The 909380-nt window shown below is 67.4% G+C and carries 797 protein-coding genes, 15 tRNA genes, 13 pseudogenes and 1 riboswitch (1 of these 826 running past the window's edge); of the genes and pseudogenes, 463 read left to right on the top strand and 362 right to left on the bottom strand.

All coding sequences use genetic code 11. The features are described 5' to 3' along the window. Positions 1–152 precede the first annotated feature (152 nt). The gene (locus tag ASC91_RS07900; protein ID WP_162247750.1) at positions 153–1244 is read left to right on the top strand and encodes a PEP-CTERM sorting domain-containing protein; all 1092 of its coding nucleotides are present in this window, start codon (positions 153–155) and stop codon (positions 1242–1244) included. Between the two features lie 286 nt (positions 1245–1530). Further along, a complete protein-coding gene (locus ASC91_RS07905; protein WP_200955250.1) occupies positions 1531–2151 on the top strand; it encodes a PEP-CTERM sorting domain-containing protein in 621 nt (206 codons plus the stop codon). 132 nt (positions 2152–2283) lie between these two features. Here the strand turns inward: ASC91_RS07905 and ASC91_RS07910 are convergent, their stop codons facing one another. Together ASC91_RS07910 and ASC91_RS07915 are read right to left on the bottom strand one after the other, a co-directional pair. Then, the gene (locus ASC91_RS07910; RefSeq protein ID WP_056194817.1) at positions 2284–2910 is read right to left on the bottom strand and encodes a hypothetical protein; all 627 of its coding nucleotides are present in this window, start codon (positions 2908–2910) and stop codon (positions 2284–2286) included. A gap of 444 nt (positions 2911–3354) precedes the next feature. After that, positions 3355–3696, bottom strand: a complete 342-nt coding sequence (locus ASC91_RS07915; protein ID WP_056194822.1) for a zinc ribbon domain-containing protein YjdM — start codon at positions 3694–3696, stop codon at positions 3355–3357. Between the two features lie 211 nt (positions 3697–3907). On the opposite strand from ASC91_RS07915, the gene ASC91_RS07920 reads away from it, so the two are divergent. After that, positions 3908–4156 (top strand): helix-turn-helix transcriptional regulator, encoded by a 249-nt coding sequence (locus ASC91_RS07920; protein WP_082532522.1) that lies wholly within the window; start codon positions 3908–3910, stop codon positions 4154–4156. Positions 4157–4241: 85 nt separating this feature from the next. Here the strand turns inward: ASC91_RS07920 and ASC91_RS29325 are convergent, their stop codons facing one another. The 4 genes from ASC91_RS29325 to ASC91_RS07935 form a co-directional block, all read right to left on the bottom strand. Beyond that, positions 4242–7961, bottom strand: a complete 3720-nt coding sequence (locus tag ASC91_RS29325) for an NACHT domain-containing NTPase (protein WP_157281312.1) — start codon at positions 7959–7961, stop codon at positions 4242–4244. A 562-nt stretch (positions 7962–8523) separates the two neighbouring features. Beyond that, positions 8524–8599 (bottom strand) — tRNA-Asn (locus tag ASC91_RS07925). Positions 8600–8685: 86 nt separating this feature from the next. Beyond that, positions 8686–8761 (bottom strand) — tRNA-Asn (locus tag ASC91_RS07930). Positions 8762–8797: 36 nt separating this feature from the next. Next, entirely contained in the window at positions 8798–10936 is a 2139-nt protein-coding gene (locus ASC91_RS07935; protein WP_056194826.1) for a TonB-dependent siderophore receptor, read from the bottom strand. A gap of 66 nt (positions 10937–11002) precedes the next feature. After that, positions 11003–11104: riboswitch (TPP riboswitch) on the bottom strand. A 155-nt stretch (positions 11105–11259) separates the two neighbouring features. Between ASC91_RS07935 and ASC91_RS07940 the strand changes: the two genes are divergently transcribed. Beyond that, the gene (locus tag ASC91_RS07940; RefSeq protein WP_056194829.1) at positions 11260–11529 is read left to right on the top strand and encodes a helix-turn-helix domain-containing protein; all 270 of its coding nucleotides are present in this window, start codon (positions 11260–11262) and stop codon (positions 11527–11529) included. Continuing rightward, positions 11519–12784, top strand: a complete 1266-nt coding sequence (locus tag ASC91_RS07945) for a type II toxin-antitoxin system HipA family toxin (protein ID WP_056194831.1) — start codon at positions 11519–11521, stop codon at positions 12782–12784. The genes ASC91_RS07940 and ASC91_RS07945 overlap by 11 nt, the downstream gene beginning before the upstream one ends. 117 nt (positions 12785–12901) lie before the next feature. Here the strand turns inward: ASC91_RS07945 and ASC91_RS07950 are convergent, their stop codons facing one another. From ASC91_RS07950 to ASC91_RS08005, 12 genes are all read right to left on the bottom strand, one after another. Then, entirely contained in the window at positions 12902–13990 is a 1089-nt protein-coding gene (locus ASC91_RS07950) for an NAD(P)/FAD-dependent oxidoreductase (RefSeq protein WP_056194835.1), read from the bottom strand. A gap of 16 nt (positions 13991–14006) precedes the next feature. Next, positions 14007–14330 carry a ferredoxin FdxA gene (gene fdxA, locus ASC91_RS07955; RefSeq protein WP_056194839.1) on the bottom strand — a complete coding sequence of 108 codons (324 nt, stop codon included), beginning with the start codon at positions 14328–14330 and terminating at the stop codon, positions 14007–14009. After that, positions 14327–15115, bottom strand: a complete 789-nt coding sequence (gene cobA / locus ASC91_RS07960; RefSeq protein WP_082532523.1) for a uroporphyrinogen-III C-methyltransferase — start codon at positions 15113–15115, stop codon at positions 14327–14329. The genes fdxA and cobA overlap by 4 nt, the downstream gene beginning before the upstream one ends. Continuing rightward, complete coding sequence (locus ASC91_RS07965; RefSeq protein ID WP_056194842.1) at positions 15115–16401, bottom strand: sulfate adenylyltransferase subunit 1; 1287 nt, start codon at positions 16399–16401, stop codon at positions 15115–15117. Before ASC91_RS07965 ends, cobA begins: the two co-directional genes overlap by 1 nt. Continuing rightward, positions 16401–17366: a sulfate adenylyltransferase subunit CysD gene (gene cysD / locus ASC91_RS07970; RefSeq protein WP_056194845.1), complete on the bottom strand. Its 966-nt coding sequence runs from the start codon at positions 17364–17366 to the stop codon at positions 16401–16403. The genes ASC91_RS07965 and cysD overlap by 1 nt, the downstream gene beginning before the upstream one ends. After that, the gene (locus ASC91_RS29985; protein ID WP_394326317.1) at positions 17363–18121 is read right to left on the bottom strand and encodes a phosphoadenylyl-sulfate reductase; all 759 of its coding nucleotides are present in this window, start codon (positions 18119–18121) and stop codon (positions 17363–17365) included. Before ASC91_RS29985 ends, cysD begins: the two co-directional genes overlap by 4 nt. An 8-nt stretch (positions 18122–18129) precedes the next feature. Continuing rightward, positions 18130–18624, bottom strand: a complete 495-nt coding sequence (locus ASC91_RS29990; protein WP_056194847.1) for a DUF934 domain-containing protein — start codon at positions 18622–18624, stop codon at positions 18130–18132. A 77-nt stretch (positions 18625–18701) separates the two neighbouring features. Next, on the bottom strand, positions 18702–20417 hold the full coding sequence (locus ASC91_RS07985; protein ID WP_056194850.1) for a nitrite/sulfite reductase: 1716 nt from the start codon (positions 20415–20417) through the stop codon (positions 18702–18704). Positions 20418–20419: 2 nt separating this feature from the next. Next, positions 20420–21187: a sulfite exporter TauE/SafE family protein gene (locus ASC91_RS07990; protein ID WP_082532632.1), complete on the bottom strand. Its 768-nt coding sequence runs from the start codon at positions 21185–21187 to the stop codon at positions 20420–20422. A 114-nt stretch (positions 21188–21301) separates the two neighbouring features. Further along, a complete protein-coding gene (gene ybiB, locus ASC91_RS07995) occupies positions 21302–22225 on the bottom strand; it encodes a DNA-binding protein YbiB (RefSeq protein ID WP_056194853.1) in 924 nt (307 codons plus the stop codon). A gap of 70 nt (positions 22226–22295) precedes the next feature. After that, positions 22296–22853 (bottom strand): outer membrane beta-barrel protein, encoded by a 558-nt coding sequence (locus tag ASC91_RS08000; protein ID WP_056194856.1) that lies wholly within the window; start codon positions 22851–22853, stop codon positions 22296–22298. Between the two features lie 229 nt (positions 22854–23082). After that, positions 23083–23658, bottom strand: coding sequence for an outer membrane beta-barrel protein (locus ASC91_RS08005; protein WP_056194859.1), 576 nt, complete (start codon positions 23656–23658; stop codon positions 23083–23085). A 209-nt stretch (positions 23659–23867) separates the two neighbouring features. Here ASC91_RS08005 and ASC91_RS08010 point away from each other — a divergent pair, with 209 nt between their 5' ends. After that, complete coding sequence (locus tag ASC91_RS08010) at positions 23868–26801, top strand: HD domain-containing phosphohydrolase (RefSeq protein WP_056194862.1); 2934 nt, start codon at positions 23868–23870, stop codon at positions 26799–26801. Here the strand turns inward: ASC91_RS08010 and ASC91_RS08015 are convergent. Both ASC91_RS08015 and ASC91_RS08020 read right to left on the bottom strand, forming a co-directional pair. Then, positions 26789–27694: a DUF4399 domain-containing protein gene (locus ASC91_RS08015; protein ID WP_056194864.1), complete on the bottom strand. Its 906-nt coding sequence runs from the start codon at positions 27692–27694 to the stop codon at positions 26789–26791. The two genes, ASC91_RS08010 and ASC91_RS08015, sit on opposite strands and share 13 nt — an antisense overlap. 341 nt (positions 27695–28035) lie before the next feature. Then, positions 28036–29073 carry an ornithine cyclodeaminase gene (locus ASC91_RS08020; RefSeq protein ID WP_056194867.1) on the bottom strand — a complete coding sequence of 346 codons (1038 nt, stop codon included), beginning with the start codon at positions 29071–29073 and terminating at the stop codon, positions 28036–28038. A gap of 125 nt (positions 29074–29198) precedes the next feature. On the opposite strand from ASC91_RS08020, the gene ASC91_RS08025 reads away from it, so the two are divergent. The 3 genes from ASC91_RS08025 to ASC91_RS08035 all read left to right on the top strand — a co-directional run bounded on the left by ASC91_RS08025 (position 29199) and on the right by ASC91_RS08035 (position 31390). After that, complete coding sequence (locus ASC91_RS08025; protein ID WP_056194870.1) at positions 29199–29624, top strand: Lrp/AsnC family transcriptional regulator; 426 nt, start codon at positions 29199–29201, stop codon at positions 29622–29624. Positions 29625–29665: 41 nt separating this feature from the next. Further along, positions 29666–30595, top strand: a complete 930-nt coding sequence (locus tag ASC91_RS08030; protein WP_056194871.1) for a patatin-like phospholipase family protein — start codon at positions 29666–29668, stop codon at positions 30593–30595. 159 nt (positions 30596–30754) lie between these two features. Continuing rightward, on the top strand, positions 30755–31390 hold the full coding sequence (locus ASC91_RS08035; RefSeq protein WP_056194874.1) for an LON peptidase substrate-binding domain-containing protein: 636 nt from the start codon (positions 30755–30757) through the stop codon (positions 31388–31390). Here ASC91_RS08035 and ASC91_RS08040 read toward each other — a convergent pair. From ASC91_RS08040 to ASC91_RS08050, 3 genes are read right to left on the bottom strand one after another with little or no spacing between them, the layout of a single operon-like run. After that, the gene (locus ASC91_RS08040; protein ID WP_056194876.1) at positions 31368–32198 is read right to left on the bottom strand and encodes an alpha/beta hydrolase; all 831 of its coding nucleotides are present in this window, start codon (positions 32196–32198) and stop codon (positions 31368–31370) included. The genes ASC91_RS08035 and ASC91_RS08040 overlap by 23 nt on opposite strands. Next, positions 32195–33106 (bottom strand): YihY/virulence factor BrkB family protein, encoded by a 912-nt coding sequence (locus ASC91_RS08045; RefSeq protein WP_056194882.1) that lies wholly within the window; start codon positions 33104–33106, stop codon positions 32195–32197. Before ASC91_RS08045 ends, ASC91_RS08040 begins: the two co-directional genes overlap by 4 nt. Before the next feature lie 51 nt (positions 33107–33157). After that, positions 33158–36112 carry a TonB-dependent siderophore receptor gene (locus tag ASC91_RS08050; protein WP_056194885.1) on the bottom strand — a complete coding sequence of 985 codons (2955 nt, stop codon included), beginning with the start codon at positions 36110–36112 and terminating at the stop codon, positions 33158–33160. Positions 36113–36359: 247 nt separating this feature from the next. On the opposite strand from ASC91_RS08050, the gene ASC91_RS08055 reads away from it, so the two are divergent. Next, positions 36360–37400 carry a LacI family DNA-binding transcriptional regulator gene (locus tag ASC91_RS08055; protein WP_056194887.1) on the top strand — a complete coding sequence of 347 codons (1041 nt, stop codon included), beginning with the start codon at positions 36360–36362 and terminating at the stop codon, positions 37398–37400. Here ASC91_RS08055 and ASC91_RS08060 read toward each other — a convergent pair. The 6 genes from ASC91_RS08060 to ASC91_RS08085 all read right to left on the bottom strand — a co-directional run bounded on the left by ASC91_RS08060 (position 37392) and on the right by ASC91_RS08085 (position 44214). Beyond that, positions 37392–39722 (bottom strand): GH36-type glycosyl hydrolase domain-containing protein, encoded by a 2331-nt coding sequence (locus tag ASC91_RS08060; RefSeq protein WP_056194891.1) that lies wholly within the window; start codon positions 39720–39722, stop codon positions 37392–37394. The genes ASC91_RS08055 and ASC91_RS08060 overlap by 9 nt on opposite strands. A 5-nt stretch (positions 39723–39727) precedes the next feature. Continuing rightward, the gene (locus ASC91_RS08065) at positions 39728–41083 is read right to left on the bottom strand and encodes an MFS transporter (RefSeq protein ID WP_056194894.1); all 1356 of its coding nucleotides are present in this window, start codon (positions 41081–41083) and stop codon (positions 39728–39730) included. Continuing rightward, positions 41080–41589 (bottom strand): gluconokinase, encoded by a 510-nt coding sequence (locus ASC91_RS08070; RefSeq protein ID WP_235531901.1) that lies wholly within the window; start codon positions 41587–41589, stop codon positions 41080–41082. Before ASC91_RS08070 ends, ASC91_RS08065 begins: the two co-directional genes overlap by 4 nt. A 105-nt stretch (positions 41590–41694) precedes the next feature. Next, positions 41695–42423: a LytTR family DNA-binding domain-containing protein gene (locus ASC91_RS08075; protein ID WP_327082875.1), complete on the bottom strand. Its 729-nt coding sequence runs from the start codon at positions 42421–42423 to the stop codon at positions 41695–41697. Beyond that, entirely contained in the window at positions 42420–43484 is a 1065-nt protein-coding gene (locus ASC91_RS08080; RefSeq protein WP_056194897.1) for a sensor histidine kinase, read from the bottom strand. The genes ASC91_RS08075 and ASC91_RS08080 overlap by 4 nt, the downstream gene beginning before the upstream one ends. A gap of 1 nt (position 43485) precedes the next feature. Then, the gene (locus tag ASC91_RS08085) at positions 43486–44214 is read right to left on the bottom strand and encodes a LiaI-LiaF-like domain-containing protein (RefSeq protein WP_056194899.1); all 729 of its coding nucleotides are present in this window, start codon (positions 44212–44214) and stop codon (positions 43486–43488) included. 194 nt (positions 44215–44408) lie between these two features. Here ASC91_RS08085 and ASC91_RS08090 point away from each other — a divergent pair, with 194 nt between their 5' ends. Further along, the gene (locus ASC91_RS08090) at positions 44409–44870 is read left to right on the top strand and encodes an Rrf2 family transcriptional regulator (RefSeq protein WP_056194901.1); all 462 of its coding nucleotides are present in this window, start codon (positions 44409–44411) and stop codon (positions 44868–44870) included. Next, positions 44860–45741 carry an NAD(P)/FAD-dependent oxidoreductase gene (locus tag ASC91_RS08095; protein WP_056194903.1) on the top strand — a complete coding sequence of 294 codons (882 nt, stop codon included), beginning with the start codon at positions 44860–44862 and terminating at the stop codon, positions 45739–45741. The genes ASC91_RS08090 and ASC91_RS08095 overlap by 11 nt, the downstream gene beginning before the upstream one ends. 16 nt (positions 45742–45757) lie before the next feature. Here the strand turns inward: ASC91_RS08095 and ASC91_RS08100 are convergent, their stop codons facing one another. From ASC91_RS08100 to ASC91_RS08135, 8 genes are read right to left on the bottom strand one after another with little or no spacing between them, the layout of a single operon-like run. Further along, a complete protein-coding gene (locus ASC91_RS08100; RefSeq protein WP_056197137.1) occupies positions 45758–46204 on the bottom strand; it encodes a nuclear transport factor 2 family protein in 447 nt (148 codons plus the stop codon). 5 nt (positions 46205–46209) lie between these two features. Then, positions 46210–46986, bottom strand: a complete 777-nt coding sequence (locus tag ASC91_RS08105) for an SDR family oxidoreductase (protein WP_056194906.1) — start codon at positions 46984–46986, stop codon at positions 46210–46212. 3 nt (positions 46987–46989) lie between these two features. Beyond that, positions 46990–47526: a DUF3833 domain-containing protein gene (locus ASC91_RS08110; RefSeq protein WP_056194910.1), complete on the bottom strand. Its 537-nt coding sequence runs from the start codon at positions 47524–47526 to the stop codon at positions 46990–46992. Then, on the bottom strand, positions 47523–48800 hold the full coding sequence (locus ASC91_RS08115) for an MFS transporter (protein ID WP_056194913.1): 1278 nt from the start codon (positions 48798–48800) through the stop codon (positions 47523–47525). Before ASC91_RS08115 ends, ASC91_RS08110 begins: the two co-directional genes overlap by 4 nt. A gap of 11 nt (positions 48801–48811) precedes the next feature. Next, positions 48812–49312: a chalcone isomerase family protein gene (locus ASC91_RS08120; RefSeq protein ID WP_235531903.1), complete on the bottom strand. Its 501-nt coding sequence runs from the start codon at positions 49310–49312 to the stop codon at positions 48812–48814. Between the two features lie 50 nt (positions 49313–49362). Next, the gene (locus ASC91_RS08125; RefSeq protein WP_056194920.1) at positions 49363–50619 is read right to left on the bottom strand and encodes a cyclopropane-fatty-acyl-phospholipid synthase family protein; all 1257 of its coding nucleotides are present in this window, start codon (positions 50617–50619) and stop codon (positions 49363–49365) included. A 2-nt stretch (positions 50620–50621) separates the two neighbouring features. Continuing rightward, on the bottom strand, positions 50622–51398 hold the full coding sequence (locus ASC91_RS08130; RefSeq protein WP_082532527.1) for a DUF1365 domain-containing protein: 777 nt from the start codon (positions 51396–51398) through the stop codon (positions 50622–50624). Then, positions 51395–52714, bottom strand: a complete 1320-nt coding sequence (locus tag ASC91_RS08135; protein WP_056194923.1) for an NAD(P)/FAD-dependent oxidoreductase — start codon at positions 52712–52714, stop codon at positions 51395–51397. Before ASC91_RS08135 ends, ASC91_RS08130 begins: the two co-directional genes overlap by 4 nt. 122 nt (positions 52715–52836) lie before the next feature. On the opposite strand from ASC91_RS08135, the gene ASC91_RS08140 reads away from it, so the two are divergent. Further along, on the top strand, positions 52837–53472 hold the full coding sequence (locus ASC91_RS08140; protein WP_056194926.1) for a TetR/AcrR family transcriptional regulator: 636 nt from the start codon (positions 52837–52839) through the stop codon (positions 53470–53472). A 60-nt stretch (positions 53473–53532) separates the two neighbouring features. On the opposite strand, the gene ASC91_RS08145 is transcribed toward ASC91_RS08140, so the two are convergent. After that, complete coding sequence (locus ASC91_RS08145) at positions 53533–54087, bottom strand: phasin family protein (protein ID WP_056194928.1); 555 nt, start codon at positions 54085–54087, stop codon at positions 53533–53535. 170 nt (positions 54088–54257) lie between these two features. Between ASC91_RS08145 and ASC91_RS08150 the strand changes: the two genes are divergently transcribed. Then, entirely contained in the window at positions 54258–55196 is a 939-nt protein-coding gene (locus ASC91_RS08150; protein ID WP_056194930.1) for a histone deacetylase, read from the top strand. Here the strand turns inward: ASC91_RS08150 and ASC91_RS30765 are convergent. Together ASC91_RS30765 and ASC91_RS08160 are read right to left on the bottom strand one after the other, a co-directional pair. Further along, the gene (locus ASC91_RS30765) at positions 55174–56709 is read right to left on the bottom strand and encodes a methyl-accepting chemotaxis protein (protein ID WP_056194933.1); all 1536 of its coding nucleotides are present in this window, start codon (positions 56707–56709) and stop codon (positions 55174–55176) included. The genes ASC91_RS08150 and ASC91_RS30765 overlap by 23 nt on opposite strands. 69 nt (positions 56710–56778) lie before the next feature. Then, on the bottom strand, positions 56779–57240 hold the full coding sequence (locus tag ASC91_RS08160; RefSeq protein WP_056194935.1) for a cache domain-containing protein: 462 nt from the start codon (positions 57238–57240) through the stop codon (positions 56779–56781). A 136-nt stretch (positions 57241–57376) separates the two neighbouring features. Between ASC91_RS08160 and ASC91_RS08165 the strand changes: the two genes are divergently transcribed. From ASC91_RS08165 to ASC91_RS08220, 13 genes are all read left to right on the top strand, one after another. Continuing rightward, on the top strand, positions 57377–57817 hold the full coding sequence (locus ASC91_RS08165; RefSeq protein ID WP_056194937.1) for a thioesterase family protein: 441 nt from the start codon (positions 57377–57379) through the stop codon (positions 57815–57817). After that, positions 57814–58524, top strand: coding sequence for a nitroreductase (locus ASC91_RS08170; RefSeq protein WP_056194940.1), 711 nt, complete (start codon positions 57814–57816; stop codon positions 58522–58524). Before ASC91_RS08165 ends, ASC91_RS08170 begins: the two co-directional genes overlap by 4 nt. Then, positions 58521–59846, top strand: a complete 1326-nt coding sequence (locus tag ASC91_RS08175) for a sodium:proton antiporter (RefSeq protein ID WP_056194944.1) — start codon at positions 58521–58523, stop codon at positions 59844–59846. The genes ASC91_RS08170 and ASC91_RS08175 overlap by 4 nt, the downstream gene beginning before the upstream one ends. Further along, the gene (locus tag ASC91_RS08180; RefSeq protein ID WP_235531904.1) at positions 59834–60820 is read left to right on the top strand and encodes a D-glycerate dehydrogenase; all 987 of its coding nucleotides are present in this window, start codon (positions 59834–59836) and stop codon (positions 60818–60820) included. The genes ASC91_RS08175 and ASC91_RS08180 overlap by 13 nt, the downstream gene beginning before the upstream one ends. After that, a complete protein-coding gene (locus tag ASC91_RS08185; RefSeq protein WP_056194952.1) occupies positions 60817–61611 on the top strand; it encodes a hypothetical protein in 795 nt (264 codons plus the stop codon). The genes ASC91_RS08180 and ASC91_RS08185 overlap by 4 nt, the downstream gene beginning before the upstream one ends. Before the next feature lie 36 nt (positions 61612–61647). Further along, complete coding sequence (locus ASC91_RS08190; protein WP_056197141.1) at positions 61648–63027, top strand: DNA recombination protein RmuC; 1380 nt, start codon at positions 61648–61650, stop codon at positions 63025–63027. Next, positions 63024–64199 carry an MFS transporter gene (locus ASC91_RS08195; RefSeq protein ID WP_056194955.1) on the top strand — a complete coding sequence of 392 codons (1176 nt, stop codon included), beginning with the start codon at positions 63024–63026 and terminating at the stop codon, positions 64197–64199. The genes ASC91_RS08190 and ASC91_RS08195 overlap by 4 nt, the downstream gene beginning before the upstream one ends. 55 nt (positions 64200–64254) lie before the next feature. Next, a complete protein-coding gene (locus tag ASC91_RS08200; RefSeq protein WP_056194959.1) occupies positions 64255–67272 on the top strand; it encodes a CHAT domain-containing protein in 3018 nt (1005 codons plus the stop codon). A gap of 136 nt (positions 67273–67408) precedes the next feature. Beyond that, the gene (locus ASC91_RS08205; RefSeq protein WP_056194962.1) at positions 67409–67975 is read left to right on the top strand and encodes a FecR domain-containing protein; all 567 of its coding nucleotides are present in this window, start codon (positions 67409–67411) and stop codon (positions 67973–67975) included. Beyond that, positions 67972–70935: an EAL domain-containing protein gene (locus tag ASC91_RS08210; RefSeq protein WP_157281315.1), complete on the top strand. Its 2964-nt coding sequence runs from the start codon at positions 67972–67974 to the stop codon at positions 70933–70935. The genes ASC91_RS08205 and ASC91_RS08210 overlap by 4 nt, the downstream gene beginning before the upstream one ends. Before the next feature lie 828 nt (positions 70936–71763). Further along, a complete protein-coding gene (locus ASC91_RS08215; RefSeq protein WP_056194967.1) occupies positions 71764–72975 on the top strand; it encodes an SGNH/GDSL hydrolase family protein in 1212 nt (403 codons plus the stop codon). A 330-nt stretch (positions 72976–73305) separates the two neighbouring features. Beyond that, positions 73306–73437 (top strand): hypothetical protein, encoded by a 132-nt coding sequence (locus ASC91_RS30630; RefSeq protein ID WP_268795242.1) that lies wholly within the window; start codon positions 73306–73308, stop codon positions 73435–73437. Positions 73438–73686: 249 nt separating this feature from the next. Next, entirely contained in the window at positions 73687–74709 is a 1023-nt protein-coding gene (locus ASC91_RS08220) for a HAMP domain-containing sensor histidine kinase (RefSeq protein ID WP_056194970.1), read from the top strand. A gap of 67 nt (positions 74710–74776) precedes the next feature. On the opposite strand, the gene ASC91_RS08225 is transcribed toward ASC91_RS08220, so the two are convergent. The 4 genes from ASC91_RS08225 to ASC91_RS08240 form a co-directional block, all read right to left on the bottom strand. Next, positions 74777–76195, bottom strand: coding sequence for a triacylglycerol lipase (locus ASC91_RS08225; protein ID WP_162247751.1), 1419 nt, complete (start codon positions 76193–76195; stop codon positions 74777–74779). Between the two features lie 159 nt (positions 76196–76354). Further along, positions 76355–77068 (bottom strand): GGDEF domain-containing protein, encoded by a 714-nt coding sequence (locus tag ASC91_RS08230; protein WP_056194974.1) that lies wholly within the window; start codon positions 77066–77068, stop codon positions 76355–76357. Further along, the gene (locus ASC91_RS08235) at positions 77065–77844 is read right to left on the bottom strand and encodes a serine protease (protein WP_056194977.1); all 780 of its coding nucleotides are present in this window, start codon (positions 77842–77844) and stop codon (positions 77065–77067) included. Before ASC91_RS08235 ends, ASC91_RS08230 begins: the two co-directional genes overlap by 4 nt. A 25-nt stretch (positions 77845–77869) precedes the next feature. Continuing rightward, positions 77870–78115: a hypothetical protein gene (locus tag ASC91_RS08240; RefSeq protein WP_056197143.1), complete on the bottom strand. Its 246-nt coding sequence runs from the start codon at positions 78113–78115 to the stop codon at positions 77870–77872. Positions 78116–78566: 451 nt separating this feature from the next. Here ASC91_RS08240 and ASC91_RS08245 point away from each other — a divergent pair, with 451 nt between their 5' ends. The 10 genes from ASC91_RS08245 to ASC91_RS08285 all read left to right on the top strand — a co-directional run bounded on the left by ASC91_RS08245 (position 78567) and on the right by ASC91_RS08285 (position 88674). Next, positions 78567–80066, top strand: a complete 1500-nt coding sequence (locus ASC91_RS08245) for an ATPase domain-containing protein (RefSeq protein WP_056194980.1) — start codon at positions 78567–78569, stop codon at positions 80064–80066. Next, positions 80044–81480, top strand: coding sequence for a hybrid sensor histidine kinase/response regulator (locus tag ASC91_RS08250; RefSeq protein WP_056194983.1), 1437 nt, complete (start codon positions 80044–80046; stop codon positions 81478–81480). Before ASC91_RS08245 ends, ASC91_RS08250 begins: the two co-directional genes overlap by 23 nt. Next, the gene (locus ASC91_RS28770) at positions 81435–81602 is read left to right on the top strand and encodes a hypothetical protein (protein ID WP_162247752.1); all 168 of its coding nucleotides are present in this window, start codon (positions 81435–81437) and stop codon (positions 81600–81602) included. The genes ASC91_RS08250 and ASC91_RS28770 overlap by 46 nt, the downstream gene beginning before the upstream one ends. Positions 81603–81749: 147 nt before the next feature. Further along, positions 81750–84545 (top strand): pitrilysin family protein, encoded by a 2796-nt coding sequence (locus ASC91_RS08255; protein WP_162247753.1) that lies wholly within the window; start codon positions 81750–81752, stop codon positions 84543–84545. 32 nt (positions 84546–84577) lie between these two features. Continuing rightward, positions 84578–85000: a VOC family protein gene (locus ASC91_RS08260; RefSeq protein ID WP_056194989.1), complete on the top strand. Its 423-nt coding sequence runs from the start codon at positions 84578–84580 to the stop codon at positions 84998–85000. Continuing rightward, positions 85000–85527: a hypothetical protein gene (locus tag ASC91_RS08265; RefSeq protein WP_157281324.1), complete on the top strand. Its 528-nt coding sequence runs from the start codon at positions 85000–85002 to the stop codon at positions 85525–85527. Before ASC91_RS08260 ends, ASC91_RS08265 begins: the two co-directional genes overlap by 1 nt. Before the next feature lie 140 nt (positions 85528–85667). Then, positions 85668–86108, top strand: a complete 441-nt coding sequence (locus tag ASC91_RS08270; RefSeq protein WP_056194994.1) for a hypothetical protein — start codon at positions 85668–85670, stop codon at positions 86106–86108. Beyond that, positions 86105–86740: a glutathione S-transferase gene (locus ASC91_RS08275; protein ID WP_056194997.1), complete on the top strand. Its 636-nt coding sequence runs from the start codon at positions 86105–86107 to the stop codon at positions 86738–86740. Before ASC91_RS08270 ends, ASC91_RS08275 begins: the two co-directional genes overlap by 4 nt. Next, positions 86740–87855, top strand: coding sequence for a patatin-like phospholipase family protein (locus ASC91_RS08280; RefSeq protein ID WP_056195000.1), 1116 nt, complete (start codon positions 86740–86742; stop codon positions 87853–87855). The genes ASC91_RS08275 and ASC91_RS08280 overlap by 1 nt, the downstream gene beginning before the upstream one ends. Before the next feature lie 201 nt (positions 87856–88056). After that, positions 88057–88674, top strand: a complete 618-nt coding sequence (locus ASC91_RS08285) for a hypothetical protein (RefSeq protein ID WP_157281327.1) — start codon at positions 88057–88059, stop codon at positions 88672–88674. Positions 88675–88705: 31 nt separating this feature from the next. Here the strand turns inward: ASC91_RS08285 and ASC91_RS08290 are convergent, their stop codons facing one another. The 5 genes from ASC91_RS08290 to ASC91_RS08310 form a co-directional block, all read right to left on the bottom strand. Next, positions 88706–89221 carry a DUF1697 domain-containing protein gene (locus ASC91_RS08290; protein WP_056195005.1) on the bottom strand — a complete coding sequence of 172 codons (516 nt, stop codon included), beginning with the start codon at positions 89219–89221 and terminating at the stop codon, positions 88706–88708. Between the two features lie 10 nt (positions 89222–89231). Then, positions 89232–91220 (bottom strand): M3 family metallopeptidase, encoded by a 1989-nt coding sequence (locus ASC91_RS08295; protein WP_056195008.1) that lies wholly within the window; start codon positions 91218–91220, stop codon positions 89232–89234. Position 91221: 1 nt separating this feature from the next. Continuing rightward, the gene (folD, locus tag ASC91_RS08300; RefSeq protein WP_056195011.1) at positions 91222–92079 is read right to left on the bottom strand and encodes a bifunctional methylenetetrahydrofolate dehydrogenase/methenyltetrahydrofolate cyclohydrolase FolD; all 858 of its coding nucleotides are present in this window, start codon (positions 92077–92079) and stop codon (positions 91222–91224) included. A gap of 165 nt (positions 92080–92244) precedes the next feature. Then, on the bottom strand, positions 92245–92868 hold the full coding sequence (locus ASC91_RS08305) for a response regulator transcription factor (protein ID WP_056195018.1): 624 nt from the start codon (positions 92866–92868) through the stop codon (positions 92245–92247). Further along, positions 92865–95456 carry a PAS domain S-box protein gene (locus ASC91_RS08310; RefSeq protein WP_056195022.1) on the bottom strand — a complete coding sequence of 864 codons (2592 nt, stop codon included), beginning with the start codon at positions 95454–95456 and terminating at the stop codon, positions 92865–92867. The genes ASC91_RS08305 and ASC91_RS08310 overlap by 4 nt, the downstream gene beginning before the upstream one ends. A 183-nt stretch (positions 95457–95639) precedes the next feature. Between ASC91_RS08310 and aceE the strand changes: the two genes are divergently transcribed. From aceE to ASC91_RS08330, 4 genes are all read left to right on the top strand, one after another. Beyond that, on the top strand, positions 95640–98348 hold the full coding sequence (aceE, locus tag ASC91_RS08315) for a pyruvate dehydrogenase (acetyl-transferring), homodimeric type (protein WP_056195024.1): 2709 nt from the start codon (positions 95640–95642) through the stop codon (positions 98346–98348). A 123-nt stretch (positions 98349–98471) separates the two neighbouring features. Continuing rightward, positions 98472–100139 carry a dihydrolipoyllysine-residue acetyltransferase gene (gene aceF / locus ASC91_RS08320; RefSeq protein ID WP_056195027.1) on the top strand — a complete coding sequence of 556 codons (1668 nt, stop codon included), beginning with the start codon at positions 98472–98474 and terminating at the stop codon, positions 100137–100139. 16 nt (positions 100140–100155) lie between these two features. After that, positions 100156–101949, top strand: a complete 1794-nt coding sequence (gene lpdA / locus ASC91_RS08325; protein ID WP_056195030.1) for a dihydrolipoyl dehydrogenase — start codon at positions 100156–100158, stop codon at positions 101947–101949. Positions 101950–101955: 6 nt separating this feature from the next. Next, positions 101956–102822 (top strand): BPSS1187 family protein, encoded by an 867-nt coding sequence (locus ASC91_RS08330; RefSeq protein ID WP_157281330.1) that lies wholly within the window; start codon positions 101956–101958, stop codon positions 102820–102822. Here the strand turns inward: ASC91_RS08330 and ASC91_RS08335 are convergent. Then, positions 102819–103460 (bottom strand): FMN-binding negative transcriptional regulator, encoded by a 642-nt coding sequence (locus ASC91_RS08335; protein ID WP_082532532.1) that lies wholly within the window; start codon positions 103458–103460, stop codon positions 102819–102821. The two genes, ASC91_RS08330 and ASC91_RS08335, sit on opposite strands and share 4 nt — an antisense overlap. A 100-nt stretch (positions 103461–103560) precedes the next feature. On the opposite strand from ASC91_RS08335, the gene ASC91_RS08340 reads away from it, so the two are divergent. After that, the gene (locus tag ASC91_RS08340) at positions 103561–104526 is read left to right on the top strand and encodes a LysR family transcriptional regulator (RefSeq protein ID WP_157281333.1); all 966 of its coding nucleotides are present in this window, start codon (positions 103561–103563) and stop codon (positions 104524–104526) included. On the opposite strand, the gene ASC91_RS08345 is transcribed toward ASC91_RS08340, so the two are convergent. Continuing rightward, positions 104523–105095: a hypothetical protein gene (locus ASC91_RS08345; protein ID WP_056195041.1), complete on the bottom strand. Its 573-nt coding sequence runs from the start codon at positions 105093–105095 to the stop codon at positions 104523–104525. The genes ASC91_RS08340 and ASC91_RS08345 overlap by 4 nt on opposite strands. Next, positions 105085–105984, bottom strand: coding sequence for an HDOD domain-containing protein (locus tag ASC91_RS08350; RefSeq protein WP_157281336.1), 900 nt, complete (start codon positions 105982–105984; stop codon positions 105085–105087). The genes ASC91_RS08345 and ASC91_RS08350 overlap by 11 nt, the downstream gene beginning before the upstream one ends. A gap of 126 nt (positions 105985–106110) precedes the next feature. On the opposite strand from ASC91_RS08350, the gene ASC91_RS08355 reads away from it, so the two are divergent. From ASC91_RS08355 to ASC91_RS30770, 3 genes are all read left to right on the top strand, one after another. Then, positions 106111–106731, top strand: coding sequence for a transglutaminase-like cysteine peptidase (locus ASC91_RS08355; RefSeq protein ID WP_056195047.1), 621 nt, complete (start codon positions 106111–106113; stop codon positions 106729–106731). 13 nt (positions 106732–106744) lie between these two features. After that, positions 106745–108670, top strand: coding sequence for a LapD/MoxY N-terminal periplasmic domain-containing protein (locus ASC91_RS08360; RefSeq protein ID WP_056195049.1), 1926 nt, complete (start codon positions 106745–106747; stop codon positions 108668–108670). 404 nt (positions 108671–109074) lie between these two features. Continuing rightward, a complete protein-coding gene (locus ASC91_RS30770) occupies positions 109075–110643 on the top strand; it encodes a methyl-accepting chemotaxis protein (RefSeq protein ID WP_082532533.1) in 1569 nt (522 codons plus the stop codon). 10 nt (positions 110644–110653) lie between these two features. Here the strand turns inward: ASC91_RS30770 and ASC91_RS08375 are convergent, their stop codons facing one another. The 3 genes from ASC91_RS08375 to ASC91_RS08385 form a co-directional block, all read right to left on the bottom strand. After that, positions 110654–112906, bottom strand: coding sequence for a TonB-dependent siderophore receptor (locus tag ASC91_RS08375; RefSeq protein ID WP_056195054.1), 2253 nt, complete (start codon positions 112904–112906; stop codon positions 110654–110656). Between the two features lie 62 nt (positions 112907–112968). Beyond that, positions 112969–113418, bottom strand: a complete 450-nt coding sequence (locus tag ASC91_RS08380) for a group 1 truncated hemoglobin (RefSeq protein WP_056195057.1) — start codon at positions 113416–113418, stop codon at positions 112969–112971. A gap of 13 nt (positions 113419–113431) precedes the next feature. Continuing rightward, a complete protein-coding gene (locus ASC91_RS08385) occupies positions 113432–114322 on the bottom strand; it encodes a DUF3034 family protein (RefSeq protein WP_056195060.1) in 891 nt (296 codons plus the stop codon). Between the two features lie 116 nt (positions 114323–114438). On the opposite strand from ASC91_RS08385, the gene apbC reads away from it, so the two are divergent. The 15 genes from apbC (at position 114439) to ASC91_RS08465 (ending at position 129499) form a co-directional block, all read left to right on the top strand. Further along, on the top strand, positions 114439–115533 hold the full coding sequence (gene apbC, locus ASC91_RS08390) for an iron-sulfur cluster carrier protein ApbC (RefSeq protein ID WP_056195063.1): 1095 nt from the start codon (positions 114439–114441) through the stop codon (positions 115531–115533). A 145-nt stretch (positions 115534–115678) separates the two neighbouring features. Continuing rightward, positions 115679–118750: a formate dehydrogenase-N subunit alpha gene (gene fdnG, locus ASC91_RS08400; RefSeq protein WP_157281339.1), complete on the top strand. Its 3072-nt coding sequence runs from the start codon at positions 115679–115681 to the stop codon at positions 118748–118750. A gap of 11 nt (positions 118751–118761) precedes the next feature. Beyond that, positions 118762–119676, top strand: a complete 915-nt coding sequence (gene fdxH, locus ASC91_RS08405) for a formate dehydrogenase subunit beta (RefSeq protein WP_056195071.1) — start codon at positions 118762–118764, stop codon at positions 119674–119676. A gap of 12 nt (positions 119677–119688) precedes the next feature. Beyond that, a complete protein-coding gene (locus ASC91_RS08410; RefSeq protein ID WP_056195074.1) occupies positions 119689–120315 on the top strand; it encodes a formate dehydrogenase subunit gamma in 627 nt (208 codons plus the stop codon). After that, positions 120302–121300, top strand: a complete 999-nt coding sequence (fdhE, locus tag ASC91_RS08415) for a formate dehydrogenase accessory protein FdhE (RefSeq protein WP_056195077.1) — start codon at positions 120302–120304, stop codon at positions 121298–121300. The genes ASC91_RS08410 and fdhE overlap by 14 nt, the downstream gene beginning before the upstream one ends. After that, positions 121300–122724, top strand: coding sequence for an L-seryl-tRNA(Sec) selenium transferase (gene selA, locus ASC91_RS08420; RefSeq protein ID WP_056195079.1), 1425 nt, complete (start codon positions 121300–121302; stop codon positions 122722–122724). Before fdhE ends, selA begins: the two co-directional genes overlap by 1 nt. Beyond that, complete coding sequence (selB, locus tag ASC91_RS08425) at positions 122721–124589, top strand: selenocysteine-specific translation elongation factor (RefSeq protein ID WP_056195083.1); 1869 nt, start codon at positions 122721–122723, stop codon at positions 124587–124589. The genes selA and selB overlap by 4 nt, the downstream gene beginning before the upstream one ends. Before the next feature lies 1 nt (position 124590). Next, a tRNA-Sec gene (locus ASC91_RS08430) sits at positions 124591–124683 on the top strand. Positions 124684–124833: 150 nt separating this feature from the next. Beyond that, positions 124834–125277: a glycine cleavage system protein H gene (locus ASC91_RS08435; protein ID WP_056195086.1), complete on the top strand. Its 444-nt coding sequence runs from the start codon at positions 124834–124836 to the stop codon at positions 125275–125277. Further along, positions 125274–125654, top strand: coding sequence for a DsrE family protein (locus ASC91_RS08440; RefSeq protein WP_056195089.1), 381 nt, complete (start codon positions 125274–125276; stop codon positions 125652–125654). The genes ASC91_RS08435 and ASC91_RS08440 overlap by 4 nt, the downstream gene beginning before the upstream one ends. A gap of 18 nt (positions 125655–125672) precedes the next feature. Beyond that, a complete protein-coding gene (locus tag ASC91_RS08445) occupies positions 125673–126542 on the top strand; it encodes a putative selenate ABC transporter substrate-binding protein (RefSeq protein ID WP_056195091.1) in 870 nt (289 codons plus the stop codon). Beyond that, the gene (locus ASC91_RS08450) at positions 126539–127345 is read left to right on the top strand and encodes a phosphonate ABC transporter ATP-binding protein (protein WP_056195094.1); all 807 of its coding nucleotides are present in this window, start codon (positions 126539–126541) and stop codon (positions 127343–127345) included. The genes ASC91_RS08445 and ASC91_RS08450 overlap by 4 nt, the downstream gene beginning before the upstream one ends. Next, positions 127345–128160, top strand: coding sequence for a phosphonate ABC transporter, permease protein PhnE (phnE, locus tag ASC91_RS08455; RefSeq protein ID WP_056195096.1), 816 nt, complete (start codon positions 127345–127347; stop codon positions 128158–128160). Before ASC91_RS08450 ends, phnE begins: the two co-directional genes overlap by 1 nt. After that, the gene (locus tag ASC91_RS08460) at positions 128157–128927 is read left to right on the top strand and encodes an ABC transporter permease (RefSeq protein WP_056195098.1); all 771 of its coding nucleotides are present in this window, start codon (positions 128157–128159) and stop codon (positions 128925–128927) included. Before phnE ends, ASC91_RS08460 begins: the two co-directional genes overlap by 4 nt. Beyond that, positions 128924–129499, top strand: a complete 576-nt coding sequence (locus ASC91_RS08465; RefSeq protein WP_056195101.1) for a nitroreductase — start codon at positions 128924–128926, stop codon at positions 129497–129499. Before ASC91_RS08460 ends, ASC91_RS08465 begins: the two co-directional genes overlap by 4 nt. Before the next feature lie 253 nt (positions 129500–129752). Here ASC91_RS08465 and ASC91_RS08470 read toward each other — a convergent pair whose 3' ends face one another. Further along, positions 129753–131252 (bottom strand): peroxidase family protein, encoded by a 1500-nt coding sequence (locus tag ASC91_RS08470; RefSeq protein ID WP_162247754.1) that lies wholly within the window; start codon positions 131250–131252, stop codon positions 129753–129755. A gap of 204 nt (positions 131253–131456) precedes the next feature. On the opposite strand from ASC91_RS08470, the gene ASC91_RS08475 reads away from it, so the two are divergent. From ASC91_RS08475 to ureC, 4 genes are read left to right on the top strand one after another with little or no spacing between them, the layout of a single operon-like run. Continuing rightward, positions 131457–131759 carry an urease subunit gamma gene (locus ASC91_RS08475; RefSeq protein WP_056195107.1) on the top strand — a complete coding sequence of 101 codons (303 nt, stop codon included), beginning with the start codon at positions 131457–131459 and terminating at the stop codon, positions 131757–131759. 9 nt (positions 131760–131768) lie between these two features. Further along, entirely contained in the window at positions 131769–131936 is a 168-nt protein-coding gene (locus tag ASC91_RS29995; protein WP_200955252.1) for a hypothetical protein, read from the top strand. Beyond that, positions 131936–132241: an urease subunit beta gene (locus ASC91_RS08480; RefSeq protein WP_056195110.1), complete on the top strand. Its 306-nt coding sequence runs from the start codon at positions 131936–131938 to the stop codon at positions 132239–132241. The genes ASC91_RS29995 and ASC91_RS08480 overlap by 1 nt, the downstream gene beginning before the upstream one ends. Beyond that, a complete protein-coding gene (gene ureC, locus ASC91_RS08485) occupies positions 132238–133956 on the top strand; it encodes an urease subunit alpha (RefSeq protein ID WP_056195113.1) in 1719 nt (572 codons plus the stop codon). Before ASC91_RS08480 ends, ureC begins: the two co-directional genes overlap by 4 nt. A 64-nt stretch (positions 133957–134020) precedes the next feature. Here ureC and ASC91_RS08490 read toward each other — a convergent pair whose 3' ends face one another. Both ASC91_RS08490 and ASC91_RS08495 read right to left on the bottom strand, forming a co-directional pair. Next, positions 134021–134851, bottom strand: coding sequence for a hypothetical protein (locus tag ASC91_RS08490; protein WP_157281342.1), 831 nt, complete (start codon positions 134849–134851; stop codon positions 134021–134023). After that, a complete protein-coding gene (locus ASC91_RS08495) occupies positions 134848–135519 on the bottom strand; it encodes a hypothetical protein (RefSeq protein WP_056195118.1) in 672 nt (223 codons plus the stop codon). Before ASC91_RS08495 ends, ASC91_RS08490 begins: the two co-directional genes overlap by 4 nt. A gap of 479 nt (positions 135520–135998) precedes the next feature. On the opposite strand from ASC91_RS08495, the gene ASC91_RS29330 reads away from it, so the two are divergent. After that, positions 135999–136406: a hypothetical protein gene (locus ASC91_RS29330; RefSeq protein WP_157281345.1), complete on the top strand. Its 408-nt coding sequence runs from the start codon at positions 135999–136001 to the stop codon at positions 136404–136406. Positions 136407–137074: 668 nt separating this feature from the next. Here ASC91_RS29330 and ASC91_RS30875 read toward each other — a convergent pair. Next, positions 137075–137455 carry a biopolymer transporter ExbD gene (locus ASC91_RS30875; protein ID WP_082532537.1) on the bottom strand — a complete coding sequence of 127 codons (381 nt, stop codon included), beginning with the start codon at positions 137453–137455 and terminating at the stop codon, positions 137075–137077. Between the two features lie 202 nt (positions 137456–137657). Here ASC91_RS30875 and ASC91_RS08500 point away from each other — a divergent pair, with 202 nt between their 5' ends. Next, the gene (locus ASC91_RS08500) at positions 137658–138182 is read left to right on the top strand and encodes a transposase (RefSeq protein ID WP_056195121.1); all 525 of its coding nucleotides are present in this window, start codon (positions 137658–137660) and stop codon (positions 138180–138182) included. Positions 138183–138441: 259 nt separating this feature from the next. Here the strand turns inward: ASC91_RS08500 and ASC91_RS08505 are convergent, their stop codons facing one another. From ASC91_RS08505 to ASC91_RS08520, 4 genes are all read right to left on the bottom strand, one after another. After that, on the bottom strand, positions 138442–139878 hold the full coding sequence (locus ASC91_RS08505) for a PA domain-containing protein (protein WP_056195125.1): 1437 nt from the start codon (positions 139876–139878) through the stop codon (positions 138442–138444). Beyond that, a complete protein-coding gene (locus ASC91_RS08510; RefSeq protein ID WP_157281351.1) occupies positions 139865–140308 on the bottom strand; it encodes a post-PEP-CTERM-1 domain-containing protein in 444 nt (147 codons plus the stop codon). Before ASC91_RS08510 ends, ASC91_RS08505 begins: the two co-directional genes overlap by 14 nt. 18 nt (positions 140309–140326) lie before the next feature. After that, the gene (locus ASC91_RS08515) at positions 140327–140995 is read right to left on the bottom strand and encodes a choice-of-anchor J domain-containing protein (protein ID WP_157281354.1); all 669 of its coding nucleotides are present in this window, start codon (positions 140993–140995) and stop codon (positions 140327–140329) included. A 359-nt stretch (positions 140996–141354) separates the two neighbouring features. Then, entirely contained in the window at positions 141355–142185 is an 831-nt protein-coding gene (locus tag ASC91_RS08520; RefSeq protein ID WP_056195134.1) for a spondin domain-containing protein, read from the bottom strand. Between the two features lie 345 nt (positions 142186–142530). Between ASC91_RS08520 and ASC91_RS08525 the strand changes: the two genes are divergently transcribed. The 6 genes from ASC91_RS08525 to ASC91_RS08550 all read left to right on the top strand — a co-directional run bounded on the left by ASC91_RS08525 (position 142531) and on the right by ASC91_RS08550 (position 147046). Further along, entirely contained in the window at positions 142531–143430 is a 900-nt protein-coding gene (locus ASC91_RS08525) for a PEP-CTERM sorting domain-containing protein (RefSeq protein ID WP_056195141.1), read from the top strand. Positions 143431–143593: 163 nt separating this feature from the next. Further along, complete coding sequence (locus tag ASC91_RS08530) at positions 143594–144271, top strand: ion channel (protein ID WP_056195144.1); 678 nt, start codon at positions 143594–143596, stop codon at positions 144269–144271. 44 nt (positions 144272–144315) lie between these two features. Continuing rightward, positions 144316–145128, top strand: a complete 813-nt coding sequence (locus ASC91_RS08535; protein ID WP_082532538.1) for an alpha/beta hydrolase — start codon at positions 144316–144318, stop codon at positions 145126–145128. A 9-nt stretch (positions 145129–145137) separates the two neighbouring features. Continuing rightward, positions 145138–145395: a TfoX/Sxy family protein gene (locus ASC91_RS08540; protein ID WP_056195149.1), complete on the top strand. Its 258-nt coding sequence runs from the start codon at positions 145138–145140 to the stop codon at positions 145393–145395. A 50-nt stretch (positions 145396–145445) separates the two neighbouring features. Beyond that, positions 145446–146138 (top strand): AraC family transcriptional regulator, encoded by a 693-nt coding sequence (locus ASC91_RS08545; protein ID WP_056195152.1) that lies wholly within the window; start codon positions 145446–145448, stop codon positions 146136–146138. A 53-nt stretch (positions 146139–146191) separates the two neighbouring features. Continuing rightward, complete coding sequence (locus ASC91_RS08550) at positions 146192–147046, top strand: DMT family transporter (RefSeq protein ID WP_056197146.1); 855 nt, start codon at positions 146192–146194, stop codon at positions 147044–147046. Here ASC91_RS08550 and ASC91_RS08555 read toward each other — a convergent pair. Next, positions 147043–147960, bottom strand: coding sequence for a hypothetical protein (locus ASC91_RS08555; protein WP_056195155.1), 918 nt, complete (start codon positions 147958–147960; stop codon positions 147043–147045). The two genes, ASC91_RS08550 and ASC91_RS08555, sit on opposite strands and share 4 nt — an antisense overlap. 150 nt (positions 147961–148110) lie before the next feature. Here ASC91_RS08555 and ASC91_RS08560 point away from each other — a divergent pair, with 150 nt between their 5' ends. Beyond that, a complete protein-coding gene (locus ASC91_RS08560; protein WP_157281357.1) occupies positions 148111–150036 on the top strand; it encodes a hypothetical protein in 1926 nt (641 codons plus the stop codon). A gap of 83 nt (positions 150037–150119) precedes the next feature. Here ASC91_RS08560 and ASC91_RS08565 read toward each other — a convergent pair whose 3' ends face one another. The 4 genes from ASC91_RS08565 to ASC91_RS29340 form a co-directional block, all read right to left on the bottom strand. Continuing rightward, the gene (locus tag ASC91_RS08565; protein ID WP_056195162.1) at positions 150120–150776 is read right to left on the bottom strand and encodes an energy transducer TonB; all 657 of its coding nucleotides are present in this window, start codon (positions 150774–150776) and stop codon (positions 150120–150122) included. A 144-nt stretch (positions 150777–150920) separates the two neighbouring features. Beyond that, positions 150921–151583, bottom strand: a complete 663-nt coding sequence (locus ASC91_RS08570; RefSeq protein WP_056195165.1) for a bifunctional 2-polyprenyl-6-hydroxyphenol methylase/3-demethylubiquinol 3-O-methyltransferase UbiG — start codon at positions 151581–151583, stop codon at positions 150921–150923. Further along, positions 151580–152401: a crotonase/enoyl-CoA hydratase family protein gene (locus ASC91_RS08575; protein ID WP_056195167.1), complete on the bottom strand. Its 822-nt coding sequence runs from the start codon at positions 152399–152401 to the stop codon at positions 151580–151582. Before ASC91_RS08575 ends, ASC91_RS08570 begins: the two co-directional genes overlap by 4 nt. A gap of 7 nt (positions 152402–152408) precedes the next feature. Next, entirely contained in the window at positions 152409–152597 is a 189-nt protein-coding gene (locus tag ASC91_RS29340) for an AbrB/MazE/SpoVT family DNA-binding domain-containing protein (protein WP_157281360.1), read from the bottom strand. 60 nt (positions 152598–152657) lie between these two features. Here ASC91_RS29340 and ureE point away from each other — a divergent pair, with 60 nt between their 5' ends. Further along, positions 152658–153287 carry an urease accessory protein UreE gene (gene ureE / locus ASC91_RS08580; protein WP_056197148.1) on the top strand — a complete coding sequence of 210 codons (630 nt, stop codon included), beginning with the start codon at positions 152658–152660 and terminating at the stop codon, positions 153285–153287. A gap of 12 nt (positions 153288–153299) precedes the next feature. Here ureE and ASC91_RS08585 read toward each other — a convergent pair whose 3' ends face one another. Then, positions 153300–154127, bottom strand: a complete 828-nt coding sequence (locus ASC91_RS08585; protein ID WP_056195169.1) for a hypothetical protein — start codon at positions 154125–154127, stop codon at positions 153300–153302. 311 nt (positions 154128–154438) lie between these two features. Here ASC91_RS08585 and ASC91_RS08590 point away from each other — a divergent pair, with 311 nt between their 5' ends. From ASC91_RS08590 to ASC91_RS08600, 3 genes are all read left to right on the top strand, one after another. Next, complete coding sequence (locus ASC91_RS08590; RefSeq protein WP_056195172.1) at positions 154439–155125, top strand: urease accessory protein UreF; 687 nt, start codon at positions 154439–154441, stop codon at positions 155123–155125. A gap of 79 nt (positions 155126–155204) precedes the next feature. Then, positions 155205–155849 carry an urease accessory protein UreG gene (gene ureG, locus ASC91_RS08595; protein WP_056195175.1) on the top strand — a complete coding sequence of 215 codons (645 nt, stop codon included), beginning with the start codon at positions 155205–155207 and terminating at the stop codon, positions 155847–155849. Further along, entirely contained in the window at positions 155839–156681 is an 843-nt protein-coding gene (locus tag ASC91_RS08600; RefSeq protein ID WP_235531906.1) for an urease accessory protein UreD, read from the top strand. The genes ureG and ASC91_RS08600 overlap by 11 nt, the downstream gene beginning before the upstream one ends. Here the strand turns inward: ASC91_RS08600 and ASC91_RS08605 are convergent, their stop codons facing one another. The 4 genes from ASC91_RS08605 to ASC91_RS08620 form a co-directional block, all read right to left on the bottom strand. Continuing rightward, positions 156682–157080 (bottom strand): hypothetical protein, encoded by a 399-nt coding sequence (locus ASC91_RS08605; protein WP_235531907.1) that lies wholly within the window; start codon positions 157078–157080, stop codon positions 156682–156684. Then, positions 157080–157457 (bottom strand): DUF1801 domain-containing protein, encoded by a 378-nt coding sequence (locus ASC91_RS08610; RefSeq protein WP_200955253.1) that lies wholly within the window; start codon positions 157455–157457, stop codon positions 157080–157082. Before ASC91_RS08610 ends, ASC91_RS08605 begins: the two co-directional genes overlap by 1 nt. Positions 157458–157486: 29 nt before the next feature. Next, complete coding sequence (locus ASC91_RS08615) at positions 157487–158254, bottom strand: TerC family protein (protein WP_056195180.1); 768 nt, start codon at positions 158252–158254, stop codon at positions 157487–157489. 107 nt (positions 158255–158361) lie between these two features. After that, complete coding sequence (locus ASC91_RS08620; protein WP_056195183.1) at positions 158362–158805, bottom strand: hypothetical protein; 444 nt, start codon at positions 158803–158805, stop codon at positions 158362–158364. Between the two features lie 262 nt (positions 158806–159067). Between ASC91_RS08620 and ASC91_RS08625 the strand changes: the two genes are divergently transcribed. From ASC91_RS08625 to ASC91_RS08635, 3 genes are all read left to right on the top strand, one after another. After that, positions 159068–160075, top strand: coding sequence for an AraC family transcriptional regulator (locus ASC91_RS08625; RefSeq protein ID WP_162247756.1), 1008 nt, complete (start codon positions 159068–159070; stop codon positions 160073–160075). Positions 160076–160184: 109 nt separating this feature from the next. Next, the gene (locus ASC91_RS08630) at positions 160185–162341 is read left to right on the top strand and encodes a TonB-dependent receptor (RefSeq protein ID WP_082532539.1); all 2157 of its coding nucleotides are present in this window, start codon (positions 160185–160187) and stop codon (positions 162339–162341) included. A 10-nt stretch (positions 162342–162351) separates the two neighbouring features. Continuing rightward, positions 162352–163491 (top strand): serine hydrolase domain-containing protein, encoded by a 1140-nt coding sequence (locus tag ASC91_RS08635; RefSeq protein ID WP_056195191.1) that lies wholly within the window; start codon positions 162352–162354, stop codon positions 163489–163491. Positions 163492–163544: 53 nt separating this feature from the next. Here ASC91_RS08635 and ASC91_RS08640 read toward each other — a convergent pair whose 3' ends face one another. The 5 genes from ASC91_RS08640 to ASC91_RS08660 form a co-directional block, all read right to left on the bottom strand. Further along, on the bottom strand, positions 163545–163790 hold the full coding sequence (locus ASC91_RS08640; RefSeq protein ID WP_056195195.1) for a hypothetical protein: 246 nt from the start codon (positions 163788–163790) through the stop codon (positions 163545–163547). Between the two features lie 146 nt (positions 163791–163936). Next, positions 163937–164914 carry a GlxA family transcriptional regulator gene (locus tag ASC91_RS08645; protein WP_235531908.1) on the bottom strand — a complete coding sequence of 326 codons (978 nt, stop codon included), beginning with the start codon at positions 164912–164914 and terminating at the stop codon, positions 163937–163939. Beyond that, positions 164907–165485, bottom strand: coding sequence for a cysteine hydrolase family protein (locus tag ASC91_RS08650; protein WP_056195203.1), 579 nt, complete (start codon positions 165483–165485; stop codon positions 164907–164909). The genes ASC91_RS08645 and ASC91_RS08650 overlap by 8 nt, the downstream gene beginning before the upstream one ends. 85 nt (positions 165486–165570) lie before the next feature. Further along, positions 165571–166584 carry a 2-dehydropantoate 2-reductase gene (locus tag ASC91_RS08655; RefSeq protein WP_056195206.1) on the bottom strand — a complete coding sequence of 338 codons (1014 nt, stop codon included), beginning with the start codon at positions 166582–166584 and terminating at the stop codon, positions 165571–165573. Between the two features lie 12 nt (positions 166585–166596). Next, positions 166597–167136, bottom strand: coding sequence for a DUF962 domain-containing protein (locus tag ASC91_RS08660; protein ID WP_056195208.1), 540 nt, complete (start codon positions 167134–167136; stop codon positions 166597–166599). A gap of 103 nt (positions 167137–167239) precedes the next feature. On the opposite strand from ASC91_RS08660, the gene ASC91_RS08665 reads away from it, so the two are divergent. Beyond that, positions 167240–167845 carry a YceI family protein gene (locus ASC91_RS08665; protein ID WP_235531909.1) on the top strand — a complete coding sequence of 202 codons (606 nt, stop codon included), beginning with the start codon at positions 167240–167242 and terminating at the stop codon, positions 167843–167845. Here ASC91_RS08665 and ASC91_RS08670 read toward each other — a convergent pair. The 3 genes from ASC91_RS08670 to moaA are packed head-to-tail and all read right to left on the bottom strand — an operon-like array spanning position 167831 to position 170013. Further along, positions 167831–168355, bottom strand: a complete 525-nt coding sequence (locus ASC91_RS08670) for a GNAT family N-acetyltransferase (protein WP_082532541.1) — start codon at positions 168353–168355, stop codon at positions 167831–167833. The two genes, ASC91_RS08665 and ASC91_RS08670, sit on opposite strands and share 15 nt — an antisense overlap. Next, positions 168348–168908, bottom strand: a complete 561-nt coding sequence (mobA, locus tag ASC91_RS08675; RefSeq protein WP_235531910.1) for a molybdenum cofactor guanylyltransferase MobA — start codon at positions 168906–168908, stop codon at positions 168348–168350. The genes ASC91_RS08670 and mobA overlap by 8 nt, the downstream gene beginning before the upstream one ends. Then, positions 168901–170013, bottom strand: a complete 1113-nt coding sequence (gene moaA, locus ASC91_RS08680; RefSeq protein ID WP_056195220.1) for a GTP 3',8-cyclase MoaA — start codon at positions 170011–170013, stop codon at positions 168901–168903. Before moaA ends, mobA begins: the two co-directional genes overlap by 8 nt. 72 nt (positions 170014–170085) lie before the next feature. Here moaA and ASC91_RS08685 point away from each other — a divergent pair, with 72 nt between their 5' ends. The 13 genes from ASC91_RS08685 (at position 170086) to ASC91_RS08745 (ending at position 181830) form a co-directional block, all read left to right on the top strand. Continuing rightward, the gene (locus ASC91_RS08685; RefSeq protein WP_056195223.1) at positions 170086–171027 is read left to right on the top strand and encodes a carbohydrate kinase; all 942 of its coding nucleotides are present in this window, start codon (positions 170086–170088) and stop codon (positions 171025–171027) included. A gap of 74 nt (positions 171028–171101) precedes the next feature. Next, the gene (locus ASC91_RS08690) at positions 171102–171905 is read left to right on the top strand and encodes an enoyl-CoA hydratase-related protein (protein ID WP_056195227.1); all 804 of its coding nucleotides are present in this window, start codon (positions 171102–171104) and stop codon (positions 171903–171905) included. Then, positions 171905–172333 carry a hydroxyphenylacetyl-CoA thioesterase PaaI gene (gene paaI / locus ASC91_RS08695; protein WP_056195228.1) on the top strand — a complete coding sequence of 143 codons (429 nt, stop codon included), beginning with the start codon at positions 171905–171907 and terminating at the stop codon, positions 172331–172333. The genes ASC91_RS08690 and paaI overlap by 1 nt, the downstream gene beginning before the upstream one ends. Continuing rightward, positions 172330–173628, top strand: a complete 1299-nt coding sequence (gene paaK / locus ASC91_RS08700) for a phenylacetate--CoA ligase PaaK (protein WP_056195233.1) — start codon at positions 172330–172332, stop codon at positions 173626–173628. Before paaI ends, paaK begins: the two co-directional genes overlap by 4 nt. Before the next feature lie 114 nt (positions 173629–173742). Next, complete coding sequence (paaA, locus tag ASC91_RS08705; RefSeq protein WP_056195235.1) at positions 173743–174747, top strand: 1,2-phenylacetyl-CoA epoxidase subunit PaaA; 1005 nt, start codon at positions 173743–173745, stop codon at positions 174745–174747. Positions 174748–174773: 26 nt separating this feature from the next. Then, positions 174774–175121, top strand: coding sequence for a 1,2-phenylacetyl-CoA epoxidase subunit PaaB (gene paaB / locus ASC91_RS08710; RefSeq protein ID WP_394326318.1), 348 nt, complete (start codon positions 174774–174776; stop codon positions 175119–175121). Then, positions 175121–175885, top strand: a complete 765-nt coding sequence (paaC, locus tag ASC91_RS08715; RefSeq protein WP_056195238.1) for a 1,2-phenylacetyl-CoA epoxidase subunit PaaC — start codon at positions 175121–175123, stop codon at positions 175883–175885. Before paaB ends, paaC begins: the two co-directional genes overlap by 1 nt. Then, positions 175882–176532, top strand: coding sequence for a 1,2-phenylacetyl-CoA epoxidase subunit PaaD (gene paaD, locus ASC91_RS08720; RefSeq protein WP_327082876.1), 651 nt, complete (start codon positions 175882–175884; stop codon positions 176530–176532). The genes paaC and paaD overlap by 4 nt, the downstream gene beginning before the upstream one ends. An 82-nt stretch (positions 176533–176614) precedes the next feature. Next, positions 176615–177676, top strand: coding sequence for a 1,2-phenylacetyl-CoA epoxidase subunit PaaE (gene paaE / locus ASC91_RS08725; RefSeq protein WP_056195241.1), 1062 nt, complete (start codon positions 176615–176617; stop codon positions 177674–177676). Beyond that, entirely contained in the window at positions 177676–178293 is a 618-nt protein-coding gene (locus tag ASC91_RS08730) for a TetR/AcrR family transcriptional regulator (RefSeq protein ID WP_056195246.1), read from the top strand. Before paaE ends, ASC91_RS08730 begins: the two co-directional genes overlap by 1 nt. Positions 178294–178322: 29 nt before the next feature. After that, complete coding sequence (locus ASC91_RS08735; protein ID WP_056195248.1) at positions 178323–179468, top strand: ABC transporter substrate-binding protein; 1146 nt, start codon at positions 178323–178325, stop codon at positions 179466–179468. Next, positions 179465–181507: a phenylacetic acid degradation bifunctional protein PaaZ gene (gene paaZ / locus ASC91_RS08740; protein ID WP_056195250.1), complete on the top strand. Its 2043-nt coding sequence runs from the start codon at positions 179465–179467 to the stop codon at positions 181505–181507. The genes ASC91_RS08735 and paaZ overlap by 4 nt, the downstream gene beginning before the upstream one ends. Next, entirely contained in the window at positions 181504–181830 is a 327-nt protein-coding gene (locus ASC91_RS08745; RefSeq protein ID WP_056195253.1) for an MmcQ/YjbR family DNA-binding protein, read from the top strand. Before paaZ ends, ASC91_RS08745 begins: the two co-directional genes overlap by 4 nt. Here ASC91_RS08745 and ASC91_RS08750 read toward each other — a convergent pair. Further along, entirely contained in the window at positions 181820–182539 is a 720-nt protein-coding gene (locus ASC91_RS08750; RefSeq protein WP_327082877.1) for a C40 family peptidase, read from the bottom strand. The genes ASC91_RS08745 and ASC91_RS08750 overlap by 11 nt on opposite strands. Before the next feature lie 238 nt (positions 182540–182777). Here ASC91_RS08750 and ASC91_RS08755 point away from each other — a divergent pair, with 238 nt between their 5' ends. Both ASC91_RS08755 and ASC91_RS08760 read left to right on the top strand, forming a co-directional pair. Further along, positions 182778–184676: a propionate--CoA ligase gene (locus ASC91_RS08755; RefSeq protein ID WP_056195256.1), complete on the top strand. Its 1899-nt coding sequence runs from the start codon at positions 182778–182780 to the stop codon at positions 184674–184676. 147 nt (positions 184677–184823) lie between these two features. Next, entirely contained in the window at positions 184824–186794 is a 1971-nt protein-coding gene (locus ASC91_RS08760) for a M3 family metallopeptidase (RefSeq protein ID WP_056195259.1), read from the top strand. Here the strand turns inward: ASC91_RS08760 and ASC91_RS08765 are convergent, their stop codons facing one another. Both ASC91_RS08765 and argH read right to left on the bottom strand, forming a co-directional pair. Beyond that, on the bottom strand, positions 186795–187274 hold the full coding sequence (locus tag ASC91_RS08765; RefSeq protein WP_056195262.1) for a hemerythrin domain-containing protein: 480 nt from the start codon (positions 187272–187274) through the stop codon (positions 186795–186797). It abuts the gene before it with no gap. Between the two features lie 43 nt (positions 187275–187317). After that, entirely contained in the window at positions 187318–188715 is a 1398-nt protein-coding gene (argH, locus tag ASC91_RS08770; protein ID WP_056195265.1) for an argininosuccinate lyase, read from the bottom strand. A gap of 87 nt (positions 188716–188802) precedes the next feature. Between argH and ASC91_RS08775 the strand changes: the two genes are divergently transcribed. From ASC91_RS08775 to ASC91_RS08785, 3 genes are read left to right on the top strand one after another with little or no spacing between them, the layout of a single operon-like run. Beyond that, a complete protein-coding gene (locus ASC91_RS08775) occupies positions 188803–189912 on the top strand; it encodes a sensor histidine kinase (protein WP_157281364.1) in 1110 nt (369 codons plus the stop codon). Then, positions 189909–190751, top strand: a complete 843-nt coding sequence (locus ASC91_RS08780; RefSeq protein WP_056195268.1) for a LytTR family DNA-binding domain-containing protein — start codon at positions 189909–189911, stop codon at positions 190749–190751. Before ASC91_RS08775 ends, ASC91_RS08780 begins: the two co-directional genes overlap by 4 nt. Positions 190752–190786: 35 nt before the next feature. Further along, positions 190787–191983, top strand: coding sequence for a hypothetical protein (locus ASC91_RS08785; RefSeq protein ID WP_157281366.1), 1197 nt, complete (start codon positions 190787–190789; stop codon positions 191981–191983). Positions 191984–192152: 169 nt separating this feature from the next. Here ASC91_RS08785 and ASC91_RS08790 read toward each other — a convergent pair whose 3' ends face one another. Beyond that, entirely contained in the window at positions 192153–192947 is a 795-nt protein-coding gene (locus ASC91_RS08790; RefSeq protein ID WP_056195275.1) for an alpha/beta fold hydrolase, read from the bottom strand. 230 nt (positions 192948–193177) lie between these two features. Here ASC91_RS08790 and ASC91_RS08795 point away from each other — a divergent pair, with 230 nt between their 5' ends. Then, positions 193178–194251 carry a glycine zipper 2TM domain-containing protein gene (locus tag ASC91_RS08795; RefSeq protein ID WP_056195278.1) on the top strand — a complete coding sequence of 358 codons (1074 nt, stop codon included), beginning with the start codon at positions 193178–193180 and terminating at the stop codon, positions 194249–194251. 31 nt (positions 194252–194282) lie between these two features. On the opposite strand, the gene ppc is transcribed toward ASC91_RS08795, so the two are convergent. Together ppc and ASC91_RS08805 are read right to left on the bottom strand one after the other, a co-directional pair. Further along, positions 194283–197081: a phosphoenolpyruvate carboxylase gene (gene ppc / locus ASC91_RS08800; RefSeq protein ID WP_056195280.1), complete on the bottom strand. Its 2799-nt coding sequence runs from the start codon at positions 197079–197081 to the stop codon at positions 194283–194285. Between the two features lie 90 nt (positions 197082–197171). Next, positions 197172–198407: a cytochrome-c peroxidase gene (locus ASC91_RS08805; protein ID WP_162247757.1), complete on the bottom strand. Its 1236-nt coding sequence runs from the start codon at positions 198405–198407 to the stop codon at positions 197172–197174. A 104-nt stretch (positions 198408–198511) separates the two neighbouring features. Between ASC91_RS08805 and ASC91_RS08810 the strand changes: the two genes are divergently transcribed. From ASC91_RS08810 to ASC91_RS08865, 12 genes are all read left to right on the top strand, one after another. Then, complete coding sequence (locus ASC91_RS08810; RefSeq protein ID WP_056195285.1) at positions 198512–200014, top strand: ATP-binding protein; 1503 nt, start codon at positions 198512–198514, stop codon at positions 200012–200014. Continuing rightward, positions 200011–200700, top strand: coding sequence for a response regulator (locus tag ASC91_RS08815; RefSeq protein ID WP_056195288.1), 690 nt, complete (start codon positions 200011–200013; stop codon positions 200698–200700). Before ASC91_RS08810 ends, ASC91_RS08815 begins: the two co-directional genes overlap by 4 nt. Before the next feature lie 522 nt (positions 200701–201222). Further along, positions 201223–204312, top strand: coding sequence for a TonB-dependent receptor (locus ASC91_RS08820; RefSeq protein ID WP_082532545.1), 3090 nt, complete (start codon positions 201223–201225; stop codon positions 204310–204312). A 160-nt stretch (positions 204313–204472) separates the two neighbouring features. Continuing rightward, entirely contained in the window at positions 204473–206035 is a 1563-nt protein-coding gene (locus ASC91_RS08825) for a tryptophan halogenase family protein (protein WP_056195294.1), read from the top strand. Between the two features lie 16 nt (positions 206036–206051). After that, the gene (locus ASC91_RS08830) at positions 206052–206747 is read left to right on the top strand and encodes a SapC family protein (RefSeq protein WP_056195297.1); all 696 of its coding nucleotides are present in this window, start codon (positions 206052–206054) and stop codon (positions 206745–206747) included. A gap of 23 nt (positions 206748–206770) precedes the next feature. Next, positions 206771–207736 carry a cupin-like domain-containing protein gene (locus ASC91_RS08835; protein ID WP_235531914.1) on the top strand — a complete coding sequence of 322 codons (966 nt, stop codon included), beginning with the start codon at positions 206771–206773 and terminating at the stop codon, positions 207734–207736. A 14-nt stretch (positions 207737–207750) separates the two neighbouring features. Then, entirely contained in the window at positions 207751–209991 is a 2241-nt protein-coding gene (locus ASC91_RS08840) for a DUF6445 family protein (protein WP_200955268.1), read from the top strand. Positions 209992–210123: 132 nt separating this feature from the next. Further along, the gene (gene hemC, locus ASC91_RS08845) at positions 210124–211050 is read left to right on the top strand and encodes a hydroxymethylbilane synthase (RefSeq protein WP_056195301.1); all 927 of its coding nucleotides are present in this window, start codon (positions 210124–210126) and stop codon (positions 211048–211050) included. Beyond that, positions 211047–211787, top strand: coding sequence for a uroporphyrinogen-III synthase (locus ASC91_RS08850; protein WP_056195305.1), 741 nt, complete (start codon positions 211047–211049; stop codon positions 211785–211787). The genes hemC and ASC91_RS08850 overlap by 4 nt, the downstream gene beginning before the upstream one ends. A gap of 16 nt (positions 211788–211803) precedes the next feature. Further along, a complete protein-coding gene (locus ASC91_RS08855; RefSeq protein ID WP_235531915.1) occupies positions 211804–212949 on the top strand; it encodes a uroporphyrinogen-III C-methyltransferase in 1146 nt (381 codons plus the stop codon). 13 nt (positions 212950–212962) lie between these two features. After that, entirely contained in the window at positions 212963–214210 is a 1248-nt protein-coding gene (locus ASC91_RS08860; RefSeq protein WP_056195308.1) for a heme biosynthesis HemY N-terminal domain-containing protein, read from the top strand. A gap of 81 nt (positions 214211–214291) precedes the next feature. After that, positions 214292–214368: transfer RNA gene (locus ASC91_RS08865), tRNA-Arg, on the top strand. Positions 214369–214435: 67 nt separating this feature from the next. Here ASC91_RS08865 and ASC91_RS08870 read toward each other — a convergent pair. Next, a complete protein-coding gene (locus tag ASC91_RS08870; protein ID WP_056195312.1) occupies positions 214436–215470 on the bottom strand; it encodes a CaiB/BaiF CoA-transferase family protein in 1035 nt (344 codons plus the stop codon). Between the two features lie 14 nt (positions 215471–215484). On the opposite strand from ASC91_RS08870, the gene greB reads away from it, so the two are divergent. Continuing rightward, positions 215485–216054: a transcription elongation factor GreB gene (gene greB / locus ASC91_RS08875; protein ID WP_056195315.1), complete on the top strand. Its 570-nt coding sequence runs from the start codon at positions 215485–215487 to the stop codon at positions 216052–216054. On the opposite strand, the gene ASC91_RS08880 is transcribed toward greB, so the two are convergent. The 5 genes from ASC91_RS08880 to gmk form a co-directional block, all read right to left on the bottom strand. Next, entirely contained in the window at positions 216055–217533 is a 1479-nt protein-coding gene (locus ASC91_RS08880; protein WP_056195318.1) for a tetratricopeptide repeat protein, read from the bottom strand. It lies immediately after the preceding gene. Between the two features lie 163 nt (positions 217534–217696). Beyond that, positions 217697–221446, bottom strand: a complete 3750-nt coding sequence (locus ASC91_RS08885; protein ID WP_157281369.1) for a TonB-dependent receptor — start codon at positions 221444–221446, stop codon at positions 217697–217699. Positions 221447–221698: 252 nt separating this feature from the next. Beyond that, entirely contained in the window at positions 221699–223957 is a 2259-nt protein-coding gene (locus ASC91_RS08890) for a bifunctional (p)ppGpp synthetase/guanosine-3',5'-bis(diphosphate) 3'-pyrophosphohydrolase (RefSeq protein WP_056195322.1), read from the bottom strand. Positions 223958–224164: 207 nt separating this feature from the next. Continuing rightward, entirely contained in the window at positions 224165–224368 is a 204-nt protein-coding gene (gene rpoZ, locus ASC91_RS08895; RefSeq protein ID WP_056195325.1) for a DNA-directed RNA polymerase subunit omega, read from the bottom strand. 23 nt (positions 224369–224391) lie between these two features. Then, the gene (gene gmk / locus ASC91_RS08900) at positions 224392–225012 is read right to left on the bottom strand and encodes a guanylate kinase (protein ID WP_056195329.1); all 621 of its coding nucleotides are present in this window, start codon (positions 225010–225012) and stop codon (positions 224392–224394) included. Positions 225013–225321: 309 nt separating this feature from the next. Here gmk and ASC91_RS08905 point away from each other — a divergent pair, with 309 nt between their 5' ends. Further along, the gene (locus tag ASC91_RS08905; protein WP_056195332.1) at positions 225322–225948 is read left to right on the top strand and encodes a Sua5/YciO/YrdC/YwlC family protein; all 627 of its coding nucleotides are present in this window, start codon (positions 225322–225324) and stop codon (positions 225946–225948) included. A gap of 16 nt (positions 225949–225964) precedes the next feature. Here the strand turns inward: ASC91_RS08905 and ASC91_RS08910 are convergent, their stop codons facing one another. Next, positions 225965–226879, bottom strand: a complete 915-nt coding sequence (locus ASC91_RS08910) for a YicC/YloC family endoribonuclease (RefSeq protein ID WP_056195335.1) — start codon at positions 226877–226879, stop codon at positions 225965–225967. A 32-nt stretch (positions 226880–226911) separates the two neighbouring features. Between ASC91_RS08910 and ASC91_RS08915 the strand changes: the two genes are divergently transcribed. The 5 genes from ASC91_RS08915 to hemW are packed head-to-tail and all read left to right on the top strand — an operon-like array spanning position 226912 to position 231309. Next, positions 226912–227880 carry a serine/threonine-protein kinase gene (locus tag ASC91_RS08915; RefSeq protein ID WP_056195338.1) on the top strand — a complete coding sequence of 323 codons (969 nt, stop codon included), beginning with the start codon at positions 226912–226914 and terminating at the stop codon, positions 227878–227880. Next, the gene (locus tag ASC91_RS08920; RefSeq protein ID WP_056195341.1) at positions 227880–228788 is read left to right on the top strand and encodes a PP2C family serine/threonine-protein phosphatase; all 909 of its coding nucleotides are present in this window, start codon (positions 227880–227882) and stop codon (positions 228786–228788) included. The genes ASC91_RS08915 and ASC91_RS08920 overlap by 1 nt, the downstream gene beginning before the upstream one ends. A 13-nt stretch (positions 228789–228801) precedes the next feature. Further along, entirely contained in the window at positions 228802–229530 is a 729-nt protein-coding gene (gene rph, locus ASC91_RS08925; RefSeq protein ID WP_056195344.1) for a ribonuclease PH, read from the top strand. Then, positions 229527–230132 carry an RdgB/HAM1 family non-canonical purine NTP pyrophosphatase gene (gene rdgB / locus ASC91_RS08930; RefSeq protein WP_056195346.1) on the top strand — a complete coding sequence of 202 codons (606 nt, stop codon included), beginning with the start codon at positions 229527–229529 and terminating at the stop codon, positions 230130–230132. The genes rph and rdgB overlap by 4 nt, the downstream gene beginning before the upstream one ends. A 13-nt stretch (positions 230133–230145) precedes the next feature. Further along, complete coding sequence (hemW, locus tag ASC91_RS08935) at positions 230146–231309, top strand: radical SAM family heme chaperone HemW (protein WP_082532636.1); 1164 nt, start codon at positions 230146–230148, stop codon at positions 231307–231309. On the opposite strand, the gene ASC91_RS08940 is transcribed toward hemW, so the two are convergent. After that, on the bottom strand, positions 231281–232210 hold the full coding sequence (locus tag ASC91_RS08940) for a LysR substrate-binding domain-containing protein (RefSeq protein ID WP_056195351.1): 930 nt from the start codon (positions 232208–232210) through the stop codon (positions 231281–231283). The two genes, hemW and ASC91_RS08940, sit on opposite strands and share 29 nt — an antisense overlap. A 94-nt stretch (positions 232211–232304) precedes the next feature. Between ASC91_RS08940 and ASC91_RS08945 the strand changes: the two genes are divergently transcribed. After that, positions 232305–232610 (top strand): hypothetical protein, encoded by a 306-nt coding sequence (locus ASC91_RS08945; RefSeq protein WP_056195354.1) that lies wholly within the window; start codon positions 232305–232307, stop codon positions 232608–232610. A gap of 216 nt (positions 232611–232826) precedes the next feature. Here the strand turns inward: ASC91_RS08945 and ASC91_RS08950 are convergent, their stop codons facing one another. The 3 genes from ASC91_RS08950 to ASC91_RS08960 are packed head-to-tail and all read right to left on the bottom strand — an operon-like array spanning position 232827 to position 235457. Further along, positions 232827–233915, bottom strand: coding sequence for a chemotaxis response regulator protein-glutamate methylesterase (locus ASC91_RS08950; protein WP_056195356.1), 1089 nt, complete (start codon positions 233913–233915; stop codon positions 232827–232829). 10 nt (positions 233916–233925) lie between these two features. After that, on the bottom strand, positions 233926–234591 hold the full coding sequence (gene cheD / locus ASC91_RS08955) for a chemoreceptor glutamine deamidase CheD (protein ID WP_056195359.1): 666 nt from the start codon (positions 234589–234591) through the stop codon (positions 233926–233928). Between the two features lie 2 nt (positions 234592–234593). Continuing rightward, on the bottom strand, positions 234594–235457 hold the full coding sequence (locus ASC91_RS08960) for a CheR family methyltransferase (RefSeq protein WP_056195362.1): 864 nt from the start codon (positions 235455–235457) through the stop codon (positions 234594–234596). A gap of 210 nt (positions 235458–235667) precedes the next feature. On the opposite strand from ASC91_RS08960, the gene ASC91_RS08965 reads away from it, so the two are divergent. Genes ASC91_RS08965 through ASC91_RS08975 form a run of 3 tightly spaced genes read left to right on the top strand, consistent with a single transcriptional unit; the run spans position 235668 to position 237605 of the window. Continuing rightward, complete coding sequence (locus tag ASC91_RS08965; protein WP_056195365.1) at positions 235668–236405, top strand: GGDEF domain-containing protein; 738 nt, start codon at positions 235668–235670, stop codon at positions 236403–236405. Then, on the top strand, positions 236402–237223 hold the full coding sequence (locus ASC91_RS08970; protein ID WP_056195368.1) for a MinD/ParA family protein: 822 nt from the start codon (positions 236402–236404) through the stop codon (positions 237221–237223). The genes ASC91_RS08965 and ASC91_RS08970 overlap by 4 nt, the downstream gene beginning before the upstream one ends. Further along, on the top strand, positions 237216–237605 hold the full coding sequence (locus tag ASC91_RS08975) for a group II truncated hemoglobin (RefSeq protein ID WP_157281372.1): 390 nt from the start codon (positions 237216–237218) through the stop codon (positions 237603–237605). Before ASC91_RS08970 ends, ASC91_RS08975 begins: the two co-directional genes overlap by 8 nt. Here ASC91_RS08975 and ASC91_RS08980 read toward each other — a convergent pair. From ASC91_RS08980 to radC, 3 genes are all read right to left on the bottom strand, one after another. Beyond that, entirely contained in the window at positions 237602–238252 is a 651-nt protein-coding gene (locus tag ASC91_RS08980) for a hypothetical protein (RefSeq protein WP_056195376.1), read from the bottom strand. The two genes, ASC91_RS08975 and ASC91_RS08980, sit on opposite strands and share 4 nt — an antisense overlap. A 152-nt stretch (positions 238253–238404) precedes the next feature. Continuing rightward, a complete protein-coding gene (locus ASC91_RS08985) occupies positions 238405–239052 on the bottom strand; it encodes a Smr/MutS family protein (RefSeq protein WP_056195378.1) in 648 nt (215 codons plus the stop codon). After that, a complete protein-coding gene (gene radC, locus ASC91_RS08990) occupies positions 239049–239723 on the bottom strand; it encodes a DNA repair protein RadC (protein WP_056195380.1) in 675 nt (224 codons plus the stop codon). The genes ASC91_RS08985 and radC overlap by 4 nt, the downstream gene beginning before the upstream one ends. 50 nt (positions 239724–239773) lie before the next feature. Between radC and ASC91_RS08995 the strand changes: the two genes are divergently transcribed. From ASC91_RS08995 to ASC91_RS09010, 4 genes are all read left to right on the top strand, one after another. After that, a complete protein-coding gene (locus ASC91_RS08995) occupies positions 239774–240217 on the top strand; it encodes a peptidylprolyl isomerase (protein ID WP_056195383.1) in 444 nt (147 codons plus the stop codon). After that, positions 240217–241194, top strand: a complete 978-nt coding sequence (ispH, locus tag ASC91_RS09000; protein ID WP_056195385.1) for a 4-hydroxy-3-methylbut-2-enyl diphosphate reductase — start codon at positions 240217–240219, stop codon at positions 241192–241194. The genes ASC91_RS08995 and ispH overlap by 1 nt, the downstream gene beginning before the upstream one ends. 73 nt (positions 241195–241267) lie before the next feature. Further along, positions 241268–242563, top strand: coding sequence for a serine--tRNA ligase (serS, locus tag ASC91_RS09005; RefSeq protein WP_056195388.1), 1296 nt, complete (start codon positions 241268–241270; stop codon positions 242561–242563). Between the two features lie 47 nt (positions 242564–242610). Next, positions 242611–242698 (top strand) — tRNA-Ser (locus ASC91_RS09010). 52 nt (positions 242699–242750) lie between these two features. On the opposite strand, the gene ASC91_RS09015 is transcribed toward ASC91_RS09010, so the two are convergent. The 6 genes from ASC91_RS09015 to ASC91_RS09040 form a co-directional block, all read right to left on the bottom strand. After that, positions 242751–243488, bottom strand: a complete 738-nt coding sequence (locus tag ASC91_RS09015) for a helix-turn-helix domain-containing protein (protein WP_056195391.1) — start codon at positions 243486–243488, stop codon at positions 242751–242753. Positions 243489–243504: 16 nt separating this feature from the next. Continuing rightward, positions 243505–244641, bottom strand: a complete 1137-nt coding sequence (locus ASC91_RS09020; RefSeq protein ID WP_056195393.1) for an epoxide hydrolase family protein — start codon at positions 244639–244641, stop codon at positions 243505–243507. A 90-nt stretch (positions 244642–244731) separates the two neighbouring features. Further along, positions 244732–246090 (bottom strand): multicopper oxidase family protein, encoded by a 1359-nt coding sequence (locus ASC91_RS09025; protein ID WP_056195396.1) that lies wholly within the window; start codon positions 246088–246090, stop codon positions 244732–244734. Positions 246091–246104: 14 nt separating this feature from the next. Continuing rightward, a complete protein-coding gene (locus ASC91_RS09030; RefSeq protein ID WP_056195399.1) occupies positions 246105–247475 on the bottom strand; it encodes a TolC family protein in 1371 nt (456 codons plus the stop codon). Between the two features lie 84 nt (positions 247476–247559). Beyond that, on the bottom strand, positions 247560–247898 hold the full coding sequence (locus ASC91_RS09035) for a hypothetical protein (RefSeq protein ID WP_056195402.1): 339 nt from the start codon (positions 247896–247898) through the stop codon (positions 247560–247562). Between the two features lie 13 nt (positions 247899–247911). Beyond that, on the bottom strand, positions 247912–248766 hold the full coding sequence (locus ASC91_RS09040; RefSeq protein ID WP_056195405.1) for an AraC family transcriptional regulator: 855 nt from the start codon (positions 248764–248766) through the stop codon (positions 247912–247914). Between the two features lie 99 nt (positions 248767–248865). On the opposite strand from ASC91_RS09040, the gene ASC91_RS09045 reads away from it, so the two are divergent. Together ASC91_RS09045 and ASC91_RS09050 are read left to right on the top strand one after the other, a co-directional pair. Next, positions 248866–249414, top strand: a complete 549-nt coding sequence (locus tag ASC91_RS09045; RefSeq protein WP_056195406.1) for a carboxymuconolactone decarboxylase family protein — start codon at positions 248866–248868, stop codon at positions 249412–249414. 22 nt (positions 249415–249436) lie between these two features. Further along, positions 249437–250135 carry a glutamine amidotransferase gene (locus ASC91_RS09050; RefSeq protein WP_056197162.1) on the top strand — a complete coding sequence of 233 codons (699 nt, stop codon included), beginning with the start codon at positions 249437–249439 and terminating at the stop codon, positions 250133–250135. Here the strand turns inward: ASC91_RS09050 and ASC91_RS09055 are convergent. Both ASC91_RS09055 and ASC91_RS09060 read right to left on the bottom strand, forming a co-directional pair. Beyond that, positions 250115–250858, bottom strand: coding sequence for a response regulator transcription factor (locus ASC91_RS09055; protein ID WP_056195409.1), 744 nt, complete (start codon positions 250856–250858; stop codon positions 250115–250117). The genes ASC91_RS09050 and ASC91_RS09055 overlap by 21 nt on opposite strands. Positions 250859–250962: 104 nt before the next feature. After that, entirely contained in the window at positions 250963–251940 is a 978-nt protein-coding gene (locus tag ASC91_RS09060) for an NADPH:quinone oxidoreductase family protein (protein ID WP_056195415.1), read from the bottom strand. A gap of 90 nt (positions 251941–252030) precedes the next feature. On the opposite strand from ASC91_RS09060, the gene surE reads away from it, so the two are divergent. The 6 genes from surE (at position 252031) to ASC91_RS28780 (ending at position 258738) form a co-directional block, all read left to right on the top strand. Continuing rightward, complete coding sequence (gene surE / locus ASC91_RS09065) at positions 252031–252774, top strand: 5'/3'-nucleotidase SurE (RefSeq protein ID WP_056195417.1); 744 nt, start codon at positions 252031–252033, stop codon at positions 252772–252774. Next, positions 252775–253578 carry a protein-L-isoaspartate(D-aspartate) O-methyltransferase gene (locus ASC91_RS09070; RefSeq protein ID WP_056195420.1) on the top strand — a complete coding sequence of 268 codons (804 nt, stop codon included), beginning with the start codon at positions 252775–252777 and terminating at the stop codon, positions 253576–253578. 63 nt (positions 253579–253641) lie between these two features. Continuing rightward, entirely contained in the window at positions 253642–254514 is an 873-nt protein-coding gene (locus ASC91_RS09075; protein WP_056195425.1) for a peptidoglycan DD-metalloendopeptidase family protein, read from the top strand. 45 nt (positions 254515–254559) lie between these two features. Beyond that, positions 254560–255570, top strand: coding sequence for an RNA polymerase sigma factor RpoS (gene rpoS / locus ASC91_RS09080; RefSeq protein WP_082532550.1), 1011 nt, complete (start codon positions 254560–254562; stop codon positions 255568–255570). A gap of 31 nt (positions 255571–255601) precedes the next feature. After that, positions 255602–256966, top strand: a complete 1365-nt coding sequence (gene rlmD, locus ASC91_RS09085; protein ID WP_056195427.1) for a 23S rRNA (uracil(1939)-C(5))-methyltransferase RlmD — start codon at positions 255602–255604, stop codon at positions 256964–256966. A gap of 254 nt (positions 256967–257220) precedes the next feature. Continuing rightward, positions 257221–258738, top strand: coding sequence for a glycoside hydrolase family 5 protein (locus ASC91_RS28780; RefSeq protein ID WP_082532551.1), 1518 nt, complete (start codon positions 257221–257223; stop codon positions 258736–258738). A gap of 187 nt (positions 258739–258925) precedes the next feature. On the opposite strand, the gene ASC91_RS09095 is transcribed toward ASC91_RS28780, so the two are convergent. After that, positions 258926–259618, bottom strand: coding sequence for a Bax inhibitor-1/YccA family protein (locus tag ASC91_RS09095; RefSeq protein ID WP_056195430.1), 693 nt, complete (start codon positions 259616–259618; stop codon positions 258926–258928). Between the two features lie 88 nt (positions 259619–259706). Here ASC91_RS09095 and ASC91_RS09100 point away from each other — a divergent pair, with 88 nt between their 5' ends. The 6 genes from ASC91_RS09100 (at position 259707) to ASC91_RS09125 (ending at position 266400) form a co-directional block, all read left to right on the top strand. After that, positions 259707–260108: a heme-binding protein gene (locus ASC91_RS09100; protein ID WP_056195433.1), complete on the top strand. Its 402-nt coding sequence runs from the start codon at positions 259707–259709 to the stop codon at positions 260106–260108. A gap of 191 nt (positions 260109–260299) precedes the next feature. Then, complete coding sequence (gene carA / locus ASC91_RS09105; RefSeq protein WP_056195435.1) at positions 260300–261460, top strand: glutamine-hydrolyzing carbamoyl-phosphate synthase small subunit; 1161 nt, start codon at positions 260300–260302, stop codon at positions 261458–261460. 10 nt (positions 261461–261470) lie between these two features. After that, positions 261471–262112 (top strand): leucine efflux protein LeuE, encoded by a 642-nt coding sequence (gene leuE, locus ASC91_RS09110; protein WP_056195437.1) that lies wholly within the window; start codon positions 261471–261473, stop codon positions 262110–262112. Positions 262113–262122: 10 nt separating this feature from the next. Then, complete coding sequence (carB, locus tag ASC91_RS09115) at positions 262123–265401, top strand: carbamoyl-phosphate synthase large subunit (protein WP_056195440.1); 3279 nt, start codon at positions 262123–262125, stop codon at positions 265399–265401. A 79-nt stretch (positions 265402–265480) separates the two neighbouring features. Continuing rightward, positions 265481–265957 carry a transcription elongation factor GreA gene (gene greA / locus ASC91_RS09120; protein ID WP_056195443.1) on the top strand — a complete coding sequence of 159 codons (477 nt, stop codon included), beginning with the start codon at positions 265481–265483 and terminating at the stop codon, positions 265955–265957. Next, complete coding sequence (locus ASC91_RS09125; RefSeq protein ID WP_056195445.1) at positions 265957–266400, top strand: DUF4149 domain-containing protein; 444 nt, start codon at positions 265957–265959, stop codon at positions 266398–266400. The genes greA and ASC91_RS09125 overlap by 1 nt, the downstream gene beginning before the upstream one ends. On the opposite strand, the gene ASC91_RS09130 is transcribed toward ASC91_RS09125, so the two are convergent. Continuing rightward, a complete protein-coding gene (locus ASC91_RS09130; RefSeq protein ID WP_056195448.1) occupies positions 266378–266851 on the bottom strand; it encodes a YhbY family RNA-binding protein in 474 nt (157 codons plus the stop codon). The genes ASC91_RS09125 and ASC91_RS09130 overlap by 23 nt on opposite strands. A 20-nt stretch (positions 266852–266871) precedes the next feature. Between ASC91_RS09130 and ASC91_RS09135 the strand changes: the two genes are divergently transcribed. The 4 genes from ASC91_RS09135 to glmM all read left to right on the top strand — a co-directional run bounded on the left by ASC91_RS09135 (position 266872) and on the right by glmM (position 271778). Further along, positions 266872–267546 (top strand): RlmE family RNA methyltransferase, encoded by a 675-nt coding sequence (locus ASC91_RS09135; RefSeq protein WP_056195451.1) that lies wholly within the window; start codon positions 266872–266874, stop codon positions 267544–267546. A gap of 85 nt (positions 267547–267631) precedes the next feature. Beyond that, complete coding sequence (gene ftsH, locus ASC91_RS09140; RefSeq protein ID WP_056195454.1) at positions 267632–269530, top strand: ATP-dependent zinc metalloprotease FtsH; 1899 nt, start codon at positions 267632–267634, stop codon at positions 269528–269530. A gap of 59 nt (positions 269531–269589) precedes the next feature. Beyond that, complete coding sequence (gene folP / locus ASC91_RS09145; RefSeq protein ID WP_056195457.1) at positions 269590–270432, top strand: dihydropteroate synthase; 843 nt, start codon at positions 269590–269592, stop codon at positions 270430–270432. A gap of 14 nt (positions 270433–270446) precedes the next feature. Beyond that, a complete protein-coding gene (gene glmM, locus ASC91_RS09150) occupies positions 270447–271778 on the top strand; it encodes a phosphoglucosamine mutase (RefSeq protein ID WP_056195460.1) in 1332 nt (443 codons plus the stop codon). 189 nt (positions 271779–271967) lie between these two features. Here glmM and ASC91_RS09155 read toward each other — a convergent pair whose 3' ends face one another. Further along, a complete protein-coding gene (locus tag ASC91_RS09155) occupies positions 271968–272447 on the bottom strand; it encodes a fasciclin domain-containing protein (protein WP_056195463.1) in 480 nt (159 codons plus the stop codon). Positions 272448–272676: 229 nt separating this feature from the next. Between ASC91_RS09155 and pstS the strand changes: the two genes are divergently transcribed. The 7 genes from pstS (at position 272677) to phoR (ending at position 279422) form a co-directional block, all read left to right on the top strand. After that, positions 272677–273714 carry a phosphate ABC transporter substrate-binding protein PstS gene (pstS, locus tag ASC91_RS09160; RefSeq protein ID WP_056197163.1) on the top strand — a complete coding sequence of 346 codons (1038 nt, stop codon included), beginning with the start codon at positions 272677–272679 and terminating at the stop codon, positions 273712–273714. 151 nt (positions 273715–273865) lie between these two features. Then, positions 273866–274825 (top strand): phosphate ABC transporter permease subunit PstC, encoded by a 960-nt coding sequence (gene pstC, locus ASC91_RS09165; protein ID WP_157281379.1) that lies wholly within the window; start codon positions 273866–273868, stop codon positions 274823–274825. Continuing rightward, the gene (gene pstA, locus ASC91_RS09170) at positions 274822–275685 is read left to right on the top strand and encodes a phosphate ABC transporter permease PstA (RefSeq protein ID WP_056195469.1); all 864 of its coding nucleotides are present in this window, start codon (positions 274822–274824) and stop codon (positions 275683–275685) included. The genes pstC and pstA overlap by 4 nt, the downstream gene beginning before the upstream one ends. A gap of 12 nt (positions 275686–275697) precedes the next feature. Then, on the top strand, positions 275698–276483 hold the full coding sequence (pstB, locus tag ASC91_RS09175) for a phosphate ABC transporter ATP-binding protein PstB (protein WP_056195472.1): 786 nt from the start codon (positions 275698–275700) through the stop codon (positions 276481–276483). 14 nt (positions 276484–276497) lie between these two features. Next, positions 276498–277205: a phosphate signaling complex protein PhoU gene (gene phoU, locus ASC91_RS09180; protein ID WP_056195475.1), complete on the top strand. Its 708-nt coding sequence runs from the start codon at positions 276498–276500 to the stop codon at positions 277203–277205. A 2-nt stretch (positions 277206–277207) separates the two neighbouring features. Further along, entirely contained in the window at positions 277208–277909 is a 702-nt protein-coding gene (phoB, locus tag ASC91_RS09185) for a phosphate regulon transcriptional regulator PhoB (protein ID WP_056195477.1), read from the top strand. Between the two features lie 145 nt (positions 277910–278054). Further along, positions 278055–279422, top strand: a complete 1368-nt coding sequence (gene phoR / locus ASC91_RS09190) for a phosphate regulon sensor histidine kinase PhoR (protein WP_082532552.1) — start codon at positions 278055–278057, stop codon at positions 279420–279422. Here phoR and ASC91_RS09195 read toward each other — a convergent pair. The 4 genes from ASC91_RS09195 to trxA form a co-directional block, all read right to left on the bottom strand. Further along, positions 279416–281056: a hypothetical protein gene (locus ASC91_RS09195; protein ID WP_056197166.1), complete on the bottom strand. Its 1641-nt coding sequence runs from the start codon at positions 281054–281056 to the stop codon at positions 279416–279418. The two genes, phoR and ASC91_RS09195, sit on opposite strands and share 7 nt — an antisense overlap. 174 nt (positions 281057–281230) lie before the next feature. Continuing rightward, the gene (locus tag ASC91_RS09200; RefSeq protein ID WP_056195481.1) at positions 281231–281482 is read right to left on the bottom strand and encodes a type B 50S ribosomal protein L31; all 252 of its coding nucleotides are present in this window, start codon (positions 281480–281482) and stop codon (positions 281231–281233) included. A 212-nt stretch (positions 281483–281694) separates the two neighbouring features. Next, positions 281695–282960 (bottom strand): transcription termination factor Rho, encoded by a 1266-nt coding sequence (gene rho / locus ASC91_RS09205; protein WP_056195484.1) that lies wholly within the window; start codon positions 282958–282960, stop codon positions 281695–281697. A gap of 257 nt (positions 282961–283217) precedes the next feature. Further along, positions 283218–283547, bottom strand: coding sequence for a thioredoxin TrxA (gene trxA, locus ASC91_RS09210; RefSeq protein ID WP_056195487.1), 330 nt, complete (start codon positions 283545–283547; stop codon positions 283218–283220). Between the two features lie 164 nt (positions 283548–283711). Between trxA and ASC91_RS09215 the strand changes: the two genes are divergently transcribed. From ASC91_RS09215 to ASC91_RS09225, 3 genes are all read left to right on the top strand, one after another. Beyond that, positions 283712–286276, top strand: a complete 2565-nt coding sequence (locus ASC91_RS09215) for a PD-(D/E)XK nuclease family protein (RefSeq protein WP_056195490.1) — start codon at positions 283712–283714, stop codon at positions 286274–286276. Continuing rightward, positions 286273–289494 carry an exodeoxyribonuclease V subunit beta gene (locus tag ASC91_RS09220; RefSeq protein ID WP_056195493.1) on the top strand — a complete coding sequence of 1074 codons (3222 nt, stop codon included), beginning with the start codon at positions 286273–286275 and terminating at the stop codon, positions 289492–289494. The genes ASC91_RS09215 and ASC91_RS09220 overlap by 4 nt, the downstream gene beginning before the upstream one ends. A 15-nt stretch (positions 289495–289509) precedes the next feature. After that, positions 289510–289586, top strand: a tRNA-Pro gene (locus ASC91_RS09225). Between the two features lie 86 nt (positions 289587–289672). Here the strand turns inward: ASC91_RS09225 and ASC91_RS09230 are convergent. Genes ASC91_RS09230 through ASC91_RS09245 form a run of 4 tightly spaced genes read right to left on the bottom strand, consistent with a single transcriptional unit; the run spans position 289673 to position 292977 of the window. Beyond that, a complete protein-coding gene (locus ASC91_RS09230; RefSeq protein ID WP_056195496.1) occupies positions 289673–289963 on the bottom strand; it encodes a late competence development ComFB family protein in 291 nt (96 codons plus the stop codon). 43 nt (positions 289964–290006) lie between these two features. Continuing rightward, positions 290007–291107: a quinolinate synthase NadA gene (nadA, locus tag ASC91_RS09235; protein WP_056195499.1), complete on the bottom strand. Its 1101-nt coding sequence runs from the start codon at positions 291105–291107 to the stop codon at positions 290007–290009. Between the two features lie 23 nt (positions 291108–291130). Then, positions 291131–291904 carry a LytTR family DNA-binding domain-containing protein gene (locus ASC91_RS09240; protein WP_056195502.1) on the bottom strand — a complete coding sequence of 258 codons (774 nt, stop codon included), beginning with the start codon at positions 291902–291904 and terminating at the stop codon, positions 291131–291133. Beyond that, positions 291901–292977 carry a sensor histidine kinase gene (locus ASC91_RS09245; protein WP_056195504.1) on the bottom strand — a complete coding sequence of 359 codons (1077 nt, stop codon included), beginning with the start codon at positions 292975–292977 and terminating at the stop codon, positions 291901–291903. Before ASC91_RS09245 ends, ASC91_RS09240 begins: the two co-directional genes overlap by 4 nt. A gap of 84 nt (positions 292978–293061) precedes the next feature. On the opposite strand from ASC91_RS09245, the gene ASC91_RS09250 reads away from it, so the two are divergent. Beyond that, entirely contained in the window at positions 293062–293466 is a 405-nt protein-coding gene (locus tag ASC91_RS09250) for a DUF1761 domain-containing protein (protein WP_056195506.1), read from the top strand. Between the two features lie 21 nt (positions 293467–293487). Here ASC91_RS09250 and ASC91_RS09255 read toward each other — a convergent pair whose 3' ends face one another. From ASC91_RS09255 to ASC91_RS09275, 5 genes are all read right to left on the bottom strand, one after another. Then, complete coding sequence (locus ASC91_RS09255; protein ID WP_157281382.1) at positions 293488–294456, bottom strand: hypothetical protein; 969 nt, start codon at positions 294454–294456, stop codon at positions 293488–293490. Positions 294457–294577: 121 nt separating this feature from the next. After that, positions 294578–295255, bottom strand: coding sequence for a hypothetical protein (locus ASC91_RS09260; protein WP_056195512.1), 678 nt, complete (start codon positions 295253–295255; stop codon positions 294578–294580). Between the two features lie 96 nt (positions 295256–295351). Continuing rightward, a complete protein-coding gene (locus ASC91_RS09265) occupies positions 295352–295888 on the bottom strand; it encodes an RNA polymerase sigma factor (protein WP_056195515.1) in 537 nt (178 codons plus the stop codon). Between the two features lie 18 nt (positions 295889–295906). Beyond that, positions 295907–296104, bottom strand: coding sequence for a YgaP-like transmembrane domain (locus tag ASC91_RS09270; protein ID WP_056195517.1), 198 nt, complete (start codon positions 296102–296104; stop codon positions 295907–295909). A 130-nt stretch (positions 296105–296234) separates the two neighbouring features. Further along, on the bottom strand, positions 296235–297392 hold the full coding sequence (locus ASC91_RS09275) for a serine hydrolase (protein ID WP_056195521.1): 1158 nt from the start codon (positions 297390–297392) through the stop codon (positions 296235–296237). Between the two features lie 96 nt (positions 297393–297488). On the opposite strand from ASC91_RS09275, the gene ASC91_RS09280 reads away from it, so the two are divergent. Then, positions 297489–298010, top strand: a complete 522-nt coding sequence (locus ASC91_RS09280; RefSeq protein WP_056195524.1) for a GNAT family N-acetyltransferase — start codon at positions 297489–297491, stop codon at positions 298008–298010. On the opposite strand, the gene ASC91_RS09285 is transcribed toward ASC91_RS09280, so the two are convergent. Then, positions 298007–298936 carry a DUF2785 domain-containing protein gene (locus ASC91_RS09285; protein ID WP_082532554.1) on the bottom strand — a complete coding sequence of 310 codons (930 nt, stop codon included), beginning with the start codon at positions 298934–298936 and terminating at the stop codon, positions 298007–298009. The two genes, ASC91_RS09280 and ASC91_RS09285, sit on opposite strands and share 4 nt — an antisense overlap. On the opposite strand from ASC91_RS09285, the gene ASC91_RS09290 reads away from it, so the two are divergent. Next, complete coding sequence (locus tag ASC91_RS09290) at positions 298935–299324, top strand: DUF4440 domain-containing protein (RefSeq protein WP_235531916.1); 390 nt, start codon at positions 298935–298937, stop codon at positions 299322–299324. The two genes, ASC91_RS09285 and ASC91_RS09290, sit on opposite strands and share 2 nt — an antisense overlap. A 3-nt stretch (positions 299325–299327) precedes the next feature. Here ASC91_RS09290 and ASC91_RS09295 read toward each other — a convergent pair whose 3' ends face one another. From ASC91_RS09295 to ASC91_RS09305, 3 genes are all read right to left on the bottom strand, one after another. Further along, positions 299328–300482 (bottom strand): alpha-hydroxy acid oxidase, encoded by a 1155-nt coding sequence (locus tag ASC91_RS09295; protein ID WP_056195533.1) that lies wholly within the window; start codon positions 300480–300482, stop codon positions 299328–299330. A 66-nt stretch (positions 300483–300548) separates the two neighbouring features. Next, positions 300549–301466 (bottom strand): LysR substrate-binding domain-containing protein, encoded by a 918-nt coding sequence (locus ASC91_RS09300; protein ID WP_056195537.1) that lies wholly within the window; start codon positions 301464–301466, stop codon positions 300549–300551. Between the two features lie 50 nt (positions 301467–301516). Then, complete coding sequence (locus ASC91_RS09305; RefSeq protein ID WP_157281385.1) at positions 301517–302293, bottom strand: tetratricopeptide repeat protein; 777 nt, start codon at positions 302291–302293, stop codon at positions 301517–301519. 244 nt (positions 302294–302537) lie between these two features. On the opposite strand from ASC91_RS09305, the gene ASC91_RS09310 reads away from it, so the two are divergent. Beyond that, positions 302538–302894 carry an MmcQ/YjbR family DNA-binding protein gene (locus ASC91_RS09310; RefSeq protein ID WP_056195542.1) on the top strand — a complete coding sequence of 119 codons (357 nt, stop codon included), beginning with the start codon at positions 302538–302540 and terminating at the stop codon, positions 302892–302894. A gap of 55 nt (positions 302895–302949) precedes the next feature. Here the strand turns inward: ASC91_RS09310 and ASC91_RS09315 are convergent, their stop codons facing one another. From ASC91_RS09315 to ASC91_RS29345, 6 genes are all read right to left on the bottom strand, one after another. Then, the gene (locus ASC91_RS09315; protein ID WP_056195544.1) at positions 302950–303399 is read right to left on the bottom strand and encodes a universal stress protein; all 450 of its coding nucleotides are present in this window, start codon (positions 303397–303399) and stop codon (positions 302950–302952) included. A 195-nt stretch (positions 303400–303594) separates the two neighbouring features. Continuing rightward, on the bottom strand, positions 303595–304314 hold the full coding sequence (locus ASC91_RS09320; protein ID WP_056195548.1) for a GntR family transcriptional regulator: 720 nt from the start codon (positions 304312–304314) through the stop codon (positions 303595–303597). Positions 304315–304371: 57 nt separating this feature from the next. After that, on the bottom strand, positions 304372–305193 hold the full coding sequence (locus ASC91_RS09325; RefSeq protein WP_056195551.1) for an ABC transporter ATP-binding protein: 822 nt from the start codon (positions 305191–305193) through the stop codon (positions 304372–304374). A 5-nt stretch (positions 305194–305198) separates the two neighbouring features. Then, positions 305199–306026 (bottom strand): ABC transporter permease, encoded by an 828-nt coding sequence (locus ASC91_RS09330; RefSeq protein WP_082532555.1) that lies wholly within the window; start codon positions 306024–306026, stop codon positions 305199–305201. A gap of 4 nt (positions 306027–306030) precedes the next feature. Further along, positions 306031–307017: an ABC transporter substrate-binding protein gene (locus tag ASC91_RS09335; protein WP_056195554.1), complete on the bottom strand. Its 987-nt coding sequence runs from the start codon at positions 307015–307017 to the stop codon at positions 306031–306033. Between the two features lie 49 nt (positions 307018–307066). After that, the gene (locus ASC91_RS29345) at positions 307067–307234 is read right to left on the bottom strand and encodes a hypothetical protein (RefSeq protein ID WP_157281388.1); all 168 of its coding nucleotides are present in this window, start codon (positions 307232–307234) and stop codon (positions 307067–307069) included. A gap of 240 nt (positions 307235–307474) precedes the next feature. Between ASC91_RS29345 and ASC91_RS09340 the strand changes: the two genes are divergently transcribed. Beyond that, entirely contained in the window at positions 307475–307771 is a 297-nt protein-coding gene (locus tag ASC91_RS09340) for an autorepressor SdpR family transcription factor (protein WP_056195558.1), read from the top strand. After that, positions 307768–308145: a hypothetical protein gene (locus tag ASC91_RS09345; protein WP_056195559.1), complete on the top strand. Its 378-nt coding sequence runs from the start codon at positions 307768–307770 to the stop codon at positions 308143–308145. The genes ASC91_RS09340 and ASC91_RS09345 overlap by 4 nt, the downstream gene beginning before the upstream one ends. Positions 308146–308184: 39 nt before the next feature. On the opposite strand, the gene ASC91_RS09350 is transcribed toward ASC91_RS09345, so the two are convergent. The 4 genes from ASC91_RS09350 to ASC91_RS29355 all read right to left on the bottom strand — a co-directional run bounded on the left by ASC91_RS09350 (position 308185) and on the right by ASC91_RS29355 (position 310126). After that, the gene (locus ASC91_RS09350) at positions 308185–308553 is read right to left on the bottom strand and encodes a VOC family protein (protein ID WP_056195562.1); all 369 of its coding nucleotides are present in this window, start codon (positions 308551–308553) and stop codon (positions 308185–308187) included. Positions 308554–308820: 267 nt separating this feature from the next. Further along, positions 308821–309165, bottom strand: coding sequence for a hypothetical protein (locus ASC91_RS09355; protein WP_157281391.1), 345 nt, complete (start codon positions 309163–309165; stop codon positions 308821–308823). Then, positions 309147–309710, bottom strand: coding sequence for an RNA polymerase sigma factor (locus ASC91_RS29350; RefSeq protein WP_056195569.1), 564 nt, complete (start codon positions 309708–309710; stop codon positions 309147–309149). Before ASC91_RS29350 ends, ASC91_RS09355 begins: the two co-directional genes overlap by 19 nt. Then, entirely contained in the window at positions 309707–310126 is a 420-nt protein-coding gene (locus ASC91_RS29355) for a DUF6249 domain-containing protein (protein WP_056195572.1), read from the bottom strand. Before ASC91_RS29355 ends, ASC91_RS29350 begins: the two co-directional genes overlap by 4 nt. A gap of 253 nt (positions 310127–310379) precedes the next feature. Between ASC91_RS29355 and ASC91_RS09370 the strand changes: the two genes are divergently transcribed. Beyond that, the gene (locus ASC91_RS09370) at positions 310380–311024 is read left to right on the top strand and encodes a hypothetical protein (protein WP_056195574.1); all 645 of its coding nucleotides are present in this window, start codon (positions 310380–310382) and stop codon (positions 311022–311024) included. Between the two features lie 110 nt (positions 311025–311134). Here the strand turns inward: ASC91_RS09370 and ASC91_RS09375 are convergent, their stop codons facing one another. The 4 genes from ASC91_RS09375 to ASC91_RS09390 form a co-directional block, all read right to left on the bottom strand. Further along, positions 311135–311701, bottom strand: a complete 567-nt coding sequence (locus tag ASC91_RS09375) for a CAP domain-containing protein (protein WP_200955255.1) — start codon at positions 311699–311701, stop codon at positions 311135–311137. 160 nt (positions 311702–311861) lie between these two features. After that, positions 311862–312239, bottom strand: coding sequence for a VOC family protein (locus ASC91_RS09380; protein ID WP_056195580.1), 378 nt, complete (start codon positions 312237–312239; stop codon positions 311862–311864). 38 nt (positions 312240–312277) lie between these two features. Next, positions 312278–314608, bottom strand: a complete 2331-nt coding sequence (locus ASC91_RS09385; RefSeq protein WP_056195583.1) for an ATP-dependent DNA helicase — start codon at positions 314606–314608, stop codon at positions 312278–312280. Continuing rightward, positions 314605–315810 (bottom strand): DNA polymerase IV, encoded by a 1206-nt coding sequence (locus ASC91_RS09390; protein ID WP_056195584.1) that lies wholly within the window; start codon positions 315808–315810, stop codon positions 314605–314607. The genes ASC91_RS09385 and ASC91_RS09390 overlap by 4 nt, the downstream gene beginning before the upstream one ends. A 64-nt stretch (positions 315811–315874) precedes the next feature. Between ASC91_RS09390 and ASC91_RS09395 the strand changes: the two genes are divergently transcribed. Both ASC91_RS09395 and ASC91_RS09400 read left to right on the top strand, forming a co-directional pair. Beyond that, entirely contained in the window at positions 315875–317272 is a 1398-nt protein-coding gene (locus ASC91_RS09395) for a patatin-like phospholipase family protein (protein ID WP_235531917.1), read from the top strand. A gap of 275 nt (positions 317273–317547) precedes the next feature. Beyond that, on the top strand, positions 317548–318180 hold the full coding sequence (locus ASC91_RS09400; protein ID WP_056195586.1) for a PEP-CTERM sorting domain-containing protein: 633 nt from the start codon (positions 317548–317550) through the stop codon (positions 318178–318180). Between the two features lie 65 nt (positions 318181–318245). Here ASC91_RS09400 and ASC91_RS09405 read toward each other — a convergent pair whose 3' ends face one another. The 4 genes from ASC91_RS09405 to ASC91_RS09420 all read right to left on the bottom strand — a co-directional run bounded on the left by ASC91_RS09405 (position 318246) and on the right by ASC91_RS09420 (position 322284). Next, a complete protein-coding gene (locus ASC91_RS09405; RefSeq protein ID WP_056195588.1) occupies positions 318246–319226 on the bottom strand; it encodes an aldo/keto reductase in 981 nt (326 codons plus the stop codon). Between the two features lie 82 nt (positions 319227–319308). Further along, positions 319309–320976 carry a PhoH family protein gene (locus ASC91_RS09410; protein WP_056195591.1) on the bottom strand — a complete coding sequence of 556 codons (1668 nt, stop codon included), beginning with the start codon at positions 320974–320976 and terminating at the stop codon, positions 319309–319311. A gap of 196 nt (positions 320977–321172) precedes the next feature. Beyond that, a complete protein-coding gene (locus tag ASC91_RS09415; protein WP_056195593.1) occupies positions 321173–321652 on the bottom strand; it encodes a peroxiredoxin in 480 nt (159 codons plus the stop codon). Positions 321653–321795: 143 nt separating this feature from the next. Continuing rightward, complete coding sequence (locus ASC91_RS09420; protein ID WP_235531919.1) at positions 321796–322284, bottom strand: Mth938-like domain-containing protein; 489 nt, start codon at positions 322282–322284, stop codon at positions 321796–321798. A gap of 19 nt (positions 322285–322303) precedes the next feature. On the opposite strand from ASC91_RS09420, the gene ASC91_RS09425 reads away from it, so the two are divergent. Genes ASC91_RS09425 through speD form a run of 6 tightly spaced genes read left to right on the top strand, consistent with a single transcriptional unit; the run spans position 322304 to position 328147 of the window. After that, positions 322304–323530 carry a pyridoxal phosphate-dependent aminotransferase gene (locus ASC91_RS09425; RefSeq protein WP_056195599.1) on the top strand — a complete coding sequence of 409 codons (1227 nt, stop codon included), beginning with the start codon at positions 322304–322306 and terminating at the stop codon, positions 323528–323530. Positions 323531–323553: 23 nt separating this feature from the next. Further along, a complete protein-coding gene (locus ASC91_RS09430; RefSeq protein WP_056195603.1) occupies positions 323554–324900 on the top strand; it encodes a homoserine dehydrogenase in 1347 nt (448 codons plus the stop codon). A gap of 12 nt (positions 324901–324912) precedes the next feature. After that, positions 324913–326304, top strand: coding sequence for a threonine synthase (gene thrC / locus ASC91_RS09435; RefSeq protein WP_056195605.1), 1392 nt, complete (start codon positions 324913–324915; stop codon positions 326302–326304). Beyond that, positions 326297–327505, top strand: a complete 1209-nt coding sequence (gene glp / locus ASC91_RS09440) for a gephyrin-like molybdotransferase Glp (RefSeq protein ID WP_056195608.1) — start codon at positions 326297–326299, stop codon at positions 327503–327505. Before thrC ends, glp begins: the two co-directional genes overlap by 8 nt. Further along, positions 327502–327759, top strand: a complete 258-nt coding sequence (moaD, locus tag ASC91_RS09445) for a molybdopterin converting factor subunit 1 (RefSeq protein WP_394326315.1) — start codon at positions 327502–327504, stop codon at positions 327757–327759. The genes glp and moaD overlap by 4 nt, the downstream gene beginning before the upstream one ends. A gap of 1 nt (position 327760) precedes the next feature. Further along, positions 327761–328147 (top strand): adenosylmethionine decarboxylase, encoded by a 387-nt coding sequence (speD, locus tag ASC91_RS09450; protein ID WP_056195611.1) that lies wholly within the window; start codon positions 327761–327763, stop codon positions 328145–328147. Here speD and ASC91_RS09455 read toward each other — a convergent pair. From ASC91_RS09455 to ASC91_RS09495, 9 genes are all read right to left on the bottom strand, one after another. Continuing rightward, the gene (locus tag ASC91_RS09455) at positions 328105–329691 is read right to left on the bottom strand and encodes an FAD-dependent oxidoreductase (RefSeq protein WP_235531924.1); all 1587 of its coding nucleotides are present in this window, start codon (positions 329689–329691) and stop codon (positions 328105–328107) included. The genes speD and ASC91_RS09455 overlap by 43 nt on opposite strands. Before the next feature lie 38 nt (positions 329692–329729). Then, positions 329730–329987 (bottom strand): hypothetical protein, encoded by a 258-nt coding sequence (locus ASC91_RS09460; RefSeq protein ID WP_056195613.1) that lies wholly within the window; start codon positions 329985–329987, stop codon positions 329730–329732. Positions 329988–330046: 59 nt separating this feature from the next. Beyond that, the gene (locus tag ASC91_RS09465; protein WP_056195616.1) at positions 330047–331603 is read right to left on the bottom strand and encodes a polyamine aminopropyltransferase; all 1557 of its coding nucleotides are present in this window, start codon (positions 331601–331603) and stop codon (positions 330047–330049) included. Then, positions 331600–332544, bottom strand: a complete 945-nt coding sequence (locus ASC91_RS09470) for a PD40 domain-containing protein (RefSeq protein ID WP_162247759.1) — start codon at positions 332542–332544, stop codon at positions 331600–331602. The genes ASC91_RS09465 and ASC91_RS09470 overlap by 4 nt, the downstream gene beginning before the upstream one ends. Before the next feature lie 52 nt (positions 332545–332596). Further along, positions 332597–332944 (bottom strand): YciI family protein, encoded by a 348-nt coding sequence (locus ASC91_RS09475; RefSeq protein ID WP_056195621.1) that lies wholly within the window; start codon positions 332942–332944, stop codon positions 332597–332599. Positions 332945–333086: 142 nt separating this feature from the next. Further along, a complete protein-coding gene (locus ASC91_RS09480; RefSeq protein ID WP_082532559.1) occupies positions 333087–334424 on the bottom strand; it encodes a M48 family metallopeptidase in 1338 nt (445 codons plus the stop codon). A 98-nt stretch (positions 334425–334522) separates the two neighbouring features. After that, complete coding sequence (locus ASC91_RS09485; RefSeq protein WP_056197177.1) at positions 334523–334744, bottom strand: DUF350 domain-containing protein; 222 nt, start codon at positions 334742–334744, stop codon at positions 334523–334525. A gap of 22 nt (positions 334745–334766) precedes the next feature. Continuing rightward, positions 334767–336365, bottom strand: a complete 1599-nt coding sequence (locus ASC91_RS09490) for a DUF4178 domain-containing protein (RefSeq protein ID WP_056195624.1) — start codon at positions 336363–336365, stop codon at positions 334767–334769. Positions 336366–336615: 250 nt separating this feature from the next. After that, positions 336616–337644, bottom strand: a complete 1029-nt coding sequence (locus ASC91_RS09495; RefSeq protein ID WP_056195627.1) for an SPFH domain-containing protein — start codon at positions 337642–337644, stop codon at positions 336616–336618. Between the two features lie 112 nt (positions 337645–337756). Between ASC91_RS09495 and ASC91_RS09500 the strand changes: the two genes are divergently transcribed. Genes ASC91_RS09500 through clpB form a run of 3 tightly spaced genes read left to right on the top strand, consistent with a single transcriptional unit; the run spans position 337757 to position 341243 of the window. Next, positions 337757–338230, top strand: a complete 474-nt coding sequence (locus ASC91_RS09500; protein ID WP_056195629.1) for a molybdenum cofactor biosynthesis protein MoaE — start codon at positions 337757–337759, stop codon at positions 338228–338230. Next, positions 338227–338592 (top strand): fluoride efflux transporter CrcB, encoded by a 366-nt coding sequence (gene crcB / locus ASC91_RS09505; protein ID WP_056195632.1) that lies wholly within the window; start codon positions 338227–338229, stop codon positions 338590–338592. Before ASC91_RS09500 ends, crcB begins: the two co-directional genes overlap by 4 nt. A gap of 59 nt (positions 338593–338651) precedes the next feature. Then, positions 338652–341243, top strand: a complete 2592-nt coding sequence (gene clpB / locus ASC91_RS09510) for an ATP-dependent chaperone ClpB (protein WP_056195633.1) — start codon at positions 338652–338654, stop codon at positions 341241–341243. 25 nt (positions 341244–341268) lie between these two features. On the opposite strand, the gene ASC91_RS09515 is transcribed toward clpB, so the two are convergent. From ASC91_RS09515 to ASC91_RS09525, 3 genes are read right to left on the bottom strand one after another with little or no spacing between them, the layout of a single operon-like run. Continuing rightward, entirely contained in the window at positions 341269–342612 is a 1344-nt protein-coding gene (locus ASC91_RS09515) for a GGDEF domain-containing protein (protein WP_056195636.1), read from the bottom strand. Positions 342613–342669: 57 nt separating this feature from the next. Beyond that, positions 342670–343653: a DUF2804 domain-containing protein gene (locus ASC91_RS09520; protein WP_056195639.1), complete on the bottom strand. Its 984-nt coding sequence runs from the start codon at positions 343651–343653 to the stop codon at positions 342670–342672. Then, entirely contained in the window at positions 343650–344636 is a 987-nt protein-coding gene (locus ASC91_RS09525) for an AraC family transcriptional regulator (protein WP_056195641.1), read from the bottom strand. Before ASC91_RS09525 ends, ASC91_RS09520 begins: the two co-directional genes overlap by 4 nt. Before the next feature lie 127 nt (positions 344637–344763). On the opposite strand from ASC91_RS09525, the gene ASC91_RS09530 reads away from it, so the two are divergent. Continuing rightward, a complete protein-coding gene (locus ASC91_RS09530) occupies positions 344764–345639 on the top strand; it encodes a sterol desaturase family protein (RefSeq protein ID WP_157281394.1) in 876 nt (291 codons plus the stop codon). On the opposite strand, the gene ASC91_RS09535 is transcribed toward ASC91_RS09530, so the two are convergent. Together ASC91_RS09535 and ASC91_RS09540 are read right to left on the bottom strand one after the other, a co-directional pair. Continuing rightward, positions 345629–347635 carry an alpha/beta fold hydrolase gene (locus ASC91_RS09535; RefSeq protein WP_056195644.1) on the bottom strand — a complete coding sequence of 669 codons (2007 nt, stop codon included), beginning with the start codon at positions 347633–347635 and terminating at the stop codon, positions 345629–345631. The genes ASC91_RS09530 and ASC91_RS09535 overlap by 11 nt on opposite strands. Then, a complete protein-coding gene (locus ASC91_RS09540) occupies positions 347632–349614 on the bottom strand; it encodes a S9 family peptidase (protein ID WP_082532561.1) in 1983 nt (660 codons plus the stop codon). Before ASC91_RS09540 ends, ASC91_RS09535 begins: the two co-directional genes overlap by 4 nt. Before the next feature lie 129 nt (positions 349615–349743). Between ASC91_RS09540 and nadB the strand changes: the two genes are divergently transcribed. After that, positions 349744–351348: an L-aspartate oxidase gene (nadB, locus tag ASC91_RS09545; RefSeq protein ID WP_056195649.1), complete on the top strand. Its 1605-nt coding sequence runs from the start codon at positions 349744–349746 to the stop codon at positions 351346–351348. 109 nt (positions 351349–351457) lie between these two features. Further along, the gene (locus ASC91_RS09550) at positions 351458–351658 is read left to right on the top strand and encodes a putative motility protein (RefSeq protein WP_056195652.1); all 201 of its coding nucleotides are present in this window, start codon (positions 351458–351460) and stop codon (positions 351656–351658) included. Here ASC91_RS09550 and ASC91_RS29360 read toward each other — a convergent pair. From ASC91_RS29360 to ASC91_RS09585, 8 genes are all read right to left on the bottom strand, one after another. Beyond that, positions 351649–351939, bottom strand: coding sequence for a hypothetical protein (locus ASC91_RS29360; RefSeq protein ID WP_157281397.1), 291 nt, complete (start codon positions 351937–351939; stop codon positions 351649–351651). The two genes, ASC91_RS09550 and ASC91_RS29360, sit on opposite strands and share 10 nt — an antisense overlap. Continuing rightward, entirely contained in the window at positions 351926–352162 is a 237-nt protein-coding gene (locus tag ASC91_RS09555) for a hypothetical protein (RefSeq protein ID WP_056195655.1), read from the bottom strand. Before ASC91_RS09555 ends, ASC91_RS29360 begins: the two co-directional genes overlap by 14 nt. Further along, positions 352159–352347, bottom strand: a complete 189-nt coding sequence (locus ASC91_RS09560; protein ID WP_056195658.1) for a hypothetical protein — start codon at positions 352345–352347, stop codon at positions 352159–352161. Before ASC91_RS09560 ends, ASC91_RS09555 begins: the two co-directional genes overlap by 4 nt. A 241-nt stretch (positions 352348–352588) precedes the next feature. Next, positions 352589–354484 (bottom strand): glycoside hydrolase, encoded by a 1896-nt coding sequence (locus ASC91_RS09565; protein WP_056195661.1) that lies wholly within the window; start codon positions 354482–354484, stop codon positions 352589–352591. Positions 354485–354887: 403 nt separating this feature from the next. Beyond that, on the bottom strand, positions 354888–355124 hold the full coding sequence (locus ASC91_RS09570) for a hypothetical protein (RefSeq protein WP_157281400.1): 237 nt from the start codon (positions 355122–355124) through the stop codon (positions 354888–354890). Continuing rightward, positions 355090–355728, bottom strand: a complete 639-nt coding sequence (locus tag ASC91_RS09575) for a hypothetical protein (RefSeq protein ID WP_056195667.1) — start codon at positions 355726–355728, stop codon at positions 355090–355092. Before ASC91_RS09575 ends, ASC91_RS09570 begins: the two co-directional genes overlap by 35 nt. Before the next feature lie 448 nt (positions 355729–356176). Continuing rightward, positions 356177–356253 (bottom strand) — tRNA-Arg (locus tag ASC91_RS09580). Positions 356254–356269: 16 nt separating this feature from the next. Then, positions 356270–358267 (bottom strand): OPT family oligopeptide transporter, encoded by a 1998-nt coding sequence (locus ASC91_RS09585; RefSeq protein ID WP_162247760.1) that lies wholly within the window; start codon positions 358265–358267, stop codon positions 356270–356272. 233 nt (positions 358268–358500) lie between these two features. Here ASC91_RS09585 and ASC91_RS09590 point away from each other — a divergent pair, with 233 nt between their 5' ends. Beyond that, a complete protein-coding gene (locus tag ASC91_RS09590; protein ID WP_056195669.1) occupies positions 358501–358893 on the top strand; it encodes a hypothetical protein in 393 nt (130 codons plus the stop codon). Between the two features lie 30 nt (positions 358894–358923). Here ASC91_RS09590 and arr read toward each other — a convergent pair. Both arr and ASC91_RS09600 read right to left on the bottom strand, forming a co-directional pair. Further along, positions 358924–359341: pseudogene (arr, locus tag ASC91_RS28790) on the bottom strand (NAD(+)--rifampin ADP-ribosyltransferase). A gap of 61 nt (positions 359342–359402) precedes the next feature. Further along, the gene (locus ASC91_RS09600) at positions 359403–360662 is read right to left on the bottom strand and encodes an MFS transporter (protein ID WP_056195675.1); all 1260 of its coding nucleotides are present in this window, start codon (positions 360660–360662) and stop codon (positions 359403–359405) included. Between the two features lie 69 nt (positions 360663–360731). On the opposite strand from ASC91_RS09600, the gene ASC91_RS09605 reads away from it, so the two are divergent. The 6 genes from ASC91_RS09605 to ASC91_RS09630 all read left to right on the top strand — a co-directional run bounded on the left by ASC91_RS09605 (position 360732) and on the right by ASC91_RS09630 (position 365153). Then, a complete protein-coding gene (locus ASC91_RS09605; protein ID WP_056195678.1) occupies positions 360732–361541 on the top strand; it encodes a helix-turn-helix domain-containing protein in 810 nt (269 codons plus the stop codon). A 105-nt stretch (positions 361542–361646) separates the two neighbouring features. Next, positions 361647–362489, top strand: coding sequence for a cysteine hydrolase family protein (locus ASC91_RS09610; RefSeq protein WP_056195681.1), 843 nt, complete (start codon positions 361647–361649; stop codon positions 362487–362489). Continuing rightward, positions 362486–363682, top strand: coding sequence for a nicotinate phosphoribosyltransferase (pncB, locus tag ASC91_RS09615; protein ID WP_056195686.1), 1197 nt, complete (start codon positions 362486–362488; stop codon positions 363680–363682). Before ASC91_RS09610 ends, pncB begins: the two co-directional genes overlap by 4 nt. Next, positions 363679–363870, top strand: coding sequence for a hypothetical protein (locus ASC91_RS09620; RefSeq protein WP_056195688.1), 192 nt, complete (start codon positions 363679–363681; stop codon positions 363868–363870). Before pncB ends, ASC91_RS09620 begins: the two co-directional genes overlap by 4 nt. After that, entirely contained in the window at positions 363867–364898 is a 1032-nt protein-coding gene (locus tag ASC91_RS09625) for a bifunctional nicotinamide-nucleotide adenylyltransferase/Nudix hydroxylase (RefSeq protein WP_056195691.1), read from the top strand. Before ASC91_RS09620 ends, ASC91_RS09625 begins: the two co-directional genes overlap by 4 nt. Positions 364899–364934: 36 nt before the next feature. Then, positions 364935–365153, top strand: a complete 219-nt coding sequence (locus tag ASC91_RS09630) for a hypothetical protein (protein ID WP_056195694.1) — start codon at positions 364935–364937, stop codon at positions 365151–365153. A 4-nt stretch (positions 365154–365157) separates the two neighbouring features. Here ASC91_RS09630 and ASC91_RS09635 read toward each other — a convergent pair whose 3' ends face one another. Beyond that, the gene (locus ASC91_RS09635; RefSeq protein ID WP_157281403.1) at positions 365158–365847 is read right to left on the bottom strand and encodes a hypothetical protein; all 690 of its coding nucleotides are present in this window, start codon (positions 365845–365847) and stop codon (positions 365158–365160) included. 459 nt (positions 365848–366306) lie between these two features. Between ASC91_RS09635 and ASC91_RS09640 the strand changes: the two genes are divergently transcribed. Genes ASC91_RS09640 through ASC91_RS09655 form a run of 4 tightly spaced genes read left to right on the top strand, consistent with a single transcriptional unit; the run spans position 366307 to position 371183 of the window. Beyond that, entirely contained in the window at positions 366307–368367 is a 2061-nt protein-coding gene (locus tag ASC91_RS09640) for an SPFH domain-containing protein (protein WP_056195699.1), read from the top strand. A gap of 13 nt (positions 368368–368380) precedes the next feature. Continuing rightward, positions 368381–369664: a sensor histidine kinase KdpD gene (locus tag ASC91_RS09645; protein WP_056195703.1), complete on the top strand. Its 1284-nt coding sequence runs from the start codon at positions 368381–368383 to the stop codon at positions 369662–369664. Further along, positions 369661–370347 (top strand): response regulator, encoded by a 687-nt coding sequence (locus ASC91_RS09650; protein ID WP_056195706.1) that lies wholly within the window; start codon positions 369661–369663, stop codon positions 370345–370347. The genes ASC91_RS09645 and ASC91_RS09650 overlap by 4 nt, the downstream gene beginning before the upstream one ends. A gap of 8 nt (positions 370348–370355) precedes the next feature. Then, positions 370356–371183: an alpha/beta fold hydrolase gene (locus ASC91_RS09655; RefSeq protein WP_056195708.1), complete on the top strand. Its 828-nt coding sequence runs from the start codon at positions 370356–370358 to the stop codon at positions 371181–371183. 4 nt (positions 371184–371187) lie between these two features. Here the strand turns inward: ASC91_RS09655 and ASC91_RS09660 are convergent, their stop codons facing one another. The 4 genes from ASC91_RS09660 to ASC91_RS09675 form a co-directional block, all read right to left on the bottom strand. Then, on the bottom strand, positions 371188–371967 hold the full coding sequence (locus tag ASC91_RS09660) for an SDR family NAD(P)-dependent oxidoreductase (protein ID WP_056195711.1): 780 nt from the start codon (positions 371965–371967) through the stop codon (positions 371188–371190). A gap of 51 nt (positions 371968–372018) precedes the next feature. Beyond that, complete coding sequence (locus ASC91_RS09665) at positions 372019–374334, bottom strand: xanthine dehydrogenase family protein molybdopterin-binding subunit (protein WP_056195714.1); 2316 nt, start codon at positions 374332–374334, stop codon at positions 372019–372021. Then, positions 374331–374798: a (2Fe-2S)-binding protein gene (locus ASC91_RS09670; RefSeq protein ID WP_056195716.1), complete on the bottom strand. Its 468-nt coding sequence runs from the start codon at positions 374796–374798 to the stop codon at positions 374331–374333. Before ASC91_RS09670 ends, ASC91_RS09665 begins: the two co-directional genes overlap by 4 nt. Positions 374799–374893: 95 nt before the next feature. Continuing rightward, complete coding sequence (locus ASC91_RS09675; protein WP_200955256.1) at positions 374894–375652, bottom strand: type 1 glutamine amidotransferase domain-containing protein; 759 nt, start codon at positions 375650–375652, stop codon at positions 374894–374896. A gap of 82 nt (positions 375653–375734) precedes the next feature. On the opposite strand from ASC91_RS09675, the gene ASC91_RS09680 reads away from it, so the two are divergent. From ASC91_RS09680 to ASC91_RS09710, 7 genes are all read left to right on the top strand, one after another. Beyond that, entirely contained in the window at positions 375735–376229 is a 495-nt protein-coding gene (locus ASC91_RS09680; protein ID WP_056195721.1) for a (2Fe-2S)-binding protein, read from the top strand. A gap of 101 nt (positions 376230–376330) precedes the next feature. Further along, on the top strand, positions 376331–378451 hold the full coding sequence (locus ASC91_RS09685; RefSeq protein WP_235531932.1) for a xanthine dehydrogenase family protein molybdopterin-binding subunit: 2121 nt from the start codon (positions 376331–376333) through the stop codon (positions 378449–378451). After that, entirely contained in the window at positions 378451–378816 is a 366-nt protein-coding gene (soxX, locus tag ASC91_RS09690; protein ID WP_056195726.1) for a sulfur oxidation c-type cytochrome SoxX, read from the top strand. The genes ASC91_RS09685 and soxX overlap by 1 nt, the downstream gene beginning before the upstream one ends. Next, positions 378813–379223, top strand: coding sequence for a thiosulfate oxidation carrier protein SoxY (locus tag ASC91_RS09695; RefSeq protein WP_056195729.1), 411 nt, complete (start codon positions 378813–378815; stop codon positions 379221–379223). The genes soxX and ASC91_RS09695 overlap by 4 nt, the downstream gene beginning before the upstream one ends. Then, positions 379223–379546 (top strand): thiosulfate oxidation carrier complex protein SoxZ, encoded by a 324-nt coding sequence (locus tag ASC91_RS09700; protein ID WP_056195732.1) that lies wholly within the window; start codon positions 379223–379225, stop codon positions 379544–379546. Before ASC91_RS09695 ends, ASC91_RS09700 begins: the two co-directional genes overlap by 1 nt. Then, positions 379543–380268, top strand: a complete 726-nt coding sequence (soxA, locus tag ASC91_RS09705; protein ID WP_056195735.1) for a sulfur oxidation c-type cytochrome SoxA — start codon at positions 379543–379545, stop codon at positions 380266–380268. Before ASC91_RS09700 ends, soxA begins: the two co-directional genes overlap by 4 nt. A 44-nt stretch (positions 380269–380312) precedes the next feature. Continuing rightward, positions 380313–381110 (top strand): hypothetical protein, encoded by a 798-nt coding sequence (locus ASC91_RS09710; protein ID WP_056195738.1) that lies wholly within the window; start codon positions 380313–380315, stop codon positions 381108–381110. A 9-nt stretch (positions 381111–381119) separates the two neighbouring features. On the opposite strand, the gene ASC91_RS09715 is transcribed toward ASC91_RS09710, so the two are convergent. Next, positions 381120–381812 carry a glutathione binding-like protein gene (locus ASC91_RS09715; RefSeq protein WP_056195740.1) on the bottom strand — a complete coding sequence of 231 codons (693 nt, stop codon included), beginning with the start codon at positions 381810–381812 and terminating at the stop codon, positions 381120–381122. A 61-nt stretch (positions 381813–381873) separates the two neighbouring features. Between ASC91_RS09715 and ASC91_RS09720 the strand changes: the two genes are divergently transcribed. After that, positions 381874–382611 carry a hypothetical protein gene (locus ASC91_RS09720; RefSeq protein WP_056195743.1) on the top strand — a complete coding sequence of 246 codons (738 nt, stop codon included), beginning with the start codon at positions 381874–381876 and terminating at the stop codon, positions 382609–382611. A 230-nt stretch (positions 382612–382841) separates the two neighbouring features. Here ASC91_RS09720 and ASC91_RS09725 read toward each other — a convergent pair whose 3' ends face one another. Continuing rightward, positions 382842–383915, bottom strand: a complete 1074-nt coding sequence (locus ASC91_RS09725) for a phosphotransferase (RefSeq protein ID WP_056195746.1) — start codon at positions 383913–383915, stop codon at positions 382842–382844. Positions 383916–383991: 76 nt separating this feature from the next. Continuing rightward, the gene (locus tag ASC91_RS09730) at positions 383992–384696 is read right to left on the bottom strand and encodes a Crp/Fnr family transcriptional regulator (protein WP_056195749.1); all 705 of its coding nucleotides are present in this window, start codon (positions 384694–384696) and stop codon (positions 383992–383994) included. 177 nt (positions 384697–384873) lie between these two features. Here ASC91_RS09730 and ASC91_RS09735 point away from each other — a divergent pair, with 177 nt between their 5' ends. Next, complete coding sequence (locus ASC91_RS09735; protein ID WP_157281406.1) at positions 384874–386529, top strand: FimV family protein; 1656 nt, start codon at positions 384874–384876, stop codon at positions 386527–386529. A gap of 81 nt (positions 386530–386610) precedes the next feature. On the opposite strand, the gene ASC91_RS09740 is transcribed toward ASC91_RS09735, so the two are convergent. The 4 genes from ASC91_RS09740 to lptF form a co-directional block, all read right to left on the bottom strand. Further along, positions 386611–387555, bottom strand: coding sequence for a CysB family HTH-type transcriptional regulator (locus ASC91_RS09740; RefSeq protein WP_056195754.1), 945 nt, complete (start codon positions 387553–387555; stop codon positions 386611–386613). Continuing rightward, entirely contained in the window at positions 387552–387932 is a 381-nt protein-coding gene (locus ASC91_RS09745) for a CbiX/SirB N-terminal domain-containing protein (protein WP_327082878.1), read from the bottom strand. Before ASC91_RS09745 ends, ASC91_RS09740 begins: the two co-directional genes overlap by 4 nt. Positions 387933–387996: 64 nt before the next feature. Then, on the bottom strand, positions 387997–389124 hold the full coding sequence (gene lptG / locus ASC91_RS09750; protein ID WP_056195760.1) for an LPS export ABC transporter permease LptG: 1128 nt from the start codon (positions 389122–389124) through the stop codon (positions 387997–387999). Further along, entirely contained in the window at positions 389121–390221 is a 1101-nt protein-coding gene (gene lptF / locus ASC91_RS09755; protein WP_056195762.1) for an LPS export ABC transporter permease LptF, read from the bottom strand. Before lptF ends, lptG begins: the two co-directional genes overlap by 4 nt. A gap of 30 nt (positions 390222–390251) precedes the next feature. Here lptF and ASC91_RS09760 point away from each other — a divergent pair, with 30 nt between their 5' ends. The 9 genes from ASC91_RS09760 (at position 390252) to ASC91_RS09800 (ending at position 404075) form a co-directional block, all read left to right on the top strand. After that, positions 390252–391715, top strand: a complete 1464-nt coding sequence (locus ASC91_RS09760; RefSeq protein ID WP_056195765.1) for a leucyl aminopeptidase — start codon at positions 390252–390254, stop codon at positions 391713–391715. Beyond that, positions 391716–392138, top strand: a complete 423-nt coding sequence (locus ASC91_RS09765; RefSeq protein ID WP_056195768.1) for a DNA polymerase III subunit chi — start codon at positions 391716–391718, stop codon at positions 392136–392138. It begins immediately after the preceding gene. Positions 392139–392255: 117 nt separating this feature from the next. Beyond that, the gene (locus ASC91_RS09770; protein ID WP_056195771.1) at positions 392256–393398 is read left to right on the top strand and encodes a branched-chain amino acid ABC transporter substrate-binding protein; all 1143 of its coding nucleotides are present in this window, start codon (positions 392256–392258) and stop codon (positions 393396–393398) included. Between the two features lie 682 nt (positions 393399–394080). Further along, positions 394081–395469, top strand: a complete 1389-nt coding sequence (locus ASC91_RS09775) for a TIGR03013 family XrtA/PEP-CTERM system glycosyltransferase (protein WP_235531933.1) — start codon at positions 394081–394083, stop codon at positions 395467–395469. 131 nt (positions 395470–395600) lie between these two features. Then, entirely contained in the window at positions 395601–397685 is a 2085-nt protein-coding gene (gene prsK, locus ASC91_RS09780; RefSeq protein ID WP_162247761.1) for an XrtA/PEP-CTERM system histidine kinase PrsK, read from the top strand. 145 nt (positions 397686–397830) lie between these two features. Further along, positions 397831–399192 (top strand): PEP-CTERM-box response regulator transcription factor, encoded by a 1362-nt coding sequence (gene prsR / locus ASC91_RS09785; RefSeq protein WP_056197184.1) that lies wholly within the window; start codon positions 397831–397833, stop codon positions 399190–399192. Then, entirely contained in the window at positions 399189–401975 is a 2787-nt protein-coding gene (prsT, locus tag ASC91_RS09790) for an XrtA/PEP-CTERM system TPR-repeat protein PrsT (protein WP_056195776.1), read from the top strand. Before prsR ends, prsT begins: the two co-directional genes overlap by 4 nt. A gap of 40 nt (positions 401976–402015) precedes the next feature. Continuing rightward, positions 402016–403299, top strand: a complete 1284-nt coding sequence (locus ASC91_RS09795) for a PilZ domain-containing protein (RefSeq protein WP_056195779.1) — start codon at positions 402016–402018, stop codon at positions 403297–403299. Next, the gene (locus ASC91_RS09800) at positions 403296–404075 is read left to right on the top strand and encodes a S1C family serine protease (RefSeq protein WP_056195782.1); all 780 of its coding nucleotides are present in this window, start codon (positions 403296–403298) and stop codon (positions 404073–404075) included. The genes ASC91_RS09795 and ASC91_RS09800 overlap by 4 nt, the downstream gene beginning before the upstream one ends. A 116-nt stretch (positions 404076–404191) precedes the next feature. Here ASC91_RS09800 and ASC91_RS09805 read toward each other — a convergent pair whose 3' ends face one another. Further along, positions 404192–404926: a PEP-CTERM sorting domain-containing protein gene (locus ASC91_RS09805; protein ID WP_056195784.1), complete on the bottom strand. Its 735-nt coding sequence runs from the start codon at positions 404924–404926 to the stop codon at positions 404192–404194. Between the two features lie 271 nt (positions 404927–405197). On the opposite strand from ASC91_RS09805, the gene ASC91_RS09810 reads away from it, so the two are divergent. From ASC91_RS09810 to ASC91_RS09865, 12 genes are all read left to right on the top strand, one after another. Beyond that, entirely contained in the window at positions 405198–406733 is a 1536-nt protein-coding gene (locus ASC91_RS09810; protein WP_268795244.1) for an FAD-binding oxidoreductase, read from the top strand. Between the two features lie 297 nt (positions 406734–407030). Next, positions 407031–407609, top strand: a complete 579-nt coding sequence (locus ASC91_RS09815) for an XrtA/PEP-CTERM system exopolysaccharide export protein (protein ID WP_235531973.1) — start codon at positions 407031–407033, stop codon at positions 407607–407609. Between the two features lie 69 nt (positions 407610–407678). After that, the gene (locus ASC91_RS09820; protein ID WP_056195789.1) at positions 407679–409268 is read left to right on the top strand and encodes an XrtA system polysaccharide chain length determinant; all 1590 of its coding nucleotides are present in this window, start codon (positions 407679–407681) and stop codon (positions 409266–409268) included. A 1-nt stretch (position 409269) separates the two neighbouring features. After that, positions 409270–410259 carry an XrtA-associated tyrosine autokinase gene (locus ASC91_RS09825; protein WP_056195792.1) on the top strand — a complete coding sequence of 330 codons (990 nt, stop codon included), beginning with the start codon at positions 409270–409272 and terminating at the stop codon, positions 410257–410259. Continuing rightward, on the top strand, positions 410240–411787 hold the full coding sequence (locus tag ASC91_RS09830; protein WP_162247763.1) for a TIGR03016 family PEP-CTERM system-associated outer membrane protein: 1548 nt from the start codon (positions 410240–410242) through the stop codon (positions 411785–411787). Before ASC91_RS09825 ends, ASC91_RS09830 begins: the two co-directional genes overlap by 20 nt. Position 411788: 1 nt before the next feature. Then, on the top strand, positions 411789–412886 hold the full coding sequence (locus ASC91_RS09835; RefSeq protein WP_056195797.1) for an XrtA/PEP-CTERM system-associated ATPase: 1098 nt from the start codon (positions 411789–411791) through the stop codon (positions 412884–412886). Positions 412887–412899: 13 nt separating this feature from the next. Further along, the gene (locus ASC91_RS09840; RefSeq protein ID WP_200955257.1) at positions 412900–413793 is read left to right on the top strand and encodes an XrtA system polysaccharide deacetylase; all 894 of its coding nucleotides are present in this window, start codon (positions 412900–412902) and stop codon (positions 413791–413793) included. Beyond that, positions 413794–414843 (top strand): FemAB family XrtA/PEP-CTERM system-associated protein, encoded by a 1050-nt coding sequence (locus ASC91_RS09845; RefSeq protein WP_056195799.1) that lies wholly within the window; start codon positions 413794–413796, stop codon positions 414841–414843. 10 nt (positions 414844–414853) lie between these two features. Continuing rightward, complete coding sequence (locus tag ASC91_RS09850; RefSeq protein ID WP_056195801.1) at positions 414854–416047, top strand: TIGR03087 family PEP-CTERM/XrtA system glycosyltransferase; 1194 nt, start codon at positions 414854–414856, stop codon at positions 416045–416047. Next, positions 416044–417603, top strand: coding sequence for an exosortase A (xrtA, locus tag ASC91_RS29365; RefSeq protein WP_056195804.1), 1560 nt, complete (start codon positions 416044–416046; stop codon positions 417601–417603). Before ASC91_RS09850 ends, xrtA begins: the two co-directional genes overlap by 4 nt. Before the next feature lie 42 nt (positions 417604–417645). Further along, complete coding sequence (locus ASC91_RS09860; RefSeq protein WP_056195807.1) at positions 417646–418926, top strand: nucleotide sugar dehydrogenase; 1281 nt, start codon at positions 417646–417648, stop codon at positions 418924–418926. 110 nt (positions 418927–419036) lie between these two features. Continuing rightward, complete coding sequence (locus ASC91_RS09865; RefSeq protein WP_235531935.1) at positions 419037–420149, top strand: TIGR03088 family PEP-CTERM/XrtA system glycosyltransferase; 1113 nt, start codon at positions 419037–419039, stop codon at positions 420147–420149. Here the strand turns inward: ASC91_RS09865 and ASC91_RS09870 are convergent. The 3 genes from ASC91_RS09870 to ASC91_RS09880 are packed head-to-tail and all read right to left on the bottom strand — an operon-like array spanning position 420104 to position 423145. Next, entirely contained in the window at positions 420104–421747 is a 1644-nt protein-coding gene (locus tag ASC91_RS09870) for a hypothetical protein (protein ID WP_056195811.1), read from the bottom strand. The genes ASC91_RS09865 and ASC91_RS09870 overlap by 46 nt on opposite strands. After that, positions 421744–422751, bottom strand: coding sequence for a glycosyltransferase family 2 protein (locus tag ASC91_RS09875; protein ID WP_082532568.1), 1008 nt, complete (start codon positions 422749–422751; stop codon positions 421744–421746). The genes ASC91_RS09870 and ASC91_RS09875 overlap by 4 nt, the downstream gene beginning before the upstream one ends. Positions 422752–422764: 13 nt before the next feature. Next, the gene (locus ASC91_RS09880; RefSeq protein ID WP_056195815.1) at positions 422765–423145 is read right to left on the bottom strand and encodes a GtrA family protein; all 381 of its coding nucleotides are present in this window, start codon (positions 423143–423145) and stop codon (positions 422765–422767) included. Positions 423146–423394: 249 nt separating this feature from the next. On the opposite strand from ASC91_RS09880, the gene ASC91_RS09885 reads away from it, so the two are divergent. The 13 genes from ASC91_RS09885 to ASC91_RS28810 all read left to right on the top strand — a co-directional run bounded on the left by ASC91_RS09885 (position 423395) and on the right by ASC91_RS28810 (position 442417). After that, on the top strand, positions 423395–425314 hold the full coding sequence (locus tag ASC91_RS09885; RefSeq protein WP_056195816.1) for an XrtA/PEP-CTERM system amidotransferase: 1920 nt from the start codon (positions 423395–423397) through the stop codon (positions 425312–425314). Between the two features lie 26 nt (positions 425315–425340). After that, positions 425341–426657, top strand: a complete 1317-nt coding sequence (locus ASC91_RS09890) for a nucleotide sugar dehydrogenase (protein ID WP_056195820.1) — start codon at positions 425341–425343, stop codon at positions 426655–426657. Then, positions 426654–427859 (top strand): glycosyltransferase family 4 protein, encoded by a 1206-nt coding sequence (locus ASC91_RS09895; protein WP_056195822.1) that lies wholly within the window; start codon positions 426654–426656, stop codon positions 427857–427859. Before ASC91_RS09890 ends, ASC91_RS09895 begins: the two co-directional genes overlap by 4 nt. Next, a complete protein-coding gene (locus tag ASC91_RS09900; protein ID WP_394326316.1) occupies positions 427856–429061 on the top strand; it encodes a glycosyltransferase family 4 protein in 1206 nt (401 codons plus the stop codon). Before ASC91_RS09895 ends, ASC91_RS09900 begins: the two co-directional genes overlap by 4 nt. Next, positions 429054–430370, top strand: coding sequence for a putative O-glycosylation ligase, exosortase A system-associated (locus tag ASC91_RS09905; protein ID WP_056195828.1), 1317 nt, complete (start codon positions 429054–429056; stop codon positions 430368–430370). Before ASC91_RS09900 ends, ASC91_RS09905 begins: the two co-directional genes overlap by 8 nt. Continuing rightward, the gene (locus ASC91_RS09910) at positions 430367–431326 is read left to right on the top strand and encodes a polysaccharide deacetylase family protein (RefSeq protein WP_056195830.1); all 960 of its coding nucleotides are present in this window, start codon (positions 430367–430369) and stop codon (positions 431324–431326) included. The genes ASC91_RS09905 and ASC91_RS09910 overlap by 4 nt, the downstream gene beginning before the upstream one ends. Next, complete coding sequence (locus ASC91_RS09915) at positions 431326–432600, top strand: glycosyltransferase (protein ID WP_056195834.1); 1275 nt, start codon at positions 431326–431328, stop codon at positions 432598–432600. Before ASC91_RS09910 ends, ASC91_RS09915 begins: the two co-directional genes overlap by 1 nt. Next, positions 432597–434069 (top strand): lipopolysaccharide biosynthesis protein, encoded by a 1473-nt coding sequence (locus tag ASC91_RS09920; RefSeq protein WP_056195836.1) that lies wholly within the window; start codon positions 432597–432599, stop codon positions 434067–434069. The genes ASC91_RS09915 and ASC91_RS09920 overlap by 4 nt, the downstream gene beginning before the upstream one ends. Before the next feature lie 37 nt (positions 434070–434106). Then, a complete protein-coding gene (locus ASC91_RS09925; protein WP_056195838.1) occupies positions 434107–435177 on the top strand; it encodes a Gfo/Idh/MocA family protein in 1071 nt (356 codons plus the stop codon). A gap of 1 nt (position 435178) precedes the next feature. Beyond that, positions 435179–435760 carry an acyltransferase gene (locus ASC91_RS09930; protein WP_056195841.1) on the top strand — a complete coding sequence of 194 codons (582 nt, stop codon included), beginning with the start codon at positions 435179–435181 and terminating at the stop codon, positions 435758–435760. Further along, a complete protein-coding gene (locus ASC91_RS09935) occupies positions 435760–436857 on the top strand; it encodes a DegT/DnrJ/EryC1/StrS aminotransferase family protein (protein ID WP_056195844.1) in 1098 nt (365 codons plus the stop codon). Before ASC91_RS09930 ends, ASC91_RS09935 begins: the two co-directional genes overlap by 1 nt. A 10-nt stretch (positions 436858–436867) precedes the next feature. Beyond that, positions 436868–438799 (top strand): acyltransferase family protein, encoded by a 1932-nt coding sequence (locus ASC91_RS09940; protein WP_056195847.1) that lies wholly within the window; start codon positions 436868–436870, stop codon positions 438797–438799. 213 nt (positions 438800–439012) lie between these two features. Continuing rightward, complete coding sequence (locus ASC91_RS28810) at positions 439013–442417, top strand: PKD domain-containing protein (protein WP_162247764.1); 3405 nt, start codon at positions 439013–439015, stop codon at positions 442415–442417. A 121-nt stretch (positions 442418–442538) separates the two neighbouring features. Here the strand turns inward: ASC91_RS28810 and ASC91_RS09950 are convergent, their stop codons facing one another. From ASC91_RS09950 to ASC91_RS10010, 13 genes are read right to left on the bottom strand one after another with little or no spacing between them, the layout of a single operon-like run. Beyond that, the gene (locus tag ASC91_RS09950; protein ID WP_056195853.1) at positions 442539–444212 is read right to left on the bottom strand and encodes an asparagine synthetase B; all 1674 of its coding nucleotides are present in this window, start codon (positions 444210–444212) and stop codon (positions 442539–442541) included. A gap of 13 nt (positions 444213–444225) precedes the next feature. After that, positions 444226–446415, bottom strand: coding sequence for a GNAT family N-acetyltransferase (locus ASC91_RS09955; protein WP_056195856.1), 2190 nt, complete (start codon positions 446413–446415; stop codon positions 444226–444228). Continuing rightward, positions 446412–447359 carry a glycosyltransferase family 2 protein gene (locus ASC91_RS09960; RefSeq protein WP_056195859.1) on the bottom strand — a complete coding sequence of 316 codons (948 nt, stop codon included), beginning with the start codon at positions 447357–447359 and terminating at the stop codon, positions 446412–446414. Before ASC91_RS09960 ends, ASC91_RS09955 begins: the two co-directional genes overlap by 4 nt. Continuing rightward, positions 447356–448816: a lipopolysaccharide biosynthesis protein gene (locus ASC91_RS09965; protein WP_056195861.1), complete on the bottom strand. Its 1461-nt coding sequence runs from the start codon at positions 448814–448816 to the stop codon at positions 447356–447358. Before ASC91_RS09965 ends, ASC91_RS09960 begins: the two co-directional genes overlap by 4 nt. Further along, positions 448816–449784 carry a glycosyltransferase family 2 protein gene (locus ASC91_RS09970; RefSeq protein WP_056195864.1) on the bottom strand — a complete coding sequence of 323 codons (969 nt, stop codon included), beginning with the start codon at positions 449782–449784 and terminating at the stop codon, positions 448816–448818. Before ASC91_RS09970 ends, ASC91_RS09965 begins: the two co-directional genes overlap by 1 nt. Continuing rightward, complete coding sequence (locus tag ASC91_RS09975; RefSeq protein WP_056195876.1) at positions 449781–450902, bottom strand: glycosyltransferase; 1122 nt, start codon at positions 450900–450902, stop codon at positions 449781–449783. The genes ASC91_RS09970 and ASC91_RS09975 overlap by 4 nt, the downstream gene beginning before the upstream one ends. Then, a complete protein-coding gene (locus ASC91_RS09980) occupies positions 450895–451809 on the bottom strand; it encodes a glycosyltransferase family 2 protein (RefSeq protein ID WP_056195878.1) in 915 nt (304 codons plus the stop codon). Before ASC91_RS09980 ends, ASC91_RS09975 begins: the two co-directional genes overlap by 8 nt. A 5-nt stretch (positions 451810–451814) precedes the next feature. Further along, the gene (locus tag ASC91_RS09985) at positions 451815–452543 is read right to left on the bottom strand and encodes a M48 family metallopeptidase (protein ID WP_056195881.1); all 729 of its coding nucleotides are present in this window, start codon (positions 452541–452543) and stop codon (positions 451815–451817) included. A gap of 5 nt (positions 452544–452548) precedes the next feature. After that, positions 452549–453403 (bottom strand): hydrolase 1, exosortase A system-associated, encoded by an 855-nt coding sequence (locus tag ASC91_RS09990; protein ID WP_056195884.1) that lies wholly within the window; start codon positions 453401–453403, stop codon positions 452549–452551. After that, positions 453400–454209 (bottom strand): hydrolase 2, exosortase A system-associated, encoded by an 810-nt coding sequence (locus ASC91_RS09995; RefSeq protein ID WP_056195886.1) that lies wholly within the window; start codon positions 454207–454209, stop codon positions 453400–453402. The genes ASC91_RS09990 and ASC91_RS09995 overlap by 4 nt, the downstream gene beginning before the upstream one ends. Continuing rightward, complete coding sequence (locus ASC91_RS10000) at positions 454206–455249, bottom strand: GNAT family N-acetyltransferase (protein ID WP_157281412.1); 1044 nt, start codon at positions 455247–455249, stop codon at positions 454206–454208. Before ASC91_RS10000 ends, ASC91_RS09995 begins: the two co-directional genes overlap by 4 nt. A gap of 5 nt (positions 455250–455254) precedes the next feature. Next, the gene (locus ASC91_RS10005) at positions 455255–456436 is read right to left on the bottom strand and encodes a DegT/DnrJ/EryC1/StrS family aminotransferase (RefSeq protein WP_056195892.1); all 1182 of its coding nucleotides are present in this window, start codon (positions 456434–456436) and stop codon (positions 455255–455257) included. A gap of 17 nt (positions 456437–456453) precedes the next feature. Then, entirely contained in the window at positions 456454–456708 is a 255-nt protein-coding gene (locus ASC91_RS10010; protein ID WP_056195895.1) for an acyl carrier protein, read from the bottom strand. 101 nt (positions 456709–456809) lie between these two features. Between ASC91_RS10010 and ASC91_RS10015 the strand changes: the two genes are divergently transcribed. Together ASC91_RS10015 and ASC91_RS10020 are read left to right on the top strand one after the other, a co-directional pair. Next, entirely contained in the window at positions 456810–458399 is a 1590-nt protein-coding gene (locus ASC91_RS10015) for an acyl-CoA ligase (AMP-forming), exosortase A system-associated (protein ID WP_056195898.1), read from the top strand. Next, positions 458396–459658: a pyridoxal-dependent decarboxylase, exosortase A system-associated gene (locus tag ASC91_RS10020; protein ID WP_056195901.1), complete on the top strand. Its 1263-nt coding sequence runs from the start codon at positions 458396–458398 to the stop codon at positions 459656–459658. Before ASC91_RS10015 ends, ASC91_RS10020 begins: the two co-directional genes overlap by 4 nt. A gap of 46 nt (positions 459659–459704) precedes the next feature. On the opposite strand, the gene maiA is transcribed toward ASC91_RS10020, so the two are convergent. From maiA to ASC91_RS10080, 12 genes are read right to left on the bottom strand one after another with little or no spacing between them, the layout of a single operon-like run. Continuing rightward, on the bottom strand, positions 459705–460358 hold the full coding sequence (gene maiA, locus ASC91_RS10025) for a maleylacetoacetate isomerase (RefSeq protein ID WP_056195904.1): 654 nt from the start codon (positions 460356–460358) through the stop codon (positions 459705–459707). Positions 460359–460360: 2 nt separating this feature from the next. Then, positions 460361–461086 carry an ABC transporter ATP-binding protein gene (locus ASC91_RS10030; RefSeq protein ID WP_056195907.1) on the bottom strand — a complete coding sequence of 242 codons (726 nt, stop codon included), beginning with the start codon at positions 461084–461086 and terminating at the stop codon, positions 460361–460363. Next, positions 461083–461835, bottom strand: coding sequence for an ABC transporter ATP-binding protein (locus ASC91_RS10035; RefSeq protein WP_056195909.1), 753 nt, complete (start codon positions 461833–461835; stop codon positions 461083–461085). The genes ASC91_RS10030 and ASC91_RS10035 overlap by 4 nt, the downstream gene beginning before the upstream one ends. Continuing rightward, on the bottom strand, positions 461835–462830 hold the full coding sequence (locus ASC91_RS10040) for a branched-chain amino acid ABC transporter permease (protein WP_056195912.1): 996 nt from the start codon (positions 462828–462830) through the stop codon (positions 461835–461837). Before ASC91_RS10040 ends, ASC91_RS10035 begins: the two co-directional genes overlap by 1 nt. Before the next feature lie 13 nt (positions 462831–462843). Beyond that, positions 462844–463764 carry a branched-chain amino acid ABC transporter permease gene (locus tag ASC91_RS10045; RefSeq protein WP_056195913.1) on the bottom strand — a complete coding sequence of 307 codons (921 nt, stop codon included), beginning with the start codon at positions 463762–463764 and terminating at the stop codon, positions 462844–462846. 10 nt (positions 463765–463774) lie between these two features. After that, positions 463775–464932 (bottom strand): ABC transporter substrate-binding protein, encoded by a 1158-nt coding sequence (locus ASC91_RS10050; protein WP_056195916.1) that lies wholly within the window; start codon positions 464930–464932, stop codon positions 463775–463777. Between the two features lie 23 nt (positions 464933–464955). Then, positions 464956–465273, bottom strand: a complete 318-nt coding sequence (locus tag ASC91_RS10055) for a non-heme iron oxygenase ferredoxin subunit (RefSeq protein WP_056195918.1) — start codon at positions 465271–465273, stop codon at positions 464956–464958. 11 nt (positions 465274–465284) lie between these two features. Further along, positions 465285–465767 (bottom strand): aromatic-ring-hydroxylating dioxygenase subunit beta, encoded by a 483-nt coding sequence (locus ASC91_RS10060; protein ID WP_200955258.1) that lies wholly within the window; start codon positions 465765–465767, stop codon positions 465285–465287. Between the two features lie 3 nt (positions 465768–465770). Beyond that, complete coding sequence (locus ASC91_RS10065) at positions 465771–467030, bottom strand: aromatic ring-hydroxylating dioxygenase subunit alpha (RefSeq protein ID WP_056195921.1); 1260 nt, start codon at positions 467028–467030, stop codon at positions 465771–465773. A 33-nt stretch (positions 467031–467063) separates the two neighbouring features. Continuing rightward, positions 467064–467759, bottom strand: coding sequence for a fumarylacetoacetate hydrolase family protein (locus tag ASC91_RS10070; RefSeq protein WP_056195923.1), 696 nt, complete (start codon positions 467757–467759; stop codon positions 467064–467066). Positions 467760–467782: 23 nt separating this feature from the next. After that, positions 467783–468829, bottom strand: a complete 1047-nt coding sequence (gtdA, locus tag ASC91_RS10075; protein ID WP_056195926.1) for a gentisate 1,2-dioxygenase — start codon at positions 468827–468829, stop codon at positions 467783–467785. Positions 468830–468840: 11 nt separating this feature from the next. Continuing rightward, positions 468841–469830: a 2Fe-2S iron-sulfur cluster-binding protein gene (locus ASC91_RS10080; protein ID WP_056195931.1), complete on the bottom strand. Its 990-nt coding sequence runs from the start codon at positions 469828–469830 to the stop codon at positions 468841–468843. Positions 469831–469950: 120 nt separating this feature from the next. Between ASC91_RS10080 and ASC91_RS10085 the strand changes: the two genes are divergently transcribed. Continuing rightward, positions 469951–470856: a LysR family transcriptional regulator gene (locus tag ASC91_RS10085; RefSeq protein WP_056195933.1), complete on the top strand. Its 906-nt coding sequence runs from the start codon at positions 469951–469953 to the stop codon at positions 470854–470856. 174 nt (positions 470857–471030) lie between these two features. Here ASC91_RS10085 and ASC91_RS10090 read toward each other — a convergent pair whose 3' ends face one another. Then, the gene (locus tag ASC91_RS10090; RefSeq protein WP_056195936.1) at positions 471031–471780 is read right to left on the bottom strand and encodes an arginyltransferase; all 750 of its coding nucleotides are present in this window, start codon (positions 471778–471780) and stop codon (positions 471031–471033) included. Beyond that, positions 471777–472508 carry a leucyl/phenylalanyl-tRNA--protein transferase gene (locus ASC91_RS10095; RefSeq protein WP_056195939.1) on the bottom strand — a complete coding sequence of 244 codons (732 nt, stop codon included), beginning with the start codon at positions 472506–472508 and terminating at the stop codon, positions 471777–471779. Before ASC91_RS10095 ends, ASC91_RS10090 begins: the two co-directional genes overlap by 4 nt. Before the next feature lie 23 nt (positions 472509–472531). Between ASC91_RS10095 and ASC91_RS10100 the strand changes: the two genes are divergently transcribed. From ASC91_RS10100 to ASC91_RS10170, 16 genes are all read left to right on the top strand, one after another. Then, a complete protein-coding gene (locus ASC91_RS10100; RefSeq protein ID WP_056195941.1) occupies positions 472532–472900 on the top strand; it encodes an ArsC family reductase in 369 nt (122 codons plus the stop codon). A gap of 131 nt (positions 472901–473031) precedes the next feature. Further along, the gene (locus tag ASC91_RS10105) at positions 473032–474237 is read left to right on the top strand and encodes an ammonium transporter (RefSeq protein ID WP_268795246.1); all 1206 of its coding nucleotides are present in this window, start codon (positions 473032–473034) and stop codon (positions 474235–474237) included. Positions 474238–474285: 48 nt separating this feature from the next. After that, positions 474286–474990 (top strand): riboflavin synthase, encoded by a 705-nt coding sequence (locus tag ASC91_RS10110; RefSeq protein ID WP_056195944.1) that lies wholly within the window; start codon positions 474286–474288, stop codon positions 474988–474990. A gap of 177 nt (positions 474991–475167) precedes the next feature. Next, entirely contained in the window at positions 475168–475260 is a 93-nt protein-coding gene (gene kdpF, locus ASC91_RS28815) for a K(+)-transporting ATPase subunit F (protein WP_082532572.1), read from the top strand. Continuing rightward, on the top strand, positions 475257–477053 hold the full coding sequence (gene kdpA / locus ASC91_RS10115) for a potassium-transporting ATPase subunit KdpA (protein ID WP_056195948.1): 1797 nt from the start codon (positions 475257–475259) through the stop codon (positions 477051–477053). The genes kdpF and kdpA overlap by 4 nt, the downstream gene beginning before the upstream one ends. Further along, on the top strand, positions 477050–479182 hold the full coding sequence (gene kdpB / locus ASC91_RS10120; RefSeq protein WP_082532573.1) for a potassium-transporting ATPase subunit KdpB: 2133 nt from the start codon (positions 477050–477052) through the stop codon (positions 479180–479182). The genes kdpA and kdpB overlap by 4 nt, the downstream gene beginning before the upstream one ends. 3 nt (positions 479183–479185) lie before the next feature. Further along, positions 479186–479770 (top strand): potassium-transporting ATPase subunit KdpC, encoded by a 585-nt coding sequence (kdpC, locus tag ASC91_RS10125; RefSeq protein WP_056195952.1) that lies wholly within the window; start codon positions 479186–479188, stop codon positions 479768–479770. A 16-nt stretch (positions 479771–479786) separates the two neighbouring features. After that, the gene (gene corA, locus ASC91_RS10130) at positions 479787–480755 is read left to right on the top strand and encodes a magnesium/cobalt transporter CorA (RefSeq protein WP_056195955.1); all 969 of its coding nucleotides are present in this window, start codon (positions 479787–479789) and stop codon (positions 480753–480755) included. Further along, positions 480752–483424: a DUF4118 domain-containing protein gene (locus ASC91_RS10135; RefSeq protein ID WP_056197194.1), complete on the top strand. Its 2673-nt coding sequence runs from the start codon at positions 480752–480754 to the stop codon at positions 483422–483424. The genes corA and ASC91_RS10135 overlap by 4 nt, the downstream gene beginning before the upstream one ends. A 17-nt stretch (positions 483425–483441) precedes the next feature. Then, positions 483442–484107 (top strand): response regulator, encoded by a 666-nt coding sequence (locus tag ASC91_RS10140; protein ID WP_056197196.1) that lies wholly within the window; start codon positions 483442–483444, stop codon positions 484105–484107. Then, positions 484104–485399, top strand: a complete 1296-nt coding sequence (locus ASC91_RS10145) for an MFS transporter (RefSeq protein WP_082532574.1) — start codon at positions 484104–484106, stop codon at positions 485397–485399. The genes ASC91_RS10140 and ASC91_RS10145 overlap by 4 nt, the downstream gene beginning before the upstream one ends. A 57-nt stretch (positions 485400–485456) precedes the next feature. Continuing rightward, positions 485457–485675, top strand: coding sequence for a DUF3820 family protein (locus ASC91_RS10150; protein ID WP_056195958.1), 219 nt, complete (start codon positions 485457–485459; stop codon positions 485673–485675). Then, on the top strand, positions 485672–486385 hold the full coding sequence (locus ASC91_RS10155) for a phosphodiester glycosidase family protein (protein WP_056195960.1): 714 nt from the start codon (positions 485672–485674) through the stop codon (positions 486383–486385). The genes ASC91_RS10150 and ASC91_RS10155 overlap by 4 nt, the downstream gene beginning before the upstream one ends. 120 nt (positions 486386–486505) lie before the next feature. Beyond that, positions 486506–487372, top strand: coding sequence for an ABC transporter ATP-binding protein (locus ASC91_RS10160; protein ID WP_056195963.1), 867 nt, complete (start codon positions 486506–486508; stop codon positions 487370–487372). Then, complete coding sequence (locus ASC91_RS10165; RefSeq protein ID WP_056195965.1) at positions 487369–488937, top strand: hypothetical protein; 1569 nt, start codon at positions 487369–487371, stop codon at positions 488935–488937. Before ASC91_RS10160 ends, ASC91_RS10165 begins: the two co-directional genes overlap by 4 nt. Positions 488938–488993: 56 nt before the next feature. Beyond that, positions 488994–489509: a hypothetical protein gene (locus ASC91_RS10170; protein WP_056195968.1), complete on the top strand. Its 516-nt coding sequence runs from the start codon at positions 488994–488996 to the stop codon at positions 489507–489509. On the opposite strand, the gene ASC91_RS10175 is transcribed toward ASC91_RS10170, so the two are convergent. From ASC91_RS10175 to ASC91_RS10190, 4 genes are all read right to left on the bottom strand, one after another. After that, positions 489510–490376 carry a DMT family transporter gene (locus ASC91_RS10175; RefSeq protein WP_056195971.1) on the bottom strand — a complete coding sequence of 289 codons (867 nt, stop codon included), beginning with the start codon at positions 490374–490376 and terminating at the stop codon, positions 489510–489512. Further along, positions 490369–491196: a DUF2182 domain-containing protein gene (locus ASC91_RS10180; protein ID WP_056197200.1), complete on the bottom strand. Its 828-nt coding sequence runs from the start codon at positions 491194–491196 to the stop codon at positions 490369–490371. The genes ASC91_RS10175 and ASC91_RS10180 overlap by 8 nt, the downstream gene beginning before the upstream one ends. A gap of 128 nt (positions 491197–491324) precedes the next feature. Further along, a complete protein-coding gene (locus tag ASC91_RS10185) occupies positions 491325–491927 on the bottom strand; it encodes a DUF1326 domain-containing protein (RefSeq protein ID WP_056195975.1) in 603 nt (200 codons plus the stop codon). Positions 491928–492072: 145 nt separating this feature from the next. Then, positions 492073–493644 (bottom strand): sodium:proton antiporter, encoded by a 1572-nt coding sequence (locus ASC91_RS10190; protein ID WP_056195978.1) that lies wholly within the window; start codon positions 493642–493644, stop codon positions 492073–492075. 134 nt (positions 493645–493778) lie between these two features. Here ASC91_RS10190 and ASC91_RS10195 point away from each other — a divergent pair, with 134 nt between their 5' ends. Continuing rightward, on the top strand, positions 493779–494522 hold the full coding sequence (locus ASC91_RS10195) for an ankyrin repeat domain-containing protein (protein ID WP_056195982.1): 744 nt from the start codon (positions 493779–493781) through the stop codon (positions 494520–494522). Here ASC91_RS10195 and tsaA read toward each other — a convergent pair. Both tsaA and ASC91_RS10205 read right to left on the bottom strand, forming a co-directional pair. Then, a complete protein-coding gene (tsaA, locus tag ASC91_RS10200) occupies positions 494519–494926 on the bottom strand; it encodes a tRNA (N6-threonylcarbamoyladenosine(37)-N6)-methyltransferase TrmO (RefSeq protein WP_056195984.1) in 408 nt (135 codons plus the stop codon). The genes ASC91_RS10195 and tsaA overlap by 4 nt on opposite strands. Before the next feature lie 30 nt (positions 494927–494956). Then, entirely contained in the window at positions 494957–495352 is a 396-nt protein-coding gene (locus tag ASC91_RS10205) for a YciI family protein (protein ID WP_056195986.1), read from the bottom strand. Positions 495353–495740: 388 nt separating this feature from the next. Here ASC91_RS10205 and ASC91_RS10210 point away from each other — a divergent pair, with 388 nt between their 5' ends. The 7 genes from ASC91_RS10210 to ASC91_RS10240 all read left to right on the top strand — a co-directional run bounded on the left by ASC91_RS10210 (position 495741) and on the right by ASC91_RS10240 (position 502263). Next, on the top strand, positions 495741–496733 hold the full coding sequence (locus tag ASC91_RS10210; RefSeq protein ID WP_056195989.1) for a LysR family transcriptional regulator: 993 nt from the start codon (positions 495741–495743) through the stop codon (positions 496731–496733). A 108-nt stretch (positions 496734–496841) separates the two neighbouring features. After that, positions 496842–497831, top strand: a complete 990-nt coding sequence (locus ASC91_RS10215; RefSeq protein ID WP_056195992.1) for an ABC transporter substrate-binding protein — start codon at positions 496842–496844, stop codon at positions 497829–497831. Beyond that, the gene (locus ASC91_RS10220; RefSeq protein WP_268795248.1) at positions 497828–498637 is read left to right on the top strand and encodes an urea amidolyase associated protein UAAP1; all 810 of its coding nucleotides are present in this window, start codon (positions 497828–497830) and stop codon (positions 498635–498637) included. Before ASC91_RS10215 ends, ASC91_RS10220 begins: the two co-directional genes overlap by 4 nt. 14 nt (positions 498638–498651) lie before the next feature. Then, positions 498652–499326, top strand: coding sequence for an urea amidolyase associated protein UAAP2 (locus tag ASC91_RS10225; RefSeq protein WP_056195998.1), 675 nt, complete (start codon positions 498652–498654; stop codon positions 499324–499326). Then, complete coding sequence (locus ASC91_RS10230; protein WP_056196001.1) at positions 499323–500114, top strand: ABC transporter permease; 792 nt, start codon at positions 499323–499325, stop codon at positions 500112–500114. Before ASC91_RS10225 ends, ASC91_RS10230 begins: the two co-directional genes overlap by 4 nt. Beyond that, positions 500111–500872, top strand: a complete 762-nt coding sequence (locus tag ASC91_RS10235; protein ID WP_056196003.1) for an ABC transporter ATP-binding protein — start codon at positions 500111–500113, stop codon at positions 500870–500872. The genes ASC91_RS10230 and ASC91_RS10235 overlap by 4 nt, the downstream gene beginning before the upstream one ends. Before the next feature lie 41 nt (positions 500873–500913). Then, positions 500914–502263, top strand: a complete 1350-nt coding sequence (locus ASC91_RS10240) for an allophanate hydrolase (protein WP_056196006.1) — start codon at positions 500914–500916, stop codon at positions 502261–502263. Between the two features lie 266 nt (positions 502264–502529). On the opposite strand, the gene ASC91_RS10245 is transcribed toward ASC91_RS10240, so the two are convergent. The 4 genes from ASC91_RS10245 to ASC91_RS10260 form a co-directional block, all read right to left on the bottom strand. Continuing rightward, positions 502530–505175 (bottom strand): TonB-dependent receptor, encoded by a 2646-nt coding sequence (locus ASC91_RS10245; protein ID WP_056196009.1) that lies wholly within the window; start codon positions 505173–505175, stop codon positions 502530–502532. 77 nt (positions 505176–505252) lie between these two features. Next, positions 505253–506491 (bottom strand): MFS transporter, encoded by a 1239-nt coding sequence (locus ASC91_RS10250; protein WP_056196012.1) that lies wholly within the window; start codon positions 506489–506491, stop codon positions 505253–505255. A 5-nt stretch (positions 506492–506496) separates the two neighbouring features. Further along, the gene (locus tag ASC91_RS10255) at positions 506497–507438 is read right to left on the bottom strand and encodes a carbohydrate kinase family protein (protein WP_056196015.1); all 942 of its coding nucleotides are present in this window, start codon (positions 507436–507438) and stop codon (positions 506497–506499) included. A 64-nt stretch (positions 507439–507502) separates the two neighbouring features. Beyond that, positions 507503–508753, bottom strand: coding sequence for an ROK family transcriptional regulator (locus tag ASC91_RS10260; RefSeq protein ID WP_056196018.1), 1251 nt, complete (start codon positions 508751–508753; stop codon positions 507503–507505). A gap of 317 nt (positions 508754–509070) precedes the next feature. On the opposite strand from ASC91_RS10260, the gene ASC91_RS10265 reads away from it, so the two are divergent. The 7 genes from ASC91_RS10265 to ASC91_RS10295 all read left to right on the top strand — a co-directional run bounded on the left by ASC91_RS10265 (position 509071) and on the right by ASC91_RS10295 (position 517888). After that, a complete protein-coding gene (locus ASC91_RS10265) occupies positions 509071–510192 on the top strand; it encodes a hypothetical protein (RefSeq protein ID WP_157281415.1) in 1122 nt (373 codons plus the stop codon). Further along, positions 510189–511994 carry a glycoside hydrolase family 9 protein gene (locus ASC91_RS10270; protein WP_056196022.1) on the top strand — a complete coding sequence of 602 codons (1806 nt, stop codon included), beginning with the start codon at positions 510189–510191 and terminating at the stop codon, positions 511992–511994. The genes ASC91_RS10265 and ASC91_RS10270 overlap by 4 nt, the downstream gene beginning before the upstream one ends. A 57-nt stretch (positions 511995–512051) precedes the next feature. Then, positions 512052–513002 carry an RNA polymerase sigma factor SigJ gene (sigJ, locus tag ASC91_RS10275; protein ID WP_056196024.1) on the top strand — a complete coding sequence of 317 codons (951 nt, stop codon included), beginning with the start codon at positions 512052–512054 and terminating at the stop codon, positions 513000–513002. A gap of 48 nt (positions 513003–513050) precedes the next feature. Then, complete coding sequence (locus ASC91_RS10280; protein ID WP_056196027.1) at positions 513051–513530, top strand: carboxymuconolactone decarboxylase family protein; 480 nt, start codon at positions 513051–513053, stop codon at positions 513528–513530. Positions 513531–513668: 138 nt separating this feature from the next. Next, positions 513669–514742, top strand: a complete 1074-nt coding sequence (locus ASC91_RS10285; RefSeq protein ID WP_056196029.1) for an NAD(P)-dependent alcohol dehydrogenase — start codon at positions 513669–513671, stop codon at positions 514740–514742. A gap of 7 nt (positions 514743–514749) precedes the next feature. Continuing rightward, positions 514750–517437 (top strand): bifunctional acetate--CoA ligase family protein/GNAT family N-acetyltransferase, encoded by a 2688-nt coding sequence (locus tag ASC91_RS10290; RefSeq protein WP_056196033.1) that lies wholly within the window; start codon positions 514750–514752, stop codon positions 517435–517437. A gap of 19 nt (positions 517438–517456) precedes the next feature. Beyond that, on the top strand, positions 517457–517888 hold the full coding sequence (locus ASC91_RS10295) for a cation transporting ATPase C-terminal domain-containing protein (RefSeq protein WP_056196036.1): 432 nt from the start codon (positions 517457–517459) through the stop codon (positions 517886–517888). 454 nt (positions 517889–518342) lie between these two features. Here the strand turns inward: ASC91_RS10295 and ASC91_RS28820 are convergent, their stop codons facing one another. Further along, positions 518343–521117, bottom strand: coding sequence for a metallophosphoesterase (locus tag ASC91_RS28820; RefSeq protein WP_082532580.1), 2775 nt, complete (start codon positions 521115–521117; stop codon positions 518343–518345). A gap of 1508 nt (positions 521118–522625) precedes the next feature. On the opposite strand from ASC91_RS28820, the pseudogene ASC91_RS10300 reads away from it, so the two are divergent. Continuing rightward, positions 522626–522895, top strand: a pseudogene (locus tag ASC91_RS10300) (cation transporting ATPase C-terminal domain-containing protein); the annotation flags it as partial. Here ASC91_RS10300 and ASC91_RS30225 read toward each other — a convergent pair. Genes ASC91_RS30225 through ASC91_RS10315 form a run of 3 tightly spaced genes read right to left on the bottom strand, consistent with a single transcriptional unit; the run spans position 522855 to position 529478 of the window. Next, complete coding sequence (locus ASC91_RS30225) at positions 522855–526433, bottom strand: PAS domain S-box protein (RefSeq protein WP_082532581.1); 3579 nt, start codon at positions 526431–526433, stop codon at positions 522855–522857. The pseudogene ASC91_RS10300 and the gene ASC91_RS30225 sit on opposite strands and share 41 nt — an antisense overlap. 31 nt (positions 526434–526464) lie before the next feature. After that, positions 526465–527478: a diguanylate cyclase domain-containing protein gene (locus tag ASC91_RS10310; protein WP_082532582.1), complete on the bottom strand. Its 1014-nt coding sequence runs from the start codon at positions 527476–527478 to the stop codon at positions 526465–526467. Continuing rightward, positions 527475–529478: a response regulator gene (locus tag ASC91_RS10315; RefSeq protein WP_082532583.1), complete on the bottom strand. Its 2004-nt coding sequence runs from the start codon at positions 529476–529478 to the stop codon at positions 527475–527477. Before ASC91_RS10315 ends, ASC91_RS10310 begins: the two co-directional genes overlap by 4 nt. Before the next feature lie 305 nt (positions 529479–529783). Between ASC91_RS10315 and ASC91_RS10320 the strand changes: the two genes are divergently transcribed. The 5 genes from ASC91_RS10320 to ASC91_RS10340 all read left to right on the top strand — a co-directional run bounded on the left by ASC91_RS10320 (position 529784) and on the right by ASC91_RS10340 (position 535713). Then, positions 529784–530695: a DUF6929 family protein gene (locus tag ASC91_RS10320; RefSeq protein WP_056196044.1), complete on the top strand. Its 912-nt coding sequence runs from the start codon at positions 529784–529786 to the stop codon at positions 530693–530695. A 33-nt stretch (positions 530696–530728) separates the two neighbouring features. Beyond that, on the top strand, positions 530729–531973 hold the full coding sequence (locus ASC91_RS10325) for a M28 family metallopeptidase (protein WP_056196047.1): 1245 nt from the start codon (positions 530729–530731) through the stop codon (positions 531971–531973). A 310-nt stretch (positions 531974–532283) separates the two neighbouring features. Continuing rightward, positions 532284–534137: a thiamine pyrophosphate-binding protein gene (locus ASC91_RS10330; RefSeq protein ID WP_235531937.1), complete on the top strand. Its 1854-nt coding sequence runs from the start codon at positions 532284–532286 to the stop codon at positions 534135–534137. After that, positions 534134–534934, top strand: coding sequence for a citrate/2-methylcitrate synthase (locus tag ASC91_RS10335; protein WP_056196051.1), 801 nt, complete (start codon positions 534134–534136; stop codon positions 534932–534934). Before ASC91_RS10330 ends, ASC91_RS10335 begins: the two co-directional genes overlap by 4 nt. Beyond that, a complete protein-coding gene (locus tag ASC91_RS10340; RefSeq protein ID WP_056196054.1) occupies positions 534931–535713 on the top strand; it encodes a citrate/2-methylcitrate synthase in 783 nt (260 codons plus the stop codon). The genes ASC91_RS10335 and ASC91_RS10340 overlap by 4 nt, the downstream gene beginning before the upstream one ends. Here the strand turns inward: ASC91_RS10340 and ASC91_RS10345 are convergent. Then, positions 535701–537812 (bottom strand): TonB-dependent siderophore receptor, encoded by a 2112-nt coding sequence (locus tag ASC91_RS10345; protein ID WP_056196057.1) that lies wholly within the window; start codon positions 537810–537812, stop codon positions 535701–535703. The two genes, ASC91_RS10340 and ASC91_RS10345, sit on opposite strands and share 13 nt — an antisense overlap. Before the next feature lie 493 nt (positions 537813–538305). On the opposite strand from ASC91_RS10345, the gene ASC91_RS10350 reads away from it, so the two are divergent. Both ASC91_RS10350 and ASC91_RS10355 read left to right on the top strand, forming a co-directional pair. Further along, on the top strand, positions 538306–539238 hold the full coding sequence (locus ASC91_RS10350; RefSeq protein ID WP_056196059.1) for a hypothetical protein: 933 nt from the start codon (positions 538306–538308) through the stop codon (positions 539236–539238). A gap of 9 nt (positions 539239–539247) precedes the next feature. Beyond that, positions 539248–540915 carry an ATP-binding protein gene (locus tag ASC91_RS10355; protein ID WP_157281418.1) on the top strand — a complete coding sequence of 556 codons (1668 nt, stop codon included), beginning with the start codon at positions 539248–539250 and terminating at the stop codon, positions 540913–540915. On the opposite strand, the gene ASC91_RS10360 is transcribed toward ASC91_RS10355, so the two are convergent. The 7 genes from ASC91_RS10360 to acnA all read right to left on the bottom strand — a co-directional run bounded on the left by ASC91_RS10360 (position 540912) and on the right by acnA (position 550137). Continuing rightward, entirely contained in the window at positions 540912–543293 is a 2382-nt protein-coding gene (locus ASC91_RS10360) for an excinuclease ABC subunit UvrA (protein WP_082532585.1), read from the bottom strand. The two genes, ASC91_RS10355 and ASC91_RS10360, sit on opposite strands and share 4 nt — an antisense overlap. 132 nt (positions 543294–543425) lie before the next feature. Next, a complete protein-coding gene (locus ASC91_RS10365; protein ID WP_056196064.1) occupies positions 543426–543836 on the bottom strand; it encodes a VOC family protein in 411 nt (136 codons plus the stop codon). A 40-nt stretch (positions 543837–543876) separates the two neighbouring features. After that, a complete protein-coding gene (locus ASC91_RS10370; protein WP_056196067.1) occupies positions 543877–544320 on the bottom strand; it encodes a helix-turn-helix transcriptional regulator in 444 nt (147 codons plus the stop codon). Then, positions 544317–545420, bottom strand: coding sequence for an acyltransferase (locus tag ASC91_RS10375; protein ID WP_056196070.1), 1104 nt, complete (start codon positions 545418–545420; stop codon positions 544317–544319). Before ASC91_RS10375 ends, ASC91_RS10370 begins: the two co-directional genes overlap by 4 nt. Positions 545421–545493: 73 nt before the next feature. Next, positions 545494–545946: a hypothetical protein gene (locus ASC91_RS10380; RefSeq protein ID WP_056196073.1), complete on the bottom strand. Its 453-nt coding sequence runs from the start codon at positions 545944–545946 to the stop codon at positions 545494–545496. 146 nt (positions 545947–546092) lie between these two features. Further along, complete coding sequence (locus ASC91_RS10385) at positions 546093–547166, bottom strand: M35 family metallo-endopeptidase (RefSeq protein ID WP_056196074.1); 1074 nt, start codon at positions 547164–547166, stop codon at positions 546093–546095. A 259-nt stretch (positions 547167–547425) separates the two neighbouring features. After that, positions 547426–550137 carry an aconitate hydratase AcnA gene (gene acnA, locus ASC91_RS10390; protein WP_056196077.1) on the bottom strand — a complete coding sequence of 904 codons (2712 nt, stop codon included), beginning with the start codon at positions 550135–550137 and terminating at the stop codon, positions 547426–547428. Between the two features lie 345 nt (positions 550138–550482). Between acnA and ASC91_RS10395 the strand changes: the two genes are divergently transcribed. The 12 genes from ASC91_RS10395 (at position 550483) to dut (ending at position 562178) form a co-directional block, all read left to right on the top strand. After that, on the top strand, positions 550483–551832 hold the full coding sequence (locus ASC91_RS10395) for an MATE family efflux transporter (protein ID WP_056196080.1): 1350 nt from the start codon (positions 550483–550485) through the stop codon (positions 551830–551832). A gap of 81 nt (positions 551833–551913) precedes the next feature. Beyond that, the gene (locus ASC91_RS10400) at positions 551914–552897 is read left to right on the top strand and encodes a BMP family protein (RefSeq protein WP_056196083.1); all 984 of its coding nucleotides are present in this window, start codon (positions 551914–551916) and stop codon (positions 552895–552897) included. Between the two features lie 8 nt (positions 552898–552905). Further along, the gene (locus tag ASC91_RS10405; RefSeq protein WP_056196086.1) at positions 552906–554438 is read left to right on the top strand and encodes an ABC transporter ATP-binding protein; all 1533 of its coding nucleotides are present in this window, start codon (positions 552906–552908) and stop codon (positions 554436–554438) included. Beyond that, complete coding sequence (locus ASC91_RS10410; RefSeq protein WP_056196088.1) at positions 554435–555538, top strand: ABC transporter permease; 1104 nt, start codon at positions 554435–554437, stop codon at positions 555536–555538. The genes ASC91_RS10405 and ASC91_RS10410 overlap by 4 nt, the downstream gene beginning before the upstream one ends. Beyond that, positions 555538–556503, top strand: a complete 966-nt coding sequence (locus ASC91_RS10415; protein ID WP_056196090.1) for an ABC transporter permease — start codon at positions 555538–555540, stop codon at positions 556501–556503. Before ASC91_RS10410 ends, ASC91_RS10415 begins: the two co-directional genes overlap by 1 nt. Position 556504: 1 nt before the next feature. Further along, positions 556505–556921: a cytidine deaminase gene (cdd, locus tag ASC91_RS10420; protein WP_157281421.1), complete on the top strand. Its 417-nt coding sequence runs from the start codon at positions 556505–556507 to the stop codon at positions 556919–556921. Between the two features lie 9 nt (positions 556922–556930). Beyond that, positions 556931–557767 (top strand): purine-nucleoside phosphorylase, encoded by an 837-nt coding sequence (locus ASC91_RS10425; RefSeq protein ID WP_056196092.1) that lies wholly within the window; start codon positions 556931–556933, stop codon positions 557765–557767. Beyond that, the gene (gene deoC, locus ASC91_RS10430) at positions 557764–558528 is read left to right on the top strand and encodes a deoxyribose-phosphate aldolase (RefSeq protein WP_056196095.1); all 765 of its coding nucleotides are present in this window, start codon (positions 557764–557766) and stop codon (positions 558526–558528) included. Before ASC91_RS10425 ends, deoC begins: the two co-directional genes overlap by 4 nt. A gap of 2 nt (positions 558529–558530) precedes the next feature. After that, positions 558531–559841, top strand: a complete 1311-nt coding sequence (deoA, locus tag ASC91_RS10435; RefSeq protein WP_056196098.1) for a thymidine phosphorylase — start codon at positions 558531–558533, stop codon at positions 559839–559841. Then, entirely contained in the window at positions 559841–560527 is a 687-nt protein-coding gene (trmB, locus tag ASC91_RS10440) for a tRNA (guanosine(46)-N7)-methyltransferase TrmB (RefSeq protein WP_056196101.1), read from the top strand. Before deoA ends, trmB begins: the two co-directional genes overlap by 1 nt. After that, positions 560527–561729 carry a bifunctional phosphopantothenoylcysteine decarboxylase/phosphopantothenate--cysteine ligase CoaBC gene (coaBC, locus tag ASC91_RS10445; RefSeq protein WP_056196104.1) on the top strand — a complete coding sequence of 401 codons (1203 nt, stop codon included), beginning with the start codon at positions 560527–560529 and terminating at the stop codon, positions 561727–561729. Before trmB ends, coaBC begins: the two co-directional genes overlap by 1 nt. Continuing rightward, entirely contained in the window at positions 561729–562178 is a 450-nt protein-coding gene (gene dut, locus ASC91_RS10450) for a dUTP diphosphatase (protein ID WP_056196106.1), read from the top strand. The genes coaBC and dut overlap by 1 nt, the downstream gene beginning before the upstream one ends. A 172-nt stretch (positions 562179–562350) precedes the next feature. Here dut and ASC91_RS10455 read toward each other — a convergent pair whose 3' ends face one another. Then, positions 562351–562872 (bottom strand): peptidylprolyl isomerase, encoded by a 522-nt coding sequence (locus tag ASC91_RS10455; RefSeq protein ID WP_056196109.1) that lies wholly within the window; start codon positions 562870–562872, stop codon positions 562351–562353. A gap of 39 nt (positions 562873–562911) precedes the next feature. Here ASC91_RS10455 and ASC91_RS10460 point away from each other — a divergent pair, with 39 nt between their 5' ends. From ASC91_RS10460 to ASC91_RS28825, 3 genes are all read left to right on the top strand, one after another. Continuing rightward, on the top strand, positions 562912–564027 hold the full coding sequence (locus ASC91_RS10460) for a JmjC domain-containing protein (protein ID WP_056196112.1): 1116 nt from the start codon (positions 562912–562914) through the stop codon (positions 564025–564027). Next, complete coding sequence (locus ASC91_RS10465) at positions 564024–564518, top strand: hypothetical protein (protein WP_056196114.1); 495 nt, start codon at positions 564024–564026, stop codon at positions 564516–564518. The genes ASC91_RS10460 and ASC91_RS10465 overlap by 4 nt, the downstream gene beginning before the upstream one ends. A 164-nt stretch (positions 564519–564682) precedes the next feature. Beyond that, on the top strand, positions 564683–564886 hold the full coding sequence (locus ASC91_RS28825) for a hypothetical protein (protein ID WP_082532587.1): 204 nt from the start codon (positions 564683–564685) through the stop codon (positions 564884–564886). 128 nt (positions 564887–565014) lie between these two features. Here ASC91_RS28825 and ASC91_RS10470 read toward each other — a convergent pair whose 3' ends face one another. The 7 genes from ASC91_RS10470 to ASC91_RS10495 form a co-directional block, all read right to left on the bottom strand. After that, a complete protein-coding gene (locus ASC91_RS10470) occupies positions 565015–565794 on the bottom strand; it encodes an MBL fold metallo-hydrolase (protein WP_056196117.1) in 780 nt (259 codons plus the stop codon). A 148-nt stretch (positions 565795–565942) separates the two neighbouring features. Next, positions 565943–567130 (bottom strand): outer membrane protein assembly factor BamC, encoded by a 1188-nt coding sequence (gene bamC / locus ASC91_RS10475; protein ID WP_235531938.1) that lies wholly within the window; start codon positions 567128–567130, stop codon positions 565943–565945. A 65-nt stretch (positions 567131–567195) separates the two neighbouring features. Further along, positions 567196–568077, bottom strand: coding sequence for a 4-hydroxy-tetrahydrodipicolinate synthase (gene dapA, locus ASC91_RS10480; RefSeq protein ID WP_056196119.1), 882 nt, complete (start codon positions 568075–568077; stop codon positions 567196–567198). Positions 568078–568107: 30 nt separating this feature from the next. After that, the gene (locus tag ASC91_RS10485; RefSeq protein WP_056196122.1) at positions 568108–568626 is read right to left on the bottom strand and encodes a bifunctional 2-polyprenyl-6-hydroxyphenol methylase/3-demethylubiquinol 3-O-methyltransferase UbiG; all 519 of its coding nucleotides are present in this window, start codon (positions 568624–568626) and stop codon (positions 568108–568110) included. After that, positions 568623–568748 (bottom strand): hypothetical protein, encoded by a 126-nt coding sequence (locus ASC91_RS30635; RefSeq protein WP_268795250.1) that lies wholly within the window; start codon positions 568746–568748, stop codon positions 568623–568625. Before ASC91_RS30635 ends, ASC91_RS10485 begins: the two co-directional genes overlap by 4 nt. Beyond that, positions 568745–569959, bottom strand: a complete 1215-nt coding sequence (locus ASC91_RS10490) for an MFS transporter (RefSeq protein ID WP_056196125.1) — start codon at positions 569957–569959, stop codon at positions 568745–568747. Before ASC91_RS10490 ends, ASC91_RS30635 begins: the two co-directional genes overlap by 4 nt. A gap of 13 nt (positions 569960–569972) precedes the next feature. After that, positions 569973–571340 (bottom strand): amidohydrolase family protein, encoded by a 1368-nt coding sequence (locus ASC91_RS10495; protein WP_157281425.1) that lies wholly within the window; start codon positions 571338–571340, stop codon positions 569973–569975. 66 nt (positions 571341–571406) lie between these two features. Between ASC91_RS10495 and ASC91_RS10500 the strand changes: the two genes are divergently transcribed. The 7 genes from ASC91_RS10500 to ASC91_RS10530 all read left to right on the top strand — a co-directional run bounded on the left by ASC91_RS10500 (position 571407) and on the right by ASC91_RS10530 (position 580481). After that, positions 571407–573401: a DNA topoisomerase IV subunit B gene (locus ASC91_RS10500; protein ID WP_056196131.1), complete on the top strand. Its 1995-nt coding sequence runs from the start codon at positions 571407–571409 to the stop codon at positions 573399–573401. A gap of 89 nt (positions 573402–573490) precedes the next feature. Further along, positions 573491–575041: a S8 family serine peptidase gene (locus ASC91_RS10505; RefSeq protein WP_056196133.1), complete on the top strand. Its 1551-nt coding sequence runs from the start codon at positions 573491–573493 to the stop codon at positions 575039–575041. Between the two features lie 144 nt (positions 575042–575185). Then, entirely contained in the window at positions 575186–576217 is a 1032-nt protein-coding gene (locus ASC91_RS10510) for a histone deacetylase family protein (protein WP_056197205.1), read from the top strand. Positions 576218–576293: 76 nt separating this feature from the next. Beyond that, entirely contained in the window at positions 576294–576818 is a 525-nt protein-coding gene (locus ASC91_RS10515; RefSeq protein ID WP_056196136.1) for a GNAT family N-acetyltransferase, read from the top strand. Beyond that, the gene (locus ASC91_RS10520; protein ID WP_157281428.1) at positions 576815–577471 is read left to right on the top strand and encodes a lytic transglycosylase domain-containing protein; all 657 of its coding nucleotides are present in this window, start codon (positions 576815–576817) and stop codon (positions 577469–577471) included. The genes ASC91_RS10515 and ASC91_RS10520 overlap by 4 nt, the downstream gene beginning before the upstream one ends. Further along, positions 577468–579795: a DNA topoisomerase IV subunit A gene (gene parC, locus ASC91_RS10525; RefSeq protein ID WP_056196139.1), complete on the top strand. Its 2328-nt coding sequence runs from the start codon at positions 577468–577470 to the stop codon at positions 579793–579795. Before ASC91_RS10520 ends, parC begins: the two co-directional genes overlap by 4 nt. Before the next feature lie 203 nt (positions 579796–579998). Beyond that, complete coding sequence (locus ASC91_RS10530; RefSeq protein ID WP_056196142.1) at positions 579999–580481, top strand: FxDxF family PEP-CTERM protein; 483 nt, start codon at positions 579999–580001, stop codon at positions 580479–580481. Between the two features lie 111 nt (positions 580482–580592). Here ASC91_RS10530 and ASC91_RS10535 read toward each other — a convergent pair whose 3' ends face one another. The 4 genes from ASC91_RS10535 to ASC91_RS10550 all read right to left on the bottom strand — a co-directional run bounded on the left by ASC91_RS10535 (position 580593) and on the right by ASC91_RS10550 (position 585182). Next, a complete protein-coding gene (locus tag ASC91_RS10535; protein WP_056196144.1) occupies positions 580593–582614 on the bottom strand; it encodes a S9 family peptidase in 2022 nt (673 codons plus the stop codon). Between the two features lie 65 nt (positions 582615–582679). Continuing rightward, a complete protein-coding gene (locus ASC91_RS10540) occupies positions 582680–583177 on the bottom strand; it encodes a hypothetical protein (RefSeq protein WP_056196146.1) in 498 nt (165 codons plus the stop codon). A gap of 8 nt (positions 583178–583185) precedes the next feature. Beyond that, positions 583186–584226: a quinone-dependent dihydroorotate dehydrogenase gene (locus ASC91_RS10545; RefSeq protein ID WP_056196149.1), complete on the bottom strand. Its 1041-nt coding sequence runs from the start codon at positions 584224–584226 to the stop codon at positions 583186–583188. Between the two features lie 14 nt (positions 584227–584240). Next, entirely contained in the window at positions 584241–585182 is a 942-nt protein-coding gene (locus ASC91_RS10550) for a LysR family transcriptional regulator (RefSeq protein WP_056196153.1), read from the bottom strand. 100 nt (positions 585183–585282) lie between these two features. Here ASC91_RS10550 and ASC91_RS10555 point away from each other — a divergent pair, with 100 nt between their 5' ends. The 9 genes from ASC91_RS10555 to ASC91_RS10595 all read left to right on the top strand — a co-directional run bounded on the left by ASC91_RS10555 (position 585283) and on the right by ASC91_RS10595 (position 593934). Next, positions 585283–586209 (top strand): DMT family transporter, encoded by a 927-nt coding sequence (locus ASC91_RS10555; protein ID WP_082532589.1) that lies wholly within the window; start codon positions 585283–585285, stop codon positions 586207–586209. 28 nt (positions 586210–586237) lie between these two features. Beyond that, complete coding sequence (locus tag ASC91_RS10560; protein ID WP_056196157.1) at positions 586238–587359, top strand: 3-deoxy-7-phosphoheptulonate synthase; 1122 nt, start codon at positions 586238–586240, stop codon at positions 587357–587359. 103 nt (positions 587360–587462) lie between these two features. Next, on the top strand, positions 587463–587894 hold the full coding sequence (locus tag ASC91_RS10565; RefSeq protein WP_056196160.1) for a DUF2141 domain-containing protein: 432 nt from the start codon (positions 587463–587465) through the stop codon (positions 587892–587894). 12 nt (positions 587895–587906) lie between these two features. Then, entirely contained in the window at positions 587907–589385 is a 1479-nt protein-coding gene (locus ASC91_RS10570; RefSeq protein WP_056196162.1) for a carotenoid oxygenase family protein, read from the top strand. A 189-nt stretch (positions 589386–589574) separates the two neighbouring features. Beyond that, positions 589575–590246: a PEP-CTERM sorting domain-containing protein gene (locus tag ASC91_RS10575; protein ID WP_056196164.1), complete on the top strand. Its 672-nt coding sequence runs from the start codon at positions 589575–589577 to the stop codon at positions 590244–590246. 17 nt (positions 590247–590263) lie between these two features. Then, positions 590264–590878 (top strand): PEP-CTERM sorting domain-containing protein, encoded by a 615-nt coding sequence (locus ASC91_RS30640; RefSeq protein ID WP_056196167.1) that lies wholly within the window; start codon positions 590264–590266, stop codon positions 590876–590878. 5 nt (positions 590879–590883) lie between these two features. Next, on the top strand, positions 590884–592644 hold the full coding sequence (locus ASC91_RS10585; protein ID WP_056196172.1) for a family 16 glycosylhydrolase: 1761 nt from the start codon (positions 590884–590886) through the stop codon (positions 592642–592644). 53 nt (positions 592645–592697) lie between these two features. Further along, complete coding sequence (rpiA, locus tag ASC91_RS10590) at positions 592698–593357, top strand: ribose-5-phosphate isomerase RpiA (RefSeq protein WP_056196174.1); 660 nt, start codon at positions 592698–592700, stop codon at positions 593355–593357. 4 nt (positions 593358–593361) lie between these two features. Then, positions 593362–593934, top strand: a complete 573-nt coding sequence (locus ASC91_RS10595; protein ID WP_056196176.1) for a hypothetical protein — start codon at positions 593362–593364, stop codon at positions 593932–593934. Between the two features lie 11 nt (positions 593935–593945). Here ASC91_RS10595 and ASC91_RS10600 read toward each other — a convergent pair whose 3' ends face one another. The 5 genes from ASC91_RS10600 to ASC91_RS10620 form a co-directional block, all read right to left on the bottom strand. Continuing rightward, positions 593946–595502, bottom strand: coding sequence for a M4 family metallopeptidase (locus ASC91_RS10600; RefSeq protein WP_056196184.1), 1557 nt, complete (start codon positions 595500–595502; stop codon positions 593946–593948). A 292-nt stretch (positions 595503–595794) separates the two neighbouring features. Continuing rightward, positions 595795–597084 (bottom strand): methyl-accepting chemotaxis protein, encoded by a 1290-nt coding sequence (locus ASC91_RS30015; protein ID WP_056196187.1) that lies wholly within the window; start codon positions 597082–597084, stop codon positions 595795–595797. 143 nt (positions 597085–597227) lie between these two features. Beyond that, positions 597228–599090, bottom strand: a complete 1863-nt coding sequence (gene mnmC, locus ASC91_RS10610) for an FAD-dependent 5-carboxymethylaminomethyl-2-thiouridine(34) oxidoreductase MnmC (protein ID WP_056196190.1) — start codon at positions 599088–599090, stop codon at positions 597228–597230. Continuing rightward, positions 599087–599710, bottom strand: coding sequence for a hypothetical protein (locus ASC91_RS10615; RefSeq protein WP_082532590.1), 624 nt, complete (start codon positions 599708–599710; stop codon positions 599087–599089). Before ASC91_RS10615 ends, mnmC begins: the two co-directional genes overlap by 4 nt. Continuing rightward, positions 599711–603946: a DEAD/DEAH box helicase gene (locus tag ASC91_RS10620; RefSeq protein WP_056196193.1), complete on the bottom strand. Its 4236-nt coding sequence runs from the start codon at positions 603944–603946 to the stop codon at positions 599711–599713. A 201-nt stretch (positions 603947–604147) separates the two neighbouring features. Between ASC91_RS10620 and ASC91_RS10625 the strand changes: the two genes are divergently transcribed. Beyond that, the gene (locus tag ASC91_RS10625; protein ID WP_056196196.1) at positions 604148–604759 is read left to right on the top strand and encodes a hypothetical protein; all 612 of its coding nucleotides are present in this window, start codon (positions 604148–604150) and stop codon (positions 604757–604759) included. A 110-nt stretch (positions 604760–604869) separates the two neighbouring features. Here the strand turns inward: ASC91_RS10625 and ASC91_RS10630 are convergent, their stop codons facing one another. After that, positions 604870–606402, bottom strand: coding sequence for a DEAD/DEAH box helicase (locus ASC91_RS10630; RefSeq protein WP_056196198.1), 1533 nt, complete (start codon positions 606400–606402; stop codon positions 604870–604872). Between the two features lie 154 nt (positions 606403–606556). Continuing rightward, positions 606557–608125 (bottom strand): ABC transporter substrate-binding protein, encoded by a 1569-nt coding sequence (locus ASC91_RS10635; protein WP_056196202.1) that lies wholly within the window; start codon positions 608123–608125, stop codon positions 606557–606559. A 94-nt stretch (positions 608126–608219) separates the two neighbouring features. Here ASC91_RS10635 and ettA point away from each other — a divergent pair, with 94 nt between their 5' ends. The 4 genes from ettA to ASC91_RS10655 all read left to right on the top strand — a co-directional run bounded on the left by ettA (position 608220) and on the right by ASC91_RS10655 (position 612869). Next, complete coding sequence (gene ettA / locus ASC91_RS10640; protein ID WP_056196205.1) at positions 608220–609884, top strand: energy-dependent translational throttle protein EttA; 1665 nt, start codon at positions 608220–608222, stop codon at positions 609882–609884. Positions 609885–610024: 140 nt separating this feature from the next. Continuing rightward, positions 610025–610513, top strand: coding sequence for a Spy/CpxP family protein refolding chaperone (locus tag ASC91_RS10645; RefSeq protein ID WP_056196209.1), 489 nt, complete (start codon positions 610025–610027; stop codon positions 610511–610513). Between the two features lie 91 nt (positions 610514–610604). Next, the gene (locus tag ASC91_RS10650; protein WP_082532591.1) at positions 610605–611324 is read left to right on the top strand and encodes a response regulator; all 720 of its coding nucleotides are present in this window, start codon (positions 610605–610607) and stop codon (positions 611322–611324) included. Between the two features lie 165 nt (positions 611325–611489). Continuing rightward, the gene (locus ASC91_RS10655; RefSeq protein ID WP_056196212.1) at positions 611490–612869 is read left to right on the top strand and encodes a HAMP domain-containing sensor histidine kinase; all 1380 of its coding nucleotides are present in this window, start codon (positions 611490–611492) and stop codon (positions 612867–612869) included. Here the strand turns inward: ASC91_RS10655 and ASC91_RS10660 are convergent, their stop codons facing one another. The 3 genes from ASC91_RS10660 to trpS form a co-directional block, all read right to left on the bottom strand. Then, on the bottom strand, positions 612870–614213 hold the full coding sequence (locus ASC91_RS10660) for an MATE family efflux transporter (protein WP_056196215.1): 1344 nt from the start codon (positions 614211–614213) through the stop codon (positions 612870–612872). Next, positions 614210–614605, bottom strand: coding sequence for a DUF3717 domain-containing protein (locus ASC91_RS10665; protein WP_394326319.1), 396 nt, complete (start codon positions 614603–614605; stop codon positions 614210–614212). Before ASC91_RS10665 ends, ASC91_RS10660 begins: the two co-directional genes overlap by 4 nt. A 92-nt stretch (positions 614606–614697) precedes the next feature. Next, entirely contained in the window at positions 614698–615711 is a 1014-nt protein-coding gene (trpS, locus tag ASC91_RS10670; protein WP_056196218.1) for a tryptophan--tRNA ligase, read from the bottom strand. Between the two features lie 58 nt (positions 615712–615769). On the opposite strand from trpS, the gene purN reads away from it, so the two are divergent. Next, positions 615770–616402 carry a phosphoribosylglycinamide formyltransferase gene (purN, locus tag ASC91_RS10675; protein WP_056196221.1) on the top strand — a complete coding sequence of 211 codons (633 nt, stop codon included), beginning with the start codon at positions 615770–615772 and terminating at the stop codon, positions 616400–616402. On the opposite strand, the gene ASC91_RS10680 is transcribed toward purN, so the two are convergent. Next, positions 616395–617048, bottom strand: a complete 654-nt coding sequence (locus ASC91_RS10680) for a DUF1345 domain-containing protein (RefSeq protein ID WP_056196224.1) — start codon at positions 617046–617048, stop codon at positions 616395–616397. The genes purN and ASC91_RS10680 overlap by 8 nt on opposite strands. Positions 617049–617083: 35 nt before the next feature. Between ASC91_RS10680 and ASC91_RS10685 the strand changes: the two genes are divergently transcribed. The 3 genes from ASC91_RS10685 to ASC91_RS10695 all read left to right on the top strand — a co-directional run bounded on the left by ASC91_RS10685 (position 617084) and on the right by ASC91_RS10695 (position 620276). Beyond that, positions 617084–618346 carry an RsmB/NOP family class I SAM-dependent RNA methyltransferase gene (locus ASC91_RS10685; protein WP_056196227.1) on the top strand — a complete coding sequence of 421 codons (1263 nt, stop codon included), beginning with the start codon at positions 617084–617086 and terminating at the stop codon, positions 618344–618346. A 130-nt stretch (positions 618347–618476) separates the two neighbouring features. Next, positions 618477–619688: an acyl-CoA desaturase gene (locus ASC91_RS10690; RefSeq protein WP_056196229.1), complete on the top strand. Its 1212-nt coding sequence runs from the start codon at positions 618477–618479 to the stop codon at positions 619686–619688. 102 nt (positions 619689–619790) lie between these two features. Next, a complete protein-coding gene (locus ASC91_RS10695) occupies positions 619791–620276 on the top strand; it encodes a DUF3016 domain-containing protein (RefSeq protein WP_056196232.1) in 486 nt (161 codons plus the stop codon). A 99-nt stretch (positions 620277–620375) separates the two neighbouring features. Here ASC91_RS10695 and rpmG read toward each other — a convergent pair whose 3' ends face one another. The 3 genes from rpmG to trxB form a co-directional block, all read right to left on the bottom strand. Further along, complete coding sequence (rpmG, locus tag ASC91_RS10700) at positions 620376–620546, bottom strand: 50S ribosomal protein L33 (RefSeq protein ID WP_025564431.1); 171 nt, start codon at positions 620544–620546, stop codon at positions 620376–620378. Positions 620547–620580: 34 nt separating this feature from the next. Next, complete coding sequence (gene rpmB, locus ASC91_RS10705; protein WP_056196235.1) at positions 620581–620814, bottom strand: 50S ribosomal protein L28; 234 nt, start codon at positions 620812–620814, stop codon at positions 620581–620583. 322 nt (positions 620815–621136) lie between these two features. Beyond that, positions 621137–622096: a thioredoxin-disulfide reductase gene (gene trxB / locus ASC91_RS10710; RefSeq protein WP_056196236.1), complete on the bottom strand. Its 960-nt coding sequence runs from the start codon at positions 622094–622096 to the stop codon at positions 621137–621139. Between the two features lie 164 nt (positions 622097–622260). Between trxB and ASC91_RS10715 the strand changes: the two genes are divergently transcribed. From ASC91_RS10715 to ASC91_RS10735, 5 genes are read left to right on the top strand one after another with little or no spacing between them, the layout of a single operon-like run. Continuing rightward, positions 622261–622929, top strand: a complete 669-nt coding sequence (locus ASC91_RS10715; RefSeq protein WP_056196243.1) for a Crp/Fnr family transcriptional regulator — start codon at positions 622261–622263, stop codon at positions 622927–622929. Positions 622930–622945: 16 nt separating this feature from the next. Continuing rightward, entirely contained in the window at positions 622946–625324 is a 2379-nt protein-coding gene (locus ASC91_RS10720; protein WP_082532592.1) for a DNA translocase FtsK, read from the top strand. Continuing rightward, on the top strand, positions 625321–625926 hold the full coding sequence (gene lolA / locus ASC91_RS10725; RefSeq protein WP_056196247.1) for an outer membrane lipoprotein chaperone LolA: 606 nt from the start codon (positions 625321–625323) through the stop codon (positions 625924–625926). The genes ASC91_RS10720 and lolA overlap by 4 nt, the downstream gene beginning before the upstream one ends. A gap of 2 nt (positions 625927–625928) precedes the next feature. Beyond that, complete coding sequence (locus ASC91_RS10730) at positions 625929–627218, top strand: replication-associated recombination protein A (RefSeq protein ID WP_056197216.1); 1290 nt, start codon at positions 625929–625931, stop codon at positions 627216–627218. Continuing rightward, a complete protein-coding gene (locus ASC91_RS10735) occupies positions 627202–628101 on the top strand; it encodes an amino acid ABC transporter substrate-binding protein (RefSeq protein WP_200955260.1) in 900 nt (299 codons plus the stop codon). Before ASC91_RS10730 ends, ASC91_RS10735 begins: the two co-directional genes overlap by 17 nt. Here the strand turns inward: ASC91_RS10735 and ASC91_RS10740 are convergent. Both ASC91_RS10740 and ASC91_RS10745 read right to left on the bottom strand, forming a co-directional pair. Then, complete coding sequence (locus ASC91_RS10740; protein WP_056196252.1) at positions 628098–629438, bottom strand: sigma-54 dependent transcriptional regulator; 1341 nt, start codon at positions 629436–629438, stop codon at positions 628098–628100. The genes ASC91_RS10735 and ASC91_RS10740 overlap by 4 nt on opposite strands. After that, on the bottom strand, positions 629431–631317 hold the full coding sequence (locus tag ASC91_RS10745; protein ID WP_056196255.1) for an ATP-binding protein: 1887 nt from the start codon (positions 631315–631317) through the stop codon (positions 629431–629433). The genes ASC91_RS10740 and ASC91_RS10745 overlap by 8 nt, the downstream gene beginning before the upstream one ends. A 297-nt stretch (positions 631318–631614) precedes the next feature. Here ASC91_RS10745 and ASC91_RS10750 point away from each other — a divergent pair, with 297 nt between their 5' ends. The 4 genes from ASC91_RS10750 (at position 631615) to ASC91_RS10765 (ending at position 635263) form a co-directional block, all read left to right on the top strand. Beyond that, positions 631615–632538: a branched-chain amino acid ABC transporter permease gene (locus ASC91_RS10750; RefSeq protein WP_056196256.1), complete on the top strand. Its 924-nt coding sequence runs from the start codon at positions 631615–631617 to the stop codon at positions 632536–632538. Between the two features lie 13 nt (positions 632539–632551). Further along, the gene (locus ASC91_RS10755; RefSeq protein WP_056196259.1) at positions 632552–633634 is read left to right on the top strand and encodes a branched-chain amino acid ABC transporter permease; all 1083 of its coding nucleotides are present in this window, start codon (positions 632552–632554) and stop codon (positions 633632–633634) included. Positions 633635–633648: 14 nt separating this feature from the next. After that, positions 633649–634434, top strand: a complete 786-nt coding sequence (locus ASC91_RS10760) for an ABC transporter ATP-binding protein (RefSeq protein ID WP_056196261.1) — start codon at positions 633649–633651, stop codon at positions 634432–634434. A 115-nt stretch (positions 634435–634549) separates the two neighbouring features. Continuing rightward, positions 634550–635263, top strand: coding sequence for an ABC transporter ATP-binding protein (locus ASC91_RS10765; RefSeq protein ID WP_056196264.1), 714 nt, complete (start codon positions 634550–634552; stop codon positions 635261–635263). Positions 635264–635313: 50 nt separating this feature from the next. On the opposite strand, the gene ASC91_RS10770 is transcribed toward ASC91_RS10765, so the two are convergent. From ASC91_RS10770 to ASC91_RS10800, 8 genes and pseudogenes are all read right to left on the bottom strand, one after another. Continuing rightward, positions 635314–635703: a thiol-disulfide oxidoreductase DCC family protein gene (locus tag ASC91_RS10770; RefSeq protein ID WP_056196267.1), complete on the bottom strand. Its 390-nt coding sequence runs from the start codon at positions 635701–635703 to the stop codon at positions 635314–635316. Next, positions 635700–636266: a DUF4166 domain-containing protein gene (locus ASC91_RS30240; protein WP_235531975.1), complete on the bottom strand. Its 567-nt coding sequence runs from the start codon at positions 636264–636266 to the stop codon at positions 635700–635702. Before ASC91_RS30240 ends, ASC91_RS10770 begins: the two co-directional genes overlap by 4 nt. Continuing rightward, positions 636249–637361 (bottom strand): annotated as a pseudogene (locus ASC91_RS10775) (saccharopine dehydrogenase NADP-binding domain-containing protein); the annotation flags it as partial. The pseudogene ASC91_RS10775 and the gene ASC91_RS30240, both read right to left, overlap by 18 nt. A 99-nt stretch (positions 637362–637460) precedes the next feature. Beyond that, a complete protein-coding gene (locus ASC91_RS10780; RefSeq protein WP_056196269.1) occupies positions 637461–639797 on the bottom strand; it encodes an alkaline phosphatase in 2337 nt (778 codons plus the stop codon). A gap of 13 nt (positions 639798–639810) precedes the next feature. Next, positions 639811–641247, bottom strand: a complete 1437-nt coding sequence (locus ASC91_RS10785; protein ID WP_056196271.1) for an OmpP1/FadL family transporter — start codon at positions 641245–641247, stop codon at positions 639811–639813. A gap of 192 nt (positions 641248–641439) precedes the next feature. After that, complete coding sequence (locus ASC91_RS10790) at positions 641440–642495, bottom strand: Glu/Leu/Phe/Val dehydrogenase dimerization domain-containing protein (protein ID WP_056196274.1); 1056 nt, start codon at positions 642493–642495, stop codon at positions 641440–641442. Between the two features lie 70 nt (positions 642496–642565). Beyond that, a complete protein-coding gene (locus ASC91_RS10795) occupies positions 642566–643294 on the bottom strand; it encodes a 2OG-Fe dioxygenase family protein (protein ID WP_056196277.1) in 729 nt (242 codons plus the stop codon). A gap of 1 nt (position 643295) precedes the next feature. Next, complete coding sequence (locus tag ASC91_RS10800) at positions 643296–644315, bottom strand: CDP-6-deoxy-delta-3,4-glucoseen reductase (protein ID WP_056196279.1); 1020 nt, start codon at positions 644313–644315, stop codon at positions 643296–643298. Here ASC91_RS10800 and ASC91_RS10805 point away from each other — a divergent pair. Continuing rightward, positions 644314–645249: an NAD-dependent epimerase/dehydratase family protein gene (locus ASC91_RS10805; RefSeq protein ID WP_082532596.1), complete on the top strand. Its 936-nt coding sequence runs from the start codon at positions 644314–644316 to the stop codon at positions 645247–645249. The genes ASC91_RS10800 and ASC91_RS10805 overlap by 2 nt on opposite strands. Here the strand turns inward: ASC91_RS10805 and ASC91_RS10810 are convergent. Both ASC91_RS10810 and ASC91_RS10815 read right to left on the bottom strand, forming a co-directional pair. Continuing rightward, positions 645246–645827: a rhomboid family intramembrane serine protease gene (locus tag ASC91_RS10810; RefSeq protein WP_056196285.1), complete on the bottom strand. Its 582-nt coding sequence runs from the start codon at positions 645825–645827 to the stop codon at positions 645246–645248. The two genes, ASC91_RS10805 and ASC91_RS10810, sit on opposite strands and share 4 nt — an antisense overlap. Positions 645828–645923: 96 nt before the next feature. Continuing rightward, positions 645924–646008, bottom strand: a tRNA-Leu gene (locus ASC91_RS10815). Positions 646009–646099: 91 nt separating this feature from the next. Here ASC91_RS10815 and cysM point away from each other — a divergent pair. The 3 genes from cysM to ASC91_RS10830 are packed head-to-tail and all read left to right on the top strand — an operon-like array spanning position 646100 to position 647758. Next, complete coding sequence (gene cysM / locus ASC91_RS10820) at positions 646100–646996, top strand: cysteine synthase CysM (RefSeq protein WP_056196288.1); 897 nt, start codon at positions 646100–646102, stop codon at positions 646994–646996. Beyond that, entirely contained in the window at positions 646993–647526 is a 534-nt protein-coding gene (locus ASC91_RS10825; protein ID WP_056196289.1) for an NUDIX domain-containing protein, read from the top strand. Before cysM ends, ASC91_RS10825 begins: the two co-directional genes overlap by 4 nt. A 4-nt stretch (positions 647527–647530) precedes the next feature. Beyond that, entirely contained in the window at positions 647531–647758 is a 228-nt protein-coding gene (locus tag ASC91_RS10830) for a sulfurtransferase TusA family protein (RefSeq protein ID WP_056196293.1), read from the top strand. Positions 647759–647883: 125 nt separating this feature from the next. Here the strand turns inward: ASC91_RS10830 and galU are convergent, their stop codons facing one another. Continuing rightward, entirely contained in the window at positions 647884–648774 is an 891-nt protein-coding gene (galU, locus tag ASC91_RS10835; protein ID WP_056196296.1) for a UTP--glucose-1-phosphate uridylyltransferase GalU, read from the bottom strand. Between the two features lie 79 nt (positions 648775–648853). Between galU and ASC91_RS10840 the strand changes: the two genes are divergently transcribed. After that, a complete protein-coding gene (locus ASC91_RS10840) occupies positions 648854–649804 on the top strand; it encodes a D-isomer specific 2-hydroxyacid dehydrogenase family protein (protein WP_082532597.1) in 951 nt (316 codons plus the stop codon). On the opposite strand, the gene ASC91_RS10845 is transcribed toward ASC91_RS10840, so the two are convergent. Continuing rightward, the gene (locus ASC91_RS10845; protein ID WP_056196304.1) at positions 649798–652614 is read right to left on the bottom strand and encodes a valine--tRNA ligase; all 2817 of its coding nucleotides are present in this window, start codon (positions 652612–652614) and stop codon (positions 649798–649800) included. The genes ASC91_RS10840 and ASC91_RS10845 overlap by 7 nt on opposite strands. Before the next feature lie 260 nt (positions 652615–652874). Between ASC91_RS10845 and ASC91_RS10850 the strand changes: the two genes are divergently transcribed. From ASC91_RS10850 to ASC91_RS10865, 4 genes are read left to right on the top strand one after another with little or no spacing between them, the layout of a single operon-like run. Beyond that, on the top strand, positions 652875–653312 hold the full coding sequence (locus tag ASC91_RS10850) for a hypothetical protein (protein WP_056196306.1): 438 nt from the start codon (positions 652875–652877) through the stop codon (positions 653310–653312). Continuing rightward, positions 653312–653599 (top strand): 4Fe-4S binding protein, encoded by a 288-nt coding sequence (locus tag ASC91_RS10855; protein WP_056196309.1) that lies wholly within the window; start codon positions 653312–653314, stop codon positions 653597–653599. The genes ASC91_RS10850 and ASC91_RS10855 overlap by 1 nt, the downstream gene beginning before the upstream one ends. 7 nt (positions 653600–653606) lie before the next feature. Further along, a complete protein-coding gene (locus tag ASC91_RS10860) occupies positions 653607–654317 on the top strand; it encodes a response regulator transcription factor (protein ID WP_056196311.1) in 711 nt (236 codons plus the stop codon). Further along, complete coding sequence (locus ASC91_RS10865; protein ID WP_056196314.1) at positions 654314–655390, top strand: ATP-binding protein; 1077 nt, start codon at positions 654314–654316, stop codon at positions 655388–655390. The genes ASC91_RS10860 and ASC91_RS10865 overlap by 4 nt, the downstream gene beginning before the upstream one ends. Here the strand turns inward: ASC91_RS10865 and ASC91_RS10870 are convergent. From ASC91_RS10870 to ASC91_RS30025, 3 genes and pseudogenes are all read right to left on the bottom strand, one after another. Further along, positions 655383–656873 (bottom strand): amidase, encoded by a 1491-nt coding sequence (locus ASC91_RS10870; RefSeq protein ID WP_056196317.1) that lies wholly within the window; start codon positions 656871–656873, stop codon positions 655383–655385. The genes ASC91_RS10865 and ASC91_RS10870 overlap by 8 nt on opposite strands. Before the next feature lie 96 nt (positions 656874–656969). After that, the gene (locus ASC91_RS10875) at positions 656970–657947 is read right to left on the bottom strand and encodes a GMP reductase (protein ID WP_056196320.1); all 978 of its coding nucleotides are present in this window, start codon (positions 657945–657947) and stop codon (positions 656970–656972) included. A 530-nt stretch (positions 657948–658477) separates the two neighbouring features. Then, a pseudogene (locus ASC91_RS30025) lies at positions 658478–659080 on the bottom strand (NUDIX domain-containing protein); the annotation flags it as partial. A 60-nt stretch (positions 659081–659140) separates the two neighbouring features. Here ASC91_RS30025 and ASC91_RS10885 point away from each other — a divergent pair. Continuing rightward, positions 659141–659902, top strand: coding sequence for a DeoR/GlpR family DNA-binding transcription regulator (locus ASC91_RS10885; RefSeq protein WP_056196322.1), 762 nt, complete (start codon positions 659141–659143; stop codon positions 659900–659902). Here ASC91_RS10885 and ASC91_RS10890 read toward each other — a convergent pair. After that, positions 659889–661202 carry a DUF3422 family protein gene (locus tag ASC91_RS10890; RefSeq protein ID WP_056196325.1) on the bottom strand — a complete coding sequence of 438 codons (1314 nt, stop codon included), beginning with the start codon at positions 661200–661202 and terminating at the stop codon, positions 659889–659891. The two genes, ASC91_RS10885 and ASC91_RS10890, sit on opposite strands and share 14 nt — an antisense overlap. A 101-nt stretch (positions 661203–661303) precedes the next feature. Here ASC91_RS10890 and ASC91_RS10895 point away from each other — a divergent pair, with 101 nt between their 5' ends. Next, positions 661304–662437 (top strand): beta-ketoacyl-ACP synthase III, encoded by a 1134-nt coding sequence (locus ASC91_RS10895; protein ID WP_056196327.1) that lies wholly within the window; start codon positions 661304–661306, stop codon positions 662435–662437. On the opposite strand, the gene ASC91_RS10900 is transcribed toward ASC91_RS10895, so the two are convergent. Beyond that, positions 662434–663171, bottom strand: coding sequence for a transporter (locus ASC91_RS10900; protein ID WP_056196330.1), 738 nt, complete (start codon positions 663169–663171; stop codon positions 662434–662436). The genes ASC91_RS10895 and ASC91_RS10900 overlap by 4 nt on opposite strands. Positions 663172–663207: 36 nt before the next feature. Here ASC91_RS10900 and sbcB point away from each other — a divergent pair, with 36 nt between their 5' ends. Beyond that, complete coding sequence (sbcB, locus tag ASC91_RS10905) at positions 663208–664641, top strand: exodeoxyribonuclease I (protein ID WP_056196333.1); 1434 nt, start codon at positions 663208–663210, stop codon at positions 664639–664641. Positions 664642–664724: 83 nt separating this feature from the next. After that, positions 664725–666704 (top strand): MFS transporter, encoded by a 1980-nt coding sequence (locus ASC91_RS10910; RefSeq protein ID WP_200955261.1) that lies wholly within the window; start codon positions 664725–664727, stop codon positions 666702–666704. On the opposite strand, the gene ASC91_RS10915 is transcribed toward ASC91_RS10910, so the two are convergent. Further along, positions 666701–668023: an amidohydrolase family protein gene (locus tag ASC91_RS10915; RefSeq protein WP_056196335.1), complete on the bottom strand. Its 1323-nt coding sequence runs from the start codon at positions 668021–668023 to the stop codon at positions 666701–666703. The two genes, ASC91_RS10910 and ASC91_RS10915, sit on opposite strands and share 4 nt — an antisense overlap. Position 668024: 1 nt before the next feature. After that, positions 668025–671087, bottom strand: a complete 3063-nt coding sequence (locus ASC91_RS10920) for an amidohydrolase family protein (RefSeq protein ID WP_056196338.1) — start codon at positions 671085–671087, stop codon at positions 668025–668027. Positions 671088–671212: 125 nt separating this feature from the next. Here ASC91_RS10920 and ASC91_RS10925 point away from each other — a divergent pair, with 125 nt between their 5' ends. From ASC91_RS10925 to ASC91_RS10945, 5 genes are all read left to right on the top strand, one after another. After that, positions 671213–672154 carry a GGDEF domain-containing protein gene (locus ASC91_RS10925; protein ID WP_056196341.1) on the top strand — a complete coding sequence of 314 codons (942 nt, stop codon included), beginning with the start codon at positions 671213–671215 and terminating at the stop codon, positions 672152–672154. A 116-nt stretch (positions 672155–672270) separates the two neighbouring features. Further along, a complete protein-coding gene (locus ASC91_RS10930; RefSeq protein ID WP_157281445.1) occupies positions 672271–672543 on the top strand; it encodes a flagellar hook protein FlgE in 273 nt (90 codons plus the stop codon). Positions 672544–672666: 123 nt separating this feature from the next. Then, positions 672667–673527, top strand: a complete 861-nt coding sequence (locus tag ASC91_RS10935) for a hypothetical protein (RefSeq protein WP_056196345.1) — start codon at positions 672667–672669, stop codon at positions 673525–673527. 53 nt (positions 673528–673580) lie between these two features. Next, the gene (locus tag ASC91_RS10940; RefSeq protein ID WP_056196348.1) at positions 673581–674141 is read left to right on the top strand and encodes a sigma-70 family RNA polymerase sigma factor; all 561 of its coding nucleotides are present in this window, start codon (positions 673581–673583) and stop codon (positions 674139–674141) included. Next, complete coding sequence (locus tag ASC91_RS10945; protein ID WP_056196351.1) at positions 674134–675147, top strand: ankyrin repeat domain-containing protein; 1014 nt, start codon at positions 674134–674136, stop codon at positions 675145–675147. The genes ASC91_RS10940 and ASC91_RS10945 overlap by 8 nt, the downstream gene beginning before the upstream one ends. Before the next feature lie 69 nt (positions 675148–675216). On the opposite strand, the gene ASC91_RS10950 is transcribed toward ASC91_RS10945, so the two are convergent. The 5 genes from ASC91_RS10950 to ASC91_RS10970 form a co-directional block, all read right to left on the bottom strand. Further along, positions 675217–677826 (bottom strand): bifunctional aconitate hydratase 2/2-methylisocitrate dehydratase, encoded by a 2610-nt coding sequence (locus ASC91_RS10950; RefSeq protein WP_056196355.1) that lies wholly within the window; start codon positions 677824–677826, stop codon positions 675217–675219. A 36-nt stretch (positions 677827–677862) separates the two neighbouring features. Next, entirely contained in the window at positions 677863–678285 is a 423-nt protein-coding gene (locus tag ASC91_RS10955; protein WP_056196358.1) for a type II toxin-antitoxin system VapC family toxin, read from the bottom strand. After that, on the bottom strand, positions 678282–678527 hold the full coding sequence (locus tag ASC91_RS10960) for an AbrB/MazE/SpoVT family DNA-binding domain-containing protein (protein ID WP_056196361.1): 246 nt from the start codon (positions 678525–678527) through the stop codon (positions 678282–678284). Before ASC91_RS10960 ends, ASC91_RS10955 begins: the two co-directional genes overlap by 4 nt. Positions 678528–678631: 104 nt before the next feature. Then, positions 678632–679246: a hypothetical protein gene (locus tag ASC91_RS10965; RefSeq protein WP_157281448.1), complete on the bottom strand. Its 615-nt coding sequence runs from the start codon at positions 679244–679246 to the stop codon at positions 678632–678634. Positions 679247–679373: 127 nt separating this feature from the next. Beyond that, positions 679374–680387, bottom strand: coding sequence for a CoA ester lyase (locus ASC91_RS10970; protein WP_056196366.1), 1014 nt, complete (start codon positions 680385–680387; stop codon positions 679374–679376). 150 nt (positions 680388–680537) lie between these two features. Between ASC91_RS10970 and ASC91_RS10975 the strand changes: the two genes are divergently transcribed. Next, positions 680538–682103 carry a methyl-accepting chemotaxis protein gene (locus ASC91_RS10975; RefSeq protein ID WP_056196367.1) on the top strand — a complete coding sequence of 522 codons (1566 nt, stop codon included), beginning with the start codon at positions 680538–680540 and terminating at the stop codon, positions 682101–682103. A 29-nt stretch (positions 682104–682132) separates the two neighbouring features. Here ASC91_RS10975 and ASC91_RS10980 read toward each other — a convergent pair whose 3' ends face one another. Continuing rightward, positions 682133–683407: an MgtC/SapB family protein gene (locus ASC91_RS10980; protein ID WP_056196369.1), complete on the bottom strand. Its 1275-nt coding sequence runs from the start codon at positions 683405–683407 to the stop codon at positions 682133–682135. Positions 683408–683675: 268 nt separating this feature from the next. On the opposite strand from ASC91_RS10980, the gene ASC91_RS10985 reads away from it, so the two are divergent. The 3 genes from ASC91_RS10985 to ASC91_RS10995 all read left to right on the top strand — a co-directional run bounded on the left by ASC91_RS10985 (position 683676) and on the right by ASC91_RS10995 (position 687275). Further along, positions 683676–684041, top strand: a complete 366-nt coding sequence (locus ASC91_RS10985; RefSeq protein WP_082532599.1) for a TraR/DksA family transcriptional regulator — start codon at positions 683676–683678, stop codon at positions 684039–684041. Next, on the top strand, positions 684038–684547 hold the full coding sequence (locus ASC91_RS10990; protein ID WP_056196374.1) for a cytochrome c: 510 nt from the start codon (positions 684038–684040) through the stop codon (positions 684545–684547). Before ASC91_RS10985 ends, ASC91_RS10990 begins: the two co-directional genes overlap by 4 nt. A gap of 100 nt (positions 684548–684647) precedes the next feature. Beyond that, positions 684648–687275, top strand: a complete 2628-nt coding sequence (locus ASC91_RS10995) for an HAD-IC family P-type ATPase (protein ID WP_082532600.1) — start codon at positions 684648–684650, stop codon at positions 687273–687275. Positions 687276–687321: 46 nt separating this feature from the next. Here ASC91_RS10995 and ASC91_RS11000 read toward each other — a convergent pair whose 3' ends face one another. Next, positions 687322–687918, bottom strand: coding sequence for an NAD(P)H-dependent oxidoreductase (locus ASC91_RS11000; RefSeq protein ID WP_056196377.1), 597 nt, complete (start codon positions 687916–687918; stop codon positions 687322–687324). A gap of 208 nt (positions 687919–688126) precedes the next feature. Between ASC91_RS11000 and ASC91_RS11005 the strand changes: the two genes are divergently transcribed. After that, complete coding sequence (locus ASC91_RS11005) at positions 688127–688972, top strand: universal stress protein (RefSeq protein ID WP_082532601.1); 846 nt, start codon at positions 688127–688129, stop codon at positions 688970–688972. An 81-nt stretch (positions 688973–689053) separates the two neighbouring features. On the opposite strand, the gene ASC91_RS11010 is transcribed toward ASC91_RS11005, so the two are convergent. Both ASC91_RS11010 and ASC91_RS11015 read right to left on the bottom strand, forming a co-directional pair. After that, positions 689054–689476, bottom strand: coding sequence for a universal stress protein (locus ASC91_RS11010; RefSeq protein ID WP_056196381.1), 423 nt, complete (start codon positions 689474–689476; stop codon positions 689054–689056). A gap of 204 nt (positions 689477–689680) precedes the next feature. Next, positions 689681–690667, bottom strand: coding sequence for a malate dehydrogenase (locus ASC91_RS11015; RefSeq protein ID WP_056196384.1), 987 nt, complete (start codon positions 690665–690667; stop codon positions 689681–689683). 113 nt (positions 690668–690780) lie between these two features. Here ASC91_RS11015 and ASC91_RS11020 point away from each other — a divergent pair, with 113 nt between their 5' ends. From ASC91_RS11020 to purL, 11 genes are all read left to right on the top strand, one after another. Further along, entirely contained in the window at positions 690781–691500 is a 720-nt protein-coding gene (locus ASC91_RS11020) for a GntR family transcriptional regulator (protein ID WP_235531945.1), read from the top strand. 93 nt (positions 691501–691593) lie between these two features. After that, positions 691594–692022: a succinate dehydrogenase, cytochrome b556 subunit gene (sdhC, locus tag ASC91_RS11025; protein ID WP_056196387.1), complete on the top strand. Its 429-nt coding sequence runs from the start codon at positions 691594–691596 to the stop codon at positions 692020–692022. A gap of 19 nt (positions 692023–692041) precedes the next feature. Further along, a complete protein-coding gene (gene sdhD / locus ASC91_RS11030) occupies positions 692042–692401 on the top strand; it encodes a succinate dehydrogenase, hydrophobic membrane anchor protein (RefSeq protein ID WP_056196389.1) in 360 nt (119 codons plus the stop codon). Next, positions 692401–694167 (top strand): succinate dehydrogenase flavoprotein subunit, encoded by a 1767-nt coding sequence (gene sdhA, locus ASC91_RS11035; RefSeq protein WP_056196391.1) that lies wholly within the window; start codon positions 692401–692403, stop codon positions 694165–694167. The genes sdhD and sdhA overlap by 1 nt, the downstream gene beginning before the upstream one ends. 11 nt (positions 694168–694178) lie before the next feature. Then, positions 694179–694880 carry a succinate dehydrogenase iron-sulfur subunit gene (locus tag ASC91_RS11040; protein ID WP_056196394.1) on the top strand — a complete coding sequence of 234 codons (702 nt, stop codon included), beginning with the start codon at positions 694179–694181 and terminating at the stop codon, positions 694878–694880. Between the two features lie 2 nt (positions 694881–694882). Beyond that, positions 694883–695143, top strand: coding sequence for a succinate dehydrogenase assembly factor 2 (locus tag ASC91_RS11045; RefSeq protein ID WP_056196396.1), 261 nt, complete (start codon positions 694883–694885; stop codon positions 695141–695143). A gap of 33 nt (positions 695144–695176) precedes the next feature. Beyond that, positions 695177–696487 carry a citrate synthase gene (gltA, locus tag ASC91_RS11050; RefSeq protein WP_056196400.1) on the top strand — a complete coding sequence of 437 codons (1311 nt, stop codon included), beginning with the start codon at positions 695177–695179 and terminating at the stop codon, positions 696485–696487. A 74-nt stretch (positions 696488–696561) separates the two neighbouring features. Then, the gene (locus ASC91_RS11055) at positions 696562–697485 is read left to right on the top strand and encodes a ribokinase (protein ID WP_056196403.1); all 924 of its coding nucleotides are present in this window, start codon (positions 696562–696564) and stop codon (positions 697483–697485) included. A 19-nt stretch (positions 697486–697504) separates the two neighbouring features. Then, positions 697505–698815 (top strand): TRZ/ATZ family hydrolase, encoded by a 1311-nt coding sequence (locus ASC91_RS11060; protein ID WP_056196408.1) that lies wholly within the window; start codon positions 697505–697507, stop codon positions 698813–698815. After that, complete coding sequence (locus tag ASC91_RS11065; protein ID WP_056196411.1) at positions 698812–699219, top strand: hypothetical protein; 408 nt, start codon at positions 698812–698814, stop codon at positions 699217–699219. Before ASC91_RS11060 ends, ASC91_RS11065 begins: the two co-directional genes overlap by 4 nt. Before the next feature lie 75 nt (positions 699220–699294). Beyond that, a complete protein-coding gene (purL, locus tag ASC91_RS11070; protein ID WP_056197222.1) occupies positions 699295–703260 on the top strand; it encodes a phosphoribosylformylglycinamidine synthase in 3966 nt (1321 codons plus the stop codon). Here the strand turns inward: purL and ASC91_RS11075 are convergent. From ASC91_RS11075 to ASC91_RS11090, 4 genes are all read right to left on the bottom strand, one after another. After that, positions 703257–703718 carry an SRPBCC family protein gene (locus ASC91_RS11075; RefSeq protein ID WP_056196413.1) on the bottom strand — a complete coding sequence of 154 codons (462 nt, stop codon included), beginning with the start codon at positions 703716–703718 and terminating at the stop codon, positions 703257–703259. The genes purL and ASC91_RS11075 overlap by 4 nt on opposite strands. Then, positions 703715–704068 (bottom strand): helix-turn-helix transcriptional regulator, encoded by a 354-nt coding sequence (locus ASC91_RS11080; RefSeq protein WP_056196417.1) that lies wholly within the window; start codon positions 704066–704068, stop codon positions 703715–703717. Before ASC91_RS11080 ends, ASC91_RS11075 begins: the two co-directional genes overlap by 4 nt. Beyond that, complete coding sequence (locus ASC91_RS11085) at positions 704037–704711, bottom strand: glutathione S-transferase family protein (RefSeq protein ID WP_056196420.1); 675 nt, start codon at positions 704709–704711, stop codon at positions 704037–704039. Before ASC91_RS11085 ends, ASC91_RS11080 begins: the two co-directional genes overlap by 32 nt. A 112-nt stretch (positions 704712–704823) precedes the next feature. Beyond that, a complete protein-coding gene (locus tag ASC91_RS11090) occupies positions 704824–706155 on the bottom strand; it encodes an MFS transporter (RefSeq protein ID WP_082532602.1) in 1332 nt (443 codons plus the stop codon). A 114-nt stretch (positions 706156–706269) separates the two neighbouring features. Between ASC91_RS11090 and cyoA the strand changes: the two genes are divergently transcribed. The 7 genes from cyoA to ASC91_RS11125 are packed head-to-tail and all read left to right on the top strand — an operon-like array spanning position 706270 to position 712997. Further along, positions 706270–707346 carry a ubiquinol oxidase subunit II gene (gene cyoA / locus ASC91_RS11095; RefSeq protein WP_082532603.1) on the top strand — a complete coding sequence of 359 codons (1077 nt, stop codon included), beginning with the start codon at positions 706270–706272 and terminating at the stop codon, positions 707344–707346. 9 nt (positions 707347–707355) lie between these two features. Further along, entirely contained in the window at positions 707356–709380 is a 2025-nt protein-coding gene (cyoB, locus tag ASC91_RS11100; RefSeq protein WP_056196425.1) for a cytochrome o ubiquinol oxidase subunit I, read from the top strand. A 16-nt stretch (positions 709381–709396) separates the two neighbouring features. After that, positions 709397–710020 carry a cytochrome o ubiquinol oxidase subunit III gene (gene cyoC / locus ASC91_RS11105; protein ID WP_056196428.1) on the top strand — a complete coding sequence of 208 codons (624 nt, stop codon included), beginning with the start codon at positions 709397–709399 and terminating at the stop codon, positions 710018–710020. Next, entirely contained in the window at positions 710020–710406 is a 387-nt protein-coding gene (gene cyoD / locus ASC91_RS11110) for a cytochrome o ubiquinol oxidase subunit IV (protein ID WP_056196430.1), read from the top strand. The genes cyoC and cyoD overlap by 1 nt, the downstream gene beginning before the upstream one ends. Continuing rightward, positions 710403–711110 carry an SURF1 family protein gene (locus ASC91_RS11115; protein ID WP_056196433.1) on the top strand — a complete coding sequence of 236 codons (708 nt, stop codon included), beginning with the start codon at positions 710403–710405 and terminating at the stop codon, positions 711108–711110. Before cyoD ends, ASC91_RS11115 begins: the two co-directional genes overlap by 4 nt. Beyond that, positions 711107–712450: an ATP-binding protein gene (locus ASC91_RS11120; RefSeq protein ID WP_082532604.1), complete on the top strand. Its 1344-nt coding sequence runs from the start codon at positions 711107–711109 to the stop codon at positions 712448–712450. The genes ASC91_RS11115 and ASC91_RS11120 overlap by 4 nt, the downstream gene beginning before the upstream one ends. Further along, positions 712440–712997 carry a response regulator transcription factor gene (locus ASC91_RS11125; protein ID WP_056196436.1) on the top strand — a complete coding sequence of 186 codons (558 nt, stop codon included), beginning with the start codon at positions 712440–712442 and terminating at the stop codon, positions 712995–712997. Before ASC91_RS11120 ends, ASC91_RS11125 begins: the two co-directional genes overlap by 11 nt. On the opposite strand, the gene ASC91_RS11130 is transcribed toward ASC91_RS11125, so the two are convergent. The 7 genes from ASC91_RS11130 to ASC91_RS29800 all read right to left on the bottom strand — a co-directional run bounded on the left by ASC91_RS11130 (position 712998) and on the right by ASC91_RS29800 (position 719318). Beyond that, the gene (locus tag ASC91_RS11130) at positions 712998–714293 is read right to left on the bottom strand and encodes an FAD-binding oxidoreductase (protein ID WP_056196438.1); all 1296 of its coding nucleotides are present in this window, start codon (positions 714291–714293) and stop codon (positions 712998–713000) included. It abuts the gene before it with no gap. A 105-nt stretch (positions 714294–714398) separates the two neighbouring features. Further along, a complete protein-coding gene (locus tag ASC91_RS11135; protein ID WP_056196440.1) occupies positions 714399–715025 on the bottom strand; it encodes a YdeI family protein in 627 nt (208 codons plus the stop codon). Between the two features lie 131 nt (positions 715026–715156). Further along, positions 715157–716137 (bottom strand): LLM class flavin-dependent oxidoreductase, encoded by a 981-nt coding sequence (locus ASC91_RS11140; RefSeq protein ID WP_056197227.1) that lies wholly within the window; start codon positions 716135–716137, stop codon positions 715157–715159. 41 nt (positions 716138–716178) lie between these two features. Next, a complete protein-coding gene (locus ASC91_RS11145) occupies positions 716179–717045 on the bottom strand; it encodes an alpha/beta hydrolase (protein ID WP_056196443.1) in 867 nt (288 codons plus the stop codon). Then, entirely contained in the window at positions 717042–718400 is a 1359-nt protein-coding gene (gene yjjJ, locus ASC91_RS11150; protein ID WP_082532605.1) for a type II toxin-antitoxin system HipA family toxin YjjJ, read from the bottom strand. The genes ASC91_RS11145 and yjjJ overlap by 4 nt, the downstream gene beginning before the upstream one ends. Before the next feature lie 100 nt (positions 718401–718500). Continuing rightward, on the bottom strand, positions 718501–719067 hold the full coding sequence (locus ASC91_RS11155) for a GNAT family N-acetyltransferase (protein WP_056196447.1): 567 nt from the start codon (positions 719065–719067) through the stop codon (positions 718501–718503). Further along, positions 719064–719318: a DUF2917 domain-containing protein gene (locus ASC91_RS29800; RefSeq protein WP_056196450.1), complete on the bottom strand. Its 255-nt coding sequence runs from the start codon at positions 719316–719318 to the stop codon at positions 719064–719066. The genes ASC91_RS11155 and ASC91_RS29800 overlap by 4 nt, the downstream gene beginning before the upstream one ends. 132 nt (positions 719319–719450) lie before the next feature. Between ASC91_RS29800 and gcvA the strand changes: the two genes are divergently transcribed. Then, complete coding sequence (gcvA, locus tag ASC91_RS11165; RefSeq protein WP_082532642.1) at positions 719451–720392, top strand: transcriptional regulator GcvA; 942 nt, start codon at positions 719451–719453, stop codon at positions 720390–720392. A gap of 132 nt (positions 720393–720524) precedes the next feature. Beyond that, the gene (locus tag ASC91_RS11170; protein ID WP_235531946.1) at positions 720525–721574 is read left to right on the top strand and encodes a serine hydrolase; all 1050 of its coding nucleotides are present in this window, start codon (positions 720525–720527) and stop codon (positions 721572–721574) included. Here ASC91_RS11170 and ASC91_RS11175 read toward each other — a convergent pair. Beyond that, positions 721565–723436: a hypothetical protein gene (locus ASC91_RS11175; protein WP_056196460.1), complete on the bottom strand. Its 1872-nt coding sequence runs from the start codon at positions 723434–723436 to the stop codon at positions 721565–721567. The two genes, ASC91_RS11170 and ASC91_RS11175, sit on opposite strands and share 10 nt — an antisense overlap. 54 nt (positions 723437–723490) lie before the next feature. Here ASC91_RS11175 and ASC91_RS11180 point away from each other — a divergent pair, with 54 nt between their 5' ends. Beyond that, positions 723491–724405 carry a hypothetical protein gene (locus ASC91_RS11180; RefSeq protein ID WP_157281451.1) on the top strand — a complete coding sequence of 305 codons (915 nt, stop codon included), beginning with the start codon at positions 723491–723493 and terminating at the stop codon, positions 724403–724405. A 1-nt stretch (position 724406) separates the two neighbouring features. Here ASC91_RS11180 and ASC91_RS11185 read toward each other — a convergent pair whose 3' ends face one another. From ASC91_RS11185 to ASC91_RS29805, 4 genes are all read right to left on the bottom strand, one after another. Further along, positions 724407–725120 (bottom strand): YebC/PmpR family DNA-binding transcriptional regulator, encoded by a 714-nt coding sequence (locus ASC91_RS11185; RefSeq protein WP_056196464.1) that lies wholly within the window; start codon positions 725118–725120, stop codon positions 724407–724409. Between the two features lie 102 nt (positions 725121–725222). Then, positions 725223–725657: a DUF6678 family protein gene (locus ASC91_RS28835; RefSeq protein WP_082532606.1), complete on the bottom strand. Its 435-nt coding sequence runs from the start codon at positions 725655–725657 to the stop codon at positions 725223–725225. 15 nt (positions 725658–725672) lie between these two features. Beyond that, positions 725673–726758, bottom strand: a complete 1086-nt coding sequence (locus tag ASC91_RS11190; protein ID WP_056196466.1) for a S1C family serine protease — start codon at positions 726756–726758, stop codon at positions 725673–725675. A gap of 102 nt (positions 726759–726860) precedes the next feature. Beyond that, complete coding sequence (locus ASC91_RS29805) at positions 726861–727736, bottom strand: PEP-CTERM sorting domain-containing protein (protein ID WP_162247767.1); 876 nt, start codon at positions 727734–727736, stop codon at positions 726861–726863. Between the two features lie 177 nt (positions 727737–727913). On the opposite strand from ASC91_RS29805, the gene ASC91_RS29810 reads away from it, so the two are divergent. From ASC91_RS29810 to upp, 7 genes are all read left to right on the top strand, one after another. Beyond that, complete coding sequence (locus tag ASC91_RS29810; protein ID WP_162247768.1) at positions 727914–728360, top strand: helix-turn-helix domain-containing protein; 447 nt, start codon at positions 727914–727916, stop codon at positions 728358–728360. Positions 728361–728543: 183 nt separating this feature from the next. After that, a complete protein-coding gene (locus ASC91_RS11205; protein WP_162247769.1) occupies positions 728544–729155 on the top strand; it encodes a DUF4124 domain-containing protein in 612 nt (203 codons plus the stop codon). Positions 729156–729234: 79 nt separating this feature from the next. Then, entirely contained in the window at positions 729235–729639 is a 405-nt protein-coding gene (locus ASC91_RS11210) for a hypothetical protein (protein ID WP_157281457.1), read from the top strand. A 6-nt stretch (positions 729640–729645) separates the two neighbouring features. Beyond that, complete coding sequence (locus ASC91_RS11215) at positions 729646–730368, top strand: DUF1624 domain-containing protein (protein WP_056196480.1); 723 nt, start codon at positions 729646–729648, stop codon at positions 730366–730368. Next, positions 730368–731159, top strand: coding sequence for a polysaccharide deacetylase family protein (locus ASC91_RS11220; RefSeq protein WP_056196483.1), 792 nt, complete (start codon positions 730368–730370; stop codon positions 731157–731159). Before ASC91_RS11215 ends, ASC91_RS11220 begins: the two co-directional genes overlap by 1 nt. 15 nt (positions 731160–731174) lie before the next feature. Further along, complete coding sequence (rlmB, locus tag ASC91_RS11225) at positions 731175–731912, top strand: 23S rRNA (guanosine(2251)-2'-O)-methyltransferase RlmB (protein ID WP_056196486.1); 738 nt, start codon at positions 731175–731177, stop codon at positions 731910–731912. Positions 731913–731945: 33 nt separating this feature from the next. Then, complete coding sequence (gene upp / locus ASC91_RS11230; RefSeq protein WP_056196489.1) at positions 731946–732578, top strand: uracil phosphoribosyltransferase; 633 nt, start codon at positions 731946–731948, stop codon at positions 732576–732578. Between the two features lie 3 nt (positions 732579–732581). On the opposite strand, the gene ASC91_RS11235 is transcribed toward upp, so the two are convergent. Beyond that, a complete protein-coding gene (locus tag ASC91_RS11235) occupies positions 732582–733784 on the bottom strand; it encodes an aminotransferase class III-fold pyridoxal phosphate-dependent enzyme (protein WP_056197231.1) in 1203 nt (400 codons plus the stop codon). Between the two features lie 71 nt (positions 733785–733855). Here ASC91_RS11235 and ASC91_RS11240 point away from each other — a divergent pair, with 71 nt between their 5' ends. Beyond that, positions 733856–734833, top strand: coding sequence for a GlxA family transcriptional regulator (locus tag ASC91_RS11240; RefSeq protein ID WP_056196492.1), 978 nt, complete (start codon positions 733856–733858; stop codon positions 734831–734833). Positions 734834–734944: 111 nt separating this feature from the next. After that, entirely contained in the window at positions 734945–735409 is a 465-nt protein-coding gene (locus tag ASC91_RS11245; protein ID WP_056196495.1) for a hypothetical protein, read from the top strand. Positions 735410–735413: 4 nt separating this feature from the next. On the opposite strand, the gene ASC91_RS11250 is transcribed toward ASC91_RS11245, so the two are convergent. Genes ASC91_RS11250 through ASC91_RS11260 form a run of 3 tightly spaced genes read right to left on the bottom strand, consistent with a single transcriptional unit; the run spans position 735414 to position 737535 of the window. Beyond that, on the bottom strand, positions 735414–735956 hold the full coding sequence (locus tag ASC91_RS11250; protein ID WP_056196499.1) for a chromate transporter: 543 nt from the start codon (positions 735954–735956) through the stop codon (positions 735414–735416). Further along, entirely contained in the window at positions 735953–736504 is a 552-nt protein-coding gene (locus ASC91_RS11255) for a chromate transporter (protein WP_235531948.1), read from the bottom strand. The genes ASC91_RS11250 and ASC91_RS11255 overlap by 4 nt, the downstream gene beginning before the upstream one ends. A 23-nt stretch (positions 736505–736527) precedes the next feature. Then, positions 736528–737535, bottom strand: coding sequence for a D-2-hydroxyacid dehydrogenase family protein (locus ASC91_RS11260; RefSeq protein WP_056196506.1), 1008 nt, complete (start codon positions 737533–737535; stop codon positions 736528–736530). A gap of 80 nt (positions 737536–737615) precedes the next feature. Between ASC91_RS11260 and ASC91_RS11265 the strand changes: the two genes are divergently transcribed. The 10 genes from ASC91_RS11265 (at position 737616) to ASC91_RS11310 (ending at position 750175) form a co-directional block, all read left to right on the top strand. Beyond that, positions 737616–738125 carry a DUF1993 family protein gene (locus ASC91_RS11265; RefSeq protein ID WP_056196508.1) on the top strand — a complete coding sequence of 170 codons (510 nt, stop codon included), beginning with the start codon at positions 737616–737618 and terminating at the stop codon, positions 738123–738125. 203 nt (positions 738126–738328) lie between these two features. After that, a complete protein-coding gene (locus ASC91_RS11270) occupies positions 738329–740179 on the top strand; it encodes an acetylglucosamine transferase (RefSeq protein WP_235531949.1) in 1851 nt (616 codons plus the stop codon). Further along, positions 740180–742552 carry a type I secretion system permease/ATPase gene (locus ASC91_RS11275; RefSeq protein ID WP_056196513.1) on the top strand — a complete coding sequence of 791 codons (2373 nt, stop codon included), beginning with the start codon at positions 740180–740182 and terminating at the stop codon, positions 742550–742552. It begins immediately after the preceding gene. Positions 742553–742628: 76 nt separating this feature from the next. Further along, entirely contained in the window at positions 742629–743834 is a 1206-nt protein-coding gene (locus ASC91_RS11280; protein ID WP_056196515.1) for an HlyD family type I secretion periplasmic adaptor subunit, read from the top strand. Positions 743835–744064: 230 nt separating this feature from the next. Beyond that, complete coding sequence (locus ASC91_RS11285; protein ID WP_056196517.1) at positions 744065–745471, top strand: TolC family protein; 1407 nt, start codon at positions 744065–744067, stop codon at positions 745469–745471. A 30-nt stretch (positions 745472–745501) separates the two neighbouring features. Further along, positions 745502–746473: a WxcM-like domain-containing protein gene (locus tag ASC91_RS11290; RefSeq protein WP_235531951.1), complete on the top strand. Its 972-nt coding sequence runs from the start codon at positions 745502–745504 to the stop codon at positions 746471–746473. Continuing rightward, positions 746470–747567, top strand: coding sequence for a DegT/DnrJ/EryC1/StrS aminotransferase family protein (locus ASC91_RS11295; protein ID WP_056196522.1), 1098 nt, complete (start codon positions 746470–746472; stop codon positions 747565–747567). Before ASC91_RS11290 ends, ASC91_RS11295 begins: the two co-directional genes overlap by 4 nt. 14 nt (positions 747568–747581) lie before the next feature. Beyond that, positions 747582–748139, top strand: a complete 558-nt coding sequence (locus ASC91_RS11300; protein ID WP_056196525.1) for a GNAT family N-acetyltransferase — start codon at positions 747582–747584, stop codon at positions 748137–748139. 15 nt (positions 748140–748154) lie between these two features. Continuing rightward, complete coding sequence (locus tag ASC91_RS11305; RefSeq protein ID WP_056196528.1) at positions 748155–749495, top strand: hypothetical protein; 1341 nt, start codon at positions 748155–748157, stop codon at positions 749493–749495. Positions 749496–749500: 5 nt separating this feature from the next. Then, positions 749501–750175, top strand: a complete 675-nt coding sequence (locus ASC91_RS11310) for a glycosyltransferase (RefSeq protein ID WP_056196531.1) — start codon at positions 749501–749503, stop codon at positions 750173–750175. Between the two features lie 6 nt (positions 750176–750181). Here ASC91_RS11310 and ASC91_RS11315 read toward each other — a convergent pair whose 3' ends face one another. Beyond that, on the bottom strand, positions 750182–751051 hold the full coding sequence (locus tag ASC91_RS11315) for an AraC family transcriptional regulator (protein WP_056196533.1): 870 nt from the start codon (positions 751049–751051) through the stop codon (positions 750182–750184). A 95-nt stretch (positions 751052–751146) separates the two neighbouring features. Here ASC91_RS11315 and ASC91_RS11320 point away from each other — a divergent pair, with 95 nt between their 5' ends. From ASC91_RS11320 to truD, 5 genes are all read left to right on the top strand, one after another. Further along, positions 751147–752364: a hypothetical protein gene (locus tag ASC91_RS11320; RefSeq protein WP_056196536.1), complete on the top strand. Its 1218-nt coding sequence runs from the start codon at positions 751147–751149 to the stop codon at positions 752362–752364. Further along, positions 752361–753422: a hypothetical protein gene (locus ASC91_RS11325; RefSeq protein WP_056196539.1), complete on the top strand. Its 1062-nt coding sequence runs from the start codon at positions 752361–752363 to the stop codon at positions 753420–753422. Before ASC91_RS11320 ends, ASC91_RS11325 begins: the two co-directional genes overlap by 4 nt. Before the next feature lie 26 nt (positions 753423–753448). Further along, the gene (locus ASC91_RS11330; RefSeq protein WP_056196541.1) at positions 753449–754093 is read left to right on the top strand and encodes a glutathione S-transferase family protein; all 645 of its coding nucleotides are present in this window, start codon (positions 753449–753451) and stop codon (positions 754091–754093) included. 185 nt (positions 754094–754278) lie between these two features. Further along, entirely contained in the window at positions 754279–754788 is a 510-nt protein-coding gene (locus tag ASC91_RS11335; protein WP_056196544.1) for a hypothetical protein, read from the top strand. Between the two features lie 160 nt (positions 754789–754948). Beyond that, entirely contained in the window at positions 754949–755962 is a 1014-nt protein-coding gene (truD, locus tag ASC91_RS11340; protein WP_056196547.1) for a tRNA pseudouridine(13) synthase TruD, read from the top strand. A gap of 269 nt (positions 755963–756231) precedes the next feature. Here the strand turns inward: truD and ASC91_RS11345 are convergent, their stop codons facing one another. From ASC91_RS11345 to ASC91_RS30250, 5 genes are all read right to left on the bottom strand, one after another. Further along, complete coding sequence (locus ASC91_RS11345; RefSeq protein ID WP_157281461.1) at positions 756232–761097, bottom strand: hypothetical protein; 4866 nt, start codon at positions 761095–761097, stop codon at positions 756232–756234. A gap of 12 nt (positions 761098–761109) precedes the next feature. Continuing rightward, on the bottom strand, positions 761110–765564 hold the full coding sequence (locus ASC91_RS11350; RefSeq protein WP_235531953.1) for a hypothetical protein: 4455 nt from the start codon (positions 765562–765564) through the stop codon (positions 761110–761112). A 72-nt stretch (positions 765565–765636) separates the two neighbouring features. Next, on the bottom strand, positions 765637–766428 hold the full coding sequence (locus tag ASC91_RS11355; RefSeq protein ID WP_056196552.1) for a glycosyltransferase family 2 protein: 792 nt from the start codon (positions 766426–766428) through the stop codon (positions 765637–765639). Between the two features lie 9 nt (positions 766429–766437). Beyond that, entirely contained in the window at positions 766438–767121 is a 684-nt protein-coding gene (locus tag ASC91_RS30245; RefSeq protein WP_056196555.1) for a hypothetical protein, read from the bottom strand. After that, complete coding sequence (locus tag ASC91_RS30250) at positions 767118–767759, bottom strand: glycosyltransferase family 32 protein (protein ID WP_056196558.1); 642 nt, start codon at positions 767757–767759, stop codon at positions 767118–767120. The genes ASC91_RS30245 and ASC91_RS30250 overlap by 4 nt, the downstream gene beginning before the upstream one ends. A gap of 134 nt (positions 767760–767893) precedes the next feature. Between ASC91_RS30250 and ASC91_RS11370 the strand changes: the two genes are divergently transcribed. Beyond that, positions 767894–768706: a hypothetical protein gene (locus ASC91_RS11370; RefSeq protein ID WP_056196562.1), complete on the top strand. Its 813-nt coding sequence runs from the start codon at positions 767894–767896 to the stop codon at positions 768704–768706. Next, complete coding sequence (locus ASC91_RS11375; protein WP_162247771.1) at positions 768690–769736, top strand: GSCFA domain-containing protein; 1047 nt, start codon at positions 768690–768692, stop codon at positions 769734–769736. The genes ASC91_RS11370 and ASC91_RS11375 overlap by 17 nt, the downstream gene beginning before the upstream one ends. Positions 769737–769866: 130 nt before the next feature. Here ASC91_RS11375 and ASC91_RS11380 read toward each other — a convergent pair whose 3' ends face one another. The 15 genes and pseudogenes from ASC91_RS11380 to ASC91_RS11435 all read right to left on the bottom strand — a co-directional run bounded on the left by ASC91_RS11380 (position 769867) and on the right by ASC91_RS11435 (position 797472). Next, a complete protein-coding gene (locus tag ASC91_RS11380) occupies positions 769867–775767 on the bottom strand; it encodes a heme utilization protein (protein WP_235531955.1) in 5901 nt (1966 codons plus the stop codon). Between the two features lie 76 nt (positions 775768–775843). Further along, positions 775844–776107 (bottom strand): annotated as a pseudogene (locus tag ASC91_RS30880) (hypothetical protein); the annotation flags it as partial. A 23-nt stretch (positions 776108–776130) separates the two neighbouring features. After that, a pseudogene (locus ASC91_RS30885) lies at positions 776131–778300 on the bottom strand (heme utilization protein); the annotation flags it as partial. After that, positions 778264–779829 carry a hypothetical protein gene (locus ASC91_RS30890; protein ID WP_394326320.1) on the bottom strand — a complete coding sequence of 522 codons (1566 nt, stop codon included), beginning with the start codon at positions 779827–779829 and terminating at the stop codon, positions 778264–778266. The pseudogene ASC91_RS30885 and the gene ASC91_RS30890, both read right to left, overlap by 37 nt. A gap of 15 nt (positions 779830–779844) precedes the next feature. Continuing rightward, positions 779845–780256, bottom strand: a pseudogene (locus ASC91_RS30895) (heme utilization protein); the annotation flags it as partial. A gap of 106 nt (positions 780257–780362) precedes the next feature. Then, positions 780363–780943 (bottom strand): annotated as a pseudogene (locus ASC91_RS30900) (heme utilization protein); the annotation flags it as partial. Between the two features lies 1 nt (position 780944). Further along, a pseudogene (locus ASC91_RS30905) lies at positions 780945–782177 on the bottom strand (hypothetical protein); the annotation flags it as partial. 27 nt (positions 782178–782204) lie between these two features. Then, positions 782205–783378, bottom strand: a pseudogene (locus ASC91_RS30910) (heme utilization protein); the annotation flags it as partial. A gap of 40 nt (positions 783379–783418) precedes the next feature. Beyond that, positions 783419–784162 (bottom strand): annotated as a pseudogene (locus tag ASC91_RS30915) (heme utilization protein); the annotation flags it as partial. Positions 784163–784173: 11 nt separating this feature from the next. Continuing rightward, the gene (locus ASC91_RS11405; protein ID WP_056196580.1) at positions 784174–785802 is read right to left on the bottom strand and encodes a hypothetical protein; all 1629 of its coding nucleotides are present in this window, start codon (positions 785800–785802) and stop codon (positions 784174–784176) included. A gap of 343 nt (positions 785803–786145) precedes the next feature. Beyond that, entirely contained in the window at positions 786146–788710 is a 2565-nt protein-coding gene (locus tag ASC91_RS11410) for a hypothetical protein (protein ID WP_056196584.1), read from the bottom strand. A gap of 35 nt (positions 788711–788745) precedes the next feature. After that, the gene (locus tag ASC91_RS11415) at positions 788746–791043 is read right to left on the bottom strand and encodes a heme utilization protein (RefSeq protein ID WP_162247773.1); all 2298 of its coding nucleotides are present in this window, start codon (positions 791041–791043) and stop codon (positions 788746–788748) included. Positions 791044–791158: 115 nt separating this feature from the next. Next, positions 791159–791569 (bottom strand): annotated as a pseudogene (locus ASC91_RS30920) (heme utilization protein); the annotation flags it as partial. 89 nt (positions 791570–791658) lie between these two features. Beyond that, entirely contained in the window at positions 791659–796497 is a 4839-nt protein-coding gene (locus ASC91_RS11430) for an S-layer family protein (RefSeq protein WP_056196594.1), read from the bottom strand. Positions 796498–796815: 318 nt separating this feature from the next. Then, positions 796816–797472, bottom strand: a complete 657-nt coding sequence (locus tag ASC91_RS11435) for a GntR family transcriptional regulator (protein WP_056196597.1) — start codon at positions 797470–797472, stop codon at positions 796816–796818. Between the two features lie 83 nt (positions 797473–797555). Here ASC91_RS11435 and scpA point away from each other — a divergent pair, with 83 nt between their 5' ends. From scpA to ASC91_RS11490, 11 genes are read left to right on the top strand one after another with little or no spacing between them, the layout of a single operon-like run. Then, a complete protein-coding gene (gene scpA, locus ASC91_RS11440) occupies positions 797556–799730 on the top strand; it encodes a methylmalonyl-CoA mutase (RefSeq protein WP_056196600.1) in 2175 nt (724 codons plus the stop codon). After that, on the top strand, positions 799730–800155 hold the full coding sequence (locus ASC91_RS11445) for a GNAT family N-acetyltransferase (RefSeq protein ID WP_235531959.1): 426 nt from the start codon (positions 799730–799732) through the stop codon (positions 800153–800155). The genes scpA and ASC91_RS11445 overlap by 1 nt, the downstream gene beginning before the upstream one ends. Next, positions 800152–801114: a methylmalonyl Co-A mutase-associated GTPase MeaB gene (gene meaB, locus ASC91_RS11450; RefSeq protein WP_235531960.1), complete on the top strand. Its 963-nt coding sequence runs from the start codon at positions 800152–800154 to the stop codon at positions 801112–801114. The genes ASC91_RS11445 and meaB overlap by 4 nt, the downstream gene beginning before the upstream one ends. After that, a complete protein-coding gene (locus ASC91_RS11455) occupies positions 801111–801506 on the top strand; it encodes a VOC family protein (protein ID WP_056196607.1) in 396 nt (131 codons plus the stop codon). Before meaB ends, ASC91_RS11455 begins: the two co-directional genes overlap by 4 nt. A gap of 6 nt (positions 801507–801512) precedes the next feature. Further along, the gene (locus ASC91_RS11460; protein WP_056196610.1) at positions 801513–803045 is read left to right on the top strand and encodes an acyl-CoA carboxylase subunit beta; all 1533 of its coding nucleotides are present in this window, start codon (positions 801513–801515) and stop codon (positions 803043–803045) included. Then, positions 803042–804187, top strand: a complete 1146-nt coding sequence (locus ASC91_RS11465; protein WP_157281470.1) for a hypothetical protein — start codon at positions 803042–803044, stop codon at positions 804185–804187. Before ASC91_RS11460 ends, ASC91_RS11465 begins: the two co-directional genes overlap by 4 nt. Next, on the top strand, positions 804187–804477 hold the full coding sequence (locus ASC91_RS11470) for a helix-hairpin-helix domain-containing protein (protein WP_056196616.1): 291 nt from the start codon (positions 804187–804189) through the stop codon (positions 804475–804477). The genes ASC91_RS11465 and ASC91_RS11470 overlap by 1 nt, the downstream gene beginning before the upstream one ends. Before the next feature lie 11 nt (positions 804478–804488). Then, the gene (locus ASC91_RS11475) at positions 804489–806534 is read left to right on the top strand and encodes an acetyl/propionyl/methylcrotonyl-CoA carboxylase subunit alpha (RefSeq protein ID WP_056196619.1); all 2046 of its coding nucleotides are present in this window, start codon (positions 804489–804491) and stop codon (positions 806532–806534) included. Continuing rightward, positions 806527–807732, top strand: a complete 1206-nt coding sequence (locus ASC91_RS11480; RefSeq protein WP_056196622.1) for an NAD(P)/FAD-dependent oxidoreductase — start codon at positions 806527–806529, stop codon at positions 807730–807732. The genes ASC91_RS11475 and ASC91_RS11480 overlap by 8 nt, the downstream gene beginning before the upstream one ends. Further along, positions 807732–808829: a hypothetical protein gene (locus tag ASC91_RS11485; RefSeq protein WP_056196624.1), complete on the top strand. Its 1098-nt coding sequence runs from the start codon at positions 807732–807734 to the stop codon at positions 808827–808829. Before ASC91_RS11480 ends, ASC91_RS11485 begins: the two co-directional genes overlap by 1 nt. Positions 808830–808842: 13 nt before the next feature. Beyond that, positions 808843–809316, top strand: coding sequence for a VOC family protein (locus tag ASC91_RS11490; protein ID WP_056196628.1), 474 nt, complete (start codon positions 808843–808845; stop codon positions 809314–809316). 13 nt (positions 809317–809329) lie between these two features. Here ASC91_RS11490 and ASC91_RS11495 read toward each other — a convergent pair whose 3' ends face one another. Next, on the bottom strand, positions 809330–810562 hold the full coding sequence (locus tag ASC91_RS11495; protein WP_056196631.1) for a Yip1 family protein: 1233 nt from the start codon (positions 810560–810562) through the stop codon (positions 809330–809332). 304 nt (positions 810563–810866) lie between these two features. Between ASC91_RS11495 and ASC91_RS11500 the strand changes: the two genes are divergently transcribed. From ASC91_RS11500 to ASC91_RS11615, 24 genes are all read left to right on the top strand, one after another. Next, a complete protein-coding gene (locus ASC91_RS11500) occupies positions 810867–812204 on the top strand; it encodes a phospholipase (RefSeq protein WP_157281473.1) in 1338 nt (445 codons plus the stop codon). Between the two features lie 84 nt (positions 812205–812288). Beyond that, entirely contained in the window at positions 812289–813182 is an 894-nt protein-coding gene (locus ASC91_RS11505) for a LysR family transcriptional regulator (RefSeq protein WP_056196636.1), read from the top strand. Next, positions 813179–814591, top strand: coding sequence for a 3-isopropylmalate dehydratase large subunit (gene leuC / locus ASC91_RS11510; protein WP_056196639.1), 1413 nt, complete (start codon positions 813179–813181; stop codon positions 814589–814591). Before ASC91_RS11505 ends, leuC begins: the two co-directional genes overlap by 4 nt. Positions 814592–814593: 2 nt before the next feature. Next, a complete protein-coding gene (leuD, locus tag ASC91_RS11515) occupies positions 814594–815241 on the top strand; it encodes a 3-isopropylmalate dehydratase small subunit (RefSeq protein ID WP_056196641.1) in 648 nt (215 codons plus the stop codon). Between the two features lies 1 nt (position 815242). Then, the gene (gene leuB / locus ASC91_RS11520; RefSeq protein WP_056196644.1) at positions 815243–816337 is read left to right on the top strand and encodes a 3-isopropylmalate dehydrogenase; all 1095 of its coding nucleotides are present in this window, start codon (positions 815243–815245) and stop codon (positions 816335–816337) included. Positions 816338–816422: 85 nt separating this feature from the next. After that, a complete protein-coding gene (gene asd, locus ASC91_RS11525; protein WP_056197236.1) occupies positions 816423–817535 on the top strand; it encodes an aspartate-semialdehyde dehydrogenase in 1113 nt (370 codons plus the stop codon). A gap of 339 nt (positions 817536–817874) precedes the next feature. Next, positions 817875–820391, top strand: coding sequence for a FimV/HubP family polar landmark protein (locus ASC91_RS11530; RefSeq protein WP_082532612.1), 2517 nt, complete (start codon positions 817875–817877; stop codon positions 820389–820391). 55 nt (positions 820392–820446) lie between these two features. After that, positions 820447–821229 (top strand): tRNA pseudouridine(38-40) synthase TruA, encoded by a 783-nt coding sequence (gene truA, locus ASC91_RS11535; protein ID WP_056196647.1) that lies wholly within the window; start codon positions 820447–820449, stop codon positions 821227–821229. Then, positions 821226–821876 carry a phosphoribosylanthranilate isomerase gene (locus ASC91_RS11540; RefSeq protein WP_056196650.1) on the top strand — a complete coding sequence of 217 codons (651 nt, stop codon included), beginning with the start codon at positions 821226–821228 and terminating at the stop codon, positions 821874–821876. Before truA ends, ASC91_RS11540 begins: the two co-directional genes overlap by 4 nt. Positions 821877–821885: 9 nt before the next feature. After that, a complete protein-coding gene (trpB, locus tag ASC91_RS11545; RefSeq protein WP_056196653.1) occupies positions 821886–823148 on the top strand; it encodes a tryptophan synthase subunit beta in 1263 nt (420 codons plus the stop codon). Continuing rightward, positions 823145–823948, top strand: coding sequence for a tryptophan synthase subunit alpha (trpA, locus tag ASC91_RS11550; protein WP_056196656.1), 804 nt, complete (start codon positions 823145–823147; stop codon positions 823946–823948). Before trpB ends, trpA begins: the two co-directional genes overlap by 4 nt. Before the next feature lies 1 nt (position 823949). Next, positions 823950–824822 carry an acetyl-CoA carboxylase, carboxyltransferase subunit beta gene (accD, locus tag ASC91_RS11555; RefSeq protein WP_056196658.1) on the top strand — a complete coding sequence of 291 codons (873 nt, stop codon included), beginning with the start codon at positions 823950–823952 and terminating at the stop codon, positions 824820–824822. Positions 824823–824894: 72 nt separating this feature from the next. Next, entirely contained in the window at positions 824895–826205 is a 1311-nt protein-coding gene (gene folC / locus ASC91_RS11560) for a bifunctional tetrahydrofolate synthase/dihydrofolate synthase (RefSeq protein ID WP_056196661.1), read from the top strand. Between the two features lie 15 nt (positions 826206–826220). Continuing rightward, positions 826221–826991 (top strand): SPOR domain-containing protein, encoded by a 771-nt coding sequence (locus tag ASC91_RS11565; RefSeq protein ID WP_056196665.1) that lies wholly within the window; start codon positions 826221–826223, stop codon positions 826989–826991. A gap of 6 nt (positions 826992–826997) precedes the next feature. Beyond that, complete coding sequence (locus ASC91_RS11570) at positions 826998–827540, top strand: CvpA family protein (RefSeq protein ID WP_056196668.1); 543 nt, start codon at positions 826998–827000, stop codon at positions 827538–827540. An 11-nt stretch (positions 827541–827551) separates the two neighbouring features. Then, a complete protein-coding gene (purF, locus tag ASC91_RS11575; RefSeq protein ID WP_056196671.1) occupies positions 827552–829063 on the top strand; it encodes an amidophosphoribosyltransferase in 1512 nt (503 codons plus the stop codon). An 11-nt stretch (positions 829064–829074) separates the two neighbouring features. Then, complete coding sequence (locus tag ASC91_RS11580) at positions 829075–830301, top strand: O-succinylhomoserine sulfhydrylase (protein ID WP_056196674.1); 1227 nt, start codon at positions 829075–829077, stop codon at positions 830299–830301. Beyond that, positions 830298–831701 (top strand): glutamate--tRNA ligase, encoded by a 1404-nt coding sequence (gene gltX / locus ASC91_RS11585; RefSeq protein WP_056196678.1) that lies wholly within the window; start codon positions 830298–830300, stop codon positions 831699–831701. Before ASC91_RS11580 ends, gltX begins: the two co-directional genes overlap by 4 nt. A gap of 76 nt (positions 831702–831777) precedes the next feature. Beyond that, positions 831778–831853, top strand: a tRNA-Ala gene (locus ASC91_RS11590). A 50-nt stretch (positions 831854–831903) separates the two neighbouring features. Next, positions 831904–831979 (top strand) — tRNA-Glu (locus ASC91_RS11595). 58 nt (positions 831980–832037) lie between these two features. After that, positions 832038–832114, top strand: a tRNA-Asp gene (locus ASC91_RS11600). A gap of 75 nt (positions 832115–832189) precedes the next feature. Continuing rightward, positions 832190–832265: transfer RNA gene (locus ASC91_RS11605), tRNA-Ala, on the top strand. Between the two features lie 48 nt (positions 832266–832313). Then, positions 832314–832389 (top strand) — tRNA-Glu (locus ASC91_RS11610). 102 nt (positions 832390–832491) lie between these two features. Then, a tRNA-Asp gene (locus ASC91_RS11615) sits at positions 832492–832568 on the top strand. 483 nt (positions 832569–833051) lie between these two features. Here ASC91_RS11615 and ASC91_RS11620 read toward each other — a convergent pair. Together ASC91_RS11620 and ASC91_RS11625 are read right to left on the bottom strand one after the other, a co-directional pair. After that, positions 833052–833141 (bottom strand) — tRNA-Ser (locus ASC91_RS11620). 50 nt (positions 833142–833191) lie between these two features. Continuing rightward, positions 833192–833566, bottom strand: coding sequence for a hypothetical protein (locus ASC91_RS11625; RefSeq protein ID WP_056196681.1), 375 nt, complete (start codon positions 833564–833566; stop codon positions 833192–833194). A 77-nt stretch (positions 833567–833643) separates the two neighbouring features. Between ASC91_RS11625 and ASC91_RS11630 the strand changes: the two genes are divergently transcribed. Further along, positions 833644–834360, top strand: coding sequence for an autoinducer binding domain-containing protein (locus tag ASC91_RS11630; protein WP_056196685.1), 717 nt, complete (start codon positions 833644–833646; stop codon positions 834358–834360). Positions 834361–834646: 286 nt separating this feature from the next. Here the strand turns inward: ASC91_RS11630 and ASC91_RS11635 are convergent, their stop codons facing one another. Then, positions 834647–835564: an SPFH domain-containing protein gene (locus ASC91_RS11635; protein WP_056196690.1), complete on the bottom strand. Its 918-nt coding sequence runs from the start codon at positions 835562–835564 to the stop codon at positions 834647–834649. 30 nt (positions 835565–835594) lie between these two features. Next, positions 835595–836023 carry an NfeD family protein gene (locus tag ASC91_RS11640; RefSeq protein WP_056196692.1) on the bottom strand — a complete coding sequence of 143 codons (429 nt, stop codon included), beginning with the start codon at positions 836021–836023 and terminating at the stop codon, positions 835595–835597. A 121-nt stretch (positions 836024–836144) separates the two neighbouring features. Between ASC91_RS11640 and ASC91_RS11645 the strand changes: the two genes are divergently transcribed. Beyond that, the gene (locus ASC91_RS11645) at positions 836145–838418 is read left to right on the top strand and encodes an arginine/lysine/ornithine decarboxylase (protein WP_056196695.1); all 2274 of its coding nucleotides are present in this window, start codon (positions 836145–836147) and stop codon (positions 838416–838418) included. An 82-nt stretch (positions 838419–838500) separates the two neighbouring features. On the opposite strand, the gene fabI is transcribed toward ASC91_RS11645, so the two are convergent. After that, positions 838501–839283 (bottom strand): enoyl-ACP reductase FabI, encoded by a 783-nt coding sequence (fabI, locus tag ASC91_RS11650; protein ID WP_056196698.1) that lies wholly within the window; start codon positions 839281–839283, stop codon positions 838501–838503. Positions 839284–839533: 250 nt separating this feature from the next. Here fabI and rimP point away from each other — a divergent pair. The 21 genes and pseudogenes from rimP to ASC91_RS11755 all read left to right on the top strand — a co-directional run. Further along, positions 839534–840040: pseudogene (gene rimP / locus ASC91_RS11655) on the top strand (ribosome maturation factor RimP); the annotation flags it as partial. A gap of 116 nt (positions 840041–840156) precedes the next feature. Further along, the gene (gene nusA, locus ASC91_RS11660) at positions 840157–841635 is read left to right on the top strand and encodes a transcription termination factor NusA (protein WP_056196701.1); all 1479 of its coding nucleotides are present in this window, start codon (positions 840157–840159) and stop codon (positions 841633–841635) included. A 46-nt stretch (positions 841636–841681) separates the two neighbouring features. After that, positions 841682–844684 (top strand): translation initiation factor IF-2, encoded by a 3003-nt coding sequence (gene infB, locus ASC91_RS11665; RefSeq protein WP_056196705.1) that lies wholly within the window; start codon positions 841682–841684, stop codon positions 844682–844684. 101 nt (positions 844685–844785) lie between these two features. Then, entirely contained in the window at positions 844786–845166 is a 381-nt protein-coding gene (rbfA, locus tag ASC91_RS11670) for a 30S ribosome-binding factor RbfA (RefSeq protein ID WP_056196708.1), read from the top strand. Continuing rightward, on the top strand, positions 845159–846115 hold the full coding sequence (gene truB, locus ASC91_RS11675; protein WP_056196710.1) for a tRNA pseudouridine(55) synthase TruB: 957 nt from the start codon (positions 845159–845161) through the stop codon (positions 846113–846115). Before rbfA ends, truB begins: the two co-directional genes overlap by 8 nt. Positions 846116–846139: 24 nt before the next feature. After that, positions 846140–847963: a translational GTPase TypA gene (gene typA / locus ASC91_RS11680; RefSeq protein WP_056196714.1), complete on the top strand. Its 1824-nt coding sequence runs from the start codon at positions 846140–846142 to the stop codon at positions 847961–847963. A 103-nt stretch (positions 847964–848066) separates the two neighbouring features. Continuing rightward, on the top strand, positions 848067–848939 hold the full coding sequence (locus ASC91_RS11685; RefSeq protein WP_056196717.1) for a DMT family transporter: 873 nt from the start codon (positions 848067–848069) through the stop codon (positions 848937–848939). Next, positions 848936–850051 (top strand): enoyl-CoA hydratase/isomerase family protein, encoded by a 1116-nt coding sequence (locus tag ASC91_RS11690; protein WP_056196720.1) that lies wholly within the window; start codon positions 848936–848938, stop codon positions 850049–850051. The genes ASC91_RS11685 and ASC91_RS11690 overlap by 4 nt, the downstream gene beginning before the upstream one ends. Before the next feature lie 87 nt (positions 850052–850138). Continuing rightward, entirely contained in the window at positions 850139–850720 is a 582-nt protein-coding gene (locus ASC91_RS11695) for a lectin-like protein (protein ID WP_056196723.1), read from the top strand. A 120-nt stretch (positions 850721–850840) separates the two neighbouring features. Beyond that, complete coding sequence (gene dusA, locus ASC91_RS11700) at positions 850841–851794, top strand: tRNA dihydrouridine(20/20a) synthase DusA (protein ID WP_056196727.1); 954 nt, start codon at positions 850841–850843, stop codon at positions 851792–851794. A gap of 50 nt (positions 851795–851844) precedes the next feature. Beyond that, entirely contained in the window at positions 851845–853299 is a 1455-nt protein-coding gene (locus ASC91_RS11705) for a serine hydrolase (RefSeq protein WP_162247774.1), read from the top strand. Then, positions 853296–854249 (top strand): MBL fold metallo-hydrolase, encoded by a 954-nt coding sequence (locus ASC91_RS11710; RefSeq protein WP_056196733.1) that lies wholly within the window; start codon positions 853296–853298, stop codon positions 854247–854249. The genes ASC91_RS11705 and ASC91_RS11710 overlap by 4 nt, the downstream gene beginning before the upstream one ends. Further along, positions 854224–854814: a methylated-DNA--[protein]-cysteine S-methyltransferase gene (locus ASC91_RS11715; RefSeq protein ID WP_235531961.1), complete on the top strand. Its 591-nt coding sequence runs from the start codon at positions 854224–854226 to the stop codon at positions 854812–854814. The genes ASC91_RS11710 and ASC91_RS11715 overlap by 26 nt, the downstream gene beginning before the upstream one ends. A gap of 15 nt (positions 854815–854829) precedes the next feature. After that, positions 854830–856062 (top strand): DEAD/DEAH box helicase, encoded by a 1233-nt coding sequence (locus ASC91_RS11720; protein WP_082532614.1) that lies wholly within the window; start codon positions 854830–854832, stop codon positions 856060–856062. 3 nt (positions 856063–856065) lie between these two features. Continuing rightward, complete coding sequence (locus ASC91_RS11725; RefSeq protein WP_056196735.1) at positions 856066–856545, top strand: CYTH domain-containing protein; 480 nt, start codon at positions 856066–856068, stop codon at positions 856543–856545. A gap of 226 nt (positions 856546–856771) precedes the next feature. Beyond that, on the top strand, positions 856772–859216 hold the full coding sequence (locus ASC91_RS11730) for a TonB-dependent receptor (protein WP_162247775.1): 2445 nt from the start codon (positions 856772–856774) through the stop codon (positions 859214–859216). Between the two features lie 157 nt (positions 859217–859373). Continuing rightward, the gene (locus tag ASC91_RS11735) at positions 859374–860969 is read left to right on the top strand and encodes an ABC transporter substrate-binding protein (RefSeq protein ID WP_200955262.1); all 1596 of its coding nucleotides are present in this window, start codon (positions 859374–859376) and stop codon (positions 860967–860969) included. Positions 860970–860977: 8 nt separating this feature from the next. Further along, positions 860978–864187 carry a response regulator gene (locus ASC91_RS11740; protein ID WP_157281476.1) on the top strand — a complete coding sequence of 1070 codons (3210 nt, stop codon included), beginning with the start codon at positions 860978–860980 and terminating at the stop codon, positions 864185–864187. Positions 864188–864292: 105 nt separating this feature from the next. Continuing rightward, complete coding sequence (locus ASC91_RS11745) at positions 864293–864847, top strand: hypothetical protein (protein WP_056196745.1); 555 nt, start codon at positions 864293–864295, stop codon at positions 864845–864847. 117 nt (positions 864848–864964) lie between these two features. Further along, a complete protein-coding gene (locus tag ASC91_RS11750) occupies positions 864965–867040 on the top strand; it encodes a TonB-dependent receptor (protein WP_056196748.1) in 2076 nt (691 codons plus the stop codon). Positions 867041–867241: 201 nt separating this feature from the next. Next, positions 867242–868312 carry a type II asparaginase gene (locus ASC91_RS11755; RefSeq protein ID WP_235531977.1) on the top strand — a complete coding sequence of 357 codons (1071 nt, stop codon included), beginning with the start codon at positions 867242–867244 and terminating at the stop codon, positions 868310–868312. 85 nt (positions 868313–868397) lie between these two features. Here the strand turns inward: ASC91_RS11755 and ASC91_RS11760 are convergent, their stop codons facing one another. Beyond that, positions 868398–869390, bottom strand: a complete 993-nt coding sequence (locus ASC91_RS11760; RefSeq protein WP_056196754.1) for a recombination-associated protein RdgC — start codon at positions 869388–869390, stop codon at positions 868398–868400. A gap of 104 nt (positions 869391–869494) precedes the next feature. After that, entirely contained in the window at positions 869495–870154 is a 660-nt protein-coding gene (locus tag ASC91_RS11765; RefSeq protein WP_157281479.1) for a DsbA family oxidoreductase, read from the bottom strand. A gap of 99 nt (positions 870155–870253) precedes the next feature. Between ASC91_RS11765 and yghU the strand changes: the two genes are divergently transcribed. The 6 genes from yghU to ASC91_RS11795 are packed head-to-tail and all read left to right on the top strand — an operon-like array spanning position 870254 to position 875730. Beyond that, positions 870254–871135 (top strand): glutathione-dependent disulfide-bond oxidoreductase, encoded by an 882-nt coding sequence (gene yghU, locus ASC91_RS11770; RefSeq protein WP_056196759.1) that lies wholly within the window; start codon positions 870254–870256, stop codon positions 871133–871135. Further along, on the top strand, positions 871132–871761 hold the full coding sequence (locus ASC91_RS11775) for a glutathione S-transferase family protein (protein WP_056196762.1): 630 nt from the start codon (positions 871132–871134) through the stop codon (positions 871759–871761). Before yghU ends, ASC91_RS11775 begins: the two co-directional genes overlap by 4 nt. Before the next feature lie 36 nt (positions 871762–871797). Beyond that, the gene (locus ASC91_RS11780) at positions 871798–872136 is read left to right on the top strand and encodes a hypothetical protein (protein WP_056196765.1); all 339 of its coding nucleotides are present in this window, start codon (positions 871798–871800) and stop codon (positions 872134–872136) included. 35 nt (positions 872137–872171) lie between these two features. After that, positions 872172–872621 (top strand): hypothetical protein, encoded by a 450-nt coding sequence (locus ASC91_RS11785; RefSeq protein ID WP_157281482.1) that lies wholly within the window; start codon positions 872172–872174, stop codon positions 872619–872621. Next, complete coding sequence (locus ASC91_RS11790; RefSeq protein ID WP_056196771.1) at positions 872618–874111, top strand: ATPase domain-containing protein; 1494 nt, start codon at positions 872618–872620, stop codon at positions 874109–874111. Before ASC91_RS11785 ends, ASC91_RS11790 begins: the two co-directional genes overlap by 4 nt. Continuing rightward, positions 874108–875730: a diguanylate cyclase domain-containing protein gene (locus tag ASC91_RS11795; RefSeq protein WP_056196774.1), complete on the top strand. Its 1623-nt coding sequence runs from the start codon at positions 874108–874110 to the stop codon at positions 875728–875730. Before ASC91_RS11790 ends, ASC91_RS11795 begins: the two co-directional genes overlap by 4 nt. Positions 875731–875787: 57 nt before the next feature. Here the strand turns inward: ASC91_RS11795 and ASC91_RS11800 are convergent, their stop codons facing one another. The 7 genes from ASC91_RS11800 to ASC91_RS11830 form a co-directional block, all read right to left on the bottom strand. Next, positions 875788–876768 (bottom strand): succinylglutamate desuccinylase/aspartoacylase family protein, encoded by a 981-nt coding sequence (locus tag ASC91_RS11800; RefSeq protein WP_056196778.1) that lies wholly within the window; start codon positions 876766–876768, stop codon positions 875788–875790. Then, positions 876765–877616, bottom strand: a complete 852-nt coding sequence (locus ASC91_RS11805) for a PIG-L deacetylase family protein (protein WP_056196781.1) — start codon at positions 877614–877616, stop codon at positions 876765–876767. The genes ASC91_RS11800 and ASC91_RS11805 overlap by 4 nt, the downstream gene beginning before the upstream one ends. A gap of 267 nt (positions 877617–877883) precedes the next feature. Then, positions 877884–878777 carry a DMT family transporter gene (locus ASC91_RS11810; protein WP_056196784.1) on the bottom strand — a complete coding sequence of 298 codons (894 nt, stop codon included), beginning with the start codon at positions 878775–878777 and terminating at the stop codon, positions 877884–877886. Positions 878778–878929: 152 nt separating this feature from the next. Then, entirely contained in the window at positions 878930–880078 is a 1149-nt protein-coding gene (locus ASC91_RS11815; RefSeq protein WP_056196787.1) for an esterase-like activity of phytase family protein, read from the bottom strand. 55 nt (positions 880079–880133) lie between these two features. Beyond that, positions 880134–881450: an aspartate aminotransferase family protein gene (locus ASC91_RS11820; protein WP_056197244.1), complete on the bottom strand. Its 1317-nt coding sequence runs from the start codon at positions 881448–881450 to the stop codon at positions 880134–880136. A 36-nt stretch (positions 881451–881486) separates the two neighbouring features. Next, positions 881487–882404 carry a DMT family transporter gene (locus tag ASC91_RS11825; protein WP_056196789.1) on the bottom strand — a complete coding sequence of 306 codons (918 nt, stop codon included), beginning with the start codon at positions 882402–882404 and terminating at the stop codon, positions 881487–881489. Continuing rightward, positions 882401–883183: a ferritin-like domain-containing protein gene (locus tag ASC91_RS11830; RefSeq protein ID WP_056196792.1), complete on the bottom strand. Its 783-nt coding sequence runs from the start codon at positions 883181–883183 to the stop codon at positions 882401–882403. The genes ASC91_RS11825 and ASC91_RS11830 overlap by 4 nt, the downstream gene beginning before the upstream one ends. Positions 883184–883233: 50 nt before the next feature. Between ASC91_RS11830 and ASC91_RS11835 the strand changes: the two genes are divergently transcribed. The 4 genes from ASC91_RS11835 (at position 883234) to ASC91_RS11850 (ending at position 889096) form a co-directional block, all read left to right on the top strand. Then, on the top strand, positions 883234–883758 hold the full coding sequence (locus tag ASC91_RS11835) for a gamma carbonic anhydrase family protein (protein WP_056197246.1): 525 nt from the start codon (positions 883234–883236) through the stop codon (positions 883756–883758). Then, positions 883755–884714: an Hsp33 family molecular chaperone HslO gene (locus ASC91_RS11840; RefSeq protein ID WP_056196795.1), complete on the top strand. Its 960-nt coding sequence runs from the start codon at positions 883755–883757 to the stop codon at positions 884712–884714. The genes ASC91_RS11835 and ASC91_RS11840 overlap by 4 nt, the downstream gene beginning before the upstream one ends. 140 nt (positions 884715–884854) lie before the next feature. After that, positions 884855–888445, top strand: coding sequence for a hypothetical protein (locus ASC91_RS11845; RefSeq protein ID WP_056196798.1), 3591 nt, complete (start codon positions 884855–884857; stop codon positions 888443–888445). A 189-nt stretch (positions 888446–888634) separates the two neighbouring features. Then, positions 888635–889096: a hypothetical protein gene (locus tag ASC91_RS11850; RefSeq protein ID WP_056196801.1), complete on the top strand. Its 462-nt coding sequence runs from the start codon at positions 888635–888637 to the stop codon at positions 889094–889096. A gap of 3 nt (positions 889097–889099) precedes the next feature. Here ASC91_RS11850 and ASC91_RS11855 read toward each other — a convergent pair whose 3' ends face one another. The 12 genes from ASC91_RS11855 to mutS form a co-directional block, all read right to left on the bottom strand. Continuing rightward, on the bottom strand, positions 889100–889615 hold the full coding sequence (locus tag ASC91_RS11855) for an AAA family ATPase (RefSeq protein ID WP_157281485.1): 516 nt from the start codon (positions 889613–889615) through the stop codon (positions 889100–889102). A 133-nt stretch (positions 889616–889748) separates the two neighbouring features. Further along, positions 889749–890357, bottom strand: a complete 609-nt coding sequence (gene pnuC / locus ASC91_RS11860) for a nicotinamide riboside transporter PnuC (protein ID WP_056196807.1) — start codon at positions 890355–890357, stop codon at positions 889749–889751. Next, positions 890357–890650, bottom strand: coding sequence for a septum formation initiator family protein (locus ASC91_RS11865; protein WP_056196809.1), 294 nt, complete (start codon positions 890648–890650; stop codon positions 890357–890359). The genes pnuC and ASC91_RS11865 overlap by 1 nt, the downstream gene beginning before the upstream one ends. Positions 890651–890653: 3 nt before the next feature. Continuing rightward, on the bottom strand, positions 890654–891940 hold the full coding sequence (gene eno, locus ASC91_RS11870; protein WP_056196812.1) for a phosphopyruvate hydratase: 1287 nt from the start codon (positions 891938–891940) through the stop codon (positions 890654–890656). 98 nt (positions 891941–892038) lie between these two features. After that, positions 892039–893301 carry a DUF3999 family protein gene (locus ASC91_RS11875; RefSeq protein ID WP_082532615.1) on the bottom strand — a complete coding sequence of 421 codons (1263 nt, stop codon included), beginning with the start codon at positions 893299–893301 and terminating at the stop codon, positions 892039–892041. Continuing rightward, entirely contained in the window at positions 893282–895939 is a 2658-nt protein-coding gene (locus ASC91_RS11880; RefSeq protein ID WP_162247776.1) for a DUF2339 domain-containing protein, read from the bottom strand. Before ASC91_RS11880 ends, ASC91_RS11875 begins: the two co-directional genes overlap by 20 nt. Before the next feature lie 5 nt (positions 895940–895944). Next, positions 895945–896232 carry a DUF1330 domain-containing protein gene (locus ASC91_RS11885; protein WP_056196820.1) on the bottom strand — a complete coding sequence of 96 codons (288 nt, stop codon included), beginning with the start codon at positions 896230–896232 and terminating at the stop codon, positions 895945–895947. A gap of 74 nt (positions 896233–896306) precedes the next feature. Continuing rightward, positions 896307–897164, bottom strand: a complete 858-nt coding sequence (gene kdsA, locus ASC91_RS11890) for a 3-deoxy-8-phosphooctulonate synthase (protein ID WP_056196823.1) — start codon at positions 897162–897164, stop codon at positions 896307–896309. A gap of 3 nt (positions 897165–897167) precedes the next feature. Beyond that, on the bottom strand, positions 897168–898799 hold the full coding sequence (locus ASC91_RS11895) for a CTP synthase (RefSeq protein WP_056197248.1): 1632 nt from the start codon (positions 898797–898799) through the stop codon (positions 897168–897170). Positions 898800–898857: 58 nt separating this feature from the next. Then, on the bottom strand, positions 898858–899661 hold the full coding sequence (locus ASC91_RS11900; protein ID WP_056196826.1) for an alpha/beta fold hydrolase: 804 nt from the start codon (positions 899659–899661) through the stop codon (positions 898858–898860). A gap of 72 nt (positions 899662–899733) precedes the next feature. Then, the gene (locus ASC91_RS11905) at positions 899734–900552 is read right to left on the bottom strand and encodes an ABC transporter substrate-binding protein (RefSeq protein WP_056196829.1); all 819 of its coding nucleotides are present in this window, start codon (positions 900550–900552) and stop codon (positions 899734–899736) included. Positions 900553–900557: 5 nt separating this feature from the next. Next, entirely contained in the window at positions 900558–903119 is a 2562-nt protein-coding gene (mutS, locus tag ASC91_RS11910; RefSeq protein ID WP_056196832.1) for a DNA mismatch repair protein MutS, read from the bottom strand. Positions 903120–903482: 363 nt separating this feature from the next. Here mutS and ASC91_RS11915 point away from each other — a divergent pair, with 363 nt between their 5' ends. Then, positions 903483–904553, top strand: coding sequence for a porin (locus ASC91_RS11915; RefSeq protein WP_162247777.1), 1071 nt, complete (start codon positions 903483–903485; stop codon positions 904551–904553). 86 nt (positions 904554–904639) lie between these two features. On the opposite strand, the gene ASC91_RS11920 is transcribed toward ASC91_RS11915, so the two are convergent. Together ASC91_RS11920 and ASC91_RS11925 are read right to left on the bottom strand one after the other, a co-directional pair. Further along, on the bottom strand, positions 904640–904954 hold the full coding sequence (locus ASC91_RS11920; RefSeq protein ID WP_056196838.1) for an energy transducer TonB: 315 nt from the start codon (positions 904952–904954) through the stop codon (positions 904640–904642). A 226-nt stretch (positions 904955–905180) separates the two neighbouring features. Then, complete coding sequence (locus ASC91_RS11925; protein ID WP_056196841.1) at positions 905181–906110, bottom strand: inositol monophosphatase family protein; 930 nt, start codon at positions 906108–906110, stop codon at positions 905181–905183. A gap of 108 nt (positions 906111–906218) precedes the next feature. On the opposite strand from ASC91_RS11925, the gene ASC91_RS11930 reads away from it, so the two are divergent. The 3 genes from ASC91_RS11930 to ASC91_RS11940 all read left to right on the top strand — a co-directional run. Further along, the gene (locus ASC91_RS11930; RefSeq protein ID WP_082532618.1) at positions 906219–906956 is read left to right on the top strand and encodes an RNA methyltransferase; all 738 of its coding nucleotides are present in this window, start codon (positions 906219–906221) and stop codon (positions 906954–906956) included. 40 nt (positions 906957–906996) lie between these two features. Continuing rightward, a complete protein-coding gene (gene cysE / locus ASC91_RS11935; protein ID WP_056196844.1) occupies positions 906997–907773 on the top strand; it encodes a serine O-acetyltransferase in 777 nt (258 codons plus the stop codon). Between the two features lie 160 nt (positions 907774–907933). Further along, positions 907934–909380, top strand: the 5' end (the start) of a protein-coding gene (locus ASC91_RS11940; protein WP_056196847.1) for a two-component regulator propeller domain-containing protein. It continues 1784 nt past the right edge of the window; only the first 1447 of its 3231 coding nucleotides appear in the window; the start codon lies at positions 907934–907936; its stop codon lies beyond the right edge, outside the window.

A 909380-nucleotide genomic window follows, 5' to 3' on the forward strand; every position in this document is an offset into this window, starting at 1 on the left:
AAGTGCTCAATCAACTTGAATTGCGCTGCTGTGATCTCCATGCAGACACTGTCACAGCGAACCCGACTCGACGCAATTAGTGTTAACAGGCCCTAGTCAAATCGCGCGCCGGGCGCGAATTCAATCGTGGTGGGTGCCATTACCCGAACAGGGTGGTTGGCGCCATCAACAATGACGACGCGGGCCGGGCTGGCGCTAGGCGGGGCGGTGTTTCCATGCGTCAATCCGCCGCTTCAGCGACATCGGAGATTGGCATGGCCCGTTCAACCGCACTCGTTCTGGCTGCCTGCCTGTTGCTGATTGGGGCTGCCGCGCAAGCGGCGACGCCAAAATTCTCGGCCACGGCTTCGGCGGGCAGCGGCACCATCAATATCCCTGGCCCGACCGACTACCACTTCAACGCGGACACGGTGCCTGTCAGTTTCACGGCCACGTCTTCGCAATTCGAAGCGGCCGGCGGCGGGGCGGCGGTGTCCACGGGGCTGGGCCGTTCCAATGCCTCTGCCTCCGCGGGGCTGGGCGCCTTGCATCTGCTGGCCGAAGCCAGCGCCAACCTGACCAGCACGAACGGCGCCGCGATGTACGCGAATGGCAGCAGTTCGGCCAACGGCAGCATTGACGATGCATTCACGATCAATGCCGTCAATTGCCAGAACCTGAGTCTGTGCGGCCCCGGCGCCTTGGGGCTGCTGACCTTCTCGATCGGCGCCTCGGGGAGCATCGGCGGCAACGGCAACGTGGGTGGCAACTGGTCCGTCATCGGGCAGTGGACGGCCGACGTCACATTGAACGCGGGCTATCTGCCCGGGTCGCCCCTCTCACCCAGCGCCGCCTGGCATGGTGATCATTCGATCTCTCGCAACGGCAACGGCGCCCTGTTCGAGTCCAGCAATGGAGATTTCGGCAGCCAGACGTTCACCGTCAGCTTTGCCTTTGGCACGCCGATCTCGCTGCACTTTGCCGGCACCGTGAGCGCGGCTGCCTCGGTGGGCTATGTGTTCGGCGCCAGCTCGGCCACTGACGCTGCTTTTCGCACCGATTTGTCTCACACCGTGGCCTGGGGTGGCATATCGGGCCTGACGGATGCCAACGGCAATGCCGTCGCCTTTACTGCGCTGAGCGAAGGCAGCGGCGCCGATTTCGCCAAGTCCTTTGCCAGCCCGGTTCCTGAGCCGGGCAGCGTGGGTCTGCTGGCATTCGGGCTGGTCGTGCTGATGCTTCGGGTGCGCCGTTCACAGCGTTGACTTGGCTGGCATGCAATCCGACATCGCACCGTAAAGGGCTGGGTCTTCACCGGCTCGTCGATCGTGGTGGTTCGCATGCTGGCGCAGACCAGAATCAATCTGTCTTCGGTGGGCCCTGCGACGCGGGGCATCTCATGGCGATGTTGGCGCAAAGTTCGAGGACCTCGTCGATGAGAGCAGCGCAGTGAGGCATGGGTGACGACATTCGCAGAGGCCTGTCCACGAACCACATGGGGCCCCTAACCAGTTAAGCTTGTGCGATGCCTTAGTTCTTAAGGAGTCGATGATGAAAGCTGAAACCCGCCGGCTTGTCCCTCGTCTGCCTCTTCTGATGGGCACGCTTTTCGCACTCGCGTTGGCGCCTGCCACGACGCAGGCGGCGGTGGTGATAAACCAACCACAGTCGATGGGCTTCGGTGTGATGTACCCCTTCATGCCCGGGCAAACCTTCACCGCGGTCGGTACGCGCATCGACACCATTGGCGTCGAGTTGCGCAACATGAACAAGTCTCGGCCGGGAAGCCTTGTCTCTCTGAGCTTGTACGAGGGTGAGGGCAGCGGCGGCACATTGCTCGCATCCAGCAGCGTGGATGTGCGGGCCCTTCTTGGTGACGCCGGCGGCGCGGCGCTGGTGGACTTCAACCTTGGAGCCGTCAAGTTGCAGCCAGGGCAAACCTATTCCTTTCAGCTCACTGCATCGGACGAACGCTTCGGGGTGTCCTACTACTCCGTACTCGGCGAAGACGCTTATCCCGGCGGTCACATGTTCAACGCCTTCCAAAGCGAGCCTCTAGGCGACCTGACGTTCAACGTCACCGCAGTTCCGGAGCCGGGCATGGCGGCGCTGCTGCTGATCGGCGGCGGATGGCTTGCTGGTGTGCGGTTGCGCGCGGGGCGGCGCCGCTGATCCGTAATGTTTTAGGCACGCAGCTCCGCCTCGCGACGTTCAAGCCAAGCGTGCATGAGTCGTCCAAGTGTTGGCGTGTCTAGCGCAACTCGGCGAAGTACGCCGGTCTTGGGCCTTAGCGCGGCGTTGTGATCAGCAGTCCAACCCGCGGCGATCTCGGCGCCTCATGAATTGCACGCCGGCCACTGAAGCCAGGCCCAGTAGCAGAAGCTGGTAGGAAGCAAGCTCCGGCACCGTCGAGACACCGAAATAGAGATCCGTCGCCGAAGGCGTGCCGAGCAGGATGGCGCTGCCGCCAGCGTAGTTCCCCTCACTCGACCAGTAGACGCCGTACCGCGCGGACGCCGCAGTGACTTCAAAGCTGTACGGCTGGCCACTCTGCACCGCGACGTTGCCGACGTTGAACTCGACGAGCCCTACCCAGCCTTGCAACGTGCCGATGCGCGAGTCGACGTTGACCGTTGAACTCCCCAGCACGGGGCCGTTGAAACCTTCTCCGGCATACAGATTCAAGGTCAGCGTCTTGTCCTGCGCCAGCTGGGAGTCAATGTTCATGTTGATCACCCACAGCGAGATGGTTCCGACGCTCGGCAGCGTGGGCGTAAACGACTGGCCGAACGGCTGGAAAGCCGCGATCTGGATCTGCCCCACCAAGGAATTCGGCGGGAGCAGCGGGATGGAGACATCTCTCTCGGCATACGCCGGAGCCATGACTGCCACCGTCGAAACGGCAAGGAGGAATTTCTTCAAGGCGGCCATGTCAATCTCCGAATTAAAGGCGAACCGGCAGAAGCCGCCGGCGCGACAGCAAGGCCCGTGCGCCCAGCGTGCCGAGCAGCCAGGGGTCGGCTCAGGGATGGGGTAACCGTCAGCTCGAACGTGACCTTATTGCCGTGCAAAGGATAGTGGCCGCCAAGATTGACGCCCTCCCTAATGTGGCGCGCGTGTGGCCGCTTGGCTGGCCCTTTGTCTCAGTGGCAACTCTCGCGGCACCTGTGCCAGTTCGTGGGCGTTTGGCTGGCGGTCGGCGCCTGCGAGAGGACAGGCTTGCGCGAGGGCTGACATCGACGCCAAGAAAAAGCCCCATCCGCTTGCACGAATGAGGCTTGATTTGGCTCCCCGACCTGGGCTCGAACCAGGGACCTACGGATTAACAGGTGTATCTCCGATCCGTGAGCCCGCATGTCGGTCAGCGCGGGATGCTCACACCTTCTTCACGAACTCCGACTTCAGGCCCATGGCGCCGATCCCGTCGATCTTGCAGTCGATGTCGTGATCGCCGTCCGTCAGCCGGATGTTCTTGACCTTGGTGCCGACCTTGACGACCAGGGACGAACCCTTGATCTTGAGGTCCTTGATGACCGTCACGGTGTCGCCGTCCTGCAGCACATTGCCCACCGCGTCGCGGATCACACGCACTTCGTCGGCGGCCGGAGCAGCTGCCTCGACCGACCACTCATGGCCGCATTCGGGGCAGACCAACTGCGCGCCGTCCTCGTAGGTGTAGGCGGATTGGCACTTGGGGCAGGCGGGCAGGGCGGACATGCAGGGGTTCGATGGGAAATGAATGGGAAGTCGGCATTGTCATGGGAGGGATTTGCTCTGCCCTTGAGGCATCGCATGAACCGCCTCACATGCTTTAGCGTGTTCCCTTGTGATTGGCTTCCCTTGAAAACCCGCGACGAAGCGCCCTTCAAGCAGTGAGGGCTTGCCGGTATTCGCTCGAAGGTTTGTTCAGGCGCGAGCGCGCGCGGGGATGACGCTGGAGCAGGTGGCCATTGCGGCCGAGATCGACGATGCCGCCAGCGTGCGGATGAGCCAGTACCAGCGGGGTGTCCACACCCCGAGGTTCAACATTGCGCAGAACCTAGCGAAGGCGCTGGACGTGCCTGTGGAGTACTTCTACTCGCCGGACGACCAAACGGCCGAGCTATTGCTGCGATGGCATGCGCTCCCAAAGGCGAAGAGGGGCCAACTGCTCAAGTCGCTTGACGAGTCGCTATAGGCCTCCCGGCCAAAAGCGAATGAACTTGCGAACCTCGAGGTGGGAGAAGCCTCGACCCTGTTTTGAGTAGTTCGGCAATGCCCATCTATTCGTCAAACCAGCGATCCGCCTTTGCAATCTGCGCGACGGCTCGTATGTCTTTTTGGGCCTCTTCCGCTCTTCTAGCAAGTGCTAGTTCGCTCAGGCCTGCAGGGTATTCGAATGGATTGTCAAGAATTTTCTTTACCACCGAGATCGGAAGCGAATTCTTTCCATTGTGGAGCTCAATCGGGAAATGAGTGTGGCTATCTCCTCGCAAATAAGTTGCGCTAATTAACGCCAAGGCACGATCCCAATCTAGTTTTCCCATCGTGGCGTTATGAAAAGCCGAGTTTTGAATTAGTTCGGCTGCTCCGGGGAACACATCCGCATCGCAGGAAAAATCGCTTAGAAAAACTTTGTGATAATAGGAGTGATCTTTCTGTGCGAGCAAATATGCAAATCGCTTACAAGAGTTTGTAGAAATCTCGGGCGATCCAGCCTTCTGACTGTTTTTTCTAGCGAATGCGTGCACGAAACGAAGTATGGAGCGCAGCTCATCCCATTTTGTTGAATCTAGAGCATCGAGTCGCCCGGCGACCTTTAGCGCTAGTTCGCTTGTAACTACATTTGATGCCCAAGTCCAAAAAGCAACGTTCCAAAAAATGATCTGCTCATTGCCATTTGCAGCTTCCAGTGAGTTAAGCCACCAATCCTTCTCATTTGACTGAGATTTTGCATATCTCAATCGACAAAAAATAGACTGATTGCTATCGTAGAAATCCGCTTTTTTTGCCCGCCCGCCCGCGCCTCGGGTCAAATGCAAGACGTTATTGGCAACGGCGATGGACAGCGGGCATACTCCATAGACACGCTCAATTGCTTCTGCAATCGGCTCCCAGAACACTTGGGTATCCTGCTTGATTCCATGCTGATGGCGCTGAATCAGAAGCTCACTTAGTGCAATGGCGTCCTGTTCTATAGAATTTGGCGGTAAAAGTGGTGAGTTTGACTGGGTTTCTGAATATTGTTCGAGGTAGTTTGTGGATTCGAACGGCGTTCGGTATCGTCCACCTCCGGCAGCATAAATCAACTCATTGAATATAAACGGCATCAACCTTAACGCAGTGCCACCCTCGTCTGGGGACCATTGAAGCTGCGTACGCATCCATTCCCGAACCTGGTCTATTTGCATTGACGAGCCAAAGGTGGCTTCAGTTAAACCTTCGGACCAAAGCACCGAAATCGTTGCTGAATCCATGGTTTCAGGTGTGATATAAGTAGCGAGATCGCGAGTGCCGATTTGCGATAATGCTCCGATATCTCTGCCTAGCGTTAGCCAACGGGCCAAGCCCTTAATGCTTTTCCGACTGTTCCTCCACTTTTCGACCAAGGCGGCTGTTGAGGAATTCGTCTCAATGAAAGCGCCAAGTTGTCTCCGAACGTCGCCTCGGATGTTTGGCTCTTGTATCCATTCCCACGCCGCGGTAAGTAGGATATCTTCTCCGCAGCCGGTAGGTATCCGGACGCCCTCATCGGGACGATACTGAGTCAGCTGAGGAAGCAGCTTTATAAGCGATTCTCTCTTCGAGAGCTTAGTGGAAACCTGTATTAGAGCGCGTGGTGACTGAGTAAATACCCAATCGCTCAGCAGCATGGCGGCAAGTCTGTGGGGATGCTTTATGCGGCGTTGCACAGGATCATCTAATAGATCGTTCAACCGGTCCGCCAAATCCAGTAGTTCGCCTTTGCTAAAGCAGCCGCAAAAAAATCGAGTTACGTTGAGCCAGTAGAAATTCCGAGCTATTGCATCGAAGCGGTCCGGTTTGGTGCCGGCTCGTTCCCCGCCCGGCGGTGAATAAGAAGCGGTATCGTACAAATACCTAGCGGCAAAATATTCGCGAAGAGGTTGAACTTCAAATTCATACGTACCTTCTATACGAGACACAATCATCACGACGCGTTCCAACATTGCGTTGAAGATATCGTCGATCACTTCTGTCTTTTGATTTTCCCTCTCCAAATATGTGCGCAGTATTGATTTTAGTTCATCTGAAGTAACTCTGCCCGCCGAAGTACTTTTTCCAACCTCGGCGGCCGAATGAAGTTTCCAAGCTAGATAGCGATGAATGTCCTTCAACAGCTCTAGATGTTGTCTGACCGCAGAATTTTTTGTTGACTCGCGACTAAAGAACAGATCTACATATTGATCATATAAGGTTGTCCTCTTGTCCGGAAGCGCAGGCCCCTTTGTATGTATGAGGCTAAGTAGGATAGTTAGCTGCATTGGATTTCTTGCCAAATCTCGAAGATGCGGCTGATCCATTTTCTCTTCTAAGATTTGCTCGAAATCCTGTCGTTCGCCCTGCGACAGGTTCCTCGCATCCAGCCACTTGGATGCGTATGTGCTTATTTGACTTCGCTTGACTGATCCCAGTTGTATATACGGAAAAGACTCGGCATCAAAGCCAGGGGACTTTGCAAAAGCAGCCGGCCGGGACGTTACGATCAAGCGCAGGTTCTGGCAGTTTTCGCGAAGACGAATGGCGGCTTTGTTTATCGCCGAAACTACGTCGCTCCGCCTTTTGATATCGGCGACTTCATCTAATCCATCCAAAGCGATGAAAAGAGGGGACGCCCTTGAGAGCTCAATAAGGTCGTTTGCTTGAAATTGCAAACCACCACTTCGATGCGTTACCAAGTGCGCTATAAAAGTTTCCAGCGTCCGCGCTTCGCCTTCTGCAGTTAGCGCCCCTCTTTTCGCTGCGAAAGGATCGACGCCATTTAACCACTCTGATAGATCGCGAAGATCAACCTTGAAAGGGATGTGCAATGGAGCCGATTGATGGGCGGGAGGTAATTTTTTAAGATCGGAAGATTTCCCAAGAATTCTTATTCGGTGGACTTGGCACAAATATTGTGCCAGCGTGGATTTTCCCTGACCCGGCGCCCCCTCTATAACCGCTTGCTCTAATACAGATCCCAAGTAATCTCCTAGCAGCAAGGTTGCCGTCCCGGAGTTCTTGTCGTCACTCGGGTCTTCTTCAAGCAGCAGGTCACCATTCGTATGTGTTCTTATCCTGAATGGAATGATCGCACCGTCTGCAATAGCCTGACCTGTACTTCGCTTTAGTTGGAGTAAGAACGGTAGATCGACGAAGAGATCAAGTAGCTTATTTTGAAGTTCTACCTGCTTGAATTTTACCTCTTCGTCTTCTCTATACTGGTGTGCAAGAAATGCGCGAATTGCATTCTCTCTCTTTCTCAAGAGCTCGCTTTTTTGGGTGTCGATGAATAGTCTGAGAAAATCTTGACCGATTAAAGTTTCCGGATAGCGGAGTTTTATGTCCCAGTTGCCATCTAATCTTCTATTTAGATCGTCCCTCCACAAACAGGTGGTTGGCAGGCCAAATAGAGTGCTCAACGCATCGTGCGTTTTGTCAATGGAGCCTGTTTTAAAATGGGCCGTTCCTGCGACGTTGGTGATGAAGTAATAGTGCGTCGCGCCATGTTCCCGAAGACGCTGCACTTTTTCTAGTTCCCGTTTTGCTGCGTCCAGGACCCATTCGATAATGTTTTCCGGAACGTCGCGCGCAAACTTTACTTGGAAGACAATTCCTTTGGTGTTTTCTTCATTTGAGAACCGTTGCGGGCGAACCATCGCGTCCCGTCCCCCATCCGGCTGACCTACAGGAAAGCAGGTTATTCCAGGGAACTCTTTGACAAGTAGGGACTGACACAGATATTGAAATCGTTCTGGGTCAAGATTCTCAAATGGATGATCCACGCTATTTCTCCCTGATTTGCGCGACTAGTGTGTTTGCGCTTTCAGGAGATGATAGGCACGATCAGATTGATAGGGCTTGTTGTGGGGGGGGTGAAAATACCGATGCGCTGGAGGCGCGTTCGGATGGGCGATCCAAACCTAGCTGCGTCCTAATGCTTTGCGGACGAGAAGGCGCCCGGTTAACGGACTAGACTTGCCGGCTACCGGGGGAGCGGGGCGCAAGGAAGCTGTTTTCTTTCTAGACAGCAAGTGCGGCGCACGGTCTGTTTTCGCATTTCGACGCCTGCGGGCGACCAAAAAAAGCCCCACAGGCTTCCGCGCGTGAGGCTTGAGGCCCCCAAGTTCGGGCATGCATGCTGAAGTGGTGACTAGGGCGGCGTCCGGTCTGACGCAAGCGACCGACGATTGCCGCCCAAGTGCTGGTCAAAGCATCACCCAGGCCAGCATGGCAGGTTGCAGGTCACGCCGCCCTCATCGAGGGCACTCCGCAACAGCAGTGCCGCGACGCCGTTTCGTCGCCAAGAAAAAGCCCCACAGGCTTTCGCATGTGAGGCTTCTGATTTGGCTCCCCGACCTGGGCTCGAACCAGGGACCTACGGATTAACAGTCCGGCGCTCTACCGACTGAGCTATCGAGGAATTGATCGGTATTTTTGCTTGCCGTGCGGTTGCGGCTCGCTGTTGTTGCAAAGGCTGGCGATGGGCCAGCCTTTGCGGGTTTTCTGTGGCTCCCCGACCTGGGCTCGAACCAGGGACCTACGGATTAACAGTCCGGCGCTCTACCGACTGAGCTATCGAGGAACAGAGCCCGTGACTATAGCAGTTCTTTCGGGGGCCTCAGAGCCGGACCTCGAGACTCGTGCGGAAAGTCCGCGGTGCGAGCGGGTAGAGGTAGCTGTGCTCGAACTGCCACGGCGACTCGCGCCAGGCGCGGCGGTTGGTCAGGTTGTCGACGGCCACGCGCCAGATCCAGGTCTGGTTGCCCACGCCCTGCATGTAGCGCAGGCCCGCGTCGGCCACAGTCCACGCCGGCACGGCGATGCTGTTGTCGGGCGTCGCGAAGCGGCTGCCCTCATGGCGGATGCCGAGCTGGGCCTGCAGTCCGGGCAGCAGGTCCTGGCGCACATGGGCCTTGAGCGTGGTCTCCGGCACGTTGGGCGGCTGCAGGCCGTTGAGGCTGGCGTCGGCGCTGCCTTGGCGGCGCGCCTGCAAGCGCATGGCGCTGGCGAACAGGCCGCCGCCGCTCCACTTCAGGTCGGCGCTGGCTTCCACGCCGCGATGGCGGGCATAGCCGTCGGCGCGGCGCTCGCAGCTGTTGTCGGCGCTGCATTCCGTGAAGCCGGGCAGCACGGTGTCGCGCCACGCGGGGCGGCGGATGTCGAAGACGGTCAGCGAGCCTTCGACGCGCTGGGTGCCGGTTTTCAGGCCGATCTCCGTCTGGCGGCTCTTCAGCGCGGGCAGCGCCTGGCCGGCATTGACGAAGCGCTTGCGGTTGGGCGCCACTTCGCTTTCGATGCCCTGGCCCCAACTGGCGTAGACCAGCCAGTCGCTGGCGATCGCATGGCTGAGCGCGATCCAGGGCGTGGTGACGCCCTGTGAGTAATCCGTTGCACGCGAGCCGTCCGTGCGCACGCTCTCGCGGTGCAGGCGGGTGTGGCGCAGGCCCAGCCAGGCGCTGGTGTCGGCGCTCAGCGCCACGCGGTCGCGCAGGTAGAGCTCGTTGCTGCGCTCGTCGCGGTTGGTGTTCTCGTCGGTCAAGTCGGGCGCGGCGGGCGTCACGGCGCTGCCGTCGACGTTGCCGGTGCCCGCGTAGTTGTAGGCCTGGCGCTGGAAGCGGCTCTTGAACTGGCTGCTCAGTCCACCGACGGTGACGTCATGGCGCAGGCCGGCGAGCTGGACGGGGCCGCTGGCGGAGACGTCCAGCGCCGTCGTGTCGCGGTGCTCGTTCTCGCTGCGGAAGTCGTAGAGGTCGTAGCTGCCGTCCGGGCAGAAGCGGTCGGCGTAGTAGTCGCCATTGGCGTCGCTGCAGCCGTAGGCATAGGCCAGGCGGTCGTCGGTGCGCAGGCGTTGGATGCCCAGCGCCGCCTGGGCGCGCCATTCACCGGCCAGCTTCTGCTGCACGCGCAGCGAGGCGTGCGTGTTGTCGAAGACGACGGGCAGGCTCCAGGGCTGGTTGTTCAGGTTCAGGTTGGGGTCGACGCTCTTGGCGTCGGGCAGGCGGTTGCCGAGCAGGCTGAAGCCCTGCTGGCTGGGCTGGCTCTGGCGGTTGAACTCGACCTCCGCCTCGACGAGGGTGTCGGGGCCGATGCGCCAGTCGGTGGCCAGCGCGGCGGTGTGCGAGCGGCCCTTGCTGTCACGCAGCGTCGGGTCCAGGTGGGCCGCGGCGAGGTTGACGCGCACGCCGAACTCGCGGTTGGCGCCGAAGCGTTGCGAGTGGTCGACGCTCGCCTGCACCGAACCGCCCTGGATGGCTTCGAGCATCAGTGCCGTGCCGTCCTCGGCGAGCGGGCGCTTGACGACGAAGTTGACGATGCCGGCCGGCGAACTGGTGCCGGCCTGCATGCCGGAACTGCCCTTCAGCACCTCGATGCCCGACTTGTTGACCAGCGACAGCGCGGTCTCGCCCGTGATGGGCAGGCCGTCGCGGCGCAGGTTGAAGCGGTTGTCGAGGTCGAAGCCGCGGATCTTGAGCTGCGACCAGTAGCCGACGGCGTTGTAGGCATCGGAGACGGACGCGTCGAGCTTGGTGATGCCCGAGAGCTGGCTGATGCCAAGCTCGCCCAGCCGTTCGGCCGACAGGCTCAGCGCCTGCATCGGCAGCTTGGCCGGCGGGTCGTTGAAGCCGGAGAGGCTGGGCACGGCCTCGGTGGCTTTGCCCGAGACGCTGACTTGGGGCAGGGTCTGGGCCGAAGCGAGGCTGGCGGCGAGCAGCGCGGAGGCGGCGCCGAGAACGGAAAGGGAAAAGAGTCGTGCCATCGGAATGCAAAGCGATGGCAGGTCGGCAAACGACAGGGCCCAGGGGCGGGAGACGAAGATTCGGCCTGGGCTTTCAGCGTGCTTCCCTGCGCGAGGATTACCTCAATCAGGTTCAAAGGGACTGTCTCAGTCGATGGCGCCAGGCCATCAACACCCCTAGCGAAGACGCGCCACACGGAGCGGCGCGCGGGTCGGATTCTATGGGTTACGGAGCGTTCCGGCCTTCGCGCTTGGCGACTTGGCCCGGCTCGCTGCAGATCTGCAGTGGTGATTCATGCAAGTCATGGCTTGCAAAGTTCTGATATTTATAGAAAATGCAAGCTATGACTGCCAATATTCGACTTCCCGCCGAACTTGGCGAACTGCTGCAGCAGCGGCGCGAAGCCCTGGGCCTGAGCAAGAAGGCCGTGGCCGAGCGGGCGGGGCGGGTGCGTGAAGTGATCTACCGCCTGGAGGGCGGCGAGGAAGCCTCCGTGTCGTCGCTGTTCGACGTGCTGCGCTCTTTGAATCTGGCCATGCGTCTGGAGCCGGTGGGCCTGCCGACGATGGAGGAAGTGGCCGCGGCCTTCAACAAGGACGACGATGCTGCCTGAGCGCATCGCGCAGCTCGATGTGTCCATCGGGTCGCGCGTGGGTGCGGGCCAATTGCTCAAGGCGTCGACTTACGAGTTCCGGTACCTGGAGGCGTCTGCCGAGCAGCCGTCCGTCGCGCTGCTGATGCCGGCGGCGGTCAGGCTCACGTGGACGGACGGCGACCTCTTTCCGCCCATGGACCAGAACCTGCCCGAGGGCGATCTGTTCATGCGCATCCGGGCGTTGTTCCCGAAGCAGCAGACCACAGCCATGCACCTGCTCGCCCTCATCGGCGACAACGGCATTGGTCGCCTCGGCTATCGCATCCCGGGTGCTGACGCGCCGCAGCCAGCGGTGCCGCTGAGCAAGGAGAGCCTGCTTGGCATGGCCTACTCGCCCCAGGTGTTCAACGACCTGGTGGCGGCCTATCTGAGCACCGGCGCGGGCATTGCCGGCATGCAGCCCAAGATCATGGTGCCCGAGGTGCGGATCGCTGTTCCCATTCCCACGCTCATCGTGAAGGCGGCGAGCGAGGCCTATCCCGGCCTGGCGGCCAACGAATACCTGTGCCTGCGCGCAGCCAACCTGGCCGGCATCTCTACGCCGGTGTTTGACCTGTCGCATGACGGCCAGATGCTGGTGCTGGAGCGCTTCGACACCGTTCTGAAGCCGGATGGGACGGTGGAGCGCCTGGGCTTCGAAGACATCGCAGCGCTATCTGGTCAGCGTGTGCGCGACACGCTTTCAGACCGTAAATACCACGGCAGCTACGAGCGCATCGCGGGGCTGCTGAAGCAGCTGCAACTGCCCCAGGCCGACCTCGCCCGCTTCTTCGAGCAGGTCGCCTTCTCCGTCATGGTCCGCAATGGCGACGCGCATCTGAAGAACTTCGGGCTGCTGTACCGCTCGCCAAGCGACATCTGGCTGGCGCCGATGTTCGATGTCGTCACCACGGCCATCTACCGCTACACACAGTACGCCGGTGGCCCCGAGCTTGAGGACCGAACGCTGGCGCTCAAGCTCTTTGCTGGCAAGCACACGAGCAAGGCCTATCCGACGACTCAGGAACTGCTCGCCTTTGGCGCCAAGGTTTGCAATGTGAAGGCGCCGGCCACCGTGCTTCAACGCCTGGCGCAGGGCATGCAGCAGGCGCTGCAGGAAGCGAAGTCCGATGAACGCATCCCGCGTGAGCTGCTGTCGCGCATGCGGGAGGTCTGGGAGTCAGGGCTGGCCTATGGCGATGCCGAAACGGCAAAGCCGCGCAGGCCGCATTGAGGCTCTCGCCAGGCTTGCGCAATGGCGTCGCAGCAAGGCGCAAAGGTGAAGACAGTAGCAGCGCTACGGCTAGCCTTTGCAACGCCGCTGTGGCGTCATTTCGCAGGTCCGATGCCTTCAGTCGAAGACCGGTGACTCCACGCCCAATACCTTGTGCAGCTTGGGGCTCGTCGTCGTGTATTGCAGGTGGATGCGCTTGTCCGGAAACACATACGGCGCCGCGCCGAATGCCGCCAGCGCGGTCTCGTGGAAGCCGCTCAGGATGAGCTTTTTCTTGCCCGGGTAGGTGTTGACGTCGCCGACGGCAAAGATGCCCGGCACGCTGGTCTCGAACTTCTCGGTGTCGACGACGATCTGCTTGCGCTCCAGCGCCAGGCCCCACTCGGCGATGGGGCCGAGCTTCGGTGACAGGCCAAAGAAGGCCAGGACCTGGTCGCAGGGCACGACGCGCGTGATGCCGTCGTTGCCGGTGATCTTGACGCCGGTCAATTGCCCGTTCGCTTCGTCAATGCCGGTGGCCTGGCCGACGATGAACTGCATCTCCATTGCGTCGCAGAGTTCGCGCATCCTGGCCACGCTGGCTGGCGCGGCGCGGAAATCGTCGCGACGGTGCACGAGGATGACGCTCTCAGCCTTGTGCGGGTTGCCGTCGGGATTGGCGGCGCAGAAGTTCAGCGCCCAATCCAGGGCCGAATCGCCGCCGCCGATGATGAGCAGGTTCTTGCCGGCGAACTGGTTCGGTGCCTTGACGCGGTAGTGGACCTGCGTGCCCTCGTAGGGCTCGACGCCGTCGACCTTCAGCGTGCGCGGCTGAAAGCTTCCGACGCCGCCAGCGATGAAGACGGCCTTGGCCAGCAGCTGCGTGCCTTTGCTGGTCTCGATCAGAAAGCGGCCATCGTCCTGCTTTTGCACAACGGTGACTTCCTGGCCCAGGTGGAAGGTCGCGCCGAAGGGCTGGATCTGCCTGAGCAGGTTATCGGTCAGTTCCTTGCCGGTGCACACGGGCACGGCCGGGATGTCGTAGATGGGCTTGTCGGGATAGAGCTCGATGCACTGGCCGCCGGGATAGGCCAGGCTGTCGATGATGTGCGCCTTGATCTCCAGCAGGCCGAGTTCGAAGACCTGGAACAGGCCTACCGGCCCGGCGCCGACGATGACGGCGTCCGTCTGAATCGCATCGGGCCTGATCTGTACTGCTGCCTGCATGAGGAGAGAAGAAAGCTCAGCGGATCAGCTCGGGCAGCTTGCCCGTCTTGTCTTTCCACTCGTCGGCGTCCGGCAGCGCGGGCTTGCGCTTGGTGATGCTGGGCCAGCCCTTGGCGAGGTCGGCGTTGATCTTGATCATGTGGATCTGATCGCCGGGCACGTCCTCCTCGGGCAGGATCGCGTTGACGGGGCATTCGGGAATGCAGACCGCGCAATCGATGCACTCATCGGGGTCGATGGTGAGGAAGTTCGGGCCTTCGCGGAAGCAGTCGACCGGGCAGACGTCGACGCAGTCGGTGTATTTGCAGCGGATGCAGGCTTCGGTGACGACGTGGGTCATGAGCGGCTCTGGGAAGTAAGGGGCGCCCCGATGGGCAATGATTCGGGCGAAACGACGATTTTAAGGTCGGCGTGGTTTTGATCCTGCGCGTGGACGCGGCTGGCTCCTGTCCCGACCGTGACGACCGTGGGGCGGCCGCGGTGCAGCAGGGCCGCGTGGGCGAGGTCAGCCAGCGCGTGCTCGCTGGTGATGGCATCGGCACAGCCGGCACGGCTGACGACCAGCGTCGGCGTGTCCGGCGCCCAGCCGGCGGCCAGCAACTGGCGGCCAAGCGCGGCCAACTGGCGGCCGGCCATGTAGAAGACCTCGGTGTCGGCGCTTTGCGCGGCATGCAGTTCGCCGGCCTCGGTCATCGCCGTCGTCAGCGACACGCTGCGGCCGCGGCCGCGACGCGTCAGCGGGCGTTGCGCCTGGGCGGCGGCGGCAAGAGCCGCGGTCACGCCAGGGACGACTTCGCTGGCAATGCCCGCCTCGGCCAACGCGATGAGTTCTTCCTCCAGGCGGCCGAAGACGCTGGCGTCGCCGCCCTTGAGCCGCACGACGAGGCCATGTTCTTGCGCGGCCTTGACGAGCAGCGCATTGATCTCGGTCTGCTTGGCCGAATGCTCAAAGCCGCGCTTTCCGACCGAGATCCACTTGGCTTGCGGCGCCAGGTCGCGCAGCGCCGGGTCGGCCAGCGCATCGGCCAGCACGACGTCGGCCTGCGACAGCGCACGGGCACCGCGCAACGTGATCAGGTCGGCGGCGCCGGGGCCGGCACTGACGAAGATCACACGTCCTAACATCACCAGGCCTCTTCCGCCGGGGCGGCTTGCACGTCCACCAGCAGCGCGCCGCTGGTGCGGTGGCTGGCGGGGTCGACAACGATCAGTGCGCCGCCGACGCGGTTGTCCACGAAGGGCTCGACGGGCAGCTCATGCTGCACCTCCATCTGCACGCGGCCGATGGTGTTGACGGGCAGTTCGTGGGCGTCCTGCGGCGTCAGCGTGTTGATGTCCAGCACCGAGTCGATGGCCGAGATGCGCGCCTGCACCCAACGGTTGCCGTGGCGCACCCAGTACTTGCGGCCAGGCTTGGCGGCCTCGGTGTCCAGCCAGGCCAGCGTTGCAGAGAAGTTCTTGGTGACCGCAGCGCTGCCCGGCGTGACGATCCAGTCGCCGCGGCTGACGTCGAGCTGGCGGTCCAGCACGAGGCCGGCCGAGTCGCCGGCTTCGGCGCTGGGCACGGTCTCGCCGGCCAGGCGAACCTCGGAAACGACAGCCGTCTGCTTCGACGGCAACACCTCGATGGTGTCGCCGGCCTTCACGGCGCCATGGGCGATGCGGCCCCACAGCACGCGCGGCTGGAAGCCGGTGCCTGCCGATTGATAGGCGTCCTTCTGCACGTACTGCACGGGCAGAGACAGCGGTGCGTCGGCGCGCTCGCTCAGCGTCGGCAGGCGCTCCAGCACCTGCAGCAGCGACTCGCCATTCCACCAGGGCGCGTCCAGCGGCTGGGTGACGTTGTCGCCACGCAGTGCGCTCACCGGCACGGTGGCGGCGACGTTCAGGCCGGCGGCGGCGGCGAACTTGTCGAGCGCCGTCTTGACCTTGGCAAAGCCCGCGCCGGCGTCATCGAGCGCGTCGATCTTGTTGATGGCGAAGACGATGCTCGGCACGCGCAGCAACTGGGCCAGCAGCGAGTGGCGGCGTGTCTGCGGCAGCAGCGTCACTTCGGCTTCAGTCAGGTCGAGCTTGGTGATGTCCACCAGCACGACGGCGGCGTCGGAGCCGGCGGCGGCCGTGACCATGTTGCGCGTGTACTGCTCATGGCCGGGGGCGTCGGCAATGATGAACTTGCGCGTCTTGGTCGCGAAGTAGCGGTAGGCCACGTCGATGGTGATGCCTTGCTCGCGCTCGGCCTCCAGGCCGTCGGTCAGCAGGCTCAGGTCGATTGGGCGGCCGGCGGCGCGGCGCTCGAGCGTGTCGAGCTGGTCGGCCAGGATGGCCTGGCCATCGAACAGCAGGCGGCCGATCAGCGTGGACTTGCCGTCGTCAACGGAACCGGCCGTTAGGAATCGCAAAGCCTTCATCAGAAGTAGCCCTCTTTCTTGCGCTTCTCCATCGAAGCTTCACTGGTGCGGTCGTCCATGCGCGTGGCGCCGCGTTCGCTGACGGTCACGGTCAGCGTCTCGGCCACCACCTCGCTCGCGTTGGCGGCGGGGCTCTCGACCGGGCAGGTGCAGGTCATGTCGCCGACGGTGCGGAAACGTACGGTCGCGGTCTCGACGGTCTCGCCTTCTTCCGGCGGCGTCACGTCGGTCAGCGGCACCAGCAGGCCCTTGCGGCGGATGACCTGGCGCTCATGCGCGAAGTACATCTGCGGCAGCGGGATGTTCTCGCGGGCGATGTAGAGCCAGACGTCCAGCTCGGTCCAGTTGCTGATGGGGAAGCAGCGGAAATGCTCACCCGGGCGGATGCGCGTGTTGAACAGCGTCCACAGCTCGGGGCGCTGCTCCTTGGGCTGCCATTGGCCGAAGGAATCGCGGTGGCTGAAGATGCGCTCCTTGGCGCGCGCCTTCTCCTCGTCGCGGCGGGCGCCGCCGATCAGGCAGTCGAACTTGTGCTCCTCGATGGTCTCCAGCAGCGTGACCGTCTGGTGGCCGTTGCGGCTTTCCAGCGGGTGGGAGAGCCGAATCGTGCCTTTGGCCATCGAGTCTTCGAGGTGACCAACAACCAGGCGCTCGCCCATGTCGGCGACGCGCTGGTCACGGAAGGTGATGACTTCGGGGAAGTTGTGGCCGGTGTCGATGTGCACCAGCGGGAAGGGCAGGCTGCCCGAGTAGCCACTCGGGTGAGCCGCGTTCTTCATCTTGAAGGCCTTCTCGGCCAGGCGCAGCACGACGCAGCTGTCTTTGCCGCCCGAGAAGAGCAGGGCAGGGCGCTCGAAGCTCGCGGCCACCTCGCGCAGGATGAAGATGGCTTCCTCTTCCAGCGCATCCAGATGGGCGTGGTCGACGTCGGCGATGAGTTGTTCGGGTTTCACAGCAGCATTCATGATTTGGCGTGCAGGCCGCATTCCTTGGTGGAGTCTTCCCACCACCAGCGGCCCGCTCTGAAGTCTTCACCGACCGCAATGGCGCGCGTGCAGGGTGCGCAGCCGATCGAGGGCATGAAGTGGTCATGCAGCGGGTTGTACGGAACCTCGTATTTTTGAACATACGCCCAGACCTCGGCCCAGGTCCAGTCGGCGATGGGGCTGATCTTGCGGCGGTTGTTGCCGTCGTCCTCGTCAAAGGCCACGTCACCGCGGGCACCGCTCTGCTCGCGGCGCAGGCCGGTGATCCAGGCCGAACGGCCCTTCAGCATGCGGCCCAGCGGCTCCATCTTGCGCAGGCCGCAGCAGGCTTTGCGCAGCTCGATGCTCTTGTACATCGCCTCCTCGCCCTCCTTGCGGACGAACTGGATGACGGCGTCGGCCGCCGGCTTGAAGACCTCGACCTCGCGGCCGTAGCGCTCGGCGATGCGCGGGATCAGTGCCAGCGTCTCGGGGTGCAATTTGCCGGTGTCCAGCGTCGCGATGGCGATGGGCAGCTGGGTGCGGGCGATCAGGTCGGTGATGACCATGTCTTCCACGCCCAGGCTGCTGCTCTGCACCAGGCCGTCGCCATGCTCGATGCTGGCTTCGCGCAGGCGCTGCAGCGCGGCTTCGATCTTGGCGTCCAGCGCGGGCGTCCATTTGGCGTAGAGGCCGATGGCCTGTCCTGCCGATGACGCGGCCGCGGGCGCAGCGGCCCAAGGCAGGCTGCTCACTTCGTCGCTCACGCCGCGCTCCGCTGGAACCAAGGGCGGGTCTCGCTGACGTCGCCTTGATAGAAGCCGACGGGCGCAAACAGGTCCAGCGCCTTCTGCGCTGCAGCCTGCGACTGGTCGCCGCGCATGACGGCCTCGTCGAAGCCGGTGCGGGCCAGCAGCTGCATCATGTCGACGAGCACCTCGCCCCGGGCGCGGATGGCGCCCTTGAACTTGAAGCGGCTGCGCAGGATGTGGGCCTGGCTGTAGGCGCGGCCGTCGGTCCACTTCGGGAAGTCGAGCACGACAACGGCGATGCGGTCCAGGTCGGGAGCGAGCTGGTTGATGTCGGCATCGTTCGGGAACTCGATGGCGACCGGCGTGTTCGCGGGCCAGCGGGTCTTCACGGCATGCCATTGCTCCAGAGAGAGCAGGCGGTTGGGCGCCGGATCGGGATCGGGCTTGGGGCCGTCTTCGCCGATGGCGTGCTTCCATTGGCAGGTGGTGGCGTTGATGAATTTCATGCTCAGTGAGTGCTGGGCCGCCCCGAACTCACTGGCGCCCCCTTGGGGGGCAGTGAGCGAAGCGAGCGTGGGGGCGTTCATACTTTTGCGGTCGAGACGCGAACGGCGTTGGCCGCCGTCTTGAAGGGGTCGAGGCCCAGGCGCTTCACCGCGTGGATGAAGTGTTCGCCGGCCAAGCGCTCGCGCTTGAAGGTGTCGATGACGGCATCGATGGCGTCGGCGATCTCGTCGGCCGCAAAGCTCGGGCCGATGACCTTGCCGGCCACCGTCGTGCCCGACAGCACGGTGCCGTCGCTGCCGCCCAGCGTCAACTGATACCACTCGGTGCCGTCCTTGTCGACGCCGAGGATGCCGATGTGGCCGCTGTGGTGGTGGCCGCAGCTGTTGATGCAGCCGCTGATGTGCAGGTCGATCTCGCCGAGGTCCTCGAGTTCGTCCTGGTCTTGATAACGCTCGGCGATCTCTGCCGCCAGCGGCAGCGAGCGGGCGTTGGCCAGCGCGCAGAAGTCGCCGCCGGGGCAGGCGATCTGGTCGGTCAGCAGGCGGGCGTTGGGTGTGGCGAAGCCGGCGGCGCGGGCGGCCTGGAAGAGCTCGGGCAGGTCAGACGCCTTCACCCAGGGCAGCACGAGGTTCTGGCGGTGGGTGACGCGCAGTTCGCCATGGCTGAACTGGTCGGCCAGGGCGGCGGCGGTGTCCATCACGTCGGCGCTCGTGTCGCCGGGGGCGATGCCGACGCGCTTGAGGCTGAGCGTGACGGCGCGGTAGCCGGCGACGCGGTGGCCGTCGACATTGCGCGCCAGCCAGCGTGCGAAAGCCGGGTCGCTGGTGTCGAGCACGGGCTCGGCGGCGGGAGCCACACCTTCCGGGTCAACGAAGCAGGCCGCCACGCGGTCCAGCTCGGCTTGCGGAATGATGTGCTCGTGGCCGCCGTTGTCGTCGGCCAGGATACGGCGGTATTCCTCGTTGACCGCGTCGAAGAACTTCTGGCCTTCGGCCTTGACGAGGATCTTGATGCGGGCCTTGTAGAGGTTGTCGCGGCGGCCGGCCAGGTTGTAGCAACGCACGATGGCCTCGATGTAGACGAGGATCTGCTGCCAGGGCACGAAGGCGTTGATCTCGACGCCCGGAATCGGCGTGCGGCCCATGCCGCCGCCGACGAAGACCTGGAAACCGACCTCGCCGGCCTCGTTCTTCTTCAGCTGCAGGCCGATGTCATGCCAGCCGATGGCCGCGCGATCTTCCTTGGCGCCCGAGACGGCGATCTTGAACTTGCGCGGCAGGTGGGCGAACTCGGGGTGCAGGGTGCTCCACTGGCGCAGAATCTCGCAGTAGGGGCGGGCATCGACGATGTCGTCCGGCGCGATGCCGACGAAGGCGTCGCTGGTGATGTTGCGGATGCAATTGCCGCTGGTCTGGATGCCGTGCATGTCGACCTCGGCCAGCAGCTCCATCACCGTGGCGCTGTCCACCAGCGGGATCCAGTTGTATTGCAGATTCTGGCGCGTCGTGAAGTGGCCGTAACCGCCCTGGCCGGCAAAGGGGCCGTCGGGCTGGCGGTCGTACTCGCGGGCGATGCGGGCGAGTTGGCGCAGCTGGCGCGAGGACAGCTCGCCATAGGGCACGGCCACGCGCAGCATGGGCGCATGGCGCTGGATGTACCAGCCGTTTTGCAGGCGCAGCGCGCGGAACTCATCGGTGCCGAGGGTGCCGGCGAGGTGGCGCTCGAGCTGGTCGCGGTATTGCGCGGCGCGGGCGTGGACGAAGCGGCGGTCGAAGTCGGTGTAGCGATACATGATTAGTGGATGACCTTCCAGCCGGCCATCAGAAGAGAAACGCAGAGCAGGCTGCGCACGACGCCATCGGGCAGCCGACGGGTCAATTGGGCGCCCAGCCAGATGCCAGGTAAAGAGCCAATGAGCAGCGGCACCAGCAGCGTCCAGTTGACGTTGCCCAGCGTGGCGTGGCCGATGCCAGCGACCAGCGTCAACGGCACGGCATGGGCAATATCGGTGCCGACGATGTCGCGGGCCTGCATGCGCGGGTAGATCAGCAGGATCAGCGTCGCGCCGATGGCGCCGGCGCCAATGGAAGACAGTGATACCAGCACGCCCAGCACAGCGCCGCTGAGGATGGTCAGCGCCGGCTTGCGGGCTTCGGGAATCCAGCGTTCCAGCCGAAGGCCCAGCGCCAGCCAGCTCTTCTTGAAGGCGACGACGACGGCCGTCAGCAACAGCGCGATGCCCAGCGAAAAGGTCAGCGCCGAGGCCCAGCCCTTGGTGACGCCAGTCAGGTGCATCAACGCCACGGTGGCCAAGGACGCAGGGATGGAGCCGGTCAGCAGGCGGCGGGTGATGGCCCAATGCACATGACCATGCCGGGCGTGGGCCACGGAGCCGCTCATCTTGGTCAGTGCGGCAAACCACAGGTCCGTGCCGATGGCAACCGCCGGGTTGAGCTTGAAGACGGACAGCAGCAACGGCGTCATCAGCGAGCCGCCGCCCACGCCGGTGATCCCGACGATGAGGCCGACTCCCAATCCACTTGCAATCGCAATCCAGTCCAGCACGCTGTCCCCTGAGGCGACCCATGCCACCCGAGGGCGCGACTCTAAGTAATGTTGCGGTGCGGAAGAACTACAGAATTTTTGGGGCTATATGCCTATGCCGAATAAGCAACTTCAATTTGTGGCGAGAAGCCGCAGTGCGGCGACCTGCTCCAGGATGCGCGGCGGCACGGTTTCGCGGCCCTCCAACATGGCGCGGATGAGGGCGGCGTTCTCGGCTGGCGTGCAGGCTGGCGACAGCGGCCAGTCCAGATCCGCCGTGTCGGCCGGATGCAAGGGCGCGGTGTCGCCGTCCTGGAAACCGATCAGATGGGCCTTGCGGCGCAGATGGGCATAGGCCTCGCCCTCGCTGGCGCGCATCAACAGCGCCCGGCCACCGCCGGCGGTCAGTGTGGGCAGGGCGTGGCTCATGCTGTCGAGGTATTCCGGATGCGTCACCGCGACGACACGCACACCGCGGCCGACCGGGAAGGGGTCGAGCAGCTTGGCCAGGCTGTGCGAGCTGTTGCGAACACCCAGGCGCGGGCGCAGGGCCATCAAGCTGTTCAACCCAGGGTTGAGCATCTGCAAAGGCAGGACGGCCAATCTGTCGCGCGCCAGCCGCGCCTGGGCATCGGCCAGCGAGAGGCTGGTGGGCAGCCCCAGTTCGCCCAGCAGCTCGAAGGGGCTGTGGCGGCTGTCGAAGTCGTGCCGCCCGAAGATCAGCACCGGCACGCCCTCGCGGGCCAGCAGCAGCGCGACCAGGGGCATCAGATTGGCCTGCTTGCGGGCACCGTTGAAGCTGGGCAGCAGCACGGTGCGTGGGCCGTCGGAGGCGGCCAGGCGGGCCGTTCGTGCCTGCATTGCGGCCAGGAACCCAGCCACCTCGTCGGCGCTCTCGCCCTTCACGCGCAGTGCGATCAGCATGGCGCCCAGCTCCATGTCGGGCACCTTGCCGTCGAGCATCTCACCGAAGAGCGCTTCAGCCTGCTCGCGATTCAGATCGCGCGCACCTCGGGCGCCGCGGCCCATTTCCTTGATCAATGAGGCGTAGTCCATGGCCGCAGTGTAGGAAGAGCCATGAGAAAGGGCCGCACGAGGCGGCCCTTCGAGTGGGATGCGTTCTCGATCAGAACGCGAAGATCGCGCCCAGGGAAACCAGGCGCAGCGTGCCCTTTTCGCCAGCGAATTGGGCCTGGGTCGAATCGACGCCCAGCTCCAGCTTGACGCTCTGGGTAATGGCATAGGTCAGGCCCAGCCCGGCGTAGACCTTGGCCTTGCTCTCGGAGTCGGAGCCGCTCAACGTGCCGAGGGTGGCGCTGGCTTGTGTCTTCACCTGGGCGACGCCCAGGCGGACGTTCATGCCCCAGTCGGTGCTCAGCGGCAGCGCGAAAGCAGCGCCCAGCATGAGCGCGGTCGGCTTGATGGCGACGGACATCGTGGCGTCCGCAGCCTTGAACTTGCCAAAGGCGATGTAGCCGGCTTCCAGGCTGAAGCCGTTGCCGAAGTTGTAGCCGCCCACCAGCTTGGCGCCGGTGTCGCTCGTGTCGCAGCTGGTGGAGCCCGTGCAGTCCAGATTGGCGTGCGAGACGCCACCGGCGGTGCCGATGTAACCGTGGGCCTGCGATTCGGCGTGGGCAGCGGTGGCGGCCAGCAGTGCGGCCAGGACGATGGTTTGTTTTTTCATGAGAACACTCCCTTTTTCTCTTGATGGATGGGCCGACCGGCGTGGCCGGCCTCGGCGCCTTTCTGAGGCGGCGCGCATGCTATTCGCGGCGCCTGTACGCCCTTGATGACGTTGTCGCGCGGATGAGACGGCAATGCCCCCGGCTCGGGGGCGATGTGAAAAAAACCGCCTGACCGCGCTTTAAGCGGCCAGGCGGCTCGGGTGGTCTCGCAGCGGCGTGTTTGGGCCGTCAGAACGCCATGCGGGCGCCCAGCGACACCATGCGCACGTTCTGGCGCTCACCCTGGATCTGGGCCCGCGTTGCGTCCACGCCCAGCTCGACGCGGGTCGACGGCGTCAGCGCGTAGTTGACGGCGAGGCCAGCGATGGGCTGGGTCTTGCTCTCGCTGCTTGAGCCGGTCAGCGCGCCGACCTCTGCGTTCACCTTGGTGCGCACGCGGGCCACGCCCAGGCGGCCGACCAGACCCCAGTCAGGGCTCAAGTTGGCCGTGTAGGCGCCGCTCAACGACAGGGCTTCGGGTCGTCCGCTCAGCCCCACGGTGCCCTGCGACGCGCGGAATTTGCCGAAATTGGTGTAGCCGCCTTCGACTGCAAAGCCATTGCCAAAGGCATGGCCGAACATGGCCTTGCCACCGAATGCGTTCCTGTCGCAGGTCTGCACGCCGGTGCAGTCGACGTTGAGATGGCCCTGACCCAGGGACAACAGGCCGTAGTTGTGCGCGGCATTGCTGCCGGGGCTGTTGGACTGAGCCTGGGCGCTGGCGGCCAGGGCGAGGGCGGCAAGGCTGATTGCGATCTTTTTCATGGGGAACTTCTCTCCTACTTCATCCATCGGAGCGCAGGGGCCGGGTGGGGCCTGCGGCGATATGCGACCGGTCGTCGCCAAGCCATCCTCATTGACGCTGGGGGCTCGACTTGTAGGACTTGGGCACTCTTGCCGGCTGGTCTGGTAACCGCAGGCAAAGTGCTGGCGGCACGGGGATACTGCTGCAACGCTGCTGCCCGTCAGGTTCCATGCCGCATCTCAAGCCCAAGACGCTTTACATCACGCTGAGCTTGTTGATGGTGGGCCTGGTCGCCCTGGTGTACAGCGTGCTGCTGCTGTACGAGCGCTCACGCAGCGATGCACTGATGCTGCAGCAGGCTGGCGCGGCGGCCAGGCGCATCGGCCGCGAGGCCGCGGCGGCCGTCGAGACCGAGCTGCGACCGGCGCGGGTCAGCGTGGCCCTGCTGGCGACCGGCGCCCTGGGCCGGGCCAGCAACGAGGCCGAGCGCCTGACTGCGCTGCCGCAGATGGCGGCGGCCCTGCGCGCCAATGCTTCGGTGTCGGCCGTCTATGTCGGCACCTCGGGCGGATCCTTCGTGCTGTTGCGCCGCCTTGTCGATGCGGCAACACGCAAGCGCATGGATGCGCCGGCCGAGGCTGCATTCGGCCTGCAGAGCGTGAGCCGAGATGGCGGCGCGGCCCCGCGTGGCGCCTACCGCTTCTACGACGCAGCGCTGCACGAGCTGCAGCGCCGTGATCGGCCCGACTACGACTTCGACCCGCGCACCCGGCCCTGGTTCGCGCTGGCGAGTGAGGCCGGCGAAGGCAGGCTCGTGCAGTCGGCGCCCTATCTGTTCTTCACGACGGGCGAGCCCGGCGTGACGTTGGCCCAGGCTCATGGTGGCGCCGTCGTGGGCGCCGACGTCAGCCTGCAGGCTCTCAGCGAGATGCTGACGCGGCCGCAGATCAGCCGTTCGGCCGAACTGCTCATCGCCACCCAAGGCGGCGAGATGCTGGCCGAGGCCCGGCGCGAGGGCGGCACGCCGCCGAAGGACGGCCAGGCCCTGCCGCGCGTGGCCGAGCGTGCGTCGGCGCTGATGCGCGCGCTGTGGCAGCGCCGCGATGGCGAGGGTCATCTCACACCCGTGCAGGTGGTCGACGGGCGCGAATGGGTCAGCCACGCCTTGCCGCTGCAGGGTGCCGTGGAGGCCGGCGCGCCGCTGGTGCTGCTGATGGCCGCGCCGCGCGAGGAGCTGCAGGCCTTCCAGATCGAGAGCCGCCGCCAGAGCTTCTACATCTCGCTGGGATTGATGCTGCTGTTGCTGCCCCTGGTTCACCTGCTGGCCGATCGCGTGTCGCGGCCGCTGCGCAATCTGGCCCGCCAGGCCGAGGCGATCGAGCGTTTCGAGTTCGACGGGCCCGATCCCCAACGCAGCCTGATCCGCGAGGTCGACCGCCTGGCCATCGCGATGACGGCGATGAAGCATTCGCTGCGGCGCTTTCTCGACATCAGCAACGCGCTGAGTGCCGAGCGAGATTTCGACACCCTGCTCGACCTCATCCTGCGCGAGACTATCGCCGTGGCCGGCGCCAGTGGCGGCTCGGTCCACCTGCTGTCGGCCGATGGCCAGACGCTGGAGCCCGCGGCTTCGCGCGTGCGTGGCGAGACCGCGTCGCGCCGCGGGCTGACATGGCAGGTGAACGTGCCCGACAGCGTCGCCGCGCCGGTGCGTGCCCTGCAGACGAACGCACCGGTCGAGATCGATCTGAGCTGGGACAACCCGACCCACCTGGCCGCCTACCAGCGGCTGTTCGCCGCCCTGGGCGTCGCGAGGATGCGCCTGCTGGCCCTGCCGCTGAAGAACAGCCAGCACGAGACCATCGGCACGCTGACGCTGACCTTCCCGCTGTCGGCCGATGGGCCGTCCGCACCACTGGGCGCCGCACGCGTGGCCTTTGTCAGTGCGCTGTCGGGCACGGCCGCCGTGGCCATCGACAACCAGCTGCTGCTGCGCGCGCGCAAGGAGCTGCTGGAGAGTTTCATCCAGCTCGTTGCAGGCGCCATCGACGCCAAGAGCCCCTATACCGGCGGTCATTGCCAGCGCGTGCCCGAACTGACCAAGATGCTGGCCCAGGCCGCCTGCGAGGCGACCGAGGGGCCGTACGCCGGTTTCACGATGGACGCTGACCAGTGGGAGGCACTGCACATCGCCGCCTGGTTGCACGACTGCGGCAAGGTCACCACGCCGGAGTACGTCGTCGACAAGGCCACCAAGCTGGAGACGATCTACAACCGCGTCCATGAGGTCCGCACGCGCTTCGAGGTGCTCAAGCGCGACGCGCTGATCGAGAAGCTGGAGGCCGAGCTGGGCGAAGCGGGCGCGCAGCGTGCCCGTGCCGCAGCGGCGCCGGTCCAGGGCGAACTGGATGCCGACTACGCCTTCGTCGCGACCAGCAATGTGGGTGGCGAAACGCTGGACCCCGAAGCCGTTGCCCGGCTGCGCCGCATCGGCGAGAGGCGCTGGTTGCGCACGCTCGACGACACGCTCGGCCTGTCCATCGAGGAGCTGCGCCGCCAGCCCAAACCGCGCCCGCCGCTGCCTGCTCCTGAGCGCCTGCTGCAGGACCGGCCCGAGCACATCCTGTCGCGCCCCGCCACCGACCAACTGGGCGGTGACAACCGCTGGGGCTTCAAACTCAAGCAGCCCGAACACCTCTACCACCGCGGCGAGCTGCACAACCTCACGATCTCCCGTGGCACGCTGACGGAGGAGGAGCGCTACAAGATCAACGACCACATCGTGCAGACGCTGAAGATGCTGCACGAGCTGCCTTTCCCCAAGCATCTGCGCGAGGTGCCCGAGATCGCGGGTGGCCATCATGAGCGCATGGACGGCAAGGGCTACCCGCGCGGCCTGACCGGCGCACAGATGAGCCCGCAGGCCCGCATGATGGCCATTGCGGATGTCTTCGAGGCACTGACGGCCGATGACCGGCCCTACAAGCCGGGCAAGCGCCTGTCCGAGGCGCTGGCCATCATGCGGCGCATGGTGGCCGAGGGCCATCTCGACCCGGGCCTGTTTGAACTTTTCCTGCGTTCGGGCGTGTGCCTGACCTATGCGCGGCGCTTCATGGCGGCAGCGCTGATCGACGTGGAGGACGTTGGCGCCTACCTGTCGTGACGGGTGACGCTGAACTTCAGCGGCGCGGCCTTGAGCAGGAACTCTCCAGCGCCGTCGTGCAGGCTGACAACCGCCTCGTACTCGCCCAGGGGCAGGTCGACGATGGCCTCGGTGCGGCCGTCGACGAGGTTCTGGCGCACCGCATTGCCGCCGCCCTTGGGCGCAAAGCTGAGGCGGAAATGCCCCGTGTCCTTGATGGCGGTGCCGGCCGGCGCCACGCCCAGGCCGGCGCCAAGCACGCCCAGGGACAGCGTGAAGGGGCTCGACACCGCCTCTTCATCGCGCAGGTTCTTCACATAGACCTCGCGGCCGGCTGAGGCGCGTGGCGCGGCGCGCAAGTCCTCGTACCAGGCCTCGCAGCTGTCGCGGTCGCCCGCAACGACCTTGGGCGCTGGGGCGTCGGCGCGCTTGCCCACGACCTCGATGGCAATCTCGTTGCTGAAGACGAAGTAGGGCTTGTGGGCGTGGTCGGCGAACAGCAGCCGCATGGTGTGCCGGCCCGGCGGCAGGTCGATCTCGGTGCCGGTCTGCGCCTTGCCGAAATGCTTGTGCGTATTAGAGAAGGGGATGGGTGCGGTGTGGTCGCGCGGCAGCGGCGTGTCGATGAGGATGTGGTGGTGGCCGGCCTTCTCGTTGGCATTGCCGGCCGGAATGACGCCCATGCCGCGGATGCCGAACTCCACCCAGAGGGGCGAGCGCACGCGATAGCCGGTCTTGACGTTGCTGAAGTGCACCGAGACTGGCTCACGCAGATCGAGGGCCGTGCGCTGGGCCGTGTGTGACAGCCAGCACTGGCGCTCCAGCGGATCGGTAGGCAGTGGCTCGGCCGCGGCCAGCGCGGGCAGCAGACCCAGTGGCCAAAAGTGGCGGGTCAGTCGAGCGGCAGATCCCATGCGAGCCCTCCGGCAGCGTGCGCCACCGATTCTGGGGCGCGCGCTAGCGAAGAGGCGTCGTGAAAGTTACGGACGCCAGGGCCTGTTCACGCTACGGGGATCGGATGCGTTGCCACCCAAAAGCCTGCGAGCAAGGCGCAAAGTCGAAGCTGGGGTCGGCCCCAGCGAGGCTTCGCAACGCCGCGCGCGGGCTTTTGGGTGGCAACCCTTCGGGAGAGGGCCTGCGCGGGCGCATGGCGTTGTTGCGCGCCTGGCCTGGGCACGAGCCCAGGCGGCGCCGCACGCCTAGCCCTGCACCCGCGCAGACCCTCTCGCACCGATTCCCGTAGCGTGAACAGGCCCTAAGCCACCTGAAGCTGGTGGGTCAGATGCAGTTCGCCGAACAAATCCTTGGGGTCGGTCATCTGCGGGATCAGGTCCAGCGGCGCGCCCAGGCCAAGCTGATTGCTCACGTCGCGCAGCAGGCGCAGCGCGGAGAAGTCCTCCAGCGCGAAACCGACCGAGTCGAACACTGTGACCTGGCTGGTCGACTCGCGGCCCGGGGCCTGGCCGGCGAGCACGCGCCAGAACTCGGTGACGGGGAAATCGGCCGGCATCTGCTGCATGTCGCCTTCGATGCGGCTCTGTGGCTCGAACTCGCAGACCACGCGGGCCGTCTCCAGCACGCCGCGGTGCAGCTCGGTCTTGCCCGGGCAGTCGCCGCCGACGCCATTGATGTGCATGCCGGGCTCGATCATGTCCGGCGTCAGGATGGTGGCGTTGGTCTTGTCCGCGGTCACGGTGGTGACGATGTCGGCGCCCTTGACCGCCTCCGCAGTGGAGGCGCACACGGTCAGCGTGAGGCCGGGCGTTTGCTGAAGGTGGCGCACCAGCTTGGCCGTGGCGGCCGGGTCGATGTCGTAGAGGCGCAGCTCGCGGATGCCGAGCAGGTGGTGGAAGGCCAGGGCCTGGAACTCGCTCTGGGCGCCGTTGCCGATCAGGGCCATCACGCGGCTGTCGGGGCGGGCCAGGCGCTTGGCCACCATGACCGAGGTGGCGGCGGTGCGCATGGCGGTGGTCAGGGTCAGCTCGGAGAGCAGGGCGGGGGCGCCGGTCGCCACGTCGGCGAGCACGCCGAAAGCCATCACGGTCGGCAGGCCGAAGCGGTGGTTTTTGGGGTGGCCGTTGACGTATTTGAAGCTGTAGAGGCTGGCGTCGGCGATGGGCATCAGCTCGATGACGCCGTCTTGTGAATGGGCGGCGACACGGGGCGTCTTGTCGAATTCGGCCCATCGCAGGTAGTCGGATTCGAGGTAGCTGACAAGGCGGCGAAGTAAATCGGGAAGTCCGACACGTTGGACAAGGCGGGCGACGTCTTGGGTGGTGAGGACGGTGGTCATGGCAGTCTCGCGGAATGTGTTGAGGCGATTCTTCCGGGGCCATGTGCCAAACAGAAGCTCAACTCTTGCCACGTAATGCATCACGATTTGGCAAAATGGCAATACAAATTGCCGAATTGCTCAAAATGGACGCCCTTGACCAGCAACTCCTCGCCCTGCTGCGCACCGATGCCCGGGCCAGCGTCGCCACGCTCGCGGCCAAGCTCAAGGTCTCGCGCGGCACCGTCACCAACCGCATCGCACGGCTGGAAGACAGCGGCGTCATCACCGGCTACACGGTGCGCCTGCGGCCCGACTCGGTGCCCGACCAGATCACGGCATGGATGAGCATCACGGTTGAAGGCAACCGCACGCGCGAGGTGGTGGCCATGCTGCTCGGCGAGCCCGGCATCACGGGACTCTTCGACACCAACGGCCGCTGGGACCTGCTGGCCGAGATCCGCAGCTCCAGCTTGCAGGAGCTGGCCGACGTGCTGGAGCGGGTGCGCCTCATCAAGGGCATCGCCGGCACCGAGACCTCCATCCATCTGCAAAGCTACAAGCTGGCCTGATCGGCCTCGGTTATCGTGCGCCGCGCTCCCTCTGCCTTGAAATGAATCCTGTCCTGATCCGCCGTGCCTGGCTCGCGGCCTCCCTTGTCGCGCTGGCCGGTTGCTCCATGCTGCCCAGCCAGCCACCCCAGCCGCCGGTCGTCGTCGTCCCGACGCCGCCGCCTGAGCCGCCACCCGTCATCAAGCCAGCCCCGAAACCGCCACGCATCGGCCTGGCCCTGGGCGGCGGCGCCGCGCGCGGCTTTGCCCACATTGGCGTCATCCAGGTGTTCGAAGAGAACGGCATCAAGGTCGACCTGGTCGCCGGCACCTCGGCCGGCAGCCTCGTCGCTTCGCTCTATGCCTCGGGCAAGACCGGCAAGGAGATGCAGACGCTGGCCGAGACCATGGACGAGGGCGCGATCACCGACTGGTCCTTCCCGCTGCGCGGGCTGATCCGCGGTGAGGCGCTGGCGCGCTTCATCCGCGACAAGACCGGCGGCAAGAACATTGAGCAGATGGTGGTGCCGCTGGGCATCGTCGCCACTGACCTGTCCGACGGCTCTTCCATCCTGTTCCGCAGCGGCGACACCGGCACGGCTGTCCGTGCCTCCAGCGCGGTACCGGCCGTGTTCCAGCCGGTGCGCATCGGCCAGCGCGAATTTGTCGACGGCGGCTTGGTGTCACCGGTGCCGGTGCGCTTTGCCAGGGAAATGGGCGCGCAGCTCGTCGTCGCGGTGGACATCACCTCGCCGCCCGAGAAGGACCCGCCGGGCGACGCCTTTCGCATGCTGATGCAGACCTTTTCCATCATGGGGCGCAGCATCAACATGTTCGAGCTCCGCGAGGCGGATGTCGTCATCCGGCCCAGGCTCGATGGCGTGGGCAGCGCCGACTTCACGGCGCGGCGCCGTGCGGTGCAGGCCGGTCGCGAGGCAGCGCAGGCGATCCTGCCGATCCTGCGCCAGCGCATCGCCGAGAAGACCCGCTGAAAATGAAACCCCTCGTCCAAGGAGTACCTTGGCCGGTCCCCCGAGGGGACGGCGATGCTTGCCGGCGTGACCGGCAAGCACATCGCCAGAGCGGGCCGGCTAGGGAGCGGCCCGGCGCTCGGCCCGCTGGCTCCTGTCTCGGATTGGGCAGCTGAGGCCATGAATACGACCGAGACACCGCTGTTCCCGCTGCGCTCGGTGTTCTTTCCCGGCGGCCATCTGGCGCTGCGCATCTTCGAGCCGCGTTACCTGGACATGGTGCAGCGCTGCCATGCGCGCGGCGAGCCCTTTGGCATCGTGGCGTTGACTTCGGGCGAGGAGGTGCGCCGGCGCGAGGGCGAGGGCTTTCGGGCCGAGGCTTTTCACGACGTCGGCACGCTGGCCCGCATCGAGGATTTCGAGCACGCGCAGGCCGGCCTCATCAACATCCGCATCTGCGGCACACAGCGCTTTCGCGTGCAGGGCTCGCGCAACCTCAGCCATGGCCTGTGGGTCGGCCGGCTTGAGCTGTTGGCCGGCGACGTCGCGGTGCCGGTGCCAGACGATCTGCGCCAGGCCGCTCAGCAACTGCAGGACCTGCTCTCCGGCTGGAAGGCCCGCGGCGCCGCGGACGACCTGCCCGTGCAGCCGCCCTACCAGTGGGACGACGCGGGCTGGCTGGCCAACCGCTGGGCCGAGCTGCTGCCCATGCCGGTCGAGGCGCGCCAGCGGCTGATGGTGATGGACAACCCGCTGCTGAGATTGGAGCTCATCGTCGACCGGCTTGACGCGCTTACGCGTTCAGCCAATCGGTAAGCGTCTTCAGCACCTCGGCCTTCTCGGGCTCGTTGAAGATCTCGTGGAAGAGGTCGGGCCAGGGCTTGGTGGCGACGACATTGGCGGGTGCGCCAGACGCAAAGGCCTCGCTGCCGCGCGGTGACACGCAGCGGTCCGCGCCGGCCCACATCAGCAGCGTGCGCAGCTTCCAGCGCGGTGCGTCGCCAATGGCACGGGCGCCGCTGTCGACGATGAAGCGCGTCAGCCGCGCCGTGATGCGGTCATGCACCAGCGGGTCGGTCGCGTAGGCCTTGACGACGGCGGTGTCGCGGCTGATCCATTCGGGCTTGAGGCCGTTGCTGACGGCCAGGCCCGGGGCGAGCGATCCCGCCGCGGCAAGCAGCAGCTTCTGAAAACCGGACAGGCCCGCATCCAGCGCGGGGGAAGACAGCACCAGGCCATCCAGCGGCCGGCTCCAGGCCGCGGGCTTGCCTGTCAGCGCCTCCGCTGCAAAGCGCGCGGCGATCAGCCCGCCCATGCTGTGGCCGAGCAGCACGAAACGCTTGCCCGGCTGGCGCACGGCGTCGATGACGCGTGCCGTGTCGCGCAGCAGCGCGTCGTGCGCGGGGATGTCGCCCTTGCGCCCATCGCTGCGCCCGTGGCCGCGGTGGTCCCAGCCGTGCACATCCCAACCGGCCGCGTTCAGTGCCGCGGCGACATGGGCATAGCGCTCGATGTGTTCGCCCAGGCCATGGCAGATGAGCAACTGGCCGCGTGCGGGAGCCGCGCTGGTGGGCCAGTGGCGCAGGTGGAGCTTGAGGCCGTCGTCGGTGGTGGTGGTCGTCATCGCGTCGCGGGCTGGGAATCGGTGCGCAAGTTTGCACGAGCTTCTTCCGTTTCCCGTCGCGAACCCAACACTCTTGCGTAGGCCCAGGTGAACTCGGCGCCGATCAACAGGATCTGCGCCGAGAAGTACACCCACACCAGCAGGGCCACCACCGAGGCCGCGGCGCCAAAGCCCGAGGCGACGCCGCTGCGCTGCAGATAGGCGCCGATGCCATAGCGGCCCAGGGCAAACAGGCCCGCCGTGACGAAGGCGCCGAGCAGCACGTCGCGCCAGGCGACGTGAACGCGTGGCATCCACTTGAAGATCAGCGCGAACACGGCCACCACCAGGCCCTGGCTGAACACCGTGTTGGCCAGAGCAGCGACGCGCAGCCAGTCGCCAAACCAGGGCTGCCACCAGGTCTGGGCAGCCGACATGACGGCGTCCAGCAGCAGCGACACCAGCAGCAGAAAGCTCAGGCCAAAGATGAGGCCGAAGCTCAGCAGGCGCGCGCGCAGCCAGTTCAGCCAGCCTTGCACCGGGCGGGCCGGCACGCGCCAGATGGTGTCCAGCGCATCCTGGAGCTCGGCGAACATCGTCGTCGCACCGACCAGCATCAGCCCCAGCCCGACAACCGTACTGAGCCAGCCGCCGGCCGGCCAGGAGACCGACTTCAGCATGCTTTCGACTGTCGAGGCGGCCGTCGCGCCGAGCAGCGCGGCGAGCTGGTCGAAGAGCTCGCCGCGCACCGCCTCGCCGCCCCAGACCAGGCCGGCCACCGACACGACGATGAGCAGCAGCGGTGCCAGCGAGAACAGCGTGTAGTAGGCGAGTGCCGCGCCCATGCGCGGGCCGCGGTCGTCGAGGAAGCCGTCGAAGGTCAGCTTCAGCACGCGTCCCAGCGGTCGGATCTGATCAAGCCAGCTCATGCGCGAAGTCTCGCGGCATGCGCTGGCCGCCGCTGTAGGACGCGACCGGCGTCAGAACGTCATGCGGGCGCCCACGCGGTACTGGCGGCCCAGCACGTCGAACAGCGAGGGATTCACGCCATAGCCGGTGTTGGTGCCCGGGGCGTTGGGCGGCGCGACGTCGGTGACGTTGTCGATCTTGAAGTAGGCGGTGATGTTTTTGTTGATCTTGTAGTTGCCGGCGAGATCCCAATAGAAAGCGCCCTTCATGTGGTTGTTGTCGATGGTCTGGTGCATGGCGGTGGAGACTGGGCAGGTGGTCTGGCACTCGATGAACTCGTTGCTGTAGACGCCATTGCTGACCCAGCGCTGGCCCACCGTGAAGCTGGCCTTTTCGCCTTCCCAGGATTGCGAGAACTGGGCCTTCCACGTCGGCGTGTCGCCGAGGTTGACGCCTGCGCGCTCGGCCGGGATGGTGCCCACGATGCCCGATGTGACCAGGAAGCTGTTGGTGTGCGTTGCCAGGCCACGCAGCGTGAGCTTGCCGGGCAGATTGACGCTGGCCAGGTTGAATCGGTAGAGAGCTTCCATGTCGAAGCCCTTGCTGCGCATCCTGGCCAGATTGAAGGCCTGCAGCGTCACGTACTTCACGGGGCTGACAAGATCCATCGCGGCGCAGATCTCTTGGTTGCCGGCAGCGCAGAGGTCCACTTCCTGCTGGGCTCCGAGGGTGGAGATCACGTCCTTCAACTTGATGTCGAAGTAGTCGATCGACGCACTGAAGCCTGGCGCCCACTTGGGCTGCGACAACACCAGGCCGAGGATGCGGTTGTTGGCCAGCTCGGGGCGAAGGTTGACGTTGCCGATGGTGCGCTGCTGCACGTTGTAGGTGTTGCCCTGGAAGTTGACGGCCTGGTTGATGACCACCGGCGCGGCAAACAGCTCGGAGAGATTCGGCGCACGCACATCACGCGAGGCGACGTAGCGAACGCGCAGGCCATCGACCCCGGTCTTCCAGGTCGAGCCGATCTTCCAACTGTTGATGCCGCCGGCGGTGCTGTAGAGCGTGCGACGCACGGCCGCGTTGAGGTTGGCCTCGCCCAGGCTGTCGGACTTGAACATCGGAGCGTTCACTTCGACGAAAGCTTCTTTCACGTTGTAGGCGCCCGCCGCAGCGTGGTAGTTGCCGGCGAACCAGTTGTTGCCCACAGTGGTGTTGAGGAGCGGGTCAGCCGGGTAGTCGGCCGTATTGGGCGTTGCGGGGTAGACGCCATTGCCGTAGGGGTCGCCCGTCACCCAGTAACCTTCCTTGCGAGCTTCAGCCCCGAAGGCAACGGCCACCGGTCCTGCCCAGTTCGAGAACGGCTGGCCGTTGAGGTTGAAGCTGGCCACCGTCTGACGCTGCACCGACAACTGATGCGGACCGACGGCCGGGAACACATAGGCCAGCGCGGCCGGATCCTGCTGCACATCGCCGATGATGTTCAGCGGCGCGCAGCCCGCGGCCACGGCGGTGGCGTTTCGGCAGACGATCTGGCCGGACGAATTGCGCACGGCGTCGATGGCGGCGTTGAAGCGCGGGTTCAGCATGATGTTGCTGACCTTCAGATCGATGCTGTTTTCGCCGTGCTCGAAGTAGCCGTCATACGACCAAGTCTGGCCTAGCGCGCTAGCCTTGCCGGTCGCACCCAGCACGAACCGCTTCTGTTCGCGGATCGGGTTGACCTCGATGTCCTTGGGCTGGTTGCCGTAGGCCGTGCCGAACTTGAAGCTGGTGATGCCCTTGTCCACGCAGGCCTGCTTGATGGAGGCCGGCACGTAGGGGTTCTCGCACTGGATGGTCAAGTTGTCCAGCTTGGGCGAACCGGGGTTTGGCGTGTTGCGAGCGTTGGTCCTGGCCAGGTTGACCGTGAAGTAGACCTCGTTGTCATCGTCCAGCTCATAGCTACCACGGGTGTAGAAGACCTGACGCTGCAGGTTCATGCCCATGGTGGTGCCGCCGCCGATGGTGCCGGAGAGGTCGCCGCCCACGCAGAAGGGGGTGATGCAGCCTGTCACTGCACCCGTGCCTGTGGGCACGCCGTTGGAGCCGTAGTCGAACTTGTAGGGCACGCCGTCCTTGCCGAAGGCGGTACCCTGCAGCGGGCCCTGGGTGATCAAGCCGTACTTGGAGTACTGGAACTGTTGGGCGTTGCGGATGTCGAACAGCTGCGGCCTGCCGTCCGTGGTCTGGCCGGTAGGGCGCTGTTGCCAGGCCGGGTTGTTGAACCAGGTGCGGCCGTTGGCGCCCTGGCCACCAAAGCGGGGTGAGGGCACGCCCTTTTCACGGACGAGTTCCACGCTCACGGCAACGTGCACACGGTCGTTGAGGAAGCTCCGGCCCCAGGCGGCTTGCAGTGCGCCGTTCTTGTCGTCGCCGTAGTTGGTCTGGCCAGCTTCGATGTTGGCCTTGAAGCCCTTGAAGCGCTTGTCGGTGATGAAGTTCACCACGCCGCCGACGGCGTCGGAGCCGTAAGAGGCGCCGGCACCGCCGGTCACCACGTCGACTTGTGTGACGAGGAGCTGTGGGAACTGGCTGATGTCAGCCACGCCGGTCACGTTGGCCGGCACCACGCGTTGGCCATCGAGCAGGGTCAGCGTGCGGATCGGGGTCAGGCCGCGCAGGCTCAGGGAACTGAGGCCCTGCAAGCCGCTGCTGGTGCTGTTGGTGAAGGTGGTGCGACCCGTGCTGCCCTGGAGCGCAGGCAACTCAACGAGGCTCTGGAAAATGTTCGGGTGAGCCGCCTTCTCGAGGTCCGAGGCGGTGAGGCGCGTGGTCGGCGTCGGTTGCGTGAAGCCGCGCGCCGAGATGCGCGAGCCCGTAATGACCACGGTGCTCAGCACGCTGGCGCCGGGATTGACCTCTGGCGCGGCGTCAGGCGTTGTGGCCGGTGTCTCAGCGCTTTGGGCCAGGGCGGGAAGCGCCAGCACGGCGCAAGCCGTGAGGGCCGCCAGATGGATCAGGGTCTTGGAACCGGGATTTCGCATGGGAGGTCTCCTGAGGTGGCACGGTGGGCCGCTGCCTTGTGGTCGTTGAGCCGGTATTCGGTAAACAAACTTGGTTATTGGATAGCGCTGTCCGGGTAGCTTAAAAAAACCGGATGGCTTAGGTTGAAACTCGCCCGAACACGCGATCCCCAAGGTTTGAACAGCTGCGCCGAGGGCTATCGCGTTTCGGGATTGCGCTATCCTAGGCATCGAATTCCCCCTCCGATATGGGGGATACCATGTAGAAATGCCGAGCAGCAAGACGACATCAGCCGCCTCCCCCAGACGCACCAGGGCCACCGGCCGGGTGACGCTGGCGGACGTGGCGCAGGCCGCCGGCGTCAGCCCCATCACCGTGTCGCGGGCCCTGCGTGGCGAGCGGGCGGTGGCGCAGGAGCTGTGCGAGCGCGTCCAGGCCGCCGCCACTGCGCTGGGCTACGTGCCCGATCCGGCCGCCCGCGCGCTGGCCTCCAGCCGCAGCTCCCATGTCGCGGTGCTGATCCCCAAGCTGAGCAATACCTTGTTCGTCGAGCTGCTCGACGCGGTGCAGACCACGCTCGTGCCGGCTGGCTACCAGACGCTGATCGGCGTCACCCATTACGACGCCAGCGAAGAGGAGGCCGTGCTGCGCAGCTTTCTGGCACACCGGCCGGCCGGTCTCATCGTCACCGGCCGCGATCGCAGCCCGGCGGCGGCCGCTCTGATCGAGGGCAGCGGCGTTCCCTGCGTGCATGTGATGGAGGTGGAGCCGGGCAGCCACAGCGTGGGCTTCTCGCAACGCGATGCCGGGCGGGCCATCACGCAGCATCTGCTCGATTCGGGTCGGCGCCGCGTCGTCTACGTTGCCGCCCAGCTCGACCCACGCACCTTGGAACGCGGTGAGGGCTACAAGGAGGCGCTGGTGCAAGCCGGCCTGGGCGAGAGCGTGAACAAGGTGCTGATCGCCGAGCCCTCGTCCATGGCGCTCGGTGGCGCGATGCTGGAGCGTGTGCTGCGCGAGACGCCTGAGACCGACGCCATCTTCTTCTGCAACGACGACCTTGCGCAGGGCGCGCTGCTGGCGGCCTTGCGCCTGGGGGTGGCCGTGCCTGGCCGCGTGGCGGTGGCCGGCTTCAACGACCTGCCGGGCAGCGACCAGATGGTGCCGCCACTCACCACCGTGGCCACGCCGCGCCGTCAGATCGGCGAGCAGGCGGCGCAGATGTTGATGAAGCTGATGCGCGGCCAGCCGGTGGAGCAGCCGAACGTGGACCTGGGCTTCCAGGTCGTGCGGCGGGCGTCAACCTAGCTCGACGTCCAGCCGGTAGCTGCGGCCGGGCTCGATGTCGCGCACCAGGCCATCTGGCAATGGCTGGCCATCCAGAAGTACGCGGTTTTGGCCGGTGCGGCGAACCTGCAGGTGGAAACGCGCACCGCGGAACTCGCGTTCAGCGCTGAGCTCGTCCCAGCCCGAGGGCAGTTGCGGCTTCACTCGCAGGCCTTTCGCATCGCCGCGCAGGCCGCAAAGGCCTTCGATGACGCAGCGATAGGCCCAGGCCGCGGTGCCGGTGTTGAAGAGCTGGCTGGAGCGGCCGGCCGTACGCGGGAACTGCTGGTGCGCGCCGCGGTAGTAGTTGGGAATGAAGACCGGCAACTGGCCGCGCTGCAGATAGTCGGCCTCGTCAGGCCCCGGAATCATGCGGCGCAGTGCGCTGTAGGCGCGGTCGCTCTCGCCTGCGTCGTACAGCGCATGAACGTAAAAGCTGGCAGCGTGGTTGTAGACGGCGCCGTTCTCGGCCGAGCCGGGATGCTTCTGCGTCACGCGGCCGACGTCGTCGCGCATGCCGGAGTAGGGCGGGTTGAACATCGCCATGCCGTGCGGCGTGTCGAGTTGGGCATCGATGGCGGCGAGCATCTTCACGCGCTGCTCGCCGCTCGCGGCACCGCTGAGCATGGCCCAGGACTGCGGGTTGAGATAGATGCGGCCTTCGGTGTCGGCGCTGACGCCGAAGATCACATCGTCATCAGTAATGCCGCGTGCGAACCAGGCGCCATCCCACAGATGGCGGTTGGCGGCGGCATTCAGGTCCTCGACCGCAGCCTGCCAGCGCGCGGCTTGGTCGGAGCGGCCGGCGCTGGCGCAGATACCGCCCCACAGCCGCATCGCATAGGCGGCCGCAACAGTGAGCCAGCCCGACACGCCGCGGCCCTTGTAGCCCACCATGTTCATCGGGTCGCACCAGTCGCCCTGGGCGATGAAACTCAGGCCGCGGGCGTCGCGGTCCTGCTGCAGCCAGGCCATGGCGGCGTCCAGCCGTTCGGCGACGGTGAGGTCGTTCACCACTACATCCAACAGCGCGAAGTCGCCCGTCTCGTCGAGGTAGGCCTGCAGGCACACGGGCAGCCAAACGCAGTGGTCGGTGTGCGGCACCTGGTTGATGTACTTCAGCTCGGCGCCTTCGATGAGCAGGATGCCGTCCGGCATGGAGCCGTTGGCGGCCTGTTGGCCCAGCGCATGCAACAGTGCGCCGCGCGTGACGCTCGGCGCGATATAGGCCATGCCGAGGTTGTCCTGCAAGTAGTTGCGCGTCTGCGGGTCGGTGCTGAGCCGGTTCACGTCGCCGTGATAGAAAACCTGGCGCGGCAGCCAGTGGTTCACGAAGCGGTCGAAGTCGGCATCGGGCGTCGTGATGCGCAGGCAGCCTCGGCCGCCGTCGACGTAGTCGGCATAGGCAGCGTGGGCGCGGGCGAAGCCGGCTTCGCTGAGGTAGGTCTCGCGCACGCTGGCGATCTCGGCGTCGTCCAGCGCAGGGCCGAAGAGGAAGCGCCAGGTCTGGCCCTCGTTGGGCTGCAGCGTCAGCCGGTACTGCGCGCAGGCGGCGGGCGTTTCGTAGCGGGCGTCGCCGCCGACCAGTTGTTCTGCCTGCAGCGCGCTCGGGTTGCGCAGGCCGCCTTCGCCCTCGAACGCTAGCTGGCTCGCCTCCCAGGCATCAGGTGCGCACTCGCAGAGGAAATAGGTCTTGTCCTTGAGCTGCAGGTTCTTGAAGTAGTCCGCCACCTTCTGGTAGGGCGTGACGCTGCTGGCCACGATGCCGCCCAGGTCGGCGCGCCACTCGGCCGACTGGTTCATCCACGACATGTAGCCGATGGGAAAGTAGGGCACGACGCTGATGCGTCTCGGTTGGCCCGAGAGATTGGTGACGCGAACCTCCCAAAGCTCGACGACATCGTCGGTCGGCAGGCCTAACGTCAGCTCCACGCGCAGGCCGAGGTGCTCCACCGTCCAGCTCAGGTCGTGCCGGCCGACGACGAAGCTGAAGCTGTCGACCGGCGCGCGCACCGGCTCATACGGCGCCGAGAACAGCTCGCCCGTGTCCTCGTCCTTCACGTAGACGAAGCGGCCGGGGTGGTGGGCGTAGTAGGCCTGCTCCGGCTGCATGAAGGTCTTGGCCTCCAGGTTGGGCGCATGGGCGTACTTGGCCGGCTCGGGCTGCATGAACTGCGCGGTGGCGTAGCCGCGGCAGGTCACCTGGATCATCATGCGGCGGTTCCACAGGAAGCCGGCGGCCTGGGGCAGGGCGGTGGGGCTGGTGAGCTCGCAGCGCTCGCCGTCATCGAGGTGTCGCAGCATGGGCGTCAGACCGGTGAAGTGGAGAACTTGCGCGCGGCCAGGTCGGCCTGGATGCGCGCCATGGTGGGGTTGTCCAGCGTGTAGAAGACCATGATGACGGCGGCCAGCAGCGTGAAGCCGGCCGGGATCACGGACATCAGCCAGACGATGCCGGCCTGGGAGTCGGCCGATTGCACCGCGTTGGGCACATAGCCCAGCGCCGTGAACAGCGTGCCGATGACGCCGACGGCGACAGCCGTGCCGAGCTTCTGCGCGAACGAGCTGGCCGCGAAGGTCATGCCCGTCGCGCGGCGGCCGTTGCGCCATTCGTTGAAGTCGGCCGAATCGGCCAGCATCGAAAAGGACAGCGGCGATTTCGGGCCGAGGACGAGACCGAGCGCGATCTGCAGCGCATACATCAGCGCGATCTGATCGGCGTCGACGAACAGGAAGGCCATCGACAGCACGGTGGAAGCGAGCATCAACCCGATCAGCAGCTTGCGCTTGTCGATGAAGCGAGTGAGGAAGGGCGTGCACGCCGTGCCGGCCGCCGCGGCCAGCAGGTAGGCCGGCATGAAGGTGGCCAGAAGCTCGGGCCGGTTGACCACGTACTTGAAGTAGTAGGCCGCGCTGGTCATGCGCAGCGTGATGCTGAGCATGATGATCAGCGCCAGGAAGAACAGCAGGATCCAGGGCAGGTTGCTGCGCAGGTCGGCCAGGTCCTGGCGCACGCTGGAGGGCTCGGCCTGTACCGGCTGGACGCGCTCGGTCGTCGCGCTGAAGGTGAAGGCGAAGATCAGCGCGGCGGCAACGCCCCAGAACACCATGGTCAGCGTCCAGCCCAGGGCTGGGTCGCCACCACCGAACCAACCCACCAGCCGGGGCGACACGGCCGTGACGAGGGTGCCGCCCGCGAAGCCGCAGACGAAACGGGACGCGTTGACAGCATTGCGCTCCCGCGCGTCGCCCGAGATCACCCCCGACAAGGCGCTGTAGGGCAGGTTGACGCTGGTGTAGACCGTCATCAAGAGCAGGTAGGTCACGTAGGCCCACACCAGCTTGCCCGTGGGGCCGAAGTCGGGCGTGGAATAGGTCAGCACACCGATCACCGCCAGCGGCAGCGGCATGAAGAGCAGATAGGGCCGGAACTTGCCCCAGCGCGTCTGTGTGCGGTCGGCGAAGGCGCCGATCATGGGGTCGGTGAAGGCGTTGAAGATCTTGATGACGAACAACATCGTCGCGGCGGCGGCTGCGGTGATGCCGAACACATCGGTATAGAAGATCAGCAGGAAGGTCGAGATGTTGGTCCAGTAGAAGTTGAACCCCATGTCGCCCAGGCCGTAGCCGACGATCTCGCGCCGAGTGAGCGGGCGCGCGCTCATGCTGTGCTCTGCAACCAGGCGAACACCTGCGCCTGCAACTGGTCCAGCGGGGCGAGTGCATCCAGGTGCAGCACGCCCGGCTCGCCGACGGGCGACTCCAGCGTCTCGAACTGACTGTCGACCAGGCTGACGGAGAAGAAATGGCCGCCGCGTGCCTCGATGCGACGGCGGGCCTCGGCCCGGTCGACATCCAGGAAGGCGAAGCGCAGGCCCGGTGAGGCTTGGCGGAGCTGGTCACGGTAGCGGCGCTTGAGCGCTGAGCATGCGGCCATGGCGCCTAGCGGGTGGCAACGCAGTTGCTCGCACAGCGCGGCGAGCCACCCGGCGCGGTCATCGTCGGTCAGCGGCTGGCCCTGGGCCATCTTGCGGCGGTTGGCCTCGCTGTGGAAGTCGTCGCCCTCCAGCCAGACACGGCCGGCTCTTTGGGCGACGGCAGCGCCCAGCGCGGATTTACCGCTGCCGGCGACGCCCATGAAGACGAGGGATTCGGGCGCAAGGTGGGTCATGGGGCGCGAGCGAGAGCGGATCTGAGGGCTTTGGATAGCGCTATCCTAATGTCAATGCCGCCTATGACGCTCCGTGTTTTCCCGCCGCAGCCTTCGCGCCGAGCGTCAGAGTACCGCGCGCAGCCTGTCGTAGCCGCTGCGGCTGACGGGAATGCGCTTGCCATTCCTCATGCGCGCGACGTGGGCGTCGCTGTCCGTCTTCTCCAGAGCCTGCAGCGCCGTGAGGTTGATGATGAAGGAGCGGTGTACGCGCACGAAGCGGCTGGGGTCGAGCTGGGCTTCCAGGTCCGAGATGCGCTGGGCTTTCAGGTGGTCACGGCCGGCGCTGTGGAAGGCGACGTTGTCGGCCTGAGCCTCGATGTAGTCGATGGCGTCGACCGCCAGCACCTGCATGCCCCCGCTGCGCTCGGCGTCGCGTACGAGCACACGGCTCAGCGCCTGGGGCGAGACGAGTTTGTCCAGTCCGGGCTGAGCCTGACCAAGCAGGCGGCGCGCGCGTGTCAGCGCGGTGTCGAAGCGGGGCTGGTTGAAGGGCTTGAGCAAATAGTCCACCGCATGCAGCTCGAAGGCGCGCATGGCGTGCTGGTCATGTGCCGTCGTGAAGATGACGCCGTCGCGCCGGCCTGTCAGCTCCAGCACTTCGAGGCCCGTCAGGCGCGGCATCTGGATGTCGAGAAAGACGAGGTCGGGCTTGAGCTCGGTGATGGCGCGGGCGGCGTCCAGGCCGTTTTCGGCCTCGGCGGCTATGGCGATGTCGGCGTGGGCCTTCAGGAACTCGCGCAGCAGGCGGCGGGCCAGGGGTTCGTCGTCGGCAATGAGGGCTTGCAGCGTCATGGCGTCTCGTTCTCGAATGGAATGCTGATCTCGACCGCGAAGCCCTCGCGCGTCGCGCCCCAGCTCACACGGGCACGGTCGCGGTACTGCGCGGCCAGCCGCTCGCGCAGATGGCGCAGGCCTTGGCCCATGCCGGGTTCTCGCGATGGTTCTGCGGGCACGGGATTGCGCACGGCCAGGTGCAACCAGCCGTCGCGCACCAGGGCGTGGATCTGCACGAGGCCGCCCTCGTCCAGCGCGCGCAGGCCGTGCTTGAGGGCGTTTTCGACCAGGGGCTGCAGCGTCAGCGGCGGCAGCAGGCCGGCCAGGGTCTCGGGCGGCGCATCAATGGCGCTGCGCAGCTTGTCGCCCAGGCGTTGGCGCTCGATGGCGAGGTAATGGCCGATGAGGTCGAGCTCGTCCTCCAGGCGGATGCGCTCGCGGCCGGCCAGCGCCAGGGTCTGCCGGAAGAACTGGGCCAGGTCGATGCTCATCTGCCGCGCGCCAGCGGGGTCGAAGCTGGTCAGCGCGCTGATGGAGTTCAGGCTGTTGAAGAGGAAATGCGGGTCGATCTGCAGGCGCAGCAGCTGCAGCTCCATGTCGCGGGCCAGCAGCCGCGCCTCGGCCTCGCGGGTGGCGGAGGCTTGCGCGGATTCGACGGCCAGCAGCAGGTCGTGGGCCAGCACCGACAGCGTCAGCAAGATGAGGTTGGCCAGCAGCAAGAGGCCCCAGGTCGCCGGCGTCATCGTGACCAGGCCGGCCGGGCGGCCGAGGGCGAGGCCCGCTGCATTCCAGCCTGCCGCGAGTGCGAGCGCCGCGCCGCCGAGCAGCAGCACGGCCGCAATCCGTGCAGCCAGTGCCCGCGGCCAGCGGCCGGCACCGAAGGGCTGGCTGCGGCAGAGGTGATACAGCGACAGTGCGACAAAGCTCAGCACTGTGCTCAACGGCAGCGCCCAGGCCAAGGCCCAGGCGAAGTCGACCGGGCCTTGCCTGCCCAGCAGCGCGGCCAGCGCCGTGCCGGCCAACGCGGCGGCCAGCAGGCAGGCGGCCAGGCCGCGCCGGTGCACCAGCAGGGGGTGCACTTCAGTTCTTGACTTCGACGCCGCCGAACATCGCGTCGCCCCGCAGCACGAGGCGTTGCGTCGGGTTCATGGGCGGCACCGTACGGTCCTCCACGCCGCCCAGCGTTGGCGCGATGTCGACAATGACTTGCCAGTCGCGCGGCACGCGCAGCTCGACACCGCTGAAGCGGGCCGAGATCTCGAGCACGGCCTCAGGGCCCTCGATCGCGGCCTGGCGCAGGTCCAGCTCGACGCCGCCGAAGGTCACGTCGATGCGGCCGCCCTTGAAGGCGCGCGAATCGTTCTGCTGGCGGATGGCGCTGAAGCTTGCGTCGATGGCAATGCGGTCGCCGTGCTCGAGCGTCGACGGCGTGTCGGCGCAAGCCCCTGCTCCGCGGTAGCGCGGGAACATGCCACGCGCCAGGATGGACAGGCCAGCCAGGATGATGAAGACGGGCCACCAGTCGCGCAGCCGGATGCTGACGAGGTCCAGGTTCTGTGCGGTCATCACGGCGCCGACGATGACCAGGGCGATGCCGAACAGCCAGTTGCCCGCGTGGCGTGGCCAGACGATGCGACTCAGCCCGAACAGCACCAGGGCCAGCGGCCAGAAGGTGCGCAGCAGCGGCATGCCGAAGACGTGAAGGTTGTCCAGCAGGGCCAGCGTGCCGATGCCGATGACGCCCAGCCCGAAAACGACGCGGTGGGCCGGGTGGTAGGACGTGCGGTGGCGGATGCGGTTGGATCTCATGGGTGCGGTCTCGTCTTGCGATGGCGTGAGTAGACATGCTCGTCGCAGGCGGCATGGCGGCAAATCGGCGAATCGCCGCCAATCGCCGATGAATCGACAGGCGCTTTCGCCAACGGCGGGCCGAAGCCCTGCAGTCGGCAGGGGCAAGCTCCCGGTGGCTTGCGGCGTCTATTTCACGAAACTAACATAGTTACATGAAAAGAGACGGCAAGCTATCCGGCGTCCTGCATGTGCTGCTGCACATGGCCGAGATGAAGGAACCCGCCACGTCCGAGACGTTGGCGCGGGCCATGAACACCAACCCCGTCGTCGTGCGGCGCTTGATGGCGGGCTTGCGCAAGGCCGGTTTCGTCGCCTCGGCCAAGGGGCATGGCGGCGGTTGGGTGCTGGGCTGCCCGCTGTCGGCCATGACGCTGGGCGACGTGCATGCGGCGCTGGGAGCGCCGCCATTCTTGGCTGCAGGGTTGCGCGATGAGCAATCGAGCTGCCTCGTCGAGCAGGCTGTCAATACGGCACTTGGGACAGCCTATGCCGAGGCTGAAGCCCTGCTCGTGTCGCGGCTGCACGGCGTGAAGCTGTCCGTGTTGGCCGAGGACTTCCAGCAACGCATGCAGGCCCGCGGCCTGTCTTTCAAGGACCTTCACCATGATGTTTGACGCGCTCATCGTCGGCGGCAGCTTTGCCGGCCTGTCCGCTGCATTGCAGCTTGCCCGAGCGCGGCGGCGCATCGCTGTCGTCGACGCAGGCCAGCGACGCAATCGTTTTGTCGATGCCTCCCACGGCTTTCTCGGCCAGGATGGGCGGCCGCCGGGTGACATCGTGGCCGCGGCGAAGGCGCAGCTGCTGGCCTATCCGAACGTGAGCTGGCGTGACGGCTTGGCAGCAGCCGCGCGCAAGCAGGGAGAGGACTTCGAGGTCGAAGTGGGTGGCGACACGCTGCGAGCGCACCGCCTGGTGCTGGCGACCGGCGTCGTCGATGAACTGCCGGCTGTCGAAGGCCTGGCCGAGCGTTGGGGCAGAACGGTCTTCCACTGCCCCTATTGCCACGGCTACGAGCTGGCGCAGGGCGCCATCGGCGTGCTGGCCAGCAGCGCGCTGTCCATGCACCACGCGTTGATGCTGCCCGACTGGGGACCGACGACCTTCTTCCTCAACGCCGCCTTCGAGCCGGATGCCGAGCAGGCGAGCGCCTTGGTGGCGCGTGGCGTGGCGGTCGAGTCCGTGCCGATCGCGCGCATCACCGGGGCGATGACCGTGGAACTGGTGGATGGCCGCCGCCTGCCACTGGCGGGACTGTTCACGGCGACGCGCACGCGCATGGCCAGCCCACTGGCCGAGCAACTGGGCTGCGAGTTCGAGCAGGGGGCAGCCGGGCCCTTTCTGCGTCGCTCGATGTTTGAAACTTCGGTGCGCGGCGTGTTCGCCTGCGGGGATGCGGCTTCGCCCTTCGGCAATGTGGCGACGGCAGTTGGAGACGGTGCGATGTCGGGCGCCGCCGCCCACCGTTCCTTGATTTCTGGCCTCTAGGGGCTAGGGGCACTGTCTACTTCTGCGATGCCGACAGCCGCCGCCTCAGCATACGCATCAGGGCACCCAGTACCGGCAGCTTGGCGTACAGCTCCTCGGCAGCATCCCAATAGTCCCGGTGCAGGACCACTAGGCCGGCGCCCGAGTAGCGCAGATGGCTGGCGCCGCGGATGGTCATGGGACTGCCGCCCGACTGGCGCAGGAAGTGCAGCTCCCAGGTCAGGAAGGCCTCGTCGCCTTCGGTCGCTGCATGCAGCACGTCGAAGCGCGGCTCGCGCAGCTGCTCGAACATGTCGCTGAAGATGTGCGTGACGGCCGCGCGGCCGATGACGTCGTTGAAGGGGTCCTTGAAGGTGGCGTGCTCGTCGTACAGCGCCATCAGCGCGGCGAGCCTGTCGCGGGTCAAGTTGACATAGGCGTCGATCAGGGCGCTGGTGCGTGCGTCGCAGGAATGGGCGGGCATGGTCATCAGGCTCTCGTGGCGCGGCGCACGGCTGCGAAATACCAGGCATCAGGCAGGCAGCGCAGCAGGCGTATCCAGGCCGTGAAGCGGCGTGGGAAGTTCATCTCGAAGCGGCCGCACGCCCAACCCTTGATCATGTGCTCGGCCGCCTCTTCCGGCGAGATCAGGGCCGGCATGTGGAAGCGGTTCTGGGCCGTCAGCGGCGTCTGGACAAAGCCGGGGTTGACGATGGACACGCCCAGGCCCAGCGGGTGCAGGTCCAGGTAGAGGTTCTCGGCCAGGTTGTTCAGCGCCGCCTTGGTGGGGCCGTAGGCCAGGGACAGCGGCAGCCCGCGATAGCCCGCCACACTGCCGACGAGGCAGAGGTGGCCGCTGCGCGCCGCGAGCATCAGCGGCAGCACGGCCTCCAGCAGATGCAGCACGCCGCCGTAGTTGACGGCCAGATGCCTCTCCATCTCCTGCCGGTCGAACTGCGTGGCCTGCTGGGCCTTGTAATGGCCGGCGCAGTACAGCACCAGGGCCGGCGCCCCCTGGGCATGGGCCTGGACCGACCGGGCAACAGCCTGGAACTCCTCCGGTCGCGTCACGTCCACCGGCAGGGCCACGCTGCCCGGGTGCTCGCCCACAAAGGCCTGCAGCGACTCGGCCTGGCGGGCCGACACGATGACCCTGGCCCCGCGCCCGCTCAGGGCGGCAGCGGCCGCGCGGCCGATGCCCGACGACGCGCCGATGACCCAGACCCAGCGGCCTTGCCAGTCTGCCAGCGGAGGGTTCAGCGGCATGCCTCAGTCCTTGGTGATGACCAGGATCACGTCGCCCAGGTGCAGGCCGAACTTGCTCAGGGCCGAGCGGTTGAGGATGGTGTGCGCGTCGATGAGGAACATCCAGTCGTCCAGGGCGACGTGCCAGACACGGCCGTCCACCGGCAAGGCCAGGGTGTAGTTCCAGCGCAAGGCATTGCCGGCGCTCTCGCCGCCGGCGTCGCCGACGACGTCGTCCGCCGTGCCGCTGAAGCGCCCCTGGCCGAGGGCACGCAGCCGCCAGACGCGGCGCTGCGTGCTGCCATCGCTGTACTGGAAATGTTCATCGAGGACGCCGGTGTCGCCGTCCCAGCGCGCGTCCATCCTGACGGTGAAGCGCTTGACGACCCGACCGGAGCGGTCGGTGAACATGCCCTTGGCGCTGAGCGAGCCGTTGAAGAAGCTGCGCAGGTCCAGCTTGGGTGCTTCCTGGGCGTAGTCCTGAACTTGCGGCGAGGCGCAGCCTGTCAGTGCGATGGCGACGCCGGCGCCCAGCAGGGCGCGGCGGTGCAGCGTTTTCATGCGCGGTCCTTCCAGTTCGGATTGAGACGCTCGGCGCGCAGCAGCGCGGCGGCGGCCAGCAGCTTCAGCAGGCAGGGCATCCCGCCATAGGTCCAGCCCAGGGCTTGCAGGCCCGCGGGATTGCCGCCGCCGCTCTGGTAGCCGGCCAGTGCCAGCAGCGGCAGGGCCAGGCCCGCGGCCAGGGCGAGGTTGAGCTTGGCGGCGCAGGCCCACCAGCCGAGGTAGGCGCCCTCGTCGCGGCCGCCCGCGCCGCCGTGGTGGATGACGCCCGTCAGCAGCGCGCCGGGCAGGGCCAGGTCGGCGCCCAGCGCCAGGCCGCTGCACAGGCAGACGAGAGCGAAGGCCGCGCCGTCTCCCGCCGACAGCCACGGCGTGGCGGCGAAGGCCAATACGCTGGCCATCATGCCCAGCCGCCAGGCCGGAGACACGCCCCAGCGCGCGGCGGCGCGCACCCACAGCGGCAGGCCCAGCACCGCGGCGCCAAAGTAGCCCAGCAGCAGCGGCGCCTGCCAGTGCGGCAGCTGCAGGCGGTCGGCGATGAAGAAGGGCAGCAGCGTCGCCGGGATGGCGCTGGCGATGCCGTTCAGCATGAAGACGGCCAGGAGCTGGCGGAAGGTTGCTTGCCGCCACGGCGAGGGGCCCGAACGCGCATGTGACTCGGGCCGCGGTGAGGCTGTGGCGGGCAGGCGGCTCAGGCCGACCAGGCCGGCAGCCAGCAGGGCGGCGAGGGCGAGACTGGTGGCAGTCCAACCTGCCAGCGCGGGCAGGGCGCTGGCCAGCAGCACGCCGACCAGGGTGCCGGCCTCGCGCCAGCCAGTGACTCGGGTGCGCAGCGCCGGCCCGCCACCCCAGCGCGTGCCCCAGCTCTGGTGCAGGATGCTGACGCCGCTGTAGGCCACGGTGCACAACAGCAGCGCCGCCGCGAGCCATGCTGTCACCCCGCTGGATGGTGGCCGCCACAGGGCCGCGAAGGCCACGGCCAGCACCGCGCTGCCAAGGGCCGCGGCCCACCGCGCAGTGTTGGCGCCGCGCCGGAACAAGGCGTCGGCGACGCGCCCCAGGGCCGGGTCGACGACGGCGTCGAACAAGCGCACGGCCAGCATCACCGCCCCCAGCACCGACAGCGGCAGGCCGAGCACCGAGGCGTAGTGGAAGGGCAGGTTGACGTAAAGGGGCAGGGAGACGAAGGCCAGCGGCACGCTCAGGCTCGCATAGGCCAGGCCGCGTTGCCAGCCGAAGGCGATGGACGGGGCGCCGAGGACGGGCGTGGACATCGCTTGAGCGGTCAGCGCGCCAGGCCGAGCAGGGCGTCGCGCAGGGCCGGCGCCGAGGATGGGCGGGCGAGCCAGATGCCGAAGAACAGGCGGGCGTAGTCGGCATCCACCAGCTGTGCGGTGAGCTTGCCGTTATGGAAAAAGCTCACGTCGCCCTGGCCGTCGTGCAGGCCGAGCAGGCGGTCGGTGGCGGCCACGTCGGGAAAGGCCTTGGTCATCAGGGCCAGCCAGCGCTTGGCCTGGGCCTCGTCGAAGCTGCCGACGCGCCGCATCTCCGCCACCGAGCGCTCGGCGATGGCCTGGCCCTCGAGGCGGCGGTCGTAAACCAGCTCGAGCGCGAAGGGCTGGCGGGCGTAGTCCTCGGCCACGAAGCCTGGGGCCGTCCACAGCCGGGCCTCGTAGACGCGCAGGCCGAAGAAGCGCAGCACGCCCGTGCCCTGCAGGCGTGCCTGCGGCAGGCTGCTGTGAATTTCGGCGGGAACGGGGATGTCGACGGCGATGGCTGGGAGCATGGTGAAGGAAGTCAGGGTGGCGGCCGCAAGAACCCAAAGGCGGCGCCGGATCATGGGCCGGGTTTCCTCAGCGTGAACTGGATGACGTCGGTGTTGCCGGTGTCGAAGGCAGCCTCGCAGTAGGCCAGATAGAAGGCCCAGATGCGCTGGAAGCGGCTGTCGAAGCCCTGGCGCTTCACGGCGTCGAGGTTCGCCACGAAGGCGTCGCGCCAGCGCCGCAGGGTCTCGGCGTAGTCGCGTCCGAAGGCCAGCCGGTTCTCGACGACGAAGCCGGCGCGGTGTGCTTCGGCCTCGAAGGCCGGCGGGCTGGGCAGCAGGCCGCCAGGGAAGATGTATTGCTGGATGAAGTCCGTCGAGCGCAGATAGCGCGGGAACAGGTCGTCGCGGAGGGTGATGGACTGGATGCAGGCGCGGCCGCCGGGCTTCAGGCAGGCGTTCAGCGTCTTGAAGTAGCCGGACCAGTATTCGTGGCCGACGGCCTCGAACATCTCGATGGAGACGATGGCGTCGAAAGGCTCGTGGCCATGGCGCGCTGGCAGGTCGCGGTAGTCGAGGTAGAGCAGCTCGGCTTGCGCTTCGAGCCCGGCGTCCTGCATGCGCTGCTCGGCCCAGCGCCATTGCTCGGCCGACAGCGTGACGCCGGTCAGCTTCGCGCCGAACTCGCGCACCGCGATTTCCGCCAGGCCGCCCCAGCCGCAACCGATCTCCAGCACGCGCTGGCCCGGCTCGACCCGCGCCTCGCGCAGCGTGCGACGGTACTTTGCGTGCTGGGCGGTGAGCAGGTCCACACCTTGGGGATCGCGGCCTTCGAACCAGGCTGCGCTGTAGCTCATGCTCGGGTCCAGCCAGAGCCGGTAGAAGTCGTTGCCCAGGTCGTAGTGGGCATGGATGTTCTTGGCGCTGCCAGAGCGGGAATTGCGCCGCAGCAGATGGCGCAGACGGTAGGCCAGGCGGCCCCACCAACTGCCATAGATCAGGCCCTCGACATGGTCGCGGTTGGCCATGCACAGGCGCAGCAGTTCGCTCAAGTCGGGGCTGCTCCAGTCGCCATCGATGAAGCTCTCGGCGAAGCCGATGTCGCCGGACTTCAGCGTGCGCTCGAACACCGCCCAGTTGCGCAACTGCAGCACGCCGCGCGGGCCGGGCGCCGCGGGTGGATTGGGCAACTGCAGCACCTCCCCGCCATCGGGCAGGCGCAGTTCCAACTGGCCAACGGGCAGGCCCTGCAGCAGCCGGAGCAGGCGGCGCGCGGCCAGGGGCGGCTGGGTGGGGCGGGTGGTGGTCGCGAGGGCGGTCGGGATGCTCATGCTTATCGGCTCACGAAGTTCTGTGGCGCGGTGGGCTTGGTGAAGTAGGGCACGCGTTTGATCCACAGGCGGGCGGCCTGCCAATGGATGCGCAGGACGACGCCCAGGGTCATGAAGGGCATGCCGAACAGGGCGCGGCGCACATTGGCCGGCGTCAGCGCGGCCAACGCGCCGCCGACACTGGTCTGCAGCAGCGGCCCGAGGGTGTCATGCAGGTCGACGCGCGCGACCATGTGCGCAGGTTGGCCCTCGGCCGTGGTCAGGCGCTCGAAGCGGAAGCGGTATTCGCCGCTGACCCCGCAGAAGGGCGAGACATGGAAGACCTTGCGGGCCTGGCTGGGCCGGCCCCAGCCCAGCTCGGGCCCTGCGAGCAGATAGACATGGCGCTCGCCGAAGGTGTTGTTGACCTCGGCAACCACGGCGGCCAGCGCGCCGTCGGCGCGGTGGGCGTACCAGAAGCTCACGGGCTTGAAGACATGGCCGAACACGCGCGGGAAGGTCTGCAGCCAGACCTCGCCGTCGGCGTCGCCGATGCCTTCGCCCAGCAGCAGTTGGTCGAACCAGGCCAGGGCGTCGTCGCCCCCATCGCCGTGGTCTCGGTCCTGGAAGCTCAGCGGACCCCAGCGGTTGCGGTTCAGCGCGGCGCAGGGCTGCTGGCGCAGGCTGCGCAGCGGCAGCAGCAGGAAATAGCTGCGGTAGCGAAAGGCATGTTCCACCGGGCGCAGGCGCCGATGCCAGACGGCGCCGAAGCCGATCCAGGGCGACGCCACAGCGCTCACGCCGCGCTCCTTTCTTGCCGCGGCGCCCAGGCGCTCAGGGCGTGCAGGACACCATCGGCCGCCTGCAACCCCGCGCGCAGACCGTCCTCATGGAAGCCATAGCCGCACCAGGCACCCGCGAACCAGGTGCGCCGCTGGCCCTGCAGCTCGGCCACGCGCCCCTGCGCCTGCAGCGCGGCGAGGTCGAACACCGGATGGCTGTATTCGATGCGGCGGTGCACGAGGTGGTCCGCAATCGGCCGCACTGGGTTCAGGGACACGATGACCGGCTGCTGCCATGGCAGGGGCTGCAGGCGGTTGATGAGGTAGTGCAAGCAGACCTGACCCTGCTCGCGAGCTGTGTCGCCAGCGCGCTCGTAGTTCCATGAGGCCCAGGCCGCGCGGCGCTGCGGCAGCACGGCCACGTCGCCATGCAGCACCGCCGTGTTGGGCTGGTAGCGGATGGCGCCGAGCACGGCGCGCTCGTCGGGGCGGGCACCTTCGCCCAGCAGCGCCAAGGCCTGGTCGCTGTGGCAGGCCAGCACGACGGCGTCGAAGGACTCGCTGCCTTGACGGGTCTGCAGGCGCACCTGGTGGCCGGATCGCTGGATGCCCAGCACAGGGGTGTGCAGTCGGGCGTCGCTGAGGCGGGCCACCAAGCGGCGCACGTATTCGCGGGAGCCGCCGCGCACCGTGTACCACTGCGGCCGGTCGCGGACCTGGAGCAGGCCATGGTTGTGGCAGAAGCGGATCAGGGTGGCGAGCGGGAACTTCAGCACCTGGTCGGTCGGGCAGGACCAGATGCAGCCGATCATCGGCAGCAGATAGTGCTCGCGGAAGGTCGCGGTGAAGCCTTGGGCGTCCAGGTAGTCGCCGATGGCGCCCTGCAGCGTCGCATCGGGCGCGGTTTGGGCCAGGGCAGTCGCCAGGCGGTTGAAGCGCAGGATCTCCGTCAGCATGCGCAAGAAGCGCGGCTTCAGCAGATTGCGCCGCTGGGCGAAGACGCTGCGCAACGAGCTGCCGCTCCACTCCAGGCCGGCACGGCCGTCCTCGCGCGGCACTTGCACCGAAAAGGACATGTCCGATTCGGCTGGCGTGATGCCGAGGTCGGCAAAGAGCTGGATCAGCAGTGGATAGGTGCGGCGGTTGAACACCAGGAAGCCGGTGTCCACGCCATGCACCACGCCTTCCAGCTCAAGGTCGACGGTGTTGGCATGGCCGCCGAAATGGCCGCCGGCCTCAAACAGGGTGACGCGATGGCCACCCGGTGTCGTGGCGATGCGGTGGGCGGCGGCCAAGCCGGCAATGCCGGATCCAACGACGGCGATGCGATGCATGGCAGGCTCCGAATGAACTTTATAGGTCATGATATAAACTCGTCAGTTCACACAATAACTCATCAGTATGAAAATTGCACCATAGGGTTATTTCGATAGCCTTGTCGGTCTAGAATGCGGTCATGAACACCCGTCCGTCCATCAAAGACCAGCTCCAGCGTGTGCGGCAGGACGCCATCGTGGGTGCGGTCAACCGTCTGCTGGCCACAAAGGGCTATGACGCGATGACGGTGGACGAAGTGGCCGCGGAGGCAGGGCTGGCCAAGGCCAGCCTGTACAAGCTCTTCCCGTCGAAGGAAGAGCTGGCGGGGGCCGCCATGGTGGGGGCCCTTGATCGCGCGTTGACCTTCGTGGACGCCTTGCGCGGCCGGGCCGAGGTGGTCGCCGAGAGCAGTGCGCCCGTGCCGGCCATCGAGCAGCTCAAGGCCGTGGCGCGCTGGGCGATGGCGACACAACTGGAAGGCGAGATGCCTTCGCTGCCGGCGCATAACTCCAGCCTGAGTGCTTCGCTGCAGTCCAACGAGGCCTATATGGACAGGCTGCTCGCCCTGAGCAACCGCCTCAGCATCTGGATCACCGAGGCCCAGACCAGCGGCCAGCTCAATCCGCAACTGCCGCCCGAACTCGTGCTCTACACGCTGTTCGCGCGCGCCTGCGATCCGGTCGTGGCGCTGCTGAAAGAATCGGGCCAGTACACCCACGAGCAGATTCTCGACTGGGTCACGTCCACGACCTTTGACGGTCTGGCTTGCCGATAGCAGGCGCAAAAAAAGCCCGGTGCGGGTGCACCGGGCTTTCGGGAGGCGAGAGCCTGAGGATCAGGCGGCGCGCTTGCTGGCGCGGGTCGCGGTCTGCGTGGCCTTGACGGCTTGGCTGGTCGCGGCCTGGAAGTTGGACTCGGCCACTTCAACGGCTTGCTTGGTGGCCTTCTGGACCGACTCGAAAGCGTTGTTGGCGGCAGCGACAGCCGACTTCACCAGGGCGACGGCGTTCTCGGTGCCGGCCGGGGCGTTCTTGGCGGCGTTGTCGACAACAGCGGTGAAGCTCTTCTGCACGTCGGCGAACTTGGCTTCAGCAGCCTTGGCGACTTCGGCGCCGGTGGCGGAGGCGATGTCGTAGATGTGGCGGCTGTAGGAGGCGGCCTTCTCGGCGGTCGGCTGCAGCAGGGCGGCTTGCAGGGACAGCAGCTCTTGTGCGTCCTTGACGGACAGGGCGGCGGCGGTGGTGTCAGCGGCTTCGCTCAGCGCGGTGCGAGCGACTTGCAGGTTCAGCTCGACGAGCTTTTCGACGCCTTCGAAAGCCTTGTTCGTCAGGCCGAAGAGGGTTTCGACATTGGCCTTGTGGGCGGCGAGGACTTGTTCAGCGGTCAGCATGGTGAGACTCCGATTTCAGGTGGTTGAACCGTTTGCTGTGCTTCTTTTGCTGCACTGCAACATGAACTGAATGATAGGGGCCGGGCGCCAGATTGCAAGAACTATTTTGTGCAGTGCAGCAAACTAGGGGTGTCGGGGTGTGACAAAGGTCCACGGCTATCGTGGCGGCCATGCAGGCCTTCCATTCCGATGCCCACAGCCTGGCCCTGCCGCCGGGGCACCGCTTCCCGCAATCTAAGTACCGCTTGTTACGGGAGCATTTCGAGCGCGAGCCGGGGTTGCTGCGCATGCAGCCGGCGCCGGCCGCTAGCGAGGGTGAACTGGCCCTGGCCCATACGCCGGACTATGTGGATGCGGTCCTGCTCGGTCACCTCAGCGCCGCCCAGCAGCGCGAGATCGGCTTCCCGTGGAGCCCGTCCATGGCCGAGCGTTCGCGGCGCTCGGTGGGCGCCAGCATCGCGGCCGCCCGGGCGGCCCTGGCCGAGGGTGTGGCGGCGAATATGGCGGGTGGCACCCACCATGCCTATGCCGACAAGGGCTCCGGCTATTGCGTCTTCAATGACGTCGCCGTCGCTGCGCGCTTGATGCAAGCCGAGTGGGCAAGAAGCCACCGCAGCCTGTTGCGCGTCCTCGTCATCGACCTGGACGTGCACCAGGGCAATGGCACTGCCGCCATCTTCCGCGACGACGACACGGTGTTCACCTTCTCCATGCACGGCGCGCGCAACTTCCCGTTTCGCAAGGAGGCGAGCGATCTGGACGTGGATCTGGCCGACGGCTGTGGCGATGCGGACTACCTGGCTGCGCTGGACGCGGCACTCGGCGAGGTCTGGCGTCGCATTGATCCGGGCCTGGTGTTCTATCTTGCTGGCGCCGATCCCCACGAAGGCGACCGCCTGGGCCGGTTGAAGTTGACCTATGAAGGTTTGGCCGAACGCGATCGGCGCGTACTGGCGGCGCTGCGCGAACGCCGCATCCCCGTGGCGCTGAGCATGGCCGGCGGCTACGGTCACGACCTGGCAACGACGGTCGCCGTGCAGATCAACACGCTGAATCTGGCCGCCCAGTCCTGGGCCGTCTGGGCCGCTATCGCACGCGGAACTGGCTGACCACCTGGGCCAGGCGCTGCGCCTGCTCGCGCAGCGACTCGGCGGCCGCGGCGCTTTCCTCGACGAGGGCGGCGTTCTGCTGCGTCATGTCATCGACCTTGGTGACGGCGCTGGTGACATCGTCGATGCCGCGGCTCTGGGCGGCGGCGCTGGTGCTGATCTCGCCAATGATGTCGGTCACGCGCTGCACGGCGCCGACGATGTCGGTCATCGTCGAGCCGGCGTCCTGCACCAGGCGGGCGCCGGATTGCACGCGCTCGACGCTGGCGCCGATCAGGGTCTTGATTTCCTTGGCCGCCGCGGCGCTGCGCCCCGCGAGGCTGCGGACCTCACCGGCTACGACGGCAAAGCCGCGGCCCTGCTCGCCGGCGCGGGCGGCTTCCACCGCCGCGTTCAGCGCCAGGATGTTGGTCTGGAAGGCGATGTCGTCGATGACGCCGATGATGTCGGCGATGCGCTTGCTGGACGCGGTGATGTCATTCATCGTGTCCACCACCTGCTGTACGACGCTGCCGCCGCGGTGGGCCACGGTGGCGGCGCTGGTGGCGAGCTGGTTGGCCGTCTGCGCGCTGTCGGCGCTCTGGCGCACGATGCCGGTCAGCTGCGCCATGGACGAGCTGGTGATCTCCAGGCTCGAGGCCGTCTGCTCGGTACGCTGGCTCAGGTCCTGATTGCCCGAGGCAATCTCGGACGACGCGGTGCGGATGGAGTCGGCCACCGTCATGACTTCGCCCACCGTCTGGCCGAGTTGCTCGCACATCTGGTTCAGCGCCCGCATCAGGCCGGCCAGTTCGTCCTGCCCCTGCGGGTTGGCGCGCTGGGTCAGATCACCCGCGGCGACCGATTCGGCCAGCGACAGCGAGGCGTTGACGTCGGCTGCGATCTTGCGCTGGTTGGCGAGCAGCAGGCCCATGCCGGCGCCAGCGGTCAGCAGAGAGATCAGGGCGAAGACCCAGGCGCGCTGGCGGGCCGTGGCCTGCTGGGATTCCGACGCGGCTTGCTGATCGGCCCCCATGCTCTGCACGATCTTGCCCATCAGCGTCGCGACTTCCTTGTAGCGGGCCTCGGCGTCCTGCATCGCGGCAACGCCGGTGTTGGGGTCGACCGAGGCCAGGTCGATGGCGGCGTCGGCCTTGGCCAGGTAGGCTTTCAGCAGCGGCAGGGTCGCGTTGATGTGGGCGTCGGTCTCGGCGGGCGTGGCCTCCATCTCGGCCAACGTGGTCAGCGTGCGCGTGAGGCCCTCAACCTGGGTCTTCAACTGCCCCCGCAGGGCCTTTACCTTGGCGTCGTCCAGCGAGCCGATCAAAGCGATGGTGCGATAGACGCCGCCATGCATCTCGCCCACCTGGGTCTGCACGGACACCGTGGTCATGAAGACCTCGTTGCGCTGCTGGCCGGCCTCGTTGGAGGCGACAACCCCACGCAGGGACAGCATGCTGTTGCCCAGGCCGATGGCCAGCACGACGGCCAGTGCCACCATCGGCGGCAGCAACATCTTTGAAGCCAGCTTCATCGGCAACCTTCAAGATTAGCAACCGGCGCGAGCCGGCGGCAGGGCAGGGGACGGCCAGCCATCCGCGCTTTACTTGTAGATGCCGCCGCAGACGATGGTGTCGTCCAGTCGCTCGCAGTACATCTGCTTGGGTTCGATCTTCTTGCTCGCCGGGTTGGTGAACTTGTAGTCCTGCCAGAAGCCCTTGGGGCTGGACTTGCCCAGTTCGACGCGCTCGCGGATGAAGGGCTTGCCATCGATGTCCTTGAGGTCGATCAGGTCGCGGCCGACCTGCTTCTCGTTGGCGCCGTGGGCCAGGCATTTGCCGTCCATGCCGTAGACGACGATGTAGAGGTCGGCCTTGACGAACTGCGGGTCCTTGGCCGTGATCGTGGCATAGGCCTTGTCCTTGCCGTTGGCCTTGATGAAGGTCACAGCCTTCTTGACGGTGGCGACCGCGTCATCCTTGGTCGCGTTGTCGGCCAGTGCGGCCTGGGCGCCGAAGACGGCCGCCAGTGCAAATGCAAAACTCACTACTCGGGATCGGTTCATGCGAGCTCCTTGCCAGCCGTTGTGAAATCGTTGTCTGCGGCCCAGTGTCGCTCCGGAAAAACAGATCGTGCAAGTGCATAAGCCGCAATCAGCCCCGTAAAGCGGGCTCGGCGGACGTGCATGGAAGAATGCCGCCATGACGACCCGCCCCCAGCCCGATGGCCGCGAGACATACCCCCGCTTCGTGCCGCTGACGACGCGGTGGATGGACAACGACGCCTACGGCCACTTGAACAACGTCGTCTACTACAGCCTCTTCGACACGGCCGTGAACAGCCTGCTCATCGAGGCCGGCGCGCTGGACATCCATGGCGGCGAGGTCATTGGCCTGGTTGTCGAGACGCATTGCAACTTCTTTGAGTCACTCGCCTTTCCGCAGCGCATTGAGGCCGGCGTGCGCGTGGCCCAGCAAGGACGCTCCAGCGTGCGCTACGAGATCGGCCTGTTCGCTGAAGGCGCCGCCGCGTGCGCAGCGCGGGGTCATTTCGTGCATGTCTACGTCGACCGCGTCAGCCGCCGCCCGGTGGCCGAGCTGCCGGCCTCCTATCTCCAAGCCTTGAAGACCCTGACGCCATGAGCCGTTTCGCCACGCCCACGCCCGAGCAGACCGCCGCGGTCGATGCCGCCATCAAGACCCGGCACTCGCTGCGCGCCTTCCTGCCGAAACCGGTGCCGCGCGCGACCATCGAGGACATTCTTGAGGTCGCCTCCTGGGCGCCCTCTGGCACCAACACCCAGCCGTGGCAGGTGCATGTGATGACGGGTGCGGCGTTGACGCGCGTGGCCGGCCGCATCCAGGCCGCCTACCTCGACCCCGAGCAGAACGCCGGCCACAAGGAGGAATACGCCTACTACCCCACCGAATGGCGCAGCCCCTACATCGACCGCCGCCGCAAGGTGGGCTGGGATCTCTACGGGCTGCTGGGCATCGCCAAGACCGACAAGTCGCGCATGCAGCACCAGCATGGCCGCAATTTCATCTTCTTCGACGCGCCGGTCGGCCTGATGTTCACCATCGACCGCGTCATGCAGCAGGGCTCCTGGCTGGACTACGGCATGTTCCTGCAGAACATCATGGTGGCGGCCCGTGCGCGCGGCCTGCACACCTGCCCGCAGGCCGCGTTCACCCAGTTTCATCGTGTCATCGCAGAGGAGTTGCAGTTGAGCAGTGAACAGATGGTGGTCTGCGGCATGTCCATGGGCTATGCCGACCCGGATGCCATCGAGAACAGCCTCGTCACCGAGCGCGCGCCGGTGGCCGAGTTCACGCGCTTCATCGAATGAGTTTCTCCGGCGCCGAACTCGGCCTGACCTGGGCCGCGCCGTTCGCGGGCCTGCTGTTGTCGATCGCCGTCATGCCGTTGGCCGCGCCGGCCTTCTGGCACCACCACTTCGGCAAGATCGCCGCGGGCTGGACGCTGGCCTTGCTGATCCCGTTTGCGCTCGCATTCGGGGCGGCAGAGACCGGCGGCGTGCTGGTGCACACGCTGGTCGAGGAATACCTGCCTTTCACCATCCTGCTCGGCGCGCTGTACACGACGGCCGGTGGCATCTTCATCCGCGGCAATCTGCATGGCAGCCCGGCGCTCAACTCGGGCTTGATGCTGCTGGGCGCCGGACTGGCCAGCTTCATGGGCACGACGGGCGCCTCCATGCTGCTGATCCGCCCGCTGATCCGCGCCAACGACAACCGCCGCCACAACGCCCATGTCGTCGTCTTCTTCATCTTCATCGTCAGCAACGTCGGCGGGTCGCTGACGCCGCTGGGCGACCCGCCGCTCTTTCTCGGCTTCCTGCAGGGCGTCAGCTTCTTCTGGACGGCCGGGCACCTGTGGCAGGAAACGCTGTTCCTGCTCGCCGCGCTGCTCGCCGTGTTCTGGGGCATCGACGCCTGGCTCTACCGCAAGGAAGGCATCACGCCCGCTGACCCGACACCCGACGCGCCCCGGCTTGGTCTGGAAGGCGTCATCAACCTGCTGCCGCTCGTCGTGGCCATCGGCCTGGTGCTGATGAGCGGCACCTGGAAGCCGGGCATCGGCTTCGACCTCTGGGGCACGCCACTGCCGCTGCAGGCCCTGGTGCGCGACGTGGGCCTCGTCGTCGTGACGTTCGCGTCGCTGTGGCTGACACCGGCCGGTGTGCGCGAGAAGAACCAGTTCAGCTGGGCGCCGATGCAGGAAGTGGCCAAGCTCTTCATCGCCATCTTCCTGACCATGGTGCCCGTCATCGCCATGCTCAAGGCCGGCCCGGCTGGCGTGTTCGCGCCGCTGGCCGCCATGCTCGATTCGCCGATGGCCTATTTCTGGTTGACGGGCGGCCTGTCCTCCGTGCTGGACAACGCGCCGACCTATCTCGCCTTCTTCAACCTCGCCGGCGGCAATGCGGCCCAGTTGATGAATGAAGGTGCATCGGTGCTGGCGGCCATCTCGGGTGGCGCCGTCTTCATGGGTGCAATGACCTATATCGGCAATGCGCCCAATTTCATGGTCAAGGCCATTGCCGAGGAGCGGGGTGTCAAGATGCCGAGCTTTGGTGGCTATCTGCTCTGGTCTTGCGCGGTGCTGCTGCCGCTTCTCTTCGTGATGGGCTGGATATGGATGCGATGAAGAAAGTCCTGATCGCGCGCAGGGCGCCAGCGGCCGTCGTTGAAAAACTCGCGGCCCAATTCGACGTGGACTTCCATCAGGGCGAGGCGCCGCTGACTCCCGACGAGTTACGTGCCCGTCTGCAAGGCAAGGCCGGCGCCTACATCACCGGCACCGAGCGCATCACCGCCGAGTTGCTCGACGCCTGCCCCGATCTGCGCGCCGTCTGCACGATGAGCGTGGGCTACAACCACATCGACCTGGGCGCCTGCACGGCGCGCCGCATCCTCGTCACCAACACGCCCGATGTGCTGACCGAATCGACGGCCGACTTCGGCTTTGCGCTGCTGATGGCCACGGCCCGGCGCATGAGCGAGGGCGAGCGCCTGCTGCGAGACGGGCGCTGGAAGAGCTGGGCCTGGGACTTCCTGGCCGGCTCCGACGTCCATGGCGCCACGCTGGGCATCCTCGGCATGGGCCGCATCGGCCAGGCCATTGCGCGGCGTGGCCGCTTCGGCTTCGGCATGAAGGTGATCTATCACAACCGTTCGCGGCTGCCGGCCGACATCGAGGCTGAACTTGGCGCAAGCTATCTGACCAAGGAAACGCTGCTGCGCCAGGCCGATCACCTCATCCTCGTGCTGCCTTATTCGGTCGAGTCCCACCACTGCATCGCCGCGCCCGAGCTGGCGCTGATGAAGCCGACGGCGACTCTCGTCAACATCGCCCGCGGCGGCATCGTCGACGAAGATGCGCTGGCCGCGGCACTGCGCGAGAACCGCATCGCCGCTGCCGGCCTCGATGTCTTCGAAGGCGAACCGCGTGTGAATCCAGCGTTGCTGACGCTGCCCAACGTCGTCCTCACGCCGCACATCGCCAGCGCCACCATGCCCACCCGCCAGGCCATGGGAGACCTGGCTGCCGACAACCTCGTCGCCGCGCTGACCGGTGCCAAGCCCCTCACGCCGCTGAACCCTGAAGTCATTCCCGCATGAACCGCCGCCTGATCTGCCTGCTTTCCTTGCTGCCCGCGCTGGCTTTCGGCCAGTCCGTCAAGAACAAGGGCGCGCCGCCACCGCCCGCGCCCGTCGTCGAGGACAAGACGCCGCGAGACCCCAACAAGTTCGCAGTCCTGTCCCTGCTGGGCGACAACGTGCAGCTCATCTCCTTGAGCCCGGCGCGTGGCGACACCGTGCAGTCCGGCGACTGGACGTCCACGCCCGCCGGGGGCCTGGACAACGCGGTGCTGCAAGCCTTGAACGGTGCCATCACGGCCTCGGCCAAAGGTCGCGAGGTCAAGCTCTACACCTCGACCACGCGCAGCCTGTTCGGCGACCCGGCTCACCTGTTCGTTGACGGCAGGCTCAGCCTGCCTGGCAAGCTCGGCGAAGCGGTGCGCCAGAGCGGCGCGGCCCAACTGCTGCTGGTCACGCGCAGCCGCCAGGAGCCGGCCCTTGCCGCAGCCTTGCCGGGCCGCATCCTTGCGACGCTGGAAGGCCCGGGCTTTGTGCTGGACCAGCGCCCCAGCGGCCAGATCAGCTTTGATGGCCAGGGCGCCCTGCCGGTGTTCGCGTCCTATGTGTCCATCCGCGTCGCGCTGATCGACCTCAGCGATCTCAAGCTCAGGCGCGAGCAGTCGCTCGCCGTGGCGGCACGCCTGCCGGTGGACCGCGAGGCCGCTGCCAACCCCTGGGCCGCCACGACGGCCGAGCAGCGCGTGAAGGCGCTGGAGGCCCTCATCGAGGCCGAACTCCCGAGGGCCGTGGCCGGTCTCGTCGCCCCCTGACTGCAGGCCCTGCCACCGCGGGCGACAATGGCCCGCATGAGCCTGATCGACGTGTTGCTGCTGGGCCTGCTGGCCCTGATCCTTGTCCTGCTGGTCTTGATCTGGGCTCGCCAGAAACCTCAAACCGGCGTGGCGCCGGAGCTGCTGCTGAGCAACGAGAGGCTGGAGCGCGAACTGCGCGACGAGCTGGGCCGCAGCGCCAGCGGCACGCGCCAGGAGTTGGTGCAGGGCCTGGCCCAGTTCCAGCAGGTGCTGGCGCAGGGGCTGCAGGGCAACAACAACTCGTTGGCTCAACAAGCGCTCGCCGCCCGTGAGGCGCAGGATGCCGCCGCGCTGCGCAGCGCACAGGGCCAGGCCGAGTCCATGCAGCGCCTGGCCGACGGCATGCGCGATCAGCTGCAGGCCATGTCCCTGGGCAACGAGCAACGCTTTGCCGAGCTGCGCCATACCGTTGAGTTGCGCCTGACCAGCATCCAGCAGGACAACGAGAAGAAGCTCGAGCAGATGCGGGCAACGGTGGACGAGAAGCTGCACGCCACGCTGGAACAGCGCCTGGGCGAGAGCTTCAAGCAGGTGGCCGAACGCCTGGAGCAGGTGCACAAGGGCCTGGGCGAGATGCAGAACCTGGCGCGCGACGTGGGCTCGCTCAACCGCGTGCTGACCAACGTGAAGACGCGCGGCATCTTTGGCGAAGTGCAACTGGCGGGCCTGCTGGAGCAGGTTTTCACGCCGGAACAGTACGCAGCCAACGTGGCGACGCTGCCCGGCTCGTCCGAACGCGTGGAGTTTGCGATCAAGCTGCCCGGCCAGCGCGACGATGGCCAGCCACTCTGGCTTCCCATCGACGCCAAGTTCCCGCGCGAGGACTACGAGCGCCTGCTCGACGCCCAGGAAAAGGGCGACCCCGTGGCCGCCGAAGCCTCGGCCAAGGCCATCGAAATGCGCCTGCGGATGGAGGCGCGCACCATCCGCGAGAAATACATCGCACCGCCGCATACAACCGACTTCGGCATCCTCTTCGTGCCCACCGAGGGCCTGTACGCCGAGGCCCTGCGCCGCCCGGGTCTGATGGAGAGCCTGCAGCGCGAACACAAGGTCATGCTCTGCGGCCCCACCACCTTGCTGGCCACGCTGACCAGCTTGCAGATGGGCTTTCGCACGCTGGCGCTGGAGAAACGCTCGGCTGAGGTCTGGGAAGTGCTGGGAGCGGTCAAGACCGAGTTCGGCAAGTTCGGCGAGGTGCTGGCCAAGACGAAGAAGAAGCTCGAAGAGGCCAGCAACACCATCGATCTGGCCGAGACCCGCACGCGCCAGATGACGCGCAAGCTCAAGAGCGTCGAGGCGCTGCCCGACGACGCAGCCCAGCGCATGTTGCAGCTCGACAAGCTCGTTGAGCTCGGCGAGGACGCCGAGTGACCGACTCCGCCCCAGCGGGGAAGAAGGCCAATCTGCGCCACGCCTTCGTGTGGCTGATCGCCACGATGATCTGCGTGCATGCCTGCATGGCCACCACGCGCGTGACCGCCAGCCTGTGGGTGCTCAACCGCGGCTATGGCGAGGCCTCGGTGGGCCTGCTGCTCAGCCTCTTCGCCGTCGCGCCCATCGTGCTGTCGCTGTGGGCCGGGCGGCTGGCGGACCGGCACGGCTTTCATCGGCCCGTGGGTGTGGGTGTGCTGATGGCCGGCTGCGGCGCGCTGCTGGCGTTGGCCGTGCAGCAGCTCTGGGCCATCGCCGTCGGCTGCCTGCTGTGTGGCGGTGCGGTCGCCGTCGCGGCCGTGGCGCTGCAGCGCGAGGCCGGGTTGATGGCCGACGAGCCGGGCGAGCTCAAGCGCATCTTCAGCTGGATGGCCCTGGGCCCGGCCCTGTCCAACGCGCTGGCGCCGGTGATTGCCGGGATTCTCATCGATCAGTTCGGCATGACGGCTGCCTTCGGCTTCGCGACGCTGCTGCCGCTGCTGGCCTGGGGTTTTGCGCAGAAGGTACCGCGCCATCAGCCCGAGCCACTGACCAAGAGCTTTCGCGAGCGCGCCGCCTGGCAGTTGTTCCGGCTGCCGGCCTTTCGCCGCCTCATCCTCGTCAACCTGGTGCTGTCGGCCTGCTGGGATGCGCACAGCTTCGTCGTGCCCGTGGTGGGCCATGCGCGCGGCCTGTCGGCAGTCAGCATCGGCATCGTGCTGGGCAGCTTCGCTGCCGCGGCCACCTGCGTGCGTCTGGCCATCGTGCGCTTCGCCGACGAACTGGACGAGGTCAAGGCCCTGCGCACGGCCATGGTGGTCGCAATGCTGACCTTCATGGCCTATGCCTGGCTGCCGGGCACCGTTGGTCTGATGTGCGGCTCCGCTTTGCTGGGCGTGGCGCTGGGCTCGGTGCAGCCCATGATCATGGCCATGCTGCACCACGTGACGCCGCCCGGTCGCCATGGCCAGGCGCTGGGCCTGCGCATGTTGACGGTCAACGGTGCGACGGTGGCCATGCCCGCCGGCTTCGGCATCCTCGCCGCGGCCACTGCCCTGGTAGCGCCGATGTGGCTGATGGCCTCGCTGTTGCTTGTGGCCCAGCTGCCGGCCAGACATCTGCGTCAGCAATAGCTCTCTGGCGCCGGTTGGCGCAAGCCCCCTAGCATCCGGCACTGGAGGTGGGGCGATGAGGATTCAGATCTGGTTTGCCGGCCTGCTGTTGGCCGCGTCCGCGGTCGTGGCTCAGGTGGAAGAAGACGACAGCGAGCCCCCCGTCGTCATGGCCGAGGCCGAGGCGCAAGCCCTGCTCGCTGAACCGCTGCCCGTCGAGCCCGCAGCCCGCTACGCGCTGCTGCAGCGCCAGGCCCGCGCGGCGCAGGCGCTGGAACAGCGCGGCAAATATGTGGAGCTGCTGCGCGAGCTGGCCACCTTTGGCCGCAGCCAGCCCGGCGGCGAGATCTGGATCCGCCAGTACCTCAGCGCCGAATTCATCTGGGGCAGCTCGGGCAAGTCCATGGCTGCGGCCGATGCCTTTGCCAGCGACGCGACGCTGAGCCTGCCCACGCGGGCGGCGGCCGCGCTGCGCCACGTCTACGCGCTGGCCCAGGCGCGCGACCGCGCGGTCATGGAGCGCATGTGGTCGCGTGCGCAGGGCCTGGTCAGGCAGGCGCAGGAGTCGCTCGGCGACCGCGACCCAGCGGCGACGCTGCGGCTGCGCGTCGACCACCTGCAGGTGCGCTCCGAGATCGAGCGATGGGAAGGGCGGCTGGGCGACGCGGTGGCAACGCTGCGGGAGGCTGTGCGCCTGGCGCAGAAGGGCGTGGAGGACGCGCGCAGACTCCCCGGTGGAGGCCAGCGGCCGCTGCGCGACCCCGCCGTGCAGGACGCCTATGGCTGGTACGACGGCTCGCAAGGCATGCTGGTCTATGCCCTGGTGCGACACGGCCGCGCACCCGAGGCCATCCAGATTGCCCAGGGCAATCTGGCGCTGTGGCGGGCCGGCCAACTGAGTGATGCGTTGGGTGCGCGCTGGAGCTACCGCCTTGGCCAGGCTCAGGTGGCTGCGCGGCAATATGCCGCCGCGCTGGAGAACGCCCAGCGCGCCGACGACATGCTGCAGCGCTCGGGCGCCAGTGCCGCCAGCCACACCCGCTGGCTGGCGCGCCAGGAGCAGGTGAGGGCGCTGATCGGCCTGCGCCGCTGGCCCGAGGCCGATGCCTTCTACCGCGACTTCCTGGCCAGCCTGCCCGCCGACAGCCTGGCCAAGGACCGCGCCAGCGACTGGCGGCTGCGCGCGTTGCTGGCCGCCAAGAACGGCCGCTTCGACGAGGCCTTGGACGCCGTCGAGCGCGTATTGCGCTATCGCCAGCGCCTTTACGGCGAGACCCATCCGCAGACGCAGGAGGCCAGCGGCGTGCGCGCCCTGGTGCGCATGCTCAAGGGCGATATGGCCGGCGCCTGGAGCGACTACCAGCCGCTGTTCACGGCCCTGCTGGACAACCCTGGCGGCTGGCAGGACCTGGACCTCAACGGCGCGCGTGGCTTCGTGCTGGGCCTGGCGTTTGACGAGTTCCTGCGCGAGATCGGCGCGCGAGCCCTGCGCGGCGAGGCGTTGGAGCCGGCCTGGACCGACCGCGCCATGCAGGTGGCCGACCGCCTGCAGGCCGGCGCCGCCCATCGCGCGCTGACCGACGCCACGGCACGCCTGCTGGCCGCGACGCCAGCCCTGCGCGCGCTGCTGGAGGACGAGGCCAACCTGCGCGCCGCCGCCAGCTCGCGCAACGGTGCACTTGCCACCCAGCTGGGTGAGGAGGACCGCCTGCGCCGGCGCAATAGCAGCGAGGAGACCAAGGCCGAGCTCAAGGCCCTGCCCGACGCCGAACGCAAGAAGAGGCAGAAGGCCCTGGCCGATGAACTCGCCGCCGTGCGCGAGCAGGTGCGCCAGGGCCGGGAGCAGGCCCAGGCCGCGCGTGAGGTCTTGAACGCCCAGCGCGAACGCGTCGCCAAGGCCTACCCGGCCTATGCTGACCTCGTCACGCCTGCACTTCCGCCGCCCGCAGCGCTGCAAAAGCTGATGTCGCCCGGCGAGGCCCTGCTCGTCGTGCAGCCGCTGGAGGGGGCGACGCTGGCCTGGTGGGTCACGCCCGGCGCGCCGACGCGCTTTGCCGCGTCCAGCATCGGCGCGGCCGGCTGGGCCGACAAGGTGGTGCAGATCCGCACGGCGCTGGACCTGAGCACCGGCCGCCCGCCGACGCTGCCGACGGCCGCCCTGCATGAAGTCTGGCGCGAACTCATCGCGCCGCTGCAGCCCGGTGCCGATGTGAAGAGCCTGCTTGTCGCCGCCGACGGTGCGCTGGCGGCCCTGCCGTTTGCGGCCGTGCTGACCACACCCGAGCCCAGCGCCTTCGTTGCCCGCCGCATGGCCGTCACCCAACTGCCCTCGGCCGGCGCACTGTTCGCGCTGCGCCGCGCTGCCGCGCCGGCGCTGGCAACCAAGCCGCTGTTCGGCGTCGGTGACCCGCAGTTCAAGTCCAACGCAAAAACCACGATCCCTGCCGGCCGCGCCGCGTTGAACAGCAGCGCCACCAGGTACGACGCCGCCTGGGGTTTCAGCTATGGCGACATCCCGCCGCTGCCCGAAACCCGCACCGAGCTGACGGCGCTGGCCAAGGCCCTGGGCGCCAACCCGCACACCGATCTGCTGCTCGGCGCCGCCGCCACGCGCGAGGCGGTGCTGGCCGCGCCCCTGCAGGACCGCCGCGTCGTTGCCTTCGCCACGCATGGGCTGATGCCCGGCGAGCTGCCAGGCGTGTCCAAGCCCGCGCTCGCATTGGCGCCTGGCCCCGACGCCACGGCCTCGCCGCTGCTCGAACTCGACGACGTGTTGACCTTGCGCCTGAACGCCCAGGCCGTGCTGCTGTCGGCCTGCAACACGGCTGCGGGCGAGCAGGGCGGGGCGGCCATGTCGGGCCTGGTGCGCGGCTTCTTCTTCGCCGGCAGCCGCTCGGTGCTGGCCACGCATTGGGCGGTAGAGACCTCATCCGCCGCGGTGCTGACGGCCGCCACCTTCTCGGCCAAGGCGCCGCGGGCCGAGGCACTGCGCCTGGCTCAAGTGGGGATGATCGAGGGAACTCTCGGTGGCGGGCGCTGGACGCATCCGTTCTACTGGGCCGGATATGCATTGTTTGGTGATCCATCGAAATAGGAGCAGGGACGTGATCAAGCCGATGAACACAGCCACAGAGGCACAGAGACACAGAGGTCTGCGGCGGGTTTTCAGGCTTTTCTCTGTGCCTCTGTGGCTCAGTGGCTGTGTTTTGTTGGGGTTCAGTTCAGCCGCCTTGGCCCAGCAGGCCTGCGAGGTCATGGCCGTCAGCGGCGAGGCCCAGCGCGTCGATGGCAAGGCGCTGGCGGTGGGCGACAAGCTCGACGTCGGCACGGCGCTGCGAACCGGCGCGGCCGGCCGCGTGCGGCTGAAGTTCGTCGACGGTTCCGTCGTTGTGCTGGCCGACAAGAGCCAGCTGCGCATCGAGGCCTTCAGCGTGGCGCCTGCCCAACCGCGGGCCGCCGAGTTGCTGTTGGAAACGGGCCTGATCGGCCAGCGCGTGACACCGTCGGGCGGCGGCAGCTGGCGCGTGCGCACGCCCACCGCCGTGACCGCCGTGCGCGGCACCGAGTTCAGCGTCGAGGTCGGCGACGACCGCGCCACCGCCGTGCTGGTGAAGACCGGCGAGGTCGACGTCGAGCCTGCCGGCCCGCAGACCCGCGGCATCAAGCCACGCTACCCGGTGCGCCTGCAGAAGAAGCTCAACGGCACGCATTGCGATGGCAGCCAGTGCGTGGCGGCCATGGCTTGGGCGGCCGACAAGGTGGCTCGCGTCGAACAGCGGCTGGGGTCGCTGGATTGAGATCCCGTATCGGCTATGTGCTGATCGGCCTGGCGGCGGCCCTGCTGGGCCTGGCGATGCTGGCCTGGCGTGCCGACGTGCCTGTGCTGGAACGCCCCGACCAATGGGCGTTGGACTGGCAGACGCGCTGGCGCGGTGAACTGGCGCCGGGCACCGAATTGCCGTTGCTGCTGGTGCGCGTGGACGACGCCGCGCTGGAAGCCCTGGGCGGGCGCGTGCCCGACCGTGCCGAGATGGCGCGTGCCGTGCAGGCCCTGCAGGCGGGCGGCGCGCGCGCCATCGCGCTGGACATCCTGCTGCTGCCCGGCGGCGGCACGCCCGAAGGCAGCGCCGCCCTGGCCGCGGCGATGAAAGCCTGCACTTGCGCCCTCATTCCCTTCTCCCTGCCCGATGATGGCAAGGCCGACGCCGCCGCGGCGCCTGCGCCCGTGCTGGCTCAGGCCCTGCTGCGCTATGACGACGAAGCGGCCTTGGCGCGCAGCGAGGGCTACTACCGGCCGCGCCGCCTCGTCGCCCCGGAGGCCGTCCTGGCCGAGGCCGCCGCAGCCCTGGGCCACATCAGCGTGCGGCCGGAACCCGACGGCAGCATGCGCCGCGACCTGCCGCTGCTGCGCCTGAACGGCGAGGTCTATCCCTCCCTGCCGCTGCGCCTGGCCGCCTTCGCGCGCGGTGTCGACTGGCCTGCAGCCCGAGCCCGCTTCGGCGCGGAATTCACCGCCGGCAAGGGGCTGCAGTTCCGCCTGGACGAGCTGTCGCGCCTCGGGGTGAACTACTACGGCCCCGGCGGCCCGGCCAGCAGTTTTGACAGCGTGGGTTTTGCCGACCTGCTGGCCGGCCGCGTCGAGCCGGCGCGGCTGCAAGGCCGCGTGGTGGTCCTGGGCGTGTCGGCCCTGGCCGCCGGCGACCACGTGCCCACGCCCTTCGACGCCCGCCTGCCGGGCATGGAGAGGATCGCCACCGTCACCGACAACCTGCTGACGGGCCGCAGCCTGGTGCGTCCGGCCTGGGGCGGCGCGGCCGAACTGGCCGCCGTCTTCCTGCTGCCCTTTGCCGCCGTGGCGCTGCTCGCCCGCCGCTCCCTGGGTGTCGCCTTGGCCGCCGTCGTGCTGGGCACGCTGGCCCTGCTGGCCGGCGTGCAGTGGGCCTTCGAGAGCCACTACTTCGTCTTCGCAGTGGCGCCGCCGCTGCTGGCCCTGGCCATCGCGACGCTGGGCGGCAGCGCACTGCGTGCCGGCATCGAGCAGGGCCGGCGCCGGGTGGCCGCGCGCCAGCTCGCCGCGAGCGAGCAGCGCTATGCCTTGGCGGCCCAGGGCGCCAACGACGGCCTGTGGGACTGGGACCTGACGACGGGCGAGGTCTATTACTCACCGCGCTGGCTGGCGCTGATGGGCCTGTCTGCCGCCGAGGCCGGCCATGCCATCCAGGCGTGGACGCAGCCCCTGGAGCCTGCCATGCGCCACGCCTTCGAGGCCGAGCTGCAGGCGCATCTGGACGGGCAGAGCCTGCAGTTCCACCAGGTGCTGCATTTCCATCAAGGCGGCCAGGAGCGCTGGCTGCTGGCGCGCGGCCTGGCCGTGCGCGAGGGTGAAGGTAAGAGCGCCAGGCCGGTGCGCATGGCCGGCTCGCTGACGGACATCTCCGAGAGCCAGCGCCTGCAGCAGCAGATCAGCTTCGACGCCTTGCACGACCGCCTCACCGGGCTGGCCAACCGCGTGCTGTTCCGCGAGCAGCTGACGCAGCTGCTGTCCGGCGTGCTGGCGCCCGAGACCGGCCTGCTGCTGCTCGGCCTGGATGGCTTTCGGGCCCTGAACGAGACCCATGGGCCCGTCGTCGGCGATACCGTGCTGACCGAGCTGGCCAGCCGCCTCAAATCGAATTTCGGAGCGCGTCATCTCGTGGCGCGCATGGGCCCCGACCAGTTCGCACTGCTGCTGGCCGGTGGCGACAGCGCGGCCGACTTGGGCCGCCGCGTGCAGGCCCTGCTGCAGTCTCCCTTCAATGTCGCGACACCCATGCTGCAGCTCACCGCCGGCATCGCCTGGGCCCAGCGTCGCCATGGCCCGGCCACGGCCGACGAGCTGCTGACGGCGGCTGAAGGGGCGCTCGCTCGCGCCAAGGCTGGCGGCCCTGGCCAGACGCATGAGTTCGATCCGGCCGAGCAGCTCGTCGAACAATCGCGCCGCTGGCTGCGCGACGCCATCGACGCAGCCCTGGCCAGCGGCACGCAGTTCGAGCTGCACTACCAGCCCTTTGTGCGGCTGTCGGACCGCGCCCTGCTCGGCTTCGAAGCGCTGATCCGCTGGCGCCATCCCGAGCGCGGGCTGATCATGCCGGGCGACTTCATCCCCGTGGCCGAGGCCAGCGGCCAGATCTGCGCCATCGGCCGCTGGGCCCTGCTGGAGGCCGCGGGCCAGCTGCGACGCTGGCAGCCGCTGGGCTTCACCGGCGAGGTGGCCGTCAACCTGTCCGGCGTGCAGCTGGAGCGCGACCTGGAACTGCTGGCCGACGCCCGCGCCACGCTCGCGGCGCTGGGCGACGTGCCCACGCACCGACTCAAGCTCGAAGTCACCGAGAGCATGGCCATGGCCAACCCGCAGCGCAGCGCCGAGGTTCTGCAGGAGCTGGCGCGCATGGGCTTCAAGCTCAGCATTGACGACTTCGGCACCGGCTACTCATCACTGGCCTATCTGCATCGCTTCCCCTTCGACACGCTGAAGGTCGACCGCAGCTTCGTCATCCGCCTGGCCGCCGGCCGCGAGGCGCAAGAGATCGTCCGCACCATCGTCGGCCTGGCTTTAGCGCTGGGCAAGCAGACGCTGGCCGAAGGCGTCGAGGACGAAAAGCAGGCCGCGCTGCTTGAGCAGCTGGGTGTGCAGGTGGGGCAGGGTTGGTTGTTTGCCAAGGCGCTGCCGCAGGCGCAGGCGACGGAGGCGATCAGGAGCGCGCCGTGGCGGCGGTAGTGGCAGGTGGGCCTATGACTGGAGGTCGCCGCTCTGATCGGAAATTTGATGACTGTTTAGCTCCGGCAGATTTGGGAGAAGACTTCAATGAATCAAGCGCTTGCACCTTTCAAATCGCGTCGATCTAGGGTGCAGCCTGCATGCCTAAGAGGCGCTGACGGTCTGTCGAGAATGCACTAGCCGCTCATGAGCGGTAGCACTTGGCAGTTCTGTGCTTCAGTCGACAGTTCGCGCGCGAGCACGCTTCACTCCTACCTCAGCTTCGATGCCGTTGTCGGGCTCCTCGAATCGGCAATGGTCGAAGGTTTCTGCTGGGAGAAATTCTCTGGGCAAGCCATCCGCGGCTGTCATCGGGCCTCCTTCCTGATCCGCGTTTCCGACACAAGCGAAGGTGTGGATCCGCGAGACCGAAGTTGAAGCACAACTCGGCAGTACCTTGTCGGCGATCACGTACGCCCCGTGGGAGCAAGCATCTGAAAGTGGCGTCGGCCTGCTCGCTCCCGTCGGTTCGCTGTTGGAGGTCAAAGGGGGTTGGGTCGCGCCAAGTGGTGAGGAACGGTTCAACCCAGGTAAGTCAGGCCGCAGCGCAGACATTCATCAAACAGGCTTTTCGTAGCTAAAAACGTTGAGCGACTGCATCGAACAGATCAGTCTGTATGCGGCTGAAATTGGCGCCCCCGTATGTGCCGACGAAGTCGCGAGTGACGGCGGTGATGCCATCGCGCACTCCTCCTCTCAAACTTGTAAGTCAGCGTCGCCCATTACGAACGGCAAGGTCGCGGTCGATGGACAGAATCGGCGCCTGTCTTGAAGCCGGGAATGATTGGAATGCGTGTGAAACATCTGCTCGCCGGCCTGCTGGCACTCTGCTGCGCGGCCAGCGCCGTCGCCGCCGACCCGCATTGGGTGACTGGCTGGGCGGCCGCACCGGACTCGCCCGGCCCGTCGCTGCAGCCGCAGACGATACGCCAGGTCGTGCGCAGCAGCGTCGCCGGTACGCAGGTGCGCATACGCCTGTCCAATCTGTTCGGCAGCGCGCCGCTGAACCTCGGACCGGTCCATCTGGCGCTGCACGCCGCCGGCTCGGCCATCCAACCGGGCAGCGATCGGGCACTCAGCTTCCAAAAGCTGCCGACGGTGACGATCGCCCCCGGCGACAGCGTCCTGAGCGATCCGGTTGAGCTGCGCGTGGCCGCGCTGCAGCAGCTGGCGCTGAGCCTGTATCTGCCGCAGGAGACCGGACCATCGACGCTGCATGGCGCGGCGCTGCAGACCGCCTGGCTGTGGCCGGGCGAGGACGCCGGCGCGGCGACGCTGTTCCCGGCCGGCGCGACCACCGACGACAGCCGCTACTTCGTCACCGATCTGGAGGTGAGCGCCGCCGCCCCGGCACGCACCTTGGTGGTGGTAGGTGACTCCATCACCGATGGTGTCGGCTCGGCCGACGACCGCAATGCGCGCTGGCCGGATTTCCTGGCCGCGCGTCTGCAGGGCGACCCGCAGCTGGCGACTATCGGCGTGGCCAATGCGGGCATCGCCGGCAACCGCATCCTCAACGACGGGCGCGCTCCCTTCGTCGGCCCGAGCGTGCTGGCGCGCTTCGAGCGCGATGCGCTGAGCAAGCCGGGCGTGCGCTGGATCGTGCTGATGCAGGGCATCAATGACATCACCGCGGCGAAGGCGCCGGCAACACCGCAGGACGACGTCAGCGCGCAGCAGATCATCGCCGGCATGCGCGACCTGATTGCAAAAGCGCATGCGAGCGGCCTGAAGATCTGGGGCGCGACGCTGCTGCCCTGCGGCGAGGCCAAGGGGTTGTTGCGCCCGACGCCGCAGAGCGAGGCCAAGCGCCAGGCGGTCAACCGCTGGATCAGAACCGCCGGCGCCTTCGATGCGCTGCTCGACTTCGACCGCCTGCTGCGCGACCCGGCCCGGCCCGACCAGCTGCTGCCGGCCTTCGACAGCGGCGATCATCTGCATCCCAACGAAGTCGGCTACCAGGCGATGGCCGCTGCCGTCGATCTGCGCTGGTTGAAGTGATCAGCCGGCGAGAGCGCTGCTGATCGCCATGCGGGCGCGCCCGCCCTGTTTGGCCTGGTACCGCGCGCATCGCCAAATTCTTCCCCAAACTCAGGCAACTCGTTGCCATCGGGCGGCACCCTCAGGGTGCGGGGCTACAGAGGTAAGGTCACGGATTCAGGAAACTGCCTTCCTCGGCGACACCGGCAGCAGTACAGCGCCGCTGTCAGCGACCGCCTGGAATCTGCAGATGCTTCAGGTGTCCGTGCGCCGCCGCACCGACACCAGCGCTCCCAATGTCTAAAAGCAAGACCTTGCGACGCGCTGTGTCGCCCATCAACGAAAGATCCCATGTCCAAAGGTCAACGCGGCAACAAGGAACAGAAGAAAGCGAAGAAGGCCCATGCGCCAGCGCCTGTGATTCCCGCCACCTCGGCTGAGAAGGCTGCGGAGGCGATTTCGGTCGCTCCGCGCAAGAAATAGGCTTGGCAACTGGCCGGCCGTCCGCACCGGGCAGGAGAACCTGCAGGTGATGATGGCCTTCGGCCGCCAGCTGACGGGCTTTGCGGGCATCGTCCTTGTCAGCAATCCGCGACGCAGGTGATGACCGAGGCTGGGTTTGAAACGCACCGTTGGTGCGGCAGCGCACGGAACGCCGCTGGGGCTTCGGGAATGCTTGAGCCGTCGATATAGCGGCTGCTCACCATGAACTCGCAACACCCTCCATTCGGCATGACGGTCGCGCCCCAGGGCGCGGCGATCCTGACCGGCACGCACGGCTCGTTTGGCTCGCACATCGGTTGGCGGGATGTGACCGGTGATCCGGGGCCCGACCCCCACGCGCAGGCCTCCGAGCTGTGGCAGCAAGCCGTCCATGACCTGCGCGGCAAGCTCAGCGTGGTCACGGCGGTCACTGCGCTGTTGCAGAAGCCGCGCAGCGACTTGCGCCGTTTGGAACTGATGGCCGTGCTGGATCGCAACGTTGCCGGCCTGCGGGAGCTGCTGAACGGCGTGGCCGACCTGGCTCGGCTCGACACCCAGCAGGAACGACCTGTCATTCGCACGGTGGACGTCGCCATGGCGCTTGACGACATGTGCAACAACCTGCGCGTCGTGGCGAATTCGCGCGGGCTGAGCCTGGAGATCAGCGGCCCGGCCAGCCTCGTCGCGGAGAGCGACCCGCTGATGGTGGCGCGCATTGCGCAGAACCTGATGCTTAACGCGATCCAGTACACGCGCGCCGCTGGCGTGGTGCTGACCTACGGCCACTGTGGCGCTGGGGAGGCTGGCCACTGGTACTTCGATGTCGGAGACGCCGGCCGCGAGCTGTGCAGCGGTGGACCCGTCGGGCTCATCCGAACAGCGGGCGCGTCCGCAATCGCGGCTTCGGGCGAGGGCATCGGCCTGTCCATCGTCGCCCGCCTGTGCAGGCTGCTGGGCGGAACGATGGAGATCACGAGTGCTGTCGGGGCCGGCCGCGTCACCCGCATCAAGTTGCCCCGGCGCTACGTTGGTGCGCTGCAAGACCTGATGATCGCTACCGTCGCGCGCAGTGGCGCCCCGGCCGCAGGCCTATGGGCTCCCGCGGCATTGCAGGCCGGCCAGCCGCAGCAGCTTCCCTTGCTGCCCGCGGTTCCTGCAAAGCCCGCGCGCTTCGCCGCATGCAATGTTTCGACATTGCCTCAGTCACGCTCAAATCATCTGGATCTCAGCAACGCCGTCGCGCCGCACTCAGTGCCATACAGCGTCGGCTGACTCGCGTCGAACTCAAGCGCGCACCGTAGCCGCGCCAGGCCGCGGGCGCGGCGGTTCCGGTTTGGTGTCAGGTGCAGGTCTTTGGCTGGGCCGGCAGGATCAGCAGTCCACGGATTCGACCCCGGCGCGCGCCCGTGGCGTCGTTTTGCACCGAGCCAAAGATGACGACCTGTTCACCGCTGCTGCGCTGTTCAAGCACCAGCACGATGTCGGAATCCTGTGCGTAACCGGCGGAGACCCAGGCTTGCCGGAGTTCCGTCAGTTGGCCGTCCGCGCGGTATCGATCCAGGGTGCCGAGCCGACCTACCCAGGCGGGCGCCAGTTCCTCCGGGTTTGCGGCGAACAGCTTGACGAACTCGAGTGCGAACGCCCGGCCTGGGAGCCGCTCGAAGGATCGAGTCATCAGTGCCGGCTGGCCGAGGTTGGACGGAAGGACGAATCTGTCGGACCAGGTGTCAGACTGGTAAAGCGCCTCCTGCACGACCGTGGGCGCCGCGTCGAGATTGAACTCGCTGGCCCTCAGCCTGGCCAGTGTTTGCAGCATGGCCTGGCCATCGGGCGTGTTGACCTCGCTGCTCGGATAGGTCTTGGGAATTGCGTCGCCTGCGCAGGACAGGAAGTAGCGCTTCAGATAGCGGTGCGGCGTGTCCTGCAGCGACACCGGCTTGACCATGCTGCTGTGGTCGAACTGCTCCAGCACATCGACGCCGTCAGGTCGACGCTGGCATAGCGCGGTCGCACTGTCTTTGGGCACCACCAGCACCCCGCCGCCCAGAGCGGAGGCAAAGGAAAAGAAGCCCATCTTCTGCCCCTCCGCCAGGCAGTACCAGTGAAACGGCCAGGCGACTTTCTGCCACTGGTCGATCAGGGCCTGCTGGTGGCCGTCGGGCCTCATGCCGGCGAACTGGAGGCTGTCAGAGACGTAGCTCGCCACGTTGGCAATGTCGGCGCCCGTCGCCGGCGTGCCGAAGAAACTGACGAGCTTGATGCGGCGGAGCTTGTCGCGCATGTCCTCCTTGGCATGCATGCGTAGCAGCATCTGGGCCGTGACCAGGCCGCCCATGCTGTGCGCCACGATCGTGATGTGGGCGTGGTCCAGCACGCCGTCGTTCTGCAGGTCCTTGCGCAGCTGCTCGGCGACCTTGTCGACTTCGGGGCTGCTGCCCAGCAGTTGGGTGTCGTAGCGGTAGAGGTAGATGTTGCTGTTGTCGAAGGCAGGTTCGGCCCTCAGCAGGCAGGGCCAGGACTGATCTTCCTTGCCGCTCCAGGCGGTCCTGGCGCTGCTGAGCACACCGTGGACAAACACCACGACCGAGGTCCGGCTCGGGTCCTTGCCGCCCAGGAATGCCGGCCCTTCGATGGGCAGGCAGGGCGCAGGCGCCGCTGCCTGTGCTAACGCCGGGACGGCGCAGCCAAGGCAAGCCACGACAGCAAGCACCAGCCCGCGGACTGTGGAATAGAAAACAAGGCGTTGAATGGTGCGCATTTCGAGTCCTCCGCATGCCAGCAGGCTCAGCCCACAGGACGGCCCTGGGTCACCTGCGCGCGTGCCATGCACTGTGATGCGATGGCGTCGGCTCGACATCCTCAGTACAGAGGACTGTTGCGACAGAAGCAGAAGTTCAGGTGGCGGGAACCGCCGTGGCTAGCGTGGGTGCGACGCGGTCCGCTTGATGCGGTACATGGCCTCGTCCGCCTTGCGCATCAGCACGCCGGGCGACTCGCCGTCGTCGGGGAAGACGCTGTAACCGATGCTGGCCGAGATGGACATGGGGTGGCCGGCGAGCATGCAGGGCTCGGCCAGTGCGCGAGCGATCTTGTCGGCCACTTGTGTGGCGTCCTCGCGCCGGGCCGCGGCGACCAGCACGACGAACTCGTCGCCGCCCATGCGGCAGACCGTGTCGCTGTCGCGAACCGTGGCCTGCAGCACGCGCGCCGCACGCTGCAGCAGCAGGTCACCGACGGCGTGGCCGAACTCGTCGTTGACCTGCTTGAAGCCGTCGATATCGAGGAAATAGATGATCAGGCGTTCACCATGCCGGCGCGCGAGGGCGATGTCGTGGCTCAGCCGGTCCCACAGCACCTCGCGATTCTTCAGCCCGGTCAGCGAGTCGGTCTGCGATGCCTTGACGGCAACTTCCAGCGCCGCATGGGCGGTCTCCACTTCCTGCGTCGCCAACTGGTTTTCCGCCTGCAGGCGCTTGTTCTCCAGGCGGGCGTCGTGAGCGGCCGACAGGCCTCGTTCGCTGCGGGCTTCGAGGATGGCGGCCTGCAGTTCCAGCAGCGTCGCCTCGGCGGCGGCGATCTGCCGCTCCAGCGCAACGAGCCGGCTTTGCGCGCCGTCGCTCCCTGAGCTCAAGGCGAGGCCTTTGCGGCCGGCTCGGGTTTGGATGGGGGTTCGCGGCGCGGCGAGGGGTCGGTCAGGGTCGCGAGGATGTCGGGATACCAGGCCGCATTCAGGCCCAGCGACTCGTCGGCCTCGAGGTCGCGGTTGCCGATGTCGAAGCGCGTCGAATGGATGCCCACCAGCAGCCAGGGCAGGGGCTTGCGGCCCGGCGCCCGCATGACGACTGGCGCGCCGCTGATACCGCGATGAGTGCGCGCATCGGTCAGGAACCAGCCCTGGCCCTGGAAGCGCCAGCCATAGGGCGAAGCGATGGCGCCTTGGCGCACGACCGGGAGATGGTGCAGGTCATCGTGAAAGCCGAGCGGAAAGCCGGTGATCAGGATGGGCTGGCCCAGCGGCACGTCGTCGTCCGCGCCGGGCAGGCTCTCAAGCGTGAAGGCAGTGAGCTGGACCGTCTCGGGCAGGGCGCCCGCGTCGATCTCCAGCACCGCCACGTCGATGCCACCGGCGTCGTCCCGGCCCTGGCGCCAATTGGCGCGGCCGTCACGGTAGAGCAGCACCGACAGCACGATGGCATCGGTCAGGTTGTCGGCGTCGGCATGCAGTTCGAGTTCGACGCGGTCGGGGTGGTGGTCGGCCTCTTCGTCGATGAAGACGTGCCGGCTGGTGACCAGGTAGAGGCGGGCGTCGCGCCGGAAGAAGAAGCCGCTGGCGCCGGTCAGCGCGCGCTTGCCGTCGAAGGTGCCGATGCGCGCAATGGCCAGCAGCAGGGGATCGGGTGCCGACATCGTGGGGCCGGGTGGGCGCCGCGCGTCAGTACGCCGGGCGCGGGGTGATGCGGTCCAGCTGCGAAGTCAGGTGCCGGCACATGTTCTCGCCCGTCGTCGTCAGGCGCAGTGAGCCGCCATGCCACTCGAGCCAGTGAAGGGCGACGTACTCCTCGATGGTTTTTTCGGCGATCTCGGCGGCGCGGCGGCGCTTGAGCAGGTCGACGGTGGCGAGCAATCCATCGCGGAGCGCGTCACGTTTGGTATCGGGTGCAAGGGGGACCGGCTTCATCAGCATCTCCAGGGCGTGGGCATCGGGCGCCGACGGTGCGAGCGGCGGCCCTGTCACGCAGGTCGTCAATGGGGGCGGGGCCGCGTTTGGCGCGCTCCGGGAAGGGGCGGGCCGCGGTGCCGGGAGGGGCGCCTCGAAGAGTCTTCGAGGAGTGGAAGTGGGGCTCGCCGCTGCAAGCAGATGACAACCAAAGCCGACGGCGGGAGCCGGCGAGCATGGGAACGCAGAAGTGATGCGTGGCGCCCGGTCTGCTGGGGGCCGCCGCGGCAGTGAGCAGACGCGCGACAGCCGGGACAGTGTACGCCTGGGCACGATGTCCCTGACCTCCAGTTCGCACGCGCAAACCCGACCCGGACCCGACCCGAACCCGGCCATTTGGCGGACATACACTGGCTGTCACCTGTGCATGGCGGCCTGGCATGAGGCCGCATTTCCTGACTGGAGATTGGCGATGACTGGGAACAGATCGCGTTCCGCAAGCGGCGTGCCCGGCCTGGATGAAGTCCTGCATGGCGGGCTGATTGCCGGGCAGCTCTATTTGGTCGACGGCGAACCCGGCGCCGGCAAGACGACGCTGGCGCTGCAGTACCTGATGCAGGGCGTCCGCGAGGGCGAGCCCTGCCTGTACGTGACGCTGGGCGAGACGGCGGCCGAGTTGCGCGCCGGGGCGGCGTCGCATGGGTGGACGCTCGACGGCATCGAGGTCGTCGAACTGGTGGCTGGTGAAAGCGACCTGTTCGGCGACGCCGAGTTGACCATGTACCACCCGTCGGAGGTGGAGTTGAGCGAGACGACCAAGCGCGTGCTGGAGGCCGTCGAGCGCTGCAAGCCGCGCCGCATGGTGCTGGATTCGCTGTCGGAACTGCGCCTGCTGGCCCAGTCGTCGCTGCGTTACCGGCGCCAGATCCTGGCGCTGAAGCAGTTCTTCGTCGGCCGCGGCTGCACCGTGCTCTTCCTGGACGACCGTTCGAGCGACAGCGTCGACACCCAGTTGCACAGCATCGCGCACGGCGTCATTGCGCTGGAGCGCCATGTGCCCCCCTACGGGCCGGCACAGCGCCAGCTGCGCATCACCAAGTTCCGCGGCAGCGACTTCATCAGCGGCCAGCAGGACATCGTCATCCGGCAGGGCGGCCTGGAGGTGTTCCCGCGCCTGAAGCCCAGCCAGCATGGCTCGCCTTACCAGCGCGAAGTCGTGCCCAGCGGTATCGCGGCGCTGGACGAACTGCTTGGCGGCGGCACCGATCGCGGCACGGCGACGCTGCTGGTCGGCCCGGCGGGCTCGGGCAAGTCCACCATCGCCTCGCAATATGCCGTCATGGCGGCCAAGCGCGGCGGCCATGCCGTCATTTTCACCTTCGAGGAGGGCCGCACGCTGCTGCTGGACCGTCTGGCCAACTTGGGGTTGAGCGTCGAGGAGGGTGTTGGCCCCGGCAAGCTCCATGTGCGCCAGCTCGACGCCGCCGAGGTGCTGCCCAGCCAGTTCGCCAACCTCGTGCGCCGTTCCGTCGAAATCGATGGGGCCCGCGTCGTGGTCATCGACAGCCTGAACGGCTACCTGAACGCCATGCCCGAGGAGCGTGCGCTGGTCGTGCAGCTGCACGAGCTGCTGACCTACCTGAACAACCACGGCGTGGCGACCTTCGTCGTGGCGACACAGTCCGGCCTGATGGGCCCCAACATGCGCAGCCCGGTCGACATGAGCTATCTGGCCGATGCCGTCGTGCTGTTCAGGATGTACGAGCATGCCGGCGCGGTGCGCAAGGCCATCTCGGTCATCAAGAAGCGCAGCGGCCGGCATGAGGACACCATCCGCCAGCTGTGGTTCGACGGCCAGGGCGTGCACCTGGGGCCGCCGCTGGTGCATCTGCGCGGCGTGCTGGCGGGCATTCCCGTCGAGTTGCCGTTGTACGTGGGTGAGTCTGGCGATGATCGAACGGGACGACGCTGACCGCTCCTGCAGCGAGCGCGTCATCGTGCTGGCGCCGACGGCACGTGACGGCGACGTCACGCGCAGGCTGCTGGCCGAGGCGGGCATCGATGTCGCCGTCTGCCAGGGCTGGCGCCATGCCGAGGAGCTGATGCACGAGGGCGCCGGTGCGTTGATGGTCACCGATGCCGCCTTTGCCGACGCGGGCTTCGCAGTGCTGCTGAACGTGCTGGAGCGCCAGCCCGCGTGGTCCAACCTGCCCGTGGTGGCCCTGTGCCGCCACGGCCTGGAGGCGCCGGGGCTGCGCGAGGCAAGGCTGCGCAACCTCACGGTGCTGGACCGGCCGACGTCGACGCGCGTCATGGTCAGCGCGGTGCGAACGGCCCTGCGCGGGCGGCGCTGGCAGTACCAGATCCGCGACCAGATCGACTCGTTGCTGCGCGCGGACCACTCGCTGCGTCAGGCCGATCAGCGCAAGGACGAGTTCCTGGCCACGCTGGCCCACGAGCTGCGCAACCCGCTGGCACCCATCCGGACTGGCCTGCAGCTGCTGGGCGCCAACCCGCCGCAGGACGAGGCCCAGTACAAGGGTGTCACGGACATGATGGACCGGCAGATGAGCCATTTGCTGCGCCTCATCGACGACCTGCTCGAGGTGTCGCGCATCTCGACCGGCAAGCTCATCCTGCAGCGCGAGTCGCTGGACATGCGCCGCGTCGTTGAGATGGCGCTGGAGTCCTGCCAGCCGCTGATCGAAAGGGGGGGCCATCAGCTCAGCGTCACGCTGCCGGACGAAGAGCTTTGGGTGGACGGCGACCTGACGCGGCTGGCGCAGTCGCTGAGCAACCTGGTGAACAACGCGGCCAAGTACACGCCCGATGGCGGCCGCATCTGGGTCACGCTGGCTCGCGCCGGCGCGCAGGCCGTGCTGACCGTGCGCGACAGCGGCGTGGGCGTGCCGCAGGACATGATCGGGCGCGTCTTCGACATGTTTGCCCAGGTGAACCGGTCGCTGGAGCGCGCCCAGGGCGGGCTGGGCATCGGCCTGGCCCTGGTCAGGAGCCTGGTGACGCTGCATGGTGGCCAGGTCTGCGCGGTGAGCGCCGGGCCGGGCCAGGGCAGCACCTTCACCATAGAGCTTCCGCTGGCGGCCGAGGATTCCGCGCCGGCGCCACTGCCAGCCGCCGAGCCCGAGCCGGCCCCGCCGGCGCGCATCCTGGTGGTGGACGACAACGACGATGCGGCCACGTCGCTGGCCATGCTGTTGTCGCTGTCGGGCCACGAGGTAGAGGTCGCGAACAGCGGCCCGGCCGCGTTGCAGACGGCAGCCAGCTTCCTGCCTCAGGCCGTCTTATGCCCGGCATGGATGGCCACGAGTTCGCGACCCGATTGCGCCAGGACCCGCGCTTTGCGTCCACGCTGCTGGTGGCGCTGACGGGCTGGGGCTCGGAGGAAGACAAGAAGCGCTCGCGCGCCGCCGGCTTTGACGAGCACCTGACCAAACCGGCCAGCGTGGATGCGGTTTCCGCCCTGTTGGCCCGTTTGCAGGCCGGTTGACGTGTTGTTGGGGAAGCGAGCGCGGACGCTCGGCCGGGGGGCGTCACGTCTGCATTGGAATCTGACGAACCCTGACCGATGGCCGGGCCTGTAAAACCGCGCAGAATCCCCGCCAAGCCGAAGATGCGGCTGCCTGGAGAGAGACAGATGATGAGAGTGCTGGATGGGTGGATGCCGCGAGCCCTGGGCGTCGCCCTGATGAGCCTGGCCCTGGGGGCGGCGCAGGCCCAGCCTCAGCCGGTGCCCAAGGCCAAGCCCGCCGTGGCGGCGCATGCGGCCAGCGTTGCAACACCCGAAAAGGTGCGCGAGCTGGGCGGCATTGAGGAATACCGCCTGCCCAACGGCCTGCAGCTGCTGCTCTTCCCCGACGCGACGCAGACCACCACCACCGTCAACATCACCTACCGCGTCGGCAGCCGCCATGAGGCGCCCGGTGAATACGGCATGGCCCACCTGCTGGAGCACATGCTGTTCAAGGGCACCGAGAGGCAGAAGGACATCCCCGGCGCGATGGCGCTGCGCGGCGTCAAGTTCAACGGCACGACGACGGTGGACCGCACCAACTACTTCGCGAGCTTCAACGCGAATGCCGACACCCTGGCCTTCCTGCTCGACCTGGAAGCTGATCGCATGGTGAACAGCCGCGTCGCCAAGGTCGACCTGGACACCGAGATGAGCGTGGTGCGCAATGAGTTCGAGCGCGGCGAGAACCAGCCGTTTGCCGTGCTGAACCAGCGTGTCAATGCGGCAGCGTTTGCCTGGCATCCCTATGGCCACGCCACCATCGGCCCCAAGAGCGACATCGAGAATGTGCCGATCGAGAAGCTGCAGGCTTTCTACAAGCGCTATTACCGGCCCGACAACGCGACGCTGCTGATCGCCGGCCAGTTCGACAAGGCCGCGACGCTGGCGCTGATCGCCAAGCACTTCGGTGCTACGCCCAAGCCCGCCGCGCCCATCCCGCAGCCCTACACGGTCGAGCCCGCCCAGGACGGCGAGCGCACCGTCGTCGTGCGCCGTGTCGGCGGCCAGCCCATCCTGCTGGCGGCCTATCACGTGCCGGCCATCACCCACCCCGACACGCCGGCGCTGGTCGTTTACGGCCTGTTGATGAGCCTGCAGCCCAGCGGCCAGCTCTACAAGCAACTGGTCGAGCCCAAGCTGGCGGTCGCCGCGGGTATTGGCGGCGCGGGCGGAGCGGAGCCAGGCACCGTGGGCGCATACGCGGTGCTGCCGCCGGGAGCCGATGTCGACAAGATCGAAACCCTGCTGCTGGACCTTGCCGAGGGCCGCGCGGCCAAGCCCTTCGAGGAGAGCGAACTCGGGCGCGTGCGCGACATCGCCGTCAACAGCTACCGCCAGCAGATGAAGAACCCCGAGGCGCTGATCCAGCAGATCTCCGGGTTGATCGCTGCAGGCGACTGGCGGCTGCTCTTCCAGCTGATGGAAGACATTCCCAAGGTCACGCTGGCGGACGTCGAGCGCGTGCGCTCCGCCTATTTCAAGCCGGCCAATCGCACGCTGGGCCGTTACCTGCCGGTCAACGCCGTCGAGCGCGTGGACATCCCCGCCGCGCCGTCGCTGGCGCAGCGCCTGGCCGAACTGAAGGGCCCGCCCAAGGTGGAGGAGGGCGAACAGCTCGAGCCTGTGCCAGCGGTGCTGGAGACGCGCATGTCGCGCACGGCCTTGCCCAGCGGCATCGCACTGCACACGCTGAAGAAGCAGACGCGCGGCAACACCGTCGTGCTGCAGATGCAGCTGCGCTGGGGCGAACGCGACGCGACCTTCGCGCGCAACGGCACCGGCATGGTCGGCGCACTGATGGACGAGGGCAGTGCCGGCTACACCAAGCAGCAGTTGCAGGACGCGCTGATCAAGCTGCGCGCCAACCTCAACATCACCAGCTATGACCAGGGCGCGAGCATCTTCATCAGCGCCGAGCGCGACACGCTGCTGCCGGCCCTGCGCGTGGCAGCCGATGCGCTGCGCAAGCCGCTGTTCCCTCAGGATGCCTTCGACCGCGACATCAAGGCCAACATTGCCGGCATCGAGGCTTCGCGCCAGGAGCCCAGCGTGCTGCGCCAGGAAGCCACGCGTGGCCACTACAACAAGGCCCGCGGCGTCACACTGGGCCACCCCGACTATGTGATGGGCGTCGACGAGCGCATCGCCAACCTGAAGGCGACGACATTGGACGAGGTGAAGCGCTTCTATGCCGACTACTGGAGCACCAACGACGCCCAGGTCAGCGTCGTGGGTGCGCTGCCGGATGGCCTGGGTGCCGAGATCGACAAGCTCTTCGGCGACTGGAAGAAGCCTGCCGCGCCCAAGTTCGTGCGTCACATCCCCCAGCATCTGGCCGTGCCGCCGGCACGCTTCGACGCCATTGCGCGTGACAAGGCCAATGCCATCGTGCGCCTGCACCAGACCCTGCCGCTGAACGCCGAGGAGCCCGACTATCCGGCGCTGGAACTGGCCGTGCACATCTTCGGCGGCGGCGGGCTGGAGAGCCGGCTGTCCGAGCGCGTGCGCCAGAAGGAAGGGCTGACGTATGGCATCGGCGCCTCCTTGAACGCGGGCTACTGGGGCAATGCCGGGAGCTTCGCCATCCAGGCCAGCTATGCGCCGGACAAGCGCGAGCGCGTCATTGCCGTCGTGCAGGAGGAAGTGGCCCGCATGGCCAGGGATGGCGTCACGGCGGCCGAGCTGGAGCGCGCCAAAAAGGACATCCTGGAAGGCCGCAAGCAGGGCCGCGCCGATCCCGGCGCCCTGGCCGGTGGCTTGACCAGCCTGGCCGAACGCGGCGAGACCTGGGCGGCGGCGCAAAAGCGCGACGAAGCGCTGGCGGCCGTCAGCGTCGAGCAGGCCAATGCGGCCTGGCGTAAACACATCAAGGCCGAGAGTTTCATCATTTCGACAGCTGGCGACTTCAAAAATCCCTAGAGTTGCCTGACTGACCGTCACCGGAGACTGCGATGAAGATCGACCCCTACCTGTTCTTCAACGGCCGCTGCGAAGAAGCCATCGAGTTCTACAAGAAGGCCCTGGGCGCCAAGGTGGAGTTCCTGATGCGCAACTCCGAGAGCCCCGAGCCGCCGCCGCCGGGCACGCTGCCGGCTGGCTCGGAGAACAAGATCATGCATGCCTCGGTCCATATCGGCGGGGCCCTGGTCATGATGTCCGACGGCATGTGCGACGGCGACACGGCCTTCAAGGGCTTCTCGTTGTCGCTGGACTGCCCCGACGCCGATGCCGCGCGGGAGGCGTTTGCGGCTCTCGCCGAAGGTGGCCAGGTCAAGATGCCGCTGGCCAAGACCTTCTGGGCGCCGCTGTTCGGCATGGTCGATGACCGCTTCGGCGTGGGCTGGATGGTGGGCGTGTCGGACAATGCGGCGTAGTGACCACGCCAGTACAGCTCCCCGCACATCTCAAGGCCGACTGCTCGGCCTGCGTAGCGCTGTGCTGCGTGATTCCACCCTTCGATGCGAGCCAGGGCTTTGGCTTCGACAAGCCGGCCGAGACACCCTGCCACCACCTTTGCGCTGACCACCGCTGTGGCATCCACGATGAACTGGTGCCGCGCGGCTTTGAGGGCTGCGTGGCCTTTGACTGCCTGGGCGCGGGCCAGCGGCTGACGGCCTTGGCCACCGAACGCTTCGGCAGCGCCGACTGGCGCGCGCGGCCCGAGGTGGCGCGCTGGCTGTTCCAGGCCTATCCGCGCGTGCGCCAGACCCAGGAGTGGCTGGCGCGGCTGAGCCTGGCCGCGCTGCTGACCCAGCATGTGGCGCTGCAGGCCCTGGCCACCGAGCTGGAGGCCGACGCGCAGCGCTGGCCGGACTGGACGGCGGCCGAGCAAGCCGGCTGGCAAGGCCGCGTACAGGCGGCGCTGGCGCCGTTGGCCGAAAATCGGCGTTCAAGGAGCTGATGCAATGTTTGGATTGATGGGCGGCTTTGGGGCTGCCGAAGGCCGGCTGCTGACTGAAACCGGTGCGACGAGTGACCATGCTTTCTGATTGGGTGGAGCCGCAGTGGCGCCGGCGCCGTGGCGTTCGCACCGTTCAAGTCGTGGCCGTGCTGGCTGCGTTGCTGGCGGTCTTGAGCCTGCTCGGCATGTTCAACCAGTTCGGCGCTTCCGACGGCGACGTGATCAAGACAGAACGGCAGTTGGTCGCGTCCGTCGACTTGCGTGTCGGCAATCCCGCCGGCGCGGTGGAGCGCGGTGAGGCCAAGGCACGTGCGGACATCAAGGCAGGCCTTCTGCAACTGCAGATATTCGGGCCCCCGAAGACCAAAGCTGAAGCGGCCAAGGCCCAGCGGCTGGAGAAACGCTACGGCGTCGACTGGGTCTACAAGGGCGAGGAGGGCTCGCTGCTCGCACTTGCCTTCGCTGACGGCTACAACGGCGTGATGCGAGCCGAGATTGAACGCCGTCACGGCGGCGAAGCCCTGGAGCAGCTGATGCGCGAGCATGGCATTGAATCTCCGAAGCAGAAGGAAGGCCCATGAAGCTCATCGGCATGCTGGACTCCCCCTATGTGCGCCGCGTCGCGATCTCGATGCGGCTGCTCGGCCTGCCCTTCGAGCACGCGGCCATCTCAGTGTTCCGCGGTTTTGATGCCTTCCGGCAGATCAACCCGGTCGTCAAGGCGCCGACGCTGATCTGCGATGACGACGTTGGCGGCAGCCTGCTGATGGATTCGACGCTGATGCTCGAGTACGTTCAGGCCCTGGCCGGCCGCAGCCTGCAATCGAGCGAGCCGGCCGAGCTGCTGCGCGAACTGCGCCTCACCGGCCTGGCGCTGGCGGCCTGCGAGAAGACGGCCCAGATCGTCTATGAGCGCGGCCTGCGCCCGGCCGAGAAGCGGCATGAGCCCTGGATCGAGCGCGTCACTGGCCAGCTGCTGGCAGCCTATGGCGAGCTGGAGAAGGAACTGAGCCACCAGCCGCTGGATGCCAGCGAAGGCGGCATCCGCCAGGCGGGCATCACGGTCGGCGTCGCCTGGACCTTCACGCAGTTCCTGCTGCCCGAGGTGGTGGCAGCGGATGGTTTCCCACATCTCGTCGCGCATGCAGCGGCGACCGAGGCGCTGCCGGTCTTTCGCGCCATTCCCTGCGACGACGCGGTACAACTCAGCTGATGGCTAAGCGCCCCTCGCAAACCGTCTACGTCTTCCAGGGTGGCGGCGCCCTGGGTGCCTACCAGGCCGGCTTCGTCGAGGCGCTGGAGGACGCCAGCCTGCCGCCTGACTGGTTGGTCGGTACCTCCATCGGCGCCATCAACGCGGCGCTGATCGCCGGCAACGCGCCGGCTGAGCGCCTGAAGGCGCTGCGCAGCTTCTGGGACCGCGTGACGCGGCCCGGCTTTGCGCCACATCTGCCGGCCAGCCCCTTCACGGCGATCTGGCAGCAAGGGCTGCAGACCTGGCAGACGCTGACGAGCGGCATCCCGGGCTTCTTCAAGCCGCGCGGCCCGCAGGCCTGGGACATGAACCGGCGTGCGCCGCTGACCGAGCTGGGCTTTTATGACACCGCGCCACTGGAGGAGACGCTGCGCGAGCTGGTGGACTTCGAGCGCATCGCCGCGGCCGAGACGCGCCTGACGTTGTGCGCCGTCAATGTGCGCACCGGCGGCCTGGCGCTGTTCGACAACCGTGACGGCCGCACCCGCATTGCGCCCGAGCATGTGATGGCCAGCGGCGCACTGCCGCCGGGCTTCGCACCGGTGCAGATCGGCAAGGACGCCTACTGGGACGGCGGCATCTACTCCAACACGCCGTTGGATGTCGTGCTCGACGACAGCGAGCGCCGCGACACCCTGTGCTTCATGGTCGATCTGTGGGACGCCAGCGAGGCGGCGCCCAGCACCATGGCCGGTGCACTGACGCGCTACAAGGACATCCAGTACGCCAGCCGCATCTTCGAACACCTGGACGACCACGAGCGCTTGCAGAACCTGCGCCGCGCGCTGCGCCTGGTGGGCCGCAAACTCGACGCCAAGACGGCGGCAGACCCGGCCATCAAGGAACTGTTGGCCCTGGGCTGCGACTCGCGCATCGACGTTGTCCACCTCGTCATGCAGGCCCTGCCCGGCGAGGACTCCTGGCGCGACATCGACTTCAGCGACGAGCGCCTGCGCGCGCGCTGGTCAGCTGGCCTGAAGGACGGGCGGCGCGTGCTGCAGCGCGCGGCCTGGCGCGAACCCATACGGGACCGTGTCGGCATGCGGGTGCACACGCTGGACGGTGGGGCCTGAGCTGCCGCGTCTGGCATGACGGCGGGCCTGCAGCGGTGCTGAGGCTTCGGGTAATTGCCTGTCGATCTTTTTGACAATGAGCGAGGCGGCCGCCGCTAGCAGTTCCTCGCCCCTGCCGCTGTAGCCTTGTTTACAGAGCAAGGCGGCGCGCTGGTATGGATCCTGCTGCGTTGGACTGTTCATAACTATGGGAGGTCGGACATGCGAATCAGCAAGACTCTGGTTGCCAAGGCAGCAACCGCGCTGGGGGCTTTGGTGTTGGCATCGACGGGGGCTCATGCAGCACCCGTGGTTGACCAGGCCAATGACGTGATTGGTACGGTCAGCTTCAACGGCGGCGCCCCGACCTTGACCTGGCAGCAAGGCGTGGTGGCGGGGCAGACGGGCCAGTTGACGGCGATCGAGGTGTATTTCAATGCAGCCAATCTGGGCGCGGGTATCCAGTTCTTCGTCAACCAGGGTGCGGGTTGGCAAAGCGATGCGAACGACTTCGACGCGGTGCTGAATGGCCTGGTTGCCGGATGGAATCTGATCGACGTGTCGTCTGCCGGTATTTCGCTGAGCGCTGGTGACCAGTTGGTCTTTGGCTTCAAGGGGCAGAGCCCCGGCAATTTCAGCCCGTCGTTCACGGGGACGAGCGGCGATGTCTATAGCCAAGGCCAGCTGTTCCTGAACGGTGCGGTGTATGCCGTCCCTGACTACGACGTCAACTTCCGCACCTATGTCGAAGCAGGGCGCCTGCCCGAGCCGGGTTCGGCTGCCCTGGTGGTGATCGCCTGTCTGGCCACTGGCCTGGCGCGGCGTCGCGCTCGCGCCTGACGAGCGCTTGTCTGGTCGCGCTGGCCGGCGATCAGCCGTTCGCCAGCGCGTTCAGCTTCTCGACCGTCGCCCAGTTGCGAGTCGTGCAGTCTTCGCCGAGATTTTTCAGCAGCGCAACGGCGGCCTTGCTTTCCAGGATGCCGTGGGCGCACCACAGATAGGCTGCGTGCTCGGTGACGACGAAGCGCTCGGCGCCCTGCGCTGTGATGGCAGCTGCGGCCTGCAGCGCGGCCGCATCGGTTGTCATCGCGACGAGCAGGCGGCTGGGGTCGTCTGCCTCGTCAATGCCATGCCCCGCCGCGATGGCGGCCCATTCGGCCGCCGTCTTCAGGATGACGGCGGCATCGACGCCCAGCTGCTCCCGCACGGCGGTGCGGATCTTGTCGGCGCTGAGCTTCTTCTTGACGTCGAAGACGGCATTGCCGCTGTTCAGCAGCGTCGAGACCTTGGTCGCGCCCAGCTCGGTGAGCAGGGCCTTGAGGTCGGCCATCGCGAGGCGCTTGGCCTTACCGACGTTGATGCCGCGCCACAGCGCCACGTAACGCATCAGAAGCCTTTCAGCTCATGCCCTGGTGACGCAGCAGCGCGTCGATCTTGGGCTCGCGGCCGCGGAAGGCCTTGAAGTTGTCGATGGCATCGCGCGCTCCGCCTTGCTCCAGCACTTCATTCAGGAAGCGCTTGCCGGTGGCGGCGTTGAACACGCCTTCCTCTTCGAACGCACTCCAGGCGTCGGCGCTGAGCAGCTCGGCCCACTTGTAGCTGTAATAGCCCGCCGCATAGCCGCCTGCGAAGACGTGGGAGAAGCTGTGCTGGAAGCGGTTGAAGGCCGGCGGGATCAGCACGGCGACCTCGGCGCGCACCTCGTCCAGCACCTTCTGCACGTCGGCCTCAGCGCCCGGCTCGCCATGCAGGCGCATGTCGAACAGCGCGAACTCGATCTGGCGCAGCGTCATCAGCCCGCTCTGGAAGTTCTTGGCCGCGGTCATCTTGTCGAAGAGATCGCGCGGCAACGGCTCGCCGCTGTCGACGTGGCCGCTGAGCTGTTGCAGCACGTCCCATTCCCAGCAGAAGTTCTCCATGAACTGGCTGGGCAGTTCGACGGCGTCCCATTCGACACCGGAGATGCCGGAGACGCCGAGGTCGTTCACCTGCGTCAGCATGTGATGCAGGCCGTGGCCGAATTCGTGGAAGAGGGTGATGACGTCGTCGTGGGTCAGCAGCGCCGGCTTGTCGCCGACGGGGCTGGCGAAGTTGCAGGTCAGCAGCGCCACTGGCGTCTGCTGCTCACCCGTGGGCTTGAGCCAGCGGCTGCGCACCTCGTCCATCCAGGCGCCGGGGCGCTTGCCGTTGCGCGCGTAAAGGTCGAGATAGAACTGGGCGATGAGTTGGCCACCGCGGCGCATCTCGTAGAACTTGACGGTCTCGTGCCAGACCGACGCCGTGGCCTCGCTGATGGACACGTCGAACAGGCGCTCGATGATGGAGAACAGGCCCGGCACGACCTTGGTGGCCGTGAAGTACTGCTTCACCGTCTGGTCGCTGAAGGCGTAGCGGGCTTCCTTGAGCTTCTCGCTCCAGTAGGAGACGTCCCAGGATTCCAGCGGTTGCCCCTTGGAAAACTCGCGCAGCTCGGCCAGGTCCCTTTCGGCGAAGGGCCGGGCGCGCTTGGCGAGGTCGCGCAGGAAGGTCTTCACCTCCTCCGGCGTCGAGGCCATCTTGGGCGCCAGCGACACCTCGGCGAAGTTGGCATAGCCGAGCAACTGGGCCTCTTCCTGGCGCAGGGCCACGATCTCGCGCATGGCGGCGGTGTTGTCCCATTCCGGCTTGCCCGTCTCGCTGGCGCGGGTCACGTAGGCGCGGTAGAGCTTCTCGCGCAACTCGCGACTTTCCGCGTATTGCATGACGGGCAGGTAGACCGGGAAATGCAGCGTGAGCTTGTGGCCGCCGTCGTCGAGCTTGGTGGCATCCAGCACATCCTGCGGCACGCCGGCCAGTTCCTCGGCGATGGCGATGTAGCTCCAGCCGTCGGTCGCGTCCAGCACATGCTCGCTGAACTGCTGCTGCAGTTCGGCGCTGCGCTCCTGGATCGCGGCATAGCGCTCGCGGGCCGCGCCCTGCAGTTCGGCGCCGGACAGCACGAAGTTGCGGATGGCGTGCTTGAGCACCTGCTGGCGCGGTGCGCTCAGCGTTGAACCTTGAGCGGCGACCACGGCCTTGTACTTGGCGAACAGCGCCTCGTTGGCGCCCATGGCCGTGCTGAACTCGGTGACGGCCGGCAGCATCGCGTTGTAGGCCTCGCGCAGTGCCGGCGTATCGGCGACGGCGTTCAGATGGCCCACGGCACCCCAGGCGGCGCCCAGGTGCTCGGTGCTGGTATCGAGGATGCGCGACAGCGCGTCGTAGTCGCCCGGCGTCTCGGGCTTGGTGGCCTCGTCCAGTGCAACCTGCGCGGCGGCCAGCAGTTGCTGGATGGCCGGCTGCACATGCTCGGGATGGATGGCCGCGAAGTCGGGCAGGGCGGCAGTGGAGAGCAGAGGATTTGTCATATCAAGCAGACTTGGCGACGCGTTCCGCAGATTCAAGCGTGTTGACCAGCAACATGGCAATGGTCATAGGACCCACGCCGCCGGGCACGGGCGTGATAAAGCCAGCCACTTCCTTGACGCCGTCGAAGTCCACGTCGCCGCAGAGCTTGCCCTCGTCGTTGCGGTTGATGCCCACGTCGATGACGACTGCACCCGGCTTGACCATGTCGGCGGTCAGCATGTTGCGCCGGCCGACCGCGGCGACGACGACGTCGGCCTGGCGGGTATGGTGGCCAATGTCCGGCGTGGCGCTGTGGCAGACGGTGACCGTGGCATTGGCCTGCAGCAGCAGCAGGGCCATGGGCTTGCCCACGGTGTTGCTGCGGCCGATGACGACGGCATGCTTGCCGCGCAGGTTGAAGCCGGTGCTCTCGATGAGCTTCATGCAGCCATAGGGCGTGCAGGGCCGAAAACCCGGCAGCTGGGTCATCAGCTCGCCGGCGCTCAGCGTCGAGTAACCGTCCACATCCTTGCTCGTCGCGATGGCTTCGATGACCTTGTGCGGGTCGATGTGCTTGGGCAGGGGCATCTGCACCAGGATGCCGTGGATGCTGGGGTCGTTGTTGAGCGCATCGATGCGGGCTAGCAGTTCGGCTTCGCTGAACGTCGCTTCGTACTTCTCCAGCACCGAATGCAGGCCGGCGTCGGCACAGGCCTTGACTTTGTTGCGCACGTAGACGTGGCTGGCCGGATCGTCGCCGACGATGACGACGGCCAGGCCGGGCTGCACACCCTTGGCGGTCAGCGCCGCCGCGCGGGTCGCGACTTCGGCGCGGATGGATTTGGAGAGGGCGAGGCCGTCGATCAGTTGGGCGGTCATGGCAGTGTGGGTCCGTTCAAAAACTGCAAAACAAAGCCACAGAGGCACAGAGACACAGAGAGAAACCTTGAATTTCTCTGTGTCTCTGTGCCTCTGTGGGCGTGTTCAAATTTAGAAAGCAAAAAGCCGCTGAGAGTTCAGCGGCCTTCCGGTAGTCAGTGGAGGTCAGGCCTTCGCCGTGGCACCCAATGCGATCTTCAGCAGATCGGCCACGGTGTTGGCGTTGAGCTTTTCCATGATGTTGGCGCGGTGCGCCTCGACCGTCTTGATGCTGATGCCGAGGTCGTCGGCGATCTGCTTGTTCAGGCGGCCGGCGACGATGCGCTCCAGCACCTGCGCTTCGCGCGTCGTCAGGCGCGCCAGCAGGGCGTCGCGGCTGGCGGCTTCCTGGTGGCTGGAGAAGGCTTCGCGGGCCTGGTCGAGCATGCGCTCCACCAGGGCCAGCAGCTCTTCTTCCTTGAAGGGCTTCTCGATGAAGTCCATCGCGCCCTTCTTCATGGTCTGCACCGCCATGGGCACGTCGCCGTGGCCGGTGATGAAGACGATGGGCAGGGGGCTCTTGCGTTCGATGAGGCGGTCCTGGAGTTCCAGGCCGGTCATGCCATCCATGCGGATGTCGGCAATCAGGCAGGCGACCTCGCGGGGGTCGTAGCGGGCGAGGAAGGATTCAGCGGAATCAAAGCACTTGACCCGGTAATCCTTGCCTTCGAGAAGCCACTGCAGGGAGTCGCGGACCGCTTCGTCGTCATCGACAACGTAGACGTTGCCCTTCTTGGGGATCAAGCTCATGGTGCTGTGGGTTCTGTTCTCTGAGCGCTGCCGGGAGTGCCTGGGGAGGCTTCCTGACGCAGGTGTTCTGAGGTGATGGTGACCGGAATCGTGAATGCAAATCGGCAGCCGACGACCAAGGAGCCATTGTAGAGGTTCTCGGCTTTTATCCGGCCCTGGTGGGACTCGACGATAGACCGGCATAACCCTAAGCCGATGCCCAGGCCATCGGCCTTGGTCGAGAAGAAGGCCTCGTACATGCGCGACAGAACTTCATCGGGCAAACCCGGCCCCATGTCGGTGACCGAGAACTCGATCTGGCCGCCCAGCTCGGCGCTGTGCTTGGGGATGACGCGCAGCTCGATGTGGCGGCGCGACGTCGGGAGCGAGGCGTTGTCGATCGCTTCGGCGGCATTCTTCAGCAGGTTCATCAGCACCTGCTCGACGAGGATGGGGTCCACCATCAGCTGCGGCAGGCGCTGGGCGACATAGGTGTGGATGGCCACGTTGCGCCGGCGCAGCTCAATGCCGGCGAGCTCGACCGCGTCTTCGACGATGTCTGCGGCGTTGGCGGGCTGGCGTTGCGGCTCGCTGCGCTTCACGAAGTTGCGGATGCGGTGAATGATCTGGCCGGCGCGCTCGGCCTGCTTGGCCGTCTTGGTCAGTGCCGCCATCAGCGCATCCTTGTCGATGCTGTCGTTTCGCACACGGCTGACCATGCCGTTGCAGTAGTTGGTGATGGCGGTCAGCGGCTGGTTCAGCTCGTGGGCGACGCTGGAGGCCATCTCGCCCATGGTCATCAGCCGGCTCGTCACTTGGGCCTTGTCGGCCTGCAGCGCGGCCTGGGCCTCGGCGTGGCGGCGCATCGTGATGTCGGTGGCGATCAGCATCTGCGCCAGGCGGCCGTCGGTCCATTGCAGGTAGCGCGCGCGCACGTCAAACCACATGGCCAGGGACTCGACATAGACCTCGCGCGGGTCGGAGCCGGTTTCGGTCAGCGCCTCGGCGGGCAGGCCGGAATAGTCATCGACTTCGTCAGTGCCGTCGTCCAGGCCGCCGCGGCGGCTGGTCGTGCCCAGCAGATGGCCGCCGGCCAGCAGTGCGTGCCCGGCCGGGTCTGCGCCGAACCACAGGCGGTAGCTGCGGTTGGCGAACAGCAGCTCGGGCGGCTGCACAGACAGCACGGACACGGCGGCGTCCAGCCCTTCCAGCACGGTGGTGAAGCGTTCGTGCGAGGCCGAGAGCTGGTCGCGCACGCGCTTGGCCTCGGTGATGTTGGTCATCGAGGTCATCCAGCCGGTCTGCTTGCCCTTGGTGTCCACCAGCGGCGACACATAGACGCGGGCATCGAACTGGCTGGCGTCCTTGCGCTGGATCTTGACCTCCACCCCACCCGACGGGCTGCGGCCCTGCAGCTCTTGCTGCAGCAGGCGGGCGTTCTCCTCGCGGCGGTCCACGGGCCAGAACGGGTAGGGTGGTGTGCGGCCGACGAGGTCGGCCTCCGAGAAACCGGTCATCGCGCAGAAGGCCGGGTTCACGTAGGTGATGCGCGTGTCCATGTCCATGGCGCGCATGCCGGTCAGCATGGAGTTCTCCATGGCGCGGCGGAAGTTGGTTTCCAGCGTCAGCGCGTTCTGGATCTGCGTGCGCCGGCGCATGTGGCGCCAGGTGCCCAGCAGCATCCACACCGTCATGCCCGCCAGCGCCAGCACCAGCCAGAACAGTGCGTTGTTGATGAGGCCGATGGAAGTGCGCCAGCCCTGGCCGCGCAGCACCAGGCCATTGAGTGCCGGCGCCAGCGGCACGTCGTGCAGCAGCGAGGCGCGGCGCAGCACCTGGCCCGGCATGGGCGTGACGGTACTGCTGACGACCTGGTCGCGCGAATCCAGCACGGCGATGCTGTGGCGGGTGGCGACTTCGCTGGGCACGTAATAGCGCAGCAGCGATTCGACGGTGTACTCGGCGATCAGCACGCCGGCGAAGCCGCCGCGGTCGATCAGCGGGATGTGCAGCTGGAAGACGGTGACGCCGTTGGCATCGGCGAAGGGCGGCGAATAGACCGGCTGGCGGCGATCCTTGGCCGCTTCGAAAGCGATGGCCGCAGCGTTGGACTGGTTGGCCATGGGCATGGACGGGTCGCCGCCGTCGGCCGACATCAGCCCGTCGGCCTGGAAGCCCGCCGCGCCGACGCTGCTGCGACGCTCGCGCTTGGCGCTCAGCCAGGTCACATGCGTCAGCTCGGGCCGCTCGCGCGCAAAAGCCTGGGCCTGGGCCGAAAACTCGTGCGCGTCGATCTGCCGCGTGACGACCTCGCGCGCGATGCGCACGAGCTGCTCCTGATTCTCGATCAGGCGCAGGCGGATCTGCTGCTGGGCGATCTCGGTGTCGCGCTTGACCGACTCGGTCTCGCGTTCGATTTCTTCGTTGCGCAGGTACCAGAAGGCCGAAATGATGGCCGCCAGGAAGAGCAGCACGGAGATCAGCGGGCCCAGCGTGGCCAGGCGGTCCTGGCGTGACGGCGACTGCTTGAACCACCAGGTGGCGACCAGGCGGCGCGTCGTGGCGAGCCAGCGTTGGCTGCGGTTGGGCGAGGCGGAGACAGGGGGCATGCGCAATTATCCGGGCCGATGCCGATCTCGTTGATTTCACAATAAGAAATCACCTCGCACCATTTGGGAAAGTGCTCGAGCCTGTGAGACACTCCGCCCCGCTCGCGGGCCTGGGTCCGCACCTCGCACCTGTTAGAACTGCCACTTTCGCCCGCAGAGGCGGATTTATTAGGAGACACGGCCATGTCAGCCCAGCCGCAAGACTTTCTCGGCGCCGCCGCGAACGACCAAGACCCACAGGAAACCCGTGAGTGGCTGGATGCCCTTTCGGCCGTCATCGGCGAAGAAGGTGGCGACCGCGCCCACTTCCTGCTCGAGACCCTGATCGACCACGCCCGCCAGGCCGGCATCGAAGTGCCGTTCTCGGCCAACACGGCCTACGTCAACACCATCCCGCCCGACCAGGAAGAGCGCTTCCCGGGCAATATCGAGATCGAAGAGCGCCTGCGCGCGTACATGCGCTGGAACGCGATGGCGATGGTCGTGCGCGCCAACAAGCACAACCCCGAAGACGGCGGCGACCTGGGCGGCCACATCAGCTCCTTTGCGTCGCTGGCCACCATGCTGGGCTGCGGCTTCAACCACTTCTGGCATGCCGACGACGGCGTGCACGGCGGCGACCTGCTCTACATCCAGGGCCACAGCGCCCCCGGCATTTATGCCCGCGCCTTCATGGAAGGCCGCATCACCGAAGAACAGCTGATCAACTTCCGCCAGGAAGTCGACGGCAAGGGCCTGTCCAGCTACCCGCATCCGAAGTTGATGCCGAACTTCTGGCAGTTTCCGACCGTCTCGATGGGCCTGGGCCCCTTGATGGCCATCTACCAGGCCCGCTTCCTGAAATACCTGCACGCCCGCGGCATTGCCGACACGAGCAAGCGCAAGGTCTGGGTGTTCCTGGGCGACGGCGAGATGGACGAGCCGGAATCGCTGGGCGCCATCGGCCTGGCCGCGCGCGAGAAGCTCGACAACCTGATCTTCGTCGTCAACTGCAACCTGCAGCGCCTGGACGGCCCGGTGCGCGGCAACGGCAAGATCATCCAGGAGCTCGAAGGCGAGTTCCGCGGCGCGGGCTGGAACGTCATCAAGCTGATCTGGGGCGGCTACTGGGACCCGCTGCTGGCGCGCGACAAGGACGAGCTGCTGCGCAAGGTCATGATGGACACCGTCGACGGTGACTACCAGGCCATGAAGGCCAATGACGGCGCCTTCGTGCGCAAGAACTTCTTCGGCAAGCACCCCAAGCTGCTGGAACTCGTCTCCAAGATGAGCGACGAGGACATCTGGCGCCTGCAGCGCGGCGGCCACGACCCGCAGAAGGTCTACGCGGCCTATCACAAGGCCGTCAACACCGTCGGCCAGCCCACCGTGCTGCTCGTGAAGACCGTCAAGGGCTTCGGCATGGGCAAGATCGGTGAAGGCAAGAACACCGCCCACCAGACCAAGAAGCTGCAGGACGACGACATCCGCGCGATGCGCGACCGCTTCAACATCCCGGTGTCGGACGAAGACCTGCCCAAGATCCCGTTCTACCAACCGGCCGAAGGCTCGCAGGAACTGAAGTACCTGCACGAGCGCCGCAACGCGCTGGGCGGCTACCTGCCCAAGCGTCGCGCCAAAACCGACGAAAAACTGAACGTGCCCGACCTGGCCACCTTCCAGGCCGTGCTGGACCCGACGGCCGAAGGCCGCGAGATCTCGACGACCCAGGCCTATGTGCGCTTCCTGACGACGCTGCTGCGCGACAAGGAACTAGGCCCGCGCACGGTGCCCATCCTCGTTGACGAGGCACGTACCTTTGGCATGGAAGGCCTGTTCCGCCAGATCGGCATCTACAACCCCGCGGGCCAGCAGTACACGCCGGTCGACCGCGACCAGGTCATGTACTACCGCGAGGACAAGGCCGGCCAGGTGCTGCAGGAAGGCATCAACGAGGCCGGCGGCATGGCTTCGTGGATCGCCGCGGCGACGTCGTACTCGACGAACAACCGCGTGATGATCCCGTTCTATGTCTACTACTCGATGTTCGGCTTCCAGCGCATCGGTGACCTGGCCTGGGCCGCCGGCGACATGCAGGCGCGCGGTTTCCTGCTGGGTGGCACGTCCGGCCGCACGACGCTGAACGGCGAAGGCCTGCAGCACGAGGACGGCCACAGCCACATCCTGGCCGGCACCATCCCGAACTGCGTGTCCTATGACCCGACCTTCGCCCACGAAGTCGCCGTCATCATGCAGCGTGGCTTGAAGCGCATGGTGGAAGACCAGGAAAACGTCTATTACTACATCACCCTACTGAACGAGAACTACCCGATGCCAGGGCTCAAGGCGGGCACCGAGGAGCAGATCCTCAAGGGCATGTACCTGCTGGAAGAGGCGGATGCTTCCAAGCCGGTCAGCGTGAACCTGCTGGGTTCGGGCACCATCCTGCGCGAAAGCCAGGTCGCCAAGATGCTGCTGGAAGAGGAGTGGGGCGTGGGCGCCAATGTGTGGAGCTGCCCGAGCTTCAACGAGCTGGCCCGCGACGGCCAGAACGCCGAGCGCTGGAACCTGCTGCACCCCACCGAGCTGGCCTGCGTACCTTTCGTGACCCAGCAGCTGGGTCACACCAAGGGCCCGGTCATCGCGTCGACCGACTACATGAAGAACTACGCCGAGCAGATCCGCGCCTTCATCCCCAAGGGCCGCTCTTACAAGGTGCTGGGCACGGACGGCTTCGGCCGCAGCGACTTCCGCTCCAAGCTGCGCGCGCATTTCGAGGTCAACCGCCACTACATCGTCGTCGCTGCGCTGAAGGCACTGGCCGATGACGGTGCGATCCCGGTCGAGCGCGTGGCCGAGGCGATTGCCAAGTACGGCATCGACGCCAACAAGATCAACCCGCTGTATGCATAGCCCACCCCCGAGGCGCTGACGCGCCTCCCCCTCGAGGGGGGCGCACCCAGTGGCCTGGCAAAGCCAGTTCCACGGGTGCCGCTTGGGAAGGCACTACATCCGCAAACATTGGAGATATGGGTTATGGCATTGGTTGAAGTCAAGGTTCCCGACATCGGCGATTTCGATGAAGTCGGCGTCATCGAGGTGCTCGTCAAGGTCGGCGACACCGTCAAGGTCGAGCAGAGCCTGATCACCGTCGAAAGCGACAAGGCGTCGATGGAGATCCCGTCGTCGCAGGCCGGCGTGGTCAAGGAGATCAAGGTCGCCGTGGGCGACAAGGTCAAGGAAGGCAGCGTGCTGGTGATGGTTGAAGCCGAGGGTGCTGCCGCGCCTGCGGCCGCTGCGCCGGCGCCTGCCGCTGCAGCCCCCGCCCCGGCGGCCGAGCCTGCCGCAGCACCCGCGCCGGCACCGGCGGCCCCTGCGCAAAGCAGCGGCCCGGTCACCATCGAAGTGCCGGACATCGGCGACTTCGACGAGGTGGCCGTCATCGAGCTGCTGGTGAAGGTCGGCGACACCGTCAAGGTCGAGCAGAGCCTCGTCACCGTCGAGAGCGACAAGGCATCGATGGAGATCCCGTCGTCGCATGCCGGTGTCGTCGAGGAACTGCTCGTCAAGGTCGGCGACAAGGTCAAGAAGGGCTCGCCGCTGGCACGCGTGGCCGCCACCGGGGGGGCGCCTGCGCCTGCGCCGGCCGCAGCAGCGCCCGTGGCCGCGTCGGCGCCTGCCGCAGCAGCCCCAGCTGCCGCACCGGCTGAGACCAAGACCGTACCGACGGCGGCGTTGCCGCCGCACGAGCCTGTTGCTCCGACTGGCAAGCTGCCCCACGCCTCGCCCAGCATCCGCAAGCTCGCCCGTGAGCTGGGCGTGCCGCTGGCCGAAGTGAAGGGCACGGGCGCCAAGGGCCGCATCGTCGAGAGCGACGTGCAGGGCTTCGTCAAGGCAGTCATGTCCGGGCAGCTCCAGACTGCCGCGCAGAAGGCCGCCGCGCCCGCCGGCGGTGGTGGCAGCGGTTCCGGCCTGAACGTGCTCGCCTGGCCCAAGGTGGACTTCGAGAAGTTCGGCCCCGTCGAGCGCAAGGAACTGTCCCGCATCAAGAAGATCTCGGGCGCCAACCTGCACCGCAACTGGGTCGTCATCCCCCACGTCACCAACCATGACGACGCGGACATCACCGACCTCGAAGCCTTCCGCGTCCAGCTGAACAAGGAGAACGAGAAGGCCGGCATCAAGGTCACGATGCTCGCCTTCATGATCAAGGCGGCCGTGGCGGCGCTGAAGAAGTTCCCCGAGTTCAACAGCTCGCTGGATGGCGACACGCTCGTCCTGAAGAACTACTTCCACATCGGCTTCGCGGCGGACACGCCCAACGGCCTGGTCGTGCCCGTCATCAAGGACGCCGACAAGAAGGGCATCTTCCAGATCACCCAGGAAATGGGCGATCTGGCCAAGAAGGCCCGCGACGGCAAGCTGGGCCCGGCCGACATGAGCGGCGGCTGCTTCTCGATTTCGTCGCTCGGCGGCATCGGCGGCAAGTACTTCACGCCCATCATCAACGCGCCCGAGGTGTCCATCATGGGCGTCTGCAAGAGCTCGATCGAGCCCGTGTGGGACGGCAAGGCTTTCGTGCCGCGCCTGATCCTGCCGCTGTCGCTGAGCTGGGACCACCGCGTCATCGACGGCGCCGCGGCTGCGCGCTTCAACGTCTACTTTGCTTCGCTGCTCTCCGACTTCCGTCGGATCGCGCTCTAAGTCGGGAGCTGAACACATGGCAATCGTGGAAGTTCAAGTTCCGGACATTGGCGACTTCGACGAAGTCGGCGTCATCGAGGTGCTGGTCAAGGCCGGCGACACCGTCAAGGTCGAGCAAAGCCTCATCACCGTCGAGAGCGACAAGGCGTCGATGGAGATCCCGTCATCCGCCGCTGGCGTGGTGAAGGAGCTGCGCGTCAAGATCGGCGACAAGGTCAAGAAGGGCTCGGTCGTGCTAACGCTGGAGTCGGCTGAAGCCGCTGCTCCCGCGCCGGCTCCCGCTGCGCCTGCACCAGCACCCGTGGCTGCGGCACCGGCACCGGTCGCCGCGACCTACTCGGGCAGCGCCGACCAGGCCTTCGACCTCGTCGTCCTCGGCGGTGGCCCCGGCGGCTACTCGGCCGCCTTCCGCGCCGCCGACCTGGGCCTCAAGGTCGCCCTCGTCGAGCGTTACGCGACGCTGGGCGGCGTCTGCCTGAATGTCGGCTGCATCCCGTCCAAGGCGCTGCTGCACGTCGCGGCGGTCATGGACGAAGTCAGCCACATGGCCGACCTCGGCGTGGCCTTCGGTGAGCCGGAAGTCGACATCGACAAGCTCCGCGCCCACAAGAACAAGGTGACGGGCAAGCTGACAGGCGGCCTCGCGGCCATGGCCAAGATGCGCAAGGTGACCGTGCTGCGCGGCGTCGGCTCGCTGATCGACGCGCAACACCTCAAGGTCGAAGCGACCGAAGGCGCCGTGGGCCAGGCCAAGACCGGCGCGGTGCAGACCGTGGCCTTCAAGCGCCTCGTCATCGCAGCCGGGTCGCAGGCCGTGCGCCTGCCCTTCCTGCCGAACGATCCGCGCATCGTCGACTCGACCGGCGCGCTGGAGATGCAGGTCGAGGCCGAGAAGATGCTCATCGTCGGCGGCGGCATCATCGGCCTGGAAATGGGCACGGTGTACTCCACGCTGGGCTCACGCCTGGACGTCGTCGAAATGCTGCCCACGCTGATGACCGGCGCCGACCGCGACCTCGTCAAGGTCTGGCAGAAGTTCAACGCGCACCGCTTCGACAACATCATGTTGAACACGAAGACGGTCGGTGCCGAGGCCAAGGCCGATGGCATCTGGGTCACCTTCGAAGGCGAGGGTGCCCCGAAAGAGCCGCAGCGCTACGACCTGGTATTGCAGGCCGTGGGCCGCACGCCCAACGGCAAGAAGATCGGCGCCGAGAACGCGGGCGTCATCGTCGGTGACCGTGGCTTCATCCCGGTCGACGTGCAGATGCGCACCAACGTCCCGAGCGTCTTCGCCATCGGCGACATCGTCGGCCAGCCCATGCTGGCCCACAAGGCGGTGCACGAGGGCCATGTCGCGGCGGAAGTCATCGCTGGTGAGTTGCTGGGCGACGAGAAGCTCAAGAAGAGCCAGTTCGACGCCCGCGTGATCCCGAGCGTGGCCTACACCGACCCCGAGGTGGCCTGGGTGGGCATCACCGAGGACGAGGCGAAAGCCAAGGGCATCAAGGTCACCAAGGGCCTGTTCCCGTGGACGGCCTCGGGCCGCGCCATCGCCAATGGCCGCGACGAAGGCTTCACCAAGCTGCTCTTCGACGAGGAAAGCCACCGCATCATCGGTGGCGGCATCGTCGGCACGCATGCCGGCGACATGATCGGCGAGATCGCGCTGGCCATCGAGATGGGCGCGGACGCGGTGGACATCGGCAAGACCATCCACCCGCACCCGACGCTGGGCGAGAGCCTGGGCATGGCCGCGGAAGTGGCGCACGGCTCCTGCACGGACGTGCCGCCGGTGCGCAAGAAGTAAGCAGCGATGCGTCGTCTGTTGCTGGGGGCGGCGTTGCTGCTGGCGCTCTCGGCACAGGCCGAAGAACGTTCACTGCGGGTCGCGCCGCAGGCCACCGATGCGCGGCTCAAGGCCGATGAGTCGCCGCATTGGGTGGTCTACGACCCGGCGGTGACCGAGCCCCTGCTTGTCTGGTTGCCAGGTACCAACGGTCATCCCGCCAGCGGGCCGAAGGGCCTTTTCCAGGCGGTGCGATCCGCCGGCTTCCGGTTGGTCGGCCTGTCCTATCTGGACGATGTGGCCGTATCGCAGGTCTGCAAGGGACCGCGGCTGCAGGCCCATCCGACCTGCGCCGCGGCCTTCCGCCAACAACGCGTCTGGGGCGATGCGACCGCGGCGCCCATTGACGACCGGCCCGAGGATGCCATCGTGCCGCGGCTCACCCGGCTGCTGCGCCATCTGGCCGAGCAGGATCCGGCTGGCCAATGGGTCGGCTACGTTGATGGCGATGAGCCACGCTGGAGCCGTATCGTGCTGGCTGGCCAGTCCCAAGGCGGCGGCATGGCCGCCTTCATCGCCAAGACGCGCGCGGTGGCCGGCGTGCTGGACTTCTCCGGCGGTTGGGACCGCGAGGCCGGCGGCGAACTGGCCCGCTGGTATCGCCGTGCCAGCGTCACGCCGCCCGAACGCTGGCATGCGACCTACCACGTGCAGGAGACGGCCGCCGACCTGCTGGCGCAAAGCTATCGCCTGTTGGGGATCCCGCCGGCCCAGGTTCATGCGTTGGACCTGCCGTTGCGCCCGGGCGGCCAGCCGCATGGCGAAGGCATTGCCAACGCGGCCTATGCGCCGCTGTGGCAGCAGATGCTGAGGACGGTGAGACCCGAGCCCTAGCGCGCGGCCTCCCGCACCAGCTCTTCATGCCGCCGCATCGCGGCGGCCAGTTGATGGCCGCCGTAGCGGGACAGGCCGGCGTAGGCGTCGGCCCGCGCGTCGGCCGGGTCGCCCTGGCCCAGCTTGAACTGGGCGCGGGTCTCCAGGATGCGGGCACTGAAGGGCACGATGTACTGCGCCAGTTGCTTCAGCCGCGGCCCCATCTCGGCCGGCCGCCAAGCATTGGGGTAGGGTGCTTCGACATGGGCGCTCAGCAGCTCCAGCGCACGCAGCAGCTGTTCCGGGCTGTCCTCGATGCTGACGTCCAGTTCGAACTGGACGAACTCGTAGTTCCAGGTCGGTGCGTAGCGGCGGTTGCTCATCCAGCTGCTGGCGATGTAGCCCTGCGCACCGGTGAAGGTGGCCAGGGCGCGCGGTTGGCGCTGCAGCAGGGCGAACTGCGGGTTGCGACGCGACAGATGGCCGATCAGCCGCGCTTCGCCGCTGGCCGCATCGCGCTCCAGGATCAACGGCAGCGGCGTGGCCAGCATCCGGCCCTCGTCGGCGCTGACGAGGGTGGCCAGCGGGAAGTCGGCCACCACGCGGTCGATCTCGCCACGGTTGGCGGGCTGGAAGGGAAGCTGTTCGTACATCGACATGGCGTGGTTTCTTGTTGTGCTGGGAAGGCCTGCAGTCTAGGAACGCGCTGAGCCTCCTTCGTGTGCGAATTTGCAATTTGTCATTGCAAAATTGCTGGTCATGACAGCGCCCATCATCAACGACCTGAACTGGGACGACCTGCGCCTGCTGCAACTGATCGCCCAGCATGGCGGCCTGGCCAAGGCGGCCGGCGCGGGCGGCTTGAGCCATGCGACGCTGTTTCGGCGGCTGCGGGCGTTGGAGCAGAAGCTGGACCTGCGGCTGTTCGAGCGCCTGCGTGGTGGCTATGTGGCCACGCGCGCCGGCGCCGAGCTGGTCGAGTTGTCGCGCCGCATGGGGCGTGAGCTGCATGTCGTGACCGAGAGCCTGCGGGGGCGGCAGGCTTGGCCTGGCGGCCTGCTGAGGTTCAGCGCGGCCGATACCTGGATGCAGGCCCTGCTGCCGCCGCTGCTGGCCAGCTACCAGGCCCGGCATCAGGTCCAGCTGCAGGTGCGCAGCGGCAACGCGCTGCTGGACGTGCAGCAGGGCGAAACCGATGTCGCGCTGCGCTCCGGCGGCCCGCCGCCGGAGTCGCTGGTGGGGCACCGCCTGGCGCGTGTCGAGGCGACGGTCTATGCGTCCCGCAAGCTGGGCGGCGTCAGCGCCGAAACCCTGGACCTGCAACCCTGGGTGGGTGTCGACGAGGACCTGGCCCATCTGGCATCAGCCCGCTGGCTGGAGGACCAGGGCCTGGGCCGCCAGGTGGCGGTGCGCACCAACAGCCTGACCCATGTTCGCCAGCTGGTGCGCGCCGGCATGGGCCTGGGTGCCTTGCCCTGCTATCTCGGCGATGCCGACCCCGAGCTGAAGCGCGTGTTCGATCCGCCGCGCGACTGGCGCAGCGAGCTGTGGCTGCTGACCCGCGTGGAGCTGCGCCAGGTGCCCCGCGTCAAGAAGCTGTTCGAGCATCTGTACGAAGGTACGCGAGCGCTGCTGCCGCTGATCGAAGGGCGCAGCCCGCAGCCGGACACGCCTGAGCAGGAAGCGGAGATCCTGAAGCGCTGGAAGGCGGCCAAGGCCGGCTAGATGTTGGACGGATACATCGCCGGGCAGTTCGCCGTGCCGAAGCGGTCCACCGGGATCCGAAAGCGCATGCCCACGCGCAGCTGCTGCCAGCGCTCGGCGTCGACGCGGCAGACCCAGGCATGGTCCTCGCGGTCGCGCAGCTCGATCTCGAAATAGGCTTCGCGCTTGCTCAGGCGCTCGCTGCCGGGCTGGCCGGGCGGGGCCATGCGCAGCGGCGGGCGCGGCCAGTCGGGGCGCTCGCCGGGGCCGCCCTCGTTCTTGACGATCCAGCTGCGGCGCCAGGCCAGGACGTTGTAGCGGCAATGCTCGCCCGGCTCGGCGCGCTTGCCGGTGGGATCGGCGATGGTGCGGCGGCTGATGTCGAAAGCGCCCTCGGGAAGCTCGTCGCACCAGTCCGAGCCGGACTCGGAACGCAGCCGCTCGACGATGATCTCCATGCGCCAGCTGCGTTTGGTCAACTCGACGGCGACGCCGGACGGGCCGAACGCCCACCAGCCGACGATAGCCAGTGCCGCCACCACCATGGCGACCAGCACGATGACACGCAGGCGCGGGAACCTAAGCCGCATCGAACTGCGCGCTGATGGCTTCTTCCCACTGGGCCAGCTCTTCCCAGTCGATGTGCAGCCAGGCCATCGCAGCCTGGTGGTGGCCGGCCCAGTCGGCGTCCTCGGGCAGGCCTTCGTGGCGGCGCATCAGATGCTCGGCGATCAGGCCGGCGGCGATCAGCGTGTGGATCTCAGGCTCAATGCCGTCGTGGCCGAGGGCCGCGAAGTCGTGGTGCAGGCGGATGGCCGACATCAGCGGCGCCGGCAGGTTCCAAACGCGCACGACCAGCGCGCCGACGACGGCATGGTCGGTCTTGTGGTTGGCGTTTTCCGTGGCGATATAGGGGCGGTCGATGCGAGCGCCGGCCTCCACCATGGTGGCTGCATAGCCGCGCACGCTCTGCATCAGCACCGGCATGCCAACGTGCAGGAAGAGACCAAAGCTGTGCGCCAGGTCGGGCGACAGGCCCGGCAACTGCTGGGCAATGATGGCCATCGCGATGGCGCGCTTGGTGCTGCGCTCCCAGAAGCGCGCCAGCTGTGGCGCGTTGACGGGGATGGCGTGTTGGGCCAGGAAGCCCGTCATGACGGCCACGCTCTCGCGCAGGCCGATGCGCGTCATCGCCTGGCCGACGGTGGTGCAGGGCAGGCCGACGGGCTTGAACAGCGGGCCGTTGGCAATGCGCAGCAGCGTGGCGGCCATGGCCACGTCGCTGGAGGCGATGCGGGCGACGAGGTTGAGGTCAGGCTCGGGCTGGCTCATGGCCTGCTGCAGCTGAGCCAGCAGCTCGGGGCAGGGCGGGATCTGGATCTGCTGCAGGGGGCCGCGGCGGCGCGACTGGTCGATGTCGTCGCGGATCTGCTGCGCACGAGTGCGCAGGTCGTGGGAAGGTGCCGGGTTCTGCATCATCCAAAAATCTTATGGCGCTTCGGACATGTGCCGGCCGGGTACAGTGAATTCAACTGCAGCCCGCCGTCAATCTTGCCCACTTCCCCGCCTCGCGTCGCTTTCGCCCTTCGTCGGCATCGGTGGTGGTTGGCCGTCCTGGTGGCCGGGCCGGTGCTGGCGCTGGCGGCTTATGACGCGGCGCGTGTGCTGGAAGCTGCCGCAGCCCGCGGTCCCCGCGTCGTCGAGCAGGCCCAGGCCCTGGTGCAGCAGATCGAGCGCAGCGGCGTGAGCGAGGAGCTGCAGCGGCTCAAGGACATCAACGATTTCTTCAACCGCCGCCTGGCCTTCAAGGACGACGCCGTCACCTGGAACCTGCCGGACTACTGGGCCTCGCCGCTGGAAAGCCTGGAAAAGCGCGCCGGCGACTGCGAGGACTACGCCATCGCCAAATATTTCGGCCTGGCGGCCACGGGCGTGCCGACGGCCAAGTTGAGGATGGTCTATGTGCGGGCGCGGCTGCAGGGCCAGTCGCTCGCCCACATGGTGCTGGCCTACTATGCCCAGCCGGGCGCCGAGCCGCTGATCCTGGACAACCTGCGCCCCGAGGTGCTGCCCGCGTCGCAGCGCAGCGACCTGACGCCGGTGTTCAGCTTCAACACCGAGGGCCTGTGGCAGGGCGTGGGCCAGGTGACGGCGGGTGACCCGCTGGCGCGCCTGTCGCTGTGGCGCGAGCTGGTGGCCAAGGTCAGGGCAGAAGGGTTTCTGTGATGGGGAGTGAGACATGTCGTTGATGCGGCAGATCGCCTGGCTGGTGCTTGGCGTGGTGCTGGCCGCGCTGGTGGGCGCGGTCGGCCTGTCCATGGTCTCCGCGCGGCAGTTGATGCACACCCAGCTGGAGCTGAAGAACGCCGACAACGCACAGGCCCTGGCTCTCGCCCTGTCGCAGCAGCAGGGCGACCGTGAGCTCATCAAGTTGCTGGTGTCGGCCCAGTTCGATACCGGCGCCTACGAATTCGTGCGTTGGCGTGGCGCCAATGGTGAGACCTTGTTCGAGCGTGCCGAGGCGCCGCGCCCGGGCCAGGCGCCGGCCTGGTTCCGCGCCATGCTGCCCATCGAAGCCGCGTCCGGTGTGGCCCAGCTGTCCAACGGTTGGAACGCCATCGGTGCGGTCGAACTGAAGAGCCATTCCAGCTACGCCCATGACGCGTTGTGGCTGACCTCGCGGCGCCTGCTGGCCTGGCTGCTCATCGTCGGCATCGTCGCGGCCGTGCTGGCCTGGGCGGGCCTGAGGCGCATCCGCCGCCCGCTGGACGCCGCCGTGGCCCAGGCCGAGGGCGTGTTGGCCGGCAGCTATGGCCAGGTCGTCGAGCCGCGCGTGCCGGAGCTGCAGCGCCTCACCCGCGCCATGAACGCGATGGTGCAGCGCGTGCGCGACCTCTTCGAGGCCCAGGCCGGCCAGCTGCTGGTGCTGCGCGAGCAGGTGCACCACGACCCGCTGACCGGCGTCTCCACCCGCAAGCATTTCCTGGCCGAGCTGGACGCAGCCCTGCGCCGCGACGACGGCCCGGCGGTGGCTGGCCTGGTGCTGGTACGCCTGCGTGACCTGTCCGGCCTGAATGCCCGCCTGGGCCGGGGCGCTGTCGACGATGTATTGCTGACCGTCGTCTCGGCCCTGCAGGCTTATCCCGAGTCGGTGGCCGGTTGCCGCGTCGGCCGCCTGAACGGCGGCGACTTCGCGCTGTGGCTGCCGGCCGAGGGCGTGGCCGCCGAGACGGCCCATGCGCTGGCCGATGCGCTGCGTGCCAGCCTGCCGGCCTTCGGGCCCGGTGTGCAGGTGGCGCTCGGCGCCGTCGAGCTGCCACGCGAGCGGCCGAGCAACGTCTGGCTGGGCGAGGCCGATGCCGCGCTGGCCCGGGCCGAGCACCAGAGCGAGGCGCGTGGTGGCTTTGTCGTCGAAATCGTGGCCGACCCCGGCATTGGCCGCGAGCAGGGCGAGGGCCTGTGGCGTGCCCAGCTGCAGGAGGCCGTCAGCCAGCAGCGTGGCCGCCTGGTCGAGTTCCCGGTGCGTGACCGCGCCGGCCGCGTGCTGCATCTGGAGTGCCCGCTGCAGCTGCGCCTCGATGAAGATTTCCAGCCTGCCACGGCCTGGCTGCCGCTGGCCGTGCGGGCGCGCATGACGGCGCATGTCGACCTGCTCGCCGTCGGTCTGGCCCTGCAGGCCATCGCTGCTGATGGCAAGGCGCGCTGCATCAATGTGGCGCCGGTGTCGCTGGCCGACGCGGCCTTCCTGCCGCAACTGCGCGAGCTGCTGGCGCAATGGCCGCAGCCGGCGCGCTCGTTGTTGCTGGACCTGGCCGAGGCTGCCGCAACCGAGCATTTCGAGCGTCTGCTGGAGTTCGGCCGCCAGCTGCGGCCACTTGGGGTCAAGTTGGGCCTGGAGCATGCCGGCGCTGGGCTGGCGCAGGTCGAGAAGCTCTACCAAGCTGGGCTGGACTACGTGAAGCTCGATGCTTCTGTGCTGCTAGGCGTGGCCGGGGAAGCGGGGCGTGCGGCGTTTGTGCGGGGCATGGTCATCATGCTGCGCAGCCTGGCGCTGAAGGTCTACGGCGAGGGTGTCGTCGATGAGATGGATGCGCAAGCGCTGTGGGATTGCGAGCTCGACGGCCTCACGGGGCCTTGGGTGACGACCAGCCAGCGTGCCGGCTGACGATGTGCGCGCCCAGGCTGGGCCAGGGCCTGCACCTGCGCGGCGCCCAGCGCGCTGCCGTAGATGCGGGAATCCTGCAGCCAGCCGTTGAAGTGCGGGTCCTGGCCGTACTGCGTGCGGCCGAGCCATTTCTGTATCGCGCGGCCGCCAGCGTCACGTGGCCGACTCCCGGCAGGCAGGCAGCCGCCCAATGCCGTGCCGAGGTTCGCCAGGCGAAAACCTGCGAGCAGAGTGACAGGATCGCCAATGCGCAGCATCAACAGATCTCGTGCTTGATGGGGGGGTGTTGCGGCGAGAAATGACTGATCCGTGGCATTGTTTGCACCTCATGGCTGTCAAATAAATCAGATATCAGGTCTCTCGGGTAACTTTCGGCATCGCCTTGGCCAACCCGAAGAGCCACCATGAACGTCTCCTCTTTGACCGTCCGCGCAAGACTCATCCTCGCCTTCGGTGCCGTGGTGGCGCTGCTGCTGCTGATCGCGGGGCTCGCCTGGCGGGCCCTCCAAACCGAGGCGGAGGCCTTCGAGGGCTACGTCACAGGCATTGACGCGCGCATGCGCGTCGCCAACGCGGTACGGCTGGCCGTGGACGAGCGCGCCATCGCGGCGCGCAACCTTGTGCTGGTCACGCAGCCGCAGGATCTGGATGTCGAGAGGGCCCGGGTGGAAAAGGCGCACGCCACGGCCTCCGAGCAACTCGGCCGGCTCCAACACATGGCCGAGGCCGCCGATGTGTCGGCCAAGGCGAAGGCGCTGATCGCCGACATCGTCCGCGTCGAGCAGAAATACGCGCCGGTGGCCCTGGGCATCGTCAAGCTGGCGCTGGAGCAAAAGCGCGACGAGGCCGTGCTGCGCATGAACGAGCAGTGCCGTCCCCTGCTGGCCGAACTGGTGCAGGCGTCGAACGCCTATTCGGACTACACCGCGCAGCGCGCCGAAGAGCTGATTGAACAGGCGCAAGCGCGGGTCAGCAGCCAGCGCAACGGCTTCCTGGCTGTCGTCACCTGCGCCCTGGTGCTTGCCGCCGTCAGTGGCGCCCTCATCGTGCGCAGCCTGTCACGGGCACTCGGGGCCGAGCCGGCCGAATTGAGCGCGGCCGCGACCAAGGTTGCCGACGGCGACCTGAGCCCCGTGGCCGGTAGCGAGCGCGCACCGGTCGGCAGCGTACTGGCATCGCTGGGGGCCATGCGCGACAGCCTGGCCGGCATCGTGCAGCAAGTGCGCGAGGCGTCGGAATCCATCGCCACCGGCTCAACGCAGATCGCGTCGGGCAACGCCAACCTGAGCCAGCGTACCGAAGAGCAGGCCAGTGCCCTGCAGCAGACGGCGGCCACGATGGAGGAACTGGGTACCACCGTGCGCCATAACGCCGACCATGCCGAACAGGCCAGCGAACTGGCCAAGACGGCGACGGGCGTCGCGGCCCGGGGCGGCGCCGTGGTGAGCGACGTCATCGCCACCATGCGCGACATCGATGCCGGCTCCCGAAAGATGGCCGACATCATTGGCACCATCGATGGCATCGCCTTCCAGACCAACATCCTCGCGCTGAACGCGGCCGTGGAAGCCGCCCGCGCCGGGGAGCAGGGCCGGGGCTTTGCCGTGGTGGCCGGAGAAGTGCGCACGCTGGCGCAGCGCAGCGCGGTCGCGGCCAAGGAAATCAAGGGCCTCATCGACTCCAGCGTGACCCACGTCAGCAAGGGCTCGGCGCTGGTCGACCGGGCCGGGGAGACCATGCGCGACGTCGTCGAAGCCATCGGGCGGGTCAGTGGCATCGTGGCCGAAATCAGCGTGGCGAGCCGCGAGCAGAGCACCGGCGTCGGTCAGGTGGGTGACGCCGTTTCGCAGATGGACCAGGTCACCCAGCAGAACGCCGCGCTGGTGGAAGAGAGCGCCGCAGCGGCTGAGAGCCTGAAGGAGCAGGCCGGGCGCCTGGTCACTGCCGTCAGCGCGTTTTCGCTCACGCGCTAGCCGTCTCGGCTCAGATCTTCATCTCCCAGCGCAGCTGCCACTGCACGTAGCTTGGCCCGCCGCTGCGCGACGTGATGACTTGATCGCCCGTGGCGATGACCGAGCCCGTGAAGTAGTCCATCGCCGACAGATTCGTCGCCGACAGGCGCAGCGACTGTTCGGTGTTGATGGCCCACAGCGCGAACGCGTCGACCACGGCCTTGCGGCTGGCCGTGGTCTCGGTGATCAGCGTCTGCTGGATGGTGGTCGACGGCGTCCAGTTCAGCGAGGCGCCCAGCGTCAGCGGGACTGAGCGCAGCCGGTAGTCGGCGCCGAGGTTGGCCGTGCCCTTGGGCTGGCCGTCGATGTGGTTGTTCGGCCCCGGGATGCCGTCGACCTTGGACGTGAAGACGCTGAAGTTGCTGCGCACATTGATGGGCAGTGCACCCTCGAAATACTCATCGAGGCGAAAGCGCGCCTCCAACTCGACACCAGCGGTCGACGCCTTGCCGATGTTCTGCGGGCGAGCCACCCAGCGCTGCGTCGCGGCCCAGGGCACCGTCTCCAACGCCGTCACGGTGCGCATCAGGTTCGTGATGCGGCGCGCGAAGAAGTTGGCACTGAGCAGGCCGCCCTTGGTCAGGTAGTGCTCGTAGCCAATCTCGAAGCCGGTCGCCAGCTCGGGCTTGAGGTCGGGGTTGCCGGCGCGGTCGGGCGTGTTGGCCTGGTGAGGCACCTGGCTGTTGATGGTCGGCCGCGCGATCAGGTCTTGCAGCTGCGGGCTGCGGTAGCTGCGCGTCAGGCTGGCGCGGATCATGTCGCGGCCCTTGTCGTCGAGCTTGTAGCGGGCATGCGCCAGCGGCGTGAAGACGCTGGACTTGTTGCGCGCGTCGTAAGTTGCGGCGCTGGACTTGGTGGTGATGCCCTCCCAGCGCAGGCCGGCGTAGAAGTCCCATTGCTTGCCAACGTTCCACTCGTCCTGCGCATAGGCCGCCACGCGCACCGAGGACGCATCCAGGTCGTCGCCAAAGTCGTCCAGCCCCGGCTGGGGCGCGCCGTTGACCAGGGTCACGCGGTTGGTGTGCCGTGTTGTCCCTTCGCCCTCGACGCCGCTGACAAGGGAATGCTCACCGCCCAGGTTGTGAGACAGCTTGGCCAGTGCGCTCCAGTTGTTGTCGCGGCTGGTGTTGTTGTCGTCCTGCAGCCGCGTGGCCGCACCGGCCAGGCGTTCCTGGCGCACGCTGTGGCTCTCGCCACGGGCGCGGCCGATGCCGCCGCGGGCCTCGACCCGGGTGTCGCTGCTCAGCTTGCTCTGCCACTGCGCGTTCAGGCGCGCCATCGTGAAGCGGTTGTCGCCGTCGGTGTCGGCCTGGTCGAAGAAGCCGGGGGGCAGGGGATTGGGCTGGGGCGTCGTCGTCTGCAGCAGCTGGGTGTTGCTGCTGGACTTGGTCGACACGATGAAGGGCTGGATGGCCAGGCTGTCCGTCGCGTTGAGCTTGAACTGCACGCGGCCGGTCAGGTTCAGCGCGCTGCGCTGGTCTTCGGTGCGGCCGCGCGAGGTCAGCAGGCTGTCACTGTTGCTCGCGACGGTATGGGTCAGCGTGTCATTGATGATGTCGTCGATACGCTCACCGCGCATCGCGTTGACGGTCAGGTTGTAGGCATGGCCCTCGCCGAAGTTGTCGTTGCGCGTCCAGCTGATGCCGGGGCTGATCTGGCCGCGCTCGGTCGCGAAGCCGGCGCGGAACTCGTTGAGCTTCTTCTTCAGCGCCTCGCGCAGCACGATGTTGATGGTGCCGGCCACGGCACGCGTGCCGTACTCGGCCGTGGGTGCGCGCAGCACCTCGATACGCTCGACCTGCTCGGGCGGCAGCTGGTCCAGCGAGAAGCCGGGCGGCATGCGCTCGCCGTTGACGAGGATCTGCGTGTAGCCGCCGCCCATGCCGCGCATGCGGATGTCGCCGCCGCGGCCCGGGCGGCCGCCGGTGGTCACGCCGGGCAGGCGCTTGATCATCTCGCCCAGCGTCGAGTCGCCGAACTTCTCGATCTCTTCGCGCGTGATGACGATCTTGCTGGCCGTGGAGGCCTTGCGGATGGATTCGTCAGTGGCCGTGCCCGTGACTTCGACGCGCTTGAGCTGCTCGGACTTGGCGTCGGCGGGCTTGGGCGTCGGGCGAGCCGGCGCGGAGGCCGCCGCATCGGGTGCGGCGGGGAACTGCGCAAGGGCAGGCAAGCTGCCGCAGGCCGCCAGCAGGGCGGCCGCGGATACACGGGTGAGTTGCATGGCTGGCAGTGTGCCGCGCGGGCCCGGCCGCCTTGTGGCGCCGCGGTTAACGAAAGAATTCTTTACCGACGTTGCTGCGTTTCAGTCACCGTGGTGACGATTTCGCGGTGCATCGGTGCCAGCCTGGCCAGCATGCCGTTCTGCGCGCTGAAGGGAATGCCCTTGGCATCCATGGCCTGCTGCAGGATCTCCACCAGCGCATTGAAGTCACGCCGGCCGATGTCCAGGTCCTGGTGCACCAGCTTCATCGGTGGGCCCTGGTAGGCGCAGGGGCCGCCGGCCTCCTGGCAGAGCTGATCGGTCAACTGGGTCGCCAGGTTTTCGCGATTGGTGTTCTTGAAGAAGGGCGCCGTGCGTGGGTCGGTCAACAGGCGCGGCACGAAGTCGTCCATGACCGCGCGGATGCCGGCCTTGCCGCCCCAGGCCTGGTAGACGCTGTCGTTGGCGGGGGGCGTCTGCGCGAACGCGCCAGCGCAGGTGAGCAGCAGGCAGGCAAGAACGGCGCGGGCCATGGGGAACTCCGGGTCAGAGCGCGAACTGCGCGGACAGATAGCTGCCGGTCTGGCGCTTGGGTTGCACGGCCGGCGCGATGCGGCCGAGGTCCACCCAAGCGGCGGTCAGCGAGACATGCTTGTTCGGCGCCCAGGCGATGAAGATGTCTTTCCAGTCGTCTTCCTTCAGCGCGCCCGCGCCCAGCACCGACTGGTTCAGGTTGTCCGGCTTGGCGCGGAACTCGAAGCCGATGGCCAGGTTCTTGGCCAGCAGCTTGGCGAGCGAGAACTCGGGTTGCAGCCGGTAGCCCTTGCCCTGGGCCCCGCCGAAGCCCAGCAGCCCATTCTGGTTGGCCTTGGTGGCGCGCAGCGTCAGGTTGACGAGCACGCCGTCGGCCAGGAAGAGCTTGGTGGCGCTGGCGTAGAAGTCCGTGCCCGAATCCCTGGCGCCGAGTGGCCCGAACAGCGTCGGGCCGAGGTTGCCGGCGTGGGTCTTCTTGTGCTCCAGGCCGATGGCGATCTGGGGCATCAGCGTGTCGCTGTCCAGCACGGCGTCGCCAATGAGGCGAACTTTCACGCCCAGGATGTCCTGCTTCAGGTGCAGGCCGTCCAGGCCGAGGGGAGCGAGGTTGCTCTCGGTGTCGAAGTCCTGCCTGGCCAGCGAGACCTCGATGCGGTCGTGGAAGGCGATGGCCGCACCATAGGTCAGCAGGCCGTAGTTGCCGGTCTTGGCGCGGGTGACGAAGGCGGTGGCGCCGACTTCGCCGGCCGTGGCATAGCTGCCGGTCACGGCCCAGGGCGTCAGCCCACCGCCGGCGGCGCCGTCGATGCTGGACACGCCGCCGGTCAACAGCAGCTTGCCGGACTGGGCAAGGGCCGAGGTTCCCAGCAGGGCGGCGGCAAGCAAGACAACAGGTCGGCGCATGAAATCTCCGGCGGCAATGCGGGGCCGCCTCACTCTACGCACAAAGCCCGCCGACTGGATGCAGACCGCTTGCGGGCTAGACTGTTCGCCCCGTTTGCCGTGAACTGTTCCCTGCCATGACCGCGATCTCCGATGTCCAGCTGCAACCCCTGCTGCAAGCCGTGGTGGACCCCGGCAGCGGCCGCCCGCTGGGTGAAGCCAAGGCGGTCAGGTCGATCAAGGTGGATGGCGCGGATGTCGCCGTCGACATCGAACTGGGTTACCCGGCTGCCAGCCAGCACGCGGCCCTGCGCGCGGCTGTCATCGCCGCGGCCAAGGGACTGGCGGGCGTCGGCAATGTCAGCGTCGCCATCACCACCCAGGTCGTCGCTCACGCGGTGCAGCGCGGCGTGCAGCTGCTGCCGGGCGTGAAGAACATCATCGCCGTCGCCTCCGGCAAGGGCGGCGTGGGCAAGAGCACGACGGCCGCCAACCTGGCCCTGGCCCTGCATGCCGAAGGCGCCCGCGTGGGCGTACTGGACGCCGACGTTTACGGCCCCAGCCAGCCGCTGATGCTGGGCGCCAGCGGCCGGCCCGAGTCGCTGGACGGCCAGAACATGGAGCCCCACATCGCGCACGGGCTGCAGGTCAACTCCATCGGCTTTCTCGTCGAGGACGACCAGGCCATGATCTGGCGCGGCCCCATGGCCACGCAGGCGCTGGAGCAACTGCTGCGCCAGACGCGCTGGCAGGAGCTGGACTACCTCGTCATCGACCTGCCGCCGGGCACCGGCGACATCCAGCTGACCCTGTCGCAGCGCGTGCCCGTCACCGGCGCCGTCATCGTCACGACGCCGCAGGACATCGCGCTGATCGACGCCAAGAAGGGCCTGAAGATGTTCGAGAAGGTGGGCATCCCCATCCTGGGCATCGTCGAGAACATGGCCGTGCATATCTGCTCCAACTGCGGCCATGCCGAACATATCTTCGGCGCCGACGGCGGCCAGAAGATGGCGGCCCAGTACGGCACCGAGCTGCTGGCCTCGCTGCCGCTGGCCATGAGCATCCGCGCCCAGGCCGACTCCGGCACGCCCACCGTCGCCGCCGAGCCGGACGGCGAGGTGGCCGGTCTTTACAAAGCACTGGCCCGCAAGGTCGCGGCCAAGATCGCCGCCCAAGGCAAGGACTACTCGGCCAAGTTCCCGAGCATCTCGATTTCCAAGTCGACCTGATACCCGACTGATCCAGTCCCCCAGGGTTGCCCTGCCTGGACAAGGGCCCTCCTTTGTGAAGAAATCACAGTGCGGTGGCCAACGATGGCTGCTGGCGTGATTCGTTCCTGCACAAGAGCGGGCCCTGCCCGCAGGAGACAGCCGAATGGACATGAACCGGAGGGCTTTCTTCCGGGTGAGCGGCGCGGGGCTGGCAGCGTCCAGCCTGGTGGCCCTGGGGTTCTCGCCAACGGCCGCCCTGGCCGAGGCGCGCAACTTCAAGCTTGCCCGGGCAACCGAGACCCGCAACACCTGCCCCTACTGCTCGGTGGGCTGCGGCGTCATCATGTACTCGTTGGGCGACAAGGCGAAGAACGTCACGTCGTCCATCATCCACATCGAGGGCGACCCCGACCACCCGGTCAACCGTGGCACGCTGTGCCCCAAGGGCGCCGGCCTGCTGGACTTCGTGCACAGCCCCAACCGGCTCAAGCACCCCGAGATCCGCGAACCGGGCAGCAAGGAATGGAAGCGCGTTGGCTGGGATGAGGCCATGGACCGCCTTGTCAAGCTGATGAAGGCCGACCGCGACGCGAACTTCGTCGCCCAGAACGCCGACGGCAAGACGGTGAACCGCTGGCTGACCACCGGCATGCTCTGCGCCTCCGCATCCTCCAACGAAGCGGGCTACATCACCCACAAGGCGATGCGCTCGATGGGGATGCTCGCATTCGACAACCAGGCACGTGTTTGACACGGCCCGACGGTGGCCAGTCTGGCCCCGACGTTTGGCCGCGGCGCGATGACCAACCACTGGGTGGACATCAAGAACGCAGACCTGGTACTCATCATGGGCGGCAATGCCGCCGAGGCCCACCCGTGTGGTTTCAAGTGGGTCATCGAGGCCAAGCACCACAACAAGGCCAAGCTCATCGTCGTGGACCCGCGCTTCACGCGCTCGGCCGCCATGAGCGACTACTACGCGCCCATCCGCGCGGGCTCTGACATCGCCTTCCTGGGCGGCGTCATCAACTACCTGCTGACCAACAACAAGATCCAGACCGAGTACGTCAAGGCCTACACCAACGCCAGCTTCATCGTCGGTGAGGACTACAAGTTCGAAGCCGGCATCTTCAGCGGCTACGACGAAGCCAAGCGCCGCTACGACAACAAGAGCTGGGGCTACGAGCTCGACGACAAGGGCTTCGCCAAGGTCGACCCGACGCTGGAGCACCCGCGCTGCGTGCTCAACATCATGAAGGCGCACTACTCGCGCTACTCGCCCGAGCAGGTCAGCAAGATCACCGGCACGCCCAAGGACAAGTTCCTGAAGGTCTGCGAAATGATCGCGGAGACCTCCAGGCCCAACAAGGTCATGACCATCATGTACGCCCTGGGCTGGACACAGCACAGCCAGGGCTCGCAGATGATCCGCACCGGCGCCATCATGCAGCTGCTGCTGGGCAACATCGGCCTGCCCGGCGGCGGCATGAATGCGCTGCGCGGCCACTCCAACATCCAGGGGCTGACCGACCTGGGCCTGCTGTCCACGTCGCTGACGGGCTATATGAGCCTGGCCCGCGACAGCGAGCAGGACCTGGAGACCTACTACAAGACCCGCGCACTCAAACCACTGCGCCCCGGCCAGATGAGCTTCTGGCAGAACTATCCCAAGTTCTTCGTCAGCCAGCAAAAGGCCTGGTGGGGCAAGGCCGCCACCGCCGAGAACGACTGGGCCTTCCACTACCTGCCCAAGTGGGACAAGGGCTATGACGTGCTGCAGACCTTCGAGCTGATGGGCCAGGGCAAGCTCAACGGCTACATCTGCCAGGGCTTCAACCCGGTCGGCAGCTTCCCCAACAAGAAGAAGATCATCGGCGGCCTGTCCAAGCTGAAGTTCCTCGTCGTCATCGACCCGCTCAACACCGAGACCGCCGAGTTCTGGAAGAACCACGGCGAGCACAACGACGTGAAGAGCGAGGACATCCAGACGACGGTGTTCCGCTTCCCCAGCACCTGCTTCGCGGAGGAGGACGGGTCCCTCACCAATTCCGGCCGTTGGCTGCAATGGCACTGGAAGGGCGCCGAGCCCCCCGGTGAAGCCAAGGGGGACCCCGAGATCATTGCGCAGCTGTTCATGCGCATGAAGGCGGCCTATGTGAAGGAGGGCGGCGCCTTCCCCGACCCCATCGTCAACCTGAGCTGGCCCTATCTGCAGCCCACCAACCCCTCGGCCGAGGAGCTGGCCAAGGAGTACAACGGCAAGGCCCTGGCCGACGTGACCGACCCCAAGGACGCGACCAAGGTGCTGGCCAAGGCAGGCGAGCAGCTCAGCGGCTTCGGCCTGCTGCGCGACGACGGCAGCACATCCAGCGGTTGCTGGATCTATGCCGGTGCCTGGACGCAGGCCGGCAACCAGATGGCCCGGCGCGACAACGCCGACCCCTATGGCATCGGCCAGACGCTGGCCTGGGCCTGGGCCTGGCCGGCCAACCGGCGCGTGCTCTACAACGCGGCGTCCTGCGACCCGACCGGCAAGCCCTGGAACCCCAAGCGCCGGCTGATGGCCTGGAACGGCGAACGCTGGGGCGGCTCCGACGTGCCCGACATCCGGCCCGACGCCAACCCGACCGATGCCGACGCGGTGCGGCCTTTCATCATGACTGCCGAGGGCGTGGCGCGGCTGTTTGCACCGACCGGCCTGGTCGACGGCCCGCTGCCCGAGCACTACGAGCCCTTCGAGACGCCGCTGGCCAACAACCCCATGCATCCGCAAAACGCCAAGGCCAAGTCCAACCCGGCCGCGCGCGTCTTCAAGGGCGACATGGAGGCCTTCGGCACGCCCAAGGACTTCCCGTACGTGGCCACCAGCTACCGGCTCACCGAGCACTTCCACTACTGGACCAAGAACGTGCTGACCTCGGCCGTGCTGCAGCCACAGCAGTTCGTCGAGATCGGCGAGGAGCTGGCCAAGGAGAAGGGCGTCGCCAACGGCGACTGGGTCAAGGTGACGAGCAACCGCGGCTTCATCAAGGCCGTGGCCGTTGTCACCAAGCGTATCCCTTCGCTGGACGTGGACGGCAAGCGCATCCACACCGTGGGCCTGCCCAACCACTGGGGCTTTGTCGGCGTGGCCAAGCCCGGTTATCTGGTCAACACGCTGACCCCCTTCGTGGGCGACGCGAACACGCAGACGCCGGAGTTCAAGAGCTTCACCGTGAACCTTGAGAAAGCCTGAGGGAACACGTCATGTCTTCACTCCAATCCCTGGACATCGCCAAGCGCTCGGCCACCACGACGCCGTCCACCCAGGCCCGGCACCATGTCGCTGAAGTTGCCAAGCTCATCGACGTGTCCTCCTGCATCGGCTGCAAGGCCTGCCAGGTGGCCTGCATGCAGTGGAACGACCTGCGTGACGACGTCGGCGACAACCACGGCACCTACGACAACCCACGCGACCTGACGCCGCAAAGCTGGACGGTCATGCGCTTCTCGGAAGTGGAGGTCGAGAAAGACAAGCTGGAATGGCTGATCCGCAAGGACGGCTGCATGCACTGCGAGGACCCGGGCTGCCTGAAGAGCTGCCCGGCGCCCGGCGCCATCGTCAAGTACACCAACGGCATCGTCGACTTCATCTCCGAGCACTGCATCGGCTGCGGCAACTGTGTGACGGGCTGCCCCTTCGACGTGCCGCGCATCAGCAAGGTCGACAGCAAGGCCTACAAGTGCAGCCTGTGTTCCGACCGCGTCGGCGTCGGCCTGGAGCCGGCCTGCGCCAAGGCCTGCCCGACCGGCGCCATCCGCTTCGGCACCAAGGAGGACATGCTGGACTACGGCGCCGAACGCGTCGTCGACCTGAAGGAGCGCGGCTACGCGAACGCGGGCGTGTACGACCCGCCGGGCGTGGGCGGCACCCACGTTGTCTATGTGCTGCAGCATGCCGACCAGCCCGAGCTCTACAGCGGCCTGCCCAAGGACCCGAAGATCAGCCCGCTGGTGTGGCTGTGGAAGGGGGCGGCCAAGCCGCTGGCTGTTGCGGCCATGATCGGCGCGGTCATCGCGGGCTTCTTCCACTACACGCGCGTGGGCCCCATCGAGGACCCGGACGACCCCGAAGCGGATCGCAACGTCGCCCGTGACGATGCCGACCACCCCACCGCCTGACAGGAGCGCACCATGGCAACCCGCCTTCTGCAGCGCTACAGCGCTGGCGACCGCACCAACCACTGGTTGATCGTGCTGTTCTTCCTCGGCGCCGGCCTCTCGGGCCTGGCCTTCTTCCACCCCGCCTTCTACTTCCTGACAGCGCTGTTCGGCGGCGGCACCTGGGCGCGCATCCTGCATCCCTTCATGGGAGTGGTGATGGCGCTGTGCTTCATCGTCATGTTCATGAAGCTGTGGCGGCACAACCGCATGACTGAGGCGGACAAGGAATGGATGAGGCACAGCGGCGACATGCTGCGCGGCGACAAGAGCCACATGCCGCCCGTGGGCCGCTACAACGGGGGGCAGAAGGTGGTGTTCTGGCTCATGGCTGCCAGCCTGCTCGTGCTGGTGCTGACCGGCTTCATCTTCTGGCAGCCCTGGTTCGCCGACAGCTTCCCCATCCTGGCGCGGCGCATCGCCGTCGTGCTGCATGCGCTGTCGGCCACGGTGCTGATCCTGACCGTCATCGTGCACGTCTACGCGGCCATCTGGGTCAGGGGCTCGCTGCGCGCCATGACGCGCGGCACGGTGACCGAGGGCTGGGCGCGCCAGAATCACGCGCTATGGCATCGCGAAATGACCAATGACCGTCGGTAACCCGCAGAAGATCCTCAGCCCGGAAGAGATCGCCGTTCGCGCCGGCGAGCAACTGAGCTTTCTGCACCTGCCCGAGCCCGGCGTGTTTGCCGATCGCGCGCTGCGCCTGCGCGCGCTGGCCGACGGGCATGCCATGGGCGACTTCCTGCGCTTCGTCGCCGAGCTGGCCGACGCCCAGCACCGCGCGCTGTCGGCCCAGGTTGCCGTGCCGCTGCCCACACCGGACGACATCGACGCCGCCGCCCGTGCCGGCGCGCCGCTGCTGCTGGCCGAAACCTGGCCGCGCGAGCCCATCTGGCGCGACTCGCTGCGTGCCCTGCTGACCGACCTGGCCTGCCGCCTGCCCGACGGTCCCGCCAAGGCTGCCGCGCTGCAACTCGCCGCCGCCAGCGACGAGCAACTGGAGACCCAGGCCGGCCGCCTGCTGTCCGGCGTCATGCTGGGGCTGGACCTGGCCGGCGCACCGCTGATCGCCGCTGGCCTGCAACTGCATTTCACGCGCCTCGTGCGGCAGACCTATGCCGCGCATGTCGACGCGCCCGTGCCGCCCTTCGGCCGCACCGACGACCCCACGCTGTGCCCCTGCTGTGGCTCCCGCCCGGTCGCCTCGCTGGAGCGCCTGGGGGCCGAGGGCGCGCGTTATCTCGCCTGCGGCCTGTGCGCCACGCAATGGCATTACGTGCGCATCAAGTGCACGCACTGCCAGAGCACCAAGGGCATCTCGCTGCAAAGCCTGGTCGCGGCCGATGGCGCCTCGACCACCACCGGCGCCGTCGTGCAGGCCGAGTGCTGCAGCGAGTGCGGCCACTACCTGAAGCTGATGCACCCGGCCCGCGACAACGGCGTCGAGCCGCTGGCCGACGACCTCGCCAGCCTGACACTGGACCTGCTGGTCGGCGAAGCCGGCTTGCATCCGCATGGCGTCAACCTGTTGCTGCTGCTCGGCGAGCCGGACGAGGCACCGCCGCCAGGACGAGAGCACTGATGGCTGCGCCCGACGAATCCGTGGTCCACGGTTCCAAGGCAAGTCCAAAAGACCTCCCGGCCCTGGACAGATTGCTGCGCGAAGCCGCGCCGCTGGTGGCCGAGCATGGCCACACGCTGGTCGCCAAGGAGGCGAGGGCGCTGCTGGACGCGCTGCGCACCCAGGCCCTGGCCGGCGAGCTGACCCGTTCGGACCTGGACGGCCTGCCCGCCGCGCTCGCCGCCCGCGTGCAGGCGCGCATGCGGCCCGCCATGCGCGCCGTGCTCAACCTGACCGGCACCGTCATCCATACCAACCTCGGCCGCTCCCTGCTGGCCGACGCCGCGCTGCAGCAGGTGCTGGCGCTGATGGGTTCGCCCAACAACCTCGAGTTCGACCTTGCCGCGGGTGGCCGCGGCGACCGCGACGAACTGATCGAAGCCCTGCTGTGCGAGCTGACCGGCGCGGAGGCCGCCACCGTCGTCAACAACAACGCCGCCGCCGTGCTGCTGGGGATCGCGGCGCTGGCCGGTGGCAAGGAAGCCATCGTGTCGCGCGGCGAGCTGGTCGAGATCGGTGGCGCCTTCCGCATGCCCGACGTGATGGCCGCGGCCGGCGCGACGCTGGTGGAGGTGGGCACCACCAATCGCACCCACCCGCGCGACTACGAGCAGGCCATCACGCCGCGCACCGGTCTCATCGTCAAGGTGCACACCAGCAACTACCAGGTGCAGGGCTTCACGGCGGCGGTGGACGAGGCGACGCTGGCGCCCATCGCGCATGCCGCCGGTCTGCCCCTGATGACCGACCTCGGCAGCGGCGCGCTGGTGGATCTGGCCGCCTACGGCCTGCCCGCCGAGCCGCTGCCCCAGGCCATGCTCGCGGCCGGCTGCGACGTCGTCACCTTCAGCGGTGACAAGCTGCTGGGCGGCCCGCAGGCCGGCCTCATCGTCGGCAGCAAGGCCGCGGTGGGCCGAATCCGCAAGTACCCGATGAAGCGCGCGCTGCGCCTGTCCAAACTGCCCCTCGCGGCGCTGGAGGCCACGCTGCGGCTCTATCTGCGGCCCGAAAGGCTGGCGCGGGACCTGCCGACACTGCGCCTGTTGACGAGGCCTCAGGACCAGATCGCCGCGCTGGCCCAACGCCTGCTGCTCGAGATCGCCGCCGCTGTCGCGCCGCGCTTCACCGTCGAGACGGTGGCACTGCAGAGCCAGATCGGCTCTGGCTCACTCCCTGTCGAGCGGCTGCCGTCTGCCGGCCTGGCAATCAGCGCGGTCGACGGCCGCGGCCGCACGCTTGAAGCGCTGGCCACCGCGCTGCGCGAGCTGCCACGACCCGTCATCGGCCGCGTGCAGGACAACCGGCTGCTGCTGGACCTGCGCTGCCTCGAAGAGCCCGCGCTGCTGACCTCTCAGCTCGCCTTGTTGAAGGAGGCCCTGGCGTGATCGTGGGAACCGCCGGCCACATCGACCACGGCAAGACCACGCTCGTGCGTGCGCTGACGGGTGTGGACACCGACCGCCTGCCCGAAGAGAAGGCGCGTGGCATCAGCATCGAGCTGGGCTATGCCTATCTCGATGTCTCTGATCGCGATGAACGGATCGGCTTCATCGACGTCCCCGGCCACGAGAAGCTGGTGCACACCATGCTGGCCGGTGCCAGCGGCATCGACTTCGCATTGCTGCTGGTTGCGGCCGACGACGGCGTCATGCCGCAGACGCGCGAACACCTGGCGGTGCTCAGCCTGCTGGGCCTGACGCGCGGTGCCGTCGTCATCACCAAGGCTGATCGCGCCGAGCCCGGCCGCGTTGCCGCGCTGCAGGAGGAGGTGAGGGCGCTGCTCGCCGGGACGGGCCTGGATGCCGCGCCCATCCTGGCCGTGTCCGCGCCCACGGGCGATGGCCTGGGTGAACTGCGCGAACTGCTGTTCGCCGCCGCCCGCCAACTGCCGGCCCGCGCCTCGCCGCATCTCGCCGCCCGCCTTGCCGTGGACCGCGCCTTCAGCCTCGACGGCGTCGGCACCGTCGTCACCGGCACGCTGCACGCCGGCGAGATCGCCGTCGGCGACGAGCTCGTCATTCAAGGCCACCGCGCCCGCGTGCGCAGCCTGCATGCGCAGAACCGCGCCGTCGAGCACGCCCAGGCCGGCCAGCGCTGCGCCGTCGCGCTTGCCGGCCTCGCCAAGGAGCAGGCGCCGCGCGGCCAGTGGCTGACCGCGCCGGCCGTGGCGCTAGCGACCGAACGCCTCGATGCGCGGCTCACGCTATGGCCCGGCGAGGCCAGGCCGCTGCGCTCGGGCACGCGTGTTCACCTGCACCTCGGCGCCCAAGCCGTCATGGCCAGTGTGGCGGTGCTGGACGGCGACGCCATCGAGCCCGGCGGCACGGCCCGCGTGCAGCTCGTCTGCCACGCGCCCGTCGGTGCCTGGCGCGGCGATCGCCTCGTGCTGCGCGATGCCGGCGCCAGCCGCACCATCGCCGGCGGCACCGTGCTCGATCCCTTTGCGCCTGCGCGCTATCGCCGTGCCCCCGAGCGGCTTGCCGAACTCACGGCCTGCGAGCTGCCCACCGCCGAGCAACGTCGCGAGCGGCTGATGGCGCTGTCGTCGCTGGGGCTGGACCTGGCCCGCTTTGCGCAGGCCGAGGGCCTCGCCGAGGCGCTGGACGGCTGGTCCCTGGGCACCGAGGCCCGTGCGGCGCTGACGACCAAGCTGCTCACCACGCTGGCCGACTTTCATGCGAAGTCGCCTGACGAACTCGGCCCCGATGCCGCGCGGCTGCGCCGCCTCGTCGCACCCCGCATCGCCGAGGCCTTGTGGCGCCATCTGCTGGCTGAGCTGCGTGCCGCGGGTCACATCGCCCAGCGTGGCGCCTGCATGCACCTGCCCGAGCACGGCGTGCAGCTGTCGGCCGCCGAGCAGCGCATCGCCGAGAAGATCGCGCCCCGGCTGGCCGCTGCGGGTGCAGAAGGCGCCTGGGCCCGCGACCTCGCCAAGGACTGCGCCGAGCCCGAGCCGCTGATGCGCGCCACGCTGGCGCGGCTGGCCCGGCAGGGCGAGCTGCACCAGGTGGTGAAGGACTTGTATTGCGACACCGCGACGATGACGCGGCTCGCCGGCATCGCGCGCCGCATCGGCGCCGAGCAGGGCACGGTCACCGCTGCGGCTTTCCGCGACGCGACCGGCCTGGGCCGCAAGCGGGCCATCCAGCACCTGGAACATTTCGACCGCGTTGGGCTGCTGCGCCGCGTGGGCGACGAACATCGGCTTCGGGCGGACAGCGCGCTGTTCGCCGAAAGCATCACGTCATGAGGGAAGGGGAACGACACCGGTGTGTCGGCCGGGCTTCAAACCCGGTGGGTGGCGCCACGCGCTGCTGGGTGGGTTCGACTCCCACGCCCTTCCGCCGTTGGACATTCATTCGGCTACTGCGCGACCCGATCTTGCGCCTGCGATGCTCGCCGTACCCGAGTACGGCTGCGCTTCTCGACGCAACCTCGGGCCGCTCGCGACGCCGACTGAACGCCCAACGCTTTTGTTTGATCCGGGCGCTGGCATGCTGACGATCGCCGGCACCGAGATGCCCGAGGCGCTCTGGTACTGGGCAGCAGACCAGACCTGGGCCGAGCCCCTGCTCGGCGGCCACTTCCGCGTCGGCATCACGGCGCTGGGCCTCAAGGCCTCGGGCGACGTCTATATGTGCCGCCCCAAGCCGGTCGGCAGCGAGGTGGAGCAGGGCCGCTCCATCGCCGTCGTCGAGCTGGCGAAGTCCATCGTGTCGGTCAAGTCACCGCTGTCCGGCGTCGTCACCCGCGTGAATGAGGCGCTGGATGAGCACCCCGAGCTCGTCCACCAATCGCCCTATGACCAGGGCTGGTTGATCGAACTGGCACCCTCCAAACTGAGCGAGGAGAAGGCCCGCCTTGCCATCGGCAGCGACGCCATTCGCGCGGCCCTACAGCACTGGGCCTGGCTCAACAAGCTGGACACGGGCTCATGAACCGCGCTGGCCTGGCCATCCTGCTCTGGGCCGCCGACCCCGACGACCCGGTGCGCCTGGCCACCCCCTTTGCCCATGCTGCCGCGGCGGCCGCGCTGGAGCTGCAGGTGGAGGTCTACTTCTCGGCGCGGGCGGTGCTGCTGCTCAAGCCCGGTGTGGCCGAGCAGTTGCGCGCCTCGGATCGTTTCGACAAGACCATTGCCGACTGGATGACGGACGCACTGGACCACGGCGCCCGCTTTTTTGCCTGCACCGATGCGCTCGCGGCCCAGGGCCTGACGCATGAAGATCTGATCCCCGCCGGCCGGCGTCACGGCGGTGCTGTCCAATACGCCTCCCGCGCCGCCCACTCGGCGTGGGCCACCCTCGTGTTCTAACCCCCTCAGGAGATTCAAATGGCCCTCTCTCGTGTCGTCGCCAGTCTGGCGCGCGGTGTGGTGATGTCGCTGGCGCTGGCCGGTGCGGCGGCCCAGGCTCAGCAGGTGCTGCGCGTGACCGCCATCCCCGACGAGTCGCCCACCGAACTGGCGCGCAAGTTCGCGCCGCTGGGCCAGTACCTGGAGAACAAGCTCGGCATGAAGGTCGAATGGACGCCGGTGACCGACTACGCCGCCGCCGTCGAGACGGTGGTCAACAAGAAGATCGACCTGGCCTGGTTTGGCGGCTTCACCTTTGTTCAGGCCAATGTGCGCTCGGGCGGCAAGATCGTCCCGCTGGTGCAGCGCGAGGAGGACGAGAAGTTCCGCTCCGTCTTCATCACCGACAAGGCCAGCGGCATCGCCAAGCTGGAAGACCTCAAGGGCAAGACGCTGAGCTTCGGCTCGCAGAGCAGCACCTCGGGCCACCTGATGCCGCGCAGCTTCCTGCTGGCCGCCAAGATCAACCCCGATGTGGACCTGAAGCGCGTGGCCTTCAGCGGCGCGCATGACGCGACCATCGCCGCCGTCGCCAGCGGCAAGGTGGACGCCGGTGCGCTGAACATCTCGGTCTGGGAGAAGTTCGTGGCCGACAAGAAGGTCGACCCGAACGAGGTCAAGGTCTTCTACACGACGCCGCCTTACTACGACTACAACTGGTCGGTCCACGCCGACATGCCGCAGGCCCTGCAGGACAAGATCAAGGCCGCCTTCCTGGCACTGGACCCGAACACGGCGCAGGGCAAGGAGATCCTCGGCCTGCAGCGTGCGACCAAGTTCATCGCCACCAAGCCTGAGAACTACGTCGGCATCAAGGCCGCTGCCGAGAACGCTGGTCTGTTGAAATGATTGAACTGAATGGCGTCGACGCCGCCGCGCTGGGCGGTGTGACGCCGGTGCTGCGCGGCATCACTCTCGGGCTGGCCGCCGGCGAGCAGGTGGCCGTCATCGGCGCCTCGGGCGCGGGCAAGACGACGCTGCTGAACCTGCTCGCGCTGATGCAATGCCCGCTGGCCGGCCGCTTCACGTTGCTGGGCCGCGAGCCCTGGTCGCTGGCGCGCGCCGAGCGCCGCCGGCTGCGCGCCGGCATTGCGCTGGCGCCCCAGCATCCGCCGCTGCCACCACGCCAGCGCGTGGCCGTGGCCGTGCTGGCCGCGCGGCTGCCGCGCATGTCTTTCGGCCGCGCACTGCGCACCTTGTGGAGCCCGCCGGACGCCGCACTCGCGCAGGACGCGCTCGAAAAGCTCGGCCTGCCCGACAAGCTCTGGCTGCGTGTGGACCGCCTCTCCGGCGGCGAGCGCCAGCGTGTGGGCCTGGCGCGGCTGCTGGTGTCCGACACCCAACTGTGGCTGGCCGACGAGCCTCTCGCCGCGCTGGACCCGACGCGCGCCGGGCAATCCCTGGCGGCGCTGCAGGACGGCGCCCGCGCCGCTGGCGCCGCGCTCGTCTGCAGCCTGCACCAGGTGGACCTGGCGCTGGCGCGTTTTCCGCGCGTGATTGCGCTGCGCGCCGGGCAGCTGGTGTTCGACGGTGCGCCGTCGGGCCTGGGCGGCGACCTGCTGGACGAGCTCTACCGCAGCCAGCTGGAGCCGCCGCCCGAGATCGCGCCGCTGCCGCAGCCGGTGCCTCTGCCGCAGGCGATGTGCCGTTGATGAATTCCGCCCTGCGCGACCCAGCGCTGAGCCGCCGCTGGCTGGCCTTGCTGATCGGCCTGGTGCTGCTGTGGCCGCTGCTGGTGCTGTCCGAGTTCAAGCCCTGGACGCTGCTGGACGAGCGCGGCCTGCGCGCCACCGGGCGCTATCTCGCGCAGTTCATCCACATGCGCAGCGACGCCGAGTTCCTGCAGATGCTGGCACAGGACACCTGGCGCACGGTGGCCATTGCGACCGCGGGCCTCACGCTGGCGCTGGTGCTGGCCGTGCCGCTGTCGCTGCTGGCCACGGCGCGCTTGTCCGCCAGCACGCTGGAGGGCCGCCCCGGCCCGGCACGTTGGCTGCGCCGCGCGGTGCGGGCGCTGCTGGTGGCGCTGCGCTCCATTCCCGAGCTGATCTGGGCGCTGGTGTTCGTGCGTGTCGTCGGCCTGGGCGCCACGGCCGGCGTGCTGGCCATCGCCATCGCCTACGGCGGCATGCTGGGCAAGGTCTACGCCGAGATCCTGGAAAGCGCCGACGCCGCGCCCACGCACGCCCTACTGAGCGCCGGCGCCACGCGCTGGCAGGCGCTGTGCTTCGGCGCGCTGCCGAGCTGCCTGCCCGAGCTGCTGAGCTATACCGTCTACCGCTGGGAATGCGCGGTGCGATCGTCGGTCGTGCTGGGCTTTGTCGGCGCGGGCGGGCTGGGCCAGCAGCTGGACAACGCGTCCAAGATGTTCGCGGGCAACGAGGTCAGCGCCATCCTGCTGGTCTTCATCCTGTTGGTGATGGCCAGTGACGCCTTCAGTCGCTGGCTGCGCGGGCGCCTGGCATGAAGCGCGAACCCGTGCGAGCGTCGACCTGGGCCGTGCTGGCCGGCCTGGCGGTGCTGGTCGCCGCGAGCTTCTGGTCATTGAACCTGCAGTGGTCGGCCTTCCTCGGCGTGGATGCGCTGGCCAGCATGGGCCGTTTCGGGATGAGCTTCTTCCCACCGCAGCTCGCGCCGGCATTCCTGGCCAAGACCGGCTGGGCGCTGCTGGAGACCTTGGCCATGTCGGCTCTCGGTACAGCACTGGCGGTCGTTGGCGGCCTGCTGCTGGCGCTGCCGGCCTCCGGGCAGGGCGTGGGCCGGGCGGTGGCGCGCATGGTGCTGAACCTGCTACGCAGCGTGCCCGAACTGGTCTGGGCCACGCAGCTGCTGATCCTCGCAGGCCTGGGCCCCTTGCCCGGCACGCTGGCGCTGGCGCTGCACACCAGTGGCGTGCTGGGGCGGCTGTTTGCAGAGAGCTTCGAGAACGCGCCGGTGGCCGGTGCGCTCGCGCTGCGCCAGCGCGGCCTGGGCGAGGGCCGCGTGTGGCTGTTCGCCACGCTGCCGCAGACGCTGCCGCAGCTCGTCAGCTACACGCTGTACCGCTGGGAAAACAACATCCGCGCGGCCAGCGTGATGGGCGTCGTCGGCGCTGGCGGCCTGGGCCAGATGCTGAGCTACCACCTGGGCCTGTTCCAGATGGCCGAGACGTGCACGGTGCTGGCCGGCATGATTGCGCTGGTCGGCCTCGTGGACGCGCTGTCCTGGGTCGCCCGCAAAAGCCTCACGCGATGAATCCTGAACCCCTGCAAGCCCTGCTGACCCGCTATTCGGTCGGCCCCAAGCATCTTGTCGAGCCCGGCCCCAGCGACGAGCAGCTCGCGCTGATGGCCCAGGCTGCGCTGCGCGCACCCGACCACGCCGAGTTGGTGCCATATCGGTTCAAGCTGGTGCGCGGCGCCGCAAAACAAGGCATGGCCGCCCTGTTTGCCGACGCGGCCCGTGCGGCCGGCAAGGACGAGGAGGGTGCGGCCCTGGATGCCGAGCGTGCGTTGAAGCCGCCGATGACGGTCGCCGTCGTCGCCCGCATCGACCTGGGCCACCCGCAGGTGCCGGCCCACGAGCAATGGGCGGCCGTGGGCGGCGCCATCGCCAACTTTCTGACGGCGGCACATGCGCTGGGCTTTGGCGGCAAGATGCTCAGCGGCGCCAAGGTGCGCAACCCGGCCATCGCCGCGGCCTTCTGCGAGCCGGGCGAGACGCTGGTCGGATGGATTGCGCTGGGCACGCCCGCGCGCCGCCCCACCGGGCCGGCGCGCAAGCCAGCCGCGGATCAGGTGCTGGTGGAGTGGACCGGGGCCTGTTGACACTGCGGTAACGGGCCGCGTTGTGGCCAGAAAGGCCGCGAGCAAGGCGCAAACCGCAGCCGGGTTGGACACCCGGGGAGGATTTGCAACGCCGCGCGCGGCCTTTCTGGCCACAACCCTTCGGGAAGGCCCGCCGCCAGGGGCCACTCGGCGTTGCGCCACTTGCCCGCACGTCAGTGCGAGCGGCGTGCCGCGCCTTGATTGGCCCCTGGCGGCGGGCCTTCGCGACCCATTACCGTAGCGTCAACAGGCCCTAAACCAGACCGGTGAACTTCAGCACGTTCCAGAAGCTGATCTCGTTGCCGATCATCGGCACCCAGCCCGCCGGCGCGGCATGGCGGAAGGAGCGCGGGTCGGCGTCGACGACGCCGTTGAACACCTCCATCAGGATGCGCCCGCCCACCGGGCCGAGCTGGGAAATCGAGCACGGGCCGGTGACGTAATCTTCATCGTTCAGGTCGCGCTTTCCCGCCTCGCGCCAGTAGTCCAGCACCGGCTTCTGCGCCTCGGCCAGGATGTAGAACCACAGCGGCGTCTCGGTCAGGAAGCGCTTGTCGGCGCTCTCGATACTCTTGTAGGTGAAGCCGTTGAGCCCTTCCTCGCGCACCATCAGATCGTCCGGGTCCAGCGGCTTCTCGTGCAGCTTGGCGGCAAAGGCCTGGCCGGTGGCGATGGCGTAGCTGGGCAGGTTGCCGCGCTTGAGATTGAGCGCCGCCAGCGACGCGCCATTGCCTACGCTGGGTGGCAGGGCGGCCAACGGGTCCACCAGCGAGGGGTCGATCTTGTAGGCCCACTGCAGGCGCACGGCGGGGTTGTTCTCCACCGGCTCGGGCCCGTTCTTGACGGGGATGGCAAAGCTGGGCGTGAAGAAGCGGCCCCAGTCGTCGATGACATGCGCCTCGGGCAGCGGCTGGAAGCCGATCAGGCTGTCATCGTTGAGGTCGCCGCCGTCGAAGATGAGCTTCTTGGTCGCGCTGTTGAGCCGGTAGCCGCGCCTGACCATCGAGTGCCCGTAGCGGTAGGCCGCGCCGACGAACTCCTTGGGCAGCTGGGTGCGCAGCGTCGGCACGTAGAGGTCGTAGGCCGCGTCGCCCAGCGCTGCACGGCGCTGCGTGAAGAAGTCGTAGGTGTGGGTGTTGACGATGCGCAGCAGATAGTCCTCCAGCACGACGCGCTGGTAGGTCCAGGTGACCTCGGCGCGGGCGCGCTCGAAAAGGTTGCCGGTGTCACCGCTGGCGGCGAGCTTGGCGACGACGGCGTTGTGGAACTTGATCATCGCCAGCTGGATCTGGCAGACGATGGAGTTCTCGTCGTTGCGCTTGTCGCCAATGATGGCGCGGCCATTGGCCGGCTGGCGCATCAGGTCCTTGCCGCTCGGGTCGATCAGCAGCGTGGCGCCGTCGGCGGCGTACATATAGGGCTGGTCCTGTGGGCCGGCGCCGTAGACGCAGTCCAGGTCCAAGGCCGGGTTGCGCAGGTTGGACGCGGCGTCCGTGGGTCGGGAGAAGGACGAGGTGATGTCCAGCGTCAGGTCATGGTCGATGAACTGGCCGAAGTAGGTGTAGCCGGCCGGCACCTTGAGGTTCTCCTCGGCGTCGGCGCCGTCGTTGAGTTCGTCGTCCGGCACGATCATCAGCGCGGCCAGTGCGTCGAGGCTGGCGTCGCTGAAGGGCTTGTGGTTCTCGGGCAGCAGGCGGGTGAACTTCTGTTCGCGGGTGCCGAGCAGGCCGTGGCCGTTGTTGGGGGTGGTCATGGCGGTCTCCTGAAAAAAACGAGGGCAGAACGGCATGCTGAGCCGGTGGTGAGGACATTGAATCCTCAGCCCTGTGGAGAAAGCATCTCTGGCATGCTTCAAGCTAGGGGTTAGGTAGCCCCGATTGCCCTCAAGCTGTCGCGAAGCCAACATGGAGCTGCCTCCCCATGCTTGGCCACCAAGCTGACCAACAAGTGAAGAGAGATGGAACTCACTCCGAGAGAGAAAGACAAGCTGCTGCTCTTCACCGCAGCGCTGCTCGCCGAACGCCGCCGCGCGCGTGGGCTCAAGCTCAACTACCCTGAGGCCGTGGCCTTCATCAGTGCCGCCATCCTCGAAGGTGCGCGTGACGGCAAGACGGTCGCGCAGCTGATGAGCGAGGGCCGCGAGATCCTGACCCGGGCCGACGTCATGGACGGCATCGCCGAGATGATCCCGGAGATCCAGGTCGAGGCCACCTTTCCCGACGGCACCAAGCTCGTGACCGTTCATCAACCCATTGCCTGAGCCCTTCCCATGCGCAAAATGATTTTGCTGCTGCCGTTGATCGGCGCTACCGCCTTGGCCCACGACGGCCACGGCGCACCGGGTGTTCATCTGCACGGTTGGGATGGCGTCGGCATGACGGCCCTCGTCGCCGCCGCCGGCTTCGCGATCTGGTGGTTCGCCAAGGGCCGCAAGTGATGGTGCCGGGCGAATTGATCACCGCCGAGGGTGAACACGAACTCAACCCGGGCCGCCGCACGCTGACGCTGAAGGTCGCCAACACCGGCGAGCGGCCCATCCAGATTGGCTCCCACTACCACTTCGCCGAGACCAACGCGGCGCTGGGCTTCGATCGCGAGGCCGCACGCGGCATGCGCCTGAACATCTGCAGCGGCACTGCCGTGCGTTTCGAGCCCGGGCAGACGCGCACCGTCGAGCTGGTGGACTTGGCCGGCGACCGGACGGTCTACGGCTTCCGTGGCCTCGTGCAGGGCAAGCTATGAAGATTTCCCGCAGGGCTTACGCCGAGATGCTCGGCCCCACCGTCGGCGACAAGCTGCGCCTGGCCGACACCGCCCTCATCATCGAGATCGAGCAGGACCTGACGCTGCGTGCCGGCGGCTACGGCGAAGAGGTCAAGTTCGGTGGCGGCAAGACCGTGCGCGACGGCATGGGCCAGTCGCAGCGCGTGAACGGGCCAGGCCCGGGTGACGCGGTCGACACCGTCATCACCAACGTCGTCATCCTCGACCACTGGGGCATCGTCAAGGCCGACATCGGCCTGCGCGGCTGCCGCATCGCGGCCATCGGCAAGGCCGGCAACCCCGACGTGCAGCCCGGTGTGGACATCGTCATCGGCCCCGGCACCGAGATCATTGCGGGCGAGGGCTTCATCGTCACGCCCGGCGCCATCGACACCCACATCCACTTCATCTGCCCGCAGCAGATCGAAGAGGCGCTGATGAGCGGCGTGACCACCATGATCGGCGGCGGCACCGGCCCCGCCACCGGCACCCTGGCCACCACCTGCACGCCCGGGCCCCATCACATCGCCACGATGCTGAAGGCGGCCGAGGCCTTCCCGATGAACCTCGGCTTCATGGGCAAGGGCAACGCCAGCCGCCCTGAGGCGCTGATGCAGCAGATCGATGCTGGCGCCATCGGCCTCAAGCTGCACGAGGACTGGGGCACCACGCCCGCGGCCATCGACAACTGCCTGAACGTGGCCGAGCTGACCGACACGCAGGTCGCCATCCACACCGACACGCTCAACGAGAGCGGCTTTGTCGAGGACACGATTGCCGCCTTCAAGGGCCGCACCATCCACAGCTTCCACACCGAAGGCGCGGGCGGCGGCCACGCGCCGGACATCATGCGCGTGGTGGGCGAGGCCAACGTGCTGCCCAGCTCCACCAACCCGACGCGGCCGTTCACCGTCAACACGCTGGACGAGCACCTCGACATGCTGATGGTCTGCCATCACCTGGACGCCGGCATCGCCGAAGACCTGGCCTTCGCCGAGAGCCGCATCCGCCGCGAGACCATCGCCGCCGAAGACATCCTGCACGACCTCGGCGCCATCAGCATGTTCTCGTCCGACTCCCAGGCCATGGGCCGTGTGGGCGAGGTCTCCTTACGCTGCTGGCAGACCGCGCACAAGATGAAGGTGCAGCGCGGTGCCTTGCCAGGGGACGGCGCCGACAACGACAACGCCCGCGTGAAGCGCTACCTCGCCAAGCTCGCCATCAACCCCGCGCTGGCCCACGGCATCAGCCACGAGGTGGGCAGCATTGAAGTCGGCAAGTGGGCCGACCTCGTGCTGTGGAAGCCCGCCTTCTTCGGCGTGAAGCCCTCACTGATCCTGAAAGGCGGCTTCATCGCCGCCGCCGCGATGGGCGACGCCAACGCGTCCATCCCGACGCCGCAGCCGGTGCACTACCGGCCGATGTTCGGCTCGTTCGGCGCGGCGCTGCAGCAGGGCTCGCTGACCTTCGTCAGCCAGGCGGGGCAGGGCAATGTTGAGAAGCTGGGCCTCGCCAAGATGCTGGTGCCGGTGAAGGGCTGCCGCTCGGTCAAGAAGGCCGACATGCTGCTCAACAACTACCTGCCGGTCATGGAGATCGACGCGCAGACCTACGAGGTGCGGGCCGACGGTGTGCTGCTGACCTGCGAGCCGGCGAAGGAGTTGCCGATGGCGCAGAGGTATTTCTTGTTTTGAACTGCGACTGACCACTGCTCGCGCTATTGATTCACCAACGGAAGTTGGGTCGAATTCAGCACACCTATACAGCCGGACTAGGTAGCTTGAACTTTGGGTTCATGAAGATGATTTGGTCCAAATCAGAAAAGAACGACATCAAGTTGTAGAGCGTGATCGGCGCATTGCCGGGATGAGCCCCATGGCAGCGCATATCGAAGCAACTGCCCAGTCGAGTGTGCTCGTTCGTGTCGATCATTCCCATCCCCTCAATCACCCAGAGTAGCGGGCGATCAAAGACCTCTTGAAGTTCAGCAATGCTATTGACCGAGTCGATTTTCTTGAACCTCTTGTACCGACCGTTTGTGGCTGCAGCCATTTGCTGAGCCATGTTATTGAACTTGTCCAGACCTCCGTGTTCAAGCACACGTTGAATGCGGTCAATAGCCGCGCTCCACCCGAGGACGACGGCCGCTCGCAGATGCCCGTTTTTCGCGCACGCAAGGGCTTCCGCAAGATAGTCGCTTTCATCTGCGTTGGAGAGTCCAGCAAAGAAAGCATCAAATGACGATGACCCCTGACCGCCAAGCGCCCCTTGCTGCGACGGAATGAGGAGGTCATCGTTGAACGGCTTGATAACCAACTCAAGGGCTGCAAGGTAGCTGGCGACTCGATTGTTTGGTCCACTAAGCTTGATCAGGCGCGTGAACTGAGCGCCGTACTTCTCAAGCGTTTCCTGCGTCAATGAATGCTTCAGCTTCGGCGCAAGGTCTTTGTGCCACTCTCCGCCCAGTGCTTTCGCTTCTGAACGCAGTGCAGTTTTCCCGACAGTCGGTACTTGCTCTGCCTTGAGTGATTTCCGTAGCGCCTTGGCGCGCGCCAAGAACGCTTCAAGCGTTTCGTGACCAACGCTCACGACAGCTTCTTCACTACTTCGGCCAAGGCCTTCCTGCCTTCATCAGAGAGCCGCAAATCGGTGACGTCTTTTGACCATTCGCCGAAGTCGAAGATCGACGCATTGTTCTTAAAGTTTTTCGTGAAGTTTGGGGCGTCAAGACATTTCCGCATCCTGCATTCTTCGCGTACAGCCTCGACGGTGGTAGTGAACTCTCCATCCAATAGTGCCTGGTGTAGCGCCTGAAACATTGCGATCCGCATCTGGCCGTCAGACATGCTCGTCGCCCCGAAATCGGTGATCAGCAGCTCGAAGTTGTCACCCTCTTTGTAGAACACGTTATTTATGTGTTCCAGAGTCACTCCGCCGGTCGCCATGAAGCGCTTGGTCTTCATGTGAAGGTCCGACATGTTGATGTCTGAGCCACCCCCAACCTTCGGCTGCGCGCCGAGAGAACGGGAGGCGCCGAGGTCAATTGCCTCTGCCAACTTCTCCTCAGCGTCAGCGGCCTTAGCTACCTTTGATTCCTGCTTTTGGTCGGTATGTGCGGGCGGCGGAGGCTTTGGTGGGGATTCGCGCTTTGAGAGAGCGTTTTTCAAGAGCATTTCGAAGCACATCACCTTCAACGGCTCAGGGACGAGCGCCACGATCTCAACGATCTCCTTGATTTCCTCTTTGAGGTCCGCCATGGTCCGCACCTAACTGAAAAGTGATGCTGAATGTTACTGGGTTCAGCGTGGCGCCATCAGCGCGCTTGTCCGACCACCTGCACCAGCCGATGACATTGCCGCGCGACGACGCGACGTCGCCACGTCATGCTCATCAAGCTCCTAGGTCGGGGTGAGCGTGCGAACCCCGACATCTCGGGCGGCGGAATGAGTTAGGGTTCACTCCGCTCACCCCAACTACGAAAAGCCCGATGCGCTACCGCCGCGCCGACACCCCGGGCGCTACCTACTTCTTCACGTTGAACGCGGCCGACCGAAGCGGGGAACGTAAGCTCGTTGCTCGTTGCTCGTTGCTCGTTGCTCGTAGCTCGTAGCTCGTAGCTCGTTGCTCGTAGGTTGGGGTGAGCCTGCGAACCCCAACATCTCGGCCGGCAGAATGCGTTGGGTGCAATCCGTTCACCCAACCAACTCAACTGCCGAACCAAACGGCGCCTCAAAGCGTGAACACCAAAGATGTACCGGCCCCCATTTGGGCCATCGCCATCACATGCTGGACATTCACCTTCGTGACAACGGCTCATCTGTGGATGGGCAGTTCCGCTGAAGCGATAGGTGCGCCGGGAGGAGGCGTTGGCCTGCTGTTGAAGACGGCCTTGGCTTCGGGGCCTGGTGCGCTCGGCTACTGGCTCATCAAGGGTCGGCGATGGGTGCGGTGGTTGTTCCCACTCCTTGTTTTGGCAGCCTTGCTGGTGGTAATGGGTCAAGTTCTTTGCCCGGGCCTTGGGCCGGATGCTGACGAAGCCAACTGCAGTCACAGTGTTTGGCCGGCTGTCTATCTCTTGGCCACTTTGGTGATGACCATCGCAGTGTTCATCTACACCTGGAAGCCAGCGTATCCATCCGATTGATGGGGTGGGCCGGCAGCTCGTAGGTTGGAGTGAACTTGCGAACTCCAACGTTCGGGCCGACAGAATTCGTTGGGGGTTACTCCGTTCACTCCAACCTGCCGAACTTTATAGTCGGGCATGCGCTTCAATATTGCGTCCTTTGCGCTACTCGCGGCTCATGCGTTCATCGCATCACCGTGTGCAGCGGAAGAGTCCGACACAGGCTCGACTGTGCGTCCCGCCAGACCTTCCGCTGCAGCCTTGATCGCCACACCGGAGTCAGGTGCGGCGTTTTCGGGGCGTCCGCTAGACCTGAGCGTCCGACGCTCGATGTTTTCTGCTCAGGCGCCGCATGCTGCCGCGCAGGGCGAGGACAGTCGCCTGGGCAAGGCGATTGCAGCGACAGCAATCCGGCCTTGCATCTCGCCGGCCAATCGTGAGGTCTACCAACTCCCGACCGTGCCGCCGCCGCAGGAGCCGACCTCGGTGATCGACGCTACCGGAAACACCGCCTTCGCTGCTACTTCCGCTGTCTGGCTGGTGACACAGGCTGTCAGCGGTGCCTGCAGAAAGTAAATTCAGCTAGTAGGTTGGGGTGAGCCTGCGAACCCCAACATCTCGGCCGGTCGAAGTAAGCGTGCAGGAAAGTCAGATGACGTCGGGCGAGGCGCCAGATCGACGATCCTGCGCTACTTGGATGAGGGCGAGGCTGACGAACCGGGTGCAGAGGGCGGGCTCATCACAACGGCAGCTTTGGCTAGGCCCTCTTCCTGTGCGATCTGCATAGCCGGCAAGACGTACTTGTATTCCACCTTCGAACTGCCCGTGACATGAAGGTCGATCGGCCTGCCACTGGATTTGAGCTCGCGCAGTTGCACTCGCAGATTCGCGAGAGCAACGGGCTTGCCTGAGAGGATGTATTGACCGGTGTCAGTCACCACGAGACGTACATGGCGTGGCTCGGCAGACTCTCCCGATGTGACAGTGGTACTCATGGTTAGGGCGAGAGCGGCAACCATTAGCCTGGCGTCCAAAGAGAAGAGCCTCTTGCTTTCGTTCCTTGTCGACATTGCATCCACTTCCGGCTACTCAACTCGGCATATGTTCTCTTAGGGAAGGCTACTAGAAACCGGCCTACCTTGAGCGGCCGCTCTTGGCCGAACTCGGAGGTTCTCACAGCCCGTAGGTTGGGGTGAGCCTGCGAACCCCAACATCTCGGCCGGCAGAATCCGTTGGGGTTCACTCTGTTCACCCCAACCTACGAAAAGCCCGATGCGCTACCGCCGCGCCGACACCCCGGGCGCTACCTACTTCTTCACGTTGAACGCGGCGGACCGCAGCGGGCAACTGCTGACTGACCACATCGATGCCCTGCGGGACAGCTTTCGCACCGTTCGCAGGTCACGCCCGTTCGTGCTGGACGCAGTCTGTGTGCTGCCCGATCACCTGCACCTGCTGATGACATTGCCGCGCGACGACGCCGACTTCGCCACGCGCATCATGCTCGTCAAGCAGGGCTTTTCGCGGCGGATACCGGCGGGCGAGCGCATCAGCGCCAGCCGCGCGGCCAAAGGGGAACGTGGGCTCTGGCAGCGGCGGTATTGGGAACACCTGATCCGTGACGATGCCGATTTCGAACGGCATGTGGACTACATCCATTTCAATCCGGTCAAGCACGGCCGGGCCGAACGGGCGGCGGACTGGCCGCACTCCAGCATTCATCGCTTCATTCGCGAAGGCGTTGTCGATGCTGGGTGGGCAAGCGTGAGTGGCGCGGAGATGGATGCGGGCGAATAGAGCGTTGGGGTTCGCTGTGCTCACCCAAACCTGCGGGTGCAAGGTGCCGTTGCCGCCCAGCCCGCCAGGAACTGCACCAGCAACCCACCGGCCTGCCCGTGGCGATGCTGTCGGCGGCGCTGCCGGAGGCCGTGCCGGCGAAATGTCCAGGTGGGCCTACGGCGGGCCTTCGGTGAAGCGCGACGGGAAGGCGCGGCGCTGCCGTGCGTGTGAGTTCGGATTTCTCCGCGCCCCTGAGTCGATCCCAGTGAAGTGCGGCCTACCAGCCGATGTCCTTCAGCAGCGCGAAGGTCAGGTCCTGGGGCAGAGTGACTGCGTGCAGCAGATCGCCGTTGATTGCCGGCTCCATCAGCAGGTTCGGGAAGGCGATGGTGTCGAAGTGCGATACCGACGACCCGCTCTGGAACGGATTCGGCGCGAACAGGCGGGCTCGGCCGAAAATGTCAGCACCGGCGTACTGCGAGGCATTCACGCTCATCAGCGCGGTGACGCCCGAGGAAGTGCGCGTCCGCTTGGACAGTGCGGTCTTCAATAGATTCCCGTCGGCCAGGGACACGCTGATCACTGGGATCGTCACTGTCGGGTCGGCACCGCCCAGGGCGGGCGCGCTTCCTGCGACGTTGTTCACGACGATCGCACCGATGGCGCCCGCGTTCTGCACGTTCTTGGCCTTGATGGCGAAGGTGCAGGTGCCGCGGTCCACCAAGGCGATGCGGCCATTCACGGCCAGCGCGTTGGCGGCGCTCAATGGGTTGCAGGCCAGACCCGTCGAGGTGCCGGTATCAACCACCGGCATCAGCGTGCTGGTCACGGCGGACGACGACAGCGGCGCGCCGAAGGAGGCCGTGCTGATGTTGTACGGCCCCGCCGCGGAACCGGCCGCGGGCCCGCCAATCGTGAGCGAGGGCGTGCCCAGGCTCAGCACCGTGGGCAGGCTGGTCAGCACCCCGGCTCCGCTCCAGGTCAGCTTGCCGGTGTTCAACGCCGACTCCGCACGTTGCGAGTTGGTCATGTCCACCCACAGCAGCTTGGCCGTGTCGTCATAGATGTAGTGATCCCAGATCGACGGACGGTTGTCGAACTGTGCACCGCTGCTGCCGCTGGTGAAGGTCTGGAAGCCCAGGCCATGAGCGAACTCGTGCAGCAGCACGGTGACGAGGTCGACGTTCGGACCGTGGTTGTTGTCGAGTCCGAGGTAGAAGGGCGAGCCTGGCAGGCAATCTGCAAACAAGCCGAGGCGCGAGTTGAAGCGCGCGCGGATGTCCTGGCCATCGACCGGGTCGCCAGCGCTCAGGTTCACACCGGCAAGCTTGTTGGCGAGCGCCTGGGGATACCAGGTGTTGACCTTGGCCGCGCCCGCAAAGTCACGCCATATGTTCCATGCGCCGGCGCTGCCCAGAACGGCGGAGGTTGCAGTGCAGGTCAGCGGCTCGAAGCTGGCACGGATGACGATGGTCTGCGAGCTGGTGAGCGTCGCACCCCAAACGTTGGCCGCGGTCTGGAAGGCAATCAAGCGCTGCTGGCCGAGTGTCGTGCCGGCGTTGCCACCCACGGGAGCTGCAGGCGTCGGGTCGTTGAACCCTTCGCCCGCGGCGTTCAAGTTCTGGATGACGATGGTGGCTGCGGCCTGCGCCTGCAGGACAGAGGCGGCCAGCAGGACGCCCGCCAGTGCGCCCAGGAACTCACTTTTCTTCATGGCTGTGCTTCCCGCGAGATTGATCAACGGTGGAGACGGCGGCCTTGGGGTCGCGGACCAGCTTCTCTGCGGTTTCCTTCCCGGTCACGCACTGCATGTCCAGCGAACCGTCCGCCTTGCGGGTGACCACCGAATATGACAAGAAGGCATCGTTGACGCGGTAGCGCACGCCGTTGGTCGTACGGATTTCAACCGGATCGCGGGTGTCGGGATTGGTTCCCGGTGCGGCAGCGGCCGCATCAGCGCGGGCCTTGGCGGCGGCCTCGTCCATCGCCTTCGCTTCGTCGGCCGTGGGCGGGCGCAGCTGGCCCGTCACCGGGTCGCGCACGATGCGCATTCCCACCGCATCGGCCGCAAATACCGGGGCCGACCCGACGAGCACCGACATGACGGCAATCAGACCCGCAGCCTTGAACTTGATTTGAGCCATGGTGATCATCCTCTCGTGTCAGACCGACCTGCGGCGCGCCTGCACCAATGCAGCCAAGCCCAGTGCCACTAGCGCAAGGGTCTGGGGTTCGGGCGCGGCATTTGATTCGGCCGCGGCCACCATCACGGTGTCGATGCCGATGTAGTTGGATGTGTCGGCGTCGCCGAAGTACTCAAAGGCGAAGCGGCCTATCGCGCCCGCGCCCAACCCGGGCAGCATCACGGTGTACGCGGTCCAGTCATCAACCAATGCCACCGTCGGCGACAGGCTCTCGGTGACGACTTCACTGCCACCCTGGGCGGTGGCGCCGGCCAGCACGGCAAAGGTGTCGGAGAAGCCCGCACCCGCGGAACCGTCGCCGCGGACATAGAACGTCAGGGTCACATCGGACTCCAGGGAGAAGTACGGTGTGATCAGGAAGTTGTCGATGAACCCGCCGGGAGGAGCGGCCAGGTAGTTGGAAGCGATGTAAGCGTTGGCAGCGCCCGCCTGCGCGGTAAACGCCGTGGTGTTGTCGCCCTGGAACCAGTCGGTGCCGGAGCTGGGTGAACTGACGTTGGCCAGGACCCAGCCCTTGCCGGCCAGGGTCGCCACGTCGTCGAAGCTCTCGCTCAGGAGGACACCCGCTTGCGAAAGCGTAGCCAATCCCGCCAATACGAAGGCTGCGCCAAGTCTTGTGATCTTCATGAACACTCCGAATTAACCGCATTTGGGTTGGAGGCGCAGGCCGTCTCGGAGCAACCACTCTTTCCGGCCGCAACCTCGCCGGCCTGGGCAGTTGGCGAGAAGTGCCTGTCCAGTAGCCCTCGCGACAAGACCAGTCAGTCACTGCATCCGTCCGATTGGCGAGGCTAGGTTCGTGGTTGCCTCGTGGCAAGCCCTCTTGTTGGGGGGAAGCTGGCAACGTACTAATGAAGCCGCTTGAACATGCGCATCAGCCGACCGTGCCGGCGCTACCTACAGCACCAAGCAGGCGGCATCCGCGCTGGCGTGGACATGCTGCTGCCGGCCCCGCCGCTGCCTTCACATCCTCTACCCAACTTCGCTCAGACCTTGTGCGCGTTCCCGGCGCCTGCACGCTTGCGCAGCAGGTGAAGCAGCGGCAGTCCGCCCGCCAGCAGAGCCCAGGTGGTCGGCTCGGGCACAGCGCTGATGGTCAGGCTGGCTGCGGGGCCAGGCAGCCAGTTCCAGGCCGCTGGCGCGTTCGCGTCGCCCCGGATGCCCAGGTGGGTGGTGATCAAACCGCCTTCGGGATCGCGGGCGTTGCCCAGCCCGAGTGCGCCGAGAAAGCCATTGGCCTCGTTGTTCTTCTCCGAACCCGCGTCGTAGCCGTACAGGTTGATCGTGACGGTGCCGGTGATGGTCGACAGGTCCAGGCCACTGACGCCGATGAAGCCGTCATTCGTCCAGCCCAGCATGCTGGCAAACGACAGCAGGTGGTGGGAGGCATTGGCATTCACCATGACCGTCACGGAGTCCTGTTGAGGCAGGGGCGCAGACAGCGGCGCCGCAACGCTGAGCACGCTCGTGCCGACAAGGGCGTTGACTTCATTGAGCAGGAAGCTGCGATTGCCGCCTTCGGCAATGCGCCAGATCGTCTCTGGCGCAGCTTGGCCAACGGTGTAAGCCGTGTAGTCAGCGCTGTGCGTGATGAACACCGGTGGCGAAAGCCGCTGGCCGGTCTGTGCCGTCGCCGCCCCCGTGGCCGCGGCATTGCTCGTCAGGTTCTTGAACGTGATCTGGTATGCCGGTGCTTGTGCGGCGGCCCCTTGAGGAAGCAAGAGGGCAGCCGCAAGCGCCACTCCGAGGGCGCCCAGCCGATGGGGCGTGATGGCTGTGCGGTGGGGGGCAGGGGCGGCGTGATGTGCGTTGTTCATTCGAGAGATCTCCTGTTGGTTGGCACGCAGGGCAACACCCTGCGTGCTGCAGTCGCCGCCGGGGCACAGGCATTACTCCCTAGCTTCATACGAGCCACTCAGATGGGGGTGTTCGTGTAAGGAGCAGGACTGCAGGTCGACCAAAGCGCCCGCGGAAAAGCCGAAAACCGGGGTCCCAGCCCGTTCGTTGGCAAGACACCGCAAACACCAACATTTCGGCGGCCCCCGAACACGACACCTTCGGTGTGCAGACGTATTTCCAGCACGCCAGGGATCAGCCGGATTTAGGGACTGACGGCGCCTGGGTAGACGCATAGCCTTCGGCCACTACACAAGGAGCCCGACATGCGCCTCTGCCTCAAAGTGCTGCCCCTCGCGCTGGCAAGCTTGCCCACCTTCGCGGCCGAACTGAGCCAACAGAATCTCGGCGCCACGGGCGCTCTCGTATCGAGTTGCGCCGGCCTGGCCACCGGCGCCTTCCCGACTGAAGGTAACTTGTTCGACTGGCAGCCGGGCCTGTCCAACTGCAACGCCGCCTCGACCACCACGCCGGGACAGCAGCTGGCGACCAGCGGCACCTACAACCAGGCAACGCCTGCCATTCAGGCGGACTCGCATGGCAGCGCTACCTACGGCTCGGTCGGGATGTACGCACATTTCCGCGCCAATGCCAGCGCCGGCTTCGCAGCGGCCGAAAGCACGGCAGGATGGACCGACACGTGGACGCTGATGCCGGCCAACCCGGCCCAGGTCGGCCAGAACGCCGTGGTGAACTTCAGCGTCCATCTCGACGGCGTGCTCGATGGCCTGCCCATCGGCAACAGCTACACCCGGATCGGTAGCCAGGTCTGGCTCAACAACGCGCCGGTTGGCGGGCAGAGCTTTCGCGCACAAGGCCAGGGGCAGGGCGGCTTTCCGTTTCACCAGGTGATTGACCAGGACGTCAACTTCAGCGTCACGGTCAAGCTGGGCACGCCGTTCGAGTTGGGTGTCTTCTCGCGAGCGTCTGCTGGCACGGCCGGCGCCGGGCCGAACTGGTTCAGCGAGGCCACGAGCGACTTCGCCAGCACGCTGACATGGCAAGGCGTCAGCGGCGTCACGGTGGCCGGCAGTGCCATCGGCTACACGCTGAGCAGCCAGAGCGGCATCGACTGGAACGTGCCCTATGCGCCGGTTCCCGAGCCCTCGGTGGCGCTGCTGCTGGGTGGCGGCCTGCTGGCGCTGGTGCTTCGTCGGCGCGGCTGAACAGGCCTGTGCGAATGGCGACTTCAATCGATCTCGGATCGCGAAGCCCGACGCCTTTCTGAGATTCGCCGAAGGAAGCGCGCCGGTTTGCGTCAGCGGCAATCGAGCGAGGCGCGCCCCTGATTCGCGCCTGGCGCGAAGCCGTACGGCACAGAATCCCGGCATGCAAGTGCCCCACCGAAGACTTCTCGCCCTTACGCGCCGCCACCCGTCGGCCATTTTGCTGATCGTGCAGCTGGTGGGCCTGCTGCTCTACCCGATCCTCGAATCGACGCGCGCCGGCCCCATCGCCTTGAGCGCCTTCGGCATCACGGTGCTGATCTTCACGACCGGCATGGTGCGCCGCACGCCGGGCCTGACGTGGCTGAGCGTGTGCCTGGCCTTGCCGGCCATCGCCATGCTGGTGCTGCAGGCCGTGCGGGAGATGCACTGGCTGCAGCCTTGGTCCGCCGCACTGGAAGCGCTGTTCTACTTTTATGCCGCCGGCAGCCTCGTCGCCTACATGATGAGCGACATGCATGCGACGACCGACGAGCTGTATGCGGCCGGCGCGACCTTCACACTGCTGGCCTGGGGCTTTGCCTACAGCTTCGTGGTGCTGCAGGCGGTGCAACCAGGCAGCTTCTCGGCCGCCGTCAACGCCGAACAGCCCCGCACCTGGTCCGAGCTGATGTTCCTGAGCTTCGCGCTGCTGTCCAGCACGGGCATCGGCGACGTCATCCCGGTGCGACCGCTGGCTCGGGCTGCGACCAGCCTGGAGATGTTCGTTGGCGTGGGCTACCTGGCGGCCGTGGTGTCCAGGCTGATCGGGCTGACGCTGCTGCGCCGGGGGTCTGCGTGACCGCAGTGCCCGGAACTGCGCAGAAGACAACTCGAGGGCCTTCCATGTCCTGGCGCCTGTGTTTGCTTTTGAGCTTTGCCTGCCTGCTGTCCGCCTGCGGCGGTGGCGGGTCGAGCAGCGACGCGACGCCGGCCGTCACGCCGCCGCCGGTGGTGATCACGACCAACTACGTCTACGTGGGCACGCTGGAGCGCGACAAGTCCATCACGTCCAGGATCACCGGCATCAACTACCCGTATCACGTCTACCTGCCGGAGAACTACGCGACCTCGGGCAAGAGTTATGCGGTGATGTACGCGACCGACGGGCAGTGGAGCTTCAATGCGTTCTCGCAGCTGCTGGACAAACGCCGTAAGCCGATGATCCTGGTGAACATCGAGCAGGGCCCGGGTGACCGCCGGGCCATCGACTACACCGTCAACGGCGCGCCGGCCTATGCCCGTTTCCTGAAGGAGGAACTGGCGCCGCTGATCGAGGCCAACTACCGCACGACCGGCGTGCGCAGCTTCTCGGGCACGTCCTACGGCGGGCTGCTGGGCTCCATCCTGCTGAGCACCGAAGCCGTGGGCACGCCCTTCTTCAGGAACTACCTGCTGTTCGACGGCTCCTTCTGGGCGTTGACGGCCAGGAACATCCAGGACGAACAGGCGCGCTTCGCGGCCAACCCCCGTCTGCCAGTGCACCTGATCCTGACCAGTGCGAATGCGCCGGGCAACGTGAACGACGTGATCGCCTACGAAGCGCGCTACAAGGGCCGCGCCTATGTGGACCTGCTGATCCAGCGCAAGGACTTCAACATCGCGCACAACGACGTGGGCGACCCGTCGTTCGATTGGGCGATCGATCAGATCGACTAAGGTACGGACATGTCAGGCATCGAGTCCCTGGCCAACCTCGGCCCCAAGTCCGCCGCGATGCTGGCAAGCGTCGGCGTCACGACGCTTGAAGAGCTGCGCGCGCTGGGCGCCGTCGCCACCTACGCCAGGGCCAAGCGGGCCGGGCACAACAAGGTGTCGCTGAACCTGCTTTGGGCCCTGGAGGGTGCACTGATCGGCATGCACTGGCGGGACGTGGCGCGCGAGCACCGCACCCGGCTGCTGATGGCGCTGGAGGATTGCGGGTAGCGCCTTGCGGTGACACCTGCATCCGAGCCACCCCGTCCATCACGCCGCTCATGTCCTGCTCGCTCAGCCTGCGCCACTACGGCCCCTCGCGCGGCAGCCACGAACACGACCACGCCCAGGTGCTGTGGACGCTGGACGGTGCGCTGGAGCTGGAGGTGGACGGCCGCGGCCAGCGGCTGGCCGCAGGGCAGGGCTTGTTGATCCCGCCCGGCGCTCTGCATGACTTCGAGGCGCCGCAGGGCAGCCATTGCCTGGTGCTGGACACGGCCGACCCGGTCTGGCTCGACCGTGCGCTCAGCCCCGGGCACAGCCAGCCCGTGGACCATCTGGCGCGTTTCCTGGCCGCGTCACTGCAGCAGGGCCTGCCGGTGTCGCAGGCTCTGGGGGCGCAGCTGCTGGCCCAGGCCTGGGGGCCGGGAGAGGTGCGCGCCGTGCTGTGCAGTGGCCGCCCCATCGACTGGGCCGGCCTGCAGCGCTGGCTGCAGACGCGTCTGGCCGCGCCGCTGACCGTGGCCGACCTGGCGGCCCGCGCGGGCCTGGCCGAGAGCCAGTTCCGCGCCCGCTGCCTGGCCGCCACCGGCCTCACGCCCATGCAGTGGCTGCGCGCCCGGCGCCTTGCGCGCGCCCGGGTGCTGCGCGCCGCCGGCCTGCCCGTTGCCCTGGTGGCGCAGCGCGTGGGCTACGACTCGCCCTCGGCGCTGACGGCCGCACTGCGGCGCGAGGCGGCTTCGCCGGACCGCTGACGCGCGACGACTGCCCGGCGTTGCGCGACGACGCCGGCCCGAGACTGGCCGGCATGTTGACCAAAGCCGCCAAAGCTGACGCCCTCGCCCTTGCGGCCATCGCGCTCTGGGCCTCGCTCGCGGCCCTGGGCGTGTCGCTAGCCCATGTGCCGCCCTTTCTGTTGACGGGCCTGGGCCTGCTGGTGGGCAGCGTGCTGGCGCTGCCGCTGTCCCGATTCAAGCTGAGCGCCTGGGCGGTGCCATGGCGCACGCTGGCCATGGGTGTCTACGGCCTGTTCGGCTTTCACCTGCTGCTCTTCATTGCACTGCGCACGGCGCCGGCGCTGAAAGCCAATCTCATCAACTACCTGTGGCCGCTGGGCATGGTGGTGCTGGCGCCGCTGCTGCTGCCGGGTCTGCGCTGGCGCGCGGCGCAGGTCGGTGCGGCTTTGCTGGGCTTTGCGGGGGCGGCGGTGGTCATCCTCGGGCGGTCGGGGTGGGCTCTGGACGGCGGCTGGCACCTGGGCTATGCGCTGGCCCTGGGCTCGGCCCTGGTGTGGAGCACATATTCGCTGGCCACGCGCCGCCTGCCAGCCTTCCCGACCAGCGCGGTAGGCAGCTTCGCAGCGGTGTCGGGCCTGCTGTCCCTGGCCTGCCATGCGCTGTGGGAGCCCTCTGCCAACTTGAGCGCGCGCGACCTGGTGCTCATCGCCGCGCTGGGCCTGGGGCCGCTGGGCGGCGCCTTCTTTTTGTGGGATGCAGCGCTGAAGGCGGGCGATCCGCGGCGCATCGGCCTGCTGGCCTTCCTGACGCCGCTTCTGTCCACCGCCGTGGTGATCGTTGTGACGGGCCAGCCGTTGTCGGCCTCGCTGGCCGTGGGCGGGCTGATGATCGTCGGCGCGGCGTTCTGGGGCAGCCGGGCGCCTTAGCCGCCGATCGCCCGCCTCAGCCCCGCTCCCGGCGCTGCGTCGTCGAACTGCACCGCCCCGCCGTCCGGCCGCTGCACCACGCCCAGCTCGCGCCAGATCGCATCAAGGTCGACCGGCATGGGCTGGTCCTTCATCTCGGTGTAGAGGTCGCTCAGGCTGGTCTGCTTCACGGCGGCATCGGCCACGCCGAGGAATTTGGCGGTGCTCCAGTCTTCGCCGTAGTTGCCACCGGCTGAGAGAACGCCTTGCAAGGCCTGCTGCAGGCCGAGGCGGCCCTGGCTGGCGTGGCGGATCTTGAGGTCGGCGAGCAGGCAGAAGATGGCGCCGCCCCAGTAGGTTCGGCCCCAGGTGTGCGTGCGGTCCAGGCCACGGTCGCCGGCTTGGGGCAGGCCCTGGGGCATGCCACGCGAGAGTTCGCGCCAGAGCTGTTCGGCTGAAGTGATGCCGGCACGGGCGCGGGCCACGGTCTCGACATAGGTGGCCAGGCCCTCATGCAGCCAGTCCTGAGCGCGCGGCAGCCGCGGCACGGCAACGTGAACCATCTCGTGCACCAGCACCCAGTCGTCGAGGAACTCGGTGGCGCCGGTCTCACGGCCGACACGGGCGCCGACGAAGAGGGCGGGGTCGCGGTCGGTCACGCCGCCACGAACGCCGCGGCCTGGCGCAGCCGTCAGGCGCAGCTCGAAGCGGGGCGCGGGCAGGCGGCCGAAGTAGCGCGCGATGGCGTCGGCGCTGCGCGTGATCCAGAGGTGCATTTCCTTGCGCGTGGCGACGGTGAAGTCGCCTGAGAGCTGCAGCGCGATCTCGCCACCGCCGATGCGCAGCGGCGAGCCGGAGGGATCGGCGCTGGCGAGCAGGCTGGCGCCACCCACGAGTGGCAGCAGACTCAGGCGGCAAAGCTCTCGGCGCTTCATGGCCCCGCCAGTGCAGCACATTTCGGCCCCGGCTGCCGAAAGCTTTTGCCTGTGCGGCCCTCCGTGTCGAAGGTCTGGGCGGTGGTCGACATGGGGTGGGCTGCCTGATTGGGCGCTGGCGCGGCGGTGACTGGCCGTTAGGATGAACGCTTGGATCTGCAACCACGCACCGAGCCACACTTCCAGAAGGAACAGCCAATGCGCAAGGGACCCTGGGCAAACACACTCGCCGCCTTCTGTCTGCTGTCGGCCTGCGCCGCCGGCGCCCAGCAAACCCGCCCGGCAAACTTGGAGCGCGTGGAGGTGGCCGGCAAGAAGGACGACCTCTCCGCGTGGGTCCGGGCCGAAAGCCAGCGCTTCGTCGTGTACTCCGACGCCAATCAGGAAGACGTCACTCAATTGCTGGACAACCTGGAAAAGCTCGACCATGTGCTGCGCCTGTACACCCGGCCTAATCATCAAACCAAGGGCAAGGCCGAGCAGCAGGAACCGAAGCTGACGCTGTACTACCACAGCCGAGTCTCGGCCTTGCGTGAGGTCGACGCCAGCGTGCCGGCTGATGCCGTGGGCCTGTACAGCAGTTGCGCTTCCGGCGTCCAGGGGTTCGGGGTGCATCTGGAACGCGTCCCCAGCCTCGCCGACGAGCAACTCGACCGGTCACCGCTGGACGACACCCTGTCCTATGTCTTCGAGGCGTATGCGCGGCACTTCCTTTATCGCCACACGGACATCCGCATCCCGACGTCGTTCGTCGACGGCTTCGCGCAGTACTTCTCCGCCGCGCGATTCTCGGAAAAGCAGATGGTGGTGGGCCGGGTGCCGAAGGACATCGGCGGCTACCTGCGACTTGTCAGAGACAACCGGGTATCCAGCCTGGAATATGGCGACGTCCTGGAGGAGAAGCTCGCCAACGCCCACAACGATGCCGGACCGGGCGGGGCGCGACTGGAGTTCGAGGCGAAGTCGTGGCTGTTGACGCACTACATGCTGTCGTCGGACGACAGGCGCCAGCGCCTGAACCGCTATCTCGGTCTCGTCGACCGCGGCGCCTCCCCGACGACAGCCTTCGAGCGGGCCTACGGCCTGAAGGCATCCGAGATCGACCAGGTGATGTGGCGGTATAGCCTTCGGGGCACGGATGCCCTGCGTGTGGCGCTCCCATCGCTGCCCGCCAGCCGGGTGAGGTTTCATGCGCTGCCCCGTGCGGCAGGCGAATTCGTGCTGGCGGATGCCGCCTTGAAGGCGTGCCCGAGCCGGCCAGCCGGGGAGGCGCTGTTGAAGAAGGTCGCAGGGCTGGCGGCGCAGTTCCCGAACGACGACCTGGCCCGCCTCACCTTGAGCCGGGCGCAGATCGACTGGGGGAACCCGCAGGAGGCCCTGCCTGCGCTGAATGCCGTGCTGCAAGGGGAGGACGCCAATTTCGAGGCCCGGTATCTGCTGGGCATGGCGAACCTGCGCCTGGCCGAGCGCAACGAGGGCGATGCCAGGCGCGCCTATCTCCAGGCTGCTCAGGGCCACCTGCAGCGCGCCCGCGGCTTGAACCCGCAATCGCCGGAAGCTGCCTTGGCCGCCTTCAAAACCGAGGTGGCCGCCACGGATGCCCCGGACAGCGCAGCGCTGGAGGGTGTCATCTCGGCCTGGCAGACCGCACGCGAAGTCGACGCGCTCGCGCGCTCCGCTGCGCTGGCCTACGCCTATGCCGGCAATGCGGATGAGGCCCACCATACGCTCGTTTCGCTGGCGCAGAACGTGCGCGACGCGCCTTCGGCCCAATGGGCCAAGCAGTGGCAGGGCCGCCTCCAAGCAGGTGTGACCCGCGGCGACATCCTTGCGGAGATGCGTCGCAACCCGGCGCCCGACGCGCCGTTCAAGGAGTGGACCATCGACAAAAAGGATGTGTTGCAAAGCGTGGAGTTCATCTCCAACGCGGAAGCCTCGGCAGCCTTCCTCGAGACCATGGCGCTTCGTGCTGGAAAAATCGAGCAGCAGATGCAACTGATTGCTGCCGCGCAGGGGCTGCGCATGGAAGCCATGAGGCGGCGCAAGCTCGCGCCGGACAGCACGAAAAGGAATTAGCCATGGGATTCAGCGCGGCGCGAGGGACGCCGGATGGCCAACGCACGCGGGCGGGCCCGCCCGTCCTGGCCAAAGCCGCCTTCTCAGTCCTTCAGGTTCCAGGTGATGGGCGTGATGCCGCGCAGCGGCACGGGCTTGCCATTCACCGTGCCGGGCGTGCCCTTGCAGGACAGCACGAAGGTGACGGCCAGTCTGTCGAGCACCTTGTGCCTGCGTGACGGGCCGCTGGACTCGACCACGCGCGCTTCAGAGATGGCGCCGGAGATGTCCATCGTGAAGACGACCATCGTCGTGCCTTGCACGTCGATGTCGGGATAGGCCGGTGAGCCGCACTTGCTGAAGTCCAGTTGCAGCGGTGTGCGCACCAGCGCGCCTCCCGGCTGGCCCCGGCCTGGTTGTGGTGCCGCTTCAGTGCCCGCGCCAGGCGAAGGCTGGGGGATGGCTGCGGCGGCGACGGTCGTCTCCGGCGGCTGCGTCACCTGCACTTCGGGCGGCGGTATGAAGCGCGGCGGTGGGGGAGACAAGGTGGGCAGTGGCAGCAAGGCCATCTTCGGCGATGGCGGCGGCGGTGTTTCTGGTTGGATGAGCTTGATCTCCACAGGGGCCTGCCGGGCCACCTGGACGATGTGGTGCGCCAGGCCGCTGACCAAGACCCAACCCAGCACGAGATGCAGCAGCACCACGACGCCGATGCCGGTGAAGCGCCTGCCCGGGCGGTGCTGCCGTTGAGCGAAATCCACGCGGTCTCCCTGGCTGAACGAATCCGGTCGGCGGCCCGTCACGGCGCGCTTTTGTCGACGCACGAATTGTTGCCTGATCGGGTGCTGGAATGAACATCTGCGATGACGAGCCGCGTCGCAATGGCGAAGCTCTTCGCGACGCGCTCAGATCCGCCTGAACACGAGCATGTGCCAGCGCGTGCCGGCGCTGGCCAGCACCGCGTCGTTGACGCTGCTGCTCTCCAGCATCAGTCCCAACTCGGTGAGCTGCCGCTGCACCGTGGCCGGGGCGTGGTTGTGGAACCGACGGCCATCGGCGTCGCGGTCACCACTCAACTGGCCGGGGTTCATTTCCGGCAGGGCAATCAGCAGTGCGGGCCGGCAGCGGGCCACGTCGCCTGCGGCGAGAGGGCGAAGCTGCCGAGCGAGCGAAGCCAGTGCGCCGGGCAGGTCGGCGGGGGCGATGTGCATCAGCACGGCACTGCACGCCACGGCGTCGAAGCCCTGGGGGCAGCAGTCCGAGAAGGGCGTGCCCAGTTGGGGAAGGCTGGCGTCGCGCAGCCGTCCGGCAAGGCCGGGCCGCAGCCGCAGCGCGGTTTCGCGCATGGTGGCGTTGGGCTCCACGCCGAAGGCCTCGAACCCGGCCTGCTGCAGCGCCGCCACGTCCCGGCCCGAGCCCGCGCCGACATCCAGCACCCAGGCGCCCGGCGGCAAAGCAGCTTCGAGAAGGGGCAGCATCGCGCTGCGACTGGCCTCGGTGGCGGCCAACTGGGTGGCGTAGCCGTCGTAGAACGTGGCTGTGCCGGCGTCCGCTGCGTTCGCGCTCAATTGCGGAACGAGGGCACCGCGCCCTTGCCGGCCATCATGGCCTTGGTCAGGTCCTCGCTCATCAACATCGCGGCGTTCCAAGTCGCGATGTAGTTGAGGCCGTCGGCCACCGAGTGGTCGCGGGCGTAGTTCAGCTGCTCCTTGGTGCCGCGGATGGACAGCGGCGACTTGGACGCAATCGTTGCGGCGATCTCGCGCACGCCAACCCCAAGCGCCTCGCGGCTGTCGAACACGCGATTGACGAGGCCGATCTCGCGCGCCTCGGCCGCCTCCACGCGCCGGCCCGTGTAGGCCAGCTCGCGCACCAGGCCCTGCGAGCCGATCAGCTTGGGCAGGCGTTGCAGCGTGCCGACATCGGCAACCATGCCGATGTCGATCTCCTTGATGGAGAAGTAGGCGTCAGCGCTGCAGTAGCGCATGTCGGCGGCGCAGATCAGGTCGATGCCGCCGCCCACGCAGGCACCGTGGATGGCCGCGAGCACGGGCTTGCGGCAGCGCTCCAGGCTGGTGAGCGTGTCCTGCATGTCCAGGATGACGCGGCGCAGGCCCTCGCGGGTGCGGCCGTCGCAGGGGTCTTCGATCTGCGGGGCGATGCCCATCATCATCTGCAGGTCGATGCCGGCGGTGAAATGCCTGCCTTCGCCTTCCAGCACCGCGACGCGGGCTTCCGGCTGCGCGTCCACCCAGTCGAAGGCGCGGCGGATGTCCTGCCACATCGCCGCGTTCATCGCATTGGCCTTGTCCGGCCGGTTCAGGCGGACGGTGGCGATGTGGTCCTGGACGGAGACGGTGAGGGTTTCGAGTGTGGGCGCGGTCATTGGGGAGTCAAGGTGGTGGAACGGAGTCGGGTCGCGGCTCGGTCGTTGCAGCATTGGCCCGCGTAAGCAGGATGCCAGTGGGCGTCTTGGTCAGCTGCAGGGTGTCACCTGCTGCGAGATTCAGGCGTGCCAGCACGGCGTCGGGAAGCACAAAGCCGAGAGAGTCTTGCGCCTCTACCAGTTGAACGATGTCCATGCTTGCCGCTCCTGAGGTGACCGCGTCGACAATACTAACCAGTTGCCCTCCGAAACCATCATGCACACCTTCTCCAAACGTCTCCCTCAAGGCGGTGGCCTTGCCGCCGTGCTGCTCAAGCGCTCGCCCGCTCTCGAGCTTGATTGGGACACCCGCAGCAAGAGCCGATTCGGCGCGACTGACAGTTCCGGTCGCGAAGTGGCCGTGGTGCTGCCCCGCGGCACGGCGCTGCGCGGCGGCGACGTGCTTGTGGGTGAAGACGGTTCCCTGCTGCGCGTCATCGCCGCCCCCCAGCCCGTGCTGCAGGTGCGTTTCTGCGCAGAGCACGGCTCCGCATTTGATTTGCTGCGCGCCGCCTACCACCTCGGCAACCGCCATGTGCCACTAGAGCTGCAGGCCGAGCTGCTGCAGTTCGAGCCCGACCCCGTGCTGGCCGACATGCTGCGCCGCCAGCACCTCATCGTGACCGAAGCGCAGGCCGCCTTCGAGCCCGAGGCTGGGGCGTATGGCGAGGGGGCTGGGCATGGCCATCATCACCATGGGCATGACGACCATGCCCATGGCCACGCGCACGACCATGCAACGGCGTCGGCACCGGCGCGCAAGCCGCTGCCCATTCCGGTCCACGTGCGCGGCCCCGACTGCAAGCACGACCACGACAACGGGCACGGGCACGGGCACGGGCACTGACGCCCGCGCGCGTCAGCCGTCGCGGTCGTCCGGCGGCGTGATGCCGCGCAATGCCTGGGTCATGTGGTGGACGCTGGCTTCAGGGCCCAGCAAGGCTCGCCCGCGTGCCAGCACCTGCTCGGCCTCGGCGTCGCGCCGTTCCTTGCCGAGCACCAGCACCACGCGGGCCAGCTGCACGTCGATGACGCGCTGCTGAGAGCGCAGCATCTCGGCCCGCTCGCTGGCCGAGAGCTTGCTCGGCGGATGTTCCTGGATGAGCTTGTAGAGGCTTTCCACACGGCCCACGACGGCGTCGACGCGCAGATGCTGGCTCGCGAGCTCGAACTCGTTCAGCTGGATCAGCGCGGGCAGCGCGTCGAGCACGTCGCGCTCGGCCAGCACCGGGTCGCGGTCGGCGAGGCGCTTGAAGGCGTCGCGGGTGGACTCGCTCTGGCCGCCGAGGTAGTTGTTGATGTGGATGACCTCGCCCAGCGCCTGTTGGCCCGGGCGGCCGCCGGCATCGATCCGTGCCAAGGCCTGGTCGCGCACGGCCAGCAGCTGGGTCATGGCGGGTGCGTGGCGGTGCGCCAACGAGGCCCAGGCGGACAGCGCAAAGGACATGCGCACCCCCGACATCGCCGGATCGCGTTCCAGCACATGCTCGTGGAACCACAGATGCTTCTCGGCGGCCACGGCGAAGCGGCCCTCGTCGGCATCCTTGCGAGCGCCGATCAGGATCTCGTGGGCGCTGGCCCCGGCTGGTGGTTCCCAGGCCTGGGCGCAAGGCGTGGCGCTGACCAGCACCGCGGCGAACAGCCCGGCCAGGGCGGGACGTCTGACGGCCGCTGTCTTGTCTCGCATGCTTGAGCCTCCTTGAAGTGCGGCGCAGTGTAGGCACGGCGCCGGTGTGAGCGGTAGCAGGTAGGTCGGCAATTTTCCCGTTGCGGCCTAGATGCCGCCGATGGCTGCAGCACGGCACAACTCGCGACTAGCATGCCGCCCGCCGCAGGCCGTCGCCCCCAGTGGCCACCGACTGGACGCGGCCTGACCTGCAAGGCTGGGGCAGCAACGACCCCCAAGCAGACTCTCTCGGCGCGCTTCTACGGCGCGGGCGTCGCATTCCACTTCTGATGGCGAAGGTTGGGTGCGTCTGGCGGGGCCAGAATCGCCCCATGCCGACCCCCGCTGCCCCCACCTCGCTGCTGCACCTGCTCTGGCTGGCCTCGCCGGCCTTGCCGGTCGGCGGCTTCAGCTATTCCGAGGGCCTGGAGGCCGCGGTCGACGCCGGCGTCGTGCATGACGAGACCAGTGCCGGCGACTGGCTGCTGAACCAGCTCGAACTCGTGCAGGCGCGCGCCGAGCTGCCGATCGCGGCGGCGGCGCACGCGGCGACGCTGGCGCTTGATGGCGCGCGGCTGGCAGAACTCAATGCCTGGGTGCTGCAGACGCGCGAAACCAGCGAGAGCCTGCAGCAGGCCCAGCAGATGGGCCGCAGCCTCGTGGTTTGGATGCAGGGCCTGATGCCCGATGCCGCGGTGCTGCCCCTGCTGCAAAAGCTCAAACCGGCGCCGACCTGGCCCGTCGTCATGGGTGCAGTCGCGGCGTCCCGCGGTGCTGCGTTGGAGCCGGCGCTGCAGGCCATCGCCTTCGGTTGGGCGGAGAACCTGATGCAGGCCGCGGTGCGTTGCGTGCCCCTGGGCCAGACCTCGGGGCAGCGCCTGTTGGCACGCCTCGTGCAAGTCATCCCGCAAGCCGTGGCGACCGCGTTGGCAGCGCCCGAGCCCATGGCCTTCGCGCCGCTGCTCGGCATCCATGGCGCCCGCCACGAAAATCAATATTCACGACTGTTCCGCTCATGACAAAAAAACGCCGGACCGCTCCAAGTTTTTTTATCCCCCTCGGGGGGCCTGACGCTCAGCGGCAGGTTGGGGGGCTCACATGACTCCCTTGCACGCAATTCCCAACCGCACCAAGAAGCTACCGCCTTTGCGTGTCGGTGTCGGTGGCCCCGTGGGCTCTGGCAAGACCACCCTCGTCGAGATGCTGTGCAAGGCCATGCGCGAGCGCTGGGACCTGGTTGTCGTCACCAACGACATCTACACCAAGGAAGACCAGCGCCTGTTGACAGTGGCCGGCGCGCTGGAGCCCGAACGCATCATGGGTGTGGAGACCGGCGGCTGCCCGCACACCGCCATCCGCGAGGACTGCTCCATCAACCTCGAGGCCGTGGACCGCATGCTGGAGAAGTTCCCCGACGCCGACATCGTTTTCGTCGAGAGCGGCGGTGACAACCTCGCGGCCACCTTCAGCCCCGAGCTGTCTGACCTGACCATCTACGTCATCGACGTGGCCGCCGGCGAGAAGATCCCGCGCAAGGGCGGCCCCGGCATCACCAAGAGCGACCTCTTCGTCATCAACAAGACCGACCTGGCGCCTCATGTCGGCGCCGACCTGAACGTCATGCGCAGTGACACCGCCCGCATGCGGCCCGTCAAGCCCTGGGTCATGACCAACCTGAAGACGCGCGACGGCCTGGACGAGGTGGTGCGCTTCATCGAGACCAAGGGCCTGCTTGTCGGTTGATCCCATCCGCTGGCCGGCGCGCCTGACGCTGAGCGCGGCGCGCGATGGCGGCAACGCCACCCGCGTGCATGCCCGCCACGACGGCCCGCTGCGCCTGCTGAAGACCCTCTACCCCGAGGGCGCCGGCATTGCGCACGCAGTGCTCGTGCATCCGCCCGGCGGCCTGGTCGGCGGGGACCGCCTCGACATCCACATCGATGTGCAGGCCGGCGCTCATCTACTCGTCACCACACCGGCCGCAACGCGCTTCTACCGATCCAACGCGGGTCAGGCCGCCCAGGTCGTGCAGGCCACGGTGGGCCAGGGCGCGCGGCTGGAATGGCTGCCGCAGGAGACGCTGGCCTATCCGGATTGCATCGCCCGCAACGAAGTGAAGCTCAGCCTCGCGCCGGGCGCCAGCCTGTTCGCGACCGAGGTGCTGGGCCTGGGCTTGCCCGCCGCGGCGCAACCCTTCGTGACCGGCCGGATGCTGCAGCATCTGGAGATCACCGGTCAATGGCTGGACCGTGGCTGGCTGGATGCGACGGACGCGGCGCTGATGGACGGCCCCTGTGGCCTGGCCGGCCATCGGGTGCTCGGCACGCTGGTCTATGCGCAGACCGGCACACTGGCTGATGTGGACGCGCTGCTGACCCACAGCCGCGCCTTGCTGGACGACGTGGCACGCAGCGGCGTCACGCATCTGGCCAGCCCGCGCGGCGCAATGCTGCTTGCCCGCGTCGTCGGCGACGAAGTCGAGACGGTAACGCTGGCGCTGCGGCGGGTGAGGGCGCTTTGGCGCCAGCGGCTGTGGGCGTTGTCGAGCACAGACCCGCGCATCTGGGCCACCTGATCAGCGCTGCTCCAGCGCCCGCCATGTCGGAATGCAATGCCGCGCCAGCGCGGTGACCCAGTCGGGCTCCTCTGGCACGAAGGCGATGCCCAGGGTCGGGCTGACGAGAAAGCCGGCCCGCTCGAAGGCGTCGGCATCCTGCGCGAGCACGAAGCCGCCCAGCGCGGCAAAGGGGATGACGACCGTGTCCAGTTGCAGCACCGGCGCGCGGCGGGTGATCTCCTCAAGGCGGCCGCTGTCCTGGAAGCGCAGCACGGTGTGGCCGTAGTCGTACTCGTCCAGCGCGGCCGCGTTGCGGGAATGTTGGTTGGGCGGCCCCAGCCTTGCGACCAGCTCCTCGACGCTCAGGCTGAAGGGCAGGTCGTCGAAGGCCTCGAACGGCTGCAGGCGCAGCGCCATCACCGGCGCCTGCGCATGTCGGCGCAGGCTGTCTCGATCAGTGCCCGCAGGGCGGGCTCGTCGACGGGCTCGGCGGGCCGGAGTTTGACATGGCGCATGGCCTTGCCCGTGCCCTGCAGCAGGCCGGCCGGGTCGGCCAGCTCGGCGCCCTTGAAAAAGCCGACATTGACGTGGGCCGTGAAGGCATTGACGTAACCGAAGGCCGCGTCGCCGACGCAGGCGGTCGGGTGGCCGTCATGCAGCAGTTCGCGCACGTCGGCGCCGCAGCGGCGCATGGCGTCGAACCAGTGCCGGGCAATGTCGCCCAGCGCGCCCGTATGGGCCTGCATCCAGGCCTCAATGTCCGGATCGTGCGGGACCGCGGTCGGGAAACGCATCAGCTTTTCCATGACCGCGGATCATCGCTTCAATCGCCCGAACTGCCAGGGATCTGCTGGCGCAGCTTGACCTTGCTGGCCGACTTGCGGCGCATCTTGATGTTCATCATCTCCACACCCAGCGAGAAGGCCATCGCGAAGTAGATATAGCCCTTGGGCACGTGGTGGCCGAAGCCCTCGGCGACCAGCACCACGCCGACGACGACCAGGAAGCTCAGGGCCAGCATCTTGATGGTCGGGTGGTTGGACACGAAACGGCCGATGGGGCCGGCGAACAGCATCATCAGACCGACCGAGGCGATGACGGCGCCAATCATGATGCGCACGTCGTCCACCATGCCGACGGCGGTGATGATGGAGTCCAGCGAGAACACCAGGTCGATGACCATGATCTGCAGGATGACGGCGCCAAAGGCCGCCTTGGCCTTGCCGCCGGCGCTGGTGTCTTCGTCCTCGCCTTCGAGCGAGCCGTGGATTTCACCGGTGCTCTTCCAGATCAGGAAGAGGCCGCCGCCGATGAGGATGAGGTCGCGCCCCGAGATGCCCCGTTCGACGCCGGGCACGTTGAACAGCGGCTCGACCATGCCGACGATCCACGCCAGCACCATCAGCAGGCCGATGCGCATGAACATCGCTGCGAACAGGCCCGCACGCCGCGCGGTTTCCTGCTGGGCCTTGGGCAACTTGTCCACCAGGATGCTGATGAAGATGATGTTGTCGATGCCCAGTACCAGCTCCAGCGCGGTCAGCGTGGCGAGGGCGATCCAGGTCTGCGGGTCGGAAAGCAGTTCGAGCATGGCGGGCGGTCCGTGGTGAGCCGGGCATTGTCGCCAGCGCCCTGCCGGCCGCGGACAGCCTCAGGCTGAACGAAGCTTCGGTTTTGCTTTGGGTGTGGGCCTGCGGCCTATTTCAGGATCAGTTCCTGCAGCTGCATATTGCCGATCAGCTTGCGCATGGCGCCGCGCTCGCCGGCGGCGACGTCCTGCTTGCGCGTGTCGGTCGCCAGCATGGCTTCGATCTTCTTCTGGAAGGCCAGTTGCTGGGCGTTGTTCTGGTAGTCCTTGATCTCGACGGCCAGCACCAGGTCGGGCTCACCATGGCGCTGGGCGTTCACGGCCAGCACGTGGTACGAGACGATGATGCCTTCCTTCTTGCCCAGCTCCTGCACCTTCTTCCAGTTGGTGCCGAGGTAGTCCATGTATTTCTCGAAATGACCCGGCTCGATCTGGATGTTGGAGAAGAACCAGACCGAGCCCGGCGTGTAGCTGGAATCCTCGGCCAGGGCCGGCAGCGACAGGCACAGGGAAAAGGCCGCGGCGGCGGCGCACAGGGTGGCTTTGAAGTTCATGGCTTGCTCCTTGGGGTTGATGCACGTCAGCGTGAGGCTGCGGGCGGCGGCAGTGTGTGAAACGGGGCGGCCGCGAGGACAGCGATGCGACCGGGGCGGCAAATCGGCCACCGAGTTCGGCGCGATTGCGACGGGTTGCACGGACAGCTTGGGGACGGCTCGAACTAGGGGATGCGCTTCGTCACGCCTGTCTCGGGGGTGACTGTCGCGTCCACGCATTGCACCAATGGCGGCGGGCCGGGAATTGGCCTACAACCCGGCCATGCTGCCCACCGCCGCCGTCAGCGCCGACCAGCCCCTGCAAGGGGCCGAGGTCGATGCCGCGCTGAGCAACTCGCGCCTCGTCGCCGTCTGTGAGACCAGCAACCCCGACGAGGCCCAGGCCGTGCTCAGTGGCGTCTATGGCCCGCATGCCCTGCGCATCGGCGACGAGAACGGCCTGGCGCTGAAGCTGCGCGGCGCCGAGTTCGCCCGCCTGCACCTGGGCGAGGTGCGCTATGGCACGTCCACCCGCATGGCCATGCCGCGCGCCCATGGGCATTGGGTGTTTTCCTATCTTCGCCAGGGGGAAGTCTGGCGTGGCGGCCGGCGCGACCTGTACGGCGCTGGTGATGCCGGTGTCATCGCGCCCGACGAGGTGCAGGGGCTGGAGATGTCGGGTGACATGGAACTGCTGAACCTGCGCGTGGCGGACGCCGACATGGGCAGCGCCTGCCGCGCGCTGCTGGGCTCGGACATGGCCCATGCGCTGCGCTTCGAGGGCCGCGCCCAGGCCGGCGGCGCGCCGGTGGCGGCCCTGCTGCGTGTGCTCGGCCACCTGGCCGCCACGCCGGCCTACCCGCATGCGGCCGCCGCGCGGCTGGAGGACGGCCTGCGCGACGCGGCCCTGTTCGAGCTGCTGCTGGCCTGGCCCAACAACTACACCCGCGGGTTGGATGCTCCGGCCGCACTGCCTGCCTCCACGCGGCGGGCACGCGACTACATCCACGCCCACGCGTCCGAGGCGCCGTCGGTGGCCGAGATCGCCCGCGCTGCCGGCGTCGGCGTGCGCGCGCTGGCAAGCGGCTTCGAGCGCCATTTCGGCGTGTCGCCACAGCGCTATTTGCAGCAGTACCGGCTGGACCGGGCGCGCGAGGAGCTGCGCTCCGCCGCACCGGGCGTCACGGTGACCTCTGTCGCCGCGCAATGGGGCTTCTGGCAGCTTGGCAGCTTCGCGGCGCGCTACCGCGAGCGCTTTGGCGAATCACCGAGTGAGACGCTGAAGGGCTGAGAAGTTCCGATTCGGCACATCGCGCTGCCGATTCGCCATAGCCGGCTCCCAGCGGGCTCGCGACCATGCTCTTACGCCGCCACACAGACGCGGCGACCGGAGACAGAGCATGAGACTCAGCCCTATTGCGCTTGCCGTGGCGTCCACGCTGGCGGCGGCCCAGACCGCTCCTGAAACCAACCAGATCGAGCGCGTCGTCATCACGGCCGAACGCCGCGTGACGGTGCTGGACACCACGCCCACCGCCATCACCGCGCTGAACGGCGCCCGCCTGGCCGAGCGTGGCGACACCGGCCTGGCCGACCTCGTCATGCTCAGCCCCAACACCTCGTTCACCAACGGACAGGGCGCAACCCAACTCTTCGTGCGCGGCATCGGCAATGTCTTCATCCTGGCAGGCGGGGACCCCGGCGTGGCCCTGTATGCCGACGGCGCCTATGTGTCGGACCAGACCAGCTCCAACACCGCCCTGTTCGACACCCAGCGCGTCGAGATCCTGCGCGGGCCCCAGGGCGCCCTCTACGGCCGCAATGCCACCGGCGGCGCGGTCAACATCATCTCGGCGCTGCCGACCTCCACGCTGCAGGCGCGCGTCGGCCTGCTGTTCGGCAGCGACAACCGGCATGAGAGCGAGGGCTTTGTCTCCGGGCCTTTGAGCGATGGGCTGGAAGGGCGGCTGTCGTATCAGATCAAGGAGGCCGACGGCTACACCCGCAACCCGCTGGCCGAGGGGCCGCGGCGCCTGGACGACCAGTCCAGCCGCGCACTGCGCGCCCAGCTGCAATCCAGCCTCGGCGGCCATGGCACGCTGCGCTTTGTGGCCGGCCACTACCGCGAGCGCGACGCCGGCATGAGCGTGCCGGTGCTGCCCGATCCGGTGTCCATTCCGGTGCTGCTCCATGGCGTCACGCAAAGCAGCGACCCGCGCGTCGTCAAGAGCCAGGGCTCGAGCAACCGCGTCGAGGTCAACACGGCGCAGGCGCTGCTGGAATTGCCTATTGGCACGAACACTCTGAGCGCGTCCCTGAGCTGGCGGCGCAGCAAGGTCGACCGGCTCTGGGACAGCGACACCACCGAGGCCGCGGTCACGAGCTCGGGCTTCCTGACCGGCAGCACCGACAAGAGCCTGGACATCCATCTGGCCTCCGACGATGGCAGCCCGTTGCAATGGCTGGTCGGCGTCACGGCCCTGCAGTTCGACCAGAGCCAGGACATCACCATCCTCACCCAGGTGCCGCTGGGTTTCCTCGTGCCGGGTGCGCCGCTGACCGTGCCCTTCCCGGGCGGCGTCGGCTTCCTGCTGGGCGGGAGCGTGCACACGCGCTCCAGCGCCGCCTACGCCGACCTGCGCTACATGCTGAATCCGCAGTGGTCGCTGCTGGCCGGCCTGCGCGTCAACCACGACAGCAAGCGTGCCGACGAATACCAGAACATCGCCGCCTTCGGTCTGGCCGGCACCGGCCACCCGAGCGACGGCTGGACCAGCACGCCGGGCAGCGTCGGCGTCGAATACAAGCCGGCCGCCGGCACGCTGGCCTATGCGCGCTGGGCGCATGGCTTCAAGTCGGGCGCGGTCAACCTCGGCGCGCTGCAGCCGAATCTCGTCAAGCCGGAGAAGGTCAGCAGCATCGAACTCGGCTTCAAGACCGAGTTCCTGGAGCGCCGCGGCGTGCTCAGCGCCGCCGTCTTCAGCAGCCGCTACAAGGACATGCAGGTCTCGCAGGTTGGCCAGGCGACGACCCTCCTGGCCAACGCGTCGGCGGCGCGCATCGATGGTGTCGAGATCGAGGCCGCGGTCAAGCCCATCGCGCCGTTGACGCTGTCGGTCGGCCTCGGCCTGATGACGCCGAAGTACACGGACTTCACCAATGTCGACCTGCGCAACGCACCGACGACGCCGGTCAATGTGCGCGGCCGGCAGCTCGCCCAGGCGTCCAAGCAGCAAGTCACCCTCGGCGCCGAATGGGCTGCCAGCCTCGGTGAGCTGCGCACCACGCTGCGCGCCGACTACAGCTGGCGCGGTCGCTTCTATTTCACCGAGTTCAACACGCCGGATGCGATGCAGGGCGCCTACGGCCTCCTGAACCTCACCGCCACATTGCGGCCGGCTGCCGGCCACTGGAAGCTCTGGGCCAATGTGCGCAACGTGGCCGACACGACGGCCTACACCAGCATGAGCATCGCCTCGCCGTTGCTGGGCGCCGCCCGCCAGGTCACCTACACGCCGCCGCGCCAGTTTGCCATCGGCGCGAGCTACGACTTCTGAGGAGACCGCTATGAAGCATCTGCTGGGCCACCACCAGCTCCGCTGGGAACCGCTCGCCCATGCCTTCGACGCGCTGTTCGAGCGCGGCGACGACCTGGGCGCTTCGCTGGCGCTGACCATCGAGGGCGAGCTGGTGCTCGACCATTGGGGCGGCTGGCGCGACGAGGCGCAGCAGCAGCCCTGGGACCGGAACACGCTGACCCATGTCTGGTCCACCACCAAGACCATGACCTCGCTGTGCGCCCTGCTGCTGGCCGACCGCGGCGAGCTGGACCTGGACGCGCCCGTGGTCGCCTACTGGCCCGAGTTCGCCGCCAACGGCAAGAGCGGCATCCTGGTGCGCGACGTGCTGGGCCACACCTCGGGCGTCAGCGGCTGGGAGCAGCCCATGGGCATGGGCGACCTGTGCGATTGGGAGCGCAGCACGGCGCTGCTGGCGGCGCAGTCGCCCTGGTGGACGCCGGGCAGCGCTTCGGGCTATCACGCGCTGAACTACGGCCATCTGGTCGGCGAGCTGATCCGCCGCATCACCGGGCAGAGGACCGGCGCCTTTCTGGCGAGCGAGCTGGCCGGGCCGCTGGGCGCCGACTTCCACATCGGCCTGCCGCCCGAGCACGATGCGCGCGTGGCCCGCGTTGTGCCGCCACCGCCCATGCCGGTCGACTTCTCGGCCATCCCGCCCGACAGCCCCATGCTGCGCACCCTGGGCAACCCGGCCCCCGACGCGGCCTACAGCCATCGCGAGGACTGGTGCCGGGCCGACATCGGCGCCGCTAACGGCCATGGCAATGCGCGCTCGGTGGCGCGGCTGCAGTCCATCGTTGCCTGCGAGGGCACGTTGGCCGGCCGGCGCTGGCTCAAGCCGCAGACCGTAGATCGCATCTTCGACGTGCAGGCCCGCGGCATCGACCTCGTGCTCGGCGTGCCGCTGTGCATGGGCATCGGCTACGGCCTGCCCGAACCGGCCACGCTGCCCTTCATCCCCGAGCAGCGCATCTGCTTCTGGGGCGGCTGGGGCGGGTCGCTGGTGCTGGTGGACGTGCAGAGGCGGCTCTGCCTCGCCTACATGATGAACCGCATGGCGCCGGGTGTTGTTGGCGGGCCTAACGCGGCGATGCTGGTGCAGGCGCTTTATGCCTGTTGCGCCTAGAAAAAGAAAAAACCCGCCAGCGGCGGGTGGGGTGACTGACGGCAGCGTGGGGCTCAGACGATCCAGACCGGCGTCTGGGCGGCGGCTACCGCGGTCACGTCACGACGGCCTTCGATGACGACGCGCGGCAGCTGGGCCACCACCGGCGCTTCGGCACGCTTGCCAACGATGACCACGCGTTCCAGCTTCACGATCTCGGTGGCCGGAGCCGCCGTGCGGTTGGCCAGGCTCACACCGGCAGCGGCTGCGGCGGCGACGGAAGCGATGGCGACGATGAAGGTCTTGGCGGCGGTGTTCATGGTGGGCTCCGGTGGGTGGTTCGCTGTGTCAGTGATTGCAGTTTCGTCACTGACCCCGGGCGCCGCGAGTGCCGGGCGACGGATCGCCGGCGCGGGCGGATGAACTGCAATTGCGCGGGACGAACCGGCGCCACCCAGGCCCTGCGTTAGCGCCTGGCGCTGGATGGCGTGCCCGGCCAGCCGACCGCGGCCCAGGCGCGGCGCAGTTGCAGCTCGGAGTTGAAACCGGCCGCCTCGCTGGCCGCGCTGACGCTGGCGCCGGCCTCCAGCGAACGCTTGGCGACGGCCAGGCGCACGCCGCGCAGATAGGCCTGGGGGCTGGTGCCGGCGTATTGGGCGAACAGGCGGCTCAGCGTGCGCGGCGTGGTCGCGGCGAGGTCGGCCATGCGCTCCAGCGGCCAGTCCTCGGCCGGTGCCACGCTCAGCGCGTCCTGCACGCGGTGCAGGCGCGCATTCAGGTGCTGGCGGTGGGCCAGCAGAGGCGACAGCTCGGGGTCGCCCGGGCCACGGCGCAGCGCCACGGCCATCTGCTCGGCGACGCGCGCGGCGACCAGCTCGCCGGCATGCGCGGCGATCAGATGCAGGGCCAGGTCGATGCCGGCCGTCACGCCGGCGCTGGTGAACACCTCGCCGTCCTGCACGAAGACGCGGTCCTGCAGCACGGTGCAGCGGGGCGCGAGGCGGGCAAGGTCGCCAAGATGCTGGTGGTGCGTGGTCGCCCGGCGGCCGTCGAGCAGGCCGGCATGGGCCGCGAGCAGGGCGCCGGAGCAGACGGTGACCAGGCGCAGCCCAGGGCGGCCAGGTGCCAGGCGAGACAGCCAGGCGATGAGTTCGCGCCGGGCCGCTTGCGACTTCGCCTCCGCGGCCGAGGTGCGGCCGACCAGCACGATCCAGCTGCCATCGGGCAGATCTTCCGGCAGCGGCTCCAGCGCCTGCAGCTGGATGCCCACCGAGCCTGTGGATTCGCTGCGCGTGCCGGCGAAGCGCAGGGCAAAGGGCGCGACATCCAGCTTCAGCGCGGCGATCTCCAGGCTGGCCAGGCGCAGGGCCTCGGCGGGCCCGGCCCAGTCGAGAACGAGGCTGTCGTCCTGCAGGACGAACAAGACCTGCTTGGGTTCAGGCAATCGCGGCGTCCTTTTGGGTGACGGCCCGTAGCGCGCCTTCGGCATTCATGATCCGGGCGAAGCGGCCGTCCAGCACGGCGGCCGTGCGGGCGCGGAGCTGGGCGGGTGTCAGGGGCGAGCCGTCGGGGTGCTGCATCGTGAACGTGAGTGTCGCCTCGGGCACGTAGATGACCTCCCAGCCGAGGTCGGACGCATGGCGTGTCGTCGTCTCGCAGCATTGCTCGGTGCGGATGCCGCTGATGACGAGCTGGCGGATGCCTTGCTGCGTCAGCCAGACGTCCAGGCCGCTGCCGACGAGGGCGCTGTGGCGGGTCTTGTGCACGGTCAGGTCGGCCTTGAAGTCGCGCAGGCCTTCGAGCGGGCGCACATGGCCGCTTTCCAGGCTGAAGGGGTCGGCGCCGGTCGCATCGGGCTGCACGTGGAAGACGCGCACGATGGGCAGGCCGGCGGCCTCGAAGCCCTCGATGAGGCGGTTTTGCGCGGCCAGGTAGGCGGCAAGGCCGTCGGTTTCGAAGCTGGGGCGCTGGGTGAAGGAGTGCTGGACGTCGATGACGATGAGGGCAGTGGTCATGGTGGGCCTCGTTGTTGGTTGAGGCCTTCAGTGTTCCGCCATCATGCATCCGCCGCCACGCGCTGGCAGACGGAGATGGATCAATTCAGGACAAACCTAGAGCGCTCAGCAGCTCGGCCGGCGTGTAGGGCCGGCGGCGCTTGGGCCAGGACTCGACGAGGTTCAGCATGCGCGCACTCAGCGGTGCGCTGCGTCCCTGGCTGCGCGCCAGGCGGACGATCTCGCCGCACAGCGCGTCGATCTCGGTCGTGCGGCCCTGCGTCAGGTCGTCGGCCATGCTGGAGCGGGCCTTGGCATCGATGCGCAGCATGCGCGCGGCGGCCAGGCGGAAGATGAAGGTCGGCATGCGCAGCAGCGTGATCAGCCGGCGCGGTGGCAGCGGCGTGAGCTGGGCGACCGGGCGCTGCGCGGCGTTCAGCAGGTTGAGGGCTTCCTCCTGCAGCGCCGCCAACACGCGGCGGTAGCCGCGCTCCAGCAACTCGTCGCGCAGCGGCCGGCCGGACAAAGCATTGACGGGGTTGTTCAGGTTCAGCAGCAGCTTGCCCCATTGCACCGGCGCCAGGTCCGCATACAGCTCCAACCCCATACCCATGCGGGCCAGGGCCGTCTGCCAGGCGGCCAGGGCCAGATCCTCGGCCGAGCCCTCGGCCGCGAGCGACCCACCGGTGCCACGGTGGTAGCGGCCGGGTCCGATCTCGGCGATGTTGTAGGGCACCATGCCCGCATGCCAGTGCAGCTGTGGGGCGGCGGCGCGGGCGGCGTCGGCATTGGCGATGCCGTTCTGCAGGCTGACGACGGGCGTGCCCAGCGGCAGCGTCAGGTCCAGGGCCGTGGCGGCTTCGGCGGTGGCGCCAGACTTCACGCACAGCAGCACCAGGTCGGGCTTGAGGCCGGCGGGCGGTTCCTCGTGCAGGCGCAGGTCGAGTGCTGGGATGTGGCGGTCCAGGCCGTCCTGGTCGGTCAGGCGCAGGCCGTGCTTGCGCAGGTTGGCCAGTACGCGCGGGCGGCCGACGAAGTGGACCGGCACGCCGGCCAGCTGGGTCAGGCCACCGACAAAGCAGCCAACGGAGCCGGCGCCCATCACAAGAACGCCGGTCATGGGTTCAGCGGATCAGACGGGGTGAGCCAGGTCGCGCAGATGCGTCGGCCCCACGCGGCGTTCGATCTCGGCCAACAGCGCACGGCCCCAGCCCAGCATGAACATGCCCTCGCCGACGACGAACATCGGGCCGACGAGGAGGCCGACGAGGTCGTCGACAAAGGCTGGCTTCTTGCCTTCGTAATAGTGGCCAATGAACTGGAACACCCAGCCGACCACGAAGCTGCCGACACCGATGACCAGCCAGCTCGTCATCGAACCCTGGGCCGCGATCATCGCCAGTGCCGTCAGCATGCCGTTGACGACCGTGGTGGCCACGCCGAGCGCCAGGTTGCCGCGCGTCAAGTACCAGAGCGCGCTGAGGGCCCACAGCACGATGGCCGCATTCATCGGCGCGTCGCCCACTGAGAACTCGGCGCGCGCCAGCAGCACGCTGATGGCGAAGACGATGAGGGGAATACCGACGAAATGGGTCGCGATGTTGCGGCGGTCGCGGTGATAGGCGGCGTATTGCGCCATCAGGTCGAGGGCGGGGCGGAACAGGCTGGCCATGGGCAGGCTCCGTTGAGGAGGATGGTGGCTATGCTAGTCCAGCATGGCGCAGCATCGTTGTGCGCCGGCTTACAAAATCCCTCGGAGAACCCCTGAGTTGAGTGTGCAAACGACACCGAAGCGCCGTCTGTTACTGATGGCGACGCTGGCCGCGCTGGCCGGTTGCGCCAGCCCGCCGCCCGCCCGCGTGACGGCGGAGGCCACCGGAAACGAGCTGCGCATCCTCGTCTTTCGCGGCGGCACGGCGGCGCGCCTGGGCCACAACCACGTGCTGCGAACCGGTGACTTGCGCGTGGACTGGCCGGCGGCCGGACCGATGCTGAGCTTCCGGCTGGACGCGCTGGAGATTGACCCGCAGGCCTTGCGTGAACGCCTGGGGCCGGCCTTTGCCAGCACCGTTGACAACGAGGCGCGCGCCGGCACGCGCGCCAATCTGCTGAAGGCGCTGGATGCGGCGGCCCACCCGGAGGTCGTCGTGCGCACGCTGCAGCTGCTCGGCGAGGGCGGCCAGCGCGTCGTCGAGGCGGAGATCACCCTGCATGGCGCGACGCGCAGGCAGTGGTTCGTCGTCGAGATCGCAGCCAAGCGTGCGCGCGGCGAGGTGGTCATCCGGCAGAGCGACTTCGGCATCCAGCCGTTCACCGTGCTGGGCGGGCTGCTGGCGGTGCAGGACGCGCTGGTGGTGCAGTTCGAGCTAGTCGAGCCGTAAAACCATCAAGTCCTTGGCCAGCCTGCGCCCGTCGGGCAGGCGTATCGCGTCCGGCAAACATCCATAGCGCACGAAGCCCTGGCTCTCGTAGAGACCGATGGCACCGCGGTTGGTGGACGTCACGCTCAGCGTGACCTGGGCCAGGCCGGGCGTGGCCTTGAGCTTGGCGATGGCCGCGATGAGCAGGGTCCGACCGATGCCGCGACCGCGATGGGTGTCGGACACCATCATGCCGATCAGGTGGGCGATGTGCTGCACCTTCACACGCGGTTCGCGTTCGCAGGTCAGCGCGCCGACGAGGCGGGCGTCGTCCAGCGCCACCAGCGTGAACAACGTGCCGCCCTTGCTGCCGCCGGCCAGGCGGTTGCGGTAGCTGGACAGGTCGCGCTGGCCTTCGGTCTCGGCGTCTGACGTGAAGGCCTCGGGGTGGCCGGCCAGCATGGCGTCGCGCAGCGCTTTGTAGGCGAGCAGGTCGGGCTCGAGCATGGGACGGATATGGGCCTCAGTCATGCAGATCGGTGAGGTGGTTCAAGTTGGCGAAGGCGGTTTCGTCGTCGAAGTGTGCGATGCCATGGGGCCGGCCGCTCATCCAGCCGAGCACGGCCCGACCAGCGGCGTCGAGATGGGCTCTCAACGGTTCGCGCAGTCGGGCATGCAGCAGCGCATGGGTCGGGTGTTCGCGCCCGGCCTGGGCGAAGGCGAGGCCATGGGGCTTCGCGACGGCCAGCAGGCGCCGGGCCAGATCCAGCGGCAGGTGAGGGCAGTCGCAAGGCGCGGTCAGCAGCCAGGCGTCGTCGGGGAGGGCGTCGAGGCCGGCCAACATGCCGGCCAGCGGGCCGGCGAACTCAAGCCCAGGCGGGTCAGGCAGCACTTCGTGGCCCAAGGCGCGGTAGCTGTCCAGGTTGCGGTTGGCGCTGATCAGCACATGGCGCGCCTGCGGTGCCAGGCGCTCGATGACGTGACTGACGAGCGGGCGGCCGTGCAACAGCTGCAAGCCCTTGTCCGCACCGCCCATGCGCGAGCCGCGCCCGCCGGCCAGAACGAGGGCGTGAAGCTCATCCACCGATGTAATGCATCTCGACGCGGCGTTCGCCATCAGGCGTCGGATCGCCCTGGCCGCGCAGCTGCGAATAGCGGTCCGCGCGGCCGCTCCAGACACCGGCGATGGCACTGGCGAGTTGCCCGTCGGTGACCGATTCCTCACCACGCAGCAGGCCGCGCAAATCATGCCCGCGATGGGCGAACAGGCAGGTGTAGAGCCGCCCCTCGGTCGACAGCCGGGCGCGGTTGCAGTCGCCGCAGAAGGCCTGGGTCACGCTGGAGATGAAGCCAATCTCACCGGCGCCGTCGGCATAGGCCCAGCGCTCGGCCGTCTCGCCTGGAGCGCTGTGCGACAGCGGCGTGATGGGGAACTCCGCCGCGATGCGCCGCTGCACCTCGCTACTCGGCAGCACCTGGTCCATGCGCCAGCCGTTGGTGGCGCCGACGTCCATGTATTCGATGAAGCGCAGCACGATGCCGCTATGCCTGAAGTGGCGCGCCATCGCCAGGATCTGGTCGTCGTTGACGCCGTGCTGCACGACCATGTTGACCTTGATCGGCCCCAGGCCCACGGCCTGCGCCGCGTGGATGCCGGCCAGCACGTCCGCCACGGGAAAGCCGACGTCGTTCATGCGTTGGAAGACGGCGTCGTCCAGCCCGTCCAGGCTGACGGTCAGGCGCTTCAGCCCGGCGGCCCGCAAACTGGCCGCCTTTTTCACCAGCGTCGAGCCGTTGGTGGTCAGCGTCAGGTCCAGCTCGCGGCCATCGGGCGTGCGCAGCTGGGCCAGCATCCCGATCAGGGTTTCGAGGTGGCGGCGCAGCGTCGGTTCGCCGCCGGTGATGCGCAGTTTTTCGACGCCCAGGCCGACGAAGACCCGGGCCAGCCGCTCGATCTCCTCAAAACTGAGGAGATCGGCATGGGGCAGGAATTCATGGTGTTTGTCAAAAACCTGCTTCGGCATGCAGTAGCCGCAGCGGAAATTGCAGCGGTCCGTGACCGAGATGCGCAGGTCACGCAGCGGCCGGCCTAGCACGTCGGCCAGTGGGAGACCGGTCTGGCTGGCCAAGGCCGGCGGCTCGACGCGTAGCGAGCGAGCGTCGTGCAGGGGAATCACGCGGGCGGTCATGCCGGGATTGTGTCAGCGGGCGAATCTCCTGGCACTTGCGGCGGTTGCCCGGGCGCGTTTGAATCGGCACGAATGGCCGAGATCCTTCACCCCGACCTGCCGCAGTTCATTGCGTTTGGCGAAGCGCTGACCGATCTGATCCGCATCGGGCCGGACCGCTGGCGCAGCGCCTGCGGCGGTTCGCCCTGGAATGTGGCGGTCGCGATGTCGACGCTGGGCCAGCTGAGTGCCTTTGCCGGTGCCATCAGCCAGGACCCTTTCGGTGCCGAGATCTGGCAGTGCAGCCAGGAGGCCAACCTGGACATGCGCTTCATTCAGCAGTTGGCACGGCCGCCGCTGCTGGCTGTGGTGCACGAGGTCGACCCGCCGCGCTATTTCTTCATCGGCCACGACAGCGCCGACCTGCATTTCCGCCCCGAAGGCCTGCCCATGGGCTGGACGCGTGGGCTGCGCTGGGCCCATTTCGGCAGCCTGGGCCTGGTGCGCCAGCCGCTGGCGGGGCGGCTGCTGTCACTGGCTGAGGCGCTGAAGAGCGAGGGTCGTCTCATCAGCTACGACCCCAACTTCCGCGCGCCGCCGATGGACGCGAGCTACGACGACACGCTGGAGCAGATGTGCCGGCTGGCCGATGTCATCAAGGTGTCCGACGAGGACCTGCGCGGGTTGTTCCGCGTGCCTGACTACCGCTCAGGCCTGGCCCAAATCGCCGCTTGGAACCCTGGTGCCTGGCTGCTGCTGACGCGCGGCGAGGTGGGGGCGACGCTGTATCACGGTGTCGAGGAGGCCACGGGCCGGCCGCCGCGAGTGGACGTGGTGGACACCGTTGGCGCCGGCGATTCGGCCCTGGCCGGCCTGCTGGACAGCCTGATGCGCAATGCCGGTGCGCCAGCCGGGCATCACCTGCGGTGGGCTCTGGCAGCCGGGGCTGCCGCCTGCACGGTGGCCGGTTTTGCGCCGCCGCGGCCAGCCCTGGTCACTGCGCTCGCGGACCGCGTTGAGATCGCCAAAGACTAGGGTTTTCCCTGGCACTACTTGATCCCAATCCCGTAGGCTCCTACGATTAACCGACCGGTCGGTAGAGAAATTCCATGTCCGAACACCTGATCCAGATCGAACAGCATGGTGGCGTGCGCCTGCTGCGCCTGAACCGCCCCGAGGCGCTCAATGCCTTCACTGCGGCCATGCTGGGCCAGCTCCGCCAGGCACTGGAAGCGGCGGCCGAGGACAGCGCCACGCGCTGCGTGCTGATCACCGGCGCCGGCCGCGCCTTCAGCGCCGGCCAGGATCTGGCCGATCCGCATGTGGCGCCCAGCCGCGAGCCCGGTGCGGCTCCGAAGGACATCGGCCACATGCTGGATCACTACTACATCCCGCTGGCGCTGCGGCTGCGCAGCATGCCGGTGCCGGTGCTGGCCGCCGTCAACGGCGTGGCGGCCGGCGCTGGCGCCAACATGGCCTTCGGCTGCGACCTCGTGCTGGCGGGCGAGAGTGCCAGCTTCCTGCAGGCCTTCTCCAAGATCGGCCTGCTGCCGGACTGCGGCGGTACCTGGCTGCTGCCGCGGCTGGTGGGCCGTGCCAAGGCGCTGGAGCTGGCGTTGCTGGGCGACAAGCTCAAGGCGGTGGAGGCTGAGCGGCTGGGTTTGATCTCGCGCGTGGTGCCCGACGCCGAATTGCAGGACACCGCCATGGCCATCGCGCAGAAGCTGGCCGGCATGCCCACGCGTGCGCTGGTCGAGACGCGCCGCGCGCTGGACGAGGCACTGAAGCTCGACTTCGAGCCCGCCCTCAAGCTCGAGGCGGCCTTGCAGAGCCAACTCGGCTTTTCGCATGACTATCTCGAAGGCGTGGCGGCGTTCATGGACAAGCGCAAGCCCGAGTTCAAGGACCGCTGATGGATGCGCAAGCCGTTGCCGAAAAGGTCCGCGACGTCATGCTCACCGACGATGCGGCGAGCAAGATGTTGGGCATGCAGATCGCCGAGGTCGGCCCCGGCCGCGCGGTTGCGGCGATGACGGTGCGGGCCGACATGCTGAACGGCTTTGCCATCTGCCACGGCGGCCTGATCGCGACGCTCGCAGACTCCGCCTTTGCCTTTGCCTGCAACAGCCGCAATGCGCTGACGGTGGCCTCCGGCTTTGGCATCGATATCCTGAAGTCGGCCAGGCTCGGCGATGTGCTGACCGCCACCGCCGAGGAAACATCGCTGGCCGGCCGCACGGGGCTTTACGACATCACGGTGAAGAACCAGAACGGTGATCTCATCGCCGTGTTCCGTGGCCGCTCATACCGGTTGGGCGACAGAAAGGTGTTCGAAGCATGACGGTCAAAGGTCCGCGCCCCGGAGAGCTCGAAGCCATCGAAACCGCCAGCCGTGACGAGCTGCAGGCCCTGCAGCTCGAACGCCTGCGCTGGAGCCTGCAGCACGCCTACGACAACGTGCCGCACTACAAGGCCAAGTTCGACGAAGCCGGCGTGCATCCGGGCGACCTGAAGACGCTCGCCGACCTGGCGAAGTTCCCGTTCACGACCAAGCACGACCTGCGCGCCAACTACCCGTTCGGCATGTTCGCGATGCCGCGTCAGCAACTGGCGCGCATCCACGCGTCGTCCGGCACGACGGGCAAGCCCACGGTGGTCGGCTACACGCTGAAGGACATCGACCACTGGGCCAACCTCGTGGCGCGCTCCATCCGCGCCGCCGGCGGCCGCGCGGGCGACCTGGTGCATGTGGCCTATGGCTACGGCCTCTTCACCGGCGGACTGGGCGCGCATTACGGCGCCGAGCGCCTGGGCTGCACCGTCATCCCGATGAGCGGCGGCCAGACCGAGAAGCAGGTGCAGCTGATCACCGATTTCAAGCCCGACATCATCATGGTGACGCCCAGCTATATGCAGGTGCTGGTGGAGGAGTTCACCCGCCAGGGGCTCGATGCGCGCGAGTCGTCGCTGAAGGTCGGCATCTTCGGCGCCGAACCCTGGACCGAGGCGATGCGCCGCGACATCGAGGCCAGCGCCGGTATCGACGCGGTGGACATCTACGGCCTGTCCGAAGTGATGGGCCCGGGTGTGGCCAGCGAGTGCGTCGAGAGCAAGGACGGCCCGGTCATCTGGGAAGATCATTTCTACCCCGAGATCATCGACCCCGAGACGGGCGAGGTGCTGCCCGACGGGTCCGAAGGCGAGCTGGTCTTCACGTCGCTCTCCAAGGAAGCGATGCCCGTCATCCGCTATCGCACCCGCGACCTGACGCGCCTGCTGCCGCCCACGTCCCGCAGCATGCGCCGCATGGGCAAGATCGTCGGCCGCAGTGACGACATGCTGATCATCCGCGGCGTCAACCTGTTCCCAACCCAGGTCGAGGAGCTGGTGCTGCAGGAGAAGGGCCTGGGCGGGCAATACCAGCTCGTGGTCAGCCGCAACGGGCCGCTGGATGAGTTGTTGATCCGCTGCGAGCTGGCGCTGGGCGCCACCGACGACGGCATTGGACGTAGGCTGTCGGAGCGCATCAAGAACCTGATCGGCGTGACGGCGACCATCCAGGTCGAGCCGAACAATTCCATCGAACGCACGCTGGTGGGCAAGGCCCGCCGCGTCGTCGATCAACGCAAGAAGTGATGAATGCAAAACACAGCCACAGAGGCACAGAGACACGGAGGAATTCAGAAGCCTCTTCTCTCTGTCTCAGTGCCTCTGTGGCTTTGTTCGTGTTTTTGAATCGAGGAGCTTGATATGTACACGCAAGCAATGGACCTGATGGCTCGCGAGGCCAAGCCCAAGGTCGTCAAAAGCGCCGAGGAGCTGGCCCGCGAGGAAGCGTTTGAAGCTCGCATCGACGCTGGCGAATTCATCGAAGCCAAGGACTGGATGCCCGAGCACTACCGCAAGACGTTGGTGCGCCAGATCAGCCAGCACGCGCACAGCGAGATCGTCGGCATGCTGCCCGAGGGCAACTGGATCACGCGCGCGCCGACGCTCAAGCGAAAGGCGATTCTTCTGGCCAAGGTGCAGGACGAGGGCGGCCATGGTCTCTACCTCTACGCCGCCGCCGAGACCCTGGGCACCAGCCGCGACGAGATGACCGAGGCGCTGCTGTCGGGCAAGGCCAAGTACAGCTCCATCTTCAACTACCCGACGCTGACCTGGGCCGACATCGGCGTCATCGGCTGGTTGGTGGATGGTGCCGCCATCATGAACCAGGTGCCGCTGTGCCGCTGCTCCTATGCGCCGTATGCGCGGGCCATGATCCGCGTCTGCCGCGAGGAGAGTTTTCATCAGCGCCAGGGCTACGAGAGCCTGCTGACGATGATGCAAAAGGGCACGGACCAACAAAAGGCCATGGTGCAGGACGCGGTGAACCGCTGGTGGTGGCCGTCGCTGATGATGTTCGGCCCGGCCGACAAGGACTCGCCCAACTCCGAGCAGAGCATGCGCTGGGGCATCAAGCGCGTCACCAACGACCAGCTGCGCCAGAAGTTCGTCGACGCGACCATCCCACAGGCCGACATCCTCGGCGTGACCGTGCCGGACCCGGCGCTCAAGTGGAATGCCGAGCGCGACAGCTATGACTTCGGCGAGATCGACTGGAGCGAGTTCTGGCGCGTGGTGGGCGGCGAAGGCCCTTGCAACCGCGAGCGCCTGGCCGCCCGCAACAAGGCCTGGGACGACGGCGCCTGGGTGCGCGACGCGGCCCTGGCGCATGCCCGCAAGCAAGCCGTTAAACAAGAGGCAGCGTGATGAGCAATCCGAAGAACGACCCAACGCTGGGCCGCCCCGAGTCGGGTGGCACCCCCTCGGGGGGTGTGGCCGGCGTACCCGCCGGTCCGGGGGCAAGGGAATGGCCTTTGTGGGAAGTATTTGTCCGCAGCAAGGCGGGCCTGGACCACAAGCATTGCGGCAGCCTGCACGCGGCCGATGCGCCCATGGCCATCCAGATGGCGCGCGACGTGTACACGCGCCGCCAGGAAGGCACCAGCATCTGGGTCGTGCGCTCCGAGCAGATCGTCGCCAGCGACCCGGCCGAGAAGGGCAGCCTGTTCGACCCGGCCGACGACAAGGTCTACCGCCACCCCACGTTCTATGAGCTCCCCGATGAGCTCAACCACATGTGATGGACGCCAAGACCACTTACGTGCTCCGCCTGGCGGACACCTGTCTCATCCACAGCCAGAGGCTGTCCGAATGGGCCGGCCACGCGCCGGTGCTGGAGGAAGACCTGGCGCTGCCCAATATCGCGCTGGACCTGCTGGGCCAGGCGCGTGCGCTGCTGACGCATGCCGGTCAACTTGAAGGCGCCGGCCGCGATGAAGACCAGCTCGCCTTCCTGCGCGAGGAGCGCGACTACCGCAACATCATCCTCGTCGAACTGCCCAATGCGGCGGCCAGCCCGAGCGATGGCGGTGGCGGACGCGACTTCGCGCTGACGGTGCTGCGCAACACGGCCATGGCGATCTGGCTGGAGCTGCTGTACGAGCGCCTGCAGACCAGCCTCGACACCGAGCTGGCGGGCATTGCCGCCAAGTCGATCAAGGAAGTGCGCTACCACCGCCAGCACTCAGGCGACTGGGTGGTGCGCCTGGGCGACGGCACGGAGGATTCCAAGGCGCGCATGCAGGCGGCGCTGAACGTGCTGTGGCCGTACTTCAACGAGCTGTTCGCCGCCGATGGTGTCGACGGCGTCGGCCCCGCATGGAACGAGCTGGAGCCTGAATGGCGCGCCCGCTGGGCCACGCTGATGGCCGAAGCCACGCTCACGCTGCCGCGCGAAAGCGCGATGCAGCCGCGTGGCATTGACGGCATCCACTGCGAACACATGGGCCACATGCTGGCGACGATGCAGCACCTGCAGCGCATGTATCCCGGAGGCGTGTGGTGAATCAAGGAGCCTGGAAGGCGGCGTCCACGGCCCGCGCTGCGTATCCGCAGCCCTCCGGGGTGGGCCTGCAAGAGGCCGTTGGCGGCGTTGCGCCGCTTGCCCGGGCTGACGGCCCGGGCTGCGCATCGCGCCTTGCCATCGACCCCTTGCCGGCCCACCGCGTGCCATGCCCGCCACCTTCCAGGCTCCTGGCCGCCCGCGCCAAGCTCAACGCCGTGCCCGACCCCGAGATCCCGGCGGTCAGCCTGGTGGAGCTGGGCATCGTGCGCGAGCTGCGCGAGACGGCGTCGGGCGTCGAGGTTGTGCTGACGCCGACCTACAGCGGCTGCCCGGCGACCGAACTGATCGCCGACGACGTGCGTGCGGCGCTGGCTGAGTTTGGCGACGTGACCGTCACGATGCAGCGTGCGCCGGCGTGGAGCACCGACTGGATCACGCCCGAGGGCCGCGAGAAGCTGCAGCAGTACGGCATCGTGCCGCCGCAGTGCAGTGGCGAGCAAGCCATCCGCATCGTGCCGCGCCTGCGCTGCCCGCGTTGCGACAGCGGCCGCACGGAACAACTCTCCCGCTTCGGCTCCACCGCATGCAAGTCCACGTGGCGCTGCATCGAGTGCCTCGAACCCTTCGAATACTTCAAGCCGATCTAGAACATGACGCCCCCACGTTCACTTCGTTCACTGCCCCCCGAGGGGGCGCCAGTGCCCTTCGGGCGGCCGGGCGGGCACTGAGATGGCCCTCCATTTCCACCCCCTGCGCGTGACCTCCGTCGAGCGCGACACCGATGACGCGATGGTCGTCGGCTTCGAAGCGCCCGCTGACGGCTTCGGTTTCGAGCCCGGCCAGTACCTGACGCTGCGCGCCAGCGTCGGCGGCCAGGAGCTGCGCCGCAGTTACTCCATCTGCTCCGACCGCCGCCTGCAGGTCGGTATCCGCCGCGTCGATGGCGGCGCCTTCTCCAGCTGGGTGCATGAGCAGCTCAAGGCCGGCGACGTCATCGAGTCCTACCCGCCGCAAGGGCGCTTCTTGATGCCCGCAGCACAGGCCGAGGGGCGCCATGTGCTCTTCATCGCCGGCGGCTCGGGCATCACGCCCATCATCGCCATCCTGACGGCGCTGCTGGAGCGCGAGCCGAATGCCCGCGCGACGCTGATCTATTCGAACCGCCGCACCGCGTCGACGATGTTCAAGGAAGAACTCGAAGACCTGAAGAACCGCTTCATGACGCGGCTGTCCCTGCACCTGGTCTTTAGCCGCGAGGCCGTCGACGCGCCGCTGTACGGCGGCCGCCTGGATGCGGGCAAGCTCAGCGTCTTCCTGGCCGGCCCGGTGCCGGCGGCGAGCATTGACGAAGTCTTCGTCTGCGGCCCCTTCGAGATGAACGACCAGGCCGAGGCTGCGCTGCTCGGCTCGGGCATCCCGGCCGAGCGCATCCACATCGAGCGCTTCGGCACGCCGGAGACGCTATCCGGCAAACCCGTGCCCCACGAGGTCAAGCCTGGCGACGCGCCCCAGGCCCGCGTGACCGTCATCCGCGACGGCCTGTCGCGCGAGATCGAGTTCCATTCCAGCGACCCCAGCCTGCTCGACGCCGCTGCGCGCGAAGGCATGGATGTGCCGTTCTCGTGCAAGAGCGGCGTCTGCTCCACCTGCCGCTGCAAGCTCATCGAGGGCGAGGTGCGCATGGACAAGAACTTCGCCCTGGACAAGGCCGAGGTCGCCGCCGGCTTCATCCTGAGCTGCCAGGCCCATCCGTTGACGGAGCGGGTCGTGATTTCCTTCGACGAACGCTGATGGCACGCAAACGCGCCCCCGGCTTCGAGGCCCAACGCGAGGACATCCTCGCCGCCGCCGCCCGCCTGTTTGCCGAGCAGGGCTTCAGCGCCACGTCCATGAACCAGGTCGCCGAGGCCTGCGGCGTCGCCAAGCCGACCCTGTACCACTACTTCCAGGACAAGCAGGAGCTGCTGGCCCAGATCTGCGACAGCCATGTGCATGCGCTGCTGGCCCTGGTCGAAGAGGTCAAGTCCCGGCAGCTGACGCCCGACGCGCAGCTGCGCGCCCTCATCGAGCGTTTCACGCGCTCCTATGCCGACGCCCAGGCCCAGCACCGCGTGCTGACCAGCGAGATCAAGTTCCTGGCCGATGCCGAGCGCGAACGCCTGCTGGACGTTGAGCGCCGCGTCGTCAGCGAGTTCGCGGCGGCCGTCTGCCAGGTGCGGCCAGAACTGCGCGACGCCAACCTGCACAAGCCGCTGACCATGCTGCTTTTTGGCATGATCAACTGGACCTTCACCTGGCTGCGGCCCGACGGCGAGCTCTCGCACGAGGCGCTCGCCACCCTGGTCAGTGACCTGTTCTTTGGTGGGCTCGGCGCGGTGCAACTGCGCCAGCCCGCCCTCATTCCATAACCCCGATGACATCCCGAGGAGACGACCCCATGAAGCGATTCAAGCAACTCGCCCTGGCCCTGGCGGCCACGCTGAGCCTGGCGGCCCAGGCTGACATCACCGTCGGCGTCACGTTGTCGGCCACCGGCCCGGCGGCCTCGCTCGGGATCCCGGAGAAGAACACCGTCGCCCTGATGCCGACCACCATCGGCGGCCAGAAGGTCCACTACATCGTGCTGGACGACGCCTCCGACACGACGACGGCCGTCGCCAACACGCGCAAGCTCATCACCGACAGCAAGGTCGACATCGTCATCGGTTCCACCGTCACGCCCAATTCGCTGGCGATGATCGATGCGGTGTCAGAAGCGCAGACGCCGATGATCTCGATGGCCGCTTCGGCACGCATCGTCGAGCCTGTCGACGCGAAAAAGCGCTGGGTCTTCAAGACGCCGCAGAACGACATCATGATGGCCCTGGCCATCGTGACCCACATGGTCGACAACGGCATCAAGACGGCCGGCTTCATCGGCTTTGCCGACGCCTATGGTGAAGGCTGGTGGGGAGAGTTCAACAAGATCGCCGCGACGAAGAAGCTCAACGTCGTCGCGAGCGAACGCTACAACCGCACGGACACGTCGGTCACCGGCCAGGTGCTCAAGCTGGTAGCCGCCAAGCCCGACGCCATTCTCATTGCCGGCTCGGGCACGCCCGCAGCGCTGCCGCAGAAGGCGCTCAGGGAGCGCGGCTATGCCGGCAAGATCTATCAGACCCATGGCATCGCCAACAACGACTTCCTGCGGGTCGGCGGCAAGGATGTCGAAGGCACGCTGCTGCCCGCTGGCCCGGTGCTCGTCGCGGCCCAGCTGCCGGCCGACCACCCGGTGAAGAAGAGCGCCCAGGACTACATCGCCAAGTACGAGGCCGCCCACGGCAAGGGCTCGGTCTCGACCTTCGGTGGCCATGCCTGGGACGCCGGCTTGCTGCTCGCCGCCGCCGCGCCCGAGGCGCTGAAGAAGGCCCAGCCCGGCACGCCGGCCTTCCGCGCCGCGCTGCGCGATGCGCTGGAAAACGTGAAGAACCTGGCCGGCGCGCATGGCGTCTACAACATGTCGTCAGGTGACCACCTGGGCCTGGACCAGCGCGCTCGCGTGATGGTGCAGATCGAAAACGGCGCTTGGAAACTCATCAAGTGAGTACGCTTCAAAGTTACATCGCCGGCCGCTGGGTCGGTGAACGAGCGGCCAAGCCACTGGCCAGCGCGATCAACGGCCGCGTGGTTGCGCATACGCATGAAGAGGGCCTGGACTTCGCCGAGGCCATGGCCTTCGCGCGTGGCACGGCGCTGCCCAGCCTGCTGCGCACCCATTTCCAGGACCGCGCCCGCGTGCTGAAGGCGCTGGCCGCCTACCTGATGGAACGCAAGGAAGAGCTGTACGCCATCAGCGCCCACACCGGCGCGACGCGCAGCGACTCCTGGATCGACATCGAGGGCGGCATCGGCACCTTGTTTGCCTACGCCTCCATCGGCGGCAAGGACCTGCCGAGCAGCAATGTGCTGCACGAGGGCCCGGCCATGCGGCTGGGCGCCAACAACCACTTCATCGGCAGCCATGTGATGGTGCCCAAGCGGGGCGTGGCCCTGCACATCAACGCCTTCAATTTCCCGATGTGGGGGATGCTGGAGAAGTTTGCGCCGAGCTTCCTGGCCGGCATGCCTTGCCTGATCAAGCCTGCCACGGCCACCAGCTATGTGGCCGAGGCCTGCGTGCGCCTCATCGTCGAGTCGGGCCTGGTGCCGGCCGGCGCGCTGCAGCTCATCATTGGCGGCACGGGTGATCTGTTCGAGCGCCTGGACGAGGCCGACGTCGTCACCTTCACCGGCAGCGCCGACACCGCGCTGATGCTGAAGGCCCACCCGAACCTGCTGAAGAAGAGCATCCCCTTCAACGCCGAGGCCGACAGCCTGAACTGCGCCATCCTCGCGCCCGACGTGACGCCGGATGACCCGGAGTTCGACCTCTTCATCAAGGAGGTGGCGCGCGAGATGACGGCCAAGGCCGGCCAGAAGTGCACGGCCATCCGCCGCACCATCGTGCCCGCCAGCCGCATCGATGCGGTGGCCACTGCACTGAAGGCGCGCTTGTCCAAGACGGTGGTGGGTGACCCGGCTGTCGAAGGCGTGCGCATGGGCGCGCTAGCCAGCAAGGCGCAGCAGGCCGACGTGGCCGAACGCGTGGCCCAACTGGCCAAGAACTGCGAGTTGCTGCTGTCCGGGCGCGACGGTTTTGCGCCCAAGGGCGAAGGTGTCAGCGACGGCGCCTTCTTCGCCCCGACGCTGCTGCTGGCCCGCGACTCAGCTGCGAGCGACGCCCACCACCTGGAAGCCTTCGGCCCGGTGACGACGCTGCTGCCCTATGGCGATTTCGAGGAGGCCCTGCACCTGGCGACGCTGGGCCGCGGCAGCCTGGTCGGCACCATCTGCACGAAGACACCGGCCCTGGCCGCCCAAGCTGTGCCGACCTTCGCCGCCTGGCATGGCCGCATGCTGGTGCTGGACCGCGAAGCCGCGCTGGAGAACACCGGCCATGGTTCGCCGCTGCCCAAGCTCAAGCACGGCGGCCCCGGCCGCGCGGGCGGGGGCGAGGAACTGGGTGGCCTGCGCGCCGTGAAGCACTATCTGCAGCGCTGCGCCGTGCAGGGCTCGCCGACGATGATCTCGGCTATCACTGGTGAGTACCAGCGCGGCGGCGCAGTCACCGAGAGCGATATCCATCCCTTCCGTCGCTACTTCGAGGACGTCGAGGTGGGTATGAGCCTGCTGACGCATCGCCGCACGGTGGGCGAGGCCGACATCGTCGCCTTTGGTGGCCTGTCGGGTGACTACTTCTACATGCACTTCGACGAAGTGGCGGCCAAGGAATCGCCCTTCGGCAAGCGCATCGCCCATGGCTACTTCGTGCTGTCGGCCGCAGCCGGCCTGTTCGTCAGCCCGGCGCCTGGCCCGGTGCTCGCGAACTACGGCTTGGAGAATCTGCGCTTCGTCACGCCCGTGGCGATCGGCGACACCATCCAGGCACGCCTGACCGCCAAGCGCAAGATCGACCGCCCGCCGCGCGACGACCAGCCCGCGCAAGGCGTCATCGGCTGGGACGTGGCCGTTACCAACCAGCGTGACGAGCTCTGCGCGAGCTACGAAATCCTGACCTTGGTGGCCAAGCGCATCGCGGGATGAACGCAGCGCAGGCCCGAGCACTCGCCTTGGGCCTGCCCGGTGCGGTCGAAACGCCGCATCACGAACTGACGTCCTTCCGGCTGCCAGGCGCGAAGGGCAAGATCTTCGCGACGATGACGCCCGACGGCGCGGAGTTGCGCGTCTTCATCAAGGACGAGGATTCGCGCGATGCGTGGATCGATCGTGAGGCAGGGGTCGTAGAGCCGCTGTTCTGGGGCGCCAGGCGCTGCGGCGTGAAGCTGCTGCTCGCGAAAGCCAAGCTGGGCTGCGTCAAGGAGTTGCTCTCGCAGTCCTGGCGCGACAACGGCGGAGTCAGCGCGTGACCGGGCCTTCGCCAGCTGCCGCCTTCAGGTCAGCGCGGCGTGCGCCCGTGAAGCGCTTGGCCCAGTAGGAATCGCGCATGTCTTCCACCCGCACGGCGCTGCCGGTGCGCGGGGCGTGGATGAACTTGCCTTCGCCGACATAGATGCCCACGTGGCTGAAGGTGCGCTTCATCGTGTTGAAGAACACCAGGTCGCCAGGCTTGAGTTCGTTCTGGTGGATAGGCAGCAGGCTGCTGTCCTTGGCCTGTTCGTCGGCGCGGCGCGGCAGCACCAGGCCCACGCTCATCTCGAAGATGTGGCGGGTGAAGCCGCTGCAGTCAAAGCCGTTCTCGACCGAATTGCCACCGCGCGTGTAACGCACGCCAAGGAAGTTCATGGCCGACAGCACCAGGTCGGACGCGGTGTCGCGCACGCTGGCCAGCAGGCGAGATGACCCGCCCGATTCAGCGCTGGCCAGCAGGCCGCGTTCGCTGAGGAAGCGGCTGACGGCATCCTGGGCCGTTGCGGGCTTGGTGGCGCCTGCCGGCTGGGTGTTGGCCTTGTCCGTGGCGGCCTGCTGCTGCAGGCTCTGGCCGTAGGCTCCCGTCATCGTGCCTGGTGGCGGCGTGACTGTCGCGGCCTGGGCCACGCCTTGCGCATGCGCAGCAAAGCTGGCAGCCAGGAGGCCGGCAACAGCGATGCGGTTCAGCAGGGCAGAGGACAAGGGCATTCGGGAGAGAGAGAAACCGGGGCGGACCGCGGGCGGTCGCGATAGCGGAGTGGGACAGCGGCGCGGAGGTTAGGGGGGCACCCTGGCACCGTCAATCGAAGCGGACGTAAAGCGCGCGATTTTCAGGGCAAACCCCGGCTTGGCCGACGGTGAACCCCGTAAAAACCCTGCAATTCATCACGCCAAGGTGTTGCGAAAGGTCAGATTGCCGTCAGTGCCTCGGATTCACACTCCCCGCATGACCAAGTCCTATGCCGAATTCCACAGACGCTCGTTGAGCGAGCGCGACGCCTTCTGGGCCGAGCAGGCCAGGCGCATTGATTGGCAGACCCCACCGCAGCAAATCTGTGATGCAAGCAACCCACCGTTCGCACGTTGGTTCGTCGGTGGCACGACCAATCTCTGCCACAACGCGGTGGATCGGCATGCCGCCACGCGGTCCGACGACCGCGCGCTGATCTGGGTGTCGACCGAAGTCGGGCAGGAAAAGGTCTACAGCTTTGCCGAACTGCAGGCTGAGGTCGAGGTGATGGCCGCCATGCTGGTCGCGCAGGGCGTGGGCTCTGGGGACCGCGTGCTGATCTACATGCCCATGATTCCGGAGGCCGCGTTCGCGATGCTGGCCTGCGCGCGCATCGGCGCCATCCATTCGGTCGTGTTCGGGGGCTTCGCATCGGTCAGCCTGGCCAGCCGCATCGAGGACGCGACGCCGAAACTCATCATCAGCGCCGACGCGGGCAGCCGCGCCGGCAAGACGCTGCCCTACAAGCCGCTGCTCGACGAGGCCATTCAGTTGTCCGCGCACAAGCCGGCCGCGGTGCTGATGGTGGACCGCGGCCTGGTGCCCTTTGAGCGTGTGGCTGGTCGCGACCTGGACTACGCCGCGTTGCGCCGCCAACATGCCGACGCCTGCGTGCCCTGCGTCTGGCTCGAGTCCAACAGCCCAAGCTATACCCTCTACACCAGCGGCACGACAGGCAGGCCCAAGGGCGTGCAGCGGGACGTCGGCGGCCATGCGGTCGCGCTGGCCACCAGCATGGACTGGATCTTCGGCGGCAAGCCGGGCGAGACCTATTTCTCCACCAGCGACATCGGCTGGGTCGTGGGCCACAGCTATATCGTCTACGGGCCACTGATCGCCGGCATGGCGACGCTGATGTACGAGGGCACGCCGGTCAACCCTGACGCAGCCGTGCTGTGGAGCCTGGTCGAGAAATACAAGGTGACCGTCATGTTCAGCGCGCCGACGGCGGTGCGCGTGCTGAAGAAGCATGACGCCGCGCTGCTCAAGCGCCACGACCTCTCGTCGCTGCGTGCGCTCTTCCTGGCCGGTGAACCGCTGGACGAGCCCACGGCAAGCTGGATCGCCGACGGTCTTGGCGTCCCGATCATCGACAACTACTGGCAGACCGAGACCGGCTGGCCGCTGCTGACGGTGGCCCACCACATCCCCGGTGTCGAAGCCGTGCCGATGCGCCTGGGCTCGCCCGGCGTGGCGATGTATGGCTATGACGTGAAGCTGCTCGACGAGAACACCGGCGCCGAGCTCACCGAGCCCAACCAGAAGGGCGTGCTCGTCATCGAGCATCCGCTGCCGCCGGGCACGTTGCAGACGGTCTGGGGCGACGACGCGCGCTTCGTCAACACCTATTGGAAGAGCGTGCCGGGCCGCGAGGTGTACTCCACCTTCGACTGGGGCCTGCGCGATGCCGACGGCTACACCTTCATCCTCGGCCGCACGGACGACGTCATCAATGTGGCCGGCCACCGCCTGGGCACGCGTGAGATCGAGGAATGCATTTCGGGCCACAAGGCGGTGGCCGAGGTCGCCGTCGTCGGCGTGGCTGATCAACTCAAGGGCCAGGTCGCCATCGCCTTCGTGGTGTTGCGCGATCCCGGCCAAGCCTCGCTCGCGCTGGAGGGCGAGGTCATGAAGCATGTCGACGCCCAGCTGGGCGCGGTGGCGCGGCCGGCGCGCGTCTACTTCGTGACGCTGCTGCCCAAGACGCGATCGGGCAAGCTGCTGCGCCGCGCGCTGCAGGCCGTGGCCGAGGGGCGTGATCCGGGCGACCTGACGACGCTGGACGATCCGAGTGCATTGATCCAAGTGAGCAGGCTGTTGCGCGCCGACTCCTGACGCCGGGATCGGCGCGGAAGCCAGGCCCTTGCGCGTCTGGTGTTCGCGCGCAACAGCCGTAAAAACCCTGCTGCAGAAATAGGGGAGTGCCGAACGGCTGACGCCGATCCGGCCGAGAGAATCGCGCCCTTCCCACAAGGAGACGCGATGAAACCCGTCCTGACCACGCTCGCCACCCTGGCGCTGATCGCCGCCGCGCAGGCTCAACCCAAGCTGCCGGCCCCCAATTTCCCGACCTTCGGCAACGTTGCCGGTGTGCAGACTCGCTGCGATACCGGCCTCAAGGGCGCCAGACAGCGCGTTGCGCAGCTGGAGAAGCGCAAGGTCGACGCCGGCTGGCTGGCCGCCTATGACGACCTGACCGTCTATCTGGAGGACAACCAAGGCCCCAATGACTTCGTCCTCAATGTCCATCCGGACAAAGCCGTGCGGGACGCCGCCCAGGCCTGCTCGCTGCGCTGGGCCGACTTCGGTTCCAGCTTCGGCCAGAACGAGAAGGTCTATCGCGCGCTGCAGAAGGCGCCCAAGAAGGACGCCGTCGATGCCGAGCTGGTGCGCCTGGCCTCGGGCCAGTTCGAGGACAGCGGCGTGGCCCTGCCCAAGGCCAAGCGCGAGCGCGCCAAGCAGATCCTGGACAAGCTGACCGAGCTGGACCAGCAGTTCAACAAGAAGATCCGCGACGCCGGCACGCGCATGGCCTTCACCGAGGCCGAACTCAAGGGTGTGCCGGCCAGCGTCTGGGAAAAGGCCAAGCGCGACGAGCAGGGCCGCATCCTGCTGGGTGTGGACTACCCGAGCTACGTGCCGGTCATGCGCAGCGCCGAGAGCGGCGAGGCGCGCCAGCGCATGTGGCTGGCCAAGGTCAACGAGGGCGGCCAGGGCAACCTTGACCTGCTGGCGCAGATCGTCACGCTGCGCGGCGAGTACGCCAAGCTGTTCGGCTTCGACAACTATGTCGACTTCAACCTACGCCGCCAGATGGCCAAGGATGGCGCGACGGCGACGCGCTTCCTCGACTCCGTGACCGGTGCCGTCAACGCCCGTGAGAACACGGAGCTGCAGGAGCTGCGTGCCGACAAGGCCAAGCACCTGGGCACGCCGCTGGAGCAGACCAAGGTCGAGCGCTGGGACGCGACCTTCTACAGCGAGCGCGTCAAGCTGCAGAAGTTCAGCGTCGATCAGAACGCCTTCCGCCCCTACTTCCCGCCCCAGGCCAGCCTGGAGTTCTCGATGCACATCATCGAGAAATTGATGGGCGTGAAGTACCAGCGCATCGACAACAAGCTCTGGCAGGACGAGGCCCAGACCTATGTCGTCAGCGACGCCGCTTCGGGCAAGCCCATCGCGCAGCTCTACGTCGACCTCTACCCGCGCGACGGCAAGTACAACCACGCGGCCGTCTGGCCGCTGCGCGGCAGCGCGACGCGCATTGGCCGCACGCCGGTGGCGGCGCTCGTCGTCAACTTCGACCGCAACGGCCTGACGCTGGACGAGGTCGAGACCCTGCTGCACGAGCTGGGCCATGCGGTGCATGTGAACCTGTCCAGCACGCGCTATGCGGCTACCGCGGGCACCAGCGTCATGCATGACTTCGTCGAGGCGCCGTCGCAGATGCTGGAGGACTGGGTCTATGACAAGAAGGTGCTGAAGCTGATGCAGGAGGTCTGCCCGACCTGCAAGCCTGTGCCGGACGTGATGGTGGACCAGGCCGAGGCCGCCAAGCACTACGGCAAGGGTGGCCAGTTCGGCCGCCAGCATCTGTATGCCAGCTACGACATCACGCTGCACCAGAGCGCCAAGCCCGAGCCGATGCCGCTGTGGGCCAAGATGGAAGGCGCCACGCCGCTGGGCCATGTGCAGGGCACGATGTTCCCGGCCGGCTTTGCCCATATCGCCGGCAGCTATGGCGCCGGGTACTACGGCTATTTGTGGAGCCTGGTCGTCGCCATGGACCTGCGCACGGCGTTTGCGGCCGACAAGCTCAGCCCCGAAGTCGGCAAGCGGTACCGTGACCTGGTGCTGGGCCAGGGCGCACAGAAGCCGGCGCCCGAGCTGGTCAAGGACTTCCTGGGCCGCGAGAGCAACTCACAGGCGTTCTTCGAGTACCTGAAGAAGTAGTCAGGCGCAGCTACCGCCCGAACCACAGCTGTGGCTCGCGGCGGTTTCTGCCGCCAGTTCGCGGCATTCGCCCGTCACCGGGTCGAAGCCGCGCTGCTCCATCGTGAACACCAGGGCCGCGTCCATCATCTCGGCGTGCTGCGGAAACCAGCCGGCCAGCTCCGTGCGCAGGATGTTCAGCGGTTCGCGGTCGTTCAGCTCATTGGCATAGCGCAGCGCCTCGCGCATCACGTTCAGCACCATGGCGTGCTGGCTGGCATGGCAGTTCTGCGCCTCGAAGCCGCAGCGCGCCATCCAGTCCTCCTCCATCGCGAAGTGAGCCTCGGTGTGAGCCAACAGCGCGTGGTAGGCGGGCAGGGCGTCGATGCCGGCGTCCAGTGCGGCGCCGAAGGCGTTCAGCAGGCCGACGAACTCTTCGTGGGTCGTGTCCAGCGTAGGCTGGTTCAGGACCAGTTTGTCGGTCCAGGCAAGCGTAGTCATGCGGGGATGCTAGTGAGGCTCGACAAGGGCGTGTTGAGCCAGCTCAAACCAGCCGCGCGCGGTGGCGGGCCACCTGGGCGCGCACCTGGGCCGGCGCGGTGCCACCGAGCACATTGCGCGCGTTCAGCGAACCTTCCAGCGACAGCACCTCGAACACATCGGCTTCGATGCGCGCGTCGAAGGCCTTCAGCTCGTCCAGCGACAGCGCGGCCAGGTCCACGCCCTTGGCCGTCGCCGTCTTGACGGCATGGGCGACCACCTCGTGCGCATCGCGGAAGGCCACGCCCTTCTTGACGAGGTAGTCGGCCAGGTCGGTCGCGGTCGCATGGCCCTTCAGCGCCGCGGCGCGCATGGCTTCGGGCTTGACGGTCAGGCCGGCCAGCATGTCGGCAAAGATGCGCAGCGTGTCCTTCAGCGTGTCCACCGTGTCGAACAAGGGCTCCTTGTCTTCCTGGTTGTCCTTGTTGTAGGCCAGGGGCTGGCCCTTCATCAGCGTGACGAGGCCGACGAGGTGGCCGACAACGCGGCCCGTCTTGCCGCGCGCCAGTTCCGGCACGTCGGGGTTCTTCTTCTGCGGCATGATCGACGAGCCGGTGCAGAAGGCGTCGGGCAGGGCGATGAAGCCGAAGTTCTGGCTCATCCACAGGATCAGCTCCTCGGACAGCCGCGAGATGTGCAGCATCACCAGCGTGGCGGCCGACGAGAACTCGATCGCGAAGTCACGGTCGCTCACCGCATCCAGGCTGTTCTGGCACACGCCCTCCATGCCCAGCGTCTTCGCGACGCGCTCGCGGTCCAGTGGATAGCTGGTGCCGGCCAGCGCGGCCGCGCCCAGCGGCAGGCGGTTGACGCGCTTGCGCGTGTCCCCCATACGCTCGGCATCGCGGGCAAACATCTCCACATAGGCCAGCAGGTGGTGGCCGAAGCTGACCGGCTGCGCCACCTGGAGGTGCGTGAAGCCGGGCAGGATCACATCGGCATGCTCGCTGGCCTTTTCCACCATCACGGTCTGCAGAGCCTTGAGCAGGCCGCTGATCTCGTCGATCTCGCCGCGCAGCCACAGGCGCACGTCGGTCGCGACCTGGTCGTTGCGGCTGCGGCCGGTGTGCAGTCGCTTGCCGGCAATGCCGACGCGCTCGGTCAGCCGCGCCTCGATGTTGAGGTGCACGTCCTCCAGGTCCAGCTTCCACTCGAACTGGCCGGCCTCGATCTCGGCGGCAATCTCGCCCAGGCCTCGCTGGATGGCCGCATGGTCCTCAGCATTGAGGATGCCTTGCGCCGCCAGCATCTCGGCATGAGCGAGGCTGCCGGCGATGTCGGCCCGCCACAGGCGCTGGTCGAAGCCGACGCTGGCCGTGTAGCGCTTGACCAGATCGCTCATCGGCTCTGAGAAGAGGGCGGACCAGGCTTGGGACTTATTCGCGAGTTGGTTGTCTGACATGACTGAGATGAGGCGGGCGGCGGAATTCAGCGCGCAAAATGCAGGCGCAGCCCGGGATTATCGAACGCCAACAAATCCGAGCCCCACATGCCCTTCTTCAAGCGTCGCGCGCCAGCGCACCACAGCGTCTGGCACGAGTCCATGCAGCTCAGCCAATGGCTGGGCTTCGCGGCCACCGAGCTGCCTGAACTGCCCGAGCTCAACAAGGCGCCGCTGCTGGACCCGACGCGCGCCTTCGATGTCTGCCACGTTGGCCTGGTGCTGCGCGCCGTGCTTGGCGTGCAGCTGTTGCTGGCCCTGGGGGTAGCCGTCGTCGCGCGCGATGCCGGCCAATGGCTGACGCTGACGGCCAACGGCACGGTCGTGACGATGTTCGCCGTGCTGTCCTGGCTGCTCGTCGTCTGCGCGGCCAAGCGGCTGTGGCCGCGCCTGCCCGAGCCGGTGCAGTGGGGCGCGCTGATGCTGCTCGGCGCCGTCGGTGCCTTGATGGGCTTTGGCCTTCTGAGCCTGACGAGCGAAGACCCGGCCGGCGCCTGGCGCATCGCCAGCATCGCCGTCTGCGGCGCCAGCGGCGCGGCCCTGCTGCTGGCCTGGCTCAAGATGCGCGAGCACACCCAGCGCCCGGCCGACGCCCTGGCCCAGCTTGTCGAGCTGCAGTCGCGCATCCGGCCGCATTTCCTGTTCAACACGCTGAACAGCGCCATCGCTCTCGTGCAGATCGACCCGGCGCGCGCCGAGAGCGTGCTGGAGGATCTTGCCGAGCTTTTCCGCGTGGCCCTGGCCGACGCCAGCGCCTCGGTCACGCTGGCCGAGGAGGTCGAGCTGGCGCGCCGTTATCTCGCCATCGAGCAGATCCGCTTCGGCAAGCGGCTGCGCATCGTCTGGCACCTCGACCCCGAGGCGAACAGCGTGCGCGTACCGCCGCTGCTGCTGCAGCCGCTGGTGGAGAACGCCGTGCGCCATGGCGTGGAGCCCAATGACGAGGGCGGCGAGCTGGAGGTCACCACGATGCGCCGCGGCGCCGAGGTCGAGATCCGCATCGTCAACACCGTCGGCGGGCCGACGCGAACGGCCGGCCATGGCCTGGCCCTGCGCAATGTGCGCCAGCGGCTGAAGCTGATGCACGATGTCGCGGCGCGCTTCGAGATCGAATCCACCGAGCAGCGCTTTTCCTTGCGTATCCTGGTGCCGTTATGACCACAGCCCTGCGCGTCCTTCTCGTCGACGACGAACCCCTGGCCCGGCTGCGCCTGCGCGGCCTGGTCGACGCCATCCAGGAACCGCGCTGCGAGGTCGTCGCCGAGGCGGCCACCGGTTCCCAGGCCGCGGCCTGGCTGCGCGAACATGGCTGCGACATCGTGCTGCTGGACGTGCAGATGCCCGGCGCCGACGGCCTGCAGCTCGCCGACAGCCTGGCCCAGCGTCAGGCGGATCAGCCCGGCCTGCCGGCGCCGCTGATCATTTTCGTCACGGCCCATGCCATGCATGCGCTGCGCGCCTTCGAACTCGACGCGCTGGACTATCTGACCAAGCCCGTGCGCCGCGAGCGCTTGCAGGCCGCCCTGGCCCGCGCCGCGCAGCGTCTGTCCGAGCGGGGTGCCGCCCAGGCCCAGCAGCCGCTGGACACGTCCGGCGCGCCCGGCGCTCCTGATACGGCCGACTTCGTCACGCTGACCGACCGGGGCCGCCTGCTGCGCGTGCCGATCGCGGAGGTGCTGTATTTCAAGGCCGAACTGAAATACCTGACGCTGCGCACCGCCAGCGAAAGCCATGTGATGGACGGGGCCCTGTCCGACCTGGAGCAGCGCTTCGGCGAGCGCTTCCTGCGCGTGCACCGCAACGCGCTGGTGGCGCGCTGGGCCGTGCGCGAACTGGAGCGCCACGCGCCGACATCCTTCGGTGAGCTGGATGGCGGTGACTCCGCCGAGGTGGCCGACAGCTGGGCGGTGCGCGTCGTCCATGTCGACGAATGGCTGGCCGTGTCACGCCGCCAGGTGGCGGCCGTGCGCGAGGCACTGGCGGGGCAGGCGCGTTGAGGCGAGGCAGGAGGTGGCTGGCGTTGGGCCTGCTGATGCTGGCGACTGCCGGCGGCCTGGCCGGGTGGCGGGTGTGGCGGCCACCGCAGCCCAGCTCGGCGGCGCCAGTCGCCGCGCCATCGGTCGCGGCCAGCTCGACGCCGGTGCCAGCGCTGGCGACTGCGGCCGCGCGGTCCATCGCGGCCTCCGTGGTGCAGCCACAGGCCAGCGGGCCGGCGGGCGCCGAGTCGAAGGAATTCGTCGAGGTCTGCGGCTTCGGCCGGGTGAAGCGTGCCGACATGGATGGCAAGAGCGAGGAGCCGCCGCCTTGGGCGCAGGTCTGGGAGCGGCAGGCCGAGGAGGGCAGGGCCAGCCTGCTCAGGCGTTTGGAGGCGGGTAGCCCGGGGCAGCGTATCTCCGCCGCCGTGCTGCGTGACGACGTGCAGGCGGCCGCCGCGCTCGCGGCCACGACCACCGACGCGGCAGCCTATCGCCTGGCACTGAGTGCCTGCCGCAACGATGCAGCCCGCCGAGTTGCTGCCGCCAGGCCGCCTTTACCGCCGGCGTCGAATCCCAGTGGCGTGTTCCTGACAGAACCGCAGGCCCCCGGTCCTCTGCCGACGGCCTGTGCCGCACTGACCCTGGAAAGGCTGGAGCTGCTCAACCCTGGCGACGCCTGGCCCTGGCAAGCCCGCATGCAGGACAGCCAGCAGCGTGGCGACGCAGCGGGTGTTTCCCAGGCCCTCTATCAATTCGCCCAGCGTGCCCGCACGGCCCCGCCATTCAGGCCGCTATCCATCGCCATGGCCGAAGTCGCGGCGGCCGAGCCGACGCCGGAGGAGGCCATGGCTCTGATGATGGTGCTTGGGAAAGACATGGCCATCATGCAAAGCCCGCACTTCGAGATCTCGCGCGCCTGCCGCCCCGAAACGCTCGGTGATGCCAACAGGCGCCAGCTTTGCGAGCAAGCCGTGCGACGCCTGCCCGAGATGACGACGGAGCTCATCGAAGCCAGCCTGCTGTACAGGCTGGAGGAGCGCGTCGGCCTGGTGCACAGCGCCAAGGCTCTGCAGCGCGATGAGGGCAACCGGGTCCTTGAGGCGATGGCGGCAGACTCGATGCGGTGGTTGAAAGAGCCCAACTGTGGCGGCCTCAGCCGCATGGGGCGACAGCTCGCCCTGCTGGCTCGCCAGGGCGAGCTGGCCTATGCCCGCACGGTGATGAAGGACAGGCCGGCATCCGCGCCACCCTGAGGCGGCCGGCCTTGCCTATGTTGACGGCATGACTGCACGGACGCATCGCTGGTTTGGGATCGTGGCAGCCGGGGTGACGGCCTACCGGCGGCGTCGAGTGCCGGTTCGGCCGTCCTGGCGCGCATCATGGCCACGCCGCGCCAGCCAGCTTCTGCCAGCAAGGGTTGAGTCAACCTGCTGGTACCCGCTGCATCGCCCTCAGGCTCTCCAGGATCAGCGCATTGACCCGCCCCGCCTCGGCAATCGGCGCCATGTGGCCCGCGCCTTCCAGCATCTGCAGCTTCACCAGCGGCAGGCGCACTGACAGGCTCTGCGCCACGCGGCGGGCACTGGCGCGGGTGGCGCTGCCGCAGATCAGTTGCACCGGCATGCGCAGCAGGTCCAGCAGGCTGTCGCTCCATTGCGCGGCGAACAGGGCCTCGAAATGGCGGCGCACCGTCGGCATGGCTTCGGCGATGCGCAGCTGCGCGGCGATGTCCATCTCGGGCCAGACGTCGCGGCCCTGCCAATAGGCGCAGAAACCGCGCGCGGCGCCGAAATCGTCGCTGCGGTCCAGGGCGGCACCCAGCGTGGCGGCGACCGTTCTGATTTCCTCCCACTCCGGCTCGTTCGGACCCAGGGCTGGCAGCACGCCGAAGGCCACGGGTTCGTACAAGGTCAGCGACAGCACGCGCTGCGGCTGCTGCAGGGCCATCTGCAGGGCGACGGCGCCTCCATAGCTGTGGCCGACGAGATGAAAGCCCTGGTTGGGTGCGAACGGCAAGCCGGCCAGCACGCCGTTGGCTTCGACCGACAGCTGGCTGGGCATCAGCTCCGGCCAGTCGGGTCGGCCGCCATGGCCGTAGAGATCGGGCGTGTGCCACTGCCAGGCGTCACCACCCCGGGCAACGAGGCGGCGCCATTGCTTGCCGCTGGCGGCGCTGGAGTGCAGGCAGACGACGGGGGTGGCGTGGGGCTCGGTCATGGCGATCTCCGGTGTGTGGCGGCATCCTCCGGTGCCCGTGTTTCAAGCGGGCTGCGGAGGGCCGGACGTTTGTTTCATTCGTTTCAGGCCGCCGCGCCGGAGCTCGACGCAGGGGATCACGAACCCACTCGCATGTAGGTATGGGCCTACCCGTGAGCAGGCCGCAGGCCGATGTTTGCTGCACTGCGGTGGCGCCTAGGCTGGGGCTCCCCAATCAACAGGAGCGCGCAATGAAGCACGCCAAGCATTTCTCGGCAACGGCCCTGGCCTGCGCGCTGGTGGCCGGTACCCCCTTCCTGGCCGAGCCGGCCCAGGCGCAGCAGCGCAGCAGCCAGATGGCGATGCTGCGCGTGACGGGCTTTGACGTCGAACAGGTCGACCGCCTCGAGCCGGGCGCCGAGCTGAACTTCACGGTCTGGGGCACGCCGGGGGCAAACGTGCTGCTGCAGATCGACGGCAGCCGGCGCACGGTGCGCCTGGACGAGACCAGCGCGGGCCGCTATCAGGGCAGCTACATCATCGGCCGCTCGGACCGCATCGGGCCGGATTCGCGGGTGCATGCCAATCTGCGCCGTGACAACCGCGTCACGACGGCGCTGCTGGGCGAAGCGCTGCAGGCGGGCTGGCCGGTGCCGGGCGAGACGGCCCTGCGGCCGGAGATCCAGTCCATGGATGTTGTGCGCGAACGCGGCCGTGGCCGCGCCGAGGCGCTGCGCTACACCTTGCGTGGCACACCAGGTGGCCAGGCCTCCGTGCTGCTGCAGGGCAGCGAGACGCGCAACATCGTCCTCGAGGAGATTCGCCCCGGCGAATATGCCGGCACCTATGTGCTGCCGCGCGGTGCCTGGGTGGATACCGAACGGCCTCTGACGGCCCAGTTGCGCCTGGGGGACCGCAGCGTGCGCAGCAGCGCGCCCAATGCGTATGCCAGTGTGAACCTGCCGCCGCGCCGCGCCGAGGCCTCGTGCTATGACTGCGCGACCGTGCAGGCCGTGAATGCCGTGCAGGTCGACGGCGAGGGCCGCGTGCTCGGCACGGTGGCCGGCGGCGTGCTGGGCGCGGTGGTGGGCAGCCAGTTCGGCAAGGGCGATGGCCGCACGGCCGCGGGCGTGGCCGGAGCGGTGGGCGGCGCGCTGCTGGGCCGCGAGATCCAGAAGCGCAACAGCGAGCGCACGCAGTACGAAGTGGTGGTGCGCACGAACGACGGCCTGCAGCGCACGGTCGTCTATGCCGACCCGCCGTCTTTCCGCGTGGGCGACACGGTGCGCGTCGTTGGCGACACGCTGGCGGCCTACCAGCGCTAGCGTCCAGGCGACGCGGTCGGGGGCGTGCGCTTCAACCGGTGTTGCGCAGCCCCGCCGCAATGCCGTTGATGGACAGATGGATGCCGCGCTGCACGCGCTCCATGGCCGGGTCGTCGGCCTGGGTGCGGCGGTAGCGGCGCATCAGCTCGACCTGCAGGTGGTTGAGCGGATCGATGTAGGGGAAGCGGTGCTCGATGGAGCGGGCCAGCGACGGGTTGGCCGCAAGGCGCTTGTCGTCGCCGGTGATGAGGCTCAGCGCCGCTTGTGTAAGGTCGAACTCGGCGCGGATGGCCGTGAAGATGCGCTTGCCGAGCTTCTTGTCTTCCACCAGCTCCACATAGCGCTCGGCCAGGGCCAGGTCGGTCTTGGCCAGCACCATGTCGAGGTTGGACAGCAGCGCGCGGAAGAAGGGCCAGCCCTTGAGCATGCGCTTGAGCAGGGCCAGGTTCTTGGCGCGCTGTGCCGGCTCTTCGCCGAGGAAGGCCTCCACGCCGGAGCCGAAGCCGCACCAGCCGGGCAGGGCGACGCGGGCCTGGCCCCAGGAGAAGCCCCAGGGGATGGCGCGCAGGTCTTCGATGGCGCGCGTAGCCTTGCGTGAGGCCGGGCGTGAGCCGATGTTCAGCTCGGCGATCTCGCGGATCGGCGTGCTGGCGAAGAAGTAGTCGGCAAAGCCGGGCGTGTCGTAGACGAGACCGCGGTAGGCGTCGAAGCTTGCGTCCGACAGCGCCTGTGCAGCCTGCAAAAAGCCCTTGGGTGCACTTTGCGTCGGATGCAGCAGCGTGGCCTCCAGCGTGGCGGCCACCAGCGTTTCCAGGTTGCGCCGGCCGATCTCCGGGTGGGCGTACTTGGAGGCGATGACCTCGCCCTGCTCGGTCAGGCGGATCTGGCCGTTCACGGTGCCGGGAGGCTGGGCCAGGATGGCCTGATAGCTCGGGCCGCCGCCGCGGCCGACGGTGCCGCCACGGCCGTGGAAGAGGCGTAGCGTGATGGGGCCGACGCGCTTCAATTCGTCGAACAGCTCGACCAGCGCGATCTCGGCGCGGTAGAGCTCCCAGGACGAGGTGAACATGCCCCCGTCCTTGTTGCTGTCCGAGTAGCCCAGCATGATGTCCTGCTCGCCGCTCGAACGGTCCACCAGGCCGCGAACGCCGGGCAGGGCGTAGAACTCGCGCATGATGTCCGGCGCGACGCGCAGGTCGCCAATGGTCTCGAACAGCGGCACGATGATGAGGTCGCTGACCGCATACTCGGTCAGCACGCCGCGCAGCAGGCCGGTTTCCTTCAGCAGCAGGGCCACTTCCAGCAGGTCGGACACCGACTCGGTGTGCGAAATGATGTAGTGGCGCAGCGCCTCGCGGCCGAAGCGGGCCAGGGCCTCGCGGGCGGCTTCGAAGGTGGCGAGTTCGAACAGCGTCTTGTCGGTATAGCTCGCGCCGATGACGCGCAGCGGGCGGGCGTCGTTCAGCAGCTTCAGCAGCAGTTCGCGCTTGGCGGCTTCATCGAGCGCCGGGTAGTCGGCCTCGATCCGGGCCGTGGCCAGCAGCTCCGCCAGCACCAGCTCGTGCTGGTCGCTGCTCTGGCGCAGGTCCAGCGTGGCGAGGTGGAAACCGAACACCTGCACGGCGCGGACCAGCGGGCTCAACCGCGGTGCGATCAGCGCTTCGGCATGGTGGCTCTTCAGCGAGGCCTCGATGATGCGCAGGTCGGCCAGCAGCTCATCGGGTGTGCGATAGGGGTCTTGCGGCGCGACGGCATGGCGCAGCGCCTCGGTGCCGGTCAGCGCATGCAGGGTGGCGGCCAGGCGGGCATACATGCCCGTCAGCGCACGGCGGTAAGGCTCGTCCATGCGATGGACGTTCTGGTCGGGGCTGCGCTCGGCGAGCTTCTGCATGTCGGCAGAGACGCCCGTCAGGTGCAGCGAGATGGACAGCTCCGCGCCCAACTCGTGCAGCTCGGTCAGGTAGTGGCGCAGCGCCACCTCACTCTGGCGCTGCATGGCGCGCTTGAGCGTCACGGCGCCGACGTTGGGGTTGCCGTCGCGGTCGCCGCCGATCCAGTTGCCCATGCGCAGGAAGCTGGGCAGTTGCTCGCCGGGCAGGTGCTCCTCCAGCTCGGCATAGAGCTTGGGAATCTGGCGCAGGAAGGTGGACTGGTAGTAGGAGAGCGCGTTCTCGATCTCGTCGGCCACCGTCAGCTTGGAGTAGCGCAGCATGCGCGTCTGCCAGAGTTGGGTGATGCGGGCGCGCAGCAGGCCCTCGGTGTCGCGCAGCTCACGCTCCGTGCCGGCGCGGTCGCGAGCTTCCAACAGGCCGGCCACGGCGCGCTCGGCGTCCAGGATGCTCTTGCGCTGCACCTCGGTCGGGTGGGCCGTCAGCACCGGCGAGATGAAGCCGCGCTTGAGCACCTCGGCGATCTCGGTCGGGCGGATGCCGGCCTCGTGCAGATGCTCCAGGCAATAGGCCAGCGAGCCGGGCTGCAGGCTGCCGGCTCGCTCGTGCACGTCGCGGCGGCGGATGTGGTGACGATCCTCGGCGATGTTGGCCAGATGCGAGAAATAGCTGAAAGCGCGGATGACGCTGACGGCCTGCTCGCCGGACAGGCTCTTCAGCAGCTTGTCGAAGCGCTTGCCGGCTTCCTTGTCGTGCTTGTGGCGATAGGCCACCGACAGCTGGCGGATGCGCTCGACGAGCTCGTAGGCCTCGCGCCCCTCCTGTTCGCGGATGACGTCGCCAAGGATGCGCCCGAGCAGCCGGATGTCGGCCACCAGCGGTTCATTCTTGTCGGCCTTTTTGTCGATCTCTTGGCGGGCAGGAGCGGCTCGTGAGGGCATGGCAGGTCGTCCGAGAAGGAATTGCTATAGGAGAAGTAACCAAGTTACCTCTCCGTGACTCTAGCAGTTTCTTCTCTGGAACGGGCCCCTTCACTGTGCTGCCGGCGCTGTCGTGAAACCGTCGCTGAGCGTGCGCAGGAAGGCGACAACGTCGGTCACGTCCTGGGCGGTCAGGGCCGGCGGCTGGCCGGCGCGCCGGAAGGGTGCGCCTTGCTGGACATTGCCGTGGTAAAGGGCGGGCAGGTCGTTATAGACCAGGGCCTGTCCGTTGACGGTCGGGTACCAGCGCGCCGGATCGAGGTCACGCGTGGCGTAGAAGGCGACGGCGTCTTCGAGTGCGGCGAAGCGGGCGTTGTGGAAGTACGGTCCCGTCAAGGCGACGTTGCGCAGCGTCGGCGTGCGGAACATGCCGCACAGGTCGGCGCGGCCAGCGAGGTCGCTGCGGGCGCACAGGCCGAGATCGAAGAAGGCCGGATTGGCGGTGGCCTGGCTCTGGTTGCGCGGCACGCCGAGGGCGTGATAGCTGAAGTTGGTGAACAGGGCGCGGTTCAGGCCTGGCTGGATTTGAACAGGCCGGCTGTCATGGCAACTGGCGCAGTTGCCGCGCTGCGGGTCGTTGAACAGATTGAGGCCGCGCTGCTCCTGGGCGGTGAAGGTGGTGCGGCCGTCCTGGACCGCGTCGAACTTGCTTGTGAACGGATGGAACCTGGCGTCATCGGCCTGGTAGCGGGCGAGTGCGGTGACGGCGGCGTCGACCCACTGGTTGTCAGTCGCGGCGGCCGGCAGATTGGCTGCGGCACGCAGGTCGGCCGAATAGGGCAGGGCGCGCAACCGGGTTGCCAGCGCGGCGACGTCGGCATTGGCCATCTCGTCAGCATTGAACAGTGGCCCGCGCGCCTGCTCGCTGCGGTTGTTGGCGCGGCCATCCCAGAACAGCCCGCCGCGCGGCCGGCCCTGGGCGTCAAACCCAAAGGCGCCGGCCTGATCGAGGTAACGAGCGCTGGGCGAACTGCGCAGGCCCTGGTGGGTGCCGTCGGCACCACCCAGGGGCAGGAAGCTGCCGGTTGCATCCGAATGGCCGCGCGCCTCGACGTGGCAGCTGGCGCAAGCCAGCTTGCCGCTGGCGGAGAGGCTGACCTCCTCGAACAACCGGTCGCCGACCTGGGCCAGCGTCGGCACGGGAACGGGCGCTGGCAAAGGCGTGCGGGGTGGGCGCTGGGCGGCGGCATCGGCGCTGGCGTCGGCAGCGGCGCCGCCAGCGCCGCCGCCGCAGCCAGCGAGCAGGCAGAGCAGCATTGCGGGCAGCAGGATGTGGCGGGCGGGCATGGCGGTCTCCTTCGTTGGCATGCCGCGAGCTTCCCGGCCGAGCGTGGGCCCAGCATGGAGAAACTGTGGAGGCCGGCTCCACAGTTGCCCGGCAAGATGCGCGCATGCGTCTTGTCCACCAGTTGTCTCTGCTTCTCATCACCATCGCGCTGGCGGCCGTCGCGGCCGTGGCCGGTCAAGTGGTCTGGAATCTGCGCGCCGGCTTCAGTGACTATCTGCAGGCTCAGGACGGCGAGCACCTGACGCGACTGATGGAAGCCGCCGAGCGAGACCTGGCCCGGCGCGGCGGGGCGCCGCAGGACTGGCGCCCGGCGCTGCGTGACTGGCTGGACACCGTGCGCGTGTCGACGGGGCATGGCGGCCCTGCTGAAGGACCACCGCCGGGCGGCCGGTCCGACGATCCGCCGCCACCGGAGCGTGGCGATCCCGAGGGCCGCCGTCCGCCGCCTGACCCGCGCCGCGACCCACCACCGCCGCGCCGCGATCCTTCCAATTTCGGCCCACGCGTCGTTGTGCTGGCTGCCGATGGCATCACCCCGCTGGCGGGCCGCCGCGAGACGCTGGGCCGCCCCGGCCAGACCCGCGCCATCAAGCTCAATGGCCAGACGCTGGCCGTGCTGCGGCTGGCGGAACGTGCCGGGCCGGCCGAGGGGGTGGACGCCAGTTTCCTGCGACGGCAGTACATCGGCTTGGGCGTTGTGGTCGGGGGTGTCCTCATCGTGGCCTTGGTGCTGGCACGGCTGCTCGCCGTGCGCTGGGCGCGGCCATTGGCCGAGGCCCAGGTTGCGGCACGGCGGATCGCGGCGGGCGAGTTCGACGTGCGCCTGCCCGCGCCCCGCGATGGCGGCGGTGCCAGCGAGATCACAGGCCTGCACGCGGACATCAACGGCATGGCCGAGGCGCTGCAGCGACTGGAGAGCAGCCGCCAGCGCTGGATCGCCGAGCTGTCCCACGAGTTGCGCACGCCGCTGGCCGTGCTGCGTGGCGAGGTCGAGGCGCTGGTGGACGGCATACGGCCGCTGGACAGCACGGCGCTCACCTCGCTGCAGGAAGAGATCAAGCGCCTTTCCCGCCTGGTTGAAGACTTCCATCTGCTGGCCACGTCGGAGCTGCGGTCCCTGCCTTGCCAGTTCGAGCCCGTGGCGCCGGTTGCGCTGCTGCAGGCGGCCCTTGAGCGCGTCGCGCCGCGTGCCAGGGCGCGGGGCCTGGTCATCGAGGCGCCCTTGCCGCAGGTGCTGCCGGCCGCGTGCTGGGATGCGGTGCGAGTCTCTCAACTGCTGGCCAATCTGCTTGAGAACAGCCTGCGCTACACCGAGGCTCCCGGCCTGCTGCAGGTGTCGGCGCGCTCGCTGGGCACGGCCATCGAGATCCGCATCGAAGACACACCGCCCGGCGTGGCGGAGGCCGAGCTGGACCGCCTGTTCGACCCGCTCTACCGTGTCGACCCCTCGCGCAGTCGCGCCTTTGGGGGCTCGGGCCTGGGCTTGGCCATCGCCCGTGCCATCGCGCTGGCCCATGGCGGTCGCCTGCACGCCGAGGCCTCGACGCTGGGCGGCCTGGCCATGGTGCTGACACTGCCGCTCAAACCCGAGGGAAATGGCCTATGAGCGATCTCATCCTGATCGTCGAGGACGAGCCCAAGCTGGCGGCCCTGGTGCGGGACTATCTGCAGGCCGCCGGCTACCGCAGCGAATGGCTGGCCGATGGCCGCCAGGCGCTGGAGAGGCTCAAGACCGGCCCGATGCCGGCGGCGGTGCTGCTGGACGTCATGCTGCCCGGGCTGGACGGCCTGGAGGTCTGCCGCGCCGTGCGCATGTTCAGCGACGTGCCCATCCTCATCAACAGCGCCCGTGTCGAGGAACTGGACCGGCTGCTTGGCCTGGAACTCGGCGCGGACGACTACGTCTGCAAGCCCTTCAGCCCGCGCGAACTCGTGGCCCGCGTGAAGGCCCTGCTGCGCCGCGCCCAGGGACGGCTGGCGCCGGCCACACTGGTGCCGGCGGGTGGCGGCTTTGCGGTGGATGAGGCGGGCCAGCGCATCGTCTGGCAGGAGCAGGCGCTGTCGTTGACGCCGGTGGAGTTCCGCCTGTTGCGCCAGCTGCTGCAACAGCCGGGGCGCGTTTTCGAACGGTCCCAACTGCTGGATCTCATCCACGAGGACTTCCGCGACGTGTCCGACCGGGTTGTCGACAGCCATATCAAGAACATCCGCCGCAAGCTGGCGGCGCTGGAGCCAGCCCAGGAATGCATCGCTTCGGTGTACGGCGTGGGCTACCGGCTGGACCTGGCCTGAGCCTGCTTTCTCCACTGCGTTGCTTTTGGACAACTCATCACGGGCGCCGTACCTGCACTGAAACCAGAGGCACTCCTCTGGTGCCCAAGTGACCCATCATGGGCTTTCTGTCCCCATTCCGGGAAAACCAGACTGCGCCTGCAATTGAATCCTCCGCCACATTGGGATATTGTTGACAGCGTTGTCTATTTGAATTGACCCGCAGATCGATGTGCTCTTGGCAAGGATGCTGAGATCGCTACCAAAGCTCATCCCCGATGGTTGCGCGCAAGCGCACGATTCGCTGTCCGGCCACCCCGGAAAGAGCTGCTTTCGCAGGTGTTGTTGATTGCGCACACGGCAAGATCAACTCGCGTAAACCCCAGGAGTCATGGGGAGGCCAAAACGTACAGTACGCAGGCGCCTGCAACGGGCACTCTCTTTTTTGAGGAGTGCTGGTAACGCTACCAAGTGCTGGCATCAGTGGGCCATAGAGTCGTCATCAATCGGCGCTACAGCCGCTTAAAGCAAGTAAGGAGACAAATGAAACACCCTCAGATTTCCAAAGTTCGGCGTGGTCCCGTGCGGTCCATCCGGCTCAAGCCCGTTGCGTGGGCCTCGTCGATCGCGTTGCTCACGGGTGCCGCGGCCGTGCATGCCCAGCAGGCTGGCGCTGCGGCACCTGCATCTGCGGCGTCGGCTGCTGCCAACTCCCTGGAGACCGTGGTCATCACGGGTATTCGCCGGTCCCTTGACAGCGCTGTCACCCTGAAGCGCGATTCACGCGGCTTGGTCGATGGCATCGTGGCCGAAGACATCGGCAAGTTCCCGGACACCAACCTCGCCGAGTCGATGCAGCGCATCGCCGGCGTGTCCATCGACCGGAACATGAGCGGTGAAGGCTCGCAAGTCACCGTTCGCGGTGTCGGCCCCGCATTCAACATGGTGCTGCTGAACGGCCGGCAGATGCCGACCTCCAATCCCTCCGGTAATGCCGGCCGCGCCTTCGACTTTGCCAACCTGTCCTCCGACGCAGTTTCCGCGCTGGAGGTGTACAAGACCGCGCGAGCCTCGTCGCCGACGGGCGGTATCGGCGCCACCATCAACGTCAAGACGGCCCGCCCGCTGGATGTGCGCGAAACCATCGCCAGCATCGGCATCAAGGCCAACTATGACGAGTCGATCGGCCGCCTGCCGGGCGAGATTGCGGGCTCGAAGGTCACGCCAGAAATCTCCGGCATCTACAGCACGTCCTTCGGGGACCGCACGCTCGGCATCTCGATCAGCGGCAACTACTCGAAGCGCAATTCGGGCTCCAACAACGCCTTCACTGGCAACGGTTGGCAAACTCAGCCGATTACGAACGGTGCCGCCGGTACGGCGTATGACGGTGTTCCGGCCGGCAACCTGAAGAACTTCCCGACCAGCGGCTATGTGACGCACACGAATGACGTGCGTTACCGCGTGACCGATCTGGAGCGCGAGCGCATCAACGGTCAGGCCGTTCTGCAGTTCGCCCCGACGAAGGAACTGAAGTTCACGCTGGACCACACGATTGCCATCAACGCGACCAAGCAGAACGCCATTGAGAACTCCTCCTGGTTCGGCCCCTCGTATTCGGGCCCGTTGAATGGCCAGCCGCCCACGACCTTCACCGCCACGGGTCAGGTCTACGACCCGATCATCCAGACGGCCACCTGGGACGGCACGCACGACTTCGCGATGTACGCTGCCCAGCAGGCGGTCAAGACCAAGCTGAACTCCACCGGGTTCAATGCGGCATGGAAGGTCAGCGAGAAGCTGAACATCGATCTCGACGCTCACCATTCGACGTCCCGGACCAATCCGGACAGCCCTTATGGCGACACCAACGTCATTGACCTGGCAATGTTCAACCAGGGCAACACGACGATGTACTACGACCAGAAGTTCCCGGTCATGCAGTCGCCCGGCTTGAAGTACGACTCCAGCAAGACCACCGTCACGGGCTCGCAGTTCACCAACAACATTTCCTATCAGGACGTCGATCAGGTCCAGGCCAGCGGCACCTACAAGCTCAGCGCCGACGACAAGCTGCTCGCCGGCCTCGGTTTCACCAAGCTGAAGAATCGTTCCGCCGGCTCGAACAACTTCCACGGCGACTGGGGTGGCATCGGCCCGCAAGGCTCGTTCAAGGACATGACCGTCGCCCAGTACAACATCGCCAGCTTCTACGGCCGGATTCCTGGCAGCAGCGACGCGCGCCAGTTCCCGACGTTCTTCGTGCCGAACTTCGACCAACTGCGTGCGCAGGCCGTCAAGAACGCGCAGTCGTATCGTCCGACGTCGCTCCCGCCGGGCAATCCGCTGAGCGCGGCGGAGGCAGATGCCTACTTCAAGCCGTATACCGACTTCACCAACGGCAACGATTGGCGCACCACCGAGAAGTCGACCGCGGCCTACGGTCAGTGGGACCACTCGTTCGACACGTCCATCCCGATGAACCTGTCGGTCGGTCTGCGCTATGAGCAGACGAAGATCACGTCCTCGTCACAAGTCACCTCCTACAACGCCACCACCTGGTATGCGGAAAACGAGGTGAGGCTCGATGGCGCAACCACGACCTTCGGTACCAAGGACGGCAAGTACAGCTATTGGCTGCCCAGCATCGACTGGGATGCCGACCTGACGTCCGATATCAAGGTGCGCGCGAGCTACGGTGTCAACATCGGTCGCCCGAACTTCGGCGACATGCTGGGCGGTGTCGCTCTGAACGCGAACTCGGGCCGCTACAACATCCACGGCGCCGGTTCGACCGGTGACCCGGCACTGAAGCCGCTGAAGTCCAAGAACTTGGACCTGTCTGCTGAGTACTACTACGCCAAGTCGTCGTATGTGGCAGCGGGCGCCTTCTACAAGAAGGTATCCGACTTCTTCACCACGAAAACGGTTCAGCAAACGTTCGCCGGCCTGAACCAGCCTGCCAGTGGCACGTATTTCGACGCTGCCCGGGCGTCGGGTATTCCTGCTGACAGTCCCAAGCTGCTGCGCAACTACATCTTCAAGAACTACAACGGCCAGCCGGGCGTCACGGTCACCGATGCCAGTGACCCGAACTTCCTGAAGGGCAACATTGCGGGCACGGTCCCCGGCGCCCAGCCGCTGATCTTCGACATCACGACGCCGTCCAATGCCGGTGGCGACAACATCAAGGGCCTGGAGTTCAACTTCCAGCACATGTTCAGCACCAGTGGCTTCGGCGTCTCGGGCAACTACACGCTGGTCCGCAGTGGCCTGAAGTACCGCAACGACGCGTCAAGCACCGATGTGCAGTCCCCTCTGGTGGGTGTCAGCGATTCCGCCAACGTGGTGGGCTTCTACGAAAACGACCAGTGGTCGATTCGTGCCGCCTACAACTGGCGCGATTCGTTCCTCTTGGGTAACGACAACGGCAACAACCCGCGGTACACCGAGGCCTATGGTCAGGTGGACGCGTCCATCGGCTACAAGATTGGCAAGAACCTGACCCTGCAGGCCGACTTGCTGAACTTGAACGATGGCTACATCCGCACCCATGGCCGCAGCAAGAACGAGATCATCTCCGCGATCCAGACGGGCCGCCGTTACCTGGTCGGTGCTCGCTATCGCTTCTGAGCGATGAGCACCGCCGCCCGGTAAACGCCCCTCGGGGCCGTTCGCCGGGCGACCCAGATTGGCCGAGGCGGGCGCGCAACGCCCACCTCGGCCAAATTTCCTTTCAGAATTCCTCGGCCTTTGCGGCGTGCCCGGCACCCGCACGGCCATACTTTGCGGGATGAGTTCCGAGGTGACGACAGCCGTTCGACGTATCGTGGTGCTGGGGGGAGGCTCGGCCGGTTGGTTGACGGCTGCGACCCTGGCGGCGGAACTGGGCGGTGACGGCCCCGACGCGCTGCAGATCACGCTCATCGAATCCCCCGACGTGCCCTCCATCGGCGTGGGCGAGGGCACCTGGCCGACGATGCGCGCCACGCTGCATCGCATCGGCCTCAGTGAAGTCGACCTGATCCGCGAATGCGACGCAGCCTTCAAGCAGGGCTCCTGCTTCGACGGCTGGCTGTACGGCGGTGCCGGTGATCGCTACTACCACCCCTTCACGTTGCCTCACGGCCATGGCGAGGCCGACCTGGCAGGCGCATGGCTGCAGGCGGGCGGCGAGCACGCGTTTGCCGAAAGCGTGGGTGCGCAGCCGCATGTGTGCGACGCACGCCTGGCGCCCAAGCAGACGACGACGCCGGACTTCGCCGGCGTCCTCAACTACGGCTACCACTTCGACGCTGTCAAGCTCGGCCATCTGCTGCGCCGTCATGCGACGACGGTGCTCGGCGTTCGCCACATCGTCGATCACTTCGTCGCCGTGCGTTCGCACGAGAACGGCGACATCGCGGCGCTTGCGACCCGCGAGCACGGCGATCTCGAAGGCGATCTCTTCATCGACTGCTCCGGCATGGCCAGTTTGCTGCTGGGCCAGCACTACGGCGTCGGCCTCCGATGCCAAAAGGGCGTCCTCTTCAACGACAGCGCACTGGCCGTGCAGGTGCCGCATGCCGATGCCAAGGCGCCGCTCGCATCGGCCACCATCTCCACAGCCCATGCCGAGGGCTGGACGTGGGACATCGGCCTGCCCACGCGGCGCGGCATCGGCTTGGTGTTTTCAAGCGGCCATACCGACGATGCCGCCGCCGAGCGCGCGCTGCTGGGCCATCTGCAGCGCAACGGGCTGTCGCTGGGCGACGCAACGCCACGCCGGCTCAGCTTCAGCCCCGGCTACCGCGAGCATTTCTGGCATCGCAACTGCGTCGCCGTTGGGCTGTCTGCCGGCTTCATCGAGCCGCTGGAGGCGTCCGCGCTGGCGCTGGTCGAACTGTCGGCCGCGATGATCCGCGACGAGATGCCTGCCAATCGCGCCGACATGGACCTCGTCGCCAAACGCTTCAACGAGGCCTTCGCCTACCGCTGGTCGCGCATCATCGATTTCCTGAAGCTGCACTATGTGCTGAGCCGCCGCGACGACGCGGACTACTGGCGCGAGCACCGCAGCGCAGCGACGCAACCCGAGTCGCTGCGCGAACTGCTGCAGCTCTGGGCTCACCGCGCGCCGTCGCGCAACGACTTCTATCGCAACGAAGAGGTCTTCCCCGCCGCGAGCTACCAGTACGTGCTCTATGGCATGCATTTCAAGCCCGCGCTGCGGGCCCCGCGTGCCGACCAGCGGACCCAAGCCGAAACCGGCCTCAAGGACGTGACGACAATCACCCGGCGGTTGCTGGGCGGCCTGCCCCGCCACCGCGATCTCATCCAACACATCCGCGAGCACGGCATGCCGCCGGCCGCTTGATTCCCAGAGCCCATCCATGCCGCAACTGCTCAACAACATCCAGCACAAGGACCTGCGCGTCATCACCCAGCGCGGCGCGAAGTGGGGGGACGACATCATGTCGGCGCCCGTCACGGTGGACGAGTTCCGCAAGCTCCAGGCGCATTACCCCATCGTCTTCCAGACTGACGGCAAGGGCGGCTTCGCGCCGGCGGCGCTGTTCGGCCTGCAGGAGGGGGAGAACCTGTTCCTGAACGAGCAGGGCTGGGATGCCGACTACCTGCCGCTGTCCGTGCAGCGCCTGCCGTTCTCCATCGGCATCGCCGATGACGAGCTGCGCATGATGGTCGACATGGACAGCAAGCGCGTCAGCCCGGGCGCCGAGGGTGAGGCCGTGTTCCTGCCGCATGGCGGCACGACCGACTTCACCGAGAACGCGAACTCCGTGCTGCGCACGCTGCACGAGGGCCTGCAGACGACGACCGACTTCGTGCAGACGCTGACGCAGCACGAGCTGCTGGAGTCCTTCGTGCTCGACGTCGAGCGCCCGGACGGCTCGCGCGGCCAGCTGGTGGGCTACTACATCATCCACGAGGAGCGCCTCGCCGCGTTGGACGCCAGCACCGTCGGCCTGCTGCACCAGGCCGACTACCTGCAGCCTATCTACATGGCCATCGCGTCGCTGTCCAACTTCACCAAGCTGATCAAGCGCCACCTCGCACGGGAGGTCTGAGCAGGATGTTGGAGCGCAGTGATGTGAGCGCCGAAGCGATCCCGGCAGACGTGCTCCAGTCCACCCAGCCCGTGCTGATGCGCGGCTTGGTCGGGCGCTGGCCGCTGGTGCAGGCCGCGCAGCGGTCCGACGCCGATTTTTGCGACTACCTGCGCGGCTTCGGCGCCGACACGCGCCTGGCCCTCTGGCGCGGCGCACCGGAGATCGGCGGGCGCTTCTTCTACAACGCCGACTTCACCGGCTTCAACTTCCGGCACGAGACCCACACCTTCGGCGCGCTGCTGGACGAGCTGCTGGCCGGCACGCCGGACGCCCTCTACCTCGGCTCCACCGGCATCGACCACTGCTTTCCCGGCCTGCGCCCGCCCAACGACCTGCCTGCGCTGGCGCCCTTCAACCCGCATGCGAGCATCTGGCTGGGCAACCGCATGCAGGTGGCCGCGCATTTCGACCTGCCCGACAACATCGCCTGCGTCGTCGCGGGCCGGCGCCGCTTCACGCTGTTCCCGCCCGATCAGGTCGCCAACATCTACATCGGCCCGCTGGACCTGACCCCCGCCGGCCAGCCGATCAGCCTCGTCGACCACGCGCGGCCCGACCTCGTGCGTTTCCCGCGATACGCGCAGGCGCTGGAGCATGCGCAAACCTTCGAGTTGCTGCCAGGCGATGCGCTCTTCATCCCCAGCCAGTGGTGGCATGGCGTGGAGTCGCTGGAGCCCATCAGTGCGCTCGTCAACTTCTGGTGGCGGCAGTCCCCGGCCTTCATGGACGAGCCGATCAACACGCTGTTGATGGCCCTGCTATCACTGCGCGACCTGCCACCGGCCCAGCGCGATACCTGGCGCGCGCTGTTCAACCACTACGTCTTCGACGCCGATGAACAGACGGCGGCCCACATCCCGCCCGCCGCGCGCGGCATCCTCGCGCCGATGACCGACAACAGCGCCCGCCAGCTGCGCTCGATGCTGCAGAACCGACTCAAACGATGAGCTCATCCACGACCATGACCACCGCTCCCAAACCCATCCGTCGCGTCGTCATCGCCGGTGGCGGCACCGCCGGCTGGATGGTGGCCGCGGGCCTGTCGAAGTGCCTGGGCAAGCACTACGACATCCGCCTCGTCGAGTCCGAGGAGATCGGCACCGTTGGCGTTGGCGAGGCGACGATCCCGACGCTGCACATCCTGCACGAGATCCTGGACCTGGACGAGCGCGAGTTCATCCAGGCCACGCAGGCCACGTTCAAACTCGGCATCAGCTTCGAGAACTGGCGCAACGTCGGCGAGAACTACTTCCACTCCTTCGGCAAGACCGGCAAGGGTCACTGGACGGCCGGCTTCCACCATTTCTGGCTGGAAGGCCGCAAGCGCGGTCTGGCGAGCGACTATGGCGACTACTGCCTGGAGCTGCGCGCCGGGCTGGACAACCGCTTCGCGACGCTGCCCGACAACGGCATCAACTACGCCTATCACTTCGATGCGACGCTCTACGGCCAGTACCTGCGCCGCTTCTCCGAAGCGCTGGGCGTGCAGCGCATCGAAGGCAAGATCGCCAAGGTCCACACCGATGCCGCCAGCGGCGACATCACCGGCCTGCAACTCGATGGCGGCGCGCTGGTCGAAGGCGACTTCTTCATCGACTGCACCGGCATGCGCGCATTGCTCATCGGCGAGACGCTGGGCGTGCCCTACGAGAGCTGGTCGCACTGGCTGCCCTGCGATAGCGCCCTGGCCGTGCAGACCACGCTGGTCGGCGAGCCCGTGCCCTACACCCGCGCCATCGCCCACCCCTGGGGCTGGCAGTGGCGCATCCCGCTGCAGCACCGGGTCGGCAACGGCGTCGTGTTCAGCAGCAAGCACATCAGCGACGACGACGCGAAAGCGGCGCTGCTCGCCAACATCGAGGGCGAGGTGCTGCGCCAGCCGCGTGTCATCAAGTTCACGCCCGGCCAGCGCGAGCAGGTCTGGAAGAAGAACTGCGTCGCCATCGGCCTGGCCAGCGGCTTCCTGGAGCCGATTGAATCCACCAGCATCCACCTGATCCAGAAGGGCCTGACCCGGCTGATCGAGCTGTTCCCGACCGACGGCGTGCGCCAGAGCGACATCGACGAGTACAACCGGCAGACGCAGGAGGCGATCGAGGTCGTGCGCGACTTCATCATCCTGCACTACCACGTCAACAACCGCACGGACTCGGCCTTCTGGCGTGACTGCTGCGAGATGGATGTGCCGCCGCTGCTCAAGCACCGCATCCAGCATTTCCGCGACACCGCCCGCATCATGCTGAACCAGGGCGAGCTGTTCGCCGAGAACTCCTGGGTGCAGGTCATGATGGGGCAGGGCATCACGCCTGCCAGCCACCACCCCATCACGCGCAACATGGACAACCGCAACCTCGCGGAGTTCCTCGGCGACATCCGCAAGGACGTGGCGCGCACGCTGATGAAGCTGCCAAAGCACCAGCAGTTCATCGACGGCTTCTGCCCCGCACCCAAGCTCGACCTGGTCACGAACAAGCCTGTCGTCGGCCCCGAGCTGCGCATCAACCCCAACGCTCGTCTGGAGACGGTGCAGCTGTCCAACGGCGCGACGGTCTACGTGGTCGACGACTTCGCGCAAGACCCCGAGGCCCTCCTGGCGCTCGCCCAGGCCCAGGCCGGCCAGTTCGAGGCGCCCGCGGGCCATCCCTATCCCGGCCCGCAGCTGGCACTGCCGGACGGCATCGCCGGCGCACTGGGGGGCTATTTCGAACAGCACCTGCGCCCCCGGCTGGGTGCCGGCCCGGGGCTGGGCATGTTCGGCCGCTTCTCGCGTGTCACCCAGGACGCCACGACGCTGGACCCGCGCCAGCGTATCTGCCACCGCGACGACTCCGCCATCGGGCCGGGCGAGGTGATCTCGGCATCCGTGCACTACCTGTTCAAGGACGAGCAACTGGGGGGCACCGTGTTCTTCCGTTCGCTGATGTCCGACGCCGAGACGCGCCAGTTCATGCGCGACTCCAACACGCTGAACGGCAGCGCCTTCAGCGACAAGTACGGCATCGCGCCTGGCTACATGACCGAGAGCAACCGTTACTTCGAGGTCATCGGCCGGGTGCCGGCCAAGTGGAACCGTGCCATCTTCTACAGCGGCAGCATCTTCCATACCGGCGACATCAACTGGCCCGCTGCCAAGGCCGGCTACCAGACCGGCATGGGCCGCCTCACCATCAACGCCTTCTTCAAGAGCCGCCGGCCTGCCTAGCCGCCAGCTCGGCATCCAGCGCCAGAGCGCGCTGCGCGGCAGGGTACAGAACACAGCCGCGCTGCCGAGGCTCCCACTGCCGTCTAGGCAAGCCGCCCCAGGCCTACCGCAGCCCGCCTCGATAATCAGCGGATGACCACTTCCATCACCATCGCCACGCGCGAAAGCCGCTTGGCGCTGTGGCAGGCCGAGCATGTGCAGGCCCGCCTCGCCGAGGAACTCGGCATTACCGCGACGCTGCTGGGCATGACGACGCGCGGCGACCAGATCCTGGACCGCACGCTGTCCAAGATCGGCGGCAAGGGCCTGTTCGTGAAGGAGCTGGAGACGGCGCTGGCCGAAGGCCGCGCCCAGCTCGCCGTGCATTCGCTGAAGGATGTGCCGATGGAGCTGCCCGAGGGCTTCGTTCTTGCGGCCGTGCTGGAGCGCGAAGACCCGCGCGATGCTTTCGTTTCCAACGACTACGCCTCGCTGGCCGAACTGCCCGAGGGCGCGGTGGTGGGCAGCTCCAGCCTGCGCCGCGTGACCCAGCTGCTCAGCCTGCGGCCCGACCTGCGCGTCGAGCCGCTGCGTGGCAATCTCGACACGCGGCTGCGCAAGCTCGACGAGGGTGGCTATCACGCCATCGTGCTGGCGGCGGCCGGCCTCAAGCGCCTGGGGCTCGCCAACCGCATACGTGCCCTGTTTGATATCGGCCAGATGCTGCCGTGCGCGGGGCAGGGCGCCCTGGGCCTGGAGATCCGCGCCGATGACGGTGCCTTGGCCGAAGCCCTGGCCAAACTCATCCATCAGCCGACGCTGTTGGCCTGCGAGGCCGAGCGCGCCGTGTCGCGTGCGCTCGGCGGCAGCTGCAGCCTGCCGCTGGCGGCCCACGCCCGCTGGCAGGGCGCGACGCTGTGCCTGGACGCCGCCCTGGGCCATGCCGAGGCCCACACCTCGCCGCTGCTGCGTACCAGCGTCACGGGTAACGTGGTGGCGACCGATGCGGCCCGGGCCCTGGGCCAGCAGGCCGCTGCGCGCCTGCGCGAACTGGGCGCCGGCTGCTACCTGCCTGGATGACGACCCTCATCGTCACGCGCCCACGGCCGCAGTGCGCGGCCTGGCTGGCGCGCCTGGCCGAACTCGGCGTCGAGGCGGTGGCGCTGCCCCTCATCGAGATCCTGCCGGCCCGCGATCCGGCAGCGGTTGTCGCGGCCTGGGCCAGCCTGCCCGATATGGACCTGGCCGTCTTCGTCAGTCCCAATGCCGTCGAGCAGTTCTTCCGCCACGCCGACCGCCCGTGGCCAGCCCACACGCTGGCCGCCTGCGTCGGGCCGGGCAGCGCCCAGGCGTTGATCGAACGCGGCGTGCCCGCGGGCCAGATCGTCCAGCCCGCAGCGGACTCAGCCAGCCTGGACTCAGAACACCTCTGGCAACAACTGTCACCCCGTCGTGCCTGGGCCGGCGCCCGGGTGCTGCTGCTGCGCGGCGATGGCGGACGCGAATGGCTGGCCGAGCAACTGACGGCCGCTGGCGCGCGCGTTGAAACCGTGACGACCTATCACCGTGCCGGCCCCCGCTTCGAAATGGCCGAGCAGGCATTGCTGGACGCCATTCGCGCAGAGCCCACAGCCTTTGTATGGCTGTTCAGCAGTGCCGAGGCCGTCGGCCACCTGCAAGGCATGGACATGAACCAGCAGCGCGCCATCGCCACCCATGCCCGCATTGCCGAAGCTGCCCGGGCGGCCGGCTTCGATCCTGTGGTTTTGGCGCGACCGGCCCCTGAAGCGGTGACTCAGGCCCTGAAAGGCCTCTGACAGAATCCATCGCACTGTGAGTGAGCCTGCGCTGAATCCCCCTGCTGTCGCCGCGGCCGAGCCCGCCGCGCCGCCACCGTCCCCTTTCGCCCCCGCGCTGCCGGTCTGGCTGCCCTGGCTGCTGGCCCTGCTGGGCGCCGCCGTGCTGCTTTGCGTCGTGCTGGCCTGGCAGAGCCTGTCGCGCCAGCAGTCTCTGGAGCAGGAGCTGGTGCGCCGCCAGGAGGCCAGCCAGGCGCAGGCCACCGAGGCGCGGCTGGCTGCCAAGCAATCCGCTGAGCTGGTGCGCGACACGGCCGCCAAGGTCTCGCTGCTGGACGCCCGTCTGGCCGAGGTCGCCCTGCAGCGCGGCCAGTTGGAGGAGCTGATCCAGTCCATGTCCCGTTCGCGGGACGAGAACGTCGTCGGCGACATCGAGGCTGCCATCCGCGTGGCCCTTCAGCAGACGCAAATCACCGGCAGCGCCGAACCCCTGGTGGCCACGCTCAAGCAGGCCGACGAGCGCCTGCTGCGCTACAAGCAACCGCGCATGGAAGGCATACGCCGCGCCGTCGCGCGCGACCTGGACCGCGTCAAGGCGGTTGCCGTCGTCGACGTGTCCACGCTGACCATCAAGCTCGACGAAGTCGTGCGCATGGCCGACGAACTGCCGCTGGTCTCGGGCAACGAGGCCGCGCCCAAGCAGCGCGACGAGCGCAACGGCGATGCCGCCAAGGAGCGCGAGCGTGCACTGAAGCTGCAACGCGAGCAGGCCGCCGCAGCGGCGGACGGCAAGGTCTCGTTGTGGTGGTGGCAGGCCACGCAGCAACTCTCCAGCTGGACCGGTGTGGTCTGGGGCGAAGCCCGCACGCTGCTGCGCGTGACCCGCATCGACCATCCCGAGGCGGCACTGGTCTCGCCCGATCAGAGCTTTTTCCTGCGCGAGAACCTGAAGCTGCGCCTGCTGAACGCCCGCCTGGCGCTGCTGAGCCGCCAGTTCGACACCGCTCAGTCCGACCTTCGTGACAGCCAGGAAATGCTGAACCGCTACTTCGACACCCGTTCGCGCAAGGTGGCCAGCGTGGCCGAGCTGCTGCGCCAGGTGTCAGGCCAGGCGCGCCAGGTCAGCGTGCCGCGGCCGGATGACACGCTGGCTGCGCTGACCGCCGCCGCGGCCGGTCGATGAAAGGACGCTGATCATGCGTCTCGTCATCTGGCTGGTCCTGCTCTTCGTCGTCGCCGTCGTCGCGGCACTGACCCTGGGCAGCAACGACGGTCTTGCCAGCTTCTACTGGGCCGGTTGGCGGGTCGACATCTCGCTCAATCTCTTCCTGCTGCTGCTGGTCGCCAGCTGCTTCGCCCTCGTCACGGCCATCCAGGCCATCGAGGCGCTGACGACCCTGCCCAAGCGCGCCCGCGAGTGGCGGCTGGCGCAGCGTGAACGCAGTGCCCAGCTCGCCCTGCGCGAGGCTCTGGTCGAGCTCTTCGGCGCCCGCTTCAGCCGCGCCCAGAAAGCGGCGCAGAAGGCCCTCAACATCCAGTCCGCCACGCCCGAACTGGCGGCCGACCAGTCCTTCATGGCCCTGGCCCACTTGCTCGCCGCGGCCAGTGCCCACCGCTTGCAGGACCGCCGCCACCGTGACGAACAGCTCGCGCGCGCCCTCGATCTGGCGCATCGCACCAGTGGCGCACGCGCGCAGGAAGACGGCGCTCGGCTGCTCGCCGCCGAATGGGCGCTGGACGACCGCGACGCCACGCGCGCACTGAGCGTGCTCGGCGAACTGGCCCCCGGTGTCGCGCGCCGCACCCAGGCCCTGCGCCTGCGGCTGCAGGCGTCGCGCCTGGCTCGCCAGCCGCTGGATGCGCTGCGCACCGCGCGCCTGCTCGCCAAGCATCAGGCCTTCTCCAAGGTGGCGGCCCAGGGACTGTTGCGGTCGCTGGCCTTCGAAGCGCTGGACGGCGCGCGTGATGTCGACCAGCTGCGCTCGATCTGGCAACAGCTCGATCCAGCCGATCGCCGTGATCCCCTCGTCGCCGCGCGTGCCGCGCAATGTGCCGGCCAACTCGGTGCGCCGGACGACGGTCGCGGCTGGCTGCGGCCATTCTTCGATGATCTGGCCGAATTGCAGTCTGACGACCGTGCGGCGCTTGCCAATGCGCTCGTGCCGGTGCTGGCTGGCTGCGGGCCTGACTGGCTGCAGCGCCTCGAGTCCGCGCAGTCGCGTTTCCCACGCGAGCGCGCTCTGGCCTATGCGCTGGGCCATGCTCTTGCGGAGCGCCAGCTCTGGGGCAAGGCGCGACTGATGCTTGAGACGGCAGCCGACGACGTGACGATGCCCGGCCCGGCCCGCCGTCGCAGCTGGCTGGCACTGGCGGCGCTGGCCGAGCAGGAAGGCGACGAAAGTCGCCGCGCGCGCTGCTTCGAGGCCGCCGCGCGCCTGCCTTGATGGCGGCTGCCCCAACTATTTCTAAAAAAGCGCCAAAGTCTTGTCGGGCCCCTGAAAATCTGGCTATACTGTGAGGCTTCAGCGGCTGTAGCTCAGTTGGATAGAGTACTTGGCTACGAACCAAGGGGTCGTGGGTTCGAATCCTGCCAGCCGCACCAAAACAAGAAGAAATGGAAACACCTCAGAGGTTCAAGCCTCTGGGGTGTTTTTCTTTGTGGCGCCGAATCAGCGGCTGCGCGAAAAGCGTGGTGCAGCGGCTGGTTGCCAATGGCCGCTCTCGGTCTGCGTGAAGCTGCCGCGCGCCAGGGCATGCGGATGCAGCGGCGCTTCGGCCAGGGTCAGCACCGGCGCGAAGCAGACGTTGCTGCCCTCCAACTGGGCAGACCATTCATCACGCGTCTTCTCGCGCAGGCGCGAAGCCACGCGCTCGCGCAGCGCTGGCCACTGGCTGCGATCGTGTTGGGCGGCGGGATCGACGTCATCCAGCCCCAGGCGCTGCAGCAACTCGGCATAGAACTGCGGCTCCAGCGCGCCGATCGACACGAAGCTCCCGTCGGCGCATTCGAAGCAGTCGTAGAAGGGCGAGCTGTGCAGGAAGAAGTTCTGTTCGGGCTTGTCGCTCCAGCGGCCCGCGGCGCGCAGCGAATGCAGCAGGCTGGACAGCAGGCCCACGCCATCCACCATGGCCGCATCCACCACTTGGCCCCGGCCGCTGCGCTGAGCCTCCCACAGCGCGGCCATCAAGCCGAAGGCCAGGAACATCGCGCCGCCGCCCATGTCGCCGATCAGTGTGGCCGGGATGCTCGGAGCGACGCCTGCACGCGTGGCCGCGGACAGTACGCCCGTCACCGCGACGTAGTTGATGTCATGGCCGGCGGCCTGGGCCAGCGGCCCTGTCTGGCCCCAGCCCGTGAGGCGGCCGTAGACGAGGCGCGGGTGGCTGGCCTGGAAGACCTCAGGCCCGAGGCCCAGGCGCTCCATGACGCCGGGACGAAAGCCTTCGATCAGCGCATCCGCGCCCTCGACCAGCGCACGCGCCTCGGCCAGGCCGTCCGTCGTTTTCAAGTCCAGGCAGGTGCGTCGTTTGCCCCGATCCAGACCCGTGCCGGTATCCAGCACTCGGCCACCGGGGCGCTCGATGACCAGGACATCGGCGCCATGGTCGGCCAGCAGCATGCCGGCCAGCGGGCAGGGGCCGATGCCGGCCATTTCGACGACGGTGAGTCCGGTCAGCGGCCCGGCAGGCGAGGGGGTATGCATCGGACAATGTTGTCATGAACAAGGCCTTCACCAAGGAATCCGACACGGCCGACGATGACGATGGCGACGGCCCCTCGCTGCCGGCGCTCCCAGCTGGCACGCGCAACTATCTGACGCCGGCTGGCTATGCGCGGCTGCGTGCCGAGTTCATGGAGCTGCTGGACGTGGAGCGGCCGCGCGTCGTGGAGGTCGTGTCCTGGGCGGCAAAGAACGGCGACCGCTCGGAGAACGGCGACTACCTCTATGGCAAGAAGCGGCTGCGCGAAATCGACCGCCGGCTGCGCTTCCTGACCAAGCGGCTGGACATCGCCGAGGTCGCCGACCCGAGCGTCCATTACGGCAGCGAACAGATCTTCTTCGGCGCGACGGTGACCTATGCCAACGCCAAGGGCGAGGAGAAGACGATCACGATCAAGGGCATCGACGAGTCCGACAGCCTGGCCGGCGAGGTCAGCTGGATCTCGCCCATCGCGCGCACGCTGCTGAAGGCACGCGTTGGCGACGAACTCAATCTCGTGACGCCGGTGGGCGTCGAGAAGATCGAGGTCGTCGAGGTCGTCTATCCGACGCCGGCAGGCGGCTGATCAGGATTTCTTCGCCGGCGGTTTCAGCATCGCGTCGGCGCGGGCCTTTTCGTCCGGACTCAACCGCGCGGCGATGCTGGGCAGGGCCACGGCGGCCTGCTCGTGGCCCATGGATTTGCTGAGGCTGCACCAGGCGTAGGCGGCAGCCATGTCCTTGTCGCCGCCCTGGCCCTGCGCCAGCATGACGGCGAGGTTGAACATCGCATCCGGCTGGCGGCGCTGGGCGGCGGCCTGGAAGAACTGGCGGGCTGTGGCGAAGTTCTGCGGCACGACCTCGCCGCGGTAGAAGAACGTGGCCAGCGCGTTTTGCGCATCGGCATGGCCTTTCAGCGCGGCGTCCTTGTAGAGCACGACCGCGCGTTCGGGCGCGGGTGCCGGCAGGCCTTCGCCGAGGTCCATCATGCGTGCGGCGGCGTAGGTGCCCTCCAGGTGGCCAGCCTTAGCGGCGGCGGCGAAGTAGGCACCGGCGCGCTGCAGGTCCAGCGGCACGCCGTCGGGCTGGCCGGGCAGTTGGTGGTGGTACAGCTGTCCCAACATGTACAGGGCGGTCACGTCACCTGCCTCGCCGGCGGCCTGCAGGTAGGCCAGCGCGGGCTTGGCGTCGGGCTTGGTGCCGATGCCGCTGAGGTGGGCCTGGGCCAGCAGCGTGCCGGCGGGCTCGAAGCCGTAGTCCAGCGCCTTGCTCCACCACTTGTAGGCCTGCACCGGGTCTCGCTTGGTGCCCTGGCCGGTGAGGTAGATGCGCGCCAGCAGCAGCGAAGCCTCGACGCGGGTATTGATGTTGTCGGGCTTCTTGGGATCGAACTTCAGGCGGTCCGCGGCCGGGTTGTAGGACGCGTCGACCACTTCGTGCAGCCACTCGATGGCCTTGGGTGTGCTGCGCGGCGTGCCCAGGCCCATCAGGTGGATGCGGCCCAGCATCATGGCCGCTTCTTCATAGCCCAGCTTCTTCCAGCCCTCTTCAAACCTGGCGCGGGCCTCGGTGTAGTTGCCCGCTTCGTAAGCTTCGAAGGCCTGGGTGAGCGACTTGTCCTTGCGGGCGATCCAGTTGCGGCCGGCGGCGGCGCGGCGGTCGCCGGGACCGCACCCGGTGGAGGGCGCCATCAAGTCTGGCGCCGTGTCGACGGCGGGTTCCAGCGAGCTGCCAGCGCTGGCGGTCTTGGCATTGCCTTCGGGGCTGAGGTCGCTGAAGCGCTCGGCCTCGTTGGACGGGCTGTCCGACAGCTTGAAGTCACGCATGTAGGCCAGCGTGACGGGGTCATCGGCAGCCGAGTAGCTGCTCATGAAGGCGCAGGACCGCGCGTATTCGCGTGACAGCACCTTGTTCTTGGCGGCGTCGATCATGGACGGATCGACGCTCTTGTCGCGCTGGCCTGTCACCTTGACGGCGTCCAGGGTGTTGGGCGCCCCGGCAGGCGCACTGGCGGCCGCCAACTGCGCCTGGCTGGCCGGGCAGGCCAGCGCGAGGCACAGCGCCACGCCGACGAGCCCCAGGTATTCGGGCCGAGCGCCGGGCCGCTCCCAAGCCGGCCCGCCATGGCGATGTGCTCGCGGCTCGATGCCGCGAGCATCGCCGTCCCCCCGGGGGACCGACCGGGCTTGCCCGCGTTCAGCGGGGCAAGACTGGGCGAGGGGTTTCATTTCAACGCGGGCTGCGCAGCGTCATGCCCACCATGTAGCGGCGGCCGTTGTAGCCATCGCCATAGATGCTGGGAATGCCGTCGGCATAGTCTTGATAGCCGCCCGTCGTGGTCTGCGTGCGCTCCCCGGTGAGGTTGCGGACGTCCGCGAACAGCTCCAGGCCGTTCTTGAACCGATAGGAGACCTTGGCGTCAATGAAGGCGGTGCGGCTGCCGAAGATGGGGGCGCCCGGGTTGTAGCTCGTCGGTGCGCCGCGGAAGCTGGTGCCGATGGACGGGAAGTTGTTAACGCCCACGCTGGTTCCGGTGTTCGGCGTGAACACGAAATAGCGCGCGGCCACCACCTGCATCGCCACGCGGGCCTGGAAGCCGCCGTCGTCGTACCACAGCGAGGCATTCCACGAATACTTCGGCTCGTTGACGACCGGCAGGATTTCGCCGCTGATGAGGTCCAGCGTCGGCGCGCCCTGGGTCGAACGCACGCGGCTGTAATTGGCGTCCACGCCGGTGTAGCGCAGGATGGACGGCAGGAAGGTGAAGGCGGTCCTCACGCCAAGCTCCAGGCCGCGGCGGGTCGACGCCGGGGCGTTGTCCCACTGGGCGAACGAGAAGTCGATGTCCTTCAGCGGGGTGCCGGTGATCGGGTCGACCGCATTGCTGGTGGCGAACACCTTGTTGTTGTTGCGGAAGACGCCGATGGTGGGCGCTCCGATCAGGCCCTTCTGGCGGAAGACGCCGACCGACACGCTGGTGTCGCGATTGGCATACCACTCCAGCGACAGGTTCTGGTTGACGTTGGTCTGCGGCTTCAGCGCCGGGTTGCCGAGCGTGCCCGAGCAGCCCTGGTCGGGGGCACTGTCGTCCGGATCGGCTGATTCCTCCACGATCTGGCTGTTGGAGCAGACGACGTTGGTGCCGCCCGAGGGCAGCAGCTTGGACACCGGCGGGCGGGCGATCGTCTTGCCGAGGGAGTAGCGCAGCGCGACTTTGTCGACGACGGGCCACAGCACCAGGTTCAGCGAGGGCATCACGTCGGTCGACTTGGCCTCGACCGATGCGTTCTGCGAGAAGGTGTTCGACACGAAGCCGGCGGGGGCCGTCGGGTTGTTGATATCGAAAGCGGCGGTTTTGCGCACCGAGCGGAAGGTCAGGTAGCCGGTGCCGGTCACGTCGGTCTGCACCACGCGCACGCCGAAGTTGCCTGCCAGTTCCATACCGAAGGGCAGGGCCCAGTTCGTGAACGGCACGCGGTCGATCTCGAAGTCCGTCATCAGATAGGCGGCCTTGGACTTCTCGGTGAACTTGGTCATCGGCATGTCGTAGACCTTGCCGTCGCTGGCCGTGCAGGTGCGGAAGCAGTCCAGACGCACCGGGATGCCGGCAAGCTGGAACATCTTGTCGACGTCGAGCTGGTTCCAGCCGTCGATCAGCGTCGCCGGGCGGTCCTTGGAGCCGCCGTAGAACTGGCCGGCCGGGGCCATGGTCAGCGTCTGGCGGATCAGTTCTTCGTACTGCGCCTTGGTGAACGTGTTGGTGCCCGCCACCACGCTGCCGGTGCCGTTGTTGAGCTGGTTGTTGGGGATGTAGCCGTAAGCGCAGGGCTGGCCGTTCGCGGCCACGGAGCCGGCGGTGTTCTCGCAGCCGATGACGTTCCAGCGCGTGTTGACGCCGGGCATGTACACGCCCGGCACGAAGCCGGCCGTGCCGAAGGTGCCGACCGGGTCCTTGATCGTGCCGCCGGCGCCGCTCCAGGTGGTGCCGCCGGTGTCTCGGTAGTTGAGGCCGCCCTTCAGCGAGGTCAGGAAGGGCACCTTGTCGACCAGGTTGTAGGCCAGGTCGACCTTGCCGGTCTTTTCGGTGCTCTCGGTGTCGAAGGAGCGGATGACCAGCAACTGCGTGTTGTTGGTGTACTGCGCGCGCTGGGCGGCCGTGTAGGCCGGCACCGAGACCGGGTTGGTCGCCGAGGCCGGGAAGGCGGCCAATGGCGCGGCCGGGTTCAGCGTGGAATAGAGCGGGAAGTTGAGTTGCTCGTTGTTGTTGCCATTGGGCAGCGTGAACGACCAGATGCCATTGGGCTGCAGCGCGAAGTTGCCGATGCCGTACACATAGCTGACGGAGGCGCGGCGGTCATAGCGCATCGCGGTGGACTTGGTCGAGCCGCCCATCGCCTGCACGCTGAGGCGGTCGCTCTTGTATTCGCCGCCCAGGATCAGCGTCTTCGAATCGGTGTCGATGCTGCTGAAGATGGTGTCCGTGCCAAAGGAGCCGTTGTTGGTCGAATAGCTCGTCAGGTGATGCGAGGAATCGACCGTGTAGCCCGGCAGCACGTTGGTCGTCGTGCCGAGCACCAGCGGCGCATTGTTGGCGCGGAAGGAGTACGAGTTGGGCAGCAGCGAGGCAACGGCGCTCTGGCCCGCCGTCAACGAGCGGACGTTGGTGGTCGTGTTGTCGGTGAAGGTGCCAGCGGGATTGAAGGCCGTGTTGCTGCCCACGCCGAGGAAGCCGACGATGTCGTCGACATGGCGCTTGTTGAGGCTGAGCTTGCTGTAGACGGTCAGCTGATCGTTGACCTTGAAGTCCAGCCGCACGTCGCCGCCGGTGCGCTTGTCGTCCTGGCTCTTGAAGTTGTAGCGAAAGCCCGCCGTTTGCGAGGGCGAGTAGTCATTCCACTGGTTCAGGCAGGTGATCTGCTCGTTCTGGCGCTGCGTGTAGGCCGCAGTGCGGCCAGCGGCGACCATGAGGTTGGTCTGGGCCGTCGTCAGATTGGGGAAGGTGGTGAAGCAGTCGGCCTTGGTCTGCGCTGCGGCTGACTTGGTCAACAGCTCCAGCGGCGTGGAGGCGTTGAAGTTCCCGCCGGCGATCAGCGGCGTGATCTGCATCGGCGTGTTGATGGTGTCGCCGTTGGCCGTCGCCGGGTTGAAGGTGAAGGTCTTCTCTGGCGAGCCGTCGAAGTCGCCCAGGCGCACCAGGCCCTGCTGGTTGTTGCTGCCGCCCTGCGTGACGCCGTGCTGCTCGCTCTTGTAACGCGACTTGTTCAGGTTGACGATTACCCCCAAGCGCTTGTCCAGAAACTTGTCGGCCAGCACCAGGTTGAAGTTGGGCGTGTTCTGCTTGTTCAGGTCGCTCTGCGTGGCGGCGGCGCGGAACGAGTAGAAGGGCTTGTCGAAGTCCAGGCCGGTGCGGGTCGTGATGATGATGCCGCCGCCGAGCGAACCTTCCGTCATCGCGGCCGTGGAGCCCTTGATGACGTCGACGCTCTTGATGAGGTCGGAAGACAGCTCGCGGAACTCGGTGCCGCGGCCGTCGCCGCCGCCCAGCAGGTCGGTGCCGGCGCCCGAACGCACGGCCATGCCGTCCATTTCGACGCGGGTCAGCTCGGGGCCGTTGCCGCGGATGGACACGTTCACACCTTCGCCGAAGTCGCCGCGGTCCAGCGCCACGCCGGCGATGCGCGAGATGGCCTCGCCGATGTTGCGGTCAGGAAAGGCGCCAACGTCCTCGGCCACGATGGAGTCCTGGGCCGTGGCCGCATGCTTCTTGCGGTTGATGCTGGACTGCTGCGACTGGCGCGTGCCGACCACCAGCACGGTTTCAAGTTCCTGCACCGGGGCGCCTGGCTTGCGCGCCGCCGGCTTGGCGTCTTCGGGCTTGGCGCCGTCGCCGCTTTGCTGGGCGAGGGCGGATTGCTGGGCCATCAGGGCCAGGGCCATGGAAACGGCGGTTGCCACCGCAGGCTTGCTGAACTTGTTCACGTGTCTTCTCCGCGCTCCGGTGGGGTCCCGGGCTTGTTGTGGGTCGGTCGCTGCGGGCCGGAAAGAGGGGCTTTTGCACCGCCTTCCCGGGCCGCGGCGCGACCTTAAGCAGCCGCCGTAACTCGGAGAAATTCGTTTTGTCTCGTTTGCTATCCCGAAAAGAAATACCGGGCCCAGAAACACTGGTTAACCCGAGGAAGCGAATAGAAACAGTCACGGCCGTGATTGGCCGCAGCGCCCTCGGCGCGTTTCCTACGGCTTGACGCGCCAGACCCGCTGCACGGGCGCGGTGCGGCGCAGCACGCGCAGCACGTCGGCCAGGTGCAGACGGTCGCGTACGGCGATGAGCAGCGTCATCTCGGCCGTTTCGCGCAATTGCGCCTCGTCGCTCATCGAGATGTGGGTGATGTCGGCCTCGGCCTGGGCCACCGCCTGGGCCACCTGGGCGAGCACGCCCTTGCCGTTGGCCATCAGCAGCGCGATGCCGGCCTCGAAGCTGCGGCCCAGCTCCTCGGCCCATTCGACCTGGATCCAGTGCTCGCTGTCGCGCTGGAAGAGGCGGCGGCCGATGGCGCATTCGCAGGTGTGCACGATAAGTCCTTCGCCGCGCCCGAGGTAGCCACGTACCTCGTCGCCGGGGATGGGGCGGCAGCAGCTGGCCAGCTGCACGGAAGCGCCCTCGTTGCCGTCGATGGTCACGCTGCCCTGGTTGGACGGCGCCTCAGCGAAGCGGCCGAGCGTCAGCGCCAGCGCATCGGGCTTTTGCCCCTGCTCGGCCATCAGTCGGGCCAGCTTCTTGGCAATGATGGTGGCAATCTTGCGGCCCGCGCCAATGTCGACGAGGAGCTGCTCGGTGTTTGCACTACCGGCCCAGCCGGCCAGCTCATGCCAGATTGGCGCAGCCGCGTCGTCCAGTTCCAGGCTGGGCAGCCCGAGGCCTTCCACGCGCATCGCCTGCGCCAGCATCTTCTCGCCCAGCTCGCGTGACTCTTCCTGCTCCAGGTCCTTCAGGTAGTGGCGGATCTTGGAGCGGGCCCGGCCGGTACGCACAAAGCTCAGCCAGGCCGGGTTGGGGCTGGCGCCTGGCGCGGTGATGATCTCGACGATGTCGCCGCTGCGCAGCTCGGCGCGCAGCGGCACGGCCTCGCCATTGACCTGGGCCGCGACGCAATGGTCGCCGACGTCGGAGTGGATGGCGTAGGCGAAGTCCACCGGCGTCGCGCCCTTCGGTAACGCCATGATCTTGGACTTGGGCGTGAAGACGTAGATCGCGTCCGGGAAGAGGTCGATCTTGACGTGCTCGAGGAACTCGTTGGCGTCACGCGTCTCATCCTGGATGTCGATGAGGCTTTGCAGCCAGCGCGCATTGGCCTGCTGGGCCACCAGCGCCGACGCCTGTTTGCCGCGGCTCTTGTAGATCCAGTGCGCCGCCACGCCCTGCTCGGCGATCTGGTGCATGCCCTCGGTGCGCAGCTGGAATTCCAACGGCGTGGCCAGCGGCCCCATCAGCGTCGTGTGCAGGGACTGGTAGCCGTTGTCCTTGGGCGTGGCGATGTAGTCCTTGAAACGACCGGCTTGCGGCTTGTAGAGCTGGTGCAGCACGCCCAGGGCCGTGTAGCACTGCAGCGGCTCCTCGGTCAGGATGCGAAAGCCAAAAATATCGCTCACCTGGGCAAAGGACAGGCCGCCCTTTTCGCGCATCTTCTTGTAGATGGAGTGGACGGTCTTCTCGCGCCCCTGCACCTCCACGCGCAGGCTGGCCTTGGCAAAGGCGGCGCGGATCTCGCCCTCGATGCGCGACACCAGGTCGCGCCGGTTGCCGCGCGCCTTGCCCACCGCCTTGCTGAGCGCGGCATAGCGCCAGGGGTGGAAATACTGGAATGACAGATCCTGCAGCTCGCGGAAGGTCTGGTTCAGGCCGAGGCGGTGGGCGATGGGCGCATAGATGTCGAAGGTCTCGCGCGCGATGCGGCGGGCCTTGTGCGGCGCCATCGCGCCCATGGTGCGCATGTTGTGCAGGCGGTCGGCCAGCTTGATGAGGATGACGCGCAGGTCGCGCGCCATCGCCAGCAGCATCTTGCGGAAGGACTCGGCCTGCGACTCCTCCTTGGTGGAGAACTGCAGCTTGTCCAGCTTGGTCAGGCCGTCGACCAGATCGGCCGTCGTGGCGTCGAACTTCTCGATCAGCTCGGCCTTGGAAACGCCGCAGTCTTCGACCACGTCATGCATCAGCGCCGCCATCAGCGCCTGGGCATCGAGTCGCCATTCGGCACAGATGCCGGCGACGGCGATCGGGTGGGTGATGTAGGGCTCGCCGGTGGCCCGCTTCTGGCCCAGGTGGGCCTCGTCGGCGAACTTGTAGGCCTCACGCACGCGCTTGACCTCGGCCTTGCTCAGGTAGCCGAGCTTGGGAGCGAGGGCATCAAAGGAAGCAGCTTCCGCCTGCGTGGGCGGCGCCGCCTGGCGCAATCCAGGCAGCGTGAACCAGGCGGTGAGGGAGCGTTGGGCCATATGGTCCCGAATTTAGCCGATGAAAACTGTTGGCCCCTCGTCCAGGGAATACCTGGCCGGTCCCCCGCGGGGACGGCGATGCTTGTAGCGTTGAGCCACAAGCACATCGCCATGGCGGGCCGGCTTGGGAGCGGCCCGTCGCTCGGCCCAAACTCCGAAATGCAAACGGGCGCCCGAGGGCGCCCGTGTGGCAGCAGGGGACGGTGCTTAGACCGGAACCTTGCGCAGCATCTCGATGCCGACTTCGCCGGCGGCAATTTCACGCAGGGCGGTCACGCCGGGCTTGTTCTTGCTCTCGATGCGCGGGCTGTGGCCCTGGCTCAGCATGCGGGCGCGATAGGTGGCGGCCAGCACCAGCTGGAAGCGGTTCGGGATCTTGATCAGGCAGTCTTCGACGGTGATGCGGGCCATGGTGTTCCTTGGAGAAAAGCGGATCAGGGCAGATCGAGCGCCTGAAAGACGGCAGAGCGGTTGCGCCGCTGAGCCAGGTATTTTAGCCGCTGCGCGTGGACGATGGATTTGAGGTCGAAAACGGCGGTGTCGAACACCGCATTCACGACGACAAAATCGAAGTTCTGCGCCTGCGCCACCTCGAGGCGCGCATTGGCCATGCGCTTGGCGATGACCTCGGGTTCGGTGTCGCCACGGCGGTTCAGGCGTGACTGCAATTCGTCCCAGCTCGGCGGCAGGATGAAAATCAGCACGGCATAGGGGAAGAGCTGCTTGATCTGCAGCGCACCCTGGAAATCGATTTCGAGCACGACGTCGTCGCCATGCTGCATGCGCGCCTCGATGGCGGCACGTGAAGTGCCGTAGAGATTGCCGTGGACCTCGGCCCATTCAAAGAAATCACCGCGCTCTGCCATCGCGCGGAATTCCTCGGGCGTGATGAACCAGTATTCGCGGCCATGCTGCTCCTGGCCGCGCGGTGCGCGCGAGGTGTGGGAGATGGACACGGCCAGCTTGGCATCCAGCTCCAGCAGCGCCTTCACAAGGCTGGATTTGCCCGCGCCGCTCGGTGCGGCGACGACGAAAAGATTGCCGGGATATTCCATGGAGAAGTGGGCTTGGCGTGCCGGGCCGGCTTGGGGCTGAAGGCTAAGTGCCTGTCAGCCCTGCGGATTTCTCGCGCCGCCCGGTGGGTGATGGGTGCGAACTTTAGCTCGGACGCCGCCCGGCGCCGCCTGCACGGAGCGGCGATGTCTGCCCTATTTGGCAATGCAGGCCCGATTGCGAGTGCCCGACGACCCCGTGCGTCGTCAAGTCTTGACCTCCGGCAGCGCCACAGCGGCTTGTCCGACGCGGGCGTCGGGTGGCTTTTCTTATCGTCGTGGCGTGTCCATGTGACATCACGAGGTCCCACGATGCGCCGCTTTCTTCGCCACGAGGTCCATCCCGACAACCCGCAAGCGCGCCTGCTCCAGGCGACTGCGGACAGGCTGCGCGCCGGCGCGATCGCCGCCCTGCCGACGGCGGCCGGGTATCTGATGGCCTGCCGGCTCGACGACAAGGCGGCCGCGGCCCGGTTGCTGCGCGTGGTGGACGAGCGCCAACCCGTCATGCTGTTGTGCCGCGACCTCGCCCAGGCGGCCACTTATCTGCGCATCGACGACCGCGCCTTCCGCGCGGTCAGGGATGCCGAGGCGGGTGCCGCTGCCTTCCTGCTGCGCTGCACCCACCGCGTGCCGCGCCGCCTTGCTGCGGCGGCTGGCGGCGCAGGCTTGCTGTATTTTGGCGCCCATCCGGTCTGCCAGGGCCTGTTGGGCCTGCTCGACGAAGCGCTGCTCGTCACGCCGCCGCTTTGGGGGCAAGGCGCAGAAGACCTCGACCTGCTCCCGATTGATGCCCAGGCGGTGCTGGACGTCGCCCTCGACGTCGGCTCGCTCGAACCCCAGGATCTGGCGTGGGTGGAGCTGTTCCAGCCGTCCCGGCCGAGCCTGGCGCGTTGGCCCGTTGGCGTGGCGCAGTCCGAGGTGCGGATGGCCGCCTGAATGACCTGCCCAAAACCTATTCGATGTTTTGCACCTGTTCGCGCATCTGCTCGATGGCGACTTTCATTTCGACGGAAATATTGGTCAATTCCAGCGCGGCGGATTTGGAGCCCAAAGTATTCGCTTCGCGATGTAATTCCTGAATCAGAAAATCCAGGCGTTTGCCGAGTTCGCCGCCCTTTTTCAGCAGGCGGGTCAGCTCTTCCAGATGCGCCCGCAGACGTCCCAATTCCTCGGCCACGTCGATGCGGATAGCAAACGCCGCGGCCTCGTTCAGCGCGCGCTCCTGCAAAGCTTCCTGCGGCACGCTGCTGCCAGCGCCGGTGGTGGCCAGCGCCTCCTGCCAGCGCTCCAGGAAGCGCTGCTGCTGGCGCGCCACGACGGCGGGCAGCAGCGGCTCGGCCTCATCGGCCAGCACGCGCAGCCGTGCAATGCGCTCGTTCAGGATGGCCACCAGCTTCTCGCCCTCGCGTTCGCGGGCCTCGGCCAGGCCCTGCACGCAGGCCTGTGCGGCCTCGAGCGTCGTAGCGTCCAACTGGGCTGGTGCCGCCGCGCCGCTCTTGCACCAGTTCAAGGCCTCATGGACAGACAGCGGCGCCGCCTGCGGCAGCCAGGTGAGTACCTTGGCTTCCAGGCTGGCGAGGCGGTTGAGCTGCTCGGGCTGGGGTTGCGGCCAGGCGCCATCGGTGTCGCGCTGGGTGTTGATGCGCAACTCGATCTTGCCGCGCTTGCAACGTGCCGCGATCAGCTCGCGCAACTGGGGTTCAAGGCCGCGCATCTCCTCGGGCATGCGCATGGACAGGTCCAGGAACCGGCCGTTGACCGACCGCAATTCGACGCTGACCGACGCTTGCGCTGAACTGTTGCCGTCCTCGGCTTTAGGGGGTTGTGCCAGGGAATTGGCGTACCCGGTCATGCTGTAGACTGGCATTTCGCATCTCGCAAAACAGACAAAACGCGATTATGTCCAAGCCGAAGCCGGCGCCCTTGCCCGCAGGCACGGTGGTTGGGGGCTATCAGATCATCAAGCGGCTGGCGGCGGGCGGTTTCGGCGTGGTGTATCTCGCCGAGGATCCCGACCACCATCTGGTCGCATTGAAGGAATATCTGCCCTCGTCGCTGGCCGAACGTTCGCCCGGCGAACTGACCCCTCGCGTCAAGCCCGAGAAGCAACCGCTATACCGACTCGGCCTGAAGAGCTTCTTCGAAGAGGGCCGTTCGCTCGCGCAGATCTCGCACCCCAGCGTCGTCTCGGTGCTGAATTTCCTGCGCGAGAACGAAACTGTCTACATGGTCATGAACTACCTGCAGGGCGACACCCTGCAGGACTTCATCGTGACCGCGCGCGATATGAAGCGCGACAAGGTCTTCCGCGAGTCAACCATCCGCAGCCTCTTCGACGAGATCCTGCGCGGCCTGCGCATCGTCCACCAGCACAAGATGCTGCACCTGGACATCAAGCCGGCCAATATCTTCATCACCAATGACAACAAGGCCGTGCTGCTGGACTTCGGCGCCGCGCGCGAAGTGCTGAGCAAGGAAGGCAACTTCATCCGCCCGATGTACACGCCGGGCTTTGCGGCGCCCGAGATGTACCGCCGCGACGGTAGCTTGGGCCCCTGGACCGACATCTACGCCATTGGCGCGTGCATCTATGCCTGCATGCAGGGCTACCCGCCGAACGACGCGCCGCAGCGCCTGGAGAAGGACCGCCTGTCCTTGAGCCTCTCGCGCCTGCGCAATGTCTACTCGGACAACCTGCTCGAAGTGACCGAGTGGTGCATGTCGCTGGACGCACTGTCGCGCCCGCAGAGCGTGTTCGCGCTGCAGAAGGAACTCGCTCGTGAGACCGAAAGGCGCTACACCAAGCTCAGCTTCAGTGAACGCCTCAAACTCCAGCTTGAAAACCTGAAGTCCGGAGCGAAAGCCTGATGCGATTCAATGTCTTCCAGGTCAGCCGTCGCGGTGGCCGTGAGACCAACGAAGACCGCATGGGCTATTGCTTCACGCGGGAGGCGGGACTGTTCGCGCTGGCTGACGGCATGGGCGGCCACCCGGAAGGTGAAGTCGCGGCCCAGATCGCGCTGCAGACGTTGGCCGCGCTGTTCCAGCAGGACGCCCGCCCGGTCATCGAAGACCCACAGCGCTTCCTGCAGGAAACCATCGTCATTGCCCATCAGCAGCTGCTGCGCTATGCCGAGAGCAAGGGCCTGCACGACACGCCGCGCACGACGGTCGTCGCCTGCATCCTGCAGGGCAACCAGGCCTGGTGGGCGCATTGCGGCGATTCGCGCCTGTATCTCGTGCGCGCCGGCAAGCTGATTGCCCGCACCCGCGACCATTCCTATTCCGAGTTGCAGGAAGCCCTGGGCCGCGTGTCCCGCGGCGGCGAGCCTTTCAATCGCAACGTGCTCTTCACCTGCCTGGGCAGCCCCGGCAAGCCCATGGTGGACTGCCAGGGGCCGCTCATCATGGAGGCCTCGGACCGCATCCTGCTGTGCTCCGACGGCCTGTGGGGCAGCGTGGAGGACGGCGAGATCGTTCAGCACATGGCTGACCAGGCCATTACCGAAGCTGTACCCGAACTGGTCGAGCAGGCCTTGCGCCGCGGCGGTGCGCGCAGTGACAACGTCACCGTGCTGGCCGTCGAATGGGAAGGCGAGGGCGAGCCCAGTGGCGAGACCACGCAGAATCTCGGCAATTCCGGCTTTGCGTCCACCATCCAGGGTGCCCTGGACGCCGACCTTGTCGCCGGCATGGACGACGAGGAGATCGAGCGTTCGATACGCGAGATCAACGAAGTCATCCGCCAATCGGGCCGCGGCGCCAATCGCCGCTAACTCTCCTTTTCTCATGACCAAGACCTTCACGCGCAGCGCAGGCCGCGCTGCCAATCAATTGCGCCCGGTGCGCATCACCCGCGGTTTCACCGTGCATGCCGAGGGCTCGGTGCTGATCGAGTTCGGTGGCACCCGCGTGCTGTGCACGGCCTCGGTCGAGGAGCGCGTACCGCCGCACAAGCGCGGCTCGGGTGAAGGCTGGGTGACGGCCGAGTACGGCATGCTGCCGCGCGCCACCCACACCCGCGGCGACCGCGAGGCCGCCCGCGGCAAGCAGAGCGGCCGCACGCAGGAGATCCAGCGACTCATCGGCCGCTCACTGCGCGCGGTGTTCGACCTGAGCGCCCTCGGCGAGCGCACGATCACGCTGGACTGCGACGTGCTGCAGGCCGACGGCGGCACGCGCACGGCGGCCATCACCGGCGCCTTCGTCGCGGCCCAGGACGCCGTCAACAGGCTGCTGGCCGACAGCAAGCTGTCGCGCTCGCCGATCAAGGACACGGTGGCCGCCATCTCGGTCGGCATCGTCGACGGCGTGCCGCTGCTGGACCTTGAATACATCGAGGACGTGGCCTGCGACACCGACATGAACGTCGTCATGACGGGCTCGGGTGGCTTTGTCGAGCTGCAGGGCACGGCCGAGGGCGTGGTGTTCACGCGTGACGAGATGAATGCGCTGCTCGACCTGGCCGACAAGGGCATCCGCGAGCTGATCGAGGCCCAACAAGCCGCGCTGAAGTGAAGCTGGTTCTTGCCTCCAACAACGCCAAGAAGCTCGTCGAGCTGCAGGCGTTGTTCGCGCCGCTCGGTATCGAACTGGTGAATCAGGGCAGCCTGGGCATCCCGGAGGCCGAGGAGCCCTTTGAAACCTTTGCCGAGAACGCGCTGACCAAAGCCCGCCACGCCGCCAAGCTCAGCGGCCTGCCAGCGCTGGCCGACGATTCAGGCTTGAGCGTTGACGCTCTCGGCGGCGCGCCCGGCGTGCGTTCGGCACGTTACGCGCTGGATGCCGGCGGCGAGAAAAGCGACGCAGCCAACAATGAACGGTTGCTGCGCGAGATGGCCGGCATCGAGGATCGCCGGGCGCGCTTTGTCTGCGCCCTGGTGGCGGTGCGCAGCGCCGACGACCCCGAGCCACTGATCGCCATGGGCCGCTGGAGCGGCGAGATCCTGAAGGCGCCGAGCGGCGAGGGCGGCTTTGGCTACGACCCGCTGATGCACATCCCCGAGCTCGGCCAGACCGTGGCCAGCCTCGGCGCCACGGTCAAGAACCAGCACAGCCACCGGGCGCTGGCCGCCGTGCACCTGATCCAGCAATTCCGCGAGGTCTGGCGGCTTGGCTGAGATCGTCCATCTGATGCGGCCGGGTACGCTGCAGTTGCCCGCGCTGCCCCCGCTCGCCCTCTATGTGCACCTGCCCTGGTGCCTGCGCAAATGCCCCTACTGCGACTTCAACTCGCATGAGGTCAAGGATGGCGCGTTGGCGGTCGACACGGCCGAGGCCTATCTCGCTGCGCTGCGAGCCGACCTCGAAGCGGCGCTGCCGCTGATCTGGGGCCGGCCTGTCATCAGCATCTTCATCGGCGGCGGCACGCCCAGCCTGTTCAACCCCGAGCAGATCGCGCAGCTCATCTCGGACATCCGTGCACGCCTGCCGCTGGAGCCGGGCTGCGAGATCACGCTGGAGGCCAACCCCGGCACCTTCGAGCGCGAGCGCTTCAAGGGCTTTCGCCAGGCTGGCGTCACGCGCCTGTCAGTGGGCGTACAGAGCTTCGATGACGCGCAGCTGAAGACGCTCGGCCGCGTGCACAGCGCGACCCAGGCGCGTGAGGCGCTCACCGAGGCGGCCGGCGCCTTCGAGACCTTCAATCTCGACCTGATGTATGCGCTGCCCGGCCAGACGCTGGACGACCTGTCGCGCGAGCTCGACGAGGCGTTGAGCTTCAATCCGCCGCACCTGTCCATCTATCACCTGACCATCGAGCCCAACACGGTGTTCGCCACGCGCACGCCCGAGCATCTGCCCGACCCCGACCTGGCCAGCGACATGCTGGACCTGATCACTGCGAGGACCGGCGCCACGGGGCTGTCGCGTTACGAGGTCTCGGCCTATGCCCGCGACGGCCACCGCTGCCTGCACAACCTGAACTATTGGCAGTTCGGTGACTACCTGGGCATCGGCGCTGGCGCGCACAGCAAGCTGAGCTTCCCCAACCGCGTGCTGCGCCAGGTGCGCTGGCGCGAGCCGGCGGCCTTCATGGCGCAGGCGAACAAGGTCAGCAACGAACACGAGGTGGCGCGCAAGGACCTGCCCTTCGAGTTCATGCTGAATGCGCTGCGGCTGAAGGAAGGCGTCACGCTGACGCAGTTCCTCGAGCGCACCGGGCTGCCTGTGTCGGCGATTGCGAAAGGCTTGGAGGTGGCCCGTGGCCGTGGCTTGCTGACCAGTGATGCGGCTCGCATCCAGCCAACCGAGCGAGGCTTCGACTTCCTCAGCGATCTGCAGCAGCTGTTTCTTTGAGTCGCTGCTGCAGCGCCGCGACCTCGGCGTGCAGCCAGTCGCAGAAGATGCGCACGGCCGGGTCGTCGCGCAGGGCCTCGGGGTAGACGACCTGGTAGTCACGCGTGGCGTCGTCATCTACGGCGTGAGTCGACAGCCGCACGAGCCGCCCGTCCAGCAGCGCGTCGGCGGCAAACAGCTCGCGCGTCAGGGCCACACCCATCCCTTGCTCGGCCGCCTGGCCCAGCATCGCGGCGTCATTGAAGGTGGCCACAGGCGTTGGCACCGTGCCGGAATGGCCGACCTCGGCAAACCACTGTCGCCACAAATCGGCGTCGCCCATCAGCGGCTGCTGCGTCAAGAGTTCCGGCGTTGCATCCACCAGGCGCTGCGCGAGCAGCGGCGCGGCAACGACGATGTGCGGCGAGTGAAAGAGTGGCTCACAGATCAGCCCGGGCCAGCCGCCACGGCCGATGCGCAGGCCGATGTGAAATCCCTCGCGTTCCAGGTCCACCACCTGCTGGGATGAATGCAGGTCCAGCGTGATGCAGGGCTGCAGGGCTTGCCAGCGCGGCAGGCGGGGCAGCAGCCAACGCTGGGCGAACGAGGGCAGGGCGGTCACTCGCAGCGTCTGCGCGGCGCTCCCATGCGCTTGCGCCGCCGCCAGCAGGCCCGCCTGCAAGGCAGCGAACACCTGTGTCACGCCGCGCTGCAGCGCCTGCCCAGCCGGGTTCAGCGTCAGCCGCCGGCCCTGGCGAGTGAACAGCTCAAAGCCGAGCTGGGCCTCCAGTCCGCGGATCTGCTGGCTGACCGCGCTGTGCGTCAGGTGCAGGCTCTCGGCCGCGGCGCGCAGGTTCTCGGTCTGGGCCGCGGCACGAAAGGCAGCCAGGTAATGAAGGGGAAAACGGTCGAGTGAGGCCATCTGGTAAGCCAATCCAACCAATCAGTGAAGAAATAAGCGCTTTGTGGCGAGGCTCTGGATGCATAGCATAACCAGCACTTGAAGGAGACCCGCCATGATCACTCTGCCCCGCTGGATTGCTTTTGCCTCATTTGCCGCTGTCCTCGTGCTCGCCACGACCGGCGCCCGGGCGTTCACGGATTCGAATGCCGAATTGAAGGAAGCGGCCGCGGAGCGCTCCAACCGCGTCATCGTGACCGGCAAGGCCGAACGGCCCGTGCAGACGGCCTGGGTGCCGACCGCCCCGAAGTCGCTGGACGGTTTCAAGCCGGTTTTCCCGGCTGACCCCGTGGTCGTCGCGCGTCACCGTCCGATGCTGCTGGCCAAGGCCGATGCGCCCGCCAGTGCTGGTAAACGTTGAAGCCCCTCGTCCAAGGATTACCTTGGCCGGGACCGCGCTGCGGCCAGTGGCGCAGCGCTTCGGCAGGCACATCGCGCCCACTGGGCGCAATGTGTCCGGCCTCAGCCCCCAAGGGGACGGCGATGCTTGCCGGATTCGCCGACAAGCACATCGCCCAAGGCGGGCCGGCTAGGGAGCGGCCCGGCGCTCGGCCCGCAAAACGCCTGAAATGAATCGTCAGACGCGGTTGAGCGAGATGCCCGAAGTGGCGCGCAGCCGCTCCAGCACTTTGGTCGCAATCTGGTTCAGCGGCAGCACCTCGTCCGCCGCGCCGGCCGCGATGGCCTCGCGCGGCATGCCGAAGACGACGCAACTGGCCTCGTCCTGGCAGTAGTTGTAGGCGCCAGCGTCCTTCATGACCTTCATGGCCCTGGCGCCATCCGCGCCCATGCCGGTCAGCATGATGCCGATGGCGTTCGGGCCGACCACCTTGGCAGCCGACAGGAACAGCGCCTCGACCGAGGGCTTGTGGCGGTTGATGGGTTCGCCGTCCTGCACGCGGGCGATGTAGTTCGCGCCGCTGCGTTCCACGCTCAGATGCATGCCGCCCGGCGCGATATAGCCGTGGCCGGGCAGGATGCGCTCGCCGTCCTGGGCTTCCTTGACGCGGATCTTGCACAGGCCGTCCAGCCGCGCGGCATAGCTCTTGGTGAAGCCGGGCGGCATGTGCTGGGTGATGACAACGGCCGGGCTGTCGGCCGGCAGGTTGATCAACACGTCCTTGGTGGCTTCGGTGCCCCCGGTGGAGGCGCCGATGAAGATGATCTTTTCGGTCGAGGCCCTGCCGAGGCTGGCCATCGTGACGGCCTTGACCGGGGCTGGCGCGGCTGCACCCGGTGCGGGCGGCGGTGGCGCGCGGCGGATGTGGGCCTTGGACGCGATGCGGATTTTGTCCGTGATGTCCTGGGCCAGTTGGCGGATGCCGTCGGCCACGCCGATCTTGGGTTTGGCGACGAAGTCGATGGCGCCCAGTTCCAGCGCCTTCAGCGTGACCTCGGCACCGCGCTCAGTCAGCGTGGACACCATCACCACTGGCATCGGCCGCAGTCGCATCAGCCGCGAAAGGAAATCGAGGCCATCCATGCGCGGCATCTCGACGTCCAGCGTGATGACGTCGGGGTTGAGGTTGCGGATCATCTCGCGCGCGACCAGCGGGTCGGCGGCCGCGCCGATGCATTCCATGTCGGACTGCCGGTTGATGATCTCGGTGAGGATGGAGCGCACCAGCGCTGAGTCGTCCACCACCACGACTTTGGTCTTGGCCATCGGTGGCCTCCTAGAACAAATCGATGGAGCCGCCGCTGCTGGCGACCGGCTGCACCTTTTGAATGGCTGCCCTGTCCTGCTGGATCAGCGCGTCGTTATTCGTCGGTGCCAGGCGCTTCACCATCGCCTTGCCACTGGCCGGCAGGAAGCAGACCTTGCGGGGGTAGACGTCCATCACGTCCTTGGACACGATGGGGATGCGCTCGAGCTTCAGGAAGTCGATGACGAAGTTGGTGTTGCGCTCGCCGACGTTGAGCGAGTTCATGCCCGAGATGACGGCACCGCCGCCGAAGATCTTTGCTTCCATGCGTGCCTTGCTGGCACCGCGCTTCATCATCTCGTTGATGAGCAGTTCCATGGCGAACGAGCCGTAGCGGCCTGAGTCGCCATTGCCCTCGGGCAGCATGAAGTGGTTCATGCCGCCAACCTTGGCGACGCGGTCCCACAGGCAGGCGGCGATGCAGGAGCCCAGCGTCGTCATGACGAGCAGGTCTTCCTGGTCGACGAAGTACTCGCCCGGCAGGATCTTGACGGCCGCGTTCTTGAAATGCGCGTCGTAGAAGAAGAACGAGGCTTCACCCTGCTTGCGCGGCTGGGCCTTGAGGTGGTTGACCTTGGCCACCGCGACCGGGTTGCCGAGGCCGACCGTGGGTGGCGAGGCGAATGGGGTGCTCATGGTCAGACCCGTTCGTAAATGGTTTTGCCGCGCAGCTTGAACAAGTCGCGGGCTTCGGTGAAGTTCTCCGAATGCCCGACGAAAAGCAGCCCTCCCGGCCGCATGACGCGGTGGATGCGCTCCAGCACCTTGCGCTGGGTTGGCGCATCGAAATAGATCATCACGTTGCGGCAGAACACCATGTGAAAGGGGTCGCCCAGCTGCCACTGCGCGTCCATCAGATTCAGCGAGCGGAACTCGACCCAGCGCTGCAGTTCAGGCTTGACGCGGATCTTGCCGGAGTTGGCGCCGGTGCCGCGCATGAAAAAGGTCTTCAGCCGCGTCGCGTCAAGGCCGCGGGCGTCGGCGTTGTAGACGCCGCGCTTGGCCGTGGCCAGCACGTTGGTGTCGATATCGCTGGACACGAGCTGCACCGAGGCGCTGGCGCCCAAGGCCTCGCTGCAGGTCATCAGGATGGAATAGGGCTCTTCACCGGTGGAAGCGGCGCAGCACCAGATGCGGACCTGCTTGCCGGCCGAACCGTTTGCAAAAGGCTTGAGGTCGTCCTTCAGCGCGTGGAAGTGATGCTCCTCGCGGAAGAAGGAGGTCAGGTTGGTCGTCAGGCAGTTGACGAACTCCTGCCATTCCGCGGCGCCGGACGGGCCGGTCGAGGCCTCCAGCCACTGCAGATAGCTGCCGAAGCTCTTGTGCCCGGTCTCGCGCAGGCGCCGAGACAGCCGGCTGTAGACCATCGCATGTTTGCCGTCATGCAGGCTGATGCCGGCGTGCTTGTAGATCAGTTCACGCACACGGTCGAAGTCGGCCTTGCTGAAGCTGAATTCGTGGTCGAGGGAGTCCGTGCCGGAGGCGAGGTCGGGTGCGGGCATGTCGAAATTCAGATTTGTTGGTGCTCGCAGCAGTTCTGGCGTGGCGCGCCGATTCTGCACCGCAGGGCCTTTTTAAGGCCCCTGGGCCGGTCCAGCATAGTGCAAACAGCCTCCAGGAACGTGCCTGTTTCACGACCTGGGCGCGCAGACGCCGCTGCTAGACTGCCCCGAAACCACAATCCACCCATCCGCCCCCACAGCCACAACCCTTTGGAACAACGCCTGCCCGCCACCCACCTGATCGACGCCGAAGCGCTCGTTCTGGATCAGGCCCTGCAATTGCTGCAGCAGGCCGGCGCATTGCTTCCAGACGAGGCGCCGATGAGTGCTGCCTGGTTGCAGGCCGTGCTGGATGCGCTGTGCGACCTCTCCAGCCGGGATGCGCTGACCGGTCTCGTCAACCGCCGCAGCTTCGAGATGGCGCTGGCCCGCGAGGTCGACCGCGTCGCGCGCTCGGGTGAGGGGGCCCTGCTGCTGATGCTGGACATCGACCACTTCAAGGCTGTCAACGACACCCACGGCCATGGCGCCGGCGACCAGGTCATCCGTGCCGTGGCCTGCGCCGTCGAGCAGACCGTGAGGCCCATGGATCTCGTCGCCCGCGTGGGCGGCGAGGAGTTCGCCATCATCCTGCCCAACTGCGCCTCGCATGTGGGCTTGGCCGTGGCTGAGCGCGTGCGCGAGCGCGTGTCCGAGCTCGCCATCGAGGTCGGCCCGGGCCAGATGCTCAGCGTCACCGTCAGCCTGGGCGGCGCCTTCGCGCCACAGTGGGTGCGCTCATCACCGTTGCTTTGGACGGAGCGGGCCGACCGCCAGCTCTACCGCGCCAAGGCCGAGGGCCGCAACCGCGCCTGCCTCGAACCTCAGATCGACTCCCTGGTCAGCGCCGAAGAAAAGGGCATGTTGTTCGCCTCCCTGAATCTCGAAACGCAACAGGACACCGCATGAGCACGACCTCTGATCCTGCTGCTCCCGCCGCATCTCCTGCTCAGCCGCCGCGCCCGGCGCGCGGCGGTGCGCGCACCCTCGCCGTCACCAGCGGCAAGGGCGGCGTCGGCAAGACCTTCGTCACCGCCAATCTCGCTGCAGCCCTGGCCGCGCGCGGCCAGAAGGTGCTGGTGCTGGACGCCGACCTCGGCCTGGCCAACCTCGACGTGGTGCTGAACCTGCACCCCAAACTGACGCTGCACGACGTCTTCACCGAAAAGGCCACGCTGGAGCAGGCCATCCTGCCCGCGCCGGGCGGCTTCTCCGTGTTGCTGGCCGGCTCGGGCATGGTCGAGTATTCGCGCCTGACTCCCGAAGTGCGCGACAAGCTGCTGCACATCATCGACCTGGTCAAGCCGCGCTTCGACTGGGTGCTGCTGGACACCGGCGCGGGCATCTCCGACGTCGTGCTGTTCGCGATCTCGCTGGCCACCGACGTCCTCGTCGTGGCCACGCCCGAGCCCACGTCGCTGACCGATGCCTACGCCACCATCAAGGTGCTGGCCACCCAGCAAGACCGCCGCCACGTGGGCCTGCTCGTCAACCAGGCCAACCGTGTCGGCGAGGGCAAGCTGATTTGTGGCCAGTTGCAGCAGGTGCTGCAGCGCTTCGTCGGCCCGACGCCGGGTCAGAGCTTCCGGCTTGAGCTCTACGGCGAGGTCAAGGCCGACGTGGCCGTCAAGCAGGCTGTGCTCAAGCGCCAGCTGATGCTGGAGCACTATCCCGGCTGCGACGCGGCCCAGGCCATCAAGGCGCTCGCCTCCAAACTCCTTGGCTGAATCGACTCCCACCACTGCCTTCGAATGGGCAGGCGGCGAGGCGCGGGTGCGCGGGCTCGTGGACCGCTTCTACGACCTGATGGACCTGGAGCCGGCCTACGCGCGGCTGCGCGCGGCGCATGGCGATTCGCTGGACAGCGCGCGCGACAAGCTGTTCTGGTTTTTGTGCGGGTGGCTCGGCGGTCCGGACCACTACATCAGCCGCTTCGGCCACCCGCGGCTGAAGGCGCGGCACATGCCGTTTCGCATCGGCATTGCCGAGCGTGATGAGTGGCTGGCCTGCATGGGCCAGGCCATGCAGGAGACCGGAGTGGACCCGGCCCTGCAGGCCCGGCTGGCCGAGTCCTTTGCGGGCACGGCCGACTGGATGAGAAACGTTTAATCCAGCCTGAAAGCGAAATCCTGCTGGAAGGTCGCATCGCCCTGGCACTGGTAGCCGGAGAGGGCGGATTCCACCGAGCGTTGCAGCGAGCGCTTGGTCTTGCCGTCCAGGGCGCCTTGCATCACGCGGAAATCGCTGCCGACCACGCGGCCGCCGCGCACCGTGGCAACCACTTGCAGCACGGCTTCACCGCTCCAGTTGACGGCGGGGACTTCGGGGCGCGGCATGACCGAGCAGACGGCGCCGGCCGCTCTGAGCCCCGCGTCCTGTTTCACCACAGGGGGCGTTACTGGCGGCGTGCCGGTGCCTGTCGAGCCGCCCGCCGAAACCGTGGGTTCTCCGGTCCGCTGTTCGACGACAACGACATGCGGTGTCTCCTCTGTCCATGTGGGTGGAGGCAACACGTCCGGCTTGGGAACATTGATCAGCGTGGGCTGTTCGGCCTTCTTGATCTCTCGCACAGGTTCCCTTTCGGGCTGCTTGTCCGGGATGGGTGGCAACAGGATGGTGGCTTCCTTGACCCTGGGCGGAGACTTGATCAGCCCGGCGCTCAGCGCGTAGATCCCGGCCAGATGCAGGGCGACAACCAGACCGATGCCCAGATAGCTCTTGGGCTGGGGCGCACGATCGGAAAAGGTAAGGGACATGGGCTCTCCTCGTTGGGGCTGGGAAACCGGATGTCGCGCTGATGGCGGCTTGAGCCCAGACTACTCCGGGCTAACGGCGTCGGTCAATGGCGTTGCACCTCGTGTCGGCCGCGCGACGTGACAGCCCGGTGTTATTCACCGTCAGCGGCGCGTCAGGCCGTTCCGCTGAGCAGCACGATCAGCGCCCCCGCCCCGCCGTCACTGGCGCGCGCCTGCACGAAGGCCAGCACCTCGTTCTTCTGCACCAGCCAGCGCCGCACGCGGCCCTTGAGAACGGGCTCGCGGCCCGGTGAGCCATGCCCCTTGCCATGCACGACGCGCACGCAGCGCAGGCCGCGCCGCGCGCTGTCGTGGATGAACAGCCCCAAGGCCTCGCGGGCCGCATCACGGCGCAGCCCGTGCAGGTCGAGCTGGGCCTGCAGCGCCCAGTGGCCGCGGCGCAGTTTGCGCACCGCCTCGAGGCTGATGCCTTCGCGGCGAAAGCTCAATGTCTCGTCGGTGTCCAGCAGCGTGTCGACGTCGATCTCGTCGGACAGGGCCTGCAGCAGCACCGCGCGCTCGTCCGCTTCGCGCTGGCGCGGCTCGGGTGGCGGTTGCTCGAGGTCGTGGATGAAGCGGTCCATGCTGCGCAGCGGTGTCACCGGGCCGACGGTCAGCTCGAAGACCCGCCTTTCCTGCTCCGCCAGGCGCACGGCCGCGGCGACACGCTCCCGTTCGAGCTCGGCTGCCAGCCTTGCCGCGGCCAACTCGCGGGCCAGCGGTTTCAGGTCGGCCAGGCTGCGCATCGTCTTGACGGTCACAGCAGCCCCCGCTCCGCAAATGACACGACCTCGCCCGCACCGACGACGAAATGGTCGACAACACGCACATCCACCAGGGCCAGCGCCTGGCTGAGATGCTTGGTCAGCAGTTCATCGGCGCGCGAGGGCTCGGCCACGCCGCTGGGGTGGTTGTGGGCGAGGATGGCAGCGCCGGCGCCCAGGGCGAGAGCACGTTTGACGACCTCGCGCGGATGCACGGTCGTGTGGGTCAGCGAGCCCTGGAAGAGCGTCTCCATTGCAATCAGGCGCAACTGCGCGTCGAGGAACAGCACTGCGAAGACTTCGTGGCCCAGCGCGCCCAGATGCAGGCGCAGATAAGTCTTGACCGTGTCCACGTCGTTCAGCGCTGGCTTCTCGGTCAGCTGCTGGTTCAGCGAGCGCCGCGCAATCTCCAGCACGGCGGCGATCTCGGCACGCTTTGCGGGGCCCAGGCCCTTGATTTTGCCGAGGTCCTGCACGCTGGCCGCCAGCAGCCCCGCCCAGCCGCCAAATCGATCCAGCAGGCTCTGTGCCAGTTGCAGCACGGGCAGGCCCTGGATGCCGGTGCGCAGCAGCAGGGCGAGCAGTTCGGCATCCGCCAACGCCTGCGGGCCGCGGGCAAGCAATTTCTCGCGCGGGCGGGCTTCAGGGGGCAGATGGGTCAACGACATAAAATCGGCCGCAGTCTAGCCAAGCGTTCCCTTTTCTTTTCCCTTCTCGCATGAACCCCATCCAGGCCGGGTCCTTCCTGACCTTGCATTACCGGCTCTCGGGCCCGGACGGCGCCGACATCGTCAACACCTTTGACGACAAGCCCGCCACGCTGTCGCTCGGTGCCGGCCAGCTGTCGCCCGCCATCGAGGCGCGCCTCATCGGCCTGCCCGAGGGCGCGCATGAGCGCTTCGAGCTGAAGCCCGGCGAAGCGTTCGGCGAGCGCAACCCCGAGCTGTTGCAGCGCGTGAAGCTGTCACTGCTGCGGCAGCTGGGCGACCCGGACGAGGTCTACAACGTCGGTGACGTCGTGCAATTCCCCGGCCCGGACGGGCAGGGCGGCTATGCCGGCGTCGTTCGCGAACTTGGCGACGAAGCCCTGCTGTTCGACTTCAACCACCCGCTTGCTGGCCAGCCGGTCAGCTTTGAAGTCCAAGTGATCGGGGTGCTTTGATGAACGCTGTTTTGCATCCCCAGGAAGTGGTGCTGGCCGAACCGCGCGGCTTTTGCGCCGGCGTGGACCGCGCCATCGAGATCGTCGAGCGCGCGCTGTTGAAGTTCGGCTCGCCGATCTACGTGCGCCACGAGATCGTCCACAACACCTACGTCGTCAACGACCTGAAGTCGCGCGGCGCCATCTTCATCGAGGACCTGGCCGAGGTGCCGCCCGGCGCGACGCTGGTGTTCAGCGCCCATGGCGTCAGCCAGGAGGTGCGCCGCGAGGCCGCCGCACGGGGCTTCCAGGTGTTCGACGCGACCTGCCCGCTGGTGACCAAGGTCCACGTCGAGGTGGCCAAGCTGCACCGCGAAGGCTATGAATTCATCATGATCGGCCACAAGGGTCATCCCGAGGTCGAGGGCACGATGGGCCAGCTGTCTGAAGGCATCTTCCTTGTCGAAGAGGTCGAGGATGTGGCCAAGGTGCAGGTGCGTGATCAGGGCAAGCTCGCCGTCGTCACGCAGACCACGTTGAGCGTGGACGACGCGGCGGAGATCCTGGCCGAGGTGAAGCGCGTCTTCCCCCAGGTGCGCGAACCCAAGCAGCAGGACATCTGCTACGCCACGCAGAACCGCCAGGACGCCGTCAAGGTGCTTGCGCCCCAGGTGGACGTCGTCATCGTTGTTGGCAGCCCCACCAGTTCCAACAGCAACCGTCTGCGCGAACTGGCCGAACGCCTGGGCACGCCGGGCTATATGGTCGACTCCGCCGAAGACCTGAAGGCCGAGTGGCTGGAGGGCCGGGCCCGTGTGGGTCTGACGGCCGGCGCCTCGGCGCCCGATGTGCTGGTGCAGGCCGTCATCGACCGCCTGCGCGCGCTGGGCGCCACCACGGTGCGTAGCCTGCCGGGCGTGGAGGAGCATGTTCGCTTCCCGTTGCCGATGGGGCTGGGCGACAAGTCCATGGCCGAGGTCAGTTCCTCGCGATCTTGACGCCGGTGCTTCCAGCTTCCGGCGGCGCCTCACATTGGCGCCGCTTGTCTATTCGAATCCTGAAGGTATTCCCATGCTCGACATCACCCAGCTGCGCAAGGACCTCGATGCTGTCATCGAGCGCCTGAACGCGCGCAAGACCCCCCAGACCTTCCTCGACGTGGAGCGCTTCAAGTCGCTCGAAGGCGAGCGCCGCTCGGTGCAGGTGCGCACCGAGGAACTGCAGGCCCGCCGCAATGCGCTGTCCAAGCAGATCGGCATGGCCAAGGGCAAGGGCGAAGATGCATCTGCGCTGATGGCAGAAGTCGGCAGCATTGCCGACGAGCTGAAAGCCGGCGCCGAACGCCTGGACGCCATCCAGGTCGAGCTGAACCAGATGCTGATGGGCGTGCCCAATCTGCCCGACGCCAGCGTACCTGCGGGCGTGGACGAAGCCGGCAATGTCGAAGTGCGCCGCTGGGGTACGCCCCGCACATTCGACTTCGAGGTCAAGGACCACGTCGACCTGGGCGCGCCGCTGGGCCTGGATTTCGAGATGGGCGCCAAGCTCTCCGGCTCGCGCTTCGCCTTCCTGAAGGGCCCGGCCGCTCGCCTGCACCGCGCGCTTGCCCAGTTCATGCTCGACGTGCAGACGACCGAGCACGGCTACACCGAGTGCTACACGCCTTACATCGTCAACCGCGAGATCCTGGAGGGCACGGGCCAGTTGCCCAAGTTCAAGGAAGACATGTTCTGGGTGCTGCGTGGCGGCGATGAGGAACAGGTCGAGCAGTACCTGATCTCGACCTCGGAGATCTCACTGACCAACACCGTGCGCGAGAGCGTGCTCAAGCCTGAAGACCTGCCCGTCAAGCTGACGGCCCACAGCCCCTGCTTCCGCTCGGAAGCAGGCTCCGCCGGCCGCGACACGCGTGGCCTGATCCGCCAGCACCAGTTCGACAAGGTCGAGATGGTGCGCATCGAGCTGCCCGAGAACAGCATGGCCGCGCTGGAAGAGATGACGGGCCACGCCGAAGCTGTGCTGCAAAAGCTCGGTCTGCCCTACCGCACGGTGCTGCTGTGCAGCGGCGACATGGGCTTTGGCTCGACCAAGACCTATGACCTCGAGGTCTGGCTGCCGGCGCAGAACACCTTCCGCGAGATCAGCTCCTGCTCGAACATGGGCGCCTTCCAGGCCCGCCGCATGCAGGCGCGCTTCAAGAACGCGCAGGGCAAGAACGAGTTCGTACACACGTTGAATGGCTCAGGCCTGGCGGTCGGCCGGACGTTGGTTGCGGTTCTCGAGAATTACCAGAACGCGGATGGCAGCATCACTGTGCCTGAGGCGCTGCGGCCCTATCTGGGCGGCGCTGACACGTTGCGAGGTTGAGCTCAAAAAGCCTGGCTATAATGCTGGGCTCAGCTCGCACCAGATTCGGAGAGGTGGCAGAGTGGTTGAATGTACCTGACTCGAAATCAGGCGGACGGTAACGTCTCGGGGGTTCGAATCCCCCCCTCTCCTCCAGCACAAGGCCAGTCCACCAGGACTGGCCTTTTTGCTTTGTGCGGGGCGTCAATCAGGGCAGGTTGGGTGCGCGTGGCTGCAACTGCCCCGGTGTGAGCCCCAGAATCCTGCGCAGCGAATGCGTGAGATGGGCCTGGTCGGTGTAGCCCAGTTCGGCCGCCACATCGGCGGGGCGCTGACCTTGTTGCAGCAGGCCTGCGGCGGCGTCTGCCCGCAGGATCTGCTGCAGCTTCTTCGGGCTCATGCCGGTCACATGGCTGCTGTGGCGCTGCAGGCTGCGGTCGTCCACGCGCTCCCAGCCGCCGGCAGCAGCGCGCTGCACCAGCAGGTCCACCTCGATGAGGCCGCGCCGCGCAAGTTGCATGACGAGCTGCTCGGCGTTCTCGAAGCTGGGCAGTTCCAGGCGCTCGTCGCCGATCAGGAAGTCACGCCGCCCCGCGAACCCATGCACATGGCCCTGGTTCATCATGCGCTGGCCTGGTCGGGCGGGCATGTAGATCTCGGGTCGGAAAGCGATGCTGAGATAGCTGTCGCCGGCCTCGCTGCCCAGTTTCACGACGCGGTCGGTCTGGCCGGTCTGCAGCACCATCAGGCCGCTCCGGGTCTGCCGGAAGACGAGGTCCCAGCTGCCATCCGGCCGTACCAGATCCTGCGTCGCTGCCGTGTAGCTCACCCGGTCGATGTGCGTGATGAAACGCGCGGCCGATGGCGAATCGGCCGCGCGCGTTTCACGCTGGATGCCTGGGTTGTGGCCCGTCACGCCACGTGCATGCGAGGAGAAGGCATGCACGCATGGTAGCGACGACTTACTGCAACTGGGCGAAGAAGCGGCGTATGTCCCGCACCAGCAGCTCGGGCGCGTCCGTCGCCGCGAAATGCCCGCCATGCGGCATTTCGGTCCACTGCATGATGTTGCTGTGCGAGCGCTCGGCAAAGGCACGCACCGAGCGGAAGTCGTTCGGGAAGGAGGCCACGGCCGTGGGCACCGGGTTGGGCAGTTCACGGTAGCCGGCGCCGGTCTGGGCGGTCTCGAAATAGAACTCTGCCGCCTGACCGCCGGTGGCGGTGAACCAGTACAGCGAGACATGGGTCAGGAAGCGCTCGCGGTCCATGGTCTGGGCGGCCTCGCCCTCGAAGCCGAAGAAGAGTTCGGCATTCCAGGCCAGCTGCGCCACCGGCGAATCCACCAGGCCGAAGCCCAGCGTGGCCGGCCGCTTGGACTGGATCTCGGCATAGCCGTTGTACTTCTGGAAGCGCTCGAGGTTGGCGAACCCGGCCCTCTCGAACGGGGACAGCTTCTCCATCTCGCCCGGCGCGCCGCTCGGGAAGGCGAAGATCTGCTGCAGGTGGACGCCGATCAGGCCCCGCGGATTCAGGATGCCCAGCTCGCGGCCGACGAGCGCGCCGCCGTCGCCCCCCTGGGCGCCATAGCGCTCGTAGCCCAGGCGCTTCATCAGCGTGTCCCAGGCGGCGGCAGTGTGCGTGGCCTCCCAGCCTGGGCCGGCCAGCGGCGACGAGAAGGCAAAGCCGGGCAGAGACGGGATGACGAGGTGAAAGGCCATCGCCGGGTCCAGCCCATGGGCGCGCGGGTTGCTCAAGGGGCCGATCACATCGAGGAACTCGGCCACCGTGCTGGGCCAGCCGTGCGTGAGGATCAGTGGCAGCGCATGCGGCTCGGGCGAGCGCACGTGCAGGAAGTGGATGGTCTGGCCGTCGATCTCGGTCAGGAACTGCGGATGGCGGTTCAGCTCGGCTTCATGCGGGCGCCAGTCGTAGCCATCCACCCATTGCTCCGCCAGTTCGCGAATGAAACCGGTGGCCTGGCCGCGGCTCCAATCCTGCACGGTGGTCTGGGGCCAGCGGGTCTGGCGCAGGCGCTGCTTCAGGTCGTCGATCTGGGCTTGCGGGATGTCGATGCGGAAGGGGCGGATGGTGGTGCTCATGACAGGCTCCTGGGTGGGGTGGATCGATGGAGTCAGTGTCTCGATCTGCCCCGCCGAGAGCTTGTAAAAACCCGCCAATGCGGCCCGCCGTCAATGTTGGTGGTGCCCTCCGGGCTTGCGCACCTGCACCTGGGCATCCTGGGGAGCCGCACCGGGCGCCGTGGCCGCTGGCGGCGCGTCACCCACTTCGCGCGCCAGCGTGCCGGCGGGGTGCGGGAACCAGCCCGGGTCGCTGTAGTCGCCCCGCTTCAGTCCGCGCCTGACCTTGAGCACGCTGAACATGCCACCCATCGCTATCGATCCGAAAGGCCCGTCCCCGGCCATCATGGGCGCGGTGTTCTCCGGCCCCGGCATGCTCATCTCCGTCATCTCGTGCATGCCGCTGTGGCCCATGGCCATATAGCCCGGCACCAGCTTGCGGATCTTGGCCTCCAGGTCGCTCGCATCCACACCCAGCATGGTTGGCACGTCATGTCCCATCGCGTTCATCGTGTGGTGAGCCTTGTGGCAGTGGAAGGCCCAGTCGCCTTCCTCGTCGGCGATGAACTCGATCTGGCGCATCTGGCCGACCGCGATGTCGGTTGTCACTTCGGGCCAGCGCGCCGTGCGTGGCACCGGGCCGCCGTCGGTGCCGGTGACCTCGAACTCATGGCCATGGATGTGCATGGGATGGTTGGTCATCGTCAAGTTGCCGATGCGGATGCGCACGCGGTCGCCCTGGCGCGCTACCAGCGGCGCGATACCCGGAAAGATGCGGCTGTTCCAGCTCCACAGGTTGAAGTCCAGCATGGTCATGACCTTGGGCGTGGCGCTGCCGGGCTCGATGTCATAGGCATTGAGCAGGAAGGCGTAGTCGCGGTCCACGTCGTCGATCTGCGGGTGCTTCGCCTTGGGATGCGTGATCCACAGGCCCATCATGCCCATGGCCATCTGCACCATCTCGTCGGCATGCGGGTGGTACATGAAGGTGCCGGGGCGGCGGGCGATGAACTCGTAGACCCAGGTCTTGCCGGGTGGGATGGGAGGCTGCGTGAGGCCCGTGACACCGTCCATGCCGTTGGGCAGGCGCTGGCCGTGCCAGTGCATGCTGGTGGCCTCGGGCAGGCGGTTGGTCACGTAGATGCGCACGCGGTCGCCCTCGACGACCTCGATGGTCGGGCCGGGGCTCTGGCCGTTGTAGCCCCACAGGCGTGCGGTGAAGCCCGGCGCCATCTCGCGCACGACGGGTTCGGCGACGAGATGGAATTCCTTGACGCCGGCGTTCATGCGCCATGGCGCCGTCCAGCCGTTCAGCGTGACGACGGGGTTGTAGGGGCGGCCATTGCGTGGAACCAGCGGCGCTTGCGTGTCGGGCGAGGTCTGGATGACGGGTTCTGGCAGGGCCGCGAGCGCCACGGTGGACACCGCGGCCAGCGAGGTGCCAGCGAGCAGGGAGCGTCGATTGAGCATGGGATCCTCGGGATTCAGTGGGTTGCCGCGGTGGGGGCGGCGGCAGCGGCCTGGGGCAGCGCTGGCGCGACACGACCGACAAGGGCCTGGTCGAGGTCGGCCTGGGCGACCCAGAAATCGCGCAGCGCCTCCTGCGTGGCGCTGACGGCGGCGACCTGGGCGCGGGCATCGGCCAGCAGCTCGAAGACGCCGATCAGCATGGCGTTGTAGCGCAGCAGCTGTTCGCTGGAGACGCGCTGGGCCAGCGGCAGCAGTTCGTCCCGGTGCTGGCGGGCGACATCGAAAGCGCTGCGGTAGAGGCCGTACGCCTCGCGGGCTTCGGAGCGGGCCTGGATGGCTGTATCCGCGGCCACATGTGCGGCTTCGCGGGCCAGCGCCTCGGCCTTCGGTTGGGGGCCGGGGCCGAAGAGCGGCAGCTCCAGCGCCACCTCCCAGCCGCGTTGGGTAGGCTGTTCGTTGGACGAGTTGCGTACCGTGCCCAGCTCCAGCATCGACACCCAGCGCGTCATTCGAGCAAGGTCAAGCTGGCGCGCGGATTGCTCCAGAGTCAGCCGCGCCGCCTGCACGTCCAGGCGCTGGGCCAGGGCTTGCGCTTCGATGCCGGCTTGCTCTCGCGGCGTGGTTGGTAGGTCGGGCAGGCGCTCCGGCAGGCGCAGTGCGCTGCCGTCCTCCAGGCTCAGCAGGCGCACGAGGCGTTCGCGTGCGGCGAGCCGCTGGGCCTCGGTGCGTGCCAAGGCGAGTCGGGCGTCGGCCTCGAAGCCTTGTTCGCGGGCCCGCGCCAAAGCATTGAAGTTGCCGGCGACCTGCATGCGGCGTGCGAGTTCCGCGCCGGCCTCGGCGGCTTCCCGCACCTGGCGGCGGTAGGCCAGGGCCTCCTCGGCCGCGACGGCGCGTACCCAGGCGCGGCGCGTGTCGGCGGCCAGGGCCAGCGTGTCGGCGGCGGCCTGCTGCTGCTCAGCCTGCAGGCGGCGCTGCTCGGCGGCGCGCACCAGCGGCAGGGTCAGCAGACGCGCAAGGTCGATATGCCAGCCGCGCTCCAGCTCCACCTCGCTGCCACGCGTCAGGCGGCTGAAGCGAAAGCCTGGGTTGAGCAGACGGCCGGCCGCATCGACGTCGGCAGCAGTGACACCAAGGCGCGCCAGCCGGGCCTGCAAACCGCGATTGTTCTGCAGCGCGAGCTGCACGGCGGCATCCGCCGTCAGCGGTTCTCGCAGTCGCTCGGCAATCTGGTCAGCAGAGGGCAGGGTGGCCGACAGTGGCTGGGCGGTGTGTGGCTCGGTCAGCCTGGAGACGGGGGCGATGCTGTCGGGGGGCGCGGTGGTGCAGCCAGTCAGCGCGGTCAGTAGCGCGAGCCCGCAGGTGCGGGCGAAGGGAAGGGGATGCATGCAGGGCCTCTCGGGGCGGTGCGAAGACGCCCGCCGCGTTTTGCAGCGGCGGGAACAGCGGCAGTAACAGCGGCGAAGAGAAGCTCAGCCCCTGGGAGGCGGGTCGGGCAATGGAGGTACGACGCCAGCCCAACGCTCGGCCGGTGCCTGAGCCACGCGCAGGGCCGGTGCGGCAGGCGGCGTGTCCAGCGTCAGCACGGGTGGCGGCGCGGCGGCCAGGCAACAGGGCGCGCAGAGCTTGCAGGGCTTGGCCGCGTGGTTGTGGGGATCGCCATGCATGCTCTGGTGGTCATGGCCGGCGTGTTGCTCTTGCATAGGCACCGGTACCGGCTCACAGCCCAGTTGGCCGGCCGCGAGCAGGCTGCGCAGGGGCAGCAGCACGAGCAGCAGGCAGAGCAGGACGAAGCGACCGACGCGATGCATCTGCGGCACTTTACTACCCGTGCTGCTGAAGCCAGGCCCGCGGCGACATGCCCGCATGCCGCTGCGCGAACAGCCGGCTCAGGGCCGAGGCATTCGCATAGCCCAGCTCGGCCGCCAGCGTCTTCAAGGACTTGCCGGCGCGCAGTTCGGCGCGGACGATGGCCAGGCGCCAGTCGGCGAGATAGCCGGCGGGCGTCTGGCCCAGGGCGTCGCGAAACGCCTCGGCAAAGCGGCTGCGCGACATGCCAGCCTCGGTCGCCATGGCTGCCAGGCTCCAGGCCTCGCCCGGCCGGGCATGCAGGGCCGTTAGCGCCCGGGCCAGGCGCGCGTCCGCCAGGCCGCGCATCAGGCCCAAGGGCAGGGCCGCGTCGCGCTGGTCCAGCATCCAGCGCAGCAGTTGCAGCAGCAGCACCTCGAACAACCGGTCTGCCAGCAAGCGCTGGCCACAGCGCACGCGCTCGGCTTCGCCGAACAGCAGGGAGAGCGTGGCGTCAATGCCGTCCACCTGCGCCAGCGGCAGCACCACCAGCGGCGGCAGCGCCTGCACGAGCGGGTGGCCGGCCTCGAAGTCCAGGGTTGCGCAGACGAAGTCCGAGCCCTCGGTCGGCGCGTTGTGGAAGTCGTGCGCCAGCGGGCGCGGGTAGAAGACCAGGCTGGGTTCGCGCACCCACAGGCGTTCGATGAGGCCGGTCGCACGGGCATGCCTCACCTCCATCTCGCCATTGCGCATCACATGCAGGAAACCGCGGTCGGGCCGGGCATCGAAGTGGGTCACGCCGCACAGCGGCCCGGCGTGGAAAAGGCTGGCGCGCACGCGAAAGCGCTCGAACAGCGGGCTCAGGCGGTCCAGTGGCGGGCTATCAGTCACGGTACGAATGGGTTGAATTGTTGGATGAAATGATACCTATCGCTCCTGCCTGGCAACGACAGTGGAGGCCTTCATCCACTGCCATCGAAAGGCGACACCATGACCTCCCGCGTTCCCCTTGTCTCTGCCACCGACACCCCCGCCGCAGCCCGCGCGACGCTGGACGCGATCCACGGCGCCTTTGGCGCGACGCCGAACATGTTCCGCGCGGCGGCGAATTCGCCTGCGGCGCTGCAGGCCATGTGGTCCTTCTTTGGCGCTCTTGGTGGCGGGGCCATCCCGGCCAAGCTTGGTGAGCAGATCGCTGTCGCCGTGGCCGACCGCAATGCCTGCGAGTACTGCCTGGCCGCGCATACCGCCCTGGGCCGCAAGGCCGGCGCGACGCCTGCCGAGATGAACGCGGCCCAGGCTGGTGAGTCGGCCGACCCGGCGACGGCGGTGGCGCTGCGCTTCGCGCTCCAACTCGTCGAGCAGCGCGGCCAGGTGGGTGATGCCGATGTGGCAGCCGTGCGCGCGGCGGGGTTTGGCGACGGCCAGATCGTCGAGATCCTGGCTCACGTGGCGCTGAACCTGTTCACCAACTACGTGAACGTCGCGTTTGCGGTGCCGGTGGATTTCCCGAGCGTGAAGCTGCGCTCGGCTGTCTGATCGAGAGGCGATGATGGCGCAGATGAAAACCGCCCTGGCCCTGCGCCATCTCGCCTTCGAGGACCTCGGTCTCATCGAGCCCGTGCTGCTTTCACGCGGTTTCGATGTCCGCTATCACGAGGCCGGCGTCGACGACTTCGCTGCCGTTGATCTTGATGCAATCGATCTGCTCGTCGTGCTTGGCGGGCCGATCAGCGTGGAAGACGAGGAACGTTTCCCCTGGCTGGTCGACGAGGTCGGGCTGATCCGCCAACGACTGGACTCACGCCTGCCGCTGCTCGGCATCTGCCTGGGCGCGCAGCTGATGGCCCGAGCCCTGGGCGCGCGCGTGAAGCCCATGGGCGTCAAGGAGATCGGCTTTGCGCCGCTGACCATGACGGCGGCGGGGCAGGGCACGGCGTTGGTCGAGCTGGGCGATCAACCCATGTTGCACTGGCACGGCGATCAGTTCGAGTTGCCGGCCGGGATGGTGTCACTGGCGGCGACGACCGTCTGCCCTCACCAGGCGTTCGCGCCGCACAACCGGGCCCTGGGCCTGCAGTTCCACCCCGAGGTCGCGCCCGAGCGCTTCGAGCAATGGCTGATCGGCCATATCGACGAACTGGCGCAGGCCGGCATCACGCCGAATGAACTTCGCGCCGCGATGTCGCGCGAATCTGAAGGATTGCGAGCCGCCCTGAAGCGGCTGATGGACCGCTGGTTAGACCAGGCCCTGCTTTGACGCCAGCACCGCCGCTTCCGCACGGCTGGACACGTTGAGCTTCTTGTAGATGCTCTTGATGTGGTCGTTGACGGTGAACCACTTGATGCCCATCAGGTTCGCGATCTCCTTGATCGTGAAGCCCTTGCTCAGATAGGTCAGCACTTCGCTCTCGCGCGGCGTCAGGCGTTCCCATTCGGGCGGCGGGTCCAGGGCGACGCTGCGGCTGTTGGAAAAGCCCGCGTGCGAGGACGACAGTGAGCCGAAGCCCGAGTTCAGCGGCATGGTGCCGCTGTCACTGGAGCCGGGGCGGAAGTGAGACAGCAGGCGGCGCGCGATGGCGGGTGACAGCGGCGGCTGGCCGCGCACGATGCGCTGCAGCTCCTCCACCAGCACCTCGAAGCGGTCTTCCTTCAGCAGATAGCCGTCGGCACCGCACTGCAAGGCCGGAAAGAGGTGGTCGTCGTCCGAATACAGCGTCGTGACGATCTTGATAGCCGGAGATCCCGCCAACTCGGTCAGGAACTCCATGCCGTTGCCGTCGGGCAGTTCCAGGTCGACGAGGATGAGCTTGAAGCTGATCTCCGGGTTGCCACCTGAAAGCTTGGCAACCTGGCGGCGGGCGTTCTCAAGGTCACCGACTTCGGTGAGCTCCATCGCGTCGCTGAAGCTCTCTCGCACCACGCGGCACAGGAAACTGCGGGCAACGGGGTTGTCTTCGATGATGAGAACTTTGACGGTCATGGCGCGTGGCGGGCAGCGGCTGTCGATTCGACCGTCGAGAATGTAGCGCACCGCCCCCTAGAAGCTCCGGTGGATCGCCCTAGTCCAAGCCCCCGGTTCAGGCTTCACGAATTGGTAAGAACTAACTTGCCGACCACCTCGCGGGCCGCCATGCGCGCGAAGGCGGCAGGCAACTCCTCCATCGGCAGCACCCGGTCCAGCACCGGCTTGATCTTGCCCGCGGCATACCAGGCCGCCAACTCTCCCAGCATCGTGGCGTTATGCCCGGGCTCGCGTTTGGCGAATTCGCCCCAGAACACGCCGACCAGGGACGCGCCCTTGAGCAGCGCCAGGTTCAGCGGCAGCGCCGGAATCTGGCCCTGCGCAAAACCGATGACGAGGTAGCGGCCGCGCCAGGCGATGGAGCGGAAGGCCGCTTCGGCCAGGTCGCCGCCAACGGGGTCGTAGATGACGTCGGGCCCCTTGCCTTCGGTCAGGGCCTTCAATTCATCACGCAGGTTCTGCGTCGCGTAGTTGATGGTCGCGTCGGCGCCAAGGGCCTTGCAGGCCAGGCATTTGGCATCGCTGCCCGCCGCGGCGATGACCCGCGCCCCGGCGGCCTTGGCGATCTGGATGGCGGCCGTGCCGACGCCACCCGCCGCGCCCAGGATGAGCACGGTCTCGCCGGGCTTCAGAGCTGCGCGGTCCACCAGCGCGTGGTGGCTCGTGGCATAGGTACAGATGAAGGCCGCGGCGTCCTCGAAACTGAAAGCTTCGGGCAGCGGCATGGCCAGCACGGCCGGGATGCAGACCTCGGTGGCAAAGCCACCCAGGCCGCCAAAGGCCGCGACGCGCTGGCCCACGGCAAAGCCCTTGACGCCTTCGCCCACCTCGGTGACCACGCCCGAGAACTCCGTGCCTGGCACAAAGGGCAGGGGCGGCTTCATCTGGTACTTGTTCTGCACGATGAGCAGGTCAGGAAAATTCAGGCTGGCGGCGCGGATAGCCACGCGCAGGTGCCCAGCGGGCATGGCCGGGGCCGGCATTTCGCGCCATTGCAGCGCCTCGACGCCCACCGGGTTCTCGCAGAGCCATGCCTTCATCGTCGTCTCCTCTTTGGTGAAGCGATGATGATAGAAATCCGCTGGGTTACACCCGGTCTCGCAGGTGACGCTCTCCCTACAATTGGCCCCATGCGCATCCTGATTTCCAACGACGACGGTTACCTCGCACCGGGCCTCGCGGCCCTGGTAAAAGCCTGCGAAGGCCTGGGCGAGATCGAAGTCATCGCCCCTGAGCAGAACGCCAGCGGCACCTCCAACTCGCTGACGCTGAACCGGCCGCTGAATGTCCACCGCGCCGCCAACGGGTTCCGTTATGTCAGCGGCACGCCATCCGACGGTGTCCATCTCGCCCTGACCGGCCTGCTGGGCTATCGGCCCGACCTGGTGCTCTCGGGCATCAACAACGGCGCCAACATGGGCGACGACACGCTGTATTCCGGCACCGTCGCCGCCGCCACCGAGGGCTATCTGTTCGGCATCCCGTCCATCGCCTTCTCGCAGGCCGAGAAGGGCTGGGTTGAACTGGAGGCCGCGGCCCGCGTGGCGCGCAGCGTCGTCGAGCAGGTCATTGCCGGGGGCTTAAGCCAGGGCTTCCTGCTCAACGTCAACATCCCCAACCGGGCCGATGCCGACACCCTGCCGCGCAAGATCACGCGCCTGGGCCGGCGCCATGCCAGCGAAGGCATCATCGAGCAGATCAACCCGCGCGGCGAGACCATCTACTGGATCGGCCCGGCCGGGGACGCCCGGGACGCCGGCGAGGGCACGGACTTCCACGCCACCGCCAACGGCCAGGTGTCGATCACGCCGCTGCAGGTGGACCTGACCGAACATTCGTCTCTCGGTGCCTGGGCGCAGCGCCTCGGTCTCTGAATGTCTACACCCAAGCGCTTCCCGGCCAGCCTGAAGTCGGCCACGTCACCGCAGCGTGAGCTGCTGATGCCGCAGCGCCATCTGCATCAGGCCACGCGGGACGCGGCCCGGCTGGCGCGCCCCAGCGGCACCGGGCTGGACAGCGGCGCCGTGCGCCAGCGCATGGTGGACCGGCTGCGCGCCGAGGGGAAGTTCGACGAGCATGTGCTCGCCGCGATGGCCACCGTGCCGCGCCATGAATTCGTCGACAGCGCCTTGGCTGCCCAGGCCTATGAAGATACGGCCCTGCCCATCGGCCACGGCCAGACCATTTCCAAGCCCTCGGTGGTCGCCCACATGCTGGGCCTGCTGATGGCCGGCGCTGGTGCGCGTCAGCGCGGGTCGCTGGGCCGTGTGCTGGAAATCGGCACGGGTTGCGGCTACCAAGCAGCCGTCATCGCGCTGCTGGCGCGACAGCTCACCTCCATCGAGCGCCTGCAGGGCCTGCACGACAAGGCCAAGCTCAATCTGCAGCGTGTGGGGCTGCCGCGCGTGCCGCGCCTCATCTGGGGCGATGGCCGCCTGGGCCACGCAGCCAGCGGGCCTTTCGACTGCATCATCGCTGCGGCGGGCGGCGAGGACATTCCCGCCGCCTGGACCGAGCAACTCGCCCCTGGCGGGCGTCTCATCGCCCCGACGGCGGCCGGCGGCCGCGGCCAGGTGCTGGTGGTGCTCGACCATGTCGTCGAGGCGGGCGTCAGCCGCTGGGTGCGCAACGAGCATGAAGCCGTGCTGTTCGTCCCCTTAAAATCCGGCGTCCTCTGACGGGGCCGTCGGCGCACCGCGCCACACAATCGGGTCGGCCTTCCAACGTGCTCTAGCCACACGATGCCCTCAAGCCTGCGCCTTTTATTCACTGCCATCACCACCTCGCTGCTGCTCAGCGCCTGCGGCACGTCGTTGCATCGTGCCGCACCGGTCGAGGACCGCAACCCGCAGCCCGCCACGGCCGCGGTGGTGCCGGCGCCCGCCGCGTCGGCGGCTTCCGCGCCCGATGCCAAGCCGCCGCTGCCGGGTGCTGAGAACGCCGGCAAAGCCGGTTACTACACCGTCAAGCCGGGTGACGCGCTGATCCGCATCGCGCTGGACAATGGCCAGAGCTGGCGTGACGTGGCCAAATGGAACAGCCTGGAGAACCCCAACCGCATCGAGGTGGGGCAGGTGCTGCGCGTCGTGCCCCCAGGTGTCGACCCCAGCGCCGTGACAGCCAAGCCCATCGCCAGCACGGCCAAGGTCGAGTCGCGGCCGCTTGACGCCAAGCCGCCGGTCGCTGCCGCAAGTGCGCCGACGGCTTCGTCCACCAATACGTCCACACCGGCCGCATCGGAAGACGACAGCATGGCCTGGGGTTGGCCGGTCGCCCAATCCATCAGCGCCGGCTTCGACGAGCAGCGCAACAAGGGTCTGGACTTTGCAGGCAAGCCGGGTGACCCGGTGCTGGCTGTCGCCGATGGACGCGTTGTTTACGCTGGTTCGGGGTTGCGCGGCTACGGCAACTTGGTCATCATCAAGCACAACAGCACCTACCTGACAGCGTATGCCCACAACCGGGCCATGCTGGTCGAGCAGGACCAAACCGTACGCAAGGGTCAGAGGATTGCCGAGATGGGTTCCACCGAGAGCGATACCGTCAAGTTGCACTTTGAAGTGCGCAAGCTCGGCAAGCCTGTCGATCCGGCCAAGCTGCTGCCGCCGCGCTGAGAAGCCGGCCAGCCAACAGTCATGCATCGGGCCAGCGATCACGTCATGAAACGCGCTGCGCCCAAGCTCAACGGACATGGTGGCAATGGCAGCGAGCCGGCTGTCATCTTGTCGGCGCTGAACGGGGGCAGCGGTGATGCCGAGCCGGTTTCAGACGTCAGCGAAGAAGACGGCCGGGCGCTGCGCAATGGCGGCGACGAGGTCGAGCTCGGCAACGCGCTGCAGGCCTATCTGCGCGACATCCGCCGCACGCCGCTGCTGACGCCTCAGCAGGAATTCGACACGGCCGTTGCGGCGCGCGCGGGTGATTTCGATGCGCGCCAGGCCATGATCGAGCACAACCTGCGCCTGGTCGTCAGCATCGCCAAGAACTACCTGGGCCGTGGCCTGCCGATGAGCGATCTCATCGAGGAGGGCAATCTCGGCCTGATGCACGCCATCGGCAAATTCGAGCCCGAGCGCGGGTTCCGTTTCTCCACCTACTCGAGCTGGTGGATACGCCAGAGCATCGAGCGTGCGCTGATGCACCAGGCCCGCTTGGTGCGGCTGCCAGTGCACATCGTGCGCGAGCTCAATCAGGTGCTGAAGGCGCGCCGCGCACTGGAAGCACTGCAGAGTGCCAACGGCTCCGAGGGCCGCGTGCGTGCCGAGGATGTGGCTCAAGCGCTGGGCCGGCCGGTCGACGAGGTGGCCGAGCTGTTGGCCTATGCTGAGCTGCCGAGTTCGCTGGATTCGCCGGTGGACCGCAACGGCGAGGGCGGCGAGTCCATGCTGGATCTCGTGGCCGACGACCAGGCCATCGACCCGATGGGCCTGCGCCTGTCGCACGAGGTCGAGGAGCTGCTGCAGCACGGGCTGGCGAGCCTCAACGACCGTGAGCGCGAGGTGCTGTCGGGCCGCTACGGCCTGTCGGACCGCGAACCGGAGACGCTGGACGTGCTGGCCATCCGCCTCAAGCTGACGCGCGAGCGCATCCGCCAGATCCAGATCGAGGCGCTGGCCAAGCTCAAGCGCAACATGATGCGCCACGGCGTGGATCGGGACTCGATCTTCTAGAGCCCTCGACGGCACCTCGGATAATCCGGGGATGAATCAGACGACGGAATGGCTCAAGGTCGAAAGTATCGAACTTGAGGCGCAGGGCGTGGCGCACAACGCCGAGGGCAAGGTGGTCTTCATCGACGGTGCCTTGCCGGGTGAGATCGTGAAGGCGCAGATCTCGCGCCGCAAGAACAACTGGGAGCAAGGCCAGCTCACCGAAATCAAGAAGGAAAGCTCGCTGCGCGTGACGCCGGGCTGCCCGCACTTCGGCCTGCACGCCGGCGCCTGCGGCGGCTGCAAGATGCAGCATCTGCAGGCCGGCGCCCAGGTGGCGGTGAAACAGCGCGTGGTGGAGGACCAGCTCTGGCATCTCGGCAAGGTCAAGGCCGAGGTGCTGCTGCGGCCCATCGAGGGCCCGACCTGGGGCTATCGCTACCGCGCGCGATTCTCGGTGCGCTATGTGCAGAAGAAGGGCGTCGTGCTGATCGGCTTTCACGAGCGCAAGAGCCGCTATGTGGCCGACATGCAGGTCTGCAAGGTCGTGCCCAAGGTCGTCAGCGACCTGCTGATGCCGATGCGCGAGCTGATCATGGCGATGGCCGAGCGCGACCGCCTACCCCAGATCGAACTGGCCATGGGCGACGAGGTCATTGCGCTGGTGCTGCGCCACCTGAACCCGCTGCCGGACGGCGACATCGCGCTGCTGCGCGAGTTCGCCGCCAAACACGGCGTGCAGTGGTGGCTGCAGCCCAAAGGGCCGGACACGGTCAAGTTGCTCGACGAAGGCGGGCCGCAACTGGCCTACCGCCTGCCCGAGTTCGGCGTGACCATGCCGTTCAAGCCGACCGACTTCACGCAAGTCAACCCGCACATCAACGCCACCCTGGTCGGCCGTGCGCTGCGCCTGCTGGCTGTCGAGCCGGATGACCGGGTCATCGACTGGTTCTGCGGCCTGGGCAATTTCACGCTGCCGCTGGCCACCAAGGCGCGCGAGGTGCTGGGCATCGAGGGCAGCGAGACCCTGGTGCAGCGCTCGCGCGAGAACGCGGCGCTGAACGGCCTGGCGCACAAGGCGAGCTTCGTTGCGCGCAACCTGTTCGAGATGACGCCTGAACTGCTGGCATTGGATGGTGCAGCGGACCGCTGGCTCATCGACCCGCCGCGCGAAGGCGCCTTTGCGCTGGCCAAGGCGGTGGCGGACATCGCCCAGGACCCGTCGCTGGCGCCGGGCTGGATGGCACCGAAGCGCATCGTCTACGTCAGCTGCAACCCGGCAACGCTGGCGCGCGATGCCGGCTTGCTCGTCAATGTGGCGGGCTATCGCTGCACGGCGGCCAGCGCGGTCAACATGTTCCCGCACACGGCGCACGTCGAAAGCATTGCGGTCTTCGACCGCGGTGCTTCAGAGTAGGCTCATATCGCTTCGGCGATGTGATGCCGGAACTAATCGATCGCAGTCTTCGATCGCTGAAGCGCACGTTGCTCAAGTAAATCCCGGCTCGCCCATTGCGACGACCGGGATTTTTTGCTTTTCGGCCTACGTGTTAGTCCGGACTCGGTCCCGGTGCGAAGTAGACAAAATGAATAAACAACATTGTTTAGTTGTTTTGCCGAGCATCGGGTCCACCCGGCCGGCGTCATGACTTCCACAGGAGACAAGCCAGCATGCCCATTCGAAATCTGTTGCCCCGAGTCCTGGGCACTGCCTGCCTGGCCCTCGGGCTCGCATCGTCCGCGCTTGCGCAAACCACCCTGGCCCTGCCGCAACCGGCCCTCAAACGCGGCGTGAACGCGCTGGGCTATGACCCGCTCTGGAGCGAGCCGGCCAAGGCGCGCTTCCAGCTGCGCCATATGCAGGCCATCCGCGATGGTGGCTTCGACCATGTGCGCCTGAACCTGCATGCCTTCGAGCACATGGACGCCGAAGGCCGCTTGTCGACGGCTTGGCTGAAGACGCTGGACGAGATGACAGCCGCGGCGCTGAGCGCGGGCCTGCAGGTCATCCTGGACCAGCACAACTTCAACGACTGCGCCAAGGAGATCGACAAGTGCCGGACGCGACTCAAGGCCTTCTGGCGCCAAATCGCCCCGCGCTACAAGGACGCGCCCGACGCGGTGCTGTTCGAGATCCTGAACGAGCCCAACGGCGCGGCCGACGCGGTATGGAACGACATGCTGGCCGAGAACCTGGCCATCATCCGCGAGACCAACCCGAAGCGCCGCGTCGTCGTCGGGCCGAAGTTCTGGAACTCGCTGGATCAGCTCGACACCCTGAAGCTGCCCGAGTCCGACCGCAACCTGGTCGTGACCTTCCATTACTACACGCCCATGGAGTTCACCCACCAGGGCGCGTCATGGACGCCGCAGTTCCAGAAGCTGTCCGGCGTGACCTGGGGCACGGCCGCCGAGCTGGACAAGCTCAAGCAGGACTTTGACCGCGTCAAGGCCTGGAGCCAGCGCACCGGCCGGCCGATTCTGCTGGGCGAGTTCGGTGCCCTGGAGACGGCGGGCATGGCGCAGCGCGTGGCCTGGACTGCGGCGGTCGCCCGAGCTGCCGAGGCGCGCAGCTTCGGTTGGAGTTATTGGCAGTTCGACTCAGACTTCGTCGTCTGGGACATGCAGGCAGACGGCTGGGTCCGACCCATTCTGGGTGCCCTCGTGCCGGCACCCGGCGCGTCGACACCCCAGGTGGCGCGCGGCGGTGACCCCGCGTTGGATCACCTGATCAATTCAGCCAAGGTCAGTGCCTGGTCGGTCTATGGCGAGGGCCAATCCACACAGCAGGTGGCTTGCGAGGCCTCGGGCAAGACCTGCCTGCGCGTCGACCTGCAGGGCAAGCGCGCCAACGTCTGGGACAACGGCGTGATCACGCCCATCACCGGCGAGATCCGCAAGGGCGACAAGCTGCAGGTGCTCATGTGGATGCGGCTGGATACGGACGACGCCAAGGCCAAGGTCAGCGTGCCCATCTCGCTGCAACTGAATGCAGCGCCCTACACGGCCCTGCTGTCCAGTGTGGCCACGCTGACCAACAAGCTGGAGCCCGTGGTGCTGAACGGCACAGTCCAAGAAAACCAAGCTGCAGGCACGGTGATGCTGTCGGCGCACGTCGGGCAGGTGGGCCAGCCGATCATTGTGAGCGCACCCTTTGTGTTGAAGAACTTCAAGCCGGGCGCCCAATAAAAAAGGAGCCGCGTCAGCAGGCTCCTTCATCAGGCGGCCGCCGTGGAACCGGCTTTGCCGGGCCACTGGCGGCTGCCAAGGCCTGAGGCCTTGTCCTTCGCCAGGCACAAACAGTCCTCAGGACTGTTTCTGTCCGGGCTCAGCCCCCTTGAGGGGGAGGCGCAAAGCGCCTCCGGGGGTGAGTCAATCAGTCGCGCTCGCCGCCGAAGATGCCGAGCAGCGACAGCAGGCTCTGGAACACGTTGTAGAGGTCCAGGTAGATGGCCAGCGTGGCGGAGATGTAGTTGGTCTCGCCGCCGTCAATGACGCGCTTGATGTCATACAGCAGGAAGGCCGAGAACACGCCCAGCATCAGCACCAGGATGGTCAGCATCAGCGCTGACGACTGCAGGAAGATGTTGGCGATGCCGGCGACCATCAGCACGATCGCGCCAACGACCAGGAATTTGCCCATGGACGACAGGTCGCGCTTGATGATGGTGGACAGGCTGGCCATCGCGAAGAAGATCGCTGCCGTGCCGCCGAAGGCCGTCATGATCAAGCTGGAACCGTTGCGGTAGCCCAGCACCTGTGCAATCAGCCGCGACAGCATCAGGCCCATGAAGAAGGTGAAGCCCAGCAGGGCTGCGACGCCCATGCTGCTGTTCTTGGTCTTTTCGACGACGAACATCAGGCCGAAGGCGCCGATGAAGAAGACCAGCGTGCTGATGCCGAAGCCCATCTTGGCCATGAAGCCGGTGGATACGCCGATCCAGGCACCCAGCACCGTAGGCACCAGCGACAGGGCGAGCAGCCAATAGGTGTTGCGCAGTACGCGCTGCCGGTCAACAGCCAGGCCGTTGCCGGCATGGCCGTAAGAGGTTTGCAGACTGTCGTTCATGACGATGCTCCGGAGGCAAAAGGACCGAGGGAATTCTAGGCTCCCGCTGGGCCGCTACATTGGGGTCTATCCCCCGGAAAGCAAGACCATGAAACAGCAATCTCAACTCGAACTCGCAGACGTCAAGCGCATCGCCGCCGCAGCGGAGGCCCATGCAGTCAGCAAGGGCTGGGCGGTGTCCATCGCCATCGTCGACGCCGGCGGCCACCTGCTGTGGCTGCAACGCCTGGATGGCGCCGCGCCCAGCTCGGCGATGTTTGCGCCGGCCAAGGCGCACACGTCGGCCTTGGGCCGGCGCGAATCCAAGATTTACGAGGACATGATCAACGGCGGGCGGCAGTCCTTCCTCAGCGTGCCCGGCATGCACGGCCTGCTGGAGGGCGGCGTGCCCATCCTCGTTGACGGGCAGTGCGTGGGCGCCGTCGGCGTCAGCGGTGTGAAGTCCAGCGAGGATGCCGAGATCGCCAAGGCTGGTATTTCGGCACTCTGAAGCGGCACTTCGAGGCGCCACGAAGCCGTCGCAAGGCGGTCGCGAAGCCTCCGTACTAACCCCAGTCGGCTATACTCGATGGGTTTACCTGAACCCACTTGCTGCCCGGCGAAAACCTTGTTGGTTTCCTCAAATTGACCCGTCTTCGGCCGGGTTGATGCTGGGCACGCGCCCCATTTGCGGAGACCCTTGTGCTGACCGACCTGCTTCATCCCCCTCAAGCAATTCTGGCTCTGGCGGATGGGACGGTGTTCCGAGGCCAATCCATCGGCGCAACGGGCCAGACGGTCGGCGAAGTGGTGTTCAACACCGCGCTGTCCGGCTACCAGGAAATCCTCACCGACCCCAGCTACTGCAAGCAGATCGTCACGCTGACGTATCCGCACATCGGCAGCTACGGCGTCAGCGATGAAGACGTCGAGGCCGCCAAGGTGCATGCCGCCGGCCTCGTCATCAAGGACCTGCCGCTGCGCGCCTCCAACTTCCGCTCGGGCCGCACGCTTGACCAGTACCTGCGCGACGAAGGTACCGTGGCCATTGCCGGCCTTGACACCCGCCGCCTGACCCGCGTGCTGCGCACCAACGGCGCACAGAACGGCTGCATCCTGGCATTGGCCGCCGGTGAAGCGCTGACGCAAGCGCATATCGACTCCGCGGTGGCCGCCGCCAAGGCCGCACCGTCGATGTCCGGCCTGGACCTGGCCAAGGTCGTCAGCCGCACCGAGAACGAAACCTGGACGCAGACCGAGTGGAAGCTCGGCAGCGGCTACGGCACGCAGACCGCACCGAAGTTTCACGTCGTCGCCTACGACTTCGGCGTCAAGCTCAACATCCTGCGCATGCTGGCCGAGCGCGGCTGCAAGGTCACCGTCGTGCCGGCTCAGACGCCCGCCAGCGCCGTATTCGACCTGGAGCCGGACGGCGTCTTCCTGTCCAACGGCCCTGGCGACCCGGAGCCTTGCGACTACGCGATCAAGGCCACGGCGCAGCTGATCGAATCCGGCATCCCCGTCTTCGGCATCTGCCTGGGCCACCAGATCCTGGCGCTGGCCAGCGGTGCCAAGACCTTCAAGATGAAGTTCGGCCACCACGGCGCCAACCACCCGGTCAAGGACCTGGACAGCGGCCGCGTCGGCATCACCAGCCAGAACCACGGTTTCGCGGTCGACCCCGACACGCTGCCGGCCAATCTGCGCGCCACGCACGTGAGCCTGTTCGATGGCACGCTGCAGGGCATCGCCCGCATCGACAAGCCGGCCTTCAGCTTCCAGGGCCACCCTGAAGCCAGCCCCGGCCCGCACGACATCGCCTATCTGTTCGACCGTTTCATTGGCTTGATGAACAAAGCCTGAGGAGCCCCCCATGTTCGGCATCACCGACCTCGGCACCTTCCTCGCGGCGGCGACCTTCATCATCCTGCTGCCCGGGCCCAACTCGATCTACGTGCTGTCCGTTGCTGCTCAGCGCGGCGTGCGTACCGGCTATGGGGCGGCCTGCGGTGTGTTCGTTGGCGACACGCTGCTGATGACTGCGGCTGCCGCTGGCGGCGCGTCGCTGCTGATGGCCAGCCCGCAGATCTTCTTTGTCGTGAAGATGGTCGGCGCGATCTACCTCGGCTGGATCGGCATTCAGCTGCTGCGCGGCGCGATGCGCACGTGGCGCGGTGAGGCCAGCACGGACGAGGCGCCGCGCCTCGTCGACGCGAGCCAGCCGTTCAAGAAGGCCCTGGTCGTCAGCCTGCTGAACCCCAAGGCCATCGCCTTCCTGCTGTCCTTCTTCATCCAGTTCGTCGACCCGGCCTATCCGCATCCGGCGCTGACCTTCCTGATCCTGGGAAGCATCATCCAGGTGCTGAGTTTCATCTATCTCTCGACGCTGATCTTTGCCGGCGCCCGCCTGGCCGCCGCCTTCCGCGCGCGCCGCCGGCTGTCCAGCACTGCCAACGCCAGCGTCGGCGCACTTTTCGTTGGGTTCGGGGCCAAGCTGGCCACGGCCACTCTCTAAGCAGACCGCCATGCCGAAACGTACAGACCTAAAAACCATCCTCATCATCGGCGCGGGTCCGATCATCATTGGCCAGGCCTGCGAGTTCGACTACTCGGGCGCCCAGGCCTGCAAGGCGCTGCGCGAGGAGGGCTACAAGGTCGTCCTGGTCAACAGCAACCCCGCGACGATCATGACGGACCCGGACACGGCGGACGTCACCTACATCGAGCCCATCACCTGGCAGGTGGTCGAGAAGATCATCGCCAAGGAGCGGCCGGATGCCGTGCTGCCGACCATGGGCGGCCAGACGGCGCTGAACTGCGCGCTGGACCTGCACAAGCACGGCGTGCTGGCCAAGTACAACGTCGAGATGATCGGCGCCAACGAGCATGCCATCGAGAAGGCCGAGGACCGCCTCAAGTTCAAGGACGCGATGACCAAGATCGGCCTGGGCTCGGCCCGGTCCGGCATCGCGCACTCGCTGGAAGAAGCCTGGGCCGTGCAGAAGCGCATCCACGCCGAGATCGGTGGCGCGGGTTTCCCGATGGTCATCCGCCCCAGCTTCACGCTCGGCGGCTCGGGCGGCGGCATCGCCTACAACCCGGAAGAGTTCGAGACCATCTGCAAGCGTGGCCTGGACCTCTCGCCGACCAACGAACTGCTCATCGAAGAGAGCCTGATCGGCTGGAAGGAGTACGAGATGGAGGTCGTCCGCGACAAGGCGGACAACTGCATCATCGTCTGCTCCATCGAGAACCTCGACCCGATGGGCATCCACACCGGCGACTCCATCACCGTGGCGCCGAGCCAGACGCTGTCGGACAAGGAATACCAGCTGCTGCGCAACGCCAGCATCGCCATCCTGCGCGAGATTGGCGTGGACACCGGCGGCTCCAACGTGCAGTTCTCCATCAACCCGAAGGACGGCCGCATGGTCGTCATCGAGATGAACCCGCGCGTGTCGCGCTCCTCGGCGCTGGCCTCCAAGGCAACGGGTTTCCCCATCGCCAAGATCGCCGCCAAGCTGGCAGTCGGCTACACGCTGGACGAGCTGAAAAACGACATCACCGGCGGCATCACGCCGGCGTCGTTCGAGCCCAGCATCGATTACGTCGTCGCCAAGATCCCGCGCTTCGCCTTCGAAAAGTTCCCGATGGCCGACTCGCGGCTGACGACGCAGATGAAGTCCGTCGGCGAAGTGATGGCCATGGGCCGAACCTTCCAGGAATCCTTCCAGAAGGCGCTGCGCGGCCTGGAGACCGGCATCGACGGCCTGACCGAGCGCTCGGCCGATCGTGAAGAGATCGTGCAGGAGATCGGCGAAGCCGGCCCCGAGCGCATCCTGTTCTTGGCCGACGCCTTCCGCATCGGCATGACGCTGGACGAGATCTATGAAGAGACTGCGGTGGACCCGTGGTTCCTCGCGCAGATCGAGCAACTCGTGCAGATCGAAGGCGAGCTGAAGGGCCGGGCGATCGAGTCCATCACAGAGGCAGAGCTGCGCCTGCTCAAGAGCAAGGGCTTCTCGGACAAGCGCCTGGCCAAGTTGCTGGGCACGCACCAGCACGCCGTGCGCGAACGCCGCCACGCGCTGAAGGTGCGCCCGGTCTACAAGCGTGTGGACACCTGCGCGGCCGAGTTCGCCACGCAGACGGCGTACATGTACTCGACCTACGAAGGCGCCGACGCCGAGTGCGAGGCCAACCCGACGGACAAGAAGAAGATCATGGTGCTGGGCGGTGGCCCGAACCGCATCGGCCAGGGCATCGAGTTCGACTACTGCTGCGTTCACGCCGCGCTCGCGATGCGCGAGGACGGCTACGAGACCATCATGGTCAACTGCAATCCCGAGACCGTCTCGACCGACTACGACACGTCGGATCGCCTCTATTTCGAGTCGGTCACGCTGGAAGACGTGCTGGAGATCGTCGACAAGGAAAAGCCGGTCGGCGTCATCGTGCAGTACGGCGGCCAGACGCCGCTGAAGCTCGCACTTGATCTGGAGCGTGCCGGCGTGCCCATCATTGGCACGACGCCCGATTCCATCGACATCGCCGAGGATCGCGAGCGCTTCCAGAAGCTGCTGCACGAGCTGGGCCTGCGCCAGCCACCCAACCGCACTGCACGCAATGAAGATCAGGCCGTGGCGCTGGCCAACGAGATCGGCTACCCGCTGGTCGTGCGCCCGAGCTATGTGCTGGGCGGCCGTGCGATGGAGATCGTGCACGGCGACAAGGACCTGGAGCGCTATATGCGCGAAGCCGTGCGCGTGTCCGAGAAGTCGCCCGTGCTGCTGGACCGCTTCCTGGAAGACGCCGTCGAGGTTGACGTCGATTGCATCGCCGACGCTGCGGGCGACGTGATGATCGGCGGCATCATGGAGCACATCGAGGCGGCCGGCATCCACAGCGGCGACTCGGCCTGCTCGCTGCCGCCGTACACGCTGGCTGCAGACCTGCAGGATGAGCTGCGCCGCCAGACGGCTGCGATGGCCAAGGCGCTGAAGGTCATCGGCCTGATGAACGTGCAGTTCGCCATCCAGGGCGACGTGACCGCAGGCCTCGCCGCCTGCACGGTCTACGTGCTGGAAGTGAACCCGCGCGCCTCGCGCACCGTGCCCTACGTGTCCAAGGCCACCGGTCAGCAGCTCGCCAAGATCGCTGCGCGCTGCATGGCCGGCCAGAAGCTTGTCGACCAGCGCGACCGCAAGGGTCGCGTGCCGGCCGAGGTCATCCCGCCTTACTTCAGCGTCAAGGAAGCCGTCTTCCCGTTCAACAAATTCCCGGGCGTGGACCCCATCCTCAGCCCCGAGATGCGTTCGACCGGCGAAGTGATGGGCGCAGCCAAGACTTTCGGGGAGGCGATGCTGAAGAGCCAGATCGGCGCCGGCTCGCGCCTGCCGCGCCAGGGCAACGTGCTGATCACGGTCAAGAACAGCGACAAGGCCCGCGCCATCGCCATCGCCAAGGATTTGCATGCGCTGGGCTTCGGCATCGTCGCGACGCGCGGCACGGCGGCTGCGATCACCGAGGCCGGCGTGCCGGTCAAGCTGATCAACAAGATCAAGGACGGCCGCCCGCACATCGTCGACGCGCTCAAGGGAGGCGACATCCAGCTCGTCTTCACGACGGTCGACGAGACCCGCACGGCGATCGCTGACAGCCGCTACATCCGCCAGGCGGCTCTGGCCAACCGCGTGACCTATTACACGACCATGGCCGGTTGTGAAGCCGCGGTCGAAGGCATGAAACACCGTGACGGCCTGACCGTGCAATCCCTGCAGGAACTGCACGCCGAGCTGGCTTAAACTACAGCCCATCGATTCCGCCGCAGCAGCCCGACCGGGCCGCAGCGGCGGAACTCTTTTTGCCCATTGAGTTTTTGCCATGACGACCATTCCCCTGACCAAGCGCGGCGCCGAGTCGCTCAAAGCCGAGCTGCACCGACTCAAGACCGTCGAACGTCATGCCGTCGTCCAGGCAATTGCCGAAGCGCGTGCCCAGGGTGACCTGAGCGAGAACGCCGAGTACGACGCAGCCAAGGACAAGCAGGGCTTCATCGAAGGCCGCATCCTCGAGATCGAAGGCAAACTCGCGGCGGCGCAGATCATCGATCCCTCGACGCTGGACGCTGGCGGTCGCGTGGTGTTCGGCGCAACGGTGGACCTGGAAGAAGAAGCCAGCGGCACCGAAGTGACCTACCAGATCACAGGTGACGACGAGGCCGACATCAAGCATGGCCGCATCTCGGTCGGCTCGCCGATCGCCCGCGCCCTGATCGGCAAGGAGGCCGGTGATGTCGCCGAAGTGCAGGCCCCCGGCGGCATCAAGCGCTACGAAATCGTCGAAGTGCGCTACGAGTGATGTTCGCTCGGCTCCAAGCCCTGCTGGCCGCCCTCTGGGGCGGCTTTTTGCTGTGTGTGGCCTTCGCTGCGGCGCCCAGCGCCTTCGCGGTGTTGGAGCGCGCCCAGGCCGGTGCTTTCGTCGCACGCGTGTTTGCGATCGAGGCGCAGGTCAGCCTGGCGTTGGGGCTGGTGCTGATGATGATCGAGCGACGCATCGCCCGTGACACCTTGGAGGGCGGGGGCGTCAGCCAACAGTTTTCAGCCCGGCTCTTGCTGCCGGTCGTGGCCCTGTTCTGCACGATTGCCGGCTACTACGGCCTGCAACCGCTGATGGCAGACGCGAAGGCCGGCGCCGGGGTCGCATCCTTCGCGGCGCTGCATGGTGCTTCGCTCGCGTTCTTCGGCGTGAAGGGCCTGGCGGTGCTGGCCCTGGCCTGGATCAGTCCGCGACGTTCTTCTTGACGCTGGTCATGCGGCGCTTGGCGCGCTTGAGTTCGCCACCCTGGGCGACGCGCTGGTTGCCCAGCACCTTGAGTTTGGTGACCTGGGGCCGACCATTGCCGCTCTTGGAGAATTTGACGATCTTGACCACGCGCGGGCCGGGCCGGGCGTCGGTGCGCTCGGCGGCTGCCTTCTCCGGAATCGGCCGCCACAGCACCAGCAGCTTGCCGATGTGCTGGATGGGCGCGGCGTTCAGCTCGTCGCAGAGCTGGGCGAACATGGCTTCGCGCGCAGCGCGGTCGTCGCCCAGCACCCGCACCTTGATCAGGCCATGAGCCTTCAGCGCCAGGTCCACTTCCTTCACGACGGCGGGGGTCAGGCCATCGCCGCCGATCATCACGACCGGGTCGAGATGGTGGGCGTCGGAGCGTTTGTCCTTGCGCTGGGCAGGGGTCAGGATGATTTGAGGCATCCCCGTATTATCCCGTAGGCATGAAAACTCAAACCAAAAGCAAGAAGCTCAACAAGGCGTGGTTGAACAACCATGTCTCGGATCCCTATGTGCAGCAGGCGCAGAAGGACGGCTACCGCTCGCGCGCGGCCTACAAGCTCAAGGAAATCGACGAGGAACTGAAGCTGATCCGCCCGGGCCAGATCGTCGTCGACCTGGGTGCCACGCCCGGTGCCTGGAGCCAATATCTGCGCCGCCGGTTCGCGCCCACGGAGGCGGGGCGGGGCGGGGCGGCGGTGGGGCAGCTCAACGGCAGCATCATTGCGCTGGACGTGCTGGAGTTCGAACCCATCGAGGGCGTGCAGTTCATTCAGGGCGATTTTCAGGAGGACGCGGTGCTGGCAGAGCTGGAGGCGGCTCTGGCCGGCCGTCCGGTGGACGTCGTCGTGTCGGACATGGCGCCCAATATGTCGGGTATTGCGTCCACCGATGCCGCCCGCATCTCCGGCCTGGTCGAGCTGGCCGTCGATTTCGCCAGCAGCCACCTCAAGCCCGAGGGCGCGCTGGTGGCCAAGGTCTTCCATGGCAGCGGCTACGACGAGCTCGTGAACCTCTTCAAAACACATTTCAAGGTCTTCAAGGTCGTGAAGCCCAAAGCCTCCCGCATCCGCTCTTCCGAGACATTCTTGGTGGGCATGGGACTGAAAAACCGCTGATTACAGGGGTAGGCCCCTTGCCGCCCCTAAAATCGCCCCCACTGTCCTGAAACCCGCGCTGGGCCATCAGGGCCAAGGAGTCGCAGTGAACAATCAATGGTTTTCGAAGTTCGCCGTCTGGATCGTGATCGCGCTGGTGCTGTTCACGGTCGTCAAGCAGTTCGGCGGCACCACGGCACCCGGTAAGCAGGTGACCTATTCCGAGTTCCTGGATCTCGTCCAGGCGCGCCGGATCAAATCCGCGACGCTGCCCGACGGCATCACCGGTGACATCTACGCCGAAGACACCGAAGGCAACAAGCTGCGCACGCTGGCCACCTACCAGGATCGTGGCCTGGTCGGCGACCTGCGCAACAACGGCGTCAAGTTCGACATCAAGCCGCGTGAAGAGCAGAGCTTCCTGGTCAGCATGCTGATCAACTGGACGCCGATGCTGCTGCTGATCGGTGTCTGGGTCTACTTCATGCGCCAGATGCAGGGTGGCGGCAAGGGCGGGGCATTCAGCTTCGGCAAATCCAAGGCCCGCATGCTGGACGAGGCCAACAACACCGTCACCTTCGCCGACGTCGCTGGTTGCGATGAAGCCAAGGAAGAGGTCAAGGAACTGGTCGACTTCCTGAAGGATCCGCAGAAATTCCAGAAGCTCGGTGGCCGTATCCCGCGTGGTGTGTTGCTGGTCGGCCCTCCGGGTACCGGCAAGACGCTGCTGGCCAAGTCCATCGCCGGTGAAGCCAAGGTGCCCTTCTTCACGATCTCGGGCTCCGACTTCGTCGAGATGTTCGTCGGCGTTGGCGCGGCCCGCGTGCGAGACATGTTCGAGCAGGCCAAGAAGAGCGCGCCCTGCATCATCTTCATCGACGAAATCGACGCCGTCGGCCGCCATCGCGGCGCAGGCCTGGGCGGTGGCAATGATGAGCGCGAGCAGACGCTGAACCAGATGCTGGTCGAGATGGATGGCTTTGAGACCAATCTCGGCGTCATCGTCATCGCCGCCACCAACCGACCCGACATCCTCGACCCCGCGCTGCTGCGCCCCGGCCGCTTCGACCGCCAGGTCTATGTCACGCTGCCGGACATCCGCGGCCGCGAGCAGATCCTGAACGTGCACATGCGCAAGGTGCCTATCGGCCAGGACGTCAACGCGTCCATCCTCGCCCGCGGCACGCCTGGCATGAGCGGTGCCGACCTGGCCAACCTCGTCAACGAGGCTGCCCTGTTCGCCGCGCGCCGCAATGGTCGCCTGGTGGAAATGATCGACTTCGAGCGCGCCAAGGACAAGCTCTACATGGGCCCCGAGCGCAAGAGCATGGTCATGACCGAGGACGAGAAGCGCGCCACGGCGTACCACGAGTCTGGTCACGCCGTCGTCGCCGAGTTGCTGCCCGGCACAGACCCGGTTCACAAGGTCACCATCATGCCGCGCGGGCGCGCCCTGGGCGTGACCTGGCAGCTGCCTGAGCGTGACCAGCACAGCCTGTACTTCAAGCAGATGCTCAACAGCATCAGCATCATGTTCGGCGGCCGCATTGCCGAGGACCTGTTCGTCCACGACATCTCGACCGGTGCATCCAACGACTACGAACGCGCCACCCGCATGGCCCGCGACATGGTGACGCGCTACGGCATGAGCGAGGTGCTCGGCCCGATGGTCTATGCCGAGAACGAGGGCGAAGTCTTCCTCGGCCGCAGCATGACCAAGACGGCCAACATCAGCGAGAGCACGCAGCAGAAGGTCGACGGCGAGATCCGCCGCATCCTCGACCAGCAGTACGCCGTCGCGCAGAAGATCCTCGAGGACAACCGCGACAAGGTCGAGACCATGACCGAGGCGCTGATGAAGTGGGAAACCATCGACCGCGACCAGATCCTGGACATCATGGCCGGCCGCCCCCCGCGCGCGCCTGACGACAAGCCGACCCCGAGCGGCCCGACCGGTGGTGGCACGCCGCCGGTCAGCACCGACGGCGCCCCCGCCGCGGCCTGATCCCCACCCCAACGACGGGCCCGGCTTCCACCGGGCCCGTTTTCCATTCCGAGCCGCCCATGCATTGGCAGACCCGCCGCTTCCGCCTTGATTTGAGCCACCCGCGCGTGATGGGCATCGTCAACGTGACGCCGGATTCCTTTTCCGACGGTGGCCGGCATGACGACACCCGGACCGCCATCGCGCACTGCGAGCGCCTGGTGGCAGAAGGCGCCGACATCCTGGACATCGGTGGCGAGTCCACCCGCCCCGGCGCGCCGCGCGTCGATGCCGGCAGCGAATGGGCGCGTATCGACAAGGTGCTGGCCGCGGCGGTCACGTTAGGCGTTCCCGTTTCGGTCGACACCTACAAGCCAGACGTGATGCGCCGCGCGCTGGATGCCGGTGCGGACATCGTCAACGACGTGCAGGCCCTGCAACTGCCCGGCGCGCTGGCGGCTGTGGCCGGCAGCGGTGCGGGTGTCTGCCTGATGCACATGCGCGGCGAGCCGGCGTCGATGATGGAGCTGGCGGTCTACGGCGATGTGGTGGCCGAGGTCGGCGCCTTTCTCGCCCAACGCGCGCAAGCTGCGCGAGATTCGGGCATCCCGGCTGATGCCGTCGCGCTGGATCCGGGTTATGGCTTTGCCAAGAGCGCCGAGCACAACCTCCAGCTGCTGGCCGGGCAGCAACGCCTGGCCGGGCTGGGCTATCCGCTGCTGGTGGGCTGGTCGCGCAAGCGCACACTGGGCGACATCACCGGTCGGCCGGTGGACCAGCGCCTGCCGGCCAGCCTGGCCGCCGCGCTGCGGGCCGTCAGCGCAGGCGCGAACGTGATTCGTGTGCACGATGTCGCCGCCACCGTGGACGCGCTCAAGGTCTGGGCCGCGGTCGATGCGGCGACAATCCCTGCCACGAAATAAGAAGGAAGAGCTCGATGGCCCGCAAGTATTTTGGAACCGACGGCATTCGGGGCACGGTGGGCCAGGACCCGATCACGCCGGACTTCATGCTGCGCCTGGGCCATGCCGTCGGTCGCGTGCTGCGCAAGACGGACGAGCGGCCCACGGTGCTGATCGGCAAGGACACGCGCATCTCGGGCTACATGATCGAGTCCGCACTGGAGGCCGGCTTTGCCTCGGCCGGCGTGAATGTGCTGCTGACCGGCCCGCTGCCGACCCCGGGTGTGGCCTACCTGACGCGCGCACTGCGCCTGGATCTCGGCGTCGTCATCAGCGCCTCGCACAACCCGTTTGCCGACAACGGCATCAAGTTCTTCTCGGCCAAGGGCGAGAAGCTGCCCGATGCCTGGGAGCTGGCCGTCGAAGCCTCGCTGGAAGAGGCGCCGCAGTGGGTGGATTCGGCCAACCTCGGTCGTGCCAAGCGCCTGGAAGATGCGCGCGGTCGCTACATCGAGTTCTGCAAGAACAGTTTCGGCTCGGACCTGACGCTCAAGGGGCTGAAGATCGTCGTCGACGCGGCCCACGGCGCGGCCTATCACGTCGCGCCCGATGTCTTCCATGAGCTGGGCGCAGAGGTCATCTCGATCGGCTGCAAGCCCGACGGCTTCAACATCAATGCCGGCTTCGGCGCGACAGCGCCCGGGGCCCTTGTCGAGGCTGTCAAGGCCAACGGCGCTCATTACGGCGTGGCGCTGGACGGCGACGCCGACCGGCTGCAGCTGGTGGACGCCAACGGTCGCCTCTACAACGGTGACGAACTGCTCTACGTGATGGTGGCCGACCGCCTCGCCCAAGGGCTGCGCGTGCCGGGCGCCGTCGGTACGCTGATGACCAATATGGCCGTCGAGCTGGCGCTGCGTTCGCGCGACGTCGAGTTCGTGCGCGCCAAGGTCGGCGACCGCTATGTACTGGAAGAGTTGGCCGCGCGCGGCTGGCAGCTGGGCGGCGAGGGCTCTGGCCACCTGCTGGCGCTGGACAAGCACACCACGGGCGACGGCATCGTCAGCGCGCTGCTGGTGCTGCAGGCCGTCTGCCGCAGCGGACGCGGCCTGGCGGAGCAGTTGCAAGGCGTGGACCTGTTCCCGCAGACCTTGATCAACGTGCGCCTGGCCGCCGGCCAGGACTGGAAGAGCAGCACGCGCCTGGCCGACGAGCAGGCGGCGGTGATGGCCGAGCTGGGCAACAAGGGTCGCATCCTGATCCGCGCCTCGGGCACCGAGCCTTTGCTGCGCGTCATGGTCGAGGCCTCGGATGCCACAATCGCCCAGCGCTGTGCCCAGCGCCTGGTGGATGCTGTCTCGTCTTGAAACGGAGCCCCTCGTCCAGTCTCGCGCTGCTGAACGCATGCGTGCCTGACCGGTCCCCCAAGGGGACGGCGATGCTTGCCGGATCGACCGGCAAGCACATCGCCAGATGCGGGCCGGCTCGGGAGCGGCCCAGCGCTCGGCCCACAAAAAGGCCGCCCTGTGGCGGCCTTCTGCTTGCTGGAGCCTGATTTACTTCTTCGGCGGCATCAGCACGCGGTCGACCACGTGGGCCACGCCATTGGTCGCGACGATGTCGGCCTGCTGCACGACGGCATCGTCCACCGTGACGAAGCTGCCAGCCTTGGCCAGGGCCAGCGTGGCGCCTTGGTGGGTCTTGGCGGTGCCCGGCTTCACATCGGCGGCCGCAACACGGCCATCGATGACGTGATAGCCCAGCACGGCCTTGAGCTGGGCCGGGTCAGCGGCCAGCGCTTCCATCGTCTTGGCCGGCACAGCCTTGAAGGCGTCGTCGCTGGGCGCGAAGACGGTCAGCGGACCGGCGGCACGCAGTTCGTCGGCGAGGCCGGCCTGGGCGACCAGGCGGTTGAAGGTGCTGAGCTGAGGGTCGCGGGCCAGCATCTCGGCCAGCGGCGCCGGCGCGGGGGTGGTGGCGCAGGCGACCAGCCATGCGCTGGCGGTCAACGCGATCAGGGATGTGCGACGGGTCATTTCGGAAGCTCCGTTTGTGTCTGGAAACGATAGGCCGGCACTCTAGAAGCGCTATATGACGCTCGCGTGAATCGAAAATGACAGTGTCACAAAGCGGTTCAGGCGGCTTCCCAGCCGGGCTTTGACGCGCTCCAATGGCCGGATCGATGACTGGGCAGTCACTCAATCGTCACATTCGATCCCTAGGATGCCGGTCATCGTCAAACCCGCCCTGCGGAAGGTGTCTCAGATGAAATTTGTCCAGGTCAGCAAGTCGCTCGCGATCGTCGTGAGTTTGTTCGGTGCCCAGGCGGCCCTTGCCCAGGACGTGACCGGCGCCGGCGCCACCTTTCCGGCGCCCATCTATGCCAAGTGGGCCGATGCCTACAACAAGGCCAGCGGCGCCCGCATCAACTACCAGTCGGTCGGCTCGGGTGCCGGCATCCGCCAGATCAAGGCCAAGACGGTCGACTTCGGCGCTTCCGACATGCCGCTGAAGGACGAGGAACTGGCCAAGGACGGCCTGCTGCAATTCCCCATGGTCATTGGTGGCGTCGTTCCCGTCGTCAACATCAAGGGCATCGCCCCGGGCCAGATCAAGCTGACCGGCGCCGTGCTGGCTGACATCTACCTCGGCAAAATCACCAAGTGGAACGACGCGGCCTTGACCGCGCTGAACCCAGGTGTCGCCTTGCCGGACGCCACCATCGCCCCCGTGGCGCGCGCCGACGGTTCGGGCACGACCTTCATCTTCACCAACTACCTGTCCAAGGTCAGCGAGGACTGGAAGAGCAAGGTCGGCGAAGGCACGACGGTCAAATGGCTGGCCGGTACGGCCGGCAAGGGCAACGAGGGCGTCGCCGCCTTCGTGCAGCGCCTGCCCAACTCCATCGGCTACGTCGAGTACGCCTATGTGAAGCAGAACAAGATGACCTACGTCCAGCTGAAGAACAAGGACGGCCAGTGGGTCAACCCGAGCGACGACGCCTTCAAGGCCGCCGCGGCCGGCGCCGACTGGAACAAGACCTTCTACCAGATCACGACCGACCAACCGGGCAAGACTGCCTGGCCGCTGACCAACCCGACCTACATCCTGATGTTCAAGTCGCAGGACAAGGCGGCGCAAGCCGGTGCCGCGCTGAAGTTCTTCGAATGGGCCTATGGCAACGGCGACAAGATGGCCGACGACCTCGACTACGTGCCGCTGCCTGCCGCCGTGAAGGATCTGGTGCGCAAGCAGTGGGGCGAGATCAAGGACACGTCCGGCAAGGCGGTGGCCTACAAGTGATGCCCAGGCGCTGAACCTGGCCCGGCCTCGCCGGGCTTCGTTACATCAGGCGCCTTTTCTCTCTCAGACCCCAGGAGGTTCCTTGGCAGCCATCCTTCCAGCCGGCAACGCAGGCGCTGATCGAAGCGAACGTCGCTCGCATACTTCACCGATGGAACCCAAACCCCAGCGCCGCCGCGTCGCTCCCTGGGCTGACGCGCTGTTCGCGGCCCTGTCGCAGGGTGCAGCGTGGCTGACGCTGCTGTTGATGGTCGGCATCATCGGTTCCCTCATCGTTACAGCGGCACCGGCCCTCAAGGCCTTCGGACTAGGCTTCCTGACCAGCACGGAATGGGACCCGGTGCAGGAGAAGTTCGGCGGCCTGGTCATGATCTACGGCACGCTGGCCACATCGTTCATCGCCCTCGTCATCGCCGTGCCGGTCAGCTTTGGCATCGCCATCTTCCTGACCGAGCTGTCGCCCAGCTGGTTGAAGCGCCCCCTGGGCATCGCCATTGAGCTGCTGGCCGCCGTACCCTCCATCGTCTACGGCATGTGGGGCCTGCTGGTGTTTGGCCCCATCCTCGCCACCTTCGTACAGGAGCCGCTGCAGGCAGTGTTCGCCGGTGTGCCCTTCATCGGCTCGTTGTTCACGGGCCCGCCGGTGGGCATTGGCATCCTGTCGGCCGGCATCATCCTGGCGATCATGATCATTCCCTTCATCGCCTCGGTGATGCGCGACGTCTTCGAGGTCACGCCGCCGATGTTGAAGGAAAGCGCCTACGGCCTGGGCGCGACGACCTGGGAGGTCGTCTCCCGCGTCGTGCTGCCGTACACCAAGACCGGGGTCGTCGGCGGCGTCATGCTGGGTCTCGGGCGTGCGCTCGGCGAGACGATGGCCGTCACCTTCGTCATCGGCAACATGACCCAGCTGAAATCGCTGTCGGTCTTCGAGGCAGCCAGCAGCATCACGTCGACGCTGGCCAACGAGTTCGCCGAAGCCGGCGAGGGCCTGCATCAGGCTTCTCTGATGTACCTCGGCCTTGTCCTCTTCCTGATCACGTTCGTTGTGTTGTCCATCTCCAAGCTGCTGTTGATGCGACTGAAAAAGAGTGAAGGGACACGCACATGAGCTCTACTCTTGACGCCCGCCGCCGGGCGATGCACCACAAACGCAAACGCACCAATGTCATCGCACTGGCGCTGTCCCTCAGCGCCATGGCTTTCGGCGTGTTCTGGCTGATCTGGATTCTGTTCGAGACCATCTATCTCGGCATCGGCGGCCTCAGCTGGGCGACCTTTTCGCAAATGACGCCGCCGCCGCAGGGCGAGGGCGGCGGCCTTGCGAATGCGCTGTTCGGATCCGTAATCATGGTTTCACTTGCCACGGCGATCGGTACGCCCGTCGGCATCCTGGCCGGCGTCTACCTCGCCGAATACGGCCAGAAGACCTGGCTAGGCAGTGCCGTGCGCTTCATCAACGACATCTTGCTCTCGGCTCCTTCAATCGTGGTCGGCCTGTTCGTCTACGCGATTGTGGTGATCCGCTTCAAGTCCTTCTCCGGCTGGGCGGGTGTCTGTGCCTTGGCCATACTCGTCGTCCCGGTTGTGATCCGCACGACTGAGAACATGCTCAGCCTTGTGCCCAACGCGCTGCGCGAGGCTGCCTATGCGCTTGGCACGCCGAAATGGAAGGTGATCCTGTCGATCACGCTGAAGGCTGCACAGGCAGGCGTGATCACTGGCGTGTTGCTCGCGTTGGCTCGAGTGTCGGGTGAGACCGCGCCCCTGCTCTTTACTGCACTCAACAATCAGTTCTGGTCCACGGACTTGACGCGGCCGATGGCGAATCTGCCGAAGACGATTTACGACTTCGCAATGAACCCCGATCAGAACCGTCAACAGCTGGCCTGGGCCGGCGTCTTCCTGATCACCGTGGGCGTGCTGCTGCTGAACATCCTGGCCCGCGTGCTCTTCAAGAACAAACACTAAGGATCCGATCTCATGGACGCCAAGATCGAAACGCCTGTGGGTGAGCGCGCCAAGCTCTCCGTACGCAACCTGAACTTCTTCTACGGCAGCTTCCATGCGCTGAAGAACATCAACCTCGACATCCCCGAGAAGAAGGTCACCGCCTTCATCGGCCCGTCGGGCTGCGGCAAGAGCACGCTGCTGCGCACGCTGAACCGCATGTTCCAGCTCTACCCCGAGCAACGTGCCGAAGGCCAGATCCTGCTCGACGGCGACGACATCCTGTCCAGCAAGGACGACGTCTCGCTGATCCGCGCCAAGATTGGCATGGTCTTCCAGAAGCCCACGCCCTTCCCGATGTCCATCTACGACAACATCGCCTTCGGCGTGAAGCTGTTCGAGACGCTGCCGCGCGTGGAGATGGACGAGCGCGTGGAGTGGGCGCTGAAGAAGGCCGCCCTCTGGGGTGAGGTGAAGGACAAGCTCAACCAGAGCGGCTCCGGCCTGTCCGGCGGCCAGCAGCAACGCCTGTGCATCGCACGCGGCATTGCCATCAAGCCCGAGGTGCTGCTGCTCGACGAGCCCTGCTCGGCGCTGGACCCGATCTCCACCGGCAAGATCGAGGAGCTCATCCACGAGCTCAAGGCCGACTACACGGTGGCCATCGTGACTCACAACATGCAGCAGGCCGCGCGCTGCTCGGACTACACGGCCTATATGTACCTGGGCGACCTGATCGAATTCGGACCGACCGCTGAGCTCTTCATGAAGCCCAAGCGCAAGGACACCGAGGACTACATCACCGGCCGCTTCGGCTGATCAAGGAGGACGGTATGGTGGACAAACATCTCTCGACCCAGTTCGATGCCGAGCTCAGCGGCATCTCGACCCGCGTGCTCGAAATGGGCGGCCTCGTGGAGGCCCAGGTGGCCCAGGCCGTGCAGGCGCTGGTGGACTTCAGCGCCGCATCGGCCGATGAAGTGCTGACCAAGGAAAGCCGCGTCAACACGATGGAAATCGAGATCGACCGCGATCTCTCGACCATCATCGCGCGCCGCCAGCCGACGGCCCGCGACCTGCGCCTGCTGATCGCCATCAGCAAGAGCATTGCCAACCTCGAGCGCGTCGGCGACGAGGCCGCGCGCATCGCGCGCACCGTGCAGCGCCTGGTGGCCAGCGGCGTGTCGAGCCGCATGCGCTTGCCGATGTCCGACCTGAGCTTCGAAGCCGAGCTCGCCACCACCCAGTTGCGCAAGTCGCTCGACGCCTTTGCGCGCCTGGACGTGGAGCGGGCGCTGGACGTGCTCAAGCACGACGACGAGATCGACAAGGAATTCGACGGCCTGCTGCGCAAGCTCATCACCTACATGATGGAAGACCCGCGCACCATCTCCTCGTCCATCGACCTTGTCTTCGTCGCCAAGGCGATCGAGCGCGTCGGTGACCATGCCAAGAACCTGGCCGAGGTCGTCATCTACGTCGTCAAGGGCCAGGACGTGCGACACAACTCGCCCGAGGCGGTTGAAACGATGGTGCGCTGATCATGAGCCGAGTCCTTGTTGTTGAAGACGAATCGGCGATTGCTGAGCTGATTTCCATCAACCTGCGCCATGCCGGTTTCGAGGTGACGATCGCCGGCAGTGCCACGCAGGCTCAGTACGAAGTGGACCGCGTGCTGCCCGATCTGGTGGTGCTGGACTGGATGCTGCCCGGCCAGAGCGGCGTGGCCCTGGCTCGCCAGTGGCGCGGCGTGGCCCGCACCAAGGAGCTGCCCGTCATCATGCTGACGGCGCGCGCCGAGGAGGGCGACAAGATCGCCGGCCTCGACGCGGGTGCCGACGACTACATCACCAAGCCCTTCTCAACGAATGAGCTGCTGGCGCGCATCCGTGCAGTGCTGCGCCGCAAGGCGCCCGAGGCGCTGGACAGCGCGGTCGAGGTTGGCCCGCTGCTGCTGGACCCGGGCACGCGCCGCGTCAGCCGTGAGGGCAATGAGGTCAAGCTCGGCCCCACTGAATTCCGCCTGCTGCACTTCCTGATGACCCATCCGGAACGTGTGCACAGCCGCTCGCAGCTGCTGGACCGCGTCTGGGGCGACCATGTCTTCATCGAGGAACGCACCATCGACGTCCACGTCAAGCGCCTGCGCGAAGCATTGGAGCGCGTGCAATGCGCGCGCATGATCGAGACCGTCCGCGGTGCCGGTTACCGACTGACCCAACAGAGCAGCGCGCTGTCAGCATGAGCCTCTCGTCCAAGGCATACCTTGGCCGGTCCCCCGAGGGGACGGCGATGCTTGCCGGATTGACCGGCAAGCACATCGCCAGCGCGGGCCGGCTAGGGAGCGGCCCGGCGCTCGGCCCGCAAGCAACTGAGATGTACCTCGCTACATGACCTGGTTATTGCCCCGACTGCTGATGGCCCTCGTGGCCGCATTGATCGGGTTTGTCATTGGCGTGGTGGTTCGTACGACGACTGGCATCGACAGCCTGGGCCTTGGCATCGGTGTCGTCAGCGGCGTCGTGCTGACCCTGCTGGTCGACGCGGTGCGGGGCCATCGCCTGCTGAGCTGGCTGCGCGGCAACCAGCTCGAGAATGCGCCGCGCGACACCGGTTTGTGGGGCGAGGTCGGCTACCGCATCGAGCGCGCCGTGCGCGACCGCGATCGCAGCGTGGCGCGCGCCCGGCTGGAACTGGAGCAGTTCCTGTCCGCCATCGAGGCTTCGCCCAATGGCGTGCTGATGCTGGACCCGCAGGAGCAGATCGTCTGGTGCAACCGCGTTGCGGCCGACCATTTCTCGCTGGACCCGCAGCGCGACCTGCGCCAGCGCATTACCAATCTCGTGCGTGCGCCGGCCTTCGTCGCCTACCTGCAGGCCGGCAACTTTGCCGAATCCCTGGTGCTGGGCAATGGCCGCGGGCCGGGCACGCTGTCCATCATCGTGCGCGAATACGGCGAGGGCATGCGCCTGGTGTTGTCGCTGGACGTCACCGAACGCGTGCGCTCCGAAGCCATGCGGCGCGACTTCGTCGCCAATGTGTCGCACGAGATCCGCACGCCGCTGACCGTGCTGTCCGGTTTCATCGAGACCATGCACTCGCTGCCGCTGACGGCTGTCGAGCGCGAACGCGTGCTGGTGCTGATGAACCAGCAGACCCAGCGCATGCAGACCCTCGTGGCCGACCTGCTGACGCTGGCCCAGCTCGAAGGCAGTCCGCGCCCCGCGCCGGACCGCTGGGTGGGCCTGGATGGCCTGCTGCTGCGCATTGCCGCGGATGCCGAGGTGCTGTCGGCCGGGCGGCATCAATTGCACCTGAGGCCGGAGACCAACGTTGAGCTGGCCGGCATCGAGAGCGAGCTGCTCAGCGCCATCGCCAACCTCGTGACCAACGCCGTGCGCTACACGCCGGACAGCGGCGAGGTCGAGGTGGCCTGGCGGCTGCTCGAAGGCGGCAACGGCGAGCTGACCGTCATCGACACCGGCCTGGGTATTTCGCGCGAGCACATTCCGCGCCTGACCGAGCGCTTCTACCGCGTCGACGGCAGCCGCTCGCGCGAGACCGGTGGCACGGGCCTGGGCCTGTCCATCGTCAAGCATGTCATGCAGCGCCACGGCGGCGAGCTGATGATCCAGAGCGACGTTGGCAAGGGCTCGCGCTTTCGTCTCGTCTTCCCGGCCGCGCGCGTGCGCCAGGCCAGCGATTCGGCGCTGGGCGATGAGGCGGCTTTCAACGCAGCAGCCCTGTCAGATCATTGACGCTTCAAGAGGACCAGGCCGGCGCTGCCGCTGCGGTCCGTCGGTCGCTTCACCTGCGCAACGACCTGCCAGCCCTTGGGCGTCGGCTGGCCCGCGCTGATCACGGCGTGACTGCATCCTGATGCATTCAGGGGCCCGCGGCCTTTCACCTGCCAGCCGCCATGCCATTCCAGTGCCGCCAGCGTGGCGAGGTTCTGGCCCGTTGCGGCCAGGCAATTGGCATCGGCGGGCATGCGCGTCTTCAGCCGAGCCACCAGCGGCGCCAGGCTGCGCGCGTAGTCCAGCGGCGGCAGCAGCAGGCTCATGACGAGCAGCCAGCCCAGCGCCACGCCGCCGGCCGGCAGGGCCAGGCTCTTCCATAGCGCATGGCGATGGCGGGCTGTGCGCCAGCGCACCAGGGCCAGCCAGGACAGCGTCGCGGCGATGGCAAACAGCAGGGCCAGCGGGCTGAAGTGCGGCTCGAAGCCCTCGGCCAGCCGACGCAGATTGGCCATGGGCCGTGCCGGCCAACCGGTGTGCATGGACACGTAGTACAGCCAGCCGAACAGCGCCACCGCCGAAAAGATGAACACGCAGAACCAGTCCACTGCTGCCGAGACGCTGCGGCGCAGTGTGGGCAGCGCGAAGGCGGCCAGGATGGCCAGCGACGGCAAAGCCAGCAGCAGCGCCCGCTCGGAAGCGTCCATCAGAATGCAAGTGATCAGCGGCACCAGCAGTGCAATGGCGGGCACCGTGATGTGGCGGCGCAGGCCGTGGCGGCGCCAGCGCCACAGCGTCCACAAGGCCAGGGGCCCCGACGGCCAGCAGAACCAGGCCAGCAGGCTCAGCAACGAGGCGAACTGGATGCCGGGCAGGACACGCCAGGCCCAGCCATTGAAGACCCAGGCCGCCAGGACCGCCAGCGTCAGCGAGGCCAGCAGCCAGACCCGTTGGGCCTTGGCCTCGTCATGGCTGGAGCGGTGGTTCAGCAGCAGGCCGAGCAGGCCGAGGGCGCAAGCCACGGCGGGGGCACCGCTGGCGGCCAGCACGGGCAGGGCGAGCAGGATGGCGACCCGCGCACGGCCTCGCTTGAATGGTGCCGCGGCCAGGCCGTAAAGGTAGACCGAGACAGCCAGCAATTGCATCAGCTCGGGCGTCGTCTCATGGCCGAGCTGCAGCAGGCCGAGCGACGCCATCAGGGCAAGCAGGGCACCATCGGCCAAGGCCCGGGCGTAGTCGACGGCCTGTGCTTCGCCGCCGAAGGCAAAGGCCACCGGTTGGGCAGCCTCCGTGCGGGCGAGATGAAAGCAGGTGTACCAGACCGCCACCAACACGCCGACCAGCACAAAGGCATAAGGCAGGCGGGCGGCGACCGGTGCGTCCAGGAAGGGCAGGGCCTTGATGGCCAGCGCGCCCAGCCAGTAGGGCAAGGGGCCGCCCTCGGCCGGAATGCCGGCGATCGCCGGCTGCCACCAGGGCGCGTGGCCCTGGGCGATGCTGGCCATGAAACCGAAGCTGCTCAAGTCGGCATTGCGCCAGGGGTCGCGGCCGAACAGGCCGGGCAGCACATAGGCCGCGCACAGCAGCAGCAGGGCCAGGCGCGGCAGGCGCTCGACGCCGCGCTCGGCGACGATGGCGGGGGTGGGGAGATTCACGCGCTTAAGTTCGATGAAACCGGCCGGCATGATGCCGTCAAACGGCGGTCAAAAATGAAAAATGGCAGCCCATGCTGCCAAATGAGAAAAGGGCAGCGCGAATGCCGCGGCAAAACAAAAGGGCAGCCTGAGCTGCCCTTTGGTCGTTGGCGCGGCGAAACGCCGCCAAACCGATTACTTCTTGAGGTGCGAGAACTTGTTGCGGAACTTCTCGACGCGGCCGCCGAGGTTGTCGATGCTCTTTTGCGTACCCGTGTAGAAGGGGTGCGACTCGCTGGTGGTTTCCAGCTTCACCAGCGGCAGCTTCTTGCCGTCCAGCTCGATCATTTCCTTGGTCTGGACGGTGGAACGCGTCACGAACTGGAAACCGTTGGACTGGTCGACGAACACGACGTCGCGGTAGTTGGGGTGAATGCCGTCTTTCATGGGAACCTCTTGGCTAGGTCGGGAGCCACGCCGACGATGTCAATCGCTGGTCGGCGCACTTTCCGGGGGTGTCTGGGCGGAAAACCCGCGATTGTAGCGGGCTTCCCTGCGGTTTGGCTAGTTCGGGCTGAAAGTGCCCGCGCATGCGAGACATGCGCGGGCGTTTGACGGGCGTCGGACAGGACGCAGGTCCTGTCCTCGGTCCCGTCTCACTACCCGCCGCGCCGCATCATGTCGAAGAAGTCATGATTGTTCTTCGACGCCTTCATCTTCTCGAGGATGAACTCCATCGCCTCGATCTCGTCCATGTTGTAGAGCAGCTTGCGCAGGATCCAGCTCTTTTGCAGGATCTCGGGCTTGAGCAGCAATTCCTCGCGGCGCGTGCCGGACTTGTTGATCAGCAGCGAAGGGTAGACGCGCTTCTCGGCCATGCGGCGATCCAGGTGGATTTCGCAGTTGCCGGTGCCCTTGAACTCTTCGTAGATCACCTCGTCCATCTTGGAGCCGGTGTCGATCAGCGCGGTACCGATGATGGTCAGCGAGCCGCCTTCCTCGATGTTGCGCGCTGCGCCGAAGAAGCGCTTGGGGCGCTGCAGAGCATTGGCGTCCACGCCGCCGGTCAGCACCTTGCCGGAGCTGGGCAGCACGTTGTTGTAGGCACGGGCCAGGCGGGTGATCGAGTCCAGCAGGATGATCACGTCCTTCTTGAGCTCCACCAGGCGCTTGGCGCGCTCGATGACCATCTCGGCCACCTGCACGTGGCGGGCGGCCGGTTCGTCGAAGGTGGAGCTGATGACCTCGCCGCGCACGGTGCGGATCATCTCGGTCACTTCCTCGGGGCGCTCGTCGACGAGCAGCACGATGAGGTGGCAGTCCGGATGGTTGGCCACCAGCGCATGCGCCAGGCTCTTCATCATCTCGGTCTTGCCCGTCTTGGGCTGGGACACGATGAGGGCGCGCTGGCCTTTGCCGATGGGCGCCACCAGGTCGATGATGCGACCGGTGATGTTCTCTTCGCCCTTGAAGGCTTCACGCTCGAGCTTGAACTGCTCCTTGGGGAACAAGGGAGTCAGGTTCTCGAACATGATCTTGTTCTTGCTCTCCTCCGGCGTCTGGTTGTTGACGCGGTCAACCTTGACCAGAGCAAAGTAGCGTTCGCCATCCTTGGGCACGCGCACTTCGCCTTCCACCAGGTCACCGGTGTGCAGGTTGAAGCGGCGGATCTGGCTGGGCGACAGGTAGATGTCGTCCGTGGAGGCCATGTAGCTGGCCTCGATCGAGCGCAGGAAGCCGAAGCCGTCGGGGAGCACTTCGAGCACGCCATCGCCGAAGACCTGCTCGCCAGCCTTGGCGCGCTTCTTCATGATGGCGAACATCAGCTCCTGCTTGCGCAGGCGCGTGACGTTGTCGATCTCCAGCGCCTCGCCCATCTCGATGAGGGCGGAAACGTGGAGCGCTTTGAGTTCGGAAAGATGCATGGGTGAATACCCGTCAGGGGCCGCAGCGCCAGCCAAGGCGCAACGGCGATTCCACGGCCGCCCCAGAAAAGGATCGAATGGCTATCGCTCAAACGGCGAGCGACGCAGATTCGACAACTGACTCAGTGGTGGGAGGGGGAGCCGAGTCCACGCTGGCTGGGTGCTGAATTCGTATCCAGGAACCCGGGGCGTGTTGGCTTTGGCTGCTGCAGTGACCGCGCGGAGAGCGCCGGCAACACTGCAGCAGTTGGACGTGATTATAGGTTCGCGTCGAGGAAGGCCGTCAACTGGGCCTTGGAGAGGGCGCCGACCTTGGTCGCGGCGAGCTGGCCGTCCTTGAAAAGCATCAGTGTCGGAATGCCGCGGATGCCAAACTTGGCCGGCACTTCGCGGTTCTCGTCGACGTTCATCTTGGCGATCTGCAGCTTGTCACCGTAGCCGGTGGCGACCTCGTCCAGGATGGGCGCGATCATCTTGCAGGGGCCGCACCACTCGGCCCAATAGTCCACCAGCACGGGCTTGCCCGACTGGATGACGTCGGCGTCGAAGGACGCGTCGGAAACATGCTTGATCAATTCGCTGCTCATGGGAGGGTTCCTTGGCCTCAAAGGGTTGGCGGTCGCCGCAGTGGGCGCCGTCCGAATAGGCAAAATGATTGTGACATAGCCACTTTTGTCCGGACGGTCGCGAGGGTGACCGAAACGGTGGCAAACATGCGGGCGGGAGGCCTGCTTTACAAGTGCAACAAGCTTTGAATCTGGGCCTGGCGCCTGGCGAGGACAACGAAGCCTTCTGGCGCCGCGTCGCGGCTGTCAGTGCCGACTGGCTGGAAGGGCGAGGCGCGGCCGTGCGCGATGCCGTGCTGTTGCTGCCCTTTGCCCAGCAGATCGCGCCGGCGCGCCGCGCCTGGCTCGCCCACGGCGGCTGGCAGCCTCGCATCACGACCAGCCGCAGCCTGGCTTCGGCGCTGGGCCCCACGGCATTGGCCGCGCCTGACCAGCTCTCCGGCGACGCCGCCATCGACGCCTTCACCGCCGACCGGCTGCTGGCCGAGCAGAGCTGGGTCCAGCCCCTCAAGCGCAGCAGCCCGCGCGACTACCGTGTGGCGCTCGCCCGGCTCGTCGACACCGCCCACGCGCTGGCCCGCGCGGCCGCCCAGGTGCCGCCGATTGAGCGCCTTGCGTTCATGGACACCGCCCGGCAACGGCTTGCAGCCCTGGACGCCGGCCCCGGCCTGCTGGAGCGCGCACTGGCTCAGGTCGCGCTGGCCTGGGTGGCCTCCGACGAGCGCCGCCCGCCCACCGACACGCTGTTCGCGCTGCGCCCCAGCGCCTGGATCTGGCTGCGCGCCGGCGGGCCCGACCCGCTGGCCCAGGCGCTGCTGGCGGGCGACGTGCCGGCGCTGTGCCTGAACGCCGACCTGGACCTCGACCAAGCCTGGGCCGGTTTCACGCCTGCCGCGCGGGTGGAGGAGGCTGTCGCGCCGGATTTCGAGACGCTGGCCCAGCAGACCGCCACGGCCGTCGTCCAGCACCTCAACGCGGGCCGGCGGCCGGTGGCCTTGCTTGCGCAAGACCGCGTCGTCATTCGCCGCGTGCGGGCGCTGCTGGCGCGCCAGGGCGTGCCGATGCATGACGAGACCGGTTGGACGCTCGCGACCACGCCCGCCGCCGCCGCATTGATGGCCCTGCTGCGCGCCGCCCTGGCTGGTGGCGCAGTGGACGACTGGCTGGCCTGGCTGAAGTCCGCGCTGGCCACGGGTTGGGATGCCGAAGGACTGGCCGGCCTCGAATCCCGCTGCCGGCGCTTCGGCTGGCGCCAGGCAGCCCAGCTCGATGCAGCGACGCTGCCGCCGGCCGGCGGTGCGGCCTGGCAGCGGGCTCGGCGCCAACTGGAGCCGCTGGCCGGCGGCGCGCGCACGCTGGGTGGCTGGCTCGCTGCAATGAGCCAGGCGCTGAGCGGGCTGACGCCGCTGGCCGAGGTCGAGGGCGGCGAGGCCCTGCTGGAAACGCTGTGGATTTCGCGCAACCCCTGGGCCGGCAGCGCCCACGAGGCGGCTCTGGCGCAGACGCGGCTGCGGCCCGACGAGTTCCTGGCCTGGGTGGACGACACCCTGGAGGCGGCGCAGTTCGAGCCGACCGAAGAAGCGGGTGCGGTCGAGGTTGTCATCACGCCGTTGGCGCGGGCCATGCTTCGGCCCTTCGGCGCCGTCGTGCTGCCTGGCGCGGACGCCGCCACACTGGGGCCGGTGAACCCGCAAGCGGGTCTGCTGGCCGATGCCGACGCGGCGGCCCTGGGCTTGCCCAGCCTGGCCGAACGCCGCGAGGCCGAGGGCTTCAGTTTCGCGCAGCTGCTGCGCGCGCCGGTGCTGACGCTGCTGCGCTGCGCCTTCGCAGGCGCCGAGCCGTTGCCCGCCAGCCCGCTGCTGGAGCGGCTGGCCGGCGCGGCAGCGCGCAGCGGTCAGGGCCTGCATGAATGGCGCGACGGGCGTGAGCTTCTGACGCCGCCGGGCCAGCCCCAACACCGCGCTGCCGCTGATGCCGATGGCCGCTTGCCGGCGGCCCTGAGCGCCAGCGCCATCGACGCGCTGCGCAACTGCCCCTACCAGTTCTTCAGCCGCGTGCTGCTGGGCCTGCGCGAGGCCGACGAACTGGAGCAGGAGCCTGACAAACGCGACTACGGCACCTGGCTGCACGCGGTGCTGAAGCGCTTCCACGAGGCGCGCGGGGGGGGCGATGACGACGCCGCATTGCGCGCCGCGGCCGAGGCCGAGCTGGCGTGGCTGGACGCGGCGGACTTCCTGCCTTTCTCGGCCGCCTTCGAGCGGCTGCGCCCGCTGTATCTCGCCTGGCTGGTCGAGGCCGAGGCGGGTGGCCAGCGCTTCGCCGCCGGCGAGGTGGACCGCGACTGCCAACCATTCGATGCGCCACTGGACGCGCTGACGCTGCGCGGCCGCATCGACCGCATCGACGACGCTGCAGGCAAGACTTGGCTGCTTGACTACAAGACCGGCGATGCCAAGGGGTTGAAGGAAAAGCTGGCTGCGCCGCTGGAGGACACCCAGCTTGCCACCTACGCGTTGCTGATGGGCGCCGAGCCGGGGCTGCAGGCGGCCTATCTGGTGCTCGACGACGGCAAGGGCATTGCGCTGCTGCCGCATGCCGACGTCAGCAACACCGCGCTGGCACTGCGCGGCGGCCTGCAGGCCGACCTGATGGCCGTGCGCGATGGCGCGCCGCTGCCGGCGCTGGGCGAGGGCAAGGTCTGCGACTACTGCGAAGCTCGCGGCCTGTGCCGAAAGGATGATTGGGTATGAGCGCAGAACTCGCCTACTGGGCCGACGGCCTGCGCGTGCCGCGCGAGCACTTCTACGCGCTGGCCTGCGATCCTTCGCGCAGCATCGTCGTGGAGGCCTGTGCTGGCGCCGGCAAGACCTGGATGCTGGTGTCGCGCATCCTGCGTGCGCTACTGGCCGGCGCCGAACCGCAGCAGATCGTCGCCATCACCTTCACCCGCAAGGCCGCCGGCGAAATGCGCCAGCGCCTGGCCGAGTGGTTGGCCGAGTTTGCGCAGGCGCCCGATGCCAAGCAACTGGCTGCGCTTCGCCAACGCGGCGTGGCCGAGGCCGACGCGCCGATGCTGCGCCCGCGTCTGGCGGCCCTGCAGGCCGAACTGCTGCGCGGCGGCCGGGCTGTCGAGGTGCGCACCTTCCATGGCTGGTTCTCGCAGCTGCTGCGGGCCGCGCCGCTGGCCTTCCTGCAGGCCCAGGGCATTGCGCCCGAGCTGCAGCTCATCGAGGACGAAGAGGAGCTGATGCCGACGCTGTGGCGGCGCTTCCACGTCGCGGTGCTGGCAGACGAGGCGTTGCGCGCCGACTTCCAGGCGCTGACCCAGTCGCGCGGCCGCTTCAACCTGCGCGAGTGGTTGCTGGGCGCGTTCGCCAAGCGTGTGGAGTTGCGGCTGGCCGAGATGGCTGGCGTGCTGGAGGCCAGCCTGCCCGGTGCAGCGGATGTGCTGGGCACCACGCCGGAGCAGTTCTTCGAGCATCTGCGTGAACCGCTGAAGGCACTCGCCCGGCTGCTCGGCGCAGCCAAAGGCAAGAAGGCGCAGGAAGCGGCCGCGTCAATCGAACAGGCCGCCGATTTCGACGGCTGCTTCGCGGCGCTGTTCACCCTGAAGGGCGAACCGCGCAAGCTGGGCGTCGACCACCCGGACCTGGACGAGCTGTGCGATGAATTGCTGCATTTGCGCGCGGCAATAGCCCAGCAGCGCGCCGCCGACGAACACGCCGCGATGCGCCGCCTGGCCCTGGTGCTGGTGGACGCCTTCGAGGCCATCAAGCGCGAGCGCGGCCTGGTCGACATGAACGACCTGGAGCGCGGCGCGCTGGCCCTGCTGGCTGATGCGCAGACCGCTGGCTGGGTGCAGCAGCGCCTGGACGCCCAGGTGCGCCACCTGCTCATCGACGAGTTCCAGGACACCAGCCCGCTGCAATGGCAGGCGCTGCATGGCTGGCTCTCGGCCTATGCCGGCGCGGGCGCGGGCTCGCCGCTGTCCGTCTTCATCGTCGGCGACCCCAAGCAGAGCATCTACCGCTTCCGACGTGCCGACCCGCGCGTGTTCGCAGCGGCGCAGGGCTTCGTCTGCGACGGCCTCGCCGGCGTGCGCCTGGCCTGCGACCACACGCGGCGCAACGCGCCCGAGGTGCTGGCCGCCGTGAACGCCACTTTCGACAGCGCCCAGCGCGCCGGCACCTACCAGGGCTTTCGCGTGCACACGACCGAGGTGGCCGAAGTGGACGACCTGGCCGGCTTGTGGGCCCTCGACGCCGAGGTCATGGCGTCGCCCGCCCAGGCGGACGTTGACCCGCTGCGCTGGCGCCCCAGCCTGACCGAGCCCCGCCGCGAGGCCGAGATCAGCCGCCGCGCGCCCGAGTGTGAGCGGGTCTGCGGGGCAATAGTCGGGCTGCTGCAGGCCCGGCCTGAACTCAAGCCGGGCGACCTCTTCGTGCTGGCACGCAAGCGCGACCCGCTGCGCCAGCTCAGCGAGGCGCTGACGGCTGCCGGTGTGCCGCACGCAGCGCCCGAGGAGCAGCCGCTGGCCGGGCTGCCCGACGTGGCCGACCTGCTGGCGTTGTTGGACGTGCTGGCCTCGCCAGGGCACGACCTGTCGCTGGCCCGCGCGCTGCGTAGCCCGCTGTTCGGCGTCGATGAGGCCGACCTGCTGACGCTGGCCGAAGCCGCTGGTACAGCGCAGTGGCTGGGCCGTGCACCCGCCGAGCGGCGCTCCTGGTGGGCCGCGTTGCAAGGCCTGGCCGCGCCTAGCGCGGCGTTGGTGCGCGCTCGGCTTTTGCTGCGCGGCTGGGCCGAGCAGGCGCGCCAGCGCACGCCGCACGAGCTGCTGGACCGCATCGTCCACGAGGGCGAGCTGCTCATGCGCATCGCGGCGGCTGTGCCCGCAGCAGATGCAGCCGTGCGCCTGCAAAGCGTGCAGGCGCTGCTGCGTGCCGCGCTCGACCTGGATGGCGGCCGCTATGCCCAGCTCTACGGCTTCGTGCGCGCGCTGAAGAGCCGGCCCATCAAGTTCGTGCCGGCTGCTGCGCCGGACGCGGTGCAACTGCTGACCATCCATGGTGCCAAGGGCCTGGAGGCCGAGGTCGTCTTTTTGCTCGATGCCGACGCCGCGCCACCCAAGGCGGAGACGCTGGGCCTGCTGCTGGACTGGCCGGTGGGCCAGCCGGCGCCGCGGCGCGCGGCCTTCCTCGCCTCCGAAGCCAGGCCGCCGCCGTCATTGCAGGCATTGGTTGACGAGGAGCGTGCCGAGCGCGAACGCGAAGAGCTGAACGGCCTGTACGTTGCCCTGACGCGGGCGCGGCGTGCGGTGGTGCTCAGCCACACGCCGAGCCGCAGCCAGGCCACCAGCTGGTGGGACCGGCTGCAACCGCTGGCCCGCCGCTGGCCTCTTGCGATGACACCGGGCGGCCGGGCCAACACCGCGCCGCCAGCCATTGCGCCGCTGCCAAGCTGGCAACCTCCAGCAGCCGTGGCTGCACGTGATGGCACGGCCCGTGACGACCGCCTGGCCCGCGTGGGCGAGGCCTTGCACCGCGTGCTGGAGTGGGCCTCGGCAAGCGGCCAGACGCAGCCGCTGGTGGCGTTGATGGCCTCAGCCTCGCAGGCCTTCGGCCTGGACGCCAAGTCACGCGAGCAACTTGCCCAGGCGGCCCAGGCCATCCTGTCCAGCCCCGACTGCCGGCCCTTCTTCGACCCGGCCGAGCTGATCTGGGCCGGCAACGAGGTGGCCGTGGGGCAGGGCACGGAGGGTGAGAAGGACCAGCGCATCGACCGCCTCGTGCAGCGCCGCGATGGCTGCTGGTGGGTGCTGGACTACAAGCTCGGCGCCACGCCGGAGCGCGAGCCGGCCTATCTGGAGCAGATGCGCGGCTATGTCGCGGCAGTGCAAATGCTGCAGCCGGGCGAGCCCGTTAGAGCCGCTTTGATCAGCGGAACGGGGCGCTTCGTTCCTGTGAGCTAGAATGGCAGGCTTGTTCGGGGCGTAGCGCAGCCTGGTAGCGCATCTGCTTTGGGAGCAGAGGGTCGCGAGTTCGAATCCCGCCGCCCCGACCATCTACAACGGAGTGATTCCCTCAAGGAATCTTGTGAAAGGCCCGCCTCGTGAGAGGCGGGCCTTTTCCATTCCTGCTCGACTCGGCCTATTTGCGCGACCGCAGCGCCGTGCGCGCCTGCACAAAGTTGAACGCATACGACACCGCCTCGACGATCGCGTTGTCGATCTCCAGCCGTTCGTGCTCGGTCAGGTAGAAGCTGAAGTCCACCTCATGGCGGATGTAGCGCGGGGGCAGGCGGTTCAGTGCCACGCAGCAGACATCGCAGAGCAGGTCGTTGCTGGCCGCGATGTCGGGGTAGTCGGTGGACGAGTCCATGACCGCGCCGAAGACCTCGCGCTCATGGTGGTTGTAGAGGGAGCTGAAGTCGGCATTCATGGCGGGCCTCGTCAAGGACGGTGAATGCCGATTTATAGCCCCATCAGGCGGCGCCGATACCCGGGGTCATACCGGCAGCGGCAGTCTTTCTCGCCGAGACGAAATCCAGCATGCGGTTGATGCAGCCCTGCGCCTTCACGCGGATGGCTTCATCGACGTGGATCTGCGGCTCGCCGCTCTCCAGGCAGTCGACCAGGTTGGCCAGGCCGTTCATCGCCATCCAGGGGCAGTGGGCGCAGCTCTTGCACGTGGCGCTGTTGCCGGCCGTGGGCGCCTCAATCAGCAGCTTGCCCGGCGCCAGCTGGCGCATGCGGTGCAGGATGCCGTTGTCGGTGGCGACGATATAGGCGGGCGCCGTGCCTTCGACGACGGCCCTGATCAGCGCCGAGGTGGAGCCGACGACGTCGGCCTGCTCGACGACGCTCTTGGGTGATTCGGGGTGGACCAGGATCAGTGCACCCGGGTGCTGCTCGCGCAGCAGTTCCAGCTCCAGCCCCTTGAACTCGTCGTGGACGATGCAAGCGCCGTTCCACATCAGCATGTCGGCGCCGGTCTCTTCCTGGATGTAGCGGCCCAGATGCCGGTCCGGCGCCCAGAGGATCTTCTGGCCCCTGGCATGCAGGTCGGCCACGATCTCCAGCGCGCAGGAGCTGGTCACCATCCAGTCGGCACGGGCCTTCACGGCGGCGCTGGTGTTGGCGTAGACGACGACCTGGCGGTCCGGGTGGGCGTCGCAGAAGGCGGCGAATTCGTCCTCGGGGCAGCCCAGGTCCAGCGAGCAGGTGGCGTCCAGGTCGGGCATCAGCACACGCTTCTCGGGGCTGAGGATCTTGGCCGTCTCACCCATGAAGCGCACGCCGGCCACGACCAGGGTTTGTGCAGCGTGGTCGCGGCCGAAACGGGCCATCTCCAGCGAGTCGGACACGATGCCGCCGGTCTCCAGCGCCAGGTCCTGCAGCGCGCCGTCGACGTAGTAGTGGGCAACGAGGACGGCGTTGTGTTTTTGAAGCAGGGCCTTGGCGCGCTCGGTCAGCGCGCTGCGCTCGGGCGCTGTCAGCGGTGTGGGCACCTTGGCCCAGGCGTGGGCCGTCGAGCAGCTGCCGGTGGCATCCTGCTTGGTGAAATCGAACAAGACTTGATCCATGCCGAATCGTAGCCCGCCCGGGTTTACCCCTCCAGCCACTGGCGAAAAGCCGCGGCGCGCTCCTGGCTGATCAGCAGCTCGCCGTCCAGGGCCGGGCTGAGGGCGAGCTTCAGCCTTCCCTTGCCGGCGGGCGCAAAGCGTTGCACGGCGCCCGCGGCCACCAACAGCTGGCGGTTGGCGCGAAAGAAGCGCTGCGGCCCGAGCTCCTCCTCCAGCTCGCCCAAGGTGGGCTCGACCAGATAGCGCTCGCCGGCCTGGGTGACGGCGAAGCTGAGTTTGTCCACCGAGACGAAATAGGCGATGTCGGCCAGCTCCAGCGCGTGGAACTGCTGGCCGCCCTTGCGGCCGACGATGCGCTGGCGGCCGGCCGGGGGGCTCAGGCGCTGCAGCAGGCCGTCGAGCTGATGGTTCCAGCGCTCCTTGGCCTGGAGGTCGAAATGACTGCGCCATTGTTCGGCCTTGGCCAGGGCTTGGGCCAGCGCGGTGTCGGAGACGGGCTTGAGCAGATAGTCCACCGCCAGCGCCTGGAAGGCCTGCAGCGCGAACTGGTCATAGGCGGTCGTGAAGACCGTGGGCAGGGCCAGGCGGCGGTCGCGGAACAGCTCCAGCGACAGGCCGTCGGCGAGCTGAATGTCGAGCAGCAGCAGGTCGGGTGCGGGGTGGTCAGCGAGCCAGGCCAGCGTGCCTTGCACCGTGTCGCTGTGGCCCAGCACGCGGGCCTCAGGCGCGACGCGGGCCAGCGTGGCGGTCAGGCGCTCGCGCGCCGGGGGCTCGTCTTCGGCAATGAAGATCTTCATGGGCGGGCCAGCAGCGGAATGGAGACTTCGAACACGCCAGCCTCGGCGCGGCGTTCCAGCGCGCGGCCGGCCAGCAGGCGGCAGCGCTCGTCGAGGTTGGCCAGGCCCAGGCCTGAGGAGGGCAGGGCGCTGCGGCGCGGCTGCAGCGCGTTGCGGGCGTGCACGCGGTCGCCGTCCAGCGTGAAGCTGACGGTCAGCGACTGCGCGGCGCTGGCCTCGTTGTGCTTGATGGCGTTCTCCAGCAGCGTCTGCAGCGCCAGCGGCGGGATCAGCCACGAGCCGGTTTGCAAGGCCGGGTCCAGCTCCAGTGGCATGGCGGCGCCAAAGCGCAGGGCCAGCAGGCGGTGGTAGTGGCGCAGGAAGGCGAGCTCCTCGTCCAGCGGCACGAGGTCGCGCTGGCGGCTGTCCAGCACATAGCGGTAGATCTCGGCCAGGGTGTCGCTGAACTCGCGGGCGCTCTTCGCGTCGCTCTCGATCAGATGGCCCAGGGTGTTCAGGCTGTTGAACAGGAAATGCGGGTCGACCTGAGCCTTCAGCGCGCCAAGCTCGGCCTGCGTGCGGGCGCGCTCCAGGCGCTCCACACGCAGCATGTCCGACTCGCGCTCGCGGATCAGAAACATGGTCTCGTAGGCATGCGTCACGAACAGCACGCAGATGACGTTGGTGGCCACCACCAGCTTCAGCGCATTGGCGTCGACCGGCTGCCCAGCGACATGGAACCAGGCCCAGATGGCGGCCAGCGTCAGCGGTGCGGTGTAGAGCACATTGGCGCTGACCAGCATCAGGAGCTTGCGCAGCGGGTGGGCGAACCAGTTCAGGTGCTCGCGCTGCTTGAACAGCAGCCAGCGGTTGCCTGCCCAGATGGCAAAGGCCAGCGCGATGAAGCCGGCAAAGCCGACCCAGAAGCGCGCGTCGCCGGGGCCCAGTGGCCCATAGAGCCCAGTCAGCCAGGGGATGGCCAGCCCGAAGGCGAGCGAACCGCCGGCCATCAGCAGCCGGTCATCCAGGCGCGCCTGCATCGGCGGGTTCGGCGGCGATTTGAGCGGCAGTTTGTCGGCTTTGGGCGTGCTCATCTTCGACTTCGGCGCGCGACCGCTGTTGCCGGGGACGGGAGCGCCTCAGCATCGCCGCACCAACAACTTCAAGAGGGGTCTGCGATGGACGCAGTGCAATTCAACTTCCCGGCGGTCATTGTGGCGGCCTTGTCGAGCTTCCTGATCGGCGGGCTCTGGTACTCGCCCATCCTGTTCGCCAAGGCCTGGATGGCCGAGGCGGGCCTGAGCGAGGCCCAGGCCAAGCAGGCCAGCCCGGCCAAGGTCTTCGGCCTGTCGGCGCTGGCCTCGCTGGTGATGGCCTTCAACCTGGCGGCCTTCCTCGGCGCCAAGGCGAGCCTGAGCTTCGGCCTGTTCGCCGGCTTGGCCACCGGCCTGGGCTGGGTGGCCATGAGCCTGGGCGTGATCTACCTGTTCGAGCAGCGCTCGCTCAAGCTCTGGCTCATCAACAGCGGCTACCAGGTGGTGGCCTACACGGTGATGGGCGCCATCCTCGGCGCCTGGCATTGAAGCCGGATCGCTTGCGCCTTCCTAGGGCAGCCGCAGCCGGTCGCCTTCACCAACCCGCACCGTGTTCGGCGGCTCGCTGCCGAAGCGATAGGTCACGCTGAGCAGCTTGCGGCGGCCGGGCGCGGGGTCGAAGCCGAACAGCTCGTTGCGCACCTCGGTCTCGAAGCGGTCGCCGCGGACTTGGCCGCGCAGGGCCTGGGTCACGTCGGTCCAGCGGCCGTCGGCGCCGTAGCTGGCGCTGTCGATGACGAGTCGGCCGCTGCCGGGCCGCACCGGGCCCTGGTCGCCGCCGCCGCGGTGGTCGCGGCCCCAGTCGCCGCGGCCCCAGCCGACGAACTGGTTGCCGTCGATGGTGCCGTACTCGCGGTACTCGAAGACGCGCTCCTGGCCGCCACGGTCGCGGGCAAAGATGCGCAGGATCTTGGTCTTTCCGGGAAACGGGTCAACACCGAAGAGTTCATTGGTCAACCGCACGCGTTGGTCGCGCCGCGCCAGTTCGCGCAGGCGGTCGGTGACGTCCACGTCGCGGCCATCGGCGCCATAGGTGGCGTAGAGGATGGTGAACTCGCCGTCGTCGTGGCGGTCGCCGCCCGGGCTGTTGCCGCCCCCTTGCCAACCGCCCGACCCGCCGGACTCGCCCCAGTTGCCGCGGCCCCAGCCGATGAACCTGTTGCCGTCGACCCAGTCGCGTTCACGGAATTCGAAGGTGCGTTCACGCCCCTGGCGGTCGCGGGCAAAGATGCGCAGCGTCTTGGTGCGCCCAGGCTCGGGGTCGACGCCGAAGAGGTCGTTGCTCAAGCGAAAGCGCCGGTCCTGGCGGGCCAGCTCGCGCAGGCGGCCGGTCACGTCCACGTGGTTGTGCTCGGTGCCGTAGCGGGCATGCAGGATGACGAACTCGCCGTCATCGTCGGCCCAGGCGGGCCCGGTGATGGCAGTGGCCAGGGCTGCACCCAGGCCCAGTGTCCATTGGCCCAATTGGCGGCGTTTCATGGCGATCCCCTCGTTGTTGGTCTTGGCCGGGCATGGTCGCACGGCCAAGGGTTCAACGCGAGGACGGCCCGGCGCGAGGACGCCGGGCTTCGCCGGTTGTAAGGGCGGGTAAACCGCGCGATCAGCGGCCCCAGTCGCCGCGGCGCCAACCAGTGAACTGGCTGCCATCCACCCAGCTGCCCTCGGCGTACGCGAAGCTGCGCTGCTGGCCATTGGGGTCGCGCGCAATGATGATCAACCGCTTGTCGCGGCCCGGGTCGGGGTCGACGCCGAAGGTGTCGTTGCCCATGCGGAAGCGCTCGTCGCGGCGTGCCAGTTCGCGCAGCCGCCCGGTCACGTCCACCTCGCGGCCGGGGGTGCCGTAGTTGGCGTGCAGGATGGTGTAGCTGCCGTCATCGTGGCGGTCGCGATAGGGGTTGCCGGCCCAGCCACCGTTGTAGTTCGGTTCGCCCCAGCGGCCCGCGCCCCAGGCGGTGAATTGCCCGCCGTCAATCCATGCGCGCTCGGGGTAGTCAAAGCGGCGTTCGCGGCCTTGGCTGTCGCGGGCGTAGATGCGCAGGTATTTGTCGCGGCCGGGGTCGGGGTCCACGCCGAACAGGTCGTTGGTCAGCCGCACGCGGCGGTCACGGCGGGCCAGCTGGCGCAGCTGGTCGGTCACATCGACATGGTTGCGGTCCGTGCCGTAGCGAGCTTGCAGGATGACGAACTCGCCGTCGTCATCGCCGCGCTGTGCCAGAGCGGGCAACGAGAGCCCGGCCAGCAAGGTGGCCGCGCCGAGAACGTAGTGGCGTCGAATCATGGTGTCTGTCTCCGAAGTTATGGAGGCAACCATGCTTGCACTGCCACTGCGGCGCTCAAGTCGGATAGGAGGAAGTCCCGCTGCGGGCGGCCACCGTCAGACGCCGGCCGGTTTCCCGCCCAACAGGTACTCCCGCGCCAGTGCCCGGGCGCGATGCAACCGGCTCTTCACGTTCGGCCGCGTGAGGCCGGTGCGGGCGGCGATTTCCTCGATGGTCAGCTCCTCAAGGTCGCGCAGCAGCATGACCTCGAGGTAGTGGGACGGCAGCGACTCCAGCGCCGCCACCAGTTCCCGCCGCAGGCCCACTTCGTCGCGCACGACCAGCCACTGCTCCAGCTTTTCCTCGTCATACGGGTCATAGCGCAGCGTGAGCCGGCCCAGGCGCCGGCATTCGCGCTGCACCAGGCGGATCAACCAGCCCGAGAAAGCCGCCAGCACGCGCAGCGACGGCAGCTTGCGGCTGACGATGAGCAGGGCCTCCTGCACCGCGTCATCGACGTCGCTGAGCAGGCAGTGCTGCTGGGCATAACGGCGGACGTCGGGCCGGGAGATCTTCAGCAATTGCTCCAGTGCCCGCGGATCGCCGCCGTGCGCGGCCGCGAGCAGGGGCTGGTGTTGTGGGGCCAGGGCCATGTCAGTGCTGCCCGGCTGCTACTTCAACTTGCGGCCAATCATGGCGCAAGCCGGGCAGAAACCGAACAGCCCGGATGCCACCAACCCGGCCGCCCCGCCAGCCACCAGCCAGCCGCCCATGCCGCCCAACAGCAGCAGCCCCAGGGCCGCGGCCACCAGGCCCGCCGCCACGCGCACGGCGCGCTCGCCGTTCGGAACGTTTTTCACATAGATCATGGTTCGACTCTCAAGTGTTCGAGGACAGCCCTCGGTCACTAAGAGGGAGCCAGGTCGCGATCGGATTCGCGGCCGGTCAAAAATATTTTGTCCTGGCGGACCCTGACAGATGCTCGCGCAGCGCTGGCCGCTAGCGCAGGAAGTCCATGGCACCGTACTCCCAGCCCCATGGCACGCCGGTCTCGCCGAGGATGAAGCGCACGAGCTGCGGAAAGGCCCGCTCGGCGCGCACGTCGTTGGCCAGGATGACGACGCAGCGCCTGCTCGGTTTCACGCAGACCCAGGTGTTGCCGGTGCTGTCGTCATGGCCGCCCTTGTAGAAGCCCGGCCCCTGCGGGCCTTCAAAGACGATGACGCCCAGACCTGCGGTGAGGTCGGCTCGGCGCCTGGCCGGTGGCAGTTCGGGTTGCAATGTCGGGAACTGGGTGGCCGTCGTGATGGGCAACTGGGGCGCCGTCAGCGCGGCGGCACTCTCGGCCGACAGGCCGACGCCGCGGACGTAGCCGGACGCCATGCGGGCCATGTCGGCAATGGTCGTGTCCATGGAACCGGCCACGCGCACCTTGCTGCGTTCGGCGTGCGGCACCACGCGGCCGTCGGCCGTCCAGCCGTCGGCCAGGTTGGGCCTGAAGTCGGCGCGCCACTTCAGGCTGGTGCGTGTCATGCTAAACGGCGTGAACACGCGGCGCTGCACCTCGGCGCCCACGTCCAGACCCAGGCCGCGCTCCAGCACGAACTGCAGCAGGATGAGCCCTTCGCCGGAGTACGCGTAGCGTGAGCCGGGGTCGAAGTGAATGCGCAGCCGGCGGTCGGGCTCCAGGAAGGCGAAGTTGGCGAAGCCGCTGCTGTGCGTCAGCAGCATGCGAGCGGTCAGCTGGCGCCAGCGGTTGTCGCCCGCCAAGTGCTGCCACGAATAGGGCGTCAAGAAGCCGGCGTACTCCGGCAGCGGCCGGTCCAGGTAGCCTGCCAGTGGCCGGTCCAAATCGAGTTTTCCCTCCTCGACCAGCTGCATGGCCCAGTAGGCGAACACCGCCTTGGTCAACGAGGCGCCGTACATGACGGTGTCGGTCAGCAGCGGCTCGCCCGCCGCATTGCGCTTGCCGTAGGCGCCGACATGCACGACCTGGCCGTCGTCGATGACGGCCACGGCCAGGCCCTGGGCCTGGCTGGTGGCCATCAGCCGCGCGGCCTCGGCGTCGATGGCGTCGCTGCGCGGTATCCCGGGCGGGGCGGCCGCGGCCAGCAGGGGCAGGGCGATCAGCAAAGCGGCAAGACGGGCAGAGCGCATGGTTCCTCCTGGGCGCCAGCCTAACGGCACCCGCGGGCGCGTGGCGAGGCCGCCGCCGCTGCTGTTGTAATCGGTGCGCCATCTTTGCTGCCGCCCATGAACCTGCTCGAACTGATTGCCCCCACCCCCGACGTCGCCGACGAGCTGCTGCGCTTCGAAACGGACAACCGCGCCTTCTTCGAGACCCGCATCAACTCACGGCCGCCCGGCTTCTACTCACACGAGGGCGTTGGTGCCGCCATTGCGCTGGCCGAGCGCGAGGCTGCCGAGGACAAGGGCTACCAGTTCCTCGTGCGTACCGTGGCCGGCGAGCTGGTGGGCCGCGTGAACCTGATCGGCGTGAAGCGTGCTCATTTTCAGATGGCTGAGCTGGGCTATCGCATGGCCGAGTCGGCCTGCGGCCGGGGCTATGCCAGCGAGGCCGTCCGGCTGGTGCTGGCCAAGGCCTTTGGCGAGCTGGGCTTGATGCGCGTGGAGGCCAACGCACGCGTCGGCAACGGCGGCTCGGTGAAGGTGCTGCTGCGCAATGGCTTTCGCCAGTTCGGCCATTCGCTGCGCAGCTTCGAGCTCGGCGGCGTCTGGCACGACCGGCTTCACTTCGAGCGGCACGCCGACTAAGGCAGGCGGCGTAGCGTCTTCTGCAGCGGCACCAAAAGCCGTTCGCGCTGGGCGGCGTCGGTGACGTCCAGCACGCCGGCCAGCAGCGGCCACAGGAACTCCCGCAGATTGTGCAGATCGATCAGCGCGGTCTCGTCCCAGGCTTTGGCTGCCTTCAACGGCTGCAGCAGCCGGTCCAGCCAGGCCTGCACGGCGGCTTCGTCGGGTTGGAGCCTGAGCTGCAATTGCAACGCGGCGCGCGCCAGGCGCTGGCCCTCGCCGAAGCGGTAGGCATGCCCGTGGTCGGCCAGCACCTGGCTGCTGACGGCGTCCAGAAGTTGTTGGCGCTGCGCCGCGCTCAGCGCCTCGTTCATGCCGAGCTGCAGGGCCAAATCGGCACCGTGGGCCACGCCGTGGCGCCAGCCCTCGCCGGGGGTGAAGCCGCGGTAGTCGCGCACGCTGCTGAGGAAGCGTGCGGCATGCACGACGAGCTCGCCGCGCTGCTCGGTGGTCATGAAGGGCTTGAGGCGGTCGGCCCGTGCCACTTCGGCGAGAGTCAGCACCGCAAAGGGCTGGTGCACGCCGGCGCCATCGGGCTTGGCGTCCAGCACGGCGACGAGGTCGGTGCGCATGCGCTGCAGTGTGGCGGCTTCCAGCTTGCCGCCGCGCGCCCATGCGGAGAGCTGCTCGAAGGCAATGTCGTCGCGCAGCTGGAAGTCGGGATGTCCCAGGCAGGGTAGCAGAGCGATGGCCTGCTGCTGGATGCGCGCTGGGTCGGTTTCGGTCTTCAAGTCGACGGGCGGCGCGCAGGTCTGGGCGGCGACGCCCACGCTCAGCGTGGACAGCAACAGGCAGATGCGGACGGACGCGGTCTTCATGGAGGCACAGTAGCGCACGATGTGGCCCGCGGGCGAAAAGTCACCGCTGCTGACGACAATGCCCCGCATGGAAGATGACTTGGTGGATACGCTGCGGCGTCTGGAAGTCGAACTGCATCACCCCGGCGTGCGCCTGGACGAAGCGCGGTTGCAAGCCCTGCTGCACGCGGATTTTCACGAGGTCGGCCGTTCCGGCCGGGCCTATGACCGACCTACCATCCTGCGTTTCCTGGCCGAGCAGGGCCGCAGAGACGAGGGTCCGCCGAGTGTCGAGCCCGATCAATTCGCCGTGCGGCCCCTCGGCCCTTCGGCGGCGCTGCTGACCTATCGTGCTGCGCACCGCCAGCCGGACGGATCGCTCACGCGGCACACGCTGCGCTCCTCGGTCTGGGTGCGCGAGGGCGAGGCCTGGCAGATGCTCTACCACCAGGGCACCGCGGCCGAGACTTCCTGGTAAGACTCAGGCCGTCGGGTAGGTGCCCGGCACCAGGATGTCGCGCGTCACGTTGGTGAGCTGCGTGTGGCCGCAGAAGGCCATGGTCACGTCCAGCTCCTTGTGCAGGATGGCCAGCGCCTTGGCCACGCCTTCCTCGCCCATCGCACCCAGGCCATAAGCCATGGCGCGGCCGATCATCGTGCCGCGGGCGCCCAGGGCCCAGGCCTTGAGCACGTCCTGGCCGGAGCGGATACCGCCGTCCATCCACACTTCCGTCTGCGAACCCACCTCGGCCGCGATGGCGGGCAGCGCGTGGATGCTGCTGGGCGCGCCATCGAGCTGGCGGCCACCGTGGTTGCTGACGACGATGGCGTCGGCCCCCGCCAGCACGGCGAGCTTGGCGTCTTCCACGTCCATGATGCCCTTGAGGATGAGCTTGCCACCCCATTGCTCCTTGACCCAGGCGATGTCGGCCCAGCTCAGGCGCGGGTCGAACTGCTCGTTGGTCCAGGCCGAGAGGGACCGCATGTCGCTGACGCCCTTCACATGACCCACGAGGTTGCGGAAGGTGTGGCGCTTCGTGCCGGCCATGCCCAGGCACCAGCGTGGCTTGGTCATCAGGTTGATGATGTTGGCCAGCGTCGGCCGCGGCGGCGCGGTGAGGCCGTTCTTCAGGTCCTTGTGGCGCTGGCCGATGACCTGCAGGTCCAGCGTCAGCACCAGGGCCGAGCACTTGGCGGCCTTGCAGCGGTCGATCATGCGGGCCATGGCCTCGCGGTCGCGCATCATGTAGAGCTGGAACCAGAACGGCGCCGAGGTGTTCTCGGCGATGTCCTCGATGGAGCAGATGCTCATCGTGCTGAGCGTGAACGGGATGCCGAACTTCTCGGCCGCGCGCGCCGCGTGGATCTCGCCGTCGGCGTGCTGCATGCCCGTCAGCCCCACGGGGGCGATGGCCACGGGCATCTTGGCCTGCTGGCCCACCATCTTCACGGCCGTGCTGCGGCCTTCCATGTTGACGGCCACGCGCTGGCGCAGCTTGATGGCCTGGAAGTCGCTCTCGTTAGCGCGGTAGGTCGTCTCCGTCCAGGAGCCGGAATCGGCGTAGTCGTAGAACATGCGCGGCACTCGCTTCTCGGCGAGTTGGCGCAGGTCTTCGATGCAGGTGATGACGGGCATGGCGGACTGGTCGGAGTGAGGCCGCGATGCTAGGCCCGCACCGCACCGGTCGCCCCGGAAAAAAACTCAGCCGGGTCGAGAGGAGTTTTCCGCTTCGAGCGCGCGGCAATGCGCATGCAGCCACTCGGCGAAGGCCTCGGATGCCGGGCTGGCGCGGTGGCGAATGAGGCCGTAGTGGCGCTCGGCCGGCACGGTCAGCGCAAACGGCTGGACGAGGCGGCCTTCGGCCAGCTCGTGGCGGGCGAGGCTGAGCCGGGCCAGTGCCACGCCCTGGCCGGCCAGGGCCGCGGCCAGCGTCAGGCCCAGGTCGACGAAGCGCGGGCCTTCGTCCGGCTCGGGCACGTCGCCCAGGCCGGCGGCGCGCAGCCAGGGCGCCCAGGGCTGCAGCGGCGTGCGCAGCAGCGGCAGGGCGAGCAGGTCGGCCGGCTCGCGCAGCGGTTCGTGGCGGGCCAGCAGGGCGGGTGCGGCCAGCGGCGTGAGGCGGTCGCGCAGCAGCACCTGGGCGGGCGCGATGTCGTCCGGCACGGCGCCGTGGCGGATCTCCAGGTCCGCCCCCGCGTCGCCCTCGGCCAGCAGCGGGACTGACAGCGTCAGCTCCAACTCCACCTCGGGGTGGGCGGCCGTGAAGCCGGGTAGCGCGGGCACCAGCAACTGGCGTGCAAAGGTGGGCGTGGACGTCACGCGCAGACGCTCGCGCTGCTGGCTGGCGCGCTGGTGCAGCGGCATGGCCTGCAGCAGGGCCAGGGCCTGGCGTACCTGGGGCAGGTACTCGTGGCCGGCGGAGGTCAGGGTCAGGCCCTTGGCGGGTTGACGCAGGAACAGGGGCTGGCCCAGCCGCTCCTCCAGCCCGGCCACGCGCTTGGCGACGGCGCTGGCCGTCAGCGCGAGTTCGGCGGCGGCGGCCTCGAAGCCGCCCGTGCGGACCACGGCCTCGAAGGCGAGCAGAGCGTCGAGCGAGGGCAGGCGGATGGCGCGCGAGGACATGGGGTCATCCTACCCAGCCACCCCCGGAGCAGGCGAGGGGATGCGGTGCGTCAGAAGTTGATCGTCGTCGGCCCGGCGTCGCGCGACGGCCGGCGCAGGTATTGGCCCAAGGTGCCGGCCATCGCCGCCACGACACCCGCGGCCAGCCGCAGGGCTTGGGGCCTCGCAGCATTTGCGTGACCAAGCCTGGGTGTATCGCCAGGCTGCGCGATGGCGTGCACCAGCGCCAACTCCTGCTGGCGCTCCTGCACGAGGAAGAACATGCGGTTCGGGTCGGCAAAGCGCTGCGCCAGCGCGCGAACCGCCTTCAGCTCGTGGCTGCGTACCCGCACACCTTGCGGGCTCAAGGTGCAGCCCAGGGCACGGCTGCGCAGGTAGAGCGACTTGGCCGCCAGCCGGTCGGGCAGGCAGCCCACGCCGGCGTACAGGCAGTTGGCGAGGTTGAAGGTGGCCTCGGCGTGGCCCATGGCCGCCGCCGTCACGTAGGCCGACAGGCCCGCCGTCTCGTCGACCGGCCCGCCCCGGCCGGTCATCAGCGCCCGCCCGAGCTGGAAGCGCCCGATGGCGCTGCGCCGGGACGCGGACTGCTCCAGCACCCGCCGCGCCTGCGCCGGGTCCGCGGCCATGCCCAGCCCTTCCAGCTGGCACAGCCCCAGCATGGCGAGCCCGTCCTTGTCGCCGCTGTCTGCCGCGGCACGGAACCAGCCCACCGCGCGCTCATAGTCCGGCGGGTTGGCATGGAACAGGGCCATGCCGTGCTGGAGTGGGTCTACGGGCTGCGCGTTGAGGGCCATGGGCGGGGTCGGCCCCAGGTTGAGGATATTCATGCAGCAGGCGGGCGTTGGAGGTCGATATTGCGACCTGGTTTGGGCGGCCCGAGCGGTGCTCAGGCGCCCGGCAAGGCGTATCCCTGAATTGTTGGTGGGCCGGGCAGCAGGGCAGGGCTGCGCGGCGTGCAGTAATGCTGCAAATTGCCGCAAACCGAGGCGCTCGGCGAGAATTTCAAGGCTTCAGCGGCGGGCCGGCCACCCTGCGCCGGCCGCCACCACAACGCGAACTCCGCCCGACACCATGAGCTTTTCAGTCCTCGCCAAATACGCCATGGAACTGCCTGGCGCCACGCAGGACATCAAATGGGGCGCCGACTGGGTGGCCAGCGTCGGCGGCAAGATGTTCTTCGTCGGCGGGCCACACCCCGGCAAGTGGACGCATTGCAGCTTCAAGGTCGACGAGCACCGCTTCCTGGAGCTGACCGGTGTGCCCGGCATCGCGCCCGCACCTTACGCGGCGCGGTATCACTGGGTGGCGGTGGAGGATGCGAAGGCGCTGCCCTTGTCGGAACTCAAGGCACTGGTGAAGCGCTCGCATGAGCTGGTGGCTGCCAAGCTGCCGAAGAAGCTGCAGCTGAGCCTCGGCCTGGCCGAGTAGGTCCGGGCCGAGAGCGTGCACCGCGTGACTCGCGCATTGGGCGCCAGCGAAACGCTCAGCTGGATTGGGCGCGCCACACCAGAACGGGCACTTCGGTGTGTGCAAGCACGCGCTGGGTCTCGCTACCGAGCAGCAGCCCGGTCAAGCCCTTGCGGCCATGCGAAGCCATCACGATCAGGTCGCACTGCAGGCGCTTGGCGACACTGCAGATGGCGTCATGGGGATGGTCGTTCTGTTCCATCAAGGTCTCGCAGGGCACCTTCGCTTCGTTCGCCACGCCGCTGACAAACTTGAGGTAAAGGTCCGCGTGGGCCCGCACGTCTGTCGCGAACTGATCGCGCGAACCCTCCAACTCAGACGCTCGATAGGTCAGCACATGAAAGGCAGGCGTGGCGTAGAACGCCGTCACCCGCGCGCCGGAAAGCCTTGCCAACTCGACGCCATGAAAGACCGCTTGCTCGGAGAACCGAGACCCATCGGTCGGAAGCAGGATGTGCTTGAACATGATGCACCTCTGGCTAGAAGCCGGGCACTCGCACGTCAGAGCAGGCCTAGCATCACCTGCCCAGGTGACCCGACCGGACCCGGCTTGCGGGCAGGTCGTCTGCGACGATAGTACGCCGCGGCGGGCAACTTGGGTGGGCTCTTCGGTATCTTGGCTGACCCTTTGCGGTGGGTCGTGATCACGTGCTGTCCCGCACTACGCGCTCTTGGACCGCTCCCGCGCCTCGTGCAGCGTCGCCAGCGTGATCTTGCGCACCTCGGCCTTGCTCTGTTCGACATGGCTGCGCAGCAGCAACTGGGCCTGCTCGACCTTGCGCTGCATGACTGCGCGCAGGATCTTGGCGTGCTCAGCGTAGGTCGCCTCGATGCGGTGGCCGCGCGTGAAATCCAGGTGCCGGATGATGCGGATCTGCTCCGTCACGTCCCAGTGCACACGGGCTATCTCGGCGTTGCCTGCCGCTCTCACCAGCGTGGCGTGGAAGGCCTCGTCCAGCATGCCCACCTCGCGGGCATCACTCAGTCGCTCGGCGGCGGGGACCAGCCAGATGTCCTTCAACGATTCCAGCTCCGGCGGCGGCGTGCCGGTGTGCGTGCACAGCCGCGCCACGGCGGCCAGCTCCAGGACGACGCGCAGGTCGTAGAGCTGCTCCAACCTGCCGAAATCGATCGGCCGCACGGACCATCCCGACTTGGCCTCGACGTCGAGAAAGCCCTCGTTGCGCAGCTTGAAAAGCGCCTCGCGCACCGGCGTGCGGCTAACGCCCAGGCGCTGGCCCAGTTCCGCCTCCGAGAAGCGGTCGCCCGGTACGAGCTGGAAGTCGTTCAGCTCGGCCTTGAGCCGGGCGTAGACCTGCTCGGCCAGATTGGGACGGCCGGCACGCGGGGCGCTGGCAGAAGAGTCGACGATGGCCCGCATGCCGGCGATCTTAGCCAGCGGGCGGGGTGAGCAAGCTCTTCTGCTCAGCGAGCATGTTCAACGGCGCACCTCGCGCTGGAAGATCTCCAGGCTCTGCTTCTTGGCCGTGATGAAGCTCGGCTCCGACAAAGTGGCCACCGTGCGCGGCCGCGGGTCCTCGTACTTCAGGATCTCGGCCACCCGGGTCGGCCGCTTGGTCAGCAGCAGCACCTCGTCGGCGAGGTACACGGCCTCCTCCAAGTCGTGCGATACCAGCATCATGGTCGTGCCCGTCTGCATGAAGACCTCCTGGAGCTTCTCGCGGATGAACAGCGTCATCTCGAAGTCCAGCGCCGAGAAAGGCTCGTCGAGGAAGAGCACCTCGGGGCCGGGTGCCAGCGCACGCATGATGGAGGCCGTCTGCTGCTGCCCGCCCGAGAGTTCGTAGGGGTAGCGGTTCAGGTCGAACTTGACGTCGAAGCTCTCCACCAGCTCGGCCATGCGGCGGTCCACCTCGGCCTTGCTGCGGCCTTCCATCTTCAGCGGGTAGGCGATGTTGTCGATGGTGCGCATCCACGGGAACATCGCCTCGCGGTAGTTCTGGAACACGTAGCCGATCTTGGTGTCCTTCAGGCTCTTGCCGTCGAACAGGATCTGACCCGAGTCGATGGGAATCAGCCCGGCGATCATGTTGATCAGCGTGCTCTTGCCGCAGCCGTTGGGGCCGAAGACGGACACGATCTTGTGCTTGGGGATGTCGAGGTTGAAGTCCTCGTACAGCGGCCAGCCTGCGAAGTATTTCGTCAGCCCGCGGATGGTGATGTGGGTGCCGGCGGGACCGGGCTGGAAGGCGCGCACGGGCACATCGGGCACGACCGGGGCGTTGATGACGGCGGACATGGCGATTACCTCCCACTCCAATGGACGATCTTGCGTTCCAGCACCAGGAACAGGATGTTGAGCACATAGCCCAGGATGCCCGCAGCCAGGATGGCGGCGTACATGGTCTTCACGTTCAGCACTTGCTGCGCGTCGATGATGCGGTGGCCCAGGCCGTTGTCCGAGCCGATGAACATCTCGGCCACGACGACGATCACCAGCGCCATCGACACCGCCGAGCGCAGGCCGACAAAGCTGGGCTGCAGGCTCTCCCACACCAGCACGTCCTTGAAGATCTGCCAGCGCGAGGCGCCCATCACCTTGGCCGCCATCACCCGCTGCTTGCGCGCATTGATGACGCCGTAGGCGCTGTTGAACACCACGATCAGCAGCGCGCCGAAGGCGGCGATGGCGATCTTGTTGATGTCCGATACGCCGAAGATCAGCAGGAACAGCGGGATGAGTGCCGACGACGGCGTGGAACGGAAGAAGTCGATCAAGAACTCGACGCTGCGGTAGGCACGCTCGTTGCTGCCGAGCAGCACACCCAGCGGCACGCCGACGACGGCGGCGATCAAAAAGGCCTGCACCGTGCGCCACACCGTGGTGGCGAAGTCCAGCAGCAGCGGCCCGCCGGCCAGGCCCACCACCAGCGTCTGCAGCGTGGCCAGCGGCGGCGGCAGCAGGATGGGGCGGATGAGGCCGAAGCGCACCACCAGGTCCCAGATGATGAAGAGGATCAGCGGGCCGATGAAGGGCAGCAGCTTGGCGACGTTGAAGCGCGGCAGGCGCACGGCGGGTTGGCCATCGGCGGCTTTTTGCCAGGGCGGCGTGGCGGCAGGAGCTTGTTCCATGGCTTCAGGCCTTGTAAAGGAGTGAAGCCACGTCGAGCTTCTTCTCGAACACGCCCTTCTCGGTGAAGAGGTCGAAGAACTTCTGGAAGGCCGCCACGTCGCTCGGTGTGAACTCGTTGTAGAGCATGTAGGAGGCCAGCGGCACCTCGCCGGTGAGCGGGCCTTCGATGGCCGTGTAGCCCTTCAGGAAGTTGCGCGCCTGGGCCGGGTCCTTGCGCACGAGCTCGATGCCGCGGGCATAGGCGGCGATGTACTTCTTGGTCTCGGCCGGTTGCTTCTTGATGAACTCGGTTGTCAGCGTGGCCGAGCCGCCATGCCACGGGGCCAGCGGGTCGCCGAGGATGTACTTGGCGATGACGCCGGCCTCCAGGACGCGCGTCGTGCCGTTGAGCCGGCCCACGGTGCCGGTGGGCTCCAGCGTGTAGACGGCGTCCACCTGGCCGGCGGCGAGCGCGGCCACGTGCTGGCCGATGGGCAGCTCGGTCACCGTCGTGCCTGCGGCGCCGGCGCGCTCCAGCACGGCCATCGCCAGCGTCTTGTTCTGGATGCCGGGCCCGCTGGCTACGCGCTTGCCCTTGAGCTCGGCCAGCGTCTTGACGGGGCTGTCCTTGGGCACGAGGAACTGGTCGAGCACGTACTTCTGGTTGCTCGGGTTGGTGGCGATGATCTTGAAGAGGCCGGGCGAAGCAATCTCGCCCACGCCCAGGTTGCCCGAGCCGGTGCCGTTGGAGCTGCCGTCGCAGCGGCCGGCCAGCATGGCCTCCATCACCTGCTGGGCGCCGGCGAACTTGAGCGCCTCGACCTCCAGCCCCGCTTCCTTGAAGTAACCCTTCTCCACCGCGGCATAGAACGGCAGCCCGGCCGCCACCGGCCAGTAGCCGATGCGGATCTTGGGTGTCTGGGCACGCACCAGTGCGGGCGCGCCCAGCGTGGCCACGGCGGCCGCCGCGCCCAGCAGGGTGCGGCGCTGGGGTTTGAACGAATCGGTCATGGTCGGCTCCTTGGGTGATTGAGAGGGGGAGGCAAGAAGGGGTGAGGCTTCAGGCGGGGTGCAGTTCGGCCATGCGGGCCCGCCAGCCTTCGCCGAGCATGGCCGGGTCGTGCGGGCCGATGAGGCCGGCATGCGCGCCCAGCCACTCACGGGACGGCGCGCCGTCCAGATAGGCCTGGTGCCAGTCTCCAAGGGTCAGAAGGCTTCGCTCGGTCATGGTGCACATGCTGGTATACCAATCGGTACGCCAGCATCAAGCGTGCCAGTTTGCGGCGCGCCTGCCTCTGCGCAGGTTCTGCATGTGGTGTACCGGGCGTCGCTCGGTCTGCCGCTTTCTGGCAGTCCTCCTTCAAGCCTTCGCGGCTGAGATCGCGTGCCTCGCCGTGGGGCGTTGATGCACCAGTCGGCGGTGCGGGGCGCCCTTGACACGTTTCGATGATTAGCTAATCATCAAGCCATGAACAAGGTCTTCAAAGCCCTTTCCGACCCCACCCGTCGCCAGGTGCTGCAGCTCCTGAGGCAGGGCCCCTTGAGCGCCGGTGAGCTGAGTGACCAGTTCCATGTCTCCAAGCCCACGATGTCGGCGCACTTCACCGTGCTGAAGGAGGCCGACCTCGTACACGCCGAGAAGGCGGGCAAGTCCGTCCTGTATCACCTGAAGCTGTCCGTGCTCGAAGAAGCGCTGCTGGGCTTCGTCCATTCGTTCAGCCCGAGCGCCGACGCGCCGGAACCCAAGAAGGAGATTGCGCGATGAAAGCTGACCTGATTGAAGGCCTTGCGTGGGGCGGCGGCATCGTCGCCGTGGCGTTGGGCATGACCTGGGCGCGCAAGCTGGGCTATGCGGACGGCGAAAACGTCACCCGGGTGGTCATCGCCATGAACGGGCTCATGATTGCCTGGTATGGCAACCGCATGCCCAAGCGCTTCTTCCCGAGCGAACTGGCCCGCAAGGTCAACCGGCTTGGGGGCTGGTCCATCACGATCAGCGGGCTTGTCTATGTGGCGCTGTGGGCCTTCGCTCCGATCCCCGTGGCAGTCGCCGCGGGTTCCGCCTCAGTCCTGGCGGGGGTGGCTGTGCCGCTGGTCTATTGCCTGTCGCAGCGGGACAAGTTCAAGAGCGCGACGTGAGCGGGGTGATCTGCCTGCAAGCGCACTCGAACCCACGCCTCAGCCCACCGTCCGATGGCTCACCTCCACCAGGACCCCGCCGGGCGCGTGGCAATAGAACATCAGGCTGCCGCGCATCACGCGCGGAGGCTGCGCGAGTTCGATGCCTGCATCCAGCATCCGTGCGTGCGCGCTCATGACGGCCTGCTCGGAAGCGAGCAGAAAACCGATGTGAAAGGTCTTCGGATACATCGGCTCGGTGGCATCTTTCGCCCGGGTGAGGACGAGCACGAAGCCGCCTTCACCATCGAGGATCGCCATGCCGTCGTTGCCTTTGATCTGGCGCAACGTGAAGCCGAAGGCGGCCTCGAAAAAGGCGGTGGCTGCGGTCACATCAGGCACTGAGAGATCGAGGTGGTTGAGTTGCATTGATTTGTCCTTTGAGTCAAATGGACTCGACCGGATCACAACGCGAAGCACCGTCGGCACCCGCTTTGCCACACAGACGAGCCCGCAGCGCGAAAGGCGCTGAGGTTCGTCGTGGGTTCTCATGCAATGCATGGAGCAGAGCTCTCGTCAGAGAGGGGTCGGGCTTACCGAAAAACCGACCCTGCCTTTTTCGACATCGCCAGCGTAGCCATAGGCTCTTGGCATGGCGCGACGGTTTCGTCAGCCACCCTCAGTGGCCGTAGCGCGTCAGCCCCGGCTCCAACGGCTGGGGATCGCCCAGAAGATCAGCAGCCCTATCAGCGATACGGCCGCCAGCACATGCGGCGTATCGAGCGGCCGGTTCCCATCAGCAAGCAACGCAGCGGCACCGCAGGCCGCGATGCTGATCGCCACCCATTGCGCCCGCCTGACCCAACGCGCCCAGCGGCGCTGCTGCGATGAAACTCCTTTGGGCGCCAGCGCCGCCATCACCCGCAGGCTGAAGCCAGCGTCATCGGGCTCGGTGCCGTTCTGCATCTGCTCCCGCAGCACGTCATCAAAAGAAGCGTCGTTGTCGTGGTTCGTGGAAATCGTCATGGCGTGGGCTCCCATGCTTGCAGTTGCGCGCGCAGCTTGGCCTTTGCGCGCAGCACTTGTGTCTTGACCGTGCCGAGCGGCCAGCCCAGCACCAGCGCCGCTTCGGCGTGGCTGAGGTCGGCGCCGTAGCAGAGCAGGAGCGCGTGGCGCTGGGGCTCGCTGAGATCGGCCATGGCGCGGTCGAGGTCGATGCGCCAGTCGGCGCCGTGGGCGAAGTCGCTGTGTGCGCCCAGCTCCGGCGGTGCGTCGTCCACCAAAGGCAAAGCCGGCCGTTCGGCCGACAGCGCGGAATAGGCCAGCCGCGTGAGCCAGGTGCGAAAGCGCGCCTCGCCGCGGAACTTGGGCAGGGCGCGCCAGGCACGCACGAAGGCTTCCTGGGCCAGGTCGTCGGCACGGCCTTGGTCGCCGCGGCAGACGCGGCCGAGCAGCTTGCGCAGATAGCCCTGGTGGGCTTGCACGAGGGCGGCGAAGGCCGCGCGGTCACCGGCGGCGGCACGGGCCACCAGGCGATCCTCTTGCAGGACCGCTTCGGTCGGCGCGGCGGGGACGCCGGAGGTCACGGTTGCGGGGATTGCGGCGGTTGCTGCTTGCGTTCGACGGCCCAGTACACCGCCAGGCCCAGCCCCAGGAACAGCGGAATCAGGCCGATGCTCCAGAGCCAGGCGCCCGGCATCATGGCGTTGAACATGCCCATCAGGCCGAGGCCGACGCCGATGTTGATGACCGCAGGCACGAGGATGCGGTTGGGGTTGGCCTGGTCGCGCTTGGCGCGGTGCCAGTCGCTGTCCTGCACGTCGCCCAGCAGCTCGGGCGGGATGGGCTGGCCGGCGCGGGCCAACTCGCGGATGGTCTCGTGGCGCTGGCGCTCGGTGTGAGCCTTGCCCAGGTAGTGGGCCACGATGGCGACGATGGGAATCAGCAGCGACAGGATCGGGATCATCAGTGGGCTGATTTCCTGAAAGCGGTCGAAGAACATGGGCGGGCTCCAGGGAAACGGGTGGATGGTGCTTCCTTGGAGCGCCCGGCCGTGGCGTTTGGATTCAGCGAGCGAAAGAAAAAGCACTGTCGCACCCCCCTCAAGTTGAGGGTTTTTGAATGTCAAAGAAATTTACACCCCTAGATCAAACTAGGGATATGAGCTCGCTAAGCTATTGATTTTTAAGAAATACTGCTGCCTGGCACGGCCGTTGCATTGTGGGGATCATTGAAATTTCTTGAGGAGATCCGCCATGAAGTTGGCTTCTTTCGCAGCTGCAATCCTGACGGCTTCCCTTTGCAGCCTGGCCAACGCGGGCATCGTCTTCACGTTCACCGAATCCGGCGCTAACGTGGTGATGAACTCCTCCGGCACCATTGACACCAGCAAGCTGGTGCTTCAGCAGGGCGTGTCTGGCTGGGGCGGCACCGGTATCGAGGAGAACGGCAACCACGACATCATGGGCGGCACGGCCGTCGGCGGCGTGAACATGTCCTTCGGTTTCCACGCCGGCACCGCTTTCTCGGCCTGGTCCGCTGCGAGCGGTCCCTGGGCCCAATCCAGCTTCAACACGACGGTCGACGCTGGTCACAAGGGCTTCACCACCTACGTTCGCCCCGTCAGCACCCAGCTTCCGGGCATCGGTATCGAGCGCGAAGACCTGGAAGGCACGTTCTGGTCGCCCGATCAAGCCTGGACTTTCCACAACGCCTCGTTCGCCTCCCTGCAGATGTTTGCCGGCACCTACACCGTGACCGACGCGCAGACCGGTGAGTTCATCACCTTCCAGATCGGCGCCGCCGGCAATCAGTTGCCCGAGCCCGACGCGGCGGCCCTGGTCGGCCTCGCCCTGCTGGGCGCATACGCTGCCCGTCGCGCCAAGGCAAAGAAGGCCTGACCCCTCGGTTCGGTCAACGAGCCACGAAGGCGAGTCGCAATGACTCGCCTTCGTGGCTTTTTTCGTTGTTGGTTGACCGACTCGACGATCCGGCCCCGCGAGTCCGGAACCTATCGCGGCGTGCCGAAGTCCTGCGTCCAGTAGCTGCGGTAGGCGGTGCTGGCGTTGCCCGCCACGCAGGCCACGCCGATGTCGCGGAAGGTCGCGTTCATCAGGTTGGCGCAATGGCCATCGCTCTTCATCCAGCCGTCCACCACCTCGGCCACGCTGGCCTGGCCGGCGGCGATGTTCTCGCCCAAGCTGCTCCAAACATAGCCGGCGGCGGTCGCGCGGGTGCCGAGGGTGCTGCCGTCGCTGCCGGTGTGGCTGAAGAAGTTGTGCGTGACCATGTCGTCGCTATGCGCCACGGCGGCCTGGGTCAGCGCGGCGTTCCAGGTCAGATCAGGTGCCGGGCCGAAGGCGCCCTGAGCGCCGCAGGTGGCGCCACTGCGGCGCCGGGCGTTGACGGCCGCCAGCATGTCGGCCTGGAAGTTGGCGAGATCGCAGGTGATGCGCGTTCCGGCGGTCGGTGGTGCCGGCGCTGGAGCCGGTGCAGGGGCAGGGGGCGTTGTCGGCGTGGTGGTGGCTGAGTCGGAGCCGCCACCGCCGCAGCCGGCCAGCGAAACCAGGGTCGCCACGGCGAGAGGCGCCAGGCGGGACGCTCTCGCGCGGGTGGGTGAGGGTGGCGCGGGGAAGTGGCTCATAGGCCCGCAGCGTGGCACGCCCTGGCCTGGCGCCGGTTACCGGGTGCAGCCCACGAGAGCCGGCTCGCAACATCCCTACACAAAGACGGCGATATCAGGCCTTGGGAGCGTGGCAGACCGCTTCGATGTTGTGGCCGTCCGGGTCGATGACGAAGGCGGCGTAGTAGTTCGCGTGGTACTTCGGACGCAGGCCCGGTGCGCCGTTGTCGGCGGCGCCGGCGTCCAGCGCCGCGCGGTAGAACGCATCGACCTGCTGGCGTGTCTGCGCCATGAAGGCGAGGTGCAGATGGGCCGGCTTCTCCTGGGTCTCGAACAGGCACAGGCTGGTCACCTGGCCCTCGATGACGAGCTCGATGCCGTAGCTCGGCTCGCCTTCCGCGCCCGCCGTGACGCCGAGCGGCGCCAGCGCCTTCAGATAGAAGGCCTTGCTCGCGGCGAAGTCGCTGACGCCGAACTTGACGTGGTCAAACATGAGTTCTCCTTTGATCGCGCAATCTGACCAGGCTGCGGCTACAGCTGCCACCAGCCCGGCAACAAGGCCCGCACCTCGGGTCGGGCATAGCGCTTGTCCAGCAGCCACACCCAGCCGCGGTCGTCCACGGAGCGCAGCACGCGGCCGGCGGCCTGCACGACCTTTTGCATACCGGGCACAAGGTCGGCATAGCCGTGGTCGGCGCCGAACAGGGTGTCCAGGCGCTCGCGCACCTGGTCCTGCAGCGGTGACACCGGCGGCAGGCCGAGGGTGGCGATGAAGGCGCCGATCAGCCGCGTGCCGGGCAGGTCCACGCCCTCGGCGAAGGCGCCGCCCAGCACGGCGAAGCCGATGCCGCGGCCGCCCTCCACGAAGCGGTCCAGGAAGGCGCGCCGTGCCGCGTCGCCCATGGCGCGCGACTGGTTCCACAGCGTGACCTGCGGGTGCCGCTGCGCCAGCCGCGCCGAGGCCTTGTCGAGGTAGTCGAAGCTGCTGAAGAAGGCGAGGTAGTTGCCGGGGTGCTCGGTGAACTGCTGGGCGAGCAGGTCCACCAGCGCGTCCAGCGATGCATTGCGATGTTCGTAGCGCGTGGACAGGCGGTGGGCCACCTGCACGGTCAGGTGCTCGGGCGGGAAGGGCGCGGGCACGTCGATCCAGGCGGTGTCCTCGGGCATGCCAAGCAGCTGGCGTTGGTAGTCGGGCGGCCCGAGCGTGGCCGAGAACAGCGTGACGCTGCTGAGCCCCTCGAAGCGCTCCTTCAGGAAGTGCCCTGGCACGACGTTGCGCACCGACAGCAGCACGTCGCGACCGTCGTTGGGATCGTCCTCGTCGTCGTCTTCCAGCAGCGAGAGGTTCCGTGGCGCGTCCAGCGCCGGCTTGGGGTCCCCCGGAGCGGCGCTGCGCTGCAGGTCGCAAATCGAATGGGCATCGAAGCGGTCCAGCAGGCGCTGCAGGCCCAGCACCTCGAAATAGAACTGCAGCATGGCCCCGACGTCGAGCGGGTGGTTCTGCACGTGCTCGCCCAGGGCGATGTTGACGCGTTGCAGGGCCTCGGCGAGGGCGTCGGGCACCGTGTCCAGCGCCTGGTAGTCGCCTTGCTGGCGGCGGCTCAGCGTGGCCAGTTCCTTGGCCAGCCGGCGCAGCGGCGGGCGCAGGCTGGCCGGCGCTTCGGCAATGACCTCGCGCACGCGCGCCAGGCTGAGGCTGACGCTGTACATGTCGCGGGCGCGGTCGATGAGGTTGTGGGCCTCGTCCACCAGCAGGGCGAGCTTCCAGCCCTGAGCCTGGGAGAGGCCGTAGAGCTGGCCATAGGGGTCGAAGGCGTGGTGTACGTCGCCGACGACGACGTCGGCCCAGCGCAGCAGCTCCTGGCCGAGGTAGTAGGGGCAGACGTCATGCTGCAGTGCGATGCGGCGCTGGGCAGTGGGGTCCAGCCAGGCCGTCTGCACGGCCTCGGCGCGGGCGGCGGGCAGCTTGTCGTAGAAGCCGTTGGCCAGCGGGCAGGCGTCGCCATGGCAGGCCTTGGTGGGGTGCTCGCAGGCCTGCTCCTTGGCCACCAGCGTCAGCACGCGCAGCGATTTCGTCGGCGTGTGTTCTCGCAGCGCATGCAGGGCCTCCAGCGCGGTGATGCGGCCGGTGCCCTTGCAGGTCATGTAGCCGATCTTGTCGAGCTGCTGCAGCGGCATGGCGCGCAGCAGCGGGTACAGCGTGCCCAGGGTCTTGCCGATGCCGGTGGGCGCCTGGGCCAGGAGGCAGCGGCCGTTGGCGGCCACGCGGTAGACGGCCTCGGCGAGCAGGCGCTGACCGGGGCGCAGTTCGCCCTTGGGGAAGGGCAGGGCGCTCAGGTCGGCGTCGCGTGCTTTGCGGTGCTCCGCCTCCTGTCGTGCCCAGGCCTCGAACTGCCGGCAGCGCAACTCGAAGGCGGCTTGCAGCTCGCTGGCCGTCACCTTCTCGCGCAGCACGGTCTCGTTTTGCGTGTCGGCATCGACGTAGACGAGGGCCAGCTCCAGCTCGCTCAGGCCACGGTCGGCGGCAATCAGCGCGCCATAGGTCTGCAGCTGGGCCCAGTGCAGGGCGCGGCGGTTGTCGGGAATGGCCTCGACCGGACCGCGGATGGTCTTGATCTCCTCCAGCCGGTTCACGTCGGCCTCGTAGCCGTCGGCCCGCCCGCGCACGCGCAGGTTGCCGTGGACGGCCTCCAGCGGCAGCTCGGTCTCGTAGCCCGGCGAACGGCGCGCCAGCACGGCCATCTGGCCGGCCTGGCCCTCCAGCGCCGTGGCCGAGGGCGTGAAGCGGCGGTCCAGGCTGCCGCGCTTGGCAGTGAACTCGCACAGGCTGCGTACTGAGACGCTGTAGCTCCAGTCGCTCAAAACAAGCTCAGGTTGTCGAGCGTGGGCAGGGGCTCTGCTCGCGCTGGCGCCGGGGGCGGCACCTCGCTCGCATGCACGAGGTTGCCGATGCGCACGCCCATCAGCCGCAGACGCTTGTCGAACGTGACGCGCTTGAGGCACAGGCCCACGGCATGGCGGATGTCGGCGGCACTGGTGATGGCGGCCTTCAGCGTCTGGTCGCGCGTGACGGTGACGAAGCCCTCGAAGCGCAGCTTGATGCCCACCGTCTTGCCAGCGTAGTGCTTGCGGGCGAGATCGCGCGACAGGCTTTCGCACAGCTCGTCCATGATGCCGCCGAGCAGGGCGCGGTCGTGCACGGCGTGCAGGTCGCGCTCGAAGGTGGTCTCGCGGCTGATGGACACGGGCTCACTGTGCGTGACGACGGGACGCGAATCGCGGCCATGCGAGGCGGCGTGCAGCCACTGGCCGTAGCTTTCGCCGAACTGCTCGACCAGCCAGGCCGGGTCGGCGGCGGCAATGTCGCCCACCGTCTCCAACCCCAACCTGACGAGCTTTTCCCCCGCCTTGGGGCCGATGCCATTGATCTTGCGCACGCCCAGGGGCCAGACGCGTGTGGGGATGTCGTCCAGCGTCAGTACGCTGATGCCGTCGGGCTTGTCCAGCTCACTGGCGATCTTGGACAGCAGCTTGTTGGGTGTGACGCCGATGGAGCAGGTCAGGCCGGTGGCGCGACCCACCGAGTTCTTGATCTCGCGGGCCACCGCCTTCACGCCGCCCAGCGGGTCGTGGCCGACGGCGTCGCGCACGCCAGGCACGTCGCTCAGGTCGATGTAGATCTCGTCGATGCCACGGTCCTCGATGACCGGTGCGACTTCGGCGACGGCGGCCTTGAAGAGGCGCGAGTACTTGCGGTAGCTGTCGAAGTCGGCCGGCAGCAGGATGGCGTCGGGCGCGCGCAGGGCGGCTTTCATCAGGCCCATGGCCGAGAACACGCCGAGGTCCCGCGCGGCGTAGGTGGACGTCGTGACGACGCCGCGGCCGGTGTAGTCGCGCAGCTTGGAGTAGCGCCAGCTGCCGTCTTCCAGCTGCTGCGGCGCATCCGCCCGCCGGCCACCGATGACGACCGCCTGGCCCTTGAGCTGCGGATAGCGCAGCAGCTCGACGGACGCATAGAAGGCGTCCATGTCGAGGTGGGCGATCCAGCGGTCGGGCTGTTGCATGGCCTGGATTGTCACTGGGAAAAAAGACAGGGTCTGGCAGCATCGGCAGAATGCCCCGACCTTGATGGAAAGACGCTCCATGCGCGCCCTGCTGCTGCTTTGCACCTGCCTGCTGCTGGCCGCCTGCGCCAGTGCCCCGATGAACCCGCCGCGCAACAAGCCGGTGGCCGTGCAGACCGTGCAGCGCGCACCCATGCCGCTGGATGCCGATACCGTCGTCGCGCTGAGTTTCTCGGGTGGTGGCCTGCGTGCGGCGGCGTTTTCCTACGGCGTGCTGGAGGGACTGCGCGAGCAGGCGTCGACGCCAGGGCGCACGCTGCTGGATGAGGTCAGCTTCATCACCAGCGTATCGGGTGGCTCGCTGACGTCGGCCTACTTCGGCCTGCACGGCGCCGAGGGCCTGCGTGAGTTCCGCGACAAGGTGCTGCTGCGCGACGGCGAAGCCAACCTGCGCTTCAGCCTGCTCAACCCCAACAACCTGCGGCGTCTGTTTGCCGGTGGCCTGAACGATCGCAGCGACTTCAACGACTGGCTGGAGAACGATGTCTTCAAGGGCGCGACATTCGCCGACATGTTCAAGCGCTCGCGGCCCGTGGTGTGGATCAGCGCCAGCAATGTGCAGTACCGGCTGGCCTTTCCCTTCCATGAGCGTGCCTTCGATGCGCTGTGCAGTGACCTTGCGAGTTATCCGGTCTCCGAGGCGGTGGCGGCGTCGATGGCGGTGCCGCTGCTCTTCGCGCCTGTGGTGCTGGAGCGCTTTCCCGATGCCTGCCAGGTGCAAATGCCGCCGGGCCTGGCGGTGCGCCGGGACGAGCGCGACGACCAGTACCGGCTGCGGCTGGCGCTAGCGCGGTTGTTCCGCGACAACGCCGACCCCAAGGCGGGCCGCTATCTGAAGCTCGTCGACGGTGGACTGACCGACAACCTCGGCCTGGTGGCCATCCTGCAAAGCCGCGTGCTGCTGAACACGCCCTATGGCCCCATCCCCGAGCAGGACGCGGCGACGATGCGCCGCCTGCTTTTCATCGTCGTCGATGCTGGCCAGGGCCCGAGCGCGGACTGGGCCCGCGAGGTGGCCGGCCCCTCGGGCATGGAGATCGCATCCGGCGCCGTCGACACGGCCATCGAGAGCACCATGCGCATGAGCTACGCGAGCTTTGTGCCCATGGTGCGCAATTGGGAGCGCGACCTGGTGACCTATCGCTGCAGTCTCAGCGACGAACGCAAGGCCGCGCTGCGGGCGCTGAACCCGGAATGGCATTGCGAGGACATCAAGTTCAGCGTCACCCAGATCAGCTTTGCTGATTTGCCCGAGACCGAGGAGCAGGCACTGAACGCGATTCCGACGCGGCTCAAGCTGCCCGCGGAGCAGATCGACAGGCTGATCAATGCTGGACGCCAGGCGACGGCCCAGGATGCCGGCGTGAAACGATTCTCGAAAGCCGTTCAGCGCGGCGACTGATCGTTAACCGGATATCTGATCGGCATTGGGTGGCAATCTCCTGACGGGTCATTTCAGCGCAATGGCCTAACCCTAGGGTTTGCCGCATGTCGAGGGAATTTCCACCTTCAACCGTGGGGGCATTTCAAGGTTGCCTGCGGTGCTCGTCCTACTGGACCGTCCTACAAGCGGCGAGGTGTTGGCATGGTTGATGCGCTAGGGATTGTGCGTCGCCCCAAAGCGTGTCGTTGCGTCAACAGGGCCTGCAAAACATTGCCCACACTGGAGACAAACAGATGATCAAGAAGATGCTTGCCACGGCGGCTTTCGCCGGCCTGGCCCCGCTCTCGGCGCATGCCGCCTTGACGATGTTGACGGCGGCGGATGGTTGGCCGCCTGCGGGCAGCAGCGGCCTGGAGACCGTGCAGTTCGCCGCTGTGGCGGCCAGCGGTGTGAAGGTCGCCGTCGGCGCCCATGCGTACAAGAACAGCGCCTTTCTGGCCAATGACGGCGTGCGTAACTTCCAGGCGCAAGGTGGCGTCTACCTGCCAGACGGCAAGAACTACGCGAACTGGAGCTTCGACTTCGCCTACGACATTCGGGGCTGCCAGGGCTGCAAGATCTGGCTGGGCATCGACACCGACAGCAGCGCCGCCGTCAGCTACACCGACATCGACCTGCTGACCGCGGGCCTGCCGACGTTTTTGGGCGAGTCGTGGAACCTGGAGATGTCCTTCCTGACGACACCGGGCTTCAACTTCAACCCGTATGCGGCCAGCTCGACGGACTTCCGCCTCTTCGTCACCGATGCGGCCGGCGCCACCCTTGCGACCACCGACATCACCGTCAATGTGCCCGAGCCGGCGTCGATGGCCCTGGTGGGCATCGCACTGGCAGGCTTGGCGGCAGGTCGCCGTCGCCGTGTCTGATCTCTCGCAGGGAAAACGAAGCAGCGGCCCTCGGGCCGCTTTTTTTCATGTGACGTGAAAGCGGCTCACCACAGGCCGTGCACCTGCGGTGCAATGCGGCGCTGGTAGAGGTCGGCCAGCGACTGCATCAGCGGCGCAGGCAGGGCATCGAGGTCGGCGGCGCTGACGTTCTCATCCACCTGCGCGGGCGTGCGGCCGCCGGGGATGGCGGTCGTGATGGCTTCGTTCATCAGGATCCATCGCAACGCGAGGCGGGCCATGCTGATGCCAGGCGGCAGCAGCGCACGCAGCTCTTCGACGGCGGCCAGGCCCTGTTCATAGTCGACGCCCGAGAAGGTCTCGCCCTTGTCGAAGGCCTCGCCCTGGCGGTTGAAGCCACGGTGGTCGTCTGCACCGAAGCGGCTGTCGCGCGTGAACTTGCCGCTCAGCATGCCGCTGGACAGTGGCAGCCGCGCCAGCACGCCAACCTGCGCTGCCTGGGCCGCAGGCAGGAAGGCTTCGGCGGGCCGCTGGCGGAACAGGTTGTAGATGATCTGCACCGACTGCACGCCAGGGAACTTGAGCGCCGCGAGGGCCTCGTCGATGCGCTCGACGCTGACGCCGTAGTGCCGTAGCTTGCCCTCGCGCACCAGGTCGTCGAGCGCGCCGAAGACCTCGGGCATGGCGTAGACGGCGCTGGGCGGGCAGTGCAGCTGCAGCAGGTCCAGGCTGTCGGTCCCGAGGTTCTGCAGGCTGCGCTCGATGAAGGGCCGCAGATCGCGGTAGCCCTCGGCGATGTGCGGGTTCAGGCGCCGACCGGCCTTGGTGGCGATGTAGAAGGCTTCACCGGGGCGCTCGCGCTTGAGGCGGGCCAGCAGGCGCTCGCTGTGGCCATCGCCGTAGACGTCGGCGGTGTCGAAGAAGTTCACACCGCGGTCCAGCGCCCGATGCAGGGCCGCCATCGCGGCGCTGTCGTCCGTATGGCCCCAGGTGCCGCCGATGGCCCAGGCGCCGAAGCCGATGGCAGAGATGTTCCAGCCAGTGCGGCCGAGGGAGCGGTAGATCATGGGAATGCCAGACAGTGGATGCGAAATGGTATCGCAACCATTTGATGGGAAAGAAACGGCCCCACGAAGGGGCCGCATCGGTTCAAAGAACTTCGGAAGCGAAATCCGCCAACCGCGAGCGCTCGCCGCGGGCCAGCGTCACGTGGCCGCTGTGGGCCCAGCCCTTGAAGCGGTCGACCGCAAACGTCAGGCCTGAGCTGCCTTCGGTCAGGTAGGGCGTGTCGATCTGCGCCAGGTTGCCCAGGCAGACGATTTTGGTGCCCGGTCCGGCGCGCGTGATCAAGGTCTTCATCTGTTTGGGCGTCAGGTTCTGGGCCTCGTCGATGATGACGAACTTGTTCAAGAAGGTGCGCCCACGCATGAAGTTCAGGCTTTTGATCTTGATCTTGCTGCGCACCAGGTCATTGGTGGCGGCACGGCCCCATTCGCCGGCGGTGGAGCCACCCTTGGCCAGCACCTCGAGGTTGTCGTCCAGGGCGCCCATCCAGGGGCCCATCTTTTCTTCCTCGGTGCCCGGCAGGAAGCCGATGTCCTCGCCCACGGGCACGGTCACGCGGGTGACGATGATCTCGCTGTAGCGGCGGTCATCGAAAACCTGGGCGAGCGCGGCGGCCAGCGTCATCAGCGTCTTGCCGGTGCCGGCGGTGCCGGTCAGCGTGATGAAGTCGCATTCCGGGTCCATCAGCAGGTTCAGCGCGAAGTTCTGCTCGCGGTTGCGCGACGTCACGCCCCAGACGGCGTGCTTCTGATTGCCGTAGTCCTTCAGCGTGCGCAGCACGGCCGTCTTGCCGGTGATCTCGGTGACCTTGGCGTACAGGGGCGTCTCGCCGGGCGCCTCCAGGTAGACCAGCTCGTTGATCAGCAGCGTGGGCACGAGCGGGCCGCTGATGCGGTAGTAGGTCGTGCCGCCCTGCTGCCAGCTCTCCATGGTCTTGCCATGGCGGTCCCAGAAATCCGAGGGCAGCGCCTGGACGCCGGTGTAGAGCAGGTCGGAGTCTTCCAGCGTCTTGTCGTTGCGGTAGTCCTCCGCCGGCAGGCCCAGGGCGCGGGCCTTGATGCGCATGTTGATGTCCTTGGACACCAGCACCACTTCCCGGCCTGGGTGCAGGCCTTTCAGCGCCTGGACGACGCCCAGGATCTGGTTGTCCGCCTTGCCCTGGGGCAGGCCTTGCGGCAGCGGCGCATCGATCAGCTCGGTCTGGAAGAAGAGCTTGCCTTCGGCTTCGCGGTGGCCCGTGCCGGCCAGGGCCAGGCCCTTGGCCATCTCCTCGATGCCGCTGGTCTTCAGGCTGGCGGCGAGCTGGTCCAGTTCGCGGCTGACCTGGCGCACGTTGCGGGCGACCTCGGTCATGCCCTTCTTGTGGCCGTCCAGCTCCTCGAGCGTGATCATGGGCAGGAAGACGTCGTGCTCCTCGAAGCGGAACAGCGACATCGGGTCGTGCATCAGCACATTGGTGTCGAGCACGAAGAGCTTGGCGGCGCCGGCGGGTTTTCGCGTGCGTTTGGGCGCGGCGGCTCTGGCCGGCGCCTTGCTGGCTGTTTTTATGGGCAGTCCCGGCCTGGCGGCAGCGGGGCTGGAGGTGGGGGTGGGAAGCCGCAGCACTTCGGCTGTCGGCACCGCGACCGGAGCGGCGGCGGGCGCGACGACGACGGGAGGCGTCGCGCGAGGTTTGCTGGGGGTCAGAGTGGCCGAATAAGCAGAGGCATCGAGGCGGCTGGCGCGTTGTGCAGGAGGCTTAGGCAGTGGCATTTACGGCGGATGGGCGACAAGTGAACCCCACGCGATCCAGGCTCCAGAAAGCAAAAAGCCGCACAGGATGAGTGCGGCTTTGCAGTCTGTGACAAGGATTCGACCCGGGGCATGAGCTGATTATGCACATACCGCGGGGGCCCGCGATGTCAGCAAACAACGCGTTTTTCGCGCGTCATGTGGCGCCTTGTGCGGCTTAGGCGGCTTCCTTCTTGAGGCCCTTCACGGCCTTCAGCACCTCGTCGACGTGGCCGGCGACCTTGATGCCGCGCCATTCGCCCACCAGGATGCCGTTCGGGGCGATCAGGAAGGTCGAGCGCTCGATGCCCTTGACCTTCTTGCCGTACATGATCTTGTTCTTGACCACGCCGAACATGTGGCAGAGCTTTTCTTCCGTGTCGGCGATCAGCTCGAAGGGCAGCTCCAGGGCCTGCTTGAACTTCTCGTGCGAGGCCATGTTGTCGCGCGAAACACCGAGCACCACCGCGCCGGCCTTCACGAAGTCCTTGTGGCGGTCGCGGAATTGCATCGCCTCGGTGGTACAACCGGGCGTGTTGTCCTTCGGGTAGAAATACAGCACGACCGACTTGCCCAGGAAGGCATTGGCAGTGAACTTCACGCCGCCGGTGGCTTGAGCCTCAATTTCCGGCAGGGGTTTGTTGAGCGCAGGCGTCATTGGGGGGTGCAGCAGGAGTTGTGCTCACGGGGTCCCCGGTTCGTGATCGCTCTGTGAAGCCTTTCACAAAAACAATCTACGCGGGCGCCCGCAAGCAATAGCCCGTGATTATAAAGCCTCCCCGGTCTCCCGACCGGCGGAGGTCATCCCTCAATGAGCAATGCTGCCAGAACGTTGCGGCCTTCACTGGCAAGCACGTTGTAAGTGCGGCAAGCGGCTGCGTTGTCCATGACTTCGAAGCCGATGCGCGCTTCAACCAGCCCACGCCACAGGGCCGGGCTCGGGAAACGCAACCGGGCGCCGCTGCCGAAGACGACCAGTTCGGGGTTCAAGGCCTTGATCGCTTCGAAATGTGCAGGCTGAAGTTCCTCGAAGCGCGAAGGCGCCCAGGCAGCCACGTCGCCTTTCCAGGGGACCAGGACACTCGCCGTGTGCGGCCGGCCGTTGACCCAGACCCCCTGGGCGTCATGGCGCGAAATGCTGTTGCCGCCTTGCGGCTCGTCAAGCTGGAACTTCATCGGGAAAAGGTGCGAAAAGCCGGGCGCGAGTGTCGCGCAGAACGGCAGGCCGCATGCCCGGGCCTTGCTTAAACTCCAAGATCCCCCTTTTTGCACCTTCTTGCACTGCAGCATTGCTGCGCCGGAGCCCCTTTTGAAGCCCATCGCCAAGTCCAGCAAGCTCGCCAGCGTCAGCTATGACATCCGCGGCCCCGTGCTGGACAAGGCGCGCCAGATGGAGGAAGAGGGCCAGAAGATCATCAAGCTGAACATCGGCAACACGGCGGTGTTCGGCCTGACGCCGCCGGACGAGATCGTGCAGGACATGATCCGCAACCTCGGCGACGCCGGCGGCTACACCGACAGCAAGGGCCTGTTCGCGCCGCGCAAGGCGGTGGTGCACTACACGCAGCAGCAGGGCGTCAAGGGCGTGACGGTGGACGATGTCTACCTGGGCAACGGCGCCTCCGAGCTGATCCAGATGGCGATCAACGCCCTGGTCAACGATGGTGACGAGATCCTGATCCCGGCGCCCGATTTCCCGCTCTACACCGCCGTCGTCGGCTTGTCGGGCGGCAGGCCGGTGCACTACCGCTGTGACGAGGGCGCCGGCTGGCTGCCCGACCTGGCCGACATCGAGGCCAAGATCAGCCCGCGCACCCGCGGCATCATGGTCTGCAACCCGAACAATCCGACCGGCGCGCTGTACCCGGACGACCTGCTGCTGGGCATCATCGAACTGGCCCGCAAGTACCAACTCGTCATCTTTGCCGACGAGATCTACGACAAGACGCTGTACGACGGCAACACCCATACCGCCATGGCGTCCCTGGCCGACGACGTGCTCTTCATCACCTTCAACGGCCTGTCCAAGAACTACCGTGCCTGCGGCTACCGTGCCGGCTGGATGATCGTCAGCGGCGAGAAGCGCCATGCCCGCGACTACATCGAGGGCCTGAACATGCTGGCGTCCCTCCGCCTGTGCTCCAACACGCCGGGTCAATTGGCGATCCAGACGGCCCTGGGCGGCTACCAAAGCATCAAGGACCTGGTCGCGCCGACCGGGCGCCTGTGCCACCAGCGCGACCTGGCCTATGAGCTGCTGACGCAGATCCCGGGCGTCAGCGTCGTCAAGCCCAAAGCGGCCCTCTACATGTTCCCGAGGCTGGACCCCAAGGTCTATCCAATAGCCGACGACCAGCAGTTCGCCTACGAGCTGCTCGCCGAGGAGAAGGTGCTGATCGTCCAGGGCACCGGTTTCAATTGGCCCGAGCATGACCACTTCCGCCTCGTCTTTTTGCCCAATGTGGATGATCTGCGTGAGGCCATTGGCCGCATCGACCGTTTCCTGGCCGGCTACCGCCGCCGCCACACTTCCTGATTTCCTGTCCTGAGAGCCCTGCGATGAAAGCGATTCAAGTTGGCCTGATCGGCCTCGGCACCGTCGGTGCCGGCACCTTCCACGTCTTGCAGCGCAACCAGGCCGAGATTCGCGGCCGCGCCGGCCGGGGCATCGAGATCGCGATGGTGTCCGCCCGCAACGCCGAGCGCGCCAAGGCCTATCAGGCCATCGTCGGTGACGGCGTGCCCTGCGTCGGCGACGCGCAGCAGCTCGTCAACAACCCGGCCATCGACATCGTCGTCGAGCTGATCGGCGGCATCGAGCCGGCCCGCAGCCTCGTGCTGCAGGCGATTGCCAACGGCAAGCATGTCGTCACCGCCAACAAGGCCCTGCTGGCCGTGCACGGCACGGAGATCTTCGAAGCGGCGCGCGAGAAGGGCGTCGTCGTCGCCTTCGAGGCGGCCGTGGCCGGCGGCATCCCCATCATCAAGGCGCTGCGCGAAGGCCTGACGGCCAACCGCATCGAGTGGATCGCCGGCATCATCAACGGCACCACCAACTTCATCCTGTCGGAGATGCGCGGCAAGGGCCTGGACTTCGCCACCGTGCTGAAGGAAGCGCAACGCCTGGGCTATGCCGAGAGCGACCCGACCTTCGACATCGAAGGCGTGGATGCGGCCCACAAGCTGACCCTGATGAGCGCCATCGCCTTCGGCGTGCCGGTGCAGTTTGACAAGGCCCACGTCGAGGGCATCAGCAGCCTGCAGGCCACCGACATCAAGTACGCCGAGCAGCTCGGCTACCGCATCAAGCTGCTGGGCATCACGCGCCGCCGCATGGATGGAAATGGGGTCCCTGCCGGGACCAGCGGCATCGAACTGCGCGTGCATCCCACGCTGATCCCGTCCAGCCGCCTGATCGCCAATGTCGAAGGCGCGATGAATGCCGTCGTCGTGCAGGCCGATGCCGTCGGCACGACGCTGTACTACGGCAAGGGTGCCGGCGCGGAGCCGACCGCGTCGGCCGTCGTCGCGGACCTGGTGGACGTGACCCGCCTGCACACGGCCGACCCCGATCACCGCGTGCCCCATCTCGCCTTCCAGCCCGACGCGATGAGCGACACGCCCATCCTCGAGATGGCCGACGTGCACACCGCCTTCTACCTGCGCCTCGTGGTGGCCGACCAGCCCGGCGTGCTGTCGCGCATCACCACCATCCTGGCCGAGCACGACATCTCCATCGATGCCGTGCTGCAGCGCGAGTCGGGCGAAGGCGAGCGCCAAACCGACCTCATCATCCTGACGCACGACACCGTGGAAGGCCGCATGAACGAGGCCCTGGCCAAGATGCAGGGCCTGCCCACCGTGCTTGCCCCCATCGTCCGCATCCGCAAGGAAGAGCTCGCCTGAGCCTGAACTGACATGAAGTACATCTCCACCCGCGGCGACCAGACCGAGCGCGGCTTCTCCGACATCCTGCTCGAAGGCCTCGCTCCCGACGGCGGCCTTTACCTGCCCAAGGTCTACCCGAAAGTCGACGCCGCCACGCTCGCGCGCTGGCGCGGCCTGGCCTATGCGGACCTCGCCTTCGAGATCCTGTCGCTCTACATCGACGACATCCCGGCCGACGACCTGCATGCCATCACGCGCCGCGTCTACACGGCCGAGGTCTTCGGCACCGAGGCCATCACGCCCCTGACCTGGCTGGGCGACCACATCGCGCTGCAAGGCCTGTCCAACGGCCCGACGCTGGCCTTCAAGGACATGGCCATGCAACTGCTGGGTGCGCTGTTCGAGTACGAACTCGGCCGTCGCGGCGAGACGCTCAACATCCTGGGCGCGACCTCGGGCGACACCGGCAGCGCCGCCGAGTACGCCATGCGCGGCAAAAAGGGCGTCAATGTCTTCATGCTCAGCCCCAACGGCCGCATGAGCCCCTTCCAGCAGGCGCAGATGTTCAGCCTGCAAGACGAGAACATCCACAACATCGCCATCGATGGCGTATTCGACGACTGCCAGGACATCGTCAAGGCCGTGTCCAACGACCTCGCCTTCAAGCGCGAGCACCGCATTGGCACGGTCAACTCCATCAACTGGGCGCGCCTGCTGGCCCAGGTCGTCTACTACTTCGCCGGCTATTTCCAGGCGACGAAGAGCAACGCCGACAAGATCAGTTTCACGGTGCCGAGCGGCAACTTCGGCAACGTCTGTGCCGGCCACGTGGCGCGCATGATGGGCCTGCCCATCAAGCAGCTGGTCGTCGCGACCAACGAGAACGATGTGCTGGACGAATTCTTCCGCACCGGCGCCTACCGCCCGCGCAGCACGGCCGACACGCACGAGACGTCCAGCCCGTCGATGGACATCTCCAAGGCGAGCAATTTCGAGCGCTTCGTCTTCGACCTGCTCGGCCGCGACGGTGGTCGCGTGAAGCAGCACTTCGGCGCCAGCCAGTTCGAGCTGGGCGGCGGCGAGCATGCCGACATCGCCGGCTTCGGCTTCGTGTCCGGCCGCAGCACGCATGCCGACCGTGTGGCAACCATCCGCCGCTGCCATGCCGAGCACGGCGTCATCATCGACCCGCACACCGCCGACGGCCTCAAGGTGGCGCTGGAGAAGCGCGATCCCAACGTCACGATGCTGGTGCTGGAGACGGCCCTGCCGGCCAAGTTCGCGGCAACCATCCACGAGGCCCTGGCCATCGAGCCGCCGCGGCCCGCCGGGCTGGAAGGCATCGAAGAACTCCCCAAACGCGTGAAGGTCATGCCGGCCGATGTAGGCCAGGTGAAGGCCTACATTCACGCCAATGTCTGAAGCCCCCAGGAAGCCGTTGATCCCGCTGGACGAGGCGCTGGCCGCGCTGCTGGCGCAGATCCAGCCGCTGGCCGGGCGCGAGACGCTGGCCACCAGCGCCGCGGTTGGCCGTGTGTTGGCCGCGGACCTGATCTCGCCGGTGGACGTGCCACCGGCCGACAACTCGGCGATGGACGGCTATGCGCTGCGCGCCGCCGATGCGGGCCAGGCATTGCCTGTCACGCAGCGCATTCCCGCTGGCAGCGTGCCCGCACCGCTGCCACCCGGCGAGGCGGCGCGCATCTTCACGGGCGCCCATGTGCCACCGGGTGCGGACACCGTCGTCATGCAGGAGTTCACCGAGCTGGTGGGCGACAAGGTCAGCATGACCCAGCCCATCACCGCTGGCGCCAACGTGCGCCTGCGTGGCGAGGACGTGCGCGCCGGTTCGGTCGTGCTGCCGGCCGGCACGCGGCTGGATGCGGTCTCCGTCGGGCTGGCCGCGACCGCTGGCGCCGCCGAGCTGACCGTCACCCGCCGACCGCGTGTCGCACTGTTCTCCACCGGCGACGAACTCGTCATGCCCGGCGAGCCGCTGCCGCCCGGTGCCATCTACAACTCCAACCGCTTCACGCTGCGGACCCTGCTCGAAAGCCTGGGCTGCGAGGTCATCGACCTTGGCATCGTGCCCGACCGCCTCGATGCAACCCGCGCCGCGCTGCGCGAAGCGGCGTCCCAGGCCGACGTCATCCTCACCTCGGGGGGCGTGTCCGTCGGCGAGGAAGATCATCTGCGCCCCGCCGTGCAGGCTGAGGGCCAGCTCGACCTGTGGGCCATCGCGATCAAGCCCGGCAAGCCGTTCGCGTATGGCCGCGTCGGCGCTGCCCACTTCATCGGTCTGCCCGGCAACCCGGTTTCCAGCCTGGTGACCTTCCTCGTCCTCGTGCGGCCCTTCCTGCTGAAGTTGCAAGGCGCTGCGCGCCTGACGCCGCGGGGCTATCGGCTGGCGGCCGGCTTCGACTGGCCCAAGCCCGACAAACGCCGCGAGTTTCTGCGGGTGCGTCTGGACGAAGAGGGCGGCCTGGCGATGTTCTCCAACCAGAGCAGCGGCGTCTTGACCTCGGCGTTTTGGGCCGACGGCCTGCTCGATAACCCGCCCGGCCAGGCCTTCAAGGCGGGCGACGCGGTGCGCTTCATTCCGTTCGCGGAGCTGCTGGCGTGAGCATCACGGTCCGACTGCGGTTCTTTGCGTCGCTGCGCGAGAAGCTGGGCGAGGGCGAAGCGATCACCTTGCCTGAGGGCAGCACCGTCGCCGTGGCGCGCGAGTCGCTGCAGGCACGTGGTGGCATCCATGCTGAGGCTCTGGCATGTGGTCGCGCAGTGCGCGCGGCGTTGAACCAGAAGATGTGCGCCGAATCTGCCGTACTGTCGGACGGCGACGAGCTGGCCTTCTTTCCTCCCGTCACTGGAGGCTGACGTGCAGGGCCTGCATCTGACGGCCGACCTGCACGGCGTCGACCCGGCGCTGGCGGTCATGCGCGACGCCGACGCGCTCGCCGCGCTGTGCCGCGACGCAGTGACCCGTTCAGGGCTCACCGGCGTCGCCGAACTCTTCCACCGTTTCGCACCCAAGGACGAGCAGAGCGGCGTCACCGGCGTCGTGTTGCTGGCCGAATCCCACCTGGCCGTGCACACCTGGCCGGAACTGGGCGGCGTGACGCTGGACGTCTATGTCTGCAACTACGGCGCCGACAACAGCGCCAAGGCCGAGGCCCTGCTCGATGCCTTGCTGAAGGCGTTCGCGCCGCGCGAGACGGCAGTTCAGAGGCTGAGCCGCGCGGCCGCCTCGACGCCGGCCGTGTAGGCCTCCTCGAAGACCGAGTACCCCGCCAGGTCGCTGTGTGCGAACACGACGCGGCCGCGCTGGGCGTTCAGCGCGGCCAGCTCGGCCGAGCCGCGCAGGCCAGGTGCGGGGATGCTCATCGCATGGCCGAAGCGGCAGAGGTCGATGCGCTCGAGCTTGGCCGGCAGGTCCGGGTGGGTCTGGGCCAGCTCCTGGGTGACGATCCCGGCCCAGTGCTGCCAGGGCTGCTTCAGCAGCTCGCCACGCTGGCTTTCGGGCAGGGCGAGGTAGGCCGTCAGCACCGGCGGGCGCGGCGTCGGATCGCGCGACTGGTGACGCGCGTCGACATAGCCCAGGGCCGCGCTGCCATAGCGCACGTTGTCCCAGGAGGGTGGCGCGCCGGGGCGTTGCAGCAGCGGCTCGCGAAGCGCGATGCTGGCCGTCAGCCAGGGGGCGTGGGCCTGCTTCAGCGAACGCAGCGCATCGGGCGGCGCGTCTAGCAGCCGGGCCGACACGAACAGCGGCGTGGCCATGACGATGGCGCGGGCGGTCCAGCGTTCGGGCGCGCCGGTCGCCTCGTTCCAGGCCAGCAGTTCGACGCCCTGGCGCTGCTCGGTCACGCGCAACACCGTGCGGCCCAGGTTGATGCGCTCGCGCAGCGGCGCGGCGACGTGGGTGCTGAGCCAGCCATTGCCTTCGGCCCATGTCAGCACCGGCTCGCGCTCGGCCGCCTCGTCACCGGGCGCATGGAAGCCATGGCGGCTGGCGAAATAGTGCAGACCGGCCCAGGCCGAGACGGTGCTGTCCCCGGCGCCGAAGTCGTCGCGGCAGCAGTAGTCGAGATACCAGCGAAGCCGGGTGTCATTCAGGCCGGCGGTGTCCAGCCAGGTGGCGAAGGTCTGGGCGTCGAGCGTGGCATGGCCGGCGGTCCAGCGGGCGCGGTGGCTGGGCATGGCAAAGCCGAGCTCGCGTTGCGCCTGGGTGACCAGCACCGAGAAGCGCCTGTACTGCGCCAGCGACGCGGCGCCCTCCGGCGGCGGCAGCAGGCCCTCGCGCCATTCGCCGTCGATAAAGAGGCGCTCCTGTGGGCTGTGGCAGAGGTGGCGCTCGTCCCAGACTGTGCGGCCGAGTTGCTCGCGGGCCAGGCCCAGCTCGTGCAGCAGCTCATTGACTTCACGCGCCTGGGCGCCGGGCAGTGGCAGGTAGTGAGCGCCGAGGGGGCAGGGCGCGCCGGCCAGCACGTGGCCACGGCTGTTGCCGCCGGCCTGGTCTTCGAGGTCGAGCAGGGCGAAGTCGTCGATGCCGCGCCGGGCCAGCGCACGCGCGCAGGCCAGGCCGGCGACGCCAGCGCCGACGATGAGCACGCCCGTGGTCTTCAGCGGCCCGTCGGCCTTCGGTCTTTCGCCCCGCAGCCGATGGCCGCGCTCGGGATGGGTGCCGACCCAGCCGCCCTGCAGGGCCGGCGCGTCGGGCGTGCAGCCGCCGGCCAGCAGGCCGAGCAACAGCGCCCGGCGGGAGGGGCCGGTGGTTTCGACGCGGGAAAAAGAGGGCTGGGGCGGGCGCAAGGGCGGCAGGGTAGCAGCCTGCGCCGTCGCCTCGCCCGTCAGCTCGCCACGGGCTTCACATCGTCGCCATCACTGTTTGAGCGCCATTCGCGCAGCTCTTCGGCCAATACCGGGTGGTGGTCGGCCGCGGCGCGCTGCATCAGCGCTTCGACATTGGCTTCGGTCACATGCTCGTGGCCGACGCCGTGGACGAGGTTGTCATAGATGCTGTCAATATTCCTGGCATCGGTGCCGGGCGGCGTCGAGGGCAGGTCGACCTGGGCCAGGGCTTCGGGCTTCAGGGTGGCAGTCTGCATGGGTGGCTCCTGCGCCAGCGTCTTTTGCCGGCGAGCCGATCTTCCGGCAAAAGGCGCGCCTAGTGAACCTGGCCCCACTCGGTTTCAAACTCTTGCACCAGCACCTGGTTGCTGAGGCGATTCACCTCGGTCGGTACGCGCGCCATGTCGGGCGGAAAGTCGAGGAGAGCGGGCAGGCTCTGCGGGCTGAGGAAGCGCAGGCCGGGCGGGAAGGCCGCTGGCTGCCGGAAGGGCCGCCGCGAGGCCAGCACAAAGCCCCATTCGCCAAAGCTCGGCACATGCGCGTGGTAGGGCGTGGCGGTAAGTCCGACCGATTCCAGTGTCGTGACGACGGTCCAGAAACTGCGCCGCGCGATCAGCGGCGAGGTGGTCTGCACGACGGCGTAACCGGCGGCGCTGAGGTGCTGGTCGACGAGCTCGTAGAAGCTGGCCGTGTAGAGCTTGCCGAGGGCGAAATTGGACGGGTCGGGGAAGTCGATGACGATGACGTCGAAAACCTCGGCGTGCTGTTCCAGCCAGCCGAAGGCATCGGCATTGACGATGCGCAGCTTGGGCGACGACAGCGAATGGCCGTTGAGCGCCGCGAGCTTGGGGTTGGTCGTGAACAGGCCGGTCATCAATGGGTCCAGCTCCACCAGCGTCACCTGCTCGACGCTCGAGTACTTCAGGATCTCGCGCACGGCCATGCCGTCGCCGCCGCCGAGCACCAGCACGCGCTTCGGGGCCCCCTGGGCCGCCATGGCGGGATGCACGAGGGCCTCGTGATAGCGGTACTCGTCGCGCGAGTGGAATTGCAGGTTGCCGTTGAGGAAGAGCCGCGTGCCGCCGCCGCCATCGGTGACGACGATGCGCTGGTAGGCGCTGCTCTGCTTGAAGACGATGTGCTCGCCGTAGAAGCGTTCCTCGGACCAGCGCGTCAGCGCATCGGCGCCGAGCAGGGCGGCCAGCAGCAGCACGGCCGACAGCCCGCAGGCGATGGCCTGGCTGCGGCGCGCGCGCAGCTCGGCGCGAAAGATCCACAGTGCCCAGACCGCGACGGCCACGTTCAGCAGGCCGAAGGCGATGCCCGTGCGCACCAGGCCGAGCTGAGGCACCAGCACCAGCGGGAAAGCCAGCGCGACCAGCAGGGCGCCAAGGTAGTCGAAGGTCAGCACCTGCGAGACCAGGTCTTTCAGGCCATAGCGAGCGCTGAAGTGGCGCTTCAGGATGCGCATGACGAGCGGGATCTCCAGCCCGACCAGGGCGCCGACGAGCAGCACCAGCGCGTAGAGCAGGGTCTTGAAGGCCGCACCTTCGCCCGGCGGCAGCAGGCTGTGCACGGCGAACAGGCCCGCCGGCATCAGGCCGCCGATGACGCCAACGAGCAGCTCCACCTGCAGGAAGACGCCGACGAGCTGGCGCTCCACGAAGCGCGACAGCCAGGAGCCCAGGCCCATGGCGAAGAGATAGACGCCGATGACGGTGGAGAACTGCAGCACCGAGTCGCCAAGCAGATAGCTGGCCAGCGCGCCGGCCGCCAGCTCGTAGACCAGGCCGCAGGCGGCGATGACGAAGACGCTGGCGAGCAGCAGCAGCTCGGCCAGTGAAGCGCGAGCGGTGGACTGCTGCTCGGTCACGGCTTGAGCAGCACCGAGAAGGCCAGCCGCTTGCCGTCCGGGCTGGCGGCGATGTTGCGGATGGCGCCGCCCAGGTCGGCGAGTTCGGCAAAGGCCTGGAAGCTGCCGCCCAGCTTGCCATCCCAGCGCAGCAGCAGATTGCCGCGCGCCATCAGCATCGAGCCATCGGGCAGGGCCACGAAGTACTGGCTGCGGTTGGCGTCTTTTTCGCCCTCCGGGCCGACGGGCGTCTCCACCAGCACCTGCGGCGCCTTGTCAGCTGCGCCCATCGCACAGATGCGCCAGTGGGCCGGGTCGGTCTGGTCGACGAAGAGGGCGCGCTTGCCGTCGGCCGTGCGGCCCAGCGACCGGCCGGGCTTGGCGGTCAGCAGCGTCTGCTGGCCGGTGGTGCGGCTGATGAGCACAGCCCGGTGGTTGTTGCGCTCCGGCACGTCGTCGACGATGAAGGCGGCCAACTGGTCGGGGTTGACCCAGGCGTGGTAGCCGATGCGCTTGGTCGGTACCACGGGTGCGACGGGCTTGCCGTCCCAGCCGAACAGCCACAGGGACGGCTCGTTGACCTCGATGCCGTAGGCCGGATCGGCGGTGACGACGCGGATGGCCGAGAAGCCGTTGCCGTCGACCAGCGGCGTCGGCGAGTAGAGGTTCTCGGTCGTCGCGGTGACGGCCACGGTCGTGCCCTTGGCAAGGTCGTGGCGGTAGATGTTGTTTGAACCGGTGCGGCCCGAGGTGTAGACGACGGCCGAGCCGTCGTGGGTGAAGGCCGGCTGGAAGTTGTTGCCCTTGCCGGGCGTGATGTTGCGGGTGTCGCTGACCTTGCCCGTGGCGACGTCGAGCCGTGCGACGAAGATGGCCACGTCGGGTGGTGCATCGGCGGCCGAAACGGGCAGGGCGATGGCGAGGAACATGGCCGTGGCGAGGTGGCGGACGGAGAGTTTCATGGCTGGCCTGTGCGGTCGTTCGGCGGGCCGCGAGTTTCGCCCATCCATCGCGCTAGAAAGAAACCGGCTGAGGCAGGGCCTTGCTCCAGTAATAGATGTCCCAGCCGGCGCGCAGGCCGCCGGTGGTGAAGGGGTCGGTCGCGATCAGCGCCTCGACGGCGGCCTTGTCCGGTGCACGCACCACCCACAGGCCGCCAACTGGTGTTGCCTCAGGTGATTCGCGCAGTGAGCCGGCTGCACGCACCTGGGCGGCGTTCGCGGCTACCCATTCCAGATGAGCCTGCAGCAGTTGGCGCCGCAATTCGCCGGCGCCTGGCTTGTCGTGAAAGCGGATGGCGAACAGCGTCCAGTCCTCGAGGGCGTTGGCGGTCAGTGCGGCGAAGTCATGGGTCGATGGCATTGCAGTTGTCTTTGTATTGAGGCCATCCGACTCCAGTTCATCTGGCCGGCCCGCGCTGGCGATGTGCTTGCGGTTCAATACCGCAAGCATCGCCGTCCCCTCGGGAGACCGGCCAAGGTACTCCTTGGACGAGGGCTTCACGTCACGGCGTGCCCATCGCTTCGCGGTAGCGCATCGCATCCAGGATGCGGTTGCGCGTGGTCGGGTGGTGGAAGAACACGAACTCCTCCAGCGCACCGGCGTCGGCCTTGCGGTACTCCACCAGTCGCAGCTGCGCCTCGGCAAAGCCGTGCGGCTCGCGCGACAGGTTCAGGCCGAAGCGGTCGGCCTCGATCTCCTGGACGCGGGTGATGGTGTGGTTGATGGGCATGGCGAGCGTGAAGAAGATCGAGAACACGGCCACCAGCATCGGCAGGCCGGCCACGTCGTCGATGCGACTCACGCCGGTGGCGGTGGCAAAGCGCGCCAGCAGGCGCTTCATGGCCCAGGCCGCGACGGCGAAGCCGACGAAGAGCAGCGGCGTCAGCATCGCGATGTTCTTGGCCATGTGGTTCATCACATAGTGGCCCAGCTCATGGCTCATGACGGCGCGGATCTCGGCCTCGGAGGTGCGGCGCAGCAGGTTGTCGTTCAGTCGCACGGCGGCCGAGCCCAGCATGCCGGACACATTGGCGCTGATGCGCGTCGTCTGCCGGGAGGCGTCGAAGACGTAGACGTTGTCCACCGGCACGCCGTTGGCGTGGGCCATCTGCAGCACGGCCGTCTTGACGGGGCCGTCCTCGACCGGCTTGTAGGTGTTGAAGAGCGGCTGGATGAGGACGGGCGAGATGGCGATCAGCACGATGAGGGCGGCAATGCCAGCGGCTGTGCCCCAGATCCACCAGCGCTCGCCGGCACGACGGATCACGGCGTACAGCCCGGCGACAACGATGCCCATCATCAGCATGTCGAGGCCTTGTGAGAGAGCCGCCTCGCCCAGCCAGGCCAGCAGGGTCTGCGTCGACATGCCATAGGCCTGTTCGCGCCACCAGCCGCTGTAGAGGGCCAGTGGCAGGGTGATGACGGCCGAGGCGAGCACATAGGTCGCGCCGAACAGCATGTCGCGCCGCACCGGCCCGCCGCCGACGCGCAGGGCCCGGTCGCGCAGGCGCGCCGCGCGGCGCCCGCTCATCAGGATGGCCGCAACGACGAGGCCGAACAGCATCTCCCAGAGCTGCAGCCAGTAGCCGCCGGTGTAGTAGGCATCGGACTTGGCGACCACGTCGGCGGGCAGCCGGTCCATATAGGCCTGGGTGGCGGCCTCGGCATCGCGCGGCAGGGCGGCGCGCCAGGCATCGTCGACGGGGCGGATCTTGAAGCCCGAGGCCTGGGCGGTGGCATCGGCCTTCTGAGCTTGAGCTTGGGCCTGCGCGGCATCGTCTGCGGCGTGGGCCAGCGTGAGGCTGAGCGCCAGGGTGGCTGCGGTCAACCATGTCTTCATCAAGGCCTCCTGATTTGAAGCGGCGCGCGATTGTGGCGACGCTCACCGCACCCGGAGGCGCCGTGCGACAGGCTGCGTGCAGGGCAGGATGGACGGCTTCAGCCGTGGATGGCCGCCGCGACGATGTTGCCGATGGAAATGCACATCGCGCCAACGACGATGGCCAGCGCGATGTTCTTGTGCTCGACGATCTCTTCCCACAGCTTGTAGGGCGTGATCTTGTCGACGATGACGAAGGAGACCCAGAAGATGACGACGCCGATGATGGCGTACATCATGGAGCCGAGGACGATTTCGGGCTTGAGCCAGTCGAGGGTCATGGTGCTCTCCAATGAGTTGAGTTCATTTGTGGCCGCCGCCACCGCTGCTGTAGCCGCCGTAGCTGCCGCCGCTGTTGCCGATATAGGCGCCGCTGCCGCGCGAACTGGCGCGGCACTGGCGGTACTCATTGCTGTTCTCGCCGAAGCTGTTCTTGTACTGCTGGCAGTCGTCGCTGGAGCAGGCGCGCATCAGCGCGAACAACAGCACGATGACGAACAGGGCGATGATGATGTTGCGCAGCAGGTTGCCGCCGCTCTTGAAGGCGGAAGTGTCACGTGCGAACTGGACGGCCGGTGCCACCAGGTTGAAGGCCGTCTTCACGGTGTCGGCCGGCACCGGGCTGCCGCCGCTCCAGGTGATCTCGGGGCCCTGCTGCTCGCGGCTCAGCAGGAATTGGCCGTCGCGGGTGATGTAGTCGGTGACCTGGACGCGGTCTTCCAGCCGCACGGGCCAGTAGAACTCGCCCAGTACATGGGTCGTCTTGGCGCCGTAAACCCAGCGCTGCGCATAGTCGCGCCCCTGCCAGCTGACGCCGCCGCGGCCCGAGGTGGGCGCGCCGGTGAGGGTGCGCACCAGGCTCCAGCCCTCGCGGGTGTCGACTAGGAAGGCAAAGCCCGCCAGCCGGTTGTAGAGCAGGTATTCGCGCCAGAAGCTCTGCTCGTCGTCGGCGTCCTCGGGGATGTCGCAGCGCTCCTGGTAGCCCACGACCTGCCAGGCTTCGGGCTTGCCGCCGTCAACGGCCAGCGTGCCGGTGCGGCCCAGCGGAATCAGCGGCGGCAGGCCGCGATCCTGCGGGGTGAAGCCCAGGGCCTTGGATTCGCCCTCCGGCAAGTCGACGACGGCATTGCACTGGGCGCAGACCATGCTCTTGGTCTGCGTGAGCTTGGGCTCCAGTGGTGCGCCGCAGCTCGGGCAGGCGATGGCCCGGCCCTTGAACTTGGCTTCCGCGACCGACTCGCCCTCGGCCGTGGTGCGCAGGCCCTGCAAGGCCATGTCGGCGAGAAGCACATTGCGGCCAACGGACCAGACCGGTGGCTGGCCGTCGCGGTATTCCAGGCTGCCGACCTCGCCCTTGTCGTTGCGCAGCTCGATGACGCGGCCCGGCTTGGGCGGCCGTGGCAGCTCGCCTTCGGCCGCACGCAGCGCCGCCTCGACGATGGCGGCCACCTGCCAGCGCTGGCCGGCCAGCGTCAGCGGCTGGCCGAGGGCGGGGGCTTCGGGCGGAGCTTCAGCGAGTGGCGCTTCCAGGCTGAGGACGAACTGGCCGTTGTCCTCGCTGAGCCAGGCCACGCGGGGTGCGTCGGCACCGGTGTCGAAGAACAGATGCCATTCGTTCCAGTTGCCCAGCTCCGAGCCACGCTGCACGCGGCCGACGACGGCAAAGCTGCGGCCCATCCAGCGGCCGGTCGTGCCGAGCTGCAGCGGCGAATAGTCTTCGAAGATCTCGGCGCTCTGGCCGATCTGGCTCAGCGCCTCACCGTCGCGCAGCAAGGTGCTGCGGCAGAAGCCGCAGACGGCACTCGCAGAAGCCGCGCTCGCGAACTCGACCGGCGCGCCGCAGTTGGGGCAGGCGGCGCGCCAGCGACGCTGGGCGGCTGGCGCCTGAGGGCCTGTGGACACTACGGAAGTAGGCCGCGAAGGCCATCCGCCCGGGGCCAATCAAGGCGTACCGCGCCGCCCGCACTGATGTGCGGGCAAGCGGTGCAACGCGGAGTGGCCCCGGGCGGATGGCCTTCCCTGCGGGTTGCGGCCAGAAAACCCGCGCGCGGCGTTGCGAAGCCTCGCTTGGGGCCTACCCAAGCCTCGTTTCGCGCCTTGCTCGCGGGCTTTCTGGCCACAACGCGGTCTGCTGCCGTAGTGTTCACAGGCCCTAGCCAAGTTTCTTCAGCAGATCGGCCTTCTTGGCGGCGAATTCCTCGTCGGTCAGGATGCCCTTGGCCTTGAGGTCGCCGAGCTTTTCCAGCAGCGAGACGATGTCTTCGGGCTTGCTGGCCGCCGGTGCGGGCGCTGCGGTGCCGACGCCGGCCAGGCCCTGGCCCAGCGTCTGCGCCAGCGTCTGGCCCAGGGCCACGCCGGCGCCCAGGCCCACGGCCTGGCCGGCGATGCCACCGCCGTCGCCACCGCCCTTGGCCATCTCGGGCAGGGCTTGCGCGGCCTGGTACTGCATGAACTGGCCCATGTTCTGGCCAATGATGCCCATGCCGATGCGCTGGTCGAGGATCTTCTGCAGCTCCTCGGGCAGGGACACGTTCTGCATCGTCACCGAGATCAGCTCCAGACCGATGGCCGAGAAGGACTCGGCAGTTGCGTTCTTCAGCGCGGCAGCGAACTCGACCTGGTTGGCGGCCAGGTCCAGGAAGGGCGTGCCGCTGCTGGCGACGGCGTCGCTGATGTGCTGCAGCATCAGGCCACGCAGCTGGCCGTCCAGGTCCTGCACCGTGTAGCGCTCGCGCGTGCCGGAGATCTGGCTGTGGAAGACCTTGGGGTCCAGGATGCGGTAGGCATAGTTGCCGAAGGCGCGCAGGCGCACGGCGCCGAAGTCCTTGTCGCGGATGGCGACCGGCTGGCTGGTGCCCCAGCGCTGGTCGATCTGCTGGCGCGTGCTGAAGAAGTAGACGTCGCTCTTGAAGGGCGACTCGAAGAGCTTGTCCCAGTTTTTGAGGTAGGTCAGCACCGGCAGGGTCTGGGTCGTCAGCTTGTGGGTGCCGGGGCCAAAGACGTCGGCCACTTGACCCTCGTTGACGAAGACCGCGACCTGGGATTCCCGCACGACGAGCTGGCCGCCGTTCTGGATTTCCATGCCGGACATCGGGAAGCGCCAGGCCAGCACGCCATCGCCGTCCTCCGTCCACTGGATGACGTCTATGAACTGTTTCTTGATGAAATCCATCAGGGCCATGTCGATTCCTGGCTGCGTGAGAAGAAATGAGGGGCAAGTATCCGGCGGCGGGCTCAGACTTCAACGGCCAAACATGTGAATCTCACCGCGCGCCAGGGTGAGAATCTCTGTCATGCCCAGAGTTTGCATCCAGTCCGGGGACTTTGACGTCGGCGCCGAAACCTCCGCCCTGCGGATGGGGGATGGCGGCGTCGGTGCCGTCGTCGCCTTCGTCGGCACCGTGCGCGAGCACAGCAGCGGCGCGGCAGTGTCGGCGATGGAGCTGGAACACTACCCGGGCATGACGGAGGCGGCCATCGAAGCCATGGTCGACGCGGCCATGGCCCGCTTCGACATCCGTGCCGCCAAGGTCATCCACCGCGTCGGCACCCTGCAGGCCCGCGACCAGATCGTGCTGGTGCTCGTCACCAGCGCCCACCGAGGGCAGGCCTTCCAGGCCTGCGAATTCCTGATGGACTATTTGAAGACCCAGGCGCCGTTCTGGAAGAAGGAGCACACGCCGGACGGCGCGCACTGGGTGGATGCCCGGGTGGCGGACGACGAGGCGCTGGCGCGTTGGGGGATTGCCGGGGGGAATGCCCTGTGAATGCGTTGGCAGTTTCGATAGGCGCCGCCTTGGGCGCGCTGACTCGCTGGCAGGCCGGCCTGCTGTTCAACACCCGTTGGGCCGGTTTCCCGCTCGGTACGCTGCTGGTCAACCTCGTGGGGGGCCTGTTGATCGGCGTTGCGCTGGAGTGGCTGGGCCGCCATCCGAACGAATTGCTGAAACTTTTGCTGGTGACGGGCTTCCTCGGCGGGCTGACGACGTTTTCAGCCTTTTCGGGCGAGTCGCTGGCGTTGTTGCGGCATGGCGAGCTGGGCATGGCTGCTGCCCATACGCTGGCCCACGTGCTGGGAGCGCTTTTTGCCGCGTGGCTGGGGATGCGTCTCGTGCAGGCCTTGATCTAGCTCAACTTGAAAAGCGCCGGCTGGCGCCCACTTGGCTTGGCAACCGGAGGATTCCCACCATGCGTGCCGACAAGTTCACCACCCGCTTCCAGGAGGCCCTGGGTGAGGCCCAGAGCCTGGCCCTGGCCCGCGACAACCCCTATATCGAGCCCGTCCACGTGCTGGCGGCCATGCTGGCCCAGGATGAAGGCCCGCGCGCTTTGATGGAACGCGCCGGCGTCAATGCCGGCGGCCTGCGCACGGCGCTGGACGGCTTGATGGCTGGCCTGCCCCAGGTCAGCGGCTCGGGCCAGACCGTGCAGGCCGGGCGCGATCTCGTTTCCCTGCTGCAGGCGGCCGAGAAGGAAGCCACCAAGCGCGGTGACCAGTTCATTGCCAGCGAGATGTTCCTGCTGGCGCTGACCGAGGCCAAGACCGACCTGGCCGGCGTCGTGCGCGGCCATGGGCTGACGCGCCGGTCGCTGGAGTCCGCCATCGAGGCGGTTCGCGGCGGCCAGAAGGTCGAGTCGGCCGAGGCCGAGGGCCAGCGCGAGGCGCTGAAGAAATACACGCTGGACCTGACCGAGCGCGCCCGCATGGGCAAGCTCGACCCCGTCATCGGCCGCGACGAGGAGATCCGTCGCACGATCCAGGTGCTGCAGCGCCGCAGCAAGAACAACCCCGTGCTGATCGGCGAGCCGGGCGTGGGCAAGACGGCCATCGTCGAGGGCCTGGCCCAGCGCATCATCAACGGCGAGGTGCCCGATTCGCTGAAGGGCAAGCGCGTGCTGGTGCTGGACATGGCCCTGCTGCTGGCCGGCGCCAAGTACCGCGGCGACTTCGAGGAGCGCCTCAAGGGCGTGCTGAAGGAGGTCAGCCAGGACGCCGGCCAGACCATCCTCTTCATCGACGAGATCCACACCATGGTGGGCGCCGGGAAGTCGGAGGGCTCCATCGATGCCGGCAACATGCTCAAGCCCGCTCTTGCGCGTGGCGAGTTGCACTGCATCGGCGCGACGACGCTGGACGAATACCGCAAATACGTCGAGAAGGACGCGGCCCTGGAGCGCCGTTTCCAGAAGGTGCTGGTCGACGAGCCGACGGTGGAGGCCACCATCGCCATCCTGCGCGGCCTGCAGGAGAAGTACGAGGTCCACCACGGCGTGGAGATCACCGACCCGGCCATCATTGCCGCGGCCGAGCTGAGCCACCGCTACATCACCGACCGCTTCCTGCCCGACAAGGCCATCGACCTCATCGACGAGGCCGCGGCCAAGATCAAGATCGAGATCGACTCCAAGCCCGAGCCGATGGACCGGCTGGACCGCCGCATGATCCAGCTCAAGATCGAGCGCGAGGCGGTCAAGAAGGAAAAGGACGAAGGCTCCATCAAGCGCCTCGGCCTCATCGAGGACGAGCTGCTGAAGCTGCAGCGCGAGTACAACGACCTGGAAGAGATCTGGACGGCCGAGAAGGCCCAGGCCCAGGGCTCGGCCCACGTCAAGGAAGAGATCGATCGCGCCCGCCAGCACATCGAGGAATGGAAGCGCAAGGGCGACTTCAACAAGGTTGCCGAGTTGCAGTACGGCAAGCTCCCCGAGCTGGAGAAGCAGCTCAAGGAGGCCCAGGCCAAGGAGGCCGGCAAGGCCGGCACCAACAGGCCGCAACTGCTGCGCACGCTGGTGGGTGCCGAGGAGATCGCCGAGGTCGTGGCGCGCTCTACCGGCATTCCGGTCTCCAAGCTGATGCAGGGCGAGCGCGAGAAGCTGCTGCAGATGGAAGCCAAGCTGCACGATCGCGTCATCGGCCAGGACGAGGCCATCCAGGCCGTGTCCGACGCCATCCGCCGCTCACGCGCCGGCCTGAGCGACCCGAACCGGCCGCTGGGCAGCTTCCTGTTCCTCGGCCCCACCGGCGTTGGCAAGACCGAGCTGTGCAAGGCCCTGGCCGGCTTCCTGTTCGACAGCGACGACCACATGGTGCGCATCGACATGAGCGAGTTCATGGAGAAGCATTCGGTGAGCCGCCTCATTGGCGCGCCCCCCGGCTATGTCGGCTACGAGGAAGGCGGCACGTTGACCGAGGCCGTGCGCCGCAAGCCCTATTCAGTGCTGCTGCTTGACGAGGTCGAGAAGGCCCACCCGGACGTGTTCAATGTGCTCTTGCAAGTGCTGGACGACGGCCGCCTGACCGACGGCCAAGGCCGCACGGTGGACTTCAAGAACACCGTCATCGTGATGACATCCAACCTCGGCTCCCAGCACATCATGGCGTTGTCGGGTGAGAAGGACGAGGTCATCCGCGAGGCCGTGTGGGGCGAGGTCAAGGCCCACTTCCGGCCCGAGTTCCTGAACCGCATCGACGAGACGGTCATCTTCCACGCGCTGGGCGCCGACCACATCAAGTCCATCGCCCGCATCCAGCTGCGGCTGCTCGAGGCGCGCCTGGAAAAGATGGAGATGAAGCTGGACATCAGCGAGGCGGCGCTGAACGAACTGGCCAAGGTCGGCTTCGACCCCGTCTTCGGCGCCCGGCCGCTGAAGCGCGCCATCCAGCAGCGCGTCGAGAATCCGCTGTCCAAGCTCATCCTCCAGGGGCGCTTCGGCCCGAAGGATGTCATCCCGGTGCAGGTCGAGGGCGGCGAGTTCTCGTTCGGGCGCGTCGTGCACTGAGCGGCGTGCGCGGCGCCCGCCACGCTCAGAGCGTGGTGACGGCGTCGTGCGTGGTGTCGAGTTCGACGCGGTTGCGACCGGCGGCCTTGGCGCGGTAGAGGGCCGCGTCGGCCCGCTTGAAGGCGCGGTGGGTCGACGCCCCGGGCGGTGCCAGCGCAACGCCGAAACTCGCCGTGATGCCGAAACGGCCCTTGGCGTCGAAGTTGCCGCGTTGCACGGCATCGCGCAGCTTCTCCGCCAGCCGCACCGCGTCGTCGGCATGGCGGCCCTGGCAGGCGACGAGGAACTCCTCGCCGCCCCAGCGACCGATGACGTCACTCGTGCGCAGATTGGCCGACACGATGGCGGCCATGCGGCGCAGCACCTCATCGCCGACGGGGTGGCCCCAGCGGTCGTTGATGTGCTTGAAGTGGTCGATGTCGAGCAGCACGAGCGCCACGCCGGCCGATTCGGCCTCGAAGTCCTCCAGCGCTGACTCCAGCCCGCGCCGGTTGAGCACCCCGGTCAACTCGTCGATGGTGGCCAGGCGGCGCAGCTTGTCCTGCTCGACGCGCAGCAGGCGGGTGCGTGCCGTCAACGCGTCGATCTCGCGCTGCTGGCGCAGATGGCTGCGCCGCAGCGCGCGCCAGTGCCGGCCCACCACGGTGCCGGCCGCCAGCAGCCAGGCGCAGAGCAGGCCGAGGTAGAGGGTGTCGCGGGCGATCCACGGCCCCTTGAGCGTGAGATGGCGCAGCTCCAGCTCGTGGTTCTGGCCGGCGAGGCCGTCCGCCACGTCGATGGACAGGCTCGTCACGTTCTCGACACTGGGCCGGTTGAACTCGCGCGGCAGGTCGAACTGCGTGATCCACCACTCGGGCACGGTCAGCTCGGAAAGTTCAAGGGTGACCGGCCCGGTGACATCGCGCCCCCTCAGGTTGATCGACTGCATGCGGGAGCTGTTGCCGTCGGTCAGCTTGGAGAAGCGCGGGTCGAAATTGCGCAGGGCCACGCGCAGATGAGCGGCACTGCCCTGGTAGGCCAGGTCCATCTCCAGGTTGTCGAATCCGCTCAGGTTCCTGCCGCGGGCCGGGTCGTCGCCGCTCAGCACGAGGGTGATGCCACACGATTGCGAAGGGCTGTTCGCGGGATAGCGGCAAACCCAGCGGCGGCGTTCGAAATCGACCCACTGCACGGGGGGCTCGCCCGGTGCGTCGCCCGCGGTGATCAGGAACAGGTTGCTCACCGCACCGGGGGCCGCGAGGTCGATGCTGCGCTCGGGCAGCCAGGCCTGCGCCAGCACCAGTGCCACGGTCAGCGCAATGCCGGCCGCGAGGTTGCGTGTGGGTGTGGTGGCGTGGGGCACGTGGGGGGGCGACTGGAGATGCGCCATGACTGTATCGACCCGCCCCGGTCTTTGAACCGACCTGCCGAGCCCGAGCGTGACGTATCACCAGCGGGAGCGGTGGTCCTCGGTCACGCCCAGCAGGCCGTCGATGCGGCGCGCCGGTGCGCCGGCACCGGCCCGCACCGTGCCGGCGAAGCAGCCGATGGGCTGAACGTAGTGGCTGGCGGCGACGAGGAGGTCACGGTCCTCGGCACGTGCGCCTTCAGGCGTGAAGACCAGGTCAAGCAGGCCGTCGTCGGTGTGCACCCGCCACGGCCGCAACGGCTGGGTGGGGTCGAAGTCGAAATGCGCGTCGGCCAGCGCGATCGGCATGCCGTCCAGCCACAGCACGTTCTCCTGCCCGCCGAAATAGCCCTGCTGCAGATTGAAGCCGGCGTCGGCGCGGTGGGCGCTGGCCCAGCGCCAGGCGGTGTTGCGGGCGAGCAGGCCATTGGACGCGTCGACCGCCGCCCAGGCGCCATCCAGGCCGAAATGATGGCCCTCGGCCTCGGCCCAGCCTTGCACGGGCAGGGCGGTGGTCTTTTGCGTCGCATGGACGATGCCGCCGTCGACCGAGCCGATGGCCAGCAGCGGGGGCGCCATGAGGCCGAGGTCCAGGCGAGCCTGGATGCGCAGCGCGCGCGTGGCGACCGTGAGGCGCAGGCTGTCGTCCGGCTCGTGGCAGAGCGTCAGACGCGCGCCTGGGCCGCGGAACCAGGTGCGGGCGCCGGCGAGCGGCGCGTCGGATACACCGGCCTGCAATCCCGGCAGGCCGTCCTGGCGCCAGTTGGCCAGCAAGGTGCGGCGACGGCGGTCGAAGAGGTAGGCGAAAGCCGTGCAGGTCCAGCCGAGGTGGACGATGGCGACGCCGATGAAGAGCTGCTCATTGCCCAGGCCAACGTAATGCCAGCGCTTGTGATGCAGCTTGTGCCAGAGCCAGGAGCGGCGCTCACGCATGGGTGACCAATCGATGCGCGATATGCGGCCGGCATAGCGGCCCATGGCCGGCGCGCCATGGGTGACGACGGTTTGGGGAGCCGGGTTCATCGTGAATGCTGTCTGCGCCACTGCAGCGGCGCCTGGCCTGTCCACTGCCGGAAGGCGCGCGTAAAGGCGCTTTGCTCGGAATAGCCGAGCAGCAGAGCCACTTCGGCCAACTCGACGCCGGGGTCGCGCAGATAGGCCTCGGCCAGTTGCTGGCGAGTCTGCGACAGCAGGGCCTGGAAGCTCTGGCCCTGTTCGGCCAGCCGCCGCTGCAGGCTGCGCGGGCTCATCTGCAGGCTGAGCGCCAGATCGGGCAGCTGGGTGCGGCCACTGCGGATCAGGCCGACCAGGGCCTGGCGCCAGACGCCGACCGGCTCGCTGATGGCAGCCACCTCCTGCAGCAGGCGTTCGGCTTGATCGTCGAGCAGCGCCAGCAGGGCCGCGTCGGCGCCGCGCAAGGGCAGGGCGAGGTCGCGCAACGCCAGCACAAGGCGTGTGCTGGGCTGATCGAAGCGCACCGGGCCGCCGAAGAAGTCCTCGTAGGGCCGCACGTCGGCCGGGTGGCGGTTGACGAAATCCACCGCCAGTGCGCGCACCGGCCTGCCCGTGAACTCACGCGTCAGCTGCACCAGGGCCGCGATGGCGGTCTCGTCGACCAGGGCGCCGGGGCGGCCGCGCTCCACGCCCCATTCGATGCAGATGCCCTCGGGGCAGGGGTGGACCTGGGCGATGTTCACGTCATAGACCGAGCGGTGATAGCGCTCCAGCCGCAACAGGGCCTCGCCCAAGGTACCGCAGGCCAGCGCCGCGAAGCCGACGACGCCGAAGTGCCGCGGCGCGATGCCGCGGGCCAGGCGCAGCGGGAAGGTCGACTTCGGGCCGGGGTCGAGGTCGCGTGCCCGTTCGAGCAGCGCCTGCCAGCGGCGCAGCGCGACAAAGGTCTCGGCCGGCGCCGGCGGTGTGCCAAGGGCTTCGGCACAGCCGAGCGCGCCCATGTGCTCGAAGAGCAACTGGACATAACTGGCGGCGACACGGGTCTCATCCACGGCCGGTCGATGATGCAGCAGTGCCGGCCACCGTCCTCTGCGTGATCTCCCCAGGCGTGGCGTGATCCGTCAAAAACCCGGGTTTTGCCGTCAAGAAAGCCTGGCCGTTTCGGATCAACATGGCGGCATGGACTGGCTGCTCGACCTCTACCACCGCCACGGCGACTGGCGCGACCTGACGCTGGTCATGTTGTCACCCGTCTTCGGCGTCTTCATCGCGATGGAGGCCTGGCGCTTCCGCAGGACCGGCGTCTTCGACCTCTGGGACACCTTTGACAGCATGAACAGCGGCGGCAGCTACCTGGTTGCCGACCTGGTGCTGCTCGTCGTGCTGGTGTTGCCGGCCATGGGCTGGGTCCATGACCACCGCCTCTTCACCGTGGACGTGACCGTCTGGCGCTTCATCGGCCTGTTCCTGCTCGTCGAGTTCCTTTATTACTGGTTCCACCGCGGCAGCCACCGCATCCGCTGGTTCTGGTGTGCCCATGTCGTGCATCACGGCTCGGAGAAGATGAACTTCGGCACCGCGCTGCGCCAGAGCTGGTTCTATCCGATTGCGGGCAACTGGCTGTTCTACCTGCCGGCCGTGTGGCTGGGCTTCGAGCCTCGCTGGGTGCTGTTCGCGCTGTCGCTCAACCTGGGCTACCAGTTCTTCGTGCACACCGGCTGGGTCGGCAAGATGTCGGCCTGGTTCGAGTTCATCTTCAACACGCCGTCCCACCACCGCGCCCACCACGGCCGCAACCCGCAATACATCGACAAGAACTTCGGCGGCACGCTGATCGTCTTCGACCGCCTCTTTGGCACTTTCGTGCCCGAAGAGGCGGCGGTCGACTACGGCCTGGAGCACCCCTTTTACACACACAACCTGTTCTGGCTCAATGCGCACGAGTGGCGGGCGATGTTCCACGACATGGCCCAGGAGAAGACCTGGGGCATGCGCCTGGCCCACCTATGGAGGCCGCCGGAGTGGCGGCGGCATTACAACGGGTTCAAGGGCTAGTCGGGCCCAGGTATTTGGCCAGGAAAGCCTCCATGCGCTCGGCGAAATCGACGCGATTCTTGAGCACCGCAAAGCCATGGCCTTCGCCGGGGTAGGTCACCCAGGCCGGCTCGTTGCCGGCCTCGCGCATGGCCTTGCGCAGGCGCTCACCGTGGGCCAGCGGCACGCGCAGGTCGGCTTCGCCGAAGGCCAGCAGCACGGGCGCCTTGATGCGCGCCGCCTGCTTGACGGGTGAATGGGCGGCGATGAGGGCGGCGTCCTTCTCCGGGTCGCCCACCATGTCGCGCAGCTGGAACTGGCGGCCCCACTCGGGGATGTCATCGCGGACCCACCAGGACCCCGCCACATACAGATCCAGGTCGGTCACGGCCACCCAGGCCACGCCGCAGCGGTAGAGCTCGGGGTCCTTGATCAGGCCCATCAGCGTGCTGTAGCCGCCGTAGCTGGCGCCGGCGATGCAGGCCTTGTCGCTGGCGATCTTCTGTTCCTGCGCCCAGCGCAGAGCGTCCGCCACGTCGTCCTGCATGGCCTGGCCGAACTGGCGGAAGCCGGCGCGGAAATGGTCTCGGCCGTAGCCGGTGCTGCCGCGGAACTCCGGCTCGATCACGGCGTAGCCTCGCGAGGCCAGGAATTGCGCATAGGCATGCCAACCCCAGGCATTGCCGCGCACCCAGGGTCCACCGTGTACGAGAACGACGGCCGGCAGCGGACCTGTGGCCTCGGCGTTCTTCGTGACCCAGACAGGCAAATCGCGGCCATCGCGTGCCTTGATGCGGTGCAGGTCCATCTGTGCCATCTCGGACGGCTCGATCGCGTTGCGCATGCGGCCCACGGGGCGCCAGACTGATTCGCCCGCGGGCGGCTGGGCCTGGTAGAGCCACAACTGGCCGGGCTCGCGGTCGCTGTAGGAGCGCACCAGCGCCACGACATCGGCCTGGCCACAGCGTCGGCAACTGATGCTGTTGACGCGGCCCGGCATGCGCTCGTCCGCCGCCTTTTGCAGCGCCTGCATGGCGGCGTTCTGCCAGACCGTCGTCTCGGCGTCGGTCGTGACACGCACGCCCAGGGCAGTGCCCGCGGCGTCATTGAGCACACGACCGTTGAAGTCGAAACCCGGTGTCACGACCAGGGGCTTGGGGTCTGGCGCGTGACGTTCGAAGTCGTACAGGCTCAGCACCGTTTCGCTGCCGCGCTGGGTGTGCGTCACATAGAGCCGGCCGGCATCGTCGACGGCGTTGATGCCGAAGGGCGCGTTCAGCAGATCGCTCTCGTACAAGGGCTGCCAGTCCTGGCGGCCCGGGCCGCGCCACAGGGCGCCTCGCCGGCCGTCGCGGCGCGTCAGCGCGACGCGCAGCTCGCCGCGGCTGTCGGTCACCCAGCCCACGGTGTCGGGTGGGGCGTTCACGCCGGTCAGCCGCGTGCGGCCGGTGCGGGTGTTGAGCCACAACGGCGTTTCCAGGTGGCGCTCGTCGGGCGTGAACTCGGCCAGCAACACCTCTTCGTTGACCTCGTTCGGTTGTGGCCGCGGCACGGCCAGCAGGCGGTGGTTCCAGTCCAGCAGACGATCCTGCCGGCTGCCGTCAGTGAAGAATGGCCGCCCCATGCGCCGCACCAACTGTCGGATCTGGTTGCCGTCGGGGTTGATTGCAAACAAGCCAGGCGCGCCATTGGGGCGGCCGCTGCCATCGGACAGGTCCGTGACGCTGAAGACCAGGCGGTCATCGTTGACCCAGTAGGCCTGCGAGATGTCACCATCATTGAACTGCGCGGTGCGCATCGGCTTGCCGCCAGGGTTGAGGTCGAAGACCCCGAGGCCGACGCGCGGCCCGCCGAAGGTGCTCCTCACGGCGAGCTTGCGGCCCGACGGCGACAGCACGGCCTCGACGATGGTGGGGTCCTTGAAGAAGGCCTCGACTGGCGGCGGCGCGGCCAGGACCGGGTTCGCCGAGGCGAGCGCGGCCAGCAGGATCAGTGGAGCGAGCAGGCGCTGCTTCATGGCTGGTCCAAATGCTTGGCGAGAAAGGTCTCCACCCTGCGGGCGAAGTCCAATCGGTTCTCGGGCTTGCCGAAGCCATGGCCTTCTTCGGGGTAGCTGACCCATTCCGGCGGATTGCCGGCCGCCTTCAGGGCGTCGCGCATGCGCTTGCCATGCACGATGGGCACGCGCAGGTCTGCCTCGCCGTAGGCCAGCAGCACCGGCGCCTTGATGCGCGAGGCCAGCTTCACCGGTGAGTTGGCGGCCAGCATGGCGGCATCCTGCTTGGGGTCGCCGACCATTTCGGGAAGGGTCAGCTTGCGGGCGATGCTGCTGTCATCGCTCACCCACCACGACCCCTGAACCATCAGCTCCAGGTCCGTCACGGCCACCCATGCCACGCCGCAGCGGTAGAGGTCGGGTTCCCTGGCCAGGCCCATCAGCGTGCTGTAGCCGCCGTAGCTGGCGCCGATGATGCAGGCCTTCTCGTTGGCCAACCCTTCCTTCTGCGCCCAGCGCAGCGCGTCGGTCACGTCGTCCTGCATGGCCTGGCCCCATTGCTTGAAGCCGGCGCGCAGGTGCTCCTCGCCGTAGCCGGCGCTGCCGCGGAACTCCGGCTCGATGACGACGTAGCCGCGCGAGGCCAGGAACTGCCCCCATTTGTCCCATTCCCAGACATGGCCCCGCACCCAAGGCCCGCCGTGCACCAGCACAACGGCCGGGCGCGGCCCCTTGGCATCGTCGGCGCGCGTGATCCACACCGGCAGTTCGCGTCCGTCACGGGCCTTGATGGTCTTGAAATCCATCGTCGCCATCTGCTCGGGGGTGACCGCCTCGCGCACCCGGCCGATGGAGCGCCAGTGCGGTTCTCCGTCGGGCGGTTTACCCAGGTAGAGCCAGACCTTGCCGGGGTCGTGATCGCCGTAGGACTTGATGATGGCCACCATGTCCTGCTGGCCGCAGCGAAGGCAGCTGATGCGGTTGATGAAGCCCGGCAGGCGCTTGTCGGCCTGCTGCTGGAACTTGGCCATGCGTTCATCCAGCCAGACCGTCGCCTCGCTGTCCACCAGCGCCCGCACGCCCAGCACGGTGCCGCCTTCGGTGATCAGGTGGCCGGCGAAATCGAAGCCAGGCGTTGCCACGATGGCGGCCTGAACGGGCGCTTTCGTTTGGACGTCATAGCGCGCCAACACGCCTTGCGGTCTTCCTTTGGGCACGTGCGTGACGTAGAGCGTGCCTTTGCTGTCGACGTCCTGGAGCCTGAAGGGCTGCTTCAGCACCGTCGTGTCGTAGAGCTGCTCCCATTGCGTGCTGCCCGGCTTGAGCCAGTAGGCCTGCAGACGGTCGTTCGTGAAGCTCACTGCGGCGCGGGGCGCGCCGCTGGCGTCGACCAGCCACTGCTGGATGTTGTCGGCCGGTGCCTGAACGGCGACATCGCGCGTCATGCCCGTGCGAGTGTTCAGCCACAACAGCGCCTGGGTGCGGCGCGAGTAGGAGGTCACCAGCACTTCTTCATTGGGTTCACCGGGCCGTGGCTCGGGCACCAGGCGCAGGCTGTGGCTCCAGTCCAGCAAGCTGTAGTCAGGCTCCCCCTTGTTGATCCCGAAGCGGTTGTCGCGCTCGATGAGCTTTCGCAGCCCGGTGCCGTCCGCGTTCACGGCGAACAGGCCCGGCGGCCGCCAGTTTTCGCCACTGAGGTCCGTGAGGCTGAAGACGAGCCGCTCATCGTTGACCCAATGGACGTGGGTGACGTCCTCCTTGCCGAATTGCACGGCTCGCGTCAGCTTGCCACCGGCGGCCAGTTCCAGGACGACGAGGCCGACGCGCTTGGCGCCTTTGGCGGTCGTGATGGCCAGCCGCTTGCCCGAGGGCGACAGCGCGATTTCGCCGATGTCGGCATCGCCGAAGAACACCTCGGCGGGCGGTGAAGCCGCCTGCGCGGCGCTGACGGACAGCAAAAGGCCGGCAACGACGCCGGCCCAGCACTTCAAAATCTCCATATCGCTCCCTGCACTGCTTCGTTGACAGCGGCGCGCAGCATAGGGGAGGGCGTGGCGTAGGCAGCCTGCGTGTGATGGCAATCCTCACCATGGCGCGGGAGTGCCGGCACTGCATGACAATGCCCGGCCATGACTGCTGCCCCCCCGGACGACGCCCCCGTCGTCATCATTGGCGCCGGCCTGGCCGGCCTCACCGTGGCCCTGCATCTCGCCGACAGCGTGCCCGTCGTCATCCTCGCCAAGCGCGAGCTGACCGAGGCGGCCACCGCGTGGGCCCAGGGCGGCATCGTCGGCGTGCTGGGCAGCGACGATTCCATCGAAAGCCATGTGCGCGACACCCAGGACGCTGGCGCAGGCCTCGTCGACGAAGCCGCCGCCCGCTTCATCGCCGAGCGCAGCGCTGCAGCCGTAGGCTGGCTGGTGGACCAGGGCGTGCCCTTCACGACCGACGACACCGGCCCGATGGGCCTGCACCTGACGCGTGAGGGCGGGCACGCTGTGCGTCGCATTGCCCACGCAGCCGACGCCACCGGCAAGGCCATCCACGACCAGCTGCTGGAGCTGGCCCGCAAGCACCCCAACATCACGCTGCGCGAGCGCTGGATGGCGCTGGACCTGATCACGTCACGCCACGTGCAGCGCGACGAACCGCCCCGCGTCTATGGCACCTACGCGCTGGACATCGACACCCAGCGTGTGGAGACGCTGGCGGCACGCGCCGTCGTGCTGGCCACTGGCGGCGCCGGCAAGGTTTACCGCTACACCACCAACCCCGACACCTCGACCGGCGATGGCATCGCCATGGCCTGGCGCGCGGGCTGCCGGGTCGCGAACATGGAGTTCATCCAGTTCCACCCGACCTGCCTGTACCACCCGCAGGAGCGCAGCTTCCTCATCACCGAGGCCTTGCGCGGCGAGGGTGGGCATCTGAAGTTGCCGGATGGCACCCGCTTCATGGCGGCGCATGACGAGCGCATGGAGCTGGCACCGCGCGACATCGTCGCCCGCGCCATCGACTTCGAGATGAAAAAGCACGGCCTGGACCATGTGTGGCTGGACGCCACGCATCTCGGCGAAGCCTTCCTCATCGAGCATTTCCCGACCATCCATGCCCGCTGCCTCAAGCTCGGCATCGACATCGCCCGGCAGCCCATCCCCGTCGTGCCGGCCGTGCACTTCACCTGCGGCGGTGCTGTGACCGACCTGCTCGGCCGCTGCGACCTGCCGGGCCTGTATGCCGTGGGCGAAACCGGCTACACCGGCCTGCACGGCGCCAACCGCCTGGCCAGCAACTCGCTGCTGGAATGCGTGGTGCTGGGCCAGACCTGTGCGGCCGACATCCTGTCGCACCCGCTCCCCGACGGGGCTCCCATCCCGGCCTGGGACGAGAGCCAGGTCGAGAACGCCGACGAGCAGGTCGTCATCGCCCACAACTGGGACGAACTGCGCCTGTTGATGTGGAACTACGTCGGCATCGTGCGTACCACCAAGCGCCTGGAGCGCGCGCTGCATCGCATCAAGCTGCTGCGCGGCGAGATTGATGACTACTACGGGAGCTTCCGAGTCACGCGCGACCTGCTGGAACTGCGCAACCTCGTCGAATGCGCCGAGCTGATCGTGCGCTCGGCCCTGATGCGCCACGAGAGCCGCGGCCTGCACTTCAGCCGCGACTACCCGCGCACGCTGCCGGTGAGCTTCCCGACGGTGTTGATCAGCAAACGGCGCCGACGCTAGCACCGAGCGCGGATATGCCGGGCCTCAGCTCTTCACCATACAAGCTCGCCGTCGTGCCAGGCTGCTCGTTCCGACTCAAGTTCTGATCAGGCCTGCCGATACATGCGAGATGGACATCGCCAACTCCGCCAGCGTCAACATCGCGTCGAGCAATACCCAAGGGGCAGCCGATGCGGTCGGCCTCCTGGTGCTGCGCAAGGCGATCGACATTCAGGCGGCGGGCGCCATGGCCCTGCTCAGCGCGCTGCCGCAGCAGCCTGCACTGGCGACCGAAGGCACGCTGGGGCGCAACGTGAACGTTTACGCCTGAGTAAGACCGGGGCGCGGTTCAGGCGCCCAGAATCCCCCGACCACCGCGCATCGCCCCTCTGCCCCAACGCGAGACCCGGCGCCGGCATAGGGCATCGTGACAGGCGTGGGCGAATTGAAGGCGGCAGCCAATCGGGCGCCGAAGAGCGGGCCGGTGGCGATGGCCATCACCAGGTTCCCGTCGCCATCGCGGGCGCTGATCCTGCCGGCGGCGCTGTCGAAGGCCCAATGGCTGACGCCGGCCTCGGCGCCAAGATGGCGGTTCGCATCAAGCAATCCCATGATCGTCTCCTGCTCTGGCGGCGAACTCGGCGACGGTGTCTTGCCACTCGTTCCAGCCGCCTTCCTTCACCTCGATGGCGCACAGAAATTCCATCTCGAAGCGCTTGGCCTGAGCCTCACGCCTGAGCCTGGCTCGCTCTTCGACCCGCTTGGCCCGGGCCGCGAAACGCCGCGGCATCTTCTCGAGCAGCGCGGCGAAGCCGACAGGTTTGTTGATCGTCAAAGCACCGTCCTCCGCGGGTCCAGTTCGGTGCCTTCCCAGGCCTCTTCATCGGTCGCTGGCTGCGCGGCGAGGTGCGGCGCGTATTCGGCTTCCCACGCGCGCAACTGGCTGATGGTGATGCGCAGCAGCGAGGCGCTGGCCCAGAGCGCGTCATCCGGGGCAAGTGGGGTGGATTGAGATTGCATGGCGGCTCCTGTTTTCGATGGAGCCAGTCTCGGAGCCCGCCGGCCGCGGGGGTATCGCCCTTTGGGGGTGCCGAGGGGGGATGGGCGGGCGGGCATCCCCCGTCGTATCCCTCCAAAGGGGGATGGCGGTCGACTCGAAAGCCACGACCTCAGATGCGAGAAAGGCGCCTAGGCTGTTGATTTCGCTAGGGATTCGTGGGCCTACGGCACCGGAGCCTGCGTCTGCGCCCGGGAAGGTGTCTCAGCCAGGGTTCAGTGCCGTCGCGGGCGGGCAGAAAGTCCTGGGCAGCACCGAGCGCCCGCTGAGTCTGACGCAGTTCGGCTGCAGGCCCTGCCAGGCCCGGCTGCCGAAGTTGGCTGTCACGGCCCTGCCGTCTGCGTAGCTGACCTGCTGCACGCTGTGGTCGTCCGTGAGCCACGCGAAGGCCGTGAGCGCCACGGGTGCCGACACGCCGTGCACGGCCTGGAAGTCGTCATGCGCCGCCTTCAGCCAGGCGGCGGCACTGGCGAGGTCGCGCCGGTCAAGGTTCCACAGAGTCGGCACGCCATACAGCAACGAACGCGCGTAGCGGCGCGCTTCCTGGCCCACCACCTTGGTCAGGCTGAGCTCCCAACGATCCACGGTCACCAACGCGTCGTGGTAGACCGCATCGAACAGGGGCAGGCGATCAGCGGGTTCGAACAGAGCGCGTGCTTCGTCAGCCGTGGGCGTGAAACGGCCGAAATAGATCGGAGGGCGCTCCGGTGGCCAATAGCCGCTGAAGCGCTTGTCGCTGAGCAGGGGCCAGAACGCCGCCACGTGGGCCTGCCCGGTGCCGTGCGAGTAATGCGTGACGTCGGCGCTCCAGGCGGTCACGTTCTCCGAGCCCAGCACCAGGCCGAACTTGCGCATGCCCAGTTTCAGGCGGGCCAGGACGTTGCGGCGATCCTGCGCCTTGGTCATGCGGTGCTCGGGGCTGAAGTCGTCGTAGAAGTTGCCGAAGCCGTCCACGTCGATGAAGACCTGGCTTGCGCCGTCACGGATGTGCCCCTCGTAGCGCTGCGCCGGGACAAAGCCTGCCGGGTGCCGTGCGATGGCTTCGCTGGACATCTGGCAGCCTCTGCTGGCGAAGCCCGGCACGACGGCGCCCTGCTTGTCGCGCAGGCAGCCCGACGGATAGAGCTCAGGCCCCCAGATCGCGGCGGGCATGTCGGCCGTGTCGTCGGGTTGGCCATTGTCGAAGGCGTCGTAGGGCCCCGCCAGGTAGCCCAGGCCATGGGCCTTCTTCAGGTAGGCCGGCCGGACCAGGTGCTTGTGCGTCTTCGGGTCCTGGTCGTAGCTGATCACGAGCCTGGCAATACCCAGCGCCTTCAAGTCGTCCAGGAAAGCGAGATCGCGGCCATCGCCCCATACGTACAGATGCGGGGCGCCAAACAGGCGGTCCAGTTCAGGCACCTGCTTGTCGGCAAAGGATCGCAACCGACCCTGCTGTCGCAGGTGGCTTCTGTAGAACAGCGCCGGTGCGAGCGGGTTGGGTGTGCCGAGCTCGATCATCAGATCCAGCGTGCTGGCACCGTCGGCGAAGTCATGTCTCAGGCTGGCCTGCAGCCCGTTCGAGTTCTGCAGGCAAAGCTCGGACTGAAAGCCGTCGTCCAGCGCGTAGGTGATGGCCCGCGTGCCTGTGAGGTGGGTCCACGCCGGGAAGGACAACAGGGTGGTGCCGCCGAAGCACTGCGGGCGGTTGAAGACAGAGCGCCAGTAGGCATCGTTGACGCCGAAGGCCATGCCCTGCCCATCCGGCACGATCCAGGTTCCTGACGAGACTTCTGGCATGGACGCCTGCCAGCGCGTGCCGTGCTGCCCGGTGACCGACACCTTGAGCGCCCGGCCTTGTGTACTGAGGCGCACCTGCTGGCCTTCGCCGGTTGTCCAGGCCCAGGCCCCCGGGCTTGTGGTGACCGGGCTGTCATGCGCTTGCACCTGGGGCTTGAGCAGGGGGATCGGTGCGGCATCGCCGTCGCGGGCTTCGATACGCAAGGTGGCGCTGTCGACGAGGTAGGTGACCGAGCCGGCGTGGACCTCGATCACGGCCGCCTGCGCGATGGTCGACAGGATGGCCAGCAGCAGACCGCCGAGGCCCAAGGCGCGGGACGTCATGGATTCAGATGGCTTTGTGCAGTGCGGGCGATTGTCGTAGCCACCGCCGCGTACGGAGCGGTTCGGACTTCCGCTTGTCGATTTCTGCCGTCTCGGATCGTCGTGAGGTTGTGGCGGCAGAAACCGCAGCGACTCCCGGGCCGATGCCCCTGGCCATCAACGAAGGAATCCTTATGCGCAACGGTCTTGTTCCCGTGTCGTCGTGCCGGTGGGTCCATCTTCATGTCGCGATCGTCGTGTGTGCCGTGATCGCAGCGACGATCCAGTCAATCTGCGCCGTGGCCCCCATGGAAATGCAGGGTGCAACGGCTTCGACCCCTTCTAGAGACGCGCCGCAGCGCAGCGACACCTGAGTGTCGGCCGAACTGGGCACGGTGCGCAGGCAAGCCGTTGAATCATTCGGTCAGAGGACAGTTCCATGAGAAGGATCGTGTCGGTCGCTGACGGCATCGCCGGGCGCGGTGGGCGAGCGATAGCCCTGCAGGCCGAGCTCGGCGATATAGCGTCCATCCAGCGCCTGTTCGACGCAGCACAGCAGGCGTTCGGGGCGCCTGACATCGTGGTCGTCAACGCGGGCGTGGTGGTCATCAAGCCGGCGCGCCCATTCAACCCCCTTCGGCATCGAGATCAAGGAGGTCATTGACCGCCGCGTCCTGCGCATCGGCACTGCTCTTCAAGTCCAAGGCTGATTGACGCTTGTCGAGTAGCGAGACTGCGCCCGAAACGATCAGCGCCAGCATCGCAACTCCGAAGGAGAAACATCCACCGATGAAAAGCAGCACGGCGTGCGATTCAAGGTGGCGGAAATTCGCGCCGGCGTAGTACGCCGCATAGCCTGCGGCCAGTGCCATGCTGGCTAGACCGCTTCCGGTCATGACAATGGCCACGAGAAGCAGGAACCAGCAGACAAGCATTCCGGCGAGGGGAACCCGCCGCGCGCTGTGGATATCGACAACCTTCTCAGAGAACGTGATTGATGCGACGAGGATGGCGACCAGAATTGTCAAAAAACTCTTTGCCAAGTCCTTCGACTCCGCGTAGTCCTTTTCCAGAAACAACTTCGCGTTGCGCTCGATGCACTCAGCGAACTTGGCATCCGTCGACTGCAAGACCTGGTTCGAGCCATCCACGCAGATGGTCAAGGAGCCGGGCGCTTGGAACCACGGGAGGGTCAATTGCCTGGCAGCGAAGATCGCTAAGGCAGCAATACCAACGACTAAGAACCAGCGAATTGATTTGGTCATGACTCCGTGTACAGGCGCAGGGCATTGGATCGCCCTCAAGCAGTCGCACGTTCGCACGCAGGTCCAACCGAGCGAATCATCAGATGTGAGGAGGAAGATCGTTCGCATATCGGACTGTCACGCTTTTCCGTTCGACAGCTTCGCCCAAGGCGCGACGCCGAGCCGGCCGGTGCATCGAAGCCGACGGCGAATTGCATCAGATGGCCGCCGGCATACTTAAAGAAGCGACGGGACGGCGAGGATAAAAGCGACTCAATGGGTCGAGGTCAGCGCGCTTGCCGTGGCCCGCCGCTGCCAAAAGCGGACATGCTCCGTCTCTCGCGGTCCGGTCCGCGATGCCATTAGTCCCGTGCCACTCGGTCAACCGCCACCTGACACGAAAAAAGCGCCTAAGCCCTTGAGGAACTTAGGCGCCTGATCGGCAGTGAGTTCTCGTGAACTCTTGATTTGGCCTGCCCGGAGGGACTCGAACCCCCGACCTGCTGCTTAGAAGGCAGCTGCTCTATCCAGTTGAGCTACGGGCAGACAGAACAGGTGATTATCAGATCAGCACGCCGATGATCGCGTCGCCGATGCCCATCAGGGCGGCGCCGGAGATCAGCCCGGCGCAGATGGGCTCCATGCCTTCGACCCAGATGCGGTGGCCGCGGGAGTCGGCGGGGGCGTTCTTGTACTTCTTGGCCATGTACCAGAACATCAGCGCGCCGACGAACATCATGAAGGTGGCTTGCGGCGGCAGCGTGACGCCCAGGCCGATGGCTACGGCCGACAGGCCCGATTTGCCCTTGGTGACGATGCGAGCCACTTCGATGGCGACGGCCGCCAGGGCGGCAACGGCCATGGAGATCAGCGCCGAGGTGGGCAGGCTCTTCAATCCCTTGGCGATGATGTCGGCCACGCCCTTCCACTGCAGCGCGGCAGGGAAGCCGAACTGGTCGGACACCATGTTCGCCGCGCTGGCAGCGCCGTTGGCATCAGGCTTGATGAACAGCAGGAAGAACAGCGGCACGCAGACCAGCACGCCGGCCAGGTTGCCGATGATGTGGCCGATGGCCTGGTGGCGCGGCTTGCCGCCGAGCATGTAGCCGGGCTTGATGTCGGACAGCAGGTTGGCCGCGTTGGAGGCGATCTCGGCCGTCATGCCCGCAGGCAGCAGGTTGGAACCGGGGTTGGTGCGGTCCAGCGCGCCCATCGTGAACTGCGTGATCTTGGACAGGGACCCGGTCGGCGTCCACGACGTCAGCGCCATGGAGTTGGTGCAGATCACGGTCAGCACGAAGATCAGCGGCAGCGACACGATGGCCAGCCACAGCGGCACGCCGAAGAAGGCGTGCGTGGCGTAGCAGCCCATCAGGCTGACGACGGGCACGCCAATCCAGCTGATCCACAGCGGCACCTCGATGTCCTTGAGCAGGTCACTCTTGGGTTCCGCCTTGGCCGCGATCTGCGCCGGCGTCTTGCGCTTGAACGCACTCGTGAAGATCTCGGGCTTGGCCAGCAGCGACACCAGCGCGCCCACGACCATCATCGTCACGCCCCACCACAGCGACCACTGGTTGACGATCTCCACGCGGTTCAGCGGGATCAGCACGCCATTGGCGCCCAGGCGCGGCGCGATGTCACCGGCCTGGATCATCAGCGGTGCCAGGAACACGAAGTTGACGATGACGCCAACGAAGCAGCTCGTCGCGACGGCGAGGCCCATCAGGCCCCCGGTGCCGATCAACGCGGCGTCCACCACCAGGCGCAAGCCCAGGGTGCGGAAGTCCGTTCCCAGGATGCTGGGAATGAAGCCGTGCGCCTTGACGGCCCAGGCGTAGTAGTAGTCGTCGATGCGCTCGTGCAGATGCCAGGGCTCCGTCATGCCGGCCCACTTGTCCATGGCCAGCAGCTTGAACTGGATCAACTTCATCCAGCCTTCGCCGCAGATGCCCTGTAGCAGCGCCGCGCCGCCCGCCACCCAGCCCAGCAGCTTGGCCTTGAACATGCCCTCGCTGCCCTTGCCGTGGTACAGCGAGTCGAGCACCACGCCGCAGGCACGGCCTTCCGGGAAGGGCGCCTGGTCTTCATTGATGAAGCGGCGCTTCAGCGGGAAGGCCAGCAGCACGCCCACCAGCGACACCAGGAACATCCAGATGGCGATCTGCCACCACAGCGGCACATGGCCCGTCACCAGCATGTAGGCCGGCAGGCTGGAGATCAGCGCCGTGGTCACATAGCCCGACGCTGTGGCGATGGACTGGGTGCAGTTGTTCTCGAGGATGGTGTAGTCCTGAGCCAGGCCGGCCGCGTGCAGCGCGCGGAACAGTGCAAAGGCCAGGATGACCGAAGTGAGGCCAACGCCGAGGGAAATGCCCGTCTTGGCACCGATGTACAGGCCGGTGGAGGAGAGCACACCGCCGAGCAGGAAACCGGTGATACCGGAGCGCAGCGAAAGCTGGGCCATGTCGCCGCGGAAGACGTTCTTGAACCACCACTCGTCCTTTTGGGCGCGTGTCATGGTGGCGATCTGCTCGTCGGTCAGGTGTTGGAGTGCCATGAGATCAGGGCGGCGCTTGTGACGCGGCCTGGTTAAAGCAAAGCTGGCGATTGTCCCGGCCGACCGCTCGGTCGGACTTTGGGATATGCCCTGGGTCGAAGCCCCTGGATGCGGGGGCTCAAAAAAATACCGCCACGGCAAGGCCAGCGGCGGCGCATCGGTCAGAAGCGGGCGCATTTTGCCAGCTTTCCCGAACCGGGCCGCGCCACAATGCGGCGGCTCCAGGCATTGGCATGACAGCTCCCATTTCTCCCCTGATCCACGCACTGCGCCTGCTCAAGGCCGAACTGGCGCAGGCGCGCCATTCGCCGTCGCAACGCCAGGCAACGGCCGGGGCCTCGGCTGGCTTGGTCAATCGGGCCGCGCCACCCGCGGCCGTGACGGCATTGCAGGGGCTGACCGCCAAGCTCAAGGCCGCCCGAGCTCAAGGCGGTGCCATCCCCCGTGCCAAGGCCTTGCGCCTGTTCGTCGAGGCTGCGTTGCTCGATGAACTCGGCGGCGAGTTGCAACTGGATCCGGCGCTGGAAGGCCTGGTGGAGCGCACCTGCCGGGCCATCGAGCAGGATGCCGGCAGCGCGGCCTTGTTGGACGAAGCCTTGCAGGAGCTTCAGGCCCTGGTTGACTGAGCCTCACCGGCTGGGCCGCAGGGCCTATTGCTATTCCTGGATGGCCTCGATGCCGAGTTCGCGCATCCGCTGCACATGCGCCAGCATGGTTTGCATGCTGCTCGGGGGAGTGGCCCTGCCATTGCATGACTTCGCCCGTCACCCGCAGCCCCGCCTTGCAGCGGTAGGACTTGGTTGGATTGCCGGGGAACTTGCGGTCAGTCAGGTTGGGGTCGTCTTCGATGGGGCCGGTGGGCTCCACGATGTAGATGCGGCCGCGGTCCTCGCCCACGGCCAGCTCAGCGCCCCAGATCGCGGCTTCCAGCGTCGCGGACAGATAGACGTAGTTCGCCTTCTTGCGCTGGCCGTAGTTGGACACGTAGCCAGGCTGGATCAGGTCACCGGCCTGCAGGTCGGCCTTGGTGCCGTGGTAATACGGTGGAGGGCTTGGAGCGTCGGTGCTTGTCATCGGGCCGTTAGGGGCGAGGGCGCGACAGTGTCCATGACAGAGGCAATCTCGTGAAGCCCCGTCACGCCTGGGCCGGCACCGCCGCCGTCCTGCGGCTCAGGCCCAGCCCCACCAGGCCCGCCGACGCAATGCCCATCATCAACGCCGCCGCCGAGCCCGCGAACACGCCGCGCGGCATGCCCTGGTCCAGGATGGCCCCGAACACGGGTGCGGCAATCGCAAAGCCGATGTCGAGGCCCGAATACACGGTGCCATAGACCCGGCCGGTCGCTCCCGGCGGCGAGGCGCGCTTGATCAGCATGTCGCGCGACGGGCCGGCCAGGCCGGTACCAAAACCCGCCAGCGCGGCCACGATGGCCGCCAGCCCGCCGGGCAGCCAGCCGGTCGCCGTCAGCAGCAGCAATGCGGCGGCAAAGGCCATGGCAAACGCAATCGTGCGCTCCAGCCGCTCGGCCTTGGCGACCAGGAAGCCGCCGCAGACCATGCCCGCCGCGCCGGCCAGCATGTAGCCGGTGACGACATAGGCCGTCAGTGCCAGCGGCAGGCCGTAGATCTGGTGCAGGGCCGGGCTGGCAAAGCTCTGGATGGCCGACAGCGCCGCCGTGCTCCAGAAGAAGAAGGAAAAGCACAGCCACACCGAGGGCAGCTTCAAGAAAGCCATGGGGTGCTCCGCCTTGACGCCGGCCGCCGGCTTCGCGTGTCCCCACGACCCTTGGCGGTCGTCTATTGCCGAGCGCTGCCAGAACAGCAGGGCCATCACCGAAAGCGCGACGAGGGCTGTGCCGACATAGGCGAAACGCCAGTTGCCCGTCGCCTCGGCAATGCCGATGGAGAACACCGGCGCGAAGGCCCAGCCGAGGTTGCCGCTGATGCCATGCACCGAGAAGGCGTGGCCCAGGCGTGGTTGCGACACACGCTTGTTCAGGATGGTGAAGTCGGCCGGGTGGAAGGGGGCGTTGCCGACGCCGGCGAGTGCTGCCGCCAGCATCAGCCCGCCAAAGCCCTGGGCCAGGCCCGCAGCGATGGAGGCGAGAAAGAAGCTCGCCATCGCCGCGAACAGTACCGGCCGGGCACCGATGCGGTCGACGATGAAGCCCGACAGCGCCTGCCCGGCGCCCGAGATGACGAAAAAGGTCGTCACCAGCAAACCCAGTTCCGAATAGCTCAGGCCAAAAGCCTGGATGAAGGCCGGGAACAGCGGCGGCAGCAGCATGTGGAAGAAGTGCGACGTGCCGTGGGCGACACCGATGGTCGAGATCGTCGTGACGTCACGCCGGCGCTGCAGGCCGGCGTCGAGGGAAGAGGCGAGGGCGGTATCCATGCCCTCAATGTAGGCAGGGCAGCGTCGGCGTTGTTACGATGGTTCGTCAACTTCTGTCGAAATTCAGCCATGGCCAGCCGTCGCAGCTTTCCTGCCTTCTCGCCCGAGCTCTTCGCGCCGACGCCCGAGCGGCCGCTGCGCGCCAAATCGCGGCTGCTGGAGCACCTGGCCGACATCCAGCCGCACCGGCACGACTGGGCCCAGCTCGTGTTCTCGATGACGGGCGCCGTGCGCGTGAACACCGAGGCGTCGACCTACATCGTGCCGCCGTCGCGGGCGGTGTGGATTCCGCCTGGCGTCGTCCACGCGGTCACGGCCATCGAGCAGTGCGACCTGCGCACCCTCTACCTCGGCCCCGAGCTGCTGGCGGGCGAGGCCTGGCAGGTGGGGCGGGTGCTGGAGGTGTCGCCGCTGCTGCGCGAGCTGGTGCTGGCCCTGCCCGCCATGCCCGATCCCGCACCCCCGGAGAGCCGCGACGACGCCGAGCGACGCGGCGCCATGGAGCGGCTGGTGCTCAGTGAACTCCAGCGCGCCCGCCCGTTGGCGCTGGGCGTTGCCCTGCCTCAGGACGCGCGGCTGCGCAAGCTCTGCGAGGCCATGCTGCGCGAGCCCGGTCGCCATGCCGGCCTGGACGAATGGGCCGCCGAGGCGGGCGCCAGCCCGCGCACGCTGAGCCGGCTGTTCCGCGAGCAGCTCGGCACCAGCTTCGCGCAATGGCGCTCGCAACTGCTGCTGGCCCACGCGCTGACCCTGGCGGCGCGCGGCCGGCCGATGAGCCATATCGCCAGCGAGCTCGGCTATGCCAGTGCCAGCGCCTTCACGGCCATGGTGACGCGCACGGTGGGCATGCCACCAAGCCGGTTCTTTGCAGAGGCGTGATCAGGCGTTCCGCCCGCACCCCACCCGTCGCAGCGCCGGCCGGAATGCATCTTTGAGTCGATAGAGTTGCGCCGGCCTGGAGGCACACAACAACAGGACACGCCCATGAAGACGCATCTGCTGCTGATCGACCCTCAGAACGATTTCTGCGACCTGCCGGTGGACTGGCTGCCGCGCTCGCCCGTGACGGGAGAACTCATCCAGCCCGCGCTGCCGGTGGCCGGTGCTCACGCCGACCTGCAGCGCGCCGCTGGCCTGGTGGAGCGCCTGCGCGGCCAGATCGACGCCATCACCGTGACGCTGGATTCGCATCACCGCATCGACATCGCCCACCCTGGCTTTTGGCTGGAAACGGCCAGCGGCCGCCACCCCGGGCCGTTCACGCCCATCACGGCCGCCCAGGTCCGATGCGGCGAGTACCTGCCGCGCGACCCCGCCCACCTCGACCGCGCGCTGGCCTATCTGGATGCGCTGGAGGCCGCCGGCCGCTACACGCTGATGGTCTGGCCGGTGCACTGCCAGATGGGCAACTGGGGCCATGGCGTGCACGCCGGCCTGCAGGCTGCGCTGGACGCCTGGGCGGACAGGGAAGGGCGCTCGGTGGCCGTCGTCACCAAGGGCGAGAACCCCTGGACCGAGCACTACAGCGCGCTTCAGGCCGAGGTGCCCGACCCCTCCGACGAAAGCACCGCGCTGAACCAGGCCCTGCTGGCCGAGCTGGATCGCTTCGACCGCGTGCTGATCGCCGGCGAGGCCGGCAGCCATTGCGTGAGAGCCACCGTCGAACACCTGGCCGACCATCTGCCGTCGCGGCAGTTGGCCAAACTGGTGCTGCTGACCGATTGCATCAGCCCCGTGGCGGGCTTCGAGGCCCAGCAGGCCGGCTTCCTGGCCGCGATGCGGGCACGCAGTTTGCAGTTGTCCACCAGCACGGAGATCCAGGCATGAGCACCCCCGTCATCACCAGCCTGCTGGACACCGACCTCTACAAGTTCACGATGTGGCAGGCGCTGCTGCATCGCCACCCGCAGACGCAGGCCGAGTACCGCTTCGTCTGCCGCAACCAGCCCGGCTACCCGCTGGCCGAGCTGAAGGCCGACGTCGAGCGCGAGCTGCAGGCGCTATGTTCCCTGAGCTTTCGCGCCGATGAGCTGGCCTATGTGAAGGGCCTGCGCTTCATCAAGAGCGACTTTGTCGACTTCCTGCGCATCTTCCGGTTCCAGCGCGATTTCGTCGAAGTGACGACGGACGGCGCGCAGCTCAACATCGTCGCGCGCGGCCCGCAGGTGCATGTGATGGGTTTCGAGATTCCGATACTGGCCATCGTCAACGAGCTCTATTTCCGCCGGCTGGATACGCCCGAGGTTCGTGCCGAAGGCCAACGCCGGCTGAACGCCAAGATCGCCACGCTGCAGGCCTTTGCCGCCGAGCCCCTGCCGCAGCGCCACCCCTTCGATCTGTTCGACTTCGGTCTGCGCCGCCGTTTCTCCGGCGCCTGGCAGCGCGAGGTGGTGACCCGGCTGCGCGACGCCTTGCCCCAGCATTTCAAGGGCAGCTCCAACGTGCTGCTGGCCAAGGAGCTGGGCCTGGTGCCCATCGGCACCATGGCGCACGAATACCTGCAAACCTACCAGGCCCTGGGCACCGTGCGCTTGCGCGACCACCAGAAGGCGGCGCTGGAGGACTGGGTGCAGGAATACCGCGGCGACCTCGGCACGGCGCTGACCGACGTCGTCGGCATGGACGCCTTCCTGGCCGACTTCGATCTCTATTTCGCCAAGCTCTTCGACGGCCTGCGCCATGACAGCGGCGACCCGGTCGCCTGGGGCGAGAAGGCCCTGGCCCACTACGCCAGGCTGCGCATCGACCCGCACACCAAGCGCCTGGTGTTCAGCGACGGCCTGACCGTGACCAAGGCCATCGAGCTGTACCGCCACTTCGCCGACCGCGTGCAGCTCGGCTTTGGCATCGGCACCCACCTCAGCAACGACCTGGGGCCCACGCCGCTGAACATCGTCATGAAACTGACCCACGCCAACGGCCAGCCCGTGGCCAAGCTCAGCGACAGCCCCGGCAAGACGCTCTGCGACGACGAGACCTTCCTCGCCTATCTGCGACAAGTGTTTGGCATCAAGCCATGATCAAGCTCATCCTCGTCCCGGTGCTGGACGGACTGCTCAAGCCGCTCATTGAACGCGTCGCCCGCATGGTCCAGCGCCGCGGATACAAGCGCCGCCAGGCGCCGCCGCTGATCCGGCTGCATGCCCGCGCTTTTGGCCAGGGGCGGCAGGTGCCCATTGCGGCGGTTTTTCCCGGAGTGCTGTCATGACCTCTGCCGCCGTCGTCATCGGCCGCTTCCAACCGGTTCACAACGGCCACGTCAGCTTGTTGCGCGCGGCGCTGGCCGAGGCGCCCCGCGTCATCGTGCTGCTCGGCTCGGCCCACCAGGCGCGTTCACCGCGCCATGCCTTCAGCTGGACCGAGCGCGCCGAGATGCTGCGCCTGGCCCTGACCGACGCCGAGCGTGAATGCGTGGAGATCGTGGCGCTGCGCGACCTCTATGACGAGGCGCGCTGGGTGCAGGCCGTGCGTGCGGCCGTGCAGGAGCGCGTGGGCGACGCCGACGTCACGCTGGTCGGCCACTTCAAGGATGCCACCAGCGACTACCTGCGCCGCTTCTCGCCCTGGCGCCTGCTGAGCCTGCCGCGCCAGCACCGCGTGGACGCCACCGACCTGCGCGCCGCACTGTTCGAGGCCGGGCCCGAGGCCCTGGACGGCGTGCTGGCCAGCTGGGTCGATCAGGTGCCGCCGGGTACGCGCAGCTTCGTGCAGGCCTGGGCGCATCTGCCCTACCTGGCGGCGCTGCGGCGCGAATGGGCCATGCTCAAGGCCTACCGACAGGCCTGGGCGGCGGCGCCGTATGCGCCGGTCTTCGTCACCGTGGACCTGGTGCTGCGCTGCGCCGACCATGTGCTGCTGATCCAGCGCGCCAAGGACCCCGGCCAAGGGTTGTGGGCCCTGCCGGGCGGCTTCGTCGAGCCGCGCGACACGCTCCACCAGTCCGCCGTGCGCGAACTCGAAGAGGAAACCGGCCTGCGCCTGCTGCCCGAGACGCTGGCGGGCGCGCTGCAGGGCGTGGCCGTCTTCGACCACCCCGACCGCAGCCAGCGCGGTCGCACGATCTCGCACGCCCACCACTTCGATCTGGGGGATCGCGAGTTGCCCGAGGTGCTGGGCGCAGATGACGCGGCCCAGGCACGCTGGGTGCCGGTGGCTGAACTGGTGGCGATGGAAGAGCAGTTCTTCGACGACCACTTCCACATGCTGGACCGCTTCCTGAGCTTGCTGCCGGCATGACGATTGCCGGAGGCTGCTCACAGCCAAGGAACAGCCATGAACAACCCTTTGCGCCACGTGGGGCAGACGGCGCGCCCGGAGGATCCGCAGGCGCCTGCCGCTCAGCCCGGCGATGCCGCCGCCCAGTCGCTTCCGCAGCATCCGACGGAGAAATCGGACCCGGCTGATGCGCAGCTGCCGACGCCCGCCGGGAAGAAGGACATCCCCGACCTCAAGCCCGGCGAGCCGCCACCGGAATCCAGCGCGGGGTCGTAAGTCCTCAGGACAGCCGGGCCAGCATCATGGCTTCGGTGGCTTCGTCCCAGGCCAGCGGGTAGAGGCTGCGCGCCGAGGCCAGGGAGTCCGGGTGGCCGCCCCACAGCGAAATCTGCTCGCGGATGTCGGCGAAGGCAATGCTCATCAGCACGGCCGGCGCGTCAACACGCGGATTGTGGCGTTCCGCGGTGTAGGGCACGAGGCCCAGGCAACGCCGGTAGAAGCCCACGTGGCGCGGGTTGACCTCGATGACGAGGCGCGCGCAGCGGGCACGACGGTGGGCGTGCAGATAGCCCAGGTGGAAGATCTGTGCCAGCACGCGCTTGGGGTCATGGGAATGCCTGTCAACGGCCAGGCCGCCGAACTCGCAGAGCTTGTCGCCCGCGGCGCGCCATTCGTCCAACTCTTGCTTGAACAACAGATCGGCGTGAAGGCCGCCGCTGCCGTCGAAGCGCACGGACAGGGTGCCGACGATCTGATCGCCGTCGCGCGCGGTGCAGACGATGTCGCCATCCTGGTTGCGGCTGCTGTAGCGCTCGCGTGAGATGACCAGCCCGCGGTCGCCATAGCGGCGCTCGACAAGGCCCAGGGCCTCGCCATCGAGCGCGCCGAAGTCGCTGTTCAAAGCCAGTGCGGCAGCGCCCGAGAAACTGGGCGACGACGCACTGTGCCGCGTTTGCATGGCAGGGGTCATGGACTGCATCCTTCTTTCCGCGCCGAACGCGCGAGCGGCGCAGTCTAGGAAGGACACCCCCCAAATGGGGGGAGTCTCACAGACCGATACACCGGTCGCATTCAGCCCATGAGATTTCTCACGGCCTACCAGTTGCAAGCCGTGCCCTTTGTTAGCGTATGTTTCCCGCTGGTGCGGCGTCGTCCTACAGCGAGGGCGCCGTGCTGGGGCTAACGTTGCGCCCGTCTGCTTCTCCCTCCCTGAGCAGACCGCTGGCAGCCTCGCAGGCGTGCAAGTGATTGCCCCGGCCACTGGCCGGGGCATTTTTTTGGGTGCTACGTGTTTGGGTCCCTGTTGGCACCGGCCGCCTGACGGCCCTGCGTAGCGCTCGTCCTGGCCGACTGACCGAGAGAAACGCCCTTATGCGGCGCTAACGCCGCCCCGCACACAGTGGAGGCCTCTTCACCACTCGTGCTCCTCATGGACGCCCTGTTCACCCTGTTCGCCCATCCCCTGCTGACGGCCGCCGGCCTGCTTGGCATCGTGGCGCTGGTCTTCTACAAGCGCACGCTGCGCCTGTTCGGCTTCGTCATCGTGCCCGACGACTCCATCGGCACGGTGACCAAAAACTTCGTTCTGTTCGGCCGCCACCGCGAGCTGCCGCCCGGCCGCATCGTCGCCCTCTACGGTGAAGCCGGCCTGCAGGCCGACACGCTCGCCCCGGGCCTGCACCTGGGCCTGTGGCCCTGGCAGTACGAGATCGAGCTGGTCAAGTTCACCGTCATTCCCGATGACGCCGTCGGCATCGTCGAGGCCTGCGATGGCCTGCCCATGCCCGACGGCCGCGTGCTGGCCCGCCATGTCGACTGCGACCACTTCCAGGACGCCCGCACCTTCCTCGCCGCTGGCGAGCGCGGCCTGCAGATGACCGTCGTGCCCCCGGGCGCCTGGCGCATCAACACGCTGCTGTTCACCGTGCACCTGGAGCGCATGACCGTCATCGAGCCCGGCAAGATCGGCATCGTCGAGGCCCGCGACGGCAAGCCGCTGGCCGGCGGCCGCGTCATCGGCCGCACGGTGGCCTGCGACAGCTTCCAGGACGCCCGCGCCTTCATGGCCGGCGGCGGCGAGCGTGGCCCGCAGATGACCGTCATCCCGCAAGGCAAGTACCGCATCAACCCGCGCTTCTTCAAGGTCGTGCAGGTGCCCGTCACCGACGTGCCCGACAACAAGGTCGGCATCGTGACGACCCGCGAGGGCACGTCCCTGACCACCGGCGAGATCGCCGGACCGGAAGTGCCCGGCCACAACCTGTTCCAGGAGCCGCATGCCTTCGTCAACGCCGGTGGCACCAAGGGCCTGCAGGAGCAGGTGCTGCTGGCCGGCCGCTACTTCATCAACCCGATGTTCGCCACCGTCGAGATCATCGACATGACCGAGGTGCCCATTGCCTCGGTGGGCGTCGTCGTGGCCTTCGTCGGCAAGCCCGGCGTGGACGTGACGGGCGAGGGCTTCCGCCATGCCAACATGGTCCGCCGTGGCGAGAAGGGCGTGTGGGTGGATGTGCTCGACCCCGGCAAGTACGCCATCAACACCTACACCCACAAGGTGCGGGTCGTGCCCACGGCCAATGTGGTGCTGAACTGGGCCACCGGCAAGACCGAGGCCCACCGCCTGGACGCCAACCTGTCAACCATCACCGTGCGCTCCGCCGACGGCTTCACCTTCAACCTCGACGTCAGCCAGATCATCCACATCCCGCGCAACGACGCGCCCAAGGTCATCGCCCGCTTCGGCAGCATGGAGGCCCTGGTCACGCAGGTGCTGGAGCCCACCATCGGCAACTACTTCCGCAACGCCGCGCAGAACTCGGACGTCATCGACTTCCTGAAGAAGCGCAGCGAGCGCCAGGCCGAGGCCAAGGCCGCCATTGCCGTGGCGTTGAAGGCCTATGACGTCGGTGCGGTGGAGACGCTGATCGGCGACATCGTGCCGCCGGCCGAACTGATGAAGACGCTGACCGACCGCAAGCTCGCCGAGCAGGAGAAGGTCACCTTCACGACGCAGATGGAAGCCCAGGGCGTGCGCCAGCAGCTCGAGCAGGCCACAGCCCTGGCCCGCACCCAGGCCCAGGTGGTGGATGCCGAGCGCAAGGTCGCCATCGCCGAGTTCAGCGCGCAGGCGGCGGTGAAGACGGCCGATGGCGCGGCGCGCTCGAAGAAAATCACGGCGGAAGCCGATGCCGAGGTCACGCGCGTGACCGGCCAGGCCGAGGCCGGCCGCACGCTGGCCATCGGCGAGGCCGAGGCCGAGGTCATCCGCCAGAAGATCGGCTCCATGGAATCGGGCAACTACGCCATCGTGCAGGTCGCCCAGGCCCTGGCTGGCGCCGGCGTGCAGCTGGTGCCCGAGGTCGTGGTGGGTGGTGGTCAGGGCGCGGGGCAGGGCGGCACCCTGGTGGACGTGCTGCTGGCTGGCCTGGTGAAAGATCGCCTCGACAAGCCGGTGCGGCCGCAGGTCGAGGTGGTGGAGGCCTCCTAAACTCCGCCGCCTCATGATCCCTCGTCCCGTTGTCCAATTCCTGCCCTGGATCGCCGTCGGCTCGCTGATGGGCCTGGCCTGGGCGGGCTGGCGGCTGCGCCTGGCCTGGCAGGGCCTGCAGGCTGCCCAGCGCGCCGCTCAGCTCGAGCGCGCGCTGCGCGAGTTCGGCGACCTGATGCGTGACGCCGACCTTCCCGAGGCCCATGTCCACGAACTGTTGCAGGCGCTGGCCGGCAACACCGGCCTGGCCACGGCGGCACTGCTGCGGCCGTCGCCCGGCGCGCAGGACATCGTCGTCGGCGAGCCGGATGCGAATGCGCTGGCCGGCCTGCAGCTGTGCGCCGATGGCGGCCGGGCGCTGGGCCCCGGCACCGACCATCACGCCGAGGAGCCTGACCTCTATCTGCCGCTGCGCGGCCGCGATACGGCCCTGGGCGCCGTCACGCTGCGCGGGCTGGGCACCGAGGCCTTGGCCGTGGACCAGCTTGCGCACGCCCAGGCCCTGTGCGACCAGATGGGCCTGGCCCTGCAGCGCCGCCGTGTGCAGGATGAGGCCCGGCAATCGGCCGAACTGGCCGAGACCCAGTCCACCCGCAACGCCATGCTGGCCGCGATCTCGCACGACTACCGCACACCGCTGGCGACCATCATGGGTTCGGCTTCTGCCCTGCAGACCCAGGGGGATCGGTTGACGACGGCGCAACGCAGCGAGTTGGCCAGCCGCATCGTCGACGAGACCGCCCGCCTGGTGCGACTGACCGACAACACGCTGCAGCTCGCTCGCCTGGGCGCGCCCGGCGTGGCGCTGCGCTGCGACTGGGAGTCGGCCGAGGAGATCGTCGGCGCGGCCCTGCGCCGCGTGCGCCGCCGCCCGGACGGCGAGCGCGTGAAGGCGCGAATCGAGCCGGAGCTGCCGCTGCTGTGGTGTGATGCGGCCCTGATGTCGCAGCTGCTGGACAACCTCATCGACAACGCATTGAAGTACAGCCCGGCCGAAGCCGTCGTCGAGCTGGTCGTGCGCCGCCTTGGCAGCGAAGTGATGTTTGCCGTGCGCGACCGCGGCCCCGGCATCGACCCGGCCTGGCGCGAGCGCGTCTTCGACGCCTTCCAGCGCGGCGACCTGGCCGCCTTTTCTCAGCGCCCACCGGGCTCGGGCGTGGGCCTGGCCTTGTGCCGCGCGATTGCCGAGGCCCACGACGGCGCCCTGAGCCTGCGCCCGCGCGGCCATGGCGGTTGCAGCTTCGAGCTGCGCCTGCCGTTGCGCGACGCGCCTGAGCTGCCGGAGGCCGCGACGTGAAACTGCTGCTTGTCGAAGACGACCGTGAATTGCGCGTGACCTTGCGCGAGGCCCTGGTCGTCGAAGGCTACGAGGTGCTGACCGCCGCTAGCCTGGCCGATGCCATGGCCCAGCTCGCTCACGCCGGCCATCTCGATGCCGTGCTGCTGGATCTGGGCCTGCCCGACGGCGATGGTGAGGAACTGCTGCAGGCCCTGCGCCGAGAGCGCTCGACGCCGCTGATCGTCATTTCGGCCCGCCAGGTCGAAGGCCAGAAGATTCGCCTGCTCGATGCTGGCGCCGACGACTACCTCGTCAAGCCCTTCGGCATCGGCGAGCTGCTGGCGCGGCTGCGCGTGGCACTGCGCCATCGCGGCACCGTTGCCCAGCCAGCCATCACCATGTACCGCCGCGCCGGCCTGGAAGTCGACCTGGCCGCCCACCGCGTACGTCGCGATGGCGCCGACGTGCGCCTGACGCCCACCGAGTTCAAGCTGCTCGCCCGCCTGGTGCGCCAGGCCGGCCAGGTCGTCACCCACCGCCGCCTGCTGGCCGACGTCTGGGGCGCGGACGCGACCGAGCAGACCCACTATCTGCGCCTGTACATGGGCCAGTTGCGCGCCAAGCTCGAGGTCGAGCCGGCCGAGCCCTGCGTGCTGCTGACCGAGCCGGGCGTGGGCTATCGCATCGCCGAACCGAACTGATCCCGCTCATGCAAGTCACCCACTGGATTCCCGTTGACGGCGCCGAGCTGGCCGTCGAATACCGCCCCCACGACGATGGCCGCGCACCGCTCGTGTTCCTGCACGCCGGCGTCACCGACAGCCGGTTGTGGGACGGCGCCATGGCCGCGGCTGCCGGGCAGCGCTCAGCTCTGCGCATCGACCGCCGCGGCTTTGGTCAGACGCGCGTGGCCGCCGCTCGCCCGCATGCCTGGGTCAGCGACCTGCGCGCCGTGCTGGACGTGCTGCGGCTGGACCGCGTGGAGCTGGTGGGCTGCTCGTTGGGCGGCCGCATCGCCATCGATTTCGCGCTGGCCTCGCCCGAGCGCGTGGCCGGCCTGACGCTGGTGGCGCCTGCCGTCACCGGCGCCCCCGACCCCACGCCCGAGCTGGATGCCGCCAGCCGTGAGTTGAACGACGCCACGCAGGCCGCCCGCGCCGCGGGCCAGCTCGACGAGGTCAACCGCCTGCAGGCCCGCCTGTGGCTGGACGGCCCCGGCCAGCCCGAAGGCCGGGTCGGCGGCGCCGCGCGCGAGCTGTTCCTGGCGATGAACCGCATCGCGCTGCACGCGCCGGCCATCGGCGAGTTGCAGCCCGCGCCCGACGCCTGGCCGCGGCTGGAGCAACTGGCCATGCCCACGTGCGTGGTGTGCGGCGACCTGGACCTGCCTTACCTGGTGCAGCGCTGCCGGCAGATGGCCGCGCGCATCCCTGGCGCGCGCCACGTGGCGCTGCCGGGGATGGCCCACCTGCCGTCGCTGGAAGCGCCGGAGGCCTTCACCCGCGTGATGCAGGACGCCGGGCTGCTGGACCGCTGAGGGCTCAGCGCGGCGGCTTCACGCTGGCCAGGTGCATGCCGCTGTCCAGCATCAGCAGCTCACCGGTCACCGTGCGGGCGCCGTCCACCAGCCAGACGATGGCTTCCGCCACGTCCTCGGGGGAGCAGGCGCGCTGCAGCGGCACGCCGGCTTCATAGGCCTTCAGGCCAGCCTCGTAGCCCTGTTGCCCCACGCCCTGCACGAACCAGCGTGACGTGATGAGGCCAGGGCACACGGCGTTCACGCGCACGGCGGGTGCCAGGGACCGGGCCAGGTGCAGCGTCATCGCGTTGATGGCGCCCTTGGACGCGATGTAGGGCATGGACGAGCCCACGCCCAAAGCGCCGGCCACCGACGATACGTTGACGATGCAGCCCTGCGCGGCTTTCAGCGCGTCGACGCAAGCCCGCACCATCTGGAAGCTGCCCAGCGCATTGACGGCCAGGATGCGCTGGAAGGTGTCGGCGTCCAGCGCGTCCCAGTCGGCCGCGGCGCCGAACACCGACACGCCGGCGTTGTTCACCAGTGCGTCGATGCGGCCCCAGCGGTCCAGCGCGGCCTGCGCCAGCGCGCGGCAGTCGCCGTCCTGCGCCACGTCGCCCTGCTTCACGAACACGTCGGACCCGGCCGCACGGCAGGCCGCGGCGCAGGCTGCGGCCTCGTCCGCGCTGCGCGAGTAGTTGATCAGCAGGTCGTAACCCCTGCCGGCCAGCATCAGCGCCGTGGCGGCGCCCACACCCGTGCCGCCGCCGGTGATCAGCGCGACCTTGCCTGCCGTAGCCATGCGTCTTCTCCAGTGGAATTGCGGCGGGTCAGTCCAGGACCCGCCGCCGCCTCAGGCCTTCTTCGCCGTCAGCTGGTCCTTCAACGGCAACTGCCGGATGCGCTTGCCCGTGGCAGCGAAGATCGCGTTCATCAGCGCCGGTGCGATGGGGCCGATGGCCGGCTCGCCGACGCCGCCCAGCGGTTGGTCGTAGCTCTTGGCCGGCATGATGTGCACGGCGATGGTCTTGGGCGCGACGTTGAGCCGCGCGATCTCGTAGTCGTGGTAGTTGCTCTGCTCGACGCGGCCGTCCTTGAACGTGATCTCGCTGTACAGCGCCTGGCTCAGGCCCATGATGCAGGCGCCCTCGATCTGGGAGCGGATGCGGTCCGGGTTGATGGCTGGGCCGCAGTCCACGGCCACATCGATGCGCGGGATGCTGAGCTCGCCCTTGGCGCTGACGCGCACCTCGACGACCACGGCCATATAGGTCACGAAGCTGTAGTTGGCTGCCAGGCCCAGCCCTTGGCCGCGCGGCAGTTTGCGGCCCCAGTGCGCCTCCTTCGTCACGCGCTCGATGACGCCGCGCAGCCGCCCGGTGTCGACCGGGTAGAGCTGGGGCGACTCGCCGTGGTTCCAACCGTCACTCAGCTGCGGCGGCGGGATCTGGGCCGCCGGGCCGAGCAGCTCGAACAGGAAGTCGCGGTGGTCGCGCTTGGCCGCGTGGGCCAGTTCGGCCACGAAGGACTGGGCCGCAAACTGGTGCTGGATGTTGTTGACGGAGCGCAGCCAGCCGATGCGGGCGTGCGCCGTCGCGGCCGGGTTCTCGATGCGGATGTTCGGGATCGCGTAGGGCAGGTTGATCAGGCCCAGGCCCAGCTCGAAGGGGGCCAGCTGCTTGGGGTCGGGCATGAAGATGGACAGGATGGTGGGCTCGGCCGCGCGCTGCAGCCAGGCGGTGACGCGGCCCCTGGCGTCCAGCCCGGCTTCCAGATGCTGGGCGGTGACGGTGTGCAGATAGTCGTGGTGCAGGTCGTCTTCGCGCGTCCAGGTCAGCTTGACCGGCGCGCCCTGCATCTGTTGTGAAGCCAGTGCCGCCTCGATGACGAAGTCGGGCTTGGACTTGCGGCCGAAGCCGCCGCCCAGCAGGGTCACGTTGACCGTCACCTTGTCCACGCCCAGCCCCAGCCGCGCAGCCACGCGCTCGCGCGCGGCCTGGGGCGACTGCACGCAGGCCCAGACCTCGCAGCGCCCGTCGACGATGCGCGCCGTCGCGGCCGGTGGCTCCATCGTGGCGTGGGCCAGGTGCGGTGCGTAGTAGTCGGCCGCCACGCGTTTGGCGGCCTTGCTCAGCGCGGCAGGCGCGTCGCCATCGTCGCGCACGACCTTGCCGCCCGGCTTGGCCACCGCCGCCTCCAACTCCTTGCGGAAGGCGACCGAGTCGTAGCTGGCGTGCGCGCCGTCGTCCCAGACGATCTTCAGCGCCTCGCGGCCCTTCATCGCGGCCCAGGTGTCCTTGGCGACGACGACGACCCCGCCCAGCGGTTGGAACTCCGCTGGCGCCGGCGTGCCCGCCAGCTCGAAGACCTTGACGACACCCGGCACCTTCAGCGCCGCGCTGCTGTCGACGGACTTGAGCTTGCCGCCAAACACCGGTGGCCGTGCGATGACGGCGTAGAGCATCCCTGGCAGCCGTGTGTCGATGCCGTACTGCGAGCGACCCGTGACGATGGCCTCGGCGTCCACGAGGTGGCTGTCCTGCTTGCCGATGTAGCGGAAAGCCTCGGGGCTCTTGAGCTTGATCGCCTCGCGCTTGGGCACCTCCAGCTTGGCGGCGGCCTCGGTCAGGGCGCCATAGCCCAGGGATCGGCCGCTGGCCTTGTGCGCCACCACGTGGTTGCTGGCCTGCACCTCGGCCACCGGCACGCCCCATTGCAGCGCGGCGGCCTGCTCCAGCATCTGACGGGCCGCGGCACCGCAGCGGCGCATGGGCATGAACCAGTGGCGCATGCTGCGCGAGCCATCGGTGTCCTGGTTGCCGTACTTCTCTTCGTCGCCGGGCGCCTGCACGACCTTGACCTTGGCCCAGTCGGCCTCCAGCTCGTCCGCCAGCACCTTGGGCAGGCTGGTGCGCACACCCTGGCCCATCTCGGAGCGGTTGACGACGATGCTGACCGTGCCGTCGGGCGCAATGGCCACAAAGGTGCGCGGGCTGTCCTGGATGCCGTGGGGCATGGCGTCGCCGCCGTACTTCTTGGGCTCGTCGGCGCCGGCAATGCCGGGCAGGCCGACACCAAGAACAAGGCCGGTCAACGGCAAGGCACGCAGGAGGGTGCGGCGGTTGACGCCGGTGCCTCGCAGCAGACGCTGCGGAATGAATGCGTTCATGCGGCACCGCCTTCCAGGCCGGCGGCCGACTTGATGGCGCTGCGGATGCGCGTGTAGGTGCCGCAGCGGCAGAGGTTGCCGCTCATGGCCGCGTCGATGTCGGCGTCGGTGGGCTTGGGCTTTTGCTGCAGCAGGGCTGTCGCGCTCATGATTTGACCCGCCTGGCAGTAGCCGCACTGCGGCACGCCGAGCTTGACCCAGGCGTGCTGCACGGCCTGTCCGGTCTTGGTCGCGCCAACGCCTTCGATGGTCACGACGCGCTTGCCCGCCGCGGCGGACAGCGGCGTCTGGCAGGCGCGCACCGGCTGGCCATCGAGGTGCACCGTGCAGGCGCCGCACAAGGCGAGGCCGCAACCGAACTTGGTGCCCGTCATGCCGAGATGGTCGCGCAGCACCCACAGCAGCGGGGTCTCGTCGCTGGCCTCTACCGTCATCGATTGGCCATTGATCTGCAATGTCGTCATCGAAGTCTCCACGGGTCGGAAACGTGCGCGGAACCGGCGCATTCGGCTACAGCAGCCGCGAACGCTACACGTTTCCGGCCAAACGCGCTGGCGGCTCAGTGCGATTGCTCGTCCAGCATCTGCGCCAGCGCCTGCGCGAAGGCGTGGGCGTCGCCCGGCCAGCGCGCGCTGAGGTAGTGGCCGTCGCGGACCGTGAAACCGCGGCCGAGGTGCTGGGGCGTGTCGCGCAGCAGGGGTGGCGGGCCGGCGTCGAAGTCCCGCGGGCTGGCCAGCAATGACTGCACTTCGGTCTGCAGCGGTGTGGGATAGGTGCGGTAGTAGCTGCCCAGCCAGGCGGCCGTCATCAGCCAGGCCGTCATTTCCTGCTGCTTTGTCAGGCCGGTGGTTCGCCGGCCGTGCAGCACGGACTTGCCGTCGGCGCGCTTCGAGCGGGCCGCCAGCAGCACGCCGTGGCAGATGGCGGCGACCGGCTTGTCGGCCGCGAACTGCGCCGCCACCACCGCCTGCAGCCGAGGCGATTCGAGATAGACCTTCATGCCCGGCGCATGGCCACCGGGCAGCAGCAGGGCGTCGACGCTGCCGGCGTCGATGTCGTCATAGGGAACAGGTTGCCGGAACGCCTCGCTCTGCACCATCGCCGCATGCGCCTCGCGGGCCGTGGCATCGGCCCTGAGCACGGATTTCCAAGGTCCCAAGCCTTTGCCATCCAGCATGCGCGGATCAGCCTGGGCGGGGCGGCCGTCGGGCGTCGCGAAGCGGATGGTGTGGCCCCGTGCCGTCAGCAGCTTCCAAGGGATGCCTGCCTCGGAGGGGTCGTAGTCCTGGGCGGGCAGGGGGATGAGGATGCGGGCCATGTTGAGCATCCTAAAGACAGAAAGGTGCCGATGCTGCTAGGCTGCCCCGCGCCCGCCAGCGGTGGCGGAACGGGAGCGAGGCATGGCGGAGTTGACGGTCAACGGCAAGCGGGTGCAGTTCGAGGCGGAGGCCGACACGCCGCTGCTGTGGGTGCTGCGTGAGCAGCTCAGCCTCACGGGCACCAAGTACGGCTGCGGCGTCGCCCAGTGCGGCGCCTGCACGGTGCACATCGACGGCGCGCCGGTGCGCAGCTGCGTGATGCCGGCTTCGGCGCTGACGACGGCGCAGAAGATCACCACCATCGAGGGCTTGGCGCCGAATGCAAGCCATCCGCTGCAGAAGGCCTGGGACGCGCTGGACGTGCCGCAATGCGGCTTCTGCCAGAGCGGCATGCTGATGGCCGCCGCGGCGCTGCTGAAGGCCAAGCCCAAGCCGACCGATGCCGACATTGACGCGGCCATGACCAACATCTGCCGCTGTGGCACCTACAACCGTGTGCGCGCCGCCATCCACCTGGCCGCGGGCCAGGTGCAGCGCAAGCAGATCCCCATCGTCATCGAAGGGGGCCAGGCATGAGTCCCGCACGGCCGCCCGAAGGGGCTCAACTCCCGCTTGGCGGGACAGCGCGCAGCGCGAAGGGTGCACCAATGAGCGCGGTTCTTTCCCGTCGAAGCTTTTTGCACACCACGAGCGCCGCCGCCGGCGGGCTGATGGTGGGCTTCCACGTGCCAGGCCTTGCCGAGGGTGAAGCCACGCCCGAGCTGAACGCCTGGGTGCAGATCCTGCCGGACGAGAGCGTCGTCATCCGCATCGCGCGCTCGGAGATGGGGCAGGGCACGCTGACCGGCCTGGCCCAGCTCGTGGCCGAGGAGCTGGAGTGCGACTGGGCCAAGGTGAAGACCGAATACCCGACGCCGGGCCAGAACCTGGCGCGCAACCGCGCCTGGGGCAGCATGAGCACGGGCGGCAGCCGTGGCGTGCGCGAGTCGCACGAGTACGTGCGCAAGGGCGGGGCGCTGGCGCGGGCGCTGTTGATCCAGGCGGCGGCCAACCAATGGCAGGTGTCGGTGGTGGAGTGCACGACCTCGGCGGGTTGGGTGGTGCATGCCGGCAAGCGCTTGAGTTACGGCCAGCTCGCCGCCGAGGCCGCCAAGCTGGCCGCGCCGGCCGACATCCAGCTCAAGCCGGCCAAGGAATGGACGTTGGCGGGCAAGCCGATGAAGCGGCTGGATACCCGCCCCAAGCTCGACGGCTCGCAGGTCTACGGCATGGACCTGCAGCTGCCCGGCATGCTGAATGCGGCGATCAAGGACTGCCCGGTCTTCGGCGGCAAGCTCAAGAGCTTCGACGCGGCGGCCATCGAGGGCCGGCCGGGCGTGAAGAAGGTGGTGAAGGTGGGCGACTCGGCCGTGGCCGTCGTGGCCGACACCTGGTGGCGGGCCAAGACGGCGCTGGACGCGCTGCCCATCGTCTGGGACGAGGGCGCGAACGTCAACCAGAGCAGTGCCGACACGGCCGCCACGCTGAAGGCCGGCCTGGACGCCGCCGAGGCCGCGGTGGGCAGCAGCCAGGGCGATGTGAAGGCCGCGCTGGCGGCTGCCGCGAAGAAGGTCGAGGCTGTCTACAGCTACCCGCACCAGAACCACGCGACGATGGAGGTCATGAACGCGACGGCCAGGTGGACACCCGAGCGTTGCGAGGTCTGGACGCCGACGCAGAACGGCGAGGCCGCGCTGGCCGCCGCTGCTGAATCGTCTGGCCTGCCGCCCTCGGCCTGCGAGGTCTACAAGCTGCATCTGGGCGGTGGCTTCGGCCGGCGCGGCGCCGTGCATGACTGGGTGCGCCAGGCCGTGGCCATTGCCAGGGAGCTGCCGGGCACGCCGGTCAAGCTGATCTGGAGCCGCGAGGAGGACATGACCCACGGCCGCTACCACCCGGTCACGCAGTGCAAGCTGATGGCAGGCCTGGACGCGGCGGGCAAGCTGACGGCCCTGCACATGCGCATCTCGGGCCAGAGCATCATCGCGGGCATCTTTCCGCAGAACATCAAGGACGGGAAGGACCCGGTCGTCTTCCAGGGGCTGAGCGCCGGTGGCGCGGAAGGGGCGCTCGGCTACGCGGTGCCGAACCTGCTCGTCGACCACGCGATGCGCAACCCGACGGTGCCGCCGGGGTTCTGGCGCGGCGTCAACCTGAACCAGAACGCGGTCTATCTGGAGTGCTTCATCGACGAGGTGGCCCACGCCGCCAAGCGCGATCCGCTGGAGCTGCGCCGCGAGCTGCTCGCCAACTCGCCCAAGCACCTGGCCGTATTGAATGCCGTGGCGGCGAAGGCCGGCTGGGGCAAGCCACGAGCGAAGGGAAGATATCTGGGCCTGGCGCAGATCATGGGCTTTGGCAGCTATGTGGCGGCCTGCGCCGAGGTGTCGGTGAGCAAGAAGGGTGAGCTCAAGATCCACCGCATCGTCGCCGCCACCGACCCCGGCCATGCGGTCAACCCGCAGCAGATCGCGGCCCAGGTCGAGGGCAGCTTCGTCTATGGCCTGTCGGCGGCGCTGTTCGGCGAGATCACCGTCAAGGATGGGCGCGTCGAGCAGCAGAACTTCGACACCTACCCGGTGCTGAAGATGGAGCACATGCCGGCCGTCGAGACCATCGTCATGCCCTCGGGCGGCTTCTGGGGCGGCGTGGGTGAGCCCACCATCGCGGTGGCGGCCCCGGCCGTGCTGAATGCGATCTTCGCGGCGACCGGCAAGCGCATCAGGGACCTGCCGCTCAGCAAGAACAAGCTCGCGTGATGCGTGCGCTGCTGGCACTCGTGCTGACCGCCAGCGCGCATGCCGGCGACGTCGAGCGTGGCCGGGCGCTGGTGGCCGACCGCACGCAGAGCCTGTGCCTGCTGTGCCATGCGCTGACGGCCTCAGGAGATGCCAACCAGGGCAATCTAGCGCCGCCGCTGGATGCAGTGGCGACGCGTTTGAATGCGCAGGGCCTGCGCGATCGCATCGCCGACATGCGGCGCTTCAACCCGTCCACGGTCATGCCGCCCTTCCGCTCGACGGAGGGGCTGCGCGATGTGGCGCCCGCCTGGGCGGGCCGGGCGGCGCTGACCGAGCAGCAGCTCGACGACATCGTGGCCTATCTCGGCACGCTCGCGAAATGAAGCGGCGCGAGTTCACGCTGGCCGCCGCGGCGCTTGCGCTGCTGCCGGAGGCTCGCGCGTCCGACGAAGTCATGCGTGCAGCCATCCGTGCCTGGGCCGGTCGCGACCCCGAGCCCGGCGTGCTGAAGATCGAGATGGCCGAGCTGGTGGAGAACGGCAATGCGGTGCCGGTGCGTGTGGCCGCCAGCGAGGCTGTCGTGGGCCTGGCGCTGTTCACGCCGCTCAACCCCGAGCCCGAGGTCGTGCATGTCGCCTTTGGCGCCAACAGCGACAGGCCCGAGTTCAGCACCCGCATGCGCCTGGCGCGCAGCCAGCGCATCGTCGCCGTCGCCAAGGCAGCCGATGGGCGCTGCTGGCAGAGCGGAGTCGATGTCATCGTGACCTTGGCCGCCTGCGTGGAGCCCTGATGGCGACGCGCGCTGTCATCACCCTGCCTGCTGCCATCAAGGCCGGTGAGCCTTTCGAGGTGCGCGTGACCGTCGCCCATGCGATGGAGACCGGCTACCGCAGCAGCGATGAGGGTGCTCGCTTGCCGCGCGACCTCGTGCGCCGTTTTGAATGCCGGCTCGACGGCGAATTGGTCTTCGCCGCCGAGTTGTTCGCTGCTGTCTCGGCCAATCCCTATCTCGCCTTCTGGCTGCGTGCTGGCAAGCCCGGCGAGCTGAGCTTTGTCTGGCGTGGCGACAACGACTTCGAGCACCGCGAGACGCGGCCGCTGACCCTCACGTGAGAACGGTCTGGCTGCTGCTCTGCATCGCGCTCACGGCCCACGCCGACGAGCGCCGCTCCGGCCGCGACACCATGAGCCCGGCCCTGCGCACGCTGCAGGCCGACGACGCGCAGCATCCCGCCCAGCTCGCGCTGGCGCTTGGCAAGGAGCTTTGGAGCCAAGGCCCCAAGTCCTGCACGAGCTGCCATGGCGAGCCCGAGAAGCTGCGCGGCGTTGCGACGCGCTATCCCGCCTGGGACCAAGGCATGCTCGACCTGCCCGGGCGCATCCAGCGCTGCCGCGTGCGCCAGCAGCAGCAGCCGGCTTGGCCACCAGAGGCCGAGCCCCTGCTGGCGCTGGCGGCCCTCGTCGCTCAGCAGTCGCGCGGCATGCCGCTGGTGCCTCAGCGTGGCCCTGAAATGGAGAAGGCAGCGCAGCAAGGCCAGCGCTTTTACTCAACCCGCATTGGCGCGCTCAATCTCTCCTGCGCCCAATGCCATGACGAGCGCGCCGGCCTGCGCCTGGGCGGCAGCCTGATTCCCCAGGCCCATGTCGACGACTACCCGGTCTACCGCCTCGAATGGCAGTCCCTGGGCAGCCTGCAGCGCCGCCTGCGTGGCTGCCTGAGCGGCGTGCGCGCGACAGTGTGGGACTGGGACAGCGCCGAACTGCTGGCGCTGGAGGTGTATCTGTCGCGCCGCTCGGCTGGCATGGCGATGCAGCCGCCGGGTGTGCGCCCCTAACAAGCAGGGTGACTGTTACACCGCGTCCTTCCTAGTATGGGGCCATGGCAGTCACGACAACAAGGCGCGAACCGACACTGGAGCGTCTGCGGCTGTCGGTGGGCGAAGCGCTGGTTTTCATCGACCTGGCCAGTGGCGACCTCATCACGACGGGTCTGCGCTGCAGCCTGGTGCAGCGTGGCGGTGGCCGGCTGCTCGGTCGTTCGGTCGTCACGCCGTCGGGCCTGCATGTGTGGCCGGACCTGCCCGAGCGCTGGCGCCAACCGCAGGAGGGCGTCTGTGCCGACGTGCTGGTGCGCGATGAACTGCAGCGTTTCCAGCCCCTGAACCTGCCCTGGCCGCTGCCGGTCCGACCGGTGGGCCAGATCCTCAGTGACCGGGTGCTGGGAGGCATGCGCATGATGCGGGTGGGCTTGCTCAGCGCACCGACACGCAGGCCGCCGCCGGGTGTCTGCAGCGTCTACGGTCTGCTCACCTGGCAGGGCGACGGCGAGCCGGCGGCCTGGGCCCGCGTGTGCCTGATCGATGGCGAAGGCCGTGTGCACGAAGGCGCGAGCGATGCTGAGGGCAGGCTGGCCTTGCATCTGCCGCCGCCTCGCCCGGGCGGCGTCGGAGCGACAGTGCTGCAGGTCTTCGCCGATCCGGCGCTGGGCTTGGCTTCAATGGGCTTGGGCGCGCCCGATGTGATGGCCTTCGCCGACCAGCCGGCGGTGGTCGCGCTGGCCGACGTCGAAGGGCAGGCGGCTTTTGTGCCGGGCGTCGTGGCGGCGCACGAGCCCCTCATCCTCGCCAGTCATGGCCTGCCGCCCGCGCATCGCGAGCTGCGCCTGGTGCCTGTCTGACGCCGCGCTTCAGCGCTGTTCCAGCTGGCGCTTGCCGAACAGCACCTCGCGCGCCTTGTCGTCGGTCAGCGGCTTGCGCGCACCGGCCAGCACCTCCACGCCACGCTGCACGGCCGGGCGCTTGGCGATCTCGTCGAACCAGCCTTTCAGATGCGGGTAGTCGCCCATCTCCACGCCCTGGTTCTTCCAGGAGCGCAGCCACGGGAAGACGGCGATGTCGGCAATGCTGTAGTCCGGCCCACCGAGATAGGTGGCATGGGCCAGGCGCTTGTTGATGACGCTGTACAGGCGCTTGGCCTCGTTGGTGTAGCGATCGATGGCGTAGTCGATCTTCTCGGGCGCGTAGATGCGGAAGTGATGCGCCTGGCCCAGCATGGGCCCGACGCCGCCCATCTGGAACATCAGCCACTGCAGCACCTCGTATTTGCCACGCACGTCGGCGGGCAGGAACTTGCCCGTCTTGCCAGCCAGGTAGAGCAGGATGGCACCGCTCTCGAACAGCGAGATGGGCTGGCCGCCGGGGCCGTCGGGGTCGGTGATCGCGGGGATTTTGTTGTTGGGACTGATGGCGAGGAAGTCGGGTGCGAACTGCTCACCGGCGCCGATGTCCACGGGATGCACCCGGTAGGCGAGGCGGCACTCCTCCAGCATGATGTGCACCTTGTGGCCGTTGGGCGTGGGCCATGAATACACTTCAATCATTCGTCGCCTCCATGCGGTGTGCCTAGCAAGCAGGCCCCATTCTCAGACTTCCTCACGACTCATGGTGGTAAAGCAAGTCAAGCACTGGCTCGTGACGCGCGCCAACGCGTCGCGCTGGCGTCCGATCGAGGACTGGGCCGAGGCACGCGGGGCCGGATTCACGCAGACGCGGGACGGGTTGGGCTTCCTCGTCGAGCAGCCCAAGGCGTCGCCGGGGCCGCTGCGCATCGAATGGGGTGTGTCGCAGCGCAGCTATCTGCCTGGCTTTGAGCTGCGCATGCGCTGTGAGATGGGCCTGCACCATGACCTGCAGATGATGGTGCTGTGCCGGGCGCTGATGGAGAACCTTGAGCGTGCTGTCTTCGAGGCCTACACCGACACGCTCAAGACCCGCGTCGATACCGACACGCCGGAAGAGATGCGCTGGCTGGTGATGTTCCCCAAGTTCAACAACGCCGCTTCGCAGATGCTGCGCCAACGCTATGGGATCGTCGGCGTGACCAAGGATCTGACCGGCGCGTGGATCGAGGGCGAACTCAGCGAAGCCCTGGTTCAGGCCAGCCAGGACCTGCTGCCCGAAGGCCATCCCTTCGTGCTGATGGCGATGCGCGGCAACCTCTACCTGCGCACCGAGATGAGCGAGGCCGACCTGCCCAGGCTGCAGGCCCTGGTGAAGCTGCTGGAAGTCGCAGCGCGTGAGGCGCAGCGCGTGAACGGGCGGCTGTCGGACAGCGGGGCCTGGCCGACGACGACGTCCATCGCCTGGACGCCCTCGACGCGCCCGGGGGATGTGACCTGATGCGCACGAGTTGCGGGTCGAGCGCTGGGCCGCTCCCGAGCCGGCCCGCCATGGCGATGTGCTTGCCGGTCAATCCGGCGAGCATCGCCGTCCCCTCGGGGGCTGAGGCCGGACACATGGCGCCCAGTGGGCGGCATGCGCCTGCCGAAGAGCTGCGGCACTGCCGCAGCGCGGTCTGCAAGACCGACCAGGTTCGCGCGCGTTCAGCGTTGCGAAACTGGGCGAGGGGCTCACGCTTTCACCGCGAAGCTCCAAGCTAGATCCGCTAGCGGTCGGGCGCTTTTGGCCGTCTCCCTGGCCTGGTCGCTGGAGGCCGTGCCGTCCACCACGCGTTTGGCAATGCCCTGCACGATGGCCGCGATGCGGAACATGTTGTAGGCCATGTAGAAGTTCCAGTCGGCCATCACGGTGCCGGCGTCCCCACGGCCGGTGCGCTCGAAGTAACGCTGTACATACTCGCGCTCGCTCGGGATGCCCAGTTCCACGAGGTTCTTGCCGCCCAGGCCGCGCGCGGCGCCCGAGGTCTGGATGTGCCAGCTCATGCAGTGGTAGCTGAAGTCGGCCAGCGGATGGCCGAGCGTCGAAAGCTCCCAGTCCAGCACGGCGATGATGCGAGGCTCGCTGGGGTGGAAGACGACGTTGTCCATGCGGTAGTCGCCATGGACGATGGCCACCTCGCTCTCGTCGCGGGCCGAGGCCGGGATGTGGGCCGGCAGCCAGGCCAGCAGCGAATCCATCGCCGGGTTGGGCTCGGTGACGGAGGCCAGGTATTGCTTGCTCCAGCGGCCGATCTGACGCTCGAAGTAAATCCCCGGCTTGCCGTAGGCCGCGAGGCCCACGGCCTTGAAGTCGACCTGGTGCAGGGCCGCGATGACCCGGTTCATCTCGTCGTAATGGGCGGCGCGCTCGGCATTGGTCATGCCGGGCAGGCTCTGGTCCCACAGCACGCGGCCGGGCATGAAGGACATGACGTAGAAGGCGCGGCCGATGACGGCCTCGTCCTCGCACAGCGCGTACATGGCGGGCACTGGCACGTCGGTGCCGGCAAGAGCCCCCATGACCTGGAATTCACGCTCGATGGCATGGGCCGACGGCAGCAGCTTGGCCACGGGGGCGGGCTTGCTGCGCATCACGTATTGCGCCCCCGGCGTCTTCAGCAGATAGGTCGGGTTGGACTGGCCGCCCTTGAACTGCTCGATGGTGAGCGGCCCGACAAAGCCGTCGACGTGCGCGGCCAGCCAGGCTTCGAGAGCCGTGGTGTCCAGGGCTTGGGCAAGGGGACGGGTGCCGGTGAATGCTTCCATGGATGTCTGGGTAGAGAACGCCAACTGTCCATTCTGCGAGTCGAGGCCCGGCTGCCGTGTCTCCTCGGCGCCAGCCTTATCGGGATGCGGCTGCTAGCAGCTTCTCGCGGCTGAGCACGACCAGGCGGGTCGGCTCGACGCGCACCGCGCCTTCGCGTTCGAAAGCCTTGAGCTCCTGGTTGACGCGCTGGCGCGAGGCGCCGAGCAACTGGGCGAGGTCTTCCTGGGCCAGTTGCAAACCGATGCGGATCTCGTCGCCCTCCTGCACGCCATAGGAGCGCGCCAGCAGCAGTACCTGCTTGGCCAGGCGGGCGGCCAGTGGGCGCGTGTTGAGGTCCTCGATCATGTCGAACATCAGCCGCAGCCGGCGGCAGTTCAGCCGCAGCAAGGCGTCATAGAGCTCGGAGTGGGCCTGCAACAGCGCGCGGAAATCGGACTTGCGCACGCACAGCAGCGTCGTCTCGCCGTGCGCATAGGCGTCGTGGGTGCGGGGCAGGCCGTCGAAGAGGGCGATATCGCCGAACCACGTGCCTGGCTCGACATAGGTCAGCGAGATCTGCTTGCCGGCCAGGGACACCGAGCTGACGCGCACGGCGCCCTTGGCCACGGCCGACCACTCCTCGGCAGGCTCGCCGCGGTGGGACAGCATGGTCTCGTCGGGCAGGCGGCGCACGAAGGCGCGCTGCAGGATGTCGTTGCGCAGGGTCTCGGAGAGCTTGGAGAACCAGGCGCCCTGATCGATCTGCTGGCGTTCGGCGGGGGTGAGGCTGAGTGCGTTCATGGTCTGGGGGCATTGTGCCGCCCGCGGTTCCCTGGGAATGGGGCCGTTGGCGAGGTGGCCCCATGCTAGAGTGATCCGCGCCGTCTTCACCCCCTCGTTCAACCGATAGCTAGCCGCCCGCAGTCAATGCCCTTCACGGCCTTGCGCCCGACCTTGCTGGGTGCTCTCACACCCACTTTGGCACTGCTGCTTGGCCTGGCGCCAGACGCCCAGGCTCTGGGCCTGGGACGGCCGCAAATTCATTCTGCCCTCGGCAAACCGCTGGACGCCAGCATTCCGCTGACGCTGGCGGATGGTGAACGACTGACCGATTCCTGCGTGCGCGCCGAGGTCTCCGCTGGCGATGCGCGGGTGCCGGCTGGGCTGTTGCAAATGCGTGTCGAGGGTGAGCCCGGCCAGCAACGTATTCGCCTGCAGAGCCTGGCGCGCATCGACGAGCCGGCCTTGCGCATCACGCTGGCCTTGGGCTGCCCGCTGCGGCTGACGCGCGAGTTCAATGCTTTCGTCGACCCTGCGGCCGATGCCGCCACAGTGCCGGCACCGCCCGCACCTGCGGCGCCGCCGGTGGTCGCCCCGCCGACGAGCGTGATGGCCGAGGCATCGCCCGCACCGGCGCCAGGCCCGGTGGCACGGCAAAAAGCCCGCTCCAAGCCGCGCGCCAGTGGCCCACGCCTGGTGCTGGAACGGCCTGAGGTGCTGGTGGCCGAAGCGCCGCGGCCCGTCCAGCCTGCCGCCAGCGCGCCCGAGATGGAGCTCACGCCCGAGCTGGAAGCCCAGATCGCTCAGCTTGAGCAGACCGTGGCCCAGCTGCGCGCCGACCTGGAGGCACGGCTGCTGGCCGAAGCCGCCGCGGCCTCGGCGGTGGCCATACCGCCGGCCTCCGCACCGGCCGTGGCACCGCCGCCCGTGGCGGTGCGCAGCGCACATGCCTCGCCCTATCGCGACCCCATGACCTGGGTGCTGACGTTGGGGCTGAGCCTGCTGGCGGGCTCGGCGGCTTTCTATTTCAGCCGCTGGCGCGATCAACGGGCCCGCCGCGAGCTTGCCTATTGGCGTGCCCTGCATGCCGCCGAAGGGGCCGGCCTGCCGGCGGTGCTGCCACAACACTCGCCGGGCATGGCGCCGCCTGTCGTCGGCCAAGCCGCGGCGCTGCCGGACGAAGGCCAGCACCAGGTCACGCGGCCACAGCCTCGACCGATGGCGTGGCCGCCGGCGCCCATTGCATCACCGCCACCACCCGCTGTCGCACCGCCCGCGATGGACATGCAGGCGACCATGCGTCTGCCGGTCCAGGCCGCGGCCGCGCCGGTGCTGTCCAACGAGCTGACCGTGGCGGACGAGCTGCTGGACCTGCAGCAACAGGTCGATTTCCTGCAGCTGCTCGGCCAGCAAGAAGCGGCGGCCGACCTGCTGGCCACGCGGTTGGCGCGTGGCAATGCCGGCGCCATGCCCTATCTGATGCTGATGGAGCTCTGCCAGCAGCGCGGTGAGCCCGAGGTATTCGCTGAGCTCGTCAAGCAGTTCGAGCAGCGTTTCCGGGTGCTGGCGCCGCAGTGGTCGCAGAGCCTGGCGCGTGGCCGCAGCCTGGATGCCAGCCCCAGCGTCATCGCTCATCTGCAGGTCGTCTGGCCTGAACCGGGCACCGCTTTGCAGATGCTGCAGGACCTGCTCGCCCGCGGCGGCGGACCGGGCGTGCCGAGCTTCGAGCTGCCCGCCTACCGCGATCTGCTGACCCTCTACAGCGTGGCGCGCGATCTCTTCGAGGCCGGCCTGCGCGGTGAGGAGGTGGACCTGATGCTGCCGATCGACTCCAGCTTCGGCCGCCAGTCCTGAGGCCTGAGGCCTGCCAGCTTGCATGCTGGCAGTCCTTCATTGGGCGTCAAACAGGCCGCAGGGCCTGTTCTCGGTCCCAACTCAGATCCCGAAGTCGGTCGAGTCGCCGTTCATGGCCTTCTCGATGAGCTTGCGTGACAGTCGTTCGGACAGCAGTTCGGCAAAGGCGTACACGTAGTTGCGCAGATAGGCGCCGCGTTTGAAGGCGATGCGCGTCACGTTGCTGCCCAGCAGCGTGCCCAGTGGCCGCGCGACCAGGTCGCTGTTGGCAGGCTCCTCGCGCATGGCCATTTCGGCCACGATGCCCACGCCCATGCCCAGGCGCACATAAGTCTTGATGACGTCGGAGTCGATGGCCTCCAGCACCACATTGGGCGTCAGATGACGCGAGGCGAAGGCCTTGTCGACGCGGGTGCGGCCCGTGAAGCTGGGGTGGTAGGACACCAGCGGCTCGCCAGCGAGCTGTTCCAGGCTGACGCGCTCGACGCTGGCCAGTGGATGGTCGCGCGGCACGACCATGACGTGCTGCCACTCATAGCAGGGCAGGGTGACAAGCTCCGGGTACTGGGCCAGGGACTCGGTGGCCAGTCCCAGGTCGGCGGTCTCGTCGAGCAGCATTTTGGCGACCTGGTCCGGGCTGCCCTGGTGCAGGCTGATGCGCAGCTGTGGCAGGTTCTTGCGCAGCTGGGCCACCGGCGCGGGCAGCACATAGCGGGCCTGGGTGTGGGTCGTCGCGATGGAGAAGGTGCCGCTGTCCTGGCGCGAATACTCCTCGCCGATGCGCTTCAGATTGCCGACTTCGCGCAGGATGATCTCGATGCAGGCCAGCACCTGCTGGCCCGGTTCGGTGATGCGGCGCAGCCGCTTGCCGTGGCGCGAGAAGATGTCCACGCCCAATTCCTCCTCGAGCTCGAGGATGGCCTTGGACACGCCCGGCTGGGAGGTGAACAGCGCCTTGGCTGTCTCGGTCAGGTTGAGGTTGCGGCGGGCCGCTTCCTGGACGAAGCGGAATTGATGCAGGTTCATTCGAGTATTGCCAGGCAGGCCAGGCTGATGGCGTTGAGCACGGCTTCCTGTTCACCCAGCGGCGCATGGAGCAGCCATTGAATGGCGTCGCCATGGCGCTCGCGCAGGCGGTCGAGCAGGGGCGGGATGTCACGGCGCACATGGCCACCGGTGCCGAGGAAGAGCGGCAGCACATGGACGCGTGTGCAGCCGGCCGCGGCCAGCTGCTCGGCCGCTTCCTCGATGCCGGGCGACATGAACTCAAGGTAAGCCATCGCCAACGGCGTGCCGGGACGCGCGGCGCGCAGCCGTTCGGCAATGGTCTCGAAGGGCCGCGCCCAGGCCGGATCGCGGGCGCCATGGGCGAAGAGCAGCAGGCCTTCCATCAGCGTCCGCACGGCCGCCCGAAGGACGCTGGCGCCCCCTCGGGGGGCAGGGCACGAAGTGACCGTGGGGGCTTCATCAGCGGTATCTGACGAGCCAGGTGAAGGCCGCCATCGACAACCCGAGGTAGAGCAGGCTGGGCGTTGCCGCGACGACCCAGGGTGTCCAGTTCTTCAGCAGGCCCAGATGGCCGGTCACGTTGTTCAGCAGCACGAAGCTGATACCCAGCATGATGCCGCCGAAGACCTTGATGCTGATGCCGCCCGAGCGCCCATGCAGGTAGGCGAATGGCAGGGCCAGGGCCACCATGACGAAGCAGGCAAACGGATAGAAGGCCTTGCGCCAGAACTGGATGTTGTGCGCCTGGGCCGACTGCTCCTGGGCCGACAGATGCTTGGTGTAGCGGTAGAGCTCCAGCGTCGACATGGACATGGCCGGCAGCACGGCCGCGGCGATGACGCCGGCGTGCAGGGAACTCTGCCAGTCGAGCTTATCGAGCTGCTGCTCGCTGATGACGACGTCGCCGACGCTGCCGCTGGCCGTGGCCGTGCCGGGGTTCCAGACCGTGCGCTTGACCGCCTGCAGATGCCACATGCCCTGAGCGTCGACGTCGACCTTTTCCGCTTCGGTGCGCGACATCAGCCGGCCTTCGGCGTCGAACTCGAAGATGCGCACGTCCTCCAGTTCACCGCCGCCGCCAACGCGGCCCACCTTGACTGAATAGCTGCGCTCCCGACCATCGATAGTCTGGTGGTCCTTCAGCCAGGCGCCGCGCTTGGCCGGGTTGCTGTCGTGCACGAAGCGGGCGCGCATCTCGTCCCCCTCGCGTTCGAAGCGCGGCGCCACGTAGTCGCCGACGAAGAAGGTGAGCGCCGCGAACGCGGCGGCCAGGCCGGCCAGCAGGGCCAGGGCCCGCGCGGGACCGAGGCCACCAGTGCGCAGGATGGTGAACTCGCTGCTCTGCGCCAGTCGGGCCAGGGCGACGATGGCGCCGATCAGCACGGCGATGGGGAATAGCTCGTAGAAGTGGCCAGGCAGCTCCATCGCTGCGAGCACGGCGGCCTTGCCCGCACCCGCGCCGACGCGGGTCATGCGCTCGATCTCGTCGACGAAGTCGATAAAGAAGAACAGCGACAGGAAGGCCAGCGCGACCATCAGCACCGAACCGGCGATGTCCTTGTAGAGCAGGGCGCGGACGGTCCTCATGCCATCGCCTCTTTGCTTACGCGGCGGCGCAGGCAGAAGCGGTTGGCGTTGTCGCGCAGCCAGATGACGGCCAGGGCCAGGAACAGGGCACCGCCATGCACGGTCAGCAGGCCGCGGGGCAGGCTGGTGCGACCGTTGCCTACCCAGGACTGCGACAGGTTGATGAGATTGAAGTAGATGACGAAGGCCAGCAGCGCAAACAGCAGATTCCAGTTGCTGGCGCGGCGCGGGTTGGATGCCGACAGGCCGACGCCGAGCAGGGCCATGTTGAAGCCGGCGAGGATCATGCCGAAGCGCCAGGCCAGCTCGCCCTGGTTCTTGGGCGTGGGCAGGCGCAGCAGGTCCAACGTCGCCATGGCCTTGGGCGGCAGCTGGTTGGCATTGGCCAGCACCTGCGGGTCGGTCATCACCTTGTACTGCTCGAAGCGTGCCAGGCTTTTCTCGCCGGTCTTGAGCTGGCTCTCGTTGCGCTGGCCGTGATCCAGCACGAGGAAGCGGTCATCGCCTTCCATCTCGAGATGGCCGCGGGCCGAGGTCGTCACCGACTCGCGTTCGTTCTGGTTGGCGAGGATGAAGACATTGCGGCCGGTGGCGGCGTTGTCGCCGTCGCGTTCGATGAAGAAGACCCGGCTGCCGTCGCGCGAGGTCTGGAACTGGCCCGGCGCCACGCGCGAGAGGTCGCCGCGCTTCTGATAACGGTCCCGCAATTCGGCGCTGTTCTGATTGCCCCAGGGCCAGACCAGCAGCTCGAGCACGATGACGCCGAGCAGCACCGGCCAAGCCATGCGCAGCACCGGGCGCACGAAGCGCGACAGCGGCACGCCGCTGGCAAACCAGATCGTCATTTCCGACTCGCGATAGGAGCGGCTGAGCGTGATGACGACGGCAACGAACAGCGACAGGATGAGCATGGTCGCGAGGTGGGCGATGGTCGCGTAGCCCATCAACAGCACGACGTCCTGAGGCGCCACATTGCCCCCCGCGGCCTGGCCCAGCGTGCGGATCAGCGTCGACGTCAACATGATGGTCAGGATGACCACCAGCGTGACGCCGAAGCTCTTGGCCAGCTCGGATCGCGTGGATGAATCGAATAACATCAAAAGTACTTCTACCTACTTCTGGTCATTATGGACTTCAAGATTCAAACCGCTGAGCTCGATGGGCTCGCGGGCGCCGGTGCCGACGCCCTGGTCGTCGTGCTCGGCGGTGAGGCGCTGCCCAAGGGCCTGGATGCAGTGGTTGCCCGTCATGCGCAGGCGGCCATCAAGCTCGGCGACTTCGCGCTGAAAGGTGGCCAGGCACTCACGCTGACCCACGCCGAAGGGGTCAAGGCGCCTCGCCTTGTCCTCGTCGCCAGCGGCAAGACGACGTTGGCTGCCGCGCGCGCCGCATTGGCTGCAGGCCTGGCGCAGATCAAATCCCGTGGCGTGGTCAGCGCGGCTGTCGCGTTTGTGGGTTTCGATGCCGGCAACGTCGAATCGCTGGCCGAACAGACCGCCCTCGCGGCCACGGATACGGTCTATGTCTACCGACACACCAAGCCCAGTGCGCCAGCAGCCCCCAAGCTGGCCAGGCTTGCCCTGCTGGTCGGCAAGGCTGACATCAAGACGGCCAAGGCCGGTCTGGCTCGTGGCGAAGCCATTGCCGCCGGCGTTGAACTGGCGCGGGAATGCGCCAACCGCCCGGCCAACTTCGCAACGCCGACCTATCTCGGTGAGGTCGTGCAGGGCCTGGGCAAGGCCCATGGCCTGAAGGTCGAGGTGCTGGACAAGAAGGCCGTCGAGAAACTCGGCATGGGCAGCTTCCTGTCGGTGGCCCAAGGCTCGGACGAGCCGCTGCGCTTCATCGTTGCCCGCTATGAAGGCGCGGCCAAGACGGTGGCGCCCGTCGTGCTGGTGGGCAAGGGCATCACCTTCGACACCGGCGGCATCTCGCTCAAGCCCGGTGCCGAGATGGACGAGATGAAGTTCGACATGGGCGGCGCGGCCAGCGTCATCGGCACGCTGCGCGCCATCGCCGAACTCAAGCCCAAGCTCAATCTGGTCATGATCGTCGCTGCCTGCGAGAACATGCCCAGCGGCCGCGCGATCAAGCCGGGCGACGTCGTCACGTCGATGTCCGGCCAGACCATCGAGATCCTGAACACCGACGCCGAAGGCCGACTCATCCTGTGCGATGCGCTGACCTATGCGGAGCGCTTCAAGCCCGCGGTCGTCGTCGACGTGGCGACGCTGACGGGCGCCTGCGTCATCGCGCTGGGCGGCGTGCGCAGCGGCATGTACGCCAGCGACGACGAACTCGCCGCTTCGTTGACCGCAGCGGGCGACGCGGCCCTCGACCCTTGCTGGCGCATGCCGCTGGACGACGAGTACGCCGAAGGCCTGAAGAGCAACTTCGCCGACGTGCCCAATATCGCCGGTCGCGCGGGCGGCTCGATCACGGCGGCCAAGTTCCTGCAGCGTTTCACCAGCAAGTACCGCTGGGGCCATCTCGACATCGCCGGCACGGCATGGAAGGGCGGCGCTGCCAAGGGCTCGACCGGCCGGCCGGTGGGCCTGTTGACGCACTTCGTGTTGAGTCACGCGAAGTAAGTGACCCTGCAGGTCAGTTTCTACAGCGACGCGGCGGACCCGCTGCACTTCGCCTGCCGCTTGATCCGTCGCGCCCTCGCGTCGGGCAAGCCGGTGGGTGTCTGCGTGGGGGCGGCGCAGGCAACTCGTCTAGACGAGTTGCTGTGGAGCTTCGACGCGGCGGATTTCATCCCGCATCGGCGTTGGGACGGCGCCACGGCGCCCGCGCCGGGCGAGGTCCTCTTGGTTGATGACGCGGCGCGTCTGCCACACCGCGGATTGCTGTTGAACCTGCGCGACGGCATGCCTTCGGATGCGCTTGCATTTGAACGCGTGCTGGAGGTCATCGGACAGGCCCCCGAGCGCGTTCAAGCTGGGCGTGCGCGCTATCGCGTCTACCAGCAGTCGGGAGCCAAGCTGGACCACTTTTCCGCGGCGGGTTGACAACGCTGCGTCCACGCTTTCCCGAATGAGAGCCCCCCGGATTTGGGGTATGTTCAATTGGTTGAAAAATCAACGGTTCTCTGTTTGTTCCTCTCTCTTTCAAACTGGAGTTGATCCATGCAAATCAAGTTGAATATCGTGGTGGGTGCAGTCGCAGCACTGCTCAGCGGCGCTGCCATGTCGCAGGACCTGGTCGTCAAGATCGGCCACGTCGCACCGACCAGTGGCGCGATTGCCCACCTGGGCAAGGACAACGAACTGGGTGCCCGCCTCGCCATCGAGGACCTGAACGCCAAGGGCGTCATGATCGGCGGCAAGAAGGCCAAGTTCGAGTTGCTGGCTGAAGACGACGCCGGCGATCCGAAGCAAGGCACCGCTGCTGCGCAAAAGCTGGTCGACTCCAAGGTCAACGGCGTCGTGGGTCACTTGAACTCGGGCACTTCCATCCCGGCCTCCAAGGTCTACAGCGACGCCGGCATTCCGCAGATCTCGCCGTCGGCCACCAACCCCAAGTTCACCCGCAACGGCTACAAGACGACCTTCCGCGTCGTGGCTGACGACGTGCACCTGGGTGGCACGCTGGGCCGCTACGCCGCCAAGGACCTGAAGGGCAAGTCCATTGCCGTCATCGATGACCGCACGGCCTATGGCCAGGGCGTTGCCGACGAGTTCGAAAAGGGTGTCAAGGGCGCGGGCGGGAAGATCGTCGGCCGCGAATTCACCAACGACAAGGCCACGGACTTCACCGCCATCCTGACCTCCCTGAAGGGCAAGAAGCCCGACGTCGTCTTCTTCGGCGGCATGGACGCCGTGGCCGGCCCGATGCTGCGCCAGATGAAGCAGCTTGGCATCGAAGCCAAGTTCATGGGCGGCGACGGCATCTGCTCGGGCGAACTGCCCAAGCTGGCCGCTGGCACGATGGCCGATGGCCAGGTCGTCTGCGCCGAAGCCGGTGGTGTCGAGGGCGAAGCCAAGAAGTCGATGGACGACTTCAAGGCCAAGTTCAAGGCCAAGTTCAACGTCGATGTGCAGATCTACGCGCCGTACGTCTATGACGCCGTCAATGTGATGGCGGCTGCCATGGTCAAGGCCGGTTCGGCTGACCCGGCCAAGTACCTGCCTGTGCTGGCCAAGACGGCCGGCTACAAGGGTGTGACCGGCACCATCGCCTTCGACGAGAAGGGCGACATCAAGAACGGCGCCCTGACGCTGTTCACCTACAAGGGCGGCGCCCGCGAGCAGATCGCGGTCGTGCGCTGATTCGGATTCGCGTCCAGAACGCCCGCCTCGGCGGGCGTTTTTCATGACGAACCCGCCCTTGGCGGGTTCGTCGCTTTGAGGAACTCCGAAATGGGATCGATCAGATTCAAGGACGACAAAGGAGTGCTCGTTGCGACAAGCCTTACGGCCGATCGTGAATACTGCCCAGAAAATAAGCAGGGCAATATTTGATTTGCTCGAAAACCGGACCTCGCCGCCGCAAGAGCGCATGAATCGGGTTTCGTCGGATTTCAATGTGACGCCTGTGCGTTTCGCACGTTTTGCAGCGGCTGGCGCCATCCCTGTCATGGTGTTGTCGCCCGCTTTCGGTTCTACTGCGGCCCGTTGTGAAAATGACCGCGGCGGAGACCTCGCGGGCTGCGGCACGACGCGGATTCAAGGGGCAAGCACCCTCTAAACGGGGGGCTTTCAAGCCAGGGGGCCAGAGGCATGATGCCGGCGCGATCAAGGGTTGGTCGGATATGTCCGTTGCGGCGTGTGGCCGAAACGGGCATTCAGAGCCGGCCGGGCGGTCTCCGAGGAGGTCTGCGCAGTCGAGGTTGTCATCGAGGTGGCGATACGGCAGGCGGTCTCCGCGCTAGGGTGAATGGAATATCGATATTGATTCGAATTCCATTGATCGGATTGCAGATGCGGGAACGCCAGTAGTAATGATCGGGGAATGCAAATGATTCGAATATTCAACCATTACCTGCATAAGCAGACCTTGCTTCAGGTCTTCTTCGATCTCGGCCTGATAGTTTTCGCCGTCATTGCGGTCGTGCTCAGCCAAGGTGAGTCGGCGCAGATGGTGCTGCCGTTCGCGGCGTCGCACGGCCTGTCACTGGCCGGTTGCATGTTCGTGATCAATTCGGCTACGGGCTTCTACCAGCATGTGCACAACCGCTCGATCACGGAGTCCTGCGCCCGGGCCCTGTTCGGGCTGCTGTTTGGCCTGCCGCTGGCCTATGCCATCTTCAGCCTGGTGCCTTCGAACACCAGCCACCGCGACATGCTGACCCTGGTTGCCATGAGCGCTGTCGCCGCAGTCATGGTGCATCGTGTCTATGCGGCCCATTCGGGTACTCAGGCACGCATGCGCAGCCGCATCCTGATCTTCGGCACCGGCATTGCGGCGCGCTCCGTCGGCAATACCTTGCGCGCCTCCGATCCGCATGCGCAGATCGTCGGTTTCTACGCCGGCCCCAACGAGGACCAGCCCGAAGTGCCGCGCGCCGAGATCATCAATGACGGCGCCAACCTGACCGAAGCTGCGCTCAAGCACAACGTCGACGAGATCGTCGTGGCCCTCAGCGAGCGCCGCGGCGGCAGCATGCCGTTGCGGCAACTGCTGGATTGCAAGCTGTCCGGCGTGCGCGTGGTGGATATCGCCACCCACTTCGAGAAGACACTGGCCCAGATCAACATCAAGCATGTCAATGCCGGTTGGCTGGTGTTTGGCGACGGCTTCAGCCAGGGCATGCTGCGCGCCGCGATCAAGCGCGTGTGCGACATCGTCTTCGCCGCGCTGATTCTGGCGGTGACCTGGCCCATCATGCTGATCACGGCCCTGGCCATCCGCTTCGAATCGCGTGGGCCGATGCTCTACCGTCAGGAGCGGGTGGGGCTGAATGGTGTGCCCTTCAACGTCATCAAGTTCCGCAGCATGCGCACCGATGCTGAAAAGGACGGCAAGCCGCGTTGGGCCACCAAGAACGACGACCGCGTGACGCGTATTGGTCGCTTCATCCGCAAGGTTCGCATCGACGAACTGCCCCAGCTCTTCAATGTGCTGTGGGGCGAGATGAGCATGGTCGGCCCGCGCCCGGAGCGCCAGTTCTTCGTCGACGAACTCATCAGCAAGATCCCCTATTACGCTGTGCGCCACAGCGTGAAGCCGGGCGTCACGGGTTGGGCCCAGGTGCGCTATGAGTACGGCTCGACCATCGAAGACTCGGTCGAGAAGCTGCAGTACGACCTGTACTACGTCAAGAACCACTCCCTCTTCCTTGATCTGCTGATCATGCTGGAGACGGTGGCCGTGGTGCTGACTGGCAAGGGCGCTCGCTGAGCGCGGCGGCGCTTCGGCGTAAGCGCCGATGCCCGAACGCCAGGGGCATGCTTGAATGATGCATGTCTCTTGTCGCCGATTTGGACTCTGCCCCGGGCGCCATGATTGAGGCGCTGGCTCCCTTCCTCTCCTTGAGCAGCCTTGGCGATCTGATCTGCTGTGCGGCCTACGGGCTGTTCGCGCTCTACTTCGCGCAGCGGCTGCTGCGGGGCAGCATGCCCGTCTCCGTGCTCGCCATGGTGTTCCTGGCGGCGCTGACAGCCAGTTCGATCTGGGCCGGCCTGGCGCTGATGGATGAACTGAGGCATTGGTCCGACCGCTTGCCGACCTGGGTCGTTCCGGGCCTTGACCTGCTGCGCATCAGCTTCTGGTTTGCCTTCATGCTGATGCTGCTCCCGCCACCGCGGCGGGGCGGTGGCCTGGGTTGGTTGCGTCCGCTCGCGGTCGTCGCGGTGCTGGCGCGCCTGGTGTTGCTCCTGGTCGGCGAGAGCGTACCGGCGGAGAGCCTGGCTCGTCCCCAGGCCTTCGCCGCCTTGGGCTTGGCAGTGCTGGGCCTTGTGATGGTCGAGCAGATGCTGCGCAATGCGACCGGCGACGCGCGATGGAATGCCAAGCCGGTCTGCCTGGGGCTGGGTGCCATCTTTGTCTTCGACCTCTTCATCGGGTCGCAGGCCGCGCTGTTCCAGCGTTTTGACGGTGACGCGATCAGCGTTCGCTCGCTGGTCCATGCCGCGGCGGTGCCGCTGCTCTATGTGGCGTCCCGCCGCTATGCCGACTGGCTCGGCAGGCTGCATGTGTCGCGGGCGGCGGTCTTCCATTCGGCGACGCTGCTACTGGTCGGCGTCTACCTGCTGATGGTGGCCGGCGTGGGCTACTACGTGCGCTACACCGGCGGCGAGTGGGGGCGGGCGCTGTCCGTAGCCCTGGTTTTCGTCGCGCTGGTGGCACTGACGCTGCTGATGGCCTCCGGGTCGATGCGTTCGCGCCTGCGTGTCTACATCAGCAAGAACTTCTTCAGCTATCGCTACGACTACCGCGAGGAGTGGCTGCGGTTCACCCAGCTCTTGTCCGGCAGCGCAGAACCCCAGCACACGGCCGAAACCGTGGTGCGCGCCCTCGCCAACCTGGTCGAAAGCCCGAGCGGCATGCTGTGGTTGCCGCGTGCCGCGGGTGGCGACTTCGTGCAGGCCGCCCGCTGGAACCTGCCCGCCGAACTGGGCAGCGAGGCGCACGATGGCCCGCTGGCGACGTTCTGGCGCGAGCGCGCCTGGATCGTCGACGTGGATGAGTGTCGTGAACGCCCTGAGGCCTACCCCGGCCTCGAATTGCCGGCCTGGCTGGCCGAGGAGCCACGTTGCTGGCTGCTGGTGCCCCTGCTGGTGCGCGAAGCCTTGATCGGTTTTGCGGTATTGGGGCGGCCGCGTGTGGTCGTCGAGGTGAACTGGGAGGTGCGCGACCTGCTGCGCACGGCCGCCAGCCAGGCGTCAGGCTATCTGGACCAGGCCCAGGCCACGGAGGCGTTGCTGGAGGCGCGCAAATTCGATGCCTTCAACCGCATGTCGGCTTTCGTCGTGCACGACCTGAAGAACATCGTCACCCAGCTCTCGCTGATGATGAAGAACGCCAAGCGCCTGCGCGACAACCCTGAATTCCAGCAGGACATGCTCGATACGGTGGAGAACTCGCTGGAGAAGATGCGCCAGTTGATGCTCCAGTTGCGCGAGGGCGACAAGCCGCATGGCGTGACCAGCGGTGTCGACCTGGAGCAGATCGCCAAGCGCCTTGCGGCTGCGGCTTCCAGCAAGGGCAGGGTACTGGAATTGACGCTGCAGGGCGGTGTCAGCACGCGTGGGCATGCGGAGCGCGTGGAGCGCGTGCTTGGCCATGTCGTGCAGAACGCCTTCGATGCAACGCCCGCGAGCGGCCGGGTCTGCCTGACCCTGGATGCCCAGGGCAGCCAGGCGCGCGTTCGCGTGGAGGACAGCGGCTGCGGCATGAGCGAGGATTTCATTCAGAATCGCCTCTTCAAGCCGTTCCAGACCACCAAGGCCAGCGGCATGGGCATAGGCGCCCACGAGAGCTATCAATACATACAGGAACTGGGAGGCAAGATCAGCGTGCAGAGTGAATTGAACCGGGGCACCACCGTGACCCTGCTACTCCCGCTGTTCCATGCGCAGGCGGACGCACCCTTGACGGCGCTGGACGTTCAATGAGCGCCGCGCCGGGCCGTCTCAAGCAAGCTCGCTCCCGCCTGGCGGGAGTGAGCCCGGACACGGGATGCCCTGTGGGCATCCCGTGCCTGGCGAACGCCTGGCCGCGCTGTCGGTCAGGCAAGGCCGCAGGCCGAAGGGTGCACCTATGAACACGCCTCGCCATGCGCCGCTGTTGATCGTCGAAGACGATCTGGCCCTGCAGAAGCAGCTCAAGTGGTCGCTGGACCGCTTCGAATCGGTCACGGCCGATGACGTCCCCAGCGCGGTGCTGCAGTTCCGCCGTCACAACCCGGCGGTGGTCACGATGGATCTCGGCCTGCCGCCCGATCGGGACTCGGTGTCCGAGGGCTTCAGATGCCTGGAGAAGCTGCTGGAGCTCGACCCCGGCGTGAAGGTCATCGTGCTGACCGGACAGAACGACCAAGGCAACGCGCTGCGCGCCATCCGCATGGGTGCCTACGACTTCCTCGCCAAGCCCGTTGATCCCGACGTGCTCAGCCTGACCGTCGAGCGCGCCTACCGGCTCTATGAGCTGCAGCAGGAGAACCGCCGCCTGCAGACGCAGCAAAGCAGCGACGTCTTCTCGGGCCTCATCACGCGCGACCCCGGCATGCAGCGCGTCTGCCGCATGATCGAGAAGGTGGCCCCCAGCGACGCCACCGTGCTGCTGCTTGGCGAAAGCGGCACCGGCAAGGAAGTGCTCGCCCAGGGCCTGCATGACGCCTCCAAGCGCAAGGGCCGCTTCGTCGCCATCAACTGTGCGGCCATCCCCGAGACGCTGCTGGAGAGCGAACTCTTCGGCTACGAGAAGGGGGCCTTCACCGGCGCCAACAAGTCGACGCTGGGCAAGATCGAGACCGCCAACGGCGGCACGCTGATGCTCGACGAGATCGGCGACCTGCCCATGCCCTTGCAGGCCAAGCTGCTGCGCTTCCTGCAGGAGCGGGTCATCGAGCGTGTCGGCGGCCGCCAGGAGATTCCGATCGACGTGCGCGTCGTCGGCGCGACCCACCAGGATCTCAAGGCCCGGATCGTCGACGGTCGCTTTCGTGAAGACCTGTACTACCGCCTGGCAGAGATCGTCGTCGAGATACCGCCGCTGCGTGACCGTGTGGGCGACCCGGTGCTGCTTTCGCATGCCTTTGCGCGACGCTTCGCGACCGAAATGCGCCGCCCGGTACCCACACTGGCCGACGATGCCGTGCGAGCGCTGGAAGCGCATCGCTGGCCGGGCAATGTGCGCGAACTGCAGAACATGCTCAAGCGTGCCGTCATCATGGCCGAGGAGGACCGCATCGCGGCGGTGGACCTCGGTCTGCGGCCGGCGTCGGCACCGGCCGATGACAACGTGACGCTGGACCTGCGCACCGTGCGCGAAAACGCCGAACGCCAGGCCCTCATCACGGCGCTCGCCCGCACCGATGGCAACATCGTCCGTGCGTCCGAACTGTTAGGCATCAGCCGCCCAACCCTCTACGACATGATGAACCGGTTGCAGATCAAATGAACAACAAGATGCATTCCACACCCGCGCGGTTCGCCGGTGCCGTGCTCGTGGCCTCGGTGCTGCTGACCGGTTGCTGGGGTCCGTCGGCGCCGCAGATGGTCGAGTCGGGCAAGGCCCGCATGCAGAAGGCTGAATACAAGGCGGCCGTCATCGAGTTCAAGAACGCGTTGCAGAAGGATGCGTCGCTCGTCGATGCCCGCTTCTGGCTTGGCAAGGCCCTGCTGGAGACCGGCGATGCGAACGGCGCCTGGGTCGAGTTGTCGAAGGCGCGCGAAGGTGGCTACAGCAAGGACGAGCTCGTGCCTTTGATGGCCGCAGCGATGATCCTGCGCGGCGAGTCCACCAAGTTCATCGCCGAATATGCGGATGTCCAGCTCACCGACCCCAAGCGCCAGGCGGAGCTGAAGGCCGCGTTGGCCACGGCCTATGGCTCCAAGGGCAAGTATGTGCAGGCGCGCGCCGCGGCAGACGCCGCCCTGCAGGCTGATCCCAACAACATCGTCGCGCAACTCGCCGTTTCCCAGCTGATGTTCGTCGCCGGCGACCGGGTCGGTGCGATGGAGCAAGTGGAAAAGTCGCTCAAGGCCCATCCTGAATCGGCGCGGCCGTGGGTGTCCAAGGCCGAGCTGCTGCAAAGCAACGGTGCCGACCCCGCCCAGGTGATGCTGGCCTATCGCGAAGCGCTCAAGCGCAACGGTGACGAGCTGCAGGCCCACGTCGGCGTGATGCGGTTGCTGATGGCGCAGCGTGACTTCGATGGCGTCGACAAGCAGTTGGCCGCACTGCGCAAGGTGCAGCCGAACAATCCCCTGGTGCTGTATTACTCGGCCACGCTGGCCTTCGAGAAGCGTGACCTGAAGAAGGCCGCCGAGTTGTCCCAGCAACTGCTGAAGATGGCGCCGCAGAACCCGTCCTTCCTGTACCTGGCTGGCACGATCGAATACGAGCGAGGCGGCTACCTCCAGGCCGTGGCCCACCTCGGCAAGGCGCTGCCGAATTCGCCGGCGCCAGGCCCCGTGCGCGTCCTGATGGCGCGTGCGCAGCTCCGCGCCGGCGATGCGCGAAAGGCGCTGGGGTTCGTGCTGCCGCTGCTCGATGACGAGAAGCTGGCCAGCTCCGAAGCCTATTCGGTGGCCGCCGATGCCCATCTGCAGATGGGGAACGGTGAGGCGGCCAAGCGCATGTACGCCCAGGCCGTCAAGCTCAATCCTGGCAACACGCGCGGCCGTACTGCCCTGGCCGTGGCTGAAATGACGGCGGGCCAGACCGAGCAGGCCATGGAAGAGCTCAAGTCCGTCGCCGCCAAGGATCCCGGTGTCGAGGCCGAAGTGGCGATGGCGATGTCGCTGTACCGCCGCAATCGCCTGGACGACGTCGCTGCGATCATCGATGCAGTGGAAAAGAAGCAGCCCGGCACGCCGGTGGCACCCTTGTTGCGGGGGCGTACCGAGCAGTTGCGCGGCAATCGCGACAAGGCTCGCGCACATTACGAAGAGGCTTTGCGGCGCTTGCCGTCCTATATGGCTGCCGCCACCGTGCTGGCGGCCATGGACTACGAGGATGGCAAGCCGGCAGCCGCGGTCGGCCGCTTCGAAAAGGTCGTCGCGGCAGATCCGCAGTCAATTGACGGCACCGTCGCATTGATCTCGGCGAAGACCCGGGCTGGAGCACGCGCGGAAGACATCCGCAGCCAGCTGGACGCTGCCATCAGGCGCTTCCCGGACCATCAGTTGCCCCGCCTCGCGCTGGTCTCTTATCTGATGGAAATTGGAGAGAACAAGCTGGCGAGCCAGATCGCCAATGAGACCGCCAGCCGTTTCACCGACAGCCCCAAGGTCTACGAGGCGGTGGGCCTGGCCGAGATGGCAGTCGGTAACCTGAATCAGGCCGCCCAGGCGTTCAACAAGATGACGACGCTGCAGCCGAACTCGGTGCTGCCCATGATGCGTATGGTCGACCTGTACGACGCGCGCAAGGATGCGCCAGCGGCGATGAGCCAGCTGCGCAAGGTGCTGGCCATCAAGCCCGACCATCTGCAAGCGCAGATGCGGCTGATCACGCTGCTGGGGCGCGCCGGCAAGATGGATGAGGCCCTCGCCATCGCCAAGTCCGTGCAGGCCCAGGCGCCCAACGAGCCGCAGGGCTGGTCTTTTGAAGGCGATGTGCAGGCCGCGAAGCGCAACTGGCCGGCGGCGGTGGTGGCATTCCGTACCAGCCTGTCCAAGCGTCCGCTGGAAGAGACGGTCATCAAGCTTTATCTGGCACAGGCCAGCGCGGGAGCGCAGGCGGAGGCCGACAAGCTGGCTGCCGACTGGCTGACCAAGTACCCGGATTCGCCGGCGCTCGACTACCTGCTGGGCGACCAGGCGCTGGCACGTGCTGAGTTCGACCGGGCTGAACGGCATTTCCGAAGGGTGATTGCCGTGCGGCCCAACAATGCGGTGGCGCTGAACAATCTGGCCTGGTTGCTGCATCGTGCTGGCCGGCCCGGCGCACTGGAAATGATCGAGAAGGCGCTCAGCCTGGCGCCGAATTCACCTTCCCTCACCGACACTGCGGCGGAAATCCAGGCGGGTGCGGGTCACGTGGACAAGGCCCTGGTGCTGCAAAGGCGTGCGGTTCAGCTGGATCCCGAGCAGCCCTTGCACCGCCTTCATCTCGCCGAATACCTGATCAAGAGCAACCAGAAGGCCGAAGCCAAGATCGAGTTGCAGAAGCTGAACGAACTGGGCAAGAGTTTTGCCAGGACTGCGGATGTGCAGAAGTTGCTGGCGGAGCTGTAATCTGTTGCTCACCTAACCCTCGGATCGACCGGGCAGCGTCATGAAGATCAAACAAGCCAGCTTCAGAAAGCGCTTGCACCAGTTGATGCGGCGGGGCTTCGGCCGACTGCCGCGCGACACACGGCATGCCATCTATCGCGGCATGATCGACTGCGACCCGGCGCCGGATCCAAGGCTGGAGCTCAAGGTCGCCGAGACCCGCGAGGAGCTCGAGGACTGCTTCCGCATCCTGCATGATGCTTACGTGGCCAGCGGTTTCATGAAGCCGTCGCCCTCAGGCCTGCGCGTCACCATGTATCACGCGCTGCCGACGACAACCACGCTGTGCGCCAAATACGACGGCCGCGTTGTCGGTACCATGTCCATGATCCGCGAGGGCGTGTTCGGCTTTCCGCTGCAGTCGGTCTTCGACCTCAGCGAGGTGCGCGCCAAGCAGGGCCAGATCGCCGAGATTTCAGCGTTGGCCGTGCATCCGGACTTCCGCCAGACGGGTGGTGCCATCCTGTTCCCGCTGATGAAGTTCATGTACGAGTACTGCACCAAGTACTTCGACACGCGCCACCTCGTCATCGCGGTCAATCCGGACAAGATCGAGCTCTACGAGTCGCTGCTGTTTTTTGAGCGGCTGCAGGAAAACGTCGTTGCCAACTACGACTTCGCCAATGGCGCACCCGCCGTCGGCGCCACGCTGGACCTGCCGGTAGCGAAAGAGATATTCCGGCGCGTCTACGGCAAGCGCAAGGAACGCAAGAACCTCTATAACTACTTCGTCCAGCTGAGCCTGCCCAACATCAAGCTGCCCAAGCGCCGCTATTTCACGACCAATGATCCGGTGCTGACGCCGGACATCCTCGACCACTTCTTCAATCAGCGCAGCCCGGTCTTCGCGGAACTGGACGACCGCCGCAAGGCGCTGTTGTGGTCCATCTACGACCAGCCCGAGTTCCGGGCCGTTCTGCCGATGATGAGTGGATCGGACACGGGCTTTCATCCGATGCGCCGGCATCAGCGCTTCTCGCTGCGCTGCCCGGCCGAGCTGCGTGTGCGGCTCGACGGCGATGAGCGCTCCATCGTGATGACCGTCATCGAAATTTCCCTGTCGGGCTTCCAGGCCCAGTCCAAGCTCGACATACCGATCGGGGCTGACGGCGCGGTCCGGGTGGAATTGGGCGTGCAGGACAAGGCCACGCTGGACGTGAAGGTGATGCGACACCACCATACCGACACCGGCGAGTTCTATGGCTTTCGCGTGGATGAGCCCGACGATGTCTGGCGCCGCGCCGTCAGTGCGCTGGAAACCGAGTACGTTGCAGGCGAGCTGTGAACAACCCCGGCCGTCGTCGCCTGCTGGCCCTTGCGGCTGGACTGGCATGCATCGGCACCGCAGCCGGTGCGGAAACTCTGCCGGAACTGATTGCGCGGGCCAAGCGCTCGGTCGTTGTCGTGGGCAGCTGGGGGTTGATGGACAACCCCCGCTTCGGGTTCAAGGCCGCAGGCTTTGTTGTCGCGGACGGCCTGCACGTGCTGACCAATGCGCACGTGGTGCCGACGGAAACGCCCGATCGAGTCGATCGCAGCATCGCGGTCAAGATCTGGACGCCCGACGCGCAGTGGGTGATGCGAAGCGCCAAGCTCATCAGCCTGGATCGTGCGCATGACCTTGCATTGCTGCAGATGGACGGACCACCCGCGCCCGCGCTGCGCCTAGCCGCCAGGGAGGCGCCGGAGGGCACCTCCATCGCCCTGATCGGATTCCCGATCGGCAATGCGCTGGGCTATGACGTGCACGTGACGCACAGAGGCATCGTGTCGGCGCGCACGGCCATCGTGCCGCCCGCCGCCGCGCCCTCGGGCCTGACCGAACGTGCGGTGCGGCAACTGCGTGCCGGTGCCTTCGAGGTGTTGCAGCTGGATGTCCTGGCCTTCCCGGGCAACAGTGGCGGGCCGGTGCTGGACATCGAGACCGGCGAAGTGATCGGCGTCCTGCAGGGCGGGGCCATCAAGGGAACCCGGGAGGCCGCGCTCAGCGCCCCCACGGGCATCAGCTACGCCGTGCTGATCCGTGATGCAGCGCCCATGCTGAAGTACATCGACCACTGACCAGCGTCGACGGGCGACTGTCCGTCCAGCGAGACAAATCGCGCGGCCAATAAAAAACCCCGCCGTGGCGGGGTTCTCTGAGTGCGGAGCAGCGACGACTGGCGTCGCTGTTCACATCACTTGGCTTGACGGCGGCGGCCGGCGAAGCCCAGGCCAGCGAGAGCCAGACCCACCAGACCCACCGTGGCGGGCTCAGGCAGCTTGGTGGCTTCGATGGTGGCAGACCAGTCGTTCTGATCCAGGGTGCCGCCACCCAGGATGATGGCAACCAGGGCTGCAGTCGAGGTGTTCGTGTACTGCGCCGAGAAGATGCCCGTCCACTTGGTTTCGTCTTCGCCGATGTCGCAGCTCTTGTTGCCGTTGGTGTCATCACACGCACGGCCCAGGATGCTCATCGTGACCGACGTATTGCCGGCGTTGTCGGTGAAGATGAAGGGCGAACCGAACTGGCCGGGAGCCAGGTAGGTTTCGCTGAACAGCCAGTTCGGCTTGGCATCGAAGTGCAGGAAGTTGGGGATCGGCGTGCCGTTCACGCCGATAGGCACATTGTTCGGACCCGCGCCTTGGGTCATGTCTTGCACCCAGCCAGCGGTCGGAGCGAAGATCGTGCCGAAGGCGGGATCATTGAAGGAACCGGTGCCGCCCAGTTGCTTGGTGGCGAACTGGCCGTAGGTCTTGCCAGCGGTCTGGTAAGCATCGGGAGCGGGATCCGGAACCCAGTTGACGGTGCCGAAGGACACGATCACTTGGCCCAGGCTGACACTCGTCTTGCCGACGATGGGGGTGGCGGATGCGGCAGTGGCCACTGCGAGGGCCGCTGCAGCAACCAGCGTCTTCAGGGTCTTGCTCATTTGAATCTCCTTGATTCACTTGCTAGAAGTTGGGGCGCGGCCCCGGACGCTGGGTAATAAGCAGGTCGCGTGCCAGCTTTGAAGGTGTCGCCTGCTTTCCCTTTTAAAACAACGAGTTGCCGTGCTCTTGGATGACGTATTGCCGGTGTTTTGAGGGCTGGTTGATGGTCGCTGTAAAGTCCTCCGACACCCGTCTCAGGCAGGCGGGCAGGGAGATGGTGTGGACGGACTGTCAGGCGAGCATGGAGTGACGCGGCGGAACTCTGGCAATGTGACCGGCTGGGACCGCGGGGAGCTGGACTGCTGGCGGGCCACGACTGTCGATGAGGTGAGGGCTTGCGTGGACGAGGCGCGCCGCCGGGGGATTTCGCTCTACCCGCTATCGACCGGGTTGAACTGGGGATACGGCTCGGCTGCGCCGCCCCAGGCAGGCGCCGTGCTGCTGGATCTGAGCGGCATGAACCGCATACGCAATGCGGCAGAGATCTCGCAAGCGAATCCTGTCGCGGTCATCGAACCTGGGGTGACGCAGCGGCAGTTGCACGAATTCCTGAGCGAGTCCTGCCCGGGCCTGAGCTTCAACGTGACGGGTTCGTCGGTGGACACCAGCATCCTCGGCAATGCGCTGGACCGGGGCGTGGGATATCTGGGGCCGCGCCGCGAGGATGTTTTCGGGCTTGAGGTGGTGACCGGCCGAGGGGAGTTGCTGCGGACCGGGTTTCGCCGCCTGGGCGAGGATTCGCCGCTTGCGCATGCCCACCCTTATGGCCTCGGGCCGATGCTGGATGGCCTGTTCTTCCAGGGCAATTACGGCATCGTCACGAGTGCCTGCCTGAAACTGCTGCCGCGGCCGGCCCGCTCGGTTGCCGTGTCGCTGGCCCTGCGCGATGTCTCGAAGTTAGGGGAATTCCTGGATGGCCTGGCGCTGCTGAAGCGGCTGGGCGTCATGGCTGGCGTGACCCATGTCGGCAATCAGGCGCGCACGCGGGCCAGCATGATGTCGGGCATCAGTGAATACCTGCGTATTTCCTGCGGTGTTGCGGAGCGCGACCTGGCGGCCGAGGCGGATCGGGCGCTGGCGACGGTGGCGCCCTATGAATGGACCAGCCTGGGCGGCGTCGCCGGCAGCGCCGCCCAGGTGAAGGCCGCGATTGCCGAGGTCAGGCGGGTCCTGGGCGGCATGGCCAAGTTGACCGTGGTGGACGATGCCAAGCTGGCGGCCGGTTTTCGGTTGCTGAATCCCTTGCGAAACCTGTGGCCCTGGGCGCGCGCCAATGCCGCCGCGATTTCAGCCATCCGGCCCTTGCAGGGTTTGGCGGACGGCCGGCCGACGGATGCCGCCATCACCAACCTTTTATGGCGATATGGCCAGCCGCAGCTGCCGGCGCGGGATTTGGATGCCTCTGGTTGTGGCCTGATCTTCATCAACCCGGCGCTGCCCATGGCGGGCGGGGCGGTGGCGAAGGTCGTCGATGCCATGAAAGCGGTTGCCGCCGGATTCGGCCATGAGCTCTATGTGACGCTGAATATCGAGACGACCACCTCGCTGGTGGCGGTGGCCAATCTGTTGTTTGACCGCGGCGACGCGGCTGCGGTTGCAAACGCCCGAGCCTGCGCGCGGGCGCTGTGGGAATATTTACGCAGTTGCGGCCTGGAGGTGTACCGGGCGCGGGCGGACATGATGGAGGACGTGGTCGACCCCCAGGATTCGTTCTGGCGCACTGCCTGGGCGCTGAAATCCGTGTTCGACCCGGACAATCTGATTGCTCCGGGGCGTTACAACCTGGCTCGGGCACCCGACGCCTGAGCGGATTTCGCGGTCGCCGCGCGCGTGTGAAAGTCCGCGTTGCCCGGGGGAAGCCCCCGATTTAGGTTGCCAGACATGGGGTGGGGCTATGGCATCATTCCAAGGCTTTGGCCCTGGGTGACGGCAGGTTTTGCCGTTCCCTCTCGACTGCAACGGTTTGCGGGGGCCTTCGATGAACAGACCCACAGAGGACTCGCCTTGAACGCTTCCAACAACCGTGATGCGCAAATGACGTCGGCAAGAGGCTCGCAGAGGGCGGCAAAGGCAGCCGGCGCGTGGTGGGGCCGGGCCCTGGCAATGCTTGCCATCGGCGTGCTGGCCGGCTGCGCCAGCACCAGCTTCCCGCCAGCGCCGGCGGCAGTGGCCAACGATGACTACAGCTACATCATCGGCGCGGGTGACAACCTCAATATCCAGGTCTGGCGCAATCCGGAGCTGTCGATGTCGGTGCCGGTTCGCCCGGACGGCAAGATCGCCGCCCCGCTGGTGGACGAGATGGTCGTGCAGGGCAAGACCTCGGTGCAGGTGGCCCGTGAAGTCGAGAAGCAGCTCGGCAAATATGTGCGCGACCCGGTCGTCACTGTCATCGTCACGAGCTTCATTGGCCCCTACAGCGAGCAGATCCGCGTCGTCGGCGAGGCGGCCAAGCCGCAATTCCTGCCCTACAAGCAGAAGATGACGGTGCTGGACGTGATGATCGCCGTCGGCGGCCTGACGGACTTTGCATCCGGCAACAGCGCCACCATCCTGCGCACGGCCGAGGGCAACAAGCAGTACTCGGTGCGCCTGAAGGACCTGATCAAGCGCGGTGACGTGTCGGCCAATGTCGAAATGCGGCCGGGCGACATCCTCATCATTCCGCAGAGCCTGTTCTGAATTGAAGGGAGAGGACCTGCGTTCGCTGCCGGCCTCTCCTAGCCATAGCTTTAACCGAGACTGTTCCCCATGGAATTGCTGATTGGTCAGCTTCTGATCATCGTCCGGCGGATGTGGAAATACCGCTGGGTCGGCCTGGTCGTGGCCTGGGTGGCCGGGCTGGTCGGCGCCGTGGTGGTGTTCGTGCTGCCTGACCGCTACGAGGCCAGCGCCCGCATCTACGTGGACACCCAGTCCATCCTGAAGCCACTGATGTCCGGCCTGGCCGTGCAGCCCAATGTCGAGCAGCAGGTGATGATGCTGAGCCGCACGCTGATCAGCCGGCCCAATGTCGAAAAGCTGGTCCGCATGGCCGACCTGGACTTGAAGAACCAGTCCAAGGCCCAGCAGGAATCCACCATCGAGACGGTGACGAGCAATCTGTCCATCCAGAGCAGCGGGCGGGACAACCTCTACATCCTCGGCTACCGCGACAGCGATCCGGAAACGGCCAAGCGTGTCGTGCAGGCGCTGGTGTCGATCTTTGTCGAATCCAGCCTGGGCCAGACGCGCGTGGGCACCTCGACGGCAACGACCTTCATCAACGAGCAGATCAAGTCCTATGAGGCCAAGCTGGAAGAGGCCGAAACACGGCTCAAGGAATTCCGGCTCAAGAACCTGTCCAATATGTCGGGTGACGGGAAGGACTCCGCGGCTCATATCGCGGAGTTGAGTGGCCAGCTGGAGCGCGCCCGCCTGGAGTTCCGCGAGGCTGTCAATGCGCGCGATGCCGCCAAGGCCCAGCTGGAGGCCGAGAAGGCCCGCGGCGGCGCCCAGACGACGGCCCAGAGCCTGATTCAGGAATCCAACGCCAACGTCAGCACGCCTGAACTCGACGCCCGCCTGGCGGAGCATCGCCGCAGCCTCGACGCCTTGCTGCAGCGCTACACCGACCAGCACCCCGACATCATCGCCACGCGCAAGCTCATCAAGGATCTCGAGGAGCAGAGAAAGCGCGAGCTCGCCGAGCTGCGCAAGGCCGCCATGAATGTCCCGACGGCTTCCGTGGGCCAGAACAGCGGCAGCCTGGCCACGCAGGAACTGGTGCGCGTCCTGGTGACGACCGAAGTCCAGGTCGCGGCCCTGCGCGCCCGCGTCGACGAATACTCGGGGCGCTACTCGCAGGCCCTGGTGGCGCTGAAGACGGCGCCTCAGGTTGAGGCCGAGGCTGCCCAGCTGAACCGCGACTACGCGATTCACAAGAAGAACTACGAGGATCTGGTGCAGCGCCGCGAACAGGCGTCGATCTCCGGCGAGCTTGATGTGGCGTCCGGCGTGGCGGACTTCCGCGTCATCGACCCGCCGCGCGCCAATCCCAAGCCGGTCGCGCCGAACCGCCTGCTGCTGCTCGCCGGTGCAATGGCGGCGGCCCTGGGCGTCGGCCTGTTCACGACCTTTGCCGCCAGCCAGCTGCGCCCCGTCTTCCATGACGCGAACGACCTGCGCACCCGCGTGGAATTGCCCATCCTGGGTGTCGTGACGCGGCTTGTGACGGATGCTGATCGTGCCCGCCAGCGCGTCGACCTGATTCGTTTCTCCGCGGGGGCCGGAGGGCTGCTGGCGATGTTCGCCGTCGCATTGACGGTCTTGGCTGTGCAACTGAGCCGGCAGGTGGTTTGACATGACGAGCCTGATTGAACAAGCCGCCAAGCGGCTCGAGCAACTGCGCCAGGCCGGCGTTGTGCTGCCCGGCGACGAGCAGGCGCAGCCAGCGGCGGCGCAGCCGCCGGTCGTCGCGCCCTTGGCCGCGCCCGCCGCCGCTTTGCCTGCGCAGCCGCAGGCAGAGCCTCGGCCCCATGTGGGCATCTCGGTCCTGGACGATGGGCTCCATCCGTCGTCCAAACGCGTGGAGCTGGACGTCGTGGCGCTGGCCGCGCAGGGCTTCCTGATGCCCCACACGCCGCGTTCGCAAACGGGCGACCAGTACCGGGTCATCAAGCGCCCCTTGATCAAGAACGCGATGGGCAAGGGCGCCGCGACGATCAACCACGCCAACCTGATGATGGTGACCAGTGCGTTGGCCGGTGAAGGCAAGAGCTTCACGTCCATCAACCTCGCGCTGAGCATCGCGGCCGAACTGGACAACACGGTCATGCTGGTCGACGCCGACGTGGCCCGCCCGTCGGTGTTGCGCATGCTGGGCCTGCCGCAAGGCCCCGGCCTGCTTGACGTGCTGGAAGAGCGTGTCGAGATGTCCGAGGTGCTGCTGCGCACCAATGTCGAGAAGCTGACCATCCTGCCCAGCGGCACGCCCCACCCGCGTGCGACCGAACTGCTGGCCAGCGACGCCATGCGCCATCTGCTGGACAACATGGCCAAGCGCTATCCCGACCGCATCATCATTTTCGATTCGCCGCCGCTGCTGCTGACGACGGAGTCACGCGTACTGGCTTCGCACATGGGCCAGATCGTCATCGTCGTCCATGCCGAGAAGACGGCGCAGAGCGCCGTCCAGCAGGCCCTCGCCGCCATCGAAACCTGCCCGGTCAAGATGATGCTGCTCAACCAGGCCAGCCCCAACGCTGCCGGTGGTTACGGCTACGGGTATGGCTACGGGTATGGCTACGGCTACGGATACGGCTATGGCAGCAATGACTCGGCCCAGACCTGAGCCGCGCCATCTGCCTCTGGCCCTCGCCCTTTGTGCGATCGCGGCTCACGCCCAGCAGGGAGACGCTGCTGCTGGTGCCGGCGGTGGCGCCATCCAGCCTCGCATTGGCGTGTCACTGAGCTGGACCGACAACCTGCGCCTCGACGATCAAGAAAAGGATGCGGCGGTGATTGCGACGGTATCCCCCGGCGTCAGCATCGTGCGCAATACGGGTGCGCTGCGCGGCAGCCTGGACTACTCGCTGAACGGCGTCACTTACCTGAAGACGACCTACAAGTCCCAGCTGCAGAACGCGCTGACGGCAAACGCCCAGGCCGAGATCATTCCTCGTACCTTCCTTGTCGATGCGCAGGCCAGCATCGGGCAGCAGAACGCGACGGCCTTCGGCTCACAGGCGGCACCCACGCTGGGCTCGCAAGGCTCGGTGTCCGCTTTGGACAACCCCAATCGGCGCGAGACGGGCACCTTGAACGTCTCACCGTTGCTGCACGGCCAGCTGGGTGGATTGGCCAGCGTGGATCTGCGTGGCAATCTTTCGGTCACCGAGGTGCGCGGTAGCGCCCTGGGCGACAGTCACGGCAGCGGTGGTTCCATGCGCATCGCACAGCTCAGCGCCGGCGTGCTGAGTTGGTTCCTTCAGGCGAACACACAGCAGATACGGCCCAAGGCTGCGTTCTCCAACCGCACCAGCTCGGCGACGGCGGGCCTGAACTACCACCCCAACCCCGACTGGCTCTTCAGCGTCAATGCGGGCCAGGAGCGCAATGATTACCTCAGCCGCAGCGGCGGCGAGCAGACCGGGCTCACGGGCGGCCTGACCGCCGATTGGACGCCCACGCCGCGTACGCGCGTCAATGGCAACTGGCAGCGTCACAGCTATGGCAACAGCCACGGCCTGAGCTTCGAACACCGCATGCGCAACTCGGTCTGGCGCTTCTCGGACTCCCGCAACGTCACGCTGGGCAACGCTGGCGCCACGGGCGGCGTGCGGACCAACTACGACCTGTACTTCCTGTTGTTCGCATCGCTGGAGCCGGACCCGATCAAGCGCGACACCCTGGTGCGTGCCTATCTGCTGTCACAGGGCTTGTCGCCCGATGCGCAGGCCGCGGTGGGCTTCCTGTCCACCGGGCCGAGCCAGCTGCGCAACCAGATGCTCAGCTTTGCCCTCCAGGGCGTGCGCAGCAACGTGACGGCCACGGTCAGCCGTTCCGTCACCAGCCGCCTGGGGGACAATCTGAACCAGGGCGATCTGGCCAACAACTCGCGCATCGACCAGCGCTCCTATTCGCTGTCGGGCAGCTACCAGCTCACGCCGGTGTCGGGGGTGTCGTTGACGGCTTCGCGCCAGGAGACCATCGGCGACTCCAGCAATCGCCGCACCCAGCTGACCAGCCTGATGGCCAACTGGAACAGCCGCCTGGGTTCGCGCATCAGCATTCAGCTTGGTGCGCGCCACAGCCGCTTCGAAGGTGTCAGGCCCTATTCCGAGAATGCGGCCTACGCCAACCTGACGCAACAGTTCTGACATGTACGAAGCCTTCTATGGCCTGAGCAGCAAGCCTTTCCAGCTCAGCCCGGACCCGAACTTCTACTACGGCAGCAAGCAGCATCGCCGGGCCAAGGCGTACCTGGACTATGGCGTGCTGCGCAATGACGGCTTCATCGTCATCACCGGCGAGATCGGTGCCGGCAAGACCACGCTGCTGCGCGGCCTGCTGGACAGCCTGAACCGCAGCAACGTCGTCATCGGCAATGTCGTGACCACCCAGCTCGACGCCGAGGACACACTGCGCATGGTGGGCGCGGCCTTCGGCGTGCGCGTCAAGGATGCGCCCAAGTCCGAGCTGCTGATGACGCTGGAAGCCTTCTTCGTCAACCAGGTCACCCAGGGCAAGCGCTGCCTGCTCATCGTCGACGAGGCGCAGAACCTGACGGCCCGCGCGGTCGAGGAGTTGCGCATGCTGTCCAACTTCCAGTTTGCCAACCAGTCGCTGCTGCAGACCTTTCTCGTCGGCCAGCCCGAGTTCCGCGGCATCCTGCAGAAGCCCGAGATGGAACAGTTCCGCCAGCGCGTCGCGGCGACCTGCCACATCGGCCCGCTGGACGAAGACGAGACCCAGCGCTACATGGAGCACCGCCTGAAGTGCGCGGGCTCCGCCGGCAAGCCGACCTTCGACCACGACGCCTTCCCGGCCATCCACAAGGCCAGCAACGGCATCCCACGCCGCATCAATCGCCTGTGCGACCGCCTGCTGCTGCTGGGCTTCATGCAGGGCCGCAGCCATCTGACGCTGGCGGACGTGAAGGAAGTGCTGCGCGACATCGCCCAGGAGAGCGAGATCCCGCGCCACAGCGACGTCAGCCCGCTGGACAGCACGCCGGCCAAACTGCCCGACAGCCGCCCCGGTGCGCTGGACAGTGCACCAGGCGCACTGGACGTGTCCAGGCTGAAGTTGAGCGTCGCCGAGGTCGATGGCCTGTCCAGCGAGATCGCGGCCCTCAGCGCCGATCACCACACCGACCGCCTGCAGCGCCTGGAGCGCAGCATGATGCGGCTGGAGCGCATCAATCTCCAGACGCTGGCGCTGCTGCAGAAGCTGGTGGACGCCGTGAAGCAGCACTGATGGAGTCCCGATCATGCTGATGCCCACCAAGACTCCGGCCCTGCGCAATGCGATGAGCATTGACGTGGAAGACTACTTCCAGGTCTCTGCCTTCGCGCCCTACATCAAGCGCGAGGACTGGAACGGCCTGGAATGCCGCGTCGAGCGCAACATCGAGCGCATCCTCGCGCTGCTGGCCGCCAAGCAGGTCAAGGCCACCTTCTTCACGCTGGGCTGGATCGCCGAGCGCTACCCGCAGGTGGTGAAGGCCATCGTGGCCGGCGGGCACGAACTGGCCAGCCATGGCTATGGCCACGAGCGTGCCAGCGACCTCAGCCCGACGGCCTTCCTGGACGACATCAGCCGCGCCAAGAAAATGCTCGAGGACCTGGGCGGCGTGCCCGTCATCGGCTACCGTGCGCCGAGCTTCTCCATCGGCAAGGCCAACCTCTGGGCCTTCGACGTGCTGCGCGATGCCGGCTACCGCTACTCCAGCAGCGTCTACCCCATCGCCCACGACCACTACGGCATGCCCGACTCGCCCCGCTTCGCCTACCCGGTGCGTGAGGGCCTGCTCGAGATCCCGGTGACCACCCTGCGCATGGGCTCGCGCAACCTGCCCAGCAGCGGCGGTGGCTATTTCCGGCTGCTGCCCTATGCGCTGTCACGCTGGATGATCCGCCGCGTCAACGAGATTGACGGCGAGCCAGCGGTCTTCTACTTCCATCCGTGGGAGATCGACAGCGAGCAGCCGCGCATCCCCGGCATCAACGCCAAGACGCGCTTCCGCCATTACGTCAACATCCCGCGCACCCACGACCGGATCGCGCGGCTGCTCGGCGATTTCCGCTGGGGCCGGATGGACGAGATCTTCCTCGGCCGTGAGGCCAGCCCGCGCGCTCCGGCGCCCTCGCTGAGCCCGGCCTGAATGAACTCCCCCCTTCGCATTGCGCGCCTGGCCGCGCAAGACAAAGCCTTGTCCGCGCGCTGGGACGCCTTCGTCTTCGCCCACCCGCAAGCGACCTTCTTCCACCGCAGCGGCTGGCTGCGCATCATCCAGTCGGTGTTTGGCCACAAGGGATTCTTCCTCTACGCCGAGCGAGACGGTGTCATCGAGGGCGTGCTGCCGCTGGCCGAGGTCAAGAGCCGGCTGTTCGGCCACTCGGTCACGAGCCTGCCGTTCGGCGTCTATGGCGGCGTGGCCGCGTTGAACGACGAGGCCACCGCAGCGCTGGAGGCCGAGGCCGAGAAGATCGCGCGAGGGCAGGGCGCCGAGCACCTCGAATACCGCAACCTCGGCCCCACGCGCCACGCCGACTGGCCGCGCCAGGATCTCTACGTGACCTTCCGCAAGGAGATCCTTGCGGAGGAGGAGGCCAACATGCTGGCCATCCCTCGCAAGCAACGAGCGATGGTGCGCAAGGGCATCAAGAACGAGCTCAAGGCCGAGATCGACGCGAATGTCGACCGCTTCTTCGACCTCTACGCCGACAACGTGCACCGCCACGGCACGCCGGCCATGCCCAAGAAGTATTTCCAGGCCTTGCTGGCCGAGTTCGGGCCCGACGCCGAGGTGCTGACCGTCACGGCCCCCAACGGCAAGCCGCTGTCGACGGTGCTCACCTTCTACTTCCGCGATGAATGCATGCCTTACTACGCGGGCGATGACGAAGCGGCACGCGACCTGGCGGCGAACGATTTCAAGTATTGGGAGCTGATGCGCCGGGCCTGCGCCCGGGGCCTCAAGGTCTTCGATTACGGCCGCAGCAAGCAGGGCACCGGCCCCTATGCGTTCAAGAAGAACTGGGGCTTCGAGCCGCAGCCGCTGAGCTACGAGTACCGGCTGTTCAAGCGCGACGCGATTCCCCAGAACAACCCGAACAACCCCAAGTACCAGCTGATGATCAAGGCCTGGCGCAAGCTGCCCATCGGCTTTGCGAACTGGCTCGGGCCCTTCATCGTGAAGAACCTCGGGTGAACGTCGGATCATGAAGATCCTCTACCTCGTCCACCGCCTGCCTTACCCGCCCAACAAGGGCGACAAGGTGCGCTCCTACCATCTGCTCAAGCACCTGGCGGCGCGGCACGAGGTCCATCTCGGCACCTTCCTCGACGACCCCGATGACGAGCAGCACCTGCCGCGCGTGCGCGCGCTGTGCAAGAACGTGCATGTGGCGCGCCTGAACCCGCGCTCGGCCAAGCTGCTGAGCCTGCGCGGCCTGCTCAGCGGCGAGGCGCTGAGCCTGCCGTACTACCGCGACGCCGGCCTGCAGGCCTGGGTGGACGACGCCGCGGCCCGTGTCGGCTTCGATGCCGTCGTCGTCTTCAGCGGCGTGATGGCGCAATACACGCACGGCCTGAAGGGCGTGAAGACGCTGGTGGACTTCGTCGACGTCGACTCCGCCAAGTGGCGCGATTACGCACCCGAGCATGCCTGGCCGATGTCCTGGCTCTACCGCCGCGAGTTCGCCAAGCTGCTTGGCTTCGAGCAGCGCGTGGCAGAAGGCGCCGCCTGCAGCTTCTTCGTCACCGACAACGAAGTCGCGCTGTTCCGCGCGTTGAGCCCCGGCCATGAGCTACGCCTCGCGGCCCTGGGCAACGGCGTCGATGCCGATTTCTTCACGCCGGACGCGGCGCGCACCAACCCGTTTGCGTCCGGCGAGCTGCCGCTGGTGTTCACTGGCGCCATGGACTATTGGCCCAACGTCGACGCGGTGACCTGGTTCGCCAGCGACATCCTGCCCGCGCTGCGCGAGCGCTTTCCCGCACTGCGCTTTCACATCGTCGGTCGCAGCCCGGCGCCCGCCGTGCAGGCGCTCGCTGGCGACACCATCAACGTGACCGGCACTGTGCCCGACGTGCGACCGTATCTGCAATACGCGGCCGCGGTTGTGGCGCCGCTGCGGCTGGCGCGTGGCATTCAGAACAAGGTGCTGGAGGCGATGGCCATGGCACGTCCGGTTGTCGCAGCCAGTACCTGCGTGCGTGCGATCGCGGCGGGTGTGCAGCCTGGGCTGCAGCCGGCCGATACCGAAGCGGACTACGCCGAACGCCTCGGCGCGCTGCTTTCCAATCACGAGGCTGCCAATGCGGCCGGCCGTACGGCGCGCGACTTCGTGCTCGGCGCCTACAGCTGGGACGCCCATCTGGCTGGCCTGGACCGCTACCTGGAGGTTGCTTGATCACCCTGCCCAAGCCCTGGCGACTGCCCCTGCTCGGCCTGGCCCTGGCCTGGGGGCTGCTCGCGATCCTGTATTTCGCGACCGGCGCCGCCATGGTCGAGATCTGGAACCGTTCCGAGACCTTTGCCCATGCCTGGGTGGTGCCGCCAATCTCGGCCTGGCTGGTCTGGCGTCGGCGCGCCGAGCTGGCGTCGATCACGCCGCGGCCAGCGCCCTGGTGGTTGCTGGCCTTGCTGCCCCTGGGCCTGCTGTGGCTGATCGGTGACCTTGCCGCCGCCAATGCCGCAACTCAATTCGCGTTGCTCGGCATGGCCGTGGCCCTGGTGCCTGCGCTGATCGGCACGCAGGCCGCCGGGCGCATTGCCTTCCCGTTGGGCTTCCTGTTCTTCGCCGTGCCTTTCGGCGACTTCCTGACGCCTTGGCTGATGGAGCGCACGGCCGACTTCACCATCGTTGCCCTGCGCGCCACCGGCATCCCGGTGTTCCGCGAGGCGCTGCAGTTCGTCATTCCGTCGGGCTCGTGGTCCGTGGTGCAAGCCTGCAGCGGCATCCGCTACCTGATGGCTTCGGTCATGGTGGGCACGCTGTTCGCCTACTTGAATTACCGCACGACCGGCAAGCGGTGGGCCTTTGTGGGCGTGGCCATTGTTACGCCGCTGGTGGCCAACTGGTTGCGCGCCTACATGATCGTCATGCTGGGCCATCTTTCGGGCAACAAGCTCGCCGTGGGCGTAGACCACATCATCTACGGCTGGGTCTTCTTCGGACTCATCATGCTGGCGATGTTCATGATCGGGGCGCGCTGGTCGGACCCCGACCCCGAGCCCGTGCTGGCCTCGCCGGATGCGGCCGGACTGGGGCTGTCGCCTGCGCGCTTCGCGACGGTCCTGGTGGCGGCGCTGCTGCTGGCGGCCCTGCCTTCGGGCATGCGGGCCCAGGCCGCGCACTCGGGTGCCCATGGCGAGCCCAGCCTTGCAGCGCCTCAACTGGCGGGCTGGACCTGGTCGCCCGAAGCCCTGACCAACTGGAACCCCCATTTCAAGAACCCCAGAGCGGTCCTGCGTGGCCGGTTCGCGCCCGCCACCGGCGACGCGCCGGTGGGGGTCTATGTCGGCTATTACCGCGACCAGCGTTATGGTCGCCAGCTCGTCACCTCAGTCAACGACCTCGTCAATGACGAGGACGACAAGGAATGGTCGCGCACGGGCGCCGGCCAGGCACAGCTGGACGGCCTGACCTGGCGCACCGGGGAGCTGCGCGGCCAGGCCCTGAACCAGGTCAGCGGCGGCGGCAACATGGCGCCGCGGCTGCGCGTCTGGCAGATCTACTGGATCAACGGCCGGCCCTTCACCAGCGACTGGCAGGCCAAGCTTTATGGCGCCTGGCAGAGTCTGCTGGGCCACGGCGACGATGCGGCGGTCATCCTGGTCTATGCCGACAAGACCGTCGCCGGCGCTGATGACGCCCTGCTGCGCGAATTCCTGCACGCGCACTGGGGCAGTCTGGACACCGCTTTGCGCGGGGTGCGCGACCGCGACGCCGCGCGCCAGCAGTGACAATCACGCGCCTTCAAAAATCACAGCAACGAGAAACGATCCATGAATACGCTCGCAGTCATCGGCCTGGGCTACGTGGGCCTGCCCCTGGTGGTGGAGTTCGGCAAGCAGGTGCGCACCATCGGCTTCGATATCGCCAAGAACAAGGTGGAAGCCTGCCAACGCGGCACCGACCCGAGCCGCGAGCTGACGGACGAGGAAGTCCAGGCGGCCAAGCACGCCGTCTACACCGACGATCCCAAGATGCTGGCCGAGGCCGACGTCATCATCGTCGCCGTGCCCACGCCGGTTGACGAGGCCCACATCCCCGATTTCCGCCCGCTGATCGGCTCCTCCACCAGCGTCGGCCGCCACATGAAGAAGGGCGCCATCGTCGTCTACGAGAGCACGGTCTACCCCGGCGCCACCGAGGAGGTCTGCATCCCCGTGCTAGAGCGCGAATCGGGCCTGAAATGGAAGCAGGACTTCTTCGTCGGCTACAGCCCCGAGCGCATCAACCCGGGCGACAAGGAGCACACGCTCACCAAGATCCTGAAGATCGTGTCCGGCGACACACCCGAGACCCTCGACACGGTCGCCAAGGTCTACGAGATGATCGTCGAGCCCGGCGTGCACCGCGCGTCCAGCATCAAGGCCGCCGAGGCCGCCAAGGTCATCGAGAACACGCAGCGCGACCTCAACATCGCGCTGATGAACGAGTTGTCCATCATCTTCGACAAGCTCGGCATCGACACCTCCGAGGTGCTGGAGGCGGCCGGCACGAAGTGGAACTTCCTGAAGTTCAAGCCGGGCCTGGTGGGCGGCCACTGCATCGGCGTCGATCCCTACTACCTGACGCACAAGGCCGACATGCTGGGCTACCACCCGCAGGTCATCCTGGCTGGCCGTCGCATCAACGACGGCATGGGCAAGTTCATCGCCGAGCAGACCATCAAGCAGATGATCGCCAGCGGCAGCCCGGTGAAAGGCGCGCGCATCAACGTGCTGGGCCTGACCTTCAAGGAGAACTGCGGCGACCTGCGCAACTCCAAGGTCATCGACATCATCAACGAGCTCAAGACCTACGGCGTCGAGATCTTCGTCACCGATGCGCAGGCCGAGGCTGAGGAGGCCATGCACGAGTACGGTGTGCGGCTGATGAAGTTCGAGGACCTGCCGCAGGCCGATGCCATCGTGGCCGCCGTGTCGCACCGCGAGTACGCCGGCCTCAGCGCCGCGGACATTGGCAAGAAGCTCGTCAAGGGCGGCGCCTTCATCGACGTGAAGGCCGCCTTCGACGCCAAGGCGCTGGTGGACGCGGGCTTCCGCCTCTGGCGCCTGTAAGGATGGAGCCCCCACGCGTGCTTCGCACGCTGCCCCCCGAGGGGGCGCGTCAGCGCCTACGGGCGGCCGGGCGGCGCTGACCTGTGCAAGCGGACCTGCGACCCCTGGTCGTGCACCTACTGCACCGCTTCGACACCGGCGGGCTGGAGAACGGCGTCGTCAACGTCATCAACCACCTGCCGGCGTTCCGGCACGCGGTGGTGGCGGTGACCGAGATCACTGCGTTCAAGGAGCGGGTGAAAGCGCCCGGCACGCAGTTCATCGCATTGAACAAGCCGCCAGGGCAGGGCTTCTGGCTCTATCCGCGTGTCTACCGGCTGCTGCGCGAGCTGCGCCCCGCCGTCGTGCACACGCGCAACCTCGGCGCGATGGAGTTTCAGCTGCCGGCCTGGGCCGCCCGTGTGCCGCTGCGGGTTCACAGCGAGCACGGCTGGGACGTCAACGATCTCGGCGGCGTCAGCCGCACCAACCAGCGCCTGCGCCGTGTCTACGGTTCTGGCGTGCATCGCTTCGTGGCCTTGTCCAAGGCCATCGAAACCTATCTGACCGGCCCGGTCGGCTTTGCGGCCGAGCGCGTGCAGCGCATCTGCAACGGCGTGGATACGCAGCGGTTCATGCCCGCGGCCGTCCCGCCCGAGGCCTGGCCCTATCGCCGCGGCGAGCATCTTGTCATCGGCGCGGTGGGACGGATGCAGGCCGTGAAGGACCCGCTCAACCTCGTCAACGCCTTCCTGAGCCTGCGCGAGCTTTGCCCGGCCGACTGGCCGCGCTTGCGCCTGGTGATGCTCGGCGGCGGCCCACTGTTCGACGCGGCGCGCGCGCGGCTGGCCGAACGGAGCGCAGCCGATCAGGCCTGGCTGCCCGGCGACCGCAGCGATGTCGCGGCCCTGCTGCCGAACTTCGACATCTTTGCGCTGCCGTCGCAGGCCGAAGGCATCAGCAATACGCTGCTGGAGGCCATGGCCTGCGGCTGCGCGCCGGTCGCGACGGACGTGGGGGGCAACCCCGAACTGGTGGAGAACGACGCGAACGGCCTGCTCGTGCCGGTGCAGGACAGCGCTGCGCTCGCCGCGGCGCTGGCCCGGCTCGTCAACGATGCGGCGCTGCGCCAGCGTCTGGCCGAGGCGTCGCTGGCCCGCGTACGGGCGCAGTTCAGCCTGGACGGCATGATCGCCGCCTATGGGGCCTTGTACGCGTCGGCGGCGCGCGGCCGAAGCTCGTAGGCGGGGAACCCGCCGGCATCAACCGGGCCGCTGATCGCATAGCGCGCCGCCAGGTGTTCGCGCAGCTTGGCGCGCGGCAAGCCGGCCAGCGCCACCTGCATGACCGGGCCGCGCCAGTCCTGCTCGTCCAGCGCACGGAACACCAGCACGCGACCGCCGCGTGCCAGCGCGGCATCGACCTGCGCATCCAGGCGTGCCAGCAGCGCCGCCGTATCGGCCTTGGTGTCGTTCATCTGCACGAGGTCGATGTTGAAGCGCTCGACGCCCGGCGTGTCGAAGAGGCTGCTGTCCGGCTCACCCGGGTAGGCGGCAAAACCCACGTACAAGCCCTGCGGCCCCAGCGCCGCCTGCAGCGCCTGCTGGCGCTCAGCCAGCGCGAAGCGCGCCTTGGGGATGCCGTAGCCGATGAGGTTGACGACCAGCAGCGCCGGCATCGCGACGCCCAGCAGCCACACGTCCAGCCAACGCCGGCGCAACTGCAGCGCCAGCACCGCGACCGGCATCGTGAACTGGAACCAGTGCTCCGGGTCGTTGAGGTTGTAGTAGTACGAGAAGGCCGCCGCGCCCAGCACAAAGGCCCAGGGTGACAGCAGGCCGGGCTCGGCGCTGCGCAGCGCCTGGCGGGCACCCACGACGGCGATGGCTGCCAGCAGCAGCCCCACCAGCGCCGCCAGCAAAGCCTGGCCCAGCAACGATGGCAGCACCGCATGCACATCGGGCAGCCAGCCCCACATATAGGCCCGGCCCAGCGTACCGAGGGACGGCAGGAAGGCGAAGTTGTTGATGAGGCTGAAGGCGAAGCGCACCGGCATCTCCTTCCAGGAGACCAGCCAGTTCTGCAAGGCCTGCTTCTCCTTCAGGCCACCCAGCGTGAAGCCCAGCAGGTCCTGCGCCTGCGTCGTGCCGGTCTGGCGTGCCATCACATAGGCGGCCAGCAGCAGCGCAAAGCCCACGACGGCCAGCGTGATCGCATAAGGCAGGGTCTGGCGAAGTGCCACCATGAAGCCCCGGCGGCGTGCGCCGCGGATCAGCATGAAGAGGGCCAGCAGCAGGGCCTGGGGCAGTACGCTGACGAGCAGGTTCACGCCCACGCCCGACCAGGCCGCGCTTGCGATCATGTCGCGCGTGCCGGGCTGGCCGGCGGCCTCGGCGCGTTCCCAGCGCAGCGCATGGTGCAGGGCCAGCGCCAGCGGCGGGAACACCATCAGCTTGATGTGCGCCGTGGGGCCGAGGGTCAGGAGATTGAAGCTGACCGCGACAAAGACGACGGCGGCGACGCTCTTCAGCATCGAATGGCCGGCCTCCCGCAGCGTCGCGAAAAAGACCGCGCAGCCCCAGGCCACCGAGAGGACATTGATCGCCTCCAGGCTGTGGTTCACACCCAGCACGCCGCCGGTGGCGCGATACAGCAGCATCGCCAGCGGCTGCATCCACAGGTGGCCCAGGTCCCAGAAGAAGCTGTTGGCACCCAGTTCGTGCCAGTAGCGGTCGACGTCATCGACCTTCAGCGCCGAGCACAGCCAGGCGTAGGCCAGCGCGACCGCCAGGCCGACGCCCAGCAGCTGTAGCGGGCGGGCGCGTTGCGCCGTGCCGCTCACTTCTGGCCCCAGTGGCCCGTGATGGCCTCCACATGGAAGCGCGGGCGCTGCTTGCTGGCCTCGTAGACCTTGGCGAGGTACTCGCCGATGACGCCCAGGCTGAGCAACTGGATGCCGCCGAGCAGATACATCGGGATTACCGTGGACGCCCAGCCGGGCAGGGCGACCTCGGTGAACAGCCTGATGAACAACGCCCAAAGACCGAAGGCCACGCTGACGAGTGACACCATGGCGCCCAGGCCCGTGATGGCCCGCAGTGGTGCGGCGGAGAACGATGTGACGCCCCGCCAGGCCAGGCTGAGCATCTTGGATAACGGGTATTTGGATTCGCCGGCAAAGCGCTCGGCGCGGTCGAAACTGACGACGCTGCTGGGGTAGCCGAGTTGGGGAATCATGCCGCGCAGGAAGAGGTGGGTTTCCTCATAGTTGCGCAGCGCCTCCAGCGGGCGGCGACCCATCAGCCGGTAGTCGGCGTGGTTGAAGACGACCTCGACGCCCATCATGGCCAGGACCTTGTAGTAGCCCTCCGCCGTGAAACGCTTGAAGAAGGTGTCGGTGTCGCGGCGGCGGCGCACGGCGTAGACCAGTTCGTCGCCATTGCGGAAGGCGCGGATCATGTCCGGGATGATGGACAGGTCGTCCTGCAGGTCGGCGTCAAGGCTGATCAGTGCGTCGCCGCTCACCGTCATCAGCCCGCACAGCAGCGCGTTCTGGTGGCCGCGGTTGCGGCTGAGCTTGATGCCACAGGCGTCATCGCGCTCGCGGCCCAGCGTCTCGATGAGGGCCCAGGTGCCGTCGCGGCTGCCGTCGTCGATGTAGTAGGCCGAGCTGGCCGCGGCGATCAGGCCTTCGGCTTTGAGCTCGTTCAGCAAAAGCCCCAAGCGGCTGGCCGTCTCGCGCAACACGGCCTCTTCGTTGTAGCAGGGCAGCACGAAGTTGACGACCGGCGCTTGGGCGCCGGCCCAGCTGGCACGGTGGAATTGGGCGGGGTCGATCAGTTCCATGGCGGGATGGCAGTCAAGGTTTGCGGAACACCCAGAGGCGGCTGAGCGTGAAATTGCTGGCCAGCACGCCGGCGGTGGCGATGAGCTGGCTCAAGACGGGGTGCAGGCCCAGCGACACGGCGACGCGCAGCAGGCCGGCATTCAGCGCGCAGCCCAGGGCCACCATGGCGATGAAGCGCAACTGCTGGGGGCGATTGCGCGCAGCGCTGCCCTGGGCGGCGAAGGTCAGGCGTGCATTGGCCCAGTAATTGAACGTCGCGCTGACCAGGAAACCCACGGTGGATGCCGGCACCAGCGGCAGCCAGCCCGCCAGCACGAGGCCGGCCGTCAGCACGTACTGCAGGCCCGTGGCGAGCACGCCGACGGACAGGAAGGAGAACAGCTGGGCGATCAAGATGGCCGGCGCTTTGGGAGCAGGGCGGTGGAGGGCGCCGAAGTATCGGCGTTGCCGGCAGGCCGCAGCCCCCGTTGCCCGCGGGTCAAGCATCCCCCGGACAGGGGGATAACCCGTGCCTGACATCACACCAGGGACAGCGAACGCCCGGCGCGGTCACCAAGCTCGGTAAGAATCCGCCTTTCCCCGTGCCTTGCCGTTTCGGCAGGCGCGGCTTTACCCAATGATTGGCTGAACCAGGTCCAACCCATGTGCGGCATCACCGGTCTGTTCGATACCCGCGGCCAGCGCCTCCCCGAGCGCGAGCGTCTGCACCGGATGAACGAGTCCCAGCATCACCGCGGGCCGGATGAAGGCGACCTGCACATCGAGCCCGGCGTGGGCTTCGGCCACCGGCGCCTGTCGGTCATCGACATCGCGACCGGCCAGCAGCCCATCTTCAACGACGACAAGACGGTGGCCCTGGTCTTCAACGGCGAGGTCTACAACTACCTGGAGTTGATGGACGAGCTGCGCGGCCACGGCTATGTGTTCCGCACCAAGAGCGACTCCGAAGCCATCGTGCGCGCCTGGGAGCACTGGGGCGAGGACTGCGTGCACCACCTGCGCGGCATGTTCGCCTTCATGATCCACGACCGAAAGCGCGACTGCCTCTTCATGGCCCGCGACCGCCTGGGCGTGAAGCCGCTGCACTACGCGATGACCGAGGACGGCTGGCTGCTGTTCGGCTCCGAGCTGAAGAGCCTGATGGCCCACGGCGGCCTGCGCCAGGAGATCGACCCGCGCGCCGTCGAGGCCTATTTCGCGCTGGGCTATGTGCCCGACCCCTGGACCATCTACCGCCACGCGCAGAAGCTCGCCCCCGGCCACCGCCTGCTCGTCAAGCGCGGCCAGCCCATCGGCACGCCGCAGCGCTATTGGGACGTCAAGTTCACGCTCGACGCCAAGATCGGTGAGGAAGAGGCCGCCGAGGAACTGCGCCGGCGCCTGTCCGAGTCGGTCAAGCTGCGCTTGAAGGCCGAGGTGCCGCTGGGCGCCTTCCTGTCCGGTGGCGTGGACTCCAGCGCCGTCGTCGCGGCCATGGCCCAGCTGGACGACCAACCCGTCAACACCTGCTCCATCGGCTTCGACGACCCCAAGTTCAACGAGACCGAGTTCGCCCAGCAGGTGGCGGACCGCTATCGCACCAACCACCGCGTCGAGGTCGTCAGCAGCGACGACTTCGGCCTCGTCGACCTGCTGGCCCACCTCTACGACGAGCCCTATGCTGACTCGTCGGCCATTCCCACTTACCGCGTCTGTGAGCTGGCGCGCAAGCACGTCACGGTGGCGCTGTCGGGCGACGGCGGCGACGAGAGCCTGGGCGGCTACCGCCGCTACAAGATGCACATGATGGAAGAGCGCATGCGCAGCGCCTTCCCGCTGGCCCTGCGCAAGGGCGTGTTCGGCCCGCTGGCCAAGCTCTACCCGAAAGCCGACTGGGCACCGCGCGTCTTCCGTGCCAAAACCACCTTCCAGGCCATCGCCCGCAACTCGGTCGATGCCTACTTCAACACCATGGGCCTGGTGCGCGACCCGCTGCGCCAGGAGCTGTTCAGCGACGCCTTCAAGCGCGACCTGCAGGGCTGGCATGCCAGCGAGGTCTTCCACCATCACGCCCAGCGCGCCAACACCGACGACCCGCTGGCGCTGATCCAGTACCTGGACATCCACACCTATCTGCCGGGCGACATCAACACCAAGGTCGACCGCGCCAGCATGGCCCACAGCCTGGAGGTGCGCGAGCCGCTGATGGACCACCAACTCGTCGAGTGGGTGGCGACGCTGCCCTCAGACCTGAAGCTGCGCGGTCAGGAGGGCAAGTACATCTTCAAGAAGGCGCTGGAGCCCATGCTGCCGAACGATGTGCTCTACCGGCCCAAGATGGGCTTCGCCGTGCCGCTGGCGCGCTGGCTGCGTGGCCCGCTGCGCGAGCAGACCCGCCAGGCGCTGCAACAGGGCGCGCTGGCCCAGACGGGCTGGTTCAACCCGACCGTCATCGGCCGCCTGCTGGACCAGCATGAGCGCGGCGTGATGGACCACGCCCAGCCGCTGTGGGTGCTGCTGATGTTCGATGCCTTCCTGCGCAATGCAGGCCTGGGCGCCGCAACCGCGCGCGCCGCGGCCTGAACGATTTCAAGAGATAAAGGGACGACATGAAGGTTTCGGTTTTCGGTCTCGGCTACGTCGGTGCGGTCTCCTGCGCCTGCCTGCCCGAACTCGGCCACGAAGTGGTGGGCGTGGACATCAACCCGCTCAAGGTCGAGCTGATCGCTTCCGGGCAGTCGCCGGTCGTCGAGGAAGGCATCGAGGAGCTGATTGGCGCCGCCGTGAAGGCCGGCAAGTTGACGGCCACGCGCGATGTGGCCGCCGCGGTGCGCGACACCGAGATCTCGCTGATTTCGGTGGCCACGCCCTCACTGCCTAACTACATGCCCGACCTGACCGCGCTGGACGCCGTCGTCGGCCAGATCGGCGCCGAGATCGCCAAGAAGGACGGCCAGCACACACTGGTGATCCGCAGCACGGTCGCCCCGGGCACCACGCGCGCCCGCATCGCGCCGCTGCTGGAGAAGGCCGCCGGCCGCAAGATCGGTGATCGGCTGTCGCTGGTCTTCAACCCCGAGTTTCTGCGCGAAGGCTCGTCGGTCTCCGACTTCCACAACCCGCCGCAGACCATCGTCGGCAGCCTGGATGACGCTGGCGTGGAGGTCATGAAGCGCCTGTATGCCGGCGTGCCGGGCAACTTCGTCGCGGCCGACGTGGGCGTGGCCGAGTCGGTCAAATACCTGTGCAACGTCTTCCACGCGCTGAAGATCGTCTTCGCCAACGAAGCCGGCGCCGTGCTGAAGGAAACCGGCCTGGACTCGCGCGACGTGCTCGAGCTGTTCTGCCGCGACACCCAGCTCAACATCTCCAAGGCCTATCTGCGCCCCGGTTTCGCCTTCGGCGGCTCCTGCCTGCCCAAGGAGGTCAAGGGCTTCCTGACCATCGCCCGCGAGCGCGGCGTCGACATCCCCGTGCTGGGCTCGCTGCTGGACAGCAATGACGCCCACATCGGCCGCGCCTATGAACTGATCGCCGCGAACGGCCGCAAGCCGGTGGCCCTGTTCGGCCTGGCCTTCAAGCCCGGTACCGACGACCTGCGCGACTCGCCGCTGGTGGTGCTCGCCGAGAAGCTGCTGGGCAAGGGCTTCGACCTGACGATCTACGACAAGTTCGTCAAGATCGCGCGCCTGCTCGGCAAGAACAAGGAATACATCGACCGCGAGATTCCCCACCTCGACAAGCTGCTGCAGGAGACGCCCGACGCCGTGCTGGCGCGCGCCGAGATCATCGTCGTCGGCCATGCCGACGCCGAGACCCGCCAGCGCATCATCGCGCTGGGCAAGCGCGCGCGCGTTGTCGACCTGAACGGCTACGCCGACCTGCGCGACGCTGGATTCGCACAGTACGAGGGCATCTGCTGGTGAACCGACTTCGGGTCGCGTTCGTCTCGCCGGTCTTCCTGTTCCCGGCCGATGCCGGGGGCAAGATCCGCACGGGCAACATCCTGCGCGGGCTCAAGGAGAGCGGCCGGTTCGACGTCACGCTGCTGTCGCCGGCCACGCCTGAGCAGCAGCGCGAATGGCAGGGCGAACTCGACCGTCTGTGCGAAAGCTTCATCGGCTGGCAGCCGAGCGAGGCACGCCCCCGCTGGCAGCGCGCACCTGACCTGCTGTCTTCGCTACCGATCAACGTGGTCAACGACCGCACGCCGGCCGCGGTTGCTGCGGTCGAGAAGGCGCTGGCTGCCGAGCACTTCGACGTCGTTGTCTTCGACTTCGTCCACGCCGCCGTGCTGCGTCCCGACCACCTCAAGGGCGCGACGGTCTGCTTCACGCACAACGTCGAGGCCGAGATCTTCGAGCGCCATGCCAAGACGGCGGCGAGCGCGCCGCTGCGCTGGCTGTGGGCCTCGCAGGCGGCCAAGATGCGCCGCTTCGAATGCGAGGCACTGGCCCGCTTCACGCGCGTCGTCGCCGTGTCCGAGCGCGACGCAAAAATGTTCGAGAAGAACGACGGCCTGAAGACCGCCCGCGCCATTCCCACCGGCGTGGACCTGGACTTCTTCTCCTGGCAGGCACCGGCTAACGGCAGCCCAACCGTCGTCTTCACCGGTTCGATGGACTGGGAAGCCAATGTCGACGGCATCCGCTTCTACATCGAAGAGGTGTGGCCGCGTGTGCGCGCCCAGGTACCGAACGCACAGCTGCGCGTCGTCGGCAAGAATCCGCCGGCGTCGTTGGTGCAGCGCAATGTCCCCGGCGTCAGCTTCACGGGTTTCGTCGACGACGTGCGTGACCATGCCCGTGATGCCCAGGCCTTCGTCATCCCGCTGCGTGTCGGCGGCGGCACCCGCATCAAGGCCTTCGAGGCCATGGCCATGGGCCTGCCGGTGGTGTCCACCAGCATCGGCATCGAGGGCCTGGACGTTGACGACGGCACCCACTTTCTGCGCGCCGACGGCGCCGAGGCGCTGGCCGAGGCGACGCTCAGGCTCATCCATGACGGCGCCCTGCGCCTGCAGCTGTCGCAGGCGGCGCGTCGGTTGGTCGAGGCCCAATTCGGTCACCGCGTGGCCGCCGACGTCTTCGGCCGCATCCTGATCGAAGCCGTGGAGGCCGTCGCGTGAGAAAGCTGAAGGTCCTCACCTTCTCGACGCTGTTCCCGAGCAGTGTTCGGCCCAGCCACGGCATCTTCGTGGAGACGCGGCTGCGCGAGCTGATGAAGAGCGGCGAGGTCGAATCTCGCGTCGTGGCCCCCGTGCCCTGGTTCCCGTCTACCAGCCCTCGCTGGGGCGACTACGCCAGGTTCGCCGCCACGCCGGCGCGTGAGCAGCGCAATGGCCTGGATGTGCTGCACCCGCGCTATCTGTTGCTGCCCAAAGTGGGCATGACGTTGGCGCCGCTGACGCTGGCTTTGGGCGCGCGTGGCGCGGTGCAGAAACTGATCGACGAGGGCTTCGATTTCGACCTCATCGACGCCCATTACTACTATCCCGACGGCGTTGCCGCCGCGCTGCTGTCCAAGTGGTTCAACAAGCCGCTGACCATCACCGCGCGCGGCACCGACCTGAACCTCATTCCCCAGTACGCCCTGCCCAAACGCATGATCGAGTGGGCGGCCGGGCGCGCATCAGGCTCCATCGGCGTCTGCGCCGCCTTGATGGACGTGCTGCGCGGCTGGGGCCATGACCCGGCGAAGCTGAATACCTTGCGCAATGGCGTAGACCTGGAGCGCTTCCGCCCCCTGCCGCAGGCCGACATGCGCGCGGAGCTCGGTGTGTCCGGCGAGCCGCTGCTGCTGTCCGTGGGGCACCTGATCGAACGCAAGGGCCACCACATCGCTATCGAGGCGCTGGCAGAGCTGGCGAAGCAACGACCCGGAGCCCGCCTCGTCGTCATCGGCGAGGGCGAGGAGAGGGCGGCACTGACGGCGCTGGCAGCGCGTCTGGGCGTCGCCGACAAGGTGCGCCTGACGGGCTCGCTGCCCAACACCGAGTTGCTGAAGTGGTACAGCGCCGCCGACGTGCTGCTGCTGTGTTCCAGCCGCGAGGGCTGGGCCAATGTGCTGCTTGAGTCCATGGCCTGTGGCACGCCGGTCGCCGCCACCGATATCTGGGGCACGCCCGAGGTTGTTGCCGCACCCGAGGCGGGTGGGCTGGTGAGCGAACGCACGGGCAGCGCGTTCGCCGCGGCCATCGGGGCGTTGCTGGCCAAGGGTATAGACCGCGCGGCCACGCGCCGCTATGCCGAAAGCTTCAGCTGGCAGGCCACGACGGACGGTCAGATCGCTTTGTTCAAGTCCATCGCCGGAGTGGCCGCGCATGCGTGATCTGACATTGCTGGTGATCCTGGGCTGGATCTTCTTGCAGGCGTTCAGGCGGCCTTGGATTGGCATCCTCGGCTGGACTTGGCTCAGCATCATGAATCCCCACCAGCTGTCCTGGGCGCTGAAGACAATGCCCTTCGCCGCCGCCATCGGCGGAGCGACGCTGATCGGCCTCTTCATCACGAAGGACAGACGTGACTATTCGTTGAACCGCGAGAACGTCACGCTGATGGTCTTCATGCTGTGGATGTGCATCACCTTGCCGTTCTCGATGATCTTTGATCAGAGCTTCGAGTTGTGGAGCCGGGTCATGAAGATCGATCTGATGATCCTGGTCACCATGGTGTTGCTGCACAGCAAGCGCCACATGATGCTGCTGACCTGGGTGCTGGTCGCCTCCATCGGTTTCTTCGGTGTCAAGGGGGGCGCCTTCACGGTCCTGACCGGCGGCAGCTACAAAGTCTGGGGGCCCGAGAACACCTATATCGAGGGCAACAACGAGATCGCGCTGGCCATCGTCATCGTCATCCCGCTGATGCGCTTCCTGCAGATGCAGATGAAGGCCAAATGGGCCAAGACGACGATGACCATCTGCATGGTGCTGATGGCGATGGCGGCCCTGGGCAGCCATTCGCGCGGCGCTTTGCTGGCCATTGCCGCGATGGCGCTGGTGCTGTGGTGGCGCGGCAAGAACAAGATGGTGGGTGCGGTCACGATGGTCGTCGTCGCGGTGGCCCTGCTGTCGCTGATGCCGGCTGAATGGTGGGAACGCATGAACACCATCAAGACCTACCAGCAGGACGAGTCGGCCATGGGCCGCATCAATGCCTGGGGCATGGCCTGGAATCTGGCGAAATCCAACTTCTTCGGTGGCGGCTTCATGATCTGGACGGGGGTCATCTTTGCCGTCTATGGCCCGGACCCCAACGACGTGCATGCGGCCCACAGCATCTATTTCATGGTGCTGGGCGAACAGGGCTTCGTCGGCCTGTTCATCTTCCTGGCGCTGTTCACCATGGGCTGGTTCACGGCCGGCACCTTGCGCACGAAGGCGCGCGGCAAGCCCGAGACGCAATGGCTGTCGGACCTCGGCGGCATGCTGCAGGTGAGCCTGGCCGGCTATGCCGTGGGCGGCGCCTTCCTGAGCCTGAGCTACTGGGACCTGCCGTACAACGTGCTGGTGCTGGCCGTCGTCGGCCGGCGCTGGCTGGAGCGCAAGGAGTGGCTGCGGGAGAAGGAGGAGCCGGTCATCTACTGGCCCGAGTTCCTGAAGAAGCGCTTCGAGAAGAAGAAAAGCATCCCCCTGCCATGAAGCCCCTGTTCAGCCTGCTGTCCCCGGCCGGCGCGCGTGCGCGCCTGACCGTGTTGATCTTCCACCGCGTGCTGCGCGAGCCCGACCCGCTGTTCCCCGACGAGGTCGACGCGGCCCGCTTCGATGAGCTGCTGGGTTGGGCCAAGGCCTGGTTCAACGTGCTGCCGCTGGACACGGCGATCCGGCAGCTGCACGAAGGCAGCCTGCCGGCACGCGCCGCGGCGCTGAGCTTCGACGACGGCTATGCCGACAATCATGACGTCGCCCTGCCGCTGCTGCAGAAGCACGGCCTGCCGTGCAGCTTCTTTGTCGCCACCGGCTTTCTGGATGGCGGCCGCATGTGGAACGACACGCTGATCGAATCGGTGCGGCTCAGCGCCAAGGCCATGCTGGACCTGCGCGGCCTGCAGGACGGTCGCGGCGAGGACCTGGGGCAACTGGCACTGGGCGATACCGCTGGCCGCCGCGCGATGCTGGGCAAGCTCATCGAACGCGTGAAATACCTGCCTCCCGAGCCGCGGCTGGCCTGCGTCAATGCCATCGCGGCGCGCGCCGAGGTCAACCCGCCGGACGACCTGATGATGAGCAGCGAGCAGGTGCGCAGCCTTCGTCGTGCCGGCATGCAGATCGGTGCTCACACGGTCAGCCATCCCATCCTGGCCACGCTCGACGCCAGCCAGGCCGCCGACGAGATCGGCCGCAGCCGCGATGTGCTGCAGCAGCTGCTGGGCGAGAAGGTCGGCCTGTTCGCCTATCCCAACGGCAAGCCGGGGACGGATTACCTGCCCGAGGTGCATCCCGCCCTCGTGCGCGAACTCGGCTTCGATGCGGCCGTGTCCACGCGCTGGGCCGCGGCGCGGCGCGGCGACGACGTGTTCCAGATCCCGCGCTTCACGCCCTGGGATCGCGACCGGCTGAAGTTCGGCCTGCGGCTGGCGCGCAACCTGCTCAGCTGATGCGCCGCGTCCTCTTCATCGCCTATCTGTTCCCGCCGATCACCAACTCCGGCACGCGGCGCAGCCTCGCTTTCGCCAACCATCTGCCCGATCTGGGCTGGGAGCCGCTGGTGCTGAGCCTGGAGCCCGACCCGCGCTCCCACGTCGACTCGGAGCTGCTGAGTGAGGTCAGGCCTGGCACGCGGGTCGAGCGCGTGCCGCTGCAGAGCCGCGTGCTGGCCCGCCGCTGGGCGGGCTGGCTGCCCGGGCGCCTGCGTGAGCGCGCCGTCGCGGCGCTGGCCTGGCGGCTGCGTGCGCGGTCCGAAGTGCCCGACCAGGCCGCGGGCTGGCTCAAGCCCGCCGTCGAGCGGGCCCTGTCCCTGCGCGACAGCGTGGGTTTTGACGCCATCTACGCCAGCGGCTGGCCCTGGACCGGTTTCCTCATCGCCCGCGAGGTGTCGCGCCGCACCGGCAAACCCTATGTGCTCGACTATCGCGACCAGTGGACGCCCAGCGGCGACATGGCCTGGGAGCAGGTGTCGGCCGAGCAGGCTCGCGAGAACCCGGCGCTGGAGCGGCTGGCGGCGCGCGACGCGGCGGCCGTCGTCACCGTGACCCACGCACTGGTGGACAGCATCGGCCGCGACTGCGGCCGCGGCGACCTGCACCTGATCACCAACGGCTTCGAGCCGGCCGACTTCGCTGGCGAGGCCTCGCCCGTCGCTGATGGCCTGCTGCGCATCGCCTACACCGGCGTCTGGCGCCCTGGCTACGGTTTGCAGGACCTGTATGCGGCCATCGCCTTGCTTCAGGCCCAAGGCTGCCCGGAGCTTTCGCGGCTGCGCGTGCAGGCCGCTGGCTTCAAACCAGGCCCGGCGGCTGAGGCTGGAGTCACCGCATGGGTGACGGAGCTGGGCCCCGTGCCGCACGGCCAGGCCGTCACGCTGATGAAGCAGGCCGACCTGCTCTATCTGCCGGTGCCGACGGGCTACTACGCCACCGCGTCGCTGCCGGGCAAGCTGTTCGAATACCTGGGCTGCGGCCGCCCCATCCTGGCCGTCGTGCCCGAGGCCAGCGAGGTGGCTCAGGTGCTCAACGGCACCGGCGGCGGCGTGCGCGTCGAGCCGGGTGACGTGGCGGGTCTGGCCCAGACGCTGCAGCGCTGGCTGCGTGGCGAGGCCAGCGTGGACACGCCGCGCGATATCGAGCGCTACAGCCGCGCGGCGACAGCACGGCGTCTGGCCGGCGTGCTGGACGCGGCCGCCGACGGCCGGCGCCTGGAGCCACTGAGATGAGCGGCGTACGCAGTGCGCTGCTGTTCTCCTTCGCGGAGCGGTATGCGCTGATCGTCATCAACCTGGCGAGCAACCTGATCATTGCCCGGCTGCTGACGCCGGACCAGATTGGCGTCTACTCGGTGACGCTGGCTGTCATGAGCATCGCCCAGGTGCTGCGCGACTTTGGCGTCGCCAGCTACCTGATCCAGGAGAAGGACCTCACCGACGATCACATCCGCACAGCGCTGGGGGTCACGCTGATCATCGGCATCGGTCTTGGCTTCATCGTCTTTGCCGTGGCGCCCTGGGTGGCCGACTTCTACCGCGAGCCGCGCATGCGCGACCTGCTGTGGCTGGCCTCCATGAACTTTCTGCTGCTGCCGTTCTCGACGATCTCGCTGGCGCTGCTGCGCCGCCGCCTCGCCTTCAAGGCCCTGGCCGTCGCGAACCTGGTTGCGACGCTGGCCGGTGCCATCACCAGCGTCAGCCTGTCCTGGGCCGGCTGGGGGCCCATCGGCCTCGTGGCCGGCACGCTGGTCGTCAGTGCGACCACGGGCTTCGCCGCCTGGTGGGCCCAGGGCGAGCGGCGGTTGCTGCGGCCGGGGCTGTCGCAATGGCGCAGCCTGTTCAAGTTCGGCGCCCAGAGCTCGGTCGTGGGCGTCGTCACGTCGGTGTCCATGGACATCAACGACCTGGCCGTGGGCAAGCTGATGGGCTTCACGCCCGTCGCGCTGCTGAGCCGCGCCCAGGGCCTGATGAACCTCTTCCATCGCGACCTGATGGGCGCCGTGCGCAACGTGGCCTATCCCGCTTTCGCAAAGGCCGTGCGCGAGCAGCAGGCCATGGAGCCGCTCTACATCGCCAGCGTCACCTATGTCTGCGTGGTGGCCTGGCCCTTCTACGGCTTCGTCGCCCTCTACGGGCTGGAGACCTTGCGGCTGCTGTTCGGCCCGCAGTGGGACGCGGCGGCGCCGCTGGTGCCCATCTTCTGCCTGGCCGGCGCGCTGGCCGCGGCGATCAGCCTGATCGGCAACCTGATGGTGGCCATGGGCCGCATGGACCTGCTGACGCGCATGGAGGTGGTCTTCCAGCCGGCGCGAGCGGCGCTCATCGTCGCGGCGGCGGCGTATTGGCGCGAGCCCTGGGCCTGCGCGGCCGGGCTGGCGCTGGCCATGCTGCTGCAGCTGCCGCTGGTCTATGTCGTGAAGGGCAAGTTCCTGCCCAACGACTGGCGCGTGCTGCGTGGCCAGCTCGTGCGCAGCATGGCCGTGGCGCTGATCGCGCTGGCGCCGCCCGCGCTGCTGCTGGTGCTTCACCCGCGCGAGCCTGGCCAGACCATGCCTATCCTCTGGTTCGTGCTGGCCATCCTCAGCTGCTGCGTTTCGTGGCTGCTGGCGCTGGGCTGGTGCCGCCACCCGCTGGCCGCCGATCCGGCCTTTGCAAGACTGACGCGGTTCTGGCGGCGAGCTGCCGACAATGCCGCCTAGACCGACAAGACAGACCGAACCCTCACAGGTGAACCCTATGCAACAGTCCCGCCCTCCCGTCATCGGCCGCCTGGTCCGTTTCGCGCTGATCGGCTGCGGCCGCATCGCCCAGAACCATATGGAGGCGATCAAGAAGCACGCCGAGCGCGCCGAGCTCGTGGCGGTGTGCGACACCGACCCCGCGGCCTTGGCGGCCGCCGTCGCCAAGACGGGGGGCCGCGGCTTTGCGTCGTTGACCGAGCTGCTGGCTGCCAAGGCCGAACTCGGCATCGACTGCGTCGTGCTGACCACGCCCAGCGGCCTGCATCCCCGCCAGGCCATCGAGGTGGCCCGCGCGGGCATCGACGTGATGACCGAGAAGCCCATGGCCACGCGCTGGCAGGACGGCCTGGCCATGGTCAAGGCCTGCGACGACGCCGGCGTGCGCCTCTTCGTCGTCAAGCAGAACCGCCGCAACCCCACGCTGCAACTGCTCAAGCGCGCGATGAGCGAGGGCCGCTTCGGGCGGCTCTACAACGTCGCCGTCAACGTCTTCTGGACCCGCCCCCAGGCCTATTACGACAGCGCCGAGTGGCGCGGCACGTGGGAGTTCGACGGCGGCGCGTTCATGAACCAGGCCAGCCATTACATCGACCTGCTCGACTGGGTCTGCGGCCCCGTGGAGAGTGTCATGGCCTACACCGGCACGCTGGCCCGCAACATCGAGGTCGAGGACAGCGGCGCGGCGGCGCTGAAGTGGCGCAGCGGCGCCATGGGCACTGTCAACGTCAGCATGCTGACCTATCCCAAGAACCTCGAAGGCTCCATCACCCTGCTGGGCGAGAAGGGCTCGGTGCGCGTCGGCGGCCTGGCGGTCAACGAGATCCAGCATTGGGAATTCGATGCCCCCCATGAGATGGACGCGCTGATCAAGGACGCGAGCTACCAGACCACCTCGGTCTACGGCTTCGGCCACCCGCTCTACTACGACAACGTCATCCAGACGCTGCGCGGCGAGGCCCACCCCGAGACCGACGGTCGCGAAGGCCTGAAGTCGCTGGAGCTGCTGATCGCGCTGTACATGAGCTCCCGCGACGGCAAGCGCATCAACCTGCCGCTGGCCTACTGAAATGGCCACCACCATCCACCCAAGCGCCATCGTCGACGAAGGCGCCCAGCTGGGCGCCGATTGCCGCGTCTGGCACTTCGTGCACATCAGCGCCGGCGCCCGCATCGGAGCCAAGTGCTCCTTCGGCCAGAACGTCTATGTCGGCAACGACGTGGCCATCGGCGACAACGTCAAGATCCAGAACAACGTCTCCGTCTACGACGCCGTGACGCTGGAGGACGATGTCTTCTGCGGCCCCAGCATGGTGTTCACCAACGTCTACAACCCGCGCTCGGCAGTCACGCGCAAGGACGAATACCGCCGCACCCTCGTGAAGCAGGGTGCGACGCTGGGCGCCAACAGCACGATCGTCTGCGGCACCACCATCGGCCGCTTCGCCTTCATCGGCGCCGGCGCCGTCATCAACCGTGACGTGCCCGATTTCGCGTTGATGGTGGGCGTGCCCGCCAAGCAGATCGGCTGGATGAGCCGCTTCGGCGAGCGCCTGGAATTGCCCGTCGCGAGCGAACAGCCCGTCGACGCCACCTGCCCCCACACCGGCGACCGCTACCGTCTGAGCGGCAACCGCCTGGAGATCATCTGATGGACTTCATCGACCTCAAGAGCCAGTACGCGGCCCTGCGCGACAACATCAACGCCCGCATCCAGAAGGTGCTGGACCACGGCCAGTACATCCTGGGCCCCGAGGTCAAGGAGATGGAGCAGGCCCTCGTCACCTACACCGGCGCCAAGCACTGCATTAGCGTCGCCAGCGGCACCGAGGCGCTGCTGATCTGCCTGATGGCCCTGGACCTGCAGCCCGGCGATGAAGTCATCACCAGCCCCTTCACCTTCGCGGCCACGGCCGAGATGATCGTGCTGGCCGGCGGCGTGCCGGTCTTCGTCGACATCGAGCCCGGTACGGCCAATATCGACGCCAAGCTCATCGAAGCCGCGATCACGTCGAAGACCAAGGCCATCATGCCGGTCAGCCTGTACGGCCAGGTGGCCGACATGGACGAGATCAACGCCATTGCCGGCAAGCATGGCCTGGCCGTCATCGAGGACGCCGCGCAGAGTTTCGGCGCGTCGTACAACGGCAAGAAGAGCTGCAACACCTCCACCTTCGGCTGCACCAGCTTCTTCCCGAGCAAGCCGCTGGGCTGCTATGGCGACGGTGGTGCCATCTTCACCAACGACGACGCGCTGGCCCAGGCCTGCCGCGAGATCCGCATCCATGGCCAGAGCCAGCGCTATCTGCACACCCGCGTCGGCGTGGGTGGCCGCATGGACACGCTGCAATGCGCGGTCGTGCTGGGCAAGCTGGATCGCTTCGAGTGGGAGGTCCGCCGCCGGCTCGAGCTCGGCGAGGCCTACCGCGCCAAGCTGCAGGCGGCCATCCCGAGCCTGCAGCTGCTGGAAGTCCGACCCGACCGCGACTGCGTCTGGGCGCAATACACCGTCTTCGTGGACGACCGCGAGGCCGTGCAGGCCAAGCTCAAGGCCGCCGGCGTGCCGACCGCCGTGCATTACCCGCGCCCGCTGCATCACCAGCCGGCCTATGCCAAATACGGCCAGCCGGACGCCTGCCCGCACAGCATCGCCGCGGCGGCTCGCGTCATGAGCCTGCCCATGAGCGCCGACCTCACCGAGGAGCAGCAAGACCAGGTCGTCGCGGCTTTGGCCGCGGCACTGGCCTGACCATTCGCGGATGAAATTCCGGCCCGACATCGAGGGACTTCGGGCCCTGGCCATCGTGCCCGTCGTGGTCTTCCACGCCTGGCCCGCGGCCATGCCCGGCGGCTTTGTCGGGGTGGACATCTTCTTCGTGATCTCGGGCTATCTGATCACGACCCTGCTGCTGCAGCGCCTGGCCGCTGGCAGCTACAGCATCGCCTCCTTCTATGCGGCGCGCATCCGGCGCATCTTCCCGGCGCTGTTCGCGATGCTGGCCCTGGTCGCGCCGGCCTGCCTGCTGCTGCTGGAGCCGCAGGCGCTGCGCGAGTTTGCGCGACTGCTGGGGGCCACGGGGCTGTTCGTCTCCAACATCGAGCTGTACCGGACGACCGGGTATTTCGAAGGAGCCGCCGAGCTCAAGCCCCTGCTGCACACCTGGTCGCTGGCCGTCGAGGAGCAGTACTACATCGTCTTTCCGCCGCTGCTGGCCCTGTTGTGGCGCTTCGCGCGCCGGCATATCGGCATCGTGCTGCTGGGCGTGGGCCTCGTGTCGCTGGCCTGGTGCCTGCGGTTGATGCCTTATGACGCCGAGCTGGCCTTCTACGCGGCACCAGCGCGCACCTTCGAGCTGATGATCGGCTCGGGCCTGGCCTGGTGGTCCAGCCGCACTGATTCACCGTCCGCGCGCCCGGCCTGGGTGGACTCGGGGCTGGGCTGGACGGCGCTCGCGGCCCTCGTCGCCTCGCTGTTGCTGATGCGGGCCGATCACGCTTTCCCGGGGCCGCTGGCGCTGTGGCCCTGCCTCGCGACGGCGGCGTTGATCTGGGTCGGTGCCACGCAACGGGCGGTCGCGACGCGCTGGCTGTCGGCCGCGCCGCTGCGCTGGATCGGCGCGCATTCGTTTTCGCTCTACCTCTGGCACTGGCCGGTGCTGGTGCTGACGCGGCATCTGGTGCTGGACCAGCCCTCGCCGGTGCAGGCCGCGCTGGCCGTGGCCTTGTCCGTCGCGCTGGCCTGGGCCTCGCTGCGCTGGGTGGAGGCACCGGTGCGGCGCTCCAAGGTGGCGCAGCCGGTCATGCTCGTGGCGGGGGCGTCCACCATCGTGGCCAGCCTGGCCGCGGCCTGGGCGCTGACGGCCGTGTCCGACCAGCGTGCCGCCCAGCCGGGCCGCGATGCGGTGCTGCGTGCCGGCGCGAGCGACTTCAGCCTCGATCGCAAGCGCTGCCACTCCAGCGGCAACCGCTGGCTGAACTATGGCGCGCGCTGCCTGTTCGGGCCGGGCTCGGCCACGAAGACGCTTGCGGTCTGGGGTGACAGCCATGGCGTCGAGATCGCCCGTGCGTTGGGCGACCAGGCGACGGACCGGCGTGTGGCTCAGCTGACGGGCTCGACCTGCCCGCCGGCGTTGGGCTTCGAGCCCCCCGGCCGGCCACGCTGTGCGGCCGTCAACAGCGCGCTGCTGGAAAGGCTGGTGGCTGACACCAGCGTCGACAGCGTGCTGCTGGTGGCGCGCTACGAGTTCTATCTGGACGGCCCCGGCGCGACGGCCTTCGAGGCGGGCCTGGTGCAAAGCATCCAGCGCCTGCACGCTGCCGGCAAGCAGGTGTTGCTGCTGGACCCGGTGCCCACCTACCACTACCCGGTGCCGGCGGCTCTCGCCATGCGCTGGCGACGCGGAGACGAGCTGGCCGCGCAGGGCCAGATGGCGGCCGACTACCGCATCCGGCAGGCCGCGTCGCTGGCCCTGGTGCAGCGGCTGACCGCTGATGGGCAAGCCGAACGCGTCGGGCTGGACCAGCTGCTGTGCGGCGGCCCGCGTTGTAAGGTGTTGGAGGGGGATGCCAGCCTGTACTTCGACGACAACCACCTCAGCATGACTGGCGCCGCAATAGTCGCCCCCGCCGTGCTGCGGTTGCTGGAGGTCAAGACGACCGCAACTGCGGCTGGGCCTGGTCTTCTCCGATGACGGTGTGCAGGCCAAGGTCAGGCGGCGAGTGTGCCGACGGCGATGCGCAACACGTGCCTGCTGCACCCCCGAGCCGAGGGTTTGGGTTGCGGAATGTCGACGCCAGTGTCCATGTGTGATGTAAAAGTGGTCATTTGATGACGAGGCGAGTCCGCTATGCGCGCTCGCAAGGGAAGAGGGCTCCGTGAACCTCCGCTTCACGTTGAGGTATTGATGGATTCTTTACACATCTCGATTTCGGTTCCTATGCGCGTCCTTCTCAACCGGCTCCTCGCGGTCTTGCTCGGCGCTTGCATCTGTTCCTTGGGACTTGCGGCGAACGACGCGCGCGCTGCGGAATTTATTGCTACATGGCGTCAGATTTCCACGACCAATGCGCCCCCATGGCGCGAGTGGAGCGCCATGACGTGGGTGGACTCGCTCAATCAGGCGGTTTTTTGGGGAGGGGCCGGCGGCGGAGCCTATCTCAACGATGTTTGGGCTTTTGATCCTCTTGCCAAGTCATGGACGCTGCTCGATCCCAATAACAGCTGCGCGGGCAATACTTCGTTCAATAAACCCAATGGCTCAGACGAAAGCGGCGTGGTATTTGATCCCATAAATAACTATTTCTGGCTTTGGAATGGTGGCAGTGGCTACAGATGTGCCAGCCAGCAGGGTTTTACGCGGTCTGCTGGTGCCGGTACGACGGGCACGAAGTTGGTAGATCCGACGCTGCCAGCCACGACGAATGACTTCTACAAGGATTGGCTCGTGCAAAACGGCGGTAGCCCGACTGCCGTGGTCCTGTCCTATGATGCGGCGCTCAAGACGCTGACGTTGGACCGCGATATCGGGATCGGCGCCGGTGCGGCCTATTCCGTATACGCGGACTTCGGAAGCGGTGCTTGGGCATACTCCCTGAGTACTGGGCAATACATCAGGCTGATGGAGCGTCACTGGGGCTATACCGGATTGGCGCCCACAGAGCGTCATAGCCCAGGGTTCGCTGGAGATGGCGCCAATGCCTATATGTTCGGAAGTGCCAGCAATGATAATTCATTGTATAAACTGAATTTTTCGACCAGAGAATTTACGCTTGCGATCCCTGCTGGCCAAGGGACTTCGCCTGAGCCCCGCGGCCAGATAGAGAACCAGTTTGTCTACGACTCCTTCAGTCGCCAATTCGTGCTGTTTGGAGGGGTATGCTTTGATCGACAGTCGGTGCGGTGCATCAACAATGCCTATTTAAACGACACGTGGCTGTACGACCCTGCAACCAACAGTTGGAGGGAAGTAACCGGAGCCGTTGGCCCGAGCGAACGCAGCTACGCGCAGATGTATTTCGACTCGAAAAATGGAGTTGTCGTTCTGTTTGGTGGCGTTTCGCCTTCCGGTTCGGCATTGGACGATCTGTGGACTTTCGACACGAGAACCCTCTTGTGGACCGAGGTGCACGTGCCGACAACAAACCCGGGGAACGTGTCTCTTGCGCTGACTACGTTTGCACCTTCCACGGGGTGTGGCTACTCGGTGTACGGCCACTCCAGGGGCTCGGCGCTGTTCGGCATCTGGGAGCTTTGCCTTCAGCCGAACACGCCCCCCGTGGCGGTCATTTCCGTGCCCTCGGTTAATTTGCAGGCCGGAATCTTCACCACCTTTTCCGGTTCTGCGAGTACAGATGCTGAAGCCAACATTGCAAGTTATGGGTGGGACTTCGGCGACGGCACGACCGCGGTTGGAGTTTCAGCTAGGAAGGTTTATGCAAACGCTGGAACCTACACCGTCCAGTTGACGGTTACCGACTCCGTGGGTGCGACATCTACTGCTACGCAGCAAGTTGTGGTTTCACAAGGGGCTTACCCGCCGCCAAGCGCGAATTTTGAAATACAGCCAGGTGTTGGAACTGCAGGGGCGGTTGCGCAGTTTTCCGCTGCGTTGAGCAGCGCCCCTGGTGGTTCCATTGCTTCTTATGTTTGGGATTTCGGCGATGGCACGACCGGAGTCGGAGTCGGCGTCGCCAAGACATACCAGTACATCGGCACGTATAAAGTCGCCTTGACGGTGGTGGATAATCATGGATTGAGTTCTGTGAAGACCGCTTTGTTTTCGGTTGGAGCGCCTCCAGGTATTGCCACGAATGTGGCGTTGGCTGCCAATGGCGGTATTGCATCTGCCTCCAGCGTGTATGACGGCCATTACCCGGTTAAATCGATCAATGACGGTGATAGAAAGGGTTTGAATTGGGGTGCCGGAGGGGGGTGGAACGATGCCACGTCGCGTGTCTATCCCGACTGGGTGCAGGTCGACTTCAACGGCATGCAGACGATCAGCGAAATTGACGTATTCACACTGCAGGATGATAAGGAATCGCCGTCGGCGCCTACGCTGGCGATGACCTTCGCAAAATATGGAATCACTCAGTACGACGTCCAGTATTGGGATGGCGGCGGATGGGTGACTGTAGAAGGCGGCAATGTCACCGGAAATGACAAGGTGTGGCGGCAATTTGTATTTGCACCGGTTAGTACGACCAGTATTCGAGTCCTGATAGCAGGTGCGATGAACAACTTCTCGCGCATYGTCGARGTGGAGGCSTGGACGCCGGGMRGCATGGCCAACCAGGCGCCGGYGGCCAACATCAGCGGCCCGACGAGTGGGCAGGTGGGCGCGAACCTGAGCTTCTCCGGCGCSGGCAGCACSGATGCGGAAGGCCCSATCGCCAGCTACGCGTGGACGTTCGGGGACGGCACGAGCGCCAGCGGSGTGTCGGYCACGAAGAGCTACRGCGCGGCAGGCAGCTACACGGTGACGYTGACGGTGACCGACGCTGGAGGCCTGACCAACAGCAAGACGCAGGCGGTGGTGATCACGGCGCYGGCCAACCAGGCGCCGGTGGCCAACATCAGCGGCCCGACGAGTGGGCAGGTGGGCGCGAGCCTGAGCTTCTCCGGTGCCGGCAGCACCGATGCGGAAGGCCCCATCGCCAACTACGCGTGGACGTTCGGCGACGGCACCAGCGCCAGCGGGGTGTCGGTCACGAAGAGCTACAGCGCTGCAGGCAGCTAYACGGTGACGTTGACGGTGACCGACGCTGGAGGCCTGACCCACAGCAAGACGCAGGCKGTGGTGATCACGGCGGCAACRGGRGGACAGGCGGTCAATGTTGCTGCAGCCGCCAACGGCGGCGTCGCCACAGCGTCCAGCACTTTTGACTCCAGATTTCCCGCCAGCGCGGTCATCGACGGCGATCGGCTGGGGCTGAACTGGGGAGCKGGCGGYGCGTGGGCKGATGGCACTTCGGGCGTCTACCCGGACTGGGTGCAGATCGACTTCAACGGCATGCAGACGATCAGCGAAATCGATGTGTTCACGCTGCAGGACAACGCCTACTCGCCCTCAGTGCCGACGCTGGCGATGACGTTCAGCAACTTCGGTATCCTGCACTTCGAAGTCCAGTACTGGAACGGTGCCGGGTGGGTGGRTGTGCCGGGCGGCAGCGTCATCAACAACAACAAGGTGTGGCGGCAGTTCGTCTTCGCGCCCATCACCACACAGCGCATCCGCGTGCTGGTGAACAGCTCGGCCTACTATCTCTCKCGCATTGYCGARGTGGAGGCSTGGACCGCATCTCAATAGTCAGGATGGCCGGGCCGTTGCAGGTGATGGGATGGATGCCCCGACCCGAAGAGGGCACCCAACCGTCAAAGTGGATAGGTCAGCAACCGCTTGATCGGCAGGAGGGCTTGCAGCCCGTCGTTCAGGCGAGCCGGTAGTCTGGCGCGTGCCGGCGCAGCCACTGCTCCAGCATCATCAGGATCCAGACCATCTCGCCGTAGTAGCCGGCATGCTCCTTGAGCCGCTGGGTCAGCAGGCTTTCGACGAACTCGGTGCGCACGATGCCGCGTGCCGCCACGCCGCGCAGTGATTCCGCGGCCAGTGCGTTCAGCGCCGCGTCCTTGACGGCCCAGGGGCCGAAGGGCAGGCCGAAGCCATGCTTCTTCTTGGTCAGGATCTCGTCGGGCAGGAAGCCGCGCAGCGCCTCCTTGAAGAACCAGCGCAGCTTCAGGCCCTTGAGCTTGTAGCTGGTCGGCAGCTTCAGCGAGAAATCCAGCAGCCGCGTGTCCAGCAGCGGGAAGCCGACGTCCACACCAGCCAGGGCTGTCGTGCCGACGACCTTGGGCAGGTCGTTCTCGGCCAGCGTGTAGCGCCAGTCGAAGGCCAGCATCTGGTTGACGAGGCTGGCCTCGTGCGGGCCGGCGGCCCAGGTGGCGCGCTGGTGGTCGCGCGGTGCGCCGGTGTCCACGGCGGCCAGGAAGGCCGGTGTCAGCACCTCGCTCATGCCCAGTCGGTCCAGCAGGTTGTAGCTCTGCATGCGGTCGGGCATGGGCACGCGGGCCTGGCGGATGTAGCTGGTGCCCTTCTTGAGCAGCGGGATGTTGCCGGTGACCGGGTTGACGAACAGCGGGTTCAGCACGCCGGTGCGCAGCGGCGACGGAATCTGGCTGTAGACATGGAAGACGCGCTCCTTGGCATAGCGGGTGTTGCCGCCAAAGAGCTCGTCGCCGCCGTCGCCGGCCAGCATGCGGGTGTAGCCGTCGTCATGCGCCTTGCGCGCGCAGTAGAAGGCGGGCACTGCGGAGGAATTGCCGAACGGCTGGTCGTAATGGGCGGCGACGTCGGGGATGGCCGCCACCAGATCGGCCGGCGTCACGTAGTACTCGTGATGGTCGGCGCCAAAAGCCTTGGCGGCGATGCGCGCGTATTCCATCTCGTCATAGCCCTCGGCCTCGAAGCCGATGGAATAGCTGGCCGGCGCCTGGCCCGTGGCCTCGCGCAGCAGGCCGGCGACTGTGGAGCTGTCGGTGCCGCCGCTCAGGAAGCAGGCGGTCTTGCCGTCGGCGCTCAGCCTGTCCTTGACCGCCGCGCGCAGGATGCCGTGGAACTCCTCCTTCAGCGCGTCGAAGCTGGGCCGGGCCTGCTCGTCGAAGCGCGCGACCCAGTAGGGTGCGACGGTCAGCTGGCCGTTCTCGAACAGCGCGTAGTGGGCCGGCGGCAGGCGGTGGATGCCGGCGTAGATGGTGCGCGGGGACGGGATGCAGTGATGGAAGAGGTAGTTGAAGAGGGCCTGGGTATCCAGCTCGCGGATGCCGAGCTGGCGGGCCAGTTCGTCGGCCCGCGTCGCGAAGTGCAGGCGGCCGTCCCGCACGGCGTAGCACAGGCTGTGCACGGCGAAGCGATCGATGGCGAGGTAGCTGCCCCCACCGGGGAGGTCGAGCGCGACGGCGAATTCGCCGCCCACGTCGGCCGCGCAGGCGGCGCCGCGCGCGGCATAGGCTTGGCGCCAAGCGGCCAACGCATCTCCGGCGCGCGCGCTGAAGCGGGGGGAGCCGGAGGCGAACGGCGTGTCGGGCGGCAGGGCTTGGGCTTGCATGCGGGTCTTGGGGTCAGGACGCGGGATTGTCGTTGGGATGGGCAGTGCTTCGCAGTGCGTGCAGGCGCCGCCAGGCATTGCCGACGGTCTGGCGCACCAGGCCGACCAGGCCGCGCAGCGTCAAGGGGTCGTAGGCGACCAGCCCGAGGCGTTCGCGGCGCTGGCTCATCCATTCGGCCTTGTACGGGGCGTCGCCGATCAGATAGTCCACCTCCTGGACGCGCTCCAGGTCGAGCGCCTGCTCCATCAGCAGGGCGGTCAGCAGCGTGCCCGGAGCCAGCGCCTTGTAAGCCTGGTCGTAGGCCAACTTGTAGATGTTGGCACGGCCGTTGGCGATGATCCAGATCTGGGCCGCCACCGGTTTGTCGTGAAGCCAGGCCAGGCCCAGGCGCAGCCAGCCGCGGCGCGCGCACAGGCGGATCAGGCCTGGCATGAAGTCGGGGTAGGGCTCGGGCACCTTCCAGCTGTGGGCGTAGACATCGCGATAGGCGGCCAGTGCGCCTTCGAGCGCGTCGCCGTCGCGCACGACCTCCAGCCGACCGCCTTCACTCGCGAACTTCTTGCCCATGCGCTTGATCGTGCTGCGCAACTGGCCGCTGCGACCCTTTAGATAGTCGGCCCAGTTCTGGCGCACCGGCTCATACCAGTTGCCAAACGAGAAGTAGGCATGCGTGCTGAGGCCGGCAAGAGTCAAAGCCCTCTTGAGCAGCGCGAACTCCCGCGAATCCGGGTCCATCGGCGAGAAACGATAGGCGGCCGCGCCGCCGCCCGTCCGTCGCAAGGCGCGTGTCAGCGGCAGCAGATCCTCGGCCTCGACGTCGTCTTCCATCGCCAGCGCATAGATGGCTGTGTAGAAGTTGGACAGCGCGCTGATTTCACGGCCCAGTGCCCCGCTCTGCGCGACGGCGGGCAGCACGGCCAGCACGCGCCCCTGGCGGCGCAGCACGTGGATGCGCACCTGAGCCTGCGGTTCGCTGGCATAGACGGTGTCGATCAGGTTGGCGTACCAGTCTGCACCCAGCTCGACATGGCGCTGCTCGGCCTTGTGCATCAGGGCAAGTGCATCCGCCGGCAGCTCGCGCACGTGGACGTAGGTGTCGACGCTGGCGCCGCTGCGGCTCACCATGATGTCGGTGTCCACCGGTTGGCTGGCACGACCGTGCCAGCCGCGGCTGCCGCGCCTGAGCAGGCCATAGAGGGCCGGCAGGCCGCGGTGGCGATAGACGCTCACATGGTTGATCCAGCGCTGCGACGTGGACCATGCCAGCAGGTCGGATTCGGCGTTCGTGTAGAACTCGACGCCGCCGCCTGGTGCACGCGTGAACAAGTCCTCCAGCGTGCGCAGCAGCAGGATGCGGCCGGGCGCAAAGCGCTCGAACTGCTCGTGGAAGGCCGTCTTCAGCATGACGGCCATGCCACCGCTCAGCAGCAGCATGCGCGAGGCCAGCAGTTCTTCGCCCAACCAGAGTTCGTAGACCAGCGCCTCGCCGCGGGCGGCGAACTCGCGCATGACTTCGGCGTAGAAGGGCCCCTGCGGGTTGTCGCTGCTGACGGCCGTGCCTTCGCGGCCTTTCCAGCCGCTGGACTCCAGCCCCGCATAGCGTTGCACCGCCGCCTCGATCGACTCGGGTGCGCTGGTGACGGTCAACCGTTCGCCACCTGGCTCGGATTGCAGCCGGCGCAGGTAGCGGCGCATGTTCTGGATGAGCTTGCGCGGTCGTTGGGCCCAATAGTCATCGAAGCTGCCCTTCAGGCTGACGCTCATCGTCAGCGCATGCGGCTGGCTCTGCACGGGAAGCCTGGGCAGCTCGCGCAGGTCGCCGAAGTGCGGGTCGTTGCACAACAGGTCCAGCTCGCTCGCATAGCCGGGCAGCGCAACGAGCAGGCCGCGCAGCTCCAACCCGGCCGGGATCAGGCTGGGGCCGATCTGCGTCTGCGAGGGCAGGAAGCTGGACCAGACACCCAGGCCGCGCGTCTGGGGGTTGATGAGCAGCATGGCGACGGCCTCGCCTTCGCGGCTGGCGATGGCGAGCAGCACGCCTTGCGCCGCGAAATGGCGCAGCAGGGCATCGACGAACAAGCCATCGAGCATGCCGTGGCCGCCCATGAGCTGCCCGTTGAGGCGATCCCAGGCCTCCCGGTGGGGGCCGAGGCCTTGCACCGGGGTCAGCGTGTGGAGTTGCCAGTCCAGGCCGGGGTTCATGGGGTGTCGAGATCCAGGAAATGTGCGCCCGTCCTGGCGCAGAGACGGGCATGGTGGCGGATGCGGCCCAGCTCCGCCAGCACACGCAGGCTGGCCAGCAGGCTGCCGAGGAAGGCCTTCAGGTCGTGGTTGGCAAGCAGCTCGGCCAGCGGCTGCACGACGCCGGCGGCCAGCAGCCGCAGCAACTGGCCGGGCAGGCTGCCGCCGGGGCGCTTGAAGTCCAGCAACAGCTCCGAGCGCTTGCGCTCACCGCGGCTGGTGACCTGGCTGCCCCAGCTCTGCGGCGGCCGGGCTGCCTTGGCGCGCAGATGCACGATGCGCGCGGCCGGCAGCAGCGCTGTGTGCAGGCCGTGATGGGCGAAGCGCTCGATGAGGTCGTCGTCTTCGCCGTACATGAAGAACAGCGGGTCGAAACCGCCGACACGGCTGAACACCCCGGCGCGCAGCATCCAGGCCGCCGCATTGATGCCGCGGGTGGGGTAGTGCGGCTGCACGCGGCCGAGGCAAGCGTCGGACAGATAGCCCGGCGCATGGCGCTGTAGATAGGCGCTCTGGGTGTTGGGGTCGACGCGGCCCAGGTCGGGGCTGCAGTGCAGGGGGCTGACGATGTCGAAGCCCGGCTCGGCCTCCAGGAAGGCCACGAGCTGGGCTATGGCTTCGGGCGTGACGTAGGCGTCCTGGTTCAGCAGGAAGATCGCGTCGGCGCCGGCGCGCAGGGCGTGGGCGATGCCCAGGTTGTTGCCGCGGCCGAAGCCGAGGTTGGTGGCGCTTTCGATGAGGACGGCTTCGGGGAAGTCCCGGCGCACCAGGTCGCGAGTTGCATCGGTGGACGCGTTGTCGACGACGACGGCCGTGCCGGGATGGCTGCTGTCGCGCAGGGACTGCAGCGCGCCGGCAATCCATGCGGCGCCGTTGAAGGTGACGATGACGACGAAGACCTTCATGAGGCGGCTGCCGCAGCGCGACGTCGATCGAGGAAAGCGCGGATTTCCGCGTACAGCGGATGGCCAAGCAGTTTCAGTCCGACCAGCCAGATCAGCACGGTCAGGCCGGCGCAGGCCAGCAAGGCGTGGAAGGCGAGCGGTTGGCCGGCCGGGCGCAGCCAGGCCGCCACCAGGGCGGCGGGCAGCAGGCAGGCCAGGGCCAGCAGCGCATTGCGCGCCAGCTCGCGTGCAATGGCGCCGAAGTCGCTGGGCAGGCAGCGTTGCTTGAAGGCATAGAAATAGGGCACGGCCACCACGGCCATCGCCAGCACGCCCAGCGCCAGCGGCTCCAGCGCCCGCCAATGCCAGATGACGGCGATCAGCAGCAGGGCCTTGACCGGCTGGATGATGAGGTCAGCCAGCGCCACCAGCTTTGAATGGCCAGCGGCCAACATCAGCGTCGGGATCAGGCTGTTCAGCACGCTGACCGCGCCGGCGGCGCAATAGATGGGCACCAGGGGCGCCGACGCATCCCATTGCGAGCCGAACATCAGCCGCAGCACCTCGAGCGCGAACAGGCCGACGAAGCCGTAAAACGGCCAGGCGACGGCGCTGACAGCCCCAAGGCTCTGCACGAAGCGCTGCTCCAGCCGCTCATCGTCGCGGTGGGCCTGAGCGAAGGCCGGGTAGGCGACCGAACGCACCGTGCCCATGATGTCGCGGTGGAAGAGGTTCATCAGGCCTTGCGCGCGGCTCGCGATGGCTACCTGGCCGAAGTCCAGCAGCTTGCCCACGGCCAGGTCGTTGATGTCCATGGACACCGAGGTGACGACATTGGCTGCCGTGACCGGGCCGCCGAAGCGCAGGATCTCGCGCCAGCGGTGCAGCTGTGGCCGGGCGAGCCGCCCCCAGGCGCCGGCCAGGCTGACACCCAGCGCGGTGATGAGGCTGGCCCCGACGTCGCCCCAGGCCAGGCTGGCCGCGCCCACGCCGGCCCAGGCCAGGCCCAGCGTCGTGAAGGTGCCGACGACGGCGGCGGCGACGTTGACGCGCATCAGCACGTCGAAACGCATGTCGCGCCGCAGCAGCGCGATCGAGATCGAGTTGAAGGGCAGGATCAGGAAGTTGATGGAGATGATGCGCACGATGTGCGTCAGGCTCGCGTCGCCATAGAACTCGCCGATCCACGGCGCCACGGCGTGGATGCCGGCAAACAGGCCGCCGCCGAGCAGCAGCGAGGTGCCTAGCGCGCTGCCGACATCCTCCGGGCCCAAGTCCTTGCGCTGGATCAGGTAGTTGGCAAGGCCGAAGTCGCGCACGACCTGGGCCATGCTGATCAGCGCCATCGACACCGAGTACAGGCCGATCTGTTGCGGCGTCAGCAGGCGTGCCAGCAGCGTGAACGACAGCAGCTGCAGGCCGATCAGCAGATAGCGTTCCAGGAAGGCGAAGCCGAGCGAGCGGCGGACCGTGTTCATCAATACAGGCCCTGCTTCTTCTGCGAGTGGCGTTCCACCCAGGCAGAGTAGGTCGCCGGAGACCAGTGCGACCGCCAGCGGCTGTCCACGCGACCCCAGCAGCGCAGCAGGCGCAGTTCGCGCGCAAAACGCTCGGCCACGGGTTCGCGCCGCAACGGCCCGAGCAGCCAGCCCAGGCCATCCTGCAGCAGCTGCAGGTATTGCCACAGCGGCACACCGGCGAACTCGTGGCTGCCGGGCGGCCACCAGGACGACAGACCCGCCTTGAAGGCCCAGCGGCGGAAATAGCGGCGCGTCAGCACGGCCGCGTCGACGGGCGCAGTGATGCACAGGGACGGCTCATAGGTCACCGCCTCGCCGCGCGCCTGGCAGCGCTGGCCGAATTCGAGGTCCATGTGCCGGAAGTGCAGTTCGGAGAACAGGCCGACGCGATCGAACAGCGCTGCGCGCGCCACCAGGTTGGCGCCGGCGGGCGCGTAGTCCGGCGTGGTCGGCGCGATGCGCTCAGGCCCGAGGTCGGCGCCGCCGACCACCGCGGCCATGCTGTCGTGATACCAGGCGGGCCGGCCACCGGGGGGCCATTGCAACTCGGTGCGTCCGCCGGCCAGGGCCGGGCCGCCGGCGCCGAAGACGGCGGCGATGTTCTCCAGCCAGTCCACGGGGAAGAGGATGTCGTCGTCGGTGAAGGCCAGCACATCGCAGCCCAGTTCGCGGGCGCGGCGGATGCCGGCGTTCAGCGCGAACTGCTTGCCCTGGCGGGGCTCGAACAGCACATGCAGGCGGCCCAGCGGCCAGCCCGGTTGCAGGGCCTGGAGTCGCGCCTGCGTGTCGTCGGTCGAGTTGTTGTCCACCACCAGCACTTCGACGGCCGTGTCGGCCGGCGCGTGCATGGCGCCGAGCGAGGCCAGCGTGGTCGCGAGCAGGGCGGCCCGGTTCCAGGTGCAGACGATGACGGCCAGCCGCTTCATCGCTGGGCGGCCACGCGGCGGTAAACCTCCAGATGACGGCGCCAGCTCTCGCCCCAGCGAAAGCCCTGGGCCCAGGCGGCGGCACGGGCCGCCTTGTCGGCACGTGCCTCGGGAGGCAGCGTCGCGGCGTCGTTCAGCGCGGCGGCCCAGGCCGCCAGGTCCTCGGCCGGCACCAGCGTCGTCAACGGCCCGACCAGTTCGGCCAGGCTGCCCAGCGGGCTGAAGATGACGGGCGTGCCGGCGGCCTGGGCCTCGACGGCCGGGAAGCCGAAGCCCTCGTAGAGCGTTGGGTAGAGCACGGCGACGGCGTCGCGGTAGAGGGCCTGCAGTTCGGCGTCGGACAGGAACTCGGCAAATACGACCCGGCCCTGCAGCTCGTGGGGCAGGGCCTTGCGCGCGGCCTCGCGAGCGTCGGCGCCAAAGCCGCAGGCGACGAGTTTCAGCGTCGCATCGGGCTGGGCGGCCAGCGTCTGCAGGGCCCAGTCGAAGCGCTTGCGTTGCATCGGCCCACCGAGATAGACGGCGAAGCGCGCGCCGGCCAGGGCCGCCGTCAGCGTGGCCGGCAACGTGCTGATGGGGGGCTCGAAATAGGCCTCTTCAATGCCGTGCGGGATGACGGTCAGCTTGGCCTCGAGCTCGGGCCAGCGCGCCAGGATGTCGCGCTTGGACGACTCGCTGATCGTCACGACGGCCGCGCATCGCCGGAAGGCCGCCGGCATCAGCCGGTGCCAATACCAGTGCTGCCAGCGCGTGTCGGTCTCCATCTCCCAGGGGATGGTGTCGTGGATGGTGACGACGGCCGGGCAGGGCTGCCACCAGGCCATGGTGTTCTCGGCCCAGTGCAGCACGTCCAGGTGGTGCTGACCCGTGCGGCGCGGCATGCCGACCTGCTCCCACAGCGAGAAGCGGTCGCCGGGGAAGTCGAAGATGTCGGCCTGCACCTGTTGCTCGCGCGGCAGGTGCATGGGGCGGCGCGCGTCCTGCGCGAACAGCGTCCAGGCCACGCCGTCCTCGGGCCGGGCCTGGCTGCACATCTCGAGCAGGTATTTGCCCATGCCGCGCAGATGCGCGGTGTTGAGGCTGGTAGCGCTGATGCCGACCCGCAGGCGTTCAGTCATTCGGCACCCAGCGGCGGAACAGCGATTTGCCCATCTTGGTCAGCGTGTGGCCGCGATCGGGGCCGCTGCGCAGCAGGCCGGCAAAGGTCTTCAGGCCCAGCGACAGATCGCCCTTGGCGGTGTGCGCGTCGGCGAAATTGCACCAGCCCTTGTGCTGGAAGCGCCGCAGCGCGACGGGGTCCACGTCGTGCCCGGCTGGCGAACTCATGCCGAAGCGCCGGATCAGCTCGGCGCGCATCAGCTCGGTGGTGTTGGTGGCCGGGATGCGGCGCGACAGCGAGACGGGATGCTGGCGGTACAGCACGTAGGACTCGGCCAGGCGTATGAAGCGGTGCTGGGTGCTGGCGCGCACCAGGTATTCCCAGTCGTCAGTCTGCTGGTTGTCCGTCAGGAAGCCGCCCATGCGATCCCAGGCGCTGCGCCGCCAGATGACCGAGGAGGGCAGGGCGTAGTTGTCGAGCACCAGCACGGGGTAGATCCAGCCGGACCGCGACTCATCGATGGTGCCCTGCCGGGTTTGCCTGAAATAGTCGGGCCGGGGCTCGCCATGCCAGACGTCGAATGCCGAATAGCAGAAGTCGTGATCCGGCCTGGCCTGCAAGGCCTGCAGCTGCAGGCGCAGCTTTTCCGGGTGCCAGAGGTCGTCGGCATCCAGCAGCGCGACGAATTCCGAATCCGTTTCGGCCATGCCGCGATTGCGCGAGCGCGACATGCCGCGGTTTTCCTGCGAGATGACGCGCACGCGGGCGTCGTCCAGGGCGGCATTCGCGGCCGTTGCATCCTTGGAGCCGTCGTCGATGACGGTCACCTGCAGATCGGGGAAGGTCTGGCCCAGTGCCGAGCGGACGGTGTCGGCAATGAAGGCCTCGGCGTTGTAGGCAGGGATGACGATGTTGACGCGCGGCATGAGGCTCAGCGGGAGGTCTGCGAGGGAGTCGAGGCGGCCTGAGTGGCAGACGCAGCGGACGCGGCGGCGTCGGGGCCCTCGGTCGGCTCGGGATCCTTCCAGCGGCCGACCGAATTCAGTCGGTCGCGCAGCTCCGGCCTTGTCATGCCCATGGCCATGGCGCGGTGCGCCTGGGCCAATGCCTTGTCGTAGTCCTTCATGTCGAAATACAGCAAGCCCGCGTTGAATTGCGTCAGCGGGTTGTCGCCGGCCTGCTCCACCACGTAATCGAGAGACTTGCGCGCGTCGTCCATGCGATTGCGCCGGATCAGATAGCTCACGTAGAACATCCGGAACACCAGGTCGTTCGGTACGAAAGCCATGCCGCGGGCGTAATAGCACTCGACGGTCATGTCGGTGCCTTTGGCGGGATCCGATTTCTCCTTTTCCGCCAGGCGTTCGACGGACTGGATGGCGCGTGGATGGTTGGGAAATACCGCCAGCGTGTATCCGATGTCGTTGCCGAATGGGCCGGTAGCACCTCGGGTCAACGTCTCGACGCCATGCGTGAAATGCGCAATCTCGACGATGTAGCGCTGCGACTGGTGGGCCGTGCGGTAATCGAAGGGTCCATAGGTGTTGTGCGTTTCGCCACAGCCAGGCGGCGCCAGCGCCGGGCGCTGCATCTGCGCGGAAACCGGCAGCGTGGCCAGCGCAACGGTCAGGGCCAGCAGTGCTCGGCCGGCGCAGTTCATGGGGTTCAGATTGCTAGGCATCGCGTCCTCAACCAGTCCAAACAGATGCGACATTGGGAGTCCTGGTCCTGTATCGCCGAAAACGTGTGATCGGCCGTGGGCATGTCGTGCAGATCCAGCGTCGGGCGCACGAGCAGACCCTGCCAAGCCGCCGAGGACCGGGCAAAACCAACGAACTCCCGGGCAGTGTAGTCATCGCCACTGAGGATCAGCAGCACCGGTCCGTTGAAAGCGCGCAGGCCGGCGGCCATGCGATCCTGGAAGCTGCGCGAGTCGGTCTTGGCCTTGCCGGCGCCGCGGGCCAGGCGCAGGTTGCCGCCCAGGGTGCGCAACGCCGTCAGGCCCACGCCACCGCGCAGCAGCTTGAGCCAGAAGCCCTTCTCGCGCAGCCGGCGCCAGTAGTAGTGCTTGACATGGGTCTGCGCCAGCGTCGCGGCGGAGCGGGCCCAGGGATTGAGCAGGGCCACGCCGGCGACGCGCGGGTCGCCGGTCGATTCCAGGTAGAGCAGGGAGGCTGAGGCCGCGTCGCACAGGCCCCAGAGCACCACACGCTTGAGGGCCGGGCGGGCCGCCAGCAGCGCGGCGATGGCCGCGGCGATGTCGGCGTCGACGCTCAGGAAGTCGCGCGTCTCCCCGGGGCTGTCCCCCATGCTGCGGTAGTCGAAGCGCAGAGCGGCAACGCCGTGGTTCGCCAGATGCCGGGCCAGCAGCGTGAACTGGCGATGGCTTCCGACGCGGTACTGGGGGCCGCCGACGACGATGACCACGCCCACCTCGGCGGGTGCGGTGTTCGCCGGTTCGGCCAGGATGCCGATGAGGCGCTCGCCCTCGCAGTCGAAGTTCAGCACCGATTCCTTCATGACAAGGCCTCCGCGGTGCGGGCAATCAACTCGGGCGCCAGCTCGATTTCACTGGTGGCCCAGAAGCCCGGTCCCTGCACGATCTGCGGGCGTACCGCCCAGCCGGCATCCTGCCAGGCCTTGATGGCCTGCTCACTGACCGGCGTCAGCACGGCGTCCTCGCGGGTGCTGAGCTCCAGCCACTCGACCCGGCCGGGCGTGCCGGCGGGCGCGAGCTTGGCGGCTTCCAGCCCGAGGGCGAGTGGCGCGCCCAGCCGGTAGCCGGCGACCTCGACCGGGCGGCCCGCGGCCAGTTCGGTTTTCATCTGCTCCATCTGGCCCTTGTTCGCACCGTTGGCCATCTCGGCGGCCAGCCTCAGGCGCAGGAACTGCTGCAGTGCCAGCTTGCCGTTCGTCATCGGCTGCCAGAACAGGTAGTTCACCGGCCGGCCCCAGTCGGCGGCGGCAAGCAGGCAGCCGGCGCGCAGGCCCCAGATCCACAGCGGTGCCTGAACCGAGTCAGGCACGCGGGCATCCAGGCATTCCAGGCCCAGACGCACATCGGCCTGCCAATCGGCCCAGCCCGCATCGCCAAAGTCGGCGGAGGAGTCGCCGCAGCCGCGCAGGTCGATCTGCAAGACCGCGTGGCCTGCCTGGGCCAGCGCGCGGCAGGCCAGGGTGGCCATGCGGCGCGACTTGTTCATCTCCTCGGCGAAGGGATGCAGATAGAGCACCCGGCTGCGTGGTGTACCTGCCGGCGCATGGAACAGGCACAGCCGCTGCTCGCCGCCGGCTGGCAGGAAGAAGGCGTCGATTGAGGCTTTCAAGCTGCGCGGGTCTTGCTGCGGTTGAGCCAGTCCTGCAGCGCCTTGAGCCAGGCCCACCGGTAGGCGGTCAGGTGGAAAAGCTGGCGGCTGTTGTCGGTCCAGCGCGTATGCCACTCCATCACGCGGCCAAAGAACTCGATGCGCTTGAAGCGGCCTTCGTCGAAAAGAGCTTTGAACTCCTCGGCGCGCATCAGCGTCGACGGGGACACCGCCTGGTGGGCCTGCTGATAGGCTGTCTTCAGGATCACCAGGCAGTCGTCCTGGTGCACGCACAAGTCCATCGCGACGACTTCGTCGCCGAACCAGTAGCGGTAGATCCGGGCCCGCCCGGCTGCTGCTGCGCTTTCCAACGCCTGGCGGTAGAAGTGCCCCTGGATGCCGTCCACGGAAATGGCGGTGCCGAGCTCGGCCTTCCAGCCGCTGCTTTCCAGCGTGCCGTACTGTTCGATGGCCAACGCGACCGGTCCGGGCGTGTCGATCATCTCCAGCCGCGGCGTCACACCGGTGGCCTCGACCTTCTTCAGCTGCTTGCGGGTGTTCTGGCGCAGGTTCTTGCCGCGGCCCTCCCAGTAGGCCTCGAAACCGGTCGCGACGTCGACCCAGGCCGTGTCGATGTAGTGCTGGTGGCGCAGCCGCGCGCTATTGAAAGGCCCGACGTGGGCCAGCGAGTCCAGTTGCGTCAGCCCGACGGTCAAGGCCAGGCCGGGCAGCGCCCGCAGCAGGGACTGCACAGACGCCTCGATGCTTTCGTCCTCCGGCAGCAGCACGGGTCCCAGCGGCAGTTGGGACGGCTGGAAGCTGTTCCAGCGACCCTGGCCCTGGGGCTGGATCAGCAGCGCCGCCGTCCAGCCCGTGCCGTCCTCGCGATAGGCGAGCAGCTCTCTACCCTGGCCGAACTGGTCCAGCAAGCACAGCAGGAAATCGCTGCGCAGGAAGGCATGCGGCAACGCCTTCGCCTGCAGTGCATCCCACTGTGTGGCCAGGGCGGCCAATTGCTTTGCCGGAACGAGTTTCCAGTCCATCTTTGAAGTTGTTTTCAAGGCAATCAACTCTTGCGGTAGGTGAGGAGAGAGTCGATCACCCAGTGTCGGTCCTGGTCGCTCATGTCTTGATGGCAATGCAACTGCAGTACGTGGCGGGACCAGATCTTTCCTTGATCACCGGCCAGATCCGGCACCCCGGGCCACAGCCAGTCCCAGCGCGATACGGGCACGCCGCGCGCCCTCAGTGCCTGGTAGACGGCATCCGGCTCGTCCACCCACAACGGGAAGACGTAGGGTGCGCTGCCCTCGGGCAAGGCCGGGAACAGGGGATGCATGCCCGCCTGGTTGGCCAGCGCCTGGGCCAGCGCGCGGTAGTGCTGCTGCCGCCTGGCGACGACGCGACCGCGGGACGTCAACAACGCCGCGCGCCTGGCAGCGCGCGTCGGTGCGCGATGGCACAGCGCCACGTCGATGCGTGCATAGTCGCCCGCTGGATCAAATTGGGCAGCTTGAGGCGCTGCACTGGGCGCCGGCGCGCTGCCACCGCGCAGCAACTGCTTGAGAGCCAGCAGCGGGCTCGCCCAGAGGCGCCAGTGCCCCAGGCGGCCATGGCGCGCACTGATTTCCAGATCGTCCAGCGACGCCTTCAGCTGGCCCTTCAGGCCCACGGGCGTCAGCGGCGCCACCGGCCGGGCCGGCTGCCGGACCAGCAGCAGGCCGCCGTCCTGCGCGGCGAAGAACTTGGGCAGGCTGGCAATGACCACATCGCCCAGCGCGCCCACGGCGCCTCCTTCACCCTGGCCGAACATGGCGTGCGCGCAGTCCTCCAGCATCAGCACGCCGCGGCGCTGGCACCAGGCGCGCGCATCGCGCAGATCCAGCGGCAGGCCGAAGAAATGGGCAACGCACAGCACGCGCGTATCGGCGGGTGCATGCTGCTCCAGCCAGTCCAGGCTGGGGCGGCCATCGGCGTCAATGGGATAGAAACCCAGCTGATGCCCCAGCGTCAGCACCGGCGACACCATGGTGGGGCAGTGGTAGCTGGGCACCAGCACGCGCTGCTCCGGCGTGAGCGCCAGGCTCTCCAGGCCAAGCAGGATGGCTGCACGGCCGCTGCTGGTCAGCAGCGCTCCCGGCCGGTCAAGCAGGCAGGGCAGCGTCTGGGCCTCTGCGTCGACCTGCCTGTTGTGCGGCCCCGGCACCGGGTGCCGGGGCGCCAAGCGAGGCGTGAGGTCGACGTTCATTCGCGAGTTTGATTCGGTCAGAGCCGGGCGGCGACGAAGTCCGCCAGCGAGCCCACGGTGGCAAAGGTGTCGCCGTCGATGTCGTCATCGTCGACGGCGAGACCGAGTTGCTCCTCCAGTGCGGTGATCAGGCTGACCACGGCCATCGAGTCCAGCTCGGGCAGGGCGCCGAGCAGGGCGGTGTCGCGGGTGAAGGTCTGGGCGCGGCCGTTCAGGCTCAGCACCTCGTCGAGAAGTCTCAGCACATGGCTGAGAACCTGATCTTTGTCCATTGGGAGCTTCCAAAAAGCAGCCGCGCAGTTTAGCCGTCCTCCCCCCCTTGCTCCCGGGGCGCTCACCCCTTGGCTCAAGGGTCGCGTGAGATACTTTTTTCATGCCCGAATCGACCCTGTTGCACGAGTTGGTGGCCGTTGCCGCCGAGCGCACGCCCGACGCCCCGGCCCTGACCTATGGTGCGGCGACGCTGAGCTATGGCGAGCTGGATGCCGCCGTGCGCGGCTTTGCCAGCGGCCTGATGCAACTGGGCCTGGCCCGTGGCGAACGGGTCGCCATCTACCTGGAAAAGCGCTTCGAGACCGTCGTCGCCAGCTTTGGCGCGCCCGCTGCCGGTGGCGTTTTCGTACCGCTGAACCCTTTGCTCAAGCCCGATCAGGTCGGTTTCATCCTGCAAGACTGTGATGTACGGGTGCTCGTCACATCGCCCGAGCGCCTGGCGCAACTGGGTGACGTGCTGACGCAATGCCCATCGCTGCGCCATGTCGTGCTGACCAGCGGTGCGGGCTCGGCCCCAGTGCCGGTGCATGACTGGGCTGCGCTGCTGCAAAGCCCAGCGCATGCCGGCCATCGCGTCATCGACACCGACATGACGGCCATCCTCTACACCTCGGGCTCCACCGGGCGGCCCAAGGGCGTCGTGCTGTCCCACCGCAACATGGTGGCGGGCGGCAAGAGCGTGGCGAGCTACCTGGAAAACCGTGCCAGTGACACCCTGCTGGCCGCGCTGCCGCTGTCCTTCGACGCCGGTTTCAGCCAGCTGACCACGGCCTTCCACAGCGGCGCCCGCGTCGTGCTGCTGAACTACCTGCTGCCCAAGGACGTGCTCAAGGCCATGGAGCGCGAGAAGGTCACGGGCCTGACCGCCGTGCCGCCGCTGTACATCCAGCTGACCCAGCTCGAATGGCCGGCCGCCATCGACGCCAACCTGCGCTATTTCGCCAACACCGGCGGCCGCATGCCGCGGGCGACGCTGGACCTGCTGCGCGCCAAGGCGCCATCCGCCCAGCCCTTCCTGATGTACGGCCTGACCGAGGCCTTCCGCTCGACCTATCTGCCGCCGGGCGAGGTGGACCGCCGGCCGGACTCCATCGGCAAGGCCATCCCCAACGCCGAGATCCTGGTGCTGCGCGAGGATGGCAGTGAATGCGCGCCAGACGAGCCGGGCGAGCTGGTGCACCGCGGTGCGCTCGTCGGCCTGGGCTATTGGAACGATGCCGAGAAGACGGCCGAGCGCTACAAGCCGCTCCCGGTCGGCGTGGGCGGGCGCGAAGGCGGCCTGCAGTTGCCGGAGTTCGCAGTGTTCTCCGGCGACACAGTCAAGCGCGACGCCGAAGGCTTCCTGTACTTCGTCGGCCGCCGTGACGAGATGATGAAGACTTCAGGCTATCGCGTCAGCCCGACCGAGGTCGAGGAAGTGTTGTACGCCACCGGCCTGGTGGGTGAATGCGTGGCTTTCGGCGTCTATCACGACACCCTCGGCCAGGCCATCCAGGTCATCGCAACACCGCCGGAAGGCGCTTCCGAGCTGGATCTGGCTGCGCTGACTGCCGCTTGCAAGGCGCGCATGCCCGCCTACATGGTGCCGCACGGTGTCGATGTCCGTTCGGGCCCGCTGCCGCGCAACCCCAACGGCAAGATCGATCGCAAAACTCTCTCGACCGACTGGCTTGAACAGCACGCTGCATGAGCGATCCCATCCCCCAGAAGCGCGCCCTTGAGCACGCGCCCGTGCTCTTCCCCCGCGATGCCAACGGCGAACTGCTGGTCGGCGGCCAGCGCCTGTCCGTGCTCGCCGAGCGAGTCGGCCAGACGCCGTTCTACGCCTACGACCGCGGGCTGCTGAAAGCCCGCGTCGCCGAGTTGCGCGCGGCTCTGCCCTTGGGGCTAGAACTGCACTATGCGATGAAGGCCAACCCGATGCCGGCGCTGGTGCAGCTGATGGCCGGCTTGGTGGACGGTATCGACGTGGCCTCGGCGGGCGAACTGCAGGTGGCGCTGAACGCCGGTGCCGACCCGCACGAGGTCAGCTTTGCCGGCCCCGGCAAGCGCGACATCGAGCTGGGCCAGGCCGTCGCGGCCGGCGTGCTCGTCAATGTCGAGTCGGTGCGCGAACTGGTGCCGCTGGCCCGTGCCTCGCAGCGCCTGGGCCTGCCAGCCCGCGTCGCGCTGCGCGTGAACCCCGACTTCGAGCTCAAGGGCTCGGGCATGCGCATGAGCGGCGGCCCCAAGCAGTTCGGTATCGACGCTGAGGCTCTGCCCGAGGTGCTGGCTGAGGTGGGCCGGCTGAGCAGTGATGGCCTGGCCTTCGAGGGCTTTCACCTGTTCGCCGGGTCGCAGAACCTCAAGGCTGAGGCCATCTGCGAGGCCCAGCTCAAGAGCTACGAACTGGCCCTGCGCCTGGCCGAGGCCGCGCCGTCACCTGTCAAGTTCCTGAACCTGGGCGGTGGTTTCGGCATCCCGTATTTCCCAGGCGAATCGCGGCTCGATCTGGCACCCATCGCCGACAACCTTGCCGGGCTGCAGGCCCGCGCCAAGGCCGACCTGCCGCAGGCCAAGCTCGTCATCGAGCTGGGTCGTTACTTCGTCGGCGAGGCAGGCGTCTATGTCAGCCGCATCGTTGACCGCAAGGTCTCGCGCGGCCAGGTCTTCCTGGTGGCGGATGGCGGCCTGCACCACCACCTGTCGGCGTCCGGCAATTTCGGCCAGGTGCTGCGCAAGAACTACCCGGCGTCCGTCGAACCCCAGGGCCGCAACGAATCAGCGACCGAGCCGGCCAGCGTCGTCGGCCCGTTGTGCACGCCGCTGGACCTGCTGGCCGATCGCATGGACATGGCCAAGGGCGAGATTGGCGACCTGGCGGTCGTCTATCAGAGCGGCGCCTATGGCCGCAGCGCCAGCCCCGAAGGCTTCCTGGGCCACCCGGCCTGCGTGGAAGTGCTCGTCTGAACGTGCAGCCCAGGCCCTGGCCCATCGTGCGTGGTCGCCAATCGGGTCAATGCCCCGCGGGTCTGTCGGCATCCGGCTGCAACGCCGGAGTCGCCAGCCGGAACGCGTCAAGCCCGGCGCAGGCTTGGTCGATGCCTGCCAGGCGCGGCCAGCGATTGATGTCGACCTTGAAGCGCCGCGCACTTTCAATCTGCGGCACCAAGTAGACGTCAGCCAGCGTCGGCGTGTCACCGTAGGAAAACGGTCCACTGCGGCCGTGCGACGCCACCAGTGCATCGAACGCGTCGAATCCCGCTGCAATCCAGGTGCCACACCACTCGTTCACCGCCGCATCGTTGGCACCAAAGCTGCGGCGCAGTGTTTCCAGAATTCGCCGGTTGTTGACCGGGTGGATATCGCAGCCAACGACGGCCGCGAGCGCTCGAACCGTCGTTCGCGCCTGGGCGTCTTCGGGCAGAAATGCTGGCTTGGGAAAGCACTCCTCCAGCCACTCGATGATGGCCGGCGTCTGCGTCATCAGGGCATCACCCGTGTCGAGGGTGGGCACCAGTTGCTGCGGGTTGATGGCCTTGTATTCGGCGGTCAGGTGGCGCTCAGTGCGCAGATCGATGGGCACCTGTTCGTAGGCGATGCCCTTGAGGTTCAAGGCGATGCGCAGGCGGTGCGAGGTGCCGCTGCGGAAGAAACCGTAGAGCTTCATGCTCAGACTCCCAGATACTGGTGGATCAGGTGCGGCTGACTGCGGATGGCGTCGGAATCTCCGCTCCAGACGACGCGGCCCTTCTCGACGACGTAGTGGCGGTCCGCCAGGTCCAGCAGTCGGTTGATGTTCTTGTCGATGATGATCAGGGCGAGGCCTTCCGCCTTCAGCTGCCGGATGGTTCGCCAGATCTCGTCGCGGATGACCGGTGCCAGGCCTTCGGTGGCCTCGTCCAGCACCACCAGGCGCGGGTTGGTCATCAGCGCCCGACCAATGGCCAGCATCTGTTGCTCGCCGCCCGAAAGCTGCGAGCCAAGGTTGGTGCGGCGCTCCTTCAGCCGAGGGAACAGCGCGTAGATGCCGTCCAGCGTCCATGCCTTCGCCGGCCCTGAGGCCGCAGGCCCTCGGGCGGTCGCCACGAGGTTCTCCTCGACCGACAGTTCCGTGAAGATCTGCCGGCCCTCGGGCACCAGTGCCAGGCCTTGCCGGGCGATGCGATGGGGCGCCCGGCCATTGGCCCGCTCGCCGGCCACGGTGATGTCTCCGGCGAGGCAGGGCAGCATGCCGAACAGGCATTTGACGGTGGTGGACCTGCCCATGCCATTGCGACCCAGCAAGGTGACGACCTCGCCCGGCCGGACGTCGAAGGACATGTCGAAGAGCACCTGGGCACGGCCGTAGCCCGCCTGCAGGCCGCGAACGGACAGATACGGCTTGCGTTCATTCATACCGTCTCCTCGCCCAGGTACACGGCGCGCACCTCGGGGTGATTGCGGATCTCGTCCGGCGTCCCGGTGAACATCACGCGCCCGTAGACCAGCACGGTGATGCGGTCCGCCAGCGAGAACACGGCGTTCATGTCGTGCTCGACCAGGACGATGGTGTAGCGACCTTTCAGCTGCTGCAGCAGTGCCATGACGGCGATGGACTCCTGCGCGCTCATGCCGGCCATCGGTTCGTCCAGCAGCAGCAGGGAGGGCTGGGCCGCCAAGGCCATTGCCAGCTCCAGCTGGCGGCGCTGGCCGTAGGCGAGCTCGCCGGCCGGCGAGCCGTGCTGAGCCGACAGCCCAGACAGGCCGATGGCCTCCTCGGCAGCGGTGCGCGCGGCCACGTCATCGAGCAGTGGACGCCAGAAGCGCCAGGGCTGGCGCGCAACGGCCATTGCCGCCAGCGTCGCGTTCTCCAGCACCGTGAACTCCTCGAAGATCGACGTGATCTGGTAGGAGCGCAGCAGCCCGGCACGCGCCCGGCGGTCCATGCTGTGCCCGGTGACGTCGCGCCCGTCGAAATGCACGCGGCCTTCAAGCGGGCGCAACTCGCCACTGAGCTGGTTGATCAGCGTCGTCTTGCCGGCGCCATTGGGCCCGATGACGGCGTGCAACTCGCCGGGCCGGATGTCCAGCGACACGCTGTCCGTCACCAGCAGCGAGCCGTAGCGCATCACCAGGCGGTCTGTTCTGAGTGCGGAGGCGGCCATCACGCATGCCCCTTCTGAATGGCCTGAACGACAGGGCCGGCAGCGGCCGGCTTGTGCAGGCGCTGCAGCAGGCCGGTGAGCCCTCCACGCCCCAGCAAGGCCATCAGCACGATGAGCGGGCCGAAGACGATCATCCAGTGCTCGGTATAGCCCTTGAGCAACTCCTCCACGCCCAGGAAGACCACCGCGCCCAGCACGGGGCCGAACACCGTGCCCATGCCGCCCAGCACCACCATGACGATCAGGTCGCCGGAGACCGTCCAGGCCATCGTGCTCGGCGAGGCATAGGCGTTCATGTTCGCCAGCAGCAGGCCGGCGAGCCCGCAGATGGCGCCCGACAGCACGAAGGCGGCCAGCTGCACGCGGCGCGGCGCCAGGCCGATGGCCTGCACCCGGCGTGCGTTCTGGCGCGCACCACGCAAGGCCATGCCGAAGGGCGACAGGCGCAGCCTGGCCACCCACAGGGTCAACAGCGCCAGCAGCACCCAGGCCGTGCCGTAGAGCACCGGCGAAGCACCGAGATCGATGCCGGCGCCGAAGCGGCTGGTCGTCGCGATGGCCAGGCCATCGTCGCCGCCGTACTGCTTCAGGCTGACCAGCAGAAAGTAGCCCATCTGCGCGAAGGCCAGCGTGATCATGATGAAGGACATGCCCGAGGTCCTCAGGCTGATGGCCCCGACCGCCAGCGCGACGAGGCTGCACACGCCCAGGCTGATCAACAGATGCACCCAGCCGCTGTCGATGCCATGCGCCGCGGGCAACGCCACGGCATAGCTGCCCAGGCCGAGGAATAGCGCATGGCCGAAGCTGACCAGCCCGCCGAAACCCAGCGCCACGTTGAGCGCCGAGGCGGCGATGGCGTAGATGAGGATGCGTGTGAAAAAGGAGGTCCAGAACGGCTGGCCCGTTGCCTGGGCAACGAAAGGCACGGCCAGCAGACCCGCGAACAGAAGCAGCGGAACCAGCGTGGCCGGCCGCGAATAGGCAGTGGACATCGTCACTCTCCGATCAGGCGCGTCGAGCCGGGAACAGCCCCTGCGGCTTCAACGCCAGCACCAGGGCCATCAACAGGTAAACGCTCATCGATGCCAGCGCCGGGCCGGCCGCATCGGCGATGGAACGTTCGGCGATCTGGCGCAGCAGCAAGGGCAGCAGCACGCGACCAAAGGTGTCGACCACGCCGACGATCATGGCCGCGTAGAGGGCGCCCTTCACCGAGCCGATGCCGCCGATGACGATGACGACCAGGGTGGTGATGAGCACGGGCTCGCCCATGCCCGACTGCACCGAAAGCACCGGCCCTGCCATGGCACCCGCTAACCCGGCCAACGCGGCGCCCAGCCCGAACAGCACCGCGTTGAGCAAGCCGATGTTGACGCCGAGCGCGGACACCAGCTGCGGGTACTGCGCGCCGGCGCGTATCAGCATGCCCAGGCGCGTCTTGTGGATCACCAGGTGCGACCCCACCGCCACGGCCAACCCGACCGCGATGATCGCGAAACGGTAGGCGGGATAGGTGAAGCCGAACAGGTTCACGGTGCCGTCAAGCACCTGCGGCACCTGGACGAAGAGCGGCTGCGGCCCCCAGACCATGCGCACCAGCTCGTTGAAGAACATCACGAGGCCGAAGGTCGCCAGCACGTGGTCGAGGTGGTCGCGTCGGTACAGGCGCGAGACGATCACCACCTCAAGCGCAATGCCGACCACCAGCGCCCCACCGGCCGCCGCCAGCAGCGCCAGCGCGAACGAATCGGTGGCGCCATAGGCCAGCGCCCCGGCATAGGCCCCGAGCATGTAGAGCGAACCATGCGCCAGGTTGACGAAGCTCATGATGCCGAACACCAGCGTCAGGCCGGCAGCGAGCAGGAAGAGCAGCACCCCGTATTGCAGCCCGTTGAGCAGCTGCGCCAGCAGCAGCGTGGCATTCATGCCCGGCCCCTCAAGGCAGCGGGCATTGCTGCCCGTACGGGTCGGCGTGAGCGCTCAGCGGCGTGCCGACCAGGCGCGTCGCGATCTTGCCCGCGTCGCGCCAGGTCTCGAAGGCGTAGTAGTTCTGCACCGGCATGTTGTTCTTGCCGAAGCGGAACGGGCCGCGCACCGACTTGAACTCGCTGCCCGCCGCCTTGACCGCCGCGGCCAGCTTCTTGGGGTCGCCGCCTGACTTGCGCAGGGCTGCATCGAGCAGCTGGGCCGCGTCATAGCCGGTGGCGGCATACAGGCTGGGCGTGCGCTTGTACTTGGCCTGGAAGGCGGCGACGAAGGCCTTGTTCTCGGGGCTGTCCAGCGACGCGTCATACATGGCGCCGCTGATGGCGCCGACCGCCGCGTCGCGCAGCGAAGGCAGGGTGGTGCCGTCCACGGTGAACACCGAGTACAGCGGCAGCTTGCCCATCAGGCCGGCCTGGCTCATCTGCTTGACGAAGTTGATGCCCATGCCGCCGGGGTAGAAGACGAACACCGCGTCCGGCGCCGCCGCCTGCAGCTGCGCGATCTCGGCCGAGTAGTCGGGCTGGTTGACCTGGGTGAACACCTCGTCGACCACCTGGCCCTTGTAGTAGCGCTTGAAGCCGGCCAGCATGTCCTTGCCGGCCTGGTAGTTGGGGGCCATCAGGTAGACCCGCTTGATGCCCTTGTCCTGGGCGAACTTGCCCATGGCCTCTGCGGAGCCGTCGTTCTGCCAGGCCATCGAGAAGATGTTGGCCTTGCACTGCGCGCCGGCCAGCGGCGAGGGGCCGGCGTTGGTGGCAATGGCCACCACGCCCGACTCGACCAGCCTGGGCAGGCTGCCCATCAACACGTTGGAGAAGGACAGGCCAACGATGGCATCGACCTTGTCCTTGTCGATCAGCTTGCGAACGGCCTGCTGGCCGATCTCGGGCTTGAGCTGGTCGTCTTCCTTCAGCAGCGTGAGCGGCTGGCCGCCGAGCTTGCCGCCGAGCTGCTCGACAGCGAGATTGAAGCCGTCGACCTGGTCCTGCCCGACGAGGGCCTGCGGCCCGGAAAGCGGCGCCACCAGGCCGATGACGGCCGCTTGCGCTGCGCCAGCAACGGCCAGCGCAGTGGCGCCCAGGATGATCATCTTGGATGTCGTGCTCATGCTTGTCTCCTTGTAGTAGTGGGTCAGTCGATCTGCAGATAAACGCGCTGGCCGTCGATCTTCACGGGGTAGCTGCGCAGGGCCTCGGTGACCGGCTCGCACATCGGGCGCCCGTCGCGAACGTCGAACTTGCCCTGGTGCAGCGGGCACTCGATCTCGTGGCCGTCCAGGAAGCCGTCGCACAGCCGCGCATGGCCATGCGTGCAGATGTTGTCGGTGGCGTACACCTCGTCGCCGACGGTGTAGACGGCGATGTCGCGGCCCGCGACCGCGACGCCGATCACGTCGTCGGCAGGCAGCTGATCGCGACCCAGGGCGTCGATCCAGTTGTCATGGCTCATGGGCGTCGCTTTCAGATGGGATAGATGATGGAGTTCGGGATCATTTCGCTGTCGTAGATGCACTCGCGCGACGCGAACTTGAAGCCGCCCGGCGTGCGCACGACCACGTCGATATAGCGCCCGACGTTGAACACGGTGCTGGCCTCGGACAGCTTGGTGCGCAGCACCGCGTAGTTCGCTTCGGACTCGATGCAGTCGGCTTCAGCGCGGCGCACCACGGGCGCACCGACGATGTGGCGCTGGTAGTAGGGGTCGTGGAACAGCGTCTCCTTGATGCCGTAGACCCTGTCCTTGAGCATGCCCTTGCTGGTGAAGGCCAGCGTGGCCAGCGGGAAGCCGCGCTCATGGTTTTCGCGTGGCTGCAGGCGGTAGACGCAGTCGTCGACGAAGAACTCGGGCCAGAGGTCCCAGTTGCCGGAGTCGACGGCGGCGGCGTAGTCGGCGTACAGCTGGCTGAGTGCCAGCCAGTCCTCGAAGTTGATGGATGCGGCCATGGCTCAGTCCTCCATCACCTGGCGCCAGTAGCGGTACATGCCGCGTATCAGCGTCTCGGTGACCATGTGCTCCGTGTCCTCGACCTCGCGCCCGCCCAGCTCGGCCAGCGTGCGGTGGAAGGGCTTGCTCTCGAACGCCTGCTGCGAGAACTCGATCACCTCGCCGTCATCGGCCGAGACGAAGCCAGCCGGGCCGAACAGGTTGGATTGGCGCAGGCGCCGCTGGGTCATCTCCTCGGTGTCGTCCTCGTAGCCGAAATGGGTCCAGACGAAGTCGAAGCTGCCGTGGCCGCTGGGCTGGATGTGGCGGGTCGACACGCTGTTGACCTGCTGCTGCAGGATGACGCTCGGGAAGATCGTCGTCATCACCGCAGTCGGCCCGCCCCACCAGGGCTCCGGGACGATGTCCAGGAAGCTCGGGTCGTGCAGCTGCATGGTCTCCTTGAAGCTGGAGACCTGGGTCACCTGCTCCGACTTGCCGGCGCTGCCGCGCGTCGAGATCATGGACGCATGGCGATGGTGGTCGTCCATGCGGAGTTGCGACTTGTTGTCGGCGCGCCAGAGCCCGAAGGTGACGAACCAGGTGTGCAGCAGGCCCGGGTGATACGGGTCCTTGATGTTCTCCTGCATCAGCTTCCAGTTGCCCGGGATGCGCTGGCGGTTGTAGCCGAGGATCTTGAGCTTGCGGCCGTTGAACATGCGGTCGAAGTAGCCCAGGATGGTCGGGCCCATGAAGTCCTCGAAGGACTCGACGTCAGGATCGAACGAGGCGAACACCACGCCGCCGCGCACGGCAACCTTGAGCTTGGTCAGCGCATGGTCGCTGGTCTTGAAGTCCGCCGGCATGCCGCCGTGCACCTGGCCGTCCTGCTTGATGCCGCGCCGGAACGGCACGCCCTGCAGGTCGCCCTTGAGCGTGTAGCTCCACTGGTGGTAGGGGCAGACGAACTCCTTGCGGTTGCCGTGCCGCTCGCGGCAAAAGCGCATGCCGCGATGCGCGCAGACGTTCTCGATCACGTTGATCGCGCCGTCGTTGTCGCGCGCCATGATGACCGATCGCTCACCGATGACGGTGCGCTTGAAGTCGCCCACGTTGGGCACCTCGGCCTCCAGGCCGACGTAGCACCAGTGGCCCTTGTAGAAGAAGCGCTCCAGCTCGCGTTGGTAGAGCTGCTCACTGGTGTAGGCCAGGAAGGGGATGCGGGAGCTCCCCTCGCCTTCCCACCGGGCCTCGGTCGGGAAGATGGTGGACGTGTCGGCCATGCCTGTCTCCTTGTTGTTCTGGGCGCTCAGCCTTCAGGCCGTGACGCGCACTTCGATCTGCCCGAGGCCGGAGATCGCACCGAGCATCACGTCACCCGCCACCACGGCGTTCACGCCCTCCGGCGTGCCGGTCATCAGCACGTCACCGGGCTGCAGCTCCTCGAACTCGGACAGCACGGCAATCGACTCGGCCACGGACCAGATCAGCTTCGCGATGTCGGATGACTGGCGTGCCTGGCCGTTGACGGTCAGGCTGATGGCGGCTTCGGCGGGATGCCCGATGTCTGCGGCCCGATGGACCGCACCGATGGGCGCCGATTGGGAGAAGGACTTGCCGAACTCCCAGGGCCGGCCCTTGTCGCGGGCTTCGAGCTGCAGGTTGCGGCGCGTCATGTCCAGGCCGACGGCATAGCCGTAGACATGGTCGAGCGCCTGTGCGGCCGGGATGTTGCGCCCGCCCTTGCCCAGCACCACGACGAGTTCGATCTCGTGGTGGTAGTTCTTGGTCTGCGGCGGATAGGGCACGCTCACCGGCGCGGCCGCGTCGACGACGGCGCTTGCCGGCTTCATGAAGAAGAACGGCGCTTCGCGGTCCGGGTCCTTGCCCATCTCGCGGGCATGCGCGGCGTAGTTGCGGCCGACGCAGAAGACGCGATTCACGGCAACGCGCTCGTCGCTGTTGGCGATGGCGAGGGTGTGCAGCGGTGGGGCTTGGAGGGCGAGCTTCATGTGGGAGTCCTTGGGTCAGGGGTTCATTGGCGCTGTTCGCGAAACAGGCCTAGCGCCTGTTGCACGGGGCGGTCAGAAAAGCTGAACAGCAGGCTGTCGCGGTCCGCACGAAGCTGCAATGCGTGCCAGGACGGCACGACGAAGACGTCGTTCTCCTGCATGCGCAGCGTCAGGTCGCCGATGCGCGCCTCGCCGCCGCCTTCCAGGCAGACGTAGACGGTGCTGTCGGTGCTGCGATAGGTATGGGTTTCGAAGCCGGCCGGCAGCCATTGCGCAAAGGCGCCGATGGTGGGCATGGGCGAGGCCCCCGTCGCCGGGTTCACGTAGCGCAGCTTGTGGCCCAGGTGCGCATCGATGTCGCCGCGCGAAACGCCTTGAAGCGCGGCGCGGGTGCGCTCGAACGGGTAGACGAAAACACGGGTGGGCTCCGCCAGCCGCGGCTGGTAGTCCACCGGCAGCATGTTGGCGCCATAGCGGGCCAAGGCATCGCCTTCAGGGCGGCGCAGCTGCTGGCTCGCGTTCTCGCTCTTCTCGGAGAAGCCGGCGTCAAGAAAGCGGACGATGGGGATGTCCAGCCCGTCCAGCCACACGACCGGATCGGTGCCGAGGTTGCCGTGGTCGTGGAAGGTCCAGGCCGGGGTGATGATGAAGTCGCCGCGGCGCATCGTCGTGCGCTCGCCGTCGACCGCGGTGTAGGCGCCTTCGCCATCGAGCACGAGGCGCAATGCCGACTGGGTGTGCCGATGCGCGGGTGCGACCTCGCCAGGAAGGATCAGCTGCAGGCCCGCGTACAGCGACTGCGTGATCGACGAATGGCCCCGTAGCGCCGGGTTCTCCAGGATCAGCACGCGGCGCTCGGCTTCCTCGGCGGTGATGAGCCGGCCAGCCTCCATCACCTGCTCGCGCAGCTCCGCATAGCGCCACAGCGCTGCCTGCAAAGGCGAGCGGGGCTGCGGCGGCACCAGCGCGCCGAGTACCTCCCACAGCGGCGTCATGTTCTGGGTGCCGATTCGTTCGTAGAAGGTCGCGCGCGCGGCCCGCTGCTCGGCGCTCAAGGCGGCAGCATGCATAAGGGGTCTCCTCAGGTTCCTTGGGTGTAGAAGGCGTCGGCATGGATGCGCTCGGGCTCGATGCCCTTGCGGCGCACCATCAGCGAGGCCGCTTCCACCATCGGTGGTGAGCCGCACAGGTAAGCGCGCCAACCGCGCAGGTCGCCGAGGTCTTGATCGATGACATCGGTGACCAGGCCACAGCGGTGCAGCTTGGGATCGCCGCCCGAGGCGACGACGACGTTGAGCTTCAGGCCGGCGTGATCGCGGGCCAGTTCCTGCAGCCAGGACAGGCCATAGACGTCCCGTGGCGAGCGCACCCCGAAGTACAAATGGATGGGGTTGCGCATGCCTTCGGCAACCGCACCGCGCAGGATGGACAGCACCGGTGCCAGACCCGTGCCTCCCGCGATGCAGAGCATCGGCCCGTCGTGCTTGCGGCGCAGGTAGGCCGACCCCAGCGGCCCGCTGACGCGCACGGCGTCGCCAACCTTCAACTGACGGGCGATGTAGCCGCTGACGCGCCCGTCGGGCACGACGCGCACATGGAACTCAAGATCGCCGCCCTCGAGCGGAATGCCTGCCATTGAATAGGGCCTGGCATGTTCCGGCGTGAACTGCAGTTGAGCGTATTGCCCTGGCGAGAACGCCAACGGCTTGGCCGGCTTCAGGACCACGCGCTTGATGTCATGCGTCATGTCCTCGACTGCCGTGACCGTGGCTTTCAGGATGCGCGCCGGGTGCACCACGATCTCGTCCGGCTCCGGGATCTCGATCACACAGGGCTCGGTCAGATAGGTCCGGCACGCCAGCACGTAGCTGTCTGCGCCGTCCAAGGGGCGCTGCTGCTCCTTGCCTCCCTCCAGCACCTCGCCCTCGAGCAGCTTGCAGCGGCAGGTGCCGCAACGGCCGGCCATGCAGGAGTAGGACATCGGCACCTGGGCCGCCTGCAATGCCTCCAGCAGATTCGCGCCCGGCTCGACATGGATGACGCGATTCAGTGGTTGGATGAGGACTTCCATGCAGCTTGCCGGCCAAGTCGTTTGCGATTGGCGGCATGTTGTCCACTTCGGTGACCTCAGCCAATAGAATCTGATGAATAGATCACATCACCAGGAATGATGTGACGGCGGAGACGACGCATGGAGCTCGGAGACATCGATCTCAACCAACTCGTGCTGTTCCACCACTTGATGGCGGAACGCCGGGTGTCCAGGGTGGCGGAGCTGATGGAGCTCACGCAGCCGGCCGTCAGCAACACGCTGGCCAAGCTGCGCAAGCAGTTCGGTGACGAGCTTTTCGTGCGAACGCCCAAGGGCATGATGCCCACGCCGTTTGCCGAGCAGCTGGCGGAGCCCATCGGCTACGCGCTCTCGATGATTCACAGCGGCATCAACCAGCGCGTGGAGTTCGACCCCGCCCAGGTGCAGCGCGCCATGACCATCGGCATGACCGACATCGGCGAGATCGTCTTTCTGCCTCGCCTGATGGAGCGCCTCAGCCGGGAAGCCCCCGGCATCACCTTGAACACGGTTCGCAACACCGCCGTGAACCTCCGGGACGACATGGAGGCCGGCCGCGTCGACCTCGCCATCGGCCTGCTGCCCATGCTCAAGGCCGGCTTCTTCCAGCGGCGCCTCTTCAGCCAGCGCTACGTCTGCCTGTTCCGGCGTGGGCACGCGGTGGAGAAACGCAAGCTCACGCTCAACGACTTCCGCAACGCCGAGCACCTCGTCATCGTCTCGGCCGGCACGGGCCATGGCAAGGTCGACGAACTGATACGCCGGGCGGGCATCAACCGCACGGTGCGGCTCTCTGTGCCGCACTTCGTCAGCGTCGGGCACATCCTGCAGGATTCCGATCTCGTGGCCACCGTGCCGGAGCGGTTGGCGCAGCAATTGGCCGGCCCTTTCAACCTCAGCTACCTGCCGCATCCAGTCAAGCTGCCGGACATTGCGATCAACGTCTTCTGGCATGCCCAAGCCCATCGTGCGCCGGCCAACCAATGGCTCCGTGGCGTGATCTGCGAGATGTTCGGCGGCGACTGAAGCTTGGCGCCGCATGGCGCGGGCAAGACAAAGCAGTGAGCCGCCACCATCGTCACGTCTGAAATCTGTGGGTAATCACGTCGACTTGGACAGCGACCTGCTTGCGATTCGGGCCGCTGCCTGGGCCAGGAGCCGCACCTGCGAAATCAGCCTAGGACTTCCCGACGCTGCAGGTCATTGTTTTGGTTCGCAAACGGCATCCTCCCAGACGCCGTTTTTGAGGATCTGGTGCGGCCTGAATCCGGCCTTGTAGGCCATCTTGGGGCTCTCCTCGATCCAGTAGCCCAGGTAGAGGTGGCTGAGCTTGAGCTCCTTGGCCTGCTGGATCTGCCACAGCACGCCATAGGTGCCGAAGCTGCCCGGCACGTCCGGGTCGTAGAAGGTGTAGACCGCCGACAGGCCGTCGTTGAGGATGTCCAGGATGGACACCATGCGCAGCGGCGTGCTGCCGTCAGGCATGGTTTCGCGGAACTCTACGAGGCGGGAGTTGATGCGCGACTGCAGCAGGAACTGGGTGTACTGGTCAACGCTGTCATGGTCCATGCCGCCGCCAGAGTGCCGGCCGGCCTGGTAGCGCAGGTACAGCGCGTAGTGCTCGGGCGAATAGCCCAGGCGCATGACCTTGGCCTGCAGGTGGCGATGCGCCTTCCAGGCCCGCTTCTGGCTGCGGGTGGCCTCGAAGCTGGCGACCGGCACGCGCAGCGCGATGCAGGCGCGGCACTGGTCGCAGTAGGGGCGGTAGGTGAAGAGCCCGCTGCGGCGAAAACCCGCGGCAACCAGGTTGGAATAGGCGTCGGCGTGGATCAGGTGGCTGGGCGTGGCGACCTGGGAACGCGCCTGGCGGCCCGCCACATAGCTGCACGGGTAGGCGGCCGTGGCATAGAACTGGATCTGCGCGAGCGGCAGTTCTTTGGGATGGGTCACGTCGAGGTCAGAAGCCTGTGCCAGTAGTCCGGATGATAGGTCCAGGGGCCGGGCGTAGGTCCACCCACGTGGGTGGCGAGGTGGTCCTCGAAGGCTGCCCGTGGGACTTCTGCCGCACCCAGCGAGGCCAGGTGGGGGGTGTTCTGCTGGCAGTCGATCCAGGGGATGCCGAACTGGCGGCACAGGCAGATCAGGGCGCAAAGGGCGATCTTGGAGGCGTCGGTGCGGCGCATGAACATGGATTCGCCATAGAACATGCGCCCCAGGTTGACGCCGTACAGGCCGCCGGCGAGTTCGCCCTCCATCCAGGTCTCGATGCTGTGCATGGCCGGCCAGGCGAGATAGGCAGCCTGCAGTTCGGGCACGATCCAGGTGCCTGACTGACCCTCGCGCGGCGCGCTGGCGCAGGCACGCAGCACGGTGGCGCGATCAAAGTCGACGCGGATCTCACAGCCGGGCGTGGAGGCAAAGCGTGCCACCGTCTTGCGCAGCGAGCGCGAAAGCTTGAAGTCGGCCGTCTTCAGCACCATGCGCGGGTCGGGCGCCCACCACAGCGGCGGCTGGCCGGGGCCGTACCAGGGGAAGATGCCGCGCCGGTAGGCCGCTTCCAGGCGCTCGGGGTCCAGGGTGCCGCCGGCGGCAAGCAGGCCGGGGGCATCGGTGCCAGGGCCCAGCGCCCGCGAGCTGGGTGGAAAGTCGAGGGAAGCTTCGTCAAGCCAGTCGATCATGGAGCCATGGTAAGTTGGCGCCCATGATCACCGTCTATGGCATTCCCAACTGCGACACCGTCAAGAAGGCGCGCTCCTGGCTGGCCGAACAAGGCCTGGAAGTCGCTTTTCATGACTTCAAGAAACAGGGCGTACCGGCCGAGCTGCTGCCGACCTGGATCAAGGCCTTTGGCCGCGACAGGATCGTCAACCGCGCCGGTAACACCTGGCGCAAGCTGGACGACGCCGCGAAGGCCGCCGTCACTGACGACGCGTCGGCCATGGCGCTGATGCTGACCGAGCCCAGCGTCATCAAGCGGCCCGTCGTGCGCTGGCCGGACGGCCACTGGACGCTCGGATTTGGTGCGGAATCGTTCGAGAAGAGTGCATTGAATGCACCAAAGAAGAGCTGAACGATTGCCTGCGCTGCTCTCTGGCCGCAAATTTACGCCTTAAAAGCGGGCATTGAATTTGCAATTTCGGTGCGGTTTGGTTCGGATTGGTGCATGTCGCCCAAGTCTGGAGCCGCCGGCCGGAGGCAGCGTTGGAGTCATCGATCAAGCAGGGCGCAGACGCGCTCTTCATCCTACTGGGCGCCATCATGGTGCTCGCCATGCATGCGGGCTTTGCCTTCCTCGAACTGGGCACCGTGCGCAAGAAGAACCAGGTCAATGCCCTGGTCAAGATCCTGGTGGACTTCGCGGTGTCCACGCTGGCCTATTTCCTGGTCGGCTACCTGGTCGCCTACGGCAGCCACTTCTTCGCCGGCGCCGAGCAGTTGGCGCAGAAGAACGGCTATGAGCTGGTCAAGTTCTTCTTCCTGCTGACTTTCGCGGCGGCCATTCCCGCCATCGTGTCGGGCGGCATTGCCGAGCGGGCCCGCTTCGGCCCGCAACTGGCCGCCACCTGCGTCATCGTTGGCTTCATCTACCCGGTGTTCGAAGGCGTGGCCTGGAACCAGGCCTTCGGCATCCAGGCCTGGCTGAAGGCCGCCACGGGCGCCGAGTTCCATGACTTCGCCGGCAGCGTCGTTGTGCATGCCGTGGGCGGCTGGATAGGTCTCGCCGCCGTGCAGCTGCTCGGCCCGCGCCTGAACCGCTACCGCAAGGACGGCGCGATGAGCGCCCACCCGCCGTCAAGCATCCCTTTCCTGGCCCTGGGCGCCTGGGTGCTGACGGTGGGCTGGTTCGGCTTCAACGTGATGAGCGCGCAGACGCTGGACAAGCTTTCCGGCCTGGTCGCCGTCAATTCGTTGATGGCCATGGCCGGCGGCACGTTGGTAGCCGTGCTGCTGGGCCGCAATGACCCCGGCTTTGCCTACAACGGCCCGCTGGCCGGCCTGGTGGCCGTCTGCGCCGGCTCGGACGTCATGCATCCGCTCGGCGCCCTGGTCACCGGCGGCATTGCCGGCTGGGTGTTCGTGCAGTTCTTCACCCTGACGCAGAACCGCTGGAAGATCGACGACGTGCTGGGCGTCTGGCCGCTGCACGGCCTGTGCGGCGCCTGGGGCGGCATCGCTTGCGGCGTCTTTGGGCAGAAGGCGCTGGGCGGCATCGGCGGCGTGTCCTTCAGCGCTCAGTTGATCGGCACGCTGGGTGGCGTGACCTGGGCGCTGGCCGGCGGTTTCGTTGTCTATGGCGCCATCAAACGCATCACCGGCCTGCGGCTGGATGCGGAACAGGAGTTCGAAGGCGCCGACCAATCCATCCACAAGATCGGCTCGACGCCGGACCGTGAGGTCAGCTGGTAAGCTGGCCCGAACGCTGTTCAAAAAGGCCTCCCTGGAGGCCTGTTTTCCATGTTCACAGGCATTGTCCAGGGCGTCGCCCGCGTCGAATCCATCGAGGCCCGTGAGGGCCTGCACACCCTGCATCTGAAGTTCCCGCAGGGCTTCGACGCTGAGCTGGCCATTGGCGCCAGCGTCTCCTGCGACGGCGTCTGCCTGACCGTCACCGAGCGGCCAGCACCCGGTGTGGCCAGCTTTGACGTGATGGCGCAGACGCTCAGCCTCACCACGCTGGGCGGCCTGATGGTGGGCTCTGGCCTGAACGTCGAGCGCGCGGCCCGGGAAGGCGTCGAGATCGGCGGCCATCCGCTGTCCGGCCACGTGGACGTCTCCGCCCGCATTGCCGAGATCCGCAAGCCCGACAACAACCACGTCATCCGCTTCGCGCTGCCCGCGCCGTGGATGCGTTATGTCTTTGCCAAGGGCTATATCGGCGTCAACGGCTGCAGCCTGACCGTCGCCGAGGCCCGGCGCGAGCGCGACGGGTCGGGCTGGTTCGAGGTGTGGCTCATTCCCGAGACGCTGCGCATGACGACCTTTGGCGACAAGGGTGTGGGCGACGCCATCCACATCGAGATCGAGCGAAGCACGCAGGTGGTCGTCGACACGGTGCGCGACGCGCTGGACGAGAAGCTGGGCCCGCTGCTGCCTGTGCTGGAGGCGATTGCGCGGGAGCGCGGCATCGACATCACTCAGCTCGCGATAAGCAAATCTTGATGCTTTCTTGATACCCCCCGCCTCGATCTTGGCGAGGCTTTGAGGGCGCAATTTCCAGAATCACTTCCATCGTTATGGAGGTGTCATGGACATCATGTTTCTGGTTCTGGGCGCGGCTCTCGCGCTGTTGACCGGGCTCGCGGCCTGGGGCTGCGAAAAATTGGCGAGGAGGAAGTCATGAGTGGCTTCGAACTCGCCGCCGCCATCCTCGTCGTCGGGCTTGTCGGCTATCTGTTCTGGGCGCTGCTGTTCCCGGAGGACTTGTCATGAGTACCTCGGCCTGGGTCCAGCTCATCGTCTTTCTTGTCGTGCTGCTCGTGCTGGCCTGGCCACTGGCACGCTGGATTCACGCGGCCATGGAAGGCCGCGTCGGGTGGCTGCGCCGCGTCGAGCGCGGCCTGCTCAAGCTGGCCGGCGTGGATGCCGACGCCGAGCAAGGCTGGCTGCGCTATGCCCTCGGCCTGCTCGTCTTCAATGCCCTCGGCATCGCTGCCGTCTATGCGCTGCAGCGCCTGCAGCATCTGCTGCCGCTGAACCCGCAGGGCTTGGCCGCGGTGTCGCCAGACTCGGCCTTCAACACTGCCATCAGCTTCGTGACCAACACGAACTGGCAGGGCTATGGCGGTGAGTCGACCATGAGCTACCTCACGCAGATGCTCGCGCTGACGGTGCAGAACTTCCTGTCCGCCGCCACCGGCATCGCGGTCGTCGTGGCCTTCGTGCGTGGCTTTGCGCGCCATAGTGCCCAGGCCATCGGCAACGTCTGGGCCGACCTGACCCGCGCCACGCTGTGGGTGCTGCTGCCGCTGTCCTTCGTCTTCGCCGTCGTTCTCTCCGGCATGGGCGTCGTGCAGACGCTCAAGCCTTATCAGGACGTGACGACCATCGAAGCCCAGAGCTGGCAGGAGCCCAAGCTTGACGCCGCCGGCCAGCCGCTGAAGGGCACCGACGGCCAGCCGGTCATGGAGGACAAGAACGGCCAGAGCCAGAGCATTGCCCTCGGCCCGGTGGCGTCGCAGCTCGCCATCAAGATGCTGGGTACCAATGGCGGTGGCTTTTTCAACGCCAACTCGGCCCACCCCTTCGAGAACCCGACCGCGGCGACCAATGCGCTGCAGATGCTGTCCATCTTCCTGATCCCGGCGGCGCTGTGCTTCGTGCTGGGCCGCCAGGTGGGCGACATGCGCCAGGGCTGGGCGCTGCTGGGGGCGATGACGGCGATGTTCGTTGTCGCCGTCGTCATCGCCACGTCGGCCGAGCAGGCCGGCAACCCGCATCTCGCCGCGCTGGGTGTCGACTCGGCCCAGACGGCCACGCAGTCGGGCGGCAACATGGAGGGCAAGGAAGTGCGCTTCGGCATCGACGCCTCCTCGCTGTTCGCCGTCATCACGACGGCGGCCAGCTGCGGCGCCGTCAACGCGATGCACGACAGCTTCACGCCGCTGGGCGGGGCCGTGCCCATGGTACTGATGCAGCTCGGCGAGGTCGTCTTCGGCGGCGTCGGCGCGGGTCTGTACGGCATGCTGGTGTTCGCCATCCTGGCCGTCTTCGTCGCCGGGTTGATGATTGGCCGCACGCCTGAATACCTCGGCAAGAAGATCGAGGCGCACGAGATGAAGATGGTCTCGCTGGCCATCCTGCTGACGCCATTGGCGGTGCTCATCGGCACGGCCGTCGCCGTGATCGTGGAGCCCGGCAAGGCCGGCATCGCGGCGCCTGGCGCGCATGGCTTCAGCGAGGTGCTGTACGCGCTCTCGTCCGCCGGCAACAACAACGGCAGCGCCTTCGCCGGCCTGTCGGCCAACACGCCCTTCTACAACGGGCTGCTGGCCCTGGTGATGTGGATAGGCCGCTTCGGCGTCATCGTGCCGGTGCTGGCCATGGCCGGCTCGCTGGCGGGCAAGAAGCGGCTGGCGGCGGGCGAGGGCACCCTGCCCACGCATGGCCCCCTCTTCGTCGTGCTGCTGATCGGCGCCGTGCTGCTGGTCGGTCTTCTGAACTATGTGCCGGCGCTGGCCCTGGGCCCCGTCGTCGAGCACCTCATCCTCTGGAGCAAATCATGAGTGCCCCCGAACCTGTCGCTGTGCGCCAGGCCCCCCGAGGGGGGCAAGAGAGCTCGGGAGCGGCCCGTCGCTCTCTTGAGACTCGCGCTGGTTTTTCCCTCCTCGACCCGGCGCTGACTCGTGCCGCCCTGGTCGACGCCTTCCGCAAGCTGGACCCGCGCACGCAATTGCGCAACCCGGTGATGTTCGTGGTCTATCTCGGCAGCCTGTTGACGACGGCGCTGTCCGTCGCGCAACCGAACGGCTTCGTTGTCGCGGTAACGGTCTGGTTGTGGTTCACCGTGCTGTTCGCCAACTTCGCCGAGGCTCTGGCCGAGGGCCGCAGCAAGGCGCAAGCGGCGTCGCTGCGCGGGTTGAAAAAGGAAACCTGGGCCAAGTTGACCGACGACTGGAAGCCCGGTGCGCCACGTGACACGATCAAGTGGCACCCCCGCGAGGCCGGCACGCTGCGCAAGGGCGAAGTCGTGCTGATCGAGGCCGGCGATGTCGTGCCGGCCGATGCCGAGGTCATCGACGGCGTCGCCTCGGTGGACGAGAGCGCCATCACCGGCGAGTCCGCACCCGTCATCCGCGAGAGCGGCGGCGACTTCTCGGCGCTGACTGGCGGCACCCGCGTGCTGTCCGACTGGGTCGTGGCCCGCGTGGCCGTGAACCCCGGCGAGACCTTTGTCGACCGCATGATCGCCATGGTCGAGAACGCCAAGCGCAAGAAGACGCCCAACGAGATCGCGCTGACCATCCTGCTGGTCGCGCTGACGCTGGTCTTCCTGGGTGTCTGCACCACGCTGCTGCCGTTCTCGCAGTTCAGCGTGGCGGTGGCCGGCGCGGGCGAGCCGGTCAGCCTCGTCGTGCTGGTGGCGCTGTTGGTCTGCCTGATTCCGACCACCATCGCCGGCCTGCTGTCGGCCGTCGGTGTGGCCGGCATGAGCCGCATGCTGCAGGCCAATGTCATCGCCACCTCGGGCCGCGCTGTTGAAGCCGCGGGCGACGTCGACGTGTTGCTGCTGGACAAAACCGGCACCATCACGCTGGGCAACCGCCAGGCCGATGCGTTCTGGCCGGTAGAAGGCGCCAGCGAGGCTCAGCTCGCCGAGGTGGCGCGCCTGGCGTCGCTGGCCGACGAGACGCCCGAGGGCCGCAGCATCGTGGCGCTGGCCGACCGCAAGTTCGGCGCGGCCACGGCCATGGAACGGGGCGAGTTCGTGCCCTTCACGGCGCAGACGCGCATGAGCGGCGTGGATCTCGGCGCCCGCCGGATCCGCAAGGGTGCTGGCAGCGCGGTGCGCGCTCACGTTGAAGCCCTGGGCGGCCGCTGGCCGGCCAGCGTGCAGGCCAGCGTCGACGAGGCCGCCCGCCGAGGCAGCACGCCGCTGGTTGTCGTCGATGACGTGCGGGTGCTCGGCGTCGTCGAACTCAAGGACATCGTCAAGCCCGGCATCAAGGAGCGCTTTGCGCAGATGCGCCGCATGGGCATCAAGACGGTCATGGTCACCGGCGACAACCGGCTGACGGCCGCAGCCATTGCCGCCGAGGCCGGCGTGGACGACTTCCTCGCCGAGGCCACGCCCGAGGCCAAGCTGGCGCTGATCCGCGAGCACCAGGCCCAGGGCAGGCAGGTGGCTATGACCGGCGACGGCACCAATGACGCCCCGGCGCTGGCCCAGGCCGACGTGGCCGTCGCCATGAACAGCGGCACCCAAGCGGCCAAGGAGGCTGGCAACATGGTCGACCTGGACAGCAACCCGACCAAGCTCATCGAGATCGTCGAGACGGGCAAGCAGATGCTGATGACGCGTGGGTCGCTGACGACCTTCAGCATCGCCAACGACCTGGCCAAGTATTTCGCGGTGCTGCCGGCGGCCTTCGTGTCGACCTATCCGCAGCTCGGCGCGCTGAACGTCATGCGCCTGGCCAGTCCCAACTCGGCCATCCTGTCCGCGGTCATCTTCAACGCGTTGATCATCGTCGTGCTGATCCCATTGGCGCTCAAGGGCGTGCGCTACCGCGCCATCGGCGCCGCCGCGCTGCTGCGCCGCAACCTGCTCGTCTACGGCCTGGGCGGCGTCATCGTCCCCTTCATCGGCATCAAGGCCATCGACCTGCTGCTCGTGGCCCTTCACCTTGCTTGAATCATGAACACCCAACTCCGCCCCGCATTGACCCTGTTCGTGCTGCTCAGCCTCGTCACTGGCCTGGCCTACCCGCTGGCCGTCACCGGCCTGGCGCAGGCGCTCTTTCCCCATGCGGCCAATGGCAGCCTCGTCATCCAGGACGGCAGGCCGATCGGCTCCGAGCTGATCGGCCAGGCCTTCACCGACCCCGGGCATTTCTGGAGCCGTCCCTCGGCCACTGCGCCCGCGCCCTACAACGCGGCCAACTCCGGGGGCTCCAATCTCGCGCCGACGGCGCCGGCCCTGGTCGATGCGGTCAAGGCGCGCATCGACGCCTTGCGCGCGGCCGACCCGGGCAACCTGGCGCCGGTGCCGGTCGACCTCGTCACCGCCTCCGCTAGCGGCCTGGACCCCCACATCAGCCGTGCCGCCGCCGACTACCAGCTCCCCCGCGTCGCCCGGGCACGTGGGCTGCCACCGGAGCAGGTGAGGGCGCTGGTCGAGCAGCACACCGAGGGCCGCCGGCTCGGCTTCCTCGGCGAGCCGCGCGTCAACGTGCTGGCCCTGAACCTCGCGCTGGAGCGTGCGACGATCACCGCAAGATGACTCCAGGCAGACCGCCATGCTGATCAACAGCGCCGTGTACGAGGATGGCCGCATCGTGGCCGAGCCCAGCCTGGAGGGGGTGTCCGAGGCGCTGGAGAGAACGAGCGGCTTTGTCTGGATCGCGCTGCGCGACCCGAGCGATGAGGAGCTCAACCTGCTGCAGCACGAGCTGGACTTGCCGCCATTGGCCGTCGAGGATGCCCGCAAGGGCCATCAGCGGCCCAAGGTGGAAGAGTACGGCGACATGCTGTTCGCTGCGATGCATCTGTTGGAGACCGGCGCCGACGGCTTGGAGGTGGGCGAGGTGCACGTCTTCGTCGGCGCGCGCTTCATCGTCTCGGTACGCCACCGCAGCAGCCAGGGTTTCCTGGGCGTGCGCGGGCGTGCGGAGCGCGAGCCGCATCTGCTGCGCCAGGGGCCAGGTTTCGTCTTCTACGCACTGATGGACGCCGTCGTGGACCGCTACTTCCCGCTCATCGACGCCATCGAGGCCGAATTGGAGCAACTGGAAGCGACCATGTTCCAGCCCCATCAGGATCGCCAGTCCGTCGTGCAGCGTCTGTTCGCGCTGAAGCAGCGCCTGGCCACGCTGCGCCATGCCGTCACGCCGCTGCTGGAGGTGACGGCCAAGCTGCACGGTGGCCGCGTGCCCGTCGTCTGCAAGGCCCTGCAGGACTACTTCCGCGACGTCTACGACCACCTGCTGCGCATCCAGGCCAGCATCGACGCCGCGCGTGAAACCATCATCGCGGCGACCCAGGTCAACCTCACCCTGGTCACGCTGGACGAGTCCCTCGTCACCAAGCGCCTGGCCGCCTGGGCCGCCATCTTTGCGGCGTCCACGGCCCTGGCGGGCATCTGGGGGATGAACTTCGAGCACATGCCCGAGCTGAAATGGACCTTGGGCTACCCGATGGCGCTGGGCGTGATCGTCCTCGTCAGCGGGGCGCTGTACTGGCGCTTCAAGCGCCTCGGATGGTTGTGACCGACACCCGCCCCGACCCCGACGCGCTGCTGGCCCAGTTGCAGCGCGACGAAGCCGCCGCCCAGCGCGGCCGGCTGAAGATCTTCTTCGGCGCCAACGCGGGTGTTGGAAAAACCTTCGCCATGCTGGCCGCCGCGCATGCGGCTCGCGCCCAAGGCCGGGTGGTGCGCATCGGCGTCGTCGAGACCCACGGCCGCGCCGACACCGAGGCCATCGCGCGCGATCTGCCGCGCCTGGCGCTGAAGGACATCGTCCACCGCGGCCAGACCCTGCGCGAGTTCGACCTCGATGCCGCGCTGGCCTGGGGCCGCGAGCAAGCGGGCGGCGTGCTGCTGCTGGATGAGCTGGCCCACAGCAACGCGCCGGGCTCGCGCCACGCCAAGCGCTGGCAGGACGCGCAGGAGCTGTGCGAGGCCGGCATCGAGGTCTGGACGACGCTGAACGTGCAGCACCTGGAGAGCCTGAACGACGTCGTTGGCGGCATCACCGGCATCCGTGTCTGGGAAACCCTGCCCGACAAGGTCTTCGATGCGGCCGACGAGGTGGTCGTCGTCGACCTGCCGCCCGACGAGCTGCTGCAGCGGCTCAAGGAAGGCAAGGTCTATTTGCCGAACCAGGCCGAGCGCGCCGCCAAAAATTTCTTCCGCAAGGGCAATTTGCTGGCCCTGCGCGAGCTGGCCCTGCGCCGCACGGCCGACCGCGTGGACGACCAGATGCAGGCCTACCGGCGCGAGCACAGCGCCGGGACGGTGTGGCCCAACCGCGAGTCGCTGCTGGCCTGCATCGGCCCGGCGGCGGCGAGCGAAAAGGTCGTGCGCAGCGCCGCCCGGCTGGCGCAGCAGCTCGGGCTGGACTGGCATGCCGTGCACGTGCAGACGGCCCAGGGCCTGAGCGACGCCGCCCGCCAGCGCGTGCAGCGCACGCTGGAGCTGGCGCAGTCGCTCGGTGCCCGCACGGCCGAACTGTCGGCGCCCGAGGTCGCCGCGGCCCTGGTGGGCTATGCGCGCGAGCACAACCTGGCCCGCCTCGTGGTGGGCCGGCGCGAGCAGGCCTGGCGCTGGCCTGGCCGGCCGTCCCTGGCCGAGGCGTTGAGCCGCCTGGCCGACGAGATGGACGTGTTGCAGGTGGCGCTGCCCACCGGTGCGCGCGAGCAGCCCGCGGCGGCGACGCGTGGTGCCCTGATTCCTCTGCAGGCCTGGCGCGGCCATGCGGCGGCGCTGGCGGGCGTCGCGCTGACGACGGCCCTGGCCCACGTGTTGCTGGGTTTCATGGCGCCGACCAATATCGCCATGCTCTATCTGCTCAACGTTGTTGGCGTTGCGCTGCGCTTTGGCCGCGGGCCGGCGGCGCTGGCGGCGCTGCTCGGCGTGGCTGCCTTCGACTTCGCCTTCGTCGAGCCGAGAGGGTCGTTTGCCGTCGGCGATGCGCAATATCTCGTCACCTTCGCCGTGCTGCTGCTCGTCGGCCTCGTCATCGGCCAGCTCGCGGCCGGGCTGCAGGCCCAGGCCCGCGCGGCCCAGGAGCGTGAGCGGCGCGTGCGCGGCCTGTACACGATGTCGCGCGACCTCGGTGCCGCGCTGGTGGTGGAACAGGTTGCCGAGATCGCGACGCGCTTCCTGCGCGCCGAGTTCGGCGCCGCCTCGGCCGTGCTGGCGCCGCCGCCAGGGGCCACGCCCGGCCGCGAGATGCTGGTGGCGCTGCCGGGCGCAGGCGTGCAGCCGGACCTGGGTGTCGCCCAATGGGCCTTCGACCATGGCCAGCCGGCAGGGCAGGGCACCGACACGCTGCCGGCCAGCCCCTGCCTGATGCTGCCGCTGACCGCGCCGATGCGGCTGCGTGGCGTGCTGGCCGTCCAAGGGCAGGGCCGCCGCTGGTCGCCCGAGGAGCGCGAGCTGCTGGACACCTGTGCAGCGCTGCTGGCCATTTCGCTGGAGCGCATCCACTACATCGAGGTGGCCCAGCAGAGCACGTTGCAGATCGAGTCCGAGCGGCTGCGAAATTCGCTGCTGACGGCCGTGTCCCACGATCTGCGCACGCCGCTGGCCGCGCTGGTGGGGCTGGCGGATGCGCTCAAGCTCACGCCGCTGAACACGCCTCAGGCCGAGGTGGCCGACGCGATGCGTCGCTCGGCGCTGCGCATGACTGCGCTGGTCGGCAACCTGCTCGACATGGCGCGGCTTCAATCCGGCACGGTGCAGCTGAACCGGCATTGGCTGCCGCTGCAAGAGGTCGTCGGCAGCGCACTGGCCAGCCTGGAAGAAGCCTTGATCGACCGCGAGGTTGTCGTGGATCTGCCGGCGGACCTGCCCCTGGTCGAGCTGGACGCCGTGCTGATCGAGCGCGTGCTCGTCAACCTGCTGGAGAACGCGGCCAAGTACGCGGCCGGCGCCATCCGCATCCGGGCGCGCACGGCGGGGCGGCATGTCGAGATCGACGTCAGCGACGCCGGCCCTGGGTTTCCCGCGGGCCTCGAGGACAAGCTCTTCGACAAGTTCGAGCGCGGCGACCGCGAGAGCGCCACGCCCGGTGTCGGCCTGGGCCTGGCCATCTGCAAGGCCATCGTGGAGGCGCATGACGGCCGTATCAGCGCCCACAATGTCGCGACCGGCGGTGCCTGTGTGCGAGTGGAACTGCCGCTCGGCCAGCCGCCGGCGGAGAAACCAGAGTGAGCGCTGCACGCGTGTTGATGATCGAGGACGAACCGGAGATCCGGCGCTTCGTGCGCATGGCGCTGGAGAGCGAAGGCCTGGAGGTCTTCGAGGCGGCGACGTTGCAACGCGGGTTGATCGACTCGGCCACGCGCCGTCCCGAGCTGGTTGTGCTGGACCTGGGCCTGCCCGATGGCGATGGCCTGGACTTCATCCGCGAGTTCCGCGGCTGGTCGCAGGCGCCCGTCCTGGTGCTGTCGGCCCGTGAGGGCGAGGACCGCAAGGTGCAGGCCCTGGACGCCGGTGCCGACGACTACCTCGTCAAGCCCTTCGGCGTGGCCGAGTTGCTGGCCCGCGTGCGCGTGCAACTGCGCAGGCACGGCGGCGGCGGCAACGACGCCGACCCGGTGCTGCGCTTTGGTGACGTCGCCATGGACCGCGCGTTACGCACGGTCACCAAAGCCGGCGAAGAGCTGCACCTGACGCCCATCGAATACCGGCTGCTGCAGGAGCTTGCCAACGCTCCGGGACGCGTGTTGACCCACCAGCACCTGCTCAAGGCGGTCTGGGGCCCGGGCCATGCCGAGGACGTGCATTACGTGCGCGTGCACATGGCCAATCTGCGCAAGAAGCTCGAGGCCGATCCCAACCGGCCGCAGTGGCTGGTGACTGAGGCGGGCGTGGGCTACCGGCTCAAGACATGAGGGGCGAGCCGGGTGCACCCGGGCGGATACACGAAATCCTGCGTTCGAATCGGGCGCTGCGCGTGGTGTTGCTGACCGACTTCCTGGTCCGCCTTGCCGAGTTGGGTGCGATGGTCGTGTTGCCGTGGTGGATCACCAGCAGCGGTGGCGCCCACGCGATCGCGGCGTTCGGGGTGGCGTTGGCCGTCACGACCTTCATTGCCGCACCGGCTGTCTCGCCCTTTGGCGACAGGATTTGCAAGCGCCGGCAGATCACCTGGGGGCTGGCCTGCCTCAGCCTCGTCGCCGCAATGCAGCTGGCGCTGTCACTGGCCAGCGCCTTCAATCTGGCAGCCCTCATGATGCTGGCGGTCGTGCAGGTGCTGGCGACATCGTTCGTGGACCCGGCGCGCGATGCCGTGTTGACCGAATTGCTGCCGCCGGAGCAGTTGCCCGAGGCGATCCGTTTGCGCAAGACGGCACAGGCGGTCAGCGGCGTGCTCGGGCCGCTTCTGGCAGGCGCGGCGATCAGTTCGGCGGGCGTCACCGGTGGGCTGTGCTGCTATGGCGGCTTGATGTGCATCGCGATGCTCGCTGCATCGCGCCTCCCACGTACTCCCGTCCTCGAACTGCCGGTCCGCGGGTTGGCCCTGTGGTGGCGCGATCTGCGCGCAGGGCTGGCCGCCAAGTGGCTGATGCCGATGGAGCGCGGCTGGACCCTCGTGAATTTCGCGGTCTGGATCTTCCAGGGTCCCGCCGTCGGCCTGCTGATCCCGCTCAAGGTGCATTCACTGGGCCTGCAAGGCAGCTGGCTCGGCGTCAGCTTGGGGGCTCTCTCGTTTGGTGTTCTGCTCGGCAGTGCCGTTGGCTCGCAGCGGCTGGTGAACCACTTGGGCCGGTATCGCGTTCGCGTGGGGCTGGGGCTCGCCGAGGGCCTCGCATTGGCCGTGGTCGGGTTTGTCACCTCGCCCGCGCTGATGCTGGTCGGTCTGGCGGCTGCGGGCTTTTGCAATGCGTCGATGGGCCTGGTGGGAGCGACGCATCGCGCCCTGGCGGTGCCCAAGGCCTACCGTGTGCGCATCTTTGCGGCCGGCTCAATGACCACGCAGGTCGCCGGTGCCATCGGCCCGGCGCTCGTCGGCGTGGCGCTGGCGAGCTACAGCGTGAAATGGGTCTATACGGCCTGGGGTTTGCTCATGGCCACCTGCGTTCTGGGCCTTCTCGCCGTGCCGCGCCTCAAGGAGTTCCTGACGCTCGGCCATGACGAGATCGCGGATTGGTATCGCCTCCAATACCCGACCGTCTTCAAGTAGCTGCAGGCCGGCTGAGCCATCGGTCAGCCCTCGACACCATCAAGGCAAACTGCGCCGATGAACCCGGAAGATCTCCTCAAGCTCGTCACGACCGAGATGCCCTTCGGCAAACACAAGGGCACGCTGATCGCGGACTTGTCCGGCAACTACCTGGGCTGGTTTGCGCGCGAGGGATTTCCGAAGGGCGAGATCGGACGGCTACTGGCCTTGATGTACGAGATGGATCACAACGACCTGCGGGGCCTGCTCAAGCCGCTGCGGGGGCGTGGCCGATGAAGCGGCTGCTGCTGGCGTTGGTGCTGGGGTCTGCGCTGGTGGTGGCCAGCCTGGCTGCCCGCGCTGAAGGCGATGGCCGCTTCACTGTCGTGCGCGTGGACCTCGCTACGCAGAAGCTGCGTCTGTTCTGGCAGGATGACCGGGGCCGGCCGCTGCGTCGGCTGGACAAGTTGTCGGCCTGGTTGAGAGGACAGGGCAAGACGCTGGCTTTCGGCATGAACGCCGGCATGTACCACGCGGACGCGAGCCCCGTCGGGCTGCTGGTCATCGACGGGCGCGAGCTCGCGCCGCTCAATCTGTTGAGTGGAGAAGGCAACTTCTTTCTGAAGCCCAACGGTGTTTTCCTGCTGACGGCTCACGGAGCTCAGGTCGTCGACGCGGTGGACTACCCGGCGCTGCGCGAGGGTGTCCTGTTCGCCACCCAGTCCGGGCCGCTGCTGCTCAGGGACGGCCAGATCCATCCGGCCTTCAGCGCCAATTCGGCGTCGCGCTATATCCGCAACGGCGTCTGTGTGCTGGGTTCACAAGCCCTGTTCGTCATCACCGAGCAGCCCGTCACGCTGCACGAGTTCGCCAGCTTCTTTCGCGACGATTTGCACTGCAGGGAGGCGCTGTATCTTGACGGCGCCGTGTCCAGCCTCTACGCGCTCAGGCTCGGGCGCAACGACCATTGGAGCGAGCTCGGGCCGCTGTTTGGCGTCGTCGATTGACGCCGGCCCAGGCCGCGCTTTCGCCGGCCTGAACCGCGCGGTGAGCGGTCTGTCGCAAGCGCGTTGGAGGCTGGCCTCTGGATCCCTAGGCTGCGCTCATTCACAAGATGAGGAGTGGCCATGCTGCAGATCCAGAACGTCTCCAAGAGCTTCGGAAAACTCAATGCCGTCGACGGCGTGTCACTGGAATTGAAGCCCGGTGTCGTCGGCCTGATCGGCCACAACGGCGCGGGCAAGAGCACGCTGATGCAGATGCTGGCCACGCTCACGCGGCCCACCAGCGGGCGCATCCTGCTGGACGGTGAGGACATCGTCGCCAAGCCCGAACTGATGCGCCGGCGCCTGGGCTATCTGCCGCAGGACTTCGGCGTCTACCCGCATCTGACGGCACTCGAATTCCTGCAGTACTTCGCGGCGCTGAAGGGCGTGCGCGACCGGCAGCGGCTGCATGACCTGCTGGAGCTGGTGAACCTGCACGAGCAGGCCCACCGCCCGGCCATCGGCTTCTCGGGCGGCATGCGCCAGCGCCTGGGCATCGCGCAGGCCCTGCTGAACGACCCCGACGTGCTCATCGTCGACGAACCCACGGCTGGTCTCGACCCCGAGGAGCGCCTGCGCTTTCGTCACCTGCTGGGCGACCTCGGGCGCAAGCGCCTGGTCATCGTGTCGACCCACATCGTGTCGGACGTCGAGAACATGGCCTCGCACCTGGCCGTCATGCGTCAGGGCCGCCTTGTCGCCTTCGAAACCCCTGATGCCGTGATCGCTCGCGCCGTGGGCAAGGTCTGGACGGCCCAGCTCGCGCCAGCCGATTACGAAGCGCTGAAGGGCCATGTGCAGGTGCTGCAGGCCCAGCCTCAGGGCAGCCGCATTCAAGTGCGCATGGCGCATCCGTCGCGCCCCTTTGCCGAGGCCGAGCCGGCGAACGCCAGCCTGGAAGAGGCGCTGATGGCCCAACGCTATGCCGATGCGCGGGAGGCCGCATGAACACCAGTCTCTACAAGACCCTGGTGCTGAACGAATGGCGCTTGCGCAGCCGCCGGCTCAGCAGTCTCGTCATCCTGCTGGCCGTGGTGGCCGTGAGCTGGTTGATGGTGCTGGACCCGAAAAGTGGCATGGCCATGATGGTCGTGAACAAGCAGCGCATCGCCTACGAGAGCCAGGCCCTCGCCTTTGCGAGCAACCTGATCGCCTCGCTGCTGTTCGGCCTGGCGGGCTTCTACCTGGCGCGCGGCCGCACGCAGGAAGACCTGCGCTGCGGCACCGCTTCTGTGCTGGCCGCCACACCGGTCAGCAATGCGCAGCTGCTGGGCGCGCGCTGGCTGGGCGCCTTCGGTTTCCTGCTCTCGCTGGGCACGGTCGTGATGCTGACGGTCTGGGTGTTGCAACTCGTGCGCGGCGAAGGCCCGTTGCAGCCCTTGCCCTATCTGCAGATGCTGGTGTTCGGGCTGGCGCCCGGCCTGATGCTGTGCGCCAGCCTGGCCGTGCTGGCCGACGCCTGGGCGCCGCTGATGGGCAAGCGTGGCGACGCGCTCTACTGGGTCTTCTGGATGGTGCAGTTCGCCTTCATCCCGGCCACGCTGGGGCAGGGCGCCGTGCGGCTGACCGGCTGGCAGGTGTTCGACATCAATGGCATGTCGCCGTTGCTGGTCGGCGTGAGCCAGTTGATGGACGTGACCCACATCAGCGTCGGTGGCAGCCCCTTCGACGCGACGCTGCCCCGCCTGCACATGCCCGCTGGCCTGTGGAGCGCTGAGTTGATCGCTTTGCGCCTGGGCTCGATGGCGCTGGCCCTGCTGCCGCTGCTGCCCGCCGTGATGTTCTTCCATCGCTATGCACCAGACCGCGTGAAGCTGCGCAACCCCGCCGGTCGCTGGCGCATCGTGCAGTTGCTGCAATGGCTGCTGCGCCCGCTGCTGCGGCCTTTCACCGCCGCCCTTGGCCTGTTGCTGCGCGCCAGCGCCCGCCTGCCAGGCCTGCCCGGCCGCTGGCTGGCGGACGTGAGCCTGGTGTTGCTCAGCCAGCCGCTGTTGGCCCTGGCGATGGGGGCCGGCACGGTGGCCTGCGCGGTGGTGTCGACGGACCTCGTTCCCGCGCTGCTGGCCGCAACGTTGTGCGCCTGGGGCATGGCGGTGGCGGACGTGAGTTCGCGTGATCTGCAGAGCGGCACATGGGCTCTGGCCAGCGCAGTACCCGGCGGCGCATGGGAGCGCGGCTGGCGCCAGGTGCTGGCGGCCTTGGGGCTGGGGCTGCTGCTGGCCTTGCCGGCCTTGCTGCGGATCTCAACGGTGCAAGCCTTGGCCTGCGTGGCCGGCCTGCTCTTCTTGAGCGCAGCCGCCACGCTGCTGGGCCGGCTGACCCAGGGCTCGCGCACCTTCCTCGCGTTGTTTCTGTTCGCGCTCTACCTCAACCTGCAAAAGACCGGCGTGGCGGCGCTGGACCTGTTGGGTGTGGACGGCGCGGCCAACGCAGCCAGCGTGGCCGGCTATGCGCTGGCGGGCGGGCTGGGGCTGGTAGCACTGCTGGCCTGGCCGCGGCTGCGTCGGACCTGAGCCGCCGGTACTGGCCTACAGCGCCCCTGCGAAGAATGGCGCAAGATTGCCAGGCCATGACTGCACGCTTCGCCGTCCTTCTGCTCGCCGCCACCTTTTGCGGGATGGTCGGCGCTGCTCAGGCCGAGGAGCTGCCCAGATCAGCGGCCTGCCGCATCGCGCTGAATGCGCTGGACGAAGCGGAGGAGGCCATCGCGGCGGCCGCTGCCGCTTCATCGACCAGCTTGTCCGATCAGCAGCGCCAGCACTCGGTGGCCGTGCGTCTGCAGCCGCTGCGCAAGCGCGTGGCGGATGCCTGCCTTGGCGGGCTCACCACCTCGCCGCCGCCCTCGCAGCACAGCTGGGTGGTGCCGACCGCGCCCGCACGGCCTGGCGTGGTGGCGCCCCGGGTGCCCATGCCAACCGTGCCGCCCGTGGCCTTGCCGCGTCCGCAAGCGCCGGTCACCGTGACCCAGTGCAATGCCGCCACCTGCCTGGCCAGCGATGGCTCGACGCTGACGCGGGTCGGCCCCACCCTTGTCGGACCGCGCGGTTCATGCACCGTGCAGGGCGTCTTCCTGCGCTGCCCGTGATCAGCGCCGCGACTTGCTGGCCAGCACCAGCGCAATGCCGCCGAGGATGGCCGCCGAGGCCAGCAGCAGGCGCGGGGTGACGGCCTCCGACAGCAGCGCCACGCCGCCGAATGCGGCAATCAGCGGCACCGACAGCTGCACGGTCGCGGCCCGCAGCGCGGACAGCCCGCGCAGCGCGGCGTACCAGATGACATAGCCGATGCCGGACGTGACGGCGCCCGAGGCGACGGCCAGGGCGATACCGGTGGTGCTGGCGCGCGCCTGGGCTGCGAACAGCAGGCTCACCAGCAGAGCGAGTGGCGTGGCGCGCAGGAAGTTGCCCGCTGTTGCCGCCAACGGGTCGCTCACGCCGCGGCCGCGCAGCGAGTACAGGCCCCAGGCCAGGCCCGCTGCCGCCATCATGGCCGCGCCGAGGACCGGTGGCGCCGCCACGCCGGGTGACACCAGATAGACCAGCCCCGCCACGGCCAGAGCGAGGCCGAACCAGGCCAGGGGCCGGAACCTCTCGCCCGAGCGCAGCCCGGCGCTGAACATCGTCACCTGGACCGCGCCGAACAGGATCAGGGCGCCCGTGCCCGCTGACAGGCTGAGGTAGGCGAAGGAGAAGAAGGCGACGTAGGCGAACAGCATGGCCGCGGCGAGCCAGTCGGAATGCGTGGCGGCGGCCTGGCCGGGCCTGAGCCGCACGATGGCCGCGAGCGTGACCGCCCCGGCGGCCAGCCTGATGCTGCCGAAGCTGGCCGCATCGATGAGATCCTGCCGCAGGGCGAGCCGGCAAAGCAGCGAATTCGCCGCGAAGGCCAGCATCGCCGTCGTGGTCAGGGCCAAGGTCTTCAGCAGGGGCAGGCCGGCGCGCGACTCAGACATGGACCCCCACCAGGACCGCGGCCCAGCCCAGCAGCGCGACGCCCAGCGGCGTGCTCAGCCGGTGGCCCCAACGGACATTCTTCTCAACCGCCATGACCGCGGCCAGCAACAGCATCCAGCCGAGGCTGCCGGTGCCGAGCGCAAACATCAGCAGCATCAATGCCCAGCAGCAGCCGACACAGAACAGGCCGTGGTGGGCGCCCAGCATGAACGCGTGCCGCGCCTCGGCGTGGCCGCGCCAATGCTGCATGACGAAGCTCAAGGGGGTGCGGCACTTCTCCAGGCAGCGGTGCTTGAGGCTGCTGAACTGGAAGACCCCGGCCAAGGCGATGATGGCCGTGCCGATCAGCCAGCCATGCCAGGCCAGCAGGGGCACGCCGTTGACGAGCGCCAGCAGCCCCGCGTGCAGCACATGGGCCACGAGCCCGAAGCCGCCCCACACCGCCATATAGCCCAGGCCCAGCAGCAGGAGCAGCCGGCGGTGGTCCGCCCGCCGCGCCGTCAACCGGTCGAAGGCATTGAACAGGGGCAGGGTGGTCGGCAGCATCATGGCCGTGGTCATCAGGATCCACGCGGCGCTGTAGAGCAGCGCGGGCACGATGACGTCGCCGCCGGGGATCGCCCGGCAGACGAAGGCGGCCGGGCCGGAGGCCGTCCAGTCGCCGTGTTCGAGGTAGCGCCCATAAGGGCTGCCCGCCCAGGCCCACAGCGCCAGCCAGGCGAGGCCGGCCAGCGCACTCAGCACGACGAGGAACACGCGGCGATGACGGGAATCGCCGGCTGGCGGATCCGCCGCTACGGCGCCGCCAGCGGCGCTCAATGGTGCACCCTTCGGCCTGCGGCCTTGCCTGGCCGACAGCGCGGCCAGGCGTTCGCCAGGCATGGGATGCCCACAGGGCATCCCATGTCCGGGCTCACGAGCTTGCTTGGGACGGCCCGGCGCGGCGCTCATGCGTCGAAGACGAAGGTGCTCTGCAGCGCGTTGTGGTTCTTGAGATCGAGATCGATGCCCAGCGCCGGGTTCTTGGAGCGATAGGTAGGCGCCTTGCCGACGAACACCGGCGCACCCGGCACCGTCGAGAACACGGTGTCTGACAAGGTCGTCAGCCCACCCATCGCACCGCGATAGGGCTCGAGTTCGGCGTAGTAATTCGTGCCGATCTCGAGGATGCCCTTACCGTCTTCCACGGTGAACTTGATGGGGGCCCGCTCGACCGACACCACCGTGCCAATGAGGGCAGCGAGATCGGCGACCGGCCCGCCGGCCTGGCCCGTGTAGACCTTGAGCAGGGCCGCCTCCTGCGCCGCCGAGGCCTTGTCGTCGACAAAGATTGCGGCGGTCCAGTTGCCTTTGAGGATGTTGCCGGGGACATGGGCCACGGCCGCGATGGTGTTGCCGCCGACGTCCACGCCGTCGATCACGCCCTTGTCGATGCGCCAGGCGACGATGGTGTCGCAGGTGCCGTTGTCTGGATCCTCGCCGATCCAGCAGGGACACAGCACGTTGCAGTTGCAAACCTCCAGCAGACGACCTTCCAAGTGATAGCCCATATGACTCTCCGTCAAAGCCAAACACAATGAACTTGTCGCCGTGGCTCGGCCGGCAAGGCAAAAATCATCCTACGCCGCGGTGCCGGGTCGAGTCCAGGTTCGTTGAAGACGGCATCCTCAATCGATCACCCCTACTTCGTCGCATCTACTCCGTCGCATCGGCATTCGCCGCCCGCAGCGGGTCCGACACCTCCAGCCAGTCGAGATCGTTCTCCAGCGTGTGGAAGGCGTCGTCGCCGATGTCGCCGGCGTCGCGCATGGCCAGCAGCACCTGCCGGGCCGCCTGCAGCGCGGCGCGGTAGCTGTTGTCGTACTCGGCACCGAATGAAGCGAATGGGCTGCCGCTTTCATGCAGCGGCCGGCCCAGGTGCATCTTCAGGTTCTTGCGCACCAGGCTCACGGCGGGGGAGCCGTCTGCGGGAAGTTGCTCAAAGGCGGCCTCCAGCATGCGCTGGCGCGCGGCATGCTCTTCGTGCGCCACCGGGTCGCCGTCCTTCAGATTGAGCGCGCGCAGCAAAGGCTTCAGTGTCAGCCCCTGGATCAGCAGCGTGCCCAGCACCACGAGAAAGGCCGTCAGCACGATCAGGTTGCGGGCCGGAAAGCCTTCGGGCAGCGCCAGCGCCGCTGCCAGCGTGACGATGCCGCGCATGCCCGCCCAGGAGATCACCAGCCCGCTGCCCACGCTGGGCCTCAGCATGGGCCGCGGCGGATTGAAGCCGTGGCGGTGGTCACGCCAGCGGATCGCGGCGTTGAAGGACATGTGCCAGGCGACGCGCACGACGATGACGGTAACCAGCACGGCGGCGGCCACCAGCAGGTATTGCGTTCGCGCCGACGGCTCCAGCGCCATCAGGATGGGGCGGATCTGCAACCCGATGAAGATGAACGCAAAAATGTTCAGCGCGAACACCACCGTGGCCCAGACCGCGTTGGTGGGGATGCGAACACGGGCAGGGATGCGCGCCGGTGCCATGCGCGCCAGCGTCATGGCGAAGCAGACCGTGGTCAGCACGCCCGACAGCCCGACATGCTCCGCCAACTGCCACACGCTGATGGTGCCAATGAACTGCAGGATGATGGCCGTGGGAATGTGCTGCACATGCTCGAACATGCGCTGCACCAGCCAGCCCAGCGCAGGCCCCGCGATCAGGCTGCCCAGCACGGCCAGCAGGAAGGTCGGCGCCACCGCCTGCACCGAGAAGCCGCCGGCCGCCACTGCACCGACGGCCAGGCGGTAGATCAGCAGGGCGCTGGCGTCGTTGAGCAGGCTCTCGCCTTCGAGGATGCCCAGGATGCGCTGCGGCGGGCGCAGCGGCCGCAGCACCGCAGTGGCCGCCACCGCATCGGGCGGCGCGACGATGGCGCCCAGCGCCACGGCCGCGGCCCATGGCAGGCCCGGCACGAGGGCGTGAGCCACCATGGCCACTGCGGCCGTCGTCAGGCCCACCGCGAAGATCACGAGGCTGACCAGAGGCGCCCAGTTGTCTCTGAGGTCCCGCAATGACGCGTCGTAACCAGCGTCAACGAGAACCGGCGCGACGAACAGGGCCAGCACCAGTTCGGGCGGCAGGCTGGGGCTGGGTGCACCCGGCACCAGGGCCAGCAGCGCGCCGCCAATGGCCAGGAACACCGGGTAGGGCGCGCCCGCACGCCGCGCGGCGGCAGCCAGTGCCACGGCGGCGATGAAGATGATCAGGATTTGTTCAAGTTCCTGCACCGGCCGGAGTATGGCGACCTCGCCCTGGCAAAGGAAGGCGGGACCGGCAGGCCTACGGTCGTAGCATCGCTTCCCAACACCCAGTCCCCAGGCCGCGCCATGAAGGCGCGCCGGTTGCTTACCGAAAGCAAGTCATGACCGGCATCTCCGAGCGTCTGCTCACCGCCTTTGAAACGCACGACGTTGAAGACATCCGGGCCGTCCTCGATGCCGGCTTCGATGCGAGTTCAAGCATCGGCGGCAAGACGGTGGTCAACCATCTGATCGAGATGTACTTTCGTTCGGACCGGTTTGCCACCTGCCTTCGGTTGCTGCTGGAACGTGGCGCCGTGCTGGACGACCCGCACCTGACGCCCGTGCTGCTCAACGACGCCGACGCGCTGGCCACCGCCGCGGCGACCAATCCAGCGTTGCTGCGGCACCGCACGCAGATGCCCTGCACCTTCACGCCGCTTGACGGCGCCACGCTGCTGCACGTGGCGGCGGAGTACGGCCACGCGGCCGTCGCCGAGCGGCTGTTGGCACTGGGCGCAGACCCGAACGCCGCGGCCGATGTCGACGCCGACGGGCTGAACGGCCAGACGCCGCTCTTCCACGCCGTGAACTCGAATGCCAACCGTTCGGCGCCCGTCATGCGCCTGCTGCTGACGGCTGGCGCGCGGGCTGATGTGCGAGTGCGAGGCATCACCTGGGGCCGCGGCTTCGACTGGGAGACGGTCTGCTACGACGTGACGCCGCTGTCCTACGCCCAACTCGGCCTGCTGCCGCAGATGCAGCGCACCGAGGCCGATACCTACGCCAACATCGTCGAACTGCTCGCGGCCCTGGGGCGGCCCGCGCCGCGGCTGGGCAATCTGCCGAACCGGTATCTGCGCTAGCGCTCCCGCAGCCGATCCAGCACCGGCTTGACATCGATGATCGGCGTGCCGTCGAACGCTTCGAGATGGAGTGCCTGGTAGCGAAGCGGGCCGTCTTTCTCGACCAGCGTGACGCGGTGCAGCCCCACCGGGTTGGGCCGGTCCTGCGAGCGGGTGCTGAACACGCCGCGCAGCGGGGCGTTCAGGTCGTCGCGTGGATGCACGCTCAAGGTCTCGCGCTGGCCGCGGTCCAGCCAGGTCAGCAGCAGGATGTCGTCACCGACCTGCAGGTCGCGCAGGCCCGCCTCGAAAGCGGGCAGGAACTCCAGCCACGCCGTGGGGGCGCCTTCATCGCCTTGCTTGGGCGCCTGCTCCCGGCTCGTCAGCGGTGAGCGCACATGGCCGATGGGTTGGAGGACGAACATCTGTTCTGCGCGACGGCGCGGCGCCAAGCCTCAACGCTGACGCCACGGCGGCGGCGTTTCGTTGGTGATGTCCGTCGCCCGCGCCCGCTCGGCGTCGAGGGGGCGGATCTCCAGCGTCAGACCGAAGGCCAGGCAGGGGTTCTGCGCGGCGAGTTCGGCCGCTTCCTCCAGGCTCGTGGCGACGATGAACCAGTAGCCGCCGACGATCTCCTTGGTCTCCGCGAAGGGGCCGTCGGTGACCAGCCCATGGGCAACGAGCTTGCCTTCGGGCGCCAACCGGCTGCCGGGCATCATCCGCCCCGCCGCGAGATGGCCCTCGTACCAGGCGTAGAACTGATCGATGGCGCGCTGGACGTCCTCGCGAGACGCTTTTTCGTCCCACTGGCCGCGCGACACAACGAGGTATTCGTGCTGCGGTTGGTTCATGGGTGGATGGTAAATGCAGGTGGTCCGTGGAGCGTTCTGTGGAGGCCGAGTTGAGGAGCCAGACCTCCCGCGCCACGGCCTTTGCATCGACCGCTGAAGCCTCCGATAGGCAGCTTCAGGCTGGCTGCCGTCATTCAATTTTGGTGGCCCGATGGCCGTTGCCGTCGTGAGCGGTCGTCCCGGGACGGGTGTTGCACCGCAGGAAAACGGTAGCCAGGGAGTTTGAACGGATCGCAGGCTGATGGTCGTTGGCCGGTTGCCTCGGGTCTGAGAGCCATTCGAGGTGCATCTTGGTGCGACTCCGGCCCTCAAGCGTGCATGCGCGCCCCAACTCCGCGCCTTTGCACCTTCCGGAAGCAATGCTGCCTCGGCTTTCCTGGCATCGACCTTGCGGAAGCTGTGGAAGGAGCAACTGGAGTGTGCGGTGGTCGTCAGCGATATTGACGTTCGGCTTCTCAGAGTATTTCGCGCTGTGGTTGAGGCCGGCGGGTTTGCGAACGCCCAGGCCATTCTCAACGTGGGCGCCTCAACGATCAGCGCGCAGATGTCGCAATTGGAGACACGGCTGTGCTACGTCGTGTGTCATCGCGGCCGCGGGGGATTCAAACTCACGGAGAAAGGCGAAGCCCTTTACCGTCTAGTTATCGAACTCTTCCAGTCGGTTCAAAGCTTTGAGATGCAAGCTAGCGAGCTTCGCGGCGGCATGAACGGACAACTGCGGATCGGCTTTATAGACAACATCATCTCGGACCCCGGATCACCGTTTAGGCCGGCTGTCGATCACTTCCGTAGACAGCCACGCAACCATGCAAGGCTCCTGTTCGAGGTGCTTTCGCCGCAAGAGCTCGAGCGCGGCTTGCAGGACCACCGCATCGACGTCGCCGTCGGAGTGTTCTACAGCCGGCTGCCGGGCTTGGCGTACGAGCCGTTGTATCTGCAGCGCGACGTGCTGGTCTGCCACCGCGACCACCACCTGGCACGCATCGAAGATCAGGCGGAGCTCGCCAACGCGATACCGTCTTGCCACAAGGTGCTGCGCTCGTTCTTAGGCACGAACGAGTTCCCTTACGCGAGCCCTGGCGGAGAGACGATGGTGTCGAGCTTCAGCCACATCGAGGCTGCGGCTCTGATGATCCTCACCGGCGGGTGCATCGGTTTTCTGCCATTGCACTACGTGAAGCCATGGATAGATTCCGGCGAGCTGGTGGTGCTTCTGGCGAACGAGCTGTATCGCGATACGCATTTCTCAATAGCAACGCGCGCTGACCAAGTCCGGCCACCACCGGCACTGCACACTTTCTTGAGCTGCCTGCGCGCCGCGAAGGTGCAGGATGTGGGCACCGCTGAGGTGCATCAGCCGTTCACTTCGATCGCTGCGTAAGTTACTTCGATTCGCGACGATTTTCCCGAACCGAAGGCGTCCATAGAGTCCATTCCATGACGCGTCCCGAGCAATTCGCGAGGGGCGTCTGGCACAGAAGGACTCAAGATGAAGACGTACGTCGTCACGGTTTGCGCGGCTGCGCTTGCAATCTCAGGCGCCGCTATGGCGGCCGACAAGCCCCTGACCAAAGTCAAGGCCGGCCACCTCGTCGCCATCGACTTGGCGCCACTGTTTGTCGCCAAGGAAAGCGGGTGTTTCGCACAGCAGGGACTTGATGTCGAGACTGTGTTCTTCGCCAACCCGGGCGACAACAATGCTGCGCTCGCGGGTGGCGCCATCGACTTCAGCACGAACCCCTTCACGCTGCCATTCTTCGCGGCCAACAGCGGCGTGCCAATTCGCGTCATCTCCGCCGCCGGTGGCTGGGGTGCGGTCGAGGTAGTGGCTCAAGGCAAGCTCGGCTTCAAAACCATCGATGACATCAAGGCGTACACGAAGTCGGGCAAGCCGAAGCTCAAGATCGCAACGCTCCAAGGAGACACCCTCGAGTTGATCCTCAAGCGTGATTTCGCACGCCTGTCGATTTCTGAGAAGGACGTCGAGCTGGTGTACTTCAACGACCTGATGGCGATGGTCGAGACCTTCCGAAGCGGCCAAGTCGATCTCTTGAGTCACATCAAGCCCTACACAACCGACATGGTTGTGAGCAAGGGCGCGGTGGTGCTGACCTCGAACGCCAAGACGTACTCGACCACGACGCCGAACTCGGTGGTCAGCGTCCTCGAGAAGACGCTCAAGGACCGGCCGCAGGTGGTTCAGGCCTATCTACAGGGCTTGATCTGTGGCGCGGCGACTATCAACAAGCAGCCCGAAAAGGCAGCTGACTACCTCGCCAAGGGCAACTACTACCGCGTAGATCCCAAGGTCCTGCTGCAAGCGCTGAAGACCGCGCCAGCGCCTGTGTCCTTCACTCCCGATGTCGCCGTGATCCAGAGCGTCGTCGACGAACTGACCAAGCTGGGCTACGTCAAGGGGACAACCAAAGCCGCAGACATCTTCCGCCTCGACACGATCAAGGCGCTTGAGAAGCAATGAGCGACGCTGATATGCCTACCGACGAAATCACAACGTTCGAGAGCTTGCCGCCGCTGGCGCGTGCCGCCGTACCAACGTACTCAACGACTTTCAAACCCGACCTGACTCTGTGGCGTGAACGCATGCCCGGCGGCATGCACTGGTCTGGCCTGCTGCGACGCGGCAACAGCCTTCGAATCACGACGCTCGCAGCAGGCGCCAACGTGTCCGCGCTCTTCTACAACTATGAAGACCGTGGTGAACGCTACAACATGCCCGACACGCTGAAGGAACAGAGCACGGCTTTCCTTCGCCAAGGCCTTGTCTGCTATTCAGACATGGGACGCGTGTTGTGCTCGCTCACCGAGTCGAACTGCGACTGGCACGACACCATCGGCGGGATGTCGGACGCTGCAGTAGTTGAGCAGCGCTACGGGACCAAGCGCTATCAGGAGCACCGCAATGCCATGCATCGCAACGCACGGGATGGCGTCCTGACGCAACTCGGCAAGTGGGGCATGGGCAAACGCGACGTCGTGCCCAACGTCAACTTCTTCAGCCGGGTCGTCGTGAACGACAACGGCGACATGCGTTTTGTCGATGGGCATAGCGGCAAAGGCGACTTCGTCGACTTGCGCTTCGAGATGAACACCCTTGTCGTGCTGTCAACCTGCCAGCACCGCCTCGATCTGAACCCTCGCTATGAACCAGCAGCGGTTGAGATGGTGTGCTGGCGTTCAGGCACTGCTGGCAGGGACGACCCATGCCGACTGTCGATGCCCGAGAACGGGCGCGGGTTCATCAATACCGAACGCTATTACCTCTGAACGGGCCGACCATCATGAACGCACAGATCGTTACGAGCGACCTTGACCCGGCCGACGCCATCTTTGATTTTGAGCATCCTCCCGGCACGCCCTGGACTCACGAAATCAAGAGGGGCCAGTTCTTCCGCATCGTCGACCTTGAAGGCAATCAGGCCGTCGACACGCTCTTCTACAACGCCCGCGATATCCAGGAGCGCTACAGCTTGCTCCACACCATGCTGGCACAGGAGAACCTCTACCTGGGCGTGGGTACGAAGATCATGTCCAGCGAGGGTCGGCCCATGTTGACCATCGTGGCCGACACCTGCGGCCGCCATGACACCGTCGGCGGCGGGGCCTGCTCCTCCGAGAGCAACACGATCCGCTACTCGCTTGAGAAGCGCTTCATGCACAGCTGCCGCGACAACTTCATGCTCGCCATTGCCGACCACCCGTCCGGGCTGACGAAGCGCGACATCGTCTCCAACATCAACTTCTTCATGAACGTCCCGATGACCCCGGCGGGACGGCTTACCTATGAGGATGGAATATCCGGGCCGGGCAAGTACATCGAGCTTCGCGCGGAGATGGACATCCTGGTCCTGATCTCAAACTGCCCTCAGTTGAACAATCCGGCGAACGGCTACAACCCCACGCCCGTTCGCTACCTCGTTTGGGATGCCACCGCAAATACTGTGGGTGCCGCATGATGGCGAGCAAGTCGTTGCGGGCTGCCGCACCTGCCGTCGTCGGTCTCGCGTCAGTCGCTGCGGTGCTAGGCGCATGGGAAGCCGCTGGCGCAGGTGGCGGCGCACTGGCCAGCGTCTTGCCGCCGCCTTCCCAGTTCCTGCGCAGCATCGCCGAGAGCAACTTCCGCATCGGGCTGGGGTCGCAGGCGGCGACGGTCACGCAGTCGCTGATGGCGACGTTCTTGCGAGTCTTCGTCGGCATGGGGATCGCCTTTGCTGCCGCCATCCTGACCGGAGCCTTGTTGAGCCTGTCCCGAGTGGCAACTTGGAGCCTGTCCCCGATCTTGCAGTTGCTCGCACCTATCGCGCCCATCGCGTGGATTCCAACGGCCATCGTGGTCTTCGGCATCGGGGACATCACGGCCATCTTCATCGTCTTCATGGGCGTCTACTTCATCTTGACCCTGGCGACGCTGGCAGAGATTCGGCGCATACCTCCCGAGTTCCAGACGGTTGCAGGCAACCTCGGCGCGACGCCGCTTCAATGCTGGCTCTGGGTGACGCTCCCGGCCATCCTTCCCGGGGTCTTCATGCTGCTGCGTACCAACTTCATCGCCGCATGGATGGCGGTTCTGGTTGCGGAGATGGTCGGCCTTCGAGACGGCCTGGGCGCCATCATCATGATGGGACGCAACCTCTTCAACAACGAGCTGGTGATGTTCGGAATGGTCGTGATCGGCCTCACCGGCTTCATCGTCGACAGACTGCTGCAGTTCATCGGCCAGCGGGTGCTGTGGTGGAGGGTATGAGCGTGCTCAAGAGAACCGAACCTGCCGTCGCTTTCCAAGTCGAGCGATTGACAGTTGACTTTGGCACGGACAAGACCGGTCCCCTGCAAGACTTCTCACTGAACATCCGCCAGGGAGAGATTACGTGCCTGCTCGGTCCATCGGGCTGCGGCAAGACGACGCTGCTGAAGTCGTTGGGTGGCTTCGTCGTCGGGCGAGACAGCGGTGGCGTGCTGTTTGAGTCGAGGTATCTCAACGGCCCTACGCCCGAAATCGTGATGATCTTCCAGGAGAACAACCTGTTCCCATGGCTGTCCGCGCGCGGGAATGTTGAGTTCGGCCTGAAGTTCAAGGCAGCCAAACGTGACGGCAAGCAGGTGGTGGACGAGATGCTCCGCATCGTCGGTCTCACCGAGGCTGCCGACCGGTTTCCGAATCAGCTCTCAGGCGGTATGCGGCAGCGCACCGCCATCGCTCGGGCCCTCGTTTCAGATCCGCATGTGCTCCTGCTCGATGAGCCCTTCAGCGCACTGGACATCAGTCTTCGCCGACGGATGCACACCCTGATGCTCGATCTGTGGAGCAAGACGGGCAAGACGATGGTGATGGTCACCCACAGCATCGAAGAAGCGCTTCAAGTTGGCCACCGGGTCATCGTTCTTGGCGACCGCCCAGCACGAGTCTTGATCGACGCCGACACCAGTGCCGACGCAATGAAGGACCGCTACTCGCCGGAGTTCCTGGAAATGCAGCGGCGGATCGAGGCCGTCATCTACTGAGCCCGACGCCAACAAACAACTTCTGCAGCATCAAGCCAACCATGCACCAATCTCTTGAGCCAAGCATCCGTTCTCTCGTCCAGAAGGCCGTCACGGGGGATCTTCATCCGCTGACCATCGTCGACGAAGTCCTGCATCGCCTCAACATTCATCGGGACAACCCGATCTTCATCTCAACGACGCCAGCAGATGCGCTCCGTCAACGGGCGGCCGAACTGGCAGAGCTGCCCGCCGCGACCCGATCTGCACTGCCTTTGTACGGCGTACCTTTTGCCGTGAAGGACAACATCGACGTCGCCGGCACGCCGACGACGGCCGGCTGCCCCGAGTTCGCATACGTTCCTGCCAAGAACGCATTCCTCGTCGACCGGTTGCTTGCTGCAGGCGCCATGCTGATCGGCAAGTGCAATCTGGACCAGTTCGCGACCGGGTTGACTGGCATGCGCTCTGTCTACGGCAGTCCCATCAATCCGTACAGCCCGGACCACGTCACCGGTGGCTCCAGCTCTGGATCGGCAGTCGCCGTCTCCTCCGGGATCGTGCAGTTCTCCCTGGGAACGGACACGGCCGGCTCTGGGCGCATCCCTGCCGGCTTCAACAACATCGTGGGCTACCGCCCCTCTAGCGGCCTGCTCAGCGCCTCCGGTGTCGTGCCGTGCGCGCGCTCACTCGACACGGTGTCCGTGTTCGGCAACTGTGCAGATGACGTTCGGCGCGTCTTGACTGTCGCCGCGGCGTTCGATCCAGCCGACCCCTACTCGGTCGACCTCGCACCGCGAGCTCTCCCCCTCGCGGCGCCGGTCTTCGGAATTCTGGACTCGCAAGACGACTTTTTCCTCGGTGACCAACAGGCCCGGGCGGCATACGAGCAAGGCATTGCAAAGCTCCAATCTCTCGGTTCCGCCACAGTCGTCATCGACTACGCGCCGTTCAAGGAAATTTCAGACATGACCTACTTCGGTCCATCAATGGCGGAACGCACTGCGGTCCTTGGCGACTTCATCTCGAGCCATCCGGACGCGTCTTACACGCCGGTCGTTCGCGACGCTCTGGTCAAAGCAGCCTCGTTTACCGCCGTGGATGCCTTCAAGATGCTTCATCGACTCAAAGCGCTAGAGCGCCAGATCGAGCTCCAGACTTGGTCCCAGGTAGACATGCTCTGCATCCCAACAGCACCGACCATTCACACTCGCGCCGACGTTGAACGCGACCCGGCCTACGGGTCAACAAGCCTTGGTGCGTATACCAACTTCGCGCCTTTCTTGGGTTTGCCTGCAGTGTCCGTGCAAAACGGCTTCCGACCAGACGGGTTGCCTAGCGGGATCATGTTCGTCGGCCAGCGGGCTGATGACATGAGACTGCTTCAGGTTGCAGAGGTGTTTGCAACCTGAGCGCAGCAGAACGCGCATCGCCGCGAGTCGTGAGCTCGTCCGTCCCCGTCGGGAGGGCAGGTTAGGCTCTATCGGACAGCAGATGAGCGCCGCCCGCTGCCTTCACCGCTAATGTCTGCATGACGGCATGTACCAGTCCTAGGCGCATGGTTGTTGAACGACGGCAACCGCTGCAAAACGGAATTTCCGCGCTCTCCGTTCGACAAATCGCCTAGCGCCGACAGCCACCTGAATGCCGAACCCGCGCCGGCAAGCATGAGTGACCCTCAGTAGTCGATCCCCACCCGAATCCCGTAGGTCCGCGGGTCGTTCCAGTAGGCGCGCACGAAGCCGCCGCCGTCCTGCACCGCGTTCTTCGTCATCTTGTTGGTCGCGTTCAGCACATAGAGCTCGGCGCGCCAGTACTTGGGCGCCTGCAGCTTGAGGCTGGCGTCGATCTTGGTGAAGGCCTTCTGGCCGTCGGAGATGTGCGGGTTGTCCAGGTTGAGCAGGGTGAAGTACATCTTGTCCTGCCACTTCAGGTTGACCCAGGGCGTCAGCTCCCAGCCCTTGCCGAACATGAAGCTCTGTGAGAAGTTGATGCCGAAGCTGTACTTGGGCGACAGGGGCAGGTGGTTGCCGGTGATGTCCAGGATCTGGCGGCCGGCGAACTCGCGGACGGGGCCGCTGTAGGGCTCGGGGCAGTGCGGTGCGCCCATCTCCTCGCGCACACCGCAGTTCCAGGTGTCGCTGTAGGACGGGTAGTCCTTCATCTTGCTGTTGATGTAGCTGAAGAAGGCCCCCAGGCGGGCGCCGGGCCAGGGCTTGTAGTCGACCTCCAGCTCGATGCCCGGGATGCTGACGACGCCGACGTTGACGGTTTGCCACTTGGTGACGATGTCGCAGGTCGGGTTGTCTTCGGGGCAGGGCTCGGTGCGCTTGATGCGCGAGGCGAAGTTGTCGCCCGTGACCTGCATGTCCTTGTAGCGGCTGAAGAAGAGGGTGGCCGACAGGCTCAGGCGCTTGTTCAGCAGCAGGCCCTTGTAGCCGATCTCGAAGTTGGTGACGGTCTCGGGCTTGTAGGGGAAGAAGGTGTATTGCGGGCCGGCGGGGCCGTCCACGCAGTCGTGGCCGCCGCAGCGGTCGTCCTTGTCGCCGAAGCCGCCGGCCTTGTAGCCGGTGGACAGCGACGTGTAGACCATGTCCAGCGGCGTGAGCTGCTTCTGCAGGCCCAGGCGGTAGGTGACCTTCTTCCAGCTCTGGGCGTTGTCGTTGCCGGCCGGTGGGCCCCATTCGGCATAGGCGCCGGTGCCGGCGAAGGGCCCCATCTTCTCGGTCAGGTCACGGCCGTTGTGGGCGCGAAAGCCCGGCTCGCCGGGCGTGCCGGGATGGAACAAGCCGTTGTAGTAGGCCGGCGTGGAGCCGTCCCAGCCACCGAAGACCTGGCCGTTCTTGTCGGTCTTCTTGTCATGGCTGTAGCGGGCGCCGAGGGTGGCGGTCCAGGTCGGCGTGAACTTCCAGTCGGCCTGGGCGAAGACGGCCTTGGCGTCGATCTGGCGGTCGGGCTGGTGATAGAACTGACTGGTCGGAAAGCCATAGGGGGCTGTGACGAGCTGCTCCTGCGCATAGTCGATGGCGTTCTTCTCGTGCATCCAGAACAGGCCGGTGACGAGCTGCAGCGTGTCGGTGTGGTGCTTGAACTGCAGTTCGTGCACGCTGGACTTGTAGGTCGAGCCGAGCGTGAACGAGGTCATGTCGCTGACGGGCCAGGTGCCCCAGTCGCCGTCGGGGCCGACGGGCAGGCTGGCCGTCACCTGGCTGGCGATGGGGTGGTAGCCGCCGTCATCGTCGGACTGCTGCGTGCGCTTCTGGTTGGCGAAGGCAAAGCCGTATTCGATGCTGCTGCTGGGGCTGAGGTTCCACACCAGGTTGGAGCGCAGCGTGTCGATGGACATGTCGGTCTTGCCCGGCACGTTGATCTTGACGTCCCATTTGCCGCCGGTGCAGGCGAAGGCGGTGCTGGCTGCCATGTCGCAGTCCTTCATCGCGACGTCGCCGGCGCCATTGTTCTGGAACTTCTCGTAGGCCACCAACCACTCGATGTTGTCGGTCAGCTTGAGCCGGCCGGCGATGCGGGCCGCCCATTCGTCGCGGTTGTAGTAGTACTTGCTTTTGGAGACCAGGGTGTTGCGGCGCTGGTCCACGTCAGGGATGCCATCGGCGACGAAGCCATGCGCCGGCAGGTTGACGTCGTAGAAGTCCTGCTGCTGGTTGATCCAGCCGTCGCGCGTGACCTTGCTGACGGTGGCGCGCAGCGCGAACTTGTCGTTGACGGCGATGTTCTGGATCAGGTTGACCTGGCGCTTGCGGTAGTTGCCGAAGTCCGCTTCGACATTGCCGTAGGTGGAGCCGAACTCGGGCTTGGCCGGGATGATGTTGACGCTGCCGCCGGTGGAGTTGCGGCCGAACAGCGTGCCCTGCGGGCCGCGCAGCACTTCCACCTGCTCCAGGTCGAACATCAGCGCGAGCGCCCCTTGCGGCCGCGGCGAGTACAGGCCGCCGACATGCAGGCCGACCGCGGGGTCACCGATCTCGGTGAAGTTGGTGGAGCCCACGCCGCGGATGTTGATCTGGATGCCGGAGTCGGCGCCCGAGGAGATCTGCAGATTGGGCACGGTGCCGGACAGTCCGCGCACGTCGTGGATGCCTTCGCGGCTCAGCGCCTCCTGGGTGATGGCGGTGACGGCGACCGGCGTCTTCAGCAGGTTGGAGTTGACGCGCGTCGCGCTGACGGTGACGGTGGGCAGCTCGTTCCTGGCGTTGCCCTTGTCCGTCGTGGCGGTCGTCGTCTCTTGGGCAAAGGCCGCGCCGGCCAGCAGGCTCACGGCGGCTGCGGTGACGGTCTTGGCGTATCCAGCTCGGTTCGTTCTCATCGCTCTCGGCTCCTTGTGTCTGTGTATGGGCGGCCGCCGTCCTGGCCCGAAAGCCACGGCGTGTTTGAGTCGGGAAGTCAGGCCCCGGGTCTGGGCTTTGGTTTAGTGCCGGACAACAACTGCGCCAGCGAGATGGTCTCGTTGCGCACGAGTGGCCTCGCCCAGGCGCTGACGCTCAGGATGTAGGCCAGGGTCAGGAAGACGGTGGTCATGGCGGCGCGCAGGCCGATGGCGTCGCCGAGCACGCCCACCAGCAGCGGCACGACGGCGCCGCCGAGGATGCCGGTGCACAGCACGCCCGAGAAGGCGCCGTGGTGGCGGGGTACGGAGTTCAGGCCCAGCGAGAAGACGATGGAGAACATCACCGACAGGCAAAAGCCCGAGGCCGGGAAGGCCCACAGCGAGGCGGCCGCCGGGCCGAACAGCGCGATGCCGACGCAGCCCATGGCCAGCACGGTGAAGCCGGCCAGCACGACGCGTGAGTCCAGCAGCTTGAGCAGCACCAGGCCGAGCAGGCAGCCGACGGACATCAGGCCCCAGAAGCGGGCGACGGCGTCCGCCCCCTCGGCCGCGGCCGAGAAGCCGTGATAGGTGGCCAGGAACTGCGACATCCAGTTGGCCAGCACCTGCTCGGTGCCGACATAGGCCAGGATGCCCAGGAAGAAGAGGCGCACATCACGCCGCGCCAGCAGCTCCTTGTAGGCCGCCCAGCCGCCGGCGCGCTCGTCGTCCTTGAGCTCGACCCGGGGCAGGGGCAGGGTCTGATTGGCGAGGATGAGGGCGACGAAGCCGGCCGTGAAGATCCAGTAGAAGGCGACCCACACCAGGGAACTGCCGGCCGCGCCGGGCCTCTCCATCAGCAGCTGGAAGGCCCAGGGGCTCAGGAAGGACGCCAGCCCGAAGACGAGTTGCCCCATCACCGAGAAGAAGGCGAAATGGGCCTCACCGCCGGCCGTGCGCAGCAGCGGATTGATGACGACCTGCAGCAGGGCCATGCCCAGGCCGATGACGAAGAGACCGGCGATGGCCGTGCCGTAGCTGGGCCACATCGCGATGGCCAGCGACCCGGCGAGGTTGAGCAGGAAGGCGATCAGGATGGTGAAGCGCGGTCCGCGCGCCTCGACCAGCATGCCGCCGGGCACCGAGACCAGGCCGTAGGCGAGGAAGAAGGAGAAGGGCAGGAAACCCGCGAGCGCCAGGCTGAGCTTGAAGTCCTGGATGATGATCGGCATCAGTGGGCCGATCAGGTTGGTGACGAAGGAGATCACGAACCAGATCAGCAGGATGTAGCCGACGATCAGCGCGCGGTGCTTCATGGTGTTCAGGCGGCGACGCAGTCGGCGAATTCGCCGGCGCGGATGGTCTTGCGGGGGAAGCGCGCGAGGATGGCGCGGGCGGTGCGGCATCCGGCGGCGAGGGCTTCGGCGAGGTCGCCACCGCGCAACCGCGCAGAGAGGTAGCCGGCGTTGAAGGCGTCACCCGCGCCGATGGTGTCGAAGATGTCGGCCGGCTCGGTGTCATGGGCGACACGCCGTCCTGCTTCGAGCCCCAAGGCCCCGCGGGCGCCGACCTTGACGACGAGGCTGGCCCCTGGCTTCAGCGCCTTGGCGATCAACGTCAGCGCATCGTCCAGATCCTTGGTGCCGGCGATGCTGCGCGCCTCGAGCTCGTTGATGAGCAGGTGGTCGCAGTGCGGCAGCCAGCCCAGCACCTCGTCGCGGTCCCAGCCCTCGGGTGGCCAGCCGGTGTCCAGGGCGATGCGGTAGCCGCGCGAGGCCGCTTCGGCCAGCAGGTCGGCATAGCGGATGCGCAGATGGGGCAGCAGGAAGGGCGCCGTAAAGAGGGCGATGGACGGCACCGGCGTGGCGTGCAGGTGCTTGAGCACATGCTGTACCGACAGCTGCTGCAGATGGCCGTGGGTGGTGAAGAAGTTGCGCTCGCCGCAGCTGTGCATCAGGCCGACCGAGATGGTGGTCTCGCGGTCGCAGACTTCCAGGTGGGTGCGAATGCCGGTGAACTGCTCGGCCAGCCAGTGGCCGAAGTGGTCGTTGCCGACGGCCGAGATGAGGTGGGTGGCCTGGCCGATGTGGCGGGCGGCCAGCGCCGCGTTGGCGCCCGAGCCGCCGGCACGCAGCTCGCTGCGCGGCATCAGCAGCTCGGTGCCGATGCTGGGCCAGCCCTCGAGCGAGCCGAGAACCAGGTCGACGCCAACGTCGCCGACGACGCTGAGCTGAGGGGTGAAAAGGGCGCGATCCGTGTCCATGGGCGCCGACTATAGGAGCCCGCCGGAAGTCGTGTCAATAATTAAATCCAATGGATTGAAATATTTATCCGCTTCGCTTGGTGACGGGGCGATGGCCCAGCAATTCGCCCACGTCGAGGTCGCCGCGGCGGTCCTGCTGCAGCACTTCCAGGCGCGGCGACAGCATCTCGTAGATGGGCAGCACGGCGGCGCCGAGGATGGAGGAGTCGTCCTGGCGGTCGGACAGCACGATGCGGGTCTCGGGCGCCGCCATGCCGCCACGCACCGAGCGGTGCCAGGGCAGGGCCAGCGCCACGAGATGCTCCACCAGCACCTTGGGCGCGGAGCCGCCGATGACGATGGAGCGCGGGTCCAGCATGTTCTCGATCATGCAGACGGCGTCGCGCAGGCGGTCGGCGGCCTGGCGGCACCAGCGGTGCAGGGCCTCGTCGCCGGGCTGCTGCAGGCGTGCACTGAGGTCCAGGGTCCAGACATCGTGGTCGCTCACGCCCAGGGCCTCGGCCAGGGAGTGCATGGAGACATAGCGCTCCAGGCAGCCGCGGTTGCCGCAATAGCACGGGGTGCCGCCGGGCACGATGGGCACATGGCCGATCTCGGTGGCATTGCCGTCGGCGCCGGGGTAGGCCGAGCGGCCGATGACCAGGGCCCCACCCAGGCCCAGGCCCAGGTGCAGGTAGAAGAAGTCGTCCAGGTGCCTGGCGACGCCGAACAGCGTCTCGCCCAGGGCGCCGGCAACGCTGTCGACGCGGTAGAAAAGAGGCAGGCCGGTGGTCTCGCGCAGTTCGTCCAGCACGGACAGGTCGTTCCAGCCTTCCAGTGCCGTCGGGCCGACAAAGCTGATGTCGGTATGGCCGAGCGGGCCGGGCAGGGCGACGCCGATGCCCCAGAGGCGCTCGGTCGATTCGCGGCGCAGGCGCGCGACGAGCTGCAGCATGGAGGCCAGCATCTGCTGGCGGTCGCTGGTGTCCAGCTCGACCTCGCAGCGGCTGCGGATCTCGCCGACCAGGTTGACGAGGGCGGCCGAGGCCCGGCCCGGCTCCAGGCTGATGCCGATGGCGTTGCCGGCCTGCGGGTTCAGCTCGAAGGCGATGGGCGGCTGGCCGCGGGATTTGTCGACCTTCTGGCGCCGCGACACGATGAGGCCGATGGCCTCCAGGTCGTTGGTGATGTTGGCCACCGTCTGCGGGCTCAGGGACACCATGTCGGCGATGTCCTTGCGCGAGGCGGCGCCTTGCTGGCGGATGAAGTCCAGCACCACGCGGCGGTTGAAGGGGGCGCTGGACTGTTGGGTGGCTCCTCGGCCGGTGGTTCTCATGCGTGCTGACGGCGCTTTCGTTGTGCCCATGATAGGTGGGGCCTGTGCCCGGGCCGCGATTCTGTCCGAGGCGGCGGTTCCGGCGTCGATCACGTTTGAAATAAATTCATACAACCATTGGATTTAAATATTTACGATGCCGGCTTGGCGGCCCTACATTCGCCGCCCATGAGACGTGAAGTCCCGTTGGAGGGACGAGGTCTGGCCCGGCGCATCCAGCAGTGAAGTTGCGCTCCTCGCCGGCAGTGCGCGCGCTGCTCGTGGGCATCCACAACCCCGTGGCTCTTCCATCGCCACAAGACTTCGTTGAGGCAAACATGCAATCACTCCGGATCGGCTCGTGTGCGGCCCTCGCCCTGTTGAGCCTGTCTTCGCTGGCAATTGGGGCTGGCAATGCGGCCGGCAGCAATGCCGCCAAGAGCACGGCCTATGTGCAGGACGGCTGGCTCTATACCAAGACCGAGACCGCCAGCGGCCAGGCCTTGGTGACGGCCGTGCAGCCAGCGGCAGCCAGCGGCGTCATCCCGGTGGGGGACTCTCGCGTCTGGGGCAACGTCTTCGACAAGAACCGCAAGCTGACCGTCGCCCAATGGCAGGCCGTGCTCAGCATGGACGCCTACCCGGAGAACGGCACCACCAACTACCAGGACGTCGGCCCCTGGCGCTATTGCGAGGTGGACTACGAGGCCAGCGTCGGCATCTCCGACTACCGGGGCAACACCTTCGGCCCGGTCGGTGTGACGACGGTGGGCGATTTCCCGGATTACTTCAAGAACGCCTTCGCGCCCTATGTGCTGGGCAAGACCGGCGCGACCAACACCGACATGAAGAACTGGGGCGTGCAGGTCACCGGCGTGTCGGCCGCCAACTTCAAGGCGGATGATTCGCGGCTCGACCCCTATCCCAACCTCAGCCGCTCCAACTCCACCAAGCGCGCGGCCCTGACCAAGATCTGCAAGGCCCTGCAGTCGGCCTTCGACAACCAGCAGGACAAGTATGTGATGAGCCATTACGCGCACATCAACAACGACAAGCTGCTGCCGGTCCTGAGCGCCCTGAAGGGCATCGGCTTCACGGCCTTCGACAAACACAACCTCGTCGGCATGGCCTTCCAGGTGCAGGTCAACACCGGCTCGATTGGCAGCGTCTCGGCCTTCACCTCGGTCAAGAACGCTGGCAATTGCGGCAGCCTGAGCGCCGAGACCTGCTTCGCCACCTACCTGACCGACCAGTACATCCGCTGGCTCAAGTCCAGCAGCCTCGGCGACGATGCGGGCAACTGCTGGCGCGCCAGCATGGCCCTGGACATCTACAAGAAGAATCCGGCCATGAACAGCGTCAGCACGGTCAATTCGGTCATCAACAGCAGCTACCCCGACAACAGCGGCAAATGCCCGACCTCGGGCATCAAGTGGTCCAAGAACATGGCGTGGGAATGAAGCGAATCCTGATTGCAGCGGCCCTGGCGGCCGCCATGCCGCTGGCCGTTGCCGCCGAGGCGGCTGCGCCGGTGACGACGGTGTCGGTCAAGTTGCCGACCGATCCGCTGCTGGTGCAGATCAACCAGGTGGCGCTGGAACGCGTCGGCCCCAAAAGGGCTGTCGTCGAGTCCACGGGCCCGGCCCAGGCTGGGCGCTACCGTGTGCTGGCCGGTGGCAAGGTCGTCGCCCAGGGCGAACTGAAGGCCTTGCCCGAGTTCTCCGCCTGGGGGGCGGGCAAGCGCTACTTCGAGGTCGACTTCTCGGCCATCGAGAAGGCGGGCGCCTATCGCGTCGAGGCCACGCTGGGCAACAAGCGCGCGCTGTCGGCGCCGGTCCCGGTGCGGGACCAGGCCCTGTTCACGACGATTGCCGACAAGACGCTGGACTACTTCCACCGCAGCCGCCACACGGGCAAGGGTGACAGCCGCATCCGCATCTTCGAGACGGATAGGTTCGTCGACGTGCACGGCGGCTGGAAGGATGCCGGCGGCGACACGGGCAAGTATTTGTCCCACCTCGGCTACGCCAACTTCTTCAACCCGCAGCAGACGTCGATGGCGGCCTGGGTGCTGGCCTATACATCCCACACCTCGGCCGACCTCTACCGCCGCGCGGGCCTGCTCAAGCGCGCCGAGAACGAGGCCTTCTGGGGTGCCGACTATCTGCACCGCATCCTCGACGCAGAGGGCTATTTCTACACGACGGTGTTTGACAAATGGGGCGACGAGAAGGCCGAGCGCATGGTCGTCGGCTACGAGGGCGAGGACGGCAAATACACCCAGCTCTACCGCTCGGCCTATCGCGCGGGGGGCGGCATGGCCATCGCGGCGTTGGCGCGGGCCTCGCTGCTGGCGAAGCAATCGGGTCGGCAGGGCGAGTTCAACGGTGCGACCTATCTGGCCGACGCGGTCAAGGCCTTCGACCATCTGCAGCAGTTCAATGCGCAGTACACGGCCAATGGCGTCGAAAACATCATCGACGACTACACGGCGTTGATGGCAGCCGTCGAGCTGTTCAACGCGACACGCGAGCCGCGCTTCCTCGACGCCGCCCGGCTGCGCGCCGAAAGTCTGATGGGCCGCCAGACCGCTGCCGGCGGCTTCATCAGCGATGGCGGCTCGCGGCCCTACTACCACGCGGTCGAAGCCGGCCTGCCGGTGCTGAGCCTCACTCACTATCTAGCCATCGAGACCCAGGAGGCGCGTCGCGGCCGCGCGACCGCTGCCATCGCGTCGGCACTGAAGCATGAGATCGCCATCACCCAGCGCGTGTCCAACCCCTATGGCTATGCACGCCAGTCCTTCCAGCTCGCGCCGAACGGCAAGGCAGAAGGCTCCGTGATGGAGGGCTTCTTCATCCCGCACAAGAACGAGACCGGCTATTGGTGGCAGGGCGAGAGTGCGCGCCTGGCCTCGTTGACCACGGCCATGGCGGTTGCCAGCCGCCAGCTCGGCACCGGCATGCCCGAGGGCTGGGCCGGCTATGCGCAAAGCCAGCTCGACTGGACGCTGGGCCGCAACCCCTACGGCATCTCCATGCTCTACGGCTTTGGCAAGCGCAACCCGCCGGCCGTACCGTCCAGCGCGGGCGACATGTTTGCCGGCGGCATCTCCAATGGCATCACGGGCGCCGTCGGCAGCGATACGGGCGAGGATATTGCGTTCGGACCAGGGCCCGACGGCGAGCAGTGGCGCTGGGTGGAGCAGTGGCTGCCGCACTCGGCCTGGATGCTGCTGGCGGCGGTGGAGATCGCGCGCTGATGTCACAAACGTGGGGGCTGTCCCGTCAGGAGGGAGTTGAACCGCGAAACTCCCGCCATGACCGACGACCTCTCGCCCACCGCCCGCGCCCTGCGCTTTGACCGTGACCATGCGCGCCGCCTGCGCGCGCTGGCCTACCGCATGCTCGGCTCGCGTGCCGAGGCCGAGGACATCGTGCAGGAGGCCTGGCTGCGCTGGGCCGAGGTGGATGCGGCCCCCATCCAGCACGAGGGCGCCTTCCTGTCGCGGCTGGTGACCAATCTCTGCCTGGACAAGCTGCGCTCCGCCGCCGTGCAGCGCGAGCAATACGTGGGCGTCTGGCTGCCCGAGCCCATGCTGGAGGACGAAGCCTTGTTCGGCTGGGCCCCCGGCCCCGAGAAGCAGGCCGAGTTCGCCCAGGACGTGTCCATCGCCTTCATGCTGGCCCTGGAGCGCCTGTCGCCGCTGGAGCGCGCCGCCTTTTTGCTGCACGACGTGTTCGACCTGGACTACGACGAGATCGGCCGCCACCTGGACCGCAGCGAGGCCGCCTGCCGCCAGCTCATCAGCCGCGCGCGCAAGAACATCAAGGCCGACTATGCGCGGCGCGAGGTGGCCAAGGAGGAGGCTGATCGGCTTGTGGCCGCCTTCATGGATGCCGTGCGCAGCCAGGACGTCTCGGCTCTGGCGCAGTTGCTCAGCGAGGACGCCGTGCTGATGGCCGACGGCGGCGGCAAGGTCAGCGCGGTGCCCAAGCCCCTGCATGGCGGTGCGCAGATCGCGCGCACCTTCATCGGCTTCGCGCAACTGCCCACCAGCCGGTCCTGGCGCCTGTTGCCGGCGGTCGTCAACGGCCTGCCGGGCCTGCTCATCCTCGACGACAGCAACGGCGGTCGACTCGTGCAGACCATTGCGCTGGCACCGTCGGCTGAGTCGGGCCAGGTGGGTGCCGTCTATATCCAGCGCAACCCCGACAAGCTCAGCGGGATCCGGATGCGTGTCACAAACGCCGCGGCTGATCCGTCTTGAGTGTGAGGCCGGCGATTTTGTCGGCCCACAACATCCAAGGACATTGCCATGAGCACGCACCAAGCCCGCCTCGACTATTTCCGCCAGTCCGCTGACCTGTCCAAGAAGTACCTGGACTTCAGCATGGCCTTCCGCATGGACAAGACCCTGGCCGTGCTGATCGACATCCGCGCCTCGCAGCTCAATGGCTGCGCCTTCTGCCTGGACATGCACGTCAAGCAGGCCAAGATGCACGGCGAGCGCGAGCTGCGCCTGCACCACGTCGCCATCTGGCGCGAGTCGACGCTGTTCACGCCCAAGGAGCGCGCCGCCCTGGCCTGGACCGAGCTGTTGACGCGCATCCCGGCCGAGGGCGTCTCCGACGCCGCCTACGCTGAAGTCAGCGAGTATTTCCCGCCCGAGGAACTGTCCGATCTGACCTGGCGCGTTGCCGCCATCAATGGCTGGAACCGCATGAATGTGGCGGTGCGCAATGTGCCGGGCTCGGCGGACAAGATGTTCGGCCTGGACAAGGCGGGCCTGAACTGATCTGGCGCAAAGCGGCCGCCGGCCTCGCGTCCTACCCTGCAACGGCGCTCCCACCCTGCACCTGGGCAAGGCCTCGGAGTAGGGTGGCCTGACGTCATGGAACCTTCCAGGCGCGTAGCGCCTTTTGGAGGATTTCCCATGGCCATGATGAAAGCCGCTGTCTTCGTCGAGCCCGGTCGCATCGTGCTCGATGACAAGCCCATGCCCGATGTCGGCCCGCAGGACGCGCTGATCCGCGTCACCACGACGACCATCTGCGGCACCGACATCCACATCCTCAAGGGCGAGTACCCGGTCGAGCGCGGCCTGACCATCGGCCACGAGCCCGTGGGCATCATCGAGAAGCTCGGCTCGGGTGTGCGCGGCTACCGCGAGGGCCAGCGCGTCATCGCTGGTGCCATCACGCCCAGCGGCTGGAGCACGGCCTGCTTGTGCGGCTGCGGCTCGCAGGACGGCGCCGGCACATCGCATGGCTGGAAGGCCATGGGTGGCTGGAAATTCGGCAACACCATCGACGGCTGCCAGGCCGAGTACGTGCTGGTGCCCGACGCCATGGCCAACCTGGCGCCGGTGCCCGACTCGCTGACCGACGAGCAGGTGCTGATGTGCCCCGACATCATGTCGACCGGCTTCAGTGGCGCCGAGAGCGCCGGCGTGCGCATCGGCGACACGGTGGCGGTGTTTGCGCAGGGTCCCATCGGCCTGTGCGCCACCGCCGGCGCCAAGCTCAGCGGCGCGTCCATGGTCATCGGCGTCGACCGCCTGGCCAACCGCCTGGCCATCGCCAGGCAGATGGGCGCCGACCATGTCATCGACGCCAGCAAGGTCGACCCCGTGGAAGAAATCATGCGCCTGACCGACGGCCGCGGCGTCGACGTCGCCATCGAGGCCCTGGGCACGCAGCAGACCTTCGAGGCCTGCCTGCGCGTGCTGCGGCCGGGTGGCACGCTGTCCAGCCTGGGCGTCTACTCCACCGACCTGACCATCCCGCTCGGCGCCTTTGCAGCAGGCCTGGGCGACCACAAGATCGTCACCACCCTCTGCCCCGGCGGCAAGGAGCGCATGCGCCGGCTGATGTCCGTCATCGCCGCGCGGCGCGTCAACCTGGAGGCCATGGTGACGCACCGCTTCAAGCTCGATGACATCGAGGCGGCCTACGAGCTGTTCGGCCACCAGCGCGACGGTGTGCTCAAGGTGGCGATTACCCCCTGACATCCGCATGAGCATCCGCCACCTCGACCAGCTTCTGTCACCGCGCTCGGTCGTGGTGGTCGGCGCCTCCAACCGCCCCGGCAGCGTCGGGGCGACCGTCTGGCGCAACCTGCGCGCCGGCACGTTCGCGGGCGCCGTCTTCGGCGTCAACCCGAAGCACGCCGAGCTGGATGGTGTGGCGCTTGCCAGCCGCGTCGGCGACCTCACCGAGGCGCCCGACCTGGCCGTGCTGTGCACGCCGCCCGACACGGTGCCCGGCCTCATTGCCGAGCTGGGCCAGCTGGGCACGCGCGCCGCCATCGTCATGACCGCCGGCCTGAACGCTGTTCAGAAGCAGGCCGCGCTGGACGCCGCCCGGCCGCATCTGCTGCGCCTGCTCGGCCCCAACTGCCTGGGCCTGCTGTCGCCGTGCATCGGCCTGAACGCCAGCTTTGCCCATGTCGACGCCTTGCCGGGCGAGATTGCCTTCGTCTCGCAGTCGGGTGCGCTGGTGACGGCCGTGCTCGACTGGGCGCGGTCGCGGCGCATCGGCTTCTCGCACATGGTCTCGCTGGGCGAGCGGGCCGACGTCGACTTTGGCGACCTGCTGGACCACTTCGCCAGCGACCCGCACACGCGGGCCATCCTGCTCTACATCGAGTCCATCGAGTCGCCGCGCAAGTTCATGTCGGCGGCCCGTGCGGCGGCGCGCAACAAGCCGGTCATCGTCGTCAAGGCCGGCCGCGCGGGCAAGGGCCTGCAGGCCGCCGCGTCGCACACCGGCGCGCTGGCCGGGTCGGACGTGGTCATCGACGCCGCAATCCGCCGCGCCGGCATGCTGCGCGTGGATACGCTGCAAGACCTGTTCATGGCGGCCGAAACGCTGGCGCATTTCCGCGGCAGCCCACAGCGCGGCCTGACGCTGATGACCAACGGCGGTGGCGCCGGCGTCATGGCGGCCGATGCCGCCGCGCTGGCCGGCGTCGACCTGCCACCGCTGAGTGACGCGCTTCGCGCCAAGCTGGACGCCGTGCTGCCGCCCACCTGGTCGCACGGCAACCCCGTCGACATCATTGGCGACGCGCCGGTCGAGCGCTACACCGCCACGCTGCGCGCGCTGCTCGACGACCCCGACACCGGCACGGTGCTCTTCATGCACGCACCGACGGCCATCGTGCGCAGCGAGGACATCGCCCTTGCCTGCGCACCACTGGCGCGCGAGGCGGCGGGCCGCCTGATGAGCTGCTGGCTGGGCGACGCCGGCGTGGCCGAGGCGCGGCGCACCTTTGAAGGCGCGGGCGTGGCCGGCTACGACACGCCCGAGGAAGCTGTGCGAGCGTTCGCCATGCTGGCCCGCTACGCCAGCAACCAGGCGCTGCTCACCGAGGCGCCCACCGCCAGCGAGGCCGGGCCGGCGGACCGCGCGGCGGCGCGCGCCGTCGTCGAGGCGGCGCTTGCCGATGGCCGCGAGATGCTCGACGAGCTGGAGGCCAAGGCCGTGCTGCAGGCCTATGGCATCCCGGTCGTGCCGACGGTCGCGGTGGGTCCCACCGCTGACGAAGCGGTGACAGCCGCAGTCGCCATCGGCTACCCGGTCGCGCTGAAGATCCTGTCGCCCGACATCAGCCACAAGTCGGACATGGGCGGCGTGGTGCTGGGCCTGAGCGACGACGCGGCCTTGCGGCTGGCCGCCCGGCAGATGCTGGCGCGGGTGCGCTCGATCAAGCCGCTAGCACGCATTGCCGGCTTCACGGTGCAGGCCATGGTGAGCCGGCCGCATGCGCAGGAGCTGATCGTCGGCGCCAGCGTGGACCCGGTGTTCGGCCCGGTCATCCTGTTCGGCCAGGGCGGCACGGCGGTGGAGGTGATGGCCGACCGCGCCATCGGCCTGCCGCCGCTGAACCGCGTGCTGGCCCGCGAGCTGGTGGCCGGCACACGCGTGGCCCGGCTGCTTGCCGGCTACCGCGACCATGCACCCGCGCGCATGGACGCCATCTGCGACGTGCTGGTGACCGTCTCGCAAATGCTGGCCGACCTGCCCGAGCTGGCCGAGCTGGACATCAACCCGCTGCTGGCCGACGGCGACGGCGTCATCGCGCTGGACGCTCGCCTGCGCGTCACCCCTGCGGCCAGCGCCGGCACTTCGCGCTTCGCCATCCAGCCATATCCGGCCGAACTCGCCGAGACGTGGCAGTGGCAGGGCCGCCAGCTGCTGGTGCGGCCCATTCGCCCCGAGGACGAGGCGCGGCATCTCGCCTTCGCCGGGCAGCTCGCGCCCGAGGACATCCGCCTGCGCTTCTTCAGCACGCGCCGCGAGTTGCCGCGCAGCGAGTTGGCCCGCTTGGTGCAGATCGACTACGACCGCGAGATGGCCTTCGTCGTGCTCGAAGCGCAAGCCGACGGCACGCAGCGCACGCTGGGCGTCGTGCGCGCCGTGGCCGATCCCGACAACGTCGAGGCCGAGTTCGCCATCATCCTGGCCACCGAGCTGCAAGGGGAGGGCCTGGGCCAGCGACTGCTCGACAAGATGGTGGCCTACCTGCGCGGCCACGGCACGCAGCGGCTGGTGGCGCTGGTGCTGCGCGAGAACGCGGGCATGCGCGAGCTGGCGGCGAACGGCGGCTTCGCGCTCGACGAGGCGGGGTCGGATCGCGATGTTTATCGCTACGTGCTGGATCTGACGACAAGCGCAGCGCTCGCCACGCCGGCCGAATGAGCGCGCCATTGACGCCCGCATGCTGTGGGGCGTGGTGTGGGCGGGCCTGACGATGGCACCGGCGACGTTGGCAACGATTGACCTCTACCTGCCCGTCGGCCTGATCGCCGGCCTGAGCGCAGAAGAGGGCGACCTCACCACCGCCCGCACGGCCGGCTTCACGGTACTGGTGCTGGCGCAGCAGTTCAACTGCTTCAACGCCCGCTCAGAGACGGCCAGCGCGTTTCGCCGTCTGTTCGTCAACCGCTGGCTGTGGCGCTCGATGGGGCTGTCGGCGCTGCTGCAAGTGGCGGTGGTTCACTTCCCGCCGCTGAACCTTGTGTTTGGCACGGCGCCGCTGAGCTTGCAGCAGCGGGCGGTGTGCGTGGGGATAGCGAGCAGCGTGCTGTGGGTGGGGGAGGTGCGGAAGGCGGTGATGAGAGCGGCCGGGCGTGGGGCGATTACGTCGTGACTGTCTCAATAACTCTGGAGCGAGCGTCGATTGGCTGGGTGCTGTCGCTGTTAGTTGGCGTCCGAAGTCAACAACGTGCCAATACCTGTCACTGGGGATCGGCACTGGTATTCCACTTGCCTGGACTGCCGCCCAGGCTGTCAAGCTTGTCTTGTATTTCCCGCACGATGCCGGGAGTTCGCCCGGCCTCTTGAACGCGACTGCCCCCTCGTTAGAGCCCTGCCGATCCGCGCGGATGCTCTTGCCTTGGGTCGAATCTCAATGGGGTTTGTTTGATTGCAAGATCCGAATCTATGGATTCGACCTTATGGCTTCGATTTCCGGCGACGGATCGATACGAAACAATGCACTTCGAAATAGGTATGCAGGGAATGTCATTTAGGAACTGGAACTTCTTGACGAGGCAAAGCAGCAAAAGCTGCGCTCGTACCGTAAAGAAGACTCGAACCGAAAACTACCGATGCCTTTCAAGGAGTAGTTGTAAGCCATTAAACTTGAACTGCGCAGGATTGCCGACTCGTCCCGCGATAGATTCATTCAGTGGCGTATTCGTAAGCACACAGGCCAAGCCAGCACACAGCCAGGAAATACTTTCGGCTACGTCTTTCGGGTTGTCAATATCCGCTGAAGTTTGCTGGAGCTCCCGGGAGAGAATTATGTTGTTTCGGTCGGTACATAGCCCCAACCAAGCGCAGGCGGCACGGGCGCGATACAGCGCTGAGTGTTGGAATTGCTTATATTGCTCTGCAAAAACTCTGGTGAGCCCGGCCAATGCTAGGGTTCCATGTTCAAGCGTGGGCGGATTTGTACTTAAATCATCGGAAATAGAATATGCGTTTAGCGCTGCATTGGATACATAGTCATCCGATCTTCCGCAAGCTACCCCCCATTCCAGCCAGAAGGCGCGATGGTCTCTAGACGGTGTAGCTGCCTCGAGTAACCGGATCGCCCCCGGCACATCATTGGACTCGCGTTTGAGTCGCGCAAGATTTACCACGTAATGGGTGTTATCTGGAACGATTTTCAGCATCTCCTCAGAAATCCGGATGGCGAGCTCCTTCCGATTGGTTTCAAAGAAGTGCTTGGTTAGCGAGTACTCCCAATTCCACACGGCGTCTAACCATCCCCCCTTGATCCGCACCAGCTCGATGGCCCCCTTTACCAACGACAAATAGAGGCGGTCCACGTCCTCATCATCGTCTCTGCATACTTCAAGCGTAGCCAAGGCTATACGCCGATGCCGGGTTCGCAGATACGCATTGCCGCCTGCGGCTGCTTCGGCAGTCATCGGGCGTAATACGTCACGTTTTAATGCTGTCTGGTCACAATTCATGCTTTCCTGAAGTACCTGGCTAGAAAGGAATTCCAAGCCTTCGGCATGCATGGATGCAATCAGGCGAAACGCGTCACCAACGGTTCCGCCTGTCGATAAGCTCATTCCGTCAAACTTTTGCATTAACGCTCGCACGTGACCATGCAAGTCTCTGCCGTGGCGCAATGTTAGTAGCGCCCCAAAGAGCGCGCCATCGTTGGTCCCGTCGTCCTTCGCGGCTTCACGTAGTTTTTCCGCCAGGTGGGTGGGCGTCAGGCTTTGCCATGCCGATTCACAGGCATTAGACCCAAAGTGCAGCCAAGTGGTCGCAAGTGCTATCGCATCTTCTTTAGAAAGTCCCGAAAGGCGGGCCTCCTCAAAACGGGCGAAGGAATTCCAAGGTACCGTATCCCCTTTGGCAATCTTCCAATCCGAATCATGAGCCGCCATAACGAATTGGACGTTGCTCTGACCGGCGCGCTTTAGCGACTGCATCAGGTTGACCAAATTCTTGCCCAGCAAGTTACCGTAATCAGTCGCTATCAACCAGCGATGGTCTGTCGTCAGGAGTTCTTCAAATTTTTTAATATTGATGCCAACAGTTTCGTCTTGATGCCAAAGCACCCTCAGATCAGGATTGGCGCGCACCGCGTGCGCCACGATTTGCCGTAGCACCATTGACTTGCCCTCAGCCGTTGGGCCGAGAACCAAGACAACTTGCGGACGGTCTTCTCCCTTGAAATTCATAACACGGTCAAGTAATCCCTTGGCCTGCGCGCGCACCGGAAAATTGGGCGACATAGCTAGCGCCCAATCTGGCTCAGCGCCATCGAAGAAGCGCTGTGCGTCCGGTGGCGTGATTTCGCGTGCGAAGGATTCGAGCGTTGCGGAGTCAAGTGACTGCCAGCCTGCTAGTGGATCAGGGCGATGCTGAGCTTGCATGCCCGGTACAGGAAAGCGCCACCAGTCAGTAGCCTCAATCCTGCGCTTTAAAGTGATCGAATCTACATCTGGCCGCCATTCGCGATTCACCCAGCGCCACGGTGAGATTTTCACTTCAGCGGCTACCGGGTCCAGCTCGCCCCATGAAAAACCGTTGGCCCATATGTCATCTTCGCGTGCCTGGAATGCTGAGCCGGCTTGCAATACGAGGAACTGGTCTACGCCACCCTCTTCAAATCGCCCTTCTGTTTTGTGCTTATGCCCATGCAAATAGATGACGTTGAATTCAGAAAACAGGCTCCGTATGTTCCTTTCCTCAGTATCGGCCCACCATGTCAGGGGATGATGCCCCAACACGATTTTGATCGGACATGCCTTTATCTTCTTGAGTGCAGCTTCAACAATGCGATAGCCTGGGGATAACCAGTCTTTATCAAGATCACCCTTGCAAAGCCACGCTGTATTTAGTCCTACGACACCAACCTGCACGCCTGACAAAGTTCTGATGTGGACGGCGGCGCCGTCGTTCGAAGCCAACCAGTCGGGTGACATTCCGCTTGCGGCCATCAATTTCTTGTAATGTTTGAACCTAGGTAGAACTTGGTCGCGCGCTGTTTTTCCTTCTTTGCTTGCATCAAAGAACTTGCTGGGTGATTTGAAGGCCGCTGAGTGATCCAACATGTCTGGACTTGGGCGTTCTATATCATGGTTGCCTGGGATTGGGATAACCACGGTATCGGCATTGAACTTTTCCTGGAGTGGAACAAGAAATTCCTTCCGAAATGCTTCGTACTCCCTCTTTAGGCCTCTGTTTGCGATATCGCCGGTGATAAATACATAGTTTGGAACGAAGTTTTTTTGAGTCTTCCAACGTTCAATCTCTAACAGAATTTCGGCGAAAAGTCGCTTTTGCTCATAGAGATCCTTTCCAACATGAAAGTCAGAAAGATGAAGCCAACGTATATTGGGTGCCATTGCTAACTTTGTTTTGGTTGAAAATCTGATGGCGCGCACTCTGAGGGCATTTCACAGATGGAAAATTCAACCGCTCCACGGCAACTAGGACGCCCCTGGAACGGTTGGCCCGTCCAAATTTCCCTTTGGCAAGGCCACCTCCATCTGGTTAAGACTCTGGCGCGCCACCGGAATCGCCTGCGCGCGCTAATTTACATCGAGTCTTGATGTGGTCGGCTATTCATAGCGCACCCATTCTCGGCGTCGCCCATGGCGAACACTTGACCGACCGACAGTTACCAGGGAAATGCGCTGATCGAACTGATCATCAGGGGTGATGTGCTCTCCGGAATCTCAGCGTGGTTCTCGCCTGCTAGCCGCGTCGGATTGCGGGGCATTACAGTCCTCCCGTTGTGACGGAACGCGCGCCGGTGTGATGCGCGGGGCTTCAGACTCGGCCGGTGTGCACCAGTATTTTGCGGACCGCAGGAGCATCAGCGATAATTGCGATAAGAATCATTTGGCCTCCGCACTGAGGACCCAGCAGCGGGAAAACCTCGTAGATCCGCGCGATCAACGCCGCCCACACGTAGCGCGCCGCTGAGGCTCTCTCGGGTGCAACTTGTTTTGTTTGGCTGGCTTGTGCTGGGCTCCCGCCCCCCGTCTATGACTGGCGCAGCAGCAACCGTTTCGTCGGCCGGCAGTTGCGCCTGAGCCATAGCCGTCACCGCCGCTCGGAGCATTGAGTTTGGTGCCGGCACGCCGTAGTAGCGATGCCGATGGATGCGCAGCGGCGGTATCGGCCGCTTAGAAAGGGATGACGGCAGCCAGCCTTACAGCGTCGGGCGATCTCGCGCGATCGGCGACAGCTATAGACGCATTGCTGACAGCGCGCACAGCAAAGTGAAGGACGGCACCCGCTGCAAAGCTGTCCCAGCCGGACGCCCCACCTGCGTCACCGGCTCAGCCTGGCGCCGCCGCCGCACTCCCAACGCCGCTAGCATCGCCCGCTCACTTGCGAGGAGCTTTGCCATGCTTGAGGTCGCAGTCGTCCGAACCCTATCCGTCGAGACAGATGCTGCTCTGGGCCACCTCAGTGCAGCCAGCGGCTTGGTTCAGGTGGGGCAGCGGCTGTTTGTCGTTGCCGATGACGAGCACATGCTGGCCCTGTTTGACTTGTCGGGCGCGCGCCGGCCGGCAGCATCGGCTCTTCGACGGCGAACTGCCTGACAAGCCCAAGGCCCGCAAGGCCGCCAAGCCCGACTGGTGCTGGCGCAGCTATTCAACCTAGATCCGGCAGTTGACCGCTCACTACTCATCGAAAGTCTCGATGCATCAACACCTTGCGGGTTCGGCGACGCTCACCACTTCGGTGAGCAGCGCTTCACGCCCGCTGGTCTGGCGCTTCGAGCCGCTGGCCGCGTTGCTTCTCCTCGTGGGCAGGAGCCCACTTCGTCGGCGCGCCTTGCCAACGGCCCGCCTCGCCAGCCCCTCGGGCGCGCCCAACTACCGGATCTAGGTTCAACTGCTTCAACGCCCGATCAGAGACGGCCAGCGCCTTCCGCAATCTCTTCGTCAACCACTGGCTGTGGGGCGCGATCTTGGTATCGGCGCTGCTGCAGGTGGCGGTGGTTCACTTCCCGCCGCTGAACCTGGCCTTCGGCACCGCGCCGCTGAGCCCGCAGCAGTGGGCCGTCTGCGTGGCCATGGCCAGCAGCGTGCTGTGGGTGGGCGAGCTGCGCAAGGCGGTGATGCGGATTACAACGGGCCCGCCTCCAGCGCATCGGCGGCATCGCTGAACTGCAGGTTATCGATGTGCTGACGCACCAGGTCGAACGCGCCCTTGCTCAAGAGCCGTTGGAGCTGTGGGGAGAGGCCATTGAAACGCTCGATCGCTGACATGCTCTGCTGGCGCAGCAGGCCGACGAAATCGGCCAGGACCTGCGGCTCGAGGCTGTCGCCGCTGATGGCCGCAGAAGGATCCTCGGCCGGGGCCGGCGCTGTCACGAGCAACGGCGCCACACATTCCCCCAGCCGGTGCAGCTTGATGGCAAGTCGCGTCGCGAGATCGCCGAATCTCTCGACCTTTCCTGCGGCACAAGCCGTCTCCGCCTCGCCCGCCAGTTGATGGATCTCTCTGGCTCCGAGGGTACCCGCGCTGCCTCTCAGCTTGTGCATGCGACTGGCATGAATGGCGAGGTCGATCGGGGCTTGCGCTGCGATCGGAATTGAGACCTCCGGGAACTCGTCGAGCAGCCGCTTGAGCATCAATTTGAACAAGCCGAAGTCATTGCTCAGGCGTTCGCGCACGTCCAACCCGTCGATCCCCTCGATCTCCGGCCACGGCTGCGGCAGCGATTCCGGCGCCGACGAGTCGGGTGAGCCAGCAACCGGTTGCACGGGTCGGCCGTTCACAGGCGCAACGCGGCGCAGGATGCTGGCCACCAGGGACCGCGGGTCGAACGGTTTGACAAGATAGTCGTCCATTCCGGCCGCCGTGGCGCGTTGTCGCTCGCTGCTCAGCGCACCGGCAGTCAGGGCGATGATCGGCAAGTCCGCCAGATGCAGTTCCAGGCGGATTCGCCGGGTGGCGTCGTGGCCGTCGAGTACCGGCATCTGCACATCCATCAGCACCACGTCGATGGCGTGGGGCTGGGCTTCAAGAAGATCGAAGGCTTCCTGTCCATTGTTTGCGAGCAAGACCTTCGCGCCCTCGAGTTCGAGGATGCGCTTCGTCACATCCAGGTTGATGTCGCTGTCGTCAACGACCAGCACACGGATGTCCAGCAGCGCGCGTTCACCGGCTGCTGCGGGAGGTGCCTCCAACCGCGCCACCGCATCCGGCGAGGCGAGCGCAAAGTCCAGCACGACGCTGAACACGCTGCCGACGCCGGGCGTGCTCTCCAGACTCACGTGCCCGCCCATCAGGTTTGCCAATCGCTTGACGATCGACAACCCCAGCCCGGTGCCACCGAAGCGCCGTGTGATCGACGCATCCGCCTGGGCAAACGGCGCGAACAACTGCTTCTGAACTTCGGGCGCAATGCCGATGCCGGTGTCTTGCACGGCAAACGACAGCGTCGCATGCTGGGCCGTGGCGGCAAGCATCCGCACGTGCAGCTCGACACTGCCTTGCTCGGTGAACTTGATCGCGTTGGACAGCAGGTTGGTCAGGATCTGGCTCAGGCGCGTCGCATCGCCCTCCAGCACCACCGGCAGCTCGTCCTCGACGACGATCTCGAACGCGACGCCCTTGGCCTCGGCTTGCACCGCCATCACCTCGCTCAGCTCTTTCAGCAGGCTGCGCAGGCCGAACGCGGTGCTCTCGACGATCAACTCGCCGGCTTCGATCTTCGACAGATCGAGCACGTTGTTCAGCACCACGAGCAGCGACTTGCTCGCGAGCTTGACCTTCGCCAGAAAGGCCAGCTGCTCCTCGTCCAGCGAGGTCTCCCCGAGCAAATAGGTCAGGCCGATGACCGCGTTCATTGGGGTGCGGATCTCATGGCTCATGTTGGCGAGAAACTCGCTCTTGGCACGATTGGCCTGTTCGGCCTTTTGCGTTGCGTGACGCAGCGATTCCTCGTACTGCTTGCGCTCCGTGATGTCGCGCGCCGCCGCGAAGACGCCTTGCAGCTGCCGGTCGCGGTCATGAAAGGTGGTGGCGTTGTACGACACCACGGTGAGCTTGCCGTCCCTGGCGCGCACGGTGAGTTCGTAGTTGGTGACCTTGCCCTCGGCCAGCACGCGCTTGATGCCTGCTTCCGCCCGGTGTGGCGCGGTGAAGTAGTTCTTGAACGGCGCGCCGATCAGCTCGTCGCGCGTGCAGCCGGTCAGGGCCTCCGTCTGCTTGTTGACGTCGGTGATGATGCCGCGCGGGTCTGTCGTCATCAGCGCGTCGATGTTGGATTCGATCAGCGAGCGCGTGTAGAAGTGCTGGTCGCGTAAGCGCTGGTCGAGCTTCTGGCGCTCCTCTTCGACCTGCTGGCGGGCGGTGTTGTCGGTGCCGATCAAGAGGTAGCCAATGATGGCGTCTTGCGCGTCGCGCAGCGCCGTCACCGACACCACCGCTCCGAAGCGGCTGCCGTCCTTGCGGATATAGGTCAGCTCGTAGATGTCCTCGATGCCGCGCGAGGCCTTGAACACCAGCGCCTCGAAGCCGGGGGCGATCGGGGTTTCGAGTTCGACGCTCAGCGCCTTGGCCCGCTCAATCAATTCCGGCGGGTCGGAGATGTCTGCCGGCGTGATCTTGTTCACCACGTCAGCGGCCGTGTAGCCCAGCATGCGCTCGGCGCCGACGTTGAAGATCTGGATCACTCCCTTCGCGTCGGTGGCGATGCTCGAGAAGTTGGCACTGTTGAAGATCGCGTTCTGCAAGGCACCGGCCTTCAGCAGCGCTTCCTCGGCGCGTTTGCGCGCGGTGTTGTCGGTGCCGATCAGCAGGTAACCAATGATGGCGTTCTGGGCGTCGCGCAGCGCAGTGACCGACACGACGGCCGGCAAGCGGCTGCCGTCCTTGCGGATGTAGGTCAGCTCGTAGATGTCCTCGATGCCGCGCGAGGCCTTGAATACCAACGCTTCGAAACCCGGCGCAATGGTGGTCTCGAGTTCGACGCTGAGCGCCAAGGCGCGCGCGATCACCTCCTGTGGGTCGGAGATGTCGGCCGGCGTGATCTTGTTCATCACGTCGGCGGCCGCGTAACCCAACATGCGTTCGGCGCCGACGTTGAAGATCTGGATCACACCTTTCGCGTCGGTGGCGATGCTGGAAAAATTGGCGCTGTTGAAGATCGCGGATTGCAGGGCACCGGCCTTGAGCAGCGCCTCTTCCGCCTGCTTGCGGGCCGTGTTGTCGGTGCCGATCAGCAGGTAGCCGATGATTCGATCTTCGACATCGCGCAACGCCGTGACTGACACGACCGCCGGGAAGCGGCTGCCGTCCTTGCGGATGTAGGTCAGCTCGTACATGTCCTCGATGCCGCGCGAGGCCTTGAACACGAGGGCTTCGAAGCCCGGCGCGATCGAGGTGTCGAGTTCGACGCTGAGCGCTTCGGCGCGCGCGACCAATTCCTGCGGGTCGGAGATGTCGGCCGGCGTGATCTTGTTCATCACGTCGTTGGCCGAATAGCCCAGCATGCGCTCGGCGCCGACGTTGAAGATCTGGATCACGCCCTTCGCGTCGGTCGCGATGCTTGAGAAGTTGGCGCTGTTGAAGATTGCACTCTGCAGTGCGCCCGTCTTGAGCAATGCCTCCTGGCGCCGGACCTCGTTGAGGTACTCCACAGTGCCGTCGACGGGATTGGGAAGGGTGGGGGTATCGCCGGCGATTCTGGGCATGGGTAACTTCGTTGAGCGCGTGATCGATCAGTCAGACGGGGACAAGGCGCGGAGGCCGGCGCGCGTCGCGCACCCCCTGCGGCGCATCCACATCGCAGATGTCCAGCAACATGGCCCGGGCCCGGCCGGCGCGCTTGGCGCAGTACATGGCCTTGTCGGCAGCACGCACCAGATCAAGCGGGGAGTGGCCCCTGCCAAGACCAGCGGCGCGAGAGTCGGCCGAGGGCTCTGCCCAGCACTCGCTCGCGTCGTCGTAGCAGGCGACGCCCACGCTGACGGTGACGTGGCATGCGGCCGACGAGGCGTCGTGACGGATGGTCAGCGCTTGAACGGCAGCCAGGATGCTGTGTGCCACGTGCTCGGCGCCCAGGCGCGGCGTCTGCGGCAGCAGCACGACGAATTCCTCCCCGCCGTAGCGCGCAACCAGATCCGCCGGGCGCAGGCTGGTGCTCGCCAGGGCCTGCGCGACGGCCCGCAGGCACACATCGCCCGCCGGATGACCATAGTGATCATTGAATGACTTGAAGTGGTCGACATCGATCATCAGCACGGCCAGCGGGTCACCGGCCCGCCGGGCGCGGCGCCATTCATGCGCCAGCGCGTCGTCGAAACCACGCCGATTGGTGACACCGGTCAGCACGTCGATCGTCGCGATCCGGCGCAGCTCGTCGGCGATGCGCTTGACACGCAGCTGGGTCTTGACCCGCGCCACGACCAACGGTGCGCTCACGGGCTTGGCGATGAAGTCGGCCGCGCCAAGTTCGAACCCGGACAGTTCGAATTCGGGCTCGCTGTGGCTGGTCACGAAAATCACCGGCACGTCCTCGAGTCCCGGGTCTGCCTTGAGCGCTTCGAGAATCTGGAACCCGCTCATGCCGGGCATTTCTGCATCGAGCAGTACCAGATCGGGCGCCGACTCTCTCGCAAGTCGCAGCGCATCCTCCCCGCTGGTCGCGAAGCGCAAGTTGCCCACGTCCGCCAGCATATGACTCAGCAGACGAATTGCGGATGGGTCGTCGTCGACCAGCAGGATGTTGTCGCTCATGGACCGTCGTTGACGTCGTGCGAAACGGCGTCACCCGCTCGAAGAGCGGCGTTTGATGATGCGTGGTTGATGGTGTCTTCACCGGGGTCGGGCGCACCGGGCAGCGAGATGGTGAAGCAGCTTCCCTGACCCGGCTCGCTCTCGACGCGCAACTGACCGTTCATCGCCTCCACGAACTGACGCGTGATCATCAGCCCAAGGCCTGCGCCGGGCGTCGAGCCCAGCTGTCTGCCGAGGCGGTTGAAGGGTTCGAACAGGTGCTGGCGCTGCAACGCGTCCATGCCGAAGCCGTTGTCGCTCACGGCAATCGCGACCGCTTGCGAATCGCCGGTCACCGCTATCCTTGCCCAACCGCCGGGCCGGTTGTATTTGATGGCGTTCGTCAGCAGGTTCAACAGGCACTGGTGCAGCCGTCCGACGTCGGCGGCGCAGCGGGCGGGTGCCGACGGGAGCGGGCATGTCAGCGTCACGCCGGCCCGCTGCGCCAGCGCCGAGACCGCCTCTGCGGCGTCTTGCGCGCACCGGGCGGCGTTCACTGGGCGCAACTCGACCGTCAGCTTGCCGGTCTCCAAGCGGCCGAGGTCCATCACGTCGCGCATCAGGACTTCCAAGTGCTTGCCGCTGGCCAGGATCTGCGTCAGGCGCTGGGCCTGGACCGCAGACATCGGGTGCTTCTCATCGGCCGCCATCAGCTGGGCGAAACCGAGCATGCCATTCAAGGGGTTGCCCATCTCGTGGGCGATGTAGGACAGCATCAGCGTCTTGGTGCGGCTGGCCGTTTCGGCTTCGATGCGCGAGCGTGATTCGGCCTCGAGCCGATCACGGTCGCTGATGTCGCGCAGCATCACGGTGGTCAGGCGGTCCGGACCTTCGCCAACCCGCGACACCGACATCTCGGTCGGGAAGCATTCACCGCTCGCACGCGTGACCGTGGTGCGGACCGGGGCGTTCTGAGCTTGGTTGTCAATCAACGCAGCCTCGCCCAACAGCGCTTGCATCGGCGACCCGATGGCCTGCTGGTGCTCGACGGCGAACATGCGGCAAGCCGCAGCGTTGATCAACACCACCTTGTCGTCGGCATTGCAGGTGACGATGGCGTCCGATGCGGCGCCGACGATGTCTGCGACGCGCGCATCACCCACGCGCTGCAGGTGTTCGCGCACCGACTCCAGCTCGGCATCGGTGCGTCGCTTCAGGTCGAGCAGGTTGCGCACACGTGCCTGCAGAACAGCCCGGGTGTAGGGCTTGGCGATGAAATCTGCCGCACCGAGATCGAGCGCACGCATCTCGCTGCGCGGATCGGAGAACCGGGTGATGAAAGCGATCGGCACGTGCCTGAAGGCGGCTTCCGCCTTGAGCGTCCTGCACACGTCGAATCCGTCGATACCCGGCATGTGCGCGTCGAGCAGGATCAGGTCCGGCAGCAGGCGACGCGCGAGGTCCAAGGCTTCCTCGCCGTTCTTGGCAAAGTAAAAATCGCCCATTGCGGCCAGCGTCTTGCGCAGCACGTAGATCGATGCAACGTCATCGTCAACGACCAGCAGTCGCGGAGTCTGCGTGCCTGGCGGCGGCGGCGCGGCACCCGATGCGAGGCTGTCGCGTTGCAGATCCTCGATCAGCAGTTTGGTGCGCAGGTGCGCACGCACGCGGGCTGTCAACTGGACCGCGATCAGCGGCTTGGTGACGAAATCGGACCCGCCCTTGCGGAAGGCCGTGACTTGCAGCAGGGTCGTGGGGTCGTGGCTGGTCGCGAAGATGACAGGGACATCAGCCAAGACCGGGTCGGCCTTCAGCGCCTCACACACGTCGAGCCCGGTCATGCCAGGCATGTCGACATCCAGCACGATGAGATCAGGGGTCAGCTCACGTGCCAGCCGCAGTGCGGCTTGGCCTGATGTGGCGAAGCGCTGATCGGGGTACTCCGACAACATCCGCGCCATGACCTGGATCGCGGACGGGTCGTCGTCGACCAAAAGCAATCGAACCTCACGCGGTGCCATCAGAGCCTTTCAGGTTCGTGTGCGGTTCGCCGCTCAGTATGGGGTTTAGCGATCGATCCGATCACCCGTACTGCCGACCATTCATCGGCTGGTGCTAGAGATTTCGTGACGAAATGTGCACATCGAGCCCTTCATCTGGAACACAGGACTGGTGTCGGGACGCGTGTGGAGGTAGGCGGTGGACGTCATCGAGCTGATGCACACCCTTCCAAACGCGCCCCAGCTGGCGTCCCCACCTCAGCCTGGCGTCGATGCTGCTCTCCGGGCACGACTAGCATCGCCGGCACGCTTGCCGGAGTTTTGCCATGCTGGAGGTCCGAGTCATCCGAACACTGTCCGTCGAGACGGACGCCGCTCTGGGCCACCTCAGCGCAGCCAGCGGGTTGGTTCAGGTGGGGCAGCGGCTGTTTGTCGTTGCCGATGACGAGCACACGCTGGCCGTCTTTGGCTTGTCTGGCGACCGCCCCGGCCGGCTGCACAGGCTCTTCGACGGCGAACTGCCTGACAAGCCCAAGGCCCGCAAGGCCGCCAAGCCCGACCTGGAGGCGCTGGCCCGCTTGCCGCCCTGGGCGGGCTGCCCGCAAGGTGCGCTGCTGGCCTTGGGTTCCGGGTCCCGGCCCCAACGCCAACGCGCGGCGCTGCTGGCGTGCAACGCGGCGGGTGAGCTCCATGGCGCTGTCCGCGAGATCGACCTCTCGCCCTTGTACGAGCCGCTGCACGCCCGGCACGAGCAGCTGAACATCGAGGGCGCCTTTGTCGCTGCAGGCCGCTTCTGCCTGCTGCAGCGGGGCAACCAGGCCAGCCCGGTCAATGTGCTGATCAGCTACGACTGGCTGGTGATCCAGGCTTGGCTGGACGGCGCGGGGCAGGCGCCCGAGCGGGTGTCGAGCACGCCGTACGAACTGGGTGACATCGACGGCGTGCCGCTGTGCTTCACCGATGGCGCGGCGCTGCCAGGTGGGGGCTGGGTGTTCTGCGCGGCGGCGGAGGCCACGGATGACAGCTATCTGGACGGCCCGTGCCGAGGGTCGGCCGTCGGGGTCGTGGCGGCGGATGGGCGCTTGGTCGGCATGTGGCCGCTGTCCTTGCGCTGCAAGGCCGAGGGCATCGCCGTGACCGTCGAGAACGGCGCGCTGCAACTGTTGCTTGTGACCGACCCGGATGACCGCGCCACGCCCGCCTTGCTGCTGTCGGCGAGCCTGGGGCTGCCGGCCTAGGATGCGTGCCTGCCCGACTCAACTTCGCCAGCCATGTCCTTCAAGACCGCCACCGTCGCCGCCGCACTGATCGCTGCCACCGGCCTGGCCCAGGCGCAAGCCGCCGATGCGGCCGATCCCGTCGCCACCCTGGTCAAGCACCTGGAGCTCGAGAAGTACAAGGCCACCATCAAGGGTCTGACCCAGTTCGGTGACCGTCGCCAGGGCACCGCGCGCAACCGGGCGGCGCTGGACTGGATCGAGGCGCAGCTCAAGAGTTACGGCTGCACCAACACCGAGCGCCTGCAATACCAGTTCACCGAACCTGCCAAGCGCACACCGGCCGCGCCGCGCGGCCCGCTGGCCGGTGGCCCGGCGGGGCAGGGCGGCAGCACGCTGTTCGGCAAGCGCGCGCCCATCGGCGTGAACACCGACCCGCTGGCCCAACCCGACGAGCGCCTGCGCAAGCTCGATGCCGAGCCGACGCCCGAGGGCACTTCGCTGCGCGAAAACGTCTACTGCACCAAGATCGGCACCACGCGGCCGGACGAGATGTACATCGTTGGCGCGCACATGGACGGCATCGGCTGGGGCGAAGCGGCCAACGACAACGGCTCAGGCACGGCGCTGGTCATGGAGCTGGCGCGCATCTTCAGCCTGCCCGGCGTGACGACGGAGCGCTCCATCCGCTTTGTGCTGTGGAACAACGAGGAGACGGGCCTGAACGGCGCCTATGCCTATGTCGAGCAGCGCAAGGGCTTGCAGGGCATCGAGTCGCCCAAGGGCTCAGGGCTTTACCCGGAGCCGAAGTGGCTGGGCATGATCCAGCACGACATGATGATGTTCGACCACGGCATGCCCGTGCCCAAGCTGGACGCGGCGGGCAAGCCGGTGCTGGATGCCAAAGGCCAGCCGGTCTACGCGCCGCCGAAGGAGCAGCGTGCCGAGGCCGACGTGAACATCGAGTATCAGTCCACGTCCAAGCATGCGGACGGCGCGGCCAAGCTGGCCTGGCACTTCCGCGCTGCGAACGACAAGTACGCGACGAACTACCCGGCGGCCGTGGGCTTTCACATGACCAACACCGACTCCACACCCTTCATGGACGAGGTGCCGGCCATCTCGCTGCGCGAGAACGAGCGCGGCCAGCAGATCGGCGCAGGCTGGAACCCGCATTGGCATCAGCCGACCGACCTGTTCGTGAACTACTCGGACAAGGATTTCCTGCTCGGCCTCAACGCGGCGCAGACAACACTCGCAGCTGTCGCGCAACTTACAGGAGTGAAGGTCAAGCCCTGACCCTGTGATGTCCTGCCGCCCGCATTCGCGGGGATGTAGTTTTGTTGCATATGGATACAGTTGCGGTCATTGCGCGGTTGCGGAAACGTATTCACGTGCTGGCATAGATGTCGCAGGGCCAGGTGTAGTCAGCACCGGCGCCCCAAGCGCACGTAGGGAGGAGCGAGGTTGTCCGAATGGTTTCGGACGACCGTTCTGGGTTCATCGATGGTGGACTCATCCTTCCCGATGTCGTGCCGACAAGCAGGTGCATGGCGCTCTTCGCAGCGCCATGCGGCCTTCCGGTGCGGTGTCTATCGACTGCTGCAACGTGGAATCAAATACTGCTCTCGCCCCGTTCTATACCGAGGCGTCCCATCCGGCGTCGGATGGGGCGCGCGAACCTGCCGTGCGCGACGCCGCCGATTTGCTGGTCGATGCATTGGCCGCGCTGGGCGTCGAATATGTGTTCGGCGTCCCGGGCGGCGCCATCGAACCGCTCTACAACGCCCTGGCGCGCAGCGCTCGCCGCGGTGGCCCACAGGCCGTCGTGGCCCGCAACGAACAAGGTGCGGCTTACATGGCCGACGGCTATGCCCGCGAGACCGGCCGCATCGGCGTGTGCATCGCTACCTCGGGGCCGGGTGCCACCAACCTGATCACCGGCGTGGCCTGCGCCTATGACAACAACGTGCCCATGCTGGTCATCACCGGCCAGCCGCCGATCAAGAACTTCGGCAAGGGCGCGCTGCAGGAATCGAGCTGCACCGGCATCAACACAATGGCGATGTTCCGCCCCTGCACGCGCTACAACTCGCTGGTCTCGCACGCCGAGCAACTGCCCACCAAGCTCTTCAACGCGCTGATGCAGGCGCAGCGGGCCCCCAGCGGCCCCAGTCACCTGTCCATCCCGGTGGACATCCTGCGCGAGCCTCTGCCCGACGGCATGGAAACGCCGGACTTCGCCGGCCTGCTGCGCCGCGCGCCGGCCATGGTTGACCTGCCCTCCGTGCGCCAGCTCGCGCGCCTGCTGTTCTCGGCCCGCCAGCCCGTGTGGCTGATTGGTGATGGATGTGGCGATGCCGCCAACGAATTGATGCAGCTGGTGCAGCTGACCGACGGCAGCTTCATCACGACGCCCGACGGCAAGGGCTTCATCAACCCGCGTCACCCGCGTTTTCGCGGTGTGTTCGGCTTTGGCGGCCACGCCAGCGCGGCCGAGCTGCTGTCGAGCGAGCCCGATCTGGTCATCGCCCTGGGCACGGGCTTCGGTGAGTTCAACAGCGGGGGCTGGTCGGCCGCGCTGCTGAACAGCCGCCTCGTCCATGTGGACGACAGCGACGAGAACCTGATGCGCTCGCAGATGGCGCGGCTGCATGTGCGCGGCCACATCAAGTCGGTGTGCGAGCAGCTGATGACGCTGCTGGCCCCGTCGCAGAACGGTCCGGAAGGGCAACTGCTGCCCTTCATGCATCCGCAGGTGGCGCGCCAGGCCTACGAGGCCATGGTCGACAACCCGCAAGCCATCCAAAGCGACAGCGCGCCGGTGAAGCCGCAGCGCCTGCTGGCCACCCTGAGCGAGCGTTGCCCGCCGCAGACCCGTTTCGTCGCCGACGCCGGCAACAGCGCCGCCTGGGCGGTGCACTATCTGGCGCCGCACGACCAGCGCGCCCGCATGCCGGGTGGTGCCTATCTGCCGGCCGGCAAGGAAAGGCGCTCGCGCAGCTCCAGCTGGCTGCGCGTGACGATGGACTTCGCGCCCATGGGTTGGGCCATTGGTTCGGCGGTGGGCATTGCGATGGCCAACCGGCGCTGCCCGGTCGTCTGCCTGACGGGCGACGGCAGCTATCTGATGAACGGCCAGGAGATCACGGTGGCCGCCGAGCTGGGTCTGCCTGTGCTCTATGTCGTGCTCAACGACGGCGCGCTGGGCATGGTCAAGCATGGCCAGCGCCTGGCGGGCGCGGAGCCCATCGGCTTCCAGCTGCCCAAGGTCGATTTCGCGATGATGGCCGCCGCCATGGGCATCCCGGGGCACGTGATCCGCTCGCCAAAGGACCTGGACGCGTTGGACTTCGACGCGCTGCTGTCGCGCCAGGGCCCGACGCTGCTGGACATCCGCATCGACGGCGAGGAAGTGCCGCCGATGAATCTGCGCATGAAGACGCTGGGTACGGCGCGATGACAGCGCTGCAACGAGTGCACACGCGCATCTGGCTGGAGGAGCCCGAGCCCGGCAACGCCTTCGCCACGCGCGCCGCCTACTGCCACGGTTATGACGTCTATGGCGAGATGCTGGGGCGTGCGCGTTGGGTCGAGATGCTCTTCCTGCTGTTCCGCGGTGAAGCGCCCGAGCCCGCGCAGGCTGCGTTGCTGGAAGACCTGGCACTTGCGCTGGCCAATCCGGGGCCGCGCGACCCGTCGGTGCATGCGGCGATGTGCGCCGGCACCGGTGGCTCGACCGCCGCCGCCAGCCTGATGGCCGCGCTGGCGGTGGGCGCCGGCCAGCAAGGCGGTGCGCGCGAGGTCTTCCATGCGATGCAACTCTGGCAGCGCTGCGGCACCGACCTCGCGCCGTGGACGCAGGCACTCCGCCAGACCGACGCTGGCGTGGCCAGCATCTGGCCCGAATGCGATCACCTGCCTGGCTTCGACGCGCACGCCGAGCGCATGGCGCCCCTCGCCCAGCAACTGCTGGCCCACCTGGCGCGCAATACCAGGAGCCTGCGCGGCGCCTGGCTGGCAAGCCAGCAGCCGGCGCTGGAAGCCGTGGCGGGCATGCCGCTGGCCATGACGGGCGTGGCCGCCGCCGCCTTGACCGACCTGGGCTTCACGGCAGAGCAGGGCGAGATGCTCTACCTGCTGCTGCGTCTGCCCGGTGCCGCCGCGCATGCACTGGAGCAGCGCGGCATCGGCCCCAAACAGTTCCCGTTCTTCGAGCTGGACCTGCTGAACGACCCTGCCGAACAGGTGGCCGCATGAAGCCGTTGGCAACACGCGCCGGCAAGGCCTTTGTCGGCACCCGTGCGGTCTTCCTTGGCCATGACCTGCACGAAGACCTGCGGCACGCAGACTGGGTCGAGCTCTACATGCTGTCGATCACCGGCCGGCGCTTCGACGAACCGGCGCTGAAGCTTCTGCACGCGATGTGGGTCTGCACCAGCTACCCCGATGCGCGCCTGTGGAACAACCGCGTCGCGGCGCTGGCAGGCAGTGCGCGCAGCACGCCGGCGCTGGGCATGTCGGCCGCGCTGGGCATGTCGGAGGCGACCGTCTACGGTGGCCATCCCTGCGTGCGGGCGATCGACTTTCTCATCAAGGCGCAGCGCGGCGTCAGCGCGGGTGAACCGCTGGCGGACATCGTGCAGCAGGAGCTGGCGCAGCGGCGCATCTTTGGCTACGGCCGACCCATCCACTCGACCGATGAGCGCCTGCCCTGGCTGCTGGGCATTGCCCGCGAGCTGGGGCTGGCCGGCGGACCCCATCTCGCCCTGGCGCACGAGGTTGAGCGCTTGCTGGTCGCACGCGATGCGCGGCTGAAGATGAACTATGCGGCTTTCACCGCGGGACTGGCGGCGGACCTGGGTCTGTCGGTCACCGAATTCCACCACTTCCAGGTGCCGATGCTGCTGGCGGGCATGACGCCCTGCTATATCGAGGCCGCCGAGCGCCCCGCGGGCGCGCTGTTCCCGCTGTCCTGTGATCACATGGCCTATGAGGGCGCGCCCAAGAGGCGCTGGCCTGGAACTCAGAACTTGTAGCTGGCTTGAGCTGTCAGCGAGCGCCCCGCCATGGGCAGGTCGTTGGCAATGCCGGTGCTGGGCAGGCTGGGTTCGCGCACATCGGCGTTGAGGGCGTTCAGCAGCGCGAAGGACAGCTCCCAGCCCGTCTTGGCAAGTGCGGTCCTGAGGCTCAGGTCCAGCGTCGTGTAGCCGGGCAGGTTGGGGCGGGCATCGCCGTAGACGCGCACGCGGTCGCCCACGCGGTTGACCCGTCCGCTGAGGGTGGAATCACCCGCGAATGACCAGTCGAGCCGTGCATTCAGGTGGTGGTGCGGGGCATAGCCGGCGTCGGTCCGGTTCAACTCGTCGATGGAGCGTTGGTAGGCATAGTTGCCGGTGAAGCGCAGATCGCGCCGCGCATCCCACACCCACTCGACCTCGGCGCCGGTGCCATGCTGGGAGCCGGCATTGCGGAAGGTCGCGCCGGGTGCGGGCGCCGGGTTGGAGGTGGTCTTGATGATGTCCCCCATGGCATAGCGGAAGACGTTGAAGTTCAGCTGCAGCTCCCGGCTGGCATGCCACTGCAGCGCGGCTTCGACCGTGCGCATGGTCTCGGGCCGGATGGCCGCATTGCCGCTGGCCACCGGGTTGACGCCGTATTGCTCGTTGAACGACGGCGCCCGGAACGCGCTGCCGTAGAGCAGCTTGGCGGTGAGGTCCAGGCTGGCGTCCCACACCAGCGCGACGCGCGGGTTGGTGGTGCGGCCGAAATCGGAATAGCGGTCCTGCCGCACGCCGGCCGTCAATGTCCAGTCCCTGGCGAAGCTCCATTCGTCCTGGATGTAGGCGTAGTCGACACGGCGCTGGTGAGGCGCCAGGAAGGAGTCGTTCACCGGCGCCTCGATGAGCTGGCCGCCGGGTGTGGGAACCGGCACGCCGGTGAGAGGCCCCGACGTGATGACGTTGAAGTTCCTCAACTCCCGGGTGCGGTAGAGATTCAGGTCGTCGTGACCGAGACCGATGCGCCAATGATGGCCGGCCCAGCCGCTGTAGGTGAGGGCGGTGGACAGGCGCGCCTGCCGCTCCCAGGTGTTGGGTGAGCCGAACACGCCGTTCGGGAATGAGCCGCCAAAAGCCCCGGGCGGGAACAGTTGGACGGGCACGGAGAGCTTTTGCGTGTAGTGCAGATAGCTGGCGTTCACGCTCAGCCGCCACCCCGACGACAGGTCGACATCACTGAGACCCGTATCGAGTTCGGCGCGTTGCGATCCCATTCGCCCCACGGGATCGAGGGCGCCGGCGATGCCCGCGCCTGTGCCCACGTCGCGGCGGTCCTTGTAGCCGGCGTGCAGCCGCCACTTGCCGTAACCCAGCTCCAGGCCGCCATCGACGGCGTGATAGCCCGTGCTGACGGGGCCCGGCGCCAGGCTGGCGTGGGTGCCGAACACGGCGTCCAGGCCGGTCTGGGCGTCCGACTCGACGATGCGCCTGAAACCATCGCTGCGCCCGACGCGCAGGAAGGCGGCCAGGTCAAGGGCGCCCAGTTTGCCGCCATGCTGCAGCCAGGCGTCCCGGGTGCTGAAGGAGCCGGCGCGCAGGCCCAGCTCGGTGCCTTGGATGTCCTGTGCGCTCTTGGTGATGATGTTGATGACGCCCGAATAGGCGTCGGCGCCATACAGCGCCGAGCCTGGGCCGCGGATGATCTCGATGCGCGCGATGTTCTGCAGCGGCAGGCCGCCCCAGATGACGCCACGGCTGCCGACATACAGCGTGGTCATGGGCACGCCGTTCTGCAGCATCAGCACCTGCGGATTGAAATCGCTGGCCACGCCGCGGATCAGGTACTGCGGCGAATAGGCCCCGGTGCTGCGGCTCACGTGCAGGCCCGGCACGGTCTCCAGCACCTCGTCCAGGTCGGCGGCGCCCATGACGGCAATGTCCTGGGCCGTGATGACGGTCGCCACGGCAGGCGCGCGGCGCAGGGTCTGGGCCGTACCGGTGGCGATGCTGATGGTGGTCTTGTCGCCGTAGACCTGGGCCAGTTCTTCCTCTTCGCTGGGCCCCTGCGCGAGGGCAGGTGACGACGCGGCCGTCAGGCAGACGCCGCCGAGGATCACCAAGCCAAAGAAAGGTCTCATTGCCAGCGTCTCCGAGGTGGAGGGTGAATGGGCGCGTATTGTGCTGTTACCCAGGGGCGGTCCGGCTAGTCGCGTCAGAGACTGTGGCGCGATCGTGAACTCCTCCCGGAGCGGAGCGCATGAGGCCTGTGGCCGTCTGCATAATGCCCCACCTTGCGCCCGGCGTCGGAACGCTCAGAGCCCCATTGATTGCCTCCGGTTGCCTATCGAAAGCCCCTTGCCATGCGCCGTTGCGACGGGCTTTCGGCGTCGTTGCGGTGGCGTTTGCCGCTGTGCATCCGCCTCGGCATCTGCAGCCTGTTCATGCCTGAACCGCTGCTGCGCAACGGCATGTCGAGGACGACGCTGTTCCTCGGCGCGCGCCGCTGTTCCGGCTCTGTACCGCCATGGCGTCCGGGCCTTTGCATAATGCCGCCCACCTGTCCCGACCCTGCCACACAGCGTTCTTCTTTTGACTGAGCCCGGTTGCCTTCGCCCCGCCACGCGCCGCGCCTTGTTGCAGCAGGCCCTGGGCGGTGCCGTGGTGCTGACCGGTGGTCCGGCCGCGGCGGCCGAGCTCGGGCGCTCGCTGGTGGTTGTCTATCCCGAACTCGGCGAACCCTTTCGCCAGGTCTTCACCACCATCATCGAAGGCATCGAGGACAGGCTCGGCGGCTCGGTCACGAGCTTCGCGTTGGCCAGCAACGCCAATCCGGCGCAGGTCGCCGACGAGGTGCGCAAGCGAGAAGTCAAGGTATTGATCGGCCTGGGGCGCGGCGGCATGCGCGTCGCGGCGGCGCTGGCCGACGAGCTGGCCGTGATGGTCGGCTGCGTCGTGTCGGTGCAGGAGTCCGAGGCCCGCAACTTTCCCATCCACACGCTGGCGCCCGACCCGGCCTTGCTGCTCGCGCGACTCCGGCGCCTGAAGTCGTCCACGCGTCGTGTGCACCTGGTCTACGACCCCAAGCTGAACACCTGGCTGGTGAAGCTGGCGCGCGAGGCGGCCCGGGCCGAAGGCCTGGAGCTGCTGGCCCAGGAAGCCGCCGATCAGGCCGAGGCTCTGCGCGCCTACGCCCAGCTGCTGGCCTCGGCCGACCCGGCCCGCGACGCCGTCTGGCTGCCGCAGGACCCGACGACCGTGGACGACAACGTCGTGCTCACGCTGGTACTCAAGGAAGGCTGGAACCGCAACATCGCCGTGTTCTCCAGCCACCTGGCGCATGTGAAGCGCGGCGCACTGTTTTCGCTCTACCCGGACAACCATGAACTCGGGCGCTCACTGGCCGTGTCGGCCCAACGCCTCGCGTCCAACCCTAAAGCGGGCGCGGCCGGCGTGCTGCCGTTGCGCCAGGCACGCGCCGCCATCAACATCCGCACCGCCGCGCACCTGGGACTTGACGTCGCCACCGTGCAGTCGGGATTCGATCTGGTCTATCCCTCCAGCTGAGGTTCGAGAGTGACGCCACCCGTTCCACTGGACAGCCAGCCGCCCCTCATCCTTCGGGATGAAAGCGTGCCTGTGGCCGCGCCGCCGCAGCGGTCGTGGCCGCTGCGCGTCTACGCGCGCTGGTTGCGCGAGACCTCGTTCCGCCGCCATCTCAGCGTCGCCGTCGCGCTGGGCACGCTCTGCCTGGCCTTGCTGATGGCGGTCGTCAACGCCTGGCAAGGTGGCCGCCAGGTGCGGGCCATGCTGATGGAGCAGGGGGGGCGCGTGGCAGCCAACCTGGCGTCCAACAGCTCGCTGGCCCTGCTGTACGCCGCTGCCGACAACGCCGAGGAGGCGGTGCGCGCCTCGCTGGCCTTCCCGGACGTGATGGGCATCGAGATCCGCGACACCAAGGGCCGGCTGCTGCTGGCGCTGGGCCCCGAGCGGGACCGCCTGCCCACAACCACGTCACCGGCCGTGCCCGACCCGGCGGCCAGCGAGCCCTGGCTCGACCAGGAGACGGAAGACAGCTGGGCCTTCGCCGCACCGGTCTGGACCCGCCCCGAGGCCTCACCCTTTGACGTGACGCTGCGCCCCGCGCAACTGCTCGGCCATGTGCGCATCGTGCTGAGCAAGGCGACGCTGCACCGCACCCAGGCCTCGCTCTTCCTCGCCAACTTCGGCGTGGCCGTGCTGTTTGCAACCATCTTCCTGCTGGCGGTGCGCTTCCTGATCCTGCGCCTGACGCGGCCGCTGGGTGTCTTGTCCGAGGCCATGGAGAGGGTCGAGCTGGGCGACAACGATGCCCGTGCGCCGGCCGGCGGCCCGCGGGACATCGCGGCGATGGCCGAGACCTTCAACCGCATGATCACTGCGCTGCAGGAGCGCGAGACCGAACTTGGCGCCCACCGTGACCACCTTGAGGACCTGGTGACCGAGCGCACGCTGGAACTCAGCGATGCCAAGGAGCGTGCCGAGATCGCCAGCCGTGCCAAGAGCCAGTTCCTGGCGCGCATGAGCCACGAGCTGCGCACGCCGCTGAACGCCGTCATGGGCTATGCGCAGATCCTGAAGATGGACGACGGCCTGACGCCGAAGCAGCGCAACGGCCTGGACATCATCCACAGCAGCGGCCAGCACCTGCTGACGTTGATCGTCGACATCCTCGACCTGTCGCGCATCGAGGCCGGCAAGGCCGAGCTGCGCATCGGCCCCGTCGAACTGGTCCCGCGCCTGCAGGCCGTGATCGACATCGTGCGCGTGATGGCCGAGGGCAAGCACATCACGCTCGATCTGCAGCTCGACCCGCAGCTGCCCGCTGTCGTGCTGGCCGACGAGAAGCGGCTCAACCAGATCCTGCTGAACCTGCTGGGCAACGCGGTCAAGTTCACCCATGTCGGCGGCGTGCTGCTGATGGCGCGCGCGCTGCCGCCGCTGGCCGACGCCGAGCCGGGCCATGTGCGGCTGTGCTTCGAGGTGCAGGACACTGGCGTGGGCATCGCCGACGACCAGGTCTACCGCCTGTTCGAGCCCTTCGAGCAGGCCGGCAATGCCGAGCAGCGTGTCGGTGGCACGGGCCTGGGCCTGGCCATCAGCCGACAGCTGGTGCGCATGATGGGCGGCGAGATCAAGCTGGAGAGCCGGCTGGCGCAAGGCAGCCGGTTCTGGTTCGAGATCAGCGTGCCGGTGCAGGCCTAGGATTTCTTGGCTCGCCCCTTGGGCTTGGTCGCGCCGACGTAGTCCGCCAGATGCTCGCCCGTCAGAGTGGAGGGCTTGGCAATCAGATCGGCCGGTGTGCCCTCGAAGACGACCCGGCCACCGTCATGGCCCGCGCCTGGGCCGAGGTCGATGATCCAGTCCGCATGCGCCATGACGGCCTGGTGGTGCTCGATGACGATGACGGACTTGCCGGCGTCCACGAGGCGGTCCAGCAGGCCGAGCAGTTGTTCGACGTCGGCCAGGTGCAGGCCGGCTGTCGGCTCGTCCAGCACATAGACGTCGCCCTTCTCGGCCATCTGCGTCGCCAGCTTGAGACGTTGGCGCTCGCCACCGGACAAGGTGGTCAGCGGCTGGCCGAGGCTGACATAGCCCAGGCCGACGTCGGCCAGCCTTTCCAGGATGGCATGCGCCGCCGGCGTCTTGGCCGCGCCGCCGCCGAAGAAGGTGGTGGCCTCGGCGACCGACATCGCCAGCACCTCGCTGATGTCGCGCCCCGCCAGCTTGTACTCGAGCACCGCGGCCTGGAAGCGCTTGCCGCCGCAGTCCTCGCAGACGGTGGACACCGTGGCCATCGGGCCGAGGTCGGTGAAGATCAGGCCGTTGCCGTTGCAGGTCGGGCAGGCGCCCTCGGAGTTGGCGCTGAAGAGGGCGGGCTTGACGCCGTTGGCCTTGGCAAAGGCGCTGCGGATGGGGTCGAGCAGGCCGGTGTAGGTGGCCGGGTTGCTGCGCCGCGAACCGCGGATGGCGGCCTGGTCGATGGCGACGACGCCATCCAGCTTGGACACCGAGCCGTGGATCAGCGAGCTCTTGCCCGAGCCGGCCACGCCGGTGACGACGCAGAGCACGCCGAGCGGGATGTCAACGTTGACCTTCTGCAGGTTGTGCGTGCTGGCGCCGCGAATCTTCAGCGCGCCAGCGGGCTTGCGCAGCTTGTCCTTCAGCGCGGCGCGGTCGTCGAGGTGTCGGCCCGTCAGCGTGCCGCTCTTGCGCAGGCCGGCGACGCTGCCTTCATAGACGACCTCGCCGCCGGCCGCACCGGCACCGGGACCGAGGTCGACGACATGGTCGGCAATCGCGATGACCTCGGGCTTGTGCTCGACGACGAGGACGGTGTTGCCCTTGTCGCGCAGGCGGCCCAGCAGCTCGTTCATGCGCTGGATGTCGTGCGGGTGCAGGCCGGTGGTCGGCTCGTCGAAGACATAGCTGACATCGGTCAGCGACGAGCCGAGGTGGCGGATCATCTTCACGCGCTGGGCCTCGCCACCGGACAGCGTGCCGGTTGGCCGGTCCAGCGACAGATAGCCCAGGCCGATCTCGGCAAAGGCATCGAGCAGATGGCTCAGGGCCTTCAGCAGCGGTGCGACCTCGGCGCCCTTCAAGCCGCGCACCCAGTCGGCCAGGTCGCTGATCTGCATTGAGCAGGCGTCGGCGATGCTGTGCTTGCCGATCTTGCAGCTGCGGGCCGCTTCGCTGAGCCGCGTGCCATGGCATTCGGGGCAGGTCTGGAAGGTGATGACGCGGTCGACAAAGGCACGGATGTGCGGCTGCAGCGCATCGACGTCCTTCGACAGAAAGGACTTCTGGATCGAGGGGATGAGGCCGGCATACGTCAGGTTGATGCCGTCGACCTTGATCTTGGTCGCCTCCTTGTGCAGCAGGTCATGCAACTCGCGCTTGGTGAACTTGGCAATGGGCTTGTCGGGGTCGAAGAAGCCGCAGCCGCGGAAGATGCGGCCGTACCAACCTTCCATGCTGTAGCCGGGGATGTTGATGGCGCCGCCGTTGAGGGACTTGCTCGAGTCGTAGAGCTGGTCGAGGTCGAAGTCCGACACCGATCCCATGCCCTCGCAGCGCGGGCACATACCGCCGGTGCGCGAGAAGGTCTGCTTGACGGCCTTGCTGGCGCCGCCCTTGTCGACGGTGATGACGCCAGTGGCCTGCACCGACGGCACATTGAAGGCAAAGGCGCTGGGCGGGCCGATGTGGGGTTTGCCGACGCGGCTGAACAGGATGCGCAGCATGGCGTTGGCGTCGGTGGCCGTGCCGACCGTGGAGCGGGCATTGGCGCCCATGCGCTCCTGGTCGACGATGATGGCCGTGGTGATGCCCTCCAGCACATCCACCTCGGGCCGCGTCAGCGTGGGCATGAAGCCCTGCACGAAGGCGCTGTAGGTCTCGTTGATGAGGCGCTGCGACTCGGCTGCGATGGTGCCGAAGACCAGCGAGCTCTTGCCCGAGCCGGACACGCCGGTGAACACGGTCAGCCGCCGCTTGGGGATGTCGACGCTGACGTCCTTGAGGTTGTTTTCCCGCGCACCCTGCACGCGGATGCGGTCGTGGTTGTCTGCTATGGTCATTTCAGTTTCCTGCGGGGCGAGCGACGGGCCGCTCCCTAGCCGGCCCGCGCTGGCGATGTGCTTGCGGCTCAATGCCGCAAGCATCGCCGTCCCCTCGGGGGACCGGCCAAGGTAATCCTTGGACGAGGGGCTTCAGTTTCTTTCCTGGATGCGCAGCAGATTGCCGGCGGGGTCGCGGACGGCGCAGTCGCGCACGCCATAGGGTTGCATGGTCGGCTCCTCGACGATCTCGGCGTCCTCGGCCTGCAGCTTGGCAAAGGTCTTGTCCAGGTCAGCGGTGGCCAGGATCAGCATGCCGAAGGTGCCCTTGGCCATCATCTCGGTGATGGTGCGGCGCTCGTCCTCGGTGACGCCCGGCGTGACCGCCGGCGGGTGCAGCACGATGGAGGTGCCCGGCTGGCCGACCGGGCCGACCGTGATCCAGCGCAGGCCGTTGTAGCCGACGTCGTTGCGCACCTCGAAGCCGAGGGTGTCGCGGTAGAAGGCCAGCGAAGCTTCCGGGTCGGATTGGGGCAGGAAGCTGGAGTGAATGCTGATGTCCATTTGGGTGTCTCCGTGAAGGGGTTAGGGCACGGAAAGAAGTCTAGGTTTCGCTTTCTTGCGGCGCTTCTCGATTCCTGATCGGTTTCGTCACCTGGCGCGCGACGCACGACGGCATGCCCGCCGTCGCCTGTGCCTGGTCGCGCTTGTAGGCGCTTGGCGACCGGCCCACCAGTTCGCTGAAGCGCGTGCTGAAGGTGCCGAGCGACGAGCAGCCGACGGTGAAGCAGACCTCGGTGACGCTCAGGTCGCCACGCCGCAGCAGGGCCATGGCGCGTTCGATGCGCCGCGTCATCAGATAGCTGTAGACCGACTCGCCGTAGGCCAGCCGGAACTGCCGGCTGAGGTGGCCGCCCGACATGTGCACGCCGCGCGCCAGGGCCTCGACGTCCAGGGGCTGGGCGTACTCGCGGTCGATGCGGTCGCGCACGCGGCGCAGCCGGGCGAGGTCGCGCAGGTGGAGTTCGGAGCCGGGTTGGATCGTCATGCCGGCATGCTGCCAGCTTCGACGGCTCGCGGCGAGCGGGCCAGGCGGTCGCGCAGTTGCAAGCCCGGCTTTTCGACGAGATAGTGCAGGGCGGCGCCAACGGCCAGGATGACGACGGCATAAACCGGGAACAGCGCCGGTCCCTGCAGCGGCAGCGCCGGTGCGATCCAGACATGCACGACGTGCATCGCGATCTTGTGGCTCAGGTAAAGGCTGTAGGAGATGGCTGCCAGCCAGCCCGTGCCGGGCACGGCCCAGGCCCGCGGCGTGCTGGCCGCCAGTACGAGCAGGCCGAAGCCGAAAGAAAGCAGCGGCCAGCCAACCGCGTTGGCAACCAGGCCGGTGCGGTCGCGGAACAGCCAGAAGGCGAGGGCGGTCATGGCCAACCCGGTGAACCAGAGCGCCGTCGAGCGCGCCTGCAGCCGCGTCCACAGCTGCGGCCGGTAGACGCGTAGCGCGGCCAGCATGATGCCCATCAGCAGTCCGTCCAGCCGCGTCCAGGTCGGGTAGTAGATGTCCTCGATGAACCAGGGTCGCTGCGGCTGGATGGCGTCGTTGTGCAGCCAGATGCCGGCGCGCAGCGCAATGCCGCCCAGCACCAGGGCGGCGCACAGGCCGGCGAAGCGTGCAGAGGAGGGACGACGTGTGATCCACCAGGCCAAGAGCGGGAAGAGCAGATAGAAATGCTCCTCCACGCACAGCGACCAGGCATGCGAGAAGGCCTGGTTGTGGCCGTAGTCGATCAGCAGGTTGAGCGTGAAGCTGGCGAACTGCCACCAGGCTTCCAGGTTCGGCTCCTCGCGCAGCACCGGGAAGGTCACGTAGACGGCCAGCACGACGGCAAAGGCCGGCAGGATGCGCCAGGCCCGGCGCCAGTAGAAGTCGCTCAAGCGCAGCGCTTCGCCCCGCTGCAGCTTGCGCAGCAGTTGCGAGCCGATCAGGAAGCCGCTGAGCACGAAGAATATGTCCACGCCCGCCCAACCGAAGCGGGTCAGCCAGGTCCAGTCCGGCCCCAGGCCACCGATGAGGAAGGTGTGGAAGCACATCACCCAGACGATGGCGATGCTGCGCAGGAGGTCGAGGCCGGGAAGGCGGTGCATGGAGGGCGGGGGGGAGCGAAAGGGCGGCAGCGTAACGCCGCTGTCGGCGGCAGTCGTTCGTCAGGTGAGGCCGTCAGCGGTTCAGCGTGACTTCGCCGCAGTCCTGGTCCAGACCGCGGTGTTGAGCGCGCGGCCGTGGCGGCGTGCCGCGGAGCATCATGTCGTGCCAATGCCAGTGGGCCTGCAATCGCAGGGTGCCGTTGGGAGGCACCGTGAAGGCTTCGTTCAAGACGAGTTCAACGCTCAGGCTCTCGCCTGCGGCCAGGTGCAGATAGTCCTGGGCCGACGGATCGCCGCGTTTGCGCATCGCGCCCTGGAAAGTCAGTTTCCCCTGTGGCGTGCTGGCCTGCACAAAGGGCCCGAACCAGGCGCCCTCGAAGGGGCTGCCCCAGCGCAGCAGGTGCAGAGCGCGCTTGCCGTTGTTGCTCAGCTTGAACTGCAGCAACACCTGGCCGTCGGGCTTGGGTGTGGCCTGGAACTGGCAGCTCAGCTCGGCATGCTGCAGGGGCGTTACGGCAAGGGCCATGGGCGAAAGGCAGGCTGTGAACAAGGCGGCGGTTGCGAGATATAGGCGGTGAAGACGCATGGTTGCGAGCCTAGCCCAGGGCCGCACGATCGGCAGCCCCCAACAAAAAGCGCCGCCCGAAGGCGGCGCGTCAAACGCGAGGGAACTCAGTTCTGGAAGGGGCTGTTCTCAGCGAAGTATTCGTGGTTGTCCGAGTTGTCCAGCGCCTTGGTGGGGCTGGACTTGGCCAGGCTCTTGGCCGCGCTCTGGCCATAGGCCCAGTCGTCGGTGCCGGCAATGACGTTGAAATGCATCATCTCGTGCACCAGGGTGCCGCCCTTGCTGTCGGTGCCCGTCATCGGCGCGCTCCAGAAGGCGCCGCAGACGTAGATCTTGTACGGCTGCGTCGGGTAGACATAGGCGTAGGTGCCGCTGTCCTTGCAGCTGCAGTCCAGCGTCAGGGCGGCGGTCTGGAAGGCGTTGCGGGCCTTGGTGAAGTGATCCTTGGCCGTGTTCCAGCGTGACGAGGTGTAGGCGCCGAACCAGCTCGTGTAGCGCGGCGTGCCCGACGGCGTGCCGTTGAGGTAGGTGGTCGAGCTGGACGCGTAGTTGGTGGCTGCCGTGACGGCTGAGGCCAGCGAGGACTTCTGGCTGCTGGTGCAGGAGCCGGTGTAGGAGATGCTGGCGGCTGCCGCGGTGGCGTTGGCGCGCATCGTGGTGGCCGCCTCGTCGTCGGCGCTGGCAGCGTCCAGCTTCTCGTTGCGGCCCTGCGCCCACAGGTAGGTGGTCGTCGCGCTGTGCATGGACTGGGCGCCCGAGCCGTGGGTGCCGCGGTCGCTGTGGAACTCGATGGCGTAGCGGCCGTTCTTGCTGAAGTCGTAGTGGCCGGTCAGTTCGACCTTGTAGTTCAGCGTGGCGCCAGCGGCGATCTCCACATAGTCCTTGGCCTGGGGCGCCGCGCGCTTGATGACGGCGCCGGTGTAGCGAACCGGGCGGTCGTCGCGCGTCACGGTGAACAGCGAGCCGCTCATGGTGTCGCTGGGTAGCTGCCAGCGCAGCACCTGCACGGCGGTGCGGCACTGGTTGGTCACGGCGACGTCCACGTGGACGTCCACATCGCCGTTCACGACGGGCGAGGCGTTGCTCACGCGCACATCCAGGCACTCGGTGCTGGCGGCATGGCTGCTGCTCATGGCAGCAACGGCAAGGGCAGCGGCGGTCAGCTTGAACCAGGTCTTCATGCAAGCTCCTGTCGGCCCCGGGTCGGGGCACTGGGTTGAAGAAGCCGCGGATTCTGGTGAGGTGGATGGCGTGCGTGTCGTGGGACAAACCTGTCCCATAAACCTGCTGCGTACTTGTCTAGACAGGGGGAGGACTTGCGGGTCGAGCGCCGGGCCGCTCCCTAGCCGGCCCGCGTTGGGCGATGTGCTTGCCGGTCAATCCGGCAAGCATCGCCGTCTCCTCGGGAGACCGACCAAGGTACTCCTTGGGCGAGAGGTCTCAGGCCGCGAGCAACTGTCTCAACACGAACGGCAGGATGCCGCCGTGGTAGTAGTAGTCCACCTCGATGGCCGTGTCGATGCGCAGCGTCAGCGGTACCTGCCTGACCGATCCGTCGGCGTAGGTGATCGTCATCGCCGCGTCGCCTTGCGGCTTGATCACCTCGGCCAGGCCGATGTCTATCGTCTCCGCGCCGGTCAGGCCCAGCGACTCCCAGCTCGTGCCGGCCTTGAACTGCAGCGGCAGCACACCCATGCCGATCAGGTTGCTGCGGTGGATGCGCTCGAAACTCTTGGCGATGACGGCCTTGATGCCCAGCAGTTGAGTTCCCTTCGCGGCCCAATCTCGACTCGACCCGGTGCCGTATTCCTCGCCCGCGAAGATGACGGTGGGCGTGCCTTCCTGGATATAGGCCATGGCGGCGTCGTAGATGGTGGTCTGCTGGCCGCCCTTCAGCGTGTAGCCGCCTTCCTCGCGCGAGCCGTCGGGCCGGGCGGGCAGCATCAGGTTCTTCACGCGCACATTGGCGAAGGTGCCGCGCATCATCACGTCATGGTTGCCGCGGCGCGCGCCGTAGGAATTGAAGTCGGCCTTGGCCACGCCGTTGGCCGTCAGGAACTGGCCGGCCGGCGTCGTCTCCTTGAAGGAGCCGGCCGGGCTGATGTGGTCGGTGGTGATCGAATCGCCGAACAGCGCCATGACCTTGGCGCCCTTGACGCCAGACACCAGCGCCGGTGGGATCATCGTGAAGCCTTCGAAGAAAGGCGGCTGGGCGATGTAGGTGCTCTTGGGCCAGTTGTAGACCTGGCCCTTGACGCCCTTGATGGCGTCCCACAGCTTGCCGGGCTTGGTGGCGACCTGGTCGTAGTTGGCCTTGAAGGCAACGGGGTCCATCGCATGCTTCATCAGCGCGTAGATCTCGTCGCTGCTGGGCCAGATGTCGCCCAGGAAGACGGGATGGCCCTTGCTGTTGTAGCCCACGGGCTGCGTCATCAGGTCGCGGGTCACGGTACCAGCGATGGCATAGGCCACGACCAGCGGCGGGCTGGCCAGGAAGTTGGCCTTGAGGTTGGGGTGGATGCGGGCCTCGAAGTTGCGATTGCCCGACAGCACGGCCGCGCAGACCAGGTCGTTGTCCTGGATGAGCTTGTTCAGCTCGGGCGTCAGGTCGCCGGCGTTGCCGATGCAGGTCGTGCAGCCATAGGCGGCGACGTTGAAGCCGAGCTTTTCCAGATAGGGCAGCAGGCCGGCCTTCTCCAGGTACTCGGTGACGATGCGCGAGCCGGGCGCGAGGGACGTCTTGATGTGCGGGGCGACCGTGAGGCCGGCTTCCACCGCCTTCTTGGCCAGCAGGCCGGCGGCCAGCAGCACGCTGGGGTTGCTGGTGTTGGTGCAGGAGGTGATGGCAGCGATCAGCACGTCGCCGTTCTTCACCGGCAGGCCCGATTCGGTGACGAAGTTCTGCGCCAGCTTGTCCGCGGGCTGGTTGAAACCGTTCTCGGCGGTGGGCTTGCTGAAGAGCTGCGCGAAGGTGGAGGCGAGATTCGTGATCTCGATGCGGTCCTGCGGGCGCTTGGGGCCGGCCAGGCTGGGCGCCACGGTGCCCAGGTCCAGCGAGACCACCGAGGTGAAGTCGATGTCGCCCGCCTTGGGCACGCCGAACATGCCTTGAGCCCGCCAATAGGCCTCGAAGGCCTCGATCTCGGCGGCGGTGCGGCCCGTGCCCTTGAAGTAGTCGACGGTCTTCTCGTCGACCGGGAAGAAGCCCATGGTGGCGCCGTACTCGGGCGCCATGTTGGCAATCGTCGCGCGGTCGGGCAGGGCCAGCGTGCGGGTGCCTTCGCCGAAGAACTCGACGAACTTGCCGACGACCTTGTGCTTGCGCAGGATCTCGGTGACGGTGAGCACCAGGTCGGTGGCCGTCACGCCCTCGCGCAGTTGGCCCGTCAGCTCGAAGCCGACCACGTCAGGCGTCAGGAAATAGACCGGCTGGCCCAGCATGCCGGCCTCGGCCTCGATGCCGCCCACGCCCCAGCCGACGACGCCGATGCCGTTGATCATGGTCGTGTGGCTGTCGGTGCCGACGAGGCTGTCCGGGTAGAAGACGCCGTCCTTGCCCTTGTGCACGCCGCGCGCCAGGTACTCGAGGTTGACCTGGTGGACGATGCCGAAGCCGGGCGGTACGACGCCGAAGGTGTCGAAGGCCTGCATGCCCCACTTCATGAACTCGTAGCGCTCGCGGTTGCGCTCGAACTCCAGCTTCATGTTCAGGTCCAGCGCCTTCTTGGTGCCGTAGTAGTCGATCATGACCGAGTGGTCGACGACGAGGTCCACCGGCACCAGCGGTTCGATGGCTTTGGGGTTCTTGCCCATCGCGGCGGCCACGTTGCGCATGGCGGCCAGGTCGGCCAGCAAGGGCACGCCGGTGAAGTCCTGCAGCACCACGCGAGCGACGACGAAGGGGATCTCATCGACGCGGGCGGCATTGGGCTTCCAGTTGGCCAGTTGCTCGACATGCTCGGCCGTCACTTTCTTGCCGTCGCAGTTGCGCAGCACGCTTTCCAGCACGATGCGCATCGAGATCGGCATGCGCGCCACGTTCGGGTAGGCCTCGGCCAGCTTGGGCAGGGAGAAAAACTGCCCGGACTTGCCTGCGGCGAGCTTGAACTTGGCCTGGGTGTTTGCAAACGCGTGGGCCGCGGGTTTCGGCATGGTTACTCCTATAGGATGACTGGGGTCTATTGGCCTGTGAGTCGTCCCCGCGTGAGGTCCCGCTCAGGGCCAAATCTAGGCGCAAGGCGCAGTCGGGTTGGTGACCCGGCGAGCACTTGCAACAACGAGTTGGCCCTGAGCGGGACCTCACCCTTCGGGCTGGGGTGGCCAAGGGCGCAGCGCGTTGTTGCAGCCCTTGCCCAGGCGGCCAGCCTGGGCGGCGGACTGCGCCTAGCTCTGCACCCTTGGCCACCCCAGCGCGGGGACGATTCACAGGTCAATAGACCCTAACCATTCTGGCGAGCTTGTCGTGACTTGTGTGAATCCCGTCGTTAAGACCCGGTAATGACCGCCTTGTCCGCTCGTCCCCGTCTGTTTGCGCTGACCTGGCCGATGCTGCTGGAGCTGCTGCTGGGCATCGGCATCGGCATCATCGGCACCGGCCTGGCTGCCCGGCTGTCCGACAACAGCGGCGCCGCCTTCGGCTTGGCCAACCAGGTGTTCGCCGCAGTCTTTGTATTGTTCCGTGTCATCGGTGCCGGTGTCAGCGTGGCTGTCACCCAGGCCCTGGGTGCCGGCCGGCGCGACCAGGCCGATGCGGTGGCCCGCGCCGTGGTCGGCGCCAGCACCTGGCTGGGCGTGGGCGGGGCTGTGGTGGCGCTGCTCGCGGCCGGCCCGCTGCTGACGCTGGTGAATGCACCGCCCGAGGTGGCGCCGCTGGCCAAGACGCTGCTGCAGGCGCTGGCGCCGGCCCTGCTGCTGGACGCCTGGAACGCCAACATGTCCAGCGTCATGCGTTCGCACCTGCGCAGCCGCGAGGCGCTGGCCGTCGTCGTGCTCATCCAGGTCGTCACGCTGGTGGTGGCCCTGCTGGCCATGCCGCGCCTGGGCCTGGTGGGCTATGCGCTGGCCTGCACCTGCGGGCGCGGCATGGGCCTGATGCTGCATATCCTGCTGTGGCGTTCGCGCCTGGACCTGCGGCTGCGCGCGGCCGACTGGTGGCGGCTGGTACGTGCGCCGTTGAGAACGGTGCTGCACATCGGCATCCCCGGCGCGGCGGAGAACATCTCCTGGCGCCTGGCCTTCATGACCAGCCTGGCCGCCGTGGCCCAGCTTGGCGCCCATGCGCTGGCCACGCACGCCTATACGACGCAGTTCCTGCACGTGATCCTGATGTTCAGCCTGGCCATCAGCTTTGCGGTGGAGATCATGGTCGGCCACATGATCGGCGCGGGCAAGTTGCGTCGGGCTGACCGGCTGGTGCGGCGTTCCCTGGCGCTGGGCATTGCGCTGGCGCTGGTCGTCTCGACGGCTTTTGCGCTGGCAGGGCCCTGGCTGCTGACCCGCTTCACCTCCGACCCGGCCATCATTGCGCTGGGTTGCACGCTGCTGTGGTGGACGGTGCTCGTCGAGCCTGGGCGCAGCTTCAACCTCGTCGTCATCAACGCGCTGCGGGCCGCCGGAGACGCACGCTACCCGGTGATGGTCGGCTCGGCCTCCATGGCCATCGTGCTAGCGGGCGGCAGCTGGTTTCTCGGGGTTTACCTGGGGTGGGGCCTGGTTGGCGTGTGGATTGCTTATGCCGCTGATGAATGGATTCGCGGCCTTTTGATGTGGCGGCGTTGGGCGACACTCGGCTGGCTGCCCCATGCCCGTGCGGCTCACCGGCGGCTGCGCCACAGCCGGGCCCATTGATTCGCGTGAATCGGTATTTTCCTATCCAGTAAAACTTGAGGGATGTTTTCTACAATGCGCCCCTTCCGCCTTGCTCACCCCATGCCCATGACGACCTCTCTGCCCCGTCTTGCTGCCTTGACCCTGCTGGTCGCATCGGCCATGGCCCAGGCCCAGCAGCCCGCGGTGATCTTCGACATGGGCGGCAAGTTCGACAAATCCTTCAACCAGGCCGGCTACCAGGGCGCCGAGCAGTGGAAGAAGGAAACCGGCAAGACCTATCTCGAGTTCGAGATCAGCAACGACACCCAGCGCGTGCAGGCCATCCGCCGCATGGCCGAGCGGGGTGCCAGCCCCATCATCAGCATCGGCTTCGCCCAGGCGTCGGCCCTGCAGCAGGTGGCCAAGGACTTCCCCAAGACCCAGTTCGCCATCATCGACGCCAAGGTTGACCTGCCCAATGTGCAGTCGCTGCTGTTCAAGGAGCACGAGGGCAGCTACCTCGTCGGCGCCATGGCGGCCCTGGTCACCAAGACCAACAAGGTCGGCTTTGTCGGCGGCATGGACATCCCGCTGATCCGAAAGTTCCAGTGCGGGTACGAGCAGGGCGCCAAGGCGACGAACCCCAAGATCGAGGTGTTCGCCAACATGACGGGCACCACATCGACTGCCTGGAACGACCCGACCCGCGGCGGTGAGCTGGCCAAGAGCCAGTTCGCCAAGGGTTCGGACGTCGTCTTTGCCGCCGCCGGCGGCACAGGCGTCGGTGTATATCAAGCCGCCAAGGACGCCGGCAAGCTCGCCATCGGCGTGGACAGCAACCAGAACCACATCCAGCCCGGCACCATGCTGACCTCCATGGTCAAGCATGTGGACGTGGCCGTCTACAACGTGCTGAAGGCCTGGAAGCCCGGCGTCAGTGTGCTGGGCCTGAAGGAAGGCGGCGTCGACTATGCGCTGGACGACAACAACGCCAAGCTCATCACGCCACCGCTGAAGGCCAAGGTCGAAGCCATCAAGGCCGACATCATTGCCGGCAAGGTGAAGGTGGCCGACTACATGGCGGACAACGCTTGTAAGTTCTGAGCGGCGCGATGACGCCCGCCGTCCGCCTCCGGGCGATTTCCAAGCGCTTTGGCGCGGTCCAGGCCAACCGCGAGGTGTCCTTCGACATCGCCGCGGGCAGCGTGCATGGCCTCGTCGGCGAGAACGGCGCGGGCAAGAGCACGCTGATGGCCATCCTGTATGGCTACTACCACGCCGATTCAGGCCATATCGAGGTCAACGGCCAGCAGGTCCACATCGCCAACTCCCAGCAGGCCATTGCCCTGGGCATCGGCATGGTGCACCAGCACTTCATGCTGGTCGACACGTTGACCTGCCTGGAAAACATCATGCTGGGCGCCGAAGGGCGCTTCTTCCTGGCGCCGGCCAAGGCCGAGGTGCGCAAGAAGCTGCAGGCGCTGATGCAGGAGACCGGCCTCACCGTGCAGCTCGACGCCGTGGTGGCCGACCTGCCCGTGGGCGAGTTGCAGCGCCTGGAAATCCTGAAGGCGCTGTACCGCGGCGCCAAGATCCTGATCCTGGACGAGCCGACGGCCGTGCTGACGCCGCAGGAGACCGACCAGCTTTTCGTCACGCTGCGCCGTCTCAAGGAGCGCGGCACGACGCTGATCCTCATCACGCACAAGCTGCGGGAGGTCATGAGCCTGTGCAGCGCCGTCACGGTGATGCGGGCGGGGCAGGTGGTCGAGACGCGACCGATCGCTGAGTGGAGCGAGGAGTCGCTGGCCGAGTCCATGGTGGGCCGCAAGGTCACGCTGGGTCGCCCTGAAGGCATGGAAGTGCATGCCGGCGAAGTGCGCTTGCAAGCCTCCGGCCTGAGCCTCAAGCACGCCAACGGCGTACCCGCGCTGAAGGACGTCAGCCTGACACTGAAGGCCGGCGAGATCGTCGGCGTGGCTGGCGTGTCGGGCAATGGCCAGAGCGAGCTGCTGGAAGTGCTGTCCGGCCTGCGGTCGCCCGAGGGTGGTCGCCTGGAGCTCGGCGGCGCGAGCTTCACGCCCGAGGCCTGGTTGGACACGGCCCGCGCCCGTCCGCTGCGCCTGGCGCATGTGCCGGAGGATCGCCACGCCGTCGGCCTCGTCATGAGCTTCCCAGCCTGGGAGTCGGCCGTGCTGGGCTACCAGAACCTGCCCAAGTACCGCAAAGGCGCGGCGATGAACCACGCCGCGATGCGCGACGCAACGCGCGTGATGCAGGAGCGCTTCGACGTGCGCCCGCGTGATGAGAACCTGGGCTCCAGCAAGTTCTCCGGCGGCAACCAGCAGAAGCTCATCCTGGCGCGTGAGATCGGCGAGCAGCCGACCGTGCTGCTCGTGGGCCAGCCCACGCGCGGAGTCGACATCGGTGCCATCGAATTCATCCACGGCCAGCTGCGCGCGCTGCGTGACGCCGGCTGCGCGGTGCTGCTGGTCAGCAGCGAGCTGGACGAGATCCTGGCGCTGGCGGACCGCGTCGTCGTCATGAACTGCGGCCGCATCACCGGTGAACTCGCCATTGAAGATTGCGACGAGAAGCGACTTGGTCTGCTGATGGCTGCACAAGAAGAACGAGTGGCTGCATGAGCCAACCCCTGACTCTCCCCCGCTGGATCGACATCGGCCTGCTGCCGCTGTGGAACCTGGCCATCGCCCTGGTCGTGGCCGGCCTCGTGGTCATGGTCATCGGCCACAGCCCCTGGCAGGCGCTGACGGTGCTGCTCAACGGCGCCCTGGGCAGCGTGCGCGGCCTGGGCTACTCGCTCTATTACGCGACGACTTTCATCTTCACCGGCCTCGCCGTTGCGGTCGCCATCCATGCCGGCCTGTTCAACATCGGTGGCGAAGGCCAGGCGACGCTGGGCGGCGTGGGCGTGGCCCTGGTTGCGCTGTGGCTGGGCGCCAAGCTGCCGGCCGTCGTCATGCTGCCGCTGCTTGTCATCGCCGCGGCCTTCTTCGGCATGCTGTGGGCGGCGCTGCCCGCGTATCTGCAGGCCTGGCGCGGCAGCCACATCGTCATCACGACGATCATGTTCAACTTTCTCGCTGCGGCGCTGAACGGTTATCTGCTGGTGAACTGGCTGCGCCCGGCCGGCAGCATGTCGGTCGAGTCGGCCGAGTTCAGCGAATCCGCCCGCATGCCGGCTCTGCACCAGATGGCTGCCGCGCTGGGCTATGAGTTGCCGTCGTCGCCGCTCAACCTCAGCCTTGTCATCGCGCTGATCGCCTGCGTCTTCGTCGGCTGGTTCCTGTGGAAAAGCGCCGCCGGCTACGCGGTCCGCTCAGTCGGCAGCGCGCCGCGCGCGGCCCACTACGCTGGCATCCGCCCGCGCGCCCAGGTCTTGATCGCCATGGCGATTTCCGGTGCGCTGGCCGGCATGGTTGGCATCAACGAGATTTCGGGCGTGCAGGGCAAGCTGACGCTGGACTTCGTCGCCGGCGCCGGCTTCACCGGCATCGCCGTGTCGCTGATGGGCCGCAACCATCCGGTCGGCATCGTGCTGGCCTCGCTGCTGTTCGGCGTGCTCTACCAGGGCGGCGTCGAGGTCTCGTTCGAGCTGCAAGGCTTCAGCCGCGAGATGGTGGTCACGGCGCAAGGCCTGATCGTGCTGTTCTCGGGCGCGATGGCCACGGTCAGCGCGCCGCTGTTTGCGCGCCTCTACGGCATGGTGAAGGGAGGCCGCTGATGGATGAAGTCCTGATTGCCTCGGTGCTGGCGTCCACGCTGCGCGTCAGCGCGCCGCTGCTGCTGTGCGCGATGGCGGGCGTGCTGTCCGAGCGCGCCGGCGTCGTCGACCTGGGCCTGGAAGGCAAGATGCTGTTCGCCGCCTTCGCGGCGGCTGCGGCTGCCTCGGTTACGCACTCCACGGCCTATGGCGTGATGGCGGCCATTGCCGTCGCCTGTATTGCCTCGCTGTTGCATGGCTTTGCCTGCGTGACCAACCGCGGCGACCAGGTCGTCTCCGGCGTCGCGCTGAACATGATCGCCGCGGGCCTTACGGTCGTGCTCGGCATCGCCTGGTTCCAGCAGGGCGGGCAGACGCCGCCCATCGACCCCGACGTGCGCCTGACAGCCCTCGCCAAGGGCTTTGCCGAGCCGCAGCCGGGCAACTGGTTCGCCTCCGTCTTCGGCCATGGGCTGCTGAGCCATAACGTGCTGGTCTACCTGGCCTTCCTGATGGTCGCGGCCGTCTGGTTCTTCCTGGAGCGCACCCGCCCGGGCCTGCGCCTGCGTGCCGTGGGCGAGAACCCGGCCATGGTCGAAGCGGCCGGCATGTCGGTGCAAGGCCTGCGGTACCAGGCGCTGCTGATGAATGGCGTGCTCTGCGGCCTGGCCGGCTCCTACCTGACGCTGGCGCAGAACGCGTCCTTCTCGCCCAACATGACCGCCGGCCGCGGCTTCATCGCGCTGGCCGCGATGATCTTTGGCAAGTGGAAGCCGCTGCCGACCATGGCTGCCTGCCTGCTGTTCGGCTTCCTGGACGCCGTCGCCATTCGCATGCAGGGCGTGCAAATCCCTGGTGTCGGCGAGGTGCCTGTGCAGCTGATTCAGGCTCTGCCCTATATCCTGACCGTCGTGCTGCTCGCCGGCTTTATCGGCTCGGCGATCGCACCCAAGGCGCTGGGCAAGCCCTACGTGAAGGAGCGCTGAAATGGAACTGACCCAAGACCTGCTGAACCGCCTGCTCGCCGAGTCGCTGCGTGCCCGCGAGTTCTCGCATTCGCCGTATTCGAAATACAAGGTCGGCGCGGCCATCCTCGACGAGCAAGGCCGCATCCACATCGGCGCCAACATGGAGAACGCGTCCTACCCCCAGGGCTGGTGCGCGGAACCTTCGGCGCTGACGGCCATGATCATGGCCGGCGGCAAGCAGGCCCGGGCCGTCCTCGTGACCGGCCCCGGCCCCGATGTCATCACCCCCTGCGGTGGCTGCCGCCAGAAGCTGCGGGAGTTCTCCGTTCCCGAAGAGCTCATCGTCATTGCCGGCGATCCTGGCGGCATCCGCCAACGCTGGACCCTGGCCGAATTGCTGCCCCACAGCTTCGGACCCAGTCACTTGCACATCTGAGGTTTTCCCATGATCGACAACAAAACCCTCGACGTCGCCATCTCCGCGAGCGTCGAGAAGCTGCAATCCCTGTTTGGCGACGCCCCTGAAGTCGCCGTCGTGCTCGGCTCCGGCTGGGCCGGCGCGGTCAGCCATGTGCAGGATGCCAAGAACCTGCCCTATACCGAGCTGCCGGCCTTCCCGCAGCCCAAGGTCGAGGGCCATGTCAACGAGATCGTCGTCGGCAATATCGGCAAGCAGCGCGTCATCTTCCTGCGCGGCCGCGCCCACACCTATGAGAGCGGCGACTGCACGGGCATGGCGGGCGCGTTGCGCACCCTCAAGCGCTGGGGCGTGAAGCTGCTGGTGCAGACCAATGCCTCCGGCTCGCTGCGCGGCCACATGCCGCCCGGCAGCCTGATGCTGATTGCCGATCACATCAACGCACCGCAGCGCAGCCCGCTGGTGGGCGAGCAGGGCAGCCATCGCTTTGTCGACATGGTCAATGCCTACGACGCCGACCTGCGCAAGCACGCGCTGGCCCTGGCCAAGCGCGAGAACCTGATGCTGGGCGAGGGCACGTACTGCTGGGCCCTGGGCCCACAGTTCGAGACGGCCGCCGAGATCCGCATGTTTGCGGCCTGGGGTGCTGACGCAGTGGGCATGAGCACCGTGCCTGAGACCATCCTGGCCCGCCACGCCGGCCTCAAGGTGATGGGCATCGCGCTGATGACCAACATGGCGGCTGGCCTGTCCGCTGAGGCGCTGACGCATGATCTGACGCTGAAGCAGGCGCAGCTCTCTGGCGAACGCGCCGCGAGCTTTCTGGCGGCCCTCATTGCGAGCTTTGCCGAGCTGACGCTATGACGGCCGATCTGAAGGCCGCGGCCCGTACGGCGCTGGCCTGCCTGGATCTGACCAGCCTGAACGACGCCGACACGGCTGCCGACATCGATGCGCTGTGCCGCCGTGCGCAATCGCCGCATGGCCCCGTGGCTGCTGTCTGCGTCTGGCCGCGTTTCGTTGCCCAAGCGCGCGCCGCCTTGCCGGCATCCATCAAGGTCGCGGCGGTTGCAAACTTTCCCGATGGCGCTTTGGACCAGGCTCGCGCGCTGGCTGATGTCACGGAGATTGCGCAGGCGGGCGGAGATGAGGTCGACGTCGTGCTGCCCTGGCGCGCGCTGATTGCCGGTGACAGCACCGAGGTGAGCGAGTTTCTTTCCGAGGTCCGCTTCGCCAGCCGGCCGCTGACGCTCAAGGTCATCATCGAATCCGGCGAACTGGCCACGCCCGAGCGCATCGCCCAGGCCACGCGCCTGGCGCTGGCGGCCGGTGCCGACTTCGTCAAGACGAGCACCGGCAAGACCCCAGTCGGCGCCACGCCGGCCGCGGCGGCCGTGATGCTGAAGGAGATCGCCGCGAGCGGCCTGTCCGCCGCCGGCTTCAAGGCCTCGGGCGGCGTGCGCTCGGTGGCCGACGCCGCGGGCTATATCGCCCAGGCCGAAGCCGCCCTGGGCGCTGCCGCTCTCAACCCGCAACGCCTGCGCTTTGGCGCCAGCGGCCTGCTCACCGACATCGAAGCCGTGCTCTCCGGCGCTCAATCCGCCGCTGTCACCGCGGCCTACTGACCATGCTTGCTCAAGAAATCATCCGCGCCAAGCGCGACGGCCAGGCGCTCAACGAAGCGCAGATCAACCATTTCGTCCGCGGCCTCGTCGACAACTCCTGGAGCGAAGGCCAGGTGGCCGCCCTCGGCATGGCCGTGTTCCTCAAGGGCATGGGCCGCGACGAAGCCGTGCTGCTGACCCGCGCGATGATGAACTCCGGCCGCGTCATGCGCTGGCCCGACATGCCCGGCCCCGTGCTGGACAAGCACAGCAGCGGCGGCGTGGGCGACAAGGTCAGCCTGATGCTGGCGCCCATGGTGGCGGCCTGCGGCGGCTATGTGCCGATGATTGCTGGCCGGGGCCTGGGCCACACCGGCGGCACGGTCGACAAGCTGGAGGCCATTCCCGGCTACACGACGACACCCGACCCGGCCCGGTTCGACCAGATCGTGCGCTCGCTGGGTTGCGCCATCATTGGCCAGACGGCCGACCTCGCCCCCGCCGACAAGCGCTTCTACGCGACGCGCGACGTGACGGCCACCGTCGAGAGCGTGCCGCTCATCACTGCCAGCATCCTGTCCAAGAAGCTGGCCGCCGGCCTCGAAGGCCTGGCCATGGACATCAAATGCGGCAACGGCGCCTTCGCCTCCACGCCCGAGTTCGCCAAGGAACTGGCCGAAAGCATCGTCGCGGTCGCCGGCGGCGCAGGCCTGAAGACGCGCGCGCTGATCACCGACATGAACCAGATCCTGGGCACGGATGTCGGCAATTCGCTCGAAGTGATCGAGACCATCCGCTACCTGAAGGGCGAGGCCCGCGAACCTCGTCTGCATGAAGTCACGTTGGCGCTGTGCGCCGAGATGCTGGTGCTGGGCGGCCTGGCTGCCAACACCGCTGGCGCTCGCGTCAAGCTGCAGGCTGCGCTGGACTCCGGCGCCGCTGCCGAGAAGTTCGCCAAGATGGTGGTTGCCCTGGGCGGCCCAGCGGACCTGATGGAGCGGCCCGAGGCTTATCTGACCGCCGCGCCCGTCGTGAAGCCTGTCCGCGCACTGCGCGCCGGCGTCATCACGACGATGTCGACCCGCGACCTCGGCGTGGCCATCGTCGAGCTCGGCGGCGGTCGCCGCAAGGCCGGTGACGCCATCGACATGCGTGTCGGCTTCTCGGAAGTGAGGCCGCTGGGCACGCGCGTCGCCGCGGGCGAGCCGCTGGCGCTTATCCACGCCGCGGACGACGCGGCGGCTGAGCGTGCCATCGCGTCCTATCTGGCCGCATGCACGCTGGGCGACACCGACGTAGCCGCCACGCCCATGGTCATGGCTGAGGTCGGCTGATGGAAGAGAAAGAGGATCCGCCTCGCCGCGCGATCAAGAGTTTCGTCACGCGCGCCGGCCGCATGGGCACGGGTCAGATCAAGGCCCTGGCCGAACTGGGCCCGAAGTTCGTCCTGCCCTACAAGCCCGAGCGCCTGGACGCTGCAGCCACCTTCGGCCGTAAGGCACCTCTGGTGCTGGAGATCGGCTTCGGCATGGGCGGCGCCACCGCCGACATCGCCGCGACGCTGCCCGACCATGACTTCATCGGCTGCGAGGTGCATGAGCCGGGCGTCGGCGCGCTGCTCAAGCTCATCGACGAGAAGCAGCTGACCAACATCCGCATCGTCCAGCACGATGCCGTGGAGGTGCTGCGCGACATGATCGGCCCCGACTTGCTGGCCGGCGTGCACATCTTCTTCCCCGACCCCTGGCACAAGAAGCGCCACAACAAGCGCCGCCTGATCCAGCCTGAGTTCATCGCCAAGCTCGTGCAGCACATCGCGCCCGGCGGCTATCTGCATTGCGCGACCGACTGGCAGCCCTATGCCGAGCAGATGCTTGCAGTGCTGACGGTCGAGCCCCATCTCCTGAACACAGCGGCCGGCTATGCTGACAAGCCCGCCTACCGACCCCTCACCAAGTTCGAGGCGCGCGGCCTGAAGCTGGGCCACGGGGTCTGGGATCTGGTGTTCAGGAAGCGTTGATGACATCACCACTGCAAGGCAAGCACGTCCTGCTCGCCATGACCGGCGGCATCGCCGGCTACAAGATCGCGGAGCTGACGCGCCTGTTCGTGAAGGGCGGCGCGACGGTGCAGGTCATGATGACCGAGGCCGCCGAGCAGTTCATCACCGCGGTGACCATGCAGGCCCTGTCCGGCCGGCCGGCCTACACCAGCCAGTGGGATGCGCGTCCCGACAACAACATGGCCCACATCAACCTCAGCCGCGAGGCCGATGTGATGCTGGTGGCGCCTGCGAGTGCCGATGCCATCGCCGCGCTGGCGCAGGGCAGGGCGGACGATCTCGTCAGCCTGACGGCGCTGGCCCGCCGCATCGCTGAGTGCCCGCTGCTGGTCGTGCCGGCGATGAACCGAGAGATGTGGGCTCATCCCGCCACGCAGCGCAATGTCGCGCAGCTCAAGGCCGACGGCGCGACCGTCATCGGCCCCGCCAACGGCGACCAGGCCTGCGGCGAGATCGGCGACGGCCGCATGCTGGAGGCGCAGGAGATCTTCGACGACGTCGAGGCCTTCCTCGCGCCCAAGACGCTGCTGGGCAAGAAGCTGCTGATCACGGCCGGCCCGACCTTCGAGCCCATCGACCCGGTGCGCGGCATCACCAACCACAGCAGCGGCAAGATGGGTTTCGCCATCGCCCGCGCTGCGGCCGAGGCCGGCGCCGAGGTCACGCTGGTGGCGGGCCCAGTGCACCTGGCGACACCGCGCGGCGTGCAGCGCATCGACGTACAGAGTGCGCAGCAGATGTTCGACGCCGTGCTGCCGCTAGCCACCCACCAGCATGCATTCATCGCGACGGCAGCGGTGGCTGACTGGCGCCCCGCCCAGGCGCACGAACACAAGCTGAAGAAAGCCGAGGGCGGTGCGACCGCGCCGACCATCGCGATGGCCGAGAACCCGGACATCCTCGCCGCGGTTGCCAAGCTGCACATGCCCCCTTACTGCGTCGGCTTTGCTGCCGAAAGCGAGAAGCTCGCAGAACACGCCGACGCCAAGCGCCGCCGCAAAGGCATCCCCCTCATCGTCGCCAACCTCGGCCCGGCCACCTTCGGCCGTGACGACAACGCGCTGCTGCTCATCGACGAGCAGGGCCAGCGCGAACTGCCCCGGGCCGACAAGCTCAGCCTGGCGCGCGAGCTGATGACCGAACTTTCCAAAAGACTCTGATGACCCCGATTGATTTGCAAGTGCTCGACGCCCGCATGGCCGAGCAGATCCCCGCTTACGCCACGCCCGGCAGCGCCGGCCTCGACCTTCGCGCCTGCCTGAGTGAGCCCATCACGCTCGCTCCCGGCCAGACGACGCTGATCCCTACGGGTCTGGCCATCCATATCGCCGACCCGGGCCTGGCGGCCATCATCCTGCCGCGCTCGGGTCTGGGCCACAAACATGGCATCGTGCTCGGCAATCTCGTCGGACTGATCGACAGCGACTACCAGGGCCAGCTGATGGTGAGTTGCTGGAACCGCGGTCAGACCGAGTTCGTCATCCAGCCGTTTGAGCGCATCGCGCAGCTCGTCATCGTGCCGGTCGTGCAGGCGACCTTCCGTCGCGTCGACAGCTTCGACTCGTCCGAACGCGGAGCAGGCGGCTTCGGCTCCACCGGCAAGGCATAAGCAGGGCGCCAAGACGCGCGCACTGATCCGTATTTCGGGCCGAGCGCCGGGCCGCTCCCTAGCCGGCCCGCAAGGCGATGTGCGTGCGGCTCGATGCCGCAAGCATCGCCGTCCCCGCGGGGGACCGACCAGACTCGCCCGCGTTCAGCGGCGCGAGGCTGGTCGAGGGGCCTCAATGCAGTTGCTCGTCCGGCGGCGCGCCGGTCTGCACCATGAAGATAGGCTCGCCAACTGAACCGGCCTCGACCTCCTGCTCGGTGGCCGCGCGCACGTCCAGCAGCGTCAGGTGCATGCGCAGGCCGATGCCGGCCAGCGGGTGATTGCCGTCGAGCACGACATGCTGAGGGTAGACCTCGGTGACGGTGTAGACCACGTCCTCGGGCATGCCTTCGGTAGCGGCGCCTTCGGGCAGGCCCTCGATCTGCAGCCCGGGCTCGACGCCGTCCGGGAACAGCCCGCGGGCTTCGAAGCAGACGAGGCCGGAGTCGTAGTCGCCGAAGGCCTCCTCGGGTTGCAGTGCGAGGCTGGTCTCGAAGCCGACCTCCTGGCCCTCAAGCGCTTCCTCGACCTTGGCAAACAGGTCGTCACCCCCCAGCAGGAATTCCATGGGCTCGGCCAGCTCGTCGATGAGCTGGCCTTGGGCATCTTCGAGTCTCCAGCGCAGGGAGACAACACAGGGGCGGGTCGCTTGCATGGGAGAGATTTTCCCACACCACCCTCGGCACAATAAGGCATGCAGATTGCCTTACCCACAGCGATGCTCGCCGGCCTGAGCCCGGAGCAGTTCATGCACAAGCACTGGCAGAAGAAGCCGCTGCTCGTGCGCCAGGCCTTCGATCCTGCGCCGTCGCCGGCTTCGCTGAAGGAGCTGGCCGCGCTGGCGGCGCGCGACGATGTCGAGTCCCGCCTCGTCACTGCCTTTGATGGCGAGTGGAAGCTCAAGCAAGGCCCCATCGCGCGCCTGCCGGCGATGAGCAAACCCGGTTGGACCCTGCTGGTGCAAGGCCTGGATCAGCATTTGGCGGAAGGGCGCGCGCTGCTCGACCTTTTTCGCTTTGTGCCCGAAGCGCGGCTGGACGACCTGATGCTGTCCGTGGCCAGCGACGGCGGAGGCGTCGGTCCGCATTTTGATTCCTACGACGTCTTCCTGATCCAACTCGCCGGACAGCGCCGCTGGCGCATCGCCGCCCAGCGCGATGCCGTGCTGCGTGACGACGTGCCTCTGAAGATCATTGCCAATTTCAAGGCCGAAGAGGAATTCGTGCTGCAGCCGGGCGACATGCTCTACCTGCCGCCAGGCTGGGCGCATGACGGCGTCGCGGTCGGCTCCGGCTGCATCACCGGCTCGGTTGGCTTTCGAGCGTCGAGCGTTGAGGGTCTGGCGGCTGAGCTGCTGCCGCGACTGCTGGACGACGTCGACAGCGCCAGCAAGCTCTACGCCGACCCACGCCAGGAGGCCACCGCCGAGCCTGCCCGAGTGCCGCCTGCGTTGCTGGATTTCGCCCGCCGCGCCGTCGAAGCCGCCGTGCAGCGGCCGCAGGCGCTGGAGCGGGCTCTGGGCGAGGCGCTGACCGAGCCCAAGGCAACCGTCTGGTTCGAGCCCGGCGAACCCCTGGCGCCGGGCCGCGATGCGGTGCTCGACCGCCGCAGCCGCATGCTCTACGACGCTGCCCATGTCTTCCTGAACGGCGAGAGCTTTCGGGCTGGCGGCCGCGACGCAGCGCTGATGCGCAGCCTGGCCGACAACCGGGTGCTGGGCGCCGCCGAGGTCGCGCGCCTGTCTCCCGACGCGCGCGAGCTTCTGGACCAATGGACCGAGGATGGCTGGGTTCAGCCACAGACGCCATGAACGCACAAACTTTTGCCGGCCGGGCCGATTTCCAGCGCCTGCTCGTAGAAGCGCTGGCCTGGGCTGATGCGCAAGGTTGCCGTGAGCTACACGCCTGGGATGCAGACTTCGTCGACTGGCCGCTGTCCGAAGCGGCGGCCCTCGCCGCCCTGACCGCCTGGGCCCGCAACGGCCGCCAGTTACACCTGCTGGCCCTGCAGTACGACGACGTTGTGCGCCGACACCCTCGCTTCGTCCGCTGGCGCCGTGACTTCGCGCATTGCGTGACGGCCCGGGCCGTCGAGCCGGAACTCAGACTCGAAGCAGCGCCGGCGAGCTTGCTGCTGGCTGTCGGGGCCGAGTCGACCTTGAGCCTGCGGCTTTTCGACCATCATCTATGGCGCGGCGAATTGAGCCTGGATCCGGCCGAGCGCCTGCGCGGCCTTGAATGGTTTGATGCCCTCGCACAACGCTCCAGCGACTCATTTGCGCCCACGACTTTGGGGCTCTGAGTGTTTGTGACGTGCAAACCCCTATAATCACGGGCTAGGCGAGGGAAGCGCTCGAGGTTTTCCGCGTCTTGTTCTGTCGGGGTCGGCCGTTAGTGTGCAAAAAGCACTGGCGCACGACCCCAAAATTATGGTGTGCACCGTCGTTTAAACGTTTGAGGACAAGTATGAATAAGTCGATCCTGTTGGCTTCCCTGCTGGCTGCTGCTGCTCTGACCGCTTGCAGCAAGAAGGAAGAACCCAAGGTTGAGGCCCCCGCGGTCGTGACCCCGGCTCCCGCCGCTTCTGAAGCTGCCTCGGCTGTTGCCGAAGCTGCCTCGGCTGCTGCCAGCGCTGTTGTCGACGCTGCTGCGTCCGCTGCTTCGAAGTAATCGCTTCGTCCCCACGGAAAGAGCCGTCGCTGCGCAAGCAGCGGCGGCTCTTTTCTTTTTCGCGACGCTTTGGCGGGTGTTGCGAGCGCGATTACAAAACTTTGCCTGATGCGGTCGCGCCGCCCGGCTCAGTTCAGCACCACCCAGTCCAAACCCAGGGTTGGATGGGCAATGCGAATATCTGATTCCACCTCGCCGAGAATTTCGGCCAACGCGGCGCGCGCCAGTTCGGGCGTGTTGTTGTGTTCGCTGAGATGGGCTGCGGCCACAGTCTTCAAACCGGTATGCAGGCAGCGAGCCAGCAGATCGGCCGCCGCGGCGTTCGACAGATGGCCGTGGCTGCCCAGAATGCGCTTTTTCAACGCCGGGTGATACGGCCCGGTGCGCAGCATGCCCTCGTCGTGGTTGCATTCCAGCAGCAGCGCCTGGCAGCCAGCCAGCGCTTCGGCCACGCTTGCTGGTGCGCAGCCCAGGTCGGTGACCAGTCCCAAGCGCAGCGCGCCGTCGTTCAGCACCAGTTGCAGCGGCTCATTGGCGTCATGGGGCACCGTGAACGGCCGCAACGCCATATCGCCCAGTTCCATGGCCTCGCCGCCCCTGGCGATGCGCAGCAAAGCGGGATCGAAGTCGGCGCTGCCAACCGCCCGCCAGGTGCCACGGCTCATGACCAGCGGGATGCGGTAGCGCATCGCGAAGGCGAGTGCGCAACCGATGTGGTCGCCGTGCTCGTGAGTGATGAAGACGGCGTCGACATCCTCGGGCGCGCTGCCGGCGCGGGCGAGGCGTTTGACGAGTTCGCGGACGCTGAAGCCGGCATCGACGAGCAACCGCGTGCTCGTGATGCCCTGGCTGGCCTCAATCAGGGTTGAGTTGCCTCCGCTGCCGCTGCCGAGGCTGCAAAAGCGCATCACGCGAACGCTCCTGTGAGCATTGCAGCGGGAAACGGGCGGTTCATCGAGGCAACCTGATCTTCACCGAGTGGCTCCAGCAGATCCGGCTTTGCCGGGCTGCTTGGAGCGCCCCTTGGAGGGGCCGGCGAAGCCGGTAGGGGTGGTCTTATTTCAGGTCGTCCATCAGCAACGACAGAATGCGCTTGGCGTTGTCGTCGGAAATGGCCTGACCGCGGTCGTCCAGCACACGCACCGTGCTCTTGACACCGTCTGCCTTGACCGAAACGCGATAGCGCATCGGCGCGGCAGCCTTGGCGCCGAACAGGCGCTGGAAGAAGTTGGGTTCGTCCTTGCCAGCCTGCTCGGGGTCGGCGTAGCGCAGATAGAAGAGGCCAGCAGCGCGGTCACGGTCCTCGATGGTGAAGCCATGACGGTCCAGCGACAGGCCGACACGGCGCCAGGCGCGGTCGAATCCGTCATTGACGGCAAGGCTGTCAGGCACTTCGGACAGCGGGCGGCGGGCGCGTGGGGCGTCGCCGCCGACCTTGATCGTGCTCGGCGTCGTGGCTGCGGCGGGCGAGCCCGCTTCGGCGACGATGGCCTTGGCAGCGTCTTCCTTGCCGCCGAGCTTGAGCATCAGGCGCGACAGCATCTCGGCTTCGAGATACGGGTCGGCCGGGCGGTTCTGCCAGGCGGTCGAATCACGGCCTTGGGAGGTGTAGATCTCCTGCATGCCGCGGTGGCTGATGAAGATGTCGGTGCCGCTTGTGCCTCGTTCGACACGGGTGCGGTACATGTCGCGCTCGCCGGTGGAGTACAGGCCGTCGAAGACCTTGCCGATGGTGGAGCGGATGAAGTCCTGCGGCAGCTTGGCGCGGTTCTCGCCCCAGTTGGTCTCCATGACACCGACCTCGGGCTGCTCCTTGACGACTTCAAGGCCGCGTTCCTGCCAGAAGGTGCGGATCTGCGGCCAGAGCTGCTCGGGCGAAGCCGAGGTGTGCAGCCAGCGCTCGGCGCCACTGCGCTCGAGGCGAACATCGCCAACCGCATTGGCGGCGACGCTGCCGGAGACCAGCGACTGGGCGTTGGTCGAATTCGCCGGCTTGACCGCCGACAACGCCGAGGCGGTGATGGAGCCGCCCTGCACTTGAGCGCGGTTGTCCTTGGCCAACTGGGTCAGGTCGGGCGGGACGTCCAGACCCTGGGTCTGGCGCGAAGCGGCGCGGTAGTCGACCTTGTCCGTCGAGAACATGCTGTCGATGGTGCTGCAGCCGGCGAGGGACAGGACAAAGGCCGTGCAGGCCAGACGGGTCGCCGACGGGCGAAGCGAGCAAATCGGGGAAAGGGACGTCACGCTGGAGATCTCCGAGGGAACTGGTTGCCCGCTTGAAACGGGCAGCCGCGCATTAGACCAGAGGCTCAGAGCAGTCCGGCTTCAACCATTGCCTGGCCGACGCTGGCCTGGCCGGCAGCCGTCAGCGGCGTGATTGGCAGGCGCAGCGCACCGCCGCAGCGGCCCAGGCGCGACAGCGCCCACTTCGCCGGGCCGGGGCTGGGCTCGCAGAACAGCTGCTTGTGCAGACCGAGCAGCTTGAAATGGATCTTGCGCGCCTCGACGGCGTTGCCGTCGATGGCCAGGCGGCAAAGTTCAGCCATCAACTCCGGCGCGACATTGGCCGTCACGCTGACGTTGCCGTGGCCGCCGAGCAGCATCAGCGCGACCGCCGTGCCGTCGTCGCCCGAGTAGACGTGGAAGCCCGCCGGGGCGTGCTTGATCAGATAGGCCGCGCGCTCAATATTGCCGGAGGCTTCCTTGACGCCGAAGACGCCGGGCAGGCTGGCGCAACGCAGCGTCGTCTCAGGGGCCATATCGGCCACCGTCCGGCCAGGCACGTTGTAGAGCATCATGGGGATGTCCACGGCCTCGGCGATGGCCTTGAAGTGCTGGTAGATGCCTTCCTGCGAGGGCTTGTTGTAGTAGGGCACGACCGACAGCGTGCAGTCCGCGCCGACCTCCTTGGCATATCGGCTCAGCTCGATGGCTTCGGCGGTGGAATTGGCGCCGGTGCCAGCCAGGATGGGGATGCGGCCCTTGGCATGCTCGACCGCGACGCGAATGATTTCGCGGTTCTCTTCCATGCTGACCGTGGGCGACTCACCGGTCGTGCCGACGACGCCGACGCAGGAGGTGCCGGACTCGACATGCCAGTCGATCAGGCGGCGCAGGGCGGGGTAGTCAATGCTGCCGTCCTCGTTCATCGGGGTGACGAGGGCGACGATGCTGCCGAGGATGGGCTTCATGGTGGGAATTTCTTAAGGAATCTGGCGATTTTAGGCTGCCGGCGACGGCCGCATGGCCGCAACGCGCTGGACGAAGCGCGGCGAGGTTTCGAGATCAGCCCCGTCCTCGAACAGGTCTTCGTAAGCCACGATGCGCCACCCCTCGCAGACGCGCAGCAACTCGCCCCGCTGCAGCAGGAAGTCGGGCCGGGAGGGCCTGCCGAGGGTCTGCTGGCCGTCGGCGAAGGTTTCCCAGATCAGCCAGCCACCGGGCCTGACCGCAGCGCGGATGTCATCGAACAGCGGCCGCCAGAGGTAATTGCAGACGACGACCAGGTCGAATTCGCGATCCGCCAGCGGCCAGGGGCCGTTCTCGATGTCGGCGTTGATGATCTCGGCCAGGTCTTGCAATGGCGCAGTGGCGGCCGCGTCACGGTCGATGCCCGTGACCTGCCAGCCGGCGTCCACCAGCCAATGCAGGTTGCGTCCAGACCCGCAGGCCACGTCCAGGGCCGCACCGGGCGGCGTCGGCGCCAGGCGCTGCAACCAGGCAGAGGGCCGGCCACTCATCCGAAGCAGGCCCAGATCTGCTCGCTGAGCTGGACCATGACGGCCGGGTGGCGGTAGGCCAGGACGGTGAGCGCCAGCACGGCGACGGCCAGCGTCGGCCAGAGCCAGCGGCCGGGCTTCATGCCGGCTGAGCCCTCAGGATGGGCGTCTCACGCACTGGCAAGTTGGCCAGCATGGCCATGACACCGAGCCCGATGGCGAGATACCAGACGACGTCGTAGCTGCCGGTCGCGTCGTAGAGCTTGCCGCCCAGCCAGACGCCCAGGAAGCTGCCAATCTGGTGGCTGAAGAACACGAAGCCGCCCAGCATGGACAGGTGCTGGGCGCCGAAGATCTGCGCGACGACGGCGTTCGTCGGTGGCACGGTCGACAGCCACAGGAAGCCGATGACCGCGGCGAAGATGTAGACGCTCAGCGGCGTCAGTGGCACCGAGATGAAGGTCACGATGGCCACGGCGCGCAGTCCGTAAATGGCTGACAGCAGATAGCGTTTGGGAAAGCGCTGGCCCAGCATGCCGGCCGCATACGTGCCGAAGATATTGAACAGGCCGATCAGCATCAGTGCGCCGGTGGACACGCCGATGCCCAGGCCGTGGTCCTTCAGGTAACTCGGCAGATGCACGCCGATGAAGACGACCTGGAAGCCGCAGACGAAGTAGCCCAGCATCAGCAGCTGGAAGCTGCGGTAGCCGAAGGCTTCGCGCAGCGCCTGGCCAATGCTCTGGTGGGCGCCGCTGAAGGCCGCCACGCTGCGCTCGCGCACGCCAAGCGCGAGCGGCACGATCAACAGGGCCGCGCCGGCCAGCAGCCACAAGGCGCCCTGCCAGCCGAGATGGCTGATCAGCCAGGTCTCGACGGGGATCATGACGAACTGGCCGAAGGAGCCTGCCGCGGCCGCGACGCCGAAGGCCCAGGAGCGCTTTTCCGGCGACACCGTGCGGCCCAGCACGCCGTAAATGACGGCGTAGGTGGAGCCCGATTGCGCGATGCCGATCAGCACGCCGGCACCGAGGGTGAAGCTCAGTGGGTGGCTGGTGACGGCCATCAGCAGCAGGCCGCAGGCATACGTCAGGCCACCGGCGATCAGTACCTTCCAGGCGCCGAAGCGGTCGGCCAGCATGCCGGCAATCGGCCCGGCTATGCCCCAGGAGAGGTTCTGCACGGCCATCGCGAAAGAGAAGGTCTCGCGCGTCCAGCCGCGCTCCGTGATGATGGGCTGCAGCCAGAAGCCGAAGCCGTGGCGGATGCCCATCGACAGCGTGACGATCATGGCACCGCACAGCAGCACCTGTTGGACGGACAAACCGGTGGAAGCGGGGCGGGGGGTGTTCATGCGGCGACTGTAATCAGCGCTGTTTGGCCTTGCTGGGCGTCTTGGCTTTGCCGCCTTTTTTCTTCGCGGCAGCCTTCTTCGGCGGGTCGGCGGTCGAGGTGCTGGCTTGGGAGCTGGCCGCCGCCACGTCGGCCAGTCGGGTCAGCAGCCTGCCTTGCTTGACGCGCAACAGCGGCATGTCAATGGTGGCCAGGTCGGTCAGCGGGTCGGCGCCCAGCACCAGGAAGCTGGCCTCGCAGCCGGGGTCGAAGCAGCCGAGCTTGCGGCCCGGGAAAAGCGCCAGCGGCGTGTCGCGCGTGGCCAGCCGCAACAGCGTCGCACGGTCCAGGCCGAGGTCGTCCAGCGCGTGCAGCTCGGCCCGGCCGGTGCCGACGAAGACGTCGGAGCCGATGAGCAACTGCACGCCGGCCGCCTGCAATCTTGCGAGGTTGGCGCGCTGCACGTCCCTCAGCGCGGCCAGGGTTGCGGCGTCGAGCTTGAAGAGAGCGGTGGCGGCCGTCGTCGTGATGACGGCGGTGTGCTGACGCGCGGCCTGGGCGGCGGCGGCCTCGCTGATGGCGAAACGCTCGGGCGCCTCGTCCAATGTGTTGGCATAACCGGGCAGGTGGGCGATGGCGTCGACACCAGCGGCCAGTGCGGCATCAAAGTCGGCTGCAGTTTCCACATGGGCGACGACGCGGCGGCCGTCCGCGCGCGCCAGCCGGGTCAGCGCGTTGGCGGTCTCGGGCGTCAGGCCCAGGCGGCCAAACATCTCCGGTCGGCCGCGCAGCTCGGGGCGCTCGCTGTGCGCCAGCACGATGCGCAGCCAGTTGCCGCCGCGGGCCTTGATGGCCGGCCACTGCGCCAGCGCCAGCTCGGGGCTGTCGACGAGGACGATCTGCTTCTGCGCCGCGGCCGCCTCGGCGCTGGGTTCGGGCAGCACGGCCGCCAGCGGGTAGCCGTCGCTGGACGTGATGCAGGCGGTCACGAAGCTGACGTCCGGTGCCGCGGGCGTGGCGGTCAGCGGCTTGACCTCGGCGACGCCGGCCGGGTCGCCACACAGCATGGCGGCGTAGAACACGCCTTCGTCCAGATACGTCTGCGCGTACTGGCCCCAGCCCCAAGCAGTCTGCAGATTGTGGTTGTGCGCCTCGGCCAGCGGGTTGATCAGGACTTGCTGGCCGTGGATGTCCATCTTGCGGTTGACCTTGGCCGGTTTCCTGGCGACGAAGACGCCGTTTTCGACGTAAAGGCTGCCGCGCTGGATCTTCTGACCGTCGAACCAGCGCGCGTTCTTCAGTTCCCAGGACAGCGGGGCGCTGGCTTGGTAGGGCGGTTGGGAGGGGCCTTGCGCCTGCGCGAGTCCACAGGCCAGCAGCAAAAAGGCAGTCAGGAATCTCAAGCTCGAACACTCGCTCTTCGGGGGCCGCGAATCCTAGCCCGAGCGCGTCCATAGAATCCCGCCCCTATGTCGAGCCGTCCGTCTTCCTCTCCCGCCGCTGCACCTGCCGCTTATGGCGAAGCTTCCATCCGCGTTCTCAAGGGCCTGGAACCCGTCAAGCAGCGGCCGGGCATGTACACCCGCACCGAAAACCCGCTGCACTGCATCCAGGAAGTCATCGACAACGCCGCCGACGAGGCCCTGGGCGGTTTTGGCAAGCGCATCGACGTGACCTTGCATGCCGATGGCTCGGTGTCAGTCGCCGACGACGGCCGGGGCATTCCCTTCGGCCTGCACCCGGAAGAAGGCGTGCCCGTCGTCGAGATCGTCTTCACGCGGCTGCATGCCGGCGGCAAGTTCGACAAGGGCTCGGGCGGCGCCTACAGCTTCTCCGGCGGCCTGCACGGCGTGGGCGTGTCGGTGACCAATGCGTTGGCCAAGCGGCTGGAAGTGGCCGTGTGGCGCGACAAACAGGTGGCTGGCATCGCCTTCGAGCACGGCGACGTGAAGCAGCAGGTCGTCACCCGCCCCGCTGCCAGCGGTGACCGCAAGCAGGGCACGACGGTGCGCGTCTGGCCCGAGGCCAAGTACTTCGAGAGCGCCGAGCTGCCCAAGCACGAATTGGTGCACTTGCTGCGCTCCAAGGCCGTGCTGATGCCCGGCGTGACCGTCACACTGAAGATCGAGAAGACCGGCGAGACGACCACCTGGCTCTACAAGGCCGGCCTGCGCGACTATCTCGCGCAGTCGCTCAACAGCGACCCGTTGATCCCGCTGTTCGAGGGCGAGGGCTTTGCCACCGCCGGCGAGAGCGAGAACTTTGCCGAAGGCGAGGGCGCCGCCTGGTGCGTGGCCTTTACCGAGGACGGCGCACCACTGCGCGAGAGCTATGTGAACCTGATCCCGACGGTCGCCGGCGGTACGCACGAGTCGGGCCTGAAGGACGGCCTGTTCGGCGCGGTCAAGGGCTTCATCGAGATGCACTCGCTGCTGCCCAAGGGCGTCAAGCTGATGCCTGACGACGTGTTCTCGCGCGCCAGCTTCGTGCTGTCCGCCAAGGTGCTGGACCCGCAGTTTCAGGGCCAGACCAAGGAGCGCCTGAACTCGCGTGACGCGCTGCGCCTGGTGTCGGCGTACGTGAAGCCGGCCCTGGAGCTGTGGCTGAACCACCATGTGGACCATGGCAAGAAGCTGGCCGAGCTGGTCATCAAGCAGGCACAAACTCGGCAACGCGCCAGTCAGAAAGTTGAAAAACGAAAAGGCTCCGGCGTGGCCGTGCTGCCCGGCAAGCTGACCGACTGCGAAAGCCGCGACCTGCTGCACAACGAGGTCTTCCTCGTCGAGGGCGACTCTGCCGGCGGCAGCGCCAAGATGGGCCGCGACAAGGAGACGCAGGCCATCCTGCCGCTGCGCGGCAAGGTGCTGAACTCCTGGGAGGTCGAGCGCGACCTGCTGTTCAAGAACAACGAGATCCACGACATCTCGGTCGCGCTGGGCGTGGACCCGCACGGCCCCAACGACACGCCGGACCTGAGCGGCCTGCGCTACGGCAAGGTCTGCATCCTGTCGGACGCCGACGTCGACGGCTCCCACATCCAGGTGCTGCTGCTGACGCTGTTCTTCCGCCACTTCCCCAAGCTGGTCGAGACCGGACACGTGTTCGTTGCCCGTCCGCCGCTGTACCGCGTCGATGCGCCAGCGCGGGGCAAGAAGCCGGCCGCCAAGCTCTACGCGCTGGATGATGGCGAGCTGACCGCGACGCTGGACAAGCTGCGCAAGGAAGGCGCCCGCGAGGGCTCGTGGAGCATCAGCCGCTTCAAGGGCCTGGGCGAGATGAACGCCGAGCAACTGTGGGACACGACGCTGAATCCCGAGACCCGCCGCCTGTCGCGCGTGGAATACGGGCAGCTCGACTTCGGCGCGACGGTGGACGCCTTCAACAAGCTGATGGGCAAGGGCGAGGCCGCCTCGCGCCGCGAGCTGATGGAGCTGCACGGCGACACGGTCGAGATTGACGTCTGAGCCCCCCAAGCTAGGGGGCGGGGTGACTCTCTGTTGACGCGGGTGATGGGCGGCGAAGAATGGCGCCCACCCTATTCAAAGGAGCTGCCATGCGTCAGCACAAGTTTGCGATCCGCGCCGTCGTTCTCTGCCTCGGTGCCGCCGCCATGTCGGCGGCCCTCGCCGCGCCCAAGGACGAAGTCGAGCTCATCGTTGGCCATAAGGTCAACGGCGGTGGCGCTGTGCGCGCCGAGGTCGGTCGCGGTGGCGGTCGCGTCGTCGAGGACTTGTCCGAGATCGACGCTCTCGTCGTCAGCATGCCGCGCGGCGCCGCCAAGGCACTGGCCCGCCACGCCCAGGTCGATTTCGTCGATGAACCGGTCGAGCGTCACATCCTCGGCAATCGCAGCATCCGCGTCGCCGGCTCGCAGGCCCAGGTCGCGCCCTACGGCATTGCGATGGTGCAGGCCGATCAGCTTTCCGACGCCCAGGCCGGCAACCGGCGTGTGTGCATCGTCGACTCGGGCATCAATGGCACCCACGAGGATTTGGCCGGCATCCCGATGACGGGCCAGAACTTCACCAAGTCCGGCGCCTGGAACACGGACGAAAACTCTCACGGCACCCATGTGGCCGGCACGATCGCGGCGCTGAACAACGCGGTCGGGGTCGTCGGCGTGGCGCCGTCGGGCCGCCTGAACCTGCATATCGCCAAGGTCTTCGACGCCAGCGGCAGCGCCAGCGACGCGGTGATCTCGCGTGCCATGTTGGGTTGCGGGCGCGCCGGCGCCAACGTCATCAGCATGTCGCTGGGTGGCGCCACCGGCAGCCGCACCGAGGCGCGCACCGTGGCCAAGCTGGCCAGCCAGGGCATCCTGCTGGTCGCGGCAGCCGGCAACGAAGGTGACAACACGCTGTCCTACCCGGCCGCCTTCGCCGAGGTCGTGTCGATTGCAGCTGTCGACGCCAACAAGCTCGTTGCCAGCTTCTCGCAGTTCAACGCTGACGTCGAGCTCGCCGCCCCCGGTGTGGCCGTGCTGTCGACCGTGCCGGCCTACAGCCAGACAGGCGCCTCGTTGACCGTCGCTGGCGGCAGCTTCACCGTGCAGTCCATGGACGGTTCACCCCGCAGCAGCGCCAGCGGTTCACTGGCCGACTTCGGCCTTGGCAGCGCCGCCACGCCGGGCAGCATGAACGGCAAGGTCTGCCTGATCCAGCGCGGCACCATCGCCTTCGCCGACAAGGTGCTGAACTGCCAGAGCAGCGGCGGCGTCGGTGCGGTCATCTACAACAACACGACGGGCGACCTGCTCGGCACATTGGGTGAGACCGTGACGACCATCCCGTCCGTCGGGGCCACCCAGGCAGACGGCGCGACCCTGCTGGGCCAGCTCGGCCAGTCGGCCAGCGTCGCCGTCTTCGGCCTGCCCGACCTGTACGCCAGCTACAGCGGCACGTCGATGGCGACGCCCCATGCATCCGCCGTTGCGGCCCTGGTGTGGAGCCTGCATGCCGGTTGCACGGCCACGCAATTGCGTGCGTCGCTGAACAAGAGCGCGCTGGACCTTGGCGCCCCCGGCCGTGACGACTACTACGGTAACGGCCTCGTGCAGGCCAAGGCAGCGCACGACCGCATCGCCGCGCTGGGCTGCGGCAACTGAGCAGGCGCCCCGGCGCCGGGGACAGAGTCAAAGCGCGGCACAATCCCGCGCCGTGATGACCGCCCCCGCCCCCGCCATTTGCCAATGCCCCGCGACGCTGCCCGCCGGGTGGAGCCGCGCTCAGCCGAGCGGATCGGGGGCCTGATGCAGACGGTCTTCAACGCCGGGCACGCGCTGCACGCGGCCACGCACGAGTTCTTCCGCGGCCGGCTGGTGCCGGCCTTCGAGGTCCCGGCGCGCGCCGACTACATCCTGCAGGCGGTGAGGGCTGCGGGCCTGGGTGAGGTGCTCGCGCCGGTCGACCACGGCCGCGCGCCGCTGGAGCGTGTGCATTCAGCGCGCTACCTGGATTTCATCGAGGGCGCGCACGCCGAGTGGCTCTCCACCGGTGGCGAGGGCGATGCCTTCCCGGCCGTGTGGCCGGTGCGTTCGTTGCGCAGTGACCTCGAGCCGATAAGTTTCGCGGCCCGCATGGGCCTGTATTCGATGGACAGTGGCACGCCGCTGACGGCCGGCAGCTGGGCTGCGGCCCATGCCGGCGCGCAGGCGTCGCTGACCGCACTCGATTTGGTGTTGGCCGGTGAGCGCTCGGCCTATGTGCTGACGCGCCCTCCTGGCCATCACGCCGGCGCCGACTTCTTCGGCGGCTACTGCTTCATCAACAACGCCGCCGTTGCCGCGCAGGCTGCACGCGACGCGGGCCTGGCTCGTGTGGCCATCCTGGACGTGGATTACCACCACGGCAACGGCACCCAGGCCATCTTCTACGACCGCGCCGACGTGTTCTTCGCCAGCCTCCACGGTGACCCGCGCACCGAGTACCCGTTCTTCCTCGGTCATGCCGACGAGACCGGCGCAGGCGAGGGCGTCGGCTTCAATGCCAACTTCCCGCTGCCGGTGGGCGTGGACAACGACGACTGGTTCGCTGCACTGGACGCGGCGCTTGCACGGTTGACCGCCTATCAACCTGATCTGCTCATCGTGTCCCTCGGCGTGGACACCTACGGCGGCGACCCGATCTCGCACTTCAAGCTGGACGAGCCCGAGTTCCGCCGCATGGGCGAACGCATTGCCCGCTTCGGCGCGCCGACGCTGTTCCTGCAGGAAGGCGGCTACGCGACCGAGGCCATCGGCCGCAACGTCGTCGCCGTGCTGGCTGGGTTCGAGACTGAATGACGACCCCCACGTTCGCTCCGCTCACGGCCCCCCGAGGGGGCTGGACCTCCCTTGGGGCGGCCCGGCGGGAGGTCCCATGAGCCTGCGCCTGCGCCCGACCATGCTGTCCGATCTTGACTGGGTCGTCTCGGTCGAGCGCGACGGTACCAACCTGCCCTTCATCACGCCCTGGGAGCGCCCGCAGCACGAAGGCGCCATCCGCTTTCCCGACTCACGCCACTTCATCCTTGAAGAGGGCGACGCTCTGGAGCGCATCGGCTTTGTCATCCTGCAGGGCTGCCGCAACCCGAACGGCTCGGTCGAGCTGAAGCGCCTGGTGCTGCAGGCCAAGGGCCGCGGCCTGGGGCGCTCGGCCGTACGCCAGCTCAAGGCCATGGCTTTCACGCAGCTGAAATCCCATCGCTTCTGGCTGGACGTGACGGCGCTGAACACGCGCGCCCTCGAGCTGTATCGCAGCGAAGGCTTTGTCGAGGAAGGCCGGCTGCGTGAGAGCGTGCGCGTGACAACCGACGGCGCTGACGGCTATGACTCGCTGATCGTCATGTCGCTGCTGGACCGCGAATTCCAGGCGCGCGTGGCCCTCGGGCTGGAGGCCGCATGAAGCCATGGCTGTTCCTGCTGCTGGCCGGCCTGGCACTGCCGGTGCATGCCGAGCTGTGGGGCTATGTCGACTCAGCCGGCATGGCCCACTTCGCGCCGCGCCAACTCGACGCGCGCTATGTCCCCGTGCTCGGCAGCGTCGGCATGAAGCGCGTGCCGGGCAAGACGGACGCGGGCCTGGCGCTGCTGAACTGGCTGGACATCGCTCCCGAAGTGAAGGCCGTCCAGCCTTGGGTGCGCGAGGCCGCCGCCCAGCACGGCGTGGACGCCGACCTGCTGAAGGCCATCATTGCGGTCGAGTCCGGCTACCAGCGCAACGCCGTGTCCCCGCGCGGCGCAACGGGCCTGATGCAGATCACGCCCGAAACGGCCAGCCGCTACGCCTCGCCTGCCGAGGCGGCGCGCTTGATCGAGCCCCGTATCAACATTCACACCGGCGCCCGCATGCTGGCCGATCTGATGCGCCGCTTTGGCCGCATCGACGCAGCCTTGGCGGCCTGGAATGCCGGCGAAGGCGCCGTGCGCCGGGCCGGCAACCGCGTGCCCGACATCGATGAAACCCAGGCCCACGTGCATCTCGTCCTCGAGTTGTACTGGGCCCTGCTGCAGCAGAGCCAACCGGCCCGCGCGCAGCGTTTGACCTTGCATCCATGAGTTCCCAGACCCCCATCGACTTCAACCCGCCCACCGACGACGGTGGCGACAACACGCTGACGCTGGGCGCTTACGCCCAGCAGGCGTATCTCGAATACGCGCTCAGCGTCGTCAAGGGACGCGCGCTGCCGTCCTATGCCGACGGGCAAAAGCCCGTGCAACGCCGCATCCTCTACGCGATGCAGCGCCTGGGCCTGGGCTGGAGCGGCAACTCCGGTGCCAAGCCCGTCAAGGGCGCCAAGGTCGTCGGCGACGTGCTCGGCAACTTCCACCCGCATGGCGACCAGTCGGTCTATGACGCGCTGGTGCGCATGGCGCAGGACTTTTCGCTGCGCTACCCGCTGATCGACGGCCACGGCAACTTCGGCAGCCGCGACGGCGACGGCGCTGCGGCGATGCGCTACACGGAAGCGCGCCTGGCGCCCATCGCCCGCCTGGTGCTGGACGAGATCGACGAAGGCACGGTGGACTTCCGCGCCAACTACGACGGCACCACACAGGAACCGGTCGAGCTGCCGGCGCGCCTGCCCTTCGTGCTGCTGAACGGTGCCAGCGGTATCGCCGTGGGCCTGGCTACCGAGATTCCCAGCCACAACCTGCGTGAGGTGGCCGCTGCGGCCGTGGCGCTGCTGAAGGACGACAAGCTCTCCGACGAAGCGCTGTTCGACCTGATCCCCGGCCCGGACTTCCCTGGCGGCGGCCAGCTGATCAGCGCGCCTGAGGACATCCGCGCGGCCTACACCTCGGGCAGGGGCAGCCTGAAGGTGCGTGCCCGCTGGAAGATCGAGGATCTGGCGCGCGGCCAGTGGCAGCTCGTCGTCACCGAACTGCCGCATGGCACCAGTGCGCAGAAGGTGCTGGAAGAGATCGAGGAGCTGTCCAACCCCAAGGTCAAGGCGGGCAAGAAGACACTGTCGGCCGACCAGTTGCAGCTCAAGGCCAGTCTGCTTGCGGTGCTGGACGGCGTGCGCGACGAGTCCAGCAAGGACGCGGCCGTGCGCATCGTCTTCGAGCCCAAGAGCCGCACCGTCGAGCAGCAGGACCTGATCAACACGCTGCTGGCCCACACCAGCCTGGAGAGCAGCGCGCCCGTCAACATGACGATGATCGGCGCCGACGGCCGGCCGACACAGAAGAGCCTGCGCCAGGTGTTGGCCGAGTGGGTGGGCTTCCGCCAGACGACGGTGCGCCGCCGCACCGAGCATCGCCTGGCCCACGTCAACGACCGCATCCATGTGCTCGAAGGCCGGCAGCTGGTGCTGCTGAACATCGACGAGGTCATTCGCATCATTCGCGAGTCCGACGAGCCCAAGGCCGCGCTGATCGAGCATTTCAAGCTCAGCGACCGTCAGGCGGAAGACATCCTTGAAATCCGCCTGCGTCAATTGGCACGGCTGGAGGCCATCAAGATCGAGCAGGAGCTGTCCAAGCTGCGCGATGAGCGCACGAAGCTGGAAGACATCCTCGGCTCCACCTCGGCGCTGCGCCGCACCGTCATCAAGGAGATCGAGGCTGACGCCAAGCAGTTCGGCGACGACCGCCGCACGCTGATCCAGGCCGACAAGCGCGTCGTTGCCGAAGTGAAGATCGTCGACGAGCCGGTCACCGTCATCGTCAGCCAGAAGGGCTGGGTGAGGGCGCTCAAGGGCCACGAGGTCGACATCGCCGCCCAGACCTTCAAGGCCGGCGACACGCTGTGGGGGGCTTTCCGCTGCCGCAGCGTCGATCCCCTCATCGTGGTCGGCAGCAACGGCAGGGTCTACTCCGTCCCCATCTCGACCTTGCCCGGTGGCCGTGGCGACGGCCAGCCCATCACGACCATGATCGAGCTGGAGACGGGCAGCCAGATCGCCCATTACGTTGCCGGTGCACCGAACCAGCGCCTGGTGTTTGCCGGTTCGACCGGCTATGGCCTGATCGCCCAGATCGGCGACCTGGTCGGGCGCCAGAAGGCCGGCAAGACCTTCCTTGCGCTTGACGACGGCGAGCTGCCGCTCCTGACCGCAGTGCCTAACGACGCAGTCGCTCTCCAGCTCGGCGTGCTGAGCGCCCAGGGGCGTCTTTTGAGCTTCCCGCTGGATGAACTCAAGCACCAGCCCAAGGGCGGCAAGGGCCTGATGCTGATGGATTTGGAGGCCAAGGACACCGTCGCCTCCATCGCCTGCTTCACGACCCAGTTGCGGGTGCTCGGCAGCGGCCGCGGCGGCAAGCCGCGCGAGGAATTGCTGAAGAACCAGTCCTTGGCTGCCCACGCTGGCAAACGCGCCCGCAAGGGCAAAGCGGTGGACGGCCTGCAGAAGGTCGCGCGCCTGACGGCCGAATAAGGTGCATGCGCTCAGAAAAGGTGACAGCCGGCCGTGACTTGGTGCACATCTGACAAAGCTTAGGGCGGCGTTTACAAGTTGCTACAAACCCGGCCCGTGATGTCCCTAGTGCAAGGGGTATGCAGGCGATTCAACAGTCTTCGCTGCACTGCACAATGGTTTCCGGCGGTTGTGCTTGACCGTCCAAAGTCAGGAGCTACGCAATGAAATTGAAAAACCTCGCCGCCGCATCCGTGGTGGCTCTAACCGCGCTCAGCAGCCAAGCTGCTTCCTTCAACTGGGGGGCGCATGATGCGTTTGAAGTCGGTGGCAACACCGTCTCTGGCGCCGTGTTCGACACCTTTTCGTTCTCGCTTGGTACCAGCAGCACGCTGACCAGCAGCGTGATCGCCAATCCCGGCAGCTTCTTGGGTTCGGCTTACACGCTGTACTCCTCAGGAGCTGACCACATGGTTGGTGGCGGTGACGATTCCTTTGTGGGCGCTTGGGGATTTAACACCGCAAACACCGTGGCGCTGGGTTCGGGCAGCTACTACTACTCCGTCCTGGGTGGCGCTACCGGCTCGTCCACATACGCCATCAGCTCTGTCGCGGCTGCGGTGCCGGAACCCGAAACCTACGCCCTTCTGGGTGCAGGCCTGGGCGTCATCGGCTTCCTCGCCTCGCGTCGCCGCCGCGATTCCTGATCGCGGTTGAACTGCCTGCGCGCTCCCAACGGCGCGCAGGCAGCTCACGACCCGTACAGCCCTGGTCATCCTGATCCAGGGCTTTTTCATGGGCGTCTCAAACTCGATCGACTAAGGGGTGGCCGCTGCGGCGCCGATGTGGCGCTCCAGGAAGCGCTCCACGCGGCCCCAGAAGTCCACGCTCGTCTCCAACGAGCGCCAGCCATGGCCCTCGTTGGGGTACACCACCCATTCCAGGCTTCGATGGCCTGCGGCTTCCAGGGCCTTTTTCATGTCGACGCCCTGCTGGACCTCAACGCGGCGGTCCTCGGCGCCATAGGCCATCAGCAGCGGCTGCTTGATCTTGGCGGCGAGCTTGACGGGCGCATTGGTGGCGAGCATCTCCGCGTCGTTCACCGGGTCGCCGACCAGCAGCTTGAGGTCGTGTTCGGCCCACATGCTCTGAATGTCGGTGTGGCTGCGGCTGAACAGCGAGGCCGGGTCGGTAACCCCCGCCCACTCGAAGCCGCAGCGGAAGAGCTCCGGGTTGCGCACCAAGCCCATGAGCGTGGCGTAGCCGCCGTAGCTGGCACCGGCGACGCAGATGCGCTTGGGGTCGGCGAGCCCTTTGTCGACGGCCCATTGGGCGGCGTCGGCGAGGTCGGCCTGCATGGCCTGGCCCCATTGCTTGCGGCCAAGGTTTTCATGGTGCTCTCCGTAACCCTCGCTGCCCCGGAATTCCGGCTCGATGACGAGGTAACCGCGGTTGGCGAGGAATTGCGCCATGTCGTTCCAGTACCAGTGATTGCCCCGCACCCAGGGGCCGCCGTGCACGAGCACGACCGCTGGACGCGAGGCGGCCGCACCGAGCGGCTTGGTCAGTTGCACGGGCATGGCCAGGCCGTCGCGGGTCTTCACGCGCAGAACCTCGCGCTCCGCCATGTCGGCGGCACGTACGGACGGACGCGACCGGAACAGCATCTTCAGCTGGCGGCTGTCGCGGTCATAGGCGTAAATGATTTCAGGCTGGCGGTCGGATGCGGCGTGGATCAGCACGCGCTTGTCCTTCAGGCAGTCGCGGCAGCTGATGGCGTTGACGGTGGCGGGTAGCAGCTTGTCGATCTCGGCCTGCAGGGCCTTCATGTCCTTGTCGAACCAGGCGGTGTCAGCGGCATCGGCCTCGTAGCGCAGGCCGATCAACCGGCCGCTGTCGCGGTCCAGCACCGGGTGGCCGGTCCAGTCGTAGCCACGGATGGAGAGCAGGGTCTGGCGGCTGTCGCCCATCGCGCTGAGGCGCTGCACGATGCGGATGTCGCCCTTGGACTCGGCCGCGTCATGGCCGGCCACGAGCAGGTCACCGCCCGGCAGGCGCGCCAGCGGCATCGGCATGGGGTCGATGTTGCGGCGGCCGGAACGCCAGAGCTTCCAGGACCGGGTCTCGGCGTCGAAGAGATGCACGCCGAAGCCCGCGCCCTCCATCGTGATGCAGGCCTGCGGCTGGCCCTTGCCGTCCACCAGCCACTCGGCCACGCGGTTGGGCACGTTGTCGGTAACCAGCGTCAGCTTGCCCGTGCGCGTGTTGAGCCGGCCCAGCACCTCGTGGCTGAACTCGCCGTTCTCGTCCCAGGTGTAGCGCTGCACCATGACGTCGTCGCTGTCGTCGTCCAGCGCGCGCAGCAACCGCCAGTTCCAGGGCAGCAGTTTGTCAACGGCTTCCTTGATGCGCGTGCCGGTCTGGGCCTGGCCGGGGTTGATGTTGAAGCGCGTGGAGATCAGCTGCGTCACCTCGCCGCTGCGCACGTCCAGCACCCAGAGGCCCGTGGAGACTGGCGTGTCGCGCAGTTCGTGGCGCTGCCAGGCCTGAAAGACCAGCCGGTTGGGATTGAGCCAGTGGACGCTGGCGACGTCGAGCCGGTCCACGGCTGCGACGACGTCGGTGGGGCTGTCGTCGTCTACCCGAGCCAGCGCGAGCTTGGTGCGCTCGCCAGGGCGGTTGACGAGGACGGCGACGCGGCTCTGGTCAGGCGACAGCACGGCGCGCTCGAAAGCCGGCGGCCTGAAGAAGGCCTCGATGGGTAGCTTGGGCGCCTGGGCGCCGGCGAGTGCAGACGACAACAGGGCCAGCGTGACGCTGGCCTGCGCGATGATTCTCATGACTTCTCCCTGAAAACGGGGCCGAAGCCTACTCGACCCGCAACGGTAATGTGCCCTTGCGGGCGTCAATCATCGAAGCCTGGGAAGAGCCGACTCGGGAACACCATGCTCTGCGTCGTGCGAACGACGGCGCCGTCCTTGAAGTGGACGTTGAAGCGCAGGCCATAGCCCGCCTGGTCGGGCTCGATGGTCCAGTCCCAGACGTCTTCGCCGCTGAGGCGGAAGAACACGCGCGTGCGCTCGCGGCCGAGGATGCGGCTGACTTGTTCGGGCGTCATGCCCGGCACGATGCGGGCGCGGCCGGCAGGGGAAAGGCCGTCCTCGATGCGGACCAGCCGGCCATCGACGGCCAGGCGAACCATGTAGCTGTGCCGGCCCATAGGCTGGCTCGAATATTCGAGCGTCCGGCCGCCGTCAGCCTCGGGCCAGGTGCGCACCGGCTGGCCATAGAGTGCGATGACGTCCATCTCGCCGCTGACGCCGGGCTTCAGCCGCGCATCGCGATCCGGCGTCGCGCAGCCGGTGAGCAGTGCGGCGCAGAGAGCGAGGGCGGCGAGTCGCATGGCGATATTCAACGCTGGGCCAGGGCCCTCGCGCAGTCGCTGACGAGGCCCGGGCCCTTGTAGATGAGGCCGGTGTAGACCTGCACAAGGTCGGCACCGGCGGTGATTTTGGCGCGCGCGTCGGCACCGCTCATGACGCCGCCCACACCGATGATGGGATAGCCCGCCGGCAGGGCGGCGCGCAGCAGGCGAATGACGCGGTTGCTGGCCTCGAAGACCGGGGCGCCCGACAGGCCACCCATCTCGTTCGCATAGGGCAGGCCCTTGACGGCGTCGCGCGCGATCGTCGTGTTCGTGGCGATGACGCCGTCGATGCCGTTGGCCTTCAGCGTCTGGGCGATGACGGCAACCTGGTCTTCCTCCAGATCTGGCGCGATCTTGACGAACATCGGCACGCGCCGACCGCTCTGGCTGTCGAGCTGTTGCTTGCGCTGCTGCAGCGTGCCCAGCAAGGCACCCAGTGCTTCGTCGCTCTGCAGCGCGCGCAGGTTCTTGGTGTTGGGGCTGGAGATGTTGACGGTGATGTAGTCGGCATGCGGATGCACGCCCTCCAGGCCGAGCAGGTAGTCGTCCGCAGCGTTCTCGATGGGCGTCGCGGCGTTCTTGCCGATGTTCAGGCCGAGGATGCCGCCGGCCTTGCGGAAGCTGTGGGCGCGCTTCACGTTGGCGATGAAGCTTGCGAGCCCCTCGTTGTTGAAGCCCAGGCGGTTGATCAGCGCGTGGGCTTCGGGCAGGCGGAACATGCGCGGCTTGTCGTTGCCCGGCTGGCCTTTGGGCGTCACGGTGCCGACCTCGATGAAACCGAAGCCCATCGCGCCCAGGCCGTCGATGCAGCGGCCGTTCTTGTCCAGGCCGGCGGCCAGGCCGATGCGGTTCGGGAAGCGCAGGCCGGCGATGGTGACCGGATCGCTGATGCGTTCGCCGCACCAGAGCAGTTGCGCGGGCGTGTTCTGCAGCTTCGCGATGCTGTTCAGCGTCAGCTCGTGGGCGTGCTCGGGGTCCAGGCCGAACAGGAAGGGGCGGGTAAGGGCGTAGGGGATCAACGGCATAGCCCTTGATTCTCTCAGTCGCGATCCCACGGGGGCACGTCGCCCATCTTCTCCAGCATGAAGTCGATCAGCGCCCGCACCTTGGGCGCCGGGTGGCGGCTGGGCAGGTAGACGGCGTAGAGGGTGTCGGCGTCGGCCAGGCCGCCGACCGGCTGCCAGTCGGGCAGCACGGCCTTGAGCCGCCCCGCGCGCAGGTCTGCGCCGACGGCATAGGTGGGCAGCACGGCCAGGCCCAGACCGGCCAGGGCGGCCACGCGCAGGGATTCGCTGCTGTTGGCCGTCAGCCCGCTTTCGAAGCGAAGCGCGCCGCGGGTCTCGACCTCGGCTTCGCCCAGTTCGCCGTGGCGGAAGCGCCAGCGGTCGGGCGATTGCAGATAGCCAAAGCGCAGGCAGCGGTGCCCGGAGATGTCGGCTACCGCCAGGGGTTCGCCATGAGTCTCGAGGTAGGCCGGCGCGGCGCAAAGCACGAAGCGGATCGTTGCCAGCCGCCGCGCCACCAACCCGTCCGACGGCTTGTGCGTCAGCCGCAGCACGACATCGAAGCCTTCCTCGGCCAGGTCGACATAGCGGTCGTTCAGCCCCAGCACGATGTCGATCTGCGGGTACCGCGCGCAGAACGCCGCCATCAGCGCCGTGAACTGCAGGTTGCCGAAGGCGGTGGACACCGACAGCCGGAGCACGCCGCGCGGCTCGTCGCGGCGGCCGGCCAACTCAGTCTCCAGCGCCAGCGACTCGTCCAGCAGCCGCAACGCGCGCTCGTAGACGGCCCGGCCCTCGGCCGTTGGGCTCACGCTGCGCGTCGTGCGGTGCAGTAGCCGCGTGCTGAGCTGGCCCTCCAGCCTCACCACCTGCTTGCTGACGGCCGACTTGGTCGTGCCCAGCAGGCGTGCGGCGCCCGAAAAGCCCTTGGCGTCGACGACGCGGGCGAAGGCTTGCAAGTCTTCAAGGCGGCCCATGGTAACTGTGCTCCGTTTGGAAACTCTGAATCTAATATTGGATGGATTGTGTCCTTAATCATTGATTCCTAGAGTGCAGCCATCCCTTCAAGGAGCTGCCATGTCCACCACATCGTTGTCGCCCTGCATGGCCCGGTCCTTCCGGCCCGGCCCGATCGATCGGCTGCTGAGCGCTGTCGTCGCGTCCAGCCTGCCGTTGCTCTTCATCCTGCTATGGAGCAGCGGCTATGTCGCCGGCAAGCTGGCCCTGCCGCACACCGGGCCGCTGACCTTGCTGACCCTGCGCTTCGGCCTCGCCGCTGTCGTGCTGCTCGCTGTAGCCATGGCCACCGGCGCGCCCTGGCCGCACCGGGCGCGCGGTTGGGCGCATCTGGCCGTCGTCGGCCTGCTGATGCAGGTGCTGCACTTCTCTTGCATCTACTTCGCCTTGCAATGGGGCCTGAGCGCCGGCGTGGCCGGGCTACTGATCGGGCTGATGCCGCTGGCGACGGCGCTGGGCGCACACCTGTGGCTGGCCGAGCGCATTGGCCGGCGCCAGTTGCTCGCTCTGCTCGGTGGGCTGGCCGGCGTGGCCCTGGTCATCGCCGACAAGCCGCTGAACGGCGCCTGGACCGCCTACGCCGTGGCCGGCCTGGGCCTGCTCGGCCTCGTCGCCGGCACGCTCTACCAGAAGCGCTTCTGCGCCCACATGGACCTGCGCAGCGGTGCCGGCGTGCAGATGGCCGTGTCGGCCCTGGCCGTCGCCGCGGTGGCTGGCCCGACGGAGGGCTTTGCCATCGACTGGGCGCCCGAGCTGATCGGGTCGTGGTTGTGGCTGGGCCTCGTCAACTCCATCGGCGCCTTCAGCCTGATGTTCATCATGATCCGCCGCGGCCAGGCGGGGCAGGTGGCGCGGCTGTTCTTCCTGATCCCGGGCGTGTCGGCGCTGATGGGCTTCGTGCTGCTGGGCGAGCGCCTGGAGCTGCTGGCGCTGGCCGGTTTTGGCCTCTCTGCGCTGGCGGTGTGCTTTGCCGCCGCCAAGCGGTGAAAATGCGGGGCTTGCCTGGAGCCCTGCAATGAAACCTTTAGACGATCCCCACCACGACCGCGAAGCGGGCTCCCGCGACGAGACGCGCGACACCACGCGTACCGATGACACCCGCATCGGTGCCGTCCGCGCGCTGATCAGCCCGGCCCTGCTGCTCGAGGAGCTTCCCATCCCCGACGCGACGTTGGAGCTGGTCGAGCAGGCCCGTCAGCAGATCAGTGACGTGCTGCATGGCCGCGACGACCGCCTGCTTGTCATCGTCGGCCCCTGTTCCATCCACGACCACGACCAGGCGATGGACTACGCCCGCCTGTTGAAGACGGCGCGCGAGGAACTGAGCAGCGACCTGCTGATCGTCATGCGCGTCTACTTCGAGAAGCCGCGCACGACGGTGGGCTGGAAAGGCTACATCAACGACCCGCGCCTGGACGGCAGCTTCCACATGAACGAGGGCCTTCGCCTGGCGCGCCAACTGCTGCTCGACGTGAACGCGCTGGGCCTGCCGGCCGGCACCGAGTTCCTGGACCTGCTGTCGCCGCAGTACATCTCCGACCTGATCGCCTGGGGCGCCATCGGCGCGCGCACCACCGAGAGCCAGAGCCACCGCCAGCTCGCCTCGGGCCTGAGCTGCCCGGTCGGCTTCAAGAACGGCACCGACGGCGGTATCAAGGTCGCCAGCGACGCCGTGCTGGCCGCCAGCAGCGCGCATGCCTTCATGGGCATGACCAAGATGGGTACGGCCGCCATCTTCGAGACCCGCGGCAACGAGGACTGCCACGTCATCCTGCGCGGCGGCAAGGCGCCCAACTACGACGCGGCGTCCGTCAACGCTGCCTGCGATGCGCTCAAGACCTCGGGCCTGCGCGAGCAGGTCATGATCGACTTCTCGCACGCCAACTCCAGCAAGAAGTACGAGCGCCAGGTCGATGTCGGCCATGACGTCGCGGGTCAGATCGCAGGGGGCGACCAGCGCATCACCGGCGTCATGATCGAAAGCCATCTGCAGCCCGGCCGCCAGGATCTGGCCGAGGGCCAGACCAAGGCTGACCTGAAGCCCGGCGTGTCCATCACCGACGCCTGCCTGGGCTGGGCCCAGACCGAGCCGTTGCTGCGCGAGCTCGCGATGGCCGTCCGCACAAGGCGCGGCTAAATCCGTTCGCGCCGCCCGGCGCCCACCCGTCGCAGCGCGCTCGCGCCGCGGCGGGGCGATCTCCAACATTCAGCCATCCCACTGCTGAACCCTGGAGATCGCGATGAAACACCAAGCCCTTGCCTCCGCCCTGTTTGCCCTGCTGCCGCTGTGCAGCCAGGCGGCAGACGTCACCCTCGAAGTCGAGGGCCTGGACACGAGCCGCCTGCAGGGCGCCACCCTGATGGTGGCCGTCTTCACGGAGCCGGCCAACTGGCTGCGCCAGCCGCAGACCGGCCTGCGCTTCGTTCTCGGCCCCGAGGCCACTGGCGGCAAGTTCAGCGTCGTGCTCAAGGACCTGCCCGAAGGCCCGCTGGCGCTCAGCCTCTTCCAGGACGCCAATGCCAACGGCCGCCTGGACATGAACGCCATGGGCATTCCGGTCGAGCCCTACGGCTTCTCCAACAACGCTGCTGGCACCTTCGGCCCACCGAAGTTCGAGCAGGCCGTCGTGACACCGGTGACCGGTGCGTCGGTCAAGGTCAAGCTGAACTGAGCGGGGACGGCCATGAGCACGACCCGTCGTTCACTGCTGACCGCGCTGCTGGCCGGCGGCCTCAGCCCCGAACTGCTGGCCCTGGGCCTGCCGATCGATACCTTCGCTGCCGATGCGCCGGAACTCTTGCCGCTGCGTGGCTTGAATGGCGAGAACCTGGACGCCAGCGCCGTCGTTGAAGGGCGCCTGCCCGCCGCGCTGCGCGGCCGCTACTTCCGCAATGGTCCTGGCCTGATGCAACGCGCCGGCCAGCGCTACCACCACTGGTTCGACGGCGATGGCCTGGTTCAGTCCTGGACACTGCAGGACGGCCGCGCCAGCCACCGCGCCCGCTTCGTGCAAACGACCAAGTTCCGCGCCGAGCAAGAGGCCGGCCGCTTCCTGCTGCCCGCTTTCGGTACGGCCATCAAGGCCGAACTGCCGGTGCGCGGGCCCGACAGCGTCAACGTGGCCAACACCAGCGTGCTGCTGCAAGGCGAGCACCTCTACGCCTTGTGGGAGGGCGGCAGCGCCTATGAGCTGGACCCGGCGACGCTCGCGACGCGCGGCGTCAAGACCTGGGCGCCTGAGCTGCGTGGCATGCCCTTCTCGGCCCATCCCAAGGTCGAGCCCGACGGCACGGTGTGGAACTTCGGCACGGCCAACGGTCGGCTGGCCGTCTACCAGCTCGATGCCGCCGGTACCGTGCGCCGCCATGCGCTGCTGGATGTTCAGGCTCCGGCCATGCTCCATGACTTCGCGGTGTCGCAGCGCCACCTCGTCTTCCTGCTGGCGCCCATCACCATGGACATGGCGGCCGTGCGCGCTGGGGCCTCCATGGTCGACGCGATGCGCTGGGCCGGAGAGCAACCGACGCGCGTGCTCGTCGTCGACAAGGCCGACTTCTCGAAGCAGCGCAGCTTCGAGATGCCGGCCGTCCAGGTCTTTCACTTCGGCAATGCCTGGGACGACGGCCGCATGCTGCGCCTGGACTATGTGCAGAGCACGCCGCTGCCGGAGTTCAACGCCGGCGCCCGGCAGATCATGCGCGGCGAGCGCACGGCGCGCGACGTGTCGACGCCGCGGGTGCTGCAGATCGACCTGGCTAGCGGGCGGCTGAACATCGCTGCGCGAGACGAGGCCGTCGAGTTCCCCGTCGTCGACCCGCGAGTCGTCGCCCGGCGCCACCGCTTCGTCTGGTACCCGACCGCCATCGATATCGGCGCGCGCTGGGGCTTCAACGGCCTGATGCGGTTGGACATCGACAGCGGCGCGCGCGAGCGCTTCAGCTTCGGCAACGACACCGTCGTCGAGGAGCATGTGCTGGTGCCCAAGCCCGGCAGCACGCGGGAGGGGGAGGGCTGGCTGGTCGGCATGGGCTACGACGTGAAGCGCCGCCGCAGCTTCCTCACCGTCTTCGACGCGATGCGCCTGGCCGACGGCCCGCTGGCCCGTGCCTGGCTGCCCTACGCCGTGCCCTACGGCTTCCACGGCAAGTTCTACGCCGCTTGACCCTCAAGCCCCCCTGCTTCGAGAACGGGGCAGGGGACTCCGCATTGACAGGCTTTTGCAAGCCACCTATGGTCGCGCCGTTTGTTGAAAGCGCTTTCAGAAAGCGCTTTCACTTTCGGCGATCGGCAGCAGTTCGTCGTCGCCTCGTTTCGGGATTCCTTCCCCAGTCAACACCATGGAGACGACAACATGCTGAATCTGAAGACCTGCGTGGCGATGGCCACCCTCTTGCTGGCCGGCACCGCCGGCGCGGCCACCACCAACGCCTTCGCCAATGGCAGCTTTGAAGCCGCGGGCGGCCCGGGCCAACTCGCCGCGGGCTGGCTGACTGCCGCCACCAGCAGCCCGGCCACGCTGTCCAGTGACGCTCACTCCGGCAGCTTTGCCCTGTTGCTGAGCGCGCCCAACGGCTTTGATGCCTCCATCGCGCTCCAGGACTCCGTCGGCCACGGCGGCATGTCGGCGCTGGGTGCTGCCAATGTCGGCGACACGCCCTGGCTGAGCTTCTGGGCCAAGGGCGACGCCAGCACCACCGGCAACGCTTTCGTCACGCTGCGCTACATGGGCGCCAACGGCATCATCAGCACGGCCCTCAACCAGCAGTTCCAGGGCCAGTTGAGCACCAGCAGCTGGACGCAGGTCAGCTTCCAGGCGGTGGCCATCCCGGTCGGCACGACCTCGGTCTTCATCGAGATCGGCACCGCCGTCGGCCCGATCCTGGAGAACCGCGCCAACGCCGTCCTCGTCGACGACCTGCAGTTCGCCCTGAACGTCGCCGCCGTGCCCGAGCCGGGCAGCTACGCGCTGCTGCTGGCGGGCCTGGTCACCGTCGGCGCCATCGTCCGCCGCCGCCGCGCCTGAACCCGAGGAGACAAGCCATGCAAGCCAAGATTCACACCCTCTCCAGGATCGGCGCGTCGCTGCTGCTCTGCGGCCTGGCCGCCCACGCCAGCGCCGCCGGCACCGTCGTCATCAACACCTATGGCCCCGGCGATGACGTCAGCGGCTGGGCCTCACTGCTGGGCCAGGGCCAGGACCTCGCCGTCGCCTTCGATATCAGCAGCGCCACCACCATCCAGTCCATCCTCACGTCCATCGACGGCGTGGGCGGCATCACCGTCGGCATCATGGCCCGCCAGGGCGCCGTGCCCGCCGGCAACAGCTGGCTCTACAGCACGCACTTGACCGATCCCTGGGCCAACACGGCGTTGGCGCCCAGCGGCTGGAACCTGGCCGCCGGCAGCTACTGGCTGGTGACCCAGGCCGACGCCGGCTTCGCCGGCCAATGGCAGAGCGGCACCGATTCGCCCAGCGCCGCCTGGGCCTTCTCCTCGTCCGGCAGTTGGCAGGCGGTCAACACGGGCTTCACCGGCGCGCCGGCCACCCGCATCACCGTCACCAGCGCCGTGCCCGAGCCCTCGACCTACGGCTTGATGGCCCTGGGCGCCCTCGTCGTCGGGGCCCGCCTGCGTCGCAACCGCCAGCAAGGATGAATGCCATGAATCGCCAAACCCTCATCGGCGGCCTGCTGCTGGCCGCCAGTGCCATCGCTTCCGCCAGCGTCACCAGCCCCGTCATCGGCAAGCTGCTCTGGTCCGAGGAATTCAACGGCGCCAGCCTCGACAGCGCGCTCTGGTCGACCTATGACGGCAACGGCTGCCAGATCGGCCTGTGCGGCTACGGCAACCAGGAGCTGGAGTACTACCGCCCCAACAACCTCAGCATCGTCAACGTGCCTTTCGAGCCCGCCACGCGGGCCCTGGCCATCACGGCCAAGCGCGAGGTGATGGGCGCCAACCAGTTCACCTCCGGCAAGCTGGACTCGGCGGGCAAGGTGCAGGTCAAGTACGGGATGATCGAAATCCGCGCGGCCACGCCGTCGGTCGGCGTCGGCCTGTGGCCGGCCCTGTGGCTGCTGGGCACCAGTCCGCAGGCCTGGCCGCGCAAGGGCGAGATCGACATCATGGAGCAGGGCGGCCGCCAGCCCGCGGGCCTGCCCGCCGTGTCGCCGGACCAGTTCGTCGGTTCCAACGTCATCACCTTCAACCAGGCCGCCTGCGTGCCCGGCAACGAAAGCTGCGCCGCGTCAACTGCCTGGCAGACCAAGAACTGGGTCACGCCCACGCGCTCGTTGGCCAACCGCTTCGTGCTGTATCGCCTGTATTGGACTGACACGCAGATCCGCTTCACGCTGGTGGACAACGGCCGTGAACTTGACATGTACAAGGCGCCCATCTCCACGGTGGGTTCGCCAGCGCTGCAGGAGCCGTTCTATCTGCTGATGAACATGGCTGTCGGCGGCAACTTCACGCCGGCCGCCACGCCTGCGCAGATCACCGCGCCGTTGCCCGCGACGATGTACGTGGACTATGTGCGTGTCTATGAGCTGGACGGCAAGGGCGAGGTGAAGCTGGGCGTCGGCATCACGCCCGAGGCCGGCAAGTTCGGGGTCTTCACCGACAACACGCCGGTCACCAACGGCCAGGCGCTCGGCGCGTCGGCGGACTTCTTCATCTGGAACACCGGTTCCATGAGCGGCGGCAACATCCCGCCGTTTGAGGGCTCCAACGTGCTGGCCCTGAACTACTTCGCGCCGGGGCAGTGGTTCGGCGGCGCCGTCCAGTCGCGCCAGACGCACGACATGAGCGGTTTCCGTGGCGGCAACATCAAGCTGAAGATCAAGGCGCCCGCCAACGTCGCGTTCAAGATCGGCATCCTGGACAACTACACCAACCACAGCTGGGTGACCTTCCCTGCCAACACCACGGCCTACGGCCTGGTGCGCAACGGTGAATGGGGCACGGCGACGATTCCCGTGGCTGAGATCGCCGGGCCGCTGGTGGCGCTGCAGTCCATGAACTCGCTGTTCGAGTTCCTCAGCGTGGACGGCTCCAATCCGGCCGCGTCCTTCCAGATGGCCTTCGACGACATCATCTGGGACTCGGGCGTGGCGGCTGTGAACGCCGTGGCCGTGACGGCGCCGGCGCTTGCCAAGACGGCCGCCGTGCCGACGGCCTCGACGCAGACCGGTGCGACCACCCTCGAACTCGCCGCCAACGCGACGGGCTGGGTGGACGCGCACTACACGGTCAACGGCGGCGAGACCCGGACCGTGCGCATGCGCCAGGACGGCGCTGCCAGCCGGTACACGCTGGGAGGGCTGAAGAAGGGTGACGTCGTGGAATACCGATTCACGTCCTGGGATAGCAGGAGCCAACTGGCCACCGATTCGGCGGTCAGGAGCGTGGTGATGAAGTGAGCCGGACCGGGATCGGCGTTGTTCACCGCGCCGATCCCGGACAATCCGGGCCCATGAATCAAGACCAGCTCAAGCAACTCGTCGGCCGTGCGGCTCTGGACTATGTTCCCGCCGGTCAGATCCTCGGCGTCGGCACCGGCTCCACGGTGGACTGTTTCATTGATGCGCTCGCGGCCAGCGGTATCGCCATCCCCGGTGCGGTGTCGAGCTCGGAGCGCTCGACGCAGCGCCTCATCAAGCATGGAATCCCCGTGCTGAATGCGACAGAGGTGGAGCGGCTGGCCGTCTACATCGACGGCGCCGACGAGATCGATGGCCAGGGTTTCATGGTCAAGGGCGGCGGTGCCGCGCTGACGCGCGAGAAGATCGTGGCGGATCTGGCCGACCAGTTCGTCTGCATCGCCGACGAATCCAAGCTCGTGCAGACCCTGGGCAAGTTTCCGCTGCCTGTCGAGATCGTCCCGATGGCCGCCGCCCAGCTGGCGCGCCGTTTTGCCAAGCTCGGCGGCGAGGCCAGGCTGCGGGCCGGCGTCGTCACCGACAACGGCGGCCACATCCTCGACGTGACGGGCCTGTCCATCACCGACCCGCTGGCTTTCGAGGCCGAGGTCAGCCAGTGGCCGGGCGTCGTCACCGTCGGCGTGTTCGCCCGCCACAAGGCCAGCGTCTGTCTGCTCGGCGGTGCCGACGGCGTGAAGACCCTGAAGTTCTGACCGCATGCCGCGCGAGCCCCTCGGCTTCGATGCGGCATCGCACGAGAGGCACCATTGGTGGCGCAGCCTGCTGTTCAAGCTGGCCGTGTGCGGCGCCGCAACGGCGCTGCTGTGGTGGGCGAGCGGCTGGGCCGGCATGCTGGTGGCGCTGATGCTGTGGGGCCGTGCCTTCGCGTCCGATCTTGTTGCCCTGGGCGAAACGGTCGGGCGGGGCCTGAAGGCACTGGCCTTCCGGCCCGTGCAGGGGCGCTACTACGCGTTCAAGGGCCACCGCATTCGTGTGCTGGACGATGACATCGAGCGCCACCGCTGGATCGCGCTGGAGGATTTGTCGACGGCCCTGGGTGCGCCGATGCCGGCCGCATCGCTGCGGCGTCGCCATCCACAGTCGGTGCGCGAGCAACGCGACGGTAGCTATGTGCTCGATGAGGTCGTCCTGGCCTGGCTGCGCGAGCAGCGAGGTGATCGCGCCGGGCGGCTGGCGCACTGGGTAGAGCGCGAGGTCTGGTACCCGGCACGCGGCCGCAAGGCGAGCTACGCCCAGAAAAAAGGGGCGTCCGAAGACGCCCCCGATTGAGCCCGCTCGGCTCAGTTCCTGCCGACCGCGCTCCAGGCAGAGGCCACGGCATTCGCCTCGGCGCTGCCAGTCCCGTAGAGCTCATTGGCGGCGGCGATGGTGCCACTGCGTGCGCCGGCGTAGTTGGTGGACGAAGTGAATTTCGTCGTCAGCGCCCGGTACCAGATCTTGGCGGCCTTGTCCCGGCCGATGCCCGTCAGCGAGCCCGCGCCGGTGGCGACGCGGGTGTTGCCGGCCACGCAGGTCGGGCTGTTGCCGTAGGCACTGTTGGTGCCTTCGGCGAGCAGGAAGAAGAAGTGGTTGGTCACGCCCGAGCTGTAGTGCACGTTGAGATTGCCCACGCCCGAGTACCAGCAGTCCGCCGATGCACCGTCGGCGCTGGGCTTGACCATGCTGCGCAAGGACCCGCCGCCCACCATGATCTTCTCGCCGATCAGGTAGTCGCCCGGGTCGCTGGCATTGGCGGCATAGAACTCGACCATGGTGCCGAAGATGTCGGAGTTGCCCTCGTTGAGGCCGCCCGACTCGCCGGAATAGGTCAGGTTGGCCGTGCGGCTGGTGACGCCGTGGCTCATCTCGTGGCCGGCCACGTCCAGGGACACCAGCGGCTTGATGCTGGTGCCGTCGCCGTCGCCATAGGTCATGCAGAAGCAGGAGTCCGACCAGTAGGCATTGGCGTAGTTGCGGCTGTAGTGGACGCGGTTGTAGGCACCCTTGCCGTCATTGGCGATGCCGTTGCGGCCATGCACGTTCTTGTAGTAGTCCCAGGTCATGGCCGTGCCGTACTGTGCATCGGCGCCAGCGCTGGCGGCGTCGCTGGTCGCGTTGTTGCCCCAGCTGTTGTCGGCGTCGGTCATGACGCTGCCACCGTTCTTGCGACCGCCCATGCTGATCGTGTAGGTGCCGCCGCGGCTCGGGTCGCGCAGCTCGTAGCCGCCGCTGATGCTGTTGGTCGTCAGCGCCACGTTGCCGCTGTACAGCGTCTTGCCCGTGCCGTTGGCGGCCGCGGTGTGGATGTCGTCCCAGGCGTCGAGCTGGCGGGCATCCAAGGCGTCGACGATCACATGCTTCTCGAACGGCGTGCCATCGGCGCTTTCTCCGGAGACGGGCACGTCCCAGGCCAGGGCGGGCGCCTGGTCGCGGGCATAGATGACGAGTTCGGGTTTGCCGGCATCGCCGTCCATCGTGCGCAGCACGGCCATGGTGGCGCGATTGGCGTTCAGGGCCGGCTTGGTGGCGATGCCGTCCAGGCGCCAGCGCAGGTTGTGGTGCATGGCGCGCAGGGTGCCGAAGCGGTCGGTCTGCACGATGAGGTCGCCGCCGATGACGCGCAGGCCCGCGACGCTGCGGTCCAGGCGCACATGGCTGCCGCCGTCGCTGTCGATGACGATGTCGCGCACGCTGTAGCTGTGCTCGCTGCCGTGCAGGCTGAGGCCGGGAAACTGGCGCACATGGCCTTCGGCGCGGCTCTTCAGTGCGTTGGCGTCGGCGCGATTGGACTGGGCCTGGGCCAACGAGGCCGTGAGTGCCACGCTCAGCAGCGCGAGGCGAAAGATCGGGCGAAACATCGGAAGCTCCTGGTTTGTTGGAAAACGCGGCGGGTCTGCCGCAGGGGGCGCCGGTGCGGCGCTGGCATGACTTTGCTCACCCATGCCGCCGCGCGAGCTGGGAACATCCCGGGTGTGGCGCTGGGGCGCAACAAGCCGGGCGACCTTTGGCGTATCAGCCTGTAAGGGCGGTTCCCACCACGCTGGGCACCGGCGACCTTGCCCCTGAACGAGGGACGGGCCGTCCCTGATTCCCAAAAGCAAAGAGCCGGGCATTGCCCGGCTCCCGTTCAATGGCGCTGCGTGGCGCGGCTCAGAAGGTCTCCCAATCGCCGTCGTCCTTCGCCGGCGCTGGCGCAGGCCGCGGCGCGGCTGCGGGCGCCGACCTGGCCATGGGCGCGGCGGCCGGCCTGGCGTTGGCGGCTGGCCTGGGTGCCGGGGCCTTGGCCGCCGGCTTGGCCGGCGCGGGCCGGTGTGCGGCCGGTGCCCTGGGCGCTGCCGGTCGGTGGGCCGCGCCGCCGCTGAGCTTGAACACACCGATGGCCTCGGCCATGCGGGCCGATTGCTCGCGCAGGCTTTCGGCCGCGGCGGCGGATTCCTCCACCAGGGCGGCGTTCTGCTGCGTCATCTGGTCGAGCTGCACGACGGAGCCATTGACGACGCCGATGCCCTCGCTCTGCTCACGCGCCGCGGCGCTGATCTCGCCAATGATGTCGGTCACGCGCTGCACGCTGGCGACGATCTCGGTCATCGTCGCGCCGGCGTCCTGCACCTGCTGGGTACCGGAGTCCACACGCTCGACGCTGGCACTGATGAGGCTCTTGATCTCCTTCGCGGCCTCGGCGCTGCGCTGGGCCAGCAGCCGCACCTCGCCGGCCACGACGGCGAAGCCACGGCCCTGCTCGCCGGCGCGGGCCGCTTCCACGGCGGCGTTTAGCGCCAGGATGTTGGTCTGGAAGGCGATGCCGTCGATGGTGCCGATGATCTCGTTGATCTTGCGCGAGCTGTGGCTGATCTGATCCATGGTCGCGACGACTTGCGACACGGCCTCGCCGCCGCGCCGGGCGACGCTGGCGGCGGAGCTGGCAAGCTGGTTGGCAGTCATGGCTGCGTCGGCCGTCTGCTTGACGGTGCCGGTCAGCTCGGACATGGAGGACGCGGTGTTCTGCAGATTGCTCGCCGTCTGCTCCGTGCGCTGGCTGAGGTCCAGGTTGCCGGTGGCGATTTCGGCGCTGGCCGTGCCAATGCTGTCGGCTGCTTCGCGCACCTTGGCGATGAGTTTTTGCAGCCCTTGCTGGGTGTCGTCCAGCGCGCCGAGCAGGCGGCCGACGTCACCACTGCTGCCGCGCGGAATGGGGTGGGTCAGGTCAAAGCGAGCCAGCGCCTCGGCGGCCTCGGTGGCCGCATGCAGGCTGCCGCCCGAGCCGCCACTGGCCAGCAGGCCGAACAGGCCGGCCACCCAGGTGAGCGCCAGGACGGCATACAACCAACCCTTGGCGGCGCCGGCGTTGTCGCCCAGGCCGGACAGCGCCATGCCGGCGCCCACGGTGACCACGCCGAGCACAACGCCCAGAGCCAACTTCAACCGCTGCGAACCGCTCATGCCGTCGTCTCCATCAGAAAAGGAAAAAGACACCGGCCAGGCCGGGTCAACAGCGCAGTGTGCCGCCGGCTCTGGTGGGGCGGAATAGCGATATGGGGGAGGAAGCGGCAATAGTTGCCCGAACCAGGGCCAAACAGGCCGGCTCAGCCGCCCGGCCTGCGTCGCTGGCGCAACGCGAAGCGCAGCGGGTCGACAGCGTCCAGCAGCTCGGCCTCGAGCGGCCGTGGCGAGCCCAGGGCCAGCGCCGCGACCAGGCGCCCGGCCAGGGCCGCCCAGGTGATGCCTCGCGAGGCAAAACCGGTGCAGGCGATGAGCCCCGGCTGGCGTGGCTGCAGGCGCAGTTGCTCGGCCGCCTCACCGGGAGCCGCCAGACCGCCGATCAGCGGCAGGCGGTCCGGCGCGATGAGGCGCCAGGCCACGCGGCCGGAGAGCGGCGCCTGCGGCGGGGTGGCCAGGCCGGCCAAGCGCGCGTAGCGGGCGAGGTTGTCGGCCTGATCAACCTCGCGCAGCGCCGGGTCGAGATCACCGTCCTGGGTCGTCGCACCGCACCACAGGCCGCCCTGGCCGTCGGCAATGGCATAACCTTCGCCAGCGATGGGCACGGCCGGGCACCAGGGTGCACCGGGCAGATGGGTCAGCTGCCCGCGTTGCACCGTCAGGCCAGCGGCCAGCTCACCCAGCAGCGGCAGCTGGCCATGGCCGCCGGCCAGCACGACGAGGGGCGCCTCACTGATGAGATGGCGCCACTCGTCCAGCAGACGCCAGCCGTCGGCGGTGGCTTCCAGGGCTGCGACATGCCTGCCCAGCTGCAGGGCAGCACCGCTGGCGGCCAGCATGGCCCGGGTGTAGGCGCCGGGGTCCAGGGCGCCACCACCGGGATAGAACCAGGCCGGGTGGGCGAGGCCCGTGCCGACCAGCGTCGAGGCGCCTTCGGCGGACAGGGCCTCGACATAGCCGGGCGCGCCGTGCATGGCGGCCAGCGGCAGTCGCGTCTCCATCCTCAGCAGGCCGCGCTGATGAGGCAGGGCGAGCTCCGTCAGCAAAGCCTGCGTGGCCAGCGCCGCGGCGCGGTTGAAGCGCGCGTGCGGGCCGTCGTCCGGGTTGAGGGTGCCGTGGAAGAGGCCGGCCGGGTTGCCCGAGCTGGCCTGGGCCGGGCCTGGCAACGCATCGACGACGGTGCAGGCCACGCCCGCCCGCGAGAGCGCCAGCGCGCAGGCGGCACCCGCCAAGCCGGCGCCGACGATGACGGCCTGCTTCGCGCCGGGCGCCAGCGGCTCGCGGCCGGCCGGCCGCTGCGTGTGCCGAGGCGCGAACCGGGCGACGGTCATCTCGGGCTTGTTGGCAAAACCTGGCGCCAGGCTCACTTCGAAGCCCAGCGCGGTGAGCGCCCTGCGCATGGGCCGCGAGATGCTCCACGTGGCCGCCGTCGTGCCGGGCACGGCGTGCCGGGACAGGCTCTTCAGCAGCCATTCGTCCCACAGCTCCGGGTTGCGCTGTGGCGCGAAGCCGTCGAGGTAGAGAGCATCGGCGTTCAGCACCAGTTCGCGCAGCAACTCGCGCGCATCGCCCAGGCCCAGCAGCAGCTCGACGCGACCGTCCTCGAAGCTCAGCGTGTGCAGGCCGGCGGTCAGCGGCGGCCAGCGTTCGACCAGTTGGGCCGCCAGGTCGGGCAAGGGGCTGGCCGCATGGACGCGGGCCAGATCGTCGCGCTTCAGTGGGTGCTTCTCCACGCTGACGAAGACGAGGCGCTCGCAGCGTGCCGGGTCTTGCCGCCATGCATCCCAGGTGGCGAGGAAGTTGTTGCCCAGGCCAAAGCCGGTCTCCAGCACGACGAAGCGCTCGCGGCCCTGCCAGCGGCCGGGCAGGCCGTTGCCGGCGACGAACACGTGGCGGGCCTGGGGCAGGGCGCCGGCGCGCGAGTGGTAGACGTCGCCGAAGGTGGGGGAAGCCGGGGCATCGGGGTCGGAAAAGTCGACCTCGGTGGGCTCGATCGCCGGGGACTTCATTGGCCCATGCGTTGCATTTCGCCGGACTCGATGATGCGCACGGCCGGGCCGGGGGCTTCGAGGGCCAGGCGCATGGCCCGTGCAATGCGCTGCGGCGAGATGGGGCGCCAAGTGCCGGGAATCAGCCCGGCCAGCGGCCGTACCAGCCTCAGCGTCCAGGCCTCCGCCGTGCGGCGTGGTTGGTCGAGCTGCTCACGCTCGCCGTCCAGCAGGGAAGGCCGAGCGATGACGAGGCGCTCGAAGCCGAGTGCGATCAGCGCGTCCTCGGCCTCACCCTTGACCTGGTTGTAGAAGACCGGCGAACGCGCGTTCGCACCGAGCGCCGACACCAGGCCGCAATGCGTGGCGCCCGCCTCGCGCGCCGCGCGGGCGACGGTGACGGCGGCATCGAAGTCCGCCGCGCGAAAGGCCTCGCGCGAGCCGGCCTGGGCCATCGTCGTTCCGAGCGCAATCAGCACGCAGCCAGGGATGGGCAATGCGGTGAACGAGGCAGGCCGCGTGTAGTCCACCGTCGTCATGCCCGGCCGCGGCTTGCGCGCCAGCGCGATGGCGTCGGGCCATTCGGCGCACAGTGCGCGGCCGACGAGGCCGGTCGCGCCGGCTATCCAGGTGCTTGTCATCTAGTCCTCGAGCAGAGCGGCCAGCGCCTGCGCGTCCAGCGGCGAAGCCTGTTCATGGCCCTCGAGCATGCCCTCGGCCAGGCCGCGCTTGTCGCGGTGCAGCTCGATGATGCGCTCCTCCACCGAGCCGGCCGTCACCAGCCGGTAGACGGTGACCGGGCGCTGCTGGCCCATGCGGTGGGCGCGGCCGCTGGCCTGGTCTTCGGCGGCGGGGTTCCACCAGGGGTCGACGATGAGGACATAGTCGGCCATCGTCAGGTTCAAACCGAACCCGCCGGCCTTCAGGCTGATGAGGAACACATCGCCCTCGCCACGCTGGAAGGCCGCCACGCGCTTGGTGCGCTCGGCTTGCGGCGTGCTGCCGTCCAGGCGCTGGAAGGGCAGGCCCATCTGCGTGAGGCGCTCGCCCAGCAGGTCGAGGTAGTCGGTGAACTGGCTGAAGACGAGGGCCTTGTGGCCGCCCGCCACCAGCTCGCGCACGATGTGCTCGAACTCGGCCATCTTGGCTCCCACCAGGCCCAGCTCGGGTGACACGAGGCGCGGGTCGCAGGCGGCGCGGCGCAGGCGCATCAGCTCGGCCAGCACCTGCATGGGTGCGGCGCGCTCGCCGCTGGCCGCTGCCGCGGCCACCGCCGCTTGCGCGTCGCGGCGCAGGGCTTCGAGGAAGTGGCGTTCCTGCTCGCTGGGCTCCACGCGGTGGACGATCTCGGTGCGTGGGGGCAGGTCTTGCAGCACTTGCGCCTTGGTCCGGCGCAGCAGGAAGGGCGCGACGATGCGGCGCAGCCGGGCGCGGGCCGTCGCGTCCTGCTGGCGCTCGATGGGGCCCGCAAAGCGCTCATTGAACTGCTGCGGTGTGCCCAGCAGGCCGGGGTTGATGAGGTTCATGATGGACCACAGGTCCGCCAGCCGGTTCTCGACCGGCGTGCCGGACAGGGCCAGGCGGAAGTCGGCATCGAACTCGGCGACCGACTTGGCGCGCTTGGTGGCGGCGTTCTTCAGCGCCTGGGCTTCGTCCAGCACCAGCGTGGCCCAGCGGCGCGCGGCAAAGCCCTCGGCGTCGATCTGCGCCAGCGCGTAGCTGGCGACGATGACATCACCCGGGCCGGCGGCTTGCAGCAGCGCGCTGCGGTCGGCGGCTTCGGCGTAGACCTGCACATTCAGCCCCGGCGAAAACGCGGCGCACTCGGCCGCCCAATTGCCGCAGACCGACGTGGGCGCCAGCACCAGGGCCGGGCCCAGCGCGCTGCGCTCGATCAGCAGGGCCAGCGTCTGCACCGTCTTGCCCAGGCCCATGTCGTCGGCCAGGCAGGCGCCAAAGCCGGCGGCGGCCAGGCGGCTCATCCACGCAAAGCCCTCGGCCTGGTAGGCACGCAGCTCGGCACGCAGGGATTTAGGCGGCTGGGGCTGCAGCGCGGCGGCGGCCGTGAGCTGCTCCACCCGCGCCCGCCAGGCCTTGTCGCCGCCCAAGCGCACGCCGGCCAGGCCCTGGTCCAGCCAGGCGGCGCTGGCATTGGGCAGTTGCAGCTCGCCCTTCTTGGTCTGGGCCAGTGAATCGAGGTCGCGCAGCTGCTGGCGCAGTTGCTCGGACAGCGCCAGGTAATGCCCCTCGGCCATGCGCACGAAGCGGCTCTTGCTGGCGCGGCTCAGGGACAGCAGCTCCTGCAGGCCGACGACGCGGCCTTCCTCGACCTGCACCTCACCGGTCACGCCCAGCCAATCGCGCCCGCTGCTGACCTCGATCTGCACCGCGGCGCCGTCCACCGGCAGTACGCGCATCGGCTTACCCTTGGGCCAGGCCAGCGCGGCGATTGCCGCCAGGCCGGGCAGGCGCTCCACGGCGGCCAGCGCCTCCTCGGCATCGGCCAGCAGCCAGGGCTGGTCGGGCGGCTGCTCGGGGTCGAGAAAGGGCAGGGCTTCGATGACGGCGGCGCGGTGCTGGGTCTCGGCACCCAGGTCACGCTCCGTGGCCAGGCTCAGGCCCTCGTGCAGGCACATCAGTCGCGCGCGGCCCAGGCCCGGCGTGACGGCGGGGCCGAAGTCGCCAAAGGGTTGGGCCACGAGCAGCAGCGACAGGCCCTCGCCCTGTGGCGTGAGGCGGGCATGCAGGCGGCTGTCGCCGGCCACGCGCTGGCCGGCGTCGGCGTCGGAATGGAGCTGGAAATGGCCGGTCAACACCTGCAGCGCAGCGCCGAGTTCGGCCGTGGCATTGGCCGGTACCTTCCAGCCCTGGGCGACCAGCTCAGCCACGCGGCGCTGGGTGGGCGTGATGCGGATCAGCCGCGCCCGGCTCGGCCCCTCGCGCAGCACGCGCTGGGTGTTGCGGCGCTCGCGTTCGGCCTCAGCCTGGGCGCCGTGCAGCATGCCGGCATGCGGCGACTCGGCAGCGACCAGCGGAGGGTGGAGGTGGAACTCGAAGGCGGCATTGGCGTCCTGGCCAACCCGCCGAATCTCCAGCTCCGGCAGCCCCTCGCTGAGCTCCACCCACTGCCCCGGCGCGTCGGCAAACATCAGGTGCGGATGGCCGATCAGTGCGACCAGGGCTTGGCTCACGTCCAGACGCAGATCATGCACACCGGCCCAGGCGTCGCGCTCGATGTGGCGCAGCACCAGGTTGTCGCGGCTGCGCTGGGCGCCTTGCTTCTTGAGCTTGGCCAGCGTCACGGCCTTGAACTTGAGGCCGCCGCGTGCGCCGTGGTTCATCTCCAGCGGCTCCAGCGTGTGCACGCGGCCGGCGTTGTCGAGCTTGAGCTGCCAGGCCAGCTCAGGCTTGGTGGCGCTGCCGGCGGGCTTGCCATCCTCACTGAGGGCGGCGATGGCCGCGAGGGCGTCCTGCCAGGCCTGGCGCGGCTGGCCGAGGAAGTTGGCAACGCGGGCCGGCCCGGTGCCGCCCAGTTCCAGGCGCTGCAGGGCTGCGCTCAGATAGTCGGCCAGCAAGGCTTCTTCTGGGCCGAGGCCGGCGAGCACGGCCTGTGCGAGCTGGGGCGTCCAGCCGGGTGCTGGCTTACCCAGCCAGGCGGTGAGCAGCAGGCGGTCCACCGGCGCGGCATCGCCCGGCGCGCGGGGCGTGAAGGCGGCTTCCAGAAAACTGTCCTCGCCCAGCCGCACGCCGATGCCGTGGGCCCACAGGCCCCAGGCCTCGTAGGCGGTGGGGCTGCGGCTGCCGGATTCGGCGATGGCGTATTTGCGCGCCTGCGCCCAGGCCTTGGGGTCGTCCTGGGCCAGCAGGCTGAGCAGGTACAGGCGCGCGGTGTCCAGCGACAGCGCGTTGCGACGGCTGCGGCTGGCGGTGTGGATGGCCTTGATGGCGGCCTCGAAGCCGGCGCTGGCCTCGGCCCAGCGGCCATCGACGAGGGCGCGGGTGGCGGCCAGCAGCGTGACGCCCGGGCCGGCCAGGCCGCGCAGATGCTGCTCGGCGCTGTCCAGTTGCAGGGCCAGCATGTCGGCCTCGGCCAGGCGGGCGTGCATGGGAATGCTGAGCGTGCCGGTACCGGCCTGCAGCCAGGTGCGCAGCTCGGCACGCACCGGGTGGCCGGCGGGCAGGACGTCCAGCAACTGGCCCAGCAAGGTATCTCGAAGATCCGGGTCGATCTGCGCCAGCAGCCCGGGGCACCAGGGCTCGATCAGGGCCTGTAGGGCCAGCATCGGCGGGCTCAGTTCCGGCAATCGGGTGGCGAGCAGTTCATGGAATTCGGCGGCGGGCATGCCCGAGAAGATCATCAGCCGCAGCACCGTGCGCATGTCCTCGGGGCTGCGGAAGTTGACCCAGGCGATGGGGTCCTGCCAGTCGCCCCGGCCCGAGCCCAGCAGCCACAGGCGCTGGCGCCAGTAGCGCTCGTGGCCGGGGGCGGCAAGCAAGGTCTGCAGACGCTCGACGTGATCGATCAATGAGACGCGCGTGCCCTTGCCGTACAGCCCCTCGGCACGGCGCTGGGCGACCAGGGCCTGCAGGCCATCGCGCGTGGCGTAGTGGTCGAAGGTCTCGCCGTTGGCGCGCTCACGGCCGGTCAGCGACAGCCATTGCATGACGGCGTTGATGCTGGCGGTGCCGCCCAGCAGCAGCAGGGCGTCGAGCAAGGTCTGCAGGTCGGCCTCGGGCAGGGCGCCGGGGGCGGCGAGTTGCTCGGTCCGCTGGGCCGCTTTGGCTTCCTGGATCTTGCGCAGCATCTCCTGGGCGGTGACGACCGTGCCATCGGGCAGGTTGAACTTGAGCGAGTTGTCGAGCGGGGGGCGTGCCATGGGTGGAATTAGATCAGCCCCTCATGGGAATCCGGGGTCGGCGGCGCCTGTGTTTCAACGGGTTCGGCAAGCGGCACCCGCCTGTAGCAATTGAAACCATTGCACGCCTGCGGGAAGCGGCATTGATACCGCCGATCCAGACACTGATTTGCATCGCGACACGTCGTCGTGAACCTTTTCAAACCCCACAGGGAGATCACCATGTCTTTGCGTCACATCCTCATCGGCGCGGTCGCGCTGGCCTGCAGCGCCGCGGCTCAGGCGGGCCTCGTCAACTACAGCTTCGTGGCCAAAGGCCTGGACGCGGCGACCGGCGGAACGCTGTCGGGCAGCTTGGTGGTGGACATGGATGCCGTCGACTCGGATGCGGGGCCCACGCGCGGCCTCTATGACAGCGGCGCCAAGATGTCGGGCGGTGTTTCAGGTGGCGTGCAGGACGGCATGGCATACACGAATGAGAGCAAGCGGATCTTCGTCGACGCGGATATGGACAGCTTCTTCAGCTTCATTGACCTAAACGATCCGTGGCCCGTCTTCCAGCTGTTCTTGGAGGGGACAACGGGCGTGGATGCGCTGACGACCGGCGCCATGCCCTACCTGTATCTGGAGGACTTCCAGTCCCGTCATGAAATCCGCTTCCAGATGCCCAACGAGAAGCAGTACCGCTACGAGATCACCGCGTTGACCAGTACGGACGTGCCACCCCGCGATGGCGCGCATGAGCTGCCGCTGCCCGGTACGGCGCCGCTGGTCCTGGCGGCTCTGCTGGGCCTCGGCTGGGCCAGGCGCCGGGCCGCCACGCAGCTGCCTTGAGGGGCCAGCTGCCGATGCACGAGCCGTGAGCCGCAGAGGTTGCAGCAGCGGTCGCCCAGCAAAAACGGCCTGCCCCGTGAGGGACAGGCCGCGCAGGCGATGCCTTGGACTCAGCGCTTGGGCTGCGTCAGGCGCGGGCCGTTGTTGTGGCGCGGGGCGCCGCCGGCGTTGCCGCGGGCTGGTTGGGCGCCGGCTGCGCGAGGGGCGTGCTCGGCATGGGGCTTAGGCGCGGTCTTGGCGCCGCCCACGCCGGTGTGGCCGGCGGGCTTGCCGCCACGACCGCCACCGCCACCGCCACCGCCGCCTGCGCTGGGCCGGCCGCCGTCACGCGAGCCGCCGCGGCTGTCGCCGCCACGGCCACCGCCGCCGCCACCAGGTCGGCCACCGCGGCCATTGGCGCCAGCCGGCGGGTTGGGGTTGCGGCCCCGGCTGCCGTTGGGGTTCAGCACGGTGCGGCCCAGCACGATGGGCTCGGCGCGCTCGTTGGGGTCGGGCGCGAAGCCCGGCACGATTTCCCGGGGGATCTCGCGCTTGATGAGGCGCTCGATTTCCTTCAGAAAGCCGTTCTCGTCGACACAGACCAGGCTGACCGCCTCACCGGTGGCGCCGGCGCGGCCGGTGCGGCCGATGCGGTGCACATAGTCTTCGGCCACGTTGGGCAGCTCGAAGTTGACGACGTGGGGCAACTGGTCGATGTCGATGCCGCGGGCGGCGATGTCGGTCGCCACCAGGCAGGTCAGGTCGCCAGTCTTGAAGTCGGCCAGCGCCTTGGTGCGCGCACCCTGGCTCTTGTTGCCGTGAATGGCCATGGCGCTGATGCCCTGGTCGTTCAGGTAGTCGGTCAGGCGGTTGGCGCCGTGCTTCATGCGCGTGAAGATCAGCACCTGCTGCCAGGGCTCACCGCTCACGCCGCCCTTGATCAGGTGAACCAGCAGCTCCTTCTTGCGCTCGCGGCCGACCGGATGGACCTTCTGCACGATGGCTTCGGCGGTCTGGTTGCGGCGGGCCACCTCGATCAGCGCCGGGGCGTTGAGCAGGCGGTCGGCGAGGTTCTTGATCTCGTCGCTGAAGGTCGCGCTGAACAGCAGCGACTGCTTCTTGGCCGGCAGCAGGGCCAGCACCTTCTTGATGTCGTGCACGAAGCCCATGTCGAGCATGCGGTCGGCTTCGTCCAGCACCAGGATCTGCACCTGCGACAGGTCCAGCGTGCCTTGCTGCGCGTGGTCGAGCAGGCGGCCGGGCGTGGCGACGAGGATGTCGACGCCGTCGCGCAGCTTGTTGATCTGCGGTTGCATGCCGACGCCGCCGAACATGACCATGCTCTTCAGCGGCAGGTATTTGCCGTAGGTCTGCACGCTTTCCTCGACCTGGGCAGCCAGTTCGCGGGTGGGCGTCAGCACGAGGGCGCGGATGGCGATCTTGCCGCGCTTGTTGAGCAGCTTTTCGCCGGTGGACAGGCGGTGCAGCAGCGGCAGCGTGAAGCCGGCGGTCTTGCCGGTGCCGGTCTGGGCGCCTGCCAGCAGGTCGCCACCGTTCAAGACGGCGGGAATGGCCTGGGCCTGGATGGGGGTGGGGGTGGTGTAGCCAGCGTCAGCAATGGCCTTGAGCAGCGGCGCTGCCAGGCCGAGAGAATCGAAACTCATTCGGTAGGGGAGTGAGCACGCCTGGTCGCATCGCCTGCCGCGCCGCGGAGAGCGGCGCCAGTCTTCGGGCAGGGCGGGCGGCGTGCAGGGGCTGAAAAGAGAACGCCGCGCAAGACTGAGAAGCGCGGCGGTTGGGGCCATTCTAGCGGCTGAACTATTTACGGACCGTGACCCAATCCATGCTGGCCCAGTTATTGGGCGAATGCGGGATGCTGACCTCCTTGCGCATGGCCCAGGGGATGACCTGGCGGTGCAGCGGAATGATGTTGACCTGGTCGCGGTAGGACTGCAGCGCGGACTTCACCAACGCTTCGCGCTTCTTCGGGTCGGTCTCGATGGTGGACGAGGCGGCCAGCGCGTCGGCCTCGTTGTTGACGATGCCGCCGTAGTTGGCCACACCGACGCCCTGCTCGCCCCGGTTGCGCAGCACCGGGGTCAGCATGATGTCGGCATCGGTCGAGCCCCCGCCCCAGCCGGTCAGGAAGAGGCTGGTGTCGAATTTCTCGACCTTGGGAAAGTACATCGTGCGCGGCATGGCGTTGACCTTGACCCTGACCTTGACCTGGGCCCACATGGTGGCCAGCGCGACACAGATGCGCTCGTCGTTGACGTAGCGGTTGTTGGGACAGTCCAGCGTGATGTCGAAGCCGTCCGGATAACCGGCCTCGGCCAGCAGCTTCTTCGCGGTCGCGACGTCATAGGGCAGGCGGGTTTCCAGCTTGGGGTCGCCATAGGCGCCGCGCGGCGATGAGGTCAGGCCACCGGTGGGCGTCGAATAGCCGCTCATCAGCTTGGTCTTGATGGCCTCGATGTCGATGGCGTGATACAGGGCCCTTCTCACGCGCAAATCCTTCAACGGGTTCTTGTCGCCAGGGGCCTGACCGTAGAGCAGCTTGTCGCGAGTCTGGTCCATGCCGATATAGACGATGCGGTTCTCCTGGCCGTCGACGACCTTGAGGTCGGGCAGGGTACGCAGCCGGGCCACGTCGCGCGGCGGCGGGTCGAGGACGAAATCGACCTCGCCGGTGATGAGGGCCGCCGTGCGTGTCGCGTCGTTGCCGATGGGCACATAGATGAATTCCTGCAGATTGCCCTCGAACTTGTTCCACCAGTTGGGGTTGCGCTTGAAGACCGTCTTTACGCCTGGCTGGCGGCTGACCAGCATGAAGGGACCGGTGCCGTTGGCGTTCTGGCTGGCATAGGACTCCTCCTGCTGCTTGAAGTTCAGCGGTTTCGTCACGCGATGCTGCTCGCACCAGCGCTGGCTCATGATGAACAGGTTGGCCATCAGCTCCGGCACGATGGGATTGGGCTTGTCCAGCGCGAAGACGACGGTCAGCGGATCCACGGCCTTCGGGATGCCGACGGCATTCGCATAGACGCGCTGCGGCGCATTCGGGTCGCGCAGGCGCTGCATCGAGAACACGACGTCGTCGGCAGTGAAGGGCGTGCCGTCATGGAACTTGACGCCCGGGCGCAGCCTGAAGCGCCAGATCAGCGGCGTGACCTGGGTCCATTCGGTGGCCAGCGCCGGGCCGATGCTCATGTCCTTGCCGCGCCGGGTCAGGGACTCATAGACCTGGTTGTTCAGGCTGTTGGTCATGACCTCGTTCTGCGAATGCGGATCGGTGGTCTGCATGTCGCCCTGGCTGGACCAGCGCAGGGTCTGGGCTTGGACGAGGCCGGTGGCGAGAACGATCAGGGCGGCGGCAAGACGGAGCATCTGACTTCCTGGAAACGCGGGCTCGGCGACAATACCAGGCAATGCAGGCCCTCTTCCGGGGCCTGCCGCTGTTTCAGCCTCACAGGATTTGCCCATGGCCCAGTACGTCTTTTCAATGAACCGCGTCAACAAGACGGTTCCTCCCAAGCGCCACATCCTGAAGGACATCTCGCTGTCCTTCTTCCCCGGCGCCAAGATCGGCGTGCTGGGCGTGAACGGTTCGGGCAAGTCGACCATCCTGAAGATCATGGCGGGCGTCGACAAGGAGTACGAGGGCGAAGCCACGCCGATGCCGGGCATCAAGATCGGCTACCTGGAGCAGGAGCCGCGCCTGAACCCCGACCAGACCGTGCGCGAGGCCGTGGAAGAGGGCATCGGCGGCGTGCTTGCCGCGAAGAAGCGTCTGGACGAGGTCTATGCCGCCTATGCCGAGGAAGATGCCGACTTCGACGCGCTGGCTGCAGAGCAGGGCGAGCTGGAATCCATCATTGCCGCCGCCGGCTCCGAGAACACCGACCTGCAGCTGGAACTGGCCGCCGACGCGCTGAACCTGCCGCCCTGGGACGCCGTCATCGGTGTGCTGTCCGGCGGCGAAAAGCGCCGCGTCGCGCTGTGCCGCCTGCTGCTGAGCAAGCCCGACATGCTGCTGCTGGACGAACCCACCAACCACTTGGACGCCGAGTCGGTCGAGTGGCTGGAGCAGTTCCTGCAGCGTTTCCCCGGCACCGTGGTGGCCATCACCCATGATCGCTACTTCCTGGACAACGCGGCCGAATGGATTCTTGAACTCGACCGTGGCCACGGCATCCCGTGGAAGGGCAACTACTCCGACTGGCTGGACCAGAAGGAAAAGCGCCTGGAGACCGAGCAGAAGAGCGAAGACGCGCGCATGAAGGCGATGAAGGAGGAACTGAAGTGGGTTCGCTCCAACGCCAAGGGCCGCCAGGCCAAGAGCAAGGCGCGCCTGGCCCGCTTCGAGGAGCTGTCGGACGTCGAATACCAGCAGCGCAACGTCACGAACGAAATCTTCATCCCCGTGGCTGAGCGCCTGGGCAATGAAGTCATCGAGTTCGAGAACGTCAGCAAGAGCTTCGGCGACCGCGTGCTGATCGACAACCTGTCGTTCAAGGTACCGGCCGGCGCCATCGTCGGCATCATCGGCCCCAACGGCGCCGGCAAGTCGACGCTGTTCCGCATGCTGCAGGGCGTGGAGCAGCCGGACTCGGGCACGGTCAAGATCGGCAAAACGGCCAAGATGGCCTTCGTCGACCAGAGCCGTGAGGCCATGGAAGCCGACAAGACCGTCTGGCAGGACGTCTCCGGCGGCCTGGACAACATCATCGTCGGCAAGTTCGTCATGCCCAGCCGTGCCTATCTGGGCCGCTTCAACTTCAAGGGCAATGACCAGCAGAAGCTCGTCGGCGCCCTCTCCGGCGGTGAGCGCGGCCGCCTGCACCTGGCCAAGACCTTGGCCCAGGGCGGCAACGTGCTGATGCTGGACGAACCGTCCAACGACCTGGACGTCGAAACCCTGCGCGCGCTGGAAGAAGCGCTGCTGGAGTTCGCCGGCTCGGCCATGGTCATCAGCCATGACCGCTGGTTCCTGGACCGCATCTGCACCCACATCCTGGCTTGCGAAGGCAATTCGCAGTGGTTCTTCTACGACGGCAACTTCCACGAGTACGAGGCCGACAAGAAGAAGCGCCTGGGCGAAGAAGGCGCGCGCCCGAAGCGCATGCGCTTCAAGCCGATCAAGTAAGCCTTGATCGAAGGGGAGGCCGGTTCACCGCAAGTAAAACTGGCCCTGTTTGTCGACACAGTTCTTTACCCCACCCCCAAAGATCCCACACAGGCCGCCTGGAAGATGACCTCACTCACTCTTCTTCCAGGAGACCTTTGATGAAGTCCTTCCCGATCCAGAACCTGTTGCGCGTCGGTGCGGTGGCTGCGGCCTTGGCCTTCGGCGGTGTTGCTGCCCAAGCCCAGCCTGCCCACGGGGGTCACCACGGCGGCCCGGCCATGATGGCGCCCGGCGGTCTGTTCGGTGGTCACATCGAGCACATGCTCGACGTGGTCAGCGCGACCGAATCCCAGCGCAGCCAGATCGAAGCCATCTTCAAGGCGGCCCGACAGGACCTGTCGGGCCAGCGCGAAGCCGGCATGAAGCTGCACCAGCAGATGGCCACGCTCTACACGGCCACCAACATCGACGCCGCCGCAATCGAGGCCGTGCGCGTGCAGATGAGCGCCCAGCACGAGGCCGCCTCCAAGCGCCTGAGCCAGGCCAGCATCGACGCCGCCCGCGTGCTGACGCCCGAACAGCGCGCCAAGATTGCCGAGGTGATGAAGAAGCGCCAGGCCCGCATGGCTTCCCGTCACGCCGGCTGATTGGCCCTTGACCAGGAGTTCTGCGATGCTTGAGCCCCGTTCCACCGGCGCCGAGGCGCGCCGGATTCCTTTCTCTTCCCTTGCCCCGGTGATGAGTAGCGCCCGACTGTTGTTGATCGATGACGATGCCCGCCTGACCGGCATGGTGGGCGACTATCTGCGCGCCGCCGGCTTCGAGGTCAACACGGCCGGCAGCCTGGCCCAGGCCCGTGAGGCCTTGGCCCACAGCCGCTTCGAGTTGCTGGTGCTGGACTTGATGCTGCCCGACGGCGACGGCCTGGACTTCTGCCGCTGGCTGCGCGGCGACCCGCGCTGGCGCCACCAGCCGGTGCTGATGCTGTCGGCCCGCGGCGAGCCCATGGACCGCATCCTGGGCCTCGAACTGGGCGCCGACGACTACCTCGCCAAGCCCTTCGAGCCGCGCGAACTGCAAGCCCGTATCAAGGCCCTGTTGCGCCGACTGGAGCCCAAGCTGGATGGCGACGAGGTGCTGCGCTTCGGCCGCCTGGATATCGACCTGGCCGCTCGCGTGGCGCGCCTGGACGGCAAGATCTGCGACCTGACCAGCCACCAGTTCGACCTGCTCGTCGTGCTGGCGCAAAGCCCCGGCCGGGTGCTGAGCCGCGACCAGATCATGGATGCGCTGAAGGGCCACCCGCTGGAAGCCTTCGACCGCTCCATCGACGTGCACATCTCGCGCATCCGGGCCGTCATCGAAGACGATCCCAAGAACCCGCGCCGCGTGCTGACCGTGCGTGGAGCCGGCTATGTCTTTGCCCGCAAGCAGGACGCCGACGCCGACGCTGCTTGAGTGTGAGCCCCTCGTCCAGTCTCGCCACGCTGAACGCGGGCGCGCCCAGCCGGTCCCCCGAGGGGACGGCGATGCTTGCGGCATTGAGCCACAAGCACATCGCCCTACGCGGGCCGGCTAGGGGCGGCCCGGCGCTCGGCCCGCAAAACTCCACGCGCCCCTGATTTGAAAAGCCTCTACGTCCGCATCTACCTGACGCTGGTGGCGCTTCTGCTGGCGTTTGCCTTCGGCTCGGCATGGCTGTTCCAGCGCCACATCGAGCAGGAGCGCGGCAACGTCGAACTGGCGGCTGGAGAGCGGCTGAACGCGATGGCCGGGCTGCTCAAGCTCGCGCTGCCGCCGGCCGACGCGCCGCGTGCCGAGCAGGCTGCCGTCTTTGCCGACTGGGGGTTGCGCCTGCGCATGCCGATCGCGTTGGAGGATACCGACGGCAAGCGCATCGCGACGACGCAGATGTTCCAGCGCCGTGCCGACGACCCCGGCGCCATCATCGTCAGCGCCAACCTGGGCGATGGCCGCAGTCTGGAGATGGTGCGTACCGTGCGTCCGCCAGGCCCTCAGGGCGCCGCTTCAGGCGCCTCGGGTCCTGGAGGCCCCGGCGCGCGGCCGCCCCGGCTGGATGAAGGCCCCTGGACCGGCCCCTGGCTGCATCGCCCCGTGTCGCCAGGCGCGCCGGCGGTGTCGACCTTGGCCGTCGTGCTGGTGCTGCTCTTCATCGGTGTGGCGGTCGGCGCCTATCCCGTCGTGCGCCGGCTGACGCGGCGGCTCGAAGCGCTCAAGCGTGGCGTCGAGAAGTTCGGCTCCGGCCAACTGGGCCATCGCGTCGACGACAGTGGTCGCGATGAGGTGGCCGCCCTGGCCACCAGCTTCAATCAGGCGGCCGACCGCATCGAGACACTGTTGCGTTCTCACCAGACCCTGCTGGCCAATGCCAGCCACGAGCTGCGTTCGCCCCTGGCACGGCTGAAGATGGCTTTCGCGATGCTGGACGACGCTGCGCCCGCACAGCGCCAGCGCCTGGCGAAGGAGATCGACGTCAACATCGCCGAGTTGGACGCGCTCGTCGAGGAAGTGCTGCTGGCCAGCCGGCTGGAGGCCGGCAGCGCGGTTGGCGAAACCCATGCCGTCGAATTGCTCGCGCTAGGCGCCGAGGAGGCGGCTCACGCGGAAGCCGCCTTTGAGCCCGAGACCGATTCCGCTCGCATCGACGGTCAGGAGCGCCTCCTGCGCCGCGCGCTGCGCAATCTGCTCGACAACGCGCGCCGCTACGGCGGCCCCGACGTGGAACTGGCGCTGCGGCCGGTCGCCGGAGGCTATGAATTCATCGTTGCCGACCGAGGCCCGGGCGTGCCCGCCGATCTGCGCGAGCGCATCTTCGAACCCTTCTACCGGTTGCCCGGCCATGCCGAGATGGCGGGCGGCGTCGGGCTGGGCCTGAGCCTCGTCAAGCAGATCGCCGAGCGCCACGGCGGCAGCGTGCGCTGCCTGGCACGCGACGGTGGCGGCAGCCGCTTCGTGATCTTCCTGCCCACGGCGGGACGCTGATCAGCGGTTCTCGTTGAAGACCCGCCTGAGCAGCAGGCTGAGAAGCAAGGCGGCGGTGATCAGGCCGGCGGTGGCCGCTTGCCAGAAGCCGACCGCGCCGACGCCGTTCTGGCCAAAGGCGAGGAAATAGCCGCCACCGATGCCCAGGCCCCAGAGCGCCAGGACGTAGATGATCATCGGCAGCGTGGCGACCTGGTAGGCGCGCAGCACATAGGCCGCCACCGTCTGCAGGGCGTCGCCGAGGTGGAAGAACCAGACCCAGACCAGCAGCGGCAGTGCGGCGGCGGCTGTCGCCGCATTCGAGGTGTAGAGGGCGACGATGGGCTCGCGCGCGAAGGCGACAACGGCGCCGACGCCCGCGGCGGTCAGCGTGGCCAGCGTCATCGCATGCCTGCCGACGGTGCGCGCTTCGTGCTTTTCGTCGGCCCCCAGATGCTGTGCGACCAGCGTGCCGGCGGCGGTGGCCATTGCGAGCGCGATCATGAACATCATCGCGACGAGGTTGACGGCGATCTGGTGGCCGGCGACCGGTGTTGCGCCAAGACGGGCGATGAAAAAGGCCATGAAGGTGAAGCCCGTCACCTCGACGAGGATGGAGCCGCCCATCGGCAGGCCCAGCTTCACCAGCGCTGCGAGTTCGCCCCAATGCGGTCGGGTCTGCCACAGGTGCGGGATCCTGAACGGCCGGTAGAAGGCGTCGCGCCTGAGCAGCAGCATCGCAACGGCGGCTTGGCCGATCAGCGCGATGGCCGTCGCGACGCCGCATCCAGCGACGCCCATCGCAGGAATCGGACCCCAGCCGAAGACGAGCACGGCGTTCAAAGGCACCTTGGCCGCCAGGCCGGTGAGCTGCATCGCCATGACGGCCTTGGGGCGGCTGACGGCGGTCGAGAAACCACGGAAGGCAGTGAAGAGCAGGGCGGCGGGCAGTGCAAAAGCCTCGGGCCGCGTGTAGGCGCGCACCTTGTCGGCCTGGGCTGCGTCGAGGTGGGCCAGTGCCGTGAAAGGATCCGGAAACCACAGCGCCAGGCAGCCCGGAATGCAGAGCAGCACCGACAGCCACTGCGCCTGCACGAAGCTGCTGCCGGCACCGGGTAGATCCTGGGCACCGAACTGCCGGCCAGCGATGGGCCCGACCGCGAGGATGACGCCCATCAGGCCGACAAAGATGGTCACGTAGGCGGCCGAACCGACAGCGAATGCAGCCAGGTCCTCGGGGCTGACGCGGCCCATCATCAGCGTGTCGATGGTGCTGAACATCATCACGGCGATCTGGCCGACAAGGACGGGCCAGGCCAGCGGCACGAGGCGGCGAACGCTGTCGATGAAGCGGATGCGGGTCATCGGGTCACGCGCTCCGCGTAGCGGTTGAAACGCCAGGCCGTGCCTTCGTGGGTGATGCGGTGCCAGACGACACGCTTCTCGAAGGGGTCGAGCGCCGGCCAATGCTGCACTTCGTCGAAGGTGCGGCCGCAGCCTTTGCAGATGGCGTCGCCCTGGGCCGTGGAGCAGATCGCAATGCAGGGTGAGTCAGGCGTCGTCGCGTACCAGGCCAGCCAGGCATCCAGGGCCATGGGCTTCAGCGTGGCAGGGTCAAGCTCGGTCGCGCGGCTCAGCGCGAGCAGCGCATAGGCCTCGGCCAGCGCACGCACCTCGGGTGCGGCGCTGATGCCGTCAGGCGAGGGTGAACGTTCGCGCCACCAGTTGATGGCGGCCTCGAGGTCAGTCACGTGGATCAGAGAATGAGGCCCCTCGACAGGCGGGTACGCCGGTCGATCCCCCGAGGGAATGTCGGGCCGGCTTGGGGCGGCCCTACGCTCGTCCCCGCTCAAGCCACCAACCCCATGGCGCCGCGCACCTCGCGCAGCGTCTTGCGCGCGACGGCGCGGGCGCGCTCGGTGCCAACCTCCAGCGTCCACTGCACCTGCTGCGGGTCCAGGGCCGCAGCGCGTTCGCGCCAGGGCGCCTGCTCGCGCTGGATGGACTCGATCAACGGCTGCTTGCAGTCCAGGCAGCCGATGCTGGCCGTGCGGCAGCCGCTGTCGCAGGCGGCGCGGGTCGCGTCGTCGCTGTAGATCTGGTGCAGCGGCCAGACCGGGCAGCGCGCCGGGTCGCCGGCGTCGGTGCGGCGCACGCGCTGCGGGTCGGTCGGCATGGTGCGGATCTTGGCGGCGACAGCCTCGGGCTCGTCGCGCATCGCGATCGCGTTGTCCAGGCTCTTGCTCATCTTCTGGCCGTCCAGCCCGGGCACGCGGGCGGTCTCGGTCAGCAGGGCCTGGGGCTCGACAAAGATGGGCGCGGCCTCGGCATAGAGCCGGTTGAAGCGTCGTGCCACTTCGCGGGTCACTTCGACGTGGGCGGTCTGGTCTTCGCCCACCGGCACACCGGCAGGCTTGTAGAGCAGGATGTCGGCCGCCTGCAGCAGCGGGTAGCCCAGAAAGCCGTACGTCGCCAGTTCGGGGTCGGCGGCGACCTGATCCTTGTAGCTGGGCATGCGCGCCAGCCATGAGGACGGCGTACACATGGCCAGCAGCGTGAATAGCTCGGCGTGCTCGGGCATGCGGCTTTGCAGGAACAAGGTACAGCGCTCGGGGTCCAGTCCGGCGGCCAGCCAGTCGGTGACCATCTCGTAGACGTGGCGGGTCAGCGTCTCGCCACTCGGGCGCTGGGTGGTGAGCGCATGCCAGTCGGCGACGAAGAAGAAGCAGTCATGCGTGTCCTGCAGCCGCACCCAGTTCTTGATAGCGCCGTGGTAGTGGCCGAGGTGCAGGGCGCCGGTCGGACGCATGCCGGAAAGCACGCGAGGGCGGCTTGGCTTGAGGTTCAGGGTGGGGTTCGACATGGGGCGCGGATTGTCGTTCAAGGGGCGATCGGTCAGCCGCCCCCTAAACTGCCGCCCCATGAAGAGGTTGGTGATTCTGATTTCGGGGCGCGGCTCCAACATGGAGGCCATCGTGAAGGCCTGCCAAGCCGAGGGCTGGCCCGCCGAGGTGGCCGCCGTCATCAGCAACCGGCCCGATGCGGGCGGCCTGCAGTTCGCGGTTGAGCATGGCGTTGCTACCGCCGTCGTCGATCACAAGACCTATGCCAGCCGTGAGGACTTCGATGCCGAGCTGGCCCGCGTCATCGACAGCTTCGCACCTGACCTCGTCGTCCTCGCCGGCTTCATGCGTATCCTGACGCCCGGCTTCACGGCGCGCTACGCCCGCCGCATGCTCAACATCCACCCGTCGCTGCTGCCGGCCTTCACCGGGCTGCACACCCATGAGCGAGCGCTGGAGATGGGCTGCAAGGTCGCCGGCGTGACGGTGCATTTCGTCACCGCCGAGCTGGACCATGGCGCCATCGTCATGCAGGCGGTCGTGCCGGTGCTGCCTGGCGACGACGCGAAGACGCTGTCGGCCCGCGTGCTGACGGCCGAGCACCGCATCTATCCGCAGTCGGTGCGCTGGTTTGTCGAAGATGCGCTGGCGTGGGATGGTGAGCGCGTCACTCACCGCGACGGTGCGGCTCAGCAGTTGCTGCTCAGCTGATCAGCCCGGCGAGGATATTGACGGTCAACGCCAGCACGCCGGTGTTGAAGACGAAGGCCAGCAGGCCTTGAACCAGCACGAGGCGGCGCATGGCGCGCGAGCTGACGCTGACGTCCGAGGTCTGCGACGTGGCCGCCACGGTGATCGAGAAGTACAGGAAGTCGCCGTAGTCGGGCGGTCCTTCGTCGTCGCCCGGGAACTCCAACCCGTGCGCGGCCTTGCCCCCGCCGTGGTACAGGCTCGCGTAGGCGATGCCGAATTCCACCGGCAGCAGCAGCCAGGAGCTGCAGACCGTGGCAATGGCGAAGGCGAGCGTCAAACCGTTGGCGGTATGGGCTTGCTTGGCCGAACCCAGTTCCAGCGCAATGGCGCCAAAGCTGGCCAGCGCCCCGCCAACGGCCAGCAGCAGCATGACGGGCAGGCCTTCGGTCAGCTGGCTGGCGCGCTGCTGCACATTCACCGAGCCCGCGCGGCCCAGCATCATCCAAAGCGCCAGCGGCAGATAGATCCACAGCGTGAAGTCCCACCCCAGCAGCAGGCGCGTGGTCAGCGGCACAGCGCCTGGCCACAACGCAGCCAGCGTGCTGCCGATCAGGATGGACAACAGCAGCCGGGGGCGCAGGCGCAGCTGGGTCCAGAGATTCATGCGGCAAGGAGCAGGGCGCTTGGGATAATGGGGCGATGCATCCTAATGCCCTCCTGGAGTTGAGCGCCGAGCTGATCGCGGTCGTCAACCAGCTCGAAGCGCCGGCCGACTCCACCGTCTCCGCCTTCTTTCGTCAACACAAGAACCTCGGCCAGCGCGAGCGCGCCTGCCTCGCCGAGACGGTCTACGCGCTGTTGCGCGAGCGAATCAAGTTCCAGAACCTGGCCCAGAGCGGCAGCGGCTCCATGCACCGCCGCCTGGCCATGTTGGCCTGGCGCGGCAATGCCGCTTTCCTGCGTGGGGCCCTCAGCCCGCAGGAGCAGCATTGGCTGGAGCAGGTCCAGGCCATCGACCCGATGAGCCTGGCGTCCAAGATGCGCCACAACATGCCCGAATGGCTGGCCGAGCCGCTGCTGGCCCGGCTGGGCGAGGAAGAGTTCTGGAAGCTCGCCACCTCACTGAACGAGGCTGCGCCGCTGGACCTGCGGGTCAACGCTCTCAAGTTCAAGCGCGAGGAGGCCCAGGAGCAACTCAAGGCCGCCGGCATTGACGCCGTGCCCACGCCGTATTCACCGCTGGGCCTGCGCATCGATGGCAAGCCGGCGCTGCAAAAGCTGGAGCTGTTCACCAGCGGTGGCATCGAGGTACAGGACGAAGGCAGCCAGTTGCTGGCCCTGCTGCTGGCGCCCAAGCGTGGCGAGATGGTGGTGGACTTCTGCGCCGGCGCCGGCGGCAAGACCCTGGCCCTGGGCGCAGCCATGCGCAACACAGGTCGGCTCTATGCCTTCGACACCTCCGGCCACCGGTTGACGGCGATGAAGCCGCGCCTGGCGCGCAGCGGCCTGTCCAACGTCTATCCGGCCCAGATTGCCCATGAGCGCGACGACCGCATCAAGCGCCTGGCCGGCAAGATCGACCGCGTGCTGGTCGACGCGCCCTGTTCCGGCCTGGGCACGCTGCGCCGCAACCCCGACCTGAAATGGCGCCAGTCGCCCCAGGGGGTGGCTGAACTGCAGGCCAAGCAGCGCGCCATCCTGGCCAGCGCCGCCCGTCTGGTGAAGCCGGGAGGCCGGCTGGTTTATGCGACCTGCAGCCTGCTGGATGCCGAGAACGAGGTCATCGCGGCCGAGTTTGCCGCCGCCCATCCCGACTTCAAGCCGCTCGCCGCGGGAGAGGCGCTTGCCAAGGCCCAGGTTGAACGCTCCGATGAAGTCGTGGAAAACGGCGCACTCCGGTTGTGGCCTCACCGACACGCCACAGACGGGTTTTTTGCTGTCGCATGGGAAAGGTCGGCCTGACGCAGGTCAAAGAACGCGTCGATTCGCACGTCACCGCCTGAATACGGTGCAGCAAACCCCTTGAATTTGGGGGCTCTCCTCTACAATTGACATTCCTTTGCATGGCCGCTGTGGCCGAGGTCTTGGACGCATGAACGACATCCTGAACGCGCTGATGAACTGGCTGGCCGATGGCCTGTTGGGTTTCAGTGCTTGGCAATTAGTGATCTTTACGCTGGTTGTGACCCATATCACGATCGCTTCGGTCACGATCTTCCTGCATCGCGCACAGGCTCACCGCTCGCTGGATCTCGGTCCCATCCCCTCGCATTTCTTCCGCTTCTGGCTCTGGCTGACGACGGGCATGGTCACCCGCGAATGGGTTGCCATCCACCGCAAGCACCACGCCAAGTGCGAAACCGAGGAAGACCCGCACAGCCCGCAGACCCGCGGCCTGAAGAAGGTGCTGGCCGAAGGCGCTGAGCTGTACCGCACCGAGGCCAAGAATGCCGAGACGATTGCCAAGTACAGCCGCGGCACGCCCGAGGACTGGATCGAGCGCAACCTGTACACCAAGTACAGCTGGCAGGGCGTCGCGCTGCTGCTGATCGTCAACATGGCGCTGTTCGGTGCCATTGGCGCCACCATTTGGGCCATCCAGATGATCTGGATTCCAATATGGGCTGCCGGCGTCATCAATGGCATCGGCCACTACTGGGGTTATCGCAATTTCGAAGCACCCGACGCGTCGACCAATCTGACGCCTTGGACGCTGATCGTTGGCGGCGAAGAACTGCACAACAATCACCACACCTACCCGACGTCCGCCAAGTTCTCGGTCAAGCCCTACGAGTTCGACATTGGCTGGATGTATATCCGTGGCCTGGAAATGCTGGGCATGGCCAAGGTCCGCAAGACGGCACCCAAGTTGAGCCTGGGTGAAATCAAGCCGGCCGACGCGCGCACGCTCGAGGCACTGATCGCCAATCGCTACGAAGTCATGGCCAGCTATGCCCGTGACATGAAAGCGGCCTGCGCCGCCGAATTGGCCAAGATCAAGGCCGAGGGCGGCAAGCACAGCGCGCGGTTTGAGGAGTTCAAGCAGGCCCAACGCTGGCTGCACCGCGACCAGGAGCGCATCCCGGTCGCCGTGCACGGCGACCTCGCGAATGCCCGCGCTGCTAGCCCGGTCATCGACAAGCTGGTGACCATGCGGGAGGAACTGCGCCAGATGTGGACGCGCACGAATGTGTCGGCCGAGCAACTGGTCGCCGACTTGCAGGCCTGGTGCCGCCGCGCCGAGGAGAGTGGTATTGCCGAACTGCAGGCCTTCTCGATGCGCTTGCGCGCTGCTCACACCTGAGCTTTGGTTTCCTGAAGTAAAGGGCGCCCCGTCGGGCGCCCTTTTTCTTGGGCTGGCCTAGACTTGACGTATGCAGTCGCTGATTTGCTTAGGAGGCTTGCCATGAAATACCGCTGGATTGCCGTTGCCCTGTTCGCCCTGGCCGCCACCGCGCGCGCCGATGTGCAGGTGAATTTCATCGGTTCCGAGAAGTTCTCGGACATCAAGGACAACAACGGCTTCCGCCAGCCCGAGGTGCTGAAGGACATCGAAGCCTATCTTGTCGAGCAGGTCGGCAAGCGCCTTCCGGGCCGGGATGTGCGGATCAACGTGACCGACGTGGATCTGGCCGGCGAGGTCGAGCCGTTCGGCCGCCGCATGCAATGGCTGCGCGTCATGCGCACCGTCACACTGCCGTCCATCGCCTTCAACTACGAAGTACGAGAGGGCGAAAAGGTCGTCCGGCAGGGCGAGGTCAAGCTGCGTGACATGAACTACCAGGACGGCTTCAATGGCTATTCAAGTGGGGACACGCTGCGCTATGAGAAGCGCATGCTTGATCGCTGGTTCAAGCAGGAGTTTGGCGCCACAGTGACCGCGGCGCGCTGAAGCTGCCCGGTCAGAGGACGCAAAAAACCCGCCAGCGTTGCCGCTTGGCGGGTTTTGTTTTGCTTGCTTGCGTGCGTTGGCGGCTCGCGCCGCCATTCATCACTTCAGCTTGATTTCCTTGTACAGGACGTGCTTGCGCGCCTTGGGGTCGAATTTCATGAATTCGAGCTTTTCGGGCGTGGTCTTCTTGTTCTTGTTCGTCGTGTAAAAGTGGCCGGTGCCCGCAGTGGACTCCAGCTTGATCTTTTCGCGGCCGCCTTTGGATGCCATGGTCGTATTCCTTCAGTAGGTCAGTGAGCGACGATCAGAGCGCGCCCTTGGCGCGCAGATCGGCGACGACTTGGTCAATGCCGACCTTGTCGATCAAACGCAGAGCGGCATTCGTGATGCGCAGGCGAATCCAGCGATTTTCCGATTCCACCCAGAAACGGCGGTATTGCAGGTTCGGCAGGAACCGACGCTTGGTTTTGTTGTTGGCGTGGGAAACGTTGTTCCCGACCATGGGCTTCTTGCCCGTGACTTGACAGACGCGTGCCATGACGCTTCTCCGGTTTGACTTCTTTGACCAGCCGCCCGAACTTTTCGAGCGGCCCTTTGACCGCATATGCCTGCTAATCCTCAGGCGAAATTCTTTCGAATCAACGCTTTGGATGCGGTCCATCCAGCAGGCAAGCCGGCGAGTGTAGCGGAAAACCCGCGGACCAGGAAGGCCGTGCTACGCCTTCCGGGCCGAGCGCTGGGCCGCTCCCGAGCCGGCCCGTCGGGCGATGTGCTCGCGGCTCGATGCCGAGAGCATCGCAGTCCCCTCGGGGGACCGGCTGGACCCGCCCGCGTTCAGTGGGGCGAGACCGGACGAGGGGTCAACCGTTTTCCTGGTCCAGGAAGCGCTGGGCGTCCAAGGCCGCCATGCAACCCGTGCCGGCGCTGGTGATGGCCTGGCGGTAGATGTGGTCCTGCACGTCGCCGGCCGCGAAGACGCCCGGCACGCTGGTCATCGTCGCAAAGCCGTTCAGGCCGCTCTTGGTGATGATGTAGCCGTCTTTCATCTCCAGCTGGCCCTTGAAGATGTCGGTGTTGGGCTGGTGGCCGATGGCGATGAAGCAGCCGTGCAGCTTGATTTCCGATTTGCTGTCGTCCAGCGTGCTGCGGATGCGCACACCGGTCACGCCCGAGGCATCGCCCAGCACCTCGTCGAGCTGCTGGAAGAAATGCAGCACGATCTTGCCGGCGTCGGCCTTCTCCTTGAGCTTGTCGATGAGGATGGGTTCGGCGCGGAACTTGTCGCGGCGATGGATCAGGTGCACCGTGCTGGCGATGTTCGACAGATACAGCGCCTCTTCGACGGCCGTGTTGCCGCCGCCGACGACGCAGACTTCCTGGCCGCGGTAGAAAAAGCCGTCGCAGGTCGCGCAACCACTGACCCCGCGGCCCATGAAGGCCTGTTCGGAGTCCAAGCCGAGGTATTTTGCAGAGGCGCCGGTCGCGATGATCAGCGCGTCGCAGGTGTAGGTGCCGCTGTCGCCAGTCAGCGTGAAGGGGCGCTTGGAGAAGTCGACCGCATTGATGTGGTCAAAGACGATCTGGGTCTGGAAGCGCTCGGCATGCTGCTGGAAGCGCTGCATCAGCTCGGGGCCCTGCACGCCCATCACGTCGGCCGGCCAGTTGTCGACCTCCGTCGTGGTCATGAGTTGACCCCCTTGGGCCATGCCCGTGATCAGCGTAGGCTTGAGATTAGCGCGTGCAGCGTAGATGGCGGCGGTGTAGCCGGCGGGGCCGGAACCGAGGATAAGCAGGCCGTGGTGTTGGGTCGTAGCGGTCATGGCAGGGAAGGTGAGGGCGGGTTAACGGCTCGCAAGGTAGTCTTAGGGGTGAAAACCCCGGCCTTACCCGATGCGGAGAAGCCCGCCGCGTGTGCACAATGCACGCCATTTTAGGCAGGCGCATTTCTTGCCGCTTGCCTGGGGCCCAAACCTGGAGACTGCATATGGCGATGATTTCCAACCTCGACCTGATCCGCCGTGTTCCGCTGTTCTCGATGCTGACCACCGATCAGGCCCAATCCATCGCCGACAGCGTCGTCAAGCGCCGCTTCAAGCGCGGCGAACTGATCGTCGAGCAGGGCACCAAGTCCAACGCCCTCTTCATCCTGCTCAACGGCCGTGCCCGCGTGCTGACGGCCGACCACCGCGGCCGCGAGGTCATTCTGGCCGTGCTGCAGTCGGGCGACTACGTGGGCGAGATGAGCCTCATCGACAACGAGCCCCACTCGGCCACGGTGCGCGCCGAGGTGCAGACCGACATGCTGGTGCTCGGCCGCCTGGAGTTCGCGCGCTGCCTGCCCGAGAGCAGCAGCCTCTCCTACGGCATCCTGCGCGGGCTGGTGGCGCGCTTGCGCAATGCCGACCGGCAGATCGAGTCGCTCGCGCTGCTTGACGTCTATGGCCGCGTGGCGCGCACGCTGCTGGACATGTCCGAGGACGAGAAGGGCATCAAGCTGATCCGCGGCAAGGTTTCGCGCCAGGACATGGCCAAGGTCGTGGGTGCCTCGCGCGAGATGGTCAGCCGGGTCATGAAGGATCTGGAAGAGCGCGGCGTCATTGAAACGCTTGAGAACGGTTCGGTGGTCATCAAGGAACGGCTGACCCACGATTGACAGCGACAATGCGGGGATGAGTTTTCCCCTCGGTTCCCTGCTGGGCGGTGACGATGCCGCCGGCGAACCCGCCGCTCCCGCCAAACCCACCCGCCGCCAGACGCCCAAGCGCGAAGTGGCCCCGCCGTCAGCCGCCTCGCGGCTGCTGCGCACGCCCCTGTGGCTGGCGCTGACGGCCCTGCTGCTCGCGCTGCTCGTGCTGGCGATGGCGACGCACGACCTGCGCGACGCTGCCTTCAGCACCAGCGGCCAGCGAGACCTCGTCGGCAACCGCGTTGGCAGCTTTGGCGCCTGGTTATCGGACGGCCTGCTGTTCCTGTTCGGCTTTTCCGCCTGGTGGTTGCCGCTGCTGGCCCTGCGCGGCTGGCTGCGCAGCCTGGCCGGGCTGTTGCGCCATGACGTGGACCCCGTGCTGCGCTGGAGCCAGCGCGCGCGGTTCTGGGCTGGCATCGTGCTGCTCATCGGCGCGAGTTGCGCGCTGGAGTGGAGCCGCCTCTATGCCCTCGAGGCGCGCCTGCCCGGCCATGCCGGCGGCCTGGTCGGCTATGCGCTCGGGCCCCTGGGTATGAGGGGCCTGGGCTTTGCCGGCTCCGGCGTTGTCTGGATCGTGCTGCTGCTGACCGGCATGGCCTGGGCATTCCGCTTCTCCTGGGGGCATCTGGCGGAGCGCATCGGTGAGCGTATCGAGCAGTTGCGCGAGAAGCGCATCGAGCAGCGCGAGATGAAGGCCGATCAGAAGGCCGGTGAGCAGGCGGTGAAGGAGCGCGAGCAGGAGGTCGAGGTCGAGCGCCAGATCGAGCGCCAGGTCGAAGCCGACCATGCGCCGCTGGTCATCGAGGCGCCGGTCGTCGAGGTGCCCCAGTCCACGCGGGTGGCCAAGGAGCGCCAGCAGACGTTGTTCGTCGACGCCGGCGACGCCAAGCTCCCGCAAGTTGACTTGCTGGACGCCGCACCCGGCCGCCAGGAGACGGTCACGCCTGAATCGCTGGAAATGACCAGCCGCCTCATCGAGAAGAAGCTGCGCGACTTCGGCGTCGAGGTGCATGTGGTCGCCGCATCCCCCGGCCCGGTCATCACGCGCTATGAGATCGAACCGGCCACCGGTGTGAAGGGCTCGCAGATCGTCGGCCTCGCCAAGGACCTGGCGCGCTCCTTGAGCCTCGTGTCCATCCGCGTCGTCGAGACCATCCCGGGCAAGAACTACATGGCGCTGGAGCTGCCCAACGCGCGCCGCCAGACCATCCGCCTGTCCGAAATCCTCGGCTCGCAGGTCTACGCGGACGCGTCGTCCCAGCTGACCATGGGCCTGGGCAAGGACATCGTCGGCCTGCCCATCGTCGCCGACCTTGCCAAGATGCCGCATTGCCTCGTGGCCGGCACGACCGGTTCGGGCAAGTCAGTGGGCATCAACGCGATGATCCTCAGCCTGCTCTACAAGGCCGAGGCCCGTGATGTGCGCCTCATCCTCATCGACCCCAAGATGCTGGAGATGAGCGTCTACGAAGGCATCCCGCATCTGCTGGCACCGGTCGTGACGGACATGAAGCAGGCCAGCAATGCGCTGAACTGGTGCGTTGGCGAGATGGAGCGGCGCTACAAGCTCATGTCCAAGATGGGCGTGCGCAACCTCGCCGGCTACAACAAGAAGATCGACGAGGCCAAGGCCAACGGCATCAGCATTCCGAATCCGTTCGCGCTGAACAACGAAGAACCCGAACCGCTGGAGCGCCTGCCGTTCATCGTCGTCGTCATCGACGAACTGGCCGACCTGATGATGGTCGTCGGCAAGAAGATCGAGGAACTGATCGCTCGCCTGGCGCAGAAGGCGCGCGCGGCCGGCATCCACCTGATCCTGGCCACGCAGCGGCCGTCGGTGGACGTCATCACCGGTCTCATCAAGGCCAACATCCCGACCCGCCTGTCCTTCCAGGTCAGCTCCAAGATCGACAGCCGCACCATCCTCGACCAGATGGGCGCCGAGGCGCTGCTTGGCATGGGCGACATGCTCTACATGCCCTCGGGCACCGGCCTGCCCATCCGCGTGCATGGCGCCTTTGTCAGCGACGACGAGGTGCACCGCGTTGTGGAGTACATCAAGTCCCAGGGTGAACCCAATTACATCGAAGGCATTCTCGAAGGTGGCGTGCTCGACGGCATCGACGGCGAGGCGCCGGCGCCGGGCGAGGCCGGCGGTGAGCAAGACCCCATGTACGACCAGGCCGTGGCTATCGTCCTACAACATCGCAAGGCTTCCATCTCGCTGGTGCAACGCCATCTGCGCATAGGCTACAACCGCGCCGCGCGGCTGCTGGAGCAGATGGAAAACTCCGGCCTCGTTGGCGCGCTGGCATCCAACGGCAGCCGTGAACTGATCATTCCTAAACGAGACGAATGAAGAAACTCCTGCTCTCCCTGACGCTGCTCATTGCTGGCATCGCCCACGCCGATGCGGTCGATGCGCTGCGCGACTTCGGCCGCGACGTGAAGAGCGGCAAGGCCAATTTCACGCAAACGGTGACGTCGCCCGACGGCAAGCGCAAGAAGGTCTCTTCAGGCAGCTTCGAGTTCGAGCGGCCCAACCGCTTTCGCTTTGCCTATGCCAAGCCCTTCGAGCAAGTCATCGTCGCCGATGGCCACAAGGTCTGGATCTATGACGCCGACCTCAACCAGGCCAGCTCGCGCAAGTTGGCGGACGCGTTGGGCGCCACGCCGGCGGCGCTGCTCGCCGGCAGCAATCTTGAACGCGACTTCACGCTGAAGTCTCAAGCGAGCGACGGCGGCCTGGATTGGGTGCAGGCGGCGCCCAAGCAGGCCGAATCCACCATCCAATCGCTCAAGCTCGGCTTCAAGGGCAAGGAGCTGGCGGCGATGGAGATCGTCGACAGCTTCGGCCAGCGCTCGCGGCTGGACTTCAGCGCCGTGCAGGCCAATGTGCCGGTCGCGGCCGAGCGCTTCCAGTTCAAGCTGCCGGCCGGGGCCGATCTGATCGAGCAGTGAGCATCGGTTCGCTCTTCGACGCCGACCCGCCCGCGCCGCCGCTGGCCGAACGGCTGCGCCCGAAGACGCTGGACGAGGTCATCGGCCAGCGCCATCTGCTCGGCCCAGGCATGCCGCTGCGTGCGGCCTTCGAGGCGGGGCGGCTGCAGAGCATGATCCTGTGGGGCCCGCCCGGTGTCGGCAAGACGACGCTGGCGCGCCTGGTGGCCGGTGCCTTCGACGCGCAGTTCATCGCCATCTCGGCCGTGCTGGGTGGCGTGAAGGACATCCGCGAAGCGGTGGACCGTGCCCAGATTGCAGCCCAGCAGGGCCGGCGTACGGTGGTCTTCGTTGACGAGGTGCACCGCTTCAACAAGGCCCAGCAGGACGCCTTCCTGCCGCATGTCGAGTCCGGCCTGTTCACCTTCATCGGCGCGACGACCGAGAACCCCAGCTTCGAAGTCAACTCGGCGCTGCTGTCGCGCGCCCAGGTGCAGGTGCTGAAGAGCCTGGACGCGAGCGAGCTGCAGGAGCTGATCGAACGTGGCGCCAGGGAGCTCGATGTCGAGGCGCCGACGAAGGAAGCCGCCGACCGACTGATTGGCTACGCTGACGGCGATGCGCGCCGGCTGCTGAACGCCCTGGAGTCCGCCGCGTCGCTCGCCAATGGCGCCCGCATCGACGAAGCACTGCTGGAGCGGACCCTCGGCGAACAGCTGCGCCGCTACGACAAGGGTGGCGACCAGTTCTACGACGTCATCAGCGCCCTGCACAAGTCGGTTCGTGGCAGCAATCCCGATGCGGCGCTGTACTGGTTCGTGCGCATGGTGGATGGCGGCGTCGACGCCCGCTACATCGCGCGCAGGCTGATCCGCATGGCCAGCGAGGACATCGGCCTGGCCGATCCGCGCGCGCTGCGCATCACGCTGGACGCGGCCGACACCTACGAGCGCCTGGGCACGCCCGAGGGCGAGCTGGCCTTGGCCGAGGCGGTCGTCTACCTCGCCATCGCGCCCAAATCCAATGCCGTCTACAAGGCCTTCAACGCGGTGAAGGCCTTCATCAAGCAGGACCAGACGCGGCCGGTGCCCGAGCATCTGCGCAATGCGCCGACGCGGCTGATGAAGGATCTGGGCTATGGCAAGGCCTATCGCTATGCCCACGACGAGCCCAATGGCTATGCGGCCGGCGAGCAATACCTGCCAGACGGGCTGGAAGGCCAGCGCTGGTACGAACCCGTGCCGCGCGGGCTGGAACTGCGCATTGCCGACAAGCTGGCCGAGCTGCGCCGCCTGGATGATGAAGCGACTTAGCGCGGCCCTGCTCGCGCTGTGCGCCTTGGCTGCACACGCGGCCGACGGCCCGACGCTCACGCGGGTGCGCGACACCGGCGTCATCGTCATCGGCTACCGGCCGGCATCCCTGCCTTTCTCCTATCTCGACGCCCAGTTGCGCCCCACCGGCTACACGGTCGAGCTCTGCGACCGCATCGTCGCTGCGGTGCGGACCAAGCTGCAGTTGCCCGACCTCGAAGTACGTCGCGTCGAAGTCGCTTCGGCCACCCGCATGCCGCTGGTCATCAACGGCACGCTGGACCTGGAATGCGGCATCACGACGCACACCGCCGAGCGGGCGCGCCAGCAGGCCTTCTCGCTGACCATCTTCATCGCCGAGACTCGGCTGATGACGCGTGCCGCCGAGCGCGTGCAGGGCCTGACCGACCTGCGCGGCTTGGCCGTAGCGTCCACCATCGGCACGACCAGCATCCAGCATCTGGCCAAGGCCAACGACCAGCAGGGCTTGGGCATCCGCATCCTCGGCGGACTGGACGACCCTGAAGGCTTCCAGCTGCTGCGCAGCGGCCGCGCCTCGGCCTTCCTGATGGACGACGTGCTGCTGCGCGCGCTGCTTGCCCAGCAGGGCCCTGGCGCGGACGACTACCGCATCTCCGACCAGGCCCTGACCGTGGAGCCTTATGCCATCGGCCTGCGCAAGAATGATCCGCAGTTCAAGGCGTTGGTGGATGAGGTGCTGGCCGACCTCTACCGCAGCGGCGAGATCCACGCGATCTATCGCCGCTGGTTCGAGTCGCCGCTGCCGTCGCAGGGGCTGAACCTGAAGCTGCCGATGAGTGCAGCCTTCCGCCGCGTCATTGCGAACCCGACCGACTCGCCGGATCCCGAGAAGTATCGCTAGCGGAAGTCGTCCAGCACGATGCCGTGCCGGTTCAGCTTGTCGTACAGCGTCTTGCGCGGCGTGCCCAGCAGCTCCATCGCGGCGGGCACCTTGCCGTGGCAGCGGCGCAAGGCCTGCTCGATCAGCGTCTTCTCGACCAGGTCCATCTGGCGCGCCAGGTTGAGCGCCGGCACGGCCTGCAGCGCGGCCTGGGGGTCAAGGTCGTCAAGCGCAAGCACGAAGCGGTCGGCCGCGTTGCGGATCTCGCGCACATTGCCCGGCCAGTCGTGGGCCATCAGCTCGCGCAGCTTCTCGGGCGTCAACTCGGGCGCGGCACGCTCGTAGCGCGCACAGGCTTGCACGACAAAGTGCTGGAACAGCAGCGGGACGTCCTCGCGGCGCTCGCGCAGCGGCGGCAGCGTCAACGTGGCGATGTTGAGTCGGTAATAAAGGTCGCTGCGAAACTCGTTCTTGGCGGCCTGCTCGCGCAGGTCCGACTTGCTGGCGGCGATGAAGCGCACGTTGATCGGCAGCTCCTCGTTGGAGCCCAGGCGCTCGATGCGTCGCTCCTGCAGCACGCGCAGCAGCTTGATCTGCAGCGCGATCGGCATGGTCTCGATCTCGTCCAGCAGCAGTGTGCCGCCGTTGGCATGCTCGATCTTGCCAATGCGGCGCTTGGCGGCTGACGTGAACGAGCCCGGCTCGTGGCCGAACAATTCGCTCTCGAACAGCGCCTCGGGCAGGCCGCCGCAGTTGATGGCAACGAAATGGCGGTCGCGGCGCGCGCTCTGGTCGTGCAGGCAGCGCGCCACCAGCTCCTTGCCGGTGCCGGTCTCGCCGACGATCAGCACATCTGCCGAGGTGCCGGCCAGATTCAGCACCTGGCGGCGCAGCTGCTGCATGGCCGGAGACTGTCCCAGCAGCGCGGCCTCGATGCCGCTGGCGCGCTGCAGCTGCGTGCGCAGCTCGTCGGCCGAGTGGCGCAGCGTGCGCAGGTCCAGGGCGCGGCGGGCCACGTCCAGCAGGCGCTCGGGCGCGAAGGGCTTCTCGATGAAGTCGTAGGCGCCGGCGCGCATGGACTGCACGGCCATGGTCACGTCGCCGTGGGCCGTGATGAGGATGGTGGGAATGCTGGCGTCGGTGGCCTGCACATGGGCCAGCAGCGCGCGGCCGTCCATGCCGGGCAGGCGCACATCGGTGATGACGATGATGGGCGCGCCGGGCTGGATGTGGGGCAGGGCCTCCTCGGCGGTGCGGCAGGGCTGCACAGTGAAACCCTCCAGTTCCAGCGTCTGCGTGAGGCTGACCCGCACCGGCAGGTCGTCCTCGACGAACACGACCTTGTAGCCTTCAAACATCTTTCGTCTCCGGTACTGCCGCCCAGGTTTCGACGGCAAGGTCGAACTCGAAACTCATGCCGTGCTCCAGGCGTTGGGCACGCAGCGTGCCGCCGAACTCATGCACGATCTTGGCTGAAATCACCAGGCCCAGCCCCAGGCCTTCGCCAGCGGGCTTGGTGGTGAAGAAGGGCTCGAACAGGCGCTGCAGGTCTGCCTCGCCGACACCGGCACCGCTGTCCTGCACGCGCATCAGGGCGCGGCGCCCGCCATCCTGTGCGATGACCTGCACGCGGAGTTGGCGCTCGGCCTCGTTCTGCATCGCGTCAATGGCGTTGCCGAACAGGTTGACCAGCACCTGCTCCAGCCGGTTGGCCTCTGCCCGCACGCGCAGGCCGGCGGGCACCTCGATCTCGGCCTGCACATCCAGCGCGCGGCTGCGGTGCTCCAGCAGCAGCAGGGCGTTGCGCACGCAGTCCAGCAACGATACGGCGCCCGTGACCTGCTCGTCGGCCTTGCGGGCAAAACTCTTCAGCTGGCGCGTGATCTGACTCATGCGCTCGACCATGTCGTCCATCAGCTGCAGATTGGTCGCCACCGCGTCCTGGCGGCCGGCTTCCAGCAAGCGGATCGAGTTGCGCGCCAGCGCGCGCAAGGCGGTCAGCGGCTGGTTGACTTCGTGCGACAGCCCGGCCGACATCTGACCCAGCACGGCAAGCTTGCTGGCCTGCAGCAACTCGCCTTCGGTCTGCAGGCGCTGGGCGATCTGGGTCTTCAGCGCGTCGTTGGTCTGGCGCAGCTCGGCGGTGCGGCTGTCCACCAGTTGTTCGAGCAGGGCGTGGGCCTGCTGCAGCTCCGTTTGCGCTTTGGTGAGCTGGCGCAGCGCGCGCCGGCGCGATGACAGATAGAGCACGAGCAGGCCGATGCTGGCGCCAAACGCTGCACCGCCCCAGGCCGCGAGCTGGGCGCGCTGGCGCACCTCGGTCAGGTCCGACAGAGCCACCAGGCGCAGGCCCAGCGGCACGATCTGGCGCTGCTGGGCCAGCATGGGCTTGGCACCGGGCAAAGGCAGGCTGACCTGCTGGCCCTGGTGCACCTCCAGCGAGGCCGGCAGGTCCAGGTTGGGGCCGATGGCCTGCGGGTAGCGCGCACTGGCCTGCAGGGCCTGGCGGCGCGACGGGTCGGCGTGGCCCAGCACGGCGTACTTCCAGGCCTGCACGGAGCTCATGATGACGACGTCCTGATCGTCGGCGATGAGGATGCGTTCGTTCTGCGAGCGCAGGCCGAGGTCGATCCACGTCGCTTCCAGTGGCGCGAGGTTGAAGCGCACGACGATGACGCCCCGGAGCGGGATCTCTCCCGCTCCCGCCGATGACACCTGGCTGGCCCCGCGCAGCGGGTGCAGCAGGTAGAAGTCGGTGCTGCCCGTCGTCGGGTCGGCGGCGAAGAAGTGGGTGCGACCCTGCGCCAGCGCTTCGGTGAGTCGAGAGGGCGGCGTCAACGCCTCGCTGGCTGACAAGACCTGGCCCCTGGCGTCGGCGACGAAGATCTGGTGAGTGCCGGCGCGCACATTGACGCGGGCCAGCATCTGGCTGGCGGCGCGGCGGGCGTTCGCATCTTCGGGCGCCTGCATCAGCGCCTGCAGCGTGGGCGCGATGGCCAGCAGGCTGGGCAGGGAAGCGTGTCGGCCCAGCTCGGCAGCGAGGTTGGAGGCGTAGAGCTCCAGCCGCTCGGTGCTGAGTGCCGACAACTGCTCGCGGCCGCTGCGTTCACTGATGCGGTGCGCGAGCACGAAGCCGAGCACCATCAGCAAGCCTGTCAGGAAGAGATGGAAGCCCGGCCGGCTCAGCAGGCGGAGGAGGCGCAGCGCGCGCGGGCGAAGAGAGGCAGTCACAACCATGGCAGGGCCGTGTAGTTTGCCCATGCGATGGCGCGCACGACAGCGCCTGCAGCAGTTTTTTCGACGCTGGCGGAGAACCGCTCGCAGTCGCTGCGGTTTGTGCGGATTTCCGCCCAGTTTTTGCTGGTCGACACTCGTGAAATCTGACCAGGGTCACCCTCTGGGGACGGATCAAACGGTCGAGGGTTTCATACCGTCGGTGAATACCCTTGAAACGTCTTGATTGGCACGAGGGTTGCGATTTATCCCGGGTCGCTTGGCGCATGCTGCGCCCCAACAATTATTCCTGGAGCCCTCATGGAGACTCTGATTCAACAGATCATCAACGGCCTGGTGCTGGGGAGCATGTATGCCCTCGTCGCCCTGGGCTACACGATGGTCTACGGCATCATCAACCTCATCAATTTCGCCCACGGCGAGATCCTGATGGTGGGCGCCATGGTCAGCTGGACGCTGGTCACGCTGCTGGCGGATTCCGGCATTCCCGGCTGGCTGCTGATGCTGATCGGCCTGGCCGCCGCCATCGTCGTCTGCGCGACGCTGAACTACGCAGTCGAGAAGATCGCCTACCGGCCGCTGCGCAACGCCCCGCGACTGGCCCCGCTGATCACCGCCATGGGCATGTCGCTGCTGCTGCAGGTGCTGGCGATGATCATCTGGAAGCCGAACCCCAAGCCCTTCCCGTTGCTGCTGCCCACCACGCCGTTCGACCTGGGTGGCCCCGTCATCACCGTCACGCAATGCCTGATCCTGGGCCTGACGGTCTGCATCCTGGCCGGCCTGATGTACCTGGTGAACTACACCAAGCTGGGCCGCGCGATGCGCGCCACCGCCGAGAACCCGCGCGTGGCCGGCCTGATGGGCGTCAAGCCCGACTTCATCATCTCCACCACCTTCGTCATCGGCGCCGCGCTCGCCGCAGTGGCCGGCCTGATGTGGGCGGCCAACTACGGCACCGTGCAGCACACCATGGGCTTCATGCCCGGGCTGAAGGCCTTCACGGCCGCGGTGCTGGGCGGCATCGGCAACCTGGCCGGCGCGGTGGTGGGCGGCGTGCTGCTCGGCCTCATCGAGGCCATCGGCGCGGGCTACCTGGGCGACCTGACCGGTGGCGTGCTGGGCAGCCACTACGCCGACATCTTCGCCTTCGTCGCCCTCATCCTCGTGCTGACGCTGCGCCCCTCGGGCCTGCTCGGCGAGCGTGTGGCCGATCGCGCCTGAAGGGAGACAAGACATGGACACCAAGAAAATCTTCACCTTCCTCGCGGCCGCCATCGGCCTGCTCGTTGTGCCGTTGTTCGCACAGCAGCTCGGCAATGGTCCGGTCCGCATCATCGACCTGGCGCTGCTCTACGTGCTGCTGGCGCTGGGGCTGAACATCGTCGTTGGCTATGCCGGCCTGCTGGACCTGGGCTACGTCGCTTTCTACGCGGTCGGCGCCTACATGTTCGCGCTGATGTCCAGCCCGCACCTGAGCGAGAACTTCGAGGCCATCCAGGCCGCGTTCCCGACGGGCCTGCATTCGCCGCTGTGGCTGGTCATCCCGGCCGGAGCGGCGCTGGCAGCCTTCTTCGGCGTGATGCTGGGGGCGCCAACGCTGAAGCTGCGCGGCGACTATCTCGCCATCGTCACGCTGGGCTTCGGCGAAATCATCCGCGTCTTCCTGAACAACCTGGAGTACCCGGTCAACATCACCAACGGCCCGCGCGGCATCGGCCAGATCGACTCCTTCCACGTCTTCGGCGTGGACCTGGGCAAGTCCTGGGAGGTGTTCGGCTTCACGCTGCCGTCGGTGACGCTGTACTACTACCTCTTCCTGGCCCTCGTGGTGGGGGGCGTGGTGGTCTGCTATCGGCTGGAGAACTCCCGCATCGGCCGCGCCTGGATGGCCATCCGCGAGGACGAGATCGCCGCCAAGGCCATGGGCATCAACACCCGCAACCTGAAGCTGCTGGCCTTCGGCATGGGCGCCACCTTCGGCGGCGTGTCGGGCGCGATGTTCGCGAGCTTCCAGGGCTTCGTGTCGCCCGAGTCCTTCAGCCTGCAGGAGTCGGTCATGATCGTCGCGATGGTTGTGCTCGGCGGCATCGGCCACATCCCCGGCGTCATCCTCGGCGCGCTGATGCTGTCGGCCCTGCCCGAGGTGCTGCGCTACGTCGCCGGCCCGCTGCAGCAGATGACTGACGGTCGCCTCGACGCCTCCATCCTGCGGCAGCTGCTGGTGGCCCTGGCCATGATCGGCATCATGCTGGCCCGTCCGCGCGGCCTGTGGCCGGCGCCCGAGCACGGCAAGGTCGCCCCGCCTGCCGCGAAGTGAGGGAGGACACCAACATGAGCAAACACGACAACATCGTTCTCAACGTCAGCGGCGCATCCAAGCGCTTCGGCGGCGTGCAGGCCCTGTCCGACGTCGGCATCCAGATCCAACGCGGCCAGGTGTACGGCCTCATCGGCCCCAACGGCGCCGGCAAGACGACCTTCTTCAACGTCATCACGGGCCTGTACGTGCCGGACGGCGGCAGCTTCTCGCTCGGCGGCACGCCCTACACGCCGCAGGCCGTGCACCAGGTCGCCAAGGCCGGCATCGCGCGCACCTTCCAGAACATCCGCCTCTTCGCCGACATGACGGCGATCGAGAACGTGATGGTTGGCCGCCACATCCGCACCAAGTCCGGCCTGATCGGCGCGGTGTTCCGCACGCCCAAGTTCAAGGCCGAGGAGGCCGCCATCAAGGCGCGCGCCCAGGAGCTGCTGGACTATGTCGGCATCGGCAAGTACGCGGACTACAAGGCCCGCACGCTGAGCTATGGCGACCAGCGCCGTCTGGAGATCGCCCGAGCCCTGGCCACCGACCCGCAGCTGATCGCGCTGGACGAACCCGCCGCGGGCATGAACGCGACCGAGAAGGTCGTGCTGCGCGAGCTGATCGACCGCATCCGCAACGACGGCCGCACCATCCTGCTCATCGAGCACGACGTGAAGCTGGTCATGGGCCTGTGCGACCGCGTGACGGTGCTGGACTACGGCAAGCAGATCGCCGAAGGCACGCCCTACGACGTGCAGCGCAACGAAAAGGTGATCGAGGCCTACCTCGGCGCCGGCCACAAGAACCACTAAGGATGACCCACCCCCGTAGCGCTTCGCGCTCCCCCTCAAGGGGGCGCACCCAGTGGCCTGGCAAAGCCAGTTCCACGGGTGCCGCTTGGTCAACGCACGATTTGGAGTGATAGGTATGGCAGCAACCCTGCTCAAGGTTTCTGGCTTGAAGGTCGCCTACGGCGGCATCCAGGCCGTCAAGGGCGTCAGCTTCGAGGTGCGCGAGGGCGAACTGGTGTCGCTGATCGGCGCCAACGGCGCCGGCAAGACGACGACGCTGAAGGCCATCACCGGCCTGCAGCCGGTGGCCGCTGGCAGCGTCGAATACCTCGGCAAGCCCATCAAGGGTCAAGGCGCCTGGGACCTGGCCAAGCAGGGCCTGGTCATGGTGCCGGAGGGCCGTGGCACCTTCACGCGCATGACCATCACCGAGAACCTGCAGATGGGCGCCTACAACCGCAAGGATGGCGAGGTGCAGGCGGACATGGACAAGGTCTTCGGCCTGTTCCCGCGCCTGAAGGAGCGCGCCAAGCAGCTGGCCGGCACGATGTCCGGCGGCGAGCAGCAGATGCTGGCCATGGGCCGCGCGCTGATGGCCCGCCCCAAGGTGCTGCTGCTGGACGAGCCGTCCATGGGCCTGTCGCCCATCATGGTGGACAAGATCTTCGAGGTCGTGAACGACATCCACCAGCAGGGCGTCACCATCCTGCTCGTCGAGCAGAACGCCAGCCGCGCGCTGCAACTGGCCAACCGCGGCTATGTGATGGAGTCGGGCGAGGTGACGATGGAGGGCGAGGGCCAAGCGTTGCTGAACGATCCGAAGGTGCGCGCCGCCTACCTGGGCGAATAAGCGGTTCCGAACCGCTCTAGAAAAAACGCCCGGCACTGCCGGGCGTTTTTTTAGTCGAGGAATCTGGCCGCATGCTCAGGCTGCGGGCGGATGCAGAGGGCCGAGCGCCCGAACAGCCGGTAGCGGTTCCTGGCGACCAGGCGGTACAACGGATCTCGGACGATGGACGGGATCAGCCATGCGATCCAGGCCAGGCGCCAGGGCCAGCCCAGCGCATGCAGCACGCGAAATATGGCTGCCGTGTGCTGCCACGCGCGAGGGCCATCGACGAGCAGAAATGTCTGCAGGCCTTCGGGCACCAGCCCCTCTGCGGCCAGCAGACGCCGCCCCGCGGCGCCCTGGATGGAAGCAAAGCGCAAGCGGGCCTTGCTGTCATGCCGCAGGATGAACTGCACCCAGCCGTTGCAGAGCAGGCACTGGGCATCGAACACGATGATCATGAAGTGGCCTGCGCCGGACCGAGTTCGAGATGGCCGTCATAGGCCGCGACGGTGCCCAGCAGCGGCAGGCCGGCGGCGACGCGGAAGTGCAGCTGATCGTCCTTGCCGGTTTCCTCGGCCACCACCTGCGGCATCAGCCATCGCGGGCACGGTAGGCCCATGAAACGCAGGCCTTCAAGCTCCATCCTCAGCCGGCCATCGGCAACGCTCAAGCCAAAAGTCAGCCGGGCAGCCCCGAGCTTCTCCTGGATCTTGCCGGCCACCAGCCGCATTCGTGATGTCATGGTCCGCGTCGGGAAGTGGCGCGTCCAACGTTCGGCCTCCGCGCTGGCGTCGAGCTCGAAGCTGAGCGGGCCGCTGCTGGCACGGCGTGGCGTCCCAAGGCAGAAGGCCAGCAGCCGGGCCGGCAGCGAACTCGGCGCCTGTGTCTGCACCCAGCCGTTCAAGACGGTGTGCCCCGCGAGCCGATGGAAGCGCTGCACCGCCATTGGCAGTTGTGAATAGCTGGCGCCCAGCACGCGTTCGTAGAGGCTCAGGGCGTCGATGCTGGGCGATTCGTTCATGTCGATGCGCAGGCCTTCGGATTCTCGTGCGAAGTCCTGCAGCGACAGCAGGCCCACACAGGGCTGGGCGCCTGCGAGCGATGCGTCGCCGTGCTGCAGTTTGCGGATCAGCGCCGCAGCGGCCAGCGTCGGGACGAAGGGGCCATCGCCGTGAGTAGCAACCAAATGCCAGGTGCGACTGCGCCTGATGCCTTCAGCAGTTTCCCCGCTGACACAGACATGCATGGCGCCCGCGTTCGACCCCAGGCCGCTGAACCGGTCGCCGAGCCACTTCAGGGCCACCGCATGAGCCGACCAGTCCTTGACGATGCCGACCCGGGCCAGCAGCGCCAGGGCGTTCATGCCTCGGTGCAGGAGCGGTAATTCGAGGCCGGCGCCGAAGCTGATCGTCGGGCAGCCGGCATGGCGCTTGGGCAGCAGCGCGAGGTCAGGCACGTCACAAGGCGACAGCAGCCGGTTCCCGACCGGCACGGGATAAAGGTGACGCCGGCTCCCACTCCAGCCAAAGCTGGGACGGTGGTCCACGGCCGGCAGGGCCTTGCCGCAGTAGCTCAGGATGGCGCGCACCGTGGCCAGGCCTCGTTCGGTACGGTTGCCCGGGCTGATGCCGATGTCGATGTGGTCGACGCGGGTGAGTCCCTGCGCCAGATGGCGAGCTGCTGCATCGGACAGGGCAGGCACGGAACTCGCGCCGCTGATGATGCTCAGGCCACGGTCCAGCGCGGCCTGGTTCAGGCTGCTGATGCCGACCACGAAATCCCGGCCGTCAGCCAGATCGATGTAGTGCGCGCCAGCGGCCATGCAGGCTTGAGCGACGTGATACCGCTGGCCCTGGAACGGGCCCGAGGTGTGCACGGTGATGTCAGGCGCCAGCGCTTTGAGGTCGTCGGCGAAAGCCGGTGCATCCGCATCGAGCGTGGCGCAGCTCAGTTGCGCGCGCGCCGCCCCGCGCAGCGCATCCACCAGGGCCAGGCCTTGTGCGGCGGACCGACCCGCCACGATGAGGTGCAGGCCGGGGCTGCGGGCCAGCCGTTCAACGAGACGGCGCCCGAAGAAGCCGTAGCCGCCGATGACCAGAACGCGGTAGAGAGGCATGCGGGAGTCTAAGCACGCCTCACAGGTGCCCATCTGCGTGGCGCGGCAAAGGAAAACGCCCGGCATTGCCGGGCGTTCTGATTCGTGCGGACGGCCGCGTCAGAGTCCGGCCATCACGGCCACATCCGTCACGCCAGCGGCGACGCGAACCGTCCTGACGGCGGCCACCGGCGACGCCGGCGCCGTGCCGCCGACCTGGCGTGCCATCTTCTTGAACGTGCAGATCAACTCGGTCTTGCTGAGTGACACGACGGCATAGCCCTGGGCGTCGCTGTCGACATGCTTGATCCAGGGGTTGTTGACAGGCGGCGCAACGGCCGTCGTCGGGTCTGCAAACGGGTTCAGGCGCTTGACGATCTCGGACGCCGGCACGAAGTTGGCCGGGATGCCCAGGGCCGCGGCCAGCTTCTGCTGGATCAGGCCGTAGAGCGTCATCGCCGCGACCGACTTGCCGGCGGCTGCCAGGCCCGCGATCGTGCCCGCGATGATGGTGCCCATGGTGCCAGCCTGCGTTTCGTCGAAGGTGACGATGACGGCCTTGGACAGCGACGCTGTCGGCGCGAAGGCTGCGGCAGGCACCAGCCCAGCCAGGACGGCACCCTGCACGGCAGCCTGGATGGCCGCCGTGTTGGTCAGGTCGGTCACGCCCGCCGCGATGGCGATGGCCGCGCTCAGGATCTGGATGGCGATGCCTTCAGACTCGGCCTCGCTCGTGGCCACCAGCGGCTTCAGCGCGGCAAAGGTCGGCTTGCTGGCTTCGGTGTAGAAATAGCTGAAGTTGGAATTGCTGGACACGCCTGCCGTGACGAGGTCGACCATCGCCGGCACCTGCGTGGCGGCGTCGTAGTCGGCCATCACGACGCCGGCATAAAAGGCGTGGATGTCGCCGGTGACGGCCACGACGTTCTTCACGCCCTTGCTCAGCAGTTGGCCCATCAGGTATTTGCGCTCGGCGTTGAAGCCGTCCCACTGGTCGGCATTCAGCACGAACTTGGCCTTGAAGGCTGCCGGCGCACTGGGGATCTTGTTGCCGTCCATGCCCATACGCAGCAGCGAAACCTCGTTGCCCCAGATCTTCCACAGCGCGGTGGACGCCGCCATCGTCTGCACCCACCACTGGCGCTGCGCGCCGCCCAGCATGCTGACGAGGGCCAGCGGGTCGGGCAGCGACGCGCCAGCGGCCAGCTTGGCGGCCTCGACGCCGGCGAGCGTCGCCTGCGGCACCATGTAGCGCGCGCCGATGCTGCCGACGGCCTGGCCGGTCAGCGGGCTGGGCGCGGCCTCGGGGATCAGGTGGTCGGCGCGGTACAGGCGCTGGTCGGTCATGATCAGGTGCATCAGCTTGCCGAACTTCAGGTCGCGGTAGATGCGGATGCCGGTGATGCCCTGGCCCGGGTCCAGCGTGAAGCTGATGTCGGCCGGCATGTTCTCGAACCAGGCTTGGTTGGCCGCGAGGCGGCGCGAGGTCTGGGCCGTGTTGTCGCCGACTTGCGTCGTCGCGTTGAACGTGCCGTTGTCGTAGGTCTCGCGGTCCTGCCAGCAGTCGTCGCTGAACTCGTGGTCATCCCAGACGGCCACGAAGGCGAAGCGCTCGTGCAGGTTCTGCAGGCGGCGGTCGGTGCGGTAGCGCTTGTAGAGGTAGCGGTAGTCGCCCAGCGTCGTCGCGTACTTGCCTCCGGTGGGCAGGGCTGTGCCGTTGGGCAGGGTCAGCGCGGCGTGCGCGCTCTCGACGCCACCGGCCTGGTAGTCGGCGCCGACGGTCTCGTAGATGTAGTCGCCCAGGTGGACGATGAAATCGATGTTTTCCGTGGCCAGCATGTCCATGCCGGCCCAGTGGTTCACGTTCCAGTCCTGGCAGGACACGAAGGCGAAGTTCAGCGCGCTGATATCGGTGTCAGCCGCGGGCGCCGTCTTGAAGCGGCCGATGCGCGACACGCTGCTGCCGGCCGTGAACTGGTAGTAGTAGACGGTGGCCGGCTGCAGGCCGCTGATGCGGTGGCGCAGCGTGTGGTCGTAGAACTCGTAGACCGGCACGTCGGCGGTAGCGTCGGCCGTGCCCGCCAGTGTCGAGGTCGTGCCGAGCAGGGCGGCATTGCCGGCGGCGCTGCTGATCTTCAGTGTCACGCTGTAGCTGCCGGCGCCAGTGGCGCTGGTCACGTCATCGGCCGTGCTCGGCACGACGCGGGCCCACAGCACGGCGCCGTCGGGCTTGGGGTCGCCCGAGGCCACCGATTGCGGGAACTTGAACGTGCCACTCGCGGCGGCCGTCGTCGGCAGCGGTGTGCTGCTGCCTGGGAAGGTGGCGGGCAAGGGCTCGATGGGCGCGCCCGCATCGCCACCGCCGCCGCAGCCGACGAGGCTGGACAGGGCGGTGGAGGCGGTGATCAGGGCGCCGGCTTGCGCGGCGCTGCGGCGGAGAAAACTGCGGCGATCCATGATGCGCGCCTCCTCAGAACTTGTAGTTGAACTGGACACCGAAGATGGTGGCCTTGGAGGCGTAGTTGCCGCGTGCGGTCGAGTAGGCGCAGTTGCAGGGCTGCTCGCCGTCGCCATCGTCGGTCGCGTTCATCGCCGCGTCCTTGAGCTTCACATGGCCGAAGGAGAAATCGATGCTGGCGTTGTCCATCAGCGCCAGATTGGCGCCGAGGGCGAGCCAGGTGCGGTGGGCATCGGGCAGGGCCGGGCTGCGCGTCGCCGAGGGCACGGGCGACAGATCCTTGCTGTAGCCGGCCCGCAGCAGCAGCGCAGGCAGGGCCTGCCATTGGGCGCCGACCGAGACCTTGGTGCTGTCCTTCCAGTGCTCGGCGGTGGTGGAGTCGGCCGTGCTGTTCGCGAAATCGATGCGCAGCTGCTTCAAGCGGGAGTCGCGCGTGAAAGTGAAGTCGCCCATCACGGCGATGGTCGGCGTCAGCTGCTGGAAGCCGTGGATGGACAGCGACTCGGGCGTGCGCACCGAGAGGCTGACGTCGGAGTCGCTGTGGTCCAGGGCCGAGACGCCGTTGTAGGGTTTGGCGGTGATAGCGGCCAGCACTTCGGCGGGCAGGTTGGTGGGCTGGGTCCAGTCGGCGCTGCCCTTGAGCTTGTGGCTGACGCTGCTGCGGTAGCTCAGGCCCATGCGCGTGCCGGCAGCGGGCTCCCACAGCAGGGCGAGGTTGAAGCCCAGGCCCCAGTCCTTGCCCTCGACGGCGATGGAGCCGTCATAGGCCGGGTTGCCGAAGACCGTGGCGGCCTGCTGCTGCAGTTGCAGCGCGAGGCCGGGCGCGCCAGCGGCGGCGGCCTGGTGGGCGGCGTTGAGCAGGCCGGCGGCGTAGACGGAGGCATAGGGCACGGCGCGGCGCAGCTTGCCTTCCATGTACTGGATGTTCAGGCCGGCCGCGAGCGACAGCTCGGGCGAGGTCTTCCAGGCGACGTTGGGGTTGATCGAGATGGACTTCAGCTCGACCTTCTGCAGGTTGTAGCGGCCACCCCAGTCAGCTCGGTAGTCGAGCTTGGTGCCCCAGGGCACGAAGACGCCGAGGCCGTAGGCCAGCGTGTCGGAGGCCTTGTAGGCGGCATAGAGATGGGGCACGACCGCGGCCTTGGCAAAGCTCATCGTGTCGCCGACGGTGCCCGTCGAGCGCGGCGCCAGACCGGAGCCGGGCAGGGAGATATAGGAGCCCTGGTCGGTGAAGCGGGTCTTGGGGTCGACGTAGTCCACGACGCCGGACAAGTTCCAGCCCGTCAGGCGTGTGAGGCCGGCGGGGTTGGCGAACAGCGTGCTGGCGTCGGTGGCCTCAGCCGCGTTCGCGTTGGCGGTGCCTTCGGCGGCGGCGCTCTGGGTGCCGAAGCGGTAGCCGGCTGAATGGGCCGTCAGGGCCAGGGGCAGCAGGGCGATACCTGCCAGCAAGGGGCGCAGCGCGCGGGTTGGACGTGTAGTGCGTCGCATAGGGTTTGCCTCCGGTAATCGTACGTAACCGACGCAGATTGTGCGCAGCCGCCGTGTCGCCATGAGGACAAACCGGTCGAGACAAACCCTGGACTTGAGAGGGCTCTCTAAATGTTGGCCGGGCGCCACCGCCCGGCCATTGCAGGGATGGACTTAGGGCAGGCGGACGAGCTTGGAACGGGCCCAGTCATCGGCGACGCGAGCGGGCGTCGAGTCGGCTGTCTGCACGCGCTGCAGCAGCTCTTCGACACGCTCGGCGATCTTGCTCACCTCGGCCATCACGGCCGTCTCTTCACCCTCACCGCGGTACTCGCGAGCCACGCTGATGATGCCGCCGGCATTCACCAGGTAATCGGGCAGGTAGCAGATGCCGTGGCGCTGCAGTGCGTCACCGTCATCGGGCGTGGCGAGCTGGTTGTTGGCCGCGCCGGCGATCAGCTTGGCACGCAGCGTCGGCACCGTCTTCTCGTTCAGGGAAGCGCCGAGCGCACAGGGCGCCAGCACGTCGACGTCGGCGGCCAGGATGTCCGCCACGCTGGCGGCGGTGGCGCCGAACTGCGCGACGGCGCGCTCGACCTTGGCGGCGTCCACGTCAGCCACGACCAGCTTGGCGCCAGCCTTGTGCAGGAACTCGGCCAGGTGCCAGCCGACAGCGCCCAGGCCCTGCAGCGCGACACGCACGCCTTCCAGCGACGAGCGACCCAGCACCAGGCGGGCGCCGGCCTGGATGGAGACGAACACGCCCCAGGCCGTCTTGGGGCTGGGGTCGCCACCGAAGGCGCCTTCGCGCGGGATGCCGCTGACAAAGGACGTTTGGGCTTGCATGCCGCGCATGTCGGCGGTCGTCGTGCCGACGTCCTCGGCGGTGATGTAGGCGCCGGCCAGCGACTGCACGGCGCGGCCGAAGGCGGCGAACAGGGCAGGGCGGTCGAAGGCGCCTTCAGGCTTCAGGATGACGGCCTTGCCGCCGCCGAATGGCAGGTCGGCCAGCGCGTTCTTCAGGCTCATGCCCTGGGACAGGCGCAGCGCGTCGTTCAGCGCGGCGGCTTCGGATTCGTAGTGCCACAGGCGGCAGCCCCCGAAGGCGGGCCCGCGAGCGGTGCTGTGCACGGCCAGGATGGCCTTGAGGCCGGTGGCCGGGTCGGTGGCGAGCAGCACGCGCTCGTGCGGGGACTGCTCGGGCAGGCCGAAGAGGGAGGTCGGGTTCATGACGGTCGGCGCTTTTGGCGCGGCAGTAGGTAGAAGAACGGCCACGCTTTTGGCGTGGCCGCTCGGGATTCTACGGACCCTGGAATCCGCCGCCTCTTAATGTGATGACGAGGGTGTCGCGCCAGCCGCGTTCGCCCGCCACAACGGGCTGGATGGGGGTGGTTTCGTGGATCACGCGGGCGTCGTCCAGCAGCAGCGTCGTCCAGGGCTGGGTCATCGTGAAGCGCTGGCCCGCCGGGCCGGCGGCGTCGAAGACCCGCGATTCGCCGCCCTTGACGCCTTGGCGGCCGACGAAGAGCACGGCTACGAGGTCGACGCCGTCGCGGTGGGCGCCCTCGGGCGTCGGGCGGCCGATGCCATCGCTGGTGTCGATGCGGAAAGGGTGGGCCTCGATGAACCAGGGCTGCTCGCCCTTCAGTGCCGACGCCGTTTTCGCCAACCCCAGCAGCAGCGCCGTCCAGGCAGGTGAATTGACCATCTCCTGCGCCAGCGGCACGAACCAGCGCTGGATGCCGCCGTGCAGCGCGTTGTAGTCCAGCGGCTGCCAGTGGGCGCGGTGGGGCTGAAGAGTCAGCGTGTCGCCGTCGGCGACGAAGCAGCCGTGGCGTCGGAAGCGGTAGCGGCCGCCGTCGCGCAGGTAGCCATCGGGCGGCAGGTCGTCCCAGCAGGGCTTGAGGGTGTCGAGGTCGTCGGCAGAGGCGCCCAGCACGCCAAGCGAACTTGGCGCCAGCACGGCCTCGCCATCGCGCTTCAGCGCGTCGACCAGTTCAGCAGCGGGTGTCCACGGCGGCTCGAACATCTCAGTGCTTGTCCGCTTCGGACGTGAACGCGTCCGCGTAGAACTCTTCCGCCGGCAGGTTGCACTGCGCGACGAAGTCCCGCTGCGCCGACTCGACCACGATAGGCGCGCCGCAGGCGTAGACCTGATGGCCCGTCATGTCGGCCAAGTCTTCCATGACGGCGCGGTGGACGAACCCCGTGCGGCCTGTCCAGCCCTCGTCGGGCTCGGACAGTACCGGCACATAGGTCAGCTGCGGCCATTCCGAGGCGATCAGCGCCGCCCAGTCGTTCAGATACAGGTCGGCCTGCTTGCGCGCACCCCAGTACAAAACCATGGGCCGGCTCGACTCGATGTGGCGGGCCCGTTCGATGATGGCCTTGATGGGTGCAAAGCCGGTGCCGCTGGCCAGCAGCACGATGGGCTTGTCGCTGTCCTCGCGCAGGAAGAAGCTGCCGAAGGGCCCTTCCATGCGCAGGATGTCCTTCTCCTTGAGCGCGCCGAAGACATGGTCGGTGAACTTGCCGCCGGGCATGTGGCGGATGTGCAGCTCGATCTGGCCCGGCAGGCTATGCGGCGCATTGGCCATCGAGTAGCTGCGGCGCGAGCCGTCACGCAGGATGAACTCGACGTACTGGCCGGCGCGGAACTGGAAGTTCTGGTTGGCCGCCAGCTGCATCGTCAGCACCGCCACGTCGGGCGCCGGGCGCAGTATGGCGATGACGCGGCTGGGCAGCTTCAGCACCGGGAACTCGCCGGCGCCAGGCACCGTGCGGGCCTCGACGGTGCAGTCGGTCTGCGGCCGGGCGCAGCAGGTCAGCACATAACCGGCGGCCTCTTCCTCGGCGGTCAGCGCCTTGGGCTGGTGGTTGCCGTGGATGACGGCACCTTCAAGCAGCTTGCTCTTGCAGGAGCCGCAGGCGCCGTCCTTGCAGCCATAAGGCAGGCCTACGCCATTGCGGATGGCGGCGGCAAGCAGGGTGTCATCGCCCTCGGTCTGATAGACGCGGCCGGCGGGCTGGATGGTGATCTGATGGGACATGGCTTCCAAAAAGCAGCGGCCCCGCAGACATTTCCGGGGCCGTAGACTGCCCGCCATTTTGCCCGAGGCCGGTTTGACCCCACGACTCCTCATCATTGGCTGCGGCGACGTCGGCCTGCGCGTCCTGAAGCTGCTCGCGGGCCGCTGGCGGGTTCTTGCACTGACGTCCAGCGCAAGCCGTGCAGCGGAGCTCAGGGCCGCAGGAGCCGTCCCGCTGGTTGGCAATCTCGATGACGCGGCGACGCTGGCGCGCCTGGCAGGACTGGCCGAGCTCGTGCTGCATCTCGCGCCACCGGCCCGTGACGGCGAGGCGGATCTGCGCACCCGCCATCTGCTCGCTGCCCTCGCGTGCAAGCCGCCCGCGGCGCTGGTTTACGCGAGCACGACCGGCGTCTATGGCGACTGCGGTGGTGCCTTCATCGACGAGACGCGGGCACTGAACCCGGCGACCGACCGTGCCCGCCGACGTGTCGATGCAGAGGCCCAGCTGCGCGCCTTTGGTCGCCGTCACGGCACGCGTGTCAGCCTGCTGCGCATTCCCGGCATCTATGCACGCGACCGCGAAGGGGGCCACCCGCGCGAGCGCCTGGCGCGGGGCACGCCGGTGTTGAGACGGGAGGAGGATGTCTACACCAACCACATCCATGCCGATGATCTGGCGCAGGCCTGCCTGCTGGCGCTGCTGCGCGGCCTGCCGCAGCGCGCCGTCAATGTCTGCGACGACAGCCAGTTGCTGATGGGCGACTACTTCGACCTGGCCGCCGACCTCGGTGGTCTGCCGCGGCCCGTGCGCATCACGCGTGCTGAAGCAGCCCAAACCATGAGTGCCATGCAGCTGAGTTTCTGGAGCGAATCACGCCGGTTGAGCAATGCCCGTCTCAGGCGCGAGCTGCGATTGGCGCTGCGCTACCCGACCCCGAAAGAAGGCCTCTAGCCGCGCCGCCGCGGCGAGCGCCAGTGGCGGATCAACAGCCACGCGCCCAGCATGCCGCCCAGGTGGGCGAAGTGGGCGATGCCGCTGCTGCCGCTGAAACCCAGGATCAGTTCCAGGCCGCCGAAGATGGCGACGAAGTATTTCGCCTTCATCGGGATCGGCGGGATCAGCGGCACGATGATGCGGTTGGGGAACAGCATGCCGAAGGACAGCAGCAGGCCGAAGATCGCGCCGGAGGCCCCGACGGTGGGGGACTGGGCACCGATGACCCAGGTGAATATCAGTTGCACGACGGCGGCGCTCAGCGCGCTGGCCACCAGCATCTGCGTGTAGCGCCGCGCGCCCCAGACGCGCTCCAGCTCGCCGCCGAACATCCACAGGCCCAGCATGTTGAACAGCAGATGCTCGAAGCTGCCATGCAGGAAGGCATAGCTCAGCAGCTGCCAGGGCATGAAGAAGCCCGAGTTCAGCGGCCACAGCTGGAACCAATAGGCCAATCCCGGGAAGAGGTAGAAAAAGCAGAAGGCACCGACACAGGCCAGGATGAAGGCCTTGGTGACTGAAGGCAGTGGGGGCATGGATCGCGCGGCTTGCGCCCGGGGAGGGCGCCTGCACCGGGAGGGCCGGTGCTTGTCGTTTTGAGTATGCCAGCACAAGCCGGCTGCTGTTTCGCCTGGTGCCCGGGGCCGGACTCGAACCGGCACACCTTGCGGCGGGGGATTTTGAGTCCCCTGCGTCTACCGATTTCGCCACCCGGGCCCGTCGGAAACAGCATCGCGCTTTGCACGCGAGGGGCAGATTATGCACTCGACAAGGCTCGACTTTGTTCCCGCTGCCACAATCGTCGCCCATGAGCTACCCGACCCTCGAAGACGTCATCGGCGCAACCCCCCTCGTGCGCCTGCAGCGACTGCTCGGCGACGATGCACGCGGCAATGTGATCCTGGCCAAGCTGGAGGGCAACAACCCGGCCGGCTCCGTGAAGGACCGGCCCGCCATCAGCATGATCAAGCGCGCCGAGGAGCGCGGCGAGATCAAGCCAGGCGACACGCTGATCGAGGCGACCTCGGGCAACACCGGCATCGCGCTGGCGATGGCCGCGGCCATCCGCGGCTACCGCATGGTGCTGATCATGCCGGAGGACCTGTCCATCGAGCGCGCCCAGACGATGAAGGCCTTCGGCGCCGAGCTGATCCTGACGCCCAAGACCGGTGGCATGGAGTACGCCCGTGACCTGGCCGAGCAGATGGCCGGCGAAGGCAAGGGCCGCGTGCTGGACCAGTTCGCCAATGCCGACAACCCGCGCGCCCATTACGAGACCACTGGCCCCGAGCTGTGGAAGGACACCGGCGGGCGCATCACCCATTTCGTCAGCGCCATGGGCACGACGGGCACCATCACCGGCGTGTCGCGCTTTCTGAAGGAAAAGAACCCCGCCGTGCGCATCGTCGGCGCCCAGCCGGCCGAAGGGTCGCGCATCCCCGGCATCCGCAAGTGGCCCGAGGCCTACATGCCCAGGATCTATGACCCGAGCGGCGTGGACGAACTGGTGCTGGTCAGCCAGAGCGACGCCGAGGACATGGCGCGCCGCCTGGCCCGTGAGGAGGGCCTGTTCGCCGGTATCTCGTCAGCCGGCGCCTGCTGGGTGGCGCTGCAGATCGCGCGCCGCGTCGAGAACGCGACCATCGCCTTCATCGTCTGCGACCGCGGCGACCGTTATCTGTCGACGGGCGTGTTTCCTGCATGACGGACTACAAGTTCTGTCCCGTCTGCGCGACGCAGCTGGGTTGGATCACGCAGGCCGAGGACGGTGGCGACAAGGAACGCCTGCGCTGCCCGGCCTGTGGCTTCACGCACTGGAACAATCCGACGCCGGTGCTGGCCGCCGTCATCGAATGCACGGACCGCGACGGCCAGGTGCTGCTCGCCCGCAACGCGGCCTGGCCGGGGCGCTTCTTTGGCCTGATCACGGGCTTCATGGAGTCTGGCGAGACGCCGGAGGAGGGCATCCGTCGCGAGATCGCCGAGGAGACCTCGCTGGAGGTGGACAGCCTGAATCTGCTGGGCGTCTGGGACTTCCAGCGCATGAACCAGATCATCATTGCCTACCATGCGGCGGCGCGTGGCGAGATCCGCTTGTCGCCTGAGTTGGCGGAGTACAAGCTGATTGCACCCGAGAACGTGCGCTGTTGGCCGCAGGGCACCGGCCAGGCGCTGGCGACCTGGCTGCGCAGCAAAGGCATCGAACCCCAATGGCTCGACCTGAAGCGAGAATGAGGCCATGGACGTCCAACGCGAGATCGACACGCGGGGCCTGAACTGCCCCTTGCCCATCCTGAAAGCCAAGAAGGCCTTGGCCGAAATGCTCAGCGGCGAGTTGCTGCGCGTCGTGGCGACCGACCCGGGTTCGATGCGCGACTTCCAGGCCTTTGCGCGCCAGACGGGCAACGAACTGGTGGAACAGAACTCGTCGGGCGACGAGTTCATCCACGTGCTGCGCAGGCGCTGAGCAGGCCCTGGTCAGTTAGGGGCAGAGCTACTCGCTGCGCTCGGGCGGTCTGTCCCGCAAAGCCAATCCTGAGTCAGTTGGGGACAGAGCTACTCGCTACGCTCGGGCGGTCTGTCCCGCAAAGCTTAGAGATTCAGGCCCTGCAGGAATTCCTTGAAGCCCGGGCCGAGCTGCGGGTGGGCCAGGGCCAGTTCCACGTTGGCCTGCAGGAAACCTTCCTTGCTGCCGCAGTCATAGCGCTTGCCGTCATAGCGGTAGGCAAACACCTTCTCGCGGCGCAGCAGGCCGGCAATGCCGTCGGTCAGCTGGATCTCGCCGCCCACGCCGCGCGGCTGGTTGGCAATCTCGTGGAAGACGCCCGGCGTCAGGATGTAGCGGCCGGCCACGCCCAGGCGTGAGGGTGCGTCTTCGGGCGCGGGCTTCTCGACGATGCGGTTCACGTCCATCAGGTGGTCGTTGACCTGGGTGCCGGCGACGATGCCATAGCGGCGGGTGTGTTCGGGCGGCACTTCCTGCACGGCGAGGATGGAGGCGCGCCAGTCGGCGAACTGCTCGACCATCTGCCTGAGGATGGGGGTTTCGCCCACCATCAGGTCGTCGGCCAGCAGCACGGCGAAGGGCTCGTTGCCCACCAGGCGCTGACCGCACAGCACGGCGTGGCCGAGGCCGAGGGCCTGGGCCTGGCGCACATAGATGCATTCCATGTCGTCGGGCTTGACCGAGCGCACCACGTCCAGCAGGTCCTGCTTGCCGGACTTTTCCAGCGCCACTTCGAGCTCGAAGGTCATGTCGAAGTGATCTTCGATGGGGCGCTTGTGGCGGCCCGTCACGAAGATCATCTCGCGCACGCCGGCGGCATAGGCCTCTTCCACCGCGTACTGGATCAGCGGTTTGTCGACAACCGGCAGCATCTCCTTGGGTTGGGCCTTGGTGGCCGGCAGGAAGCGGGTGCCGAGCCCGGCCACCGGGAAGATGGCCTTGGTGATCGGCGATTTGGACGAAGAAGCCATGGGCATACACTGGGTTGACAGGGTCGCAACGATTGTGTCACGGGGGTTGTGACGGTCTGACCCCTGAGTCGGGCACATACAAACAATGACAGTCCTGATCCTTGAACCGTTGGAAGCCGAGGTGGTGCAATGGCTGGCCGAGCGCCACGATGCCCGCTTTGCGCCTGAACTCGTGGGTGACCCGGAGGGCCTGGTAGAGGCACTGCAGAACTCCCGTGCCCTGGTGGCGCCCCCCGAAGTGCGCATCGATGCCGAACTGCTGCGCGGCGCGCCGGGACTGCGTGCGATCGGCCGTGCCAGCGGCGGCGCGGAGAACATCGACATCGAGGCCTGCCGCAAGGCGGGCGTGGAGGTCGTGCGCTCCCAGGCTTCCACGGCCAGCGCCGAGGCGGAATTCGCTGTCGGTGCCCTGCTCAGCCTGCTCAGGCGGGTGCCCATCGAGGGCAGCGACGGCCTCAAGGTGGGGCGGGAGCTGGGCTGTTCGACGATTGGCGTGCTGGGCCTGACACCGACGGCGCAGGTGTTGACCCAGCTGCTGCATGCCTTCGGTACACGGGTCATCGGCTATGACCCGGCCCTGCATCCGAGCGACGCGACCTGGGCACGCTGGGGCATCGATTCGGTTTCCTTGAGCGAGCTGGTCGAGCACAGCGACGGCCTGGTGCTGCTGCTGCCTTATTTCCCGCGCTTTCGCGGCCTCCTCGGCGACCGTCAGCTGGAGAACGTGCGCGCAGGCCAGGTCCTGGTCGGCCTGAGCCAGTCCGGCGTCGTCGACGAGGCGGCCCTGGGCCGGGCTCTGCGCAACGGCAAGCTGCGAGCCGCGTGGTTCGACAGCCTGGAACCGGGTTGGCTGGAGGCAGGGCGGCCCTTGCACGGCATCGCCACGCTGCAGGTGACGCCGCGGCTGGCGGGCACGACGCGGGAGTCGCGCGTGCGCGCCGCCTGGGCGGTGGCGCGCGGCCTGGACGAACTGCTGGGTGCCCCAGCCAAGGGCAAGAAGAAGGCCACATCCAAGGTGGCCATCGACTATTACTGAGGCGGCAGGCGCTTGAGCTGTTCGTGCAGGCGCGCCACCGTCTCCTTGAAGCCCACCACGCGGGCACGCTCCTGCTCGACGACGGCAGCCGGCGCGCGGGCGACGAAGCCCTCATTGCTCAGCTTGGCCTCGGCCTTGACGATTTCGCCTTCCAGGCGAGTCGCTTCCTTGGTCAAGCGGGCGCGCTCGGCGGCCACGTCGATCTCGACCTTCAGGGCCAGCTTCGCGGCGCCATGCAGCAGCACCGGTGACGTCGCGCTCTGCTTGGCGAACTCGGCCTCGTCGGCGATCAGCTCCACGGCCGCCAGCTTGGCCAGCATCTTCAGCACGGCCGCGGCCTCGCTGAGGAAGGACAAGTCACCACCCACCAGCAGCGGCACGCGGTCGCTGGGGCTGAGGTTCATCTCGCTGCGCAGGCTGCGGGTCGTGCCGACCACTTCCTTGAGCTGGGCCATCCAGGCGTCGGCGGCCGGGTCAATGCGCTCGGGCTGGGCGACAGGGTAGGGCGCCTGGCCGATGAAGTCGGTCGCCTTGCGGCCGGCGACAGGGGCGACGGTCTGCCACAGCTCCTCGGTGATGAAAGGCGCGACGGGGTGCAGCAGGCGCAGCGTCGTCTCCAGCACGCGGATCAGTGTGCGGCGCGTGGCGCGCTGCTGGGCCTCGTCACCCGTCTGGATCTGCACCTTGGCGATTTCCAGATACCAGTCGCAGTACTCGTCCCAGACGAAGCTGTAGACGGCGTTGGCGACGTTGTCGAGGCGGTACTCGGCAAAGCCCTGGGCCACGGCCGCTTCGACGCGCTGCAGTTCGCTCGTGATCCAGCGGTCGGCCTGGCTGAACTTGTTGTAGCCAGGCGGGCAGGCGCCTTGGTCGTGCGCGAGGCCGCAGTCCTGGCCTTCGGTGTTCATCAGCACGAAGCGGGTTGCGTTCCAGAGCTTGTTGCAGAAGTTGCGATAGCCCTCGCAGCGCTTGGTGTCGAAGTTGATGTTGCGGCCCAGGCTCGCGTAGCTGGCCATCGTGAAGCGCAGTGCATCGGCGCCATAGGCCGGCATGCCTTCGGGGAACTCCTTCTTCACGCGGGCTGCGACCTTGGGCGCCGTCTCGGGCTTGCGCAGGCCGGTGGTGGACTTCTGGATCAGCGTGTCGAGGTCGACACCCTGGATCAGGTCCACCGGGTCCAGCACATTGCCCTCGCTCTTGCTCATCTTCTGGCCCTGCGAGTCGCGCACCAGGCCGTGGATGTAGACGTCCTTGAAGGGCACCTGGCCGGTGAAGTGCGTCGTCATCATGATCATCCGGGCGACCCAGAAGAAGATGATGTCGTAGCCGGTGACGAGCACGGAGGAAGGCAGGAAGAGTTCCTGCTCCAGCGTCTTCTGCGGCCAGCCCAGCGTCGAGAAGGGCACCAGGGCCGACGAGTACCAGGTGTCCAGCACGTCGGGGTCGCGGGTCAGCTCGCCCAGATAGCCGGCGGCCTTGGCGCGGGCCTGCGCCTCATCCTCGCTGCGCGCGACGAAGAGCTCGCCGCCCGTGCCGTACCAGGCCGGGATCTGGTGGCCCCACCACAGCTGGCGCGAGATGCACCAGTCCTGCAGATTGCCCATCCAGTGGTTGTAGGTGTTGACCCACTGCTCGGGGTAGAACTTGACCGCGCCGGTCTCGACGGCGGCAATCGCCTTGTCGGCAATGCTCTTGCCGTCGGCGCTGGGCTTGGTGACCGCAACGAACCACTGATCGGTCAGCATCGGCTCGATGACCTGGCCGGTGCGCTCGCAACGCGGCACCTGCAGCTTGTGCTTCTTGACCTCGACGAGCAGGCCTTGCGCCTCCAGGTCGGCGACGACGCGTTTGCGGGCGACGAAGCGGTCCAGGCCGCGGTAGGTCTCGGGGGCGTTGTCGTTGATCCTGGCCTGCAGGTCCAGCACCGCGATCATCGGCAGGTTGTGACGCTGGCCGACGGCGTAGTCGTTGGTGTCATGCGCCGGCGTGACCTTGACGACGCCGGTGCCGAACTCGCGGTCCACGTAGTCGTCGGCGATGACAGGGATCTCGCGGTCGGTCAGCGGCAGCTTCACGAGCTTGCCGATCAGGGCGGCATAGCGCTCGTCCTCTGGGTGGACCATGACGGCCACGTCACCCAGCATGGTCTCAGGTCGCGTGGTGGCCACCACGACCGAACCCGAACCGTCTGCCAGCGGATAGCGGATATGCCACAGCGAGCCGTCTTCCTCTTCGGAGTTCACCTCCAGATCGGACACGGCGGACTGCAGCACCGGATCCCAGCTCACCAAGCGAGTGCCGCGGTAGATCAGGCCTTCCTCGTAAAGCCGCACGAAGGTCTCGACGACGACGGTCGAGAGCTTTTCATCCATCGTGAAGTACTCATGGCCCCAGCTCACCGAGTCCCCAAGCCGGCGCATCTGGCCGGTGATGGTGTCACCGGATTGCTGTTTCCATTCCCACACGCGGGCGACGAAATTCTTGCGACCGAGTTCCTTGCGGCTGGTGCCGGCAGCCTGCAGCTGTCGCTCGACGACGATCTGCGTCGCGATGCCGGCGTGATCGGTGCCCGGCACCCATAGCGTGTTGTCGCCCTTCATGCGGTGGTAGCGCGTCAGCGAGTCCATCACCGTCTGGTTGAAGGCATGGCCCATGTGCAGCGTGCCCGTCACGTTGGGCGGCGGCAGCTGGATGCTGAACGAGGGCTTGGCCGGGTCCAGCGTCGGCTCATACAGGCCGGCGGCTTCCCACTTGGGGCCCCAATGGGCTTCCAGGGCGGCGGGTTCGAAGGACTTGGCAAGTTCGGTCATCGCGGCGTCGCCCGCTGTGAAGCTGGGGCGAAAAGAGGGCTTTTCGGGGGTCTGCGATTGTAGGGGGCCGCACTCGCGCGGCCTCCGCGCCGATCAGCGCGTCTGCAGCTTCAGCTGTGACAAGGGCGCACAGCCTCCCCGGCCCCGGGCGAAACAAAACGATACCCGGCGATACCGCGTCGAGATGCTCTGGCGCGGGCTAACCGCAAACATGAGCGCCATCCCAACCACGGGCCTCGAGCGCCCCACGGAGCAGCACCATGAACTTTTTTCGTCGCTGGCACGCCCACCACAAGTTCCACCACCACTTTGGCCACGGCCATCACGGCCATCATTTCGGCCGCCATGCTGATGGCTTCGCCCACCTCCTTCTCAACCGAGTCGGCGCCAAGCTGGACCTGGACGCCGAGCAGCACCGCAAGCTCGGCGCCTGGCTTGAGCAGCTCCAGCACCAGCGCGACACGATGAGGGGCTTGGCCCGCGGCCCCGAGGTGGCGGGCCTGTTCGCCGGTGAGCAATTCGCCCGCGAGCCGGCGCAGCAACTGCTGGACGCCAAGCTGGATGCGCTGCGCGCCGCCGGCCCCGGCCTTGTCACGGCCTTTGCCGACTTCTTCGATTCGCTGGACAACGAGCAGCGTCAGGTGCTGCGCTTCATGATGCGGCGCTTCGGCCGGCATGAGCGGCGAGACGCGGCGTGATGGATGTCCACTGCGGCAAGCAGCCCCGCGGCCGCTTTGTGCCGCACATCGACCGCAACCGCTGCGAGGGCAAGGGCGAATGCGTCGCTGTCTGCCCCTTCAACGTGTTCACCTTGGGCAAGCTGGCACCCGAGCAGCGCCAGTCCCTGAGCCTGTTCGGCAAGCTCCGGGGCATGGCCCACGGCTGGGAGCAGGCCTTCACGCCCAATGCCGCCGCCTGCGAAGCCTGCGGCCATTGCGTCAGCACCTGTCCCGAGCGAGCCATCACCCTGGTGCGGGCCGAATAATCGCGACATGCACAGACTGCTGCTGATCGACGACGACGAGGCCCTGGCCGGGCCGCTGACGCAATACCTTGCCCGCTTCGACCTCCAGCTCGAGGCTGTCACGCGGCCCAGCATCGCGCTGACGCGGCTGGCGGCCGAGCGCTTCGACGCGTTGATCCTCGACGGCATGCTGCCCGAGATGGACGGCTTCGAGTTCTGCAAACAGCTGCGTGCCAGCAGCGAGGCCTGGCGCGACATGCCGGTGCTGATGCTGACCGCGCGCGGCGATCTGACCGACCGGGTCGTCGGGCTGGAGCTGGGCGCCGACGACTACCTGCCCAAGCCCTTCGAGCCCCGCGAACTGGCGGCACGGCTGCAGACCATCCTGCGCCGCACGCGCTTTGTATCGGCGGCTGCCCCGAGCGTGGTTCAGCCTTCCGCCAAGCTGTGCTTCGAGGGCCTCGAGATCGACACCACGCGCCGCGAGGTGCTGTGCGCGAGTGGCTTGGTCGAGCTGACCGGCACCGAATACGAGCTGCTCGTGATGCTGGCCCGCGAGCCGGGCAAGGTCTTCTCGCGCGACGACATCCTGAACCGGCTGCGTGGCCAGGAAGCCGAGCTGTTCACCCGGGCCGTCGACATCCTGGTGAGCCGCCTGCGCCGCAAGCTTGAGCCGCTGGTGGCCCTGAAGACCCTGCGCAACGCCGGCTATTGCTTCGCATTGCCAGGCAAACCATGAAACCCCACGCCTACGACCACCGCTGGCGCGAGCGCTGGGAACGCAAGCGGGCCAAGCGCGCCCGGCGCATGAACCGCGACTGGGAATACCGCTGGCGTGTGCGCCATCGCTGGCACCAGCGCTGGCATCACCAGCACAAGCGCTTCAAGCATTCGCTCGGTGCGCGGCTGATCGCCATCTTCATCCTGCTAGCCTGCATCAGCAGCACCATTCTGTGGATGTCGATGGGCAGCGCCTACGGCCTGCTTTGGGCCGTGCCGGCGCTATTCGTGGTCACGGGCCTGGCCTTCGGCATGATCCGCCACATGGTCTGGCCGCTGCATGCGCTGGCCATCGGCGCCGAGGCCTTCCGCCGCGGTGAGTTCTCGCACCGTGTGCCCGTGATCCACAGCGACGAGATCGGTGACCTGGCACTGCGTTTCAACCAGATGGCCGCCGACATCCAGGCCATGCTGGACGGCAAGCGCGCCTTGCTGCTGGCCATGAGCCACGAGCTGCGCAGCCCGCTGACGCGCGCGCGCCTGCACGCCGAGATGGTGGGCGAGGGCGAGTCACGCGACGCGCTGCTGGGCGAGCTGGCGCAGATGCGCGATCTCATCACGGCCTTGCTGGAGAGCGAGCGCCTGGGCAGCGGGCACAGCGCGCTGCAGCTGTCGGACTGCGACCTCGGCGCGTTGGCGCAGGAGCATGCCCAGCCCGGCGTGGAGTTGCATGTCGAGCCCGATCTGCCGCCGTTGAGGCTGGATCGCCTGCGTGTGCAGCTGTGCCTGCGCAATCTCGTCCAGAACGCGTTGCGCCACAACGATGCCAGCCGCGGTGCCGTGCAGCTCAGGCTGGCTCGCGAAGGCACGGGCGTGCGCTTGACGGTGCGTGACTTCGGCGCCGGCGTGCCGCCCGAGTCCCTGCCTCAGCTGGGCCAGCCCTTCTACCGGCCGGACGCCGCGCGCACGCGGCATGTGGGTGGTGTGGGCCTGGGCCTGTGCCTGTGCCGGTTGGTGGCTGAAGCGCATGACGGCCGGCTGGAGCTGCGCAATGCCGAGCCGGGGTTCGAGGCCTCGGTGCGCTTCAGCTAGGCACCCGGTCGAACCAGGGCTGGGTGGCTTCCAGTTCCGCGGCCAGTTGCAGCAGCAGCCCGTCTTCGCCCGGCGCTGCAACGAACTGCACGCCCAGCGGCAGGCCGTCGGCCGTCCAGTGCAGCGGCAGTGAGATCGCCGGCGTGCCCGTCAGGTTGGCGAGCTGGGTGAAGGGGACATGGCGCAGGCTGTCGGTGGCCATCTGCTGCACGACGCCATCGAGCAGGCCGGCGTGCTTGAGCAGGCCCAGCAGCCCCGAGGCGCGCAGCGCGCCCAGCACGGCAATCTGCAGCGGCGGCGGGTCGCCGGTGCCATGCAGCACCGGTGGCGAGGCCAGCGTCGGCGTCAGGTAGAGGTCGTAGCGCGCGTGCAGGGCGGCCAAGCTGCGGGCGTAGTCGTTCCAGCGCAGCAGCTCCAGCGTCAGCCGTTCGGCGCTGGTGGCGCGGCCGAGCGTGGCGATGAGACGGGTCAACGGCTCAAAGTCGGCTTCGCGGCCACCCAGGGCGACCGCGCGGCTCAGCGTGGCCGGCACCTGACCGAAGTAAATATGCAGGAAGCTGTTGGCCAGCGTGCGGCCATCGATGTCGGGGCGGGCCGGCTCGACGACATGGCCGAGGCCTTTCAGTAGCGACACGCTTCGCTCCACGGCGAGCCGGGCCTCGTCGTGCACCGGCTCGCCAATCGGCGAATCGGCGCACCAGGCGATGCGCAGCCGGCGCAGCGGTGAGCGCAGCTGATGGACAAAGGGCGTGGCCGGCGCGGGCAGGGCGACGGCGTCGCCGGGCTCGGGGCCGCTGAGAATGTCCAGTGCCAGGGCGGTGTCGCGCACGCTGCGCGAGATGACGCCCTCGCTGCAGGCGCCGAACCAGACTTCGCCGGAGCCCGGGCCCACAGACACGCGGCCGCGAGAAGGTTTGAGGCCCACGAGCCCGCAGCACGCGGCCGGAATGCGTATCGAGCCGCCGCCATCGTTGCCGGCGGCCATGGGTACGACACCGGACGCGACCGCTGCTGCCGATCCGCCGCTGCTGCCGCCCGGTGTGCGTTTCACGTCCCACGGATTGCTGCTGCGGCCGAAGGCCAGCGGGTCGGTGACGCCCTTGAGCCCCAGTTCGGGCGCGTTGGTCTTGCCGAAGATGACGAGTCCGGCGTCGAGCAAGCGCCGCACGACATGCGCGTGCTCGCGCGGCGGCGGCAGTGCGGCCAGCGCCCGGCTGCCCCAACTGGTCGGCACGCCGGCGTAGTCCTCGGCCACATCCTTGATGAGGCAGGGCACACCGGCCAGTGGGCCGGTGCCGACGCCACGCGCCAACTGAGTTCTGGCCTCGGCCTCCATCAGCCGGCAGACAGGGTTGAGCCGGGGTTGGACTTCGGCCAGCCTTGCGAGCGCCAGGTCGAGCAGGCTTTCTGCGCTGACCCGACCAGCCGCCACCTCAGAGGCCAGCGAGGTTGCGTCGTGGCGGCGGTAGCTTGCAAAGTCCATGGCGCTCACATGAACAAGTGCTCGCCGGCGTTTTGGCTGCGCCGGAATGCGGACCTCACGCTGCGCGCGAGGTGCTCCCCCGCGTTCCGCAGGTGATCACATGAACAAATGTTCGCCCGCATTCTCTCCGCCAAGAATGACGTAATTCACCTTGCGCAGGTCCGACAACTGCGTGCCGCCCGCATACGAGATCGAGCTCTGCAGGTCTTCCTGCATCTCGCGCAGCGTGTCGGCGAACTTGCCCTTGACGGGTTCCAGGATGCGCTTGCCCTCGACGTGGCGGTACTCGCCCTTGTTGAAGTCCGACGCCGAGCCGTAGTACTCCTTGTAGAGCTTGCCGTCGACCTCGACGGTCGTGCCTGGCGACTCTTCATGGCCGGCGAACAGCGAGCCGATCATGACCATGCTGGCGCCGAAGCGCACGCTCTTGGCGATGTCGCCATGGTGGCGGATGCCGCCGTCGGCCACGATGGGCTTGGTGGCTACGCGCGAGCACCATTTCAGCGCCGACAACTGCCAGCCGCCGGTGCCAAAACCCGTCTTCAGCCGCGTGATGCAGACCTTGCCCGGGCCGACGCCGACCTTGGTCGCGTCGGCACCCCAGTTCTCCAGGTCGATGACGCCTTCGGGCGTGCCAACATTGCCGGCGATGACGAAGGTCTCGGGCAGCTTTTGCTTGATGTGGCCGATCATGCGCTGCACGCTCTCGGCATGGCCGTGGGCGATGTCGATGGTCAGGTAGTCGGCGCCGACGCCTTCAGCCGCCAGCTTGTCCACCAGTTCGAAGTCGGCCGGCTTCACGCCGACGCTCAGCGACACCAGCAGGCCCTTGTCCCGCATGTCCTTGGCATAGGCCAGGCTGTCGAGGTCGAAGCGGTGCATCACGTAGAAGTAGCCCTCGCGGGCCAGCAGCTCGGTGATGGGCTCGTCCACGACCGTCTTCATGTTGGCCGGCACGACCGGCAGCTTGAAGCGGTGTGGGCCGAACTGCACCGAGGTGTCGCAGTCCGAGCGGCTTTCAACGCGGCAGCGGCGCGGCAGCAGCAGGATGTTGTCGTAGTCGAAGATTTCCATGATTCAAGTTCACAGTTGCGGCGCGCGTTTGGCAGTGCGCGACCTGGGCTGCGAGCGCTTGACTTGGCTCTGCCGGCTTTGCTGCCCGCTTTTGCAGCGGGCAAAAAAAACCGGACGCCAAAATTTGGGCCCGGTGATTGATTCTACGCGGGCCTGGTTGGTATTGAAGCGAGGCCGTAGTGCACGGGCATTGCGCAGGCCAAAGCGGCCTTGATCATGGCGTCGGCGCCGGCCGAATCACCGCCGATGCGCAGCAGCAGGTCACATCGCTCCAGCAGGGCCTGGGCGTTGGGGTGGAAGTAGCGGTCCCAGACCGCATCGCCGCGCCGGCCGCCAGCGGCCGCGATGAGCGGCAGGGCGACCCACTCGCCGAGCACCGGCACGTGGCCCAGGGCTGCGACTTGCAGGGCGGCATCCTGCATGGCCTGCACGTTGGCGGCGATCGCGTCCTCCCGGTCGCCCGTGCCGCTTCGATACGGCCCGGCGATGAAGACCAGCAACGGGCCCTTGCGGGGCGGCGGCCCGAAGACGTGGCGCTCGGCCCAGCGCAGCAGCATGATCGTTTTCGCATCGACGATCTCGCCGGCCTCGACCTGGCGCATGGCTGCGTCGAAGTCCAGCTCGAAGCGCGCGATGTCCTCGCCCTCCTCAACGAGGCCGCCACCCGCGCCAACCAAGTCGCCATCCTCGTACTCGGCCGCAAAGAAATGCAGCTTCTCGGTCACCGAGCCGGGGCTCATATAGGCCTCGAACAGCGGCTGCACCTCGCGCAGCTTCACGCCGGCTTCCTGCTCGGCCTCGGCGCGGACGCAGCTGAGCGGATCGGCCTCGTCCAGCAGCCCGGCCACGGCTTCGACCATCAACTGCTGCCAGCCATTGACGAACGCCGGGTAGCGGAACTGCCGTGTCAGCAGCACACGGCGGCGCGTGCGCTGGTAGAGCAGGATGGTGGCGCCATTGCCGCGGTCATAGGTCTCGCGGTCCTGGGTCTGCCACTGGCCATCGCTGCGCAGGAAGTCGAAGCGGGTGGTCTTCAGCGTGTACCAGTTGTTGGACAGCAGCCTCTCCTGCTGGACGCGCACGCGTTCGGACAGGGGCAGGTCGGCAATGCGCGAATCGGTCTTGGTTTGCATGTTGTTTCCTGAATTTAAGGAAAATCATGCAAAATAACGCAAAACCATGCAATCCCACAGATGCTGACCGAACAACGCCACTTGGCCATCCTGGAAGAACTTCATTCCACGGGCCGCGTGCTGGCCCGCGAACTGGCCGAGCGCCTGCAGGTGTCGGAGGACACCATCCGGCGCGACCTGCGCGAGCTGTCCACGCGGGGCGCGCTGCAGCGTGTGCATGGCGGCGCGCTGCCGGTGTCACCGGCCCTGGCCAACCTGGCGCGACGCAGCGCCATTGCCGTCGACGAGAAGCAGGCGCTGGGCCGCCATGCGGCGTCTCTCATCGCCGATGGCCAGCTTGTCTTCGTCGACGGCGGCACGAGCACGCTGGCCATGGTCCAGCAGCTGCCGGCCACGCTGCGCGCCACGGTCGCCACACACAGCCCCGTCATCGCCGCGGCGCTGATCGAGCACCCCACTGTCGAAGTGCTGATGCTGGGTGGGCGCCTGTTCAAGCACTCCGGCGTGGCCGTCGGCGCGGGTGTAGCACAGGCCATCCAGGCGCTGCGGGCGGACTGCTATTTCCTCGGCGTAACCGGTGTGGAGGCCGGCTTCGGTCTGTCCACCGGCGACGCCGAGGAGGCCCAGGTCAAGGCGCTGCTGATGGCGAGCGCTGCGGAAACGGTGCTGATGGCCAGCAGCGACAAGCTCGGCAAGGTCTCGCCCTACCGCGTCGCGCCGCTGTCGGCCTTGTCGACGCTGATCGTCACGCCTCAGGCCGGGCCGGCCGCGCTGCAGGCGCTGCGCCTGCCGGGCCTGGAGATCCTGGTCAGTGGTGGTTGAAGATCTTGCGGTGGATGCGCCTTGTCGTCTGCCAGACGGCCAGCAGCACGAAGGGAATGGCCGCCCCCGCCGCCAGCTCGGGCTGTACTGGCAGCCAGCCCTCGGCCTTCAGCGCCTTGAAGAAGTACAGCAGCAGGCTGACGACGTAATAGGTAATGGCCGCGAGCGACAGCCCCTCGACGGTGGCCTGCATGCGCAGCTGCGTGCGCTGGCCTTCGCCGAGCTGGGCCAGCAGCTGCTGGTTCTGCGCCTCGGTGGCGATGTCGACCCGCGTGCGCAGCAGGGCGCTTGCGCGTGAGATGCGTTGTGACAGGCCGGCCAGCCGCTGCGCCGTCGCATTGACCGTCGCGATGGCCGGTGAGAGCCGGCGCTGCATGAACTCGCCCAGCGACTGCCTGCCGGCCACCTTGCCCTCGTGCAACTCGGCCAGACGCTGCTCGACGATGGCCTGGTAGGCCTGGGTGGCGGCAAAGCGGTACTGGTGCGAGGCGGTGGCGTGCTCGATGCGCGCTGCCGTCGAGATCAGGTCGTCCAGCAGTTCGGCCTCCGACGCGCCGCGCTTCTCCAGCCGCGCGGTGATGCTGGCCAGCGTGGCCTCCACCTCGGCCAGCGTCGAGCCGAGCGACTTGGCGGCGGGCAGGCCGCGCAGGGCCATCAGGCGGTAGGTCTCCAGCTCCAACAGGCGCTGGCAGATGCGGCCGGCGCGGGTCTCGGGCGTGCCGGGCTCAGCCAGCACGACGATGTGCTCGAAGCCGGTCGCGCGCAGGCAGAAGTCGGTGACAACCAGGGAATGGCCGCCGCCCATCGTCGACGCGACCGTTGCATGCGCGCCGAACCAGGCCTGGGCCTCGGTCAAGGCGCTGGGCGCGAAAGTCAGCTGCCGCTCGATCATGACGAGCTTGATGGCCGCAAAGGTGCGCCCCGGGATGCGCCCCAGCCAATCCGGTGCGACGCGCAGCGCCAGCGCATCCAGCGTCTGCGCGCTGGCCTCGGCGTCGGCGGGCAGGGGCTGCACGACCGAGTAGCGCGTGAACTCGGCATGGCGCTCCCACTTCAGCGAGAACTCGCCGCAGCGCAGGCGCAGAAAGTTTGCGTTCAGCGCCTCCTCGGCCAGTTCGTGCTGGCCGGGCAGCTGGCGCAGGTGGGCATGCTCCTGCGCCCGGCTGATGCCGTCGTTGAGCACGGCGATGTGGACGATGACGGCCGGCAGGCGGATGCGCGCCGGCGGCCGGGCATGCACCTCGTTGTGTAAGGCCAGGCGCAGGGCGTCGTCGGGTGGGAGCAGGCTGTCTTCGTGCATGTTTTGTCCAGGGCCCCAGGCTAGTGCCTAGAGAAGGCAGCAAACCGGATCGATAAGATTTCAGCCTTCGTACATCAGCAGCGGCGGCTTCCGTCTTCAATATGCAAGCTTCATTCCCGGCCGTGGTCATCAGCGGCACCGGCCTGTACCGCCCGCCCCATGTCATCACCAATGCCGAGCTGGTCGAGGCCTTCAACGCCTACGCCGACCTGCAGAACGCCGAGCACGCGACGGCGATCGCCGCTGGCGAGCGCTCCGCCTTGACACACTCCAGCGTCGAATTCATCGAGAAAGCCTCGGGCATCAAGCAGCGCTACGTCGTCGACAAGGCCGGCGTGCTGGACCCGACCCGCATGTACCCGCGCTTCACGCCGCGCGGCGACAACGAGGTCTCGCTGATGGCCGAGATCGCCGCCGATGCTGCCCGCAAGGCGCTTGAACAGGCCGGCAAAACCGGCGCGGATGTCGACGCCGTGCTCTGCTCCAGTGCCAATATGCAACGCGCCTACCCGGCCATGGCGGTAGAGATCCAGCAGGCGCTGGGCGCCGGCGGCTACGGCTTCGACATGAACGTGGCCTGCTCCTCGGCCACCTTCGCGCTGGAACAGGCCTTCAACGCGGTGCGTTCGGGCGCCAGCAAATGCGTGCTGGTCGTGAACCCCGAGATCACCTCGGCCCACCTGGAATGGCGCGACCGCGACTGCCACTTCATCTTCGGCGACGTCTGCACGGCCCTCATCGTCGAGCGCGCGGAAGACGCCACCGGCGCCGACCAGTGGGAAATCCTCGGCACGCAGCTCGCCACACAGTTCAGCAGCAATATCCGCAACAACTTCGGCTTCATGAACCGCGCCGAGGACCGCGACCCGAGCGACCGCGACCTGACCTTCTATCAGGAAGGCCGAAAGGTGTTCAAGGAAGTCGTGCCCATGGCCGCGGCCCATATCGAGGCCCACCTGGGCAAGCTGGGCCTGGAGCCAACGCAGATGCGCCGCTACTGGCTGCACCAGGCCAACCAGGGCATGAACCAGCTCGTCATCAAGAAGCTGGTGGGTGCGGATGCCGGCAGCGAGATCGCGCCGCTGATCCTGGACGAATACGCCAACACCGCGTCGGCCGGCTCCATCATTGCCTTCCACCATCACCGGGGTGACCTGAAGGCTGGCGACGCCGGCGTGATCTGCTCCTTCGGCGCGGGCTATTCCATCGGCAGCGTGGTCGTCAAGAAGCGCTAAAAACGCAGCGAGAGGCCGATCGTCCACGCCCAGTCGGGCGTGTTGTGGTTCAGGCCGCGGAAGACGGCCGTGTCGAGCTGAGCGTCGCTTGTGAGCTGCCAGGCCAGCCCCGTGCCGGCCGTGACGACATTGCCGCCATTGCGGGCCGACGCGATCTGCTGGCCGGCGATCTCGGCAAAGCCGTGCAGCTTCTCGCCCAGCGGGATACCCAGGCTCGCCGACAGCAGGGCACCCGTGTAGCGCTGGTCGTTGTCGTTGCGATCGATGAAGACGCCAGCCATCGTGCCGAGCGAGTAGCCGGCCGGCAGCTCCCACTGGGCCAGAAAGTTCAGGCCGGGCCGCAAGCCATGGCCTTTGAACGGCCCGCTGCCTGTCGGTGTCTGCACTTCGAACAGCCAGCCCAGGCCAGGCTTGGCCTCGTCGCCGTCCTGCATCTGCCATTTGAAGCCGACTGCCAGATCTCCTCGGCCGCTGGCGCTCGGGTTGCGCTGGCGCAGCGCGCCGTCGGTCTCCAGCCGCAACTCCAGGTCATGGTCGACGCCCAGGCGCAGCAGCGTCGGCGTCGATCGCAGCCGTGTCGCGGCGTCGCGCTGCCAGGCGCCGCTGGTCTCGACCTGGAAGCGGCCTGCGGCCATCACATCGGGGCCGTTGGTGAAGTCGGGCCGGTCGGGGGAGATCGCGTCGTCGGCGTGTGCCGCGGCGCAAACGGCCAGGAGCAGCAGGGCAAGTCTCATGCGAGCCACTCTATCGGCTGAGCTATCGTGGCGGCCATGTCTTCCCTTTCATTTTTCTGGCACGACTACGAGACCTTCGGCCGCGTGCCACGCCGGGACCGCCCGGCCCAGTTCGCCGGCCTGCGCACCGATGCGGAGCTCAACGAGATCGGCGAGCCGCTGATGCTGTACTGCCAGCCGGCCCCGGACTACTTGCCCGACCCCGAGTCCTGCCTGCTGACCGGCATCCTGCCCCAGCACTGCCTGCAGCAGGGTGTGCCCGAGCATGAGTTCGCCGCCGCCATCGAGACGGTGCTGGCCACGCCCAACACCATTGGCGTGGGCTACAACAGCATCCGCTTCGATGACGAGGTGACGCGTCATCTGTTCTGGCGCAACCTTATCGACCCCTATGGCCGCGAATGGCAGAACGGCTGCGGCCGCTGGGACCTGCTGGACGTGGTGCGCTGTGCCTATGCGCTCCGGCCCGAAGGCTTCGAGTGGCCCAAGCATGAGGACGGCCGCCCCAGCTTCAAGCTCGAGCACCTGACCATCGCCAACGGCGTCGCGCACGAGGCGGCGCATGATGCACTGTCCGACGTGCGCGCCACCGTGGCGTTGGCGCGCAAGCTGCGCCAGGCCCAGCCCAAGCTATGGGACTTCTGCGTCAAGTTGCGCAGCAAGCAGGCGGTGTGGGACGAGATCGGCATCGGCAAGCCCTTCCTGCACATCTCCGGCATGTACGGCCCCGAGCGCGGCTGCATCGCCGTGGTCTGGCCGCTGGCGCCGCACCCGACCAACAAGAACGAGCTGATCGTCTGGGACTGCTCGGTGGACCCGGGCGAGCTGCTGACGCTGAACGCCGAAGCCATCCGCGCGCGCATGTTCATCAAGCAGGAGCTGCTGCCCGAGGGCGTCACGCGGCTGCCCATCAAGACCATCCACGTCAACAAAAGCCCCATCGTCATCAGCAACCTGAAGACGCTCAGCCCGGCGATGGCCGAGCGCTGGAACCACGACGTCGAGGTTCAGCTCGCCAGCGCCCGGTTGCTGGCCGAGAAGGGCCGGCTGCTGGACGGCCTGTGGGCCGACGTCTTCCAGCGTGAGCCCTTCGCGCCGGCCGATGTGGACGAAGACCTCTACGGCGGCTTCATCGGCAACGAGGACCGCCGGGCGTTGAACAAGGTGCGCACGATGGCGCCCGCGCAGCTCGCCGAGCGCGCGGCGCAAGGCAAGCTGGCCTTCCAGGACGGGCGGCTGGATGAGCTTGTCTTCCGCTGGCGTGCGCGCAACTTCCCGTCCAGCCTGTCGGCAGAAGAGGCGGAGCGCTGGCAGGGCCACCTGGCTGCGCGGCTGCATGAGGGCGAGGGCGGCGCGCAGACGCTGGCGGCCTTCATGGAGCGTATCGATGTTCTCGGTGAAACAGCCGACGAGCGAGGTGAGCAGATCCTGTCGGCCTTGTACGACTACGCGGAGCAGATCGCCCCCTGAGGCGGCGTCTCCTCAGTCTTGGTGAAGCGGTGAGGGCCGCCTCGGAGGCACCATGCGTGGACTTCCCGTGAGGAGAGTTCCCCATGACGGTTGCATCCACCTCCGAGCAGCAGACAGCCACGGCCGCATCCATTTCGGACGCCAGCCAGGGCCGCCCGCCGATGGACAAGATCGTCGTGGCCATCCACGGCATTGGCAGCCAGCTGCGCAGCGACACGATACGGTCGGTGGCGCGGCGCTTTGGCGACAGGGCTTCGCCGCCACTGCCGGTCATGCCGCTGGGTTACTTCAACCTTGGCTCGGCGGCGGCAGTGCGCATCAGCCGCCTGGACGCCAAGCCTGCAGACGCCTTGTCGCGCATCGGCTTCGCCGAGATCTACTGGGCCGACATTCCGGGGCAGGTCGTCAAGGCCAATGACACGCTGGAGGAGACCAAGGCCTGGGGACACACGGTGGTCAGCCGCGCCGAGTCGCAGTACCGCAGGGAGGTGCCCAACGGCAATCTGAAGGCCGAGGACTTCCAGCTCGGTACCGGCGTCGTCGACGAAATCGTCGAGACCGTGGGTGTGCTGGAGAGCCTGCTGGCGGTGCTCGCCCGCATGGGCATCTTCAAGTTCGAACTGGCGCCGCTGCTGCGTGACTACGTCGGCGACGTCCAGCTCGTCACCGACTTCCCCTACTACCGCGACAAGATCCTGCACCGCTTCCACAGCGCGCTCGCGCAGGTCGTGGCGACATTCCAGGAGGCCTGCCCGGGGGGCCATCCGGAGATCTACATCGTGGCGCACAGCGAGGGCACGGTCATCAGCTTCCTCGGCCTGCTCGAAGCGCTGTCGGGCCGCCCCATCGTCGACCCGGACAACCGATCCAGTGCGCCGGTTGACGACGGCTGGATCCGTTATGTGCGCGGCTATATGACGATAGGCTCGCCGATCGACAAGCACATCGTGCTGTGGCCGGCGCTCTGGCAGGGCCTCAAGCTGAAATCCAGCTGCTCCGGCCAGCAGGTGCTCTTTGGCGACAGCGAGGCGCCGCGGCTGACGCTGGCCCAGCAGATCAAGTGGCGCAACTACTACGACTTCGGGGACCCCATCGGGTTCAAGCTCGATTCCGCCATGGGCTTCCTGAAGGACAGCGGCTGCGAGGCCTTCGAGTTCGGCAGCAAGCATGACCATGGCTTCAGCCGCTACTGGTTGCCCGGCAAGGCACACAACGACTACTGGAACGACGCTGAGGTGTTCGGCCATTTCATCGACGACGTGGTGCTGCCGGACCCGACAGTCCAGCCGAAAGTTCCGGCCAGCAACGGGCTTGTCGACCGGGTGAGCCTGGCCATCCCCTATGTGGCGAGCCTGCTCTTGCACGTGGCCGCGGTCTTCCTGCTCTACAAGGGCGTCACGCCGACGGGCGCGACCTTCGATCGGCTGCCGCTGCAGATCCTGTTGATGAGCGGCCTGATGATGGGCATCACCGCCGCCGCCCGGCTGCCGCGGCTGGTGCATACCGGTGGCCTGCGCTGGCATCTCGCGGCCACGCTCGTCTTCCTGATTGGCGCCTGGCCGTTTTACCTGTGGCTGCCGGACGGGCCGGCTGACTTCCTCGGCAGTCCGTTCACGAGCAGCGCCGCTCCCGCCCACGTGGCGGAACTCGCCGGCCGGCTCGCTCCGATCGCCGCTGCCGCGCTGATTGCCCTCAGCGGCTGGCTGCTGCCGCGCAAGCCCAACTGGGGGCGACGCTGCCTGGTCGGCGTCGGCACCCTCGTCATCGCCTTCATCGTGCTGTCGCGGCTGCTGGGCGCCGACGGCCCGACGGCGCCACCGCCACCCGCCGCCTGGCCCGTGCTGCTCGCCGGCGCTGCCTTCCTCTATCTGTGGTGGCTGGCCATCCTGATCTTCGACCTCAGCTTCATCTGGCATCGCTACATCCGCCGCTCGGTGGCGGTCGACACCATGCGGCAGTGGAAGCGCGGCCACGACGCGCGGCCAAATGCGCAGATGGGCCTGGGCGCGCCGGCCGCGCCCACTTCGCCGGCAGCCACGCCGCCGGCCAAGACGGCCGGCTAGTTGCGCTTCAGATACTTGTCGCGCAGCGCCGTCTGCCGGTCGCTGAGCTCCACCTCGCGGCCCTGGATGAACACCCGCTCGATGCGCGTGCTGGGCTCGAGGGGGTCACCATCGGCCACGAAGAGGTTGGCCAGCTTGCCGACCTCGATGGAGCCCAGCCTGTCGGCAATGCCGAGGATCTGCGCGGGGTAAAGGGTCACGGCTTTCAGCGCCTCGTCGTCGGACAGGCCGAAGGCGCGGGCGCTCGCGGCCTCGAAGGGCAGGTTGCGCGCATTGGTCGAGTCGCGGCCGCCATCGGCGATGCAGTAGCGCACGCCGGCCGCGGCGAGTTGGGCGGGCAGGGCGAAAAGGGCGTCTGGCGGGTCGTCGCGGCGCATCGGCAGGCGCAGCAGGCCGTCGATGATGACGGGCACCTGACGTTCGCGCAGCGTGTCGGCCAGGCGCCAGGCATCGGCGCCGCCGCTGATGATGAGCTTGAGGCCATGGCGGGCCGCGAAGTCCAGCGCAAAGCGGATCTGCGCAAGGTCATCGGCATGCATGACGACGGGTCGGGCCGGCGCCGCACCGGCTGTAGCGGGCAGCACGGGGCGCATCGCTTCCCAGCGCGTGTCGATGGGCGTGCTCGGGTCGGCAGCGCGCGCCAGCGCATAGGCCCGGGCCGATTCGAAGGCGTCGTCGAGCAGCTTGAGCCTGGCCTCGGTCGAGCGGCGCATCTCGGCCAGGCGGGCTTCGGGCTGGTTGGGGAAGAGGGCGCTGTTCAGGCGCAGCCGCGGCACGGCGATGTGCAGGCCGACCTCGGGCAGCAGGGCCATGTCCTGCCAGTTCCAGCCCTCCAGCTGCAGCAGCGCCGACGTACCGGCGATGAGGCCGGTGCGGCCGGCCTCGGGCACGGACAGCGCGGCCAGCACGCCGCCGCCGCGCGTGATGGGCAGCAGCTCGCTGTCGGCATTGAAGGCGACCAGGGCGCGGGCATTCGGGTTCAGCGGCCCGGTCTCGACGCTGTCCATCGAGGCGTTGACCGAGCGGATCTCCGCCAGGCCCAGGCTGGTGTTGGCCGCCACCATGCCGGGGTAGAGATGCCGGCCGCCCAGATCGACGGTCTTGGCGCCAGCGGGCGCGGCCAGCTCGGTGCCACCGATCGCGCGGATCTTGCCGGCCTCGATGAGCAGGCTGCCGTTGGCGATGACCGGGCCGCTGACCGGGTGGATGACGGCATTGCGCAGCAGCAGCGGTTCGCGCTGTGGCGGGGGTGGCGTGTTGGGCGTGGCTTGGGCGGTGAAGGCGGCAGCCAGCAGGGCCGTGATGAGTGCGAGCTTCATGTCAGTACGCGTCCACGGTGCATTCATGCCAGGCGTCACCGCCGAAATAGCTTTGGCGATCACGGTTTGCCTCGTGCAGCCAGCGTTGCAGTTCGAGCTGGTCCAGCGCTGCGGCCAGCGGTGTGGCCGGCCGCCCCTCGGGCGGCGCGGCGGCTTTGGCGCGCTCGGGTATCGCTAGCGCCACGAGGCGGGCGCGCTCGGCGCTATCACGCTCGCGCAGCTGCGTGTCCTCGCCGCGGTCGAAGTAGCGCCGCCCGTCGATCCAGGTCTGCTCGGCGCGTGCCGCGCTCGACAGCGGGCTTGCGCTCCAGATGACGAAGTCGGCGTCCTTGCCCACTTCCAGCGAGCCGACGCGCCTGTCGATGCGCAACTGCTTGGCCGAGTTGATGGTCACGAACTTCAGCGCCTCGGCCTCGCTCATCCCCCAGGCCTTGCCGCCATAGCGCAGCGCCTTGGCCGCCTCGGTGTTGAGGCGGCGCGCCAGCTCGTCGCTGTCGGAGTTGAAGCTGGTCAGCACACCCGCCTTCTGCGTCATCGCGCCGCTGTAGGGAATGGCGTCCTGCACCTCGACCTTGTAGCCCCACCAGTCCGAGAAGCCGGAGGCGCCGGCGCCCAGCGCCGCGATCTCGGGCGCGACCTTGTAGGCCTCCAGCACATGCTGGAAGGTGGCGACCTCCAGGCCGAAGTCCTTGGCCAGGGCCACGAACATCAGGATCTCGTCGGCGCGGTAGCTGTGGATGTGGATGACGCGCTTGCGTTCCAGCAACTCGACCAGCGTGTCCATCTGCAGGTCGCGGCGCGTGTTCGGGTCGGCCTTGCGCCGCTCGCGGTAGGCCTGCGCAGCCAGGAAGGCATCGCGCATGACCTGCTCGACACCCATGCGCGTCGTCGGATAGCGCGGGTCGCCGTCGTTGGGGGGAAAGTTGGCGCGCTTGACGTTCTCGCCGAGCGCGAACTTGATGCCGGGGCGCGCGCCTTCGAACTTCAGGCCTTCCGCGTCCAGCCCCCAGCGCAGCTTGATGACCTGATTCTGGCCGCCGATGGCATTGGCCGAGCCGTGCAGCAAGTTGGCGCTGGTCACGCCGCCGGCAAGCTGACGGTAGAGGCTGATGTCGGTGGCGTCGACCACATCGCCAACGCGCACCTCAGCCGTCACCGAATGCGCGAACTCGTTGGTGCCGCGGTTGATGGCCGTGTGCGAGTGGGCATCGATGAGGCCGGGCGTCAGGTGCTTGCCTGCAGCGTCGATGACGACGGCGCCAGCAGGCGCTGCCAGACCCTTGCCGATGGCGGCGATGCGGCCGTCGCGCACCAGCAGATCGGTGGCTTCGAGATTGCCGGCAGCGGCACTGGTCCAGACCGTGGCGTTGCGCACCAGCACGACGGCCGGGCGCTCGGGTGGCGCCGTACGGCCGAAGACGCCCGCCGGGAACGTGGCGGGCGACAGGGGTGGTGGGGCGACAACCTGGGCCACAGGCGGCTGGTAGGGCACGATGCGCGTGGCCGTCCAGGGCTGGGTGCGGCCATCGGCCAGCGTCATCGCGCCGGCCATTGACGGGCCACGGCCCTCCAGGCGCAGGCTTTCCTTCGCGCCGACCTCGCAGGGCCAGCGCAACAGCAGTTCGCGGCCGCGTTGCTGCAGCTCGCAGGTCTTGCCATCGACCTGCAGCGTGGGTTTGGCCCGCGTGCCGGCGATCTGCCAGGTTTGCTCGGCTCCACCAGCGGCCTTCACCGTCCAGCGGCCGCGCGCGTCGAAGCGCTCCCAGGCTTCGGTCGGCAGCGGCTGGCCGTCGACGAAGGCGATCTCGACCTCGGCCTGCTCGTTGATGAAAAGATCACCGCTGGCGACGATGACGTGGGCCAGCTGGCCCGGTGCGAGGCGCCCCAGCCGCGGTTGGCTCAGCAGCTTGGCCGGCGTGGTCGTCAGTGCTGCCAGGGCGGCTTCGGGCGTGAGACCGTGCTGCACGGCCTGGCGCAGCCGTGGCCAGAATTCCTTCCTGACGTCCTTCAGCCCTTGCGTCGAGATCGCGAACTCGACGCCCGCCGCCTGCAGGGCGGCAGCGTTGCCGGGCGCACGCTCCCAGTGCTGCAACTGGTGCAGGGGCACGTCCAGCGCGCTCTCGGGCTGCTCGACTTCGGGTGCCGCGGGAAAGGCCAGCGGCAGCAAGAGGGGCAGGCCCAGGGCCTTGAGCTGGGCCGCCTTGCGGTATTCATGGCCGGTGCCTTGGGCGATCAGCTTGAGCCCGAACTCGTCGCGCAGCCTGGCGACGCGCAGCAGGTCTTCTTCGTCCAGCACCTCATGGACGATGGGCTGCTTGCCGCTCAGGGCCGGGGCGAGGGCGCCGAGGCTGGCGTTGAATTCGCGCCGCTCGCCGGCGGGCGCCGGCCCGGCAGCCCAGCGGGCGTTCAGCAGCGTCTGGCGTTCCAGCGCGATGCTGCCCATCAGCGAGGTCGGGTAGCTCAAGTTGCCCGGGCGGGCGCCGCTCTCGAAGTCGAAGGTTGTGTACTCATGGGCCAGGTGCTGGGCCACCTCGGCCGCCAGCACGAGGCTGCGTGCATCCGTGCCGTCGCGCAGGCTGATCAGCGCGCTCTGGCCGCGGAAGACGGCGCCCACGGGCGGCAGGGACAGGGCCGTCGTGAAGCCCTGCTCGCGCGCAGCTCGCACGTCCTCGGGCTTGATCTCCAGCGCCGTGGCCTGGTGGAATTCGCTGCGCACCCAGCGCTGTCCCGGCGTCAGGCCCTTGGCCTTGGAAGCTTCGATGCGCCCCTGGCCGACGCTGCTGGCAGCGTCGATGAAGCCGGCATAGACGGTGCGGCCCTGCAGCGCCCAGACCCGGGCGCCGGCCGGCGGCTTCACGTTGGCACCGACGGCGACGATGACGCCGTCCTTCATGACCAGGGTGCCGTTCTCGACGATCTGGCCCGGCGCCAGCACCAGCCGCGCGCCCGTCAAGGCGTGCCAGCGTGGCGTTGCATCGCGCAGACCCTGAGGGATTTCACTGGGCTGCTGGGCCTGGGTCAGGCCGGTCAGCAGGGCGAGCAGGGAGACCGGAAGCAAGCGCATCGTCTCGTCTTGTGATGGCGCCGTGGTACGGCAAGGACGCGGACTCTAACGCCGTGATCTGCGTCATGGCCGAAAGCCTTCAGTCCTGCGATAGTCGGGCCTAGAAGATCGACTCGGAGACCCCCATGAGCAGCGCTACTTCCGGCACGCCCGCTTCCGCCGAGGACCCCATCGCCGCCCGCCTGCGAGCCTTGCTGGTACGCGCGCCAACGGCCGTCGCCTTCGTTTCCGGCCAGCGCTTCGAAGTCGTCAGCGAGGAGTTCAACCACCTGTTCGGTTTCAACGACGACGGTGAACTGGCCGGACAGCCTACGCGCCTCGTCCACACCACCGACATGGCCCACACAGCGCTGCAGGAACGCGCCGCCGCCGCCTTCGCCGCGGGTCGACCGCTGGACGAGGAGATCGAATACGTCAAGCGCGACGGTCACCGGTTCTGGGGCCGCCTGCAGGCCACGCCGGTGCACTGGGAAGCGCCCGCTGGCGAGTCGCTGTGGATCGTCGAAGACGTCAGCGCCGCCCGCGCGCTGCGCCTGCAGCCCACCTGGACGGCCAAGCACGACGCCGTCACCGAGCTGGCCAACCGTCGCGAGTTCGAGCGCCGCCTGGGCGAGCATGTCGGCAGCCGGCGCAACGAGCCGGTGTCGGTGCTGTGGGTTGACGTGGACCGTTTCGGCGAGGTCATCAAGGACATGGGCGCCGAGGTGGGTGACCATTTCCTCTACGGCCTGGGGCAGATGCTGATCAGCAAGGTGCGGGCTTCCGACCTGGTCGCGCGCCTGGAGGAAGATCATTTCGCCATCCTGCTGCCCGACTGCGACCAGCATTACGCCCAGATCATCGCGGAGAAGGTGCGCTCGTCCATCGCCAGCTACCGCCTGCGCTGGGGCCTGCACCGCACCCGCGTGAAAGCCTCGCTGGGCGTCGTGCAGATCCAGCCGACGCTGGTAACGGTGGACGCCGTGCTCGGCGGCGCGGCGCTGGCCTGCACGGAGGCCAAGGCAGCCGGGGGCGACAGCGTGCGGGTCTTCGTTTCGGCTGGCGGCTACGAAGAGCTTGCGGGCTGATTTCACGTTTGACGCCAGGGCGAACCCCGGAAATGCGGGGTTTTTCGCCAAATGTTCTAAAGTTCACCTACAACGCGGTCGATGTAGCGGCCAGCGCGCCTGAGAACTGAATCCCGATGAACGTCCCCTTGTCCACCGCCATGTCCGGCATCTCGTCAGCGAACGAGCGGCTGCGCGCGTCGGCGGCCAATATCGCCAATCTGGCGAGCAGCAACCAGGCTCGTCCGAGCGTGGAGCCGACGAACGTCGACAAGGTGCCCGAGCGCGAGATCAACCCGGCCAACGAGATCGTCGAACAGCAGTCCGCGGCCTACTCTTTCGTCGCCAACCTGAAGGTGCTGCAGACGCAGATCAACACCACTGGTGCACTGCTGGACATCAAGGCCTGAGCGGCCTTCCTCCTGCGACAGAAGCGGCCTCGGGCCGCTTTTTCTTTGGCCGGCCGGCTTTTTCACCCCGTTTACCGAGCGGCTCCGTACAAGCAAAGGTCCCATCCCTGCGAAGGATCCGCCATGAGTTCCCTGCTTCCGCTGCGCCGCCGCACCGCCTTGCTCCAGTTAGCCGCTTTGACGGGTCTGGCCGGGCTGCACGCCAGTTGTGCCGCCGTCGTGTCGCCGCCCCTGCTCGACATGCAGCTGATCGACCGCGACAGCGGCGCCTCGCTGGCCCAGTACGCCAGCCGTGGTCGCCGCTTCAGCCCGGGCACGCCCGGCTCGCGCTACGCCATCCGGCTCAGCAACCGCAGCGCCGAGCGGGTGCTGGTGGTGCTGTCGGTGGATGGCGTCAACGCCATCACCGGCGACACCGCGGGTTTCAGCCAGTCGGGCTATGTGCTGAGCCCGGGCGAGAGCCATGACATCACGGGCTGGCGCAAGAGCGATGAGCACATCGCGGCCTTCGAGTTCACCTCGCTGGGCGATTCCTATGCGGCGCGCACCGGGCGGCCGGCCAATGTCGGCGTGATCGGCGCGGCGGTGTTCCGCGAGGTCTACGTGCCGCCGCCGGTCTACGACGCGCCGCTCGTGTCGCCTGCTGCGCCAGTGGCGCCCAGCCCATTGAGCCGACTCAACAGTGGGACAGCGGACGCTGCAGCCCAGGCAGCTCCAGTGCGCGAAAGCGCGGGGCGGGTTGAGGAGGAGCGCTCGGTGCGGGCCAAGCTCGGCACGGGCCATGGCGCCTCCGAATGGTCTCCCATTGCCCACACCGCCTTCCAGCGCCGCAGCAGCCAGCCCGAGCAGTTGCTGGAGATCCACTACGACAGCCAGGCCAATCTGATGGCGGCGGGCATCATGCCCCGACCCATGGCGCAGTTGCCGCGGTCCTTCCCCAACAGCAGCGGCGGCTATGTGCCCGATCCGCCGCCGCGCTGGTGAGGCCTCGCCCGATGCCGCAAACCCACCTCTGGCCGGCGTAGCATCCGCGCCGCATGCCTGCGAGTGAACCCGCTGATGAAGAGCTCATCGCCAGCTATCTGCGCGGCGACATGGGGGCGTTCGACCGGCTCTACCGCCGCCATGACCGCAAGACCTTTGCCTTCGTTCGCCAGATGCTGCACCCCACGGACCGCGCCACGGTGGAGGACCTGCACCAGGAAGGCTGGCTGGCCGTTGCAGCCAAGGCCGCCAGCTTCGCGCCCGCAAAAGCCAGGTTTTCGACCTGGCTCTACACCGTGCTGCGCAACCGCGTGCTGGACCATGTTCGGGCGCGTCCGCCGCAGGGAGACGAGGCCGACCCGGATCAACTGGCCTCGGCCGCCGCCGGGCCGGAGCAGCTGCTGGTGTCCAAGCGCCTGGTCGAGGCCGTTGAAGGCGCCTTGCTGCGCCTGTCCGTCGAGCAGCGGGAGGCATTCTTGCTCTTCACCGTGGTCGAGCTCAGCCTCGCCGAGATTGCCGACGTGACCCAGGCCCATCCCGAAACCGCCAAGACCCGGCTGCGCTATGCGCGCGAGGCGCTGCGGCATCGTTTGAGCGAGTGGCGCGATGGCTGAGTTCGACCCCATTCCACCGAACGACGCGGCCGAGGCTGCGTATGCCCAAGCCTTGCTGGGTGACGACGCGGGCCGCGAGCAGCGCCGCGCGCGACTGATGGCGGCACTACCTCGACCCGAAGCGCCTGCTGCCGTGCCCGTCGCCGAGAACGCCTTGGCCTGGCGCTGGCAACCCTATGCGCTGGGCCTGCTCATGATGGGGCTGCTGGTGGCGGCAGCACTGGTCTTGAAAGGACGAAACACCGAGCCGCGACCGGAAGCCGATCCGCGGCTGGCCGCGGCCGCGCCCGCATCGACGGCGGCCGTGGTGGTGGCCCAAGCCAGCCCGGCCGTCGAGCCCCAGCCCGCGCCTGCCGCTGAAGCGCCCCGCACAATGGCCAAGGCCAGCCTTGCCAAGCCGCGTGCCGAACGGTCTGCTCCTGCCATGATGGCGGATGCGACGCCGCCGCGGTTGCAAAGGCAGGCGGAGGTGAGTGCGGGCACGGCCCAACCGGAGCCACCTGTGATGCAGTCGCCACCGGCCGAGCCGGTGATGGCTGCCGCGCCACCACCCGCTGCACCGGCGGTAGCTGCCGCGCCGTTGCCGCCCCGAGCTGTGGCCGATGCGTCCAGCCAGGCCGAGATGCTGGCGCGGTCGGAAGCAGTTTCAAGCGGGGTCGCGGCCAGGTTTCGAGCGGCGCCGCAGATGGCCCAAAGCCTGGCCGCCTCCGACGTCGCCGAATCGGCGAAAGCCACCATGCCGGCCAATGCCTTCCTGTTGGCGGCTGCCGATCACGCTGACCTGGCGACGGCACGCTCGGCGCTGAAGGCCGGCGCTTCGGTCCACCTGCGTGACAACCAGGGCCGCACGGTCCTCATGCTGGCCGCGCGCACCGGGTCGCGCGAGATGGTGAACCTGTTGCTCGCTGCCGGCGCCCGCAAGGCAGACCGCGATCCCCAAGGCTGGACGGCCGCAGACCATGCCGACGCTCAAGGGCATGGCGATCTGATGCACGTCCTGCGCTAGGTGCCCCACAGGGCGCAAAAAAGCCCGCCGGGCTTGCGCGCGGCGGGCTGGCTTTTGAAGCCTTCAGGCTCAGGCCGCCACGGCCTTGGCCGTGTCCGCGTACTCCTCGATCTGGTCGAAGTTCAGGTACTTGTAGATCGAGGCGCCGTCCTTGTTCACGACGCCCATCGCCTCGTGGTACTCCTGCACCGAGGGGATGTGGCCCAGCTTCGAGGCGATCGCTGCCAGCTCGGCCGAAGCCAGGAACACGTTGGTGTTCTTGCCCAGGCGGTTGGGGAAGTTGCGGGTCGACGTGGATACGACGGTCGCGCCTTCGCGCACCTGGGCCTGGTTGCCCATGCACAGCGAACAGCCCGGCATCTCGGTGCGGGCGCCGGCCGTGCCGAAGGCGGCGTAGTGGCCTTCCTTGATCAGCTCGCTCTGGTCCATCTTGGTGGGTGGGGCCACCCACAGCTTGACCGGGATGTCGCGCTGGCCACCCAGCAGCTTGGCCGCGGCGCGGAAGTGGCCGATGTTGGTCATGCACGAGCCGATGAAGGCCTCGTCGATCTTGGTGCCGGCGACTTCGGACAGGAACTTGGCGTCGTCCGGGTCGTTGGGGCAGCAGAGGATGGGCTCCTTGATGTCGGCCAGGTCGATCTCGATGACGTGGGCGTACTCGGCATCCTTGTCGGCTTCCAGCAGTTCGGGGTTGGCCAGCCAGGCTTCGACCTTCTCGATGCGGCGCTGCAGCGTCTTCGCGTCGGCATAGCCGTCGGCGATCATGTTCTTCATCAGCACGACGTTGCTGGTGAGGTACTCCTTGATCGGCGCCGGGTTCAGTTTGATCGTGCAGCCGGCGGCCGAGCGCTCGGCGGAGGCGTCGCTCAACTCGAAGGCTTGCTCGACCTTCAGGTCAGGCAGGCCTTCGATTTCCAGGATGCGGCCCGAGAAGGCGTTTTTCTTGCCGGCCTTGGCAACCGTCAGAAGGCCGGCCTTGATGCCGTACAGCGGGATGGCATGCACGAGGTCGCGCAGCGTCACGCCGGGCTGCATCTCGCCCTTGAAGCGCACCAGCACCGACTCGGGCATGTCCAGCGGCATGACGCCGGTGGCGGCGCCGAAGGCCACGAGGCCGGAGCCGGCGGGGAAGGAGATGCCGATCGGGAAACGGGTGTGCGAATCGCCGCCAGTGCCGACCGTGTCGGGCAGCAGCAGGCGGTTCAGCCAGCTGTGGATGACGCCGTCACCCGGGCGCAGCGACACGCCGCCGCGGTTGCTCATGAAGGCGGGCAGCTCGCGGTGGGTCTTGACGTCTACGGGCTTGGGGTAGGCCGCGGTGTGACAGAAGGACTGCATGACCAGGTCGGCTGAGAAGCCCAGACAGGCCAAGTCCTTCAGCTCGTCGCGGGTCATCGGGCCGGTGGTGTCCTGCGAACCCACGGTCGTCATCTTCGGTTCGCAGTAGGTGCCCGGGCGCACGCCTTGGCCCTCGGGCAGGCCCACGGCACGGCCGACCATCTTCTGCGCCAGCGTGAAGCCGGCCTTGGTCGCCACGGGCGGCGAGGGCAGGCGGAACAGCGTGGACGCGGGCAGGCCCAGGAACTCGCGCGCCTTGGCCGTCAGCGAGCGGCCGATGATGAGGTTGATGCGGCCGCCGGCGCGCACTTCGTCGAACAGCACGTCGCTCTTGAGCTTGAACTCGACCAGCGTCTCGCCGTTCTTCACCAGCTTGCCGTCATAGGGCAGCACGTCGATGACGTCGCCCATCTCGAGCTTGGACACGTCCACTTCGATGGGCAACGAGCCGGAGTCTTCCTGCGTGTTGAAGAAGATCGGCGCGATCTTGCCGCCCAGCGTGACGCCGCCGAAGCGCTTGTTCGGCACGAAGGGGATGTCCTGGCCGGTGGCCCAGATGACGCTGTTGGTGGCGGACTTGCGCGAGGAGCCGGTGCCGACGACGTCGCCCACGTAGGCGACCAAGTTGCCCTTCTTCTTCAGGTCCTCGATGAACTGCATCGGGCCGCGCTTGCCGTCTTCCTCGGGCTTGAAGGCCGCACCGCCAGCAGAACCAAAGTCCCCGCGGGTGTTCTTCAGCATCGCCAGGTAGTGCAGCGGGATGTCGGGGCGGCTCCAGGCATCGGGCGCCGGCGACAGGTCGTCGGTGTTGGTCTCGCCGGGCACCTTGAAGACGGTGACGGTGATCTTCTTCTCGACCTCGGGGCGGCTGGTGAACCACTCGGCATCGGCCCAGCTCTTCATCACCTCCTGCGCCTTGGCATTGCCGGCCTTGGCCTTGGTGGCCACGTCGTTGAAGAAGTCGAACATCAGCAGGGTCTTCTTCAGGCCTTCAGCGGCCACACCGGCGACTTCGGCGTCGTCCAGCAGCTCGATCAGCGGATGCACGTTGTAGCCGCCCACCATGGTGCCGAGCAGCTCGGTGGCCTTGGCCTTGGAGATCAGGCCGACCTTGATGTCGCCGTGCGCGACAGCGGCCAGGAAGCTGGCCTTGACCTTGGCGGCGTCGTCCACGCCCGGGGGCACGCGGTGGGTCAGCAGGTCCAGCAGGAAGGCGTCTTCACCGGCGGGCGGAGCCTTGATCAGCTCGATCAGCTCGGCGACCTGCTTGGCATCCAGGGCGAGGGGCGGGATGCCGAGGGCGGCACGTTCGGCGGCGTGTTGGCGGTAGGCGGACAGCATGGGGGAACTCCTGGCGGAACGGGGATGGAAAAGGAATCAGGCGGCTCCAGGCACGATGACCTTGAGACCCTTGAAGTAGTCGCGGAAGAAACCTTGATCGCGGCTGATCAGTGCCTGGCATTGCAGCAGGGCGTGGGCGCCGATCAGGAAGTCGGGAACGGTGCGCGGACCGGTGGGTGCCTGGCCGGAGGCCTTGCGGCGCTCCTTGTAGCGGCGCTGCATTTCGCCGGCACGAACGGCCGCGCGGGATTCGATGGGAGAGTAGACGATGCCGACGCCTTCCAGCGCATCCAGCAGCTCGGCGCCAAAGCCGAGGCCGGAGACGACTTCGCTGAGCACGACGTCGCAGGCGACGACCGGCCCGCGCGCCAGCGCCTGGCGAAGACAGTCTTCAGCGGATTCGGCGCCCACGTCACCGCCCAGCAGGTCGATGAGAACGGAGGAATCGATGGCGATCACGGCTCGACCGGATCGCCGGGGGCGCGGCCACGCAGCTCGCGCATGACGTCGTCGGTGGTGACGCCTTCAGGCAGTTTGAACCGCCCGCGCAGCTTGGCCAGCGCGTCGTCGACGTTCTTGCGCAGGATGATGCGCCCGCCATCGAGCTCGACCTTGAGCGTCGTGCCCTTGGTCAGACCGAGGGCATCTCGGACGGCTTTGGGCAGGGTGATCTGCCCGCGTTCGGCAACGGTGGCTTCCATGGCGCCTCCAGCGGCTGAGCGCCGCGGAGGCGGTGGCTCAGGTATGCATCGAAAAGTATGTATTCATTCTACATACCCAAGCCACGGGTTTCAACAGCAATGACTCACTTGGCCTTGGCCGGCTTGGCCGGTTTCGCAGCCACCGGGGGCGCTGCGGGTGTTTCGGCCGCAGTGGGCGTGATGCCCAGGCCGCTGCGTGCTGCCTCGGCGGCTTCGGCCTCGGGGTCGTTGATCTTGGCGGCCTTGGCGGCTTCGATCAGCTTGATCTGCTCGGGGTGGACGCAATCGTCGATGAGGCGCTGGCCGATCTTGGTGTCCAGCAGCATGGACTTGTTGGCGATCTGGATCATCAGCGTGCGGCCGGTCACGTCTTCCAGGCGCAGGGCGCCGGTTGACGACAGCACGGGCTTCATCGTGAAGACCTGCTTCTTCCAGGCTACGTTGATGTAGCCGGCCACCTTGGGATGCTTCTCGATCTGCACGGTCTCCTTGAACTCGCAGGCGTAGTCGCCCAGGTAGGCGCGCTCCGCAGCGGCAAGCTGGGCCTCATCGGCATCGACCAACACCGGCTCGGGCGGCGGCGGCGGTGCCTTCTTGGCGGGCGCGGGCTTGGCGGCGGCCTTGGTTTTTGCGACGGGCTTGGCCGGAGCGGTCTGGGCCAGGGCGGGCAAGGCGGCGCAGAGGATCAGGGCGGCGGCACTGGCACGGAGCGAAGTCATCGGCATCTGGAATCGGGGTGGGAAAGGAGGGTGGAAAAAGCTGGCGAATCATGGCTGCAATGCGGCCGCGCAGCGGTGAAAAGATGTAGGCATTGTCCGCGTGACGGACTGCACGCCGGTTCGTGCCTCACTCGGCGATTACCCCGATGGCTACGGGGAAAAACGCCGATCGCGCTGCGTCGGGCAAGGCGCGCCCGGTGCGCTCGGCGCGCTCCAGCACAGTCCAGAAGTAGCGGTAGCTGGCGCGGTCGTGCAGGCGGTCGTGGAAGGAGATGGGAGCCCATTGCGCGGCTCGTGCGGCAAGCAGCAGCTCGGCCGCTTCGGCCACTTCGTCGGCGGCCGGCGCGAACGCCTCGACGATGGGACGGATCTGGTCGGGATGGATGCTCCACATGCGCGTGTAGCCGAACTCGCGCGCGGCGCGCCGCGCGGCCGCCGCGAGCCGTTCGGCATCGCGGAACTCGGTGACCACGCAGTGCGAAGGCGTCTTGCCAAAGGCATGGGCCGCGGCGGCAATCTCGAGCTTGGCGCGCACGACCAGCGGATGCTCGAACTGGCCGGGCAGCTCCATCGCCGTCTTGGGGATGGCGCCGCCATGGGCCGAGACAAAGTCCATCAGCCCGAAGGACAGCGACTCGATGCGCGGATGGGCGGCGATGCGAAAGACCTCGCGCAGCGCGCCGTGCGTTTCGATCAGCACCTGCAGCGGTAGCCTGGGCTGGGCGTGGCGCTCGCAGGCGGCATCGATGGCGGCCACAGCGCGCTCGACGTCCTCGGCGCTCTCTGGTTTGGGGATCATCAGATAGGCCAGCCTGTCGCCGGCCTTGGCGATCAAGGTGTCGACGTCGGCTTCGAAGGCGGCGTGGCAGAAAGGGTGCACGCGGGCGCCGACGCGGCCGAAGCGGTTGGCCGGGCTCGTTGCCAGTTCGGCGATCAGCAGCGCATGCTCGGCCTCGCCGCCGACCGGGGCGCCGTCCTCGGCGTCCAGCGTGATGTCGAAGACGGGGCCGAGCTCGGCCTGCAGGGCCAGGCTCTTGCGCATGCGGGCCTCGACGCCGCAGTAGTGGTCGACGACGGGCAGCGCGGGCCGAACGGCTTCGTGGCCGAACAGGGCCTGGCGGGGGTGCAGGAGTGCGCTCATCGCGCCACTGTACCCAGGCCGGCGGCGGCGCCAGATGTGACGCCGGTCGCGAAATCGCGACGTTTGCGGGAACAAGAGGGTGCTTACGCACTGTCATATCTGACCCAGGCGTGACAGCATCTGCGCACAACGATCTCCGGAGACAAAGCCATGCTCAAGCTCGAGTCGCTCAGAGTTTCCCGCCGCTTGGCCCTGCAGACCTTCGGCGCTGTTCTTGGCGTGCTGCTGGTTGCGGCCATCCTGCTGTTCTCGGAGCGGGAATTGATCCTGAACGAGCGCCAGCAGGCGGTGCGCCAGGCGGTCGAGGCGGCGCATGGCGTCGTCTCGCATTTCCACGCCCAGGTTGCGACAGGCAAGCTGTCCGACGAGGACGCCAAGAAGTCGGCCCTCGCCGCCCTGCGGGGACTGCGCTACAGCGGCAACGAGTACTTCTGGGTCAACGACATGAGCCCGATCATGGTCATGCATCCCATGAAGCCGGAGCTGGAGGGCAAGACGCTGAACAACAGCAAGGACCCGACCGGCAAGCCGCTCTTCGTCGCGATGGTCGACATCGTCAAGGCCAGTGGCGCAGGCTTCCTGCCCTACATGTGGCCCAAGCCGGGCAGCGAGCAGCCGGTGCCCAAGGTGTCCTACGTCAAGGGCTTCACGCCCTGGAGCTGGATCATCGGCTCGGGCGTCTATGTGGACACGGTCGACGCGGCCATCTGGCAGCGCGTCTGGAAGGTGGGCCTGGGGGTGGGGGTGCTGGCCGGCGTGCTGCTGGTGCTGGGCCTGGCCATCACGCGCAGCATCACGCGCCAGTTGGGTGGCGAGCCCGCGCGCGTCAATGAGATCACGCGCCAACTGGCCGAAGGCGACCTCAGCGTTGACATCGACCTGCAGGGCAGCAGCCATGAGAGCGTCATGCAGGGCGTGAAAGCCATGCGCGACAGCATGGCAAGCATCGTGCAGCAGGTGCGTGACGGCTCGGAGTCGGTGGCCAATGCGAGCTCTGAGATCGCCTCTGGCAACCAGGACCTGAGCGCCCGGACGGAAAGCCAGGCCAGCGCGCTGCAGCAGACGGCGGCCTCCATGGACGAACTCGGCGCCACCGTGCGCAACAACGTCGACAACGCCCAGCAGGCCAACCAGCTGGCGCAGAACGCTTCGCACGTCGCTGCGGAAGGCGGCCAGGTCGTCAAGCAGGTCGTCGACACGATGAAGGGCATCAACGACAGCTCGCGCCGCATCGGCGACATCATCTCCGTCATCGACGGCATCGCCTTCCAGACCAACATCCTGGCGCTGAACGCCGCCGTGGAAGCGGCACGCGCCGGCGAGCAGGGCCGCGGCTTCGCAGTCGTCGCCGGCGAGGTGCGGCTGCTGGCCGGCCGCAGCGCGGAAGCCGCCCGGGAGATCAAGACGCTGATCTCGCAGAGCCTGGAGCGCGTCGACCGCGGCAACACGCTGGTCGATCAGGCGGGCGCGACGATGGACAGGGTGGTCAGCAGCATCCAGCGTGTGACCGACATCATGGGCGAGATCAGCTCGTCCAGTGCCGAGCAGAGTTCGGGCGTGAGCCAGGTTGGCGCGGCCGTCACGCAGATGGACCAAGCCACGCAGCAGAACGCCGCGATGGTGGAGCAAATGGCCGCCGCGGCCGACGGCCTCAAGGTGCAGGCCCAGCAGCTGGTGGAGACGGTGTCGACCTTCCGGCTGCCGGCCACGCGCTGACGCCGTGGTGGGCGTGGCCCAGTTTCGGTTCAGAGCCAAACCCAGGCCGAGGTGCCACACACCAGGCAGATCGCCACACTCGCGATGGCCATCTCCCGGCGCACCGTGCCGCGCGCGACAAGCAGCACCATCGCGATCTTCACCACCGTGTTGGCAAGCAGGGCCGCCAGCAGCGCCCACGCGGTCCCGGCCGTCGTCAGCGAGCCGTCCTTCTGGCCGCTGAGAGAAAGCACGATCGCGTCAACGTCTGCCGCGCCAGCGAGCGCCGAGATCGCAAGCAGGCCGCCGCTCGGGAATTGCTGCTGGGCCAGCTTCGTCACGACGAGGACGACGGCGAACAGGATGCCGAACCGGATCGCCGCGCCCAGGCTGAATGGGTTCTTCAGAGGTGTGGCTGCCTGGGCGGGGCTGGTTGCGGCGGCCGCTCCGGCGAGATAGTGCCGCAATGCCAGCGCGCCAGTGGCCAGGGTCATGGCCAACAGCGGGGGCCACAAGGCGCCCAGCAGCTGCCGATTGAGGATGGCGACGATCGTCGTCACGCGCAGGAACATGACGAACCAGGCACACAGGATGCCGGCGGCCGCCGCGCTGGCGTTGGCGGAGCTTTCGGCCTTCCGGCTGTCACGTGCGAAATTCAGCGTGGTGGCCGTCGAAGAGACCAGGCCTCCGGCAAGGCCGGTGATGGCAGCGCCTCGCGCCGGCCCCAGCCAGCGCATGCCGATGTAGCCGGCCAGGGAGAGTGCGGAGATCAGCACCACCAGCAGCCACAGCTGGTAGGGGTTCAGTGCGTGCCAGGGGTCCACCGTCTCATTCGGCACGAGGGGCAGCACGATGACCGACGCAATCAGCAGCTTGATGCCTGCAAGGATGTCATCGAGGCCGACCCGCTCCACCAGGGCGTGCAGGGGCTGCTTGAAGGCGAGGACTGCCGACAACGCCACGGCCAGGGCCACGGCCAGCGCCTGATTGCCGGTCGCCGCCATGCCGCCCAGAAGCACGACGAGCAAGGCGGCGATCTCGCTGGTCATGCTGGGAGGTGCATCCTTGCCATCCCGGCGCCACAGCGCGTGGCTGGCAATTGCCATTGCGCTCGCGCACACGAGCACTGCCACGAAGAGCCACTGAAGCTGCAACTGCTGCCCGAGCCAGGCCGACGCCGCGCCGGACAAGGCCAGCAGGGCATGGGTGCGGATGCCGCCGATCGTGTGGGAAGGCGCGGCCGGCCGCTTCTTCTCCCGTTCGATGCCGACCAGGATGCCGATGAGGAGGGCGACGAAGAAGCGGCCGGCGAGATCAGGCGTCATGCCCGCTGCCTTTGGCGCCGCCCGGCCGGCCTTGCGAGGCTGAATTCATTGGCATGCGTGTCCCTCGATTGGCGGCTGCCTCGCAGCCCTGACGACGAGTCAATCTATGCGGCCAGTGCAGCGCCGGCGTTGATCCCAGTCAATGCGCAACGTGCGGCGATCGATGCAGCGACCAGGTCGGGGCTTCAGTCGTCCGGCTTGATCCAGCGCAATCCATTTGCCGGTGGGCTGCCTAGCATGGCCCTTCGCCGACCAAGGATTGCCCAAGATGGAAACTCAGACTCAAGCGCACCTGCCCATGCTGCGCCAACTGCTGCTGTACCGCCAGACCGAGCTGCGAGCCGAGGTTCATGCGGCGCAGCTGGCACGTCAAGCGGTGCAGACGCAGTCCCAGGAGGTGCGGGATCTCAAGGACGACGCTGAACTCATGCAGCGCCAGCAGACCGAGGACTTCCAGGCCGCCCGGGACTTGCGGGAGCTGCAGGACGTTGACGACGCGCTGGGTCGCCTGGCCGCGGGAAGCTATGGCGACTGCGCCAACTGCGGCGAGGCTATTCCCGTGGCGCGCCTCACGGCCCTGCCGTCCGTGCGGCTGTGCGCAGGCTGCCAGGCGGTCCGGGAGCATCTGTCATGAATGCGAACGGCGTGGGGCGGTACCGTCTGGCCCTCGCGTCACTCGCCGCGGCCGCACTGGCCACCGGTTGCGCCCTGGAGGTGCAGAACGCCAAACCCGCCCGGGAGCTGGCGCGCCGCGCCTTGCCGGAAGGCGAGGTCTATATCGGCTGGCGGGTGTTTCAGCAGAAGTGCGCGACCTGCCACGGCCCAGCGGCGACCGGTACGGCGGCCGGCCCCGACCTGCTGCCCAGACTCCGCGAGATGGGCTCGCACCAGTTCGTGAGCCTGGTGCTCAGGCGCTATGACTGGATCCTCGCGGCGGCGGAGTCCGACCCGCAAGGCGCCTCGCAGAGCGCCCTGGTCGAAAAGGTTCTGCAGGGCCGGGAAGCGGCGCTGGTGATGCCTGCCTGGCAGGGCGACCCCACCGTGACGGCCCACATCATCGACCTCTACGCCTATCTGTCGGCCCGGGCCGATGGTGTGCAGGACGCGGGCCGCCCTTCGCGGCCGCGGGCGCCCGACTGAGGGCCGCTTTCAGGTCCTTCGCGGCAGGGGAATGTCATGCTTCAAGAAAATGTCGCCCTGATGACGGGCGGCACCTCGGGGATCGGTCTTCCAGCCTTCGATGGTGGCCGCCTTGCACGCTGAGAGCGAGGCGCCGACCGGCGCAGGCATCTCCGCGTCACCGCCACAGGCAACCCAGTCCACGCCCACGCTGCCTCGAGGACTGAGCGACGCGCAGGCCCGCCAGCGCTTGTCGCTCCATGGCCCCAACGAGGTGGGCGACACGCAAAAGCGGGGCCTGGCACGCACGCTTCGCGGTGTGTTCAGCGAGCCCATGTTCCTGCTGCTGCTGGCTGCTGCGGCCATCTACCTGCTGCTGGGTGATCTGGGCGAGGGCCTGCTCCTGGCTTTCTTCGCTGTTGTCACGGTGGGCCTCGTCGTCATGCAGGAGCGGCGCAGCGAGCATGCGCTGGCTGCCTTGCGCACGCTGTCCGCACCGCAGGTGCGCGTCGTGCGTGACGGGCGCATGGCACGCATCCCGGCGCGTGAGCTGGTGCCTGGCGACATCTTCCTGGTCGGGGAGGGCGAGCGGGTCGCGGCCGACGGTATCGTTCGCGAGGCGGTCGGGCTGCAGGTCGACGAGTCGCTGCTGACCGGGGAATCGGTGCCGGTGGACAAACGGGTGTGGCAGGTGCAAGACGGCCTGGCCATGGCGTCGCCCGAGCGCAATGCCAGTGCTTTCGTGTACGCGAGCACCCTGGCCATCACGGGCCACGCCGTCATCGAGTCGGTGGCCACCGGCGCAGGCACGCAGGTCGGTCGCATCGGCGCATCGCTGGCCGCCATTGAAACGGCACCAACGCCCCTGGAGCAGCATCTGCGCCGACTGGTGCGTGTCTTTGGCCTGGCTGCCGCCGCCATTTGCGCAGTGATCGTGGTGGTTTACGGCCTGGTGCACGGCGACTGGATGCAGGGGCTGCTGTCGGCCGTCGCCATCGGCATGGCGATGCTGCCCGAAGAGTTCCCGATGGCGCTTGCCGTCTTCCTTTCGCTGGGCGCCTGGCGGCTGGCTCGCATCAAGGTGCTGGCGCGTCGTCCCGCGGTCATCGAGGCGCTGGGTGCAGCCACGGTGTTGTGCGTGGACAAGACAGGGACCCTTACCGAAAACAGGATGCAGCTGTCCCGCCTGGTGACCGACGAGATGGAGGTCGGGATCGAGGCTGGCAAGGACCTGCCCGAGGCGGTGCATCGGCTGCTCGAGTTCGGCATGCTGGCTTCGCGGCGTGATGGCAGCGACCCGATGGACCGTGCGCTGCTCGCGCGAGGCGATGCCTTGCTGGCAGGCACTGCACACCTGCACCCCGACTGGACGTTGACGCGCGAGTTTCCGCTCAGCCCCGAATTGCTGGCGATGTCGCATGAATGGACGGACGCAGCCGGCCGGCTTCGCGTCGCCGCCAAGGGTGCGCCGGAGGCGGTGTTCGATCTGTGCCACCTCGACCCGCAACGCAGTGCCGATCTCTTGGCCCGTGTGAAGCGCCTGGCCGCACAGGGACTTCGCGTGCTGGCCGTGGCCGAGGCGTGCCCGCCGCGTGGTGAAACGGTGGCGCATCAGCATGACCACGACTTCACGTTACTGGGCCTGGCAGCCTTCGAGGATCCGCTGCGCGACAGCGTGCCGGATGCGGTCGCGCAGGCGCGGGAAGCCGGCATCACGGTGGTGATGGTCACCGGCGATCATGCGGCCACGGCACTGGCCATTGCCGAGCAGGCCGGCCTCGACGTGCGTGGGGGCGTCCTGACCGGGGCCGACATCGCCGGTTTCGGAGAGGCCGAGCTCGCCCGGGCTGTGCGGCATGTGCGCGTCTTCGCCCGCGTGATGCCGGAGCACAAGCTCAGGCTGGTGCTGGCGCTGCGGCGCAACGGCGAGACCGTGGCCATGACGGGCGACGGCGTCAATGACGCACCGGCGCTGAAGGCGGCTCACGTCGGCATCGCGATGGGGATACGTGGGACGGACGTCGCGCGCGAGGCCGCCGGCCTGGTGCTGCTGGACGAAGATTTCGGGCGCATCGTCGGCGGTGTTCGCATGGGCCGGCGCATCTTCGACAACCTCCGCAAGGTCATGACCTACATCACCGCCATCCATGTCCCGGTGGCCGGACTGGCGCTGCTGCCCCTGCTGCTCGGGCTGCCGCCGCTGATGCTGCCGGTCCATGTGGTGCTGACCGAGATGGTGATCGATCCGGTGTGCTCGCTGGCCTTCGAAGGTGCCGCCGAAGCGCCGGGGCTGATGCGGCGGCCGCCGCGGCGCACGGACGACGGCATCGTGGGCTGGTCGATGTTGTGGCAGGGCTTGGCGCAGGGAAGCTGCCTGCTCGCGGCGACCCTTGGCGTTTACATGCTGGCGTTGCAGGCCGGGCGTGACACCGACGTGGCCCGCACGCTGGCGGTGGTCGGCCTGACGTTCGGAAACCTGATGCTGGTGGCGGCCAACATGGCAATCGGCAACGGGCTTCGCGCCTTGTCCGGTCGCAGCGCCCGGGCCTTCTGGGCAGTCGCCGCCGTGGCGGCGTCGGCGCTGGCGACCGCCGTGCTGGTGCCAGGCCCGAGGCGCCTGCTGCATTTTGGCGTTCCGGCGGCCGAGGACCTCGTGCTGGCCTTGGTGACGGTGGCGCTGGCAGTGGGTGCCGGGATCACATGGAGCGGGCGGCTGCGCAGTGCCTCGGCATCGAGGCCGCCAAGCTGAACTCGGCGGTTGTTGGCATGGGGCGCCCTGGGCATCCGAAGGCGGCTCAGTCGGCGCTCGCGCCGATCTGGCGCATCCGCTTGAGCCACTTCGCCACGCCGGCTTCGCCCAGGGACTCGACCCCGCCCACCAGCGTTTCGTGAACCGGAGCGAAGCCGACGAAGCCCAGGATGTTGCGTTCCAGTGATTTCAGGCTGTGGGCACGGAAATACCAGCGGTAGACGAGTGCGGGCATGCCCATGGTCACGACCACCCTCGCGGAACGGCCCTTGAGCAGCTTGCCGCCGGCCGCCCCATCGCCCGCCTTGCCCAGCGCAAAGCCGGGGCGTGCCACCTGTTCGAGAAAGGCCTTCAGCAAAGCCGGCATGTCGCCTAGCCACAGCGGGAAGAACAGCACCACGTGGCTGGCCCAACGGATGTGCTCCTGTGCGGGCAGCAGCGAAGCGGGCAGGGCGCCGTGGTCCCATTCGTCTTTGCTGCGAAGCAGCGGGAAATCCAGCGTCGCCACGTCCATGAGTCGCACGTCATGGCCCGCTGACCGCGCGCCCTCGGCATAGGCATCCGCCAGCGCGTGGCAGAGGTGGCCTCGGGTGGCGTCAGGGTGCCCGAGGATGAGGAGAACGCGTCGCGCATGGGTATTCATCACCCAAGGCTAGCGAGGTGGAGCTTGCGCCGCGTTGCGCGGGATCAATAGGCTCAGCTTCCAGGGCGTCACCGACTGAAGAACGGAAGCCCGACCCGGCGGCAGCGAGAAACCCCTGCTTTCATTGACCGGGGTCAACCACGTCGCCGCCGCGGTCGAGAAACATCTGGCGCACGCAACGGCGCCACGGCGTCAATGGAGAAACAGCATGGGAATCAAGAGCATCCTCGTTCACCTCGACAGTGGAGTGAACGTCCAGGGCCGCGTGGACGCTGCCGCGGCGCTGGCCCTGCGGTACGAGGCTCATCTCATCGGCCTTGCGCCGGCCGGGTGGTACGCCCTGCCGCCCGAAGGCGCCGGAGGCGGGGGGCTTGCCGCCTATCAGCAGGCGGCGATGAATGAACTGCGCAGCCGGGCACTCGACTGCGCGCGCCTCTTCCAGGAACGGGTCTCGCTCCTGGGTGTGACCTCCTATGAAGGCCGCGTCGAGATGGGCTATGCAGGTGAAGTGATGACGCTTGCAGCGCGCTACTGCGACCTGGCCGTGGTCTCCCAGCTGAATCCCGACGACGCGTGCAACGGCCAGTCGGCGCAGATGGCGCAGGAAATGCTGCTGCGCTCGGGCCGGCCGCTGCTGGTGCTGCCGTTCGCGGGCGAGTGCGAGGTGCCGGCCGCGTCACGGGTGCTGGTCGGGTGGGACGGCAGCCGCGAAGCCGCACGGGCCATGCGTGATGCGCTTCCCCTGCTGAGGCAGGCGGCGAGTGTCGAGGTGGCCGTGTTCGAGACGCCTGAAGACGTGGGGCGCAATCACGGCCAGATGCCGGGCGCCGACATCGGGCTCTGGCTTGCGCGTCATGGGCTGAAGGTGAAGGTCAACTATGTGCCCATCAAGGTGGCGGCGGGCGAAGCGCTGTTGTCGCACGCGGCGGACATGGGTGCCCAGCTGATCGTCGCCGGTGGCTACGGCCATTCGCGCCTGCGCGAGGCTGTGCTCGGCGGCGTGACGCGCACGTTGATGGCCAGTTCGCCCGTGCCGGTGTTGCTTTCGCACTGAGCATGCTGGGCGGCATTGCGGCCGCTCAGTGCTGCTGTCAGGCCGTGACCGGCAGTAGGACGCCGGCGGCACCTTCGCCGACTAGCGAACCAGCAGCACGGGCGCCTTGGTATGGGCCAGCAGGCGCGCGGACACCGAGCCCAGCACGGCACCGGCGAAAGCCCCGTGACCATGCGAGCCCATGACCAGCAGGTCCGGAGCCTCTTCATTGACGATCTCGGCCAATACCTCGGCGGGATGGCCGACCGCGTGGTGCTCACGCAGGCTCCAGCCCTGCATGGCAGCGAACTCGCGCACCGGCTTGAGCACCTTCTCGCCTTCGTCGGCGTAGTACGTCTGCAAGGTGTCGTGCGGCAGGAAGCGGGCCGCATGCGGCGGCACCTGGGCCGTCACATTCAGGGCGACGAATTCGTGGTGTTTGCCCACGAGTTCGTCGTGGGCGGCGAGGTAGCTGAGCATTCGCTTGGTGTACGCGCTGCCGTCGACTGCAAGAACGATCTTCATGGCGGCTCCTGGGTGAATCCGGGGCAGGGCAGATCCTGCGCGCCCGGGCCGGGGGCCGACTTGCGCTTTGTCAATCGATCCGGCTGACCCGGCCGCGCTTTTTGGGCGGCGCGGGGCTGTCGCAGCGAGCGAAAGCAAAAAAAAGACACCCTCGCAAGGGTGTCTCGCAGCTGGCTGACGGGCGAGCCCGCCGTCGATGCCGCCTCAGAGCAGGTGCTTGACGCCGTCCTGCTCGTCCGTCAGTTCCTTCAGCGTCTTGTTGATGCACTCTTGCGAGAACTCGTCGATGCTGATGCCCTGCACGATCTTGTACTCGCCGCCTTCGCAGGTGACGGGGTAGCCGAACATGACTTCCTTGGGGATGCCGTATTCGCCGCCCGAGGGGATGCCCATCGTCACCCACTTGCCGTTGGTGCCCAGCGCCCAGTCGCGCATGTGGTCGATGGCGGCATTGGCGGCCGAAGCGGCCGACGACAGGCCGCGAGCGGCAATGATGGCCGCGCCGCGCTTGCCGACGGTCGGCAGGAAGGTGTTGCGGTTCCAGTCTTCGTCGTTGATCAGCGCCTTGACCGACTGGCCGTCGATGGTGGCGTTGCGGTAGTCGGCGTACATCGTGGGCGAGTGGTTGCCCCAGACGGCCAGCTTCTCGATCGAGCCGACCGGCTTGCCGGTCTTGGAGGCGATTTGCGAGGCAGCGCGGTTGTGGTCCAGGCGCAGCATGGCGGTGAAGTTCTTGGCCGGCAGGTCCGGGGCCGACTTCATGGCGATGTAGGCATTGGTGTTGGCGGGGTTGCCGACCACCAGCACGCGCACGTTGCGCGAGGCGACGGCGTTCAGGGCCTTGCCCTGCACCGTGAAGATCTGGGCGTTCGCGGCCAGCAGGTCGGCGCGTTCCATGCCGGGGCCGCGCGGGCGGGCGCCGACGAGCAGGGCGTAGTCGGTGTCCTTGAAGGCGGTCATCGGGTCGCTGTGGGCCTCGATGCCGGCCAGCAGCGGGAAGGCGCAGTCTTCGAGTTCCATGATCACGCCCTTCAGCGCGTTCTGAGCCTTCTCGTCGGGAATCTCCAGCAGCTGCAGGATGACGGGCTGGTCCTTGCCCAGCATTTCGCCGGAGGCGATGCGGAACAGCAGGGCGTAGCCAATCTGGCCAGCTGCGCCGGTGACGGCGACGCGAACGGGTTTCTTGCTCATGGAGATCTCCGGGGACAGTTGATGAAGCTGGTGTCTAGGCGGCGCCGCGCGCATCGCCTGAAGGCGGGGAAGTGTACGGGCATACCCTGTGCTGCAATGCGCGCATGCCCCCAATGAAGCCAAGGCCGCCCGCCCCCCTGTACGAGCAAATCCGCCAGTTGATCGTTGCGGCGCTGGCAGCGGGCGAGTGGCGGCCGGGCGACGCCCTGCCCAGCGAGGCCGCGCTGGCCGAGCGCTTCCATGCCAGTTCGGGCACCGTCAGAAAGGCGATGGACGAGCTGGCAGCGGCCCATGTCGTCGAGCGCCGCCAGGGCGCCGGCACCTTTGTGTCGACGCATACCGCGCCGCGCGACGCCTACCGCTTCCTGCGCCTGGTGGCCGACGATGGCACCACCGGCCTCACGCGCGAGCTGCTGCATTGCCGGCGGGCGCGGGCGACAGCCGAGACGGCGCGGGCCCTGCATCTGCGCACGTCCGAGCCCGTCCTCGAGGTCAGGCGGCTTCTGTTGCGGCGCGGCCGCGCTGTCGTGCTCGACGACCTCTGGCTGCCGGAACGGCACTTCCGCGGGCTCAGCAGCGAAGTCATCAACGCCTACCCCGGCACGTTGTACGCGCTGTTCGAGGAGCGCTTCCAGGTGCACATGGTGCGCGCCGAGGAGAAGCTGCGTGCAGTGGCGGCCACCGCCGAGGCCGCCGAACTGCTGGGTGTTGCCGACGGCGCACCCCTGCTCAGTGTCGAGCGCGTGGCGTTCACCTATGGCGACCGACCGGTCGAATTGCGTCGCGGGCTTTACCACACCGAAGCAGACCACTACCTCAATGAGTTGAACTGAATCTGACAATGCCGCAGTGCAGCAAGTGCGAAGGTTGACGGGGATCTAGGCCCTAGAATCTTTCGGTTTCACATTGATTACGCAGGCTCGACCATGACGGACAGTGTCAAGAAAAGACCGGTCTATACCAATATTCACGTCACACAGATCGTCAGCTACCGCCTCCCGCCTGCCGGCATCGTCTCCATCCTGCATCGCATCAGCGGCTTTCTGATGTTCCTGCTGCTGCCCTTCGTGGTCTGGATGCTGGACAGCAGCCTGAGCACGGAAATCTCCTTCGAGACCTTCACGAACGTGTTCGTGGCCGGCTTCGCAGGCATCCCGGGCTGGTTCGTCAAGCTGGTGGCGCTGGGCCTGATCTGGGGCTATCTGTTCCATTTCATCGCCGGCGTGCGCCACCTGTGGATGGACGCGACGCACAGCGTCAGCAAGGCCCAGGGCCACAACTCGGCAATGGTCACACTGGTCCTCAGCACGCTGCTGACGTTGCTGCTGGGCGCCAAGCTGTTCGGTCTGTACTGAGCCCTCGAGGACAACAACAATGAGTACTTTCGGCTCCAAGCGCATCGTCGTCGGTGCGCATTACGGCCTGCGTGACTGGCTCGCGCAACGCGTCACCGCCGTGCTGATGGCCCTGTTTACCGTCGTGCTGCTGGTGCAGGTGCTGATGCCCGGCGCCCTCGGCTATGACCGCTGGGCGGCGATCTTTTCCCAGCAGTGGATGAAGGTCATCACCTTCGTGACCATCCTGTCCCTGGCCTATCACGCCTGGGTCGGCATGCGTGACATCTGGATGGATTACGTGAAGCCTGTCGGCGTGCGCCTGGCACTGCAGGTGTTCACGCTCGTTTGGCTTGTGGGTTGCGCTGGTTGGGCGATCCAGGTTCTGTGGAGACTCTGATGGCGCAGCTTGCGACCCGTAAGTTTGATGTGGTGATCGTCGGGGCCGGTGGCTCCGGTATGCGCGCCTCGCTGCAACTGGCATTGGCCGGCCTGAACGTGGCCGTGCTGTCCAAGGTCTTCCCGACCCGCTCGCACACCGTCGCCGCGCAGGGTGGCATCGGCGCATCCCTGGGCAATATGTCCGAGGACAACTGGCACTACCACTTCTTCGACACCGTCAAGGGGTCGGACTGGCTGGGCGACCAGGACGCCATCGAGTTCATGTGCCGCGAGGCGCCCAAGGTCGTCTACGAGCTCGAGCACTTCGGCATGCCGTTCGACCGCAATGCCGACGGCACCATCTACCAGCGTCCCTTTGGTGGCCACACCGCCAACTACGGCGAGAAGCCCGTGCAGCGCGCCTGCGCCGCGGCTGACCGCACCGGCCACGCGCTGCTGCACACGCTCTATCAGCAGAACGTCAAGGCGCGCACCCAGTTCTTCGTCGAGTGGATGGCGCTGGACATCATCCGCGACGCCGAGGGCGATGCCGTCGGCGTGACGGCGCTGGAGATGGAGACCGGCGAGGTCCACATCCTGCACGCCAAGACCGTGCTGCTGGCCACCGGCGGCGCCGGGCGCATCTTTGCGGCCTCCACCAACGCCTTCATCAACACCGGTGACGGCCTGGGCATGGCGGCGCGCGCCGGCATTCCGCTGGAAGACATGGAGTTCTGGCAGTTCCACCCCACCGGCGTGGCCGGCGCGGGCGTGCTGCTGACCGAAGGCTGCCGCGGCGAAGGTGCGATCCTGCGCAACAGCAACGGCGAGCGCTTCATGGAGCGCTATGCCCCGACGCTGAAGGATCTGGCGCCGCGCGACTTCGTGTCACGCTCGATGGACCAGGAGATCAAGGAAGGTCGCGGCTGCGGTCCCAACAAGGACTATGTGCTGCTCGACATGACCCACCTGGGCGCCGAGACGATTGCCAAGCGCCTGCCCTCGGTGCTGGAGATTGGCCACAACTTCGCCAACGTCGACATCACCAAGGAACCGATTCCTGTCGTGCCGACCATCCACTACCAGATGGGTGGCATCCCGACGAATGTGCACGGCCAGGTCGTCATCCCGAAGAACGGCAAGCCCAACGACATCATCAACGGCCTGTATGCCGTCGGTGAATGCTCCTGCGTGTCGGTGCACGGCGCCAACCGCCTGGGTACCAACTCGCTGCTGGACCTGCTCGTGTTCGGCCGTGCGGCCGGCAACCACATCGTCGACTTCAACCTGAAGACCAAGTCCCACAAGGACCTGCCCAAGGACGCCGCCGACAAGACGCTGGCCCGCCTGGCGCGCCTGGACTCGGCCGCCAACGGTGAATACTCGCAGGACGTTGCCAACGACATCCGCGCCGCCATGCAGCTGCACGCCGGCGTGTTCCGCACGCAGGCGTCGATGGACGAAGGCGTGGGCAAGATCAAGGAAATCGCCAAGCGTGTTGGCAGCATCGGCCTGAAGGACAAGTCCAAGGTCTTCAACACGGCCCGCGTCGAGGCGCTGGAAGTCGAGAACCTCATCGAAGCGGCGCAGGCCACGATGATCTCGGCCGCCGCCCGCCCCGAGAGCCGCGGCGCCCATGCGCACAACGACTACCCGAACCGCGACGACGCGAACTGGATGAAGCACACGCTGTGGTACTCCGAAGGCAATCGCCTGGACTACAAGCCGGTGAACCTGACGCCGTTGACCGTTGAATCCGTGCCCCCGAAGGTTCGTACCTTCTAAGTGAGCCAGACATGAAGCGCACCTTCCAGATCTACCGCTACGACCCCGACAAGGACGCCAAGCCCTACATGCAGACCCTCGAGGTCGAGCTGGACGGCCATGAGCGCATGCTGCTGGACGCCCTGGTCAAGCTGAAGGCGGTTGATCCCAGCCTGTCCTTCCGCCGCTCCTGCCGCGAAGGCGTTTGCGGCTCGGATGCAATGAACATCAACGGCAAGAACGGTCTGGCCTGCCTGACCAATATGCTGACGCTGCCGGGCACCATCGTGCTCAAGCCGCTGCCGGGCCTGCCCGTCGTGCGCGACCTCATCGTCGACATGACGCAGTTCTTCAAGCAATACCACTCGATCAAGCCCTACCTCGTCAACGACAACCCGCCGCCCGACAAGGAGCGGCTGCAGTCGCCCGTCGAGCGCGAGGAACTGGACGGCCTGTACGAGTGCATCCTGTGCGCGAGCTGCTCGACGAGCTGCCCGAGCTTCTGGTGGAACCCCGACAAGTTCGTCGGCCCGGCCGGCCTGCTGCAGGCCTACCGCTTCATCGCCGACAGCCGCGACGAAGCGACCGCCGAGCGCCTGGACAACCTCGAAGACCCGTACCGCCTGTTCCGCTGCCACACCATCATGAACTGCGTGGACGTCTGCCCCAAGGGCCTGAACCCCACGAAGGCCATCGGCAAGATCAAGGAATTGATGGTCCGCCGCGCGGTCTGACGATGGCTGAAGTGATCGGTGAACGGGAACTCTCCAAGCTGCGCTGGCGCTGCCGTCGGGGCCTGCTGGAGAACGACATCTTCATCGAGCGCTTCTTCAACCGTCATCCCGAGGGTATCAGCCTCAGCCATGCCGAAGGCCTGACCGCCCTGATGGACCTGGCCGACAACGACCTTTTGGATCTGTTACTGCGCCGCAAGGAACCCAGTGGTGAAATCGACACCATTGCCGTGCGAGGCGTGCTCGCCGATCTGCGCACCTGACTCCAGTTTTTCAAAGCCTCAAAGGACTGCACCATGACCCCGTCCGACGTGAAAGCCACCCTGTCGTTCTCCGACGGCAGCCCCTCGATGGACCTGCCCCTGTACAAGGGCAGCATCGGCCCGGATGTCATCGACATCCGCAAGCTCTACGCGCAGACCGGCAAGTTCACCTACGACCCCGGCTTCCTGTCGACGGCGTCGTGCAACTCGACCATCACCTACATCGACGGCGACAAGGGTGAGCTGCTCTACCGCGGCTACCCCATCGAGCAGCTCGCGGTGAACTGCGACTACCTCGAGACCTGCTACCTGCTGCTTTACGGAGAGCTGCCGAACGCGGCCGAGAAGGCCAACTTCGAAGACCGTGTGATGCACCACACCATGGTCAATGAGCAGATGCAGTTCTTCCTGCGGGGTTTTCGCCGTGACGCCCACCCGATGGCCGTCATGACGGGCCTGGTGGGTGCGATGTCCTCGTTCTATCACGACAGCACCGACATCAATAACCCCGAGCACCGCGAGATCTCGGCCATCCGCCTGATCGCCAAGATGCCCACGCTCGTGGCCATGGCCTACAAGTACACCGTCGGCCAGCCCTACATCTACCCGAAGAACGACCTCAGCTACGCCGGCAACTTCATGCGCATGATGTTTGCCACGCCCTGCGAGGACTACAGCCCCAACCCGGTGCTGGTGCGCGCCATGGACCGCATCTTCACGCTGCATGCCGACCATGAGCAGAACGCGTCGACCTCCACTGTGCGGCTCTGCGGTAGTTCTGGCACCAACCCGTTCGCGGCCATCGCGGCCGGCGTGGCCTGCCTGTGGGGCCCCGCGCACGGTGGCGCCAACGAGGCCTGCCTGAACATGCTGGGCGACATCCAGAAGCAGGGCGGCGTTGCCCGCATCGGCGAGTTCGTCAACAAGGTCAAGGACAAGAACTCCGGCGTCAAGCTGATGGGCTTCGGTCACCGGGTCTACAAGAACTACGACCCGCGCGCCAAGCTGATGCGCGAGACCTGCCACGAAGTGCTGAGCGAGCTGGGCCTGGAAAACGACCCGCTGTTCGAGTTGGCCATGAAGCTGGAGAAGATCGCGCTGGAAGACGAGTACTTCGTCGCCCGCAAGCTCTACCCGAACGTCGACTTCTACTCGGGCATCGTGCAGCGCGCCATCGGCATCCCCGTGCCGCTGTTCACCGCCATCTTCGCGCTGGCCCGCACGGTCGGCTGGATCGCCCAGCTCAATGAGATGATCGGCGACCCCGAGTACAAGATCGGCCGCCCGCGCCAGCTCTTCGTCGGCGCCACGCCGCGCGACGTCAAGCCCATCGCCCAGCGCTGATCGCTGAACGACACTGAGCGCCTCATGCGAACCCCTCGGTCTTCCCGAGGGGTTCTTTCGTTTTGGGAACCCTGATGACCCGTCCTGAGATCCTCGTCCTCGGCAGCGTCAACCGCGACCTCATCGTGCATGCGCCGCGGCTGCCGCTGCCGGGCGAGACGCTGCGCGGCCAGCGCTTCGGCTCCTGCCTGGGCGGCAAGGGCGCCAACCAGGCCGTGGCCGCGGCGCGCCTAGGTGCCCGCGTGGCACTGGCTGCACGGGTGGGCCTGCTGGAGAACGGCGCGGCCATGGTGACCCAACTGATCGCGGAAGGCGTCGACACGCGCGCGATTGCCCAGCCAGCCGACGAGGTGCCCGGCGTGGCGCTCATCGTCGTCGGTGCCGAGGACGCAGAGAACCAGATCGTCACCGTCGCCGGCTCCAACGGCACGCTGCCGCTGGAGCAGGTCGAAGCCCTGGACATGGCGGGTCTGCGCTGGCTGGTCGCCCAGCAGGAGCTACCGCTGCAGAGCGTCGCCCGAGCCTTCGAGCGCGCCCGCGCGGCCGGTGTGAAGACCGTGCTGAACGCCGCACCTTTTCGCGCCGGTTGTGAGGCTTTGTTGCCGCTGGTCGACCTGCTCGTCGTCAATGCGCTGGAAGCCCAGGCCCTGATCACGACGCTGGGCGGTGGCGCCGCCGAACCCGAGACGCTGGCCCGGGCCTTGCGCGCCAAGGGGCCGGCAGCGGTTCTCGTGTCGCTGGGCGCCGAAGGCCTGTGCTGGATCGACGCGGAAGGTGTCCGCCGCGTGCCCGCCCGTGTCGTGAAGGCCGTCGACACCGTCGGCGCTGGCGATACCCTCGTTGGGGCCCTCATCACCGCGTTGGCCGAGGGCCAGCCCATCGAGAACGCGCTCGCCTTCGCCCAGGCCGCAGCGGCCCTGGCCGTGTCCCGCGCCGGCGTGCAGGACGCGATGCCGCGCCGCGCCGAAGTCGAGCAACTGCTCGCCGAATCGAACTGAATCCCACAAGGAGAACAAGATGTCCCAGACCCTGCTGCTGCCCCGCTGGATCCTGACCATGAAGGCCGGCGAAGACACGCTGGAAAACCACGCGCTGCTGATCGACGGCGAGCGCATCGCGGCCGTCGGCCCGCGCGAGACGCTGCTGGCCCGGTACCCCCAGGCCGAGCGCGTCGAGCTGCCCGAGCAGATCCTCATTCCCGGCCTCATCAACGCCCATGCCCACTCGGCCATGACGCTGCTGCGCGGCGTCGCCGATGACGTGCCGCTGATGGATTGGCTGCAGAACCACATCTGGCCGCTGGAGAAGAAGTGGGTCAGCGAGGAGTGGACGTATCTGGGCTCCAAGCTCGCGGCCGCCGAAGGCTTGCGCAGCGGCACGACCTATATCAACGACATGTACTTCTTCCCGACCGCGATGGCCCGCGCCGCCGTGGACTCGGGCGTGCGCGCTGCCGTGTCGATGAACGTCATCGACTTCCCGACCGGCTATGCCAGCGGCCCCGACGACTACATCGCCAAGGGCATCGCCGCCTACGAACAGTACAAGGGCGAGAAGCTGCTGGACTGGACGAGTGCGCCGCACGCGCCCTACACGGTGTCCGACGAGACCTTCATCAAGCTGCGCGACCTGGCCGAGAAGCTCGACATCCAGATGCACTGCCACATCCATGAGACGGCGGGCGAGGTGGAAGACGGTTTGAAACAGTTCGGCGTGCGGCCGCTGGAACGGCTGACTAAGCTGGGACTGATAAACGAACGCATGATCGCGGTCCACATGGTCCACCTGAATAACGCCGAGATCGAGCTGATGGCCAGGAACGGCGTGCACCTGGTGCACAACCCCAATTCCAACCTCAAGCTGGCTTCGGGCGTCATGCCGCTGAAGGCGCTGGAGGCCGCTGGCGTCAATACGGTGCTTGGCACCGACGGCGCAGCGTCCAACAATCGTCTCGACATGTTCGGTGAGATCCGCTCAGCAGCGCTGTTAGCCAAGGGCATCACTGGCGACCCGACCGTGGCCACGGCGCGCACCGCTTTGGAGATGGCGACCATCCGTGCCGCCAAGGCCATGGGCCGCGCCGACGACCTCGGTTCGCTGGAGGTCGGCAAGCTGGCCGACTGCGTCGCCGTGTCGCTGGACAGCGTCGAATGCCAGCCCGTGTACAACGCCGCGGCGCAGCTTGTCTATGTTGCCGGCCGCGAGCACGTCAGCAATGTCTGGATCGGCGGCCGCCAGGTGCTGCGTGAGCGCCAACCGGTCACGATCGATGTGCCGGCACTGATGGCCGAGGTGCGCGACGTCGTCGGCCGAATGAAAGCGCCATGACCAGAGCGTGGAGCCAGCACGGCCGCTTCAGCCTCAATTGGCGTGGCGATGTGCTGGTTCTGCGCCTTGAAGGTACCTGGAACGAGGTGGCCGCCACGCGGCTGCGCCAAGAGGGCGGCCGCCTGGCTCGTGAGCGTGCCGGCCGTCCCTGGGGCCTGCTGAGCGACACCGCCGCCTGGGAAGGCGCCACGCCCGAGGCACTGGATGGCATCTGGGCCTTCTTCGAAGACGCCCTGGCCCATGGCCTCGCCGCGGCGGCGACGGTCATCCCGGACAGTTTCCAGGCCCTCATCATCCAGCCGATGGCGGCCCGCGCCGCCACGCTGACCAACTTCCACGGGTGCGCCAGCGTCGCCGAGGCCGAGGCCTGGTTGCGCAGTCGCGGTCTCAGTCTGGGCGTGTAGCCGGCGCGGCGCTTGCGGCCGCCTAGAATGCTGGTTTCCCCTTACGCCGGCCGCGCGGCCCCGCCTCCCGACGCCATGACCCGCACCCTGCATCTGCAATGTTTCGAGGGCGGCAACGCCTTGTCCGCCTTCCGTGCCCAAGCCCTGCTGGGCCGGCTGCAACAGGTCAATGAGCGCATCAGCGCCGTCAGCGCCCGCGCGGTGCACTGGGTCTGGACCGACACGGCGATGGCCGGTGATGCGCATCAGCGCTTCGAGGCGCTGCTGACCTATGGCGAACCGGTTGCAGTAGCAGCCACCGGCGACCTCGTCGTCGTTGCGCCGCGCTTCGGTACGGTCAGCCCCTGGGCGTCCAAGGCCACCGACATTGCACGCAACTGCGGCCTGGCGCTCAAGCGTGTCGAGCGCGTCGTTGAATACCGCGTCTCGCTGAAGCCCGGCCTGCTCGGTGGTGCCAAGGCGCTGAGCGAAGCCGACCTGCAGGCCTGCGCCGAACTGCTGCATGACCGCATGACCGAGTCGGTCTGCTTCACCCGCGAGGCCACCGCCCATCTGTTCGACGAGCGCACCGCCGAGCCGCTGGCCCATGTGGACGTGCTGGGCGAGGGGCGTGCCGCGCTGGAGAAGGCGAATGTTGAATTCGGCCTGGCGCTGTCGGCCGACGAGATCGACTACCTCGACACCAACTTCAAGAAGCTCGGCCGCAACCCCAGCGACGTCGAGCTGATGATGTTCGCCCAGGCCAACAGCGAACACTGCCGTCACAAGATCTTCAACGCAAGCTTCATCGTCGATGGCGAGGCCCAGCCGCTGAGCCTGTTCGGCATGATCCGCAACACCGAGAAGCTGAACCCGCAGCACACGGTCGTCGCCTACTCGGACAACGCCGCCATCATGGAAGGCCACGCCATCCAGCGCTGGATGGCCGCCGACGCGCCGGGCTCGGCCTACACGGCCCGCCCCGAGCAGGCCGAGGTGCTGATGAAGGTGGAGACGCACAACCACCCGACGGCCATCTCGCCCTTCCCGGGTGCGTCCACGGGCGCTGGCGGCGAGATCCGCGATGAAGGCGCCACCGGCCGCGGTTCCAAGCCCAAAGCGGGCCTGACCGGCTTTTCGGTGTCCAACCTGCATCTGCCGGGTTTGAACGAGCCCTGGGAGCAGAACCCCGTGGGCAAGCCGGCGCATATCGCGTCGGCGCTGCAGATCATGATCGAGGGCCCGCTCGGTGGCGCGGCCTTCAACAACGAGTTCGGCCGGCCGAATCTGGCGGGTTATTTCCGCGTCTACGAGCAGACCGTGGACGGCGTGCGCCGCGGCTATCACAAGCCCATCATGATTGCCGGCGGCCTGGGCACCATCCGCTCGGACCTGACCCGGAAGATCGAGTTCCCGGCCGGCAGCCTGCTGATCCAGTTGGGCGGCCCGGGCATGCGCATCGGCATGGGCGGCAGCGCGGCTTCGTCGATGGCGGCGGGCACCAACACGGCCGACCTGGATTTCGATTCCGTGCAGCGCGGCAACCCCGAGATCGAACGGCGCGCGCAGGAGGTCATCAACCATTGCTGGGGCCTGGGGGCTGAGAACCCGGTGCTGGCCATCCATGACGTCGGCGCCGGTGGCATCTCGAATGCCTTCCCCGAGCTCGTCAACGACGCCGGCCGCGGCGCGCGCTTCGATCTGCGCAAGGTGCCGCTGGAAGAGTCGGGCCTCGCCCCGAAGGAAATCTGGTGCAACGAGAGCCAGGAGCGCTATGTGCTGGCCATCGCGCCCGGCAGCCTGGATCGTTTTGCGGCGATGTGCGCGCGTGAGCGCTGCCCCTTCGCCGTCGTCGGCGTCGTCACCGAAGAGCGCGACCTGAAGCTGGTGGACGGCGACGCGGAAGTCACCGATCACCCCATCGACATGCCGATGGACGTGCTGCTGGGCAAGCCGCCCAAGATGCAGCGCGACGTGACACGTGTGGTCCGCAGCGGCGGCGCGCTGGACCTGTCCGGCGTCAAGCTGGAGCAGGCGGCGTTTGACGTGCTGCGCCACCCGACCGTTGCAGCCAAGCGCTTCCTGGTCACCATCGGCGACCGCACCGTGGGCGGCCTGAACCACCGCGACCAGATGGTCGGCCCCTGGCAGGTGCCGGTGGCGGACTGCGCCGTCACGCTGGCCGATTTCAACGGTTTTGCCGGCGAAGCCATGAGCATGGGCGAGCGCACGCCGCTGGCGTCCGTCAACGCGCCGGCTTCCGGCCGCATGGCCGTGGCCGAGGCCATCACCAACCTGCTGGCCGCGCCCTTCGAACTGCCGCGCGTGAAGCTCAGCGCCAACTGGATGGCGGCCTGCGGCGAGGCTGGTGAAGACGCGGCGCTGTTCGACACGGTCAAGGCCGTCGGCATGGAGCTGTGCCCGGCGCTGGGCATCTCGATCCCGGTCGGCAAGGACTCCTTGTCGATGCGCACCAAGTGGGATGGCCAACAGGTCACCGCGCCGGTGTCGCTGATCGTCACGGCCTTTGCCAGCATCGCCGACGTTCGCGGCACGCTGACGCCGGAATGGCAGCGCGAGGACTCGTGCGCCATCCTCATCGACCTCGGCCAGGGCCAGCACCGCATGGCCGGATCGATCCTGGCGCAGACGCTGAACCAGTTCGGCGCCGATGTGCCCGACCTGGACGAGCCCAAGCTGCTGGTTTCGCTGGTCAATGCCATCAACGAACTGCGCACCGAGAGCAAGCTGCTGGCCTATCACGACCGTTCGGACGGCGGCCTGTGGGCGGCTGCCTGCGAAATGGCCTTTGCTGGCCAGACCGGCCTTAGCCTGAACGTGGACATGCTGGTCACCGAAGGGGACGGCATCAGCGACAGCCGCGCCGACATGGGCGACTCCAAGAACTGGGCCGCCCAGGTCAGCGCCCGTCGCGAGGAGCTGACGCTGCGCGCGCTGTTCAGCGAGGAACTGGGCGCGTTGATCCAGGTGCGCGCGGCCGACCGCGACGCCGTCATGCAGGTGCTGCGCGCGCATGGCCTGTCCAAGCATTCGCATGTCGTGGCCAAGCCGAATGCGGCGCGACAGATGGAAGTCTGGCGCGATGCGAAGAAGGTCTTTGCTGCTGACCTCACGGCGCTGCAGCAGACCTGGGATGAGGTGAGCTGGCGGATCGCCAAACTGCGCGACAACCCGGCCGGCGCCGATGCTGAACACGCGGCGGCTGGCAAGGCGGATGACCCTGGTCTGCACGTGCACCTGACGTTCACGCCGGAAGCACCGTTCGTCTCAACGGGTGCCCGCCCCAAGGTCGCCATCTTGCGCGAGCAAGGCGTGAACTCGCATGTCGAGATGGCCTATGCGATGTCGCTGGGCGGCTTCGACAGCTTCGACGTGCACATGAGCGACCTGCAGTCAGGCGCGGTCAAGCTGGACGGCTTTGCAGCCTTCGTCGCTTGCGGCGGCTTCAGCTATGGCGACACCCTGGGCGCCGGCGAAGGCTGGGCGCGCAGCATCATGTTCAACCCGGTGCTGACCGAGCAGTTCCGTGCCTTCTTCTCCCGCTCCGACACCCTGGCCCTGGGCGTCTGCAACGGCTGCCAGATGCTGGCCGCACTCGCGCCCATCATCCCGGGCGCCGACGCCTGGCCGCGCTTCACGCGCAACCAGAGCGAGCAGTACGAGGCCCGCCTCGCGTTGGTCGAGGTGCTGGATTCGCCCAGCGTCTTCTTCAAGGGCATGGCCGGCAGCCGCGCGCCCATCGCCGTCGCTCACGGCGAGGGCTTTGCGAACTTCGCGCGCCAGGGCGATGCGAGCAAGGTCATCCAGGCCATGCGCTTTGTCGACAACCACGGCCAGGCGACCGAGGCCTATCCGTTCAACCCGAATGGCAGCCCGGGCGGCCTGACTTCGGTGACGACGGCCGACGGCCGCTTCACCGCGCTGATGCCTCACCCCGAGCGTGTCTTCCGCAACGTGCAGATGAGCTGGACCAGCGGCGACCGCGCGCTGCACAGCCCTTGGTTGCGGATGTTCCAGAACGCTCGGAAAGCTCTCGGCTAAGCCGCGTCCACCTCGAGCAGCAGCCGATCCAGGCCTTCCTCGGTGCCGCGCCGGCGCTGTTCCAGGTCCTGGTGCCCGTCGAGATAGGCGAGCTGCTCGGTCAGCTTCAACGTCGAGCCAGCCGGGCTGTTGGAGAACTCCACGGTGACCAGTGAGGCCGACAGCGCGCGACCGTCCGCCGCCATCGAGTAGGCAAAGACGATGCGCGCCTGCGGCACGATGTCCAGGAACACCTTGTCGACGGCCAACTGGGTACCGTCGGGCAGGGCGCTGCGGTAGATCTCCTGCCCGCCGGGGCGGAAGTCCATGCTGAACTCCGTGGCGTTCATCTCGGCATGGCAGTCGGACCAGCGCTGCTTGGTGGCCGGGTCGGCCCAGGCGGCGAACACGCGGGTGGCCGAGGCCTTGAAGCGGCGCTCCAGCACAAAGCTGGTGTGGGCGGCGGGAGTCGTCGTCACGGTGGGTTGTCCTGTTCTTCGAGAAGGGCTTCAAGGGCATCGAACTGGCGGTGCCACATCGCCTTGCGCTCGGCGACCCAGGCTTCCAGGCCGCCAAAGGCATCCGGCGCGATGCGGTAAGTGCGCACGCGACCGGCCTTGTCCGATTGCACAAGGCCGCCCGCTTCCAGAGCCGCCAGGTGCTTCAACGCCGAGGGCAGGGCGATGTCCAAGGGCTTGGCGAGGTCCGACACCGAGGCCGGCCCGCGGCTGAGCTGATCGACCATCGCGCGCCGGTTGCCGTCCGCCAACGCCGCGAAAAGGCGGTCCAGGCGCGCGTCAGTCGGCGAGGAAGCGAGCGGGGAGGGCATGGCGCAGAGGGTAGTACTGGAAGACGGGGCGAGCTTCGACGATGCAGCGCCAGACCGAAGGTCGGGCGAGCAGGCGCTCGAAATAGGCGCTGAGCTTCTTGTGTTCGGGCGAGAAGGGCCGCACGATGGCGGCATAGAACAGAGCCGGTGCAGCCGCGCAATCGGCCATCGTGAAGGCCTCGCCTGCTGCCCACTCGCGGTCGCCGAGGCGGCTTTCGATGAGGTCGTAGGCCAGCCCCAAGTCGTTGACCGCGCCGGTCAGCGTGACCGCGTCGCGCTCGGCCTCGGGGCGCAGCTGTTGGGCGATGAAGCGCTGCATGGGCGTCATCACATGCAGGTCGAAGACGCGGTCCCACAAACGTACTTCCAGCTGCGCCTCGAAATCCTCGGGCAGCAACTGCACGTGGCCGGGGTGGCGGCGGTCAAGGTATTCAATCTGGATGGAGGTCTCGGGCACGACGCGGCCCCCGTCGACCAGCAACGGGATCTTGGCCGTGGGCCAGAGCGCTGCATAGGCCGTGCGTGCCGCCGGGTCGCCGAGATTGACATTGCGGGCTTCGAAGGGCGCACCGTTCTCGTACAGCGCGATCAAGACCTTCCAGCAATAGGAGGACAGCGGGTGGTAGTGCAGGGTCAGGGACATGGCGGCTCTAAAGTTTCCGTGATGGCTAAGTGTATGGAAACTTTCAGATAAAGGAAACTGTCGCGCCAAAATAAAGGCGGGCCAGAGCCCGCCTTTGCCGGAGCGCGGGTCCTTAGTCTTGAACCACGCCCGCAGCCTGCAGCCGCTTGTTCACCCGCAGCGCCACCAGCGTGCAAACCACGCCCGACAGCAGGTAGAGGCTGAGCGACACCAAGCCGAAGCGCGAGGACAGGAAGAGGGCCACGACGGGCGCAAAGGCCGCGCCCAGCAGCCAAGCCATGTCGGCCGTCAGCGCCGCGCCGGTGTAGCGGAAGTGCGGCAGGAAGTTGGACGTCACCGAGCCTGCGGACTGGCCGTAGGACAGGCCCAGCAACACGAAGCCGATCAGGATGAAGGCGGCCTGGCCGGGTTTGCCGCCGCCCAGCATGAAGGGGGCGAACAGCGCGAACACGCCGATGGCCAGGGCCATGGTGCCGAGGTAGCTGCGCCGGCCGATCTTGTCGGCGATCAGCCCGGACATGGGCATGGCCACGGCAGCGAAGGCCGCACCGAGCAACTCCATCTTCATGAAGTCCTCGATCCCCTCGGTGCCGTACAGCGCCACCCAGGACAGCGGGAACACGCTCACCAGGTGAAAGAGGGCATAGCTGGCCAGGGCGGCAAAGGCGCCGATGACGATGTGGTGGCCCTGGGCCGGCAGCAGCTCGCGCAGATAGGCGGGGTCGAGTTCCTGCTCTTCCATGCGCTTCTCGTACTCGTGCGTGACGACCAGGCGCAGCCGGGCGAACAGCGCGACGACGTTGATCGCGAAGGCCGTGAAGAAGGGGAAACGCCAGCCCCAGGAAAGGAAATCCTTGGCGTCCAGGCTGCCGAACACGTACAGGAACACGCCCGAGGCGACGAAGAAGCCCAGTGGCGCGCCGAGCTGGCCCAGCATGGCGTACCAGCCGCGGCGGTCGGGCGGCGCGTTCAGCGCCAGCAGCGAGGGCAGGCCGTCCCAGGAGCCGCCCAAGGCCAGGCCCTGGCCGACGCGGGCCAGCGCCAGCAGCCAGATGGCCGCGCTACCGGCTTCGGCATATCCGGGCAGCAAGCCCATGCCGACCGTGGAGCAGCCGAGCAGGAAGAGGGCGGCGGTCAGCTTGGCGGAGCGGCCGAAATGGCGCTGGATGGACATGCCAATCAGCGTGCCGACCGGTCGGACGACGAATGCCAGCGCAAAGACCAGGAAGGCGTAAAGCGTGCCGGTCAGGCGGTCGGCAAAGGGGAAGAAGACCTGCGGGAAGACCAGCACCGAGGCGATGCCGAAGACGAAGAAGTCGAAATACTCCGACGCGCGGCCGATGATGACGCCGACTGCGATATCGCCGGGGGCGAGATCCTCGTCCGTCCGCGTGGTCACGGGACCGGAATTGGGGTGATGGAAAGTACTACCTGCAACTGCCATTTCGGGCTTGTCTCCGTCTGTGCCTTGGACAAAATGTCCAATCGTTGATTTACCTCAATCAACTTACATTCCATCGCTGCGAGCAAGATCGTTAACCCTTGCGCGCGCCTCAGGATGTACCCCAACAAGTCTCTCCTCAACAGCGCCCTGGTCTTGTCAGCCAGCTTCGCTTTGTCTGGCTGCGATTGGATCGTGATGAAGCCGCATGGCGACATCGCGCAACAGCAGGCCCAGCTCATCGTCACATCCACGCTGCTGATGCTGCTGATCATCGTCCCGGTGATCGCGTTGACGCTGCTCTTTGCATACCGTTACCGCCAGTCCAATGAGGAGGCGACGTACGCGCCGGACTGGGACCATTCCACGCGCCTGGAACTCGTCATCTGGGGCGCGCCGCTGCTGATCATCATCGCGTTGGGCGCCATCACCTGGATCAGCACCCACAAGCTCGACCCCTTCCGCCCGCTGGACCGCATCGCCGAGGGCAGGCCCGTCGCCGCCGACGTGAAGCCGCTGGAGGTATATGCGGTGTCCATGGACTGGAAGTGGCTGTTCATCTACCCCGAGCAGGGCATCGCGACCGTCAACGAACTGGCCGCGCCGGTGGACCGCCCCATCCACTTCCGCTTCACGTCGACCTCGGTGATGAACACCTTCTACGTGCCCGCCCTGGCCGGCATGATCTACGCGATGCCGGGCATGGAGACCCAACTGCACGCCGTCATCAACAAGGCCGGCGTCTATGACGGCCTGTCGGCCCAGTACAGCGGTGCCGGCTTCTCGGACATGCGCTTCAAATTCCACGGCCTGACGGACGAAGAATTCGCGCGCTGGGTCGACGGCAACAAGGCCGGCGGCAACACGCTGACCCGTGCCGACTACCTCAAGCTCGAGCAGCCCAGCACCAAGGAACCCATTCGCCGCTTCGCTAGCGTCGAGGCTGGCCTTTGGAGCGCCATCGTCGACCGCTGCGTCGACGGCAAGAAGATGTGCGCCAGCCAGATGATGGCCATCGACGCGGCCGGCGGTGCCGGCAAGGGCGGCGTGGCCAGCACGATGCGCAGCCCCTGGCGCGATGCCGAAGGGAACAGGCGCGACCGCATGGTGGTGGCCGCGCTGTGCACGCCGACCAACCTGCTGGGCCTGCCTGTCGAAGCCCCCGAGGCTTCACCCGTCGCGCTGAAGAACTGAGACCGACCGATGTCCAATCCCGTCGTTGCCCAACACCAGACGCTCGATCAGCTGCATCCCATCCTCGGCCGCCTCGGCTGGGACTCGCTGCCGCTGCACGAGCCCATCCTCATCGCCACCTTCATCGCCGTGGTGCTGGGCGGCGCGCTGGTGTTCGCGCTGATCACCAAGTTCCGCCTCTGGGGCCATCTGTGGACCGACTGGATCACCAGCATCGACCACAAGAAGATCGGCATCATGTACATCATCCTCGGCGTGGTGATGCTGCTGCGCGGCTTCGCGGACGCGCTGATGATGCGGGCCCACCAGGCCATGGCCTTTGCCGACAACGCCGGCTTCCTGCCGCCGCACCACTACGACCAGGTCTTCACGGCCCACGGCGTCATCATGATCTTCTTCGTCGCGATGCCCTTCGTGACCGGGTTCATGAACTATGTCGTGCCGTTGCAGATCGGCGCACGCGACGTCGCCTTCCCCTTCCTGAACAACTTCAGCTTCTGGATGACGGCCGGTGGCGCTGTGCTGGTCATGATCTCGCTGTTCATCGGCGAGTTCGCCAAGACCGGCTGGCTGGCCTATCCGCCGCTGTCGGGCATCCTGGCCAGCCCCGACGTGGGGGTGGACTACTACCTGTGGTCCCTGCAGATCGCGGGCGTGGGCACGACGCTGTCGGGCATCAACCTGATCGCCACCATCATCAAGATGCGCGCGCCGGGCATGACGATGATGAAGATGCCCGTCTTCACGTGGACGTCGCTGTGCACCAACGTGCTCATCGTCGCGACCTTCCCCGTGCTGGCCGCAACGCTGGCGCTGCTGACGGCCGACCGCTACCTCGGCACCAACTTCTTCACCAACGACCTTGGCGGCAACGCCATGCTCTACGTGAACCTGATCTGGATCTGGGGCCACCCCGAGGTCTACATCCTGGTGCTGCCGGTGTTTGGCATCTTCTCGGAGGTGGTGTCCACCTTCAGCCGCAAGAAGCTGTTCGGCTACGCGTCCATGGTCTACGCGACGGTCGTCATCACCATCCTGTCCTACCTCGTCTGGCTGCACCACTTCTTCACGATGGGTTCGGGCGCCAGCGTGAACAGCTTCTTCGGCATCACGACGATGATCATCTCGATCCCGACGGGCGCCAAGATCTTCAACTGGCTGTTCACGATGTACCGTGGCCGCATCAAGTTCGAGGTGCCGATGCTGTGGACGGTGGGCTTCATGATCACCTTCACCATCGGCGGCATGACCGGCGTGCTGCTCGCCGTGCCGGCGGCCGACTTCGTGCTGCACAACAGCCTGTTCCTGATCGCCCACTTCCACAACGTCATCATTGGCGGCGTGGTGTTCGGCGCCTTCGCCGGCATCAACTACTGGTTCCCCAAGGCCTTCGGCTTCCGCCTGGACGCCTTCTGGGGCAAGGTGTCGTTCTGGTGCTGGTTCATCGGCTTCTGGGTCGCGTTCACGCCGCTGTACGTGCTGGGCCTGATGGGCATCACGCGCCGTGTCAGCCACTTCGATGACGTGACGCTGCAACCCTATTTCGTCGTCGCCGCCATCGGTGCGGGCATCGTGGCCTGCGGTATCGGTGCCTTCCTGGTGCAGATCGCCGTCAGCATCTGGCGCCGCAAGGAACTGGCCGACACGACGGGCGACATCTGGGGTGGCCGCACGCTGGAATGGTCCACGTCTTCGCCGCCGCCGGACTACAACTTCGCCTTCACGCCCATCGCCCATGAGATGGACGCCTGGCACGACATGAAGCAGCGCAATGCCGAGCGCCCTCGCCAAGGCTTCGTGGCCATCCACATGCCCAGGAACACCGGCGCCGGATTCATCATCGCCATGCTGGCCACGGCCATGGGCTTCGCGCTGATCTGGCATATGTACTGGATCGCCGCGGCGACCTTTGCCGCCACCGTCATCGCGTCCATCGTCCACACCTTCAACTACGACCGTGACTTCCACATCCCGGCCGATGCGGTGACCCGCACCGAGGACGAGCGCACCCGCGCGCTTGCATCCGCCGCCTGACCGGGAGACCGCTGACATGACTGCAACTGTGACCTCTCACGTCAACGGCGCCGCGCCCGTCTTCTACGACACGGGCGACCACCACCCGCAGCCCAGCACCATGCTGGGCTTCTGGCTCTACCTGATGAGCGACTGCCTCATCTTCGCGGTGCTGTTCGCCGTCTACGCCGTGCTGGGCCGCAACTACGCGGCGGGTCCGTCGGGCGCCGACCTGTTCGACCTGCCGCTGGTGGCCGTCAACACGGGCCTGCTGCTGTTCTCGTCCATCACCTATGGCTTCGCGATGATCGCGATGCAGGCCAAGCGCAAGAACCAGATGCTGGCCTGGCTGGCCGTCACCGGCCTGTTCGGCCTGGGGTTCCTGGGCATCGAGCTGTTCGAGTTCCACCACCTCATCCACGAGGGCGCCGGCCCGGGCCGCAGCGCCTTCCTGTCCAGCTTCTTCACGCTGGTCGGCACCCACGGCCTGCACGTCACCTTCGGCTGCATCTGGCTGGTCACGCTGATGGTGCAGGTGCAAAAGCTCGGCCTGACGCCCGCCAACCGCCGCCGCCTGATGTGCCTGTCGATGTTCTGGCACTTTCTGGACGTCGTCTGGATCGGCGTCTTCACCTTCGTCTACCTGATGGGAGTGCTGTGATGGCCGACCATGCCCACGATCACCACGACGACCATCACGACGGTGAAGGCGACTTCCACGTCAGCTTCAAGGGCTACGCCGTCGGCTTCATCCTTTCGGTCATCCTGACGGCGATTCCCTTCTGGCTCGTCATGGGCAAGGTGTTGCCCACACCCAAGCTGACCGGCCTGGTCATCCTCGGCTTCGCGGCCGTGCAGATGGTCGTGCACATGATCTATTTCCTGCACATGAACGCCAAGGTCGAGCAGGGCTGGTCCCTGCTGGCGCTGCTGTTCACCGGCGCCCTGGTCGTCATCATGCTGTCCGGCTCGGTCTGGGTCATGTATCACATGAACGCCAACATGATGCCGACGCCCGATCCCGCCGCGATGCGCAACATGCCGTGATCCGCGCGGCGCGCCTGGCACTGATCGTCGCCACGGCGCTGGCCAGCGTGGGCTTCCTCGCGCTGGCCGTTTGGCAGTTCCAGCGCCTCGGCTGGAAAGAAGACCTCATTGCCCGCGTCGAGCGCCAGGTTCATGCGGAGCCGGTGTCTCCGCCAGCCGCATCGGTTTCAGTATCGAAGGCCGACGAATACCGCCGCCTGCGCCTGCGCGGCCGCTTCGAGCCGCGCGAGGTGCTGGTGCAGGCCACGACCGAACTGGGCGGTGGCCACTGGGTGCTGGCGCCGCTGCGCCTGGACGACGGCACGGCCGTCCTCATCAACCGCGGCTTCGTGCCGCCCGAGCAGCGCGCGCCCGAACAGCATTCCGCGCCTGCCGGCCCCGTCGAGCTGACGGGCTTGCTGCGCCTGACCGAAACCGGTGGCGGCCCGCTGCGCAAGAACGTGCCTGCAGAAGGGCGCTGGTACTCGCGCGATGTTGCTGGCATTGCGACCGAACTTGGCCTGACGGGTCCCGTCGCTCCTTTCTTTGTCGACGAGTCCGCCGACCCTGCCCAACCCCGGCGCTGGCCTCGCCCGGGCCTGACGGTGATCCGCTTCGCCAACAATCACGCCGTCTACGCCATCACCTGGCTGGCGCTCGCGGCCATGTCTGCGGCTGCCGCCATCTATCTGCTCCGCGAAGAGCGCCGCCGCTCCCTGCCTTGAACCCCACGCCGCTGCTCCCCACCGCCGAACCTGCTGAGCCAGTCATCGTCGCGCCCGAGCGTCGCGCTGGCCGCGCCAACCTGCGCCAGCTCATCGAGCTGCGCTGGCTGGCCGTCGTCGGCCAGCTCGCCACCGTGCTCGTCGTGCATGTCGGCCTGGCGATCACGCTGCCCTGGGCCGAGATGCTGAGCCTGCTCGGCATCCTGGTCGTCTTCAACCTGTTCAGCATCTGGCGCAACAAGCTCACGCAGCCGGTGTCGCAGATCGAGCTCTGCATCGCGCTGCTGGTCGACGTTGGCGTGCTGACCGGCCAGCTCTATCTGGCCGGCGGCAGCGACAACCCCTTCATCTACCTGTATCTGCTGCAGGTCGCCGTGGCCTCGGTGCTGCTGCGGCCGGCCTATCTGATGGCCGTCATGCTGAGCGCGGTGTCGGGCTTCGTGCTGCTGACGCAATGGCACCGCCCGCTGCTGCTGGATGCCTCATCGCCGACGACGCTGTCGCCCAACTACCTGGGCGGCCTGCTGCTGTGCTTCGTGCTCAATGTCGGCCTGCTCAGCGTCTTCATCGTGCGCATCAACCGCAACCTGCGCCAGCGCGATGCCGAGCTGGCCGAGCTGCAGCAGCGCGCGGCCGAGGAGGTGCACATCGTGCGCATGGGCCTGCTCGCCAGCGGCGCCGCGCATGAGCTGGGCACGCCGCTGGCCACGCTCAGCGTCATCCTGGGCGACTGGGCCCATATGGCCCCGTTTGCGGGCGAGCCCGAGCTGCGCGAGGAAATCGAGGAGATGCAGCGCCAGATCCTGCGCTGCAAGGCCATCGTCACGGGCATCCTGATGTCGGCCGGCGAGATGCGCGGCGAGGCACCGCGGCTGACGACGCTGCAGGCCTTCACCGACAGCCTGGCCAAGGACTGGCGGTCCGCCCACGCAGGCGCCGATCTGGCCCTTCGCAACAAGGACCTGCCCGAGGTCGAGATCATCTCGGACAGCGCATTGCAGCAGGTCGTCGCCAACCTGCTCGACAACGCGCTCGAGGCAGCGCCAGGCATGCCGCTGACCCTCGTCGCCACCTGCCCGGACGAAGCCACGCTGCACTTGAGCGTGCGCGACAACGGCCCCGGCTTCGACGCCGACCGTCTCAAGCATTTCGGCGAGCCCTACCAGAGCAGCAAGGGCCAGCCGGGCCGTGGCATGGGCCTCTTCCTGTCGGTCAACGTCGCGCGCACCCTGGGCGGGCGGCTGGAGGCTCGCAACCGCGAGGGCGGTGGCGCAGAGGTCGTGCTGACGCTGCCTCTGGCTTCGCTGCTGCCGCGACAATCCGCCACTCATGCCCGCTGAAGCAGACCGTTTGCTGCTCATCGTCGAGGACGACGACAGCTTCGCCCACACGCTGACGCGCTCCTTCGAGCGCCGCGGCTGGCGTTGCCTGCGAGCCACCGGCCTGGACGACATGAAGGCCCTGCTCGACGAGCTGCCCGAGGACGAGGAACTCGGCCATGCCGTCGTCGACCTCAAACTGGCTGGCGGCGCTTCGGGCCTGTCCTGCGTACAGGCCTTGCATGGCTGGGACCCGGAGGTGCTGATCGTCGTGCTGACCGGCTATGCCAGCATCGCGACGGCCGTCGAGGCCATCAAGCTCGGGGCCTGCCATTACCTCGCCAAGCCGGCCAACACAGACGACATCGAAGCCGCCTTCGCGCGCAAGCAGGGCGATGCCGACGTGGAAGTGACCGAGCGCCAGACCGCGTCCATCAAGACGCTGGAATGGGAGCGTATCCACGAGGTGTTGGCCGAGACCGACTTCAACATCAGCGAGACGGCGCGGCGCCTGGGCATGCACCGGCGCACGCTGGCGCGCAAGCTCGAGAAGCAGCGCATCAAGTGATCAGCCGGGCAGCCTCTCCTTGAGCGCGTCGCGAAGCTCGGCCCAGCTGTAGGTGGCCTGGGCCGCCAGCAGACCCGCCTGGCCGAAGACCGGCGTCAATCCGTAGCGCCGCAAGGCGGCGGGCAGGTCCGCGCGGCCGCTGATGGCGTCCGCCAACCATTCGCCGGCCACCGTCGTCGGCGCCACGCCATGGCCGCCAAAGGCCTGAGCGAACCACAGGCCCGGCGCCAGCTGGCCGATCTGCGGCATCTTGTGCCGGGCATAGCTCATGAGCCCACCCCAGGCATGCGAGACGCGCACCGCGGCGAGCTGCGGATAGACCTTGAGCAGGTCCGCCTGCAGCATCTGCGCAATGCGCGCGGGGTCGCGCTCCTGGATGGAGATGCGGCCGCCCCACAGCAACCGGTGATCGGCGAGCGCTCGGTAGTAGTCGAAGGCGAAGCGGTTGTCGTAGAGGGCGGCGGGCGTGCGGATCGGTCGCAGGTTGGGCGGCAACGGTTCGGTCGCGATGACATAGGTTGCGATGGGCAGGCGCGCGCCGGTCAGGGCTGGCAGCATGGCCTTCAGATAGGCACCACCGGCCACGACGACCTGGGCCGCGCGGATCGAGGCGTCATGTGAGGTGCGCAGCACGAAGCCACCGGCGGCAAGGCGCTCGATGCTCATCACGGCACTGTGCTCGTGCACCCTGCCACCGGCATGCTCGATGACGCGAGCCAGCCCCAACGCGTACTTGAGCGGATGGAAATGGAAGGCATCGCGCTCCAGCAGAGCGCCGCCATAACGCTGTGTGTCCAGCCACTGCCGGACCTGGGCAGGCTCGATTTCGTCCCAGGTGACGCCGAAGTTCTCGCGCAGCCAGCGCGCCTGATCGCGCAACTGGCGCTCGGCGCGTGCGCTGTGCCTGAACCAGTTGAGCAGCAGAGCGCCGCCCTCTTGCCGGTCGCAGTCGATGGCGTGGGCCTCGATGCGCGAGCGGATCAGTGCGATGGCTTCGCGGCTATGAGCGTAGAACTCACGCGCCGCTGCCAGGCCCAGGTCGCTCACCAAGTCCGCCGCGTCGCGGCTGTAGCCGCCGAACACGAAACCGCCATTGCGCCCTGACGCGCCATGGCCGATGGTCTGCGCCTCCAGCACCGCCACGCTGGTGATGCCGCGCTCCTGCAGCCCGCGCGCCGCGGCCAGGCCCGCAAAACCGCCGCCGAGCACGGCCACTTCCACGTCAGTGGACGAGTCGGCCAGCGGCTGGAAGGTCAGGCGCGGGGCGGTGACGGCGTAGTAGGTCTGGGTTTGCATGCGCTCGCATCGGGCTCAGATCTGCCGCACCCACTGCGTCTCAGCTATCGGCTGTCGGAACTGCAACTCCGTGCGTTGGCCGGTTGGGGGGGCAGCGCTGATGGCCTAGCCGGGCTTGGGCTTGGGCTTGGGCTTGAAGATATGCACCGTTTCGCCGCGGGCGAGCATGTCCACCAGTTGCGCGATGCGCCTGGCACGCGTCTCGGGCTTGACGGCGGTCTGGATGCGCCAGAGCACGGCGTAGCGGTTGCTCGCGTTGACGGTGGCGAAGAAGGCCTTGGCCGGCGGATTCGCATCCAACGCTACCGCCAGGTCGTCGGGCACGGTGGACGTCTTCGCGCCGTCGTAGGCCTGGGCCCAACGGCCGTCGGCCTTGGCGGCCTCGACCTGCGCCTGGCCGGGTGGCTGCATGCGGCCCGCCTTGATCAGCGCGGCCACTTTTTCGACGTTGATCTTGGACCAGACGCTGCGCGCACGCCGCGGCGTGAAGCGCTGCAGGAAGTGCTGGTCGTCCAGCCCCTTCTTCTGGCCGTCGATCCAACCCCAGCACAGCGCGATCTCCACCGCCTCGGGGTAGGTGACGCTGGGCTCGGCCGCGCCGCGCTTGGCGATCATCAGCCACAGGCCGTCGGACTTCGCGTGGTTCTTCTTCAGCCAGGCCTCGAAGGCCCTGGCGTTCTTGAACAGCGTCGGGGCGACCTCGGCCGGGGCGGCGGGCTGGGCGGCGGGCATGCGCGCAGTGTGCCGCAAGCCCGGATGGCGTCGACGGGGCAGGGCCGCTTCAGGCGACGCGTCCCTATGAGATTCCAGACTGGCTGGACGCCGAGGCACTTATTCACGGTGACTCGGACAGCGCGCGCAACTCAGAGCCGCGCCAGCAGCTCGTACGAACGCCTGCGCAGTGCATGGTCATGCACTGCGCAGGCGACGATGAATTCATCCGCCTGCGTGCGCTCGCTCGTTTCCGCCAGCCCGGCGCGCACGGTCTCCGGCGAACCGACGATGGATTCACTCAGCATGCGCTCCACCTGCATGCGCTCAGCCGGTGACCACAGCGCATCCATGCTCGGCACCGGCTCGGGCAGCTTGCCGCGCCGGCCGCGCACCATGCCCAGGAAGCGCTGCTGAGCCGACGTGAACAGGTACTGCGCCTCGTCGTCGGTTGGCGCCACGATGATGTTCAGGCCCACCATCGCGTGCGGCTTGGGGTGGCGAGCGCTGGGCTTGTAGGTGGAACGGTAGATCTGCAGCGCCTGCATCAGCATCTCGGGCGCGAAGTGCGACGCGAATGCGAAGGGCAGGCCGAGGTGGGCGGCGAGCTGGGCCGAGTACAGGCTCGAGCCCAGCAACCAGATCGGCACCTCGGTGCCCTGGCCCGGCACGGCACGCACTTGCGCCTGCGCGGCCAGTGGCGCGAGGTAGCTCTGCAGCTCCAGCACATCGTTGGGGAAACCGTCCTCGCCGCTGCTCTCCAGGCTGCGCCGCAGCGCGCGCATCGTCGGCCGGTCGGTGCCGGGCGCGCGGCCCAGGCCGAGGTCGATGCGGCCGGGGAAGAGTTCGGCCAGGGTGCCGAACTGCTCGGCGATGGTCAGCGGCGCATGGTTGGGCAGCATGATGCCGCCGGCGCCGACGCGGATGCGCTGGCTCGCCGCGGCCAGTTGGCCGATCAGCACCGCAGTGGCCGAGCTGGCCACGCCTTCCATGTTGTGGTGCTCGGCCACCCAGTAGCGCGTATAGCCCAGCGTGTCGGCCAGGCGCACGAGGTCCAGGCTGTTCAGCAGGGCTTCACGCGTCGTGGCCCCTTCGACGACGGGCGCCAGGTCAAGGATGGAGAGCGGGGGCAGGGTAGACATGCAGGCATCTTGCCGGCGCCGGCTTGGCCCTGTCAGCCACCGGCTTTGCGCAAATGTGATTGCAACCAAGGCAGCAGGCGACCGCGGTAGGCCGAGGCGTCGAAGTCGTGCAGGTCCTCATGGCCGGCACCCGGCACCGGCCAGAGCGCCTTGGGCTCGGTCGCCGCGGCGAAAAGCTGCTCCGTCTCGACCCAGCGCGTTGAGCGATCCGCGGTGCCCGACGCGACCAGCAGCGGCGCGTGAACAGCCTTGATGGCCTCGATGGGACGCAGCTCATGCACGCCCAGACCCAGGCGCAGCGGGATCTGCAGCAGCAACAGCGGTGCGGCCCAGGCGCCGGCCGGGCCGAGGCGCGCCACCAGGCGGTCTTGCACGGCATCGGTGATGGTGGGGTAGACGGACTCCAGCACCATCGCATCCAGCTCGGGTTGGCGCTCGGCGAACAGCAGCGAAGCGCCGCCCAGCGACACGCCGATGCCGCCCAGCTTTTCGCCCGGCAGGCGGGCGCGCAGCCAGCCCAGTGCCGCCTGCACGCCCAACGCCTCGCGGCGCCCGAAGCTGATGCGGTCACCGCTGCTTTCGCCATGCGAGGGCAGGTCGATCAGCAGGCTGCCAATGCCCTCGCGCTGCAGCCAGCGGGCGCGTTCCAGCATCTGCAACCGGTTGCCACGCACGCCGTGCAGCAACAGCACCGCGCCTTCACCCGGGCGGCCGGGCAGGAACCAGCCGCTGACCTGCTGGCTGCCGCCGTAGGGGAGGCGCAGCGCCTCGGCCCGCAAATCGGGCGGTGGTGGGCCGATGGAGTCGCGGGCCGGGCGGGTCAGCCATTCGCCGGCGGCCAGGCTGACCACGACAACACCCAGAGCCAGCAGCAGCGTGATGAGGAGCAAACGGTTCATGCGACGGAGGCTGCCTGCTCAAGCGCCACGGCGTTGTCGGCGCACAGCATGCGAAACGGTAGGCTGATGCGCTCATCCGCCGCGGCGGCCTGCCAGAACCCGCGTGCGCGGGGCAGCACACGCAGCCAGCGATCCCGCTCCACCGGCAGCGGCAGGGTGGGTGTGAGCGGCGGGGACAGCACTTCGCCACCGGCCAGCGGTGCGTAGCGCATGGGGAGCTGGTCGTAGCTGGGCGCCAGGCTCAGACCCGCGGCGTCGTGGAAGAAGCACAGATTGCCGCCATGCATGTCGCTGTTGGCGATGAGTTGGCCGAAGAGCTGGCGCTCGGCGACCCGCTCGGCATCCGCCGTGCTCAGCAGGCCGTGGGCGGCCAGTGCAGCGGCCACCCGGGTCCAATCGTTCGTGGCCTCACCGACGAGGCCGGCATTGACGCTTTCGAGGCTGACGACCCCTCGCCGCCCGTGCGGGCCGATGCGGTCGAAGCGTTCGCTTTCCAGGAAGTGGCGCCCCTCATGTGCCAGCAGCCGGGTGTGCGCCGCCTCCAGCCCCAAGGCCGCCGCCGCCAGCTGCTCGCAGACCAGCAGGTCGCGCCAGCGCTGCACCGTTGCGGACTCGTCGGCGCCCGAGAACTTGACGACGCAATGCGGTGTCGCCATGCCTGCCAGTTCGCGTGCCACCGTGAACTTGGGAAATTCGCCGCCCGCCGATGAGCCGGGCAGTGCGCCTTCCATGGCCTGGGCTGCCAGTTCGGCGTAGCGGGCTGGCAGTCCTGCCTCATGCAGCGGCGCCGGCGACGCCAGCCTGGCATCGAGAAAACGGCGCAGGACGGCGTCTCCCACCAGCAACTCGCCCGGCAGGTCGTCGCCGAGACTGCTCAGGGCCAATAGCAGGGCATCGTCGTCCCAACTGCGTGGGTCGGGGGACAGGCCCAGGCCGGCGGCATGCCGGCGCGCGAAGTTGCGGCCCAGGAAGCCCTGCGGCCGCAGGTCATAGAGCGGATAGGGCAGGCCCTCGTACCAGCCGTCGCGTGCGGCGTCGGGCGCCGGCCAGGCGGCGGCCAGGGTGTCGAGATGGCAGCCTTGCGGCCAGATCGGGCGCAATTGGGCCAGGGCCTGAGGGCGGCCATCGGCAGCGATGCGGTAGAGCTGGGCCTCAACGCGTTGGCCACGGAAATCACGTCGCCAAGCGACGCGCCGACGCCGGGTCTGACCCGCCGCCACGACGGCGACACCGGCCGCTGCAACCAATCGCTGGGCGGTCTTGGTCGAGCAGCCCAGGGCCGCGGCGATGTCCGCCAGCCCCAGAGGGCCGCGTGGCCGCAGGAGTTGTTCGAGGCTGGTGAGGTCGGCGGACATGGTTCAGGAAGCGTGTCCTGAATTTTGTCCTCAATTTATTACGAAAATCAAATGAAAATCAATGAGTTGCTGAATTTGTTCGTCACTGAGTGTCCTTAGTTCAGGCATCAATCACCGGATCATTTGTGCAGAGCACCGCGCGCACCAGTTGTGCGCCGTCTGGATGGGCCGTCAAGCGGGCGCCTTGGTCGCGCATCAGCGCCAGCATGCGGCGGTTGTCGGCCAATATGTCGCCATGCAGACGCTGCACGCCGTGTTGTCGTGCATGGGCGGCCAAATGAGCGATGAGGCGCCGGCCCAGGCCGCGGCCCTGCCACTCGTCGGCGACGGCCAGCGCGAACTCGGCGCGCTCGGGGCGGTCTTCGTCATGCACATAGCGCGCGTCGGCAATGACGGGATGGCCGGAGGCTTGGGCTTCGACCACCCAGGCGACGTGCTGGCTCTGGTCAACTTCGGTCAGCAGCTTCAGCAATGCGGGGCTGAGTTCGCGCAGGCCGATATGGAAGCGCTTGTGGCGCGAGTCCAGCGACAGTGCGCTGAAGAAGGCCTGCTCGGCAGCGGCATCCGCGGCGGCAATGGGGCGCAGGCGGACCTGGTGCCCGCCGGCCAGCATCCAATGCTCGGGCGCCTCGGTGGCGACGGGCGCTGGCGCCAGCAGCGTGTTCACTGCCGCGCTCCGGTCGCCGCCGGCCTCAGGTCCAGCACCGCCGGGCCGCTCAGCGCGCTGACGGTGACCGCCTCATCGGTCTGCACGACAAAGCACTGGCCGGGTTCCAGCACGATGTCGCGCGAATCGTGGTCGATGGTGATCCACAGCGTGCCGGACGCGCTGCACAGATGGGTGGCGCGGGCCTCGGGCAGGCGCGAGATCTGGCCGCGTTGCAGCAACAGCCGGGTGCGGGGGACGTCGATCAGCATGGTGTGCTCCTGGGGCGGCGGACTGGCATGCCGGGTTGGCATGCTTGCGTTGCGGCCGTCTGACGCGGATAGTGCCGCTTGGCCACCTTGCCGACAAACGATCATTCGGAAGGCTTCGCATTCCACCAGCGCATGCCAACAAAGCCCGTTGACCACCTCCCACCGCTGCAGTTGCTGGCCGCCTTCGAGGCGGCGGCGCGGCATTTGAGCTTCACCCAGGCTGCCGAAGAGCGCTTCATCACGCAGTCGGCCATGAGCCGGCAGATCCGCGCGCTGGAGGACGAACTCGGCGTGACGCTGTTCGAGCGCCGCCACCGTGCGCTTGCATTGACCGAGGATGGCCAGCGCCTGCACGCCGCCTGCTCGACGGCCTTGAACACCTTGCGTGTGGCCGTGCGTGCGGTGCGTGAGCCGCACCAGCGCCAGATGCTGGCGTTGACGACGACGCCGGGCTTCGCGTCGCTGTGGCTGATCCCACGCCTGACCGGCTTCACCCGTGCCCACCCGGGCATCGACGTGCGCCTGGATGCCGGCCTGGGCAACCGCAACCTGGCCAGCGAGGGCTTTGACCTCGCCATCCGCTACAGCCCGGTCGGCGCGGCTCAGGGCCAACAGCTGTTTGCCGAATCGATGGTGCCGGTCTGCAGCCCACGGCTGGTGGGCGAGCTGGGCCTGCCGCTGCGCGAGCCGCCCGACCTGGCCCGGCACACGCTGCTGCATCTGGCCATGGATGGCGACAGCGCCGGCATGCCGGCCGAATGGGAGCCCTGGCTGAGTGCCTGGGGCCTGGTCGATCTGCGGCCGGCGGCGCGCTTGAGTTTCTCGAGCTATTCCGAGGCCATCGCCGCCGCCATTGCGGGGCAGGGCGTGGCGCTGGGCCGGCGGCCGCTGGTGGATGCGCTGCTGGCCAGCGGCCAGCTCGTCACGCCGTTTGATGCCGGCATCGCGTCGGCGCGGGCCTATCGCCTCATCGTCGACCCGGCGGCCAAGTCACGCCCGGCGGTCAAGGCCTTCGAGCAGTGGTTGCTGGCGCAGTGTGACGTGGGATCAAGCGCCGCCCCTCAACCTCTCTGACTTACGTCATCGGTCAGAAGCTGCCGCACGATGACGGGTTGCGCCAAGGTTCGACACCTCAACTCACCCACGCTCCGTCCTGAACAGCCTATGAAATTTGGAAGAGAGACCCTCGTCATCCTGACGGCGGCATTGCTGTTGGCACTGCCTGGCCTCGGCCGCGCCGCTGATGCCATCGAAACCTCGAACGATCAGACGCGCCGCCTGATTCAACAGACGATGAAGGAACAGCGCATACCGGGGCTGCAGGTTGCCGTCGTCAAGGACGGCCGGATCGTGCTGTGCGAAAGCTATGGCTGGGCCAACGTCGAAAACCGTGTGCCCGCAACGGCCAAGACATTGTTCCCGCTCAACTCCGGCACCAAGCCGCTCACAGGCGTTGCGTTGATGCAGTTGGCCGAGGCCGGCCTCGTGAATCTTGAGGCACCGGTATCCCGCTATCTCGATGACCTGCCGAGCGCTTGGCAGCCCATCCGCGTGCGGCAGTTGCTGGCGCACACCTCGGGGCTGCCTGATATCGTCGATCAACCCGGCCCCGTCACTGGCAGCACTGAAGCGGCCATGTGGAAGGCGGTCAAACAGCAACCCATGGAAGCGCCGCCCGGTGAGAAGTTTGCCTACAACCAGACCAACTACGGCCTGCTGGCTCAGATCATCGTCAAGCAGGCCAAGATGCCCTACGAGCGCTACATGAAAGAGCGGCAGTTCGCGCTGGCCGACATGCCGCTGACGACGTTCGGCGACAGCTATGACCTCGTGGCGAACGCTGCAACGATCTACAGCCGCTTTCCCCGCAGAACGCTCGCGCCGGACGATGCCGATCGCCTGTCTCACTGGGTCTACGAGATGCCCTACAGCCTCCATGCGGGAGGCGGCATCCAGACGACGGCCACCGAGCTGGCGAACTGGATCGTCGCGCTGTCCAATGGCCGGTTCATCAGCGCGGCCAGCGCGCAGCGCATGTGGACACCCGAGAAGCTGAGCAGTGGTGCTGAAGGCAGCTGGGCGGCCGGCTGGCCTGTGCTCGCCTCAAGCCCGAAAAGGCAGGTCGCCGGCATCGGCGGCAACCGCGCGGCCTTCATCGTTTATCCGGACGAGGGCTTGGCCGTCGTCGTCTTGACGAATCTGGTCGGCGGCAATCCGGAGAGATTCATCCCCCAGATCGCTGCGTTCTACAAGTGATGGGTCGCTGGCGCAGCCACATGGCTTGAGATGCCGGGGTCGGCGGACACAGCGCGCAGCGTCCATTCCCGCGCTTGCGTGGCGTCGACGCTTGCGTCGCGTGCCTCACGCAGCAGCGCCGCGGCGAGGCGGGCCCGCCAGCGCTCGGCCGCAGCCAGCGCCCAAGTCTGCTCGCTGAGCGTCAGGCAGGGGCCACGGTAGAGCTTGAGGGCGGCGTCCAGGGCCCCGGCGGCGGCAGAGCTGCCAGCAGGTGAGTGCTCGTGCTCAGTCAGGCGGTCGTTCAGGGCCTGCACGTCGACCCAGACGCAGTCCGCGTTCAGGCGCACGCCATGGTCCTGCACCAGCAAGGCGGCGTCGTGGGCCAGCAGGCGGCGCAGCCTCGCGACGGTGACCTCGAAGGCCTTTTGCCGCCCCTCACGGCCGTCACCGGGCCACAGCTCGCGGGCCACGGCCTCGGTTGAGGCGGCCTCGGTGCCGCGGCAAGCCAGATAGCGCAGCAGTTCGAGCGGCTTGCTGGCGGCCTTGCGCCCTTCCGCTGAACGCACGGCGCCGGCGTCGTTGCACATCTCAAAGCCACCCAGGGCACGGACCTTCACCGACCAGGGCCAGGTCTCCGGCGCGCCGGGCGGCGCCGCGAGCCGGCGTGTGCGGATGGCCGAGCGCACCCAGTCCGTCTCGGCGCCTTGAACCAGGGCCTGGCAGAAGATCTCGCCGATGTGCAGCGGCAGCAGCGGCAGCACGCCGGGCCACTCCAGTTCGCGCAGCGTGCGCATGGCGCGGGCCAGGGCGGCGTCCGGCAGGGCGCCCCAGCCATTGCGCTGGCCGATGGCGATCAGTGCGGTCAAGTCTGCCAGGCAGCGCAGGCGTGCCGCCAGATAGCGCGGCAACTGCATCTCGCCCAAGCCTTGAAAGCGCGCTGCAGCATCCTCGGCATTGCCGCAGCCAATCAGTGCATAGCCCTCCTGCACGAGGTAGGTGACCTGGTAGCCGGGCCAGGCGCCACTCATCTGCAGATGGCCCAGAGCCCGCCGCGCATGGCCCAGGGCCGCATGGAAGTCGCCCTCAAGCAGGGCCACGCGGCAGCGCACATCGGCCTGGTCGGCCCACCACAGCGGCGTGCTGGCTGCATCGCCCGCGGCGGCGGCCTGGGCTGCCAGGGCCAGCGCGGCTGCTGGGTCGCTGCTGCACTCCACCAGGCGTGCGCGCTGCAGTGCCGCGACGGCGGCCAGCCCCGGTAGATGGTGTTCGGCGGCCAGCTGCTGCGCCAGCACCAGCCGCTCACGCGCTTCGTCGACCTTGGAGAAGGCATACAGATGCCAGGCTGCAACGATGGCCCAGTGGCCGCGCCAGAAGGGAGAGGCATCTGGCTGCTGCTCAACAGAGGCGACCTGCGCGAACAGCAGCTCGAACTCCGCGTCTTCGCCATGGCGCTCGCAAAGCTCACCCAGCGCGCAGGCCAGCGCCAGCGAGACGTCGTTCGGTGCACCTCGGGCGCGCTCCATCAACAGCGCCACATTGGCGGGCGGCCACGCGGGCAGCACGCCGTAGTCATGGGCAATCGAGGCCCCGGCCCAGGCCAGCAGGCCTTCGATGCCGGTGCCGGCTGCGTCCGGGCCGACTGCGGTCAGTACGCCCAGCATGGCCATGGCGTGGCGGTAGAGGCAGGCCTGCAGGTGCTCCACCAGCACCACCAAACCGGCTGCTCCCGCGGCGAGCGCCACCTGTCCGTCGGCCTGAGCCCGCAGCGCCAACGCCGCCGCGCTATCCAGCGCGCCAGGGGCCTGCACCGACAGCGCCCGCAAGACGTCCAGCAACTCGCCCGACCGCTGCGCGGCTGCCGCTTCAGGCTGCGATGGGTTCATCGCCGAATGCTAGGGCAGGCCCAGGTGCTGTGGGTCATCTGTGGGTGGTGCAGGGTGGCTGCGCCTTCCATCATCGAACTGCAGCCTGCGCACCGCCGGCGGCGCAAACGGGAGCTTGCAATGCACAACGATCTTTCACCGGCCCGGCGCTTCATGGCCGTCGCCTGCCTGGCCACAGCCTGCAGCAGCGCCACTTGGGCGCTTCCGCTAGCCCCAGGGGTCACCCGCGAAATCAACTTCGTTTCCGACCACTCGACGTGCACCGGCCTGCTGCCGCTGGGCGGCGACTCCGTGTCGTGCACGCTGACGAATGGCGCGGACCTGACGGCTTCGTTTGCCGACTACTACGGCAGCCCTTCGAGCGGAAGCGCCCATGTTTTCGTCAATGGGATGGACATGCACTTGTCCGTCAAGTCGACACCCTCCACGGTGCCGACCTCCGTCATCGATGCCGTCCAGTTCGACCAGTTCATGATCACGGGGCCCACGCCCACGGTGCAGGTCGGCGTCACGGTCACCCTCGATGGCACCACGGCTCGAAGCGCTTCCGGCTTTGTGCTGACCAGCTACACCTTCATCAGCGGCAAACGTTCGCTGACGCCGAGCGCCTCGGCGAACGCGGTCGCAGATCGGATTGCCAATGACCCGTCACGTGACGTGCTCGCCTTCGGCCGCACCGCAACCTTCAGTGGCGGCGTCACTCAACCCACCCTCCATCGCGTCGATTCAGCCTCGTTCACCGCAGTGGTCGGCACGCCGTTTGAGCGCGGCTTCGAGTTCGCGCTGTCCAGCCTGAACTCATCCCTGAGCTTCAGCGCGCGCGTGGAGTATTCGCTGCCGGAGGGCTACACCCTGACGTCGGCCCGGGGGCTGTTGGTGAACGCCGTGCCGGAAAACCGCAGCTGGGCGCTGATGCTTGCCGGGCTGGTCAGTCTGGGCGGCATGCGCCTGGCACGGCGCACCAGGTGAGTCAGCCCGCCAGCCCGGCGTACACGTGCTGCACGTCGTCGTTGGCGTCCAGCGCGGCGAGAAAGCTCTCCACCTCGTCCAACTGCTCGGCGTTCAGGCTTGCCGGGTCGATGGGGTTCTTGGGTCGATAGCCCAGCTTGGCGCTGAGCACCTTGAAGCCCTGCTCGGGCAGGGCGCGGCTGACGAGGTCGAGGTCGGTCGGTTCAGTCAGGAAGACGGTGACGCCTTCTTCGTCGGGCGGCAGCAGGTCCTGCGCGCCGGCTTCGATGGCGGCGGTGTCGGCGTCGGCGCCTGGCGTGGCAGGCTCGGCTTCGATCATGCCGACGTGGTCGAAGTCCCAACCCACCGAACCGGCCGTGCCGAGCTGGCCCTTGCGGAACAGCACGCGCATGTCCGACGCGGCGCGGTTCACGTTGTCCGTCAGCACCTCCACCATCACCGGCACGCGGTGCGGCGCAAAGCCTTCGTAGATGGCCTGCTCGAAGTGGACGACCTCACCGGTCAACCCGGCGCCTTTCTTGATGGCGCGGTCCAGCGTCTCCTTGGGCATGGACACCTTGCGCGCCTGCTCCACCACCAGCCTCAGCCGCGCGTTGTCCTTCGGATCAGCGCCGTGGCGCGCGGCAATCATGATGTCCTTGGACAACTTGCCGAAGAGCCGGCCCTTGGCATTGGCGGCGATGTCTTTGTGTTTGGCTTTCCATTGCGCGCCCATGGGGTGTCCTGTCGTTTGTCTAGTAAGCCCAAGTCGCGTGACTTGTCGGGCGGGTCGCTACTTTACGGGGTGGCTCTTGCCGATCTCGCCCCTGTCGTCGCGCTATTGAGGTGCGAAATCGTCGTAAGACCTTGGTAAATAACCCCAGATACGTACGACGTCGCCACGCTGCTCGAAGTCGAAGCCAATCTTTTCCAAGATTGGCAGGATTTCGTTTCGATGGTCAATGCTCTCTCTAGGAAGCAGCTTTCCTATGAATGGCCCCTCCTCGGACAGGCCGATGTCAAACCATTCGACAGCTTCAAACGGAAAGGGCAGGTGATAAAACCATTCGACATCCCAATTCGAGACGGTGCCATCAACTGATTTCGAGCGATAAGAAGGACGCCAGCCATCAAGAGCGCGGATGTGAGTGATCAGCTCGTTCCATCGTGTGTTGTTAGACGCACTGGCTAAGTTCCTTGTGGTGACCGCGGCACGAGTCCGCTTTCGCGCTTGATCATCATTTCGCGCATCAGCCATAGGTAAATCGTTCAAAGCCTTCCCCTCGTTCTAGTCTGAGCTACCCAGCGTTGCCGTGACCTTCCGCGTTTGCCCCGCCCGCCACACCGTCAACGTCACCTTCTCCCCGATCTGCCGCGTCTCCAGCAGCGACAGCATGTCGTCCAAGTCAGCCACCGCCACGCCGTCGACAGCCGTGATGACGTCCCCCTGCACGATGCGCCCGCTGCGATCCCTGCCGAAGGGTTTCAAGCCCGCCGCCGCAGCCGGGCTGGCGTCCGCCACGTTGACCAGCAGCACACCCTTGGGCGCCCCCAGCGCCTTGGCCAGGTTCTCCGGCCCGGCTGTCACGCCCAGCGCGGGCCGGATGAAGCGCCCATCTCGAATCAATCGCGGCACGATGCGATTCACCTCGTCCACCGGAATCGCAAACCCGATCCCTGCACTCGCCCCGCTCGGGCTGTAGATGGCCGTGTTGACGCCGATCAGCCGCCCCGCCGAATCCAGCAGCGGCCCGCCCGAATTGCCAGGGTTGATGGCCGCATCGGTCTGGATGGCGCCCTTGATCGTGCGTCGCGTGACCGATTCGATTTCGCGGTTCAGCGCCGAGACGATGCCGGTGGTCAGCGTCTGGTCCAGGCCGAAGGGGTTGCCGATGGCGTAGACCTTCTGGCCCACCTGCAGATCGCGGCTGGCACCGACCGCGATTGCCGGCAGCTTCTCGTGGGGCGCTTCGATGCGCAGCACGGCAATGTCGCGGTCCGGGTAGGCGCCGACGAGCTTGGCTGGAAAGCTGCTCTGGTCGTTCAGCGTGACGGTGGCGCGGTCGCCGCCCTGGATGACGTGGAAATTGGTGACGACGTGGCCGGCGTCGTCCCAGATGAAACCGGTGCCGGTGCCGCTGGGCTGCTCGCTGGTGCGCAGCGAGAAGAAGTCGCGCTGCACGCTCAGCGTGGTGATGTGCACCACCGACGGCGACACGCGTTTGAAGACGCCGATGTTGTTCAACTCCTCGGCGTCCAGCGCGCCGCGGGCGTTGACGGCGCGAGGCTGGGCTTGAGCCTTGGCGAAAGCGGGAGCGCAGCCGAGGAAGAGCAGCGCGACGGCGAGAGTGAGGCGGCGGGGCAGGGTGGGCACGGGGCGTCGGCGGGAGTGGCGTCGATCCGCATTTTGGGCACAACTCCGGGCTCCCGAGGCCCGCCGCTTCACGCCGCCCGTGCTGCCCTCCCGGGCGTGCGCTCAAGCCCGGGGCCGCTTCACCCGGCGAGAACTCAGGCCCGCCACGAGCGCCGCCAGAGTCAGCGCCAGGCTGGCGGGCTCGGGCAGCCGGCTGTAGAAGGTGTGGTCTGTCACGCCGAAACCTCTGCCCGAGTAGTTGCTGCCCTGGTAGCCGGTGCTCTCGTCAAAGGTGAAGGCGGTGGTGCTGAAGTAAAGGCCGTCGATGCCCGCGATGCGGCCATTGAGGATGTCCACCGCCTGGCCCGGCAGGAAGCGGGAGCGCAGCGCCGCGAGCGAGTCGGCACCGCTGTGCGTGTACTCGCCGATGTCGTAGAGCGCGTACATGTGATCGTTTGCGTCGATGCGGCCATCGCCGCTGGTGTCGAACCAGAAGTCGAGGAAAGGAATTTCCTCGCCGCCGTAAGCCAGGGCCAGGAAATGGAAGATGCTCTGCTGAACGTATTTGCCGGTGGCCGGGTCCTTGTAGAGCACCTCGAACTTCTGATCGTGCTCGGCGCCGCTCCAGATGTCGTCCGGCCCACCGGCCCCACCGCCTGGGCCGCCAGGGTTGCCAACGGCGCGGGTGTGGTTGACGACGTCGCAGAGCGTCAGTTTCTTCGCGGCGTCGGGAATTTCGCGCTTGCCGCTTTGCCCGCCCGCCGCGATTTCTCCGACGTGATCCGAGGCGACGATGGTGCCGCCGTTTCGGCGATCCGTGTAGTTGATGGTGAAGTCCAGCGCCGTGCGGGTGTAGTTGTGCTCGATCACATAGGCGTTGCGCTGGCTGCAGTCATTGCTGTTGGCCTCGGGGCCGGTGTCGGCCAGCGCGGGCAGCGCAAGAGCCAGAAGCGGCAAGGCAACCCACCGATGGCTGCTGCGGGTGTGAGGACAGGGCATGGTGTGTCTCCTTGGAGGTAGGCACCGATCGCAACGCCTATATTGGCTGTTGTCAGAAGGCGTGCCCTTGCCGGCTGATTCCTCCGGTAGCGAGCATCGAACGTGCCAGTTGCCGACTCCAGACGGAAGCGTCAGAAGGCATGTCGCACGCCGGCGGCCATGCCCGGGAGGTATTTCATGACCCAACTGCCCGACGCGGCGCTCGATGCGCTGCGGCAGATGTTGCGAATCGGATCCGATCGATCGGCCCAGGAGCAGGCGCTGCACCGTCTGCATTGCGTTTGCCTGGTGGCCTGCGGGCGCAGCTGCTCGGAGGTTGCGGCATGGTTTGGCGACAGCCCCCGCAGCCTGCAGCGCTGGGTTCGGCATTTTCACGGAGTCACCGTCATGCTGGTGGCAGAGCGTGCGCCGGGACGGCCGCCGCGGCTGACCGGTGTGAAGTCGCTGGAAGTGGCTGCAGAGCTCCGTACGTCGCCCAGTGGCTGCGGTTACGCCAAAGGGCGATGGGATGGGAAGCTGCTGCAACAGCATCTGCGGGAGCATCACGGCGTCTGCCTGAGCTTGCGCCAGTGCCAGCGCACCTTGCACGATGTCTTGGCAAAGCCAGCGCCCCCGAGCGCCTGACATTGCGTCAATGTTCTGTCGTGTCCGGCGCCCACCGGGAGGTCGTGGCCTTGGCGCTCGACTTCGACTGTAAAGAACATCGACAGGGCAGCGCGTCGCATCCAGCGCCTGGCCTGTCGGCGCATGGTCCGGTGATGCGTTATGCGAGGATCGAATTCAAAGGGATGGTTTGAGATGCGGCGAGTGAGTTCGTGCTTGGGGTTGGCGATTGGCCTTGCGCTGCTGCCTTTTGGCGCTGGCGCGCAGCAGGTCTGGAAGTGCGAGCTGAACGGTCAGGTGCGCTTCAGCGACAAGCCCTGCCCGGGCAGCGGCCAGCCGGTAGCCGAGCGCAGCCTGCAGCCCAATGTCGTCGAGAGCCTCAAGCCGGAGTTGATCCGCGCCACCATGGGAGCAGCGTCCGCGGCTTCGGCGCCCATCGCGACGGCGGGCAATGCCTGCCCCGGTGACGGCGAGATTCGTGGCATGGAAGTCCGCGCCAATTCGACGACGCTGGGCGATGCGGAACGCCAGTTCCTGCAGGACGAGGTGCGCCGCGTGCGCCAGTGCCGTGCAGGGCAGGGGCGCTATCGCGAGGCCGACTGGGCCATCAGCCGCGAGGCCCAGGCGGCGCAGACGCAGCTGAGCGATCGCGCCCGCTATGACGCGCGCCTTCGCGCCGAGGCGATGCACAGTGCGGCCGACCCCGACGAGGGTGACCGCATCAACCGCCGCCGCATCGCCGAGGAGAAGATGCAGCGTCGCCAGCAGCAGCGACTGCAAAGAATTCAAAACCCCGCCTCCGCGCCGGCTTCCTAGCGCTCACCCGTGGGGGCACGGCGTTTGCCGATGGTCTGCGCGCAGTCGGCGCGCTGCCGGGGCTGCGTGGAGATCCACGATGAAGCGCTTGGCTGCAGGGTTGGGAATGTGTCTGGCAATGTGGCTGACATGCGGCGGTGCTTGGGCGCAGCAGGTCTGGCGGTGTGAAGTGGACGGGCAGGTGCGCTACACCGACCAGCCCTGCGAGAAGAGTGGTGTGCCCCTGCCGGCGCGCAACCTGCAACCGAATGGGGTGGAGATCCCCAGCCCCGCCGCCTCGGCAGCGTCCGACGTGCCGGCTTCGGCGCGCCCCGCCGAAAACGCCGCCAGCCAGCCACCGCTGGCGCCGCCGCCTCGCCGTGTTGCTAGGGCGCGTGGCGCGCGCGGGCCGCAGTTCGCGATGCAGGGGCTGATGCAGACCGATTTCGTGCAGCGGGGCTATGTGCCGAGGCGTCAGAATCCGGCGTCCTCGCCGACTCCCTAGCCCTGCATGCCCACGGCCGCCGCCGACCCATCGCCCCCCCGTTCCGATCGCCTCGACGCCCTGCGCGGCCTGGCCATCGTCTGGATGGCCGCGTTCCACTTCGGTTTCGACCTGAACCACTTCGGCTGGATCCGCCAGGACTACTACCGCGACCCGGTCTGGACCTGGCAGCGCATCTGCATCGTCAGCCTCTTCCTGTTCTGCGCCGGCGGCGGCCAGGCCCTTGCGGTGCTGGCGGGGCAGGGCGCTGGCCGCTTCTGGAAGCGTTGGAGCCAGGTAGCTGGCTGCGCGGCGTTGGTCTCGCTGGGCTCGTGGTTCATGTTCCCCAACAGCTGGATCAGCTTTGGCGTGCTGCATGGCATCGCGGTGATGTTGCTGCTGCTGCGGATGGGCCTGAGCCGGTTGCCGAACGCGGTGCTGCTGGTGCTGGCCGCGCTGGCCGTTGCGGCGCCACGGCTGGTGCAACTGCCCTTTTTCGACACGCGCTGGACCAACTGGGTCGGCCTCGTCACCCACAAGCCCATCACCGAGGACTATGTGCCGGTGCTGCCGTGGCTGGGCGTCATGCTGCTCGGCTTTGTCGTCACGCGTGCCTGGCCCGGCCTCTGGACCGGCAGCGCGCCGCGGCCGCTGGCTGTGCTGGGGCGCTGGTCGTTGAGTTTTTATATGGTCCATCAGCCGATGTTGATCGGCGTGCTGATGGTTGTTCAAGTGCTGAAAGGATCGTGATGCGGGCACTGCTTCTGGCCGCCGCTGGCCTGCTGATGAGCTGGACAGTCCAGGCGGCGCCCTTCGTGTGGCCGAACGGCGCGCAGGCGGCCGTCAGCCTGGGCTATGACGACGCGCTGGACAGCCAGCTCGATCATGTCGTGCCGGCGCTGAACAAGCGCGGCCTGAGGGCGAGTTTCTACATTCCCATCAACGGGCCGACGCTGCCCGGCCGGCAGAACGAATGGAAGGCCGCCGCCGCGGCGGGCCACGAGCTCGGCAACCACAGCCTCTTTCACGGCTGCTCGGCCAAAGGCCCCGGCCGCGAGTGGGTGCAGCCGCAGCGCGACCTGGAGCGCCAGATGCCGGCCCAGGTGCAGGAGCAGGTCATCGCCGCCAACACCTGGCTGCAAGCGCTGGACGGCAAGGCCCGCCGCACGTTCACGCCCCCGTGCCTGGACATGCAGGCCGGCGGCCAGGATTTCGTCGCGGCACTGAAGCCGCATTTCGTCGCCTACCGGGCTGCCGGCCCGGCCATGGCTACCGATGCTGCCGCGCTCGACCCCTATGCCATGCCGGTCTATTTCGTCGAGGGCTGGAGCGGCGAGCAACTGATCGCCCTGGTCGAAAAGGCGGCGGCCCAGCATGCGCTGGTGTCGCTGCTCTTTCACGGCGTGGGTGCAGAACACCTGAGCGTCACGCGTCAAGCGCATGACCAGTTGCTGGACCATCTGGCCAAGAACAAGGCGCGCTTCTGGACTGACAGCTTTGTGAACGTCATGGAGAACGCGAGGAAGCAGGCCGGCCGCTGAACCGACAATGCGGCCATGAGCTCCCCCAAGTCCGTCCTGTTCGGCTTCCACGCCGTCACCGTCCGCCTCAAGACCCATCCGGCCTCGGTCGCCGAGGTCCATTTCGACCCGTCCCGGCGCGACCAGCGCATGCGCGCCTTCGTCGAGCGTGCCAAGGAGGCCGGCGCCAAGCTGGTGGAGAGCAACGACGAGCGTCTGAGCCAGATCGCCGGCAGCCCGCGCCACCAGGGCGTCGTGGCCCGGGTGCAGGCGCTGGCCCAGCTCCATTCGTTGGACGATGTGCTGGACGCGGTGGAAGGCCCGCCGCTGGTGCTGGTGCTGGACGGCGTGACCGACCCGCACAACCTCGGTGCCTGCCTGCGCGTGGCCGATGGCGCTGGCGCCCATGCCGTCGTCGCCCCCAAGGACCGCGCCGTAGGCCTGAACGCCACGGTGGCCAAGGTGGCCAGCGGCGCGGCCGAGACCGTGCCCTATCTGATGGTCACCAACCTGGCACGGACCTTGAATGAGCTGAAGGAACGCGACATCTGGGTGGTCGGCACGTCTGACCAGGCCGAGCGCTCCATCTACGACCTGGACCTGAAGCGCCCGGTGGCCTTCGTGCTGGGCGCCGAGGGCGAGGGTATGCGCCAGCTGACGGCCAAGACCTGCGACGAACTGGTGCGCATCCCGATGGCCGGCGCCGTCGAAAGCCTGAACGTGTCGGTAGCGTCCGGGGTTTGCCTCTACGAGGCTCTGCGTCAACGTCGATAATTCTGACTATTCAGAAAAAATAGGAAGCCCGCCATGGCCGTCATCGAAGTCAAGCACCCCCTCGTCAAGCACAAGATCGGCCTGATGCGCGAGGTCGACATCTCGACGAAGAAGTTCCGCGAGCTGACCGGCGAGGTGGCGCGGCTGCTCTGCTACGAGGCGACGGCCGACTTCCCGCTGGAGAAGACGACGATCAACTGCTGGAGCGGCCCCGCCGAGATCGACCAGATCGCGGGCCGCAAGGTCACCGTCGTGCCCATCCTGCGCGCCGGCCTGGGCATGCTGGACGGTGTGCTGGACATCCTGCCCAACGCCAAGGTCTCGGTCGTGGGCCTGGCGCGCGATCACGAGACGCTCAAGCCGGTGAACTATTTCGACAAGTTCGTGGGCAACCTCGACGCCCGCACGGCGCTGATCATCGACCCCATGCTGGCCACGGCCGGCAGCATGATCGCCACCGTCGACCTGCTGAAGGCCCGCGGCTGCAAGGACGTGCGCGCCCTGGTGCTGGTGGCCGCCCCCGAGGGCGTGAAGGCCCTGCAAGCGGCCCATCCCGATGTGCGGTGCTGGACGGCGGCCATCGACAGTCACCTGAACGATGTCGGATACATCATCCCGGGCCTGGGCGACGCGGGCGACAAGATCTTCGGGACCACGCAGGGCTGAACCTCAACCCAGCACCTCGCGCAGCGCCCGGCGCAGCAGCGCCAGCCCCTCGTCCATCTCGGCCGCGCTGATGTTCAGCGCCGGCATCAGTCGAATGAGGTGAGGGCGGGGCGCATTGAGCAGCAGCCCTACCGGCTCCAGCGCCTGGGCGGCCGCCACCACCTCGCCCGCGACGTCTGACGGCAGCACCAGAGCCCGCAGCAGGCCGAGGCCCCGTTCGCCCACCAGGCCGTGATCGTGCGCGACGGCCTGCAGCCCGGCGGACAACTGCGCCGCACGCTCGCGCACACCGGCCAGGAACTCCTCGCGGCAGACCTCGTTGACCACGGCAAGCCCCACCGCCGCCATCAGCGGGTTGCCGCAGAAGGTGCCGCCCTGGTCGCCGGGCAGGAAGCAGTTGAACGCCTCCTTGCACAGCAATGCCGCCAGCGGCACGCCGCCACCCAGGCCCTTGGCCAGCGTCATCACGTCGGGCTCGATGCCGAAGTGCTCGTAGGCGAAGGCATGCCCGCAGCGACCGATGCCGGTCTGCACCTCGTCGGCGATCAGCAGCACGCCGCGTTCGGCCGTCAGCGCGCGCAGCTCGCGCACGAAGCCCGGGTCGGCCACGACGACGCCCGCCTCGCCCTGCACGAATTCGATCATCACGGCCGCCGTGAGTGGCGTTATTGCGCGCTCCACCGAAGCGATGTCGTTGAGCCGCGCCTTCACGAAGCCGCCGGGCATGGGCGGGTAGATCTCGCCCCAGCCCGGCTTGCCCGAAGCGCTCATCATCGCCAGCGTGCGGCCGTGGAAAGCCTGCTCGAAGCCGATGATCTCGTTGGCGCCGCTGCGCATGCTGCTGCCCCAGCGCCGCGCGAGCTTCACCGCGCCCTCGTTGGCCTCGGCGCCCGAGCTGGCGAGGAAGACACGGTCGAAGCAGCTTGAATCCACGAGGCGCCCGGCCAGGTCCAGCAGCGGGCGGTTGTAGTAGGCGGGGCTCGGGTTCAGCAGCCGCTGCGACTGCGCCAGCAGGGCCTGCGTGATGAGAGCCGGGCTGTGGCCCAGGCTGTTGACGGCCCAGCCCTGCACGAGGTCGAGGTGGCGCTTGCCGCCCTCGTCGGTCAGCCAGGCGCCCTGGCCCGAGACGAAAACCGTGTCGGGGCGGCGGGTGATGGTGATGAGGTCGTGTCCGGGGTCGGTCATGGTGGGTGCTTCGTGGTCCATGGCCACAGTTTGTGTGGGTTGGCCCATGGCCGCCATGACGCAGTTCCCACCTTTCCTGCCATCATGTCGGCATGACCTGCCGCATCGCCTTCGTGCTCTTCCCGGGCTTCCAGCAGTTCGACCTGGCCGGGCCTATGGCGGTGTTCGAGCTCGCCCGCCTGACGCGGCCGGGCAGCTACGACTGGCGGCTGGTGGCGAGTGCGCCGCCTGCCGTGCACAGTTCGGCCGGCGTGGCCTGGCCGGTGCAGGGGCTGCCGCGCCATCTGGGAGATCTCGACCTGGTCATGGTGATCGGCGGCGATGGCGTGGACGCCGCCTGCCGCGACGGCCGCCTCATTGCCTGGCTGCGCAGGGCCAGCAAATCGGGCGCGCGCGTCGCCAGCATCTGCAGCGGCAGCCTCGTGCTGGCCGCCGCCGGCCTGCTGGATGAGCGCACGGCCACGACGCATTGGTCACGCAGCCGGCAGTTCGCCACAGACTTTCCCGCCGTGCGCCTGCAGCCCGACCGCATCTACGTCCGCGAGCCCGCAGTCCGCCAGCTTGGCTTGCCGGAACTCTGGACGAGCGCCGGCATGACCGCCGGCATCGACCTCTGCCTGGCACTGCTGGCCCACGATCATGGCGAAGACCTCGCGCGGGAGGCCGCACGCCAGCTCGTCGTGGAGCGGCGGCGGCCCGGCGGGCAGTCGCAGTTCTCGCCGCTGCTGGACCTGCAGCGCCCCGACGGCCGTTTCGGCGCGCTGCTGGACGAGGTGCGGCGCGACCTGAAGCGCGATCACCGCGTGGACGAGTTGGCCGCCAGGGCCTGCATGAGCCCACGGCATTTCGCGCGCTGTTTTCACGCCGAGACGGGCGCCACGCCCGCGCAGGCGGTCGAGCAACTGCGCGTGGAAGCGGCGCGCGCGGCGTTGGAGGGCGGATCGACGTCGGTGCTGCGGGTGGCGCTGGAATGCGGCTTCGGCAGTACCGAGCGCATGCGGCGCGCCTTCCTGCGGCTGCTGGGCCGCCCGCCGGCGGCGTTTCGGCCGGGTGGCGTCGGCGCAGGGTGAACTTTCACCAACGCGGGGTTGATCCCCGCGGTCGCTGCCTTGCGTCAGTACAGGCAGGCAAGCCATCTCGGCGAGCCATCGACCTGATCCAACGGACTCAAGGAGCCCATCATGGCCACGCTTTCCACCCCCACCATCACCCTCGGCGCCGTCAATGGCAGCAAGCGCGACGTGACCGTCGCCGGCACGATGACCTTCGACGCGAGCGATGTCGGCCGCACTTATCGGCTGGAGATCGAGCTTTTTGGCGAAGACCTCGCCGGCGACCATCTGCCCTCCGGCGACGGCGGTGCCGACGACCTGATCAGCACCTTCACCTGGCTGGCCGGCGGCCTGCTGCTGCGCCCCTACAAGGCCGTCTCGGTGCTGGCCGCGGGCAGCGTCAACTACTCCGAGAAGCGCGCCATCGACACCGCCAAGCTCGACGAGGACGCCGGCACCGAGATCGTCGGCTGGGCCGACATCCACACGCCCATCATCATGCCGCGCTCCGACGAGGTCTATGCGCAGGTGACGCTGGGCATGTCCCCCGTCAGCAAGCGCTCCGTGACCACGCAGGCGGGCCTGGGCGTCTGAGAACTCAGACGAGACCCAGCGCGCCCAGCACGCCACCGCCGAGCACCATCCAGACGAGGCCCAGCCTCGTCCTCAGCGTCAGCAGCACGGTGACGGCAATCATCGCCAGCGTGCTCCAGCGGTGCTCGTCGGCGCGCAGGAAAGGCAGGGCCAGCAGCCAGCCCGTGGCGATGATCAGCCCCAGCGTCAGCGGCATCATGCCGGCCGAGAAGGCGCGCAGCACGATGTGCTCGCGGTTGGCGCGCGCCCAGCGCGTGGCCGTCACGGTCAGCACGCTGGACGGCAGCATGATGCCGGCCATCGCAGCCGCCGCGCCCGTCAGGCCGGCCACGTTGTAGCCCAGCACCGCGACGAACAGGATGTTGGGACCTGGCGCCGCCTGTGCCAGGGCGATGGACGACGTGAAGTCGGTATCGCTGAGCCAGCCGGTCTTGTCGACCAGGTAGCGGTGCATTTCGGGCACCGTCGTGATGGCGCCGCCGATGGACAGCAGCGACAGCGTCAGGAAATGCAGGAAGAGGCCGAGAAGATCGACGGGCGTTGTCATGGCCGTGTTCTCCACCAGGCCAGGAACATGCCGCTGCCGCCTAGCAGGGCCAGCACATTGACCAGCGGCCAACGCAGCAGACCGATCAGCACGAAAGCCGTCAAGGCCAGGCCCAGGGCGAGCGGCCGGCCCAGCGGGCTCTTCTTGAGTGCCGGCAGCAGCTTGATGCCGGTGGCCAGGATCAGTCCGGCCGACACCGCGCCCATGCCACGCAGCGCGTTGATGGCCATGGGGTGGCGGGCCAACTGGTCAAAGGCGGCAGCCAGGGCCAGCACGATGATCGCGGGCGCCACCAGCATGCCGGCCAGCGCCACGACGGCGCCTCGCAGGCCGAAGAAGCGGTCGCCGATCATCATGGACAGGTTGACCACATTGGGCCCGGGTAGCACCTGGGCGATGGCCAGGGTCTCGACGAACTCCTCCTTGCTCATCCAGTGATGGTGCTCGACCAGTTCGCGCTGGGCTATCGCCAGCACGCCGCCAAAGCCCTGCAGGGCCAGCCTTGAGAACGCCAGGAAGAGTTCCGTCAGGGATTCGGGACGGTTCAAGGCCGCTTCCTCAGCGCTGGACTTCAGCGCAGGACCTTCAGTGCGTCCGGGTTGACGATATTCGTCGGCTGCTGATTGATGAAGTTCAGCACGTTGTCGAAAGCCGCGTCGAAATAGAGCTCGTAGCTATCCTGCTCCACGTAGCCGATGTGCGGCGTGCAGACGGCGTTCTCCAGCCGCAGCAGTGGGTGGCCCTGCAGGATGGGTTCGCTCTCGAAGACGTCGATGGCGGCCATGCCGGGCCGGCCGCGGTTCAGTGCCGACACCAGCGCGCCCTCGACGGCCAGTTCGGCTCGTGAGGTGTTGACGAACAGCGCCGTCGGTTTCATCCGGGCCAGGTCTTCGGATGTGACGATGCCGCGCGTGGCGTCGCACAGGCGCAGGTGCACGGACAGCACGTCGGCCTCGGCGAAGAAGGCCTCGCGGCTGGGGGCGGCCTGGTAGCCATCGGCCTCGGCGCGCAGGCGCGAGGCCTCGCTGCCCCAGACCATGACCTTCATGCCGAAGGCGCGTCCATAGCCGGCCACGAGCTGGCCGATCTTGCCGTAGCCCCAGATGCCCAGCGTCTTGCCGCGCAGCACCATGCCGACCCCGAAATTGGCCGGCATGGACGCAGCCTTCAGCCCGGCCTGCTGCCAGGCGCCATGTTTCAGGTTGCCGATGTATTGCGGCAACCGTCTCATGGAGGCCATGATCAGCGCCCAGGTCAGCTCGGCCGGCGCCACCGGACTGCCGACGCCCTCGGCCACGGCAATTCCTAAGCGCGTGCAGGCCTCGACGTCGATGTGGCTGCCAACCCGGCCGGTCTGGGAGATCAGCTTGAGTTTTGGGAGCTTCTCGAGCAACTGGCGCGGGAAGGTGGTGCGCTCGCGGACCAGGACCAGCACCTCGGCATCGCGCAGCCGCACGGACAGCTGGCCGATGCCCTTGACCGTGTTGGTGAAGACCTTGGCGTTGAGGGGCTCCAACTTCGCCGCGCAGCGCAGCTTGCGCACGGCGTCTTGGTAGTCGTCCAGGATGATCACGTTCATAGCTGCAGGGGATTGTGCACGGTGCTCAGCAGGGGTCAGGGTTGCATGGCTACCATCGCTTTCCCTCAAGGAGACACCCGATGACCCCGATTTCCATGCACGCCGCCAGCGCGCCGGCATTCGCCAAGATGCTGGGCAATATGCTGACCTGGCTGGAGGCCGCCAAGGCCCATGCCGAAACCAGGAAGTTCTCGACCGACGTCTACCTGACGTTGCGCCTGGCGCCCGACATGCTGCCGTTTGCCAAGCAGATCCAGATCGCCAGCGATGCTGCCAAGGGCTGCGTGGCCCGCCTGGGCGGCCAGGAGATCCCCAAGTACGAGGACAACGAAGCCACGCTGGACGAGCTGGCCGAGCGCATCAAGAAGACCCGCGACTTTGTGCTGTCCGTGCCCGCCGAGGCCTTCGCCGACAGCGAGGAGCGCGAGATCGTCATCCCGCGCCGCAGCGGTGACCCGCTGAAGTTCGATGGCTCGACCTATCTGCGGCATTTCGCCCTGCCCAACTTCTATTTCCACGCGACAACCACTTACGCGCTGTTGCGCCATGCCGGCGTGCCGCTGGGCAAGTCGGACTATTTGGGTGGCTGAGCGGGGACCGAAGACAGGCCACTACGGCCTGTCTGACGCCTCGCGAAGGCCCTGCCGCCTGCCCGCGGCGGGGCATGATTCCCCAGTTTGAGGTGCCCGGGGCGGGAAATGCTGCGCAATCCGCAGCCTATTCCCCGCGCCCAACCTGGCGGCGCGGCTTGAAAATCGGCGGAACATCCGATCACACCGCCCGCCGCATGGACATGTCGACGCCTCCCGCTGCCCCGCCCCAAGGTATTGCCCTTCTCGAGCAATGGCTTGGCTTGGCCCGCAGCGGCCAATGGCCTTTGCCCCAGGTCATGGAGGCCGCCTCGCGCCTGCAGGCGGCCGGCGCCCTGGACGCGGCCGCGCTGCTCTACCAGAACTGGGTCGGCGCCACCGCGTCGCCGCTGCGTCATGTGGCCTGTTTCAACTGGGGTGCCGTCCTGGGCGAACTGCGCCGCCATGAAGAGGCGGAGACCGTCTACCGCATGGCGCTCGAACAGGCACCGGCCTTCGCCCAGGCGCGCCTGAACCTCGGCCACCAGTTGGAGCACCAGGGGCGCATGGAAGAGGCGCTGGCCGAATGGCGCACCGTCTATGACAACGAGGCGCCCGACGCCCTGGGCACTGACCCGCTGAGCCTGCGCCTGCACGCCTTCAACAACGCCGCCCGCCTGCTGGAGCAGGAAAAGCGCTATGACGAGTCCGAGGCGCTGATGCGCCGCTCGCTGGAGCTGGACCCGCGCCAGAGCGACGTGGCCCAGCATTACGTGCACATCCGCCAGAAGCAATGCGCCTGGCCGGTCTACCAGACCTTTGGCGACGTCACGCACAACCACCTCTTGATGAGCACCTCGCTGCTCGGCATGCTGGACGAGAGCGATGACCCGGCCCTGCAACTGCTGACCGCCCAGCGCTTCGTGCTGGAAAAGGTCACCAAGGTCACCGAGCCACCGCTGCACAAGGGCCGCAAGCGCGAAGGCAAGATCAAGATCGGCTATCTGTCCGGCGATCTGCACATGCATGCCGTCGGCCTGTTGACGGCCGAGCTGTACGAACTGCACGACAAAGCCAAGTTCGAGATCCACGCCTTCAGCTGGAGCCGCGAGGACGGCACGCCGCTGCGCGCCCGCATCAAGGGGGCGATGGACAGCTACACGCCGCTGCACGGCGTGCCCGACCGCCGCGCCGCAGAGATGATTGCTGAGGCTGGCATCGACGTGCTCGTCGACCTGCAGGGGCTGACCAGCGGCGCGCGCCCCGGCATCCTGGCCTATCGCGGCGCGCCCATCCAGGTCAGCTACCTGGGCCTGCCGGCCACCTCGGCCCTGCCGGGTGTGGACTGGATCCTGGCCGACCGCTTCGTGATGCCGCCGGAGTCGCTGCCGTATCACACCGAAAAACCCATCTACCTGCCGCACTGCTACCAGGTCAGCGACCGCACGCGCGCCGCCAACCCGGCGCCCAGCCGTGCCGAGATGGGGCTGCCGGAGGACGGTTTCGTCTTCTGCGCCTTCAACAACAACCACAAGATGAGCGAGCAGGTCTGGCGCTGCTGGATGCGCGTGCTGCGCCAGGTGCCGAACAGTGTGCTGTGGCTGCTGGCCGACAACCCGTTTGCCAAGGCCAACCTGCAGCGCGTTGCGGTGGAAGAGGGCATCGCCCCCGAACGCCTCGTCTTCGCCGGGCGCGCCCAGCCGGCCGACTACCTGGCCCGCTTCACGCTGGCCGACCTGTTCCTGGACACCTTTCCCTACAACGCCGGCACGACGGCCAGCGACTGCCTGTGGATGGGCACGCCCATCCTGACCCGCTCGGGCCGTACCTACATCTCGCGCATGGCCGGCAGCCTGCTGACGGCCGTCGGCCTGCCCGACCTGATCACGACGACGATCGAGGAATACGAGCAGCGTGCCGTACAGATCGGCAACCAGCCGGCCCGCGCAGCTTCTTACAAGCGTTACCTGGCGGAGCACGGCCGCAGCTCGCCGCTGTTTGACATCCCGGCCATCGTGCGCGATATAGAGCAAGAGTTCGAGCGGCTTGCGCTCGATGCGAGGCAGAAGGCCTAAATGCCGCGTCAGCACGACCCCTTCTTTGACGGCCAGCCGCAGGCGCCGGGCTTGCGCCTGGCCGCCAATGGCGAGCCGGCGCCGCCGCCGGACCCGCTGGAGAACCTGAGCAACCAGCCCGCCGGCGACCCGCTGCTGCAGGCCCTGGCCTGGCTGACGCGCCACCATGGCAAGCCGCGCTCGCCCGAGTCACTGCGCGCCGGCGCGCCGGTGGAAGGTGCCCTGGCGCCCGACGGTGCCATCCGCGTCATGCGCGAAGCGGGCTACAACGCCGGCCTGCTGCGCAAGAGCATCGACGACATCCATGCCCTGCTGCTGCCTGCGGTGCTGCTGCTCAACGGCGGCGACGCCTGCGTGCTGGTGCGCCGCCTGGACGATCCGGCCGCGGTGGCCGCCGGTGCTTGCCGCTACGAAGTGGTGTTCCCCGGCCCCGAAGCCGCCGCCGTGCCGGCCACGACCGCCGAACTGGAGCCCGAGTACAGCGGCTTCATGCTGGCCGTGTCGCCGCAGGAGACCGCCTCGGCCCCGCGCTCGGAGGCGCCGCTGCTGAAGCTGGCCGACAAGGGCCTGGAATCGCATTGGCTGTGGGGCACGCTGAAGCGCTTCACGCCCTATTACCGCGCTTCCATGCTGGCGGCCCTGCTGTCCAACGTGCTGATGCTGGTGTCGGGCCTGGTGACCTCGGTCATCTATGACAAGGTCATTCCCCATCAAGCCATGGTCACGCTGTGGACTCTGGCCGTGGGCGCCTCGGTGGCCCTGGTCTTCGACCTGTTCGCGCGCCAGCTGCGCTCCCACCTCATCGACCTGGCCGGCCGCAAGGCCGACCTCGTCATCGGCGCCAAGCTCTACCGCCAGACCCTCGGGGTGCGCATGGAGCACAAGCCGGCTTCCGCCGGCGCCTATGCCGCCCATCTGGCCCAGGTGGAAATGGTGCGGGAGTTCTTCACCGGCGCCACGCTGTCGGCCCTGTCGGACCTGCCCTTCCTGGTCATCTTCATCGGCATGACCTTCGTCATCGGCGGGCCGCTGGGCTGGGTGCTGGTGCTGGCCGTGCCGCTCATCATGGGCCTGTCCTGGGCCATCCAGGGGGCGCTGCGCAAGGCCATGAGCACCAATATGCAGGAGACTGCCGACCTGCACGGCACCCTGGTCGAGTCCCTCGAGGGCCTGGAAGACCTGAAGACCTCGGGTGCCGAGGGCCGCTTCGTGCGCCGCTACGAGCGCACGACGGCCATCGTCGCCGACACGGCCCTGACCTCGCGCGCGCTGTCGAGCTGGAGCATGAATCTGTCCAGCACACTGCAGCAGGCGGTCAACCTCATCATCCTCATCTGGGGCGTTTACCTGATCCATGACGGCGTCATCTCGGCCGGCGCGCTGATCGGCTCGGTGATGTTCGCCAGCCGCGCCATCGCGCCGCTGGGCAGCCTCGTCAGCCTGGCCACGCGCTACCAGGGTGCTCGCGCCGCCATGATGGCGCTCAACCAGATGATGAATGCGCCGGTCGAGCGCGACAGCAGCCGCAACTACGTGCCGCTGTCCCAGGTCACCGGCAAGGTCGGCCTGCACGACGTCGGCTTCAGCTACCCGCCCCAACCGCAGCACGGCCAGCAGCAGGCGGCCAGCGAGTCGGCGGCGCCCAAGGTGCTGCGCAACGTCACCATGCGCCTGGAGGCCGGCGAGCGCGTCGCCATCCTCGGCCGCATCGGCAGCGGCAAGTCCACCATCCTGCGCATGCTCGGCGGCCTCTACCAGCCGACCGAAGGCATGGTCGAGGTCGATGGCATCGATTTGCGCCAGGTCGACCCGGCAGAGTACCGGGCCCGGGTCGGCTTCGTCAGCCAGGAGCCGCGCCTGTTCGTCGGCACATTGCGCGACAACGTGCTGATGGGCCGCGCCCACCTGGACGCGGGCCGCCTCGTCGAGGTGGCCAAGCTGACCGGCCTGGACCGCGTCGTCTCCGGCCATCCGATGGGCTGGGACCTGCCGGTCGGCGAAATGGGCCAGCTGCTGTCCGGCGGCCAGCGTCAGCTCGTTGCGCTGGCCCGGGCGCTGGTCACCAAGCCGCAGATCCTGCTGATGGACGAGCCCACCAGCTCGATGGACGCGCAAAGCGAGATGGCTTTCCTGCGCCAGCTGCGTGACGCAGCCGGCACGGCCACGCTCGTCGTCGTGACCCACCGCCCGGCCGTGCTGGAGCTGGTGCAGCGCATCGCCGTCGTCGATGGCGGCCGTGTCGTCATGGACGGCCCGCGCGACCAGGTGCTGGCGGCGCTGTCCGGCGTGCGCCCGGCTGCGCCCGCCCAGGGCGGCGAGGGCGTACACATGCATCCGTCGGCCCAACCCGTACAACGCAGCGCGAGCGTATGAAGCCCCCACGTTCGTTTCACTCACTGCCCCCCGAGGGGGTGGCAATGCCCTTCGGGCGGCCGAGCGGGCATAGCGTATGAGCGCCAAAGCCCTGAGCAAGGAAGAAGGCCTGTTCGTCAGTGCCCTTCATGCCGCCCAGATCGACGAGCCCCTGCCGCGCGCGACCTGGGCCCTGTATCTGCTGTGCGCCGTCGTCACGGTGGCCATCACCTGGTCGGCCCTGGCCAAGGTGGACGAGATCACCCGCAGCGATGGCCGCATCGTGCCCGATGGGCGCGAGCAGGTCATCGCCAGCCTGGACGCCGGCATCCTGCGCGAACTCAAGGTGCGCGAAGGCCAGGAAGTGCAGGCCGGCGAGGACCTGGCCTTCCTCGACCCGACCCGTGTCGAAGCCCAGCAGAACGAGGGCCAGGCCAAGCTGCTGGCCCTGAAAGCCGCGGCGGCGCGCCTGGATGCCGAGGCCAATGGCCGCGTCAGCATCCACTGGCCGCGCGATGTCGACCCCAAGGCCCGCTATGCCCAGGGCGAGGCCGAATCCTTCGACGCCCGCAAGCGCCTGCTGGACGAGGCGGTCGGCGCCATCAACCGCAGCCTCGGGCTGATCTCCAAGGAGCTCAAGCTCGCCCAGGACATGTCCCGCAGCGGCCTGATGAGCGACGTGGAGGTCATGCGGCTGAACCGCCAGGTCAACGAGATCCAGCAGCAGCGCACCGAGCGCCTGTCGCGCTACCGCCAGGAAGCCAGCCAGGAACTGGTGCGCGTGCAAAGCGAAATGGCCCAGATGGACGAGCAGATGGTGGTGCGCCAGGACGCGCTGACGCGCACGGTGCTGAAGTCGCCCGTGCATGGGGTCGTCAAAAGCATCAAGTCCGGCACCGTCGGTGGCGTCATTGCCAGCGGCGCACCCATCCTGGAAATCTCGCCCATCGGTCCCAAGGTGCTGGTGGAGGCGCGCATCAAGCCCAAGGACATCGGCTTCATCCGCCTGGGCCAGACGGCCGAGGTCAAGCTGGCCGGCTATGACTTCAACACCTATGGCGGCCTGGAAGGCAAGGTCACCTACATGAGCCCCGACGCCGTCACCGAGGGCGACAAGAGCGGCGAGGGCCATTACCGCGTCATCGTTACGTCCGAGCGCAACAACCTCAAGTACAAGGGCGAGAAGCTGCCCGTCATACCGGGCATGACGTCGCAGGTGGAGATCAAGACCGGCGAGCGTTCGGTGCTGAGCTACCTGCTGCGGCCGATGATGAAGTCGCAGGAAGCGCTGCGCGAGCGGTAAAGCTGCCCCTCGCCCAGTCTCGCCTGCTGAACGCGGCGAGCTTGGTCGGTCCCCCGGGGGGACGGCGATGCTTGCCGGATCAACCGGCAAGCACATCGCCAAGAGGGCCGGCTTGGGAGCGGCCCGGCGCTCGGCCCGCAAGACAACGTAGCTAGCGCTGAACAAGGGCAGGTGCGGGCCCGCTTTTCCGGGCTTCAGGGGAGGGGGGCGGATGGTCTAGTGACGGGGCCATGCTGTACCCGCTCCGTCCCCTCATCGTCCTCGGCTTCGCCGCTTTCGGTTCACTCGCGCTGGCGCAGACGCGCCCGCCCAAGACTGTTGCGCCGCCGCCGGCGGTCGAGGTGCCTGCGTCCCAAGGCCGCTGCAACGAGGACGACGCCGGCCTGTCGCGCCTGGGCCGCGACATGAGCGCCCTCGAAACCCAGACCGGCGACCCGCGCGCCGCGCTGCAAACACTGATCAACGCAACGCTGTCGCGCAGCAAGGCCCTGGGCGCCGTGCGCCTGCTGGCCGATGCCGCCCGATCGGACGTCGAAGAGACGCGTGCACTGGGCCTCCCGACGGCCAACCTCACCATCAGCACCAACGGCGTGTACCAGAACGTCGGCGGCGTGACCGTCGGCCGGGGTGGCCAAGCCGGTGCGACGCTCTCGGCCGGCATGCCGGTCTGGGACTCCGGCCGCGTCGCCAAGCTGACCGATTGGCGCAAGGAGCTAGCCGAAGTCGCAGCCCAAGGCCAGCGCAGCGCCGAGGAGCAGCTGTCGCTGAACGTCGTCACGCTGGCGCTGGACCGCAGCCGCTACGTGCTGCAGGGCCAGGTCTACACCCAATACGTGCGCAAGATGGCCTGCCTGGTCGACGCGCTGGAGATCATCACCAAGGCCGACCGCGGCCGCGCCAGCGAGCTGGTGCAGGCGCAGAAGAGCCTGCAGCAGGCCGACCTGTCGCTGGAGCAGACCATGTCGGCCCTGCGCCAGACGGAGGTGCGCATGAAGCGCCTGGTGGGCGAGCCCCTGCCGCCCAGCATCGGCATGACGGCCCAGCTGTCCGTGATGCCCGACCTGGAGCAGATGCAGAGCGACATCCTGCTCGGCGCCGACGTCGCCCAGGCCGAGGCCCAGGCGCGCTCGCAGCGCAGCTTTGCCGAGTCCGTCATTGCGGGCCAGAAACCGACGGTCAACCTGACCGGCAGCGCCAGCGCGATGTTCCGCAGCGGCCCCGGCGAGTCGCGCTCCAACGACGTTGGCGCCGGCGTGTCCGTCACCATCCCCATCCTCCAGCCCGGCGCCCACGCCCAGGCCAGTGCCGCTGTGCAGCGCTACCGGGCCACCGTGCTGCAGCGCGACGAGGCCATCGAGGCCAAGCGCTACCGCCTCTTGGAGATGAACGAGGTCGGCACTTCCACGCTGGATCGCGCCCGGCGCATCGTCGAGATCCTGCGCAACAGCGACCGCGTGCGCGCGTCGACGCTGCAGCAGTGGCAGCAGCTCGGCCGCCGCTCGCTGTTCGACGTGATGGCCGCCGAGGGCGACTACTACTCGATGCGGGTCGCCCATGTGAACGCGATGTTCGACGCGCAGCAGATCGTCGCGCTGATCTGGAGCATGGGCCGCGGCGTGGCGGCGCCCTTGCGCTGACGCGGCCGAGGGATACTGAACAGTCCAAGCATGGGAGATCAATCGATGATGGATGGCAGCGGCGCTTTTGTGCACTCGCACGCCCTGGTCGAGTCCACGCAGATCGGGCCGCGTACGCGCGTCTGGGCCTTCGCCCATATCCTGCCCGGCGCCCGCATCGGCGCCGATTGCAACGTCTGCGACCACGTCTTCATCGAGAACGAGGTGGCGGTTGGCGACCGGGTGACCGTCAAGTGCGGGGTCTATCTGTGGGATGGCATCACGCTGGAGGATGACGTCTTCGTCGGCGCCAACGCTGCCTTCAGCAACGACCCCGCGCCGCGCAGCCGCAGGAAGCCCACGGAGTTCCTCAAGACCCGCGTTCGCGCGGGTGCCAGCATCGGCGCCAATGCCACCATCCAGGCCGGCCTGACCATCGGCCCGGGGGCGCTGGTGACGGACGGTGCCGTCGTCACCCGCGACGTGCCGCCGCGAGCCATCGTCGCCGGCAACCCGGCCCACATCGTCGGCTACCTCGACACGCCCGAGGTCCAGGTCAGCGGCCCTGCCATCTCGGCGCATCGGCTCGGCGACGCATTGCCCGCCCTGCAGGCGCGCGGTGCACGGTTGCATGCGCTGCCCAAGATCGTCGACCTGCGCGGTGCGCTGAGCTTCGGCGAGATCGACGCCCATCTGCCGTTCACGCCGCGGCGCTTCTTCATCGTCTACGACGTGCCCAATGAGGAGGTGCGCGGCGAGCACGCCCACCGGGCCTGCCATCAGTTCCTCATCTGCGTGAAAGGCAGCTGCACCATCGTGCTGGACGATGGCGAGCACCGCGACGAGCTGCGCCTGGACAGCCCCAAGGTCGGGCTGCACATCCCGCCCATGGTCTGGGGCATCCAGTACCGCTTCTCGCCCGATGCCGTGCTGCTGGTGCTGGCCTCGGACACCTACGACGCGGGCGACTACATCCGCGACTACGACGACTTCCTTGCCGCCGTCGGCAACGCGCCCGCATGAAGCTGCCCTTTCTGGACCTGCAACCCACCTATGCCGCCTCGCGCGCGGCCATTGACGCGGCGCTCAGCCGCGTGGCCGGCAGCGGCTGGTTCATCCTCGGCCGCGAGCTGGAAGCCTTCGAGTCACAGTGGGCGGCCTATTGCGGCGCGGCCCATGCCGTGGGCCTGGGCAACGGCCTGGACGCCCTGCACCTGGGCCTGCTGGCGCTCGGCGTGGGGGAGGGCGACGAGGTCATCGTGCCGGCCAACACCTACATCGCCACCTGGCTGGCCGTCAGCCAGTGCGGCGCCACGCCCGTGCCCGTCGAACCCGACCTGCGCACCTACAACATCGACCCGGCACGCATCGAGGCGGCCATCACGCCGCGCACCCGCGCCATCCTGCCCGTGCACCTCTACGGCCAGCCGGCCGACATGGACGCCATCAACGCCATCGCCAGCAAGCACGGCCTGCGCGTGCTGGACGACTGCGCCCAGGCCCACGGCGCGCGCTGGGGCGGCCGCGTCGTCGGCAGCCAGGCTGATGCCTCGGCCTGGAGCTTCTACCCCGGCAAGAACCTCGGTGCCATGGGCGACGGCGGCGGCCTCACGACCAACGACCCCGCCGTGGCCGACCGCGTTCGCGTGCTGCGCAACTATGGCTCTCGGGTCAAGTACCACAACGAGGTCAAGGGCCTGAATTCGCGCCTGGACGAGATGCAGGCCGCCGTACTGGCGGCCAAGCTGCCCGACCTGGACGCGCTCACCCAGCAGCGCCGGCATATCGCCGCGAGGCTGCTGGACGGCCTCGCTGGCGCCAACCTTGTGCTGCCCTTCGTGCCCGAGCCGGCCGAGCCAGCCTGGCACCTGTTCGTCATCCGGCATCCCGAGCGCGATCGCCTGCAGCAGGCCCTGGCCGAGCGCGGCATCGGCACGCTGATCCACTATCCCGTGCCACCGCATCTGCAGCCGGCCTATGCCGAACTGGGCATGGCCGTCGGCAGCCTGCCGCTGACCGAGCAGATCCACCGAGAAGTGCTGAGCCTGCCCCTGTGGCCCGGCATGTCCGACGCCCAGGTGGACCAGCTGATCGGCACCGTGCGGGCGCTGACCTGAGCAAAGGAGCCGCCATGCCGATCACTTTGGTCAAGCCCGCCCGCGTGCTGGGCAAGAGCATCGTCCTGCGTGACGCCACGGTGGATGATGCCGAGTTCATCGTCGGCCTGCGTACCGATCCGGTCAAAGGCCAGTACCTCTCCAAGACCTCGTCCGACGTGGCCGCGCAGCGCGCCTGGCTGCAGGCCTATGCCGCTGACGACAGCCAGGTCTACTTCCTCATCGAGGACCACGCCGGCACCCGCCACGGCACCGTGCGGCTGTACGACCCGCAGGGCGACTCCTTTTCCTGGGGCTCCTGGATCCTGGCCGACGACCGCCCCAGCGGTTTCGCGGTGGAGTCGGCGCTGATGGTCTACCGCTATGCCCTGAGCCTGGGCTTCACCGCCTCGCACTTCAGCGTGAGGGTGGGCAACGAGTCGGTCTGGAAATTCCACGAGCGCTTCGGCGCCGTGCGCACGCGGGAGGAGGGCGAGGACTACTTCTACGCCATCTCCCGCGAGGCCATGGAGGCCTCATTCGAGAAGTACAGGAAATACCTGCCCGACGGCATCTCCGTCATCGCGCGCTGACCCACCGGTCCTTCAATGACTCAATACCTGAACCTGGTGCAGCGCCTGGATGGCCTGCAGGCCGCGGGCGACTGGCCGGCGATGCTGATGGAACTCAGCAACACCGTCATCGCGCTGCTGAATGACCCGCGGGCCAAGGGCCTGGTCTTCGGCTCCGCCGAGATGGACCGCTTCTGCCTGGCAGCGGGCGCCCTGGCCGCGCGCCAGCTCAACCTGGCAACCCCCGAGGGCTATCACGACCACCTCGCCGTGCACGTGGCCACCGAGCTGTACGACGGCCAGGGCGGCCACTCGCTCGCGCTGAAGGACGTCATCCGCGCCCGGCCCGACCTCACCCATGTCGTGGTGGTGACCAATCTGCATGAGCGCGAGTTGCCCCTGCAGAACTTCCTGGCCGACCTGCCGCCCACGGTGCAGATGCTGCTGGCGCCGCCCATGCAGCTGCGCGACAAGCTCCAGTGGCTGCACCTGCAGCTCGCCACGCTCAAGCCCGGGCTGTTGACGCTGTTCCATCATCACTACGACGTGGCCGCGGTCGGGGCCGCGCAGCCGGGCGTGGCGCGCGAGATCGCCTATTTCCACCATGCCGACCACGACATGGCCCTGGGCGTCTACCTGCCGCATGCGCTGCATGTGGACTGCACCAACCTGTCCTTCCACAAATGCCAGCACTTTCTGGGCGTGCACCACGCGGTCTACTGGCCGCTGACCGCGCCTGACCAGGGCGCTCGCGCGGGGCATGCCTTCATGGCCGGTGGCGAGTTGCGCACCTGCTCACACGGCTCGGCGGGCAAGTTCATCGCCCCGGCGCGCTACGACTACCTGGACGTCATCCTGCGCCGCCTGGCCGAGGTGGGGGGCACGCATCTGCACATCGGCATGCTGCCCGGCCCCGTCATCGACGCTTTTAGGGACCGTCTGGCTGGCGCCGGCGTTGACCCGGCGCGCTTCCAATACCAGCCGCCGGTGCGCAGCCTCTGGAACCATCTGCGCGACGGCGATGTCGACCTGTGCATCTCGTCCTTTCCCTTCCAGGGGGCCAAAGGCCTGGTCGAAACCCAGGGCGCGGGCCTGCCGGTGCTGATCCAGCAGAGCACGCTGTCCAAGCACCACTCCACGCGCGACCTCATCTACGAGGAAGCACTGTGGTGGGAAACGCCGGACGACTTAATCCGCGTGCTGGCCGCGCAGACGCCTGAGTCCCTGGCCGAGCAGTCCCGGGCCTCGCGCCGCTTCTACGAGCAATGGCACCACCCGCGCGAGCTGGCCTATGCGCTCAACAACGCCCGCCGCACGGCTCCCTGCCCACCGGTGCGCAACCCGCCTTGCGACACGCTGGCCCTCTACCTTCGCTAGCCCTCGTGATCGACCTCGTCTGCGCCACCCGCTGCACGCCCGATGAGTTCTGGGGCAAGTCCGCCCTGGGCCTGTCGCTGCGCCGCATGGCCCATGACGACCGCCTGCTGCCGCGCGTCTATTTCGAGAACAGCCGCGGCCTGCCCATCCTCTACAACGAGCGCATCGCTGCCGCCGACGCGGCGCCGGTGCTGGCCTTCATCCACGACGACGTCTGGCTGGACGACTACTTCTTCTACGAGCATGTGATGGCGGCCCTGCACGCCTTCGATGTCATCGGCGTCGCCGGCAACAAGCGCCGCGCGCCGATGCAGCCGTCCTGGGCCTTCCCGACCACCAAGTTCGAATGGGACGACCGCGCCAACCTCAGTGGCATCGTCTCCCACGGTACCGGCCCCTTCGGCCAGATCTCGGCCTTCGGGCCTGTGCCGGCGGAATGCGAACTGCTGGATGGCGTGCTGCTTGCCGCCAGGCGCGACACGCTGCGTGCCAGGCAGGTGGGCTTTGACGAGCGCTTTGACTTCCACTTCTACGACATGGACTTCTGCCGCAGCGCCCGCACCGCCGGCCTGCGCCTGGCCACCTGGCCGATCGCCATCACCCACCAGAGCGAGGGTGGCTTCGGCTCGAACGGCTGGATCGAGAACTACAAGAAGTACATCGGCAAGTGGGGCGAGTAGGCCCGCTCAGGCTTCGAGAGAGATCTCTCGACAGCCCGTGCCCCTGAGTCTGCGCGGCGAGCAGCCGAATTCGCGACGGAAGGCCTTGTTGAAATTTGACAGGTCGGCCCAGCCGGTGTCGTAGGCCACATCCGTCACCGGCCGGCGGGTGTCGCGCAGCAGGCTCAACGCATGCATCAGCCTCGTGCGCATCAGGTACTGGTGCGGCGTCACGCCGATGGACTGGCGAAACACGCGCAGCAGATGGAAAGGGCTGAGGCCGGCGACCTGGGCCACCTCATCAAGGGTCAGCGCCTCGGCGCTGCGTGTCTCGATGCAATGCGCTGCCGCGCGGGCACGCTCATCCTGTCGTGGCAAGGCGGCCGGGGCTTCGCCATCGATCAGGGCGCGATGCACCTGCGACACGATGGCCAGGGTGGCTTCCTCCAGCGCGAAACCCTCGTCGCCGCCGGTGTCCAGCCCCTGGAAGAGGGCGGCGACCCGCGGCAGCGGCGGCAGGCAGGCCCGTGAGAAGCGATTCGCCGCCTTGGCGACACCGAGGGCGCCCAGCGTTTGCTCGAGCAGGTCTGGCGACAGTGACAGCACCGTGCAGTCGTCACCCGAGCCATCACTGTCCTCGTGCGAGCAGGCATAGCCCTCGCCGACATTGCCCAGCATCAACCAGCCGGCGTTGAGCAGGGCGCCACCGGCCCGCGTGCGATAGGTGAACTGGCCGCGGTCCACCAGCGTGATCGAGAAGGCCGGATGCTCCTCGTCGACCGCCCGCTCGCCCCGGCCGGCGCGGCACTGGCAATGCATCAGCCGCAGCCCGGCACCGCGCTGCAGCGGGCGGTAGCGGCGCTCGGCCTCGGCCGGGGAGTGCGGGGGCAGGGACATCGGCGCATCGTAGGAGGGCGGATGTGCAGAAGCTGTCAGCAGGCATCGCAGTTTTTGCCAAGTTTTCTGCGGCGGCCTTCCCTAGGCTGCGTGCCATGAAAAACCTCCTCACCCTCCTCTCTCGCTCCGTCTGGCTGGCCGCACTCGCCACGGCACCCGCCTTCGCCGCCGACCACCTCGACACGCCCACCGTCATCGCCGACCCGGCTGCGGACATTGGCGATCTCTTCGCCTGGACCTCGGCTGACGGCAAGCGGCTCAATCTCGTCATGGACATCGTCGGCAAACGCTTTTCCGACCAGGTCCAGTATGTTTTCCACGTCGACAGCGGCCAGGCCCTGGGCCGCACCTCGGCCACCACCCGCCTGGTCTGCCAGTTCGACGCCGCGGGCGCCGCCAGTTGCTGGGCCGGCCGCGCCGATCGCCTGCAGGGCGACGTCAGCAGCCCACAGGGCCTGGCAGGTCGGGGCGGGCGCTTTCGCGTCTTCGCCGGCCTGCGCGACGCCCCCTACTTCAACAACGTGCGCGGCACGCGCAGCGCCTTGAATGCCGCTGGTGCTGCCATCCAGGCTGGCCAGGCACCGCAGGACGCCAGCGGCTTTCGCCGCTTCGATGCCGAGACGCTCAAACGCCTTCCCCAGCTCTGGGGCCAAACTCAGGGCGGCCCGGCGCGCAACTTCCTGGCGGGGTGGACGACCTCGGCCATCGTTGTCTCGGTTGACCTCGACCTCGTCAAAACCGGCGGCCCGCTGCTGGCCGTGTGGGGCCGCAGCGAGCGCCGCCAGCTCGCGCCGGCCAATGAACCACCGCCGCCCGGCGCACCCATCGACCGCATGGGCCGCGCGCTGACCGGCAACGCCCTGCTGGCCACCGTCGGCGAGGAAGACATCGCCAACCTGCTGAAGGAGGCCTACAACCGCGCCGACCCCGCCGGCTGGCCAGGCTTTGCCACCGAGATCGGCCGCAACCTGGCGCTGTATGACAGCTTCGATGGCGTGGCCGGCAACCAGTGGCTGGCCGATGCGCAGGACGCGACGCCCGGTCGCTACAAGCGCTTGGCCGAGCTGCTGGCCGACGACCGCCTCTGGGTCGACAGCCGGCAGACGCGCTGCCTGCATTACCTCGCCGTCGAGCGCAGCGCCTTGGGGGCGCCGCCACTGGCGGACTGCGGTGGTCGCACGCCGCTGCAGAACGTCAATGCCGTGTTCCGCTCGCTGCTGATCCGCGGCACGCCAGATGTCGCCGACGACGGTGTCACGCAGGACGACCACGAGCACTCCACCACAGCTTTCCCCTTCCTGTCCGCGCCATGAACCGCAACACGCTTGTCGCCCTGGCCATTGCCGTTCTCTCAGGGTGCGCCGCGCCGCCAGCCACCACCACCCTGGGCAGCATCGCGCTGATCAATCTTGACGACCAGCTGCGGCGCCAAGCCGACGATCCAGCAGCGCTCGACCTGTGGCTGCTGCGCCTGCAGTTCCTGGCGGACTACCGTGTGCTGGACCGCGCCGCCGATTTGACCGAGGTGAGGGCCGGCAGTGCCGCAGACCACCTGCAGCGGGCCCGGGCCCGCATGGCCGCCCACCGCTTTGCCGACGCGCAAGCGGACCTCGACGCCGCTGGCGCCACGCCTGCCCAGCGTGCTGCGTTGCTGGTGGCCACTGGCCGTGCCGCAGAAGCCTTACCCGCGTTGCACGCTGAGGCCGAGCGCCGGCCGGGCTTTCCCAGCCACTGCGCGCTGGCCCGCGGCGTGGCCGCCGTCGGTCGCCTGGAGGACGCCGACCGGCTTTATGCCCGGGCCCTGCGCGAGCTGGACACCACCTTGCCCTTTCCGGCCGCCGCCGTTGCCTTCGCTCGCGGCCTGATGTGGGCCGAGCAGGGCGGCGACCCGGCGCGGGGTGCGGCCTTCTACGCCGAGGCCCTGCGGCTGCTGCCCGACTACGCGGCGGCCGGCATCCACCTCGCCGAGATCGAGCTGGCGCGCGGCAATGAGGCCGCGGCAGAGGCCCGGCTGCTGCATGTCGTCATTCACACCGATGAGCCCGAGGCCATGGCACTGCTGGGAGCGCTGCATGCGCGCCAGGGCGAGGTGGCACGCGGCCAGGACGAGATCGATGGGGCGCGCCGCCGTTTTGAGGCTCTGCTGGCCCGCCATCCAACCGCCTTCGCCGACCATGCGGCCGAGTTCTACCTCGGCGCGGGCCGCGACCCGCAGCGCGCCTGGATCTGGGCCCAGGCCAATCTGCGCGAACGCCCGACGCGGCGCGCCTACGAGCTGGCCATCCGCGCGGCCGAAGCGACGGGGCGTGTGGGCGAGGCGCTTGCCCTGCGTCAGCAAATGAACGCCCGTCACGCACCGCGGGCCGCCTAGGCTCGAATGTCAACGAAGGAATCCACATGCTCAGGCTCTATGGCTTTTCCAAGGTCAACGCCGGCGCGCGGGGCCATACCCGCGACCTGCGTGTGCTGTGGGCACTCGAAGAGATGCAACTGCCCTTCGAGATCGCCGGCATGGACCACCCGGCACATGACCTGAACACCGATGCCTATCGCCGGCTCAGCCCCTTCGAGCAGATCCCCGCCATCGACGACGACGGGCTGATGCTGTCCGAATCTGCCGCCATCCTTGTTCACCTGGCAAAGAAGTCAGGCCGGCTGATCCCCGGTGATCGCGCTGGTGAGGCCCAGGTGCTGCGCTGGTGTTTTGCGGCGATGAACACGGTCGAGATGCCGCTGCTCGCCCTGATGGTGCTCGACTGGACGGCGGACGGCAGCTGCGGCAAGCACCGCGAGTTCCTGGTGGGCTGGGTACACCGGGTGTTGACGAACCTCGAACGCTGGCTCGCCGGCCGCGAGTTCGTCGCGACCGAGGCATTCACCATCGCCGACATCCTGATGGCGCATGTGCTCGTTTCGGGCATCAAGGACCAGGCATTGATGGCACCCTATGCGGGCCTCGCGGCCTATCGGGACCGCTGCCTGGCCCGGCCTGCCTGGAAACGGACCCAGGAGGCCTACTTCGCGCGGGTTGAGGCGGGGTAGAACCGCCGCCGGCAGCGCTTGGGACCCGGCAACCTCGCTTGCGCCGGCATGATGGCTGACACTCCGCTTGAACCCGCTCGCCCAGGCGTGCGGCTCGGCCTCAACGCCAGATATCAACAAGAGACATCCACTTGCGCCTCCAGTCTGTGCCTCTCCATGCCCGTGCCATTGCACTCACCGCGTCCATGCTGGCAAGCAGCGCCCTGGCGCAAACGCCCGCGGCGCATGGCACCACGCAGAAGAACGACCCCTTCGTCGCCCAGGCCGAAGCTGCCTATGTGAGCCATTTGGCGGCCGAAAAGGCGGGTGACGTGGCTCTCTACAAGCAGACCCGGGCCAAGGGCGCCATCGATGAAACGGTGGCCAACCTGCGCCAGCGCGGGGCCTCCGAAAAGGACTTGTCCGCCGCCCTGAAGCGCGGGGCGCCGTACTCCACGTCGCTGGACGGCTACCGCTTCCTCAAGGCCGACGGCGTGGGTGGCGCGGGGCGGCTGTTCTATCGCAAGGATTGGAAGAACGGCGACATGGAGATGGTGGACTTCCTGGGCTACGTCACCCGCTGGGAGGACGGTCGCTGGAAGGTGGACTGCGTCATCAACGCCACCGGTACCAAGCTGGGCATGGGCTCGGCCGGCAAGCTGCAGGAGCGCACGGTGGACGAGGTGACCGAGCATCGGTGCCTGGCGTTGAAGTGAGGCTGGGTCAGTCGGTGGCACTTCCGCTCCTGGCCGGTCCGTGAGTTGACGTCGCCGCCCGGAAGCCGCCTGTCGTAGCGCGGGAGAGAATCGCAGTCTGGACTGCCCCTGGTCGGCTGGACAGCCAATCCCTATCCACAGCTGTGCCGTCAGACCGCTCATGACCGACGCTCAATACACGATCTTGCCGCAGTGGCCCAACGCTTATCCGGCCAGCGGCGCCAGCGCCACCCTGAAACTCCTCAACGAGGATTTCATCGTGACCGAACTGCCGCTGCAGCTGCCCTGCGGTGAGGGCGAACACATCTGGCTGGACATCGAAAAGAACGGTGCCAACACCGCCTTCGTCGCCCAGCAGCTGGCCGAGGCCGCTGGCGTTCAAGAAAGGGATGTGGGCTATGCCGGCCTCAAGGACCGCTACGCCATCACCCGTCAGTGGTTCAGCATCTACTTGCCGAAGGGTGAGACGCCCGACCTGACCCTGCTTCAGCACCCGGAATTCAAGGTGCTGAGTCAGAGCCGCCACGTGAAAAAGCTGCGCCGCGGTGATCTGCAGGGCAACCGATTCCGCATCGTGCTGCGTGACGTGGCCGGCGACCGCGACGCCATGGAGGCCAATCTCAAGGCCGTTGCGTCACATGGCGCGCCCAACTACTTCGGCGCTCAGCGTTTCGGCCATGACGGCGGCAACGTCGAACAGGGCCGGGCCATGCTGGCGCGGGAAATCCGCGTGCGCAACCCGAAGAAGAAGGGCATCTACCTGTCGGCGGTGCGCTCCTTCGTCTTCAATGAAGCGCTGGCGCTGCGAATTCAGCAGGGACTCTGGGGCAAGACCCTGCCCGGTGACGTGATGGACGAGGCGGGCCGGCCCACCGGACCGCTCTGGGGACGGGGCCGCGTGATCACCACCGATCAAGCGCAGGCCCTGGAGAACGGCGTGGCTGAACGTCACGCCACCTTGTGCGACGGCATGGAACACGCCGGTCTGGATCAGGAGCGCCGCGCCCTGGTGGCCAGGCCGGTGGAAATGTCATGGGAATGGCCGCAAGCCAACCAACTGGTGCTCACGTTCTCTTTGCCCGCCGGGAATTACGCCACTTCCGTTCTGAACGAAATCCTCCGCACCACGGAGCCTGACCGGCACACAGAGAACGAGTCTGCGGCTGTCGAATGACGGTGTCCTCACCTCGGGCCGTCACGGGGTTGCCGTTCACGAGTACGGGCCGGTGCTGATCGTCAGCGAGCAGCAGCCCGATCACACCCACTGGTGCACCGGCACATGCGAGATGACGCGATCCACCAGTTGCGCCGCGCCATCGGGCGCCCGCCAGGACCGCCGGCCGATGGCTTGCCCGGTGCGGTGAGCCCCATGGTCCAGAACAAAGACTCGCCGAACCGCGCGGGCTTGCTTTTCGACTTCAGCCGCCCCGCGATGCCCTCCGTTCAGACCTCGAACGCCTCCGCATACGTCAGCCTCTCCTCCACCACCAGCTTGCGCCAGGTCGCGTTGCGCGGGTCGGGGACGGTCTTGTCGGTGTAGAAGCGCTCGAACTCGCGCAGCAGCACGCGGTAGCGCCAGCCGCTGGCCAGGGTCGGCAGGGACCCTGTGTGGGACCAGATGGGAGGATCGAAGAGCGGGCCGATCGGGCCGATGGGACCAATCGGTCCGATTGGGCCAACAGGGCCGACGACGACGTCCCTCACCAGGCCGGGGACGGGCTTGAGCTGCTCCAGGCGGTCGAAACGCAGCGTCTCGCCGCCGCGGGTGGTACGCACGACGGTCTCTGCGGCGCGCTTGGGCGCTGGCGCCTCCAGGGCCTTGAGGGCCAGGGAGCGCGACGCAGCGTCGCCGCCGACGAGTTGGCCGCCCAGCACCTGCACGTCCTGCCAGCCGATGTCGCCATCGAAGTCGAGGGACTGGCGCTGCAGCACGGCCTCCATGCGGTTGCGCCCGTCTTCGAGGTGGGTGCCGGTGAAGTCGGAGATGACCGAGGCATTGGCGAGCGGGGACTCGGCCTGGCCACCGGTGTTGAGCCGGCGCATCGGCCCGCGCTTGGCGGCCGAACCGTAGACGTCGAGCTGCACAGTGTTGCGCTCGCGCTTGATGATCGCGACGCGGCGCGGCAGCACCTGGGCGAAGTCGCACAGCACCGTACGGGAGACCTTGGCCTCGGCCAGGGCATGGGGCTGGAAGCGCACCAGTGACAGCCGCACGAAGGGCATGTAGCTGAAGCCGGTGTTGAGCTCGATGTCGCAGTACCAGAGCTTGCGCTGCTTGTCGAAGTAGACGCGGTGGCCCGCGACGGTGGCCGGCTGGCCGTCCTCCAGCAGCAGCACCTGCTCGGTGCGCACGGCCGCGCCGAAGGCATCGGCGTTGGCCACGTCACCGGCGTTTGCCGAATCCCACAGCGGGTCGCGCCCCCACTGGGTCAGGTAGGGGATGCGCTCGGCGGGCAGGTCGGCGAACTTGCCGTCGTTGGGCTGCAGCACCACGCCCAGCAGCTCGCCGTTGCCGGACGAGAACCAGGGCCGCTCGAGATACACGCGCAGGCCGTTGCCCAGCCGCGTGCTGCGGTCGCGCACGCTGCGGTCCCAGCGGAAGGTGGGCACGACGTAGAGCACCTGGGGGATGTCGGGTGGGCTGGTCGAGCGGATGACGGTGCCGACCGTGCCGCCGGTGCCCACGTCGGCGATGGGCGCGCCGGCGTCCTTGGCCTCGCCCAGCAGGGTGTGGGCCTGGATCTGCACGCGGTCGGTCTCGACGATGGGGCCGTCGCGCGTGATGCGCTCGGTTTTAGCGAACAGGGAGGGCGGCAGATATTCGCGGAAGCGTGTGGTGGCGCGCAGGCGGTAGCGCACGAAGCGGAACTTGGTGTCGCCGAACTCGTGGCGGTTGCCCGGCACGGCGGGGTGCTTGGCCAGGTCGGCCGGCGTCAGCTGGCCGCCCACCGGCGTGAAGGCCGTCTGCTCGGCCACCGCCTGCTCCAGCGTGAAGCGGTTGCCGTGCATCTCCGCGAGGCGGATCTCGCTCAGCACGGCCTCGTGAGGCACGCGCTTGGGGCCGGGGTCGGCCGGGTCGTCGGCCAGCGGATCGTCGACCCACTCCTCCCACTCGCCGACGATCTCGAACTTGCCGGTGCTCGGGCCATGCAGGAGGACGGCGCGGGCCTGCAGGTCGGCGTGCTGCCAGCCGGCCTGACGGTCCACGCTGGCTTTCTCGACGCGCGGCTCGCACACCGGTTGCTGCGTGGCGTGCACGAAGGTCAGGTCGCGCCAGGGCGTGAGCATCCAGTTGACGCCGGCCAGGGCCTGGGCCTGCAGCCGCTGCACGCCCGCCGTGCTGGGCTGCCAGAACGGCAGCGCGAGGTGGCCCACCAGCTCGTCGTGCACGAAGCTGGCGTAGCGCAGCCGGGCGACGTGGCCCTTGGGCAGGAAGAGGCGCAGGAGGCCCTTGTTGAAGTCCCACTTGGGCGCGTCGGGCACGGTGAAGTCGTCGCCGCAGGGCGGCGTGGCCACCTCGCCGGGCTGCTCGTGCAACTGCAGGCGCAGGCTGCGGGTGTCGTCGGGCCAACTCTTGGCCAGGGCGCCGTTGGAAGGGTCGCGATCGAAGTCGAGCAGCAGGATGAGGCGGTCCTTGTGGTCGTCCAGGAACACCGCGCGGGCGCCCTTGTCGAGCACATAGCCGTGCAGGCCCGGCGCCAACTGCACCAGGGGTTTGCCCACGATCCAGGCGCTCAACCCGGGCACACCTTCGATGGCGACGCCGCCGCTGGCCGGGTCGGGCAGGTAGGGCACGGGCACGATGGCCTCGCGGTGCACCAGGTACTGGCCTGCCGCGAAGCGGTCCTTGGTGTCGTCAGCCTGCTCGGGCGGCGCAATCGGCCCGCCCTGCACGGTCGCCGCCAGGGCGGCCTTGGCGGGCGTCACGAGCTCGATGGTGGCGCCCGGCACGGGGTGCAGCAGGCTGCCGTTCTCGCGTGCCGCGACCGCGTAGCCGGCCTTGATGCGCGCTGGCGTGGCGCCGCTGGCACTGCCTATTGCCGAGTCGAACATGCCATGCAGCTCGCACTGCTGCTGCGAACTCTTGGGCGGCACGATGTGGCGGTCGCTGCTGTTGCCGTATTCGAAGTCGGGGTTGTCGTAGAAGCCGGACAGCTCCCCCTGGATCTGCGCCACATAGCCCGCGGCATCCTTGTCGTAGTTGGTGCGCAGCACCTGCCGCTCCAGCGACTCGCCTTCGCTGACCTTGGCCGCCAGCACCAGGGCCGGCGGGTCCACCGGTTCGAAGCGGCCATAGGCCAGCGGTTCGCTGGCCTGCTCGTCGGCGCCCGGTTCGTCCAGCGCCAGGCTGTTGCCGGCAAGGTCCACCAGGCGGGCCCGCATGCGATAGCGCCGGCCGAAGCGCAGCCGCGGCAGGCTGCCCTTCACGGGCACAACAGCCACGGCCATGCCGTTGCCGTGCGTGGCCGTGTCGGTGGGCGTGTCCACGACCTCCTCGGTCTGCAGGTGCGTGCCGGGCGTCGTCACGCTGCGTAGCGTGCGCCCCGGGCGCGGCGCGGCCAGGCTCCAGCCGGTCCAGCGGAACAGGGTCTCGTGCAGATACTGGTCGTCCGGCGCCCCGGGCGAGGCGGTGGCGGAAGCACCCTTCACATGCCCCTCGTCGGCCGGCAGGTCCACCGCCCGCTCGGGCAGCGCGCCACGGGCCAGCGCGCGAAAAGCGCCCTGGCGCTGCACCAGGCTGCGCCACCTGGGGTCGGCGGCGTCCCAGGCATCGATGCGGTAGCCGCGCAGCACGTCCTCGGCGAACAGCGTCACCGCGGCCGCGGCCGCGCCGCCGGCCTTGATGGCGGCGTTGTTGAGCGCCGCAGTGGCGGCATTGATGCCCACACTGCCCGCGCGGCCGTGGCGTGACACGCCGATGCCGCCGGAGCGCAGGTTGGCCACCGGCTGGCGGTCGCCGGTCGTGTAGGTGACGGCACCGTGCGCGCCCATCTCCAGGTGCTTGGCGACGAGGTTCTGCGCCGTCAGCAGGAAGTTGACGGTCTTCAGCGACGCGCCGTCGGGGTCGACCTGGTAGATGTCGAAGGGGCTACGCGCCTGCAGGTAGTTGTCGTTGGCGCCGACGAGGCGCAGCAGGCCGTCGGCATGATCAGCCGTGCGCTCGCGCACGACGAAGCGCTTGCGCGTGGCCGTGAAGGCCGTCCACGGGCGCTGGCTGTCGCCGATGGTTCCGCGGACGATGCGCAGCTGCATGAAGCCCGCGGCGGCCGACGCACCGGCCGCGGTGACGAGGGCATCCAGCAGGTCGTTCTTCTCCAGCACGAAGTCGATCACCAACCCCAGGCGGCGCATCAGGTGGGGGTGGTCGCCATAGCTGGCGATGCGTTGGTGGAAGTCGTAGTCCGGCTCGACCGGCGAGGCCTCCACGCCGGTGAAGCCGGGGCGGCGCATGGCCTTCTGCGCGGCGGTCGGCACGCGGCGGTTGTAGTAGCGGTCGCTCTGCCACAGCGCGTACTCGCCGGGGCCGCTGAACTGCTCCATCAGCTGGGCGCGCTTCTCTCGGTCGGCCGGGTCAGTGGCGATGCTGCCGTTGCGGATCAGCGCGGGGTCTTCCCACTGCGGCGGCAGCGCGCGCAGGCGGAAGGTGGTGGTGCCGCCCTTTTGCCCCGGCAGCCGGGCCGGCGCGGGGATGCAGCTGTTGGCGTTGAAGACGCCGCCGTCGATGGCGCGGTCATGGACCCGCGAGTTGCCCTTCAGCGCATGGAAGCGCCCGAAGCCGGGGAAGGGGACCTCGATGGTGCGATTGCCGAAGTCCTGCTTCAGCGTGCGCGTGCCGAGGTCGGTGAGCAGGCCCTTGAGGGCTGGGTCGGCTGCGCGCCAGGGCAGCAGCACGGGGTGGTCGCCATCGCCCGCCGTCTGCGCGAGCGCGGTGTAGTGCTGGCGCAGCAGGCCCAGCACGCTGCGCACCGGGTAGGAGCGCAGGTTCTTGGCCGAGATGTCCATGAAGGTGAAGGGCGCCACCGGCAGGTCGGCCGGGAAGAGCTGCTTCCACAGCGCGCTGTCGGGCTTGAGCTCGGGCGCCGCGACAAAGGGCTGCAGCGGCACGGCGCCGTTGGGCAGCACCAGTTCCAGTTTCAGCCCAGCCGCCGTGCTGGGCCAGTCGGCCCAGGGCTGCCAGGCGGGGTTGCCCAGCAGGCGCTCCGCCGTGCTGCCGGGCTCCAGCCGGGGCGAGATGACGACGGAGACGCACCAGCGTCCGCCGCGTTGGCCGTTGGGAAGCACCGTCCAAAGAAGCGTTTGTTTTGCCATGTTGTCGCTCCTTCAGGCGAAGGCCTCGCAGTAGTCACGCCAGCCGTAGCGCGTGCTGTCGTCGATGGCAGCCAGCTCGGCGGCCAGCGCGAGCGTCGGGTCGGCCGACAGGCCCAGCAACTGCCGCAGCGTCGGGTCGCCGTTGCTGCCGGCGAACTTCTTCTCGCAGCTGATCGTCACGCTGCCCGAGAAGATGAACACCTCGATCTCGATGGTCAGCGTCGCCTTGCCCACCGCCTTGCCGGTCTCGAACTCGTAGCGCAGCTCGAGGTAGAGCTCCAGCGACGCGGTGATCAGGCCCAGCACGTCCACATGGCCTTCGAGGCGGAAATAGCCCGTCAGGCTCGCCGCATCGGCCTCCATGCGGAAGTAGATGCCGGCCATGACCGACACGCCGCCCGAGGCGACGCCGAAATCGATGCTGATGGCGGCGCCGAACTCGAAGGCCGCCTCCAGGATCTGCACGCCCTTGGGGTCCAGCGTGATGCCGAAGAAGCCACCGCCGCCGAACACATAGACCGTCAGGTGGAAGGGCTGCTCGCGGGTGCAGAAGTTGAAGCGCACCGACAGCGGCTGGCCGATGAAGGGCACCGTGAAGCCTGCGCCGAGGCTGACGTTGCTGAGGTTGAGCACGCCGCAGGTGATGGCGGGCAGGGCCACGTCGAAGCCGGCGTCGATGCCTTGGGCCGTGATGTCCAGGTAAGGCGGGTCGGAGAAGCCGTCGAGCGGGATCAGGTCGCGCAGCGTCTCGACAAAGGACAGCGGGCCGACGAACTTGATGCCCGACAGCATCACGTCGACGTTCATCTTGGCGCTGCTGTCGACGCTGAACTCGATCTTCTCGAAGTTCAGCTCGATGAAGCTGGCCGGTGCGATCAGCACCAGGTCGAAGTGGTGCAGGCCGCACAGCACCTGGATCTTCGGCGCGCCGCCGCTCTTCTTCATGCGCGCCTCGACGGCAACGATGAAGGCGTGCTTGTCGTGCACGACGAAGAGCGGTGAGGCCGGGTCGAAGCCCCAGCTCTTGATCTCGGGCTTCCAGTCGAAGCGCACGACGAGTTCCTCGCCGAGCAGGTTCTCCAGCATCTGCAGCAAGGGGCCTACCGCGCCCAGGCCGTCTTCCACCACGCCCAGGATGTCGAGCAGGGTTTTGCGCGGCGGCCCTTCGAGCAGCGGGAAGGCGGCGACGTCGCCCTTCACCGCGCCCAGCGCGTTCTTGACGGCCTCCACCTTGGGTGCCAGCTCGGCGGGCTTGGTGATCAGCTCGCCCAGGGACTGGCCTGCGGCCGGGTTGTCCAGCAGGTTCTTCAGCGCATCGAACAGCGTCTTGCCGTGGCCGACGAGGCCGGCGATGAGCTTGATGGAGTCCAGCACCGTGAGGGCCTGGGCCACCACGGCGTTGACCTGCTGGCGATAGCCCGCGGGGATGACCGTCGAAGCCTGGACGGTGTTCTTCAGGTCGACCAGCTTGGCGCGCAGCGCGCCATTGCCCTGGGGCGCGTCGAGGGCGTCGGCGAGGTTGATGCCGGCCAGCGGGTTGGCGGCGTCCAGGCTCTTGCTGCCCAGGTTGTCCAGCTGCGCCTTGACGCTGTCCAGCGTGGCGAGCAGCGTGTTGACCTTGGCGGTGATGGGCGCCAGCTGCGCCGCGCCGAAGGCGGCCGCCTGCTGCAGCAGGTCGTTGATGGTGCCCTTGACGACGTCGAGCGCCGCGCTGCCCAGCGTGCCGGGCTGGGAAGCGAGGCTGCTGATGAACTGGTACAGCCGCATCAGGTCGTTGAAGAAGGCCTCGACCTTGGTGCCGGCCTCGGAGGCGAACTTGGGCGCCTTGTCGATGTTGTCGAAGAGCTGGGTGATGTCGTGGATCACCGCGCTCAGCGGGATGCAGCCGAACAGCAGCGGCAGCGGCAGGTCGCCCGCGCCGCCGGGCGGGAAGAAGTTGGTCGCCTTGATCTGGCCGCCCACCACGTCGGCGACATTGCCGGCCGCCGGCCCGAGCGAGCGCGACAACGCCGACGGGCTGAGGTTGGGCATGACGAAGCCGCCGCTGCGGTCACCCTGCTTGGAGAAGTCCAGCCGCCCCATGCCGGCGCGCTCCACCACCTCGGCAAACACCTCGCCCTTGTTGACGCCCGGGTCGAAGCCGCTTTGCAGATAGGTCGTGTTCCAGCGCAGTCGGTTGAAGCCGTCGGAGCCGGTCAGCTGGGCCATTGCGCCGATGCGCGCCTTCAGCCGCGACACGCGCGGGTAGAACATGGGCTTGAGCAGGTCCGGCGTGAAGGACTTGAAGGCCTTGAACGAGGTGCTCGTGGCGACCGTGGACGGCACATGGGCGTCGAAGGTCAGGTGGGCCACCTCCACCGCCGTGTCGCCGGGCTTGCTGCTCAGCGCGAGCGTGACGCGCTGGCGCTTGAGCTGGGCGGTGGCGCGCTCGGTGCCCTGCGGGTCGTCCACCGCATCGGCGATCTGAAACTTGCGCCAGCCGGTGAGTGCGCGGTTGGCCGTGTCCGCCGCGCCGCCGGTGCCTGAATGCTTGGGCACGAGCTTGTTGCCGACCTTGTCCCGGGGGCTGGCCATGGTGTTGGACATGAAGATCAGCGGCAGCTCGAACTGCACCTCGCGCCCGTCCAGGTCGGTACCGGCCATGCGGAAGGGGAAGGGCGTCGGCGAGTCGCCCGGGCCCGTGGCGGGCCAGAAGAGCAACTGGCCCAGGCCCGGCTCGACCTGGGTCTTGATGGGCTGCGCGAGGTCGGGCGTCACCGTCGTCAGCATGCGCACCGAGGTGAAGGGCAGCTCGTGCTCGACGGTGGCGTCCCCGGCGCCGAAGGGGCGCAACGTGGACGCGTCGTCGTAGTGCTTGATCTTCTCGCGCACGATCATGAACATGCGCTGGCGCAGATAGGCCGGGTTGCCCGGCAGCTTGTGGAACTTGCGCTCGCTGACCTTGATGAGCACCGCGCGGTGGCCGAAGGGGAAGAGCACGCCGCGGTAGACGACGCGCACATAGTGGTCGCGCCCCTGCGTGGCCTGGTGCACCCAGCTCTCCACATCCAGCCCCGGCGGCTCCCAGTCGCCGCGGCTGTCGAGCCAGGCGCCCTGGCTGGACAGCATCAGCAGCCGCGTGTCGATGGGCTGGGGCTCGTAGTTCGTCATCGAGAAGTTCGACGACAGGTGGGTGATCTGGTAGCGGTCGTAGTCCGACAGCGCCGTCTCGCTGGTGACGAAGGGGTTGCCCGCGTCGGGCCCCGGCAGCTCCGTGAAGCCGGATGGGAAGGCCGACTGCATCGCCTTCTGGCCCCAGCCCGTGGTGGCCCAGACGGCGCGCACCGTGCGCCCCGCATCAGGGGCCGGCGAGTCCACACCCGCGGGGCCGAGCAGCCGCGTGTGCCACAGCTCGGTGTGGCCGGAGTAGGGCGACGTGGCCGCCTTGGTGGCATGCCGCCAATGCTCGCCGTCGTGCGGCGAGATGATGAGCCGCCAGGGCAGTTCGATCGCCGTCTGGGTGCTGGTGGGCAGCGCGGGTTTGGGCAGCACGCGCCTGACCGGCGGGACCTCCACGATCACCGCGTCGGGCAGCGTGGCCTGGCTGCCGATCACATCGCCCAGGCGCCGGCGCAGCGTCGCCTGGGCGGCCTCACCGCCGCGGCGAGCGATCTGCGTCTGGCGCAGGCTGAAGGCGTTGAGTGCCGGCCCGGTGAGGCCGACCATGGCTTGCACCGGCAGAAGGGTGGTCGCCGTGATGCTGGTCGCCTTGGCTTTGGTCTTGGTGGTCACCACCACCCCTGCGGCCCGCTGCCAGCGCGGCCACAGTTCCAGCACGCGGCGCTGCGCCGGGCGCGGCAGCGCGCCGGGTGGCACGCGCATGTCCAGCGTGCGGATGGCGCCCAGCAGCCCGTCCAGCGTGTAGGGGCACTCGAAGCCGGCGGGCCACTCGAACACGACGCGCGACTCGTTGGCCGCGCGGGCGCGGATGGGCGGCGGATCGACGTCGTTGTCCGGCACCACCGCCGAGGGCGCGGGCTTGCCGTCGAGCGGCGGCGGCATGTCCGGCGTTCCGGTGCCCGCGGCCTGCTGCTCGAAGAACACCTCCTCGGCAATGGACTGCGGCGGATGGTGGACGATCAGCGAGGCGGCGCCGCTGCCGCTGGCGGCGAGCACGGGCGGTTTGCTGCCCGGCTTGCGGGTGACGTTGACAAGCTCGATGCGCAGCGCGACGAGGTCGTCAGGCCGCACCACCGCATCGCCGGGGCGGCTGCCGCTGAACAGGTTGCCGACGTACTCGATGGCGTGGGGGATGGGCCCCGGCGTGATGATGATGGGCGGTGGGGTCGGGCCGACCACGATGGGCGGCGCGACCGGGCCGACCACGACCTCGCCGATCCTGGCCGCCGCACGGGGCCCGATGGCACGGCCCTTCACCGGCTTCGTGACCGGCTTCCTGGCCTGCTTCTTCGCCTGCTTCTCCGCCATGGCAGCGCTCCAGCGACCGCGCAATGCCGCGGCGCGGCGCGACTATAGGACCGGGATTTCCAAGCCGTACCCCTAGAACCACTCCACCGGCAACGCCAGTCCCACGCCCTTGAGCAGCCCCGCCCGCGCGGCCTTCAGCTCAGCCGTCGGTGCCGACCAGCGCCGGTAGACATGCAGGAAATCCAGCACAACGGTGGTGTTGTTGGAAGCCTCCTGCTGGCCGCGGCGGGCGCCAGGGTTCACATAGTCCTTGTGCATGACGGCGCCACCGCCCGCAACGTGCACCGGCATTGCGCGCGAGCAGACGCCTAGCAACCAGTCCCAGTCCTCCTGCGAGGCGAGATGCGCGTCGAAACTCAGGCCCTGCAGCAGGCTGCGGCGGTAGGCCAGGCAATGTAGGGGGATGAAGTTCTTGACCCACAGCGTGTTGACATCCGCCCCCGCGAGCGGCGTGGTCTGCCGGCCCAGCTCGGGAATGCCGGGCTGCTGGCGGTCCTCGGTGACGACGGTGATGTCGGTGAACAGGACTTGCGCATCCGCGCGCTCGCAGTACGGCTTCAGCGTGGCCAGATGCTGGGGCTCGAACGTGTCGTCGTCGTCCAGAAAGATGACCCATTCGCCGCGCGCCAGGGCCAGGCCCTGGTTGCGGCTCTCGGCCGGGCCGTTGGCGCCGGTGCGCTTGAGGAAGCTGTCGGCCGGGCCCAGATCGCGGGCGACGACGGCGGCGGTCTCGGCGTCCAGCGCATCGGCGACCAGCAGGATCTCGAAGTCCGCGCAGGTCTGGGCGCGCAGCGAGCGAATAGCCCGCGCCAGCGTGGCCGGCCGGTTGTGCGTGGCCATGACGATCGAGAAGAAGGGCTGCATCGCGATGCTTCAGGCCTTGCGCCGGGCGATGGCCAGCAGCGAGATGTTGTTGAAGAACCAGATGCCCTGCAGGTCCAGCGTCGTGTACTTGTGGATGACGTTGGCCAGCGTGTAGGGCGTGTACCAGCAGTTGTGGTCAGGGTGCACGACCTCGACGAAGGTCTCGGCCTCGGTCTGGTAGTCGAAATGCCGCGCGAAGCAGCTGTAGGCGTCGGGCACCGTGATGACGTATTCCTTGGCGCCGACGCGGTCCAGTTGCTCCAGGAAGCCCTTCACGTCGGGCACATGCTCCAGCACCTCGGGCACCAGCACGAGGTCATAGGGGTCCTTAATGTCGTCCCAGGACGAGAACAGCCGGCCTTTCAGGTGCGGCAGCATGTGCGGGAAGGCCTCGTCGTGGATGTCGAAGCCGTCGAGCTGGCAGACCTTGTCGAGCTGCAGGTGCAGCGAGCGGTTCAGGTCGGTGATGGGCCAGTCGACGCAGCCCACGTGCAGCACGCGCTTGCCGCGGCACATCTCCTGCAGCACCGCCACGCGGGGGTGGCCCATCAGGTTGCGGCTGACCGGGATGCGGTGCACGAAATAGGGCGAGTGGGCGCGCTCCAGCGCCGACACCGGCGGCAGGCCCTCGGGCTGGCACAGGGCCGGCTTGGGGCCGCGGTCCGTGTCGGTGGAAATCGTCGTCTCGCTCATGCCAGGCTCCGTGTATGCAGCTCGTCGTAGTTCTTGCGTGTGCTGCCCCATTCCTGGTCGGCGAAGACCGGGCCCTTGCCGCTGTAGCGGATGCCGGAGTAGTGCTGCGGGATGAAGAAGTGGCTGGGCCAGATCGTCAAGTTGATGTAGTTGTAGCGGCGGTGCGCCTCGGTCAGGAACAGCGGACCGACACTTTGCCAGGCCATGCGGTCGATGACGGTCGCCTTTTCCTTCACGTCCAGGATGAGCTGGCGGAAGAAGGGGTTCTGCGGTTCGGAGGCAACATAGCCCGCGGCGATCAGGCCGGGGCGGATGATCTCGTTCTCCCAGCAGGCGCAGGCCTCGCAGTCGAACAGCCAGGGCTCCAGCGGGCGGCGGCAGATGCTGTCGGCGTCAACGACGAAGCCGCCTTCGCGGAACAGGATCTCCCAGCGCATGATGTCGGCCACGCCGTTGAGCTCGCGGCCAGACATGGCGCGGATGTGGTCGGCGTTGTACCAGCCGTAAGACATCAGGTCGGCGTTGCCCCAGACCTTGAGCTGCCAGTCGGGGTTGTGAACCCGCCAGGTGTCTATGCAGTTGTCCGGTCGCTTGGATTCGTCGCCCACCCAGATGATGTGCAGGGTCTTCGGGATCATGGTGCTCTCCTGAGCTTATCCGTTGCAGTATCCGACCGACGCCCGGCGTCGTGAGGGGGAAACTGAGGCCCATTCCTTGCCCTTTTGCCCCCTGGGCAAGCGCCGCGCCTCCCCTATGCTCGGCCCCAAGCATCATGACCCCACGGCTTTTCGTTGCCATCGGCAGCTCGCATCTCTTCGGCCTGATCGACCGCTATATCGGGCCGGTGTCGTCGGCCAAGTACCGCTCGGTCTGGTCGACCGGCGTGCCGTTCCGTGAGCCCATCGAGCTGGATGCGCCGCCCGGCTGGCGCGGCGAACAGGTGCTCTACAACACCCCCGTGGCCGGGCCACCGCCCATGCTCAAGGACGGGGTGCTGTACATCCCGGATGTGCTGACGGGCGTGCTCGGTCACATCCCTCAGGAAGCCGAAGTCATCTTCTCGCTGCTGCGCGGCCAGGAATTCGCCATCGCGGCCCTCGTTGATGACCCCTCGCACGCCGACTTCCTGGGCGACGACGGGCAGATGGAGCCCGACCGGCGCTGGATGTCGCGCACCGATGCGCTGGCCTGGGTGCGCCAGATCGCCGAGCCGCTGTGGACGACGCATCTGGCCCTGCGCCAGCAGTTCCCGCGCGCACGCATCGTGCATGTGCCGGCGCCGCCGCCGGTGGAGTCGCATGAGCACATCGCTGCCAATCCCGAAGCCTTCGGACAGCTGTTTGCCGTGCATGGCATCAAGCCGTTCGCGATGCGCCAGCGCATTTACCGGCTGATGTACGGCGACCTGAACCAGCGCCTGGCGCAGATGGGCGTCGTGAGCTTGGCGCCACCGGCCGGCGCGCTCACCGAGAACGGCGGCCTGAAGGCCGATTTCGCGCGCGGCTGCCTGCACGGCAATGAGCTTTACGCCGAGCTGCTGGCGCGACAGATACGGGAGGTACTCGCCGATGTCCCACCCCTATGAGCAGATGCCGGCCCAGGCCTTCTGGCGCAAGACCGTCAGCGCCCAGGCCTGGGGCCAGCTCGACTTCAAGCCGAACACCAAGTTCAAGCTGACCCCGTCGCTGAAGATCGCGACGGCTGGTTCCTGCTTTGCCCAGCACATGGCCAGGCGGCTGGAAAGTTTCGGCCTCAGCCACTGGGTGGTGGAGCAGGCGCCCGCGGGCCTCACGCCCGAGCGGGCGCGTGAGCTGCAGTACGGCGTGTTCTCGGCCCGCTATGCCAATGTCTACACGGTGCGCCAACTGCGCCAGCTCCTCGAGTTCGCCTTCGGGTTGCGCGAGGGCGACCCGCCGGTGCTGACCGAAAAGGGCCGCATCTTCGACGCCCTGCGCCCGCGCGTCCAGGCTGGCGGCTATGACTCGCTGGCCGACCTGCGCGCCGACCGCGCCTGGCATCTGGCCCAGGTGCGGCGTCTTTTCAGCGAGTGCGATGTCTTCGTCTTCACGCTCGGCCTGACCGAGGCCTGGGTGGAGCAGGGCAGCGGTGTCGTCTTCCCGGTCTGCCCGGGCACGGCGGCGGGCGAGTTCGATGCCGAGCGGCATGGCTTCGTCAACTTCGAGTACCCGGAGATCCTGGCCGACCTGGAATGGGTGCGCGGGTTCATCGCCGGCGTGAATCCGGGCATGCGCTGGATCGTCACGGTGTCGCCGGTGCCGCTGGTGGCCACGGCGACGGCGCATCCGGTCATCGTTGCGTCCAGCTATTCCAAGGCGGTGCTGCGCGCGGTCGCCGGGCGGTTTGCGGACGCGCATGACGAGGTCGACTATTTCCCCTCCTTCGAGATCATCTCGTCGGCGCAGAGCTTTGGGCAGTACCTCGAGGGCGATTTGCGCGAGGTGTCGCCGCGTGGCGTGGACCATGTCATGCGCCAGTTCTCGGCCGCCTTTGTCGAAGCCGGCGAACGCGCTGCCGTGGCGGCACCCAGCCTGGCGGCCCAGGCCGCAGCGGCGGCTCAGGTCGAGTGCGAAGAGCTCCTGAACGACAGACCCTGAAGGGCTCACGTCTGTTTTCTGCACGGCCCTGCGGGGCCGTTTTCTTTGGCCCGTCATAAAAACAGGCCCTGGGATTGCTCCACAGGGCCTGCATGGGCCGGCACCCCGTGCCGGCGTCAGGAGATCAGGCTCAGATCCAGTTGCCGCCGTTGTTGCGACGGTGCTCGTCGTCCTCGGCCAGCTTGCGGTCGATGGCGGCGAGGTGGGCGTCGGCGCTCGGCAGGGCAGCCTTGGCCAGGTCCACGGATGGCGCCCCCAGCAGGGCGTCGGCCGGCGCGGTCAGCAGGTCGCTCAGGCTGACCGTCGCATCCTTGCCGTCGTCGGCCTTTTGCGGCTGCACGTCCTTGGCGAACCAGACGTCGGCCACGTCATGCTTGCCGCCGTCGGTCGTCGTGTAGCTGGAGACCAGGCCGATGAGGTTGCCGTGGTCGCTGCCCGAACCCTTGGCGGCGTTCAGGTCGATGGAGGCGACACCCACCTCGTCCAGCGTCTTCAGTTCGCCGGCGTCGGTCTTGCCATCGTGGTTGGCGTCGACCCAGACCTGCAGCTGCTTCCAGTTGGCGTCGTGTGCATCGAGCTTGCCGTCATGGTTGCTGTCCTGCTCGGCCATGGCGGCATAGCCGTCCTTGGCGTGCTTGCCATTGGCCAGGATGGTGCCCATGCCGAAGAGCTCGCTGCCGTTGTTGATGATGCCGTCGAGGTTGCGGTCCATGACGAGCAGGCCATCGCCACCGGCAATCCAGCCGACCTTGTCCACATGGCCGGAGCCGATCAGGTCGAAGTTGACGCCCTGGGCGGCGGCCAGCGTGTTGATGCCGTGGCCGTCCAGGTCGAGCACGATCGGCGTCTTGGAGAAGTAGGCGTCGAGCTGGGCGCCGTTCATCTCGCCGACGGCCGCGTTGGTCAACGCGTCCAGCTGGGCCATGCTCATGGCGGCGATGTCGCGGGTCTCCAGGCCGGCGACCTGGTCGGTCGTGATGGCATGGACCTGGTCGGTCGTCAGCGCGGCGGCCTGGTCCGTCGTCAGCGCGGTGATCTGGGTCACCTTCAGCGTCGTGAACTGGGCCGTGGTGATCGCGTCGATCTGCGCATTGCTCAGGGCCGCGAAGTTGGCCGTGGTCAGGGCGCGCAGGTCGTCGGTCTCCAGCGCCTTCATCTGGTCGGTGCTGAAGGACTGGACCTGGCTCGAGGTCATGACGCCGAACTGCGAGGCCGTGAACGAGTTCAGATCGTCCGTGGACAGGTGGTTGATCTGGCTGGTCGTCAGCACATTGACGCGGCCAGCCAGGCCGGTCAGCTGGTCGGTCGTCAGGGCTGCCAGCTGGGTGTCGGTCAGGGCACGCAGCGAGGCCGTGGACAGCTTGGCCAGGTCGGTGGCGTCGATGGCCACGATCTGGTCAGTCGACAGCGAGGCCACCTGTTCCGTCGTCAGCACCGAGACCTGCGTCGAACTCATCGCCGTCATGTCGGCCGCCGAGAAGCCGTCGAGCTGAGCAGTTGTCAGCGACAGCACCTGGGCGGTGCTCAGCGCGACGACGTGGTCGGTCGACAGGGCCGCGAACTGGTCGGAATCCAGGCCGGCCAGGGCGGCCGTCGTGACGGCGCGCAGGTCGGCGGTTTCCAGCTTGGCGAGCTGGCTGGTGGTCAGCGCACCGAACTGGTCGGAGTCCAGCGCGGCGAACTGCGCCGTGCCCAGGGCATTGAGGTTGTCGGTGACCAGGTGGCCGAGCTGGCTGGTGGTGAGTGCCTCGGCCTGGGCGGACGACAGGTTGCTGAACTGGCTGGTGGTCAGGCTGTTCAGGTCGGCCGTGCCCAGGGTGTTGATCTGCGCCGTCGTCAGGTTGTTGATCTGCGTGCTGCTCAGGGCGCGTAGCTGGTCGCTGGTGAAGGCGTCGAGCTGGTCGGACGACAGGTTGCGCAGGGCTGCCGTGGACAGCGACTTGATGTCGGCCGTCTCGATGGCGGCGACCTGGGCCGTGGACAACACGTCGGCTTGCGTCGAGCTGATCGCGGCGATCTGCGTCGACGTCAGGGCCACCATGTCGGCCGTGCTCAGGCCCTGGATCTGGGTCGTGCCCAGTGCACCCACCTGTGCCGCGGTCAGCGAGCCGACGGCGTCACTGGCCAGTGCCGCGACCTGGTCGGAGCTCAGCGCGTTCAGCGCGGCGGTGGACACCGCGCGCAGGTCGGCCGTCTCCAGCTTGCCCAGCTGGCTGGTGGTCAGCGCGCCGAACTGGCTGGAACCCAGCGCAGCGAACTGCGCGGTGCCCAAGGCGTTGAGGTTGTCGGTCGCCAGGTTGGCGAGCTGGGCGTTGGTCAGGGCCTGGACCTGGGCCGAGGACAAGTTCGCGAACTGGCCGCTGGTCAGGCTGTTCAGGTCGGCCGTGCCCAGGGTGTTGATCTGGGCCGTGGTCAGGCTGTTGACCTGGCCGCTGCTCAGTGCGCGCAGCTGGTCGCTGGTGAAGGCGTCGAGCTGGTCGGAGGACAGGTTGCGCAGGGCTGCCGTGGACAGCGACTTGATGTCGGCCGTCTCGATGGCCGCCAACTGGGCGGTGGACAGGGTGCCGGCCTGGGCGGAGTTCAAGGCCGCGACCTGGGTCGAGGTGAGCGCGACCATGTCGGCCGTGCTGAGACCCTTGATCTGGGCGGTGCCCAGCGACCCGACCTGCGCCGTGGTCAGTGTGCCGACGGCATCACTGGCCAGCGCGCCGATCTGGTCGGAGCTCAGCGCATTGAGGGCCGCGGTCGTCACGCCGCGCAGGTCGGCGGTTTCGAGCTTGCCGAGCTGGCTGGTGGTCAGCGCGCCGAACTGGCTGGACGACAGGGCCGCGAACTGTGCCGAACCCATCGCGTTGAGGCTGTCCGTCGCCAGGTTGGCGAGCTGGACGCTGGTCAGCGCCTGGACCTGGGCCGTGGACAGGTTGGCGACCTGGGCGGTGGTCAGCGCGTTCAGGTCTGCGGTACCCAGGTTGGTGAACTGCGGGCTGGTGCTCAGTGCATTGAGCTGGGCCGAGGACAGCGCGCGCAGTTGGTCGCTGGTCAGGGCGTCGAGCTGGTCGGTGGACAGGTTGCGCAGGGCGGCCGTGGACAGCGACTTGATGTCGGCCGTCTCGATGGCCGCGATCTGGGCCGTGGACAGGCTGGCCGCCTGGGCGGAGTTCAGCGCCGCGATCTGGCCCGAGGTCAGGGCCACCATGTCGGCCGTGCTCAGGCCCTGGATCTGGGCCGTGCCGAGGCCGGCGATCTGGGCCGTGGTCATGGCGCCGACGGCGTCGCTGGCCAGGGCACCGATCTGGTCGGACGACAGACCGTTGAGGGCTGCCGTCGAGACCGAACGCAGGTCGCCGGTTTCGAGCTTGGCCAACTGGCTGGTGGTCAGGGCGCCGAGCTGGCTGGACGACAGAGCCGCGAACTGCGAGCTGCCCAGGGCGTTCAGGCTGTCGGTCTTCAGGTTGCCGATCTGGGTGTTGGTCAGCGCCTGGACCTGGGCCGTGGACAGGTTGGCGAACTGGCCGCTGCTCAGGCTGTTGAGGTCCGCCGTGCCCAGGGTGTTGATCTGGGCCGTGGTCAGGCTGTTGACCTGGCCGCTGCTCAGGGCACGCAGCTGGTCGCTGGTGAAGGCGTCGAGCTGGTCGGAGGACAGATTGCGCAGGGCACCGGTGGTCAGCGACTTGATGTCGGCCGTCTCGATGGCGGCGACCTGGGCGGTGGACAGCGAGCCGGCCTGGGCAGAGTTCAAGGCAGCGACCTGGGCCGAGGTCAGGGCGACCATGTCACCCGTGGTCAAGCCCTGGATCTGGGCAGTGCCCAGCGAGGCCACCTGGGCGGTGGTCATGGCGCCGACGGCGTCGCTCGCCAGGGCACCGATCTGGTCGGAACTCAGCGCATTGAGGGCGGCCGTGGTCACCGCACGCAGGTCGGCGGTTTCGAGCTTGCCGAGCTGGCTGGTGGTCAGCGCGCCGAACTGGCTGGAACCCAGTGCCGCGAACTGCGCCGTGCCCAGGGCGTTGAGGCTGTCGGTGGTGAGGTTGGCCAGCTGGGTGCTGGTCAGCGCCTGGACCTGGGCCGTGGACAGGGTGGCGATCTGGCCGGTGGTCAGCGCGTTCAGGTCGGCGGTGCCCAGGTTGGCGAACTGCGGGCTGGTGCTCAGCGCATTGAGCTGGGCCGAGGACAGCGCGCGCAGCTGGTCGCTGGTCAGGGCGTCCAGTTGATCGGTCGAGAAGTTGCGCAGGGCAGCCGTCGACAGGGCCTTGATGTCGGCCGTCTCGATGGCCGCAATCTGGGCGGTGGACAGGCCGGCCACCTGGGCCGAGTTGATGGCGGCGACCTGGGCCGACGTCAGGGCGACCATGTCGCCGGTGGTCAGGCCCTTGATCTGGTTGGTGCCCAGCGAAGCGACTTGCGCCGTGGACAGGGCACCGACGGCGTCGCTGGCCAGGGCACCGATCTGGTCGGAGCTCAGGGCATTGAGGGCGGCCGTCGTGACGGCGCGCAGGTCAGCGGTTTCGAGCTTGGCCAACTGGCTGGTGCTCAGGCCGCCGAACTGGCCCGAAGTGAGGGCTGCGAACTGGGCCGTGCCCAGGGCGTTCAGGTTGTCGCTGGCGAGGTTGGCGAGCTGGGTGCTCGTCAGCGCCTGGACTTGGCCCGAGGACAGATTGGAGAACTGGCCGCTGGTGAGGCTGTTCAGGTCGGCCGTGCCCAGGGCGTTGATCTGCGCCGTGGTCAGGCTGTTGACCTGGCCGCTGCTCAGCGCGCGCAGCTGGTCGCTGGTGAAGGCGTCGAGCTGGTCGGAGGACAGGTTGCGCAGGGCGCCGGTGGACAGCGACTTGATGTCGGCCGTCTCGATGGCGGCGATTTGGGCCGTGGTCAGGCTGCCGGCCTGCGTGGAGTTCAGCGAGGCGATCTGGCCCGAGGTCAGGGCGACCATGTCGCCGGTGGTCAGACCCTTGATCTGGCTGCTGCCCAGCGAGGCGACCTGCGCCGTGGACAGCGAGCCGACGGCGTCGCTGGCCAGGGCGCCGACCTGGTCGGAGGACAGGCCGTTGAGCGCGGCGGTCGTGACGGCGCGCAGGTCGGCCGTCTCGATCTTGGCCAGCTGGCTGGTGCTCAGTGCGCCGAACTGGCTGGACGACAGCGCCGCGAACTGGGCGGTGCCCAGGGCGTTGAGGTTGTCCGTGCTCAGATGGCCGAGCTGATCGGTGGTCAGCGCGCGGACCTGGGCCGTCGACAGATTGGCCATCTGGCCGGTCGTCAGCGAGTTCAGGTCGGACGTCGACAGGTTGGCGAGCTGCGGGCTGGTGGTCAGCGCATTGAGCTGGGTGGAGGACAGGGCGCGCAGCTGGTCGCTCGTAAGGGCATCCAACTGGTCCGTGGACAGGTTGCGCAGCGCAGCCGTGGACAGCGACTTGATGTCAGCGGTCTCGATGGCGGCAATCTGGGCGGTAGACAGCACACCGGCCTGTGCGGAGTTGAGGGCGGCGACCTGGGCCGAGGTCAAGGCGACCATGTCACCCGTGGTCAGGCCCTTGATCTGGTCGGTGCCGAGCGCGGCGATCTGGGCGGTGGTCAGCGAGCCGACGGCGTCGCTGGCCAGCGCACCGACCTGGTCTGAGGACAGGCCATTGAGGGCGGCGGTCGTGACGGCGCGCAGGTCCGCCGTTTCGAGCTTGCCCAATTGGCTGGTACTCAGCGCACCGAACTGGCTGGAACTCAGCGCCGCGAATTGAGCGGTGCCCAGGGCGTTGAGGTTGTCGGTGCTCAGATGGCCGAGCTGATCGGTGGTCAGCGCGCGGACCTGGGCCGTTGACAGATTGGCGATCTGGCCGGTGGTCAGCACATTCAGATCGGCGGTCGACAGGTTGTTGACCTGCGGGGCGGTCGTCAGCGCATTGAGCTGCGTCGAGCTCAGGGCACGCAGTTGGTCGCTCGTGAGGGCGTCGAGTTGGTCCGTCGACAGGTTGCGCAGCGCGCCGGTGGAGATGGCCTTGACGTCGGCTGTCTCGATGGCGGCGATCTGGGCGGTGGAAAGCACGCCTGCCTGGGTCGAGTTCAGCGAGGCGACCTGGGCCGAGGTCAGGGCGACCATGTCGCCGTGGGGTCTCGATGGCGGCGATCTGGGCGGTGGAAAGCACGCCTGCCTGGGTCGAGTTCAGCGAGGCGACCTGGGCCGAGGTCAGGGCGACCATGTCGCCCGTGGTCAGGCCCTTGATCTGGGCAGTGCCCAGCGAGCCAACCTGTGCGGTGGTCAGCGAGCCCACGGCGTCGCTGGCCAGGGCGCCGACCTGGTCGGAGGACAGGCCGTTGAGCGCAGCCGTCGTGACGGCACGCAGGTCAGCGGTCTCGAGCTTGCCGAGTGGCCGGTCGTCAGGCACGACGTCCAGCTGGAACTGCGTGNGCCCGTGGTCAGGCCCTTGATCTGGGCGGGTACCCAGCGAGCCAACCTGTGCGGTGGTCAGCGAGCCCACGGCGTCGCTGGCCAGGGCGCCGACCTGGTCGGAGGACAGGCCGTTGAGCGCAGCCGTCGTGACGGCACGCAGGTCAGCGGTCTCGAGCTTGCCGAGCTGGGCGGTGGTCAGCGAGCCGAACTGGCCGGAGTTCAGGGAAGCGAACTGGCCGGTGCCCAGCGCGTTCAGGTTGTCGGTGGCGAGGTTGCTGAGCTGCGTGCTGGTCAGCGCCTGGACTTGGGTCGACGAAAGGTTGCCGAACTGGCCGCTGGTCAGGCTGTTCAGGTCGGCCGTGCCCAGCGTGTTGACCTGGGATGTGGTCAAGCTGTTGACCTGGCCGCTGCTGAGAGCGCGGAGCTGGTCGCTGGTGAAAGCGTCGAGCTGGTCGGACGACAGATTGCGCAGGGCGCCGGTCGTCAGCGACTTGACGTCGCCGGTTTCGATGGCGGCAATCTGGGCGGTGGACAGGCTACCGGCTTGCGTGGAGTTCAGTGCAGCGACCTGACCCGAGGTCAAAGCGACCATGTCACCCGTGGTCAGGCCCTTGATCTGGGCGGTGCCCAGCGAGGCGACTTGCGCCGTGGTCAGCGAGCCGACTGCATCGCTGGCGAGGGCGCCGACCTGATCGGAAGACAAGCCGTTGAGGGCCGCGGTCGTGACGGCGCGCAGGTCGGCCGTCTCGATCTTGGCCAGCTGGCTGGTGCTCAGTGCGCCGAACTGGCTGGACGACAGGGCCGCGAACTGGGCCGTGCCCAGGGCGTTGAGGTTGTCGGTCGACAGGTTGCCGAGCTGGTCGGTCGTCAGCGAACGGATCTGAGCCGTCGACAGGTTGGCCATCTGGCCAGTCGTCAGCACATTCAGGTCGCCCGTGGAGATGTTGACGAGCTGCGGGCTGGTGGTCAGCGCGTTCAGCTGGGTGGAGGTCAGCGCACGCAACTGGTCGCTGGTCAGCGCATCCAGCTGGTCGGTCGACAGATTGCGCAGCGCGCCGGTGGAGATGGACTTGACGTCGCCGGTCTCGATGGCGGCGATCTGGGCGGTGGAAAGCACGCCTGCCTGGGTCGAGTTCAGCGAGGCGACCTGGGCCGAGGTCAGGGCGACCATGTCGCCCGTGCCGTCGCTGGCCAGGGCGCCGACCTGGTCGGAGGACAGGCCGTTGAGCGCAGCCGTCGTGACGGCACGCAGGTCAGCGGTCTCGAGCTTGCCGAGCTGGCCGGTCGTCAGCGAACCGAACTGGCTGGAGTTCAGGGAAGCGAACTGGCTGGTGCCCAGCGCGTTCAGGTTGTCGGTGGCGAGGTTGCTGAGCTGCGTGCTGGTCAGCGCCTGGACCTGGCCCGAGGACAGGTTGCCGAACTGGCCGCTGGTCAGGCTGTTCAGGTCTGCCGTGCCCAGCGTATTGACCTGGCTCGTGGTCAGGCTGTTGACCTGGCCGCTGCTGAGGGCGCGGAGCTGGTCGCTGGTGAAGGCGTCGAGCTGGTCGGAAGACAGGTTGCGCAGCGAACCGGTGGTCAGCGACTTGACGTCGCCCGTTTCGATGGCGGCAATCTGGGCGGTAGACAGGCTACCGGCCTGGGTCGAATTGATGGCAGCGACCTGGGCCGAGGTCAGGGCGACCATGTCACCCGTGGTCAGGCCCTGGATCTGGGCGGTGCCCAGTGAGGCCACTTGAGCGGTCGTCAGCGAGCCGACGGCATCGCTGGCCAGGGCACCGACCTGATCGGAAGACAGGCCGTTGAGGGCTGCGGTCGTGACGGCGCGCAGATCGGCCGTCTCGAGCTTGCCCAATTGGCCAGTGGTCAGCGCACCGAACTGGCTGGACGACAGGGCTGCGAATTGGGCGGTGCCCAGCGCGTTCAGGTTGTCGGTCGCGAGGTTGCTGAGCTGGGTGTTGGTCAGCGCCTGAACCTGGCCAGAGGACAGGTTGGCGAACTGGCCGCTGGTCAAGCTGTTCAGGTCAGCCGTACCCAGCGTATTGATCTGGCTGGTGGTCAGCGAATTGACCTGGCCGCTGCTGAGTGCACGCAGTTGGTCGCTGGTGAAGGCGTCGAGCTGGTCGGAGGACAGGTTGCGCAGGGCGCCGGTGGTCAGCGACTTGATGTCGGCCGTCTCGATCGCAGCGATCTGCGCCGGTTGCGCAGGGCGCCGGTGGTCAGCGACTTGATGTCGGCCGTCTCGATCGCAGCGATCTGCGCCGTGGACAGACCGGTCACCTGGGTCGAGTTCAGTGCAGCGACCTGGCCCGAAGTCAGGGCGACCATATCGCCGGTGGTCAGCCCCTTGATCTGGGCCGTGCCCAGAGAGGCGACTTGGGTTGTCGTCAGCGAGCCAACAGCGTCACTGGCCAGCGCGCCGACCTGGTCCGAGGACAGGCCGTTGAGCGAGGCGGTCGTGACAGCACGCAGGTCGGCCGTCTCGAGCTTGCCCAACTGGCTGGTGGTCAGAGCGCCGAACTGGCTGGAGCTCATCGCCGCGAACTGCGCGGTGCCCAGGGCGTTGAGGTTGTCGGTGGCGAGGTTGCTGAGCTGGGTGTTGGTCAGTGCTTGAACCTGGCCGGAGGACAGATTGGCGAACTGGCCACTGGTGAGGCTGTTCAGGTCGGCCGTGCCCAGGGTGTTGACTTGGGCAGTCGTCAGCGAGTTGATCTGGCCGCTGCTGAGCGCGCGCAGTTGGTCGCTGGTGAAGGCGTCGAGCTGGTCAGACGACAGGTTGCGCAGGGCGCCGGTCGTCAACGACTTGACGTCAGCCGTCTCAATAGCCGCCAGTTGGGCGGTGGAGAGGCTGCCGGCCTGGGTAGAGTTCAGCGCCGCGACCTGGCCCGAGGTCAGGGCGACCATGTCACCCGTGGTCAGGCCCTTGATCTGGGCGGTGCCCAGCGAGGCGACCTGTGCCGTGGTCAGCGAGCCGACGGCATCGCTGGCCAGGGAGCCGACCTGGTCGGAAGACAGGCCGTTGAGCGCGGCGGTCGTGACGGCGCGCAGGTCGGCCGTTTCGAGTTTGCCCAACTGGCCGGTGGTCAGCGCACCGAACTGGCTGGAGCTCAGCGAGGCGAACTGGCTCGTGCCCAGGGCATTGAGGTTGTCGGTCGCCAGGTTGGCGAGCTGGGTGTTGGTCAGCGCCTGGACCTGGCCCGAGGACAGGTTGGCGAACTGGCCGCTGGTCAGGCTGTTCAGGTCAGCCGTGCCCAGCGTATTGATCTGGCTCGTGGTCAGCGAATTGACCTGGCCGCTGCTGAGTGCACGCAACTGGTCGCTGGTGAAGGCGTCGAGCTGGTCGGACGACAGGTTGCGCAGGGCGCCGGTCGTCAGCGACTTGACATCGCCCGTTTCGAGGGCGGCAATCTGGGCGGTGGACAAGCTGCCGGCCTGGGTCGAATTGATGGCAGCGACCTGGGCCGAGGTCAGGGCGACCATGTCGCCCGTGGTCAAGCCCTTGATCTGGGCGGTGCCGAGGGAGGCGACCTGCCCGGTGGTCAGCGAGCCCACGGCATCGCTGGCCAGAGCACCGACCTGATCGGAAGACAAGCCGTTGAGGGCTGCGGTCGTGACGGCGCGCAGATCGGCCGTCTCGAGCTTGCCCAATTGGCCAGTGGTCAGCGCACCGAACTGGCTGGACGACAGGGCTGCGAATTGGGCGGTGCCCAGCGCGTTCAGGTTGTCGGTCCGAGNCAGTGCCGCAGTCCGTGACGGCGCGCAGATCGGCCGTCTCGAGCTTGCCCAATTGGCCAGTGGTCAGCGCACCGAACTGGCTGGACGACAGGGCTGCGAATTGGGCGGTGCCCAGCGCGTTCAGGTTGTCGGTCGCGAGATTGGCGAGCTGGGTGTTGGTCAGCGCCTGGACTTGGGCCGAGGACAGGTTGGCGAACTGGTTGCTGGTCAGGCTGTTCAGGTCGGCCGTGCCCAGCGTATTGATCTGGCTGGTCGTCAGCGAGTTGATCTGGCCGCTGCTCAGCGCACTCAGTTGATCGCTGGTGAAGGCGTCGAGCTGGTCGGAGGACAGGTTGCGCAGGGCGCCGGTGGTCAGCGACTTGATGTCGGCCGTCTCGATCGCAGCGATCTGCGCCGTGGACAGACCGGTCACCTGGGTCGAACAGGTTGCGCAGGGCGCCGGTGGTCAGCGACTTGATGTCGGCCGTCTCGATCGCAGCGATCTGCGCCGTGGACAGACCGGTCACCTGGGTCGAGTTCAGTGAAGCGACCTGGCCCGAAGTCAGAGCGACCATGTCGCCGGTGGTCAGGCCCTTGATCTGGGCCGTGCCGAGCGAGGCGACCTGGGCCGTGGTCAATGATCCGACGGCGTCACTGGCCAGCGCGCCGATCTGGTCGGAAGACAGGCCGTTGAGCGCGACGGTCGTGACGGCGCGCAGGTCGGCGGTTTCGAGCTTGCCGAGCTGGCTGGTCGTCAAGGCACCGAACTGGCTGGAGTTCAGCGCCGCGAACTGGGCGGTGCCCAGCGCGTTCAGGTTGTCGGTCGCAAGATTGGCGAGCTGGGTGTTGGTCAGTGCCTGGACTTGGGCCGAGGACAGGTTGGCGAACTGGCTGCTGGTCAGGCTGTTCAAGTCGGCCGTGCCGAGCGTATTGACCTGGCTCGTGGTGAGGCTGTTGATCTGACCACTGCTGAGCGCGCGGAGCTGGTCACTGGTGAAGGCGTCGAGTTGGTCGGAGGACAGGTTGCGCAGGGCGCCCGTGGTCAGCGACTTGACGTCCGCGGTCTCAATCGCGGCCAGTTGCGCGGTAGACAGGCTGCCTGCCTGCGTGGAGTTCAGCGNGACAGGGTTGCGCAGGGCGCCCGTGGTCAGCGACTTGACGTCCGCGGTCTCAATCGCGGCCAGTTGCGCGGTAGACAGGCTGCCTGCCTGCGTGGAGTTCAGCGAGGCGACCTGGGCCGAGGTCAGCGCGACCATGTCGCCCGTGGTCAAGCCCTTGATCTGGGCAGTGCCGAAAGAGGCGACTTGCGCCGTGGTCAGTGAGCCGACGGCGTCGCTGGCCAGGGCGCCGATTTGGTCTGAGGAGAGGCCGTTGAGGGCAGCGGTCGTGACCGCACGCAGGTCAGCGGTTTCGAGCTTGCCGAGCTGGCTGGTCGTCAGTGCACCGAACTGGCTGGAGGACAGGGCCGCGAACTGGGCGCTGCCCAGGGCGTTGAGGTTGTCGGTCGACAGGTTGCCGAGCTGGTCGGTCGTCAGCGAACGGATCTGGGCTGTCGACAGGTTGGCCATCTGGGCCGTCGTCAGCACGTTCAGGTCGCCCGTGGAGATGTTGACGAGCTGCGGGCTGGTGGTCAGCGCGTTCAGCTGCGTCGAACTCAGTGCGCGCAGCTGGTCGCTGGTCAGGGCGTCCAGTTGATCCGATGACAGGTTGCGCAGTGCGCCGGTGGAGATGGCCTTGACGTCGGCCGTCTCGATGGCGGCGATCTGGGCGGTGGAGAGCGCACCCGCCTGGGTCGAGTTCAGCGAGGCGACCTGGGCCGAGGTCAGGGCGACCATGTCGCCCGTGGTCAGGCCCTTGACCTGGGCAGTGCCCAGAGAGGCTACCTGAGCGGTCGACAGCGAGCCGACGGCGTCGCTGGCCAGTGAGCCGATCTGGTCGGAAGAAAGGCCGTTGAGGGCAGTCGTCGTGACGGCGCGCAGGTCAGCGGTCTCGAGCTTGCCAAGCTGGCCGGTGGTCAGCGCCGCGAACTGGCTGGACGACAGCGCCGCGAACTGGGCGGTGCCCAGGGCATTGAGGTTGTCGCTGGCGAGGTTGGCGAGCTGGGTGTTCGTCAGTGCCTGGACTTGGGCCGAGGACAGGTTGGCGAACTGGCTGCTGGTGAGGCTGTTCAGATCCGCCGTACCCAGCGTGTTGATCTGGCCGGTGGTGAGGCTGTTGATCTGGCCACTGCTCAGCGCGCGCAGCTGGTCACTGGTGAAGGCGTCGAGTTGGTCTGAGGACAGGTTGCGCAGGGCGCCCGTGGTCAGCGACTTGACGTCCGCGGTCTCAATCGCGGCCAGTTGCGCGGTAGACAGGCTGCCTGCCTGCGTGGAGTTCGCGCNGTTGCGCAAGGGCGCCCGTGGTCAGCGACTTGACGTCCGCGGTCTCAATCGCGGCCAGTTGCGCGGTAGACAGGCTGCCTGCCTGCGTGGAGTTCAGCGCCGCGACCTGGCCCGAGGTCAGGGCGACCATGTCACCCGTGGTCAGGCCCTTGATCTGGGCGGTGCCCAGCGAGGCGACTTGCGCCGTGGTCAACGAGCCGACGGCATCGCTGGCCAGGGAGCCGACCTGGTCGGAAGACAGGCCATTGAGGGCTGCCGTCGTGACGGCGCGCAGGTCGGCCGTTTCCAGCTTGCCCAGCTGGCCGGTGGTCAGTGCACCGAACTGGCTGGAGTTCAGCGCCGCGAACTGGGCGGTGCCCAGCGCGTTGAGGTTGTCGGTCGCGAGATTGGCGAGCTGGGTGTTGGTCAGTGCCTGGACTTGGGCCGAGGACAGGTTGGCGAACTGGCCACTGGTGAGGCTGTTCAGGTCGGCCGTGCCCAGGGTGTTGATCTGGCTCGTGGTCAGCGAGTTGATCTGGCCGCTGCTGAGTGCACGCAACTGGTCGCTGGTGAAAGCGTCGAGCTGGTCGGACGACAGGTTGCGCAGGGCACCCGTCGTCAGCGACTTGACGTCGGCGGTCTCGATCGCAGCGATTTGCGCGGTGGACAGGCTGCCCGCCTGCGTGGAGTTCAGCGCCGCGACCTGACCCGAGGTCAGGGCGACCATGTCACCCGTGGTCAGGCCCTTGATCTGGGCGGTGCCCAGCGAGGCCACTTGTGCCGTGGTCAGCGAGCCGACGGCGTCGCTGGCCAGGGCACCGACCTGGTCGGAAGACAGGTTGTTGAGTGCAGCGGTGGTGACGGCGCGCAGGTCGGCCGTTTCGAGCTTGCCAAGTTGGCCGGTGGTCAGTGCACCGAACTGGCTGGAGCTCATCGCCGCGAACTGGGCGGTGCCCAGCGCGTTGAGGTTGTCGGTCGCGAGATTGGCGAGCTGGGTGTTGGTCAGTGCCTGGACTTGGGCCGAGGACAGATTGGCGAACTGGCCACTGGTGAGGCTGTTCAGGTCGGCCGTGCCCAGGGTGTTGACTTGGGCAGTCGTCAGCGAGTTGATCTGGCCGCTGCTGAGCGCGCGCAGTTGGTCGCTGGTGAAGGCGTCGAGCTGGTCGGCCGGTGCCCAGGGTGTTGACTTGGGCAGTCGTCAGCGAGTTGATCTGGCCGCTGCTGAGCGCGCGCAGTTGGTCGCTGGTGAAGGCGTCGAGCTGGTCGGACGACAGGTTGCGCAGGGCGCCGGTGGTCAGCGACTTGATGTCGCCAGTCTCGATAGCCGCGAGCTGGGCGGTGGACAGCGTGCCGGCCTGGGCCGAATTGATGGCAGCGACCTGAGCCGAAGTCAGGGCGACCATGTCACCCGTGGTCAGGCCTTTGATCTGGGCGGTGCCGAGCGAAGCAACTTGGGCCGTGCTCAGCGAGCCGACGGCGTCGCTGGCCAGGGCACCGACCTGGTCGGAAGACAGGCCGTTGAGGGCCGCGGTGGTGACGGCGCGCAGATCGGCCGTCTCGAGCTTGCCCAACTGGCCGGTGGTCAGCGCACCGAACTGGCTGGACGACAGGGCCGCGAATTGGGCGGTGCCCAACGCGTTCAAGTTGTCGGTGGCGAGGTTGCCGAGCTGGGTGTTGGTCAGCGCCTGGGCTTGGGCCGTGGACAGGTTGGCGAACTGGCCGCTGGTCAGGCTGTTCAGGTCAGCCGTGCCCAGGGTATTGATCTGGCTGGTTGTCAGCGAGTTGATCTGGCCGCTGCTCAGCGAACGCAATTGGTCGCTGGTGAAGGCGTCGAGCTGGTCAGACGACAGATTGCGCAGGGCGCCGGTCGTCAGCGACTTGATGTCAGCCGTCTCGATGGCGGCAATCTGGGCCGTGGAAAGGCTGCCGGCCTGGGTCGAGGTCAGCGAGGCGACCTGGGCCGAGGTCAGGGCGACCATGTCGCCCGTGGTCAGGCCCTTGATCTGGGCGGTGCCTCGATCTGGCCCGGCGTCGCGTCAGCGGCAATCTGGGCCGTGGAAAGGCTGCCGGCCTGGGTCGAGGTCAGCGAGGCGACCTGGGCCGAGGTCAGGGCGACCATGTCGCCCGTGGTCAGGCCCTTGATCTGGGCGGTGCCCAGCGAGGCGACTTGTGCCGTGGTCATCGAGCCGACGGCGTCGCTGGCGAGGGCGCCGACCTGGTCGGAGGACAGACCATTGAGGGCTGCCGTCGTGACGGCGCGCAGGTCAGCGGTTTCGAGCTTGCCGAGCTGGCCGGTGGTCAGCGCACCGAACTGGCTGGACGACAGGGCCGCGAATTGGGCGGTGCCCAGGGCGTTGAGGTTGTCCGTCGCCAGATTGGCAAGCTGGGTGTTGGTCAGCGCCTGGACCTGGCCCGAGGACAGATTGGAGAACTGGCTGCTGGTCAGGCTGTTCAGGTCGGCCGTGCCCAGGGTGTTGATCTGGCCGGTTGTCAGCGAATTGACCTGACCGCTGCTCAGCGCGCGCAGCTGATCGCTGGTGAAGGCATCGAGCTGGTCGGAGGACAGATTGCGCAGGGCGCCGGTCGTCAGCGACTTGATGTCAGCCGTCTCGATGGCGGCAATCTGGGCCGTGGAAAGGCTGCCGGCCTGGGTCGAGGTCAGCGAGGCGACCTGGGCCGAGGTCAGGGCGACCATGTCGCCCGTGGTCAGGCCCTTGATCTGGGCGGTACCCAGCGAGCCGACCTGTGCGGTGGTCAGCGAGCCCACGGCGTCGCTGGCCAGCGCACCGACCTGGTCGGAGGACAGGCCGTTGAGCGCAGCCGTCGTGACGGCGCGCAGGTCGGCCGTTTCCAGCTTGCTCAGCTGACCGGTCGTCAGCCCGCCGAACTGGGTCGACGACAGCACGGCGAAATGGCCCGTGCCCAGCGCGTTCAGGTTGTCGGTGGCCAGGTTGCCGAGCTGGGTGGCGGTCAGGGCCTGGGCCTGGGCTGTGGAGAGGTTGGCGAACTGGCTGCTGCTCAGGCTGTTCAGGTCAGCCGTACCGAGCGTATTGACCTGACTCGTCGTCAATGAATTGACCTGGCCACTGGAAAGGGCGCGGAGCTGGTCGCTGGTGAAGGCGTCCAGCTGGGTGGACGACAGGTTGCGCAGCGCAGCGGTGGTGATCGACTTGATGTCGACCGTCTCGATGGCGGCGATCTGGGCCGTGGAGAGGTTGCCCAGCTGGGCGGACGTCAACGCGCCGATCTGCCCGGAGGTCAGCGCCACCATGTCGGCGCTGCTCAGGCCCTGGATCTGGGCCGTCGACAGGACGGCGATCTGCGAGGTGCTCAGGGCCTGGACCTGGTCGGTCTTGAGGGCCTGGATCTGGTCAGAGCTGAAGCCGGCCAGGGCGCTGGTCGCGATGGCCCGCAGGTCTTCGGTCTGGAAGGCCCGGATCTGGTCGCTCTTCAGGACCGCCAGGCTGCTGGAAAGGATGACCGAGGCCTGCGCGGTGGTGAACGCGATCAGCTGGTCGGTGCTGAGGGCGGCGTAGTCTTCCGTCGTCCAATTGCGGATCGTCGTCGTGCTGAGGTTCGGGATGACAGATGGCGAAATGCCGGGGATGACGGTTGACATGTTTTCTCACCTGTACTGATGGCCGCCTTGCCTTGCGGCGTGGCGGCGTTGGACCATCGCTGGCCCACCCCCGAAACTGGAGGCGTTGTTCTGAGCGGAGCCTGTGCCCCGGCGCGTCGAGCAGCCAAGACGTGCCAGAGATACAAAAAAATTGAAACCCGAACCCAACCCAATGCGGCCGCAGGCGGGATGCGATCCCGCCTGGAGCGCCGCGATGAGGTGGGCTCGTGTTGTCATGCTAGGGACGAGTCCTCGGAACCAATCGGCAAAAAGACCGGGTTTCTCGACCCAAGGTCGACCGTTCGGCAGCTGCGCCGAATGGGCTTGAACGAATTCACGGACTTCACACCCAGTTGCCGCCGTTGTTGCGCCGGTGCTCGTCGTCCTCGGCCAGCTTGCGGTCGATGGCCGCAAGGTGGGCGTCGGCCGACGGGTGCGGCACGGCCGCCTTGGCCAGGTCGACGTGCTCGGCACCGAGCAGCGGGGCGGTCGGCGGTGCCAGAACGTCGTGCAGGCTGACCGTCGCGTCCTTGCCGTCATCGGCCTTCTGCGGCTGCACGTCCTTGGCGAACCAGACGTCGGCCACGTCGTGCTTGCTGCCGTCGGTCGTCGTGTAGCTGGACACCAGGCCGATGAGGTTGCCGCTGTCTGACCCGGAGCCCTTGGTGGCGTTCAGGTCGAGCGAGGTGATGCCCAGCTGGTCCAGCGTCTTCAGCTCGCCGGCGTCGGTCTTGCCGTCGTGGTTAGCGTCGACCCAGACCTGCAGCTGCTTCCAGTTGGCGTCGTGGCTGTCGAGCTTGCCGTCATGGTTGCTGTCCTGTTCGGCCATGGCGGCGTAGCCATCCTTGGCATGCTTGCCGTTGGCCAGCACGGTGCCCATGCCGAAGAGTTCACCGCCGCTGTTGATGAGGCCGTCATGGTTGCGGTCCATCACCAGCAGGCCATCGCCGCCAGCCACCCAGCCCACCTTGTTGGCCTGGCCGGTGCCAAGCAGGTCGAAGTTGACGCCCTGGGCGGCGGCCAGCGTGTTGACGCCGTGGCCATCCAGGTCGAGCACGATGGGCGTGACGTTGAAGTAGGCGTTCATCTGCGCCGCGCTCATTTCGCCGAAGGTCGTGCCTTGCAGCGCGTCGAGCTGAGCCATGCTCATGGCGGTGATGTCGCGGGTTTCCAGGCCGCTGATCTGATCGGTCGTGAGGCTGTGGATCTGATCCGTGGTCAAGGCCGCTGCCTGCGCCGTGGTCAGCGCCGTGATCTGCGTCGCCTTCAGCGTGCTGAACTGGTCGCTGGTGATGGCCTGGATTTGCGCATTGCTCATCGCGGCGACGTGGGCCGTGGTCAGTGCGCGCAGGTCGTCGGTTTCCAGCGCCGCGATCTGCGAGTTCGTGAAGGCCTTGACCTGGGTGGAGGTCAAGGACGCGAACTGCGCCGTCGTGAAGGTGTTCAGGTCGTCGGTGGCCAGGTTGTTGATCTGGCTGGTCGTCAGCACCGACACGCGGGTGCCCAGGCCGGTCAGCTGATCGGTGGTCAGCGCACCCAGCTGGGTGTTGGTGATGGCCTGCAGCGATGCCGAAGTCAGCTTGGCCAGGTCATCGGAGTCGATGGCCACGATCTGGTCGGTGGACAGCGAGTTCACCTGGGCCGTGGTCAGCACCGAGATCTGCGCCGAGCCCATGGCCGTCAGGTCGGCTGCGGCCAGGCCCTGGATCTGTGCGGTGGACAGCGACAACACCTGGGCCGTGCTGAGCGCGGCGATGTGCTCGGTCTGCAGCGAGGCGATCTGATCCGAGTTCAGGCTCGACAGCGCCGCCGTCGTCACCGCGCGCAGGTCGGCCGTCTGCAGATTCGGCAGCTGGTCGGTTGTCAGCGAACCGAACTGGGTCGCGTTCATCACCGCGTAGTGCTGTGTTCCCAGGGCCGTCAGATCGTCCGTCGTCAGGTGCGACAGCTGGCCGGCCGTCAACGCCTGGACCTGGCCCGTGCTCATGCGAGCGAACTGGTCGGTCGTGAACGCGTTCAGGTCGTCGCTATTCATCGTCGACAGCTGGGCCGTCGTCAGCGAGTTCACCTGCGCCGAGGTCAGCGATTGCAGCTGGTCGCTGGTCAGGCCATCCAGCTGGGTGCTGGTCAGGGCGCGCAGCGCGGTCGTGGTCAGGAAGCGGATGTCGCCGGTCTCGATGGCGGACAGCTGATCGGTGCTCAGCGCAAACGCCTGGGCGGAGTTCAGCACGGCCACCTGGGCGGTGCCCAGGGCCGTCATGTCGGCGGCCGTCAGGCCCTGGACCTGGGACGTCGTGAGCGAGCCGATCTGGGCGGTGCTGAGGCTGGAGACCTCGTCGGAGCTCAGTGTCAGGATCTGATCCGAAGACAGGCCACGCAGCGCTGCCGTGGTGACGGCGCGCAGGTCGGCCGTCTCCAGCTTGGGCAACTGGTCGGAGGTCAGCGAACCGAACTGACTGGAGTTCAGCGTCGCGAACTGGGCCGTCCCCATGGCGTTGAGGTTGTCGCTGGCCAAGCTGCTCAGCTGGGCCGTCGTCAGTACGGCGACCTGGGCGGTGGAGAGCTTGTTGAACTGGTCGGACGTGAGGCTGTTGAGGTCGTCCGTGTTCAACGTGCGGACCTGGTCGGTCGTCAGCGAGTTGATCTGAGCACTTGTCAGGGCGCGCAGTTGGTCGCTGGTCAGGCCGTCCAGCTGTGCGCTGCCGAGGGCCCGAAGGGCCGCCGTCGTCAGCGACTTCATGTCAGCCGCATCGATGGCCGAGAGTTGGTCGGTCGACAGGTTCTGGGCCTGCGCCGAGCTCAGCGCCGCGACCTGAGCGGTGGACAGGGCGGTCATATCGGCCGCGGTGAGGCCCTTGACCTGGGCGGTCGTGAAGGCCGCCACCTGGCCCGTGGACAGGCTGGACACCTCGTCGGAGGTCAGCGACTGGACCTGGTCGGAACTCAGGCCTTGACCTGGGCGGTCGTGAAGGCCGCCACCTGGCCCGTGGACAGGCTGGACACCTCGTCGGAGGTCAGCGACTGGACCTGGTCGGAACTCAGGCCGCGCAGCGCATTGGTCGTGACGGCACGCAGGTCGGCCGTTTCCAGCTTGGACAGCTGGTCGGTCGTCAGCGAGCCGAACTGGCTGGACGACAGCGTCGCGAACTGGGCCGAGCCCATCGCGTTGAGGCTGTCGGTGACCAGGTTGCTCAGCTGCGAGGTCGTCAGCGCCTGGATCTGCGAGGTCGACAGGCGGGCGATCTGGTCCGTCGTCAGCACGTTCAGGTCATCGGTGTTGAGGCCGATGATCTGCGGGTTGGTGGTCAGCGCATTGAGCTGTGTGCTGCTGAGGCCGCGCAGCTGATCGCTGGTCAAGCCATCGATCTGGGTGCTGGACAGGGCTCGCAACGCGGCCGTCGTCAACGACTTCATGTCGGACGCGTCGATGGCTGCCAGCTGGTCGGTGGACAGCGACTGGACCTGGGCCGAGCTCAGCACAGCAACCTGGGCCGTGGACAGGGCCGTCATGTCGGCGGCCGTCAATCCCTGGACCTGCGACGTCGTCAGCGAGCCGATCTGGGCGGTGCTGAGGCTGGAGACTTCATCGGAACTCAGCGTCAGGATCTGGTCCGAACTCAGGCCGCGCAGCGCGGCGGTCGTGACCGCACGCAGGTCGGCTGTCTCGAGCTTGGGCAACTGGTCGGAGGTCAGCGAACCGAACTGGGTGGATGACAGCGAGGCGAACTGGGCCGAACCCATCGCATTCAGGTTGTCTGTCGTCAGGTTGCTGAGCTGCGTGGTGGTCAGCACCTGGACCTGGGCGGTGGAGAGCTTGTTGAACTGGTCGGACGACAGGCTGTTGAGGTCGTCCGTGTTCAGCGTGCGGACCTGGTCGGTGGTCAGGGCATTGATCTGGCTGGAAGACAGGGCCCGCAACTGATCCGAGGTCAGGCCGTCGAGTTGGGTGCTGCTGAGGGCGCGCAGGGCGGCCGTTGTCAGCGACTTCATGTCAGCCGCGTCGATGGCGGACAGTTGATCCGTGTTCAGTGCGGCCGCCTGGGCCGAGCTCAGCACGGCCACCTGGGCGGTGCCCAGGGCCGTCATGTCAGCGGCCGTCAGGCCCTGGACCTGGGACGTCGTGAGCGAACCGATCTGGGCGGTGCTCAGGCTGGAGACCTCATCGGAGCTCAGCGTCAGGATCTGGTCCGAGCTCAGGCCGCGCAGTGCGGCGGTCGTGACGGCGCGCAGGTCGGCCGTCTCCAGCTTGGGCAGCTGGTCGGACGTCAGCGAACCGAACTGGGTGGACGACAGCGTGGCGAACTGGGCCGAGCCCATTGCATTGAGGTTGTCCGTCGTCAGGTTGCTCAGCTGAGCGGTCGTCAGCACTTGCACCTGGGCGGTGGAGAGCTTGTTGAACTGGTCGGACGTGAGGCTGTTGAGGTCGTCCGTGTTCAGCGTGCGGACCTGGTCGGTGGTCAGCGAGTTGATCTGGCTGGAGCTCAGCGCGCGCAGCTGGTCCGAGGTCAGGCCGTCGAGCTGGGTGCTGGACAGCGAGCGCAGAGCCGCCGTCGTCAGCGACTTCATGTCGGCGGCTTCGATGGCGGACAGCTGGTCGGTCGACAGGTTCTGGGCCTGGGCCGAGCTCAGCGCGGCCACCTGGGCGGTACCGAGCGCCGTCATGTCGCCGGCCGTCAGGCCCTTGACCTGGGCCGTCGTCAACGTGGCGATCTGGGCCGTCGTCATCGAACCGACTTCGTCGGACGTCAGCGACTGGACCTGATCGGAGCTCAGGCCGCGCAGCGCATTGGTCGTGACCGCGCGCAGATCGGCCGTCTCCATCTTGGAGAGCTGATCGGTGCCCAGGGCGCCGAACTGGTTGGAAGACAGCGTGGCGAACTGGGCCGAGCCCATCGCGTTGAGGCTGTCGGTGACCAGGTTGCTCAGCTGGGTCGTCGTCAGCGCCTGGATCTGCGAGGTCGACAGGCGGGCGATCTGATCCGTCGTCAGCACGTTGAGGTCATCCGTGCTGAGGCTGATGATCTGCGGACTGGTGGTCAGCGCGTTGAGCTGGGCACTTGTCAGCGCCCGCAGCTGATCGCTGGTCAGGCCATCGATCTGGGCGCTGGACAGCGCACGCAGGGAGGCCGTCGTCAGTGACTTCATGTCGGCCGCATCGATGGCCGAGAGCTGGTCCGTGTTCAGCGCAGCGGCCTGGGCCGAGTTCAGCGCCGCGACCTGGGCGGTGCCGAGCGCCGTCATGTCGGCGGCGGTGAGACCCTTGACCTGGGCGGTCGTGAAGGCCGCCACCTGAACTCAGGCCGCGCAGCGCATTGGTCGTGACGGCACGCAGGTCGGCCGTTTCCAGCTTGGACAGCTGGTCGGTCGTCAGCGAGCCGAACTGGCTGGAGGACAGTGTCGCGAACTGGGCCGAGCCCATCGCGTTGAGGCTGTCCGTGGCCAGGTTGGACAGCTGCGTCGTCGTCAGCGCCTGGATCTGCGAGGTCGACAGGCGGGAGATCTGATCCGTCGTCAGGACGTTGAGGTCGTCAGTGTTGAGGCTGACGATCTGCGGGCTGGTCGTCAGCGCGTTGAGCTGGGTGCTGGTCAGGCCACGCAGCTGGTCGCTGGTCAGGCCGTCGAGCTGGGTGCTGCTCAGGGCGCGCAGGGCGGCCGTCGTCAACGACTTCATGTCGGCCGCGTCGATGGCCGACAGCTGGTCGGTGGACAGCGACTGCGCCTGGGCCGAACTCAGCACGGCCACCTGGGCGGTGCCCAGGGCCGTCATGTCGGCAGCCGTCAGGCCTTGGATCTGGCTGGTGGTCAGCGAGCCGATCTGGGCGGTCGTGAGGCTGGACACCTCATCGGAGCTCAGCGTCAGCACCTGATCCGAGGACGCAGGTCGGCGGTTTCCAGCTTGGGCAACTGGTCAGACGTCAGTGAACCGAATTGCGTGGAATTCAGCGATGCGAACTGGGCCGTGCCCAGGGCGTTGAGGTTGTCCGTCGTCAGGTTGCTGAGCTGAGTGGTCGTCAGCACCTGGATCTGGGCAGTGGAAAGCTTGTTGAACTGGTCGGACGACAGGCTGTTGAGATCGTCCGTGTTCAGCGTGCGGACCTGGTCGGTGGTCAGCGAGTTGATCTGGCTGGAGCTCAGCGCGCGCAACTGGTCCGAGGTCAGGCCGTCCAACTGGGTGCTGGACAGGGCGCGCAGGGCGGCCGTCGTCAGCGACTTCATGTCGGCCGCCTCGATGGCTGACAGCTGATCCGTGCTCAATGCGGCCGCTTGGCTAGAGCTCAGCACGCCAACTTGGGCCGTGGACAGGGCCGTCATGTCACCGGCCGTCAGGCCCTTGACTTGCGTGGCGGACAGCGAAGCAATCTGTCCCGTGGACAGGCCCGCCACCTCGTCGGAGGTCAACGTCAGGATCTGGTCGGAGCTCAGGCCCGCCAGTGCCGCAGTCGTGACGGCGCGCAGATCGGCCGTCTCCATCTTGGGCAACTGGTCCGACGTCAGCGAACCCAGTTGCGACGAATTCAGCGTGGCGAACTGGGCCGAGCCCATCGCATTGAGGTTGTCCGTCGTCAGGTTGCTCAGCTGAGCGGTCGTCAGCACTTGCACCTGGGCGGTGGAGAGCTTGTTGAACTGGTCGGACGTGAGGCTGTTGAGGTCGTCCGTGTTCAGCGTGCGGACCTGGTCGGTGGTCAGCGAGTTGATCTGGCTGGAGCTCAGCGCGCGCAGTTGATCCGAGGTCAGGCCGTCGAGCTGGGTGCTGGACAGGGCACGCAGGGCGGCCGTCGTCAGCGACTTCATGTCGGCGGCTTCGATGGCGGAGAGCTGATCGGTCGACAGGTTCTGGGCCTGGGCCGAACTCAGTGCGGCCACCTGGGCGGTGCCGAGCGCCGTCATGTCGCCGGCGGTCAGGCCCTTGACCTGGGCCGTCGTCAGTGCGGCCACCTGGGCAGTGGTCAACGAACTCACTTCGTCCGAGCTCAGCGACTGGACCTGATCGGAACTCAGGCCGCGCAGTGCAGCGGTCGTGACCGCGCGCAGGTCGGCCGTCTCCATCTTGGAGAGCTGGTCGGTCGTCAGCGAGCCGAACTGGTTGGAAGACAGCGTGGCGAACTGGGCCGAGCCCATCGCATTCAGGCTGTCGGTGACCAGGTTGCTCAGCTGCGTGGTCGTCAGCGCCTGGATCTGCGCGGTCGACAGTCGGGCAATTTGGTCCGTCGTCAGGACATTGAGGTCATCGGTATTGAGGCCGACGATCTGCGGGCTGGTGGTCAGCGCGTTGAGCTGGGCGCTGGTGAGGGCGCGCAACTGGTCGCTGGTCAGGCCATCGATCTGGGTGCTCGACAGGGCGCGCAGGGCGGCCGTCGTCATCGACTTCATGTCGGCCGCATCGATGGCGGACAGTTGGTCGGTATTCAGCGCGGCGGCTTGAACCGAACTCAGGGCGGCCACCTGGGCGCTGCTCAGCGCCGTCATGTCGCCGGCCGTCAGGCCCTTGACCTGGCTGGCCGACAGCGAGGCGATCTGGCCGGTCGACAGGCCGGCCACCTCGTCGGAGGTCAGCGTCAGGATCTGGTCGGAGGTCAGGCCGGCCAGGGCCGCGGTCGTGACGGCGCGCAGGTCGGCCGTCTCCAGCTTGGGCAACTGGTCGCTGGTCAGCGAACCGAACTGGGCCGAGCTCAGCGTCGCGAACTGCGATGAGCCCATCGCATTGAGGCTGTCGGTGGCCAGATGGCTGAGCTGGGTGGTCGTCAGCGACTGGACCTGGGCGGTGGACAGCTTGTTGAACTGGTCGGACGTGAAGCTGTTCAGGTCGTCGGTGTTCAACGTGCTGACCTGGGCAGTGGTCAGCGAGTTGATCTGGCTGGAGGAGAGGGCGCGCAGTTGGTCGGAGGTGAGGCCATCCAGCTGTGTGCTGGTCAGGGCGCGCAGGGCGGCCGTGGACAGGAAGCGGACGTCGCCGGTCTCGATGGCGGCCAACTGGTCGGTGTTCAGCGCCTGGGCCTGGGTCGAGCTCAGCACGCCGATCTGGGCGGTGCCCAGGGCGGTCATGTCGCCGGCCGTCAGGCCCTGCACTTGAGAGGTGCTGAGTGAGCCGATCTGGGCGGTCGTGAGGCTGGACACCTCGTCGGAGCTCAGCGTCAGGATCTGGTCGGAAGAGAGGCCGCGCAACGCGGCGGTCGTGACCGAGCGCAGGTCGGCCGTCTCCATCTTGGGCAACTGGTCCGACGTCAGCGAACCGAACTGGCTGGAGTTCAGCGTCGCGAACTGGGCCGAACCCATCGCGTTGAGGTTGTCGGTGGCCAGGCTGCTCAGCTGAGCCGTCGTCAGCACGGCGACCTGGGCGGTGGAAAGCTTGTTGAACTGGTCGGACGTGAGGCTGTTGAGGTCGTCCGTATTCAGCGTGCGGACCTGGTCGGTGGTCAGCGCGTTGATCTGGCTGGAGGTCAGGGCACGCAGCTGGTCGCTGGTGAGGCCGTCCAGCTGGGTGCTGGTCAGGCCACGCAGGGCGGCCGTGCTCAGCGATTTCATGTCAGCCGCCTCGATGGCGGACAACTGGTCAGTGTTCAGGGCCGACACCTGGGCCGAGCCCAGGGCGGCGATCTGGGCGGTGCCCAGGGCCGTCATGTCGCCGGCCGTCAGGCCTTGCACTTGGGCCGTGGTCAGCGCAGCGATCTGGCCCGTGGTCAGGACGCCCACCTCGTCGGAGGTCAGCGTCTGGATCTGGTCGGAGGAGAGGCCGCGCAGTGCCGCGGTCGTGACGGCGCGCAGGTCGGCCGTCTCCATCGTCGGCAGCTGGTCAGAGGTCAGCGAGCCGAACTGCGTGGAGTTCAGCGTCGCGAACTGGGCCGAGCCCATGGCGTTGAGGCTGTCCGTCGTCAGGTGGCTCAGCTGCGCCGTCGTCAGCGCGGCGACCTGGGCGGTGGAGAGCTTGTTGAACTGGTCGGACGCCAGGCTGTTGAGGTCGTCCGTGTTCAGCGTGCGGATCTGGTCGGTCGTCAGCGCGTTGATCTGGCCAGAGGTCAGGGCACGCAGTTGATCGCTGGTCAGGCCATCCAGCTGGGTGCTGGTCAGGCCACGCAAGGCGGCCGTGCTCAGCGACTTCATGTCGGCGGCCTCGATGGCCGACAGCTGGTCGGTGTTCAGGGCCGACACCTGGGCCGAGCCCAGGGCGGCGATCTGGGCGGTGCCCAGGGCCGTCATGTCGCCGGCCGTCAGGCCCTTGACCTGGGCCGTCGTCAACGTGGCGATCTGGGCCGTCGTCAGGGCGCCCACCTCGTCGGAGGTCAGGGTCTGGATCTGGTCGGAGGAGAGGCCGCGCAGCGCGGCGGTGGTGACGGCGCGCAGGTCGGCCGTCTCCATCGTCGGCAGCTGGTCGGACGTCAGCGCGCTGAACTGGGCCGAGTTCAGAGCGGCGAACTGGGTCGAGCCCATCGCGTTGAGGCTGTCCGTCGTCAGGTGGCTCAACTGGGCCGTCGTCAGCACGGCGACCTGGGCGGTGGAGAGCTTGTTGAACTGGTCGGACGACAAGCTGTTCAGGTCGTCCGTGTTCAGCGTGCGGACCTGGTCGGTGGTCAGGGCATTGATCTGGCCCGAGCTCAGGGCACGCAACTGGTCGCTGGTCAGGCCGTCCAGCTGGGTGCTGGTGAGCGCCCGCAGGGCGACCGTCGTCAGTGACTTCATGTCGGCCGCATCGATGGCGGACAACTGATCAGTGTTCAGCTGGGCGACCTGGGCCGAGCTCAGCACGGCCACCTGGGCAGTGTCCAGGGCCGTCATGTCACCAGCCGTCAGGCCTCGCACCTGGGCCGTGGTCAGCGCGGCGATCTGGCCGGTCGTCAAAGCGCCCACCTCGTCGGAGGTGAGGGTCTGGATCTGATCGGAACTCAGGCCGCGCAGCGCCACCGTCGTGATGGCGCGCAGATCGGCGCTCTCCATCTTGGGCAGTTGGTCGGAGGTCAGCGAACCGACCTGCAGGGAGGACAGAGCGGCGAACTGGGCCGAGCCCATCGCGTTCAGGCCATCCGTCGTCAGGTGGCTGAGCTGGCTGGTCGTCAGCGACTGCACCTGGGCCGTGCTGAACTTGTTGAACTGGTCCGACGTCAGGGTGTTGAGGTCGTCGGTGTTCAAGGTGCTGACCTGGGCGGTGGTCAGCGCGAGGATCTGGCTGGAAGACAGGGCGCGCAGCTGGTCGCTGGTGAGACCGTCCAGCTGGGTGCTGGTCAGGGCGCGCAGCGCGGCCGTGGACAGGAACTTGATGTCCGTCGCTTCCAGGGCCGACAGCTGGTCCGTGGAGAAACCCTTGGCCTGCGTCGAAGTCAGGGCGCCGACCTGGGCGGTGGTCAGCGCCACCATGTCGGCGGCATTGAAGCCCTGCAACTGCGCGGTGCTCAGCTGCAGGATCTGGCCGGTGCTCAGGGCCTGCAGCTGGTCGGTCGTCAGGACGCCGATCTGGTCGGAATTGAAGCCGCCGATGGAGGCGGTCGAAATGGCGCGCAGGTCCTCGGTCTGGAAAGCGCGCAGTTGGTCGCTGCTCAAGACAGAAAGGCCGCTGGAGGTGATCACAGCGGCCTGTACGGTGGTCAGCGCAATCAGCTGGTCGGTGCTGAAGGCGGCCCAGTCTTCGGTCGTGAAATCCCGGATCGACGTGGTCGTGAGGCCAGGGATCTTGGAGACCGGAATGAAGGGGACGATGCTTGCCATGGTTGTACCTGCTGTGCTGACGGCCACGCCCTCATGGAGGTGGCGGCTTGCAACCCGGGGCAGCCGGCCAATGCCGTGGCACGGCCGTATCCCTAGATTTCAAGTGCTTCGATCGGTTATCGGGCCGGCCCCGCTTGACTTGAGGAACAAAGTCTCAAATCGGCCGGAATCAACCCGAACCGAGGCCGCCGCCCACGGCCCGAACACCCGGACCGGGGGTGGTTTTCCCAGTAATTGCCATGCTAGTAAGGACTTAGCGAAGCCACACGCCGATAAGCGCGGGCTTTCGGTGGCAGTTCACGCACCGCCCGTCTGCCTTCACAAAGCTGTCTGGGTGGCGCTCAGTCCGTTACAAAAATGGGCCGTGACAAGCTGCCTGCAGGCTTGCGCATCGCGCGCAAGCAGCGCTTGGACGATGGCGCGGTGTTCCTCCAGCGACTCCGCCAGCCGTCCCTCCCGGAACAGCGAATGGTGGCGATTGAGCTTCATCAGCCGCCGCAAGTCACCGACGATCTGCAGCCGCCAGCGGTTGCCGTCGATCTCCAGCACACGCAGGTGGAAGCGTTCGTTGGCGGCGAAGAAGGCATCCCGGTCGGGCAACGCCTCCTCCAGCGCGCGATGCAGTTCGCCGAGTTCGTTCAACTCGGCATCCGTCGCCCGGACACAGATTTCGGCGGCGGCGTCACTTTCTAGAAGGGAGAGCAGTTGGTAGGCTTCCCTGACGTCCCGCTCGCTCATCTCCGTCACATAGGCGCCGCGCCGAAGCTTCATCGTCACCAGGCCCTCGGAGGCCAGCACCTTCAGCGCCTCGCGCATGGGCGTGCGGCTGATACCCAGCTCGGCGCAGAGCTTGAGCTCGTCGATCCACGACCCCGGCTCCAGCTCCCGCGCCAGGATCTGCTGGCGAAGGCGGTCGGCCACCTGCTCATACAGAGCCGAGGCGGCGAGGGGGGCGTGGTCGAGGTAACCGGGCATGGCGGCCGAGTGTAGCGATTCTGAATTCATAATTATGAATAATCAGTCGGCTAAGATGCCGGCCCAGTTACAGGAGAGTTTCGATGTCGGACGACAGCCGCGCCGGGGACGCCCCGGAGTTCAAGACTGCCACGCTGGAGCAATGGACCAAGGCCGCCGCCAAGTCCGCCCCGGGCGGTGACGTGGCGGCACTGACCTGGGTGACGCCCGAGGGGTTGACGGTCAAGCCGCTCTACACCGCGGCCGATGTGGCCGACCTGCCGCACGCTGACACGCTGCCCGGCTTCGAGCCCTTCCTGCGCGGCCCGCAGGCGACGATGTACGCCGCCCGGCCCTGGACGATCCGCCAGTACGCTGGCTTCTCCACCGCCGAGGAGAGCAATGCCTTTTATAGAAAGGCACTCGCCGCCGGCGGCCAGGGCGTGTCGGTGGCCTTTGACCTGGCGACCCACCGCGGCTACGACAGCGACCATCCCAGAGTGACCGGCGACGTTGGCAAGGCCGGCGTGGCCATCGACTCGGTGGAGGACATGAAGATCCTGTTCGACGGCATCCCGCTGGACAAGGTGTCGGTCTCGATGACCATGAATGGGGCCGTGCTGCCGGTGCTGGCCGGCTATGTGGTGGCGGCGGAAGAGCAGGGCGTGTCGCAGGACAAGCTGGCCGGGACCATCCAGAACGACATCCTCAAGGAGTTCATGGTCCGCAACACCTATATCTACCCGCCGGAGCCGTCGATGCGAATCGTCGGCGACATCATTGAGTACACGGCGCGGGAGATGCCCAAGTTCAACTCCATCTCCATCTCGGGCTATCACATGCAGGAGGCGGGCGCCAACCAGGCGCTGGAGCTGGCCTTCACGCTGGCCGACGGCCAGGAGTATGTGAAGACGGCCATGGCCAAGGGCCTGAGCGTCGACGACTTCGCGCCGCGCCTGAGCTTCTTCTGGGCCATCGGGATGAACTTCTATCTCGAGATCGCCAAGATGCGTGCGGCGCGGCTGCTGTGGACGCGCATCATGAAGAGCTTCGGCGCGACCGCGCCTAAGAGCCTGATGCTGCGCACCCACTGCCAGACCTCGGGATGGAGCCTGACCGCCCAGGACCCGTACAACAACGTGGTGCGCACCACCATCGAAGCCATGGCTGCCGTGTTCGGCGGCACGCAGAGCCTGCACACCAACTCGCTGGACGAGGCCATTGCCCTGCCCACCGAGTTCAGCAGCCGCATCGCGCGCAACACCCAGCTCATCATCCAGGAAGAGACCCACATCACCAGCGTCGTCGACCCCTGGGCCGGCAGCTACATGATGGAAAAGCTCACCCAGGACATGGCCGACAAGGCCTGGGAGATCATCGAGGAGGTCAATGCCCAGGGCGGCATGATCAAGTCGGTGGACTCAGGCTGGGCCAAGCTGAAGATCGAGGCGAGTGCAGCCGAGAAGCAGGCGCGCATCGACTCCGGCCAGGACGTCATCGTCGGCGTCAACAAGTACAAGCTGGCCAAGGAAGACCCCATCGACATCCTGGACGTGGACAACGTCAAGGTGCGCGACGGCCAGATAGAGCGCCTGAACCGCATCAAGGCGACGCGCGACACGGCCGCCGTGCAGGCCGCGCTGGCCGCGCTGACGCAGGCCGCGGAAACGGGCGAAGGCAACCTGCTGGACCTGTCCATCAAGGCCGTGCGCCTTCGCGCGACGGTGGGCGAGGTGTCCGACGCGCTGGAGGCCGTATTCGGCCGCCACCGTGCCGACACGCACAAGGTCAGCGGTGTCTACGCGGCCGCCTACGACTCGGCAGAGGGCTGGGCCAAGCTGCAGGAGGAGATCGCGGCCTTTGGTGACGAGCAAGGCCGCCGCCCGCGCGTGATGATCGCCAAGCTCGGCCAGGACGGCCACGACCGTGGCGCCAAGGTCGTGGCCACCGCCTTTGCCGACCTGGGCTTTGACGTCGACATCGGCCCGCTGTTCCAGACGCCCGAGGAATGCGCCCGCCAGGCCATAGAGAACGACGTGCACGCGGTGGGCATCTCGACGCTGGCGGCCGGGCACAAGACGCTGGTGCCGGCCATCATTGCCGAGCTGAAGAAGCAGGGCGCGGACGACATCATCGTGTTCGTGGGCGGCGTCATTCCGGCCCAGGACTACGACATGCTGTACGCGGCGGGCGTGAAGGGCATCTACGGCCCCGGCACGCCCATCCCGGCGAGTGCCAAGGACGTGCTGGAGCAGATCCGCGCACAGGTGGCCGCCTGATGACGCCCACGCTGGCGCCCGTCGCCGACGCGGATTTCGAGGCGATGCTGGCCCTGCGCATCGAGGCGCTGCGCGACAGCCTGGAGCGGCTCGGCCGCTTCAACCCCGATGTCGCGCGGGCACGGCTGCAGAGCCAGTTCCGGCCCGCGTGGATGCAGCACCTCGTCGTGGACGGCGAGCGCGTCGGCTACTTCACCGTGGAGCCGCGCGAGGGCGAACTGCGCCTGCATCACCTCTACCTGCGGCCAGCAGCCCAAGGGCAGGGCGTGGGCGCGTGGGTGCTTGACCAGATCAAGTCGCAAGGCCTGCCCATCACGCTGGCCGCGCTGCGCGAGAGCCGCGCGAACGACTTCTATCGCCGCCACGGCTTCCGCGTCGTTGAAGAACAGGAGTTCGACACCGAATACCGCTGGGAGGCCGAGTGAGCCTTGCGGCACCCTTGCAAGCCGGCGACCGCCGTGCGCTGGCCAAGGCCATCACGCTGATCGAGTCCACCCGGGCCGATCACCGCGAACAGGCCGACGCGCTGCTGACGGCGCTGATGCCCGCCACCGGCGGCGCGCTGCGCCTGGGCATCTCCGGCGTTCCGGGCGTGGGCAAGAGCACCTTCATCGAAGCCTTCGGCATGTTCCTGCTGGAACGTGGCCACCGCGTGGCGGTGCTGACGGTGGACCCGTCGAGCACGCTGTCCGGCGGTGCCATCCTGGGCGACAAGACGCGCATGGAAAGGCTTTCCATGGACCAGCGCGCCTTCATCCGCCCCAGTCCCAGCAGTGGCACGCTGGGCGGCGTGGCCGAGAAGACGCGCGAGGCCATGCTGCTGTGCGAGGCGGCGGGCTATGACGTCGTCATCGTCGAGACGGTCGGCGTCGGCCAGAGCGAGACGGCCGTGGCCGGCATGACCGACCTATACCTGCTGCTGCAACTGCCCAACGCGGGCGACGATTTGCAGGCCATCAAGAAGGGCGTCATGGAACTGGCCGACTTGGTCGTCATCAACAAGGCCGACCTGGACGACGTGGCCGCCACGCGTGCCCAGGCCCAGATCACGTCGGCGCTGCGCCTGCTGCCCACCCATGCGCACGCCACGCAGCGCGTCATGAAGATCAGCGCGCTGAAGGCCGATGGCATAGCGCCCGTGTGGGACGCGCTGACTGCACTGCGCACAGCGAGTGAAGGCAGCGGCGGCTGGGCGGCCAAGCGCCGCGAGCAGTCGCTGGCGTGGATGTGGGCGCGCATCCAGTCGGGGTTGAAGCTGGCCTTCGTCACGCATCCCGGCGTACAAGCTCAACTCGACGCCGCCACCGCGGCCGTGCGCGAAGGCCGCACGCCGGCATCCACCGCGGCACGCCAGTTGCTGGCGACCTTCAGGAGCAACCCATGATCACCGGCCTGCATCACATCAATCTGCGCGCACCCGCCGAGCTGCTCGCAGTGCTGCGCGATTTCTACCGCGACGTGCTCGGCCTCGAGCAAGGGCCGCGGCCGGACTTCGACAGCCCAGGCTACTGGCTCTATGCCAGCGGCCACCCGGTCGTCCACCTGTCCACGCAGCGGGCCAATGAAGCGGTGCGCGGCCCGGTGAACCCCGCCGCCCCGACGACCTACGACCACACGGCCTTCTTCGGCACTGACCCGGTGGGCACCGCGGCGCATCTGCGCGCGCTGGGCGTGAGCTTCCACGAGTCCCGCTCGCCCGTCACCGGCCAGCACCAGTTCTTCTTCCAAGACCCCGCCGGTAATGGCGTGGAGATCAATTTCCCGTTCGAGGGTTGAACCCATATGCAAGACATCCTGCAAGCACTCGAAGCCAAGCGCGCCCGTGCGCGGCTCGGCGGTGGCGAGAAGCGCATTGCCGCCCAGCACGCCAAGGGCAAGTTGACGGCGCGCGAACGGCTGGAGCTGCTGTTCGACGAAGGCAGCTTCGAGGAATGGGACATGTTCGTCGAGCACCGCTGCGTGGACTTCGGCATGCAGGACAACAAGATCCCCGGCGACGGCGTCGTGACCGGCTACGGCATGATCAACGGGCGCCTGGCCTTCGCCTTCAGCCAGGACTTCACGGTCTTCGGCGGCGCGCTCTCCGAAGCCCATGCCGAGAAGATCTGCAAGGTGATGGACCAGGCCATGAAGGTCGGTGCCCCGGTCATCGGCCTGAACGATTCGGGCGGCGCGCGCATCCAGGAAGGTGTCGCGTCCCTGGGCGGTTATGCCGACGTGTTCCAGCGCAATGTGATGGCCTCCGGCGTCGTGCCGCAGATCAGCATGATCATGGGCCCCTGCGCCGGCGGCGCGGTCTACTCGCCGGCGATGACCGACTTCATCTTCATGGTGCGGGACAGCAGCTACATGTTCGTCACCGGCCCCGAGGTCGTGAAGACCGTGACGCACGAGGAAGTGACCGCCGAGGAACTGGGCGGCGCCACCACGCACAACAGCCGCAGCGGCGTGGCTGATCTGTCGTTCGAGAACGATGTCGAGGCGCTGTTGATGCTGCGCCGCTTCTTCAACTACCTGCCGCTGTCCAACCGCGAGAAGGCGCCATGCCGCCCGAGCGGCGACCCGGCCAATCGGCTGGACATGTCGCTGGACACGCTGGTGCCCGAGAACCCGAACAAGCCCTACGACATCAAGGAACTGATCCTCAAGGTCGTCGACGACGGTGACTTCTTCGAGCTGCAGCCCGACTACGCGAAGAACATCGTCACCGGCTTTGCGCGCATGGAAGGCCAGACGGTGGGCATCGTCGCCAACCAGCCGCTGGTGCTGGCCGGCTGCCTGGACATCAAGAGCAGCATCAAGGCCGCGCGCTTCGTGCGCTTCTGCGACGCGTTCAACATCCCGGTCGTCACTTTCGTCGACGTGCCCGGCTTCATGCCTGGCACCTCACAGGAGTACGGCGGCATCATCAAGCATGGTGCCAAGCTGCTGTATGCGTACGCCGAGTGCACGGTGCCCAAGATCACCGTCATCACCCGCAAGGCCTACGGCGGCGCCTACGACGTGATGGCCTCCAAGCACCTGCGCGGCGACGTCAACTTCGCCTGGCCCAACGCCGAGATCGCCGTGATGGGCGCCAAGGGCGCGGTGGAGATCATCTTCCGCGAGGACAAGGGCGACCCTGCCAAGCTGGCGGCCCGCGAGGCCGAATACAAGGCCCGCTTCGCCAACCCCTTCATCGCCGGCAGCCGCGGCTTCATCGACGACGTCATCCAGCCGCACGAGACGCGCAAACGCATCTGCCGCAGCCTGTCGATGCTGAAGGACAAGAAGCTGGAGAACCCGTGGCGCAAGCACGGGAACATTCCGCTGTGAAGCACGCTTGGTTCTTGGCGTTGGGGCTGGGTCTGCTGGCCTCCCATGCGCAGGCTGCGCAGCACAAGGACGCGGCCAGCGGCTGCGTGGTGTCCGCGCCGGCCTATCTGGCCAGCAACGACTATGCGTTCAGCTACCAGGGCGCCTGCCGCGACGGCCTCGCCGAAGGCCAGGGCAAGGCCATCTGGACACTGCGCAATTCGCCCCAGCACCGCGAGGAATGGGCAGGGCGTTTCAGCGCCGGCGTCTACCTGCCCGAGCCGTCGCAAGGCCTCAAGGCGCGCGCGCTGCGGGGCGACAACGTGCTGTTCGATCTCGGCCCCCTGCCCAAGCTGGAGGGCATGAGCCCGCGCCTGGCGGTGGAGGCCACCAGCGAGCTGACCAAGTATCCCGACCCCTGCAAGCCCGACACGCTCTTCGTGCTGCAGGCCGACGGCCCGGCGCTGGTGTCTGACGACGTGGCCAAGCAGATGCTGCGCTCGGCGCTGGACAAGCTCAAGCTCCGCTGTGGCGATGACCGCCTGCGCGAGCGCGGCCGACCAGGTGGTGAGCGCACCCATATCCGTATCCGGATGGCGCCGCAGCCCGATCTGGAGGTGGATCAATACGGCAATCCCAAGGGCATCGTTGTCGAGGCGTCGCTGCCGCTGGACCCGGGCAAGGACTTCACCCAGTACAGCAACAGCGTGGCCAGCCAGCAGCGCCAACGCCAGGCGCGTGAAGAGCGCGACGCACAGAAGCAAGCCAATGCGCAGCGCCTGCAGACTTTTGCCAAGCCATTGGGTGCCGGCATCTGGGTCGGCCTGAATGCACTGGCGCAGAACCCCTTCCGCTACCAGGACCAGGTCGTGCTGACGGCCGTGAAGCTCAACGATGTGGTCGCGCCGACGCGTGCCCGCGTCATGGCTGTTGGCGGCGGCTACCAGAGCAGCTTTGCCTTGATCGAAGGCGAAGGGCTTGCCAAGTGGGAACCCGGTGCGCGCGTCCTCGCCGTCAAGGTGCTGGGGCGCTTGCCCAACACCGATGCCGATCTTCCCGCCGGCTTGCATCTGCAACTGGTGGGCCAGTTGCCCTGCGCGCAGGGAGATTGCGGTGATCGCCTGTCCCTGCCCAACCCGCTGCGTGATGGCGAGGCACCCTGATGGCCAAGGCACGTTGCGCCGCCGAGGCGCTCAAGCTCACCGACATCCCCAACATCGGCAAGGCCGTGGCCGCCGATCTCGTCCAACTGGGCCTGCCCACGCCTGCGCACGTGAAGGCCATGGACCCCTTCAAGACCTACGACCGCCTGCGCGACCCGATGGGCCAGCGCCATGACCCCTGCGTGCTCGACACCTTCATGGCCGCCCACGATTTCATGAACGGCGGGCCTGCCCAGCCGTGGTGGCACTTCACCGAGCAGCGCAAGAAGCTGCTCGCGAAAACGAAATAACGAGGCACCTCATGTTTACCAAGATCCTGATTGCCAACCGGGGTGAGATCGCCTGCCGGGTCATCGCCACGGCAAGGAAGATGGGCATCGCTACTGTCGCCGTCTATTCCGAAGCCGACAAGGACGCCCGCCACGTCGAGCTGGCCGATGAAGCCGTGCTGCTTGGCCCGGCGCCGTCGCGCGAGAGCTATCTCGTCGCCGACAAGATCATTGCCGCTGCCAAGCAGACCGGTGCCCAGGCCATCCACCCCGGCTATGGCTTCCTCAGCGAGAACGAGGCGTTCGCGCGTCGCGTCGAGGAAGAGGGCCTGGTCTTCATCGGCCCCAAGCACGGCTCCATCGCCGCAATGGGCGACAAGATCGCGTCCAAGAAACTGGCGACCGCGGCCGGTGTCAACACCATCCCCGGCCACAACGAGCCCATCCTGTCGGCCGAGGAGGCCGTCGGCATTGCGGCCAGGATTGGCTATCCCGTCATGATCAAGGCCAGCGCCGGCGGCGGTGGCAAGGGCCTGCGCGTAGCCTTCAACGACAAGGAAGCCTTCGAGGGCTTCACGTCCTGCCGCAACGAGGCGCGCAACAGCTTTGGCGACGACCGCGTCTTCATCGAGAAGTTCGTCGAGGAACCGCGCCACATCGAGATCCAGGTGCTGGGCGATTCACAGGGCAGCGTCGTCTACCTGTGGGAGCGCGAATGCTCCATCCAGCGCCGCCACCAGAAGGTCATCGAGGAGGCGCCGTCGCCCTTTATCAGCGAGGCCACGCGCCGCGCGATGGGAGAGCAGGCGGTGCAACTGGCAAAGGCGGTGAACTACCAGAGCGCCGGCACGGTGGAGTTCGTCGTCGGCAAGGACCAGGGCTTCTACTTCCTGGAGATGAACACGCGGCTGCAGGTGGAGCACCCGGTCACCGAGTGCATCACCGGGCTGGACCTTGTCGAGCAGATGATTCGCGTCGCCGCCGGCGAACCGCTGTCATTCACGCAGGAGCAGATCAAGCGCGAAGGTTGGGCCATCGAATGCCGCATCAATGCGGAAGACCCCTTCCGCAACTTCTTGCCCAGCACCGGCCGCCTGGTGCGCTACCAGCCGCCCGAGACGACGATGAAGCAGGCCGAGCCGCAGCGCTTTGGCGTGCGCGTGGACACCGGCGTCTACGAGGGCGGCGAGATCCCGATGTTCTACGACTCGATGATCGCCAAGCTCATCGTGCATGGCCGCGACCGGGCCGAAGCCATCGCCAAGATGCGCGAGGCGCTGAACGGCTTCGTCATCCGCGGCGTGTCCAGCAACATCCCCTTCCAGGCGGCGCTGCTGGCCCACCCGGACTTTGCGAGCGGCGACTTCAACACCGGCTTCATCGCCCAGCACTACGCCGGCGGCTTCAAGGCCGAGGATGTGCCGCATGACGACCCGCTCTTCCTTGTCGCGCTGGCCGGCTTCATCCGCCGCAAGGCACGTGAGCGCGAGGCAGGCATCAGCGGCCAGTTGCGCGGCCACGAGGTGCAGATCGAGCACGACTACGTTGCCGTCGTCAATCTCGGCGCTGGCCACAGCGAGCGCCATGCGCTGCACATCAGCGAATACGCGGGCGCGCTGGGCGAGGCACGCGTGCAGGTGGGCGGCAAGGACTACCGCATCGTTTCCAGCTCCCGCCTGAACGACGTGCGCATCACCGGCACCGTCAATGGCCTGGCCTTTACCGCCCAGGCTGAGCGCGGCACGGCGAAGAACCCGCTGGCCTATCGCATCCACCATGGCGGCCTGTTGATCGAGCTGACCGTGCTGAGCCCGCGTGCGGCCGAATTGCAGACGTTGATGCCCTACAAGGCACCGCCGGACACCTCCAAACTGCTGCTGTCGCCCATGCCCGGGCTGCTCGTGCACCTGGCTGCGCAGGTCGGCCAGACGGTTCAGGCCGGTGAGCGGCTGGCGGTCATCGAGGCGATGAAGATGGAGAACATCCTGACCGCCGCGCAGGACGTGACCGTCGCCGAGGTGTTGGCCAAGCCGGGCGAGAGCCTGTCGGTAGACCAGCCCATCCTGCGCTTTGCCTGAATCCGTCGCCATCGTCGGCGCCGGTGTCGCCGGCGCGGCCGCAGCGATTCGTCTGGCCGAGCGCGGCGTCGCTGTTGATCTGTACGAGGCCGTGCCCGAGCCCAAACCCATCGGTGCGGGCCTGCTGCTTCAGCCCACCGGCCAGCGCGTGCTCACGGCCATGGGGCTGCTGGACGAGGCGCTGGCGCTGGGTACGCGGGTAGACCGCTTGTTCGGCGACACGCCCTCGGGCCGCGCGGTGCTGGACATGAGCTACCGGCGCTTCCATCCTGAGGCCTATGGCCTGGGCATCCAGCGCGGCGCGTTGATGGGCATGCTGTGGAAGCGCGTGCGCGAGCTCGGCGTCCGCTGGCATTGCGGCGCGCTGGTTGAAGGCTTCGAGCAGGACGAGGCCGGCGTCACCTTGCGTTTGTCCGGCGGAGCCAAGGCTCGCCATGCCGCGCTGATCCTCGCCAACGGCAGCTTCTCCAGGCTGCGCGAAGGCATGAAGGTCAGCCAGCATGCGCGCGCCTTCCCCTGGGGCGCCGTCTGGACCGTGCTGCCGGCGCCGCCTGGTTTCCCTCAGATCGAGCTGCGCCAGCGCTTCCGGTCGGCGTCGCAGATGATCGGCCTGATGCCGGTCGGCAGGGCCGATCACGCCGATGGCGCACGAGGCATCAACCTGTTCTGGAGTCTGCCCGTCGCCGAACTTGAAGGTTGGCGCGAGCGCGTTGGGCTAGATCGCATCAAGCAGCAGATGGCCGAGCTCTTTCCCGACGTCTTGCCGCTGCTGGCCGGCCTGCGCGATGCCGGGCAGTTGCGTGAAGCCCGCTACGCCGATGTCCACATGGCGCGCTGGCATGACGGCCGCGTGCTGGCCATTGGTGACTGCGCCCATGGCATGAGCCCGCAGCTAGGGCAGGGCGCCAACATGGCGCTGATCGATGCGCACGAGCTGGCGAGCGAGGTCGGTGGCGACTGGCCCGGCGTGTTCGAGCGCTACGGCCGCCGCCGCCGCGCCCACCTGCGCTTCTACGGTCAGGCCAGCAAGGGCCTGACGCCGATGTTCCAGTCCCACGCCGTTGTCGCGCCCTGGTTGCGCGACCGCTTCTTCGGTTGGGGCGGGCGACTGCCCTATGTCCACCAGCAGTCCATCGCGGTGCTGGCCGGCTACAAGACCGGCTGGCTCTGGGGGCGGCTCAAGCTGGCCGGCTGCTGATGCGCTTCGGCCTGTTCGCCCATCTGCGTGTGCTGCGGGCCGCGCTGGCGCCGCTGCGCCAGCGCGGCTTCGGCAAGGCCCAGGCGCTGCTGTGGCAGTTGCCGGCGGCCGTGCTGCTGCGCGCCTGGCGCGCACTTGCCCAGCCCTGCAATGCGGCGCTGCTGAGCGGCACTGCCGGCGCGCGGCGCTGCGCCGAGTTCCAGCAGCGGCTGCCGCAAGACGGCCGGCCGCGGCTTTACGTCATCGTGATGCCGCAGACGCTGCATTTCCTGCAGCCCTGCCTGAGCCTGCTCGTGGACAGCGCACAGCTGGTGCTGCTGGCGAACGGCGCCCGGCGCTGGGAACGGCAATGGCTGGCGCGGCGCTTCCCGACGCTGCCCCTGCATGTGCTGCCGACGCTGCCGGCGTCCAGCGCACCGCATGGCGCGGTCGTCAGCCTGCTGCTGCGCACCGAGGGCGCCAGCTTTGGCATCCTCGACCATGACGCCTACGTCTTTGACGGCGGCCTGCTGCCGCGCTTGCTGCCCACGGGGCGGGACAGCATGGTCAGCTGCTTCGAGGCCCGCAGCGAGGAGACCGGCCTGGCCTATCCGCTGACGCATCTGCTCTTCCTCAACGCCCCGGTGCTGCGCGAGCTGATGGAGCGCTGGCAGGTCGACGCGCGCTTGTACCGTCGCGCACCGGCCTCGGTGGCCGAGCCTTTTGCACAACTGCATCTCGGGCCGCGCAGCTACCTGAAGCCCTACCAGGGCTTCTTCGACACCCTGCACGTGCTGCTGATCGTGGCCCAGGCAGAGGGCTGGACGCCGCGCTTCGTGCCCATGGCCAGCGAGGCGCCGGTCTGGCATGTCGGTGGCACCAGCATCGGCAGCCACCACACCAAACCGCTGTTCGCCCTCTACCTGCACCTGCGCTTCCTGGAACTGGTGGGCGACGAGACGCTGAGCCGCCGCTACGCTTTCATGGCGGCACCGCTGACCCACTCCGATGAGGCGCTGCAGCGCTGTATGCCCGGCGATGCCGGCTGGCAAGGATTGCCCATCGCCTTGGCCCTTCTGGACAGGCTGCAGCAGCGCCTCCAGCCCCCCACAACCTGACGCGAGTCACGCCATGACCCAAGCCACGCCCCGTCCCTTCCAAGTCCTCGGCCTGCAGCAGATCGCCATCGGCGGCCTGGACAAGGACAAGCTGCGCCGCCTGTGGGTGGACCTGCTGGGCGTGCCGGTGACCGGCAATTTCAAGAGCGAGCGCGAGAACGTCGATGAGGACATCTGCACGCTGGGGCAGGGCGTGCATGCCGTCGAGGTGGACCTGATGCAGCCGCTGGACCCGGAGAAGAAACCGGCCGTGCATGCCACGCCGTTGAACCACATCGGCCTGTGGGTGGACGACCTGCCAGCGGCCGTGGCTGCCATGACGGCGCAGGGCGTTCGCTTTGCGCCCGGCGGCATCCGCAAGGGCGCGGCCGGTTACGACATCTGCTTCATCCACCCGAAGAGCAACGATGAGTTCCCCATCGGCGGAGAGGGCGTGCTGATCGAGCTGGTGCAAGCACCGCCCGAGGTGATTGCAGCACTGGGTTGAAAGGCGGCTGCGCTCAGCCGGGCTGGCGCGCTGTGGTGGCGAGCTTGTTGAGGTCGACGCCGCTGATGACGCCGCGCAGCTGGTCGATGCCGACCTGCTCGCCCTTGGCCTCGACGATGACGCCGTTGGGCAGCAGCACCGACATCTCGGCGTGCGAGCCATCCTTGCGATAGTCCTCGCGCACCGTGCGGTCGCCCTGCTTGAACACGCGCTCGATGCGGCCATCGGCCTCCTTGTCGAGCGTCATGTTGGCCCAGCCGGCGAGGTTGGCCATGCCGGCGAGGCTGCCCATGTCGGTGATGTCCAGGCTGATGGACTTGTCGCCATTGCCATAGCGGGCCCGGGCGGATGACGAGTTGATGCCGATCGCACCGCCGCTCTGGGCCTCGACACTGGTGCGCTTGAAGTCGCCGAGAGTCTCAGGCAGCAGCGCCTTGAGGTCCGCGGCCGGCATCGGCTTGGCCCCCCCGGTCGCACCCGTCACAGCGCCCATCATCTCGCTCAGCGCCTTGCCCGCTGCAGCGCTGTCTCCCTTGGCCTGAGCCTCCTCCATGCGTTTGCCCAGCGCCTCCATGCGCTTGGCGGCCGCGTCCATCTTGCTGGTGTCGAGGGTGACGTCGCCGCCCGGGCCCTTGAGCGTCACCGAGCCGCTACCCTGATGCCCGCCGCCCCAGCTGCCCATGCCGAGTACTGCGCTGCTCACCGCGCCCACCACCAACCCGGCCACGATGCCCGCCACCACGACCACGGCGGTGTAGCCGGCGGACTTCTCCGGCGGGTTGCGCATCAGCACTGGCAGCCCGAGGTAGATGAGGTAGATCGAATAGAGCCCGCACAGCAGGCCCAGCACGCTCAGCGAGGGCAGGAGCTGGAACACCCCGCCCACGAAGCCAGCCGTGCAGCCATACGCCACCAGCTTGAGCGCGGCCAGGGGGTCGGGCGTGCCGCCGAAGGTGGGCGCCAGCGCGTTCACCAGCAGCGAAAGCAGGTAGACCATGCCCAGCGACAGCACATAGCCCACCACCATATGCACCAGGCCGCTCACGAAAGGCACGCGGAAGCTGATGCCGAAGCCACCCATTCCGATCACCGACATGCCGATGAAGCCCGCCACCGCCGGTATCGCCGCCAGGATGAGCAGCCATTCCTTGTACAGGGACTGCACCGTGGCGGTCTCCTGGGCGATCTGCGGCCAGGTGTCCTTGGGCTTGAGCAGGATGTCTTGGATGCGCTGAACCAGAATCATGGCGATCTCCGCAGGGGTGCCGCATCGTAGAAGCCGGCACCTGCGTGGCACATGGGGCTTTCATGAAGCCGCTCGCGGCGCTGACGTCTTTGGCGTTGGCGAAGCCGTGCTTCCCGAATCGCCGCTTCTGCGAAACCGTACCCGCCCGTAATCTGCAAGCAGCAAAACTTGCGCGTGCCGCGCTGGGCTCACCGGCCCGTGGCACACCGGAAGGCGAGGGGGCCACAAGCCGTTTCGCGAGTTCGGTCGCAAGGCTTTGCTCAGCACGGGCCAGAATGCGCGGCTTCTCATGCCGCTGCCGCCGATGCGCCCCCTCCACGTCCTGTTCGCCCTGCTGTTGCCGACCCTCGCGCAGGCCTGGGGCAACCACACCCCCATGTGCTACCGCGCCTTCGAGCGCATGCCCGAGGTTGCGAACGTTGCGGTCGTGAAGGCCGAACCTCTCGTCGACTTCCTTCGCGACCAGGAAGTGGCCATCGCCGCTCGGCTCGACGCTCAGGAGGCTTTGCTGCGCGAGCGCCTGAAGGGGCATGCCCCCCGGCCCGACGCGTTGCGCTTTGTGGCCGATGCCAAACGCAGCGACGCCGAGCGACGCGCCGCCTTCCTGCGCGCGCTGCGCCTGTCGCCCCAGGCCAGGCTGGCCCTCTATCTGCAGATCGACCCGCGCAACCCCGACGCCAGCCGCCCTGCACTGGATGTCGGCGTGGTCAGTGCCGCCACCCCGGGCAAGGGCGCGACCCAGCGCTTCGTCACACTGCAGCCCGGCGAGACCGTCGCGCCGCTGGCCGTGCTGGCCTCGGCCTGCGACGAGCCCGACTACGGCCACGACCTCAATCTCTTTGACGACAACCCGGGCAGCCCGGCCGACCCGGCTTACGGTTTCGGCAAGCAGCCTTTCGGGAACGCGGCCGTTGCCATCGGCTCGCAGGCTCCTTTTCACATGGGCTTCTTCCACCAGGGCGCCGTCTTCAACACGCTGGCGCCCAGCTTTGCGCGCACCTTCACCGAGTTGCGCGTGCAGCAGTACAGCGCATTGGCCGCGTTGGCCTGGCAGAGCGGCCATGCCTATTGGGGTTGGCGCTTTGCGGGCATGGCCCTGCACCATGTCGAGGACCTGACGCAGCCTTATCACTCCAGCGCAGCGCCGGGCGCGACGCTGGGCCACATGATGTGGGTCAACCTCAAGGCCCAGCTGGGCGCGCCAGCGGATCGCCAGGGATTGGTCGTGCTGCAGAGCAACCGTCATTTCGTGCTGGAGCAGTTCCAGACGCGCTGGATCATCGACAACGCGCAGCAGCGTCGCGATGGCCCGCTGGAGCTCGCGCTGCGCGACGCCACCCGCGACGGCCGCTATCCGGCCTGGGGTTTCGACTATGTACGCGACGTCGTCGCGGCCGAGGCGTTCAAGGCCGGGCCGGCGACGGATGCAGCCGTCGTGGTCGGCGCGCCGGCGAAATTCGTCACTGACCCCAATTTGGACTTTGCTGCCAACGAAGCCCGGTTCGGCCCCGAGCTGGCGCGCGACCTGCAGGGTCAACGCGATGCCTTGCACCGGGCCATCGCTGAGCTGCTGGGCCATTTCGGTGCGCACAGCCGCAACGCGCTGCGTGGGATGTTGAAGCAGGCCAGCGCGCCGCATTGATCTTCGCAAACCACGAAACGCCAGTCGTTTTCTGGCGCAGAATCTCTATCTTCACGAAGGCTATGCTGGAGTTGGACGATCAACATGCGCCACGACCTCACCACTCTCAATCTCGTGCTCGCCATCGAGCAGACCCGCTCGATCACGCGCGGCGCCGCCCAGGAACACCTGGCGCTGGCAGCCGCCAGCAAGCGCCTGTCTGACCTGGAAAGCCGCCTTGGCGTGCAGCTCTTTGAGCGGCGCGCGAGGGGGGTCGAACCTACCGAGGCCGGCCGCGCCTTGGTGCGCCATATCCGTTCGCTGCACGCGTCGCTCTACGCCCTCGAGACCGAGGTCATGGAGTTCTCGCGGGGCATCAAGGGCCATCTGCGCATCGCCGCCAACAGCAGTGCCATCACCGAGGCGCTGCCGCCGCATCTGGTGGGTTTCTCGCAGGCGCACAGCCAGATCCGCATCAGCCTGGAAGACCTGACCAGCGCCGAGGCCCAGGCCGCGGTGGCGGAAGGGCGTGCCGACATCGGTGTGTTCTCGCCGCCTCTGCTGGACAACCGGCTGCAGACGTGGACGTTTGCGCATGGTCGCCTCGCGGCGCTCGTGCCCTTGAAGCACCCGCTGGCCCAGCGCGAGGAAGTCACCTTCGACGACCTGCTGGCTTATGACCTCATCGGCCTGCATGCCGGTGCCAGCGCCCAGGAGTTGATGCGTGAACAGGCTGCCGCGCGTGGCAAGACGCTGAACGCGCGCTGGCAGGTGCGTGGCTTTGATGCCATCGCCCAGCTCGTCGAGGCTGGCCTGGGCGTGGCCGTGCTGCCCGAGCAACCGGCCGAGCGCTTCACGCGCGTCTTCGGCGTGCGCTGCCTGCGGCTTGAAGAGCCGTGGGCCGAGCGCGAATATGTATTGGGTGTGCTGCGCCAGCAGCGTCTGCCCACCGTGGTGCAACGCTTCGTGGACACCCTGATTCCTCGAGAGAAGCAATGACTTCAAGAACCCTCTACGACAAGCTCTGGGATGAGCATGTCGTGCACTCCGAGCCGGATGGCACGGCACTGCTCTACATCGACCGCCACCTCGTCCATGAGGTGACCAGCCCGCAGGCCTTCGAAGGCCTGGACCTGGCCGGCCGCAAGGTCTGGCGTCTGAGCGCGAACCTCGCTGTCAGCGACCACAACGTGCCGACGACAGACCGCAGCCAGGGCATCGCGGACCCGATCTCGCGACTGCAGGTCGACACGCTGGACGCCAACTGCGACCGCGTCGGCATCACGCAGTTCAAGATGAACGACAAGCGCCAGGGCATCGTGCACGTCATCGGCCCCGAGCAGGGCGCGACGCTGCCGGGCATGACCGTCGTCTGCGGCGACAGCCACACCTCCACGCACGGCGCCTTCGGCGCGCTGGCGCATGGCATCGGCACCAGCGAGGTCGAGCATGTGCTGGCCACGCAGACGCTGTCGGCCAAGAAGGCCAAGAACCTGCTCGTCAAGGTCGAAGGCCAATGCCCCAAGGGCGTCGGCGCGAAGGACATCGTGCTGGCCATCATCGGCAGGATCGGCACGGCTGGCGGCAATGGCTACACCATCGAGTTTGCGGGCGCGGCTATCCGCTTACTCTCGATGGAAGGTCGCATGACCGTCTGCAACATGGCCATCGAGGCCGGTGCGCGCGCCGGGCTCATCGGCGTGGACGAAACGACCATTGCCTACGTGAAAGGCCGCCCCTTCTCCCCGCAGGGCGTGGAGTGGGACCAGGCCGTCGCCTACTGGCGCACGCTGCATTCGGATCCCGGCGCCCATTTCGACAAGGTCGTCGAGCTCGACGCCGCGCAGATCCGCCCGCAAGTCAGCTGGGGCACCTCGCCCGAGATGGTGCTGGCCATCGACGACCGCGTGCCCGACCCCGACAAGGAAAAGGACGCCGTCAAGCGCGGCGCCATCGAGCGCGCGCTGACCTACATGGCGCTGGAACCCAACAAGGCCATCAGCGACATCCATGTCGACAAGGTCTTCATCGGCTCCTGCACCAACAGCCGCATCGAGGACATGCGCGAGGCCGCCGCCGTGGTGCGCCGCGTGGGTGGGCGCCTCGCCAAGAACATCAAGCTGGCCCTGGTCGTGCCGGGCTCCGGCCTCGTCAAGGCGCAAGCCGAAGCCGAAGGCCTGGACCAGGTCTTCAAGGCCGCCGGCTTTGAATGGCGCGAGCCGGGTTGTTCGATGTGCCTGGCGATGAACGCCGACCGGTTGGAGCCGGGTGAGCGCTGCGCGTCCACGAGCAATCGCAACTTCGAAGGCCGCCAGGGTGCCGGTGGCCGTACCCACCTCGTCAGCCCTGCCATGGCTGCTGCGGCCGCGATGACCGGCCATTTCGTTGACGTCCGCACGCTGAGCTGACTATGGACAAGTTCACCATCCACAAGGGCCTCGTCGCGCCCATGGACCGCGACAACGTCGACACCGACGCCATCATCCCCAAGCAGTTCCTGAAGTCGATCAAGCGCAGCGGCTTCGGCCCCAACCTGTTCGACGAGTGGCGCTACCTGGATCACGGCGAGCCCGGGCAAGACCCAGCCAGCCGCAAGCCCAACCCCGACTTCGTGCTGAACCAGCCGCGCTACCAGGGCGCCAGCGTGCTGATCGCGCGCAGCAATTTCGGCTGTGGTTCCAGCCGCGAGCACGCGCCCTGGGCGTTGCAGCAGTACGGCTTCCGCGCCATCCTGGCGCCGAGCTTTGCGGACATCTTCTTCAACAACTGCTTCAAGAATGGCCTGCTGCCCATCGTCCTGCCGGAAAGCGCCATTGCGCGCCTGTTCGACGAGGTCTATGCCTTTCCCGGCTACCAGTTGGTCGTCGACCTGCCGCGCCAAGTGGTGGTGAAGCCCGACGGCGCCGAGCTGCCCTTCGACATCGAGCCCTTCCGCAAGGAGTGCCTGATCGGCGGCCTGGATGAGATCGGCCTGACGCTGCAGCACACCGACAAGATCCGTGCGTTTGAATCCGCCCGCATCGCCAGCAAGCCCTGGCTGAACAACCGAGTGATTTGAGATGAAGAAGATTGCAGTACTGCCGGGCGACGGTATCGGCCCAGAAATCATGGCCGAGGCCGTCAAGGTGCTGAAGGCGCTGGACCTGCCTTTGCAGCTCGACTGGGCCGACGTTGGCGGCAAGGCCTATGAGACCAGCGGCCATCCGCTGCCCCCGGCCACGCTGAAGCTGGCCCAGGAAGCCGACGCCGTACTGTTCGGCGCCGTGGGCGACTGGAAATACGACAAGCTGGAGCGCTCGCTGCGCCCCGAGCAGGCCATCCTCGGCCTGCGCAAGGCTCTCGGCCTGTTTGCAAACTTTCGACCGGCCATCTGCTACGAGCAGCTCACGCACGCCTCGTCGCTGAAGCCTGAGCTGGTGGCGGGCCTCGACATCCTGCTGATTCGCGAACTGACCGGCGACATCTACTTCGGCCAGCCGCGCGGCCGCCGCACGGCCGTGGACGGCCACTTCCCCGGCGCCGACGAAGCCTTCGACACGATGCGCTATTCGCGCCCCGAGATCGAGCGCATCGCCCACGTTGCCTTCCAGGCCGCCCGCAAGCGCGGCAAGCGCCTGACCAGCGTCGACAAGGCCAATGTGCTGGAGACCTCGCAGTTCTGGAAGGACATCGTCATCGAAGTCCACGCCCAGTACCCCGACGTCGAGCTGGACCATATGTACGTGGACAACGCAGCCATGCAGCTCGTCAAGGCGCCGAAGAAGTTCGACGTCGTCGTGACCGGCAACATGTTCGGCGACATCCTGTCCGATGAAGCCGCGATGCTGACCGGGTCCATCGGCATGCTGCCGTCGGCCTCGTTGGACGCCAACAACAAGGGCCTCTACGAACCCAGCCACGGCAGCGCGCCGGACATCGCAGGCAAGGGCATCGCCAATCCTCTGGCTACAATCCTGTCCGCTGCCATGATGCTCAAGTTCTCCCTCAACCAAGCCGACGCTGCCGCTCGTATCGAGCAGGCCGTGCAATCGGTGCTGGCCCAGGGCTTGCGCACTGCCGACATCTGGTCCGAAGGCACCTCGAAGGTCACGACCATCGAGATGGGCGACGCAGTCGTCAAAGCCATTACGACCACGAAAACCATCAAGAGCTAAAGCTCCGTCTCGTCTCGCCCCACCAAACCCGGCGAACGAGCCGGGGCCCAAAGTGGATGGGGTTTGGTGAAGCAAAGGAATGATGATGACGACCTTGGTAGGCCTCGTAGGCTGGCGCGGCATGGTGGGCTCGGTGCTCATGGAGCGCATGACCACTGAACGCGATTTCGACCTGATCGAGCCGCTGTTCTTCTCGACGTCCAACGCCGGCGGCGCTGCCCCGGCCCAGGCCAAGAACGAGAAGTCGCTGCAGAACGCCTTCGACATCGAACAGCTCAAGCGCTGCGACATCATCATCACCGCCCAGGGCGGCGACTACACGACCGAGGTCTACCCCAAGCTGCGTGCCGCAGGTTGGGCCGGCCACTGGATCGACGCCGCCTCGACCCTGCGCATGGCCGATGACGCCGTCATCATCCTGGACCCCGTCAACCGCCCGGTCATCGACCAGGCGCTGAGCAACGGCGGCAAGAACTGGATCGGCGGCAACTGCACCGTCAGCTGCATGCTGATGGGCGTGGGCGCGCTGTACAAGGCTGGCCTCGTTGAGTGGATGTCCACCCAGACCTACCAGGCCGCTTCCGGCGGCGGTGCCCAGCACATGCGCGAACTGCTGACCCAGTACGGCACGCTGAACGCTTCGGTCAAGCCGCTGCTGGACGACCCCAAGAGCGCCATCCTCGACATCGACCGCCTACTGGCCGAGAAGCAGCGCACGCTGTCGCCCGACGAGGTGGCCAACTTTGGCGTGCCGCTGGGCGGCTCCTTGATCCCCTGGATCGACAAGGACCTCGGCAACGGCATGTCCAAGGAAGAGTGGAAGGGCATGGCCGAGACCAACAAGATCCTCGGCTCGGGCGCCATTCCCGTCGACGGCTTCTGCGTCCGCGTCGGCGCAATGCGCTGCCACAGCCAGGCCCTGACCTTCAAGCTGAAGAAGGACGTGCCCCTGGCCGACATCGAGGCCATGATCGCCGCCGATAACGCCTGGGTGAAGGTCGTGCCGAACACGCGCGAAGCCACCATCCGCGACCTGACGCCCGTGGCCGTCACTGGCACGATGACCATCCCCGTCGGCCGCCTGCGCAAGCTGGCCATGGGCCCCGAGTACCTGGGTGCCTTCACCATCGGTGACCAGCTGCTGTGGGGCGCCGCCGAGCCGCTGCGCCGCATGCTGCGCATCCTGCTCGAGCGTTGATAGACCGAACATGCCTTGCGCCCCGCGTGGCGCAAGGCATGATTTGCTTACGGTCTTTTACGGTTTGACCTAGGGTTCACCCGGGCGTCGATATTGGAACGAAGCGACACATCAGGTACCCCTTGAGCATTTCAGCGTATATGCTTGATGCCGTTGTGTTTTTTATTCCAGACTCGACACAGGCTATAACGTGCAGCCCAGCGTGCAAACCAGCGTGCAGACCAGGCTCGTGCCGCGCGTTCTGAAGATCGAGACAGGCGGGGCTTTGTGCCCCGCCTTGTTGCTTTGGGGAATGCCTTGAAAGATTACATCCGCGACGCATTCGAGGGAGTTCGACCCATGGGATTTGCTCGCCATCATCTGGCGCTTGCTGCTGCGCTGCTCGTAGCCGGCGGTGGTGCGCAAGCGCTTGGCCTGGGCAAGCTGAATGTGCAGTCGGCCCTGGGCGAGACCATGCGCGCCGAGATCGACGTCACCAGCCTGACACCCGAGGAGGCGTCGACGCTGAAGGTGCGCGTCGCGCCCCCCGAGTCCTACCGCGCCACTGGCGTGGAATACAACCCGGTGCTGACGTCGACCCAGGTTCAGATCGTGCGCAGCAACGGCCGCACCCTGCTGCGCGTCAGCAGTGATCGCTCGGTCCAGGAGCCGTTTGTCGACGTCATCCTCGAATTGAGCTGGTCCAGTGGCCGCCTGGTGCGCGAATACACGCTGCTGTTCGACCCGCCAAGCCTGCCCAAGCCCGCGCCGATCATTACGGCACCGCCGGCCGTGGCCGCCGCGCCTGCGCCGGCCACCGCTGCGTCGAGCGAGGCTGTTCCCGCACCGGCGCCGGCTGTGACTTCAGCCTTGCCGCGCAACGGTTCCGCATCGGCGCCAGCGCCGGTGGCCGCGGCCCGCCCGCCTGCTGCCGCACCCGCTCCCGTTCGACCACCGGCCACGGCGGCCTCCGAGTACGCCGTGCGCCCTGGCGACTCGCTGTCCAAGATTGCCACGCGCACCCAGGTCAGCGGCATCTCGCTGGACCAGATGCTGGTCGGCCTGTTCCGAAACAATCCCGACGCCTTCATCGACGGCAACATGAACCTGCTGAAGTCGGGTGCCGTGTTGCAGGTCCCGTCCAGCGACTCGCTGGCCGCGGTGCCGGCGCCCGAAGCGCGTCGTGTCATCCTGGCCCAGAGCGCCGATTTCTCGGCCTACCGCCAGCGCCTGGCCTCCGCCGCGCCGACGCTGCAAAACAGCGGGAGCGAGCGCCAGTCCAAAGGACAGGTGCAGGCCGCCGTCGAGGACCGCAAGCCCGCCGCTGCGCCGACGCCCGACAAGCTCACCCTCAGCAAGGCTGGCAGCACCGCCGCCAGCGCCGCCGAGGCCAAGCTGTCCAAGGACACCGAGAAGAAGGACGCCGCCGCCCGCGTGGCCGAGCTGACCCGCAATGTCGAGGAGCTGAAGAAGCTCTCCAGTGCGGCCAAGCCAGCGGCGCCGGCGCCCACCACAGCGTCTGCGCCCGCGCCCGCAACGCCGGTGCTGCCCGCGCCGATCGTGGCGACTGCCGAGCCCGCATCCGCTGCTGCGTCGGCACCGGTTGCGGCTGCGGCAAGTGCGGCCGCGTCCCGTCCTGCGCCGCGCGCCAGTGCACCGCTGGCACCGCCGCCCGCTGCCGAGCCACCGGGCTTCATCGAGCAATTGCTCGACAGCCCCATCGTGCTGCCCCTGGCCGGTGTCCTCGTCGCCGTGCTGGGCGGCCTGGGCCTGTACCGCCTGCGCTCGCGCCGCCCGGCCCATGCAGCCGAGACCGGCTTCCACGAAAGCCGCCTGCAGCCCGATTCCTTCTTCGGCGGCACCGGTGGCCAGCGCGTCGACACGCGCGACGCGCAGAACAGCGGCCAGTCGTCGATGAGCTATTCGCTCAGCCAGCTCGACGCGATTGGTGACGTCGATCCGGTCGCGGAAGCCGACGTCTACCTGGCCTATGGCCGCGACCTGCAGGCCGAGGAAATCCTCAAGGAAGCGCTGCGCGCCAACCCCACGCGCCTGGCCATCCGCCTGAAGCTGCTGGAGGTCTACGCCAAGCGCCGTGACACCAAGGGCTTCGAGCAACTGGCCGTGCAGCTTTACGCCGAGACCAAGGGTTCGGGCGAGGACTGGGGCAAGGCCCAGGAGCTGGGGCGCGGCATCGACCCGGACAACCCGCTCTATCAGCCTGGCGGCGCGCCCGCTCATGTCGAGGATGGCCCCGAGCTGCGCCCCGAGCCGATGAATGCCAGCACGCTGCCCCAGACTGCGTTGCCGAGCGGCGCGTCGGCCGCTGCTGCGGCGGCTGCGGCTCATATGGCGACCGATGCGATGCGCGGCGGTCCCGACACCGGGCCGGTCAGCGGCTTCGACCTGGCGCTTGATCTGGATCTGGATGCGCCCGAGCCGGTTTCGCCGAATGCGATGGCGGCCACCCAGGCCATGCCCGCGTCGATTGAGCAGGTGCCGATGACGATGGACTTCGACATCTCCAGTCGCGGCACCCGCACGGCACCCCCCGCGCCGGACCTGAACTTCGATCTCAGCAGCATGGGTGGGCTGCCGCCGTCGCCTGCGGTCCCTGCATCGGCGTCCACCGACCTGGATTTCGACTTCGGCGAGCCCACGCTGCCTGGCGAGACGAATCCCGAGGTGCTGGGGGCGGCTCTCGAAGGGCTGGGTGATGACGAAGGCGACCCGCTGCTGCGTCAGCTCGAGCTGGCCGACGAATTCCGTCAGATCGGTGACACCGAAGGCGCCCGCGAAGTGCTCCAGGAGCTGATCCAGCGTGCCAGCGGCCCGTTGCGTGACAAGGCGCAGGCCATGCTGAACGAGCTGCGCTAAGGCTCAGCCGCGATACTTCAACGCCCGGCTTGCCGGGCGTTTTTACTTGGAGCCCATGAGAGTCGCACTAGGAGTCAGCTACCGCGGTGGCGGCTACAACGGCTGGCAGAGCCAGCCGGACGGCCGCACCGTGCAGGATGCGCTTGAAAAAGGCCTGTCCGCGTTCGCTGCACAGCCCATCCGTACGGTCTGCGCCGGCCGCACCGATGCGGGCGTGCATGGCATAAACCAGGTCATCCATTTCGACACCGAGGTCGAGCGCGAGCTGTTTTCCTGGGTGCGCGGCAGCAACCGCTACTTGCCGCCCGACATCGCCATCCAGTGGTGCCGCTTTCCGGGCGACACCTTTCATGCCCGCAATTCCGCGCGTGGCAGGCGGTACGCCTATCTGCTGCTGGAATCGGCCGTGCGGCCGGCCATCGAATCCGGGCAGTGTGGCTGGGTGTTCCGCCCGCTCGACCAAGCTGCCCTCGAAGCCGCCGCGGAACGGCTGATCGGCGAGCATGACTTCTCGTCCTTTCGCTCCTCGGAATGCCAGGCCGCTTCGCCGGTGAAGACGCTGCGCGAGATCCGCGTGCAACGGCGCGGCGCCTACTGGCGCTTCGAATTCGAGGCCAGTGCCTTCCTGCATCACATGGTGCGCAACCTGATGGGCTGCATCCTCGCCGTCGGCAGCGGTACGCGCTCGGCGGATTGGGTGTCGGACGTGCTCGCCGCGCGGGACCGCAAAGTGGCGGCTCCGACCTTTGCCCCTGATGGGCTCTACTTTCTCGGCCCGACCTACGATGTCGAACTCGACATCCCGCGCGAGGTCGCGGCTCTGAATTGGCTTCCATGACTCGAATCAAGATCTGTGGCCTGACTCGTGAAGCCGACGTGGAGGCGGCCGTCGAAGCCGGCGCCGACGCTATCGGCTTCGTCTTCTACGCCAAGAGCCCGCGCGCCGTGACGCCCGAGCGGGCTAGGGCGCTGGCCAAGCTGTTACCGCCCTTCGTCACGCCGGTCGGCCTGTTCGTCAACGCGACGGGCGCCGAGTTGCAGGCCGGGCTGGACGCGCTGCCCAATATGCTCGTCCAGTTCCATGGCGACGAGACCCCCGCCGACTGCGACCGGATCAAACGGCCCTACCTGCGCGCTGCCCGCATGGCGCCCGGGGTCGATTTGCTAAACTTCGCCACTCAATTTCCCAACGCCCAGGCCCTGCTGCTCGACGCCCACGTCGACGGTTATGGCGGTGGCGGCAAGGTCTTCGATTGGTCACTCATTCCTCCAAGCGTCAGCTCTCGCCTCGTTTTGTCTGGTGGGTTGAATGCAGCAAACGTCGCCGATGGCATCGCGACGGTACGGCCCTGGGCCGTTGATGTGAGTTCCGGCGTCGAGCCCGCGGGGTTTCCCAAGGGCATCAAGAGCGCCGACCTGATCCATGAGTTCTGTCGCGCTGTTCGTCTCGCTGACAGCCGCGCCGACGCAGAACTGACCCGATAGAGGAAGACCATGTTCCAGTACGACCAGCCCGACGCGACCGGGCATTTCCGCCATGCGGGCACCGCGACCTTCGGCGGCAGCTTCGTCTCCGAGACCCTCGTCCACGCGCTGGACCAGCTCAAGGACGCCTACGCCCACTACCGCAATGACGCCGAGTTCATCGCCGAGTACAAGAAGGAGCTCAAGCACTTCGTCGGCCGCCCGAGCCCGATCTATCACGCCGACCGCCTGAGCCGCGAACTCGGCGGCGCGCAGGTCTACCTGAAGCGCGAGGACCTCAACCACACCGGCGCACACAAGATCAACAACGTCATCGGCCAGGCCCTGCTGGCCAAGCGCATGGGCAAGCCGCGCGTCATCGCCGAGACCGGCGCCGGCCAGCACGGCGTGGCCACGGCGACCATCTGCGCGCGCTACGGCCTGGAGTGCGTCGTCTACATGGGCAGCGAGGATGTGAAGCGCCAGTCTCCCAATGTCTACCGCATGAAGCTGCTCGGTGCGACCGTCGTGCCGGTGGAGAGCGGCAGCAAGACGCTGAAGGACGCCCTCAACGAGGCGATGCGCGACTGGGTCACCAACGTCGAGAACACCTTCTACATCATCGGCACCGTGGCCGGCCCTCATCCCTATCCGATGATGGTGCGCGACTTCCAGCGCGTCATCGGGCTGGAGTGCCTGGAGCAGATGCCCGAGCTGGCCGGCCGCCAGCCGGACGCCGTCATCGCCTGCGTGGGCGGTGGCTCGAACGCCATCGGCATCTTCCACCCCTACATCCCGCACGAGGCAGTCCGGCTCATCGGCGTCGAAGCAGAAGGGCAGGGCATCGCCAGTGGCAAGCATGCCGCGACGCTGACCGCTGGCAGCCCCGGCGTGCTGCACGGCAACCGTACCTACCTGCTGCAGGACGAGGATGGCCAGATCATCGAGACGCATTCCATCTCGGCCGGCCTGGACTACCCCGGTGTCGGCCCCGAGCACGCTCACTTGAAGGACATCGGCCGTGCCGAATACGTCGGCGTCACCGACGCCGAGGCACTGTCGGCCTTCCACCGGCTGTGCCGCACCGAAGGCATCATCCCGGCGCTGGAATCCAGCCACGCCGTCGCGCATGCGATCAAGCTCGCCCCGACGCTTGGGCAGGACAAGGTGCTGCTGGTCAACCTCAGCGGCCGGGGCGACAAGGACATCGGCACCGTGGCCGACCTGTCTGGTGCTGCCTATTTCGACCGACCTTCGCAAGCGGGCGAGATGGTCAAGGGAGGTGCGCAATGAGCCGCATCGCCACCACTTTCGACCAGCTCAAGGCCGCCGGCCGCAAGGCGCTGATCCCCTTCGTCACCGCGGGTGATCCGTACCCGAGTGCAACAGTCGATCTGCTGCTGGCCATGGCCGAGGCCGGCGCCGACGTCATCGAGCTGGGCGTGCCGTTTTCCGACCCGATGGCCGATGGCCCCGTCATCCAGCGCGCCGGTGAACGCGCCTTGAAGAACGGTATCGGCCTGCGCAAGGTGCTTGGCTTCGTGCGCGAGTTTCGTGCTCGTAACAACAAGACACCGCTGGTGCTGATGGGCTATGCCAACCCAGTCGAACGCTACGGCCTGGACGCCTTCGTGGCCGACGCCAAGGACGCCGGCGTGGACGGCGTGCTGATCGTCGACTACCCGCCCGAGGAATGCGAGGAGTTCGCTGCCAAGCTGCGCGCTGCCGACATGGATGCGATCTTCCTGCTCGCCCCAACGTCCACCGAGGCGCGCATGGCCCAGGTCGGCAAGCTGGCCAGCGGCTACGTGTATTACGTGTCGCTCAAGGGTGTGACCGGCGCCGGCCACCTGAACACAGCGGCCGTGGCCGAGGCTGTGCCGCGCATCCGCCAGCACGTCAGCGTGCCGGTGGGCGTTGGTTTTGGCATCCGCGACGGCGCGACGGCACGGGCCGTTGCCGACGTTTCCGACGCGGTCGTCATCGGCTCCAAGCTGGTCGAGCTGCTGGAGCGCCAGCCAGCCGATAATGTCGCCCTGACCGGCGCGGCGTTCATCCAAGACATCCGTGCCGCACTCGACAAGAGGAACTGACATGAGTTGGATCGACAAACTGCTCCCGCCCAAGATCCAGCAGGGCGACCTCGCCGACCGGCGCACGGTGCCTGAGGGCCTGTGGATCAAGTGCCCGAGCTGCGAGACGGTGCTCTACAAGACCGACCTCGAGCAGAACATCAACGTCTGCCCCAAGTGCTCGCACCACCATCGCATCGGCGCCCGTGCGCGCCTGGACGCCTTCCTCGACGGTGAAGGCCGCTACGAGATCGGCCAGGAAGTGCTGCCGGTCGACGCGCTGAAGTTCAAGGACAGCAAGAAGTACCCCGACCGCCTGAAGGAAGCGCTGGAGAACACCGGCGAGACTGACGCGCTGATCGTCATGGGCGGCGCCATCATGAGCGTGCCGGTCGTGACCGCCTGCTTCGAGTTCGACTTCATGGGCGGCTCCATGGGCTCGGTGGTCGGCGAGCGCTTCGTGCGTGGCGTCGAGACCGCCATCGAGCAGAAGACGCCCTTCATCTGCTTCACCGCCACCGGCGGCGCACGCATGCAGGAGGGTCTGCTGAGCCTGATGCAGATGGCCAAGACCAACGCCTCGCTGACGCGACTGGCCAAGGCCAAGTTGCCCTATATCAGCGTGCTGACCGACCCGACCATGGGCGGCGTGTCGGCCAGCTTCGCCTTCGTCGGCGACATCGTGCTGGCCGAGCCCAAGGCGCTGATCGGCTTTGCCGGCCCGCGCGTCATCGAGAACACCGTGCGTGAGAAGCTGCCTGCCGGCTTCCAGCGCGCCGAGTTCCTGATGGAGAAGGGTGCCATCGACATGATCGTGGACCGCCGCCAGCTGCGCGAGACGATTGCGCGCCAACTGGCCATGCTGCAACGCCAGAGCGCGGACGCCGTCGCCTGAACGCCGCCCGCAGGGTCCCAAGCCAGGCCCCGTGCCTGGCTTTTGTTTTTTGTTTCGCCATGACGCTTGACCATGACGCTCGATGAATGGCTCGCTCACTGCGAGCGCCTGCACCCCAAGTCCATCGACATGACGCTGGACCGCGTCGCGACCGTGCGCGAGCGGCTGGGCATTGCCTTCGACTGCCCGACCATCGTCGTGGCCGGCACCAACGGCAAGGGCTCGACCTGCGCGATGCTGGAGTCCATCGCGCTGCACGCCGGCTACCGCGTCGGCCTCTACATCAAGCCCCATCTCGTGCACTTCCAGGAGCGCTGCCGTGTGGGTGGCGCACCGGTGGCGGCCGAGTCGCTGGAGCCGCACTTCGAGGCCGTCGAGGCCGCCCGAGGCAACATCACGCTGACCTATTTTGAGTTCACGACGCTGGCCATCATGCGGCGTCTGCAGCATGAGCCGCTGGACCTGGTACTCCTCGAAGTCGGCCTGGGCGGGCGGCTGGATGCGGTCAACGTCATCGACGCCGACTGCGCCGTCATCACGAGCATCGACCTGGACCACACCGAATTCCTCGGCAACGACCGTGACAGCGTGGGCCGCGAGAAGGCCGGCATCATGCGCACAGGCCGCCCCGTCGTCGTCAGTGATCCGGTGCCGCCGGCCTCGCTGGCGGAGCGGGCCCTGGAGATCGGCGCGGATCTGCGTCAGCTGGGCCGCGACTTCACCTTCAACGGTGACCGCACGCAATGGCAATGGGCCGGGCGCAACAAGCGTTTCTCGGGTATGGCCTACCCGGCGCTGCGCGGCGTCAACCAGCTGCTGAACGCTTCCGGCGTGCTGGCCGCCTTCGAGGCGCTGGCCGACCGGCTGCCCGTCAGCGCCCAAGCTGTGCGCACCGGCTTGGCCTTGGTCGAGCTGCCCGGTCGCTTCCAGGTGTTGGCCGGCCAGCCGGCCGTCGTGCTCGACGTCGCCCACAATCCGCACGCCGTCGCGGCGCTGGCCCAGAACCTCGACCAGATGGGCTTTTTCCCGCGCACCCATGCCGTTTTTGGGGCGATGGCGGACAAGGACCTGGCGGGCATCCTGGCCAGGATCGCGCCGCTGGTGGACGTCTGGCATTTCACCGACCTGGCCATTCCCCGCGCCGCCAAGGCCGAGCAGCTCGAAGCGGCCTTTCTCGCTGCCGGGCTGAAGACGCCGCCCGATGTCGCGACGCACACCCATGCCAACCCGCTGGACGCCCTGCATGCAGCGGCGGCCGGGGCGACCACGGCCGATAGAATCCTCGTCTTCGGTTCCTTCTACACCGTGGGCGGGGTGCTTCAACAGGGCCTGCCGCGCGTGACGGCTGGTGCTACCGCACCCCAGCCCCCCACCTTCCACTGACGCCAGACGCTGCCGATGGGCCTGTTTTCCTTTCTCAAGCGCGATGACACCGCCGCCGCGGTGCCGCCCAAAAAGTCGGCCAAGTCCGGCGCCAAGGCGGCCGACGACGTGCAGCAGCTGCGCTTGCGCGCCCGCCGCCGCCTTATCGGCGCGGCCGTGCTGGTGGCGGCCGGTGTGGTCGGCTTCCCTCTGATCTTCGAAACCCAGCCGCGGCCGATTCCCGTCGACTTGCCTATCGACATCCCCCGCAAGGACACCGCGCCGCCGCTGGCCGTGCCGACTCGCGAGCCGCTGACCCAGGCCGATACGGCTGCCGCGCCCGAAATCACGCCCCCGCCCGCCGTGGCCCCTGCTGTCGTGCCTACGGAAGCCAAGCCGGCCGAAAAGCCCGCTGAGAAGCCGCCGGTCAGACTTGCCGAAAAGCCTGCTGAAAAACCGGCCGAGAAGCCCGCAGATAAGCCGGCCGACAAGCCCAAGGCCCATGGCGGCGACGGTGCGCGTGCCCAGGCCTTGCTGGAAGGCAAGGAGGCCTCGGCCAGCATGCCAACTGCGTCTGCCGCGCGCTTCATCGTGCAGGTAGGTGCCTACGGTGAGAACAAGACCGCGCAGGACGTACGCAGCAAGGTCGAGAAGCTCGGCCTCAAGACCTATGCCCAGGCCGTGGACACGGCCGATGGTCGCCGCGTGCGCGTGCGCCTGGGGCCGTTTGCCAGCCGCGACGAGGCCGAGCGCGCCGCGTCCAAGCTCAAGGGCGCGGGCCTGCCCGGCGCCATCCTGACGCTGTAGCCCGCCATGGACGTCGCGCTCAGCTGGGTCGACCTCGCGTTCGCGGCAGTGCTGCTGATCTCGATCGGCATCGGCCTGTGGCGCGGCCTGATCTTCGAGGTCATGTCACTCGCCGGCTGGGTGGTTGCCTATTTCGCCGCGTCGCCGCTGGCGCCTGTCGTCGAGGACCTGCTGCCTGCCTCCATGACCAGCAAGTTCGGCCCTGCCGCCCTGCATGTTGTCGCGCTGGCGATCGCCTTCTTTTTCGTGCTGATCGTCTGGAGCCTGGCCTCGCGCCTGGTCAAGACGCTGATTCACGCCACGCCGCTGTCCATCGTGGACCGCCTGGGTGGCGCCGGTTTTGGTGCGCTGCGTGGTGTCTTCATCGCACTGTTGCTTGTGCTCGTCATTGGCGCTTCGCCCCTGGCGGAGTCAAGCACCTGGCGGGCCTCGCGTGCCGCACCCGTGCTCAGTGATGTACTGCTCGACGTGGCGCCCTTGCTGCCCGAACCACTTGCCCGATTTGTTTCCCGCTCGATGACCCCATCTGAAGCGGAATCGACTGACTAAGGATCTCCGCCATGTGTGGCATCGTCGGCGCTCTTGCTGCCTCCCCCGTCAACCAGCTCCTGTATGACGCGCTGCTGCTGCTGCAGCACCGCGGCCAGGACGCCGCCGGCATCGTCACCATGCAGGGCAACAAGTGCTTCATGCACAAGGCGCGCGGCATGGTGCGTGATGTCTTCCGCACCCGCAACATGCGCGCGCTGCCGGGCAGCATCGGCCTGGGCCAGGTGCGCTACCCGACAGCCGGCAATGCCTACAGCGAGGAAGAGGCGCAGCCCTTCTACGTGAACGCGCCTTTCGGCATCGTGCTGGTGCACAACGGCAACCTGACCAATGCGCATGCGCTGAAAGACGAGCTCTTCGACATCGACCGTCGCCACATCAACACCGAGAGCGACACCGAGGTGCTGATCAACGTGCTGGCACACGAGCTGGAGCTGGCCGCGCGCGACCTGCCACTGACGCCCAAGGAGATCTTCTCCGCCGTGCGTGCGGTGCAGAAGCGCATCAAGGGCAGTTATGCCGTCATCGCACTGATCGCGGGCCAGGGCCTGCTGGCTTTCCGCGACCCCTTCGGCATCCGCCCGCTGTGCTTCGGCCGCTCGGCCAACGGCGAGGTCATGGTGGCCAGCGAAAGCGTCGCGCTGGAAGGCACCGGCCACCAGTTGGAGCGCGACGTGGCGCCCGGCGAGGCCCTCTTCATCGACATGACCGGCAAGCTGCACACCGAGCAGTGCAATGACAACCCGACGCTGAACCCCTGCATGTTCGAGTTCGTCTACCTGGCCCGCCCGGACTCAGTGATGGACGGCATCTCGGTCTACCAGGCGCGGCTGAACATGGGCGAGACGCTGGCCCAGCGGGTCATTTCCACCATGCCGCCCAACGAGATCGACGTCGTCATCCCGATTCCGGAAAGCAGCCGCCCGTCGGCCATGCAGTTGGCTCACCGCATCGGTAAGCCCTATCGCGAAGGCTTCGTGAAGAACCGCTACGTCGGCCGCACCTTCATCATGCCGGGGCAGGGCGCGCGCAAGAAGTCGGTGCGCCAGAAGCTCAATGCCATCGGCGTCGAGTTCAAGGACCGCAATGTGCTGCTGGTGGATGACTCCATCGTGCGCGGCACCACGTCCAAGGAGATCGTGCAGATGGCCCGCGAGGCCGGTGCGCGCAAGGTCTACCTGGCCTCCGCCGCGCCGCCGGTGCGCTATCCCAACGTCTACGGCATCGACATGCCGACGACCGAGGAACTGATCGCACACAACCGCTCCGTCGAGGAGATCCGCCAATACATCGGCGCCGATGCGCTGATCTACCAGGACGTGGATGCTATGAAGCGCGTCGTCGCCGCGCTGCGCCCGGGCCTCGCCGGCTTCGAGGCAAGCTGCTTCGACGGCCACTACGTGACCGGTGACGTGAGTCTCGAAGACTTCGCCACGCTGCGCGCGCAACGCACCAGCCAGCCCAGCGAGGAAGACGCCGACGCACGTGGCCGCCTGGCGCTGCAAAGCGACAGTGAGCAATAGGGGCTGAACGCATGAGCGACCCCGCTCGCCGCACCTTGCCCGAGGGCCTGCGCCCGGAGACGCTGGCCGTGCGCACGGCGCTGGCGCCTAGCCAGCATGGCGAGAACTCCGAAGCGCTGTTCCTGACCACGGCCTACGTCCAGCCCGACGCGGAAACCTCGGCGCGCAAGTTCTCCAACTCCGAGGACTTCACCTACTCGCGCACCAGCAACCCGACCGTGCGCAGCCTGGAGGCGCGCCTGGCTGCGCTGGAGGGTACCGAGGCGGCGATCGCTACGTCCACTGGCATGAGCGCCATCCTGCTGCTCGGCATGGGCGTGTTGAAGGCCGGCGATCACGTCGTCTGCTCGCGCTCCGTGTTCGGCTCGACCATCAACCTGTTCGCCAAGGAATTCGCGAAGTTCGGTGTCGAGACCAGCTTTGTCTCGCAGACTGACCTCGCCGAATGGCGTGCAGCCGTCAAGGCGGCAACGAAACTGCTCTTCGCCGAGACGCCGACCAACCCGCTGACCGAGGTCTGCGACATCCGCGCCTTGGCGGACATTGCCCACGGAGCCGGCGCCATCCTGGCGGTCGACAACACCTACTCGACGCCAGCGCTGCAGCGCCCCACCGAGATGGGTGCCGACATCGTCATGCATTCGGCCACCAAGTACATGGATGGCCAGGGTCGCGTGATGGCCGGCGCGCTGTGTGGCTCCAGCAAGTTGATCCGCGATGTCTTCGGCCCGGTGCTGCGTACCGTCGGCATGACGCTGGCGCCTTTCAACGCCTGGGTCGTGCTCAAGGGCTTGGAGACGCTGTCGCTGCGCATGAAGGCCCAGAGCGAGCAGGCCCTGGCCGTTGCGCGCTGGCTGGAGGCGCAGCCGGAGGTGGACCATGTCTACTACCCATCGCTCGCATCCCATCCTCAGCATGACCTGGCCATGCGCCAGCAAAGCGGGCAGGGCGGGGCGGTGCTGTCCTTCGACCTGCGCGCCGATACCTCTGAAGCTGCACGTGCAGCAGCTTTCCACGTCATTGACAGCACGCGCGTGCTGTCCATCGCCACCAATCTCGGCGATACGAAATCCATCATCACTCACCCCGCGACGACCTCGCACGGCCGCCTGACCGAGGACCAGCGTCAAGCCGCCGGCATCGGGCAGGGGCTGATCCGCCTGGCCGTTGGCCTCGAGCATGTAGACGACATCACTGACGATCTGCTGCGTGGCCTTTCCACTTTGAAAATCCGATGAGCTCCACTTTCGACAAGGTCCGCACGCGCATCGCACCGTCGCCGACCGGCTTTCTGCACCTGGGCACGGCCCGCACCGCCCTTTTTTCCTGGGCCTATGCCCGGCACCACGGCGGCGAGTTCGTGCTGCGCATCGAGGACACGGATGTGGCCCGCTCCACGCAGGACTCGGTCGACCAGATCATTGCGGCGATGAACTGGCTCGGCCTGAACTACGACGAGGGTCCGATCTACCAGATGCAGCGCCTGGACCGCTATCAGGCCGTCGTCGAACAGTTGATCAGCGAGGGCAAGGCCTACCGCTGCTATGCGACGCCCGAGGAACTGGACGCGATGAAGGAGGCTCAGCAGGCCCGCGGCGAGAAGAAGCTCTACGACCGCCGCTGGCGCCCCGAGCCGGGCAAGGTGCTGCCCGCCCCGCCGGAGGGTGTGAAGCCCGTCATCCGCTTCGCCAACCCCGTCGACGGCGACGTGACCTGGGACGACCTGGTCAAGGGCACGATCACGATCAACAACCGCGAGATCGACGACCTCATCATCGTGCGCACCGACGGTGTGCCGACCTACAACTTCGCCGTCGTTGTCGATGACTGGGACATGCGCATCAGCCACGTCTTTCGCGGCGACGAGCACATCAACAACACGCCCTGGCAAATCAACATCTTCAATGCGCTGGGCGCACCGCTGCCGCAGTTTGGACACCTGCCCATCATCCTGGGTGACGATGGCCAGAAGTTGTCCAAGCGCCGCGGCGCTGTAAGCGTGACGGCCTATGCCGACGGTGGCTATCTGCCCGAGGCCATGCTGAATTACCTGGCCCGCCTGGGCTGGAGCCATGGCGACGATGAGTTGTTCACGGCCGAGCAGATGGTGGCGTGGTTCGATGGCTCGCATCTGTCCAAGAGCCCCGCGCAGTGGGACCCGGCCAAGCTGGACTGGGTCAACGGCCATTACCTGAAGCAGATCGATGAGGGCCGGCTGGCTGATCTTGTCGTCACGCAACTCAAGGCCAAGGGTATTCAAGCCACGGCAGAGCAGGTCCAGCCCAAGGTCGGTCTGTTCAAGGATCGCTGCGCGACGGCCGCCGCACTGGCCGATTGGCTCGCGATGTATTTCGCGCCCGTCATGCCATCGGTCGAGGATCTTGCGGCTTACATCACCGATGCCGTGCGCCCGGCACTGGCTGTGCTGGCAGAACGACTGTCGGCCATGACCGACTGGAACAAGGCCGGCATCCAGCAGGCCTTGAAGGAAACCCTTGCGGCCACCGGACTGAAGATGCCGCAGTTGGCGGTACCGGTGCGCGTGCTGGTGTGCGGGCGTTCTCAGACCCCGAGTGTGGATGCCGTGCTGGAGCACTTCGACAAGAAAAAAGTCCTCGAACGCTTGCATTCCATTTGAATTTCGTCATATACTCTTGGTCTCGCTTGAACAGCGCTGTTAACGAAGAGACTGACAACAGTCAACTCGAAAACACGGGGGTATAGCTCAGCTGGGAGAGCGCTTGCATGGCATGCAAGAGGTCAGCGGTTCGATCCCGCTTACCTCCACCAAAAAGGCCTTGGCTTATTGGATGGCGCGCGGTTCAAGTTGCGAAGGTTTCGTCCCCTTCGTCTAGAGGCCTAGGACACCACCCTTTCACGGTGATTACAGGGGTTCGAATCCCCTAGGGGACGCCAAGTTTGATGAGCTTGGATATTGTCGAAGGACGGTATCGGTATCGAATTCATCCCACGCGGAGTGGTAGTTCAGTTGGTTAGAATACCGGCCTGTCACGCCGGGGGTCGCGGGTTCGAGCCCCGTCCACTCCGCCAAGGATTCCATCGGGTCCACCCGATAAAAGAACGGCCAATTTATTGGCCGTTTGCTTTTTGCGACCGGTTTATACCGGGGGTATAGCTCAGCTGGGAGAGCGCTTGCATGGCATGCAAGAGGTCAGCGGTTCGATCCCGCTTACCTCCACCAAATACTCTTGTGGTTTTTGTGTGGCACGCAGTTTGTTTAAAAAGTTCTGTCCCCTTCGTCTAGAGGCCTAGGACACCACCCTTTCACGGTGATTACAGGGGTTCGAATCCCCTAGGGGACGCCAATATTGGCAATCTCGTCGTATGATGGGAATGCGATTGGCAATCCCGTCGCAAGACGGGCAAGTTTGATGAGCTTGGATATTGGTATCGAATTCATCCCACGCGGAGTGGTAGTTCAGTTGGTTAGAATACCGGCCTGTCACGCCGGGGGTCGCGGGTTCGAGCCCCGTCCACTCCGCCAAAAACAGCAATGCCCCGAAACCATAGGTTTCGGGGCATTTTTACTTGGCTGCTTAGGAGACGAGGCCGCGGGCCGGGGCGGGCGCTGTGCCAGCGTCGTCATTCCCGCCGGTGCCATGAATCTGTGGGCTGGCTGGGCCGGCAGGGCGCTGTTCAGCCGGCGCGGCCCGTGGGGCTTCGGCGGGACCGCGCTTGCCACTGACAACGAGGCGAGCGAGCTTGACAACCTCACTGGCTTTTGCCGGCATGCCGCCGATCAGCAATCCGAGCGTCAAGCTCAAGCACCACCATCCCTGTTTCACTCTTGGCATCTCCGGCTCCAGCCTTGCTCATCGGCAGGGCGCAGACTGAAGTGTTGAGCAAGGTCGGACAGCGGGCCACCTTGACGCGACGAACTGCGCTTTCTGTGGGCTGAACTGCGACTGAATGTCGATCAGTCATGAGCCAGAAAAGCAAAACGGGCCCAGTGGGCCCGTTCATACTTTGGCGGAGAGGGCGGGATTCGAACCCGCGGTGGGTATTAGCCCACACACGCTTTCCAGGCGTGCGACTTAAACCGCTCATCCACCTCTCCTGCAAGCCAACAATCATAACCTATTGCGTGCTCACGAAGGCGACATTCCGTCAGTTGCTGCTGCGCCAGTCCAGGGCGCCGCGCCAGTCGAGCTGGTGCACGACATTGTTGAGGTGCAGCATGCGCCGCGAACGCGCCAGCTCATGCCCGTGGCCGTCAATCAGCGCGACGTTGCACAAGATGTTCATCGGGTCGAACAGCGCCACGACGTCAGGCTGGATCTCCGTCCATTCCCATGCAATCTGGATGGCTTCGCCATCGGCCAGTGCAGCCCACACTTCCTGGCCACATCGCAGCCCGGAACGTGCATCGTGCACTCTGACACTGCTTCCGATTTGACGCAGGTCGTCTGTCACTTTTTCAAACTCGTTTACAGTCTTGACGACCGTCTCGCAGGCCATCAGTTGCCAGGCTGCCATCTGCATTCGGATCTCCCGTCATTTGGATGGTTTGCAGTTTGCGTTCGTCGAGGCCGCACTGCGCCTACCAACCCTAGTAGCGCATGAACCTCCAGCGGTACGAACAAGTCAGTCAAGCAGCAGATCTCACGTCTTTTCGACAGGGGCTGATCGCCTTCGCGAATGACCTAGATTTCGGTCTGGTCGTTGGCGTGCTGGCCATCGAGCACCGTGGGCCGGGTGCGAAGACTGAGTACGTCGCCGTAGGCAACACGCCTGAGGCTTTCTTGGAGATTTCCAGGGACAACAGCTACGCGCAACGCGACCCCGTGCATCAACGTTTGGCGAGCCTGACCAAACCGCTGATTTACGACCAGGCTTTCTACGTGGACGCCGGTGCAGGCGAGTTGTGGGAGATGTATGCACCGTTCGGCTACCGGACCGGTGTTGCCGTAGGTGTCCAAATGCCTGGCTACCGCCGGTTGCTTCTCGGGCTCGATCGGGACGCACCCTTGCCCAAAGATCCGATCAAGCTGAATCGGATGATCGCGGACTTGCAATTGCTCGCCGTTCATGCACAGGACGCTGCAGGGCGGCTGCTTGTGTCCAAGAGATCGGCACAACCTGCGGTGCAGCTTCCGTCACGACAGCTTGAGATCCTGAAGCTGACGATGGAGGGCAAGAGCGCCTGGGTTGTCGGGAGCCTGCTAGGCATCAGCGAGAACACGGTGAACTACCACATGAAGCAACTGTTCAAGCTGCTCGACGTGTCCACCAAGCACCAAGCCGTGCTGAAGGCGATGGAGCTGGGGCTGCTCTGACCGGCTACCGGCCCTACCAGGGTTTGTAGTTCTCTGTTGTCTGCCCGTCCTACACACTGCGCGCCATCTCAACGCTGCTAGCCGGACGGTGCAAATGGAAAAAGTTTCTTTCTGGGAAGTTCTCGCAGAACTGCTCGGCTTCCCGATTACGGGTAATTGATCCCGATCCTCTGAGCAGATCTTAGGAAAAGCGACACCTCCATCGCTTTCGTTCGGCGCCCCCCGAACGTCTTGCGCCCGCGACTGCCCTTGTTCAGGGCCCTCGCGGGCTTTTTTGTTCTGGGCCTCAGGCCTTTGCGCCGCCTTTGAACAACGCCATGGCGGTGCCGATCAAACCAGCGACTTCCGTCATATTGCCCGGCACGATCATCGTGTTGTTCTTCTGAGCGAGCTGGGCATAGGCGTCGACAGCCTTCTCGGCGACCTTCAGCTGCACAGCCTGATCACCGCCCGGCTGCTGGATGGCCGCTGCGATCTTGCGGATGGCGTCCGAAGTCGCGTCCGCCACAGCGGTGATCGCTGCGGCCTGGCCCTGTGCCTGGTTGATCTCGGCCTGCTTCTCACCCTCCGAGCGTGCAATGGCCGCCTCACGTTCGCCGGTCGCGATATTGATCTGCTCCTGGCGCCGGCCTTCTGACGCCGCAATCAGCGCGCGTTTCTCGCGCTCCGCCGTGATCTGAGCCTGCATGGAATGCAGGATGGCTGGCGGCGGCGTCAGGTCCTTGATCTCGTAGCGCAGCACTTTGACGCCCCAGTTCAAGGCCGCCTCGTCCAGGGCCTCGACGACGGACGTGTTGATGACGGCGCGCTCCTCGAAGGTGCGGTCCAGCTCCATGCGGCCGATGACTGAGCGCAGCGTCGTTTGCGCCAATTGCGTGATGGCGACAACATAGTTGCTCGCGCCGTAGCTCGCCCGCATGGGGTCGGTGACCTGGAAGTAGAGGATGCCGTCAACCGTCAACTGGGTGTTGTCCTTGGTGATGCAGACCTGGCTGGGCACATCGAGCGCGATCTCCTTCAGTGAGTGCTTGTAGGCCAGCCGGTCGACGAAGGGCACGAGGAAGTTGAGCCCCGGTGTGAGCGTCCCGTGGTATTTGCCCAGGCGCTCCACCACCCAGGCGTTCTGCTGCGGGACGACCTTGATGGAGCGCGCCACGAAGATGGCCGCGATGACGAGGATGACGAGTGCGATTTGGAACCCCATGAGGCCTCCCGGTGTTGTTGGTTTGCAGGCTCAGCGATCGAGGAGCAGACAACTGCCTTCGACCGCGCGAATCACATGCCGGCCACTTTGGGCCGGCGGACTGCCGATAAAGCGTGCCTGCCAGGCAGCGCCGCGGTATTGCACCTTGGCCCGGCCGTCGGTTGACCAGGTCTCGACCTGGACGGATTGACCGATGTCGAGGTTGACATCTGGGTTGCTTGCAGCGGGAGCGGCTGCGGGCATGCGGCTGCGCCGCAGGTGCCAGCCCACGACCGCTGCGCCGCCCGTGACGGCGGCGGTCAGCACTTGTGCGGTCAAGCTCGCGCCGAGATGAGCCGCCAGCGCACCGGCGATGGCGCCCACGGCCAGCATCAGCAGATAGAAGGTGCCGCTGGCCAATTCGGCCGCGACGAGCGCTCCTGCAGCGATCCACCAGACGGTGGCCCAGTTCCATTCCATCTTGTCTCCCCAGGTAAGTGTTGTCGGGTCAGTTTATAGACTGCGCTGACGCGAGTGGGACATGCTGCGGCCCTACACTTCGCCGCTTCGTTTTTTGATGCCCGCCCGCTGGAGGCCGCCGATGATCCGTTTTCACTTTCCCATCGTCATCATCGATGAGGATTACCGCTCCGAGAACACCTCGGGCCTGGGCATCCGCGCGTTGGCCGAGGCCATCCAGAAGGAGGGCATGGAAGTCCTGGGCGTGACGAGCTACGGCGATCTGTCGCAGTTCGCCCAGCAGCAAAGCCGCGCCTCGGCATTCATCCTGTCCATTGACGACGAGGAATTCACCGCGGGGCCCGAGATGGACCCTGTCGTGCTGAATCTGCGCAAGTTCATCCAGGAGATCCGCAACCGCAACCCGGACATCCCCATCTACGTCTATGGCGAGACGCGCACCAGCCAGCATCTGCCTAACGACGTGTTGCGCGAACTGCATGGCTTCATCCACATGTTCGAGGACACGCCGGAGTTCGTAGCCCGCCACATCATCCGTGAGGCCAAGAGCTATCTCGATGGCCTGGCACCGCCGTTCTTCAAGGCGCTGATGGACTACGCCCAGGACGGCTCCTACTCCTGGCATTGCCCAGGCCACTCGGGCGGCGTCGCCTTCCTGAAGAGCCCGGTGGGGCAGATGTTTCACCAGTTCTTCGGCGAGAACATGCTGCGCGCTGACGTGTGCAACGCCGTTGAAGAGCTCGGCCAACTGCTGGATCACACCGGTCCGGTCGCGGCCAGCGAGAAGAACGCGGCGCGCATCTTCAACGCCGATCACTGCTTCTTCGTCACCAACGGTACGTCCACGTCCAACAAGATGGTCTGGCACCACACGGTGGCGCCCGGCGACGTCGTCGTCATCGACCGCAACTGCCACAAGAGCAATCTGCACGCCATCATCATGTGTGGCGCCATCCCCGTCTTCCTGACGCCGACGCGCAACCACTACGGCATCATCGGGCCCATTCCCGAGAGCGAGTTCAGTCCGGAGACCATCCGCGCCAAGATCGCCGCCAACCCGCTGCTGGCGCACATCGACGCTGCCACGGTCAAGCCCTCCATCGTCACGCTGACGCAGAGCACCTATGACGGCGTGCTCTACAACACCGAAACCATCAAGAAGAAGCTCGACGGCTACATCCCGACGCTGCACTTCGATGAGGCCTGGCTGCCGCATGCGGCCTTTCACGATTTCTACGGGCAGTTCCACGCGATGGGCAAGAACCGTCCGCGCCCGAAGGAAGCCATGGTCTACGCGACGCAATCCACGCACAAGCTGCTGGCTGGCATCTCGCAGGCCTCGCAGGTGCTCGTGCAGGATTCGCAAAGCGTCAAGCTGGACAAGCATCTCTTCAACGAGGCCTACCTGATGCATACGTCGACCTCGCCGCAATACTCGATCATCGCGAGCTGCGACGTGGCTGCGGCGATGATGGAGCCGCCCGGCGGTACGGCGCTCGTGGAGGAAAGCATCCGCGAGTCGCTGGACTTCCGCCGTGCCATGCGCAAGGTCGAGTCGGACTATGGCGACGACTGGTGGTTCAAGGTCTGGGGGCCGGACTTCCTGCGCGCGCAGGATGACCAGGGCAGCGAGCCCGTGTCGGCGGACTGGATGCTGCACGCCGACGAGGACTGGCATGGCTTCGGCGCGCTCGCCGAGGGCTTCAACATGCTGGACCCGATCAAGTCCACCATCATCACGCCCGGGCTGGACATGGAAGGGCGCTTTGCCACCACGGGCATCCCGGCCTCGGTCGTCACCAAGTTCCTCGTCGAGCATGGTGTCGTCGTCGAGAAGACGGGGCTGTATTCCTTCTTCATCATGTTCACCATCGGCATCACCAAGGGCCGCTGGAACACGCTGTTGACTGCGTTGCAGCAGTTCAAGGACGACTACGACAAGAACGCGCCGCTGTGGCGCATCCTGCCGGAGTTCTGCGCGAAGTTCCCGAAGTACGAGCGCATGGGCCTGCGCGACCTCTGCCAGTCCATTCACAGGGCCTATGCCGAAGGCGACATTGCACGCCTGACGACGGACATGTATCTGTCCAATCTGCAGCCGCTGATGACGCCGACGGAAGCCTATGCCCATATCGCACAGCGCAAGACCGAACGCGTCGGCATCGACGACCTGGAGGGGCGCATCACGACCTCGCTGCTGACGCCCTATCCGCCCGGCATCCCGCTGCTGATTCCTGGCGAGGGCTTCAACAAGAAGATCGTCGATTACCTGAAGTTCACGCGCAGCTTCAATGCGAAGTTTCCGGGCTTCGCGACCGACGTCCACGGCCTTGTCCATGAAGTGGACGAAGAGACCGGTCGCGGCCGGTATTACGTGGACTGCGTGAAGGCCTGATCAGGCCGCTGCGCCCATCCGCCGGCGCGGTTTCTCGTGGTACGCCAGGTCGCGACGCACGCCATGCCGCGACCTCACTTGATCACTCGCCGCCGGCGAGTGCGACATGGCTGAAGCCGCCATCGACATACATGATCTCGGCGCTGACGCCGGCGGCCAGGTCGGACAGCAGGAAGGCAGCGGCGTTGCCGACGTCCTCGATGGTCACGTTGCGCCGGATCGGCGCCGAGGCGGCGAACTGGCTCAGCAACTTGCCGAAGTCCTTGATGCCGGAGGCTGCCAGCGTCTTGATTGGGCCGGCAGAGATGCCGTTGACTCGCACGCCCTTGGCGCCGAGGTCGTGGGCCAGGTAGCGCACGCTGGCCTCCAGCGCCGCCTTGGCCATGCCCATGGTGTTGTAGTTGGGCACGTAGCGCTCGGCGCCCAGGTAGCTCAGTGTGAGCAGGGCGGCGCCGGGGCGCAGGCGCGGGGCGGCCAGCTTGGCCATGGCGGGGAAGCTGTAGGCCGAAATGTCGTGGGCGATGCGGAAGTTCTCGCGCGTCATGCCGTCCAGGAAATTGCCGGCAATCGCCTCGCGAGGCGCAAAGCCGATGGAATGGACGAAACCGTCGAACTCCGGCCAGACCTCGCCGAGCTGGTTGAACAACGCCTCCATCTGCTCGTCGCTGGTCACGTCACAGTCGTAAATGAGTTTGGAGCCGAATTCGGCAGCGAACTCGCTGATGCGGTCCTTGAAACGTTCGCCCTGATAGCTGAACGCCAACTCGGCACCTTCGCGGTGGCAGGCCCGGGCAATGCCGTAGGCGATGGAGCGGTTGGACAGCACGCCCGTGATCAGCAGCCGCTTGCCGGCGAGAAAGCCCATTCTTGTCTCCTGTGAGGTCTCAAACAGCCTCAGATTCTGGCACGCGCAGGGCGTAGCGGCTTGCCGGCATGGGACTTGCACAGTACAATCCGAGCTTCACCAGAAATGAGAGAACTCTGCAAAGAGTCTTTCAACGAGCCCCGGACGACATCCCCCGGGGCGCGATATCAGGTGAACGAGTGGGCGGATTCATCCAGCCCATTTTTTTTGCTTTTTCGATTTTCTTTCGACCGAAGACCGCACACCCCGAATGAGTTGGCAAACCGCTGTGGAAACGACCGTGACCGGACTCGGTTACGAACTCGTGGACTGCGAACGCAGTGCCAGTGGTGGAACGCTGCGCGTGACGATTGACAGGCTGAACGCCGGGGCGGATGCCGGCGAGCTGATCGATGTGGATGACTGCGAAAAGGTCACCCGACAGCTGCAGTATGTGCTCGAGGTCGAGGGTTTGGAATATTCCCGGCTCGAAGTGTCTTCACCGGGTCTGGATCGGCCGTTAAAAAAGGCCGCGCATTACGCGCGCTTTGCCGGCCAGGAAATCGATATCACGCTCAAAGCACCTTTCCAGGGCCGCAAGAAGTACCGCGGCGTGGTCAGCGCGCAGCCGGATGCGGCGGATGACCAGGCCTGGCGCCTGGTGTTCGACGACGGCGAGGCCGATCAGGCGCTTGATTTCACGCTCGACGAGGTGCGCGAGGCACGCCTCGTGCCGTCGTTCAGCTTCAAGGGTCGTGGCGGCGAACCGGCGCCTGACCGCAAGCCCGGCCAGCGTGGTGTCATCAAGCCGAAAAAAGCAGCACTCAAGAAACAAGCGGGCGCGCCCAGTGATGCGGCGCCCGGCCAAGACAAGGTTGACGGAGGTCTCAAGCAATGAACCGCGAAATGTTGATGCTGGTGGACGCGATCTCGCGCGAGAAGAGCGTGGAGCGCGATGTCGTGTTCGGTGCGGTGGAAGCCGCGCTGGCCTCGGCCACCAAGAAGATTTACGGCGCTGAGGCCGACATCCGCGTCAGTGTGGATCGCGAATCGGGTGAGTACGAGACCTTCCGCCGCTGGCATGTCGTGCCCAACGAGGCCGGTCTGCAGAACGCCGACGCCGAAATCCTGCTGTTTGAAGCCCAGGAACAGATCTCCGACATCGAGGTGGACGACCACATCGAAGAACCCGTCGAGTCCCTGCCCATCGGCCGCATCGGCGCACAGGCCGCCAAGCAGGTCATCCTGCAGAAGATCCGTGACGCCGAGCGCGAGCAATTGCTCAACGACTTCATGTCGCGCGGCGAGAAGATCTTCGTCGGCACCGTCAAGCGCCTGGACAAGGGCGACATCATTGTCGAAAGCGGTCGCGTCGAAGGGCGCCTGAAGCGCAGCGAAATGATCTCGAAAGAGAACCTGCGCACCGGTGACCGCGTGCGCGCCGTCATCCTCGGTGTGGACCCGACCCAGCGCGGCCCGCAAATCATGCTTTCGCGCTCCAGCCCTGAGTTCATGAAGGAACTCTTCGCCCAGGAAGTGCCGGAAATCGAACAAGGCCTGCTGGAGATCAAGAGCTGCGCCCGCGACAGCGGTTCGCGCGCCAAGATCGCCGTTCTCAGCCATGACCGCCGTGTCGACCCCATCGGCACCTGCGTCGGTGTGCGCGGTTCGCGCGTCAACGGCGTGACGACCGAACTTGCTGGCGAGCGCGTTGACATCGTGCTGTGGAGCGAAGACCCGGCCCAGTTCGTCATCGGCGCGCTGGCCCCGGCCAATGTGCAATCCATCGTCGTGGATGAAGAGCGCCACGCGATGGACGTCGTCGTTGACGAGGAAAACCTCGCCATCGCCATCGGCCGTGGCGGCCAGAACGTGCGCCTGGCGTCCGAGCTGACCGGCTGGCGCATCAACATCATGTCGGCTGAGGAATCTGCCGCCAAGCATGAGGTCGAGGCTGAAAGCGTTCGCAAGCTCTTCGTCGAGAAGCTCGACGTCGACGCCGAAGTCGCCGACATCCTGATCGCCGAAGGCTTCACCAGCCTGGAAGAAGTCGCCTACGTGCCGATGCAGGAAATGCTGGAGATCGAGGCCTTCGACGAGGACACCGTCAACGAGCTGCGCACCCGTGCCAAGGATGCCCTGCTGACGATGGAAATCGCCCGCGAAGAGAAGGTCGAAGAGGTCTCGCAGGACTTGCGCGATCTCGAAGGCGTGACCCCTGAACTGTTGAGCAAGCTGGCCGAAGGCGGCATCAACACCCGTGACGATCTGGCCGACCTGGCTGTCGACGAACTGGTTGAGCTGACCAGCCAAGACGAGGCCGCTGCGCGCGCGCTGATCATGAAGGCCCGCGAACACTGGTTCAACGCCTGATCAACACACGCCGCGCCGCACCGAAAGTAATTTGAAGGATCCCCACATGGCCGTGACTACCGTCGCCCAATTCGCCGCCGAGCTGAGCAAGCCGGCGGGCACGCTGCTGGAGCAGCTGCATGCCGCGGGCGTCAAGAAGTCTTCCGTCGACGACTCGCTGAGCGAGAACGACAAGGAACGCCTGCTCGACCACCTGCGCTCTTCCCACGGCACTGCCGGTGCGGATCGCAAGAAGATCACGCTCGTCAAGAAGTCGACCACCGAGATCAAGCAAGCCGATGCCAGTGGCAAGGCCCGCACGATCCAGGTCCAGGTCAAGAAGACCCGCACCTTCGTCAAGCGTGACGATGAGGTCGCCGCTGGCCCTGACGACGCCGAACTGGTGCGCCGCGAGGAAGAAGCCCAGGCCCAAGCCACCGCGCTGCGTGCCCAGGAAGAGGAACTCGCCGCCAAGGTGAAGGCTCGCGAGGACGCCGAGCGCGCCGCGCGTGAAGCTGCCGAGGCGCGCCGCGCCGAGGAGCAGGCTGCCGCCGAAGCCGCCGCCAAGGCCGCTGCCGAAGCTGCCGCTGCAGCTGCCGCCGCCAAGCCGGAGGTCACGCCCGTCGAGCAGGCCGAGGCCCGCCAGCGCAATGCCGCTGCTGCCGCCGCCGAAGCTGCCGCGATCAACAAGGCCGCCTCCAAGCGCGGTGCCAAGGCCGCCGCGCCTGCGCCCGAGCCTGAAGTCGTTGCGCCGCCGCCGCCCGCACCTGCGCCTGAAGTCGTCGCCCCGCCACCGCCCGCGCCCGAAGTGGCCAAGCCGGCGCTGCGCGTCGTCAAGGCCGTCGATGCCGCTGCCGAAGAGAAGCAGAAGCAGGACGACCTGGCCCGCCGCCGCAAGGCCGCCGAGGACGAGGCCGCCAAGATCCGCGCGATGATGAATGCACCCAAAAAGGTGCTGGTCGCGAAGAAGCCCGAAGAGCCCAAGCCGGCCGAAGCCGCCGCGGGCATCAAGGGCACCATCCACAAGAAGGCCGGCACGCCGGGCGCAGCACCTGCTGCAGCCGGCGCAGGCGCCGGCAAGCCGGGCGACAAGAAGTCGGTCAAGTCCGAGAAGCTGTCATCCAGCTGGGCCGATGACGCCGCCAAGAAGCGTGGCCTCAAGACCATCGGCGCCGGCCCCGCCGGCGCGAACCGCCCGGGTGGCGGCGGCAACTGGCGTGCTCCGGCGCGCGGTGGTGCCGGTGGCCGTCGTGGCGGCAATGACCGTGGTGGCAATGGCCAAGGCAACTTCCAGGCACCTGCAGAGATGCAGATCCAAGAGGTGCACGTCCCCGAGACGATCTCGGTGGCCGACCTCGCCCACAAGATGTCGGTCAAGGCCGCCGAGGTCATCAAGCAATTGATGAAGCTGGGCCAGATGGTCACCATCAACCAGCAGCTGGACCAAGAGACGGCCATGATCCTGGTCGAGGAAATGGGTCACAAGGCCTTCCCCGCCAAGCTGGACGATCCGGACGCCTTCCTGGAAGAAGAGGGCACCGCCGAGCAGGAGCACGAGTCGCTGTCGCGCGCCCCGGTCGTCACCGTCATGGGCCACGTCGACCACGGCAAGACCTCGCTGCTGGACTACATCCGCCGTGCCCGCGTCGCCGCAGGCGAGGCTGGTGGCATCACGCAGCACATCGGTGCTTATCACGTCGATACGCCGCGCGGCATGATCACCTTCCTGGACACCCCGGGTCACGCGGCCTTCACGGCGATGCGTGCCCGCGGTGCCAAGGCAACCGACATCGTCATCCTCGTTTGCGCGGCCGACGACGGCGTCATGCCCCAGACCAAGGAAGCCATCCACCACGCGAAGGCGGCTGGCGTGCCGATCGTGGTCGCGATGACCAAGATCGACAAGCCCGACGCCAACGTCGAGCGCGTGAAGAGCGAGCTCGTGGCCGAACAGGTCGTGCCGGAAGAATTCGGTGGCGAGTCGCCCTTCATCGGCGTGTCGTCCAAGACCGGCCAGGGCATTGACGACCTGCTGGAGCAGGTGCTGCTGCAGGCCGAAGTGCTGGAACTGAAGGCGCCGGTGGCCTCGATGGCCAAGGGCCTGGTCATCGAAGCCAAGCTGGACAAGGGCCGCGGCCCGGTTGCGACGGTGCTGGTGCAGAGCGGCACGCTCAAGCGCGGCGACGTCGTGCTGGCTGGCTCCACGTTCGGCCGCGTTCGCGCCATGCTGGACGAAGACGGCAAGGCCTGTACCGAGGCTGGCCCGTCCATCCCGGTCGAAATCCAGGGCCTGACCGAAGTGCCGCAAGCTGGCGATGAGTTCATGGTGCTGGGCGACGAACGCCGCGCCCGCGAGGTCGCGACCTTCCGTTCGGGCAAGTACCGCGACGTGAAACTGGCCAAGCAGCAGGCTGCCAAGCTGGAGAACATGTTCAGCGAGATGGGCGCCGGCGACGTGCAGACGCTGCCGCTGATCATCAAGAGCGACGTGCAGGGCTCGCAGGAAGCGCTGGCCGCTTCGCTGCTCAAGCTCAGCAACGCCGAGGTCAAGGTGCAGATCGTCCACGCGGCGGTCGGCGGCATCAGTGAGAGCGACATCAACCTCGCCATCGCCTCCAAGGCCGTCATCATCGGCTTCAACGTGCGGGCCGATGCCGGTGCGCGCAAGCTGGCCGAAGGCAACGCGGTCGATCTGCGTTACTACAGCATCATTTACGACGCTGTGGATGACGTGACCAAGGCGATGTCCGGCATGCTGGCGCCCGAGCAGCGCGAAGAAGCGCTGGGTACCGCCGAGATCCGCGTTGTGTTCGTCGCTTCCAAGATCGGCACGGTGGCCGGCTCCATGGTTACCAGCGGTTTGGTTCGCCGTGGCGCTCGCTTCCGACTGCTGCGCGAGAACACCGTCGTCTACACGGGCGAGGTGGACTCGGTGCGTCGCGAGAAGGACGACGTCCGCGAAGTCAAGGAAGGCTTCGAGTGCGGTATCAAGCTCAAGAACTACAGCGACATCAAGGAAGGTGATCAGCTCGAATTCTTCGAGATCAAGGAAGTGGCCCGCACGCTCTGACCTCCAATCCCGAGGGTTAACCCCGCCCCTCGGGGCGGGGTTTGTTCTTTGTTGGCTGTCCGCGCGTGAACCGCGCAAACAGCCTGATCAGGAAACCTGCCATGAGACACAAACGCGCCATCCCCAACCGAGCTTTCCGAGTCGCCGACCAGATCCAGCGTGATCTGGCGGAGCTGATCCGCGAGCTCAAGGATCCGCGCATCGGCATGGCGACGATCAATGCGATCGAGGTCACGCCCGACTACGCCCATGCCAAGGTGTTCTTCTCGGTACTGGTCGGTGACCCGAAGGAAACGCAGGAAGCGCTGAACGAGGCCGCGGGTTTCCTGCGCAACGGCCTGTTCAAGCGCCTGCAGATCCACACGGTGCCGACGCTGCACTTTCAGTTCGACCGCACCATCGAGCGTGCGGCCGAGATGAGTGCCCTGATCAACAAGGCCAATGCGACTCGCGCTTTGGAAGACGAGGAGCCGAATGACTGAGGCTGTCGTCACTGCGAGGCCTGCTCGGGTACGCATCCAGCGTCGCCCGCTGCATGGCGTGTTGTTGCTCGACAAGCCGCTGGGCTTGTCGAGCAACGACGCGTTGCAGAAAGCCAAGTGGCTGCTGCGCGCCGAGAAGGCCGGCCACACCGGCACGCTGGACCCGCTGGCCACCGGCCTGCTGCCGCTGTGCTTTGGCGCCGCGACCAAGTTCAGCCAGGTCAGCCTCGACGCCGACAAGCGCTATCTCGCAACCCTGGCGCTGGGCATCCGCACGACCACCGGCGACGCCGAAGGCGAGGTGCTGGAGCGCCGTGACGCCGACGGCATCACGCAAGCGCAGATCGCTGCCGCCTGCGCCGCCTTCACCGGCGAGATCGACCAGATGCCGCCGATGTACTCGGCGCTCAAGCACGAGGGCAAGGCGCTGTACGAATACGCCCGCGCCGGCATCGAGATCGAGCGCAAGAGCCGTCGCGTGACGATTCATGCCATCGACATCGTCAGCGTGCAGGCTGGCACCGTGACCCTCGACGTCCGTTGCACCAAAGGCACCTACATCCGCACGCTGGCCGAAGACATTGGCACTGCACTCGGTTGTGGCGCTTCGCTGGCCGCACTGCGCCGCACCGGCTCCGGCAGCCTGACGCTGGACGGCAGCATCACGCTCAGCGGCCTGGAAGCCCTGCCCGAAGAACAACGCGCCGCGCTGCTGACCTCGCCCGACCGCCTGCTGGCCGAAGCCCCCGAGCTTCGTCTGCCTGCCGACGAGGCCGCACGCTTCCTGTCTGGGCTGCGCCGCCGCGTGACCGCAGCCGACGCCGAGCGCGTGCGTGTCTACGGCCCCGAACCCCGCGCCTTCCTCGGCAGCGCCCACATCTCCTCTGGCGAACTGATCGCCGACCGCCTGTTGACCCCGCCGGAGGTCCAGGCTCTGCTTTCCGCCTGACCCGGTTTTCTTCCAAGCATCACCATGACCACCCCGATCCGCAACATTGCCATCATTGCCCACGTCGACCACGGCAAAACCACCATGGTCGACCAGCTCCTGCGCCAGAGCGGTACCTTCGCCGACCACGAAAAGGTCGTCGACACCGTCATGGACAGCAACGCCATCGAACGCGAGCGTGGCATCACCATCCTGGCCAAGAACTGCGCGGTGTCGTGGGGCGGCACGCACATCAACATCGTCGACACGCCCGGACACGCGGACTTCGGCGGTGAAGTCGAGCGCGCACTGTCCATGGTCGACGGCGTCGTGCTGCTGATCGACGCCCAGGAAGGCCCGATGCCGCAGACGCGCTTCGTGACCAAGAAGGCGCTGGCACTGGGTCTCAAGCCCATCGTCGTGGTCAACAAGGTCGACAAGCCGGGCGCCAAGCCCGACGCCGTCATCAATGCCGCTTTCGACCTGTTCGACAAGCTGGGCGCCACCGACGAGCAGCTCGACTTCCCGGTCGTCTACGCCTCCGGCATCAACGGCTGGACCTCGCTGACCGAAGGCGCGCCTGGCGAGCAATGGGGCCCCGATATGTCGGCCCTGTTCGACACCGTGCTGAAGCACGTGCCCGCCCAGTCGGGTGATCCCGCTGCTCCGCTGCAGCTGCAGATCTCGGCGCTGGACTTCTCCACCTTCGTCGGCCGCATCGGCGTGGGCCGCATCAGCCAGGGCACCATCAAGACCGGCATGCAGGTCGTCGTGATGGAAGGTCCGGACGGCAAGGCTGTCAACGGCCGCATCAACCAGGTGTTGACCTTCCACGGCCTGGACCGCGTGCAGGTCACCGACGCCGGCCCGGGCAACATCGTGCTGATCAACGGCATCGAGGACATCGGCATCGGCGTGACCGTGACCGACCCGGCCAACCCGTCGCCGCTGCCCATGCTGAAGGTCGACGAGCCGACGCTGACGATGAACTTCTGCGTCAACACCAGCCCGCTGGCCGGCCGCGAAGGCAAGTTCGTCACCAGCCGCCAGATCTGGGACCGCCTGCAGAAGGAACTGCAGCACAACGTGGCCCTGCGCGTGAAGGAGACCGACGAAGACGGCATCTTCGAGGTCTGCGGCCGCGGTGAACTGCACCTGACCATCCTGCTGGAAAACATGCGCCGTGAAGGCTATGAGCTGGCCGTCTCCAAGCCGCGCGTGATGTTCAAGGACGTCGACGGCGAGAAGCAGGAGCCGATGGAGCTGGTGACAGCCGACGTGGAAGAAATCCACCAGGGCGGCGTCATGCAGGCGCTGGGCCTGCGCAAGGGCGAAATGCTCAACATGGAGCCGGACGGCCATGGCCGCGTGCGCCTGGAGTACCGCATCCCGGCCCGTGGCCTGATCGGCTTCAGCAACGAGTTCATGAACCTGACCCGCGGCTCGGGCCTGATCTCGTCGATCTTCGACGGCTACGAGGCCCACAAGGGTGACATCGGCGGCCGCAAGAACGGCGTACTGATCTCCATGGACGACGGCGAAATCTTCACCTACGCCCTGGGCAAGCTGGACGATCGCGGCCGCATGTTCGTCAAGCCCAACGACCCGGTCTACGAAGGCATGATCGTTGGCATCCACAACCGCGACAACGACCTGGTCGTCAACGCGACCCGCACCAAGCAGCTGACCAACTTCCGCGTCTCCGGCAAGGAAGATGCGATCAAGGTCACGCCGCCGATCGAGCTGACGCTGGAGTACGGCGTCGACTTCATCGACGACGACGAACTGGTCGAGATCACGCCCAAGAGCGTGCGGGTTCGCAAACGCTTCTTGTCCGAGAACGAGCGAAAGCGTGCTCAGCGGAGCTGACACGCTTTCGCTGGCGCGGCGCCTTGAGCTCCCCCCAGCCCCCCTTCAGGAGGGGGTTCTAGTCAGTTGATTGCCCGCGCCCCGAAAGGGGCGCTCTTCGTTGATGAGCCACCGGTCTGCTGTTTTGCTGATGCTGCTGGTCACGCTGATGTGGAGTTCGGCGGGCGTGGTCACGCGGCATCTGGATGCGGCGCGGGGCTTCGAGATCACGTTCTGGCGCAGTGCGTTCAATGCGCTGGCGCTGGTGCTCATCCTTGGCGTGATGCGGGGCAGGGCGCTGTTCGGCAGCCTGAAGGGCCGCGCGGTCTGGGCCTCAGGCCTGTGCTGGGCTGTCATGTTCACGGCCTTCATGGTCGCGCTGTCGCTGACGACGGTGGCCAATGTGCTGGTCACGATGTCGCTGTCACCGCTGTTCACGGCGATATTTGCGCGGCTCTTTTTGCATCAGCCGATTCCGGTCCGCACCTGGTGGGCGATTGCGCTGGCCGGCGCGGGCATCGCCTGGATGTTCGGTGGCCAACTGGGCGGGCCGTTGCTGGGCTTCTTCGTTGCGCTGGGCGTCCCATTGGCTGCGGCGTCCAACTGGTGTCTGCTGCAGAAGGAAGGACGGGGCGACACCGACATGCTGCCCGCCGTGCTGATCGGTGCGCTGATCTCCATGGCCGCCACGCTGCCGCTGGCCTGGCCGTTGCAGGCCGGTGCGCACGACCTGTCCCTGCTGGGTTTTCTGGGCGTCTTCCAGCTTGCCGTTCCCTGTCTGCTGGCCGTGCGCCTGGCGCGCGAGCTGCCGGGCCACGAGCTGGCCCTACTCGGCCAGGCGGAAACCCTGCTCGGCGTGCTGTGGGCCTGGGCTTTTGCGGGCGAACACCCAGGCAGCGCGGCCCTGATCGGCGGTAGCCTCGTGCTTGCGGCGCTGATCGCCAACGAAGCGCTGGCGCCTCCTACTGTCAAACCCGCCTCCTTGAATAACGCATGAGTGACCTGATCCCGACCCTGGTGTCTGACGGCCATATCCTGGCCGACGTCAACGGCTGTCTCGGCCTCATCACGCTGAATCGCCCGCAAGCGCTGAATGCGCTGTCGCTGGCCATGATCCGCGACATGACGGCGCTGCTGCGCCACTGGGCATCTCGACCGGAGATCCAGGCCGTCGCAGTGCTCGGCGCGGGCCGCGAAGGCAAGGCGCCGGCCTTCTGCGCGGGCGGCGACATCCGCTTCTTCCACCAGGCCGCTCATGCCGGTGACCCGGCGCTGGAAGACTTCTTCACTGAGGAATACCGCCTCAACCACCTGATCCACCACTACCCCAAGCCCTATATCGCGCTGATGGATGGCATCGTCATGGGCGGCGGCATGGGTATCAGCCAGGGCGCCAAGCTGCGCGTGCTGTCCGAGCGCTCCAAGCTGGCGATGCCCGAGACCGGCATCGGCCTCTTTCCCGATGTCGGTGGTGGCTACTTCCTCGCCCAATGCCCCGGCCACGTCGGCGAATGGTTGGCACTGACCGGCCAGGCCATTGCGGCCGGCGACGCCATCGAATGGGGCCTGGGCGACGTCTATGTGCCGGCGGCGCAATGGGCCGACCTTGTCGAAGCGCTGAGGGCCAGCCCCCAGCCCAGCGCCGAGCACGTCATCGCGACCGTCATGGAGTGTGCCGATCTCGCCCCCACCGCCGACCCCAAGGCCGCCGCCGAACGCATCGACCGCCATTTTGGCGAGCCGACACTGGCCGGCATCCTGGCATCCCTGGCCGCGGCCGATGACGACTGGGCGCACCAGACCCGCGAGACGCTGTTGACCCGCTCGCCAACCATGATGGCGGTGACGCTGGAGCTTGTGCGCCGCGGCCGCAAGCTCGGCCTGGCCGACGATCTGCGCCTGGAGCGTGATCTGGTGCACCACGCCTTCCATTTGCGCGGCGCGGCCCGCAGCGAGACCGTCGAAGGCATTCGCGCGCTGGCGGTCGACAAGGATCACGCACCGCGCTGGAGCCCAGCCTCGGTCGCCGATCTGGACGCGGGTGAGGTGGCCGCCTTCTTCGTCAGTCCCTGGTCTGCGAACGAGCATCCGTTGCGGGACCTGAGCTGAAGCTGTCGCCCCCCCGAATGGGGGTTGGCCCGGCAGGGACATCTCCAGACACTCGCGAAAATTTTTCACGTTCTGACGGAGACATCGATGCGCAAAGTGCTCATGACCGCCCTGCTGGCCAGCGGCCTGTTCGGCCAGGCTGCCAACGCAGCGCCCGTGCTGTGGGACTCCGCCTCCGGCGGCAATGACCACTACTACGAGTTCTTCGACGCCAACGTCAGCTGGGACGATGCCTTCACGGCGGCCCAGAGCGCGAGCTATCTGGGCATGACCGGCTACCTGGCCACCATCACCAGCGCCGGCGAAAACCGCTTCGCTTCCGTCACCGTGGCCGGTGGCATCCTGGCATGGCTGGGCGCTTCGGACGCCGGCAATGAAGGCACTTTCACCTGGCGTGATGGTCCCGAGAACGGCCAGGCCTTGACCTACACCAGCTGGAATCCGGGCGAGCCGAACAACTGCTGCGGTGGCGAGAACTACCTGCAGACCAACTTCGGCGCCGTCATGGGCTGGAACGACCACGGCGGCCCGGGCAATGCTGGCCAGATCAACGGCTATCTGGTCGAGTTCAGCGCCGCCCCCGGCACCGTGCCCGAGCCGGCCAGCCTGGCCCTGGTGATGGCGGCCGCCCTGGCGGGCGTTGGCGTGTCCCGCCGCCGCAACCGCTAAGCCCTCACGGTTCAGCATTTCTCAACGCCCGCGTCAGCCCGACGCGGGCGTTGCCATTTGCGGGCCGGGATAATCCGCTGCGTGACTGCTTTTTCTCCCTGGCGCCTGTCCGTCGCGCCGATGATGGACTGGACCGATCGCCATTGCCGCCATTTCCATCGGCTCATCACCCGCCATGCGCTGCTCTACACCGAGATGGTGACGACCGGCGCCTTGCTGCATGGCGACCAGCCGCGCCATCTCGACTTCAACGACACCGAACACCCGGTCGCGCTGCAGCTGGGTGGCAGCGATCCCGCCGACTTGGCCGCCTGCGCCAGGCTTGCCGAGCGCTGGGGCTATGACGAGGTCAACCTGAACTGCGGCTGCCCCAGCGAGCGAGTGCAGAAGGGCGCCTTCGGGGCCTGCCTGATGGCCGAACCCCAGCTGGTGGCCGACTGCGTCAAGGCCATGCGCGATGCCACCTCGCTGCCGGTCACCGTCAAGCACCGCATCGGCATCGACAAGATTGAGAGCTACGACTTCGTCCGCGACTTCGTCGCCACCGTTGCCGAGGCCGGCTGCGAAGTCTTCATCGTGCATGCCCGCAATGCCTGGCTGCAGGGCCTTTCTCCGAAGGAAAACCGCGAGATCCCACCGCTGCGCTACGAGCTGGTGGAGCAGCTCAAGCGCGAATTCCCGCAGCTGACCATCGCCATCAACGGCGGCCTGAAGACGCCGGACCAGATCGCCGAGCAGCTGGCCGTGCTGGACGGCGTCATGATCGGCCGCGAGGCCTATCACGAGCCCTGGAGCATGGCGCAGTGGGACTCGCGCTTCTTCGGCCAGCCTGACCCGGCGGCGTCGCGCGAGCAGGTCGAAGACGCCTGGCTGGATTACCTGGATCGCGTGCATGCCGCTGGCCGCTCCTGGTCCCATGCGATGCGCCACGCGCTCGGCCTGTGGAACGGCACGCCCGGCGCACGCCGCTGGCGCCAGGTCTGGAGCGACCATCGCCTGAAGACCCTGCCGCCGCGTGAGGTGGCCGAGCGCGCCAACGCGGCGCGTGTGCAAGGCACGTCGGTCGCGGCATGACGACCGGCCGCGGCGCGGCCCTCGGCGAGCATGTGAGCATGCATCCTTCCATGACCCGAACCGCCGCCCTGGCGCTGTGCCTCGCCGTGGCGGGCAGTGCCCATGCCGCACCCTGCAAAGAACAGCCGGGCGCTGCCGCCCGCCGGCAAGCCGTCGAGCAGGGCCTGCTGCCTGCGGTGGTGTTCGACGGCGAAGAGCAGCCGCGGACGCTGGCCGCTCGCATGGCCGAGCACGGCGTGCCCGGCCTGGCCGTGGCGGTGCTGCGCGGCGGTGAGGTGGACTGGGTGGCCGTGTACGGCCGCCGTGCGATGCAGGCGCCGGCTGTCAGTTGCGCCACGCTGTTCCAGGCCGGCTCACTGGCCAAGCCCGTCACGGTGCTTGCCGCGCTGCGCCTGCAGGACGCTGGCCGGCTGGACTGGGACCGCGACGTCAACGGCCTGCTCACGTCGCTGCGCCTGCCTGCGGGCCGGCAGACGCCCGATCACCCCGTCACGTTGCGCGGGCTGCTCGCGCACACCGCGGGCATCACGCCGGGGGGCTACCCCGGCTACGCCCAGGCCGGCCCCGTGCCGACAGTGTTGGAGGTGGCGACCGCGGCACCGGGCACGAACACGCCGCGGCCCGAGGTCGTGCTGCCGCCCGGCGAGCAGCTGCGCTATTCCGGCGGCGGCTACACGCTGGCCCAGATCGCCATGCAGGACAGCCAGAAGCTGGCCTTCGAGCCGCTGATGCAGCGCTGGCTGTTCCAGCCGCTTGGCCTGCGCCATGCCACGTTCGCACTGCAGCGCCAAAGCGCCGGTGGCGATGTGGCGGCCGGCCACCAGGGCGACGCCGCGCCGGTACCGGGCGGCTGGCTGCACCTGCCCGAAAGCGCCGCGGCCGGCCTGTGGTCCGACGCGGGCGACCTCGCCACGCTGCTGACGGAACTGCGCAAGGGCTGGCAGGGCCGCAGCCAGGTGTTCCGCAAGTCCAGCATGCGCGCGCTGCTGGACACGCCCGTCGAGGGGCACCTCTATGGATTCAGGCTTATCGGCGAAGGGGAACAGCAGGTCCTCGTCCACTACGGCGGCACGACGGGCTACAACGCCGGCATGGCCATCAACCTGCACACGGGTGATGGTGTCGTCTACCTGGCTAACGCCGATGCGGGCCGGGCGCTGAGCGCTGAACTGCTGGCGGCCGTGTCACGCGCCTATGGCTGGACGCAGTTCCGCGAGACGCGCGTGCGCCGGGCTGCCGTGGACGAGGCGGCTCTGCAAGGCCTCGCTGGGCGCTACCTGTTCGCCGCCATGGGGGTGCGCGTGCAGATTGAACAGGCCAAGGCGCAGCTGACCCTGGTGTTTCCCAACGGTGACCGTCTGGCGCTGACGCCCATCGCCGCCGATGGCGTGCCGCTGCAGTTCATCCATCCCACCGGCGTGCGCGTTGGCTTCCAGCGCGGTGAGGCCGGCGCGGTGACGATGCAGCTCTATGGTGACCAGGGTGTGCGCGAGAACTCGCCATGACGAAACTGCGGCGCGCGTGGGCCGCCGTGCTGTGCCTGGCCGCCGCGGCGGCGGTGACGGCGCAGCCGCTCGCGCTCGGCGTCGTCCTGGTGCCCGGTGGTTTCGAGGCTGGCCGCCAGCCCGACGGCAACAGCCTGCTGCTGCAGGGCGATCAGGGCTGGCTGCTGATCGACAGCGGCCGCCACCGCGCTCATGCCGAAGCGGCGCTCGCGGCGGCGGGCGGGCAGGTGAGGGCGGTGCTGAACACGCATTGGCACCTCGACCACCTCGGCGGCAACGCCTGGTTGCGTTCGCAAAGGCCTGGGCTTGAAGCCTGGGCGTCGCCCGCGGTAGCGAAGGCGCTGGCGGCCGATGGCTGGCTGGACCGCTACCGCCGCCAGCTGATGGAGGCCATTCCCACGGCACCGGCCGATCAGGCGGCCGTCATGCGCGTTGACCTCGAACTGCTGAACCAGGCTGCGGCCCTGCGCCCCGATCGTGAGATTGGGACAGCCTCGGCCCGGACCATCGCCGGCCGCCGCCTGCAGATCGGCATCGAAACCGCCGTCAGCGGTGGCGACTTGTGGGTGTTGGACGCGGCCACCGGCACACTGGCCGCTGGCGACCTTGTCACGCTGCCGGTGCCCTTCATGGACACCGCCTGCCCACCCGCCTGGCGCGAGGCGCTGGCACGCCTCTCCGCCCAGCCTTTCCAGCGCCTGGTACCCGGCCACGGTCCGGTCATGAGTCGCGCGGACTTCGAACGTTGGCGCGGCGGCTTCGAGGCCCTGCTGGACTGCGCCGACCAGGGCCTGCATCCCGGAGCCTGCGCCGCCGTCTGGCGTTCACGTGTCGACACGTGGCTGGACGATGCCGGCCGAGCCCGCGTCAATGGCATGCTTGGCTACTATTTCAAGACCCTGCTGCAAGCACCGACCGAACAACGTGAGCGATTTTGTCGACGACCCTGACATCGGCCCGGTCCTGCCTCTGGACGAGGCCTTGTGGAGCCACAGTTTTGACACGGCACTGGGCCGCTGCGGCGTTGTCTGGAGCGAGCGCGGCATCGTCGCTTCTCTGCTGCCTGATGCCAGCCCGGCGCGACTGAAGCGCCGACATCCCACCGCCGAACTGACGACGGAGCTGCCCGCCCACATCGCCCATGCCGTCGATGGCATTCGCGCACTGCTGGCCGGCGAGGCGCGTGACCTGAGTGACATCGCCCTCGACGAGCGCGGCATCCCCGAGTTCCGCCGCCAGGTGCATGCGCTGACCCGCGCCATCCCGCCCGGGCAGACCCGCACCTACGGCGAGATCGCCACGGCCCTCGGCCAGCCCGGTGCGGCGCGCGCGGTCGGCCGCGCCGAGGGCGACAACCCGTTTCCGCCCATCGTGCCCTGCCACCGCGTGATGGGCGCAGGCGGCGAGCCCACGGGATTCTCGGCGCCGGGCGGCGTGGAGACCAAGCGGCGCATGCTGCTCATCGAGGCCCGCGCCGTCGGCCAACTCGCGGGCGATCAGCAGAAGTTGTTCTGACCGCGACAATCGCGCATGTCCTTTTCTTCCCTGGGCCTCTCGCCCGCTCTGCTACGCGCTGTGCGCGAACAGGGCTATCACGCGCCGACCGCCGTGCAGTCAGCTGCGTTGCCTCCCATCCTGGCCGGTGCCGACGTGCTCGCGCTGGCGCAGACCGGCTCCGGCAAGACCGCTGCCTTTGTGCTGCCGCTGCTGCAACGCCTGGTCGCCGCGCCGCCTCGCCCAGGCCCGCGTGCGTTGGTGCTGGCGCCGACGCGTGAGCTGGCCGCCCAGACGGCCGAGCTGATGCGCAACGTCGCCGCGCTGCTGATGCACCGGCCCAAGGTGGCGCTGGCCTTTGGCGGCGTGTCCATCAACCCTCAGCTGATGGCGCTGCGCGGCGGCTGCGACGTGATGGTGGCCACGCCGGGCCGCCTGCTGGACTTGATCGACCACAACGGCCTCACGCTGGCCGGCGTGGAATGCCTGGTGCTGGACGAAGCCGACCGGCTGCTCAACGCCGGCTTTGCCGACGAGTTGCAGCGCGTGCTGGCGCTGGTGCCCGCACGGCGCCAGACCCTGCTGTTCTCCGCCACCTGCCCGCCTGCCGTGCAGGGGCTGGCCGAGCAGTTGCTGCGCGAGCCGGTGCGAATAGCCATCCAGGAAGCGCCGCCGCAGATCACGCAGCGTGCCATCCAGCTCGACCGCGCCCAGCGCCTGCCCGCACTGCGGCAACTGCTCAAGGATGAGGCCTGGGATCGCGCGCTGGTCTTCGTCGCCAGCCGCTACACGGCCGAGCTCGTATCGGACAAGCTTTTCGCCCATGGCTTCAAGGCCGGCGCCTTGCATGGCGAGCTGAGCCAGGGTGCACGCAGCGACGTGCTGGCGGCGCTGAAGAACGGCAGCGTCAAGGTGCTTGTCGCGACCGACGTCGCCGCCCGCGGCCTGCACGTCGATGCGCTGGACGCGGTCGTCAACTACGAGCTGCCGCGCTCGGCCGCCGACTACACCCACCGCATCGGCCGCACCGGTCGCGCCGGCGCCACCGGGGTGGCAGTCAGCTTCATCTGCGCAGACAGCGCCGAGAACGCCGAGAGCCACTTCCGCCTCATCGAGAAGCGCCAGGGCCAGCGCGTGCCACGCGAGCGGCTGGAGGGCTTCGAGCCCGGGGCAGTCGCCACCGAAGCCCAGGCCATCGGCGGCATCAAGAGCACGACGCGCAAGAGCAAGAAGGACAAGCTGCGCGAGGCCGCGGCGCGTGGGGAATGAGCGATGGGCATTGAGATCGAACGCAAGTTCCTCGTCACCGGCGACGGCTGGCGCCAGCCGGCCGCGGCGCAGACCCGCTTCAGCCAGGGCTATCTGAGCCGTGACCCGGCCCGCACGGTGCGCGTGCGCATCGCCGGTGAACAGGCCTTCCTGACCATCAAGGGTGCGACCCAGGGGGCCACGCGGGCCGAGTTCGAGTACGAGATTCCGCTCACTGACGCCCGACAGCTGCTGGCGCTGTGCGATGGCCCGCTCGTCGAGAAGATCCGCCACCTGTGCCCGCATGAGGGCATGACCTGGGAGGTTGACGAATTCCTGGGAGCCAACGCCGGCCTCGTGGTCGCGGAGATCGAACTGGCAGCCGAGGGCCAGGTCTTTGCCCGGCCTGACTGGCTGGGTGCCGAAGTGACCGGCGACGGCCGTTACGTCAATGCCAACCTGGCGGTGAACCCGTTCACGCGCTGGGGCGCGGTCGACAGCTAAGGAGCGGCTGGCGACGCCAGGCAACGGCGTGGCTTGAGGCGGGCGCGATGGCCCCGCCATCCTGGTGTGGCGGTCCGACTCTCGCGTGCCTACACTGCAAGAGTTCGGCGATACATCTGGAGACAACGTGAAACACGCTCCAACGCTCCGCCCGAGGCTCCCGCAGACAGTAGTCGCGCTAGCCACTCTAGCGATGGTCGTCGCCGCACACGCGCAGGACACGCCCTTGAGCGCTGGACCTGCCGCCAGCGCCCCCTCGTCCGCAGCGACAGCCCCGTCGACGCCCCAGGCTGCCAACCGCCTGAGCCTGGATCGGATGGTGGTCACCGGCACGGGTGTGGCCCGCCGCAAGTTCGACACGTCTTACGCCGTTTCGAGCCTGTCATCTTCGGACATCGACAAGCTCGGGCCGCTGAACACGGCGGATCTCCTCGGCCAGGTGCCGGGTGTGCAGGCCGAAGCCACCGGCGGCGAGGCCCAGAACATTTATCGCGTGCGCGGCATTCCGAACGAGTCGAACTTCTTCACGTTCCAGGAAGACGGCATGCTCATCTACGGGGAGAACGACGGGTACTTCTTCAAGGGCGACGTCATGGTGCGCCCGGACCTGATGACCCAGAACGTCGAAGTCGTCCGTGGCGGGCCAGCGCCGATATTTGCGGACAACGCGGCCGCCATCCTCAACCTGATCACGCGCCAGGGCGGTGAAGTGGCGGAGCACGGCGCCCGGCTCACGCTGGGCGACACCGGCCTGTATCGCTTCGACGGCTTCGCCTCCGGCAAGCTGGCCGACCGGACCTACTACGCCTTCGGCGGCTTCTACCGCAAGCACCGGGGCTACCGTGACAACGGCTTTCCCAGCGACACCGGCGGCCAGTTGCGGCTGAACATCCGGCACAGGCTGGACAACGGTGAGGCCAGGTTTTTTGCCAAAGTCTTCGACGACAGCAATGTGTTCCTGCTGCCTATTCCCGTGGCAGACCCGCGCGATCCGTCCAAGTCGCTGAACCCCTACATCGACTACTTCAAGGGCACGCTGAATTCGCCGTATCTGCGCAACGTCAAATTCATCTACCCGACCGTGGGCGGCGCGGGCAGTGCCACCGAATCGCGTGACCTGTCCAACGGCCGGCACCTGCGCTACTTCAACACCGGCGTGGATCTCAACCTCAATCTGGGTGGATGGCAGCTCAGCGAGAAGCTGAGGCTGACGAAAGGCAAACTCGACTTCGATGCCTTGTACTCGACCGTCAACCCGGCGGACGCCAACACCTTTGCCGCCAGCTTCCTGACTGCCTCACGCGCGGCGTTCGGTGCCGGCGTCAATCGCCTGGGCTACACCTACGCCGGCCAGTCCGCGGCCTACGACCCGTACGGCGCATCGGGTCTGGTCGCGCAGGCGGGCTACCGCTCGATCCAGAACGACTTCAACACCATCGCCAACGACCTGCGCGTGACCCGTGACTTTGAACTTGCAGGCCGGCACAGCCTGACTGGCGGCCTGCTGCTGTCGCGCTACAAGTCCACGATGAACCTGCGCTTCCAGGACTTGCTGCTGGAGTTGGCCGGCAAGCCCCGGCCGCTGGACCTGGTCGCCTATGACGCCGGCGGCGCCGTGCTGGGCCGCGTCACCGACAACGGCGTGCTGCGCTACTCGTCCACGCTGATCGGCGGCGAGTCCACGGTCACCCAGACATCGGTCTACCTTGCCGACACCTGGAAGCCGGCGCCGCAGACTGCGCTGGATTTCGGTGTCCGGCGCAGCGGCTACAAGGGTGACGGCTACAGCAAGAACACGGCCCGGTACGACCTGGGCAACGCCGCCACCCTGGCCGACAACTCGACGCTGGGTTACACCGGCGTCAACGCCCCGCGCCCGATTGACGGCCACCCGACTTCCTGGACCGTCGGTGTCAATCAGGAGCTCACGCGAGCCATGGGCGTGTATGCGCGCGCCTCCGTGGCCTACCGTCTGCCGGGCGAAATCAACGTCTACACATTCGCTGCGCCGACGACGACCAAGGCCAAGCAGTACGAGGCCGGCTTGAAGTACTCGACCGAGCCGTTCTCGGCTTTCGCCACCGTCTTCCTGAGCCAGTTCAAGCCCTTTGCGACGACGGTGGCCGAAATCAACCCCGCCACTGGAACCATCACGAATCAGGTCTTCATCGGCGACGTGAAGAGCCCTGGCGTGGAGTTCGAATTCTCGTGGCGCCTCATTTCAAGTTTCACGTTGGACGGCGCTGCGACCTACAGCCCGGCCAAGTCCGGCAACATGGTCAGCGCTGCAGGCAACCAGTCACTGACGACCGAAGGCAAGTTGCCCATTCGCCAGCCCAAGGCCTGGGGCAATATCCGTCCCACTGTCCACTTCGCCGTGGCGGACTGGCAGGCCAGCGCCTACGCCCGCTTCAACTTCACCGGAAGGCGCTACGTCGATCTGCAGAACACGACGGCGCTGCCGGCCTACCAGACCCTGGCGCTGGGCACGTCGGCCAGCAGGGGCGGCACCACCGTGCAGTTGATGGTGGACAACGCCACCAACGCCAAGGGCCTGACCGAAGGCAACCCGCGCGCCGATGCGGTGGCCGGGCAGGGTTCGGCCGATGCCATCTATGGCCGACCGCTGTTTGGCCGCAATGTTCGCCTGACGCTGACCCAGGATTGGTGACTCGAGCGGCACAGGGGCCGGTACGGCCAAACACCAATCCGCGGACTGGAGATGTGGAATAGAGTGGGATCGAGGTTGGTGAGCACGGCTTGGCCCGATTCGGTGGATTGCGCAAGGCCCTCGGATGTCGACGCACCCCCGGCCTCATGGAGGCGACATGACTCTGAGCAGGCTCATGGGTGCATGCCTGGTGCTGTTGACCGGCTGGATCCCGCTGGCACAGGCCGCTGACGGCCCGGAGGCCAACGCGCCCGTCAGGCCCGAGAGCACCACCGTCACGGTTGGCCAGGCCAACGATGTCCCCGTGCCGCGTGTGCTGCCAGCCTGCGCGCCGGGTACGTGCCTGTTTGCGGGTCAGAAGGTGACGGTGATCGCCACCAAGAGCGCGATCAGCGTGGCGCTGCTCGAAGTGAAGCAGGAGTTCGAGGCGGCCACCGGTGCTCAACTCGACATCGTGCGCTTGGCCGGTGTGGAGCACTACCCGACCATCATCTCGGACATGACCAACCACACCGGCAAGTACGACGCGTCGATCGCCGCTGCCTGGTGGGTCGGCGACATGGTGGCTGGCGGGCACCTGCTGTCGTATGAGAAGTTCTACAACGACCCGCGATTTCCGAAGTGGGACATCGACGACGTACTGCCCGGCCCGCGCACCCTGCTGTCCTACGGCGGCAAGAAGTACATGGTCGCCTACGACCACGACGGTCAGGTGCTGTACTACCGGCGCGACCTGCTGAATCACCCGCGGCACCAGGCGGCGTTCAGGCAGAAGTACGGCTACCCGCTGGCGGTGCCGCAGACCTGGGCGCAGTTGCGCGACGAGGTCGAGTACTTCAACGGCCAGGACATGAATGGCGATGGCACGCCGGATCACGGCATCGTGCTGGCGCTGCAGCCGGGCAGTCAGGGCATGTTCAATTACATGACGCTGTCGGCCTCCTTCGTCATCGGCCCCACCAATGCGCGGCTGTACTGGTTCGACCCGCAGACGATGGAGCCGCTGATCAAGAGCCCCGGCCACGTGCGCGCCCTCGAGTTGTTCGTTGAACTGGTGAAGTTCGGCCCGCGCGAAATGCTGACCTGGAACCATGGCCGTGGCTGGGACCATTTCCTGGCGGGCCGCGCGGCGTTTGCGCTCACCTGGGGCGACCTCGGCGCGCTGGCTCAACAACAGGGCAGCAAGGTCAGGGGCAAGACTGGCGCTGCGCCGGCGCCCGGAACGCACGCGTACTACGACATAGCGCGGGGCAAATGGACCAGCACCGCAGGCGTCAACCAGGTCGGTAATACCAGCGGCGCTTCCTGGGCCGGCGTGATTTCCAAGTATTCGAAGGTGCCCGAGGCCGCGTACTTCCTGCTGGCGCTGCTGGCGGCGAAGGAGAAGTCGCAGGTCTATGCGGCGCGGGGCTGGGACGGCGTCGATCCGGGGCGCAAATCCCAGATGCTGCCGCCTGAAGGCACGGGCAGCCTGGCGCCGTATCTGCGAGCGAACTGGGACCCGGCCGACGTCCGCGACTATCTCAGCGCGTTCGAACGCACTTTCAGCAACAAGCAGCAGATCCCCTACCTGCGAATCCCTGGAACCTACAGCTATGTGCTGGCGCTGGATCTGCGCCTCATGCAGGCGGCGGCCGGTCAATTGAGTCCGGCAGAAGCGCTCGAGGCCGCTGCCGTCGATTTCGAAGAGATCACGATCCGGCTCGGCCGCGAGCGGCAACGAGAGGCGTATCGAACTTCACTGGGCTATTGATCACGGGCATGCGCTGGAATTTCCGGGTAGCGTCACTGGGCATCGGCACCAAGCTGACCGTCGGCGTCGGGGTCCTCGTCGGGCTGACGCTGCTGGTGGTGGCACTCGCCATCCTGGCGGGCCGCAACGCCAGCCGGGACATCGAAATCAGCGAAGGCCTGCGGGCGCCGGCCTCGCGGGCGTCGGCCCAGGCGCAGGAGGCGCTGCTGAGCATGCAGCTGCACCTGCGCGGCTTCCTGGTGCTCTCTGACCGCGAAGACATCGGGCACTACCACGCGGCACGCGGGGCGTTCGAGAGTGCGCTGACATCACTGGAGGAATTGGCCGACGGCTGGGAGGAGGGCGAGCGCAAGCAGGTGCAGGCCTTGAACGAGCGTTACGCGCGCTGGAAACGCCTGCCGCCACAGCTGTTCGAGCTGCACGAGGACACCTTGCGCAACCGGCCGGCGCTGCGACTGTCGAGCATGGACGTGCAGGCGCAGCGGGTGCGTGTGCTGGCCGAGACCGAGGCCATGATCAAGTTGCAGAATTCGCGCCCTGCCGACGCGGTGAACCGCGAAGTGCTGGCGGAGATGCTCACCTTCCAGAGTTCGTTCGATGTGCTGGCCACCAACGTGATGGCGTTCGGCGCCTCGGGCGAAGGCAACTTCAGGCTGACGTACAGCTCGCAGCTGGTCACCAATGCGGCCTTGTGGGACGGGCTCTACGCCCGTCGCCCCTTGCTCACGGCTGCGCAGCGCGCTCACCTGGACCGCATCGCAGCGGCGCGGGCCGCGCTGACCGAGCTGACCCTGCGCATCCGCACGATCCAGGACAGCGCGCGTGCCTACGAGGACCTCTACCTGTATCGGACCGAGGTCGTGCCGCAGGCGCAAGGGCTTCTCGACCTGCTGCACCAGATCACCGCCGAGCAGCAGGCGCAACTGCAGACCGAGCTGTCGCGGGCTCGGGACAGCCTGGCCCGCTCGCGTGCCCAGACGGCTGTCGGTGGCCTGGCTGCGCTGGCATTCGGTGCAGCCTTGGCGTTCCTGCTTCGGCGCAGCATCGTCGGGCCGGTGCAGCGCCTGACCCAGGTGGCGGCACGGATCGCCGCCGGAGACCTCACCGCCCAGGCGCCCGTCGAAGCGCGCGACGAGACCGGCATGCTGGCCACCAGCTTCAATTCGATGACGGCCCGCCTGGCCCACACGATTGCCGACCTCGAAGCCGCGTACAGCGAAGCGCAGCAGGCCAAGAACGTCGCCGAGCTTGCCAACCAGGCCAAGAGCAGCTTCCTGGCCAACATGAGCCATGAAATCCGCACGCCGATGAACGCGATCCTGGGCATGTCGCACCTGGCGCTGCAAAGCGGCCTCAACCCGCAGCAGCACAACTACATCCAGAAGGCGCATGCGGCGGCGGAATCGCTGCTGGTCATCATCAACGACATCCTCGACTTCTCCAAGATCGAAGCCGGCAAGCTCGACATCGAGACGATCCCGTTCAGCCTTGGCGACGTGCTGGACAACCTGAGCAATGTGGTGGGCCTGAAGGCCGACGAGAAGGGCCTGGAGCTGCTGCTGGACTTGCCGCTCGCGGTCCCCCGGGCACTGGTGGGCGACCCATCGCGCCTGGGCCAGGTGTTGCTCAACCTGGGCAACAACGCCGTCAAGTTCAGCGACAGTGGCGAGGTCATCGTCGCCGTGAAGATGGTGGAACGGGACGGCGAATCGGCCCGGCTGCGCTTCACCGTGGGTGATTCCGGCATCGGCATGAGCCCTGAACAACTGCAACGCCTGTTCCAGCCCTTCACGCAGGCCGATGCCTCGACCAGCCGGCGCTATGGCGGCACCGGCCTCGGGCTGGCGATCAGCCGCCACCTGGTGAAACTGATGGGCGGCGAGCTCACCGTCGAGAGCGAGCTGGGCCGCGGCAGCCGTCTGCACTTCGAGCTGCATTTCGGGTTGCAGCCCGGCGCTGCGGACGCAGCCATGGACACCAGCCTGCGCGGCACGCGTGTGCTGGTCGTCGACGACAACGCCGCCGCGCGCGAGCTGCTCGCGACGATGTGCGGCACGCTGGGCCTGCAGGTCGATACCGCCGCTGGCGGCGAAGAAGCGTTGCACCGGGTGATGCAGGCCGACGCGGGCGACGCACCCTTCCAATTGCTGCTGCTCGACTGGAAGATGCCGGGCATGGACGGCGTGGCCTGTGCGCAGGCGCTGGCCGAGCAGACCGAGCTGCGCCACCCGGCACCGCTGGTGATGCTGGCCACGGCCTTCAGCCGCGAAGAGGTGAGGCAGCGCCTGGCCGAGCACAAGCTGCGGGCCGGCGCGCTGCTGACCAAGCCGGTCACGCCCTCGACCTTGCTGGATGCCTGCGCTGCCGCACTCGGACGCTCGCTTGCCGTCCCCACGCGCAATGCGCGGCGCGAAGAAGCCCAACTCGACCATCGAAAGGCGCTGGCCGGTGCCCATGTGCTGCTGGTCGAGGACAACGCGATCAACCAGGAACTCGCCGTCGACCTGCTCAGCCGCGCCGGTATCGTCGTCAGCGTCGCCGGCAATGGCGAGGAAGCGCTGCGCAAGCTGGCCAGCGAGCGTTTTGATGCGGTGCTCATGGACTGCCAGATGCCCGTCATGGACGGTTATGCAGCGACGCGGGCGTTGCGCCAGCAGCCGGCGCTGCAGGCGCTGCCCGTGATCGCCATGACCGCCAATGCGATGGTCGGCGATCGTGAAGCCGTCATCGCGGCGGGCATGAACGACCACATCGCCAAACCGATCAAGGTCGATGAGATGTTCGCCACCCTCGCGAAATGGGTCAAGCCGAGCGGTTTGGTGGTGGTGGGCAACGACAGCAGCGCCGACGCGTTGCAGGCACTGAACGGCATCGACGCGCATTGCGGCTTGGCCAATGTCGGCGGCAACGGCGTGCTGTACCGCCGTGTGCTGAGCATGTTCCGCGACCGCGAGGCCGACTTCGCGCAGCGTTTCAACGCCGCACGCCGTGCGGGCGACGCCGACGCCGCCATGCGTGCCGCGCATGACCTCAAGGGCCTGTCCGGAACGCTCGGCATGCATGCGGTGCAGGCCGCTGCCGCTGCGTTGGAGCGGGGGTGCCTGCATGGCGCGCGCGACGCCGAGGTGGACGCCATGGTGCATGACGTGGCGAGCCACCTCGACAAGGTCGTCGACGAGCTCCGGGCCGTCGAGAGTGAGACCGCGCAGGCCGCGTGATCGTCATTGCCAGGCTGCGGCGACGCCTTCAGTGAATCCGGCCACCGATGGCCCACGTAGGACAAGCAAGCGAATGTCATACGCGGGAAATGCTGGTGCCCGAAGATGCGTCGCCTGGCCTGCGTCCGCCTCGGTCCCTTCGTCATCACGCCCGTGCCATCCACCCTGTCATCGCTGCTCCATCGAACGCGTGCTGCCGTCCTGGTGCTGCTGCTCGTCGTGTTGCCGCTCCAGGGTATGGTGCAACTCGTTGCGGGCCTCCAAGGTCACAGGCATGTGCATATCGGCACGGCGACTCGGCATGACGCCGTGCTGGCGGGCCTGACCCAGCCACTGCGCGCCCTGCTGGACCATCTGCACGCCGCACAGGACCCGCGGCTGCAGGGCTCCAAGCGCTCTCAGGTGCTGAGCAATGGGCATGGTGCGGAAATGCACGAGCATGGGGGCGTCTTTCACAATCACTCCCAGCACGACGCCGACGTGCTCGAGGTCGGCGATCCGGCTGACGACACCGCCCAGAGCGCTGTGACGGCCTTCCTCGCCTGGCTGCCGGCAGGCTTGACCTTGCCGATGGGCGAGGGCGGCGATCACCCTGCCGCGACCCACCTCGATTGGCGCGACCGTGTCGTCGCGCCGCCGTTGACCCCTCCTCGCGGCTGATCGACAGGCGCCTTCGCGTGCCATGGCGCTTGCTGCGCCAATCCGATCCCCTGACTTCCGCCCGTCCTGACCGGACCCAGCGGTGCCTGCGTGCGCACAGGCTTGCCGAGAACTCCCATGTCCAAACATTGCCGCTGCCAGCCGACGCTGCTGGCCGTCGCCTGCCTGCTCGCCGCCTCCGCAGCCCGGGCCGAACCCTCAGCCGTGCTTGAAAAGGTCGAGATCACCGGCCGCCATTACGACAACGCCATCGGCAGCACCGATGCCGCGTCGCAGGGCACCATCCGCGCCGAGCTGCTGAAGAGCCGCCCCGCATTGCGACCGGGCGAGGTGCTGGAGTTCGTGCCCGGCCTCATCGTCACGCAGCACTCGGGCGACGGCAAGGCCAACCAGTACTTCCTGCGCGGCTTCAACCTTGACCATGGCACCGACTTCGCCACCACCGTCAACGGCCTGCCGGTCAACATGCCGTCCCACGGCCACGGCCAGGGCTATTCGGACCTGAACTTCCTGATTCCCGAACTGGTGGACCGCATCGAGTACCGCAAGGGCCCGTACTTTGCGAAGAACGGCGACTTCGCCGCCGCCGGCTCGGCCGACATCGCCTACCGCAACACGCTGGACGAAAGCTTCGCCGCATTGACGCTGGGCCAGCGCCAGTTCCAGCGCTTTGTCGGCGCCGGCTTCACGCACCTGGGCGACATGCATCTGCTGGGCGCCATCGAGGTGCAGCACAACGACGGGCCGTGGCAGTTGCCCGAACACCTGCGCAAGACAAACGGTGTGCTGATTCTTTCGGGTGGCACGCGCGCCGAGGGCTGGAGCACGAGCCTGATGACCTATGACGCCCGGTGGACCTCGACCGACCATGTGCCCGAGCGTCTCATCACAGCCGGCAGCTTCAACGGCCAGCCCTTCGGCCGCTTCGATGCCATCGACAAGAGCGACGGCGGCGAGACGCGCCGCAGCAGCCTGTCCGGTGAATGGCATCGCAATACCGGCACAGAGGCCACCAACGTCGCGGCCTATGCGATGAACTACCGGCTCAAGCTCTTCTCCAACTTCACCTACGCGCTGGAGCGCCCCGATGACGGCGACCAGTTCCTGCAGCAGGACAAGCGCAGCGTCTACGGCGTGAACGCCAGCCACGCCGTCGACCACCGCCTGGGCGACCTGCCGGCCCGCAGCGAGATCGGCCTGCAGCTGCGCCATGACCGCATCCGCGTCGGCCTCCACGACACCGTAGAGCGCCGCATCACCGCAACGACGCGCGACGACGAGGTACGCGAGACCGAGCTTGGCGTCTACGGCCAGACCTCGGCCGAGCTGACGCCCTGGCTGCGCGGCGTCGTCGGCCTGCGCGCGGACGAGGCGCGCTTCAAGGTGCATAGCTACAGCAACGCCCCCAACTCCGGCAGCGCCTCGGCCCACCTGCTGTCGCCCAAGTTCTCGCTGATCGCCGGGCCGTGGGCCAAGACTGAGTTCTTCTTCAACGCGGGCCGCGGTTTTCACAGCAATGACGCGCGTGGCACGACGGCCACCATCGACCCCAAGACCGGAGACGCGGTCGACAAGGTGCCGGGTCTTGTCGCGGCGCGCGGCCTGGAGCTGGGTGCACGGACCGAATGGGTGCCGGGCCTGCAGAGTTCGGTCGCGATCTGGAAGCTGGACTTCGACTCCGAACTCGTCTATGTGGGCGACGCGGGCGCGACCGAGGCCACCCGGCCCAGCAAACGTCATGGGCTTGAGTGGAACAACCGCTATGTGCCTGTGCCCTGGTTGCTCATCGACGCCGACCTGGCCTGGACGCGTGCCCGTTTTGCCGATTTCGACCCCGCGGGCAACCGCATTCCCAATGCCGTCGACAAGGTCGGATCGATCGCCGTCACGCTGCGCGACCTTGGTCCCTGGTCGGCCAGCCTGCAGTGGCGTTACCTCGGCTCGGGCTCGCTGGTCGAGGACAACAGCGTGCGCTCGCGCTCGTCGCTGACGACGAATCTGCGCGTCAGCCGCAAGCTGTGGGACAAGGCCGAGCTGACGGTGGACGTGTTCAACCTGATGGACCGCAAGCTCAACGACATCGAGTACTTCTACGAGTCGCAACTGCCCGGCGAGGCGGCGTCGGTGGCCGACCGTCACGTCCACCCGGCCGAGCCGCGCACGGTGCGGGTGACGCTGAAGATGGGGTTCTGAAGAGACGACGATGCGCGCGTTGCTGCCCCGCTGCTGATCCGGGCTCTTGAAGCGCTTTTGCACGCGGCCCGGCCGGGCAATGCACTGGAGTCATGCGCCTTCCGAAAGCACGAATGCCGGATCGGTATTCATGCTGACCCGTTTCTCGCATCTACTCGCGCTGGTTTCTTTACAACCAGAGGAGAACCCTGCATGCAACCCATGACCTTCGGCCTGCGCGCCGCCTGCGCCGCGCTGCTGGCGGCCAGCGCCTTCGCCGGCTTGCCGGCGCTGGCCCAGACTGCCAAACCCACCGTGGTGATCGTCGCCACCGGCGGCACCATCGCCGGTGCTGGCGCCTCGGCGTTGAACAGCGCCACCTACCAGGCTGCCAAGGTGCCGGTGGACAAGCTGATCGCCGGTGTGCCCGAACTGGCCAGCGTGGCCAACGTGCGCGGCGAGCAAGCCTTCCAGATCGCTTCCGAGAGCTTCACCAACGACAAGCTGGTGACGCTGGGCAAGCGCGTTTCCGCGCTGCTGAAGGACCCGGAAGTGGGCGGTGTGGTCGTCACCCACGGCACCGACACGCTGGAAGAGACCGCCTTCTTCCTGAACCTGGTGGTCAAGAGCGACAAGCCCATCGTGGTGGTCGGTTCGATGCGGCCGGGCAGCGCGATGTCGGCCGACGGCATGCTGAACCTGTACAACGCGGTGGTGGTGGCGGCTTCGCCCAGCGCCAAGGGCAAGGGCGTGCTGATCACCATGGCCGACGACATCCTGTCCGGCCGTGACACAGCCAAGCGCGTGAACATCAAGACCAGCGCCTTTGGCAGCCAATGGGGTTCGCTGGGCATGGTGGTCGAGGGCAAGACCTTCTGGTTCCGCAGCCTGGCCAAGCGCCACACCGTCAACTCCGAGTTCGACATCGACACCATCGACGCGCTGCCGGACGTGTCCATCGTCTACGGCTCGGGCAGCATGAACATGGCGCTGTACGACGCCGCGGCCACGCCGGGCGTCAAGGCCATCATCAACGCCGGCACGGGCAATGGCTCGGTGCCCAACTACGCGGTGGACAAGCTCAAGTCCATCCGCGACAAGGGCGTGCTGGTCATCCGCTCCAGCCGCGTGGCTGACGGCATCGTGCTGCGCAACGCCGAACAGCCCGACGACAAGTACGACTGGGTGGTGGCCCACGACCTGAACCCCCAGAAGGCGAAGATCCTGGCCGCCGTGGCCCTGACCAAGCCACAGACCACCGCTGAGCTGCAGCGGATTTTCTGGGAATATTGATCTGGAGCGTGGGCGGCTGACGGCACCGTTGTGGCGTGCCTGCCGGTGCGCGCCAAGCTACCCAAGCGATCCGACGCCTGGGGTGTCACCAGGGCGGTGACTCACTGAGTGCGTCCTCAGGCACATTCGCCGGCAGAGAGGCGATGGCGGGCGCGGGCGCTGAGGCGGGCGCACCTGCCGCGGCGAAGTCATGCTCGCCGCCCAGGCCTTCGATGAGCGCCGGGATCAGCCGGCCCAGTTCGCCGGTCGCCAGGGCCGCGTCGGCGTCGAAGGCCTCGTCGCCGCTGGCTTCGGGCCGGCCTTCAAAAGCCAGGTCCAGGAAGCTGATCTTCTTGATCGCGAAGCCCTCGGTCAACGTGAAGGCAACGCGGTCGTTCCAGCTCAGGGCCAGGCGGGTCGGCATCTTGCCGCTGGTCAGGTGGGCGCGGACCTCGTCGATGTCCAGCGGGTGGCGGGCATAGCGCACGACGGGCTTCTCGTCATCGCTGCCTTTGAGTTCGCATTCGCGCTCGATCTGGAAGCCCTCGGGCGTGACGCCGTCCAGCAGCCACGCGGCCATGCAGGCGGCGGGGCTTTCGGCCGTCTGCACCAGCTGCAACGACAGGCCCTCGGCCGCCTGGATCAGCAGCGTGACGACCTCGTCGGCGCGGCTGGCGGAGCCGGCATCGACGAACAGCAGGCGCTGCTCCGGCGCGATCCAGACGCGCGTGGCCGAGGTCTTGGTGAAGGCGCGCGGCAGCAGCTCGTGCGTGGCCTGCTCCTTCATGTCCTTCTTGGCCTTCTTGCCGGGTTTGCGGCCGGTCTGGGCCTCGATCTGCTCGGCGAGCTCGTCGATGCGCTCCTGCACGACGGAGGAGGGCAGCAGGCGCTGCTCGCGCTTGAGCTTGAGCAACCAGTGGCCGTCGATGACTTCGACCAGGGGTGCGTGCTCGACGTCCCGCGGCGGGGCCCAGCCGACGGCCAGGGGCTGCGTCGGGGCGCAGGACAGGAAGGGTTCCTTGGCCAGCTTGTCGGCCAGTTGGGTGGCGTCGGGCTGCCAGCCCTCGCCGATGCGGTAGACGATGAGGTTCTTGAACATGGGCTCGATACAAACAAGAAACCCGCCAGCGGCGGGCTTCGCAAATAGGCAGCGATCAGGCCGCGATTGTCTCAGGTCGCGCGGCGGCGCCGGCGAGGGGTGGGTCAGGCCAGGTGCGGTTCGTCCATGACCTGGCGCAGCAGCTTCTCGAACACCTCGACCGATTGGCCGCCCTGGATCAGGTGGCGCTGGTTGACGATGACGGCCGGCACGGCATGGATGCCCTGGGCGTGCACCTCGGCCTCGGCGGCAGCCACCTCTTCGGCGTAGCGCGTGCCCGCCAGCAGTTCGCGCGCCTCGGCCTCGGGCAGGCCGGCGGCGGTGGCCAGGCTCAGCAGCACTTCGTGATTGGATACATCACGGCCATCGGTGAAATAGGCCTTCAGCATCGCCACCTTCAGCGTGCGCTGCACGGCGCCGCCAAAGGCTTCGTCCGCCCAGTGCAGCAGGCGGTGGGCGTCGCGCGTGTTGTAGATGCGGCTGCGCGCGCCGGGTCGGAACTCGAAGCCCAGCGCCGCACCGCGCTCACGGATGGCCTGGCGCGTGCCGGCCAGCGCCGCGGGGCTGGCACCGTATTTCTCGGCCAGATGCTCCTCGATGTCCTGGCCTTCGGGTTTCATGCCGGGGTTGAGCTCGAAGGGATGGAAGTGCAGGTCCAGTTCCAGCCCGGGGATGCGGGCCGCCGCCGCTTCCAGCGAATACAGGCCGATGGCACACCAGGGGCAGACGATGTCGGAAATGAAGTCGATACGCATGAATGGCATTTTCGCGGGCATCGAGATGCCCCTCAGGTTTGCAGGCTTGACCGAGGTGTGACCGGCTTTTGCGCTAGCGTTGCCGGGTTTGCATCCTGGAACGCCTGCATGACCGATCCAACAACGACCGACTACATCCCGCCCCAGGTCTGGACCTGGAACAAGGCCAGCGGCGGCCAGTTCGCCAGCATCAATCGCCCCATCGCCGGCGCCACCCATGACAAGGCGCTGCCCGTTGGCCGCCATCCGCTGCAGCTGTATTCCCTGGGCACGCCCAATGGCGTCAAGGTCACCGTGATGCTGGAGGAACTGCTGGCGCTGGGCCTCACCGGCGCCGAGTACGACGCCTGGCTGGTGCGCATCAACGAGGGCGAACAGTTCGGCAGCGGCTTTGTCGAGGCCAATCCCAATTCCAAGATTCCGGCCCTGGTGGACCACAGCGGGCCAGAACCGGTGCGGGTGTTCGAGTCGGGTGCCATCCTTGTCTACCTGTCGGAAAAGTTCGGTGGCGCCTTCTTGCCCGAAGGTGGCGCGGCGCGCGCCGAGGCGCTGAGCTGGCTGTTCTGGCAGATGGGCAGCGCGCCCTTCCTGGGCGGCGGCTTCGGGCACTTCTACGCCTATGCGCCCACCAAGCAGGAGTACCCCATCGACCGCTATGCCATGGAGGTCAAGCGCCAGCTCGATGTGCTGAACCGCCGGCTGGCTGAAGCGCCGTATCTGGCGGGCGAGGCCTACAGCATTGCCGACATGGCCATCTGGCCCTGGTATGGCGCGCTCGCCAAGGGGCAGCTCTACGGCGCGGGTGAGTTCCTGTCGGTGCACGAGTACACCCACGTCATCCGCTGGGCTGACGAGGTCGCCCAGCGCCCGGCCGTCAAGCGCGGCCGCAAGGTCAACCGCACCTGGGGCGAACCCGGCAGCCAACTGCACGAGCGCCACGAGGCCAGCGACTTCGACACCAAGACGCAAGACAAGCTGGCGGCGCCATGATCACGCTCTACGACTGCGCCACCGCGCCCAGCCCGCGCCGCGCGCGCATCCTGTTGGCCGAGAAGGGGGCGCCGCACGAAACGGTGCAGGTCGACCTGCGCAATGGCGAGCAGATGGGCGAGGCGTTCCGGCGCATCAACCCGCAGTGCACGGTGCCGGCGCTGGTGACGGAGGAGGGCGCCGTGCTGACCGACAACGCCGCGATTGCGGCCTACATCGAGGCGCGTTTCCCCGAGCCGCCGCTGCTCGGCCGCAGCCCGCTCGACAAGGCCGAGATCGCGGGCTGGCAGTGGCGCGTCGAGTTCGAGGGCCTGCTGGCGATTGCCGAGGCATTCCGCAACAGCAGCCCGGCCATGGTCAACCGCGCGCTGGCGGGGCCGCTGGACTACGCGCAGATCCCGGCGCTGGCCGAGCGCGGGCAGGCGCGGGTGCAGGCCTTCTTTGCGATGCTGAACGCGCATCTGGCGGAGCGCGACTTCATCGCCGCTGGCCAGTTCAGCATTGCCGACATCACGGCCGTTGTGGCGGTGGACTTTGCGCGGGTCGTGAAGGTCAAGCCCGGTGACGAGCATCCCCATCTGCGGCGCTGGCGAGCGGCGATGGAGATGAGAGGCACGATGGCGTAGGCCATCGATCACCGTCAGACATTGAAAGGCAGCACCATGGGAGCGGACGCATTCATCGCCTTCTACGGCATCAAGTTCGGGCTTGACCCTGACGACGAGGAGGGGCTTGACGCCTGCGATACGGGCAGCGATGTCCGTTGCCAGAAGGCGAGGTCGGTCGGGCTGGAAACCTACACGGGACGCATGACGGACGGTGAAGACTACTTCCTGTACATCGGCACAAGGCTGGCCTCACTGGGCATCGAGCATGATCAGTACGTGACGCAATCCGTCGAGCAGCTCTCTTCTCTCGCCGCTAACGTCATGGCCAAGCTGAGGGCGGCGGAGTTTCCGCAGTCGCCCGAGCTTCACTTCCAGTTCGTCGGTCAGTACTAGCCACGCGGGGGGGGGGTACCATCCGTCAGTCCGCATTGCGGCAACTGATGGGGTCGTGCATGTCAACTGGACCGCAACGCATCGAAGCGGTCCTGGCACGTCAGCTCGCAGAGGGCGCCAGTGCGGCGGTGATTGCCGACGCATCCTGTGAGGTCTGGCGCCGGATCGACGCCGCCTTGTCACCCATCGTCGGGCGCCATGGCGTCTCAGCGCTGCTCAAGCGCAGCCTGCACCTCACGCGAACCGCTCATCCTGCGCTGGCCGCCGCTGCAAATGCGGATGCCCGCCCCGGCGATTTCCGTGCATTGCGCGCGGTCCTGGCGGGTCAGGCCAGCGCCGAAGCCGCCGCGCTGAATGCCGCGTTGCTGGGTACCTTCTACGACCTCCTGTCCAGCCTGATCGGCGCCACGCTCACGGAGCGGCTGCTGGATCCCGTATGGGCACCCCCTTCCACCGACGCGCCCGCACAGGACTCCCAGACATGACCACCGCCAAAGCAACCATCAACCGCCTGGCCACAGGCGTGCAGGGCTTGGACCAGGTGCTGGGCGGTGGCCTGCCGGAGTTCTCCTTCAACATCATTGCCGGCCCGCCGGGCTGCGGGAAGACAACGTTGGCGCACCAGATGATGTTCGCGCTTGCCACGCCCGAACGACCGGCGCTGTACTTCACCGTGCTTGGCGAACCGCCGCTGAAGATGCTGCGCTATATGCAGCAGTTCGAGTTTTTCGACAGCGACGAGGTCAACCGTTCGATCTACTTCATCAACCTGGCCGACGACACCGCCGCCGGGGATCTGGACAAGGTGCTCGAAAAGATCGTTGCCGCCGTCGAGCAACATCGCCCCGGCCTGGTCTTCGTCGACTCCTTCCGATCGGTCATGCTGGCCAGCCAGGGCAACGGCAACAGCTACATCACCTTGCAGCATTTCGTGCAACAGCTCGGCATGTTGATGACCAGCTGGCAGGCAACCACCTTCCTGATCGGCGAGTACTTCACCGACGCCGATCCCAACCCCGTCTTCACTGTCGCCGACGGCCTGATCTGGCTGCGCCAGAGCACCAAGCGCAACTCCGTCGTGCGCAATATGGAAGTCATGAAGTTGCGCGGTCAGGCGACTTCGCCCGGCCTGCACACCTTCCGCATCGGTTCTGACGGCATCACTGTCTTTCCGCCCGTGCTGCAGTCGTTTCCGCCCGTCAATGCGGGCGCTGAAACAGGCGAGCGGCTCAGCATCGGCGTGCCGGACCTTGACGCCTTGATGGGCGGCGGCCTGCCACGCGGCTACTCACTGCTGGTGGCGGGGCCCTCAGGTTCGGGCAAGACCATCCTGGCCTCGGCCTTCCTTGCAGAAGGCGCAGGGCGCGGCGAGACGGGCGTCATCGCCTCCTTCGAGCAGCGCCCAAATCTCTCGCGCACGCCGGCGGTGGCCGAGCTGATCGGGAGCGGCCGCGTCGGGCTTGTGGACACGCAGGCGGCCGGCATGTCGGTCGACGAACTGTCGATTTTGCTGATCGCGGAGATCCAACGCCTGGGCGCGAGCCGCGTGGTCATCGACTCGCTGTCGGGCTTCGAGCTCGCGCTCGCGCCAACCTTCCGCGAGGATTTCCGCGAGTCGCTCGCGCGCATGGTCACCGCACTGGCCAGCACCGGCGCCACGCTGTTGATGACGTCGGAGCTGGAAGACCGCTATGACGACCTGCGCTTCAGTCCCTATGGCACGGCCTTCCTGACCGACGCCATCATCGTGCAGCGGTATATCGAGGTGGACAGCCGCCTGCAACGCGTGCTGGCCGTCGTCAAGGTCCGCGCCAGCGCGCACTCCAACGAGCTGCGCCTGTTCCACGTCAACGACGAGGGCATCCAGATCGGCGCAATGCTGGAGGGCTATGAAGGCCAGCTGGCCGGCCGGCCAACCCGCCAGGCAGGGGCTCCGGCGCCTCCTGCGTCATTTCGAGCACCGAAGCCGCCGTGAGCGACGACGCCCATCCGCCGCGGGCGCCACCTGCCCAAGCACAGCAGCCTGACGAAGACGTCGGTGCCATCCGTGCGGAACTCCTGCGCCTGCGGCAAGACCTCGAAGAAGTGCAGCAGCAGTTCAGCGCCACGCAGACAGCGCAACTGCGGGACGCGAACGAGCAACTGGTGCTGGCGGTGATGCAAGCCGAGGCGATTGCCGAGGCGGCGACGGACAAGTTGATGGCGATGACGCGCATCACCCAGCGCGATGCCCTGACCGACACGCCCAATCGCGCGCTGATGCTGGACCGGCTGCAGACAGCGTTGTCGATGGCCAAGCGCCGGCACACTCGCAGTGCGGTGCTGTTTGTCGACATCGATCGTTTCAAGCACATCAACGACAACTTCGGCCATCTGATCGGCGACGAGGCACTGAAGCTGGTCGCCCTGAATCTTGGGATGGCCGTGCGCGATTCGGACACCGTCAGTCGCCACAGCGGTGACGAGTTCCTGGTGCTCCTCGCCGAGATATCGAAAGCCGGTGACGCCGCCCAGATTGCGCTGAAGATGCTGCACGGGATTGCTGCCATCCGCATCGACAGCCTGCCCGCGTTCAGGGTCAGTGCCAGCGTCGGCATCGCGATCTACCCCGATGACGGTCGTACGGCCATGCAGCTCATCGACAAGGCCGATTCGGCCATGTACCGCGCCAAGAAGATGGGCGGTGCCATGTTCCAGTTCCACGGCGCAGAGGACGTGCCTGACAGCGGGCACGTGCCGGACTTCGGCGACACGCACGGTCTCGGGACGCAGCCTGTGCCGCTGGATGCAACGCCCAGCCCGGATCTCCACCGTCATGCTTTGCGTGACGCCAACGAGCAATTGCTCCTGTCAGCGCTCGCATCCAGGGTATCGGAGGAGCGGGCCATGGGCGCGCATCAGCAGCATGTCATCCATTTGGCGATGGTCGCGCACGAATTGCGCAGCCCACTCGCACCACTGAGCAATGCCGCGGAGTTGCTGAGTCGAGCCCGCGGTGATGAAAGCCGGCATGCGTGGCTGCAGGAGGTCATCAAGCGGCAGGTCGCGCACATGACCCGCATCGTCAATGACTTGCTGGATGGATCTCGCGCCGAGACAGGCAAGTTCCATCTGGTTTGCGGCAATGTTGACTTGGTGGAGATCCTTGGCGAGGTGGCCCAGTCCTGCCAACCGGCGATGGACGAGAAGCATCAGCGCCTGCGCGTTTCTCTTCCACAAGGCCCGCTGAACGTGCATGGCGATCCCGTGCGGCTCGAGCAAGTTTTTCGGAATCTGCTCGACAACGCGGTCAAGTACACGCGTGACCGGGGCCACATCGCCCTCACGGCTGCCGTGATCGATCGCGTGATCTCGGTCACCGTGTCGGACAACGGCATCGGCATCGTGGCCGAGGCGCTGCCGCATGTATTCGACTTGTTCGTGCAAAACGAGCATGCGATGGCCATGCACCACGGCGGCCTGGGCATTGGCTTGGCGGTGGTGCGCGAGCTCGTAGAGGCCCATGGCGGCACAGTCGTGGCCGTCAGCGCGGGCCATGACAAGGGCAGCGAGTTCATCGTCAAGCTGCCCCTGGCCGCGCTTGCCACGCCTTGAGTGGGGACGCAAGGCCGGCATACAGCAGGCGGCCTCGATGGCGGAGCTGCCCCGCGTTCAACCGAGTTTGCGGTCGCTGGGCCGCGCCAGGTAGAACCACTCGGTTCCCGGCGCGGACTTGGTGTTCGGGAACACGATGCGCCCCTCGCTCGGTGCCAGCACGGCCTCGCCGCTGGCGCGGGTGCCGATGCGCTGGCCCTTCGCGATGGCGTCGAAGCTGGCCCAGCTCTGCTCGAACTGGTCGCCCTCGGCTTCGCGGTCGATGACGTCGTAGAGCTGCAGCAGCTCAGGTGCCTGTGTGGGGCGGTGCGCCCCGACGGCACTCTCGTCCAGCATGCCGAGGAACACCAGCGAGCGCAGGATGGCCAGGCGGGCAACCTCGGGGCCGTTCGGGTCCAGGTGCTGGCCGCACTCCAGCGTGATGGCCCAGCCGCCGGTGGAGCGCATGTACTCGGTGGTGCCGACGCCGTAGTGCGGGTCGGAGATCAGCGAGGCGCGGCGCGAGCCGTCGTGCTCGCGCTGCTGGCGGCGCTGCAGTCCCAGGGCATAGGTCGACAGCCAACCCTCGACGATGCGGCCCACGCCCAGGCGCGCGGCCAGCGCCGATTCGGTCGCCTCCTGAGAGAAGGGCTCCAGCTCGCCGCTGTTGTTGCGCGGGCCGATCATCGCGAACGCCGGGCCCTGGCCCTGGAAGCTGTGCAGGTCCAGGATGCCGTCGTGCTGCGCGATCAAGGCACAGAGCTGGCGGGCGATGCGGTCCTCGAAATCATGCGCGATGACCGGCGGGCGCAGGTTGCGGTTGAGGTTGCGGTCGCCTTCGCGGCGGTTCAGCTGGTGGGCCAGCGGGTTGACGATGGGCACCAGGGTCAGCGTGCCGCGCAGCAGCGTCAGCTCGCCGGCATCGAGCTGGCGAACGATCTCGGCCATGGCTTTGGTGCCATGGATTTCGTTGCCATGCACAGCGCCGGTGACGAGGAAACGCGGGCCAGGTTGCAGGCCGGCGAACTGGTGGACACGGATGTGGGTGGGCTGGTTCATGACTGGAGCAGGGCGGAAGACAGGGCCTTGTCGGCGGAGAAGACGCGGCGCGGCAGTTCGGCGGCGGGCTGGCCGGCGCGGTAGGCAACGAGGCGATAGAGGGTGGCGAATGCGAAGTCGGGCGGCTCCTCGCCGGCGCCCAGCACCAGCTCGCCACCGCGGCGCACGGCGTCGGCCAGGAAGGCGGGCAGGCGCAGGTGATAGGGGTTGCGCTCGATCTCGCCGGTGTGGCGCTCCAGCGCGGCGATGAGGCGGGCGGTGTCGGCGATATTGGTCTGCACCAGCGCATTGGGTGCCGACTGCGTGGACCAGAACTCGGTGTGGGCCAGCACCGCGTCCAGGCGTGCGGCGGCCAGCGCTTCGGCGACGAGGCGGTAGACGCCGCGGTGGCTGGGGTTGTCGTCCAGCGCATGCGGTGCCAGCACAAGGGCCGGGCGATGCCGGGCCAGCAGCGCGGCGATGGTGTCGACATGGACCTGCCACAGCTGCGGCTCGCGTTCGGCCGTGTCGGCGCGCACGTCCGACAGGCCGTCCTCGCCAACGCGGATGCAGTCGAAGCCCAGCACGCCGCAGGCGTCCTGCAACTCGACCCAGCGCGACTCGCGGCGTTCGGGGTTGCTGCCCAGGGTCACGGCGACATTGCCGACCCGCCAGCCGGCCTCCTGCTGAAGCCGCAGCGGCAGGGCGCCGACGATGCATTCATCGTCGGGGTGGGGCGCGAAGATCAGGCAATGGCCGGGGCTTGGCTCGCGGCCGGGCGCGGTCACGCGGTCGGGCGGGTTGCCCAGCAGCTCGGCAAAGCGGGAAAGGTGCTCGCGCCAGCGCGCGAGATCGGCATCCAGGGACATGCCGGCATCCTACAGAGAGTAGGAGCCAGCGAGGCCGTGAGCGTGGCCCGCGTTGGGTCTGGCGTGGGGGCAGGCAAGGCGCGAGGAGGCCGCGGGCTCGCGCCCACAACGACGAGCAACGCCGCATGCGCCCACGCCAGACCCAACCCGGAGGGCCGGGGCGATTTGCGGCACCCGGCGGCGTTGCCGGCTCCTTGCGTGGCGCCCGCCACGCCGCGTCACCTGCGCCTTGCCGGCCACCGCAACTCGCCCCGGCGCGGGCCGCGCTCACGGCCTCGCTGGCTCCTTGGCCGGCCATGTCGCCAGCAGCACACCCAATAAGGCCAGGCCATAGGCCAGGGCCTGAAGGGCGGAGATGGATTCACCGAGAGCCAGGCCGATCAGCGCCGTGCTGATCGGCAGAAAGACCATGAAGACCCCCGCCTTGGCCGCCGGCAACCCCTTCAGGCCAGCCATCCACAGCCAGACGGTGATGACGCTGGCCGTGGCGGCGTAGTAGCCCAGCAGCGCCCAGTCCAGCACGCGCGGCGCGCCGAAATCGAAGCTCAGGGCCTGCCAGATGGCCAGTGGCGCGACGAGCACCAGGCCCCAGAGGTTGATCAGGGCGCTGATGCGCTTCGGGCCCAGGCCGGCGGTCAGCTTCTTGCCGATGACGACATAGCAGCCCTCGCAGAACACGGCCGCGAGCAGCAGCAGCGCGCCCACCGGCGTCGTCTCAGCGCCGCCACCCTGTTTGCCGCTGGCCACCAGCGCAATGCCGCCGACCGCGCAGGCGATGCCGGCCAGCACGCGGCCGCCGAGGCGCTCACGCAGGAAGGCCCAGCTCAGCAGCGCCACCGCCGCCGGGATGCCGGCCATGATGACGCCGGCGACGACGGCCGAACTCTGCCGCAGCCCGAACAGCATGCAGATGGAGAACAGGAAGTTGCCGAGGAAGGATTCGAGGAAGAGCAACCAGCGCGAACGCGCATCCAGCGGCGCTTCGTGGGCAGGCTTCTTCAGCCAGGGCAGCATCAGCACGGCCGCGAAGCCGAAGCGCAGGCCGGCGAGCAGGAAGATGGGAAAGGCAGCCACCAGCAGCTTGGACAGGCCGACATAGCTGCCGACCAGGCTGGTGCTAGCTGCCAGCAGCGCGTAGGCGCGCCAGGGGACGGGATGCATTTGCTATTGGCTTTCGGGCCGAGCGCCGGGCCGCTCCCTAGCCGGCCCGCTTTGGCGATGTGCTTGCGGCTCAATGCCGCAAGCATCGCCGTCCCCGCGGGGGACCGACCAGGCCTGCCGGCGTTCAGCCGGCGCAAGACTGGGCGAGGGGCTCATTCAACCGTGAAGGCCAGGAACTGCGTGAACTGCGCGGGATTGAAGTTGTTGTCGGACACCAGGATCAGCGTGCGCTTGCCTTCCAGCATCGGACCGAACGTGATGCCTTCGATGTTGTCCAGGGCCAGCACGCTGCCGTCGTCGTTCTTCAGCGACGACAGGTCCAGCAGCATGGTGCGCTTGACGGGCACGACCTCGTGGCCCTTGATGCTGGACCAACCCGACACATCGGTCGCGCCGCGTGTGTCGATCAGGTAGAGCTTGATGGTGTTGCTGGTGGGCTGCTTGGTCAGCGCCGCGATGCCCGGCGTCACGGCGCCGACGGCGAAGGCGCGCTCGATGACGATGAACTCATGGGCCGACAGGGCCAGCATGTCGGGCACGCCGTTGGTGGCGAAATCGCCCTGGCGCGCCGGCGGGAAGGGCACCGGGCCGACGTCGTAGATGTATTCGGCGCCGGCCTTGCCGCTGTCCAGGTCGAAGGACAGCATGCGCGCGCGGCTGCCGCGGCCCACGGCCGTGGGCAGGCTGTCCTGGGCCAGGCCGTTCTCGCTCATCGTCCACAGCGTCTTGCCGTCGGGCGTGATGGCGATACTCTCGAAGGCGAGGTTGTTGTAGACGCCCACGTCGCCGGGCGTGATGCCGCCGGCGCTGCCCAGCGGGTTGTAGTAGCCCGGTACCGGGAATTCGCCGGCCGGCTTGCCGTCGGGGCTCATGCGGCGCACGGTCGGGTTCTGCAAGGAGCTGGAGACGCGCTGGCCCTCGTTGGCCCAGTAGATGAGGTTGCGCTTGGCGTCCAGGCGCAGGCTCTCGGGGTCGACCTGGTTGCGGCCAAAGGGCTGGCCGTCGAGGTCGAGAATGGTGGTCATGCTGACCCAGGCCACGCCGGCCTCACCGGGGTTGGCGCTGCGGCGGAACTTGGACAGGTCCAGGCTCAGCTCGTAGTAGCGCGCCGGCGCGCGGTCGCTGCGGTCATCGCAGATGGCCAGGTAGCGGCCGGTGGCGGGCACATAGTCGATGCTGGACAGGCCACCGACCGGCACCCCGCGGAAGCTCGCACTCGTCGGCACGATCTGCTGGCCGATGTAGTTCAGGGTCTGTGCGTGGGCGGACCCTGCAAGCAGCAGGGCGAGTAGCCATTTCATTGGGAAAACTCCAGGGCGGGGCCGCGGCGCCGGTACTGCCGCCACGGGGCGCGGATTATGCGGCGCGACGCAGGGCGCCTCTGAGCGTGTCGACGATGCGTTCGATGTGGCCACTCTCGATGATGAGCGGCGGCGACAGCGCCACGGTGTCACCGGTCGTGCGGATCAGCAGGCCCTTGTCCCAGCAGTCCAGGAAGACGTTGAAGGCGCGCTTGGCCGGCTGGCCGTCCAGCGGCTTCAACTCGATGCCGCCGACCAGGCCGATATTGCGCACGTCGATGACATTGGGCTCCTCGCGTAGCGAGTGCAGCGCCTTGGCGAACTCGCCTTCCATGCGCGCGGCGCGGGTCAGCAGGTCGTCGTCGGCGTAGGTGTCCAGCGTGGCGATGCCGGCGGCGCAGGCCAGCGGGTGGGCCGAGTAGGTGTAGCCGTGGAAGAACTCGATCAGGTGCTCGGGCCCGGTCATGAAGGCATCGTGGATCTTCTGCTGCGCGAACACCGCGCCCATGGGCACGCAGCCGTTGGTGATGCCCTTGGCCACCGTCATCAGGTCGGGCGTGACGCCAAAGGTCTGGGCAGCAAACGGCTTGCCGGTGCGGCCGAAGCCGGTGATGACCTCGTCGAAGATCAGCAGGATGCCGTGCTTGTCGCAGATCTCGCGCAGGCGCTGCAGATAGCCCTGGGGCGGCAGCAGCACACCGGTGGAGCCAGCCACCGGCTCGACGATGACGGCGGCAATCGTCGACGCGTCATGCAGGGCGACCAGGCGCTCCAGGTCCTCGGCGAACTCGGCGCCATGCGGCGGGATGCCGACCGAGAAGGCGTTGCGCGCCGGGTCGTGGGTGTGGCGGATGTGGTCGACGCCGGCCAGCAGGCTGCCGAACATCTTGCGGTTGGCCACCATGCCGCCCACCGAGATGCCTCCGAAGTTGACGCCGTGATAGCCGCGCTCGCGGCCGATCAGGCGGGTGCGGGCGCCTTCGCCGCGCACGCGGTGGTAGGCGATGGCCATCTTCAGCGCGGTGTCCACCGACTCGGAGCCCGAGTTGGTGAAGAACACGCGGTTCATGCCGGTGGGGGCGATGGCCGCCAGCCGCTCGGCCAGCTCGAAGGCCTTGGGGTGGCCCATCTGGAAGGGCGGCGCGAAGTCCAGCTCGGCGGCCTGCTCCTGGATGGCCTTGACGATCTTGGCGCGGTTGTGGCCCGCATTGACGCACCACAGGCCCGCGATGCCGTCGAGGATCTCGCGGCCCTTGTCGTCGCGGAAATACATGCCATCGGCTTGCGTCAGCAGACGCGGCGCCTGCTTGAACTGCCGGTTGGCAGTGAAGGGCATCCAATAGGCGTCAAGCTTGGAAACGTCAGCGCTCATGCGGGGCTCCTCGACAAAGGAGCCCAAAGTCTAGAGTCAATTTGACGGGTTGGTCAGAATTTGCCGTTGCCTCAGGGTTCTCACCAGCGGCGTCAGCTGCACGAGCAGGATGCAGGCGAGCATCAGGCCGCAGCCGATCAGCCCGGCGGTGTTGAGCCGCTCGCCGAGCAGCGCATAGCCGAAGGCGGCGGCGAACAGGGTCTCGGCCGACAGGATGATGGCCGCGTCCGCCGCATGGGCGTAGCGCTGGGCCACCACCTGGGCCGTGAAGGCGATGCCGACCGAGACGATGCCGGTGTAGGCAATGGGCCAGGCGGCAGCGACCAGGCCGCTCCAGTGCACCGGCTCCATGCCGAAGGCCGCGATCAGCGACAGCACGCCGCAGACAGCGAACTGGCCACTGGCTACAAGAAAGGGAGCGCCCATGCGGTCGGCCCAGCGGCCCACCATCAGCACATGCACCGCCCAGGGAATGGCCGAGCCGGCCACCCACAGGTCACCCAGGCCGATGCGCAGCTCATGCGCGCCCGACAGCAGGAAGGCGCCCACCAGGCAACCCGCAGCCGCCGGCCAGACCGACCAGTGCGCCACCTGGCGCAGCAGCAGCCAGGCCAGTACCGGCACGAGAGGCACGTAGACCGCGGTCAGGAAGCCGGCATTGGTCACGCTGGTGTACTGGATGCCGACCTGCTGCATGACGGCGCCCAGCGTCATCAAGAGGCCCAGGCCGGCAATGTGCAGGCCGTCCAGCTTCACCAGCGGCCGGCCTTCGCGGCCCAGGCGGCGCCACTCCAGCAGGGCAAAAGGCAGCACGACGAGGGCGCCGATCAGGAAGCGCACGCCGGTGAAGAGCAGGGGGCCGACGTTGGCCATGCCGCGGTTCTGCGCGACGAAGGCCGAGCCCCAGATCAGCGCGACGAAGGTGAGCAGCAGATTGGCATGGAACCGCGTCATGGGCGAGCCAGCGCGGCGAGTTCCGCTTCGTCGAAGCCGGCCGCGCGGCGGGCTTCGAGATTGAAGGGCGCGCGCAGCTTGGGCGCCTGATGAAGGGTGGCGAGTTCGGCGTAGGTCGCGATCGGGTCCAGCCCGCGTTGCTCGCACAGGAAGCGGTACCAGCGGTTGCCGGCCAGCACATGGCCGATCTCGTCGTGCAGGATGACGTCGAGGATCTCGCCGGCTTTTTTGTCACCGGCACCGACGAGCTTGCGCTTGACGGCGGGCGAGGCGTCCAGCCCGCGTGCTTCCAGCGTGCGCGGCACGAGGGCAATGCGAGCGAGCAAATCGTGTTTCGTCCGCTCGGCCATGTCCCACAGCGCGTTGTGGGCGTCGAAGTCGCCGTAGTCGAAGCCCAGCGTCAGCAGATGCTCGCGCAGCAGCGTGAAGTGCTTGGCTTCTTCCTGGGCGATGCGCAGCCAGTCGCGGTAGAAGGCCTCGGGCATGCCGGGGAAGCGCCAGCAGATGTCCAGGGCCAGGTCGATGGCATTCAGCTCGATGTGGGCGATGGCGTGCACCAGGGCCGCGATGCCGGCCGGCGTGCGCAGCGACGGACCTTTGAGCGTGATGTGCTCGACCAGGCGCGGGCGTGCGGGCCGCCCCGGAATGCCGCCGGGCTCGGGAATCAGCGCGCCGGTATCGACCGGCAGGGCGGCGTCAAGCGTCAGCGTGGCGGCGGCCTTGGCGGGCGCATCGGCAATCAGGAGGGGGCCGAGCGTGGCCAGGCGGAGGTCGGACATTGCCCGGGATTCTAAAATCCGCCCTTTTGCGCGTTTTGCGCGAGGCCGCGATGGCGATTTACCAGCTCGACGAGCACCTCCCCGACGTGGCTGATTCCGCCTGGGTGGCCGACAGCGCCGAGGTCATCGGTCGCGTGACGCTGGGGGAGGGCGTCAGCATCTGGTTCAACGCCGTGCTGCGCGGCGACAGCGACACGCTGACGATTGGCGCGGGCAGCAACGTCCAGGACGGCTCGGTGCTGCATGCCGACCATGGCTTCCCGCTCGTCCTCGGTCAGAACGTCACCGTGGGCCACCAGGTCATGCTGCATGGCTGCACGGTCGGCGACGAAAGCCTCATCGGCATCGGCGCGGTGGTCTTGAATGGCGCGCGCATCGGCCGCAATTGCATCGTCGGTGCCGGCGCGCTGGTGACCGAAGGCAAGGAGTTTCCGGACGGCTCTCTGATCGTTGGCGCGCCGGCCAAGGTCGTGCGTGAACTCAGCGAAGCCCAGATTGCCGGGCTCAAGGCCAGCGCCACCCACTATGTCAACAACGGCCGCCGTTATGCGGCCGGCCTGAAAAGAATCCGATGAGTGAACTGCACAAATTCCTGTTCGACGGCCTGCCCGTGCGCGGCATGCTCGTGCGCCTGACCGAGGGCTGGCGCGAGCTGCTGAGCCGCCGCGAGCCCGGTCAGGAATACCCGCCCGAACTGCGCGACCTGCTCGGCCAGATGAGCGCCGCGGCCGTGCTGATGCAGGCCAACATCAAGTTCAACGGCGCGCTGGTGCTGCAGATCTTTGGCGACGGCCCGGTCAAGCTCGCCGTGGCCGAGGCTCAACCCGACCTGAGCTTTCGCGCGACGGCCAAGTGCGTCGGCGAACTCGCGCCCGGCGCCGACCTGCCCGCCATGCTCAATGTGCACGGCCAGGGCCGCTGCGCGATCACGCTGGACCCCAAAGACAAATTCCCCGGCCAGCAGCCCTACCAGGGCGTCGTGCCCCTGCACGGCGACCACCGCGAGCCCCTGTACAAGCTCTCCGAGGTGCTGGAGCACTACATGCTGCAGTCCGAGCAGCTCGACACCCGGCTGGTGCTGGCCGCCAATGGCGACATCGCCGCCGGCCTGTTGATCCAGCGGCTGCCGGTCGAAGGCGAGGGCAACCTCGAAGGAAAACGCAACGAGGATGACATCGGGCTGTCCGAGGGCTTCAACCGCGTCGCCATCCTCGCGGGCACGCTGACCGCCGAAGAGCTGCTGACGCTGGACGCCGACACCATCCTGCGCCGCCTGTTCTGGGAGGAGACGGTGACCCGTTTCGAGCCCCAGGCGCCGCATTTCGCCTGCACTTGCTCGCGGGAGCGTGTGAGCCAGATGCTGCGCGGCCTGGGCCGCGACGAGGCCGACAGCGTGCTGGCCGAGCGCGGCGAGATCGAGATCGGCTGCGACTTCTGCGGCCGGCACTACCGCTTCGACGCGGTGGATGTCGGCGCGCTGTTCACGCCCGCCGGACGCCAGCCGGACGGCGCCGAAGGCACGCTTCAATAGTTCTGAGGTCGTTCAGCGTTTCCATTGCGCAACGGGCCTCATGCCTTCTGAGGATGCCCGGCAGCCTAGTGATTGACGCCACTGCCCCGAGCTGAGACTTTCGCCTTTTGGCCCCTTCTTGAAAGGGCCAGGAGGCGACAGTGGCCGACAAGGGCGGATTTGGCAGCTTCCCGTGGGCAAGTGCCGCGGTGCTGGTGGCCTTCGTGGCCAGCACCCAGCTCGTGCCCCATGCCTTCGAACCGCTGCGGCCCGCCGAGAAGGCCCGCGCCCAGGCGCCGCTGGACCCGGATCTGGACGTCAACGCCCGCCTCTGGGAAGACCCGTTCACTGCGCTGCGCCGCTACGAGACGGAACGGGCGGAGCGCTGCGAGCGCGTGCGCAAGCAAACCTCGCAAACCCTGGACATCGACTGCCGCGACCGCGTGGCCGAGGTGCGTGACCCGCAGCGCATGCTGGCCAAGCTGGACCGCGACCACGACCAGCGCCTGGACGACACCCTCATCATCATGGGCCTGCTGCCCGGCGCCGATTTCGTGGGTGCCGAGGAGGCGCGGCGGCGTGTGCGCTACGCGACGCTGGCCGGCCTGCTGGCCCAGGACTATGTGCCCGACAACGCGGAGCGGCTCAGCCTGCTGGAGTTCAACCTGCTGGAGGCGGCCGCTCCGGCCGAGGCGGCGTCAGTGGCTTCAGCAGCATCGGCGGCCTCCCGGCCCGCTGCCGCCGACAAGCAGGCGCGCGCGGCCAAGGACAACTTCGTCGTGCCCTACGAGCTGTTGTCGGCGCGCTCGGAGCACCGCCGCAAGCCCGACGGCGAGGGCGATGCCAAGGCCGACAAGCCGCGCCGCTATGGCCAGATCGCCTTGCTGTGGGTGGACGAGAATTCCCTGCCCAACCGCAAGCTGGATGCCCTGGCCCGGCTGACCCAGCAGCTGATGGGCAGGCCGGCCCGCGACCTTGCGGCACCGGGTGGATCAGACGGGCAGCGCCTGCCCAGCCTGGCCGTCATCGGCCCTTCGTCGACCGACGCGCTACGCGCCGCACTGATGGACCTGCGCTGCGCGGCCGACCGCAAGAACGCCGCCGCCGATGCCCTCAGCCCTGCGGCCAGCGCGGCGGCCGCACGCTGCAGCTCGGGCGTGGCGGGTGCCGTGCGGGGCCTCGCGCCCGACCTGCAGGAGGGCTACGAGCTGCTGTCGCGTGCCGAGTTCTACAACTCGGCCTCGACGGCACCCAACAGCATGATCGCGGAGCTCAGCGACCAGAAGCTCGAGTCCTTCGTCACCGACCAGTTCAACCGCATCACCGGCGTCAACCCGGTGCGGCCGGTGCAGATGGTGCGCACCATCGGTACCGACGCCGAGCTCATCAAGCGCATCGTCGCCGAGCTCGGCCTGCGCCTGCCGCATGAGGGCCGGCGCGTCGTCATCGTTGCCGAGCGGGATTCCCTCTATGCCCAGTCCCTGGTCAGCGAGCTGCGCTACCGCCTGCCCGAGGGGCGGCCGCAGAGCCAGCCGCTGAAGATCGAGGTCATCTATTTCTTCCGTGGCATCGACGGCATCACGACGCGCGAGGCCGGCACCGCCGCCGCAGCCGGGCCGGCGGCCAAGAGCGCGCCGCTGGAATGGCCCGAGAGCCGTGACCAGCTCGACTATCTGCGCCGCCTCGGGGCCGGGCTCAAGCGCAGCGAGGCCGACTCAAGCCGCCTGCCCATCGGTGCCATCGGCATCTTTGCCAACGACGTGCACGACAAGCTGCTCGTTCTGCAGGCCCTGCACGAGGATTTCTCCGACCGCATGTTCTTCACGACGGACATGGACGCGCGCTATCTGCACCCCCGCACCCAGGCTTTCACGCGCAACCTGGTTGTTGCCAGCAGCCTGCCCCTGGCCTTCTACCCGCCCGCGGCAGGGGCACCGCACGGCGCCGTCGACCTGCAGGCCGGCACGCCGCCGCTGCGCGACATCTACCAGGCCAGCACCTATGCCGCCGCCCGCCGGGCCGGCTGCCGCAGCGAGAGCTGCAAGCGCGACGAGAGGCTGTCGCTGGAGCCGGCCCTGCAGAAGCCCTCGCTGTACGAGGTGGGCCGTTCCAGCGCAGTGCCGCTGGCTGGCTATGCGCTGGAGGCCCAGCCGACGCCACCGAGCGCGGGGCGCCACGGCCTGGCCGTGCTGATGGTGGTCGTGATGAGTTGCGCGCTGCTTGTCTGGCCGTCCACGCCGGCGATCCGGCAGGCGCGCCGTGTCTTCCTGCGCGAGCCGACGATGGACAACCAGCCGCAGATGGACATGACGTCCATCGTGCTGGTGGCCCTGCATGCCGGCGTGTTCGCCTACGTGCTGGCCAGCCTCATCGAATTCCTGCTGCCCAGCCAGCTCGGTTTCGTTCATGCCCTGCTGCTGGCCAGCCTGGCTGCTTTCGGGGCACTGCTGGCCGTGCTGCCGGCTTTGCTGCTGGCGCGGCGCGAGCAGCCAGCGCCGCCCGACCAGCGCGCTGGCGTCGACCGCCTGCATCTCGTCGTCGTGCTGCTGGTGGTGGGGGTCTGGCTGTGGCTGGCCTGGCCGGCCGGCGGATGGAACCAGGCCGGCGTCTGCGACAGCTGCGAGCCGGTGGCCTGGCTGGAAGGCGTCAGCGCCTGGCCTTCGCATCTCATCCACCTGCTGGCGCTGTTCGCCATCCTGTGGACGCTGGACTGGGCCTGGGCCGACTCGCTCAACCAGCTCCGCCACGACTCCGACTGGCTGCGGCTGCCGCGGCCCGTGCCCAAGCCCGTCGTGCGCAGCGACATGCGCCAGCTGTTGCGCGGCTGGTTCGAGCATGTCAGCGTGTTGTTCTGGAAGCCCGGCGTCGGCTACAGCTGCGACTTTGACGAGCTCTGGCAGGAGTACGGCGAGCGCGGCGAGGCCCGCCCGCGCGCCGCACGCACCCTGGTCTGGTACGGGCTCACGCTGAGCTGCGTCGGGCTGCTCTTCCTGTGCCTGTCCGAAGGGCAGATTCCCGAGGTGCCCGTGCGCGGCGACGAGCACCGCCAGATGGTGAGTGCCACGCTCTACGCCATCCTGCTGCTGCTGCCGCTGCTCATCGTCGCGGTGGCCGACGCGACGGTGCTGCTGGTGCGCTTCGTGCATCACATGAATGCCGGGCGCACTTTCTATCCCGAAAGCACTATCGAGATGTTTGCCAAGTCCCTGGGCGAGGAGCACAGGGCCTTGTGGGCGCAGCGCTTCAGCGCCCGGCCCGAGGACCGCAGCAAGGACGGCGGCGGCTTCGCGGTGCACACGCTGCTCGACGACTGGATCGACATCCAGGTCGTGGCTCGGCGCAGCACGCCGGTGGCCCGCCTCGTCATCGGCCCCTTCGTCGTGCTGGCCCTGCTGGTCGTCGCGCGCAGCCGGCTGTTCGACAACTGGTCGCTGACGCCGGCCATCGCCGTCGGCGTCAGCTTCTACATCGCCGCGCTCATCGGCCTGACGCTGCTGCTCAAGCGCGCCGCCGAGACGACGCGCCGCCGGGCGCTGGCGTCCATGCAGGCCGATCTGCGCTGGCTGGCGGGCAGCGGCAAACCGCTGTCCGACCTCGTCGAGCCCTACAAGCGGCTGATCGTGTCGGTCGAGAACGAGCAGTGCGGTGCGTTCGCCTCCTTCTTCGACCAGCCCCTGCTCAAGGCCATCCTCGTGCCCCTGGGGGGAGCGGGCGGTACGCAGCTGTTCGACTACCTGCTGCTCGGCCGCTAGAACAGCGGCGCTGATGCGATCTGGCAATTTCAAGCCCTAGAACCGCGGGCCGACCGGTCTGCACTTCCCCCCTCCATACGATGGTGTTTGCTGTCAGGGCGACTAGCCTGTTAGAGCGGCCGCCCCGATTCGAGGCCCCCGTCGGGCGCTCCCGGCATCGCCGTTCCATGCCGGTCACTGGAGTGAAGCATGACATCCGATCAACGACTGCTGGCCCTGATCGGCCGCCGGCTACCGGCCATCTTCGACGTCATCCCACGCGGGCCCCAGGGCCTGTCCGTGCATGATCGCGTCAGCGCCGTGGCATTGAATCCCCAGCCGCTGCCGCCCGAGCACATAGGCGCGGCGCTGGCGCAGGAGTTCGCCCACATGGCCTGGGTGAGCGACCGACTGGGCCTGAACTGGAAGACCATGGGCCAGGATCTGGACGACTGGTGCCCCACGCAACCGCGCAAGATCAAGTTCCCCGTTGGTTGGCCGCCCGTGCCCGAGCCCGATCCGCATCCGAACTGGCTGGCCGAGCTGCACCTGGGCTTTGCGGCCAAGCTGTCGGCGATCTCCGCCGAAAATGCCGGCACGCCACTGGCCGCCACGCTGGACCGCGCCGTCAATCGATCCATCGACGCGCTGTCGCAGTTGCAGGCGAAGTGAAGCTCAGCGGGCCGGTGCGCCCACGGCCTGCGCGGCCTGAGCGAGACGGCTCGCTTCGTCGCCGCAGATGTCGACCCAGGGCAGGCCCTGGGCCGACAGTGCTGCGCGCAACCGGCCGTCGAAACGCGACCGCACCTCGGGGCCGTCGCGCTGGATGCCGTCGGCCAGCCAGGGGAGGTCAGGCGCGCACAGCAGCGTCAGCGCGCAGCGGCGCTGGAAGGCCAGCGCGGGGACGAGCAGGCTGTCGTCGCCGAAGTAGTGCTGGCTGCACAGTGCCGTGATCAGCGGCGTGGTGTCGCAGAAGACCAGTTCATGCGCCCGCGCCGCGGCCTCGATGCGCGCGGCCTGCTCGGCAGCGATGTGGGCCTGCTCGTGCTGCAGCGGTGTGCGGCCATGGGCGTCGCACCATTCGCGCAGGTATTCGCTGACGAGCCCGGCATTGAAGCGGGCCGCCAGCGCCTCGGCCAGCGTGGACTTGCCGGTGCATTCGGCACCCAACAAGGCAATCATCCTTGCCATGAAGGCTCCGCAAATTGTGCGTGGCCAAGTTCGCCGTGTGGTGGCTGGCCAAGCGACTGCCGTGGAACCGGCTTTGCCGGGCCACTGGCAGTGCCCCCTCGAAGGGGGCGCGCGCAGCGCGTAGGGGGTGAGCTCATTTTCTCCAGGCGCGCCAGCCGAACACGCTCATCGGGATGAAGCCCGCGTAGAGGATCACGGTCAGCCAGTAGCCCTTGAGGCCAAAGAGCACGACGCTGACCACGTTGACGACGATCCAGGTCGGCCAGTTCTCTTCGTACTTGCGCGCCAGCAGCCATTGGCCAAGCAGGCTGGCGACGGTGGGGAAAGCATCCCAGTAGGGAAGGGGGCTGTCGGTGTTCTTCGCGAGAAAGACGCCGAGCAAGGGCCAGGCGGCCAGCGTCAGCAGCGCGGGCTTGACGAGGCCTTGCAGGCCGAGGCGGCGTACCTTCAGCGCCTCGCCGTCGCGCGTGCGGCCAAAGCGCCATTGCCACCAACCCCACAGCGCCAGTGCTGCGAACACCAGCTGCAGCCCGGCCTCGCCGTAGAGCTTGCCGTCCAGAAACAGCGCGAAATACATCAGCGAGCTGATGAGGGCCAGCGGCCAGGCCAGCAGGTGGACGCGCATATTGCAGACCACCATCCAGACGGCCAGCACGAAGGCCACCAGCTCCAGCCAGGAGATGGGGCTGCCGAATGCTGAGAAGGCCGGCGCAAGAAGCGCCGTCCAGATGGTGGCGGGCATCAGCGCTTGATGGAAGACGCTGCAGCCGGCGCCAGCGGCACGAAGACTTCGTCGGACTTGATCATGCCCAGCTCGAAGCGGGCCTTCTCCTCGACCATCTCCAGGCCTTCGCGCAGATCACGCAGCTCGGCCTGCAACTGGGCGTTGCGGGCTCGGGCCTTGTCGTTGTCGGCCTGGGCCTGGCTCAGCTCCTCCCGGAGCTGAGCGACGTGCGGAATGCTGCCCCGGCCCACCCAGAGCTGGGCTTGGATGGCGATCAGGAAGATCGCCAGGACCGCGGCAAGCGCCTTCAAGCTTTACTTGAGGTTGTAGAAGGCGGCGCGGCCGGGATAGAAGGCGACGTCACCCAGGTCTTCTTCGATGCGCAGCAGCTGGTTGTACTTGGCCATGCGGTCCGAGCGCGACAGCGAACCGGTCTTGATCTGGCCGGCATTCAGGCCGACGGCGATGTCGGAGATGGTGCTGTCTTCGGTCTCGCCCGAACGGTGCGAGATGACGGCGGTGTAGCCCGCGCGCTTGGCCATCTCGATGGCGGCGAAGGTCTCGGTCAGCGTGCCGATCTGGTTGATCTTGATCAGGATCGAGTTGGCGATGCCCTTGGAAATGCCTTCCTGCAGGATCTTGGTGTTGGTGACGAACAGGTCGTCACCAACGATCTGCACGTTCTTGCCCAGGCGGTCGGTCAGGATCTTCCAGCCGTCCCAGTCGCCTTCGGCCATGCCGTCTTCGATGGAGATGATGGGGTATTTGTCGACCCAGGTGGCCAGCATGTCGGTCCACTCCTGCGCGGTCAGCTGGATGCCGCCTTCGCCTTCGAGCACGTACTTGCCGTCCTTGTAGAACTCGCTCGCGGCGCAGTCCAGGGCGATGGCGATCTGGTCGCCAGCGCGATAGCCGGCCTTGTCGATGGCCTGCAGGATCAGCTGGATGGCTGCCTCATGGCTCTCGACGCTGGGCGCGAAGCCGCCTTCGTCGCCCACTGCGGTGGAGATGCCCTTGTCGTGCAGGATCTTCTTCAGCGCGTGGAAGACCTCGGCACCCCAGCGCAGCGCTTCACGGAAGCTCGGCGCGCCCACGGGGACGATCATCAGCTCCTGCAGGTCCAGCGAATTGTTGGCGTGGGCGCCGCCGTTGATGACGTTCATCATCGGCACCGGCAGCTGGCAGCCGTTCATGCCGCCGAAGTAGCGGTACAGCGGCAGGCCGGACTCTTCGGCCGCGGCGCGGGCCACGGCCATTGACACGGCCAGCATGGCGTTGGCGCCCAGGCGGCTCTTGTTCTCGGTGCCGTCCAGGTCGATCAGCGTCTTGTCCAGGAAGGCCTGCTCGGAGGCGTCCAGGCCCAGCACGGCCTCGGAGATCTCGGTGTTGATGTGCTCGACGGCCTTCAGCACGCCTTTGCCCAGGTAGCGGCTCTTGTCGCCGTCGCGCAGCTCGATGGCCTCGCGTGAACCGGTGGACGCACCCGACGGCACGGCCGCGCGGCCCATGACGCCGGACTCCAGCAGCACGTCGCATTCGACGGTGGGATTGCCGCGGCTGTCGAGGATTTCTCGACCGACGATGTCAACGATTGCGCTCATGGGGTTGTCTCCAGGAAGTGAAAAATTCGGGCGGGCGCAAGTGTGCCAAGCGGGCGTTACCGTGTCACAACAAGCGGCCGGTGCGTTGGGGCTGGAGTTTAAGTGCTGGGCTGCGTCGGTCCCTGGCGCCATAGCCGCCAGGTGACGGCCGCGAGCAGCACGACGCCCACGCCCAGCACGGCCCACAGCAGCAGGCGGCGCGGGGGTAGAGCGGGTTCCGCGGCTGGCATGGCCTGGGGTGTGAAGGCGCCGAGCTGGGCTCGGCCCAGGCGGGCCTGCTCACGCTGCCAGTCGGGCACCACTTCGGCCAGCGAGTGCGGGCCGGTCTCTGGCGCTGCGGCGCCCACCTGCAGGCTGAAAGGCGGTTCGCCCTGGGCAGCCCACACGAGGCGGGTGACGCGCACGGCCCAGTCCAGGCGCAGGCTGTCGGCGGGCGGCAATGCGGTGCCGCGCGGCGGCAGCAGACGCAGCTCGCTCGCTCCCACGTTCAGCGGCAGTGCCGGTGCGGCGTCGGCCGGGGCATCGCCGCGGTCCACGCGGTAGAACACGCTGCGGGCCACGGTCTGCCACGGTGCTTTCGCGCTTGAGCGCGTCTGCACCTGCACGGGCAGGATCCAAGTGCCCTGCGTGCCGGCCAGCGTCAGGCTCAGCAGGGGCTGTGGGCCGCCGAGCGGGATGACCCAGCCGCCATCGGCATCTTGCGCGGGCAAGGGCGAGCTGCGAACCAGCTGCTGCGGCGCTGCGCCAGCGGGTTGGGCCAGCAGGGTGGCGGCCTCGGGCTGCACGGCGCGCGTGGCGTCGTCCCACACCAGGCGCAGATAGCGTTGCGGACGGCCCGGCAGGGTGACCAGCGGCTGGGCCAGCGGCGCGCCGTCGGTCGTGCGCAGGCCCAGCAACTGACCGGTTCCCAGCACTTGCCAGGCTTGCAGGTCGGGGCTGGTCTCCAGCCGGTAGCCGGCCTGGAAAGCTGCGGCGTCGGTGGGCCAGCGCAGCCGCAGTTGGCGGGGCTCGGCCGGCCATTGGGCCGGCTCGCCCAGGTCCAGCAGCCAGCCGGCGGGAAGCCGATGACGCGGTGCCGACGCGGCGACCGGCGCCGGCGGCAGCGCGGCCAGCTTCAGCTCGCGCTCGGGCATGGTCAGCAGCTCGTCCGGCAGCAGCGCGAAGGGCACGCGGCGGCCCTGGGCGTCGAGCAGCTGCCAGTCGCGCAGGTCGCTGCCCAGGCTGTGCTGCCAGGCTTCGGCCGTGGCATCCAGCGTCAGGAAGGGCGCGGGTTGGGTGATCTGCACCGGCGCGCGGTGCGGGCTGGCTGTGGCCGATGTGGCGGCCAGCAGCACCAACAGCTCAAGAAGGCTTTTTCTCATCTTGTGTAGAGCCCGGCAAAGGCGCGATATAGCCGATGACCAGCATCAACACACCCACGCCGATGAAGGAAACGATGCGCAGCACGGTGCCGCTGCCCTGCAGGTCGAACAGCATCAGCTTCAGCACGACGGCACCCAGCAGCACGGCGCCGGCCAGCCAGGGCGCGCGCTGGTGGCGGCGCGTGCCCAGCAGCATCAGCACCAGAGCCAGGGCGCTCCACAGCAGTGCCAGGCCGGTCTGCACGCCGCGGGACTCGAGCCAGCCGTCGACGTGATAGGGCACATCGCCCCAGTGATGGAAGCAGCGGATCAGCATGCCGTTGAGCCAAAGGAAGGCCAGGGCTGCCGGCACAGCCAGCGAGGAAGGCGGCAGCTTGAGCGCGGCAGCAGCCGGGCTGCGCAGCCAAGCGACGACGGCCAGCAGCGCCGCGGCGATGCCGAGATCGAGTGGATTCAGCACCGGGATGTAGGGCAGAGGCTGGGCAGTGCCGGGGCTGGCCCAGTTGGCGATCAGCACCCAGGCCGAAAGTGCCAGGCTCAGCACGGCAGCGCCCACCTGGGCATAGGCCGCAGGCGCCAGGCGCAGTGGCCAGGCCTGTTGATCGGCAGGGCGACGCTGCTGGCGCAGCACGGCAGCCAGCAGCAGCGCCGGCACCAGCAGCCAGCCCAGCCAACCCCAGGCGCTGCCGGGGTCGCCGAGGTCGGCCGTCCAGTGGCGGCCTTGCAGAGCGCCGAGCAGCGCAAATGCCAGCAAGCTGCCGGCATGCGTGGCGTTGCGCAGCAGCGCGGGCCAGTGCGACGCCGTGCGTTGCAGCACGAGTGCCTGCGCAACCCAGGCCAGCGGCAGTGCCCACACGCCGCCTGCCGACAGCGGCGCGCCGTGCAGCACCGTGCCCAAGATACCGAGCAGGCCCCAAGCCGGCAGCAGCAGCGCGGTCGGCCACGCGGCCGTGGGCCAGCGCCACAGTGCCTGTAGGCCCAGCAGCAAGAAGCCGATGGCGGCGATCAGCGCGACGCTGACGGCCCACTCGTGCGGTGCCGCCACCCACTGGTCAAGGACGATGCCCGCCGCGACGGCGAGCCACACCGTGCCCCAGCCGACCAGAGCGAACGCGACGCCGGCATGCCACGGCCGGCTGTCATCGCGGCCGAGGAATCGGGCAGCACCCAGCCCTGCCGCGGCGATCAGCAGCGCATTCAGCAACTGCGATGCCGCATGAAGGCCGTCCAGGTCATCGCGAGACATCGACATCACCAGCGTGGCGCCACCCAGCGCCATCAACGCCAGGCCGCTCGCTAGCACGCGCAGGCGTCGCTGGCGCAGGCTCAGCCATACCGCACCGACACCTTCCAGCGCCCAGGCACCGGCGGTGGCCTCGGCGCTGAGCGCGAATGGAATGACCAGCGTGCCGAACACGGCGCCGAGCGCGATGAAAGCCTCGAACACCAGGGCATGGGCTGGGCGGCGCCGCACCCAGGCGGCCAGGCCCGCGTAGGCCGCGCCAATCAGCAGCGCAGCAAAGGCGATGGCCATCGAGTCGGGCTTGAGCAGCGCGTACTGCATCGCCGAAGCGAAAACAGGCACGCCGAACAACAGCGTGGCTTGCAGCCAGACCTCGGGTGCTTGTGCGCGGCGGCCCGGCATCAGCAGCACGGCGGTGAACAGCAGCCAGAAGGTGACGAGGAAGCCCTGGGCGACGGCGTAGTCGGCGGGCGTATAGGCCGTCAGTCCCCAGGCACTCGCGATGAGGGCGGTGAAGCTGAAGGCGATCAGGTTCAGGCGCGGCCAGTGCTTGAACCAGGCGACGAGCGCCACGCCCAGACCGAGCACGAGGTAGTAACCCAACAGCATGGCGATGGCGCCGCCGCCGGTGGACAGCAGCAGCGGCGTGGCATAGCCGCCCAGGGCGGCGACGACGGCCAGCGCCTGTGCGTCCTGCTTGACGGCCAGCAGTGCCGCCAGCAGCGAGACGGCCAGCATCAGCGCGAACACGAGTGCGAGCGGCTCCAGGCCGGCCAGCTTCACGGCGGCAAACAGCGTCAGGTAGACCACGGACACGCCGCCGCCCTGCAGCAGCAGCCCGTAGCCGCGCGAGCGCAGCCTCAAGCGCCAGCCAATGACCAGCAGCGCAATACCGGTGGCACCGATGCCGGCCAGGCGCACTTCCAGTGGCACCGTGACGTTCTCTGCCGCGAAACGCGCGAGGAAGACGAGGCCGAGGAAGAGCATCGCCAGCCCCACCTTGACGATGGTGTTGGCCGCGGCAAGGCGCTGGGCCCAGGCGGGCATGGGGATGGGACGGCGCGGGACGGGCGCCGGGGCCGGTGGTTGGGGTGCCGGCCTGGGCGGCGGCGGTGCAGCAACCGGCGTCGCGACGGTAGGTGGCAACGGCGCGACAACCGCTTCGGTCCGCTGAGGCACGGCCACAGGGGGCGTTGAAGCGGGTGGTTGAGCGGGCAGCGGCGCCGGCGCCGGTCCGCGGGCTGTGAGCTGCTTTTCCAGGCCGGCGATGCGCCGCCCCTGTTGCATCTGCTGCCAGCCCAGCCAGCCCACCGCGGCGCCGAGAAACGCGCCGATCAGACTCTCCGAGGCGAAGCCGCCGAACAGCGCGCCCAGCAGCAATGCAACGACGGCCACGGGGCTCAAACGCCTTCGATCAACACCATGCGCATGACGGCGATGCCCTCGCGGGCCTCACGCGCCACACCGTACTCGGGCGAGTCATAGAAAGCCTGTGCGGCTTCCGGCGTGGGGAACTTCAGCAGCACGACACGCTCGGGTGTCCAGTCGCCTTCGAGCACCGTGGTCTTGCCGCCGCGCACCAGCACCTCGGCGCCATGCTGCTTCATGGCCAGCGTCGAGAGCCGCCGGTAGTCCTCGTATTGCGCTGGGTTGGTGACCTTGACGTTGGCGAGGATGTAGGCAGCCATTTATCTCTCAGCAGCTGAAATCATTTTGACGAAGGTGCAAGTCAACGCATGCCAGTTCGTCGAATGATCTCCCCTTAGCAGGAGAAATCATTCTCCAAAAGAGGCTGCTTCTTGACGACGCGATCCAGCGCCACCAGTTGCTCCAGCAGCGTCTTCATGTGCTTGAGCGGCACGGCGTTGGGGCCGTCGCTGAAGGCCTCGGCGGGGTTCGGGTGCGTCTCCATGAACAGGCCCGCCACGCCCACGCCCACGCCGGCCCGGGCCAGCACGGGCACCATCTCGCGGGCACCGCCGCTGGAGCCGCCGAGGCCACCGGGCTTCTGCACCGAGTGGGTGACGTCGAAGACCACCGGCGCGCCGGTGTTGCGCATTTCGGCCAGGCTGGTCATGTCGGCGACCAGGTTGTTGTAGCCAAAACTGACGCCACGCTCGCAGGCAAGGAAGAGGTCTTCGGACAGGCCCACCTCGCGCGCGGCGGCGCGGGCCTTGTCGATGACGTTCTTCATGTCCCAGGGCGCGAGGAACTGGCCCTTCTTGATGTTGACCGGCTTGCCACTTTGCGCGACCGCGCGGATGAAATCCGTCTGGCGGCACAGGAAGGCCGGGGTCTGCAGCACGTCCACGACGCTGGCGACCTCGGCCACCTGCGAGGCATCGTGCACGTCGGTCAGCACCGGCAGGCCGGTCTGGCGGCGCACCTCGTCGAGGATCTTCAAGCCGGCTTCCATGCCGACACCGCGCTTGGTGGTGCCGGACGACCGGTTGGCCTTGTCGAACGAGCCCTTGTAGATCAGCGGAATGCCGAGGGCTGTGCACGCTTCCTTCAGCAGGCCGGCGACGTCGAGCGACATCTGCAGCCCCTCGATCGAGCAGGTCCCGGCGATCAGGAAGAAGGGCTTGTCGATGCCGACATCGAATCCACAGAGCTTCATAGATCAGGCCTTCTGATGGTGTTCCAGCGCAGCCTTGATGAAGGCCGTGAACAGCGGATGGCCGCCCCAGGGCGTGGACTTGAATTCGGGGTGGAACTGCACGCCCACGAACCAGGGGTGCACCTCGCGCGGCAGCTCGACCATCTCGGTCAGCTTCTCGCGCTGGGTGATGGCCGAGATGACGAGGCCGGCCTTCTGCAGGCGGTCGAGGTAGTGCTCGTTGGCCTCGTAGCGATGGCGGTGGCGCTCGGTGACGATCGGGCCGTAGATGTCACGGGCCAGCGTGCCGTCCTTGACGTCGGAGCTCTGGGCGCCCAGGCGCATCGTGCCGCCGAGGTCGCTCTTCTCGTCACGCTTCTGGATGCTGCCGTCGGCGTCCTGCCACTCGTCGATCAGCGCGATGACGGGGTGGGGCGTGTCGGGATCGAACTCGGTGGAGTTGGCGTTCTCGAGGCCGGCCATGTGGCGGGCGTACTCGATGGTCGCGACCTGCATGCCCAGGCAGATGCCCAGGTAAGGCAGCTTGTGCTCACGGGCGTACTGGGCGGCCAGGATCTTGCCTTCCACGCCGCGCTTGCCGAAGCCGCCGGGCACAAGGATGGCGTCGAACTTGGCCAGCGTGTCGACCGTCTCGGGCGTCAGCGTCTCGCTGTCGACGTACTCGATCTTGACGCCGGCATGGTTGTGGATGCCGGCGTGGCGCAGCGCCTCGTTGAGCGACTTGTACGAGTCCGACAGGTCGGTGTACTTGCCGCACATGGCGATGGTGATCTCGGTCTTGGGGTTTTCGACCTCGTAGACCAGGGTGTCCCAGCGCCTCAGGTCCGTGCTCTTGGTGTTGAGCTGGAGCTTGGTGCAGATGAGCTGGTCCAGGCCCTGCTCATGCAGCATGCGCGGCACCTTGTAGATGGTGTTCACGTCCCACATCGAGATCACGCCGTACTCGGCGACGTTGGTGAACAGCGAGATCTTCTCGCGCTCGTCGTCGGGGATGCGGCGGTCGGCGCGGCACAGCAGCGCGTCGGGCTGGATGCCGATCTCGCGCAGCTTCTGCACCGTGTGCTGGGTCGGCTTGGTCTTCAGCTCGCCGGCGGCGGCGATCCAGGGCACATAGGTCAGGTGCACATAGGCCGTGTTGGTCGGGCCGGCGCGCAGGCTCATCTGGCGCACGGCTTCGAGGAAGGGCAGGGACTCGATGTCGCCCACCGTGCCGCCGATCTCGACGATGGCCACGTCAACGCCCTCGGCGCCGCGCTTGATGTATTCCTGGATCTCGTTGGTGATGTGCGGGATCACCTGCACCGTCTTGCCGAGGTAGTCGCCGCGGCGTTCCTTCTCGAGCACGGTCTTGTAGATCTGGCCGGTCGTGAAGTTGTTGGCCTTCTTCATCCGCGTGGTGATGAAGCGCTCGTAGTGGCCGAGGTCGAGGTCGGTTTCGGCGCCGTCGTCGGTGACGAAGACTTCACCGTGCTGGAAGGGCGACATCGTGCCGGGGTCGACGTTGATGTAGGGGTCCAGCTTGATCAGGGTGACTTTGAGGCCGCGCGATTCGAGGATGGCAGCCAGGGAGGCCGACGCGATGCCCTTGCCCAGGGAGGACACCACACCGCCGGTGACGAAGACGAATTTGGTCATGTCTTGCAGCACGCAGAACAGCATGCTGAGGTGGGAAATTGCGATTGTACGAGACCCGTCAATTGGGCCCCAGCAACTCCAGCACCAAGTCGGCCGTTTCCTCAGGTTTCTCGAAAGGGAACAGGTGCGAGCCCTCCATCCAGCGCCAGTTCTCCCCAGCCAGTTTCCTGGACGCCGCGGCACCCGCCTGGCGCAGCTCGGCCGAGCGCGTACCGCCGACGAAAGCCACCGGGCACTGTGGCGGGCGCAGGCGCAGCAGCAGGGGCAGGTGGTGGGGCAAGGTACGGTAGATGTGGGCCTCGACCTCGCGCGTGAAACGCAGCCTGACCTGGCCGTCTTCCGACTCTTCGAAACCGGCGTCGATGTAGTCGGCCAGCACCCGTGGGTCCCAACGGGCGAAAAGCTTCTTGGCTGAGAAATGCTTGTAAACGGCCTCGCGATCCGGCCAGACATGGCGACGCTCGCGGGCGATCTTGGACGGGCCGTAGCGGTGGATGAGTCCCGTCGTCTTGGCCATCGCAACGACCGCGGCCTTCATGCCCGACACGACGGGTGAGTCCAGCATGACAAGGCGGCTGACGAGATCGGGTCGGCGGCAGGTGGCCATCAAACTCAGCATGCCGCCCAGCGAGTGGCCGACAAGGGCGACCTGGCCTTGCGGGCGCACTTCATGCTCGATGAAATGCAGCAGCTGGTCACGCAGGCGGCGCCAGTCGCCAGTCACGGGGAAGCGCGGGTCGTGGCCAAAGCGGTCCAGCGCCTCGACGCGCCAGCCGGCGGCGCGCCAACGCTCGAACAGCACGCGGTAGCAGCCGGCGGGATAGCTGTTGGCGTGAGAGAAGACCAGCGTGCGAGTTGTCATGGGCGCGCAGTTTGCCTGCGTCGGGCGACCTGTTCAGCGTCAGTTCTGGAGTGCCGAGTCCAGACGTGGCCGTCAGTCGGGCGGCAGCTCAAGCTCCAGCACGCGGCGCCTGCCGGCGTGGATCTCATCAAGACTGCGCCTGAAGCTGGGAATGCTGCGGAACAGGCGGTCGAAGCTGCCGTCGGCCAGGGCCGCGCGCAGGCCGCGCTCGATGCGGTCGGCCAGGGCGGGGTTGTCGCGGCTGGTGAAAAAGTAGAAGGGCACGCCGTAGTGCAGGAACAGGGTCTGCTCGATGGCCAGGCCGCTGTGCTGTTGCTGCTCGTACCAGGCCTCATAAACGCCGCGCGGCATGTAGTCGAAGCGCCTGGCGCCCAGCATCGCGAAGAGCTGTTCGTAATTGACGGACGTGACCACGGGCAGGCCGTTGGCGCGCAGTACGTCGGTCGATGGCCAGCCCTCGCCGGCCCCGGCCGTGAAGCGGCTCAGGTCGGTCAGCGTGCGCACGGCCCGGAAACGCGCCTGGTCACCCCTGCGGATCAGGAAGACGCGGTAGTCGTTGAGTTCGCGCAGCAGCGAGAAGCGCACAGGAAGGAGCTCGGCCTCGCGCCTGGTGTTGCTGCCATCCCAGATGACGTTGATGGCGCCATTGTTCTTCAGCTCGACGAACTGGCGCTGGCCGCTCATCGGCTGCTCGTAGTGCTGGATCTCGAAGGCCCCGTCGCTGGCCTGCGTCTTCTCCAACGCCAGGCGCAGCAGTTGCGGGAAATAGCTTGCGTGCTCCTGCGAGCTGGGCGACAACTGCGGGATGGTGACGCGCAGGGGCTCCGCAGCCAGGGCGGCGGAGGGGCCTATCGTGGACAACAGCGCCAATGCGGCGCGGCGCCGGTTCATGGCGTTCAGCTGGCCGCCAGGCGCTTGAGTTGGTACAGCGCTTCCAGTGCCTCGCGCGGCGACAGCGCGTCGGGGTCGACCTTGGCCAGCGCCTGCAGCAGCTCGCTGGGCTCGGGCAGGGGCGGCGGCGCGGGCGGGGCGGCGAAGAGGTCGAACTGGTCGTCGGCCGCGTTCTGGCGGGCCTCCAGGGCCTCCAGCGTCGCGCGGGCCTGGCGCACGAGGCTGGCGGGCATGCCGGCCAGCTTGGCGACCTGCACGCCATAGCTGCGGCTGGCCGGGCCGGGCTGCAGCTCGTGCAGGAAGACGATGTCCTCACCGCTCTCCACGGCCGACACGTGCCAGTTCTGCGCCTGCGCATGCTTGGCAGGGAACTCGGTCAGCTCGAAGTAGTGCGTGGCGAACAAGGTGAACGCGCGGGTCTTGTCGTGCAGGTGGCTGGCGATGGCCGACGCCAGTGCCAGGCCGTCGAAGGTGGAAGTCCCCCGCCCGATCTCGTCCATCAACACGAGGGATTGGTCGGTGGCCGAATGCAGGATGGCCGCACCTTCGGTCATCTCCAGCATGAAGGTGGATTGAGCGTTGGCGAGGTCGTCCGCCGCGCCGATGCGAGTGTGGATGGCGTCCATCGGCCCAAGGCGACAGCTCGTCGCCGGCACATAGCTGCCTATTGATCCCAGCAACGCGATCAGCGCCACCTGGCGCATGAAGGTGCTCTTGCCGCCCATGTTCGGGCCGGTGATGACGAGCAGCTTGGTACGCGCATCGAGCTTGCAGTCGTTGGGCATGAACTCCGTGCCGCCAGTCTCGTGCAGGCGGGCCTGCACGACGGGGTGGCGGCCGGCTTCGATCTCCAGGCAGGGCTGGGTGACGAACTCCGGCCGGCACCAGTTCAGCGTGACGGCGCGTTCGGCCAGCGCCGCCAGCGCGTCCAGACCGGCCAGCGTGCGGCCCAGCGCCGTCAGCGGCTCCAGGCGGCTGATCAGGGCGTCGATGACCTGCTCGTACAGCAGCTTCTCGCGCGCCAGCGCCCGCTCGTTGGCGGACAGGGCCTTGTCCTCAAAGGCCTTCAGCTCCGGCGTGATGTAGCGCTCGGCGTTCTTCAGCGTCTGGCGGCGCTGGTAGTCCATCGGCACCTTGTCGACCTGGCCCTGCGTCACCTCGATGTAGAAGCCATGCACGCGGTTGAACTGCACGCGCAGGTTGGCGATGCCGGTGCGGGCGCGCTCTCGGGTTTCGAGGTCGAGAAGGAAGCCGTCGCAGTTCTGCTGGATGCCGCGCAGCTCGTCCAGGTCGGCGTCGAAGCCGTCGGCGATGACGCCGCCATCGCGCGTCAGGATGGCCGGCTCCAGCGCGATGGCGCGCTCCAGCAGCTCCTGGATGTCGGCCGGCGGGTTCAGGCTGGCGTCGCGCAACGCGGCGGGTGTCACAGCGCGCAGTTGCGGCAGCACCTGAAGCGTCGCGCGCAAGCCGGTCAGCTCGCGCGGGCGCACCTGGCGCAAGGCGATGCGGGCGGAGATGCGTTCCACGTCGCTGACCGATTTCAGCGCTTCGCGCAGGGGCTCGAAGCCTTCGTCGTGCAGGGCGGCGATGGCGTCGTGGCGCGAGACGGCTTCCGCCCGGTCACGCTTGGGATGCAGCAGCCACTGGCGCAGCGTGCGGCTGCCCATGCCGCTCTTGCAGGTGTCCAGCAGCGAGAAGAGGGTGGGACTCGGCTCGCCGCGCAGCGTCTGCGTCAACTCCAGGTTGCGCTGGGTGGCGGGCGGCAGGTCCAGCAGCTCGCCGCTGCGCTGCACGCGCAGGGAGCGCACGTGGGCGAGAGCCCGGCCCTGGGTGTGTTCGGCAAACGCCAGCAAGGCACTGCCGGCCGCGTGAGCCAGCGTCAGCTCATGCGCGTTGAAGCCCTGCAGGCCGGCCACGGCCAGTTGTTCGCACAGCTTGCGCTGGCCCAAAGCGGCGTCGAACTGCCAGCTCGGCCGGTTCGTGACCGGGAAGCGCGCCTTCATGACGCCCGATGGCTGCTGCTCGCGATTCACCAGCACCTCGGCTGGCGACAGGCGGGCCAGCCAGGCGGGCAGTTCCACGTCGCTGCATTCGGCCAGGCCGATCTCGCCCTGGGTCAGGGACAGCCATGCCAGCCCATGGCGGCGACCGTGGCCGGAGACGGCCAGCAGCACGGCGTCCTGCTTGTCGGCCAGCAGTTCGGTGTCGGTGATGGTGCCCGGCGTGACGACGCGCACCACCTTGCGCTCCACAGGCCCCTTACTCGCGCCGACCTCGCCCACCTGCTCGGCGATCGCCACCGCCTCGCCCAGCTTGATGAGCTTGGCGAGATAACTCTCCAGCGCGTGCACCGGCACGCCGGCCATGACGACGGGCTGCCCCGCGCTCTGGCCGCGCTGCGTCAGCGTGATGTCCAGCAGCGCGTTGCACTTGCGCGCGTCATCAAAGAAGACTTCGTAGAAATCGCCCATCCGGTACAGCAGCAGCGTGTCCGGGAAGTCGGCTTTCAGGCCCAGGTACTGGGCCATCATGGGCGTGTGGGCGCTGAAGTCAGCGGGCTGGGTCATCGGCGTCGAGCAAATAACAAAGCCCCCCGGCGGAGGGCTTCAGAATGGGCGACAGTTTACGCGGCGGCCAAGTAGGCTGGCCCGTCGGTTGAGCGGCCGACGGCCACGGAGCCTTCGCTGTGCTCCTGGCTTGCCGACGAGGCGCGCCGGCTGCCAACCTCCGTCTGGACAAGGGCGAACCGCTGGAGCGCTGGAATCGGCCTTCGCGACGGACAAAGCGCCATCAGTCACCCACGGAACGAGCGCTGGCGAACGATGCCTACCGATATGTTTTATGTTGCTGTGGCGGTGTATTTGGTGCTATGAATACCCGTCCCACCAGGGTGGGCCCCGGATCCTGCACAACAACACATGGAGACCGCCATGAAGACAGGACGTTGGAGGGTGGGCTTTGTGGCCCTGGCCACTGCGGCTGTGGGCGTGCAGGCGCAGCAGGCGGGGAGCGTGCAGCTCTTTGGCCTGATGGACATCGGCGTACAGCAGCTCAAGGCCGACGGCGTCGGCAAGCGCCACCTGGTCACCAGCGACGGCAACGCCTCCAGCCGCTTGGGCGTGCGCGGTAGCGAGGATCTGGGCGGCGGGCTCAAGGTTGGCTTCTGGCTGGAGTCGGCCCTGTTGGTGGACGACGGCAGCAGCGGTGCGACCAGCACCAACAACAAGGACTCCATCAGCGGCGGTCTGACCTGGGCGCGCCGTGCGACGGTGCAGTTGTCCGGTGACTGGGGCGAACTGCGCCTGGGCCGCGACTATGTGCCGTCCTTCATCAACCTGACGATGACCATGCATCCCTTCGGCCCCAATGGCGTCGCCAGTTCGGGGCTGTTGTTCTATCCCGCGCCCGCCAATGGCACGACGCCGCGCACCAATGCGCGGGCGTCCAACTCCATCGGCTACTTCCTGCCGCCGGGCCTGGGTGGTGTCTATGCCCACGTGATGCTGGCCTTGGGCGAGCAGGGCGATGGCCCGACGCACAGGGACGGCCAGTTGCAGGGCATGCGCATCGGCTGGCGCAACGAGGCCTTCAACGCCGCGGTCGCGATTACGCGCACCCGCTACGCGACGGGCGACTACAAGCAGAGCAATGTCGGTGCGGCCTGGCAGTTGGGCCCGGTCAAGCTGATGGGACTGTGGGGCGAGAACAAGGTCGGCACGACGAAGACGACGGCGCGCATGGTGGGCACGCGGTGGCAGGTGGGCCCGCAGGGGGAGGTCCGCTTTGCCTACACGACCTTGAGCGCCAAGGGCGTGGCCAGCGACGCGAGTCATATCGCGCTCGGCTATGTGCACGATCTGTCCAAGCGCACCGCGCTGTATGGCAACGCCGCCCGCGCCGACAACAAGGGCACTGGCGTGCGCTTCAACGTGGGCATGGCGACGACGGTGCCGGGCGGCAACTGCAGCGGTGCCGAACTCGGCGTTCGCCACAGCTTCTGAGCGGCGCAAGAAACACCCATAAAGAGCAAGGCCCGCAACGCGGGCCTTGTTGATTCAGCGAAGCGCTTGGCTAGCGAAGCGTCTAATTAATCTTCCGACTTGAACACCAGCTTGACTTCGTGGGTCTGGGCGGCGCCGGTGCCTTCGAACTTCCACTGGCTCAGGGCTTCGGTGGCGGCACGGTCGAACACGCGCTTGGGTTCGGCTTCGACGATGGCGACATCCGAGACCTTGCCGTCGCCGGCAATGGTCATCTTGGCGCGCACGCTGCCGGCGCTGATGTTCTTCTTGACGGCCTCATTGGGGTACTCGGGAGCGACCTTCTTCAGAACCTTGGCATCGGCGTGGGCCAGGGAGGCAGCGGCGACGAGGGCGAGAGCGACAGCGGAGCGGGCAAACATCAGTAGCGTCTTTCGGGCGGTTTGATTGGGGGAACAGAGCGGCTCTGGCCGCGTTGCAGCACGCATTCTGGCGAGCCCGCCCCCCACGGGTAAGGGGTGCGGCCGTGCAGAAGTCACGCACGCATGACCGGGTTAGCCCTTGGTCACCGCTGCTGCCAATTCCTTCACAGCCAGAAAATGAGAAAGCCCTCGCGAGGAGGGCTTCGAAGGGGACGGGTGGCGCTGATCAGGGCGCTGCGTCGCCGCTTTCATCCTTCTTGATACGCACGGCGCCACGCTTCTTCGGCTCGGCCGGCGCAAGCGCTGCATCACCATTGAGCATGGGAGCTGCGGCCTCTTCTTCCTTGATGACGCGGGTGTAGGGTGCCAGCATCGTCACCAACTGCGCGTAGATCTTGGGGTTGCCGGCCACCACTTCACGCTGGTGCAGGAAGTCGGCCTCGCCCGTGAAGTTGCCGATCAGGCCACCGGCTTCCGTGATGATGAGCGAGCCCGCCGCCACGTCCCAGGGCTGCAGGCCGGTCTCGAAGAAGGCGTCGTAATAGCCGGCTGCGACGTAGCAGAGGTCCAGCGCTGCAGCGCCCGGGCGGCGCAGGCCGGCGCAGTGCTGCATGACCTCCTCGAACATCTTCACGTAGCGCTTGAAATTGTCGCCACGGCGGAAGGGGAAGCCGGTGCCGATCAGCGCGTCGCTCATGCGGGTGCGCTTGGACACGCGCAGGCGGCGGTCGTTGCAGAAGGCGCCGCGGCCCTTGCTGGCGTAGAAGAGGTCGTTGCGGGTCGGGTCGTAGACGACGGCCTGCTGCACGACGCCGCGGTGCGCCAGCGCGATGGACACGCAGTACATCGGCAGGCCGTGGATGAAGTTGGTGGTGCCGTCCAGCGGATCGATGATCCAGACGAACTCGGAATGCTTGGCGCCGTGGGTGCGGCCCGACTCTTCGGCGAGGATGCCGTGGTCCGGGTAGGCGCCCAGCAGCGTCTCGATGATCACCCCTTCTGCGGCGTGGTCGACCTCGGTGACGAAGTCGTTCGGGCTCTTGGTGTTGATGCGCAGAGCTTCGAGGTCCAGCGAGGCGCGGTTGATGATGGCGCCAGCCGCACGCGCCGCCTTGATGGCGACATTGAGCATGGGATGGTGAGACGTTTGCAGCATGCGTGGCACTCGCTGGGAAGAAGGGGCTGACGGGAGGAAAGAGCGGCGGGACCCATGGAGGCGGCCCGGATAATCGCGCGATTCTAGCCGCAGCCTCCGTACAAACCCGTGGAATCCACACGCTTCGTTCTCATCAACACCAGCCACGCCGGCAACGTGGGCGCGACGGCGCGGGCGATGAAGGTGATGGGTTTCCAGGACCTGGTGCTGGTGGCGCCGCGCTTTGCCGACGTGCTCTGCCACGAAGAGGCGGTGGCCATGGCCAGCGGCGCGGCCGACATCCTGGCACGCGCCCGCGTCGTGCCCACGCTGGCCGAGGCGCTGGACGACGTGGACTTCGCCTGCGCCACCGCGATGACGCCGCGCGACTTTGGCCCGCCGACGCGTGAGCCACGTGCACTGTTCGGCGAGCTGGCCGCGCGTGAGGCCGCGCCCCGCCTGGCGCTGGTGTTCGGCTCCGAGCGCTACGGCATGAGCAACGAGGACGTCTACCGCTGTCATGCGGTGCTGAGCATCCCGACCCATCCGGACTACGGCTCGCTCAACCTTGCCCAGGCCGTGCAGTTGCTGGCCTACGACCTGCGCCAGGCCCTCGGCGGCTTCGGCGTGCAGGCGCGCACGCCTGACCCGCAACTGGCCGACGCGCGTGCCGTGCAGGGCCTGCTGGATCATCTACAGGCAGCGCTGGTGCACATCGACTACCTCGACCCCGCGGCGCCCAAGAAGCTGATGCCCCGCCTGAACCAGCTCTTCAACCGCGCCGGGCTCACGAACGAGGAAATCCACATCCTGCGCGGCATTGCGCGACAGATGCAGAAGACCGTAGTGCCAGCAGGCTCAAAGTAGCCCCACCTAAACTGGCCTGCCTTTCTCCCCTGGCTGCACCATGTTCCAGCGCCTGCGCGAAGACATCGCCCTGATCCTCGAACGCGACCCGGCCGCCCGGTCGGCGTGGGAGGTGCTGACCTGTTACCCGGGCCTGCATGCGCTGATGTTCCACCGCCGTGCTCACTGGTTCTGGCAGCGTGGCTTCAAGTGGCTGGCGCGCTGGGTCTCGCACTGGAGCCGCTTTCTGACGGGCATCGAGATCCACCCCGGCGCGCGCATCGGCCGCAAGGTCTTCATCGACCATGGCATGGGCATCGTCATTGGCGAGATGGCCGAGATCGGCGAGGGCTGCACCATCTACCAGGGCGTCACGCTCGGCGGCACCTCGCTCGTGAAAGGCGCCAAACGCCATCCGACCCTGGGCCCGGGCGTCATCGTCGGCGCCAATGCCAGCGTGCTGGGCGGCTTCACGGTCGGCGCCGGTGCGCGCATCGGCTCAGGTGCCGTCGTCACCAAGCCGGTGCCGGCAGGTGCGACAGCCGTGGGCAACCCGGCGCGCATCATCGAGGCCGCCAGCGAACAGGCCCGCGAGGAGGCGGCCGCCAAGATGGGTTTCTCGGCCTATGGCGTGACCCAGGGTGACGACCCGGTCGCGATGGCCATGCGCGGCCTCATCGACAGCGCCTCGGGCCACGAGCACCAGATCGCGCTGCTTTGGAGCGCGGTCTGCAAGTTGTCGACCCAGGCCGGCCGGCCGATCGGTGACTGCGTGCCCGATGACGCCCAGCGCGACGAGGCCTTCGATGCGGCGCAGATGAACCGGCTGGTCAAGTAGCGGCCGCGCCGGCGAAATAGACCGTCAGCCGGCCACGTCTTTGCCGCCGGCCGGCCCGGCGTGAATGAGAATCGCCGGTTCCGGGCCGCGATGGCCCGCCCTGTGTCGGCCTGCTGTGTTCCTGCGCGAGTTACGACTGCGGCTTTCCACTGGCTGGCGCATGGCGCTGTGCCTGATCATGGCCCTCTGCCTGGCTGAGGCAACTGCGGCACCGGCGCCCAAGCGCTGGTCCAGCCTCGCCGACATCAGCTTCCAGCATCTCAGCCAGGAGCAGGGCTTGCCCAATGCCATCGCGACGGCCGTGGCCGAAGATGGCCAGGGTTTTCTGTGGGTGGGCACGCTCGGCGGTCTGGCGCGCTGGGACGGCTACCACTTCAAGGTCTACAAGGCCGATGCGCAGCGCCCCGGCGCCCTGCCGGACAACTATGTGCAGTCCTTGCATGGCGATGCCAAGGGGCGGCTCTGGGTGGGCACGAGCGCGGCAGGGCTGCTTCGGCATGACCCGACGACGGACCGTTTCGTCGCCATCCCGGTCGGTGGCGCCGCGGGCCTGAGCCATGTCAGCGTGCGGCAGATTGCCGACGACGGCGCGGGTGGGCTGTGGGTCGTGACCGACGGCGGCCTGGACCACCTGGATCCCGACAGCGGGCGCATCGAGCGTGCCAGCACCGTGGGCGGCTGGGCGGCCGGTGCCGGCACCCAGGTCTGGACCCTGCTGCTTGATCGCCGCGGCCAGCTCTGGATCGGTAGCGCCGCGGGCCTGTTCCGCCGCGCGGCCGCGGGCGCGCGGCTGCAAGCCGTGCCACTGGCGGTGGGCCGCGTCGTCCAGCCCCAGGCCCTGGCCCAGGACAGCGCCGGGCGCATCTGGGCCGGCGGCAAGCACGATGGCGTCTTCGTGCTCGCCGACAACGGCGAGGCGCCAGCCGTCGAAATGCGGGAGGCCGGCGTCGCCGCGAACGAGGACCTGCTGGGCAACAGCCAGATCACCAGCCTGCTCGAGACGCAGCCGGGGGAGATGTGGGTGGCGACCCTGGGGCAGGGTGTCGTTGCCGTCGACTTCGAGCAGCGCGACAGCCGGCGCATCCGCCACGTGCCGGCCTGGCCGGTCAGCCTGGCGGACAACGCGCTGCGCACCCTCTACCGCGACCGGTCCGGGCTGATCTGGGCTGCATCGAACCGCGGCCTGAGTCGCCACGACCCCCGCCAGGGCGGGGTGCTGACCCGCCTGGGCGCCAGCGCCGAGGTTGGCGATGCACTTGACTCCCGTTTCATCAGCGCCGAGATCAGCTGGATCCTGCCGATGCCCGAGGGCCGCCTGTGGCTGGCCACGCACAAGAGCGGCATCGACATCCTCGACGCCACCGGTGCCCGCGCCGGTGCACTGCGGCCCGACGCGAGCCGGCCCGAGGCCGCGCTGCCGCCCGACATCGTGCTGGGCATGGTGCGCGTGGCGGATGGCAGCGTCTTCGTCGCCACCAAGCGCGGTCTTTATCGCTGCGATGCGAATGGGCGCCATTTGCGTCGCGTGAGCCTGGCGGGCCGCAACCCTGCCGCATCCACCTGGGCCCTGCTGGTCGATGGCGGCACGCTGTGGATAGGCGGCCAGT

Source organism: Pelomonas sp. Root1237, assembly GCF_001425055.1.
In the GTDB taxonomy this organism is placed as follows: domain Bacteria; phylum Pseudomonadota; class Gammaproteobacteria; order Burkholderiales; family Burkholderiaceae_C; genus Pelomonas.

Excerpts from the sequence above, each read along its gene's own strand:
- ASC91_RS07905 (WP_200955250.1), top strand. The coding sequence starts at position 1,531 with ATGAAAGCTGAAACCCGCCGGCTTGTCCCTCGTCTGCCTCTTCTGATG.
- ASC91_RS07910 (WP_056194817.1), bottom strand. The coding sequence starts at position 2,910 with ATGGCCGCCTTGAAGAAATTCCTCCTTGCCGTTTCGACGGTGGCAGTC.
- ASC91_RS07915 (WP_056194822.1), bottom strand. The coding sequence starts at position 3,696 with ATGTCCGCCCTGCCCGCCTGCCCCAAGTGCCAATCCGCCTACACCTAC.
- ASC91_RS07920 (WP_082532522.1), top strand. The coding sequence starts at position 3,908 with ATGACGCTGGAGCAGGTGGCCATTGCGGCCGAGATCGACGATGCCGCC.
- ASC91_RS07935 (WP_056194826.1), bottom strand. The coding sequence starts at position 10,936 with ATGGCACGACTCTTTTCCCTTTCCGTTCTCGGCGCCGCCTCCGCGCTG.
- ASC91_RS07940 (WP_056194829.1), top strand. The coding sequence starts at position 11,260 with ATGACTGCCAATATTCGACTTCCCGCCGAACTTGGCGAACTGCTGCAG.
- ASC91_RS07945 (WP_056194831.1), top strand. The coding sequence starts at position 11,519 with ATGCTGCCTGAGCGCATCGCGCAGCTCGATGTGTCCATCGGGTCGCGC.
- ASC91_RS07950 (WP_056194835.1), bottom strand. The coding sequence starts at position 13,990 with ATGCAGGCAGCAGTACAGATCAGGCCCGATGCGATTCAGACGGACGCC.
- fdxA (WP_056194839.1), bottom strand. The coding sequence starts at position 14,330 with ATGACCCACGTCGTCACCGAAGCCTGCATCCGCTGCAAATACACCGAC.
- cobA (WP_082532523.1), bottom strand. The coding sequence starts at position 15,115 with ATGTTAGGACGTGTGATCTTCGTCAGTGCCGGCCCCGGCGCCGCCGAC.
- ASC91_RS07965 (WP_056194842.1), bottom strand. The coding sequence starts at position 16,401 with ATGAAGGCTTTGCGATTCCTAACGGCCGGTTCCGTTGACGACGGCAAG.
- cysD (WP_056194845.1), bottom strand. The coding sequence starts at position 17,366 with ATGAATGCTGCTGTGAAACCCGAACAACTCATCGCCGACGTCGACCAC.
- ASC91_RS29990 (WP_056194847.1), bottom strand. The coding sequence starts at position 18,624 with ATGAAATTCATCAACGCCACCACCTGCCAATGGAAGCACGCCATCGGC.
- ASC91_RS07985 (WP_056194850.1), bottom strand. The coding sequence starts at position 20,417 with ATGTATCGCTACACCGACTTCGACCGCCGCTTCGTCCACGCCCGCGCC.
- ybiB (WP_056194853.1), bottom strand. The coding sequence starts at position 22,225 with ATGGACTACGCCTCATTGATCAAGGAAATGGGCCGCGGCGCCCGAGGT.
- ASC91_RS08000 (WP_056194856.1), bottom strand. The coding sequence starts at position 22,853 with ATGAAAAAACAAACCATCGTCCTGGCCGCACTGCTGGCCGCCACCGCT.
- ASC91_RS08005 (WP_056194859.1), bottom strand. The coding sequence starts at position 23,658 with ATGAAAAAGATCGCAATCAGCCTTGCCGCCCTCGCCCTGGCCGCCAGC.
- ASC91_RS08010 (WP_056194862.1), top strand. The coding sequence starts at position 23,868 with ATGCCGCATCTCAAGCCCAAGACGCTTTACATCACGCTGAGCTTGTTG.
- ASC91_RS08015 (WP_056194864.1), bottom strand. The coding sequence starts at position 27,694 with ATGGGATCTGCCGCTCGACTGACCCGCCACTTTTGGCCACTGGGTCTG.
- ASC91_RS08020 (WP_056194867.1), bottom strand. The coding sequence starts at position 29,073 with ATGACCACCGTCCTCACCACCCAAGACGTCGCCCGCCTTGTCCAACGT.
- ASC91_RS08025 (WP_056194870.1), top strand. The coding sequence starts at position 29,199 with ATGGACGCCCTTGACCAGCAACTCCTCGCCCTGCTGCGCACCGATGCC.
- ASC91_RS08030 (WP_056194871.1), top strand. The coding sequence starts at position 29,666 with ATGAATCCTGTCCTGATCCGCCGTGCCTGGCTCGCGGCCTCCCTTGTC.
- ASC91_RS08035 (WP_056194874.1), top strand. The coding sequence starts at position 30,755 with ATGAATACGACCGAGACACCGCTGTTCCCGCTGCGCTCGGTGTTCTTT.
- ASC91_RS08040 (WP_056194876.1), bottom strand. The coding sequence starts at position 32,198 with ATGACGACCACCACCACCGACGACGGCCTCAAGCTCCACCTGCGCCAC.
- ASC91_RS08045 (WP_056194882.1), bottom strand. The coding sequence starts at position 33,106 with ATGAGCTGGCTTGATCAGATCCGACCGCTGGGACGCGTGCTGAAGCTG.
- ASC91_RS08050 (WP_056194885.1), bottom strand. The coding sequence starts at position 36,112 with ATGCGAAATCCCGGTTCCAAGACCCTGATCCATCTGGCGGCCCTCACG.
- ASC91_RS08055 (WP_056194887.1), top strand. The coding sequence starts at position 36,360 with ATGCCGAGCAGCAAGACGACATCAGCCGCCTCCCCCAGACGCACCAGG.
- ASC91_RS08060 (WP_056194891.1), bottom strand. The coding sequence starts at position 39,722 with ATGCTGCGACACCTCGATGACGGCGAGCGCTGCGAGCTCACCAGCCCC.
- ASC91_RS08065 (WP_056194894.1), bottom strand. The coding sequence starts at position 41,083 with ATGAGCGCGCGCCCGCTCACTCGGCGCGAGATCGTCGGCTACGGCCTG.
- ASC91_RS08070 (WP_235531901.1), bottom strand. The coding sequence starts at position 41,589 with ATGACCCACCTTGCGCCCGAATCCCTCGTCTTCATGGGCGTCGCCGGC.
- ASC91_RS08075 (WP_327082875.1), bottom strand. The coding sequence starts at position 42,423 with ATGACGCTGCAAGCCCTCATTGCCGACGACGAACCCCTGGCCCGCCGC.
- ASC91_RS08085 (WP_056194899.1), bottom strand. The coding sequence starts at position 44,214 with ATGAGATCCAACCGCATCCGCCACCGCACGTCCTACCACCCGGCCCAC.
- ASC91_RS08090 (WP_056194901.1), top strand. The coding sequence starts at position 44,409 with ATGAAAAGAGACGGCAAGCTATCCGGCGTCCTGCATGTGCTGCTGCAC.
- ASC91_RS08095 (WP_056194903.1), top strand. The coding sequence starts at position 44,860 with ATGATGTTTGACGCGCTCATCGTCGGCGGCAGCTTTGCCGGCCTGTCC.
- ASC91_RS08100 (WP_056197137.1), bottom strand. The coding sequence starts at position 46,204 with ATGCCCGCCCATTCCTGCGACGCACGCACCAGCGCCCTGATCGACGCC.
- ASC91_RS08105 (WP_056194906.1), bottom strand. The coding sequence starts at position 46,986 with ATGCCGCTGAACCCTCCGCTGGCAGACTGGCAAGGCCGCTGGGTCTGG.
- ASC91_RS08110 (WP_056194910.1), bottom strand. The coding sequence starts at position 47,526 with ATGAAAACGCTGCACCGCCGCGCCCTGCTGGGCGCCGGCGTCGCCATC.
- ASC91_RS08115 (WP_056194913.1), bottom strand. The coding sequence starts at position 48,800 with ATGTCCACGCCCGTCCTCGGCGCCCCGTCCATCGCCTTCGGCTGGCAA.
- ASC91_RS08120 (WP_235531903.1), bottom strand. The coding sequence starts at position 49,312 with ATGCTCCCAGCCATCGCCGTCGACATCCCCGTTCCCGCCGAAATTCAC.
- ASC91_RS08125 (WP_056194920.1), bottom strand. The coding sequence starts at position 50,619 with ATGAGCATCCCGACCGCCCTCGCGACCACCACCCGCCCCACCCAGCCG.
- ASC91_RS08135 (WP_056194923.1), bottom strand. The coding sequence starts at position 52,714 with ATGCATCGCATCGCCGTCGTTGGATCCGGCATTGCCGGCTTGGCCGCC.
- ASC91_RS08140 (WP_056194926.1), top strand. The coding sequence starts at position 52,837 with ATGAACACCCGTCCGTCCATCAAAGACCAGCTCCAGCGTGTGCGGCAG.
- ASC91_RS08145 (WP_056194928.1), bottom strand. The coding sequence starts at position 54,087 with ATGCTGACCGCTGAACAAGTCCTCGCCGCCCACAAGGCCAATGTCGAA.
- ASC91_RS08150 (WP_056194930.1), top strand. The coding sequence starts at position 54,258 with ATGCAGGCCTTCCATTCCGATGCCCACAGCCTGGCCCTGCCGCCGGGG.
- ASC91_RS30765 (WP_056194933.1), bottom strand. The coding sequence starts at position 56,709 with ATGAAGCTGGCTTCAAAGATGTTGCTGCCGCCGATGGTGGCACTGGCC.
- ASC91_RS08160 (WP_056194935.1), bottom strand. The coding sequence starts at position 57,240 with ATGAACCGATCCCGAGTAGTGAGTTTTGCATTTGCACTGGCGGCCGTC.
- ASC91_RS08165 (WP_056194937.1), top strand. The coding sequence starts at position 57,377 with ATGACGACCCGCCCCCAGCCCGATGGCCGCGAGACATACCCCCGCTTC.
- ASC91_RS08170 (WP_056194940.1), top strand. The coding sequence starts at position 57,814 with ATGAGCCGTTTCGCCACGCCCACGCCCGAGCAGACCGCCGCGGTCGAT.
- ASC91_RS08175 (WP_056194944.1), top strand. The coding sequence starts at position 58,521 with ATGAGTTTCTCCGGCGCCGAACTCGGCCTGACCTGGGCCGCGCCGTTC.
- ASC91_RS08180 (WP_235531904.1), top strand. The coding sequence starts at position 59,834 with ATGGATGCGATGAAGAAAGTCCTGATCGCGCGCAGGGCGCCAGCGGCC.
- ASC91_RS08185 (WP_056194952.1), top strand. The coding sequence starts at position 60,817 with ATGAACCGCCGCCTGATCTGCCTGCTTTCCTTGCTGCCCGCGCTGGCT.
- ASC91_RS08190 (WP_056197141.1), top strand. The coding sequence starts at position 61,648 with ATGAGCCTGATCGACGTGTTGCTGCTGGGCCTGCTGGCCCTGATCCTT.
- ASC91_RS08200 (WP_056194959.1), top strand. The coding sequence starts at position 64,255 with ATGAGGATTCAGATCTGGTTTGCCGGCCTGCTGTTGGCCGCGTCCGCG.
- ASC91_RS08215 (WP_056194967.1), top strand. The coding sequence starts at position 71,764 with ATGCGTGTGAAACATCTGCTCGCCGGCCTGCTGGCACTCTGCTGCGCG.
- ASC91_RS30630 (WP_268795242.1), top strand. The coding sequence starts at position 73,306 with ATGTCCAAAGGTCAACGCGGCAACAAGGAACAGAAGAAAGCGAAGAAG.
- ASC91_RS08220 (WP_056194970.1), top strand. The coding sequence starts at position 73,687 with ATGACGGTCGCGCCCCAGGGCGCGGCGATCCTGACCGGCACGCACGGC.
- ASC91_RS08225 (WP_162247751.1), bottom strand. The coding sequence starts at position 76,195 with ATGCGCACCATTCAACGCCTTGTTTTCTATTCCACAGTCCGCGGGCTG.
- ASC91_RS08235 (WP_056194977.1), bottom strand. The coding sequence starts at position 77,844 with ATGTCGGCACCCGATCCCCTGCTGCTGGCCATTGCGCGCATCGGCACC.
- ASC91_RS08240 (WP_056197143.1), bottom strand. The coding sequence starts at position 78,115 with ATGAAGCCGGTCCCCCTTGCACCCGATACCAAACGTGACGCGCTCCGC.
- ASC91_RS08245 (WP_056194980.1), top strand. The coding sequence starts at position 78,567 with ATGACTGGGAACAGATCGCGTTCCGCAAGCGGCGTGCCCGGCCTGGAT.
- ASC91_RS08250 (WP_056194983.1), top strand. The coding sequence starts at position 80,044 with ATGATCGAACGGGACGACGCTGACCGCTCCTGCAGCGAGCGCGTCATC.
- ASC91_RS08255 (WP_162247753.1), top strand. The coding sequence starts at position 81,750 with ATGATGAGAGTGCTGGATGGGTGGATGCCGCGAGCCCTGGGCGTCGCC.
- ASC91_RS08260 (WP_056194989.1), top strand. The coding sequence starts at position 84,578 with ATGAAGATCGACCCCTACCTGTTCTTCAACGGCCGCTGCGAAGAAGCC.
- ASC91_RS08275 (WP_056194997.1), top strand. The coding sequence starts at position 86,105 with ATGAAGCTCATCGGCATGCTGGACTCCCCCTATGTGCGCCGCGTCGCG.
- ASC91_RS08280 (WP_056195000.1), top strand. The coding sequence starts at position 86,740 with ATGGCTAAGCGCCCCTCGCAAACCGTCTACGTCTTCCAGGGTGGCGGC.
- ASC91_RS08285 (WP_157281327.1), top strand. The coding sequence starts at position 88,057 with ATGCGAATCAGCAAGACTCTGGTTGCCAAGGCAGCAACCGCGCTGGGG.
- ASC91_RS08290 (WP_056195005.1), bottom strand. The coding sequence starts at position 89,221 with ATGCGTTACGTGGCGCTGTGGCGCGGCATCAACGTCGGTAAGGCCAAG.
- ASC91_RS08295 (WP_056195008.1), bottom strand. The coding sequence starts at position 91,220 with ATGACAAATCCTCTGCTCTCCACTGCCGCCCTGCCCGACTTCGCGGCC.
- folD (WP_056195011.1), bottom strand. The coding sequence starts at position 92,079 with ATGACCGCCCAACTGATCGACGGCCTCGCCCTCTCCAAATCCATCCGC.
- ASC91_RS08305 (WP_056195018.1), bottom strand. The coding sequence starts at position 92,868 with ATGAGCTTGATCCCCAAGAAGGGCAACGTCTACGTTGTCGATGACGAC.
- ASC91_RS08310 (WP_056195022.1), bottom strand. The coding sequence starts at position 95,456 with ATGCCCCCTGTCTCCGCCTCGCCCAACCGCAGCCAACGCTGGCTCGCC.
- aceE (WP_056195024.1), top strand. The coding sequence starts at position 95,640 with ATGTCAGCCCAGCCGCAAGACTTTCTCGGCGCCGCCGCGAACGACCAA.
- aceF (WP_056195027.1), top strand. The coding sequence starts at position 98,472 with ATGGCATTGGTTGAAGTCAAGGTTCCCGACATCGGCGATTTCGATGAA.
- lpdA (WP_056195030.1), top strand. The coding sequence starts at position 100,156 with ATGGCAATCGTGGAAGTTCAAGTTCCGGACATTGGCGACTTCGACGAA.
- ASC91_RS08330 (WP_157281330.1), top strand. The coding sequence starts at position 101,956 with ATGCGTCGTCTGTTGCTGGGGGCGGCGTTGCTGCTGGCGCTCTCGGCA.
- ASC91_RS08335 (WP_082532532.1), bottom strand. The coding sequence starts at position 103,460 with ATGTCGATGTACGAACAGCTTCCCTTCCAGCCCGCCAACCGTGGCGAG.
- ASC91_RS08340 (WP_157281333.1), top strand. The coding sequence starts at position 103,561 with ATGACAGCGCCCATCATCAACGACCTGAACTGGGACGACCTGCGCCTG.
- ASC91_RS08345 (WP_056195041.1), bottom strand. The coding sequence starts at position 105,095 with ATGCGGCTTAGGTTCCCGCGCCTGCGTGTCATCGTGCTGGTCGCCATG.
- ASC91_RS08350 (WP_157281336.1), bottom strand. The coding sequence starts at position 105,984 with ATGATGCAGAACCCGGCACCTTCCCACGACCTGCGCACTCGTGCGCAG.
- ASC91_RS08360 (WP_056195049.1), top strand. The coding sequence starts at position 106,745 with ATGTCGTTGATGCGGCAGATCGCCTGGCTGGTGCTTGGCGTGGTGCTG.
- ASC91_RS30770 (WP_082532533.1), top strand. The coding sequence starts at position 109,075 with ATGAACGTCTCCTCTTTGACCGTCCGCGCAAGACTCATCCTCGCCTTC.
- ASC91_RS08375 (WP_056195054.1), bottom strand. The coding sequence starts at position 112,906 with ATGCAACTCACCCGTGTATCCGCGGCCGCCCTGCTGGCGGCCTGCGGC.
- ASC91_RS08380 (WP_056195057.1), bottom strand. The coding sequence starts at position 113,418 with ATGGCCCGCGCCGTTCTTGCCTGCCTGCTGCTCACCTGCGCTGGCGCG.
- ASC91_RS08385 (WP_056195060.1), bottom strand. The coding sequence starts at position 114,322 with ATGCGCCGACCTGTTGTCTTGCTTGCCGCCGCCCTGCTGGGAACCTCG.
- apbC (WP_056195063.1), top strand. The coding sequence starts at position 114,439 with ATGACCGCGATCTCCGATGTCCAGCTGCAACCCCTGCTGCAAGCCGTG.
- fdxH (WP_056195071.1), top strand. The coding sequence starts at position 118,762 with ATGTCTTCACTCCAATCCCTGGACATCGCCAAGCGCTCGGCCACCACG.
- ASC91_RS08410 (WP_056195074.1), top strand. The coding sequence starts at position 119,689 with ATGGCAACCCGCCTTCTGCAGCGCTACAGCGCTGGCGACCGCACCAAC.
- fdhE (WP_056195077.1), top strand. The coding sequence starts at position 120,302 with ATGACCGTCGGTAACCCGCAGAAGATCCTCAGCCCGGAAGAGATCGCC.
- selA (WP_056195079.1), top strand. The coding sequence starts at position 121,300 with ATGGCTGCGCCCGACGAATCCGTGGTCCACGGTTCCAAGGCAAGTCCA.
- ASC91_RS08435 (WP_056195086.1), top strand. The coding sequence starts at position 124,834 with ATGCTGACGATCGCCGGCACCGAGATGCCCGAGGCGCTCTGGTACTGG.
- ASC91_RS08440 (WP_056195089.1), top strand. The coding sequence starts at position 125,274 with ATGAACCGCGCTGGCCTGGCCATCCTGCTCTGGGCCGCCGACCCCGAC.
- ASC91_RS08445 (WP_056195091.1), top strand. The coding sequence starts at position 125,673 with ATGGCCCTCTCTCGTGTCGTCGCCAGTCTGGCGCGCGGTGTGGTGATG.
- ASC91_RS08450 (WP_056195094.1), top strand. The coding sequence starts at position 126,539 with ATGATTGAACTGAATGGCGTCGACGCCGCCGCGCTGGGCGGTGTGACG.
- phnE (WP_056195096.1), top strand. The coding sequence starts at position 127,345 with ATGAATTCCGCCCTGCGCGACCCAGCGCTGAGCCGCCGCTGGCTGGCC.
- ASC91_RS08460 (WP_056195098.1), top strand. The coding sequence starts at position 128,157 with ATGAAGCGCGAACCCGTGCGAGCGTCGACCTGGGCCGTGCTGGCCGGC.
- ASC91_RS08465 (WP_056195101.1), top strand. The coding sequence starts at position 128,924 with ATGAATCCTGAACCCCTGCAAGCCCTGCTGACCCGCTATTCGGTCGGC.
- ASC91_RS08470 (WP_162247754.1), bottom strand. The coding sequence starts at position 131,252 with ATGACCACCCCCAACAACGGCCACGGCCTGCTCGGCACCCGCGAACAG.
- ASC91_RS08475 (WP_056195107.1), top strand. The coding sequence starts at position 131,457 with ATGGAACTCACTCCGAGAGAGAAAGACAAGCTGCTGCTCTTCACCGCA.
- ASC91_RS29995 (WP_200955252.1), top strand. The coding sequence starts at position 131,769 with ATGCGCAAAATGATTTTGCTGCTGCCGTTGATCGGCGCTACCGCCTTG.
- ASC91_RS08480 (WP_056195110.1), top strand. The coding sequence starts at position 131,936 with ATGGTGCCGGGCGAATTGATCACCGCCGAGGGTGAACACGAACTCAAC.
- ureC (WP_056195113.1), top strand. The coding sequence starts at position 132,238 with ATGAAGATTTCCCGCAGGGCTTACGCCGAGATGCTCGGCCCCACCGTC.
- ASC91_RS08495 (WP_056195118.1), bottom strand. The coding sequence starts at position 135,519 with ATGGCGGACCTCAAAGAGGAAATCAAGGAGATCGTTGAGATCGTGGCG.
- ASC91_RS30875 (WP_082532537.1), bottom strand. The coding sequence starts at position 137,455 with ATGTCGACAAGGAACGAAAGCAAGAGGCTCTTCTCTTTGGACGCCAGG.
- ASC91_RS08500 (WP_056195121.1), top strand. The coding sequence starts at position 137,658 with ATGCGCTACCGCCGCGCCGACACCCCGGGCGCTACCTACTTCTTCACG.
- ASC91_RS08505 (WP_056195125.1), bottom strand. The coding sequence starts at position 139,878 with ATGAAGAAAAGTGAGTTCCTGGGCGCACTGGCGGGCGTCCTGCTGGCC.
- ASC91_RS08510 (WP_157281351.1), bottom strand. The coding sequence starts at position 140,308 with ATGGCTCAAATCAAGTTCAAGGCTGCGGGTCTGATTGCCGTCATGTCG.
- ASC91_RS08515 (WP_157281354.1), bottom strand. The coding sequence starts at position 140,995 with ATGAAGATCACAAGACTTGGCGCAGCCTTCGTATTGGCGGGATTGGCT.
- ASC91_RS08520 (WP_056195134.1), bottom strand. The coding sequence starts at position 142,185 with ATGAACAACGCACATCACGCCGCCCCTGCCCCCCACCGCACAGCCATC.
- ASC91_RS08525 (WP_056195141.1), top strand. The coding sequence starts at position 142,531 with ATGCGCCTCTGCCTCAAAGTGCTGCCCCTCGCGCTGGCAAGCTTGCCC.
- ASC91_RS08530 (WP_056195144.1), top strand. The coding sequence starts at position 143,594 with ATGCAAGTGCCCCACCGAAGACTTCTCGCCCTTACGCGCCGCCACCCG.
- ASC91_RS08535 (WP_082532538.1), top strand. The coding sequence starts at position 144,316 with ATGTCCTGGCGCCTGTGTTTGCTTTTGAGCTTTGCCTGCCTGCTGTCC.
- ASC91_RS08540 (WP_056195149.1), top strand. The coding sequence starts at position 145,138 with ATGTCAGGCATCGAGTCCCTGGCCAACCTCGGCCCCAAGTCCGCCGCG.
- ASC91_RS08545 (WP_056195152.1), top strand. The coding sequence starts at position 145,446 with ATGTCCTGCTCGCTCAGCCTGCGCCACTACGGCCCCTCGCGCGGCAGC.
- ASC91_RS08550 (WP_056197146.1), top strand. The coding sequence starts at position 146,192 with ATGTTGACCAAAGCCGCCAAAGCTGACGCCCTCGCCCTTGCGGCCATC.
- ASC91_RS08555 (WP_056195155.1), bottom strand. The coding sequence starts at position 147,960 with ATGAAGCGCCGAGAGCTTTGCCGCCTGAGTCTGCTGCCACTCGTGGGT.
- ASC91_RS08575 (WP_056195167.1), bottom strand. The coding sequence starts at position 152,401 with ATGACCGCGCCCACACTCGAAACCCTCACCGTCTCCGTCCAGGACCAC.
- ASC91_RS29340 (WP_157281360.1), bottom strand. The coding sequence starts at position 152,597 with ATGGACATCGTTCAACTGGTAGAGGCGCAAGACTCTCTCGGCTTTGTG.
- ureE (WP_056197148.1), top strand. The coding sequence starts at position 152,658 with ATGCACACCTTCTCCAAACGTCTCCCTCAAGGCGGTGGCCTTGCCGCC.
- ASC91_RS08585 (WP_056195169.1), bottom strand. The coding sequence starts at position 154,127 with ATGCGAGACAAGACAGCGGCCGTCAGACGTCCCGCCCTGGCCGGGCTG.
- ASC91_RS08590 (WP_056195172.1), top strand. The coding sequence starts at position 154,439 with ATGCCGACCCCCGCTGCCCCCACCTCGCTGCTGCACCTGCTCTGGCTG.
- ureG (WP_056195175.1), top strand. The coding sequence starts at position 155,205 with ATGACTCCCTTGCACGCAATTCCCAACCGCACCAAGAAGCTACCGCCT.
- ASC91_RS08605 (WP_235531907.1), bottom strand. The coding sequence starts at position 157,080 with ATGGCGCTGCGCCTGCAGCCGTTCGAGGCCTTCGACGACCTGCCCTTC.
- ASC91_RS08610 (WP_200955253.1), bottom strand. The coding sequence starts at position 157,457 with ATGCGTTTCCCGACCGCGGTCCCGCACGATCCGGACATTGAGGCCTGG.
- ASC91_RS08615 (WP_056195180.1), bottom strand. The coding sequence starts at position 158,254 with ATGCTCGAACTGCTTTCCGACCCGCAGACCTGGATCGCCCTCGCCACG.
- ASC91_RS08620 (WP_056195183.1), bottom strand. The coding sequence starts at position 158,805 with ATGAACTTCAAAGCCACCCTGTGCGCCGCCGCCGCGGCCTTTTCCCTG.
- ASC91_RS08625 (WP_162247756.1), top strand. The coding sequence starts at position 159,068 with ATGCTGCCCACCGCCGCCGTCAGCGCCGACCAGCCCCTGCAAGGGGCC.
- ASC91_RS08630 (WP_082532539.1), top strand. The coding sequence starts at position 160,185 with ATGAGACTCAGCCCTATTGCGCTTGCCGTGGCGTCCACGCTGGCGGCG.
- ASC91_RS08635 (WP_056195191.1), top strand. The coding sequence starts at position 162,352 with ATGAAGCATCTGCTGGGCCACCACCAGCTCCGCTGGGAACCGCTCGCC.
- ASC91_RS08640 (WP_056195195.1), bottom strand. The coding sequence starts at position 163,790 with ATGAACACCGCCGCCAAGACCTTCATCGTCGCCATCGCTTCCGTCGCC.
- ASC91_RS08650 (WP_056195203.1), bottom strand. The coding sequence starts at position 165,485 with ATGACCACTGCCCTCATCGTCATCGACGTCCAGCACTCCTTCACCCAG.
- ASC91_RS08655 (WP_056195206.1), bottom strand. The coding sequence starts at position 166,584 with ATGACCGGCGTTCTTGTGATGGGCGCCGGCTCCGTTGGCTGCTTTGTC.
- ASC91_RS08660 (WP_056195208.1), bottom strand. The coding sequence starts at position 167,136 with ATGGCCAGCCTGTTCCGCCCCGCCCTCGACCTGATGGCGCAATACGCC.
- ASC91_RS08670 (WP_082532541.1), bottom strand. The coding sequence starts at position 168,355 with ATGACTGAGGCCCATATCCGTCCCATGCTCGAGCCCGACCTGCTCGCC.
- moaA (WP_056195220.1), bottom strand. The coding sequence starts at position 170,013 with ATGACCGCCCGCGTGATTCCCCTGCACGACGCTCGCTCGCTACGCGTC.
- ASC91_RS08685 (WP_056195223.1), top strand. The coding sequence starts at position 170,086 with ATGGCCGAGATCCTTCACCCCGACCTGCCGCAGTTCATTGCGTTTGGC.
- ASC91_RS08690 (WP_056195227.1), top strand. The coding sequence starts at position 171,102 with ATGTCCGAACACCTGATCCAGATCGAACAGCATGGTGGCGTGCGCCTG.
- paaI (WP_056195228.1), top strand. The coding sequence starts at position 171,905 with ATGGATGCGCAAGCCGTTGCCGAAAAGGTCCGCGACGTCATGCTCACC.
- paaK (WP_056195233.1), top strand. The coding sequence starts at position 172,330 with ATGACGGTCAAAGGTCCGCGCCCCGGAGAGCTCGAAGCCATCGAAACC.
- paaA (WP_056195235.1), top strand. The coding sequence starts at position 173,743 with ATGTACACGCAAGCAATGGACCTGATGGCTCGCGAGGCCAAGCCCAAG.
- paaC (WP_056195238.1), top strand. The coding sequence starts at position 175,121 with ATGGACGCCAAGACCACTTACGTGCTCCGCCTGGCGGACACCTGTCTC.
- paaE (WP_056195241.1), top strand. The coding sequence starts at position 176,615 with ATGGCCCTCCATTTCCACCCCCTGCGCGTGACCTCCGTCGAGCGCGAC.
- ASC91_RS08730 (WP_056195246.1), top strand. The coding sequence starts at position 177,676 with ATGGCACGCAAACGCGCCCCCGGCTTCGAGGCCCAACGCGAGGACATC.
- ASC91_RS08735 (WP_056195248.1), top strand. The coding sequence starts at position 178,323 with ATGAAGCGATTCAAGCAACTCGCCCTGGCCCTGGCGGCCACGCTGAGC.
- ASC91_RS08745 (WP_056195253.1), top strand. The coding sequence starts at position 181,504 with ATGAACGCAGCGCAGGCCCGAGCACTCGCCTTGGGCCTGCCCGGTGCG.
- ASC91_RS08750 (WP_327082877.1), bottom strand. The coding sequence starts at position 182,539 with ATGCCCTTGTCCTCTGCCCTGCTGAACCGCATCGCTGTTGCCGGCCTC.
- ASC91_RS08755 (WP_056195256.1), top strand. The coding sequence starts at position 182,778 with ATGACCAAGTCCTATGCCGAATTCCACAGACGCTCGTTGAGCGAGCGC.
- ASC91_RS08760 (WP_056195259.1), top strand. The coding sequence starts at position 184,824 with ATGAAACCCGTCCTGACCACGCTCGCCACCCTGGCGCTGATCGCCGCC.
- ASC91_RS08765 (WP_056195262.1), bottom strand. The coding sequence starts at position 187,274 with ATGACTACGCTTGCCTGGACCGACAAACTGGTCCTGAACCAGCCTACG.
- argH (WP_056195265.1), bottom strand. The coding sequence starts at position 188,715 with ATGTCAGACAACCAACTCGCGAATAAGTCCCAAGCCTGGTCCGCCCTC.
- ASC91_RS08775 (WP_157281364.1), top strand. The coding sequence starts at position 188,803 with ATGCCCTTCTTCAAGCGTCGCGCGCCAGCGCACCACAGCGTCTGGCAC.
- ASC91_RS08780 (WP_056195268.1), top strand. The coding sequence starts at position 189,909 with ATGACCACAGCCCTGCGCGTCCTTCTCGTCGACGACGAACCCCTGGCC.
- ASC91_RS08785 (WP_157281366.1), top strand. The coding sequence starts at position 190,787 with ATGCTGGCGACTGCCGGCGGCCTGGCCGGGTGGCGGGTGTGGCGGCCA.
- ASC91_RS08790 (WP_056195275.1), bottom strand. The coding sequence starts at position 192,947 with ATGACCGAGCCCCACGCCACCCCCGTCGTCTGCCTGCACTCCAGCGCC.
- ASC91_RS08795 (WP_056195278.1), top strand. The coding sequence starts at position 193,178 with ATGAAGCACGCCAAGCATTTCTCGGCAACGGCCCTGGCCTGCGCGCTG.
- ppc (WP_056195280.1), bottom strand. The coding sequence starts at position 197,081 with ATGCCCTCACGAGCCGCTCCTGCCCGCCAAGAGATCGACAAAAAGGCC.
- ASC91_RS08805 (WP_162247757.1), bottom strand. The coding sequence starts at position 198,407 with ATGCCCGCCCGCCACATCCTGCTGCCCGCAATGCTGCTCTGCCTGCTC.
- ASC91_RS08810 (WP_056195285.1), top strand. The coding sequence starts at position 198,512 with ATGCGTCTTGTCCACCAGTTGTCTCTGCTTCTCATCACCATCGCGCTG.
- ASC91_RS08815 (WP_056195288.1), top strand. The coding sequence starts at position 200,011 with ATGAGCGATCTCATCCTGATCGTCGAGGACGAGCCCAAGCTGGCGGCC.
- ASC91_RS08820 (WP_082532545.1), top strand. The coding sequence starts at position 201,223 with ATGAAACACCCTCAGATTTCCAAAGTTCGGCGTGGTCCCGTGCGGTCC.
- ASC91_RS08825 (WP_056195294.1), top strand. The coding sequence starts at position 204,473 with ATGAGTTCCGAGGTGACGACAGCCGTTCGACGTATCGTGGTGCTGGGG.
- ASC91_RS08830 (WP_056195297.1), top strand. The coding sequence starts at position 206,052 with ATGCCGCAACTGCTCAACAACATCCAGCACAAGGACCTGCGCGTCATC.
- ASC91_RS08840 (WP_200955268.1), top strand. The coding sequence starts at position 207,751 with ATGACCACCGCTCCCAAACCCATCCGTCGCGTCGTCATCGCCGGTGGC.
- hemC (WP_056195301.1), top strand. The coding sequence starts at position 210,124 with ATGACCACTTCCATCACCATCGCCACGCGCGAAAGCCGCTTGGCGCTG.
- ASC91_RS08850 (WP_056195305.1), top strand. The coding sequence starts at position 211,047 with ATGACGACCCTCATCGTCACGCGCCCACGGCCGCAGTGCGCGGCCTGG.
- ASC91_RS08860 (WP_056195308.1), top strand. The coding sequence starts at position 212,963 with ATGCGTCTCGTCATCTGGCTGGTCCTGCTCTTCGTCGTCGCCGTCGTC.
- ASC91_RS08870 (WP_056195312.1), bottom strand. The coding sequence starts at position 215,470 with ATGCATACCCCCTCGCCTGCCGGGCCGCTGACCGGACTCACCGTCGTC.
- greB (WP_056195315.1), top strand. The coding sequence starts at position 215,485 with ATGAACAAGGCCTTCACCAAGGAATCCGACACGGCCGACGATGACGAT.
- ASC91_RS08890 (WP_056195322.1), bottom strand. The coding sequence starts at position 223,957 with ATGGCCCAACGCTCCCTCACCGCCTGGTTCACGCTGCCTGGATTGCGC.
- rpoZ (WP_056195325.1), bottom strand. The coding sequence starts at position 224,368 with ATGGCCCGCATCACCGTCGAAGACTGCCTGATCAAGATCCCGAACCGC.
- gmk (WP_056195329.1), bottom strand. The coding sequence starts at position 225,012 with ATGGAATATCCCGGCAATCTTTTCGTCGTCGCCGCACCGAGCGGCGCG.
- ASC91_RS08905 (WP_056195332.1), top strand. The coding sequence starts at position 225,322 with ATGCGCCGCTTTCTTCGCCACGAGGTCCATCCCGACAACCCGCAAGCG.
- ASC91_RS08910 (WP_056195335.1), bottom strand. The coding sequence starts at position 226,879 with ATGCCAGTCTACAGCATGACCGGGTACGCCAATTCCCTGGCACAACCC.
- ASC91_RS08915 (WP_056195338.1), top strand. The coding sequence starts at position 226,912 with ATGTCCAAGCCGAAGCCGGCGCCCTTGCCCGCAGGCACGGTGGTTGGG.
- ASC91_RS08920 (WP_056195341.1), top strand. The coding sequence starts at position 227,880 with ATGCGATTCAATGTCTTCCAGGTCAGCCGTCGCGGTGGCCGTGAGACC.
- rph (WP_056195344.1), top strand. The coding sequence starts at position 228,802 with ATGACCAAGACCTTCACGCGCAGCGCAGGCCGCGCTGCCAATCAATTG.
- hemW (WP_082532636.1), top strand. The coding sequence starts at position 230,146 with ATGCGGCCGGGTACGCTGCAGTTGCCCGCGCTGCCCCCGCTCGCCCTC.
- ASC91_RS08940 (WP_056195351.1), bottom strand. The coding sequence starts at position 232,210 with ATGGCCTCACTCGACCGTTTTCCCCTTCATTACCTGGCTGCCTTTCGT.
- ASC91_RS08945 (WP_056195354.1), top strand. The coding sequence starts at position 232,305 with ATGATCACTCTGCCCCGCTGGATTGCTTTTGCCTCATTTGCCGCTGTC.
- ASC91_RS08950 (WP_056195356.1), bottom strand. The coding sequence starts at position 233,915 with ATGGCCAAGACCAAAGTCGTGGTGGTGGACGACTCAGCGCTGGTGCGC.
- cheD (WP_056195359.1), bottom strand. The coding sequence starts at position 234,591 with ATGAGCACCCCATTCGCCTCGCCACCCACGGTCGGCCTCGGCAACCCG.
- ASC91_RS08960 (WP_056195362.1), bottom strand. The coding sequence starts at position 235,457 with ATGCCCGCACCCGACCTCGCCTCCGGCACGGACTCCCTCGACCACGAA.
- ASC91_RS08970 (WP_056195368.1), top strand. The coding sequence starts at position 236,402 with ATGAGCACGACCTCTGATCCTGCTGCTCCCGCCGCATCTCCTGCTCAG.
- ASC91_RS08980 (WP_056195376.1), bottom strand. The coding sequence starts at position 238,252 with ATGTCCCTTACCTTTTCCGATCGTGCGCCCCAGCCCAAGAGCTATCTG.
- radC (WP_056195380.1), bottom strand. The coding sequence starts at position 239,723 with ATGTCGTTGACCCATCTGCCCCCTGAAGCCCGCCCGCGCGAGAAATTG.
- ASC91_RS08995 (WP_056195383.1), top strand. The coding sequence starts at position 239,774 with ATGAACCCCATCCAGGCCGGGTCCTTCCTGACCTTGCATTACCGGCTC.
- ispH (WP_056195385.1), top strand. The coding sequence starts at position 240,217 with ATGAACGCTGTTTTGCATCCCCAGGAAGTGGTGCTGGCCGAACCGCGC.
- serS (WP_056195388.1), top strand. The coding sequence starts at position 241,268 with ATGCTCGACATCACCCAGCTGCGCAAGGACCTCGATGCTGTCATCGAG.
- ASC91_RS09020 (WP_056195393.1), bottom strand. The coding sequence starts at position 244,641 with ATGAGCACCACCATCCGCCCCTTCCGCATCGACATCCCGCAAGCCCAG.
- ASC91_RS09025 (WP_056195396.1), bottom strand. The coding sequence starts at position 246,090 with ATGCTCAATCGACGCTCCCTGCTCGCTGGCACCTCGCTGGCCGCGGTG.
- ASC91_RS09030 (WP_056195399.1), bottom strand. The coding sequence starts at position 247,475 with ATGCATCCCCTTCCCTTCGCCCGCACCTGCGGGCTCGCGCTACTGACC.
- ASC91_RS09035 (WP_056195402.1), bottom strand. The coding sequence starts at position 247,898 with ATGCATCGCGTCGGTCGCTTCGTCCTGCTCTGCCTGCTGCTCGTGCTG.
- ASC91_RS09045 (WP_056195406.1), top strand. The coding sequence starts at position 248,866 with ATGACCTCCCGCGTTCCCCTTGTCTCTGCCACCGACACCCCCGCCGCA.
- ASC91_RS09050 (WP_056197162.1), top strand. The coding sequence starts at position 249,437 with ATGAAAACCGCCCTGGCCCTGCGCCATCTCGCCTTCGAGGACCTCGGT.
- ASC91_RS09055 (WP_056195409.1), bottom strand. The coding sequence starts at position 250,858 with ATGACCGTCAAAGTTCTCATCATCGAAGACAACCCCGTTGCCCGCAGT.
- ASC91_RS09060 (WP_056195415.1), bottom strand. The coding sequence starts at position 251,940 with ATGAAGGCATGGCTCTGCGAGAACCCGGTGGGCGTCGAGGCGCTGCAA.
- surE (WP_056195417.1), top strand. The coding sequence starts at position 252,031 with ATGCGCATCCTGATTTCCAACGACGACGGTTACCTCGCACCGGGCCTC.
- ASC91_RS09070 (WP_056195420.1), top strand. The coding sequence starts at position 252,775 with ATGTCTACACCCAAGCGCTTCCCGGCCAGCCTGAAGTCGGCCACGTCA.
- ASC91_RS09075 (WP_056195425.1), top strand. The coding sequence starts at position 253,642 with ATGCCCTCAAGCCTGCGCCTTTTATTCACTGCCATCACCACCTCGCTG.
- rpoS (WP_082532550.1), top strand. The coding sequence starts at position 254,560 with ATGAAACGCGCTGCGCCCAAGCTCAACGGACATGGTGGCAATGGCAGC.
- rlmD (WP_056195427.1), top strand. The coding sequence starts at position 255,602 with ATGAATCAGACGACGGAATGGCTCAAGGTCGAAAGTATCGAACTTGAG.
- ASC91_RS28780 (WP_082532551.1), top strand. The coding sequence starts at position 257,221 with ATGCCCATTCGAAATCTGTTGCCCCGAGTCCTGGGCACTGCCTGCCTG.
- ASC91_RS09095 (WP_056195430.1), bottom strand. The coding sequence starts at position 259,618 with ATGAACGACAGTCTGCAAACCTCTTACGGCCATGCCGGCAACGGCCTG.
- ASC91_RS09100 (WP_056195433.1), top strand. The coding sequence starts at position 259,707 with ATGAAACAGCAATCTCAACTCGAACTCGCAGACGTCAAGCGCATCGCC.
- leuE (WP_056195437.1), top strand. The coding sequence starts at position 261,471 with ATGTTCGGCATCACCGACCTCGGCACCTTCCTCGCGGCGGCGACCTTC.
- carB (WP_056195440.1), top strand. The coding sequence starts at position 262,123 with ATGCCGAAACGTACAGACCTAAAAACCATCCTCATCATCGGCGCGGGT.
- greA (WP_056195443.1), top strand. The coding sequence starts at position 265,481 with ATGACGACCATTCCCCTGACCAAGCGCGGCGCCGAGTCGCTCAAAGCC.
- ASC91_RS09125 (WP_056195445.1), top strand. The coding sequence starts at position 265,957 with ATGTTCGCTCGGCTCCAAGCCCTGCTGGCCGCCCTCTGGGGCGGCTTT.
- ASC91_RS09130 (WP_056195448.1), bottom strand. The coding sequence starts at position 266,851 with ATGCCTCAAATCATCCTGACCCCTGCCCAGCGCAAGGACAAACGCTCC.
- ASC91_RS09135 (WP_056195451.1), top strand. The coding sequence starts at position 266,872 with ATGAAAACTCAAACCAAAAGCAAGAAGCTCAACAAGGCGTGGTTGAAC.
- folP (WP_056195457.1), top strand. The coding sequence starts at position 269,590 with ATGCATTGGCAGACCCGCCGCTTCCGCCTTGATTTGAGCCACCCGCGC.
- glmM (WP_056195460.1), top strand. The coding sequence starts at position 270,447 with ATGGCCCGCAAGTATTTTGGAACCGACGGCATTCGGGGCACGGTGGGC.
- ASC91_RS09155 (WP_056195463.1), bottom strand. The coding sequence starts at position 272,447 with ATGACCCGTCGCACATCCCTGATCGCGTTGACCGCCAGCGCATGGCTG.
- pstS (WP_056197163.1), top strand. The coding sequence starts at position 272,677 with ATGAAATTTGTCCAGGTCAGCAAGTCGCTCGCGATCGTCGTGAGTTTG.
- pstC (WP_157281379.1), top strand. The coding sequence starts at position 273,866 with ATGGAACCCAAACCCCAGCGCCGCCGCGTCGCTCCCTGGGCTGACGCG.
- pstA (WP_056195469.1), top strand. The coding sequence starts at position 274,822 with ATGAGCTCTACTCTTGACGCCCGCCGCCGGGCGATGCACCACAAACGC.
- pstB (WP_056195472.1), top strand. The coding sequence starts at position 275,698 with ATGGACGCCAAGATCGAAACGCCTGTGGGTGAGCGCGCCAAGCTCTCC.
- phoU (WP_056195475.1), top strand. The coding sequence starts at position 276,498 with ATGGTGGACAAACATCTCTCGACCCAGTTCGATGCCGAGCTCAGCGGC.
- phoB (WP_056195477.1), top strand. The coding sequence starts at position 277,208 with ATGAGCCGAGTCCTTGTTGTTGAAGACGAATCGGCGATTGCTGAGCTG.
- phoR (WP_082532552.1), top strand. The coding sequence starts at position 278,055 with ATGACCTGGTTATTGCCCCGACTGCTGATGGCCCTCGTGGCCGCATTG.
- ASC91_RS09200 (WP_056195481.1), bottom strand. The coding sequence starts at position 281,482 with ATGAAAGACGGCATTCACCCCAACTACCGCGACGTCGTGTTCGTCGAC.
- rho (WP_056195484.1), bottom strand. The coding sequence starts at position 282,960 with ATGCATCTTTCCGAACTCAAAGCGCTCCACGTTTCCGCCCTCATCGAG.
- trxA (WP_056195487.1), bottom strand. The coding sequence starts at position 283,547 with ATGAGCAGCGAATTGATCAAGCATGTTTCCGACGCGTCCTTCGACGCC.
- ASC91_RS09220 (WP_056195493.1), top strand. The coding sequence starts at position 286,273 with ATGAGCGCAGAACTCGCCTACTGGGCCGACGGCCTGCGCGTGCCGCGC.
- ASC91_RS09230 (WP_056195496.1), bottom strand. The coding sequence starts at position 289,963 with ATGAATGCCGACTTCAGCTCCCTCTACAACCACCATGAGCGCGAGGTC.
- nadA (WP_056195499.1), bottom strand. The coding sequence starts at position 291,107 with ATGGATCAAGTCTTGTTCGATTTCACCAAGCAGGATGCCACCGGCAGC.
- ASC91_RS09240 (WP_056195502.1), bottom strand. The coding sequence starts at position 291,904 with ATGAAGATCTTCATTGCCGAAGACGAGCCCCCGGCGCGCGAGCGCCTG.
- ASC91_RS09245 (WP_056195504.1), bottom strand. The coding sequence starts at position 292,977 with ATGAGCACGCCCAAAGCCGACAAACTGCCGCTCAAATCGCCGCCGAAC.
- ASC91_RS09250 (WP_056195506.1), top strand. The coding sequence starts at position 293,062 with ATGGACGCAGTGCAATTCAACTTCCCGGCGGTCATTGTGGCGGCCTTG.
- ASC91_RS09255 (WP_157281382.1), bottom strand. The coding sequence starts at position 294,456 with ATGAAACGCCGCCAATTGGGCCAATGGACACTGGGCCTGGGTGCAGCC.
- ASC91_RS09260 (WP_056195512.1), bottom strand. The coding sequence starts at position 295,255 with ATGATTCGACGCCACTACGTTCTCGGCGCGGCCACCTTGCTGGCCGGG.
- ASC91_RS09265 (WP_056195515.1), bottom strand. The coding sequence starts at position 295,888 with ATGGCCCTGGCCCCACAACACCAGCCCCTGCTCGCGGCCGCGCACGGC.
- ASC91_RS09270 (WP_056195517.1), bottom strand. The coding sequence starts at position 296,104 with ATGATCTATGTGAAAAACGTTCCGAACGGCGAGCGCGCCGTGCGCGTG.
- ASC91_RS09275 (WP_056195521.1), bottom strand. The coding sequence starts at position 297,392 with ATGCGCTCTGCCCGTCTTGCCGCTTTGCTGATCGCCCTGCCCCTGCTG.
- ASC91_RS09280 (WP_056195524.1), top strand. The coding sequence starts at position 297,489 with ATGAACCTGCTCGAACTGATTGCCCCCACCCCCGACGTCGCCGACGAG.
- ASC91_RS09290 (WP_235531916.1), top strand. The coding sequence starts at position 298,935 with ATGGAAGATGACTTGGTGGATACGCTGCGGCGTCTGGAAGTCGAACTG.
- ASC91_RS09285 (WP_082532554.1), bottom strand. The coding sequence starts at position 298,936 with ATGCGGGGCATTGTCGTCAGCAGCGGTGACTTTTCGCCCGCGGGCCAC.
- ASC91_RS09295 (WP_056195533.1), bottom strand. The coding sequence starts at position 300,482 with ATGCCCGTCATCACCTGCATCGAAGACCTGCGCCAACTCGCCGAGAAG.
- ASC91_RS09300 (WP_056195537.1), bottom strand. The coding sequence starts at position 301,466 with ATGTCCTCGCGCGCCATCCGCCTGCCCTCGCTCGACGCTCTGCTCGCC.
- ASC91_RS09305 (WP_157281385.1), bottom strand. The coding sequence starts at position 302,293 with ATGAATATCCTCAACCTGGGGCCGACCCCGCCCATGGCCCTCAACGCG.
- ASC91_RS09310 (WP_056195542.1), top strand. The coding sequence starts at position 302,538 with ATGAGCTTTTCAGTCCTCGCCAAATACGCCATGGAACTGCCTGGCGCC.
- ASC91_RS09315 (WP_056195544.1), bottom strand. The coding sequence starts at position 303,399 with ATGTTCAAGCACATCCTGCTTCCGACCGATGGGTCTCGGTTCTCCGAG.
- ASC91_RS09320 (WP_056195548.1), bottom strand. The coding sequence starts at position 304,314 with ATGCGGGCCATCGTCGACTCTTCTGCCAGCGCCCCGCGTGCCGGCCGT.
- ASC91_RS09325 (WP_056195551.1), bottom strand. The coding sequence starts at position 305,193 with ATGTCCGCCGTCATCAACGCCCCGGTCGTGCCCGATGTGCCCGTGCGC.
- ASC91_RS09330 (WP_082532555.1), bottom strand. The coding sequence starts at position 306,026 with ATGGAACAAGCTCCTGCCGCCACGCCGCCCTGGCAAAAAGCCGCCGAT.
- ASC91_RS09335 (WP_056195554.1), bottom strand. The coding sequence starts at position 307,017 with ATGACCGATTCGTTCAAACCCCAGCGCCGCACCCTGCTGGGCGCGGCG.
- ASC91_RS29345 (WP_157281388.1), bottom strand. The coding sequence starts at position 307,234 with ATGACCGAGCGAAGCCTTCTGACCCTTGGAGACTGGCACCAGGCCTAT.
- ASC91_RS09340 (WP_056195558.1), top strand. The coding sequence starts at position 307,475 with ATGAACAAGGTCTTCAAAGCCCTTTCCGACCCCACCCGTCGCCAGGTG.
- ASC91_RS09345 (WP_056195559.1), top strand. The coding sequence starts at position 307,768 with ATGAAAGCTGACCTGATTGAAGGCCTTGCGTGGGGCGGCGGCATCGTC.
- ASC91_RS09350 (WP_056195562.1), bottom strand. The coding sequence starts at position 308,553 with ATGCAACTCAACCACCTCGATCTCTCAGTGCCTGATGTGACCGCAGCC.
- ASC91_RS09355 (WP_157281391.1), bottom strand. The coding sequence starts at position 309,165 with ATGGGAGCCCACGCCATGACGATTTCCACGAACCACGACAACGACGCT.
- ASC91_RS29355 (WP_056195572.1), bottom strand. The coding sequence starts at position 310,126 with ATGTTCTTCGACCGCTTTCAGGAAATCAGCCCACTGATGATCCCGATC.
- ASC91_RS09370 (WP_056195574.1), top strand. The coding sequence starts at position 310,380 with ATGAAGTTGGCTTCTTTCGCAGCTGCAATCCTGACGGCTTCCCTTTGC.
- ASC91_RS09380 (WP_056195580.1), bottom strand. The coding sequence starts at position 312,239 with ATGTTTGACCACGTCAAGTTCGGCGTCAGCGACTTCGCCGCGAGCAAG.
- ASC91_RS09390 (WP_056195584.1), bottom strand. The coding sequence starts at position 315,810 with ATGCAACAGCCCGACCGCTGGATCGCCCACCTCGACATGGACGCCTTC.
- ASC91_RS09395 (WP_235531917.1), top strand. The coding sequence starts at position 315,875 with ATGGAAAGACGCTCCATGCGCGCCCTGCTGCTGCTTTGCACCTGCCTG.
- ASC91_RS09400 (WP_056195586.1), top strand. The coding sequence starts at position 317,548 with ATGATCAAGAAGATGCTTGCCACGGCGGCTTTCGCCGGCCTGGCCCCG.
- ASC91_RS09405 (WP_056195588.1), bottom strand. The coding sequence starts at position 319,226 with ATGATCTACCGCTCCCTCGGCCGCACTGGCTGGAACATCTCTGCCATC.
- ASC91_RS09410 (WP_056195591.1), bottom strand. The coding sequence starts at position 320,976 with ATGCCACTGCCTAAGCCTCCTGCACAACGCGCCAGCCGCCTCGATGCC.
- ASC91_RS09415 (WP_056195593.1), bottom strand. The coding sequence starts at position 321,652 with ATGACGCCTGCGCTCAACAAACCCCTGCCGGAAATTGAGGCTCAAGCC.
- ASC91_RS09420 (WP_235531919.1), bottom strand. The coding sequence starts at position 322,284 with ATGCTGCAGTGCAAGAAGGTGCAAAAAGGGGGATCTTGGAGTTTAAGC.
- ASC91_RS09430 (WP_056195603.1), top strand. The coding sequence starts at position 323,554 with ATGAAAGCGATTCAAGTTGGCCTGATCGGCCTCGGCACCGTCGGTGCC.
- thrC (WP_056195605.1), top strand. The coding sequence starts at position 324,913 with ATGAAGTACATCTCCACCCGCGGCGACCAGACCGAGCGCGGCTTCTCC.
- glp (WP_056195608.1), top strand. The coding sequence starts at position 326,297 with ATGTCTGAAGCCCCCAGGAAGCCGTTGATCCCGCTGGACGAGGCGCTG.
- ASC91_RS09460 (WP_056195613.1), bottom strand. The coding sequence starts at position 329,987 with ATGCAGACTGCCACCCTGAAGCCCGAAGCCCTGGCCCAGGTCGACCTG.
- ASC91_RS09470 (WP_162247759.1), bottom strand. The coding sequence starts at position 332,544 with ATGAAACTCTCCGTCCGCCACCTCGCCACGGCCATGTTCCTCGCCATC.
- ASC91_RS09475 (WP_056195621.1), bottom strand. The coding sequence starts at position 332,944 with ATGCCATCGACCCATGACTTCGCCGCACTGACCGCCAACGCCCTCGAG.
- ASC91_RS09480 (WP_082532559.1), bottom strand. The coding sequence starts at position 334,424 with ATGAAGACATGGTTGACCGCAGCCACCCTGGCGCTCAGCCTCACGCTG.
- ASC91_RS09485 (WP_056197177.1), bottom strand. The coding sequence starts at position 334,744 with ATGACCCTCGACTGGCTCAAGCCCGAAATCGTCCTCGGCTCCATGATG.
- ASC91_RS09495 (WP_056195627.1), bottom strand. The coding sequence starts at position 337,644 with ATGGCCCTGATGGATTTCATCAAGAAACAGTTCATAGACGTCATCCAG.
- ASC91_RS09500 (WP_056195629.1), top strand. The coding sequence starts at position 337,757 with ATGCCCAGAGTTTGCATCCAGTCCGGGGACTTTGACGTCGGCGCCGAA.
- clpB (WP_056195633.1), top strand. The coding sequence starts at position 338,652 with ATGCGTGCCGACAAGTTCACCACCCGCTTCCAGGAGGCCCTGGGTGAG.
- ASC91_RS09515 (WP_056195636.1), bottom strand. The coding sequence starts at position 342,612 with ATGGCGCATCTCCAGTCGCCCCCCCACGTGCCCCACGCCACCACACCC.
- ASC91_RS09520 (WP_056195639.1), bottom strand. The coding sequence starts at position 343,653 with ATGAACCCGGCTCCCCAAACCGTCGTCACCCATGGCGCGCCGGCCATG.
- ASC91_RS09530 (WP_157281394.1), top strand. The coding sequence starts at position 344,764 with ATGGACTGGCTGCTCGACCTCTACCACCGCCACGGCGACTGGCGCGAC.
- ASC91_RS09535 (WP_056195644.1), bottom strand. The coding sequence starts at position 347,635 with ATGAAGCAGCGCCTGCTCGCTCCACTGATCCTGCTGGCCGCGCTCGCC.
- ASC91_RS09540 (WP_082532561.1), bottom strand. The coding sequence starts at position 349,614 with ATGGAGATTTTGAAGTGCTGGGCCGGCGTCGTTGCCGGCCTTTTGCTG.
- nadB (WP_056195649.1), top strand. The coding sequence starts at position 349,744 with ATGACTGCTGCCCCCCCGGACGACGCCCCCGTCGTCATCATTGGCGCC.
- ASC91_RS09550 (WP_056195652.1), top strand. The coding sequence starts at position 351,458 with ATGGACATCGCCAACTCCGCCAGCGTCAACATCGCGTCGAGCAATACC.
- ASC91_RS29360 (WP_157281397.1), bottom strand. The coding sequence starts at position 351,939 with ATGGGATTGCTTGATGCGAACCGCCATCTTGGCGCCGAGGCCGGCGTC.
- ASC91_RS09560 (WP_056195658.1), bottom strand. The coding sequence starts at position 352,347 with ATGCAATCTCAATCCACCCCACTTGCCCCGGATGACGCGCTCTGGGCC.
- ASC91_RS09565 (WP_056195661.1), bottom strand. The coding sequence starts at position 354,484 with ATGACGTCCCGCGCCTTGGGCCTCGGCGGTCTGCTGCTGGCCATCCTG.
- ASC91_RS09570 (WP_157281400.1), bottom strand. The coding sequence starts at position 355,124 with ATGACCTCCTTGATCTCGATGCCGAAGGGGGTTGAATGGGCGCGCCGG.
- ASC91_RS09575 (WP_056195667.1), bottom strand. The coding sequence starts at position 355,728 with ATGACCAAATCAATTCGCTGGTTCTTAGTCGTTGGTATTGCTGCCTTA.
- ASC91_RS09585 (WP_162247760.1), bottom strand. The coding sequence starts at position 358,267 with ATGGCACTCCAACACCTGACCGACGAGCAGATCGCCACCATGACACGC.
- ASC91_RS09590 (WP_056195669.1), top strand. The coding sequence starts at position 358,501 with ATGACAGCTCCCATTTCTCCCCTGATCCACGCACTGCGCCTGCTCAAG.
- ASC91_RS09600 (WP_056195675.1), bottom strand. The coding sequence starts at position 360,662 with ATGGATACCGCCCTCGCCTCTTCCCTCGACGCCGGCCTGCAGCGCCGG.
- ASC91_RS09605 (WP_056195678.1), top strand. The coding sequence starts at position 360,732 with ATGGCCAGCCGTCGCAGCTTTCCTGCCTTCTCGCCCGAGCTCTTCGCG.
- ASC91_RS09610 (WP_056195681.1), top strand. The coding sequence starts at position 361,647 with ATGAAGACGCATCTGCTGCTGATCGACCCTCAGAACGATTTCTGCGAC.
- pncB (WP_056195686.1), top strand. The coding sequence starts at position 362,486 with ATGAGCACCCCCGTCATCACCAGCCTGCTGGACACCGACCTCTACAAG.
- ASC91_RS09620 (WP_056195688.1), top strand. The coding sequence starts at position 363,679 with ATGATCAAGCTCATCCTCGTCCCGGTGCTGGACGGACTGCTCAAGCCG.
- ASC91_RS09625 (WP_056195691.1), top strand. The coding sequence starts at position 363,867 with ATGACCTCTGCCGCCGTCGTCATCGGCCGCTTCCAACCGGTTCACAAC.
- ASC91_RS09630 (WP_056195694.1), top strand. The coding sequence starts at position 364,935 with ATGAACAACCCTTTGCGCCACGTGGGGCAGACGGCGCGCCCGGAGGAT.
- ASC91_RS09635 (WP_157281403.1), bottom strand. The coding sequence starts at position 365,847 with ATGACCCCTGCCATGCAAACGCGGCACAGTGCGTCGTCGCCCAGTTTC.
- ASC91_RS09640 (WP_056195699.1), top strand. The coding sequence starts at position 366,307 with ATGGACGCCCTGTTCACCCTGTTCGCCCATCCCCTGCTGACGGCCGCC.
- ASC91_RS09645 (WP_056195703.1), top strand. The coding sequence starts at position 368,381 with ATGATCCCTCGTCCCGTTGTCCAATTCCTGCCCTGGATCGCCGTCGGC.
- ASC91_RS09655 (WP_056195708.1), top strand. The coding sequence starts at position 370,356 with ATGCAAGTCACCCACTGGATTCCCGTTGACGGCGCCGAGCTGGCCGTC.
- ASC91_RS09660 (WP_056195711.1), bottom strand. The coding sequence starts at position 371,967 with ATGGCTACGGCAGGCAAGGTCGCGCTGATCACCGGCGGCGGCACGGGT.
- ASC91_RS09665 (WP_056195714.1), bottom strand. The coding sequence starts at position 374,334 with ATGAACGCATTCATTCCGCAGCGTCTGCTGCGAGGCACCGGCGTCAAC.
- ASC91_RS09670 (WP_056195716.1), bottom strand. The coding sequence starts at position 374,798 with ATGACGACATTGCAGATCAATGGCCAATCGATGACGGTAGAGGCCAGC.
- ASC91_RS09675 (WP_200955256.1), bottom strand. The coding sequence starts at position 375,652 with ATGGCCCGCATCCTCATCCCCCTGCCCGCCCAGGACTACGACCCCTCC.
- ASC91_RS09680 (WP_056195721.1), top strand. The coding sequence starts at position 375,735 with ATGGCGGAGTTGACGGTCAACGGCAAGCGGGTGCAGTTCGAGGCGGAG.
- soxX (WP_056195726.1), top strand. The coding sequence starts at position 378,451 with ATGCGTGCGCTGCTGGCACTCGTGCTGACCGCCAGCGCGCATGCCGGC.
- ASC91_RS09695 (WP_056195729.1), top strand. The coding sequence starts at position 378,813 with ATGAAGCGGCGCGAGTTCACGCTGGCCGCCGCGGCGCTTGCGCTGCTG.
- ASC91_RS09700 (WP_056195732.1), top strand. The coding sequence starts at position 379,223 with ATGGCGACGCGCGCTGTCATCACCCTGCCTGCTGCCATCAAGGCCGGT.
- ASC91_RS09710 (WP_056195738.1), top strand. The coding sequence starts at position 380,313 with ATGGCAGTCACGACAACAAGGCGCGAACCGACACTGGAGCGTCTGCGG.
- ASC91_RS09715 (WP_056195740.1), bottom strand. The coding sequence starts at position 381,812 with ATGATTGAAGTGTATTCATGGCCCACGCCCAACGGCCACAAGGTGCAC.
- ASC91_RS09720 (WP_056195743.1), top strand. The coding sequence starts at position 381,874 with ATGGTGGTAAAGCAAGTCAAGCACTGGCTCGTGACGCGCGCCAACGCG.
- ASC91_RS09725 (WP_056195746.1), bottom strand. The coding sequence starts at position 383,915 with ATGGAAGCATTCACCGGCACCCGTCCCCTTGCCCAAGCCCTGGACACC.
- ASC91_RS09730 (WP_056195749.1), bottom strand. The coding sequence starts at position 384,696 with ATGAACGCACTCAGCCTCACCCCCGCCGAACGCCAGCAGATCGATCAG.
- ASC91_RS09740 (WP_056195754.1), bottom strand. The coding sequence starts at position 387,555 with ATGAACCTGCATCAATTCCGCTTCGTCCAGGAAGCGGCCCGCCGCAAC.
- lptG (WP_056195760.1), bottom strand. The coding sequence starts at position 389,124 with ATGAGGACCGTCCGCGCCCTGCTCTACAAGGACATCGCCGGTTCGGTG.
- lptF (WP_056195762.1), bottom strand. The coding sequence starts at position 390,221 with ATGTTATTCGATTCATCCACGCGATCCGAGCTGGCCAAGAGCTTCGGC.
- ASC91_RS09760 (WP_056195765.1), top strand. The coding sequence starts at position 390,252 with ATGGACTTCAAGATTCAAACCGCTGAGCTCGATGGGCTCGCGGGCGCC.
- ASC91_RS09770 (WP_056195771.1), top strand. The coding sequence starts at position 392,256 with ATGCAAATCAAGTTGAATATCGTGGTGGGTGCAGTCGCAGCACTGCTC.
- ASC91_RS09775 (WP_235531933.1), top strand. The coding sequence starts at position 394,081 with ATGCAAATGATTCGAATATTCAACCATTACCTGCATAAGCAGACCTTG.
- prsR (WP_056197184.1), top strand. The coding sequence starts at position 397,831 with ATGAACACGCCTCGCCATGCGCCGCTGTTGATCGTCGAAGACGATCTG.
- prsT (WP_056195776.1), top strand. The coding sequence starts at position 399,189 with ATGAACAACAAGATGCATTCCACACCCGCGCGGTTCGCCGGTGCCGTG.
- ASC91_RS09795 (WP_056195779.1), top strand. The coding sequence starts at position 402,016 with ATGAAGATCAAACAAGCCAGCTTCAGAAAGCGCTTGCACCAGTTGATG.
- ASC91_RS09805 (WP_056195784.1), bottom strand. The coding sequence starts at position 404,926 with ATGAGCAAGACCCTGAAGACGCTGGTTGCTGCAGCGGCCCTCGCAGTG.
- ASC91_RS09815 (WP_235531973.1), top strand. The coding sequence starts at position 407,031 with ATGCTTGCCATCGGCGTGCTGGCCGGCTGCGCCAGCACCAGCTTCCCG.
- ASC91_RS09820 (WP_056195789.1), top strand. The coding sequence starts at position 407,679 with ATGGAATTGCTGATTGGTCAGCTTCTGATCATCGTCCGGCGGATGTGG.
- ASC91_RS09825 (WP_056195792.1), top strand. The coding sequence starts at position 409,270 with ATGACGAGCCTGATTGAACAAGCCGCCAAGCGGCTCGAGCAACTGCGC.
- ASC91_RS09830 (WP_162247763.1), top strand. The coding sequence starts at position 410,240 with ATGACTCGGCCCAGACCTGAGCCGCGCCATCTGCCTCTGGCCCTCGCC.
- ASC91_RS09835 (WP_056195797.1), top strand. The coding sequence starts at position 411,789 with ATGTACGAAGCCTTCTATGGCCTGAGCAGCAAGCCTTTCCAGCTCAGC.
- ASC91_RS09840 (WP_200955257.1), top strand. The coding sequence starts at position 412,900 with ATGCTGATGCCCACCAAGACTCCGGCCCTGCGCAATGCGATGAGCATT.
- ASC91_RS09845 (WP_056195799.1), top strand. The coding sequence starts at position 413,794 with ATGAACTCCCCCCTTCGCATTGCGCGCCTGGCCGCGCAAGACAAAGCC.
- ASC91_RS09850 (WP_056195801.1), top strand. The coding sequence starts at position 414,854 with ATGAAGATCCTCTACCTCGTCCACCGCCTGCCTTACCCGCCCAACAAG.
- ASC91_RS09860 (WP_056195807.1), top strand. The coding sequence starts at position 417,646 with ATGAATACGCTCGCAGTCATCGGCCTGGGCTACGTGGGCCTGCCCCTG.
- ASC91_RS09875 (WP_082532568.1), bottom strand. The coding sequence starts at position 422,751 with ATGGAACTGATCGACCCCGCCCAATTCCACCGTGCCAGCTGGGCCGGC.
- ASC91_RS09885 (WP_056195816.1), top strand. The coding sequence starts at position 423,395 with ATGTGCGGCATCACCGGTCTGTTCGATACCCGCGGCCAGCGCCTCCCC.
- ASC91_RS09890 (WP_056195820.1), top strand. The coding sequence starts at position 425,341 with ATGAAGGTTTCGGTTTTCGGTCTCGGCTACGTCGGTGCGGTCTCCTGC.
- ASC91_RS09905 (WP_056195828.1), top strand. The coding sequence starts at position 429,054 with ATGCGTGATCTGACATTGCTGGTGATCCTGGGCTGGATCTTCTTGCAG.
- ASC91_RS09910 (WP_056195830.1), top strand. The coding sequence starts at position 430,367 with ATGAAGCCCCTGTTCAGCCTGCTGTCCCCGGCCGGCGCGCGTGCGCGC.
- ASC91_RS09915 (WP_056195834.1), top strand. The coding sequence starts at position 431,326 with ATGCGCCGCGTCCTCTTCATCGCCTATCTGTTCCCGCCGATCACCAAC.
- ASC91_RS09920 (WP_056195836.1), top strand. The coding sequence starts at position 432,597 with ATGAGCGGCGTACGCAGTGCGCTGCTGTTCTCCTTCGCGGAGCGGTAT.
- ASC91_RS09925 (WP_056195838.1), top strand. The coding sequence starts at position 434,107 with ATGCAACAGTCCCGCCCTCCCGTCATCGGCCGCCTGGTCCGTTTCGCG.
- ASC91_RS09930 (WP_056195841.1), top strand. The coding sequence starts at position 435,179 with ATGGCCACCACCATCCACCCAAGCGCCATCGTCGACGAAGGCGCCCAG.
- ASC91_RS09935 (WP_056195844.1), top strand. The coding sequence starts at position 435,760 with ATGGACTTCATCGACCTCAAGAGCCAGTACGCGGCCCTGCGCGACAAC.
- ASC91_RS09940 (WP_056195847.1), top strand. The coding sequence starts at position 436,868 with ATGAAATTCCGGCCCGACATCGAGGGACTTCGGGCCCTGGCCATCGTG.
- ASC91_RS09950 (WP_056195853.1), bottom strand. The coding sequence starts at position 444,212 with ATGCAAGCCCAAGCCCTGCCGCCCGACACGCCGTTCGCCTCCGGCTCC.
- ASC91_RS09955 (WP_056195856.1), bottom strand. The coding sequence starts at position 446,415 with ATGAACCCCGGCCTGGACTGGCAACTCCACACGCTGACCCCGGTGCAA.
- ASC91_RS09960 (WP_056195859.1), bottom strand. The coding sequence starts at position 447,359 with ATGAAGGTCTTCGTCGTCATCGTCACCTTCAACGGCGCCGCATGGATT.
- ASC91_RS09965 (WP_056195861.1), bottom strand. The coding sequence starts at position 448,816 with ATGAACACGGTCCGCCGCTCGCTCGGCTTCGCCTTCCTGGAACGCTAT.
- ASC91_RS09970 (WP_056195864.1), bottom strand. The coding sequence starts at position 449,784 with ATGAAGCGGCTGGCCGTCATCGTCTGCACCTGGAACCGGGCCGCCCTG.
- ASC91_RS09975 (WP_056195876.1), bottom strand. The coding sequence starts at position 450,902 with ATGACTGAACGCCTGCGGGTCGGCATCAGCGCTACCAGCCTCAACACC.
- ASC91_RS09980 (WP_056195878.1), bottom strand. The coding sequence starts at position 451,809 with ATGCCGCGCGTCAACATCGTCATCCCTGCCTACAACGCCGAGGCCTTC.
- ASC91_RS09985 (WP_056195881.1), bottom strand. The coding sequence starts at position 452,543 with ATGAACTGCGCCGGCCGAGCACTGCTGGCCCTGACCGTTGCGCTGGCC.
- ASC91_RS09990 (WP_056195884.1), bottom strand. The coding sequence starts at position 453,403 with ATGAAGGAATCGGTGCTGAACTTCGACTGCGAGGGCGAGCGCCTCATC.
- ASC91_RS10005 (WP_056195892.1), bottom strand. The coding sequence starts at position 456,436 with ATGAACGTCGACCTCACGCCTCGCTTGGCGCCCCGGCACCCGGTGCCG.
- ASC91_RS10010 (WP_056195895.1), bottom strand. The coding sequence starts at position 456,708 with ATGGACAAAGATCAGGTTCTCAGCCATGTGCTGAGACTTCTCGACGAG.
- ASC91_RS10015 (WP_056195898.1), top strand. The coding sequence starts at position 456,810 with ATGCCCGAATCGACCCTGTTGCACGAGTTGGTGGCCGTTGCCGCCGAG.
- ASC91_RS10020 (WP_056195901.1), top strand. The coding sequence starts at position 458,396 with ATGAGCGATCCCATCCCCCAGAAGCGCGCCCTTGAGCACGCGCCCGTG.
- maiA (WP_056195904.1), bottom strand. The coding sequence starts at position 460,358 with ATGAAGCTCTACGGTTTCTTCCGCAGCGGCACCTCGCACCGCCTGCGC.
- ASC91_RS10030 (WP_056195907.1), bottom strand. The coding sequence starts at position 461,086 with ATGAATGAACGCAAGCCGTATCTGTCCGTTCGCGGCCTGCAGGCGGGC.
- ASC91_RS10035 (WP_056195909.1), bottom strand. The coding sequence starts at position 461,835 with ATGGCCGCCTCCGCACTCAGAACAGACCGCCTGGTGATGCGCTACGGC.
- ASC91_RS10040 (WP_056195912.1), bottom strand. The coding sequence starts at position 462,830 with ATGTCCACTGCCTATTCGCGGCCGGCCACGCTGGTTCCGCTGCTTCTG.
- ASC91_RS10045 (WP_056195913.1), bottom strand. The coding sequence starts at position 463,764 with ATGAATGCCACGCTGCTGCTGGCGCAGCTGCTCAACGGGCTGCAATAC.
- ASC91_RS10050 (WP_056195916.1), bottom strand. The coding sequence starts at position 464,932 with ATGAGCACGACATCCAAGATGATCATCCTGGGCGCCACTGCGCTGGCC.
- ASC91_RS10055 (WP_056195918.1), bottom strand. The coding sequence starts at position 465,273 with ATGAGCCATGACAACTGGATCGACGCCCTGGGTCGCGATCAGCTGCCT.
- ASC91_RS10060 (WP_200955258.1), bottom strand. The coding sequence starts at position 465,767 with ATGGCCGCATCCATCAACTTCGAGGACTGGCTGGCACTCAGCCAGCTG.
- ASC91_RS10065 (WP_056195921.1), bottom strand. The coding sequence starts at position 467,030 with ATGGCCGACACGTCCACCATCTTCCCGACCGAGGCCCGGTGGGAAGGC.
- ASC91_RS10070 (WP_056195923.1), bottom strand. The coding sequence starts at position 467,759 with ATGAAGCTCGCCCTCCAAGCCCCACCGCTGCACACCCTCGCCATCGCC.
- gtdA (WP_056195926.1), bottom strand. The coding sequence starts at position 468,829 with ATGCATGCTGCCGCCTTGAGCGCCGAGCAGCGGGCCGCGCGCGCGACC.
- ASC91_RS10080 (WP_056195931.1), bottom strand. The coding sequence starts at position 469,830 with ATGGAAGTCCTCATCCAACCACTGAATCGCGTCATCCATGTCGAGCCG.
- ASC91_RS10085 (WP_056195933.1), top strand. The coding sequence starts at position 469,951 with ATGGAGCTCGGAGACATCGATCTCAACCAACTCGTGCTGTTCCACCAC.
- ASC91_RS10095 (WP_056195939.1), bottom strand. The coding sequence starts at position 472,508 with ATGATCGACTGGCTTGACGAAGCTTCCCTCGACTTTCCACCCAGCTCG.
- ASC91_RS10100 (WP_056195941.1), top strand. The coding sequence starts at position 472,532 with ATGATCACCGTCTATGGCATTCCCAACTGCGACACCGTCAAGAAGGCG.
- ASC91_RS10110 (WP_056195944.1), top strand. The coding sequence starts at position 474,286 with ATGTTCACAGGCATTGTCCAGGGCGTCGCCCGCGTCGAATCCATCGAG.
- kdpF (WP_082532572.1), top strand. The coding sequence starts at position 475,168 with ATGAGTGGCTTCGAACTCGCCGCCGCCATCCTCGTCGTCGGGCTTGTC.
- kdpA (WP_056195948.1), top strand. The coding sequence starts at position 475,257 with ATGAGTACCTCGGCCTGGGTCCAGCTCATCGTCTTTCTTGTCGTGCTG.
- kdpB (WP_082532573.1), top strand. The coding sequence starts at position 477,050 with ATGAGTGCCCCCGAACCTGTCGCTGTGCGCCAGGCCCCCCGAGGGGGG.
- kdpC (WP_056195952.1), top strand. The coding sequence starts at position 479,186 with ATGAACACCCAACTCCGCCCCGCATTGACCCTGTTCGTGCTGCTCAGC.
- corA (WP_056195955.1), top strand. The coding sequence starts at position 479,787 with ATGCTGATCAACAGCGCCGTGTACGAGGATGGCCGCATCGTGGCCGAG.
- ASC91_RS10140 (WP_056197196.1), top strand. The coding sequence starts at position 483,442 with ATGATCGAGGACGAACCGGAGATCCGGCGCTTCGTGCGCATGGCGCTG.
- ASC91_RS10145 (WP_082532574.1), top strand. The coding sequence starts at position 484,104 with ATGAGGGGCGAGCCGGGTGCACCCGGGCGGATACACGAAATCCTGCGT.
- ASC91_RS10150 (WP_056195958.1), top strand. The coding sequence starts at position 485,457 with ATGAACCCGGAAGATCTCCTCAAGCTCGTCACGACCGAGATGCCCTTC.
- ASC91_RS10155 (WP_056195960.1), top strand. The coding sequence starts at position 485,672 with ATGAAGCGGCTGCTGCTGGCGTTGGTGCTGGGGTCTGCGCTGGTGGTG.
- ASC91_RS10160 (WP_056195963.1), top strand. The coding sequence starts at position 486,506 with ATGCTGCAGATCCAGAACGTCTCCAAGAGCTTCGGAAAACTCAATGCC.
- ASC91_RS10165 (WP_056195965.1), top strand. The coding sequence starts at position 487,369 with ATGAACACCAGTCTCTACAAGACCCTGGTGCTGAACGAATGGCGCTTG.
- ASC91_RS10170 (WP_056195968.1), top strand. The coding sequence starts at position 488,994 with ATGACTGCACGCTTCGCCGTCCTTCTGCTCGCCGCCACCTTTTGCGGG.
- ASC91_RS10175 (WP_056195971.1), bottom strand. The coding sequence starts at position 490,376 with ATGTCTGAGTCGCGCGCCGGCCTGCCCCTGCTGAAGACCTTGGCCCTG.
- ASC91_RS10185 (WP_056195975.1), bottom strand. The coding sequence starts at position 491,927 with ATGGGCTATCACTTGGAAGGTCGTCTGCTGGAGGTTTGCAACTGCAAC.
- ASC91_RS10195 (WP_056195982.1), top strand. The coding sequence starts at position 493,779 with ATGACCGGCATCTCCGAGCGTCTGCTCACCGCCTTTGAAACGCACGAC.
- tsaA (WP_056195984.1), bottom strand. The coding sequence starts at position 494,926 with ATGTTCGTCCTCCAACCCATCGGCCATGTGCGCTCACCGCTGACGAGC.
- ASC91_RS10205 (WP_056195986.1), bottom strand. The coding sequence starts at position 495,352 with ATGAACCAACCGCAGCACGAATACCTCGTTGTGTCGCGCGGCCAGTGG.
- ASC91_RS10215 (WP_056195992.1), top strand. The coding sequence starts at position 496,842 with ATGAAGACGTACGTCGTCACGGTTTGCGCGGCTGCGCTTGCAATCTCA.
- ASC91_RS10220 (WP_268795248.1), top strand. The coding sequence starts at position 497,828 with ATGAGCGACGCTGATATGCCTACCGACGAAATCACAACGTTCGAGAGC.
- ASC91_RS10225 (WP_056195998.1), top strand. The coding sequence starts at position 498,652 with ATGAACGCACAGATCGTTACGAGCGACCTTGACCCGGCCGACGCCATC.
- ASC91_RS10230 (WP_056196001.1), top strand. The coding sequence starts at position 499,323 with ATGATGGCGAGCAAGTCGTTGCGGGCTGCCGCACCTGCCGTCGTCGGT.
- ASC91_RS10235 (WP_056196003.1), top strand. The coding sequence starts at position 500,111 with ATGAGCGTGCTCAAGAGAACCGAACCTGCCGTCGCTTTCCAAGTCGAG.
- ASC91_RS10240 (WP_056196006.1), top strand. The coding sequence starts at position 500,914 with ATGCACCAATCTCTTGAGCCAAGCATCCGTTCTCTCGTCCAGAAGGCC.
- ASC91_RS10245 (WP_056196009.1), bottom strand. The coding sequence starts at position 505,175 with ATGAGAACGAACCGAGCTGGATACGCCAAGACCGTCACCGCAGCCGCC.
- ASC91_RS10250 (WP_056196012.1), bottom strand. The coding sequence starts at position 506,491 with ATGAAGCACCGCGCGCTGATCGTCGGCTACATCCTGCTGATCTGGTTC.
- ASC91_RS10255 (WP_056196015.1), bottom strand. The coding sequence starts at position 507,438 with ATGGACACGGATCGCGCCCTTTTCACCCCTCAGCTCAGCGTCGTCGGC.
- ASC91_RS10260 (WP_056196018.1), bottom strand. The coding sequence starts at position 508,753 with ATGAGAACCACCGGCCGAGGAGCCACCCAACAGTCCAGCGCCCCCTTC.
- ASC91_RS10265 (WP_157281415.1), top strand. The coding sequence starts at position 509,071 with ATGCAATCACTCCGGATCGGCTCGTGTGCGGCCCTCGCCCTGTTGAGC.
- ASC91_RS10270 (WP_056196022.1), top strand. The coding sequence starts at position 510,189 with ATGAAGCGAATCCTGATTGCAGCGGCCCTGGCGGCCGCCATGCCGCTG.
- sigJ (WP_056196024.1), top strand. The coding sequence starts at position 512,052 with ATGACCGACGACCTCTCGCCCACCGCCCGCGCCCTGCGCTTTGACCGT.
- ASC91_RS10280 (WP_056196027.1), top strand. The coding sequence starts at position 513,051 with ATGAGCACGCACCAAGCCCGCCTCGACTATTTCCGCCAGTCCGCTGAC.
- ASC91_RS10285 (WP_056196029.1), top strand. The coding sequence starts at position 513,669 with ATGGCCATGATGAAAGCCGCTGTCTTCGTCGAGCCCGGTCGCATCGTG.
- ASC91_RS10290 (WP_056196033.1), top strand. The coding sequence starts at position 514,750 with ATGAGCATCCGCCACCTCGACCAGCTTCTGTCACCGCGCTCGGTCGTG.
- ASC91_RS10295 (WP_056196036.1), top strand. The coding sequence starts at position 517,457 with ATGCTGTGGGGCGTGGTGTGGGCGGGCCTGACGATGGCACCGGCGACG.
- ASC91_RS28820 (WP_082532580.1), bottom strand. The coding sequence starts at position 521,117 with ATGGCACCCAATATACGTTGGCTTCATCTTTCTGACTTTCATGTTGGA.
- ASC91_RS30225 (WP_082532581.1), bottom strand. The coding sequence starts at position 526,433 with ATGCCCAGAATCGCCGGCGATACCCCCACCCTTCCCAATCCCGTCGAC.
- ASC91_RS10310 (WP_082532582.1), bottom strand. The coding sequence starts at position 527,478 with ATGAGCGACAACATCCTGCTGGTCGACGACGACCCATCCGCAATTCGT.
- ASC91_RS10315 (WP_082532583.1), bottom strand. The coding sequence starts at position 529,478 with ATGGCACCGCGTGAGGTTCGATTGCTTTTGGTCGACGACGACCCGTCC.
- ASC91_RS10320 (WP_056196044.1), top strand. The coding sequence starts at position 529,784 with ATGCTGGAGGTCCGAGTCATCCGAACACTGTCCGTCGAGACGGACGCC.
- ASC91_RS10325 (WP_056196047.1), top strand. The coding sequence starts at position 530,729 with ATGTCCTTCAAGACCGCCACCGTCGCCGCCGCACTGATCGCTGCCACC.
- ASC91_RS10335 (WP_056196051.1), top strand. The coding sequence starts at position 534,134 with ATGACAGCGCTGCAACGAGTGCACACGCGCATCTGGCTGGAGGAGCCC.
- ASC91_RS10340 (WP_056196054.1), top strand. The coding sequence starts at position 534,931 with ATGAAGCCGTTGGCAACACGCGCCGGCAAGGCCTTTGTCGGCACCCGT.
- ASC91_RS10345 (WP_056196057.1), bottom strand. The coding sequence starts at position 537,812 with ATGAGACCTTTCTTTGGCTTGGTGATCCTCGGCGGCGTCTGCCTGACG.
- ASC91_RS10360 (WP_082532585.1), bottom strand. The coding sequence starts at position 543,293 with ATGACCATAGCAGACAACCACGACCGCATCCGCGTGCAGGGTGCGCGG.
- ASC91_RS10365 (WP_056196064.1), bottom strand. The coding sequence starts at position 543,836 with ATGGACATCAGCATTCACTCCAGCTTCCTGCCCCAATCCGACCCGGAA.
- ASC91_RS10370 (WP_056196067.1), bottom strand. The coding sequence starts at position 544,320 with ATGACGATCCAACCCGGCTCCGAACTCCACCTGCGCGACCTCGCCCGG.
- ASC91_RS10375 (WP_056196070.1), bottom strand. The coding sequence starts at position 545,420 with ATGCACCGCCTTCCCGGCCTCGACCTCCTGCGCAGCATCGCCATCGTC.
- ASC91_RS10380 (WP_056196073.1), bottom strand. The coding sequence starts at position 545,946 with ATGGCCCTTGCCGTAACGCCCCTGCAGCATGCCGAGCTGAGCTGCCAG.
- ASC91_RS10385 (WP_056196074.1), bottom strand. The coding sequence starts at position 547,166 with ATGAAGACCTGGTTCAAGCTGACCGCCGCTGCCCTTGCCGTTGCTGCC.
- acnA (WP_056196077.1), bottom strand. The coding sequence starts at position 550,137 with ATGCCGAAACCCGCGGCCCACGCGTTTGCAAACACCCAGGCCAAGTTC.
- ASC91_RS10395 (WP_056196080.1), top strand. The coding sequence starts at position 550,483 with ATGACCGCCTTGTCCGCTCGTCCCCGTCTGTTTGCGCTGACCTGGCCG.
- ASC91_RS10400 (WP_056196083.1), top strand. The coding sequence starts at position 551,914 with ATGCCCATGACGACCTCTCTGCCCCGTCTTGCTGCCTTGACCCTGCTG.
- ASC91_RS10405 (WP_056196086.1), top strand. The coding sequence starts at position 552,906 with ATGACGCCCGCCGTCCGCCTCCGGGCGATTTCCAAGCGCTTTGGCGCG.
- ASC91_RS10410 (WP_056196088.1), top strand. The coding sequence starts at position 554,435 with ATGAGCCAACCCCTGACTCTCCCCCGCTGGATCGACATCGGCCTGCTG.
- ASC91_RS10415 (WP_056196090.1), top strand. The coding sequence starts at position 555,538 with ATGGATGAAGTCCTGATTGCCTCGGTGCTGGCGTCCACGCTGCGCGTC.
- cdd (WP_157281421.1), top strand. The coding sequence starts at position 556,505 with ATGGAACTGACCCAAGACCTGCTGAACCGCCTGCTCGCCGAGTCGCTG.
- ASC91_RS10425 (WP_056196092.1), top strand. The coding sequence starts at position 556,931 with ATGATCGACAACAAAACCCTCGACGTCGCCATCTCCGCGAGCGTCGAG.
- deoC (WP_056196095.1), top strand. The coding sequence starts at position 557,764 with ATGACGGCCGATCTGAAGGCCGCGGCCCGTACGGCGCTGGCCTGCCTG.
- deoA (WP_056196098.1), top strand. The coding sequence starts at position 558,531 with ATGCTTGCTCAAGAAATCATCCGCGCCAAGCGCGACGGCCAGGCGCTC.
- trmB (WP_056196101.1), top strand. The coding sequence starts at position 559,841 with ATGGAAGAGAAAGAGGATCCGCCTCGCCGCGCGATCAAGAGTTTCGTC.
- coaBC (WP_056196104.1), top strand. The coding sequence starts at position 560,527 with ATGACATCACCACTGCAAGGCAAGCACGTCCTGCTCGCCATGACCGGC.
- dut (WP_056196106.1), top strand. The coding sequence starts at position 561,729 with ATGACCCCGATTGATTTGCAAGTGCTCGACGCCCGCATGGCCGAGCAG.
- ASC91_RS10455 (WP_056196109.1), bottom strand. The coding sequence starts at position 562,872 with ATGCAAGCGACCCGCCCCTGTGTTGTCTCCCTGCGCTGGAGACTCGAA.
- ASC91_RS10460 (WP_056196112.1), top strand. The coding sequence starts at position 562,912 with ATGCAGATTGCCTTACCCACAGCGATGCTCGCCGGCCTGAGCCCGGAG.
- ASC91_RS10465 (WP_056196114.1), top strand. The coding sequence starts at position 564,024 with ATGAACGCACAAACTTTTGCCGGCCGGGCCGATTTCCAGCGCCTGCTC.
- ASC91_RS28825 (WP_082532587.1), top strand. The coding sequence starts at position 564,683 with ATGAATAAGTCGATCCTGTTGGCTTCCCTGCTGGCTGCTGCTGCTCTG.
- ASC91_RS10470 (WP_056196117.1), bottom strand. The coding sequence starts at position 565,794 with ATGCGCTTTTGCAGCCTCGGCAGCGGCAGCGGAGGCAACTCAACCCTG.
- dapA (WP_056196119.1), bottom strand. The coding sequence starts at position 568,077 with ATGAAGCCCATCCTCGGCAGCATCGTCGCCCTCGTCACCCCGATGAAC.
- ASC91_RS10485 (WP_056196122.1), bottom strand. The coding sequence starts at position 568,626 with ATGAGTGGCCGGCCCTCTGCCTGGTTGCAGCGCCTGGCGCCGACGCCG.
- ASC91_RS30635 (WP_268795250.1), bottom strand. The coding sequence starts at position 568,748 with ATGAAGCCCGGCCGCTGGCTCTGGCCGACGCTGGCCGTCGCCGTGCTG.
- ASC91_RS10490 (WP_056196125.1), bottom strand. The coding sequence starts at position 569,959 with ATGAACACCCCCCGCCCCGCTTCCACCGGTTTGTCCGTCCAACAGGTG.
- ASC91_RS10500 (WP_056196131.1), top strand. The coding sequence starts at position 571,407 with ATGTCGAGCCGTCCGTCTTCCTCTCCCGCCGCTGCACCTGCCGCTTAT.
- ASC91_RS10505 (WP_056196133.1), top strand. The coding sequence starts at position 573,491 with ATGCGTCAGCACAAGTTTGCGATCCGCGCCGTCGTTCTCTGCCTCGGT.
- ASC91_RS10510 (WP_056197205.1), top strand. The coding sequence starts at position 575,186 with ATGCAGACGGTCTTCAACGCCGGGCACGCGCTGCACGCGGCCACGCAC.
- ASC91_RS10515 (WP_056196136.1), top strand. The coding sequence starts at position 576,294 with ATGAGCCTGCGCCTGCGCCCGACCATGCTGTCCGATCTTGACTGGGTC.
- ASC91_RS10520 (WP_157281428.1), top strand. The coding sequence starts at position 576,815 with ATGAAGCCATGGCTGTTCCTGCTGCTGGCCGGCCTGGCACTGCCGGTG.
- parC (WP_056196139.1), top strand. The coding sequence starts at position 577,468 with ATGAGTTCCCAGACCCCCATCGACTTCAACCCGCCCACCGACGACGGT.
- ASC91_RS10530 (WP_056196142.1), top strand. The coding sequence starts at position 579,999 with ATGAAATTGAAAAACCTCGCCGCCGCATCCGTGGTGGCTCTAACCGCG.
- ASC91_RS10535 (WP_056196144.1), bottom strand. The coding sequence starts at position 582,614 with ATGAGAATCATCGCGCAGGCCAGCGTCACGCTGGCCCTGTTGTCGTCT.
- ASC91_RS10540 (WP_056196146.1), bottom strand. The coding sequence starts at position 583,177 with ATGCGACTCGCCGCCCTCGCTCTCTGCGCCGCACTGCTCACCGGCTGC.
- ASC91_RS10545 (WP_056196149.1), bottom strand. The coding sequence starts at position 584,226 with ATGCCGTTGATCCCCTACGCCCTTACCCGCCCCTTCCTGTTCGGCCTG.
- ASC91_RS10550 (WP_056196153.1), bottom strand. The coding sequence starts at position 585,182 with ATGGGCCGCCTTGAAGACTTGCAAGCCTTCGCCCGCGTCGTCGACGCC.
- ASC91_RS10555 (WP_082532589.1), top strand. The coding sequence starts at position 585,283 with ATGTCCACCACATCGTTGTCGCCCTGCATGGCCCGGTCCTTCCGGCCC.
- ASC91_RS10560 (WP_056196157.1), top strand. The coding sequence starts at position 586,238 with ATGAAACCTTTAGACGATCCCCACCACGACCGCGAAGCGGGCTCCCGC.
- ASC91_RS10565 (WP_056196160.1), top strand. The coding sequence starts at position 587,463 with ATGAAACACCAAGCCCTTGCCTCCGCCCTGTTTGCCCTGCTGCCGCTG.
- ASC91_RS10570 (WP_056196162.1), top strand. The coding sequence starts at position 587,907 with ATGAGCACGACCCGTCGTTCACTGCTGACCGCGCTGCTGGCCGGCGGC.
- ASC91_RS10575 (WP_056196164.1), top strand. The coding sequence starts at position 589,575 with ATGCTGAATCTGAAGACCTGCGTGGCGATGGCCACCCTCTTGCTGGCC.
- ASC91_RS30640 (WP_056196167.1), top strand. The coding sequence starts at position 590,264 with ATGCAAGCCAAGATTCACACCCTCTCCAGGATCGGCGCGTCGCTGCTG.
- ASC91_RS10585 (WP_056196172.1), top strand. The coding sequence starts at position 590,884 with ATGAATCGCCAAACCCTCATCGGCGGCCTGCTGCTGGCCGCCAGTGCC.
- rpiA (WP_056196174.1), top strand. The coding sequence starts at position 592,698 with ATGAATCAAGACCAGCTCAAGCAACTCGTCGGCCGTGCGGCTCTGGAC.
- ASC91_RS10595 (WP_056196176.1), top strand. The coding sequence starts at position 593,362 with ATGCCGCGCGAGCCCCTCGGCTTCGATGCGGCATCGCACGAGAGGCAC.
- ASC91_RS10600 (WP_056196184.1), bottom strand. The coding sequence starts at position 595,502 with ATGTTTCGCCCGATCTTTCGCCTCGCGCTGCTGAGCGTGGCACTCACG.
- ASC91_RS30015 (WP_056196187.1), bottom strand. The coding sequence starts at position 597,084 with ATGAGCGGTTCGCAGCGGTTGAAGTTGGCTCTGGGCGTTGTGCTCGGC.
- mnmC (WP_056196190.1), bottom strand. The coding sequence starts at position 599,090 with ATGAAGTCCCCGGCGATCGAGCCCACCGAGGTCGACTTTTCCGACCCC.
- ASC91_RS10615 (WP_082532590.1), bottom strand. The coding sequence starts at position 599,710 with ATGACAAGCACCTGGATAGCCGGCGCGACCGGCCTCGTCGGCCGCGCA.
- ASC91_RS10620 (WP_056196193.1), bottom strand. The coding sequence starts at position 603,946 with ATGGCACGCCCCCCGCTCGACAACTCGCTCAAGTTCAACCTGCCCGAT.
- ASC91_RS10625 (WP_056196196.1), top strand. The coding sequence starts at position 604,148 with ATGTCTTTGCGTCACATCCTCATCGGCGCGGTCGCGCTGGCCTGCAGC.
- ASC91_RS10630 (WP_056196198.1), bottom strand. The coding sequence starts at position 606,402 with ATGAGTTTCGATTCTCTCGGCCTGGCAGCGCCGCTGCTCAAGGCCATT.
- ASC91_RS10635 (WP_056196202.1), bottom strand. The coding sequence starts at position 608,125 with ATGCTCCGTCTTGCCGCCGCCCTGATCGTTCTCGCCACCGGCCTCGTC.
- ettA (WP_056196205.1), top strand. The coding sequence starts at position 608,220 with ATGGCCCAGTACGTCTTTTCAATGAACCGCGTCAACAAGACGGTTCCT.
- ASC91_RS10645 (WP_056196209.1), top strand. The coding sequence starts at position 610,025 with ATGAAGTCCTTCCCGATCCAGAACCTGTTGCGCGTCGGTGCGGTGGCT.
- ASC91_RS10650 (WP_082532591.1), top strand. The coding sequence starts at position 610,605 with ATGAGTAGCGCCCGACTGTTGTTGATCGATGACGATGCCCGCCTGACC.
- ASC91_RS10660 (WP_056196215.1), bottom strand. The coding sequence starts at position 614,213 with ATGACCCGCATCCGCTTCATCGACAGCGTTCGCCGCCTCGTGCCGCTG.
- trpS (WP_056196218.1), bottom strand. The coding sequence starts at position 615,711 with ATGTCGAACCCCACCCTGAACCTCAAGCCAAGCCGCCCTCGCGTGCTT.
- purN (WP_056196221.1), top strand. The coding sequence starts at position 615,770 with ATGAAGAGGTTGGTGATTCTGATTTCGGGGCGCGGCTCCAACATGGAG.
- ASC91_RS10680 (WP_056196224.1), bottom strand. The coding sequence starts at position 617,048 with ATGAATCTCTGGACCCAGCTGCGCCTGCGCCCCCGGCTGCTGTTGTCC.
- ASC91_RS10685 (WP_056196227.1), top strand. The coding sequence starts at position 617,084 with ATGCATCCTAATGCCCTCCTGGAGTTGAGCGCCGAGCTGATCGCGGTC.
- ASC91_RS10690 (WP_056196229.1), top strand. The coding sequence starts at position 618,477 with ATGAACGACATCCTGAACGCGCTGATGAACTGGCTGGCCGATGGCCTG.
- ASC91_RS10695 (WP_056196232.1), top strand. The coding sequence starts at position 619,791 with ATGAAATACCGCTGGATTGCCGTTGCCCTGTTCGCCCTGGCCGCCACC.
- rpmG (WP_025564431.1), bottom strand. The coding sequence starts at position 620,546 with ATGGCATCCAAAGGCGGCCGCGAAAAGATCAAGCTGGAGTCCACTGCG.
- rpmB (WP_056196235.1), bottom strand. The coding sequence starts at position 620,814 with ATGGCACGCGTCTGTCAAGTCACGGGCAAGAAGCCCATGGTCGGGAAC.
- trxB (WP_056196236.1), bottom strand. The coding sequence starts at position 622,096 with ATGACCGCTACGACCCAACACCACGGCCTGCTTATCCTCGGTTCCGGC.
- ASC91_RS10715 (WP_056196243.1), top strand. The coding sequence starts at position 622,261 with ATGGCGATGATTTCCAACCTCGACCTGATCCGCCGTGTTCCGCTGTTC.
- ASC91_RS10720 (WP_082532592.1), top strand. The coding sequence starts at position 622,946 with ATGAGTTTTCCCCTCGGTTCCCTGCTGGGCGGTGACGATGCCGCCGGC.
- lolA (WP_056196247.1), top strand. The coding sequence starts at position 625,321 with ATGAAGAAACTCCTGCTCTCCCTGACGCTGCTCATTGCTGGCATCGCC.
- ASC91_RS10735 (WP_200955260.1), top strand. The coding sequence starts at position 627,202 with ATGATGAAGCGACTTAGCGCGGCCCTGCTCGCGCTGTGCGCCTTGGCT.
- ASC91_RS10740 (WP_056196252.1), bottom strand. The coding sequence starts at position 629,438 with ATGTTTGAAGGCTACAAGGTCGTGTTCGTCGAGGACGACCTGCCGGTG.
- ASC91_RS10745 (WP_056196255.1), bottom strand. The coding sequence starts at position 631,317 with ATGGTTGTGACTGCCTCTCTTCGCCCGCGCGCGCTGCGCCTCCTCCGC.
- ASC91_RS10750 (WP_056196256.1), top strand. The coding sequence starts at position 631,615 with ATGGAGACTCTGATTCAACAGATCATCAACGGCCTGGTGCTGGGGAGC.
- ASC91_RS10755 (WP_056196259.1), top strand. The coding sequence starts at position 632,552 with ATGGACACCAAGAAAATCTTCACCTTCCTCGCGGCCGCCATCGGCCTG.
- ASC91_RS10760 (WP_056196261.1), top strand. The coding sequence starts at position 633,649 with ATGAGCAAACACGACAACATCGTTCTCAACGTCAGCGGCGCATCCAAG.
- ASC91_RS10765 (WP_056196264.1), top strand. The coding sequence starts at position 634,550 with ATGGCAGCAACCCTGCTCAAGGTTTCTGGCTTGAAGGTCGCCTACGGC.
- ASC91_RS10770 (WP_056196267.1), bottom strand. The coding sequence starts at position 635,703 with ATGATCATCGTGTTCGATGCCCAGTGCCTGCTCTGCAACGGCTGGGTG.
- ASC91_RS30240 (WP_235531975.1), bottom strand. The coding sequence starts at position 636,266 with ATGAACGAATCGCCCAGCATCGACGCCCTGAGCCTCTACGAACGCGTG.
- ASC91_RS10780 (WP_056196269.1), bottom strand. The coding sequence starts at position 639,797 with ATGGATCGCCGCAGTTTTCTCCGCCGCAGCGCCGCGCAAGCCGGCGCC.
- ASC91_RS10790 (WP_056196274.1), bottom strand. The coding sequence starts at position 642,495 with ATGAACCCGACCTCCCTCTTCGGCCTGCCCGAGCAGTCCCCGCACGAG.
- ASC91_RS10795 (WP_056196277.1), bottom strand. The coding sequence starts at position 643,294 with ATGTTCGAGCCGCCGTGGACACCCGCTGCTGAACTGGTCGACGCGCTG.
- ASC91_RS10805 (WP_082532596.1), top strand. The coding sequence starts at position 644,314 with ATGGCTTCCAAAAAGCAGCGGCCCCGCAGACATTTCCGGGGCCGTAGA.
- ASC91_RS10800 (WP_056196279.1), bottom strand. The coding sequence starts at position 644,315 with ATGTCCCATCAGATCACCATCCAGCCCGCCGGCCGCGTCTATCAGACC.
- ASC91_RS10810 (WP_056196285.1), bottom strand. The coding sequence starts at position 645,827 with ATGCCCCCACTGCCTTCAGTCACCAAGGCCTTCATCCTGGCCTGTGTC.
- cysM (WP_056196288.1), top strand. The coding sequence starts at position 646,100 with ATGAGCTACCCGACCCTCGAAGACGTCATCGGCGCAACCCCCCTCGTG.
- ASC91_RS10825 (WP_056196289.1), top strand. The coding sequence starts at position 646,993 with ATGACGGACTACAAGTTCTGTCCCGTCTGCGCGACGCAGCTGGGTTGG.
- ASC91_RS10830 (WP_056196293.1), top strand. The coding sequence starts at position 647,531 with ATGGACGTCCAACGCGAGATCGACACGCGGGGCCTGAACTGCCCCTTG.
- galU (WP_056196296.1), bottom strand. The coding sequence starts at position 648,774 with ATGCCCATGGCTTCTTCGTCCAAATCGCCGATCACCAAGGCCATCTTC.
- ASC91_RS10840 (WP_082532597.1), top strand. The coding sequence starts at position 648,854 with ATGACAGTCCTGATCCTTGAACCGTTGGAAGCCGAGGTGGTGCAATGG.
- ASC91_RS10845 (WP_056196304.1), bottom strand. The coding sequence starts at position 652,614 with ATGACCGAACTTGCCAAGTCCTTCGAACCCGCCGCCCTGGAAGCCCAT.
- ASC91_RS10850 (WP_056196306.1), top strand. The coding sequence starts at position 652,875 with ATGAACTTTTTTCGTCGCTGGCACGCCCACCACAAGTTCCACCACCAC.
- ASC91_RS10855 (WP_056196309.1), top strand. The coding sequence starts at position 653,312 with ATGGATGTCCACTGCGGCAAGCAGCCCCGCGGCCGCTTTGTGCCGCAC.
- ASC91_RS10860 (WP_056196311.1), top strand. The coding sequence starts at position 653,607 with ATGCACAGACTGCTGCTGATCGACGACGACGAGGCCCTGGCCGGGCCG.
- ASC91_RS10865 (WP_056196314.1), top strand. The coding sequence starts at position 654,314 with ATGAAACCCCACGCCTACGACCACCGCTGGCGCGAGCGCTGGGAACGC.
- ASC91_RS10870 (WP_056196317.1), bottom strand. The coding sequence starts at position 656,873 with ATGGACTTTGCAAGCTACCGCCGCCACGACGCAACCTCGCTGGCCTCT.
- ASC91_RS10875 (WP_056196320.1), bottom strand. The coding sequence starts at position 657,947 with ATGGAAATCTTCGACTACGACAACATCCTGCTGCTGCCGCGCCGCTGC.
- ASC91_RS10885 (WP_056196322.1), top strand. The coding sequence starts at position 659,141 with ATGCTGACCGAACAACGCCACTTGGCCATCCTGGAAGAACTTCATTCC.
- ASC91_RS10890 (WP_056196325.1), bottom strand. The coding sequence starts at position 661,202 with ATGCACGAAGACAGCCTGCTCCCACCCGACGACGCCCTGCGCCTGGCC.
- ASC91_RS10895 (WP_056196327.1), top strand. The coding sequence starts at position 661,304 with ATGCAAGCTTCATTCCCGGCCGTGGTCATCAGCGGCACCGGCCTGTAC.
- ASC91_RS10900 (WP_056196330.1), bottom strand. The coding sequence starts at position 663,171 with ATGAGACTTGCCCTGCTGCTCCTGGCCGTTTGCGCCGCGGCACACGCC.
- sbcB (WP_056196333.1), top strand. The coding sequence starts at position 663,208 with ATGTCTTCCCTTTCATTTTTCTGGCACGACTACGAGACCTTCGGCCGC.
- ASC91_RS10910 (WP_200955261.1), top strand. The coding sequence starts at position 664,725 with ATGACGGTTGCATCCACCTCCGAGCAGCAGACAGCCACGGCCGCATCC.
- ASC91_RS10915 (WP_056196335.1), bottom strand. The coding sequence starts at position 668,023 with ATGAAGCTCGCACTCATCACGGCCCTGCTGGCTGCCGCCTTCACCGCC.
- ASC91_RS10920 (WP_056196338.1), bottom strand. The coding sequence starts at position 671,087 with ATGCGCTTGCTTCCGGTCTCCCTGCTCGCCCTGCTGACCGGCCTGACC.
- ASC91_RS10925 (WP_056196341.1), top strand. The coding sequence starts at position 671,213 with ATGAGCAGCGCTACTTCCGGCACGCCCGCTTCCGCCGAGGACCCCATC.
- ASC91_RS10930 (WP_157281445.1), top strand. The coding sequence starts at position 672,271 with ATGAACGTCCCCTTGTCCACCGCCATGTCCGGCATCTCGTCAGCGAAC.
- ASC91_RS10935 (WP_056196345.1), top strand. The coding sequence starts at position 672,667 with ATGAGTTCCCTGCTTCCGCTGCGCCGCCGCACCGCCTTGCTCCAGTTA.
- ASC91_RS10940 (WP_056196348.1), top strand. The coding sequence starts at position 673,581 with ATGCCTGCGAGTGAACCCGCTGATGAAGAGCTCATCGCCAGCTATCTG.
- ASC91_RS10945 (WP_056196351.1), top strand. The coding sequence starts at position 674,134 with ATGGCTGAGTTCGACCCCATTCCACCGAACGACGCGGCCGAGGCTGCG.
- ASC91_RS10950 (WP_056196355.1), bottom strand. The coding sequence starts at position 677,826 with ATGCTGTCCGCCTACCGCCAACACGCCGCCGAACGTGCCGCCCTCGGC.
- ASC91_RS10960 (WP_056196361.1), bottom strand. The coding sequence starts at position 678,527 with ATGGAAGCCACCGTTGCCGAACGCGGGCAGATCACCCTGCCCAAAGCC.
- ASC91_RS10965 (WP_157281448.1), bottom strand. The coding sequence starts at position 679,246 with ATGACTTCGCTCCGTGCCAGTGCCGCCGCCCTGATCCTCTGCGCCGCC.
- ASC91_RS10970 (WP_056196366.1), bottom strand. The coding sequence starts at position 680,387 with ATGAGCGCACTCCTGCACCCCCGCCAGGCCCTGTTCGGCCACGAAGCC.
- ASC91_RS10975 (WP_056196367.1), top strand. The coding sequence starts at position 680,538 with ATGCTCAAGCTCGAGTCGCTCAGAGTTTCCCGCCGCTTGGCCCTGCAG.
- ASC91_RS10980 (WP_056196369.1), bottom strand. The coding sequence starts at position 683,407 with ATGACGCCTGATCTCGCCGGCCGCTTCTTCGTCGCCCTCCTCATCGGC.
- ASC91_RS10985 (WP_082532599.1), top strand. The coding sequence starts at position 683,676 with ATGGAAACTCAGACTCAAGCGCACCTGCCCATGCTGCGCCAACTGCTG.
- ASC91_RS10990 (WP_056196374.1), top strand. The coding sequence starts at position 684,038 with ATGAATGCGAACGGCGTGGGGCGGTACCGTCTGGCCCTCGCGTCACTC.
- ASC91_RS10995 (WP_082532600.1), top strand. The coding sequence starts at position 684,648 with ATGGTGGCCGCCTTGCACGCTGAGAGCGAGGCGCCGACCGGCGCAGGC.
- ASC91_RS11000 (WP_056196377.1), bottom strand. The coding sequence starts at position 687,918 with ATGAATACCCATGCGCGACGCGTTCTCCTCATCCTCGGGCACCCTGAC.
- ASC91_RS11005 (WP_082532601.1), top strand. The coding sequence starts at position 688,127 with ATGGGAATCAAGAGCATCCTCGTTCACCTCGACAGTGGAGTGAACGTC.
- ASC91_RS11010 (WP_056196381.1), bottom strand. The coding sequence starts at position 689,476 with ATGAAGATCGTTCTTGCAGTCGACGGCAGCGCGTACACCAAGCGAATG.
- ASC91_RS11015 (WP_056196384.1), bottom strand. The coding sequence starts at position 690,667 with ATGAGCAAGAAACCCGTTCGCGTCGCCGTCACCGGCGCAGCTGGCCAG.
- ASC91_RS11020 (WP_235531945.1), top strand. The coding sequence starts at position 690,781 with ATGAAGCCAAGGCCGCCCGCCCCCCTGTACGAGCAAATCCGCCAGTTG.
- sdhC (WP_056196387.1), top strand. The coding sequence starts at position 691,594 with ATGACGGACAGTGTCAAGAAAAGACCGGTCTATACCAATATTCACGTC.
- sdhD (WP_056196389.1), top strand. The coding sequence starts at position 692,042 with ATGAGTACTTTCGGCTCCAAGCGCATCGTCGTCGGTGCGCATTACGGC.
- sdhA (WP_056196391.1), top strand. The coding sequence starts at position 692,401 with ATGGCGCAGCTTGCGACCCGTAAGTTTGATGTGGTGATCGTCGGGGCC.
- ASC91_RS11040 (WP_056196394.1), top strand. The coding sequence starts at position 694,179 with ATGAAGCGCACCTTCCAGATCTACCGCTACGACCCCGACAAGGACGCC.
- ASC91_RS11045 (WP_056196396.1), top strand. The coding sequence starts at position 694,883 with ATGGCTGAAGTGATCGGTGAACGGGAACTCTCCAAGCTGCGCTGGCGC.
- gltA (WP_056196400.1), top strand. The coding sequence starts at position 695,177 with ATGACCCCGTCCGACGTGAAAGCCACCCTGTCGTTCTCCGACGGCAGC.
- ASC91_RS11055 (WP_056196403.1), top strand. The coding sequence starts at position 696,562 with ATGACCCGTCCTGAGATCCTCGTCCTCGGCAGCGTCAACCGCGACCTC.
- ASC91_RS11060 (WP_056196408.1), top strand. The coding sequence starts at position 697,505 with ATGTCCCAGACCCTGCTGCTGCCCCGCTGGATCCTGACCATGAAGGCC.
- ASC91_RS11065 (WP_056196411.1), top strand. The coding sequence starts at position 698,812 with ATGACCAGAGCGTGGAGCCAGCACGGCCGCTTCAGCCTCAATTGGCGT.
- purL (WP_056197222.1), top strand. The coding sequence starts at position 699,295 with ATGACCCGCACCCTGCATCTGCAATGTTTCGAGGGCGGCAACGCCTTG.
- ASC91_RS11080 (WP_056196417.1), bottom strand. The coding sequence starts at position 704,068 with ATGCCCTCCCCGCTCGCTTCCTCGCCGACTGACGCGCGCCTGGACCGC.
- ASC91_RS11085 (WP_056196420.1), bottom strand. The coding sequence starts at position 704,711 with ATGTCCCTGACCCTGCACTACCACCCGCTGTCCTCCTATTGCTGGAAG.
- ASC91_RS11090 (WP_082532602.1), bottom strand. The coding sequence starts at position 706,155 with ATGGCAGTTGCAGGTAGTACTTTCCATCACCCCAATTCCGGTCCCGTG.
- cyoA (WP_082532603.1), top strand. The coding sequence starts at position 706,270 with ATGTACCCCAACAAGTCTCTCCTCAACAGCGCCCTGGTCTTGTCAGCC.
- cyoB (WP_056196425.1), top strand. The coding sequence starts at position 707,356 with ATGTCCAATCCCGTCGTTGCCCAACACCAGACGCTCGATCAGCTGCAT.
- cyoC (WP_056196428.1), top strand. The coding sequence starts at position 709,397 with ATGACTGCAACTGTGACCTCTCACGTCAACGGCGCCGCGCCCGTCTTC.
- cyoD (WP_056196430.1), top strand. The coding sequence starts at position 710,020 with ATGGCCGACCATGCCCACGATCACCACGACGACCATCACGACGGTGAA.
- ASC91_RS11125 (WP_056196436.1), top strand. The coding sequence starts at position 712,440 with ATGCCCGCTGAAGCAGACCGTTTGCTGCTCATCGTCGAGGACGACGAC.
- ASC91_RS11130 (WP_056196438.1), bottom strand. The coding sequence starts at position 714,293 with ATGCAAACCCAGACCTACTACGCCGTCACCGCCCCGCGCCTGACCTTC.
- ASC91_RS11135 (WP_056196440.1), bottom strand. The coding sequence starts at position 715,025 with ATGCCCGCCGCCCAGCCCGCCGCCCCGGCCGAGGTCGCCCCGACGCTG.
- ASC91_RS11145 (WP_056196443.1), bottom strand. The coding sequence starts at position 717,045 with ATGAACCGTTTGCTCCTCATCACGCTGCTGCTGGCTCTGGGTGTTGTC.
- yjjJ (WP_082532605.1), bottom strand. The coding sequence starts at position 718,400 with ATGTCCGCCGACCTCACCAGCCTCGAACAACTCCTGCGGCCACGCGGC.
- ASC91_RS29800 (WP_056196450.1), bottom strand. The coding sequence starts at position 719,318 with ATGCTGATCGACGTCCCCCGCACCCGGCTGTTGCTGCAACGCGGCCAG.
- gcvA (WP_082532642.1), top strand. The coding sequence starts at position 719,451 with ATGCCAACAAAGCCCGTTGACCACCTCCCACCGCTGCAGTTGCTGGCC.
- ASC91_RS11175 (WP_056196460.1), bottom strand. The coding sequence starts at position 723,436 with ATGAACCCATCGCAGCCTGAAGCGGCAGCCGCGCAGCGGTCGGGCGAG.
- ASC91_RS11185 (WP_056196464.1), bottom strand. The coding sequence starts at position 725,120 with ATGGGCGCGCAATGGAAAGCCAAACACAAAGACATCGCCGCCAATGCC.
- ASC91_RS29805 (WP_162247767.1), bottom strand. The coding sequence starts at position 727,736 with ATGCCCTGTCCTCACACCCGCAGCAGCCATCGGTGGGTTGCCTTGCCG.
- ASC91_RS29810 (WP_162247768.1), top strand. The coding sequence starts at position 727,914 with ATGACCCAACTGCCCGACGCGGCGCTCGATGCGCTGCGGCAGATGTTG.
- ASC91_RS11210 (WP_157281457.1), top strand. The coding sequence starts at position 729,235 with ATGAAGCGCTTGGCTGCAGGGTTGGGAATGTGTCTGGCAATGTGGCTG.
- ASC91_RS11215 (WP_056196480.1), top strand. The coding sequence starts at position 729,646 with ATGCCCACGGCCGCCGCCGACCCATCGCCCCCCCGTTCCGATCGCCTC.
- ASC91_RS11220 (WP_056196483.1), top strand. The coding sequence starts at position 730,368 with ATGCGGGCACTGCTTCTGGCCGCCGCTGGCCTGCTGATGAGCTGGACA.
- rlmB (WP_056196486.1), top strand. The coding sequence starts at position 731,175 with ATGAGCTCCCCCAAGTCCGTCCTGTTCGGCTTCCACGCCGTCACCGTC.
- upp (WP_056196489.1), top strand. The coding sequence starts at position 731,946 with ATGGCCGTCATCGAAGTCAAGCACCCCCTCGTCAAGCACAAGATCGGC.
- ASC91_RS11235 (WP_056197231.1), bottom strand. The coding sequence starts at position 733,784 with ATGGACCACGAAGCACCCACCATGACCGACCCCGGACACGACCTCATC.
- ASC91_RS11240 (WP_056196492.1), top strand. The coding sequence starts at position 733,856 with ATGACCTGCCGCATCGCCTTCGTGCTCTTCCCGGGCTTCCAGCAGTTC.
- ASC91_RS11245 (WP_056196495.1), top strand. The coding sequence starts at position 734,945 with ATGGCCACGCTTTCCACCCCCACCATCACCCTCGGCGCCGTCAATGGC.
- ASC91_RS11250 (WP_056196499.1), bottom strand. The coding sequence starts at position 735,956 with ATGACAACGCCCGTCGATCTTCTCGGCCTCTTCCTGCATTTCCTGACG.
- ASC91_RS11260 (WP_056196506.1), bottom strand. The coding sequence starts at position 737,535 with ATGAACGTGATCATCCTGGACGACTACCAAGACGCCGTGCGCAAGCTG.
- ASC91_RS11265 (WP_056196508.1), top strand. The coding sequence starts at position 737,616 with ATGACCCCGATTTCCATGCACGCCGCCAGCGCGCCGGCATTCGCCAAG.
- ASC91_RS11270 (WP_235531949.1), top strand. The coding sequence starts at position 738,329 with ATGTCGACGCCTCCCGCTGCCCCGCCCCAAGGTATTGCCCTTCTCGAG.
- ASC91_RS11275 (WP_056196513.1), top strand. The coding sequence starts at position 740,180 with ATGCCGCGTCAGCACGACCCCTTCTTTGACGGCCAGCCGCAGGCGCCG.
- ASC91_RS11280 (WP_056196515.1), top strand. The coding sequence starts at position 742,629 with ATGAGCGCCAAAGCCCTGAGCAAGGAAGAAGGCCTGTTCGTCAGTGCC.
- ASC91_RS11285 (WP_056196517.1), top strand. The coding sequence starts at position 744,065 with ATGCTGTACCCGCTCCGTCCCCTCATCGTCCTCGGCTTCGCCGCTTTC.
- ASC91_RS11290 (WP_235531951.1), top strand. The coding sequence starts at position 745,502 with ATGGGAGATCAATCGATGATGGATGGCAGCGGCGCTTTTGTGCACTCG.
- ASC91_RS11295 (WP_056196522.1), top strand. The coding sequence starts at position 746,470 with ATGAAGCTGCCCTTTCTGGACCTGCAACCCACCTATGCCGCCTCGCGC.
- ASC91_RS11300 (WP_056196525.1), top strand. The coding sequence starts at position 747,582 with ATGCCGATCACTTTGGTCAAGCCCGCCCGCGTGCTGGGCAAGAGCATC.
- ASC91_RS11305 (WP_056196528.1), top strand. The coding sequence starts at position 748,155 with ATGACTCAATACCTGAACCTGGTGCAGCGCCTGGATGGCCTGCAGGCC.
- ASC91_RS11315 (WP_056196533.1), bottom strand. The coding sequence starts at position 751,051 with ATGTCCCTGCCCCCGCACTCCCCGGCCGAGGCCGAGCGCCGCTACCGC.
- ASC91_RS11320 (WP_056196536.1), top strand. The coding sequence starts at position 751,147 with ATGAAAAACCTCCTCACCCTCCTCTCTCGCTCCGTCTGGCTGGCCGCA.
- ASC91_RS11325 (WP_056196539.1), top strand. The coding sequence starts at position 752,361 with ATGAACCGCAACACGCTTGTCGCCCTGGCCATTGCCGTTCTCTCAGGG.
- ASC91_RS11330 (WP_056196541.1), top strand. The coding sequence starts at position 753,449 with ATGCTCAGGCTCTATGGCTTTTCCAAGGTCAACGCCGGCGCGCGGGGC.
- ASC91_RS11335 (WP_056196544.1), top strand. The coding sequence starts at position 754,279 with ATGCTGGCAAGCAGCGCCCTGGCGCAAACGCCCGCGGCGCATGGCACC.
- truD (WP_056196547.1), top strand. The coding sequence starts at position 754,949 with ATGACCGACGCTCAATACACGATCTTGCCGCAGTGGCCCAACGCTTAT.
- ASC91_RS11345 (WP_157281461.1), bottom strand. The coding sequence starts at position 761,097 with ATGGCAAAACAAACGCTTCTTTGGACGGTGCTTCCCAACGGCCAACGC.
- ASC91_RS11350 (WP_235531953.1), bottom strand. The coding sequence starts at position 765,564 with ATGGCGGAGAAGCAGGCGAAGAAGCAGGCCAGGAAGCCGGTCACGAAG.
- ASC91_RS11355 (WP_056196552.1), bottom strand. The coding sequence starts at position 766,428 with ATGCAGCCCTTCTTCTCGATCGTCATGGCCACGCACAACCGGCCGGCC.
- ASC91_RS30245 (WP_056196555.1), bottom strand. The coding sequence starts at position 767,121 with ATGAGCGAGACGACGATTTCCACCGACACGGACCGCGGCCCCAAGCCG.
- ASC91_RS30250 (WP_056196558.1), bottom strand. The coding sequence starts at position 767,759 with ATGATCCCGAAGACCCTGCACATCATCTGGGTGGGCGACGAATCCAAG.
- ASC91_RS11370 (WP_056196562.1), top strand. The coding sequence starts at position 767,894 with ATGACCCCACGGCTTTTCGTTGCCATCGGCAGCTCGCATCTCTTCGGC.
- ASC91_RS11375 (WP_162247771.1), top strand. The coding sequence starts at position 768,690 with ATGTCCCACCCCTATGAGCAGATGCCGGCCCAGGCCTTCTGGCGCAAG.
- ASC91_RS11405 (WP_056196580.1), bottom strand. The coding sequence starts at position 785,802 with ATGTCAACCGTCATCCCCGGCATTTCGCCATCTGTCATCCCGAACCTC.
- ASC91_RS11415 (WP_162247773.1), bottom strand. The coding sequence starts at position 791,043 with ATGACGGCGCTCGGCACCGCCCAGGTCGCGGCGCTGAACTCGGCCCAG.
- ASC91_RS11430 (WP_056196594.1), bottom strand. The coding sequence starts at position 796,497 with ATGGCAAGCATCGTCCCCTTCATTCCGGTCTCCAAGATCCCTGGCCTC.
- ASC91_RS11435 (WP_056196597.1), bottom strand. The coding sequence starts at position 797,472 with ATGCCCGGTTACCTCGACCACGCCCCCCTCGCCGCCTCGGCTCTGTAT.
- scpA (WP_056196600.1), top strand. The coding sequence starts at position 797,556 with ATGTCGGACGACAGCCGCGCCGGGGACGCCCCGGAGTTCAAGACTGCC.
- ASC91_RS11445 (WP_235531959.1), top strand. The coding sequence starts at position 799,730 with ATGACGCCCACGCTGGCGCCCGTCGCCGACGCGGATTTCGAGGCGATG.
- ASC91_RS11455 (WP_056196607.1), top strand. The coding sequence starts at position 801,111 with ATGATCACCGGCCTGCATCACATCAATCTGCGCGCACCCGCCGAGCTG.
- ASC91_RS11460 (WP_056196610.1), top strand. The coding sequence starts at position 801,513 with ATGCAAGACATCCTGCAAGCACTCGAAGCCAAGCGCGCCCGTGCGCGG.
- ASC91_RS11470 (WP_056196616.1), top strand. The coding sequence starts at position 804,187 with ATGGCCAAGGCACGTTGCGCCGCCGAGGCGCTCAAGCTCACCGACATC.
- ASC91_RS11475 (WP_056196619.1), top strand. The coding sequence starts at position 804,489 with ATGTTTACCAAGATCCTGATTGCCAACCGGGGTGAGATCGCCTGCCGG.
- ASC91_RS11485 (WP_056196624.1), top strand. The coding sequence starts at position 807,732 with ATGCGCTTCGGCCTGTTCGCCCATCTGCGTGTGCTGCGGGCCGCGCTG.
- ASC91_RS11490 (WP_056196628.1), top strand. The coding sequence starts at position 808,843 with ATGACCCAAGCCACGCCCCGTCCCTTCCAAGTCCTCGGCCTGCAGCAG.
- ASC91_RS11495 (WP_056196631.1), bottom strand. The coding sequence starts at position 810,562 with ATGATTCTGGTTCAGCGCATCCAAGACATCCTGCTCAAGCCCAAGGAC.
- ASC91_RS11500 (WP_157281473.1), top strand. The coding sequence starts at position 810,867 with ATGCGCCCCCTCCACGTCCTGTTCGCCCTGCTGTTGCCGACCCTCGCG.
- ASC91_RS11505 (WP_056196636.1), top strand. The coding sequence starts at position 812,289 with ATGCGCCACGACCTCACCACTCTCAATCTCGTGCTCGCCATCGAGCAG.
- leuC (WP_056196639.1), top strand. The coding sequence starts at position 813,179 with ATGACTTCAAGAACCCTCTACGACAAGCTCTGGGATGAGCATGTCGTG.
- leuD (WP_056196641.1), top strand. The coding sequence starts at position 814,594 with ATGGACAAGTTCACCATCCACAAGGGCCTCGTCGCGCCCATGGACCGC.
- leuB (WP_056196644.1), top strand. The coding sequence starts at position 815,243 with ATGAAGAAGATTGCAGTACTGCCGGGCGACGGTATCGGCCCAGAAATC.
- asd (WP_056197236.1), top strand. The coding sequence starts at position 816,423 with ATGACGACCTTGGTAGGCCTCGTAGGCTGGCGCGGCATGGTGGGCTCG.
- ASC91_RS11530 (WP_082532612.1), top strand. The coding sequence starts at position 817,875 with ATGGGATTTGCTCGCCATCATCTGGCGCTTGCTGCTGCGCTGCTCGTA.
- truA (WP_056196647.1), top strand. The coding sequence starts at position 820,447 with ATGAGAGTCGCACTAGGAGTCAGCTACCGCGGTGGCGGCTACAACGGC.
- ASC91_RS11540 (WP_056196650.1), top strand. The coding sequence starts at position 821,226 with ATGACTCGAATCAAGATCTGTGGCCTGACTCGTGAAGCCGACGTGGAG.
- trpB (WP_056196653.1), top strand. The coding sequence starts at position 821,886 with ATGTTCCAGTACGACCAGCCCGACGCGACCGGGCATTTCCGCCATGCG.
- trpA (WP_056196656.1), top strand. The coding sequence starts at position 823,145 with ATGAGCCGCATCGCCACCACTTTCGACCAGCTCAAGGCCGCCGGCCGC.
- accD (WP_056196658.1), top strand. The coding sequence starts at position 823,950 with ATGAGTTGGATCGACAAACTGCTCCCGCCCAAGATCCAGCAGGGCGAC.
- folC (WP_056196661.1), top strand. The coding sequence starts at position 824,895 with ATGACGCTCGATGAATGGCTCGCTCACTGCGAGCGCCTGCACCCCAAG.
- ASC91_RS11565 (WP_056196665.1), top strand. The coding sequence starts at position 826,221 with ATGGGCCTGTTTTCCTTTCTCAAGCGCGATGACACCGCCGCCGCGGTG.
- ASC91_RS11570 (WP_056196668.1), top strand. The coding sequence starts at position 826,998 with ATGGACGTCGCGCTCAGCTGGGTCGACCTCGCGTTCGCGGCAGTGCTG.
- purF (WP_056196671.1), top strand. The coding sequence starts at position 827,552 with ATGTGTGGCATCGTCGGCGCTCTTGCTGCCTCCCCCGTCAACCAGCTC.
- ASC91_RS11580 (WP_056196674.1), top strand. The coding sequence starts at position 829,075 with ATGAGCGACCCCGCTCGCCGCACCTTGCCCGAGGGCCTGCGCCCGGAG.
- gltX (WP_056196678.1), top strand. The coding sequence starts at position 830,298 with ATGAGCTCCACTTTCGACAAGGTCCGCACGCGCATCGCACCGTCGCCG.
- ASC91_RS11625 (WP_056196681.1), bottom strand. The coding sequence starts at position 833,566 with ATGCAGATGGCAGCCTGGCAACTGATGGCCTGCGAGACGGTCGTCAAG.
- ASC91_RS11630 (WP_056196685.1), top strand. The coding sequence starts at position 833,644 with ATGAACCTCCAGCGGTACGAACAAGTCAGTCAAGCAGCAGATCTCACG.
- ASC91_RS11635 (WP_056196690.1), bottom strand. The coding sequence starts at position 835,564 with ATGGGGTTCCAAATCGCACTCGTCATCCTCGTCATCGCGGCCATCTTC.
- ASC91_RS11640 (WP_056196692.1), bottom strand. The coding sequence starts at position 836,023 with ATGGAATGGAACTGGGCCACCGTCTGGTGGATCGCTGCAGGAGCGCTC.
- ASC91_RS11645 (WP_056196695.1), top strand. The coding sequence starts at position 836,145 with ATGATCCGTTTTCACTTTCCCATCGTCATCATCGATGAGGATTACCGC.
- fabI (WP_056196698.1), bottom strand. The coding sequence starts at position 839,283 with ATGGGCTTTCTCGCCGGCAAGCGGCTGCTGATCACGGGCGTGCTGTCC.
- nusA (WP_056196701.1), top strand. The coding sequence starts at position 840,157 with ATGAACCGCGAAATGTTGATGCTGGTGGACGCGATCTCGCGCGAGAAG.
- infB (WP_056196705.1), top strand. The coding sequence starts at position 841,682 with ATGGCCGTGACTACCGTCGCCCAATTCGCCGCCGAGCTGAGCAAGCCG.
- rbfA (WP_056196708.1), top strand. The coding sequence starts at position 844,786 with ATGAGACACAAACGCGCCATCCCCAACCGAGCTTTCCGAGTCGCCGAC.
- truB (WP_056196710.1), top strand. The coding sequence starts at position 845,159 with ATGACTGAGGCTGTCGTCACTGCGAGGCCTGCTCGGGTACGCATCCAG.
- typA (WP_056196714.1), top strand. The coding sequence starts at position 846,140 with ATGACCACCCCGATCCGCAACATTGCCATCATTGCCCACGTCGACCAC.
- ASC91_RS11685 (WP_056196717.1), top strand. The coding sequence starts at position 848,067 with ATGAGCCACCGGTCTGCTGTTTTGCTGATGCTGCTGGTCACGCTGATG.
- ASC91_RS11690 (WP_056196720.1), top strand. The coding sequence starts at position 848,936 with ATGAGTGACCTGATCCCGACCCTGGTGTCTGACGGCCATATCCTGGCC.
- ASC91_RS11695 (WP_056196723.1), top strand. The coding sequence starts at position 850,139 with ATGCGCAAAGTGCTCATGACCGCCCTGCTGGCCAGCGGCCTGTTCGGC.
- dusA (WP_056196727.1), top strand. The coding sequence starts at position 850,841 with ATGATGGACTGGACCGATCGCCATTGCCGCCATTTCCATCGGCTCATC.
- ASC91_RS11705 (WP_162247774.1), top strand. The coding sequence starts at position 851,845 with ATGACCCGAACCGCCGCCCTGGCGCTGTGCCTCGCCGTGGCGGGCAGT.
- ASC91_RS11710 (WP_056196733.1), top strand. The coding sequence starts at position 853,296 with ATGACGAAACTGCGGCGCGCGTGGGCCGCCGTGCTGTGCCTGGCCGCC.
- ASC91_RS11720 (WP_082532614.1), top strand. The coding sequence starts at position 854,830 with ATGTCCTTTTCTTCCCTGGGCCTCTCGCCCGCTCTGCTACGCGCTGTG.
- ASC91_RS11725 (WP_056196735.1), top strand. The coding sequence starts at position 856,066 with ATGGGCATTGAGATCGAACGCAAGTTCCTCGTCACCGGCGACGGCTGG.
- ASC91_RS11735 (WP_200955262.1), top strand. The coding sequence starts at position 859,374 with ATGACTCTGAGCAGGCTCATGGGTGCATGCCTGGTGCTGTTGACCGGC.
- ASC91_RS11740 (WP_157281476.1), top strand. The coding sequence starts at position 860,978 with ATGCGCTGGAATTTCCGGGTAGCGTCACTGGGCATCGGCACCAAGCTG.
- ASC91_RS11745 (WP_056196745.1), top strand. The coding sequence starts at position 864,293 with ATGCGTCGCCTGGCCTGCGTCCGCCTCGGTCCCTTCGTCATCACGCCC.
- ASC91_RS11750 (WP_056196748.1), top strand. The coding sequence starts at position 864,965 with ATGTCCAAACATTGCCGCTGCCAGCCGACGCTGCTGGCCGTCGCCTGC.
- ASC91_RS11755 (WP_235531977.1), top strand. The coding sequence starts at position 867,242 with ATGACCTTCGGCCTGCGCGCCGCCTGCGCCGCGCTGCTGGCGGCCAGC.
- ASC91_RS11760 (WP_056196754.1), bottom strand. The coding sequence starts at position 869,390 with ATGTTCAAGAACCTCATCGTCTACCGCATCGGCGAGGGCTGGCAGCCC.
- ASC91_RS11765 (WP_157281479.1), bottom strand. The coding sequence starts at position 870,154 with ATGCCATTCATGCGTATCGACTTCATTTCCGACATCGTCTGCCCCTGG.
- yghU (WP_056196759.1), top strand. The coding sequence starts at position 870,254 with ATGACCGATCCAACAACGACCGACTACATCCCGCCCCAGGTCTGGACC.
- ASC91_RS11775 (WP_056196762.1), top strand. The coding sequence starts at position 871,132 with ATGATCACGCTCTACGACTGCGCCACCGCGCCCAGCCCGCGCCGCGCG.
- ASC91_RS11780 (WP_056196765.1), top strand. The coding sequence starts at position 871,798 with ATGGGAGCGGACGCATTCATCGCCTTCTACGGCATCAAGTTCGGGCTT.
- ASC91_RS11790 (WP_056196771.1), top strand. The coding sequence starts at position 872,618 with ATGACCACCGCCAAAGCAACCATCAACCGCCTGGCCACAGGCGTGCAG.
- ASC91_RS11800 (WP_056196778.1), bottom strand. The coding sequence starts at position 876,768 with ATGAACCAGCCCACCCACATCCGTGTCCACCAGTTCGCCGGCCTGCAA.
- ASC91_RS11805 (WP_056196781.1), bottom strand. The coding sequence starts at position 877,616 with ATGTCCCTGGATGCCGATCTCGCGCGCTGGCGCGAGCACCTTTCCCGC.
- ASC91_RS11810 (WP_056196784.1), bottom strand. The coding sequence starts at position 878,777 with ATGCATCCCGTCCCCTGGCGCGCCTACGCGCTGCTGGCAGCTAGCACC.
- ASC91_RS11815 (WP_056196787.1), bottom strand. The coding sequence starts at position 880,078 with ATGAAATGGCTACTCGCCCTGCTGCTTGCAGGGTCCGCCCACGCACAG.
- ASC91_RS11820 (WP_056197244.1), bottom strand. The coding sequence starts at position 881,450 with ATGAGCGCTGACGTTTCCAAGCTTGACGCCTATTGGATGCCCTTCACT.
- ASC91_RS11825 (WP_056196789.1), bottom strand. The coding sequence starts at position 882,404 with ATGACGCGGTTCCATGCCAATCTGCTGCTCACCTTCGTCGCGCTGATC.
- ASC91_RS11830 (WP_056196792.1), bottom strand. The coding sequence starts at position 883,183 with ATGTCCGACCTCCGCCTGGCCACGCTCGGCCCCCTCCTGATTGCCGAT.
- ASC91_RS11835 (WP_056197246.1), top strand. The coding sequence starts at position 883,234 with ATGGCGATTTACCAGCTCGACGAGCACCTCCCCGACGTGGCTGATTCC.
- ASC91_RS11840 (WP_056196795.1), top strand. The coding sequence starts at position 883,755 with ATGAGTGAACTGCACAAATTCCTGTTCGACGGCCTGCCCGTGCGCGGC.
- ASC91_RS11850 (WP_056196801.1), top strand. The coding sequence starts at position 888,635 with ATGACATCCGATCAACGACTGCTGGCCCTGATCGGCCGCCGGCTACCG.
- ASC91_RS11855 (WP_157281485.1), bottom strand. The coding sequence starts at position 889,615 with ATGGCAAGGATGATTGCCTTGTTGGGTGCCGAATGCACCGGCAAGTCC.
- pnuC (WP_056196807.1), bottom strand. The coding sequence starts at position 890,357 with ATGCCCGCCACCATCTGGACGGCGCTTCTTGCGCCGGCCTTCTCAGCA.
- eno (WP_056196812.1), bottom strand. The coding sequence starts at position 891,940 with ATGAGCGCAATCGTTGACATCGTCGGTCGAGAAATCCTCGACAGCCGC.
- ASC91_RS11875 (WP_082532615.1), bottom strand. The coding sequence starts at position 893,301 with ATGAGAAAAAGCCTTCTTGAGCTGTTGGTGCTGCTGGCCGCCACATCG.
- ASC91_RS11885 (WP_056196820.1), bottom strand. The coding sequence starts at position 896,232 with ATGGCTGCCTACATCCTCGCCAACGTCAAGGTCACCAACCCAGCGCAA.
- kdsA (WP_056196823.1), bottom strand. The coding sequence starts at position 897,164 with ATGAAGCTCTGTGGATTCGATGTCGGCATCGACAAGCCCTTCTTCCTG.
- ASC91_RS11895 (WP_056197248.1), bottom strand. The coding sequence starts at position 898,799 with ATGACCAAATTCGTCTTCGTCACCGGCGGTGTGGTGTCCTCCCTGGGC.
- ASC91_RS11900 (WP_056196826.1), bottom strand. The coding sequence starts at position 899,661 with ATGACAACTCGCACGCTGGTCTTCTCTCACGCCAACAGCTATCCCGCC.
- ASC91_RS11905 (WP_056196829.1), bottom strand. The coding sequence starts at position 900,552 with ATGAACCGGCGCCGCGCCGCATTGGCGCTGTTGTCCACGATAGGCCCC.
- mutS (WP_056196832.1), bottom strand. The coding sequence starts at position 903,119 with ATGACCCAGCCCGCTGACTTCAGCGCCCACACGCCCATGATGGCCCAG.
- ASC91_RS11915 (WP_162247777.1), top strand. The coding sequence starts at position 903,483 with ATGAAGACAGGACGTTGGAGGGTGGGCTTTGTGGCCCTGGCCACTGCG.
- ASC91_RS11920 (WP_056196838.1), bottom strand. The coding sequence starts at position 904,954 with ATGTTTGCCCGCTCCGCTGTCGCTCTCGCCCTCGTCGCCGCTGCCTCC.
- ASC91_RS11925 (WP_056196841.1), bottom strand. The coding sequence starts at position 906,110 with ATGCTGCAAACGTCTCACCATCCCATGCTCAATGTCGCCATCAAGGCG.
- cysE (WP_056196844.1), top strand. The coding sequence starts at position 906,997 with ATGTTCCAGCGCCTGCGCGAAGACATCGCCCTGATCCTCGAACGCGAC.